This window comes from Streptomyces sp. So13.3 (genome assembly GCF_005860785.2).
Lineage (GTDB): Bacteria > Actinomycetota > Actinomycetes > Streptomycetales > Streptomycetaceae > Actinacidiphila > Actinacidiphila fildesensis.
In genome coordinates, this window is record NZ_CP048835.1 from 2,173,344 (window position 1) to 3,085,134 (window position 911,791).

At 71.1% G+C, this 911,791-nt stretch carries 798 protein-coding genes, 9 tRNA genes, 3 rRNA genes, 16 pseudogenes and 3 riboswitches (2 of these 829 only partly in view); of the genes and pseudogenes, 323 read left to right on the forward strand and 503 right to left on the reverse strand.

Annotated features, from left to right (window positions below):
• Positions 1–539: the 5' portion of a DUF4230 domain-containing protein gene (locus tag C8250_RS09890; protein ID WP_138353858.1), read on the reverse strand. Its footprint begins 118 nt before the window's first position; 539 of the gene's 657 nt are visible here — the first part of the coding sequence; it begins with the start codon at positions 537–539; its stop codon lies off the left edge, out of view.
• 58 nt (positions 540–597) lie between these two features.
• Positions 598–1,827 carry a geranylgeranyl reductase family protein gene (locus C8250_RS09895; RefSeq protein ID WP_138353859.1) on the reverse strand — a complete coding sequence of 410 codons (1,230 nt, stop codon included), beginning with the start codon at positions 1,825–1,827 and terminating at the stop codon, positions 598–600.
• Between the two features lie 149 nt (positions 1,828–1,976).
• Between C8250_RS09895 and C8250_RS09900 the strand changes: the two genes are divergently transcribed.
• Entirely contained in the window at positions 1,977–3,338 is a 1,362-nt protein-coding gene (locus tag C8250_RS09900; RefSeq protein ID WP_138353860.1) for a dipeptidase, read from the forward strand.
• A 46-nt stretch (positions 3,339–3,384) separates the two neighbouring features.
• On the opposite strand, the gene C8250_RS09905 is transcribed toward C8250_RS09900, so the two are convergent.
• A complete protein-coding gene (locus tag C8250_RS09905) occupies positions 3,385–4,479 on the reverse strand; it encodes an NUDIX hydrolase (protein ID WP_138353861.1) in 1,095 nt (364 codons plus the stop codon).
• A gap of 308 nt (positions 4,480–4,787) precedes the next feature.
• Here C8250_RS09905 and C8250_RS09910 point away from each other — a divergent pair, with 308 nt between their 5' ends.
• Complete coding sequence (locus tag C8250_RS09910) at positions 4,788–5,240, forward strand: DUF6069 family protein (protein ID WP_138353862.1); 453 nt, start codon at positions 4,788–4,790, stop codon at positions 5,238–5,240.
• Between the two features lie 20 nt (positions 5,241–5,260).
• Here C8250_RS09910 and C8250_RS09915 read toward each other — a convergent pair whose 3' ends face one another.
• From C8250_RS09915 to C8250_RS09930, 4 genes are all read right to left on the reverse strand, one after another.
• A complete protein-coding gene (locus C8250_RS09915; RefSeq protein WP_138353863.1) occupies positions 5,261–6,190 on the reverse strand; it encodes a carbohydrate ABC transporter permease in 930 nt (309 codons plus the stop codon).
• Positions 6,187–7,101 (reverse strand): sugar ABC transporter permease, encoded by a 915-nt coding sequence (locus C8250_RS09920; RefSeq protein ID WP_138353864.1) that lies wholly within the window; start codon positions 7,099–7,101, stop codon positions 6,187–6,189. The genes C8250_RS09915 and C8250_RS09920 overlap by 4 nt, the downstream gene beginning before the upstream one ends.
• An 11-nt stretch (positions 7,102–7,112) precedes the next feature.
• Positions 7,113–8,384, reverse strand: coding sequence for an ABC transporter substrate-binding protein (locus tag C8250_RS09925; protein ID WP_138353926.1), 1,272 nt, complete (start codon positions 8,382–8,384; stop codon positions 7,113–7,115).
• 318 nt (positions 8,385–8,702) lie between these two features.
• Complete coding sequence (locus C8250_RS09930; protein ID WP_138353865.1) at positions 8,703–9,686, reverse strand: ROK family protein; 984 nt, start codon at positions 9,684–9,686, stop codon at positions 8,703–8,705.
• Positions 9,687–9,837: 151 nt separating this feature from the next.
• Here C8250_RS09930 and C8250_RS09935 point away from each other — a divergent pair, with 151 nt between their 5' ends.
• A complete protein-coding gene (locus C8250_RS09935; protein ID WP_138353866.1) occupies positions 9,838–10,824 on the forward strand; it encodes a LacI family DNA-binding transcriptional regulator in 987 nt (328 codons plus the stop codon).
• A gap of 96 nt (positions 10,825–10,920) precedes the next feature.
• On the opposite strand, the gene C8250_RS09940 is transcribed toward C8250_RS09935, so the two are convergent.
• The 5 genes from C8250_RS09940 to C8250_RS09960 form a co-directional block, all read right to left on the reverse strand.
• Entirely contained in the window at positions 10,921–12,189 is a 1,269-nt protein-coding gene (locus C8250_RS09940; protein ID WP_138353867.1) for an aldolase/citrate lyase family protein, read from the reverse strand.
• Positions 12,190–12,386: 197 nt separating this feature from the next.
• Positions 12,387–13,349, reverse strand: coding sequence for an electron transfer flavoprotein subunit alpha/FixB family protein (locus tag C8250_RS09945; RefSeq protein WP_138353868.1), 963 nt, complete (start codon positions 13,347–13,349; stop codon positions 12,387–12,389).
• Positions 13,350–13,430: 81 nt separating this feature from the next.
• Entirely contained in the window at positions 13,431–14,216 is a 786-nt protein-coding gene (locus C8250_RS09950; protein ID WP_138353869.1) for an electron transfer flavoprotein subunit beta/FixA family protein, read from the reverse strand.
• A 186-nt stretch (positions 14,217–14,402) separates the two neighbouring features.
• Positions 14,403–14,921 carry a flavin reductase family protein gene (locus C8250_RS09955; RefSeq protein ID WP_138353870.1) on the reverse strand — a complete coding sequence of 173 codons (519 nt, stop codon included), beginning with the start codon at positions 14,919–14,921 and terminating at the stop codon, positions 14,403–14,405.
• A gap of 240 nt (positions 14,922–15,161) precedes the next feature.
• Positions 15,162–15,575, reverse strand: coding sequence for a thioredoxin family protein (locus C8250_RS09960; protein WP_138353871.1), 414 nt, complete (start codon positions 15,573–15,575; stop codon positions 15,162–15,164).
• A gap of 87 nt (positions 15,576–15,662) precedes the next feature.
• Between C8250_RS09960 and C8250_RS09965 the strand changes: the two genes are divergently transcribed.
• Together C8250_RS09965 and C8250_RS09970 are read left to right on the forward strand one after the other, a co-directional pair.
• Entirely contained in the window at positions 15,663–16,106 is a 444-nt protein-coding gene (locus tag C8250_RS09965) for a DUF4395 domain-containing protein (protein WP_232485043.1), read from the forward strand.
• 141 nt (positions 16,107–16,247) lie between these two features.
• Complete coding sequence (locus C8250_RS09970) at positions 16,248–17,003, forward strand: lysophospholipid acyltransferase family protein (RefSeq protein WP_138353872.1); 756 nt, start codon at positions 16,248–16,250, stop codon at positions 17,001–17,003.
• Positions 17,004–17,031: 28 nt separating this feature from the next.
• Here C8250_RS09970 and C8250_RS09975 read toward each other — a convergent pair whose 3' ends face one another.
• The 6 genes from C8250_RS09975 to C8250_RS10000 all read right to left on the reverse strand — a co-directional run bounded on the left by C8250_RS09975 (position 17,032) and on the right by C8250_RS10000 (position 22,254).
• Positions 17,032–17,745: a phenylalanine--tRNA ligase beta subunit-related protein gene (locus tag C8250_RS09975; protein ID WP_138353873.1), complete on the reverse strand. Its 714-nt coding sequence runs from the start codon at positions 17,743–17,745 to the stop codon at positions 17,032–17,034.
• Between the two features lie 32 nt (positions 17,746–17,777).
• A complete protein-coding gene (locus C8250_RS09980; protein ID WP_138353874.1) occupies positions 17,778–18,377 on the reverse strand; it encodes a transglutaminase family protein in 600 nt (199 codons plus the stop codon).
• Positions 18,378–18,451: 74 nt separating this feature from the next.
• Positions 18,452–18,847 (reverse strand): STAS domain-containing protein, encoded by a 396-nt coding sequence (locus C8250_RS09985; RefSeq protein ID WP_138353875.1) that lies wholly within the window; start codon positions 18,845–18,847, stop codon positions 18,452–18,454.
• Between the two features lie 151 nt (positions 18,848–18,998).
• Positions 18,999–20,093: a low specificity L-threonine aldolase gene (locus C8250_RS09990; RefSeq protein ID WP_138353876.1), complete on the reverse strand. Its 1,095-nt coding sequence runs from the start codon at positions 20,091–20,093 to the stop codon at positions 18,999–19,001.
• A complete protein-coding gene (locus C8250_RS09995) occupies positions 20,072–20,833 on the reverse strand; it encodes an SDR family NAD(P)-dependent oxidoreductase (protein WP_138353928.1) in 762 nt (253 codons plus the stop codon). Before C8250_RS09995 ends, C8250_RS09990 begins: the two co-directional genes overlap by 22 nt.
• Positions 20,834–20,856: 23 nt before the next feature.
• Positions 20,857–22,254: a DUF6421 family protein gene (locus C8250_RS10000; RefSeq protein WP_138353877.1), complete on the reverse strand. Its 1,398-nt coding sequence runs from the start codon at positions 22,252–22,254 to the stop codon at positions 20,857–20,859.
• Positions 22,255–22,618: 364 nt separating this feature from the next.
• Here C8250_RS10000 and C8250_RS44455 point away from each other — a divergent pair, with 364 nt between their 5' ends.
• From C8250_RS44455 to C8250_RS10020, 5 genes are all read left to right on the forward strand, one after another.
• Positions 22,619–22,744, forward strand: a complete 126-nt coding sequence (locus C8250_RS44455; protein ID WP_269287308.1) for a hypothetical protein — start codon at positions 22,619–22,621, stop codon at positions 22,742–22,744.
• Positions 22,745–22,754: 10 nt separating this feature from the next.
• The gene (locus tag C8250_RS10005; protein ID WP_138353878.1) at positions 22,755–23,450 is read left to right on the forward strand and encodes a glycerophosphodiester phosphodiesterase family protein; all 696 of its coding nucleotides are present in this window, start codon (positions 22,755–22,757) and stop codon (positions 23,448–23,450) included.
• A 114-nt stretch (positions 23,451–23,564) separates the two neighbouring features.
• On the forward strand, positions 23,565–24,458 hold the full coding sequence (locus C8250_RS10010) for an ABC transporter substrate-binding protein (protein WP_138353879.1): 894 nt from the start codon (positions 23,565–23,567) through the stop codon (positions 24,456–24,458).
• The gene (locus tag C8250_RS10015) at positions 24,455–25,327 is read left to right on the forward strand and encodes an amino acid ABC transporter permease (RefSeq protein WP_244809080.1); all 873 of its coding nucleotides are present in this window, start codon (positions 24,455–24,457) and stop codon (positions 25,325–25,327) included. Before C8250_RS10010 ends, C8250_RS10015 begins: the two co-directional genes overlap by 4 nt.
• Positions 25,324–26,088, forward strand: coding sequence for an amino acid ABC transporter ATP-binding protein (locus C8250_RS10020; RefSeq protein ID WP_138353881.1), 765 nt, complete (start codon positions 25,324–25,326; stop codon positions 26,086–26,088). The genes C8250_RS10015 and C8250_RS10020 overlap by 4 nt, the downstream gene beginning before the upstream one ends.
• A gap of 4 nt (positions 26,089–26,092) precedes the next feature.
• Here C8250_RS10020 and C8250_RS10025 read toward each other — a convergent pair whose 3' ends face one another.
• Positions 26,093–26,662 (reverse strand): GNAT family N-acetyltransferase, encoded by a 570-nt coding sequence (locus tag C8250_RS10025; RefSeq protein WP_138353882.1) that lies wholly within the window; start codon positions 26,660–26,662, stop codon positions 26,093–26,095.
• Between the two features lie 57 nt (positions 26,663–26,719).
• On the opposite strand from C8250_RS10025, the gene C8250_RS10030 reads away from it, so the two are divergent.
• A complete protein-coding gene (locus tag C8250_RS10030) occupies positions 26,720–27,106 on the forward strand; it encodes a VOC family protein (RefSeq protein WP_138353883.1) in 387 nt (128 codons plus the stop codon).
• Here the strand turns inward: C8250_RS10030 and C8250_RS10035 are convergent.
• Positions 27,090–28,523 carry a PLP-dependent aminotransferase family protein gene (locus C8250_RS10035; protein ID WP_138353884.1) on the reverse strand — a complete coding sequence of 478 codons (1,434 nt, stop codon included), beginning with the start codon at positions 28,521–28,523 and terminating at the stop codon, positions 27,090–27,092. The two genes, C8250_RS10030 and C8250_RS10035, sit on opposite strands and share 17 nt — an antisense overlap.
• Here C8250_RS10035 and C8250_RS10040 point away from each other — a divergent pair.
• Positions 28,522–29,415, forward strand: coding sequence for a DMT family transporter (locus C8250_RS10040; RefSeq protein ID WP_138353885.1), 894 nt, complete (start codon positions 28,522–28,524; stop codon positions 29,413–29,415). The genes C8250_RS10035 and C8250_RS10040 overlap by 2 nt on opposite strands.
• 153 nt (positions 29,416–29,568) lie before the next feature.
• Complete coding sequence (locus C8250_RS10045) at positions 29,569–30,096, forward strand: DUF5134 domain-containing protein (RefSeq protein WP_138353886.1); 528 nt, start codon at positions 29,569–29,571, stop codon at positions 30,094–30,096.
• A 28-nt stretch (positions 30,097–30,124) separates the two neighbouring features.
• Here the strand turns inward: C8250_RS10045 and C8250_RS10050 are convergent, their stop codons facing one another.
• A complete protein-coding gene (locus C8250_RS10050) occupies positions 30,125–31,246 on the reverse strand; it encodes a hypothetical protein (RefSeq protein WP_138353887.1) in 1,122 nt (373 codons plus the stop codon).
• Positions 31,247–31,539: 293 nt separating this feature from the next.
• On the opposite strand from C8250_RS10050, the gene C8250_RS10055 reads away from it, so the two are divergent.
• From C8250_RS10055 to C8250_RS10090, 8 genes are all read left to right on the forward strand, one after another.
• On the forward strand, positions 31,540–32,478 hold the full coding sequence (locus C8250_RS10055) for a M56 family metallopeptidase (RefSeq protein ID WP_138353888.1): 939 nt from the start codon (positions 31,540–31,542) through the stop codon (positions 32,476–32,478).
• Positions 32,479–32,545: 67 nt separating this feature from the next.
• Complete coding sequence (locus tag C8250_RS10060) at positions 32,546–33,235, forward strand: HAD-IA family hydrolase (RefSeq protein ID WP_138353889.1); 690 nt, start codon at positions 32,546–32,548, stop codon at positions 33,233–33,235.
• 69 nt (positions 33,236–33,304) lie between these two features.
• The gene (locus tag C8250_RS10065; RefSeq protein WP_138353890.1) at positions 33,305–34,579 is read left to right on the forward strand and encodes an FAD-dependent oxidoreductase; all 1,275 of its coding nucleotides are present in this window, start codon (positions 33,305–33,307) and stop codon (positions 34,577–34,579) included.
• Entirely contained in the window at positions 34,576–35,301 is a 726-nt protein-coding gene (locus C8250_RS10070) for a DUF1365 domain-containing protein (protein WP_138353891.1), read from the forward strand. The genes C8250_RS10065 and C8250_RS10070 overlap by 4 nt, the downstream gene beginning before the upstream one ends.
• Before the next feature lie 83 nt (positions 35,302–35,384).
• On the forward strand, positions 35,385–36,659 hold the full coding sequence (locus C8250_RS10075) for a cyclopropane-fatty-acyl-phospholipid synthase family protein (RefSeq protein ID WP_232485061.1): 1,275 nt from the start codon (positions 35,385–35,387) through the stop codon (positions 36,657–36,659).
• Complete coding sequence (locus tag C8250_RS10080) at positions 36,656–37,459, forward strand: DUF1295 domain-containing protein (RefSeq protein WP_138353892.1); 804 nt, start codon at positions 36,656–36,658, stop codon at positions 37,457–37,459. Before C8250_RS10075 ends, C8250_RS10080 begins: the two co-directional genes overlap by 4 nt.
• 167 nt (positions 37,460–37,626) lie before the next feature.
• Complete coding sequence (locus tag C8250_RS10085) at positions 37,627–38,280, forward strand: TetR/AcrR family transcriptional regulator (protein ID WP_138353893.1); 654 nt, start codon at positions 37,627–37,629, stop codon at positions 38,278–38,280.
• 277 nt (positions 38,281–38,557) lie between these two features.
• Positions 38,558–39,898: an FAD-dependent oxidoreductase gene (locus C8250_RS10090; RefSeq protein WP_138353894.1), complete on the forward strand. Its 1,341-nt coding sequence runs from the start codon at positions 38,558–38,560 to the stop codon at positions 39,896–39,898.
• Positions 39,899–39,917: 19 nt separating this feature from the next.
• Here the strand turns inward: C8250_RS10090 and C8250_RS10095 are convergent, their stop codons facing one another.
• Positions 39,918–40,289, reverse strand: coding sequence for a helix-turn-helix domain-containing protein (locus tag C8250_RS10095; RefSeq protein WP_138353895.1), 372 nt, complete (start codon positions 40,287–40,289; stop codon positions 39,918–39,920).
• 110 nt (positions 40,290–40,399) lie between these two features.
• Here C8250_RS10095 and C8250_RS10100 point away from each other — a divergent pair, with 110 nt between their 5' ends.
• Both C8250_RS10100 and C8250_RS44815 read left to right on the forward strand, forming a co-directional pair.
• Positions 40,400–41,491: an NADH:flavin oxidoreductase/NADH oxidase gene (locus C8250_RS10100; protein ID WP_138353896.1), complete on the forward strand. Its 1,092-nt coding sequence runs from the start codon at positions 40,400–40,402 to the stop codon at positions 41,489–41,491.
• A gap of 101 nt (positions 41,492–41,592) precedes the next feature.
• Positions 41,593–41,682, forward strand: a pseudogene (locus tag C8250_RS44815) (oxidoreductase); the annotation flags it as partial.
• A 4-nt stretch (positions 41,683–41,686) separates the two neighbouring features.
• On the opposite strand, the pseudogene C8250_RS43475 reads toward C8250_RS44815, so the two are convergent.
• Positions 41,687–41,779, reverse strand: a pseudogene (locus tag C8250_RS43475) (oxidoreductase); the annotation flags it as partial.
• A gap of 123 nt (positions 41,780–41,902) precedes the next feature.
• On the opposite strand from C8250_RS43475, the gene C8250_RS10105 reads away from it, so the two are divergent.
• The 5 genes from C8250_RS10105 to C8250_RS10125 all read left to right on the forward strand — a co-directional run bounded on the left by C8250_RS10105 (position 41,903) and on the right by C8250_RS10125 (position 46,541).
• Positions 41,903–42,991 (forward strand): sialidase family protein, encoded by a 1,089-nt coding sequence (locus C8250_RS10105; RefSeq protein WP_138353897.1) that lies wholly within the window; start codon positions 41,903–41,905, stop codon positions 42,989–42,991.
• A 19-nt stretch (positions 42,992–43,010) separates the two neighbouring features.
• Positions 43,011–43,688 carry a uracil-DNA glycosylase gene (locus C8250_RS10110; RefSeq protein ID WP_138353898.1) on the forward strand — a complete coding sequence of 226 codons (678 nt, stop codon included), beginning with the start codon at positions 43,011–43,013 and terminating at the stop codon, positions 43,686–43,688.
• 25 nt (positions 43,689–43,713) lie between these two features.
• Entirely contained in the window at positions 43,714–44,556 is an 843-nt protein-coding gene (locus C8250_RS10115; RefSeq protein ID WP_138353899.1) for a phospholipid scramblase-related protein, read from the forward strand.
• A 4-nt stretch (positions 44,557–44,560) separates the two neighbouring features.
• On the forward strand, positions 44,561–45,574 hold the full coding sequence (locus C8250_RS10120) for a BadF/BadG/BcrA/BcrD ATPase family protein (protein WP_138353900.1): 1,014 nt from the start codon (positions 44,561–44,563) through the stop codon (positions 45,572–45,574).
• A 97-nt stretch (positions 45,575–45,671) separates the two neighbouring features.
• Positions 45,672–46,541: a hypothetical protein gene (locus C8250_RS10125; protein ID WP_138353901.1), complete on the forward strand. Its 870-nt coding sequence runs from the start codon at positions 45,672–45,674 to the stop codon at positions 46,539–46,541.
• Positions 46,542–46,653: 112 nt separating this feature from the next.
• Here the strand turns inward: C8250_RS10125 and C8250_RS10130 are convergent, their stop codons facing one another.
• From C8250_RS10130 to C8250_RS10140, 3 genes are all read right to left on the reverse strand, one after another.
• The gene (locus C8250_RS10130) at positions 46,654–47,700 is read right to left on the reverse strand and encodes a lactonase family protein (protein WP_138353902.1); all 1,047 of its coding nucleotides are present in this window, start codon (positions 47,698–47,700) and stop codon (positions 46,654–46,656) included.
• A gap of 74 nt (positions 47,701–47,774) precedes the next feature.
• Complete coding sequence (locus C8250_RS10135) at positions 47,775–48,932, reverse strand: nitric oxide synthase oxygenase (RefSeq protein ID WP_244809803.1); 1,158 nt, start codon at positions 48,930–48,932, stop codon at positions 47,775–47,777.
• A 248-nt stretch (positions 48,933–49,180) separates the two neighbouring features.
• A complete protein-coding gene (locus tag C8250_RS10140) occupies positions 49,181–50,680 on the reverse strand; it encodes an FUSC family protein (RefSeq protein ID WP_138353930.1) in 1,500 nt (499 codons plus the stop codon).
• 210 nt (positions 50,681–50,890) lie between these two features.
• On the opposite strand from C8250_RS10140, the gene C8250_RS10145 reads away from it, so the two are divergent.
• Entirely contained in the window at positions 50,891–51,397 is a 507-nt protein-coding gene (locus C8250_RS10145; protein WP_138353904.1) for an Lrp/AsnC family transcriptional regulator, read from the forward strand.
• Between the two features lie 25 nt (positions 51,398–51,422).
• Positions 51,423–51,770, forward strand: a pseudogene (locus C8250_RS10150) (HAD hydrolase-like protein); the annotation flags it as partial.
• Between the two features lie 20 nt (positions 51,771–51,790).
• Here C8250_RS10150 and C8250_RS10155 read toward each other — a convergent pair.
• Together C8250_RS10155 and C8250_RS10160 are read right to left on the reverse strand one after the other, a co-directional pair.
• Positions 51,791–52,075, reverse strand: a complete 285-nt coding sequence (locus C8250_RS10155) for a DJ-1/PfpI family protein (protein WP_244809804.1) — start codon at positions 52,073–52,075, stop codon at positions 51,791–51,793.
• 295 nt (positions 52,076–52,370) lie between these two features.
• Positions 52,371–53,735 carry an FAD-dependent oxidoreductase gene (locus tag C8250_RS10160; protein ID WP_138353905.1) on the reverse strand — a complete coding sequence of 455 codons (1,365 nt, stop codon included), beginning with the start codon at positions 53,733–53,735 and terminating at the stop codon, positions 52,371–52,373.
• A 501-nt stretch (positions 53,736–54,236) separates the two neighbouring features.
• On the opposite strand from C8250_RS10160, the gene C8250_RS10165 reads away from it, so the two are divergent.
• The 4 genes from C8250_RS10165 to C8250_RS10180 are packed head-to-tail and all read left to right on the forward strand — an operon-like array spanning position 54,237 to position 62,678.
• A complete protein-coding gene (locus C8250_RS10165) occupies positions 54,237–55,865 on the forward strand; it encodes a TIGR02677 family protein (RefSeq protein ID WP_138353906.1) in 1,629 nt (542 codons plus the stop codon).
• Positions 55,862–57,190, forward strand: a complete 1,329-nt coding sequence (locus tag C8250_RS10170) for a TIGR02678 family protein (protein ID WP_138353907.1) — start codon at positions 55,862–55,864, stop codon at positions 57,188–57,190. The genes C8250_RS10165 and C8250_RS10170 overlap by 4 nt, the downstream gene beginning before the upstream one ends.
• Complete coding sequence (locus C8250_RS10175) at positions 57,187–61,419, forward strand: TIGR02680 family protein (RefSeq protein WP_138353908.1); 4,233 nt, start codon at positions 57,187–57,189, stop codon at positions 61,417–61,419. Before C8250_RS10170 ends, C8250_RS10175 begins: the two co-directional genes overlap by 4 nt.
• On the forward strand, positions 61,416–62,678 hold the full coding sequence (locus C8250_RS10180) for a TIGR02679 family protein (RefSeq protein WP_138353909.1): 1,263 nt from the start codon (positions 61,416–61,418) through the stop codon (positions 62,676–62,678). The genes C8250_RS10175 and C8250_RS10180 overlap by 4 nt, the downstream gene beginning before the upstream one ends.
• A 304-nt stretch (positions 62,679–62,982) precedes the next feature.
• Here the strand turns inward: C8250_RS10180 and C8250_RS10185 are convergent, their stop codons facing one another.
• Entirely contained in the window at positions 62,983–66,747 is a 3,765-nt protein-coding gene (locus tag C8250_RS10185) for a helix-turn-helix domain-containing protein (protein WP_138353910.1), read from the reverse strand.
• A 278-nt stretch (positions 66,748–67,025) separates the two neighbouring features.
• Between C8250_RS10185 and C8250_RS10190 the strand changes: the two genes are divergently transcribed.
• The 9 genes from C8250_RS10190 (at position 67,026) to C8250_RS10230 (ending at position 77,263) form a co-directional block, all read left to right on the forward strand.
• Positions 67,026–67,709 carry a C39 family peptidase gene (locus C8250_RS10190; RefSeq protein WP_164294265.1) on the forward strand — a complete coding sequence of 228 codons (684 nt, stop codon included), beginning with the start codon at positions 67,026–67,028 and terminating at the stop codon, positions 67,707–67,709.
• Positions 67,710–67,821: 112 nt separating this feature from the next.
• Positions 67,822–68,268, forward strand: a complete 447-nt coding sequence (locus C8250_RS10195) for a hypothetical protein (RefSeq protein WP_138353912.1) — start codon at positions 67,822–67,824, stop codon at positions 68,266–68,268.
• A 79-nt stretch (positions 68,269–68,347) separates the two neighbouring features.
• Positions 68,348–70,096 (forward strand): hypothetical protein, encoded by a 1,749-nt coding sequence (locus tag C8250_RS10200; protein ID WP_138353913.1) that lies wholly within the window; start codon positions 68,348–68,350, stop codon positions 70,094–70,096.
• 33 nt (positions 70,097–70,129) lie between these two features.
• Complete coding sequence (locus C8250_RS10205) at positions 70,130–70,564, forward strand: hypothetical protein (protein WP_138353914.1); 435 nt, start codon at positions 70,130–70,132, stop codon at positions 70,562–70,564.
• Positions 70,565–70,820: 256 nt separating this feature from the next.
• Positions 70,821–72,137, forward strand: a complete 1,317-nt coding sequence (locus tag C8250_RS10210; protein WP_138353915.1) for an MFS transporter — start codon at positions 70,821–70,823, stop codon at positions 72,135–72,137.
• A gap of 215 nt (positions 72,138–72,352) precedes the next feature.
• Complete coding sequence (locus C8250_RS10215) at positions 72,353–73,588, forward strand: ATP-grasp domain-containing protein (RefSeq protein WP_138353916.1); 1,236 nt, start codon at positions 72,353–72,355, stop codon at positions 73,586–73,588.
• Between the two features lie 48 nt (positions 73,589–73,636).
• Positions 73,637–74,578 (forward strand): aspartate/glutamate racemase family protein, encoded by a 942-nt coding sequence (locus tag C8250_RS10220; protein WP_138353917.1) that lies wholly within the window; start codon positions 73,637–73,639, stop codon positions 74,576–74,578.
• A gap of 192 nt (positions 74,579–74,770) precedes the next feature.
• Entirely contained in the window at positions 74,771–76,081 is a 1,311-nt protein-coding gene (locus C8250_RS10225; protein ID WP_187144805.1) for an ATP-grasp domain-containing protein, read from the forward strand.
• A gap of 204 nt (positions 76,082–76,285) precedes the next feature.
• Positions 76,286–77,263, forward strand: coding sequence for a TauD/TfdA family dioxygenase (locus C8250_RS10230; protein ID WP_138353919.1), 978 nt, complete (start codon positions 76,286–76,288; stop codon positions 77,261–77,263).
• A gap of 616 nt (positions 77,264–77,879) precedes the next feature.
• Here the strand turns inward: C8250_RS10230 and C8250_RS10235 are convergent.
• The 5 genes from C8250_RS10235 to C8250_RS10255 all read right to left on the reverse strand — a co-directional run bounded on the left by C8250_RS10235 (position 77,880) and on the right by C8250_RS10255 (position 84,101).
• Positions 77,880–80,057 (reverse strand): hypothetical protein, encoded by a 2,178-nt coding sequence (locus tag C8250_RS10235; RefSeq protein ID WP_244809081.1) that lies wholly within the window; start codon positions 80,055–80,057, stop codon positions 77,880–77,882.
• A gap of 2 nt (positions 80,058–80,059) precedes the next feature.
• Complete coding sequence (locus C8250_RS10240; RefSeq protein WP_244809082.1) at positions 80,060–80,893, reverse strand: hypothetical protein; 834 nt, start codon at positions 80,891–80,893, stop codon at positions 80,060–80,062.
• 17 nt (positions 80,894–80,910) lie between these two features.
• Positions 80,911–81,747, reverse strand: coding sequence for a vWA domain-containing protein (locus C8250_RS10245; RefSeq protein ID WP_138353922.1), 837 nt, complete (start codon positions 81,745–81,747; stop codon positions 80,911–80,913).
• An 831-nt stretch (positions 81,748–82,578) separates the two neighbouring features.
• Positions 82,579–83,742, reverse strand: coding sequence for a caspase family protein (locus C8250_RS10250; protein WP_187144806.1), 1,164 nt, complete (start codon positions 83,740–83,742; stop codon positions 82,579–82,581).
• Positions 83,739–84,101 (reverse strand): hypothetical protein, encoded by a 363-nt coding sequence (locus C8250_RS10255; protein ID WP_138353924.1) that lies wholly within the window; start codon positions 84,099–84,101, stop codon positions 83,739–83,741. The genes C8250_RS10250 and C8250_RS10255 overlap by 4 nt, the downstream gene beginning before the upstream one ends.
• Positions 84,102–84,514: 413 nt before the next feature.
• Here C8250_RS10255 and C8250_RS10260 point away from each other — a divergent pair.
• From C8250_RS10260 to C8250_RS10270, 3 genes and pseudogenes are all read left to right on the forward strand, one after another.
• Positions 84,515–84,675, forward strand: a pseudogene (locus C8250_RS10260) (IS3 family transposase); the annotation flags it as partial.
• Positions 84,676–84,808: 133 nt separating this feature from the next.
• Positions 84,809–85,968: pseudogene (locus C8250_RS10265) on the forward strand (IS3 family transposase).
• A 115-nt stretch (positions 85,969–86,083) separates the two neighbouring features.
• Positions 86,084–86,455 carry a DUF6221 family protein gene (locus C8250_RS10270; RefSeq protein ID WP_138353119.1) on the forward strand — a complete coding sequence of 124 codons (372 nt, stop codon included), beginning with the start codon at positions 86,084–86,086 and terminating at the stop codon, positions 86,453–86,455.
• A gap of 204 nt (positions 86,456–86,659) precedes the next feature.
• On the opposite strand, the gene C8250_RS10275 is transcribed toward C8250_RS10270, so the two are convergent.
• The 3 genes from C8250_RS10275 to C8250_RS10285 all read right to left on the reverse strand — a co-directional run bounded on the left by C8250_RS10275 (position 86,660) and on the right by C8250_RS10285 (position 93,493).
• Positions 86,660–87,742: an IS630 family transposase gene (locus C8250_RS10275; protein WP_187145264.1), complete on the reverse strand. Its 1,083-nt coding sequence runs from the start codon at positions 87,740–87,742 to the stop codon at positions 86,660–86,662.
• A gap of 773 nt (positions 87,743–88,515) precedes the next feature.
• A complete protein-coding gene (locus C8250_RS10280; protein ID WP_138353117.1) occupies positions 88,516–88,980 on the reverse strand; it encodes a hypothetical protein in 465 nt (154 codons plus the stop codon).
• A gap of 139 nt (positions 88,981–89,119) precedes the next feature.
• Positions 89,120–93,493, reverse strand: coding sequence for a ricin-type beta-trefoil lectin domain protein (locus C8250_RS10285; protein ID WP_138353116.1), 4,374 nt, complete (start codon positions 93,491–93,493; stop codon positions 89,120–89,122).
• A gap of 324 nt (positions 93,494–93,817) precedes the next feature.
• Between C8250_RS10285 and C8250_RS10290 the strand changes: the two genes are divergently transcribed.
• Together C8250_RS10290 and C8250_RS10295 are read left to right on the forward strand one after the other, a co-directional pair.
• The gene (locus C8250_RS10290; RefSeq protein ID WP_138353115.1) at positions 93,818–100,831 is read left to right on the forward strand and encodes a ricin-type beta-trefoil lectin domain protein; all 7,014 of its coding nucleotides are present in this window, start codon (positions 93,818–93,820) and stop codon (positions 100,829–100,831) included.
• 63 nt (positions 100,832–100,894) lie between these two features.
• Positions 100,895–101,791, forward strand: a complete 897-nt coding sequence (locus tag C8250_RS10295; RefSeq protein ID WP_138353114.1) for a DUF3396 domain-containing protein — start codon at positions 100,895–100,897, stop codon at positions 101,789–101,791.
• A 530-nt stretch (positions 101,792–102,321) separates the two neighbouring features.
• Here C8250_RS10295 and C8250_RS10300 read toward each other — a convergent pair.
• On the reverse strand, positions 102,322–102,744 hold the full coding sequence (locus C8250_RS10300) for a secondary thiamine-phosphate synthase enzyme YjbQ (protein ID WP_138353113.1): 423 nt from the start codon (positions 102,742–102,744) through the stop codon (positions 102,322–102,324).
• 103 nt (positions 102,745–102,847) lie between these two features.
• Here C8250_RS10300 and C8250_RS44820 point away from each other — a divergent pair, with 103 nt between their 5' ends.
• The 10 genes from C8250_RS44820 (at position 102,848) to C8250_RS10345 (ending at position 112,395) form a co-directional block, all read left to right on the forward strand.
• On the forward strand, positions 102,848–102,931 hold the full coding sequence (locus C8250_RS44820) for a putative leader peptide (protein ID WP_346268798.1): 84 nt from the start codon (positions 102,848–102,850) through the stop codon (positions 102,929–102,931).
• A gap of 155 nt (positions 102,932–103,086) precedes the next feature.
• Positions 103,087–103,947, forward strand: coding sequence for an ABC transporter permease (locus C8250_RS10305; RefSeq protein WP_138353112.1), 861 nt, complete (start codon positions 103,087–103,089; stop codon positions 103,945–103,947).
• Complete coding sequence (locus C8250_RS10310; RefSeq protein ID WP_138353111.1) at positions 103,920–104,747, forward strand: ABC transporter ATP-binding protein; 828 nt, start codon at positions 103,920–103,922, stop codon at positions 104,745–104,747. The genes C8250_RS10305 and C8250_RS10310 overlap by 28 nt, the downstream gene beginning before the upstream one ends.
• Before the next feature lie 73 nt (positions 104,748–104,820).
• Positions 104,821–105,858 carry an ABC transporter substrate-binding protein gene (locus C8250_RS10315; protein WP_138353110.1) on the forward strand — a complete coding sequence of 346 codons (1,038 nt, stop codon included), beginning with the start codon at positions 104,821–104,823 and terminating at the stop codon, positions 105,856–105,858.
• A complete protein-coding gene (locus C8250_RS10320; protein ID WP_138353109.1) occupies positions 105,858–107,066 on the forward strand; it encodes an LLM class flavin-dependent oxidoreductase in 1,209 nt (402 codons plus the stop codon). The genes C8250_RS10315 and C8250_RS10320 overlap by 1 nt, the downstream gene beginning before the upstream one ends.
• Before the next feature lie 142 nt (positions 107,067–107,208).
• Positions 107,209–108,096 (forward strand): glycoside hydrolase family 3 N-terminal domain-containing protein, encoded by an 888-nt coding sequence (locus C8250_RS10325; protein WP_138353108.1) that lies wholly within the window; start codon positions 107,209–107,211, stop codon positions 108,094–108,096.
• A gap of 53 nt (positions 108,097–108,149) precedes the next feature.
• Positions 108,150–109,274 (forward strand): NAD(P)-binding domain-containing protein, encoded by a 1,125-nt coding sequence (locus C8250_RS10330; protein ID WP_138353131.1) that lies wholly within the window; start codon positions 108,150–108,152, stop codon positions 109,272–109,274.
• Positions 109,275–109,463: 189 nt separating this feature from the next.
• Positions 109,464–110,234, forward strand: coding sequence for a (Fe-S)-binding protein (locus C8250_RS10335; protein WP_138353107.1), 771 nt, complete (start codon positions 109,464–109,466; stop codon positions 110,232–110,234).
• Positions 110,231–111,706 carry a lactate utilization protein B gene (locus tag C8250_RS10340; protein ID WP_138353106.1) on the forward strand — a complete coding sequence of 492 codons (1,476 nt, stop codon included), beginning with the start codon at positions 110,231–110,233 and terminating at the stop codon, positions 111,704–111,706. Before C8250_RS10335 ends, C8250_RS10340 begins: the two co-directional genes overlap by 4 nt.
• Positions 111,703–112,395: an LUD domain-containing protein gene (locus C8250_RS10345; protein ID WP_138353105.1), complete on the forward strand. Its 693-nt coding sequence runs from the start codon at positions 111,703–111,705 to the stop codon at positions 112,393–112,395. The genes C8250_RS10340 and C8250_RS10345 overlap by 4 nt, the downstream gene beginning before the upstream one ends.
• A gap of 17 nt (positions 112,396–112,412) precedes the next feature.
• On the opposite strand, the gene C8250_RS10350 is transcribed toward C8250_RS10345, so the two are convergent.
• Positions 112,413–114,230, reverse strand: coding sequence for an ABC transporter ATP-binding protein (locus C8250_RS10350; RefSeq protein ID WP_138353104.1), 1,818 nt, complete (start codon positions 114,228–114,230; stop codon positions 112,413–112,415).
• 153 nt (positions 114,231–114,383) lie between these two features.
• On the opposite strand from C8250_RS10350, the gene C8250_RS10355 reads away from it, so the two are divergent.
• Positions 114,384–114,884: a MarR family transcriptional regulator gene (locus C8250_RS10355; protein ID WP_138353103.1), complete on the forward strand. Its 501-nt coding sequence runs from the start codon at positions 114,384–114,386 to the stop codon at positions 114,882–114,884.
• Between the two features lie 82 nt (positions 114,885–114,966).
• On the opposite strand, the gene mscL is transcribed toward C8250_RS10355, so the two are convergent.
• From mscL to C8250_RS10370, 3 genes are all read right to left on the reverse strand, one after another.
• Positions 114,967–115,413, reverse strand: a complete 447-nt coding sequence (gene mscL / locus C8250_RS10360) for a large conductance mechanosensitive channel protein MscL (protein WP_138353102.1) — start codon at positions 115,411–115,413, stop codon at positions 114,967–114,969.
• A 74-nt stretch (positions 115,414–115,487) separates the two neighbouring features.
• Positions 115,488–117,272, reverse strand: a complete 1,785-nt coding sequence (locus C8250_RS10365; protein ID WP_138353101.1) for a carbohydrate-binding module family 20 domain-containing protein — start codon at positions 117,270–117,272, stop codon at positions 115,488–115,490.
• Positions 117,273–117,472: 200 nt separating this feature from the next.
• Complete coding sequence (locus C8250_RS10370) at positions 117,473–119,074, reverse strand: peptide-N4-asparagine amidase (RefSeq protein WP_244809805.1); 1,602 nt, start codon at positions 119,072–119,074, stop codon at positions 117,473–117,475.
• 263 nt (positions 119,075–119,337) lie between these two features.
• Here C8250_RS10370 and C8250_RS10375 point away from each other — a divergent pair, with 263 nt between their 5' ends.
• Together C8250_RS10375 and C8250_RS10380 are read left to right on the forward strand one after the other, a co-directional pair.
• On the forward strand, positions 119,338–121,218 hold the full coding sequence (locus tag C8250_RS10375) for an ABC transporter ATP-binding protein (RefSeq protein ID WP_138353099.1): 1,881 nt from the start codon (positions 119,338–119,340) through the stop codon (positions 121,216–121,218).
• The gene (locus C8250_RS10380; protein ID WP_138353098.1) at positions 121,215–122,996 is read left to right on the forward strand and encodes an ABC transporter ATP-binding protein; all 1,782 of its coding nucleotides are present in this window, start codon (positions 121,215–121,217) and stop codon (positions 122,994–122,996) included. The genes C8250_RS10375 and C8250_RS10380 overlap by 4 nt, the downstream gene beginning before the upstream one ends.
• 74 nt (positions 122,997–123,070) lie before the next feature.
• Here the strand turns inward: C8250_RS10380 and C8250_RS10385 are convergent, their stop codons facing one another.
• Positions 123,071–123,865 (reverse strand): metal-dependent hydrolase, encoded by a 795-nt coding sequence (locus C8250_RS10385; RefSeq protein ID WP_138353097.1) that lies wholly within the window; start codon positions 123,863–123,865, stop codon positions 123,071–123,073.
• Positions 123,866–123,998: 133 nt separating this feature from the next.
• On the opposite strand from C8250_RS10385, the gene C8250_RS10390 reads away from it, so the two are divergent.
• The gene (locus C8250_RS10390; RefSeq protein WP_138353096.1) at positions 123,999–126,512 is read left to right on the forward strand and encodes a DEAD/DEAH box helicase; all 2,514 of its coding nucleotides are present in this window, start codon (positions 123,999–124,001) and stop codon (positions 126,510–126,512) included.
• 25 nt (positions 126,513–126,537) lie between these two features.
• A complete protein-coding gene (locus C8250_RS10395; RefSeq protein WP_138353095.1) occupies positions 126,538–127,404 on the forward strand; it encodes an acyl-CoA thioesterase II in 867 nt (288 codons plus the stop codon).
• Between the two features lie 45 nt (positions 127,405–127,449).
• On the opposite strand, the gene C8250_RS10400 is transcribed toward C8250_RS10395, so the two are convergent.
• From C8250_RS10400 to C8250_RS10435, 8 genes are all read right to left on the reverse strand, one after another.
• Positions 127,450–128,538, reverse strand: coding sequence for a DUF6397 family protein (locus C8250_RS10400; RefSeq protein ID WP_138353094.1), 1,089 nt, complete (start codon positions 128,536–128,538; stop codon positions 127,450–127,452).
• A gap of 133 nt (positions 128,539–128,671) precedes the next feature.
• Positions 128,672–129,082, reverse strand: coding sequence for a roadblock/LC7 domain-containing protein (locus tag C8250_RS10405; protein ID WP_138353093.1), 411 nt, complete (start codon positions 129,080–129,082; stop codon positions 128,672–128,674).
• 193 nt (positions 129,083–129,275) lie between these two features.
• Positions 129,276–129,884, reverse strand: a complete 609-nt coding sequence (locus C8250_RS10410; protein ID WP_138353092.1) for an ATP/GTP-binding protein — start codon at positions 129,882–129,884, stop codon at positions 129,276–129,278.
• Entirely contained in the window at positions 129,865–130,248 is a 384-nt protein-coding gene (locus C8250_RS10415; RefSeq protein ID WP_138353091.1) for a DUF742 domain-containing protein, read from the reverse strand. Before C8250_RS10415 ends, C8250_RS10410 begins: the two co-directional genes overlap by 20 nt.
• A 6-nt stretch (positions 130,249–130,254) precedes the next feature.
• Positions 130,255–130,674 carry a roadblock/LC7 domain-containing protein gene (locus C8250_RS10420; RefSeq protein WP_138353090.1) on the reverse strand — a complete coding sequence of 140 codons (420 nt, stop codon included), beginning with the start codon at positions 130,672–130,674 and terminating at the stop codon, positions 130,255–130,257.
• On the reverse strand, positions 130,671–133,118 hold the full coding sequence (locus tag C8250_RS10425) for a nitrate- and nitrite sensing domain-containing protein (protein WP_138353130.1): 2,448 nt from the start codon (positions 133,116–133,118) through the stop codon (positions 130,671–130,673). The genes C8250_RS10420 and C8250_RS10425 overlap by 4 nt, the downstream gene beginning before the upstream one ends.
• 296 nt (positions 133,119–133,414) lie before the next feature.
• A complete protein-coding gene (locus tag C8250_RS10430; protein ID WP_138353089.1) occupies positions 133,415–134,185 on the reverse strand; it encodes an MHYT domain-containing protein in 771 nt (256 codons plus the stop codon).
• 135 nt (positions 134,186–134,320) lie between these two features.
• Positions 134,321–134,656, reverse strand: coding sequence for a YnfA family protein (locus C8250_RS10435; RefSeq protein WP_138353088.1), 336 nt, complete (start codon positions 134,654–134,656; stop codon positions 134,321–134,323).
• 13 nt (positions 134,657–134,669) lie between these two features.
• Here C8250_RS10435 and C8250_RS10440 point away from each other — a divergent pair, with 13 nt between their 5' ends.
• On the forward strand, positions 134,670–135,269 hold the full coding sequence (locus C8250_RS10440) for a class I SAM-dependent methyltransferase (RefSeq protein ID WP_138353087.1): 600 nt from the start codon (positions 134,670–134,672) through the stop codon (positions 135,267–135,269).
• Here the strand turns inward: C8250_RS10440 and C8250_RS10445 are convergent.
• Positions 135,253–136,068: an alpha/beta hydrolase gene (locus C8250_RS10445; protein WP_138353086.1), complete on the reverse strand. Its 816-nt coding sequence runs from the start codon at positions 136,066–136,068 to the stop codon at positions 135,253–135,255. The two genes, C8250_RS10440 and C8250_RS10445, sit on opposite strands and share 17 nt — an antisense overlap.
• A 124-nt stretch (positions 136,069–136,192) precedes the next feature.
• Between C8250_RS10445 and C8250_RS10450 the strand changes: the two genes are divergently transcribed.
• Positions 136,193–136,732, forward strand: coding sequence for a PadR family transcriptional regulator (locus C8250_RS10450; RefSeq protein ID WP_138353129.1), 540 nt, complete (start codon positions 136,193–136,195; stop codon positions 136,730–136,732).
• A gap of 22 nt (positions 136,733–136,754) precedes the next feature.
• On the opposite strand, the gene C8250_RS10455 is transcribed toward C8250_RS10450, so the two are convergent.
• Together C8250_RS10455 and C8250_RS10460 are read right to left on the reverse strand one after the other, a co-directional pair.
• Positions 136,755–137,060, reverse strand: coding sequence for a hypothetical protein (locus C8250_RS10455; protein ID WP_232485046.1), 306 nt, complete (start codon positions 137,058–137,060; stop codon positions 136,755–136,757).
• Between the two features lie 44 nt (positions 137,061–137,104).
• Positions 137,105–137,485: a deoxyxylulose-5-phosphate synthase gene (locus C8250_RS10460; protein WP_138353085.1), complete on the reverse strand. Its 381-nt coding sequence runs from the start codon at positions 137,483–137,485 to the stop codon at positions 137,105–137,107.
• A gap of 187 nt (positions 137,486–137,672) precedes the next feature.
• Here C8250_RS10460 and C8250_RS10465 point away from each other — a divergent pair, with 187 nt between their 5' ends.
• Positions 137,673–138,617, forward strand: coding sequence for a hypothetical protein (locus C8250_RS10465; RefSeq protein ID WP_244809807.1), 945 nt, complete (start codon positions 137,673–137,675; stop codon positions 138,615–138,617).
• A gap of 61 nt (positions 138,618–138,678) precedes the next feature.
• On the opposite strand, the gene C8250_RS10470 is transcribed toward C8250_RS10465, so the two are convergent.
• Complete coding sequence (locus C8250_RS10470; RefSeq protein ID WP_138353083.1) at positions 138,679–140,061, reverse strand: FAD-dependent oxidoreductase; 1,383 nt, start codon at positions 140,059–140,061, stop codon at positions 138,679–138,681.
• A gap of 137 nt (positions 140,062–140,198) precedes the next feature.
• On the opposite strand from C8250_RS10470, the gene C8250_RS10475 reads away from it, so the two are divergent.
• The gene (locus C8250_RS10475; protein ID WP_138353082.1) at positions 140,199–141,491 is read left to right on the forward strand and encodes a DUF4032 domain-containing protein; all 1,293 of its coding nucleotides are present in this window, start codon (positions 140,199–140,201) and stop codon (positions 141,489–141,491) included.
• 3 nt (positions 141,492–141,494) lie between these two features.
• Here C8250_RS10475 and C8250_RS10480 read toward each other — a convergent pair whose 3' ends face one another.
• The 6 genes from C8250_RS10480 to C8250_RS10505 form a co-directional block, all read right to left on the reverse strand.
• Positions 141,495–142,097: an NADAR family protein gene (locus C8250_RS10480; protein ID WP_138353081.1), complete on the reverse strand. Its 603-nt coding sequence runs from the start codon at positions 142,095–142,097 to the stop codon at positions 141,495–141,497.
• A 1-nt stretch (position 142,098) separates the two neighbouring features.
• A complete protein-coding gene (locus C8250_RS10485) occupies positions 142,099–142,641 on the reverse strand; it encodes an MOSC domain-containing protein (protein ID WP_138353080.1) in 543 nt (180 codons plus the stop codon).
• Positions 142,642–142,704: 63 nt separating this feature from the next.
• On the reverse strand, positions 142,705–142,890 hold the full coding sequence (locus tag C8250_RS10490) for a hypothetical protein (protein ID WP_138353079.1): 186 nt from the start codon (positions 142,888–142,890) through the stop codon (positions 142,705–142,707).
• 80 nt (positions 142,891–142,970) lie between these two features.
• On the reverse strand, positions 142,971–144,311 hold the full coding sequence (locus tag C8250_RS10495; protein WP_138353078.1) for an esterase-like activity of phytase family protein: 1,341 nt from the start codon (positions 144,309–144,311) through the stop codon (positions 142,971–142,973).
• 129 nt (positions 144,312–144,440) lie between these two features.
• Entirely contained in the window at positions 144,441–145,334 is an 894-nt protein-coding gene (locus C8250_RS10500) for an ABC transporter permease (RefSeq protein WP_138353077.1), read from the reverse strand.
• Positions 145,331–147,970, reverse strand: coding sequence for an alpha/beta fold hydrolase (locus C8250_RS10505; RefSeq protein ID WP_187144808.1), 2,640 nt, complete (start codon positions 147,968–147,970; stop codon positions 145,331–145,333). Before C8250_RS10505 ends, C8250_RS10500 begins: the two co-directional genes overlap by 4 nt.
• A gap of 187 nt (positions 147,971–148,157) precedes the next feature.
• Here C8250_RS10505 and C8250_RS10510 point away from each other — a divergent pair, with 187 nt between their 5' ends.
• On the forward strand, positions 148,158–148,634 hold the full coding sequence (locus C8250_RS10510; protein ID WP_138353076.1) for a nuclear transport factor 2 family protein: 477 nt from the start codon (positions 148,158–148,160) through the stop codon (positions 148,632–148,634).
• 101 nt (positions 148,635–148,735) lie between these two features.
• On the opposite strand, the gene C8250_RS10515 is transcribed toward C8250_RS10510, so the two are convergent.
• The gene (locus C8250_RS10515; RefSeq protein WP_138353075.1) at positions 148,736–149,350 is read right to left on the reverse strand and encodes an LAETG motif-containing sortase-dependent surface protein; all 615 of its coding nucleotides are present in this window, start codon (positions 149,348–149,350) and stop codon (positions 148,736–148,738) included.
• Between the two features lie 178 nt (positions 149,351–149,528).
• The gene (locus tag C8250_RS10520; RefSeq protein WP_138353074.1) at positions 149,529–150,926 is read right to left on the reverse strand and encodes an NADP-dependent succinic semialdehyde dehydrogenase; all 1,398 of its coding nucleotides are present in this window, start codon (positions 150,924–150,926) and stop codon (positions 149,529–149,531) included.
• A 146-nt stretch (positions 150,927–151,072) separates the two neighbouring features.
• On the opposite strand from C8250_RS10520, the gene C8250_RS10525 reads away from it, so the two are divergent.
• The 3 genes from C8250_RS10525 (at position 151,073) to C8250_RS10535 (ending at position 154,135) form a co-directional block, all read left to right on the forward strand.
• On the forward strand, positions 151,073–152,098 hold the full coding sequence (locus C8250_RS10525; protein ID WP_138353073.1) for an MsnO8 family LLM class oxidoreductase: 1,026 nt from the start codon (positions 151,073–151,075) through the stop codon (positions 152,096–152,098).
• Between the two features lie 9 nt (positions 152,099–152,107).
• Entirely contained in the window at positions 152,108–152,968 is an 861-nt protein-coding gene (locus tag C8250_RS10530) for an MBL fold metallo-hydrolase (RefSeq protein WP_138353072.1), read from the forward strand.
• 117 nt (positions 152,969–153,085) lie between these two features.
• Positions 153,086–154,135, forward strand: coding sequence for a phosphatidylinositol-specific phospholipase C domain-containing protein (locus C8250_RS10535; protein WP_232485047.1), 1,050 nt, complete (start codon positions 153,086–153,088; stop codon positions 154,133–154,135).
• Here C8250_RS10535 and C8250_RS10540 read toward each other — a convergent pair.
• Positions 154,063–154,326 (reverse strand): hypothetical protein, encoded by a 264-nt coding sequence (locus tag C8250_RS10540; RefSeq protein WP_138353071.1) that lies wholly within the window; start codon positions 154,324–154,326, stop codon positions 154,063–154,065. The two genes, C8250_RS10535 and C8250_RS10540, sit on opposite strands and share 73 nt — an antisense overlap.
• A 33-nt stretch (positions 154,327–154,359) precedes the next feature.
• Here C8250_RS10540 and C8250_RS10545 point away from each other — a divergent pair, with 33 nt between their 5' ends.
• Together C8250_RS10545 and C8250_RS10550 are read left to right on the forward strand one after the other, a co-directional pair.
• Positions 154,360–154,866 carry a TetR/AcrR family transcriptional regulator C-terminal domain-containing protein gene (locus tag C8250_RS10545; protein WP_138353070.1) on the forward strand — a complete coding sequence of 169 codons (507 nt, stop codon included), beginning with the start codon at positions 154,360–154,362 and terminating at the stop codon, positions 154,864–154,866.
• 270 nt (positions 154,867–155,136) lie between these two features.
• Positions 155,137–158,016 carry a discoidin domain-containing protein gene (locus tag C8250_RS10550; protein WP_138353069.1) on the forward strand — a complete coding sequence of 960 codons (2,880 nt, stop codon included), beginning with the start codon at positions 155,137–155,139 and terminating at the stop codon, positions 158,014–158,016.
• A 67-nt stretch (positions 158,017–158,083) separates the two neighbouring features.
• On the opposite strand, the gene C8250_RS10555 is transcribed toward C8250_RS10550, so the two are convergent.
• From C8250_RS10555 to C8250_RS10565, 3 genes are all read right to left on the reverse strand, one after another.
• Positions 158,084–158,515, reverse strand: a complete 432-nt coding sequence (locus C8250_RS10555) for an ATP-binding protein (RefSeq protein WP_138353068.1) — start codon at positions 158,513–158,515, stop codon at positions 158,084–158,086.
• A gap of 28 nt (positions 158,516–158,543) precedes the next feature.
• The gene (locus C8250_RS10560) at positions 158,544–158,909 is read right to left on the reverse strand and encodes a YkvA family protein (RefSeq protein ID WP_138353067.1); all 366 of its coding nucleotides are present in this window, start codon (positions 158,907–158,909) and stop codon (positions 158,544–158,546) included.
• 148 nt (positions 158,910–159,057) lie between these two features.
• Positions 159,058–159,243 (reverse strand): hypothetical protein, encoded by a 186-nt coding sequence (locus tag C8250_RS10565; protein ID WP_138353066.1) that lies wholly within the window; start codon positions 159,241–159,243, stop codon positions 159,058–159,060.
• 286 nt (positions 159,244–159,529) lie between these two features.
• Here C8250_RS10565 and C8250_RS10570 point away from each other — a divergent pair, with 286 nt between their 5' ends.
• From C8250_RS10570 to C8250_RS10605, 8 genes are all read left to right on the forward strand, one after another.
• Positions 159,530–160,492, forward strand: a complete 963-nt coding sequence (locus C8250_RS10570) for a YihY/virulence factor BrkB family protein (protein WP_138353065.1) — start codon at positions 159,530–159,532, stop codon at positions 160,490–160,492.
• 90 nt (positions 160,493–160,582) lie between these two features.
• Positions 160,583–161,797 (forward strand): serine hydrolase, encoded by a 1,215-nt coding sequence (locus tag C8250_RS10575; RefSeq protein ID WP_138353064.1) that lies wholly within the window; start codon positions 160,583–160,585, stop codon positions 161,795–161,797.
• Positions 161,798–162,107: 310 nt separating this feature from the next.
• A complete protein-coding gene (rho, locus tag C8250_RS10580; RefSeq protein WP_138353063.1) occupies positions 162,108–163,253 on the forward strand; it encodes a transcription termination factor Rho in 1,146 nt (381 codons plus the stop codon).
• Positions 163,254–163,424: 171 nt separating this feature from the next.
• Positions 163,425–164,843: an MFS transporter gene (locus tag C8250_RS10585; RefSeq protein ID WP_138353125.1), complete on the forward strand. Its 1,419-nt coding sequence runs from the start codon at positions 163,425–163,427 to the stop codon at positions 164,841–164,843.
• Positions 164,844–164,848: 5 nt separating this feature from the next.
• Entirely contained in the window at positions 164,849–165,454 is a 606-nt protein-coding gene (locus C8250_RS10590) for a TetR family transcriptional regulator (protein WP_138353062.1), read from the forward strand.
• A gap of 16 nt (positions 165,455–165,470) precedes the next feature.
• The gene (locus C8250_RS10595) at positions 165,471–166,268 is read left to right on the forward strand and encodes a phytanoyl-CoA dioxygenase family protein (protein ID WP_138353061.1); all 798 of its coding nucleotides are present in this window, start codon (positions 165,471–165,473) and stop codon (positions 166,266–166,268) included.
• Positions 166,269–166,278: 10 nt separating this feature from the next.
• On the forward strand, positions 166,279–168,990 hold the full coding sequence (locus C8250_RS10600) for a LuxR family transcriptional regulator (protein WP_138353060.1): 2,712 nt from the start codon (positions 166,279–166,281) through the stop codon (positions 168,988–168,990).
• 40 nt (positions 168,991–169,030) lie between these two features.
• Entirely contained in the window at positions 169,031–169,375 is a 345-nt protein-coding gene (locus C8250_RS10605; protein ID WP_138353059.1) for a cupin domain-containing protein, read from the forward strand.
• 126 nt (positions 169,376–169,501) lie between these two features.
• Here the strand turns inward: C8250_RS10605 and C8250_RS10610 are convergent, their stop codons facing one another.
• The 3 genes from C8250_RS10610 to C8250_RS10620 all read right to left on the reverse strand — a co-directional run bounded on the left by C8250_RS10610 (position 169,502) and on the right by C8250_RS10620 (position 172,692).
• A complete protein-coding gene (locus tag C8250_RS10610; RefSeq protein ID WP_138353058.1) occupies positions 169,502–170,461 on the reverse strand; it encodes a LysM peptidoglycan-binding domain-containing M23 family metallopeptidase in 960 nt (319 codons plus the stop codon).
• Between the two features lie 5 nt (positions 170,462–170,466).
• Positions 170,467–170,644: riboswitch (cyclic di-AMP (ydaO/yuaA leader) on the reverse strand.
• 321 nt (positions 170,645–170,965) lie between these two features.
• Positions 170,966–172,015 carry a GNAT family N-acetyltransferase gene (locus C8250_RS10615; RefSeq protein ID WP_138353057.1) on the reverse strand — a complete coding sequence of 350 codons (1,050 nt, stop codon included), beginning with the start codon at positions 172,013–172,015 and terminating at the stop codon, positions 170,966–170,968.
• A 14-nt stretch (positions 172,016–172,029) separates the two neighbouring features.
• The gene (locus C8250_RS10620; RefSeq protein ID WP_138353056.1) at positions 172,030–172,692 is read right to left on the reverse strand and encodes a uridine kinase; all 663 of its coding nucleotides are present in this window, start codon (positions 172,690–172,692) and stop codon (positions 172,030–172,032) included.
• 279 nt (positions 172,693–172,971) lie between these two features.
• On the opposite strand from C8250_RS10620, the gene C8250_RS10625 reads away from it, so the two are divergent.
• Together C8250_RS10625 and C8250_RS10630 are read left to right on the forward strand one after the other, a co-directional pair.
• On the forward strand, positions 172,972–173,166 hold the full coding sequence (locus C8250_RS10625; protein WP_138353055.1) for a hypothetical protein: 195 nt from the start codon (positions 172,972–172,974) through the stop codon (positions 173,164–173,166).
• Positions 173,167–173,307: 141 nt separating this feature from the next.
• On the forward strand, positions 173,308–174,921 hold the full coding sequence (locus tag C8250_RS10630; RefSeq protein ID WP_232485071.1) for a hypothetical protein: 1,614 nt from the start codon (positions 173,308–173,310) through the stop codon (positions 174,919–174,921).
• Positions 174,922–174,933: 12 nt separating this feature from the next.
• On the opposite strand, the gene C8250_RS10635 is transcribed toward C8250_RS10630, so the two are convergent.
• Positions 174,934–176,424, reverse strand: coding sequence for a PLP-dependent aminotransferase family protein (locus C8250_RS10635; protein WP_138353054.1), 1,491 nt, complete (start codon positions 176,422–176,424; stop codon positions 174,934–174,936).
• A 96-nt stretch (positions 176,425–176,520) separates the two neighbouring features.
• Between C8250_RS10635 and C8250_RS10640 the strand changes: the two genes are divergently transcribed.
• The 4 genes and pseudogenes from C8250_RS10640 to C8250_RS10655 all read left to right on the forward strand — a co-directional run bounded on the left by C8250_RS10640 (position 176,521) and on the right by C8250_RS10655 (position 180,129).
• Complete coding sequence (locus C8250_RS10640) at positions 176,521–177,258, forward strand: hypothetical protein (protein WP_244809083.1); 738 nt, start codon at positions 176,521–176,523, stop codon at positions 177,256–177,258.
• A pseudogene (locus tag C8250_RS10645) lies at positions 177,259–178,062 on the forward strand (glycerophosphodiester phosphodiesterase); the annotation flags it as partial.
• Entirely contained in the window at positions 177,948–179,441 is a 1,494-nt protein-coding gene (locus tag C8250_RS10650; protein WP_346268799.1) for an MFS transporter, read from the forward strand. The pseudogene C8250_RS10645 and the gene C8250_RS10650, both read left to right, overlap by 115 nt.
• A 313-nt stretch (positions 179,442–179,754) precedes the next feature.
• The gene (locus C8250_RS10655) at positions 179,755–180,129 is read left to right on the forward strand and encodes an RNA polymerase-binding protein RbpA (RefSeq protein WP_138353051.1); all 375 of its coding nucleotides are present in this window, start codon (positions 179,755–179,757) and stop codon (positions 180,127–180,129) included.
• A 69-nt stretch (positions 180,130–180,198) separates the two neighbouring features.
• On the opposite strand, the gene fxsA is transcribed toward C8250_RS10655, so the two are convergent.
• The 5 genes from fxsA to C8250_RS10680 form a co-directional block, all read right to left on the reverse strand.
• Positions 180,199–180,792, reverse strand: a complete 594-nt coding sequence (gene fxsA / locus C8250_RS10660; RefSeq protein WP_138353050.1) for an FxsA family membrane protein — start codon at positions 180,790–180,792, stop codon at positions 180,199–180,201.
• Positions 180,793–180,884: 92 nt separating this feature from the next.
• Entirely contained in the window at positions 180,885–181,676 is a 792-nt protein-coding gene (locus C8250_RS10665; protein WP_138353049.1) for a polyprenol monophosphomannose synthase, read from the reverse strand.
• A complete protein-coding gene (lnt, locus tag C8250_RS10670; protein ID WP_244809809.1) occupies positions 181,673–183,295 on the reverse strand; it encodes an apolipoprotein N-acyltransferase in 1,623 nt (540 codons plus the stop codon). The genes C8250_RS10665 and lnt overlap by 4 nt, the downstream gene beginning before the upstream one ends.
• 824 nt (positions 183,296–184,119) lie before the next feature.
• Positions 184,120–185,748, reverse strand: coding sequence for an amidohydrolase (locus tag C8250_RS10675; protein WP_138353047.1), 1,629 nt, complete (start codon positions 185,746–185,748; stop codon positions 184,120–184,122).
• A gap of 30 nt (positions 185,749–185,778) precedes the next feature.
• On the reverse strand, positions 185,779–186,219 hold the full coding sequence (locus C8250_RS10680) for an Lrp/AsnC family transcriptional regulator (RefSeq protein WP_138353046.1): 441 nt from the start codon (positions 186,217–186,219) through the stop codon (positions 185,779–185,781).
• A 249-nt stretch (positions 186,220–186,468) separates the two neighbouring features.
• Between C8250_RS10680 and C8250_RS10685 the strand changes: the two genes are divergently transcribed.
• Positions 186,469–186,903: a hypothetical protein gene (locus C8250_RS10685; RefSeq protein ID WP_138353045.1), complete on the forward strand. Its 435-nt coding sequence runs from the start codon at positions 186,469–186,471 to the stop codon at positions 186,901–186,903.
• 101 nt (positions 186,904–187,004) lie between these two features.
• Here C8250_RS10685 and C8250_RS10690 read toward each other — a convergent pair whose 3' ends face one another.
• The 8 genes from C8250_RS10690 to C8250_RS10725 all read right to left on the reverse strand — a co-directional run bounded on the left by C8250_RS10690 (position 187,005) and on the right by C8250_RS10725 (position 196,097).
• Positions 187,005–188,180, reverse strand: coding sequence for an acyl-CoA dehydrogenase family protein (locus tag C8250_RS10690; RefSeq protein WP_138353044.1), 1,176 nt, complete (start codon positions 188,178–188,180; stop codon positions 187,005–187,007).
• Positions 188,181–188,295: 115 nt separating this feature from the next.
• Positions 188,296–188,469: a hypothetical protein gene (locus tag C8250_RS10695; protein ID WP_164299360.1), complete on the reverse strand. Its 174-nt coding sequence runs from the start codon at positions 188,467–188,469 to the stop codon at positions 188,296–188,298.
• A gap of 98 nt (positions 188,470–188,567) precedes the next feature.
• A complete protein-coding gene (locus C8250_RS10700; protein WP_138353043.1) occupies positions 188,568–189,824 on the reverse strand; it encodes an SLC13 family permease in 1,257 nt (418 codons plus the stop codon).
• Between the two features lie 153 nt (positions 189,825–189,977).
• Positions 189,978–192,149, reverse strand: coding sequence for an EAL domain-containing protein (locus C8250_RS10705; protein WP_269287806.1), 2,172 nt, complete (start codon positions 192,147–192,149; stop codon positions 189,978–189,980).
• A 38-nt stretch (positions 192,150–192,187) separates the two neighbouring features.
• Positions 192,188–193,003, reverse strand: a complete 816-nt coding sequence (locus C8250_RS10710; protein WP_138353042.1) for an SAM-dependent methyltransferase — start codon at positions 193,001–193,003, stop codon at positions 192,188–192,190.
• 265 nt (positions 193,004–193,268) lie between these two features.
• Positions 193,269–194,510 (reverse strand): carbohydrate-binding protein, encoded by a 1,242-nt coding sequence (locus C8250_RS10715; protein ID WP_244809084.1) that lies wholly within the window; start codon positions 194,508–194,510, stop codon positions 193,269–193,271.
• 114 nt (positions 194,511–194,624) lie between these two features.
• Positions 194,625–195,509, reverse strand: coding sequence for an amidohydrolase family protein (locus tag C8250_RS10720; RefSeq protein WP_138353041.1), 885 nt, complete (start codon positions 195,507–195,509; stop codon positions 194,625–194,627).
• 144 nt (positions 195,510–195,653) lie between these two features.
• Positions 195,654–196,097 carry an SRPBCC family protein gene (locus C8250_RS10725; protein WP_138353040.1) on the reverse strand — a complete coding sequence of 148 codons (444 nt, stop codon included), beginning with the start codon at positions 196,095–196,097 and terminating at the stop codon, positions 195,654–195,656.
• Positions 196,098–196,243: 146 nt separating this feature from the next.
• Between C8250_RS10725 and C8250_RS10730 the strand changes: the two genes are divergently transcribed.
• Together C8250_RS10730 and C8250_RS10735 are read left to right on the forward strand one after the other, a co-directional pair.
• Positions 196,244–196,984 carry a TetR/AcrR family transcriptional regulator gene (locus tag C8250_RS10730; protein WP_138353039.1) on the forward strand — a complete coding sequence of 247 codons (741 nt, stop codon included), beginning with the start codon at positions 196,244–196,246 and terminating at the stop codon, positions 196,982–196,984.
• Positions 196,985–197,025: 41 nt separating this feature from the next.
• Positions 197,026–197,316 carry a hypothetical protein gene (locus C8250_RS10735; protein ID WP_138353038.1) on the forward strand — a complete coding sequence of 97 codons (291 nt, stop codon included), beginning with the start codon at positions 197,026–197,028 and terminating at the stop codon, positions 197,314–197,316.
• Between the two features lie 319 nt (positions 197,317–197,635).
• Here C8250_RS10735 and C8250_RS10740 read toward each other — a convergent pair whose 3' ends face one another.
• Positions 197,636–198,751, reverse strand: coding sequence for a hypothetical protein (locus tag C8250_RS10740; RefSeq protein ID WP_138353037.1), 1,116 nt, complete (start codon positions 198,749–198,751; stop codon positions 197,636–197,638).
• Positions 198,752–198,965: 214 nt separating this feature from the next.
• Here C8250_RS10740 and C8250_RS10745 point away from each other — a divergent pair, with 214 nt between their 5' ends.
• Both C8250_RS10745 and C8250_RS10750 read left to right on the forward strand, forming a co-directional pair.
• The gene (locus tag C8250_RS10745) at positions 198,966–199,535 is read left to right on the forward strand and encodes a helix-turn-helix transcriptional regulator (protein WP_138353036.1); all 570 of its coding nucleotides are present in this window, start codon (positions 198,966–198,968) and stop codon (positions 199,533–199,535) included.
• A gap of 110 nt (positions 199,536–199,645) precedes the next feature.
• A complete protein-coding gene (locus C8250_RS10750) occupies positions 199,646–200,101 on the forward strand; it encodes a hypothetical protein (protein WP_138353035.1) in 456 nt (151 codons plus the stop codon).
• On the opposite strand, the gene C8250_RS10755 is transcribed toward C8250_RS10750, so the two are convergent.
• Positions 200,102–201,511: a peptidase C39 family protein gene (locus tag C8250_RS10755; protein ID WP_138353034.1), complete on the reverse strand. Its 1,410-nt coding sequence runs from the start codon at positions 201,509–201,511 to the stop codon at positions 200,102–200,104.
• 150 nt (positions 201,512–201,661) lie between these two features.
• Positions 201,662–202,804 carry a Xaa-Pro peptidase family protein gene (locus C8250_RS10760; protein ID WP_138353033.1) on the reverse strand — a complete coding sequence of 381 codons (1,143 nt, stop codon included), beginning with the start codon at positions 202,802–202,804 and terminating at the stop codon, positions 201,662–201,664.
• Between the two features lie 101 nt (positions 202,805–202,905).
• Between C8250_RS10760 and C8250_RS10765 the strand changes: the two genes are divergently transcribed.
• Both C8250_RS10765 and C8250_RS10770 read left to right on the forward strand, forming a co-directional pair.
• Positions 202,906–203,523 carry a hypothetical protein gene (locus C8250_RS10765; RefSeq protein WP_138353032.1) on the forward strand — a complete coding sequence of 206 codons (618 nt, stop codon included), beginning with the start codon at positions 202,906–202,908 and terminating at the stop codon, positions 203,521–203,523.
• A gap of 443 nt (positions 203,524–203,966) precedes the next feature.
• Positions 203,967–205,862, forward strand: coding sequence for an AAA family ATPase (locus C8250_RS10770; protein ID WP_138353031.1), 1,896 nt, complete (start codon positions 203,967–203,969; stop codon positions 205,860–205,862).
• Positions 205,863–205,894: 32 nt separating this feature from the next.
• Here the strand turns inward: C8250_RS10770 and C8250_RS10775 are convergent, their stop codons facing one another.
• From C8250_RS10775 to C8250_RS10825, 11 genes are all read right to left on the reverse strand, one after another.
• A complete protein-coding gene (locus tag C8250_RS10775) occupies positions 205,895–206,947 on the reverse strand; it encodes a hemolysin family protein (RefSeq protein WP_138353030.1) in 1,053 nt (350 codons plus the stop codon).
• Entirely contained in the window at positions 206,944–208,287 is a 1,344-nt protein-coding gene (locus C8250_RS10780) for a hemolysin family protein (protein ID WP_138353029.1), read from the reverse strand. The genes C8250_RS10775 and C8250_RS10780 overlap by 4 nt, the downstream gene beginning before the upstream one ends.
• A gap of 177 nt (positions 208,288–208,464) precedes the next feature.
• Positions 208,465–208,956: a PH domain-containing protein gene (locus C8250_RS10785; protein WP_138353028.1), complete on the reverse strand. Its 492-nt coding sequence runs from the start codon at positions 208,954–208,956 to the stop codon at positions 208,465–208,467.
• The gene (gene hisG, locus C8250_RS10790; RefSeq protein WP_138353027.1) at positions 208,956–209,804 is read right to left on the reverse strand and encodes an ATP phosphoribosyltransferase; all 849 of its coding nucleotides are present in this window, start codon (positions 209,802–209,804) and stop codon (positions 208,956–208,958) included. The genes C8250_RS10785 and hisG overlap by 1 nt, the downstream gene beginning before the upstream one ends.
• A 66-nt stretch (positions 209,805–209,870) precedes the next feature.
• Complete coding sequence (locus C8250_RS10795) at positions 209,871–210,143, reverse strand: phosphoribosyl-ATP diphosphatase (RefSeq protein WP_138353026.1); 273 nt, start codon at positions 210,141–210,143, stop codon at positions 209,871–209,873.
• A 34-nt stretch (positions 210,144–210,177) separates the two neighbouring features.
• Positions 210,178–210,663 carry a 6,7-dimethyl-8-ribityllumazine synthase gene (gene ribH, locus C8250_RS10800; RefSeq protein ID WP_138353025.1) on the reverse strand — a complete coding sequence of 162 codons (486 nt, stop codon included), beginning with the start codon at positions 210,661–210,663 and terminating at the stop codon, positions 210,178–210,180.
• Between the two features lie 87 nt (positions 210,664–210,750).
• Positions 210,751–212,055 carry a bifunctional 3,4-dihydroxy-2-butanone-4-phosphate synthase/GTP cyclohydrolase II gene (locus C8250_RS10805; RefSeq protein WP_138353024.1) on the reverse strand — a complete coding sequence of 435 codons (1,305 nt, stop codon included), beginning with the start codon at positions 212,053–212,055 and terminating at the stop codon, positions 210,751–210,753.
• Positions 212,052–212,708: a nicotinamide mononucleotide transporter family protein gene (locus C8250_RS10810; RefSeq protein WP_138353023.1), complete on the reverse strand. Its 657-nt coding sequence runs from the start codon at positions 212,706–212,708 to the stop codon at positions 212,052–212,054. Before C8250_RS10810 ends, C8250_RS10805 begins: the two co-directional genes overlap by 4 nt.
• Positions 212,705–213,313, reverse strand: a complete 609-nt coding sequence (locus tag C8250_RS10815) for a riboflavin synthase (RefSeq protein ID WP_138353022.1) — start codon at positions 213,311–213,313, stop codon at positions 212,705–212,707. Before C8250_RS10815 ends, C8250_RS10810 begins: the two co-directional genes overlap by 4 nt.
• Complete coding sequence (gene ribD, locus C8250_RS10820) at positions 213,314–214,429, reverse strand: bifunctional diaminohydroxyphosphoribosylaminopyrimidine deaminase/5-amino-6-(5-phosphoribosylamino)uracil reductase RibD (RefSeq protein ID WP_138353021.1); 1,116 nt, start codon at positions 214,427–214,429, stop codon at positions 213,314–213,316. It lies immediately after the preceding gene.
• A gap of 124 nt (positions 214,430–214,553) precedes the next feature.
• Positions 214,554–214,684, reverse strand: a riboswitch (FMN riboswitch).
• Positions 214,685–214,816: 132 nt separating this feature from the next.
• A complete protein-coding gene (locus C8250_RS10825) occupies positions 214,817–216,040 on the reverse strand; it encodes an ROK family transcriptional regulator (protein WP_138353020.1) in 1,224 nt (407 codons plus the stop codon).
• Positions 216,041–216,125: 85 nt separating this feature from the next.
• Between C8250_RS10825 and C8250_RS10830 the strand changes: the two genes are divergently transcribed.
• Positions 216,126–217,319: an MFS transporter gene (locus tag C8250_RS10830; RefSeq protein ID WP_138353019.1), complete on the forward strand. Its 1,194-nt coding sequence runs from the start codon at positions 216,126–216,128 to the stop codon at positions 217,317–217,319.
• Positions 217,320–217,327: 8 nt separating this feature from the next.
• On the opposite strand, the gene C8250_RS10835 is transcribed toward C8250_RS10830, so the two are convergent.
• Entirely contained in the window at positions 217,328–218,629 is a 1,302-nt protein-coding gene (locus C8250_RS10835) for an alginate lyase family protein (protein WP_138353018.1), read from the reverse strand.
• A 305-nt stretch (positions 218,630–218,934) separates the two neighbouring features.
• Here C8250_RS10835 and C8250_RS10840 point away from each other — a divergent pair, with 305 nt between their 5' ends.
• A complete protein-coding gene (locus tag C8250_RS10840; RefSeq protein ID WP_244809087.1) occupies positions 218,935–220,392 on the forward strand; it encodes a glycosyltransferase family 2 protein in 1,458 nt (485 codons plus the stop codon).
• 18 nt (positions 220,393–220,410) lie between these two features.
• On the opposite strand, the gene C8250_RS10845 is transcribed toward C8250_RS10840, so the two are convergent.
• Positions 220,411–221,289: a helix-turn-helix transcriptional regulator gene (locus C8250_RS10845; RefSeq protein WP_138353016.1), complete on the reverse strand. Its 879-nt coding sequence runs from the start codon at positions 221,287–221,289 to the stop codon at positions 220,411–220,413.
• Positions 221,290–221,443: 154 nt separating this feature from the next.
• On the opposite strand from C8250_RS10845, the gene C8250_RS10850 reads away from it, so the two are divergent.
• Positions 221,444–222,307, forward strand: a complete 864-nt coding sequence (locus C8250_RS10850) for an NAD(P)-dependent oxidoreductase (protein ID WP_138353015.1) — start codon at positions 221,444–221,446, stop codon at positions 222,305–222,307.
• A gap of 81 nt (positions 222,308–222,388) precedes the next feature.
• The gene (locus C8250_RS10855; protein ID WP_138353014.1) at positions 222,389–223,081 is read left to right on the forward strand and encodes a DUF5995 family protein; all 693 of its coding nucleotides are present in this window, start codon (positions 222,389–222,391) and stop codon (positions 223,079–223,081) included.
• Positions 223,082–223,105: 24 nt separating this feature from the next.
• Here the strand turns inward: C8250_RS10855 and C8250_RS10860 are convergent, their stop codons facing one another.
• From C8250_RS10860 to C8250_RS10900, 9 genes are all read right to left on the reverse strand, one after another.
• Positions 223,106–223,564 (reverse strand): phospholipase, encoded by a 459-nt coding sequence (locus C8250_RS10860; RefSeq protein WP_138353013.1) that lies wholly within the window; start codon positions 223,562–223,564, stop codon positions 223,106–223,108.
• A 151-nt stretch (positions 223,565–223,715) separates the two neighbouring features.
• Positions 223,716–225,419 (reverse strand): NAD(P)/FAD-dependent oxidoreductase, encoded by a 1,704-nt coding sequence (locus tag C8250_RS10865; protein WP_138353012.1) that lies wholly within the window; start codon positions 225,417–225,419, stop codon positions 223,716–223,718.
• Positions 225,420–225,457: 38 nt separating this feature from the next.
• Positions 225,458–226,258 carry a carbon-nitrogen hydrolase family protein gene (locus tag C8250_RS10870; protein WP_138353011.1) on the reverse strand — a complete coding sequence of 267 codons (801 nt, stop codon included), beginning with the start codon at positions 226,256–226,258 and terminating at the stop codon, positions 225,458–225,460.
• 175 nt (positions 226,259–226,433) lie between these two features.
• A complete protein-coding gene (locus C8250_RS10875; RefSeq protein WP_138353010.1) occupies positions 226,434–226,889 on the reverse strand; it encodes an Lrp/AsnC family transcriptional regulator in 456 nt (151 codons plus the stop codon).
• Between the two features lie 10 nt (positions 226,890–226,899).
• Positions 226,900–228,390, reverse strand: a complete 1,491-nt coding sequence (locus C8250_RS10880) for an amino acid permease (RefSeq protein WP_244809088.1) — start codon at positions 228,388–228,390, stop codon at positions 226,900–226,902.
• A gap of 338 nt (positions 228,391–228,728) precedes the next feature.
• Positions 228,729–230,168: a GuaB1 family IMP dehydrogenase-related protein gene (locus C8250_RS10885; protein WP_138353009.1), complete on the reverse strand. Its 1,440-nt coding sequence runs from the start codon at positions 230,166–230,168 to the stop codon at positions 228,729–228,731.
• Positions 230,169–230,322: 154 nt separating this feature from the next.
• Positions 230,323–230,637: a barstar family protein gene (locus C8250_RS10890; protein ID WP_244809089.1), complete on the reverse strand. Its 315-nt coding sequence runs from the start codon at positions 230,635–230,637 to the stop codon at positions 230,323–230,325.
• Positions 230,634–231,101 (reverse strand): ribonuclease domain-containing protein, encoded by a 468-nt coding sequence (locus C8250_RS10895; RefSeq protein ID WP_138353008.1) that lies wholly within the window; start codon positions 231,099–231,101, stop codon positions 230,634–230,636. The genes C8250_RS10890 and C8250_RS10895 overlap by 4 nt, the downstream gene beginning before the upstream one ends.
• A 50-nt stretch (positions 231,102–231,151) precedes the next feature.
• Positions 231,152–231,910: a GntR family transcriptional regulator gene (locus C8250_RS10900; protein ID WP_138353007.1), complete on the reverse strand. Its 759-nt coding sequence runs from the start codon at positions 231,908–231,910 to the stop codon at positions 231,152–231,154.
• Between the two features lie 188 nt (positions 231,911–232,098).
• Here C8250_RS10900 and C8250_RS10905 point away from each other — a divergent pair, with 188 nt between their 5' ends.
• Positions 232,099–233,211 (forward strand): glycosyl hydrolase family 18 protein, encoded by a 1,113-nt coding sequence (locus tag C8250_RS10905; protein WP_244809090.1) that lies wholly within the window; start codon positions 232,099–232,101, stop codon positions 233,209–233,211.
• A 35-nt stretch (positions 233,212–233,246) separates the two neighbouring features.
• On the opposite strand, the gene C8250_RS10910 is transcribed toward C8250_RS10905, so the two are convergent.
• Both C8250_RS10910 and rpe read right to left on the reverse strand, forming a co-directional pair.
• Positions 233,247–234,233: a sugar-binding domain-containing protein gene (locus tag C8250_RS10910; RefSeq protein ID WP_187145265.1), complete on the reverse strand. Its 987-nt coding sequence runs from the start codon at positions 234,231–234,233 to the stop codon at positions 233,247–233,249.
• A gap of 110 nt (positions 234,234–234,343) precedes the next feature.
• Complete coding sequence (rpe, locus tag C8250_RS10915; RefSeq protein WP_138353005.1) at positions 234,344–235,009, reverse strand: ribulose-phosphate 3-epimerase; 666 nt, start codon at positions 235,007–235,009, stop codon at positions 234,344–234,346.
• A gap of 176 nt (positions 235,010–235,185) precedes the next feature.
• Here rpe and C8250_RS10920 point away from each other — a divergent pair, with 176 nt between their 5' ends.
• Positions 235,186–237,336 carry an MMPL family transporter gene (locus tag C8250_RS10920; RefSeq protein ID WP_138353004.1) on the forward strand — a complete coding sequence of 717 codons (2,151 nt, stop codon included), beginning with the start codon at positions 235,186–235,188 and terminating at the stop codon, positions 237,334–237,336.
• 22 nt (positions 237,337–237,358) lie between these two features.
• Here C8250_RS10920 and C8250_RS10925 read toward each other — a convergent pair whose 3' ends face one another.
• The 3 genes from C8250_RS10925 to def form a co-directional block, all read right to left on the reverse strand.
• Complete coding sequence (locus C8250_RS10925; RefSeq protein ID WP_244809811.1) at positions 237,359–238,768, reverse strand: transcription antitermination factor NusB; 1,410 nt, start codon at positions 238,766–238,768, stop codon at positions 237,359–237,361.
• A gap of 293 nt (positions 238,769–239,061) precedes the next feature.
• Entirely contained in the window at positions 239,062–240,003 is a 942-nt protein-coding gene (fmt, locus tag C8250_RS10930) for a methionyl-tRNA formyltransferase (protein WP_138353002.1), read from the reverse strand.
• 112 nt (positions 240,004–240,115) lie between these two features.
• Positions 240,116–240,661, reverse strand: a complete 546-nt coding sequence (gene def / locus C8250_RS10935) for a peptide deformylase (RefSeq protein ID WP_138353001.1) — start codon at positions 240,659–240,661, stop codon at positions 240,116–240,118.
• Positions 240,662–240,962: 301 nt separating this feature from the next.
• On the opposite strand from def, the gene C8250_RS10940 reads away from it, so the two are divergent.
• Positions 240,963–241,607 carry a hypothetical protein gene (locus tag C8250_RS10940; protein WP_138353000.1) on the forward strand — a complete coding sequence of 215 codons (645 nt, stop codon included), beginning with the start codon at positions 240,963–240,965 and terminating at the stop codon, positions 241,605–241,607.
• 171 nt (positions 241,608–241,778) lie between these two features.
• On the opposite strand, the pseudogene C8250_RS10945 reads toward C8250_RS10940, so the two are convergent.
• From C8250_RS10945 to pyrR, 14 genes and pseudogenes are all read right to left on the reverse strand, one after another.
• Positions 241,779–243,916, reverse strand: a pseudogene (locus tag C8250_RS10945) (primosomal protein N').
• Positions 243,917–244,012: 96 nt separating this feature from the next.
• Positions 244,013–245,221 (reverse strand): methionine adenosyltransferase, encoded by a 1,209-nt coding sequence (gene metK / locus C8250_RS10950; RefSeq protein ID WP_138352590.1) that lies wholly within the window; start codon positions 245,219–245,221, stop codon positions 244,013–244,015.
• Between the two features lie 232 nt (positions 245,222–245,453).
• Positions 245,454–246,662, reverse strand: a complete 1,209-nt coding sequence (gene coaBC, locus C8250_RS10955; protein WP_138352591.1) for a bifunctional phosphopantothenoylcysteine decarboxylase/phosphopantothenate--cysteine ligase CoaBC — start codon at positions 246,660–246,662, stop codon at positions 245,454–245,456.
• A 99-nt stretch (positions 246,663–246,761) separates the two neighbouring features.
• The gene (gene rpoZ, locus C8250_RS10960; protein ID WP_138352592.1) at positions 246,762–247,031 is read right to left on the reverse strand and encodes a DNA-directed RNA polymerase subunit omega; all 270 of its coding nucleotides are present in this window, start codon (positions 247,029–247,031) and stop codon (positions 246,762–246,764) included.
• Positions 247,032–247,075: 44 nt separating this feature from the next.
• Complete coding sequence (gene gmk, locus C8250_RS10965; protein WP_138352593.1) at positions 247,076–247,669, reverse strand: guanylate kinase; 594 nt, start codon at positions 247,667–247,669, stop codon at positions 247,076–247,078.
• 38 nt (positions 247,670–247,707) lie between these two features.
• Positions 247,708–248,031, reverse strand: coding sequence for an integration host factor (locus tag C8250_RS10970; RefSeq protein WP_138352594.1), 324 nt, complete (start codon positions 248,029–248,031; stop codon positions 247,708–247,710).
• Between the two features lie 255 nt (positions 248,032–248,286).
• Positions 248,287–249,132 (reverse strand): orotidine-5'-phosphate decarboxylase, encoded by an 846-nt coding sequence (gene pyrF, locus C8250_RS10975; RefSeq protein ID WP_138352595.1) that lies wholly within the window; start codon positions 249,130–249,132, stop codon positions 248,287–248,289.
• Complete coding sequence (locus C8250_RS10980) at positions 249,129–250,238, reverse strand: quinone-dependent dihydroorotate dehydrogenase (protein WP_138352596.1); 1,110 nt, start codon at positions 250,236–250,238, stop codon at positions 249,129–249,131. Before C8250_RS10980 ends, pyrF begins: the two co-directional genes overlap by 4 nt.
• A gap of 77 nt (positions 250,239–250,315) precedes the next feature.
• Positions 250,316–253,627 (reverse strand): carbamoyl-phosphate synthase large subunit, encoded by a 3,312-nt coding sequence (gene carB / locus C8250_RS10985; RefSeq protein ID WP_138352597.1) that lies wholly within the window; start codon positions 253,625–253,627, stop codon positions 250,316–250,318.
• Entirely contained in the window at positions 253,620–254,762 is a 1,143-nt protein-coding gene (gene carA / locus C8250_RS10990) for a glutamine-hydrolyzing carbamoyl-phosphate synthase small subunit (protein ID WP_138352598.1), read from the reverse strand. The genes carB and carA overlap by 8 nt, the downstream gene beginning before the upstream one ends.
• Entirely contained in the window at positions 254,759–255,403 is a 645-nt protein-coding gene (locus C8250_RS10995; RefSeq protein WP_244809091.1) for a hypothetical protein, read from the reverse strand. The genes carA and C8250_RS10995 overlap by 4 nt, the downstream gene beginning before the upstream one ends.
• Positions 255,400–256,686, reverse strand: coding sequence for a dihydroorotase (locus C8250_RS11000; RefSeq protein WP_138352599.1), 1,287 nt, complete (start codon positions 256,684–256,686; stop codon positions 255,400–255,402). The genes C8250_RS10995 and C8250_RS11000 overlap by 4 nt, the downstream gene beginning before the upstream one ends.
• Positions 256,683–257,714, reverse strand: coding sequence for an aspartate carbamoyltransferase catalytic subunit (locus tag C8250_RS11005; RefSeq protein WP_138352600.1), 1,032 nt, complete (start codon positions 257,712–257,714; stop codon positions 256,683–256,685). The genes C8250_RS11000 and C8250_RS11005 overlap by 4 nt, the downstream gene beginning before the upstream one ends.
• An 83-nt stretch (positions 257,715–257,797) precedes the next feature.
• Positions 257,798–258,370, reverse strand: coding sequence for a bifunctional pyr operon transcriptional regulator/uracil phosphoribosyltransferase PyrR (gene pyrR, locus C8250_RS11010; protein WP_138352601.1), 573 nt, complete (start codon positions 258,368–258,370; stop codon positions 257,798–257,800).
• Between the two features lie 237 nt (positions 258,371–258,607).
• Between pyrR and bldD the strand changes: the two genes are divergently transcribed.
• On the forward strand, positions 258,608–259,108 hold the full coding sequence (gene bldD / locus C8250_RS11015) for a transcriptional regulator BldD (RefSeq protein WP_138352602.1): 501 nt from the start codon (positions 258,608–258,610) through the stop codon (positions 259,106–259,108).
• Between the two features lie 116 nt (positions 259,109–259,224).
• Here the strand turns inward: bldD and C8250_RS11020 are convergent, their stop codons facing one another.
• The 15 genes from C8250_RS11020 to C8250_RS11090 all read right to left on the reverse strand — a co-directional run bounded on the left by C8250_RS11020 (position 259,225) and on the right by C8250_RS11090 (position 273,903).
• Complete coding sequence (locus tag C8250_RS11020) at positions 259,225–260,685, reverse strand: aminotransferase class V-fold PLP-dependent enzyme (protein WP_138352603.1); 1,461 nt, start codon at positions 260,683–260,685, stop codon at positions 259,225–259,227.
• Between the two features lie 94 nt (positions 260,686–260,779).
• Positions 260,780–261,205, reverse strand: coding sequence for a transcription antitermination factor NusB (gene nusB, locus C8250_RS11025; protein ID WP_138352604.1), 426 nt, complete (start codon positions 261,203–261,205; stop codon positions 260,780–260,782).
• 1 nt (position 261,206) lies between these two features.
• On the reverse strand, positions 261,207–261,773 hold the full coding sequence (gene efp / locus C8250_RS11030; protein ID WP_138352605.1) for an elongation factor P: 567 nt from the start codon (positions 261,771–261,773) through the stop codon (positions 261,207–261,209).
• A 53-nt stretch (positions 261,774–261,826) separates the two neighbouring features.
• Complete coding sequence (locus C8250_RS11035; protein ID WP_138352606.1) at positions 261,827–262,936, reverse strand: aminopeptidase P family protein; 1,110 nt, start codon at positions 262,934–262,936, stop codon at positions 261,827–261,829.
• A 69-nt stretch (positions 262,937–263,005) separates the two neighbouring features.
• Positions 263,006–263,704: an AAA family ATPase gene (locus tag C8250_RS11040; RefSeq protein ID WP_138352607.1), complete on the reverse strand. Its 699-nt coding sequence runs from the start codon at positions 263,702–263,704 to the stop codon at positions 263,006–263,008.
• 136 nt (positions 263,705–263,840) lie between these two features.
• Entirely contained in the window at positions 263,841–264,281 is a 441-nt protein-coding gene (gene aroQ, locus C8250_RS11045) for a type II 3-dehydroquinate dehydratase (protein ID WP_138352722.1), read from the reverse strand.
• Positions 264,282–264,286: 5 nt separating this feature from the next.
• Complete coding sequence (gene aroB, locus C8250_RS11050; RefSeq protein ID WP_138352608.1) at positions 264,287–265,378, reverse strand: 3-dehydroquinate synthase; 1,092 nt, start codon at positions 265,376–265,378, stop codon at positions 264,287–264,289.
• Positions 265,375–265,890 carry a shikimate kinase gene (locus C8250_RS11055; RefSeq protein WP_138352609.1) on the reverse strand — a complete coding sequence of 172 codons (516 nt, stop codon included), beginning with the start codon at positions 265,888–265,890 and terminating at the stop codon, positions 265,375–265,377. The genes aroB and C8250_RS11055 overlap by 4 nt, the downstream gene beginning before the upstream one ends.
• Entirely contained in the window at positions 265,887–267,071 is a 1,185-nt protein-coding gene (gene aroC / locus C8250_RS11060) for a chorismate synthase (RefSeq protein ID WP_138352610.1), read from the reverse strand. The genes C8250_RS11055 and aroC overlap by 4 nt, the downstream gene beginning before the upstream one ends.
• A gap of 172 nt (positions 267,072–267,243) precedes the next feature.
• Positions 267,244–268,086: a shikimate dehydrogenase gene (locus tag C8250_RS11065; RefSeq protein WP_138352611.1), complete on the reverse strand. Its 843-nt coding sequence runs from the start codon at positions 268,084–268,086 to the stop codon at positions 267,244–267,246.
• A complete protein-coding gene (gene mltG / locus C8250_RS11070) occupies positions 268,086–269,849 on the reverse strand; it encodes an endolytic transglycosylase MltG (protein ID WP_138352612.1) in 1,764 nt (587 codons plus the stop codon). The genes C8250_RS11065 and mltG overlap by 1 nt, the downstream gene beginning before the upstream one ends.
• Positions 269,850–269,969: 120 nt before the next feature.
• On the reverse strand, positions 269,970–270,434 hold the full coding sequence (gene ruvX / locus C8250_RS11075) for a Holliday junction resolvase RuvX (RefSeq protein WP_138352613.1): 465 nt from the start codon (positions 270,432–270,434) through the stop codon (positions 269,970–269,972).
• 2 nt (positions 270,435–270,436) lie between these two features.
• Positions 270,437–273,106: an alanine--tRNA ligase gene (alaS, locus tag C8250_RS11080; RefSeq protein ID WP_138352614.1), complete on the reverse strand. Its 2,670-nt coding sequence runs from the start codon at positions 273,104–273,106 to the stop codon at positions 270,437–270,439.
• Positions 273,106–273,462, reverse strand: coding sequence for a DUF6167 family protein (locus tag C8250_RS11085; protein WP_138352615.1), 357 nt, complete (start codon positions 273,460–273,462; stop codon positions 273,106–273,108). The genes alaS and C8250_RS11085 overlap by 1 nt, the downstream gene beginning before the upstream one ends.
• Positions 273,463–273,468: 6 nt before the next feature.
• Positions 273,469–273,903 carry a DUF948 domain-containing protein gene (locus C8250_RS11090; protein WP_138352616.1) on the reverse strand — a complete coding sequence of 145 codons (435 nt, stop codon included), beginning with the start codon at positions 273,901–273,903 and terminating at the stop codon, positions 273,469–273,471.
• 182 nt (positions 273,904–274,085) lie between these two features.
• On the opposite strand from C8250_RS11090, the gene C8250_RS11095 reads away from it, so the two are divergent.
• Positions 274,086–276,236 (forward strand): AAA family ATPase, encoded by a 2,151-nt coding sequence (locus C8250_RS11095; RefSeq protein WP_138352617.1) that lies wholly within the window; start codon positions 274,086–274,088, stop codon positions 276,234–276,236.
• A 22-nt stretch (positions 276,237–276,258) separates the two neighbouring features.
• Here C8250_RS11095 and rpsD read toward each other — a convergent pair whose 3' ends face one another.
• A complete protein-coding gene (gene rpsD, locus C8250_RS11100; protein ID WP_138352618.1) occupies positions 276,259–276,870 on the reverse strand; it encodes a 30S ribosomal protein S4 in 612 nt (203 codons plus the stop codon).
• A gap of 124 nt (positions 276,871–276,994) precedes the next feature.
• On the opposite strand from rpsD, the gene C8250_RS11105 reads away from it, so the two are divergent.
• Both C8250_RS11105 and C8250_RS11110 read left to right on the forward strand, forming a co-directional pair.
• Entirely contained in the window at positions 276,995–277,723 is a 729-nt protein-coding gene (locus C8250_RS11105) for a DUF2470 domain-containing protein (RefSeq protein ID WP_138352723.1), read from the forward strand.
• Positions 277,724–277,733: 10 nt separating this feature from the next.
• The gene (locus tag C8250_RS11110) at positions 277,734–278,033 is read left to right on the forward strand and encodes a YciI family protein (RefSeq protein WP_138352619.1); all 300 of its coding nucleotides are present in this window, start codon (positions 277,734–277,736) and stop codon (positions 278,031–278,033) included.
• Positions 278,034–278,067: 34 nt separating this feature from the next.
• On the opposite strand, the gene C8250_RS11115 is transcribed toward C8250_RS11110, so the two are convergent.
• The 4 genes from C8250_RS11115 to C8250_RS11130 all read right to left on the reverse strand — a co-directional run bounded on the left by C8250_RS11115 (position 278,068) and on the right by C8250_RS11130 (position 282,594).
• On the reverse strand, positions 278,068–279,417 hold the full coding sequence (locus tag C8250_RS11115) for a replication-associated recombination protein A (protein ID WP_138352620.1): 1,350 nt from the start codon (positions 279,415–279,417) through the stop codon (positions 278,068–278,070).
• Positions 279,418–279,427: 10 nt separating this feature from the next.
• On the reverse strand, positions 279,428–280,147 hold the full coding sequence (locus C8250_RS11120; protein ID WP_138352621.1) for a gamma-glutamyl-gamma-aminobutyrate hydrolase family protein: 720 nt from the start codon (positions 280,145–280,147) through the stop codon (positions 279,428–279,430).
• A gap of 86 nt (positions 280,148–280,233) precedes the next feature.
• Positions 280,234–281,721 carry an ethanolamine permease gene (eat, locus tag C8250_RS11125; protein ID WP_138352622.1) on the reverse strand — a complete coding sequence of 496 codons (1,488 nt, stop codon included), beginning with the start codon at positions 281,719–281,721 and terminating at the stop codon, positions 280,234–280,236.
• A 117-nt stretch (positions 281,722–281,838) separates the two neighbouring features.
• Positions 281,839–282,594 carry an FCD domain-containing protein gene (locus tag C8250_RS11130; RefSeq protein WP_138352623.1) on the reverse strand — a complete coding sequence of 252 codons (756 nt, stop codon included), beginning with the start codon at positions 282,592–282,594 and terminating at the stop codon, positions 281,839–281,841.
• 74 nt (positions 282,595–282,668) lie between these two features.
• On the opposite strand from C8250_RS11130, the gene C8250_RS11135 reads away from it, so the two are divergent.
• The 3 genes from C8250_RS11135 to C8250_RS11145 are packed head-to-tail and all read left to right on the forward strand — an operon-like array spanning position 282,669 to position 286,208.
• Positions 282,669–284,030 (forward strand): glutamine synthetase family protein, encoded by a 1,362-nt coding sequence (locus tag C8250_RS11135; protein ID WP_138352624.1) that lies wholly within the window; start codon positions 282,669–282,671, stop codon positions 284,028–284,030.
• A gap of 12 nt (positions 284,031–284,042) precedes the next feature.
• Entirely contained in the window at positions 284,043–285,410 is a 1,368-nt protein-coding gene (locus tag C8250_RS11140; protein WP_138352625.1) for an aldehyde dehydrogenase family protein, read from the forward strand.
• Positions 285,411–285,416: 6 nt separating this feature from the next.
• Positions 285,417–286,208: a 3-oxoacyl-ACP reductase gene (locus C8250_RS11145; RefSeq protein ID WP_138352626.1), complete on the forward strand. Its 792-nt coding sequence runs from the start codon at positions 285,417–285,419 to the stop codon at positions 286,206–286,208.
• 57 nt (positions 286,209–286,265) lie between these two features.
• Here C8250_RS11145 and C8250_RS11150 read toward each other — a convergent pair whose 3' ends face one another.
• Positions 286,266–286,904, reverse strand: a complete 639-nt coding sequence (locus tag C8250_RS11150) for a vitamin K epoxide reductase family protein (protein ID WP_138352627.1) — start codon at positions 286,902–286,904, stop codon at positions 286,266–286,268.
• Between the two features lie 154 nt (positions 286,905–287,058).
• Here C8250_RS11150 and C8250_RS11155 point away from each other — a divergent pair.
• Positions 287,059–287,433 (forward strand): annotated as a pseudogene (locus tag C8250_RS11155) (ATP-binding cassette domain-containing protein); the annotation flags it as partial.
• A 111-nt stretch (positions 287,434–287,544) separates the two neighbouring features.
• Here the strand turns inward: C8250_RS11155 and hisS are convergent.
• Both hisS and C8250_RS11165 read right to left on the reverse strand, forming a co-directional pair.
• Positions 287,545–288,807 carry a histidine--tRNA ligase gene (gene hisS / locus C8250_RS11160; protein ID WP_138352628.1) on the reverse strand — a complete coding sequence of 421 codons (1,263 nt, stop codon included), beginning with the start codon at positions 288,805–288,807 and terminating at the stop codon, positions 287,545–287,547.
• Positions 288,808–288,818: 11 nt separating this feature from the next.
• Positions 288,819–289,529 (reverse strand): MBL fold metallo-hydrolase, encoded by a 711-nt coding sequence (locus tag C8250_RS11165; RefSeq protein WP_138352629.1) that lies wholly within the window; start codon positions 289,527–289,529, stop codon positions 288,819–288,821.
• 218 nt (positions 289,530–289,747) lie between these two features.
• Between C8250_RS11165 and C8250_RS11170 the strand changes: the two genes are divergently transcribed.
• Together C8250_RS11170 and C8250_RS11175 are read left to right on the forward strand one after the other, a co-directional pair.
• Complete coding sequence (locus tag C8250_RS11170; RefSeq protein WP_138352630.1) at positions 289,748–290,572, forward strand: peptidylprolyl isomerase; 825 nt, start codon at positions 289,748–289,750, stop codon at positions 290,570–290,572.
• A 173-nt stretch (positions 290,573–290,745) separates the two neighbouring features.
• Positions 290,746–291,975, forward strand: coding sequence for a DUF349 domain-containing protein (locus C8250_RS11175; RefSeq protein WP_138352631.1), 1,230 nt, complete (start codon positions 290,746–290,748; stop codon positions 291,973–291,975).
• Between the two features lie 78 nt (positions 291,976–292,053).
• Here C8250_RS11175 and C8250_RS11180 read toward each other — a convergent pair whose 3' ends face one another.
• The 15 genes from C8250_RS11180 to pgsA all read right to left on the reverse strand — a co-directional run bounded on the left by C8250_RS11180 (position 292,054) and on the right by pgsA (position 307,039).
• A complete protein-coding gene (locus C8250_RS11180) occupies positions 292,054–294,483 on the reverse strand; it encodes a bifunctional (p)ppGpp synthetase/guanosine-3',5'-bis(diphosphate) 3'-pyrophosphohydrolase (RefSeq protein WP_138352632.1) in 2,430 nt (809 codons plus the stop codon).
• A 126-nt stretch (positions 294,484–294,609) separates the two neighbouring features.
• Positions 294,610–295,170 carry an adenine phosphoribosyltransferase gene (locus C8250_RS11185; protein WP_138352633.1) on the reverse strand — a complete coding sequence of 187 codons (561 nt, stop codon included), beginning with the start codon at positions 295,168–295,170 and terminating at the stop codon, positions 294,610–294,612.
• Positions 295,167–296,327, reverse strand: coding sequence for a protein translocase subunit SecF (gene secF / locus C8250_RS11190; protein WP_138352634.1), 1,161 nt, complete (start codon positions 296,325–296,327; stop codon positions 295,167–295,169). The genes C8250_RS11185 and secF overlap by 4 nt, the downstream gene beginning before the upstream one ends.
• Positions 296,327–298,105, reverse strand: a complete 1,779-nt coding sequence (gene secD, locus C8250_RS11195) for a protein translocase subunit SecD (protein WP_138352635.1) — start codon at positions 298,103–298,105, stop codon at positions 296,327–296,329. Before secD ends, secF begins: the two co-directional genes overlap by 1 nt.
• Before the next feature lie 90 nt (positions 298,106–298,195).
• Positions 298,196–298,630, reverse strand: coding sequence for a preprotein translocase subunit YajC (gene yajC / locus C8250_RS11200; RefSeq protein ID WP_138352636.1), 435 nt, complete (start codon positions 298,628–298,630; stop codon positions 298,196–298,198).
• A 160-nt stretch (positions 298,631–298,790) separates the two neighbouring features.
• Entirely contained in the window at positions 298,791–299,867 is a 1,077-nt protein-coding gene (gene ruvB / locus C8250_RS11205; protein WP_138352637.1) for a Holliday junction branch migration DNA helicase RuvB, read from the reverse strand.
• A gap of 107 nt (positions 299,868–299,974) precedes the next feature.
• Entirely contained in the window at positions 299,975–300,598 is a 624-nt protein-coding gene (gene ruvA / locus C8250_RS11210; protein WP_138352638.1) for a Holliday junction branch migration protein RuvA, read from the reverse strand.
• Positions 300,595–301,134 carry a crossover junction endodeoxyribonuclease RuvC gene (gene ruvC / locus C8250_RS11215; protein ID WP_138352639.1) on the reverse strand — a complete coding sequence of 180 codons (540 nt, stop codon included), beginning with the start codon at positions 301,132–301,134 and terminating at the stop codon, positions 300,595–300,597. Before ruvC ends, ruvA begins: the two co-directional genes overlap by 4 nt.
• A 126-nt stretch (positions 301,135–301,260) precedes the next feature.
• Positions 301,261–302,013, reverse strand: coding sequence for a YebC/PmpR family DNA-binding transcriptional regulator (locus C8250_RS11220; RefSeq protein ID WP_138352640.1), 753 nt, complete (start codon positions 302,011–302,013; stop codon positions 301,261–301,263).
• Between the two features lie 60 nt (positions 302,014–302,073).
• The gene (gene pdxT / locus C8250_RS11225; protein ID WP_274599397.1) at positions 302,074–302,670 is read right to left on the reverse strand and encodes a pyridoxal 5'-phosphate synthase glutaminase subunit PdxT; all 597 of its coding nucleotides are present in this window, start codon (positions 302,668–302,670) and stop codon (positions 302,074–302,076) included.
• Positions 302,671–302,677: 7 nt separating this feature from the next.
• Positions 302,678–303,589, reverse strand: a complete 912-nt coding sequence (pdxS, locus tag C8250_RS11230) for a pyridoxal 5'-phosphate synthase lyase subunit PdxS (protein ID WP_138352642.1) — start codon at positions 303,587–303,589, stop codon at positions 302,678–302,680.
• Between the two features lie 82 nt (positions 303,590–303,671).
• Complete coding sequence (locus tag C8250_RS11235; protein ID WP_138352643.1) at positions 303,672–304,229, reverse strand: LemA family protein; 558 nt, start codon at positions 304,227–304,229, stop codon at positions 303,672–303,674.
• Positions 304,230–304,251: 22 nt separating this feature from the next.
• The gene (locus C8250_RS11240) at positions 304,252–305,457 is read right to left on the reverse strand and encodes a glycosyltransferase family 4 protein (protein WP_138352644.1); all 1,206 of its coding nucleotides are present in this window, start codon (positions 305,455–305,457) and stop codon (positions 304,252–304,254) included.
• A complete protein-coding gene (locus C8250_RS11245; protein WP_138352645.1) occupies positions 305,454–306,371 on the reverse strand; it encodes a phosphatidylinositol mannoside acyltransferase in 918 nt (305 codons plus the stop codon). Before C8250_RS11245 ends, C8250_RS11240 begins: the two co-directional genes overlap by 4 nt.
• Positions 306,368–307,039, reverse strand: a complete 672-nt coding sequence (gene pgsA, locus C8250_RS11250; RefSeq protein WP_138352646.1) for a phosphatidylinositol phosphate synthase — start codon at positions 307,037–307,039, stop codon at positions 306,368–306,370. Before pgsA ends, C8250_RS11245 begins: the two co-directional genes overlap by 4 nt.
• A 282-nt stretch (positions 307,040–307,321) precedes the next feature.
• Here pgsA and C8250_RS11255 point away from each other — a divergent pair, with 282 nt between their 5' ends.
• Together C8250_RS11255 and C8250_RS11260 are read left to right on the forward strand one after the other, a co-directional pair.
• Positions 307,322–309,553, forward strand: a complete 2,232-nt coding sequence (locus C8250_RS11255) for an elongation factor G-like protein EF-G2 (protein WP_138352647.1) — start codon at positions 307,322–307,324, stop codon at positions 309,551–309,553.
• A 160-nt stretch (positions 309,554–309,713) separates the two neighbouring features.
• Positions 309,714–311,363, forward strand: a complete 1,650-nt coding sequence (locus C8250_RS11260) for a hypothetical protein (protein WP_138352648.1) — start codon at positions 309,714–309,716, stop codon at positions 311,361–311,363.
• A 169-nt stretch (positions 311,364–311,532) separates the two neighbouring features.
• Here C8250_RS11260 and C8250_RS11265 read toward each other — a convergent pair whose 3' ends face one another.
• The 4 genes from C8250_RS11265 to C8250_RS11280 form a co-directional block, all read right to left on the reverse strand.
• Positions 311,533–312,090, reverse strand: coding sequence for an HIT domain-containing protein (locus C8250_RS11265; RefSeq protein WP_138352649.1), 558 nt, complete (start codon positions 312,088–312,090; stop codon positions 311,533–311,535).
• A 110-nt stretch (positions 312,091–312,200) separates the two neighbouring features.
• Positions 312,201–314,180, reverse strand: coding sequence for a threonine--tRNA ligase (thrS, locus tag C8250_RS11270; protein WP_138352650.1), 1,980 nt, complete (start codon positions 314,178–314,180; stop codon positions 312,201–312,203).
• Between the two features lie 123 nt (positions 314,181–314,303).
• The gene (locus C8250_RS11275; protein ID WP_138352651.1) at positions 314,304–315,557 is read right to left on the reverse strand and encodes a hypothetical protein; all 1,254 of its coding nucleotides are present in this window, start codon (positions 315,555–315,557) and stop codon (positions 314,304–314,306) included.
• Positions 315,557–316,123 carry a DUF4365 domain-containing protein gene (locus C8250_RS11280; RefSeq protein WP_138352652.1) on the reverse strand — a complete coding sequence of 189 codons (567 nt, stop codon included), beginning with the start codon at positions 316,121–316,123 and terminating at the stop codon, positions 315,557–315,559. The genes C8250_RS11275 and C8250_RS11280 overlap by 1 nt, the downstream gene beginning before the upstream one ends.
• Before the next feature lie 179 nt (positions 316,124–316,302).
• Between C8250_RS11280 and C8250_RS11285 the strand changes: the two genes are divergently transcribed.
• Positions 316,303–316,995 (forward strand): exonuclease domain-containing protein, encoded by a 693-nt coding sequence (locus C8250_RS11285; protein ID WP_138352653.1) that lies wholly within the window; start codon positions 316,303–316,305, stop codon positions 316,993–316,995.
• Positions 316,996–317,125: 130 nt separating this feature from the next.
• Here C8250_RS11285 and C8250_RS11290 read toward each other — a convergent pair.
• Positions 317,126–317,197 (reverse strand) — tRNA-Val (locus tag C8250_RS11290).
• A 38-nt stretch (positions 317,198–317,235) separates the two neighbouring features.
• Positions 317,236–317,700: an SRPBCC family protein gene (locus C8250_RS11295; protein ID WP_138352654.1), complete on the reverse strand. Its 465-nt coding sequence runs from the start codon at positions 317,698–317,700 to the stop codon at positions 317,236–317,238.
• Positions 317,701–317,842: 142 nt separating this feature from the next.
• Between C8250_RS11295 and C8250_RS11300 the strand changes: the two genes are divergently transcribed.
• Positions 317,843–320,380: a hypothetical protein gene (locus C8250_RS11300; RefSeq protein ID WP_198357480.1), complete on the forward strand. Its 2,538-nt coding sequence runs from the start codon at positions 317,843–317,845 to the stop codon at positions 320,378–320,380.
• Positions 320,381–320,466: 86 nt separating this feature from the next.
• Here the strand turns inward: C8250_RS11300 and C8250_RS11305 are convergent.
• Together C8250_RS11305 and C8250_RS11310 are read right to left on the reverse strand one after the other, a co-directional pair.
• Positions 320,467–320,538, reverse strand: a tRNA-Val gene (locus C8250_RS11305).
• Between the two features lie 54 nt (positions 320,539–320,592).
• Complete coding sequence (locus C8250_RS11310; protein WP_138352655.1) at positions 320,593–321,006, reverse strand: TIGR02611 family protein; 414 nt, start codon at positions 321,004–321,006, stop codon at positions 320,593–320,595.
• Positions 321,007–321,196: 190 nt separating this feature from the next.
• Between C8250_RS11310 and C8250_RS11315 the strand changes: the two genes are divergently transcribed.
• Positions 321,197–321,610: an SsgA family sporulation/cell division regulator gene (locus C8250_RS11315; RefSeq protein ID WP_003959770.1), complete on the forward strand. Its 414-nt coding sequence runs from the start codon at positions 321,197–321,199 to the stop codon at positions 321,608–321,610.
• 187 nt (positions 321,611–321,797) lie between these two features.
• Positions 321,798–322,358 (forward strand): CGNR zinc finger domain-containing protein, encoded by a 561-nt coding sequence (locus C8250_RS11320; protein WP_138352656.1) that lies wholly within the window; start codon positions 321,798–321,800, stop codon positions 322,356–322,358.
• A gap of 169 nt (positions 322,359–322,527) precedes the next feature.
• Here C8250_RS11320 and C8250_RS11325 read toward each other — a convergent pair whose 3' ends face one another.
• Positions 322,528–322,740, reverse strand: coding sequence for a hypothetical protein (locus tag C8250_RS11325; protein ID WP_138352657.1), 213 nt, complete (start codon positions 322,738–322,740; stop codon positions 322,528–322,530).
• A gap of 88 nt (positions 322,741–322,828) precedes the next feature.
• The gene (locus C8250_RS11330; protein ID WP_138352658.1) at positions 322,829–323,302 is read right to left on the reverse strand and encodes a hypothetical protein; all 474 of its coding nucleotides are present in this window, start codon (positions 323,300–323,302) and stop codon (positions 322,829–322,831) included.
• A gap of 149 nt (positions 323,303–323,451) precedes the next feature.
• On the opposite strand from C8250_RS11330, the gene C8250_RS11335 reads away from it, so the two are divergent.
• Positions 323,452–323,967, forward strand: coding sequence for a DsbA family protein (locus tag C8250_RS11335; protein WP_138352659.1), 516 nt, complete (start codon positions 323,452–323,454; stop codon positions 323,965–323,967).
• Positions 323,968–324,004: 37 nt separating this feature from the next.
• On the opposite strand, the gene C8250_RS11340 is transcribed toward C8250_RS11335, so the two are convergent.
• Genes C8250_RS11340 through C8250_RS11350 form a run of 3 tightly spaced genes read right to left on the reverse strand, consistent with a single transcriptional unit; the run spans position 324,005 to position 326,749 of the window.
• The gene (locus tag C8250_RS11340; protein WP_138352660.1) at positions 324,005–324,844 is read right to left on the reverse strand and encodes a GNAT family N-acetyltransferase; all 840 of its coding nucleotides are present in this window, start codon (positions 324,842–324,844) and stop codon (positions 324,005–324,007) included.
• Positions 324,845–324,899: 55 nt separating this feature from the next.
• Positions 324,900–325,721 carry an aminodeoxychorismate lyase gene (locus tag C8250_RS11345; RefSeq protein ID WP_138352661.1) on the reverse strand — a complete coding sequence of 274 codons (822 nt, stop codon included), beginning with the start codon at positions 325,719–325,721 and terminating at the stop codon, positions 324,900–324,902.
• The gene (locus tag C8250_RS11350) at positions 325,718–326,749 is read right to left on the reverse strand and encodes a chorismate-binding protein (RefSeq protein WP_138352725.1); all 1,032 of its coding nucleotides are present in this window, start codon (positions 326,747–326,749) and stop codon (positions 325,718–325,720) included. The genes C8250_RS11345 and C8250_RS11350 overlap by 4 nt, the downstream gene beginning before the upstream one ends.
• A 205-nt stretch (positions 326,750–326,954) precedes the next feature.
• Here C8250_RS11350 and C8250_RS11355 point away from each other — a divergent pair.
• From C8250_RS11355 to C8250_RS11375, 5 genes are all read left to right on the forward strand, one after another.
• Positions 326,955–327,026 (forward strand) — tRNA-Gly (locus tag C8250_RS11355).
• Between the two features lie 33 nt (positions 327,027–327,059).
• A tRNA-Cys gene (locus C8250_RS11360) sits at positions 327,060–327,130 on the forward strand.
• A gap of 3 nt (positions 327,131–327,133) precedes the next feature.
• Positions 327,134–327,205 (forward strand) — tRNA-Val (locus tag C8250_RS11365).
• A 44-nt stretch (positions 327,206–327,249) separates the two neighbouring features.
• Positions 327,250–327,321, forward strand: a tRNA-Val gene (locus C8250_RS11370).
• A 44-nt stretch (positions 327,322–327,365) separates the two neighbouring features.
• Positions 327,366–327,437, forward strand: a tRNA-Val gene (locus C8250_RS11375).
• 92 nt (positions 327,438–327,529) lie between these two features.
• Here the strand turns inward: C8250_RS11375 and C8250_RS11380 are convergent.
• The 4 genes from C8250_RS11380 to C8250_RS11395 form a co-directional block, all read right to left on the reverse strand.
• Positions 327,530–327,844 (reverse strand): zf-TFIIB domain-containing protein, encoded by a 315-nt coding sequence (locus tag C8250_RS11380; protein ID WP_138352662.1) that lies wholly within the window; start codon positions 327,842–327,844, stop codon positions 327,530–327,532.
• Between the two features lie 63 nt (positions 327,845–327,907).
• On the reverse strand, positions 327,908–328,831 hold the full coding sequence (locus C8250_RS11385; RefSeq protein WP_138352663.1) for an aminoglycoside phosphotransferase family protein: 924 nt from the start codon (positions 328,829–328,831) through the stop codon (positions 327,908–327,910).
• Positions 328,832–329,002: 171 nt separating this feature from the next.
• Positions 329,003–329,206, reverse strand: coding sequence for a hypothetical protein (locus C8250_RS11390; protein WP_138352664.1), 204 nt, complete (start codon positions 329,204–329,206; stop codon positions 329,003–329,005).
• A gap of 305 nt (positions 329,207–329,511) precedes the next feature.
• Positions 329,512–329,742 (reverse strand): hypothetical protein, encoded by a 231-nt coding sequence (locus tag C8250_RS11395; protein ID WP_138352665.1) that lies wholly within the window; start codon positions 329,740–329,742, stop codon positions 329,512–329,514.
• Between the two features lie 201 nt (positions 329,743–329,943).
• Here C8250_RS11395 and C8250_RS11400 point away from each other — a divergent pair, with 201 nt between their 5' ends.
• The 3 genes from C8250_RS11400 to C8250_RS11410 all read left to right on the forward strand — a co-directional run bounded on the left by C8250_RS11400 (position 329,944) and on the right by C8250_RS11410 (position 333,563).
• Positions 329,944–331,107 carry a serine/threonine-protein kinase gene (locus C8250_RS11400; RefSeq protein ID WP_138352666.1) on the forward strand — a complete coding sequence of 388 codons (1,164 nt, stop codon included), beginning with the start codon at positions 329,944–329,946 and terminating at the stop codon, positions 331,105–331,107.
• A 120-nt stretch (positions 331,108–331,227) separates the two neighbouring features.
• Positions 331,228–332,430, forward strand: coding sequence for an acyl-CoA dehydrogenase family protein (locus C8250_RS11405; protein ID WP_138352667.1), 1,203 nt, complete (start codon positions 331,228–331,230; stop codon positions 332,428–332,430).
• A complete protein-coding gene (locus C8250_RS11410; protein WP_138352668.1) occupies positions 332,427–333,563 on the forward strand; it encodes an acyl-CoA dehydrogenase family protein in 1,137 nt (378 codons plus the stop codon). The genes C8250_RS11405 and C8250_RS11410 overlap by 4 nt, the downstream gene beginning before the upstream one ends.
• Before the next feature lie 253 nt (positions 333,564–333,816).
• Here the strand turns inward: C8250_RS11410 and C8250_RS11415 are convergent, their stop codons facing one another.
• From C8250_RS11415 to C8250_RS11435, 5 genes are all read right to left on the reverse strand, one after another.
• Positions 333,817–334,635, reverse strand: coding sequence for an RNA methyltransferase (locus C8250_RS11415; protein WP_138352669.1), 819 nt, complete (start codon positions 334,633–334,635; stop codon positions 333,817–333,819).
• A gap of 75 nt (positions 334,636–334,710) precedes the next feature.
• Complete coding sequence (gene cobA / locus C8250_RS11420) at positions 334,711–335,943, reverse strand: uroporphyrinogen-III C-methyltransferase (protein WP_138352670.1); 1,233 nt, start codon at positions 335,941–335,943, stop codon at positions 334,711–334,713.
• Between the two features lie 196 nt (positions 335,944–336,139).
• A complete protein-coding gene (gene cobT / locus C8250_RS11425) occupies positions 336,140–339,391 on the reverse strand; it encodes a nicotinate-nucleotide--dimethylbenzimidazole phosphoribosyltransferase (RefSeq protein WP_138352671.1) in 3,252 nt (1,083 codons plus the stop codon).
• 261 nt (positions 339,392–339,652) lie between these two features.
• Positions 339,653–340,855: a precorrin-6y C5,15-methyltransferase (decarboxylating) subunit CbiE gene (cbiE, locus tag C8250_RS11430; protein WP_138352672.1), complete on the reverse strand. Its 1,203-nt coding sequence runs from the start codon at positions 340,853–340,855 to the stop codon at positions 339,653–339,655.
• A 123-nt stretch (positions 340,856–340,978) separates the two neighbouring features.
• Complete coding sequence (locus C8250_RS11435; protein WP_138352673.1) at positions 340,979–341,626, reverse strand: GNAT family N-acetyltransferase; 648 nt, start codon at positions 341,624–341,626, stop codon at positions 340,979–340,981.
• Positions 341,627–341,812: 186 nt separating this feature from the next.
• On the opposite strand from C8250_RS11435, the gene C8250_RS11440 reads away from it, so the two are divergent.
• Complete coding sequence (locus C8250_RS11440) at positions 341,813–342,604, forward strand: class I SAM-dependent methyltransferase (protein ID WP_187144809.1); 792 nt, start codon at positions 341,813–341,815, stop codon at positions 342,602–342,604.
• 63 nt (positions 342,605–342,667) lie between these two features.
• On the opposite strand, the gene C8250_RS11445 is transcribed toward C8250_RS11440, so the two are convergent.
• From C8250_RS11445 to C8250_RS11460, 4 genes are all read right to left on the reverse strand, one after another.
• On the reverse strand, positions 342,668–343,507 hold the full coding sequence (locus tag C8250_RS11445) for a MetQ/NlpA family ABC transporter substrate-binding protein (protein WP_138352674.1): 840 nt from the start codon (positions 343,505–343,507) through the stop codon (positions 342,668–342,670).
• A gap of 52 nt (positions 343,508–343,559) precedes the next feature.
• Positions 343,560–344,291, reverse strand: a complete 732-nt coding sequence (locus tag C8250_RS11450; RefSeq protein ID WP_138352675.1) for a methionine ABC transporter permease — start codon at positions 344,289–344,291, stop codon at positions 343,560–343,562.
• The gene (locus C8250_RS11455) at positions 344,288–345,358 is read right to left on the reverse strand and encodes an ATP-binding cassette domain-containing protein (RefSeq protein ID WP_138352676.1); all 1,071 of its coding nucleotides are present in this window, start codon (positions 345,356–345,358) and stop codon (positions 344,288–344,290) included. The genes C8250_RS11450 and C8250_RS11455 overlap by 4 nt, the downstream gene beginning before the upstream one ends.
• A 284-nt stretch (positions 345,359–345,642) precedes the next feature.
• Complete coding sequence (locus C8250_RS11460; RefSeq protein ID WP_138352677.1) at positions 345,643–346,287, reverse strand: HAD-IA family hydrolase; 645 nt, start codon at positions 346,285–346,287, stop codon at positions 345,643–345,645.
• A gap of 81 nt (positions 346,288–346,368) precedes the next feature.
• Here C8250_RS11460 and C8250_RS11465 point away from each other — a divergent pair, with 81 nt between their 5' ends.
• Both C8250_RS11465 and C8250_RS11470 read left to right on the forward strand, forming a co-directional pair.
• Entirely contained in the window at positions 346,369–346,737 is a 369-nt protein-coding gene (locus C8250_RS11465) for a hypothetical protein (protein ID WP_138352678.1), read from the forward strand.
• Positions 346,730–347,182, forward strand: coding sequence for a hypothetical protein (locus C8250_RS11470; RefSeq protein ID WP_138352679.1), 453 nt, complete (start codon positions 346,730–346,732; stop codon positions 347,180–347,182). The genes C8250_RS11465 and C8250_RS11470 overlap by 8 nt, the downstream gene beginning before the upstream one ends.
• Positions 347,183–347,192: 10 nt before the next feature.
• On the opposite strand, the gene C8250_RS11475 is transcribed toward C8250_RS11470, so the two are convergent.
• From C8250_RS11475 to C8250_RS11485, 3 genes are all read right to left on the reverse strand, one after another.
• Positions 347,193–347,699: a GNAT family N-acetyltransferase gene (locus tag C8250_RS11475; RefSeq protein WP_138352680.1), complete on the reverse strand. Its 507-nt coding sequence runs from the start codon at positions 347,697–347,699 to the stop codon at positions 347,193–347,195.
• A 203-nt stretch (positions 347,700–347,902) separates the two neighbouring features.
• Positions 347,903–348,427, reverse strand: a complete 525-nt coding sequence (locus C8250_RS11480; protein WP_138352681.1) for a sigma-70 family RNA polymerase sigma factor — start codon at positions 348,425–348,427, stop codon at positions 347,903–347,905.
• 89 nt (positions 348,428–348,516) lie between these two features.
• Entirely contained in the window at positions 348,517–349,683 is a 1,167-nt protein-coding gene (locus C8250_RS11485; protein ID WP_138352682.1) for a glycerophosphodiester phosphodiesterase, read from the reverse strand.
• Between the two features lie 267 nt (positions 349,684–349,950).
• On the opposite strand from C8250_RS11485, the gene C8250_RS11490 reads away from it, so the two are divergent.
• Positions 349,951–350,619, forward strand: a complete 669-nt coding sequence (locus C8250_RS11490; RefSeq protein WP_138352683.1) for a lysophospholipid acyltransferase family protein — start codon at positions 349,951–349,953, stop codon at positions 350,617–350,619.
• Between the two features lie 31 nt (positions 350,620–350,650).
• Here the strand turns inward: C8250_RS11490 and C8250_RS11495 are convergent, their stop codons facing one another.
• The 8 genes from C8250_RS11495 to argC all read right to left on the reverse strand — a co-directional run bounded on the left by C8250_RS11495 (position 350,651) and on the right by argC (position 359,281).
• Positions 350,651–352,207 (reverse strand): MFS transporter, encoded by a 1,557-nt coding sequence (locus tag C8250_RS11495; RefSeq protein ID WP_138352684.1) that lies wholly within the window; start codon positions 352,205–352,207, stop codon positions 350,651–350,653.
• Positions 352,204–352,752, reverse strand: coding sequence for a TetR/AcrR family transcriptional regulator (locus C8250_RS11500; protein ID WP_138352685.1), 549 nt, complete (start codon positions 352,750–352,752; stop codon positions 352,204–352,206). The genes C8250_RS11495 and C8250_RS11500 overlap by 4 nt, the downstream gene beginning before the upstream one ends.
• Positions 352,753–352,847: 95 nt before the next feature.
• On the reverse strand, positions 352,848–354,272 hold the full coding sequence (gene argH / locus C8250_RS11505) for an argininosuccinate lyase (RefSeq protein ID WP_138352686.1): 1,425 nt from the start codon (positions 354,270–354,272) through the stop codon (positions 352,848–352,850).
• A gap of 198 nt (positions 354,273–354,470) precedes the next feature.
• On the reverse strand, positions 354,471–355,004 hold the full coding sequence (locus C8250_RS11510) for an arginine repressor (protein WP_138352687.1): 534 nt from the start codon (positions 355,002–355,004) through the stop codon (positions 354,471–354,473).
• Positions 355,001–356,203, reverse strand: coding sequence for an acetylornithine transaminase (locus C8250_RS11515; protein WP_138352688.1), 1,203 nt, complete (start codon positions 356,201–356,203; stop codon positions 355,001–355,003). Before C8250_RS11515 ends, C8250_RS11510 begins: the two co-directional genes overlap by 4 nt.
• Positions 356,200–357,108 carry an acetylglutamate kinase gene (gene argB, locus C8250_RS11520; protein ID WP_138352689.1) on the reverse strand — a complete coding sequence of 303 codons (909 nt, stop codon included), beginning with the start codon at positions 357,106–357,108 and terminating at the stop codon, positions 356,200–356,202. Before argB ends, C8250_RS11515 begins: the two co-directional genes overlap by 4 nt.
• Positions 357,105–358,256, reverse strand: a complete 1,152-nt coding sequence (argJ, locus tag C8250_RS11525) for a bifunctional glutamate N-acetyltransferase/amino-acid acetyltransferase ArgJ (protein ID WP_138352690.1) — start codon at positions 358,254–358,256, stop codon at positions 357,105–357,107. Before argJ ends, argB begins: the two co-directional genes overlap by 4 nt.
• Entirely contained in the window at positions 358,253–359,281 is a 1,029-nt protein-coding gene (gene argC / locus C8250_RS11530; RefSeq protein WP_138352691.1) for an N-acetyl-gamma-glutamyl-phosphate reductase, read from the reverse strand. Before argC ends, argJ begins: the two co-directional genes overlap by 4 nt.
• 353 nt (positions 359,282–359,634) lie before the next feature.
• On the opposite strand from argC, the gene C8250_RS11535 reads away from it, so the two are divergent.
• The 5 genes from C8250_RS11535 to C8250_RS11555 all read left to right on the forward strand — a co-directional run bounded on the left by C8250_RS11535 (position 359,635) and on the right by C8250_RS11555 (position 366,745).
• Positions 359,635–360,312 carry a TnsA-like heteromeric transposase endonuclease subunit gene (locus tag C8250_RS11535; RefSeq protein WP_244809092.1) on the forward strand — a complete coding sequence of 226 codons (678 nt, stop codon included), beginning with the start codon at positions 359,635–359,637 and terminating at the stop codon, positions 360,310–360,312.
• A gap of 419 nt (positions 360,313–360,731) precedes the next feature.
• A complete protein-coding gene (locus C8250_RS11540; protein WP_346268739.1) occupies positions 360,732–362,597 on the forward strand; it encodes a transposase in 1,866 nt (621 codons plus the stop codon).
• Complete coding sequence (locus tag C8250_RS11545; protein WP_138352694.1) at positions 362,594–363,877, forward strand: TniB family NTP-binding protein; 1,284 nt, start codon at positions 362,594–362,596, stop codon at positions 363,875–363,877. Before C8250_RS11540 ends, C8250_RS11545 begins: the two co-directional genes overlap by 4 nt.
• A 15-nt stretch (positions 363,878–363,892) precedes the next feature.
• Positions 363,893–365,728, forward strand: a complete 1,836-nt coding sequence (locus tag C8250_RS11550) for a TniQ family protein (RefSeq protein WP_138352695.1) — start codon at positions 363,893–363,895, stop codon at positions 365,726–365,728.
• Between the two features lie 582 nt (positions 365,729–366,310).
• The gene (locus C8250_RS11555) at positions 366,311–366,745 is read left to right on the forward strand and encodes a hypothetical protein (RefSeq protein ID WP_138352697.1); all 435 of its coding nucleotides are present in this window, start codon (positions 366,311–366,313) and stop codon (positions 366,743–366,745) included.
• 110 nt (positions 366,746–366,855) lie between these two features.
• Here C8250_RS11555 and C8250_RS11560 read toward each other — a convergent pair whose 3' ends face one another.
• From C8250_RS11560 to C8250_RS11600, 9 genes are all read right to left on the reverse strand, one after another.
• The gene (locus C8250_RS11560; protein ID WP_138352698.1) at positions 366,856–367,596 is read right to left on the reverse strand and encodes a hypothetical protein; all 741 of its coding nucleotides are present in this window, start codon (positions 367,594–367,596) and stop codon (positions 366,856–366,858) included.
• 361 nt (positions 367,597–367,957) lie between these two features.
• Positions 367,958–370,060, reverse strand: coding sequence for a BREX system Lon protease-like protein BrxL (gene brxL / locus C8250_RS11565; protein WP_274599425.1), 2,103 nt, complete (start codon positions 370,058–370,060; stop codon positions 367,958–367,960).
• Positions 370,061–370,123: 63 nt separating this feature from the next.
• Positions 370,124–372,637: a BREX-1 system phosphatase PglZ type A gene (gene pglZ, locus C8250_RS11570; protein WP_138352699.1), complete on the reverse strand. Its 2,514-nt coding sequence runs from the start codon at positions 372,635–372,637 to the stop codon at positions 370,124–370,126.
• The gene (gene pglX, locus C8250_RS11575) at positions 372,637–376,173 is read right to left on the reverse strand and encodes a BREX-1 system adenine-specific DNA-methyltransferase PglX (RefSeq protein ID WP_138352700.1); all 3,537 of its coding nucleotides are present in this window, start codon (positions 376,171–376,173) and stop codon (positions 372,637–372,639) included. Before pglX ends, pglZ begins: the two co-directional genes overlap by 1 nt.
• Positions 376,173–379,733, reverse strand: coding sequence for a BREX system P-loop protein BrxC (gene brxC / locus C8250_RS11580; RefSeq protein ID WP_138352701.1), 3,561 nt, complete (start codon positions 379,731–379,733; stop codon positions 376,173–376,175). Before brxC ends, pglX begins: the two co-directional genes overlap by 1 nt.
• Positions 379,734–379,736: 3 nt before the next feature.
• On the reverse strand, positions 379,737–380,336 hold the full coding sequence (locus tag C8250_RS11585; RefSeq protein ID WP_138352702.1) for a DUF1788 domain-containing protein: 600 nt from the start codon (positions 380,334–380,336) through the stop codon (positions 379,737–379,739).
• A complete protein-coding gene (locus C8250_RS11590; RefSeq protein ID WP_138352703.1) occupies positions 380,329–380,958 on the reverse strand; it encodes a DUF1819 family protein in 630 nt (209 codons plus the stop codon). Before C8250_RS11590 ends, C8250_RS11585 begins: the two co-directional genes overlap by 8 nt.
• Before the next feature lie 55 nt (positions 380,959–381,013).
• The gene (locus C8250_RS11595) at positions 381,014–381,208 is read right to left on the reverse strand and encodes a helix-turn-helix domain-containing protein (protein ID WP_346268800.1); all 195 of its coding nucleotides are present in this window, start codon (positions 381,206–381,208) and stop codon (positions 381,014–381,016) included.
• Positions 381,209–381,509: 301 nt separating this feature from the next.
• A complete protein-coding gene (locus tag C8250_RS11600; protein WP_138352705.1) occupies positions 381,510–381,953 on the reverse strand; it encodes a hypothetical protein in 444 nt (147 codons plus the stop codon).
• A gap of 169 nt (positions 381,954–382,122) precedes the next feature.
• Between C8250_RS11600 and C8250_RS11605 the strand changes: the two genes are divergently transcribed.
• Positions 382,123–382,386, forward strand: a complete 264-nt coding sequence (locus tag C8250_RS11605) for a helix-turn-helix transcriptional regulator (protein ID WP_138352706.1) — start codon at positions 382,123–382,125, stop codon at positions 382,384–382,386.
• A gap of 234 nt (positions 382,387–382,620) precedes the next feature.
• Positions 382,621–384,093, forward strand: coding sequence for a UvrD-helicase domain-containing protein (locus C8250_RS11610; RefSeq protein ID WP_138352707.1), 1,473 nt, complete (start codon positions 382,621–382,623; stop codon positions 384,091–384,093).
• A gap of 1,073 nt (positions 384,094–385,166) precedes the next feature.
• Here C8250_RS11610 and C8250_RS11615 read toward each other — a convergent pair.
• Positions 385,167–387,437: a hypothetical protein gene (locus C8250_RS11615; RefSeq protein ID WP_138352708.1), complete on the reverse strand. Its 2,271-nt coding sequence runs from the start codon at positions 387,435–387,437 to the stop codon at positions 385,167–385,169.
• Positions 387,438–388,008: 571 nt separating this feature from the next.
• Between C8250_RS11615 and C8250_RS44825 the strand changes: the two genes are divergently transcribed.
• From C8250_RS44825 to C8250_RS11635, 3 genes and pseudogenes are all read left to right on the forward strand, one after another.
• A complete protein-coding gene (locus C8250_RS44825) occupies positions 388,009–388,269 on the forward strand; it encodes a hypothetical protein (RefSeq protein WP_346268740.1) in 261 nt (86 codons plus the stop codon).
• Between the two features lie 589 nt (positions 388,270–388,858).
• A pseudogene (locus C8250_RS43485) lies at positions 388,859–389,908 on the forward strand (ABC transporter substrate-binding protein).
• Positions 389,909–390,149: 241 nt separating this feature from the next.
• Positions 390,150–390,602, forward strand: a complete 453-nt coding sequence (locus C8250_RS11635) for a hypothetical protein (protein ID WP_138352711.1) — start codon at positions 390,150–390,152, stop codon at positions 390,600–390,602.
• Between the two features lie 3 nt (positions 390,603–390,605).
• On the opposite strand, the gene C8250_RS11640 is transcribed toward C8250_RS11635, so the two are convergent.
• Complete coding sequence (locus C8250_RS11640; protein ID WP_138352712.1) at positions 390,606–391,103, reverse strand: toll/interleukin-1 receptor domain-containing protein; 498 nt, start codon at positions 391,101–391,103, stop codon at positions 390,606–390,608.
• Between the two features lie 503 nt (positions 391,104–391,606).
• Between C8250_RS11640 and C8250_RS11645 the strand changes: the two are divergent.
• The 5 genes and pseudogenes from C8250_RS11645 to C8250_RS43490 form a co-directional block, all read left to right on the forward strand.
• Positions 391,607–391,765: pseudogene (locus C8250_RS11645) on the forward strand (IS1380 family transposase); the annotation flags it as partial.
• Between the two features lie 436 nt (positions 391,766–392,201).
• Entirely contained in the window at positions 392,202–393,158 is a 957-nt protein-coding gene (locus C8250_RS11650; RefSeq protein ID WP_138352713.1) for a helix-turn-helix domain-containing protein, read from the forward strand.
• A 141-nt stretch (positions 393,159–393,299) separates the two neighbouring features.
• On the forward strand, positions 393,300–394,298 hold the full coding sequence (gap, locus tag C8250_RS11655) for a type I glyceraldehyde-3-phosphate dehydrogenase (protein WP_138352714.1): 999 nt from the start codon (positions 393,300–393,302) through the stop codon (positions 394,296–394,298).
• A gap of 115 nt (positions 394,299–394,413) precedes the next feature.
• Positions 394,414–394,992 (forward strand): YdeI/OmpD-associated family protein, encoded by a 579-nt coding sequence (locus C8250_RS11660; protein ID WP_138352715.1) that lies wholly within the window; start codon positions 394,414–394,416, stop codon positions 394,990–394,992.
• Between the two features lie 26 nt (positions 394,993–395,018).
• A pseudogene (locus C8250_RS43490) lies at positions 395,019–395,198 on the forward strand (acyltransferase); the annotation flags it as partial.
• A 79-nt stretch (positions 395,199–395,277) separates the two neighbouring features.
• Here C8250_RS43490 and C8250_RS11665 read toward each other — a convergent pair.
• Positions 395,278–396,177 (reverse strand): DMT family transporter, encoded by a 900-nt coding sequence (locus C8250_RS11665; protein ID WP_138352728.1) that lies wholly within the window; start codon positions 396,175–396,177, stop codon positions 395,278–395,280.
• 152 nt (positions 396,178–396,329) lie between these two features.
• On the opposite strand from C8250_RS11665, the gene C8250_RS11670 reads away from it, so the two are divergent.
• The gene (locus C8250_RS11670) at positions 396,330–397,226 is read left to right on the forward strand and encodes a LysR family transcriptional regulator (protein ID WP_138352716.1); all 897 of its coding nucleotides are present in this window, start codon (positions 396,330–396,332) and stop codon (positions 397,224–397,226) included.
• 20 nt (positions 397,227–397,246) lie between these two features.
• On the opposite strand, the gene C8250_RS11675 is transcribed toward C8250_RS11670, so the two are convergent.
• Both C8250_RS11675 and C8250_RS11680 read right to left on the reverse strand, forming a co-directional pair.
• Positions 397,247–398,416, reverse strand: a complete 1,170-nt coding sequence (locus C8250_RS11675; protein ID WP_138352717.1) for a methyltransferase — start codon at positions 398,414–398,416, stop codon at positions 397,247–397,249.
• A 117-nt stretch (positions 398,417–398,533) separates the two neighbouring features.
• A complete protein-coding gene (locus C8250_RS11680; RefSeq protein ID WP_138352729.1) occupies positions 398,534–398,965 on the reverse strand; it encodes a GNAT family N-acetyltransferase in 432 nt (143 codons plus the stop codon).
• Between the two features lie 114 nt (positions 398,966–399,079).
• Here C8250_RS11680 and C8250_RS44830 point away from each other — a divergent pair, with 114 nt between their 5' ends.
• On the forward strand, positions 399,080–399,628 hold the full coding sequence (locus C8250_RS44830) for a LysR substrate-binding domain-containing protein (RefSeq protein WP_138352718.1): 549 nt from the start codon (positions 399,080–399,082) through the stop codon (positions 399,626–399,628).
• A 434-nt stretch (positions 399,629–400,062) separates the two neighbouring features.
• Here C8250_RS44830 and C8250_RS11690 read toward each other — a convergent pair whose 3' ends face one another.
• Together C8250_RS11690 and C8250_RS11695 are read right to left on the reverse strand one after the other, a co-directional pair.
• A complete protein-coding gene (locus tag C8250_RS11690) occupies positions 400,063–400,797 on the reverse strand; it encodes a hypothetical protein (RefSeq protein ID WP_138352719.1) in 735 nt (244 codons plus the stop codon).
• Positions 400,798–400,920: 123 nt separating this feature from the next.
• Positions 400,921–402,180 (reverse strand): family 10 glycosylhydrolase, encoded by a 1,260-nt coding sequence (locus tag C8250_RS11695; RefSeq protein ID WP_138352720.1) that lies wholly within the window; start codon positions 402,178–402,180, stop codon positions 400,921–400,923.
• Between the two features lie 155 nt (positions 402,181–402,335).
• On the opposite strand from C8250_RS11695, the gene C8250_RS11700 reads away from it, so the two are divergent.
• The gene (locus C8250_RS11700; protein ID WP_138352721.1) at positions 402,336–403,193 is read left to right on the forward strand and encodes a 3-hydroxybutyryl-CoA dehydrogenase; all 858 of its coding nucleotides are present in this window, start codon (positions 402,336–402,338) and stop codon (positions 403,191–403,193) included.
• 57 nt (positions 403,194–403,250) lie between these two features.
• Here the strand turns inward: C8250_RS11700 and C8250_RS11705 are convergent, their stop codons facing one another.
• Positions 403,251–404,000: an ABC transporter ATP-binding protein gene (locus C8250_RS11705; protein WP_138352730.1), complete on the reverse strand. Its 750-nt coding sequence runs from the start codon at positions 403,998–404,000 to the stop codon at positions 403,251–403,253.
• Positions 404,001–404,091: 91 nt separating this feature from the next.
• Positions 404,092–405,012 (reverse strand): ABC transporter permease, encoded by a 921-nt coding sequence (locus C8250_RS11710; RefSeq protein ID WP_187145268.1) that lies wholly within the window; start codon positions 405,010–405,012, stop codon positions 404,092–404,094.
• Between the two features lie 143 nt (positions 405,013–405,155).
• On the opposite strand from C8250_RS11710, the gene C8250_RS11715 reads away from it, so the two are divergent.
• Positions 405,156–405,776 (forward strand): TetR/AcrR family transcriptional regulator, encoded by a 621-nt coding sequence (locus tag C8250_RS11715; RefSeq protein ID WP_138354863.1) that lies wholly within the window; start codon positions 405,156–405,158, stop codon positions 405,774–405,776.
• 34 nt (positions 405,777–405,810) lie between these two features.
• Here the strand turns inward: C8250_RS11715 and C8250_RS11720 are convergent, their stop codons facing one another.
• On the reverse strand, positions 405,811–406,029 hold the full coding sequence (locus C8250_RS11720; protein WP_164297049.1) for a hypothetical protein: 219 nt from the start codon (positions 406,027–406,029) through the stop codon (positions 405,811–405,813).
• A 176-nt stretch (positions 406,030–406,205) separates the two neighbouring features.
• Positions 406,206–406,604, reverse strand: coding sequence for a hypothetical protein (locus C8250_RS11725; protein ID WP_138354861.1), 399 nt, complete (start codon positions 406,602–406,604; stop codon positions 406,206–406,208).
• 55 nt (positions 406,605–406,659) lie between these two features.
• Between C8250_RS11725 and C8250_RS11730 the strand changes: the two genes are divergently transcribed.
• Positions 406,660–406,908, forward strand: coding sequence for a hypothetical protein (locus C8250_RS11730; protein ID WP_187144811.1), 249 nt, complete (start codon positions 406,660–406,662; stop codon positions 406,906–406,908).
• Here C8250_RS11730 and C8250_RS11735 read toward each other — a convergent pair.
• From C8250_RS11735 to C8250_RS11750, 4 genes are all read right to left on the reverse strand, one after another.
• Entirely contained in the window at positions 406,890–407,420 is a 531-nt protein-coding gene (locus C8250_RS11735; RefSeq protein WP_138354859.1) for an NUDIX hydrolase, read from the reverse strand. The genes C8250_RS11730 and C8250_RS11735 overlap by 19 nt on opposite strands.
• Positions 407,421–407,472: 52 nt before the next feature.
• Positions 407,473–408,810, reverse strand: coding sequence for a transcriptional regulator (locus C8250_RS11740; RefSeq protein WP_138354858.1), 1,338 nt, complete (start codon positions 408,808–408,810; stop codon positions 407,473–407,475).
• 386 nt (positions 408,811–409,196) lie between these two features.
• Complete coding sequence (locus C8250_RS11745; protein WP_138354857.1) at positions 409,197–409,391, reverse strand: YegP family protein; 195 nt, start codon at positions 409,389–409,391, stop codon at positions 409,197–409,199.
• Between the two features lie 112 nt (positions 409,392–409,503).
• On the reverse strand, positions 409,504–410,724 hold the full coding sequence (locus tag C8250_RS11750; RefSeq protein WP_232485982.1) for a PP2C family protein-serine/threonine phosphatase: 1,221 nt from the start codon (positions 410,722–410,724) through the stop codon (positions 409,504–409,506).
• 294 nt (positions 410,725–411,018) lie between these two features.
• Here C8250_RS11750 and C8250_RS11755 point away from each other — a divergent pair, with 294 nt between their 5' ends.
• Positions 411,019–411,381 carry a nuclear transport factor 2 family protein gene (locus C8250_RS11755; RefSeq protein ID WP_138354856.1) on the forward strand — a complete coding sequence of 121 codons (363 nt, stop codon included), beginning with the start codon at positions 411,019–411,021 and terminating at the stop codon, positions 411,379–411,381.
• 102 nt (positions 411,382–411,483) lie between these two features.
• Here C8250_RS11755 and pheT read toward each other — a convergent pair whose 3' ends face one another.
• The 7 genes from pheT to infC form a co-directional block, all read right to left on the reverse strand.
• The gene (gene pheT / locus C8250_RS11760; protein ID WP_138354855.1) at positions 411,484–414,009 is read right to left on the reverse strand and encodes a phenylalanine--tRNA ligase subunit beta; all 2,526 of its coding nucleotides are present in this window, start codon (positions 414,007–414,009) and stop codon (positions 411,484–411,486) included.
• Complete coding sequence (pheS, locus tag C8250_RS11765; protein ID WP_138354854.1) at positions 414,009–415,145, reverse strand: phenylalanine--tRNA ligase subunit alpha; 1,137 nt, start codon at positions 415,143–415,145, stop codon at positions 414,009–414,011. The genes pheT and pheS overlap by 1 nt, the downstream gene beginning before the upstream one ends.
• A 123-nt stretch (positions 415,146–415,268) precedes the next feature.
• Entirely contained in the window at positions 415,269–416,363 is a 1,095-nt protein-coding gene (locus C8250_RS11770) for an ATP-binding protein (RefSeq protein ID WP_138354875.1), read from the reverse strand.
• 77 nt (positions 416,364–416,440) lie between these two features.
• On the reverse strand, positions 416,441–417,304 hold the full coding sequence (locus C8250_RS11775) for an RNA methyltransferase (RefSeq protein ID WP_138354853.1): 864 nt from the start codon (positions 417,302–417,304) through the stop codon (positions 416,441–416,443).
• A gap of 149 nt (positions 417,305–417,453) precedes the next feature.
• Positions 417,454–417,837, reverse strand: coding sequence for a 50S ribosomal protein L20 (gene rplT / locus C8250_RS11780; RefSeq protein ID WP_138354852.1), 384 nt, complete (start codon positions 417,835–417,837; stop codon positions 417,454–417,456).
• Between the two features lie 111 nt (positions 417,838–417,948).
• Positions 417,949–418,143 (reverse strand): 50S ribosomal protein L35, encoded by a 195-nt coding sequence (gene rpmI / locus C8250_RS11785; protein WP_138354851.1) that lies wholly within the window; start codon positions 418,141–418,143, stop codon positions 417,949–417,951.
• A 108-nt stretch (positions 418,144–418,251) separates the two neighbouring features.
• On the reverse strand, positions 418,252–418,995 hold the full coding sequence (infC, locus tag C8250_RS11790) for a translation initiation factor IF-3 (protein WP_244809812.1): 744 nt from the start codon (positions 418,993–418,995) through the stop codon (positions 418,252–418,254).
• Between the two features lie 399 nt (positions 418,996–419,394).
• On the opposite strand from infC, the gene C8250_RS11795 reads away from it, so the two are divergent.
• Entirely contained in the window at positions 419,395–419,748 is a 354-nt protein-coding gene (locus C8250_RS11795) for a DUF1844 domain-containing protein (protein ID WP_138354849.1), read from the forward strand.
• Between the two features lie 31 nt (positions 419,749–419,779).
• Here the strand turns inward: C8250_RS11795 and C8250_RS11800 are convergent, their stop codons facing one another.
• Both C8250_RS11800 and C8250_RS11805 read right to left on the reverse strand, forming a co-directional pair.
• Positions 419,780–420,553: an MIP family channel protein gene (locus C8250_RS11800; RefSeq protein ID WP_138354848.1), complete on the reverse strand. Its 774-nt coding sequence runs from the start codon at positions 420,551–420,553 to the stop codon at positions 419,780–419,782.
• A gap of 143 nt (positions 420,554–420,696) precedes the next feature.
• Positions 420,697–421,431 carry an SseB family protein gene (locus C8250_RS11805; protein WP_138354847.1) on the reverse strand — a complete coding sequence of 245 codons (735 nt, stop codon included), beginning with the start codon at positions 421,429–421,431 and terminating at the stop codon, positions 420,697–420,699.
• Between the two features lie 286 nt (positions 421,432–421,717).
• Between C8250_RS11805 and C8250_RS11810 the strand changes: the two genes are divergently transcribed.
• Complete coding sequence (locus C8250_RS11810; RefSeq protein WP_187145269.1) at positions 421,718–422,395, forward strand: serine hydrolase; 678 nt, start codon at positions 421,718–421,720, stop codon at positions 422,393–422,395.
• 14 nt (positions 422,396–422,409) lie between these two features.
• Here the strand turns inward: C8250_RS11810 and mycP are convergent, their stop codons facing one another.
• Positions 422,410–423,630: a type VII secretion-associated serine protease mycosin gene (gene mycP / locus C8250_RS11815; protein ID WP_138354874.1), complete on the reverse strand. Its 1,221-nt coding sequence runs from the start codon at positions 423,628–423,630 to the stop codon at positions 422,410–422,412.
• The gene (locus C8250_RS11820) at positions 423,624–424,751 is read right to left on the reverse strand and encodes a hypothetical protein (protein WP_244809095.1); all 1,128 of its coding nucleotides are present in this window, start codon (positions 424,749–424,751) and stop codon (positions 423,624–423,626) included. The genes mycP and C8250_RS11820 overlap by 7 nt, the downstream gene beginning before the upstream one ends.
• Positions 424,752–425,164: 413 nt before the next feature.
• Here C8250_RS11820 and C8250_RS11825 point away from each other — a divergent pair, with 413 nt between their 5' ends.
• Entirely contained in the window at positions 425,165–426,367 is a 1,203-nt protein-coding gene (locus C8250_RS11825) for an amino acid deaminase/aldolase (RefSeq protein ID WP_138354845.1), read from the forward strand.
• 57 nt (positions 426,368–426,424) lie between these two features.
• Here C8250_RS11825 and C8250_RS11830 read toward each other — a convergent pair whose 3' ends face one another.
• The gene (locus tag C8250_RS11830; RefSeq protein ID WP_138354872.1) at positions 426,425–427,360 is read right to left on the reverse strand and encodes a DUF2510 domain-containing protein; all 936 of its coding nucleotides are present in this window, start codon (positions 427,358–427,360) and stop codon (positions 426,425–426,427) included.
• A gap of 168 nt (positions 427,361–427,528) precedes the next feature.
• Positions 427,529–428,473 carry a LysR family transcriptional regulator gene (locus C8250_RS11835; RefSeq protein WP_138354844.1) on the reverse strand — a complete coding sequence of 315 codons (945 nt, stop codon included), beginning with the start codon at positions 428,471–428,473 and terminating at the stop codon, positions 427,529–427,531.
• Positions 428,474–428,544: 71 nt separating this feature from the next.
• On the opposite strand from C8250_RS11835, the gene C8250_RS11840 reads away from it, so the two are divergent.
• Positions 428,545–429,666, forward strand: coding sequence for a TDT family transporter (locus C8250_RS11840; protein ID WP_138354843.1), 1,122 nt, complete (start codon positions 428,545–428,547; stop codon positions 429,664–429,666).
• On the opposite strand, the gene C8250_RS11845 is transcribed toward C8250_RS11840, so the two are convergent.
• The 3 genes and pseudogenes from C8250_RS11845 to C8250_RS11855 all read right to left on the reverse strand — a co-directional run.
• Positions 429,635–430,375 carry a helical backbone metal receptor gene (locus C8250_RS11845; RefSeq protein WP_138354842.1) on the reverse strand — a complete coding sequence of 247 codons (741 nt, stop codon included), beginning with the start codon at positions 430,373–430,375 and terminating at the stop codon, positions 429,635–429,637. The two genes, C8250_RS11840 and C8250_RS11845, sit on opposite strands and share 32 nt — an antisense overlap.
• A gap of 67 nt (positions 430,376–430,442) precedes the next feature.
• Entirely contained in the window at positions 430,443–432,266 is a 1,824-nt protein-coding gene (locus tag C8250_RS11850) for an ABC transporter permease/substrate binding protein (RefSeq protein WP_138354841.1), read from the reverse strand.
• A 61-nt stretch (positions 432,267–432,327) separates the two neighbouring features.
• Positions 432,328–433,143: pseudogene (locus C8250_RS11855) on the reverse strand (glycine betaine/L-proline ABC transporter ATP-binding protein); the annotation flags it as partial.
• 212 nt (positions 433,144–433,355) lie between these two features.
• On the opposite strand from C8250_RS11855, the gene C8250_RS11860 reads away from it, so the two are divergent.
• From C8250_RS11860 to C8250_RS11905, 10 genes are all read left to right on the forward strand, one after another.
• The gene (locus tag C8250_RS11860) at positions 433,356–434,303 is read left to right on the forward strand and encodes a 5'-3' exonuclease (protein WP_138354839.1); all 948 of its coding nucleotides are present in this window, start codon (positions 433,356–433,358) and stop codon (positions 434,301–434,303) included.
• A 207-nt stretch (positions 434,304–434,510) separates the two neighbouring features.
• Positions 434,511–435,926 carry an ATP-binding protein gene (locus C8250_RS11865; protein WP_138354838.1) on the forward strand — a complete coding sequence of 472 codons (1,416 nt, stop codon included), beginning with the start codon at positions 434,511–434,513 and terminating at the stop codon, positions 435,924–435,926.
• The gene (locus tag C8250_RS11870; RefSeq protein WP_138354837.1) at positions 435,923–436,345 is read left to right on the forward strand and encodes a roadblock/LC7 domain-containing protein; all 423 of its coding nucleotides are present in this window, start codon (positions 435,923–435,925) and stop codon (positions 436,343–436,345) included. The genes C8250_RS11865 and C8250_RS11870 overlap by 4 nt, the downstream gene beginning before the upstream one ends.
• On the forward strand, positions 436,342–436,698 hold the full coding sequence (locus C8250_RS11875; RefSeq protein WP_138354836.1) for a DUF742 domain-containing protein: 357 nt from the start codon (positions 436,342–436,344) through the stop codon (positions 436,696–436,698). The genes C8250_RS11870 and C8250_RS11875 overlap by 4 nt, the downstream gene beginning before the upstream one ends.
• Complete coding sequence (locus tag C8250_RS11880; RefSeq protein ID WP_138354835.1) at positions 436,673–437,287, forward strand: ATP/GTP-binding protein; 615 nt, start codon at positions 436,673–436,675, stop codon at positions 437,285–437,287. The genes C8250_RS11875 and C8250_RS11880 overlap by 26 nt, the downstream gene beginning before the upstream one ends.
• Positions 437,284–438,528, forward strand: coding sequence for a cytochrome P450 (locus C8250_RS11885; protein WP_187144813.1), 1,245 nt, complete (start codon positions 437,284–437,286; stop codon positions 438,526–438,528). The genes C8250_RS11880 and C8250_RS11885 overlap by 4 nt, the downstream gene beginning before the upstream one ends.
• A complete protein-coding gene (locus tag C8250_RS11890; protein WP_138354834.1) occupies positions 438,525–439,757 on the forward strand; it encodes a cytochrome P450 in 1,233 nt (410 codons plus the stop codon). The genes C8250_RS11885 and C8250_RS11890 overlap by 4 nt, the downstream gene beginning before the upstream one ends.
• A gap of 171 nt (positions 439,758–439,928) precedes the next feature.
• The gene (locus C8250_RS11895) at positions 439,929–441,014 is read left to right on the forward strand and encodes an alpha/beta hydrolase (protein ID WP_198358955.1); all 1,086 of its coding nucleotides are present in this window, start codon (positions 439,929–439,931) and stop codon (positions 441,012–441,014) included.
• Positions 441,015–441,114: 100 nt separating this feature from the next.
• Entirely contained in the window at positions 441,115–441,831 is a 717-nt protein-coding gene (gene pgeF, locus C8250_RS11900; RefSeq protein ID WP_138354833.1) for a peptidoglycan editing factor PgeF, read from the forward strand.
• A gap of 188 nt (positions 441,832–442,019) precedes the next feature.
• On the forward strand, positions 442,020–442,871 hold the full coding sequence (locus tag C8250_RS11905) for a siderophore-interacting protein (protein ID WP_138354832.1): 852 nt from the start codon (positions 442,020–442,022) through the stop codon (positions 442,869–442,871).
• Positions 442,872–442,974: 103 nt separating this feature from the next.
• Here the strand turns inward: C8250_RS11905 and C8250_RS11910 are convergent, their stop codons facing one another.
• From C8250_RS11910 to C8250_RS11980, 15 genes are all read right to left on the reverse strand, one after another.
• Positions 442,975–443,754: an ABC transporter permease gene (locus C8250_RS11910; RefSeq protein ID WP_138354831.1), complete on the reverse strand. Its 780-nt coding sequence runs from the start codon at positions 443,752–443,754 to the stop codon at positions 442,975–442,977.
• A complete protein-coding gene (locus C8250_RS11915) occupies positions 443,751–444,770 on the reverse strand; it encodes an ATP-binding cassette domain-containing protein (RefSeq protein ID WP_138354830.1) in 1,020 nt (339 codons plus the stop codon). Before C8250_RS11915 ends, C8250_RS11910 begins: the two co-directional genes overlap by 4 nt.
• A 197-nt stretch (positions 444,771–444,967) precedes the next feature.
• Positions 444,968–445,654 carry a PadR family transcriptional regulator gene (locus tag C8250_RS11920; protein ID WP_138354829.1) on the reverse strand — a complete coding sequence of 229 codons (687 nt, stop codon included), beginning with the start codon at positions 445,652–445,654 and terminating at the stop codon, positions 444,968–444,970.
• A gap of 177 nt (positions 445,655–445,831) precedes the next feature.
• A complete protein-coding gene (locus C8250_RS11925; RefSeq protein ID WP_138354828.1) occupies positions 445,832–448,648 on the reverse strand; it encodes a DEAD/DEAH box helicase in 2,817 nt (938 codons plus the stop codon).
• 105 nt (positions 448,649–448,753) lie between these two features.
• Complete coding sequence (locus C8250_RS11930) at positions 448,754–449,641, reverse strand: diacylglycerol kinase (RefSeq protein ID WP_138354827.1); 888 nt, start codon at positions 449,639–449,641, stop codon at positions 448,754–448,756.
• A 78-nt stretch (positions 449,642–449,719) separates the two neighbouring features.
• On the reverse strand, positions 449,720–450,646 hold the full coding sequence (tatC, locus tag C8250_RS11935) for a twin-arginine translocase subunit TatC (RefSeq protein WP_138354826.1): 927 nt from the start codon (positions 450,644–450,646) through the stop codon (positions 449,720–449,722).
• 61 nt (positions 450,647–450,707) lie between these two features.
• Positions 450,708–450,989, reverse strand: coding sequence for a Sec-independent protein translocase subunit TatA (gene tatA / locus C8250_RS11940; RefSeq protein WP_138354825.1), 282 nt, complete (start codon positions 450,987–450,989; stop codon positions 450,708–450,710).
• A gap of 279 nt (positions 450,990–451,268) precedes the next feature.
• Positions 451,269–451,472, reverse strand: a complete 204-nt coding sequence (locus tag C8250_RS11945) for a hypothetical protein (protein WP_138354824.1) — start codon at positions 451,470–451,472, stop codon at positions 451,269–451,271.
• A gap of 112 nt (positions 451,473–451,584) precedes the next feature.
• Positions 451,585–451,845 carry a hypothetical protein gene (locus tag C8250_RS11950; protein ID WP_138354823.1) on the reverse strand — a complete coding sequence of 87 codons (261 nt, stop codon included), beginning with the start codon at positions 451,843–451,845 and terminating at the stop codon, positions 451,585–451,587.
• A gap of 9 nt (positions 451,846–451,854) precedes the next feature.
• On the reverse strand, positions 451,855–452,802 hold the full coding sequence (locus tag C8250_RS11955; RefSeq protein ID WP_138354822.1) for a WYL domain-containing protein: 948 nt from the start codon (positions 452,800–452,802) through the stop codon (positions 451,855–451,857).
• Between the two features lie 14 nt (positions 452,803–452,816).
• The gene (locus C8250_RS11960; protein WP_138354821.1) at positions 452,817–453,758 is read right to left on the reverse strand and encodes a WYL domain-containing protein; all 942 of its coding nucleotides are present in this window, start codon (positions 453,756–453,758) and stop codon (positions 452,817–452,819) included.
• 109 nt (positions 453,759–453,867) lie between these two features.
• Entirely contained in the window at positions 453,868–454,239 is a 372-nt protein-coding gene (locus C8250_RS11965; protein WP_138354820.1) for an FKBP-type peptidyl-prolyl cis-trans isomerase, read from the reverse strand.
• Positions 454,240–454,280: 41 nt separating this feature from the next.
• Positions 454,281–455,294 (reverse strand): FKBP-type peptidyl-prolyl cis-trans isomerase, encoded by a 1,014-nt coding sequence (locus tag C8250_RS11970; RefSeq protein ID WP_138354819.1) that lies wholly within the window; start codon positions 455,292–455,294, stop codon positions 454,281–454,283.
• A 156-nt stretch (positions 455,295–455,450) separates the two neighbouring features.
• Entirely contained in the window at positions 455,451–456,812 is a 1,362-nt protein-coding gene (gene pafA, locus C8250_RS11975) for a Pup--protein ligase (RefSeq protein ID WP_138354818.1), read from the reverse strand.
• A 9-nt stretch (positions 456,813–456,821) separates the two neighbouring features.
• Positions 456,822–458,069: an MFS transporter gene (locus C8250_RS11980; protein WP_138354817.1), complete on the reverse strand. Its 1,248-nt coding sequence runs from the start codon at positions 458,067–458,069 to the stop codon at positions 456,822–456,824.
• Positions 458,070–458,191: 122 nt separating this feature from the next.
• On the opposite strand from C8250_RS11980, the gene C8250_RS11985 reads away from it, so the two are divergent.
• The gene (locus tag C8250_RS11985) at positions 458,192–459,202 is read left to right on the forward strand and encodes a LacI family DNA-binding transcriptional regulator (protein ID WP_244809097.1); all 1,011 of its coding nucleotides are present in this window, start codon (positions 458,192–458,194) and stop codon (positions 459,200–459,202) included.
• 184 nt (positions 459,203–459,386) lie between these two features.
• Here the strand turns inward: C8250_RS11985 and prcA are convergent, their stop codons facing one another.
• From prcA to arc, 6 genes are all read right to left on the reverse strand, one after another.
• Positions 459,387–460,136, reverse strand: coding sequence for a proteasome subunit alpha (gene prcA / locus C8250_RS11990; RefSeq protein WP_138354815.1), 750 nt, complete (start codon positions 460,134–460,136; stop codon positions 459,387–459,389).
• A 64-nt stretch (positions 460,137–460,200) separates the two neighbouring features.
• Positions 460,201–461,046: a proteasome subunit beta gene (prcB, locus tag C8250_RS11995; protein ID WP_138354814.1), complete on the reverse strand. Its 846-nt coding sequence runs from the start codon at positions 461,044–461,046 to the stop codon at positions 460,201–460,203.
• Positions 460,998–461,588, reverse strand: coding sequence for an endonuclease VII domain-containing protein (locus tag C8250_RS12000; protein WP_138354813.1), 591 nt, complete (start codon positions 461,586–461,588; stop codon positions 460,998–461,000). Before C8250_RS12000 ends, prcB begins: the two co-directional genes overlap by 49 nt.
• Positions 461,589–461,597: 9 nt before the next feature.
• Positions 461,598–461,816 (reverse strand): ubiquitin-like protein Pup, encoded by a 219-nt coding sequence (locus tag C8250_RS12005; RefSeq protein ID WP_138354812.1) that lies wholly within the window; start codon positions 461,814–461,816, stop codon positions 461,598–461,600.
• A 108-nt stretch (positions 461,817–461,924) separates the two neighbouring features.
• On the reverse strand, positions 461,925–463,436 hold the full coding sequence (gene dop, locus C8250_RS12010; RefSeq protein ID WP_138354811.1) for a depupylase/deamidase Dop: 1,512 nt from the start codon (positions 463,434–463,436) through the stop codon (positions 461,925–461,927).
• A gap of 241 nt (positions 463,437–463,677) precedes the next feature.
• Positions 463,678–465,444, reverse strand: coding sequence for a proteasome ATPase (gene arc / locus C8250_RS12015; RefSeq protein WP_138354810.1), 1,767 nt, complete (start codon positions 465,442–465,444; stop codon positions 463,678–463,680).
• Between the two features lie 252 nt (positions 465,445–465,696).
• On the opposite strand from arc, the gene C8250_RS12020 reads away from it, so the two are divergent.
• The gene (locus C8250_RS12020; RefSeq protein WP_138354809.1) at positions 465,697–465,996 is read left to right on the forward strand and encodes a ferredoxin; all 300 of its coding nucleotides are present in this window, start codon (positions 465,697–465,699) and stop codon (positions 465,994–465,996) included.
• Between the two features lie 45 nt (positions 465,997–466,041).
• Here the strand turns inward: C8250_RS12020 and C8250_RS12025 are convergent, their stop codons facing one another.
• From C8250_RS12025 to C8250_RS12035, 3 genes are all read right to left on the reverse strand, one after another.
• Positions 466,042–466,602: a hypothetical protein gene (locus C8250_RS12025; protein WP_138354808.1), complete on the reverse strand. Its 561-nt coding sequence runs from the start codon at positions 466,600–466,602 to the stop codon at positions 466,042–466,044.
• 203 nt (positions 466,603–466,805) lie between these two features.
• Positions 466,806–467,798, reverse strand: coding sequence for a tRNA (adenine-N1)-methyltransferase (locus C8250_RS12030; protein ID WP_232485981.1), 993 nt, complete (start codon positions 467,796–467,798; stop codon positions 466,806–466,808).
• A 191-nt stretch (positions 467,799–467,989) separates the two neighbouring features.
• On the reverse strand, positions 467,990–469,201 hold the full coding sequence (locus tag C8250_RS12035; protein WP_244809099.1) for a site-2 protease family protein: 1,212 nt from the start codon (positions 469,199–469,201) through the stop codon (positions 467,990–467,992).
• Positions 469,202–469,339: 138 nt separating this feature from the next.
• Between C8250_RS12035 and C8250_RS12040 the strand changes: the two genes are divergently transcribed.
• Genes C8250_RS12040 through C8250_RS12055 form a run of 4 tightly spaced genes read left to right on the forward strand, consistent with a single transcriptional unit; the run spans position 469,340 to position 472,575 of the window.
• Positions 469,340–470,200, forward strand: coding sequence for a PD-(D/E)XK nuclease family protein (locus tag C8250_RS12040; protein WP_138354807.1), 861 nt, complete (start codon positions 469,340–469,342; stop codon positions 470,198–470,200).
• A gap of 40 nt (positions 470,201–470,240) precedes the next feature.
• Positions 470,241–470,912: a response regulator transcription factor gene (locus C8250_RS12045; RefSeq protein WP_138354806.1), complete on the forward strand. Its 672-nt coding sequence runs from the start codon at positions 470,241–470,243 to the stop codon at positions 470,910–470,912.
• Between the two features lie 52 nt (positions 470,913–470,964).
• Positions 470,965–471,540 (forward strand): GNAT family protein, encoded by a 576-nt coding sequence (locus C8250_RS12050; RefSeq protein ID WP_138354805.1) that lies wholly within the window; start codon positions 470,965–470,967, stop codon positions 471,538–471,540.
• A gap of 51 nt (positions 471,541–471,591) precedes the next feature.
• Positions 471,592–472,575 carry a sigma-70 family RNA polymerase sigma factor gene (locus C8250_RS12055; RefSeq protein ID WP_138354804.1) on the forward strand — a complete coding sequence of 328 codons (984 nt, stop codon included), beginning with the start codon at positions 471,592–471,594 and terminating at the stop codon, positions 472,573–472,575.
• Here the strand turns inward: C8250_RS12055 and C8250_RS12060 are convergent.
• From C8250_RS12060 to metH, 11 genes are all read right to left on the reverse strand, one after another.
• Positions 472,486–472,914, reverse strand: coding sequence for an STAS domain-containing protein (locus tag C8250_RS12060; RefSeq protein ID WP_187144814.1), 429 nt, complete (start codon positions 472,912–472,914; stop codon positions 472,486–472,488). The genes C8250_RS12055 and C8250_RS12060 overlap by 90 nt on opposite strands.
• Before the next feature lie 103 nt (positions 472,915–473,017).
• Positions 473,018–474,136, reverse strand: a complete 1,119-nt coding sequence (locus C8250_RS12065; RefSeq protein ID WP_138354803.1) for a MerR family transcriptional regulator — start codon at positions 474,134–474,136, stop codon at positions 473,018–473,020.
• Between the two features lie 155 nt (positions 474,137–474,291).
• Entirely contained in the window at positions 474,292–475,890 is a 1,599-nt protein-coding gene (locus C8250_RS12070; protein ID WP_138354802.1) for an ABC transporter substrate-binding protein, read from the reverse strand.
• A gap of 28 nt (positions 475,891–475,918) precedes the next feature.
• Positions 475,919–477,520 carry an ABC transporter substrate-binding protein gene (locus tag C8250_RS12075; protein WP_138354801.1) on the reverse strand — a complete coding sequence of 534 codons (1,602 nt, stop codon included), beginning with the start codon at positions 477,518–477,520 and terminating at the stop codon, positions 475,919–475,921.
• Positions 477,521–477,627: 107 nt separating this feature from the next.
• Entirely contained in the window at positions 477,628–478,968 is a 1,341-nt protein-coding gene (locus C8250_RS12080) for an ABC transporter ATP-binding protein (protein WP_232485980.1), read from the reverse strand.
• A complete protein-coding gene (locus C8250_RS12085; RefSeq protein ID WP_138354800.1) occupies positions 478,952–480,013 on the reverse strand; it encodes an ABC transporter ATP-binding protein in 1,062 nt (353 codons plus the stop codon). Before C8250_RS12085 ends, C8250_RS12080 begins: the two co-directional genes overlap by 17 nt.
• Positions 480,010–481,113, reverse strand: coding sequence for an ABC transporter permease (locus C8250_RS12090; RefSeq protein WP_232485979.1), 1,104 nt, complete (start codon positions 481,111–481,113; stop codon positions 480,010–480,012). Before C8250_RS12090 ends, C8250_RS12085 begins: the two co-directional genes overlap by 4 nt.
• The gene (locus tag C8250_RS12095; protein WP_138354799.1) at positions 481,113–482,123 is read right to left on the reverse strand and encodes an ABC transporter permease; all 1,011 of its coding nucleotides are present in this window, start codon (positions 482,121–482,123) and stop codon (positions 481,113–481,115) included. Before C8250_RS12095 ends, C8250_RS12090 begins: the two co-directional genes overlap by 1 nt.
• Before the next feature lie 73 nt (positions 482,124–482,196).
• On the reverse strand, positions 482,197–483,756 hold the full coding sequence (locus tag C8250_RS12100; RefSeq protein ID WP_138354798.1) for an ABC transporter substrate-binding protein: 1,560 nt from the start codon (positions 483,754–483,756) through the stop codon (positions 482,197–482,199).
• Between the two features lie 373 nt (positions 483,757–484,129).
• Positions 484,130–484,831, reverse strand: a complete 702-nt coding sequence (locus C8250_RS12105; protein ID WP_138354797.1) for an HAD family phosphatase — start codon at positions 484,829–484,831, stop codon at positions 484,130–484,132.
• 121 nt (positions 484,832–484,952) lie between these two features.
• A complete protein-coding gene (gene metH / locus C8250_RS12110) occupies positions 484,953–488,462 on the reverse strand; it encodes a methionine synthase (RefSeq protein ID WP_138354796.1) in 3,510 nt (1,169 codons plus the stop codon).
• Positions 488,463–488,628: 166 nt separating this feature from the next.
• On the opposite strand from metH, the gene C8250_RS12115 reads away from it, so the two are divergent.
• From C8250_RS12115 to C8250_RS12130, 4 genes are all read left to right on the forward strand, one after another.
• The gene (locus C8250_RS12115) at positions 488,629–489,396 is read left to right on the forward strand and encodes an IclR family transcriptional regulator (RefSeq protein WP_138354795.1); all 768 of its coding nucleotides are present in this window, start codon (positions 488,629–488,631) and stop codon (positions 489,394–489,396) included.
• Positions 489,397–489,541: 145 nt separating this feature from the next.
• Positions 489,542–490,303: an MIP/aquaporin family protein gene (locus C8250_RS12120; protein ID WP_138354794.1), complete on the forward strand. Its 762-nt coding sequence runs from the start codon at positions 489,542–489,544 to the stop codon at positions 490,301–490,303.
• Positions 490,304–490,345: 42 nt separating this feature from the next.
• On the forward strand, positions 490,346–491,872 hold the full coding sequence (gene glpK / locus C8250_RS12125) for a glycerol kinase GlpK (protein ID WP_138354793.1): 1,527 nt from the start codon (positions 490,346–490,348) through the stop codon (positions 491,870–491,872).
• Positions 491,873–491,877: 5 nt separating this feature from the next.
• A complete protein-coding gene (locus C8250_RS12130; protein WP_138354792.1) occupies positions 491,878–493,488 on the forward strand; it encodes a glycerol-3-phosphate dehydrogenase/oxidase in 1,611 nt (536 codons plus the stop codon).
• 100 nt (positions 493,489–493,588) lie between these two features.
• On the opposite strand, the gene C8250_RS12135 is transcribed toward C8250_RS12130, so the two are convergent.
• Complete coding sequence (locus tag C8250_RS12135) at positions 493,589–494,164, reverse strand: TIGR03086 family metal-binding protein (RefSeq protein ID WP_138354791.1); 576 nt, start codon at positions 494,162–494,164, stop codon at positions 493,589–493,591.
• A 74-nt stretch (positions 494,165–494,238) separates the two neighbouring features.
• Here C8250_RS12135 and C8250_RS12140 point away from each other — a divergent pair, with 74 nt between their 5' ends.
• Both C8250_RS12140 and C8250_RS12145 read left to right on the forward strand, forming a co-directional pair.
• Positions 494,239–495,042 carry a helix-turn-helix domain-containing protein gene (locus C8250_RS12140; RefSeq protein WP_203218432.1) on the forward strand — a complete coding sequence of 268 codons (804 nt, stop codon included), beginning with the start codon at positions 494,239–494,241 and terminating at the stop codon, positions 495,040–495,042.
• 119 nt (positions 495,043–495,161) lie between these two features.
• The gene (locus C8250_RS12145; RefSeq protein WP_138354790.1) at positions 495,162–495,833 is read left to right on the forward strand and encodes a FadR/GntR family transcriptional regulator; all 672 of its coding nucleotides are present in this window, start codon (positions 495,162–495,164) and stop codon (positions 495,831–495,833) included.
• Between the two features lie 6 nt (positions 495,834–495,839).
• Here the strand turns inward: C8250_RS12145 and C8250_RS12150 are convergent, their stop codons facing one another.
• From C8250_RS12150 to C8250_RS12175, 6 genes are all read right to left on the reverse strand, one after another.
• Positions 495,840–496,805 (reverse strand): aldo/keto reductase, encoded by a 966-nt coding sequence (locus C8250_RS12150; protein WP_138354789.1) that lies wholly within the window; start codon positions 496,803–496,805, stop codon positions 495,840–495,842.
• A 61-nt stretch (positions 496,806–496,866) separates the two neighbouring features.
• Complete coding sequence (locus C8250_RS12155) at positions 496,867–497,907, reverse strand: ABC transporter permease (RefSeq protein ID WP_138354788.1); 1,041 nt, start codon at positions 497,905–497,907, stop codon at positions 496,867–496,869.
• Positions 497,900–499,498, reverse strand: coding sequence for a sugar ABC transporter ATP-binding protein (locus C8250_RS12160; protein ID WP_138354787.1), 1,599 nt, complete (start codon positions 499,496–499,498; stop codon positions 497,900–497,902). Before C8250_RS12160 ends, C8250_RS12155 begins: the two co-directional genes overlap by 8 nt.
• 2 nt (positions 499,499–499,500) lie before the next feature.
• A complete protein-coding gene (locus C8250_RS12165; protein WP_138354786.1) occupies positions 499,501–500,553 on the reverse strand; it encodes a sugar ABC transporter substrate-binding protein in 1,053 nt (350 codons plus the stop codon).
• A gap of 187 nt (positions 500,554–500,740) precedes the next feature.
• The gene (locus C8250_RS12170) at positions 500,741–501,541 is read right to left on the reverse strand and encodes an SDR family oxidoreductase (RefSeq protein ID WP_138354785.1); all 801 of its coding nucleotides are present in this window, start codon (positions 501,539–501,541) and stop codon (positions 500,741–500,743) included.
• Positions 501,538–502,884: an L-fuconate dehydratase gene (locus tag C8250_RS12175; protein WP_138354784.1), complete on the reverse strand. Its 1,347-nt coding sequence runs from the start codon at positions 502,882–502,884 to the stop codon at positions 501,538–501,540. The genes C8250_RS12170 and C8250_RS12175 overlap by 4 nt, the downstream gene beginning before the upstream one ends.
• A gap of 109 nt (positions 502,885–502,993) precedes the next feature.
• Here C8250_RS12175 and C8250_RS12180 point away from each other — a divergent pair, with 109 nt between their 5' ends.
• Positions 502,994–504,016: a hypothetical protein gene (locus C8250_RS12180; protein ID WP_138354783.1), complete on the forward strand. Its 1,023-nt coding sequence runs from the start codon at positions 502,994–502,996 to the stop codon at positions 504,014–504,016.
• A 171-nt stretch (positions 504,017–504,187) separates the two neighbouring features.
• Positions 504,188–505,135 carry a PAC2 family protein gene (locus C8250_RS12185; protein WP_138354782.1) on the forward strand — a complete coding sequence of 316 codons (948 nt, stop codon included), beginning with the start codon at positions 504,188–504,190 and terminating at the stop codon, positions 505,133–505,135.
• Positions 505,136–505,218: 83 nt separating this feature from the next.
• On the opposite strand, the gene C8250_RS12190 is transcribed toward C8250_RS12185, so the two are convergent.
• The 5 genes from C8250_RS12190 to C8250_RS12210 all read right to left on the reverse strand — a co-directional run bounded on the left by C8250_RS12190 (position 505,219) and on the right by C8250_RS12210 (position 512,290).
• Entirely contained in the window at positions 505,219–508,227 is a 3,009-nt protein-coding gene (locus C8250_RS12190; RefSeq protein WP_232486141.1) for an NPCBM/NEW2 domain-containing protein, read from the reverse strand.
• A gap of 281 nt (positions 508,228–508,508) precedes the next feature.
• On the reverse strand, positions 508,509–509,738 hold the full coding sequence (gene mshC, locus C8250_RS12195; protein WP_138354780.1) for a cysteine--1-D-myo-inosityl 2-amino-2-deoxy-alpha-D-glucopyranoside ligase: 1,230 nt from the start codon (positions 509,736–509,738) through the stop codon (positions 508,509–508,511).
• A gap of 171 nt (positions 509,739–509,909) precedes the next feature.
• Entirely contained in the window at positions 509,910–510,812 is a 903-nt protein-coding gene (locus C8250_RS12200) for an SCO1664 family protein (RefSeq protein WP_138354779.1), read from the reverse strand.
• Entirely contained in the window at positions 510,776–511,366 is a 591-nt protein-coding gene (locus tag C8250_RS12205; protein WP_138354778.1) for a DUF3090 domain-containing protein, read from the reverse strand. Before C8250_RS12205 ends, C8250_RS12200 begins: the two co-directional genes overlap by 37 nt.
• Positions 511,367–511,552: 186 nt before the next feature.
• Positions 511,553–512,290 carry a histidine phosphatase family protein gene (locus C8250_RS12210; RefSeq protein ID WP_138354777.1) on the reverse strand — a complete coding sequence of 246 codons (738 nt, stop codon included), beginning with the start codon at positions 512,288–512,290 and terminating at the stop codon, positions 511,553–511,555.
• A 47-nt stretch (positions 512,291–512,337) separates the two neighbouring features.
• Between C8250_RS12210 and corA the strand changes: the two genes are divergently transcribed.
• Positions 512,338–513,330 (forward strand): magnesium/cobalt transporter CorA, encoded by a 993-nt coding sequence (gene corA, locus C8250_RS12215; RefSeq protein WP_138354864.1) that lies wholly within the window; start codon positions 512,338–512,340, stop codon positions 513,328–513,330.
• A 306-nt stretch (positions 513,331–513,636) separates the two neighbouring features.
• Positions 513,637–514,242, forward strand: a complete 606-nt coding sequence (locus C8250_RS12220) for a hypothetical protein (RefSeq protein ID WP_138354776.1) — start codon at positions 513,637–513,639, stop codon at positions 514,240–514,242.
• Positions 514,243–514,386: 144 nt separating this feature from the next.
• Here C8250_RS12220 and C8250_RS12225 read toward each other — a convergent pair whose 3' ends face one another.
• Complete coding sequence (locus C8250_RS12225) at positions 514,387–515,436, reverse strand: LLM class F420-dependent oxidoreductase (RefSeq protein WP_138354775.1); 1,050 nt, start codon at positions 515,434–515,436, stop codon at positions 514,387–514,389.
• A gap of 126 nt (positions 515,437–515,562) precedes the next feature.
• On the opposite strand from C8250_RS12225, the gene C8250_RS12230 reads away from it, so the two are divergent.
• Together C8250_RS12230 and C8250_RS12235 are read left to right on the forward strand one after the other, a co-directional pair.
• Positions 515,563–516,543 carry an aldo/keto reductase gene (locus C8250_RS12230; protein ID WP_138354774.1) on the forward strand — a complete coding sequence of 327 codons (981 nt, stop codon included), beginning with the start codon at positions 515,563–515,565 and terminating at the stop codon, positions 516,541–516,543.
• Between the two features lie 341 nt (positions 516,544–516,884).
• A complete protein-coding gene (locus tag C8250_RS12235) occupies positions 516,885–519,050 on the forward strand; it encodes an ATP-dependent RecD-like DNA helicase (protein WP_232486140.1) in 2,166 nt (721 codons plus the stop codon).
• Positions 519,051–519,127: 77 nt separating this feature from the next.
• Here C8250_RS12235 and C8250_RS12240 read toward each other — a convergent pair whose 3' ends face one another.
• A complete protein-coding gene (locus tag C8250_RS12240; RefSeq protein WP_138353263.1) occupies positions 519,128–519,736 on the reverse strand; it encodes a hypothetical protein in 609 nt (202 codons plus the stop codon).
• 47 nt (positions 519,737–519,783) lie between these two features.
• Between C8250_RS12240 and C8250_RS12245 the strand changes: the two genes are divergently transcribed.
• Entirely contained in the window at positions 519,784–519,972 is a 189-nt protein-coding gene (locus C8250_RS12245) for a DUF5703 family protein (RefSeq protein WP_138353264.1), read from the forward strand.
• A 110-nt stretch (positions 519,973–520,082) separates the two neighbouring features.
• On the opposite strand, the gene C8250_RS42955 is transcribed toward C8250_RS12245, so the two are convergent.
• The 3 genes from C8250_RS42955 to C8250_RS12260 form a co-directional block, all read right to left on the reverse strand.
• Positions 520,083–521,024 (reverse strand): chaplin family protein, encoded by a 942-nt coding sequence (locus C8250_RS42955; RefSeq protein WP_138353265.1) that lies wholly within the window; start codon positions 521,022–521,024, stop codon positions 520,083–520,085.
• 173 nt (positions 521,025–521,197) lie between these two features.
• A complete protein-coding gene (locus C8250_RS12255; protein ID WP_138353266.1) occupies positions 521,198–521,431 on the reverse strand; it encodes a chaplin in 234 nt (77 codons plus the stop codon).
• A gap of 131 nt (positions 521,432–521,562) precedes the next feature.
• Positions 521,563–522,888, reverse strand: coding sequence for a M20/M25/M40 family metallo-hydrolase (locus tag C8250_RS12260; protein ID WP_138353372.1), 1,326 nt, complete (start codon positions 522,886–522,888; stop codon positions 521,563–521,565).
• 220 nt (positions 522,889–523,108) lie between these two features.
• On the opposite strand from C8250_RS12260, the gene C8250_RS12265 reads away from it, so the two are divergent.
• The 3 genes from C8250_RS12265 (at position 523,109) to C8250_RS12275 (ending at position 527,540) form a co-directional block, all read left to right on the forward strand.
• Positions 523,109–523,196: transfer RNA gene (locus C8250_RS12265), tRNA-Leu, on the forward strand.
• Positions 523,197–523,416: 220 nt separating this feature from the next.
• Positions 523,417–523,830 (forward strand): hypothetical protein, encoded by a 414-nt coding sequence (locus tag C8250_RS12270; protein WP_138353267.1) that lies wholly within the window; start codon positions 523,417–523,419, stop codon positions 523,828–523,830.
• Positions 523,827–527,540 carry an AAA domain-containing protein gene (locus C8250_RS12275; RefSeq protein ID WP_138353268.1) on the forward strand — a complete coding sequence of 1,238 codons (3,714 nt, stop codon included), beginning with the start codon at positions 523,827–523,829 and terminating at the stop codon, positions 527,538–527,540. The genes C8250_RS12270 and C8250_RS12275 overlap by 4 nt, the downstream gene beginning before the upstream one ends.
• A gap of 28 nt (positions 527,541–527,568) precedes the next feature.
• On the opposite strand, the gene C8250_RS12280 is transcribed toward C8250_RS12275, so the two are convergent.
• Positions 527,569–529,767 carry a DEAD/DEAH box helicase gene (locus C8250_RS12280; RefSeq protein ID WP_138353269.1) on the reverse strand — a complete coding sequence of 733 codons (2,199 nt, stop codon included), beginning with the start codon at positions 529,765–529,767 and terminating at the stop codon, positions 527,569–527,571.
• 111 nt (positions 529,768–529,878) lie between these two features.
• Between C8250_RS12280 and C8250_RS12285 the strand changes: the two genes are divergently transcribed.
• On the forward strand, positions 529,879–530,529 hold the full coding sequence (locus tag C8250_RS12285) for an AraC family transcriptional regulator (RefSeq protein WP_244809102.1): 651 nt from the start codon (positions 529,879–529,881) through the stop codon (positions 530,527–530,529).
• 23 nt (positions 530,530–530,552) lie between these two features.
• Here the strand turns inward: C8250_RS12285 and C8250_RS12290 are convergent, their stop codons facing one another.
• Entirely contained in the window at positions 530,553–532,025 is a 1,473-nt protein-coding gene (locus tag C8250_RS12290) for an SDR family oxidoreductase (protein WP_138353270.1), read from the reverse strand.
• Between the two features lie 290 nt (positions 532,026–532,315).
• Between C8250_RS12290 and fahA the strand changes: the two genes are divergently transcribed.
• A complete protein-coding gene (gene fahA, locus C8250_RS12295; protein WP_138353271.1) occupies positions 532,316–533,563 on the forward strand; it encodes a fumarylacetoacetase in 1,248 nt (415 codons plus the stop codon).
• Positions 533,564–533,787: 224 nt separating this feature from the next.
• On the opposite strand, the gene C8250_RS12300 is transcribed toward fahA, so the two are convergent.
• Complete coding sequence (locus tag C8250_RS12300) at positions 533,788–535,020, reverse strand: alpha/beta fold hydrolase (RefSeq protein WP_138353272.1); 1,233 nt, start codon at positions 535,018–535,020, stop codon at positions 533,788–533,790.
• A 91-nt stretch (positions 535,021–535,111) separates the two neighbouring features.
• On the opposite strand from C8250_RS12300, the gene C8250_RS12305 reads away from it, so the two are divergent.
• Positions 535,112–535,705, forward strand: a complete 594-nt coding sequence (locus C8250_RS12305) for a TetR/AcrR family transcriptional regulator (RefSeq protein ID WP_244809104.1) — start codon at positions 535,112–535,114, stop codon at positions 535,703–535,705.
• Between the two features lie 47 nt (positions 535,706–535,752).
• Here the strand turns inward: C8250_RS12305 and C8250_RS12310 are convergent, their stop codons facing one another.
• The 3 genes from C8250_RS12310 to C8250_RS12320 form a co-directional block, all read right to left on the reverse strand.
• A complete protein-coding gene (locus C8250_RS12310) occupies positions 535,753–536,721 on the reverse strand; it encodes a pirin family protein (RefSeq protein WP_138353274.1) in 969 nt (322 codons plus the stop codon).
• Positions 536,722–536,807: 86 nt separating this feature from the next.
• Positions 536,808–536,981, reverse strand: a complete 174-nt coding sequence (locus tag C8250_RS12315; protein WP_187144815.1) for a hypothetical protein — start codon at positions 536,979–536,981, stop codon at positions 536,808–536,810.
• A 112-nt stretch (positions 536,982–537,093) separates the two neighbouring features.
• Positions 537,094–538,851 (reverse strand): acyclic terpene utilization AtuA family protein, encoded by a 1,758-nt coding sequence (locus C8250_RS12320; RefSeq protein WP_138353275.1) that lies wholly within the window; start codon positions 538,849–538,851, stop codon positions 537,094–537,096.
• 132 nt (positions 538,852–538,983) lie between these two features.
• On the opposite strand from C8250_RS12320, the gene C8250_RS12325 reads away from it, so the two are divergent.
• Positions 538,984–540,159, forward strand: coding sequence for a DUF3533 domain-containing protein (locus C8250_RS12325; RefSeq protein WP_138353276.1), 1,176 nt, complete (start codon positions 538,984–538,986; stop codon positions 540,157–540,159).
• Positions 540,160–540,222: 63 nt separating this feature from the next.
• Here C8250_RS12325 and C8250_RS12330 read toward each other — a convergent pair.
• Positions 540,223–540,767: pseudogene (locus C8250_RS12330) on the reverse strand (NADP-dependent oxidoreductase); the annotation flags it as partial.
• Positions 540,768–540,913: 146 nt separating this feature from the next.
• Between C8250_RS12330 and C8250_RS43500 the strand changes: the two are divergent.
• From C8250_RS43500 to C8250_RS12345, 4 genes and pseudogenes are all read left to right on the forward strand, one after another.
• Positions 540,914–541,315: pseudogene (locus C8250_RS43500) on the forward strand (ASCH domain-containing protein); the annotation flags it as partial.
• Between the two features lie 24 nt (positions 541,316–541,339).
• Positions 541,340–541,882, forward strand: a complete 543-nt coding sequence (locus C8250_RS12335; protein WP_244809813.1) for an NUDIX domain-containing protein — start codon at positions 541,340–541,342, stop codon at positions 541,880–541,882.
• Positions 541,883–542,120: 238 nt separating this feature from the next.
• The gene (locus C8250_RS12340) at positions 542,121–542,546 is read left to right on the forward strand and encodes a DUF202 domain-containing protein (RefSeq protein ID WP_244809106.1); all 426 of its coding nucleotides are present in this window, start codon (positions 542,121–542,123) and stop codon (positions 542,544–542,546) included.
• 24 nt (positions 542,547–542,570) lie between these two features.
• Positions 542,571–542,876 carry a DUF202 domain-containing protein gene (locus C8250_RS12345; RefSeq protein WP_138353278.1) on the forward strand — a complete coding sequence of 102 codons (306 nt, stop codon included), beginning with the start codon at positions 542,571–542,573 and terminating at the stop codon, positions 542,874–542,876.
• 24 nt (positions 542,877–542,900) lie between these two features.
• Here C8250_RS12345 and C8250_RS12350 read toward each other — a convergent pair whose 3' ends face one another.
• Both C8250_RS12350 and C8250_RS12355 read right to left on the reverse strand, forming a co-directional pair.
• On the reverse strand, positions 542,901–543,824 hold the full coding sequence (locus tag C8250_RS12350; protein ID WP_138353279.1) for an NADP-dependent oxidoreductase: 924 nt from the start codon (positions 543,822–543,824) through the stop codon (positions 542,901–542,903).
• A 40-nt stretch (positions 543,825–543,864) separates the two neighbouring features.
• Complete coding sequence (locus C8250_RS12355; protein WP_138353280.1) at positions 543,865–545,397, reverse strand: MFS transporter; 1,533 nt, start codon at positions 545,395–545,397, stop codon at positions 543,865–543,867.
• Between the two features lie 150 nt (positions 545,398–545,547).
• Between C8250_RS12355 and C8250_RS12360 the strand changes: the two genes are divergently transcribed.
• A complete protein-coding gene (locus C8250_RS12360; RefSeq protein ID WP_138353281.1) occupies positions 545,548–545,988 on the forward strand; it encodes a MarR family transcriptional regulator in 441 nt (146 codons plus the stop codon).
• Positions 545,989–546,022: 34 nt separating this feature from the next.
• On the opposite strand, the gene C8250_RS12365 is transcribed toward C8250_RS12360, so the two are convergent.
• The gene (locus C8250_RS12365) at positions 546,023–546,916 is read right to left on the reverse strand and encodes a hypothetical protein (protein ID WP_138353282.1); all 894 of its coding nucleotides are present in this window, start codon (positions 546,914–546,916) and stop codon (positions 546,023–546,025) included.
• 65 nt (positions 546,917–546,981) lie between these two features.
• Complete coding sequence (locus C8250_RS12370) at positions 546,982–547,689, reverse strand: FCD domain-containing protein (protein ID WP_138353283.1); 708 nt, start codon at positions 547,687–547,689, stop codon at positions 546,982–546,984.
• A 115-nt stretch (positions 547,690–547,804) separates the two neighbouring features.
• On the opposite strand from C8250_RS12370, the gene C8250_RS12375 reads away from it, so the two are divergent.
• The 3 genes from C8250_RS12375 to C8250_RS12385 are packed head-to-tail and all read left to right on the forward strand — an operon-like array spanning position 547,805 to position 550,754.
• Positions 547,805–548,341, forward strand: a complete 537-nt coding sequence (locus C8250_RS12375) for a gluconokinase, GntK/IdnK-type (protein ID WP_138353284.1) — start codon at positions 547,805–547,807, stop codon at positions 548,339–548,341.
• A gap of 36 nt (positions 548,342–548,377) precedes the next feature.
• Positions 548,378–549,775: a gluconate:H+ symporter gene (locus tag C8250_RS12380; protein ID WP_138353285.1), complete on the forward strand. Its 1,398-nt coding sequence runs from the start codon at positions 548,378–548,380 to the stop codon at positions 549,773–549,775.
• Between the two features lie 40 nt (positions 549,776–549,815).
• Complete coding sequence (locus tag C8250_RS12385) at positions 549,816–550,754, forward strand: MBL fold metallo-hydrolase (RefSeq protein WP_138353286.1); 939 nt, start codon at positions 549,816–549,818, stop codon at positions 550,752–550,754.
• 218 nt (positions 550,755–550,972) lie between these two features.
• Here C8250_RS12385 and C8250_RS12390 read toward each other — a convergent pair whose 3' ends face one another.
• Together C8250_RS12390 and C8250_RS12395 are read right to left on the reverse strand one after the other, a co-directional pair.
• Positions 550,973–552,253 (reverse strand): glucarate dehydratase family protein, encoded by a 1,281-nt coding sequence (locus C8250_RS12390; RefSeq protein WP_232485619.1) that lies wholly within the window; start codon positions 552,251–552,253, stop codon positions 550,973–550,975.
• 80 nt (positions 552,254–552,333) lie between these two features.
• Positions 552,334–553,257, reverse strand: coding sequence for an ADP-ribosylglycohydrolase family protein (locus tag C8250_RS12395; protein WP_138353288.1), 924 nt, complete (start codon positions 553,255–553,257; stop codon positions 552,334–552,336).
• Between the two features lie 156 nt (positions 553,258–553,413).
• Here C8250_RS12395 and C8250_RS12400 point away from each other — a divergent pair, with 156 nt between their 5' ends.
• Together C8250_RS12400 and C8250_RS12405 are read left to right on the forward strand one after the other, a co-directional pair.
• Entirely contained in the window at positions 553,414–554,535 is a 1,122-nt protein-coding gene (locus C8250_RS12400) for a phosphotransferase family protein (protein ID WP_138353289.1), read from the forward strand.
• Between the two features lie 6 nt (positions 554,536–554,541).
• Positions 554,542–555,756: an acyl-CoA dehydrogenase family protein gene (locus C8250_RS12405; protein WP_138353290.1), complete on the forward strand. Its 1,215-nt coding sequence runs from the start codon at positions 554,542–554,544 to the stop codon at positions 555,754–555,756.
• Positions 555,757–555,983: 227 nt separating this feature from the next.
• On the opposite strand, the gene C8250_RS12410 is transcribed toward C8250_RS12405, so the two are convergent.
• Positions 555,984–556,409 carry a hypothetical protein gene (locus C8250_RS12410; RefSeq protein ID WP_138353291.1) on the reverse strand — a complete coding sequence of 142 codons (426 nt, stop codon included), beginning with the start codon at positions 556,407–556,409 and terminating at the stop codon, positions 555,984–555,986.
• Positions 556,410–556,536: 127 nt separating this feature from the next.
• Between C8250_RS12410 and C8250_RS12415 the strand changes: the two genes are divergently transcribed.
• Positions 556,537–557,706 (forward strand): helix-turn-helix domain-containing protein, encoded by a 1,170-nt coding sequence (locus tag C8250_RS12415; protein WP_232485611.1) that lies wholly within the window; start codon positions 556,537–556,539, stop codon positions 557,704–557,706.
• A gap of 1 nt (position 557,707) precedes the next feature.
• Positions 557,708–558,154: a GNAT family N-acetyltransferase gene (locus C8250_RS12420; RefSeq protein WP_138353293.1), complete on the forward strand. Its 447-nt coding sequence runs from the start codon at positions 557,708–557,710 to the stop codon at positions 558,152–558,154.
• Positions 558,155–558,239: 85 nt separating this feature from the next.
• On the opposite strand, the gene C8250_RS12425 is transcribed toward C8250_RS12420, so the two are convergent.
• From C8250_RS12425 to C8250_RS12440, 4 genes are read right to left on the reverse strand one after another with little or no spacing between them, the layout of a single operon-like run.
• Positions 558,240–559,226 (reverse strand): NADPH:quinone oxidoreductase family protein, encoded by a 987-nt coding sequence (locus C8250_RS12425; protein WP_138353294.1) that lies wholly within the window; start codon positions 559,224–559,226, stop codon positions 558,240–558,242.
• A gap of 13 nt (positions 559,227–559,239) precedes the next feature.
• Positions 559,240–559,839 carry a TetR/AcrR family transcriptional regulator gene (locus C8250_RS12430; protein ID WP_138353295.1) on the reverse strand — a complete coding sequence of 200 codons (600 nt, stop codon included), beginning with the start codon at positions 559,837–559,839 and terminating at the stop codon, positions 559,240–559,242.
• Positions 559,840–559,895: 56 nt separating this feature from the next.
• Positions 559,896–561,545 carry an AMP-binding protein gene (locus C8250_RS12435; RefSeq protein WP_138353296.1) on the reverse strand — a complete coding sequence of 550 codons (1,650 nt, stop codon included), beginning with the start codon at positions 561,543–561,545 and terminating at the stop codon, positions 559,896–559,898.
• On the reverse strand, positions 561,542–562,324 hold the full coding sequence (locus tag C8250_RS12440) for an SDR family oxidoreductase (protein ID WP_138353375.1): 783 nt from the start codon (positions 562,322–562,324) through the stop codon (positions 561,542–561,544). The genes C8250_RS12435 and C8250_RS12440 overlap by 4 nt, the downstream gene beginning before the upstream one ends.
• Before the next feature lie 257 nt (positions 562,325–562,581).
• Here C8250_RS12440 and C8250_RS12445 point away from each other — a divergent pair, with 257 nt between their 5' ends.
• The gene (locus C8250_RS12445) at positions 562,582–563,928 is read left to right on the forward strand and encodes an alpha/beta hydrolase (protein WP_138353376.1); all 1,347 of its coding nucleotides are present in this window, start codon (positions 562,582–562,584) and stop codon (positions 563,926–563,928) included.
• Between the two features lie 49 nt (positions 563,929–563,977).
• Here C8250_RS12445 and C8250_RS12450 read toward each other — a convergent pair whose 3' ends face one another.
• The 3 genes from C8250_RS12450 to C8250_RS12460 all read right to left on the reverse strand — a co-directional run bounded on the left by C8250_RS12450 (position 563,978) and on the right by C8250_RS12460 (position 568,560).
• Positions 563,978–566,803: a penicillin acylase family protein gene (locus C8250_RS12450; RefSeq protein WP_138353297.1), complete on the reverse strand. Its 2,826-nt coding sequence runs from the start codon at positions 566,801–566,803 to the stop codon at positions 563,978–563,980.
• 243 nt (positions 566,804–567,046) lie between these two features.
• Entirely contained in the window at positions 567,047–567,835 is a 789-nt protein-coding gene (locus C8250_RS12455; protein ID WP_138353298.1) for an aminotransferase class IV, read from the reverse strand.
• Between the two features lie 5 nt (positions 567,836–567,840).
• Positions 567,841–568,560: an N-acyl homoserine lactonase family protein gene (locus C8250_RS12460; RefSeq protein WP_138353299.1), complete on the reverse strand. Its 720-nt coding sequence runs from the start codon at positions 568,558–568,560 to the stop codon at positions 567,841–567,843.
• A gap of 178 nt (positions 568,561–568,738) precedes the next feature.
• Between C8250_RS12460 and C8250_RS12465 the strand changes: the two genes are divergently transcribed.
• Positions 568,739–570,172 (forward strand): amidase, encoded by a 1,434-nt coding sequence (locus C8250_RS12465; RefSeq protein WP_138353300.1) that lies wholly within the window; start codon positions 568,739–568,741, stop codon positions 570,170–570,172.
• Positions 570,173–570,299: 127 nt separating this feature from the next.
• The gene (locus C8250_RS12470; protein ID WP_138353301.1) at positions 570,300–570,761 is read left to right on the forward strand and encodes a MaoC family dehydratase; all 462 of its coding nucleotides are present in this window, start codon (positions 570,300–570,302) and stop codon (positions 570,759–570,761) included.
• A gap of 5 nt (positions 570,762–570,766) precedes the next feature.
• Here C8250_RS12470 and C8250_RS12475 read toward each other — a convergent pair whose 3' ends face one another.
• Complete coding sequence (locus C8250_RS12475) at positions 570,767–571,384, reverse strand: TetR/AcrR family transcriptional regulator (protein WP_138353302.1); 618 nt, start codon at positions 571,382–571,384, stop codon at positions 570,767–570,769.
• A 66-nt stretch (positions 571,385–571,450) separates the two neighbouring features.
• Positions 571,451–572,611 carry an acyl-CoA dehydrogenase family protein gene (locus C8250_RS12480; RefSeq protein ID WP_138353303.1) on the reverse strand — a complete coding sequence of 387 codons (1,161 nt, stop codon included), beginning with the start codon at positions 572,609–572,611 and terminating at the stop codon, positions 571,451–571,453.
• Between the two features lie 63 nt (positions 572,612–572,674).
• Here C8250_RS12480 and C8250_RS12485 point away from each other — a divergent pair, with 63 nt between their 5' ends.
• The gene (locus tag C8250_RS12485) at positions 572,675–573,325 is read left to right on the forward strand and encodes a TetR/AcrR family transcriptional regulator C-terminal domain-containing protein (RefSeq protein WP_138353304.1); all 651 of its coding nucleotides are present in this window, start codon (positions 572,675–572,677) and stop codon (positions 573,323–573,325) included.
• Positions 573,318–573,824, forward strand: coding sequence for a DUF402 domain-containing protein (locus tag C8250_RS12490; protein WP_198358251.1), 507 nt, complete (start codon positions 573,318–573,320; stop codon positions 573,822–573,824). The genes C8250_RS12485 and C8250_RS12490 overlap by 8 nt, the downstream gene beginning before the upstream one ends.
• Positions 573,825–573,892: 68 nt before the next feature.
• On the opposite strand, the gene C8250_RS12495 is transcribed toward C8250_RS12490, so the two are convergent.
• The 4 genes from C8250_RS12495 to C8250_RS12510 all read right to left on the reverse strand — a co-directional run bounded on the left by C8250_RS12495 (position 573,893) and on the right by C8250_RS12510 (position 579,721).
• Complete coding sequence (locus tag C8250_RS12495; protein WP_138353306.1) at positions 573,893–574,996, reverse strand: Zn-dependent alcohol dehydrogenase; 1,104 nt, start codon at positions 574,994–574,996, stop codon at positions 573,893–573,895.
• 166 nt (positions 574,997–575,162) lie between these two features.
• Positions 575,163–576,563 carry an aldehyde dehydrogenase family protein gene (locus C8250_RS12500; protein WP_138353307.1) on the reverse strand — a complete coding sequence of 467 codons (1,401 nt, stop codon included), beginning with the start codon at positions 576,561–576,563 and terminating at the stop codon, positions 575,163–575,165.
• A 168-nt stretch (positions 576,564–576,731) separates the two neighbouring features.
• Positions 576,732–578,969, reverse strand: coding sequence for a molybdopterin-dependent oxidoreductase (locus tag C8250_RS12505; protein WP_138353308.1), 2,238 nt, complete (start codon positions 578,967–578,969; stop codon positions 576,732–576,734).
• Between the two features lie 131 nt (positions 578,970–579,100).
• The gene (locus C8250_RS12510; protein ID WP_244809108.1) at positions 579,101–579,721 is read right to left on the reverse strand and encodes a TetR/AcrR family transcriptional regulator; all 621 of its coding nucleotides are present in this window, start codon (positions 579,719–579,721) and stop codon (positions 579,101–579,103) included.
• A 118-nt stretch (positions 579,722–579,839) separates the two neighbouring features.
• Between C8250_RS12510 and hmgA the strand changes: the two genes are divergently transcribed.
• The 3 genes from hmgA (at position 579,840) to C8250_RS12525 (ending at position 583,351) form a co-directional block, all read left to right on the forward strand.
• Positions 579,840–581,147 (forward strand): homogentisate 1,2-dioxygenase, encoded by a 1,308-nt coding sequence (gene hmgA / locus C8250_RS12515; RefSeq protein ID WP_138353310.1) that lies wholly within the window; start codon positions 579,840–579,842, stop codon positions 581,145–581,147.
• Positions 581,144–581,890, forward strand: coding sequence for a GntR family transcriptional regulator (locus tag C8250_RS12520; RefSeq protein ID WP_138353311.1), 747 nt, complete (start codon positions 581,144–581,146; stop codon positions 581,888–581,890). The genes hmgA and C8250_RS12520 overlap by 4 nt, the downstream gene beginning before the upstream one ends.
• A gap of 213 nt (positions 581,891–582,103) precedes the next feature.
• On the forward strand, positions 582,104–583,351 hold the full coding sequence (locus C8250_RS12525; protein ID WP_232485624.1) for a type ISP restriction/modification enzyme: 1,248 nt from the start codon (positions 582,104–582,106) through the stop codon (positions 583,349–583,351).
• 181 nt (positions 583,352–583,532) lie between these two features.
• Here the strand turns inward: C8250_RS12525 and C8250_RS12530 are convergent, their stop codons facing one another.
• Positions 583,533–583,796, reverse strand: a complete 264-nt coding sequence (locus tag C8250_RS12530) for a hypothetical protein (RefSeq protein ID WP_138353313.1) — start codon at positions 583,794–583,796, stop codon at positions 583,533–583,535.
• A gap of 277 nt (positions 583,797–584,073) precedes the next feature.
• On the opposite strand from C8250_RS12530, the gene C8250_RS12535 reads away from it, so the two are divergent.
• On the forward strand, positions 584,074–585,804 hold the full coding sequence (locus C8250_RS12535) for a serine/threonine-protein kinase (protein WP_138353314.1): 1,731 nt from the start codon (positions 584,074–584,076) through the stop codon (positions 585,802–585,804).
• Here C8250_RS12535 and C8250_RS12540 read toward each other — a convergent pair.
• Positions 585,774–586,568, reverse strand: a complete 795-nt coding sequence (locus tag C8250_RS12540) for an SGNH/GDSL hydrolase family protein (RefSeq protein ID WP_138353315.1) — start codon at positions 586,566–586,568, stop codon at positions 585,774–585,776. The genes C8250_RS12535 and C8250_RS12540 overlap by 31 nt on opposite strands.
• A 307-nt stretch (positions 586,569–586,875) precedes the next feature.
• Here C8250_RS12540 and C8250_RS12545 point away from each other — a divergent pair, with 307 nt between their 5' ends.
• On the forward strand, positions 586,876–588,003 hold the full coding sequence (locus C8250_RS12545) for a DUF5925 domain-containing protein (protein WP_244809110.1): 1,128 nt from the start codon (positions 586,876–586,878) through the stop codon (positions 588,001–588,003).
• Positions 588,004–588,134: 131 nt separating this feature from the next.
• Here the strand turns inward: C8250_RS12545 and C8250_RS12550 are convergent, their stop codons facing one another.
• The 3 genes from C8250_RS12550 to C8250_RS12560 all read right to left on the reverse strand — a co-directional run bounded on the left by C8250_RS12550 (position 588,135) and on the right by C8250_RS12560 (position 590,809).
• Entirely contained in the window at positions 588,135–588,509 is a 375-nt protein-coding gene (locus tag C8250_RS12550) for a GntR family transcriptional regulator (protein WP_138353317.1), read from the reverse strand.
• Between the two features lie 62 nt (positions 588,510–588,571).
• Complete coding sequence (locus C8250_RS12555) at positions 588,572–589,192, reverse strand: ABATE domain-containing protein (protein WP_138353318.1); 621 nt, start codon at positions 589,190–589,192, stop codon at positions 588,572–588,574.
• Positions 589,193–589,291: 99 nt separating this feature from the next.
• Positions 589,292–590,809: a carboxyl transferase domain-containing protein gene (locus C8250_RS12560; RefSeq protein WP_138353319.1), complete on the reverse strand. Its 1,518-nt coding sequence runs from the start codon at positions 590,807–590,809 to the stop codon at positions 589,292–589,294.
• 173 nt (positions 590,810–590,982) lie between these two features.
• On the opposite strand from C8250_RS12560, the gene C8250_RS12565 reads away from it, so the two are divergent.
• Complete coding sequence (locus C8250_RS12565; RefSeq protein WP_138353320.1) at positions 590,983–591,978, forward strand: lytic polysaccharide monooxygenase; 996 nt, start codon at positions 590,983–590,985, stop codon at positions 591,976–591,978.
• Between the two features lie 95 nt (positions 591,979–592,073).
• Here C8250_RS12565 and C8250_RS12570 read toward each other — a convergent pair whose 3' ends face one another.
• The gene (locus C8250_RS12570) at positions 592,074–592,520 is read right to left on the reverse strand and encodes a MarR family transcriptional regulator (protein ID WP_138353321.1); all 447 of its coding nucleotides are present in this window, start codon (positions 592,518–592,520) and stop codon (positions 592,074–592,076) included.
• An 85-nt stretch (positions 592,521–592,605) separates the two neighbouring features.
• Between C8250_RS12570 and C8250_RS12575 the strand changes: the two genes are divergently transcribed.
• Positions 592,606–592,980 (forward strand): cupin domain-containing protein, encoded by a 375-nt coding sequence (locus C8250_RS12575; protein ID WP_138353322.1) that lies wholly within the window; start codon positions 592,606–592,608, stop codon positions 592,978–592,980.
• Here the strand turns inward: C8250_RS12575 and C8250_RS12580 are convergent.
• The 8 genes from C8250_RS12580 to C8250_RS12615 form a co-directional block, all read right to left on the reverse strand.
• Positions 592,973–593,833 carry an alpha/beta fold hydrolase gene (locus C8250_RS12580; RefSeq protein ID WP_138353323.1) on the reverse strand — a complete coding sequence of 287 codons (861 nt, stop codon included), beginning with the start codon at positions 593,831–593,833 and terminating at the stop codon, positions 592,973–592,975. The two genes, C8250_RS12575 and C8250_RS12580, sit on opposite strands and share 8 nt — an antisense overlap.
• Before the next feature lie 111 nt (positions 593,834–593,944).
• Complete coding sequence (locus tag C8250_RS12585) at positions 593,945–595,183, reverse strand: MFS transporter (RefSeq protein ID WP_138353324.1); 1,239 nt, start codon at positions 595,181–595,183, stop codon at positions 593,945–593,947.
• A 223-nt stretch (positions 595,184–595,406) separates the two neighbouring features.
• Positions 595,407–596,393 (reverse strand): slipin family protein, encoded by a 987-nt coding sequence (locus C8250_RS12590; RefSeq protein ID WP_138353325.1) that lies wholly within the window; start codon positions 596,391–596,393, stop codon positions 595,407–595,409.
• 202 nt (positions 596,394–596,595) lie between these two features.
• Positions 596,596–597,564 (reverse strand): YafY family protein, encoded by a 969-nt coding sequence (locus C8250_RS12595; RefSeq protein WP_138353326.1) that lies wholly within the window; start codon positions 597,562–597,564, stop codon positions 596,596–596,598.
• Positions 597,565–597,763: 199 nt separating this feature from the next.
• The gene (locus tag C8250_RS12600; protein ID WP_138353327.1) at positions 597,764–598,792 is read right to left on the reverse strand and encodes a S1 family peptidase; all 1,029 of its coding nucleotides are present in this window, start codon (positions 598,790–598,792) and stop codon (positions 597,764–597,766) included.
• 322 nt (positions 598,793–599,114) lie between these two features.
• A complete protein-coding gene (locus C8250_RS12605) occupies positions 599,115–599,852 on the reverse strand; it encodes a DUF1684 domain-containing protein (RefSeq protein ID WP_138353328.1) in 738 nt (245 codons plus the stop codon).
• Between the two features lie 194 nt (positions 599,853–600,046).
• Positions 600,047–600,937: an LLM class flavin-dependent oxidoreductase gene (locus C8250_RS12610; RefSeq protein WP_138353329.1), complete on the reverse strand. Its 891-nt coding sequence runs from the start codon at positions 600,935–600,937 to the stop codon at positions 600,047–600,049.
• Positions 600,938–601,404: 467 nt separating this feature from the next.
• The gene (locus tag C8250_RS12615; RefSeq protein ID WP_138353330.1) at positions 601,405–602,658 is read right to left on the reverse strand and encodes a DUF5685 family protein; all 1,254 of its coding nucleotides are present in this window, start codon (positions 602,656–602,658) and stop codon (positions 601,405–601,407) included.
• A 290-nt stretch (positions 602,659–602,948) separates the two neighbouring features.
• Between C8250_RS12615 and C8250_RS12620 the strand changes: the two genes are divergently transcribed.
• Positions 602,949–603,392 (forward strand): cell division protein SepF, encoded by a 444-nt coding sequence (locus C8250_RS12620; protein ID WP_138353331.1) that lies wholly within the window; start codon positions 602,949–602,951, stop codon positions 603,390–603,392.
• Positions 603,393–603,635: 243 nt separating this feature from the next.
• A complete protein-coding gene (locus C8250_RS12625) occupies positions 603,636–604,424 on the forward strand; it encodes a polysaccharide deacetylase family protein (RefSeq protein WP_138353332.1) in 789 nt (262 codons plus the stop codon).
• Positions 604,425–604,460: 36 nt separating this feature from the next.
• Here C8250_RS12625 and C8250_RS12630 read toward each other — a convergent pair whose 3' ends face one another.
• From C8250_RS12630 to C8250_RS12640, 3 genes are all read right to left on the reverse strand, one after another.
• Positions 604,461–605,675, reverse strand: a complete 1,215-nt coding sequence (locus C8250_RS12630; protein ID WP_138353333.1) for an acyl-CoA dehydrogenase family protein — start codon at positions 605,673–605,675, stop codon at positions 604,461–604,463.
• A 50-nt stretch (positions 605,676–605,725) separates the two neighbouring features.
• Positions 605,726–607,501, reverse strand: a complete 1,776-nt coding sequence (locus C8250_RS12635) for an MFS transporter (protein WP_232485612.1) — start codon at positions 607,499–607,501, stop codon at positions 605,726–605,728.
• Between the two features lie 213 nt (positions 607,502–607,714).
• Positions 607,715–609,352, reverse strand: coding sequence for a glycosyltransferase family 39 protein (locus C8250_RS12640; protein ID WP_244809112.1), 1,638 nt, complete (start codon positions 609,350–609,352; stop codon positions 607,715–607,717).
• A gap of 437 nt (positions 609,353–609,789) precedes the next feature.
• Between C8250_RS12640 and C8250_RS12645 the strand changes: the two genes are divergently transcribed.
• Positions 609,790–610,737 (forward strand): phosphatase PAP2 family protein, encoded by a 948-nt coding sequence (locus C8250_RS12645; RefSeq protein ID WP_138353335.1) that lies wholly within the window; start codon positions 609,790–609,792, stop codon positions 610,735–610,737.
• 85 nt (positions 610,738–610,822) lie between these two features.
• Here C8250_RS12645 and C8250_RS12650 read toward each other — a convergent pair whose 3' ends face one another.
• The 3 genes from C8250_RS12650 to C8250_RS12660 all read right to left on the reverse strand — a co-directional run bounded on the left by C8250_RS12650 (position 610,823) and on the right by C8250_RS12660 (position 613,204).
• Positions 610,823–611,041, reverse strand: a complete 219-nt coding sequence (locus C8250_RS12650; protein WP_138353336.1) for a proteinase inhibitor I78 — start codon at positions 611,039–611,041, stop codon at positions 610,823–610,825.
• Between the two features lie 169 nt (positions 611,042–611,210).
• Positions 611,211–611,588: a DUF779 domain-containing protein gene (locus C8250_RS12655; RefSeq protein ID WP_138353337.1), complete on the reverse strand. Its 378-nt coding sequence runs from the start codon at positions 611,586–611,588 to the stop codon at positions 611,211–611,213.
• Positions 611,589–611,680: 92 nt separating this feature from the next.
• Positions 611,681–613,204: an aldehyde dehydrogenase family protein gene (locus C8250_RS12660; protein ID WP_138353338.1), complete on the reverse strand. Its 1,524-nt coding sequence runs from the start codon at positions 613,202–613,204 to the stop codon at positions 611,681–611,683.
• Between the two features lie 186 nt (positions 613,205–613,390).
• Between C8250_RS12660 and ctaD the strand changes: the two genes are divergently transcribed.
• The gene (gene ctaD / locus C8250_RS12665) at positions 613,391–615,085 is read left to right on the forward strand and encodes a cytochrome c oxidase subunit I (protein WP_138353339.1); all 1,695 of its coding nucleotides are present in this window, start codon (positions 613,391–613,393) and stop codon (positions 615,083–615,085) included.
• A 35-nt stretch (positions 615,086–615,120) separates the two neighbouring features.
• Here ctaD and C8250_RS12670 read toward each other — a convergent pair whose 3' ends face one another.
• From C8250_RS12670 to C8250_RS12680, 3 genes are all read right to left on the reverse strand, one after another.
• On the reverse strand, positions 615,121–616,389 hold the full coding sequence (locus C8250_RS12670; protein WP_138353340.1) for a glycosyltransferase: 1,269 nt from the start codon (positions 616,387–616,389) through the stop codon (positions 615,121–615,123).
• Between the two features lie 179 nt (positions 616,390–616,568).
• Complete coding sequence (locus C8250_RS12675) at positions 616,569–617,900, reverse strand: ABC transporter substrate-binding protein (protein WP_138353377.1); 1,332 nt, start codon at positions 617,898–617,900, stop codon at positions 616,569–616,571.
• Positions 617,901–617,949: 49 nt separating this feature from the next.
• Complete coding sequence (locus tag C8250_RS12680; RefSeq protein WP_232485613.1) at positions 617,950–618,519, reverse strand: hypothetical protein; 570 nt, start codon at positions 618,517–618,519, stop codon at positions 617,950–617,952.
• 93 nt (positions 618,520–618,612) lie between these two features.
• Between C8250_RS12680 and C8250_RS12685 the strand changes: the two genes are divergently transcribed.
• The 3 genes from C8250_RS12685 to C8250_RS12695 are packed head-to-tail and all read left to right on the forward strand — an operon-like array spanning position 618,613 to position 622,392.
• Positions 618,613–619,092, forward strand: a complete 480-nt coding sequence (locus tag C8250_RS12685; protein WP_138353342.1) for a hypothetical protein — start codon at positions 618,613–618,615, stop codon at positions 619,090–619,092.
• A gap of 1 nt (position 619,093) precedes the next feature.
• Positions 619,094–621,688, forward strand: coding sequence for a branched-chain amino acid ABC transporter permease/ATP-binding protein (locus C8250_RS12690; RefSeq protein ID WP_138353343.1), 2,595 nt, complete (start codon positions 619,094–619,096; stop codon positions 621,686–621,688).
• Positions 621,685–622,392: an ATP-binding cassette domain-containing protein gene (locus C8250_RS12695; RefSeq protein ID WP_138353344.1), complete on the forward strand. Its 708-nt coding sequence runs from the start codon at positions 621,685–621,687 to the stop codon at positions 622,390–622,392. The genes C8250_RS12690 and C8250_RS12695 overlap by 4 nt, the downstream gene beginning before the upstream one ends.
• Here the strand turns inward: C8250_RS12695 and C8250_RS12700 are convergent.
• Both C8250_RS12700 and C8250_RS12705 read right to left on the reverse strand, forming a co-directional pair.
• Positions 622,361–622,972: a transglycosylase family protein gene (locus C8250_RS12700; protein WP_244809114.1), complete on the reverse strand. Its 612-nt coding sequence runs from the start codon at positions 622,970–622,972 to the stop codon at positions 622,361–622,363. The genes C8250_RS12695 and C8250_RS12700 overlap by 32 nt on opposite strands.
• A gap of 154 nt (positions 622,973–623,126) precedes the next feature.
• Positions 623,127–623,663, reverse strand: a complete 537-nt coding sequence (locus tag C8250_RS12705) for a transglycosylase family protein (RefSeq protein WP_138353346.1) — start codon at positions 623,661–623,663, stop codon at positions 623,127–623,129.
• A gap of 466 nt (positions 623,664–624,129) precedes the next feature.
• Between C8250_RS12705 and C8250_RS12710 the strand changes: the two genes are divergently transcribed.
• The gene (locus C8250_RS12710) at positions 624,130–624,945 is read left to right on the forward strand and encodes a hypothetical protein (RefSeq protein ID WP_138353347.1); all 816 of its coding nucleotides are present in this window, start codon (positions 624,130–624,132) and stop codon (positions 624,943–624,945) included.
• A 223-nt stretch (positions 624,946–625,168) separates the two neighbouring features.
• On the forward strand, positions 625,169–625,417 hold the full coding sequence (locus C8250_RS12715; protein WP_138353378.1) for a hypothetical protein: 249 nt from the start codon (positions 625,169–625,171) through the stop codon (positions 625,415–625,417).
• A 74-nt stretch (positions 625,418–625,491) separates the two neighbouring features.
• Here C8250_RS12715 and der read toward each other — a convergent pair whose 3' ends face one another.
• The 5 genes from der to aroH all read right to left on the reverse strand — a co-directional run bounded on the left by der (position 625,492) and on the right by aroH (position 629,986).
• Positions 625,492–626,949 carry a ribosome biogenesis GTPase Der gene (gene der / locus C8250_RS12720; protein ID WP_138353348.1) on the reverse strand — a complete coding sequence of 486 codons (1,458 nt, stop codon included), beginning with the start codon at positions 626,947–626,949 and terminating at the stop codon, positions 625,492–625,494.
• 49 nt (positions 626,950–626,998) lie between these two features.
• Positions 626,999–627,583, reverse strand: coding sequence for a lysophospholipid acyltransferase family protein (locus C8250_RS12725; protein WP_138353379.1), 585 nt, complete (start codon positions 627,581–627,583; stop codon positions 626,999–627,001).
• 68 nt (positions 627,584–627,651) lie between these two features.
• Positions 627,652–628,329, reverse strand: a complete 678-nt coding sequence (gene cmk / locus C8250_RS12730; protein ID WP_187144819.1) for a (d)CMP kinase — start codon at positions 628,327–628,329, stop codon at positions 627,652–627,654.
• Between the two features lie 212 nt (positions 628,330–628,541).
• Positions 628,542–629,627, reverse strand: coding sequence for a prephenate dehydrogenase (locus C8250_RS12735; protein WP_138353350.1), 1,086 nt, complete (start codon positions 629,625–629,627; stop codon positions 628,542–628,544).
• Positions 629,624–629,986, reverse strand: a complete 363-nt coding sequence (gene aroH, locus C8250_RS12740; protein ID WP_138353351.1) for a chorismate mutase — start codon at positions 629,984–629,986, stop codon at positions 629,624–629,626. The genes C8250_RS12735 and aroH overlap by 4 nt, the downstream gene beginning before the upstream one ends.
• Before the next feature lie 254 nt (positions 629,987–630,240).
• Between aroH and C8250_RS12745 the strand changes: the two genes are divergently transcribed.
• A complete protein-coding gene (locus C8250_RS12745) occupies positions 630,241–630,603 on the forward strand; it encodes a DUF952 domain-containing protein (RefSeq protein ID WP_138353352.1) in 363 nt (120 codons plus the stop codon).
• A gap of 7 nt (positions 630,604–630,610) precedes the next feature.
• Positions 630,611–631,351, forward strand: a complete 741-nt coding sequence (locus tag C8250_RS12750; RefSeq protein ID WP_138353353.1) for a nucleotidyltransferase domain-containing protein — start codon at positions 630,611–630,613, stop codon at positions 631,349–631,351.
• Here the strand turns inward: C8250_RS12750 and C8250_RS12755 are convergent.
• The 11 genes from C8250_RS12755 to C8250_RS12805 form a co-directional block, all read right to left on the reverse strand.
• Positions 631,316–632,335 (reverse strand): ADP-ribosylglycohydrolase family protein, encoded by a 1,020-nt coding sequence (locus tag C8250_RS12755; RefSeq protein ID WP_138353354.1) that lies wholly within the window; start codon positions 632,333–632,335, stop codon positions 631,316–631,318. The genes C8250_RS12750 and C8250_RS12755 overlap by 36 nt on opposite strands.
• Positions 632,332–633,114, reverse strand: a complete 783-nt coding sequence (locus C8250_RS12760) for a nucleotidyltransferase domain-containing protein (RefSeq protein ID WP_138353355.1) — start codon at positions 633,112–633,114, stop codon at positions 632,332–632,334. Before C8250_RS12760 ends, C8250_RS12755 begins: the two co-directional genes overlap by 4 nt.
• A 129-nt stretch (positions 633,115–633,243) precedes the next feature.
• Positions 633,244–634,473 carry a pseudouridine synthase gene (locus tag C8250_RS12765; protein ID WP_138353356.1) on the reverse strand — a complete coding sequence of 410 codons (1,230 nt, stop codon included), beginning with the start codon at positions 634,471–634,473 and terminating at the stop codon, positions 633,244–633,246.
• Positions 634,473–635,135 carry an SMC-Scp complex subunit ScpB gene (gene scpB, locus C8250_RS12770; protein ID WP_138353357.1) on the reverse strand — a complete coding sequence of 221 codons (663 nt, stop codon included), beginning with the start codon at positions 635,133–635,135 and terminating at the stop codon, positions 634,473–634,475. The genes C8250_RS12765 and scpB overlap by 1 nt, the downstream gene beginning before the upstream one ends.
• A complete protein-coding gene (locus tag C8250_RS12775; RefSeq protein ID WP_138353358.1) occupies positions 635,132–636,166 on the reverse strand; it encodes a ScpA family protein in 1,035 nt (344 codons plus the stop codon). Before C8250_RS12775 ends, scpB begins: the two co-directional genes overlap by 4 nt.
• Before the next feature lie 104 nt (positions 636,167–636,270).
• Positions 636,271–636,810: a hypothetical protein gene (locus C8250_RS12780; protein ID WP_187144820.1), complete on the reverse strand. Its 540-nt coding sequence runs from the start codon at positions 636,808–636,810 to the stop codon at positions 636,271–636,273.
• Complete coding sequence (locus tag C8250_RS12785; RefSeq protein ID WP_138353360.1) at positions 636,807–637,880, reverse strand: ParA family protein; 1,074 nt, start codon at positions 637,878–637,880, stop codon at positions 636,807–636,809. The genes C8250_RS12780 and C8250_RS12785 overlap by 4 nt, the downstream gene beginning before the upstream one ends.
• 353 nt (positions 637,881–638,233) lie before the next feature.
• Positions 638,234–639,349 carry an alanine dehydrogenase gene (gene ald / locus C8250_RS12790; RefSeq protein ID WP_138353380.1) on the reverse strand — a complete coding sequence of 372 codons (1,116 nt, stop codon included), beginning with the start codon at positions 639,347–639,349 and terminating at the stop codon, positions 638,234–638,236.
• A 231-nt stretch (positions 639,350–639,580) separates the two neighbouring features.
• Positions 639,581–641,824 (reverse strand): tetratricopeptide repeat protein, encoded by a 2,244-nt coding sequence (locus tag C8250_RS12795; protein WP_187145277.1) that lies wholly within the window; start codon positions 641,822–641,824, stop codon positions 639,581–639,583.
• Positions 641,825–642,169: 345 nt separating this feature from the next.
• Positions 642,170–642,796, reverse strand: a complete 627-nt coding sequence (locus C8250_RS12800) for an NUDIX hydrolase (RefSeq protein WP_138353382.1) — start codon at positions 642,794–642,796, stop codon at positions 642,170–642,172.
• A gap of 119 nt (positions 642,797–642,915) precedes the next feature.
• Positions 642,916–644,568 carry a CTP synthase gene (locus tag C8250_RS12805; RefSeq protein WP_138353361.1) on the reverse strand — a complete coding sequence of 551 codons (1,653 nt, stop codon included), beginning with the start codon at positions 644,566–644,568 and terminating at the stop codon, positions 642,916–642,918.
• Positions 644,569–644,977: 409 nt separating this feature from the next.
• On the opposite strand from C8250_RS12805, the gene C8250_RS12810 reads away from it, so the two are divergent.
• Complete coding sequence (locus tag C8250_RS12810; protein ID WP_244809116.1) at positions 644,978–646,783, forward strand: glycoside hydrolase family 15 protein; 1,806 nt, start codon at positions 644,978–644,980, stop codon at positions 646,781–646,783.
• A 99-nt stretch (positions 646,784–646,882) separates the two neighbouring features.
• Here C8250_RS12810 and C8250_RS12815 read toward each other — a convergent pair whose 3' ends face one another.
• The 6 genes from C8250_RS12815 to C8250_RS12840 form a co-directional block, all read right to left on the reverse strand.
• On the reverse strand, positions 646,883–648,019 hold the full coding sequence (locus tag C8250_RS12815) for a glycosyltransferase family 4 protein (RefSeq protein ID WP_138353363.1): 1,137 nt from the start codon (positions 648,017–648,019) through the stop codon (positions 646,883–646,885).
• A 194-nt stretch (positions 648,020–648,213) separates the two neighbouring features.
• Entirely contained in the window at positions 648,214–649,956 is a 1,743-nt protein-coding gene (gene recN, locus C8250_RS12820; protein ID WP_138353364.1) for a DNA repair protein RecN, read from the reverse strand.
• Positions 649,957–650,008: 52 nt separating this feature from the next.
• Positions 650,009–650,905: an NAD kinase gene (locus C8250_RS12825; protein WP_138353383.1), complete on the reverse strand. Its 897-nt coding sequence runs from the start codon at positions 650,903–650,905 to the stop codon at positions 650,009–650,011.
• A gap of 44 nt (positions 650,906–650,949) precedes the next feature.
• Positions 650,950–651,756, reverse strand: a complete 807-nt coding sequence (locus C8250_RS12830) for a TlyA family RNA methyltransferase (protein WP_244809118.1) — start codon at positions 651,754–651,756, stop codon at positions 650,950–650,952.
• A gap of 7 nt (positions 651,757–651,763) precedes the next feature.
• Positions 651,764–651,976 (reverse strand): hypothetical protein, encoded by a 213-nt coding sequence (locus C8250_RS12835; RefSeq protein ID WP_138353366.1) that lies wholly within the window; start codon positions 651,974–651,976, stop codon positions 651,764–651,766.
• Entirely contained in the window at positions 651,969–652,877 is a 909-nt protein-coding gene (locus tag C8250_RS12840) for a histone (protein WP_187144821.1), read from the reverse strand. Before C8250_RS12840 ends, C8250_RS12835 begins: the two co-directional genes overlap by 8 nt.
• A gap of 181 nt (positions 652,878–653,058) precedes the next feature.
• Between C8250_RS12840 and C8250_RS12845 the strand changes: the two genes are divergently transcribed.
• Positions 653,059–653,406 (forward strand): SCP2 sterol-binding domain-containing protein, encoded by a 348-nt coding sequence (locus C8250_RS12845; RefSeq protein WP_138353367.1) that lies wholly within the window; start codon positions 653,059–653,061, stop codon positions 653,404–653,406.
• Between the two features lie 130 nt (positions 653,407–653,536).
• Here the strand turns inward: C8250_RS12845 and C8250_RS12850 are convergent, their stop codons facing one another.
• On the reverse strand, positions 653,537–654,556 hold the full coding sequence (locus C8250_RS12850) for an HAD-IIA family hydrolase (protein WP_138353368.1): 1,020 nt from the start codon (positions 654,554–654,556) through the stop codon (positions 653,537–653,539).
• Positions 654,557–654,630: 74 nt separating this feature from the next.
• On the opposite strand from C8250_RS12850, the gene C8250_RS12855 reads away from it, so the two are divergent.
• Positions 654,631–655,899: a DUF1015 domain-containing protein gene (locus tag C8250_RS12855; RefSeq protein ID WP_138353369.1), complete on the forward strand. Its 1,269-nt coding sequence runs from the start codon at positions 654,631–654,633 to the stop codon at positions 655,897–655,899.
• A gap of 90 nt (positions 655,900–655,989) precedes the next feature.
• Here C8250_RS12855 and C8250_RS42875 read toward each other — a convergent pair whose 3' ends face one another.
• The 6 genes from C8250_RS42875 to C8250_RS12885 all read right to left on the reverse strand — a co-directional run bounded on the left by C8250_RS42875 (position 655,990) and on the right by C8250_RS12885 (position 666,232).
• Positions 655,990–656,826 carry a hypothetical protein gene (locus C8250_RS42875; protein WP_194445647.1) on the reverse strand — a complete coding sequence of 279 codons (837 nt, stop codon included), beginning with the start codon at positions 656,824–656,826 and terminating at the stop codon, positions 655,990–655,992.
• A 1,609-nt stretch (positions 656,827–658,435) separates the two neighbouring features.
• Positions 658,436–658,552: ribosomal RNA gene (gene rrf / locus C8250_RS12865) — 5S ribosomal RNA — on the reverse strand.
• Positions 658,553–658,693: 141 nt separating this feature from the next.
• Positions 658,694–661,818, reverse strand: a 23S ribosomal RNA gene (locus C8250_RS12870).
• Positions 661,819–662,111: 293 nt separating this feature from the next.
• Positions 662,112–663,636 (reverse strand): 16S ribosomal RNA (locus C8250_RS12875).
• Together the 16S, 23S and 5S rRNA genes form the textbook arrangement of a ribosomal RNA operon.
• Before the next feature lie 560 nt (positions 663,637–664,196).
• A complete protein-coding gene (gene tyrS / locus C8250_RS12880) occupies positions 664,197–665,456 on the reverse strand; it encodes a tyrosine--tRNA ligase (protein WP_138354951.1) in 1,260 nt (419 codons plus the stop codon).
• Between the two features lie 113 nt (positions 665,457–665,569).
• Positions 665,570–666,232, reverse strand: coding sequence for a DNA-3-methyladenine glycosylase (locus tag C8250_RS12885; protein WP_138354952.1), 663 nt, complete (start codon positions 666,230–666,232; stop codon positions 665,570–665,572).
• Between the two features lie 102 nt (positions 666,233–666,334).
• Here C8250_RS12885 and C8250_RS12890 point away from each other — a divergent pair, with 102 nt between their 5' ends.
• The 3 genes from C8250_RS12890 to C8250_RS12900 all read left to right on the forward strand — a co-directional run bounded on the left by C8250_RS12890 (position 666,335) and on the right by C8250_RS12900 (position 668,684).
• Complete coding sequence (locus C8250_RS12890; RefSeq protein WP_138354953.1) at positions 666,335–667,117, forward strand: sporulation protein; 783 nt, start codon at positions 666,335–666,337, stop codon at positions 667,115–667,117.
• Positions 667,118–667,201: 84 nt separating this feature from the next.
• The gene (locus C8250_RS12895; RefSeq protein WP_138354954.1) at positions 667,202–667,741 is read left to right on the forward strand and encodes a YbhB/YbcL family Raf kinase inhibitor-like protein; all 540 of its coding nucleotides are present in this window, start codon (positions 667,202–667,204) and stop codon (positions 667,739–667,741) included.
• Positions 667,742–668,180: 439 nt separating this feature from the next.
• A complete protein-coding gene (locus C8250_RS12900; protein ID WP_138354955.1) occupies positions 668,181–668,684 on the forward strand; it encodes an HNH endonuclease in 504 nt (167 codons plus the stop codon).
• A 26-nt stretch (positions 668,685–668,710) separates the two neighbouring features.
• On the opposite strand, the gene C8250_RS12905 is transcribed toward C8250_RS12900, so the two are convergent.
• The 4 genes from C8250_RS12905 to C8250_RS12920 all read right to left on the reverse strand — a co-directional run bounded on the left by C8250_RS12905 (position 668,711) and on the right by C8250_RS12920 (position 672,009).
• Positions 668,711–669,478 carry a sulfite exporter TauE/SafE family protein gene (locus tag C8250_RS12905; protein WP_138354956.1) on the reverse strand — a complete coding sequence of 256 codons (768 nt, stop codon included), beginning with the start codon at positions 669,476–669,478 and terminating at the stop codon, positions 668,711–668,713.
• 49 nt (positions 669,479–669,527) lie between these two features.
• Positions 669,528–670,511, reverse strand: coding sequence for an SPFH domain-containing protein (locus tag C8250_RS12910; RefSeq protein WP_138354957.1), 984 nt, complete (start codon positions 670,509–670,511; stop codon positions 669,528–669,530).
• A 134-nt stretch (positions 670,512–670,645) separates the two neighbouring features.
• Positions 670,646–671,068, reverse strand: a complete 423-nt coding sequence (locus C8250_RS12915; RefSeq protein WP_138354958.1) for an NfeD family protein — start codon at positions 671,066–671,068, stop codon at positions 670,646–670,648.
• Between the two features lie 131 nt (positions 671,069–671,199).
• The gene (locus C8250_RS12920; RefSeq protein WP_138354959.1) at positions 671,200–672,009 is read right to left on the reverse strand and encodes an ABC transporter ATP-binding protein; all 810 of its coding nucleotides are present in this window, start codon (positions 672,007–672,009) and stop codon (positions 671,200–671,202) included.
• Between the two features lie 81 nt (positions 672,010–672,090).
• Here C8250_RS12920 and C8250_RS12925 point away from each other — a divergent pair, with 81 nt between their 5' ends.
• Entirely contained in the window at positions 672,091–672,876 is a 786-nt protein-coding gene (locus tag C8250_RS12925) for a hypothetical protein (protein WP_138354960.1), read from the forward strand.
• An 84-nt stretch (positions 672,877–672,960) separates the two neighbouring features.
• Here the strand turns inward: C8250_RS12925 and C8250_RS12930 are convergent, their stop codons facing one another.
• The 4 genes from C8250_RS12930 to C8250_RS12945 form a co-directional block, all read right to left on the reverse strand.
• Positions 672,961–673,203 (reverse strand): chaplin, encoded by a 243-nt coding sequence (locus C8250_RS12930; protein WP_138354961.1) that lies wholly within the window; start codon positions 673,201–673,203, stop codon positions 672,961–672,963.
• 199 nt (positions 673,204–673,402) lie between these two features.
• Complete coding sequence (locus C8250_RS12935) at positions 673,403–673,648, reverse strand: chaplin (protein WP_187144823.1); 246 nt, start codon at positions 673,646–673,648, stop codon at positions 673,403–673,405.
• 150 nt (positions 673,649–673,798) lie between these two features.
• Entirely contained in the window at positions 673,799–674,467 is a 669-nt protein-coding gene (locus tag C8250_RS12940; protein WP_138354962.1) for a response regulator transcription factor, read from the reverse strand.
• Positions 674,460–675,614, reverse strand: coding sequence for a GAF domain-containing sensor histidine kinase (locus C8250_RS12945; protein ID WP_138354963.1), 1,155 nt, complete (start codon positions 675,612–675,614; stop codon positions 674,460–674,462). The genes C8250_RS12940 and C8250_RS12945 overlap by 8 nt, the downstream gene beginning before the upstream one ends.
• A 220-nt stretch (positions 675,615–675,834) precedes the next feature.
• Here C8250_RS12945 and C8250_RS12950 point away from each other — a divergent pair, with 220 nt between their 5' ends.
• The 3 genes from C8250_RS12950 (at position 675,835) to C8250_RS12960 (ending at position 678,704) form a co-directional block, all read left to right on the forward strand.
• Positions 675,835–676,533, forward strand: coding sequence for an SDR family oxidoreductase (locus C8250_RS12950; protein ID WP_138355035.1), 699 nt, complete (start codon positions 675,835–675,837; stop codon positions 676,531–676,533).
• Positions 676,534–676,538: 5 nt separating this feature from the next.
• A complete protein-coding gene (locus tag C8250_RS12955; RefSeq protein ID WP_138355036.1) occupies positions 676,539–677,600 on the forward strand; it encodes an S-adenosylmethionine:tRNA ribosyltransferase-isomerase in 1,062 nt (353 codons plus the stop codon).
• 315 nt (positions 677,601–677,915) lie between these two features.
• Positions 677,916–678,704: a transglycosylase SLT domain-containing protein gene (locus tag C8250_RS12960; RefSeq protein WP_244809121.1), complete on the forward strand. Its 789-nt coding sequence runs from the start codon at positions 677,916–677,918 to the stop codon at positions 678,702–678,704.
• A gap of 76 nt (positions 678,705–678,780) precedes the next feature.
• On the opposite strand, the gene C8250_RS12965 is transcribed toward C8250_RS12960, so the two are convergent.
• Positions 678,781–681,294, reverse strand: coding sequence for an FHA domain-containing protein (locus C8250_RS12965; RefSeq protein ID WP_244809122.1), 2,514 nt, complete (start codon positions 681,292–681,294; stop codon positions 678,781–678,783).
• 199 nt (positions 681,295–681,493) lie between these two features.
• Between C8250_RS12965 and C8250_RS12970 the strand changes: the two genes are divergently transcribed.
• Positions 681,494–683,140, forward strand: a complete 1,647-nt coding sequence (locus tag C8250_RS12970) for a streptophobe family protein (RefSeq protein WP_138354966.1) — start codon at positions 681,494–681,496, stop codon at positions 683,138–683,140.
• Between the two features lie 112 nt (positions 683,141–683,252).
• On the forward strand, positions 683,253–684,506 hold the full coding sequence (serB, locus tag C8250_RS12975) for a phosphoserine phosphatase SerB (protein WP_138354967.1): 1,254 nt from the start codon (positions 683,253–683,255) through the stop codon (positions 684,504–684,506).
• Positions 684,507–684,556: 50 nt separating this feature from the next.
• Here serB and C8250_RS12980 read toward each other — a convergent pair whose 3' ends face one another.
• The 4 genes from C8250_RS12980 to C8250_RS12990 all read right to left on the reverse strand — a co-directional run bounded on the left by C8250_RS12980 (position 684,557) and on the right by C8250_RS12990 (position 687,082).
• Positions 684,557–685,078, reverse strand: a complete 522-nt coding sequence (locus C8250_RS12980; protein ID WP_138354968.1) for a histidine phosphatase family protein — start codon at positions 685,076–685,078, stop codon at positions 684,557–684,559.
• Positions 685,079–685,172: 94 nt separating this feature from the next.
• Positions 685,173–685,400, reverse strand: a complete 228-nt coding sequence (locus C8250_RS12985; protein WP_138355037.1) for a hypothetical protein — start codon at positions 685,398–685,400, stop codon at positions 685,173–685,175.
• Between the two features lie 170 nt (positions 685,401–685,570).
• Positions 685,571–685,693, reverse strand: coding sequence for an SGM_5486 family transporter-associated protein (locus C8250_RS44460; protein ID WP_274599398.1), 123 nt, complete (start codon positions 685,691–685,693; stop codon positions 685,571–685,573).
• A gap of 57 nt (positions 685,694–685,750) precedes the next feature.
• Positions 685,751–687,082: an MFS transporter gene (locus tag C8250_RS12990; protein ID WP_138354969.1), complete on the reverse strand. Its 1,332-nt coding sequence runs from the start codon at positions 687,080–687,082 to the stop codon at positions 685,751–685,753.
• 22 nt (positions 687,083–687,104) lie between these two features.
• Here C8250_RS12990 and C8250_RS12995 point away from each other — a divergent pair, with 22 nt between their 5' ends.
• Positions 687,105–687,785 carry an FCD domain-containing protein gene (locus C8250_RS12995; RefSeq protein WP_138354970.1) on the forward strand — a complete coding sequence of 227 codons (681 nt, stop codon included), beginning with the start codon at positions 687,105–687,107 and terminating at the stop codon, positions 687,783–687,785.
• A gap of 88 nt (positions 687,786–687,873) precedes the next feature.
• On the opposite strand, the gene fabI is transcribed toward C8250_RS12995, so the two are convergent.
• The 3 genes from fabI to C8250_RS13010 form a co-directional block, all read right to left on the reverse strand.
• The gene (fabI, locus tag C8250_RS13000) at positions 687,874–688,644 is read right to left on the reverse strand and encodes an enoyl-ACP reductase FabI (protein ID WP_138354971.1); all 771 of its coding nucleotides are present in this window, start codon (positions 688,642–688,644) and stop codon (positions 687,874–687,876) included.
• A 5-nt stretch (positions 688,645–688,649) separates the two neighbouring features.
• The gene (gene fabG / locus C8250_RS13005) at positions 688,650–689,354 is read right to left on the reverse strand and encodes a 3-oxoacyl-[acyl-carrier-protein] reductase (protein ID WP_138354972.1); all 705 of its coding nucleotides are present in this window, start codon (positions 689,352–689,354) and stop codon (positions 688,650–688,652) included.
• A 123-nt stretch (positions 689,355–689,477) separates the two neighbouring features.
• A complete protein-coding gene (locus C8250_RS13010) occupies positions 689,478–690,404 on the reverse strand; it encodes a lytic polysaccharide monooxygenase (RefSeq protein ID WP_138354973.1) in 927 nt (308 codons plus the stop codon).
• Positions 690,405–690,652: 248 nt separating this feature from the next.
• Between C8250_RS13010 and C8250_RS13015 the strand changes: the two genes are divergently transcribed.
• The 3 genes from C8250_RS13015 to C8250_RS13025 are packed head-to-tail and all read left to right on the forward strand — an operon-like array spanning position 690,653 to position 694,141.
• The gene (locus tag C8250_RS13015; protein WP_138354974.1) at positions 690,653–692,176 is read left to right on the forward strand and encodes a TldD/PmbA family protein; all 1,524 of its coding nucleotides are present in this window, start codon (positions 690,653–690,655) and stop codon (positions 692,174–692,176) included.
• Positions 692,173–693,567: a metallopeptidase TldD-related protein gene (locus C8250_RS13020; protein WP_138354975.1), complete on the forward strand. Its 1,395-nt coding sequence runs from the start codon at positions 692,173–692,175 to the stop codon at positions 693,565–693,567. The genes C8250_RS13015 and C8250_RS13020 overlap by 4 nt, the downstream gene beginning before the upstream one ends.
• Positions 693,568–693,589: 22 nt before the next feature.
• Positions 693,590–694,141 (forward strand): RNA 2'-phosphotransferase, encoded by a 552-nt coding sequence (locus tag C8250_RS13025; RefSeq protein WP_138355038.1) that lies wholly within the window; start codon positions 693,590–693,592, stop codon positions 694,139–694,141.
• Positions 694,142–694,147: 6 nt separating this feature from the next.
• Here C8250_RS13025 and C8250_RS13030 read toward each other — a convergent pair whose 3' ends face one another.
• Entirely contained in the window at positions 694,148–694,423 is a 276-nt protein-coding gene (locus tag C8250_RS13030; RefSeq protein ID WP_138354976.1) for a GlsB/YeaQ/YmgE family stress response membrane protein, read from the reverse strand.
• A gap of 235 nt (positions 694,424–694,658) precedes the next feature.
• Here C8250_RS13030 and C8250_RS13035 point away from each other — a divergent pair, with 235 nt between their 5' ends.
• On the forward strand, positions 694,659–695,024 hold the full coding sequence (locus C8250_RS13035) for a DUF3099 domain-containing protein (RefSeq protein WP_164298412.1): 366 nt from the start codon (positions 694,659–694,661) through the stop codon (positions 695,022–695,024).
• A 177-nt stretch (positions 695,025–695,201) separates the two neighbouring features.
• Positions 695,202–695,474: a hypothetical protein gene (locus C8250_RS13040; protein WP_138354978.1), complete on the forward strand. Its 273-nt coding sequence runs from the start codon at positions 695,202–695,204 to the stop codon at positions 695,472–695,474.
• Positions 695,475–695,654: 180 nt separating this feature from the next.
• On the opposite strand, the gene moaA is transcribed toward C8250_RS13040, so the two are convergent.
• From moaA to C8250_RS13055, 3 genes are all read right to left on the reverse strand, one after another.
• Entirely contained in the window at positions 695,655–696,644 is a 990-nt protein-coding gene (gene moaA, locus C8250_RS13045) for a GTP 3',8-cyclase MoaA (protein WP_244809124.1), read from the reverse strand.
• Between the two features lie 147 nt (positions 696,645–696,791).
• On the reverse strand, positions 696,792–698,420 hold the full coding sequence (locus tag C8250_RS13050; protein ID WP_138354980.1) for a cation acetate symporter: 1,629 nt from the start codon (positions 698,418–698,420) through the stop codon (positions 696,792–696,794).
• Positions 698,417–698,842 carry a DUF485 domain-containing protein gene (locus tag C8250_RS13055; RefSeq protein WP_244809815.1) on the reverse strand — a complete coding sequence of 142 codons (426 nt, stop codon included), beginning with the start codon at positions 698,840–698,842 and terminating at the stop codon, positions 698,417–698,419. Before C8250_RS13055 ends, C8250_RS13050 begins: the two co-directional genes overlap by 4 nt.
• A 210-nt stretch (positions 698,843–699,052) precedes the next feature.
• Between C8250_RS13055 and C8250_RS13060 the strand changes: the two genes are divergently transcribed.
• Together C8250_RS13060 and C8250_RS13065 are read left to right on the forward strand one after the other, a co-directional pair.
• Positions 699,053–699,244, forward strand: coding sequence for a hypothetical protein (locus C8250_RS13060; protein WP_138354982.1), 192 nt, complete (start codon positions 699,053–699,055; stop codon positions 699,242–699,244).
• A gap of 191 nt (positions 699,245–699,435) precedes the next feature.
• Positions 699,436–700,938, forward strand: coding sequence for a S8 family serine peptidase (locus C8250_RS13065; protein WP_239070983.1), 1,503 nt, complete (start codon positions 699,436–699,438; stop codon positions 700,936–700,938).
• Positions 700,939–700,998: 60 nt separating this feature from the next.
• On the opposite strand, the gene C8250_RS13070 is transcribed toward C8250_RS13065, so the two are convergent.
• Both C8250_RS13070 and C8250_RS13075 read right to left on the reverse strand, forming a co-directional pair.
• A complete protein-coding gene (locus C8250_RS13070) occupies positions 700,999–702,042 on the reverse strand; it encodes a zinc-dependent alcohol dehydrogenase family protein (RefSeq protein ID WP_138354984.1) in 1,044 nt (347 codons plus the stop codon).
• Positions 702,043–702,164: 122 nt separating this feature from the next.
• Complete coding sequence (locus C8250_RS13075) at positions 702,165–704,948, reverse strand: helix-turn-helix transcriptional regulator (RefSeq protein WP_138354985.1); 2,784 nt, start codon at positions 704,946–704,948, stop codon at positions 702,165–702,167.
• A 135-nt stretch (positions 704,949–705,083) separates the two neighbouring features.
• Between C8250_RS13075 and C8250_RS13080 the strand changes: the two genes are divergently transcribed.
• Entirely contained in the window at positions 705,084–705,278 is a 195-nt protein-coding gene (locus C8250_RS13080; RefSeq protein ID WP_138354986.1) for a hypothetical protein, read from the forward strand.
• A gap of 105 nt (positions 705,279–705,383) precedes the next feature.
• On the opposite strand, the gene C8250_RS13085 is transcribed toward C8250_RS13080, so the two are convergent.
• From C8250_RS13085 to C8250_RS13100, 4 genes are read right to left on the reverse strand one after another with little or no spacing between them, the layout of a single operon-like run.
• Entirely contained in the window at positions 705,384–706,625 is a 1,242-nt protein-coding gene (locus C8250_RS13085) for an amidohydrolase family protein (RefSeq protein WP_138354987.1), read from the reverse strand.
• Entirely contained in the window at positions 706,622–707,908 is a 1,287-nt protein-coding gene (locus C8250_RS13090; protein WP_138354988.1) for an amidohydrolase family protein, read from the reverse strand. The genes C8250_RS13085 and C8250_RS13090 overlap by 4 nt, the downstream gene beginning before the upstream one ends.
• A 20-nt stretch (positions 707,909–707,928) precedes the next feature.
• The gene (locus tag C8250_RS13095; RefSeq protein ID WP_138354989.1) at positions 707,929–708,813 is read right to left on the reverse strand and encodes an SDR family NAD(P)-dependent oxidoreductase; all 885 of its coding nucleotides are present in this window, start codon (positions 708,811–708,813) and stop codon (positions 707,929–707,931) included.
• Positions 708,813–709,607: an acetoacetate decarboxylase family protein gene (locus C8250_RS13100; RefSeq protein ID WP_138355039.1), complete on the reverse strand. Its 795-nt coding sequence runs from the start codon at positions 709,605–709,607 to the stop codon at positions 708,813–708,815. The genes C8250_RS13095 and C8250_RS13100 overlap by 1 nt, the downstream gene beginning before the upstream one ends.
• 129 nt (positions 709,608–709,736) lie before the next feature.
• Here C8250_RS13100 and C8250_RS13105 point away from each other — a divergent pair, with 129 nt between their 5' ends.
• From C8250_RS13105 to C8250_RS13130, 6 genes are all read left to right on the forward strand, one after another.
• Complete coding sequence (locus C8250_RS13105; protein ID WP_138354990.1) at positions 709,737–710,354, forward strand: TetR/AcrR family transcriptional regulator; 618 nt, start codon at positions 709,737–709,739, stop codon at positions 710,352–710,354.
• A gap of 31 nt (positions 710,355–710,385) precedes the next feature.
• A complete protein-coding gene (locus tag C8250_RS13110; protein WP_187144824.1) occupies positions 710,386–711,390 on the forward strand; it encodes a DEDDh family exonuclease in 1,005 nt (334 codons plus the stop codon).
• Positions 711,391–711,461: 71 nt separating this feature from the next.
• Positions 711,462–711,713, forward strand: coding sequence for a hypothetical protein (locus C8250_RS13115; protein WP_138354992.1), 252 nt, complete (start codon positions 711,462–711,464; stop codon positions 711,711–711,713).
• A 57-nt stretch (positions 711,714–711,770) separates the two neighbouring features.
• A complete protein-coding gene (locus tag C8250_RS13120) occupies positions 711,771–712,562 on the forward strand; it encodes an SURF1 family protein (RefSeq protein WP_138354993.1) in 792 nt (263 codons plus the stop codon).
• Positions 712,563–712,590: 28 nt separating this feature from the next.
• The gene (locus C8250_RS13125; RefSeq protein ID WP_274599399.1) at positions 712,591–714,399 is read left to right on the forward strand and encodes a glycoside hydrolase family 15 protein; all 1,809 of its coding nucleotides are present in this window, start codon (positions 712,591–712,593) and stop codon (positions 714,397–714,399) included.
• A 4-nt stretch (positions 714,400–714,403) separates the two neighbouring features.
• Positions 714,404–715,165 carry an SDR family oxidoreductase gene (locus C8250_RS13130; RefSeq protein ID WP_138354995.1) on the forward strand — a complete coding sequence of 254 codons (762 nt, stop codon included), beginning with the start codon at positions 714,404–714,406 and terminating at the stop codon, positions 715,163–715,165.
• Positions 715,166–715,201: 36 nt separating this feature from the next.
• Here C8250_RS13130 and amaP read toward each other — a convergent pair whose 3' ends face one another.
• The 5 genes from amaP to C8250_RS13155 form a co-directional block, all read right to left on the reverse strand.
• Positions 715,202–715,798, reverse strand: coding sequence for an alkaline shock response membrane anchor protein AmaP (gene amaP, locus C8250_RS13135; RefSeq protein WP_138354996.1), 597 nt, complete (start codon positions 715,796–715,798; stop codon positions 715,202–715,204).
• Positions 715,799–715,805: 7 nt separating this feature from the next.
• Positions 715,806–716,480 (reverse strand): DUF6286 domain-containing protein, encoded by a 675-nt coding sequence (locus C8250_RS13140; protein ID WP_138354997.1) that lies wholly within the window; start codon positions 716,478–716,480, stop codon positions 715,806–715,808.
• Positions 716,477–716,848 carry an Asp23/Gls24 family envelope stress response protein gene (locus C8250_RS13145; protein WP_138354998.1) on the reverse strand — a complete coding sequence of 124 codons (372 nt, stop codon included), beginning with the start codon at positions 716,846–716,848 and terminating at the stop codon, positions 716,477–716,479. The genes C8250_RS13140 and C8250_RS13145 overlap by 4 nt, the downstream gene beginning before the upstream one ends.
• A complete protein-coding gene (locus C8250_RS13150; RefSeq protein ID WP_138354999.1) occupies positions 716,848–717,030 on the reverse strand; it encodes a hypothetical protein in 183 nt (60 codons plus the stop codon). The genes C8250_RS13145 and C8250_RS13150 overlap by 1 nt, the downstream gene beginning before the upstream one ends.
• 73 nt (positions 717,031–717,103) lie before the next feature.
• On the reverse strand, positions 717,104–717,619 hold the full coding sequence (locus C8250_RS13155; RefSeq protein WP_138355000.1) for an Asp23/Gls24 family envelope stress response protein: 516 nt from the start codon (positions 717,617–717,619) through the stop codon (positions 717,104–717,106).
• A gap of 136 nt (positions 717,620–717,755) precedes the next feature.
• On the opposite strand from C8250_RS13155, the gene C8250_RS13160 reads away from it, so the two are divergent.
• Positions 717,756–718,538, forward strand: a complete 783-nt coding sequence (locus tag C8250_RS13160; RefSeq protein ID WP_138355001.1) for a hypothetical protein — start codon at positions 717,756–717,758, stop codon at positions 718,536–718,538.
• A 53-nt stretch (positions 718,539–718,591) separates the two neighbouring features.
• Here C8250_RS13160 and C8250_RS13165 read toward each other — a convergent pair whose 3' ends face one another.
• The 3 genes from C8250_RS13165 to C8250_RS13175 form a co-directional block, all read right to left on the reverse strand.
• Positions 718,592–719,383, reverse strand: coding sequence for an enoyl-CoA hydratase/isomerase family protein (locus C8250_RS13165; RefSeq protein WP_138355002.1), 792 nt, complete (start codon positions 719,381–719,383; stop codon positions 718,592–718,594).
• Positions 719,384–719,499: 116 nt separating this feature from the next.
• Entirely contained in the window at positions 719,500–719,724 is a 225-nt protein-coding gene (locus tag C8250_RS13170) for a helix-turn-helix domain-containing protein (RefSeq protein ID WP_187144825.1), read from the reverse strand.
• A 392-nt stretch (positions 719,725–720,116) separates the two neighbouring features.
• The gene (locus C8250_RS13175; protein WP_138355003.1) at positions 720,117–721,715 is read right to left on the reverse strand and encodes an ABC-F family ATP-binding cassette domain-containing protein; all 1,599 of its coding nucleotides are present in this window, start codon (positions 721,713–721,715) and stop codon (positions 720,117–720,119) included.
• 346 nt (positions 721,716–722,061) lie between these two features.
• Between C8250_RS13175 and C8250_RS13180 the strand changes: the two genes are divergently transcribed.
• The gene (locus C8250_RS13180) at positions 722,062–722,979 is read left to right on the forward strand and encodes a neutral zinc metallopeptidase (protein WP_138355004.1); all 918 of its coding nucleotides are present in this window, start codon (positions 722,062–722,064) and stop codon (positions 722,977–722,979) included.
• 85 nt (positions 722,980–723,064) lie between these two features.
• Here the strand turns inward: C8250_RS13180 and C8250_RS13185 are convergent, their stop codons facing one another.
• From C8250_RS13185 to C8250_RS13195, 3 genes are all read right to left on the reverse strand, one after another.
• On the reverse strand, positions 723,065–724,453 hold the full coding sequence (locus tag C8250_RS13185; protein ID WP_187144826.1) for a hypothetical protein: 1,389 nt from the start codon (positions 724,451–724,453) through the stop codon (positions 723,065–723,067).
• 89 nt (positions 724,454–724,542) lie between these two features.
• Positions 724,543–725,658 (reverse strand): alpha/beta fold hydrolase, encoded by a 1,116-nt coding sequence (locus C8250_RS13190; RefSeq protein WP_138355005.1) that lies wholly within the window; start codon positions 725,656–725,658, stop codon positions 724,543–724,545.
• A gap of 82 nt (positions 725,659–725,740) precedes the next feature.
• Positions 725,741–726,388, reverse strand: coding sequence for a class II aldolase/adducin family protein (locus tag C8250_RS13195; protein WP_232484797.1), 648 nt, complete (start codon positions 726,386–726,388; stop codon positions 725,741–725,743).
• Positions 726,389–726,504: 116 nt separating this feature from the next.
• Here C8250_RS13195 and C8250_RS13200 point away from each other — a divergent pair, with 116 nt between their 5' ends.
• From C8250_RS13200 to cobC, 16 genes are all read left to right on the forward strand, one after another.
• Entirely contained in the window at positions 726,505–727,896 is a 1,392-nt protein-coding gene (locus C8250_RS13200; protein ID WP_138355006.1) for an FAD-dependent oxidoreductase, read from the forward strand.
• A gap of 188 nt (positions 727,897–728,084) precedes the next feature.
• A complete protein-coding gene (locus tag C8250_RS13205; RefSeq protein ID WP_138355007.1) occupies positions 728,085–729,329 on the forward strand; it encodes an inorganic phosphate transporter in 1,245 nt (414 codons plus the stop codon).
• 25 nt (positions 729,330–729,354) lie between these two features.
• Positions 729,355–729,588 carry a hypothetical protein gene (locus C8250_RS13210; protein ID WP_138355008.1) on the forward strand — a complete coding sequence of 78 codons (234 nt, stop codon included), beginning with the start codon at positions 729,355–729,357 and terminating at the stop codon, positions 729,586–729,588.
• 149 nt (positions 729,589–729,737) lie between these two features.
• Positions 729,738–729,866, forward strand: a riboswitch (cobalamin riboswitch).
• A gap of 127 nt (positions 729,867–729,993) precedes the next feature.
• A complete protein-coding gene (locus C8250_RS13215) occupies positions 729,994–730,956 on the forward strand; it encodes a cobalamin biosynthesis protein (protein WP_138355009.1) in 963 nt (320 codons plus the stop codon).
• Positions 730,953–732,512, forward strand: coding sequence for a cobyric acid synthase (locus tag C8250_RS13220; RefSeq protein WP_138355010.1), 1,560 nt, complete (start codon positions 730,953–730,955; stop codon positions 732,510–732,512). The genes C8250_RS13215 and C8250_RS13220 overlap by 4 nt, the downstream gene beginning before the upstream one ends.
• Positions 732,509–736,156, forward strand: a complete 3,648-nt coding sequence (gene cobN, locus C8250_RS13225; RefSeq protein WP_138355011.1) for a cobaltochelatase subunit CobN — start codon at positions 732,509–732,511, stop codon at positions 736,154–736,156. Before C8250_RS13220 ends, cobN begins: the two co-directional genes overlap by 4 nt.
• Positions 736,153–738,165: a putative cobaltochelatase gene (locus C8250_RS13230; protein WP_138355012.1), complete on the forward strand. Its 2,013-nt coding sequence runs from the start codon at positions 736,153–736,155 to the stop codon at positions 738,163–738,165. The genes cobN and C8250_RS13230 overlap by 4 nt, the downstream gene beginning before the upstream one ends.
• Positions 738,165–738,761, forward strand: coding sequence for a cob(I)yrinic acid a,c-diamide adenosyltransferase (gene cobO / locus C8250_RS13235; protein ID WP_138355013.1), 597 nt, complete (start codon positions 738,165–738,167; stop codon positions 738,759–738,761). Before C8250_RS13230 ends, cobO begins: the two co-directional genes overlap by 1 nt.
• Positions 738,758–740,266 (forward strand): cobyrinate a,c-diamide synthase, encoded by a 1,509-nt coding sequence (locus tag C8250_RS13240; protein ID WP_187144827.1) that lies wholly within the window; start codon positions 738,758–738,760, stop codon positions 740,264–740,266. The genes cobO and C8250_RS13240 overlap by 4 nt, the downstream gene beginning before the upstream one ends.
• Positions 740,263–740,991, forward strand: a complete 729-nt coding sequence (cobI, locus tag C8250_RS13245) for a precorrin-2 C(20)-methyltransferase (protein ID WP_138355015.1) — start codon at positions 740,263–740,265, stop codon at positions 740,989–740,991. Before C8250_RS13240 ends, cobI begins: the two co-directional genes overlap by 4 nt.
• On the forward strand, positions 740,988–741,788 hold the full coding sequence (gene cobM, locus C8250_RS13250) for a precorrin-4 C(11)-methyltransferase (protein WP_138355016.1): 801 nt from the start codon (positions 740,988–740,990) through the stop codon (positions 741,786–741,788). The genes cobI and cobM overlap by 4 nt, the downstream gene beginning before the upstream one ends.
• Positions 741,789–741,930: 142 nt before the next feature.
• A complete protein-coding gene (cbiE, locus tag C8250_RS13255; RefSeq protein WP_244809816.1) occupies positions 741,931–743,184 on the forward strand; it encodes a precorrin-6y C5,15-methyltransferase (decarboxylating) subunit CbiE in 1,254 nt (417 codons plus the stop codon).
• Positions 743,181–744,887 (forward strand): precorrin-3B C(17)-methyltransferase, encoded by a 1,707-nt coding sequence (cobJ, locus tag C8250_RS13260; protein WP_138355017.1) that lies wholly within the window; start codon positions 743,181–743,183, stop codon positions 744,885–744,887. The genes cbiE (C8250_RS13255) and cobJ overlap by 4 nt, the downstream gene beginning before the upstream one ends.
• 37 nt (positions 744,888–744,924) lie before the next feature.
• Entirely contained in the window at positions 744,925–745,551 is a 627-nt protein-coding gene (locus C8250_RS13265) for a precorrin-8X methylmutase (protein ID WP_138355018.1), read from the forward strand.
• Entirely contained in the window at positions 745,548–746,447 is a 900-nt protein-coding gene (locus C8250_RS13270) for a sirohydrochlorin chelatase (RefSeq protein ID WP_138355019.1), read from the forward strand. Before C8250_RS13265 ends, C8250_RS13270 begins: the two co-directional genes overlap by 4 nt.
• Positions 746,431–747,540: an Rv2231c family pyridoxal phosphate-dependent protein CobC gene (gene cobC, locus C8250_RS13275; RefSeq protein WP_138355020.1), complete on the forward strand. Its 1,110-nt coding sequence runs from the start codon at positions 746,431–746,433 to the stop codon at positions 747,538–747,540. Before C8250_RS13270 ends, cobC begins: the two co-directional genes overlap by 17 nt.
• On the opposite strand, the gene C8250_RS13280 is transcribed toward cobC, so the two are convergent.
• The 3 genes from C8250_RS13280 to C8250_RS13290 all read right to left on the reverse strand — a co-directional run bounded on the left by C8250_RS13280 (position 747,530) and on the right by C8250_RS13290 (position 753,103).
• Entirely contained in the window at positions 747,530–750,343 is a 2,814-nt protein-coding gene (locus C8250_RS13280) for an ABC transporter substrate-binding protein (protein WP_187144828.1), read from the reverse strand. The two genes, cobC and C8250_RS13280, sit on opposite strands and share 11 nt — an antisense overlap.
• Positions 750,344–750,536: 193 nt before the next feature.
• The gene (locus tag C8250_RS13285; protein WP_138355022.1) at positions 750,537–751,727 is read right to left on the reverse strand and encodes an SCO1860 family LAETG-anchored protein; all 1,191 of its coding nucleotides are present in this window, start codon (positions 751,725–751,727) and stop codon (positions 750,537–750,539) included.
• Positions 751,728–752,011: 284 nt separating this feature from the next.
• Positions 752,012–753,103, reverse strand: a complete 1,092-nt coding sequence (locus C8250_RS13290; RefSeq protein WP_138355044.1) for an amidohydrolase family protein — start codon at positions 753,101–753,103, stop codon at positions 752,012–752,014.
• A gap of 113 nt (positions 753,104–753,216) precedes the next feature.
• On the opposite strand from C8250_RS13290, the gene C8250_RS13295 reads away from it, so the two are divergent.
• The 5 genes from C8250_RS13295 to thpD all read left to right on the forward strand — a co-directional run bounded on the left by C8250_RS13295 (position 753,217) and on the right by thpD (position 757,977).
• A complete protein-coding gene (locus tag C8250_RS13295; RefSeq protein ID WP_138355023.1) occupies positions 753,217–754,260 on the forward strand; it encodes an aminotransferase class V-fold PLP-dependent enzyme in 1,044 nt (347 codons plus the stop codon).
• Between the two features lie 359 nt (positions 754,261–754,619).
• The gene (ectA, locus tag C8250_RS13300) at positions 754,620–755,135 is read left to right on the forward strand and encodes a diaminobutyrate acetyltransferase (protein WP_138355024.1); all 516 of its coding nucleotides are present in this window, start codon (positions 754,620–754,622) and stop codon (positions 755,133–755,135) included.
• Between the two features lie 122 nt (positions 755,136–755,257).
• On the forward strand, positions 755,258–756,538 hold the full coding sequence (gene ectB / locus C8250_RS13305; RefSeq protein ID WP_138355025.1) for a diaminobutyrate--2-oxoglutarate transaminase: 1,281 nt from the start codon (positions 755,258–755,260) through the stop codon (positions 756,536–756,538).
• Between the two features lie 82 nt (positions 756,539–756,620).
• Positions 756,621–757,073: an ectoine synthase gene (locus tag C8250_RS13310; RefSeq protein ID WP_138355026.1), complete on the forward strand. Its 453-nt coding sequence runs from the start codon at positions 756,621–756,623 to the stop codon at positions 757,071–757,073.
• A gap of 4 nt (positions 757,074–757,077) precedes the next feature.
• Positions 757,078–757,977 carry an ectoine hydroxylase gene (gene thpD, locus C8250_RS13315; RefSeq protein ID WP_138355027.1) on the forward strand — a complete coding sequence of 300 codons (900 nt, stop codon included), beginning with the start codon at positions 757,078–757,080 and terminating at the stop codon, positions 757,975–757,977.
• A 57-nt stretch (positions 757,978–758,034) separates the two neighbouring features.
• On the opposite strand, the gene C8250_RS13320 is transcribed toward thpD, so the two are convergent.
• Both C8250_RS13320 and C8250_RS13325 read right to left on the reverse strand, forming a co-directional pair.
• Positions 758,035–758,646, reverse strand: coding sequence for a DUF1349 domain-containing protein (locus C8250_RS13320; protein WP_138355028.1), 612 nt, complete (start codon positions 758,644–758,646; stop codon positions 758,035–758,037).
• Between the two features lie 17 nt (positions 758,647–758,663).
• Positions 758,664–760,196 carry an aldehyde dehydrogenase (NADP(+)) gene (locus C8250_RS13325; protein ID WP_138355029.1) on the reverse strand — a complete coding sequence of 511 codons (1,533 nt, stop codon included), beginning with the start codon at positions 760,194–760,196 and terminating at the stop codon, positions 758,664–758,666.
• Between the two features lie 135 nt (positions 760,197–760,331).
• Here C8250_RS13325 and C8250_RS13330 point away from each other — a divergent pair, with 135 nt between their 5' ends.
• From C8250_RS13330 to C8250_RS13345, 4 genes are all read left to right on the forward strand, one after another.
• On the forward strand, positions 760,332–761,102 hold the full coding sequence (locus C8250_RS13330; RefSeq protein WP_138355030.1) for an IclR family transcriptional regulator: 771 nt from the start codon (positions 760,332–760,334) through the stop codon (positions 761,100–761,102).
• Between the two features lie 105 nt (positions 761,103–761,207).
• The gene (locus C8250_RS13335) at positions 761,208–765,677 is read left to right on the forward strand and encodes an RHS repeat-associated core domain-containing protein (RefSeq protein WP_138355031.1); all 4,470 of its coding nucleotides are present in this window, start codon (positions 761,208–761,210) and stop codon (positions 765,675–765,677) included.
• 11 nt (positions 765,678–765,688) lie between these two features.
• The gene (locus C8250_RS13340; RefSeq protein ID WP_138355032.1) at positions 765,689–766,024 is read left to right on the forward strand and encodes a hypothetical protein; all 336 of its coding nucleotides are present in this window, start codon (positions 765,689–765,691) and stop codon (positions 766,022–766,024) included.
• Positions 766,025–766,066: 42 nt separating this feature from the next.
• On the forward strand, positions 766,067–766,510 hold the full coding sequence (locus C8250_RS13345; RefSeq protein WP_138355033.1) for a hypothetical protein: 444 nt from the start codon (positions 766,067–766,069) through the stop codon (positions 766,508–766,510).
• 16 nt (positions 766,511–766,526) lie between these two features.
• Here the strand turns inward: C8250_RS13345 and C8250_RS44835 are convergent, their stop codons facing one another.
• The 3 genes from C8250_RS44835 to C8250_RS13360 form a co-directional block, all read right to left on the reverse strand.
• A complete protein-coding gene (locus C8250_RS44835; protein ID WP_346268744.1) occupies positions 766,527–767,156 on the reverse strand; it encodes a hypothetical protein in 630 nt (209 codons plus the stop codon).
• A 680-nt stretch (positions 767,157–767,836) separates the two neighbouring features.
• Complete coding sequence (locus C8250_RS13355; protein ID WP_138359547.1) at positions 767,837–769,051, reverse strand: hypothetical protein; 1,215 nt, start codon at positions 769,049–769,051, stop codon at positions 767,837–767,839.
• 65 nt (positions 769,052–769,116) lie between these two features.
• On the reverse strand, positions 769,117–770,049 hold the full coding sequence (locus C8250_RS13360; protein WP_138359545.1) for a 5-dehydro-4-deoxyglucarate dehydratase: 933 nt from the start codon (positions 770,047–770,049) through the stop codon (positions 769,117–769,119).
• Between the two features lie 186 nt (positions 770,050–770,235).
• Between C8250_RS13360 and C8250_RS13365 the strand changes: the two genes are divergently transcribed.
• Positions 770,236–771,045, forward strand: a complete 810-nt coding sequence (locus tag C8250_RS13365; protein ID WP_138359543.1) for an NAD(P)-dependent oxidoreductase — start codon at positions 770,236–770,238, stop codon at positions 771,043–771,045.
• A gap of 97 nt (positions 771,046–771,142) precedes the next feature.
• Positions 771,143–772,402 (forward strand): TerD family protein, encoded by a 1,260-nt coding sequence (locus tag C8250_RS13370; protein WP_187145278.1) that lies wholly within the window; start codon positions 771,143–771,145, stop codon positions 772,400–772,402.
• 61 nt (positions 772,403–772,463) lie between these two features.
• Here C8250_RS13370 and C8250_RS13375 read toward each other — a convergent pair whose 3' ends face one another.
• Positions 772,464–773,924, reverse strand: coding sequence for an alkaline phosphatase PhoX (locus C8250_RS13375; RefSeq protein WP_138356362.1), 1,461 nt, complete (start codon positions 773,922–773,924; stop codon positions 772,464–772,466).
• A gap of 354 nt (positions 773,925–774,278) precedes the next feature.
• A complete protein-coding gene (locus C8250_RS13380; RefSeq protein WP_138356361.1) occupies positions 774,279–775,775 on the reverse strand; it encodes a hypothetical protein in 1,497 nt (498 codons plus the stop codon).
• 253 nt (positions 775,776–776,028) lie between these two features.
• Between C8250_RS13380 and C8250_RS13385 the strand changes: the two genes are divergently transcribed.
• Entirely contained in the window at positions 776,029–777,861 is a 1,833-nt protein-coding gene (locus tag C8250_RS13385) for an endonuclease/exonuclease/phosphatase family protein (protein WP_306664945.1), read from the forward strand.
• A 164-nt stretch (positions 777,862–778,025) separates the two neighbouring features.
• Positions 778,026–778,640 (forward strand): pyridoxamine 5'-phosphate oxidase family protein, encoded by a 615-nt coding sequence (locus C8250_RS13390; RefSeq protein ID WP_138356360.1) that lies wholly within the window; start codon positions 778,026–778,028, stop codon positions 778,638–778,640.
• Positions 778,641–778,711: 71 nt separating this feature from the next.
• Here C8250_RS13390 and dapD read toward each other — a convergent pair whose 3' ends face one another.
• Positions 778,712–779,710, reverse strand: coding sequence for a 2,3,4,5-tetrahydropyridine-2,6-dicarboxylate N-succinyltransferase (dapD, locus tag C8250_RS13395; RefSeq protein ID WP_138356359.1), 999 nt, complete (start codon positions 779,708–779,710; stop codon positions 778,712–778,714).
• A 106-nt stretch (positions 779,711–779,816) separates the two neighbouring features.
• Positions 779,817–781,121: an MFS transporter gene (locus C8250_RS13400; RefSeq protein WP_138356358.1), complete on the reverse strand. Its 1,305-nt coding sequence runs from the start codon at positions 781,119–781,121 to the stop codon at positions 779,817–779,819.
• Between the two features lie 106 nt (positions 781,122–781,227).
• Between C8250_RS13400 and C8250_RS13405 the strand changes: the two genes are divergently transcribed.
• Entirely contained in the window at positions 781,228–782,118 is an 891-nt protein-coding gene (locus C8250_RS13405) for a winged helix-turn-helix transcriptional regulator (protein ID WP_138356357.1), read from the forward strand.
• Positions 782,119–782,137: 19 nt separating this feature from the next.
• Here the strand turns inward: C8250_RS13405 and C8250_RS13410 are convergent, their stop codons facing one another.
• The 11 genes from C8250_RS13410 to C8250_RS13460 all read right to left on the reverse strand — a co-directional run bounded on the left by C8250_RS13410 (position 782,138) and on the right by C8250_RS13460 (position 791,397).
• Positions 782,138–782,770: a TetR family transcriptional regulator gene (locus C8250_RS13410; RefSeq protein WP_138356356.1), complete on the reverse strand. Its 633-nt coding sequence runs from the start codon at positions 782,768–782,770 to the stop codon at positions 782,138–782,140.
• The gene (locus tag C8250_RS13415; RefSeq protein ID WP_138356355.1) at positions 782,770–783,090 is read right to left on the reverse strand and encodes a multidrug efflux SMR transporter; all 321 of its coding nucleotides are present in this window, start codon (positions 783,088–783,090) and stop codon (positions 782,770–782,772) included. The genes C8250_RS13410 and C8250_RS13415 overlap by 1 nt, the downstream gene beginning before the upstream one ends.
• A 61-nt stretch (positions 783,091–783,151) precedes the next feature.
• Positions 783,152–784,474 carry a hypothetical protein gene (locus tag C8250_RS13420; protein ID WP_138356368.1) on the reverse strand — a complete coding sequence of 441 codons (1,323 nt, stop codon included), beginning with the start codon at positions 784,472–784,474 and terminating at the stop codon, positions 783,152–783,154.
• Between the two features lie 230 nt (positions 784,475–784,704).
• Positions 784,705–785,079, reverse strand: a complete 375-nt coding sequence (locus C8250_RS13425; protein ID WP_138356354.1) for a metal-sulfur cluster assembly factor — start codon at positions 785,077–785,079, stop codon at positions 784,705–784,707.
• The gene (gene sufU, locus C8250_RS13430) at positions 785,076–785,531 is read right to left on the reverse strand and encodes a Fe-S cluster assembly sulfur transfer protein SufU (protein WP_138356353.1); all 456 of its coding nucleotides are present in this window, start codon (positions 785,529–785,531) and stop codon (positions 785,076–785,078) included. Before sufU ends, C8250_RS13425 begins: the two co-directional genes overlap by 4 nt.
• Positions 785,532–785,541: 10 nt before the next feature.
• Positions 785,542–786,798 carry a cysteine desulfurase gene (locus tag C8250_RS13435; RefSeq protein ID WP_138356352.1) on the reverse strand — a complete coding sequence of 419 codons (1,257 nt, stop codon included), beginning with the start codon at positions 786,796–786,798 and terminating at the stop codon, positions 785,542–785,544.
• Positions 786,795–787,562: a Fe-S cluster assembly ATPase SufC gene (gene sufC, locus C8250_RS13440; RefSeq protein ID WP_138356351.1), complete on the reverse strand. Its 768-nt coding sequence runs from the start codon at positions 787,560–787,562 to the stop codon at positions 786,795–786,797. Before sufC ends, C8250_RS13435 begins: the two co-directional genes overlap by 4 nt.
• Positions 787,563–787,569: 7 nt before the next feature.
• Positions 787,570–787,908, reverse strand: coding sequence for a non-heme iron oxygenase ferredoxin subunit (locus C8250_RS13445; RefSeq protein ID WP_138356350.1), 339 nt, complete (start codon positions 787,906–787,908; stop codon positions 787,570–787,572).
• Entirely contained in the window at positions 787,908–789,074 is a 1,167-nt protein-coding gene (sufD, locus tag C8250_RS13450) for a Fe-S cluster assembly protein SufD (RefSeq protein ID WP_138356349.1), read from the reverse strand. The genes C8250_RS13445 and sufD overlap by 1 nt, the downstream gene beginning before the upstream one ends.
• A 104-nt stretch (positions 789,075–789,178) precedes the next feature.
• Positions 789,179–790,600 (reverse strand): Fe-S cluster assembly protein SufB, encoded by a 1,422-nt coding sequence (gene sufB, locus C8250_RS13455; RefSeq protein WP_138356348.1) that lies wholly within the window; start codon positions 790,598–790,600, stop codon positions 789,179–789,181.
• Positions 790,597–791,397 carry a MarR family transcriptional regulator gene (locus C8250_RS13460; RefSeq protein WP_244809126.1) on the reverse strand — a complete coding sequence of 267 codons (801 nt, stop codon included), beginning with the start codon at positions 791,395–791,397 and terminating at the stop codon, positions 790,597–790,599. Before C8250_RS13460 ends, sufB begins: the two co-directional genes overlap by 4 nt.
• Positions 791,398–791,599: 202 nt before the next feature.
• Between C8250_RS13460 and C8250_RS13465 the strand changes: the two genes are divergently transcribed.
• Together C8250_RS13465 and C8250_RS13470 are read left to right on the forward strand one after the other, a co-directional pair.
• Positions 791,600–792,541 (forward strand): ABC transporter ATP-binding protein, encoded by a 942-nt coding sequence (locus tag C8250_RS13465; RefSeq protein ID WP_138356347.1) that lies wholly within the window; start codon positions 791,600–791,602, stop codon positions 792,539–792,541.
• Between the two features lie 86 nt (positions 792,542–792,627).
• Positions 792,628–793,344 (forward strand): ABC transporter permease, encoded by a 717-nt coding sequence (locus C8250_RS13470; protein ID WP_187145279.1) that lies wholly within the window; start codon positions 792,628–792,630, stop codon positions 793,342–793,344.
• Positions 793,345–793,365: 21 nt separating this feature from the next.
• On the opposite strand, the gene C8250_RS13475 is transcribed toward C8250_RS13470, so the two are convergent.
• Complete coding sequence (locus tag C8250_RS13475; RefSeq protein ID WP_232484795.1) at positions 793,366–794,646, reverse strand: glycoside hydrolase family 55 protein; 1,281 nt, start codon at positions 794,644–794,646, stop codon at positions 793,366–793,368.
• A 100-nt stretch (positions 794,647–794,746) separates the two neighbouring features.
• Between C8250_RS13475 and C8250_RS13480 the strand changes: the two genes are divergently transcribed.
• On the forward strand, positions 794,747–795,736 hold the full coding sequence (locus tag C8250_RS13480; protein ID WP_138356345.1) for a COX15/CtaA family protein: 990 nt from the start codon (positions 794,747–794,749) through the stop codon (positions 795,734–795,736).
• Here the strand turns inward: C8250_RS13480 and C8250_RS13485 are convergent.
• The 3 genes from C8250_RS13485 to C8250_RS13495 all read right to left on the reverse strand — a co-directional run bounded on the left by C8250_RS13485 (position 795,713) and on the right by C8250_RS13495 (position 798,244).
• Positions 795,713–796,852 (reverse strand): amidohydrolase, encoded by a 1,140-nt coding sequence (locus C8250_RS13485; RefSeq protein WP_138356344.1) that lies wholly within the window; start codon positions 796,850–796,852, stop codon positions 795,713–795,715. The genes C8250_RS13480 and C8250_RS13485 overlap by 24 nt on opposite strands.
• A gap of 63 nt (positions 796,853–796,915) precedes the next feature.
• Complete coding sequence (locus C8250_RS13490; RefSeq protein ID WP_138356343.1) at positions 796,916–797,275, reverse strand: hypothetical protein; 360 nt, start codon at positions 797,273–797,275, stop codon at positions 796,916–796,918.
• A gap of 24 nt (positions 797,276–797,299) precedes the next feature.
• Positions 797,300–798,244: a heme o synthase gene (locus tag C8250_RS13495; protein ID WP_138356342.1), complete on the reverse strand. Its 945-nt coding sequence runs from the start codon at positions 798,242–798,244 to the stop codon at positions 797,300–797,302.
• A gap of 397 nt (positions 798,245–798,641) precedes the next feature.
• On the opposite strand from C8250_RS13495, the gene tkt reads away from it, so the two are divergent.
• The 5 genes from tkt to pgl are packed head-to-tail and all read left to right on the forward strand — an operon-like array spanning position 798,642 to position 805,278.
• The gene (gene tkt / locus C8250_RS13500) at positions 798,642–800,729 is read left to right on the forward strand and encodes a transketolase (RefSeq protein ID WP_138356341.1); all 2,088 of its coding nucleotides are present in this window, start codon (positions 798,642–798,644) and stop codon (positions 800,727–800,729) included.
• 35 nt (positions 800,730–800,764) lie between these two features.
• Positions 800,765–801,883, forward strand: coding sequence for a transaldolase (gene tal / locus C8250_RS13505; RefSeq protein WP_138356340.1), 1,119 nt, complete (start codon positions 800,765–800,767; stop codon positions 801,881–801,883).
• Position 801,884: 1 nt separating this feature from the next.
• Complete coding sequence (zwf, locus tag C8250_RS13510; protein WP_138356339.1) at positions 801,885–803,408, forward strand: glucose-6-phosphate dehydrogenase; 1,524 nt, start codon at positions 801,885–801,887, stop codon at positions 803,406–803,408.
• A complete protein-coding gene (gene opcA, locus C8250_RS13515; protein ID WP_138356338.1) occupies positions 803,405–804,499 on the forward strand; it encodes a glucose-6-phosphate dehydrogenase assembly protein OpcA in 1,095 nt (364 codons plus the stop codon). The genes zwf and opcA overlap by 4 nt, the downstream gene beginning before the upstream one ends.
• The gene (pgl, locus tag C8250_RS13520; protein ID WP_138356337.1) at positions 804,496–805,278 is read left to right on the forward strand and encodes a 6-phosphogluconolactonase; all 783 of its coding nucleotides are present in this window, start codon (positions 804,496–804,498) and stop codon (positions 805,276–805,278) included. Before opcA ends, pgl begins: the two co-directional genes overlap by 4 nt.
• 81 nt (positions 805,279–805,359) lie before the next feature.
• On the opposite strand, the gene pgi is transcribed toward pgl, so the two are convergent.
• From pgi to C8250_RS13540, 4 genes are all read right to left on the reverse strand, one after another.
• Positions 805,360–807,018, reverse strand: coding sequence for a glucose-6-phosphate isomerase (gene pgi, locus C8250_RS13525; protein WP_138356336.1), 1,659 nt, complete (start codon positions 807,016–807,018; stop codon positions 805,360–805,362).
• A 9-nt stretch (positions 807,019–807,027) separates the two neighbouring features.
• On the reverse strand, positions 807,028–808,257 hold the full coding sequence (locus tag C8250_RS13530; protein WP_244809128.1) for an MFS transporter: 1,230 nt from the start codon (positions 808,255–808,257) through the stop codon (positions 807,028–807,030).
• A gap of 88 nt (positions 808,258–808,345) precedes the next feature.
• Positions 808,346–809,110 (reverse strand): SIS domain-containing protein, encoded by a 765-nt coding sequence (locus C8250_RS13535; protein ID WP_138356335.1) that lies wholly within the window; start codon positions 809,108–809,110, stop codon positions 808,346–808,348.
• A gap of 72 nt (positions 809,111–809,182) precedes the next feature.
• Complete coding sequence (locus tag C8250_RS13540) at positions 809,183–810,262, reverse strand: BadF/BadG/BcrA/BcrD ATPase family protein (RefSeq protein WP_138356334.1); 1,080 nt, start codon at positions 810,260–810,262, stop codon at positions 809,183–809,185.
• Between the two features lie 61 nt (positions 810,263–810,323).
• Here C8250_RS13540 and C8250_RS13545 point away from each other — a divergent pair, with 61 nt between their 5' ends.
• Positions 810,324–811,202 carry a MurR/RpiR family transcriptional regulator gene (locus C8250_RS13545; protein ID WP_138356333.1) on the forward strand — a complete coding sequence of 293 codons (879 nt, stop codon included), beginning with the start codon at positions 810,324–810,326 and terminating at the stop codon, positions 811,200–811,202.
• Positions 811,203–811,396: 194 nt separating this feature from the next.
• On the opposite strand, the gene C8250_RS13550 is transcribed toward C8250_RS13545, so the two are convergent.
• From C8250_RS13550 to C8250_RS13600, 11 genes are all read right to left on the reverse strand, one after another.
• On the reverse strand, positions 811,397–811,732 hold the full coding sequence (locus C8250_RS13550) for an RNA polymerase-binding protein RbpA (protein WP_138356332.1): 336 nt from the start codon (positions 811,730–811,732) through the stop codon (positions 811,397–811,399).
• Positions 811,733–811,903: 171 nt separating this feature from the next.
• Positions 811,904–812,140, reverse strand: a complete 237-nt coding sequence (secG, locus tag C8250_RS13555; protein ID WP_138356331.1) for a preprotein translocase subunit SecG — start codon at positions 812,138–812,140, stop codon at positions 811,904–811,906.
• A gap of 120 nt (positions 812,141–812,260) precedes the next feature.
• Entirely contained in the window at positions 812,261–813,037 is a 777-nt protein-coding gene (tpiA, locus tag C8250_RS13560; RefSeq protein WP_138356330.1) for a triose-phosphate isomerase, read from the reverse strand.
• A gap of 6 nt (positions 813,038–813,043) precedes the next feature.
• Positions 813,044–814,258: a phosphoglycerate kinase gene (locus C8250_RS13565; protein ID WP_138356329.1), complete on the reverse strand. Its 1,215-nt coding sequence runs from the start codon at positions 814,256–814,258 to the stop codon at positions 813,044–813,046.
• Between the two features lie 101 nt (positions 814,259–814,359).
• Positions 814,360–815,364 carry a type I glyceraldehyde-3-phosphate dehydrogenase gene (gene gap, locus C8250_RS13570; RefSeq protein WP_138356328.1) on the reverse strand — a complete coding sequence of 335 codons (1,005 nt, stop codon included), beginning with the start codon at positions 815,362–815,364 and terminating at the stop codon, positions 814,360–814,362.
• Positions 815,365–815,748: 384 nt separating this feature from the next.
• A complete protein-coding gene (whiA, locus tag C8250_RS13575) occupies positions 815,749–816,726 on the reverse strand; it encodes a DNA-binding protein WhiA (protein WP_138356327.1) in 978 nt (325 codons plus the stop codon).
• Entirely contained in the window at positions 816,717–817,703 is a 987-nt protein-coding gene (gene yvcK / locus C8250_RS13580; RefSeq protein WP_138356364.1) for a uridine diphosphate-N-acetylglucosamine-binding protein YvcK, read from the reverse strand. The genes whiA and yvcK overlap by 10 nt, the downstream gene beginning before the upstream one ends.
• A 17-nt stretch (positions 817,704–817,720) precedes the next feature.
• The gene (gene rapZ / locus C8250_RS13585) at positions 817,721–818,644 is read right to left on the reverse strand and encodes an RNase adapter RapZ (protein ID WP_138356326.1); all 924 of its coding nucleotides are present in this window, start codon (positions 818,642–818,644) and stop codon (positions 817,721–817,723) included.
• A gap of 45 nt (positions 818,645–818,689) precedes the next feature.
• Positions 818,690–820,699, reverse strand: a complete 2,010-nt coding sequence (gene uvrC, locus C8250_RS13590) for an excinuclease ABC subunit UvrC (RefSeq protein WP_138356325.1) — start codon at positions 820,697–820,699, stop codon at positions 818,690–818,692.
• 74 nt (positions 820,700–820,773) lie between these two features.
• The gene (locus C8250_RS13595) at positions 820,774–821,646 is read right to left on the reverse strand and encodes a hypothetical protein (RefSeq protein WP_138356324.1); all 873 of its coding nucleotides are present in this window, start codon (positions 821,644–821,646) and stop codon (positions 820,774–820,776) included.
• Between the two features lie 7 nt (positions 821,647–821,653).
• Positions 821,654–822,301 (reverse strand): papain-like cysteine protease family protein, encoded by a 648-nt coding sequence (locus C8250_RS13600; RefSeq protein WP_138356323.1) that lies wholly within the window; start codon positions 822,299–822,301, stop codon positions 821,654–821,656.
• Between the two features lie 236 nt (positions 822,302–822,537).
• Between C8250_RS13600 and C8250_RS13605 the strand changes: the two genes are divergently transcribed.
• Complete coding sequence (locus C8250_RS13605; protein ID WP_138356322.1) at positions 822,538–823,449, forward strand: hypothetical protein; 912 nt, start codon at positions 822,538–822,540, stop codon at positions 823,447–823,449.
• Between the two features lie 105 nt (positions 823,450–823,554).
• On the opposite strand, the gene C8250_RS13610 is transcribed toward C8250_RS13605, so the two are convergent.
• Both C8250_RS13610 and C8250_RS13615 read right to left on the reverse strand, forming a co-directional pair.
• The gene (locus tag C8250_RS13610) at positions 823,555–824,211 is read right to left on the reverse strand and encodes an MBL fold metallo-hydrolase (protein ID WP_138356321.1); all 657 of its coding nucleotides are present in this window, start codon (positions 824,209–824,211) and stop codon (positions 823,555–823,557) included.
• 34 nt (positions 824,212–824,245) lie between these two features.
• Positions 824,246–824,977, reverse strand: a complete 732-nt coding sequence (locus tag C8250_RS13615; RefSeq protein ID WP_138356320.1) for a maleylpyruvate isomerase family mycothiol-dependent enzyme — start codon at positions 824,975–824,977, stop codon at positions 824,246–824,248.
• A gap of 221 nt (positions 824,978–825,198) precedes the next feature.
• On the opposite strand from C8250_RS13615, the gene uvrA reads away from it, so the two are divergent.
• Both uvrA and C8250_RS13625 read left to right on the forward strand, forming a co-directional pair.
• Entirely contained in the window at positions 825,199–828,192 is a 2,994-nt protein-coding gene (gene uvrA / locus C8250_RS13620; RefSeq protein WP_138356319.1) for an excinuclease ABC subunit UvrA, read from the forward strand.
• Between the two features lie 88 nt (positions 828,193–828,280).
• On the forward strand, positions 828,281–828,700 hold the full coding sequence (locus C8250_RS13625) for a Rieske (2Fe-2S) protein (protein WP_138356318.1): 420 nt from the start codon (positions 828,281–828,283) through the stop codon (positions 828,698–828,700).
• 9 nt (positions 828,701–828,709) lie between these two features.
• Here the strand turns inward: C8250_RS13625 and C8250_RS13630 are convergent, their stop codons facing one another.
• A complete protein-coding gene (locus C8250_RS13630; protein WP_138356317.1) occupies positions 828,710–829,474 on the reverse strand; it encodes a GntR family transcriptional regulator in 765 nt (254 codons plus the stop codon).
• A 142-nt stretch (positions 829,475–829,616) separates the two neighbouring features.
• Here C8250_RS13630 and C8250_RS13635 point away from each other — a divergent pair, with 142 nt between their 5' ends.
• The 4 genes from C8250_RS13635 to C8250_RS13650 all read left to right on the forward strand — a co-directional run bounded on the left by C8250_RS13635 (position 829,617) and on the right by C8250_RS13650 (position 831,491).
• Complete coding sequence (locus C8250_RS13635) at positions 829,617–829,961, forward strand: hypothetical protein (RefSeq protein WP_138356316.1); 345 nt, start codon at positions 829,617–829,619, stop codon at positions 829,959–829,961.
• Positions 829,958–830,383, forward strand: coding sequence for a hypothetical protein (locus C8250_RS13640; protein ID WP_138356315.1), 426 nt, complete (start codon positions 829,958–829,960; stop codon positions 830,381–830,383). Before C8250_RS13635 ends, C8250_RS13640 begins: the two co-directional genes overlap by 4 nt.
• A gap of 311 nt (positions 830,384–830,694) precedes the next feature.
• Complete coding sequence (locus C8250_RS13645; RefSeq protein WP_138356314.1) at positions 830,695–830,907, forward strand: hypothetical protein; 213 nt, start codon at positions 830,695–830,697, stop codon at positions 830,905–830,907.
• Between the two features lie 260 nt (positions 830,908–831,167).
• Complete coding sequence (locus tag C8250_RS13650; RefSeq protein WP_138356313.1) at positions 831,168–831,491, forward strand: hypothetical protein; 324 nt, start codon at positions 831,168–831,170, stop codon at positions 831,489–831,491.
• Between the two features lie 83 nt (positions 831,492–831,574).
• Here the strand turns inward: C8250_RS13650 and C8250_RS13655 are convergent, their stop codons facing one another.
• The 7 genes from C8250_RS13655 to C8250_RS13685 form a co-directional block, all read right to left on the reverse strand.
• Positions 831,575–832,573: a cytochrome c oxidase assembly protein gene (locus C8250_RS13655; protein ID WP_138356312.1), complete on the reverse strand. Its 999-nt coding sequence runs from the start codon at positions 832,571–832,573 to the stop codon at positions 831,575–831,577.
• Between the two features lie 139 nt (positions 832,574–832,712).
• Entirely contained in the window at positions 832,713–833,702 is a 990-nt protein-coding gene (locus tag C8250_RS13660) for a TerC family protein (RefSeq protein ID WP_138356311.1), read from the reverse strand.
• Between the two features lie 81 nt (positions 833,703–833,783).
• Complete coding sequence (locus C8250_RS13665; protein WP_138356310.1) at positions 833,784–835,619, reverse strand: TerD family protein; 1,836 nt, start codon at positions 835,617–835,619, stop codon at positions 833,784–833,786.
• A gap of 109 nt (positions 835,620–835,728) precedes the next feature.
• Positions 835,729–836,307, reverse strand: coding sequence for a TerD family protein (locus C8250_RS13670; protein ID WP_138356309.1), 579 nt, complete (start codon positions 836,305–836,307; stop codon positions 835,729–835,731).
• A gap of 292 nt (positions 836,308–836,599) precedes the next feature.
• Positions 836,600–838,696, reverse strand: coding sequence for an excinuclease ABC subunit UvrB (gene uvrB / locus C8250_RS13675; RefSeq protein ID WP_138356308.1), 2,097 nt, complete (start codon positions 838,694–838,696; stop codon positions 836,600–836,602).
• Between the two features lie 39 nt (positions 838,697–838,735).
• Positions 838,736–839,521, reverse strand: a complete 786-nt coding sequence (locus tag C8250_RS13680) for an MHYT domain-containing protein (protein ID WP_138356363.1) — start codon at positions 839,519–839,521, stop codon at positions 838,736–838,738.
• A 75-nt stretch (positions 839,522–839,596) separates the two neighbouring features.
• Positions 839,597–840,553, reverse strand: a complete 957-nt coding sequence (locus C8250_RS13685) for a hypothetical protein (protein ID WP_138356307.1) — start codon at positions 840,551–840,553, stop codon at positions 839,597–839,599.
• 199 nt (positions 840,554–840,752) lie between these two features.
• On the opposite strand from C8250_RS13685, the gene C8250_RS13690 reads away from it, so the two are divergent.
• On the forward strand, positions 840,753–841,325 hold the full coding sequence (locus C8250_RS13690) for a methylated-DNA--[protein]-cysteine S-methyltransferase (RefSeq protein WP_138356306.1): 573 nt from the start codon (positions 840,753–840,755) through the stop codon (positions 841,323–841,325).
• 44 nt (positions 841,326–841,369) lie between these two features.
• On the opposite strand, the gene C8250_RS13695 is transcribed toward C8250_RS13690, so the two are convergent.
• The 5 genes from C8250_RS13695 to rpsA form a co-directional block, all read right to left on the reverse strand.
• Positions 841,370–841,843, reverse strand: coding sequence for a cupin domain-containing protein (locus C8250_RS13695; protein ID WP_138356305.1), 474 nt, complete (start codon positions 841,841–841,843; stop codon positions 841,370–841,372).
• Between the two features lie 23 nt (positions 841,844–841,866).
• Positions 841,867–842,232, reverse strand: a complete 366-nt coding sequence (locus C8250_RS13700; protein ID WP_138356304.1) for a tetratricopeptide repeat protein — start codon at positions 842,230–842,232, stop codon at positions 841,867–841,869.
• A 104-nt stretch (positions 842,233–842,336) separates the two neighbouring features.
• Complete coding sequence (gene coaE / locus C8250_RS13705; RefSeq protein ID WP_138356303.1) at positions 842,337–842,936, reverse strand: dephospho-CoA kinase; 600 nt, start codon at positions 842,934–842,936, stop codon at positions 842,337–842,339.
• Between the two features lie 48 nt (positions 842,937–842,984).
• Complete coding sequence (locus C8250_RS13710; protein ID WP_138356302.1) at positions 842,985–843,920, reverse strand: PAC2 family protein; 936 nt, start codon at positions 843,918–843,920, stop codon at positions 842,985–842,987.
• A gap of 157 nt (positions 843,921–844,077) precedes the next feature.
• On the reverse strand, positions 844,078–845,586 hold the full coding sequence (rpsA, locus tag C8250_RS13715) for a 30S ribosomal protein S1 (RefSeq protein ID WP_138356301.1): 1,509 nt from the start codon (positions 845,584–845,586) through the stop codon (positions 844,078–844,080).
• A gap of 317 nt (positions 845,587–845,903) precedes the next feature.
• On the opposite strand from rpsA, the gene C8250_RS13720 reads away from it, so the two are divergent.
• Complete coding sequence (locus tag C8250_RS13720; RefSeq protein ID WP_138356300.1) at positions 845,904–846,722, forward strand: class I SAM-dependent methyltransferase; 819 nt, start codon at positions 845,904–845,906, stop codon at positions 846,720–846,722.
• A gap of 40 nt (positions 846,723–846,762) precedes the next feature.
• A complete protein-coding gene (hrpB, locus tag C8250_RS13725) occupies positions 846,763–849,309 on the forward strand; it encodes an ATP-dependent helicase HrpB (RefSeq protein ID WP_138356299.1) in 2,547 nt (848 codons plus the stop codon).
• Between the two features lie 27 nt (positions 849,310–849,336).
• On the opposite strand, the gene C8250_RS13730 is transcribed toward hrpB, so the two are convergent.
• From C8250_RS13730 to C8250_RS13740, 3 genes are all read right to left on the reverse strand, one after another.
• Positions 849,337–850,335 (reverse strand): DUF3068 domain-containing protein, encoded by a 999-nt coding sequence (locus C8250_RS13730; protein ID WP_138356298.1) that lies wholly within the window; start codon positions 850,333–850,335, stop codon positions 849,337–849,339.
• Positions 850,336–850,409: 74 nt separating this feature from the next.
• A complete protein-coding gene (locus C8250_RS13735) occupies positions 850,410–850,544 on the reverse strand; it encodes an SPW_0924 family protein (protein ID WP_138356297.1) in 135 nt (44 codons plus the stop codon).
• 179 nt (positions 850,545–850,723) lie between these two features.
• Complete coding sequence (locus C8250_RS13740) at positions 850,724–852,001, reverse strand: lytic transglycosylase domain-containing protein (protein ID WP_187144830.1); 1,278 nt, start codon at positions 851,999–852,001, stop codon at positions 850,724–850,726.
• Between the two features lie 138 nt (positions 852,002–852,139).
• Here C8250_RS13740 and C8250_RS13745 point away from each other — a divergent pair, with 138 nt between their 5' ends.
• Positions 852,140–853,003, forward strand: a complete 864-nt coding sequence (locus tag C8250_RS13745; RefSeq protein ID WP_138359383.1) for a DUF4184 family protein — start codon at positions 852,140–852,142, stop codon at positions 853,001–853,003.
• Here the strand turns inward: C8250_RS13745 and polA are convergent.
• Entirely contained in the window at positions 852,934–855,672 is a 2,739-nt protein-coding gene (gene polA / locus C8250_RS13750; protein WP_138359382.1) for a DNA polymerase I, read from the reverse strand. The genes C8250_RS13745 and polA overlap by 70 nt on opposite strands.
• Before the next feature lie 113 nt (positions 855,673–855,785).
• Here polA and C8250_RS13755 point away from each other — a divergent pair, with 113 nt between their 5' ends.
• The 8 genes from C8250_RS13755 (at position 855,786) to C8250_RS13790 (ending at position 865,474) form a co-directional block, all read left to right on the forward strand.
• Positions 855,786–858,074 carry an FdhF/YdeP family oxidoreductase gene (locus C8250_RS13755; RefSeq protein WP_138359381.1) on the forward strand — a complete coding sequence of 763 codons (2,289 nt, stop codon included), beginning with the start codon at positions 855,786–855,788 and terminating at the stop codon, positions 858,072–858,074.
• An 83-nt stretch (positions 858,075–858,157) separates the two neighbouring features.
• On the forward strand, positions 858,158–858,631 hold the full coding sequence (locus C8250_RS13760) for a hotdog fold thioesterase (RefSeq protein ID WP_138359385.1): 474 nt from the start codon (positions 858,158–858,160) through the stop codon (positions 858,629–858,631).
• A 181-nt stretch (positions 858,632–858,812) separates the two neighbouring features.
• Positions 858,813–859,481: a hypothetical protein gene (locus C8250_RS13765; RefSeq protein ID WP_138359059.1), complete on the forward strand. Its 669-nt coding sequence runs from the start codon at positions 858,813–858,815 to the stop codon at positions 859,479–859,481.
• Between the two features lie 273 nt (positions 859,482–859,754).
• Positions 859,755–860,990: a branched-chain amino acid ABC transporter substrate-binding protein gene (locus C8250_RS13770; protein WP_138359061.1), complete on the forward strand. Its 1,236-nt coding sequence runs from the start codon at positions 859,755–859,757 to the stop codon at positions 860,988–860,990.
• Positions 860,991–861,107: 117 nt separating this feature from the next.
• Positions 861,108–862,037, forward strand: a complete 930-nt coding sequence (locus C8250_RS13775; protein ID WP_138359063.1) for a branched-chain amino acid ABC transporter permease — start codon at positions 861,108–861,110, stop codon at positions 862,035–862,037.
• 4 nt (positions 862,038–862,041) lie between these two features.
• Positions 862,042–863,883, forward strand: a complete 1,842-nt coding sequence (locus C8250_RS13780) for a branched-chain amino acid ABC transporter permease (protein ID WP_138359065.1) — start codon at positions 862,042–862,044, stop codon at positions 863,881–863,883.
• A gap of 8 nt (positions 863,884–863,891) precedes the next feature.
• Entirely contained in the window at positions 863,892–864,761 is an 870-nt protein-coding gene (locus C8250_RS13785; RefSeq protein ID WP_138359067.1) for an ABC transporter ATP-binding protein, read from the forward strand.
• Positions 864,758–865,474, forward strand: coding sequence for an ABC transporter ATP-binding protein (locus C8250_RS13790; protein ID WP_138359069.1), 717 nt, complete (start codon positions 864,758–864,760; stop codon positions 865,472–865,474). Before C8250_RS13785 ends, C8250_RS13790 begins: the two co-directional genes overlap by 4 nt.
• Positions 865,475–865,537: 63 nt before the next feature.
• On the opposite strand, the gene C8250_RS13795 is transcribed toward C8250_RS13790, so the two are convergent.
• Positions 865,538–866,113 (reverse strand): response regulator, encoded by a 576-nt coding sequence (locus C8250_RS13795; RefSeq protein WP_232484844.1) that lies wholly within the window; start codon positions 866,111–866,113, stop codon positions 865,538–865,540.
• Positions 866,114–866,260: 147 nt separating this feature from the next.
• On the opposite strand from C8250_RS13795, the gene C8250_RS13800 reads away from it, so the two are divergent.
• Positions 866,261–866,333: transfer RNA gene (locus C8250_RS13800), tRNA-Leu, on the forward strand.
• A gap of 108 nt (positions 866,334–866,441) precedes the next feature.
• Positions 866,442–867,206, forward strand: a complete 765-nt coding sequence (locus tag C8250_RS13805) for a helix-turn-helix domain-containing protein (RefSeq protein ID WP_138359073.1) — start codon at positions 866,442–866,444, stop codon at positions 867,204–867,206.
• A gap of 19 nt (positions 867,207–867,225) precedes the next feature.
• Here the strand turns inward: C8250_RS13805 and pyk are convergent, their stop codons facing one another.
• Positions 867,226–868,659 carry a pyruvate kinase gene (gene pyk, locus C8250_RS13810; protein ID WP_138359075.1) on the reverse strand — a complete coding sequence of 478 codons (1,434 nt, stop codon included), beginning with the start codon at positions 868,657–868,659 and terminating at the stop codon, positions 867,226–867,228.
• Between the two features lie 160 nt (positions 868,660–868,819).
• Positions 868,820–869,533 carry an SIMPL domain-containing protein gene (locus C8250_RS13815; RefSeq protein ID WP_138359077.1) on the reverse strand — a complete coding sequence of 238 codons (714 nt, stop codon included), beginning with the start codon at positions 869,531–869,533 and terminating at the stop codon, positions 868,820–868,822.
• 130 nt (positions 869,534–869,663) lie between these two features.
• Between C8250_RS13815 and C8250_RS13820 the strand changes: the two genes are divergently transcribed.
• On the forward strand, positions 869,664–871,493 hold the full coding sequence (locus C8250_RS13820) for a 5'-nucleotidase C-terminal domain-containing protein (RefSeq protein WP_138359079.1): 1,830 nt from the start codon (positions 869,664–869,666) through the stop codon (positions 871,491–871,493).
• On the opposite strand, the gene C8250_RS13825 is transcribed toward C8250_RS13820, so the two are convergent.
• From C8250_RS13825 to C8250_RS13855, 7 genes and pseudogenes are all read right to left on the reverse strand, one after another.
• Complete coding sequence (locus C8250_RS13825; RefSeq protein ID WP_138359081.1) at positions 871,465–872,883, reverse strand: SidA/IucD/PvdA family monooxygenase; 1,419 nt, start codon at positions 872,881–872,883, stop codon at positions 871,465–871,467. The genes C8250_RS13820 and C8250_RS13825 overlap by 29 nt on opposite strands.
• A pseudogene (locus tag C8250_RS13830) lies at positions 872,880–874,266 on the reverse strand (aminotransferase class V-fold PLP-dependent enzyme). Before C8250_RS13830 ends, C8250_RS13825 begins: the two are co-directional and overlap by 4 nt.
• Positions 874,267–874,510: 244 nt before the next feature.
• Positions 874,511–877,030, reverse strand: coding sequence for an aminopeptidase N (gene pepN / locus C8250_RS13835; protein ID WP_187144831.1), 2,520 nt, complete (start codon positions 877,028–877,030; stop codon positions 874,511–874,513).
• Between the two features lie 32 nt (positions 877,031–877,062).
• A complete protein-coding gene (locus C8250_RS13840) occupies positions 877,063–877,956 on the reverse strand; it encodes an AraC family transcriptional regulator (RefSeq protein ID WP_138358684.1) in 894 nt (297 codons plus the stop codon).
• Between the two features lie 82 nt (positions 877,957–878,038).
• Positions 878,039–881,137, reverse strand: a complete 3,099-nt coding sequence (locus C8250_RS13845; protein WP_138358663.1) for an endo-alpha-N-acetylgalactosaminidase family protein — start codon at positions 881,135–881,137, stop codon at positions 878,039–878,041.
• A gap of 267 nt (positions 881,138–881,404) precedes the next feature.
• A complete protein-coding gene (locus tag C8250_RS13850; RefSeq protein ID WP_307811231.1) occupies positions 881,405–882,550 on the reverse strand; it encodes a sensor histidine kinase in 1,146 nt (381 codons plus the stop codon).
• The gene (locus tag C8250_RS13855) at positions 882,547–883,230 is read right to left on the reverse strand and encodes a response regulator transcription factor (protein ID WP_138358665.1); all 684 of its coding nucleotides are present in this window, start codon (positions 883,228–883,230) and stop codon (positions 882,547–882,549) included. Before C8250_RS13855 ends, C8250_RS13850 begins: the two co-directional genes overlap by 4 nt.
• A gap of 208 nt (positions 883,231–883,438) precedes the next feature.
• On the opposite strand from C8250_RS13855, the gene C8250_RS13860 reads away from it, so the two are divergent.
• Positions 883,439–884,341 (forward strand): hypothetical protein, encoded by a 903-nt coding sequence (locus tag C8250_RS13860; protein WP_138358666.1) that lies wholly within the window; start codon positions 883,439–883,441, stop codon positions 884,339–884,341.
• Between the two features lie 114 nt (positions 884,342–884,455).
• On the opposite strand, the gene C8250_RS13865 is transcribed toward C8250_RS13860, so the two are convergent.
• From C8250_RS13865 to C8250_RS13915, 11 genes and pseudogenes are all read right to left on the reverse strand, one after another.
• Positions 884,456–885,916 (reverse strand): glutamate synthase subunit beta, encoded by a 1,461-nt coding sequence (locus C8250_RS13865; RefSeq protein WP_138358668.1) that lies wholly within the window; start codon positions 885,914–885,916, stop codon positions 884,456–884,458.
• Entirely contained in the window at positions 885,909–890,447 is a 4,539-nt protein-coding gene (gene gltB, locus C8250_RS13870) for a glutamate synthase large subunit (protein ID WP_138358669.1), read from the reverse strand. Before gltB ends, C8250_RS13865 begins: the two co-directional genes overlap by 8 nt.
• A gap of 305 nt (positions 890,448–890,752) precedes the next feature.
• Positions 890,753–891,487 (reverse strand): VIT1/CCC1 transporter family protein, encoded by a 735-nt coding sequence (locus tag C8250_RS13875; protein ID WP_138358671.1) that lies wholly within the window; start codon positions 891,485–891,487, stop codon positions 890,753–890,755.
• Positions 891,488–891,658: 171 nt separating this feature from the next.
• The gene (lgt, locus tag C8250_RS13880) at positions 891,659–892,639 is read right to left on the reverse strand and encodes a prolipoprotein diacylglyceryl transferase (protein ID WP_138358672.1); all 981 of its coding nucleotides are present in this window, start codon (positions 892,637–892,639) and stop codon (positions 891,659–891,661) included.
• 109 nt (positions 892,640–892,748) lie between these two features.
• A complete protein-coding gene (locus C8250_RS13885) occupies positions 892,749–893,555 on the reverse strand; it encodes a thioredoxin domain-containing protein (RefSeq protein WP_138358674.1) in 807 nt (268 codons plus the stop codon).
• Between the two features lie 82 nt (positions 893,556–893,637).
• Positions 893,638–894,474 carry a tryptophan synthase subunit alpha gene (gene trpA, locus C8250_RS13890; RefSeq protein WP_138358675.1) on the reverse strand — a complete coding sequence of 279 codons (837 nt, stop codon included), beginning with the start codon at positions 894,472–894,474 and terminating at the stop codon, positions 893,638–893,640.
• Positions 894,471–895,718, reverse strand: a complete 1,248-nt coding sequence (gene trpB / locus C8250_RS13895; RefSeq protein ID WP_138358677.1) for a tryptophan synthase subunit beta — start codon at positions 895,716–895,718, stop codon at positions 894,471–894,473. Before trpB ends, trpA begins: the two co-directional genes overlap by 4 nt.
• A 206-nt stretch (positions 895,719–895,924) precedes the next feature.
• A complete protein-coding gene (gene trpC / locus C8250_RS13900; RefSeq protein ID WP_138358678.1) occupies positions 895,925–896,734 on the reverse strand; it encodes an indole-3-glycerol phosphate synthase TrpC in 810 nt (269 codons plus the stop codon).
• A 296-nt stretch (positions 896,735–897,030) separates the two neighbouring features.
• Complete coding sequence (locus C8250_RS13905; protein ID WP_232484840.1) at positions 897,031–897,420, reverse strand: DUF2752 domain-containing protein; 390 nt, start codon at positions 897,418–897,420, stop codon at positions 897,031–897,033.
• A 191-nt stretch (positions 897,421–897,611) separates the two neighbouring features.
• Entirely contained in the window at positions 897,612–897,821 is a 210-nt protein-coding gene (locus C8250_RS13910; RefSeq protein ID WP_138358680.1) for an HGxxPAAW family protein, read from the reverse strand.
• Between the two features lie 145 nt (positions 897,822–897,966).
• Positions 897,967–898,502 (reverse strand): annotated as a pseudogene (locus C8250_RS13915) (TIGR02234 family membrane protein); the annotation flags it as partial.
• Positions 898,503–898,972: 470 nt separating this feature from the next.
• On the opposite strand from C8250_RS13915, the gene C8250_RS13920 reads away from it, so the two are divergent.
• Positions 898,973–900,280 (forward strand): peptidase S8, encoded by a 1,308-nt coding sequence (locus C8250_RS13920; RefSeq protein WP_138356916.1) that lies wholly within the window; start codon positions 898,973–898,975, stop codon positions 900,278–900,280.
• A 76-nt stretch (positions 900,281–900,356) separates the two neighbouring features.
• Here C8250_RS13920 and C8250_RS13925 read toward each other — a convergent pair whose 3' ends face one another.
• The 7 genes from C8250_RS13925 to hisI all read right to left on the reverse strand — a co-directional run bounded on the left by C8250_RS13925 (position 900,357) and on the right by hisI (position 906,240).
• Positions 900,357–901,880, reverse strand: a complete 1,524-nt coding sequence (locus C8250_RS13925; protein WP_138356917.1) for an anthranilate synthase component I — start codon at positions 901,878–901,880, stop codon at positions 900,357–900,359.
• A gap of 36 nt (positions 901,881–901,916) precedes the next feature.
• Entirely contained in the window at positions 901,917–902,600 is a 684-nt protein-coding gene (locus C8250_RS13930; RefSeq protein ID WP_138356918.1) for an enhanced serine sensitivity protein SseB C-terminal domain-containing protein, read from the reverse strand.
• Complete coding sequence (locus C8250_RS13935; RefSeq protein WP_138356919.1) at positions 902,597–902,950, reverse strand: hypothetical protein; 354 nt, start codon at positions 902,948–902,950, stop codon at positions 902,597–902,599. The genes C8250_RS13930 and C8250_RS13935 overlap by 4 nt, the downstream gene beginning before the upstream one ends.
• Positions 902,951–902,958: 8 nt before the next feature.
• On the reverse strand, positions 902,959–904,782 hold the full coding sequence (locus C8250_RS13940) for a putative T7SS-secreted protein (protein ID WP_138356920.1): 1,824 nt from the start codon (positions 904,780–904,782) through the stop codon (positions 902,959–902,961).
• Positions 904,779–905,429, reverse strand: a complete 651-nt coding sequence (locus tag C8250_RS13945; protein ID WP_138356921.1) for a hypothetical protein — start codon at positions 905,427–905,429, stop codon at positions 904,779–904,781. The genes C8250_RS13940 and C8250_RS13945 overlap by 4 nt, the downstream gene beginning before the upstream one ends.
• Positions 905,426–905,725, reverse strand: a complete 300-nt coding sequence (locus C8250_RS13950; protein ID WP_138356922.1) for a hypothetical protein — start codon at positions 905,723–905,725, stop codon at positions 905,426–905,428. Before C8250_RS13950 ends, C8250_RS13945 begins: the two co-directional genes overlap by 4 nt.
• Positions 905,726–905,856: 131 nt before the next feature.
• Positions 905,857–906,240 carry a phosphoribosyl-AMP cyclohydrolase gene (gene hisI, locus C8250_RS13955; protein WP_138356923.1) on the reverse strand — a complete coding sequence of 128 codons (384 nt, stop codon included), beginning with the start codon at positions 906,238–906,240 and terminating at the stop codon, positions 905,857–905,859.
• Positions 906,241–906,591: 351 nt separating this feature from the next.
• On the opposite strand from hisI, the gene C8250_RS13960 reads away from it, so the two are divergent.
• Positions 906,592–907,272 (forward strand): hypothetical protein, encoded by a 681-nt coding sequence (locus C8250_RS13960; protein ID WP_138356924.1) that lies wholly within the window; start codon positions 906,592–906,594, stop codon positions 907,270–907,272.
• 33 nt (positions 907,273–907,305) lie between these two features.
• A complete protein-coding gene (locus tag C8250_RS13965; protein ID WP_138356925.1) occupies positions 907,306–907,938 on the forward strand; it encodes a TIGR03085 family metal-binding protein in 633 nt (210 codons plus the stop codon).
• A gap of 40 nt (positions 907,939–907,978) precedes the next feature.
• On the opposite strand, the gene C8250_RS13970 is transcribed toward C8250_RS13965, so the two are convergent.
• Positions 907,979–908,866, reverse strand: a complete 888-nt coding sequence (locus C8250_RS13970; RefSeq protein WP_138356926.1) for a LysR substrate-binding domain-containing protein — start codon at positions 908,864–908,866, stop codon at positions 907,979–907,981.
• 94 nt (positions 908,867–908,960) lie between these two features.
• Between C8250_RS13970 and C8250_RS13975 the strand changes: the two genes are divergently transcribed.
• The 3 genes in view from C8250_RS13975 to C8250_RS13985 are tightly spaced (at most 1 nt apart) and all read left to right on the forward strand, a layout consistent with a single transcriptional unit that may run on beyond the window.
• Positions 908,961–909,665: a succinate dehydrogenase cytochrome b subunit gene (locus C8250_RS13975; RefSeq protein WP_138356927.1), complete on the forward strand. Its 705-nt coding sequence runs from the start codon at positions 908,961–908,963 to the stop codon at positions 909,663–909,665.
• A gap of 1 nt (position 909,666) precedes the next feature.
• A complete protein-coding gene (locus C8250_RS13980; RefSeq protein ID WP_138356928.1) occupies positions 909,667–911,613 on the forward strand; it encodes a fumarate reductase/succinate dehydrogenase flavoprotein subunit in 1,947 nt (648 codons plus the stop codon).
• Positions 911,610–911,791, forward strand: partial view of a succinate dehydrogenase/fumarate reductase iron-sulfur subunit gene (locus C8250_RS13985; RefSeq protein ID WP_138356929.1) — the 5' end (the start) only. It continues 562 nt past the right edge of the window; the window shows 182 of its 744 coding nt (coding positions 1–182); the start codon lies at positions 911,610–911,612; its stop codon lies beyond the right edge, outside the window. Before C8250_RS13980 ends, C8250_RS13985 begins: the two co-directional genes overlap by 4 nt.

Here is a 911,791-nt window from a genome sequence, read left to right on the forward strand (position 1 = left end):
TGGATCTTCTGCGCGGCCAGTTCGTTCAGCTGCTTCTCGTTCCCGGGGTTGTTGCCCAGGAAGTCGCCGAGCCGGTCGAAGAAGCCCCGCTGCTGGGAGACCACATAGGAGTTCTTCGGGTCGAGGGCGGTGCGCTCCAGCTCCGCGTGGGGCAGCCGGATGGTCGCGGCGGTGCGGTCGGCGGAGACCGTGACCGCGTCCTTGCCGACCTTGCCCAGGTCCACATAGGAGTCGACGCTGCCCGCGCCGACGTACAGCGTCCGCTTGCCCTTCACGGAGTCGGGAAGGAAGGTCGCGTCCTTCTGCAGATCGACGACGACCTGGAAGTTCCCGCTCGCGCCCTGGAAGCGGCTCATGTCCTGGATCGACTTCAGCACCACGGGACCGCTGCGGTCCTTGGTCTTCTCGCCGAACGGATTGGGGATTCCGGGAAGCAGGTCTGCCTTGGCGAAGAGAAAGAAAAGCCCGGCCAGGACCACCACCGTGGCGGTCAGCCTGGCCCACCACGGCATTCGGCCCGCACTGTCGCGCAACACCATGTTGACGGCACCTCCTGGGAAGTCGCCTTCCCCTCAAGTGCCGTTCCATGGGCCGCCGTTACGAACGGTCCAGCGCCCACAGCGCCCGGCGGGCGAGCGGATGGTTACGGACCAGGTCCGCGAGGGTGCCCTTGCCGCGGGTGATCCCCGCGAAAGCGTTCCAGGCCGGCGGGAAGGTGGTGAGAACGGCGTGCAGCAGACCGGGGCGCTTCTCGAACAGGGCCAGCATCCGCCGCCCCACCCCCATCTCCACACCGAGCCCGGCCTTCACGGCGAAGGCGTAGTTCAGCGCCTGCCGGCGGGCGTCGACCGCGTCGTGCGCCTCGGAGATCCGGACCGCCCACTCCCCCGCCAGCCGTCCGGAGCGCAGCGCGAACGAGATGCCCTCACGGGTCCACGGCTCCAGCAGCCCCGCCGCGTCACCGCACACCAGGACCCGGCCACGGGACAGCGGGGAGTCGTCGGAGCGGCAGCGGGTGAGGTGCCCGGAGGAGATGCTCGGTTCGAAGCCGGCCAGCCCGAGGCGGGCGATGAAGTCCTCCAGGTAGCGCTTGGTCGCGCTGCCGTCACCGCGCGCGGAGATCACGCCGACGGTGAGCGAGTCGCCCTTGGGGAACACCCAGCCGTAACTGCCGGGCAGCGGGCCCCAGTCGATGAGGACGCGGCCGGCCCAGTCCTCGGCCACCGACACCGGTACCGGGATCTCGGCCTCCAGGCCGAGGTCGACCTGGTCCAGCTTGACCCCGACGTGAGCTCCTATCCGGCTGGCGCTGCCGTCGGCGCCGACCACGGCGCGGGCCAGGACGGTCGCCCCGTCGTTGAGCACGACGGCGACCGTCCGCCGGTCGGGCACGGCCGGGCCGTGCTGCTCCACGCGGGAGACGGTCACCCCGGTCCGCAGCACGGCCCCGGCCTCCTGCGCCGTCCGGACCAGGGCCTCGTCGAACTCGGGGCGGTTGATCAGGCCGAACAGCATGTGCCGCGAGCGCTTGGTGCGGGTCAGCTTGCCGTTGAGACTGAAGGTGACCGCGTGCACACGGTCCCGCAGCGGAAGCTCGAAGCCGGGCGGCAGCGAGTCGCGGGAGGGGCCGATGATGCCGCCGCCGCATGTCTTGTAGCGCGGGAGTTCGGATTTCTCCAGCAGCAGCACCCTGCGGCCGGCGGCGGCCGCCGCATGGGCTGCCGAGGCACCACCGGGGCCGGCACCGACCACCACGACATCCCAGACCGTGTCGTCCGCTCCGTCGTCCGCCGAACCGCTGCCCTGCGCCGCTTGCTCGCTGCTCACGTGTGATTCCGCTCCCGCTCGACCCGCCGACTCTCGTCGCCCCTGCTCAGCCGCATCCTATGGCGAGAACCCGGCTCCGACCGCTGTGGCACCATCGGCAACGTCCACTTGTGCGCACGAACACACCATCACACCCGCAAGGAGCGCCCATGCAGGCCGTCCCGCTCTCCGAAACCGTCGCCTCCCTCATGCCGCGCGCCCGCGCGGAACTCGCCGAGCTCGTGTCGTTCGCGTCGGTCGCCGACGAACGCCAGTTCCCGAGGAGCGGCTGCGAGAAGGCCGCCGGCTGGGTCGCCGACGCACTGCGGGCCGACGGCTTCCAGGACGTGGCACTGCTGGACACCCCGAACGGCACCCAGTCGGTCTACGGATACCTCCCAGGACCGCAGGGCGCGCCGACCGTGCTGCTGTACGCGCACTACGACGTGCAGCCGCCGCTGGACGAAGCCGCCTGGATCTCCCCGCCGTTCGAGCTGACCGAGCGGGACGGCCGCTGGTACGGGCGCGGCGCCGCCGACTGCAAGGGCGGCATCCTGATGCACCTCACGGCGCTGCGCGCGCTGCGCGAGCACGGCGGGTCCCCGGTGAGCATCAAGGTCATCGTCGAGGGTTCCGAGGAGCAGGGCACCGGCGGCCTGGAACGTTATGTCGAGGCGCACCCCGAGCTGCTGACGGCCGACGCGATCGTGATCGGTGACACGGGCAACTTCCGGGTCGGGCTGCCGACGGTCACCGCGACGCTGCGCGGCATGGCGATGGTCGAGGTGAAGGTCGAGACCCTCGGCGGCAATCTGCACTCGGGCCAGTTCGGCGGTGCGGCCCCGGACGCGCTCGCCGCGCTCATCCACATGCTCGGCACCCTGCGCGACGAGAACGGCGCCACCACCGTCGACGGGCTGGCCGCGGACGGCCGGTGGAACGGGCTGCAGTACCCGGAGGACGACTTCCGCAAGGACGCCAAGGTGCTGGACGGTGTCGGCCTCGTCGGCACCGGCACGGTCTCGGACCGGGTCTGGGCCCGGCCGTCGGTGACCGTGCTGGGCATCGACTGCCCGCCGATGGTGGGCGCGACCCCGTCCGTCCAGGCGAGCGCGGGAGCGTTGGTCAGCCTCCGGGTGCCGCCGGGCATGGACGCGCAGGAGGCCGCCGACGCGCTCATCGCGCATCTGCGGGCGGCCGCCCCCTGGGGTGCCCGGGTCGAGGTCACCCAGCGCGGCAGCGGCCAGCCGTTCCGCGCCGACACCACCAGCCCGGCGTACACCGCGATGGCCGACGCCATGCGCACCGCGTACGGCCAGGAGCTGGAGATCGCCGGTCAGGGCGGGTCGATCCCGCTGTGCAACACCCTGGCCACGCTGTACCCCGAGGCGGAGATCCTGCTGATCGGCCTGAGCGAGCCGGACGCCCAGATCCACGCGGTGAACGAGAGCGTCTCCCCGCAGGAGCTGGAACGCCTGTCGCTGGCCGAGGCGCTGTTCCTGGGCCAGTTCGCCGCGTCCAAGTCCGTATGAGCTGACGGGGTCCCGCCGCTGAGCGGCGGGACCCCGTCAGGCCGGTTCACTCGACGGGCCGGCCGGCCTCCAGGTTCAGCGGGACGCCGCGCTCGCGGGCCCGCAGCGCCCAGTGCAGCCGGTCCAGCCGTACCGGGGGCAGCAGCCCCGCGGCCTCGTCCTCGGTGACGAACCGCCAGCCGCGCAGTTCGGCGCCGGGGAGCAGCAGCCGTTCGGCGTCGGCCGCGGGTATGCGTCCGCCGTCGAAGAGCAGCCGCATTCCGCCGAAGCCGGGTGGCGCCGGCGGTTCCCAGTCGACGACCAGCAGCCTCGGCACCACGGCGAGTTCGATGCCCAGTTCCTCGGAGACCTCGCGCAGTCCCGCCTGCGCCGGTGCCTCGCCCCGCTCGACGACCCCGCCGGGGAACTCCCAGCCCGGTTTGTAGGTCGGATCGACGAGCAGTACCCGGTCGTGCTCGTCGAAGAGCAGCACCCCGGAGGCGACGGTCTCCGCCGTGGGTTCCGGGGTCTGCACGATGTCGCAGCGCCCCACACCCTGGCGCAGCGCCTCGGCGATCCGCTCCGCGGTCTGGCGGGGTGTCAGCTTCGCCGTCCTGATGACATACGCGTCGGTGCTGAGCCAGGACAGCGCGTCCAGGTACTCCGGAAGGTGGTTCCCGGACCAGCGGCGCGCCGGCGCGCCGGCTCCGGGCGGCAGCGGCAGCCCGCCGACCGGTCCGCCGTCCAGTCCCTCGCCGGGGTCCGCCCGCAGCTCCTCCTCCGCCTCCTCCCGGCGGGCGAGACGCTCCCGCAGGATCGTTTCCCCTGGGTCGAGCAGCACATGTCGCACCACGATTCCGCGCGAGGCCAGACCGCCGAACAACTCGTCGCGGTACTCCTGCCGCAGCAGAGTGGCCGGGACGACCAGCACTCCCCCGACCTCCTGGAGCAGCGCGGCGGCGGTGTCGACCACCAGCCGCCGCCAGATCTGCAGGTCCTGGAGGTCGGTCACCTCCTGGAGCCGCTTCTCGGACAACAGCTGGCCGAGTCCCGTACCGATGACCTCCGGATCGTAGAGAGTGCTGCCCGGCAGTAGGTCCAGCAGTTCGCGTGCGGCGCTGGTCTTGCCAGCGCCGACCGCCCCGTTCACCCAGACGATCACGGTGCCCCCTTCTCCGTAGCCCCCTACGAATTGCCCGGATCATCGCTATCGGCAAACGCGCAGTACCGGCCATCGGCTCGTACCGGCCCCCACCGACGGCCTCCCGACGGCCTCCCCACGCCCCTCTCGGCGCCCAGCCTGCACCCGCCCGTCACCCGGCCCGGAAGAAAGTTCTCCCGCCGTGTCGATCCGGGGCGACCCCGTTCGACGCATGAGTAGAAGCCGTGAGCAGAAGCACGGTCCGGCCGGCGCGCAGCGCCGGAGCACCCGGCCCGGACGCCGTCCCTCCCCACCTCAGGAGCAGCATCATGACCACGACCCACTCCGCGTCCCCGTCCGTGAACCGCCCCTCCGCGGCCCGCCAGCTGTCCGCCGCCGCATCGGGCCGGCGGCGGCGCGTCCGGGCCGCCGCCGTGGCCGGCGCCGTCGTGGCCACCTGCGCGGTCCGGGCCGTGGGCCACGCCGCGGGTGCGGACTTCGCGCTCGCCGACTCCATGGGCAGGACCGTCATCAGCCTGCCGGTCGTGGCCGTCTTCAGCCTGCTGTTCGCACTCCTCGGCTGGGGCGGCCTGGCGCTGCTGGAGCACTTCACCCGGCACGCCCGCACCGCGTGGACCACGCTCGCCACGGCGGTGCTGCTGCTGTCGCTGCTGCCGGTCCTCGCCGAGGAGGCCACGACGGCGACCAAGGTCGCGCTGTGCCTGGTGCACGCCGCCGTGGCCGCGGTCCTCGTCCCGGCGCTGCGCCGGACCACCCGCTGACCGCCGGGCACTCTCCCGCTTCACCCCTTGTTCGCGCCGAGGGTGAGGCCCGCGATGAACTGCCGCTGCAGGATCATGAAGACCAGGATCGTGGGCAGCGCGACCATGACCGACCCGGCCGCCAGCAGGTTGTAGTCGGTGAAGAACTGTCCGCGCAGGTTGTTCAGCGCCGAGGTGATCGGCAGTTTGTCGCCGGAGGACATGAAGACCAGCGCCCACAGGAAGTCGTTGTACATCCAGGTGAACTGCAGCGTGGCGAGCGCGGCGACAGCCGGCCGGCACAGCGGCAGCGTGATGCGCCAGTACTGGGTCCACACGCCCGCGCCGTCGACGATCGCCGCCTCGATGATCTCCATCGGCAGGGTGCGCATGAAATTGGCGAGAACGAATACGCAGAAGCCGGTCTGGAAGGCCACCTGGACGGCGATCACGGCCCAGTAGGAGTCGTACATCGTCATCGAGTCGGACATCCAGTACGGCAGCGGAATCCGGTTGAAGAGGGCGTACAGCGGGGTCACGATCACCTGCTGCGGCAGCAGGTTGCCCGCGGTGAACATGACCAGCAGGAAGACCCGGCCCCTGAGCTGGATCCGGGACACCGAGAAGGCGACGAAGGAGGCGAAGAACAGCGTGAGCAGCAGCGCGGGCACCGCGATGATCAGGGAGTTGACGAAGTACTTGCTCATCTCCCCCTCGGTGAACGCCTGCCGGTAGTAGTCGAACGACAGATGCCGCGGCAGGGAGAAGTACCCGTACTTCGCGGTCTCCTGGTAGGGCCGCAACGAGGCGTAGACCGCGAGCAGCAGCGGGGCGAGGAACGCCAGCGACACGGCCATCAGGAACGTGTGGAGTCCCAGACGCGCGGGCCGGACCCGGCGCCGGTCCCGCGAACCGCCGGTGGCGGCCTTCGCGTGCTGGTGGGAGGGCCGGGCGGCAACGGCGGATGTCATGGCTTCCTCTCCTCGCGCATCTCCTGGACCAGGTACGTCACGATGAATCCCAGCGAGATGGTGAGCAGCACCACCGCGATCGCCGATCCGAAACCGATCCGGCTCGCTTCGCCGATGATGTTGTCCGTGACGAGCACGCTGAGAAGTTCCAGACCGTTGCGCCCGTGGTTGACGGCGTAGACGATGTCGAACGCCCGGAGTGCCTCGATGACGGTGATCACCACGACGATGACGTTCACCGGCCGCAGCGCCGGCAGCACGACCCGGAAGAACGCCTGCACCTCGCTGGCCCCGTCGATCGCCGCGGCCTCCTCGAGGGCCGGGTCCACCGACTTCAGCCCGGCCAGGAAGAGGATCATCACGTAGCCGGTGTGCCGCCAGGCCGCGGCGAGCAGGATCGCCCAGATGTTCAGCGAGGGATCGCCCAGCCAGTCGGTCGGGTTGTCGGTGTTCGCCAGGACGGCGTTGAGGGCGCCCTGGTCACGGGAGAAGACCAGCTGCGCGATGAAGCCGACGACCGCCAGTGAGAGCACGACCGGCATGTACAGGGTGCTCTGGTAGAAGCGGCTGAAGCGGATGTTCTTGTCCAGGAGCACCGCGAGCAGCAGCCCGAAGGGGGTGGCGATCAGGCCCAGGAACCCCAGCCAGAGCAGGTTGTTGCGGGCGGCCCGCCAGAACGGCGGATAGTTCGTGAACAGGTCGTGGTAGTTGCGGGTGCCGACCCAGTGGATGCTGCCGACGCCGTCCCAGCTGGTGAACGACAGCCCGATGGAGGCGAACGTGGGGCCCCAGATGAGGCCGATCTCCAGCAGGACGGGTATCCCGAGCAGCACACCGAGGACGGCGAGGTCGCGGGGGGAGAACCTCCGCGGACCCCGCCGTCCGGCGCGCCGCGTGATGATCTGCGGCACAGCCTGTACTCCTAGTCCGCGGCGGCGAAGATGGACTTCTTCTGCCTCTCGATGCTGTTGACCAGCCCGTCGATGTCGTCCGGCTTGTTGATGAACGTCTGCAGCGCGGGGATCATGACGGTCGAGGCGAAGTCCGGACGGGTGTCGCGGTCCAGGTACTGGGATATGTGTTGGGCGCCGGCGACCAGTACCGCGGACTTCTTCTGCAGTTCGGTGTACTTGGCGGTGGAGGCACCGGAGTTGACACCGACGTTGTTCGGGTCGCTCGCGAGATAGGAGTCCTCGGCCGCCGGGGTGGCCAGGTACGTGAGGAAGTTCCGTGCCGCGTCCTTGTTCTTGGCCTTCTTCGACATCAGGAAGCCGTCGATGGGTGCTTCGACCGAGTCCTGCCCGTGCGCCGGATCGATCTCCGGGAAGGGGAAGAAGTCCAGGTCCGCGTGCTCGGCCTCGGGGAACTGGGTGCCGGGGTGCGGCAGTCCGAAGACCGCCATGCCGGTCTTGCGCTGCTGCAGGCTCTGCCCCGCCTCCTCCCAGGTCCGGCCGTTGGCGCCCTTCTGGTGGTAGGGCATCAGGCTGCGCCAGAGGTCGAAGACGTGCTTGACCTTGGGGTCGGTCCAGGACTCCTTGCCGGCCATGAGCGAGGCGTGGAAGTCGTAGCCGTTGGCCCGCAGGTTGATGTAGTCGAACGTGCCCATCGCGGGCCAGCCGTCCTTGTCGCCGAAGGCGATCGGCGTGAGCCCGTCCTTCTGCATCTGCCGGGCGAGCGCGGTGTACTGGTCGAACGTCTTCGGCGGCTGGTAACCGTGCTGCTGGAAGAGGCTTTTGCGGTGGAAGACGGCCCACGGGTAGTAGTAGTACGGCACGAAGTACTGCTTGCCGTCATGCCCGGTGGACTGCGCCTTGAGCGCGTCGGAGAAGCCCTTGAATCCCGACCACACATCGCTGATGTCGGACAGCAGGCCCTTTTCCGCGAAGAACTGCATCCGGTTGCCGGCGAACCACATGAAGACGTCGTCCGGGCTGCCCTGCAGATAGCGGTTGATGTTCTCCTGGAACGTGTTGTGGTCGACGGTGTTGACCTTCACCGTCCTGCCCGACTGCTGCTGATAGGCGTCAAAGGCCGACTGGAACGCCGTCTTCGGCACGGCGTCCGACGCGTTGGAACCGAGAGTGACCGTCTTGCCGTCCCCGGAGGGACCGCTGCCGCAGGCGGCGAGCAGCGAGGGAAGGGTGACCGCTCCCGCGCTGATCGCCGCGCCCCGTAACAGACTTCGGCGGGAGATCCGATGTCCGGACGCTTCCCCGACTGTGGGCCGACCACTGAACGATGACTGCGCCATGTCCCCCTCCTCGTGGGTGGAACTGAACACAACCGAACGCGAGCGGTGCGATCCCATCGCCAAGAGGAGGCGGTGTCAAGGTTTCTGACCGGATGACCGGCAACAGCTAGAGGATCTCGCCTCACCAATTTCCACCATTGTTCAACACAAACAATCGCCATTTTCGTGGAATGACGCTGCGTCACTCCGGGCGGAGCCGAATCCGGGACGATATGTCCCTACTCCGCAGGCGCCGCGTACCGCCAGTCATCGGAGCGCTGGTCACCCTTCCAGGGCGAACTCCGGTGAGAACTCGGCCAGTCCGAGCACCTGGGCGGCGGCCGCCGCGGCGCCGACCAGACCCGCGTCGGTGCCCAGCAGCGCCGGAACCACCTCGATCCCGGCGGCGAACGACAGAGTCGCGTAGCGCGCCAGATGCGCGCGCAGCGGGCCGAAGAGCACGTCTCCCGCGCCGGCCACCCCGCCGCCGATCACCACGACCCGCACCTCGACGAGCGTCGCGGTGGCGGCGATCCCGGCCGCGAGCGCCTGCGCGGCCCGGTCGAAGGAGGCCAGCGCGACCGGGTCGCCGGCGCGCGCGGACTGCGCCACGGCGGCGGCCGTCGGCTCGGCGCCGCCGGCCGGCACCCAGCCGTTCTCCAGGGCCCGGCGGACGATGTTCGGTCCACTGGCCAGCCGCTCCACACAGCCGCGCGATCCGCACGGGCAGGAGTCGCCGTCGAGGTCGACGCTGATGTGGCCGATGTGGCCCGCGTTCCCCGTGGGGCCGGGCAGCAGGGCGCCGCCGAGCACCAGCCCGCCCCCGACGCCGGTGGAGACGACCATGCAGAGCGCGTTGTCGTAGCCGCGGGCGGCGCCCAGCCAGTGCTCGGCCGCAGTCATCGCGACGCCGTCGCCCGTCAGGACGACCGGAAGCGCGTCGGCCGCCCGCGCCACCCGCTCGACCAGCGGGAAGTCACGCCAGCCGGGGACGTTGACCGGGCTGACGGTGCCCCGCGAGGCGTCCACCGGGCCCGCGCTGCCGATGCCGACGGCCACCACCCGCCGCCATCCTCCGTCCAGGCGCAGCTCACCGAGGACCTCCCCGACGGCGCGCATCACCGTCTCCCCGTCCTGCTTGGCGGGGGTCGGCCGCAGCGCGCGCACGAGCAGCCGGCCGCTCGCGTCGACCAGAGCGCCGGCGATCTTCGTTCCGCCGATGTCCAGTGCGGCAATCAGCGAGCCTGCGGCGCGGTCGGAGTGCATCGGGTTCCGTTCTCCCTCTCATTGGCCGGATACCCGCACGTGACGCGGGGTTAGGAGTAGTGTTTCCTTTCGCTGACAACGTTGTCCATTCATTGCGGCAAGGAATATCGCGACAGTGACCCATACCCCGGGGCATACCCCCCGCCCCACCATGAAGGACGTCGCGGCGCGGGCCGGAGTCGGGCTCAAGACGGTCTCCCGGGTGGTCAACGAGGAACCGGGGGTCACCCCGGACACCATCCAGCGGGTACGGGAGGCGATCGACGCCCTCGGCTTCCGGCGCAACGACAGCGCACGGCTGCTCCGCACCGGACGCACGGCCAGCATAGGGCTGGTGCTGGAGGATCTCGCCGACCCCTTCTACTCGCCGCTGAGCCGGGCCGTCGAAGAGGTGGCCCGCGCGCACTCGACCCTGCTGTTCACCGGTTCCAGCGCCGAGAACGCCGAACGCGAGCAGGAACTGGTCCTCGCGTTCTGCGCCCGCCGGGTGGACGGGCTGGTCGTGGTGCCCGCCAGCGACGACCACCGCTATCTGGAACCGGAGATCGACGCCGGTGTCTCCACCGTCTTCGTGGACCGGCCGGCCGGCGGCATCGACGCCGATGTCGTCCTCAGCGACAGCGCGGGCGGCACCCGTGAGGGCGTCGCCCATCTGATCGCACACGGCCACCGCAGGATCGGCTTCATCGGCGACGAGCTGCGGATCCACACCGCGAACGAGCGGCTGCGCGGCTACCGCGAGGCGATGGCCGCCGCGGGGCTGCCGGTGAGCGAGGAGTGGATCTCGATGGGCCCCACCGCGCCCGAGCGGGTACGAGCCGCGCTGACGGCGATGCTGGCCGCTCCGGAACCGGTCACCGCGCTGTTCGCCGGCAACAACCGGGTCACCGTCACCGCGGTGCGGGTGCTCCTCGGCGAGGTGCGTCCGGTCGCCCTGGTGGGGTTCGACGACTTCGAGCTCGCCGACCTGCTGCGCCCCGCGGTCACCGTGATCGCGCAGGACGCCGTCGGACTGGGACGGGCGGCGGCCAAGCTGCTCTTCCGCCGGCTGGACGGCGGATCGGACAAGCCGCGCCGGATCGAGCTGCCCACCCGGCTGATCGTGCGCGGCTCGGGCGAGATCCCGCCGGCGCCGTAGCCGGCGGCCCCGGTGCCCGGCCCGGAACCGCAGTGCCCGGCCGGGCGCCGTCAGGGCGCGCCGGCCGGGCACGGTCGGTGGGGGCTCCCCCGGGGCTCAGCGGCCGGCCAGGGCGTCGAGTTCCGCACGGCCGAGCCCGGTGCGGGCGGTGACCTCTTCGAGGTCGACGGCGCCGCAGTCCAGGCCGCGCAGCAGGTAGCCGCTGAGCGCCTTGGCGGTGGCGGGCTCGTCCATCACATCGCCGCCGGCCTTGGCCACGTACGCCGCGAGCCGGGCCGCGGCGGTGTCGAGGCCCTCGCGGTAGAAGGCGTAGACGGCGGCGTAGCGGGTGGGCAGGTGGCCGGGGTGCATGTCCCAGCCCTGGTAGTAGGCGCGGGCGAGCGAGCGGCGGACGAGGCCGTGGTGGAGCCGCCAGGCGTCGTGCACCTGGGCGGTCGGACCGACCGGCAACACGTTCGTGGAGCCGTCGGAGAGCCGGACGCCGGTGCCCGCCGCGGCGACCTGCATGACCGCCTTGGCGTAGTCGGCGACCGGGTGGTCCATCGACTGGTAGGCGGCGCTGACCCCGCAGGAGGCGCTGTAGTCGAAGGTGCCGTAGTGCAGTCCGGTGGCGCGGCCCTCGGCGGCGTCGATGAGGCGCGGCACGGTGGCGGTGCCGTCGGGGCCCAGGATCGACTGGGTCGTCTCGATCTGGATCTCGAAGCCGATGCGGCCGGGCGTCAGGCCGTGCGCCTTCTCGAACTCCTCGCAGAGCCGGACCATCGCGCTGACCTGCTGCGGGAAGGTCACCTTCGGCAGCGTCAGCACCAGCCCGTCCGGCAGGCCGCCGGACCGCATCAGGGTGCTGAGGAAGATGTCCAGGGTGCGGATCCCGCGGTCGCGGACCGCCGCCTCCATGCACTTCATCCGGATGCCGATGTACGGGGGCGCGGTCCCGTCCTCAACCGCGGCCGAGACGATCCGGGCGGCGGCCACGGCCGCGGCGTCCTCCTCGGCGTCCGGGCGCTGGCCGTAGCCGTCCTCGAAGTCGATCCGCAGGTCCTCGACGGGCTCGCGCTCCAGCTTGGCGCGCACCCGGTCGTGGACCGGCCCGGCGAGCTCGTCGCTCAGGCCCAGCACCCGAGCGAGGGCCGCCGCGTCCGGGGCGTGCTCGTCGAGCGCGGCCAGCGCCTGCCGGCCCCAGCTGCGGACGGTGTCGGCGGTGAAGGCGTCGGCGGGGACGTAGACGGTGTGCACCGGCTGCCGGGTGCCCGGGTCCCCGGGGTAGCGGCGGGCCAGCTCCGCGTCGGTCGCGGCGAGAGAGGCACCGATGCCCTCTCGTACCGCGTCCGCCAACGTCGTGCCGACCGTCTCACCCTGCGTCATGTGCCAGCCTCCCGAACTTCAACAAACCGTTGAAGGGAAGCTATCCGCGCCGCAGGACCGGGTCAACACCCGGACCGGCCCGATGTCGGGGTAAAACGCGATTTCCTATTCTTTCCCGGCCCTGCGGACCTGGCGGAACGCACGACGGCCCCCGCACGCGCCAGGCGTGCGGGGGCCGTCGGAGGCGTTCCTCGGGATCAGCCCTTACGGGCGGTGATCTCCTCGGTCAGCTGCGGGACGACCTGGAACAGGTCGCCGACCACGCCGTAGTCGACCAGGTCGAAGATCGGCGCCTCGGCGTCCTTGTTGACCGCCACGATCGTCTTCGAGGTCTGCATGCCGGCCCGGTGCTGGATGGCGCCGGAGATGCCGTTGGCGATGTAGAGCTGCGGCGAGACCGACTTGCCGGTCTGGCCCACCTGGTTGGTGTGCGGGTACCAGCCGGCGTCCACCGCGGCACGGGACGCGCCGACGGCCGCACCGAGCGAGTCGGCGAGCGCCTCGATGACGTGGAAGTTCTCGGCGCCGTTGACACCGCGTCCACCCGAGACCACGATCGCGGCCTCGGTCAGCTCCGGGCGGCCGGTGGACTCACGCGGGGTGCGCGTGAGGACCTTGGTGCCCGTGGCCAGCTCGCCGAAGGAGACGGCGAGCTGCTCGACCGTGCCGGCGGCCGGGGCGGCCTCCGGGGCGGCGGAGTTCGGCTTGACGGTGATGACCGGCACGCCGGTGGTGATGCGCGACTTGGTGGTGAACGACGCGGCGAACACCGCCTGCGTGGCGACCGGGCCACCCTCGCCCGGCTCGACGTCGGTGGCGTCGGTGATGATGCCGGAGCCGAGGCGCAGCGCGAGGCGGGCCGCGATCTCCTTGCCCTCCGCGGAGGACGGCACCAGGACGGCCACCGGCTCCACGGCCTGGGCGGCGGCCTGCAGCGCGTCCACCTTCGGTACGACGAGGTAGTCGGCGAACTCGGCCGCGTCGGCGGCCAGCACCTTGACCGCGCCGTACTCGGCGAGCACGGGGGCGGCGGTGTCGACACCGGCGCCGAGGAAGACGGCGACGGGCTCGCCGATCCGGCGGGCCAGGGTCAGCAGTTCGAGAGTCGGCTTGCGGACGGCACCGTCCACGTGGTCGACGAGGACGAGGACTTCACCCATGGGTACGGTCTCCTGCGAAATCTGTAGGGGCGGGGGCGGATGGGTCGCGGCTCAGATGAACTTCAGCCTCGCGAGGCTGCTCTAGATGAACTTCTGCTCCGCAAGGAAGGCGGCAAGCTGCTTGCCGCCCTCGCCCTCGTCCTTGACGATCGTGCCGGCGGTGCGCGCCGGGCGCTGCGTGGCCTCGTCCACCGTGGACCAGGAGCCGGAGAGGCCGACCGTGGCCTCGTCGATGTCCAGGTCGGACAGGTCCAGGGACTCCACCGGCTTCTTCTTGGCGGCCATGATGCCCTTGAACGACGGGTAGCGGGCCTCGCCCGACTGGTCGGTCACGGAGATCACGGCGGGGAGGGACGCCTCGAGCTGCTCGCTCGCCGCGTCGCCGTCACGGCGGCCGGTCACCTTGCCGTCGGCGACGGACACCTCGGACAGCTGGGTCACCTGCGGGACGCCGAGGCGCTCCGCGAGGATCGCCGGCAGCACGCCCATGGTGCCGTCGGTGGAGGCCATACCGCACACGACCAGGTCGAACCCGGCGTGCTCCACGGCCTTGGCGAGCACCAGCGAGGTACCGAACACGTCGGTGCCGTGCAGTGCGTCGTCCTCGACGTGGATGGCCTTGTGGGCGCCCATCGACAGCGCCTTGCGCAGCGCGTCCTTGGCGTCCTCGGGACCGACGGTCAGTACCGTGATCTCGGCATCGTCGGCGGCGTCGGCGATCTGCAGCGCCTGCTCGACCGCGTACTCGTCGAGCTCGGACAGCAGACCGTCAACGGCGTCGCGGTCAGTGGTCAGGTCCTCGGCGAAGTGACGGTCGCCCGTGGCGTCGGGCACGTACTTCACACAGACAACGATCCTCAAGCTCACGCCTGCTCTCCTACTGCTTAGTCTCGTCAACTGCCCTTGCAGGCAGCATAGGCGCCTTAGCGGGGTGGCCCCCCACCGGCACGCACCAGCGTTCCAACAGAAGGTTACTCGCCAGTACACCCAGCTCCTCACCCGTAAGCAAGGGTGATGAACTGTGACGTTGCCGACGCCACGGCCCGGAACGGGTCAGTGGCGCAGCCCGTTGAAGCCGCCCTGGTGGTAGAGGAGCGGGCTGCCGGGGCCCGTCGGGTCGCCCGCGACGGCCTGTGCCACCACGATCCGGTGATCGCCCGCCGGGATACGGGCCAGCACGCGGCAGACCAGCCAGGCCGAGACCTCGCCGAGCACCGGCACACCGTGCGGCCCCTCGCGCCAGTCGGTGGCCGGGCCGAACCGGTCGGCGCCGCTGCGCGCGAAGGTCGCGGCCAGCGCTTCCTGGTGGTCGCCGAGCACATGGACGCCGACGAACGGGACCTCGGACAGCGTGGGCCAGCTGGAGGAACCGGTACTGATGCCGAACGAGAGCAGCGGGGGTTCGGCCGATACGGAGGTGAGCGAGGTGGCCGTGAAACCCACCGGCCGGTCGCCGGCCGCGGTGATGACGGCGACCCCGGCCGCGTGGCGGCGGAACACCGAGCGGAAGACGGCCGGGTCGAAGCCGGCGGCGGTGCCGGGAAGGGTGCCGAGGTCGGTCAGGGCAGTCATGGAGTTGTCCTTCTGGAGCGGTCGGGCCGGAGGCGAATGGTCGTCTGGGGCGCTCAACAACTCGGACAGCGCGCACTCGAATGGCGACCGAGATCGACATCCGCGCGCGTGTGAAGAAGGGGGTCTCGCGACATAACGTCAGAGTGACGATGGCAGGCGGGCTCCGTCAAGAGCGGCCCGGGATTTGGGATCCCCATCACAAGATCACCGGTCCGGATGCGCCGGTCCGCGGGCCGGCCGTCACACCGCGGCGCCGAGCGCCGCGATCACGTCCACCTTGCGCGGCTGGCCCGCCGCCCGGCGCACCACCGCTCCGCTCGCGTCGAGCACGAGGACGGTCGGGGTCTTCAGGATCGCCAGCCTGCGGACGAGTTCCAGATGGGCCTCCGCGTCGATCTCGACGTGGGTCACCCCTTCCACCATGGTGGCGATCTCGTCGAGCGTCCGCCGGGTGGCCCGGCACGGGGCGCAGAAGGAGCTGGAGAACTGCACCAGCGTGGCGCGCGCACCGAGCGGCCCGCCGATCTCGGCAGCCGTCAGCCGCTCCTGGCCGTCCTTCGTCCGCACCCGAATCCTCCCGTTCCGGCGCTGGTGCACCAGGCCGAACGCGCTCGCCGCCGCAAGGACAGCGAGGCACACCACCAATCCCGTCATCTTTTCCTCCCGCAGCGGTGCAGCGTTCACGGGACCGCAATGATTCCCGTGGGGCCGGGTGCGCCCCGGTCCGGGATCATCGGCTCCATGAACGCGATGAATGCCGCGAACGCCGCCCCCGCCTCGAGCCTCGATGTCCGCGGGCCCCGCTTCGGCGCCGTCCTCACCACCGTCGTCCTGGCCGCCGTCCTGGTCACCGGGAGTGGCTGGCTGCTGGCCGTACAGGCGGTGGTCTTCGCGACCGGCGCCGCGGCCGGCGTGCGGCGCTCCCCCTACGGCTGGCTGTTCGCCACCGTCGTACGGCCCCGGCTCGGGCCGACGCAGGAGACCGAGGACCCCGCGCCGCCGCGCTTCGCGCAGGCCGTGGGGCTCGTCTTCGCGCTCATCGGTCTGGTCGGCTACTTCGCCGGACCGCTGTGGCTGGGTATGGCCGCGACCGGCTGCGCGCTGGCCGCGGCGTTTCTCAACGCTGCCTTCGGGTACTGCTTGGGGTGCGAGATGTATCTCTTGTTCCGGCGTGCGACGGGGTGACGTGACGAGAATCTCGCGGGATCGTGGGCACGCAAGGTGACACGGGGCACGTTGTCGGTGCACGATCCATCAGCGACCGGAACCTACGGGCGCGTAACTTCCGCCGGGAGAGCCGCCCCCGGAGAGAGCAGGTACCCGGACATGGCTGAACTCGTCTATCCCCCGGTCATCGGCGTTGCCCGCACCATGTTCCGTGTGCAGGGGCTGCGCTTCGACATCGGCGGCACGGAGAACGTACCGCGCAAGGGCGGAGCGCTGCTGGTCTCCAACCACATCGGCTACCTGGACTTCGTCTTCGCCGGTCTGACGGCGCTGCCGAACAAGCGGCTGGTCCGCTTCATGGCGAAGGACTCGGTCTTCCGGCACAAGGTGTCGGGTCCGCTGATGCGGGCGATGAAGCACATTCCGGTGGACCGCTCGGAAGGTATGCACGCGTACGCGCACGCGCTGGACGCGCTGCGGGCCGGCGAGATCATCGGGGTCTTCCCCGAGGCCACCATCTCGCAGTCGTTCACCCTGAAGTCGTTCAAGTCCGGCGCGGCGCGGCTCGCCGAGGAAGCCGGCGTACCGCTGCTCCCGATGGCCCTGTGGGGCACCCAGCGGCTGTGGACCAAGGGGCACCCGCGCCATCTCGGCCGCAACAAGTTCCCCATCACCATGCGGGTGGGCGAGCCGATGCGGGCGAACGAGGGCGAGAAGCCGGGCGCGCTCACCCGGCGGCTGCGGATGCGCGTCCAGGAGCTGCTGGAGGACGCGCAGCGCGCCTACCCGGGCAAGCCGAGCGGCCCCGACGACCGGTGGTGGCTGCCCAGCCACCTCGGCGGCACCGCGCCCACCCCGGAAGAGGCCGCCGAGCTGGACCGTGCGGACCGCGACGAGCGGGCGGCCAGGCGCTGACCCACCGCGCCACGGCGCCCGGCCGGGCTCAGTCCGCCTCGCGGACCGTCACCTCGGCCGCGGGGCTCAGCAGACGCAGTCCCTCGGCGAGCTCGCCCGCGGCGGTGTGCAGCTCGTCGAGCGGCATCGGCGTGAGGCGTTCGAGCAGGAAGACGGCGTTGACGGAGTCCTCCGTCAGCCGGGTGCGGACGCCCTGACGCCAGTTCCAGCGGCGGCAGGTGACCCCGGTGTCGTCCTGCCAGACGACCTCGCCGGGCTCGGGGTGCTCCACGACCGGCTCGCCACCGGCCGCGGTCTCGAACTTCTCGTCGCCGCCGGCCCGTACCAGCCGCATCCCGCCGAGGATGTGGTCGGTGTCCTCGCCGCCGACCGGCACCAGATGGGCCACGCTGACGGCGTTGTAGAGGTCGACGAGGAGATTGATCCTCGGCAGCCCGCCGTCGGCGAGTGCGCGTCTGGCCAGCGCCTCGGCGGAGTTGCGGGTGCGGGACGGCTTGGCGCCGAAGGCGGTGTACGCGTCGCGCCAGGCCGCGATGTGCGGGTCCTCGTGCGGGGCGCGGCCGGCCAGCCGCGCGGTGAGCCGGCGCACGGCGTCGTCGAGCAGCGCGGAGCTCCGCTCGTCGCTCGGCCCGTTGGTCAGGCCCCGGGCCTCGACGATGAGCGGGACGAATCCGGGTGCGAGCTCGTGCACCTCGGGGGCCACGGTGATGTTCAGGGGCTGAGCGGGGTTCGTCGGGGGCATCGCAGACCTTGGTTCCTTGACGGGGACGGCGTTCACAGCGCGGTGGGCAGCAGCTGCCACAGGTGCGGCCGGTCGGTGGCGCGCTGAAGAGATTCCAGCACGGCCGGCGGCGGAGCCGCGTACAGCACCGGGTAGTCGGCCTCGCCGAACTCGGGGCGGACCCGCCAGGCGAGCTGTTCCCGCTCCGCCGAGAACTGCGCGTCCACACCCGGCTTGTTCCCCCGCGCGTCCTGCCGCGCCCACTGCGTCCGCCCGGGCAGCAGGACGGCGACGAGGCCGTGCACCAGCGGATTGCCACCGGCTTCGTCGGTGAGGCGCTGGTAACAGAGCCCGGTGGGAATCCCCTCGGCCCGCAGCAGCGCGGCGAGGGCGTGCGACTTGGCGTGGCAGATACCGGTGCGCAGCCGCAGGACGTCCGAGGCGCGCCAGGTCACCCGGGGGTCGTCGGCGTCGCCGGAGTGCGGAACGGTGTCGCGGACGAACTCGAAGGCCGCCCGGGCGTAGTCGTACGCGCCGTCACTACCCGCGCGCAGCCGTTCCGCGGTCTCGCGCACCAGCGGATGGTCATGGTCGATGACGTCGTCGGCGGCGAGATACGCCGCGGGACCGGGTACGTCCTGGAGGAGTTCCATATTCGGAACCCTAGGCAGGATCACACGTCCGATCAATCGAAATACGAATCAGTGCATACTTATTCAGGAGCGGGCTAGGCGATCGCACCGTTCGTGGCGCCCGGTCCGGCGTCGTCCGCGTGCCGGGCCAGCGCGGACGCCAGATCGGGATGGATCTCGAAGACCCGCCCCAGCCGGGTGAGCCGCAGCAGCCTCGTGAAGGACGGATCGGCGCTGACGATCCGGATGCGGCCCCCGTTCTCGAGGGCGTGCATCCGGAACCGGCAGAGCAGCGAAAGACCGCTGCAGTCGATGAACGTCACGGGCCGCAGATCGATGATGAAGTCCGAGTCGGCCACCCGGGCGAGTGCGTCGAGGAAAGGGGACAGCCCCGCCGCGGCGAGGACGTCCAGTTCTCCCCACAGCTCGACCACGGTGGTCCCGGCCACCGATCGCCGACTGGCGCCGAAGGCGGGCTGATCGTCGTACATGGCAGGCCCCCCACTCCTGGTGATGGGCGTGCGCCGATGCGCATGTGTACGTGTCATACCCGCCGGTCGGCGATGAAGTCAACGGTTGGGACAGCAGCGGAAGTTGGCTTGTTCCGGGCCGTGGCCGGGCCGTGGGACAGCGGTGGCGGGACTAGTGTCCGGCCAGTTCCGCGGCGATGGCAGCCGCGAACGAGTCGACGTCGTCCTCCGTGGTGTCGAAGGAGCACATCCAGCGGACCTCACCGGTGTTCTCGTTCCAGAAATAGAAGCGGTAGCGCTTCTGCAGCCGCTCACTGACCTCGCGCGGCAGGATCGCGAAGACGGCGTTGGACTGCACCGGACGGACGATCGTCACACCGTCGACCCCCCGGACGGCCGCTTCCAGCCGCTGCGCCATCGCGTTGGCGTGCCGCGCGCCGCGCAGCCAGAGGTCGCCGGCGAGCAGCGCCTCGAACTGCACCGACACGAAGCGCATCTTGGAGGCGAGCTGCATCGACAGCTTGCGCAGATGCTTCATGGCGCGCACCCGCTCGGGGGTGAGCACGACGATGCACTCCCCCATCAGCAGGCCGTTCTTGGTGCCGCCGAAGGAGAGGATGTCGACCCCGGCGTCGGTGGTGAACGCCGCGAGCGGCACACCGAGCGTGGCGGCGGCGTTGGAGATCCGCGCCCCGTCCAGATGGACGGCCATGCCGTGCTGGTGGGCGTGGTCGCAGATCGCCCGGATCTCGTCGGGGGTGTAGCAGGTGCCCAGTTCGGTGGTCTGGGTGATCGAGACGACCTGCGGCTGCGCCCGGTGCTCGTCCTCGAAGCCGAACGCCTGGAGGTCGATCAGCTCGGGGGTGAGCTTGCCGTCCGGCGTCGGGACGGTCAGCAGCTTGAGCCCGCCGACGCGCTCCGGAGCGCCGCACTCGTCCACGTTGATGTGCGCGGACTCCGCGCAGATCACCGCGCCCCAGCGCTCGGTGACGGACTGCAGCGCCGTGACGTTGGCGCCGGTGCCGTTGAAGACCGGGAAGACCTCCGCGCGCGGGCCGAAGTGGCCGCGGAAGATGTCCTGCAGATGGGCGGTGTAGTCGTCCTCGCCGTACGCGACCTGGTGGCCGCCGTTGGCGAGGGCGAGGGCGGTGAGCACCTCGGGGTGCACGCCGGCGTAGTTGTCGCTGGCGAAGCCCCGGACCTCGGGGTCGTGGCGCCGGACGGCGTCGGTGGCGAGCTGCTCGCTCACGGTTGGGGCGTCAGCCACAGTCGGGTTCCGTTCACTTCCTCGGCGGGCCGGTTCCAGATGTCCGTGACGGCCTCGGCGAGGTCCGTCACATCGGTGAAGCCGGCGAATTTGGCGTTCGGGCGCTGCGCCCGCATCTCATCGTGCACCAGCGCCTTGATGACGACGACGCTGGCCGCCGCGGTGAGCGGGTCGGTGCCCGCCAGCTTGCGGAACGAGTCCCCCATGGCGAGCGTCCAGGCCTCGGCGGCGGCCTTCGACGCGGCGTAGGCGGCGTTGCCGGCCGTCGGGCTGCTGGCACCGGCGGCGCTGATCAGCACATAGCGGCCGCGCGTGCTGCGCAGCAGCGGGTCGTGGAACGCCAGCGAGGTGTGCTGGACGGTGCGGATCAGCAGCTTGTGCAGGAAGTCCCAGTCGGCGAGGTCGGTCTCGGTGAACGACGCGGAGCCGCGCCAGCCGCCGACCAGATGGACCAGACCGTCGACCGGACCGTGGTCCTTCTCGATCCGCTCGGCCCATTCACGGGTCGCGTCGGGGTCGAGCAGGTCCACGATCTCACCGGTGATGTCCGCACCGCCGGCGTCGAAACGGGCCTGGTCGACGGCTTGCGCGAGCCGTTCGGGGTTCGCGTCTGCGGCGACCACATGAGCGCCCGCCTTGGCGAGCCGCTGGAGCATCGCGCGGCCGGCCGGACCGCCGGCTCCCGCCACCGCGATGACCGCTCCCTGGAGCGGTCCCTGGCTTTCGGTCCCGTTCGCCATCTTCGCCTCCTCGGCCGCGTCGCTCACGCCGCCGTCCGTACGACGCCGCTCGCGGTGATCCCCTTGGTCGAGGCGATCACGTCGCGCAGCTTCTTCGCGAGTGCCTCATAGAACATGCTCAGCGGGAACTCGTCGACGAGCACCTCGTCCACGAGCTTGCGCGGCGGCAGCGACAGGTCGAGGGCGTCCGGGCCCTTGGCCCACACCGATCCCGGGTGGGGCGAGAGGTACGTCGCGACCAGGTCGTACGCGGCGAACCAGTGCACGAGCTTCGGGCGGTCGATGCCGTCGCGGTACAGCTTCTCGATGTCGGCGCAGAGCTGGTTGGTGACCTTGGGAGCCAGCTCCCAGTCGATGTGCAGGGTGTTGTCCGTCCAGCGTACGGCGTCGTGCTTGTGCAGGTAGGAGAAGAGCAGCTGGCCGCCCAGGCCGTCGTAGTTGCGGACCCGCTCGCCGGTGACGGGGAAGCGGAAGAGGCGGTCGAAGAGGATCGCGTACTGCACGCCCAGGCCCATCGGGTGGCCCTCGGCCTGCAGCTTCACGGCCTCCTTGAAGGTCGTGAGGTCACAGCGCAGCTCTTCGAGGCCGTACATCCAGAACGGCGCCCGCTGCTTGATCATGAAGGGGTCGAACGGCAGGTCGCCGTGGCTGTGGGTGCGGTCGTGGATCATGTCCCACAGCACGAACGTCTGCTGGGAGAGCTCCTGGTCCTCGATGAGCCGCGCGGCCTCACCGGGCAGTTCCAGGCCGAGGGTGTCCACGGCGGCGGCGGTCACGGCCCGGAAGCGGGCGGCCTCGCGGTCGCAGAAGATGCCGCCCCAGGTCCAGCGCTCGGGCGCCTGGCGGACGGCCACGGTCTCCGGGAAGAGCACCGCGGAGTTGGTGTCGTAGCCGGGCGTGAAGTCCTGGAACGTGATCGGCACGAACAGCGGGTTGTCGTAGCGGGTCCGCTCCAGCTCGGCGAGCCAGTCGGGCCACACGACGCGCAGGGCGACGGCTTCCAGGTTGCGGTCCGGGTTGCCGTTCTGCGTGTACATCGGGAAGACGACCAGGTGCTGCAGGCCGTCGCGCCGGTCGGCGGCGGGCTGGAAGGCCAGCAGCGAGTCCAGGAAGTCCGGGACGCCGAAGCCGCCGTCGGCCCAGCGGCGCAGGTCGGTGACGAGCGCCTGGTGGTACGCCGTGTCGTGCGGCACCAGCGGGGAGAGCTGCTCGATCGCGTCGATGACGCGCTCCAAGGTGCGCTCCACATCGGCCAGCGACGGGACGACCTCGGCGGAGAAGTCGATCGAGCCGTCCTTCTGCTGCCAGGGCCTGATGGCTTCCACGGCTTGCTTCAGTACGGCCCACGCCGGATGCGAGGCGATGCCCTCGCCGGATATCCCGGCCCCGTCAGCCACTACAGCCGAAAGATTTTCACTCATGACCCCTCCTTCACAGAAGAAACGCGCTTGATCCGCCAAGGAAGCGTATCTATACGAGCTTCCTCCGTTCAAGGGGGGTCGGAGCAGATTATCCTGTGCGACCCCCCACAAGACCGGTCATTTTCCTGTCATGCGCCGTTCTCGCGATGAGTTCTGTTAGTTGCGTCATGATGGGGCGGCCGACCTTCGGAACATTGCTCCCTTATGACCGTAAAGCGACTTCGTTCCAGTCTCGCCCAGCTTCCCGGCGCGCGCGATCCCCGCGCCGGATCCCGGCGGCCCGGTGGCAGCCCGGCGGGCGGCACGCCCTCACACGAGTGACGGAACCGGCAGGCCGGGGTCCGGCGGCGGTAGGAGAGGGGTCATGAGTACCCGCGCTGTCCTCGTCGCCGCCCTGATCACCGGATTCGTCCTCGGCACGGCGGGTGTCCGCTCCTCGCACTCCGCGCCGTCACACCACGTTCCACCTGCCGTCACCGCCCGTCCCTAGGATGTCGGCCATGAACTTCCTCACCGTCGGTCACCGGGGTGTCATGGGCGTGGAGCCCGAGAACACCCTGCGTTCCTTCGCCCGCGCCGAGCGCGAGGGGCTGGACCAGATCGAGCTCGATCTGCACCTGAGCAAGGACGGCGCGCTCGTCGTCATGCATGACGCGGAGGTGGACCGCACCACGGACGGCACCGGCCGGATCGGCGACCTCACCCTCGACGAGCTGCGCGAGCTGGACGCGGGGCAGGGCGAACGGGTGCCCGTCCTCGAAGAGGTGCTGGACGCGGTCACCGGACCGATCCAGGCCGAGATCAAGGACGTGGCCGCCGCCCGGGTGCTCGCGAAGGTGCTGCGCGACCGCGACGAGGTGGGCCGGGTGAGCGTGCTGTCCTTCCACGACGAGGCGCTGCGCGAGATCCACGAACTGCTGCCGGAGTCGCACCGCGTGCTGGTCGCCAGCGAGCTCGGCCGGGACCTGGTGGCACGCGCGCGGGCCGTGGGTGCCCGGATGGTCAGTCTGGAACTGCCGCAGCTCAGCCTCGACGTGGTCCGCCGCTGCCGGGACGCCGGGCTCGCCGTGATCGCGTGGACGGTGAACACTCCGCAGGAGCTGGACCTGGCGCACGCACTCGGGCTGGACGGCATCGTGACCGACCTGCCGTCCATCGACGGTCGGGCGATGCCGCAGATCGCCGGACGGGCCTGACAGGTAGGCCTCCTGGCGAGGCGCGGGGCAACACCCCGGACACAAACGTCCGGCATTCGGACGTATGCTCCCGCGGCCTGGACAGATTCCCCCGGCCGATGTCAATGTCCGGCCATGCGTTCCGCGAACCTGCTGTCCCCGCGCCTCGCCGCCATCGCCGCGGCCGCCCTGCTCACCCTCGCCGCCACCGGCTGCGCGCCCCAGGAGGACGACTCCGCGGGCAGCACCGCCGCGCCCTCGGGAACGTCCGCCGCGAGCTGTGCCCCGGCCGGTCTGTCCACCCGCACCGCGGGCAAGCTGACCGTGGGCACGGACACGCCCGCGTACAACCCGTGGTTCACCGACGACAAGCCCGCCAACGGCAAGGGCTTCGAGTCGGCCGTCACCTACGCCGTCGCCAAGCAGCTCGGCTATGCCCAGGCCGATGTCGTCTGGCAGACCGTCGCCTTCAACAACGCCTTCGCGCCCGGCGCGAAGACCTTCGACTTCGACATCAACCAGGTCTCGATCAGCGACGACCGCAAGAAGGCCGTCGACTTCTCGTCCGGCTACTACGACGTGCGCCAGGCCGTCATCGCGCTCAAGACCTCGAAGATCGCGAACGCGAGGTCGATCGCCGACCTCAAGGGCGCCAAGCTCGGCGCCCAGGTCGGCACCACCAGCCTGGACGTGCTCAACGACGTCATCAAGCCGACCCAGGCACCCGCCGTCTACCAGAAGAACGACCTCGCCAAGAGCGCGCTGAAGAACGGTCAGGTGGACGGCATCGTCGTCGATCTGCCCACCGCGTTCTACATCACCGGCGCCGAGGTGCCGGAGGCCAAGGTCGTCGGGCAGTTCGAGACCGGCGGCGCCCAGAAGGAGCAGTTCGGCCTCGTCCTGGACAAGGGCAGCAAGCTCACGGCGTGCGTCAGCAAGGCTGTCGACGCGCTGCGCAAGGACGGCACGCTGGCCGGGCTGGAGAAGCAGTGGCTGTCCGAGGCCGTCGACGCGCCGGTGCTGAAGTGACGCTGGAGGACGTCCGGCCGGACACCTACCGGCCGTCCGAGCGGCGGATCGAACGGGAGCGCTTCCGGCGCGCCCGCACCCGCCGCGCGGTGATCATCGGTGCCGTCAGCACGCTCGCCACCGCCGGGTTGCTCATCGGGCTCGTCGTCAGCTCCCCCGGCTGGCAGCGCACCCGCGAGACCTTCTTCAACGCGCACGACGCGCGCGCGTCACTGCCGAAGATCCTCGACGGGCTCTGGCTCAACCTCCAGCTGATGGTGGTGTGCGGAGCTGTCGTCCTGGTCCTCGGGCTGCTGCTCGCCGTCACCCGCACCCTGCGCGGGCCGGTGTTCTTCCCGCTGCGGGCGCTCGCCACCGCCTATGTCGACTTCTTCCGCGGTCTGCCGCTGATCATCTGCCTGCTCGGCGTGGTCTTCGGCGTCCCCGCGCTGCGGCTGCAGGGCGTCACCACCGACCCGGTGGTGCTGGGCGGCACGGCCCTGGTCCTCACCTACTCGGCGTACGTCGCCGAGGTCTTCCGGGCCGGGATCGACACCGTCCACCCCAGCCAGCGCGCCGCCGCCCGCTCGCTGGGGCTGAGCAGCGCGCAGACCATGCGCCACGTGGTGCTGCCGCAGGCCGTCCGGCGGGTCGTGCCCCCGCTGCTGAACGACCTGGTCTCGCTGCAGAAGGACACCGGTCTGGTGTCGATCGCCGGCGCGGTCGACGCGGTGTACGCCGCGCAGATCTACGCGGGCAAGACCTTCAACTACACCTCGTACGTCGTCGCCGGCCTGATCTTCGTCGCGCTCACCATCCCGATGACGCGCTTCACCGACTGGATCACCGCCCGGATGAACCGCCGCCAGTCGCAGGGAGGAACCGTATGAGTGACGGCACGAGCACGACACCCGTGCTGCGGCTGGAGTCCGTACGCAAGACGTTCGGCTCCACGGTGGTGCTCCGCGACATCGATCTCAGCGTGCCCCCGCACACCGTCACCGCGCTGATCGGCGCCTCCGGCTCCGGCAAGTCGACGCTGCTGCGCTGCGCCAACCTGCTGGAGGACATCGACGACGGGGCGATCTTCCTGGACGGCGAGGACATCACCGACCCGCGGGTCGACCCGGACACGGTGCGCCGCCGGATCGGGGTCGTCTTCCAGGCGTACAACCTGTTCCCGCACATGACCGTGCTCGACAACATCACCCTCGCGCCGCGCCGGGTGCACAAGGTCGCGCGCGCCGAGGCGGCCGAGCGGGCCCGTGAACTGCTCGCCCGGCTCGGCCTCGGCGACAAGGCCGGCGAGTACCCGGACCGGCTCAGCGGCGGCCAGCAGCAGCGCGTCGCGATCGTCCGGGCGCTGGCCGGGCAGCCGCGGCTGCTGCTCCTCGACGAGATCACCGCGGCGCTCGACCCGGAGCTGGTCGGCGAGGTGCTGGGCGTCGTCCGCGATCTCAAGGACCAGGGCATGACGATGGTGATCGCCACGCACGAGATGGGCTTCGCCCGCGAGGTCGCCGACCAGGTCTGCTTCCTCGACGCCGGGGTGGTGCTGGAGCGCGGCACCCCGAAGCAGGTGTTCGGGGCACCGGAGCAGGAGCGCACTCAGCGCTTCCTGCGGCGCTTCGCGGAGGCCGGGCGGCTGTAACGGGTCAGCCGGTGGCCGCGGCCTTGAGGTCCTTGAGGTCCTTCACCAGCAGTTCGAACTCGAGGTCGTCACGCTGCGGCACCCCGAAGCGCTCGTCCCCGTAGGGGAAGGCGTGCGTCTCGCCGGTGCGGGTGTAGCCGCGGCGCTCGTACCAGGCGATGAGGTCGGCGCGCGCCGTGATCACCGTCATGTGCATCTGCGCCGCGTCCCACTCGGTCGCGGCGTAGCGCTCGGCCTCCGCGAGGACGGTCTTCCCGAGACCTCCGGCCTGGGCCGTGGGCCGGACCGCGAACATCCCGAAGTACGCGTTGTCCCCGCGGCGTTCGATGTGGCAGCACGCGATCAGCTCTCCCGCGCGCTCCACCAGGACGAGCCGGCTGCCCGCCTTCTCGATCACCTCGACGACACCCTCGGGGTCCGTCCGCTGTCCCTGCAGGATGTCCGCCTCGGTCGTCCACCCGACCCGGCTCGAGTCCCCCCGGTACGCCGACTCGACGAGAGTCACGACGGCGGGAACATCGGCCGGCGTGGCCGTGCGGAAGGTCGGCTGCGCGGTGCGCTCGCTGATGTCCATGGGGCCGAGGCTACCCGGGAGCACATCCGGGGCGCCGGGGCCGGGTAGCTTCACCGCATGGTGAATGTGGTGAGCAGCCGGATCCTGTTGCAGCCGACCGACCTGGAACGATCCCGGGCCTTCTACCGTGACGATCTCGGGCTGGCGATCTACCGGGAGTTCGGCAGCGGTCCTGAGCGCGGCACGGTGTTCTTTCTCGGCGGCGGCTATCTGGAGGTCTCCGGGCGCTCCGGGGCGCCGATGAGTGCGGCGCTGCGCATCTGGCTGCAGGTCCCGGACGTCACGGCGGCGCACGCCGAACTGGCCGGTCGCGGGGTGACCGTGCTGCGGCCGCCGGTGAAGGAGCCCTGGGGGCTGGTCGAGATGTGGATCGCGGATCCCGACGGGCTGGAGATCGTCGTGGTGGAGGTGCCGGCCGACCACCCGATCAGATACCGGCCCTGACCTCCGTGAAGGCGGCCGCGAGCCGCCGGATCCCCTCGTCGATCTCCTCCGTGCCGCTGGTGTCGGCGAAGCTGACGCGGATGTACGGCGCCGGGGCCTCGGCGGCGAAGTAGGCGCGCCCGGCCGCGACCGCGACCGAGGCGCGCAGGGCCGCAGTGCACAGCTCCGTCTCGTCGGTGCCGTCGGGCAGTCGCAGCCACAGCTGGTAGCCGCCGCTCGGGACCCGGTCGGGGACGAGGTCCGGCAGGTCGCGCCGCAGCGCCGCCAGCATCGCGTCGCGGCGCTCGCGCAGCCCCGTCGCGACGGCCCGCAGATGGCGCGGCCAGGCGGGTGCGCCGACCAGTTCCAGGGTCGCCTCCTGCAGGGGGCGGGGGACGAAGAAGCTGTCGACGACCTGGATGGCGCGCAGCCGTTCCACGACCGGGCCACGCGCGATGAGCGCGCCGACCCGCAGGCTGGGCGAGGTCGGCTTGGTCAGCGACGTGACATGGACGACGGTGCCGTGCGGGTCGTCGGCGACCAGCGGCGCGGGCAGCGGGCCGCCGTGGCCCAGCCGCCGGGCGAAGTCGTCCTCGATGACGAACGCCCCGGCCGCGCGGGCGATCCCGGTGATCTGCGCCCGCCGCGCCGGGGCGAGAACGGTGCCCGTCGGGTTCTGGAAGAGCGGCTGGCAGAAGAACACCCGTGCGCCCGTGGCGTCGAAGGCGTCGGCGAGCAGGTCCGGGCGTACGCCGTCGGCGTCGGTCGGCACCGGGACCGGCCGCAGTCCGGCCGCCCGGGCCACCGCGAGCACTCCGGGGTACGTCGGGGACTCGACGAGCAGCGCGGAGCCGGGCGGGGCGAGCGCGCGCAGCGCGGTGGTGAGCGCGGCCTGGCCGCCCGCCGTGATCAGCACCTGGGCGGGTCCGACGCCGGCCTCGCGCGCGAACCAGGTGCGCAGCGCCGTCAGCCCCTCCACCGGCGGCCGGTCCCACGCCCCGGGCCGGCGGGCCGCGCGGGCGAGCGCGGCGCCGAGGGCCTGCTGCGGCTGGAGATCCGGGTGCAGATAGCCGCCGTTGAGCGGGATCACACCGGGCGGCGGGGCGGCGAGCGTGGCGAGCACCCCGGAGGCGTCGACGACGCGGGGGGCGGGCTCGCCGTGCTGGTCCCCGGCGGTCAGGGCGACCTGCTGCCAGGAGGTGTCGACGGGGCCGGCGGGGTGCGCCGCCGGCTGCGACCGGTAGGTGCCCGAGCCGGGCCGGGTCTCCACCAGCCCCTCAGCGGCGAGCGCGGCCAGCGCCCGGGACACCGTCACGGGGCTGACGCCGAACCGGTCGACGAGGGAGCGGCTCGACGGCAGTTTCGCTCCGGGAGAGAAGCGCTTCAGCTCTCCTCGCAGCGAATCCGCCAGGGAATGCGAACTGCTACCGTCGTTCATGACAGCACATAATAGCGCTACCGCACTGCGGCCGATAGCGGTGAACGGCACCGCCCTCGCCGGGCTCGGCGTCGCGGTCTTCTCCTTCACCTTCCCCGCGACCCACTGGGCGCTCGGCGGCTTCGGGCCGTGGACCACCGTCGCCGTGCGCGGTGTGCTCGCCGCCGTCATCGCGGGTGTCTGCCTGGTCGCCGGGCGGGCGCCCCTTCCCGCCCGGGAGCACTGGCCGGGACTGCTGGTCGTCGGCCTCGGGGTGGTCGTGGGCTTCCCGCTGCTCACCACGCTGGCGCTGACGACCACCGACACGTCGCACGCCGCCGTCGTCATCGGCGCGCTGCCGCTGGCCACCGCCATCGTGGCCGCGGCCCGGGAGGGGAACCGTCCGTCGCGCACCTTCTGGGCCGCCGCGGTCGCGGGGGCCGGCGCCGTCACGGTGTTCACCCTCGCGCAGAGCGGCGGGGCGCCGACCACCGGCGACCTCTACCTCTTCGGCGCGCTCGCGGTGTGCGCGGCGGGCTACGCCGAGGGCGGCCGGCTGGCCAGGGTGATGCCGGGACTGCGGGTCATCTCGTGGGCGCTGATCGCGATGCTCCCGTTCACCCTGGCCGGCTCGCTCGTCGCGCTGGCCTTCGAGCCGGTGCACTTCGGCGGCCAGGCGCTGCTGGGGCTGGCGTATCTCGCGGCCGTCTCCCAGGTCCTCGGCCTCATGGTCTGGTACCGGGGCATGGCCGCCATCGGCGTCGCGCGCGCCAGCCAGCTCCAGCTCGCGCAGCCGCTGCTGACGCTGGTGTGGTCCGCGGCGCTGCTCGGCGAGCACCTTGACGCCGCCACCCCGCTCGCGGCGCTCGCCGTCCTGGTCTGCGTGGCGGTCACCCAGCGCGCCAGGGCCTGAGCTCCCGCTCCTCGAGTCCTTCATCGCGCCCCCCGAGTACGTCCGTGCGCGTGAGTGTGCGCCCTCGTGCCTGGGCAGCTCTCCAGCGGACCGCCGTCGCCCGGGGACGCGGGGCGGCCGGTGGGCGGGAACGCCGCGAACGGGAGGCCGGTCATGCACGGACCACCGCTGGTGGGGTGGCTGCTGGTCGTACTCAGCGCCGCGACGGGGCTCTCGTGCCTGCTGCGGCACGCCGCACGGCACGAGGCCCTGATGGGGGCCGGCATGGCGGTGATGGCCGTGCCCCTGTCCGTACTCGACCCCCGGCCCTGGGGGTCGCTGCTGCTCGCGCTGGTCTTCGCGGCGGCGGCGGTCCGGGCCCTGCTGCTCGCCCGGCGGCCTGGCCACCATCTGCACCACGCCCTGGGCGCCGCCGCGATGGTCTACATGGCGGCCGCCATGGGCACCGCCGCCCCGGCCGGCGGCCACGCCGGGCACGCCCCGGCGGGCGCTCCGCTGCTGACGGGGGCCCTGCTGGTGTACTTCGCCGGATACGTCCTGGCCGCCGGGGCCCGGCTGGTGACGGTGGCGGCCGTCGCCCCGGCCGGCGGTCCGCCGGCCGGGGTGGCGATCGCGCCGGAGCTGGCGGCCTGCCGGGTCTCCATGGCGCTGGGGATGTTCGCGATGCTGCTGACGCTGTGACCCGGGGTGCCGGCCGCCCCGGACGGCGTCAGCAGGCGAGGGCGAGCGGCGGCCGCCAGACCTGGCCGTCACCCGGGGTGCCGGAGGCCGGGCTGGAGTTGAGCGGCACGAACATCATCCGCGCGCCGGTCTGGTTCCGGTCGCCGGTCCACAGGTCGATGCCCTGCCAGGCCTGCCCGTCGACGACCGACACCGTGCGGGACTGTCCGCCACAGCTGTTGGCGGAGATGAGGCGGCGGCCGTTCGCGGGCTGGCCGAACCCGAGGTTGGGGGGCGCGACCCAGGTCCCGTACAGGTTCGTGGTGGTGGCGTAGCCGGTACCGGTGCCCGTGCAGTAACCGCAGCCCGGGTCCGAGTAGGTGAGGAAGTACTGCCCGCTGGCCCGGTCGTACCAGCCGCCCGGGCTCTCGATGTTCTTCAGTCCGGCGACGGTCACCCCGCCCGATCCGGAACCGCCGACGCCCGCGGCGTTGAGCTCCTCGATGGACAGGGACAGCGCACCGGGCATCGTGCACACCAGAGCGGGCGCGGCACCCGGCGTGACGGAGTCGATGAAGCCCATGTCCCCGTTACCGGTACAGAACTTCAGGCTGGGCTTGGTGTACGAGCCGTTCGGCGCACCGGCGGTGGGACCGCAGGGGCCGGCCGGGCCGTTGCAGCCCATCGCGTTGTAGGCGTTGGACCGGTCACGGTTGAAGTCCGCCGGGGAGTTGAACCACAGGATCCACGCCCCGTCGCCGGCGCCCCAGCCGCTGCGCTGGATCATCCGCGCGTTGAAACAGCCCGCGCCGGTGCCGCCGCACTCCACCTGCCAGGTCTGCCCGGTGTACGGATCGATGTCGTTCGGGCCGAACAGCAGCTGGGGAGTGGACCAGGGTCCCAGGAGCGACGGAGCGGTGGACACCTTGAAGCCGCACCAAGGGGTGTTGGCCACCTGCCAGTGGAACCCGCAGGCGTACGCGGTTCCGTACGCGTAGTAGGTGCCGTTGAACTTCTGGACGGTGCCGTCGTGCAGGTCGAGCGAGGCGGGCAGGCTGAACGCCACGGGCTGCCCCTCAGGAGCCGAATCGGCCTGAGCGGTGGACGCACCCCCGAGGAACGTGACGAAGGAAAGAGCGAGGACGGCGAGCAGGGCACCGATACGGCACACCACGCCTCCAGTTCGATGAGGTCGTCGCGGACAGGGTCGTGGGCAAATCGAGGGCGAGCCGTTCCGATGATCGGCCCGCATGACGCACCGTAGTCGTGCGTTTCCGGTGCGTCGGACGACGCGACCGGCTGCCGCCCCACGTCACCCATAGCGACGAAGGCTCGTACGCCCGGCCGAGTCCCGCGCCGGCCGGGCACCGGCCGGCGGGCGAGGGGGCGGGACGGGGTGAGGCGTGCATCACTTCGGACGGCGGACCGTACCCGGGGCTCCCGGGGCCTCCTAGGGTGAGCGGCATGACGGTCCCGTTCGTGCTGCTGGTGGTCGGCGCACTGGCGGCGGCGATGACGCCGCGCCTGCTGTCCCGTGCCGCCTGGCCGGAGCGCGAACCCGTGCTGGCCCTGTGGGTCTGGCAGTGCGTCGTCGCCGCCGTCCTGCTGTGCTGCGTCCTGGCGATGGCGCTCAGCGCCGCCGCCGCTTCGGCCGCGGTCCGCTGGCACCTGTTCGGTTTCGCCCCGCACGGTGTCGTGGACGCGTACGGTCTGCCCGGCTACGGGCGCTGGGCCGGATCGCTGGCGGTCCTGCTGGCCTGCGGTGGTGTGTGGACCGCCGCGATGCTCACCCGCGAGGTGCGCGGGGCGCGGGGCCGGCGCCGTCAGCGGCGTGCCGACCTGCTCGTCCGCTCCCCCCGGCTGCCCGGCGAGGAGCCGCCGGCCGGTGACCGGCTGGTGGTGCTGGAGGGTGACCGGCCCGACGCCTGGTGGCTGTCGGGCGCGCAGCCGCAGCTGGTCGTCACCACGGCCGCGCTGCGCCGGCTCAAGGGCCGCCAGCTCGACGCCGTGCTCGCCCATGAACAGGGCCACGTCCGTGCCCGGCACGATGTGCTGCTGCACTGCGCGGGCGCGCTGGCCTCCGGCTTCCCGCAGGTCCCGGTCTTCGCCGGGTTCCGCGACCAGGTGCACCGGCTGATCGAGCTGTCCGCCGACGACACCGCCTCCCGCCGCTTCGGCCGGCTCACCACGGCACTGGCCCTGGTCGAGCTCAACGAGGACCGCGGGGTGTTCGGCCCCTGCCCGACCCCGCTCGCCGAACTGCCGCGCCGGGTGCACCGGCTGCTGGACCCGGCGCCGCGGCTGGCTCCGGTACGCCGGGCCGGGCTGACCGCGACCGCGCTCCTCGTCCCGGCCGTTCCGCTCCTGATCGCGTTCGTTCCGGGGCTCAGCGCTCTCGCGTAGCCGACCGGAATCGCTCCTTCCGGGCCCCTGACGGCTCCTTCCCCGGCCCGTTCCGGAGAATGGCGCCATGGTGATCAAGGGATGCATGTTCGACTTCTCCGGGACCTTGATGAGAATCGAACCGGCCGGGCGCTGGCTGGACGCGGTCCTCACCGCGGCCGGGCACGACGTTCCCGCCGGACAGGCCGCGCGGTACGCGGAGCGGCTGGAGCGGGCCGGGGCGCTGCCCGGCGGCGCGCATCCGAGCGCGGTGCCCGAAGCGCTGCGGGAGGTCTGGCAGGAGCGGGACCGCAGCGCGGAACAGCACCGGGCCGCGTTCACCGGCATGGCCCGGCAGGCGGAGCTGCCGTGGGACGTCTACGACGCCCTGTACGACCGCCACATGACGCCGGCGGCCTGGACGCCCTACCCCGACGCCGCCGAGGTGCTGGGGGAACTGCGCGGGCGCGGGACCGCCGTGGCCGTGGTGAGCAACATCGGCTGGGACCTGCGGCCGGTCTTCCGCGCCCACGGACTCGACGCGTTCGTCGACGCGTATGTGCTGAGTTTCGAACACGGCATCCAGAAGCCGGACCCCCGGCTGTTCACGATCGCCTGTGAGGCGCTGGGACTGCCTCCCGCGCAGGTCGCGATGGTGGGCGACGACCGGCGGGCCGACACGGGCGCCGCCGCGCTGGGCTCCCCGGTGCACCTCGTCGACCATCTGCCGGCCGATGAGCGGCCGGACGGTCTGCGGAAGATTCTCGATCTGCTGTAGATCCACCAATCCGCACCGGCCGCCGCTCCGAATACCTCACAGGACATGCGGGCGTGAGGAGGGCGGACTGTGATGACGGAACGACGTCGGGTCGCGATCATCGGGAGCGGGATCGCAGGACTCACGGCCGCATACGTCCTGCGCGGGACGCACGATGTCCTGCTGTTCGAGGCGGACGCCCGGCTCGGCGGCCACGCCGACACCCACGACGTCGTGGCCGCTGACGGCGGCCGGGCGTTCGCCGTCGACACCGGTTTCATCGTGCACAACCGCCGTACGTACCCGCTGTTGACGCGGCTCTTCGCCGAACTCGGCGTGGCCACCCAGGAGACCGACATGAGCATGTCGGTGCGCTGCGACGGCTGCGGTCTGGAGTACGCCGGAGCCCGCGGCGCGGCGGGGCTGTTCGCGCGCCCCGGCAACGCGGCGAACGTCCGCTATCTGCGGCTGCTCGCACAGGTGCCGCGCTTCCACCGGGCGGCCCGCGAACTGCTGGCACGGCCTGCGGACGGACCGGAGCCGACCCTCGGCGAGTTCCTCGCCGAACGGCGCTTCCCGCCGTACTTCGTCTCGCACTTCATGACGCCGCTGGTCTCCGCGGTGTGGTCCTGCGGCGCGGAGCAGGCCGCCGGCTATCCCGCCCGCTATCTCTTCCGCTTCCTGGACAACCACGGGATGCTCTCGGTGACCGGGGCGCCGGCCTGGCGGACCGTCAGCGGCGGCTCGCACGAATACGTCCGGCGGATCGCCAAGCAGGTCACCACGGTGCACACGTCGGCCCCGGTGCACGCGCTCACCCGCCGTCCCGGCGGAGTGCGGCTGTGGACCGGCGACGGCGCCGAGCACACCGCGGACGCCGTGGTCGTCGCCGTCCACCCCGATCAGGCGCTGCGGCTGCTCGCCGACCCGACGCCCGCGGAGTCCGAGGTGCTGGGCGCGTTCTCCTACTCCCGCAATCCGGCGCTGCTGCACACCGACGCCTCCGTGCTGCCCCGGGCGAGCGGCGCCCGCGGCTGCTGGAACTATCTGCTGCCCTCGTGCGGCGCCACCCCCGACCGGGTCCTGGTGAGCTACGACATGACGCGGCTGCAGCGGCTCGACACCCCACAGGAGTACGTCGTGACCCTGGGGGGCGAGCGGCTCGTCGACCCGGCCCGGGTCCTGGACCGCATGGACTACGCGCACCCGGTCTTCACCACCCGCTCGGTCGCCGCCCAGCGGCGGCTTCCGGAGCTCAACGGCCCGGTCACCACCTTCGCCGGGGCCTACCACGGCTGGGGATTCCACGAGGACGGCTGCCGCTCGGGAGTCGCGGCGGCCGCGGCGCTGGGGGTCCGGTGGTGACCGCGGCGCTGTACGAGTGCGTGGTGTCGCACGTGCGCACCGCCCCGCTGCGGTACTCCTTCCGGCACCGTACGTATCTCTGGCTGGTGGACCTGAACGCGCTGCCCCGGCTGCCGCGCCCGCTGCGCCCGCTGGCCCGTTTCGAGGCCCGTGACCACTTCGGCGGCACGGCACCGGACATCCGCGCGGGACTCGACCGCTTCCTCGCGGCGGAAGGGGTGGAGCCGCCCGGCGGGCGGGTGCTGATGCTCACCGCGGCCCGGGTGTTCGGCCATGTCTTCAACCCGCTGACCGTCTACTGGTGCCACCGCTCCGACGGTTCGACGGCCTGTGTCGTCGCCGAGGTGCACAACACCTACGGCGAACGGCACTGCTACCTGCTGCGCCCGGACACCGCGGGCCGGGCCGGTACCGCGAAGGACTTCTACGTCTCGCCGTTCTTCCCGGTGGACGGCGAGTACCGCATGCAGCTGCCGGAACCCGGCGCGCGACTCGCTCTGACGGTCCATCTGGAGCGGGCCGGCACCCGGCCGTTCACCGCGACGCTGCGGGGCGAACGGCGCCCCGCGACCACCGCGGGCCTGCTGCGGACCACCGTGCGGCACCCGTGGTCGACGGCCACCGTGTCCGCGCTCATCCGGATGCACGGCGTCCTGTTGTACCTGCGCGGCCTGCCCGTGCGGCCCCGTCCCCCGCACCGACCCCAGGAGGGTGTGCAGTGACTGCCCCCGTTTCCCGTCCGATCCTCTCCCGTCCGGTCCTTTCCCGTCCGTCGGCGGCCGGTCCGCCGGAGTCCCGTCAGCCCCTGGCCCGCGGCCTGCCGGTGAACCCGGAACTCTGGCCGGACGTCGTCCGGGTACCCGGCGCTCCGGTCCGCGCGGCCGTCGCCGAGCACCTGGTGCGGCGGGCCGTGGCCCGTCTGCCGCTGCGTCTCGCTCTGCCGGGCCGCGCACCGGCCGGGTCGGCGGACCCGGACGCCCCGCTGCTGCGGGTGCACCGGCCCGACGCCTTCTTCGCCCGGATCGCCACGTCGGGACTCGTCGGCTTCGGCGAGTCGTACATGGCGGGCGAATGGGACTCCGACGACCTGGTGGGGGTGCTGACCGTGCTCGCCTCGCAGGTCGGGTCGCTCGTCCCGGCTCCGCTGCAGCGGCTGCGCGGCGCGTGGGCACTGCGGCAGCCGTCGGCCCAGCGCAACACGGTCGTGGGGGCGCGTGGCAACATCAGCCGCCACTACGACCTGTCGAACGACCTGTTCTCGCTCTTCCTGGACGAGTCGATGACGTATTCGGCGGCTCTGTTCCCGCCGGACGGCGAGCCCGCCGACGTCCGCTCCCCCACCGGGGCCGAGCCGCTGACCGTCGCCCAGCACCGCAAGATCGACCGGCTGCTGGACCTCGCCGCCGTGCGGCCCGGCACCCGGCTGCTGGAGATCGGCACCGGCTGGGGCGAGCTGGCGCTGCGGGCCGCGGAACGCGGCGCGGAGGTGGTGACGGTGACCCTGTCGCGGGAGCAGCGCGAGCTGGCCCGGCTGCGGATCCGCGAGGCTGGGTATGAGGACCGGGTGACGGTGCTGCTGCGGGACTACCGGCAGATCCGCGGTGCGTACGACGCCGTGGTCAGTGTGGAGATGGTCGAGGCGGTCGGCGAGGAGTTCTGGCCGGTGTACTTCCGTGCGCTGGAGCGGTTCCTGGCGCCCGGCGGACGGATCGCCCTGCAGGCCATCACCATGCCGCACGACCGGCTGCTGGCCTCCAGGCGCACCTTCACCTGGATCCAGAAGTACATCTTCCCCGGCGGCCTGCTGCCGTCGGTGACCGCCGTCGAGCAGGTCCTGGCCCGCCACACGGGGTTGCGGATCGCGGAGGACACCGGGTTCGGGCCGCACTACGCCCGGACGCTGGAGCTGTGGCGCGAGCGCTTCACCGAGCGGGCCGCGGAGGTGGCGGAGCTGGGGTTCGACGAGACCTTCCGCCGGATGTGGACCTTCTACCTGGCCTACTCCGAGGCCGGATTCCGATCCGGTTACCTGGATGTGCGCCAGCTGCTGCTGGTGCGCGGCGCGGCGGGCACCCTGTGAACGATTTTCCGTGGGGCGACTTCGCCACCTGTCTCGCGGCCTCGGCCGGCGCGGCCCTGGCGGTGCTCCTCGCAGCCTTCGCCGCCGGCGCGGCGAAGGGCCTGCACCGGGTCGTGGACGTGGCCTGGGGAACGGCCTTCGCCGGGGTGGCGGCGGTGTCGTACGCACTGTCCGCGGGCCACGGCGACGAGGGCCGGCGGCTGTTGGTCCTGATCGCGACGGCGGCATGGGGACTGCGGCTGTCCGTGCACATCGGCCTGCGCGGCTGGGGCCACGGCGAGGATCCGCGCTACGACCGGCTGCTGTCGCGCGCGCCCGGCAGCCGGAACCTCTACGCGCTGCGCATGGTCTACCTGCTGCAGGCGGTCCTGGTGTGGGTGGTGTCGCTTCCCGTCCAGTTCGCCATGTACGTGCCCGGCGCGCTCAACGGGTTCGCGTCGGCCGGGGTGGCGCTGTGGCTGGTGGGGTTCTTCTTCGAGTCCGTCGGCGACTTCCAGCTCGCCCGCTTCAAGCGGGATCCGGCGCACCGCGGCGCGATCATGGACCGGGGGCTGTGGAGCTGGACCCGGCACCCCAACTACTTCGGTGACTTCTGCGTCTGGTGGGGGCTGTTCCTGCTCGCCTGCTCGACCCCGCTGGTGGTCGTCACTCTGGTGTCGCCGCTGGTCATGAGCTTTCTGCTGCTTCGCGGGAGCGGTAAGCCGATGCTGGAACGGCATATGGAGCGCCGCCCGGGATTCGCCGAGTACACCGCTCGTACCAGCGGTTTCTTCCCCAGGCCGCCACGGCACCGGTCCTGACCGGCGACCGGTTCTCCGGCGCCGACACGCTGTGACCGGGTCGACGCCCGGCGGTCCCCCGCGCCGCCGGGCGCCGATCCAGGCCCCCGTTCCCCGCATGGCCGTGTAGGCCCGGCGGGGGTGCGTTGAGTATATTGGCTGAGAGCCAGTCAACGCAGGAGTAAAGCATGTCTCCCCGAAGCGCATCGGTCAATGAAGAGATGCGGCGGCGTTCCCGGGAACGGCTCCTCCAGGCGACGGTGGAACTGATCGAGGAACGCGGCTACGAGGCCACCACCCTCGCCGACATCGCCGACCGGGCGGGCACCGCGCGTGGCCTGGTGTCGTACTACTTTCCGGGAAAACGCCAGCTCGTGCAGTCCGCGGTGCACCGCCTGATGCATCTGGAGCTGGCGGCGGCACTGGAACGGGAGCCGCAGACCGAGGACGGCCAGGAGCGGATGGCGCGGGCCATCGACGCGATTCTGGGCCTGACCCAGACGCACACGAAATTGATGCGCACGCATATGGCGTCGATCTTGCAGGCCGAGGGTTTCATCCAGTGTTCCGAGCAGCAGCGGCTCGCCGCACTGCTGCAGGACACGGTCGTGCGGTGGGGCGCGGAGGATCCCGGGACGGAGTACCCGATGATGCGCGCGCTCCTGATGGGCGCGGTGGTCGCGCTCCTGGTGCCCGGCGTCCCGATGCCGCTGCCGCGGCTGCGGGCCGAGCTGTTCACCAGGTACGGCCTGGACTGGGAACTGGGCGTTCCGCCGCCCGCCGACGCCGGACCCTTGGCCGCGGCGGACACCCGCCGCCCGGCGCGCTCGCCACTGCCCTGAGGGTCCGCCCCTGAGCGGCGAGCTGCGCGCGCCACTCCCGCAACGCACGGGGATGGCGCATGCTGGGCTTACGACCTGGCGCGCGATGGAGGGCGGATCAGCGAGCGGCGTCATGCGGCTCCGGATCCAAGGCGGAGGAGGGAGGCGACGCGGAGCGTCGTCGACCGACGACAACGCCTGGGGGCCCCTCCCAGCGCTGCTGGGGGAGGGGCCGCAGGGCGTCGGGAGCCCGCTCTCCATCGCGCGCCAGGTCGTCCACGGCGGAAGGAGCCAGCTCGTGCTTCGTGTCGCAGTAGTCGGTTCAGGTCCCAGCGGCGTGTATGTGGCCGAGGCGCTGACCCGTCAGACCACCGTGCCGGACGTGGCGGTGGATGTCCTCGACCGGCTGCCGTGCCCGTACGGCCTGGTGCGCTACGGAGTGGCGCCGGACCACGAGAAGATCAAGTCCCTGCAGGGCAATCTGCGGCAGGTGCTGGAGGACCCGCGGGTGCGTTTCCTCGGCAATGTCGAGGTGGGGCCGGCGCTCGGCCCCGAGCAGCTCGGCGAGCTCTACCACGCGGTGGTCTACTGCTTCGGCGCCGCCGCCGACCGGCGGCTGGGCGTACCGGGCGAGGATCTGCCCGGCAGTTACTCCGCCACCCGGTTCGTCTCCTGGTACAGCGCCCACCCGGACGAACCGCCGGAGGAGTTCGCGCTGCTGGCCCGGTCGGCGGTGGTGATCGGGGTCGGCAATGTCGCGGTCGACGTGGCCCGGGTACTGGCGCGCGGTGCGGACGAGTTGCGGCACACCGACATCCCGCAGTCGGCGCTCACCGCGCTGGACGCCAGCCAGGTCACCGATGTGCACATGGTGGGGCGGCGTGGTCCTTCACAGGCGAAGTTCACCACCAAGGAGCTGCGCGAGCTGGGCGGGCTGTCCGGCGCCGATGTCATCGTGCACGCCGACGAGTTGGCGCTCGATCCCGGGTACGCCGACCCTTCCGCGCTGCCCGCCGTGGCCCGTCGCAATGTCGAGGTGCTGCGCGAATGGACCACGCGGGTCCCGGAGGGCCGGCCGCGCCGGATCCATCTGCGGTTCTTCCTGCGTCCGGCCGGACTCCTCGGTGACGGGCGGGTGTCGGGCGTCCGTTTCGAGCGGACGCTGCCCGACGGGCTGGGCGGAGTGCGCGGGACGGGGCAGTCGGAGGAGATCGAAGCGCAGCTCGTGCTGCGCTCGGTGGGATATCAGGGCGTGCCGCTGCCCGGTCTGCCGTTCGACGAACGGCACGCGGTGGTGCCGAACGACGGCGGCCGCGTGCTGCGGGACGGTGTGCCCTCGCCCGGGGAGTACGTCGCCGGCTGGATCAAGCGCGGGCCGACCGGGGTGATAGGCACCAACCGGCCCTGTGCCAAGCAGACGGTGGCGGCGCTGCTCGAGGACGTACCGCGGTTGCTGGCCAGGTCGCTCCCCCGCGATCCGCTGGAGGCGCTGCGGTCGGGCGGCGGCGATCCGGTGGCGTGGCCGGGCTGGCTGTCGATCGAGGCCGCGGAGATGGCGCTGGGCCGGTCGCTCGACCGGGGCACCGTCAAGATCCAGGACTGGGCGGGGCTGCTGGCCGCCGCGCGACTGGCCGCCTGACCCGAACCGGGAGGCGGCCTCAACGGGCGGCGGTCGCTCCTGGGTGGATCCGTTCGCACTGCCCCTCGGCCGCCGCCAGCACCGAGTCCAGGAGGTTGGGGAACAGCGCGTCCAGATCCTCGCGGCGCAGGCCGCTCATCTTGGACGTGCCCCGGTAGTTCTGCTCGATGACCCCGGCCTCGCGCAGCACCCGGAAGTGGTGCGTGGTGGTGGACTTGCTGACCGGCAGTTCGACATCGGAGCAGGCCAGCTCGGTCTCGGCGGCGGCCAGGGTGCGCACCACATGCAGCCGCATGGGGTCGGACAGCGCATGGAGCACGCCTTCGAGGCGGATGGCCGTGCGCTCCGGGTGCTCCAGCGCACGGGCGGCGGGGGCGGTCTGCGGTGTCATGCGTCCATAGTACGAGTTCTCTCGTAGTTTGACATCCGCCGTATTACGATGGCTATCGTAGAAGGCGTCCGGTGAGTCGATCCGGTGAGCCCTATGACGAGGAGAGCGCCATGAGCGCACTGTTCGAGCCCTACACCTTGCGGTCCCTGACGATCCCCAACCGCGTCTGGATGGCACCGATGTGCCAGTACAGCGCGGCGGTCGACGGTCCGGAGCAGGGCGTACCGCAGGACTGGCACTTCGCGCACCTCGCCGCCCGGGCGACCGGTGGCACGGGCCTGATCCTCACCGAGGCGACGGCGGTGAGCCCGGAGGGCCGCATCAGCCCGGCCGACCTCGGGCTGTGGAACGACCGGCAGCAGGCGGCGTTCGGCCGGATCACCAGCTTCCTCAAGGAGCGGGGCACCGTTCCGGGCATCCAGCTCGCCCACGCCGGACGCAAGGCGTCGACGGACCGGCCCTGGCGCGGCGGCGGCCCGGTGGGCGCGGAGAACCACGGCTGGCAGCCCGCGGGCCCGAGCCCGGCGCCGTTCGCCGACGGCCACCCCGTACCGCGGGAGCTGACCGTCGAACAGATCCGGGAGATCACCGAGCGGTTCGCGGACTCGGCCCGGCGGGCGCTCGCGGCCGGCTTCCAGGTCGTCGAGGTGCACGGCGCGCACGGCTACCTGATCCACGAGTTCCTCTCCCCGCACAGCAACCACCGCACCGACGAGTACGGCGGCAGCTTCGAGAACCGGATCCGCCTCGCGCTGGAGGTCGTCGACGCGGTGCGCGCGGTGTGGCCCGCGGAGCTGCCGGTGTTCTTCCGGGTGTCCGCGACCGACTGGCTGACGGAGAACGGCACCGGCGAGGGCTGGACCGCGGACGAGACCGTCCGGCTGGCGAAGGAACTGCGCGCCCACGGCGTCGACCTGCTCGACGTCTCGACCGGCGGCAACGTCCCCAAGGTCCGGATCCCGACCGGCCCCGGCTACCAGGTGTCCTTCGCCGAGCGGGTCAGGACGGAGACCGATCTGCCGGTGGCGGCGGTCGGCATGATCACCGATGTCCGGCAGGCCGAGGAGATCATCGCCTCCGGCCGCGCCGACGCCGTCCTGCTCGGCCGCGAACTGCTGCGCGACCCCCACTGGGCGCTGCGCGCGGCGCGCGAACTGGGCGCGGAATCCCGCGTTCCCGACCAGTACGGATGGGCCATCTGAGACCCGCCCTCCGTCCCCGGTCCGGCCGGTCCGGGGGCGGAGGACGGCGCTACGGGACGATCGAGTCCACGTATCCACCGTCGACCCGGACCGCGCCGCCGGCGCTGCTCGCGGTCTCCCGGGGCTTCGCGAAGGAGGCGGCCGGCACCGGTGTCACCGTCAACTCCGTGATCGCCGGCCCCACCCACACCAGGGCCCCCAGGAACGTTCCACCATGCCGGGCAGACAGCCGCGGGTCATCCGGACCGCGGTCAGCACGTTGACCTCGAAGTAGCGCCGCCACTCGGCGGCGGTCGAACGGGGCGGAGGACGCGGCACCGACCTGCGGGAACTCCGTGCGGCGAGCCATTGTCAGTGGCGGGGTGGAGACTCTGTGATGTCGGACACATTCCATCCTGGAGGCGACGTGCCATGAACGACGTATTGCTCGCAGTGGGCACCCAGAAGGGTCTCTTCCTCGGCCGCAGGAACAGCGCCGGGGAGTGGGGCTTCGGCGGCCCGCACTTCCCGATGCAGGCGGTGTACTCCATCGGGATCGACACGCGCCGCGATACGCCCAGACTGCTGGTGGGGGCGGACAGCTCGCACTGGGGGCCGTCGGTGTTCCGCTCCGACGACCTGGGGGCGAACTGGCACGAACCCGCCCGGCCCGCCGTGAAGTTCCCCGAGGACACCGGCACCTCGCTGGAGCGCGTGTGGCAGCTGCATCCGGCCGGACCCGCCGCACCGGACGTGGTGTACGCGGGTACCCAGCCGGGCGCGCTGTTCCGCTCGGAGGACGGCGGTGAGAGCTTCGCGTTCGTCCGCAGCCTGTGGGAGCACCCGCAACGGGCGGAGTGGAACGCCGGGTTCGGCGGCCAGGCCGTGCACACCGTGGTGACCGACCCCCGCAACGCCGACGCGGTGACCGTCGCGGTGTCCACCGGCGGGGTCTACCGCTCGCTGGACGGCGGGGCGAGCTGGACACCGTCCAACACCGGGGTGCAGTGCACCTTCCAGCCCGAGCGGTTCCCGGAGTTCGGCCAGTGCGTGCACAAGATCGCGCAGGACGCCGAGGACCCGGACCGGCTGTATCTGCAGAACCACGGCGGGGTCTACCGCAGTGACGACGCGGGGGCGAAGTGGTCGGAGATCGGCGCCGGCCTGCCCGCCGACTTCGGCTTCACCATCGCCACCCATCCGCGCCGCGGCGGTGTCGCCTATGTCTTCCCGATCACCGCGGACGCCCACCGGCTGCCGCCGGACCTGCGCTGCCGGGTCTTCAGGACCGAGGACGCCGGGGGGACCTGGGCGCCGCTCTCCCAGGGGCTGCCGCAGGAGCCGCACTACGGCGCCGTCCTGCGGGACGCGCTGTACCTGGACGACGCGGATCCGGCCGGGGTGTACTTCGGCAACCGCAACGGCGAGGTGTACGCGAGCGCGGACGAGGGCGACAGCTGGCAGCTCGCCGTCTCCCATCTCCCCGACGTGCTGTGCGTGCGTGCGGCCGTCATCGACTGAGCCACTAGAGTGACGGATCGTGACAGCGCGACCGTTGAACGAAATCGTCGAGGCCGGCTGGGCGAAGGCCCTCGAGCCGGTCGCCGGGCAGATCGGCGCGATGGGAGATTTCCTGCGCGCCGAGATCGCCCAGGGCCGCACCTACCTTCCGTCCGGGCCGAATGTGCTGCGCGCGTTCCAGCAGCCGTTCGACGAGGTGCGGGTGCTGATCGTGGGTCAGGACCCGTACCCCACGCCCGGCCACGCGGTGGGGCTGAGCTTCTCGGTGGCTCCGGAGGTGCGCCCGCTGCCCGGCAGCCTGGAGAACATCTACCGGGAGCTCGGCACCGACCTCGGCGTTCCCCGGCCGGCCACCGGGGACCTGACGCCGTGGACGCGGCAGGGCGTGCTGCTGCTCAACAGGGCGCTCACCACGGCGCCCCGCAAGCCCGCGGCCCACCGGGGCAAGGGCTGGGAAGAGGTCACCGAACAGGCGATCCGGGCGCTGGTGGCGCGCGGCACCCCGCTGGTGTCGATCCTCTGGGGGCGCGACGCCCGCAATCTGCGTCCGCTGCTCGGCGACCTGCCGGCGCTCGAAGCGGCGCACCCGTCACCCATGTCCGCGGACCGCGGCTTCTTCGGCTCCCGGCCGTTCAGCCGGGCCAACGCCCTGTTGACAGGACTCGGGGCCAATCCCGTGGACTGGCGCCTGCCCTGACGGAGCCGGACTGTACGCTGCCCGGGTGACGACGCATTCGAATACTCCTGCGGGCTGGTACGCGGACCCGCAAGGCACCCCTGACCTGCTCCGCTACTGGGACGGATCCCAGTGGACCGAGCACACGAACACCGGCCGGCCGGGCCAGGTGCCCCAGCAGCAGACGAGCAACGCCTGGGAGCTGAACGTCGACGGCGGCCACGACCCGTCGAAGGTGCAGCGCCAGGTGCAGCACCAGGCAGGTGTCGCGCCGGCCGGCGGTGGCGGCGGCACGCTGTTCAACGAGCCGATCCTGGTCGTGAACCAGAAGGCCAAGCTGATCGAGCTGAACAACGAGTACAGCGTGTTCGACCAGCAGGGCCGCTCGCTCGGTTCGGTGAGCCAGGTCGGCCAGAGCACGGCCCGCAAGGTGCTGCGCTTCGTCTCCAGCGTCGACCAGTTCCTCTCGGTCAAGCTGGAGGTGCGGGACGCCCACGGGCAGCCGCAGCTGCTGCTCACCCGCCCGGCGAAGTTCATCAAGTCCAAGGTGATCGTGCAGCGCCCGGACGGCCAGACGCTCGGCGAGATCGTCCAGCAGAACGCCATCGGCAAGATCAACTTCTCGTTCGAGGTCAACGGCCAGAAGATCGGCGCCATCAAGGCCGAGAACTGGCGCGCCTGGAACTTCGCGATCGTCGACCACACCGACACCGAGGTCGCCCGCATCACCAAGACGTGGGAGGGCCTGGCCAAGACCATGTTCACCACGGCGGACAACTACGTGCTGCAGATCCACCGGCAGCTCTCCGAGCCACTGCTGAGCATGGTGGTCGCCTCCGCACTCACGGTGGACACCGCGCTCAAGCAGGACTCCCGCGGGCTCGGCTGACCCGATGGCCGGTTCCGGCGGCTGGGTCCTCGGTGTGGACTCCGGCGGCTCCGGGGTGCGGGTGTCCCTTGCCCGTGCCGACGGCACCGCCAGGTCCGCGACCGTCTCCTCCAAGCGGCCCGCCGTGGTCGCCGACCGGGGGATCGACGCCGACAGCCTGCTCGACGAAGTGCTCCCCGCCGCGCGGGAACTGATGCGGGCGGCGGGCGCGGAGACGCTGATCGCGGCCGCGGTCGGCGCCGCCGGCATGGCCACCCTCGGCGACGATCTGCGCGCCGTACTGCCCGGGGCGCTGCGCGAGGCCTTCGGCGTGCGCGCGCTCGCCCTCGCCGCGGACGCGGTGACCGCGTACGCGGGCGCCCTCGGCATGCGCCCCGGCGTCGTGGTCGCGGCGGGCACCGGCATGATCGCCCTCGGCACCGGACTCGACGACTCCGGCTGGCGCCGTGCCGACGGCTGGGGCCATCTGCTCGGCGACTCCGGCGGCGGCGCCTGGATCGGCCGCGCGGGGCTGGACGCCGCGCTGCGCGCCCACGACGGGCGGGCGGGGGGCTCTACCGCGCTCCTGGAGCGTGCGGAAGCGCTCTTCGGCCCGGTCGACTGCCTGCCGGGGCAGCTGTACCCGCGGCCCGACCGGCCGGCCGTACTCGCCTCGTTCGCCCCGGCGGTGGCCCGCTGCGCGGCCGCCGATCCGGTGGCGGCGGACATCCTGCGGCAGGCAGCCCGGCACATCCTGGAGACGGCCGCCGCCGTACGTCCGATCACCGCCACCGCCAACGGCTCGTGCCGCACGGCGCTGACCGGCGGTCTGTTCAAGATGGGCGAGCCGCTGCTCGGCCCGCTGCGTGAGCTGGCGCCCGAGGTGTTCCCCGCGGCGGAGTTCGTGCCCGCCGACGGAGATCCGCTGCTCGGCGCCCTGCGCATCGCGGGCGCGCTCGCCTCGGGCACGCTGTCGCTGCCGGAGGACCCCGCCCTGCTGCACGTCCCGATGCACGTGCATCGGGACAGCCAAATGTGACCGAACGTGAAGGAAATTCGGACGGAACGGGACAGGTCCCCCCTAGGACGTACCCACCCGAACACCCGCGCACCACGAGGCATTAACATGCGACGCCATGAGCACTGCCACTGGCCCCGCACCCGGCCTCCCCGTTCGAATGCCGCGTCCCCGCCAGCCGGGACGCCACCGCCGACCGGAGCCCCTGGCCGCGCCCGAGGGCGCGCCGGTGCTGGTTCTCGCTGTTCCCGGCACCCCGACCCCCGCCGTTCGCAGTCTGGCGGAAGAGGTCATGAGCATCGCCCGTTCCGAGCTGTCGGGCCTGGACCCGCGGATCGGCTACCTCGAAGGGGACGACGCCGAGTTCCCCGCGCTGGAGGCCGTGCTCACGCAGGCCGCCTCCGAGCGCCCTGACGGCTCCCCCGCCGCCGTCGTGGTCCCGCTGCTGGCCGGGCCCGACGCGTCGGTGGTCCGCCGGATCCGCCAGGCGGTGACCGACAGCCGCTGCGGCGCCGAGGTGACCGACGTACTCGGCCCGCACCCGCTGCTCGCCGAGGCGCTGCACGTGCGCCTCTCCGAGGCCGGTCTGGCCCGCGCGGACCGCGCCCGGCTGTTCACCGTCGCGACGGCCGCCGACGGCATCATCCTGGCCACCGTGGGCGGCGAGGAGGCCGTACAGGCGGCCGGTGTCACCGGTCTGCTGCTCGCGGCCCGGCTCGCGGTTCCGGTGCTGGCCGCCGCGCTGGACGTGGACGGGTCGATCGCCCGCGCCGCCGAGCAGCTGCGGTCCTCCGGTTCCACCAACCTCGCCCTCGCACCGTGCCTGATCGGTCCCGAGGTCGCCGCCCAGCTGCTGCACTCCGCCGCCGAGGAGGCGGGCTGCTCCGGCGCCGACGCGCTCGGCCCCTACCCGGCGGTGGGCAAGCTCGTGGTCGCCCAGTACACGACCGCGCTCGGTATCGCCCCGCAGGGCGCCCCGGTGCACTGACGTTCCACCAAGAGTGCGGGCGACGCGTTCAGCGCCGCCCGCACTGCTGTGTCCGCTGTCCCTGTGCCGGGTTCAGCGCGGCAGGACGCCAATCAGCGCGGCACCACGCCGTTCAGCGCAGCAGCACGCAAGAGGCGGCCGGCACGTCGACCGAGCCGGCCTGCTTGGGGATGCCGGTCTCCTGGTCGATGTCGAACCAGGTCACGTCGCCGGACCGCTCGTTGGACGCGTACAGCCGGCGGCCGGACGGGTCGGCGGTGAGGTGGCGCGGCCAGTCCCCGCCGCAGGGCACGGTCTCCAGCAGCTCCATCCGGTCCCCCGACTCGTCGAGGGAGAGCACCGCGATGCTGTTGTGGCCGCGGTTGGCCGCCCAGGCGAACCGGCCGTCGGGCGAGACGACCAGTTCCGACGGGTAGTTGGGGTTCTCCGGGCCCGCCGCGCCCTCGGGCAGTACCGACACCTCGGTCACCGGCCGCAGCGATCCGGCCGCCGCGTCCCACCTGCAGACGGTGACGACGGACCGCAGCTCGTTCATGACGTACGCCCGGTCACCGCGCGGGTGGAAGGTCATATGGCGCGGTCCGGCCCCGGAGCGCAGCCCGAGCTCCCGCTCGATCTCCAGCTCGCCGGTGGCCGTGTCGAGCTCGCACACCCGCACCGAGTCGGTGCCGAGGTCGACGCTGAGCAACCAGCGACCCGAGGGGTCCGGCAGGACCATATGGGCGTGCGGGCCCCTCTGGCGCTTCTGGTGCGGCCCGTCGCCCTCGTGCTCCAGCACGCTGCGCACCGCGCCGAGCCCGCCGCCGGCCGCGTCGAGGGCCAGCACGCTGACGCTGCCCGACGAGTAGTTGGCGGTGACCAGGTGCCCCCCGTGCAGGCACAGGTGGGTGGGCGCGCTGCCGCGTACGGGCACGGTGCCGCCCAGCTGGCGCGGCGCGGCGGGATCCGCCAGCGAGAAGGCCGCGGCGCCGCCCTCGGACGTCTCGCTGACCGTGTACAGCACCTCACGGTCGGCGGAGAGCGCCAGGAAGGACGGGTCCGCCACCTCCGCCGCCGACCCCAGCACGGTGAGCGCACCGGTCCCGGGGTCGACGGCGGCCGTGGTGAGGCCGCGTCCGCCCGCCGACGTGAATGATCCGATGTATGCGTGCGCGGCCACCACTGCTCCTGTCGCTCCTGCTACGTGTGCTGCGGCGACATTAGTGCGCGGCGCGGCCGGCCGCACGGGCGGGGCTACACGGACACCGATCCCGGACACGTTCCCTGACCCGTTCGGGGCTCCGTGCGGGGTGCGGCGGAGCGGTGCACATAGGCCGGGGTGCGGTCGCCCGTTTCGTAGTAGCGGTGGAACACCTCGGTGGCCGAGCCGGAGATCGGCGGCACGATCCACGACCAGTCGGCCGGCACGCTGCGCCCCTTGCGCTCCTCACGGTCGACGTGGGTGAGGAAGCGGCGGGACTCGGTGTGGTGGTCGGTCACGGTGGCGCCGGCCCGGTCGAAGGAGTGCAGGACGGCCCGGTTGAGTTCGACCAGCGCGCGGTCCTTCCACAGCGACCGGTCGCTGCTGGTGTCCAGGCCCAACCGCCGGGCGAACCGCGGCAGCAGGTCGTAGCGGTCGGTGTCGGCGAGGTTGCGGGCCCCGATCTCGGTGCCCATGTACCAGCCGTTGAACGGCGCGGCCGGATAGCGGATCCCGCCGATCTCCAGGCTCATGTCGGAGATCGCCGGGACGGCGTGCCAGCGCAGGCCCCATTCGGCGAGCCACTCCAGTTCCGGGTGGACGATCGGCACCTCGAACAGCGCGTCGGCCGGAAGGGTGAACCAGCGCGGCTGTTCGCCGCGGCCCTGGACGATCAGCGGCAGGACGTCGAACGCGGTGCCCGGTCCGCGCGGCCAGCCCAGCCGCTCGGCCGCTTCGGTGATGCCGGTGTTGCGCGGATCCCCCGTCACCCCGCCGTCCGCGCCCCGGTAGCCGGCGTACCTGATCAGCTGTTCGTTGTGGATCCGCGGTCCCGGCAGGCCGGGTGCGTCGGGGGCGAAGACGGTGATGACCGGCCGGATCCGTCCGCCGTTGGCCGCCGCGCGCAGATGGGCGGCCGCCTCCTCGGCGATGCCGGCGGCGTCGGAGATCCGGCGGCGGTCGCGGATGTGCAGGGAGTTCCAGTACAGCCGCCCTATGCAGCGGTTGTTGTTGCGCCAGGCGACCCGGGCGCCGAAGACCAGTTCCTGTCTCGTGTGCCGGTAGGTGCCGGTCGCGTCGATCTCGGCCCGCACCCGCGTCAGACGGGCGGCGAGGGCGTCGGGGTCGGCCTCCTCACGGTGCAGCTGCCGCAGGAACTCCCTGGCCAGCGGCCAGACCTCGGCCTGCGCTTCCCGCTGCTCCGGTCCCACCGGGCGGGGCGCCGGACGCCCGACCGGCACTTCCGCCCCCACCGTCCGCTCCTGATGCGCCCTGACGTCGGTCCGTCGCAGAAAGTTCAGCACGCCGCGCACTCCCCAAGATGTTCGGCTCCCGGGCCGCATCCCGCTGCGGCCCGCGGAATTCCGATGCGCAAGGTCCTACCCGTGGAGCGGCTGATCCATCCTGTTCGTGGCCGATGCACATGCCTCAGACATGGTCCGCGTGTCCACGTCGCAGCTCAGGCGGCCAAAGGGGCGCGCGGAGTCGCGCGCAGGGGTGCGACCAGTTCGGTGAGCGCCCCCTCCAGTGCGTGCAGGTGCGCCAGCGCGTGCTCCGCGTGCGGGTGTTCGGCGGCCTCCGCGACCACGGTGAGCTGCGCCGGGACGTGCGGCGCACCGGGCGCCACGAGCCGGTGGACGGCCTCCTCGACGCGGCGGCAGGCCGCGAGCAGCCGCTCGTCGTGCCCCGCGTCCGGGTCGGCCACCACGGCGGCGAGGCCGCGTACCCGGTCCGCGCACTCGTCGAGCAGCGCGAGCACCTGGCGCGCCCGCGCCCGGCGGGCCCGCAGCGGGCTGAACGGGTGGACGAGCGGGGCGACGGTGGTCCTGACCCTGCCGAGTACGAGGTCGAGCTCCTTCGCGCGCTGCGCGAGGTCCTCGCCGGGGCCGCCGGCCAGGTGGTGCGCGGCTTGGGTGGTGAAGTCGCGCACGCCGTGCAGCGCGCGCTGGATCCAGGCGTCGGTGGCGGAGTGCGTGCTGATCGGCAGGACCACGACCACGGCCAGTGCCGCGCCGAGCGCCCCGACGGCGGTCTCCTCCAGCCGCAGCCACAGCAGACCCGGGTGAAGGATGCCCAGCAGCCCGTAGAGCGAGCCCGCCATGACGGTCACGAAGAACATCATCCAGCTGTACGACACGGGCGCGGTGTAGAAGATCCCGAAGACGCAGATCCCGACCAGCAGGGCGGTCGGCGCCCCCGCGCCGTGCAGCGGCAGGGCCAGCGCGAGACCGGCGGCGATGCCCGTCACGGTGCCGAGCACCCGGCGGAAGCCGCGGACCAGCGTCTCGCCGCGGTGGGCGGTGTTGACGAAGATCCACCACGCGGTGCCGACCGCCCAGTACCAGCGGTCCTCGGAGAGCGCCTGGCCGAGCGCGAGGGCGCAGCCGGACGCGGCGGCGGCCTGGAAGGCCTGGCGGGTGGTGATCCTGCGCAGTCCGCGCGCCTGCGGCAGCGCGACGACGGGCGGCGGGGTGGCCCGGCGCTCGTAGCACCAGAGGCCGAAGCGGACCAGCGCGGCGGAGCCGAGGCCCAGGCCGACGGCGCCGCACAGTTCGGGGAGCGCGGCCGGGACGGCGTGCAGGAACTGGGAGATGAAGAACATCATGAACGCGAACACGCCGAGCGCGTGGCCGCGCGGCCCCCAGCGGCGGGCGTAGACGCCGGCGAAGACCACGGCCAGGAAGACCGCGTCACGGGCGTACGGGACCGTGTGCAGGCACGCGGCGACCGCGAGGACCGGGAGCCCGACGACGGGCATCAGGGCGGTGGTGACCGCCTGCTGGCCGACCCGGGCGTCCCCGACGACGAACAGCGCCAGCAGCGCGGCGAGCCCGCCGCCCGCCACGGCGGGCATCGGCAGCCCCGCCAGCAGGGCGGAGGTGACCGCCAGCGCGATGCCCAGGACCGCGCGGGACGCGGTGCGCAGCCGCGCGAGTCCCGGGTCCGGAGCGATGAACATCCTCTTCACGTCGGTGGTCCCCGCCCCTTGTTCAGCTTGTTCGGCATCGTTCGATCTGCGGACATGGCAAAGGCGTTGCGGAGGACCGCAACGCCATCGTCACGCCAAGGAAAGCATCACCAGGGGCAATGGCTCAAACGAGCCAGCCGAAGGTGAGCCATTGGTACAGTGATGAGTCCCGATGATCGACCAGAAGGAGACCAGTGGCCCATGGCCGTCGACGCGCTGGACGCCCGCATCCTGCGGCTGATGCTGGAACAGCCGCGCACCAGCGTGCGTGAGTACGCCCGCGTCCTGGGCGTGGCCCGCGGCACGCTCCAGGCCCGGATCGACCGGCTGGAGCGCGACGGCGTGATCACCGGCTTCGGCCCGCGGCTGTCGCCCGCCGCGCTCGGCCACCCGGTGCTCGCCTTCGTGCACATCGAGGTGACCCAGGGGCACCTGGACGATGTCGGTGACGCGCTGGCCGCGGTGCCCGAGATCATCGAGGCGGTCTCGGTCACCGGCGGCGGCGATCTGCTGACCCGCGTCGTCGCGCGCGACAACGCGCATCTCGAGGACGTCGTCCAGCGGCTGATCAGCACCCCGGGCGTGGTCCGCACCCGGACCGAGGTGGCGCTGCGCGAGCGCGTGCCGCACCGGGTGCTGCCGCTGGTCGAGGCGGTGGGGCGGAGCGCCGAGGGGCCGGGGCGGAGCGGAGCGGACCGGGCACCGTGATCGCCCGGTCGGCATGCTGGGGACCATGACCCTCCCCGCGGTGATCTTCGACCTGGACGGCACGCTGGTGGACAGCGAGCCCAACTACTACGAGGCCGGCCGCCGGCTGCTGGCCGCGCACGGGGTCACGGACTTCGGCTGGGAGCAGCACGCGCGCTACATCGGCATCAGTACGAAGGAGACGCTGGAGGCGCTGAGCGCCGAGTACGGTCTGTCGGCGCCGGTGGAGGAGCTGCTGGACGGCAAGAACCGGCTCTATCTGCGCCTGGCGGCCACCGCGACCGCGGTCTTCCCGCGGATGCGCGAGTTCGTGGAGCTACTGCACGCGGCCGGGCATCCGATGGCGGTGGCCTCCGGATCCTCCCGCGCGGCCAGCGAGCCGAGGTCCAGACGTCACCATCCCTGACGAAGATCGGGTCGGGGTCGACGGTCACCTCCGGATAACCGCTCGGCCAGTTCGGCGCGGCTGTTCCAGTGCGTGACGGCGCGCCGGCCGTCCAGCAGCCCGGCCGCGGCGAGCAGGAAGGCACCGCTGCAGACGGAGGCGACCCGGTCGGAACGCCGGGCGGCCGCGGCGAACCACCCGGCGAACTCCGCGTCCCGGGCCGCCCGCCGGATACCGGGGCCGCCGACGGCGACCAGGGTGCCGATCGGCCCCTCGCACTCGTCGAATGTCAGCGACGGGGGGACGGCGAGCCCGCCGCTGGACCCGACCGGCCCGGGGCGGCCGCGACGGCGTCGATCCGTTAGCCGGGCCCGGCCTGGCTGTGCCGTCCGGCCTGCGAGAACACCTCGTGCGGCCCGGTCAGACCGAGGATCTGGAAGTCCGGGGCGACGAAGACGATGCGGTGGTCGTTCACCGGTTCATCGTCACCGCCCCGGATGGTGGCGGCAAGGACAGGGTTATGACGATTCCCGTCACCCCGAGCCGCGGGGCTGCGCCGGACGAGCCGGACGGCGGGAGACGGCCGGACTACGCGCCGCTCGCGTCCAGCATGTCCTCACGCTCGACGATCTTCACGCGTTCGCGGCCCTGCGGCTCGCCCAGCGCCCGCTCCGCGGCGTCCAGCCGGTGCCAGCCCTCCCACGTGGTGAAGCGAACGCTCCGCTCGCCGAGGAACGCCTCCACGTCCTCCGGGGCGGGCGAGGCGGGGGTGTGCAGCCGGCCGTTCGCGAAGTCGTCCAGCAGGCTGGCGACCGTCTCGTTGGCGTCGCCCTTGGTGTGGCCGATCAGCCCCACGGGGCCGCGCCGGATCCAGCCGGTGACGTAGGTCGACCGCAGGTGCTCGCCGGTCTCCTCGATCACCCGGCCGCCCTGGTCGGGGACCGTGCCCGACGCGACGTCCCAGGGCAGCTTGGGCAGCTCGTCGGACAGGTACCCCACCGCGCGGTAGACCGCGCTGACGTCCCAGTCCTTGAAGGTGCCGGTGCCCTTGACGTTGCCGGTGCCGTCCAGGGCGGTGCGCTCGGTGCGCAGCCCGACGACCTGGCCGTCCTCGCCGAGGATCTCGGCGGGCGACTCGAAGAAGTGCAGGAACAGCTTGTGCGGGCGGTCACCGACGTCGCGGATGGCCCAGTTCTCCAGGGTCTTGGCGACCATGTCGGCCTGCTTGTTGCCACGCCGGGTCGCGATCGAGCCGTCGTCGTAGTCGATGTCCTCGGGGTCGACGATGACCTCGATGTTCGGGGAGTGGTCCAGCTCCCGCAGCTCCATCGGACTGAACTTCGCCTGCGCCGGGCCACGGCGGCCGAAGACATGGACCTCCAGGGCCTTGTTGGCCCGGAGACCCTCATGGACGTTCGGCGGGATCTCGGTCGGCAGCAGTTCGTCCGCCGTCTTGGCCAGGATGCGCGCCACGTCGAGCGCGACGTTGCCGACCCCGAGGACCGCGACCTTCTCCGCCGTGAGCGGCCAGGTCCGCGGCACGTCCGGGTGCCCGTCGTACCAGGAGACGAAGTCCGCCGCGCCGTACGAACCGTCGAGGTCGCTGCCGGCTATGTCGAGCGCCCGGTCGGCCGTCGCCCCGGTGGAGAAGATCACCGCGTCGTAGAAGGTGCGCAGATCGTCCAGGCTGATGTCACCCGGGTAGTCCACGTTGCCGAAGAGCCGCACCTGCGGCTTGTCGAGCACCTGGTGCAGGGCCGTGACGATGCCCTTGATCCGCGGGTGGTCGGGGGCGACGCCGTAGCGGATCAGACCGAACGGGGCCGGCATCCGCTCGAAGAGGTCGATGGACACACCGGGCTCGACGGCCGCCGGGGATTTCAGCAGCGCGTCGGCGGCATAGATCCCGGCGGGGCCGGCTCCGACAATTGCTACCCGCACAGGGCGAAGCATGATCAGGTTCCCTTCGAGCGGTAACAGGCGGACTCGCCGGGAAGCCTAAACTAAGGCAAACCTAAGTTAGTAGCCGGGTCAGACCTATGACCTCATAAGGCAGCCTTATGGGATCCCATAGACAGGGCTTGTGTCAGCAGGTGGAGCTGCCGGGGCCGCCGCCGGCCCGCAGATGCGCGCAACGTGAGCGCTCCCGCTCGGCCCAGGAAGGACAGCCGCACCTGGCGCCGCGGATGGTCGCGGTTGGTGTCCGCGGAACTCCGTCAGGACAACTGCCGAGCTACCCAAGTACTGGACCTCCACCCGGTGCGTCCCAGGAAAGACAGTGCAACTCAAACCTTTGGGACGACGCCGCAGGTCACTGCCGCGCGGACTGTCAGGCGCGCTCCACCAATCTGCGTTGGGGCAATTCACCCGGCCACCTGCTCCAGGAGCCGGAGCACGAGCACGAAGACCCAGAACCGCCTCCCGCTGTCAGTAGTCCTGCGTAGCCTCGTGTTCATGGAGGAATCACCACAAGAGCCCACGTCGGAGGGCGAACGCGACGGAGCATGGCAGCGGCTGACCGCCTATGCCTATCTGAGCGCACCGGAACGGCTGGAGCATGTCGCGATCATGCGGGTCTTCTGCGGGACCCTGCTGGCGGATCTGGCCGTACCTGATGTGCTGGACAGACTCGTCGACGCCGACGGGCCGGCGGCGCACCTGAACGCGGAGACGCTGACAACCCGGCTGGACCAGCTGGCGAAGTGGGGGAATCTCCTTCCCAGTACGCACACGGTGAAGGCGTCGAGCATCTCCGAGTACCAGCGCGCCCGTTCCCGGTACCAGCTGTCGAAGCTGGGCGAACGCATTCAACGGGATGCTGACGACGTGCTCGCCGGAGCCGATGCCGCTCGCGAGGTGAGCAGTGAGCTGCTGGCCCTCGTCGAGCGCGGGCTGCGTGAACTTGACGAACTGATCCGGAAACCGGGCGGAGCAGAGCCGCAGGAAGCGCTGGAACGCGTCAGCACAATCTTCGTGCAGTTCACGGAGTTCGCCGACTCCATCCGGGACTTCTACGCCTACCTCGGGCAAGTACTCGCGCGCTACGACCTCGACAGCGCCGAGTACCAGGGCTTCAAGGAGCTACTGCTCGACTATGTCGAGGCGATCACAGAGGACGTGTCCTTCCGGGCGCCCCGTATCGCAGCAGTCCTCGACAGACTCTGGCCCCACCTACCCGCCCTCCTGCAACGTCTCGATTCCCACACCCGCGGGCTCTCGGGAGTTCCCCATGGCGCGGATGGCCAGTTGGCTACGCGGGTGCAGCGGAGCCGGGGCCGCGAGCCGGCCGACTGGGAGGGACTACGCGGCTGGTTCACCGACGTCGAGGGGCGGGGAAGCCAGGTTGATCAGCTGCGTGATGCCACCCTGCGTGCGTTGCAATCGCTGCTCGCCAACGCCAAACGGATGCTGCGCTCGGCATCCGGAGAGATGTCTCGGCGCAAGGACCTGCTGCGGCTTGCACGGTGGTTCGACGAAGCCGCTCCGGAAGACGCCCATGACATCGCCGTCGCGGCTTTCGGGTTGTACAGCGCCCGGCATCTGGGCATTCCGCCGGCCACGGACGAGGTGGTGCCCGCATACACCAGCTGGTGGACCGGTCCGGTGGTCGAGGTTCCGGTGGCACTGCGCGAGCGGGGCAATCGTGCCCAGCGGGGCCGGGCGTCCGCGGTGGAGGACCACTCCGAACAGAAGGAGCGCCTTCAGCGGGCGGCGCGGCAGCAGGCGGATGACAGACGTGCCGCTGCGGACGAGCTACGCAGTTCCTCCGGTCGCTTCGAGCACATACGGCTCACATCGGCCGCGCTATCGCTGCTGCTCGAGTTGCTGGCCACGGCCTTGGGCAATGCGCAGCTTCACCGCGCCGAGGCCTGGACGCCGGAGCAGGAGCGCGACTTCACCCTGGACGCCGCGTGCAGCGAGGATGCGGAACTCGGCGTCCGCCTCACGGTCCGGCGCATCCCGGGAGGTGGGACCGTACTGCACTCGGCCGACGGCGAGCTGACGCTGGATGAACTGGAACTCACGGTCGAGGGCATTGCCGGCCTGGCACCGAGCGGCGAGGCGCGGGTGAGCGCCTCGTGACGCTCCCTTCGGCCCACGATGTAGCGCTGGCCGCGGAGCGCCGCAGCGCGGGCCGGCTGCTGCTCGCCTACCCGCTGCTGACCTCGGACGGTCCGCACGCCGACCTGTTTCCGTTGATCCGTCGACACGCCGACTGGCTCACCAAACGGTTCCAGCATGTTCTCGGCTATCGGCTCCTGGTCGATACGTCGTACGCGCGGTTGTTCAAAGCGGGCCTGGGCGCCGGTGCGGGGCACCAACTGGAGCGCTCCAGCGGTACAGCATTCACACCGCGCACTTACGCATGCCTGGCCCTGGCCCTGTCCGTGCTGGTGACGGCGCCCGAGCAGGTTCTGCTGTCGCAACTGGTCGCCGACATCAAAGCCGCAGCGGCCGATGCGGGCGTGGAATGGGAGGACGCCGGCCGGACAGCGCAGAAACGGACGCTGGCGGCCGCGCTGCGGCAGCTGGTCGACTGGGGCGTCCTGACCGAAACCGAGGGAAGCGTGGCTGCCGTCGAGCAGGACGACAGCGGCGAGGCACTGATCTCGGTGGACCGGGAGATCGCTCGCGCTGTGGTGTCCGGGCCGCTCGCGCAGAGCAGGAGCGGCACCGATCTTGTGCGCCGGGCTGCGGATCCTGGGTTCGGCGGAGCCCGTACCTATGTGCGCCGGATGCTGGTGGAGACGCCGGTCGTCTACCTTGACGAGCTGACCGACGCCGAGCGCGACTGGCTCCGCACCCGGCAGCGCCGTGAAGCCCAGGCATTCTCCGAACTCCTGGGCCTGGAGACCGAGATCCGAGCGGAAGGCGCAGCGCTGGTGGATCCCGAGGACGAGCTGTCCGACCTGCACCTGCCCGGTAGCGGAACACTCGCGCAGGCCGCACTCCTTCTCCTGGAGCGCTTGGTCGAGCAGCTGCGTCCGGAAGATCCGGGTCATCCCGCGACTGGGGGCCGCCTCGTCGTCGGTGTGGCGATTCCGGACGGACTGATGGAAGAGGTCCTTGCAGAACTCGTGGCGGCGTATGGGCACCGCAGCAACTGGAAGCGCGACTTGGTCGATGATCCGCCGGCGCTTCGGGCATCCGTAGTGGATCTGCTGATCCGGATGCGGCTCGTGGCACGCGACGGTTCGCTCCGCTCCGCAGGACGGGGCTTGCCGGAGGGGTACGACGAGGCCGTTCCCGAAGGCCGTGCCGTCACCGATGTCGCAGGTACCCGTAGCGGCAGCGGCAGCGGCCTGATGTTGCTCGCCGGTGCGGCCAGATACGCCACCCATGTCACCGTACGAACCGCTCCAGGTTCGACCTCCGAGGCCGACGGACAACAGGAGCTTCCCCTATGACCACCGACTTCAGCGCTCCCGTTCCCATGCAGCGTGCCGCCACGCAAGCCGCCTCCCGGTTCCGGCTGCACCGCGCGGGTATCCGCAACGTGTGGCAGTACGACGAGCAGGAGTTCGCGTTCGGAGACGGCAGGCTGCTGTTGCGCGGTAAGAACGGCGCGGGCAAGTCCAAGGCCCTGGAGATGCTGCTGCCGTATCTGCTCGACGGTGATGCGCGAGCTCTCGACGCCACGGGCACCGGCCGGACCACGCTGGTGTGGTTGATGCTGGACGGCTTCGAGCAGACCAATCGCCTGGGGTACCTCTGGGTGGAATTCCGCATGGCAGCAGCCGACGGTAGGGACCGGTATCTCACCATCGGCGCGGCCGTTCGAGCGTCGAAATCGACGAAGAGGGCCGTCCCGGCATTCTTCGTGACTCCGCTCCGGGTGGGTGAGGACCTTCATCTGGTGGAGGCGGGCAAACCGCTGCCGGTCGACAAGCTGAAGGAGTCGATCGGCGCCGCGAACGTCACGGAGCGCGCTGTCGAACACCGGGCCCGTGTCGCCCGCGAGCTGTTCGGGATCACCGATTCGACACGCTTCCGCAACCTCACGCAACTCCTCCACCGTCTGCGCCGACCCACGGTCGGGGACCGCATCGAATCCGGCGGGCTGGTCTCGCTCCTGAGCGAAACGCTGCCAGGACTGGACGAGGAGGTCGTGGAGAAGGTCGCGCGCAACCTCCATGACCTGGACGCCGTCCGCGATGAACTGGGCAGGCTGGAAAGGACCGATGCGGCGCTTGGGGCCTTCCTCACCGGCTACCGCGGTTACCTGACAGGGGTCCTGCGCAGGGCTTCAGCAGCTGTGAGTCACGAGCTGGATGTCCTCACCGAGTGGCGGCGCAGGACCGGAGACGCGGCGAAGAGGACCAGCGACCTCAAAGGACGCGAAGCCGAAGCCGACGCACGGCTGTCCGCGGTCAAGGAGGATCAAGAAGCCGCACAGGCCGAACTCGCCGCACTGCATGCGAGTGACGGCTATCGCAGCGTGCAGGAACTGTCAGAGCGCCGTGACACTGTGGCGGCCCTGTACACCGCGGCCGCGGCCACGCACACCACCGTGCTGACCGCGCATGGTGCCGAACAGGGCGCGGCCGGACGGCTGTCCGACGACGTAGGCCGCATGGCGGAGCGTCTCGCGGAACTGGCTACCGAGCACCGGGAACTGATGCCTGAGGCCGAGAGAGCCGGCCTGCCCACGGGCCACCTCGGCGAGGCCGTCTCTCTGCGCTGTACCGACATCGCCGGTTCACAGAGCGTCGAGGTGGCGGACCCTGACGGCGAAACGCAGACCGTGCGACATCAACGCGTCATCGCTGCCGACACGGCAGCCACCGCGCGGGCCCTGGACGCATGGCGTGCGCAGTTGGAAGGTGGCCAGTCGGTGGCCAAGAACCGCTCTCGTATGGTCAAGGAGGTACAACGGCTCTCCGCGCACACCCGCGAAGCAGTAGCGGAAGCCTCGCTTGCGGATGCCGAACGGGAAAGGCTGGAGACGGAGATGGAGGACGTCGCCGGCCGACTGGAGCATGCCCGCACGCAGGTGGTTGCCACCAGCGTCTCCTACGCACGCGAGGTCACCGACTGGGCTGAGCACGTCATCTCAGCGCTCGCCCCCGGCTGCCCAGCTCTCGACCCCGTTCTGGAGGCGATCGTCTGCGAGACCGCACCGGACGCGCCCTTCGCGGACCGAACGCTTCCCGCGGAGATCGACACGGAAGCCGGACAAGCCGCTCACCTCGTCCTCGACCCGTACGGCCAGTGGCTTTCCGATCAGCGGGACCATGCCGCGTTGGCGGTCCATCAGCTAACTGTCTCGTACAAGGATCTGGAGCAGCAGCGGCGGGCCTGGGAGCGGCAGACCGACCCGGAGCCCCCGGTCCCTCCCCACCGCGCCGCTGACCGCACCGCGGGGAGTGGGGCGCCTTTCTACCAGCTGGTGGATTTCACCGAGGAACTGTCCACGACCGAGCGAGCACATCTGGAAGCAGCGCTGGAGGCCAGCGGGCTCCTGGACGCCTGGATCAGCGCCGACGGCTCGGTCCTCGATCCGGGCACCCTCGACACCCTCCTCGACTCGCGTGCGGCGGTGCCGGAGGGCCCCACCCTGGCAGCCGCCCTGCGCCCAGTCGTACCGGCCCAGACCGGTGTCACAGCTGAACTCGTCGACCGGGTCCTGTCCTCCATCGCTCTGGCCCCGGCCTACGAGACCGCGGCGGCCAGCGCGGTCCAGGTCGACGGCAGTTGGCGTCTCGGCGCACTCAGAGGGCGGCACCTCAAGCCCGCGGCCGAGTTCGTGGGAGCCGCCACCCGCGCCGAAACCCGTCGCCGCAAGCTGGCCGAACTTGACGTCCGGCTCGCGGAGGCCGCTCAACAGCTCACCGGCGAACGCCGAGAACTGGATCGCCTCAATGCCCAACGCCGGTCCCTGGCGGACGCGCTGCGGAGATTCCCCCCTTCCCGCCTGCTCTCCAGCGCCTGGAACGAAGCCAACGGCAGGGAGTCCGACCTCCAAGTCCTGACCAGTAAGGCGTCGACGGCCGCCCGCACGGCAGAGGGGGCCCGCACCCGCGCAGCGAGAGCTCGCGCCGCGGCCGAAGCCGCCGCGACCGCGAACGACCTGCCCACCGGCACCGAGGCCCTGGAACGCATCGACACCGCGCTGGCGACCGTGCACAGTGGCCTCGTGCGGCTGTCCAGAGCGGTCCACGGCACGATCAATAGATCCGGCACCGAGCTATCCGCACTGGAGGCGTACGAGAAGGCATACGCGGACCGTCTCCGGGCGCAGGGTGACTACCAGTCCCGGCTCGACGCACTCCGCCCGGCCCGCAGGGAGCTGGCTACCCTCGAAGAAGCCGTCGGATCGGCCGAAAGCGAGATCCTGACCCGGGAGGAAGCGGCGAAGGAACGGACCACGGCGGCACTGGGTGCCCTCCCCAAGGCCCAGCACACCATGGATGAACTTCGGGAGAGCCGGGCCCGAGCCGAGGAAGCGGAGAAGGGACTTCGCGAGGACTTGGCCCGCCAGGAGTCCGCGGTGATCGACGCCGGCAACGCCCTGCGCGGGGCCCTCGCCCGCCCGGAGGTCCTCCGCGGCGCCGGATGGGACCGGACAGGCCTGCCGGAGAGCTCCGCCGACCTGCTCACGGCGGACGCCCGTGCCGGAATCCGGGCCCTGCGTGAACTGGCGAACGCGGTCAACGCGCGGCTGGAGCGCTCGGGCGACGACGTGTCCGACAACACGCTGATGCGGCGGTACGACGTACTGCGTGACGCGCTCGCCGGGGGCTATGACGCACAGCTGGACGAGCGCGACGGGATCAAGGTCTGCCGCCTCCTGGACGACCACGGTTCCCATGACGTCGCCGTAGTGGGAGAGCGGATCGCCTCCCAGGCCGCCGAGGCCCGCGGCCGGCTCACCGAGCGAGAACGCGAGGTCTTCCAGCGCTTTCTCGCCGGCGAACTCGGCGACCACCTGTCGACACAGGTCATCACCGCTGCCAACCTGGTGGCAGCGCTCAACGCCACGCTCAGGACTGTCCGCACATCGCACGGGCTCGGAGTAGAGCTGCAATGGAAGCTCGACGAGGACGTCGACACGGACGTGCGTGCGGCCGTCGAGCTGCTCCGCAGCCCCTCGGGTCTCCGGACACGCGAGCAGACCGACCGGCTCCGGGAAGTGCTGCAGCGACGGATCGAGGACGCCCGCAGGGCCGACCCGTCGGCCGGCTATGCCGCTCATCTGCGTACCGCGTTGGACTACCGTGACTGGTACCGCTTCCACACCTTCGTGGTCGAGGACGCAGCCCCGGGCCGCAAGCGCCGGCTGACCAGCCGCACCGGCCTCAGCCAGGGCGAGCAGCGCGTGCTCTCCTACCTCATACTCTTCGCCGCGGCCGCCGCCCACTTCACCACCCTCGGCGAATCCGCACCGCACGCACCGCGGTTGATCCTGCTCGACGATGCCTTCGCCAAGGTCGACGAGCCCACCCACGGACGGCTCGGCCGGATCCTCGTCGACCTCGATCTCGACTTCGTGCTGACCAGCGAACGACTCATGGGCAATTGGCCCGAGGTGCCGTCCCTGCACATCTACGAGTGTCTGCGCGATCCTCATGTACGCGGCGTGGCCACCCTGCACTACACCTGGAACGGCCGCCACCGGCGCCTGGTGTCCGTATGAGCACGCTGCCCGCCGAGACACGGACCTGGCTGGCCGGTCCCGACCTCCACCGGCTGTGGAACGGCACGCGCAAACGCCTGGAGAGCAACGGCCTCCAGGCAATCGGATCGCTGAAGGTAACCAACCTCAACGCACAGGAACGGACCGCTCTGTCCCAACTCCTCGGCAGGACGCTCACGAGCACCACGGTCACCGTGCGGCTCGACGAGCTGGACGCACGTCTGCGGGCTTCGGCCGCCGGCACCGGACTGGTGGATACCCTCCAAGTACTCGGACCGGCCCTCACTGATCGCCGGGCCGTCCGGTCCGCGGCCGAAACCCGGCGAGAACACATGTGGTCCTCGGTCTCCACGTCCTTGGACGCGTCCGCTCTCGGCGGCGAGGACTGGGCACAGCAGTGGTACGACGGGCTCCGCCGATCAGGCGTGCCCGGAGGCGTGGCTCCTGAGGCCGCGGTAGCCACCCTCCACCAGGCCGTACAGATCCTCGCTCTGCTACTGGGACCGGCGAGAGCGGGGGTCCGTGGCCGAGGTGAGATCGCCGCGGAAGCAACCGGGTCCGCGCATGGACTGGACGACGGCACCTGGCTGGCGCGGCTCGTCCAGCGAGGCATCGCCCTCGCCCATGGCGCCGAGCTGCCCGACAATGCGGCCGGACGCCGCGCCCTGTGGCGGCTGGCCGGCGTCACCCCGGACGAGGTTTCCAGCACTGTCCTCGCCTACGGTCTGCGCCCCGAGGGCGACAGTTGGCGCGAACGGGCCTTGCGAGAACGGACCAAGAACTACGCCGAAACGCACCTCACCTTGCGTGACCTGCACGTCCTGCGGCTGACCATGGCGCCCGGCACGCTCATCCGTATCTGCGAGAACCCCCGCGTGGTGGAAGCCGCGGCGGACGCCGCCTGCACACAACCGCTCGTCTGCACGTCAGGCAGCGCCTCCACCGCGACCCTCACCCTCCTCGACGCCCTCGCCGCCACCGGCTGCCGTTTCGCCTATCACGGCGACTTCGACTGGCCGGGCATCGCCTTGGCCAACCGGATCACCCGCCGCTACGACGCGGATCCATGGCGTCTGCACGCCGAGGACTACGAACGCCTCGCCGCCCGCACCCAGGCCCAGGGTGTCCCCCGGCTTCCGCTGTCAGGCCATCCGGTCGATGCCGACTGGGACGCCGACCTCGCGCCCACCATGGAAGGACTGAGCATCGCCCTCCACGAGGAGGCCACCCTCGACCAACTGGTGGAGGACCTGAGCTGAGCCCGCACGCGCCCGCCCACACCAGCCATTTGGTGCGGCCGGACTTCGGCTCTACAGTCTCGTCCGGTCATCGCCCTACCCGAGGAAACTCAGCCGCACCCGCCGATTCACATTGTCCTTGTTCGTGTCCGCCCACCTCCATTCAGACAACCGCCAAGTCATCCGAGCGCGGGAGCTCCGAGCAGCCGCCGTACTCGGCCCTGAACCGGGCGTGCGCGCCGAACCCCGCGCATCACGGCCTTGTCGCTGCTCCCCGGCATCGGAGGGATCCTCGCCCTGCGCCAACTGCGGCCGATGGGCGGGGTCAGCGCGATGTGACGCCGCTGACGCGGTCGCAGGTTGGCCGGTACGGAAGGGACGGAAGGTATGCCGCCCATTCATCCCGGCTCAGGCCGCGTTCGACCACGGTGCAGACGCGGGTCATGGCCGCGGCGGGATCAAGGGTCCACCGGATGATCCTGCCGTCCTGGCCGCCGGAGACGAGGGCGCCGTCGGCGGTGAAGGCCAGGCCGCGGACTGTGCCGGTGTGGCCGGTGAGGGTGACGATGCGGCGGCCGGTGGCAACCTCCCATGTCACTACGGTGTGGTCATCGCCGGCCGAGGCGAGGGTGCGGCCGTCCGGGCTGAAGGCGAGGACCTGGATGGGTGCGCTGTGCCCGCTCAGCACCGCGATCTGACGGTGGGTCACCGTGTCCCACAGTTTGATCGTACGGCTGTCGCCGGCGGTGGCGAGGGTCGTGCCGTCCGGGCTGACCGCCAGGTCCTGCACCACGCCTTGGTGGGTGTCGAACCGGTCTGCCTGGACGCCGGTCGCGAGGTCGATAACGTTGACGAATCCCCCGACGCTGGTGGTCAGCAGGCGGCGCCCATCGGGGCTGAACGCCAATGCCGTGGCCAGGCGCGCGCTCTTGGGCGGCACCGGAACCGGCGACGCCGGGTGACTCATGTCCCACAGATAAGGACCGAGCGTGGCCGCGGCGAGGTAGCGGCCGCCAGGGCCGAAGGCCACATCGGTCGAGGCGCCGACCGCGGGGATCTGGACGGGCCGGCCGACGGGCTGCCGGGTGGTGGTGTCCCAGATCGTCAGGGTGCGATTGCGGGACACCGCGGCGAGCAGGTGACCGTCCGGGCTGAAGGCGACCGCCTGCACGCCGTTGGGCTGATCTCCCAGCACGCCGACCGGTTTCCCGGCGCCGTCCCACAGTCGCACGGATCCGTCGCTGCCCGCCGAGGCGATCGTGCGTCCGTCCGGGCTGACCTCGACATCGTTGACCTGTGCGTCGAACCCGCCGAACGGCTTGTTGCGGAGGTCGTGCAGCACGATGCCGCCGTCCCAGCCGGCGGAGGCGAGGATCGACCCGTCGCGGCTCAGGGCCACCGCCATCGTCTCGACGCGGCCCCGGTCCCGGAAGGCCTGCGGGGGCTCGACACCCCGCAGGTCCCGCAGGGTGACGGTGCCGCTCTCGTCCGCCACCGCGATCTTGTCGTTGACGGGAGCGGAGATCACCCATCCGAACGAACCGTGCAGGGGAAGGGAGGTCGCCGGAGCCGAAAGGTCGCCATCGAGCCAGAGATACACCCCTCGATCGTCCGCCCCGGCCGCCAAGCGGTGCCCTGACGGCTCGAACGCCACCGAGTCGACATGATCGGCGCCGCGCAGGGTGGTGCCCGCTGCGGTGGCCGTGTTCCAGACGATGGGACTTTCCTGCGCGGCCGCCGATACGAGGTACTGACGGTCGGAACTGAACGCCAGGGACAGCACGGTGTGCTGGTGGCTCCGCAGTGTTGCGGACGGCGCACCGGATGGGTGAGTGAGGTCGTACAGGGCGATGCCGCCGGTGTCGGTGCCGGCGGCGATCGTCGCGCCGTCGGAGCTGAAGGCCATGGCCGCGGCGGGGTGGTCGATGGCCAGCCGGCGCACCTGGCGGTGGGTGTGGGTGTCCCAGACCGTGACGGATCCGGACGTCCCGGCGATCGCCAGGGAGGCGAGCCGGTTCCCGTCCCCGCTGAAGGCCACGGCCATCACGCGTCCGGCGTGCCCGTCGAGCGTGGCGATCAGGGCGCCCCGCACCGGGTCCCACAGGCCGACCGTCCCGTCGACGGCCGCGGAGGCCAGCACCGAGTGATCCGGGCTGAACGCCAGCGCGTAGACGGCCGGACCACCGGCGTTGAGGACGACCGGTCTGGGTGCCGCGGCGGCGCTGAGCAGGCCGCCGCCGGTTTCGGTGTCCGGGTGCAAGCGGTATGCCTCCACCGCCAGCCGGCCGGCCAGAGCCGGATCGGTGGCGAGCAGATTCCTGGCCCGCAGCGAGAGCTGATCGGCGAACGTGACCTGCTGCTGACGGCGGGCGTCCGTGCGCTGGCTCATGGCGACGAAACCGCTGACCATGGCCAGTGTCATGAGCAGGGCCATGCCCATGACGAGACGCTTGAGCAGGCGGGTGCGGCGCCGGGCGCTGGCGTGTTCCGCGTGTTCCGCGGCGTTGCCCGCCGCGAGGAAGGCATCCTCCAACTCGTTCAGGTTCCCGGGATGCTCCTGGACCCAGGCGCGGGCGGCCGCCAGCCGGCCCCCGCGGTACAACGCCCCGGCATCACGGTCCGACGACTGCCAGCCGTGGGCGGCCTCGGTGAGCCCGCGGTGGACGAGCAGGCTCGCCCGGTCGTCGGTGAGCCAGCGGTGCAGCCGGGGCCAGGCCCGGATCAGCGCCTCGTGGGCCACCTCCACCGTGCCGTCCCCCAGCACGACCAGCCGGGCCCCGGCCAGCCGGTCCAGTACCTCGGCGACCACCGGCGCATCCGCAACGCCGTCGAGTTCGGTGCGGACGATGGGCCGCCGGGTGTCCTCGGTGCCGTCCCCCAGCGCGGTGAGCCGCAGGAAGATCTTGCGGGCAATCTGCTGCTGCTCCGGGCTGAGCCCGTCGTGAACCCGCTCGGCGGTCTGGGCGATCGCTCCGCGCACACCACCGCTGGCGTGGTACCCCGCCAGGGTGAGGGAGTTCACTGATCGCCGCCGCCACGTCTCCAGCAGGGCATGCGAGACGAGCGGCAACGCGCCCGGCTCCCCGGCGGCGTCGGCGAGCACCGTCGCCAGCAGTTCCGGTTCGACCCGTAGCCCGGCATGAGCGGCAGGCCCGACGATGATCTCCCGCAGGTCGGTGGCCGATACCGGGCCGACCAGCAGCTGCGCCTGGTCTCCCAGTGCCTCGGCCAGGCCGGGATGCTGGGTGAGGTGCGCCAGGAAGTCCGCGCGCACGCCGAGCACCACCGTGGTGCGGCGTCCGGGGCCGTGGGCCGCGTCCAGCAGCGCCTCGATGAACCGTGCGCGTTCGCCCTCGCCGGTGCACAGCGTGAACACCTCTTCGAACTGGTCGACCACTAGCAGCGCCCGGCACTCCTCCGGATCGGTGGCCATGGCGCCGCGGATCGCGAGGTCCAAAGCGGCCGGATCCTGCGACAGATCCTCGTACATCCGGTGCACATCGGCGCCGGACAACTTCGCGAGCTGGTCGGACAATTCCTCGATCGGATGGGCGGTCGGCGTCATCAGCAGGATCCGCCAGCGCCCTGCCGCCTCCGGATGCGCGGCGATCGAACCGAGCAGCCCGGCCCGCAACAGCGAGGACTTCCCGCTGCCGGACGCCCCGAACAGCGCGACGAACGACAACTGCTCGACCCGGCCCACCAAACGCCCGACCAGCTGCGAGCGGCCGAAGAACCGTGCCGCCTCCTCTGCCTGAAATACCGTCAGCCCCTGATAGGGGCAGGCCTCCCGCTCACCCGCGCCTGCCTCGTCGTCGTGTCCGGACTCCTTGGTACCGGCCGCCGCACGAGCCTTCGCAGCCGCCGACCATCGCGCCCGCCACTCGTCACGGTCACCGCCGCACGCTTCGGCGTAGGCCAACACCACCTCCAGCGAAGCGAGCCGCTCGCCCCTGGCGGCATCCGCCAGCGTGCTCGCCGAGAAGTGGACCCGCTTGGCCAACAGGCGATATCCCGGGTTCCCGGCCCCCTGCCGCAGCTGCCGCAGCTGCCAGGCCAGCGCTTGAACCTCGCCGGCCTCCGGATCCACCGGTTTCTCCAGACGACCCACCACAACCCCCCAACGGCCGTGAACGCGCACCGCGACACGACCACTTCAACGAGCCCCAACGAACCCCCTGGACATGCTAGAGCCCCCGGATCATGACGGCCTTCCCCCGCCAGAACGCGCCTGCTTTGTCCGGCGTTGTTTGTCCGACGCCCCCGCACCTGTCGCACAAACCCCAGGCGAGCGAGGTTGTGGCACATACGACAAGGGCGAAGCACGAAGGCCCAGCCCGGTCCGCCACACGTCACACGGGAGTGAACATGCTTCGACGCAACAAGCAAGGCCGCGCACGAGGTCGCGCCACCATGATGGGCCTGGTGCTGTTCAGCGCGCTGGCCGCCGTCCTCGCACCGGCCTCACCCGCCCTGGCCGACCCACCAGGCGGAGGCCTTCCCGGCACCGTCTTCATCGGTCGTTCCTGGTACCCGCAGGAGAACGGCAACTTCTGCGCCCCCGCCTCGGTCCAGATGGCGTTGCAGTCCCGGCTCGGCTACACGCCGCACAGCCAGACGACGTACGCCAATCACATGGGGACCGACGGCGACGGCACGGACAGCGCCCAGGAGGTGGCAACCGAACTCAACAATTCCGGAAACACCCGGTGGTACGAGTTCAAGACCATCGACTGGAACCCGACGCAGGCACAGCGGAACCTCTTCAAGTACGACGTGATGTTCGACATCGACCGGGGCTACCCCATGGTGGTGAACCTGTGGATCCCGGCCGGCTACACCGGGGCGCCGCCGAACTATCCCAACCAGAACCGGACGATCTTCCACTACGTGACGGTCGTCGGGTACGCCAACAACGGGGACACGGTCTACGTCTACGACCCGGCCGCGGAAGGCGCCGGTGGGTCCAGCTGGGGCAACGTACCCCGGCAGTGGACCATGTCGACCTACGACCTGGAGACCCTCATCGGCGGTAAGGGCTACGCCGCCTGACGGTGCACCACCGGAAGCAGCGCCGGTGCGCCCAGTACGCGACCTTCCGTTCGGCGTGTCGGGCGTCACTGAGCCGCTTCCCCTCACATCGATCTCCAGGAGAGGAACGCCCATGAAACTGACGCGTCTTGCCGCATGCGGCGCCACCATGCTGGCCCTCGTGGCGGCGTGTGTCGGGACAGTCACCCCGGCCGGTGCAACGTCGGGCAGTTGCACCGCCCGCTACGAGCCGAAGACGTATCCGTCGGGATACGTGGTCGACACCGTCTACTACTGCGACAGCTGGCAGAAAGCCCCGGTCTACGGCCGGACCCTCATCACGCAGCACAGCTGGATGTATGCCGGTAGCAATTGGTACACCTGCCAGCGCCAGGACATCGGGCATCAGAACCCGGTCACCTACAACGCCGACGGATCGGCGAACCGGAACGACTGGTGGCTGTTCACCCTCGCCGACGAAAGCGTCGACGACGGCCCCGGCTACTGGGGTTATCTGCCGGCGACCTACCTCGTCCAGGGCGGCAACTGGCAGCGGGTACCCGGCGTGCCGGACTGCTGAGCGGCGGCCGGCGACCTCTTGGACCGCCCACCCCATCGCACCCGTCACCCTGTGGTGCGCAATTTCACGAAGGGATGCCATGAAACGCTTCTTGCGGCTTCTGCTGGCCCTGGTGATGCTGACAGCGGGTCTGCTCGCCGGCGCGGCGCCGGCCTCGGCGGCATCGTGTTCGCAGCGCTCGGAGAGCCATACCGACCCCAACACCGGGCAGTCGTGGAGCAGTGTGTCGTACTGCGGGAACGACAGCGGCGCACCTCTGTACGCCGGCGCCAACAACAGCACACTCGTCGGCTGGATGGACAGCACCAACAGCTGGTTCTCGTGCTACCGGCACGGGCAGCAGCACGCCGGCGGCAACGACGTCTGGTACTACACCCAGGGCGACCGGAGCGCGTCCGGGTGGCAGGGCCGCCAGGCCTGGGGCTTCATGCCGGCGGTCAACCTGTGGACCAGTACGGACCCATCTCCCGGGGTGCCCGCGTGCGCTCCTGACATGTGGCAGTCCAACGAGTCGCAGACCGACTACGCGGGACAGTACTGGCCCGCGGACTGGTACTCGCACAGCCGCGCCGGCGCCGCCCTGTACGCCGGGCCCGATGCGAGCACGACGGTCGGCTACATGGACTCCACGACCAGTTGGTTCGTCTGCTACGCCCACGGCGCGCAGCACGCCGGCGGCAACGACGTCTGGTACTACACCCAGGGCGACCGGGTCGTCGGGGGGCAGGGATCGCGCCGGGCCTGGGGCTATATGCCCGCGGTCGACGTCTCGACCCGCCAGGACCCCTACGACAGCATCCCGGCGTGCTCCGGCGGATCCACACCCCCCGGCGGGACGATCCCCGTCGGAGACACCACGACGACCACTCCCCCGAAACCTGCCACCGACCGGAGCTTCTACGTCCAGAGCATGGACAACGCCATGGCGGACGGCTTCGGCTGCACCCAGGCCAACCTTGACGTCGCCAACAGCGTCAACTACGTCAAAAGCAGCTACGTCATCTTCGCGTTCGGCGGTCAGACCTCCAATGGCTCCGGCACGCAGCTTCCCGGTCTGAGCACCATCGTCAGCAACAGCGCCATCGAGAGCTACGTCGAGGCGTACGCGACCGGCTACCACCGGTGCGTGCGGCCGGTGTTCCCGGACCACGGGACCCACTACCCGTTCGTGAACATCGGGATCGGCACCAACAACGACATCACGGTGACCGCGGCCACCGGCCGGGCCTGGGCCGGAGTGGTCAACGACGTGGACAACTGGCTCCGGGCCCGGTCCGGAGATATCGGCAGCACGGCGCAGGTCGACGGCGCCAATGACATGGAACCAGGGTTCAGCGGTTCTATCGCCGCCACCCGGGCCTGGGTCCAGGCCTTCCACGACAGCACGTACCGCCTGCTGACGAACTTCGGTTCCGCCGACGGATGTCCGGTCTCGATGTCGACCGACACCAGGGTGAACCATGCCTGCAACAACGGCTGGAGCATGGAGGACATCTACTGGATCAGCCAGGGTGTCGGCCGGGCGAGCGCGGAGCCGGAGATCTACAACAGCGACCAGCCGAAGCAGTGGGCGCTGATATCCCGCTACGGCGCGACAGCACACGCCAGCGGCTGCCCCTACGTCAGCGGCTGCGGCATCCCGTACATCGGCGTCTGGGACCACCACGCGACCGGCGACGGAACCAACACCGCGACCACGGCCTGGAATCTGATGTGGCAATACCTGGGCCAGGATTCGCGCACGGCCATGGTTCCGGCGTTCTCGATGGAAATCTGCTACACGTCCCAGGTCACCGGAGCCAGAAGCCCATCCTGCCAATGGTCATAACGCACGGACAATCCAACTGAAAGGACACCAGACATGAACATACGTCAGACACTCACGAAGACATTCACTGTCGGCGCAGTCGCCGCCATCTCGATGATCGGTCTCACCGGCACGGCCACGGCAGCCGGCTCGGACCACCTCGATCGGGGCCAGACCCTCAACGCGGGGGAATCCATCGAGCGGTACACCAGCACCGGCCACGTCTGGCTGGTCATGCAGAGCGACGGCAACCTCGTCGAGTACGGCGGCCACTTCGGTGCCTGCTGGGCGACCCACACCGAGAACTCGGGTGGCGCCTACGCGTCCTACCAGAACGACGGAAACTTCGTCGTCTACACCAGCAGCGGCCGTGCCGTCTGGGCCAGCAACACCGTCGGCTCCGTCCGGGCAACGGGCTCGACCGTCGACATGAACGACGCCGGCCAGTTGTACATCGGTACCCGGAGGTTCAACGACGGCTGCAGGTGATCCCACCCGGCAGCCCCTAGCCGTGGTGGTCGGTTCTTGACGGCCTGGCCCACACCGCATTCCACGCTGCGTGCATCGGCTGTCCGCCCAATGACCTGGGACAGCTGTATGCCCGGGTCAGCTTCTCCGACGGAAGGGGAAGTCCAGGTCGGTGCGGACCAGGAACGTCGTCGCGCCGATCCGTCCCTGTGGTGAGCGGCCAGGCCGTCCCGCGTCAGTTGTCCAATCACTCAACACCGACCAGGAGGTATGGGGCATGGCTGCTCCGAGCGGCCGGACGGACGAAGAAACCGATTCCCCTTCGAAGTCCCGATTCGTTGTCTTCTTCGGCGGGCAGGTCTTCTCCCTCCTTGGCGATGGGCTGGCCTTCCTCGCCTTTCCTCTTGTCGTACTGGGACTCACCCGTAGTGCCTTCGCCGCGGCGCTCGCGGCCGCGCCCCGCACGATCGGCTACCTGATGGTCGGTCTCATCGCCGGAGCGATCGTCGATCGCTTCAACCCGCGCGTCATCATGATCATGATGGACGCGATCCGGTTCTCGGTCTTCCTGACCCTGGCACTGCTCGCCCGCGCGGGAGATCTGCAGGTGTGGGTGGTGCTGGTGCTGGCGTTCCTGGCTTCGGGGGCCGGCGTCTTCTTCGACACCGCGCTCGCCGTCGCGGTGCGCGACCTCGCTCAGGGCGAACGGTTGGTGCGGGCCAACTCCTGGCTTGAGGCAACCAACCAGGCTTCACTCGCGGTGGGACCGGGCCTCTTCGGTGTGCTGACCGCTGCCGTCGGTCTGCACACCGCACTGTTCGGCAACGCCGCCACGTATCTGCTGTCGCTGGTGACGATCTACGCGGTCAGCGGCCGGAGTGCGCTGCGGGGAGCCGCGCGGCCGCGAACGCTCGGCAGTGCTCTCAAGAGCCTGCGGCGGGATGTGGCCGAAGGCCTGCGGTACCTGCGGAACTCGCGGCTGATCCTTCTCTTAACGTGCAGTCAGGCATCCGCCAACCTGTTCATCGCGGTGGAGACGCTCATCCCCTTCTACGCGTGCAACATCCTCGGACTCGGCGCCCCGGAGGTAGGCGTCGTGGTCGGCTGCGGCGGTGTGGGCGGGATAGCGGGTGCCGTCCTGGCATCCCGGCTGGCCACACCCGCACGGCAACTCTGGCTCGTCTTCCTGAGTACCGTCAGCCTCGGGATGGCCCTCGACGCCATCGGTCTGACCGCCTCAGTCGTTCCTCTGGCCGCGCTCAACCTCGTCGTGTGCGCCTGTGCGGTCCTCGCGGTCGTCGTCATCCGGACCATCCGACAGCAGACGGTGCCGCGCGAGTTGCTCGGGCGGGTCACCGCCACCGCCCGCATGACGGCGCTGGCGGCGAGCCCCGTGGGCGCCATGCTCGCGGGACTTCTCACCGGCCTTCACCACGGCGACCCGCGACCGGTGTTCATCGGATCCGGCCTGCTCGCGGTCACCACGGCGGTGGTCGTGTGGTTCGCCGGCCTGCGCGGACACGCCCGCGCCGATCGGCAGGATTCGGGGGCTCCCGTCGACCGACATGTGAGAGAGAGGGCGGAGGCAAGATGACGAACGCCGCCGCACTACCGACGACTCCTGATCTGGATCCAGCGTGCGGCAGAGGCCTGATGGACAGTCAAAAGCCATGCGCACCGACTTGATCACCGGGTCAGCCTGGAGAAATCGGGCCCGCAACCGGCCTGCCCGTGCCGTTCGCGAGCCGGCGGTGGAGTGTCGAGTCCGTATTGCCCGCCATACCTGTATGTCATACCTGGAGAGAAGCCGTGAAGCATCTGTTGGTTCTCAGCGCGGGCAACGAGATGTACCGCAGGTACATCCTGGAGTCCATGTCCGACGCGGGAGTCCGGGTCGATCTCATCGAATCCCCCCCGCAGCGGAACTGGGCCGTACCTCTGGTGGACTCGGTGCACGAGGTGGACCTGGGGAACCGCGAGCAGGTACGAGCCCTGGCGAAGGAGTTGCACGCCGCCGATCCGTTCGACGGCGTACTCACGTACGACGAGACACGAGTCGAGGTGGCGTCGGAGGTGGCCGCGGATCTCGGCCTGCCTGGTCTGTCGCCGCAGACCGCGGCCATGTGCCGGGACAAGCGTCTGATGCGCGAAGCGTTCCGGGCCGTCGGCGTGCCGTCGGCCCGGAGCATCCTCGCCCTGACCGCCGAAGAGGCGGTGGAGGCCGCCGCGCTCATCGGCTATCCCGTCGTCGTCAAGCCGCGGAATCTGGGCGGCAGTCGCGGCGTGGTCCGGGTCGAGGACGAGCAGCAGTTGCGGTCCCGGTTCGAGTTGGCGGCGAGCGCGCGGGACGCCCGGGTCACTGCCCTTCCCGGTGTGCTCGTCGAGGAGTACCTCGACGGCCCGGAGATCAGTGTGGAGGCGGTGTCGCAGGACGGTCGCGTCCAGATCTGCGGTCTGACCGAGAAGGAGGTGGGGTTCGCCCCATACTTCGAGGAACTCGGCCACACGTGCCGCAGGCCCTCGGCGCATCCGGACTACAGCGCTGTTGAGCGAGTGGTCGTCGAGGCGCACCGGGCACTGGGGATCACCTTCGGAGCGACGCACTCCGAGCTCAGGCTCACCTCATCGGGGCCACGAATGATCGAGGTCGCCGCGCGCCTGGCCGGGGACAAGATCCCGTTCGTGACCAGTCTGGCGACCGGCGTCAACCTGGTGGCCCTCACCGTCGCCTCGCTGACCGGCGAGCCCGTCGAGGTCACCCCGACACACGACCGCGTGGCCGGCATCCGCATGGTCTACCCGCGGCATGACGGCACGGTCCGTGCTCTGGGTCACGCCGCGGACGCCGAGCGGCTCTGGTGCGAACTCGGCTGGCACGTGACGGTCGGACAGGAAGTGGCCCTGCCGCCCCGAGCATTCATGCTGCGTCTGGGGCACGTGGTGGCGCTCGACTCATCGCCGGAGGCGCTTCGCGGGCGCCTGGACGCATGCGTCGACGCCTTGGAGATCGAGATCGAATCACCCGTGGGGCTCCCCGGTCTGTAGCCCGACCCACCGTCCGTAGCAATCGAGAAGGGAGAGCAAGGACCTACGATGACCATCGGGTTGATCGATTCCGGGCTCGGCCTGCTGCCCACCGCGGGTTGGATCAGGCACATGGACCCCGAGCGCGAGGTCATTCTGCTCCTTGACCCCGACGGCGCGCCCTGGGGCCCGCGCTCAGCGGCGTTCATCGCGAACCGGGTCCTCCGGGCTGCCGAGCACGCCGTCAGGTTGGGCGCCCAGGCGCTCGTACTGTCGTGCAACACCGCCAGCGTCACCGCGCTGGAAGTACTGCGCGCCGAGTTCGAACCCGCTGTCCCGGTCATCGGCACTGTTCCTGCGGTGAAGCCGGCGGCGGTCACCGGCGCGCCGTTCGCGGTCTGGGCGACCGAGGCCACCACGGCGAGTCCGTACCAGGAGCGGTTGATCAGTGAGTTCGCTCCCGACCAGACCGTCGCGCGCGTGGCATGCCCAGCTCTGGCCGAGGCCATCGACCGGGGCGGGACGGCTGCGATCGACGCCGCGATCGCCTATGCCGTGGCCCGGACGCCCGGTTACTGCACCTCCGTCGTCCTGGGCTGCACCCACTACCCCCTAGTGGCCGACCGGATTCGCGCGCGTCTGCCCACCCACACGACGCTGTACGACACCGCGGAAGCCGTGGCGAGACAGACCCTGCGACGGCTGGCGGCCATGAACAGCTCCTCCAACTGCCGTAGTGAGGTGAAGGTGCTGCTCAGTGGCCGCGAGGGAGTTCTGCCGGCCGCCGCCCGGACCTATCCGTTGGGGGCCGCCTTGGCCGATGGGGCGCCAGTCTCCCGCGAGCTCCTGGTGACGTCCGGCGTGGCTACCGCGCGGCCGTTCCTCGACGGCACGGACCAGGCTTCTCGTCACCTCACGCCACCCGGTTCCCGGCTGTCGCCCGTAAGCCCCGGGGTGGAAGGCGGGCGGCCGCCACCGGACCAGCGCGTCATCGCCAGTCATCAGCATTGACTTGCCGACGGAGGGCCGGACAGTCGAAACGGTTCGATTCATTCGCCCTGCACAAAAAGCCTCGATTGGCTGGGCCGGCCCGGCAGCCTTCGACAGTTCATTACACCCCCTCTTATGTCTTCTTCGGACTGGCTCCCGCGAACTCATGCCCATGGGGCTCGCGATGGGGCTCTGACCTACCCGGGAGCGAGTATGGCCATGGCGTCCACATATTCACCACATCCGCGACTGCTTCTCTTCGATGTGACCACGGGGCCTCGACCCAAGTTCTACCTTCCGCGGCTCTGTGAAATCTACGACCTGCACATCATGTGGATCCCCAGCGGAGACGCAGTCAAAGATCTGGCCAGGGCAGCGCAGTTCGAGGAATGGTGCGGCCATACGACCATGCACGGCCAGGAAACCGCGACCGAGGAACTCACTGCCTTTGCCCGGAACTGGCGCCCCGAGGGCATCCTGGGCTTCGGTGAGATGACCATGATGCCCGTCCACGCGGCGGCCTCCCATCTTGGCCTACCAGCCAATGCTCCGTGGTCCATCGAAGCTCTGCGGAACAAGCACGAACAGCGTCGGCTCCTTGCCAAGGCGAACATCCCGACGCCCCGCTACGCCTCGGTCCGTAGCCTGGCCGAATTCCGCCACGCCACCGCCCACGTCGGCACCTCGGCCATTCTCAAGCCCGTGGCAGGCGCGGGCAGTATGGCGACGTACCGGCTGGACGAGGCGACCGACCTCGCCGAGTTGTGGGCGGAAGCCTGTGCCAACTACGCCACGGATCCTCGAGGCAGTGCGGCCCAGGATTTCATCCTGGAAGAGTTCATGATCAGTTCCAGCCCCTACCCCGACCCGCGGTACGGTGCCTACGCGAGCGTCGAGTCAGTCGTGCAGAGAGGCGAAATCCAGCACCTCGCGGTCACGGACAAACTGCCACTGTCGCCGAACTTCCGTGAGAACGGCGGAATACTTCCGTCCGTGCTGGCCGAGGAACACATCGTCGCGCTCCTGGACTGCGCGTCCACGGCGATCGAGGCGATAGGAATCGTCAACTCCGGCGTGCACACCGAAATCATGTTCACCGCGGGCGGCCCTCGGGTGATCGAGGTGAACAGCCGAATCGGCGGCGGTGTGACGGAAATGCTGCACTACAGCTGCGGGTACGACTCGGTGCTGGCACGTGCGGCGATCGCCACGGGGCGTCCGCTGCCGGAATTCACGCCCCCCGTGCTCAGTACCGGTTACTACACCATGCAGGCGCCGGCCTTCGACGCGGTGTTGTCCGATGGTCCGACCGTCGACGAACTACTTGCCATCCCCGAGATCGTGGACGCAGAAGTGCCCTATGCGATCGGCGAACGCCCCGCGTGGCACCAGGGAACTCCCGGTGGAACCGTCGCTCGAGTGGTCGCGACAGCCGACTCGCCGGGTCCGCTGCTCGATCTGTACGACGTACTCAAGCCAGGAGGTCTGTTCCGGTACACCCCTGCCGAGCGCCCAGCACCCTGAAATTCCATGAATCCAGCTGCGCTCCGCGATGTAATCAAAAAGAACCAGGTGCGGTCCGATTGTTCACCGGAGATTTGATCTCCGTCTGCGCCTTCCCTGCGGTCGAACGAATTTCCCGTTCTCTTTCCGAAATCGGCTGTGTACGCACTTATGTGCCCGCGGCCGGTCATATTGAGCTGAATCGTCTCTGATGAGAGGTATGAAATGGCAACGAGCGTCCTGCGACTTGAGCTGACCGCTGACGAAGCGGTCGAGACACGGAAACTCCTGGACGAGATCTCGGAAGATCCCCGGATGACCGACCAGTACTACTTCCTGGAGCGGTCCCACGTCCTGTCCCATGAACTGCCCCGGCGCGTCCGGGAAACCTTCTACCGCTTCAAGCGTCGCGAGGAGGGGGGCGTGCTTCACGTGGCGGGCAGCCCTGTACTCCGGGACGGGGCTGGAGCCACGCCCACCAGCTATGTGGAGACCGAGCCCGGCTTCGCCATCAACGACGCCCAGGTGCTGCACGGCCTCTACGGCGCGCTGCTGGGCGAGCCGATCGGATTCACCTCCCAGCGGGCCGGGAGCATTTACAACACCATCGCTCCGATGCCGCATCTCGCCGAGATCTCGAACTCCAGCTCAGGCTCGAAGTTCGACTTCGGGTTCCACGTCGAGGATGCCTTCCACCCGGCGCGTCCCGATTTCCTCGGACTTGCCTGCATGCGCAACGACGAGCAGGCCGGGACCACGGTCTCCTGCGTCGACGGGATCGACAACCTGAAGCCCGAGGAGCGGGACGCCCTCTTCGCGCCCCGGTTCAACATTGGGCACAACCCGATCCACGAAACATCGGGCACCGTCGAGGAGAACTGGCAGCCAATCTTCTTCGGCCGCCGCGAACGTCCCTACGTGCGCGTCAACTTCGCCGCCCTCGACCTCGCGGACTACTCCGGTGTCGAACGCGGCGCACTGCAGCGGCTCAAGGAGTACCTCGAAAAGAACAAGGCCACCCTCGTGCTGCAGGCCGGCGAGTTCGTCTACGTCGACAACTTCCGGTGCGTGCACGCACGAGACGCATACGAGCCGCTTCCCGCGGGCAAGTCGCGTTGGCTCTCCCGGGTTGTCTTCACCAGCGACCTGCGGAAATCGGCCGGCCTTCGCAGCGAAACGATGAGTCGCAGCATTTACGCCTGACCACCGGCTCGCCAATGCCCAGTCCGGTCGATCTTGTCCGACGTCGCGCTCCCGGCGAGATCGATAGGACAGGGCCTTGGCGGGCGAACCCGGTGACGAAGCGCGGTGGTGTGCCGGGGGAGATACCGGCCAAGAGTTCCGTGGTGGGCGGCCCTTCGTAGCCACCCACCACGGCAGCCCGAGGCCCGGGACATGGAGGCGCCGGATGGTTCGATCCGCAGGTACGAGACCATCAGCACGCTGATGTATGCGCGAGACCACCCAGCAGTCCACCGAACGGACGGAGGAGCGGCGGCGGTCAACGACCACCGCCGAGGAGCGCGGAGCCGTAGACGACCTGAGTGACTGGCGTGCCCGTGATTCGGGACGACGAGGTCGGAAGCTCAGCTCACCCGACGGATCCTTGTGTCATCCAAGGAAGGACAGCCGCACCTGGCGCCGCGGGTTGTCGTGGTTGGTGTCCACGAAACTCCGTTAAGGCAACCCCAGACTAACCGCCCAGTGGGCACGCACCAGGCGGTGCGGTGCCGCGAGCGCCTGCCGGGCAACCGGTCCGGACTACGAAGCGGTTACCACGCTGGTTGGCAGGTCTGACGCGACGACATCGCGCGATGCCTCAGCGCCCGGCGTAGAGGAACCATACATAGCGCGCGTAGGACAGCCCGCGCCGTCGGAGCCTGGCTGCGTCCGCCGAGGCGCTGAGCGCCCCGTGGAGCGCACTGTTCTGCTGGAGCGTGACGGTCCGTCGGCTGAACTCACGTCGCTGTCGCGCAGCGTCTTCACCTGCGAGCGTGTTCTCCCGGGCAAGCCGCTTCTGGCCCTCCTCCAATTGTTTCCGCGCCGATTCGCGCAGCGCTTCGGCAGCGGACTCCAGGGTTTGGCGCTGGCCGGTGAGCTGAGCCCGATAGCGGGCGTTGTCGTGCTCGATCGGCAGTCGCTCCGGCAGGGTGAGAGCGCTTGGCTGACGGGCGACAGCGGAGTTGTACAGATCCTTGCGCCAGATATCGAGTGCGATGGCCTTGGCCTCACCGATGCCCGGGATATTTACGAAACGGCCGCTGCGCAGCCTGAGTTCAGCGCCGACGCTGGCGTAGGAGCTGTTCTGCACTGCCCGGTAGCCCGTGAAATCCGCTGCCGTCCGGATGCCGGCGTCGGCGAGACGGGCAGCGAGCGTCTTCCCGATGCCGTGCGGCGGGGACTGGGCGATCAGTCGCCGGTCGAGCTGATCCCGGACATAGGCCGTCTGCTTGGCAGCGAGCGCCTTCGCCAGGGCATTGCGGAGCTCCTCCGAGAGCCCGTCGATCTTCTTGGCGATGTCGCGTTGCTTGCGGACCTTACGCTGTTCGGCTTCCTTGAGCTCGGCGTGGTACCGGGCTCTGAGCTTCTCCAGTTCCTTGGGGTGGGCGTCGGTCCGTTTCGCCTCCTGGGCGTCGAACTTCGCCTTCTGCTTGCGCAGTTTCTCGGCTGCCTTGACCGGGTCGTCGAGCTGGGTCAGTTGTGTCGTGAGTCCCGCCAGAACGGCCTGGGACTGTGCCCGCTCGACGCGGCGACTCCAGGCGATCATGGTGATGGCTGCAGCGACGACGACGGGTGCCCCGATCCCGGTCAGCGGCATCGGGCTACCGGCGACGAGTAGAAGGCCGGTCACGGCCAGCAGGAGTGGCACCAGCACGGCCGTGACCACGTCCAGGACCGTTCGGGTGCGGAAACAGTTCGGTGCTGCCCCTGGTGGCGCAGCCTGCGGTAGCCCCGCTTGCGGTGTGACGTACCCGTTCATCCAGCCGGGGAGTCCACCGGCGCCACCAGGAACAGTAGCCGCAGGGGAAGCCGGTGTACTCGTCGTAGCGGCGGTGCGCTGCTTCGGGATGGCATCGGAAAGCGGGGGAAGCAGATCGAGCGGTTGAAAGGCCAGGGACCTTACCTGCTCGGCGAGACTGCTCACCGCCCGGTCGGGGTGGGCGAGCAGCGTCTGCAGTCCTGTGGAGCCGCCCGGACTCTTGAAGTCATCCTCCGTGAGCAGCAGGAATTCACCACTCGGCTCGTGCAACCTGTTCCAGAGGGCGGGGTCGGTGGCGATCGACTTGAGCGACATGAAGATGACCCAGGCCGAGAACCTATCCAGCGTCACCCCGAAGTCATCGTTTCCGCGCAGGGGCGACTGATAGTTGCGGTGGCCCCGCTCCGTGCCGCCCAGCCCGGACAGCGCCGGCACGTACATGCCGTCGTAGTCGACCAGGCGCAGGGTGTCGTCGTGAGCGACGAGCAGGTTGCCGTGCTGCAGATCCCCGTGAGCAATCTCATTCCGAGACAAATCGCAAGTCAGGGCTGCGAACCGGTCGGCCAGGCGGTCGACGGCGTACCGGTCCGCATGGTTGGCATCGAGCCAGGAGGACAGGGTGACCGCCTCGATCCACTCCATCTTCAGGACGGGATAACGTTCCTGGCCCACAGTGATCGCGTCAGGGAGATATTCGAAGCCGAGTTTCCACGGCTGGGAGAGCTCCGCCCCGTCCAACCGCGCCAGACGGGCGCTGATGGCCTGGTAGCGACGCTCCTGATCGGGGACATAGCGGGTGAAGCACTTGACCGCATACCGGTGACCCGACGTGGGCGAGGTCAGCGAGAAGACACTCGCGAAGGCGCCGGAGATCGCGCGAGGCAGGCCGAGCTTGGTCAATTCCGGCCGCGCGCCTCTGAGTTCAGGGTGCTGAAAGCACAGCTGCGTATGCTGCAGCGCCTCCGCGTAGGCGGCACCACTGGGGAACTGCCGCTGCGGAGCGGTGGGAGATCCCATGGTCACCGCCCTTCGAAATCGATCCGCACGATGGCCACATCGTCGTTGCGTAGCTGTTGACGCTCCCTAAGACCATTCAGCCAGTCCACGAACGCCCCCAGGTCATCTGGCGCGGAGAACTCCAGCAGCTCCCTCAGCGCGTCGTCTTGGTCGGGCACCGACAGGAACCATGCCGCCAGTGCGTCGGTCATGAGGAACAGCCGGTCGCCCGGCAGGCACCGGCCTTCGGTGTACCGCGTACGGCCGGCCAGCAACGCCGCATCACGGTTACGGCTGCCGAAGAGGTCTGGGACGGTGCCGAACTCTTCGGCGGACTCCACGGGGAATGCCTCGACGAGCTGGTCGTTCCGCAGGTGGAACAGGCAGCTGTCCCCCAGGGCGGCAGCCCGCCACCGCCATACCGGGGCAGATACGCCGGCGTCGGGCTCAGAAACGGTTTCCGGGTCCACCCGCACGGTGAGCAGCGTCGCGAACGCACCCTCGGCGAGCTTGGTGTGCTCGTACCACTTCAACGGGCGCCCGTCAGCGACGCGCACCTGCGTGTACTGCTCGAGCCAGGGCTCCCACCGGCCCACGACTGACGCCGCGAACTCCTCGAAAGCGGCGCCGCCTTGCAAGAGGTCAGGCCGCTCCAAAGCACGCTCGGCCGCCGCACGGGACAGAAGCCGGGCCCAATCCTTCGCCAGAGCGCTCTCCGTTGCCCCGTCACAGACGCCGACGGTGATCGGTTCCCGCAGCATGTGGTCATGCGGATGGTCGGGCAGCACGACGACGGCGTCCTCGCATTCCGCCTGCGTACTGCCGTACTTAGGGGCTACCAGGTGCGTGACGTACACGCAGGAAGGCGATTGCGTCACCGCAGTTCGGTGGCGCGGGTGCCGATGTCGAGGAACTGCACGACCGTGGTGATGTCCGCGTTGTAGACGAAGCCACGGGTGGTCTCGCTGACCCGCTGCCCCTGCGAGGCCGCGTATGAACGCATATGGCTGGGCAGAGGGCTGGACATGGAGAACAGAGTGCGGGCATAGCTGTCGGGGAGTCCGTCGGTGGTGTCCGGGAACGCGGTGGGGGTGCCGCCCGCGGCGGACACGTGGAGGTTGAACAGCAGAGCGGCACCATCAGCCGTTGCATGCGAGGTGATGGCCTCGGCGGCAGCCGTGGGATCGCCATCGGTCGACTCCCCGTCCGTCAGGTTGATGACGATCGGCGGGAAGCTCGCCGGGAAGCGCTCAGTCCAGCCGGCGACGAGGCTCTCGGCGTACTGAAGAGCGCGGTTCATCGGCGTCCCGCCATGGGCTACCGGGTCCATCCACAGAGGGAAGCTGACCGAGGTCTCGACCAGGCCGCCCGCACCGTCCGGCACCTTTTTGATTCGCTCGTCGACGCGCGCCGGGTTGTCCGCCACTTCGCTGAGGGGAACGATGTCCCGTCCGCCGAGCGCACCGGCGAAGGCGGAGCCGACGGAGGCGCCGTAACCGACGACCGCGACGTGGAAGTAGTCGCGGACACCCTCTTCCTTCGCGCACTTGACCGAGAGCTCTGTGAGGAGCCGGTTGATGGCGTCGGCGACGACATCAGCCTTCTGCTGCGGGACTTCACCGCCGATGGGGTCGCTCATGGAGGTCGACTGATCGACGAGGAAGATAATACTCGTCGGATTGCTGCGGCTGATCTCGGCCGTGTACGGCACGTTGCGCTCCTGGCGGACTGCGAAGTGATCGGTCGTCGGAGGAGCTCATGCGGCGCACATACGTTCCGGCTCCCGGCGCAGGCCGGAACGCCGAGACTCCCCGGGTCGCATCGTAATCCGATGACTCGGTGTGCGGGCGGAAGCCATCAAAGTGCCTCCCTGTCATCCTTGTGCTCGCCACCCTCCTTCGATCGCGGCATGCACCGCAGCCCAGCTCGACGCACGAAGGCGATCGCGACGTGGTCGCCTCCAAGGGCTGCGGAGCGGGTTGCCAGTTGGGTGCGGAACGTGGCGTATTCACTCCGCAAGGCCGCTCTCCGCCCCGGCCTCACGCGTGTGACGGAGCACGGTCACCGAGTCGGAGTTCGACCGCGAGCGGCGTGGCCTCGAGGCCATCCGGGAGAAGCTGCCGGACGGCGACCCGTGGAGAGGCGGGCGGCTCGTTGCGCGCAGTGGTCAAGGCCGCCTGGTACGCGCAGGCGATCAACCCACACCATCGGATTCCGGCCGGTAGGCCCGAAGGCGCCGACAACCACAGCAGTGCCCTGCAACAATCCCCCCAGGACGAGCTACTCGTCCCCATCGGCTTGCGAGGAAGGATTAGCAGTGGCGCAGAGCCGCAAGGGGCATTACCGGGCAGCGACCTACGTCAGGCCCACGACGGTCTCCCGACGCATGAAAAAGCCCGCCACTTGGGTCGTGGTGACTCTGGCAGTGCTCGCCATCGCCGCCTGGAACACCCTCTTCGGCGGCGGTTCTGGTACTCCCGCTACGACACCCCAGCAGACGACTCCCCCTGCCCAGGTGTCGCCAGCCCGATAGGCCGAGCTCTCAACCCCGCTCGGGACGTGCGGTATTACCGTCCTTCCTCCGCCAGAGTCTCCTGGCCCATGTCTGGGGCTCCCGGTCTTCTGCAGCAGAGGGCGTCAAGTCCTGTGCTCTGCCAGCCTGTTCCCCGCGGATCCTCTCCCACACCTCCTTCCACTGCCGCACCTGGTCCTCAGGTACTCCGCACGCCGACAAGTACGTGGGGATGGCAGTCCATGTACGCGGAAGCGTCTCGCGATTCAGCAAGTTGCTGACCGTGCCGTCCGCAATCTTGCGGCCCGAGCGTTCGCTGATCGCCTTCTGCGACAGCCCGGCCACCACACGGATATCCCCGAGCCGCGCGATGAACCCCTCGGCTGTCCGGATACCACCGGGCGAGGGCCAGGCGCGGAGGGACGGATCTAGGCCACCGGACGTACCGACGGGAGAGTCCGGGTCGAACGCTCGGTTTCGACCGAGAGCCAGTCGGGCTCCCGTGTTCCTATTTCTGGCCTGCGGCTCGGGGCGCGACTGAGCGGCCAACGACACCCGCAGCTGCTGATATACCGCGTCGAGCTCCAGCAACTCTGGACCGCCGACTATTCCACTGCGCAGAACTTCCAGTAGTTGGCCGGTGAAGGCCGTGTAGGTTTCACCTGGCGGAGCGAGAGCGGCACTCGTTTCCGAGGATGCGGCCAGAAGGTAACTCCCCTCCACCGAAGCGTGATCGGCCAGCTTCGGGGGGCCGCCGGCCATGGTCCCCAAGGCGAGTCCGCTGAAGCAGCAGTCCAGCAGGAGTACCTGTCGTTCCGAGCGCCCCGCCAGGACTGCCTGGCGTAGCCATTCATAGTGGAGAGACGACTCCGGCCAGTCCTGCTGGGATTTGGGCAACGCCAGTTGCAAACGGCTTTGCAGATCGACCAGGCCGTGTCCGGCGTAGTAGACGAGCAGGGTGTCCCGGGCCTCCAGGGAAGCAGCCCGTAGCACGGCCATCACCTCGTCTGCGGACCCGGGGTTCGCCAAGATCACACAGTGCTCCGGCCGCAGCCCCCATGACGTGGGCGACGCGAGCGCTTCAGCGAGTGCGGCGAGATTGTTGGTAACGGCCGGCAACGGCTCGAGGTGATCGAATTGGCTCGATCCGATGAGGACGGCACGCGATGCGCCCGGATCAGGCAACACACTCACTCGCCTCGACTCTCCCCCCTCTGACCGTCGTCCAGGACGCGGATCACACGCCGTACTTCGTCGTCGCTGCAGTTGGTGAGCGCGATGGTCGTGTCGTCCCTGGTGATCGTGATCTGCGCGCTTTGCGGTCGAGTCCGCTTCCAGGCGACGACAGCCATCACGAATGAGGCCGCACTCCAGCCATTCTCGGTCACCATCTTGATTACTTCCAGGGTCGACCCCATCTGCCCCGGCTGCGGGGGCCCGTCCGACCTCACCTCCGATGTGGAGGACCGCCGTACGGCTGCGTCGTTCCGCAGCCAGGCATGCAGCGAACGCAGTTCGCCCTCACCTTGCTCCATACGCAGATCAACGTACATGACGCCTCCTGACTCTCGACCTGCTGTCCTACTCGGACCTGCAGATACATCGTCGTTCAAAGTCCAGGCGGGCGAGGACAGTTCCCCGGAACCTCCGCATGGTCAAGACCAGCCAGGAGGGGCGTGACCGCCGAAGACGCCACCACCGGCGATGGCCCCCGCGCCCCGGCCGCCGACACGGCCGGCTCCGAACGCGAGGGCCGTTGCGGGCTCCGCGCGTCGGTCAGCACCGGGTCCAGATCTGGTGGCCGCCACCGGTGGCGGCCCACTGCTGGAGACCCGTGCCGGGTCCGGTGGACGGGCGTGGACGAGCGCCGCCTCAGGCTGAACTACGCGCACGTCAATTCCTGACCTCGTGAGGGGCTGCCGCACGATCGGGTGACATCGAAAGTCGCGTGTCCTGTGCGGGCTGTGTTTTGCACAGCGATCGTGGGTCGCAATTTCGTCCCGGAAATTCGTCCGGGCACTTGGACGGCATCAGATCGCCGGCTCGATAGGGCGAGGCGGGGCGGCAGGCGTCAACGCGGGCACGGAATCCTTCTTCAGCCTGCTGCGGAAGAACGTCCTCGACCGAATCGCCCCCATCGCATACGCGATCGCCATGACCACACCGGCCCTCCAAGCCGCGTGTCCGAACCTGACCTGCCCCACCTCACAGGTTCCAGTTCTGCTGGCTAACTGACGGCCTTCACGAAAGGCTGCCGGACATGCCCCGCGCCTACCCCGTTGAGTTCCGCGCCCGCGCCATCGCATTGGTGCGGGCAGGAAAAGAACAGAAGCAGACCGCCGTTGACCTCGGCATCCATCCGGTCACGTTGGCGAAGTGGTTGCGCCAGGACGACATCGACAATGGCCGACGGCCTGGCAGGGTCTCGGCGGAGTCCGCAGAGCTGCGTGCAGCGCGGCGACGAATCCACGAGCTGGAAACCGAGCTCGAGATCGTGCGCAAGGCCGCGAAGTTCCTCGGCGAGGACAAGCCGGCCCCAAAAGGCTCTACCCGGTGATCGACCGTCTCGTCGATGCCGGGGCACCGGTCGACCGATGCTGCCGGATCCTTGGGGTCGCCCGGCAGAACTACTACAAACACAAGCGCACCCCGACCACAGCGCGGCAGTTGCGGCGGGAGTGGCTGACCGGGCTGATCCGGGAGGTCCACGTCGCCTCACGCGGCACCTACGGCTACCGCCGCGTCCACGCCGAGCTCACCCTGGGCATGGGCATCCAGGTGTGCTCGAGGACCGTGTCGGTGCTGATGACACAGGCCGGGATCTACGGACTGCCCGGCCCGGTGCGGATCAAGCGCCTGCGGGGTGTCGTCACCGCCGATGACCTGGTCAACCGGAAGTTCCATCGGCTGCGTCCCAACGAGCTGTGGGTCACCGACATCACGCAACACCGCACCAGAGAAGGGTGGGTGTACTGCGCGGCGGTCCTGGACGCGTTCAGCCGCAAGATCGTGGGCTGGTCGATCGACTCCAGACAGGACTCCACCCTCGTGGTCAACGCGTTGGACATGGCCTTCCGCAACCGGCGCCCCGAACCAGGCGGGATAGTGCACGCCGATCACGGCGCCCAGTTCACCTCCTGGGTCTTCGGGGAACGGATCCGCTCCGCCGGGCTCCTGCCATCGTTCGGCACCGTCGGAGACGGCCTGGACAACGCGATGATGGAGTCGTTCTGGTCCTCAATGCAGATCGAGCTGTTGAACCGCAAACGGTGGAAGACCCGGGTCGAGTTGGCGAACGCAATCTTCGAGTACATCGAGATCTTCTACAACCGACAGCGGCGCCACTCAGCTCTGGGCTACCGCACCCCGATCGAGTACGAACTACTCTCCGAACAAGACACCATCCCCGCCGCCAGTTAGCCACCACAGCTGGAACCCAAACCGTGGGGCAGGTCAACCTGTCACCCAACCCTGCAGCAGACCCGACCGTCCGGCATGATGCTTCCTTCAGCTATGCACCGAGGGGGCACCACCTATGAGAAATGACGAAGTCGCGGACCTAACGAACTTCCTCCAAGCTCGTATTGACGAGGACGAAGCTGTGGCACTGGCCGTGAAGCCCGACACGGCCCAGGGCACCGCAGGGCTGAAGGCCCGGGTTCTCGCCGACATCTCCGCCAAACGTGGTGTCCTGCGCTTTGTGGAGCAGATGCAGCAGGGCGCAGAACAGGACGACTTCATGGTTCACGGTCCCGCCATGATTGCGCTCTCTGCGACTACCTTCCCGCTCCGCCACCTCGTTGCGGCATACGCCACACACCCCGACTTCCGGCCTGAGTGGGAGCCGAACGAGGAGGAAGTCGAGCCGGACCCGAGGCTCAGTCGCGGTCGCGCCGGCCGGGCATAGGTCGCTGGACTTACAAAGAGATCAAGGCCCGTCACGGCTTCACGCGATGGCGGGCCTTCACTCCCCTGGCGCCTCGGCCGGCACTCGCCGGCATAACTGGGCTTGATCAGCCGACCGCGCAGGTCAACGATCAGCTTGCTGTCCGTCTTCGCCGCAGACTAACCAGCCCCGCCACGAAGCAAACGCCGGCCAACGAGACAGGCGCTAGTGTTCTGAGTCGGGAATTCTGTTCAGATATGAGGCGAGGCGTTCGAGGATCTCGTCAGCGGTCTTCGTCCAGACGTAGGGCTTCGGGTCGGTGTTCCACGTGGCGATCCAGTTGCGGATGTCCTTCTCCAGGGCCTGAACGGACTTGTGGACGCCTCGTCGTATCTGTTTGTTGGTGAGTTCGGCGAACCACCGCTCGACGAGGTTCAGCCAGGACGACCCGGTCGGGGTGAAGTGCAACTGGAAGCGAGGGTGGGCCAGCAGCCACTTCTTGATCGCAGGGGTCTTGTGGGTCGCGTAGTTCTCACAGATGAGGTGGACGTCCAGGTCGGCCGGCACTTCCTTGTCGAGCTTGATCAGGAACTTCTTGAACTCCTCGGCCCGGTGCCGGCGGTGCAGGGAGCCGATCACTTTGCCGGTGGCGACCTCGAGTGCGGCGAACAGGGTGGTGGTGCCGGCACGGACGTAGTCATGGGTGGCCCGCTCGGGAACCCCGGGCATCATCGGCAGCACGGGCTGGGACCGGTCCAACGCCTGGATCTGCGACTTCTCGTCCACGCAGAAGACCAGGGCCCGCTCAGGCGGGTCCAGGTAGAGACCGACGACGTCGTGCACCTTGTCCACGAAGTACGGATCCGTCGACAGCTTGAACGTCTGCGACCGGTGCGGCTGCAGGCCGAACGCCCGCCAGATCCGCGACACCGACGACTGCGACAAGCCCATTTCCTTCGCCATCGACCGCGTCGACCAATGCGTCGCGTTCTTCGGCTTGGATTCCAGCGTCCTGGTGACCACAGCGGCGACCTGCTCGTCCGTCACCGTCCTGGGGCCACCCGGACGCGGCATGTCACCCAGCCCGGCAATCCGGTACTGCACGAAGCGGGCCCGCCAGCGGCCCACCGCCTGCGGCGTGGAACCGAGTCGAGCCGCCACGTCCTTGTTCGGGACACCCTCGGCACACGCCAGAACGATCCGACACCGCAAGGCCCACGCCTGCGGCGTGGAACGACGCCGCACCCACTCCTCAAGCGCGGCCCGTTCCTCACCCGACAGCGTCAACTCGGCCTTCGGCCGCCCCATCCGTGCCATAGACCAAGCCTACACATCTGAACAGAATTCCCGACTCAGAACACTAGTCGTCACGGTCAATGGGCAGCCTCCCGTGGTCACCCATGTCATCGCCTTCGCCCGGCGGTCTCCCGCGCCGCGGATGGCGAGGTGAAGGGCAAGTTCCTCGGGCGTGCAAGTGGGCCACAGCCGCTGCCCGCGTTCGAGTTCACCGGCCAGGTCACCGGCGGCGCCACTGGAGGTCGGCCGCGAGTCCAGCTTCGGAAGACAGGCAAGCGCTCCCCAGCGGCCATCGTGCTCGTTCGGCACCACGGGCCTGTCACCGAGTTGCTCGCGGGTGACATCCCCCAGGCGTACATCGCCGCGCAGCACCGCTCGCCCTGCCCTGGCCAGAACTGAACCTCTCTCACTTGGTGCGGCCGGACATCACTCCTACAGTGACGGCAGATCCAGCCCCGTCTCTCACCCGCTGCCATGACTCGGCTGAAGACACGCTGTCAGAGACTCCGACCTGTTCTCCGCCGACTACGTGCACCTCTGGGTTGGCGCCGTCCACCTGCGCATTCGCCTGAAAGAAGTGATGGCCACGCTTGATGGACGTGCGGGCCGGCGGCACGAAGGACCTGATTGCGGTGACCGACGGATGCCGCGAGTTCTCCGTGGCATGGGCTTGGGCTGCTGCGGCTGACCCGGCGTTCCGCAGTTCGTCCGGTTTGTTGTTCTGGGTACGCGGCCCAGAACAACAAACCCGGGGCGGAGTGGCCACATGATCGGCAAGGTACCTGTTAGTCGCCGGAGAAGCCGAAGATCCCCAGGTGGGTAGGCACACCTTCGGTATGGAGAACGACGTAACGGCCGGTCCACCGCATCTGGCACTCGCCGAGCAGGCTCTGCTCGTATTCCTGATGGCTCATCGCGTCGTTGGCGGCGGCGATCAGCTCCCCGTACTGCTGGGGCGTCGGGTGATCCGTGCCGAAATGGTGGACGACGCGGTCTGTTGCCAAGGGGCGCAAGGTGCCGTACTCGGGCCGTTGCGGGGAGTCGGACGCGGAGACGACTGTGTCGATATCAAGGATCGTGTGCGTGCCCTCCTGCCCCATGAACTCGTGGTCCTCGCGCAGTTCCTCCAGACTCCCGTAGCTGTCGCCGTCGCCGTACTCCTCCTGGAACACCCTGGCCTGCAAGGCGTCCAGTGCCGCCGCGACGTCCCCGTCGTACGCGGTGACGTAATCCCATCCGCTGGCACCCATCGAGCCACCCCCCTCTGAGAATCGTGAACGGCGCCACCCTAGTGGCCGGGTCCGACAACGCCGCAGGCCCTCTGAGCATGCGAAAGGGCCTGAGGCGCGGGGTGCGCCTCAGGCCCATTCTGTCGCTGCGTGCAGGAGGCTACGGGTTGACGGGCAGGATTGGGGTGTTCAGGGTCGGGATGCTCCAGCGCTGTGCGGCGGTGGAGTTGCAGGGATAGAGCTGGAACGTGGTGCCGCGGTCGCTGGTCGCCCACGGAACATCCAGGCACATGTTGGACTGCGGATTGTAGATCGTGCCGTCGGCCCGGGCGCGCCACTGCTGGCCGCCTTCGCCGAGGCAGTTCCACAGGATGATCCCGGTGCCCGAGGCGGTGCCGTTGGCGCTGGCAGACAGGCACTGGGTGCCGATGGTGAGGGCTCCGTTGGCGTTGATGCTCCAGCGCTGGGCGGCGGTGCTGTTGCAGTCGTAGAGCTGGGGGTGCACGCCGTTGGCAGTGCTGGCGTTGGGTGCGTCCATGCAACGCCCGGAGTGGGGTGAGAAGCGGATCGGGCCGTTGCTGGTGGTCGCCGCGACAGCGGTGTTGTAGATGGCCAGGTTGCTGACCCGGCCGGTCAGGTAGTTGGTGAAGGTGTTGTTGTTCCGGTAGCGGCCGAGGACAAGAGTGCCACTCGCGGTGGGGCTGGTCGAGGCGGTGTGCTGACCGGTGCCGGCCAGGGCGCCGTTCACGTACATGTTCATCTGGCCGGTGTCTGCGTTGTAGCTGGCGGTCAGCTGAGTCCAGGTGTTGAGCTGGTAGGCCGCGGCGGGGCCGGTCGCGCCGGAGAAGTCGTACGGCCAGTCGTTGTTGGCGTCGCCCCGGGCGAGTCCGAACTTCCAGGCACCGTGGTCGGCATAGATCATGAACGAGCTGCCGTTCACGGTCTCCTGGCTGACCACCATGCCGGCGTCGTCCTTGGCCAGGTAGGCCCAGGTGCTGACGGTGAAGCTCTTGTGGGTGTCGACCACGCCCTTGCTGCTGGTGATGGTGGACTGGGCAGTGCCGTCGAACACCGCGACATTGGTCTTGCGGCCGTCGACGGTTTCCTCGCCCCAGGTGACATTCGCGGCGGTGCCGTTGTAGGAGGCCGGGTTGGCCTTGGCGTTGCCGGTTAGCGGCCACTGGACGTATGGGGCCTGGCTGCTACCGCGGAAGTGGTCTCCGGCGAAGCCGGTGACCTGGGTGCCTGCAACGGCGGCCGGCCAGACGTGGAGGTTGCCGGAGGTGTCGGTGGCCCAGAGGTCGGGCACGTCGTCGTCGGTGAGGTTGCCGTCGGAACCGACCGTCGGGAAGGACGTCGCGGTGACGCCGTAGCCGATTTTGGACACGGGGCTGGCGGTGATGCCCGTCACCTCGGTGGAGGTGTCGGGCCGGGTGGCCGTGGTCAGGGCGTACTGGAAGATGTCGCCATTGGTCCGGTTGCGTACCCAGAGCGCGGGAGCGGTGGCGCTGGTGGCGCCGATGGCCAGTGTGTTGCCGGGGACCATCAGGTCCTTGTCGTCCCAGCCACCAGTGGAGACCAGGGACGGCGGCGCCAGGGTGTGGTTGGTCTTGACCGGGTAGTACCAGAGGTTGCCCGAGTCGATGGCGAAAACGCCGGTCGCGTCGGTGACCGTGCGGCTCGGCGTGCGGGTGTCCTTGGCCGAGCCGATCGGGGTGATCTGGCGGGCCTGCGCCCAAGAGTTGCCGTCGTGGTGGCCGGCGCAGGAGGTGGCGAGATCGGGGTCACAGTCCGGCCGGTCGAGCGGGGTCATCGTGCCGCGGGTGAAGCGACCCGGGTCGGAGAGCGTGTCGGAGTAGTAGTAGAGCGCGTCGTCACCGTCGGAGGCGCCGGGGCTGCTCGGGTCCTTGTGGACGAACAGGTCGTCGAGGTTGGTGGTGGGGTCGAGGGCGCCGCGGTGCGCGACCCGGTAGTCCTTCCAAGTCCGGGGGTTCGTTGGAGCGTCGGCACCGGGGGCCTGGGCGGCGGCCGCGGCCGTACCGGTGGGCGGCACGCTGGAGTTGCCCGGGTCAGTGGCGCGGCCGTGGGTGATCAGGTTGCCTGCCTGATCCGTGACCAGGATGTCGGGCCGGGCATCACCCGTGGTGTCGCCGAATGCGACCGGGCCCTCCGTCCACGGGACGTAGAACGAGTACGACATGGTCTGGGAGGAGTTACCGGCCTCGTCGAAGACCTGGGCGTACAGGGTGTTGGTGCCCCAGTGGGTCGGCTTGGTCGCGACGTCGTTGACCACCAGTGGGGTGCCCGAGGTGGGGGTGCACTTCTGCTCGGCGCCCGACATCTGCGGGTCGTAGCTCCAGCGGAGGCACGCCAGGCCGGAGGAGATCAGGCCGGTGCCCGGGCTCGGGTCGGAGGCGATCAACGGGATGTGCCCGGTGTCGCCCAGATGCAGCTTGGTGGTCTGGCCGTTTCCGGCCGGCGGGAACTGGGTGGCCGGGTCGGTGAATGTGCCGAAGGCGAGCACCGGTGGGGTGGCATCGACGGCGAAGTGGCAGACAGGGCTCGGGGATCCGCGCAGCAGGCCGTCGTCACCGTAAGCCTGCCAGCCGTAGTGGTGGCCGTCCTGGAGGGTGCCCATCGGCAAGGTGTAGGAGGCCTCGCTGCCCCGGCTCACAAAGCCAGACCAGCCGGTGTGCACGGAGTTGCCGCCGGTGGTGTTGTCCCAGATGTTGATCCACTCGGTCAGCTGGCCCTGGTTGGGGCTGTTGACGGTGGACCTGAGACTGGTGTTCGCGCTGGTGATGTAGCCATACGAGGAGAGAGGCACGCTGGCGCAGGCATCGGTGTCCGCGGTGGTGACCCGGTGCGGGGCCGGGACGGTGTGAGGGTTGCCGGGCACACCGGGCGGGAAATCGAATGTGCTGCTAAGCGTGGCGTCGTAGTTGTACCGCTTGAAGCCCATCCGCTGGCCGCTGCCCTCCGGGCCGCGTACTGCGAAGGCGAGCGGCACGTTGGTGGTGCGGATGCCGTCGCGCAGCGCACCGGTGATGTTGAAGTCGATCGGCAGGTCGCTGTAGCACTCCGACAAGGTGCCGTTGCCGGGTACCGACTTGCTGTCGACCCACTCCCGGATCTCGTGGTTGCTCCAAGTCACCGACGCGTCGAACGCCCCTGCCCGGTAGAGGTTGACCGGGTAGGTCGTTGTGCAGGAGTGGTCAGAGGAGATGTACTGGCTGATGCGCAGGTTGGCGTAGTTGATGGTGGCGCCGGCGTAACCGTTGAGGTTGAACTCGAACAGAGCCCGCTCGATCCCGGTTGCGGTCTCCCAGCCCTGGAAGCCGGATCCGGGCCGATCACGGTCGGTGGAGCCGGTGCGGTCGAAGTTGCCAGTGGTGTTGTGCGCCTGCATCACCCAGGCATGGTGCTGCTTGCCACGGGCGTCCTGCGACCACGACGGGTCGACGTAGACGGGGTACGAGGTGTTGGCACCGTCGAGCAGGTCGAGGCTCGGGGCCAAAGAGATCGAACCCTGCGCGTGGTCACTGTTGCCTTGGACCTTGGCCTCGGTCACCGGGATGGTAGCGACGCTGGCCAGTGCGCCGGGGCCGGCTGTGGTGCTCGGCGCGTCCGGCGGAGCGTGGGTCGCGTCACCGGAGTCGTCCGAGCCGGCATCGGCCGCCTTGGCGTTGCGGGTGGCAGGCGAGGCCTGCGCGGTCTCGACGGCGTATTTCGCGGCGGCCCGGCCGGCCGGGGTCCGGGCTTCCTTGGCGGACCACATCTGGGGGGCCGGCGCGGTGAACACCGGCTCGCCGTCGGCGGTCGCGGTCAGCGCGCCGCCGTCGCTCTTGGCGAGGTCCAGACCCTTGGTGGCCGTAGGGAAGACGAGGTTGCGCACTGCCGGATTGGCTGCAGCCGTGGGCGTACGCAGCACGATGACGGTGGTATAGCCGCCCCATTTGGTGGCGGTCACCTGCAGGTCGGTGTCCGGGGCCACATCGGAGAACAGGGCCCCGTTGCCGATAAGTTTCGGGGCGGGGAGCGGGCCGGGGAAAGGCGAGGAGACGGCGAGCTGCTTGCCGTCCTTGGTCGTCATGGTGGCCAGCGGGCCGCTGCCGCCGCCGGAGATGACCAGGTCTCCGCTGGAGGCCGTCGCGACGACGGTGCCGTCCGCGTTCTTGACGAGAGTGTCGTCCAGGGTGGCCCAGGAGCCGTCGGTGCGCTTGGTGCGCTGGGCCATCTCATGCTGCTCGGAGCGCAGTTTGCCTTCGGCAGTCGCTACCACGGTGGTGTATTCGTCGGTGAGTACGGGGACGGGAACATCCTTACCCGCGCTCTTCGCCTGGGTGATGGCCTGCTGGACGGCGTCCTGGGCGGGCGGGGCGGGCTGCCCCGCGGGTTTGGCAGGTTCCGGAGTGCCATCGGCGGCGTGGGCGACGAGCGGAGTAGCCGTCAGTAGGCCTGCGGCGAGGACGAATGTGACGGCGGCCGATACGGACCGTCTGGCGAGCCGGGCGGGTCTGGGTCTGGTGGACATCGAGTTCCCCCGTGGTTTGGCGCGCTCCGCATTGCGGATGTGCAGAGATCCGCAGCACCTTGGCAGTCCTGACTGCCTGTCTACAAAGGGGTATTGATTCTGTTGTCGTGATATCAGAGCCAAAAGGACCTAACCGGCGGCCTGTGAGATATGTCATGCGATCGCTGATCGTCGGTATTGCTGACGGCACGTCATCCGACTGCTAGTTTCCCGTCCGATTGTGTTGGTGATCATCACAGATCTTTCACAGACAACGGGGGTCCAGTGGCAAGTCCGGAGAGACCAAGACGTACGAGATTCTCATGGAGATGTGTCGTCGGGCCGGTGGCCTTCGCCGTCGCGGGCACCCTGCTCGCTCCCGCAGCGCAGGCCACGGCCGGCCCCGACTTCTCCAAGATCTGGCAGCCACCGGATACGCCGCTGCCCGGCACCACCTCGGTAAATGTCACCGACGTCGCCAAGGCGGCCTCGATCGCGCCGCATTACCCGGTGCCCTCGCGGGCCGGCAAGATGGCCGCCCCGGCGCCCACCCAGCGCGCGTCCGCCACTGTCGATCTGTCCGGAGCACAGGCTAAAGGGCCGTTGAGGGCCGGGAAGCTGCCCGTCTGGGTGGCACCCAAGCCCGGCGCGCCCGCTACGTCGCAGGCCGTGACTGTCGTCCAGAGTGACGGGCAGACCGCCCACGCGGCCGGGGTGAACGGGCTGCTCTTCACCTTGACCGCTCAGCCGCAGAGCACCTCCGCCGCCACAGCCCCTGCCACGCGCCAGCAGTCGCCCACTACTCTGGTGCTGGTCGCTGTGGACGTGGCCGCGCTGAACGCCGCTACCGGCGGTGAATTCGCCTCCCGTGGGCGCCTGGTGAAGCTGCCTGCCTGTGCCGCGACCACCCCCGCATCTCCCTCCTGCCAGGTCCGCACGCCCGTGGCGGCCCATTTCGAACAGGCCACCGGGCGGATGGTGGCCGAGGTGCCGCTGCCCGCCGCCACACCGGCACGTACTGGCGCCGCCCAGTCCTCGTTCATCACCGGTGTGCACCCGGCCGCCGCACCCACCGGTGCGCCGCTGCTGCTGGCCGCGGAGACCGGCCCGGCCGGTGGTGGTGGCACTTACGCCGCGTCGACGCTGTCGCCCTCCTCCGCCTGGGCCGCCGGCAGTGCATCGGGCGCGCTGACGTACAGCTACCCGGTCCAGGTGCCGCCCTCGCTCGGCGGCGCGGCCCCGACGGTCGGACTCTCCTACAACTCCTCATCGGTGGACGGCAAGACCTCGGCCACCAACGCCCAGGCGTCCTGGGCCGGCGACGGCTGGGAGCTGAATCCCGGTTTCATCGAGCGCGACTTCAAGCCCTGCGACAAGAGCGGGATCGCCGACTCCGGCGACCAGTGCTGGGGCGGCTTCAACGCGACGCTTTCGCTCGGCTCGCACTCCGGCCAACTGGTCCGCGACCGCAACGCGGGATCGTCCAGCGCCACCACCGACGCGGCCACCGGCGTATGGCACCCGAAGGACGACGACGGAACCAAGATCGAATTCGGCTCGGGCGCGGGCAACGACGCCCGGGACGGCGCGTACGCCAAGGTCACCGACAGCTCGGGGACCGTCTACTACTTCGGGCTCAACCACCTGCCCGGCGGGGACAAGAGCGACCCGGCCGCCAACTCGGTGTCCACCCTCCCTGTGTACTCCCCGGGCAGCGGCGACCCCTGCTACGACTCGGCGCAGGGCAAGGCCTCCTGGTGCCAGATGTGGCAGCGGCTCTCACTGGACTACGTGGTGGACCCGAAGGGCAACCTGACCACCTACACCTGGGCCCCGGAGACCAACTGGTACGCCCGTGGCGCCGGCCAGAACAACGGCACTGGCACCCGCACCTCCTACACCCGGGCCAACCTGCCGGCCTCGATCGCGTACGGCCAGCGTTTGGACGAGCAGCTGGCAGCCAAGGGCGCCCTGCAACCGGCCGAAAGAATAGCCTTCGCCACCGCCGAGCGCTGCCTGGACAGCGCGACCTGCGACCCCGCCCAGCGCACCATTGCAAACAAGAACAACTGGCCTGACGTGCCGGTCGACCAGGAGTGCAAGCAGGACGGCACCTGCACCCACTCCAGCCCGAGCTTCTTCACCACCAAGCGCCTGAGCACCATCACCACTCAGGTCCGCATCAACAATGCCTGGAAGGACGTCGACTCCTACAGGCTGACCCACTCCTTCCCCGACCCGAAGGACAACACCAGCCAGAAGGCGCTCTGGCTGGACTCGGTCGAGCGGACCGGCAAGACGGCCACTCCCGAGCTCTCCACCCTCCCCGTCACCTTCACCCCGGTGATGCTTCCCAACCGGGTGGACGGGACCGACCTGGTGCCCGCGCCGCCGCTGATGAACCGCCCGCGTATCCAGCAGATCCACAACGAGACGGGCGGCGTCCTCAACGTCGACTACAACCTGCCGGGCTGCTCCCGGATCAACAAGGTGATGCCGGCTGCCGAGGACGACAACAGCATGGCCTGCTACCCGATCCGCTGGCTGCCCTCCGGGTCGGTGGCCGATGCCGACCCGGTGCTGGACTGGTTCAACCACTACACGGTCGCCTCGTTGACCGAGAACGACACTGCCACCGACGCCCCGCAGAAGATCACGAAGTACACCTACGAGTCGGCCGGCTGGCACCGCGATGACGCCGAGCTGACCGAGACCAAGGCCCGCACCTGGGGTGACTTCCGCGGCTTCAGGACCGTCACCACCACTGTGGGCAGCGGGACCGACGGTCCCCGGGCGCAGACCCGCACCACCTACCGGCAGGGCATGGATGGTGACGTCCGCCAGGACGCCGGAAGCCGCAGCGTCCACCTGACCGATGCACTCGGCCGGGATGTCGTTGACGTCGACTGGCTGGCCGGCCAGCCACTGCAGAGCGAGACCTTCGACCAGGCCGACGGAAAGGTCACCGCCCGGACTGTCAACGGCGCCTCCGGCGAGGTCGCCACAGCCACCCACTCGCGCGGCACCGGCCTGCCCGACCTGGTCGCCCGATACACCGCCACCACCCAGGCGGTGACCAGCCAGGCGCTCAAGGCCGACCAGAGCTGGCGCACCACCACCAAGACCACGGTCACCGATCCGTCCCGCGCCAACCGTCTGCTCACCTCGCTCGACCAGGCCGACGGTCTGCCCGACCTGTGCACACGCACTGCCTACGCCACCGGGCCCGACCCGCAGCGCACCGACCTCGCCGCCGAAACCCTGACACTCTCCGGCCCTAATGCCTGCACTGCGGCCGCCGGCCCCAGCAACACCACCGCCCGCAGTCGGGTCCTCTACGACAACCTGCCCTTCGGCCAGGCTGCGGCGAGCGCCAACCCGAGCGGCGCCCAGGAGCTGGAGCGCTACGAGAGTGACGGCAGCGCCACCTTCACCACCAAGACCAGCACCACCTTCGACAAGTACGGCCGGACGGAGTCGGTGACCGCGCTGACCGTCAAGGACGCGCTGCATCCGAACGGTGCGACCACCCGGACCAGCTACGCGGCTGCCGCGGCGGGCGAGCTCCCGTCCGCGCTGACCTCCTCGGCGCCGATCCCCGGTGCCGCCACCGGCAGCTGGGACACCGTCACCACGATCGACCCGCGGCGCGGGAACACGCTGACCGTCAAGGATCCCAACAGCAAGACCAGTACCCAGGTCTATGACGCCCTCGGCCGGCTCACCGGCGTCTGGCTGGCCGGACGCAACCCGGCGGCCAACGCCAACGCGAACCTCGCCTATGCCTACAACCTGTCGAACAAGGCCGGGGTGCCTTCCTCGGTGACCACCTCGGTTCTCAAGCGGGATCTGGCGATGCCGGTCTACACCCGTCGCATCGACATTCTGGACGGCTTCGGACGCACCCGGCAGGCCCAGGCCTCACCCGCCAACCCGGCCTACACCGGCCGGATGATCACCGATTCCCTGTACGACTCGCAAGGCAGGGTGAAGACGGCCAACGCCGCCTGGTACAACAACGTTTCCGGCCCCACTACGACCCTGGTGCAGGCCGCCGAGTCGACCATCCCGGCACAGACCCGCACCACGTACGACGGCCGGGGCCGGGCGACCGTGGTCGCCTCATGGTCGCTCGGTGTCGAGCAGAACCGCACCACCACGGTCTACGCCGGAGTCGACCGGATCGACCTGTTGCCGCCCGCCGGCACCTGGCCGACCAGCTCGGTCTCCAACGCCCGCGACAAGACCGTCGAGCGCTGGCAGTACAACACGCCCACCGCGACAGGCAACCCGGCCGATGCGGTGATCTCCCGCTACACCTACACCGCTGATGGCAAGCCCGAGACTCGTACCGACGCGGTCGGCAACCGCTGGTCCTACGGCTACGACCAGCAGGACAGGCAGATCTCGGCGAGCGACCCGGACACCGGCACGGTCGTCCAGACCTTCGACGAGGCCTCCCGGGTTGCCACCACCACCGACAACCGCGGCCGCAAGCTCGTCTTCACCTACGAACTGACCGGCCGCAAGACCGGCGTGTACGAGGGCAGTGTCGCCCCGGCCAACCAGCTCGCGGGCTGGTCCTACGACACGGTGATCAAGGGCAAGCCGGCTTCCGCCACCCGTTACGTCGGAGGAGCCGGCGGTCAGGCGTACACCACAGCCGTGAAGGGGTATGACGACGCCTATCGGCCCACCGGGTTGAGCATCACCATCCCGGGCAGCGAGGTCGGTCTGGCAAGCGGCAACTTCACCTATGCCGTGTCCAGCAGCTTCGACAAGATCACCGGCAATCTGAAGTCCACGCTACTGCCCGCCCTTGGCGGCCTGCCGATGGACGACATGGCGTACTCCTACAACGACTACGGCCAGCTGTTCAAGTACGCGGGTGCCACCACCTACGACACCCAGACCGAGTACGACGCCTTCGGCCGGGTAATCCGTTCCACCGTCAACCCATGGGCCAGCCAGGTGGTGGTCACCAACGACTACGACCAGGCCACCGGACGGCTGCGCAACCAGTTCCTGGACAAGCAGACCTCCGCCAGCGGCGCGGTCCAGCAGACCGGTTACACCTACGACGACTCCGGCCGCGTCACCTCCATCAGCAGCACCCCCGACAACACTCCGGTCGGCCGCGATCTGCAGTGCTTCGACTACGACAGCCTCGGCCGACTGAACACCGCGTGGACCGACACCGGCAGCGTCACAGTCCCCGACGCGCTGCAGCACCAGACCCAGGACCAGGGCCGGTGCACCAACACCAGCCCCACCAGCGGCGCGATCGCGCCCGCCCAGACCACTGTTGGTGGTGGCACCCCGTACTGGCAGGAGTACGGCTACGACGTGACGGGCAACCGGACCAGGTTCGTCCAGCACGACACCAGCGGTGACGCCACCAAGGACTCCGTCACCACGCAGACCTTTCCGAGCGCCGGCACCGTCAACACCGGCGGCGGCAGCGGCGGTCCGCACGCGCTCACCGGCACCAGCACCAAGGTCGGAACCAGCACCACGGTGTCAGGCAACGACGCCTATGACGCGGCCGGCAACACCACCGGCATCTACACCTCGAAGACCGGCACCGCCGACCTCACCTGGAACAGCGAGGGCAAACTCGGCGCTCTTGCCCAGGCCGGTCCGATCACCGGCATCGGTGGCAAGTGCCTGGACATGCAGGGCGGCAGCTCGGCCAACGGCAACCCGCTGCAGATCGACACCTGCACCTCCGGCGGCGGCCAGCGCTTCGCCACCAACGGCGGCCTGCTCAAGGTGTTCAGCAAGTGCATCACCGCGATGGGCACCGCGGCGGGGTCCGTCGTGCAGCTCCAGCCCTGTGACGGCCGTGCTTCTCAGAACTGGACCGTCCGCGCGGACGGCACCATCCTCAACGCGGCCGCCACCCGCTGCCTGGCGGTGCCTGGCAACGTCACCACCAACGGCACCGACCTGGCGATGGGCGACTGCGCGACGCCTCTTCCGGCCGGTCAGAAGTGGACCGTCCCGAACCAGACCACGAGCTACGTCTACGACGCCGACGGCAACCAGCTGATCCGGCGCAATCCAGGCAAGACCACCATCAACCTCGGCACCGACCAAGTCACCTATGACACGGTGGCCAAGACCCTCACGGGCACCCGGTACTACCCGGTTCCCGGCGGTCTCAGCATGGTCCGGGTCGGCGCCGGCGGTCTGACGATCCAGCTCGCCGACCACCACAACAGCGGCACCCTGACAGTCGATGCCACCAGCCTTGCCGTCACCCGCCGTCCGATGGACCCCTTCGGCAACCCGCGCGGCACCCAGCCCGCGCCGGGAGTCTGGGCCGGTGACAAGGGCTTCGTCGGCGGAAGCAAGGACGATGTCACCAGCCTGACCAACCTCGGTGCCCGGGAGTACCAACCGAGCACCGGACGCTTCCTCTGCGCGGACCCACTGCTCGTACCGGATGATCCGCAGCAATGGAACAGCTACGGCTACTCACACAGCGACCCGGTCAACCGCAGCGACCCGTCCGGGCTCTACGACCCGGACCAGCGGGCCTGGGAGCAGGAGCAACGACGGGCGAACCAACCCGCCTCCGAATCGGCCGGGGATAGCGAGCCGGTGGGCCTTGGCGAGGACGAGCCCACAAAGGAGGAGGAGAAGTGGTGGAAGGTCTGGCAGCCGCGCCATGACACTGCCGTCCTCATGGTCACCGCCTACCTCAAGGCCAAGCACCCGTACAACGACTTCGACAACGACGTCTTCATCCGCGGCGCCTCCGCGAAGGGCAATGGGGAGCCCGGCTACGCCGACATCGTCGAGTGGGGCAAGAACGACGTCACGATCTGGGAGGTCAAACACCAGGGTGGGGCGGCGGAGAAGGCCGGCCCGGCGCAGCTCGCCCGGTATGTCTCGAAGATGCAGGCGATGCTGGTCGCCAGCGGCGACACCCGGAGAGTGAAGATCGGCGAACCGCTCGGGGTGGAGCTAGGCCCGGTGCCCAACTTCGGCAACCCCGCCGAGTTCATCACCGCGAAGGACAGTGGGAAGGCCGGCATCATCAGCTACACGTGGTCACGGGAGGATACCCGCGGCGGTGAGCCGGACCCCGTGCCCCACCCTGTACCCGGCCCGCAACCCAACCCGATGCAGCTGAAGGAGCGGGGCAGGCGGCCGGACTGGACCTCGACCCGCCCGATCAAGGGCCTGCCGGCAGGAGGACTGATGCCCCACGCGGCGCCGTCCGAAAACGGAGGAGACGGGCTCACCTTCAACGTACCGAAGATGACCCCCCAGCAGCAGGAGGACACCGGGGTGGCGGCGGTGGTGGGCTTCCTCGGAGCCGTCCTCATCCTCTGTAACCCCGTCACCTAGGATGATGTCCGATTTCGACCGACAGCTCTCCCGAAGCTCTCCTGAAAGGAGTGGTGAGCCAGCATGCACACGATCCGATGTGAGATCGACGCCGAGTACAGCGGTACCGAGGCACTCGCCGACCTCGCCTGGCGTTGGCTCACCGAGGGCGCGGACCGCTTGGAGGACGAGTCCTTCCAGGGGACCCTCGACTCCACCGGGCAGGTGGAGGAGTCACTGAAGAAGTCGGTACCGTGCGGTCCGCCCGGGACGCTCTGGGGTTTCCTATCGGTGACCAGTGTCAAAGGCACCGGCCGGGGGGTCAGCAACCGCTCCCGGGTGCTGACCCGCAAGAATCTGCCGATGCTGCGCAAGTGGTTGGTCTCGGATGTGCAGCTGGCCGAGACCGCGGTCTACCAGCTGGACGACCGAGGTATGCCCGGCCAGGAGCTCCTGCGCATGGGTGTCGCGCGTGACGAGGATGGCGAGGGCTGGATCAGGTTGAGCGCGGAGGCACCCAAGGAGCGCTTCGCGTCGGCCCAGCTCCGCTGGACCGAGTTGCTGCGTGACTTCGCGGAGGAGGTCGACCCCAGCTACGCCCAGATCGGCTACAGCCTTTCGCTGGGCCGCACTGAGTACGAGGAGCGGGTCGGCCCGCTCCTGCCCTATTTGTCGCTGGCAGAGTCGCGGCAGCTGCTGCGCGGATACGAGTGGCTGATGGTGATCCCGCGCGAGATCGCCCAGCTGCTGGGCGGCGCCGACGGGATCACCGCGGCCGGTGACTTCCACCGGATCGAGACCCTGCGCGACGGCGCGGTGCTGCTCCAGGTCACGCCGGAGTTCGACGACTTCACCGGCGAAGCGATCGAACGGACGTGGCGGCTGCTGCGCCCGGCACTGCGGCCAGGGATGCCCAAGCGCTTCGAGGACTCCGACCTGACCGGCCCGCCGAGCCGGATCTGGTACGCCGACATCGCCTGATCACTGCAGGGCCGACGAGGCTGGGGTAGCCGGAACACACATCCGTCTACCCCAGCCTCTTCCGATTCCAGGCCCCCAGTCAGGCTGAGGTGGTGACTTCGGAGCGGTGTGCGGGGCGAGGGCAGCACCGGCAGCGTTGACCGATGGCTTGTAGGGGTTCCACAGTGCCCCCGCTCGTCTCTCTCCGTCCGTTCGCCGGCATCGCTGGCAGCCCAGCGCCAGTGTCGGTGGCGAGCTGGGGACAACCCCGCCGGTGGACAGCCGGTGGACAGCCGGTGGACAGACGCCTTTGGACAGTGCAACACGAGGCGGTGTGCAGCAATTTGCTGTACCTAGTCTGACCAGCAGAAACATCACGAGCTGGCACGACACGGCACCACGGAATTGATCGCTCATTGTCTCGTCATGCGTAGGCCTCGGGTTCGAATCCCGAAGACGAGCGCGTGAAGTGTTGGCGCCGCCCACCGCCTGGGGTCATGCCCCTCTTCGTAACGGTCGGGATATCAACTCACGCCGACGGCCCTGTTGCCTCACCCCAGGAAGGTCAACCGGACCTGACGGTGGGGGTTGGAGATGTTCGTGTCCACCAGGACGACGGACTGCCAGGTTCCCAGTTCCAGGCGGCCGGCGATCACCGGCAGGGTGGCGTGCGGCGGGACCAGGGCCGGGAGGACGTGGTCGCGGCCGTGGCCGGGGCTGCCGTGGCGGTGGCGCCAGCGGTCGTCGGCGGGGAGCAGGTCGTGGAGTGCGGACAGCAGGTCGTCGTCGCTGCCGGCTCCGGTCTCCATGACGGCGATGCCCGCGGTGGCGTGCGGGACGAAGACGTTGAGCAGCCCGTCGCGGCCGTGTGCGGCCTGGTCGAGGAACTCGGTGCAGGCTGCGGTGAGATCGTGGACGGTCTCGGCGGAGCCGGTCGGGATGTCGAGGGTGCGGGTGGTGAACGCGTCGGCCATGTCTCCATGGTCGCCCAACGCCGCCGGATCCGCGTTTGAGATTCCCGTCCGGGTGGCGAGACGACGTTGACCGGGTACGGGACGGCTCGCTAGGTTCTCCCGCATGTTGCGTCCTCTTCTGCTCACCACGCGCGGTCACATCGACCTGCTGCGGGTGGCCTCCGCCGCGTGTCGTCGCGGCTGCTGACGCCTTCTCACTCGTTCGTCCTTCTTCTCGCCTCGCTCTTTAGCGCGCTCCCGGGCTGATCCCGCACATATCCGTACGGATTCGTACGGATCCGACCCGTCGGGAGCCTGCGCGCCGAGGCGTGTCTCCGTCTGCCGCCCCGCCGTGGAGTCGCCATGACCATCAGCAAACCACCGCCGGACATATCCGTAATTCCCGACCAGGGCGACGTCCTTGAGCTGGAACCGATCATCTCGGCGGCCTCCCGGCGCCGCCACGTACCCCGCTGGCTGCGCCGCACCGCGGGACCCCTGCTCCTGCTGGCCCTGTGGCAGGTGCTGAGCAGCACCGGGGTCCTGGAGCCCGACATCCTCGCCTCCCCCGGCACCATCGCGCGGGCCGGGAAGGAGCTGATCGCGGACGGGACGCTGCCGTCGGCGATGCTGGTCTCGCTCCAACGCGTCGCCCTCGGCCTCGTGTTCGGCGTTCTGGCGGGCACCGCGCTCGCTCTGGTCTCCGGGCTCTCCCGGCTCGGCGAGGACCTGGTCGACGCGAGCGTGCAGATGCTGCGGACCGTGCCCTGGGTCGGTCTGATCCCGCTGTTCATCATCTGGCTCGGCATCGGCGAGGCGCCCAAGATCGCGCTGATCTCGCTGGGTGTCGCCTTCCACCTCTATCTGAACGTCTACGCCGGCATCCGCGGCGTGGACGAACAGCTCATCGAGGCCGGCACCTCGCTCGGCCTGTCCCGCTGGGGCCTGGTGCGCCATGTCGTCCTGCCGGGCGCGCTGCCCGGCGCGATGACCGGGCTGCGCTACTCGCTGGCGACCGCGTGGCTGGCGCTGGTGTTCAGCGAGCAGATCAACGCCGACGACGGCATCGGCTTCGTCATGAACCAGGCCCGCGAGTTCTTCAGGACCGACGTGATCGTCGTCTGCCTCGTCGTCTACGCCTTCCTCGGCCTGACCGCCGACATCGTCGTCCGCACTCTCGAAAGGCTGCTGCTGCAATGGCGACCGACCTTCACCGGCAAGTGATCCGGCCCGCAGGCCAGAAGACCGACCGGAAGCCGGACCGTCCGGGAACGGGGACAGGAACGGGGACAGGAACAGGAACGGGGGCCGGAACGGCGGTCCGGGTCGAGGGGCTGACCCGCGCCTTCGACGGGCGCGCCGTGATCGACCGGCTCGATCTCGACATCCGGCCGGGCGAGTTCACCGCCCTGCTCGGGCGCAGCGGCTGCGGCAAGAGCACGCTGCTGCGGGTGCTGGCCGGTCTTGACCGCGAGGTCGAGGGTTCGGTGCTGGTGCCGCGCCGGCGTGCGGTCGCCTTCCAGTCGCCGCGCCTGATGCCGTGGAAGCCGGTGTGGCGCAACGTGCTGCTCGGGCTGCCCGGCCACCCCGACCGCGCGGTCGCGGAGCAGGCGCTGGAGGAGGTCGGGCTCGGCCACCGGTCCGGCGCCTGGCCCAAGACGCTCTCCGGCGGCGAGGCCCAGCGCGCCTCGCTGGCCCGCGCCCTGGTGCGGGAGCCGGATCTGCTGCTGCTCGACGAGCCGTTCGGCGCTTTGGACGCGCTGACCCGGATCACCGCCCAGCGGCTGGTCGCCGAACTGTGGCAGCGGCGCGGGTGCGCGGTGCTGCTCGTCACCCATGACGTGGACGAGGCCCTGCTGCTCGCCGACCGCGCCCTGGTGATGGAGAACGGCGTGATCGCCCACGACAACCCCGTCGCACTGCCGCGCCCCCGCGATCCGGGTGACCCCCGGTTCGCCGAACTGCGGTCCCGTCTGCTCGATCAGCTCGGCGTGGACAACCACCCGGCCGCCCAGGCGGCCTGACGACCTCTCGACCCTGCGACCTCCCGACCTCTTGACCTCTCGCGCTCGTTCCGAACGGAAGAAACGACCTCCCATGAAACGCTTCGCCCCCGCCCTGCTGCTCCCGCTCGCCCTTCTGCTGACCGCCTGCGGCGGGTCGTCCGCGGCCGACGACTCCTCGGGCTCGTCGAACACCTCGGGTGGCCTGGGGAGCGTCACGCTCAACGTCGGTGACCAGAAAGGCGGTTCCGAGACGATCCTGCGGGCCGCCGGGGAACTGGAGAAGGTCCCGTACAAGATCAAATGGTCGACCTTCACCTCCGGGCCACCCCTGCTCGAAGCGGTCAACGCGCGGGCCGTGGACATCGGCGGGGTCGGCAACACCCCGCCGGTCTTCGCGGCGGGCGCCCACTCGAAGGTCACGGTGGTCGGCGCCTCGCACGGCTCGTCCGCCGGTGAGGTCATCGCGGTGCCCAAGGGCTCGGATCTGACGTCGGTGGCCGACCTCAAGGGCAAGTCGGTGGCGGTCGCGCAGGGCAGTTCCGCCCACTTCCAGCTGGTGGCCTCACTCGCGAAGGCGGGCCTGAAGCTCACCGACGTCAAAGTCAGCTATCTGCAGCCGGCCGACGCCCTGGCGGCGTTCAGCCGGGGCCGGGTGGACGCCTGGGCCATCTGGGACCCCTACACCTCGCAGATCCTGCGCAACACCGGCGCCCGGGTGCTGACCACCGGGGACGGCGTCGTCAACGGGCTGTCCTTCCAGGTCGCCGCGCCCGCGGCACTGGCGGACAAGAACAAGTCCCAGGCGATCGGTGACTACCTCGGCCGGCTGCGCCGGGCCCAGGACTGGGCGTTCAAGCACCCCGAGGAGTGGGCGAAGGTCTGGTCGAAGGAGACCGGGCTGCCCTACGCCGTCGCGCTGGACGCGGTGAAGCGCAGCAGTGGAACCCGGGTGGCGGTCGCCGTGGACGACGCCGCGATCGCCTCCGAGCAGAAGATCGCCGACACCTTCGCCGATCTCCGGCTGATCCCGAACCACTTCACGTTCAAGGACTTCGTCGACCAGCGCTTCAACACCGGTCTGCCGGCGTCGAACACACCGGCTCGCACCTTCGGAAAGGCCTCCTCCTGATGTCCGTGCACCTGCACTGGTTCCTTCCCACGGGCGGCGACGGCCGGACCCTGGTCGACCGCCACGCCTACACCGACGGCGGCATCAAGCGCTCGCGGATCACTCCGATCAGCGGGGTTCGCGCGCCCGACATCGACTACCTGGCGCAGATCGCCCGCGCCGCCGACCAGTTGGGCTTCGAGGCCGTCCTGACGCCGACCGGCACCTGGTGCGAGGACGCCTGGCTGACGACGGTGGCGCTCTCGCAGCACACCGACCGGCTGAAGTTCCTGGTGGCGTTCCGGCCCGGCGTCATCTCGCCGGTGCTGGCGGCGCAGATGGCCGCCACGTACCAGCGGATCACCCGCGGCCGGCTGATGCTGAACGTCGTGACCGGTGGTGACTCCACCGAGCAGAAGCGCTTCGGCGACCATCTGGACCACGACAACCGCTACGCCAGGACCGACGAGTTCCTGACGGTGGTGCGCGGCGCCTGGGAGGGCAAGCCGTTCGACTTCCACGGCGAGCACTACCAGGTGGAGGGCGGCCTGGTGGCGCTGCCGCCCGAGCCGCGCCCGCCGGTCTTCTTCGGCGGCTCGTCGCCGGCCGCGGGGCCGGTCGCGGCCCGGAACGCGGATATCTATCTGACCTGGGGGGAGCCGCCCGAGCAGGTCAAGCAGAAGATCGACTGGATCCGCGGGCTCGCGGAGGCGGAGGGCCGCACGGTCAGGTTCGGCATCCGGCTGCACGTCATCTCGCGCGACTCCTCGAAGGACGCCTGGGCGACCGCGAACCGGCTGCTGGACGACCTCGACGACGACACCGTCGCCGCCGCCCAGCAGGCCCTCGGCAAGAGCGAGTCGGTCGGCCAGCAGCGGATGCTGGCCCTGCACGGCGGCTCCCGCGACAAGCTGGAGATCTCCCCCAACCTGTGGGCCGGGGTGGGGCTGGTGCGCGGCGGCGCGGGAACGGCGCTGGTGGGCAACCACGCCGAGGTCGCGGACCGGATCGAGGAGTACCACGCCCTGGGCGTCGACCACTTCGTGCTCTCCGGCTACCCGCACCTGGAGGAGGCGTACTGGTTCGGCGAGGGCGTGACGCCCGAGCTGGCGGCACGCGGACTGCTCGACACCGTCCCCGGCTCCCCGCTGGCCGGGGTCCCGGCCACGAACGGCCGTCCGGCGTCCGCGCCGGGCGGTGCGCCGCTGCTGCTCGCCGGGGGGCGTTGAGCGGCGGCGGAGTTCACGGCTGCCCGTCCGCCGGGAGATCGTTCCCGGCGGACGGGCAGCCGCTTCCCGATTGGTCTGGACCATTTGCCCGCTGTCGGGATACCCTCCCACTGCCGCCGCGCGCCAAAGGGGGACAGCCGACGTGAACACCTTGCACCGTATCGCCGCACTGGTCGACGCCTGCCTGCTCCCCGCCTGCCGCAGCGAACGGCTGCCGGACTGGATACGGCTCGGGCTCGACCGGGGGATGCCGGGAGTGGTCGCCTACGCGAGCTCTCCCGACGCCTCCCGCCGGATCACCGACGCGCTGCACGAGCGGCTCCCGGACGGCCTCACCGGCCGCCCGGGCGGAGCACCGAGCCCTCGCGCCAACGATTCCGGAACCGGTGGCAGCGGCAGTTCCGCGGCCGCCGAACTGGTGGGCCTGGGAGCCAACTTCCATCTCGGCGTCCGGCCGGCGCTGCGCGCCGACGAGACTCGCGTCTTCGTGACCGATCTGCAGGCGCACGGGGTCGCCGCGGCCCTCGGCCCCTTCACCGGCGAGGGCCCGCTGCGGCCGTTCGCCGAAGGCGCCGCCGCCGGGGTGCGGGCGATCACCGCCGGACGGACGCCCGTTCCGGGCGGCGACGGCCTCCCGGCGACCCTCAGCGGCCAGGCCGTGACGGGCGTGCTGCGCGGCGACCTCGGGTACGGCGGGGTGGTGGTCAGCGACACCCTCGACGCCCCGTCGATCGTCAACGGCTGGGGCGTGCCGGGCGCGGCCGTGCTGGCCTGGATCGCCGGCGTCGACCTCGTACAGCTCGGCCCGGCGTGCGGTGCGGGGGTGCGCGAGGCGATCCACACCGCCGCCGCCCCCGCGGTGGCCGACGGGGACCTCGCACCCGCCCGGCTGGAGGAGGCCGCCGAGCGGGTGGCCCGGCTGCGGCGCTGGGCGTCGGAGCCGCGGATGCCGGCACCGACGGCCGCGGAACAGGCCGCAGCCTCCTCCTCGACCCCTGTTTCGGCGCACGCTTCGGCCACCCGCCGCTGACGCCTCGCGGGAAGCTTTCCGCGCCGCCTACGGTTGGTAGAACCGTGAACGACTTGAGCGGAGTGCACGAGGTCGACGTCGCCGTCATCGGAGCAGGACAGGCGGGCCTGTCGGGCGCGTACTTCCTCAGCCGCGCCGGATTCCGTCCCGACGAGGGCTTCGCCGTCCTGGACCACTCCCCCGGCCCCGGCGGCGCGTGGCAATTCCGCTGGCCCTCGCTCACCTACGCCAAGGCCCACGGCGTCCACGACCTGCCGGGCCTTCCGCTGGAGGGCGCCGACCCGGCCCGGCCCTCCGCCGAGGTGGTCTCCGAGTACTTCGACCGTTACGAGCGCACCTTCGACCTGCGCGTCCACCGCCCGGTGAACGTATCGGCGGTCCGCGAGGCGGGCGGCGGGCGGCTGCTCGTCGAGACGGACGCCGGAGCGTGGTCCGCCCGCGCGCTGATCAACGCCTCCGGCACCTGGGACCGCCCGTTCATCCCGCACTACCCCGGCCAGGAGACCTTCCTCGGCCGCCAGCTGCACACCGCCGGCTACCGGGGCGCGGCGGAGTTCGCCGGCCGCCGGGTCATCGTCGTCGGCGGCGGGACCTCCGCCGTGCAGCTGCTGATGGAACTCGCCGAGGTCGCCGACACGACCTGGGTCACCCGGCGTCCGCCGCTCTTCCGCGAGCAGCCGTTCGACGAGGACTGGGGCCGCGCCGCGATCGCCCTCGTCGAGGAGCGGGTCAGGGCCGGGCTGCCGCCGCAGAGCGTGGTCAGCGTCACCGGCCTGGCGGCCACCGAGGCGGTCCGCGCCGCGCGGGCGCGCGGGATCCTCGACCCGCTGCCGGCCTTCGACCGGGTCACCGAACACGGCGTCGCCTGGAACGACGGCCGCGAGCTGACGGCCGACGTCATCCTCTGGGCCACCGGCTTCCGCGCCGCCCTCGACCACCTCTCCCCACTGCGGCTGCGTGAGCCCGGCGGCGGCATCCGGCTGGACGGCACCACCCGCGTCGCGAAGGACCCCCGCATCCACCTCATCGGCTACGGGCCCTCCGCCAGCACCATCGGCGCCAACCGGGCCGGGCGCACCGCGGTCCGCGAGATCCGCGAACTCCTCGCCGGCGGAGCCCGCGGAGCCCGTGAACCGGAGGAGCCCACCCCCGTACGGTCCCCCGCCCTCGCGCACTGACCGCCCGGCCGCGGGGAGCGCTAACCTTCCGCCCATGGTCAACTCGCGCTCGCGGCGGGAGCTCCCCGCCTTCCCCGGCGCCCTCGATACGGCTGCCCCCTGGGCGCTACGAGGCCACTGGAGCACGGCACGCCAGAAAACATCCGATGTCTGCTTCCCACTGCTCCCGCGCTACGGCAGTATGAGCCCATGCGCGTAGCCCTCTTCGTGACCTGTGTGAACGACATGCTCTACCCGGACACCGGGCGGGCCACCGTGGCGCTGCTCGAACGGCTGGGCGTGGACGTCGACTTTCCCCCGGCGCAGACCTGCTGCGGGCAGCCCCAGTTCAACACCGGCTACCGGCACGAGACCGAGCCGCTGGTGCACCGGTACGCGGCCGCGTTCGAGGGCTACGACTACATCGTGACCCCGTCGGGTTCCTGTGTGGCCATGGTGCGCGAGAACTACCCGCGGATCGGGGCGAAGGCCGCCGCCGAGGGGCGCGGCGACAGCCTCGCGGAAGCGGCGGCGTCCGTGGTGCCCAGGACGTACGAACTCACGGAGTTCCTGGTGGACGTGTTGAAGGTGACCGACGTCGGGGCGTACTTCCCGCACGCGGTCACCTACCACCCCACCTGCCACGGGCTGCGGGTCCTGGGGCTCGGGCGGCGCCCGCTCGCCTTGCTGGAGAAGGTCGGAGGTCTGCAGCTGCGGGAGCTGGAGGGCGCGGAGGAGTGCTGCGGCTTCGGCGGCACCTTCGCCGTCAAGAACGCGGCGGTGTCCGGCGCGATGGGCGCGGACAAGACCCGGCACATCGCCGGCACCGGGGCGGCGGCCGTCTGCACCGTCGACAACTCCTGTCTGATGCACATCGGCGGCACGCTGGCCCGGGAGGGCTCGCCGGTCCGGCCGGTGCACATCGCCGAGATCCTCGCCGCGACGGAGGAGCACCCCTACCCGATGGAAGAGGTCCGATGAGCGGCACGTATCTGGGGATGCCGGCCTTCCCGGAGGCCGCCGCGAAGTCGACCCAGGACACCCAGCTGCGCGGCAATCTGCGGCATGCGACGCACACCATCCGCGCCAAACGCGCCGTGGCGGTGGCCGAGTTGGACGACTGGCCGCAGCTGCGGGCCGCCGGCGCCGCCGTCAAGGACCGCACGCTGCGCCATCTCGACCACTATCTGGAGCAGTTGGAGACGGCGGTCACGGCCGCGGGCGGCGTGGTCCACTGGGCGGCCGACGCCGCGGAGGCCAACCGGATCGTGACCGACCTCGTCCGCGCCACCGGCGAGACCGAGGTCGTCAAGGTCAAGTCGATGGCCACCCAGGAGATCGGGCTCAACGAGGCCCTCGCCGAGGCCGGCATCCACGCCTACGAGACGGACCTCGCCGAACTGATCGTGCAGCTCGGCGACGATCTCCCGTCGCACATCCTGGTCCCCGCGATCCACAAGAACCGGTCCGAGATCCGCGACATCTTCACCGAGCGGATGGGCGACTGGGGCCGGGCGGCACCCGCCGGGCTGTCGGACGAGCCCGCCGACCTCGCCGACGCGGCCCGGCTGCACCTGCGGGAGAAGTTCCTGCGGGCCAAGGTCGCCATCTCCGGCGCGAACTTCATGGTGGCCGAGACCGGCACCCTCGTCGTCCTGGAGTCCGAGGGGAACGGCCGGATGTGCCTGACCCTGCCCGAGACCCTCATCTCGGTCGTCGGCATCGAGAAGACCATCCCCACCTGGCGGGACCTGGAGATCTACCTCCAGACGCTGCCCCGCTCCTCGACCGCCGAGCGGATGAACCCGTACACCTCGACCTGGACCGGCACCACGGAGGGCGACGGACCGCAGACGTTCCACCTGGTGCTGCTCGACAACGGCCGCACCGACACCCTCGCCGACACCGTCGGCCGCCAGGCGCTGCGCTGCATCCGCTGCTCCGCCTGTCTGAACGTCTGCCCGGTCTACGAGCGGGCCGGCGGCCATGCGTACGGCTCCGCCTACCCAGGACCCATCGGCGCCATCCTCACCCCGCAACTGCGCGGTACGGCCTCGGCGCTGGACGCCTCACTGCCGTACGCGTCGACGCTGTGCGGCGCCTGCTACGAGGTCTGCCCGGTCGCGATCGACATCCCCGAAGTCCTGGTCCACCTGCGGGAACGGGTGGTCGAGGGCGGAGCGGTGACGCTGCGCGGCACCCGGGCCGTCATCAAGCCGGCCAAGGGGCACGCCGCCGAGCGGGCCGCGATGCGCGCCGCCCGCTGGACGCTCGACCATCCGGCCGCACTCCGCGCCGGCCAGCGGCTGGCCGCCCGCACCCGGCGGCTGCACCCGGCCCGGCTGCCGGGCCCGGGGCGGGCCTGGTCCGCCACCCGCGAACTGCCGGCCGTACCCGCCGAATCGTTCCGTGACTGGTGGCAGCGCACCCGGGGAGAAGGAAAGAACACATGAGCCACCCCAACCCTGTGAGCCGGCCGGGCGGTGCGAGCAGCCGGGAGCGGGTCCTCGGACGGATCCGCCGCGCGCTGGCCGATGTGCCGCGCGACGAGCTCCCCGGCAGCGTCCCGCTGGACCGCGACTATCTGCGGGTGCACGGGACCCGGACCCCGGAGCAGACCGCCGACCTGCTGGCCGTCCATCTCGCGGACTACCGCGCGCTGGTCCACCGGTGCCCGGCCGACGGGCTGGCGGAGCTGATCGCCACGCTGCTCGCCGAGCGCGGCGCCCGCTCCGCCGTCGTTCCCGACGGCCTGCCCGACAGCTGGCTCACCGCCCTCACCGGGGTGGAACTCGTCGCGGACACCCTCGCCCTGACGGCGCGGGAACTCGACGCGGTGGACAGCGTGGTGACCGGTTGCGCCGTGGCCGTCGCGGAGACCGGCACCATCGTGCTGGACGGCTCCGCGGGCCAGGGCAGGCGCCGCATCACGCTCGTGCCCGACCATCACATCTGTGTGGTCCTGGCCCCCGGCCAGATCGTCGACTCGATCCCCGAGGCGATGGAACGCCTCGACCCCGCCCGCCCGCTGACCTGGATCTCCGGCCCCTCGGCCACCAGCGACATCGAGCTCGACCGGGTGGAGGGCGTGCACGGTCCGCGCACGCTGGAAGTGGTCCTGGTGGGCGAACCGGCGCGGTGAGCGGCTGATCCGACGGTCTACGCGGACTTGGCGAACTCGGCGGTGGAGAGCCGCTCGTCACGGCGGACCAGCGCCGCGTAGCGGCCGTCGCGTGCCAGCAGCTCGTCGTGGGTGCCGCGTTCGGCGATCCGGCCCGCGTCGAGGACCACGATCTCGTCGGCGTCGCGGACGGTGGAGAGCCGGTGGGCGATGGTGATGGTGGTGCGGCCGGCCGACAGTGCGTCGATGGCTTCCTGGACGGCCTGTTCCGTGCGGGTGTCGAGCGCGCTGGTGGCTTCGTCGAGGATGAGGACCGGCGGGTCGCGCAGGATGGTGCGCGCGATGGCCAGCCGCTGCTTCTCGCCGCCGGAGAAGCGGTAGCCGCGTTCGCCGACGAGGGTGTCGTAGCCGTCGGGGAGACCGGCGATGTGGTCGTGGATCTGGGCGGCCTTCGCGGCGGCGACGATGTCCTCGTCGGTCGCGTCGGGCTTGGCGAAGCGCAGGTTCTCGGCGACCGAGGCGTGGAAGAGGTAGGTCTCCTGGGCGACGACGCCGACCGTTTCGGCGAGCGTGTCGAAGGCGAGGTCGCGGACGTCGACGCCGTCGATCGTGACCCGGCCGCCCGTCACGTCGTAGAGCCGGGGCACCAGATAGCTGAGCGTGCTCTTGCCGGAACCCGTGGAGCCGACGATGGCCAGGCTGCCGCCGGCCGGTACGGCGAGGTCGATGCCGTGCAGCGTGCGGGGGGCGCCGGAGGGGTCGTACGAGAAGTCGACGTTCTCGAAGCGCACGTCGCCGCGGGCGCGGTCCATGCGGACCGGGTCGGCGCGCTCGGTGATGTCGACGGGCAGGTCGAGGTATTCGAAGATGCGCTGGAAGAGCGCCAGGGAGGTCTGCACCTGGACACCGGTCGACAGCAGGCTCACGGTCGGGCGGAACAGTCCCTGCTGGAGCGAGACGAAGGCGACGAGGGTACCGATGGAGATGGCGGGCCCGCCGTTGCTCATGGTCAGGCCGGCGGCCCAGTACAGCAGCGCGGGCATGGCGGCCATGACGATGCCGATGGTGGACATCCGCCACCGCCCGGCCATGTTGGAGCGCACTTCGAGGTCGACCAGTTGCTCGGACTCGTCGGAGAAGGAGCGGGTCAGCGAGTCGGAGCGGCCCATGGTGCGGCCGAGCAGGATGCCGCTGACGGACAGCGACTCGGTGACGATGGCCGACATCGAGGCCATCTGCTTCTGCCGCTGGGTGGTGATCTTCTTGCGCTCACGGCCGACCCGGCGGCTGATCCACACGAAGACCGGGAGCAGCAGCAGCGAGACGATCGTCAGCCGCCAGTCCAGGGCGAGCATCGCGACCACGGAGGCGATGACGGCGGTGAGGTTGGAGACCAGCGAGGTCGCGGTGGACGTCACGGTCGCCTGCATGCCGCCGATGTCGTTGGCGATACGGGACTGCACCTCGCCGGTGCGGGTCCTGGTGAAGAAGGCGAGCGACATGCGCTGCAGCTGCTCGTAGACCGAGGTGCGCAGATCGTGCATGACGCGCTGGCCGACGGTGGTCGAGATCAGGGTCTGCAGCACGCCGAAGACGCTGGTGACGACGGCGGTGGCGATCATGCCGAGGGCGAGCAGGCTGAGCAGCCCGGTGCGGCCCTGCGGGATCGCGGTGTCCAGGATCGCCTTCAGCAGGAAGGGCGAGGCGACCGAGACGAGGGAGGAGAGGGCGACCAGCACGCCCACGAAGGCGAGCTTGCCGCGGTAGGGACGGAAGAGCCGCACGATGCGGCGTACGTCGGTGGGTGTGTCGGGGTCCTTGGGCGGTGGCGTCCACCGTGTTTTGTCGGGGTGCAAAGGGCTCCTCGGGAGGTTGCTGGAGGTCGGTGCCGGTTCGGGCCGGCGGTGTCGGAACAGTGCCCGCACAGACCGCCGGGCCGGGCCGACTTTAGGAGTGTAAGTCATTGTTACCTATGTTCACAATGACTTACATCCTGATATCCTTGGGCCATGGATCCCCGCACCACCCCCGCGCCCGAACCCGCCGCTGAGTCCGCGGCGGAGTCCGCCGCCGCCGAGACCACCGGCCGCCTCGCCGACCAGCTGCTCAATCTGACCAAGCGCCTCCACCGGGCCCAGCGCCGGCACCTGGAGCCGCTCGGCATCACCCCGGCCCAGTCCCGGCTGCTGCGGACCGTCGCGCACAGCGAGGCCCCGCCGCGGATGGCGGACCTGGCCCGGCGGCTGGATGTCGTTCCGCGTGCGGTGACCACGCTGGTGGACGCGCTGGAGACGCACGACCTGGTGCGCAGGATCCCCGACCCCGCCAGCCGCCGGGTGATCCGTATCGAGCTGACCGAGGCCGGCGGCGCGACGCTGCACCGGCTGCGGCTGGCCCGCCGGGCCGCCGCCGAGGATCTCCTCGCCCCGCTGGACACCCCCCAGCGCGAGGCGCTGACCGCGCTGCTCGCCACCCTGGACGCGGCGGCGCCCCCTCGGCCGCGCTGCTGAAGCGCGCCCGAGGGGGCGTCGTGGTGGAACTCACCCGGCGGCGTTCCCTCCGCCGGGAGGAACCGCGAACCGCCGGCGACCGCTAGCGCTGGGACGGCATGCGGTGGCCGGCGCCGTTCTCGGAAGGCACCTGCTGGACCACTGCGGTGCAGGCGCTGCACCGGCGGGCGGCCTGGGGTATCGGGGTCAGGCACTCCGGGCACTCACCCATCGGCGCCGCGGCGGCCTTCGGGAAGAACCGCTCCTGCATCCGGTTCATCGGCAGGATGACCAGGAAGTAGATCACCGAGGCGACGATCACGAAGCTGATCGTCGCGTCGATGAAGGCGCCGTACGGGAACGTCACTCCCGAGACGGTGAACGCCTTGCGGGAGTAGTCGCCGGAAGCTCCCGACATGAGCCCGACGACCGGGGTCAGGAACGCCTTGACGAAGCCGCTGACCAGTGCGGTGAAGGCCGCACCCACCACGATGCCGACCGCGAGTTCGACGACGTTGCCGCGCAGCAGGAACGTACGAAAGCCCTTCATAACTCAGGAATCCCCTCTGTGATCACGAAACTGGAATGTGCCAGTCTCCCCTGATCCTGACCGCCTGCCCACCATCACCCGCGCCAGTTGTCGCTGAGTGACACCTTTCCGCTCGCGGGCACCGTGGCGGTCCGGTTGGCACCGGTCTCCCAGGTCGCGTTCCCGGCGGCGTCCTTGCGTAGGTACTTGTACTCGAACGACGTGCCCGCGCCCAGCGCGACGTCGAGCTTCCACACCGGGTAGGCGGCCGACGAGAGCAGCAGGGCCTTGCCGGTGTCCCAGTTGCCGAGGGTGGCGTTGTTGCCCGTGACGTAGATGTTCTGGCCCGGCGTGGTCGTGGCGTTGACCGCGAAGGAGGCGCCGGAGGCCGGGTCGGTGGTCCCGCCGCCGCCCGTGCCGCCGCTGGCGCAGGTCGCCCCCGTGTAGAGCGCCACCGCGTCGTTGGCGCCGATGGTGGCCGTGAACCGGCCGTCGGAGCCGACGGTGTAGCTGGTCCCGGAGTGCTGGACGTCGCAGTAGCTGCCCGCCGGCAGCGACGTGGTGTACGTCCGGGTGAGCGCGCCGCTCTCGTGGTTGATCGCGACGAAGCCCTTGCTGCCGCGGCCGAACGCGATGGCGTTGTTGCCGTTGGACCACCAGTTGGTCACCGCGGTGCCGGAGACGGCGTTGCGGAAGCCGACCATGCCGGCGATCTGCGGCCAGGCGTGCTGGCACTTCCATCCGTCGGCGTAGCAGGCGTTGACCGTGCCGCCGTTGGGCGGCCCCGCGTCGTTGTCCGAGAACTCGTAGCCGGAGTAGACGTTCGGCGAGCCGTAGGGCCAGGCCAGCAGGTAGACGTTGGCGAGGGTGTAAGTGGCGCCCGCCTTGTAGTTGAGGGTCGAGCCGTTGCGCTCGGTGTCCCAGTTGTCGGTGAAGGTCCGCGCGTTGACGCTGGGCAGATAGCCCCAGGAGGCCCCCCAGTTGCTCAGGGACGACAGCTTCTCGCTCGTGAAGATCCGCTTGAGGTCGGTGGCGGCGCGGAACTCGTCCACGTCCCCGGTGCCGGTGTACTCGCCCGGCTGCACCGCTTCACCGGCCCCGTAGATGACCTCCTGCGCCCAGTAGACGCCCGGGTTGCTGAGCTTGGACTTGATGGCGGCGAGGTCGCCCGCCGCGATGTGCTTGGCCGCGTCGATCCGGAAGCCGTCGGCGCCCAGTGCGATCAGGTTGTTGAGATAGCCGGCGATCGTGGAGCGGACGTAGTCGCTGCCGGTGTCCAGGTCCGCGAGCCCGACGAGCTCGCAGTTCTGGACGTTGTTCCGGTCGGCGTAGTTGGTGATGTTGCTGCGGCAGGTGTGGAAGTCCTGGTCCTGGTAGTAGCCGGGGTAGTTGTACTTCGAGTAGTTCGTGCCGCCGGTCCCGGTGCCGGGGCCGGCCGCCATGTGGTTGATCACCGCGTCGGCGATGACCTTGACGCCCGCGGTGTGGCAGGTGGCCACCATGTGCTGGAACGCGGTGCTGTCACCGAGCCGTCCGGCGATCCTGTAGCTGACCGGCTGGTACGAGGTCCACCACTGGGCGCCCTGGATCTGCTCCTGGGCCGGGGAGACCTCCACGAAGCCGTAGCCGGCCGGGCCGAGGGTGTCGGTGCACGCCTTGGCGACGGAGTCGAAGCGCCACTCGAAGAGGGTGGCGGTGACGTCCTTGCTGCCCGGCGGGGTCGCCTGCGCCGGCTGCTGGGCGGCGACGGTGAGGCCGGTCGCGGCGAGCAGTGCGGCGAGCGCGCCGTGCAGGGCCCGGGATCGGCGGGAGGAGCGGAAGGTCCGGGATGGCGTGGATGGCGTGGGTGTTCGGGGTACCCGGGATGTGCGGGATCGCATGAGCGGCTCCTCCGGAGTGCGGGCACAGCTGTGCCCTCGAAGGCAGCCCGCGCCAAGCCGCCGGGTGGGGGTGCGGAACCCCGCGTCCCACGGGGTTCCGCCGAGGAGCTTCCCGCCGTGGCTGTGAGCACGTCAAGAGACCGGTGGAAACATTTTCAACTACTTGCGGAAACCTCTTCCAAACGCCTGCACGCGCCGGTTCAACGGATCGTGCGGTCCTCCGTCAGCGCGCCCTGCGCGGTCGCGATCCGGCGGTCGTAGCAACCGCCGGGAGCGTCCGAGCCGAGTATCCGGTAGTGCTCGGACGAGGTGCCGGTGGCGTGCCGCTGCTCGCGCGGCACATTGAGGGTGAAGGACGCGTCGCCCTGGTAGACGTCGCCCAACAGTGACCTGCCGACGGTCCGGCCCCCGCGTGTCACCACGGTGTCGGCGCGGTCGCCGAGCAGCATCACCGTACGCAGCCGGTCGGCCGCGCCGACCGACGTACGGCCGTCCATCGTGTACGCGCGGCGTACCGCGGTGCTGGTGGCCGGGCCGTGGCCGGCCGTGGTCACCGTCGCGTCGTCGGTCCACCGGGCGGTCAGCGCGTCGGTGCTCTCGTCGGCGTTCCACCGGTGGGTGGAGGTGGCGGACAGCGCGCGGCGGACGGTGGTGGCGACGCGGCCGTGCGACGTGTCGACATAGCCGGAGACCGTCAGGCTGTGGCTGCCGGTCGCGTCGAGGGCCCGTTCGTCACCGGGCCGGTAGGAGGTGGAGGTGTCCGGGGTGCTCTCCTGGTGCGCGGTCAGAGCGCCCGGCACATGAGCGCGGTGCTCGTCCTGCCAGACCAGCACGTTCGTCGGCACGCTCCAGCCGCTCTGGCCCGCGGGCACGCCCAGCACCGAGACCTCGACGCGGTGTGCCTTCCCGTCGTTGAGCAGGCCGGCGTACGGCGTCAGGTCGTACTCGACGGGTTTGACGTCGAAGGCGCGCGGGCCCGGGATCACGTACCAGAGGAAGGGATTGGACCAGCCGCCGGTCCACACGGTCGGGAACGGCGCGGCCATCCCCGCCAGTTGGCCGTCCACCCGCAGCTGCACCTCCCGGTAGGGACCACCGGCCTGGCAGGAGTACGGCACATCGGCGGGCACCGCCAGGTACCAGAACTCCTCGCAGCCGCCGCCGGATCCGGTGGCGTACACCTCGGCGACGATGCGCTCGCTGTTGCGCGGCGTGGTGAGGTCGCCGACGAGCGCCGTGCCCTCACTGTGCGAACCGGCCAGAGTCAGCACCTGGTCCGGCGCGGCTCCCGCCGGGTCCCCGCCGCCCGCTCCGCGTGCCGGGTAGAACGTCAGCGAGACCTTGACGTCGATCACGCCGGTGTACGTGTCGTTGACGACGTTGCCGATGAGCATCTCGACCGGCTGCGGGCCGCGCAGCGCGGCCGCGTACCGCGTGACGTCCTTCTCGACCTTCCAGGCGATGCCCTCGGGCGACGGTTCGGGGGTCGAGGTGTCCAGCACCTCCACGCCGCCGATCCGCAGATAGCCCAGCCGGTCGTACTGCCGCCCGGCGACCTGGCCGTCCAGCCGCAGCACGACCTTGCTCCAGCGGTCACCACAGCCGCGCGGCGGGGTGTACGTGCTCGTGTACGGCGTGAAGTCCCTGAACTGCGCCGCCACGATCTGGGTGGTGCAGGACGGGCCGCCGGGGGTCCTGATGGGCGGGGCGGCCGTCAGGGGGTCGTGCCAGTCGGTGCCGAACTCTGCCGGGGGCGCGGTGGTGGCCGCGGCCGCCGGGCCCGCGAAAAGCGCGAACCCCACTGCCGCGGCGAGCGCCGCGAGTATCCGTCTTCCCACGCGGTGGTGCCTCCTCGTCATGCGATGACCACGAAGTACAGCGCACAGCTTGGCCCGGTCGGGCGCCGCGCGACAGACCGCCTCGCCCGCGGGACGGCCCCGCCGGCGACCTTGGCCGATACCGGACTATTCCGGGCGTGGCGGCCGTAAATCGGTTGACCCGGTACGTGCGGTGACGCGAACCTTGCACGTCTTCGCACCCCCCATCCAGAGCATCTCGGGACGTCATGTCGCTTCGCCAACTCCCCTTCCAGGACCCCGGTGTCCCCGACGTCAGATCGGGATTCCGTTTCCTGCTCTGGCTGGAGAAACGCCAGCTGCGCGGGCAGCTCACAGCCGCCGCGTGGGGCACTCTGCTGATGGCGTCCATCGCACTGTTCCCGGCAGCCGTCGGCCTGGCCGTGCAGGCGGTCGTCGACCATTCCGGCCGGCGGCTGGCGCTGTCCGGTGGGCTGATGCTGGCGCTCGGCGGACTCAGCGCGCTCGGCGACACCATGCTGCACCGCACCGCGGTGACCAACTGGATCACCGCCGCCGCCCGCGTCCAGCAGCTGCTGAGCCGCAAGACCGTCGAACTGGGCTCGGTGCTCACCCGGCAGGTCGCGGCCGGCGAGATCGTCACCGTCGGCGCGGGCGACGTCGAGAAGATCGGCTGGTTCGTGGAGGCGTTCGCCCGCTTCACCTCCGCCTTCCTCGCCACCATCGGCATCGCGGTGGCCCTCGCCTTCTACCAGCCGGAACTCGGCCTCATGGTGGCCGCCGCCATCCCCGTCCTGGCCCTCGCCGTGCTGCCGCTGCTGCCGGCGGCGACCAAGCGCGCCGACGTCCAGCGGGAGAAGGCAGGCAAGGCCACCGAGCTGGCCTCCGACACCGTCGCGGGTCTTCGGGTGCTGCGCGGTATCGGTGGCGAGGAGCTGTTCCTCGACCGGTACCGCAAGGCCTCGCAGGAGGTCCGTACGGCCGCCGTGCACAGTGCCCGGATGTGGGCGCTGATCAGCGCCGTACAGGTGGTCCTGCCAGGACTGCTGCTGGTGGGGGTGGCCTGGTACGGGGCGGTCCTCGCGCTGGACGGCAGGATCTCGGTCGGAGAGCTGGTGACCGTGTACGGGACCGTCGCCTTCCTGATGTTCCCGCTGCGGCACTTCGAGGAGATCGCGATGGCGTGGTCCTTCTCCCGGCCGTCGGCGAAGCGCGCGGCGCGGGTGCTGGCGCTGGTGCGGGGCGTGGAGCCGGATACATCTCCGTCACTTCCTTCAGCTCCTTCGCCTGATGTGTCTCCTTCCGGTGATCTGTACGACCCGGAGACCGGTCTGCTCGCTCCTGCCGGGCAGCTGACGGCAGTCGTGTGCGGGGACCCGGACGCCGCCGGGCGGCTGGCCGACCGGCTCGGCGGGCACAGCCCGGACCGGGTGGCCGGCCAGTCCTCGGTCCTGCTGGGCGGCACGGCGCTCGACGAGCTGCCGCTGGCGGCGGCGCGCGCCGCCGTACTGGTGCAGGACAAGGACCCGGTGCTGCTCTCCGGCACCCTGCACGAGCTGCTCGACGTACCGTCCTCCGGCAACGTTTCCGCCACCGACGCCCTGACGGCCGCCCAGTGCGGAGACGTGCTGCAGGCGCTCGCCCAGGCCTCGGTGGACGACTCCGGTGATCCGATGCGGACCCGGATCACCGAGCGCGGACGCTCCCTGTCGGGCGGCCAGCGCCAGCGGCTGGCCCTGGCCAGATCGCTGGTCGCGGACCCGGAGGCGCTGGTTCTGGACGAGCCGACGTCGGCTGTCGACTCGCACACCGAGGCCCGTATCGCGCGCGGCCTCAAGGGGATCAGGGCGGACCGCACCACGGTGGTGTTGACGTCGAGCCCACTGCTGCTCGACCGCTGCGACCTGGTGGTCTTCATCGCCGACGGTGCGGTGGCGGCCACCGGAACCCACCACGAGCTGCTGCGCGCCGACCAGCAGTACCGCGCCGTGGTCACCCGCGAGACCGAGGAGCCGGCCGGTGTGACCGCCGCTGTGAACGGCGGCGTCACGGCCGCTGTCACCGCTGAAGGCCCGTCCGTGGTCCCGTCCGGGGCCGTGGAGAACACCAGGATCGAGGAATCCGCATGATCGGCGTGAAGCCACCGGAGCACGATCCGGACGCGCCGCAGCAGACGACGACGCTGCCGGTCGGTTCGCCGGCCACCGTACGCACCTACGTGACCGAGCTGGCCCGCCGCCACCGCGGCGCCTTCACCCTGCTGGTCGCCGTCAACACGGTCGCCGTGGTCGCCTCCATGGTCGGGCCCTATCTGCTGGGACAGCTGGTCGAGGACCTGTCGGCCGGGCGCCGGGAGCTGCATCTGGAGCTCACGGTCGGGCTCTTCCTCGCCGCACTCGCCGTCCAGGCAGGATTCGTCCGGCTGGTCCGGCTGCGCGGTGCGATCCTCGGTGAGCGGATGCTGGCCGACCTGCGCGAGGACTTCCTCGTCCGGTCCGTCGGGCTGCCGCCCGGCGTCCTGGAGCGGGCCGGTACCGGCGATCTGCTCTCCCGGATCACCACCGACATCGACCGGCTGTCGAACGCCATGCGCGAGGCCGTGCCGCAGCTGGCCATCGCCGTGGTGTGGGCCGCGCTGCTGCTCGGCGCGCTCGCCGTCACTTCTCCCCCACTGGCGCTGTCGGTGCTGGTCGCCCTGCCGCTGCTGCTGGTCGGCTGCCGCTGGTACTTCCGGCGCGCACCCGCCGGCTACCGCTCCGAGGCCGCCGGGTACGCGGCCGTCGCCGCCTCGCTCGCCGAGTCGGTCGACGCCGGCCGGACCATCGAGGCGCACGGGCTGGGCGCCCGCCGGATCACGGACTCCGACGAGCGGATCAGGACCTGGGTCGGCTGGGAGCGCTACACGATGTGGCTGCGCAGCGTGCTCTTCCCGGTGATCAACCTGACGCACACCCTGATCCTGGCGTCGGTGCTGATGATCGGCGGGACCTTCGCGCTGCACGGCTGGGTGTCGGTCGGCGAACTGACCACCGGGGCGCTCTACGCCCAGATGCTCGTCGACCCCGTCAACCTGATCCTGCGCTGGTACGACGAGCTGCAGGTCGCCCAGGTATCGCTGGCACGGCTGGTCGGGGTCCGCGAGGTCGAGGAGCACGAGTCGGACGAGCACGTCATCCCGGACGGCCGCGACATGCACGCCGACGAGGTGCGCTTCGGCTACCGGGAGGGCAGCGACGTGCTGCACGGGGTGTCGCTGCGGCTGCGGCCGGGCACCCGGCTGGCGCTGGTCGGGCCTTCGGGCGCGGGCAAGTCCACCCTCGGGCGGCTGCTCGCCGGAATCTACGCGCCGCGGACCGGCGAGGTGACGCTCGGCGGGGCCGAGCTGGCCCGGATGCCGGCCGAGCGGGTACGGCGGCATGTGGCGCTGGTCAACCAGGAGCACCACGTCTTCGTCGGCTCGCTGCGGGACAATCTGCGGCTGGCCCGGTCCGGGGCGGACGATCCCGAGCTGTGGGACGCGCTGGTCTCGGTGGACGCCGACGGCTGGGCGCGGGCGCTGGACGACGGTCTGGAGACCGAGGTCGGCTCCGGCGGCTCCACCCTCACCCCGGCACAGGCCCAGCAGGTGGCCCTGGCCCGGCTGGTGCTCGCCGATCCGCACACCCTCGTGCTGGACGAGGCGACCTCGCTGCTGGACCCGCGGGCCGCCCGGCATCTGGAGCGTTCGCTGGCGCGGGTGCTGGAGGGCCGCACCGTGATCGCCATCGCGCACCGGCTGCACACCGCGCACGACGCGGATGTCATCGCGGTCGTCGAGGAGGGCCGGATCAGCGAGCTGGGCAGCCATGACCAGCTGGTCGAGGCGGACGGGGCGTACGCGGCCCTGTGGCGCTCCTGGCACGGCTAGGAGCGGCCCGCCGCTTCCCGTTCCCGGGTTCCGTGCCCGCCGCCTGCTCGGCGGCGGGCACGGAACCGGGGGCGTCAGCCGAGGAAGCCCAGAGCGCCCAGTGCCCCGACTCCACCGAGCAGGAAGAACGCCGGGGTGAGCACCTTGATCTCGACCCAGCTGCCGGCCCGGAACCGCATGAACTTCGGCGGCCCCATCGGGTACCAGCGCTTGCGGCCTATCGGGATGGGCCACAGGATCGGGCAGCCGGACACGGTCAGGGCGTCGCCGATGCAGTGCACGAGCGAGCCCAGCACGATCGGGATGCCGATCCACAGATAGTGCTGGCCGGGCTCGGTGAAGAGCCAGTCCTTGCCGTTGCCCGGGTCGTCCAGGACATCGGCCAGGACCCAGGCGCCGGTCGCCCCGAGAAGCCAGACCAGCACATCGCTGGAGGCACGGGCCTGGCGCCACAGCAGACCCTCGACGGCCAGCACCATATGGACGAAGAGGATGCCGAGCACCGCCCAGCGCCCGCCGAAGAGCGCCGCCGCCGAGCAGGCGCCGCCGATCAGGGCGGCCCACAGCCAGGTGTGCGTCAGGGTGCGGTGGCCGCCGGTACGGCGCGGGTCGCCCTTCATACGGGTGGCCTTGTAGGTGGCGTACGACAGCTTGTCGATGATCTCGCACAGCGCTTTGGAGATGGGCCCGAAAGCACGCGATATGGTCGCCGCCTTGTGGTCCAGGTCCGGAGCGAGAGCGGCGCCGGCGCAGATCAGGGCGCCGACGACAAGCGTCGGCCACGGCATGGGGTGGTCGAGCGCGGCCGCGCCCGCCCCCACCCCCAGCCATGCCGCCGCTCCGGAAAGTGAATGTGCCGGTCCCATCATGTGTGGTGCCCCGCCCCTTTCGGCCCGCCCGCAGGCGGAGTTGACGCCCAGTCGACGGCACACCATACCGTTGGCGATCTTCCGTATTACCGCCGGTTCCGCCGCGGGGCCCGAAGCCAGGCAAGATGGTGGGGTGACCCTCATTGATCAGCTGCCTCCCGAGGCCGACCCCGATGCCCTGTACGAAGCCTTCTCGACCTGGGCGGAGAGCCAGGGCATCACCCTCTACCCCGCTCAGGAGGAGGCGCTGATCGAGGTCGTCTCCGGGGCGAACGTGATCCTTTCGACCCCGACCGGCTCCGGGAAGAGCCTGGTCGCGGCGGGGGCGCACTTCGCCGCGCTGGCGAAGGACCAGGTCACCTTCTACACCGCTCCGATCAAGGCGCTGGTGTCGGAGAAGTTCTTCGACCTCTGCAAGCTCTTCGGCACCGAGAACGTCGGCATGCTGACCGGCGACGCCTCGGTGAACGCGGACGCACCGGTCATCTGCTGCACGGCCGAGGTGCTCGCCTCGATAGCGCTGCGCGACGGCCGGAACGCCGATGTCGGCCAGGTCGTCATGGACGAGTTCCACTTCTACGCGGAACCGGACCGCGGCTGGGCCTGGCAGATCCCGCTGCTGGAGCTTCCGCAGGCCCAGTTCGTGCTGATGTCCGCGACCCTCGGCGACATGTCCCGCTTCGAGGAGGACCTCACCCGCCGCACGGGACGCCCGACGACCGTCGTGCGTTCCGCGACCCGGCCGGTGCCGCTCTCCTACGAGTACGTGACGACACCACTGACGGAGACGCTGACGGAGCTGCTGGAGACCCGGCAGTCGCCCGTCTACATCGTGCACTTCACCCAGGCGGCGGCCGTCGAGCGGGCGCAGGCACTGATGAGCATCAACATGTGCACACGCGCCGAGAAGGACGCCATCGCCGACCTGATCGGCAATTTCCGCTTCACCACCACCTTCGGCCGCAATCTCTCCCGGTTCGTCCGGCACGGCATCGGCGTGCACCACGCGGGCATGCTGCCGAAGTACCGGCGGCTGGTGGAGAAGCTCGCGCAGGCGGGCCTGCTGAAGGTCATCTGCGGTACTGACACCCTCGGTGTCGGCGTCAACGTGCCGATCAGGACCGTGCTCTTCACCGCCCTGACGAAGTACGACGGCACACGGGTCCGCACCCTGCGGGCCCGGGAGTTCCACCAGATCGCCGGGCGGGCCGGCCGTGCCGGGTTCGACACCGCGGGCTTCGTCGTCGCGCAGGCGCCCGAGCACGTCATCGAGAACAAGAAGGCCGTCGCCAAGGCCGGGGACGACCCGAAGAAGCTCCGCAAGGTGGTCCGCAAGAAGGCTCCCGAGGGCTTCGTCAACTGGTCCGACGCGACCTTCGAGAAGCTGATCGCCTCCGACCCCGAGCCGCTCACCTCCCGCTTCCGGGTCACCCACACCATGCTGCTGTCGGTGATCGCCCGGCCGGGCAACGCCTTCGAGGCGATGCGGCACCTGCTGGAGGACAACCACGAGTCGCGGCGCAACCAGCTGCGGCACATCCGGCGGGCCATCGCCATCTACCGTTCCCTCGAGGCGGGCGGCGTCGTGGAGCGGCTGGCCGAACCGGACGCGGAGGGCCGCATCGTCCGGCTCACCGTCGACCTCCAGTCGGACTTCGCGCTGAACCAGCCACTGTCGACGTTCGCGCTGGCCTCCTTCGAGCTGCTCGACAAGGAGTCGCCGTCGTACGCCCTGGACATGGTCTCCGTCGTCGAGTCCACGCTCGACGACCCCCGCCAGATCCTGGCCGCGCAGCAGAACAAGGCGCGCGGTGAGGCGATCGGGCTGATGAAGGCCGACGGGGTCGAGTACGAGGAGCGGATGGAGCGGCTGCAGGAGGTCACGTACCCCAAGCCGCTGGAGGAACTGCTCTCCCACGCCTACGGCATCTACCGGCAGAGCCACCCGTGGGTGGGCGACCACCCGCTGTCCCCCAAGTCGATCGTGCGCGACATGTACGAGCGCGCCATGACGTTCTCCGAGTTCACCTCGCACTACGAACTGGCCCGCACCGAGGGGATCGTGCTGCGCTACCTGGCGGGCGCGTACAAGGCCCTGGAACACACCGTCCCGGACGATCTGAAGTCCGAGGACCTCCAGGACCTGACCGCGTGGCTCGGCGAGCTGGTGCGCCAGGTCGACTCCAGCCTGCTGGACGAGTGGGAGCAGCTCGCCAACCCCGAGGTCGAGACGGCCGAGCAGGCCGCCGAACGCGCCGACCAGGTCAAGCCGGTCACCGCCAACGCCCGAGCCTTCCGGGTGCTGGTGCGCAACGCCATGTTCCGCCGGGTCGAGCTGGCGGCGCTGGAGAAGTACAACGTGCTGGCCGAGCTGGACGCCGAGTCGGGCTGGGACGCCGACGCGTGGGCGGAGGCGATGGACGCGTACTGGGACGAGTACGACGACCTGGGCACCGGCCCCGACGCCCGCGGCCCGAAGCTGCTGCAGATCGAGGAGCAGCCGGAGCACGCGCTCTGGCGGGTCCGCCAGACGTTCGCGGACCCCAACGGCGACCATGGCTGGGGTATCTCCGCCGAGGTCGATCTGGCAGCTTCCGACGAGGAGGGCCGGGCGATCATCCGTGTGACGACCGTCGGCGAGCTGTGACCGGGCACGACACGAGGGAGTTCCGATGACCAACCCCGCCGAGCGGCTGGTGGATCTGCTCGACCTGGAGCGGATCGAGGAGAACATCTTCCGCGGCCGCAGCCCCGAGGAGCGGCTGCAGCGGGTGTTCGGCGGGCAGGTCGCGGGGCAGGCACTGGTCGCGGCCGGCCGCACCACGGACGGCGAGCGGCCGGTGCACTCGCTGCACGCGTACTTCCTGCGGCCCGGCCGGCCGGGTGTGCCGATCGTGTACCAGGTCGAACGGGTGCGTGACGGCCGGTCGTTCACCACCCGGCGGGTGGTGGCGATCCAGCAGGGTCGCACGATCTTCAATCTGACCGCCTCCTTCCATCAGCCGGAACCGGGCTTCGAGCACCAGATCCCGATGCCCGATGTACCCGAGCCCGAGAGTCTCCCGAAGCTGGGCGACGAGCTGCGCGAGCATCTGGGGGTACTGCCCGAGTCGCTGGAGCGGATGGCCCGCCGCCAGCCGTTCGACATCCGCTACGTCGAGCGGTTGCGCTGGACGCCCGAGGAGATCGAGGGCGCCGAACCGCGCAGCGCGGTGTGGATGCGCGCGGTGGGACCGCTGGGCGACGATCCGCTGGTGCACACGTGCGCGCTCACGTACGCGAGCGACATGATGCTGCTCGACGCGGTGCGGGTACCGGTCGAACCGCTGTGGGGCCCCCGCGGCTTCGACATGGCCTCCCTCGACCACGCGATGTGGTTCCACCGCCCCTTCCGCACCGACGAGTGGTTCCTCTACGAGCAGGAGTCCCCGATCGCGACCGGCGCCCGCGGCCTGGCCCGCGGCCAGATCTACGACCGCTCGGGCCGGCTGCTGGTCTCCGTGATGCAGGAAGGGCTCTTCCGCAAGATCGGCGGCTGACCAGCACCCCACGCGGCGGCGGCAGGCGGCAGCAGGCGCCGCCGTTCAGGGACGCCGGAACAGCTTCTTCCGGCGGCGGGTCCCCGCGCTGTCCCCGGGCCGCTGCAACCGCCAGCCCCGGCGCGGGCGCGGCTCCGGCCCACGCTCGGAACACGGCTCCGGCGCAGGTTCCGGCCGCGGCCGCAACTGCGGTTCGCGCTCGGGTTCGTGGTCGGGTTCGTGCTCGGGACCCGGCCCCGGCTCCGGCTCCGGTCCCACTGCAGGGGCCGGGCGTGGCTCCCGCTCCGCGGCCGGTGCCGGGCGGGGGGCCGGACGGGCCTGCCGGGCGCGGTCGAGAGCCTCGGCCAGGGAGAGCCGGGCCAGGGCGATCTCGTCCGGATGGTCCGCGGTGACCGCCGCGTCGATCAGTTCACGGGAGGCGAACTCTCCGGGCCTGCCCGGTGGCAGACCGGACCGCAACCTGCGCAGATAGGCCCGTTCGTACAGATCCGGCACCACCTCGGCCGCGCCGTCGGTGCCGAGCAGCGCCGCCCAGACCGCCGCCTCCTCCCAGGCGTCGGCCGCGTCCCGCACCAACTGCCCGGCCCTGCGGGCCCGCCAGCCACGTGCCCGGTGGTCCGCGCCGTCATCCAGAGCGCCACGCAGCGTTACCGGCAGCCTGCCGTGCAGCGCTTCAGGATGGTCCCGGGCGTACTGCCCGATCTCGTCGGCCAGATACATCCAGACGACGGCCCGGTAGCGGTTGACGTACCAGCGGACCGGCCGGATGAAGCCGCCCTTCGCCAGCTTGACGAAGCGGTCGCGGCTGACCCCGATGAGCTCCGCTCCATCGCCGCTGCCGACCACGCGCAGCCGGTCGCGCAGCGCCTGCGGGAAGCCCTCGGCCGCTCGCAGCCGGTCGACCTCCTCGCGCATGACGCGCCTGCGGCCCGGCCCGGCCGGTACGGCCCGGACCTCGCCGAGCTGGACGGCCAGCTCGAACTCCCCCGTTTCCAGTTCCAGTTCTTCCCTGGCCCGGTTCATCCCGAGCGCTTCGCCCGCCGGCGCCCCGCCCGCAGGCGATTCCTTACCGACTGCCGCTGCCGCTGCCGCTGCGACGGCGACCCCGACCGCGAGTGACTCCCGTACCACCATGACTTCCCCCACCGCCTCGACTACTGACAGTGACGAATGTAGCGCAGCCCGATGACCCAACCACGTGGCCTGTGGATAACTCCGCCCCCACCGGCACACCGCCTGCGGCAGCAAACATCAACGGCCCGCAGGCTCACCCTCCGGTAGGCGTGATCCCTGGCTGCCGGGGCGCGACCCCGAGGTGCTCGCCCACCCGGTGCACGAGCAGCGTCATCTCATAGGCGACCTGCCCGACGTCGGCCTCCATACCGCTCAGCACCGACAGACAACTGCCGTCGCCGGCCGCGGTCACGAAGAGGTAGCCCTCGTCGAACTCCACCATCGTCTGGCGCACTCCACCGACCCGGAACTGCCGGCCGGCACCCTTCGCAAGGCTGTGGAACCCGGACGAAACGGCCGCCAGATGCTCGGCCGTCGGCCGGTCCAGACTGCCGCTGGCCCCGGTCACCAGGCCGTCGTTGGACAGTACGAGCGCGTGCTGCACATGCGGCACCCGCTCCGTCAGGTCGTCCAACAGCCATGCGAGTCCATTGCCCACCGTCATTCCCGGCCTCCCCGTATCGACTGCGGTACGAGACTGTCCTGAACAGCGCGCTACGGCAAGTCCCCATCGGGTCACGACCGGCATCGCTATCCGGCAGCGGGCCCCACCGGGATGGCCTGCCCGCCCTCACCAACAGCCCCCACCAACAGACCTCACCAATAACCCCCATCAGCGGCCCCACCGGTGGGTCCCGTCAGCCGACCCGTCGCAGCTGACGCTCGGCGTGCATCCGTTCGGCGTGCTCGACCAGGGCGATGAGCACGTCCTTGCCGGATTCACGGTCCCGCGCGTCGCACAGCACGACCGGCGTCCCCTCCGTCAGGTCCAGGGCCCGTGAGACGTCCTCGGGCCGGTAGGAGCGCGCGCCGGAGAAGCAGTTGACGCCGACCGCGAAGGGGATGCCGCGGTGCTCGAAGAAGTCGACTGCGGGGAAGCAGTCCTCCAGCCGGCGGGTGTCGGCCAGCACGACGGCGCCCAGCGCGCCGTGGGACAGCTCGTCCCACAGAAACCAGAAACGATCCTGCCCAGGGGTGCCGAAGAGATAGAGCGACAGCCCCGCCCGGATCGTGATCCGCCCGAAGTCCATGGCGACCGTGGTGGTGGTCTTGCGTTCCACCCCACCGGTGTCGTCCACTCCCCGGCCCGCCTCGCTGAGCGATTCCTCGGTGCGCAGCGGCCGGATCTCGCTGACGGCTCCCACCAGGGTGGTCTTGCCGACCCCGAAGCCGCCCGCGACCAGAATCTTCAACGCCAGCGCGGGCTCATCACGCCTGCCCGGTTGCTCAGAGCGCCCGAAGTCCATCGATCACCTCTCGCAGAATGTCTTCGCCGGGAAGTTCGGCGGGCGCCACCGGCCGGCGCACCCGGACCCATCCCAGCGTGAGCAGGTCGCCCAGCAGGACGCGTACGACGCCCACCGGCAGGTCGGAGTCGGCCGCGATCTCCGCGACCGACAGCGGGTCGGTCCGGCACAGGGCGAGGATCGTGCCGTGTTCCGGGGCCAGGGCCGGGTCGCCTGCGGCGCCGGGCTCCGCGCCCGGTTCGGCGACGACCTGCGCGATCAGGTCGAGATGCGCGCTGCCGCCGTCTCCCCGGGTCCGGCCGCCGGTCAGGGCGTAGGGACGGACCATCGGGCCCGCCTCGTCGTCGTACCAGCGGCCGTCCATCCGTGCTCAGCCGCCTGCCGTGGTGTCGGAGTCCGGCCGGGCGGGCGTCCGCAGATGCTCGCCGACCTGTTTGACGAGCCGGGCCATCTCGTAGGCGACCAGCCCGACGTCGGCCCCGGCGGTCGCGAAGACCGCGAGGCACGACCCCTCGCCCGCGGCGGCCACGAAGAGGAAGCCGCCGTCCAGTTCGACCATGGTCTGCCGTACGTCACCGGCGGCGAAATGCCGGCCGGCGCCCTTGGCGAGGCTGTGGAATCCGGACGCGACCGCCGCCAGATGCTCGGCGTCCTCGCGGCTCAGCGCCCGTGAGGCGCCCACCGCCAGACCGTCGTTGGACAGGACCACGGCGTGCCGCACCCCGGCCGCCCGGTCCGTCAGCTCGTCCAGCAGCCAGTCCAGCCGGCCGGAACGGTTCGCCTCGATCATGCCGGGTCTCCCTCGTTCGACGCCGGGCGGCCGGCCGGACGGCCACCGCCGCGCGCCCAACCGCTGCGGTACGCGGTCATGATGGCGCGGATCTGCTCAGGAGTACGCCCGCCCGCGTCCTCCGACTCACCGTCCGACCCGTTGCCCGGCGCATGGCCGTCCCGCTCCGGAGCGGGTCGCTCCAGCAGTTGCGGGGCGAGGTTCGCCTTCCGTACCCGGCGCGGCAGATCGTCGTCGCCGTGCGCGGTGCCGTTCGCCGCCGGACCCACGGGGGCGGCCGGTGCGGCAGGACCGGCAGGGCCGGCAGGGCCGTCCGGACCCGGCGGCGGATGCGCGGACGAGGCGGCGGACCCGCGGACCACGACCGGCTCCGCGGACCCGTCGTCCCGCTCGTCGCCGTTCCCCAGCCCCTTGCCGTTCCCGAAAGCTCTACCGTTTCCCGACGCCTTCCCGTTCTCCAACGCCCTGCCGTTCCGCGACTCCGCACCGTTCCGCGACGGAAGCGGCCGGACGACGACCGGGTCCTCGCGGTGGGCGCGCTGGGCGCGGTTGCGCTCGGCGGCGCGGCGGGCGGGGGCCGGGTCGGGAACGTAGCGCTCGATGAGCGCGGTGGGCAGCAGCACGACGGCCGTCGTCCCGCCGTACGGGGACGGGCGCAGCGAGACCTTGACGTCGTGCCGGGCGGCGAGCCTGCTCACCACGAACAGCCCGAGCCGGTCGCTGTCGAACAGGTCCAGTGCCTGGGCGCGGGCGATCCGCCGGTTGGCCTCTTCGAGCGCCCCGCCGCCCATGCCCAGCCCGCGGTCCTCGACCTCCAGCACATATCCGTTGCCGACCTGTTCACCGCTGATCCGCACCTTGGTGTGCGGCGGCGAGAACTGGGTGGCGTTCTCGACGAGTTCGGCGATCAGGTGGGTGAGGTCGGCGACCGCGCCGCCGATGACGGCGGCCTGCGGCAGCCGCCGCACCTCGACGCGCGCGTAGTCCTCCACCTCGGCGACCGCGGCCCGCACCACGTTCTGCAGGGGCACCGGCCGGCGCCAGGCCCGGCCAGGGGCCGCGCCGGACAGGATGATCAGGCCTTCGGCGTGCCGGCGCATGCGGGTGGTGAGGTGGTCGAGCCGGAACAGGTCCTCCAGCTCGCCGGGGTCCTCCGTACGCCGCTCCATGCTGTCCAGCAGCGCGAGTTGGCGGTGGACGAGGACCTGGCTGCGGCGCGCGAGGTTGACGAAGACCCCCGTGACGCCGCTGAGCAGCTCGGCGCGTTCGACGGCGGCGGTGAGCGCGGCACGGTGGACGGTCCGCAGCGCCTCGCCGACCTGGCCGATCTCGTCCGCGCCATGGGTGCCCTGCGGCGCCTCGGCGTCCAGGTCGATCTCCTCGCCCGCGCGCAGCCGGCGCATGGCGGACGGCAGCTTGCGGCGGGCGAGTTCCAGTGCGGTGTTGCGCAGTTCGACGAGTTCGGTGACCAGGGCGCGCCCGATCCGCACCGAGACGATCAGCGAGACGATGACGGCGAGCAGGCCGAGCAGCACCGCCGCACCGGAGGTGCTCGCCAGCCCCCGGATGATCGGGTCGGTGCCGGACGAGACGGTCGCCGCGCCGCCCGCCGGGTTGTCGATGGCGCGCAGTCCGCCGATGACCGGTCCGGAGGCCGCCGTCCAGGTGCCCGCGGGCGCGGCGGCCGCGGCGCGCGGCCCTGGGTCGGCGCGCAGCACCCCGTCCTCCACGCCGAGCAGTGCGCTGTACGGTGCGGAGCCGCTCAGCCTCTCCCAGGACGAGCGGCCGCCGCCCCCCAGGTCACCGGCCGAGGCGTCGAGCAGCAGCCGCCGGGCCTGTACGGCACCGGTGAAGTCGCGGTAGCGCGGGCCGTCCAGGGTGCCGGTGAGTTCCGCGACGGAGATCAGGGCGTCCTCACGGGCGAGCATCTCGCCCGCCCGCCCGAACTCCAGGGCGACACGGCTGCCGGAGGTCAGGACCGGGTCGGAGCCGGCGGTCAGTACGCCGATGGCGGAGAAGGCGTTCTCGATCGCGTCGCAGTAGCCGCGGTACGTCTCGTCCCAGCCGGCGCTGCGGGCCGTGACCCGTGCCCGCAGCGCGCGCAGCCCGGTCACGCCGTCGATGAACGTCCGCAGCCGGGGCGCGACGTCCGAGGGCAGCCCGATGCCGTCGGCGATCGTGTGGCTGCTCCCCTGCCGCAGCGCGCCGGCCGTCCGGTCGGTGGTGGCGGCGGCGCTGTCGAGCTGCGCCGCGCGGGCGGCGGTCGGGGCGGCCAGGTACAGGGCGGCGGCGCGGCGTTCGGCCTGCAGAGCGGTGACGGAGGCGGCGACGGGGCCGCTGACCTCCTTCTCGACCTGCTGCGTGCGCAGCCGGCCGGAGACGTCCTGGGCGGCGTTGACGGCGGCGAAGGCCCACAGGGCCATCAGCGACACGACGGGCACCATGAGGATGGAGACGATCTTCGCCCGCACCGTCCTCGGCCGCAGCACCAGCCCCGGGACGAACCGCGACCGAACCGGCGGCCCTGCCCCGGGCCGTCGCGGACCACCGGTCCCGGCAGAAACGTTCGCTCCGGCGGAAACGTTCACCCCGGCAGGCGCGTCCGCATCCCCATCCGTCCACGACGGGACATCCGGACCCCCGGAACCCCCCGCCCGGGGTGCGCCCGCGGCCAGGGCCAGCGGTGACATCCGCTCGTCGGCGGGCGGTCCGGCATGCGCGCGGCGGCCGCGCGGAGCGCTCACGCCGCACCCTCCTGCAGCGACTGGGCCGACGCGGAGGCGGCGCTTTCACGGGCGCTCGGGGAGAGCGCGACGAACGCCGACGTCAGGAAGAGGTACGAGCCGAGGCCGACCACCAGGGGGAAGAGGAACGCGGTGGCACTCGCGCCCGGCAGCACCTCGGACGACGGAAGGACCGTCACCCGCACGGCGAACATCCCCGTGTAGTGCATGCTGCTCACCGCCGCGCCCATCACCAGCGACGCCCCGGCCACGACGACCGGCCGGTGCACCGTCAGCGCCGCGTACAGCGCGGCGGTGGCGGCGGCCAGCGCGATCAGTACGGACAGCATGACGCGCACCGGGTCGTAGCCGATGGTGCCGTGCAGCCGCAGGGCCGCCATCCCGACGTAGTGCATGGCGGCGACGCCGAGTCCGGTGGCCAGGCCCCCCGCCAGCAGGGAACGGATGCGGCCCCGCCCGTAGCCGACGATGAACACACCGACGCCCACGACGGCGACGGCGATCAGCAGGCTCAGGACGGTCAGCGGCACGTTGTAGCGGATCTCGGTGCCGGAGACCCGGAAGCCGAGCATCGCGACGAAGTGCATCGTCCAGATGCCGGTGCCGAGCGCGCTGGCCGCGGTCAGCAGCCAGTTGCGCCGGGAGCGGCCGGTCGCGCCGAGCGCCCGTACGGTGCAGCGCAGGCCGAGCGTCGAGCCCACGCAGGCCATCACGTACGACAGCGTCGGGGTCAGCCAGCCGAAGCCGGCTTGGTCCATGTGTCCCATGGGTCCGGGACGCTAGCCCCGTGATGTTCGCAGTCCTTCGGGCAGTTCGGAACCCGACGGTTATTGACCGTCTCGTACGCTGATCCGGCCCCGAACGATCGCGCAACGCTCGAACGTGCGCGCAGGCGGGACGTTTCAGCCACTGCGTGGCGCATACATGATGACGCCCACTCCCACCAGGCAGACCACCGCCCCCACCACGTCGAACCGGTCGGGCCGGTAGCCGTCGGCCACCATCCCCCACACGAGCGAACCGGCGACGAACACACCGCCGTACGCGGCCAGGATCCGTCCGAACTCGGCGTCCGGCTGCAGGGTCGCGACGAACCCGTAGCACCCGAGGGCCACCACACCCGCGACCGTCCAGGCCCAGCCGCGGTGCTCGCGGACGCCCTGCCAGATCAGCCAGGCACCGCCGATCTCCAGCAGTGCGGCAAGGACGAACAGAGCGGCGGAACGCAGCGTGATCATGCGAACATGATGCATGGAGACCGAACGTGAACGAGTCCGCGAATTCTTCGCCGCCAAGGCCGTGGGCTGGGAGAAGCGCTTCCCCGACGACGGTCCCGCCTACGCGGCGGCCGTCGCGGAACTGGGCCTGCGAGCCGGCCGGTCGGCCCTCGACGTGGGCTGCGGCACCGGCCGCGCACTGCCCCCGCTGCGAGCCGCCGTCGGCCCGGCGGGCACCGTGATCGGCGCCGATCTGACCCCGGAGATGCTGCACGAGGCGACCGCGCTCGGCCGCCACCGTTCCGGCGCGCTGATCGAGGCGGACAGCGCCCGTCTTCCGCTGCGCGACGCCTGCCTGGACGCCGTCTTCGCCGCCGGGCTGCTGCACCATCTGCCGGACGCGGCGGCCGGGCTGCGCGAGTTCGCCCGGGTCACCCGGCCCGGCGGCCGGCTCGCGCTCTTCCACCCGATCGGCCGCGCCGCGCTCGCCGCCCGGCGCGGCCATGAGCTGCACGAGGACGACGTCCGCGCGAAGCCCAACCTCCCCCCGCTGCTGACCGACGCGGGCTGGGAGCTGACGGTGTACGACGACTCCGAGGACCGGTACCTGGCCGTGGCTACGCGGGTGAACTGACCGCTGCCGAACCGGCCCCGGCGATCACCGCGGCGAACGCCTCGGGGTTGTCGAACATCATGTTGTGACCGGCGGCCGCCACCGTCTCGACCCCGACACCCGCAGCCACCAGTTCCGCCCGGCCGTCGACGTCCGGGCTCAACTCCCCCACCAGGAAGGTGCGGGGGATGTCCATGGCCAGCAGCATCGTCCGCATCGTGGGTTCGCTGCCCCGCGCCAGCCGGGTGGCGGTGCGGTGCAGCGCCACCGGGTCGGCGAGCCGCATCGTGGCTCCCCAGATCGGGCCCACCCGCTCCAGCACGGCGGCGAATCCACCGCCGTCCACGAACTCCCGCTCCTCGTACCGCGCGATACCGCTGCTGCCGGCTCCGACCGGCGGGTTCGGGTCGAGGTTGGCCTCGGCGAGCACCAGCCGGGCCACCAGGTCCGGGCGGCGGTGCGCCAGGACGATCGCGACCGCGCCGCCCATGCTGTGCCCGACGACCTCGGCGCCGCTCACACCGGCCGCTTCCAGGACCGCGGCGACCGCGTCGGCATGCTCCTCCAGCGAGTAGCCGAAGTCCGCGGGCCGGTCGCTGATCCCGAATCCGGGCAGATCGACGAAGAGCGAGTGCCGGCCGGCGAGCGCCGGATGCGCCGCGACATGGGCGAAGTACGGCCCGGAGGCCGAGCCGAGTCCATGCAGGTACACCCGCGCGGGGCCGTTGCCGGCCGCCTCCGTCCAGCGGATGAACGGCCGCCGCTCCTCCGCCGTACCGGCCGCTCCCTGTGCCGCCGGCCCGAATTCCGTCTGCCGCATGATCTGACTCCCCTTCGTCTGCGCCGGACAACGCGTCCACCGGACGATGCGACTATACATCGGTGCCGATGTATAGCGCTATCGATGTACACCGCTGCGCGTGACGATGCGGGAGAATGCCCTCATGCTGGAGCTCGCGATCCTCGGTTTTCTGTACGACGCCTCACTGCACGGCTATGAGCTGCGCAAACGCATCGCCGCCCTCACCGGGCACGTCAAGCCCGTCGCCGAGAGCACCCTGTATCCGGCCATCAAACGACTGGAGAAGGCGGGCTGGCTCCGGCGGGAGACACAGCCCGGCGCGGTCGCCGCTCCCCGCCATGTCCTCACCCTCACCGCCGAGGGCCGCACCGAACTGCGGCGGCGGCTGGCCGAGCCCGCGGAGCTCGATCTGAGCGACGAGAACCGCTGGTTCACCCTCCTCGCGTTCCTGCGCCACCTCGACGACGCCCGCCAGGAAGCCGCGGTGCTCCGCCGCCGGCTCGCCTTCCTGGAGCAGCCCGCCAGCTTCTTCTACGACGGCGACCGGCCGGTGCGGGCCGAGGAGCTCGACGATCCCTACCGCAGGGGCGTCCTCACCATCGCCCGCGCCACCAGCCGCGCCGAACTGGACTGGCTGCGCGGCACGTTGACGGAACTGGGCGACGATCCGGGCGCGAAGTAGCGGGAACGGCCCCGGACCGGCCCTACGCCGCGGGCAGGCCGAGCAAGGTGCGGGCCATGATCTCCGGCTCGGTTCCGTGTTCCCGGGCCAGCGTCAGCACCGCGCGCTGCGCGAGCTCGTTGACGCCGAACATCAGGGCGTCCGGGGCGACTCGGCCCACGGCCTCGTCGATCCGGTCCTGGTCGTCGGCGATGCAGGCCACCACATAGGTCGCGGCCGCGTCGAACAGGTTGTGCTCCAGCGGGGCCCGGTCGCCGGGACCCGCCGGGTCGGGTGCTCGCACCGGCAGTCTGAACACGTCGCCGATCCTGTGCAGCAGGCCGGGCATGTCAATCACCTCTCCCCGTCGCCGAGTCCGCGCTCTCCCCTGGGTTATCTCCGCTGCAGCGGGCGGGAACCCGGCTTACCGGGACGGCGGTCGGTGAAGGAGAGGTCGTAGCGGGTCAGGGCGCGCACCACGGGTTCGCCGGTGGCGGCCGCGTGCGCCAGGCGTTCGCGCACCTCGCGCGGGGTCCGCGGACGGAAGCCGGGACCGCCGCAGCAGGACGTGTGGAATCCGACCCCCGCGGTGAGGAGCACGGTGAGTGCCCGCCATGCCGGGGCGTCGCTCCGGCGGGGCGCCGCGAACGCGGAGCCGGCGTGGATCAGCCCGGCCGCGCAGCGCGGGCAGCGCCGGGCCCGCTCCGGCCCGTACTCCTGCTTGTAGGAGGCGCGGCACGGGAGGCAGACGTAGTGCGTGCGGTGGACACCCATACCCCGCAGGGTAAGGGGCGCCGCGCCTCCGTTCCGAGCGGTTTTTCCTCCGGGCGGGCCCCGCTATCGACGCGGACGTTACCCGCTGGTTAAGGTGCGCGGACCGAAGAGAGGGAGGGGCCCCGTGACCGATACGGACGACTACACGCAGCAGGACGACGACGCGTTGTTCGTGCTCACGGCGGCGATGCTGACGCCGGCGCAATTCCCGAGCGTGCTCGCCGACGACTACCCGCAGGCCTGCGAGGTGCTCGGCCTGGAGCCGGCGCGGGACGGTTACGGTCTGCTCTTCGGACAGGACGGCGGCGGGGCCCGGTGGACCGTCGCGATCACCGACACGGCCCTGGTCGCGTGCGCGCTGGCGGCCTGGGACTGCGGGCTGGAGTACGACCTCTCACCGGACGAGCGCTACGTCGCCGCGGCCCTGCCGGGCTGGCCGCTGCCGGTGGCGGTCGCCGCGCCGGGTGTGCCCGATCCGCACGATCCGTCGGAGGAGGAGGGCGGCCGGCCGCCACTGGCACCGCCCGACCTGGAGACCTGGGGCGGGGCGCAACGGCGGCTGGGCGCGGACGAGATCGCACTGCGGTGGTGGGCCTGGCGCGAACAGCTCACCGATGACGCCGTCGACGAGGTGGCGGCCGGGGACGAAGCAACGACCGAGGACGCTCCGGCGCCCGAGGACGGAGCGCCCGGCGACGCGACGGCCGGTGACGAGGCGACCGGTGAGGCGACCGCACCGGACGCGGCGCCCGATGCCGAAGCCGCTACCGACGAGGCCCCTACGGACGAGGACGCCACGGGCAACGCCTCCGCCGACGAGGACGCCACGGACGACGCGGTCGGGAGCGACGACGCCGGGACCGTGGCCCTGGCCGTGCACCATGCTGGCGTGCGCCGGGCGCTGGAGAGCGCGGAGGCGTATCTCAGCTCACCGCCGCCGCCCGGACGCGTCCGGGCCGCCCATGGAGCGGTGCGCGCGGACGGGCCCGGTTGGAGCCTGGTGGCGCGGACCGACGACATGGCGTTCGTACTCCTCGACGAGGAACCGGGCGAGGTCCATCCGGTCCGGCGCGGCCCGGCGCTGCCGGCCCTGCTGGACGCGCTGGACCGACTGGCCGCCCGGCCCGTCTGAGCGCACCGAGCCGCCCCATCGGCATCGATATATCGATACTCCAGCGCCCTCAACCAGCACCTCAGTGCCCCCGCAGTTCCGCCTCCACCTTGTCGGCGGCCTTGCGCGCCGCGACCAGCACCGGGTCCCAGACGGGAGAGAACGGCGGCGCGTAGCCGAGGTCGAGCGCTGTCATCCCGTCGACGGTCATGCCCGCGGTGAGGGCGACGGCGCCGATGTCGACGCGCTTGGCCGCGCCCTCGCGTCCGACGATCTGCAGACCGAGCAGCCGCCCTGTGCGGAGTTCCGCGAGCATCTTGACCGTCATGGTCGCGGCTCCCGGGTAGTAACCGGCCCGGCTGCTGGACTCGATGACGGCGGTGACGAAGCGCAGCCCCGCGGCCCGCGCCTGCGACTCCTTCAGACCGGTGCGGGCGATCTCGACGTCGCAGACCTTGCTGACGGCGGTACCGACGACGCCGGGGAAGGTGGCGTACCCGCCGCCGATGTTGATGCCGATGACCCGTCCGTGCTTGTTCGCGTGCGTGCCCAGCGCGATGTGTTGGTGGGTGCCGGAGACCAGGTTGAGGACCTCGACGCAGTCGCCGCCGGCCCAGACGCCCTCAGCGCCGTGCACCCGCATCGCCAGGTCGGTGAGCAGCCCGTCGTGCTCGCCGAGGGCGAGGCCCGCGTCCCGGGCGAGCGCGGTGTTGGGCCGGACGCCGAGCCCGAGCACCACGACGTCGGCCGGGTACTCGGCGTCCTCGGTCGCGACCGCCCGCACCCGGCCGTCGTCCCCGGTGAGCACCTTGCGCACCTCCGCGCCGGACACCACCTCGATGCCCATGCCCTCCATCGCCGCGCGCACGAGCCGGCCCATGTCGGGGTCGAGCGTGGACATCGGCTGCTCGCCCCGGTCGACCATGGTGACCTCCAGCCCGCGGCGGATCATGGCCTCGGCCATCTCGACGCCGATGTAGCCGCCTCCGACGACCACGGCCCGCCGTGCGTCGCCGCGTTCCAGGGTGCGCAGCACGGCCTCACCGTCGTCCAGGGTCTGCACGCCGTGCACCCCGTCCGCGTCGATGCCGGGAATCCGCGGCCGGGTGGGGACGGCGCCGGTGGCGATGACGAGCTGGTCGAACCCGGTCCAGGACTCGGCGCCGCCCGCCACTTCCCGGGTGCGCACCCGCCGCCGGTCGAGGTCGATCCCGACGGCCTCGGTGCCGAGCCGCAGGTCAATCCCGCGCTCGCGGTGCTCGGCGGCGGTCCGCGCGACCAGCGCGTCCGCCCCGTCGACCTCGCCACCGATCCAGTACGGGATGCCGCAGGCCGAGTAGGACGTGTGATGACCGCGCTCGAAGGCGATGATCTCCAGGTCGTCGGGGCCCCGGCGCCGGCGTGCCTGCGAGGCGGCCGACATCCCTGTCGCGTCCCCGCCGATGACGACCAGTCGTTCCGCCATGTCTCCCACGCTCCTTGTCAGCCTCCGCGGCCACCGCGACCCGCGCCACCGCATGATCACTCAACGGAACCCGGCCCCCGAGAGTTTCCCCGACCCGCCTGTCCGGGCGCGCCGAGGCTGCCGCACACTGGTGCGTCATGGAGCTGCAGATCACCGCGACCGCGCCCGAACACCCGGCGGCCCTCCTCGACCTGCCCTGGGGCATCCCGCTGGAGGAGTGGCCCGACGAGTACCTGGTCGCCCTGCCGCGCGGCATCTCGCGCCACGTGGTGCGGTTCGCCCGCGCCGGCGACGAGGTCGTCGCGGTGAAGGAGGTCGGCGAGTGGGCCGCCGTGCGCGAGTACGGGCTGCTGCGCGATCTCGACCGGATGGCGATACCCGCGGTCGACCCGGTCGCGGTGGTGACCGGCCGCACCAACGCGGACGGGGAGCCGCTGGAGCCGGTACTGATCACCCGGCACCTCAACGGTTCGCTGCCCTACCGGTCGATGTTCGAGACGACGATGCGGCCCGGCACCGTCAGCAGGCTCCTCGACGCCCTGGCCGTGCTGCTGGTCCGGCTGCATCTGACCGGCTTCGCGTGGGGCGACTGCAGCCTCTCCAACACGCTCTTCCGGCGGGACGCCGGAGCGTACGCCGCCTATCTGGTGGACGCCGAGACCGGCCAGATCCAGCCGAAGCTGACGCGCGGGCAGCGCGAGTACGACATCGAGGTCGCCCGGGTGAACATCTCGGGCGAGCTGATGGACCTGGAGGCGGGCGGCTCGCTGCACCCGTCGGTCGACCCGGTCCTGTTCGGCCAGGCGATCGCCGACCGGTACGAGGAACTGTGGCACGAGCTGACCCGGGAGTCGGTCTATCCGGTCGGCAAGCGGCACTACATCGACCGGCGCATCCGCCGCCTGAACGAACTCGGCTTCGACGTGGCCGAGATGCAGATCCAGCGGTCGCCGGACGGCGACGCCGTCACGTTCCTCCCCAAGGTCGTCGACGCGGGCCACCACCAGCGGCAGTTGCTGCGGCTGACCGGCATGGACGCCGAGGAGAACCAGGCGCGCAGCCTCCTGAACGACCTGGAGACCTGGATGGCCTCGCAGGACGACTACACGCCGGGCGACCCGCTCGGCGCGCGTCCTGAGGTCCTCGCGCACCGCTGGGTCCGCGAGGTCTTCCGGCCGACGGTCCGGGCGGTCCCGCAGGAGCTGCGGGCCTCCCTGGACACCGCCCAGGTGTTCCACGAGCTCCTGGAGCACCGCTGGTTCCTGTCCGAGCAGGCCCAGCACGACGTGGGTCTCGACGCCGCCATCGAGGACTACGTACGCGTCGCGGCCGCCGGCCGGTCGGCGGCCGGCCATCTCGGGCCCGCCGCCACCGAGGCGGAGACCGACGACGGGAACGGTGACGGCAGCGCCCCCGTCACCGGCCCGTAGCCGTCAGGTCCGAGCGTCCGACGGGTGCGCCGGATCCGCCGCGAGCCGGGTGCGGGCCTCCATGAGCGCGAAGCCGAGCAGGTTGAGGCCGCGCCAGCGGGCCGGGTCCTGGGCGCGTTCGTCGTCGCCGGCCAGTCCGATGCCCCAGATCCGGTCGAGCGGACTGGCCTCGACGAGCACCCGCTCGTTCGTGCCGAGCAAGTAGTCGCGTAGTTCGGGGTGTTGCCCGAACTTGGCCACGCTGCCCTCGACGACGAGCTCGAAGCGCTCCCGCTGCCAGGTCGCGTCGTCGAAACCGCGCACCGAACGCCCCGCGGCCTTGGCGGCCTTGGGGTGAACGGCCGTCACGGCGGCGCGCTCCGCCTCCGCGTCGCCGAAGAGGCGGGCCTTGCCGGCCATCATCCAGTGCTCGGCGGTGGCGTACTCGACGCCGTTCACGGTGAAGGGCGACGGCCACCACTGGCTGAAGCAACCGGCGCCGACGCTGCCGTCGCGCTGCGGCTGATGGCCCCAGAAGTGGACGTACTTGACGCGCCGGCCGAGCCGGGCGTACTCGATCAGGTCCTCGACGGACCGGGCGCCGGCGGCCGTTTCCGCTTCCGCCATGTCACACACGCTCCAGCGGCCGGTGCGGGCCCTCGGGCAGTTCGACCTCGATCGGGTCGCCGGGGTGCACCTCGCCCTCGGAGAGCACGATGCCCATGATCCCTGCCCTGCGGATCAGCTCGCCCGCCTCGTCGCGGAAGACGACTTCCTTGAGCAGGCCGGTGCGGAAGTGCTCGATCTGCAGGCACGGGTTGCGCAGTCCGGTGATCTCGACGACCGCCTCCGCACCGAGCCGCAGCCGGGCGCCGACCGGCAGGCCGAGCAGGTCCAGCTGACGGGTGGTGATGTTCTCGCCCAGGTCGCCGGGGGCGACGTCGTAACCGGCGGTCCGCAGCTCGTCGAAGAGCTCGGCGTGGATCAGATGGACCTGGCGCAGGTTGGGCTGTGTCGGGTCCTGGGCAACGCGGGACCGGTGCTGGACCGTCACGCCCAAGTGGGCGTCGCCCTCCACACCGAGACCGGCGAGCAGCCGGATGCTCTCCTCGTTCGGCTTGGTGAAGTGGTGCTCCGCACTGCGGCTGACCGCCGTGACCGTCCCGCCCATGAGCCGTTGCCCCCTCGACCGGTGGATGATTCCACGATCACCCTACTCTCGGCGAGGGGCAGGTCAGCGGCCTATTTCCCGGCGGGAGATCCTCTTGAGCCGACGCCGCTGCGAGGGATCGAGCGTCAGATACGCGGCCACCGGAACACCGATGACCACCAGCAGTGCGAGCCAGAAGGGGACGCCCAGAATCAGCAGGACGATCCCTATGCCCACTCCGCCGATGGCGAGCTTCGCACGATTGGACATCTTCCCCGCCTCCGTCCGCGGCACATGCCGCGCTTGTCAGGAAGAACGCCCAGTGGTCCGTCCTGGTTCCCGGATCCGGCTCACCAGGGCAGCGGCCGGTCCAGCCGTACACGTACCAGGGTAGTCCGCACACCGCTGTCGGCCAGGCGTCCGGCGGCGTCGAACGCTCCCGGGCCGTCCGTCATGCCGAAGTCGTTGTCGTTGATCAGGACGAGCGTGGAGCGGTCGACGACGGCGACGCCCTCGATCTTCTGCGGCACGCCCGGGACCGTGTTCAGGTCCACGACGAGCTTTTTCGCCAGGACCGGCACCCCGGCCGCGGCCGGGTCGGCGAGCTGCTCCAGCGAGGGCGCGGTCGCGGGGTCGTCCCAGGACCGGCCGAGGACGTTGTCCCGGCCGCGCAGCGTGACCAGGTGCAGCCGGGCCGCCTTGTCGGTGCGCTCCTCGACGAGCAGCCGGTCCCGGCCGACGGCGACGACCGAGGAGATCCTCAGCTCGGCGGGGTCGGTCTCGCTCGGGTCGACGACGTTCACCGGGTCGAAGCGGTAGACGTACTCGGCGGTGACCGCTCGGTGGCGCGGCGAGAAGCGCAGCAGGCGGGTGGTCAGCGAGGTCTCGCCCGCGGTCTTGTCCGGGTTGGACAGCGGGCTCTGCACGGCCATCACCAGGTCACCGCCGGGCAGCAGGGTGAGCCCTTCGAAGCCGCGGTTGGCCTTGCGCTGGAGCAGGATCGCCGGAAGCGATTCGACGACCGGGTAGTCGGCACCGGTCAGCCCGAGCCCCTTGGGCACGTAGCGGACCAGCACCCGGCCCTTCGCCGAGACGTGGACCAGCGAGGGGCCGTACTCGTCGACGAGCCAGAAGGTGCCGTCGTCCGCCCGGACGATGCCCTCGGTGTCGAGCCCGTTCGGGTTGTACGCCAGCGGGGTCGACGCGTCGTAGGTGAAGGGCGCCTCGTCCCGCGACGCCTGGTCCGACAGCCCGGTGACGGGCGCGCCGTGCGAGGTCGTGACGGGGATCGACGTCAGTACCTTGAGGGTGTCGCCGACGACCTTCACCTTGACGATCGCCGGGTCGAACCCCGGCACGGGGAACGTACGCCGCTTGTCCTTGCCGACCTTGATCTGGCCGTTGGGTCCCCGGTCGGTGACGGTCCAGTACTCACCAGGACGTCCCGCCGGGAAGATGTCACTGCCGATGCCGCCGAGCTTCACCCCGCGGTCGTCCCCGACCGTGCCGGGCAGCAGGCGGTTGCTGAACGTCCCCAGCGGGATGGCGGGCAGGGTGGCGGTGCCGGTGACCCGCGCGGCCGGACGGTGCGCGGCGGGCGCGCCGTCGGCCTGGCCGGGCAGCCCGAGGGCGGCGAGCGCGGCGACCGGGATCACCACCGCCACCGGACGACGCAGAGAACGCAGAGCCATCGGACCTCCCCAGAACGCCAGTACGTCAAGCGCCCCAAGGCTCTGCGGTCTGGCCCAACGCGGCCCCACGTTCCGGTGAACTCCCGCCCAGCACTGGACGAACGGCACCGCCCGCCAGGGCCCTGCCGCTCAGGACACGACGTCCTTCGTCCGGAATCCGCGGAAGGCGAGGGCGGTCAGCACCAGGGCGTAGGAGACGGAGACCGCGGCGCCCTGGATCATGCCGGACCATTCGAGGTGCGGCTGGAGGGCGTCGGCCCAGGAGTACTGCCAGTGGGCGGGGAGCAGATCGCGCCAGGAGCCGAGCGCGGTGACGGCGTCCAGGACGTTGCCGACGATGGTGAGCCCGACGGCTCCGCCGACGGCTCCGAGCGGGGCGTCGGTGATTGTCGAGAGCCAGAAGGCGAGCGCCGCGGTGACCAGCTGGCTGACGAAGATGAACGTGATGACGATGCCCAGCCGCGGCAGCGCCGTGGCGGAGGGCAGGGATCCGCCGGTGGGAATCTGCAGATCGCCCCAGCCGTAGGCGACGGTGCCGGCCGCGAGGGCGACGACGGGCAGCAGGAGCATCGCCGCCGCGCTGAAGCCGAGCGCCACCAGGAACTTGCTGGTGAGCAGCCGCATCCGGGGCACCGGCGCGGCCAGCAGATAGCGCAGCGAGGACCAGCTGGCCTCCGAGGCGATGGTGTCGCCGCAGAACAGCGCCACCGGCACCACCAGCAGGAAGCCCGCAGAGACGAACAGGCAGGTGGCGGCGAAGTTGGCGCCGGAGGCGGTCGCGGTGTCGATGAGGGAGGGCCCGTTGCGGCTGTCGCTGCCGTCGGGCTGGCCGCCGATGGCGAAGGCCGCGATGAGGATGAAGGGCAGTGCGGCGAGCACCGCGCCGACCACGAGGGTGCGCCGCCGCCGCAACTGCCGCATCGCCTCCACCCAAAGCGGCAGGGTGCGCCGCGGGTGGTAGCCGGGGGCCGTGGAGGTGGCGGGAGCGGAGGCCGGGGAAGGTGCCGAGGCGGTGGCGCTCATGCGTTGCCTCCGATGAGGGTGAGGAAGGCGTCCTCCAGGCGGCGCTGCGGTCCGACCCGCGTGACCGGGACGTCCAGCCGGACGAGTTCGACGAGGAGTTGCGGGACGGTCATCCCGTCGAGGGCGATGAGCAGGCCGTCGTCGCCGCGCACCGCGCCGGACAGCCCCGGCAGCTCGGCGACCTTCTCCAGGACCCCTTCGGGCAGTTCGCCCTCGACCCCGACGAGCAGGGTGTCGGCGGAGCCGGTGATCTGCCCGACCGGGCCCGCGGTGATCAGCCGTCCGCGGTCCATCACGACGAGGTGGGTGCAGCTCTGCTCGACCTCGGCGAGCAGATGGCTGGAGACGATCACGGTGCGGCCCTCGGCCGCGTACCGGATGAGCACCTCGCGCATCTCGCGGATCTGCGGCGGGTCGAGGCCGTTGGTCGGCTCGTCCAGGATCAGCAGGTCCGGCATGCCGAGCATCGCCTGCGCGATGGCGAGCCGCTGCCGCATGCCCTGCGAGTAGGTGCGGACCGCCCGGCGCAGCGCGTCGCCGAGGCCGGCGATCTCCAGCGCCTCCTCGAAGTGCGCGTCCTGCGCGGGCCGGCCGGTGGCCTGCCAGTACAGGTCGAGGTTGGCGCGCCCCGACAGGTGCGGCAGGAAGCCCGCGCCCTCGACGAACGAGCCGACCCGGGACAGCACCGGCGCACCGGGCCTGATGGCCTCGCCGAAGACCCGGATCTCGCCGCCGTCGGGACGGATCAGCCCCATCAGCATCCGCAGTGTGGTGGTCTTTCCGGCGCCGTTGGGGCCGAGGAGTCCGAGCACCTGGCCGCGTTCGACACGGAACGTCAGATCGCGGACGGCGTAGCGGTCGGCGGACTTGGCGTACTTCTTGCTCAGGTCGGTGATCTGCAGCGGTACCCCGGACAGCGCCGGGTCGGGGGCCGGGGTCCGCACCCGGCGGCGGCCGGTGAGGAGCAGCAGCGCGGCGACGACGGCCGCGCCGAGCGGCATGCCCCAGGTCCACCACGGCAGCCCGGCGGCCGCGGTGGCGACCCCGGGGGCGGTCGGCAGCGTCAGCGCGGGAGCGGTGAGCGAGACCGTGTACGTGGCGGCCGGGGCCGGTGAGGCGTAGGCGAGGTCGGTACTGGCCAGGACGAGGCGCAGCCGGTGGCCGGCCGCGAACTGGTGGTCGACAGCGGGCAGCCGCAGCTCCACGCTGCTGCCGCCGGCCGAACCGCCGACGCGTACCGGGGTGACGAGTTGCGCGGGCAGCGACTGGCGGCCGTCCGCGGAGACGTCGTAGAGCTTCGCGAAGAGGACCGCGTCGTCCGCCGCGGTCCTGACGCGCACGGTGACGGTGGGCGAGCCGGTGACGCGGATCCCGGAGGCGAGCGGGGCCGAGTCGAAGTGCGCCGACTGGCCGGGGAAGTCCAGCGAGATGCCCGCGCCGAGGCTGGACAGCTGAGAGAGGCCGCCGATGCCCGGGAGCGAGGAGATCGCGGGCGGGCTGCCGCCCGCGGGGTTGGCGATGGTCTGCTCGCCGCCGGTGAGCGGGACCGTACGGGACGAGGTGCCGGCCAGGCCCGGGTAGCGGTCCGCGGTCGCGCCGCGCAACACGGCGCGGCCGTCGGTGGAGTTCACCCCGCCGGTGCGGGTCACCCGGAAGGCCGGTCCGGTGCCGGCCGAGGTGTCGCCCTTGAGGTAGCGGTCGAACCAGGCGGCGACCCGGCCGTCCACCCGGGCGGTCTCCAGGTCGCCGCCGTCGTGGCCGCCGGAGATCCAGTCGACGTCGACGGGCGCGCCGTTCGCGGTGATCGCCTTCGCCATGGCGTCGGCCTGGCCGAGCGGGAAGAGCGAGTCGCTCTGGCCCTGCACGATCAGGGTCGGCACCTTGATGCGGTCCGCGACGGCGGACGGGCTGAGCTTGTCCAGCATGGCGCGGGCGTCCGCGTCGGGCTTCCCGGCGACGGCGACCCGCTGGTACATCGCGCAGACGGCCGGCGCGAAGCGTCCGCACGCCGGATCGCCGGCCCGTGCGCCGCTGGAGAAGAAGATCCCGGCCCAGAGCTTCTTGTAGACGTCCCCGGGGAAGAGCGAGTCGGCGAGGTTCCAGTAGGTGATCTGCGGGGCGATGGCGTCGATCCGCCGGTCGTACCCCGCGGCGAGCAGCGAGATCGCCCCGCCGTAGGACGCCCCGGCGACCCCGACCCGGGGGTCGCCCGCCGCGTCGAGCCGTACCTCGGGCCGCTTGGCGAGCCAGTCGACGAGCCGGCTCACATCGGCGACCTCACCGTCCGGCGCGTTGAGGCCGATGGTGCCGGTGGACTTCCCGAAGCCGCGGGCGGACCAGGTGAGCACGGCGTAGCCCCGGCGGGCCAGGTCCTCGGCCTGGTCGCGCATGTCGTCCTTGCTGCCGCCGAAGCCGTGTCCGAGCAGCACGGCGGGGCGGCGCTGCGTCCCGCCGGAGGTGAAGAACGACGTGTCGAGCCGCTCCCCCTGCCCGGGGAGCATCGCGTCCTCCTGGTGCACGGCGGTGCCGGACGAGGCGGCCGACGACGCCACCGCCCACGTTCCGGCGCCACCGAGCAGGGCGAGCACCACCGCGCCGGTGAGCAACCGCTTGCGCCGCGGCAGTCGAAGATCCATGGTCCGATCCTACGGTCGCCACCACGGCCGGCCTCGAACCGGCCGTGGGATTCCCCGCGTATTCACAGACACCGCGGCAGTGGGCCCCGGACGGCCGCCTCCCTTGACTTCTCGAACGGCCCGTGCGATCCATGGCGGTTCCGACCGCCCAACGGCCCCTCGGGGGCCGCGAAGTACCGGGAGCCGCATGCTGACGCTCACCGAAATCTCCGACCGGCTGGAGATACAGGACCTGATGGTCGACTACTGCCACGCCGTCGACACCCGGCAATGGGACCTGCTCGACGAGGTGTTCGCCGCGGGCGCCGTCATCGACTACACCGCGACCGGCGGGCCACGCGGCACCCTCCCGGAGATCAAGGACTTCCTCGGCTCCGTGATGGGGCGGTTCCCCGCCTACCAGCACCTCCTGGGCAACGCCTCGATCCGGCTCGACGGCGACACCGCGACCGGCCGCACCATGTGCCACAACCCGCTGGTCCTGCCCGGCGACCAGGGCGCGGCGGACGGCGGGGTACTGCACTGCGGTATGTGGTACATCGATGCTTTCGTCCGCGTCGGCGGCGCCTGGCGTATCGCTGAGCGCTTCCAGGAGAAGTCGTACATGCACTTCGCGCCGGGCGGGCCCCGGCAGCCGAAGTCGTCCCGTCAGGCGGCCGGCTGACGAAGAGGTCCGACGAAAAGGGCCCGCACCCCTGGACAGTCCAGGAGTACGGGCCCTCCGACGCGCTACGGGGATTCCGCCTGCGGGTGGGAACTGGTGGATCAGCTGTGCGAGGAGCGGCGCTTGCGGTTCATGAAGAGCAGGCCCGCACCGGCGGCCACGACGGCCGCGGCGATGCCGCCGATGATCGGCGTGGAGCTGGAACCACCGGTCTCCGCCAGGTTGGTCGGCGGGGTGGACTGGCTCGGCTTGACGACGGGCGCGCTCGACGTCGGCGTGGCCGGCGGGGTGGACGGCTTCGTGGACGGCGCCGTGGTGGGCGGAGTCTTGGGCGGGGTGGACTCGTCACCCTTGCAGGGAGCGACCGTCTTGGTCTCGTCCTTGTCGAAGTTGTGCTTGTCCGACGTGTCGCCCGCCTTGACGACGAGGTGCACGGACACGTCCTGACCGTGCTTCGCCAGGTCCAGCGTCTTGTGGAAGGAGCTCTTGAAGCTGGTCTTCGCCAGCAGGTCCTTGCCGTCCACGGTGATCGTGACGGTGTTCTCGACCTTGCTGTTGTACTGCGTGAGGTCGACGGTGACCTTGTCGCAGGTGACCGACCAGACCGGCGTGTGCGCCGATGCCGGAGTGGCGAGAACGCCCGTTCCGACGAGTGCCGCGAAACTGACGGCGGCTATCGCACCGGTACGAACCCGGCCGTGGTGCTCTATCTGCATGAATCCTCCATGAACTTCCCTTGGCGGCAGCCCCGTTCAACCGCGCGTGTGCGAGACGCGGACCCTACACCCGCCCCTCCCGCGTCCCGACACCGCCCCAGGTGTCATGTCCGCACCCGCTCAGCAGTGACCCCCGGCGCCACAGGGGCACCGGGGGTCACGGACGAACCGGCAGGCGTCAGGAGGCCGCGCTGTGCCACACCGTGGTGATGTTGCAGAACTCGCGGATGCCGTGCCCGGACAGCTCGCGTCCGTAGCCGGAGCGCTTCACCCCGCCGAACGGCATGGCCGGGTGGGAGGCGGTCATCCCGTTGAAGAAGACGCCGCCCGCCTCCAGGTCCCGTACGAAGCGCTCCTGTTCGGCTTCGTCCCGGGTCCAGACGTTGGAGCTGAGCCCGAAGGGCGTGTCGTTGGCCAGCCGCACCGCCTCGTCGAGGTCCGCGGCCTTGTAGAGGGTGGCCACCGGGCCGAACGCCTCCTCGTGATGGATGCGCATCCGCTCGGTGATCCCCGCGAGCACCGTCGGCTCGTAGAACCAGCCCGCCGCCTGTGACGCGGGACGCTGCCCGCCGCAGAGCGCCGTCGCGCCGAGCTTCTCGGCGTCGGTGACGAGTTCCTCCAGGTCGGCCCGGCCCTGTTCGGTGGCGAGCGGCCCGACATCGGTGGACTCGTCCATCGGGTCGCCGATCCGCAGCGCGGCCATCGTCTCGGTGAAGAGCGCGGCGAACTCGTCGTACACGTCGGCGTGCACGATGAAGCGCTTGGCCGCGATGCAGGACTGCCCGTTGTTCTGCACCCGGGCGGTGACCGCGGTCTTCGCGGCCCGCGCGGTGTCGGCGGACGGCATGACCACGAACGGGTCGCTGCCGCCGAGTTCCAGGACCGTGTGCTTGACGACGTCACCGGCGGTCGCGGCCACCGCGCGGCCGGCCGGCTCGCTGCCGGTCAGGGTCGCCGCCACGATCCGCGGGTCGCGCAGGATCCCCTCGACGGCGCCGGATCCGATCAGCAGTGTCTGGAAGCACCCCTCGGGGAATCCCGCGCGGTGGAACAGGTCGCCCAGGTACAGCGCGGTCTGCGGAACGTTGGAGGCGTGCTTGAGCAGGCCGGTGTTGCCCGCCATCAGGGCCGGCGCGGCGAACCGGACCACCTGCCAGAGCGGGAAGTTCCACGGCATGACGGCCAGCACCACGCCCAGCGGGCGGTAGCGCACATAGGCGCGCGCGCCACCGGAGTCCTTGACGTCGGCCGGTTCCGGGTGCTCGTCGGCCAGCAGGCCCTCGGCGCGCTCCGCGTACCAGCGCATGGCCTTGGCGCACTTGGCGGCCTCCGCGCGGGCGGCGACCAGCGTCTTGCCCATCTCGGTGGTCATGGTGCGGGCGATGTCCTCGCCCTCCTCCTCCAGCAGCGCGGCCGCGCGGCGCATCAGCTCGGCGCGCTCGCCGAAGGAGGTGGTGCGGTACTGGCGGAAGGCGGCTTCGGCCAGGGCGAGCTTCTCCTCTACCCCGGCGGTCCCGAGGGCCTCGAACGTCCTGAGCGTCTCGCCCGTCGCCGGGTTCACGGTCGCGATCGGCACGGCAATGCCTCCTGGGGCTCGGCAGTCCTGATCGTTTGCCCCATTTTCGCGTATGAACCCGCATTCGGCACCGGCGCCGCGCCACCGGGGGCCGGACGGCGGATCCGGGCCGGGAATCCTCAGTGATCCACGGCGTTGAACCGAAGGTGACATCAGCACTCCGAGACACCCCGTTGTCCATCCTGGACCGGTCGCGCACCCGCCAGGGACAGAGCCACTCCCAGGCGCTGCGGGACACCGTCCGCTTCGCCCGGCAGGCCGAGACGCTCGGTTACCACCGGTTCTGGGTCTCGGAGCACCACAGTGTGCCCGGAGTGGCCGGTTCGGCACCGACCGTGCTGGCGGCGGCCGTCGCGGCCGCCACCTCGCGGATCCGGGTCGGTACGGGCGGCGTGATGCTGCCCAATCACCGGCCGCTGGTGGTGGCGGAGCAGTTCGGCGTCCTGGAGGCGCTCTTCCCCGGGCGCGTCGACATGGGCCTGGGCCGGTCGGTCGGGTTCACCGACGGCATCCGGCGGGCGCTGGGCCGCGACAAGGAGGCCGCCGAGGACTTCGGCGCGCAGCTGACGGAGCTGCTCGGCTGGTTCACCGGCGAGCAGCGGGTGCACCCCGAGGTGCACGCCTGGCCCGCCGAGGGCCTGCGGCCGCCCGCGTTCGTGCTGGCCACCGGCTCCGGGGCCGATCACGCGGCGGCGCTGGGGCTGCCGCTGGTGATCGGCGCCGTCCGCGGCGAGGACCCGATGCTGCGCGCCATCGAGCGGTACCGGGACGGTTTCCGTGCCTCCGCCTGGTCGGCGGAGCCGTACGTCGTGGTGTCCGCCGGCGCCGCGGCCGCCGCGACACCGGCGGCCGCGCGCCGGCTGCTGCTGTCCGAGGCCTGGTCGAGCGCGTACTCCCGCACTCATGGGGCCTTCCCGCCGCTCCTGCCGACGGCGGAGGTGGAGGCGCTGGACATGTCAGCGCGTGAGCGCTCGTACTTCGACGCGGCGCTGGAGGGCCAGCTCCACGGGACCGGGGACGAGGTGGCCGCGGCGCTCGGCGCTCTCGTGGGCCGCACCGGCGCCGACGAGATCCTGCTGACCACCAGTACCTTCGACCGCGCGGAACTGCTCGACTCCTTCGGCCGGCTGGCCGTGGCAGTGGGCATGGGCACCCCGGCGGGCGCCCTGTAGCGTCGCCCCATGAACGACTTCAGCGGGCCGGCCGGGCCGGGAGACCTCGACGTCCGGTGGCACGCCGGCTGGCCGTCGGCGAAGCACGACCCCGCGCCGGAGATCCAGGTGCACGCGTACGACGAGCACACGCTGATCCTGCGGCAGAACATGTCGGTGCACTTCGAGGCGCCGTTCGTCTTCCTGTTCCTCGGCGCGGACCGGGCCCTGCTGCTGGACACCGGGGCAACCGCGGACGAGCGGTACTTCCCGCTGCGCCGCACGGTCGACGCGGCGATCGACGACTGGCTGGTACGCCATCCGCGGCCGGGCTACGGGCTGCTGGTCGCCCACACGCACGGGCACGGCGACCACATCGCGGCCGACGGCCAGTTCACCGGCCGCCCGGACACCACCGTGGTGGGACCCGGCCTGGCGGACGTCATCGACTTCTTCGGCCTGACGGGCTGGCCGGACACCCGGGCCGAACTGGACCTCGGCGGCGGCCGCGTCCTGGACGTGATCCCGGGCCCCGGCCACCAGGAGGCGGCCGTCGTCCTCTACGACCGGGCCACCGGTCTGCTGCTGACCGGCGACTCCTTCTACCCGGGCATGCTCTACGTCCAGGACACCGCCGCGTTCACCGCCACCGTCGACCGGCTGCTCGACTTCTGCGCCACCCGCCCGGTGAGCCACATCCTGGGCTGCCACATCGAGATGACCACCACTCCCGGCGACGCGTATCCGCGCGGCACCACATACCAGCCGGACGAGCCACCGCTGCAGCTGACCACCGGTCAGCTGACGGCACTGCGGAAGGCTCTCACCGAGACCGGCGGCCGGCCGGGTGCGCACATCTTTGACAACTTCATCGTGGACATCACGGGTTAGCGGCGTCCTCGTTGGCCGCCGGCACCGAGTAGTTCACCTCCCGTCGTCCCGCGATCACCCTGTGGCAGTGCAACTCCCCTAACCTGCTTCCCACTTGCTCTTTATGGGAGGCGGCTCATGCGCATGTTCGGACGCACATCGGCAGCGGCGGCACTCGCCGCGGCGGCGGCACTGACCCTTCTCGTCCCGACCGGATCGCAGGCGGCGGGCACCGACACCCTCCCCTACTCCGGCAGCACCGGGGTGGGTGTGCACAACGCGTACGACAAGGCCAAGTACCCGTACTTCGCCGACGCGCTGGACTCCGGTGCCGCGCTGCTGGAACTGGACGTCTGGACCAATGCGCTGGGCGGCGCGAAGTTCCGGGTCTCGCACAGCAACCCCTTCGGCAACGACAACAACTGCGAGAACGCCGCCAACGCCTCCCAGCTGCGCGTCAAGCCGGTCAACCAGAGCTTCGAGGGCTGCCTCGCCGACATCAAGGCGTGGAGCGACGCGCACCCCGGACACGCCCCGGTGCTGCTCAAGGTGGAGATGAAGGACGGCTTCAACGACAAGGGCGGCCTGGGCCCCGACGAGTTCGACGCCCTGGTGGGCAGCAAGCTCGGCAACACCCTGTACCGCCCGGCGGACCTGGTGGGCGGGCACGGCACCCTCGACGCGGCGGCGCTCGCGGGCGCCTGGCCGACGCGGGCGGCGCTGGCGGGCAAGTTCCTCGTCGACCTGATACCCGGCACCGTCGAGGAGAGCAACCCCTTCGACAGCCTGTGGACCGACAAGGAGTACGCGACCCGGCTGCGGAACCTCGCCGCAGCCGGAACGCTGCCCCAGGCGGCCGCCTTCCCCGCCGTGCACGGCGCCGCGGCGGCCGACCCGCGGACCTCCCGCTACCCGGACGCGACGCTCCGTCCGTGGTTCGTGTTCTTCGACGGTGACGCCGCCGCCTATGTGGACGGCGGGATCGACACCGCCTGGTACGACAGCCGGCACTACATCGTGGTGATGACGGACGTGAACAAGGTGGCGCCCGCCATCGACGGCACCCATCCGACGGAGGCCGAGGCGAGGGCCAAGGCCGCTCAGGTCGCCGCGCGTCACGGCAGCCTGGTGACCGCCGACTGGTACGCGCTGCCGTCCGTACTCTCCTCGGTGTACCCGCGCGGCTGACCCGCTTCCGGATCCGCCACGGTGGTGGGCGACGCGGCCGGCACGTCCCGCAGCGCGTACAGCGCGAGGACGGCCGCCGCGGCGCACACCACCGCGGCGCCGACGGCGGCGGCGTGCAGTCCGCCGACGAACGCGTCGCGCGCCGCGCCCAGTACGGCGTCACCGGTCCGGCCGGGCAGCTGCGCGGCCACCGCCTGGGCGCTGCCCAGGGTCTCGCGGACGCTGTGCTCGTCGTGCTGATGGCCGACGAGGCGGCCGGCCGGGGCGAACTGCCCGAGCCGGGACCGTCCGGCTGGCGGGACCGGCTGGAGCAGGGCACCCGGCTGCAGTGGGAGATGTACCGCCGCCACCCGTGGCTGGCGCAGGTGATGTCGACGACCAGGCCACCGCTGGTGCCCAACGCGATGGCCGTCGTCGAGTGGTCCATGCGCGCACTGGACCACCTCGATCCGGCCGACATGATCCATGTGGCGGTCACGATGGTGAACTACGCCCGGGGCACCGCGGTGAACCTGGAGGCCGAGGCGGAGGCCGAGCACGCCACCGGGATCACCAGCCAGCAGTATCTGGACGCCAACGACGCGGCGATGCAGGCCATCGTGGCGTCGGGCCGGTTCCCCACGTACTCCTCCCTCGCCGGGCGCCACGACCTGGAGATCAGCCTCGACACGATCTTCGAGTTCGGGCTGCGCCGCCTGCTCGACGGCATCGAGGTCTTCGTCACCCGATAACGGGTCCCCACCGCCGCGGAAACGGCTGTCGCAGCGCGTGCTTCCGACCTCCGGGTCTCCCGCGCTGCCCTTCAACGCCCTTTTGTGCCATGGGTCTAGCTCTTCCTTGCAATCGATCGTCGCAATATTGCGCTGACTTATGGACTTGCTGCAGGGGTGCTCGTAGTCTCTCCCACGCCCGGCCGAAACCCCCACGACACGTGCCCGAAGCGCAGCCGCAACGCGCGCCTCCCGCCCCCCACCTTCGACCTGCAAGGACGTGCCTCTGTGATGCATGCACCCCCAAGTCCCCGCCTCAGGCGCAGTACCACCGCGATCGTCTCCCTCGTCGTCAGCGCGGCCGCCGCGCTGACCGGGGTGGGCCTCGCCACCGCGCCCGCCGCGCACGCGGCGGGCGTCGCCGCGCTGTCGCCCCTGGATGTTCCGAACCGTGGCGCGGTCGTGCCGTTCAAGGAGCAGGAGGCGGAGTACGCCGCCACCAACGGCACGGTGATCGGGCCGGACCGGCTGTACGGCAATCTGCCGTCCGAGGCGCAGGGCCGGCAGGCCGTCACGCTGAACGCGGTCGGGCAGTACGTCGAGTTCACACTGAGCGCCCCCGCGAACGCCATGTCGTTCCGCTACAGCCTGCCCGACACGTCGAACGGCGCCGGGCGGGACGCGGCCATCGACCTGAAGGTCAACGGCTCCACGCTGAAGAGCGTGCCGGTGACCTCCAAGTACAGCTGGTACTACGGCGGCTACCCGTTCAACAACAACCCGGGCGACACCAACCCGCACCACTTCTACGACGAGACCCGGACCCTGCTCGGCTCGACGCTGCCGGCCGGGACGAAGATCCGGCTGCAGGTGGCCTCGACCGCCGCCTCCCCCACCTTCACCATCGACCTGGCCGACTTCGAGCAGGTCGCGGCCCCGATAGCCAAGCCGGCCGGCGCGCTCGACGTGGTCGCCGACTTCGGCGCGGACCCGACCGGCGCCGCCGACTCCACCGCCAAGTTCCAGGCCGCGGTCAACGCCGGCCAGGCCCAGGGCAGGACCGTCTACATCCCGCAGGGCAACTTCACGCTCTACGACCACGTGGTCGTCGACGGGGTCACCCTGGCCGGCGCGGGGCCGTGGTACAGCGTGCTCGGCGGGCGCGACCCGGTGAACCGCAACCGCGCCGCGGGCATCTACGGCAAGTACGTCCCCGGCGGCGGCTACACCGGCGGGGTGCGGCCGCAGGAGGCCAACGGGCCGAGCCGGAACGTCACCCTCAAGGACTTCGCCATCATCGGCGACATCCGCGAGCGCTCGGACGACGACCAGGTCAACGCCCTCGGCGGCGCGATGTCCAACTCCGTGGTCGACAACCTGTGGATCCAGCACACCAAGGTCGGTGCCTGGATGGACGGCCCGATGGACAACTTCACCATCAAGAACAGCCGCATCCTGGACCAGACCGCGGACGGCGTGAACTTCCACACCGGGGTGACCAACTCCACCGTCACCAACACCTTCCTGCGCAACCTCGGTGACGACGGGCTGGCGTCCTGGCCGGAGCGGGTCGCGAACGTCGGCGACTCCTTCACCCACAACACGGTGATCCTGCCGATCCTGGCGAACAACATCGTCACCTACGGCGGCAAGAACTTCACGATCTCCGACAACGTGATGGCGGACACCATCTCCAACGGCGGCGGCCTGCACATCGCCAACCGCTACCCAGGGGTCACGTCCGGGAACGGCACCGCCGTCGCGGGCACCATCACCGCGGCCCGCAACACCCTGATCAGAACCGGCAACAGCGACTTCAACTGGAACTTCGGAGTCGGCGCGATCTGGTTCGACGGTCTCAACGAGGCCATCAGCGGCGCGGTCATCAACATCACCGACACCGACATCCTGGACAGCTCCTACGAGGCGATCCAGACCATCGAGGGCGGCGTCAGCGGCGTCAACTTCACCAACATCAACATCGACGGCGCCGGGACCTATGCCATCCAGGCCCAGGTGCAGGCCACCATGAAGTTCACCAATGTCACGGCCAAGCACATCGGCCAGGCGGCCACCCCGATCCACAACTGCGTCGGCCCGAGCTTCGTGATCGTCGACGGCGGCGGGAACTCGGGCTGGAACACCGGTTCCACCTGCACCGGCAACTGGCCCGCCCCGATCTGGACCAACGGCGGCATCCCGTCGGACCCCTCGAACCCGCCGACCACCCCGCCCACGACGCCGCCGACCACTCCCCCGACCACCCCGCCGGCCTGCGTCCCGGGCACCGGCAACCTCGCGCAGGGCAAGCCCGTCACCGCCACCAGCGCCAACGGCAGCTACAGTGCGGCGAACGCCGTCGACGGCAACGCCGGCAGCTACTGGGAGAGCAACAACAACGCGTTCCCGCAGTCGCTGACCGTCGACCTCTGCGCGGCCACCGGCGTCGACAGCGTGACGTTCAAGCTGCCGCCGGGCTGGGAGTCGCGCTCGCAGAACATCGCGGTCCTCGGCTCCGCCGACGGAACGAACTTCAGCCAGCTGGCCGCGCCGAAGGCGTACGCCTTCGACCCGGGCGCTGCGAACACCGTCACCGCCGGCTTCACCGCGGCGAATGTGCGCTATGTCCGGGTGACCGTCTCGGCCAACACCGGCTGGCCGGCCGCCCAGCTCTCCGAGCTGGAGGTCCGCCTCACCGGTACGCCGCCGACGACTCCGCCCACCACTCCCCCGACCACCCCGCCGGCCAACAGCAACCTGGCCGCGGGCAAGAACATCAGCGCCACCAGCAGCAATGACGTCTACGCGGCCCGCAACGCCAACGACGGGAACTCGGCCAGCTACTGGGAGAGCGCGAGCAACGCCTTCCCGCAGTCGGTGACCGTCGACCTGGGCGCGGCGACCGCGGCCGGCCGGATCGTCCTCAAGCTCCCGCCGCCGTCGGCCTGGGCCACCCGCACGCAGACCCTGAGCGTGCTCGGCAGCGCCGACAACTCCTCGTGGAGCACCCTCAAGGGCCCCGCGGGCTACACCTTCAACCCGGCGAGCGGCAACAGCGCGAGCATCACGCTGCCCGCCGGAACCACCACCCGCTATCTGCGGCTGACGTTCACGGCGAACACCGGCTGGCCCGCGGGCCAGCTCTCCGAGTTCGAGGTGTACGCGTCCTGATCCCCGCTCCACCGGCCCGGTCGGCAACCAGCACCACGCCGACCGGGCCTCCGCGCGTCACGTCACTTCAGGCCGGCCGGTCCACGTCCAGGCGGGCGGTGACGCGCTTGCCGCCGTGGACGCGCTCGGCGGTGACCTGCCGGCACAGCCGGCGGACGATCTCCATCCCGTGACCGCCGATCCGCAGCGGGTCGGGCTCGAACCGCCGGGGCAGCTGGGAGCTGGTGTCCCAGACCGTGATCTCGACGGCGCCGCCGCAGTAGCTCAGCTCCATCTCGTACGGCCCGGGGGCGTAGCGTCCGGCGTTGGTCACCAGCTCGCTCACGACCAGCAGGATCTCCTCGGCACGCTCACCGGGCACGGGGGCGGCGCGGTCCGGGGCGAGGTCGTCGAGGAACGCGGCGGCCGTGTCGCGGGCGGCCGCGATGCTGCCGTCTCTGCCCGAGTAGCGGACCGATCGCCGCAGAGGCTCCGTCACGGTGGTGAGTACATCCAGCATGTGGGGTGAGCCCCTTCTGCCTCGCCGGTCACGTGCTCGTTCTCTTCGCCCTCTGCCCCAGCGGCGGTGTTCCATGCGTGGCGGGAGCCGCCGGGCGGTCGCCGTCCGGCTCGCCCGGGCCGATGCCCGCCCGGCGGGCCGCGCTCTCCAGGGCGCGCACGGCCAGCCACAGCACGCCGATGTCGTCGATCAGGATCGGGTCGGGCAGCAGATCGACCGGGCAGACGAGATAGGCGATGGCTCCCCAGAACATCGCCTTCCCGGTCAGCGGAACATGGGCGGCCACCAGCAGCCGGCGTACCCGGACCAGGCGCACGGCCAGCCGTACGGCGATGACCAGCATGACCACGACGGCCAGTGCCGCCAGGGTCCATACCAGGGTGGTGTCGCTCATCCGGTCCTCCAGTCGGCGGGCCGGCCCGGCGGGCGCCCGTCCGGAGTCTTGTACCCGCTCCGGCCGCGCCACTCGCCGGTGGCCACCTCAGTGTTCCCCGGACATCCGTCCGCGGCTTTCTCCGCCCGTCCGCCCGCGGCGTCCGCGGTCAGCGGCGGCGCCGGCGGCGGCTGGGGACGGACCATCCGGAGCCGAGTCCCGCCAGGTGGAGGGCGACCAGCACGAGCCCCACGAGCTGGAGGCTACCGGGTGCGAATACGATGTCCGTCGAGGTTTCGGTCGCGTTGATGATGAAGGCGACCGCGAAGACGACGGCCGCGGCGATGGCGAGCATCCGGACTTCCTTTCCCAAGCTTTTTTGAGCCTCCCGAGCACACCGGAGGTTCACACGATGTCCACAACTGATCGGTCATCCCTGCGTCTTGCCCGCATTCGGCCCTTCAACCGCCGGATGCCCGGCAACCGTGTCCGGCTCCGGGTCGGGCTGGACCGGCCGTTCCCGGGTATCCGACCGGCAGACCGGCACACCGCCGACTCCGTACCGTTCAGCGAGCACCGTCTCGACGGGCACCGTTCCACCGGGCAGCATCCGCTGCACACCGTTCCACCGAGGAGCCGGAATGATCGACGAGCAGGCCGTACTGGCCCTGGGGCCCACCGGCCGCGAGCCCGCGGCGGTCGCCCGGGCGACCGGACGCCGGCGGCTGATCCTGACGGCGCTGCGCGGCGCGGCCGTCGCCGCCTGGGACGAGGACGCCTCCGAGCGGGCCGCGGCGCTCACGTACTACGCCATGCTCGCCCTGTTCCCCACCCTCCTGGTGACGGTCTCGGTGATCGGCCTGGCCGGGACCGCCTCGACCAGCGATCTCATCGCCCAGGTCACAGCGGTGGTGCCGGCCGAGTCGCGGCAGCTCGTCGCGGGCACCATGAAGGACATGGCACAGGAGCACTCGGCGGCGTGGTTCCTGGCGGCCAGCGGCACGGTGGCGGCGATGTGGTCCGCCTCCAGCTATCTCGCCGTCTTCCGGCGGGCGCTGCACTCGATGTACGGCGTGACCGACCACCGGCCGGCCTGGCGGACCGCGCCGCGCATCGTCATCACCGCGCTGGTGCTGCTCACCCTGCTGGTCTGCAGCGCGGTCACCCTGATGGCGACGGGTCAGCTGGCCCGTCGTGCCGGACAGGTGCTGGGGATGGACGAGGCGGCGGTGACCAGCTGGAACGTGGTGAAGTGGCCGCTGCTGCTGTGTCTGGCGACGGTTCTGGTCCTGATCCTGTTCCGCTCGGGACCCGCCAGGTTCCGGCCCCTGCGCGCGATGGCGCCGGGCGGTGCGCTGGCCGTCGTGCTGTGGCTGCTCTCCTCGGTGGGGTTCGCCCTCTACGTCTCCGTCTTCGGGACGTACAACCGGCTGTACGGGTCGCTGGCCGGGACCGTCGTGTTCCTGGTCTGGCTGTGGGTGTCCCACATCGCGCTGCTCGTCGGCGCGCATTTCAACGCCGAGCTGGCCAAGGGGCGCAGCGCCCGGGCGGTCTCCGACGACCGGTCAGATCCGCTGTCCGAACAGGTTTCTGAGGGCGCGTAACCCGCCGGGGTTCCTCCGTCCGGCCGCTTGCTCCACCGTATGGAGCAGGTCACCGCGCAGAACGGGCGAAAGCGTTCCTACCGTGAACCCATGACTGTTTCCGGTCCTGCCCGCACACCGTCCCTCCGGTTCCGCGCGGCGGTTCTCACCGCCGTCTGTCTGACCGTCAGCTGCCCGGCCGCCCCGGCGTTCGCCCACGGTGACGACGGCCACGGACCCGGCCGTACCGTCATCGGCGGCGCGACGCTGGCGCGGCCGGGGGTGCACGTCCTGCCGAAGTCCGGCTCGCCCGCGCTGCCCGCCGGCCTGTCGGCCCTGTCCTGGCTGGTGGCCGACGCGCGCACCGGTCAGGTGCTCGCGGCCAAGGACGCGCACCGCGCGCTGCCGCCGGCCAGCACCCTCAAAACCCTCTTCGCCGTCACCGTCCTGCCGCGCTTCGCGCAGGAGACCACCCACACCGTGACCGAGGACGAGCTGTCCGGTATCGGAGCGGGCAGCAGCCGGGTCGGGGTGCAGGCGGGGCAGACGTACACGGTGGCCGACCTGTGGCGCGGGGTGTTCCTCAGCTCGGGCAACGACGCGGTCCATGTACTCGCCCGGATGAACGGTTCGGTGCCCCTGACGGTCTCCCAGATGCAGGCCAAGGCGCGGATGCTCGGCGCCGACGATACCGAGGTGGTCTCGCCCGACGGGTACGACGCCCCCGGCCAGGTCTCGTCGGCCTACGACCTGACGCTCTTCGCCCGTGCCGGACTCGCCACCCCGTACTTCGCCGGCTACACCTCCACCGCCACCGCGATGTTCCCGGGCGGCACCGACTCCAGGGGCAGGGAGGTGCCGCCGTTCCAGATCCAGAACACCAACCGCCTGCTGACCGGGGCCGACGGTGTGGGGACGTACCCGGGGATCATCGGGGTGAAGAACGGCTACACCACGAACGCGGGCAACACCCTGATCGCCGCCGCCCAGCGCGGTGACCGCACGCTGATCGCCACGGTGATGAACCCGCAGTCCGGGGTCGCACAGGCCGTGTACAAAGAGGCCCGCGCCCTGCTGGACTGGGGCTTCGAGGCCGCCGGGGTGAACGGCTCGGTCGGCACGCTGAACACCGTCACCCGCGCCGTGCCCGCCTCGGCGCCGCGCCGGCCGGCGGCCGCCGCGCTGGCACCGGTGATGACCACCGCTCCCGCCTCGGAATCCGCCTCGCTCCGGAACGGCTGGACCTGGTCCGCCGCCGCGGGCGCCCTGGTGGCGGCCGCCGCCGGTACCGTTTTCGCCCGCCGCCGGTACCTCCGCTCGCGCTGACCGCGACAGGCCGGAAAGAGCGGTGGAAGGCTGTTCCCGACGGCCTTCCGACGGCTTTCCGGCGGAATTCCCCCGGCCACCCGAAGCGGCGTGCTACAGTGCGAACAGCACTTGAGTACGCCGCTTCTCGGCGCCGGTGCTTGTTCCACTCCCCGCCGTGGCGAATTCCGTCCTTCTGGACCGGCCGCCCGGCAGTGAATCTCCTTCCTTCTCCCTCGCGGGTCGGCAAGCCAGTGGTGCGTGACACGTCCGCACCCTCACTCCGCCCCCGCCGGGACCCTTCTTTGGCATGTCCGTGAAAGGACCCAGCATGACCACCACACTCGAACACCCCCCTGCCAGAACCACCCGCACCACCCTCCCGACGCCGGTCACCGGCGTCCTCGACATCGTCGGCAACCAGGGCTTCCTGCGCACCGGCGGTTACCACCCGACGCCCGACGACCCGCAGGTGACAACGGCTCAGATCCGCAAGTACGGCCTGCGCAAGGGTGACCTCGTCGAAGGCACCGCCGACCGGCCGCGTGCCCTCGGCACCGTCGAACGGATCAACGGCCGCGAAGCCGGTGCTCCCGGCGTCCGCCCGCACTTCGGTGATCTCACCCCCGTCCACCCGCGTGAGCGGCTGCGGCTGGAGACCTCGCCCAGCGCCCTCACCACCCGGCTCGTCGACCTCGTCGCACCGGTCGGCAAGGGCCAGCGCGGGCTCATCGTGGCCCCGCCCAAGACCGGCAAGACCCTGCTCCTGCAGAGCCTGGCCAACTCCGTCGCCGTCAACCACCCCGATGCCCACCTCATGGTCGTCCTCCTGGACGAACGCCCCGAGGAGGTCACCGACATGCGCCGGTCAGTGCGCGGCGAGGTGCTCGCCTCGACGTTCGACCGCCCGGCCAAGGAGCACATCGCCCTCGCCGAACTGGCCGTCGAACGCGCCAAGCGCCTCGTCGAGCTCGGCCAGGACGTGGTGATACTCCTCGACTCGATCACCCGGCTGTGCCGCGCCCACAACAACGCGGCGCCCGGCAACGGCCGCACCCTCAGCGGCGGTGTCGACTCCGCCGCGGTGCAGGCGCCCAAGCGGCTCTTCGGCGCCGCGCGCTGCGCCGAAGAGGGCGGCTCCCTGACCATCCTCGCGACCGCGCTCGTCGACACCGGCTCCCGGGCCGACGACTACTTCTTCGAGGAGCTGAAGGGCACCGGCAACATGGAACTGCGGCTGGACCGCTCGCTCGCCGAGAAGCGGATCTTCCCGGCCATCGACGTGACCCCGTCCGGCACCCGGCGCGAGGAGCTGCTGCTGCCCGCCGCCGAGCTGGCGGCCGTGCGCGGCCTGCGCCGGGCCCTGCAGTCCAGGGACACCCAGCAGACCCTCGAAATACTGCTCGACCGGATGCGGCAGTCCCCGGACAACGCCACGTTCCTCCAGCAGATCCAGCGCACGGTCCCCGGCGCCTGAACACCTGAACACCTGAGCCGACCGTCCGGGCGTAACCCCGACCGGCTCCCTCCGGCCGTACTCGACCGGAAGACGTTTGGCAGTGAATAATAATTCACCTCATCTGGTGAACGTCCATTCACCTCCCTCACGTCTCATGGAGCGCGCCCCGTGGACTTCCGGAAACGGCTCATGGTCCCCGTCCTGGCATTCGGCGGAATCCTCATGGCGATCATGCAGACCGTCGTGGTGCCGCTCCTCCCCGATCTGCCGCGCCTCACCGGCGCCTCGCCCGCCGGCGTCTCCTGGATGGTCACCGCGACCCTGCTGGCCGGAGCCGTTCTCACCCCCGTACTGGGCCGGGCCGGCGACATGTACGGCAAGCGCCGCGTGCTGCTGATCGCGCTCGGGCTGATGACCTTCGGTTCCCTGCTGTGCTCCGTGACCTCCGACATCCGGCTGCTGATCGCCGCCCGCGCCCTGCAGGGCGCCGCCGCCGCCGTCGTACCGCTGTCCATCAGCATCCTGCGCGACGAGCTGCCCCCGCACCGGACCGGCTCCGCCGTGGCGATGATGAGTTCGACCGTCGGCATCGGTGCCGCCTTCGGACTGCCGCTGGCCGCCCTGATCGTGCAGTACGCCGACTGGCACGTCATGTTCTGGGCCACCACCGCCCTGGGCGCGCTCGGCCTCGGGCTGGCCTGGTGGGTCGTGCGCGAGTCGCCGATCCGCTCCCCCGGCCGTTTCGACTTCACCGGCGCCGCCGGACTGGCGGCCGGACTCGTCTGCCTGCTGCTGGCGGTCTCCCAGGGCGGCCAGTGGGGCTGGACCAGCCCGGCCGTGCTGAGCCTGGCCGTGGCCTCCGTCGTCATCCTCGCCGGGTGGCGGTGGCAGCAACTGCGCGCCACCAGCCCGCTGGTGGACCTGCGGCTGGCCGCCAGCCCGCGCGTCGCGCTGCCGCACATCGCCGCGCTCCTCGCGGGCTTCGCCTTCTACGCCAACTCGCTGGTGACCGCCCAACTGGTGCAGGCGCCCAAGGAGACCGGCTACGGGCTGGGGCTGTCCATCGTGGCGAGCGGGCTGTGCCTGCTGCCCAGCGGCATCATCATGCTGCTGCTGTCCCCGGTCTCGGCCCGGATATCGGCGGCCCGCGGCCCGAAGTTCACCCTCGCCGCCGGAGCCGTGCTGCTGACCCTCGGCTATGTGCTGCGCATCGCGGACAGCCGGCAGCTGTGGGCGATCATCGTCGGCGCCTCCGTCGTCGCGTCGGGGACCACGCTGGCCTACTCCGCCCTTCCGACGCTGATCCTGCGCGCCGTCCCGGCCGGCCAGACCGCGTCCGCCAACGGCGTCAACGTCCTCATGCGCACCGTCGGCCAGGCCACCTGCAGCGCCGCGGTCGCGGCGATCCTGATCCACCACACGGCGCCGATCGGCGGCCTGGAGATCCCGACGCTGCGCGGCTACCTGATCGCCTTCACCGTGGCCGGCGGCGTCGCGATCCTCGCCTTCCTCGCGGCCGTGTCGATCCCCGGCGGCCGGCGCGGCACTCCGACACGGCCCGCGCAGCGCTCCGAGGCCACCGCGGACCCCGCGCTGGAGGGAGCATGAGTCCCATGACGACAGCCGCCCCCGACACCCCGCGCCGTGACGCCGACGCCACCAAGGCCGCGATCCTGCGCGCCGCCCGCACCATGCTGGGCCGGCGCGCCTACGGCGACATCACCCTCAAGGCCATCGCGGAGCGGGCCGGGGTGAGCGCGCCGCTGATCGTGAAGTACTTCGGCAACAAGGAGAAGCTCTTCGCCCGCATCATCTCCTTCGAGTCGGACGCGGAAGCACTCCTGGACGCCCCGCTGGACGAGCTGGGCCGGCACATGGTCACCCAGGTCCTCACCAGCCAGAACGAGCGCGGCATCGACCCCATCCTGAGGATCGTCTTCGCACCGCTCCACTCCGCGGAGGGCCAGGGCGACATCCTGCGCGCCAATTTCCGCGAGCAGGTCATCGCCGGCCTCGCCCGGCGGCTGAGCGGTCCCGAAGCCCAGCTGCGGGCCGAACTCACCGTGGGCATGCTGCTGGGCCTCGGCGCCGTCTACGGGATCGCGCGCGGCGAGGCGGTCCGCGCGATGACCGTCCCGGCCCTCGTCGAGCGGTGTGCCCCCGCGCTCCAGAAGCTCATCACTCCGGCCGGAAACCCGTTGGCTCCCGCCGCCCGGTAACGGTGAGGATGGTCGGGTGGACCCTACGACGATCGAACAGTTCCTCGACAACGGCTTCATCAGGATCGAACGGGCCTTCTCCGAGGAGACCGCGCGGGCCTGCGCGGAGCTGCTCTGGGCGAAGACCGGCACCGATCCGGACGACCCGGCCTCGTGGACGGAACCGGTGCACTGGGTCTCCGACATGTCGGACGCCCCCTTCGTCGAGGCCGCCAACACCCCGGTTCTGCACGACGCGTTCGACCATCTGGTCGGCCCCGGCCGCTGGGTGCCGCGGCCCTCGCTGGGCTCCTTCCCGCTCCGCTTCCCGCACCCGCAGGAGCCCGACGACGCCGGCTGGCACATCGAGGGCAGCTACTACCGCGAGGGCGAGAAGTGGCCGTTCGCCAACCTCCGTTCCGAGGGCCGGGCGCTGCTGATGCTGTTCCTCTTCACCGAGACCGGCCCCGAGGACGCGCCGACCCGGATCCGGGTCGGCTCGCACCTGGACGTTCCGCCGGTCCTGCGGCCGTTCGGCGAGGAGGGGGCGTCGATCCTGGAGATTGCTCCCCGCATCGACGAGGTGAGCGCGCACCGGCCGGTCGCGCTGGCCACCGGCAGCCCCGGGGACGTCTATCTGTGCCATCCCTTCCTGGTGCACGCGGCCCAGCCGCACCACGGCAGCCGCCCCCGGTTCATGGCCCAGCCCCCGCTGTTCCCTGCGGTCCACTACGAGCTGGAACGGTCCAACGGCGCCTACTGCCCGGTGGAGACCGCGATCCGGCGAGGCCTGGAAGGCTCTCCCGGCATCGGCGGCGGTCGGACCGTTGGATAGCGTTCAGGGCATGTTGCACGGGCGTACCGAGGAGCAGGCGGCGATCGGGGAGCTGCTGGCCGCTGCCCGGGCGGGCCGCAGCGGGGTGCTGGTGCTGCGCGGCGAGGCGGGCATCGGGAAGACGGCGCTGCTCGACGACACGGTCGACGCGGCCGGCGGGATGACGGTCGTCCGTGGTTCCGGCACCGAGTTCGAGGCGGAACTGCCCTTCGCCGGGCTCCAGTTGCTGCTGCGTCCCGCGATGGGTTCGCTCGGCGTGCTTCCCGAACCCCAGCGGCTCGCGCTGGAGGCGGCGTTCGGGATGACCGTCGGGGCGGCCCCTGACCCGATGTTCGTCGGGCTCGCCGTGCTGTCCCTGCTGTCCGCGCACTCGGGCGACGGACCGCTGCTGTGCGTCGTGGACGACGCGCAGTGGCTGGACCGGGTGTCCGCCGACGCGCTGATGTTCGCCGCCCGGCGGCTGCACGCCGAGGGGATCGTCCTGGTCCTCGCGGCGCGTGACGGCGAGGGCAGTTTCCCCGCCCCCGGCCTTCCCGAACTGCGGCTGCGCGGACTGCCGCCGGCGTCGGCGGGCGCCCTGCTCACGCTGCACGGCGACGGGCTGTCCCCCACCGTCCGGCACCGCGTCCTCAGCGAGGCCCAGGGCAACCCGCTGGCGCTGCTGGAACTGCCGGTCGCGTTCCAGGCGGAGCGCCCCGACGGCCGGTTCCGGCCGGGCGCGCTACCGCTCACCAGCCGGCTGCACATGGCGTTCCACGGCCGGGTCAGCCATCTGCCGCCCGCCACCCAGCTGCTGCTGCTCGTCGCGGCCGCCGACCACACCGGTGATCTGCGGGCCGTCCTGCGGGCGGCCGGGGCGCTGGGCGCCGGCGCGGCGGACCTGCCGCCCGCGCAGGAGGGCGGTCTGATCCGGCTGGACGACGACCGGCTGCGCTTCCGCCATCCGCTGGTCCGGGCAGCGGTCTACCAACGTGCGCCGCTGGCCGACCGGCTGACCGCGCATCAGGCACTGGCGGCGATCCTGGACGCCCCGCAGGACGCGGACCGCAGGGCCTGGCATCTGGCGTCCGCCGCGACCGGCCCCGACGAGACGGCGGCCACCGCGCTGGAGGACACCGCGGGACGGGCCAGGGACCGCAGCGGCTACGGGGCGGCCGCCCTCGCCTTCGAACGGGCCGCCCGCCTCAGCACCGACCCCGCGGCGACGACCCGGCGGCTCGCCCTGGCGGCCGAGGCGGCCTCCGAGGCAGGTGAGCTCGACCGGGCCCGCGACTTCGCCGGACAGGCCGCGCGCCGGACCGACGATCCCGGGCTGACGGCCCGGCTGCACCATGTCCGGGCCCTGTCGGACTTCCTGAGCGGCTCCTTCCCCACCGCGCACCGGCTGCTGATCGACGGCGCCGATCACGCGGCCGCCGCCGATCCCCAGCGCGCCGCGCGGATGCTCATGCAGGCCGCCCACACCGCCTGGTACCTCGGTGAACAGGACGTCGCGGACACGGTGGCGCGGCTGGACGCGCTGGTGCTGCCCGCGACGGATCCCGTGACACCGGTGGCCCGTTTCATCACCGCCGCCCTCGGCCCGCCGGCCGCCGGCGGGCCGCCGGACCTGACCGCCGCCGTCACCGCGGCCCGCGCCGCCGGATCCCGTGATCCGCGCGACCTGATGCTGCTGTGCGGCGCCGGGCTGGCCGTCGGGCAGGACGACGAGGCCCATGAACTGGCCTCCGCGCTCGCCGCCGAGAGCCGCGACCGGGGCGGTATCGGCCGGCTGCCGACGGTGCTCTTCTTCATGGCAGAGGCGGAGGTGTTCGCGGGCCGGCACCGTGACGCGCTGGCCACCGCCGAAGAGGCGCTGCGGATCGCCGGGGACACCGGACAGCAGCAGTGGACCAGCCAGTTCAGCAGCGTGCTGGGCTATCTGGCGGCCGTCGAGGGTGACGAGGAGCGCTGCCGGACGTACACGGACGACGCGCTCGCCGTCGTCGCCGGCGCCGCGATGCCGCCCGGCGCGCCCTGGTCGTACTGGGCGCAGGGCATGCTCGATCTGGGCCTGGGCCGGGCGCAGTCGGCACTCGACGGCCTGGAGCGGCTCACCCATGAACCGCTGCGGCACCACTTCTGCGCCACCCGCAGCACCCCCGACCTCGTCGAGGCGGCCGTCCGGCTGGGTCTCGGCCCGCGCGCCGCCGGGCCGTTCGCCCGTTTCGAACACTGGGCGGCCCGCTCCCGGCAGCCCTGGTCCGACGCACTGGTGCTGCGCTGCCGGGCGCTGCTCGCCGCGGACTCCGAGGCCGAGGCGCACTTCACGGCGGCGCTGAAGCTGCACGACGAGCACCGCCGCCCGCTGGAGCACGCCCGTACCGCGCTGCTGTACGGCGAATGGCTGCGCCGGGCCCGTCGCAAGAGCGAGGCGAGCGGCCAACTGCGGGCCGCGCTCGACGTGTTCGAGCGGCTGGGTACCCGGCCGTGGGCGGACCGGGCGCGCAGCGAACTCGGGGCGACCGGCACGGTCGCCCCGCAGAGCCGGGAGCCGGGCGTACTCGCCGGGCTCACGCCGCAGGAGCTGCAGATCGCCCGGCTCGCCGGGCAGGGGATGTCCAACCGGGACATCGCGGCCCGGCTGTTCCTCAGCCCGCGCACCGTCGGCTACCACCTGTACAAGGCGTACCCGAAGCTCGGTATCGCCTCCCGCGGCGAACTCTCCGCCCTTTTCGAGTGATCGCCCCCGGAGAACGGGCCGGCCGGGAGATGCTGACCGGATGAACGCACCTGATCAGGCTCCGAGAACCCCGGGAAGTGTCCTGACCCTCCACGTCGACGATGTGCCCACCACCGAGATCGGCCCCGGCATCCTGCTGCGCGAGCTGCCCGGCCCGGCCCCGCTCAGCTTCTGGGTGGTGGACTTCGAACCCGGCGCCCGGTGGCCCGGCGTCGATGTGCACGAGACGGTCGGCGAGGGCTACTACGTGGCCGAGGGCGAGGTGATCGAGGGCGACCTGCGGCACGGCCCCGGTACCTACGTCGTGCTCGAACAGGGCTCCAGCCACCAGCCGCGTTCCGAGACCGGGGCGCGGGTGTTCGGCTACAACCACCCTGCCGGCTGACCGCGCACCGGTACCGGAGCGCGGCGGAACGCGGAAGTGCCCGCCTGTCCTGGGTCAGTTCCAGGACAGGCGGGCACTGCGCGTCTCACGAGGCGCGCGAGTTCACGCGCGGCGTCGCGGGACGGGTCAGACGGTCACGCCGTGCTCGTTCAGGTACGCGACCGGGTCGATGTCCGAGCCGTAGTCGGGACCGGTGCGGATCTCGAAGTGCAGGTGCGGGCCGGTCACGTTGCCGGTCGCGCCGGACAGACCGATCTGCTGGCCCTCGGTGACGGTCTCGCCGGCCGAGACGGACAGCGAGGACAGGTGCGCGTACTGCGAGTACTTGCCGTCGCTGTGCTGGATGACGACCTGGTTGCCGTACGCGCCGCCGTCGCCCGCGGAGATGACGGTGCCCGCGGCGATCGACTTCACGGTGGTGCCGGTCGACACGACGAAGTCGACACCGGTGTGGTAACCGCTGGACCAGCTGGAACCGGACTGGTGGTACGGGGTGCCGATGTTGGCGCCCGAGACCGGGAGGGTGTAGCCGGAGGAAGAGCTCGCGGCGGCGGGGGCCTTGTCGGAGGAGGACGAGGACTTCGCGGTCGAGTCGCTCTTGGCCGGGGCCTTCTTCGCCGGGGCCTTCTTCGTCTCCGAGGAGGACTTCGCGGACGACTTCGGCGCCGGGTCGGCGGACGGAGCGGAGTTCGACGGCACGGCCTTGGAACCCAGGGCCAGGGTCTGGCCCGGGAAGATCAGGTCCGGGTTGCCGCCGACGGTCTGCTTGTTGTCGGCGTACAGCTTCTGCCAGCCGCCGCTGACGTGGTGCACGTCGGCGATCTTGGACAGGCTGTCCCCGCCGACGACCTTGTACTTGTGGGCGGTCTTCGCCGGCGCGGCCTTGGCGGCCTTGGCGGCCGGCTGCGCGGCGTGTGTCGGGGCGGTGGCGGCGACGTTCGCGGCGGTCACGTGCGTGTCAGCGGCGAAGGCGTTCGACGACATCGCCAGCGGCAGGGCGAGAGCGGCGCCACCGGTGCCGGCCGCGACGCAGATCTTGGTGAGCCGGCTCATGCGGCCAATACGGTGCTTTCCCTTTGCGGGCATGGGGGAGTTCCTCTCCTACGCCGGCGAGGTGAGCTGTCGGGTTCGGGCTGGAGCTGCCCGGTCGCGGCATGCGCCATGGACGCGCGGCGCATTGCGACTTAACCCCAAGCCGTTCCTGACCTTCGGGAACGGCACTTACCTGGGTCCCCCGCTCCTGCCGTAGAAGTTTGGTGTTCAAAGCACCGGGCAGCGGCAGGACTAGGCGTTCCACCCGGTGGGATCCTGCGAGCATTTGACCCGCAGGAGAGCGAAGCTAAGCGAACTCCCGAGGGCGGGGCAACATCCGGGCATGAGCCGCATATCACGTGCGGAGCCGCCCGTGCATTTCGGTGACCCTGAGTCGTTCGGCCCGGTCTGTACGTGTGCGATTTCTTCACTTTCAGTGAAGCGACACATGGAAGGCGTAATAAAAGGCGTATGCCGGGAACGCACCGTGGAGAAGGCGGCAGCTCTGCGTATCACACGCGTGAGCCCGCTCACTCGGCGGGCCCGGTGTGAGCGCGGTCACGTGCCGAGCGGTGCCCGGTCCTGCCCCTGGGCCCGTCCGGCGAACTGCCCGGCGGCGTGCCCCGGGCGGATCCGCGGGTCGAGGACACGGCTGAGGCGGTAGGCCGCGACCCGGAAGCCCACCGCGGGCCAGTGCCCCGCCGCCAGCGGCGAGGCGGAGTGCCAGCGGGCGCCGATGTGCCGGTACTCGTGGTCGTACGCCCAGGCCGCCGCGGTGGCCAGCAGGATCCGGCTGACGCCCTCGCCCCGCGCGGACGGCTCGACGTACGCCTCGGCCAGCTCCACACAGCCGTCCGGGGTGACCGGACCGGCTGGGGACGGGGCGAGCAGCACCATGCCGATCTCCTCACCGCCGCGGCCGGCGATCCAGGCCGCGCAGCGGGGATCGGAGAGCGTGTCGGTGTACCGGGTGCGCATCGCGGCCAGGGCGGCGTCGGACTGCGGCAGGAACATCGCCGACTGCCGCTGGTAGCGGGCCGACTCCGCGGCCATCCGGCCGATCTGCGGCAGATCACCCGGGCCGGCCCGGCGGATGCTCAGCCCGTCCACCCCGCGCGGCTGCCGGCCGCGGGGCTTGACGGCCATCAGCCCGTACATCTCCTCGAACCCGAAGCCCAGTCGGCACCAGTCCATCGCGGCGGTCCCGGACGCCGGCAGTTCGACGTAGTGGACCAGCCGGCGCTGGGCGACGAGCCGGGCGGCGGCCTCGGTGTACAGGGCGAGCAGCGCGGCGTTGTCGCGCTGCCCCGGCGCGGGTGCGTGCCCGCCGTGCCGGACCACCGCGGAGCGCGGGTGGCTGCGGAGCGCGGCGGGGGTGTCCTCGGCGAGGTCGAGCGGGGAGGCGGCGAGATAGCCGGCGGGCCTGCCGCCGCTGTCCCGGGCGAAGTAGGCCTCGGTGTCCGGTTCCGCGAGCAGTTTCCCGAGCAGTTCCTCGCCGGTCGGGGCACCCGGCGGCCGGCCCTTGCGGGAGTGTCCGGACCAGCGGTCGTACAGCGCGGCGGCCTCGGGTATGTGCTCGGCGCTCATCGGCGCGATCGCGAAGGTCATGGTGGGTGGCGACGCTAGTCGTCCGCGCGGTCCGGCGGCAAGGGATGTCCGCTCCACGCCGGGTGCCGGGGATCGTCGGCGTGCACCAGGACGTCCGCGGCCTCCGCCGGACGGACCTCGTCGGCGTACCGGCCGAAGGCGGGCAGCGTCCAGCGGTCCTCGTCCGGGGTGCGCCGGGCCAGGGCCGCCGGGGAGAGCCGCAGATGGACCGTCAGGTCCAGGCCGAGCCCCTGGCCGAGCAGGAGTTGACCGTCCAGCAGCAGGACGCCGCCGGGCGGCAGTTCGACGTAGCCGGCCCGGGTCGCGCGGTCGGTGGCCGCGTCCCACAGCGAGGGCAGCACCCGGCCGCTGCCGCCGGGCGCCAGCGGGTCGAGGACCTCGCGGCGCAGCGCGCCGGTGTCCAGCCACAGGTCGTAGTACGCGTCGGCGTCCTCGCGGCCGTACTCGAAGCGCAGCGAGGCCGGCCGCCAGAAGTCCGCGGCGCGCACCCGCAGGACGCGGTGACCGCGGGCGGGCAGTTCACCGGCGAGCGCGTCCGCCAGGGCGGCGGGCCCGGCGGCCGGGGCGCCGTCGACGGCCACCCGCAGCCACGGCCTGGCGGCCGTCGGAGTGAGGCCGGCCACCCGGTCGGCGAGGGTCCCGGCCAGCCGGGGCCAGGTGATCGGAGTCAGCCGCATGGGCGGCATCGTCGCATACGCGGTGCCACGTCCTGGCCCTGGATCGGCGGGGCCACTCGGCCGTCCGGGCGACATGGCTGCGCCATCGGCGTGACGGCGGACATGACCCGCGGCGGGCCCGGCAATGATCGCGCCGAGATCGCTCCGGCGGGCTTCCGGAACGACCATCCGGGGGAAATTTCCTACAAATCACCCATTTACCACTTTCCAGTACCCATTACTTTTTGTGAGCCTGGAAGAACTCATGGTGACCGTCCCCATCACCCAGGAGAAAGCCCAATGATCCTGTCTATCTCAGGCGTCGTTCTGCTCGGCGTCATCGCGTTCCTGTTCTTCCGCAAGGACGGACTGAAGGTCTCCCACCTTCTCGTCTGCGCCCTCTTCGGCTTCTACCTCGCGGGCACCGGCATCGCCCCGAGCATCAAGGCCGGCGGAGCCAGCCTTGCGAGCCTGCTGGGCGGGATCAGGATCTAGCGGGGCCGTCTACGACGGCAGCCCCAGGGCCCGGGGCCGCATGCCGGCGCTCCGGGCCCCACCTCGTCACCCACGACCCGCCACCCTCCCGCGAACCCACCCACTGGAGCATCCGTGGCCAGGCGCCCCCTCCCCAGCATCCTGAGCAGCAGGCCGTCGTTCGCGACCATCGTGAGCAGCAGGCCGTCGCTCGCGCGCAGCCGCGAACTCGCGCGGACCGCCGCCGACAGTGCCACCGACGTGCTCCATCCGCTGATCACCATCACCCGGGGCATGCGCATGCAGGCCGGCTGGGCGCGCAGCTGGTGGGCCCGCACCCCCAAGGACCGGCGCGGCCCCGCGCTGCTGCTCGGCGCCGCCGCGATCGTCGTCGTCGCACTGATGCCGTACGGCCCGCTGCTGGCACTGGGCGCGCTGCTGGCCTGCGCCGGCTGGATGGGCCGCGACCGCACCGCCCCGGCGCCGACCGGACCCAGCGAGGCCGAGTCCGGGAAGCTCCAGGCGCTGTACGAGGCGCTGGTGCCGTATCTGTCCGACCCCGACGACCCGGCACCGCTGTACGCGCGCGACGGCAGCTGGGACAGCGCCTTCACCGAGTACACCTTCGAGGAGGGCCGGCTGGCCCGGCTGCATCTGCGCTACCCGGCGTACTTCACCGACGGCGAGGCCACGGCGCGGTCCCGCGTCGAGCAGCTGCTGCACGCCAAGGCGGGGCGCGGCCGGGAGTACCGCTTCGACTGGAACGAGGAGGAGAACCACCTCACCCTCACCGCGCTGGGGCCGCTGTCCACCGGCATCACCGCCCAGCGCTTCGTCACCGCGCCCGGCGAGACCGTCCTCGGCTTCACCGACTCCGAAGCCGTCCAGCGCACCGTCCCGGTCGCCGACGGGGACGAGGTCCGCGACGCCCCGGCCGTCGTCTGGCGGACCGGGCCGCGCGCCACCGAGCCGCATCTGCTGGCGCTGGGCCGGCCGGGCACCGGCACGACCAGCCTGCTGCGGTCGATCGCCCTGCAGGCGCTGTGCCACGGCGATGTCGTGGTCATCGACGGCAGCGGCAGCGGTGAATACGCCTGCCTCGTCGGACGTCCCGGCGTGCTGGCCGTCGAGAGCGGCCTGGCCGGGACCTGCGCCACTCTCGAATGGGCGGCGCACGAGACCGAACGACGGCTGATCGCCGTCAACCGGGCCCGCCAGGCAGGGCATCCGGCGCCGGAGGACACCCGCCGCCCGCTGTGGATCCTCGTCGACCGGCCCACCGCGCTCACCCAGCTCGCCCACGCCGAGGGCCGCCCCGACCCGCAGCTGCTGCTGGACGTCCCGCTGCGGCACGGGCGCACCGCCAACGTGGCGGTGGCCGTCGCCGACCAGATCGACGCCGCCGAGGTACTGACCCCGGCCGTCGTCACCCACACCCGCGCCCGCGTCCTGCTCGGCGCGCTCGACCCCGAGCACGCGCGGGCCGTCCTCGGCGCCCCGCAGTGCACCACCTCGGCGGCCGAGGTCCCGGCCGGCCGCGGCTACACCCGGCTCGGCACCGGCCCGGTGCTGCGGCTGCAGGTCCCGGCCACCCCCGACCCGTACGACGAGGAGACCGGCGAGGCCGACCGGGAGGCCGTCCTCGCCCTGCTCCCCCAGGCCGACGTCCCCGCCGACGCCCTGGAACACGAACCGGAGCACGAACCGGAGCGGGAGCCCGACCGGGAATCGCTGCCGCAGCCGCTGATCCGCCGGACGGCCGACCTGGAGCGCTGACGCTCCGCGCGGTCAGGCCACGAAGAGGCCGGCGCCCTCGGCGTCGGAGCCGCCGCCGGAGCGGACGATGTGGGCGGCGGCGGCCAGCCGGGAGACGGCCTCCTTGGCGGTGGCGCCGCCGACCGTGAACGGCAGCCGCACATAGGACTCGAAGGCCCCGTCGACCCCGAACCGGGGCCCGGACGGGACGCGGACGCCGAGGCGTTCGCCGGCCACCGCGAGCCGGGAACCCGACACGTCACCGGTCCGCACCCACATCGTCATACCGCCGGCCGGCACGGTGAACTCCCAGTCCGGGGTCTGCTCGCGCAGCGCCGCCACCAGGTCGTCACGGTGTCCGGCGGCCCGGGCGCGGCGGGTGGCGACGGCCTGGTCCCAGCCGCCGCCGCGCAGCAGCCAGGCCACGGCGAGCTGGTCGACGACGGGGGATCCGAGGTCCAGATAGGCGCGGGCGGAGACCAGCCGGCGGACGACGTCGGGCGCCGCCCGGACCCAGCCGATCCGCAGCCCAGCCCAGATCGCCTTGCTCGCGGAGCCGACGGTGATCACCGTGCCACCGCGGTCGAAGGCGGCCATCGGCCGCGGCACGGTCGTGTCCGCGTCCAGCACCAGCTCCGCCATCGTCTCGTCCGCGACCACCACGGTCCCGGAGGCACGGGCCGTCTCGACCAGGGCGCGGCGCTGCTCGTCACCGACCAGGGTGCCGGTCGGGTTGTGGAAGTCGGGCATGACGTAGGCCATCCGCGGCGCCGCGTCGCGCAGCACCCGCTGCCAGGCGTCGATGTCCCAGCCGCCGAGGTTGTCGCGCATGGCCACCGGCACCAGCCGGGCGCCGGTCTCGCGGAACAGCTCCAGCACGTTGGCGTAGCTCGGGGACTCCACCGCGACCCGTTCACCGAGCCCGACGAGCCGCCGGGCCGCCGCCGCGATGGCGCCCATGGCGCCGGTGGTGACCATGATCTGTTCGGGCATGGTGGGCACCCCGCGGGCGGTGTAGCGGTCGGCGATCGCCTCGCGCAGCACCGGAAGTCCGGCCGGGAAGTCGCCGTGGGTGGCCGCGTAGGCCGGGAGTTCGGCCAGGGCGCCCTCCATCGCACGGGTCAGCCACGGCTCGGGGGCGGGCAGCGCCGCGCAGCCGAGGTCGATGACGGTGCCCGCGGAGTCCGGCGGGAGCGGGTCGAGGATCCGGCTCGGCAGCGCGTGCCCCTCCGGTATGGCGGTCCAGCTGCCGGCGCCCCGCCGGGAGCGGGCGAACCCCTCGGCGCGCAGCGCCTCGTACGCGGCGGCGACGGTGGTGCGGCTGACGCCCAGCGCGAGGGCGAGCTCCCGCTCGGCGGGCAGCCGGGCGGCGACCGGTACCCGGCCTTCGAGCACCAGCAGCCGTACGCCGTCGGCGAGTCCGCGGTAGGCCGGTACGCGACGGCCGCCGCCACCGGGAGCCGGCCGGGGTTCGAGCAGCCGGGCGAGCGGAGCCGCTCCTACCGATGCAGTCCACTGCGACATGGAATTCAGTCCACCTTTCGCGGATTGGCTGTGGCGGTCACCCACATCCATGCCACAGAGTGCCACGTATCTTGCCACCTTCACCAGGGGGTCACCGTGCACACCGGTCGCCGCATCGTCCATCTCTATGCCGGTCTGGTGCTGTACGGCGCCAGTGACGGCCTCCTGGTCGGCGCCGGTCTCGGTCTGGACCCGTGGGACGTCTTCCACCAGGGGATCTCCGGTCATTCCGGGCTGAGCATCGGCATGGTGTCGATCGTCGTGGGCGCGGCGGTGCTGCTGCTGTGGTGGCCGCTGCGGCAGCGGCCCGGCCTCGGCACCGTGTCCAACGTCTTCATCGTAGGTCTGGCCATGGACGGCACGCTGCGGCTGCTGCCGGAGGTCCACGCGCTGGGCGTCCGGATCCCGCTGCTGGTGGCGGCGATCGTGCTCAACGGAGTGGCGACCGGCCTCTACATAACGGCACGCTTCGGACCCGGCCCGCGCGACGGGCTGATGACGGGACTGCACCGCAGGACGGGCCGGTCGATCCGGCTGGTCCGCACCGGGATCGAACTGACGGTGCTCGCCGTCGGCTTCCTGCTGGGCGGCAGCGTCGGGGTGGGCACCGTGCTGTACGCGGTGGCGATCGGACCGCTCGCCCAGTACTTCCTGCGGTTCTTCGAGATCCCGCAGCCGGCCGCTCAGCCGACCGCTCAGCCGGTCACCCCGCCGGATCCGGACCTGGAACCGGACCGGGAACCGGACCTGCGGCCGGAACGCTCGCCGGCCGTCGCGGCCTGCGGGGACCGCCCGGTGGCCGGGGCCGCCGCGGACCCGGCCATACTGCCGTAGGTGAGCGCACCTCCCCCTCCCCCGGCCCACCCGTATCTGGACCATCCGGCACCCCTCGCCTTCGCCCATCGCGGAGGTGCGGCGGACGGCCTGGAGAACACCCTGACCGCCTTCCGCCGTGCCGTCGACCTCGGCTACCGCTATCTGGAGACCGACGTCCACCTGACGTCGGACGGCGTTCTCGTCGCCTTCCACGACGCGACCCTGGACCGTGTCACCGACGCGCGCGGCGCCATCGCCGCCCTACCGTGGAGCGAGGTCTCCCGGGCCCGGGTCGCGGGCCGTGAGCCGGTCTCCACGTTCGCGGAGCTGCTGGCGGCCTTTCCCGAGGCCCGGTGGAACGTGGACGTGAAGGCGGAGGCCGCCGCCGGACCGCTGCTCGACGCGATCCGTACGGCGGACGCGTGGGACCGGGTGTGCGCCGGATCGTTCTCCGAGGCCCGGGTGGCCCGGCTGCGGGCGCTCGCCGGACCCCGGCTGGCCACTTCGCTGGGCACCCGGGGGGTGGCGGGCCTGCGGCTGCGCTCGTACGGCGGCCGGCCGCTGGAGCGGCTGCCCGCGCGGCTGCTGGACGCGGCGGTACGGCAGGGCGCGGTCTGCGTCCAGGTGCCGGAGCGCGTCGCGGGCGTTCCGGTGGCGGACCGCAGGTTCATCGACGCCGCCCACCGGCGGGGTCTGCAGGTCCATGTCTGGACGGTCAACGACCCCCGCCGGATGACCGCGCTCCTCGACCTCGGAGTGGATGGCATCATGACCGATCACATCGAGGCACTGCGCACGGTGTTGTCCGAGCGGGGGACCTGGTGGACACGGCGGTAACGGAGACGGCGGTCGCGGAGCGCGCACTGGAGCGGCGCCGCGAGCAGCACGGCTGGTATTTCTACGACTGGGCCAACTCGGTCTTCTCCACGAGTGTGATCACGGTCTTCCTCGGCCCCTATCTCACGGAGGTCGCGAAGGCCGCCGCCGACGCCGACGGGTATGTGCACCCGCTGGGCATCCCGGTGCGGGCGGGCGCGTACTTCGCGTACACGATCTCCGCCTCGGTGCTGCTGTCGGTGCTGGTGATGCCGCTGGCGGGCGCGGTCGCGGACCGTACCGGCCGCAAGAAGCCGCTGATGGGCGCGTTCGCCTATCTGGGGGCGGCGGCGACCGCCGGGATGTTCTTCCTGTCCGGCGACCGCTATCTGCTCGGCGGCGCGCTGCTGATCGTGGCGAACGTCTCGTACGCGGCGTCCGTGGTGCTCTACAACGCCTTCCTGTCGCAGATCGCGGAGCCGCACGAGCGGGACGCCGTGTCGTCGAGGGGTTGGGCCTTCGGGTACGCGGCGGGCGCGCTGATGCTGGTGGCGAACCTGGGGCTGTTCCTGGGCCATGACGCCTTCGGCGTCTCCAAGGGCACGGCGGTGCGCATCTGCCTCGCCTCAGCGGGGCTGTGGTGGGCGGTGTTCACGGTGGTGCCGCTGCGCCGGCTGCGGGACCGCCCGTCGCCACGCTCCGCCGCCGGCCCGTCCGCCGGCGACGCCGGGCCGGGCGCGCTCGGCCAGGGCTGGCGGCAGCTGGCGGCCACCGCCCGGGACATGCGCCGCTATCCGCTGACGCTCGCCTTCCTGCTGGCGTACCTCGTCTACAACGACGGCATCCAGACGGTGATCTCGCAGGCGTCGGTGTACGGCTCGGAGGAGCTGGGCCTGGAACAGGGGACGCTGATCACCGCCATCCTGCTGGTCCAGGTGCTGGCCGTGGTCGGCGCGCTGGTACTGAGCCGGCTGGCCGCCCGCTACGGGGCCCAGCGCACCGTGCTCGGCTCACTGGCCGCCTGGACCGTCACCATCGGCGCCGGATATTTCCTCCCGGCGGGTGAACCTGTGTGGTTCTTCGCGCTCGCTGCGGCCATCGGGATGGTCCTCGGCGGCAGCCAGGCGCTGTCCCGATCGCTCTTTTCCCACCTGGTGCCGCGGGGCAAGGAGGCCGAGTACTTCTCCGTGTACGAGGTCAGCGACCGGGGAACGAGCTGGCTCGGACCTCTGCTTTTCGGGCTGACGTACCAGCTGACCGGCAGCTATCGCGACGCGATCATCTCGCTGGTGGTCTTCTTCGCGGTGGGGTTCGTGCTGCTGGCCCGGGTGCCGGTGCGCGCGGCGGTGGAGGCCGCGGGAAATCGCGTCCCGGACACAATTTAGGTATTGGGGGTCGCGGGCCGGTAGTGTACGCGGTTGTCCCGCCGGGTTGACCGTTACTGCGCGCCAAAGATAGCTAAGCGCCGGGTGACATCTGGTAACAGATGTGACAAAACGGTCAATGGTGGGTACAAACAGGGGCGGCACGACGGTAGGAAAAAGCGCGGCGCGCAGCGCCCTCCTAGAAAGGGTGGCGGTGGGCGACGGGCGGGCGCATGTCCCTCAACGGGAATCTTCACCGCCGACCGGACGTTGACCGGATGACGACGACAGCGACACCTGTCCTGTGGGCGACAAAGCCCGGGAGGCACGATTCATGAGTGAGCGAGCTCTCCGCGGTACGCGACTCGGGGCCACTAGCTACGAGACCGACCGTGGTATCGATCTGGCACCTCGCCAGACCGTTGAGTACGCATGCCGGAACGGACATCGCTTTGAGATGCCGTTCTCGGTTGAGGCCGAGATTCCGTCGGAGTGGGAGTGCCGTGCATGCGGCACCATCGCACTTCTGGTGGACGGAGAGGGCCCGGAGAAGAAGGAAACCAAGCCCGCGCGCACGCACTGGGACATGCTCATGGAGCGGCGCACGCTCGAGGAACTCGAGGAGGTGCTGGCCGAGAGGCTGGCCGTCCTGAGGTCCGGAGCGATGAACATCGCGGTGCATCCGCGCGACAACCGCAAGAGCGCCTGACCAACAGGCATCGGGCCCGTGGTGACACACGGGCCCGCCCAACACTTCTGCCCCGTGGCGGAGCGCCGATCAGCGCTCTGTCCCGGGGTTTTTGCGGTCCGGGTCCACGACCTCGCCCTGGATGACCTCGCCGGGGATGACCTTGCCGTCGGGACGGTGGATCCGGATCTGCTCGTTGGCCACCCGCGCCTGCTGGAACAGATCACCGATCGAACCGGAGTCGTAGCTCTTGCGGCGCCCGAGGGCGCGGTCCGCCGCCTTGCGCAGCAGTGCCCGGGTCGGCGGGAAGAGGCACAGCAGCCCGGCCGCGTCGGACACGAAGCCCGGGATCATCAGCAGCAGACCACCGAGCATGCCGAGCGCCGCACCGGTCGCCTCGCTCCCGGACGGGGCGATGCCCGGAGCGCCGGGGGCTCCCGGGGCACCGGGCTGCATGGAGACGGTCAGGCTGCGCCAGGCGCTGCGCCCGGCCCGCTTCACCACGAGCGCGCCGAGCACGAACCCCGCCACGAGCAGCAGCAGAACGGTGAGGCCGCTGGTGGCCGAGGCCACCACCGTCAGCAGCCAGATCTCCAGGACCGCCCAGGCCGCCACCACGAGCGGCGCGAAGGTGCGGACGCGCGAGCGCCGGGGACGGACGGGGGGCGGGGTGCTGGTAGTCATACGGTCAATTGTGCCTGGGCCCGGATAAAGCCACGATCATCGGCGGACATCGCCGATCACGCCCGCCCGGATCGCACCCCGCCGGACCGCCCTCAGCGGGACGTACGGCCGAAGACCCGGCTCGCCCGTGAGCCCACGCCCCAGGCGGTGACCCGCCACAGCGCCTCGACCACGATGTTGCGGCTCATCTTGCTGTCGCCGCGCTCGCGCTCCACGAAGGTGATGGGGACCTCGACGACGTGGAAGCCGGCCTTGACCGTGCGCCAGGCCAGGTCGACCTGGAAGCAGTAGCCGGCCGAGGCCACCTCGTCCATGCCCAGGCCGGTCAGGGTCTCCTTGCGGAAGGCCCGGTAGCCGCCGGTGACGTCACGGATCGGCACGTCCAGCAGGATCCGCGAGTACGTGCTGCCGCCGCGGGAGAGGAACTCACGGGACTTGGGCCAGTTGACGACCCGGCCGCCGGGGATCCACCGGGAGCCGAGGACCAGGTCCGCGCCCTTGAGGGCGGTGAGCAGCCGGGGCAGCTCCTCGGGCTGGTGCGAGCCGTCGGCGTCCATCTCGACCAGGACGCCGTATCCCTGGTCGATGCCCCAGCGGAAGCCGGCCAGGTAGGCGGCACCGAGGCCTTCCTTGCCCTGCCGGTGCAGCACGTGGACGTGATCGTCACCGGAAGCCAGTTCGTCGGCGAGCTTGCCGGTGCCGTCGGGGCTGTTGTCGTCGGCGACCAGGATGTGCGCCTCGGGTACCGAGGACCGGACCCGGGCCACGATCGGCTTGATGTTCTCGGCTTCGTTGTAGGTCGGGATGATGACCAGAACCGTGCCGAGCGGACCGAAGTCCCTCCCCTGGGCTCCGCCATGGGGAACCCCACCGCCCTCGTTCACTGCTGCCCCTTCGCTTTTGTGGCTTCGCGCCTGCCGAGCGCGATGGCGACAGCGCAGGACAGAATCCCCACCATAGCGAGAGTCCACTCGGGAACCGTACTGACGCGGTCGGCCACCGTGAGCTCGTCGCGCAGCGGGATCCGGGCACTCAGGACATCCTGGGTGAATTCCTTCGTGCGCTGCTCAATGGTGCCGTCGGGGGCCACCACGGCGCTGATGCCGCTGGTCGCGGCGGTGACGATGGCGCGGCCGTGTTCGACGGCCCGCAGCCGCGACATGGCGAGCTGCTGCTCGGGCTGTCCGGTGCGGCCGTACGTCGCGTTGTTGGTCTGGACGATGATCGCGCGCGCCCCGGCCTTCACGGTGTCGTGCACGATCTCGTCGTAGGCGACCTCGAAGCAGATGACGTCGCCGAGCGTGGCGGGGCCGATCTTGAGGACGCCGGTGTTCCTGCCCGGGTAGAAGTCCCGCGGGATCTGGTCGAGCCGGTGGATGACCTTGGTGAGCTCGGTGCGGAAGGGCACGTACTCGCCGAACGGCACCGGGTGCTGCTTGGTGTACGAGGCGCCGGGCCCGGAGACCGGGTCCCAGACGATGCCCTCGTTCTGCACATGCCGGGCGTCCGGGCCGTCGACCAGCGCGCCGACCAGGACCGGGACGCCCACGGCCCGCACCGCGCCGGTGATCCTGTCGTACGCCTGCGGGTTGCTGAACGGGTCGAGGTCGGAGGAGTTCTCCGGCCAGATCACCAGATCCGGCTTGGGCGTGCGCTTCTCCTTGATGTCCCTGGCCAGCTTGAGGGTGGCCGCGACATGGTTGTCCAGGATCTGCATCGGCCGGCCGAGGAAGTGCATCCCGGGCTGCTGGACGTTGCCCTGCACGATGGCCACCTTGACGAAGTCGGTGGCGTCCGTGGGCACCGGTACCGCGTAGCCGGCGGCGAGGAGGGCGGCCGCGAGCACGGCGGTCCCGGCGGCGGGCAGCAGCGTCCGGGCGGTGCGCGCGGTCCCGGCGGTGCGCAGCCGCAGGGCGGCGAGCACGGCCGCGGCCAGCAGCGTGCCGGTCAGCGCGACGGCGAAGGTGACCAGCGGGGCCCCGCCGAGGGCGGCCAGCGGGGTGTAGGGCGAGCCGGTGTTGGCGAAGGCCAGGCGTCCCCAGGGGAAGCCGCCGAAGGGCAGCCGGTCCCGGGCCAGTTCCTCGGCCACCCACAGGCAGCCGCCCCACAGCGGCCAGCCCGGCAGCCGGGAGGTGATCGCCAGGCCGGCTCCGAGCGCGGCGATGAAGAGCGCCTCCAGCACGGACAGCCCGAAGACCGCGTCGTAGCCGACGACCCGCAGCCACAGCAGCAGCCACAGGAAGAAGGGCAGCGCGAAGGCGAAGCCGAGCCAGGCGCCCTGCCGGGCGGTCCTGCCACGGGTGAGGACGGACAGCCCGGCGACCGCGGCGATCGACAGCGGCCACAGGTCGTAGGGCGGGAACGCGGCGGCGAGCGCCAGTCCGCAGAGCGCGGCGGCGGCGCTGCGGGGGGCCGCGCGGCGGGCGGCCAGCGCGGCACGGCGGCGCCGGCCGGGACGTACGGGCACGGGCTGGGCCGCGTCCGGATCGGCGGCCGGGTCCACGACCGCGTCCTTGGCTGGATCCGCGGCCGGTTCTGCGGCTGGATCCACGGCCGGGGCGGTGTCGGGTCGCGGGCGCACGTCGCGGCCTTCCTGCAGCAGGTGGTGAGCTGGTGCATTGAATCCTCCCCCAGCTCAAGCAGGGGGATTCCTGGCTCACGATGCCTGCGGGTCAGCGATCCGACAGGTCTTCCACGATCAACACCAGCCGGGTTGAGACCAGCCCGGTTTGGTACGGCAAAGCTTGGAGGTGCTTGTGCTGTCTTGGTTCTCGATCAGCACGGTGTGCGCGCTTGATTCTCGCGACGCACGACCGGAAGCTTACCCGGTCATCTGGGCGGCGATCCGCCGGCGGGCGCGCAGGCCGCCGCGGGGGCCGGGCTCGAGGCGGGGCCGTGCGGGAGCGCCCGCTACGGAACGGGCCCGGAACGCCCTTCGGGCCGACCTGGGACCCGCTGGCTGCGAGTCGGCGCCAAGGCCGTTGTCTACTGGGCGTCCGGGCCCTTCCCGGGTCACACCTGCCGTCCGGCGGCACTCGCCGTGAAGCGAGCCGCTTTCCGTGCCGCTGACGCTGGACCTGGCTGCCAGTGGCGGCGTGCACGTGCGGCGCGACACCCCATGGCCCAGCGGCGGTCGACGGATTCGCGGAGGGTCCCCGGTCCGACGTCCTGTGGTGGACTCGGCCGAACCTACTCGCCCTCGACCGTTGGCTGTCAACAGCCACTTGACCTGCGATGATCCTTCAAATCAGCAGGTCAGTGCGGGGCCCGGTGAGTCGGCGCGACAGGCCGAGGGCACACCGTTCGGCCGCATGTGGCCGCCGTGGGTCACTCGTTCGGCCGTGTGTGGACCGTGCGGCCGGACACGACGGTACGCAGCGCGACCGGAAGGGCACGGTCCGGCGCCACGTCCGGCAGGCCCGGAGTGCCGGAACGCGGGTCGGTGGACCAGTTGGCGACCCGTTCGTCCGGGGCCTGCACCACCAGTTCGCCGCCGCGCCAGAGCACGTAGTCGGCGGGCGCGCCCGGCATCAGGACACCGGTGTCGTCCCGGCCGACCGCGCGCCAGCCGCCCCGGGTGTGGGCGTTGAAGGCGGCGCGGGCCGAGATACGGTGCCCGGGGGTGCGGTGGAACGCGGCGGCGCGTACGGCGCCCCACGGGTCGAGCGGGGTGACGGGGCTGTCGGAGCCGAGGACCAGCGGCACACCGGCCCGCACCATCGCGGCGTAGGAGTTGAGCGTCCCGGCCCGTTCGGCGCCGAGCCGCTCCGCGTACATGCCCTCCTCGCCGCCCCAGGCCGCGTCGAAGGCCGGCTGCACCGAGGCGATCAGACCGAGTTCGGCGAAGCCGGCGATGGTGTCCGGCGTCATCATCTCGGCGTGCTCGACCCGGTGCCGCAGCGCCCGGATCCGGTCGGTGCCGACGCGTTCGGCGGCGGCCCGTACCCCGGCCACGACGGAGGAGACGGCGGCGTCCCCGATGGCGTGGAAACCCGCCTGGACACCGGCCTCGGTGCAGGCGGCGACATGGGCGGCGATGGTGTCGGTGTCGATGAAGGGGGTACCGCTGTGCGGGGCGTCGGCGTAGGGCGCGTGCAGACAGGCCGTGCGGGAGCCGAGGGAGCCGTCGACGAACAGGTCGCCGCCCGCGCCGACGGCGCCCAGGTCCCGGATCCGGTCGAGCCCCGAGGCGTCCTTCACGGCCTCCGCCCAGTACCCGAAGACCCGGGGCCCGGATTCCGCCGCGGCGAGCGCCAGCAGGCCGGTGAGGTCGTCCTCGGAGGAGATGTCGGGGCCGGCGCACTCGTGCACCGCGCTGATGCCCAGCGAGGCGGCGTGGCGCAGTGCCGCGCGCTGCGCCGCGAGCCGCTGGGCGGGGGTGACGGCGGCGTGCGCGGCACGGCGCACCGCGTGGTGCGCGTCGCTGGTGAGCGGGCCCTCCGGGTGGTACCCCGGCAGGTCGCGCACGCCGGGGACCAGGTCGAGCAGCGCGGTGGTGACAACGGCGGAGTGCACATCGACCCGGGTCAGGTAGAGCGGCCGGCCGCCGACCGCCTCGTCCAGCTCCTGGCGGGACGGCGTCCGCCGCTCGGGCCAGCGCGACTCGTCCCAGCCGTGGCCGAGCAGCACCCGGTCGCCGGGGCGGTCGCGGGAGAACGCGGCGGTGCGGGCGAGCGCGTCGGCGAGGGAGCCGGCGGCGGTGAGGTCGAGGCCGGTGAGCGCCAGCCCGGTCGCGGTGGTGTGGACGTGCGCGTCGGTGAACGCGGGGGTGACGAGCGCGCCGTCGAGGTGGACCACTTCGTCGACGCCGTCCACGAAGGAGTCGGCGGCGCCCTCGGATCCCACCCAGGCGACGGTGCCGCCCTCCACGACCATGGCCGTGGCGAAGGGGTCGGCGGGGCTGTAGACGGTTCCGCCGCGCAGCAGCACGGTGGTGGAAGGGGTGCGCTCGTTCATGAGGGACAGTCTCTCCCCTGCCCGGAGCGCTCAGATGCGCGGGGGCCTGGCCTCGTACGGAGTGGACAGCACGACGGTGGTGCGGGTGGAGACCCCGGCCAGGGTGCGGATCCGGGCGAGCAGGTGCTCCAGCTCGCCGGGGGTCGCGACGCGGACCTTGAGGATGTAGTTCTCCTCCCCCGCGACGCTGTGGCAGGCCTCGATCTCCGGTACCTCGGCGAGGCGCTCCGCGATGTCGTCCGGCGCGCTCGGGTCGAACGGTTTGATCGAGATGAACGCCGTCAGGGAGAGTCCGACCGCTTCGGCGTCGACGATCGCGGCGTAGCCGCGGATCACCCCGCGCTGCTCCAGACGGCGCACCCGCTGGTGCACCGCCGAGGTGGACAGGCCGGTGGCCTTGCCCAGGTCGGTGTAGCTCATCCGCCCATCGGCGACGAGAAGTTCCACGATCTGTTGATCCAGCTCCTCCACGGCGGTCAACTTACTGCCCCGGAGGGCCTCCGGCACAGCGGGCAGGGGGCACGCCGGGGCGGGAGGGCGTTCTCCCGGCGCGCGCACGCCCGGAACGGCGCCGGATGTGACGAAGGCCACACCGGATGCACCCCATGGTGGCGGCCGCCACGGTTATCGGGCGCGCCGGGCGGGAAGTGCTCGCTATGGCCGTGGCCGTCGTGCCCGGCGGGCCCGTCGAACGGGCGTTCATCCAAGGGGGATCCCACTATGCGCACCCATGTGCGGCCCAGCCGCAGCGAACGTACGCAGCCCGTACTCGAGGAGGACGACGAACGCGCCGCCCAGGCGCTCGAAGCCGCCGCCCTGGACGCCGAGGAGGCGTTCGACGACGAGGTCTACGACATCCTGCGGGTGCACTGCCCGGACTGCGCGCGGCCGATCGCGCTGTTCGAGGGCGAGGAGGTGCTGCCGGAGCACGCGCTGTGCCCCACGCCGTGGAATCCGTTCGGCCTCACCGTCTGTGCCGGTTCCGGGCGCGCGTTGCGGGACGCGCAGCAGGTGGACGGCATGGAGTACACCGGTGAGGAGCTCGCCACCCTGCTGACGCTGCCGGCCGGACTCGACTGGCGCACCCAGCCGTTCTCTCACGCGTACGGCCCCGAGTCCCGTCCGGTACGGGTGCCGCGCCAGCGCGCGGCCTGAACCCGGCGGCGACCGCCTGCGATACGGTGCCGCGTCCCCGGGGGGCGCGGCACCGGCGCGGCGTTACGGCTCGCCCTCCGGACCAGGGCTCGCTCTGCGGACTACGGCTTGCTCTCCGGTCCTGCGAGGTGCCGGGCGATGACCATGCGCTGGATCTGGTTGGTGCCCTCGACGATCTGCAGCACCTTGGCCTCGCGCATGTAGCGCTCGACGGGGAAGTCCACCGTGTAGCCGTAGCCGCCGAGGAGTTGGACGGCGTCGGTGGTCACCTGCATCGCGGCGTCCGTGCAGAAGAGCTTGGCCATCGCCGCCTGCCGCGAGAAGTCCCGGCCGGCGTCGCGCAGCCGCGCCGCGGCGAGGTAGAGCGCCCGGCCGGCCTCGATCTTGGTGGCCATGTCGGCGAGCATGAAGCGCAGCCCCTGGAAGTCCACGAGCGGACGGCCGAACTGCTTGCGGGCCAGCGTGTAGGCCAGCGCCTCGTCGAGGGCGCCCTGGGCGACCCCGACGGCACAGGCCGCGATGCCGAGCCGGCCCGAGTCGAGCGCGGACAGCGCGATGGAGAAGCCCTGGCCCTCCTCGCCGACCCGCCGGCTGTCCGGGACGGTCACGCCGTCGAAGTGGACCTGGGCGGTGGGCGAGCCCTTCATGCCCATCTTCCGCTCGGGCTGGGCGGCGGTCAGGCCCGGTGAGTCCGCGGGCACCAGGAACGCGGTGATGCCGCGCGGGCCCTCGGCGCCGCTGCGGGCGAGCACGGTGTAGAAGTCGGCGACGCCGCCGTGGGTGATCCACGCCTTGGTGCCGTCGATGGTCCAGTCGCCGTCCTTGAGGACCGCGCGGGTGTTCAGGGACGCGGCGTCGGAGCCCGCTGCGGGCTCGGAGAGGCAGTACGCGCCGAGGAGCGCGCCGCCGAGCATGGCGGGCAGGTGCTCGGCCCGCTGCTCCTTGGTGCCGAAGTGCGCCACCGCGTGGCAGGCGAGGGTGTGGACACTCACTCCGAGGCCGACGGTGAGCCGGGCGGCCGCCAGCTCCTCCAGGACCTGCAGGTACACCTCGTAGGGCTGTCCCCCGCCGCCGTACTCCTCCGGATACGGGAGGCCGAGCAGCCCCGCCTCGCCGATGAGGGCGAACGTGTCCCGCGGGAAGTGCCCGGTGTCCTCCTCCTCGGCGGCCCGGGGCAGGATCTCCCGCTGGGCCAGCTCGCGGGTGAGGGCGAGCAGGTCTCGGGCCTCCTCGGTGGGCAAGTGGCGGTCTACCGGCTGCGGGCCGTTGTGAGGCATGGCGGCACGCTCCTCCCTGTCAGGCGCGGCGGCGACCGCCCAGGGTGTGGCGGTGCCGTACGTCTTGCGATGCCCAAATGCCGATCGTCTCCCGCCGGGTCTCGGCGCGGCTTGATCAGCGGCTGTGGCGCGATGGAGTATGCCCGATCGGGCGCTCCGCGTCACGGGGCGAGGCCCGGTACCGGTACAGATCAGGGGTCTTCCGGGGGCGGCGGCCCGACGGCGGGCGCACCCGGGCGTACGCCGCGCCGCGGTGGACGACGGGCGCGGCGGCGTATGCGTCCGTCATCCGTACGGGCTGTCTCCGGCGGCGGCCGGGACTGAGCGGTCCCAGGGGCCGCCCCGGGAGCCGTCCGAGGAGCCCCGCCGGGCGGCTGTGAGGCCCCGTCAGGTGCCCGTCAGCCGCAGCATGGCCCACAGGGCCGTCGTGGCGCCCACCAGCGTCAGGGGCACCGTCAGCAGGCCGAGGCGGGTGAAGACGCCCAGCTCGGGGTCCTTGCCGTGGTCGCTGAGGATCCGGCGCCACAGCAGGGTGGCCAGCGAGCCGGCGTAGGTGAGGTTCGGGCCGAGGTTCACACCGATCAGGACGGCGAGCACCGGGCCGGGTCCGGCCGTCGCGACGAGCGGCAGCAGGGCCAGCACCGCCGGCAAATTGTTGATCAGGTTGGCCAGCACGGCGGCGAGCGCCGCCACCGCCAGCAGTTCTGGCAGTCCCGCGCCGTCCGGCAGCACCCGGTCCGCCGCATCGGCCAGGCCGTTGTCGACCACGGCCTTGACGACGACGCCCAGTGCCAGCACGAACAGGCAGAACAGCGGGTTCGCCGCGCTCGCCAGGCCGCGTACGGTCGTCCGCCCGCGGCGCAGCGCCCGCACCCCCAGCACCAGCGCGCCGGCCAGCGCCGCCCAGGCGGGGTTCACCCCGGCCAGGGAGGTGACGACGAAGCCCGCGAGGGTCAGGGCGACGACAACAAGGGTGAACACCGGGAGCGCGGGCCGTGGCACCGGTTCACCGGCGCTTGCCGGGGCGGCCAGGTCGGCGGCGAAGAACCGGCGGAAGACCAGGTACTCCAGGCCGATCGCCACCAGCCACGGCAGCGCCATCACCGCCGCGAAGCGGGTGAAGGAGAGCCCGGCCGCGGCGAAGGCCAGCAGATTGGTCAGGTTGGAGACCGGCAGCAGCAGCGACGCCGAGTTCGCCAGATGGGCGCACGCGTAGACATGGGGCCGGGACCGGGTGCCCGCGCGGGCGGCGGTCACGATGACCACCGGGGTCAGCAGCACCACCGTCGCGTCCAGGCTGAGCACGGCAGTGATCAGCGAGGCCACCACGAACACCCCGGCCAGCAGCCGGCCCGGCTCGCCCCGGCAGACGCGGGCCATCGCGTCCCCGGCCGCGGTGAACAGCCCCGCGTCGGCGCAGAGTTCCGCGAGCACCAGCACGGCGGCGAGGAAACCGACGACCGGCAGCAGTTCCCTGGTCTGGTCCCAGGCGTCCTGCCACGGCACCGCGCCGGTCGCGGTCACCAGCACCGCGGCCGGCACCGCCGCGGCCGCCTCCGGCCAGCCGCGCGGGCGGGCCACCGCGAACCCGAGGACCAGCAGGAGCAGGACGACGGACAGGATCTCGGCGGCGGTGCTGCTCAGGGTCGGTCTCCACGGGGCTTACGGCGGTCATATGGCGAAGCCGCAGGTAGCGGGCGCACACATGGCGGGGTCAGGAGCCAGCATGCACCACGCCGCCGACAGGTCCTGATGCCAGGACCGGTGAGTCCTCCGTGACGTTCTCGCGGGCCGCCGTCAGGCGCTCATCGCGTCGCACAGCGTCAGGGTGTGGAGATGGTCCGGCGGCCCCGGCCGGGCGTAGTACCAGCCCTGGGCGGTGTCGCAGCCGAGCAGTCCCAGATGCTCCGCCTGGGTGCGGGTCTCCACCCCTTCGACGGTCACGGTGAGGCCGAGGGTGTGCGCGAGGGAGACGATCCCCTCGACGATCTTGAGGTCGACGGGGTCGGCGGGGTGCTGCCGGATGCCCCGGGTGAAGGCCCGGTCGAGCTTGAGGTTGCTGATCGGCAGCCAGCGCAGGGACGACAGGTTGGAGTAGCCGGTGCCGAAGTCGTCGAGCGCTATGTCGACACCCAGGTCGACCAGCCGGCGCAGCGGCTTGAGGGCGTCCTCGTCGGCGCCGATCAGGGCGCTCTCGGTGACCTCCAGGCAGAGGGCGGTGGGGTCCAGCCCGGTCTCCTCCAGGACGGCGGCGACCTCGTCGACGAGCCCCGGATGGTACAGCTGGCACGGGGACAGGTTCACGTTGACGCGGACCGGGAGGCCGTCGGCGCTCCGGCGCTGCCATTCGCGCGCCTGCCGGGCGGACTCCTGCAGCACCCAGCGGCCGAGCGGGACGATCTGCCCGGTGCTCTCCGCCAGCGGTATGAACTGGTCGGGCCCGAGCACGCCGTGCAGCGGGTGGCACCATCTGACCAGCGCCTCCGCACCCTGGACGCTGCCGTCGGCCAGCCGGATGAGGGGCTGGTACTCGATGAAGAACTCGCCGCGCTCCAGGGCGGTCGGCAGCCGGTTCGTCAGACCGTGCCGGGTGATCGCGCGGGCGTCGGAGTCCGGGTCGGCGACCTCGTAGCGGTTGCCGCCGGCGGCCTTGGCCCGGTACATCGTGATGTCGGCGCTGCGCAGCACGTCCGCCGCGCCGCGGGTGCCGGTGGGGCCCTCGACGATGCCGATGCTGCCGTGGACGGGCAGTTCACGGCCGTCGAGACGGACCGTGGTGGACAGCGCGGCCAGGATCCGGTCGGCCAGATCGGTGACCTCACCCTGGGTGGCGGGATCGACGATCAGGGCGGCGAACTCGTCGCCGCCGATGCGGGCGACCAGCTGGTCCGGGGCGGTCACGCACGCCTGCAGCCGCTCGGCGACCGCGACCAGCAGCCGGTCCCCCACCGCGTGGCCGAGGCTGTCGTTGACCGCCTTGAAGCCGTCGAGGTCGAGGTAGCACAGGCCGAGGCGTTCGGTGCCGGTCCCGGGCGACAGGGCCTGTTCCAGCCGTTCGAAGAACAGCGCCCGGTTCGGCAGCCCGGTGAGGGTGTCGTGGGTCGCCTCGTGGCGCAGCCGCTCGGTCAGCAGCCGGGCCTCGGTGATGTCCTCCATGAGCGCCAACTGGTACTGCGGGACGCCCGAGGAGTCCCTGAGCAGCGACACGGACAGGTTGGTCCACAGCGCGGTGCCGTCGGGGCGGTAGTACGGCTTGGTGATGCGGTAGTCGTCGCGCTCGCCGCGGACCAGCTCCCCATACAGCCCCCAGACGTCGGCGCCGTCGTCCGGGTGCACGAAGTCGCTGACGTTCCGGTTGCGGACGTGGTGCTCGCCGCCGAACATCTGGGTCAGCGCGCCGTTGAGCTCCAGGATCCGGCCGTCGAGGTCGGCGATCCCGATGCCGACCGCGGCGCCCTCGAAGACCGCGCGGAAGCGGGCCTCGCTGGCCTGGAGCGCGGTCTCCGCCTCCGCCCGGGCGGAGATCGCCGCCCGGGAGATGGCCTCCTGCTCGTAGCGGGTGCGTTCGACCAGCGCGCGGGCGAACCCGGCCGCGATGGCGTGCTGCAGCCGGGCGCAGCGGGACCGGCTCTCGTCGGCCGGCAGGTCCTCCGGCGGGCAGTAGAGCACCAGGTACGCGTCGACCACCCGCAGGATGCTGGGCAGCACCTCGGGGTCGGTGCAGTGCGCGGCGACCAGCGCGGATCCGACCTCGAAGGCCGGGCGCGGGTCGAACGGAGTGGCCCGCAGCGCCTCGTCGAGACCGCGGGCCAGCGGGAGCAGGTACTCCTCGAACTCGGCGCGCGTCATCGAGGTCGCGGTGGCCGGGTAGATCGCACGGCTCCAGATGGTGGCGAACCGCCGCAGGCCGTCGGCCCGTGCGTCCAGCGCGGTGTCCCCGGTGGCGTCCTGCCCGGTGCCTCCGGCCAGGTGCAGGCCGGAGTCCCCGGTCCCCGCCGGCTGTGAGGTCACGCCTTGAGCCCCACGCCGGCGAAGCCGACGAAGGCCGCGGGGTCCTCTTCGTGACCGGCCGGGGTGTCCGGATGCCAGTCGGGCATCGGGACCAGACCGGGTTCGATGAGCTCGAAGCCCTCGAAGAACGCGGCCACTTCGGCCCGCGTGCGCATGATCAGCGGGGAGCTGGCCTTGCGGTAGACGCCCTGGACGCCGCCGCCCTGCTCGGGCGAGATGGGGCCGCCCTCGGTCGAGGCGTGGGTCAGGACCAGCAGGCTGCCGGGGGCGAGCGCGTCGCGCAGCTCGGCCACCGCGGCGGCCGGGTCGTCCTCGTCGGCCAGGAAGTGGAGGACGGCGACGAGCAGCAGCGCCACCGGCCGGTCGAAGTCGAGGAGCTCGGTGGCCTCGGGGCTGGTCAGGATGTCCTTGGGCGTGCGCAGGTCGGCGGCGGCGATCCGGGCGGTCGGATTGCCCTCGAGCACCGCCCGGCTGTGCGCCACGGCCACCGGGTCGCTGTCGACGTAGAGCACCCGGGCGCCGGGGCTGGCGGCCTGGGCGACCTCGTGCACATTGCCGAAGGTCGGTATGCCGGAGCCGATGTCCAGGAACTGGGTGATGCCCTGGTCGACGGCGTAGCGGACCGCGCGGCGCATGAACGCGCGGTTCGCCTGCATGATCTTGGGGAGCCCGGGGAAGATCTCCATGGCCTGGCGGGCGGCCTCGCGGTCCACCTCGAAGTTGTGCGAACCGCCGAGGTAGTAGTCGTAGATACGCGACACACTCGGCACCGAGAGGTCAATACCCTGGGGTGCCCAGGCGGGACGCTCCATCACGGTCTCCAGCTCATCAGATGATCTTGGACTGACCAAGATACCGGCCTGCACTCGACCCGAGGCTATCGATCACCCGGGCGAAGCGGAATATCATCCGGAAATGGTCCGTCCGTTTTCGGCGAGAACTCCCGGCATATGCACCTGCCAAAACGCGCCGCTGCGGATTCGCGCACATGTGCGGGGCCCACCGGCCGTCGGCCGGTGGGCCCCGCACATCACGCCGTCCCGGCAGCGTATGCCGTGACCGGGCTTCAGTGGAATGTCAGCAGGCGCCTTCGTCCACCCAGACACCCCATTCGCCGGTGGTGCCGGGCTCCTCGTTCTGGGTCCACCACTTGGCCTTCCACTTGTGGCCGTTGTGGGAGACCTCATTGGTGTTCACGTATATCGCGGTACTGCTCCACGCCGCTACCGTGCACTGGCCCGGCGGGTTCGTCGGAGGCGTGGTGGGGGGCGTCGTCGGAGGGTTCGTGGGCGGGGTCGCGCCGGCGAACTTCACCGAGAACTTGGCGAATTCCCAGGGCGTCTGCGCAACGCTGCTGCAGACTCCGGAAGTGGTGCCGTTTTCCGGCGGGGTGCACTGACGGTCACGGTTGAGTGACCAGAAGGTGAACCGCCCCATTCCGTGGCTGGTGGCGTAGTCCAGCACCGTCTGGAAATCGGCCTGGCGGAAGTACTCGCCGGTGTCGCTGCGGCCGTTCATTCCGGAGAAGCCCTCGTGGGCGTAGGCGGTGGCGGCGTTCCAGCCGAACGTCGTCTGCAGGATCGAGTTGAAGTTGGTGAGTGCGCTGGTCTGCGCCGCCGCCCCGTTGAAGCCGCCGTCGAACGGCATGATCGAGAAATTGTTGGGCGTGAAGCCCTGGGCCTTGGCCTCGTTCAGCATCTGCTTGCCGAACCAGCCGGTGCCGTCGGCGGTTCCGGCCGTGGTCACCGAGACGTAGAGGCCGGGGTTGTTCTGCTGGAGGATCTTCGCGGCGCCGATCTCGTGGGAGATCGCGGTGGCATTCTCGTACTCCGGTTCCTCGAGGTCGAAGTCGATCGCCTTCAGCTGGTACTTGGTGATGACCTGCTGGTACGCGGCGGCGGTCGCCGCCGAGGTGGAGCAGGCCTGGCCGAGCTTGGTGCCGCCGTAGCCGCCGATGGAGACGGAGACGTCACCGCCCTTGGCACGGATCCCGCTGATCACCGAGGCCACCGCGGTGTCGGAGGAGACAGCCGCGGTTCCGTCCCAGGTCGGGCTGCAGCCGCCGCCGTTGGGGGCGAGGATGAACGCGAGCTGGAACGCCTTGAGTCCGGTGGCGTCCATGATCGCGCCCGCGTCGGGGGGATTGTTGTCCCGGGGCATCAGATACGGCGCCGCCGCGTACCAGTTGTTGCCCAGGGCGGCCGCCGCGGTCTCGGCGCCGGACGCCTGGCCCGTGCCGAGCGTGGCGGCGGCGGCTAGGCCGGCCGCCGCGAGGGTGGCTGCCGCCACCCCGGAACAGAGTGCTTTGAGGCGCTTCACGTCGTACCTCCTGTGGGGGGAAACGCAGCCAGAATCCAGCTGTGACGCGAACTCGTCAAGGCTTTGGACTAGACCTAGGACTAAACCACTAAAGGCCTGCGACCTGGCGTGCCATCAGATTCCGAAGAGGATCGAGGCGTTGTCGTGGCACACGGCGCGCAGCCAGGCGTCTCCGAGGCCGAGTCGTTCGAGCGACTCCAGGCCATGGGCGTAGGAGTACGGGATGTTCGGGAAGTCGCTCCCCCACAGGATCCGGTCGCCGAGGTCCGCGAGCCGCCGGTACTCCGCCCTGGGCAGCGGGGCGGACTCCTCGGAGAAGTCGGTGAACGCCATCGTCGTGTCCAGCAGGACCCCGGGGTGGCGTTCCGCCAGGTCCAGGAAGGCGGTGTAGTCGGGCATCCCCATGTGCGCGACGACCAGCCGCAGCCGGGGATGCCGCTCCAGCACCCGGGCCATCGGCCCGGGTCCGGTGAACTTGCCGGGCACAGGGCCGGACCCGCAGTGCGTCACCACCGGGATCCCCGCCTCGGCCAGCAGCCCCCAGACCGGCTCCAGCCAGGCGTCGTTGGGGTCGTAGGCCCCCACCTGGACATGCGACTTGAAGACCCGGGCGCCGCCCTCGACGGCCGCGCGCACATAGTCCGCGGCGCCCTCCTCCGGGAAGAAGGTGGCGGTGCTCAGGCAGTCCGGCGTCCGGGCGGCGAAGTCCGCCGCCCAGCTGTTCAGCCAGCCGGCCATCCCCGGCTTGTGCGGGTAGACCATGGACGTGAACGCCCGGACGCCGAACCCGCGCAGTACCGCGAGCCGTTCGTCCTCCTGGTGGCGGTAGGTGATGGGCCAGCGGCGGCCGACGAGCGGCCCGGCGGCGTCGAAGTACGCCCACACCTTGTCCAGCACGCGTTCCGGCATGAAGTGCGTGTGCACATCGATCAGCCCCGGCAGCCCCAGTCCGCGCCAGAACGCGGTCACCCGTGCGTCGTCCGCGCCTGTCTCCATCATGCGGGGGCCCTCCGCCCGTTCCGTACGGTCCTGGTCCGTCCGGTCCCAGGGTCCGTCGGGGACATGATCGCAGAGGGCCCCGAGGGGGTGGCGGCCCGCCCGGGGACGCCACCGGCCCGCCGCGCCACCTCGTTCAGGCGGGTGTCAGGCGGGCGTTCCGCCTTCGGCCGCCGACTTCAGGGCGTCGAGCCAGTCGACGAGCGAGGCCGTGAGCCCGGCCCGCATCCCGTCGGGATCGGCCCGGACGGGTTCGCCGTCCCAGGACTCCCGGGTCCGCACCACGACGCCGCCGGCGCCCGGCTCGAACGTCCAGACGTGGATGCCGATGATGCCGTGGGCCGGGCCGCCCCAGGCGATGCGGCCCATCGGGGTGATCTCACCGATGGTGGAGGTGATCGTGAGACCGGCGGTCTGCCACTCGAAGATCCCTCCCACCTCCAGTTCGGTGGTCAGGCGGGCGCTGGTGATACCGGGGTTCCAGCGCGGCCAGGAGCCGATGTCGGTGTGCAGCCGCCAGATCGTCTCCAGCGGGGCGTCGATGGTGACGCTGAGGTCGGCGATGGCCGGAGCCGCGTGATCGATGTCCATGATGTCCTTCACTTCTTCTCGTGGGCAGGTGACAGCGGCCGGAAGTCCTTACCAGGACCTCCAGGCGTTATGGTCAATCGCTTTCGTTACACACTATAACAGTTGCTAAGATGGGTCACGCAACCCAGGGGAGGACACATTTCGTGATGGCGGCAGCCGAGGGCCCACGGGCCCGGTTCCGGGAGCAGACGCGCAACGAGATCAAGGTGATCGCCCTGCGGCAGTTGGCCGAGGGCGGTACGGACGGTGTCGCGCTCACCCGCATCGCCAAGGAACTGGGCATGTCGGGGCCGGCCCTCTACCGCTACTTCGCGAGCCGGGACGATCTGCTCAGCGCCCTGATCCGTGATGCCTACGACGATCTGGCGACGGCGATCGAGCAGGCCGTCGCGGCCGGCTCCGAGGCCGCGTCACCGCGCGCCCGGCTGCACGCGCTGGCCGGCTCGTTCCGGGCCTGGGCCGTGGCCGACCCGCACCGCTATCCGCTGATCGCGGGCGCCCCGGTGCCCGGCTACACGGCCCCGCCCGACACCCTGCTGCGCGCCCGCGCGGCGCTCGGACCCTTCATGAAGGTCTTCGTCCAGGGGCGGCCGAAGCCGGCCATGGAAACGCTGGTGGGCCAGATGGAGGCCTGGGCCGAGCGGGATCCCGCGGTGGCCGGATGGTTCGCGGAGCACACCGGGCCCTGGGACCCGCCCGAGTCGGCGGCCTCGGCGGCCGGCCGGGGCACGGCTCTCGCCGGCGCCGTCCTCACCTGGTCCCAGCTGCACGGATCGGTCAGTCTCGAAGTATCGTCCCAGTTCAGCGGCATGGGCCACAGCCCGTCGACGCTGCTCACGGCCTCGCTGGACGCCCTGGCCGACGCCTTCGGCCTGCCCGCCGTCTAGGCCAGGTCGCAATTGTGGGTCCGGCGGCGGATCCTGGCCCCATGGGAAACACCTATCGGGGCTGGGCAACAGTGATCGCCGACGGGACCGGAACCGCGGTCGAGGCCGATCTGTACGCGATTCAGGAAAAGGGCCGCCTCTCGGCCTGGCACGGCAGCCTCCACACCGGCGCGGGGGCGAGCCGGTGGGCGGTGCGCGGCAAGACGCTGGACCTGCGGCTGCCCAACGGGCGGCAGGGCGAGTGCGTCATCACCAAGGTATTCCCGGAGACGGGACGTGCCGAGGTCACCGGGAACGGGCCCGTGCCGTTCGGATCGGAGCACGAGAGGTAGTCGGAACCGCACGACACCCAGCCGCACGGAACCGCACCGAACGGGCGTCGAGCCGCGCGCGGAATGGCAGCCGCCCCGGTCCCTGGACGCAGGATCGGGGCGGCCGGACCCACTTGGCGAACAGTGCCTCCCGACAACCGGTGCGCTTCCGTGGGTCGCCCGGAGCGGCGGCCGAAGCCCTGCCGATCAGGCGTCCGGAGCAGCGCGGCACCCAGGCGCATGCGATGCGGTCCCACTCTGACCAACGGTCACTCGAGCCCCATGGGCACGTCACTCGATCGAGTGAATACTCGATCCGCATATGACGTGGGGCGCTCCGTCAGCAGTCGAGGGTGAGCGGCGGCCGCCATACACCGCCGTCCCCGGGAGTCCCCGTCGCGGTGCCGAAGGTCAGCGGCACGAAGATGGCTCCGGCGGCGGTCTCGTTCCTGCTGCCGGTCCACAGGTCGATGCCCTGGAAGGCCTGCCCGTCCATGAGGCTGACGGTGCGGGGCTGTCCGCCGCAGGAGTTGGCGGAGAAGACCCGGCGGCCGTTGGCGGGCTGGCCGAAGCCCAGGTTCACCGGCGCGGTCCAGGTGCCGTACAGACTCGGAGCGGTGGCGTACCCGGTCCCGGTCCCGGTGCAGTAACCGCAGTTGGCGTCGGAGTAGGTCAGGACGTACCGGCCCGCGGCCGCGTCGTACCAGCCGCCAGGACTCTCGATGTGGGCCAGGCCGGCGACACCCTGGACACCCGTGCCGTCACCGCCCACGCCCCAGGTGTTGAGTTCCTCGATGTTGAGGGCGGCGCTGCCCGGCATCGTGCACACCAGGGCCGGGCGGGCGCCGGGGGTCGCACTGGCGATGAAGCCGAAGTCGCCGTTGGCCGCGCAGATGGTCAGCGACGGTTTGACGTAGGAACCGTGCGGCGGGCCGGCGGAGGGGCCGCACGGGCCGAGGGGCCCGTTGCACCCCATGGCGTTGTACGCGTTGGCGTGGTTCCGGGCGTAGTCGGCCGGCGAGTTGAACCACAGGATGAAGGTGCCGTCGTCGCTGCCCCAGCCGGTGCGCTGGAGCATCCGCGGGTTGAAGCACCCGTAGGCCGATCCCCCGCCGCACTCGGTCTGCCATGTCGTGCTCGTCCAGGGGTCGGTGTCCGCGGGCGAGAATAAGCGGACCGGCGTGGACCAGGGCCCGGTCAGGGACGGCGCGCTGGACGCCCCGAATCCGCACCAGGTGCTGGGGACCTGCCACTGGAACCCGCAGCGGTACTGGGTTCCGTAGGCGTAGTAGGTGCCGCCGAACTTCTGGATGACCCCGTCGTGCAGGTCCAGCGAGAGCGGCAGGGTGAAGGAGGGCGGCGGCGGGTCGTCGGCCTGGGAGGCGGGCGCGCCGGCACCCAGGAGGACGGAAGCGGCTAGGACAAGAGCGGCGAGCAGGGCCCGGGTACGGGACACGACGCCTCCTGTTCCGATCGGAGAGTCGATCAGCGCGGCTTGCGCACCAGTAAGATTACGTAAGTATCAGACGGAGGGTCAAGATGATGACCCGTTATATTCCGTAAGATTAGGTAACTAAAGGCCGTGGATCGGGAATCGCTAGGGTCGCGCTGCCGGATCTTGCTAGCTTGTTGTCTGTTGTTGCCCGGCGTTTCCCAGGAGAGCTGACGGCGTGAATCGGGACCCCGAAGCATGGAAGAGGCTCGGCAGGCTGCTCCGTGACGCGCGGGACCGGCGCGGGCTCACCCAGGCGAAGTTCGCCGAGGAGGCCGGGGTCTCCACCAAGGCCGTGTACAGCGCCGAGGCCGGCGCGACGCCCATGAAGCAACTGCCGCGCACCGTCGTCAAGATCGCCGCCGCCCATGGCTGGACCCCCGAGAGCATCCATGTCGTGCTCGACGGGGGCGATCCGGCGCTGGTCCACCGGGCCGGGCAGCCGGAAGAGCCACCGCTGCGGCCGGCGCCCGGCGAGGCGGCGCACCCCAGGGGCCCCGGGCTGATCGAACTGATGCCCAGGGTCTACGAGTTCGGGCGGCTGTGCTCGGCGCTCGGCGGGGACCCCGCGCTGCGCGACGCCTTCGAGACCGCGCTCCAGCGGCTCGTCGAGTCGATCCCCCGCGAGGTCGTGGCGACGCAGGACAGCCACCGCCTGGCGGCCTACCGCCCCCACGCGGAGGGCGAAGGGCCCGCGAGCGACGACGAGGAGCGGATTCTGCGGGCGATGGAGCGCACTCCGGAGTAGCGCGCCTTCGAACGATTTCGGAACGTTTCCTTCCATTAATCGCGCACTTGAGGTACATCTGTTGATCTGCCAGGGTGCCTCCCACACGTCTGATAGACGTAGGGGGACCTATGCCCTATTCGCCGGCCGCGCTGCTGGATGAGATGCACATCCCCGTAATTCGTGAGTGGCTCCGCGACACCTGGGGCGCCTGGTCACCGGTCCACCGGAAGATCGTCATCGCTGCGGGTCTCAGCCCTGTCCAGGAACGGTGCGTCCTCGCACACGAGCTCGAACACGTCCTCAGCGATGACGCGGCCTGTGGGTTCGGCGTCCTGAGCATCCATCAGGAGCGGCGGGCCGACATCGAGGCCGCCCGCAAACTCGTCGCCATATCCGACCTCGCCGAAGCGGCGGGATGGGCCCCGGACGTCCGCACCGCGGCCGCCGGGCTCGGTGTCACCGAGCGCATCCTGCGGATCCGCCTCCATGACCTGCGCGGCGAGGGCTGGCCGTGGCCGGCCGCAGCGGAGGGGACCCACCGGTACGGGTCCCCTCCGGCGCTGCCGGAAGGAACCCGTCCCTGATCAGCGGATGCCGACGGCGGCCAGCGCGCGGCGCTGCCCCGGGCTCGGGTGGGCCGGCCAGTAGAGGTAACAGACGCCGCCGGTCCCACTGCTGACGTTCCCGGAGGCGTTGTAGCGCTTGGTCCGCAGCCAGATGGTCTCGAACTGGGCCCGCTTGTAGACGTTGCGCACCGCGTCGTCGCTGGAGCTGGCCGGGTCGTTGGCCACCACATCGCCCTCCGCGGTGAAGCCGGCGATGCACATCAGGTGGCCGGAGGTGCCGTAGCCGGCGCCGTCCAGCTCGGTGGCGAGGAAGGACTGGGACGTTATCACCGGGATGCCGGCGCGGATCAGCCGTTCGACGTCGTTCAGCGAGTGCAGCCGTGTGATGACACCCTGCAGGTCACGGTAGGTGGCGGCGTAGGCGGCGTTGAACGGCCAGTTGCCGCAGCCCTGGTACTGGTTGTCGTACGTGAAGCGGGCCGCGTGGTCGACCTGCGGATCGGCGAAGGCCGGGTTCACCCACGCGAGGTCGGCCGCCGAGGGCTTGCGGCCCCAGTACTCGATGACCATCTCCGACGAGGTCGGGCTGCACCAGGCCTCGCCGCCGTTGTCGTACTCCGGGTACTGGCCCTTGTGGATGTTCTGCGAGTAGCGCGGCACCGGGAGTTCGATCCCGGCGCCCGCGCCGGGGACCGAGGCCGGGACGGTGAAGCGGTCGGGGATGGTGGAGGCCATCGCGCCCAGCCGCCAGAGCGTCGGGGTGAGCCGGCTGCCGGGCTTGCGGTAGAGGGTCACCCGCAGCCGGTACGAAGCGAGCAGCGGTCCGGCCGCCGCGTCGTCGATGGAGAAGGTGTCGGTCCAGATGCTGCTCTTGCCGTCGGTCTGGTCGTCGACCGAGGTGCGCTTGATGTCGCCGTCCCCGGAGGCCCAGCGGCCCATCACGTAGGCGGGAGTGGCGGTGCCGTCGGTGTAGGTCCCGAGCAGCTCGACCTGGAGCCAGGTGCCCGCCGGGGTACGGGCGTTCCACGAGGAGATCAGTTCGCTCGCGGGGTGCCGCAGGGTGTGCACCGGGGAGGTCCAGGTGGCGGAGTCCCAGGTGGAGGTGGTGCCGGTGTGCGGGTCGGTGTAGTCCAGCGAACCGCTGGGGCGGTCGATGACCAGACCGGGCCGTACCCCGGGCACCGGACGGGTGCCGCCGCGCTCGCCGCACCGCCAGTCGGTGTACGAGGTCCAGCCGGTGTAGTCCACCGGCGCGCTGTCGGCCGGCGCGCCGTGGGCGGGGGCGCCCCGGTCCGCGGCCCCCGCGTCTCCCGGCCGCCCGGCGGCTCGCGGGGCGGCGGCTGCCCGGGTCGCGGGAGCGGCCGCGGTGGCGGCCACCGCGGCGAGCGCGGCGGCCAGGACGGTGCGCCGCGGAGCGGGTCTGGTCATGGCGGTGTTCCCCTCGCTGTGAACGACGGAGTCGGTCCGGCCGCGTCGGCGGGCCCGCGGCGGATGCGCCTTACTATCGCGGCTCCTCCGGCCTTTCTGCCAGGGTTTCCGGCGCGTGCCACCGACCAACATTGGAACAGACCACTGACGCTATCCCGGCAGGACCACGAGGTCACGGCCCGTCAGGTTCAGCCGCTCGCCGGAGTTCTCGGTGCAGACCGCGATGTCCTCGATCCGGGCACCGAACCGGCCGGGGAGGTAGATGCCGGGTTCGATGGAGAACGCCATCCCCGGCTCCAGCGGGCGCTTGCTGCCCGCCACGATGTACGGCTCCTCGTGCGTCTCCAGGCCGATGCCGTGCCCCGTGCGGTGGATGAAGTGCTCGCCGTAACCGGCGCCGGCGATGATGTCGCGGCCGACGGCGTCCAGCGCCTCGGCGGTGATCCCCGGGCGCACCGCCTCGACCTGCGCGTGCTGGGCGCGCTGCAGCACGTCGTACAGCTCCCGGAAGTCGGGGTGAGGCTCGCCGACGGCGTAGGTGCGCGTCGAGTCGGAGCAGTAGCCGTCCTCGGTGGTGCCGCCGATGTCGACCACGACGGGATCGGCGGCCCGGACGACCCGGTCGGAGACCTCGTGGTGCGGGCTCGCGCCGTTGGGTCCCGAGGCGACGATGACGAAATCGACGGTGACATGGTCGGTCGCGAGGATCGCGTCCGCGATGTCGCGGGCGATCTCGCGCTCGGTGCGGCCGGGCCGCAGCCACTCGCCCATCCTGCGGTGCACCCGGTCGATCGCGGCCCCGGCCCGCCGCAGCGCCGCCACCTCGGCCGGGCTCTTGCGCATCCGCAGCTCCTGCAGCACCTCGCCGGCCAGCACCGCCTCGGCCCGCGGCAGCGCGGCGGTGAAGGCGAGCAGCTTCTCGGCCCACATGTGGTTGTCGACGGCGACCCGGCGGGCGCCGGCCGGCAGCCGGCCGGCGATCAGCTCGTAGGCGTTGTCGGTCTCGGCGAAGCCGGTGATGTCGATACCGAGGCCGCCGACGGGCGAGGCCAGCGCGGCCGGCCGCTCCAGGGCGGGGACGACGAGGAACGCGTCGCCCTCGGTGGGCACCACCAGGCAGGTGAGGCGCTCCAGCGGCAGCGCCTGATAGCCGGTGAGGTAGCGCAGATCGGCGCCCGGCGAGATGAGCAGGGCGTCCAGACCCGCGCCGGCGGCGGCCTTGCGGGCGAGTTCGAGGCGCTCGGCCGGATACAGCCCGGCGGAGTCGGCGGCGGAAGCTGCGGAGTCGGTCACGCGTCACACGGTAGACGCCCCTGGCGTCCGGCGGAGGCCGGCCGGCAGGACGCGTCGCGGCCCCGGCCGCGCCGTACTCAGGGCTCGCTACGCTGGGCCCGATGAACGATCAAGCCGCCCCCGCCCCGAGCGACCCGCTCGCGGAGTTCGCCGCGCATCTGCGGGAGCTGCCGCCGTCGTGCGGCCCGGTCCGGATCGTCGCCGTGGACGGGCACGCCGGTTCCGGCAAGACCACGTACGCCGCCCGGCTCGCCGGCGCGCTCGGCGGGGCGCCCGTCGTCCATCTGGACGATCTGGCCACCCATGACGAGCTGTTCGCGTGGACCGGCCGGCTGCGGGAGCAGGTCCTGGAGCCGCTGGCCGCCGGCCGGACGGCACGGCACGGCGTCTACGACTGGACGCGGCGGCGCTTCGACGGCGTCCGCGAGGTGCCCCCCGCACCCGTCGTCCTCCTGGAGGGCGTCGGAAGCGGACGGGCCGCCCTCCGACCGCTGCTGTCGCACCTGCTGTGGCTCGAGGTCCCCCGTGACACGGCCAGGGACCGCGGACAGCTGCGGGACGGCCCGGAGATGGACGCGTTCTGGTCCTCCTGGATGCGCGCGCAGGACGCGCACTTCGTGTCCGATCCCTCACAGCCGTTCGCGGACCATCTGGTACTGCTGAGACCAGAGGGATACGAGATGCTTCCGGGGCCCGGGAGGCACTCCCGAACACCATGATCCCTCACGGACGGTGACCGATTACCGCCGGTGCGCTGCCACTTCCAGAAGGCCCTCACGGAGCCCTCCGGAGCGGCTTGACCGGGGGGGTGTACAGGAATTACGTTCTCAATAAGCGGTCAGTGCGGGCCGCTCCCATGATCCGAAGCCCCCGGTTGTTCCCCCGTGACCGGGGGCTTCGCTGCGTCCCGGCCCGGTCCACCGGGCCCCTGGGGCCGCCTTTTCCTCACCCACTGTCACCACCCGGAGTCCGTGCGTCGAACGGTGCGGGGCCGAGGGGACCGCTGCGCCGCTCTACGGCACCGACGTCATCGCAGGTACGATGCGAACGGGGTGCGGTGGCAGGTGGGGGCACGACTCCCCTGCGCCAACTCCCGTCCCGGTCCTCAGGGTTGGGACGGGGTACAGCAGCAAGCCGCGGGGGAACGGTTGGTGGGGACCTGATGGACTTCGGGACAGAGCGCTCGGGCGCCCCCGCCGGCCTCGCCTGGCTGCGCGCCGTGGACGCCTACACCGTCGGGGCGTACGCGCAGGCCGAGGAGGAGTTCCGGGCCGCCGTCCGGCTCGATCCGGGCATGGCGGACGCCTGGCTTGGCCTGCACGCGCTGCGCGCGGACACCTCGACGGCGCTGCTGCAGATGTACCGCCACCGGGACCGCTTCGGCGAGGAGCGCCGGGCCCACCGGCGGTCGATCAACTCCTGGTACTGGCTCGGCTGGTGGGTGCAGCCGGTGCTGGAGTCGGACCGCGATCTGCTGCTCGCGCACGCCTCGCACTGGCTGGACGGCCGGCATGTCGCCGAGCTGGACCGCGCGCTGGCCGAGTGCCCGCCCGTCGACACCGACCGGCAGGTGCGCTTTCTGCACGCCTGCCGGGCCTATCTGGTCAAGGACTGGGAGCAGCTGGTCCGCAACACCGAGCCGCTGCTGGGCGATCCGGTGCTCGGCATCGAGGCGGGCCTGTTCGGCGGGATGGCCCGCGTCCGGCTGGAGCTGTGCGGGCAGGCCGAACCGCTGCTGGCCGCCGCGCTGATGCGCTGCCGCAGCGAGCAGCCGCAGCGCAAGGAGCTGCGCTACTGGCTGGCCCGGGCCTACGAGGGCACCGGCCGCACCGCCGCGGCGCTGCCGCTGTACCGGGCGGTGCACCGGGTGGACCCGGCGTTCATGGACACCGCCGCCCGGCTGGCCGCGATCAACGAGTCCGACGGGCTCGACGAGGGCGCGGGCGCCGGTCTGGCGGCCGTCTCGCTGTCCGGCCTCGGCCAGGCCTCCCCCGATGTGCTGGACGGCCCGGACTCCGCCCTGCTGACCGGCGAACCGATGGACGGCCGCGGCCCCGGCACCGAACTGGAGGAGCCCGCGCTGACGCTCGGCCCGCCGGACGACGACGTACGGGAGAAGGCCGGGGTGGCGTCCATGGCGCTGCCGCCCCCGCTGTCGATGACGGCGCCGGACCCGATGCTGCTCGGCCAGGCACTCGCCGAACTGGACCGCATGGTCGGGCTGGAGCCGGTGAAGCGGCAGGTGCGGGCGCTGTCGGCGCAACTGCGGATGGCCCGGCTGCGGGCCGGCCAGGGCCTGCCGGTGCAGCCCCCCAAGCGTCACTTCGTCTTCTCCGGCCCCTCCGGCACCGGCAAGACCACCGTGGCGCGGATACTCGGCCGGGTCTTCTACGCGCTGGGGCTGCTCGGCGGCGATCATCTCGTCGAGGCCCAGCGGTCCGACCTGGTGGGCGAGTTCCTGGGGCAGACCGCGGTCAAGGCCAACGAGCTGATCGATTCCGCGCTCGGCGGGGTGCTCTTCGTGGACGAGGCGTACGCCCTGTCCAACTCCGGCTACTCCAAGGGCGACGCCTACGGCGACGAGGCGCTCCAGGTGCTCCTCAAGCGCGCCGAGGACAACCGCGACCGCCTCGTGGTGATCCTCGCCGGCTATCCGGAGGGCATGGACCGGCTGCTGGCGGTGAACCCCGGGCTCAGCTCCCGCTTCACCACCCGGGTCGACTTCCCCAGCTACCGGCCGCTGGAGCTGACCCGGATCGGCGAGGTCCTCGCCGCGGACAACGGCGACCACTGGGACGAGGAGGCGCTGGAGGAACTGCGGGCGATCAGCGCCCATGTCGTCGACCAGGGCTGGATAGACGAGCTGGGCAACGGCCGGCTGCTGCGCACCCTGTACGAGAAGAGCTGCGCCTACCGCGATCTGCGGCTGTCGGACTACCCCGGCTCCCCCAACCGCGACGATCTGTCGACGCTGCGGCTCCCGGATCTGATGCAGGCCTACGGCGAGGTGCTGTCGGGGCGCGGCCCGGGGGTGCCGCCGGGCGAACCGGCCGAGTAGGCCGGTCCGCCACGGGTGGCAAACGCCAGGCGTCAGGTCCGTCCGGCGATCGTCGGCAGCTCGCGGTGCGCCGGGTCGCGGACCTCGCCGACCAGCATCTCCAGGACGTCCTCCAGCGCGACCAGTCCGATCGGGCGCCCGTCGGCGTCCGCGACCGCCGCGAGGTGCGACGCCGCCCGCCGCATCTGGGTGAGCGCGTCGTCCAGCGGCAGGTCGGCGCGGAGCGTCGCCATCGGGCGCCAGAGCCGCTGCGGCACCGGGTGGCTGCCGTCCTCGACGTCCAGGACGTCCTTGACGTGCAGATAGCCCAGATAGGCGCCGTCGGGGCCGGCCACCGGGAACCGTGAGTACCCGGTGTGCACGGTGAGTTCCTCGACCTGGCGCGGGGTCACCGACGGATCCACCGTGATCAGCTCGGCGGGGCGCAGCAGCACCTCGATGACCGGGCGGGTGCCCAGCTCCAGGGCGTCCTCCAGGCGTTCCTGCTCGTCGTGGTCGAGCAGCCCGGCCCGCCGGGCGTCCTCGACGAGCACCGTCAGCTCCTCGCTGGTGAAAACGGAGTCGACCTCGTCCTTCGGCTCGACCCGGAACAGCTTCAGGATCACCCGCGCGCAGCTGCCCAGTACGGTGATCACCGGCCGGAACACCCGGGCGAAGGCGACGAGTCCGGGGCTGAGCCACAGCGCGGTCTTCTCCGGGGCGGCCATCGCCAGGTTCTTCGGCACCATTTCGCCGATCACCAGGTGCAGCGAGACCACCACCGCGAGCGCCAGGACGTACCCGACTGCGTGCGCCAGCCCCTCGGGCATCTGCGCGGCCTCGAAGAGCGGTTCCAGCAGATGGGAGATGGTCGGCTCGGCGACCGCTCCCAGGGTGAGCGAGCAGACGGTGATGCCGAACTGGGCCGCCGCCATCATGCGCGGCAGGTTCTCCAGCCCGTACAGGACGGTACGGGCCCGCCGGTGTTCCGCGGCGAGCGGTTCGATCTGGCTGCGGCGTACCGAGACCAGGGCGAACTCCGCGCCGACGAAGAAGCCGTTGGCGAGCACCAGCAGGACGGCGAAGAGCAGTTGGAGGACGCTCATCGGGCGGCCCCCTGTTCGTCCTGGGTGCCGGCACCGGTGCCGGTGCGCACGATGCGCACCCGTTCCGCCCGGTGGTGGGAGACCTCCCGCACCCGCAGCTCCCAGTCGGGCAGCACCGCGGTGTCACCGGGTTCGGGGATCCGCGCCAGCAGGTCGGCGACGAGCCCGGCGACCGTCTCGTACGGGCCCTCCGGGGCCTGCAGCCCGATCCGGGCGAGCGTGTCCACCCGGCAGCCGCCGTCGGCGTCCCAGGCCGGCAGGCCGTCCTCGGCCGCGGCCTGTGCCAGTTCCGGCAGGTCCACGGCGTCGTGCTCGTCGCGCACCTCGCCGACGAGTTCCTCGATGATGTCCTCCAGGGTCACGACACCGGCCGTGCCGCCGTACTCGTCGACGACGACGGCGATCGGCTGCTGGCTGCGCAGCAGTTGCAGCAGCTGCCGGCCCGCCAGCGTCTCGGGGACCAGCAGCGGCGAGACCGAGATCCGGCCCACCGGGGTGCGGTCGCGCAGCGGGGCGGCGACGGCGAGGGCGTTCTTGAGGTGGACCATCCCGATGATGTCGTCCAGCCGTTCCCGGTAGACCGGGAAGCGGGACAGGCCGGTGGCCCGGGTGAGGTTGAGGACGTCGGCGGCGGTGGCGGTGTCCTCCAGCGCGCTGACCCGGACCCGGGGCGTCATCACGTTGGCGGCCGTCAGGTCGCCGAGCGACAGGGTACGGACGAACAGGTCGGCGGTGTCCTGCTCCAGGGTGCCGGCCTGCGCCGAGTGCCGGGCGAGGGAGACCAGTTCGCTGGGGGTGCGGGCCGAGGCCAGCTCGTCGGCGGGCTCGACGCCGAGCATCCGCACCAGCCGGTTGGCGATCCGGTTGAGCACTTCGATGACCGGCCGGAAGGCGGTGGAGAACACCCGCTGCGGGCCGGCCACGAACCGGGCCACCTGCAGCGGGCGGGAGACCGCCCAGTTCTTGGGGACGAGCTCGCCGACGACCATCTGGACGGCCGAGGCGAGCATCATGCCGATGACGACACCGACCCCGGGGGCGGCGCGCTCGGGCAGTCCGGCCGAGGTGAGCGGGCCGGTGAGCAGCTGGGCCAGCGCCGGTTCGGCGAGCATGCCGACCACCAGCGAGGTGATGGTGATGCCCAGCTGGGTGCCGGAGAGCTGGAACGACAGCTTCCGCAGCGCGGCCACCACGCTCCGGGCCCGGCGGTCGCCCTCGGCGGCGGCGCGTTCCGCGGCCGGCCGGTCGACGGTCACCAGACCGAATTCGGCGGCGACGAAGAAGCCGTTGGCGAGGATCAGGACGAATGCCGCACACAGCAGCAACAACGAGGTGCTCATGCCGCCGCTCCGGGAATTACGGGAACTCCGCTGGAGGGAGGGGCGGCGCAGGTACTACCAGACGATTTGGACATCGTCGTTTGGGTGTCACTCCTTGGGTCGGTGGGGCCCCGCGGGCAGTCTGCGGAAGCACTGCCCGACTCCAGAGTAATCAAGAGCGGGGCTCGGTCGGCAGCCCTACCTGGTGCCGGGCTGCCCTGTGCCGCGCGCTTCGGCCAGCGCCCGCAACTGGCGGGCGGCGCGGACCGCCTGGTCCCGGCCGCCACCGGGCTGGATGCCCATCGCGGCCAGGCTGGTGCCGTCGGTGAGGTCGAGATAGACCCACGGGTCGCCGGTCCGCAGATTGACCTTGACGACCTCGGCCCATTCCAGCCGGCGGCTGGCGACCAGGTTCACCACGGTGATCCCGTCGTCGTCCGCGACCACCTTGGGCCGGCTGAGCACCGCGAGCAGCGCGAAGATCAGCAGTCCGGTGATGATCATGGTGGCCCGGTCCCCCGGGCCCCAGGGCTGCGCTCCGTCGCTGGGCATCATCAGGGCGACGGCGGTGAGCACGACGAGCAGGCCCGCTCCGACCGTCAGCAGCACCACGCGGGTGCGGACCGGACGGAAGGTGACGGGCAGCTCGGGCAGGACCGCGGCGGCGGACGGGCCGGGTTTGCCGGACATCACAGGCGCGCGGCGTGGATGCCGGTGGTGAGGATCGCGCGGGCGCCGAGCTCGTACAGCTCGTCCATGATCCGCTGGGCGTCGCGGCTGGGGACCATGGCGCGGACGGCGACCCAGCCCTCGTGGTGCAGCGGCGAGACGGTCGGCGACTCCAGGCCCGGGGTGAGGGCCACGGCCCGCTCGACCTGCTCCACGCGGATGTCGTAGTCCATCATCACGTAGCGGCGGGCGACCAGGACGCCCTGCAGCCGGCGCAGGAACTGCGCGACCTTGGGGTCCTCGCCGTCCACACCCGTACGGCGGATGACGACCGCCTCGGACTCCATGATCGGCTCGCCGAAGACCGCCAGCCCCGCGTTGCGCAGCGAGGTGCCGGTCTCGACGACGTCCGCGATGACCTGGGCGACGCCCAGCTGGATCGCGGTCTCGACGGCGCCGTCCAGGTGCACGACGGAGGCGTCGATGCCGTTGTCCGCGAGGTGCTTCTCGACGACGCCCTCGTAGGAGGTGGCGACCGTCATGCCCCCGAGGTCCTTGACCGACTCCGCCGTTCCCGGCTCCGCGGCGTAGCGGAACGTGGAGCGGGCGAAGCCGAGCTGGAGGATCTCCTCGGCGTCCGCGCCCGAGTCCAGCAGCAGGTCACGGCCGGTGATGCCGATGTCGAGCCGGCCGGAGCTGACGTAGATCGCGATGTCGCGCGGCCGCAGGTAGAAGAACTCCACGTCGTTGTCGCTGTCGACGAGGACGAGCTCCTTGGACTCCTTGCGCTGCCGGTAGCCGGCCTCATGGAGCATCGCCGACGCAGGCCCGGAGAGTGAACCCTTGTTGGGAACGGCGATGCGCAGCATGAGGACAGCTTCCTTTGCGGTTCGGGGTGTTCGGGACGCGAGCGGCGGTGCGGTGCGGGTGCCGGCTCAGAGATGAGCGTAGACGTCGTCCAGGGAGATGCCCCGGGCGACCATCATCACCTGCAGGTGGTAGAGCAGCTGGGAGATCTCCTCGGCGGTGCGGTCGGCGCCTTCGTACTCGGCGGCCATCCACACCTCGGCGGCCTCTTCGACCACCTTCTTGCCGATCGCATGCACACCGCTGCCCACCAGCTCGGCGGTGCGGGAGGTACTGGGGTCGCCGGTGGCGGCCTTGTGCTGGAGCTCGGTGAAGAGCTCCTCGAATGTCTTCTTGGCCATGGTGGCTCACACCCTACGCGGAAGTGCCGGACGCTCAGCGCCAGGGTTCGGATACTGAACGCAGGATGGTCGCGGTGGCCACCGCGGCGGTGACCGCTTCGTGGCCCTTGTCCTCGTTCGACCCGGGCAGTCCGGCCCGGTCCAGCGCCTGCTCCTCGGTGTCGCAGGTCAGCACGCCGAAGCCGACGGGCACCCCGGTGTCCACGCTGACCTGGGTGAGGCCGGCGGTGACACCGTGGCTGACGTACTCGAAGTGCGGGGTGCCACCGCGGATGATCACGCCGAGGGCGACGATCGCGTCGTAGCCGCGGCCCGCCAGCACCTTGGCGACGACCGGCAGCTCGAAGCTGCCGGGCACCCGCAGGACGGTCGGCTCGTCGATGCCCAGCTCGGCCAGGGCGCGCAGCGCGCCCTCGACCAGGCCGTCCATGACCTGGACGTGCCACTGGGCCGCGATCACTGCCACGCGCAGGTCACCGCAGTTCTTCACGGTCAGCTCGGGGGCGCCCTTACCGCTCACGTCTCTCCTCAGTTCCGGTGCTCGTCGTACTGGTCGTACGGGGTCGTGCGGGGTGGTGCGGGTGGTCGTGCGGGTGGTTCGCCGCCGCTACTGGTTGCCGCAGGGGCTGGTCACGACCGGGTCGAGCCACGGCAGGTCGTGGCCCATCCGGTCCCGCTTGGTGCGCAGGTACCGCAGATTGTGCTCCCCCGCCACGACAGCCATCGGCTCGCGGGCGAGGACCTTCAGGCCGTGGCGGGTGAGCGCGTCGACCTTCTCCGGGTTGTTCGTCAGCAGCCGCACCGACCGCACACCGAGGTCGGTGAGCATCTGCGCGGCGGCGCCGTAGTCGCGGGCGTCGGCGGGCAGGCCCAGTTCCAGGTTGGCGTCCAGGGTGTCGCGGCCGCGCTCCTGGAGCTCGTACGCGCGCAGCTTCGACAGCAGGCCGATGCCGCGGCCCTCGTGGCCCCGCAGATAGACGACGACACCGCGGCCCTCGGAAGCCACCCTTTCGAGCGACGCCTGGAGCTGCGGTCCGCAGTCGCAGCGCTGCGAGCCGAAGACGTCGCCGGTGAGGCATTCGGAGTGCACCCGCACCAGGACGTCGTCGCCGTCGGCGAGGGCGCCGGTCGCGTCGAGGTCACCGGCGATGAGCGCGATGTGCTCGATGCCGTCGGTGGTGCTGCGGTAGCCGTACGCCCGGAAGTCGCCGAAGGCGGTGGGCAGCCGGGTCGCGGCCTCGCGGCGCACGGTGGGCTCGGACGCCCGGCGGTAGGCGATCAGATCCTCTATGGAGATGATCGACAGGCCGTGCTTGCGGGCGAACGGCACCAGCTCGGGGAGCCGGGCCATGGTGCCGTCCTCACGGGCGATCTCCACGATGGCCGCGGCCGGCCGCAGTCCCGCCAGCCGCGCCAGGTCGACCCCGGCCTCGGTGTGGCCGTTGCGGACCAGGACGCCGCCCGGGCGGGCGCGCAGCGGGAAGACATGGCCGGGGCGCACGAAGTCGCCCGCTACGGAGGCGGGGTCGGCGAGCATCCGGATGGTGGTGGCCCGGTCGGCGGCGGAGATGCCGGTGGTCACGCCGTGCGCGGCGCTCGCGTCGACCGAGACGGTGAACGCGGTCTTCATCGACTCGGTGTTGGCCTCGACCATCTGCGGCAGTTCCAGCCGGTCGAGCTCCGGGACCTCCATCGGCACGCAGATCAGCCCGCGGCACTCGCTCATCATGAAGGCGACCAGCTCAGGGGTGGCCTTCTCGGCGGCGATGATGAGATCGCCCTCGTTCTCACGGTCCTCGTCGTCGACGACGACGACGGGACGGCCGGCGGCGATGTCGGCGATGGCCCGTTCGACCGGGTCGAGCGCGAGATCACCGTCGTGGTCGGCGTACCAAGTCTGCAGCGCGGTCATGCTGTGGCTCCATCCGGGACGGTCCCGCTCGGCGTCCTGTCCGTCCGGGTCTGCAGCCACCAGGCGCGCAGACCGAGGACGACCAGGACGAAGTAGATGACATAGACCAGGCCCGAGAAGGCCAGCCCGTTGTTGAAGGCGAGGGGGACACCGACCACGTCGACGGCGAGCCACGCGAACCAGAACTCCACCCAGCCACGGGCCTGGGCGACCATGGCGGTCAGCGTGCCGACGAAGATGTACGCGTCGGGCCACGGGTCCCAGGACAGCTTCGGGTAGGCGGTGAAGAGCAGCGCCAGGGCGACGGTGCCCGCGGCGGTGCCGGCCACCAGCCAGGCCCGCTCCGTCCAGGTGGCGAAGCGGATGGCCAGCCGGCCCTTCGTGGCACCGCCGCGCCGCCACTGGGCCCAGCCCCACACCGCGACGGTGACGACCACGATCTGCTTGCCGATACCGCCGCTGAGGTGCGCGGAGGCGTAGGCGGCGACCAGCACGAGGCCGGAGAGCAGCTGTACCGGCCAGGTCAGCAGGGAACGCCGCCAGCCGAGCGCCAGGGCGCCCAGACCGAGCAGGTTCCCCGCCATGTCCGACCGGAGGATGTGCTGGTCGAACGCGGTGAACGCCTCGCCGTTGAGCCAGTCCAGCGCACTCATGGCGTGGTCTCCGTCCGGTTCGCGCCGAGCAGCCGCTCGACGTACTTGGCGAGTACGTCCACCTCGAGGTTGACCGGGTCGCCGGGCTGCTTGAAGCCGAGCGTGGTGAGCGCGAGGGTGGTCGGGATGAGGCTGATGGTGAAGTAGTCGGGGCCCGCGTCGACCACGGTGAGGCTGATGCCGTCGACGGTGATCGAGCCCTTCTCGACGACGTAGCGGGTCAGCTCGGCGGGCAGCGAGACCTTGACGATCTCCCAGTGCTCGGCCGGCTTGCGCTCGACGATGGTGCCGGTGCCGTCCACATGGCCCTGGACGAGGTGGCCGCCGAGCCGGCCGCCGAGCGCCATCGGGCGCTCCAGGTTGACGCGGGAGCCGGCGGCCAGCGCGCCGAGGCTGGAGCGGCTGAGCGTCTCGGCCATCACGTCGGCGGTGAACTCGCCGTCCCCGAAGTCCACGACGGTGAGACAGACGCCGTTGACGGCGATCGAGTCGCCGTGCTTGGCGCCTTCGGTGACGACAGGGCCGCGCACCCGGAAGCGGCTGGCGTCGGCCAGCTCCTCGACTGCGGTGATCTCGCCCAGTTCTTCGACGATTCCGGTGAACACTCAGTTCTCCTCGGCGTGGGGATAAGCGGTGATGCGGAGGTCGGGACCGATGCGTACCGTCTCGGTCACATCGAGCCGCAACGCCTGCGTGATGGTGGTGATTCCGGCGTCGGCCAGCGCGGTGGGTCCGGCGCCGAGCAGAACGGGTGCGAGATAGCCGACGACCTTGTCGACGGCGCCCGCGGCCACGAAGGCGCCGGCCAGGGTCGGGCCGCCCTCCAGGAGCACGGAGCGGACCCCGCGCTCGTACAGGGCGGTGAGCAGGGCGGGGATGTCCAGTCCTGGGCCGGCTGCCGCGCGGGGCAGCCGGACGGTCTCGGCGAGGCCGTCCAGGTGGGCGGTCCTGGTGTCCTGGGCGACCGCGATCAGGGTGGGCGCGGCGTCGTCCAGCACCCTGGCGCCGGGTTTGACGGTGGCGGCGGTGTCGACGACGACCCGCAGCGGCTGGGTGGCGCCGTCCAGGCCGCGCACCGCGAGGTGCGGGTCGTCGGCGCGCAGGGTGCCGGAGCCGGCGACGACGGCGTCCGCCTCGGCGCGCAGCCGGTGGACGTCGGCGCGGGACTCCGGGGAGGTGATCCAGCGGCTGGTGCCGTCGGCGGCGGCGATCCGGCCGTCGAGGGTGCTCGCGTACTTCCACACCACGAACGGGCGGCGGCGGGCGAGGGTCGTCAGCCACACCTCGTTGCCGCGGGCGGCCTCGGCGGCGAGCAGTCCGCCCTCGACGTCGACCCCCGCGGCGCGCAGGGTCGCGGCACCGCCGGTGGCGTCGGGGTTCGGGTCGGCGACCGCGTAGACGACACGGGCGATGCCGGCCTCGATGAGGGCCTGGGAGCAGGGGCCGGTCCGGCCGGTGTGGTTGCAGGGTTCGAGGGTGACCAGCGCGGTGCCGCCGCGGGCCGACTCCCCCGCCGCGCGCAGCGCGTGGACCTCGGCGTGCGGGCCGCCGGCCCGCTGGTGCCAGCCCTCACCGACGGTGCGGCCCGCGGCGTCCAGGACGACGCAGCCGACGACGGGGTTGGGGCTGGTGGAGCCGAGCCCGCGGGCGGCGAGCTCGATGGCTCGGCGCATTGCCGCGATGTGGGCCGGAACGGGGGCCACCGGGTCCTCCTGCCTCATAGGGCACGGACTCCGGGGCTGTCACGAAGGACAGGAAGCGGACGATGCACCAAGAGACGCCGAGGCCGGAAAACGGTTCGCCCGAAGGACGAGCCGACAGCAGCGGCGCACCGGTGATTGCCCGCCGCGCACTGCCTCCCATCCGGACTTTCACCGTCGGTCCAGGAATTTCACCTGGTCAACCGCCCGCTGGCTGCGGACGGGTCGCGGACTGTAACCGCCGGTTCGGAATTACACCGACCCCGGAGTGCGCAAACGTCACTGATACATCCCTCAGTCTGCCACGTCCGATCACAGCACCGGTAGAGAGGCGACTGTGCTCTGGCTCACGAGAGGGGCCGGAATACGGTCCGGGAGGGCTTCCACGGGGACGACCAGGGGTGCGGGTCACGGCGCGGGGACGAACAGGTCCTCCTGGGCGGCGTCCATGGCGGACAGCACGGCGCCGCGCAGGACCGCGCTGCCGGTGACCGTGCCGGCCCGTACGTCGGTGCTCAGCGGCGACATGAGCGGGAGCCGCTCCGCGACCCTGCCGGCCAGCGCCTCGCCGCCGGCCCGGCCGATCTCTCCGGCCAGCACCACGCAGCCGGGGTCGAGCACCGCGCAGACCGCCGCGGTGCCGATGGAGATCCGGTCGGCGAGCTCGTCCAGGAACGCTGCGTTCCGCTCCCCCGGCCCGGATCCGCGGGCCCAGCGGACGGCGGCCTCGGCCGTGTCGACGCCGTCGCCCGGGTCAGGGAAGCCGTGCCGGCGCGCGAGCGCGCAGACCGCGGCGGAGCCGGCCAGGGAGTGGAAGCCGCCCTCGCAGTCGGTGACGGACGGCAGCCGCGAGGTGCCGGGCACCGGCAGGAAGCCGATCTCGCCCGTACCGCCCGAGGCGCCGCGCCGCAGCCGGCCGTCGAGGACGACGGCCGCCCCGACACCCGCGCCGAGCCACAGCAGGACGAAGGTGTGCTGGCCGAGGGCCGCGCCGACGCGCTGTTCCGCTATCGCGGCCAGGTTGCACTCGTTCTCCAGCAGGACCGGGATGCCGAGCCGGCCGCGTACCTCGGTGACCAGGTCGCCGTGCCAGGCGGGCAGCGCGCCGGTGGCGCGGAGCTGGCCGGTGGCGGGGTCGACGAGGCCCGGCGCCCCGAAGGCGACGGTGTGCAGCGCTCCCGCGCCCGCCTCGCGGGCGGTGCGCTCCAGCAGTGCCGTCCCGCGCCGCGTCACCTCTTCCGGGTCGTCGGACGGGCCGACGGGCATGGCCGCGGTGGCGACGGTGCGGCCGAGCAGATCGGCGACGGTGATGCCGATGCTGTAGGTGCGGATGTCCACTCCGGCGATGTACGCGAGGTCGGCGACGATCGCGTAGAGCCGGGCGTTGGGACCGCGGCGGTCGTCCCCCGACGTGCCGACGACCTCGATCAGCCCGGCGTCCTGCAGCCGCTCGACCAGGTCCGCGACGCTGGGCCGGGACAGCCCGGTGAGGTTCTTCAGCTGGGCGGCGGTCAGCGGCCCCTCGCTCTGCAGCAACCCCAGCGCCAGCCGGTCGTTGATGACACGCGCCGTGCGCGGCGAGGCGGTGGGGCCGGGGAGCGCGGTGTCGTTGTGCGCGCGGGTGGCGGTCATGCCGGGATCCTTCCAGACACGGGCCGTGGAACAGGCATCCGAAAAGCCATTTCTATCAGGTAGGCTCCCTGATAGTTTACGCGCCATGACAAGTGCAGTGACGCGGAAGGCCGAACCGGGGCTCCGCCGGGCCCACATAGCCATCGCGACGGTGTTCGCCGTGCACGGCTCGGTCACCGGCAACTTCGCCACCCGGATCCCCTGGATCAAGGACCAACTGGACCTCAGCGCCGGCCAGCTCGGCCTGGCGCTGGTCTTCCCGGCGATCGGCGCGTCACTGGCGATGCCGCTGGCCGGCCGGATCATGCACCGGTTCGGCTCCCGGGCCGCGCTGCGCGGACTGCTGGCCCTGTGGTGCGCGGCACTGGCGCTGCCCGCCGCCGCGCCCGGCCTGGTCTGGCTGTGCGGTCTGCTCTTCGTGTACGGCGCCACGTCCGGCATGGCCGACGTGGCGATGAACGCGCTGGGCGTCGACGTCGAACAGCGCAAGGGAAAGTCGATCATGTCGGGGCTGCACGGCATGTGGAGCGCCGGCACTCTGGCGGGCTCGGCGATCGGCGTGGCCGCCGCGCACGGCGGCGTCGACGCCCGGCTGCATCTGGCGGTCGCGGCCGCGGTACTGGTGCCGCTCGGCTACCTCGCCTGCGCGGGCGCTCCCGACATCCACCCGGAACTGGAGGCGGAGGCGCCGCCGCGGTTCGCCCTGCCGCCGCGCTCCGCTCTGGTCATCGGGGCGATCGGCTTCTGCGCGGTCTTCGCGGAGGGCGCGAGCATGGACTGGTGCGCGGTCTACCTCCGCGATGTCACCGGCGCCTCGGCCGGTGTCGCCGCGGCCAGTTACACGGCCTTCGCCTGCACCATGGCCGCGACCCGGCTCGCCGGGGACGCGGTGGTCCGGCGGCTCGGCCCGGTGCGGACGGTGCGGGCCGGCGGCCTGCTCGCCGTCGTGGGCGGGCTGTTGGTGGTCGCGGCCGACGCACAGCCGCTGGCCATCACCGGCTTCGCGCTGCTCGGGGTGGGCATCGCGGTCGTCGTGCCGCTCTGCTTCGCCGCGGCCGGGCACGCCGGCCCGGTGCCCAGCCAGGCCATCGCCGGAGTCGCGACCGTGACGTACACCTCGGGACTGGTGGCCCCGGCCGCCATCGGGGTCATCGCCAACGCCAGTTCCCTGACGGCGTCGTTCGGCCTCGTGACGCTGCTCGCGGCGGGACTCGTGGTGGGCGCGGGAGTGCTGCGCCCGGCCGCCGGACGGGCTGTTTCCGCCCCGTCCGGCGGGTGAGCGAGGGCTCAGCCGGTGATCGAGTCCAGCTGCTCGGCCGCGGGCCGCAGCGCCCACAGGTCGCCGCCCGGCGGGGCCTGGAGCGCGGGCACCGCCGCGCGGGCCTTCGGGTCCCCGGCGTCGGCGGCGGCATGCACGATGTCGCTCGCCGCGTAGGCCCGGAAGTCCAGTTCCGGGTGCGGCCAGGGCACCTTGCCGGTCGCGGCGGGCAGCAGGTAGTCGACCGCGGCGGAGAGCCGCTGCCCGGCCGGACCCCGGTAGGACCACAGGTTCACACCGACGTGCCGGCCGATCGCCGCGAGCCGGGTGAACGCCACCAGGTTGAAGGTGGAGTAGTGCCAGCTGCGGGTGCGGGAGAACTCGCCCGGCTGGCTGCCGTCGGCGGCGATCTGCGGATCGATCCGCCCGGCCCTGGCCTTCAGCACCGTCTGCCGGGCGAGGCCGTCGTGACCGGTGGCGAGCTGGAGCGCGGCCAGCTGCATGTCGAAGAAGGTGCCGTGGTTGTTGGCCGCCGCCGCCTCCTCCTTGCCGAAGGCGCCGCCGAGCCAGTTGCGGAAGCCCTCGTACCAGGTACGCATCCCACCACGGTCGCCCTTGGTCCAGCCGGGGGCTCCGGTGTCGAGGATCGCGGTCGCGTCGAGGACGCTGGTGAAGCCCTGGGAGAAGTCGATGATGCCGATCGCCCGGCCGTCGTACTTGCAGGGGATGATCTGCGCGTGGTCCAGGTTCGGGTTCATCCGGGTGGCCGGATCGGTGAACCAGGTACGCAGGATCTCGGCGGCGTGCCGCGAGTAGGCCGGATTGCCGGTGTAGTACCAGGCGAGGCTGAGGGTGTAGGCGGACGCGAACACCTCGCCGCGCTCGTCGTGGTCGGTGAGTTCGTCAACTTCGGGATTCCGCTGCCCGTCCTTCTGGAGGTACGGGCATCCCATCGGGTTGTCCGCGGTCTTCGGCTGGCTCGCCCACCAGTACGGGGCCTGGCTGAGGTAGTCGTGCTTGTCGCCGCCGGGCGGCGTGCGGTCCTTGTCGGTGACGGTCCACGGGCCCTGGCCCAGCCAGCCGTCGGCCTGTGTCCGCAGGTCGGCGACGGCCCGCCGCAGCGCTGGGTCGCCCTTCGCCAGCCGCCCCTTCGTCTGCCGCAGCTGCTCGCCGTCCAGCACGACGGTCCGCGGCACCTTCGCCGCGGCGCTGGTGTGTGCCGGTACGTGCGCGGGCGCCGCGGACGCGGGCGATGCCATGGGCGCGAGCAGGGCGGCGAGCCCGGCCACGGTGGCGAGCAGCGCTCCACGGCCCCTACGTCTTCCGCTCATCAAAGACTCCCATCACATACATGAATGGTGTTCACACTGACGATCGTGTGAGCGTAGGGCGGCCGCTTCGGCCTGACAACGCCTGGCGCAGGATTCATGGATGTGACCGACAGGGGGCGAAATGCCCCGCGCGGCGCCGGTTCCCGCGACCGCCCGCCGGGCAGGTACCAATCAATGAACGGAAACCCCGCAACCCCCGCTTTACGCTAGATTGCCCATTCTCGGCAGCGGGATCCCCGCCTCGCCGACCGGATCATGACTTCCCCTCTCTTTGCTGCGGCTATACCAAGGAGGCGACCGCGACCGTGCCCGAGAAATGGGTCAGCGTCATCATTCCGGTCTACAACGCCGTTGATTATCTGGATGAATGCCTGGAATCCGTGGTTCATCAGACGATCGGAATCGACCGTATCGAGGTCGTGGTCGTCAACGACGGATCGACGGACGGCAGCGCCGAGTTGCTCGACAGCTGGGCGGTACGGCATCCGGAGATCCGGGTGCTCCACCAGGCGAATTCCGGCGCTCCCGGGGGCCCGCGCAACCGTGCCATCGACGTGGCCACCGGAGAGTTCCTCTTCTTCGCCGACCCCGACGACTACCTGGGCACCGAGGCTTTCGAGCGCATGGTCGGGGCGGCCCGCCGCGACGATTCCGATGTGGTCCTCGGACGGATCCGCGGGGTCGGCAGGTCCGCGGCCGCAGGACCGTTCCGGCAGAACGTCGCGCGGGGCGACATCTACAGCACCAAGGCGGTATGGAGCCTGACCGCGCACAAGCTGTTCCGCCGCTCGCTGGTGGCCGAGCACGGACTGCGCTTCGCGGAGGGTGTCCGGCTGGCCGAGGAGCAGATCTTCATCGTGCCCGCCTATTTCGCCGCCCGGGCGATCTCGGTGGTCGCGGACTACGACTGCTACTACCTCATGAAGCGGGAGGGATTCGCCCACCTCACCCAACAGGGTCCCGATCCCGAGCACTTCTACGCGGGCATCCGCAAGGTCCTGCAGACGGTGGTCGAGAACACCGAACCCGGCCCCCGGCGCAACAGCCTGCTCCTGCGCTGGGGTCAGGTGGAGATTCTCGGCAAGTTCGGCCGCAGTTTCCCGCGCTGGCCGGCGGACCAGCAGAAGGCCTATGTGCGGCTGGCCGCGGAACTCCTCGAGGACTTCATCCCCGAGGAGGTCCTCGCCCCGCTCTCCCCCCTCGACCAGACCCGCGGGCAATTGCTCCGCCGCGGTCAGCTGGATGAACTGATCGCTCTCGCCCGGTTCGAACAGTCCGACTGGGCGGACATCACCGAAATGGCCTGGCTGCCCGACAACCTGCGGTTCACCGCCACCCTGCGCACCCGGCTGCGGGCCACCAGCCGCCCCGGGAAACTGGAACACCATTTCGTGCTCCAGCGGGTGGGCGACGGGCACGAGGTCGTGGTGCCCACCACGGATCCGGGCGGCGTCGAGCCGGCGCTGACCTTCAGGACCGTCTTCGACGTACGCCATCTCGGCACCGAGGTCCGCAGGCCCGGAGCGTGGAGAATGCTGCTGCGGCTGTCGTACGGCGAGCAGTTCGAGGACTTCCCGGTGCGCTTTCCCGGAACGAAGCTCCCGGCGGGCGCGGCCGGCCGCCGCAGGCTCCGCTCCGGCCTCCGCCCGATGCTCGTCTGGCTCTCCCGTGACCCGGAGAGCCGGGCGGAACTGATCGTCACCAACTGGCGCGGCCTCGCCGGAATGGTCAGGCGCAAGGTCCGCAATCGGCTGTCCCGGTGAGGCGGAGCGCCGCCGCGGTCAGCCGAGGCCGCTCGGCGTGAGGTCCTGCAGCCCCACCACGCGCAGCAGCCGCAGCCGCTCGTAGGAGTCGGTGCCCGGCCGCGCCGAGTAGACGATCAGCCGCTGGTCGTGCTCGGTGCTCAGCAGGACCTCGCAGTCCAGCTCCAGCAACCCCACCACCGGATGCTGGAACCGCTTGGACGAGGAGCGCCGGACGGCCACCTCGTGGGCCTCCCACAGCCGCGCGAACTCAGCGCTGGAGGCGCGCAGTTCCGCCACCAGGGCGGCCGGCCGGGGATCGTCGGGCCGGGCCGCGAGCACCGCCCGCAGATTCGCCACCTGACCGCGCGCGAGCCCGTCCCGGTCCTCGACCGGGAACAGCTCGCGCGCCGCCGGGTCGGTGAACATCCGGCGGACGATGTTGCGCTGCCCCGGCGGGCCGGAGAACACGTCGCCGACCAGCGCGGCGGCCAGCGCGTTCTGTGCCAGTACGTCGCCGAAGTCGCTCATCACCTGCGCCGGGGTGTCGTGCAACCGGTCCAGGACCAGCAGCAGCGCGGGCCTGACATGGGCGGCGCCTTCGCGGTCGTACGCCGGGTCGCCCCGCCGGTGGGCGGGCGACGGCTCCTCCCCCGCCAGATGGAACAGATGGTCGCGCTCGTCCTCCGTCAGCCGCAGCGCCCGGGCCAGCGCGGCCAGCATCTGCCGGGACGGCCGCGGGCCGCGGGCCTGCTCCAGGCGTGCGTAGTAGTCGGCGGACATCCCCGCCAGCTGCGCGACCTCCTCGCGGCGCAGCCCCGGGGTGCGGCGGCGGGCTCCCCCGGTGAGGCCCACGTCCGCGGGGCTGAGGCGCGCGCGGCTGCGGCGCAGGAAGTCGGCGAGTTCGGTTCTGTCCACTCCTCCAGCATGCGGCCGCGGCCGGACGGTATCCAGGGACTGCTGATCCCCGGATCGACGGGTCTCTCCCGCCGCCCGTCCTTCCGCCGCACGCTGGGGCACGGCGGGCACGATCCGCCGGCAGGGCTCACACGGCGGATACGAGGAGCGGGACATGCTGACTTTGGTGACGGGTGCGACGGGCGAGGTCGGACGGCGGTTCGTCCCCCGGCTGCTGGCGCGGACGGCGCCCGGCGACGCCGTCCGGGTGCTGGTGCGGGACGAGGAGCGGGGCGCCCCCGCCGCCACGCTCGGGGCGCAGGTCACGGTCGGCGAGCTGCGTGACCCGGAGGCGGTGCGCAAGGCGCTGGCCGGGGTGGACACGGTGCTGAACATCGCGGCGGCCTTCCGCGGCGTGCCGGACGAGGAGGCCTGGGCGGTCAACCGCGACGCCGCCCTGGAGCTGGGCCGGGGCGCCGTCGAGGCGGGCGCCGGCCGCTTCGTCCAGGTCAGCACGAACCTGGTGTACGGCGCGGGGCGCGGGCGCCCGGCGGTGGAGGACGACGAGCCGCTGCCCGGCTCCCCGATGTGGGGCGCCTACCCGGCCTCGAAGTCCGCGGCGGAGCAGGGTCTGCTGGCGCTGCACCGCGAGCACGGTCTCGATGTGCGGATCGGCCGGCTCGCCTTCGTCTACGGGGAGGGTGACCCGCATCTGGCGCAGTCCCTGCGGTGGGCGGGCGGCTGGGCCGGGCACCAGCGGCTGACGATGGTGCACCACGCCGATGTCGCCCAGGGTCTGCTGCGGCTGCTGCGCGCACCGGGAGCGGCGGGGCGGGTCTACAACATCGCCGATGACGCCCCGGTGTCCGCGGTCGAGCTGCACCAGCTCAACGGGGTGGAGCTGCCCGCAGGCATGGCGGGCCGGCCGCTGGACGACCCGTGGGAGGGCGTGGTGTCGACCGCCCGCATCCGCGACGAGCTGGGGTTCAGCCCCCGTTACCCCTCGGTGTGGACCGCGTGGGACGCGGGCGCGCTGTGACCGGCGGTCCGGCATCACCCGTTTCAGGGACGCACCGGCGCGCGGCCGTGCCCCGTGCCCGCCGGCTGGGACGCTGGGCACATGACGACGGTGTGGCGGACGGTCCCCGGTGACGTGGACGAAGTGGTGGCGCGGATGCGCGCGCTGGACGCCGCGCTCCCGCCGCACGACGGCGTCGCGGTGTTCAACCGGGTCTATCTCTCCGTCACCGAGGAGATGCGGCGGCTGATGTCCGCGGGGGTCTTCGACGATCCGCACGCGGCGGCCGAGTTGGACGTACGGTTCGCCGGCCGCTACCTGGCGGCGGTCGGCACGGAGTCCTCCCGGCGCCGGGCCCCCGCCTGCTGGCGTCCGCTGCTGCAGCTGCGCGGGCACCGCGGGGTTCGGCCGCTGCAGTTCGCACTCGCCGGGATCAACGCGCACATCGGCCATGACCTGGCGCTCGCGCTGGTCGACACCTGCCGGGCGCTGGACCGTGAACCCGCCGCGATGGAGGGGGACTTCGGGCGGATCGGCGATGTGCTGGTGGCCATCGAGGAGCGGGTGCGCGAGGACCTCATGCCGGGGCCCGACCTGCTGGACGTCGCCGACCCGCTGACCCATCTGGTCGGTTCCTGGAGCCTGGAACGGGCGCGGGACGCGGCCTGGGCCGCGTCCCGCCTGCTCTGGTCCTTGCGGCACACCGGTGCGATGTACCGGGAGTGCGTTGACCGGCTCGACGCGGGCGTGGGGCTCGTCGGCCGGTTCCTGCTCACTCCGCTGGCCGGCCGGTGACGCGGGGCCGGGGCGGACCGGAGGTCAGCCGAACTGCTTGACCGCCTGGTAGTACGTCCAGGCGAGGCTGTTGCAGGCGGCCTTCGTCACGACGTTGTAGCCGTGCGAACCGCACACCCGCTTGAGGTCCTCGTACAGCATGCTGTCCAGCCGGGGCTTGTTGGCGCTGAACTGTCCGGCCGCCTTGTAGTTGCGGTAGCCGAAGTCGTGGTGGGCACACCCCAGGTTGAACGGGAAGCCCAGCGGGTTGTCGGGCGACGACGAGCAGTAGTCCGTGGACCAGTCGAAGCCGTAGGCGGACCAGGCACCCTGGTTGTTGCGTGCCGAGATGAAGGCGTTGTAACTGGAGGCGCTGGTCTGGGTCCAGCTGGACAGGACCTGGGGTTTGTCGGCGGGTGCCGCCGACGCCGGAACTGCGGCGCCGGCGACGGCGATCAGGGCGGCGGCCGGAAGGGCCAGGACTACGGGCAGGCGACGGCTCATGCGCTACCTCCGGGATCCGGCGGCCCGCGTGGGGCGGGCCGCTTACTCGGAGGATTGCACCGCGAGCGGCTGGCGTCCCGCTATACGCCTCCTTAAGCCCCGGTCACGTTACGACGTCAACCCGGCCGGCCGCACGGATGCCCGGCGGCGCTCAGTCCTCGTCGAGGAAGACCGGCGCGATGTCCTCGTAGACGTCGCCAGGACCGGGGTTGGTCGCGTCGGTCCCGCCGCCGAAGTGGTGCATGACGCCCCACACCGCGTTGAGTGCCGTCTGGACCGCGCCCTCGGCCCAGCCCGCCGTCCAGGAGATGTCGTCGCCCGCGAGGAAGATGCCGCGCTTGTCCTCGGGCAGCGTGTCCTGCATGAAGTGGGTGAACAGCCGCCGCTGGTAGCGGTAGTGGCCGGGCAGGTTGGCCTTGAAGGCGCCCATGAAGTAGGGCTCGTTCTCCCACGACACGGTCACCGGGTTGCCGATGATGTGCGAGCGGATGTCGACCTTGGGGTAGATCTCACCGAGCGAGGTCAGCATGACCTCCATGCGCTCGTTGGCGCTCAGCGGCAGCCACTTGAGGCTGTCGTCGCACCAGGTGTACGACAGGCAGATGGTCGCCGGCTTGTCCGGGCCGTCGTCGAGCAGGTACGTGCCGCGGGTCATCCGGTCGGTGAGCGTCATGCTCATCACGTCGCGGCCGGTCTGCTCGTCCTTGTCCAGCCAGAACGGCCGGTCGACCGGCACGAAGAGCTTGGACGACTCCATGTAGTGGGTGCGCTCGATCGCCGTCCAGTGGTCGATCGGGAAGAGCGAGTCGTCGCAGGCGATCTTGGAGAGCAGCATCCAGGACTGCGCGGTGAAGACCGCCGCCGGATACGTCCTGATGTCGCCCGCCGCGTCGGTGACCGTGATGCGGTTGCCCGCGGTGCGGTGCAGCCGGGTGACCGCCGGGCGCGGCGTGCCGCCGTGCAGCGACGACAGCGACGTGCCCCGCTCCCAGTGCGTGAGCTTGTCCGGCTCGCGGTCCCACAGCCGCAGCGGCAGTTGCTGGCTGCCGCCGACGATGCCGTGGTGGTCGTCGTCGGCGCCGGTGTAGACGACCCGCAGGATCTCCAGGATGGAGTTGGGGAAGTCGGTGTCCCAGCCGCCGGTGCCGAAGCCGACCTGGCCGAATATCTCCCGGTGCCGGAAGGACTTGAAGGCCGGGGAGTCGCAGAGGAACCCGTAGAACGTCTGGTTGTCGAGCTTCTCGACCAGCGCGGACCAGATCTCGCGGATGACGGGGACGTCACGCTCGCGCAGGGCGCGCTGCATCGCGGAGAAGTCCGCGCCGTCCTCCAGGCACGCGTTCCAGGCGTGCATGACCTGGTGGTAGACCTCGGGCAGGTCGTCGACGGACGTGGCGTAGTGCGACTCGCCCTTGAGGTCGACGACGGTCGAGGGGGTGCCGGGCGACAGCGGGTTGGGGAACGGCCGGGTCTGCAGGCCCACCAGGTCCACGTAGTACTGGAAGGCGGTGGACGACGGCGGGAAGCGCATCGCGCCCATCTCCGCGGTCAGGTCGGCGTCGCAGCCCTCGAAGCCGACGGTGCGCAGCCGGCCGCCGATCCGGTCCGCCTCGTAGACGACGGGCTTGAGGCCCATCTTCATCAGCTCGTAGGCCGCGATGATGCCGGAGAGCCCGCCGCCGATGACCGCGACCTCGGTGCCGTGCTCGGTCGCCGGTACGGCACCGAGCCCGGCCGGGCTCGCCAGGTAGTCGTCGTAGGCGTACGGGAAGTCCGGCCCGAACATCGTGATCGGGGGCTCGGCCTGCGCCTGGACATGCTGCTCGTCATGGACCGCGGTGGGCACGGACGTCATCGGGGGTGTCTCCTCGCGAAAAAGGGGTCAGACGAACGTCAGACGAGCGTGCCGTACAACTCGGGCCGCCGGTCGGGCAGGTACGGGGTCTCGTCCCGCGCGGCCCGCAGCAGCTCCGGGTCGGCGTCGGCGATCACCAGCTCCTCACCGGTGCCGGCCCGGGCGCGGACCGTTCCGTCGGGCCCTGCCAGACAGCTGAGCCCGGTGAAGTGGAACTCGCCCTCGGCGCCGCAGCGGTTGGCGTAGGCCAGATGCAGCTGGCTTTCGTACGCGCGGGCCGGGACGAGGGTCTGTGCGACGAACTCGTACGGGCGCATCAGCGCCGTGGGAACGACGAGCAGGTCGGTGCCCGCGAGGGCATGGGCCCGGACGTTCTCCGGGAATTCGACGTCGTAGCAGATCAGCAGCCCGATCCGGGTGCCGTCGAGGTCCGCCTGGACCACGGTGGTGTCGCCGGGGGTGAAGTGCTCGCGCTCGAAGCCGCCGAACAGATGGGTCTTGCGGTAGTTCGCCAGCGCGGTGCCGTCCGGGCCGATGAGCTGCGCGGAGTTGAAGACCGCGGCGCCCGCCCGCTCGGGATAGCCGTACACGATCGCGATGCCGTGCTCGGCGGCGATCTCCGCGACGCGCAGCGCGCCCGGACCGTCGGCGGGCTCGGCCAGCCCGGGTATCCGGTCGCCGAGCGCGTACCCGGTCAGGTACATCTCGGAGCTGGCGAGCAGCCGGGCGCCGGAGGCCGCCGCCCGCCGGGCGGCGCCGTCCAGCGCGGCCAGGGCGGCGCCGGTGGAATCCGGAACGCCGCCGGGGCCTTGGTACAGCGCGATGCGCAGCGGCGGCATGGATCCTCTTCGTCGCTCGATGGTCTGTTCGGGGTCTCTTAGAAGGTACGTTTCCGGCCACCTACGCAACAAGATGTGAATCTTGCGCACCTACCAGCGATCCGTTGCGTCTCGGAGCCGGCCGGCGGCGATCTGTTGCGTATGTGGTTCAGGCCACAGCCTGGGACGGCACGGCCTAGGCCGGCGAGCCCGAGGTGTAGCGGCGCAGCAGCGGCGACAGCACCAGGACGGACTTGGTCCGCTCGACGAACGGCTCCCCGGCGATCCGTTCCAGCACCCGCTCGAAGTGCCGCACGTCGGAGGCGAAGACCTGGACGAGGGCGTCCGCCTCGCCGGTGACGGTCGAGACGGTCGCGACCTCGGAGTAGCGGGCGAGGCCGCGCAGGATGTCGCCGGGGCCGGTGTTGCGCCGGCAGTAGATCTCGACGAACGCCTCGGTCTCCCAGCCGAGCGCCGCCGGGTCCACCCGTACGGTGAAGCCGGTGATGGCGCCGGAGGCCAGCAGCCGGTCCACCCGGCGTTTGACGGCGGGGGCGGAGAGCCCGACCTGGGTGCCGATGTCGGCGTAGGAGCGGCGGGCGTCCTCGGCAAGGGCATGGACGATGCGTTCGTCGAGATCATTCAGGCGCACAGCGGGTGGTTCACACTTCTTCTCGGGCGAGCTGGGACCGGCGCATGCCGTACGTGAAGTACAGCACGAGTCCGCCGGCCATCCAGATTCCGAACCACTTCCAGGTCTGGGCGCCGAGGCTGGTCATCATCCACAGGCACAGCAGGAACCCGATGGCGGGGGTGACCGGGGAGAACGCGACGCGGAAGGTGCGCGGCAGGTCCGGCCGGGTGCGGCGCAGGATGATCACCGCGACGTTGACCAGGGCGAAGGCGAAGAGCGTACCGATGCTGGTGGCGTTGGCGAGCTCGCCGAGCGGCACCAGGGCCGCCAGGATGCCGCAGAAGAGCGAGACGATCACGGTGTTGGCGCGCGGGGTGCCGCTCTTCGGGTCGACCTTCGAGAAGATCTTGGGCACCAGGCCGTCGCGGGACATCGAGAACAGGATGCGGGTCTGTCCGTACAGCACGGTCAGCACCACGCTGGCGATCGCGATGACGGCGCCCGCGGCGAGCAGCACCGCCCAGAAGCTCTGGCCGGTGACCTGGCGGAGGATCTGCGCGAGGGCGGCGTGGGCGTCGCTGAACTGCTGCCACGGCATGGCGCCGACGGCGACCAGCGCCACCAGGCAGTACAGCACCGTGACGATGAGCAGCGACAGGATGATCGCGCGCGGCATGTCGCGCTTGGGGTTCTTGGCCTCCTCGCCTGCGGTGGAGGCGGCGTCGAAGCCGATGTAGGAGAAGAACAGCGTGGCGCCCGCGGCGCTGACGCCCGCCATGCCGAGCGGCATCAGCGGGTGGAAGTTGCCGGCCCGGATGCCGGTGAAGGCGACCGCGCAGAACAGCACCAGCGAGGCGATCTTCACGACGACCATGACGGTGTTGACGCGGGCGCTCTCCCGGGCACCCCGCAGCAGGAACGCCATGGAGAGCAGCACGACCAGGAGTGCGGGGATGTTCACGACGCCGCCCGCGCCCGGCGGGTTGGCGAACGCGTCGGGGATGGTGACCCCGATCGTGCCGTGCAGCAGCTCGTTGAGGTACTGGCCCCAGCCGACCGCGACCGCGGCGACCGACACCCCGTACTCCAGGATCAGGCACCAGCCGCAGAGCCAGGCGATGAACTCGCCCATCGTGGCGTAGGTGTAGGAGTACGAGGACCCCGAGACCGGGATGCTGCCCGCCAGTTCGGCGTAGGAGAGCGCCGAGAAGAGCGCGGTGAACCCGGCGATGACGAAGGAGATCACGACCGCGGGGCCGGCCTTGGGGACGGCCTCGCCCAGCACCACGAAGATGCCGGTGCCGAGGGTCGCCCCGATGCTGATCATCGTCAGCTGCCACATGCCGAGGGAGCGCTTCAGCTCCCCGCCGTCACCGTGGCCGCCCTCGGCGACGAGCCGGTCGACGGGCTTGCGCCGCATCAGCCTGCCTCCGAAGCCGCCGCCGGGGGTGGGGCCGCCCGGGGCGGGATCCGCCCCGGTCCGGTCGCGGGTGGACGGCGCTGCGCCAGTTCGTGCCACTGCGGGAGCTCCTTGGTCGTGCCGGTTCGGACGGCGGCGGCGAGGTCGCGGCGGCACCGTACGGGAGTGCGCGTCCCGGCGCACTACCGGTGGGAACCGCCGAGCTTGGGGTCGCCACCGCTCCACGTACAGGGCATGACCTTACGAGGTATGACGAGTGCCTGTAATGCGGGTCTATTGCGCATCTGCGGATGATCGTTGCGCGAAACCGCCGGAGTGCGCCGAATCATTGCCATCGCTGCGGCAGGTCGTTGCGTTGTCCGCTTTGTGGGGGCGAACGCGAGAGCGCCGGACCGGGCTGGAGTCCCAGCCCGTCCGGCGCTCGGCGTGCTGCGTCATCAGCTCCAGCTGGCGTGCAGGGCCTTGCCCTCGGCGTAGCCGGCGGCGCTCTGGATGCCGACGATGGCCTTCTCCTCGAACTCGGCGAGCGAGCCCGCGCCCGCGTAGGTGCACGAGCTGCGCACCCCCGCGATGATCGAGTCGATCAGGTCCTCGACGCCCGGACGCGTCGGGTCGAGGAACATCCGCGAGGTGGAGATGCCCTCCTCGAAGAGCGCCTTGCGGGCCCGGTCGTACGCGGACTCCTCGCTCGTTCGGTTGCGCACCGCGCGAGCCGAGGCCATGCCGAAGCTCTCCTTGTACAGCCGCCCTTCGGCGCTCTGCTGGAGGTCGCCCGGGGACTCGTAGGTGCCGGCGAACCAGGAGCCGACCATCACGTTGGACGCGCCCGCGGCCAGCGCCATCGCGACATCGCGCGGGTGCCGGACGCCGCCGTCGGCCCAGACGTGCTTGCCGTACTTCTTCGCCTCGGCGGCGCACTCCAGGACCGCGGAGAACTGCGGGCGGCCCACGCCGGTCATCATGCGGGTGGTGCACATGGCGCCGGGGCCCACACCGACCTTGATGATGTCCGCGCCGGCCTCGATGAGGTCGCGCACCCCCTCGGCGGCGACGATGTTGCCCGCCACGATCGGCACCTGCGGGTCGAGGGCGCGGACCGCCCTGACCGCGGTGAGCATCGACTCCTGGTGGCCGTGCGCGGTGTCGACGACGAGTGTGTCGACGCCCGCGTCGAGCAGCTGCTTGGCCTTGACCGCGACATCGCCGTTGATGCCGACGGCGGCGGCGATGCGCAGCTTGCCGTTGGCGTCGGTGGCGGGCGTGTACAGGGTGGCGCGCAGCGCGGCCTTGCGGGTCAGGATGCCGACCAGCCGGCCGTCCGCGTCCACGGCCGGGGCGAGCTTGCGGTTGGCGGCGTCGAGGCGGTTGAAGGCCTCGCGCGGGTCGATGCCGGCGTCCACGAGCAGCAGGTCGCGCGTCATCACCTCGGACAGCTGGGTGAAGCGGTCCACGCCGGTGAGGTCGTGGTCGGTGACGACGCCGACCGGGCGGCCGTCCTCTACGACGACGCCCGCGCCGTGCGCCCGCTTGGGCAGCAGCGACAGCGCGTCGGCGACGGTCTGGTGCGGAGCCAGCGTGATCGGGGTGTCGAGCACCAGGTGGCAGCTCTTGACGTACGCCACGACGTCCGCGACCACGTCGATCGGGATGTCCTGGGGGATCACGACGAGGCCACCACGGCGGGCGACCGTCTCGGCCATCCGGCGGCCGGCGATGGCGGTCATGTTCGCGACGACCAGCGGGATGGTGGTGCCGGTGCCGTCGGGGGACGCGAGGTCCACCGCCTGCCGGGACCCGACCGCGGAGCGGCTGGGCACCATGAAGACATCGTCGTAGGTCAGGTCGTAAGGGGGCTTCACGTCATTGAGGAATTTCATACTGGCTGCCTCACCTGCGGTTATACGTCTGGGGCGGGTGGGGAGTCAGCACCGAACCAGCGCCGTCCAGGCTGCGGCTCCTACGCCATCATCGCCGATGCGACCAAGTTCTGGCGAACCGGCGCCCCCCGTTCTGTGCCTTCCACCAGGGGGCTCAGACCTCGTTTGTGGCTTCCTCCACGATCACGTGAAGGGGGGTGTCGGTGTGCTGCCAGAAGTCGGAGGCGTCCCGGAGGATCTGTGTGACGATGCGCCATTCGCGGGGCGAGACGGCGGCGTACTCCTGCCAGCCCGTGACCCGCAGCCGGCGCCGGGTGGCGGCCGGGCACCAGGACAGGTCGGTGAGGCAGTCCGCCAGGGCGTCCCAGTTGCGGCCGAAGTACTCCGGCAGGGACAGCGACCGGGCGCAGCGGTCCATGAACTCGTGCCGGGTGGTGACACCGGCGAGGTCGAGCACGGTGGCCGTCACCGCAGCACCGCCTTGAAGGTCTGGTAGTGGTCGTCGGTGTAGTAGAACTCCCCGCCCTCGCCGGTGATGACCCGGCGGGCCCCGCGGTCGCGTGAGCCCGGGGTCGTGACGGTGTACTCGTGGTAGTAGCCGGACTTCTCGCGGGGCAGTTCCCTCTCGAAGTTGCTGAACACCGCCCCGTCCTTCGCGTACGGGTACGGGCCGCCCCGGTCGATCAGCGCCAGTGTGTTCCGCGCCTCGGCGGGCAGCCGGCCGGCCGCGACCGTCGCCCGTCCCGAGGCCCAGCCGGGAACGGAGGCGGTGGGGCCGTAGCCGCTGCCCGGGGACGCCGGGGAGCGCGTCGCGGTCCCGGTACCCGTCGTCCCGGTGCGCGTCCCGGTGTCCGAGGAGCAGCCGGTGAGGAGCACGACGAGGCACATCAGGAGCGCGGCGGCGGCCGCGCGCGTGGCGGACCGCAGCAGCATGCGGCCGATGCTGCCACACGGCCCCGGCCGGAGCACGGTGGCGCGCGCGGTCAGACGGTGGGCGTGACCTGGGGACTCGCGGCGTCCGGCGGACCGCTGAGGGCCAGCTGGGAGACCAGCCGGTAGCGGTCGCCGCGGTAGATGGCGTGCGTGTACTCGAAGAGCCGGCCGTGCTGGTCGCGGGTGACGCGCTCGGAGGACAGCACCGCCGCTCCGGCGCTGATGCCGAGCAGCGACGCCTGCACGGTGTCGGCGGACAGCGCCTCGTGGATCTGCTCGGCCGCGGAGGGCTCGATGCCGTAGCGCTCGCGCAGCAGGGAGTAGAAGGAGCCGCTCTCGACGTCGTCCGCGGTGGCGCCGGGCACCAGCTCGCTGAGGACGTGGATGGTCTCCAGCGCCATCGGCTCGTCGTTGACCAGCCGCTGCCGGGCCACCCGCAGCACGGGGGTGCCGGCCTCGACGCGGAGCCGGCTCCCGATGCTCATGCCGGCCGGGATCACCGAGTGGTCGAGGACGCGGCTGGTCCACGTCCCCGGGGCCGCCGGGTAGCCGGACTGATCGGCGGCCGGCGCGGTCACGATCCGCTGGGAGATCTTCGGCGTGCCGACGAACACCCCGCGCCCGTGCTCGCGCACCAGCCAGCCGTCCTTGACCAGTTCGTCCACCACGGCGCGCAACGTCGGCCGGGACGTCTCCAGTTCGACGCACAGCTGCCGTTCGGCCGGGATGGCCTGCCCCACCGCACGGGCCTCGATCAGCGAGATCAGGTGCTCGCGGATCAGATCGCGTTTTCTCAGTCCGGCAGTCATCGGGTACGCCGCTCCCGCGCAGTGAGCACACAGTGGCCAATCTTGTGCTCTCAGCTTAGGTCAGCAGACAGGTTGGCGTAAATAAACTGACCACTTATTGACCAATTGCCGCCTCCTGGTCCACCATCACCCCAGCGCCATCCCCCCACTGGTCAGGATTCCGACCACCGTCACCGGAGGCCAGCACCATGCGCAATCGCCGACTTCTCACCGCCGCCGCCGCGGCCGCCGCCTGTACGGTCGCGGCATTCACCGCCGGATCGGCCATGGGTTCTCCCGCGGGCCGTACGCCCGCCCCGGCCCACGCCGCTCCCGCCGCCGTCCCCGCCGTCCCGTCCGGTGTGCAGCTGCAGGGCTGGCTCTACCCCGGCTCCGCCGGTGAGCCGCAGTGCTCCGGCCAGGCCGAGTACGCCGACAACCGGCTCAGGAGCGGAGCGCTCAAGCCCGAGTACTGGGCGGTCCAGCCCAACGGCACCCTGCTCCTGGAGACCACGGCGCAGGGCCTGTGCAACGCCTACAGCGCGGCCAACGTCACCGATCTCAAGGCACATTCGACGTACCAGTACCCGACCGTCTCGGGCATGGACACCCCCACCGTCCGCGCCCTGGTGGGCAGTTCGGCCCGGCGCGGCCAGGCCGTCCAGCAGCTCACGGCGATGACGGTCAACGCCGGGCTGACCGGCATCGACGTCGACATGGAGGACTACTGGTCCTGGTCCACCGGCGACTTCGCCACCTACCGCACCTTCCTCACCCAGCTCGCCACATCGCTGCACGCCTCCGGCAAGCGCCTGCAGGTGGACGCCCCGGCCATGACCGAGGACGCGCCCTACTACGACTACGCGGCGGTGGTCGCGACGGGCGTCGACGAGCTCGCGATCATGGCCTACGACGACGAGTACGACTCCGACCCGGGCGGAAAGTGCAAGGCCATCACCCCGTACGCCTGGCTGAAGCAGGTCGTCCAGTACGCCCGGAGCAAGGTGCCCAACCACGACAAGCTGGTCATCGGACTGCCCTCGTACGGCTACAGCGCCCCCGCGTCGTGCGACACCTCGGCCATCGAGGGCAACATCCCGTTCAGCGTGATGCGCGGCAAGCCCGGCTGGTCGGGCAACGCGTCCACCATCGAGCAGCGCCGGGACAGCGGATCCGGCGAGATCCGCTGGACCTCGGGCGGAAAGCTCTACGACTACGTCGACCAGACGTCGATGGACCGCAAGCTGCAGGTCCTCACCGGCCTCGGCGTCACCAAGGTCTCGGTGTGGTCCCTCGGCGGGAACCCCTGGTTCACCCGCTGATCCGGCCGGACCAGGGCACGTGCGACCCCGGCGGACTACGGTCCGTCGGGGTCCGCGCGGTCCAGGGCGGGGCGCGGGGCGGCGCCGGTCGAGTACAGCAGGTGGTCGGCGGCGGCCGTGTCCGTCACCAGGCTGGTGACCAGCCCGGAGCGCAGCACGGCGTCGATCGCGGCGGCCTTGCGCAGCCCGCCCGCGATGGCCAGCACCTCGGGGATCCGGCGGAGCCGGTCCGCCTCGATGGTGATGCAGCGCTCGCCCAGGTCGCGGCCGACCCGGCGCCCCGCGGCGTCGAACAGGTGCGAGGACATCTCGGCGGCGACGCCGAGCCCCGCGTAGTGCGCGCGCTCGGCGTCGGTCAGCGCGTCATGGACGGTGGAGATGCCGGCCGCCCAGGAGCCGATCGAGACCACCGCGACGGTGACCTTGTCGAAGTACCCCATGGCGGCGGCGATTCCGCTCTGGGCGCGCAGGGTGGCGGCCGTCGCCGGGTCCGGCAGCACCATCGGCGCGTACAGCGGGTGCGCCTCACCGCCGGAGACCGCGGCGGCGGTCCGCACCGCCTCGACGGAGCCGCGCTCGGCGGTGCCCACGTCGTACACACCGGTCAGCTGGACGACGGTGCACTGCGGCAGCCGGTCCAGGGCGTTGGCCATCGTGATGATGGAGCGGCCCCAGGCCAGGCCGAGCACATCGCCCTCGGTGACCAGCTCGCCGAGCAGGTCGGCGGCGACCTTGCCCAGGTTCTCCGGGTCGGGCGCGTCGGACTGCTCCGGCGGGGTCTCGACGACGACCGCGTGCCGCAGGCCGTAGCGGGCGCGCAGCGCGTCCGAGCGCTCGGCGTCCAGCTCGGCCGGGACCCGGATCTCGATCCGTACCAGGTCACGTTCGAGGGCGGTCTCCAGCACCCGGGCCACCTTGAAGCGGCTCACGCCGAACTCCTCGGCGATCTGGATCTTGGACTTGCCCTCGAGGTAGAAACGGCGCGCCATCGCTGCGGCCTGGACCATCTCGCCGGGGCCCATGCGCACCTGTGTGCGGCCTGTGGTCACGTTGCTCTCCCCAGTTGCCCATCTGATCGGCTCCGCGCTCATCCTCGCAGATGGCGCGGTGTTACGGACGCGTAGCCGGACCGTCAGTGGGTACAGGCCGCCGTGGCCAGCTCACGCAGCCCCCGCACCGCCGCCGCCGGGTCGTCCGCACCGTAGACCGCGGAACCTGCGACGAAGACGTCCGCGCCCGCCTCGGCACACCGTTCGATGGTCCGCTCCGACACCCCGCCGTCGATCTGCAGCCACAGCTCCAGGCCGTGCTTGTCGATCAGCTGACGGGTCCGGCGGATCTTGGGCAGCATGATGTCGAGGAACGCCTGCCCGCCGAAGCCGGGCTCCACCGTCATGATCAGCAACATGTCGAGCTCGGGCAGCAGGTCCTCGTACGGCTCGATCGGGGTGGCGGGCTTGAGTGCCATCGACGCCCGCGCGCCCTTCGCCCGGATCTCCCGGGCCAGCCGCACCGGCGCGGCCGCCGCCTCGACGTGGAAGGTGACGGAACCGGCGCCCGCCTCGACATAGGCCGGGGCCCAGCGGTCCGGGTCCTGGATCATCAGATGGCAGTCGAGCGGGATGTCCGACGCCCTGCTCAGCGACTCCACGATCGGCACACCGAGCGTCAGGTTGGGCACGAAGTGGTTGTCCATGACGTCGACATGGAGCCAGTCGGCGCCTTCCACGGCCTTCGCCTCGTCGGCGAGCCGGGCGAAATCGGCGGAAAGGATGCTGGGGTTGATCTGCACGCTCATATGCCCAGCAAACCAGATCCCGGAGGGTGCCAGATCCCTGCCCCCGCAAGGAACGGGTCCGTTCCGTAAAATCGCGGAACGATCTCGAACACCGGTGCCATGCTGGCTCTCCAAGCACTCTCCCCACAAGGATTTCGGGAGGGCCGACAGACGTACGCAAAGCGGGGAGACTCGTCGTGGGCGGAACCGGACGGTGGGCACACCTGGTGTGCGGCCGGCGCAGCAAGTGGGTCGTACTCGTCCTGTGGCTGATTCTGCTGGTGGCGGTCTCACCGCTGGCGCAGAAGCTGACGGACGAACAGAAGAACGACTCGTCGACGTGGCTTCCCGGGAGCGCGGAATCCACTCAAGTCCTCACCCTCCAGAAGGATTTCCTCCCCGACACCGCTCCAGCCGTCGTCGTATACGCCCGGCCGGGCGGCCTGACCGAGACCGACCGCGCCAAGATCGTCAAGGACACGGCGTCCCTCAAGGCCATGACGCAGCACGGCATCCTCGGCGCCCGCACCGTGGGACCGGTGCTGGAGAAGACCGGCACTCCGCGCGCGGCCCAGATCATCGTCCCGATCAGCGTGGACGCGGGCGGCTGGAACGGCCTGGCCGACGCGGTGAAGGACATCCGCGCCACCGCCGACGCGAACAGCGCCGGCCTCGATGTGCACCTCACCGGTCCTGGCGGCTACGCCTCGGACTCCGCCGAGGCGTTCCAGGGCCTCGACGGCACGCTGCTGTTCTCCGCGCTCGCGGTGGTCGTGGTGATCCTGCTGCTCACCTACCGCAGCGTGACCCTGGTCTTCCTGCCGATCATCTCCGTCATCGGCGCGCTGTTCACCGCCCAGGCGGTGATCTATCTGCTCGCCAGGCACGCCGGTCTGGTGGTCAACGCGCAGAGCGCCGGCATCCTCACCGTCCTCGTCTTCGGCGCCGGCACGGACTACGCGCTGCTGCTCGTCGCCCGGTACCGCGAGGAACTGCGCCGCCACGAGGACCGGCACGAAGCGATGGCCCTGGCCCTGCACCGGGCCGGGCCCGCGGTGCTCGCCAGTGCCTCGACTGTCGCCGTCAGCATGCTGTGCCTGATGGCCGCCGACATGAACTCGACCTCGGGGCTCGGGCCGGTCGCGGCCATCGGCGTGGCCGTCGCCCTGCTCGCGATGACCACGCTCTTCCCCGCGCTGCTCGTCATCGTCGGACGCTGGGCGTTCTGGCCCGCCGTGCCGCACATGGGATCCGACGAGCCGACCCGCAGCGGACTGTGGGCGCGGGTGGGCGGGCGTATCTCCCAGCGGCCGCGCGCGGTCTGGGCGGGCACCGCGGTGGCCCTCGCGGTGCTCTCACTGGGGCTGATCGGCCTGAAGGCGAACGGACTGACGGCCGCCCAGGGCTTCACCGGCACCCCCGACTCCGTGGTGGGCCAAGAGGTCGCGGCGCGGTACTTCCCCGCCGGCGCCGGGCAGCCGCTCGTCGTCATCGCCGACGCCGGGGCCGCGGACCAGGCGCGTACCGCCCTCGGCTCGGTCCAGGGCGTCGCGCCCGGCTCCGTCACCACCCCACCGGGCGTCCCAGCCGAGAAGAACGGCCGGGTCTATCTGGAAGCCACGATGGCTTCGGCGGCCGACAGTACGGCGGCCAAGCAGACCGTCGACCGGGCCCGTGACGCGCTGCACGCGGTGCCGGGCGCCGACGCCAAGGTCGGCGGCGGCACGGCGGTCATCCAGGACGCCAACCGTGCGACCTCGCACGACAACAAGCTCCTCATCCCGATGATCCTCGCCGTCGTGCTGTTCATCCTCGCGCTGCTGCTGCGGTCGCTGGTCGCCCCGCTGATCCTCATCGCGACCGTCGTGCTGTCCTTCGCGGCGGCGCTCGGGGCGAGCACGTTCGCCTTCCACCACCTGTTCGGGTTCGAGGGCGAGGACACCTCGTTCCCGCTGTTCGTCTTCGTGTTCCTGGTGGCGCTGGGCATCGACTACAACATCTTCCTGATGACCAGGATCCGCGAGGAGACGGCCCACTCCGGCACCCGTGCCGGAACGCTCACCGGCCTCGCGGCGACCGGTGGTGTCATCACCTCCGCGGGACTGGTCCTGGCCGGCACGTTCGCCGCGCTGGGCACTCTCCCGCTGGTCGGCTTCGCCGAGCTCGGGGTCGCGGTCGCCTTCGGCGTCCTGCTCGACACGTTCATCGTGCGGTCGATCCTGGTCTCGGCGATCACCCTCGACCTGGGTCACCACGTCTGGTGGCCCAGCAAGCTGGACGCCCCCGGCACCACACCGCCGCAGGCCACCGCCCACCAGCAGGACGACGATCTGGCACAGCGGTCCTGAGACCCGTTCGGCCGCGGGCAGCTCAGGCAGTGCGGCGCAGCAGGGCCAGGTACATGGCGTCGGTGCCGTGCAGATGCGGCCAGAGCTGGACGTCCGGGCCGTCGCCGATCGCGGGGACGCCGGACATCAGGGGGCGGGCGTCGATCCACTCGGCGGCCGGCTGCCCGTCCGTCCCCCAGCTGCCGCTGGTAGGTGCCCCCAGGCCGCGCAGCACGTCGTCGACGACGGCACGGGTCTCCGCCGGGTGCGGCGAGCAGGTGGCGTAGCCGACGACGCCGCCGACGCGGACGGCTCGCAGCGCCTCGGTGAGCAGTCCGCGCTGGAGCGTCGCGAAGCCCGCGACGTCCTCGGCCTTGCGGCGCCAGCGCGCCTCGGGGCGGCGGCGGAGCGCGCCCAGGCCGGTGCAGGGCACATCGACGAGCACCCGGTCGAAGGAGCCCTGGGCCCAGGCGGGACGGGTGCCGTCGGCGACGATCACCTGGTAGGGGCCGGGGTTGCCGGCCAGCGTGCGTTCCACCAGCCGGGCCCGGTGCGGCTGCTTCTCGGACGCGACGAGCAGGGCGCCGCGCTGCGCGGCGAGCGCGGCGAGCAGGGCGGCCTTGCCGCCGGGGCCCGCGCAGCCGTCCAGCCAGAGTGCGTCCCGGCCGTCCAGCGGAGCTGCCGCCAGCGCGGCCGCGACCAGCTGGCTGCCCTCGTCCTGTACCCCGGCCCGGCCCTCACGGACGGCTTCCACCGCGCCCGGGTCGCCGCCCTCGGCCAGCCGTACGGCGTACTGGGACCAGCGGCCGGGCTCGGTCGCCTCCGGCGGGAGCGACGCGGCCACCTCCTCGGCCGTGGAACGGCCGGGACGGGCCACCAACGTCACCTCGGGCCGCTCGTTGTCGGCCTCCAGCAGGTCCTCGATACCGGCCCGGCCGCCGCCGAGCGCGTCCCACAGCGCGGAGACGATCCAGCGCGGATGCGAGTGAACCACGGCGAGGTGCGCCTCGGGGTCGTCGTCGTACGGCGGGGCGACCTGGGCGACCCAGGCGTCGATGTCCTGCGCGGCGATCTTGCGGAGCACCGCGTTGACGAACCGGGCCCGGCCGTCGCCGAGCACGCACCGGGCCAGTTCGACGGTGGCCGAGACGGCGGCGTGCGGCGGGATGCGGGTACCGAGCAGCTGGTGCGCGCCGAGCGCGAGCACGTCCAGCACCGGCGGGTCGACCTCGCGCAGCGGCCGGTCCACACAGGCGGCGATCACGGCGTCGTAGGTGCCCTGACGGCGCAGCGTGCCGTAGACCAGTTCGGTGGCGAGGGCGGCGTCCCGGCGGTCGAACTCGCCGCCCTTCTTGACCGCTTCCGCCTCGGCGTTGCGCAGCAGCGAGGGCAGGACGAGGTTGGCGTACGCGTCGCGCTCGTCGACCGCCCGCAGCGCCTCGAAGGCGAGGATCCGGACCGGATCCCGCTGGGGCCTGCGGTAGGGCTTGCCCTTCGGCTTGCCCTGGGACTTCCCCTGCGAGGTGCCCTGCGGTCGGCTGCGCGGCTGGTCGTTCACGATCAATGTGCTCCGGACTCGGTCGGAAAAAACTGCTGCGCCCGGGCGGCGGGATGCCCCCTCCCGCGCACAGGGCGTGAACAAAGCGTACGGCCGCCGGCCCGCCGACCGCTCACCCGGGCGACCGGGGCCGGCCGCGGGCCGTCACCGTCCGGCGGGACGGCGCTCCTCGTCGGAAGGGGTGCGGGCTACGCGCCCAGGCGGGTGCCGGAGGCGAGGCGGACGCCGCGCGCCCAGTCGGCGGCGCGCATCAGCTTCTTGCCCTGCTGCTGCACCTCGCCGAGTTCCACGGCGTGGCTGCCGGTGCCCACGTACACCGCGTTCTTGGCGACGGAGAGCTCGCCGGGGGCCAGTCCCGCGAGGTCCTCGCGGCCGGGCAGCGGGGTCACGGGGCCGAGCTTGAACCGTTCGCCGTCGAGCAGCGTCCAGGCGCCGGGCGCCGGGGTGCAGCCGCGGATCAGCCGGTCGACGCGCAGCGCGGGCGCGTTCCAGTCCACCGCCGCGTCCTCGACGGTGATCTTGGGGGCGATGGTGATGCCCTCGGTGGGCTGTGTACGGGGCACCAGGCGGCCGTCCTCGATGCCGTCCATGGTCGCGGTGAGCAGCCCGGCGCCGCTGTGCGCGAGCCGGGTGAGCAGATCTCCGCTGGTGTCGGTGGGCCGGACCTCCTCGGTCACGACGCCGAAGACCGGGCCGGAGTCGAGCCCCTGCTCGATGAGGAACGTCGAGGCGCCGGTGACCTCGTCACCGGCCATCACCGCGTGCTGTACAGGAGCCGCGCCGCGCCAGGCGGGAAGCAGCGAGAAGTGCAGGTTGACCCAGCCGTGCACCGGGATCTCGAGCGCGGCCTTGGGCAGCAGCGCGCCGTACGCGACGACCGGGCAGGCGTCCGGGGCGATCTCCCGGAGCCGGGCGAGGAAGTCCTCGTCCCGCGGCTTCACGGGCTTGAGCACCTCGATGCCGGCCTCCTCGGCCCGCTGGGCGACCGGGCTGGAGACCAGCTTGCGGCCGCGGCCCGCGGTCGCGTCGGGGCGGGTGACGACGGCGACGACCTCGTGCCGGTCCGACGCCAGCAGCGCCTCCAGGGCGGGGACGGCGACCTCGGGAGTGCCTGCGAAGACGAGCCTCATCGTGGGTTCTGTGCCTCTCGTTGGCAGGGGGGACGGCCGTGGGCGGTGGTCCGCGCGGCGGGTCGGACGGCGGTCAGGGCAGCGGTCAGGGCAGCGGTTCGGGCGGCCGGACTCACAGCGCGCTGCCGAAGGTGCTGTGCGGGGAGACCTTCACCTGCGGCACGCCCAGGTCCGCCCACTCCGCCTCCCGGATCGCCTTCATCGCGGCCTTGCGCTGCTCGGCGTCGAGCCGGTCGATGAAGATGATGCCGTCGAGGTGGTCGGTCTCGTGCTGGATGCAGCGGGCCAGCAGCTGGGTGCCCTCGATGGTGACCGGGTCGCCGTACATGTTGAAGCCCTTGGCGACGACACCGTAGGAGCGGACGCAGTCGTAGGTCAGGCCGGGGAGCGACAGACAGCCCTCGGGGCCGTCCTGCTCCTCCTCGCTGAGCGTGAGGTCCGGGTTGACCAGATGCCCCATTTCGCCGTCGACGAAGTAGGTGAAGACCCGCAGCGAGACGCCCAGTTGCGGGGCCGCGAGGCCGGCGCCCGGCGCCGCCTGCATGGTCTCGGTCAAATCCTGGACGAGGGTGCGGAGTTCCTTGTCGAAGGTGGTGACAGGCTGCGCCGTCATGCGCAGCACCGGGTCGCCGAAGAGGCGGATGGGCGTGACGGACACGGCTGGCGGGCTCCCGGGTCGGACGGAGCGGGCGGCACCCCTGGGGGCACCCCCGGACGAAGTTCGGGGGATGTGGCTGTGGGGGCACCTCCCAGCGGTAGCTGGGGGCCGTCCAATTCTAGGGGCCGACCCGTTCGGGGGTGCACGCGGTCGTTCGCGCCCCCCGGAAACATCAGCACGCCCCCTGATGCGTGACTCGATGGCCCGCTGGAGCGTTGGTCAAGAGAGATTGACCGAAAAAGGGCCATCACACCACGGACACGGCCCGATCCTTATCAACGCCGGTTGGAGAGGCTTGTTGATGCCCGACCACGCAACCCATGACGCCCAGGCCCGGGCAAGCCTGCACCTACTGGTGCGGGACATCGAAAGGGTCCGCCGACAGGTGGACGCGCTACGGACCCTGACCGCCCAGCTGGGCAATGTGTACCGACCGCGGCGCAGCGGTCCCGCCGCCGGATTCGTCGTCTACGGACGCGCCCCCGCACCCACCGTGCGGCTCGCCCAGGAACTCCGCGACAGTGTGGAGACCCTGGTCACGGCGGCGGTGGAGTTCGACCGCTCGCTGGGGTTCTCCTGGGACGCGGTGGGCTCCGCCCTCGGGGTGACGAAACAGGCGGTGCACCGCCGGTACGGGGCGCGCCGCCATGCCGTCCACGGTACGGAGGACGAGTCCTCGCAGCCGGACACCACGGGGGTGCACGCCGCGGCGTCCGCTCCCCCGATGGCCGGCGTGCCGGCGGCGCGCTCGATGCCGGACCAGATGTCCGCGCCGATGTCGGGGCAGCCGGCCGGGCCGATGTCCGGGCACCTGCCCTCGCAGGGGTCCGGGCCGTTGCCCGCGCAGCTGCCGCAGCAGATGCCGGGACATGTGCCGGGACATCTGCCGGCCAACGCCCGGGAGGACGCCTTCCCCGGCGCGCTTCCCGGTCCGCGCAGCGGCTGAGCGGCACCACCCGCACCACCGCACCGCACCCGCACCACCCGCACCGCTGCACCACCCGCGGTGCGTTTCCGCAGGACCAGCCGCCCCGCCGCCCGCCACGCCGACAGGTCGGACGCCGGGGCGGCGCCATGTCCAGAACCGGACCGGACGTCCTGGGTCTCTGGGGACCGGTCAGCCGATGTCCAGCGGGTCGATGCGGACCAGGACCTGATCGGTCTGCTTGAGCGCCGTACGGGCCACCTGTGCGGCCTTGAGAGCGGCGGCCAGCGCCGCCCCGCTGCCCGGCGGGACCCTGATCAGCATCCGCTCCCTGTGCTCCCCCGCCGGGGCGTCCCCGGCCCCGCGCGGTCCGCCCGGCCGGTCGCCGGACACCGGGACCGGTCCCAGGACGGCGGCCCCCTCGGGCAGCCGGGCCAGCTCGACCAGTGCGGCCACCGCCGCCGGGCTCCCGGTCACGGAGGCCATCCGCGAGACGGGTGGGAAGCCCAGTTCGGCCCGCTCGGCCAGTTCGCGGGCCGCGTGCCCGGCGGGATCCCAGCGCACCAGCGCCTGGACCGGCCGCAGCGTGGGCTCGGCCAGCACCAGCACCGTGCCGCCCTCGGTCGCGGGCCTGACCAGGGCGGCCGCGCCCGTCCAGCGGCGCAGCGTCTCCTCCCCCGCCCGCAGGTCCGGCCGGTTGAGCAGCGCCCAGCCGTCCAGCAGCAGCGCGGCCGCGTAGCCGCCCTCCGCGACCGGTTCGGCGCCCGGCGTGGAGATGACCAGCGCCGGGGTACCGGTGACGGCTCCGAGGATGCCGTCCCGTCCCGAGGTGCGGACCGGGACCTTCGGGAACGCCCGGCCGAGTTCGTCCGCGGTCCGCCGGGCGCCGACCACCTGGGCGCGCAGCCGGAACCCGCCGCACTCCTGGCAGTGCCACGCCGCCTCGGGGCGGCCGCACCATCCGCACTGCGGCGCGCTGCTGCCGTCGGTCAGCTCCAGCGGTCCCGCGCACTTTCCGCACCGGGCGGGTTCCCTGCAGCGTTCACAGGCCAGCCGCGGCACATAGCCGCGGCGCGGGACCTGGACGAGGACGGGGCCGCGCAGCAGCGCTTCCCTGGCCACCTGCCAGGCGAGGCTCGGCAGCCGGGCGGCGCGGGCCGCCCCGTCCCGCGCCTGGTCGCCGTCGCCGATGGTGCGGACGAGCGGCGCCGCCGCCCGGACCGCCTCACGGGTGGCGTCCACCGGCAGCGCCCACTGGGTCTCGACGAGCTGGGCGCCTTCGACGGTGCGGATGAGGCCGCCGAGCAGGAAGGCCGCCCGCTCCTCCGTGGCCCGCAGCAGCAGCACGTCCCGGGCGTGCGGCATGGGGGCGTGCGGCTCGGCGTGGCTGGAGTCGCCGTCGTCCCACAGCGCGACCAGGCCGAGGTCCTGCACCGGGGCGAACATCGCGGCCCGGGTGCCGACGACCGCCCGGACGGCGCCCCGGCTGACCGCCAGCCAGCGCCGGTAGCGCGCCTCGGGGCCGGCATCCGCGGTGAGCAGGACGTGGTGGCCCTCGCCGAGCAGCGCGGTGAGCGCCGCGTCGACCCGGGCGGCGGCCCGGCCGTCGGGCAGCACCGCGAGCGCGCCGCGGCCCGGAGGCGAGGGGTGGCGGCGATGGCGGCGGCCAGCTCGGCGGGCCAGTGCGGGCCCGGCAGCGCGGTCCACACGGCGCGCGGGAGTCACCGCGGCCCAGCGCGCGCAGCAGCGCGGGGCCGGTCGGATAGCGCGACCAGGTGCCGGGCCCGGTGGGGCGGGGTGGCGGGCGGTTCCGGGGAGGGCTTCTTCTCCACCCGGCCGTGCCGGGCGGGCACGGCGAGCTGGATCACGTCGGCGAGCGATCCGGCGTACCGGTCGGCGACCGCGCGGCAGAGCCGCAGCAGCGCCGGGCTGAGCACCGGCTCCGGGGACACCACCTGGGCGATCGCCGCGAGCGGGCCTGCGTAGTCGGACTCGGTGAGCCGGGCGACGACGAAACCGTCGATCAGCCCGCCGCCCTCGCGGCGTCCGCTGACGACGTTGTGCGCCCCGGCGCCGAAGCGGACCCTGACCCGGACCCCGGGCTGCGCGTCCGCGTCCATCGCGGCGGGCACCGCGTAGTCGAAGTACTTGTCGAGGTGCAGCACGCCTTTGTCGACCAGGACGCGGGCGACGGGCAGCCCCTCTGCGAGATCGGCACCGCGCCAGGTGCCACGCCTGGCCTTGGGTTCCTTCGCCTTGCGCACGGACTCGCGGATGAGCGCCAGCTGCTCCCCCGCCGGTGGATTCGTCCGCTCGTCCTCGCTGCTCACAGCCCCAGTCCTACCAGACGTCCCGGACAGCGCGACGGCCCCGGACCGCAGGGTCCGGGGCCGTACGCGTGGTGCGGGTGTGTCTGCTGCCGGGTCCTACAGACCGGCGGCGGCGCGCAGCGCCTCGACACGGTCGGTGCGCTCCCAGGTGAAGTCCGGCAGCGCGCGGCCGAAGTGGCCGTACGCGGCGGTCTGGGAGTAGATCGGACGCAGCAGGTCCAGGTCGCGGATGATCGCGGCCGGGCGCAGGTCGAAGACCGACGCGATGGCCTGCTCGATCTTCTCGACGTCCACGGACGCGGTGCCGAAGGTCTCGACGAACAGACCCACGGGCTCGGCCTTGCCGATCGCGTAGGCGACCTGGACCTCGCAGCGCGAGGCGAGGCCCGCGGCGACGACGTTCTTGGCGACCCAGCGCATGGCGTACGCGGCGGAACGGTCGACCTTGGACGGGTCCTTGCCCGAGAAGGCACCGCCGCCGTGACGGGCCATGCCGCCGTAGGTGTCGATGATGATCTTGCGGCCGGTGAGGCCGGCGTCGCCCATCGGGCCGCCGATCTCGAAGCGACCGGTCGGGTTCACCAGCAGGCGGTAACCCTCGGTCTCCAGCTTGATGCCGTCACCGAGCAGCGCCTTGAGCTCGTGCTCGACGACGAACTCGCGGATGTCGGGCGCGAGCAGCGACTCGAGGTCGATGTCCGAGGCGTGCTGCGAGGAGACGACCACGGTGTCGAGGCGGACGGCCTTGTCGCCGTCGTACTCGATGGTGACCTGGGTCTTGCCGTCCGGGCGCAGGTACGGGATGGTCCCGTTCTTGCGGACCTCGGAGAGCCGGCGGGCGAGCCGGTGTGCCAGGTGGATCGGCAGCGGCATCAGCTCGGGGGTCTCGTCGCAGGCGTAGCCGAACATCAGGCCCTGGTCGCCGGCGCCCTGCTTGTCGAGCTCGTCCTCGTCACCCTCGACACGCTGCTCGTAAGCGGTGTCCACACCCTGGGCGATGTCGGGCGACTGCGCGCCGATGGACACCGAGACGCCGCACGAGGCGCCGTCGAAGCCCTTCTTCGACGAGTCGTAGCCGATCTCGAGGATCTTGTTGCGCACCAGGGTCGCGATGTCCGCGTATCCCTTGGTGGTGACCTCACCGGCGACGTGCACCTGGCCGGTGGTGATCAGCGTCTCGACCGCGACCCTGGAGGTCGGGTCCTCCTTGAGGAGGGCGTCGAGGATCGTGTCGCTGATCTGGTCAGCGATCTTGTCGGGATGTCCCTCGGTGACGGACTCCGAGGTAAACAGGCGGCGGGACACATTGCTCCCTGGGGTTGCAGCGGCTGCTGGCTGATCATGGGGTGGGACGCGCGGGGCTGCGCCCGGCGTTCCGTGGCTAGTTTATCGTTCGCTCCGGCCGGACCGACAAGCCATCTCGGTACTTGGATATGCCGTGACCTGCGACACCACTGGCGCCGGTACGACGATCGGCCTTGTCGCACGGGCAGAATGCCGCAGAATTCCGGTTTTGGTACACCCGGAGGAAACTATTTCACGTCAACCGGGCCAGCGTGAGATCCCACACCTGGTCGGCGAGGGCTTCCTTCGGACCGTACGGTACCGGGGTCTCGCTGCCGTCCGCACCCAGCACCACGGCTTCGTTCTCCTCGGAGCCGAACGCCTTGTGGTCCCCGACCTCGTTGACAACGAGCAGGTCACAGCCCTTGCGGAGCAGTTTGGCCCGACCGTTCGCCAGTACATCGTCGGTTTCGGCGGCGAACCCGACGATGAGCTGTCCGGGGTATGAACGTTGTGTGGCGAGTTCGGCGAGGACGTCGGGGTTGCGGACGAGTTCCAGGGGCGGCTGCTCCTGGTCGTCCTTCTTCTTGATCTTGCCTTCGGCGTAGTACGCGGGCCGGAAGTCCGCCACGGCCGCCGCCATGACGACCACATCGGCGTCCGCCGCCGCCTTCAGCACCGCCTCGCGCAGCTGCAGCGCGGTGCCGACCCGCACCACATCGGCGCCCGCCGGGTCGGCGAGGTCGGTGTTGGCGGCCACCAGGGTGACCCGGGCGCCGCGGGCGACCGCCGTACGGGCCAGTGCGTAGCCCTGCTTGCCCGAGGAGCGGTTGCCCAGGTAGCGCACCGGGTCCAGCGGCTCACGGGTGCCGCCTGCGCTGATCACCACATGGCGCCCGGCGAGATCGGTCGCGAGCCCCCGCGGGCCGCGGGCGAGCACCCGGCGGCAGACCTCGAAGATCTCGGCGGGGTCGGGGAGCCGGCCCTTGCCGGTGTCCACACCGGTCAGCCGGCCGACGGCGGGCTCGATCACGATCGCGCCCCGGCGGCGCAGGGTGGCGACGTTCTCCTGGGTGGCGGGGTGTTCCCACATCTCGGTGTGCATGGCCGGCGCGAACACCACCGGACATCGCGCGGTGAGCAGGGTGTTGGTGAGCAGGTCGTCGGCGAGGCCGTGCGCGGCCTTGGCGAGCAGGTCGGCGGTGGCCGGGGCGACCACCACGAGGTCGGCGTGCTGGCCGATCCTGACGTGCGGGACTTCCTGGACGTCGTCCCACACCCGGGTCGAGACGGGGTTGCCGGACAGTGCCGACCAGGTGGCCTCTCCCACGAAGTGCAGCGCCGAATCGGTGGGGACCACGCGTACGCCGTGCCCGGACTCGGTGAGCCGCCGCAGCAGCTCGCACGCCTTGTAGGCGGCGATCCCGCCGCTCACCCCCAGGACGACCTGTGGCTGGCCCATCGTCTCTCCCGCCGAGCTGTGGATTCTCTGGTGTCCATCACACACCACGGGCCCGGCAGCGGTGCTGCCGGGCCCGTGGTGACAAGGATTCGGGTACTGCTAGCCGGCCGACTCGATGGCCTCGGAGGTCAGCAGTCCCGCGTTGATCTCGCGCAGCGCGATCGACAGCGGCTTCTCGTGGACGTGGGTGTCCACCAGGGGGCCGACGTACTCCAGCAGGCCTTCACCGAGCTGGGAGTAGTACGCGTTGATCTGGCGCGCGCGCTTGGCCGCGTAGATCACCAGGCTGTACTTCGAGTCCGTGGCCTCGAGCAGCTCGTCGATCGGCGGGTTGATGATGCCCTCGGGCGTGGTGATGGAAGAGGACATTCTCTACCTACCCCTACTTGCTTGTGGAAAAGAATGGAAGTGGATCATACAACTCTCATCAAGGCTAGCAGCTCACGTGCTACATCCTCGACGGAGGTATTGACAAGGGTGATGTCGAACTCGGATTCGGCAGCCAGTTCGACCTTGGCCGCGGCCAGCCGCCGCTCGATCACCTCGGGCGATTCGGTGCCCCGCCCGGTGAGCCGGCGGACCAGCTCGTCCCAGCTCGGAGGGGCCAGGAAGACGAGCTGCGCCTCGGGCATCGACTGGCGGACCAGCCGGGCACCCTGCAGATCGATCTCCAGCAGCACGGGTTCGCCCGCGTCGAGCCGGTCCAGGACCGCCTTGCGCGGGGTGCCGTAGCGGTTGCCCGCGAACTCGGCCCACTCCAGCAGTTCACCGTTGGCGACGAGCTTGTCGAACTCGTCGTTGTCCACGAAGAAGTAGTGCACTCCGTGCTGCTCGCCCGGCCGTGGCCGACGAGTGGTGGCCGACACCGAGAGCCATACCTCGGGGTGGACCTTGCGCATATGAGCGACGACCGTGCTCTTGCCGACCCCGGAGGGGCCGGAGAGCACGGTCAGCCGCGGACGTACGTCCGGGGGCACGGGGGACGTCCCCCGGGATGTTGCAGCCATGAAGCGATTATCCCGGTTCCCGGAGGTGCTGGGGACCGTCAGGCGGCGCCGCCGCCGAACTCACGCTCCAAAGATGCGATCTGGTTGGAGCCGAGACCCCGCACCCGGCGGCTTTCGGAGATGCCGAGCCGCTCCATGATCTGCTTGGCGCGGACCTTGCCCACACCGGGCAGGGACTCAAGGAGGGCCGAGACCTTCATCTTGCCGATGACATCGTTCTCTCGGCCCGACTTGATGACCTCGTGCAGCGAAGCGCCGGAGTGCTTGAGCCGATTCTTGACCTCGGCGCGCTCCCGGCGAGCCGCAGCGGCCTTCTCGAGCGCGGCAGCGCGCTGTTCAGGGGTAAGGGGCGGAAGAGCCACGCCTACGTCACCTCGGATATCGAACTGTCGGATACGGACCGGTTGTGGAACCTAGTCGCCCTCACCTGCAGGGCAACGAACGAAGCACTTGCGTGCTCGCTCTCGTCGGAGACTAGCGGTCACGGCGGCTCAAGTCAGCGAGAACAGACGAAAAGTCCTGGTCAGACTCGATCCGCTGGGATTTTTAGGACATATCGGCACCGGTTGACGCTGTCGCGGCTCCCGACAGGGGTCCTGAAGGGCGCCGGTTGCCGCTCAGCCCGCCAGGGCGGCACGGACCTCGTCGGAGAACCGGGCCGCGGCGTCCCGCAGTCCGGCCGCGTCGGGGCCGTGCCGCAGCACATCGCGGCTCACGCTCGGGAGGACGTTGCCGACCGCGGACCCGAAGAGCCCGGGAAGACCGGCGGGCGTCGCGCCCTGGGCGCCGATACCGGGGGCCAGCAGCGGCCCGTTGACGTCCAGGTCCGCGCCGGCCTCGCCGAGGGTGGCACCGACCACGGCGCCGACGGATCCGAGCGGCCGCTCGCCGGCGTTCTCCGCCGCGATGTGGTCGAGCATCACCTGGGCGAGCGACTTACCGTTCGCCGCCGTGGCCCGCTGGACCTCGGCGCCCTCCGGGTTGGAGGTCAGAGCGAGGACGAAGACCCCGGCGCCGGAGATCCGCGCCGCGTCCAGCGCGGGGCGCAGCGAGCCGAAGCCGAGGTACGGGCTGACGGTGACCGCGTCGGAGAAGAGCGGGGAGTCCTTGTCGAGGAACGTGGCGGCGTAGGCGGCCATGGTGGAGCCGATGTCACCGCGCTTGGCGTCCATCAGCACCAGCGCGCCGGCGGCGCGGGCGTCGGCGACGGCCCGCTCCAGCACGGCGATGCCCTTCGAGCCGAAGCGCTCGAAGAACGCGCTCTGCGGCTTGAGGACGGCGACCCGGTCGGCGAGGGCCTCGACCACGGTGCGGGTGAAGCGCTCCAGACCGGCCACGTCGTCGTTGAGGCCCCAGGAGGTCAGCAGCGCCGCGTGCGGGTCGATGCCGACGCAGAGCTGACCGCGGGTGTCCATCGCGTGCCGCAGCCGCGCGCCGAAGGGTTCCAGGTTCTCCACGCTCATGAGCTCACCTTCCGGTGTTCGGCGCCGACCGCGTCGGCGAGGGTGGCGTACGGGCTCGCGGCCAGCCGGGCCGCGAGGCCCTTGTGGAGGGCGCGGCACCAGAACGGGCCCTCGTAGATGAAGGCGCTGTACCCCTGGACCAGGGTGGCGCCGGCCAGGATGCGCTCCCAGACGTCGTCGGCGGTCGTGACGCCGCCGACCCCGACCAGGGTGATCCGGTCGCCGACCCGGGCGTACAGCCGGCTCAGCACCTCCAGTGAGCGGGATCGCAGCGGAGCGCCGGACAGCCCGCCGGTCTCCTGGACCAGCGCCGGGTCCGAGGTCAGCCCCAGGCCGTCGCGGGCGATCGTGGTGTTGGTGGCGATGATGCCGTCCAGACCGAGTTCGACGGCGAGGTCGGCGACCGCGTCGATGTCGTCGTCGGCCAGGTCGGGGGCGATCTTCACCAGCAGCGGTACCCGGCGGGTGGTGACCGTGCGGTCGGCGGCCTCGCGCACCGCGGTCAGCAGCGGGCGCAGCTGGTCGACGGCCTGCAGATTGCGCAGGCCCGGGGTGTTCGGCGACGAGACGTTGACGACGAGGTAGTCCGCGTGGGCCGCGAGCCGCTCGGTGGACGTCACGTAGTCCCCGGTGGCCTCGTTCTCGGGGACCACCTTGGTCTTGCCGATGTTGACGCCGACCGTCGTCCGGAAGACCGGGTTACGGGCCGCCAGCCGGGCGGCGACCGCGGCGGAGCCCTCGTTGTTGAAGCCCATGCGGTTGATCAGCGCCCGGTCCTGGACGAGGCGGAAGAGCCGTTTCTTCGGGTTGCCGGACTGCGGCTGCCCGGTGACGGTGCCGATCTCGATGTGGTCGAAGCCGAGCATCGCCATGCCGTCGATCGCGACGGCGTTCTTGTCGAAGCCGGCCGCGAGGCCGAACGGGCCGTGCATGCGCAGGCCCAGCGCCTCGGTGCGCAGCGCCTTGTGGCGGGGCGCGAGCACGGCCGCCACGAGGGTACGCAGGACCGGGACGCGGGCGGCGAACCGGATCCAGGCGAACGCCAGGTGGTGCGCCCGCTCGGGGTCCATGCGCCGGAAGAGCAGTCGGAAGAGGAGGGGATACATGCGGAGCCTTCTACGGGATTCTGCGGGGCGGCGGTCACATGGCGAGGGGGACACCGGTCGGTGTCCCCCTCCTGGCGCTATCCCTCGCGGGCGGCGTTCAGCCGTTCCGCGTGTTCCTGCAGCGATCTGACCCCGATGTCACCGCGGTTGAGCGCGTCGATGCCCTGCACGGCGGCGGCGAGCGCCTGCACCGTGGTCAGGCACGGGACACCGCGGGAGACCGCGGCGGTCCTGATGTCGTAGCCGTCGAGGCGGCCGCCGGTGCCGAACGGGGTGTTGACGATCAGGTCGATCTTGCCGTCGTGGATCAGCTGCACCACGGTCGGCTCACCGTCCGGGCCGGTGCCCTCGCTCTGCTTGCGCACGATGGTGGCGTGGATGCCGTTACGGCGCAGCACCTCGGCGGTGCCGGAGGTGGCGAGCAGTTCGAAGCCGTGGTCGGCGAGCGCGCGGGCCGGGAAGACCAGGTTGCGCTTGTCGCGGTTGGCCACCGAGATGAACGCGGTGCCCTTGGTGGGCAGCGCGCCGTACGCGCCGGCCTGGGACTTGGCGTAGGCGGTGCCGAAGACGGAGTCGATGCCCATGACCTCGCCCGTGGAGCGCATCTCCGGGCCCAGCACGGTGTCGACGCCGCGGCCGTGGATGTCGCGGAAGCGGCTCCACGGCATGACGGCCTCCTTGACGGAGATCGGCGCGTCCAGCGGCAGGGTGCCGCCGTCGCCGGTCTTCGGGAGCATGCCCTCGGCCCGCAGTTCGGCGACGGTCGCACCGAGCGAGATCCGGGCGGCGGCCTTGGCCAGCGGCACCGCGGTCGCCTTCGAGGTGAAGGGGACAGTGCGCGAGGCGCGCGGGTTGGCCTCGAGGACATAGAGGATGTCCCCGGCCAGCGCGAACTGGATGTTGATCAGACCCTGGACGCCGACACCCTTGGCGATGGCCTCGGTGGAGGCGCGCAGCCGCTTGATGTCGTAGCCGCCGAGGGTCATCGGGGGCAGTGCGCAGGCGGAGTCGCCGGAGTGGATACCGGCCTCCTCGATGTGCTCCATGACGCCGCCGAGGTAGAGCTCGGTGCCGTCGTAGAGCGCGTCGACGTCGATCTCGATGGCGTCGTCGAGGAACCGGTCGACCAGGACCGGGCGGGTCGGGCTGATCTCGGTGGACTCGGCGATGTACGAGGAGAGCCGGGCCTCCTCGTAGACGATCTCCATACCGCGGCCGCCGAGCACGTACGACGGGCGGACCAGGACCGGGTAACCGATCTCGTCGGCGATGGCCTTGGCCTCGTCGAAGGTGGTCGCGGTGCCGTGCTTGGGGGCGGGCAGTCCGGCCTCGGCCAGGACGCGGCCGAAGGCGCCGCGGTCCTCGGCGAGGTGGATGGCCTCGGGCGAGGTGCCGACGATCGGCACCCCGTTGTCCTTGAGGGCCTGCGCCAGGCCGAGTGGGGTCTGGCCGCCGAGCTGGACGATGACGCCCGCGATCGGGCCGGCCAGCGACTCGGCGTGCACGATCTCCAGCACGTCCTCGAGCGTCAGCGGCTCGAAGTACAGGCGGTCGGAGGTGTCGTAGTCCGTCGAGACGGTCTCGGGGTTGCAGTTGACCATCACGGTCTCGTAGCCCGCGTCGTGCAGCGCGAACGAGGCGTGGACGCAGGAGTAGTCGAACTCGATGCCCTGGCCGATGCGGTTGGGGCCCGAGCCGAGGATGATCACGGCGGGCTTCTCGCGCGGCGCGACCTCGGACTCCTCGTCGTAGGACGAGTAGAAGTACGGGGTCTTGGCGGCGAACTCGGCGGCGCAGGTGTCGACCGTCTTGTAGACCGGGCGCACCCCCAGCGCGTGCCGGACCTCGCGCACGACGTCCTCGCGCAGTCCCCGGATCTCACCGATCTGAATGTCGGAGAACCCGTGCCGCTTGGCGTCGGCGAGCAGCTCGGGGCCGAGCTTGTCGGCGGCCGCCAGATCGTCGGCGACCTCCTTGATCAGGAAGAGCTGGTCGGTGAACCACGGGTCGATCCGCGTCGCGTCGAAGATCTCCTCCGGCGTGGCGCCGGCGCGGATCGCCTGCATGACGGTGTTGATCCGGCCGTCGGTCGGCACCGCCGCCGTGGCCAGCAGCGCGTCCTTGTGGCCGGGCTCGCCGACGAAGGTGAACTGGCTGCCCTTCTTCTCCAGCGAGCGCAGCGCCTTCTGCAGCGCCTCGGTGAAGTTGCGGCCCATCGCCATGGCCTCGCCGACCGACTTCATGGTGGTGGTGAGGGTCGCGTCGGCCGCCGGGAACTTCTCGAAGGCGAAGCGCGGCACCTTGACGACGACGTAGTCGAGCGTCGGCTCGAAGGACGCCGGGGTCTTCTCGGTGATGTCGTTCGGGATCTCGTCGAGCGTGTAGCCGACGGCGAGCCGGGCGGCGATCTTGGCGATCGGGAAGCCGGTGGCCTTGGAGGCGAGCGCCGAGGAGCGCGAGACCCGCGGGTTCATCTCGATGACGATGACGCGGCCGTCTTCGGGGTTGATCGCGAACTGGATGTTGCAGCCGCCGGTGTCGACGCCGACCTCGCGGATGATCGCGATACCGACGTCCCGCAGGTTCTGGTACTCGCGGTCGGTCAGCGTCAGCGCCGGGGCGACGGTGATGGAGTCGCCGGTGTGGACGCCCATCGGGTCGAAGTTCTCGATGGAGCAGACGACCACGACGTTGTCGTTGCGGTCGCGCATCAGCTCCAGCTCGTACTCCTTCCAGCCGAGGATGGACTCCTCCAGGAGCACCTCGGTGGTCGGCGAGAGCGTGAGGCCCTGGCCGGCGATACGGCGCAGTTCTTCCTCGTCGTGGGCGAAGCCGGAGCCGGCGCCGCCCATGGTGAAGGACGGGCGGACGACGACGGGGTAGCCGCCGAGGGTGTCCACCCCCGAGATGACGTCGTCCATCGAGTGGCAGATGACGGAGCGGGCGGACTCGCCGTAGCCGATCTTGGCGTTGACGGCCTCGACGACGCCCTTGAAGAGCTGGCGGTCCTCGCCCTTGTTGATCGCCTCGACGTTGGCGCCGATCAGCTCGACGTTGTACTTGTCCAGGACGCCGTTGTCGTGCAGCGAGATCGCCGTGTTGAGCGCGGTCTGGCCGCCGAGGGTGGGCAGGAGCGCGTCGGGGCGCTCCTTGGCGATGATCTTCTCGACGTACTCCGGCGTGATCGGCTCGACGTAGGTGGCGTCGGCGATCTCGGGGTCGGTCATGATCGTGGCCGGGTTGGAGTTCACGAGGATGACCCGCAGGCCCTCGGACTTCAGCACCCGGCAGGCCTGGGTACCGGAGTAGTCGAACTCCGCTGCCTGGCCGATGACGATCGGGCCGGAGCCGATGACCAGGACGGACTGGATATCGGTGCGCTTAGGCACGCTGGCCCTCCATCAGAGATACGAAGCGGTCGAACAGGTACGCGGCGTCGTGCGGGCCGGCGGCTGCTTCGGGGTGGTACTGGACGCTGAACGCCGGCTGGTCGAGGAGGTGGAGTCCCTCGACCACGTTGTCGTTCAGGCAGACGTGGCTGACCTCGGCCCGGCCGTAGGGCGTGTCGGAGACCGTGTCGAGCGGCGCGTCGACGGCGAAGCCGTGGTTGTGCGCGGTGACCTCGACCTTGCCGGTGGTGCGGTCCTGGACCGGCTGGTTGATGCCGCGGTGGCCGTACTTGAGCTTGTAGGTGCCGAACCCGAGCGCGCGGCCCAGGATCTGGTTGCCGAAGCAGATGCCGAAGAGCGGGGTCTTCCGCTCCAGCACACCGCGCATCACCGCGACCGGGTGGTCGGCGGTGGCCGGGTCGCCGGGGCCGTTGGAGAAGAACACCCCGTCGGGCGCGACGGCGTACACGTCCTCGACGGTCGCGGTGGCGGGCAGCACATGGACCTCGATGCCGCGCTCGGCCATCCGCTGCGGCGTCATCGCCTTGATGCCGAGGTCGATCGCGGCCACGGTGAAGCGCTTGGTGCCGATCGCCGGGACGATGTACGACTCCTTGGTCGCCACCTCGGCCGACAGGTCGGCGCCCTTCATCTCGGGCGCCTGGAGGACCTTGGCGAGCAGGTCCGCGTCGGTGCCGATGCCGGCACCGGAGAAGATGCCGACCCGCATGGCGCCGCGCTCGCGCAGATGGCGGGTGAGGGCGCGGGTGTCGATGCCGCTGATGCCGACGACGCCCTGGTTGACGAGTTCCTCGTCGAGGGTGCGGCGGGCGCGCCAGTTGGAGGAGACCCGGGCGGGGTCGCGGACCACATAGCCGGCGACCCAGATGCGGGAGGACTCCGGGTCCTCGTCGTTGACGCCGGTGTTGCCGATGTGCGGGGCCGTCATGACGACCACCTGGCGGTGGTACGACGGGTCGGTCAGCGTCTCCTGGTAACCGGACATGCCGGTGGAGAAGACGGCCTCGCCGAAGGTCTCCCCCACCGCGCCGTAAGCACGGCCGCGGAAGATCCGGCCGTCTTCCAGGACGAGTACGGCGGGGGTCCTGTCTGCCCGCTGAGTGGAGGTCGTCATCGTGGGCCTTCCTGGTGGAGCGGGGCGGCGACGGCACTGTCGCCGGGGTGCTGGTCGGGTTCGGGGGCGTCCGCTGCGGATGCCGCGGCCCCGGATGTTGATGCCATGGAGTCGACCGCGTCGACCCAGCCGGCGTGCTCGGCCGCGTGCTCGGAGCGGAAGCCCGAGTCGATGAGCCGGCCGCCGTGCTCCCAGGTGATCACCAGCAGGCCGCCCTCGGTGAGGACCTTGCCGGCGATGCCCTTGTCGAGCCGGGCGCCGCGCAGTGCGGCGGTGGGGACGAAGAAGTCCGGCGCGCCGGTCCGTTCCGCGCGCAGGCCCTGCTCCGTCAGAGTGAGCACGACCATGCTGCGCACCCCGAGACCGTGGGCGACGATGCGGTCAAGCCACTGACCCGCGGTGGTGCTGCCGTGGTAGCGGCCCTCGAGGGTCAGCAGCGGTTCGGCGCCGTCCTCGGGGGCGGTGGGCAGCTCGGGCAGGCCGCCCTGCAGGGTGCCGCGCCACTTCCAGCCCTCGCGCATCAGCCAGTAGACGAGCGCGACGAACAGGCCCAGGCCGACGATCCAGCCGATCCGTGCGGACCAGTCGGTGACCTGCTGGGACTTCTGGTCCGCCGCCAGCAGAAGAGTCAGAGTTGTCACGCGAGTTTCCCGTCCACGACCGTCGCCCTGCCCCGCAGGAAGGTGGCGATCACCCGGCCCGGCAGCTCGCGGCCCTCGTACGGGGTGTTGCGGCTGCGGGAGGCGAAGCCCGCGGGGTTCACCACTCCACGGTATGCCGGATCGACGAGAGTGAGGTTCGCGGGCTCGCCCGCGGCGACCGGCCGTCCGTGTCCTGCCAGCCGGCCGATGGCGGCGGGCCGCGCCGACATGCGGTCGGCGACGCCGGCCCAGTCGAGCAGACCGGTGTCGACCATCGTCTGCTGGACGACGGACAGCGCGGTCTCCAGGCCCACCATGCCCATGGCGGCCGCGGCCCACTCGCAGTCCTTGTCCTCGTGCGGGTGCGGCGCGTGGTCGGTGGCGACGCAGTCGATGGTGCCGTCGGCCAGCGCCTCGCGCAGCGCCATGACGTCGGCCTCGGTGCGCAGCGGCGGGTTGACCTTGTAGACCGGGTTGTACGAGCGGACCAGCTCGTCGGTGAGCAGCAGGTGGTGCGGGGTGACCTCGGCGGTCACGTTCCAGCCCTTGGACTTGGCCCAGCGGACGATCTCGACGGAGCCGGCCGTGGACAGGTGGCAGATGTGCACCCGGGAGTCGACGTGCGCGGCGAGCAGCACATCGCGGGCGATGATCGACTCCTCGGCGACGGCCGGCCAGCCGATCAGGCCCAGTTCGCCGGAGACGATGCCCTCGTTCATCTGGGCGCCCTCTGTGAGGCGGGGCTCCTGGGCGTGCTGGGCGACGACACCGTCGAAGGCCTTCACGTACTCCAGCGCGCGGCGCATGATCACCGCGTCGTCGACGCACTTGCCGTCGTCGGAGAAGACCCGCACACCGGCGGCGGAGTCGGCCATCGCGCCGAGCTCGGCGAGCTGCTTGCCCGCCAGGCCGACGGTGACGGCGCCGACCGGCTGCACGTCGCAGTAGCCGGACTCGCGGCCGAGCCGCCAGACCTGCTCGACGACGCCCGCGGTGTCCGCGACGGGGAAGGTGTTGGCCATCGCGTGCACGGCGGTGTAGCCGCCGATGGCGGCGGCGCGGGTGCCGGTCAGGACCGTCTCGGAGTCCTCGCGGCCCGGCTCGCGCAGATGGGTGTGCAGGTCGACGAGGCCCGGCAGGAGGATCATGCCGTCGGCCTCGACGACGGTGGCGTCGCCGGCCTCCAGAGCGGTTCCGACGGCGGCGATCGTCTCGCCGTCGATCAGGACGTCCTGCGGGTCGCCGCCAAGGATCTTCGCGCCTCGGATCAGGGTCTTGCTCATGACTGGTGGTTCTCCTCGGTGCGGGCGGCGGGGGCGGCCGTGGCGATGGCGGGTTCGTTCCCGCCGAGCAGCAGGTACAGGACGGCCATCCGGATGCTGACGCCGTTGGCGACCTGCTCGACGACGGTGCAGCGCTCGGAGTCGGCGACCTCGGCGGTGATCTCCATGCCGCGGTTCATCGGGCCGGGGTGCATGACGATGGCGTGTTCCGGCAGGGCGGCCATCCGGCCGCCGTCGAGGCCGTAGCGGCGGGAGTACTCGCGCTCGGTGGGGAAGAACGCGGCGTTCATCCGTTCGCTCTGCACCCGCAGCATCATCACGGCGTCGGACTTGGCGAGCACCGCGTCCAGGTCGTAGGAGACGTCGCAGGGCCAGGTGTCCACGCCGATCGGCAGCAGGGTCGGCGGGGCGACCAGGGTGACCTGGGCGCCGAGCGTGTTGAGCAGATGGACGTTGGAGCGGGCGACCCGGCTGTGCAGGATGTCGCCGACGATCGTGATCCGGCGGCCCGCCAGATCGCGCCCGCTTCCGTCACCGGGACCGCGGTGGAACGTGGGGCCGCCGTCCTTCGCGCCCGCCAGGTGGCGGCGCATGGTGAAGGCGTCGAGCAGCGCCTGGGTGGGGTGTTCGTGGGTGCCGTCACCGGCGTTGACGACCGAGCCGCCGATCCAGCCGGAGGTGGCGAGCCGGTGCGGGGCTCCGGAGGAGCCGTGCCGGATGACGACGGCGTCGGCGCCCATCGCCTCCAGGGTCAGCGCGGTGTCCTTGAGGGACTCGCCCTTGGAGACCGAGGAGCCCTTGGCGGAGAAGTTGATGACATCGGCGGAGAGCCGCTTGGCGGCGGCCTCGAAGGAGATGCGGGTGCGGGTCGAGTCCTCGAAGAAGAGGTTGACGACGGTGCGGCCGCGCAGGGTCGGCAGCTTCTTGATCGGCCGGTCGGCCACGCGGGCCATTTCCTCGGCGGTGTCGAGTACGAGGATGGCGTCGTCGCGGGTCAGGTCGGCGGCCGAGATCAGGTGGCGCTTCATCGGGTCACTCCGAAGGGGGTACTGGGACGGCGGAGGGCATGCTCGTGGGCCCGGACCACACAGGGGTCCGGGTCGTGCTTGCGCTATTCGTCCGCCGGGGAGCCCTCGCGCACGCCGAGGAGGACCGTGTCACGGCCGTCCTCTTCGGTGAGGTGGACCTTGACGGTCTCGCGCAGCGAGGTGGGGAGGTTCTTGCCGACGTAGTCGGCCCGGATCGGGAGTTCGCGGTGGCCGCGGTCGACCAGGACGGCGAGCTGTACGGCTCGCGGCCGGCCGATGTCATTGAGCGCGTCGAGGGCGGCGCGGATCGTGCGGCCCGAGAAGAGCACGTCGTCGACGAGGATCACCAGCCGGCCGTCGACGCCGTCACCGGGGATGTCGGTGCGGGCCAGCGCGCGGGCCGGGTGCAGCCGCAGGTCGTCGCGGTACATGGTGATGTCGAGCGACCCGACCGGGACCTTGCGGCCGGTGATGTCGGCGAGCTTGTCGGCCAGTCTGCGGGCGAGGAAGACACCGCGGGTGGGAATGCCGAGGAGCACCACGTCGTCGGCGCCCTTGGCGCGTTCGACGATCTCGTGGGCGATGCGGGTCAGGACCCGGGCCATGTCCGGTGCTTCGAGCACCGGGCGTGCGGATGTACTGCGGTCTTCAGCCATGAAGGGCTCTCCTTCCCCGCCTCACAGGACGGGTCTTAAAGGACGCCAGGGATACAGCCTCACGTTACCAGGCGCGCAGGTCGCGTTCTCGGGCGGTCACCCGCACGATAGGCACACCGGTACGAATCGGACGCTCGTGCAGTACAGGGAGACCGGTCCGGACCATTCGGCTTGACGAAGTCAAATTACGCTGCGTAACCTCACAGTGAGTCACCGAGATTCCGTCCGGGGAGCCTTATGTCCAGCGATTACGCCAAACAGCTCGGAGCCAAGCTCCGCGCCATCCGCACGCAGCAGGGTCTCTCCCTTCACGGCGTCGAGGAGAAGTCCCAGGGCCGCTGGAAGGCCGTCGTCGTCGGCTCGTACGAGCGTGGCGACCGCGCCGTGACCGTACAGCGACTCGCCGAGCTGGCGGACTTCTACGGAGTGCCGGTCCAGGAACTGCTGCCCGGCACCACGCCGGGCGGGGCCGCCGAGCCGCCGCCGAAGCTTGTCCTGGACCTGGAGCGACTGTCCCAGGTCCCGCCGGACAAGGCCGGTCCGCTGCAGCGCTACGCCGCCACCATCCAGAGCCAGCGCGGGGACTACAACGGCAAGGTGCTGTCGATCCGCCAGGACGACCTGCGCACGCTGGCCGTGATCTACGACCAGTCGCCGTCGGTCCTCACCGAGCAGCTCATCGGCTGGGGCGTCCTCGACGCCGACGCGCGCCGCGCGGTTCAGCACGAAGACGGCTGAAAACGGCTGTCAAACACAAGTGCAGAAACGTACCGCCCGGGGCGGTGTCCGCAGGGACACCGCCCCGGGCGGTTCTGTTTGCCCCGGAGCCCGGAAGGGGCCCGCGGCGGTCTCCGTCACTCGTACGGCCCAGTCCGCGCCCGGTAGAGCCGGCCGATGACTTCCGGCAGCAGCCGTTCGGTCAGCCGGGGCGGCAGTTCCTGCAGGACCGCCAGCACCGGGGCCATCCGCTCCGGGAGCGCCCCGTCGTCGGAAATGCCGGCGAGCTGGAGGGCCAGAGCGACCTCCTCGGGGCCGAGCGTGTCGGGATCGAGCTGGGCGGCGAGCCCGGCGAGCCCTTCGTCGACGGTGGCCGGGCCGAGGTCACGGGCCCGCCGTACGGCGCCGCCGAGCTCCTCCAGCAGCAGGGCGATCCGCCCGGGGGACGCCACCGCGGCCGTGACGGTCAGATGCAGATTGGGCGGGGAGCCGCCGAAGGCGGGCTGCGGCTGCAGGAACCACCCGCGCAGCCGCATCTCGTCGGCGACGACGAAGGGGTCGAGCCCCGGGTCGTCGGAGGCCACGGCGACCAGCGACGCCTGCGGGCTGCCCAGCACCCGCAGCCCGTCGATTCGGCCGATGCCCCCGACGAGGGCCTGTACCGCCTCGTGCACGCGCCCGGAGAGCTCGGCGTAGGCCGAGGGGCCGATCCGCCGCAGGACCGCCCAGGCGGCGGCCAGCGGCCCGGCGGACTTGGTGCCCTGGAGCGTCGCGTTGACCACCGGGTAGCCGGGCCATGAGGCGTCCGCGAACCAGCCGTGCCGGCGCAGCTCGGCGTCCCGGAGGAGCAGCACCGAGGCGCCCTTGGGGGTGTACGCGTACTTGTGCAGGTCCACCGAGAGCGACGTGACGCCCGGCACCGCCAGGTCGAACGCGGGCGGCCGGGGCAGCGTCCTGGGCAGGTGCGCCAGGTACCAGCCGCCGATGCAGGCGTCGACATGGCACAGCACCCCGCGCCCGGCCGCCGCGGCGGCGATCTCGGTGACCGGATCGATCACCCCGTGGGCGTAGGACGGTGCCGAGGCCACCACCAGGGCCGTCCGGTCGGTGGTGGCGGCCGCCATGGCCTCCGGGCGGGCCCGGAACGTCACCGGGTCCACCGGGACCGTGACGACGGTCAGGCCGAAGAGCGCGGCGGCCTTGCGGAAGGCCGCGTGGGCGGTGGCGGGCAGCACGAGTTCCGGGGCGGTGACGCCCCGGGTGCGGCGGGCGTGGTTCCGGGCGGTCAGCACGGCGAGCAGACAGCTCTCGGTACCGCCGCTGGTGAAGGTGCCGGCTGTCCGGTCGTCCCCGCCGAGCAGTCCGGCGGCCCGGCCGACGATGTCGTTCTCCAGGGCCACCACGCTGGGAAAGGCCGTCATGTCCAGGCCGTTGACCCCGGCGAAGGCCGCCTGGGCGCGCTCCGCGAGGTCGTCGAGACCGTCCAGCCCGGAGTCGTAGACGTACGCCATGGTGCGGCCGCCGCGCACCGGCAGGTCCTGGGACCGCAGCGCCGTCAGCCGGTCGATGATCTCCTGATCGGTCTCCTGATCGGACATGCCAGCGAAACTAGGCCACCGTCCGGGAAACGCACCAGGCCCAAAGCAGAAGATTGTTCAGCTTCTGCTCCGGGCCTGGTCGGTGCGGGTGACGCTATCGCCGGAGAGTCGGCTTGAGGTCCTTCAGACGGGCCAGCAGCCCGTTGACGAAGGCGGGCGACTCATCGGTGGAGAACTCCTTGGCGAGCTGGACCGCCTCGTCCAGCACGACCGCGTCCGGGGTCTCGTCCTCCCAGATCAACTCATAGGTGCCGAGCCGCAGGACGTTCCGGTCGACGACCGGCATCCGGTCCAGCGTCCAGCCCACCGAGTAGGTCGCGAGCAGCTCGTCGATGCGGGGCGCGTTGGCGGCGTACCCCTCGACCAGCTGCATGGTGTACTCGGTGACCGGCGGCTGCCGGTCGTCGGTCCGGGCGAGCCGGATCCAGTCCGCCATGGCGGTCTTCGGGTCGACACCCCGCTGATCCGCTTCGAAGAGGATCTGGAAGGCACGCTTGCGGGCCTTGTTCCGAGCAGCCACGTTAGCTGTTCACCCGGCCGAGATAGTCACCCGAACGGGTGTCGACCTTGATCTTCTCACCGGTGGTGATGAAGAGCGGAACGCCGATCTCGTAGCCGGTCTCGAGCCGGGCCGGCTTGGAGCCACCGGTGGACCGGTCGCCCTGGACACCCGGCTCGGTGTACTCGATGACCAGCTCGACGGAGGCCGGGAGCTCGATGTAGAGCGGAGCGCCCTCGTACATCGCCACGACGGCCTCGAAGCCTTCGAGGAGGTAGTTGGCGGCGTCGCCGACGACCTCGGGGGTGATGTACACCTGGTCGAAGGTGTCGGTGTCCATGAAGACGAAGTCGGTGCCGTCCTTGTAGGAGAACTGCATACCGCGCTTGTCGACGTTGGCCGTCTCGACCTTGATGCCGGCGTTGAAGGTCTTGTCGACGACCTTGCCGGACAGCACGTGCTTGAGCTTCGTGCGGACGAAGGCGGGGCCCTTGCCGGGCTTGACGTGCTGGAACTCGACAACGGTCCAGAGCTGGCCGCCGTCGAGCTTGAGCACGAGGCCGTTCTTGAGGTCGTTCGTGGATGCCACGGTTGCGGAATCTCCTGAAAGTGCAGCTTCGGAGACCGAGGGGGCGCGCCCTTTTACAGGGCGAGCAGTTCCTTGGTCGTAATGGTGAGTAGCTCGGGCCCGCCGTCCGTCGGTGGACGTACGACGAGTGTGTCGTCGATGCGGACACCGCCGCGGCCCGGAAGGTGGACCCCCGGTTCGACGGTGACCGGCACGCAAGCGTCCAGTTTACCCATGGCCGCAGGTGACAGCCGAGGGTCCTCGTCGATTTCGAGTCCCACGCCGTGTCCCGTCACCTCTCCGAGGGCCTCCCCGTAGCCCGCGGCGGCCAGTACGGAGCGTGCCGCGTGGTCCACATCACGGCAGGCCACACCGGGTGCGAGCGCCTCCCGGCCGGCCCGCTGGGCGGCGAAGACCAGCTCGTACAGCTCGATCTGCCAGTCGGCGGGAGAAGTCCCCACGACGAAGGTGCGGCCGACCTCGCAGCGGTATCCGCGGTAGCAGGCGCCGAGCCGGACGGTGAGGAAGTCGCCCTCCTCGACGCGCCGGTCGGTGGGGACGTGCCGCGCGGCCCCCGAGTGCGGCCCGGTGCCCACACAGGTGGGGAAGGCCGGACCGTCCGCGCCGTGGTCGACCAGCCGGCGCTCCAGTTCCAGCGCGAGGTGCCGCTCGGTCCTGCCGACCAGGATCGACTCCAGCAGCTCGCCGAGCGCCTGGTCGGCGAGTTCGGCGGCGATCCGGATCGAGGCGATCTCCTGCTCGTCCTTGACCACCCGCAGCTGTTCCACGGCCCCGCGGAGGTCGGTCAGCCGCAGGCCTGGCGCGACCGAGCCGATCGCCCGGTGCCGGCTGACCGTGAGGTGGTGTTCCTCGACGGCCAGCGTGTCGCCCCGCCGGTCGAGGACCAGTCCGGCGGCGGCCACCACCGGATCGCCGTCCGACCGGGCCAGGACCACGGTCCGTACGTCCTCCGGCGGCTGCGCCTCGGACAGGTCCCCGACCGCGGGGCGGCTGCGGACCAGCGCGTCCTGGTCGCCGGGGCCGATCAGCAGGACCGCGCCGGCCGGCGCGCAGCCGGTCAGATAGCGGACGTTCGCGGGGCGGGAGACCAGCGCCGCCGCCGCTCCGGACGCCGCGCATCGGTCGCGCAGGCGCTCTCTGCGGGCTGCGTGCACGTCGGACATGTCGCGAGCGTACGTGCGGGCCGTCCGGGGGGCCGCCCGAGCGCGTCCGACCGGGGACGGCCCGCCGGGCTACCAGACGGGCGGGCCCTGGACGCTGCGGGCCACGACCCGGTCCAGGGCCGCGGCCGCCGCGACCACGTCGAGCTGCGAATTGTCGATGATCGGCAGTCCTGATCCGTACCAGCCGGCCATCCGGCCGTGGATCCGGGCGACCTCCTCGTCGGACAGCCGCCGGTTCCCGTTGCGCGCGGCGTTGCGGGCCAACACCACGTCCAGGCCCGGGAGCAGGACGACCGGCAGCAGGCCGGGGCCGACGTGCCGCTTCCAGCCACCGAGGCCGACGACCGGCCGGTCCGGGAAGACCGCGTCGTCGATGATGCACGATATGCCGTTGGCCAGGAAGTTCCGGGCCGAGAAGCCGCAGGTGCGGCGGGCCAGCCGGTACTGGGCCTCGGAGTGCTCGTTCCAGCCGGCCTGCGGGTCCGCGAAACCGGAGCGGACCCACTCGCGGACGTCGTCGAGGCTGATGTGGGCGGTCGGTACGCCGCGGTTGTCCGCCCAGTGCCGGGCGATGGTGGTCTTGCCGGCCCCGGCCGCGCCGATCAGCAGGACCGCCACGGGCCCCGGGCCGCCGCCCGGCGGCGAGCCGCCGGAAGCGGCGGGCAGCTGGACCGGGCCGGCGGCAGGCAGGGGGAAGTGGCCGGTGGTGCTGGGGGCCGGCTGAGGTCCCGGCCGGCCGGGCTGCGGTGCCCCCACAGCGTGCTGCATCCCGTCCCACTCCATCTCGTGCCGGAGGTTCTGCTTCCGTGACGGCCGGGAACAGGCCGTTCGAACCGAACCGTACCGTCCCCGGAGGCTCTTGTGTGAACGGCCGGGGAGCGGCACAGGTGCCCGGACGGCGATGTCAGCCGGTGATCTCCTCCGCCAGGGCGCGCAGCGCCAGCCGGTAGGAGCCGATGCCGAAGCCGGCGACGGTACCGGTGGAGACGGCCGCGATGACCGAGGTGTGGCGGAATTCCTCACGGGTGTACGGGTTCGAGATGTGCACCTCGATGAGCGGAGCGGTGCGCTGGGCCGCCGCGTCCCGGATCCCGTACGAGTAGTGGGTGAACGCGCCGGGGTTGATGACGACCGGGATCCGGCCGTCGGCCGCCTCGTGCAGCCAGCGGATCAGCTCGCCCTCGTCGTTGGTCTCGCGGACCTCGACGTCGAAGCCGAGCTCCTTGCCGAGGGTGGTGCAGGCCTCGACGAGCCCGGCGTACGAGGTGGCGCCGTACACGTCGGGCTCGCGGGAGCCGAGCCGGCCGAGGTTCGGCCCGTTCAGCACCAGGACGCGGCCGCTCACCCCGGTCACTTGGAGACCTCCGCGTAGGCGGCCACCAGGACCGCCGGGTCCGGGCCCTCCAGGACGGTGGGCTTGGCCAGCCCGTCCAGCACGATGAAGCGCAGCAGGTCACCGCGGGACTTCTTGTCGACGCGCATGGTGTCCAGCAGCTTCGGCCACTGGTCCCCGCGGTAGGTCAGCGGCAGCCCCACCGACTCCAGGACGGTGCGGTGCCGGTCGGCGGTCGCGTCGTCCAGCCGGCCGGCCAGCCGGCCCAGCTCGGCGGCGAAGACCATGCCGATGGAGACCGCGGCGCCGTGCCGCCAGTTGTAGCGCTCGTTCTTCTCGATGGCGTGCGCCAGGGTGTGGCCGTAGTTCAGGATCTCGCGCGGGCCGCTCTCCTTGAGGTCGGCGGAGACCACGTCGGCCTTGACCTGGATGGAGCGCACGATCAGCTCGGCGGTGTGCTCGCCCTGCGGCGTACGGGCCCCGGCCGGGTCGGCCTCGATCAGGTCCAGGATCACCGGGTCGGCGATGAAGCCGGCCTTGATGATCTCGGCGAGGCCGCTGATGTAGTCGTTGGGCGGCAGCGAGTCCAGCGCCGCGAGGTCGCACAGCACCCCGGTCGGCGGGTGGAACGCCCCGACCAGGTTCTTGCCCTCGGCGGTGTTGATGCCGGTCTTCCCGCCGACCGCCGCGTCCACCATGCCCAGCACGGTGGTGGGGACGGCGATCCAGCGCACTCCGCGCAGCCAGGTCGCCGCCACGAAGCCGGCGATGTCCGTGGTGGCTCCGCCGCCGACGCCGACGATCACGTCGGTGCGGGTGAAGCCGGTCTGGCCCAGCGCCTTCCAGCAGTAGGCGGCGACCTCGACGGTCTTGGCCTCCTCGGCGTTCGGCAGCTGGATCGCGATGGCCTCGAAGCCCTGCTCGGCGAGGTCAGCGCGCAGCGCCTCGCCGGTGGCGGCGAGCGCCTCCGGGTGCAGGACCGCGACCCGCTTGGCGGCCGGCCCGATGAGGGCGGGCAGCTCGGCCAGCAGCTGGCGTCCGACCAGCACCTCGTAGGGTTCCGTACCCGCGGTGCCGGCGATCGCGATACGGGTGGGGTTCTCGCTCATGCGTCCTTCAACTCCAGTGCGTCGAGGACCGCTTCGGCAGCGTCCTCGGGGGTGCGGTCGTCGGTGGAGACGACCGCGCGGGCGACCTCGGTGTACAGCGGACGGCGCTTCTCCATCAGCTCGCGCCACTGCTGGCGCGGGGCGACGGCGAGCAGCGGGCGTGGGGCGTCCAGCCCGACCCGCTTGACGGCGTCGTTGACTCCGACGTCCAGGAAGACCACCGGGCGGCCGCGCAGCAGGCTGCGGGCGACCGGCGACATGATCGCTCCGCCGCCGAGCGCCAGTACGCCGGTGTGCTCGGCGAGGGCGTCGGTGACCGCGGCCAGTTCGAGCTGCCGGAAGTGGTCCTCACCGTCGTTGATGAAGATCTCCGGGATGGACTTGCCCGCCGTCTGCGCGACATCCGCGTCGGTGTCCCGGTAGGTGGTGCCGAGCCGGGCCGCGAGCAGCATGCCGACGGTGGTCTTGCCCGCACCGGGCGGGCCGACGAGGACGACCAGCGGCCCGGTCAACGGATCGCCAGGTTCTCGAGGTACCCCTGGACGTTGCGCCGGGTCTCGCCCACCGAGTCGCCGCCGAACTTCTCCGCGACCGCGTCGGCGAGCACCAGCGCGACCATGGCCTCCGCGACGATCCCGGCGGCCGGCACCGCGCAGACGTCCGAGCGCTGGTGATGGGCCGCGGCGACCTCACCGGTGGTGACGTCGACGGTGGCCAGGGCGCGCGGCACCGTCGCGATCGGCTTCATCGCCGCCCGGACCCGCAGCAGCTCACCGGTGCTCATCCCGCCCTCGGTGCCGCCGGAGCGGCCGGTGGAGCGGCGGATGCCCTCGGGGCTGGGCACGATCTCGTCGTGCGCCTGCGAACCCGGCACCCGGGCCAGCCCGAAGCCGTCGCCGACCTCGACGCCCTTGATCGCCTGGATGCCCATCAGGGCGGCGGCCAGCCGCGCGTCGAGCCGGCGGTCCCAGTGGACGTGGCTGCCGAGTCCGACGGGAACGCCGTACGCCAGCACCTCGACGACTCCGCCCAGGGTGTCGCCGTCCTTGTGGGCCTGGTCGATCTCGGCGACCATCGCGTCGCTCGCGTCGGAGTCCAGGCAGCGCACCGGGTCGGCGTCGAGGCGGGCCTCGTCGGCGGGCACCGGCACGACCCCGTACGGGGCCTTGGCCGCGGCCAGTTCGACGACATGGCTGACGATCTCGATGCCCGTCGTCTCCTTGAGGTAGGAGCGGGCGACGGCGCCCAGCGCGACGCGGGCGGCGGTCTCCCGGGCGCTGGCGCGCTCCAGGATCGGCCGGGCCTCGTCCAGCGCGTACTTCTGCATACCGGCGAGGTCCGCGTGGCCGGGGCGCGGGCGGGTCAGCGGCGCGTTGCGCCCCAGACCGGCCAGGATCTCCGGGTCGACGGGGTCGGCCGCCATGACCTGTTCCCACTTGGGCCACTCGGTGTTGCCGACCATGATCGCGACCGGGCTGCCCATGGTCAGGCCGTGCCGTACGCCGCCGAGGAAGGTGACCTCGTCCTGCTCGAACTTCATCCGGGCACCGCGGCCATAACCCAGCCGCCGGCGCGCCAGCGCGTCCGCCACCATCGCCGTGGTGACGGGTACGCCGGAGGGCAGCCCCTCCAGCGTCGCGACGAGTGCGGGGCCGTGCGACTCCCCCGCGGTCAGCCAGCGCAACCTGCTCAACGGTGCTCCTCTTGCTCGCGCCTCGAACGTCCGAAATTCAACGGCACGGCCGGGTGCGCGGCCCTGGCCCGCCACCACCGATCCTCCCACGGCCGGGGCGGACGTCCCGCCTCCGGTCCAGGTTGTGGACGTGGCGGCGCGGCGGGCTCAGAACGGGTGGACGCCGCCGGTGTCAGACACCCAGTGCCGCCTCGCCGGCGGCGCGCATCGCCGCGAGCGGTGCGGGAGTCCGGCCGGTCATCCGCTCGACCTGGAGCACGGCCTGGTGCACCAGGAGGTCGAGGCCGCCGACGACCTCGCCGCCGCGGGCCGTCCAGGCGGCCGCGAGGGCGGTCGGCCACGGGTGGTACAGCACGTCGAAGAGCGCGCCCGGCCGCTCCGGCACGAACTCGGCGAGGCCGTCGGTGGCGCCCGCCGGGGTGGTGGCGATCACCAGCGGTGCCTCGAACGCCTTCGCCGCGTCGCCCCAGTCCTCGGTGCGCACCCGCACGCCCAGCCGTTCGCCCCACTCGCGCATCTCGGCGGCGCGCGCGGCGCTGCGCACGTACACGGTGACCTCGCCGGCGCAGATCCGGGCGAGCGCGGCCAGCGCGGACGAGGCGGTCGCCCCGGCGCCGAGCACCACCGCGGACTCCACGCTCGTCACACCGTGTTCGCGCAGCGCGGCGGCGATTCCCGGGATGTCGGTGTTGTCGCCGGTCAGCCGGCCGTCCGCGGTGAAGACCACGGTGTTGACGGCCTCGACGGAGGCCGCGGTGGCGCTGACCTCGTCCAGCAGCGGGATGACCGCGCGCTTGAGCGGCATCGTCAGCGACAGCCCGGCCCAGCTGCCCGGCTCCCCCGTGCCGTCCCGGACCCCGGCCAGGAAGCCGGGCAGCGCCGCCTCACCCACCTCGAAGGGGTCGTAGCGCCAGCCGGTGAGACCGAGCTCGGCGTACGCGGCCCGGTGCAGCACCGGTGAGAGCGAGTGGGAGATCGGCGAGCCGAGGACTCCGGCCCGGCGTGGTGCACTCATCAGCCGGTGCCCTTGTTCTTGTTGAACTCCTGGACGTTCTTCTGGTGCTCCGTGTAGCTGTCGGTGAAGCGCGTGTCGCCCTTCTTGACCGTGACGAAGTACAGCCAGTTGCCCGTCGTCGGGTGCAGCGCCGCGTCGATCGCCTGGTGTCCCGGGTTGCCGATCGGACCGGGCGGCAGGCCCTTGTGGAGGTAGGTGTTGTACGGCGACGGGAACTTGGTGTCCTTGGTGGACGTGTTCAGCGTGGAGCGGCCCATGGCGTAGTTGATCGTCGAGTCGAAGCCCAGCGCCATGTCCTTGTCGAGGCGGTTGTAGATGACCCGCGAGACCTTGCCGAACTCCTCGTCCTCCTGCGCCTCGGCCTGGATGAGGCTGGCGATGGTGACGATCTGCAGCGGCGTCTTGTGGACCTTCTTCGCCTCTTCCTCGATGTTGTCCTTTTTGTACTCGCTCTGGGCCTGCGCGACCATCTGCTTGAGCAGGTCGAGCGGCTTGGTGGCCTTGCCGACGCTGTACCTCGACGGGAAGAGGAAGCCCTCGACATTGCCCTGCGCCCAGGCGGGCAGGCCCAGGTCGGCGCCCTTGGCGGCGGCCTGTGTGGTGCCCGCCTTGATGCTCAGCCGCTTGTCGATGGCGGCGTAGATCTCGGTGGCCCGCAGCCCCTCGGGAATGATGATGGCGCTCTGCTTGGTCGGGTCGGTCATCATCGTGACCGCCGCCGCGGCCGACATCTCCTTGTGGAGGAGGAAAATGCCGGCCTGGATGCTCTTGCCCTTGGGATTCTTGCCGGCCGCCGCGGTGAAGGCGTCGACGCTCTTGACCACGCCGGCGGTCTTGAGAATGTTGCCCATGTCCGTGAGCGTCGAGCCCTTGGGGATCGTGACCTGCACGTCTCCGGTGCCCTCGCCCGAGAAGTCGGGTGCCGCGCCGAAGTGGCTCTCGTAGAACTGGTAGCCGAAGTAGCCGGCACCGCCGACGCCGCCGCCGAGGACCAGCAGGACGACCAGGCAGGCGCAGCCGCTGCGGCGCTTCTTGCCCTCTTTCTTGCCGCCCTTGCCGCCGCGCTTGCGGCCGCCGCGGCCGGCCGGGGTGTCGTCGTCCGGCTCTTCCTCGTCCGTGCCGTCGGCGAAGAAGGCGTGCGTCTCGGGCTCGGACTCGGCCTCCCAGTCGCCGGTGTTGTCAGGGGCGGACCGCATCGGCTGCTGGGGCTGCTGCTCCGGCGGCTGCCGGTGCTGCGGCTGCTGCGGGGGCGGGTAGCCGCCCTGGCCGTAGAAGTCGGGCTGCTGGGAGCCGTAGGGATCGGCCGGCGGCTGGCCGCCGTAGGGATCGCCGGGGTTGGCACCGTACGGGGCGGACGAACCCCCGGAGGTGTCCCAGTCGTTGTACTGCTGCTGGCCCTGTTGCTGGCCCTGCTGGAGGTGCTGTTGCTGCTGCTGCTGCGGGTACTGCTGTTGCTGCTGGGGGTACCCCTGCTGCGGGTACTGCTCCTGCTGGGGGTACTGCTGCTGTTGCGGATTCTGCGGGTATTGCTGCTGTTGGGGGTTCTGCTGCTGGTTCTGGGGGTATTGCTGCTGCGGGGGGTACTGCTGCTGGGGAGCCTGCTGACCGTTGTACGGGTACTGCGGCTGCTGCCCGGTGGCGTAGGGGTCCCAGTCGTCCTGCGGCTGCGGCTGGCGCGGCTGCTGCTGGTACCCCTGGTCACCGAAGAGCGGGTCCTCGGGATGCCACGGTTCGGAGCCGGAGCCCCGGCCATAGTCAGTCATCGATCCCCTTGGTACGCGTCGGTACGCGGGGCGATCGCATCCTCGGAACTGGCCGCCCCTTGCGAAACGGGCGGCGCCAAGTGGCGCCGCCGTGTCGCGCGGAACGTTACCGTACCGCGATCAGATGACCACTTCGACGCTCTCCCCCGCTGGTTTCCCCGACACCCGTTCGGTCTCGAGGGCGCTCTGCAGGATGACGATCGCGGCTGCCTGATCGACCACCGCACGGCCCTTCTTGGCCTTGACGCCCGATGCCCGCAGGCCCTGGGTGGCGGTGACCGTGGTCATCCGCTCGTCCACCAGCCGCACCGGGACGGGCGCGATGATTTTTGCCACATCCTGCGCGAACGCCCGGACCTTGACCGCCGCGGGACCCTCGTTCCCGCTCAGCGAGCGCGGCAGCCCCAGGACGACCTCGATCGGCTCGTACTCCTCGATGATCGCAGCGAGGCGGCGCAGCGCCGCCGGGACGTCCCGCCCCGGAACCGTCTCGACCGGTGTCGCGAGGACCCCGTCGGGGTCGCACGAGGCGACCCCGATCCGGGCATCCCCGACATCGACGGCGATACGCCTGCCTCTGCGCACCGTCAGGCCTTCTCTTCGACCAGGCGCTGGACCGCGGCGACGGCCTCGTCCACGGCGGCCGGGTTCTGGCCGCCGCCCTGCGCGACGTCGTCCTTGCCGCCGCCACCACCACCGAGGGTCTTGGCGGCGGACCTGACGAGTTCACCGGCCTTGATACCGCGCTCGCGAGCGGCCTCGTTGGTGGCGATGACGGTGAGCGGGCGGCCGTTGGCCACGGTGAACAGCGCGACGACGGCGGCCCGGCCGCCCCCGATGCGCTGCCGCACGTCCAGGACGAGCTTGCGCAGGTCGTCGGCGCCGGTGCCCTCCGGCACGGTGCCGGTGACCAGGGCCACGCCCTTGATGTCCTGGGCGCCCTGCGCCAGTCCGGCCGCGGCCTGCAGGACCTTGTCGGCGCGGAACCGCTCGATCTCCTTCTCCGCGTCCTTGAGCTTGGCGAGCATGCCCGAGATCTTGTCGGGCAGCTCCTCGGGACGGCCCTTCACCAGCTCGGTGAGCTGCGCGACGACCGTGTGCTCACGGGCCAGGAACTTGTACGCGTCCACCCCGACCAGCGCCTCGACCCGGCGCACTCCGGAGCCGATGGACGACTCACCGAGCAGCTTGACCAGCCCGAGCTGGGCGGTGTTGCCGACGTGCGTACCGCCGCACAGCTCCTTGGAGAAGTCGCCGATGGTGACCACGCGGACCCGGTCGCCGTACTTCTCGCCGAACTCGGCGATGGCGCCCTGCTTCTTGGCCTCTTCCATGCTCATGACCTCGGCGGTCACGTCGAGCTCCCGGGCGAGCACCTCGTTGATCTTCTGTTCGACGTCGGTGAGCACCGTGCCGGGTACGGCGGCGGGCGAGCCGAAGTCGAAGCGGAAGCGCCCCGGGGAGTTCTCGGAACCGGCCTGGGCGGCGGTGGGGCCGAGCGCGTCCCGCAGCGCCTGGTGCGTGAGGTGCGTCGCGCTGTGCGCGCGGGCGATGGCCCGGCGGCGCACCAGGTCGATCTGGGCGAGCGCGCCGGCGCCGAGGGTGACCTCGCCGACCTGGACGACGCCCTTGTGCACGCTGACGCCGGCCACCGGCTGCTGCACGTCGCGGATCTCGATGATCGCGCCGGTGTCGATCCTGATCCGGCCGGTGTCGGCGAGCTGGCCGCCGCCCTCGGCGTAGAACGGGGTGCGGTCCAGGACGATCTCGACCTCGTCGCCCTCGTGGGCGGCCGGCGACGGGACACCGTCGACGAGCAGTCCGACGACGGTGGCCTCGTTCTGGTTGGAGCTGTAGCCGGTGAACTCGGTGGTGCCGGAGCGGTCGGCGACCTCACGGTAGGCCGAGAGGTCGGCGTGGCCCTGCTTCTTGCCGCGGGCGTCGGCCTTGGCGCGGTCCCGCTGCTCCTTCATGAGCCGGCGGAAGCCCTCCTCGTCCACCGACAGGCCCTGCTCGGAGGCCATTTCGAGGGTGAGGTCGATCGGGAAGCCCCACGTGTCGTGCAGCAGGAACGCCTTGTCGCCGGAGAGGACGGTGCCGCCGGCGGCCTTGGTCTCGCTGACGGCGGAGTCCAGGATGTTGGTGCCGCCGCTGATCGCCTTGAGGAAGGCGACCTCCTCGGAGAGGGCGACGGTCTCGATGCGCTTGCGGTCGGTGACCAGCTCCGGGTACTGCTCGCCCATCGTCTTGATGACGGTGTCCACGAGCTCGCCGACGACCGGCCCGGTGGCGCCCATCAGCCGCATGTTGCGGATGGCGCGGCGCATGATGCGGCGCAGCACGTAGCCGCGGCCCTCGTTGCCGGGGGTGACCCCGTCGCCGATGAGCATCACGGAGGTGCGCATGTGGTCGGCGACGACGCGCAGCGAGACGTCGGTGCCGTGGTCGGCGCCGTACCGGACACCGGTGAGTTCGGTGGCCGTGTCCATCACCACGCGCAGGGTGTCGGTCTCGTACATGTTCTGCACGCCCTGCAGGATCATCGCGAGGCGTTCGAGGCCGAGGCCGGTGTCGATGTTCTTCGACGGCAGCTCGCCGAGGATCTCGAAGTCGTCCTTGCCCTGGCCGGGGCCGCGCTCGTACTGCATGAAGACCAGGTTCCAGATCTCCACGTAGCGCTCGTCGTTGACGGCCGGGCCGCCCTCCTCGCCGAACGCCGGGCCCCGGTCGTAGTTGATCTCGGAGCAGGGTCCGCACGGTCCGGGGACGCCCATGGACCAGTAGTTGTCGGCCTTGCCCAGGCGCTGGATCCGCTCGGCGGGGACGCCCACGACCTCGCGCCAGATGCGCTCGGCCTCGTCGTCGTCCAGGTACACGGTGACCCAGAGCTTCTCGGGCTCCAGGCCGTAGCCGCCGTCCGCCACGGAGCTGGTGAGCAGCTCCCAGGCGTACGTGATGGCGCCTTCCTTGAAGTAGTCGCCGAAGGAGAAGTTGCCGCACATCTGGAAGAACGTGCCGTGCCGGGTGGTCTTGCCGACCTCTTCGATGTCGGGCGTCCGCACGCACTTCTGCACGCTGGTGGCGCGCTCGAAGGGCGGCTTGACCTCGCCGAGGAAGTACGGCTTGAACGGGACCATGCCCGCCGGGACCAGCAGCAGCGTCGGGTCGTCGGCGATGAGGGACGCCGAGGGCACGACCGTGTGCCCGCGCTCCTCGAAGAAGCGCAGCCAGCGGCGGCGGATTTCTGCCGACTCCATCAGTGATTGTCCTTCCGGTTGTACGACTGCTTGTGCGACTGCTTGTAGGACTTCTGGGGGTGTGACTGCTGCGGGAGCGGCTGCGGTGCGTCGAGTTCGGCCCGGCGCTGCCCGGGGAGGTCTCCCTCGGCGGCCTCCAGGCCCAGCGCGTCCTTGAGTTCGATCTCGCGCTCGGTCATCCCGGCGCGCACGTCCTGGGCGAAGAGCCGCAGGCGGGCGCCGGTTTCGAGCGCCTTGTCGGCCGCCGTCGCGGCGAGGCTGTCCGGGGAGAGCCTGCGCACCGCGCGGTTGACCTTGGTGGTGGCCCAGACGCCCGCGGCGGCGCCGGTGAAGAACCAGAACAGGCGGCGGAACATGGTGTGTCAGCCCTTCGAACGGTTGCGTCGGCTGCCGCGCCGGGCGGCCGGCAGCGCCTTGCCGACCACGACGGTGCGGGTCTTCCCCGCGCCCTTGGCCTGCAGGCCGACCGCGCGCCGCACCCCGTAGCCGAAGGCGGCGACCTTCACCAGCGGCCCGCCGAAGGTGGAGGCCACCGTCGAGGAGAGCGCGGAGGCGTTGGCGGTCACCTCGGCGACGTCCGCGGTGATCGTGTCGACCCGGTCGAGCTGGGTGTGCGCGGAGCGGAGCGCCGAGGTCGCCTCGCCGAGCAGCGGAACGGCCTGTTCGGTGACGTTCGCGACCAGTTCGGTGGTCTTCCTGAGCGTCTGGGACAGCCGGACGAGCGCCACCGCCAGGAACGACACCAGGATCGCCCAGAAGACGGCCACGATCAGGCCGGCCACCTCTCCACCGGACACGTTGCTGCGCTCCCTCACCGTCACCACTTCACAACAACAATCAGCTACCGACCCTATCGCGCCCGGCCTCGGCGTTCGTACCGCATTCCCGGCGCGGCGGCAGCGTCGCAGGGTAGTGCCCCGGGCCCCCGGAGGTGGCGTGATTGTACGTTCCGCTTACCACCCCGTACTCTCCGTAGACCATGGACACTGCGGGAAACCTCCCCGCCGAGCTGAACAGCTTCGTCGGGCGGGCCGCCGAACTCTCGGCCCTCGCCGGTTTGCTGGAGCAGGCGCGGCTGGTCACCATCACCGGGGTCGGCGGCGTCGGCAAGACCCGGCTGGCGGTGCGGACGGCACGGCAGGTGGCCGGCAGGTTCCCCGACGGGGTGTGGCTCGTGGAGCTGTCCGCCCTGTACAACGCGGAGCCGCTGGAACACAGCCTGGCCGAGGCGCTGAAGCTGGCCGACCACACCGGACGGCCGCCGCGGACCGCGCTCGCCGAGGAACTGGCCGAACGTGAACTGCTGCTGGTGCTGGACGGTTTCGAGCATGTGGTGCGGGAGTGCGCGGAACTCGTCGCGGAACTGCTGCGCCGGGCACCCGGGCTGCGGGTGCTGGCCGCCGCGCGCCGGCCGCTGGGCATCACCGGCGAGCACACCGTCCCGCTGGCGCCGCTGCCCGCGGCGGCCGCGGACGGTGACGCCGTCCGGCTGTTCGCCGACCGGGCGGCCGCCGTGCTGCCGGGCTTCACGGTCACCGCGGCCGACCAGGAGGCCACGGTGGAGCTGTGCCGGCGGCTGGACGGCATTCCGCTGGCGCTGGAACTGGCGGCGGGCCGGCTGCGGGCGCTCTCGGTGGGCCAGGTGCTGCAGCGCCTCGACGACCGTTTCCGGCTGCTGACCGGCGGCGACCCCAGCGCGCCGACCCGGCATCACACACTGCGGACCGCGATCGGCTGGAGCCACGAACTGTGCACGCCCGCCCAGCGGCTGCTGTGGGCCCGGCTCTCGGTCTTCGCCGGACTGTTCGACCTGGAGGCCGCGGAGTACGTGTGCTCCAGTCCCGATCTGCCCGCCGAGGACGTCATGGAGACGGTCGCCCAGCTGGTGGCGCAGTCGGTGGTGGCCTGCGAGGCGGGCGTCGGATACCGGATGCTGGAGACCGTCCGCGAGTACGGCGCCGGCTGGCTGGAGGCGCTGGACGACACGGAGCGCATGCAGCGCCGGCACCGCGACTGGTACCTCGGGCTGGCCACCTGGTGCGAGCTGGACTGGTTCAGCCCCCGGCAGGCCGAGGTCGCCGCCCGGGTCGAGACGGATCTGCCCAATCTGCGGCTGGCGCTGGAGTTCAGCCTCAGCGGCGCCGAGGATCCGCACGTGGGCCAGTACCTCGCGGCCACCCTCTGGTTCTACTGGGTGGGCTGCGGCCGGCTGTCCGAGGGCCGGCTCTGGCTGGCCAGAGCGCTGGAGCTGGAGACCTCGCACGCCGAGGCGCGGGCCAAGGCGATGTGGGTGTACGGGTATGTGGCCGTGCTGCAGGGCGATCCGGTGTGCGCGCTCGGCGTGCTGCAGGAGTGCCGCGACGAGGCCGCGCTGACGGGCAACGCGCCGGCCTCGGCGTACGCGGTGCACCGGCTGGGATGCCTCGCGCTGCTGTCGGACGACATGGTCAGGGCCGAGGAGCTGATCGGGGCGGCGCTGGACGCCTACCGCGAGATCGGCGAGCTCAACAGCAATGTGCTGATGGCGCAGGTCGAGCTGGCGATGGCGGTCGCCTTCCGGGGCGATCTGGAGCGGGCGGTGGCGCTGAGCGAGGAGGTCCGCGACATCTGCCGCGACCACGGTGAGCGCTGGGCGCTGGCCTACGCGCTCTATGTACTGGGGTACGCGGCCTGGCTCGGCGGGGACCCGGCCACCGCCCGGGAACTGGTCGAGGAGTGCCTGGTCATCGACCACGCCTTCCACGACCTGGTCGGCGCGGTGCTCGCCATCGAGCTGCTGGCGCTGATCACCGAGGGCGAGGGCGCGCCGTACGAGGCGGCGGTGCTGCAGGGCGCGGCCGGCCGGCTCTGGCGCTCGGTGGGCCTGCGGCTGTTCGGCTCGCAGTTCTTCAACGCGCCGCACGAGCTGTGCGAGAAGCGGGCCAGGACCGCCCTGGGCGATGCCGCCTATGAGGCGGGGCTGGCTGAGGGCGCGCGGTTCGGCCTGGACGCGGCGGTGGCACGGGCGCTGCGCGAGCTGCCGGCGGAGCAGCCGCCGGAGCGGCTCGGCACGGTGGCGCGGGTGGCCGGCCCCCGTACGCACGAACCCGCCGCCTCCCCTGCCGTGGGCGGCGGGGAGACGGCGGGCTGAGAGTACGGGGGCTCTCGCTGGATCAGCGGGCGTAGTACTCGACGACGAGCTGCTCGTCGCAGATCACCGGGATCTCGCGACGGTTCGGGTCGCGGTCCAGGCGGAAGGCCAGGGCCTGCAGGTTGACCTGCAGGTACTTCGGCGTCTCGCCCTCGCCGGCCCAGCCACCCTCACGGGCGACCTGGAACGGGGTCTTCTCGCGGCTGCGCTCGCGGACCATGACGACGTCGTCGGGGCGCACGCGGAAGGAGGGCTTGTCGACCTTGCGGCCGTTGACCTCGATGTGACCGTGCACGACCATCTGCCGGGACTGGTAGATGGTGCGGGCCAGACCGGCCCGCAGGACGAGCGCGTCCAGACGGCGCTCCAGCTCGATGATCAGCGCTTCGCCTGTCTTGAGGTCGACCTTCCGAGCGCGGTCGTAGGCACGGCGCATCTGCGTTTCGCTGATGTCGTACTGGGCACGCAGACGCTGCTTCTCGAGCAGACGGGTCTTGTAGTCGCTGTTCTGCTTGCGACCGCGACCGTGCTCGCCGGGCGGGTAGGGGCGGGCCTCGAAGTACTTGACTGCCTTCGGGGTCAGCGCGATGCCGAGCGCACGCGACTTCTTGACCTTGGGACGCGACTGGTTCACGTGGAACGATCCTCCATGTAAATTAGGTAAGGCTTACCTTAGCTGAGGAGATCGCATGATTCGACCCGGGAACCCCATGCCTGCGCACGGTCAGCCGCGCCCCGACGTGGACGATGCGCTCCGGATGCCATCGGCAGCCGAACGCGCGCGAACTCTAGTCGAGGGTAACCCGTCGGCTGTCCTGGTCATTCCCGGGCTGGACCCCGTACTGCCCGGTCAGATGGTCCCCGAGATGCGCAGCGTCGGCCCCGAGGGCGACGTGTTCCTGCTGTTCCCGGTGGATTCCCCGGCCGTGCGGGCCGCCACCCACGCCGAGGCCGACGAGCTGACCGCTGTGCTGGAGATCACGGACGTCGCACCGGTCTCGGTGCCGTACCGGATCCGCGGGCGGGCCTGGATCGCGGGCTGGCTGACGCCGGTGCGCGACGAACCGGTCGTGCCCGGCACCGCGCTGCTCCGGCTGGAGGTCGGCGAGGCGTCCGTGGACGACCTGTGGGGCGCGGAGCAGGTGGAACCCGACGAGTTCGCCGACGCCACCGCCGACCCGCTGGCGGCCCACGAGTCCGAGCTGCTCCAGCACCTGGCCGCCGCGCACGAGGACCAGGTGGGGTGGCTGTGCGGGCTCGTCGGCGGCTACGGCGGACGGGGCCCCGAGTGCGCCGGCACCCGGACGGCGGTGCCGGTGGCGCTGGACCGCTTCGGGCTGCGGGTCCGCTTCACCGACCCCGACGGCAGCTTCGACGCGCGCTTCGACTTCCCCGAACCAGTGCGCGGCCACGAGGAGTTGCACCACGCGATGCACACCCTCTTCGACGCGGCCCGCGCCTCCGCGGACGATCTTCACGGGGCGTAGCCTGACCTTCATGTTCGTACTCGACATCACGTACACCGCCCCCGTGGAGCAGGTCGACGCCGTCCTCGCCGATCACGTCGGCTGGCTGGACCTGCAGTACGCGGCCGGGGCTTTCCTGGCCTCGGGCCGCAAGGAGCCGCGCGAGGGCGGGGTGATCCTCGCGGTGGCCCGGGACCGGGCGGCGATCGAGGAGATCGTCTCCGGCGACCCGTTCGTCACCGCGGGGGTCTGCGCCTACCGGATCACCGAGTTCCTGGCCACGAAGACGGTGCCGGCGATGGCGGAGTACCGCCAGGAACTGCCGGTCTGATCACGGGCCCGGCCACTTCGCCCTGCCGGCGGGGTCACTCCCCCGACAGGCGTTCCCGGACGCGGTCGAGGACGTCGGCGTACCGGGCCTCCGCACCGTAGCGGGTGGGCTCGTAGTAGCGGCGGCCGTGGATCTCGTCGGGGGCGTACTGCTGGGCGGCGATGGCGCCGGGCAGATCGTGCGGGTACTGGTAGCCCTGCGCGTGGCCGAGCTTGGCCGCGCCCTTGTAGTGCCCGTCGCGCAGATGCGGCGGCACCGGCCCCGCCAGGCCCTTGCGCACATCGGCGAGCGCCGCGTCGATCGCCATGTACGCCGCGTTGGACTTCGGCGCCAGGGCGAGCGCGATCGCGGCCTGCGACAGGATGATGCGCGCCTCGGGGAAGCCGATCATCGCGACGGCCTGCGCGGCGGCGACCGCGGTCTGCAGCGCGGTGGGGTCGGCCATGCCGACGTCCTCGCTCGCCGAGATCATCAGCCGGCGGGCGATGAAGCGGGGGTCCTCCCCCGCCTCGATCATGCGCGCCAGATAGTGCAGCGTGGCGTCCACGTCCGAGCCCCGGATGGACTTGATCAGGGCGCTCGCCACGTCGTAGTGCTGGTCGCCGTCCCGGTCGTACTTCACCGCGGCCCGGTCGACGGACTCCTCCAGCGTGCTGAGGGTGATCTCCGCTTCGCCCTTGGCGATGGCCGCGCCGGCGCCCGCCTCCAGGGCGGTCAGGGCCCGCCGTGCGTCCCCGCCCGCGATGCGCAGCAGATGGGCCTCGGAGTCGGCGGGGAGCGTGACGGCGCCGCCGAGACCGCGCTCGTGGGTCAGCGCCCGGCGCAGCACTCCGCTCAGGTCCTCGTCGGTGAGCGGCTCCAGGGTGAGCAGCAGCGAGCGGGACAGCAGCGGGGAGATGATCGAGAAGTACGGGTTCTCGGTGGTGGCCGCGATCAGGGTGACCCAGCGGTTCTCGACGGCCGGCAGCAGCGAGTCCTGCTGCGCCTTGCTGAAGCGGTGGATCTCGTCCAGGAAGAGCACCGTCTCCCGGTCGTAGCCGCCGGACTGCCGCTTGGCGCTCTCGATGACCGCGCGGACCTCCTTGACGCCCGCGGTGATCGCCGAGAGCTCGACGAAGCGCTTATTGGTGGCCTTGCTGACCACGTACGCGAGCGTCGTCTTGCCGGTGCCGGGCGGGCCCCACAGGATCACCGAGGACGGCCCCGCCGGGCCGCCGCTGCCCTCGCCGACGAGCCGGCGCAGCGGTGCTCCCTGCTTGAGCAGATGCTGCTGGCCGACCACCTCGTCCAGGACGCGCGGACGCATCCGCACGGCGAGCGGGCTGTTGCCCGGCTCCCTCTCCTGGCGTTCCTCGGCAGCTGCGGTGAACAGGTCGGGCTCCATTCGTCCGAGCCTATGGCACGGGTGTGACAGCGCCTCCTGCCGCGGCCAGCAGCGCCCGCACCAGCCGCGGGTCGGAGCCCATCTCGGGGTGCCACTGCACGCCCAGCGCGAAGCCGGGCCCGGGCAGCTCGACCGCCTCCACGGTGCCGTCCTCGGCGTACGCGCTCACCGTCAGACCGGCGCCGAGCGAGCCGACGGCCTGGTGGTGGTAGGTCGGCACCTTCTCCGGGGCCGGGGTGATCCGGGCCAGCAGGGTGCCCGGCACCGGTGTCACGACGTGGTCGCCGAAGACCCCCGGCGTGACGGCGTGCCCGTCGTGGCCGACCTGCTCCGGGAGGTGCTGGACGAGCGTCCCGCCGCACAGCACGTTCAGCAGCTGCATCCCGCGGCACACGGCCAGGACGGGTGTGCCGGAGTCGATCGCGGCCCGCAGCACCGCCAGTTCCCACCGGTCGCGCTCGCGCGCCTGCGGCCCGGTGCGCGGATGGCGCGGTTCCCCGTAGAGCGAGGGTTCGACGTCGGGGCCGCCGGCGACGATGACGGCGTCCATCCTGGCGACCGCCGCGGCCGCGACGTCGGGATCGTCCGGCGGCAGCAGCGCGGCGATGCCGCCCGCGGCGCGGACCATGCGGGGGTAGACCTCCGGCAGGAGTACGGCGCTGGTCTCCCAGACGCCCCACCTGGCGGTGTCGAGATAGGTCGTGACGCCGACCAGCGGCTGCTCGGGCATGAACTGATCCTCCTGGATGACGGGGTCGATTGTGGCGCGGACGGCTGCCGGGCGTCCGGAGCCGCGCGGGTGTCGCGCGGCGGCCGTCAGTCCCGTGCCAGCTCGGCCTCGGCGGCGGCCAGTGCCGCGAACTCCTCCTCGGGGGCGGAGGCGACCAGCCGCTTGCGGCTGTAGAGGGCGAAGTAGGCGATGGCCACGGCGTAGACGGCGAGCGCGGTGAGGGCCGCGTCGATGTCGACCAGGAACGTGGCGACCACGGCCGCGACGGCGAGCACGAAGGCGACGGCGGAGGTGACGATGCCGCCGGGGGTGCGGTAGGGCCGGTGCAGGGCGGGCTCGCGCAGCCGCAGCACGATGTGCGACAGCGCCATGAGGACGTAGCTGACCGCCGCGCCGAAGACCGCCATGTTCAGGACCTTGGACCCGTCGTCGGCGTTGGCCGCCGCCAGGACGAAGCCGATGGTGCCGGGGACCACCAGCCCCAGGTACGGGGCCTTGCGCTTGCTGGTCAGGGAGAGGAAGCGGGGCAGATAGCCGGCCCGGGACAGGGCGAACAGCTGCCGCGATCCGGCGTAGATGAGCGAGAAGAACGAGGCGACCAGACCGGCGAGACCCGCGTAGTTGACGATCTGGCTCAGTGCGGAGGACTTCCCGCCGTTGGCCGTCTGCAGCGCTTCGACCAGCGGGTTCCCGGACTCCTTGAGCGCGTCGGCGCCGCCCGCTCCGACCGTCGGAAGCAGGGTGATGACGGCGAGCACCACGAGGATGCCGATGGAGAGCGCCATGGCCCTGGGCAGGCTCTTCACCGGGTCCTTGGTCTCCTCGGCGGCGAGCGGAACGCCTTCGACGCCCAGGAAGAACCACATTCCGAAGGGGAACGCGGCCCAGATCCCCATCAGGCCGAAGGGCAGCCAGGATCCGGCGCCGACCGCGTCGGTCACCTTGATGTCGTTGAGCCGGCTCGCGTCGAAGGAGCCGAGGGCTCCGACGGCGAAGACCACCAGCGCGAGGACGGCGACGGCGGTGACGACGAAGCTGAACCGCAGCGCCTCGCCGACGCCCCACAGATGCACGCCGATGAAGATCACGAAGCAGGCGAGGAAGACCGGCCAGCCGGAGGTGAGCCCGAAGAGGTTGAGGGACTCGACGTAGGCACCGATGAACGTGGCGATGGCGGCGGGCGCGAGCACGTACTCGATGAGGATGGCGGTACCGGTGAGGAAGCCGCCCCAGGGTCCGAGGGCGCGGCGGGCGAAGCCGTAGCCGCCGCCGGCCGTGGGCAGCACCGAGGACATCTCGGCGAGCGAGAAGACCAGGCAGGTGTACATCAGGCCCATCAGGGCGGTGGCGATGGCCAGTCCGCCGAAACCGCCCTCGCGCAGGCCGAAGTTCCAGCCGGAGTAGTCGCCCGAGACGACGTAGGCGACGCCGAGTCCGGTGAGCAGCAGCCAGCCCGCGGTGCCGCGGCGCAGGGTGCGGCGCTCCAGGTAGTCGTCGCCGCCGGGCGGGGTCGCCGTCGCCGTGCTGCCTGCCGTGCTGCCTGTTGGGAACGGTGAATCGCCGGGCTGGGGCATGCGTCACTCCCGTACGGGACGAGGGGTAAAGGTTTGAACGCATACCTTTACGGCTGTCGCGGAGATGCGCAAGCCCCCGGCAGGGACCGGCCGGCCGGTTCGCCGGCCACGGCGGGGTCAGGCGAGGAAGCCGCGCAGCAGGGCCGCGGTGCCCTCGGCGTGCTCGCGCATCACCGCCGCCGCGGCCTCCTCCTCGCCGTCGAGAATGGCCTCGACCAGCGCGGTGTGCTGGCCCTGCGAGTGTTCGAGGTTGCGTACCAGGATGGGGATGCAGTCCAGGAGTTCGTTGACCTGGGCGCGCACCGCGGCGTACTGCGTGACCAGCGAAGGGGAGCCGCAGAGCTCGGCGATGGCCAGGTGCAGCAGGGTGTCGGCGCGCCGGTAGTCTGCGGTGGGCGCGTCGCCCGTCTCGCGCAGCCGGCGGCGCAGCAGGTCCGTCTGCTCCCCGGTCAGTTCGGTGCGGGCGCAGAGACCGGCCGCCCCGACCTCCAGGACCTCGCGGAAGCGCAGCACGTCGTCCAGGCCGCCGGTGCCCAGTCCGGCCGCCCTGCGCCGCAGTTCGTTCTCCGCGTCCGCCCGGCCCGCGCCGTGGGACGGCGGGCGGTTGCGGACGAAGGTGCCGCCGTGCCGGCCGCGGCGGGTCTCGACCAGCCCCTGCTCGTGCAGGACCTTCAGTACCTCGCGCAGGGTGACGCGGCTGATCCGCAGCCGTTCGGCCAGTTCGCGCTCGGCGGGCAGCCGCTCGCCGTCGGGCACCAGACCGAGCCGGACGACCTGGAGCACCTGCTCCAGCGCCTCCTCGAAACCATTGCCGCCGCGGACCGGCCGTAGCACCGAGGCGAGCGGATCCGCGGAGATTTGCTGCTCACTCATGCGCGGGCCCCTTCCCAATCAATGGTTCCAACCCATACCTTAGTGCTTCCGCCCGATCCGAGAGGACCTCCCTCGTGGCAGATCGCACACCCCCCCTGTCCGTCGACGCCCTGCGCGCCCTGGTGGCAGCGGGGAAGATCCACACCGTCATCCTCGGCTTCGCCGATATGCAGGGGCGGCTGCAGGGCAAACGATTCGCCGCACCGTTCTTCCTCGACGAGGTGCTGGCCCACGGTACCGAGGGCTGCAACTACCTGCTCGCGGTGGACGTCGACCTCAACACCGTCGACGGCTACGCGATGTCCTCCTGGGAACGCGGCTACGGCGACTTCGCCATGCACCCCGACATCAGCACCCTGCGCCACGTCCCCTGGCAGGACGGCACGGCGCTGCTCATCGCCGACCTCGCCTGGAACGACGGCAAGCCGGTGGTCGCCGCGCCCCGGCAGATCCTGCGCCACCAGCTGGGCCGGCTCGCGGACCAGGGCTGGACCGCCCATGCCGGCACCGAGCTGGAGTTCATGGTCTTCCGCGACACCTACGAGCAGGCGTGGGACGGCGGCTACCGCGGCCTGACCCCCGCCAACCAGTACAACGCCGACTACTCGGTGCTCGCCACCTCCCGCGTCGAGCCGCTGCTGCGCCGGATCCGCAACGAGATGGCCGGGGCGGGCCTGACCCCGGAGTCCGCCAAGGGCGAGTGCAATCTCGGCCAGCACGAGATCGTCTTCCGCTACGACGAGGCGCTCGTCACCTGCGACCAGCACACCGTCTACAAGACCGGGGCCAAGGAGATCGCCGCCCAGGAGGGCGCCTCGCTCACCTTCATGGCGAAGTTCAACGAGCGCGAGGGCAACTCCTGTCATATCCACCTCTCCTTGCGGGACGAGGCGGGACGCCCTGTCATGGCGGGCGAGGACGGCGAGATGTCGCCCCTCATGCGGCACTTCCTGGCCGGGCAGCTCGCCGCCCTGCGCGACTTCTCCCTGTTGTACGCGCCCAACATCAACTCCTACAAGCGTTTCCGGCCGGGCTCCTTCGCCCCCACCGCGGTCGCCTGGGGCGTCGACAACCGCACCTGCGCGCTGCGCGTCGTCGGGCACGGCGCCTCGCTGCGCCTGGAGAACCGCGTCCCGGGCGGCGACGTCAACCCGTACCTGGCCGTGGCGGGCATGGTCGCGGCGGGTCTGTACGGCATCGAGCACAAGCTCGAACTGCCGGAGGCCTGCACGGGCAACGCCTACACCGCCGACTACGCGCAGGTGCCCGGCACCCTGCGGGAGGCCGCCGGACTGTGGGCGGCCAGCCCGATCGCGCGGGAGGCCTTCGGCCAGGACGTCGTCGACCACTACAGCAACATGGCGCGGATCGAGCAGGAAGCGTTCGACACCGCCATCACGGACTGGGAGCGGTTCCGCTCCTTCGAGCGGATGTAAGGAAGCAGCCCCGTGACCGAGCACCACCAGGTACTCAACCCCGCCACCGAGGAGGTCGTCGCCACGGTCGCGGCGACCACCCCGGAGGGCGTGGACACCGCCGTCGCCGCGGCGGCCAAGGCCCAGCAGGGCTGGGCGGCGCTGGCCCCGGCCGACCGGGCGCGCGGCCTGCGCCGGTTCGCCTCCGAGGTCGACGCGCACGCCGAGGAGCTCGCCGCGCTGGAGGTCCGCGAGGCCGGCCACACCCTCGGCAACGCCCGCTGGGAGGCCGGGAACGTCCGTGATCTGCTCGACTACGCCGCCGGCGGCGTGGAACGGCTCAGCGGCCGGCAGATCCCGGTCGCCGGCGGCATCGACCTCACCTTCCACGAGCCGATCGGCGTCGTCGGCGTCATCGCCCCGTGGAACTTCCCGATGCCGATCGCGGCGTGGGGCACCGCCCCGGCGCTCGCGGCGGGCAACGCCGTCCTGCTCAAACCGGCCGAGACCACCCCGCTGACCGCACTGCGGCTGGCCGAACTCGCCCTGTCCGCGGGCCTGCCCGAAGGGCTCTTCCAGGTACTGCCCGGCGCGGGCCCGGTCACCGGGACCCGGCTCGTCGAGCACCCGGACGTGCGGAAGATCGTGTTCACCGGCTCCACCGCCGTCGGCAAGCGGATCATGGAGCAGTGCGCACGTCAGGTGAAGCGGGTCACCCTCGAACTCGGCGGCAAGAGCCCGAACATCGTCTTCGCCGACGCGGACCTGGAGAAGGCCGCGGCGGCGGCCCCGATGGCGTTCCTGGACAACGCGGGCCAGGACTGCTGCGCCCGCACCCGGATCCTGGTCCAGCGGGAGGTCTACGAACGGTTCCTGGAGCTGCTGGTCCCGGCGGTCGAGGCCGTCCGGGTAGGCGACCCGTCGGACCCCGCCACCGAGATGGGTCCGCTGATCTCGGCGGTCCAGCGGGATCGGGTCCGCTCGCTCGTCACGGACGACCTGCCGGTCGCCGCCCGCGGCAGCGCCCCCGAAGGACCCGGCTTCTGGTACCCGCCGACGGTGCTGGCCCCGGTCGGCGCCGCCGCCCCCGCCGCCACCGAGGAGATCTTCGGGCCGGTCGCCGTCGTCCTGCCCTTCGAGGACGAGGCGGACGCGCTGCGGCTCGCCAACGCCACCCGCTACGGGCTGTCCGGCTCGATCTGGACCCGCGACCTCGGCCGGGCCCTCCGGATGTCGCGCGGGGTCGCGGCGGGCAACCTGTCGGTCAACAGCCACAGTTCGGTCCGCTACGCGACGCCGTTCGGCGGCTTCGGGGAATCCGGCCTCGGCCGGGAACTGGGCCCCGACGCCCTCGCCGCCTTCACCGAGACCAAGAACGTCTTCATCAGCACTGAGGAGTAGCAGCGCATGTCAGAGCCATCCACCACCGAAGTCTGCCGCCGCCTCGTCGGCCGTACCGCGGTCATCACCGGCGCCGGCAGCGGCATCGGGCTGGCCACCGCACGCCGCTTCGCCTCCGAGGGCGCGAACGTGGTCGTCGCCGATATCGACGAGGGGTCGGGCAAGGCCGCGGCCGAGGAGGTCGGCGGGATCTTCGTCAAGGTCGACGTCACCGACCCCGAGCAGGTCGAGGCGCTGTTCAGGACGGCGTACGACACCTACGGATCGGTCGACATCGCCTTCAACAACGCCGGGATCTCGCCGCCCGACGACGACTCGATCCTCACCACCGGCCTGGACGCCTGGCGCCGGGTCCAGGAGGTCAACCTGACCTCCGTCTACCTGTGCTGCAAGGCCGTGCTGCCGTACATGCAGCGGCAGGGCAAGGGCTCGATCATCAACACCGCGTCGTTCGTGGCCAAGATGGGCGCGGCCACCTCGCAGATCTCCTACACGGCGTCCAAGGGTGGCGTCCTGGCCATGACCCGCGAGCTGGGCGTGCAGTTCGCCCGCGAGGGCATCCGGGTCAACGCGCTGTGCCCCGGCCCGGTCAACACCCCGCTGCTCCAGGAGCTGTTCGCCAAGGACCCGGAGCGCGCCGCCCGCCGGATCGTGCACATTCCGGTGGGCCGCTTCGCCGAGCCGACGGAGATCGCCGCCGCGGTGGCGTTCCTCGCCAGCGACGACTCCAGCTTCATGACGGCGAGCGAGTTCCTCGTGGACGGCGGCATCGGCGGGGCGTACGTCACCCCGCAGTAGCCGCGGGTTCCGCCGCGCCCGGAGGACGGGTGCGGCGGGCCTACCGGGCCCCCGGGCTCAGATGAGCGTCTTCCAGTACGACCACCAGCGGGTCAGGATCAGCATCGCGATGATGCCGTACCAGAGCACCGGCACGACCCAGTGGAACTCCAGGACCGCGCTACGCACCCCGGCCGGGACCTTGATGATGCCGTGCTTGATGTTGTGCACGGCCGTGTACCAGAAGAGCGCGATGGTGACGACCCAGGCCAGGGAGCACCACAGGCACAGGGAGTTGATGTTGTACAGCGACTGGTACTGCAGCCAGGTCACGAACCCGACGCCGAACAGGGTGCCGGCCTGCAGGCCGAGCCAGAACCAGCCCCGGTAGCGGGCGCCCGCGAGCACACCGACGCCGATGCACACCACGATCGGGTAGGCGATCAGGCCGATCATCGGGTTCGGGAAGCCGAACGCGTGGGCCTGTTCGCTCTTCATGATGTTGCCGCAGGAGATGATCGGGTTCAGGCTGCAGCCCGGGACGAAGTTCGGGTCTTCGAGGAGCTTGAACTTGTCCCAGGTGATCACGAAGGACGCGAGCGTGCCGAGCGCGCCGCAGATCACCAGCAGCCACGCGAAGGGACGTCCCGTCCCGATGGTGTTCCCGGTCTCGCGGTCACCGTCGGTGAGAGTCTGGTCGAGCGCCGAAGTCGTCATATCGCCGTTCCGTAGATCCGTCGTTATCCCGCGCGACCTTCATTGTGCACCAGTGGCAGGGCCCGCAGGTGCCCGGTGGTCCATCGAACGGTGGACACGGGAGTGTCCTCCTGGTCGTCCCCCGCGGCGCGTGCCCAGGAGGATTCCTACCGGCATGGGAAACGAGGCGGTGCGGGTGCGGGGCCTCCGCAAGCGGTACGGCGAGGTCACCGCGGTCGACGGAGTCGATCTCGACATCGAACGCGGCGAGGCGTTCGGGATCCTGGGCCCCAACGGGGCGGGCAAGAGCACGACGGTCGAGATCCTGCAGGGGCACCGGTCGGGGGACGGCGGCGAGGTGACCGTGCTGGGCGAGGACCCGGACCTGGCCGGCCGCGCCTGGCGCTCACGGGTCGGCATCGTCTGGCAGGACGAGTCGGCGCCGGCGGAGCTGACCCTCCGCGAGAGCGTGCGGCACTTCGCGCGGTACTACCCGCGACCGCGCGATCCGGCGGAGGTCATCGCCCTGGTCGGTCCGGAGGACAAGGCCGGTCACCAGCGCGATGCGGCACGGGCTGATCTGACCCCGCGTCCCGCACAGGGCGAAGGGCCCGGACAGCGACAGCTGTCCGGGCCCTTCGCCGCAGGTCGGAGCAGCGGGTCAGGCCAGCTTCTCCTGGAGGGTGGCGACCAGCGCGTCCAGGGCGACCGCCGTCTGCTCACCGCTCCGCATGTCCTTGAGCTGCACCACGCCCTCGGCCAGATCACGCTCACCGGCCACGATCGCGAAGCGGGCGTCGGCGCGGTTCGCCGACTTCATCGCGTTCTTCAGGCCCTTGCCGCCGAACGCGAAGTCGGTGGCGATACCCGCCCGGCGCAGCTCGGTGACCGTGCCGAAGAGCGTGCGGCGCGCCTCCTCGCCGAGCGGTACGGCGAACACGTCGGTCGTCGCGGGCAGTTCGAGCTCGACGCCCTCGGCCTTGAGCGCCAGCACCGTACGGTCCACGCCCAGCGCCCAGCCGACGGACGGCAGCGCGGGGCCGCCGATCATCTCGGACAGGCCGTCGTACCGCCCGCCGCCGCCGACGGCGGACTGCGAGCCGAGACCGCCGTGCACGAACTCGAAGGTGGTGCGGGTGTAGTAGTCCAGGCCGCGCACCAGCTTCGGGTCGTCCTCGTACGCCACGCCCGCGGCCGTCAGCAGCTCGCGCACCTGCTCGTGGTACTCCTTGCACGCCTCGCACAGGTAGTCACGGAGCATGGGGGCACCGGTCAGCTGCTTCTGCACCGCGTCGCGCTTGTCGTCCAGAACGCGCAGCGGGTTGATCTCCGCCCGGCGCACGGTGTCCTCGTCCAGGTCGAGACCGGCCAGGAACTGCTGGAGCGCGGCCCGGTAGACCGGACGGCACTCCTTGTCGCCGAGCGAGTTGAGCAGCACCCGGAAGTTCTTCAGGCCGAGTGCCTTGTACGCGTCGACGGCCAGGATGATCAGCTCGGCGTCCAGCACCGGGTCCTCGGTGCCGATCGCCTCGGCGCCGACCTGCGAGAAGTGCCGGTACCGGCCGGCCTGCGGGCGCTCGTAGCGGTAGTACGAGCCCGAGTACCAGAGCTTGACCGGCAGGTTGCCGAGCTTGTGCAGGTTGTTCTGCAGGGCGGCGCGCAGCACGGAGGCGGTGCCCTCGGGGCGCAGCGCGAGCGTGGTGCCGCCCTTGGTGGTGAGGGTGTACATCTCCTTGCTGACGATGTCGGTGGACTCGCCGACGCCGCGGGAGAAGAGTTCGACCGCCTCGAACCCGGGGGTCTCGATATAGCCGTAGCCGGCCCGCTTGAGCGGTGCGGAGATCGCCTCGCGCACCGCGAGATACGCCGCGGAGTCCGGCGGGATCAGGTCGTACGTGCCCTTGGGGGCCTGGAAGGTACTCACAGGAAGCCTTGTCACAATCCTCGTCGCGGAGCCGGTGAACCGGCTCCGAAGCCGCGGGCCGCTTCCCCCAGGTAGGGGTTGGCGGCGCGCTCGCGGCCGATGGTCGTCTGGGGGCCGTGGCCGGACAGCACCACGGTCGAGTCGTCGAGCGGCAGGCACACCCGCGCCAGCGACTCCATCAGCTCGTCCGCGGAGCCACCGGGCAGGTCGGAGCGTCCGACGGAGCCGGCGAACAGCAGGTCGCCCGAGAAGAACACCGACGGCACGTCGGAGGTCTCGGGAAGCCTGAAGGTCACCGACCCCTTCGTATGGCCCGGCGCGTGCGAGACGGTGAACTCCAGGCCGGCCAGCCCGAGGGCGGCGCCGTCGGTCAGCTCCCGGACGTCGTCGGGTTCCCCGATCGTCAGCTCGCCCAGCAGCTGCTGCCCGATGGAGCGCCCCAGGGCCTTCTCCGGGTCGCTCATCATGTAGCGGTCCCGGGGGTGGATCCAGGCCGGGACGTCATGGGCCCCGCAGACCGGCACGACGGACGCCACATGGTCGAGGTGGCCATGGGTGAGGATGACGGCGACGGGCTTGAGGCGATGCTTGGCGAGCGTGTCCTCGACGCCCTGGGTCGCTTGGTGACCCGGGTCGATGATCACGCACTCCTCACCGGCGGCGGGGGCGACCACATAACAATTGGTCCCCCAGGCCCCGGCGGGGAACCCGGCAATAAGCACGTTCGTCCTTCTGTCGTCCGCGGAGCTGTCGGCAGCTCACGAGCCTACCGGCGCGGGAGTGGCCGCCGCGAACCCGTATCGTCCCGCAGGTGCGCCTGTGCGTGGCGCGCGGGTACTGGACTGCGGGCCGGGTGGGGCGCGAAGATCTGCCGCACGCGGATTCACGTTCGAGATGACGTTTTCGAGAAGACTGAAGCAGAAGACCGGGAGACGGCGAAGTGGTCACCAAGGAACAGCGGCGGCGACAGCTCGCCCGAGAGAAGTTCGAGCGGCAGCAGCAGCGCAGGACCGCGGAGCAGTCCAAGGCCCGCCGGCGCAACAGCGTGATCGCCGCCGTGGTGGCCGTCGTGGTGGCCGCCGGCGCCACCGCGTACGCGACGGGCAGCCTGGACGGCAAGGAGAAGTCGAAGACCGACGCGGCCGCCAGTCCGTCGGCCACGACGCCTTCCAAGGCGCCGGACCCGTGCGCCAAGCCGGGCGCGGGCACCCCGGGGAAGCAGCAGTGGAAGACCGAGCCGGCGATGGACATCGACAAGAGCGCGAAGTACACCTTCACGCTCCAGACCACCTGCGGTGACATCGCGATGGCGCTGGACGCGGCGAAGGCGCCGGCCACCGTGAACTCGTTCAAGTTCCTCGCCGACAAGGGCTTCTTCGACCACACCAAGTGCCACCGGCTCACCGCCGACAACATCTTCGTCCTGCAGTGCGGCGACCCGACCGGTACCGGCCAGGGCGGCCCCGGCTACACGATTCCGGACGAGAACCTCAAGGACCCGGCCGTCGCGAAGGGCACCTACCCGGCGGGCACGATCGCGATGGCGAACACCGGGCAGCCGCACACCGGCGGCAGCCAGTTCTTCCTGGTCTACAAGGACAGCCCGCTGCCGGCGTCCTACACGCCCTTCGGCACCATCGGCGCCGACGGCATGAAGGTGCTGCAGAAGATCGCGGCGGCGGGCGCGGCGGCCCCCGACGCCCAGCAGAACACCGCCCCGAACGCGACCGTGGTGATCAACAAGGCGGTCGTGAAGCAGTCGTGAACCCCTGATGAGCCGGGCCCCGGCGGTAAATTTCGCGTGTGCTGGATGCGGACAGCCGGGGCGCCGGTCGCCTATGTTGGCGTTGGACCGGTCAGGGCGCAGCCCGGCCGGAGGAAACTGTGAACGATGCCCGCGAGCCGGAAAGCGGCCGGGCATCACGTGGAGGAGGCGCTGTGAGCAGCGACCCATGGGGCCGCGTCGATGAGACGGGGACCGTGTACGTGCGTACGGCCGACGGGGAGCGGGAGGTCGGTTCGTGGCAGGCGGGGTCTCCGGATGAGGCACTGGCCTACTTCGAGCGCAAGTACGAGGGGCTTGTCGTCGAGATCGGCCTCCTCGAGCGGCGGGTGAAGACCACCGACCTCGCGCCCAAGGACGCGCTGACCGCGATCGAGCACCTTCGGGCGTCGGTCACCGAGGCGCACGCGGTGGGCGACCTGGCGGCGCTCGCCACACGGCTGGACGCACTCGTCGGGCTGGTGGAATCGCGCCGCGAGGAGCGCAAGGTCGCGAAGGCGAAGGCGACCGACGAGGCCAAGGTGGCCAAGGAGGAGCTGGTCGCGGAGGCCGAGGGGCTGGCCGAGAGCGAGCAGTGGCGGACCGCGGGCGAGCGGCTGCGCGCCCTGGTGGACACCTGGAAGGCGCTGCCGCGCCTGGACCGCAAGGCCGACGACGAGCTGTGGCACCGTTTCAGCCACGCCCGTTCGGTCTTCTCCAAGCGGCGCAAGGCGCACTTCGCGTCGCTGGACTCCCAGCGCGAGGAGGCCCGCCGCGCCAAGGAGAAGCTGGTCACGGAGGCGCTGGCGCTGTCGAACTCCACCGACTGGGGTCCGACCGCCGCCCGCTACCGCGAGCTGATGACGGAGTGGAAGGCCGCAGGCCGCGCGCAGCGCGAGTCCGAGGACGACCTGTGGAACCGCTTCCGCGGCGCCCAGGACCAGTTCTTCCAGGCCCGCACCGAGGTCTTCAACGAGCGCGACTCCCAGGAGCGGGAGAACCTCGCGCTCAAGGAGGAGCTCGCCATCGAGGCCGAGAAGATCCTTCCGGTGACGGATCTCAAGGCGGCCCGTGCGGCGTTCCGCGCGATCAACGAGCGCTGGGAGGCCGTCGGCCATGTGCCGCGCGACGCCCGGCCCCGTATCGAGGCCCGGATGCACGCGGTCGAGCGCGCGATCCAGGACTCGGAGGAGAACGAGTGGCGCCGGACGAACCCGGAGGCGCGGGCCCGCGCCGCGGGTCTGACGGGCCAGCTCCAGGCGGCCGTCGACAAGCTGCGCACCCAGGCCGAGGCCGCCCGGGCCGCGGGCAACGCGTCGAAGGCCGACAAGCTCACCCGTGAGCTCGAGGGCCGGCAGGCCCTGCTGGACCAGGCCCTGAAGGGCCTGGAGGAGTTCGGCGGCTGAGCAGGCCCTGAGGCCCGCACCGCACGACGAAGCGGCCCCGGTACGGATCTTCCGTACCGGGGCCGCTCGCGTACGGGCTCAGCGCTGACGGCCCGAGGTGACGCGGTACACGTCGTAGACGCCCTCGACGCCGCGTACGGCCTTCAGGACGTGCCCCAGGTGCTTGGGGTCGCCCATCTCGAAGGTGAAACGCGAGGTCGCGACCCGGTCACGGGAGGTCTGCACGGCGGCGGACAGGATGTTGACGTGCTGGTCGGACAGCACCCGCGTCACGTCCGACAGCAACCGCGACCGGTCCAGCGCCTCGACCTGGATGGCGACCAGGAAGACGGACGACTGGGTGGGCGCCCACTCGACCTCCAGGATCCGCTCGGGCTCCTGGGACAGCGACTCGATGTTGACGCAGTCCGTGCGGTGCACCGAGACTCCGCTGCCCCGGGTGACGAAGCCGATGATCGGGTCGCCGGGCACCGGGGTGCAACAGCGGGACAGCTTGACCCACACGTCGTCGACGCCCTTGACGACCACGCCGGGGTCGGCGTTGGCCCGCCGCTTGGAGCGGTTGCGCGAGGGGGTGGTGACCTCCTCGATCTCCTCGGTCGCACCTTCCTCGCCGCCGAGCGCGTCGACCAGCTTCTGGACGACGGACTGGGCGGTGATGTGCCCCTCGCCGATCGCCGCGTAGAGCGCGGAGATGTCCGGGTAGCGCATCTCGTGGGCGAGGGTGACGAGCGAGTCGCCGGTCAGGACCCGCTGGATCGGCAGGTTCTGCTTGCGCATCGCCCGCGCGATGGCGTCCTTGCCCTGCTCGACGGCCTCCTCGCGGCGCTCCTTGGAGAACCAGGCGCGGATCTTGTTCCGGGCGCGCGGGGACTTCACGAAGCCCAGCCAGTCGCGCGACGGGGCGGCGCTCGCGGCCTTGGAGGTGAAGACCTCCACCAGGTCGCCGTTGTCGAGCGTCGACTCCAGCGGCACCAGGCGGCCGTTGACCCGGGCCCCTATGGTCCGGTGCCCGACGTCGGTGTGCACCGCGTAGGCGAAGTCCACCGGGGTGGCGCCGGCCGGCAGCGCTATGACGTCGCCCTTGGGGGTGAAGACGAAGACCTCGTTCTGCGAGAGGTCGAAGCGCAGCGACTCCAGGAACTCGCTCGGGTCCTCGGTCTCCTTCTGCCAGTCCAGCAGCTGCCGCAGCCACGCCATGTCGTTGACGGTGTCGCCGTCGCTCTTGCGCGGGGTGTCGGTGCGCACCTTCGAGGCGCCGGAGACCGGGTCCTGCTTGTACTTCCAGTGCGCGGCGATGCCGTACTCGGCCCTGCGGTGCATGTCGAAGGTGCGGATCTGCAGCTCGACGGGTTTTCCGCTGGGCCCGATGACCGTCGTGTGCAGCGACTGGTACATGTTGAACTTGGGCATCGCGATGTAGTCCTTGAACCGCCCGGGCACCGGGTTCCAGCGCGCGTGGATGGTCCCGAGCGCCGCATAGCTGTCGCGGACGGTGTCGACGAGGACGCGGATCCCCACCAGGTCGTAGATCTCGGCGAAGTCGCGGCCTCGCACGATCATCTTCTGGTAGACGCTGTAGTAGTGCTTCGGGCGGCCGGTGACGGTCGCCTTGATCCGGGCCGCGCGCAGGTCCTGCTGGACCTGGTCGGTGACGACGGCGAGGTACTCGTCGCGCTTGGGGGCGCGCTCGGCGACCAGCCGCACGATCTCGTCGTACATCTTGGGGTAGAGGATCGCGAAGGCGAGGTCCTCCAGCTCCCACTTGATGGTGTTCATGCCCAGCCGGTGCGCCAGCGGGGCGTAGATCTCCAGCGTCTCGCGGGCCTTCTTCTCCTGCTTCTCCCGCTTGAGATACCGCATGGTGCGCATGTTGTGCAGGCGGTCGGCGAGCTTGATGACCAGGACGCGCGGGTCCTTGGCCATGGCCACGACCATCTTGCGTACCGTCTCGGCCTGCGCGGCCTCGCCGAACTTCACCTTGTCGAGCTTGGTGACGCCGTCGACGAGCAGCGCGACCTGGTCGCCGAAGTCCCGGCGCAGCGCGTCCAGGCTGTAGTCGGTGTCCTCGACGGTGTCGTGCAGCAGTCCCGCCATCAGTGTGGCCGGGTCCATGCCGAGCTCGGCGAGGATCGTGGTGACCGCGAGCGGGTGGGTGATGTACGGGTCGCCGCTCTTGCGCTTCACTCCGCGGTGCCAGCGCTCCGCGACCTGGTAGGCGCGCTCGATCTGGCGCAGCTGCGCGGTGTCGCCCTTCGGGTCGTTGCCCCGGACGATCCGCAGCATCGGCTCCAGCACCGGGTTGTACGGGCTGGACCGCTGCACACCGAGCCGGGCGAGGCGGGCGCGGACGCGGTTGGAGGAGCCTGCGGCGCGCGACGGCGTCGCGCTGGCGGGGGTCCGTACGGGCCGGACGGCAGGCGTCGGCGGCTCGGGGGCGGCTCCGTTGCTCCCGGCGGGGGTTTCGTCCCCGCCTTCGGCGTCGAGCGGCTGGGCCTCGTCTGGCAAGAGCACTCCTCACGCGGGTGGGAGCACCCATGGTATCGATCTGTGGCAGGAGGCGGGCGCCCGGTGGTTTCCGGGCGCCCGCCTCCGGGCGGTGCTGTGGTGCCGCAGGGCGCTGTGCCTGTGGTGTCAGACGATGATCAGTGCGTCCAGCGGGGCGCCCGCGAGGGCGGTGGAGAGCCGTTCGCGGCCCTTGAGGAAGCCGAGCTCCAGCAGGACCGCGACCCCGGCCACCTCCGCGCCGGTCCGCCGGATGAGCTCCAGCGAGGCCTCGGCGGTGCCGCCGGTGGCCAGCACGTCATCGATGACCAGGACCCGGTCGCCGGGGGCGAGGGCGTCCTGCTGCACCTCTATCTCGGCGCTGCCGTACTCCAGCTCGTAGCGCTGCGACAGCGTCGCGCCGGGCAGCTTGCCCGCCTTGCGCACGGGCACGAAGCCGAGGTGGGCCCGGGCCGCCGCGGGGGCGGCGAGGATGAACCCGCGCGCCTCCAGTCCGGCGACCTTGGTGGCGCCATGGCGCGCGCAGAGCACGGCCAGGGCGTCCACCAGGGCGTTGAACGCGTCGGGGTCGGCCAGCAGCGGGGTGATGTCCTTGAACATCACACCCGGCTGCGGGTAGTCCGGCACGTCCCGGATCCGGCCGAGCAGCTGCTCGCGCAGCGCTTCGGCGCCGGCCGCGGTCGCCGTCACCGCCGCTTCCCGGAAGGACGGTTCTTGCCACGGTTGCGGGCGGCCTGGGGACGCTGGCCGACCACACCGCCGGCGGCGGCACGGTCGCCGTCCTCCGGCTCGTCGTCCTCGGCGTCCTCGGCGGCGGCGACGTCCTCACGGGCGCGCCGGTCCTCGTCGGCCGGGTCCACGCCCTTGGCGGCGTCGGCCTTGCGCTTGGCCAGCACGCGCTTCTTGAGGGCCTTGATCTCCGGGTCGCGCTCCTTGAAGTCCGCGACCAGCGGGGTCGCGATGAAGATCGAGGAGTACGCACCGGCGGTGAGGCCGACGAAGAGCGCGAGCGCGATGTCGTTGAGGACACCGGCTCCGAGGATGCCGCCACCGATGAACAGCAGGGCACCGACGGGGAGCAGCGCGACGACCGTGGTGTTGATGGAACGCACCAGGGTCTGGTTCAGGCTGCGGTTGGCCAGCTCGCTGTACGTGTAGCGGGTCTGCTTGGTGATGCTGCGGGTCGTCTCCTTGAGACCGTCGAAGACGACGACGGTGTCGTAGAGGGAGTAACCGAGGATCGTCAGCAGACCGATCACGGTGCCCGGGGTGACCTCGAAACCGACGAGGGCGTAGACGCCGACGGTGATCGTGAGGTCGTGGATCAGGGCGACGAGGGCGGCGATGGCCATCCGCCACTCGAAGGCGATGGCGAGATAGATCACCACCAGGATCATGAAGATGATCAGGCCGGTGAAGGCCTTCTTCGAGATCTCCTCACCCCAGCTGGGGCCGACGATCTGTGCGTCGATCTTGGTCGAGCCGCCGAGGTCGGTGGCGACCTGCTCCTGAATGGTCTTCGACTCCTCGGTGGAGATGTCGCTGACCTGGATCCGGACGCCGCCGTTGCCGAGCTTCTGCACGGTGGCGACATGACCGCCGGTGTGGCCGGCGATCTTGTTCTGCACGTCGGTGACCGAGTACGGCGTCTTGCCGGTGGTGAAGACCGCGCCACCGGAGAACTCGATGCCGAGCTTGAGGCCGTTGATCGCCAGGCCGGCGATGGCCACGATCGTGATCAGGATCGAGACGCCGTACCAGAGGTTGCGCTTGCCGACGAAGTCGTAGGCGATCTCGCCACGGTGCAGCCGGTGTCCGAGCTGTCCGAGATTACCGAGCTTGGACATCAGGCCTCCTTCGTCTCGGTGCTCGTCCTGCGGCGGACGCGGCGGATGGGGGCCTGGACACCCAGGCCCTTCGGGTCGAGGCCGGACCACTTGTGGCCCTCCGCGAAGAACTTGTTGCGGGCCAGGATCGTCATCAACGGCTTGGTGAAGAGGAACACCACCACGACGTCGAGCAGGGTGGTCAGACCCAGCGTGAACGCGAAGCCCTGGACCTTGCCGACCGTGACGGCGAACAGCACCGCGGCGGCCAGGAAGGACACGAAGTCCGACACCAGGATGGTGCGCCGGGCGCGCGGCCAGCCGCGGGCCACGGCGGGCTGCAGCGAGCGGCCCTCGCGCAGCTCGTCACGGATCCGTTCGAAGAAGACGATGAACGAGTCCGCGGTGATACCGATGGCGACGATGGCTCCACAGACGGCCGGCAGGTTCAGCGCGAAGCCGATGGCCGGGCCGAGCAGGGACATCAGCGTGTAGGTGAGTGCCGCCGACACCAGGAGGCTGACGATCGCGACGAGGCCGAGGCCCCGGTAGTACGCCAGCATGTAGAGCACGACCAGCGCGAGGCCGACGGCGCCCGCGATGAGGCCGCCGCGCAGCTGCTCGCCGCCGAGTGCGGCGGAGACCGTGGTCACGTCGCTGATGTCGAAGGACAGCGGCAGCGAACCGTAGGACAGGACGTTCGACAGGTTCGTCGCGGACGTCTGGGTGAAGCTGCCGAAGATCGTCGCGCTGCCGCCGGGCAGGGCCTGCGAAACCGAGGGCGCCGAGACGACGTTGCCGTCGAGGTCGATCGCGAACTGGTTCAGCGGGGGCTGCTGGGCGGCGAGCTGCGTGGTGACCCTCGTGAACTTCTTGGCGCCACCGCCGGTGAAGCTGAGGTCGACGACCCAGCCGTTGCCGGACGTGGTGTCGAACTTCGCACTGGCCTTGGAGACGTCCTTGCCGTCGAGGACGGCCGGGCCGAGCGCGTACTTGTACCAGATCTTGTCCTTGCCGTCGCCACGCTCGCCGCAGCCGACGACCTTGTTCTCCGGCTTGACACCCTGGTTCGCGGCCAGCCGCTGCTTCGGGTCGTTGCAGTCAAGGGCGGTGAACTTGGCCTGCAGATCGGCCGGAATCGTGCTGTCCAGCGTGCCGGCCGGGGGCGCGGACGGGGTGGGCGTCGGGGTCGGCGCCTTGGCCGGGTCGGCCTTCAGACCGTCGGTGACCGCGCGGCCCTGAGTGGTGGCGCTCGACGAGGGAGTGGCCTTCGTCGAGGGCGTGCTCTTCGGCGTGGCCGTACCGGTCGGCTTGGTACCGGGCTTGCCCGACGGAGTCGCCGAAGGGGTCACGGACGGGGTGGGCGTCGCCGGCGGCGTCTTGGCCGCCGGGGGGTTCGCCTGCTCGGCGAGCACCTGCCGGAAGTACAGCTGGGCGGTCGTGCCGACCTGCTCCTGCGCCTGCTTGGGGTCGGTGCCCTTGGGGATGTTGACAATGATGTGATTGTCGCCCTGGGTCTGCACCTCCGCCTCGGAGACACCAAGACCGTTCACACGCTGGTTGATGATGCTCACAGCGGTGTTCATGTTGGTCTTGTTGACCGCGCCGGCCTGATCGCTCTTGGCGGTCAACGTGATGCTGACACCGCCTGCGAGGTCGATGCCCAGTCGCGGCTTGGTGTTGTGCGAGAGGAACATCGTCCCCGTCAACGCCACGAGCGCGATCAGGATCGCGGCCAGGGCGCGCCCGGGGTACCCCTGACTCCCCGAGGACCTGCGGCCCTTCTTGGGTGCTGCCACCTTCTTGTATCTCCCTGTCCAACCAGCCCCCGGGCCTGCGCGCCCGTGGGGTGGCCACGAAGTGATGTGAGAGTCCGGACCGACGCGCCCTTACTTGGGGTCGGTGCCGTCCTTCTTCGGCTCGTCCTCCGTCTTGCTCAGGTCGATGCGCTCGTCATCGGCGGCCTCGGCCGTCACGGCGTCCTCATCGGTGGCCGCGTCCCCGTCGGTGTCCTCGGAGCCGTCCTCCAGCTCGTCCGGCTCGATGCCGTGCACGATCCGGTCGTACTCGGACTGGTCCAGGACGGCGCCGATGGAGTTCTTCGCGAAGTGCGCGTGCACCCCGTCGGCCAGCTCCAGGAGGACGGTGTCCTCGTTGACTTCCTTCACCACGGCGTACATGCCGCCGATGGTGCGGACACCGGAGCCCGGTTCCATCTGGTTCCGCATCGTCGCCGCCTGCCGCTGCTTGTTCTTGGCAGACCGGGTCATGAGGAACATGGCACCGATAAGGATGATGAACGGGAGGAGCAAGCCGATACTCACGATTTACAACGTTCCTTCGCACGGCCGCGGTGGCTGGCCTGATCTACGGGGGTGTATGCCGTTCCGGAGGAAGGGCGTCGGCGGAGTCTAAGCGAGTCCTCGCCGGTGAAACAACGCCCAGCATGGCACTGGGGTTCCTGGGGGGCGAGTCCCCATGCCGTCACGGTCCGAACAGGCCACCCTGGCCGGGGCCCCCGGGCTGCTGGGGCGGGACCAGGCCGAGGTGCGTCCAGGCCGCCCGGGTAGCCACCCGGCCACGGGGAGTACGCGCCAGCAGACCCTCCCGGACCAGGAACGGTTCGGCGACCTCCTCGACCGTCTCGCGCTCCTCACCGACGGCGACCGCCAGTGTCGACAGACCGACCGGGCCGCCGCCGAACAGCTGGAGCAGGGCGCGCAGCACCGCCCGGTCCAGCCGGTCGAGGCCTCGGGCGTCCACCTCGTAGACCTCCAGGGCCTGCGTGGCGATCTCGCGGGTGATCCGGCCGTCGGCTCTGACCTGCGCGTAGTCCCGGACCCGGCGCAGCAGCCGGTTGGCGATACGGGGCGTGCCGCGGGAGCGGCCGGCGATCTCCGCACCGCCGTCCGTCTCGATCTCGACGTCCAGCAGCCGGGCCGAGCGGTGGATGACGCGTTCCAGCTCGGCGGGGGCGTAGAACTCCATGTGGCCGGTGAAGCCGAAGCGGTCCCGCAGCGGGGGCGGCAGCAGGCCGGCCCGGGTGGTGGCGCCGACCAGGGTGAAGGGCGGCAGCTCCAGCGGGATGGCGGTGGCGCCGGGACCCTTGCCGACGATCACGTCGACCCGGAAGTCCTCCATCGCCATGTAGAGCATCTCCTCGGCGGGCCGGGACATGCGGTGGATCTCGTCCAGGAACAGCACCTCGCCCTCCTGGAGGGAGGAGAGGATCGCGGCGAGGTCGCCCGCGTGCTGGATGGCCGGGCCCGAGGTGATGCGGATCGGGGCGCCCATCTCGGCGGCGATGATCATCGACAGGGTGGTCTTGCCGAGGCCGGGCGCTCCGGAGAGCAGCACGTGGTCGGCGGTGCCGCCGCGCTTCTTGGCGGCCTTGAGCACCAGGTCCAGCTGCTGCCGCACCCGTTCCTGCCCGACGAACTCACCGAGGTCCTTCGGCCGCAGCGCGGCCTCGACGGCCTGGTCCTCACCGTCGGCATCGGAGCCGACCAGCCGGTCCGGCAGCTCGCCGGCGGTCGGGGGTGCGGGCTCGTCCCAGTTCATGTCGGACTTTCGGGTCGTCGGTGCGGGGCTCGTGGGTGCGGGGCTCGTCGGGTCGTAGCGGCGTCAGGCAGTCGGTGCGGGGATCGTGTCCGTGCGGCGGCATGCCCTCAGCGGGTGCGGTTCAGGGTCTGGAGGGCCGCTCGCAGCAGTGCGGACACATTGGGCGCTCCGCCCCCGGCCAGCTCCGCCTCTGCCTGCGGCGCGACCGCTGAGACCGCTTCGTCGGCCTCGCGGGTGGCGTAGCCGAGCCCGATGAGCGCCGCGTGCAGCTGGTCGCGCCAGGAAGCGCTGACGGGGCTGCCGATCCCGCGGTTCGCCCCGGGGCCGACGGGCTCGCCGAGCCGGTCCTTCAGTTCCAGCAGGAGCCGCTGGGCGCCCTTCTTGCCCACGCCGGGGACGGCGGTGAGCGCTTTCTCGTCCCCGGTGGCCACCGCGATCCGCAGGGCGTCCGGGGAGTGCACGGCGAGCATCGTCTGCGCGAGGCGCGGGCCGACGCCGCTGACGGTCTGCAGCAGCTCGAAGACCAGCCGCTCGTCGTCGTCCGCGAAGCCGTACAGGGTGAGCGAGTCCTCGCGGACGATCAACGACGTCGAGAGTCTGGCCGGCTGCCCGGTCCTGAGGGTGGCGAGGGTGCCCGGGGTGCACAGGACGGACATGCCGATGCCGCCCACCTCGATGACCGCGGCGTCCGGGGCGAGTGCGGCGACCGGGCCGCTGACGAAGGCGATCATGCTCGGGGCTCCTGGATTCGTGCCGGCCGGTGGGCGGCGATGGCCTGTTGGAGACGGTTGGTGGCGGTACCGCGCCAGAGGTGGCAGATGGCCAGCGCCAGCGCGTCCGCGGCGTCGGCCGGCTTGGGCGGGGCGTCCAGGCGCAGCAGCCGCGTCACCATGGCGCCGACCTGGGCCTTGTCCGCCCGTCCGCTGCCGGTGACGGCGGCCTTGACCTCGCTGGGGGTGTGCAGATGGACGGGGAGTCCGCGCCGGCTGGCGCAGAGCATCGCGACGGCGCTGGCCTGGGCGGTGCCCATGACCGTGCTGACGTTGTGCTGGCTGAACACCCGCTCCACGGCGACGACTTCCGGCCGGTACTCGTCCAACCACGCCTCGATGCCGCGCTCGATGAGGACGAGTCGGTGCCCGATATCCGCGTCGGCCGGGGTGCGCACCACGCCTACGCCCAGCATCGTCAACGGGCGCCCGGGGACGCCGTCCACGACTCCGATGCCGAGCCGGGTCAGTCCCGGGTCCACGCCGAGTACCCGCACCCCGTCACCCCTCAAGCCCTGTCGGTCAACTGTTCCTGCAGGTTAGCCGTTCCCACCGACAACGCCGCCAACGCCGACGGGCCGGCGGGATGTGTCCCGCCGGCCCGTGGTGCTGACAACGCGGAATCAGGCGTCGACCTGCTCCATGACCTCGTCGCTCACGTCGAAGTTGGCGAAGACGTTCTGCACGTCGTCGCTGTCCTCCAGCGCGTCGATCAGCTTGAAGATCTTGCGGGCGCCGTCCTCGTCGAGCTCCACCTGCATGGTGGGGACGAAGTTGGCGTCGGCCGAGTCGTAGTCGATGCCCGCGTCCTGGAGCGCGGTACGGACCGCGACCATGTCGGTGGCCTCGCTGATGACCTCGAAGGACTCGCCGAGGTCGTTGACCTCTTCGGCCCCGGCGTCCAGCACGGCGCCCAGCACGTCGTCCTCGGAGAGTTCACCCTTGGGGACGATGACGACGCCCTTGCGGTTGAACAGGTACGAGACCGAGCCCGGGTCCGCCATGGCGCCGCCGTTGCGGGTCATCGCGACCCGGACGTCGGAGGCCGCGCGGTTGCGGTTGTCGGTGAGGCACTCGATGAGCACCGCGACACCGTTCGGCCCGTAGCCCTCGTACATGATCGTCTGGTAGTCGGCGCCGCCGGCTTCCAGACCGGCACCGCGCTTGACCGCGCTGTCGATGTTCTTGTTCGGGACCGAGCTCTTCTTCGCCTTCTGGATGGCGTCGTAAAGGGTCGGGTTACCGGAGACGTCACCGCCACCCATGCGCGCCGCCACCTCGATGTTCTTGATCATCTTGGCGAACAGCTTGCCGCGCTTGGCGTCAACCACGGCCTTCTTGTGCTTGGTGGTAGCCCATTTAGAGTGGCCGGACATCGCCAGCTCCTTACAACGTCGCCAGTAGAAATGAACAGAAGAGATCCTACCGGGGTCGGGCTAGCCCGCGGTGCGCACCATGTCGACGAAGAGCTCGTGAACCCGGTGGTCGCCGGTCAGCTCGGGGTGGAACGAGGTGGCCAGCAGGTTTCCGGAGCGTACGGCGACCACGGTGCCGTCCTCGAGCCGGGCCAGTACCTCGGTCCGCTCGCCGGTCGACTCGACCCACGGGGCGCGGATGAAGACGCCCTCGACCGGGCCGCCGCCGATGCCGGTGATCTCCACGGCCGCTTCGAAGGACTCGTTCTGCCGCCCGAAGGCGTTGCGGCGCACGATCATGTCGATGCCGCCGATGGTCTCCTGGTCGTCCCGGCCGTCCAGGATCTTGTCGGCGAGCATGATCATTCCCGCGCAGGATCCGTAGGCCGGCATTCCGGCCGCGACCCGCTCGCGCAGCGGCTCCAGCATGCCGAAGATGACCGCCAGCTTGGACATCGTGGTGGACTCGCCGCCGGGGATGACCAGGCCGTCGATCCCGGCGAGCTCGGCCGGCCGGCGCACAGGCACGGCCTGTGCGCCGGCGGCGGTGAGCGCCGCGAGGTGTTCGCGTACATCGCCCTGCAGGGCCAGTACGCCGATGGTGGGTATGGCGCTCACGGTCCGGTTACCAGCCGCGGTTGGCGTAGCGCTCGGACTCGGGGAGGGTGTCGCAGTTGATGCCGACCATGGCCTCGCCCAGACCGCGCGAGACATCCGCGATGACCTTGGGGTCGTCGTAGAAGGTGGTGGCCTTCACGATGGCGGCGGCGCGCTGCGCCGGGTCGCCGGACTTGAAGATGCCGGAGCCGACGAAGACACCCTCGGCGCCGAGCTGCATCATCAGGGCGGCGTCCGCCGGGGTGGCCACACCGCCGGCGCTGAAGAGCACGACGGGCAGCTTGCCGAGGCCCGCGACCTCCTTGACCAGCTCGTACGGGGCCTGGAGGTTCTTGGCGGCGACGAACAGCTCGGTCTCGTCCAGGGTGCCGAGGCGGCGGATGTCGGTGCGGATCTGGCGCATGTGGCGCACGGCCTCGACGACATTGCCGGTGCCGGCCTCACCCTTGGAGCGGATCATGGCCGCGCCCTCGGCGATCCGGCGCAGGGCCTCGCCCAGGTTGGTCGCGCCGCAGACGAAGGGGGTGGTGAAGGCCCACTTGTCGCTGTGGTTGACCTCGTCGGCCGGGGTCAGGACTTCGGACTCGTCGATGTAGTCGACACCGAGCGCCTGCAGGACCTGGGCCTCGACGAAGTGGCCGATACGGGACTTCGCCATGACGGGGATGGACACCGCGTTGATGATGCCGTCGATCATGTCCGGGTCGGACATACGGGCCACGCCGCCGTCCTTGCGGATGTCGGCGGGCACCCGCTCCAGGGCCATGACCGCGACGGCGCCGGCGTCCTCGGCGATCTTCGCCTGCTCGGCGTTGACGACGTCCATGATCACGCCGCCCTTGAGCTGCTCGGCCATACCGCGCTTGACGCGCGCGGTGCCGGTCTCGGGGTTCTGGGCGGTGGCGGGGGTGGTGGACACGGTATGACCTCACTCGATGACGAATGGTGCGTTGTACCCATCCTGAACCGGTCCACCTGGCCGGAAAAGGGCCAATCCGGGGTCAGTGGCCTGCCGCGCCGTCCGCTGTGAACGCCATCGGTGGCTCGTCGTCCATCTCGAAGGCCAGCGGGAAGGGCGCGTGGCCGGCCAGCCGGAACCAGCGCACGACCCGGTGCCTGCGCACCGCCCGCGCCGCCCGGACCGCGTCGTTGTGGAAGCGGCGGGCCATCGGCACCCGGCGTACGGCCTGGGTCAGTTCGCCGACGGTCTCCTCGCCGCCGGGCGCGGCCAGCACCGCCTCGACGGCGTCCGGTTCGGCGAAGACCGCGCGCAGCGCCTGGCTCAGCTCGCTCTCGGCCACCTCTCGGTGCTCGTCCTCGGCCTGCCGGGCGGCGTGCGCGGACTGGTAGAGGACGATGGACGCCGCCGGGTCCAGCACCCCGGACGTCGCGAGCTCCTGGGCCACCGAGGCGCGGCGCAGCAGCTGCGCGTCCAGGGCGGCACGGGCGGCGTCGATACGGGCGTGCAGCCGGTCAAGGCGGCCCGCGGTCCAGCTCAGGTACAGGCCGATGGCAACGACAGCCACCGCGACCCAGATGAAGGTGGTCACGGGCGGCAAGGCTACCGTCGCGCCGGGTACTTCAGTCCCGGGCGAGCCCCAGGCGGGCGCGCAGGCCGACGCGTTCGTCGGTGGCGACGGCGGTGGCGCCCTCCGTCACCGTCTCGTAGACGGACAGGATGTCGGCGCCGACCGTGCTCCAGTCGAAGCGGCGGACGTGCCTGCTGCCCAGTTCCCGCAGCTCCGCGAGGCGCTCGGGGTCACCGAGCAGCCGCACCGCGGCGGCCGCGAGCGCGTCGGCGTCCTCGACGGGGAACAGTTCGCCCGCCGCACCGCCGTCCAGGACCTGGCGGAAGGCGTCCAGATCGCTGGCGAGCACCGGGGCGCCGGCCGACATCGCCTCGACGAGGATGATGCCGAAGCTCTCGCCGCCGGTGTTGGGGGCCACGTACAGGTCGACGCTGCGCAGCAGCCGGGCCTTGTCCCGGTCGCTGACCATGCCGAGGAACTCCACCTGGCCGCGTAGGTGTTCCGGCAGGGCCTCGACGGCTTCCTTCTCGTCACCCTTTCCGGCGACCAGCAGCCGGGTGTCCGGGCGTTCGGCGATGATCTTCGGCAGGGCCCGCATCAGGGCGGGCAGGCCCTTGCGCGGCTCGTCGATCCTGCCGATGAACCCGATCGTCCCGCCCGGCCGCGGCACGCCGTCCAGGGCCGTGCTGCGCGCCCCTTCCGACTGCCACTTCGGCTCGGCCTCGGCGGTGGCGAAGAAGTCGACGTCCACGCCGTTGGGGATGACCACCGCGTCGCCGCCGAGGTGCTCCACCAGGGTGCGCCGGGCGTACTCGCTCACCGCGATGCGCGCGCGGATCTTCTCCAGCGCGGGCTGCAGGATCGGATAGGCGGCGATCATGGCCCGCGAGCGCGGGTTGGAGGTGTGGAAGGTCGCGACGATCGGCCCCTGGGCCGCCCAGCAGGCCAGCAGGCCGAGGGACGGCGAGGTCGGTTCGTGGATGTGGATGACGTCGAAGCCGCCGTCGTGCAGCCAGCGGCGCACCCGCGCGGCGGACAGGAAGCCGAAGTTGAGCCGGGCCACCGAGCCGTTGTACGGCACGGGGACGGCGCGGCCCGCGGAGACCACGTACGGCGGGAGCGGCGTCTCGTCGTCGGCGGGCGCGAGCACGGAGACCTCGTGGCCGAGCTTGATCAGGTGCTCCGCGAGGTCGCGGATGTGGAACTGGACGCCGCCGGGGACGTCCCAGGAGTACGGGCAGACGATCCCGATCCTCAAAGTTTCTCCGTTCCGGAACTGTTCGGACGCGCTTCGAGATCGGCGAGCCACAGCCGTTGGAGCATGTGCCAGTCCTGGGGGTGCTCGGCGATCCCGGAGGCGTAGGCGTCGGCGAGGTCCTGGGTCATGACCGCGGCCTTCTCGGCCCGTTCCCCGAGCTCGGGGACCTCGACCGGCGGGTGGATCCGGCCCCGCATGATCGTCGAGTCGTCGTACCAGAGGGTGACCGGCAGCAGCAGCGCGCCGGTCTGCTGCGCGAGCATCGCGGGGCCGGCGGGCATCCGGGTGGCCTCGCCGAAGAACTTCACCTCGATGCCCGAGGCGGACAGGTCGCGGTCGGCGACGAGGCAGACCAGGCCGCCCGCGCGCAGCCGGCGGGCGAGGGTGCCGAAGGCGGAGCCGCCGGTGTGCGGCAGTACCTCCATGCCGAGTCCCTCGCGGTAGGCCACGAACCGGTCGTACAGCGTCTCGGGCTTGAGACGTTCCGCGACGGTGGTGAACGGGACGCCGATCTTGGTGGTCACCCAGGCGCCGGCCAGGTCGTAGTTGCCCATGTGCGGCAGCGCCAGGATGACGCCCTTCCCGGCGGCCAGGCCGTCCTTCAGGATGTGCGCGTCCTGGATGTCGACGCCGGTGCGGAAGCGGTCCCGGTCCCAGGAGGGCATCCGGAAGGACTCCATCCAGTACCGCAGGTAGGAGCGCATTCCGGCCCGGGACAGCTCGCGCAGCCGGGCCTCGTCCGCGTCCGGCACGACACGGGCGAGGTTGGACTCCAGCCGGAGCACTCCCTTGCCGCGCCGCCGCCAGACCAGGTCGGCGATCTGCCGGCCGAGGGCGTTCGCCACCGGTTCCGGCAGCTTCTTCACCGCACTCCAGCCCAGGCCGTAGAGGCCGTCGATCAACCGGTCCTTCACGCGGCGCCGCCCCCGTTCGCACCGGCGACGGCGTCGGCCGCGTCGGCCTCCGCCGCCTCTCGGCGCACGGTGACGACCCGCTGGATCAGGGTCACCAGGCTGCCCGCGGCGACGACCCACAGCGCGATCGGCAGAAGCCACTCGATATAGGGAACGCCGAACTTGTGCAGCCCGGCGAGACCGCACAGGACGAGGGTGATGACGAGCCGCTCGGCACGCTCCACCAGCCCGTTGACGTTCACCGGCAGGCCGATGGCCTCACCGCGGGCCTTGGTGTAGGACACCACCTGGCCGCTGGCGAGGCAGAAGATCGTCACCGCGCAGAGCACGAGGTCGTCACCGCCCCCGGCGTACCAGAGCGCGAGCCCGCCGAAGACCGCCGAGTCGGCGACCCGGTCGAGGGTGGAGTCGAGGAAGGCGCCCCATCGGCTGGACACCCCGGACTGCCGCGCCATGTTCCCGTCGACCAGGTCCGAGAAGACGAACAGGGTGATGACGACGGTGCCCCAGAAGAACTCGCCCATGGGGTAGAAGACCAGCGCACCCGCCATCACTCCCCCGGTGCCGATGAGGGTCACCGCGTCGGGGGTGACCCCGATGCGCAGCAGGAACGAGGCGAACGGCGTGAGAACACGCGTGAAGAATGCACGCGCGTACTTGTTCAGCATGGCCTTCCCGGATGGATCGGTGGATGTCGGCTGGCCCGGTCGGCCACTGGACGGCCCATCGTAGCCAGCCCTCGTCGTCCGTATGCGGGAGGCACCCGCCGGTACCCTGGGGACGTACGACGTATGGACGCACCGTGACCGCCGTGGGAAGGTCGGATAACCGCGGGCGTCGCCGGAAACCCTCCCTTTGTACCCCGTCCCGGGGCACCTCCGGTGCGGTCTCCCGTGACGTTGCGCGTTTGTGCCCCTGCAGAGGGCGCGGTCCCCCATGCAGTGACGGACATGGAGGCGAGACCCGTGGGTGGAGCAGCCGACAGGAGAGACGTACATCCAGGAGCCGCCGGAAGGGCACCGGCGGCCGGCCGGCCCGAGAAGGTGCGCAATGTGGTGCTGGTCGGCCACAGCGGAGCGGGCAAGACCACACTCGTCGAGGCCCTGGCGCTGGCAACCGGCGCGGTGAACCGGGCAGGGCGGGTGGAGGACGGCGGATCGATCTCCGATCATGACGAGATCGAGCAGCGGCAGCAGCGGTCGGTGCAGCTGTCACTTGTGCCGGTCCTCTGGGGCGATATCAAGATAAATCTGCTGGACACTCCCGGATACGCCGACTTCGTCGGGGAGTTGAGGGCCGGTCTGCGAGCAGCGGACGCGGCCCTCTTCGTCGTTTCGGCGGCGCAGGACGCCTCGGGCGTGGGCGGCGCGACCCGGTTGGTGTGGGACGAGTGCGCGGCGGTCGGGATGCCGCGGGCCGTGGTGGTGACGCATCTGGAGGCGGCCCGGTCCGACTTCGACGAGATGACGGCGCTGTGCGCCCGGGTCCTCGGCGACGACTCCCCCGAGTCGGTGCTGCCGCTGTACCTGCCGCTGCACGGCGAGCAGGGCCCGGACGGGCACGCCCCGGTCACCGGGCTGATCGGGCTGCTGTCGCAGCGGGTCTTCGACTACTCGACGGGCGAGCGGACCGAGCGGGCCCCCGAGCCCGGGGAGGTGCCGCTGATCGAGGAGGCCCGCAACCGGCTCATCGAGGGGATCATCGCCGAGAGCGAGGACGAGACCCTGATGGACCGCTACCTCAGCGGCGAGGAACTGGACCTCAAGACCCTCACCGAGGACCTGGAACGGGCGGTCGCCCGCGGCACGTTCCACCCGGTGCTCGCCGCCGCCCCCGCGGCCGACGGCGCCCGGCAGGGGCTCGGCACCCTGGAGCTGCTGGAACTGATCACCGGCGGCTTCCCGACCCCGCTGGAGCGCGAGGCGCCACCGGTGAGCGCCCTGCAGGGTGGCCCGTGCCCGCCGCTGACCTGCGATCCCGACGGGCCGCTCGCCGCCGAGGTGGTGAAGACCTCCTCCGACCCGTACGTCGGGCGGATCAGCCTGGTGCGGGTCTTCTCCGGGACGCTGCGGCCGGACGAGACGGTCCATGTCTCGGGGCACGGCATGGAGGACCGCGGGCACGCGGACCATGACGTGGACGAGCGGGTGGGCGCGCTGTCCTCGCCCTTCGGCAAGCAGCAGCGCGGGGTGGCGAGCTGTGTCGCGGGCGATCTGGCCTGCGTCGCCAAACTGACCCGCGCCGAGACCGGCGACACCCTCTCGGCCAAGGACCGGCCGCTGCTCATGGAGCCGTGGGTGATGCCCGACCCGCTGCTCCCGGTGGCCATCCAGGCGCACAGCAAGGCCGACGAGGACAAGCTCTCGCAGGGTCTGGCGCGGCTCGTCGCCGAGGATCCCACGATGCGTCTCGAGCAGAACCCGGACACCCGGCAGGTGGTCCTGTGGTGCCTGGGCGAGGCGCATGCCGATGTCGCGCTGGAACGGCTGCGCAGCCGCTACGGGGTCCAGGTGGACGCCGTGCAGCACCGGGTGTCGCTGCGCGAGACGTTCGGTGAGCAGGCCACCGCGCGCGGCCGGCACGTCAAACAGTCCGGCGGGCACGGCCAGTTCGCGATCTGCGAGATCCAGGTCGATCCGCTGCCGGCCGGCTCCGGCATCGAGTTCGTCGACAAGGTGATCGGCGGCGCGGTACCGCGGCAGTTCATCCCGTCGGTGGAGAAGGGCGTCCGCGCGCAGGCCGCCCGGGGTGTGGCCCTCGGCCACCCGGTGGTGGACATCCGGGTCACCCTCACCGACGGCAAGGCGCACTCGGTGGACTCCTCCGACGCCGCGTTCCAGACCGCCGGGGCGCTCGCCATGCGGGAGGCGGCCGCCGGGGCCAGGATCGACCTGCTGGAACCGGTCGTCGAGGTCGGGGTGCTGGTCTCCGACGACTACGTCGGTTCGGTGATGAGCGATCTTTCCGGACGGCGCGGCCGGGTCCTGGGCAACGAACCGGCCGGTCCTGGCCGCACCCTGGTGCGGGCCGAGGTGCCGGAGATCGAGATCGGCCGGTACGCCGTCGACCTGCGGTCCCTGTCGCACGGCACCGGCCGCTTCAGCCGCGCGTACGCCCGCCACGAGCCGATGCCCCCGCCGCTCGCGGCCAAGCTCAGGGAACAGGCGGATTCCGCCAAGTAACGCCGCAGGAAGGCCGGTCGGCGGTCCGTGTGCACCCCGCGCGGACCGCCGCGCCGATACTGTGGGCATTGCTCCAGAAGTGTGACGGCCCCGCTCGCGGGGAATGGGCCGGTGGAGCCGTTGTGCCCGCGGGGTCGTGTGGGGGAATGAGGGGGCGGTAGTGGCAGACGGCAAGGGGTTCGACTTCAGCCCCGGGGCGCAGGTCCCGCTGATCGGTACGGAGGGCGGCACCGCCGCAACCCAGGCCCTGTCGTCCGCGGCCTATCGGGACTCCCCGGTCGAGGACCTCAGGAAGGCCAACGAGGACGCGGTCTTCACCCCTCCCCGGCTCTCGCTCTTCGAGCCCAACCTCGGTGAGGCGTTCGCCCGTTCCGTCCAGGTGCGGATGCTCGGCGCGGCGCGCGGCGAACTCGTGCAGTCCTTCGGTGCCGAACCGCAGTCCGTCGTCGAGCACTGTCTCGCCGCGAACCGGATCCGGCAGGAGCGCGACAACCGGCTGACGATCGTGATGGCCGTCTTCGGGCTGCTGTTCCTGCCCGGGGTGCTGATCTGGCTCGGCGCGTTCCAGCTGCGCAGGTCGCTGGCGAAGGCGCAGGACTCGAAGGCGGGCCCGCTGGGCGCGGTGATCCTGCTGATCGTCGTCGCGTTCGCCGCCCTGCTCATCATCAAGCCGCCGCTTACCGGGTTCTGGCGCCAGTACCTGCGCGTCATGATGCTCGTACCGGTGCTGGGCTGGTTCTGGGCCAAGCGCATCTGCGAGCAGACCGCGAAGGACCTGCGCGAGCGCTGGGCCGGCCTGGTCTCCGGCACCGGCGTCGGCGCCAAGATCCCCGAGGCCGTACCGCGCAACCCGAACCAGACCAGGGCGGAGACGCTGCGGCAGAGCCTGGCGAAGCTCTCCGCCGAGCAGAACAGCAACGTGGTCTTCTATGCGGGCCCCAAGGGAATACTGGGCATGGGCACCCGCTGGGGCAGCTGGCAGATGGCCGAGGAGCTGGTGCCACGCGACGGCCTCGCCGAGATCCACCCCTTCCGCAGCTGGGACGTCATCCGCGCCATCCACGACAAACTGCGGATGCTGGAGCGCGGCCCGCTGCACACCGGAGGCTTCCCCAAGGCGTCGATACGGCACTGGGTCGTCGCCCCGACCGGGGAGAACGCCAAGGCCATCTCCCGGCCCACCGGCGCCGAGGTCGAGGCGTTCACCGTCAAGGACTTCGAGATCCAGCGGATCTGCAACAACCAGCAGTTCGGCAAGGGCAACCGGCACTACCTCGGCATCCAGTTCGTCCTGTGGGACGGCCAGTTGGTGATAACGCTGATGGTCACGGTGACCGTGCTGGCGCAGACCCTGCGGGTCGAGGTGACGGGCCACGCGCTGGGCCCCGTGCACCCGATCTTCACCGCACCGCCGGCGCCCAACTCCAAGACCGTCTCGCACCCGGTCAAGTTCTGGGAGACCCACACGGTGCAGCTACCGCTGATCCACCCCGGCGAGGTGGTCCGGCTGGCGGCCCGCGCGCCGCTCACCCGGTTCCCCAGCGTGCTGGACCACCTCGGCGGCACGCTCGCACTGCCCGAGCCGTTCGGCCTCCGGCACACCTGGGCGGACAAGCCGTGGAAGCACCGCTTCATGGCCGACGACGCGCTGCGCGCCGCGACCCCGGTGCTGCGCGCGGTGCACGCCGCGGCGATCCACGTCATGAAGGAGAACGGCGTCGACACCTCGCACTTCACCAACCGCTCGCTGATGCTGAGCGGCCTGGTCCAGGGCGCGGAACCCCGCAAGGCGGACGCGTACGACGCGTAAAGCCTGTCCGGCGGATCATGGGCACACCGGACGGAAGGGGGCCGGGGCCGCAGGGGTGGGTTTCGAAATGCTGCCGAGCTATTTGTGGGCCGCCAGGCCCGTAAATAGTCGATTTCGGACCCCTGCCCCGGAGGTCCCGGCCCCCGACCCACGACGCACCCGGCAGGGACTAGTGCGGCCAGACGTCCGCGAGCATCTTGCGGGTGTCTGCCAGCAGTTGCGGCAGGACCCGGGTGTGCCCGATGACCGGCATGAAGTTGGTGTCGCCGCCCCAGCGCGGCACCACGTGCTGGTGCAGATGCGCGGCGATCCCCGCGCCCGCCGCCCCGCCCTGGTTCATGCCGATGTTGAAGCCGTGCGCCCCGGACGCGGTGCGCAGCGCCGTCATCGCGCGCTTGGTCAGCCCGGCCAGCTCGGCGGTCTCCGCCAGATCCAGCTCGGTGTAGTCCGCGACGTGCCGGTAGGGGACCACCATCAGGTGGCCGCCGTTGTACGGGTAGAGGTTGAGCACCGCGTAGACGTGCTCGCCCCGCGCGACGATCAGGCCGTCCTCATCGGATTTGGACGGGATCGAGCAGAACGGACATCCGTCGCCGGCCTCCGGGCCGGTCGGCTTGTTCTCACCCTGGATGTACGCCATACGGTGCGGGGTCCACAGGCGCTGGAACGCGTCCTGCGTACCCACTCCGATCTGCTGCTCCGGCTCACTCGTCATGCCGATCAGCATAGGACTTCCGGGTCCCGCCACGTGGCGCAGGGGCGGTTCCCACGGCAACGCGCAGGCCCCTGGGGTGCGAGTCGCTCGCGCCCCAGGGGCCTGCGGTCGTACGCCGTGTGTCAGACCTGGACGCGGTCCTCGACGGCCTTGGCGATCTCGGCGACGGCCTCGTCGACCGGCACGCCGTTCTTCTGGGTGCCGTCGCGGTAGCGGAAGGAGACCGCGCCGGCCTCCATGTCCTCGTCACCCGCGATGATCATGAAGGGCACCTTGGCCTTCTGGGCGTTGCGGATCTTCTTCTGCATGCGGTCCGAGGAGGCGTCCACGTCGACCCGCAGCCCGAGGGCCTTCGCCTTGGCGGCGAACTCCTGCAGGTACGGGACGTGCGCGTCACCGATCGGGATGCAGGTCGCCTGCACCGGCGCCAGCCAGGCCGGGAAGGCACCCGCGTAGTGCTCAAGGAGCACCGCGAAGAACCGCTCGATCGAGCCGAAGAGCGCACGGTGGATCATCACCGGACGCTGCTTGGAACCGTCGCCGGAGGTGTACTCCAGGTTGAAGCGCTCCGGCAGGTTGAAGTCGACCTGGATGGTCGACATCTGCCAGGTCCGGCCGATGGCGTCGCGCGCCTGGACGGAGATCTTCGGGCCGTAGAAGGCGGCGCCGCCCGGGTCCATGACCAGTTCGAGGCCCTGCTTCTCCGCGGCCTTGCGCAGCGTCTCGGTGGCCTCGTCCCAGTTCTCGTCCGACCCGATGAACTTCTCCGGGTCCTTGGTCGAGAGCTCGAGGTAGAAGTCCTCCAGGCCGTAGTCGCGCAGCAGGTTCAGCACGAAGGTGAGGGTCGAGTCGAGCTCATCCGCCATCTGCTCCTTGGTGCAGTAGATGTGCGCGTCGTCCTGGGTGAAGCCGCGGGCGCGGGTGAGGCCGTGCACGACACCGGACTTCTCGTACCGGTACACGGTGCCGAACTCGAAGAGCCGCAGGGGCAGTTCACGGTAGGACCGGCCCCGGGCGTCGAAGATCAGGTTGTGCATCGGGCAGTTCATGGGCTTGAGGTAGTAGTCGGTGCCCTCGTCGAGCTGCATGGGCGGGTACATGCCGTCGGCGTACCAGTCCAGGTGCCCGCTCTTCTCGAAGAGCGCGCCCTTGGTGGCGTGCGGGGTGTAGACGAACTCGTACCCCTCCTGCTCGTGCCGCTTGCGCGAGTAGTCCTCCATGACCCGGCGGATGACGCCGCCGCGCGGGTGGAAGACGGCCAGGCCGGACCCGATCTCCTCGGGGATCGAGAAGAGGTCCAGCTCGGAGCCGAGCTTGCGGTGGTCGCGCTTCTCGGCCTCGGCGAGGAACTCCAGATACGCCTTCAGCTCGTCCTTCGACGGCCACGCGGTGCCGTAGATGCGCTGCAGCTGCTTGTTCTTCTCGCTGCCGCGCCAGTACGCGGCGGCGCTGCGCATCAGCTTGAAGGCGGGGATGAGCCGGGTGCTGGGCAGGTGCGGGCCCCGGCAGAGGTCCTTCCAGCACAGCTCGCCGGTGCGGCTGTCGATGTTGTCGTAGATGGTCAGCTCGCCCGCGCCGACCTCGACGTTCGCGCCGTCGTCGGAGGAGGCGGAGCCCTTGAGGCCGATCAGCTCCAGCTTGTACGGCTCGGCCGCCAGTTCCTCGCGGGCGTCGTCGTCGCTCACCACGCGGCGAGAGAAGCGCTGGCCACGCTTCTGGATCTCCTGCATCTTCTTCTCGATGCTCTTGAGGTCCTCCGGGGTGAAGGGGGTCTCGACGTCGAAGTCGTAGTAGAAGCCGTCCTTGATGGGCGGGCCGATTCCGAGCTTCGCCGACGGGAACAGCTCCTGCACGGCCTGGGCCATGACATGCGCGGCGGAGTGCCGCAGGATGTTCAGCCCGTCCTCGCTGGTCAGGGGGACGGCTTCGACCTCGTCGCCGTCGGCGACCGGGTACGCCAGGTCCTTCAGCGCGCCGGCGACGCGCGCGGCGACGATGCTGCGGTCGCCGTCGAAGAGCTCTCCGGCGGTCGTCCCGGTCGTGACCACCCGCTCTTCCCGCTCAACGGAATCGCGAATGATGATCACACGGACGTCTGACACCGGTTCTCTCCCATGACTCAATACCGCACGGCGGCGGATGCCGCACGGGTGAATCGTACCGAGCCCGGCGGGTCCGCCGCGAAGTGATGGGGGGCGGTGAGCGACCGAGAGGCCGTTCCCGCGTCAGGAGTCTCCGCCGCAGGCGTCCTCGAAGGTGTCGACGCCGCCGTGCAGCGACTTCAGCAGCCGGTCCCGTTCGGCCTCGTCCACCTGGACCGGGGTGACGCCGACGGCCTCGGTGAGCCGGCGGAAGCCGCCGCGGCTCTCCAGCCGTCCGCTGACCCGGATCGGCAGTCCGACCAGGTGGGCGTGGGCGGCGATACGGTACTCCGCCTCGTCCAGCCGGACCCGGACCTGGCGGACGTCGGCGCCGGCGAGGACCCGGAGCCGGACCGAACCGCCGCCGGACGGGGTGGGCCGGCGCAGCCGGACGACGGTGCCCGTCACCCGGACCGGGACCGACGGTTCGCGGCGCAGATAGCGGGCGCTCGCCGCCTCCAGGGCCGGCAGGTCACCGGGCGAGAACTCCACCGGCTCGGGACGGCTCGCGAAGCCGCCGGGCGGACCGGCCGCCGGTGACCAGGCGAGCGCCACCTCCATGCCCTCGGTGCCGCGCACCAGCCGGACCAGCGCCTCGGCCAGCTCATGGCAGACGCCGAGGTCGACCGCGGCGTCGAACGCCTCCATCCCGCCGGTGGCGCGCTGGAGGTCCACCGCGTCCCGGGCCGCCTGCAGCGCCCGCAGCAGCGTCGAGGTCGCCGGCCGGCCCTCGGGGACGGGGGCGTACGCGGTGAGCAGATGGCCGCCGGTCACCGGCCCGACCAGGACCTGTTCCAGGAAGCCCGCGGCATGCGGCCCGTGCCGCTCGCCGAAGTACCCGGCGGTCTGCCGGGCGGCGCGCGCGGCGGCCAGCAGCATCGCCCGGGCGCCGGCCCGCAGCTGCTCGGCGGTGGTCCACGGCACCGCCTCGCCGATCCGCGGCACCTCGCGCCGCCAGCGGATCTCGTCGCCGGGGACGGTGAGGGCGAGCAGCACCTCGCGGGCGGACGGGGCGGCGGAGCGCGCGAGTGCGGTGAGCGCCTCACCGAGCAGGTCGGTGTTGTCCGCGTAGCCCGGGTCCGTGGTCCGGCCGCGGCGCGGACGGCCCTCGGGGACGAGCAGGCTGGTGCCGGTGCCGTTCCCCGTCGGCCGGCCGGCGTCCGCCCCCGCGTCCTGGAGCCGGACGGCGCTGCCGGGCGGGGTCCAGCGGCTGTAGCGGCCGGGGGCGCCGCCGCGCCGCTCCCAGCCGTGCCGGACGAGCAGCGCGGTCAGTACCGCGGGGTCGACCCGCTCGGGGTCGGGCAGAACGGGCTCATCGGTGTCGGTGGGCCGGTGCATCACGGTCTTCCTCCCGCCCCGACCCGCGCCATGATCTGGCACAGCGCACGGTCGTCGAAGATCCGCGCGGTCGGTATCCGCACTGTGGTCTTGCGCTTGCCCGTCACGGCGACGCCGGCCAGGTTCGTCCAGTAGCAGCAGTGCCGCAGTTCCAGCCGGTCGTGCCCGGCCGCCAGCCACTCGTCCTGCGTGCGCGGCACGAGCATCACCACCAGGATCTTGTGCACCGACGCCGGGGTCCTGGCCAGTTTCACCAGGTGCTCGTTCTCCAGCGTGAAGCCGAAGGTCGGCCCCGCCGGATGCGGGGCGACCTGGTAGGTGCACTTGAGCTGCACCTTTATCGTCACCTCGTCGTCGACGGCGTGCGCGCGCGAACTGTGGCTGAGATGCCAGTCGATGCCGTTGTCCGGGAAGGGCTGGGCGAGCGAGCAGCCGGCCGCCGCCGCGACCGCGTGCAAATACCCCACCTGCAGGGTCTCCATGCAACTGGTGGTGGCGAGCCCTCCCCTGAGCGGTGTGGCCCGCTCGGCCGTCGGCTCGCCCGGGGCGGGCTGCGTGAGCGCCATCGCTCTTCCGTGCCTTCCGAGCCGTGCGTTGTCAGTGCGTATCCGTCACCTGTGTCTTCTCCACCAGCGGAGGGTCGCAAACAGTTGCGGTTCAGTGACCACGAGTTACGGGTACATACCGCTCAGGGGCGGCAGATCTGACCGCCCGTCAACCTCCCCGACATCCTTGGGAGTACCCCATGCCTCGCTGGTACGACGGACCACTGGCCTCCTTCGACACCGAGACCACCGGCGTGGACGTGGAGCACGACCGCATAGTCTCCGGGGCCCTCGTGGAGCAGGACGCTCCCGGCGCCGAACCCCGTGTCCTGCGCTGGCTGGTGGACCCGGGTGTGCCCGTGCCGGAGGGCGCGCGAGCCATACACGGACTCAGTGACGCCTTCCTGCGGCGGCACGGCCGCCGGCCGGGTCCGGTCGTCGAGGAGATGGCGCAGGCGCTCGCCGGCCGGGCGGCCCGGTCGGTGCCGCTGGTGGTGATGAACGCGCCGTTCGACCTCACGCTGCTGGACCGGGAGTTGAAACGGCACCGCGGCGGAACGCTGCACGGCCGGCTGGACGGGGCGGCGCTGTGCGTCCTGGACCCCCGGGTGCTCGACAAGGCGCTGGACCGCTACCGCAAGGGCCGGCGCACCCTCACCGACCTGTGCGCGCATTACGGCGTCGAGCTGGCGGACGCGCATGACGCCGCGGCGGACGCGACGGCGTCCCTGGAGCTGGCCCGGGCGATAGGCCGCCGCTTCGCGGAGCGGCTCGCCGAGCTCGGCCCCGCCGAGCTGCACGAACGCCAGACGGCGTGGCACGCGGGCCAAGCCCGCGGCCTGCAGGCCTACTTCGCCAGGAACGGTACGCCGGAACGCTGCGACCCGTCCTAGCCGCTGCGGCCCGCGCCGATGATCCCCGCGCAGCGCGCACGGCCCCCTGCCGCCTGAGCGCCAGGACCCGCGCGGCGCCCGTCACGCACGAAACCGGCCGGTCCATGAGGACCGGCCGGTTTCCCTGCTGTGGGCGATACTGGGATCGAACCAGTGACCCCTTCGGTGTGAACGAAGTGCTCTCCCGCTGAGCTAATCGCCCGGGACGTCCCGAACAATACAGGGCGCGGGCCCGTCCGTTCAAACGCCATTCCCGGCCGGGCCGGCCACGAGCCGGTCCCGCAGCCCCCGCCGCCCCTGGCGCATCATCAGCGCGTGGTTGGCCCGGAAGAACGGCCGGCACGGCACCGCGAGGCGCCGCATCAGGGGCTTGCGGACGACCACGTCCTCCTCGAAGAGCAGCCGCGTGCCGCCGCCGTCGGCCGTCACCGTCCAGCGGACCCAGCCCTCCAGGTCCCCGGTCATCGTCACCTCCAGCACTCCGGCGGCGTCGTCGTGGCGCGACTCGCGCGCGTCGACGACCAGGTCGTACGGGAGCACGGAACGGAACCGGAGGGTGCCGGTGGTCTCGCTGGTGCGCCGCACCTCGCGCACCTGCCGCCACCACGACGGGTACTCGTCGGGACGTTCCAGAACGGCGTAGACGGCATCGGGGCGGGCGCCGAGACGCCAGGTGGTGCGGAAGCGGTAACGGCTCCAGTCCATGGAAGCCAGTGTGGGTACTCAGGCACGTTCTGAGTACCGGCCCGGATGACGGATCTCGTGGTCCACGCCACACTCCATCGGTATGGAGCCCCTACCGCCACCCGCCCAATGCCCGGCCTGCGGAACGTTTCCGCACCCGGCGATGCCCGTACCGGTGTGCCCGCGCTGCGCGCTGCCGCTCACCGGCGAGATCGCCGCGGAGCTACGGGCGGTCGGGACCGCGCTCGCCGCGGTCGACGCGGAACGCGGCCGTCTCCTGGGCCGCCGGGCCCAGTTGCTCGCCGCGGCGCGCCCGGTGGCCTACCCACCGCCGCCGCCCGGCTGGGGCCCGCGCCCCGGTCCGGCCGCGGGTCCCTTCGCGGTTCCGTTCGCGCGTCCCGTCGCGGGTCCCGTCCGTGAGACGTCACCGCCGAGCGCGCAGAATCTGCTGCTCTCCCTCGGCGGCGCCCTGCTCGCCGTCGCGGTGACCGCCTTCACCGTCGTCAACTGGGGACAGCTCGGCATCGGCGGCCGGTCCGCGGTCCTGGGCGCGCTGACCCTCACCGCGCTCGCCGTTCCCGCGCTCCTGCTGCGCCGTGCGCTGTCGGCTACCGCCGAGGTGATCGCCTGCCTCGGGCTGGTCCTGCTGCTGCTCGACGCGTACGCCGTGCGGCGGGTGAGCGCGGAGCTCGGCGAGATCCACGCGCTGGTGTACACCGCCGGGTGCCTCGCCGTCGTGAGCGCCCTCTGGGCGGGCTACGGGCTGCTGCTGCGCGGCCGGCTCGTGCTGCCCGCGCCCGTCGCGCTGGTCCTCGCCCAACTGCCGCTGCCGCTGTGGGCGTGGGCGCACAGCTCCGTGCGCGGTTTCGCCGCCGCCGTGCTCCTCGCCGCCGCGTCGGACGCAGCTCTCGCCGTAACGGCACCGGGCCGCCGGCTGCCGCGCGGTCTGCGGACGACCGGCGCCGTGGCCGGCACGGTGTCGGGTCTGCTGGGCCTGGCCGCCGCGCTGTGGCTGTCGCTGGACGCCGCGTCGACCGGCGCCGCGCTGCAGGCCTGCGGCCTGCTGCTGGCAGGTGCCGCGGTGGCCCTCACGGCCGCCCACCGCCTCCCGGCGGCGGCTCCGGTGCACCCGGTTCCCGTCGCCGGTACGCCGCCCCTCAGCGCCCCCGTCACCCGGCACCCCGCCGCCGCACTGCTCGCCGCTCTGGCCGCTCTCGTGACCATCGCCGGGACCGGTGGCGTGGTGCGGACGTGGGTCGCGGACGACTGGGTCGTTCCGGGGTACCTGGGCTGCGCGGTGGCGGTGCTGGCCCTGGCCGCCGCCCTGCGCGGCGGATCGCGTGGCGCCACGGCCGACGGGGTCGCGACGGGAGCCTCGGCGGCGCATCTGCTGGCGGCGCTGTGGGCGGTGCCCGCGCTGGCCGTGACCTGTTTCGGGCCGCTGAGCTGGGTGGGTTCGATCTGGTCGGGCGCCCCGCACAGCGCCCACGACGCTCTGACGCCTCATGGGCTGCGGGTCGCTCCGCCGTCCATGGTGGTGGTCGCCGGGCTGCTCGCCCTGGTCCTCACGGCGACCGCGCTGCGGCGCCCCGCGTGGCGGGTGCCGGGCCCCGCGGCCGTGGTGTGCGGCGCCGTGACCGTCGCGGCGCTGCCCGCGGCCGCCGGCGCGACGTACCCGGTGGCGCTCTCCCTGCGGCTCGCACTCGCCGTCGCGCTGCTCGCGGCGGCCGTGGCCGTACGCGTGCCGCTGCTGTCGCGCACCGCGCTCATAGCCGGCACGGCCACCGCGGTGACCGCGGTGGCCTGGGGTCTCGCCGGGCGGACCGCCACGTTCGCCGTGCTGGGTGTGCTCCTGGCGGCGTTCGCGGGGACCGCGGCGGTGCGCGGTGACATCGTGCGGCGGACGGTGGGCGCCGTCGGCACCGTGGCGTGCGCGACCGGGCCGGCCTGGGCCGGTCCGGCGGCCGCGGGCCATCCGTCGCAGGTGGCGGCCTTCCTGGTCCTCGCGGTCGGCGCCACCGCCGTGCTGTCCGCGGCGCCGTCCGGGTGGCCCCGGCAGGCCCTGGAGTCGGCGGGGTGGGTCGCGGCGGCGCTGGCGGTCGTGTTGGCCGTCCCGGACGCTCCGGCCCTCGCCCTGGTCCTCGCGGCGGCCGGTGTGCTGGCCGCCGCTCTCGCCCTGCGCCAGGACCGCCGGCAGGCCGTCTACGCCGCCGGCGCCCTGACGGCCGCGGCGAGCTGGGTGCGGCTGGCCGCCTCCGGCGTCACGACACCGGAGGCCTACACGCTGTCGCTGACCGCCGCGGGGCTGCTCGTCGGCTGGCTGCGCCGCCGCCGCGACCCGGCGGCCTCGTCCTGGTCCAGTTACGGCCCGGGGCTGGCGGCGACCCTGCTGCCCAGTCTGGTGGCCGCGTGGGGCGACGCGCACTGGCAGCGCCCGCTGCTGCTGGGCGCGGGCGCGCTCGCCGTGACGCTGCTGGGCGCCCGGCACCGGCTGCGGGCCCCGCTGCTGCTGGGCGGCGCCGTCCTGGTGCTCCTCGCGCTGCACGAGCTGGCCCCGTACGTCGTCCAGGTCGTGGGCGCGGCGCCGCGCTGGCTGCCGCTCGCGGTGGCGGGTCTGCTGCTGCTGGCGCTGGGCACGACGTACGAGCGCCGGCTGCGCGACGTCCGCCGGGTGCGCGAGGTCATCGGCCGGATGCGCTGAGCGCGGCGCGCTGGGTTTCCGGGGCGCGGGAGTCCCGGAAACGCCGAGGGCCCGGAAGCGTTTCGCTTCCGGGCCCTCGGTCGGGGTGGGCGATACTGGGTTCGAACCAGTGACCCCTTCGGTGTGAACGAAGTGCTCTCCCACTGAGCTAATCGCCCCCGTGCGGGGACAACATTACCGCACCTCAGACGGTGCCCCGGACCATCCGCGGGTCAGCCGATCCGCCATGGCATCTCGAATCCGAACCGCCAGACGTAGTAGCCGAGCAGGGCGCCGATGATCACCAGTCCGACGGCCGTCAGGATGATGTTGCGGCGCCGCACCCTGGGGTCGAGCGCACGCTGCGCCGCCTCGGTCACCTTGCGCTTCGTCCAGCGCAGCACGAGCTGCGCCCAGACGAATTCGGTGGCCCAGATCGCCATTCCCCCGAAGATCACCAACCAGCCGGGGCCCGGCAGCGGCAGCATCACCACACCGGCCGCCACCACGGCCAGCCCGACGATGAACACCCCCACCTGCCAGCTGAGGTGCAGTCCCCGGGATTTCCTGATGAATTCAGGAGCCTTGGAACCGAGTCTCCGGTCCATGGCCACATTCCCCTGAATTTCGTCACTCTCCGCAGTCATGGCGCCAAACCTACCCGAAGGGCGGAGATCACCGGAATGGCCTTCGACACCGTAAAAGTACTGGGCCGGACGAGGTACCAGAAGCCTCACAAACCAGTCAGAGGGGTTTACAACGTCCCCGCAGGTGGCATGTCGATTTCGCCGACGTGCGAATCCCCGAGCGCACACTGAGCGAAAGGCCCTGGCGCTTATGAACACCACGGTCAGCTGCGAGCTGCACCTGCGCCTCGTTGTGTCGAGCGAATCCTCACTGCCTGTACCCGCAGGCCTGCGGTACGACACGGCCGATCCCTATGCCGTGCACGCCACCTTCCACACTGGTGCCGAAGAGACGGTCGAATGGGTGTTTGCCCGCGATCTGCTCGCCGAGGGCCTGCACCGGCCTACCGGCACCGGAGACGTCCGGGTCTGGCCGTCGCGCAGTCATGGCCAGGGCGTCGTGTGCATCGCCCTCAGCTCCCCAGAGGGGGAGGCGCTGCTCGAAGCCCCGGCGCGGGCACTGGAGTCGTTCCTCAAGCGGACCGACGCCGCCGTGCCCCCGGGCACCGAGCACCGTCACTTCGATCTGGACACCGAGCTCTCCCACATCCTCGCGGAGAGCTGACCCCAGCCCACCAGCCGTCCGGTGCCGTCCTACTCGGGGGCATGGCCCGGACCCGACCGCCGTACGAAGCCTCGCATGCGCTTCACAGAGCCACCGCCGTGGACCACGACCCCCACGGCGGTGGCTCTCGCGCGCTAGAGTCGCCGGAACGCAGCCGCCCGACCCCCACCGGCCAGGGAGCGATTCCGTGTTGATCAACCATGACACCAGGTACGCACTCGACTGTGTGGTGGACCTGATCAACACCTCCCCGGAGAGCGAGGGCCGGGAGGGTCTGCACGATGTGGCCGCGCTGCGCGCGTTCGTCGAGGAACACCACGTGAGCGAGGTGGGCCGGCTCGGCGAGCACGACCTCGCCACCGTGCGCCGGGTGCGTGAGCGGTTCGCGCAGGTGTTCTGCGCCCCCAGCGCCCAGGCCGCCGCCACTCTGCTGAACGCGATGGTCGCCGAGGCCGGGACCACCCCGCGGCTCACGAACCATGACGGCCACGACTGGCATGTGCACTACTTCGCCCCGGGCGCGTCGCTCTCCGACCACCTGGCCGCAGACGGCGGCATGGCGCTGACGTTCCTGGTCGTCGCCGGTGAGTGCGAGCGGCTGCGGCGCTGCGACGCCCCCGACTGCCGCCGGGCCTTCGTCGACCTGTCGCGCAACCGTTCCCGGCGCTACTGCGACAGCCGCACCTGCGGGAACCGGCTGCATGTCGCCGCGTACCGGGCCCGGCAGCGCGAGGCCAGCCGACCCTAAAGCGTATTGCGAAAGTCCCGCCTGGCACACGCCCTCGCCGCGTTGTCGGGCTCGTCCACGTACGACCAGTACGAGGACGACCCTCCGCCTTGCGAGCGCACGCACCAGACACCGTGGGCCACACCCTCCGGGCGAACAGCGCTACTTTCGACACCGCCCTAGCCGCGGCTCACAGCATGACGATGTCGTAGAGCGCGCCGAATCCGATGAGCCCCGCGATCACGCAGAGGAAGAGCATCAGCGGCGGCTGGGAGAGCGCGAACAGACAGCCCTTGGGCTCGTCGGCGCCCGCCCTCGGCCGCGGAATGTCTCCGGGGGCCGGCCTCTCGGCCTCAGGTGTCGGCCGTGGGCACGGGGGTGACCCCCCGGAAGATCGCAGCACACCGCGATGATGACGCAGCACCCCATGCCGCCGCGCCCAACACGCGAACTCTCAGGGGTGGTTCTGCGTTCCGGGGCCCTGCGGCAGGTCAGATGCCGCGGCGCTTGAGGATCTCCTCGATGTCGGAGAAATCGGACAGTCCGCCGTCGGTCGCGGCCTTGGACTTCGCCGCCGGCTTGCGCCCCGCGGGCAGTGAGGGCTGGGAGGCGCCGGGGGCCACCGCCGGAGCACCCGCGGCGGCAGCGGCGGCCTTGCGTTCACGGCGGCTGCCGCCGGCGCGGCCGGCGGCGAAGCGCGTCACCGTGTAGAGCACCACGGACACCGCGAGCACACCGAAGCCCAGCCACACCGTCGGCTTGAAGACCAGGTCCGCGGCCCAGCTCCCGGTGGCCGTGCCGACCTTCCGGCCCAGGGTCACCAGGCCCGTCATGTACAGGCCCACCGGCAGCAGGGCGAAGGCGGCGGTGCGGACGGCCGCGAGGTAACGCCGGCGGTACGCGGTCAGCATCGCGATCGCCAGGCCCGCCGCGGACAGTGCGACGCATACGGTAGCGGTCAGCATCCAGTGCTCCTGATCCTGTACTCCTGCGGCGGTATCGGGATGTTCCTGTATCCATCGTGCACCCGTCGCGAAGCCGGAGGCCACGTCCCGGGACCTGTCTCAGGGTGATCTCGGGGGAGGGCTCCTCCCCAGGTGCCAGACTGGGCCGCATGAACGACGTCACTCCCCCTGCCACCGCCCGCGCCGTCCTGGAAGTCTGGTGCGAGCTGCAGTGCCCCGACTGCCGCACCGCCCTCGACGACGTACGCGCGCTGCGCGCCCGCTACGGCGACGCGCTGGACATCCAGCTGCGGCACTTCCCGCTGGAGAAGCACCAGCACGCCCTCGCCGCCGCCCAGGCGGCCGAGGAGGCCTGGGCGCAGGGGCAGGGCTGGCCGTACACCGAGGCGGTGCTGGCCCGGACGGAAGAGCTCGGCAAGCGCGGCGAGGAGCTTCTCGTGGAGGTGGCCCGCGAAATGGGGCTGGACGCGGAGGAGGTGGACACCGCGCTGATCGACGGCCGGCACCTGCTGATCATCGATGCCGACGAGGCCGAGGGCCGGGCGATCGGTGTCACGGGCACGCCGACGTATGTGATCGACGGGCAGCGGCTCGACGGCGGCAAGAGCCAGGAGGGGCTGCGCGCCCGGATCGAGGAGATCGCGGACCGGCTGCTGGCCGGATAGGTCCGGTCCGAAGTCCTCTCCTCTGGAGCAGCAGCCGCTAGAGCAGCCGCTTGAACAGATGGCGGCGCGTGGTCGCGTACCCCAGGGACTCGTACAGCCGCAGCGCCGGCGTGTTGCCGCCGAAGACGTTCAGGCCCAGGGTGCCGACCCCGGCGCCCAGGCACTCCCGCTCCGCGACGAGCATCAGGGTGCGGCCGTGCCCCTGGCCGCGGTGCTCCTCGGCCACCTCGACGGAGAAGACCCACGCCGGGACCCCCGGGTCGGCCGCGTCCCGCAGCCTCAGCCACAGGGTGCCGACGTCCCGGCGCCGGTGGACCAGGGTCAGCAGCAGGGTGCCGTCGGTGCGGGGGCCGTCCGGCAGGGCCGCGCTGTGGTCGGCCTCGGCCCGGGCGGAGGCCTGGGCGAACGGGACGCCGCGGGTCACCATGCCCTCCACGTACGCGATCATCTTCTGTTCGTTCCAGGCGGGGAACTCCGCCTCGGTCACCGGGCGGACGGTGCTGCCTGCGGGCAGTTCGGGTGCGGGACCGGACAGCCGCTTGACCATGCCGCGGTTGCGCTCGGTGTAGCCGAGGGTGTCCGCGAGCCGCTGCGCGAGGACGGCGTCCGCCGGGATGTCGACCGTCACCTCGTCGCACCCCCAGCCGCGGAGCACCTCCTCGGCGGCGAGCGCGGCGACCGTGGCGCGGCCGCGCCGCCGGTCCGCCTCGTGGATCTCCAGTCCGGTGATCCGGCCGGCCGTGACGCCGAACCGCGGCCCGGCGGAGAGCTCGATCCCGCCGACCGGCCTGCTGTTGACGCATACGGTGTAGCGGCGCGAACGCGCGCCCGCCGCTCCGTGCCGCTCCGGCTGATCGGGTCGCAGGGTGGTTGTCATGGCGTCACTCCCCCGTTTGGACTGGGGCCAGTTCTACCCGCTCCTCAGCGCCACGTCACGGATTCGGGTCGGCTCCGGCCCGTTCCGCGAAGACCCGCATCGCCTTGGCGGTGACCGGGCCCGGTGCTCCCGGCAGTTCCCGCCCGTCGACCAGCCGTACCGCCTGGACATCGCGGAGGGTGGACGTCAGGAAGATCTCCTCGGCCTCGTCGAGCGCCTCCAGCGGCAGATCCGCCTCCTGGGCCCCGCTCCACTCGGCGACCAGCTCGCGGGTGATGCCGGCGAGACAGCCGGAGGAGAGCGGCGGGGTGAGCAGTTGCCCGTCGAGCACGACGAAGATGTTGGAGCCGGTGCCCTCGCAGAGCCGCCCGACGGTGTTGCCGAATATCGCCTCGGAGGCGCCGTGGGCGTGGGCGCGGGCGAGCGCCACGACGTTCTCGCCGTAGGAGGTGGTCTTCAGACCGCTGAGCGCGCCCCGCTCGTTACGGGTCCACGGCACCGTGACCACGGCGGTGGTGTCGGGCCGGGCGGCGGCCTCGCCGAGGGCGATGATCAGGGTGGGTCCCGCGTCGCCGCGGTCGGAGCCGAGCGGGGAGAGCCCGCCGGTGTACGTGATCCTGAGCCGGCCGAGCGGCACCGGGTTGGCCGCCAGGACCGCCGCGCAGCCCCTGCGCACCTCGTCGTGGTCCGGGTCCGGGAGTCCGAGACCGCGTGCGGACCGGGTCAGCCGGTCCAGGTGGCGGGTGATCGCGAACGCCGCGCCGTCGACCGCCTTGAGCGTCTCGAAGACCCCGTCACCCACGGTGATCCCGTGGTCCAGCACCGACACCGTGGCGTCAGCGGCGTCCCGCAGCGTGCCATCGACCCAGATCTTCACGGTGTGGTCCCTTCGTGTCCCGGATGGTCCCCCGACGCTACCGCCAGCAGCCGGGACGCCTTCAGCTCGGTCTCGTCCCACTCCCGCACGGGGTCGGAGCCCCAGGTGATGCCGGCTCCCGTGCCGAAGCGCAGCAGCGGTTCCGGGCCGGTGCGGTCGACCCAGAACGTCCTGATCCCCACGGCCAGTTCACCGGTGCCGCGATCGGCGTCCACCCAGCCGATACCCCCGCAGTAGGGGCCGCGCGGCACCGTCTCCAGTTCCTCGATGATCCGCAGCGCACTGGACTTGGGGGCTCCGGTGACCGAGCCGGGCGGGAAGGTGGCGGCGAACAGCCCGGCCCAGCCGGTGTCCTGGCGCAGTTCACCCCGCACGGTCGAGACGAGGTGGACCAGCCCGGGGTGCTTCTCGACGGCGCACAGCTCCGGGACGGTGACCGAACCGGTCGCGCAGACCCGCCCCAGGTCGTTGCGGACCAGGTCCACGATCATCACGTTCTCGGCGTGGTCCTTGGGCAGCAGATCCGCCTCCGTACGTCCGGTGCCCTTTATCGGGCCGGATTCGACGAGGGAGCGGTCACGGCGCAGATAGAGCTCGGGGGACGCGGTGGCGATCTCCACACCGTGCCCGGGGAGCCGGATGGTGCCCGCGTACGGGGCCGGGTTGCCGTGGGCGAGCACCGAGCCGAGCGCGTCGACGTCGGACCGGGCGGGGTCGGGCAGCGGAGCGGACAGCACCCGGCAGAGGTTGGCCTGGTAGACGTCGCCGGCCGCGATGTACGCGCGTATACGGCGCACACCCGCGATATAGGCGTCCCGGTCCAGTGAGGAGGTCCACGCTCCGGTGGCCGGTCCGCACCAGCCGTCCGGCGCCGCCGGCGGCGCGCTGCGGACGTCCCCGAAGCGCGCGCACACCACCTGTCCCTCGAAGTCCACGGACACCGCCCAGAAGCCCGAGGAGTCGAGCGCGGCGAGATCGCTGGTGACATCTCGCAGGTCGGAGGCGACGCGGCCGCCGAAGCGGGCCATCGGGACGAGGTCTCGCACAGTGCTTCCAGGGTCGGTCCGAAGGGGTGTGGCCGAGTCTAGAGCGGTGCCCGTCGCGGCGCCCCGCTGGTCATCCGCTGGTCAGCAGCCCGGCACGCTACGGAAACCGGTTTTTGAGCTGGCCGTGGAATCCGCTAGAGTTCAACACGTCGCCGGGACGCGGAAGCGCCCCGGAGCTACGACACCTGCGGACGTGGCTCAGTGGTAGAGCATCACCTTGCCAAGGTGAGGGTCGCGAGTTCGAATCTCGTCGTCCGCTCGGCGTGGGGGATTTCCCGTCCCCCGCGATGTTGGTGGAGTGGCCGAGAGGCGAGGCAACGGCCTGCAAAGCCGTCTACACGGGTTCAAATCCCGTCTCCACCTCACGCGCGATTAGCTCAGCGGGAGAGCGCTTCCCTGACACGGAAGAGGTCACTGGTTCAATCCCAGTATCGCGCACGCAGCACAGCACCACTTGTATCGCAGCAGTTGTAGTGGGTCCCGCGCGATTAGCTCAGCGGGAGAGCGCTTCCCTGACACGGAAGAGGTCACTGGTTCAATCCCAGTATCGCGCACGCAGCACAGCACCACTTGCATGGCAGCAGTTGTAGTGGGTCCCGCGCGATTAGCTCAGCGGGAGAGCGCTTCCCTGACACGGAAGAGGTCACTGGTTCAATCCCAGTATCGCGCACACGTCATGACCGAGGGCCGGAGCGATCATCGCTCCGGCCCTCGGTCGTTCCCGCTGCCGCTCGCCGGGCGTCCCCGGCATCCGTCCTGGGATCAGGACGAGAAGAGCATGTGCCCGAAGCTGCGGTGCTTCTGGTGGTGGCCGCCGTGGTGACCGCCGTGGCCGCCGTGCTGCGGGGCGCCCCAGGCGGGACCCGCGGGGTATGCCTGCGGTGCCGGGTAGGCCTGCTGGGCCGGGTAGGCCTGCTGCGGCGGCGCGGCCGGCTGGTTCCACTGGCCTTCGACACGGGTGAGTGCCTCCAGCTCGCCGTAGTCCAGGAAGATCCCCCGGCAGTTGCCGCATTGCTCGATCTGGACGCCGTTGCGATTGAACGTGTGCATCGGGCCCTGGCACTTGGGACAGTGCATCTCCGGCTCAACTCCTCAATTGCGGTGATTCGCCACCGGAACGCCCGTCCGGCGGAGCTGGGTTCACGATACGTGGGTGATCCGGGCGCAGGCAGCGGTGAGGTCCTGCTCGACTTCGTCGAGCGGTCGGTTCTCGCGGGCGGCCCGCACCACGGCCAGCGCGGCCGACTGGACGGTCAACGCGCGGGCCGGCACGTCCAGATACGGCCAGGGGTCGCCGTCGGGGGGCACCGCCCGGCCGCCCGCGTCCCGGTAGGCGCCCAGGAAGCGCGTCCAGGCGTCCGGGTCGAGCAGTCCGGTCGCGAACCACATGGCGGGGCGGGCCAGGTCCCAGGCGGGATCGCCGATCCCCAGGTCGTCGACGTCGATGAGCTGCCACGGACCGCCGGGGGCGGGATGCCGGACGAGCTGGCCGAGGTGCAGATCACCGTGGCAGAGGGTGTCCGCACGCGGCTGCGGTGCCTCGTCGCGGGCCCAGCCCGGCAGACACTCCCAGGCCCGCAGCACGGTGTCCGCGGCGGGCGACCGGGCGCCGGCGGTCATCCGGGCGACGGCGCGGGCCGCCTTGGCGGGGCCGCGCATGGGCGGCAGCGGGTACGGCAGCGTCTGCGGGGGGACGGCGTGCAGCCGGGCGAGCAGGACGGCGGCGTCCTCCCAGGGGGCGCTGCCGGGCTCCTCGCGGTCCACCGGTACACCCAGCGGCCAAGCGGTGACGGGGCGGCCGTGCAGCAGCGAGCCTGTCCTGGGCGCCGGCAGTGGCAGCGGGGCGAGCAGGATGCCGCGCAGCAACGGGTGCGCGGCGACCCCGAGGCGGACCGTGAGGGCCTCCCGGTCGGTGTCACCGGCGTGGGCCTTGGCGACGAGCGCGCCGCTGCGGACCACCGTGCCGTCGGGCCGGTGGGCGAGCACCGAGGTCTCCGGTATGCCGGAGATGCCCGCGGCGAGCGCGGCGAGCTCCGCCGTCAGCTCCTCCCCCACCACTGTCATACGTTCAGTCAAGCACCCTCGCGGGCCCTGACGTGCGTGATGCCCAGGTACCACCGCTGGTACCCGGGCATCACGGCCGTCCGTCGCACCCCCGTCCCCACGGGGTTTCGTACCGGTTCCCCAGCCCGGACCGCTCTTCCGGGCATGGGGCCGATGCAACGGGGCGCTGTGTCAGCGCCCCATCAGCCCGGCTACGGACGACGCTTGTGCGGCCACCGCGTCGAAGCCTCCGAAGAGCAGGGCGAGGAGCACCGCGAGTGGCAGCACCATGGCCGCTGCGACCAGCGGATGGCGCGTGCCGGACGGGCGGGTACCGAAGGCGGCGATCCTGCTGCCGCGCACGGGGCGCACCGTACGACTCACTGTGTTCGCCATGGCCCTCTCCTGAGGTGTCGGTCGTTCACGCTGGTGGTACGTCTGGTTGTCGGTCAGGCAAGCGGCGGGCGTCTGACCTCGGGGGACGAGTGCTACGCCCGCCGCTTGATTTCAAGATTAGGTGCGCGCCATGGCCTGGTCGTCATGCCGTCGTACCGCTTTCCGGGCCTCCGGGAGGATGACGCGGACCCGCCCGGGGTACTCCCCTGGGTGGACACCGGGCCCCCGGTCCCAGGGTGATCCCTGAGGGGGCTACCCCCAGGGGATGACCGCCCGCCGGGCCCTTCGGTCGCGCTGGACCCGGCCTAGGCTTCGGTGTCGTCCCTCGGAATGGGCTGCTCCACCAGGGCGAGCACCCGGGTGGACATGAATCGGGCGGTGCGGACGACGGTGCCGTTGCGGGTGACTTCACTCACTTCCACCACACCGCGGCGCACCGCGGTCTCGACCCGGCGGCCGGCCCTGGTGGCCACCACCTCATAGGTACGGGTGGTGTCCCCGGCATCCACGACTATCTCCACGCGATCACCTTTCACGGCGTCATTCCCCCTTGGCAGACGGGCCGTTGATGGTGCGGGCCCGGCCGTTCCACCCCTTCGGAGCGGTCCGTTCCCACCTCTTAAGGATCCCACCCGGCACTGACAATCCCCCGTCCGGCGCATGCGCGGCCTATCGGCGCAGCGGGAGTTCAGTCCGTAAGCTGTGGACGTCCAACTGGCCAGGCAGCGGGGAAGAACATGGCGATGATGCGGCTCCGGCGCGAGGATCCGCGTGTCGTCGGCTCGTTCAGGCTGCACCGGCGGCTGGGCGCCGGCGGCATGGGTGTGGTGTACCTGGGTGCCGACAAGCGCGGCCAGCGGGTGGCATTGAAGGTGATCCGGCCGGAACTGGCGGAGGATCAGGAGTTCCGTTCGCGGTTCGCGCGGGAGGTCTCGGCCGCGCGCAGGATCCGCGGCGGCTGCACGGCGCGGCTGGTGGCGGCCGATCTGGACGCGGACCGGCCGTGGTTCGCCACCCAGTACGTGCCCGGCCCCTCGCTGCACGACAAGGTCGCCGAGGAGGGGACGCTGCAGGCGTCCGAGGTCGCCGCGATCGGCGCGGCGCTCGCCGACGGCCTGGTGGCGGTGCACGAGGCGGGCGTGGTCCACCGCGATCTGAAGCCGTCGAACATCCTGCTGTCGCCGAAGGGCCCGCGGATCATCGACTTCGGGATCGCGTGGTCGACCGGCGCGAGCACCCTGACGCATGTGGGGACGGCCGTCGGCTCCCCCGGGTTCCTCGCCCCCGAGCAGGTGCGCGGCGCGGCCGTCACCCCGGCGACCGACGTCTTCGCGTTCGGCGCGACCCTCGCGTACGCGGCGACCGCCGACTCGCCGTTCGGGCAGGGCAGTTCCGAGGTGATGCTGTACCGGGTCGTGCACGAGGAGCCGGATCTGAGCGGGGTGCCGGACGCGCTCGCTCCGCTGGTCTACGCGTGTCTCGCGAAGGACCCCGGGGACCGGCCCAGCACCGTTCAGCTGTCCGAGCGGCTGGCCGAGATCGCGGCGCGTGAGGCGCGCGGGCTCGGCGCGCCCCGGCGCGAGGCGGTGCCGAAGACGGCGGGCCCGCGCCCGGAGCGGCCCACCGGGCGGCGGGCCGAGGAGTACGCCCAGCAGCACACCGAGCGGCGGACGGCGGGCGGTACGGCGTCCTCGGCGCGGCACACCGGCCGTACGCCGGTCCCGCGGCCGCCGGGGCAGCGCACTCCCGCACCGCGCACTCCAGCGCCCCGCACGCCCGCGGGACGCCGGCCCGGCGGGCCCGACCGGCGGCTGCTGCGGCAGCGCCTCATCGTCTTCGTCATCGTGACGCTGCTGGCCGCGGCCTGTATCGCGGTCGCGCAGGGCGCCTGGCCGCGCTGACCCCTCTCCCGAAGCCCACCCGCGCTGCTGCGGGGTCTGGCGTCGGCACCCTCACATCGACTACGTTACCAAGCGCTTGCTTAGTCGCGATGAGATGGATGAGCGGGAAGGACGTGGCGTATGACGACCGAACCGGCGGGCACCCCCGACGAGGAGGGCCTGCGTCACCGTGTGCGGGCGCTGCTCTCCGCGCATGACCCCGCCTCCACCGACCGCCTCGCGTTCCTGCGGGCCCGGTTCGACGCGGGCCTGGCCTGGGTGCACTACCCCCAGGGCCTGGGCGGCCTCGGCGCCCGCCGCTCCCTGCAAGGGGTCGTGGACGCCGAGCTGGCGGCGGCCGGAGCGCCCGAGAACGATCCGCGCCGGATCGGCATCGGCCTGGGCATGGCCGCCCCGACCGTCCTGACCTTCGGCACCGACGAGCAGAAGGCCCGCTTCCTGCGGCCGCTGTGGACCGGTGAGGAGGTCTGGTGCCAGCTCTTCAGCGAGCCGGGCGCCGGCTCCGACCTGGCCTCGCTCGGCACCCGCGCGGTACGGGACGGCGACGACTGGGTGGTGACGGGCCAGAAGGTCTGGACGTCCAACGCGCACAACGCGCGCTGGGCCATCCTCATCGCCCGCACCGACCCCGACCTGCCCAAGCACCGCGGGATCACGTACTTCGTCTGCGACATGACCGACCCCGGTGTCGAGGTCCGCCCGCTGCGGCAGATCACCGGTGAGGCCGAGTTCAACGAGGTCTTCCTGACCGGCGTCCGGATCCCGGACGCGCACCGGCTCGGGGCCGTCGGCGACGGCTGGCGGGTCGCGCAGACCACCCTCATGAACGAGCGGGTCGCGATCGGCGGCGCCTCCATCCCGCGCGAGGGCGGGATGATCGGCACGGTCGCCGCCACCTGGCGCGAACGGCCCGAGCTGCGCACCCCGGACCTGCACGACCGGCTGCTGCGCCTGTGGGTGGACTCCGAGGTCTCCCGGCTCACCGCGGAACGGGTCCGCCAGCAGCTCGCCGCCGGTGCTCCCGGCCCCGAGGGCTCCGGGCTGAAGCTCGCCTTCGCCCGGCTCAACCAGCAGATCAGCGGCCTGGAGGTGGAACTCCTCGGCGAGGACGGACTGCGCTACGGCGACTGGACGATGACCCGCCCGGAGACCGTCGACTTCTTCGGCCGGGACGCGGGCTACCGCTATCTGCGCGCCAAGGGCAACTCGATCGAGGGCGGCACCTCCGAGATCCTGCGCAACATCGTCTCCGAGCGGGTGCTCGGCCTGCCGTCCGAGCCCCGCACCGACAAGGACGCCGCCTGGAAGGACCTTCCCCGATGAACCAGCCGTCGTCGCAGCCCGCGACCCCCGATCTGCTGTACTCCGACGTCGAGGACGATCTGCGGTCCGCCGTTCGCGGTCTGCTGGCGGACCGCTGCCCGCCGACCGCGGTGCTGGCCCGGATCGAGAGCGGCACCCCGTACGACCTGGACCTGTGGCGCACGCTGGCCGCGGAGATCGGCATCGCGGGGCTGCTCGTACCGGAAGAGCTCGGCGGCCAGGGGGCGTCCGCCCGTGAGGCCGCGGTGGTGCTGGAGGAACTCGGCGGCGCGGTCGCGCCGGTGCCGTTCCTCGGCAGCGCGGTGCTCGCCACCTCGGCGCTGCTGGCCGCACCCGCGGCGGCGGGTCCGCTGCTGAAGCGGCTCGCCTCCGGCGAGGCCACCGCGGCGCTGGCCGTACCGCTGCCCACGGCGCCCGGCGCCGCGTTCCCGGGGAGTGTTCGTGTTGCGGCCGACGGCACGCTGAGCGGCCGGATCACCGGCGTCGCCGACGCGTCGGCCGCGGACGTGCTCGTCGTGCCGGCGGTCGGCCCCGACGGGCCGGGCCTCTACGAGATCGCCGCCGACGCCCCCGGGGTCTCCATCGACGTGCCGGTCTCGCTCGACCTGACGCGGCCGATCGCCGACCTCACCCTGGACGCGGTCGCCGCCCGGCTGCTCGTCGGTCCCGACTCGGCCGCCGATGCGCTGCGCGCCGCGTTGCTCGCCGGGGCCGGTCTGCTCGCCTCCGAGCAGTTGGGCATCGCCCAGTGGTGCCTCGACGAGACCGTGCGCTACCTGGGCGAGCGGCATCAGTTCGGCCGTCCCGTCGGATCCTTCCAGTCCCTCAAGCACCGGCTGGCGGACCTCTGGCTGGAGGTCGTCTCGGCCCGCGCCGCCGCGCGCAACGCCGCCGACGCGCTGGCGTCCGGCAGTCCTGACGCGGCCGTCGCGGTGGCCGTCGCCCAGGCGCACTGCGCCACGACCGCCGTGCACGCGGCGGAGGAGTGCGTCCAGCTGCACGGCGGTATCGGCATGACGTGGGAGCACCCCGCCCACCTCTACCTCAAGCGCGCCAAGGCCGACGAGATCGCCCTGGGCACGCCGGGCCGCCACCGGGCGGCTCTCGCCGAGTTGGTGGGTCTCCCGGCCTGAGTCCCGGGTGGTGACCGGCCGTCAGTCGGTGGGACGGCCGGGCGCCTCCGGCTGATGGGCGCCCCGGCTCGCGGGTGGAGGTGTCATCGCGCCTGCTGCCCGGCGACGGCGGCACCGTCGCGGGTGGGTCGGGGACGTGGCGGGGCACCTCCTCGGCGCTCGAACCCGCGGGCCGTCCGCACAGTGACGGTGGTGGATTCTCGTCGCCTGCGGCGGCACCCCGCCACGTCCCCTTGGGTCGGACGGGCGCTTCTCAGTCCTGGGGGCGGCCGGACGCCACCGCGTAGAAGGCGACGGCCGCCGCGGCGCCGACGTTCAGGGAGTCGACGCCGTGGGCCATCGGGATGCGGACCCATTCGTCGGCGGCGACGAGGGCCTGGGTGGACAGACCGTCGCCCTCCGCGCCGAGGAGCAGGGCGACCCGTTCCAGCCGGTGCGGGGCGGCCTCGTCGATGTCGGTGGCCTTGTCGGCCGGGGTGAGGGCGAGCAGCTTGAAGCCGGCCGCGCGCACCGTCTCCAGGTCGCGGGGCCAGCTGTCGAGGCGGGCGTAGGGCACCGAGAAGACCGCGCCCATCGAGACCTTGACGGAGCGTCGGTAGAGCGGGTCGGCGCAGTCCGGGGAGAGCAGCACGGCGTCCATGCCGAGCGCCGCGGCGCTGCGGAAGATGGCGCCGATGTTGGTGTGGTCGTTGACGGATTCCATGACGACGATGCGGCGCGCGGTCCCCAGCAGGTCGTCCGCCTCCGGCAGCGGCTTGCGGCCCATGGAGGCGAGCGCGCCGCGGTGCACGTGGTAGCCGGTGACCTGCTCGGCGAGCTCCGGGCTCACCGCGTACACCGGCGCCGGCACCTCGTCGATGACGTCGCGCATGACGTCGACCCACTTGGCCGACAGGAGCATGGACCGCATGCGGTACCCGGCGTGCCGGGCGCGCCGGATCACCTTCTCGCCCTCCGCGATGAACAGCCCTTCGGCGGGCTCGCGGCGACGCCGCAGCTCGACGTCGGTCAGGGCCACGTAGTCGTGAAGGCGCGGGTCGTCCGGGTCGTCGATCGTGATGAGCTCAGCCACAGGCTGATACTGCCCTGTCCCGCGGCACATGCCAACGCCGGGGTGGCTACCTGGCCGGTACCCGCCGGGTGCTGCCTACCCCTGGACGGCGCGGCCGACGGTGACGACGTCGCCGATGACGATGACGGCCGGCGGCCGGATCTCCGCGTCGGCGACGACCTGGGCGACGGTCGCCAGGGTGCCGTCCACACGCCGCTGCGCGGCCATGGTGCCCTCCTGGATGACGGCGACCGGGGTGTCGGCGGAACGGCCGTGCTGGACGAGCGCGGCGGCGATGGCACCGATCCGTTCGACGGCCATGAGCAGCACGAGCGTGCCGCGCAGCTTCGCGAGCGCCGGCCAGTCCACGAGGGAACGCGGGTCCTCGGGGGCGACATGGCCGCTGACGACCGTGAACTCGTGCGCGACGCCCCGGTGGGTGACCGGGATGCCGGCGGCGCCGGGCACGCTGATGGAGCTGGAGATGCCGGGCACGACGGTGCAGGCGATGCCCGCCTCGGCGAGCGCCTCGGCCTCCTCCATGCCGCGCCCGAAGACGAACGGGTCGCCGCCCTTGAGCCGGACCACGGCCTTGCCGGCCCTGGCGTGCTCGATGAGCGCGTTGTTGATCGCCTCCTGGGCCATGAACCGGCCGTAGGGGATCTTCGCGGCGTCGATCACCTCGACGTGCGGCGGGAGTTCGTCCAGCAGGTCGCGGGGGCCGAGCCGGTCGGCGATGACCACGTCGGCCTCGGCGAGCAGCCGCCGGCCGCGCACCGTGATCAGGTCCGGGTCGCCGGGGCCGCCGCCGACGAGCGCCACGCCGGGGGTCCGCTCGCGGTGCCGGGGAGCGACCAGCGTGCCGTCCCGCAGCCCTTCGACGACCGCGTCGCGGACGGCCGCGGAGCGGCGCGGGTCGCGCCCGGTGAGGACGGCGACGGTCACCCCTTCGCTGCGTCCGGTGGCGGGGGTCCACGCGGTGGCGGCCTCGGCGTCGTCGCTGCGCACGCACCAGACGCGGCGGGCCTCGGCCTCCGCGGACGCGGCGGCGTTCGCAGTCGTGTCGGTGGTGGCGATCAGCGCGTACCAGGCGTCCGCGAGGTCGCCCTCCTGGTACGGACGGCGTTCCCAGCGCAGCTCGCCCGCGTCGGCCATCGCCTCGACGGACGGGGTCGCCGTCGGCGAGACGAGCACGATGTCGGCGCCCGCCGACACGAGCGCCGGCAGCCTGCGCTGCGCGACGGTACCGCCGCCGAGCACGACCACCCGCCGTCCGGACAGCCGCAACCCGACGGGATAGGCGGGAGCGTCGTTGCGGTCGTCGGCCATGGCTGTACGGCTCCTTGTGGCGAAGTTGCTGCCGCTGCTCCCTTGGAGCGGCTGTGGTGCGCGCGGGGCCGGGCCCCTGCTGCCAACCCTACGGTCGGATGCGCCCGGGCCGCAGCGCGCAAGATCACACCTGCGCGCGGCGACGCCGGGCGGCGGCACCCGGCGCGCCCGGCGTTCGCTGCTGACGTCGTGGGCGTCAGCCCTTCTCGGTGACTCCCGCGGAGTCGAACGTCGCGACCTCGTGCATGACGCGCGCAGCGCTCTGCACCAGCGGCAGCGCCAGCAGTGCGCCGGTGCCCTCGCCGAGTCGCAGGTCGAGGTCGATCAGCGGTCGCAGGCCCAGCTTGGTGAGGGCCGCGACATGGCCCGGCTCGGCGCTGCGGTGGCCGGCGATGCAGGCGGCCAGCACCTCGGGGGCGATGGCGCGGGCGACCAGCGCGGCGGCGCCGGCGCTGACGCCGTCCAGGATCACCGGTGTGCGCAGCGCCGCGGCGCCGAGCAGCAGGCCGACCATGGCGGCGTGCTCCAGGCCGCCGATCGCCTCGAGTACGCCGATCGGGTCGGCCGGGTCCGGGCGGTGCAGGTCCAGCGCACGGCGGACGACGTCGATCTTGCGGGCGTGCATCTCGTCGTTGATGCCGGTGCCGCGACCGGTCACCTCGGCCGGGTCCTGGCCGGTGTAGACCGAGATGAGCGCGGCGGAGGTGGTGGTGTTGGCGATGCCCATCTCGCCGGTGAGCAGCGCCTTGTTGCCGGCCGCGACCAGGTCGCGGGCGGTCTCGATGCCGACCTCGATGGCGCGCAGCACCTCGTCGCGGGTCATGGCGGGACCGGCGGTGAAGTCCGCGGTGCCGTACCGGACCTTGCGGGGCAGCAGCCCGGGGGTGCTGGGGAGTTCCGACGCGACGCCGACGTCGATGACGCAGACTTCGGCGCCGACCTGGTTGGCGAACGCGTTGCAGACCGCGCCGCCGCCGAGGAAGTTGGCGACCATCTGGGCGGTCACCTCCTGCGGCCAGGACGTGACGCCCTGGGCGTGCACCCCGTGGTCACCGGCGAAGATCGCGACGGCCGCGGGCTCCGGGATCGGCGGCGGGCACTGCCGGGACAGGCCGCTGAGCTGCGCGGAGATGATCTCCAGCATGCCGAGCGCGCCGGCCGGCTTGGTCATCCGCTTCTGCCGCTCCCAGGCCTCGCCGAGCGCCTTGGCGTCCAGCGGGCGGATGCCGCGGAGCGTCTCCTCCAGCAGGTCGTGCGGCTCCTCGCCGGGCAGGGCGCGGTTGCCGTACTCCTCGTCGTGGACCACCCAGGACAGCGGGCGGCGCTGGGACCAGCCGGCCTGCATCAGCTCGGGCTCTTCCGGGAACTCGTCGACGTAGCCGATACAGAGGTAGGCGACGACTTCGAGGTGCTCGGGCAGCCCCAGCTCACGGACCATCTGGCGCTCGTCGAAGAAGCTGACCCAGCCGACCCCGAGCCCTTCGGCGCGGGCGGCGAGCCACAGGTTCTCGACCGCGAGGGCGGAGGAGTACGGGGCCATCTGCGGCTGGGTGTGCCGGCCGAGCGTGTGCCGGCCGCCACGGGTGGGGTCGGCGGTGACGACGATGTTGACCGGGGTGTCGAGGATCGCCTCGATCTTCAGCTCCCGGAACTGCTTGGCGCGGGCCTTCGGCAGCGACTTGGCGTACGCGTCGCGTTGCTCGTTTGCCAGCTCGTGCATACGCTCGCGGGTCTTGGCGGAGCGGATGACCACGAAGTCCCAGGGCTGCGAGTGGCCGACGCTGGGGGCGGTGTGGGCCGCCTCCAGGACGCGCAGCAGCACCTCGTGCGGGATGGGGTCGTCGCGGAAGCCGTTGCGGATGTCCCGGCGTTCGCGGATCACGCGGTGGACCGCGTCACGGACGGCGGGTTCGTACCCGTCGGCGGCGGGCTGCCGCACGACCGGTACGGGTGCCTCGGCGGGCGGGGCGGCGGACTCGTCCGGCTCACCGGGGAGTTCGGCCGGGACCGGCGTACCGGGCACGGGCGGCTGCTCGGCCGGAACCGGCGCCAGGACGGCGGCGGTCAGGTCCGGGGCGGGAGCGTCCGGCACCGGAGCGTCCTGCGGTGCGGACGGCGCCGGGGCCGCCGCTGCCGGTACGCCGATGGGCTCGGGCAGCGCGTCGGGCAGGACGTAGGGCTCCGCCGGGTGCTGGGCGGGAGCCGCCGGAGGAGTGATCGTTTCGGCAGGGACCTCGGTGACCTGCACCGGCGGCTGCGCGGCGACGACGACCGGCGGCACCTGCACGTTCACGGACGGCTGCACCGGCTCCGGTGCGACGGGAGCCACGGGTGCCACTGCTTCCACGGGTGCGACGGGCGCGACCGGTTCGGCCTGCGCTGCCGGCGCGACGGCGATCGGTGCGGCCACGGCGTCCGGGACGGGCGTGCCCGCGTGCGGCGTTGCCGGCACTCCCTGGGCGGGGACGACCGGTGCCACGGCCTGCGGCTGGACCGCGGCGGGGTGCTCGGCCTGGACGGACGGCTGGGCCGCGACCGACTGCTCCACCGCGGCCTGCGGCTGCGGCTGGACCGGCTCGGGCGCGGGTACCGCCGCGAGGACCACGGGCGGGAGGTCCTGCTGCTGCGCCACGGGGACGGCGGGCGCCGCCGACGGCCATGCGCTGCCCTGGACGGGCGAGCCCGGCTGCCCGACGGCGGCGGGCTCGGGAGCCTCGCCGGTCTGCTGCGCGGGGATGGCTGCGGAGTCGCTGTGCGGGACGTCGAGGTACTCGGGTCCCGCGGTGGCCGGGCCGCCGGTCGCGCGCAGCGGGGCGGGCGTCTGGCCCTGGGCCGTAGCCGGTCCGCGGTCGGCCAGCGAGCGGACGGAGACACCGCTGGAAGCCGGGTCCGGCATCGGCGGACCCATGTGCAACGGCCGCCGGGGCGGCGTCGGCTGGGCGGCCGGCTGCTCGGCGGCGAACGGCTCGGCCGCCGGCTCCGGAACCTGCTCCGTGGCCTGCTGGGCCACGGGCTCCGGTTCCTGGACGGCGGCGGGGACCGCACCCTCGGGCAGCGGCTGCTCGGCCTGCGGCAGCCGGACCGTCCCGTAGTCGAGGGATCCGGAGTCGCGTCCCGCGGACTCGTGGGACGCGTGCCCCTCTCCGTTGAGGGGAGGCACGACGACCTCGGGCTGCGGCGGAACGGGCTGGGGATCGCTCCAGGAGCCCTGCAGACTGGGCATCAGGAGCAGGTCCTCGTCGTCGTCGACCGCCGGGCCGGAAGGCTCCGACTGGTCGAGGAAGGTGTACGCGGGAGCGCCGTCGCCGCTCAGCGCGTCCGTTCCCCAGTGGGGAGCGGTCGGTTGGTGAGCGGCACTGCCGGGCAGATCGGCGGGCGGCTGCGGAACCGCTTCCCCGACTGCGTTCTCCGGCAGTCCCTCGCCCGGGACCTGGCCGGTGTCAGTCATGCGTGCCCCTCGCCCATCGGTATCGCTCCTTCCAACGCCGCGCCGCGCACACTGTCCACCCGCCGGCCACAACGGCCGGAAGGCGGGGAATGCGGCGCGTCGGCACCGCGTGTGCTGCCCGGCGGCGACGGATGACCAGCAGATCGACAACGGGTCGATCCGTCAACGCACGACGACGGCACAACGATCCGCCAGCCTACCGCGCGTGCGCCGGAGGACGGTCCAAGGGTCCACAGTGCGGGCGGGCCGGCGGGCCCGCTGTCACCTGCGGTGGCCGCAGAGGGCGAAGGTGACGAGGCGTTCGCGTTCCGCCCAGCCGGAATCCAGTTCGACGGTCTGCAGCAGGGCGCGTTCGACGTCGTAGCCGCCCTCCTCCAGGGCCCGGCTGACCGCCTCCGCCTCGTCCCGGTTGCCCGCACTCGCGACGATGCGCTCGGGGCGCCGGGCGGCGCACGCCGTGACGACTTCGGCGTCTCCCCCGCCGATCCGGATGACGTCCGGCTCGGGGAGGTCCTCCAGCGCCTGCGGCGCGGTGCCGTGCACGACCTGGAGCTGGACGCCGAAGCGCCGGCCGGCCGCCGTGATCCAGTCGCAGGCGTCCTCGTCACGGTCCACCGCGATCACCGCCGCGCCGAACCGGGCGGCCTCCACGGCGAACGCCCCGTCCGCGGAGCCGATGTCCCAGACCAGGTCACCGGTGCGCGGTCCCAGCCGGGCGAGTTGGAGCGCCCGCAGCTGGTGCGAGCCGTCGCCGCCGTACTCCGAGGACGGCAGGGCCCAGCCGCGCACCGCGCCGGGGAACCCCGGGTCGCGGCCGGCGATCCAGCCGCTGCGGCCCGCGACCGCCGGGTCCGCGGAGGTGATGCCGCCGACGACCAGGACGACGTTGGGATCGCGCCAGATGTGGTCGGCGACCTTGTCCGAGGTGAGGACGCTGACCTGCTCGTGTTCGGTGCCCAGCGCCTCGCAGATGACGAAGGTGCGGTGTACGCCCTCGAGCAGCAGGGCGAGTTCCGCGGGGCCCGCGCCGGGTGCGGTCAGCACGGCGACCTTGGGGTAGGCCCGGCACACATTGACCGCGCGGCGCAGCGACCGGCTGTGCGCGACGACGACGCGGGCGTCCTCCCACGGCATGCCGGCCAGCGCGAAGGCCCGTGCGACGGAGGAGACGCCGGGGACGACCTCGATCTCCAGGCCGTGCTCCGGATCGCGCAGGGCGCGCACGACGCCGAAGAAGCCCGGGTCGCCGTCGGCCAGTACCACCGCGGTGCCCCGGTGCTTGGCGATCCGGCGGGCGGCCAGTTCGATGCTGCCGAGCACGATCCGCTCGGCGGCCGCCGGTACGTACGGCAGGTCCAGATGACGGCGGGTACCGGCCACCAGGGTGGCTGCGGCGAGCGCCGACAGCGCGGCATCGGACGGCGGCGAGCCGTCCCACCCGATCACGGTGACCCGGTCGGCCATGTCGTCAGTCTCCTGGGCGTGGTCGCGGTCGGTGTCCGGGCGTGGCGCGCTCCCCCGGGAAAGCACAGTACCCCGGGGCCCGATCTTGACCGGACGACGGCGCCGACGGCGCCTGCAGGGTCGTTACTCCCAGTCGGCGAAGGCCACGTACCCCTCGTCCCCCGAGCCCCGGCCGCGCGGTACGTCCAGGTCCTCCGGGAGCAGGCTCCACACGATCAGGTCGGTCCTCATCTCCGCCCACCGGCCGCCCGGGTCCTCCTCCGGCCGGCTGCGCACTATGCCGGCGTTGCGCAGCACGCCCTCGCTGATGCAGCCGATCTTCTGGGCGACCTGCTGGGAGGCGGTGTTGTCGGCGGCGATCCGCAGTTCGAGGCGCTCGAACTTCTGGTCGTCGAAGAGCCACTGGGTGACGGCGAGCACCGACTCGGAGGCGTATCCCTCGCCGCGCGCCCAGGGGGCGGTCATGTAGCCGATCTCACTGCTGCGGATGCGCCAGTCGGTGTTCTGCAGATGGACGGTGCCGACCAGCCGCTGGGTGAGGAACTCGGTGACGGCGAAGACGATGCCGCGGCCCTCGGTGCGTTCCGCGGGGGCGATCCGGGTGGCGAAGGCGCGGGCGTCGTCCTCGGTGTACGGCTGGGCGACGGACGTCCAGGCGGTGACCAGCTCATCGTTCATCATCTCCGCGAGGGCGGGGATGTCGGCTTCCTCGTAGGGGCGCAGCACCAGCCGCTCCGTACTGATGGAGATGTCCGGAAAGGTGGAGGTCATTCGCTGCTCCGTAACCAGGGCATGTGTGGAGAGCACAGCATGCAGCATCGGCCGCGACATTCGCAGAGCGGGCTCGCAGAACGGTTCACGGGAGGGGTGATCCGTGAACGCCCTTCCAGGGTAGGCCGTATGACGGCCGGGGCGGGTATCGGCTGCCGCCGTCCGACCCTGCTAGCGTCTGGCCGCGTGACGTTGCACCACGCAGCAGGAGTCGGATCCCAGCGGGCCGCGGGTTTGTACGAGCGCTCCCGCCCCTCGTACCCCATGGCCGCGCTCGCCGCGCTGGCGGACGCCCTGCCGCTGCAGGCGGGGCGGACGGCGGTCGATCTCGGGGCGGGCACGGGCAAGTTCACCCGGCTGCTGGCGCTGACCGGGGCCGAGGTGCTGGCCGTGGAGCCGGTGCCGGAGATGCGCGAACGGCTGGCCGCGCTGCTGCCCGGCGTGGTGGTGACGGCGGGCACGGCGGAGGCGACGGGGCTGCCGGACGGCTGCGCGGACGCGGTGGTGGCGGCGCAGTCCTGGCACTGGTTCCAGGAGACGGACGCGCTCGACGAGGTGGAGCGGCTGCTGCGGCCGGGCGGCGCGCTCGCCCTGGTGTGGAACACGTACGACACCTCGGTGCCGTGGGTGCGCGACTTCCAGGACATCTTCTTCCGGCTGGCGCCGCGCGATCTGCCGAGCCCGCCGCTGGCCTCCGGCATCGGGGATCCCGACAACCGGTGGCGCAGGTCCTTCGAGGGACGGCCGGGCTGGGGCCGGGTGCACGAGCGGCACTGGCCCAACCCGCATTCGACGACCGTCGAGGACGTCGTCGAGCGGATGATGTCGTCCAGCCACATCGCGGTGCTGGACGCGGCCGAGCAGGAGCGGGTGCGGGCCGATCTGGAGTCGCTGCTCGGCGCGCACGAGCCGACCCGGCGCGGCGGCGACATCGAGATGCCGTACATGACGGACGTGTACTGGGTGCGGCGCCGGTAACGGGCCACGACGCACCGCACCCCGGCCGCCTGGTCGGGCGGCCGGGGTGCGGAGGCGCGGATGTCAGGCGGCGGGCTTGCCGAACGCCGGGACGACCGAGCCGTGGTACTTGGTCTCGATGAACTTCTTGACCTCAGGGGAGTTGAGCAGCTTGACGAGCTTCACGACCCGCGGGTCGTTCTGCTTGCCGTCCTTGACCGCCAGGAAGTTGGCGTAGGGGTTGCCCTCGGCCTTCTCCAGGGCGAGCGTGCCCTTGGCCGGGTCGAGCTTGGCACCGAGCGCCACATTGCCGTTGATGACGGCGGCGGCCACGTCGGGCAGCTGGCTGGGCAGCAGCTCCGCCTTCGCGTCCTTGAACTTCAGGCCCTTGCTGTCGGCGATGTCCTGCAGGCTGGCGTTGGCGCCGACGCCGGGCTTGAGCGTGATCAGGCCCTTGGAGGCGATCAGCTGCAGCGCGCGGCCCTGGTTGGTCGTGTCGCTGGGCACGGCGATGGTGTCGCCGGCCTTGATCTCGGCGAGCGTCTTCGCCTTGCCCGGGTAGAGGCCGAGCGGTTCGAGCTCGACGTTCACGACCGGGACGATGTGCGTCTTGTTCTTGGCGTTGAAGTCGTCGAGGTACGGCTTGTGCTGGAAGAAGTTGGCGCCGACCTCGCCGTTCTCGGTGGCGGTGTTCGGTATGACGTAGTCGTCGAACTCCTTCACCTCCAGCTTCAGTCCGGCCTTCTCCGCCAGGTTGTCCTTGACGAACTTCAGGATGTCGGCGTGCGGCACGGGGCTCGCGGCGACGACCAGCGCGTCGTTCTCGCCGTCCTTCTGGGTCGGGTTGGAGGCGCAGGCGCTCAGGCCCAGAGCGAGGGCTCCGGCGGCCAGCACAGCAGTGGTGATCCTGGTGGTGTTACGCACGAAAAGTGCCTCTTTCTCAGTGGATGGTACGAGCCGGAGGAAGCCCGGCGGGTCAGGAGGTCTCAGTGGTCTCCGCGACGCGGGCGGCGCGCAGCAGGCGGAGTCCGGGGGCGCCGGAGGTCCGGGCGCCGCGGCGGGCCAGCGCCCGGGCGGTCAGGTCGCCGGCCAGTTGGACGACGGTGACCAGCGCGATCAGCAGCACGATCGTGGCGATCATGACCTTGTTCTCGAACCGCTGGTAGCCGTAGGTCCACGCGAGGTTGCCCAGGCCGCCGGCGGAGATCGTGCCGGCCATGGCCGAGTAGCCGACGAGGGCGATCACGGTGGTGGTGAGGCCGGAGACCAGCGACGGCAGCGACTCGGGCAGCAGCGCCTTGACGACCACGGTGCGGGTGTTGCCGCCCATCGCGTGGACCGCCTCGACGAGCCCGGGGTCGACCTCGCGGATCGAGGTCTCCACGAGCCGCGCGAAGAACGGGATCGCACCGACGGACAGCATGACGACGGCGGCGTTGAGCCCGAACGCGGCGCCGACGAGCCAGCGCGTGAACGGGATCAGCGCGACCATCAGGATGATGAACGGCAGCGACCGCGTGATGTTCACGACGACGCCGATGACCTTGTTCAGCACCACGTTCTGCAGCAGGCCGCCCCGGCTGGTGAGAACCAGGAGCACGCCGAGCGGCAGGCCGATCGCGGCCGTGATCACGGTGGACCAGCCCACCATGTAGAGGGTTTCCCAACAGGCCGTCGTGAGCAGCGGCTGTATTTCGGCCCAGGTCATTTCACGGTCTCCTTCACGCGTGCGGCGGCGGTCCGTGCCACCTCGACCTGGATGCCCTGCTCGCGCAGGAAGCCGATCGGTACGACGTTGTCCTCGAAAGGACCGGGCAGTTCGATCCGCATCCGGCCGATCTGCCGGCCGGAGATGGTCTCCATGGCCGCGCCCAGGATCGACACGTCCACGTTGTAGGTGCGCGCCAGCTGGGAGATGACCGGCTCGGTCGCGCTCTCGCCGTGGAAGGTGAGGTCGATGACCGTGCGGTCCGGTCCTGACGGCTCACCGCCGACCGGGAACAGCTCGTGCGCGAGCTCGGAGCCCGGGGTGGCGAGCAGCTCGGCGACGGTGCCGGACTCCACGACCCTGCCGTTCTTCATCAGCGCGGCCGAATCGCAGATCGCCTTGACGACGTCCATCTCGTGCGTGATGAGCAGAACGGTCAGCCCCAGCTGCTGGTTGAGGTCGCGCAGCAGCTGGAGGATGGAGCGGGTGGTCTCCGGGTCGAGCGCCGAGGTGGCCTCGTCGGAGAGCAGCACCTTGGGGTCGCCGGCCAGCGCGCGGGCGATGCCGACGCGCTGCTTCTGACCGCCGGACAGCTGCGCGGGGTAGGCGCGGGCCTTGTCGGCGAGACCGACCAGGTCCAGGAGTTCGAGGGCCTTGCGGGAGCGCTCCTTGCCGGAGATGCCGAGGATCTCCAGCGGCAGCTCGACGTTGCCCTGCACGGTGCGCGAGGCCAGCAGGTTGAAGTGCTGGAAGACCATGCCGATGCCGCTGCGGGCGGCGCGCAGCGCGGCTCCCGCCCGGTCGGTCCGGCCGCCGAGCGCGGTCAGGTCCTGCCCGGCGACCTCGACGGTGCCGGAGGTGGGGCGCTCGAGGAGGTTGACGCAGCGGATGAGGGTCGACTTGCCGGCGCCGCTCTGTCCGACGACGCCGTAGACCTCGCCCTCGCGGACGTGCAGATCGACGCCGTCCAGGGCGGTGATCTCGCGGTCACGCGAGGGGTAGACCTTTCTCAGGTCCGTGGTGGTGATCACAGGGGTATCCGTCACTGTCGAGTGCGCGGCAGACATAGCACCGCACAGGGGGCATTCTTCTCGGATCGCGGCACGGATCGGCCCGTCAGGGGCCAAGCGGGGATCAGCGGCAGGAAGAGGAAGTCGCTGGAACCACGGAATGTCGTGACGCGGGGCTGAGCCCTCGGCTAGTCACACATTCGACACATACAACGAACACCGGGCGTGGTCGCCTCGGTCGCGCGGCAGCGGCTGTTCGTCGTGGTCATGAGATCCAGTAAAGCAGACCTGCCGGTCGCGTCCCGCATTCCGGGCAGGCCGTTCACTATGCGGACAGCCGCTCATCCAGCGGTGGTGATCTCCAGGCCCGCGTCCGTGACCTGCACCGATACCGCGGACAGGTCCCGGACCACCACGTCGGCGGCCAACTCCTCGACGGCATGGGTTGTGGCCAAGGCCACGGTCCGCATCCCGGCGGCGCGGCCCGCGGTGAGACCGGCGGGAGCGTCCTCGAAGACGGTGCAGTCCTCCGGGCGCACCCCCAGCTTCCGGGCCGCCAGCAGGAAGGGCTCCGGGTCCGGCTTGCCGTTCGTCACGTCGTCGGCGCTGATCAGCAGGGGCGGATCGATCGCGGCGGCGGCGAGCCGGGCGGCGCCCAGCCGGCCGGTGGCGGAGGTGACGACCGCCCAGCGGCCGGCCGGCAGCGAGCCGAGCAGCGCGAGGGTGCCGGGCAGGACGACCACGCCGTCCGCGTCGGCCAGCTCCAGCTCCTCGATCCGGCGCACCGCCGCCGCGACCCGCTCCTCGGGCAGCAGGTCCCGGATGATGGCCACCGCGGTCCTGCCGTGCAGCTGCACCGCCGCGAACGCCTCGGCCGTCACCCGCTCCTCCCGCGCCCACCGGCTCCAGCAGCGGACCACCGAGTCCATGGAGGAGACGAGCGTCCCGTCGTTGTCGAACAGCAGCGCCTGCGTGGTGATCTTCATATCCGGCCACCCTACGCCGGGCGCGGAGGGCTCCTGGATCCCGCTGGGCCCGGCCCTTTTGACCCGTAATAGAGTCGCGGCATGCTCGACGCAGTCACCATCACGGTCTCGGTCGCGGCGCTGCTGCTCGCGGCGTGGTGCGGCTTCGCCGCCTTCCACGACCAGCCGACCAAGGACTGGCACTTCATCGGCATGGCCGTGGTCACGGTGCTCGCGCTGGTTCAGCTGGTGATCGCCCTGGTGAAGCTCTCGCGCGGCGAGAAGCCGGACCAGGGCACGTTGATCTTCGTCTCCTACCTGGTCGGCGCCGCCTGCACGATCCCGGCGGCCGCCTTCATGTCGCTGACCGAACGCACCCGCTGGGGATCGGCGATCGTCGCCGCGGGCGGAGTGATCCTCGCCGTGCTCGAAGTACGGCTTTTCGACATCTGGGGAGGCGGCAGTGTCTGAGCCCGCACACGAGGCATCCGGGGCGCCGGCCGCGAACGAAGCCGGGGCCGGGCGGATCGGCCGGGGTCCCGGGCGGCTGCTGCTCTCGCTCTACGGGGTGTTCACCGTCGCGGCGGTGTCGCGCTCGCTGGTGCAGATGATCACGAAGTTCCATGACGCGCCGCTGGCGTACGTGCTGTCGGCGGTCGCCGGGCTCGTCTACGCGGTGATCACCGTCGCGCTCCGGCGCGGTGGCGAGGCGGCCCGCAGGGTGGCGCTGGTGTGCTGCTCGGCCGAACTGGCCGGCGTGCTCGCGGTCGGCACCTTCACCCTCGTCGACCCGTCCGCGTTCCCCGACGCGACCGTGTGGTCGGACTTCGGGATCGGCTATCTCTTCCTGCCGCTGCTGCTGCCCGTCGCCGGGCTGTTGTGGCTGCGCAGGTCGGCGCGGCCACAACAGCCGTAACGGAAACCGTTCAGGCGCTGGCGGCGAACGTCGCCGTCGGGGCGTCCTTCTCCATGGTGACCAGGCTCAGCCGCCGGGTGACCGGCTCGGCGTCGCCCACCTGCTCGTACCCCAGCTTGCGGTACAGCCGCAGGTTCAGGTCGCTGCGGTGCCCGGTGTACAGCCGGTACCGCTTCGCCTCGCTCTCGGCGGACAGCCGCTCCTCGACGGCGTGCAGCAGCCGGCCGCCGAGACCGTGCCGCTGCATACGGGGATGGACGATCAACTTGGCGATCCGGGCGGTGCCGTCGACGTCGACGACCCCGCGTACCGAGCCGACGACCTCGTCGCCGAGCCGGGCGACCAGGACGCACCCCTGAGCCAGCTCGGCGCGCAGCGCCTCGAAGGTCTGGGTGAGCGGTTCTATGGTGTAGTCGCCGTAGAGCTCCGCCTCGCTCTGATAGCAGAGGTACTGGAGTTTGAGGATCTTCTCGGCGTCGTCTGGATCCGCCGTAGAGATGGTCACGCTCATGCCCATGTGCGCAGGCCTCCCCTTCGAGTCCGCCCGGGCTGATGAGGGTGTGATGCGCGCCCGGGACGTGTGCCTGACCGGAGTTGGTACGGGTGTGCGCCGTCTCCGTGGCGCCGATGATCGCACAAACGCCCCGGCGCGGTAGATGCCTCGCAATACCCGCATCCGGCCACGTTCGAACGCGCAAGGAACGCCTTGTCGCCGACTGTTTACCGTGCCTTACCCCGTCTTACCGGGGATGCAACCCCGGATTTCAGGATCGAGCGCAGGCAGCCGAGACAGCGTGAGCGCAAAGGGCCGATACTGCCCTGTGAGATTCCCAACTCCCGGGAGATTTCCTGGTATGTGGGGTCGGAACGGGACATCAGTGCACCAACCACCTGCGGGCAGCGTCCCGGCAGCCGCCGCACGGCGGCGTGCACGGCCGCTCGCTGCTCGGCGCCGAGCACCTGTTCCTCGACGGACGGCCCGCGGTCGGCCGCCGGGTCGCGGCCCGGGGTGTACGGCAGCTCACGGCGGACCCGGCGGGCGGCCTCGCGCACCTCGCGCCGTACCGCGGCCCGGAGCCAGCGGGCGGGATCGGCCGGCGGAACGGCCAGTTCGAGCATCCTCAGCCACACCGCCTGTTCGAGGTCGGCGGCCTCGATGCCGCCGGCCACCTCTTCGGCGGCCGCCTCCGCGGCGACCAGCGGGCGCAGCCGGGTCAGTTCGTCCTCACGCAGCGACATCGTCATGATCGCCGGGACGACGCGGCCGCGCCCGGCGGTTGCCGGACGCGGCCGTCTTCACCCGTCAGAGTGGATCATCCGCCCGAAGGGCCGCATCAGGACTTCAGGAAGTCCTGGCGGGCGAGGAGCGCGGTGTCGGCGTTGTCGGAGAAGATCCCGTCGATGCCCTGCTCGAAGTACTTCCTGAACGCGCCGAAGGCGTCGCCGTAGGCGTTCGGGTCGGTGCCCCTGCGGAAGTCGGCGGGCAGGAAGGCGTTCTCGTTGCGCATCGTGTACGGGTGCAGGATCAGCCCGGCGGCGTGCGCGTCGCGCACCAGCGTGGTCGGCGTGCCGAGCTTCCCGGCCGCGTCGACAGGGATGATCAGGGTGAGCGTCGGCCCGATGCCCTGCGCGAAGTGCGCGGTCCACTGCAGGCCGGCGGGGGTGATGAGGTCGTCGACGGTGCGCGGGTCGCCCGCTTCGACGAAGTCCCACGGGCGGCTGCCGAGGCCGGAGAGCAGGAAGATCTTGGGGGCCGCGACACCGAGCGCGCCCAGCCGCTGCAGGCTGCCCGACTCGAAGGACTCCAGGAACTGCGGGGAGTTCTTCCGGTCACGGCCGTAGCGGCGCAGCAGCCTGGCCAGCCGCTCCTCCAGGCCGAGGCCGAGCTTGCGGAAGTACGTGGGGTGCTTGGTCTCGGTGTGCAGCCACACCGGACGGCCCCGCTTGCGGCCCTGCTCCTCGGCCCACTGGAGCACCTCCTCGAAGGTGGGGATCTCCCAGCGGCCGTCGTAGAGGGTGTTGCGCTGCCGGTTGGCGGGCAGCCGTTCCACGGCGCGCAGCGTCTTCAGCTCGGCGAGCGTGAAGTCCTCGGTGAACCAGCCGGTCATGGCGGTGCCGTCGATGGTCTTGGTGGTCCTACGGCTCGCGAACTCGGGGTGCTTCGAGACGTCCGTGGTGCCGCCGATCTCGGGCTCGTGCCGGCAGACCAGATGGCCGTCCTTGGTGGGCACGAGGTCCTGCTCGATGACGTCCGCGCCGATGTCCAGGGCGTACTGGTAGGAGCCGAAGGTGTGCTCGGGGCGGTAGCCGCTGGAGCCGCGGTGCCCGATGACGGTCGGCACCGGCAGCTTGGGCGAGCCGTGTCCGCCGCGGTTGGCCGCGGTGTCCGCGGCGGCCGCCGTCCCCGGCAGGGCGAACACCGCGCCGCCGGCGCCCAGGGCCGCCGCCGCGCCGAGGACGGCCCGGCGGGCCGGTCCTGATCCCTGCTGGTCGTGCGTCATGAGCTCTCCCCTGTCTCCGGTGACTGCGGCCGAACGCCTGTGCGGCACCTGCCGGTCGACCCGCGCATCGTAGGCGCGTACATCTTTCGTACGAGCCACGACAGGCGAAACATGCGCGGAACGTACGTCAACACTGCGTAGCAAGTGTGTGAACCCGGCGTGCGCTGACCAGGCGAACGGAAGTATCGTCCTCATCTATAGGGGGTGTGCGCCAGTGGGCGTGCGCCCCTGGTCTGCGATCCACCGATCCCCTGCCCGGAGGGCCCGTTGTTCCGTTTCCTGATCAATGCGCTGCTCGTACCGCTCCTCCGCGTGCTGTACCGCCCGCGTGTCGAGGGAATGGAGAACATCCCCGCGACCGGACCCGTCATCCTGGCGGGCAACCACCTCGCCTTCTCGGACTCACCGTTCATGACCCTGGTGGCCCCGCGCCCGGTCTTCTTCCTCGGCAAGGACGAGTACGTGACCGGCCGCGGCATCAAGGGCCGCGCGAAGGCCGCGTTCTTCACCACCGTCGGCATGATCCCGGTGGACCGGGACGGCGCCCGCGGCGGCGCGGCGGCGCTGATGACGGGCCGCCGGGTGCTGGAGGACGGCCAGATCTTCGGCATCCACCCGGAGGGCACCCGCTCCCCCGACGGCCGGCTGTACCGGGGCCGTACGGGTGTCGCCCGGCTCGCCCTGATGACCGGCGCGGTCGTCGTGCCCTGCGCGCTGATCGGCACCGAGCGCGTCCAGCCGGCCGGCAAGAAGCTGCCGCGCATCCACCGGGTGACCATCCGCTTCGGCGCGCCCCTCGACTTCTCCCGCTACGAGGGCATGGACCGTGACCGCTATGTGCTGCGGGCCATCACCGACGAGGTGATGAGCGACGTCATGCGGCTGTCGGGCCAGGAGTACGTCGACATGTACGCGACCAAGGCCAAGGCCGCCTGACCCACGGCGCCGAGGCGCCCCGCTCCGCCCCTCAGTGATGGGCGGAGCGGGCCGTTGCCAGCTTGGTGTGGCGCAGCATCCGCCAGGCCCACACCGACGCCCCGATCAGCACCACCGCGCCGACCAGGGCGGCGATGCGCAGCCCGTCGGTGAACGAGGCCTGCGCCGCCGTGAGCAGGGTGTTCCCGCTCTCGCCGGGCAGCGTGCCCGCCACCTCGACGGCCCCCGCCAGGGAGTCCTTGGCCTGCGCGGCGCTGCCCGCCGGCAGTCCGGCGGGCAGCGTCAGGTTGGAGTAGACGCCGGTGACGATGGAGCCGAGCAGCGCGATGCCGAGGGCGGCGCCGAGTTCGTAGGCCGTCTCGGACACCGCGGCCGAGGCGCCGGCCTCCTCCTCGGGGACGCTGGAGAGGATCACGTCGGCGGTGACGGTGAACGAGAAGCCGGCGCCCACACCGACGATCAGCAGCACGGCGAAGAGCAGCGGGTAGCCCGTCTCCGGGGTGAGCCCGAACAGTCCGGCCAGCGCCAGACCGCTGGCGCCCAGACCGCCCGCGACGACCAGCCGCACGGAGAACCGGCGGGCGGCCATGCCCGCGCAGAGCCCGGCCCCCACGGCGCCGACCATGGCCGGAAGTTCGGCAAGACCCGCCTCCAGCGGCGAGCGCCCCTGCACCATCTGCAGGAACTGTGACAGGAAGAAGATCAGCCCGGACAGGCCCAGCACGGTCAGCAGATCGGCCAGCACCGAGGCGGAGAAGCCCCGGTTGCGGAACAGATGCATGTCCAGCAGCGGTGCGGGCAGCGTGTACTGCCGCCGGACGAAGGCATAGAGGCAGGCCAGTCCCACCGCGCCCGCGGCGAAGGCGGCGGGCTTCGCGCCGTGCGCCGCGATCTCCTTGATGCCGTACACGACACCGAACATGCCGACGAGCGACAGCGCGACGCTGACCAGGTCCCAGGGACCCGGGTCGGGATTCTTCGACTCCGGCAGCAGTTTGTAGCCGACGACCACCAGGACCACCATGACCGGCAGGTTGATCAGGAAGACCGAGCCCCACCAGAAGTGCTCCAGCAGGATGCCGCCGACGACCGGTCCCACGGCGGCGCCGGCCGTCGAGGCCGCGCCCCACACACCGATCGCGAAGCTGCGCTCCCGCGGGTCGGTGAAGAGGTTGCGGATCAACGCGAGGGTGGACGGCATGAGGGTGGCGCCGGCCACGCCCATCAGGGCGCGGGCGAGGATGAGCATCTCCGGGGTGTGCGCGTAAGCGGCCAGCACCGACAGCCCGCCGAACGCGGCGGAGCCGATGAGCAGCAGCTTCTTGCGGCCGACGCGGTCACCGAGGCTGCCCATTGAGACCAGCAGCCCGGCGATGACGAAGGAGTAGATGTCGCCGATCCACAGCACCTGCGTCGAGGACGGCTCCAGGTCCTCGGTCAGGAACGGCATCGCCAGCCCGAGCACCGTCGCGTCGACGGCGACGAGCAGCAGCGCCAGTGTGAGGATGCCGAGCGCGAGCCAGCGGGAGGGGTGCGGGGGCGTCGGGGGCACGGGGGCGGTGGGCTTGTGCAGGGCGTCGCGGGTCATGACGCGCTCCGCAGCATCCCGCCGAGCATCAGCTCGGAGACCATACGGGCGGAATCGTTCCGTGCCATACGTCCATCCTGGACGCACCAGGCCGAGGCCGCGATCAGGGCGTACAGCGCCTCGCCCAGCCAGGTCGGTGTCAGGTCGTACCGGAACAGCCCCTGTTCCTGGCCGCGCCGGAACAGCGCGCTGACCCGCTCGTCCACCCTCGCCCAGCCCTCGTTGACCTCCGGCAGGTCGTACAGCTGGTTCTCGCCGTAGAGGAAGGCCAGGAAACCGGAGACGGGCATGGCCTCGTCGATCAGCCGGCGGACCGCTTCGACCGGGTCGCCCTCCTCTATGCGGGCGGCGTCCAGCCGCTCGTCCATCTGCGCGATCCCGAGCAGGCCGAGGGCCCGGACGAGGGCGTCGCGGCCGGGGAAGTGCCGGTGGAGGGTGGCGCGGCTGATTCCGGCCGCCTTGGCGATCTCGTCCATGGACGCGGTGGCCCGGCGGCTCAGCAGGGCCGCGGCGTCGCGCAGCACCTGTTCACGATCGAAACTCATGAGACAAATATAGCGCGCATGAGACACGGATGTCTCACATTAAATCCGCAGAACGGCAGAGGCCGGGCCGTCACGGCCCGGCGCTCCGCCCGGTGTCAGCGTTCGGCCAGCGCCCAGGCCAGCTGTACGGCCACGTCCTGCTTGACCTCGGCCAGCTGCTCGGCCACCCGGACCGGCGCCGTGCCGCCCCGCCCGTCGCGGGAGGCGAGCGCGCCCTTGACGTTGAGGACGGTGCGGACCTCGGGCGTCAGATGGGGTGAGATCTTGGCGAACTGTTCGTCCGTCAGCTCGTCCAGCTCGATGCCGCCGGCCTCGCAGACCTTGACGCACTCCCCCGCGACCTCGTGCGCGACCCGGAACGGAACGCCCTGCTTGACCAGCCATTCGGCGATGTCGGTGGCGAGGGAGAAGCCGGCCGGTGCCAGTTCCTCCATCCGCGCGGCATTGACCGTGAGGGTGGCCATCATCCCGGTGAAGGCGGGCAGCAGGACCTCGAGGGTGTCGCAGGAGTCGAAGACCGGCTCCTTGTCCTCCTGCAGATCGCGGTTGTACGCGAGCGGCAGGGCCTTCAGCGTCGCCAGCAGACCGGTCAGATTGCCGATGAGCCGGCCCGACTTGCCGCGCGCCAGCTCGGCGATGTCCGGGTTCTTCTTCTGCGGCATGATCGACGAGCCGGTGGAGAAGGCGTCGTGGAGGGCGACGAAGGAGAACTCCTTCGTGTTCCAGATGATGATCTCCTCGGCGATCCTCGACAGGTCGATCCCGATCATCGCGGTGATGAACGCGAACTCCGCGACGAAGTCGCGCGAGGCCGTGCCGTCGATGGAGTTGGCGACCGAACCGCGCTCGAAGCCGAGTTCGGCGGCGACCGCCACCGGGTCGAGGCCGAGCGAGGAGCCCGCGAGCGCGCCGGAGCCGTACGGCGAGACGGCTGTCCGGTCGTCCCACTGCCGCAGCCGCTCGGCGTCCCGGCTCAGCGCCTGCACATGCGCCAGGACGTGGTGGGCGAAGAGCACCGGCTGGGCGTGCTGCAGATGCGTACGTCCCGGCATGGCGACGTCCGCGTGCGTCTCGGCGAGACCGACCAGCGCCTCCTGCAGCTCGGCGATCAGCCCGCCGATGATCCGCGCGTGGTCGCGCAGGTACATCCGGAAGAGGGTGGCGATCTGGTCGTTGCGGGACCGGCCGGCCCGCAGCTTGCCGCCCAGGTCCGGGCCGATCCGCTCCAGCAGACCGCGCTCCAGCGCGGTGTGCACGTCCTCGTCGGCGATGGTGCCGGTGATGGTGCCCGCCTCGACATCCACCGCCAGCTGGTCGAGCCCGGCCAGCATCCGCCCCAGCTCGTCATCGGTGAGCAGCCCGGCCTTGTGCAGGGCGCGGGCGTGGGCGCGGGAGCCGGCGATGTCGTAAGGGGCCAGCCGCCAGTCGAAGTGGACCGACGCCGAAAGCTTGGCCAGGGCCTCCGCCGGGCCGTCCGCGAACCGGCCGCCCCAGAGCCTGACATCGCCGTTGCTGCTCACCGCTGCTCCTCGAAAGTGTCGCGTGGACCGTCGCCTGGTGACGACCGCACTGACTGGCATAAGTATGCATTGCACTGCATGATTCGTCAAAAAGGCCTTCCGGCGCGTTCCGGCGCCCCGGGAACGCCGAAGGGCCCCCGGGAACGGGGGCCCTTCCAGACGGCTTCGGCGACACGATCCGGGTCGTACGGCGCCGGCTCAGTTCTGCCGGTGGTCGCCCGCCGCCAGCCGGAGGAGGTGGTCGGCCAGCGCCTGGCCGCCCGCCGCGTCGCGGCTGATCAGCATGAGGGTGTCGTCGCCCGCGATGGTGCCCAGGATGTCGTGCACCTCGGCCTGGTCGATCGCGGAGGCCAGGAACTGGGCCGCGCCCGGCGGGGTGCGCAGCACGACCAGGTTGGCGGACGCCTCCGCCGAGATGAGCAGCTCGCCGGCGAGCCGGGCCATCCGCTCCTCCTTGACCGACTCCCCCAACGGCGCCTGCGGGGTGCGGAAGCCGCCCTCGGACGGCACCGCGTAGATCAGCTCGCCGCCGGAGTTGCGGATCTTGACCGCGCCCAGCTCGTCCAGGTCCCGCGAGAGCGTCGCCTGCGTAACGCTCAGCCCGTCGTCGGAGAGCATCTTCGCCAGCTGGCTCTGCGACCGCACCGGCTGCCGGTTGAGGATGTCCACGATCCGCCGGTGGCGTGCGGTGCGGGTCTGCGGTACGGCCTGGCCGTGCTGCGCCTCGGTCATCGTCGCCCTTCTCCGGATCGTTGGTCCCTGTGTACCGCGTCGAGGACGGCGGGCAGCGCCTGGAGGAACACCTCCACCTCGTCGTCACCGAGGATCAGCGGAGGAGCGAGCCGTACCGTGTCGGGCACAGCGGCGTTCACCAGGAGTCCGGCGTCCTGAGCCGCCTGCTGCACCTGCGGTGCGAGCGGCTCCGTGAGAACGATACCCAGCAGGAGCCCCGCACCGCGCACATGATCGACCAGCGGGTGCCCGAGCGCCTCGATCCCGTGCCGCAGCCGGTCGCCCTGCCGCTTGACGTTGTCGAGGATCCCGTCGGCCGCGATGGTGTCCAGTACGGCGAGCGCGGCGGCGCAGGAGACCGGGTTCCCGCCGAAGGTGGTGCCGTGCTGACCCGGCGTCAGCAGGTCGGCAGCGGTGCCGAAGGCGATCGTGGCCCCGATCGGCAGACCGCCGCCGAGCCCCTTGGCGAGGGTGACGACATCGGGCTCGACGCCGTGCGCCTGGTGCTCGAACCAGTGGCCAGTCCGGCCGATGCCGGTCTGTACCTCGTCCAGGACCAGCAGGGTGCCGGTGGCGGAGGTGATCTCCCGCGCCGCCTTCAGATAGCCGGCGGGCGGCACGACGACGCCGTTCTCCCCCTGGATGGGCTCGATGACCACCAGCGCGGTGTCGGTGGTGACGGCGGCGCGCAGTGCGTCCGCGTCCCCGAACGGCACATGGGTGACATCACCGGGCAGCGGGTGGAACGCCTCCTGCTTCTTCGGCTGGCCGGTGAGCGCGAGGGCGCCCATCGTCCGGCCGTGGAAGGCGCCGGAGGTGGCGACCATGTGAGTGCGGCCGGTCAGCCGGCCGATCTTGAAAGCGGCTTCCACCGCCTCCGCACCGGAGTTGGAGAAGAAGACCCGGCCTGCCCGGCCGAAGAGTTCCAGCAGCCGTTCCGCGACCGCCACCGGGGGCTCGGCGATGAAGAGGTTCGACACATGGCCGAGCGTGCCGATCTGCTCGGAGACCGCCCGGACCACGGCCGGGTGGCCGGTGCCGAGGGAGTTGACCGCGATACCGCCGACGAAGTCGAGATAGACCTTCCCGTCGGCGTCCCAGAACTTCGCGCCCTCGCCGCGGACCAGCGGGACGCGCGGCGTCCCGTAGTTGTCCATCAGCGAGCCCTGCCACCGCCGCGTCAGTTCCTCGTTGCTCATGACCCGTCCCCCTGCGCGTCCGGCACGATCATCGTGCCGATGCCGTCGTCCGTGAATACTTCGAGGAGCATCGAGTGGGGCACCCGGCCGTCGATGATCCGTGCGCTGCCGACGCCGTGCCGCACCGCGTGCAGACAGCCTTCCATCTTGGGCACCATGCCGCTGGCCAGCGAGGGCAGCAGCTTCTCCAGCTCGCTCGCGGTGAGCTGGCTGATCACGTCCTCGCTGGACGGCCAGTCGGCGTACAGCCCCTCGACGTCGGTGAGGACCACGAGCACCTCGGCGTCCAGCGCCGAGGCGAGCGCGGCGGCGGCGGTGTCCGCGTTGATGTTGTAGACATGGCCGTCCTCGCCGCGGGCGATGGACGAGACGACCGGGATCCGGCCGTCGTCCAGCAGCGCCTGGATGGCGCCCGGGTCGACATGGGTGATCTCGCCGACGAAGCCGATGTCCACCTGCTCCCCGTCGACGACCGCGTGCCGCTTGACGGCGGTCATGGTGTGCGCGTCCTCGCCGGTCATCCCGACGGCGAACGGGCCGTGCTCGTTGAGCAGTCCGACCAGCTGCCGCTGGACCTGTCCGGCGAGCACCATCCGGACGACGTCCATCGTCTCGGGGGTGGTCACCCGCAGTCCCGCGGTGAAGGACGACGTGATGCCGAGCCGGTCGAGCTGCGCGCTGATCTGCGGGCCGCCGCCGTGCACGACGACGGGCCTGAGGCCGGCATGCCGCAGGAAGACGACGTCCTGGGCGAAGGCCGCCTTCAGCTCCTCGTCGACCATGGCGTTGCCGCCGAACTTGATGACGACGGTCTTGCCGTTGAAGCGGGTGAGCCACGGCAGCGCCTCGATGAGGATGCGGGCCTTGGGGAGCGCGGTGTGGTTGCGCGCGGTGGGGTTGGTCATGAGCTGTACGCGCTGTTCTCGTGCACGTAGTCCGCCGTCAGGTCGTTGGTCCAGATGGTGGCGGCGGCGCTGCCCGCGCTGAGGTCGGCGGTGATGACGACCTCGCGGTACCGCATGTCGACCAGGTCGCGGTCCTCGCCGACCGAGCCGTCCTTGCAGACCCAGACGCCGTTGATGGCCACGTTCAACCGGTTCGGCTCGAAGGCGGCGGCGGTCGTGCCGATCGCGGACAGCACCCGGCCCCAGTTGGGGTCCTCGCCGTGGATTGCGCACTTGAGGAGGTTGTTGCGGGCGATGGAGCGGCCCACCTCGACGGCGTCGTCCTCGGTCGCGGCGTTGATCACCTCGACCTTGATGTCCTTGGACGCGCCCTCGGCGTCACCGATCAGCTGACGGGCCAGGTCGGCGCACACCTGCTCGACGGCGGCGGCGAAGTCGTCGTAGGCGGGGACGGTGCCGGAGGCGCCGGAGGCGAGCAGCAGCACGGTGTCGTTGGTCGACATGCAGCCGTCGGAGTCGGCCCGGTCGAAGGTGGTGCGGGTGGCGGCGCGCAGCGCGGTGTCGAGGGTGCCGGCGTCCAGGTCGGCATCCGTCGTGAGCACGACCAGCATGGTGGCCAGTCCCGGTGCGAGCATGCCCGCGCCCTTGGCCATCCCGCCGACGGTCCAGCCGTCCTTCTCGACGACGGCCGTCTTGTGCACCGAGTCGGTGGTCTTGATCGCGATGGCGGCCTTCTCGCCGCCGTGCGCGGAGAGTTCGGCCGCCGCCTTGGTGATGCCGGGCAGCAGCTTGTCCATCGGCAGCCGCAGCCCGATCAGACCGGTCGAGGCGACCGCGATCTCGCCCGCGTTCTGTCCGAGGACCTCCGCGGCCCGCTCGGCGGTCGCGTGCGTGTCCTGGAAGCCGAGCGGTCCCGTGCAGGCGTTCGCGCCACCGGAGTTGAGGACGACGGCGGACACCAGCCCGCCCTTGACGACCTGCTCGGACCAGACGACGGGCGCGGCCTTCACACGGTTGGAGGTGAAGACACCCGCGGCGGCCAGGCGCGGCCCGTTGTTGACCACGAGGGCCAGGTCGGGGTTGCCGCTGTCCTTGATCCCGGCGGCGATCCCCGCGGCCGTGAATCCCTGTGCTGCCGTGACGCTCACGGTGCCACTCCTGTCGTGGAAAGTCCCATGTCCTCGGGAAGTCCGAGGGCCACGTTCATGCTCTGTACCGCGCCGCCCGCGGTGCCCTTCGTCAGGTTGTCGATCGCGCTGATGGCGATGATGCGGCCGGCCGCCTCGTCGTACGCGACCTGCAGCTGTACGGCGTTGGAGCCGAGCACCGCGCCGGTCGACGGCCACTGCCCCTCGGGCAGCAGGTACACGAACGGCTCGTCCGCGAAGGCCTTCTCGTACACGGCGCGGACCGCTTCGGCGGTGACTCCCGCCTTCGCCCGCGCACTGCAGGTGGCGAGGATGCCGCGCGGCATGGGTACGAGGGTCGGGGTGAACGAGACGCCGACCGGCTCCCCGGCCACGGCCGACAGGTTCTGGATCATCTCGGGGGTGTGCCGGTGCACGCCCCCGACGCCGTACGGGGTGACGGATCCCATGATCTCGCTGCCGAGCAGGTGCGGCTTGAGGGCCTTGCCCGCGCCGGACGTGCCGGAAGCGGCGACGATCACGGCCTCGGGCTCGGCGAGCCCGGCCGCGTACGCCGGGAAGAGCGCCAGCGAGACGCTGGTCGGGAAGCAGCCGGGCACCGCGATGCGCTTCGAGCCCTGCAGCGCGACCCGCGCCCCGGGCAGCTCGGGCAGCCCGTACGGCCAGGTCCCGGCGTGCGGGGAGCCGTAGAACTTCTCCCAGTCCGCGGCATCGCTCAGCCGGAAGTCGGCACCGCAGTCGACGATCAGCACACCGTCGCCGAGCTGTTCGGCGACCGCCGCGGACTGCCCGTGCGGCAGCGCGAGAAAGACCACGTCGTGCCCGGCCAGCACCTCGGCCGACGTCGGCTCCAGTACGCGTCCGGCCAGCGGCAGCAGATGCGGCTGCAGTGCGCCCAGTCGCTGTCCCGCATTGGAGTTGCCGGTGAGCGCACCGATCTCGATCTCCGGGTGCCCGAGGAGCAGCCGCAGGATCTCACCTCCCGCGTAACCACTCGCCCCTGCCACCGCTGCCCGCAAAGCCATCGAACCCTCCTCGTCGATGGCATGACTATACGGTCCACCGAAGCTTTATGCAAAGATCTCGGCCGAGGGCCGGCTCACCGGTTGCGACGGAGAATTTTAGTTGGCACATGGAGCAAGCTAGTTGGCAAATCTTGGTCCCGTCACGCTGCGTTGCGGGCAGTACCGGCGAAACGCCTCCGTTGCCGGTCGAGTAGTGCTTCTCTGGATGAGTGGGCGAGGCAGCGCTAGCGAAGATCCCGTCGAATTCATGTCAGCTGGACCACCTTGCCATGGCGTACGACGGGGACGCCGGACTGCGGGATCGGCTGCGGCTCGGGGACGACTGGCCGCGTCGGTGGAGTTCGACGTGGCAGGTGGGCGCCGACGAGGTCTGCTGGCCTGTCCGAGATATGGCTCACGTACCGGTGATGTCGTCCCGACCTATGCGGGGGTTCACGTGGCGGGCGAAGCAGCGGCACCGCCCCGGCCTGGAGGCGATGGCGTCAGCGGGCGGGAAGCATGGCTTCGAGTTGCTGAAGGAAGTGAGCCTGCTGGTCGCGCTGGACTTCTTGAGGGCATCGGAGGTTCTGTCGCAGCCGTTCCGGCTGGACTTCGAGCATGCGGGCGGGCATTCCTGGCACATCCCGGACTTCCTGGCCGTGATCGGCGGTGGAATGTGGTTGCTGGACGTCCGCCCGATGGAGCTGATCAAGGAAGAGGACGCGCTGAAGTTCGCGGCGGCCAGGGAAGTGGCGGCTGCCTGCGGCTGGCGGTACTCGGTGGTCGCGGGCTGGCAACCGCATGTCTGGAGCGTCCTTGACCACCTGTCCTCGCGCCGACGGCCGGCGAGGGACCTTCTCGGCATGCGCGAGCAACTGCTCACCGCTATCAGCGGGCAGCCGGGGCAGGCGATGACGTTCTCCGACCTCGCGAAGGCGACTAGCGTGCCTTCCGTGGGCCGGGCGAACATCGTCCGGTTGCTCTGGCACCGCGAGCTCGGCGTTGACCTGGGCAGTCCCTTGCGCCACAGCTCACTGATCTGGGCGGTGTGATGGCAGCGAGGGGGTTCTTGCAGATCGCCCCGGGTAGGCGGGTTGCGCTCAATGGCGTCGAGTGGACGGTTGACGACGTCCACGGCCAACTCGGCCGGCTCGTCCTCGTGGATGACAACGGCCGCGCGGAGACCCGCTCGTTCCGTTGGCTCATCAACCATGCTGACCTGCGGCTTCTTCCGGCAGTCGAGTCAGGGCGCCCGCCGCCGGTCGCCCGGCAGCCGAGGACCCTGGCCGACCTGACCAAGGACCAGTTAGAGCGGGCCCGACTGCGGGCGGCGCACGTGCTGGAAGCCGAGACGGGGTTCCGGGAGGGCCACCCGGCTCGGGCCCTGCCGGGTGAGCCTAGGCCGGCCTACGACCCGGACCGCACGACGTTGACTCAGCGTCGGTACACGAAGGCTGCGGAGATAGAGGCGATGCCCCGTCCCGAGGCGGTCCGGTGCGGTCTGCAGCACCTCAGCTACCGGACGCTGGTACGTCTGTCGGGACTGGCGGGCGACAGTCTCCTGCTGGCCTGCGCGGACGGGCGCTGGACACGGCGACGCAGCGGGCACCGCACCATCACGAAGGAGGTCCGGGAGGCGATCTTCGCAGTAAAGGCCGAGTGCGCCCCACGCGCCCGCCTGAGCCAGGGTGCCAAGCACCGGTTGATGCACCAGTACATGCGTGAGCGGTTCCCGACGTTTCCCACTGAGAAGATCCCTTCCCGCTGGACGCTCGCGGCCGTCTGGAAGGAGTGGTTCGGGCCCGGCGGAGCCCGGCCGCGTTACGGGCGGACGGCGGAGGCGGCCGCGGAGGCCGGGGTCTCCGGCCGGATGGTGGTCCACCGGCCAGGCCAGGTTCTGGTGCTGGACTCGACCCCGATGCCGGTGAAGCTGCGCGAGACCGTGTTTGGCGACGCGATCACCGCGACGCTGACCCTCGCACTCGATCTCTACACGCACGGGCTGCCGGCCTTCCGGCTTACGCTCCAGTCCGACACCTCGGTCGACATCGCGATGCTGCTGCGGGACGTGATGCTGCCGCTTCCGATGCGGGACGGCTGGGACGAGGACATGGAATGGCCCTACGCAGGGGTGCCGGCCGAGGTGATCGCCGAGTTCACCGGGCACCGGGTGGCCGCTCTGCCGTTCTTCGCCCCGGAGACGGTCACCACCGACCACGGCGGCCCCTACAAGAATCACGACCTGGTGGAAGCCGAGACGGAGATCGGCTGCCGGATCCTGCCTGCTCGCGTCCTGCGGCAGACCGACAAGTTCGCGGTCGAGCGCCAGTTCCTCACCATCCAGACCATGCTTTTCGAGCACCTGTTGGGATTCACCGGCGGTGACGTCGCGGACCGCGGGGCCGACCCGGAACGCGATGCGAGCCTCACTCTCGCGCAAGCCGAGCACATCATCGCGACCTGGATCGTCCAGATCTGGCAGAACCGTAAACTAGGCGAATACGCCCCGAGTTGGGCGCCGGGTGAAGACCACAGCCCCAACACCCTGTTCGCTGCCGCGATGGAACAGGGCGGCTTCGACCTGGACTTCCCCGAACCGAGCTTCTACTACAAGGTCCTGCGCAAGCACCACGTGAAGATCCATCCCCGTCGCGGGGTGAAGATCCTCGGGCTCTGGTATCACCACCCGGTCTTCGACGAGACGCGCTTCCAGCAGCCTTCCGCCCGGGGCGGCAAACGAACGGGCAAGTGGGTGGTCCGCAGTGACCGGAGGGACCGCCGGCAGGTGTTCTTCCAGGACCCTGCCGACCACGAGACCTGGCACATCCTGCGCTGGAGAGGACTGCCGCCCGAAGGTGAGATCCCTGCATTCTCGGACAAGACCGCCGACGCACTGCTGACACACGTGAGGGCGAACAAGATCAGGATCCATTCCGAGAGCGAACTCCTGGAACATCTGCTCGGGATCCTCGGCTCGGTCACCCCAGTTGACCAATGGCCCAGCCAGGCCAAGAAGAAGGCCGGAAAGAAGCAGCGCGTCGCCCAGGCCCGCGAGATCACCCGCGCACAGGCTGCGGCCGCTGACCGCCCCGCCGCACCCGTCGTCGCGGATGAGCCAGCTCCGGCTGGGATGCCCGCGACCTGGGCCGATCACGCCCGCACGATTGACCACGCGGTCGATGCCGACCGCCGTCGACGACGCGAAGAAGCCCTCGCCGACGTCAAGCCCGTGGCCCCGGCAACGCTGCACGAGGCCCTGAACCGGCGTCCCATGTTCCGGCTTCCGCCCCCCGACGACTCGGAAGCCGATACACCTGTCCAGGAGGACGACACGTGACCCGAGCCCTCTCTCACGATGGTCCCCTGGACGGCCTGCCTTCACGAGCCAGGATCGCCGAGCTGATCCTGGGCAGCCGCCCGCCCCTGGACACCTACGCCGGCTGGCAGCACTACCGCACCCACTACGACCTACTCGTCCCCGCTGCGGCGATCTCGCCGCAGCAGTGGTCGATGCTCCCTGCGAGCCGTCAGTACGACTACGACCTCTACAGGGAGCTGACGAATGCGAACCTCCCGCTGCAGGACACCCCCATGCACGACAAGGTCTGCAAGCTGATCCGGCGCCGGTTGAGCGGCAACACGAGGAAGAAGAACGACCCGACCCGCGCCGGCGTCATGATCAGCGGTTGGGGCAACTACGGCAAGACCGCGTCCGTCTGCTCAGCCGGGGCCGTCTTCGAAAAGCAGTGGCTGGAACTGCACGGCCACCTCAACCCCCAGGCTCTGCCGGGCACCCGTGATCTCCACGCACCGGTCGTCTATGTCTCGACCCCGGTGACAGCAACCCCGAAAAGCCTTTGCACATCGCTCTTAGGCTTCTTCCGGGCCCCGGCCCGCAAGTCGGCCACGCTGCCGGAACTGGTACGGCAGGTCGCCGACTCCCTTTATGACCATGGCGTCAAGGCGCTGATTCTGGACGACATCAGCCGGCTGCGGATGCACAGAGCCGACGACCAGGACGTCCTCGACCTGATGCGGGCCTTTATGAGCCTGGACGTCACTCTGATCCTGACCGGCGTCAACATCTCCGGCATCGGGCTGCTGCGTGAGGCCAAGTGGAACAAGAAGACCCTGCAATGGGAGATGCCACCGCTGGAGTCGACCCGCATCCACGGTTTGGAGGTCACCCAGACGGAACACCGCTTCGAGCTCATCGAGATCGACCGGTTCCGCTACATCACCCCGGCACAGATCGGGGCATTCGTCGATCACCTGGAGGGCATCGAGCAGCACCTGCGGCTGATGAACTCGAAGGCGGGCATGCTGACCGGTGGCTCCATGCCCGAGTACTTGATGCGTCGCACCGGCGGTGTCATCGGCCTGCTGGGACGCCTGCTCGAAGACGGCGCCCAGGAAGCCATGTGGTCCGGGAAGGAAATGATCGACGAGAGCCTGCTGGACGAGATCGTGCTCCGGCGGGACGAGCCCGAGCAGCCGCCGGACGAGCCCGTGATCCCGGCCAGCCCGCAGACCGCCGTCAAGAAGACCACGCGGGTAAAACGCCCCCGGAATACCGTTTTCGATGACCCTGGCCCAACTGCCCGCGCGGGTGCCTGACGGATGGAGCCCGTTATGCATCCTCTGCCTCGGAGCCTAGAAACCTTATCCGGAGAGTCCCTGGCCAGCTACCTCCTTCGACTTGGGTACCGTCTCGGCCTTTCGCCTCTGCACTTGATCCGCGCGGCAGGCTGGACCAAGCGAGGCAACCCCAATCACTTCCCAGGCAGTCTGCTGCTGGACCTTCCCAAGCGCCAGGCCGAAGCATTCGCCCAGCTCACAGGGCAAACGACCAGAGAAGTCTCCGCTCTGACGCTGGCGCAGTGGCGGGTCCGCTATCCACCGATCGCCCGCTCCATGCCCGCCCCGGGGCGCTTGGTGAGACCAGACGCATGGCTCTACGTCGGCTCGCCCCGCTTCTGCCCCTCCTGCCTGGCGGGCGACGGCACGGCGGCCCAGCAACTGCACGGCGGGCCATGGCTCAAGCTCTGGCACTTGCCCGTCGTCTTCGCCTGCACCGAGCATCGGATCTATCTGGAAGCCAAATGCCTCCACTGCGGTCAGCCGCACGACACGCAAGGACTCCTGGTCCAACGCGCCAACGACCATACGCTGCATCCAGCGCAGTGCCGGTGGACAGTCGACGCTCAGACACCCAGGAGGAAGTCTCTCGCCTGCGCCGGCAGACTCGACCACCGCACCGCCCCTGCGTGTGACCAGCCACAACCGACTGCGGACATCCTCCGCTTCCAGAAATCCATCCGTGGCCGCCTAAAATCGCCCACTCCCACAACAGACGCGTCCGAGTACTTCACAGATCTCCGACTGGCTACCGCGCTGATCCGCACGACATGGCCTCATGGCCGGGACCTCCTGGATGCCGACACCGCTGAGCGAATCGACTCCGACTCACAGAGACTAGAGCTCGGTCCGCGCGGAAGGCACAACCAACAACTCCGTGACACGCCGCCGCGCGACCCCGCTGTCTGCGGAGCTCTGCTGATGGCCGCAGACCGCCTACTTTCCAGAGGCGACCTGCCTGACCTCATGTCGGAGATCACGTGCGCCGCCTTCGGCAGCCCTTCCAGCCAAACACCATGGGCGGTTCTCTACGACAAGCACAAGAACGACTGCTCCGAGCGACTCCGACAGGTAGCTGAGCCCGTGACCCAGGCGTTCCCCCGAGTCAACGGCCGCGGGGGCACACGAGCACCCCTCCGAACCGGCTACCAAGCCGAGCACATTCCGGCATTCCTGGAGCCGGACTGGTATCAGCGCTACCTTGCCAGCTGCGCGGGCTCAGAATCGACGACCGTGCGCAGAGCCGCCGCCGTCCGACTCGTCCAGTGGGCCATGGGTGGAGCCTACGACGACGCTGCGGAGTTTCTCGGGATCACGCCCGTCCAGACACACCTTCTCACCGGACGCCAGTCTCGGCGATCGGTGCGTACAGGCTGCAACCCTCTCGAGCTCGACAGAGCCCTCCGCGCACTTGCCTCAGAATTGCAATCACCACGTCAACTACCAGTTGACTACCGGCGCAGACGGCAAGCACTCCACGAATGGGTACTCAGCATCGACACCTGGAATGACCTGGTCAGCAAACTTCCACCCACGCTGCTCCGATTCCGCACCCTGACCGACGACCGTAAGCGTCAGGACGCCTCAGTGTTCATCTGGACGTTGGTCACGCGAGGCGAGCACCTGTTTGCCCCGCGCCCACTCGAAGCCGCTCAACCTGACGGGATCCGGCAGCAGTGGGCCGGGCGGCGGAACACCGCGTGGTTCCAGTTCTCTCGTCCCGATCCGCTGGGTCACTACGCGGACCTGCGCCACATTCTCGCCAAGTACGCGCAGCGACTTGAGCGGGACATCGACTCAGGCCTATCCCCCGAGAAAGAGTCTGGATAGATCACGCACAGTGCGAGCCCATGCGCATAGGGCGCTCACGAGAACCTGGACGGCCGCAGGCCCCTCACTCACCGCCACGCACCTGTCACCGAAGGCAGCCAAATTCCGTCGAAAGTCATGAAGTCCGGCGTGTGGGGCAATGGCCTGGACCGGCTGCTCACCGGTCTGCGTACACCCCTGGTGAAGGGCGGGCGTTGCTGGCCCTTCCTCCCGCCGACTGACGCTGAACTCGTGCGCACGGAGCTGGACCCGCTGATGCGTCCGTACGGCGAACGCGCGAGGGTACTGCTGGGAACCGGGGGCGCTGGTGTGCGTGAAACCTAAGTCCGGTGGGGGGACGCATGTCATTCCAGACGCAGCGACGCCATGCCACGTTCCGGCGGACGATTGGAACCCGTAGCCGAGTGGACCGGCGCCTTCGAGCGGCCGAAGAACGACACGTAGCAGCACAACGGAACCTGTTCAACCGTAGCTCCAGGCCAAAATCGCTCTACCGCGCGAGTACGTCGCCGTCGACATCAAACAGATGCAGCCTCTTGAATCCTCTTCTGCGCAACGCTCGGAACATCTACCATCCCTCATATGCGAGCCTTTATCGCCTGCATCAAGGCGACACGACGATCAAATTGGGATATTTGCAAGAATAACGACATTTGGGGCGTTCCGGGGGCTAGTAATAACGCCAAGAAGGCGGCCGGGATGGTTCAGGCCGGTGACGTGGTATTTATCTGGTTCGCAAATGGATCGTCGAGAGACGGCGGTCTAAGGGCAAAGATCCAGGCAAGTGCGGCGGCGAGCGTTGCCAGCGAGGCACCATGGCCTGACGCAGATAGATACTCCCATACCTTCCCGATGAAAGTCGTGCGCGATCTGGGAATTTGTGTACCTGATCGCTTCCCCGGAAATAAGGCGAGTGAAGTCTTTAGAGTTAAAAATATCTGGCTAAATTGGGGGTTTTGGCACATCCAGGACGAAGGCGTGGTGGAAAACCTGGAGCAGTGCTTCCCAGAAGGCTGAGTAGACCTCAGACCGGCGATTACGGTCTCCTCCACCGTTCGCTAAAAGGTCGGCTGGGCCTCATTTACCCTCATTCCCCCGGGCGGACGATGTGCGGGGCCGCCTGCTGGTCACAGCCCCTCTAAGGCCTCCTCCTTTCCCGGAAGCAAATACTCGCCTTCAGCGAATCGAGCTCCCGACAAGAACTCCAACATTTCTTCGTCGAGCAAGGAAGCATTCTTCTCAAGAACCAACTTAATTGCGCTCTTCAATTCCGGAGAGAGATCGCCATCTTCGATGCGGGCATTAGATATCATTACCTTCTGAGCTGCCGCGAATTCTTCGGCTACTAGAGCCGCAATAAGGCGCTCCCAAAATTCTGCGCTACTCATGCTGAGTGTAGGCTCCTCGACCGCAGCGTCCAATTCTTTGGAAGAATCCGCAGGTGGAGTTGCAGTCGGAACAGCCAGTTCGGTAGTGCCGGCTTGGCCGCGAGCCTCTATAATTGCAGACAGAAGGCTCCTGGTAATCCCGCTCAATTTACGCATTACAGCTGGAGCGACGACCTCCCTGAAAACGGGGACAACAAATTCCCTTACGACTACCTCGAGCGCTTCCGCTATCGCGTCTGCTAGCGCTTGTTGGGTCGGCGAGAGCTCCCGCACGTCCGCGTTTCTTAGACAATCCGTTTTATACGCGTGATCTCTAAGAAGTGCGCCCACGTCAGCCGGAAATGATTCGGTGGGCCCTAAGAGCTTATTGGTGCCGTCTTCACGCAGGAGGTCGCGCTCAATGCCGAGGGAATCTTTGGAGCCCGAAAGATGCGTTCCTTCTGGAATTCGAACAAAGCGAAGGTGCCACTCGTGATTCATGCGACTCCTGTACTCCTAGGTCTCAGGCAGAAAATACACAACTCGCGCGTAATTGGCCTCACAGCACATCCAAGGGCGTGCACGCGCTACTGCTCGGCGAGCGCGGTCAGTTCATCGGGAGCCATGACGGAAGGGTACTTGCGACCACTGACAACGCCCTTGTTCCCGTGGCTGGGATCCCCGGCAGACGTGCCAGAACTGTGCCAGGTTGTGCAGAGAGCCACGTCCTATCTCTCGCTTCTTTACAACAGGGATCTCCCTGTCCGAAAATCTCGAGGCGCCTCACACCGCGTTGCCGCAGTAAGTGAGCTCCAGCTTGCGGAGCAATTCCTGCTTCCTGGCTGGACACACCCGCACTTGGTCACTGGCCGATGTGCTCATTCTGGCGCAGGTAGGTAATGCCGAAGCCGCGTACCTCCCGGTACTGCTGGTACTTGATCGACAGGTCGAAAGCGTTGGACTCGGCAGGCCTCTGGAAGACATCCAGGCCACGGCCCAGGAGGATCTTCCAACCCGTGTCGGTGGCGATGGACCGGTCGTGGATAGTGCCGTCGTTGACGAGCTCGACGTCCAGGAGCAAGCCGAGGATGGCCGCGTTCTTCTTGATCTGCAGCAGGAACTTCAGCTGCTTCTGGGCACGTTCGACATCGTCAGGGACCTCCACGGTGAGCAGCTTGAGGGTGACCTCGTCAGCGGACTCCTTGACGCGGGCGATGCCCTCGATGAGCTCCATCAGGTTGCGGGCCTGATGGTAGGAGCGGATGTAGGGGTCAATCAGCGTGATCTGGGAGGACCCACGCAGGTACGGGACAATCTGCCTAGAGAAAGTGAACCCGCGCTGCCCTTCCTCCCACTCCACCAGACCGTTCTTGAGGACCTCCTCGACGACTGACTTCTTCTCTGTCGCGGGGGCGGCAGATTGGTCTGCCAAAGCAGGACCGGCCGCAGGTTCCTCGATCGGGATCTGGCCGTCCGCGCTGCGACGGCGGCTGTTGTAGTACTCCGGGTAGTCCTTCTCCTCTCCAGTGGCCACCGAGTGCCAGGTGCCCTGGGCGTCTGTGTAGCCGAAGCGGACCTCGGCCATCGTGGTGTCGATGCGCAGGATCTGGTCCTTGACACGCTTGCGGCCTTCGATGGCGAACCGCAGAACCTCCTCGATCTCCTCGGGCGTAGCCTGCTCGTGGGGGTAGAGCAGCTTCATCAGGCCGGAGAAGGTCTTGTGGATGCCGTCGCGGTCACGAGTGGAGATGTCACTCGAGAGCGTGAAGTGCTCCTGGTACCGGTCGGATGCATCCACGGAGCGCATGGACTTGAGGACCTCGGCGATGTAGTCCACGACAAACCCGTACCCCTCGGAGAACATCTCCTCACGGATGGTATCGACCTCCCATCCGGGAATGTAGTGGTGCAAGCGGTCGAGGTAGGCGGAGTCGTGGTAGGCCTCAGGCAGCTCGTCGAACAGGTCGGAATGCTTGAGCATGAACGGCACGGTGTGCGAGGTATTGCCGACGAAGACCATGGATGCCTCCGCGCCAAGGGTCTCGACACCACGGGAGAACGACCTGTTCGCCATGTAGTTCTTCATGATGTCGACCAGCGCCTTGTCGGTGCGCTTCTTGCGGCCGGCGAACTCGTCGAAGGCAACCACGTCCCAGTACCCGACCAAGCCGATGCGCCCGTTGGAATTATTCACGAAGAGCTTGGGCACGGTGATCTCGCCGCCGGAGATCAGCATGCCGTGCGGGGAGAACTCTGAGTAGATGTGGGACTTGCCCGTGCCCTTGGGGCCAAGCTCAACAAGGTTGTAGTTGCGTTCGACGAACGGCACCAAACGCACCAGCTGGATGAGCTTGGCCCTACGAGAGAACATCGTGGGGTTGAACCCGATGGACTGGACCAGCAGGTTCATCCACTCCTCGGTGGTGAACTCGCCACGGGCCTGGACGTATCCGGCGAAGTCGAAGTGGGACAGCTGGATGGGCTTGATCGAGCCCAGGGTCCAGGGCACCAAGCGGTAGTCGTCGGTGTGGAAGTACTCGATGTCACAGATGCACCAGACACCCCCGACTAGGAGCTTGAGGTGCTTCTTGACGGTGTCGGGGCTGACGACGACGCTCTTGATTCCGAGGTTGGCGAACTCGGCCTGGTAGACGTCGTCCTTCTCGTTGAGGGTGACGGTGACCCGGTCGATGACCTTGTGACGGCCCCGTTCACGGATGGTCGACTTGACCAGCTCGGCCTCGTTGCGATGCACGTAGTGATCCGCAAGGATCTTGCGTACAGCCTGAATGCCGGCCTGGATGGTGGCCTCGTCGTCGGAGGCCGCGTACTGGCCCAGCAGGTACTCCAGGACGTAAGAGGGAACAATCGCGTTGCCCTTGACGGCCTTGACCAGGTCCTTGCGCACGACAACGCCTGAGAAGTGACGGGTTATCTTCTCGTCCAGAGGCGTCTTGACCGGCACCCCGACCCCGCCAGCGGATGTAGTGGGGCTAGGGGTGGTGTCGTCGTAGATCACGTGGTTCCCCTAGAAGTCGAAGTCGGAGGTGAAGGAGCGCTTGAGGGTGTAGGTCGCCTTCTGCGACATCGACTTCCACCCGGTGGTGCCGATTATGGGCTCATCAAGACGCAACTCAACAGTGCGGTCGTTGAGCTCGTCAGCCTCTCGCGACAGCAGCAACCGCACGTCCTGGAAACGGTCGCGCTTGTCCTCGCTTGTGCGGTCGAAGTGCAGCTCGGGCTGGTTGGAGATCAGCACGTTGTCGACGTACAGGCCAACCCGCACGGTGCGAGCCTGGACCTTCTCGGTCACAGCGTCTTCCTGGTAGAAGCGCACCACGACCTGCCCGGTGGTGATCTTGTCGCCCTCGGCCATGATGCGGACCCCGACCTGAGACAGGTCGCTGGTGCGCTTCTTGGTCACCTTGACCACTGGCACCACGACCTCCTGCAGGGAAGCGCCGCCGTGCACGAACCGGGTGCCCGAGCCCGAGCGGCGCAGCCGCAGGTTGGCCCGGGGAACCTGCACCTGCATGCCCTCGCCTTCCAGGCCGATCTGTGCGGCGGTGAAGGTGTGCAGCGCGGGAGCGGCCTTGAGACCCTTGCCCAGGACGTATCGGCGGGCCTGCTTGAAGATCTCGTCGCCCTGCGGCAGTTCCTCGGATACGAATTCGGGGTCGATGGGCTTGATCTCCTGGTACAGAAACCCGTGGTCAGCAGTGATCATCACGGTGCCGGCGTAGGCGTTCATCAAGAGCCGCACGAGCTTCTTGAGGTCCTCGAGGGTGGCGGCCACGGCCTCGGGGGTGTTGCGCTCGGTCTCCATCTTGTCGCCGACTGCATCAATGCGGTTGTGGTAGACGTACACGACTTTGTGCTCCTGCAGCAGCGCGCGCAGGCCATCACGCTTCATGCTCAGCACGTCATCTGCCTTGACCGCGGTCCCACCGACCTCCGCGAGGATCTTGGACCGGTTGGCCACGCCCCCGGCCGCCTGTCCGTCAACCTGGACCTGGTCGTCCTTGCCGGTGGGGCCGATCGTGGTGTGCGGCAGCAGGGCCGCCATGCCCATCTGGGTGTAGCTGGGCAGCACCCCGAGCATCGTGCTCTCGGCATCCAGGACGGCGGAGTACTTGTCCAGGCCGTTGATCTCGCTCTTGAGCTCATCGGCAACCTCGAAGCGCAGGGCGTCGGAGATGATCACGACGACGCGGCGGTCCTTGCGGTGCAGCGGGGCCACGTGGTCGTTGAAGAACTTCGTCTGCGGGCGCAGAACGTCCGACTTCCACGCCGTCAGGGCATGTAGGTGCTGCGACCAGGCCTCACCCAGCGGCTGCAGGAACCGATTCAGGTACTGCCGGTTGATCTGTTCTCGCAGGTGCTCCAGGACGTCGGAGCGGTCGGCCAGGGTTCGGGCCTGGTGCAGGAACTGTCGGTAGCGCTGGTCGATGACGTACCAGCCAGTGCAGTACTTGGTCAGCCCGTCATCGAAGGACACGATGCTCAGGTCGATCGTCCACAACCGATTGATCAGGTCCGCCGCGATCTCCAGGCCCCGGTAGGCGGCCTCATACTGGTCGTACCAGAGGCTGTTGGGCTTGCGCTTGCGCACGATCTCGGCAACCTCGCTGGCCGGGATGGTACGGTCGGTGACTTTCCCGGCCAGGGCCGAAATAATCTTCTGCTCAGTCTGCGGGAAGACGTCGTCCTCCAACAGATCGCGAAAGTCACGGTTCTCAATCTGGTCGGCGTAAGAGATGTCCTGGGCGACCTGCTCGGCGAGCTTCTGCATGGCTTGTTGGCTGCGCCGGCCGTTGCGCCAGGACTCGAAGTCCAGGCGGATATCCCTGGCTGCCGTGTCCTTCCCGGGGAAGCGCCGGAAGGCCTGGGTAAAGAGCCACAGCACGAAGTCGGCCATACTCGGCTGCGCCGACTTGTAACCGTAGATGCCGGCGGCGCCCTGCCAGAAGTAGGAGTCCAGGTGGTGTTCGGCCAGACGGTCAAACAACGCGGTCTGCTTGCCCTTGCCCGAGGCATGCTCGACCAACAGCCTGCGGGTGATCTCCCGCAGGCTGTGGTCCTTCTCCTCCAACAGGACCCCACTCATCTTGGCCTGTAGTTTCAACGGTCCGTCCCCTGCCGCCAGGCGGGGTTTGAGCAGCGCCACCAAGGTCTCGTCGGAGAAGAATGCCTCATGGGCAGCCACGATCTCGTCGATGCCCTCGCCCTCCAGGCCAAGGTCATGGCGCAGAAGGCTTGCCTTGTCCGCCGAAAACACGCCCCAGGCCAGCTCTTGGTCCAGCAGCCAGTTCCCGGTCTTCTCGGGGACCTGACCAGACCTGTAGACGAGAAACTTCGTCTCGGGCTCTTCCCTCAGGAAGCGGTGCTTGAGCGCGAACTCATTGTTCTGCACTCGCACGACCTCGACGCCGGGCAGGTCCAGCGCCTCAAGGGAGGCGGTGTGTTCGCTGGCCGGGTCGTGCCAGAACACAACCCGCTGGGTCTCGAACAGGCGCCGCAGGCGGGCGGCGATCGAAGTCATTACTTGGCCTCCAGGCCATTGATCTTCTTCAGCGCACAGCCGAGCTTCGGGTAGTTGGCCTTGACTCCGTCGTTCAGGTCCAGCTCAATGCGCTGGGTGGCCAGGGGGTAGAGCACCTCATGCTCGTAGGCCTCCAGCTCGACCAAGTCTTTGCGCAACTGCACGGTCTCCTTGCGCGCGGCAGCGGCCTCGCGCCCTGCAGCGCTCTGCGCAGTGCGCTCGGCGTTCTCCAGGGCAGAGGCCAGCTTGTTGCGGTACTCGCGCAGGTAGCCCAGCACCGTGCTGGGCGTCGAGGGCGTGTAGCGGTGCAGGTAGACCAGTGCGCTAAAGGTTCCCTTCGGGCTGGAGAACATCCAATAGATAGGGCGCTTCTTGTATCGCTGGACGTGGCCTTCGTAGAACTTCTTGACGAAGTACTCCCGCATGCCCTTGGCAGCCAGTGCCTCGGTCACGAACCGCAGGTTCTCTTCAAAGCGCTCCTCACCGAACGCTGCTCGCAGGAACTTACGGAAACGGGCGACAATGTCGTCCTCGAACCGGTCGTCGCCCAGCACCGGGATGACGTTGTCCTCATCCAGCAGGAACAATGGTTCGGGGACCTCAGTCTCATAGACTGCCGTGCCGCTTCCCTGATCGGCCAATATCAGGCCAGGCGTGTCCAAGCTGTAGCGGCCAAAGATGCAACCCACCGCGTAGGACACCAGGTCCGTGGCCATCGAGGCGCGCATGGCATTCTCGCGCTCATCGACGCTTTTCAGGTGAGAGAAGGTGAAGTCGGGGTTGGCGCACAGGGCGACATCTTCAGTAGCCACGTCGACCTCAACATCACCGGAGATCCCGTAGTGGTCGGCGAAGTAGGCGTTGTTCGTCGCCTCCAGTCCACGGACTTCGTCTACCTCATCGCGCTGCTGCTGGCGGATCAGCTCGTACCGTTCGGCCAGCGCCTGTGTGGTGGTGAAGTGCTTCTGCAGGAACGGGGAACGCTGAAAGTCCCAGGACTCCTCACGGGAGTCCCAGTCCGCTCGGGCGATCTCGATACACCGACCCACACGATCAAGTACTTCAGACGAGACCGCGGGATCGAAGGGCAGCCTGCTGACCGGCCCCTCATGAAAGTCCAAGGTGGGGGAAGTGAGTCCCAGGAAGTAGTCGGCGCTAGTGCTGTTGGCGTAGGCCATAATCGCCTTCAAGGTCGCTTCGTCGTCCGCAAAGCACATGGCCCCCTTGGTTTCCGAGATGAACCCGGCGGGGCTGTAGCGCATGGCGAAGGAGTTAGCTGAGATGGTCGACCAAGTGCCGCCCTGGCGGAAGTAGAAATCCATACTAGGGATGCGCTTGGAAGGCGAGCCGTACCTCTCCGTGGCCAGGGCGACCATCTCCTCACCGTCGTTGTGCCAGTTGACCACCAGCGAGTGATTTCCGTACCACTTGCGGAAGGGTCCGCCCTTCTGGCAGGGAAACCAACGCCGCCCTGAATCCTGCGCGGCATGACGGTCGGGCATTCCGAAACCGATCTCGCCGAGAGCCGGCTCCCACCACTGTTTGAGGAAGCGGTCGTTGTCAGAGGTTGCCAGGCCTTGGCGGGGCTTGGCGGCTTCACCAAGAGTCGGGAACTTAGCGATGGCCTGCACGGCACCTTCGGTGACCCAGTATGTCAGCGGGGTGCCGGGAATAGTGCTCAGAGCGTCGGGGTGGACCTCGTAACGCTGCGGGTGATTCTTCGCCTTGGCAGCGGCACGGAGGGCGGCGCTCTTCTCGGCTTCGTTACGCCCGTCGGTCAGGCGAATGTAGGTCCCTGCACTCCGCTTCGCAGGCGCTTCTTCGAGTACGAAGGCTGCGGTAGTGACCACCTCGCCTCCGATGCTGTCGAAGGCTCGGGGCCCCAGGTGAGCGAAGAGGTGGACATTCGCCTCAGCTAGGACCGCCTCGCGCAGCTTGGTAAAGGAGGACAAGAATGCCCAGCCCTGCATAGTGATCATTGCGGCCAGACCCTGCTGGGTCAGAAAGCTCAGTGCCCGCTCGATGAACATCGAGAATAGGTCTGCCTTGGAGTTGGCGTACTCCTCCATGGCGAAGTCCGCAAGGACCCCATTCATGCTGCGCCCGCCCATGTACGGAGGGTTGGCGACAACCGTGGCGTAGCGGGTTTGCAGGTACTGGGCCTGCTGCAGCACACGCGTCGCCTTGGGGTATAGGGCCCCCGTAAGGAGGTCGTCACTGACCTTGAGCGTGGTCTCGATGTGCTGGTGCAGCTGGTCAATGAGTGAGGCGTCAGGCTTGATCAGCGAGCCGAGGGTGTCTGCATGCTGGAACTGGTTCCAGAACATCTCCTCCTGGTACCGGTCAGCGTCCTTGGTGATCAAGAGGTCCAGCTCAGTCGAGGTAAAGAAGATCGGGTTGAGCACGCAGATGTTTGGCTCAGTCTGCTTGGCAAAGAAGCGGCGGTGGCGAGCGCGAGCCTTCATCGTCAGCGCGAAGGCGGCCAGGGCCGCAGCGCGAGGGTCGATCTCGGTGCCGTAGAGGTTGTGGGTCAGGATCGCGGCCGGGGTCTCGGAGGGTGCATAGCCCTCTTCCTCGTAGATCGCGTACAACAGGTCAAAGGCATAGGTAAGCATATGCCCGGACCCGCAAGCCGGGTCAATGACCGTGAGCTCTTCGGGAGAGGTGATCTTCAGGAAGTCGGCCTGCTGGCTGGTCGGGGGAATGTAGTAGTCCATCCGGTCGACCAAGGAAGAACCGGGGTGGTTGAGCATCCACAGGCGTCCCACCGAGTTCTCCACGAGGTAACGCACGATCCAGTGCGGAGTGAACAGTTGGGTGGCCGCCGGAATCTCCTCGGCGCCAGCCTTCTTGTTCTTCTTGAGGCCCGCAAAAACCTCGCCCTTACGCTCTGCGATGTAAAACTGGTAGAGCCATCCGATGACCTCGACGTCCTCGCACACCTCTGTGGTGAGGGCTGTGGCGGCACGGGAGACGATGGAATCCTCGGCCAGCAGCGTAGCGGGCAGCAGTAGTTCGGTGTAGTCCTGCAGGTCGTCGGACTCAAACATGAACGGCATCGCCTGATGCCAGTGATGGCAGTACTCGGCCAGCAGGCGCGCATACGCCTCGCCCTGAGGGTCGTTGCTGGTGCGCTGCTCGTCCAGCAGGGCGTTGACCTCGTCAATCACAGTCTGACGCACGACGTTGGCATCGAAAACGCCATTCTTCGCATCAATCAGGATCTCGGGCTGCCCGCCCAGCTGGCCCTCGGCCGGGGAGACGACTCCGACACCGGTGTACCCGTTGGCATCCATGAAACGCAGCGCGATAACGCGGTTAAACCACGTGTAGGCGACCTTGTCAACCACGGCCTGACGGCCGGCCTGTTCGCCTCCGGCCGCCTGAATGTCAGCTTCCAGGCGTCGGACACGCCCGTGGTGTTCGACGCGCTCGATCGAACCTGCGGCCAAGACGCTAGTGGCACGGGCCTCAACCTCGCGCAGCAGGACGGTGCGTGCCCAGGTCGCGAAGTTCCTCAGCGCATTGATGTCCATCACAGGACCACTCGCTTCCCGGAATCGATGGTGGTGATCAGTGCCTGACGCAGGGCATCGAGGTAGGCGTCCACATCCTGGGGGCTTTCCAGCAGGGTGGGCCCACCATTGACCTTGACATGCTTGATGGAGACGGTCGTGTGCTTGACCGGCACAGGCACGGGAGTGCTGGCCCGCCCGCCTGCGGCCCCGCTCCCAGAGTTGTCAGAGGCGCCGTTCTGCTCGGGTTCGTTCTGGGGCGTGCTGCTGGTCAGGGAGTCCAGGAGCGCGGGGTAGGCAGTGTCGGCGAAGTCACCAGCCAACATGTTGATCGTGGCGATCTGGTTAGCCGCGGCAATCCTGTCCAATAGGACCTTGACGGTCTGGTCGGCCTTTTGGCGGGCGGCGTCAGTAGCCTGCTGGTAGTCGCTGGTCTCCTGCAGCAACCGCACCCGATCGGTTATGCGTGCCGCGACCTCCTGGACGGCCTGCTCTACGCGGGCAGCAACCTGGGCCTGCACGCCCTCAACGGCCTGCTTGAGCTTGGTGATCTTGCCTCCTCGCAGCAGGTTCTCGTCGTCCAGCAGGGCCTGGATCTGCCCAGTGGCGTCTGCTTCGAGGTAGCCGAGATTGGTGCTATTGGTCTGCAGGAAGTCGCGGGCGGAGTCGTAGATGCCCCTCTGGGCTCCTTTGAAGAAGCTCACGACCGGGGTGATCTGCTCGTCCTTGGCATCCAGCAGGTCCTCGGCCATGATGAAGTCGGTCAAATACCACTCCTCACCCTTGCCCACGGCCTGCTGCAACAGGGCAACCGGGCCGTCCAGCCCAGCCAGGAACGGGTAGCGGCCCTGCTGCTCCTGATAGCCAGCCAGCTCAGCGCGCTTCTTCTGCAGGTTGTCGGCCACGTACCGGCCCAGCTCCAACGGGTCGCCGGGAACGGTCGGCTCGTCGAAGAAGTCCTTGGCGAAGGTCTGCAGATCCTTGACCTTGCGGGCTTCAAAGGTTTTCTGCTGGGAGACGAGGATGTGGGAGTGCTTCTGGGTGTTGCTCAGCGCCCGCGGGATCTCGGTGCGCTTGAGGGTGGCACCGTCCATGCTCAGGGTGAGCTTGCTTGTTCCCACCAGATGGGCGATCACGACCTCGATGGAGGGCAGGTCCCATCCGAACGGCTTAGTGCTGTAACGGTCAACCAGCGCCTTGACTGTGACCTGCTCACCCTTGTTACCCCGCCGAGTCACGTGAGAGAGCACCTCGCCGGCAGGCACGTCCAGCTTGGACAGGCCCTCGGCATCGAAGAGGGCCTGCCCCTCAGGGTTGGCTGCCGCCTGGATCTGGTTGTCCTGATAGCGCACCCCGCCCAGCATCTGCAGGCTGGTGTAGGTGCGTGTGATGAGCTCCTGCATGCCCTCACGCACGCGAGCCTCGGCATCACCAGAGGTCACAGGCACCTCGGCCGTGTTGATCACCAGGCGAGCCTTGCCCACCATGGTATGCAGCCGCTCGATCACGTCCTTGGTGCGCTCAATGTTCTGCGCGGCCTTGGCCTGCAGGACCTGCTGCTGGGAAGCCGACAGTGATGTCGTCTGACGGCGCTTGATGTACTTCTCGGTGCGGATGACTTGCTGCAGGTCACCCATGGCCTGGGCGTCGTCGCCCAGGACCACGCGCAGTTCGTCCCGGCCCGCGCTGTGAGCCTTGACGACATCGAAGTCGTACTCGTAGTCCGGGCTGATGCAGTGCAGTGTCAGGTCAGCCTGCTGGTTGCGGCTGTAGGGCTGGTCGTCGAGCTTGTAGGAGAAGGAAAAGTCCTGGTTGTTCTTGGCGTAGCGCACCTTGTTCAGGCGCACCACGTTTTCCGACAAAATCTTGAACAGTCGACCCTTGACCTCACCAGGTTCGATGTCGACGTTCTTGATCTCCGCCTCCATCTCCTGCTCGTCATTAGTGAGGAAGGCGTACACGGTCCCGGTGCGCTGGATGTAGTTCTCGGTCTCCAGCAGGTCCAGGGACGTCTTGACCTGCCGGGTCAGCTCGGCGATATCCCGATCAAACCCATCGGTAATCAACACCGTCAGATTGTGCGGGTTGGCGACGAACCCTTCGACGTGCTTGACCAGGAATAGGGCTTTGAGCAGGCGCATGGCGAGCTGGTTTTCGGGCAGGTTCTGCTCGGCGCGGACGATGACTCGCTGCGTGGCAGACTTCAGCGCCGCACGGATGCCGGAGTACATCTGGTCAAAGGTCGCCAGCGACCCGATTGGAAGGCCTCCGAGCTCCTTGGCAACCTCCTGCACGACCCCCAGCATGGAACGCTCGCCGACTGAGCTGCTACGGCCCTCAAAATAGTTGTGATCGGAGATCCCCTGGATCGCGGACTGGAACAGCGGGAACTGGTAGGTCACGAACGGGTAGGTGCCCACGAAGGAGTCTTCGCCGGGGTAGTTGCGGTAGGTCGTGCCCTCGACAAAGTCGAACAGAGTGCGGAAGTTGGGGTGCTGCTCGGCGTACACGCCCTCCAGTGCGGCAGCTCCCTGCCCGTTCTTGCGCAGCAGACGCTTGCGGATGACCTCTTCGACATCAGCACTGGTCAGCTTCAGGCGGGTCTTGAATCGGGCCTGGATCTTGGAGAAGTCGTGGCTCTGGGAGCGGGTGCGGTCCCCTATGACCATCTCCATGTCCTCCTGGGAGGTCACAAACACCCAGGCACGCCCGTTGCACTTGGAGTTGAGGGCTTCGGCGATGGTCTGCAGGTTCAACATCAGCCGGCTATTGGTGCCGATGAACTGTCCGACCTCGTCAACGAAGAAGTTCAGGCGCGTCTGCGGATCGTCCCGGGCGTCCAGCCAGTCCTTGATCTCCTCGGCAAAGTCCTCGATGGAGACCGAGTGCTCCTGCCGGTACTTGGCTAGGATCCCCGTGGGGCGGCCTTCGGTCTGCCCGGAAACCTCAGCGTAGGCCTGCGAGATATTGAACTCCTGCAGCACGCTTTCCTCACGCCCCACGTTCCAGGGCTTGCCCGCGATGCGCTGGTAGGCGGCCTTGAAGTCTTCGAGTTGACCATTGCGGTCCAGGTCGCGCTCGAAGCGGGCCACGTGGCCCTGCTTGCCGTAGTAGCCGCGGTGCTCGTTGAAGACTTTGACGAAGACCTGCAGCAGGGCGTCTTCCTGGTCCTTGCTGATCACGTCGGCCTTCTGGTCGATGTTGAACAGCAGGCTGTACGCGCCGATGCGGTCAGCCTTGTCCAGCAGCGCCGCAAGGAACGCATTGTCCGCCGAGGCCTTACTCCGAAAGGCCTCGGTGACCTGGACGCGGGTGAAGTCCTGCCTATCGACGTCGCCCAGCAGGTGGGCGAGCATTTTGAGCAGGTGGGACTTACCCGAGCCGAAGAAGCCCGAGATCCACACTCCGTTGGCGTGCTGGTAGTCGGTGTACTCCTCCAGCAAAGTCTCCAGGCCCTTGGCGGCTTCGTTGGTCAGGACATACTCCTCGACCTCGGTAGCGAGGTGCGAGGTATCGTCGGCCTTGATGACGCCTTCGATGGGGCGCTGCACGTCCTTGGCGAAGATGGTGCCCAGAAGCATTGCTCAGGCCTCCTGTTCCTGGATGTCCTTGGCTCGGTAGTACTGGTCGTCCTGCAGCAGCCCGAACAGCACCAGCGAAGACCCGAGAGTCTCGGACTGCGCGTACTTGCCGGGAAAGAACATGAGCATCGGTTTGGCCACCACGACGCTCTGCAAGTTGTTGAGCACGTTGTGAGAGCGGATGTAGGGGAAGAGCTCCCCGATCCCGGTCAGGAACAGGATGTCGAATCCGCCGTCGCCAATCCGTTCGGCGACAGCCGGGGCCAGGTGCTGCTGCGGGTCAAGCATGTTCTGCAACAGCTCACGGAACTCGTCCTTGCCCAACTCCGGCTCCGCGGCCAGCACCTGCTCCCACACCCCCCGGTCCTTTAGCAGGTCGATCGACAGATCGTACAGGTTGATCTCCCGCACGGTGATGCCCTGCGCGGACAGGCGGTTACTTACCCGCTTGCGGGCATCGTCCATCCCTCGCGCCCAGTCCGATGGGTACCACTGGATGAAGAAGGGCACCTCGTTACCCAGCCCTTCCATCCGCAGAAAACGGTCAGAGGAGAGCACGTCGAACAGGTGCTTCTCCTGCTCTGGCAAGGTCCGGTCAGTCATCGTCGTCTCCGGTCAGGGGTATCAGGGTCGGAAAGAACCGGACCTGGGAAGGCTGACGGCGGCGCAATATGCGGGTCAAAGGCTCTGAGAGCAGCGCGGGCATGATCTGCCCTGCCTCGCTCAGCAGGCCGGCCTCGCGCAGCATCAGGTACACAGTGGTGCGCAGCTTGCGCAACGTGCTCTCGCTCAGGTCGTCGAGCTCGTCGTGCCACAACGCCTTGGACCGTACGAAGTCCTCAAACCGCTCCGGCTCCAAGGATGGGGTCATCAGCAAGAAGCGTTCTCGCACTACTTCCTCGGCGAACTCCCCAATTAGGGCGTAGCGGCGGCAGGCCGCGACCCACATCAGGTAGGCCCACTCAGTCGAGCGGCCCTCCATCAGCCACTCGAGCTCGTTGTTGTCAAGCTCTGCCATGCGCTGCACCAGCTCCCGGCCCATCCGGCGGGCAGAGGAGGCGGTACGGGCCTGCAGCAGATTGTCCGCGTCCAGTGCCTCGCGTACCTGGGTCCAGTTGCGGGTGCGGTGCAGGTATAGGTCCGTCGCGATCGGAGCCTCCTGAACGAAGAGCCCGCCAACGCTGAAGGACAGCCGGTAGCGCCCGGCGCCGTCAGGCTCGCTCACTCCGCCTCCTTCATGAAGGTCATCGTCTTGTGCACGAAGATCAAGCCCCAGAGACTCAAGAGGGCTGGGCCGGGGAGGCGGCGTTGCCGGCGCGCACCCAGTCGTCGACCTCGCCGGCCTGGAACTTCCACAGCCGGCCGATCTTGTGCGCGGGCAGCCCGCGCTCGGCGATCCATGTGTAGACGGTGTCCTTGGTAACGCCAAGGTGCGCCGCGATGTCGTCAGCAGACACCCAGCGGTCAGCCACGATGGCTCTCCTTGCGAAGGGGGACATGAATCAGGCCACCACATCCTATCGGGATCGCATTACCTGTCTGGTCTGGTATCTCCGGGTCTTGGCGGGTGAATGCTTGTCTTCTCTCTTGCGGAGCTGCCCCTGCTATGCCCGGGCAGGTGATGGTGAGGGCGTCGCGGGTCCGGGTGGCGGCGGCGAAGAGCACCGAGCGGGCCTTGCTGGTCAGTGTGCGGGGGTGCCGCGCGCCGGGCCCAACGTCGGCGACGAGAGCACTAAGAACGTGCCGCCGACCGGACTGGAACACAGGGACACACGCTCAGAGCGCTTCCACCCACTCGCCGGGCTCAGGGGTGAGATCTGCCGGCGCCTCACCCGCGGGCATGCGCCCGCGCGGCACGATGGTGCTTTCCGGGGGTTCCGGGACAATCGCGGCGTGAGGGATGGCACCGGCGCAGGCGGCGCAGGTGTCGGCGAGGTGCCAGGTCCGGCCGCAGTCCGCCCGGATGAGCAGGAGCCGCAGCGGCCCCGAGCAGGGCCCCTGGCGCCGGTGCCATGCGCAGGACTTCTCGCAGCACCGGCAGGTGCGCAGATGCGGCGGCAGCCGGGCCTCGATGAGGTGGCCTGCGAGATGCCGGCGGATCTGCGAGACCGTGGCGGCCCCCACAGTCGGGACGGGCAGCGCGCACCCGCTGCAGACGAGCACGGGGTACCCCGCCGGGCTGCCGATCGTGACGGTCCAGACGCGTGTGGACAGGGCCATGGACATCAATCCCCCAAGCTGTGATCGGTCAGTCGCCAGCCCTGATGCCGGGCGACTCCGGAGCGGACACCGTAGTGCAGACCTCTGCCCTATCGAGCGCGCCCGTTACCGACAAATAGGGCAGAGGTCTGCACTGTCAGGGCAGGGGTCTGCACCGTGTGATGGACGGGTGACGATCTTGCCGCCGCCGGAGCCCAATCCGATGGCACTGAGGCTTTCCCTCTCGCACTTGCGTGCGCAGCACGGGTGGAGCTACGACGAGCTCGCCGCGCGTAGCGGCCTGTCCCGCCGCACCCTGATCGAGATCGAACAGGGCCGCACCATCGGCACATTGGCCACCTGGCATGCGCTCGCCCACTCATTCGGCGTCCCGCTGGGCGAGCTCCTCGGCCCGCTATGCCAAGGGCACGAACCCCCACGGTTCGAGAACTGAGCCCAGCCGCCCAGCGGCCATCCGAACGGGACAGCGCTCTAGCGCATCCGTGCCAGATTCGAACCCTTGTTGCCTCGACGTCACCAAATCGAGCGGACCGGGCGGCACGTGCCTAGGTAAAGGGCGGGTTCAATGGCACGTTTCACTCCGGCACCTGCCCCAGGTGTGGCCCATTTCCTGCGCCCATGTAGCACGGACGTGGGCCGCCTTCGAGCTTCCGGAGAGAGCTGTCCTATGCCTTTTTCGCCGACCGACGAACAGACCGCCGCGCTGGAGGCTTTCCGAAGCGGCGGCCATCTCGCCATCCAGGCCGGCGCCGGCACCGGCAAGACGTCTACGCTCGAATTCCTCGCCGCGCAGATGCCCGGGCGGCGTGGGCGCTACGTCGCCTTCAACCGCTCCATCGCCCTGGATGCCGCCGCCCGTTTTCCGCCGACGGTGCAGTGCAAGACTGCCCACTCGCTGGCCTACGCCGCTCTCGGCCACCTCTACCGCGGCCGTCTCAACAGTCCCCGCAGGCCCGGCTGGCAGATCGGCCAGGACCTGGGCCTGCACACCCCAGCCAAGATCGGCCGGGTAGGCCTGATGCCAGCAACCCTCTCCAACGCGGCGCTGCGCACGGTGACCCGCTTCTGCCAATCGGCCGATGCGGAACTGGCCCACCATCATGTTCCGCATCTGCGGGGCATCGACGACCCGGACGACCATGCGGAGCTGGCCGACCTGATCCTGCCGTACGCGGACAAGGCGTGGGCCGACCTGCATGACCCGCACGGCGGCACGGTGCGTTTCGAGCACGACCACTACCTGAAGATGTGGGCCCTGAGCGAACCCGTCCTGCCCGGCGACTTTCTGCTGCTGGACGAGGCGCAGGACACCAACCCCGTCCTCGAGCAGATCGTCCTGGCCCACAAGGAGCGTACCCAGATCGTCATGGTCGGCGACTCGGCGCAGGCCATCTACGGCTGGCGCGGCGCCCGCGATGTGATGGCCCGGTTCGCTGGCCACCACCTCACCCTCACCCGCTCCTTCCGCTTCGGCCCGGCGCTCGCCATCGAGGCCAACCGCTGGCTCACCCTCAGCAACGCACACATCCGGCTCTCCGGAACACCAGACATCCCCACCACCGTCGGATCCCGCACGGGACGCCCGGACGCAGTCCTGTGCCGGACCAATGTCGGAGCTATGACCGAGGTCCTCGCCCTCATCGCATCGGGCGCCGCGACAGCACTAGTCGGCGGCGGGGATTCGCTGCGCACCCTTGCGTCGGCCGCCCGCGACCTCATCCAGGGACGCCCTACCCACCACCCCGAACTCGTGCTCTTCACCACCTGGAGTGCACTGCGCGACTACGCCGAGCACGACCCGGCCGGCAGCGACCTGCAGCCCTTCGCCAACCTCATCGACGAGCACGGCCCGGAGGCCATCCTCCAGGCCGTCGACCACCTGGTTCCCGAAGCCACCGCCGAGGTCACCGTGTCCACCGCCCACAAGGCCAAAGGCCGGGAATGGGCCCGGGTGCGCATCGCACCCGACTTCACACCACCCGCCGACAGCGACCAAGTCGATGCCCAAGGCCATCGCGTTCCCCAGCCCGTCGACGAGGCAGAAGCCCGCCTGGCGTACGTCGCCGTTACCCGAGCCCGCAACCACCTGGACCCCATCGGTCTGGCCTGGATCAGCCAGCACCCCGACAACCCCGTCTGAGCTGGGAACCTGAACGCCCCAGTGCACCGTCCTGCGCCCCAGCAGGTTGATCACGCCGGGTGGATGACCATGGCGGCAGTGGCTTGCCGGTTCCCCTCAACACGGCCTTGAGTGCGGCCACATGGGGAAAGCCGCACCCCCGGGGCAGGAACGTCCCCCTCACGCCGGTGCGCTGGGTTATTCGTGGGCGTCGCAAACTCGGCGAGCGACTGCTCGACGCTGGCGATGGTCAGGCACCAGAAATCTCAGCCGTCGACGTCGTCAGTGGCGACGGCTACCCGGGCGGAGGTCGTCGGAGTGCCCCAGCTGCACCCCAAGACGCGATCCTGCCGTCGCGTAGCAAGGTGGCTCGGACCACGCCGATTGTCGCGCTGGCCGGTCAGCGTGATTCCGGCCGCCAGTTCTGCCGGGTCCAAGTACCCGAGCAGGTCGTGAAGGTCGACCCTCGAACGGCCGGAGTCGAGGGTCGGTGTGCCGGTACGCGCCGCTGCAGGTGGGACGGCCCGCTGACCGGCAGAGGGCAGGCTCGCTGCAGGTCCAGGGCAGCAGGAGCCGCCGCGCTCCATGCTGACAGGGACGGGGTTCCGGCAGAACGAGGCCTCCACGTCAACTCGCCTCCACTGAAGCTCCGTTGCTGGTCGAGCAAGCCATCTCGCAGGCCTATGCTGCACTTCGCCTCACTAATGTCGTCGCTGGTTGAGCCGCCGCTCGTCACGCACAGTGAACGACCACAGTCATCATCCGCCACACCTCAGCTACCGGACGCTGGTACGTCTGTCGGGACTGGCGGGCGACAGTCTCCTGCTGGCCTGCGCGGCAGCCGCAGCAGGAAGCCGGGCAGGCTCTCCCCGGGCAACGGGTCCAAGCTACGGGGAAGCGGCTGCATGCTCTCGGGCTCCCTTCTGCGCGGGTAGTTGTTCGTGGCCGCCGCGGCCGGCGCATTCACGAACTCTACGAATCAGCTTGGGTCATAGAAGGAGACCAGCCGCTTCGGCGGGCGGCATCGGTGCAACAGCAGCGTATGGGGTAGCACTGTCGGGGGTGACGGTTCTGCGGAGCGTGGCGACAACGCTTCAGCGAAGGTTCGTGAGCCAGGTGACCTTGGCTGTCGGCGCGATCTTCTCGTTCACCAGGGTCTCGGTGCGCCCGTCCCAGCCGGGTCCGGTCGTGGCCATGACGAACTCGTCCGCGCTGAGATCTTCGATCAAGCCCCTGAGGGCTGCGCAGCGCTGTGTCTCCTTGCGTTTCGTCGATTCGAGGCGGTCGCTGATCTTGGCTTCGCCGATGACTATCCGGCCGTCGACGATGGCCCAAAGGTCGACTTCGATGTCCGGGTAGCCCTCCCGGCGGACGACCGCCTCGGGCATGTGCTGGAAGGAGTGCGCGGACTTAGCGAGCGTGGCGAGAGCGAGGACCGGCACATGGATGTTCGAGCGCAGCCCCTGATAGGCGACCTCGTCGAGGCCGTAGTACCACTGCGGCTCCAGTTCCTGCCCCTTCCAGGCCGACCGGACGATCGGGTTGTGCTGGCGGCAGCGCTGGCAGCGGAAATGCGCTCCGATGTCCTCCAGCCGGTGGAAGGCCGTGCCGAGACACTGCTCGCAGGTCAGAAGCAGGCCCCGGGCCGCGATGGACCGCTGCAGGTAGCGATCCAGCAGCAGCCGTGCCGTTTCCTCGCTCCCGCCGGTCATCGCGCTGGCGTCGGCGAGCGTCAGGTATTTACGCTCCTGATAGACACGTCCTGGCTTCTTGCCGACGTCGATCCATCCGGACAGCAGGCTGGCCGCAGGGCCCACCGCGAGATCGGCGGCAAGGGTGGTGAAGTCTCCCCACAGCTCGATCATGCGCCGGGTGTAGCGGCCCTTGTCGGACTCCTCCAGGGTGACGCCCGCTCCTGCCAAGAGGGTGGTGAAGACCTCGCGGGCGGTCGGGAACCGCACCCGTACCTGGACCAGCCGCTGGGCCAGGGAAGTGCCGGCGAGAGTGAAGATCCGGCCGTGAGAGTCGACGCTGATACCGGATGTACTGGAACGGACGCCCCAGGAGGTGCCGTCGGCGATGATCACGTCACGCAGGGCCCACCGGGCGGGAAGAACAGTGCCGGGGTCCAGGACGTCCACCTGCCACCGGCAGGAGTCCGGCTCGACCCCTATCGCCTGGCCAGGCAGCGGGATCTCGACGTTCCTGGCCTGGGCGCTCCCCAGGAACGGCTCGTGCAGGGTGTCTCCGGCATGCGCCTTGTCGAGCAGGTGGAGGCTGCGCCGAACCGGCAGGTCCGCAGGGGCACAGACACGCACCTCCACACGGCCCGGGGAACCGGAAGCCGCCATCCGGCCCCAGGGCGTGGCCAGCAGCCGGTCACGAACCTCGTCCAGCTGATCCGTATCGAGGGTGAGCGACGACAGCAGGACCGGGCGGCCCGACGCCGAGGGCACCGCCGACTCGTACAGGACCCGCGCCAGCTCCGTGTACAGGACCGCATTCAGCTCATCGCTGTCCGGGCCGAGCGGCAGCCAGTACGTCTCACCCACCACACGCCGGCGGGTGTAGGCGTAGCAGAAGTCCTCGGCGCTGTCCCCGCACATGACCACCAGCGGTTCGCTGTGCGCGTCCGGGCTCAACGCGGTGAACCAGGAGCACCCCAGCCGGGTTTGCGTCAGCGGCATGTCCTCCAGGAACGTCGGTTCGGCATAGCCGACGTCCGAGTCGGTGCGGCCCGTCCACGCGAAGCGCAGTACCTGGGCCAGCCCCTCCCGGTCCACCCCCGCAGTGACACGGTCCACCTCCCCGCGCTCCCGCAGCCCCGCCAGATGCCCGGGCGCAACAAGCCCGGTCCTCGCGGCGACCAGCAACTGCACCGCCATCGGCAGCCCGTCCGCATCGAGGCCCGTGATGCGTGCTGGCTGATAGGTCAGCCCGCACATGTCCACCAGCCTGTGCGGCGGCGCCTCGTCCGCCCGGAACTCACCCGTTACCGCCACCTGCGCCGACGCCAGCGGAGCCATACGCCGACGGATACGATCCCCCAGTTCCTGCGGTACCGCCGGCCCCGCGCCACCGGTCGCAAGGAACTGAGGCTCGATCATCCGCCGGGTCTGCGCTTCGTCGACGTCGTTCTCCCGGGCCCACCGCTCCACCATCGAGGCGAGCTGCGTCTCGTACGCCTGAGGGTCCGACATCTGCAGACCCCGCCCGGTCCGGGCGAACACCGCCCAGTGATCCGCGTCGAAAGCCTCCGCCAGCCGCCAGAACGGCTCCGCAATCTCCCACGCAGGCGTACAGGCGATCAGACCGTGGCCGTCACCACCCCAGGTACGCGCATAGCACTCCACCATCCGCAGCATGTCCGCACGCCAGCCCCTTCCCGAACACACCAGCGACACAGCACGCGGCGGCCTGACACTGCGCTGCACCAGCCGAAAGCCCAACCCGGCATTCGCCTCACTCATCCCCGCCCCCTGCATCGCCTCGTCTGACTGCGTCGCACCACCGCGGATACCACTGTGCGACAGTGGCACACCCAGACTCACGGTCACCAGAAATGCGCAAATTTAACGCATCGTCAGCACTCCGTGTCCCCGCGGCCGAGCTACCAAGACGTCAGTTCGTCCGATTCGGCGAGCAGACCCGCCGATACCAGTGGGCCGTCCCAGCGCGCGGGTGCGGGAGGCGCGTTTCCCAGTGGCCGACCCGTCGGTGTCGATAGGAACTGACGGATACTGCGGGCATGGACACCGGCACGGGCGCTGCCCCAAAGCCGACGGCCCCGGGCGACATCCTTTGGGCGCGCTATCGCCGTCGCCTGCTCGAAAGACTCCAAGATCTGGCGGGCCCCGTCCGTGGTGTCGTCGTCCTTCCTCTGCATGTGGCCTGGTCGGAGTGACGCGTTTTGCTGTCGACAAGCCTAGGGCCTGCATGAGTCTGTACTGGACCGTGCTCGCAAAAGGCCAGCACGACGACCTGATCGCAATTCTTGACCGCGATCTGCTGATCGAGCAATGGCCCGACCTGCGCACAATGATCAACCGTCATATCCGCGAGGTATGGGAAGAGGCCTTCCTCGAACTGGCCCAGGCCAGCACCACGGTCGTCTCCCGGGACGGTGACGACGACAGGCAGTGTGACGCGAGCGTGGGGGTTGAAGGCCGCTCCGGACCCGCCGGCTCGTCAGCCTGATCCGGTTTCCCTCTACCGCTGAACTCCATTCCGCCCGCTGTAATTTGACCTCGCTGGATGGGGTGAGCGTCGTCGGACTCAGCAGTGCACCACGCTGCAGGCGAGTTCGCACGAGTGTTCGCCGGGGATTTTCCCTGTTCGGCACTGCTGACGGTCCTTCATCCCTGGCTTGGCGGGGAGAACTCGCGGCCAGCCTGGGGCCCGGCCCCCAGGTTGACCGGCCTCGCGGCTCCACAAGATATTCGGACCGAGGCATTCACCCGCGCCGCGCAGGGCTCTCGCTGCCGAGACCAATTCCTTTGCCCCTATCGCCCTTCGGCTGTTTCATCGCTTAACCAAACCGAATGGTGCACCAGCACAGGCGCAACCAGTTGGCATCCAAGAACATTTCGGGAACTCCCGGCACTACGGGCTGGCGGAGTACTCCTCAGGAGTACTCCGAAACACCATGTTCACTTGGCGAAAATGCTGGATTTTCCGTCTGTCGACCAGTTCCCAGGATGCGTAGCGTCAACGCGGCAGCGGGACATCGGACAGGCTACGTGGGACGCGGGGTCTGGCCGACACCACCAGCAAGGAGGCTGTATTCATGTTTGGAAATGCAAGACGCGCGCTGGCTGTCACGGCCGGTTGTGGGCTGATCGCCCCCGTGAGCACCGGGTGCGGTAACGGCCCGGCAGGCGGTTCCCAGTCGGGCGACGCGGTCACCGTCGGGGCGATTCTTTCACTGTCTGGGGCGTTTTCCACTCTCGGCCCCCCGGAGAAGATTGCGATTCAGATGGGCATCGACGCGGTCAATTCCGCGGGCGTTGTTTCCGTCGACGGCAAGAAGTACAAGCTCGCGGTCAAGGTCATCGACGACAAGTCCGATGCCGGCACCACCGGTGTGGCCGCCTACCGCCAGCTCGCGGTCGTGGACAAGGTCCCGGCGCTCGCCATCGGCCTCGGCACGTCGAACTATCAGTCGGTCATCAAGCGCAATCCCCTACAGGTCCTGAACATCCTGGATAGCACGTATCCCGGCATCCTGCGCTACAGCGACCACCTGTTCCTGGTGCGGACCGCGACGCCGGGGTATGCGCTGGGTTGTACCTGGTATGCCAAGAACGTCCTGAAGAAGAACAGCATCGCCATCATGGGTGCGAGCGCGGACACGTACTCCGCGGGCCTGGAGACCTGGGTCGAGAAGAGCGCGGCTTCCTAGGGGGTAAAGGTCACCGCGCACGTCAACTACCCAGCCGGAACGGCGGACTTCGCACCGTTCATCCAGAAGGCGATGGCGTCCAATCCGCAGGCCATCTACCTCGGCGGCGTCACCAGCGAGGTCCTGCCGGTGCTCAAGCAGCTGCGGAAGAACGGCATCGAGCTGCCGGTCTTCCACAGCTCCGGTGTCACGCCGGACCAGGCGCAGGAAATCCTCGGCGGCTCGGTCTACTTCGACATGATGAAGGACAACTACGACTGCGCGGGCACGCGGCCCAGCACCTCCACGCAGGCGGCCACCCTCAAGTTCGCCTCCGCGTACCAGAGCAAGACGAAGTCGGTAACTGGTGGAGTCGATTATTCGAACCGCCGACAGTTCCCGCCCGCGGCTTCGCCAGCAACACAGCACTACGGTCGGCCTGACCATCGCGGATGACTGAGCCACCCGGCTACCGGGGTCGGGTGGGGGCTGCCGCTCCTGCCCGGCCCGGACGTCCGGTTGTTGTGCAGACGACGACCCAGGGGGGTGACCCCACGGGGACGAGATCTCTGATTCTCGGCATAGCAACGAGACACACAGGAGAAATTCACGGCACCAGCCGTCGCCCGGCCCCCTCGCACCCATCGCGGTGCTCCTCAGCTCCCTGCTCCGGCGCGAACAACGAATGGTGGCTACCATGGCCGACGACTATGTCCTCCGCGACACCGACCTGCTCGCCGACGTGCGGTCGCACCCGTCCGTCGCGCTGATGGTCGCCGGGGCCAGCGGGCAGGCTCGCCGCATCGCCCCCGGCCTGTTTGGTGCGGACACGACCGACGCCCAGAGGTCCGAAGCTCGCCTGACGCTGCTGAAGGCCATCACCCGATGGACGGAGCACGGTGCCGATGCCGTCCAGCAGCAGACCGCCGGCCCGTTCTCGCTCGGTGTGGATGCCCGGCTGTCGTCGGGCTACCGGCTGTGGCCGAGCGAGGTGCAGCAGCTCCGCGAGATCGTCAGCGGACCACAACCACGACGCGCGTTCGTAGTCGACCGGGTGCCAGTGCAGCGCACCAACCGTGAGCACCACCCCGGCTGCGACTTTTTCTTCTGTCGCGGCAACGGCATCGACTGCTCGTGCGGGTTGAGCTAAGCGTCAGGCAGCGGGAAGCGCGGCGGCAGCAGCAGCGATCTTGGCGGCGACGGCGTCGAGCGACGATTCCTTTGTGCTCAGCCCGGAGTGGGACGCGAGCATGGGGCTGACGTCGTAAAGCTCGTCGAAGGTCACCCCGTGCGTCACGGGCACGACGCGATTGGTGTTGAGCAGGACGGCGAGTTCCTTCTCGGCGATGCCCTCGTTCTTGATGCTCTCGAGTAGATATGGCGTGACCAGCACGATGCCGATGCGGGAGTTACGAAGCCCCTTGTCGATCTCGCGCATCTGCAGCGAACCGAGCGGGATGTCTTCCTCGCTGAACCACACCGTCGCGCCACTGGTCTTCAGGTGGCCGTAGAGCTCCTTCGCGCTGCCCTCACGGTCGTTCCAGGCGTGGCACAGGAAGAGGTCTCGCTTGTCCGGGTACGTCTGGGCCTGTACCGCAGCCTTCTCGGCGTAGGGCTCGACCGCCTGCCACTCGGTCGGGGTGTACGACACCGTCCTGCCGGACCTGGTGCGACGCGAGGTCCCACCTCCGGACGAGCCGTACGACGAAGACCGGCCTCCCCCGCCGCTGCTGTACGAGGAGCCCGACGGGTATGACGACCGGGAGTGCGAACTTCCCCAGTTGCTGCACGCTGGGCAGTTCGCGGCTCCACTCGCGGTGCGGTGGCCTCGGGATGGTGCTGTGCATTGCGCCATGGCCCCATGGTAGAGGGAACCACCGACACAGTGTCGTAGTTACTGCACAGCCTTCCCGCCTGACGCCTATCCGTGACGGAACTCCACCACGTCGTCGGACAGGTATCGAGTCCTCCAACTGCGTCAAGTAAGCGTGCCCTGGCTGCCGCGATTGAGAACAGGGCAGGCGTCTCCTAACCTCGCGCTTTCATGAAGCCCGGTGTCCGACGGGTGGTCGGGTAAACGAAAAATGCCTCTGACCAGCAAGAATGAGTATTGTCGAGGTCCTTATTCCTGCCACCGTCGGAGGCACTTCCCAGGTGAAGAAGCGTATCGGTTCCTACCCTCGTGTCCACGTTGGGGGCGGTGGCCGGGCAGTGGTCTCGCAGGCGGGAGGCATCCTGCTGGTGGAGACGGTCCGCAAGACCGGGCTGGATCAGGCGATATCGGCGGCCCTGACACCGTGGCGCAGGCCGCGTGTCGCCGTACGTGTGAACGCGGCCCTGGCAAGATTTTCGTAGACGGAGATCATCTGGGTGCTGAGGTCGGCCGGTCCGCATACCGGCGGCGGAGGCGGGCGATCAGTGGTGGCCTAGCTACTCAAGTCCATCATCTCGCAAGCCTTGCGCGGCACACTCAACCTCTCGCCGGCATCGTCGCTGGTAGAGCTGCCTCCAGTGACAGAGAGTTAACGAGTGCATTCATGATTTGCCAACTATCCCTCTCATGATTTGCCAACAAGGATTCTCCACTCGCCCACGACCTGCGCGTCTCAGTCCATGACTTGCCAACTAGAGTTCTCGGTCACACCGGTGCGACCGGCGCTTCGGTCGGCCGTTCAGCGCCTCAGGCGGCCTTTCAGCGCTTCGGTCGGCGCGGAGCCTGTCGACGTCACGCCCCCCGTACCCTCTTTCCGTGCCAGCCTCTCGCCTGTACCGCGTCGCCGTCCTTGTGCTGCAGGGTGCGAAGCCACTCGATGTCGGCATTCCCGCGCAGGTTTTCACGACCCGCGCGAGCATGCCGTACGAGGTGCGGGTGTGCGGGGCGGCGCCCGGTCTCGTGAACGGTGGCGACGGCCTATCCTACCACGTGGCCCACGGCCTCGACGCGCTGGAGTGGGCCGACATCGTCTTCGTCCCCGGTTACCGGTTGCCGGACCGCGACGACCCGCCGCAGGCCGTCGTCGACGCGCTGATCGCCGCACACGACCGGGGTGCGCGGCTCGCCGCCATCTCGACCGGCGCCTTCGCGCTCGCCGCCACGGGCCTGCTCGACGGCAAGCGCGCCACGACGCACTGGCACTACACGCGGGCGCTGGCGGCGAGGCATCCCCTCGTGCGGCTCGACGAGAACGTTCTGTTCGTCGACGAGGGCAGCGTCCTGACGTCGGCCGGCGCGGCCTCCGGCATCGACCTCTGCCTGCACATCCTGCGCGGCGACCTCGGGGTGGCCGCGTCGAACCATGCGGCCCGGCGCCTGGTCGCGGCTCCCTACCGCAGCGGCGGGCAGGCGCAGTACGTGCCGCGCAGCGTGCCCGAGCTGCTCGGCGAGCGGTTCGCGGCCACCCGCGAGTGGGCCCTTCTCCGGCTCGGCGAGCCCCTCAACCTTGAGGTGCTCGCCCGGCATGCGGCGGTGTCGCCGCGCACGTTCTCGCGGCGCTTCGTCGAGGACACGGGATACACACCGATGCAGTGGGTCATGCGGGCCCGCATCGACGTGGCCCGTGAGCTGCTCGAGCGTTCGGAGCGGAGCGTCGAGCAGATCGCCGCCGACGTCGGTCTCGGCACCGGCGCCAATCTGCGGCGGCACTTCCAGAGCATCCTGGACACGACGCCGAGCGAGTACCGGCGCACCTTCACCCGGGGCGAGTAGGTTCACCCGGGGCGAGTAGGTTCACCCGGGGCGAGTAGGCCGCCACCGCGTGGCGCGATCCTTTCGAACCATGGCGATCACGCCGCTGCCACCGGCCGACGGTGCGCGAGAACCTGGTGGTGAACCGAAGGGACACCACTCATGACTCGCATCGCCATCAACGGATTCGGCCGCATCGGGCGCAATGCGCTGCGCGTGCTGCTCGAGCGCGACAGCACCCTCGAGGTCGTCGCCGTCAACGACCTCACGGAGCCGGCCACCCTCGCGCGGCTGCTCGCCTACGACACGACGGCCGGCCGGCTCGGCCGCCCGGTCACCGTCGACGGGGACGCCCTCGTCGTGGACGGCCGTCGCATCACGGTCCTCGCCGAGCGCGAACCGGCGCAGCTGCCGTGGGCCGAGCTGGGCGTCGACATCGTGCTCGAGGCGACCGGCCGCTTCACCTCGGCCAAGGCCGCCCGTGCCCACCTCGACGCGGGCGCGCGGAAGGTGCTCGTCAGTGCGCCGTCGGACGGCGCCGATGTCACGCTCGCGTTCGGGGTCAACACCGACGCGTACGACCCGGCCCTGCACACGATCATCTCGAACGCCTCGTGCACGACCAACGCGCTCGCACCGCTCGCCGCGGTGCTCGACGAGCTCGCCGGCATCGAGCACGGCTTCATGACGACGGTGCACGCCTATACGCAGGAGCAGAACCTGCAGGACGGCCCGCACCGGGACGCCCGCCGGGCCCGCGCCGCCGCGGTGAACATCGTGCCGACCACGACGGGCGCCGCCAAGGCGATCGGCCTCGTGCTGCCGAACCTCGAGGGCAAGCTGTCGGGCGACTCGATCCGGGTGCCCGTTCCGGTGGGATCGATCGTCGAACTCAACACGACCGTCGCCCGCGACGTGACGCGCGACGACGTGCTGGCGGCGTACCGCACCGCCGCGGAGGGGCCGCTCGCCGGCATCCTCGAGTACTCGGAGGACCCGCTCGTGTCGTCGGACATCACGGGCAACCCCGCCTCGTCGATCTTCGACTCGGCCCTCATCCGCGTCGACGGCCGGCACATCAAGGTGGCCGCCTGGTACGACAACGAGTGGGGCTTCTCGAACCGCGTGATCGACACGCTGGAGCTGCTCGCCGGCCGCTGACCGGACGCCGGGGCACCCCGCCTCCGGCCGCCGCGCCGCCCAACGCTTCCTGTGGGCGCTCCAGTCGGCCGGTCGGGCCAACTGGAGCGCCCGGTCCGGCGATAGCCTGGGCCGCATGGACGAGCTCGACGGAGTGGAGATCATCGCCTTCGCGGACGCCGGGGCGTTCGAGGGCTGGCTGGCCGGGCACTTCACCCGCCAAGAGGGCGTGTGGATCAGGATGGCCAAGAAGAACTCCGGCATCCCGAGCGTCACCTCCGACGAGCTGGTCGACATCGGGCTCTGCTACGGCTGGATCTCCGGGCAGCGGCGCTCCCAGGACGAGCGGCACTACCTGCAGAAGTACGTGCCGCGCCGGCCCAGGAGCCTGTGGTCGCGGGTGAACGTGGAGAAGGTCGAGATGCTGACCGCCGCGGGGCGGATGCGCGAACCCGGGCTGGCCGAGGTGTTCAAGGCGCAGGAGGACGGGCGGTGGGCCGCGGCCTACGCGTCGCAGCGGACGGCGGCCGTGCCGCCCGACCTCGCGGCCGCGCTCGACGCGAACCCCCCGGCGGGAAAGGCGTTCGAGGCGCTCGACAGGACCGGGCGCTATCTGACGATCCTGCCGTTGCTCCAGGCGCTCACGCCGGAGAGCAGGCAAGCCCGGCTCGAGAAGGCCCTGCAACTGCTGATGAACGGCGAGACCCCCGGATAGCGGCGTCGGCACGGTCTCCCGCCCGGCGGGCGTCCCCCGTGGCGGTCACCGCGACCGGCCTGCTCGTGGGCTCGCCCCTGCCCGGTCTGCACACCGTGCCCGACGGCCCGGGCTGGGTGCTCGCCCGGCTGGCCTGGCTGCCGGTGTTCGCCGTGGCGCTGCTGGTCTGCCGGGCCGCGTTCCGCCCCTATGAACAGGGGCGGCCGAGAACGGGCGGCCGGGTCGTACGCAAGGGGCGCCCGGCCCGGCCGGCGGCACCGCGGACCTGGCTCCAGCTCCGGCCGGCTACGGACGGCCGGGCAGGGCGGCTCCCTCGCACAGTGATCCGTCCCCACGCGCGCTTCGCGCCGGCCGGCGGGTCATGCCGACGCCGACGAGGACCACGGCCATGCCCGCGACGGTCCTGAGGCTGACGTCCTCGTGGAGCACGATCGCGCCCAGCGCCACCGAGACCACCGGCAGCAGGTATCCGACCGTGGCGGCGTTGGTGGCGCCCTCGTCCGCGATGAGCCGGTAGGTGAGGTGGAAGGTGATCCCGGTGGCGAAGATCCCCAGGACGACGACGGCCAACAGGGCTGCGGGGCCGGGGTGTACGGGCGCCAGGCCGCCGATCGGCAGGGTCAGCGCGCTGAGTCCCGTCGCGGCGAGGAGCTGGGACGCGGAGAGCGCGATGGTGGCGGTGCCCTTCCCGACGAGATGGCGCCCCATGTAGGCGAACGCGACGGAGTAGCTCGCCGCCGCCCCGAGGATGGCGGCGGAACCCCAGCTGACGAGTCCGTTCCGTCCCCACGGGGCGAAGATCAGCAGCGTGCCCGCGAATCCGAGGAGGAGTCCGCCCAGGCGGGCGGGGTGGAGCCGGCGTTCCGTGCCGATGGTGAGGCCGATCAGCAGGGACCAGAGCGGGGTGGTCGCGTTCAGGACGCCGGCCACGCCGGAGTCGACCGTCTGCTCCCCGACGCTGAACAACGCGAACGGCAGGGCGTTGCAGAAGAAGGCGGCCACGACGACATGGCCCCAGGTCGCGCGGTCGCGGGGCAGGTGGCGGCGCGACGAGAAGCACAGGACGAGCAGCACCAGGGCGCCCAACGCGCAGCGGGTGAACGTCACTTGAGCGGGCGACAGGCCGTCCAGGGCCAACTTGATCCACAGGAACGTCGATCCCCACAGCAGGGCGAGGACGCCCATCCGCACCAACGCCATCGGGCCGGACCCACCACTGCCGTTGTTGCTCACGTGCTGTCTCCCTGTTCGGTCTTCCGTCTCAGGTGATCACCGTGCCCCGAGTCGATACGACAGGACAAGAGAAAAGAGTTGCATGCACCATTAAGCTCTCCTACATGCTCGATGTGAGACGGATGCAGGTGTTGCGGGCGGTCGTCACCAGTGGTTCGGTGACCGCGGCGGCGGCGAATCTGGGGTACACCCCCTCCGCCGTCAGCCAGCAGGTGGCGGCGCTGGAGAAGCAGGCCGGGACGGCGCTGCTCGAACGCTTCGGCCGGGGCGTACGGCCGACGGCGGCCGGACTGCTGCTCACCGAGCACGCGGCCGTGATCAGCAGGAACGTCGCGGAGGCGGAGACGGCACTGGCCGACCTCCGGGCCGGCCGGACCGGGCAGCTGTCGGTCCGCTACTTCGCCACGGCGGGCGCGACGCTGGTCGCGCCCGCGCTGGCGCGGCTGCGTGACGAACATCCGGGGGTACGGATCGACCTCAAGCTCGTCGACCCCGAGGATCCCCTGCCCGAGGTGCAACAGGGCCGGGCCGATCTGGCGATCGTGGTGCACCCACGCGACCGGCCCAGCGCGGGCATCCGTCTCGTGCACCTGCTCGACGACCCCTACCGCGCCGTACTGCCCAAGGGGCACCGGCTCGCGGCGAAGAAGGTGCTGGATCTGACCGACCTCGCCGACGAGCCCTGGGTCGGCAACGAATGGCCCGCGGGCCCCTGCCTCGAGACCGTCGTCGACGCCTGTGCCGCGGCCGGCTTCAGCCCGGACTTCGTGGTCGAGAGCGAGGACTACGCCACGGCCCAGGGATTCATCGCGGCCGGCCTCGGAGTCGGTCTGATGCCGACGCTCGGACTGGGGAACCGCCATCATCCCGGCATCGTCGTGCGCAGGGTCCGCGGACCGGAGCCGGTCCGGGCGATCTACGCCGCGGTACGCGAGACCTCGCCGGCCCAGCCCGCCCTGCTGGGCCTGATCGACGCCCTCCGCGACGCGGCGGCCCGCTGAGCCGCCGCCTCAGGCCGTGATCAGCGTTTCACCGCTCGCAGGATGACGAACTTCGGGTCGCTCGCGACGACTTCGCAGTTGCCGAAGAGCCGGCGCAGCTTCACGTGGTAGCCGAGATGCCGGTTGCCGATCACCCACAACTCGCCCCCGGCGCGCAGCGCTTCGCGGGATCCGGTGAACATGTTCCAGGCCGTCGTGTCGGTCGTCGCCTGGTGGCTGTGGAACGGCGGGTTGTTCAGCACCAGGTCCACCGAGCCGGCGGGGACGGACGACAGGCCGTCGTCGACCAGGAACTCGGCCTTGGCGTCCGGTCCGGTGTTGGCCCGGAAGGTCGCCTCGGCCGAGGCCACCGCGGAGAAGGACTCGTCGATGAAGGTCACGTCGGCGCCGGGGTTGGCCAGCGCCGCGGCCGTTCCGACCACGCCGTTGCCGCAGCCCAGGTCGACGACGCGCTCGGGGCCGTCGCGCTGCGGGAGGTTCCGGAGGAAGAACCGGGTGCCGATGTCGAGGCGTTCGGCGCAGAAGATGCCCGCGTGGTTGGTGACGGCCAGGCCGGAGGCCGCGCCGACGTCGCCGGGCAGCTCGTACGTACGCGGCCACGGGCTGTCGGTGCGGACGAGCGCGGGGTCCGGCGTACTGAAGATGAGGCGGGCCTTCTTGGCGGCCAGCGACGTCCTGGTGGGACCGATGAGCTCTTCGAAGAGGGTGAGCGTCGAGGTGTGGATCTCGGTGACCATGCCCGTGCCGACGACGACGGTGCCCGCGTGCAGCCGCGGTGCGAGCCGGTGCAGTTGGTCCTCCAGGAGCGCGAGGCTCTTGGGCACCCGGACCAGCAGGACGTCGATGCGGTCCGGGACCGGGTCCATGGCCGAAAGCAGCCGTACCGTGCCGGGCTCGGCCCCGCTGCGCGCCAGGTTCGCCCGGGTCGCCTGCTGGGCGAGGAAGGAGTCGGTGATCTGTACGGGGCGGTGCGCGGCGAGCGAGGTGACCAGCGCGCCCCACCGGTCGCCCACCACGACGACGGTGCCGGAGAGGTCCACGGGCGCCGGCTCGCCGCCGTCCGGCGCGCTGCCGTCCAGGTGCCGCAGCAGGTACTCGTCGGCGGCGTCCCAGGCACGGAGCCTGTCGCGGGGGTCCTCGGGGAAGCGGGTGAGGTCGTACGCACCCGATGACGTCGTCAAACGGTTCATTGTGCCCTCAGGCTAGCCGAGTCCCCCGGACGTCCGGGCCACGCCGCCGGGCGGGCACCGGACGGGCACCGGACGGCGGGACGGGCGGCGGGACGGGCGGTGGACCGGGGCGGACCACTACGGCTCCGGGACGCTGTCCGTGGTGAAGGTCCACGACAGCAAGGCGGTGGCCTCGTCGGTGTCCGCCCCGGTGGAGCGGTAGGTGGCCAGGGCGGCCGGGTTGTCGCGGTCGGTGAGCACCCACATCCCGTAGCAGCCGCGCTCGCGGGCGAGCGCGGCCAGCCCGGTGACCAGTGCGCGTCCGATGCCGCGCCGCCGGTGCCCCTCGGCCACCCCGAGCTCGTAGAGGAACATCTCGGTCCCCTTGTCCGGGTGGGTCATCTCCACCCCGGTGACGAACCCGGCCGGCTCCGCTCCCCGGTAGGCCACCAGCAGGTGATGGCCCGGCTCGGCGAGGAACCGGGCCGCCCACTCCGGACGGGCCGGCCCGTCGAAGAGGGTCTCCGCGTCGATCACGTCCGCCGCCCGCGTCACCCGCCGGATGTCCAGCACCTTCGCCTCCCGGTGTACGGAACCACGTTGTCCCAGCACGGTTGTGCCCGACGCGTACCCGCGCCCGTTCACCGTACCCAGCGGTTCCGGCCTTAGGTCGTGTGCTGCGAGATGCGGAAGCTGCTTCCAGCGGTCGGTGGGAAGCGCGGCCTCGGCGCTGAGGCGGCCACCTGCCCGGGTGCGGAAGCGCTGGGCGGCCTGCGCCAGGTCCTCGTCCGCGAGTTCGGGGAACTCCGTGAGGAGCCGAGCACCGCGCTCGCCACCGGCAGTTCGGCGGCGTCGGTCGCGAGACGGACGTCCTTGGCCGCGAGCGCCACGGAGAAGTGCGCCTCCCGCGCGAACGCCGCCCTGGAAGGGCAGACAGGCGCCCCGCTCTTCGACCGGCTGCCGCGGATCGGTTTCGTCGCGGCCGAGTGGATCGCGAAGCAGGGCTTCGTCGCGGCGGGACTCGGCGTCACGCTCGTCCCGGCGCTGGCCGCCGCCTCGGTGCGGGCCGACATCGCCCTTGTGGCCCTGCATCCCGACGACGTCCCGGGCCGCGCCGTCCACGCCGCCACCGCGCGCGGCCTGTCACCGTCCCCGGCGGTCGGCGTGTTCCTCGGGCTGCTCGACGGGGCCGTCGCCGGACTGCTCGCCGGCCTCGAAGCCGGCACCGGGTGAGGGGTTCACAACGGGCAACGGGCCCCCGGACATGGAGCAGGGCCCGAGAGCGTGTCCAGCTCCCGGGCCCCTGTTGATGCCGCCCATATGCACACGCCGGCGCGAGTGGGTACGGGTCAGTTTTACGTCGTCTTGTTCTGCCATTGAACTACCGCCGCAGGAAGGAAGCGGCGGACCGGATTCGAACCGGCACCTGACGACCAAGCCCGAACCCGGTGGATCCGGCGATCGGCGGCGAATGCTGAGTCTGGAGCAAGAGTCTGAGATTGATCGCGGTCTGCCTCTGCCAGTTGGGCTACCCCGGCCGGTAGTGCCGGGAGAGGGACTCGAACCCCCACTGGAACCACGTCGTCACGACAAGCTTCAGGCTGAGCTTTGCGCTCCTGGCGCACCCTCCGCACATAGGCGGAGGGGGTCTGTTGGGGTGTGGCCGGCTACGGGCCGAGAAGGTAGCCGAGTACGGCGTCCCCGACCCGCTGGTCGGTGACTTCCGCGCTGTTGGCCTCCTCGCGGGCGAACTTGACCGCGTTCTGCAGCTTCTCCACCCGCTCGAGCAGCTCGTTGACGCGCCGGGCCGGAAGGGCGCCGGAGAACTTGACGGTCGTCCAGTAACCGACCGGCACGTCCTCGTAGTACACGTCGACCTGGGCGGGGTGCTTCTCCGTCGCCTCGGCCTTGACGTGGTTGCGCGGCACCTTCTTCGTACGGATGGTGCGTACCGGCTCGGTCTTCCACGCGTCGCTCGACGGGTCGAGGTTCCACGACTCCGAGGCGTCGAGCACCGGCAGCTTGCGGATGAAGGTGTGCAGGTCCACCAGCTGCTTCTCCAGGAACAGCAGGTACGACACCGGCACTTCCCGCACCAGCGGGCGGCCGTCGACCGTCACGTCGGCGCGGGCCTCGCAGTTCGCCCAGTCCTTGGTGGCGGTGACGTCGAAGAGCCGGGTGAGGGTGACCGCGGTCGTCCGCAGTACGTCCTCGGCCTTGATCTGGACCCGGGTCGACTCGGGGGGCAGCTGTTCGCCCTCCTCGTCCTTCGGCTGATAGGTCCGGGAGAGCCCGGAGAGCAGAACGGGCTTCTGCAGGTCGTGATGGGAAGCGGTCAGTTCCTGTTGGGACTTGGACTTGACGCCCTTCTCGACCGCGATGATCTGATTGAGTTTCGCCACAGGAGGACGCTAACAGGCCCGAACCCCTTGATCGAACGAATATCCGCCGGAAGGCCCGCGGCAACCGCCGTGCACAGGAGCGGTCTTGGCGGACCACGGGCCCCGGTGGCTCAGTGCGGCGGCTCAGTGCGGCGGGTGCGCGCAGCCGCCGTAGTGGTCGGCCACGACGCGGGTCATCGCTCCGAGCGGGTCGGACGCCACCTGGGTCGACGAGAAGAAGACGTTGCCGCGCACCTGCGGGAAGTCGCGGTCGAAGGTGAGATGGCGGGAGAGCTCGGCGGGGTCCTGCCAGGCCGCGGGCTGGCCGGCGACACCCACCTTGTACAGCGCCTCGCCCACGTACAGGTCGACGTCCGTTCCGGAGACCACATCCGCCCACCAGGGGACGAGCTTGGCGTAGTCGGCGGCCGGGAACCCGATGTTCCAGTACACCTGGGGAACGATGTAGTCGATCCACCCCTTCTTCACCCACCCGCGGGTGTCGGCGTGCAGGTTGTCGTAGGTCTGGACGCCCGCTGTGGTGTCGGAGCCGAGCGGGTCGGTCGCCCGGTTGCGCCACACCCCGAAGGGGCTGATCCCGAAGCGGGTGTGCGGCCGGATCCGCTTGATCCGGACGGCCGTCTCACGCACCAGCCGGTCGGTGTTGTCGCGCCGCCAGGCCGCCCGGTCGGGGAACCCGGAACCGAAGGCGGCGTACGCGGCATCGTCGTCGAAGACCTGCCCCGCCACCGGGTACGGATAGAAGTAGTCGTCCCAGTGCACCGCGTCGACCGGATAGCGCCGCACGGCGTCGAGCATCGCGTCCTGGACGAACCGCCGCACCTCCGGCAGCCCCGGGTTGTAGTACAGCTTCCCGCCGTACGGGACGACCCACTCGGGGTGCAGCCGGGCCGGGTGGGTCGGGGTGAGCAGGTTCGGGTCGGTGTTGTTGGCGATGCGGTACGGGTTGAACCAGGCGTGCAGTTCCAGACCGCGCCGGTGCGCCTCGCGCACGGCCGTGCCGAGCGGGTCCCAGCCGGGGTCCTGGCCCTGGGTCCCGCTGAGGTACTGCGACCACGGCTCGTACGGCGACGCCCACAGCGCGTCCGCGGTGGGCCGGACCTGGAGGATCACCGCGTTGAGCCGGCGCTCGACGGCGGTGTCCAGCAGATCGAGCAGTTCCCGCCGCTGCTCCGCCGCCGGCAGGCCGGGTGCGGAGGGCCAGTCCGTGTTGGCGACGGTCGCGATCCACATACCGCGGAACTGGCGCGCGGGCCGCTCCCGTTCCGTGGTCCCGGCCCTGGCGGCCGCCGCCGCGGGTGTCCCGGTGGCGGCCGCCAGGGCCACCGCGCCCACGGTGCCGATGGCTCCCACGGCGAAGGTCCTGCGAGTGATGTGCCCCATCCGTGCCCCCTGATCGTCGGGTGCTGTCCCGCTGATGATGGTGCGGCCGGGGGGCTGGAGCAATCCTCCGCACCGGCGGAGTAACGTCGGAGCGGGCGGGCCCGCTACCGCGTGGTGCGCCCGCTTATTCCTGTACCACAGCGAAAGGCTTACGAGTGAGCGACATCCAGCGCGTCGGAGTGGTGGGGGCCGGGCAGATGGGCTCCGGTATCGCGGAGGTCTGCGCCCGCGCCGGACTGGACGTCCGGGTCGCGGAGACCACCGGCGAGGCCCTGGAGCTCGGCCGTACCCGTCTGACGAACTCCCTCGGGAAGGCCGCGGAACGCGGCAAGATCACCGAGGAGGAGCGGGACGCGACACTCGCCCGTCTGAGCTTCACCACCGACCTCGGCGAATTCGCCGACCGTGACCTCGTGATCGAGGCCGTGGTCGAGAACGAGCAGGTCAAGACCGAGATCTTCCAGGTCCTCGACCAGGTGGTGACCCGGCCGGACGCGATCCTGGCCTCCAACACCTCGTCCATCCCCCTGGTGAAGCTCGCGGTGGCCACCTCGCGTCCCGAGTACGTGCTCGGGATCCACTTCTTCAACCCGGCCCCGGTGCAGAAGCTCGTCGAGCTGATTCCGGCCCTCACCACCGCGGACGACACCCTCAAGCGCACCGAGAGCCTCGTCACCGACGTCCTCGGCAAGCACGCGATCCGCGCCCAGGACCGCTCCGGATTCGTGGTGAACGCGCTGCTGGTCCCGTATCTCCTGTCGGCGATCCGGATGTTCGAGTCCGGAATCGCCAATCGCGAGGACATCGACAACGGTATGGAAATGGGCTGCGCGCACCCGATGGGCCCGCTCAAGCTTTCCGACCTCATCGGTCTGGACACCATTGCCGCCATCGCGGATTCGATGTACCACGAATTCAAGGAGCCGCTGTACGCCGCTCCCCCGCTGCTCCAGCGCATGGTCGACGCGGGCCGGCTGGGCCGTAAGACCGGGGCCGGTTTCTACCAGTACTGACCGCATTGATGAACCAGTGAAAAAGCCGGCCCGCCGTTCCGACGGCGGGCCGGTCCGTCATCCGTGGGCGTTCTCGTAGGCGCTGACGACTTCCTCGGTGGGGCCGTCCATGAGGAGCTCGCCCTTCTCCAGCCACAGCACCCGGTCACAGGTGTCGCGGATCGATTTGTTGTTGTGGCTGACCAGGAAGACCGTGCCCGCTTCCTTGCGCAGTTCGCGGATGCGGGCCTCGGAGCGGCGCTGGAAAGAACGGTCGCCGGTGGCCAGCGCCTCATCGATCATCAGCACGTCATGGTTCTTGGCCGCCGCGATCGAGAACCGCAGCCGGGCCGCCATGCCCGAGGAATACGTCCGCATCGGCAACGAGATGAAATCGTCCTTCTCGTTGATTCCCGAGAACTCCACGATTCCCTGGTACCGCTCGCGGATCTCCTCCTGCGACATCCCCATCGCCAGACCGCCGAGCACGACGTTCCGCTCGCCGGACAGGTCGTTCATCAGCGCGGCGTTGACCCCCAGCAGCGAGGGCTGGCCGTCGGTGTAGACCCGGCCGCTCTCCGGCGGCAGCAGACCCGCGATCGCCCGCAGCATCGTCGACTTGCCCGACCCGTTCGACCCGATGAGACCGATGGCCTCACCCCGGTACGCGGTGAAACTCACCCCGCGCACGGCATGGACCCGCCGGACGTTGGGCGACGACTTACGGGACACCAGGCGCCCGAGGGCGGCCGTCGCGCTGCCCTTGCTGTTCCCGGCGCCGTGCACCCGGTAGACGATGTGCACATCGTCCACGATGACGGTCGGGATACGGGACCGGGCCGGAGCCTGAACGGCGGTGCTGCCGGCGGCGCTCCGGTCGGTGTCGGTGCCGGTGGCGCTCTTCTCGATCTCCACTGTCTCAGCCACGGCCGTACTTCTCCTCAGCCTTCCAGAAATACACGTACCCGCCGACACCCACCACGACCGCCCAGCCCACCGCCACCGCCCACACGTGCGGCGGCATCTCCTCGGCGGTCACGCTGTCGATCAGCGCGAAGCGCATCAGGTCGATGTACACCGCGATGGGATTCACATCGAGCAGGATCTTCACGAAATACGGTGCCGTCTTCGTGAAATTGCTGATGCTGTACATCACGCCGGAGGTGTACATCCACGTCCGCAGGATGAACGGCATCAGCTGCGCGAGGTCCGTCATCTTGCTGCCCAGCCGGGCCACCGCCAGCGCCAGGCCGGCATTGAAGATCGACTGGATGAACAGCGCCGGAATCGCCAGCAACCACGACCAGGTCGGCACCTCGCCGGTCATCAGCACGATCGAGAACAGCACCAGCATCGACATCAGCAGCTGCTGCAACTGCATCAGCGTGAACGCGATCGGCATCGACGCCCGCGGGAAATGCAGGGCCCGGATCAGGCCCAGGTTCCCCGAGACCGCCTTCACACCACTCATGATCGACGACTGGGTGAACGTGAAGATGAAGATGCCGGTCACCAGGAACGCGATGAAGTTGTCCACACCGCGGTCGGTACCCAGCAACAGCCCGAAGATCAGGTAGTACACCGCCGCGTTCAGCAACGGCGTCATCACCTGCCACAGCTGACCCAGCCGGGCATCGGTGTACTGCGCCTGCGTCCGCGCCTTCGCGAACTCGTTGATGAAGTGCCGCCGGCCCCACAACTGCCGGGTGTACTCGCCGAGGCCCGGCCGGGCACCGCTGACCGACAGCCCGTACTTCGCCGCCAGCTCAGCGGCCGACAGCCCGCCGTCCGGGCTGTCCAGGTCCTGCGCCGCCGCGGGGGCGTCCGTGTGCAAGGTCATGTGACGCGCTTTCGTTCGAGGCGAAAACGGGGAGTGAACACGACACGACGGAACGGATCCGTCTCGTCGTGTGGTCCGACGGTAGAGCATCCGTTGAATGGAACGCAACCGTTCCGTCGCCACGTCACGCTAGGCTCGGTGGCATGCCAACGGAGCCCCGAACCCCTCGTCGCGCCCCCGCGGGAGCCGCCGTGCTCCGGGAGGACGTGACGGACGCCATCCGCAGCGCCGTCTTCGACGAGCTGGCGGCGGTCGGCTACGGCCGGATGTCCATCGAGGGGATCGCCCGCCGGGCCGGCGTCGGCAAGGCCGCGGTCTACCGGCGCTGGCGTTCGAAACTGCCGCTGGTCCTCGACACGGTGTCCGCCGTGGCGGTCCAGGGCATGCCCGCACCGGACACCGGCTCGCTCCTCGGTGACGTCCGGTTACTGCTGGAGGTCACCGCGCGCGCCCTGCGGCATCCGGTCGCGTCGCAGATCATCCCGGATCTGCTCGCCGAGGCGGCGCGCAATCCGGAGATCGCCGCGGCCCTGCAGACGGCGCTGCGCGACACCCAGCGCGGTATCTCGGCGGCCGTCGTGCGCAAGGCGGTCGAGCGCGGCGAACTGGCGGCGGGAACCGACGCGGACCTGTCCCTTGACCTGATCGCGGGCCCGCTCTACTGGCGGCTCGCCGTGATCCGCTCCCCGCTGCCCAAGGGGTACCTCGACAGCCTCGCGGCGGCCACCGTGACCGCCCTGAAGGCGGCCGGGGCGGCGCGCTGACCGCGCCGCCCCGGCCCGCGGCCCGGCCGCCCGGTCAGTGCTCGGGCGACCGGATGGACACGATCTCGCCCTTCCAGAGCTGGAACCAGTGCCCTGCCGCGAGGAGCTCCTCGGAGGCGCTGTTGAGGGCCGCGACTCCGTCACGGGTGTGATGGCGGTCGGAGAGATAGACCTCGACCCGGCCGCGGCGTTCGCGGACGACCGCGCCGACATCGGGTTCGAGAGGGGCCAGGAGATAGACGATCCGGATCACGGTATTCCCCATCGATGGCACGCGCGGCCGGCCGAATCCAGGCACCGGATGCGCGTCACAGGGCAACGTACCGCCGGGTCCGCACCCCGACAACAGCTGTACCGGCCAACAACCGCAAGGGAATCCGACCCCGCGAGCGAGCCTCCGCGACCGCCCCGCAGCGCACCTTCCGGCGGCTACCGCTCCTCGGCCCGCGCCCGCTCCCACGCCTCGACCGTGGCGCGCAGCCGTCGGCGCTCCGCGGGCGGCATGGCCTCCGCGTAGGTGACGATGACGCGCATGTCGTCGTCGTAGCCCTGCACCTCGTCCGAGACCCAGCCGAGGAACTGCTCGGCGGCGGCCCGCTGCACGAGGGCGGCCGGCCGGCGCAGCGCGGCGGCGATGGCGCGCAGCTGGACGGGGCCGGGAGCGGTGGCGACCTGGCCGCGGGCGAGCTTGTGCAGATACGGCTTGGAGACGGTGGCCCCGGTCACCGGGTCGATGGCCCGGTCGGCGAGGTCCTGGTACGAGTCCCCGGCCGTCTGCGCCTCCTGGACCAACCGGGACAGCTGATCGTGGCGTTCACTGCCCACCATGCCCACCGTCCCAATTCGTAGACGAAACGTCTCTCAAGTGCTTCACTATTTTTACATGAGACCGGACCATCCCCATAGAGCACTCTCCCCCGTGATCCTCAGCCTCCCTCTCAGCACGCTCACCATCGTCGTCGGTGGACGCCGCGCGCTGGTGCCCGCGGTCGCCGTCGCCGCCCTCTCCCTCCTGCTGCTGATCGGCGCCGCCGCACCCGCCGTGTGGTCCCGCAGACCCGCACGGCGGGCGGCCGCACTCCACGTCCTGAACAGCCTGCTCGGCCGCGAACATCACCCCAGGCGCAGATGATGCAGCATCAGCAGCGCGGCGGCCATGTTCGACGCGGGGACCTCACCCCGCGCGACCATGTCCGGCACGGTCTTGAGCGGCACCCACTCCCGCCGGTCCGACTCGAAGTCGTCCTCCGGATGACCGACGTACTCCGCCTCCTCCGACCAGTAGACGAAGTGGCGTGCGTCGGTCAGGCCGTTGGAGGGTTCGACGGTCAGCAGGTGCTGCAGCCGCCCCGGTCGCCAGCCGGTCTCCTCCAGCATCTCCCTGGCCGCCGCCGTCTCGATGTCCTCGCCGTCCTCGACGACCCCGGCCGCGAGCTCCCAGCCCCAGCTGTCGGTGATGAACCGGTGCCGCCACAGCAGCAGCACCTCGTTCGCCTCGTTGACGGCGGTGGCCAGCGCGACCGGCCGCAGCCTGATCAGGTAGTGGTTGAGATGACGCCCGTCGGGGAGTTCGACATCTGCGAGATTGACGCGCATCCAGCGGTTTCTGTACACAGTTCGCTCACTAAGGTTCTTCCATTGCACGATTCCGCCACCTTCCTTTCGGATGGTGACAACATCGCAGCTCGCGTGAGCGTCACAACGGAACGCGGAGCAGCTCGTCGATGAGCCCTGCGGCCTGGACCGCCAGCACGCTGTCGTAGGCGGCCAGATGGCCGCGGACCGCCGCGAACCGGTCGCGCAGACGCTGCGATTCCATACCCCGCCCCTGCTCCACCATCCGGACCGCCAGCGTCGCGGCGTGATCGGCCTCGCCCCGGCGCAGCTCCACATGGGTCAGCACGGCCAGCCGGTGCACCCGTCCCCGGGCGTGCGACGGGGAACTCACCGCCTGGACGGCGTGTTCGAGGGCGGGCCGCAGCTCACCGAGGCTCAGGAACGCCTCCGCCAACTGCACGTCCACCAGCCCCGGTTGGACGTAGGCGGTCTCCGCGGGCTCGTCCTCGGTCCTGATCCGCTGCTCCGCGGTCTCGGCGAGCCGGCCGCAGCGGTGGGCGCTGGGCCGGTCGCCGAGCCGCCCGTACGCCTTGGCCTGCATCGCGTACAGATCCGCCGCCAGCGCGGGAGTGGCGTTGTGGCCCGCCGTGCGCAGCGCCGCCTCCGCGAACGCCACCGCCTGCCGGTAGTCCCGCAGATGGAGCGACTGGTAGACCAGCATGCCCACCACGCAGGCGCCCAGCCCCCGGTCCCCGGACGCCTTGGCCAGCCGCAGCGACTGGTGGAAGTAGCGCTGCGCGAGCCCGTGCGCGTCGGTGTCGTAGGCGCAGATCCCGGCGATCCCGACGAGCGCCCCGACCGCGCGGTGCAGCTGCCGGCCGAGGGGATCGGAGTAGCGGCCGCGCAGCAGCGGCGCGGCCTGGGCGTTGAGGAACCCGACGACGCGGTCCCGGGTCGCCACGCCGCCCGCTCCCCGGTACAGCTCCTCGTAGTGCGCGCGGGCGGCGTGCAGCATGGCCACGTCCGCGCCGGTCACCCGCTGCACCCCGGTCCGGGAGACGTCCATGTCCTCGGGCGGGTTCTCCCACTCCCACAGCGGCATGACCGCCTTGGGCCCGGTCAGTACGGGCGCGGTGCGCACATGGGGTCGCTGCTGTTCGTCGGCACGCCATAACGCCGTGGCGCGTTCCACGAAACCCGTCAGCGGGGTACCCGCCGTCTGGGCCACGGCTCCCCGGTCCATCCCGATGTCGGCGAGGGTCAGCGGGCGTTGCACCAGGCCGCCGAGCACCTCGCGGATCAGATCGGGCACCTCGCCGCGGGGCCGCTGGCCCTTGATCCAGCGGGTCACCGCGGTGCGGTCGTAGCGGAGCGGCATTCCCCGGGCCCGGCCGAGTGCGTTGATCCGGGCGGCCAGCCCCGCATGGGAGGCACCCGCCTCGTCGAGGACGGCGTCGAACAGCGTGTTGGGTTCCATCCGGTCCCCCTGGTTTCGCCCACTGCGCGCAGCGTAGTACCAGCCCGTTCACACGGGGTGTGAGCGGAGCACCCGCATATGCCGGTCGCACACGCTCCCCCGGGAGTTGGCGGCGGGATTGACTGTGCCCCGGGTCGCCGACTCCCCCTCGTGCATTGGCGGCGGCCCACCCCGCACCGCCCGCCCTGCGTTGCCAGGCACACCGCGGCAGGACGGGTGGTGCGGTCCGCGACGATCTCTGGGAGGCCGACCGTGACCGGTACATGCTTCCGCTGCGCGGCGAGCGGCGCCGGGACGACACGGGTCGGCACGCTGCGCCCGCGTGAGGGCGGCGACTATCCCGTCTGGGCCTGTGCCGAGTGCCTGCCCGCCGCGCCGGACCCCGACTACTGCTTCTTCGTGCCGGCGACTTCCTGCACCGCGGCGTCACCGGCGTTCCGCTTGACGGAGTCCACCCCGTTCATCGCGCCGGACGTGGACTCGTACGCCTCACCCACCGCGATGATCTCGCCGTTGCCCGCCTTGAGACGGAACCTCCACTTGTCGGCCTTGTCCTGGTAGACCTCGAACTCACCGGCCACTGCGAACACCTCGTTCCGTTGCGTCCCTGGCGTCCTTGCGAAGACGAGAGATATCCGCAAAGTACGACTTACCGGGACCACCCGCCACCGTAGCCCGCGGCCCTGGAGCGGCTCAGCGGCGCGGCGTTCCCGACAGTGCGGCGGAACGGTTCCGCAGCGGGACGCGGGCCACATCGCGGAGCAGGACGAGCAGGGCCATGTCGTCGGCCGGCCGGCCGCCGGTGTGCCGCAGGGCCGCGGCGCTCAGCGCGCGGGCGAAGGGCGCGGCGGCCAGTGCGCCGCCGATCCGCGCGGTGGCGGCCGCGGCCGCCACGGCTTCGGGGAGCGGGAAGAACGTCCCGGACGCGTTGCGGGCGTCCTGCAGCCCGTCGGTGTAGAGCACCAGGGCCTGGCCGGGCAGCAGCACGCCGCGATGGGCCGGCGCCGCCCGGTCGCCGTCGTCCAACAGGCCCAGCGGGGGCAGCGGTTCCCCCACCGCGAGCGGCCGCGGGCGCTCGCCGGTCGCGTACGGCCCGGTCACAAAGGGCTGCGGATGACCGCAGTTGACCGTCTCCAGCTTCCCGTCGTCGCCCAACTGCACCAACAGCAGGGTGACGAACTCCTCGGCGACCGGGTTCTGCGACTCGGTGTCCGCCACCGCCGGGTGCTCCGCGCACGAACGCTGCCGCAGATGGCGGTGGAGCGAGCGGTCCAGCCGGGACAGCACCCCGGTCAGCTCGGGCTCGTCGTGCGCGGCCTCCCGGAAGCTGCCGAGCAGCGCGGCGACCGAGTCGATCGCGGCCAGCCCATGGCCCCGGACATCACCGAGCACCGCGCGCAGCCCGTACGGCGTGGCCAGCACCTCGTACAGGTCGCCGCCGACCCGCGCGCCCAGGCTCGCGGAGAGGTACTCGCCCGCCACCGCATAGCCGTTCACCCGCGGCGGCAGCGGCCGCAGCAGCACCCGCTGGGCGGCGACGGCGATCTCCCGGGTGCGCTCCAGCTCCGCCGCCAGCACCGCCCGGCGGCCGGCCATCCAGAAACACAGCGCCACCACGGCGAGCACCGCCACCCCGGTGCCGAGCCGCTCCTGCACCTCACGGACGCCCTGGCCCACCAGCCCCGCCACCAGCGCCACGAGCGCGATGACACCGCTGACCAGTACACACTGCCGCTGACCGCTGCCCACGCACGCGATGGCGGGCGCCACGGCGAGCGCCGGCAGCGGGCTCACCCCGTCGGGCGCCACCACCGCGACCACCAGCACCAGCGCGATCCAGACACCGGGCAGCACGTACATCAGCACGGCCGGGGTGCCGTACGGCACCCCGAGAACTGCTCTGATACGGATCATCCCGCCGGCTCCCCCTCGCAGCCGTTTGGCGCGGTCGGCGACGGAACCGCCCCCACAGGGATCGGGCCCCCGCGTCGCGACCGATTCTGTCGATCCGTGCACCTCCCACGACACCCAGCCCTGCAGAATCACCCGATCGAGCGAAGAAACCTCCGCACGAGGACAAGCGCTTACCCATAACCGATACTTCTGCCGCTCATACGATCCATCTCTTCGACTTCTGCTCGATGGCGTCGCACCATGGGAGAGGAGAAACCAATCGACCAGTGACCCACGCGAAGAGAGCGAGCGACCATGACCACCACACGCGAAGCCGCCGCACAACCGGAGGACCTGGCCCGGCTGTTCGTGGAGCGGGCGAACGCGGGCGACGCCGAGGGAGTCGCCGCGCTCTACGAGCCGGACGCCGTGCTGGGGTTCCCGCTCGGCAGCGAGACCGTCGGCCGGGAGGCGATCCGCGGCGTCATCGAGCAACTGCTGCGGCAGGCACCGCGCTTCACGCTGGAGGAGTCGCTGCCCACCCTGGTCAACGGCGATCTGGCGCTGACCGCCACCCGGTCCGCCGACGGGACCGGCGGCCGCGCCCAGGTGGCGCGCCGCCAGCCGGACGGCAGCTGGCTGCGCATCCTGGACCGGCCCGAATCCCGTGAGCGATAACCGTACGACCGTGCCCCCCGCCGGGCCCGGACCGACGAATGGGGCGCACCCGGAGATCCGGGTGCGCCCCATCGGCGTTCGGTCAGGCCCGAAGGGCCACTGTCACGCGCCGCGCAGCACCGCGCCGGTGGCCGCGGTGGCCGCGGCGACGGCGGCGTCGCGGGCGGTGGTCGTCTCCTCGGCCGTCAGCGTGCGGTCGGCGGCCCGGAAGCGCAGGGCGTAGGCCAGGGACTTCTTGCCCTCGCCGACCTGCTCGCCGGTGTAGATGTCGAACAGCCGCAGCGATTCCAGCAGTTCACCGGCACCGGTGCGCAGTGCGGCCTCCACCTCGGCGGCCGGTACGGACGCGTCGGTGATCAGGGCGACATCCTGGGTGGCCACCGGGAAGGTGGACACCCGGGGTGCCGGCACCGGGCCGGAGGACGCCCGCTCCACGCGGTCCAGGTCGAGCTCCATCGCGGAGGTCTGGTCCGGCAGGTGCAGCGCCTTGACGACCCGCGGGTGCAGTTCACCGGCATGGCCGACGAGGAGCTCCTCACCGTCCACGACGGCGAGCAGCGCCGCGCAGCGGCCCGGGTGGAACGGGGCGTGCTGGTCCTGGCGGACGATCAGCTCGACCCCGGCCTCGCGGGCGACGGTGCGGCCGGCCTCGATGGCGTCCGCCCAGCTCGCGGCGGTGCCCTTGCCCCACCAGCCGGCCTGCTCGCGCGCGCCGGACAGGGCGACGGCGACCCGGCGCGGCTGCTCGGGCAGCGCGGCGTTCAGGGCCGCGATCTCCTCGTCGGTGGGCCGGCGGTCGACCGGCAGCCGCGGCGGCGCCGGCTCGGCGCCGGTGGGCCGGAAGACCAGACCGGTCTCGAACAGGGCCAGGTCGTGCGAGCCCCGTCCGATGTTGCGGCGCAGCGTGGCCAGCAGCCCCGGCAGCAGCGTCGTGCGCATCGCCGGTTCCTCGTCGGAGAGCGGGTTGACGAGCTTGACGGTGCGGCGGCGCGGGTCGTCCGCCTCCAGGCCGAGCTGGTCGAAGGCGGCCTCGCCGAGGAACGGCGTGTTCTGCACCTCGACGTAGCCGGCTCCGGCCAGCGCCCGGCCGGTCCGGCGGCGCAGCTGCTGCGATCCGGTCAGACCGCGGCCGGACGGCAGCTTGGGCAGCGTCGACGGCAGGTTCTCGTACCCCTCGAGCCGGATGACCTCTTCCGCGAGGTCGTTCGGGTCGGTGAGGTCCGGGCGCCAGCTGGGCACGGTGACGACGAGCTCGTCGGAGCCGTAGACGTCACAGCCGACCTGCTGCAGCCGGCGCACCACGGTCTCGCGGCCGTACTCGGTGCCCGCGACGCGGTCCGGGTGGTCGGCCGGGATGGAGATGGTGCGCGGCGCGGACGGGGAGATGATCTCCGTGACGCCGGCCTCCGCGGTGCCGCCCGCGAGCAGCACCAGCAGGTCGGCGGTGCGCTGTGCGGCGGCCGAGGTGGTCTGCGGGTCGGTGCCGCGCTCGAAGCGCTTGGACGCCTCGGAGGACAGCTTGTGCCGGCGGGCGGTGCGGGAGATGGCGACCGGCTCGAAGTGCGCGGCCTCGATGACGACGTCGGTGGTGCCGCGCACCTCGCCCGTCGTCTCGTCGCGGACCGCGTCCGCGATCTCGGTGTTGGCCCCGCCCATGACACCGGCCAGGCCGATCACACCGCTGTTGTCGGTGATCACCAGGTCCTCGGCGTCCAGCACCCGCTGGGCGCCGTCGAGCGTGGTGAGCTTCTCGCCGGGCTGTGCGCGGCGGACGCCGATCGGTCCGTCGACCCGGGTCCTGTCGTAGGCGTGCAGCGGCTGGCCGAGCTCGAGCATCACGTAGTTGGTGACGTCCACGGCCAGGCTGATCGGCCGCATGCCGGCTTTCTGCAGCCTGCGCTGCAGCCAGATCGGGGAGCGGGCCTCGGGGTCCAGGCCGACCACGGTGCGGGCGGTGAAGCGGTCGCAGCCGAACGGGTCGCCGACCTGGACCGGGTAGCCGAACGCGTTCGGCGGCGGCACGTCGAGGAGCGCGGGGTCGCTGAGCGAGATCCCGTAGGCGATGGCGGTCTCGCGGGCGACACCGCGCATCGACAGGCAGTAGCCCCGGTCCGGGGTGACGGCGATGTCGAGCACCTCGTCGACGAGCTCCAGCAGCGCGATCGCGTCGGTGCCGGCCTCGTGCTCCGGCGGGAGCACGATGATGCCGTCGTGGTCGTCGCCCATGCCCAGCTCGGCGGCCGAGCAGATCATGCCGTGCGAGGTCCTGCCGTACGTCTTGCGTGCGGCGATCTTGAAGTCGCCGGGCAGCGTCGCGCCGGGCAGTACGACGACGACCTTGTCGCCGACGGCGAAGTTCCGGGCGCCGCAGACGATCTCCTGCGGCTCACCGGTGCCGTTGGCGGTGCCGACGTCGACCGTGCAGAAGCGGATCAGCTTCTTGAAGCCCTCCAGCTCCTCGATGGTGAGGACCTTGCCGACCACCAGCGGGCCGGTGAGGCCGGCGCCGAGCTGCTCGACGGTCTCGACCTCGAGGCCGGAGGAAATGAGCTTGGCCTGGACGTCACGGCCGGTTTCGCCGGCGGGCAGGTCGACGTACTCCCGCAGCCAAGAAAGCGGGATCCGCATCAGATCTCCATCCCGAACGGAAGGGTGAAACGCACGTCACCCTCGATGATGTCTCGCATGTCCGCGATGTTGTGACGGAACATCAGCAACCGCTCGATGCCGAAACCGAACGCGAAACCGCTGTACTTCCGGGGGTCGACGCCGCACGCGGTGAGCACCCGCGGGTTGACCATGCCGCAGCCGCCCAGCTCGATCCAGCCCTCGGAGGAGCAGGTCCGGCAGGGGCGGTCCGGGTTGACGGCCGACTCGCCGCGGCACGCGAAGCACTGCATGTCCATCTCGGCGGACGGCTCGGTGAACGGGAAGTACGCGGGCCGCAGCCGGGTGGTGAGGTCACTGCCGAACAGCGCACGGACCATGTGGTCCAGCGTGCCCTTGAGGTCGGCCATGGTCAGGCCCTCGTCGATGGCGAGCAGCTCGACCTGGGCGAAGACCGGGGTGTGCGTGGCGTCCAGCTCGTCGGTCCGGTAGACCCGGCCGGGGCAGATCACGTAGACCGGCGGCTCGCGGTCGATCATCGAACGGATCTGCACCGGGGAGGTGTGCGTGCGCAGCACCACACCCGACTCCGCGGAGTCCCCGTCGGAGCCGCCGGCCAGCGGCTGGACGAAGAAGGTGTCCTGCATCTCGCGGGCCGGGTGGTCCGGCGGGAAGTTCAGGGCGTCGAAGTTGAACCACTCGGCCTCGATCTCGGGGCCTTCGGCGACCTCGTAGCCCATGGCCACGAAGATGTCCTCGATGCGGTCCGAGAGCGTGGTGAGCGGGTGCCGGGCACCGGCCGGGACCCGGTCGTAGGGCAGCGTGACGTCCACTGCCTCCTCGACCAGCACCCGGGCGTCGCGCTCGGCCTCCAGCTCGGCCTGGCGGGCGGCCAGCGCCTTGTTCACCCCGCCGCGGGCCTGGCCGACGCGCTTGCCGGCCTCCGCCTTCGCGTGCGGCGGCAGCGCGCCGATCTCACGGTTCGCGAGGGCGAGCGGCGACCGGTCACCGGTGTGTGCCACCTTGACCTCGCGCAGCTCGTCGAGGCCGGCGGCCGCGGCGATGGCGGCGAGCGCCTCGTCCCGCATGCGCTCGATCTCTTCGGGTTTCAGTGCCTCGACCTCGACAGGGTCGTACGACTTGTTCGGTGCCGACATCTCTTCCCGTTCCGAATTGGGTGCTGTGAGCGGCCTGCCCGACCGGACACATGCCAAGGGTCGAGTCTACTGGGGCCGCGCTGATTGGCCGGTCACGCCCATCGGACCGAGCAGGGCCATGGCTCAGGCCATGAACGCCGGCGCCCCGACGGGCAGAATAAACCGGAACTGGGCGCCGCCGCCGGGAGCCCGGCCGACCGCGATCGTCCCGCCGTGCGCCTCGACGATGCCCTTGACGATGTACAGGCCCAGGCCGGTGCCGCCGCGCTTGCTCCCCCGCCAGAAGCGGGTGAAGACGCGGCTCATCGACTCCTCGGGGATGCCGGGGCCCTCGTCGCTCACCGTCAGTGCCGTACCTTCCGCGCGGTCCTTGTCGGGGGCGCCCAGAACGGCGGGTGCCACCTCGATGGTGACCTGTCCCTCGCCGTGCCGCACCGCATTTTCCAGCAGGTTGCCGAGGATCTGGTCGATCTTGTCGGGATCGGCCCACAGGGCGGGCAGCGGCTGGGTGACGTCGACCCGGAAGCGCTCCCTGGACTGCCCGGCGGCCACATGCGAGTCCACATGCCGCTGGACCATCGCGGCGATGTCGACCGGCTGGCGGCGCACCTCCAGGCGGCCGGAGTCGATCCGGGAGATGTCGAGCAGCTCGGCGATCAGCCGGGTGACGCGGTTGGCGTCCTGGTCGACGGTCTCCAGCATCAGTTTCTTCTGGTCGTCGGTGAACCGCTCCCACTTGGCCAGCAGCGTCGCGGTGAAGCCCTTGACCGAGGTGAGGGGCGAGCGCAGCTCGTGCGCGACGGTGGCGATCAGCTCCGCGTGACTGCGCTCGGTACGGCGCCGCGCCTCGGTGCCGCGCAGGGCGACGACGAGCCGGCGGACCGGACCGGTCGGGTGGGTGCGCACATAGCGCGCGGAGACCAGCACCTCACGGCCGCCGGGCAGCAGCAGATTCCGTTCCGGCTGGCCCACCCTGATCGCGAGCCCCTGGTACGGGTCGGTCAGCGACCACCAGCGGCGGCCTTCGAGGTCCTCCAGCGGCAGCGCCCGCTCGATCGGCGCGCCCAGCACATCGGCCGGGTGCAGCGCGGTGATCCGGGCGGCGGCGGAGTTGAAGCAGATGACCCGGCCGTCCTCGTCCGCGACGACGAGTCCGTCGGGAAGGTCGTCCGGTGTGAGTCCGTACTCGCCCAGGCCCGCCGCCCAGCCGGCGAGCATGGCAGGCGTGGTGCTCTCGGTAGCCGCGACGTCCATCTCCGCACCCCCCTTCTCAGGGCCCCCGGGCCGCAACCCTACTAGCTGGATGTGACGGAGCGGCACCCTCCGGGCGCACGCTGCGCCCGGGCGGAGGCATAGAGGCACACCGCGGCGGCCGTCGCGAGGTTGAGACTTTCGGCCTTGCCGTGGATCGGGACGCGCACCACCTCGTCCGCGAGTGCGCGGGTCTCCTCCGGCAGTCCCCAGGCCTCGTTGCCGAAGATCCAGCCGGTGGGGCCGCCCATGGTGCCCTCGTCGAGTTCGGCGTCCAGGTCCCGTACACCGGCGCCGTCGGCGGCGACCAGCCGCACTCCGGCCGCGCGCAGACCGGCGACGGCCTTCTCGACGGGCACTCCGACGGCGACGGGCAGATGGAAGAGACTGCCGACCGAGGCACGCACGCACTTGGGGTTGTACAGGTCGACGGAGGCGTCGGTGAGGATCACCGCGTCGGCCCCGGCCGCGTCCGCGCAGCGCAGCACGGTACCGGCGTTGCCGGGGTCCCGGACGTGCGCGAGGACCGCGACGAGCTTCGGGGCGGACGCCAGGATCTCCTCGAACGGGGAATCCAGGAAGCGGCAGATGCCGACGATGCCCTGCGGGGTGACGGTGTCGGAGATCTCGGCGACGACGTCGTCGGCCGCGGTGAGCACCGGGGCGCCGATCGCGCGGGCGGCCGCGACGATGTCGGCATGCCGCTCGGCGGCCTCGAGGGTCGCGTACAGCTCGATGAGCGTCCGCCCGGCGGCGCCGCCGGGGTGGCTGATGGCCTCCCTGACCGCCTGCGGGCCCTCGGCGATGAACCGTCGCTCCTTGCCGCGGAAGCTGCGCTTGGCCAGGCGGTGGGCCGCGGTGACACGCGGGGATCGCAAGGAGGTCAGCTCGGGCTCGGGGCTCGCCATGGGGAGTGCTCGCTTCTGGGGTGGATCCGGGAGGTGACGTAGTCCCTGGGCGCCGGGACAGCACACGGACCCGCAGGCTCAGCCTGCGGGTCCGGGGACTGCGTGGGGGTCACTCGGGGCGACCCCGGCAGCACCCCGTCGCGTCGTTCTCAGGCGGCCTTGGGCGCGTTGACGTCCGTGGGCAGCGCCTTCTTGGCGACCTCGACCAGCGCGGCGAAGGCGTTGGGGTCGTTGACGGCCAGCTCGGCGAGGATCTTGCGGTCCACCTCGATGTTGGCGGCGTTCAGACCCTGGATGAGGCGGTTGTACGTCATGTCGTTCTGGCGGGCAGCGGCGTTGATGCGCTGGATCCACAGACGACGGAAGTCGCCCTTGCGCTTCTTGCGGTCGTTGAAGTTGTAGACCAGGGAGTGGGTGACCTGCTCCTTGGCCTTGCGGTACAGGCGCGAACGCTGACCGCGGTAACCCTTCGCCGCTTCGAGGATTGCCCTGCGCTTCTTGTGGGCGTTTACAGCCCTCTTGACGCGTGCCACTTGATAACTCCTTGTAGGGGACCGCGGGGGGACTCACGCGGCCCGAAAGCGATGGGATCCCGGTTGGACGTCGCGCCCCTCGTTGTCCTCACGGACGATGGGGCGCGGCCGTCACAGGCCGAGAAGCTTCTTGATCTTCTTGGTGTCGGCCTTGGCGAGCTGGACCGTGCCGGCGAGGCGGCGCGTCTTGCTCGACGGCTTGTGCTCGAGCAGGTGACGACGGCCGGCGCGCTCACGCATGATCTTGCCGCTGCCGGTGACCTTGAAGCGCTTGCTGGCACCGCTGTGCGTCTTGTTCTTCGGCATGTCGCCGTAGTCTCCTCGTCGCTGGCCCTCCCGTCCGCAACAGGTGCGGACGGAGAGCGTCAGTACTGTCTTCCATCCCGGAACGGTGCCCCGGGGCCTTACGCGGTCTCAGTTGTCCTCGACCGGCTTGTCGGCAGGCTTCTCGGCCGATTCCTCGGCCGCCTCGACGACCGGCGCCTCGGCGGACTCCTCGGAACCCTCGGAGTTCTCGACGGTGCCGTCGAAGGACTCGTCGTGCTCTTCCGACTCGTCGTCGGAGCCGTAACCCTGACGCTCGGCCTTGCGAACAGCCGCTGCCTCGCGGGCTTCGGCCATCGCTTCGGTCTTCTTCTTGTGAGGACCGAGAACCATGATCATGTTTCGGCCGTCCTGCTTCGGATTCGACTCGATGAAGCCGAGTTCCTCCACGTCGGACGCCAGTCGCTGCAGCAGCCGGAAGCCCAGCTCGGGGCGGGACTGCTCGCGACCACGGAACATGATCGTGATCTTGACCTTGTCGCCCTGCTTCAGGAAGCGGACGACGTGGCCCTTCTTGGTGTCGTAGTCGTGCGGGTCGATCTTCGGCCGGAGTTTCATCTCCTTGATGACCGTGTGCGCCTGGTTCTTGCGCGCCTCACGGGCCTTCATGGCCGATTCGTACTTGAACTTCCCGTAGTCCATGAGCTTGCACACGGGCGGACGTGCGGTCGCTGCGACCTCGACCAGGTCGAGGTCGTATTCCTGCGCAAGCTCCAGGGCCTTGGCAAGCGGCACGATGCCGACCTGCTCACCACTGGGACCGACGAGTCGCACCTCGGGGACGCGAATGCGGTCGTTGATGCGAGGCTCGACGATGCGGGGCTCGGCGCTGATGGGGCCTCCTCGGTTGCACCACGCGGCCGCCTGGCGGACAGCCACGTAACGTCTGTGTCGTCCGACCCCTGCACGAGGAACGCAAAAAACGCCCCATACAGGTCACAGGCAGGGCTCCTCAAAACCGGGAGCACCGCCACGGAACACCGCGGGGCGCATCGGGCAGCACGTGCCTCACTTCGGTGTCCGGAAGAACCATCCACCGAAGAACGCTGCCTGACCGGACCCGCCAACCTCTCGGTCGGTCGGGTGGGAGATCGGAGCCTCCACTTGTGGGCCGGGCACAGGTGTGTCCGGCCGGTCGATTTGCAAGCATACCAGTGACCTGGGGAAGCCCGTAATCGGCGGGATCGTACCCGTCGACATCCGGCTGTGTCGCGGTCGCCTATCGTGAGGCCCATGAGTGACGAGAACCAGAACCCCGACTTCGACGCGATGACCCGCGACATCGCGGACGTCCCCGCCGTCGAGGTCATCACGACGGTGGCGGTCCACCTGATGAGCGCGGCGGCCGTCAACCTGGGCCTCGCCGAGGAGGGCCCGGAGCACAAGGACCTGGACGAGGCCCGGAAGCTGATCACCGCGCTGGCCGGCCTGGTCACCGCCGGCGCGCCGGAGATCAGCACCTACCACGCCGCCCCGCTCAAGGACGGTCTGAAGTCGCTGCAGCTGGCCTTCCGCGAGGCTTCCCTGGTGCCGGACGAGCCCGGCCACGGGCCCGGCGAGAAGCTCACGGGTCCCGTCTACAGCTGAACCGAAGCCGGGCGCGCCGCCCCGGGTCGCGTCAGGCAGGCTCCGGCCGTTCCGTCCCGGCGTCCCCGGCGGCATCGTCGACCTGGTCGGCGAGGTCGTCCACCCGGAGGCCGCCGTGCCGCGCGGCCGTCGGCGGGTGGGTCACATGGTGCACCAGAGCCGCCAGCGCGCCGCCGATCAGCGGCGCCACGATGAACAGCCACAGCTGCGACAGCGCGGCCCCGCCCGCGAACAGGGCGGGGCCGAGGCTGCGCGCCGGGTTCACCGAGGTCCCGGTCAGCGGGATGCCGACCAGGTGGATCGCGGCCAGCACCAGGCCGATCGGCAGGCCGTCGAAGCCGAACACCGCCACCTTGTGCGTGACCGAGAGCACTACGAACACCAGCAGGAACGTCAGCACCACCTCGACGACGAACGCGCCGCCGATGTTGATGCCGACCGCGGACCGGCTGCCGTAGCCGTTGGTGCCGAACGCCCCGCTGGTCTTCAGCCCCGGCACCTGCTTGGCCACCAGGAAGAGCAGCGCGGCGCCCGCGATGCCGCCCAGCAGCTGGGCGATCCAGTACTCGACGGCCGTCCTGACGCTGACGCGCCCGGCGACCAGCATGCCGAGGGTGACGGCCGGGTTCACATGGCAGCCGGAGATCGGGCCGAGCGCGTAGGCCAGCGCCAGCAGCGTGAAGCCGAAGGCGAGGGCGATGCCGAGGGTGCCGATGTACTCGCCCGCCAGCACCGCGGATCCGACGGCGAAGAAGACCAGCAGCAGCGTTCCCAGGAATTCACAGGTCACTGTCCGCTTGTCCATGGGGCCTCCTGGCGTCGATTACTGCCCGTATGCGTGCGCTGTCGGTCTGCTCTCGCATTCTCGGCCCCAGGACCACATCGCACACTTCGGCAGACAGTGGGGGCCTACCGGATGTCACCCGGCCGTCGGCCTGACCGGTCCGCTCAACGCGTGAAGAGCGGCTCGCCCGACACCTCGGCATCCGGCCCCAGCAGCGCGAGGTCGAGCCCGCGGACCAGCCGGGACCGCAACACCTCGTCGGCCGACAGGGCGGTAGCGATCCGCCGGGCCACCTCGGCCACGGCCGCGTCCGGGGCGAGGACCAGGCCGAGGGTGCCGTCCGAGGTGCCCGCCGGGGAGAGATACGCGCGCAGCACACCCGGTTCGGCGGCGACGGCCGCGCGCAGCGCGCCGAGCACCTCCGGATCACCGAGCGGATCCACGTGCTCGCGCCCCAGGGCGACGGCGCGCAGCGCCGGGCCGGTGAGGGCGTACGGGGCCGGGCCCGCCATGTCGATCAGCAGGGTGTCGGCCTTCTCGTGCGCGAGGGCCTGGAGCGCCTGGTGCAGCGGGACCGCGACCGGCCGGGCGTCGGGGCGCCAGCGGGCGAGGGATTCCACCGAGGTGAAGGCGGGCAGCGCCCGCCGTCCGTCGGCGGCCTGGATCGTGGGCACCGCCATGTCGCTGGTCTTCTCACGGCGCAGGCCGTCAGGGCCGGTCTCCACCTCGCCCAGTACGGCCACCACGGGGACCAGCAGACGGGCGCCGGGCAGCGCGGCGAGTACACCGGGCTCGGCCCGGCTGTCGTCGGCGTAGGCGGCGAGTGCGGTGGCCAGCGCCGCGTCGGCCGAACCGTCGTCGTCGGCGAAGCCCGGGTCGGGGATATTCTTGAGTGACACGCTGGGCAGCGTATCGGGACCCGGTCGGCAGCCGTCGACGGGCTCGTACGGCCCGCTTTCTCACGGTTTGTTCATCCGTGTCTCAGCGTGCCCGCAGGTTCGATTCCAATGCTGGTGGGAATGCGACCTCACAACCGGCACCGGACCCGTCATACCGGCCGCACGTGTGCCTGGGCCGGCCGCCTCCTCCGACGCGGCGCAGCCGGCCGGGGAGGGTGGGGAGAGCGTGCAGACCGGGGCATCCGCGGCGGACCGCGACCAGGAGCTGAGCGACGCGCTCGGCACCATGGCCGACGCGACCGACGCCGACTTCTCCGTCGCCGTGCTGGACACCGCGTCCGGCGCGCAGGCGGTGTACGGGGACGGGACGTACGACACGGCGAGCATCGTCAAGGTCGACATCCTCGCGGCGCTGCTGCTGACGGCGCAGGACGCCGGGCGCGGTCTCACCGCCGGGGAGAAGGCGAACGCCACCGTCATGATCGAGCAGAGCGACAACGACGCGGCGACCGCGCTCTGGCACTCCGTCGGCCGCGCGGACGGTCTCGCCGAGGCCAACGAACGCCTCGGGCTGACCGGGACCGAGGGCGGCGACGGCGACCTGTGGGGGCTCACCAGGACCACGGCGGCCGACCAACTGCGGCTGCTGCAGGCCGTGTTCGGTGACGACTCACCGCTGGAGGCCGCCTCGCGAACGTATCTGCAGGGGCTGATGGGGCGGATATCCGACGGCCAGGACTGGGGCGTCACGGCCGCGGCGGTGCCGGCCTCCGACACCGCGCTCAAGAACGGCTGGCTGCAGCGCAGCACGACCGGGCTGTGGGACATCAACAGCATCGGCCAGGTCGCCACGGACCGGAGCACCTATCTCGTCGCGGTCCTGAGCAGTGGGAACACCACTCAGGCCGCGGGGATCGCGCTGGCCGAGGACGTCGCGCAGGCGGCGGTCGGGGCGTTCGAGTAGGGATCGTCAGGTGTTCAGGTAGGGATTCCGTGCGTCGCCCGGCGTCGTGACCGGCCGAGGCGGGGGCGGAACCAGAGCAGCGCCGCCGCGCCGACCAGGACCCCGCCCAGCAGTGCGCAGGTGACCGCCACCCCGTCGCCGAGTCCGCCGCCGTCCGCGGCCGGCGAGAGCGTGATCGTCGGGCCGGCGCCGAAGTACCGCCGCGCCGAGGGTGCCGGGGTCGGCGCCTCGCCCCGGGGTTCGAGCTTCGCCGCCGCCTTGAGCGCCGCGGCCGGGTCCATCAGACCGGTGCCGACCGCGTCGCTGCGGCCGCCGGCCGGCCGCTCACGGGTGGTGCTCTCCAGGAGCTGCTTGATCTGCGCGGGGCCCAGCTTCGGGTAGGCGGAGCGGATCAGGGCCACCGCGCCGGAGACGTACGCCGAGGCGGGGCTGGTCCCCCACCCCTCGTAGTACTTGCGGTTGGGGTCGGCCAGGATGACGTCGACACCGGGCGCCGAGACGGAGGCGTACCAGCGCCGGGTGGAGAACGAGGCGTGCGCGCCGACCCGGTCCACGGCCGCGACCGCGATCACCCCCGGGTAGGCGGCCGGGTACGAGGCGCGGTCCGCCTGCTCACCGCCGTTGCCCGCCGACGCGACGACGACCACGCCCTTGCCGAGGGCGTACTGGATCGCGTTGTCGTAGTCCGCGGTGGGCGCGGCGGTCGCGCTGTCGTCGCCGAGCGACAGGTTGATGACGCCGGCTCCGTGGTCGGTGGCCCAGCGGATCCCGTCCGGAACGGCCTTTCCCCTGCTCGCGCGGGCTTCGTCGCGCCGGGGGTCCTTCTCCTCCAGGATCACCCGGACCGGCAGGATCTTGGCCCGTGGCGCGATGCCGAGGACGCCCTGCGAGTACCCCGGGCCGTGGCCGTGGCCGGCGATGATGGCGGCCATGCCGGTGCCGTGCTTGGCCCACGTGCTGTCGCCCGGACCGGATCCGAAGCCGATGAGGTCGTTGCCGGGCAGTACCTGTCCCGCCAGGTCGGGGTGGGTGCCGTCGACACCGGTGTCCAGTACGGCGACGGTGACGCCGGCGCCCTGGGTCGTGCGCCAGGCGTCGTGCGCGTGCAGGGCGTCCAGCGTCCATTCTGCGTCGCGGACCGAGTCGGCGCGGGCGGACGCGGCCGGCAGCACGGCGAGCAGGGCTCCCAGCAGAGCGGCGGCGGTACGCCCGAGGGCGGCTGATCTTCTCACGATGCTCCCTGGGAGGACGCGGGGTCGGTCGTGACGGCCTTGCGCAGCCGGGCGTCGAGGTCGGCGGCGAGGACGAGGACGTCGGTGCCGAGGCCGGCCTGCGCCGGGGCGGAGGTGGCGCCCGGCGCGGTGGCCGCGGCGGCCGGTTGTGGTTCGGGCACCGGACGGCCGTCCGCGAAGCCGCTCACCGCGTAGACCACGACGGGGAGGGTGGCGGAGACGCTCACCGTCCAGCTGGCCCGCTGCGCGTCGCTGAAGGAGGCCGCCGCGGTGCCGGGGAACGCGACCGGATGAGGCATCAGATCCAGCCGGGAGCCGAGGTGTTCGCTGTTCCAGCGGTGGTTCAGCGCGCTCATGCCGGCAGCGTCGCCGCCGGTGACGAGCAGGCCCACGGTGGTGACGCGGCTGGACGTGGCGTCGACGTAGGTGGCGCGCAGCACCTGCACGCAGCCCACCGGGGCCAGCACCTTCGCCAGCAGCGGGTCGAAGGCGCCCGCGCAGCCGGCGGCCGGGGCGACCCCGATCCGCGTGTAGGTGCGGTCGGCGCCACCGGGTCCCGCGCCCGGCCGGCTGACGACGGGCGGCAGGAGCGTGTCGACCGGCACGCTGTGCCACAGGTCGCCGGCGCGGGCGTAGGCGCCTTGGGTGGTCCCGACCGCCGCCGGGTCGTGGTTGATCAGGGCGCCGGTGGCGGCGCCCGTGAACAGGCCGAGGCCCAGGACGAGGCAGAGCGCCGACGCGGTCCGGCCGGCGGCCGTACGGGGACGGCGGGCGGGCGGCGCGGGCACCGCGAACGGCTCGGGTACGGCGGGTGGTTCGGGTTCCGAGCGCGTCCATGCCTGTTGCTGCGGTGCCTGCTGCGGCGGAGTGCCGGGGCGCGGTGGTTCCGGGTGCCGCGCCAGGAACGGTGACGCGGCGGCCGGTGGTGCGGCGGGCGGCCGCGGCACGGTCGGCGGTGCGGGCGTCCACTCCGCCGGCCGCTCCTGGGGGCTGCGCGCGGCGATCGGCTCACGGGCCGCCGGGCGGTGCACGGGCCGCGGCGGGGTTGTCGGGTAGAGCGCGGGGAAGGCGGGCGGCTGCGGAGGGGACGGCTGCCCCGCTCCGTTCTCGACCCCGGTGCTCACCCGTGCCCCCTCGCAATGTGCCTACGTGGTCCGGACCGTGTCTGCCGAATCTCCCCCAGCTACCGCTGGGAGGTGCCCCCACAACTACCGCTGGGAGGTGCCCCAACGGCTGCCGCTGGGAGGTGCCCCAGCCCGGGGCAGGTCCTGCCCTCCGGGCGGACGCCGCTATTCGTCAGAAACGGTCTGGCGCCACTCTACGGGCTCCGGCGATGCCGTGGATCGGGAGCGGCGCAGGTCGCGGGGGGTACTGCGGGACGGGTGCCGCGGCGGGTACCGCCAGACCCGGCGGTACCGGGATGATCCGCCCCGGAAGTGCCGTGGAAGTGCCTCCCGCCCGGCCGTGCGCAGCCCGGGACCTGCCCGTGACCCGCGACCCCTACCGTTCGGTAGTCACCGTCTGGCAAGCTGCGCGCATGTCTGATCCCGCAGCCGACCGCGTCCGGTACGACCGGGCCACCGCCCATCTCGATGCCCCGGTCGCCATCGTCGACCTGGAGGCGTTCGACGCCAACGCCGCCGATCTGACCCGCCGGGCCGGCGGGAAGCCGATCCGGGTGGCGTCCAAGTCGGTGCGGTGCCGGGCGCTGCTGGAACGGGTGCTGGCCCGTGACGGGTTCGCGGGCATCATGTCGTTCACCCTGGACGAGTCGCTGTGGCTGGCGCGGGCCGGCTTCGAGGACGTGCTGCTGGCGTACCCGTCCGCCGACCGCGACGGCTTCGCGGAGCTGGCCGGGGATCCGAAACTGGCCGCCGCCGTGACGGTGATGGTCGACGACATCTCCCAGCTGGACCTGATCGACGCGGCCCGCCACGGCGGCTCGGAGCGGATCAGGGTCTGTCTGGAACTCGACACGTCCCTGCGGATGCTGGGCGGCCGGGTACGGATCGGCGCGCTGCGCTCCCCGCTGCGGGAGCCCGAGCAACTGGCCGAGCTGGCACGGGCGATCGCCCGCCGGCCCGGCTTCCGGCTCGCCGGGATCATGGCGTACGAGGGCCATGTGGCCGGGGTCGGCGACGCGGTGGCGGGCCGGCCGCTGCGCTCGCGCGCGATCCGGCTGATGCAGGCCGCCGCGCGCAAGGAACTGGCGGTCCGGCGGGCCGAGGTGGTGCGGGCGGTGCGCGCCGTCGCTCCCGAGCTGGAGTTCGTCAACGGTGGCGGGACCGGCAGTGTGCAGCACACGGCGGCGGAGGACGCGGTCACCGAGATCGCGGCCGGCTCCGGGCTGTTCGTGCCGCGGCTCTTCGACAACTACACGTCGTTCCGGGGGCGTCCGGCGGCGCTGTTCGCACAGCCGGTGGTGCGCCGTCCCGGGGTGGGCATCGTGACCGTGCTGGGCGGCGGCTATCCGGCGTCGGGCGCCGCGGGCGCCGACCGGCTGCCCGTGCCGTACCTTCCGCAGGGGCTGCGCTACGACCCGCAGGAGGGTCCCGGCGAGGTGCAGACGCCGCTGCTCGGATCCCCCGCGGACGATCTGCTGATCGGCGACAAGGTGTGGTTCCGGCATGCCAAGGCCGGGGAGCTGTGCGAGCGTTTCGCCGAGCTGCAGCTCGTGGAGGGCGACCGGGTCACCGCGACGGTGCCGACCTACCGGGGCGAGGGCAAGACGTTCCTGTGAGCGCCCCGGCTCCGCCCGCCCCGCCGGCACCGTTTCCGGCGGCCGGCGGGCGCGCGGTCAGACGCCGGTGCCGCCCGTGCCGCCGGAGCCGCCGGAGCCGCCGGAGCCGCCGGCGGCCTTGATGCCCTTGGTGATCTGGTCCATGACGTCGAGCCCGGGGGCCTGCGCGTTGATGTCGAAGCCGTAGCGGACCACGACGAGCTGCTGCGGGCCGGCCGGTGACGGGAAGACCAGCGACTGGACGTAGCCGTCGTCGCCGACCTTCGTCACGACCTGCCAGCGCACCAGGTACCCCTGCTGCCCGGCGACGGTGACCGGCTGCGACAGCAGCTCCTTGTGGGAGGTGAGCCCGCCCTCGTAGGACTGGTCCGCGTTGAGCGGGATGTCCTCCTTGGCGGCGGCCTCGGGCGTCGTGCTCTTGAGCTTGTACGCCACGGCCGGCACGGAGAACACACCGCCGCGGACGCAGTTCTTGGCCGGGTCGGAGACGCACGGGTAGCCGCCGATGGTCAGGCCCGCGCCGCCGGCGCCGGTCTTGCCCTGCCAGCCGGGCAGGATCGGTAGACTGATCTTGTCCAGGGCGTCCACGACCACACCACTGGTCCGGGGCGCCTGGTCGGGACCCTGCGACGGTCCGTCCGAACCGCTCGGCCCGTCGCCCGGGGTGGTCGGCGCGCTGGTGGCCGCCTGGTCGGAGCCCTTGTCACCATCGCTGTTCTTCAGCATGACGACGCCGCCGACCACACCGCCGACGAGGACGAGGACCGCGATGATGCCGATCGCGATCACGCCTCCCCTGCGGGCCGGCCGGTCCGGCACGCCGCCACCGGGATAGGCCGCGTAGGACGGGATGCCGGGGGCCGCGGCCTGGTCGGCCGGGGCCTGGGCGGTCCGCGTGTACTCGCTCCACGCGGCGCCGTCCCACCACCGTTCCAGGGCCGGGCCGTTGCCTGTGTGCCCGGGCTCTGGATACCAGCCGGGCGGGGTCGTCATGGTCACGGCCGTCACCCTAAGGCCACAGCATGAGAATCCCGTAAGTACGGCGGTTACAGGCAGGTCACATGACCGGCAGGGCGGTGTGCCGGGCGGTGCCGCCCGCCCGGCACCCGTCCGCCGCAGGTCCCGCCGCTCGTCCTGTCGTGTATCCCGCCGTAGGTCCCGTCACGCCGGCCGGCGGGTGAGCGACAGCAGGTCGCGGGCGGGTCCCGTCGGGCGGTGGCCGGTGGGCCAGACGGCGCGCAGGACGCGTTCCAGCGCGATGCCCTCCACCGGGACCTCGACGAGCCGGCGGGCGGCCAGCTCGTCGGCCACCGCCAGTTCGCTGAGCACCGCCGGACCCGCGCCGCTCAGCGTGGCCCCCTTGAGCGCGGTGGTCGAGGCGAGTTCGAGCAGCGGTACGGCGAGGCCGCCGTGTCCGGCGAGGGCGGCGTCCAGCACCTGGCGGGTGCCGGAGCCCTGCTCGCGCAGGATGAAGGCGGTGGCGGAGAGCTCGGCCGCGGACAGCGGCTTGCGCCGCCGCGCCCAGCGGTGCGACGGCGCCACCACGACGACCAGCCGGTCGTGCGCGATGACCGCCGCGTCCAGACCGCCCGGCACATCCGTCCCCTCGACGAATCCGAGGTCGGCGCCGCCGCTGATGACACGTTCCGCGACGTCCGCCGAGTTCCCGGCGAACAGCGACACGGCGGTGTCGGGGTGCCGGCCGTGCAGCACGATCAGCCACCCCGGCAGCAGATATTCGGCGATGGTCATGCTCGCCGCGACCCGCAGCCGGGAGTCACGGCGGGTGCGCAGCGCCCGCGCTCCGGCGTCGAACGCCTCCGCCGCCTCCACGACCCGCCGCGCCCACTCGGTGACCAGCGCGCCCGCGTCGGTGAGGGTGGAGCCGGTGGGCGAGCGGTTCACCAGCGCGACGCCCAGCTGCCGTTCCACGGCCCGCACCCGGCTGCTCGCGGCCGGCTGGCTGATGCCCAGCTCGCGGGCGGCCCGGCCGAGGCTGCCGAGCCGGGCGACGGCGAGCAGCAGCTCCATCGCGCCGAGGTCGGGCACCCGGTGGCCCAGGCCCGCCCGGGGGACGCGGTCACCGGTGTCACTGTCTGAACTCATAAGCCCAGGTTATGCCCCCATAGACCTGCGCCGCCTTCCGGCCGGGCCGCCGGGCGGGGAACGTGGACAGCATGGCAACCACCCTCGCCCCTGTACGGGCCCGCGCTCTCCACGATCTGGAGATCCGCTCCGGCGCCCTGCGTCACCTCGGTCCCAACTGGTACGCCACCGTGATGGGCACCGCCATCGTCGCCACCGCGGGCGCCGCCCTGCCGGTGCGCGTCCCCGGTCTGCACACCGCCTGCACCGTCGTCTGGGCGCTCTCCGCCGGACTGCTGGCCACGCTGCTCACCGCCCGTGCCGCGCACTGGCTCCGCCACGGCGACCAGGCCCGCCGGCATCTGCTGGACCCGGCCGTCGCCCCGTTCTACGGCTGTCTGCCGATGGCGCTGCTCGCGGTCGGGGGCGGCACTTTGAGCCTGGGCTCCCCCGTGATCGGGCGGACCGCCGCGGTCGCCGCGGACTCCGTGCTCTGGACGGCGGGCACCGTCAGCGGGCTGCTGATCGCGGCGACGGTCCCGTATCTGATGATCACCCGGCACCGCGTCGAGCCGGGCAGTGCCTCTCCCGTCTGGCTGTTGCCGGTGGTGGCGCCGATGGTGTCGGCCGCGCTCGGCCCGGCGCTGATCGCGCATCTGCCCGCCGGCCAGTGGCAGGAGGCGATGCTGCTGGGCTGCTACGCGATGTTCGGGCTGAGCCTGCTGGGCACCCTGGTGATGCTGCCGCTGATCTGGGGCCGGCTCGTGCAGCACGGGCCGCTGCCGCTCGCGCTGACCCCGACGCTCTTCCTGGTCCTCGGCCCGCTCGGCCAGTCCACGACGGCCGTCAACCAGCTCGCCGACGCCGCACCGGGCGTCGTCCAGGCACCGTACGCGGCGGCCATGAGCGGGTTCGCCGTGCTGTACGGGGTGCCGGTGATGGGCTTCGCCCTGCTCTGGCTGGCGCTGGCCGCGGCGCTGGTGGTGCGGGCGGCACGCCGCGGGATGCCGTTCGCGATGACGTGGTGGGCCTTCACCTTCCCCGTCGGCACCTGTGTCACGGGCGCCGCGGGCCTGGCCCGGCACACCGGCCTCGACGCCTTCGCGTGGCTCGCGGCCGCGCTGTACGTCGTCCTCGTGGCGGCCTGGGCGGTCGCCGGTACGCGGACGGTGCGCGGGCTGCTCAGCGGATCGCTGCTCGCAGTGCCGCGCTGAGCGCGGCGGGCGCGGCCGTGAGCGAGGGGCCGTACCAGGTGAGGTGACGGCCGCCGACGAGCGCGGCGGGCAGGCCGGGGAAGGCTTCCGGGCCGTCGTCGGCGGTGAAGGCGTACGGCTCGTCGGGCAGCACCACCAGATCGGCGCCGGCGGCGCGCAGCTCCTCGACGGGGATCGCCGGATAGCGGTCGGCGTGCTCCGTGTACACGTTGTCCACGCCCAGCCGGGCGAGCAGATCGCCCGCGAAGGTGTCCCGGCCGAGCACCATCCAGGGCCGCCGCCAGATCGGGACGACCGCGCGCAGCCGCCGCCCGGGGACGGGCAGCGCGCGCCAGGCGGCCGCCGCCTCGTCGAGCCAGCCGGGACGTTCCAGGCCGCAGCCGTCGACCAGCACCCGGTGGAGTTCGGCGAAGGCCTGGTCGAGGTCGCGGATCTCGGTGACCAGGACCGGCACCCCGGCGGCTCGCAGTTCGGCGACGTCCGGTGCGCGGTTCTCCTCCTCGTTGGCGATCACGAGGTCGGGCGCGAGGGCGGTGATCCGGGCGATGTCCGGGTTCTTGGTCCCGCCGATCCGGGTCACCTCCAGACCGGCCGGGTGGCTGCACCAGTCGGTCGCGCCGACCAGCAGCCCGGGGGCGGTCCCCGCCACCGCCTCGGTCAGTGAGGGGACAAGCGAAACCACGCGCCGTACGGCAGGACGATGAGTCACCGGCCTACCGTACGGCGCGTGGTCGGGGCCCGGCGCGCACCGTCAGGTCGCGCGGCCGGGCAGCCGGTCAGCCCTTGGCGGCCGCCGCCGGCTTCTTCACCGGCGCGATCTTGTCGATCAGGCCGGGGTTCTTCTTGAGCCAGGCGCGCACGCCGTCCTGCTCATGGTTCTGTCCGGCGTCCTGGATGGCCGCCTCCAGACTGCTGAGTTGCGGCTCGGTGAGCTTGAAGTCCTTGAGCCACTGGGCGACCTGCGGCTCCTTGGCCGCGAACCCCTTGTGGGTCAGGGTGTGCAGGCCGTCACCGGCGCCCCAGGCGCCCATCGGGTCCTTGAGCTTCTTCAGGTCGTACTTGCTGTAGGCCCAGTGCGGGGACCACAGGGTGACGACGACGGGCTCCTTGGCCTTCAGCGACCGGTCGAGCTGGGCCAGCATGCTCGCGGTGCTGCCGGTGGTGACCTGGTACTCGCCCTCCAGGCCGTACTGCTTGAGGACCTTGTCGTTGAGCGCCTTCATCATGCCGGCGCCCGGCTCGATGCCGATGATCCGGCCCTTGAACTTGCCGCCCTGCCCCTTGAGGTCGGCCAGCGAGTCGACGCCCTTGACGTAGGAGGGGACGGAGAGTTCGAGGGAGGTCGGGCCGTACCAGGAGCCCAGGTCGTCCAGGCTGTCCTTGTACTTGTCCCAGTACGACTGGTGGGTGGTCGGCAGCCAGGCGTCGGTCTGGAAGTCCAGCTTCCCGGCGGACAGCCCGGTGTAGAGCGCACCGACGTCGTACTGCGAGAGCTTGGGCTGGTAGCCGCGCTCCTCCAGCGCTTCCTTCCACAGGAAGCTGGACGCGATGCCCTCGTCCCAGGGGATGTAGCCGATGTTCACCGAGCGGCCGTCGCCGACGTTCTTGCCCGCGGCGGCGGTGTTCGTGTCGGCCGAGCCGCCGAAGATGTTCATGCCGCCCGCCACGAGGGCGAGGACGACCACACCGACGACCGCGATGCCGGTCTGCGGCCGGTAGTTCCAGATGCTGGCACCGCGGACGGACGTCAGGGCCGCGGTGGCGCGGCGGCCGAGCGGTGAGACCCGGGTGCCGAGCGAGGAGGTCATCCGGTCCAGGTACATGGCCAGGATGACGACGGAGATGCCGCCCTCGAAGCCCAGCCCGATGTTGACCTGGCTGATCGCGGTGAAGACCGATGCGCCCAGACCTCCGCCGCCGACCATGCCCGCGGTCACGACCATGGACAGGCCCAGCATGATGACCTGGTTGATGCCGGCCATGATGGTCGGCAGCGCGAGCGGCAGCTGCACCCGCAGCAGGGTGTTGCGCGAGGTGGTGCCGAACGCCTCGGCGGCCTCGATGAGATCGCCGTCGACCTGCCGGATGCCCAGTTCGGTCATCCGGACGCCCGGCGGGATCGCGAAGACGATGCAGGAGATGACGCCGGGCACCTGGCCGACGCCGAAGAAGAAGATGCCCGGGATCAGGTAGACGAAGGCGGGCATCGTCTGCATGAAGTCCAGTACCGGCCGCAGCACCGCGCTGACGGTGCGGTTACGGGCCGCCCAGATGCCGAGCGGTATCGCGAGCACGATGGTGATCACCGTGGCGACCAGCACCAGCGACAGGGTCGCCATCGCCTGGTCCCACTGCTGGATCGAGTCGATGAGCGCGAAGCCGGCGAAGGTGAGCACGGCCGCGGTGGGCCCGCGCAGCCACAGGGCGACGACCGCGAGGATCCCCGCGAGCAGCAGCGGTGCCGGCGCGCCGAGCACGGCGTCCAGGCCGTCGTACATACCGGACACGACGTTGGTGATGATGTCGAAGAGCCAGGCGAAGTGGTCACGCAGATAGGTGACGGCGCTGTCGATCCAGTCGCCGAGTTGCAGCCTAGGCATCGGCCGACTCCTTTCCGAGGGTGCTGCCCGGGGTGCCGGCGGAGCCCGCGCTGACGCCTGCCAGCGCCCGGCCGCGGTCCACGTCCTCCATGAAGGAGGCGACGTAGTCGTCGGCGGGCTGCAGCAGGAGTTCCTCGACGGTGCCGTTCTGGACGATCCGGCCGTCGCGCATCACCGCGATCCGGTTCCCGAGGCGCACCGCCTCGTGGGGGTCGTGCGTGATGAAGACGATGGTCTTGTGCAGGGTCTTCTGCAGGTCCACCAGCTGCTGCTGCATCTCGCGGCGGATCAGCGGGTCCAGCGCGCTGAACGCCTCGTCCATCAGCAGGACGGGGGCTTCGGTGGCGAGCGCGCGGGCCAGGCCCACCCGCTGCTGCATACCGCCGGACAGCTGGTCGGGCCAGGACTTCTCCCAGCCGCCGAGCCCGGTCATCTCCAGTGCCTCGCCGGCCCGGCGCTCACGCTCGGCACGGGCGACGCCCTGCACCTCGAGGCCGTAGGCCGCGTTCTCCAGCACGCTGCGGTGCGGGAAGAGCGCGAAGTGCTGGAAGACCATGCTGATGCTGTGCGAGCGCACGCGGCGCAGCTCGGTGTCGTTCAGCGCGGTGAGGTCCTGGCCGTCGAACAGTACGCGTCCGGCAGTGGGTGGAAGCAGTCCGTTGAGCGTGCGCAGGAGGGTGGACTTGCCCGATCCGGACAGGCCCATGACGACGAAGACCTCGCCCTCGCTCACCTCGAAGGAGGCATCGATGACGGCTGGTGTGACACCGTCCTCGCGCAGCTCGTCGCGGTCCGCGCCCGCTTCGAGCCGGCGGACCGCTTCTTCGGGCTGTCGCCCGAAGACCTTGTACAGATGCTCAACTTGCAGCCTTGACACATATACCTCGCGGCTCGCAGGAAGAGCGACGCACAGCCCCCGCTTGTGGGTCGCTCACTTCAAGTCCGGCGGCTGCCCCCCCTTATGCAAACCAAACGCAACGGTGACTCAGGTCATATCTCGTCACATTCGGCGCAAGAGCACCGCGGGCGCCGTGCGGCCCGGCGCGGCGGCGCCGGAATCACCCCGCGCGGGCGTGCCATGCTGGCCGCGTGACTGACGCGCGCCCGAACAAGCTGCTCCTGCTCGACACCGCGAGCCTGTACTTCCGCGCCTATTTCGGCGTCCCGGAGTCGGTGAAGGCACCCGACGGCACCCCCGTCAACGCGGTGCGCGGGCTGCTGGACTTCATCACCCGGCTGGTCACCGACCACAGCCCGGACGAGATCGTCGCCTGCATGGACGCCGACTGGCGGCCGCAGTGGCGGGTCGACCTCATCCCCTCCTACAAGGCGCACCGCGTCGCCGAGGAGGCGCCCGAGGGTGCGTCGGGACCGGACACCGAGGAGATCCCCGACACGCTCTCCCCGCAGGTCCCCGTCATCGAGGCCGTCCTCGACGCCATCGGCATCGCCCGCGTCGGCGTCGCCGGTTACGAGGCGGACGACGTCATCGGGACGCTCGCCGGCCAGGCCCTGTGGGCGGTCGACATCGTCACCGGTGACCGCGACCTGTTCCAGCTGGTCGACGACGCCCGCGGCGTGCGCGTGCTCTACCCCCGCAAGGGTGTCGGCGACTGCGACTTCATCACCGAGGACGTCATCCTCGAACGCTACGGCGTCCGTGCCGACCAGTACGCCGACTTCGCGGCGCTGCGCGGCGACGCCAGCGACGGCCTGCCGGGGGTGAAGGGCATCGGCGAGAAGACCGCCGCGCAGCTCATCAACGAGCACGGCGACCTGGCCGGGGTCCGGCGTGCCGCCGCGGACCCGGTCTCCAAGCTCACCCCCGCCAAGCGCCGGGGCATCCTGGAGGCCTCGGACTACCTGGACGTCGCCCCCAAGGTCGTCACGGTCGCCCCCGACGTCCCGCTCCCCGCGTTCAACCCGGCCCTGCCCACCGAGCCCGCCGACCCCGAGGTCCTCGAAGCCCTCGCCGCCCAGTGGGGTCTGGGCAGTTCCCTGATGCGCCTGCTGGACGCGTTGGACGAGGCGCACTAGGGCGCGTTCCGAAAGGAGCGCCGTTCACAATGCCGAGGCGCAGTCCGACACTTCGGACAGAACTGACCCGCGAATGGCCAAATTCGAAAGGATCTTCCCTCAAAACAGTGCGGGATCAGTCGGTCGCGGTGTGTACTGTGCGGATCCGCTTTCGGGGCGGATGGTGCCCCGTTCCCCCCGCTCCCTGATCTCCCTGAGGTCCATTCGATGATCGAAATACCGGACCTGGCCGCCGGCGGCCTGGCCGCCGGGACCGTGTTGGCGTTCGTCCTGGGGGGCGGGCTGTTGCGCTCGCGCCGTCACCGGGCCCGGCAGGGCGAGGAGATCGCCGCCCTGCGCACCCATCTGGACGGCGCGCGGCAGGAAATCGGCCGTTCCGCAGACGCGTTCACCGCCGAGATCGTCCACTTGGCGAACCAGCGCATGCCGGCCGAGGCCACCCGCGCCGCCCACCCGCACATCCAGGTGCCGGGGCCGCTCCACCCGGAGCTCGCCGGCACCGGTCTTGGCGCGGGCCTGGACAGTGTCCTGGACGGGCTGCTGACCGCCATGGCGCAGGAGCGCAAACGGGTCGACGCGGCCGCCCGCGCGGGCATGCGCGGCGCCACCCGGGACATCCAGGCCGGGCTGTACCGGCTGCAGGACGTCCTGCGCGGCATGCAACAGCGCTACGACGACCCGGAGTTGTCGCAGACGCTGTTCGCCCTCGACCACGAGAACGAGCAGTCGCTGCGGCGCGCGCAGGTCACCGCCGTGGTGTGCGGTGCCTGGGTGGGGCTGGCCCGTGAGGAGTCCCATCTGGTGGAGGCGGTGACCGGTGGCCAGTCCCGGCTCGTCGGCTACCACCGGGTGCGGATCCACAACCACCTGGAGCCGGGCATGGCGCTCGTCTCGCACGCCGTGGAACCCGTCGCGATCATCGTCGCCGAACTCCTCGACAACGCGCTGCGGCACTCCGCTCCGGACACCGAGGTCACGGTGAACCTCGAACGCGCCCACCACGGCGTCTCGGTCACGATCGACGACGCCGGGGTCGGCATGGCCACGGACGAACGGGCCTACGCGCAGCGGATGGTGGCGGGACGTGACCCGATCCTGCTGTCCGAGCTGGGCGACCCGCCCCGGATGGGGCTGGCCGCGATCGGCCAGCTGACCCGGAAGTTCGACCTGTCCGTCGACCTGTCGTCGCCGTCGCCCTACGGCGGCGTCCGCGCGGTGCTGCTCGTCAAGAACCACCTGCTCAGCCGGATCGACCCGGTCGAACGGCCGCCCGCCGCCAGCACTCCGCGCTCCACCCGCCCGGAGGCGCCGGCGGAGGCGCGGCCCGTGCCGCACACGCGGACGCACACGGCCGCGCACACCACGGCGCAGCCGGCGGCCCCCGTCGCCGCGCGCGACTCCGCCGTCATCACCCATGAACCCGCGCCGGACGGCGACGCCCTGCCGCAGCGCCGCCGCAGGGCCCGCGCCGACGCCGTGCCCGCCCAGGCGGCGGCCGAGCCGGCCGCACCGCGGGTGCGGGAGCGGACCCCCGAGGAGGCGGCCGCCGCGCTCGGCGCCCTGCAGTCCGGGACCGCCGCGGCCCGATCCGCACTCGAAACCGAAGGGAACGACCCGCGATGACCAGCCGAGAAGCCGGTGACACGGCGTGGGTGCTCGACCCGATTCTGGAGATCCCGCACGTCCGGGCGGCCGTCCTGCTCACCAGGGACGGGCTGGTCTCCGGGTTCTCCGCGGCACTGTCGCAGGCCACCGCGGAGCGCACCGCCGCGATCACCAGCACGGTGCAGGGCGCGTGCCGGGCGGCCGCCGCGGCCTTCGCGGACCAGGACGACGCACAGATCCGCCAGATCGTCATCGAGTCCGACCACGGCTACATCCTGGTCGCGCCCACCAGGCACGGCTCGGTCGTGGCCGCCTTCGGCGACCCGGAGGTCCGGCTGGACCTGCTCGCCCACCGGGTGCACTCGCAGGTGGCACGGCTCGGTGAGAAGGCGATGGCCGCCGCGCCCCGGGGAGCCGATGGCGGCTCTCCGGTATGACGGGCCGCCGGAGCGGCCGCCCCCTGGTCCCCGCGTATCTGTCCACCGGCGGGGTGGCGCGGCCGAGCCGCAACAGCCTGGAGCGCCTCTCGGTGCTGACCGGCGGGGAGCACGTCCCCGACGGGCTCCCCGCCGCCCGGCACGCGCTGCTCAAGGCGCTGGACGGCGGCTCGCTGACCGTGGTGGAGACCGCGGCCCTGCTGGAGCTGCCGGTCTCCGCCGTACGCGTCCTCGCCGCCGATCTGATCGACCTGGGGCTGGTGAGCGCCCGCCCGCCGGTACCCCTGGCCGCCCTGCACGACCCCGACCTGTTGAAGAGAGTGGCCGATGGCCTCCGCGCCCTCAAGCAGTAGCACCGGCACCGGTGGCCTGCACCTGCCGGACAGCGCCCGCGATCTGGTGAAGATCCTGGTGGCGGGCCCGTTCGGGGTGGGCAAGACCACGCTGATCGACTCGGTTTCGGAGATCCGTCCGCTGCACACCGAGGAGCACATGTCCGAGGCGTCGGTCCAGGTCGACGACCTGGCCGGGGTGCGGGACAAGACCACCACCACGGTCGCCATCGACTTCGGGCGGATCAGCCTGGCGGGCGGCGTCGTGCTCTACCTGTTCGGCACTCCCGGCCAGGAGCGCTTCCGTTCCCTGTGGGCGGACATCGCCTACGGGGCGCTCGGCGCGCTGGTGCTGGTCGACACCCGCCGTATCGACGACTCCTTCGACGTGCTCGGCCTGGTGGAGGAGACGGGGCTGCCGTACGCCGTGGCGCTCAACACGTTCCCCGACTCGCGGCCGTACACCGAGGACCAGCTCCGCCGTTCCCTGGACCTGGATCCCGGCACGCCGATGGTGAGCTGCGACGCCCGGGACGCCAACTCCTCCATCGACTCGCTGCTCGCCCTCGTCCAGCACCTGATAGCCCGCGACCGTCCGGAGACCTGGTGAACCCCTCTCCCTATCCCGCCCCCGCCGAGACCTTCTCGCTGTCCGCGCCGGTGCGCCTGTGGGAGGACGGCTTCGCCGCCGACCCGCACGCCTACTACGCGACGTTGAAGGCCCAGGGCCCGATCGGCTGGGCCGAGCTCGCGCCCGGCATCCCCGCGTACGTCGTCACCGACCGGCGAGCCGCCCTCGAGGTGCTGCACGACCCCGAGACCTGGTCGCACGACCCCCGGCCGTGGGAGGCCACGGTCGCCGAGGACTCGCCGATCCTCGGCATGATGCGCTGGCGCCCCAACACCCTGTTCTCCGACGGCGACGCCCACATCCGCTACCGCCGCACCCTGGTCGACGCCTTCGACCTCGTGGAGCCGCACGACCTGCGTGAGCGGGTGCACCACGCGGTGGACGTCCTGGTGAACCGGTTCGGCCCGGCGGGCAGCGCCGACCTCGTCGCCGACTTCGCCCGCCCGCTGATGTCGCTGATCTTCAACAACCTGTTCGGCCTGCCGGACAGCGAGAGCGGCCGGCTCGAAGCGGCGCTGGGCAAGATGATGGAGGGCGGCGCCGACTCCGCCGAGGGCGAGGCCGAGTACGGCAGTTACGTCATGGGGCTCGTCGGCGCCAAGAGCGCGCAGCGCGGCGAGGACCTGACGAGCTGGCTGCTGGACCACCCGCTGGAGCTGACCCCGGAAGAGGTCGTCTGGCAGGTCTTCCTGACCCTGGGCGCGGGCCATGAACCCAGCGCGAACCTCGTCTCCAACGCGCTGTCCCGCATCCTCGGCAACCCCGCCTACTACTCGACGCTGACCAGCGGTTCGCGCCCGGTCATGGAAGCGGTCGTCGAGGTGCTGCGGTACGAGACACCGCTGGCGAACTACGGCATCCTCTACGCCCGCGAGTCGCTGAGCTTCCACGGTGTCTGGGTGCAGGCGGCCGTCCCCGTCGTCGTCTCCTACGGCGCCCTCGCGCTCTTCTCCGAGCAGGAGTTCGCCGGGGCCCACCACCCCCGCGACGCCTCGCATCTGTCGTGGTCGGCGGGCGAGCACGCCTGCCCCGTGAAGCAGCAGGCCCTGCTGATCGCCACCGAGTCCATCGAGCGGCTCACCCAGTGGCTGCCCGACCTGACGGCGACCACCCCGCGCGAGGACCTCAGCTGGCGCCCGGGACCGTTCCACCGCTCCCTGAAGGCGCTTCCCGTCCGCTTCACCCCGCGTATCCCCGACCAGCCTGGAGACCGAGCATGACCGTGTCCCCCCGTGTGGCCATCGACCCGTTCGGCGCCGACATCCCCGCCGAGAGCGCCCGGCTGCGTGCTCTCGGCCCAGTGGTGGCCGTCGAGCTGCCGGGCGGCATCCCCGCCTGGGCGCCCACCGGCTACGACACCCTCAAGGCGCTGATCCTGGACCCACGGGTCAGCAAGGACCCGCGCAAGCACTGGTCGCTGTTCCCGGAGATCGGCGAACACCCGGCCTGGGGCTGGATCATGGGCTGGGTCGGGGTGGTCAACATGCTGTCGACGTACGGCCCGGACCACACCCGGCTGCGCAAGCTCGTCGCCCCCAGCTTCACCGCCCGGCGCACCGAGGCGATGCGCGCCCGGGTGGAGCAGATCACCACCGAGCTCCTCGACCGGCTCGACGCCTCGGGCGCGTCGGGCGAGCCGGTCGACGTACGGGCCGGCTACGCGCACCCGCTGCCGATGCAGCTGATCTGCGAGCTGTTCGGTGTCCCGGACGAGCTGCGCGAGGACACCGGCCGGCTGATCGCCGCCATCATGGACACCTCCGATCCCAGCCCGGAGCACGCCGCGTCCGTCCAGCACCAGATCGGCACCGTGCTGCCCGCGCTCATCGGCCACAAGAGCGAGCACCCCGGCGACGACATGACCACGGAGCTCATCAAGGTCCGTGACGAGGAGGGCGACCGGCTCAGCGACGAGGAGCTGCTCTACACCCTGCTCCTCGTCATCGGCGCCGGCTTCGAGACCACCGTCAACCTCATCGGCAACGCCGTGGTCGCGCTGCTGCAGCACCCCGAGCAGCTCGCGGCGGTCCGCGCCGGCGAGATCGGCTGGGACGGCGTCATCGACGAGGTGCTGCGCGTCGCGCCGTCCATCGCGTCGCTCCCGCTGCGGTTCGCCGTCTCCGACATCACCATCGAGGGCGTGACGATCCCGGCGGGCGACGCCATCGTCACCACGTTCGCCGCCGCGGGCCAGGACCCGGAGCACTACGGGCCGGGCGCCGCCGAGTTCGACGCCGCCCGGAAGTCGGACGACCACCTCGCCTTCGGCATCGGCGTCCACCGCTGCATCGGCGCCCCGCTGGCCCGGATGGAGGCCCTCACCGCGCTCCCCGCGCTCTTCGAGCGCTTCCCGGACCTCCAACTCGCGGTCAAGGCGGATGAGTTGCGGCAGGTCCCGTCGTTCATCGCCTACGGCTGGCAGGAGATCCCGGTCCGGCTGCACGGATAGGGCCTGGGCCGCGGCGCTGCTCCCCCGGGAGTACGCGCCGCGGACCGGCTGCCGCGGACGAAGTAGCGCCGGCCCCTCCTCGCGCCGGACGCGGCGGAGAGCGGCCGGGGGCGAGAGTGTCCGTGGGGGCGGTCCGCCCCCGACGGGCCATCGACGACCGGGACAGCCGCCTTGGAACACGCACGAACGAACGAAGAGTCCGCCGCGGACACCGTCCCGCAGGCGCCCGCCGCCGATGCGCCGGCGGAGGTGCCCGCGGAGGCGCCGTCCGGTCCCGCCCCGGCCCCGCGGCGCTCCCGGCTGCGGTGGTGGGCCCGGCGTACCGCGCTGGTCTGTGCGGCGCTGCTGGTCACGGTGACCGCCGCGTCGTTCGTGTACAACGTGTTCACCTCCGACCGGGCCGCGCCGCCACCGGGGCTGACGTACGTCGAGGCGGCCGGTGTCCACACCCGCTACCAGGCGTGGGGCGGGACGGGCTCGCCCGTCGTCCTCGTGCACGGGGCCTTCGAGTCGGCCGACACCTGGTCGCGGCTGGCCCCGCTGCTCGCCCGGAACCACCGGGTGTACGCCCTGGACCTGACCGGCTCGGGGTACAGCGAGCGGAGCGGCCCGTACACCGTCGACCACTTCACCCGGCAGTTGCTGGGTTTCCTCGACGCCATGCGGCTGGGCGGTCCCGGTGAGCGCCCGATCCTGGTCGGCCACTCCAGCGGCGCGGCGATGGTCGCCGAGGCCGCGCTGCGCGCGCCCGGGCGGATCGGCGGGGTGATGCTCCTCGACGGCGACGCCCTCGACACGGGCGCCGGCCCGCCGCCCGCGCTGCGTTACGTGCTGATCGATCCGTACCGCACCACCCTGCTGCGGCTCGGGCTCGGCTCCGACCGGCTGATCCGCAAGGTGTACGACTCCCAGTGCGGGCCCGGCTGCCCGCGGCTGGACGGCGCGGGTCTCGACCAGTGGCGGCGGCCGCTGCGGGTGGCGGGCGCCGAGGGCGCCCTGTGGAGCATGCTGGGCGAGGGCGTACCCGGCATGTCCGCCGACCGGCTGGCGGGGCTGCGCCAGGTGGATGTGCCCAAGGCTGCCGTGTTCGGCGCGCAGGACGACGTGTTCAGCCGGCGGACGCCGGCCGAGACCGCCGCACGCATCGGAGCCCCCGCCCCGACACTGATCCCCGGCGCCCGCCATCTGACGATGATCTCCAGCCCGGACGCGGTCGCCGCCGCGGTGGAAGCGCTCGCCGGCCGTACCGCCGGGTGATCCGGCAACCGGCGCGGGCCCTCCGGGGCGGGCCGCCGCTCCGGCCGGTACCGGCCGGGGCCGTACGCTGCTGGCACAGGCCGACCGAGGGAGACCGCGCATGGAACTGGCACCGCGAGTGCGGTACGCCGTCACCGACCGGCACGGCGGGGTGAGCAGGGCCCCGTACGACAGCAGGAACCTCGGCGGGGCCACCGGCGACGACCCGGCCGCCGTCCGCCGCAACCGGCAGCTGACCGCGTTCGAGCTGGGTCTCGACACCTCACGGGTCGTCCACATGCGCCAGGTGCACAGTGCGACGGTGGCCGATGTGACCGCGCCCTTCGGCCCGGACGCGCCGCCGCTCGACGCCGTCGTGACCTCCGAGGTCGGCCTCGCGCTGGCCGCGCTGGCGGCCGACTGCGCCTCGGTGCTGCTGGCCGACCCGGTGGCCCGGGTCGTCGGCGCCGCGCACTCAGGACGGGTGGGAACGGTGGCCGGCGTCGTGCCCGCCACCGTCGACGCCATGGTCGCCAAGGGCGCCGACCCGGCCCGGATGGTCGCCTTCATCGGGCCGACCGCCTGCGGCGCGTGCTACGAGGTGCCCGACGCCATGCGCGAGGAGATCTGCGCCACGCTCCCCGAGGCGTGGGCGACCACCACCCAGGGCACCGCCGGACTGGACGTACGGGCGGGCATCGCCGGGCAGTTGACCCGCGCCGGCGTGGCCGAGGTCCGGCACGACCCGCGCTGCACCATCGAGTCGAAGGAACTGTTCTCGTACCGGCGGGAGCAGACCACCGGGCGGTTCGCCGCCTACGTCTGGCTGACGCGGTAGTCGTCGGCGATGGCGGTGACCGTGTCGGTACTCATGTGGATCATCAAAGGGAACCGGCGCTCCGGTGGCGGGAGTTCACCGGCCTAGTGATCATTCCGATATGCGCCGCCCAGGATATGGACCAATCAGTTAGGCTTACCTAAGTTGTGTCCGAGTTACCCAGGTGAACGAGAGGGTGGGAAGAGTCCATGGCGGACCGTCCGGCGCGCAGGACCCCGAAGCTCAACCGGGCGCGCGTACTGCGCACCGAACGCATCACCCCGCACATGATCCGTGTGGTGCTCGGTGGCGAGCAGCTCGCGGACTTCGGTGCGGGCGAGCACACCGATCACTACATCAAGCTGCAGTTCCCGGTGGACGGGGTCGCGTACCCCGAGCCCATGGACCTGGAAACGGTCCGCCGGGACTTCCCCCGCGACCAGTGGCCGCGCACCCGCACCTACACCGTGCGCGCCTGGGACCCGCAGGCGGTGGAACTGACCGTCGACTTCGTGCACCACGGCGACGAGGGCATCGCCGGCCCGTGGGCGGCCCGGGTGCAGCCCGGCGAGGAAGTGCTGTTCGGCGGCCCCGGCGGCGCGTACTCACCCGGCGAGGACGCCGACTGGCATCTGCTCGCGGGTGACGAGAGCGCCCTGCCGGCCATCGCGGCGTCCCTGGAGCGGCTGCCCGAGGGAGCGCTCGCGAAGGCGTTCATCGAGGTGGCGGGCCCCGAGGAGGAGCAGGAGATCATCCCGTCGGGGAAGGCGGACATCGTCTGGCTGCACCGCGGCGACCGGCCGATCGGCGCCGCGCTCGTGGAGGCGGTGCAGGCCCTGGAGTTCCCGCAGGGCACCGCACAGGCCTTTGTGCACGGCGAGGCGACGTTCGTGAAGGAACTGCGGCGCCACCTGCGGATCGACCGCGGCCTGGAGCGCGGGCAGCTCTCCATCTCCGGCTACTGGCGGCGCGGCGCCGACGAGGACGGCTGGCAGGCCTCGAAGCGCGAGTGGAACCAGCAGGTCGAGCAGGAGCAGGAAGCCGTTCCGGCCACTTCCTGACAGCGGCGTTGCTGACGGCGGGCGCACCACACGGCGGCGCGCTGAGCGCACACGGCGGCCGGGCCCGGATGTTCCGGGCCCGGCCGCCGTTTCCGTACCGTCCTCAGACCGACTTCTGGTACTCGCGGAAGGTGCGGGTGGACAGCCACACCGCGGCCACCGCCAGCGCCAGCAGCGCGCCGCCGCGGCTGAGCACCGAGCCCCAGTCGGGGTCGGCGGCCATCGCCGAACGGCCCGCCACCAGCGCCCAGTTGACCGGGTTGAAGTCGGCGATGTGCCGCATCCACGACGGCATCAGCGTCACGGCCATGAAGGCCGAGGACAGGAACGTCAGCGGCAGCAGCAGGAAGGTGTTGATGCCGATGATGCTCTCGCGCTGCCGCACCAGCATGCCGAGCGCGTTGGAGAACGCGCCGAACACCGTGCCGAGCAGGATCGACGCGATGACCAGGATCACCAGTCCGGTGACGCCGCCCGGGTAGTCGGCGCCGCCCAGCTTGCCCAGCAGCACGATCACCACGGACTGCAGCGCGGTGCTGATGCCCTGCTGCACCACGTTGGCGTTCATCAGCGCCGCCCGGCTGACCGGGGTGACGAGGAAGCGGTCCAGCGTGCCGCGTTCGATCTCCTCAAGGGTGCCCATGCCCGCCCACATGCTGGAGGACAGGGCGCTCATCACCACCACGCCCGGCACCAGGTAGTCCAGGTAGGACGTGGTGCCGAAGCCGCCCAGCTCGACGACCTTGCGGAACAGCGAGCCGAAGAGGAACAGCCAGATCACCGGCTGCACCAGGGTGATCACCAGGAACGCCGGCTGCCGCAGGATCGCGGTCAGTTGACGCTGCGTCATGTACCAGGTGTGGTTCAGGGTCGCCGTACTCATCGGGCACCTCCAGCGGTGGCCGGGACGGGAGCGCCGTCACCGGTGTCGGCGTCCGCGAAGCGGCGGCCGGCGTACCGCAGATAGACATCGTCGAGAGAGGGCCGGGCCACGGTCACCGAGGCGACGGCCGCGCCCTCGCGTTCGAGGACGGCGAGCACATGCGGCACCGCGGAGGGACCGTCGTCGGCGCGGGCCCGCAGATGACGGCCGTCGACGACCGCCTCCCGGACGCCCGCGAACTCCGACAGCGCCGTCTCCAGCAGCCGGGCGTCGAGCGGACCGGTGTCCTCCCGCAGCACGACCTGGACGGCGTCGCCGTGCAGTTCGCCCTTCAACTCGTCGGGGGTGCCCTCGGCGACGACCCGGCCGCGGTCGACGATCGCGACGCGCTCGGCGAGCCGGTCGGCCTCTTCGAGGTAGTGGGTGGTCAGCAGGATCGTCAGGCCCTCGTCACCGGCCAGCCGGGAGATCTCCTCCCACATGGCGGTGCGCGCCTCGGGGTCGAGACCGGTGGTGGGCTCGTCGAGGAACAGCACCTCGGGCCGGTGGACCAGCCCGATGGCCACGTCCAGCCGGCGCTGCATACCGCCGGAGTACGTCTTGACCAGCCGCTTGCCGGCATCGGTGAGATCGAAACGGTCCAGCAGCTCATCGGCCCGCCGGGTCAGCGCGGCGCCCCTGAGCCCGTAGAGCCGCCCCTGCAGAAGCAGGTTCTCCCGGCCGGTGGCGACCGGGTCGGCGCCGGACTTCTGCGCGACCACGCCGATGGCCCGGCGGACCCGGTCCGGATGGCGCAGCGCGTCATGGCCCGCGACGATCGCGGTCCCGGAATCCGGACGGGCGAGCGTGGTGAGGATCTTGACGGTGGTCGACTTGCCGGCGCCGTTGGGGCCCAGCAGTCCGAAGACCGTGCCCGCTCCGACGGTGATGTCCATGCCGTCCAAGGCCTTGATGCCGCCGGGATACGTCTTGATCAGATTGAGCGCCGCCACAGCGGGCGCGCGGGTGGTCGTCATGAGGTGCCTCCGCATATCGGTGTTCGGTGTCTGCCGAACCGATCGCGGGAAGGAGCCGGGCTATCCTGGGTGTGCCGCACCTGGATCGCCTGGCACCTGCTTCGCGCGGTTGTCCGGCCGATGGGTTACGCCTCCGGTGTCCGCTGTTCCCGCAGCGGGCGCCGGAGTTGTTGTTTCCGGGGGTGGTACTCCCGAGGTCAGAGCTCCTTCATGTGCTCCCTGAACTGTTCGCCGATCCCGGAGTCCGCGACCCGCTTCTCGATCTCCGCCCATTCGCCGGGGATCTCGCCGCTCTGCTGCCAGGACCGCCACTCGGCGACGCCGGAGACCGTTCCCGCGGCCAGCTCGGCGAGGAAGCCACGGGTCCAGGCGATCTCCGCCTCGACCATGTGGACCTGGTACTCGGTCTCGATGAGGAACATCCGGGGCAGGTCCCCGTCCAGCTTGCCGAGCACCCCGCGGATCGCCGCCACCTGGATCTCCAGCTTGGCGACCCGCTCCCCGAGCAGCCCGACCGCCTCGTCCGGCGGCAGCATCAGAATCAGCGAGAGCGCCGCCTCATAGGCCGGATACTCCCGCACCGGCACGGCCACCAGATCGGCGAGCCAGTCGTGCATCTCCACCCGCCCGGACGTGGTCAGGCCGTACAGGGTCCGCTCGGGACGGTTACCCTGCCGCTGCGTACCGGCGATCTCGACGAATCCGTGCTTCTCGAGGTTCTGGACGACGGTGTAGAGCGAGCCGTAATTGATCTTGATGCTCTGCTCCTTCCCCCGCTGCCGAAGCACCTGCGCAATCTCGTACGGATGCATCGGCCGCTCCCCCAGCGTGGCCATCACCGCCAGCGCCAACGGATTGGACAGCTTCCGCCGCTTCGCCATCATCCTCACCTCGCTTCCGGATATCCGTGGCCGAGCATATCGCGTGTACGCGAGTGCGACAAGCGCGATACATCGCGAGTTTGGCGCAGGGCTCGCAGAGCCTCGGGGCTCTGTCACGACACACCAAAAACCCCGCCCACCGGTGGATCCGGCGGACGGGGTGTCGGGTACGGCGTGGGCTCAGCCCACTGAGGAGTACGCCACTACTCCGCGGCGCAGGGCGTCGACGGCCTTGCGGGCGTTCTTGCGGACCGGGCTGTCGGTGGGGGCCGCGTCGGAGATCTGGCCGAGTACGTCGATGACCTGCTTGCACCAGCGGACGAAGTCACCGGCCGGCATCTCGGCGTCACCGAGGACCGCGTCCAGGCCGTGGCCCGACGCCCAGCGGTAGACCGGCCAGGCGAAGCCGAGGTCCGGCTCGCGCTGGCCGACGCCCTCGGTCTGGTGGATCCGGTGGTCCTCCTCCAGCGCGTCGAGCCGGCCCCAGATCCTGACCATCTCGGCGAGCGCCTCCTTGGCGTTGCCGGTCGGGAGCTTGGGCGCCAGCGCGTCGTCGGACTGGCGGGCCTCGAAGACCAGCGCCGAGACGCACGCCGCCAGTTCGGCCGGGCCGAGGCCGTCCCAGACGCCCTCGCGCAGGCACTCACTGGCCAGCAGGTCCAGCTCGCCGTAGAGCCGGGCGAGCCGCTTGCCGTCGGCGGTGACCTGCTCGCCCTGCAGATAGCCGAGCTCGGTGAGCAGCCCGCAGATCCGGTCGAAGGTGCGCGCGATGGTGTTGGTGCGGCCCTCGATGCGCCGCTCCAACTGCTTGGTGTCGCGCGCCAGCCGGTGATAGCGCTCCGCCCAGCGGGCGTGGTCCTCGCGCTCGTCGCACCCGTGGCAGGGGTGCGCGCGGATCTCGGTGCACATCCGGGCGATCTCGGTGTCGTCGGCCGCCGCGGCCCGCGACTTGCGGTGCCGCTCCGGCTCGTAGTGCCCTGCCTTGGTCCGCATCGCGGAGGCCAGGTCGCGGCGGGACTGCGGGCTGCGCGGGTTGAACGACTTCGGGATCCGCATCCGGTCGACGGCTTCGACCGGCACCGGGAAGTCGATCTGCGCCAGCCGCTTGACCTGCCGTTCGGCGGTGAGCACCAGCGGACGCGGGCCGTCCTGATGGTCCTCGTGCCGCCGGTGGCCGGGGCTGCGGCCGGCCGGGACACCGGGTTCGAGCACCAGCGCGAGCCCGGCGTACTTGCCCGCCGGGACATGGATGATGTCGCCCGGCTTGAGCTTCTCCAGCGCGTCCGACGCGGCGGCCCGCCGCTGCGTGGCGCCCTGCCGCGACAGTTCGGCCTCGCGCTCCTTCAACTGGCGGCGCAGCCGCATGTAGTCGTCGAAGTTGCCGAGGTGGCAGGTCATCGACTCCTTGTAGCCGTCGAGCCCCTCCTCGTTGCGCTGCACCTGCTTGGAGATCCCGACGACCGACCGGTCGGCCTGGAACTGCGCGAAGGAGGTCTCCAGCAGCTCCCGTGAGCGGTGCCGCCCGAACTGGCCGACCAGGTTGACCGCCATGTTGTACGACGGCTTGAAGGACGAGCGCAGCGGATACGTCCGGGTGCCGGCCAGCCCCGCGACCGCGCCCGGGTCGAAGCCGCGCTGCCACAGCACGACGGCATGGCCCTCGACGTCGATACCGCGGCGGCCGGCCCTGCCGGTCAGCTGGGTGTACTCGCCGGGGGTGATGTCGGCGTGCGTCTCGCCGTTCCACTTCACGAGCTTCTCGAGCACCACGGAGCGGGCCGGCATGTTGATGCCCAGGGCCAGGGTCTCGGTGGCGAAGACCGCCTTGACCAGGCCCTTGAGGAACAGCTCCTCGACGACCTCCTTGAAGGTCGGCAACATGCCGGCGTGGTGCGCGGCGACGCCGCGCTCCAGGCCCTCCAGCCACTCGAAGTACTTCAGGACGTGCAGGTCCTCGTCCGGGATCGCCTTGGTGCGCTCCTGGACGATGGCCCGGACCCGCTCCCGGTTCTCGTCGCTGTTCAGCCGCAGCCCGGCGTACAGGCACTGCTGGACGGCCGCCTCGCAGCCGGCCCGGCTGAAGATGAAGGTGATGGCCGGCAGCAGCCCCTCGGAGTCGAGCCGGTCGATCACATCGGCGCGGCTGGGCGTCCAGACCTTGCCGCTCGACCGGCGCTCCCGCTCCCGGTCCGCCTCGTAACCGCGCTTGTGCCGGTCACGGGGGTGGACGGTCCGCTGGTTCTCCATCCGGGCGAGGCGTACGAGGTCCGGGTTGACCTCACGGCGGGCGGCCTCGGCGGCGCCCTCCTTCTCCTCGAAGAGGTCGTACATCCGGCGGCCGGCCAGCACGTGCTGCCACAGCGGCACCGGGCGGTGCTCCGAGACGATCACCTCGGTGCTGCCGCGCACCGTGTCGAGCCAGTCGCCGAACTCCTCGGCGTTGGAGACGGTCGCCGACAGCGACACCAGCGTCACGGACTGCGGGAGGTGGATGATCACCTCTTCCCAGACGGCACCGCGGAACCGGTCGGAGAGGTAGTGGACCTCGTCCATCACGACATAGCCGAGGCCGTCGAGCGCCGAGGATCCGGCGTAGAGCATGTTGCGCAGCACCTCGGTGGTCATCACGACCACCGGTGCGTCGCCGTTGACACTGTTGTCACCGGTCAGCAGACCGACCTTGTCCGCGCCGTACCGCTGGACGAGGTCGCTGAACTTCTGGTTCGACAGGGCCTTGATCGGGGTGGTGTAGAAGCACTTGCGGCCCTCGGTGAGGGCGAGGTGGACGGCGAACTCGCCGACAATGGTCTTTCCGGAGCCGGTCGGCGCGGCGACCAGCACTCCGCTTCCGGCCTCCAGAGCCTGACATGCCGCGATCTGGAACGGATCCAGGTCGAAGTCGTACAGCGCGCGGAACGGCGCGAGGGCAGTGGCCTGATCGGCCGCGCGACGCCGGTCTGCGGCGTAGCGCTCGGCGGGGGACATCTCATCGGTCATCTTGCCACCGAGCGTACCGGCCCCCACCGACACACCGCGTGATCTTTTATTCGTATCGACGCCCGGACCCGCGGCGGACGGGCGGCGGACCAGCGCGGTCGAACATCAGACCAGTAGCCGCAGGGCCCCCGGCACCGTCACGGCGGTCATCGGCAGCGGCCCCATCCGCTCACCGTCCGCGTATCCCGTCACCCCGTCCGCGGCGAGCCGCACCCGCGCCGCCCGGTGCACGGTGACCTTCGGATGGCTGGGATGCGTCCCCCGGTACACCCGGGGGAAGACCGTCAGGAGCGTGGTGCGGCTGCACGGCCCGACGACGGTGATGTCGAACAGCCCGTCGTCGAGGGCCGCGTCGGTACAGATCCGCATACCGCCGCCGTACGACGACCCGTTGCCGACCGCGATCAGGGTCGCCTCGATCTCCCGTTCCGGGCCGTCGTCGAGCTGGATCCGGTACGGGATCGGGCGCAGGGCGGCGAGTTCGGCGAGCATCGCGACGTCGTAGCGGAAGCGCCCGGTGGGCCAGCGCATCCGGTTGCCGCGGTCGTTGACCCGCGAGTCGAAGCCGGAGGCCAGTACGGTCCCGAACCAGCGGTCCCCCACCCTGCCCAGGTCGACGGCCCGGGTGCGCCCGTCCTTGAGCGCGTCGGCCACCGCGCGGCCGGCGGCCGCGGGGTCGCGGACCGGCAGCCCGGTGGCGCGGGCGAAGTCGTTGCCGGTACCCACCGCGATCACGCCCAGTGGGGTGTCGGTGCCCGCCACCGCCTGCAGCGCCAGTGAGACCATCCCGTCGCCGCCGACGGCCACCAGTGCGCCGGTCCCCGCGGCGACCGCCTCGCGAGCCCGTACGAGGGCGTCGGCGGCGTCCTGGCCGACGACGGTGCGGACAGTGAACCCGGCCTCCCGCAGCGCGTGGGCGGCCGGCTGCGCGGCCTGCGCGCCCCGGCCGCGCCCCGCGGTGGGATTGACGAAGAGCGTGATGTCGCTGGTCACGCGCGGACCCTACCGCGCGTGATCACCCGCGTCGAGGTCGAGCGGCGAGCGACGACGGTCGAGGTGCGACGGTCGGGATCAGGTGGCGTCGTCGAAGTCGTCGGTGGGACGCTCCGACGCGGCCGGGGCCGGTGCGGCGCCGACCTGCTCGGGAATGTGGTCGAGGCTGGACGCCTCGTCGTCGTCGAGCGAGAAGTCCGGATCGGCCTCGCGGCGGCGGCGCTTGCGGAGGTCGTTGAAGAACGCGATCCCCACGGCCCCGAAGTACAGGAACACGATGGGAGCGGCGAGCAGCGACATCGAGAACGGGTCGCCGGTGGGCGTGGCCACCGCGGCGAAGATCGTGATGCCGAGGACCATCACCCGCCACCAGCCGAGCATGCGCTTGGCGGTGAGCACTCCGGTGAAGTTCAGCAGCACCAGCAGCAGCGGCAGTTCGAAGGCGCAGCCGAAGACGATGATCATGCGCACGACGAGGTCGAGGTAGTCGTCGAGCGGGAACAGGTTGCGCGCGTCGTCGACCGTCAGGTCGATCATGATCTGCGCGGTCTGCGGCAGGATCACGTAGGCGAGATAGCCGCCGCCGAGGAAGAGCGGCACGCCCGCGGCGACGAAGGAGATCGCGTAGCGCTTCTCCTTGGTGTGCAGTCCCGGCGCGAGGAACGCCCAGAGCTGGTACAGCCAGATCGGCGTCGTGGCCACCAGGCCGGCCATCAGGGAGACCTTCATGGCGATCGCGAACGGGCCGGTCAGCCCGTTCACCGTCATCTCCGCGCACGGCTGGCCGTCGGCGCCCTTGATCTGGCCGTTGACGCAGCCCACGGACTTCAGCACCGGGTGCATGAAGAATTGGATGATGTCGCGGTAGAAGAACGACGCGACGATCGTGACGACGATAATCGCCAGTACCGACTTCAGCAGCCGGTTGCGCAACTCACGCAGGTGATCCGCGAGCGGCATGCGCCCTTCGGGATCCTTCTCCTGCTTGCGGGCAGACTTGAGCACCCACGTCCTCGTCTCGTGCGGCAGCCGTCAGCGGCTTGTTGCGAACCGGTACGGGCTGAGGTCAGCCCTGGGTGGTGTGGTTCGGCTCCGTCACCGGGCGGGCGCTGGTCACATCGCCGGGCGCGGCCTGGATCGTCTTCGGCGCGGCGGGCGTGGACTCTGCGGTGTGGGTGTCGGCCACCGGAGCCTCGTCGTCCTTCTTCATCGCCTTGGCCTCGCTCTTGAGGATGCGGGCCGACTTGCCGAGCGACCGGGCCATGTCGGGAAGCTTCTTGGCGCCGAACAGCAAGATGATGACGAGAAGGATGAGGACGATCTCGAGGGGCTTGAGATTGCCGAGCATAAGTGTCTACCTTCTCACCGAGGCGGCGTGGGTCCATGTCTTCGGCGACCCGGACGTGTGTCCGTACCGCCGTACTGGCTGTGATCGTAGCCTGCGGTGGTAAACGACCGGCAACCCGTCGGCAACCACCAGGTGCGACCCCTGCCGCTCATTCATGGGGCCACGTTACGCAGCGTACCCTCCGGGACGGCCGGGAACGAGAGCCGTTGTGTAACACCGGAGCGGTCCCGGTCCGCGAACCCGGGATCACGCCAGGTCCAGGGGCCGGCGGGTGGCGCGTCACTGCCGGGAGATGTCCCCCGCGCGCTCCGCGAGCGGCTCCGCGGCCCGGCTCAGCCGGTCGGCGGCGCGGGAGAGGTCGTCGGTGCTCCTGGCCACCTGCCGGGCCAGCCGCTGGACCTCGGCGAAGAGCCGGACGGCGAGTGCGCCGAGCACGAGGATGCCGGCGGTCGAGAGGCCGACGTACAGGTAGAGCCACCACATGGCACCGACCCTATCGGCTCGGCCGGCGCCCGGATGTCCTCGGGGCACCGGGGCACCGGGGCACCGCGGCCGGCCGGGCCTCCGGACGGCGGCCGTGGCGCCGGCGTCGGCGTCAGCAGATGTGCAGGCGCATGGTGCGCACCCCGCCACCGGTGAGCAGCTCGATGATCCGCTCCCCCGCCGGCTTGCGGACCGCCAGCCCGCACTCCGGACAGGTGAAGGAGTAGAACGTGGTCCGGTGGGTGCGGCCGATCGCCAGCCGCAGCTCCTGCGACGCCAGCTCGAAACAGCCGCGGCAGTCCGGGCACGCGGCCTTGAAGAGCACCGCGGACGGCGCCGGGGCCGTCATCGTCGAGGTCGCTGCCCCCGTCATCGTCACTCCCTATTCTCCGTACGCCGCCAGCGCCAGCACGGCGGCCTCCCGCGCCCGGTCCGCGAGGTCGGCCGGCGAGACGATCCGGCCGTCCCGGCCCAGCCGCAGCGCGAGCCGGCGCAGCGAACCCGGGTCGGGGGTGCGCAGGCTGATCCGCAGGCCCCCGTCGGGCAGCTCGTCGGCGCTGTCGTACGGGTAGTACTCGGCGACCCAGCGGCCGCCGGGACCCACCTCGATGACGACCTCCGGGTCGTCGCCCGCCGGCTGCACCAGCCCGAGGGACAGGTCGCGCGGCTCGATCCGCGGCGGGTCGGACGGCTCGTCGAGCAGTTTGATCTCCGCGACCCGGTCGAGCCGGAAGGTCCTGCGGTCCTCCGACAGCCGGCACCAGCCCTCGAAGTAGGTGTGGCCGACCGCGAAGAGCCGGATCGGGTCCACCTCCCGCTCGGTCAGCGCGTCCCGGGCCGGCGAGTAGTAGCGGATCCACAGCCGGCGCCGTTCGGCGATGGCCCGGTCCACATCGGCGAAGACGCTGCCCTCGGACTCGAAGGTCACCGAGAGCTGGGAGCTGGCGGCCGCCACCTCGCCGGCCGCGGTCTCCAGCTTCGCGGTGGCCCGCAGCAGCGCCTGCCGGTCGCTGTCGCGCAGCCCCGGCAGGTTCGCCACCGCCCGCGCCGCCACGAGCAGCGCCGTGGCCTCGTCGGCGGCCAGCCGCAGCGGCTGCGCCACATCGTCGACGTTGTGCCACCAGATCCGCTCGCCGTCGGTGTCGATGTCGAGCAGGTCACCGCCGCGGAAGCTCGTACCGCACAGCGGCAGCACGTTCAGGTCGCCGATCAGCTCGGCCTCGGTGACGCCGAAGGCGCGGGCCACATCGGTGACGCGGGCGCCGGGGCGCTCCCGCAGATAGGTGACCAGGGAGAGCATCCGCCGGGTCTGGTCGATCGCGTTCGCCATGTCGTGAAGTCCCGTCAGTCCTTGGCCACGGCACGCAGCCGGTCCACCACATCGGCCCGCAGTTCGGCGGGTTCCAGGACCACCACGTCGGGGCCGAACTCCACCAGCCAGGCGTCGAGTCCATGCCCGTACGGGATCTCCAGTTCGTCCCATTCGGCGTCCACCGGCTCGGACGTCACGGCCTTGGCGCGCAGCGGATAGCCCGAGTCGCGGCGCAGCCGGATCCGGGCGGTCGCGGTGGCGCCCTCGCCGGCCCAGCTGGCGACGGCGGCACGGACGTCCACGTGGTCGGGGACCGGGGCGCTGAAGGCACCGCCGCGGGAGCGGACCTTGCCGGAGATGCGGGAGAGCCGGAAGACCCGGACCGCGCCGCGGTCACGGTCCCAGCCGGCCAGGTACCAGTGGCCGCGCCAGCACTCCAGGGCCCACGGCTCGACCTGCCGCGGCTCGGGGCGCACCGCGTTCGCCTTGCGGTAGTCGAAGGAGACGGCCCGGCGCTCGCGCGTCGCGACCATCAGCGGCTCGAACGCCGGTTCCGGGGTGGGGATTCGCGGTTCCAGCGCGCTGTGGGTGTCCTCGAACGGCACGCCCGCCGCCCGGAGTTTCTGCAGCGCGCCACTGGCGGCCTCGGCCAGCCGGGCCTGCTGCCACACCTTGGCGGCCAGGCTCAGCGCGGCGGCCTCCTCGGCGTCCAGCGCGATCTCGGGCAGCCGGTTGCGGTCACGGCGGGCCAGATAGCCCACATCGCCGTCGACGCTCTCCACCGTCTCGATGATGAGCCCGAGTTCCCGCAGATCGTCCTTGTCGCGCTCGAACATCCGGTTGAACGCGTCGTCGGAACCTATCTCGTGATAGGCCTCGATCGACTCGCGCAGTTCCCGTTTGCTGACGGGACGCCGGGTGTTCATCAGGCACAGCGCCAGGTTCATCAGTCGCTCGGCCTTGGCAATCGCCATCGCGCACCCTTCGTCTTCAGCTCTCGATCGACGACCGTACCGCTCCGGGGAGCTGCGGCAAAAGCGAGGGCCCACGCCTGCCGGCGTGGGCCCCCGGACACGCGCCTGCTCAGACCGAGATCAGGTCCACGACGAAGATCAGAGTCTCGCCCGGCTTGATCGCCGGGGTGGGGCTCTGGTTGCCGTAGGCGAGGTGCGCGGGGATGGTCAGCTGGCGGCGGCCGCCGACCTTCATGCCCTGCACGCCCTGGTCCCAGCCCTTGATGACGCGGCCGCCACCGAGCGGGAAGGTGAACGCGGAACCGCGGTTCCAGCTGGCGTCGAACTCCTCACCCGTGCTGAACGACACGCCCACGTAGTGGACGCTGACGTTCTGACCCGCCTTGGCCTCCTCGCCGGTGCCCTCCCAGATCTCCTTGATCTCGAGGTCGGCCGGCGGCTCGCCAACGGGGAAATCGATCTCGGGCTTCTCGATGCTCACTGCGGTAACTCCTTGATACGTTGCGGACAACCCGGACAGTCTTACACTGCTCCGAGAATCTCCACGACGAAAACGAGGGTGGAGTTGGCCGGAAGGTCGGCTCCCTTGGCCTCGGCCTTGTACGCCTGCTCCGGCGGGATGACGAGCAGCACCCGGCTGCCGACCTTCTTGCCGACGAGGCCCTTGTCCCAGCCCTCGATGACCTGACCCTGGCCGATGACGGTGCTGAACGGCGCCCCGGTCTTCCAGCTGTCGTCGAACAGCTTGGCCGTGTCCTTGCCCTCGTTGGGCTTCCAGGCCGCGCCGCTGTACTGCATGTAGACCGTCTGACCGCTCTTGATCACATCGCCCGTGCCCTCGATCAGGACCTTGTCGACGAGCGTCTTCGGCGGGTCGTTCTTCGGCACCGTGATCTTCGCCGCCTCCGCCTTCTCCGCGTCCACCTTCGGCAGGTCGGACGGGATGGCGGACTGCGTGCCCGTGACATGGCTCGGCATGATCCGGTCGATGTCGAGCACGAAGACGAGGGTGTCGGTGCCGGTGATACCCAGCTCCTGCTTGCCCTGCGAGCCGAACGCGGCGGCCGGCGGGGCGACGACCAGGACGCGGCTGCCGACCTTCTGGCCCAGTACGGCGTCACTGAAGGCCGGGATGATCGTCGGCGAGCCGGCCGGGATGACCTGCGCGGCGCCGCCCTTGTCGTAGGAGCCGCCGATCTCCTTGCCGCTCTTCCAGATCTTGCCGGCGAACTTGGTGACCACCAGGTCGTTCTTCTTGACCTCCGGGCCGGTGCCCGCGGTCACGGTGCTCACGACGAACTTCCCGCTCGGGTCGCCCTTGGGGATGGTGATGGTCGGCTTCTTGCCCAGCTCACCGGCGACGGTGGGCATCGGCGCGGCCGACGACACCGGCTTGGGAGCCGCGTGCTGCGTAGGCGTCGCGGAGGGCTTGGGGGTCGGCGAGTCGGCCTTCTTGTCCGAGCCGTCCCCTCCTCCGCAGGCCGCGGTGAGCATCAGAGCCGGCACGATGAGCGCGGCAGCGAGTCGGCGTCGCACAGTGGTCCTCGGGGTAGCTGGGATGGTCCGTCAGTAGCGGTCACTCTACGGCCTGCCCCGCATCACAGGACCCCGGCATGCCAGGGGCCCCGCACGCCACAGCGCGCGGGGCCCCTGAACACGAGCCACTGCCGATCACGTTCCGGCTTTCGTCGATCACATTCCGGCGATGAGCTTCTCCACCCGGTCGTCGACCGATCGGAACGGGTCTTTGCACAGCACTGTTCGCTGCGCCTGGTCATTGAGCTTCAGATGCACCCAGTCGACCGTGAAATCACGCCGCTGTTCCTGCGCGCGCCGGATGAAATCGCCGCGCAGCCTGGCCCGAGTGGTCTGCGGAGGAACGGATTTCGCCTCGAAGATCTTCAGATCACTGCAGATCCGCTTGGCCTGGCCCTTCTTCTCCAGCAGGTAGTACAGCCCCCGGCGGCGGTGGATGTCGTGATAGGCGAGGTCCAGTTGGGCGACGCGCGGGTGGGACATCGTGATGTTGTCCCGGTTCCGGTAGCGCTCGATCAGCTGGTACTTCATCACCCAGTCGATCTCGGTGCCGATGGCCGCCAGGTCACCGCTGCCGATCGACTCCAGCGCGCGGCCCCACAGCTCCAGCACCTGCTCGATCACGCCGTTGCGGATCCCGCGGCGTTCGCAGAAGTCAACAGCCTTGGAGTAGTACTCCTCCTGGATCTCCAGGGCGGACGCCTCGCGGCCGGTGGCCAGCCGCACCTTGCGGCGGCCGGTGATGTCATGGCTGACCTCGCGGATCGCCCGGATCGGGTTCTCCAGGGTCAGATCCCGCATCACGATGCCCGCCTCGATCATGCGCAGCACGAGGTCGGTGGCACCGACCTTCAGCAGCATGGTCGTCTCGGACATGTTCGAGTCGCCGACGATGACGTGCAGGCGCCGGTAGCGCTCCGCGTCCGCGTGCGGCTCGTCACGGGTGTTGATGATGGGTCGGGAACGGGTGGTCGCCGAGCTGACGCCCTCCCAGATGTGCTCCGCCCGCTGGCTGACGCAGAAGACCGCACCGCGCGGCGTCTGCAGCACCTTGCCCGCGCCGCAGATCATCTGCCGGGTGACCAGGAACGGAATGAGGATGTCGGCGAGGCGGGAGAACTCGCCGTGTCGCGCGACGAGGTAATTCTCGTGACATCCGTAGGAGTTTCCCGCGGAGTCGGTGTTGTTCTTGAACAGATAGACATCGCCGGCGATGCCCTCTTCGTGCAGACGCCGTTCGGCGTCCACCAGAAGGCCTTCGAGGATGCGTTCGCCGGCCTTGTCATGGGTGACCAGCTCGGTCAGATTGTCACACTCCGGAGTGGCGTACTCCGGGTGCGAGCCGACATCGAGGTAGAGGCGGGCGCCGTTGCGCAGAAAGACATTGCTGCTCCGGCCCCATGACACGACACGGCGGAAGAGGTACCGCGCCACCTCGTCAGGAGACAGACGCCGCTGCCCCCTGAACGTGCATGTGACGCCGTACTCGTTCTCCAGCCCGAAAATGCGGCGGTCCATGACTGAACATTACGCCTGATGCGTGGTCGTGAAACCGGGTTCGACCCCACCGATTCGATCTTTTTCCAACTCGGTTTTCAGGTTTGGGGACGCGAGGAATCGGGCGGTCGCGACCAGCACCGCCAGTGCGATGAATCCACCGGCCGCCGCGACGGCGAATCCGGCGGCGACCCCGCCGAACTGCGCGGCGGGTCCCGCGGCGGCCGTTCCCAGCGAGGCGCCGACGCCGATCGCGGTCACCAGCCAGGAGAACGCCTCGGTCACCGTGCCGCTCGGCGCGTGCCGGTCCACCACCACGAACGCGCAGGCCAGTACCGGCGCCAGGAACACCCCCGCGAGCCCGGACAGGACCGTCATCGCGACCACCCCGGGGACGAGCACCAAGGGCGCGTAACAGACGGCCAGTCCGACGGTGAGCACCCGCAGCCGGCGCTCCGGCGTACCCGGCCAGGTCCTGGCGCCGTACGTCACACCGCCGATGAGCGCGCCGAGCCCGAGCGCCGACAGCAGATAGCCGTTCACCATGCCGCCGCCGTGCACATCCCCGTACGCGACCGCGGCGACCGCGATCGAGCCGAGCGCGACACCGACGAAGAACAGGCAGCCGATCAGCGCGCGCAGCCCCGGGGCGCGCAGCGGTCCGAGCCAGTCGGCGGCCCGCGGTTCCGCCCGCCACTCGCGGGACGGCGGGGCCGTCACGACGCCCAGCGCGCCCACGACGCCGACCGCCGCGATCCACAGCACGGCGGCGGCCTCGGAGAACAGCGCGACCAGGCCGGTGACGAGGACCGGGCCGATGGTGAACAGCAGCTCCTGGGCGGCGGCGTCCAGGGCGTAGGCGGCGTGCAGCCGGTCCTCGCTCTTGAGGACGCCGGGCCACAGCGCGCGCAGCCCGCCTTCCAGCGGCGGGGTGAACAGCCCGGCGACCGCCATCGCCACACAGGCCACCGGCAGCGGGTCGGGGCCCACCAGGGCGAACAGCACCATGCCGGCGGCCGACAGGACGGCCGCGGGGAGCATCACCCGCGGCTGGCCGTACCGGTCGACGATCCGGCCCAGCAGCGGCTGGCCGATGGCCGTGCCCAGCCCGTAGAGCGCGCCCAGCGAACCGGCGAGCGAGTAGCTGCCCCCTTCGGAGCGGGTCAGCAGCACGATGCACAGCGCGGCCGTCGCGTTGGGCAGCCGGCCGATCAGCGTGCCGCCGAGCAGCCGGCCGGCATACCGCGTCCTCAGAAGATCCCCGTACCCCGCCGCCATGCCGGCTCCCCTCCCCCGGTCGCCGCCCGTCGCCGCCGAAGTGTTACGTATAACTTGATGCGTCATACGTACCATGACGGCAGGCCGCGGGTCCATCCGCGGGGACCGGAAGGATGCCCGGAGTGACCGATACCGCACGCCCCACCTCACGGGACGTGGCGCGGGCCGCGGGTGTCTCGCAGGCGACCGTTTCGCTGGTCCTGGGCGGAAAGTCCCGCGGGCGGGTCTCCGAGCGCACGGCGGAAGCGGTCCGGGCGGCGGCCCTGGCACTGGGCTACCGGCCGAACCTCGCCGCCCGCAACCTCCGGCTCGGCCGCACCCGGACGGCCCTGCTGGTCGTCCCGGCCCTGACCAACGAGTACTTCGCCCGGGTCTACACCGGCGCCGCCCGCGTCGCGGCGGAGCACGAGTTCGGCGTGGTGCTCTACCCGTCACCCGACGGCATCGGGCCGGCCCGCGACCCCTTCGGCTCGGCCCGCGCCTCGCTCGACGGCGTCATCGCGTCCTCGATGGCCGCCGACGCGCTCGACGCCATCGGCGGCGGCGACCTGCCGCTCGTGATGCTCGACAGCGACCCCGGCGCGGCCGGCGCCGGCGCCACCGTCAACTTCGACATCGCCGACGGGATGCGGCAGGTGGCCCGCTGTCTGCTCGGCCTCGGGCACCGCCGGTTCACTCATATGGCCTCAGCGGTCGACACCTGGACGTTCCACGTCCGCGCCGCCGCACTGGCCGGCACGCTGGCGGGCACGGGCGACGTGACCCTGCACACCGAGCGCTCCGCGCACAGCGTCGAGGACGCACGGCTCGCCGCCGAACGCGCCCTCACCCGGCCCGGGCCCCGGCCCACTGCCCTGGTCTGCGACGACGACATCCTCGCCGCCGGTGCGTGCAAGGCCGCCCGCCGACTGGGCCTGCGGGTGCCGGCCGATGTGTCCGTGACCGGATTCGACGACCTCGCGCTCGCCACCGCGGTCGAACCGGAACTCACCACGGTCCGGCTCCCCGCCGACGAGATCGGCGGCCGGGGCATGGCGGCGCTGCTGGCCGTCCTGGACGGCCGCCCGGCGAACAGCGCCGACCTCCCGGTGGAACTCGTGGTCCGCGGTTCGACGGGGCCGCCGGCGGCGTGAGACACCCCCTCCGGCAGGCGGGAGCGAACGTGAGGGGGCCGGGTCCGCAGGGGTGGGGTTTCGAAATGCTGCCGAGCTATTTGTGGGCCGCCAGGCCCGTAAATAGTCGATTTCGAAGCCCCGCCCCGGAGGACCCGGCCCCCGTCACCGGAGCACCGGCACAAGCCACGCGGCGGGCCGCCGGCTACTCCTCTTCCTCGTCCGAAGGATCATCCGTCTTGGTGGTCGCAGCGCTGTCCGCCTCCAGGAGACGGGCCAGCTGACGACCCAGGATCCGCTTGAACTTGCGCTGCTGCGGTCGCGTCCGGTCCAGCACCGCGACCTCCAACTGCTCGGCGGTGAGCGTGCGTTCCCCGCCGTTGCTGTCCCGGCCGAGGGACTCGGCCGCCAGTTTCAGCGCCTCCGCGAGCGTCATGCCGTCGCGGTGCCGCTGGTCCAGATACGCGCCGATCGAGTCCGAGTTGCCGCCGACCGCCACCGCGCCGTGCTCATCGACGATCGAGCCGTCGTGCGGCAGCCGGTAGATCTGGTCGTCCTCGGCGGCCGCGCCGACCTCCGCGACGATCAGCTCCACCTCGTACGGCTTCTCGCCGACGCTGGAGAAGATGGTGCCCAGGGTCTGGGCGTAGACGTTGGCCAGACCGCGGGCCGTGACGTCCTCACGGTCGTAGGTGTAGCCGCGCAGGTCGGCGTAGCGCACGCCGCCGATCCGCAGGTTCTCGAACTCGTTGTACTTGCCCACCGCCGCGAACGCGATCCGGTCATAGATCTCGCTGACCTTGTGGAGCGCGCGGGACGGGTTCTCGGCGACGAACACGATGCCGTCGGTGTACTGCAGCACGACGACGCTGCGGCCGCGCGCGATGCCCTTGCGGGCGTACTCCGCACGGTCGGCCATGGCCTGCTGGGGTGAGACATAGAACGGCGTCGACACCGGCTATCCGTCCCTTTCTGTCAGGTGACGAGGGTCTTCTTCTCGATCCGGTCCTGCCGGACCGTCAGAGCAGCTCGGCACGCGGGCCGTCGGGCTGTTCCAGCCGGCGCTCGTGGATGGCACGGACGACGTCGGAGGACTCGTCCTCGGTGAGCCTGCGGAAGCCCTCGTCGGTGATGACGGTGACGATCGGATAGATGCGCCGCGCCAGGTCCGGTCCGCCGGTGGCCGAATCGTCATCGGCCGCGTCGTACAGGGCCTGTACGACCAGCGTGATCGCCTGGTCCTCCGTCAGATCCTTGCGGTACAGCTTCTTCATCGAACCGCGGGCGAAGACCGAACCCGATCCGGTCGACGCGAAGCCGTGCTCCTCGGAGCGCCCGCCCGTCACGTCGTAGGAGAAGATCCGGCCCTTTTCGCGGTCCACGTCGTATCCGGCGAACAGCGGAACGACGGCCAGTCCCTGGAGCGCCATCCCGAGGTTCCCGCGGATCATCGTGGAGAGCCGGTTCGCCTTGCCCTCCAGGGAGAGCACCGCGCCCTCGATCTTCTCGTAGTGCTCCAGCTCCAGCTGGAACAGCCGCACCATCTCCACGGCCAGCCCGGCGGTGCCGGCGATGCCCACGGCCGAGTACTCGTCGGCCGGGAAGACCTTCTCGATGTCCCGCTGCGCGATGATGTTGCCCATCGTCGCGCGCCGGTCACCGGCGAGGATCACCCCGCCGGGGAACGTCGCGGCGACGATGGTCGTGCCGTGCGGGATCTCGATGGCCCCCTGGAGCGGCGGCAGGCTCCGGTTGCGCGGCAGCAGGTCCGGTGAGTGCTCGCCGAGGAAGTCGATGAACGAGGACGAGCCAGGCGTCAGGAAGGCAGCCGGTAGACGCCCTGTGCTACGAGTGTTGGCTTCCACACGTTTCCTTCCAGGTAAGCGGCAGCCCGGCGGATGGCATCAGGCCGGTCTTTCAACTGCCCCAGCGCGGCATTGCAGCTGAAGCACAGTACGCCTCGGACCCTACCCGTCTCGTGGCAGTGATCCACATGTTCTGCCGAAGCGGCCAAACAGATCGGGCACACGCCCGCTTGAGAGGCGATCAGCTCGTCACGCTCGGATATCGTGATGCCGTACTTCCGCTTGAAGTAGCTCTCACGGTTGCGGCCGGCGCGACAGGGCCTGCAGTAGCTGGACCAGCCGTCAGGCGAAGTGGAATTGCGTTCCCAGTCCGCAAACGGCTTGATCGTTTCGCACTGCGGGCACCTCTTGGAGCCTTCCGGTACCTCGAACTTCGGCCGGACCGCACGGCCTTTGGCTTCTTGACGCTGCCGGTAATACTCGGCTGAGCAGTTCCGGCAGTACGCCTGAAGACCATCCTCCGTCGACCGATTGCCGGCGAAGGCGCCGTGCGGCAGCGTCCTTTTACACCGAGAGCAGCGCTTCGATTTCGCGTCGTTCATATACGTGGACTACTGTCCACCCTTCTGAACGAAGGACCTCACGAAATCCTCAGCATTGGCCTCGAGTACATCGTCGATTTCGTCCAGGATGTCGTCGACATCCTCGGAGAGCTTCTCGTGCCGCTCCTTGAGTTCGTCCGAGGCTTGCGCGTCCTGCGCTACCTCTTCGACTTCTTCTGTGGCGCGTGTCGCCTTCTGCTGTCCGCCGTCGGTGTCCTTCGTAGCCATGACGCTCACCCCGCTCGGTTGCGTTTCCCACTTGATCAGACCCTACAAGCCGGGTCCGACATCGGCCCTGTTTCCGCTCACTTGCTTGATTCCCGGTTCTGGGCCATTTCAGCCGCCGGAAAGGATGCGGACCAAGTCTTCCGCCGTACGACAGCGGTCCAGGAGCTCCTTGACGTGGTTGCGGGTACCGCGTAGCGGCTCCAGGGTCGGAACCCGCTGCAGGGAGTCCCGGCCCGGCAGATCGAAGATGACCGAATCCCAGGAGGCGGCGGCGACGTCGTCGGCGTACTGCTCCAGGCAGCGGCCGCGGAAGTAGGCGCGGGTGTCCTCGGGGGGCTTGGTCTCGGCCCGTACGACCGCCGGCTCGTCCAGCAGCCGTTTCATGCGGCCGCGGGCCACCAGACGGTTGTAGAGGCCCTTGTCGGGCCGTACGTCGGCGTACTGGAGGTCCACGAGGTGCAGGCGCGCGGCGTCCCATTCCAGGCCGTCACGGCGCCGGTAGCCCTCCAGGACCTCTTTCTTGGCGACCCAGTCCAGCTCGCCCGACAGGCTCATCGGGTTGTTCTCCAGCCGGTTCAGGACGTCCTCCCAGCGGCTGAGGACATCCTTCGTCTGGTCGTCCGCGTCGGCGCCGAACCGCTCCTCGACGTACTTGCGGGACAGGTCGAAGTACTCCATCTGGAGTTGTACGGCGGTCAGCGTCCGGCCGCTGCGGAGCGTGATGAGATGTTGCAGTGTGGAGTCGTGGCTGACCTGGTGCAGGGTGCGCACCGGCTGGTCCACGGCCAGGTCCACCTTGATGAAGCCGTCCTCGATCATCGACAGCACCAGGGCGGTGGTGCCGAGCTTGAGGTAGGTCGAGATCTCGGAGAGGTTGGCGTCCCCGATGATGACGTGCAGCCGCCGGTACTTCTCCGCGTCCGCGTGCGGTTCGTCCCGGGTGTTGATGATGGGGCGTTTGAGGGTGGTCTCCAGGCCGACCTCGACCTCGAAGTAGTCGGCGCGCTGGCTCAGCTGGAAGCCGTGGTCGTGGCCGTCCTGGCCGATGCCGACGCGGCCGGCCCCGGTGACGACCTGGCGCGAGACGAAGAACGGCGTCAGATGGCGCACGATGTCCGAGAAGGGGGTCTCCCGCTTCATCAGATAGTTCTCGTGGGTGCCGTAGGACGCGCCCTTGTTGTCGGTGTTGTTCTTGTACAGGTGGATCGGCTGGGCGCCGGGGAGCTGCGCGGCCCGTTCTGCGGCCTCGGCCATGATGCGCTCGCCCGCCTTGTCCCACAGGACGGCGTCGAGCGGGTTGGTGACCTCGGGTGAGGAGTACTCCGGGTGGGCGTGGTCGACGTAGAGCCGCGCGCCGTTGGTGAGGATGACATTGGCCAGGCCGATGTCCTCGTCGGTGAGCTGGCTCGAGTCCGCCGTGTCACGGGCGAGGTCGAAGCCCCGGGCGTCACGGAGCGGATTCTCTTCCTCGAAGTCCCAGCGGGCGCGGCGCGCCCGGTGCATCGCCGCCGCGTACGCGTTGACGATCTGGGACGAGGTGAGCATGGCATTGGCGTTCGGGTGGCCGGGAACGGAGATGCCGTACTCCGTCTCGATACCCATTACTCGCCGTACGGTCATGCGGCCCTCCTTGCCCGGCGCCGCCCCGTGCTGGGGCTGACGCTCAAGTACCGCTGCGCATATGGCCCGAGCGCGACTGCTGTTCCCTGAGCCGCACTGCATGGCGCGGTACGGAAGAGCCTAGAACGCGATGGCGGCGGTGGGGAGATCATTTCACTCATTGCTCCGGTCCTGGCCTACCTGTGGACAAACACTCCGGCTGCGGGAACCCGGTCGGGGCGCCCGCAGCCGGAGGTCTGCTTTACAGGTACTGCCCGGTGTTGGCCACGGTGTCGATGGAGCGGCCGGTGTCCGCGCCCTGCTTTCCGGTGACGAGCGTGCGGATGAACACGATCCGCTCGCCCTTCTTGCCGGAGATGCGGGCCCAGTCGTCGGGGTTGGTGGTGTTGGGCAGGTCCTCGTTCTCCTTGAACTCGTCGACACAGGCGGCGAGCAGGTGGGCGACGCGAAGACCGCGCTGGTTGTGGTCGAGGAAGGCCTTGATCGCCATCTTCTTGGCCCGGTCCACGATGTTCTGGATCATCGCTCCGGAGTTGAAGTCCTTGAAGTACAGGACCTCCTTGTCGCCGTTGGCGTACGTGACCTCCAGGAAGCGGTTCTCCTCCGTTTCGGTGTACATCCGCTCGACGACGGCCTGGATCATGGCCTCGACGGTGCCGGCCTTCGATCCGCCGTGCTCCGACAGGTCCTCGCTGTTGAGCGGGAGTGTCGGAACCAGGTACTTCGAGAAGATGTCCTTGGCCGCCTCGGCGTCCGGCCGCTCGATCTTGATCTTGACGTCCAGACGGCCGGGCCGCAGGATCGCCGGGTCGATCATGTCCTCGCGGTTGGAGGCGCCGATGACGATGACGTTCTCCAGGCCCTCCACCCCGTCGATCTCGGCGAGCAGCTGGGGGACGATGGTGTTCTCCACGTCCGAGCTGACACCGGATCCGCGGGTGCGGAAGAGGGATTCCATCTCGTCGAAGAAGACGATGACGGGGGTGCCCTCGCTCGCCTTCTCCCTGGCTCGCTGGAAGACCAGGCGGATCTGACGCTCGGTCTCACCGACGTACTTGTTGAGGAGTTCGGGACCCTTGATGTTCAGGAAGTAGCTCTTCCCCTGCGGCTGTCCCGTGACTTCGGCGACCTTCTTGGCAAGGGAGTTGGCCACTGCCTTGGCGATGAGGGTCTTTCCGCAGCCGGGGGGGCCGTAGAGCAGCACGCCCTTGGGCGGGCGCAGCTCGTACTCCTTGAACAGATCCGCGTGCAGATACGGGAGTTCGACCGCGTCCCGGATCTGCTCGATCTGACCGGCGAGGCCGCCGATCTGCTGGTAGTCGATGTCAGGGACCTCTTCGAGTACGAGGTCCTCGACCTCGCTCTTGGGGACCCTCTCGTACACGTAGCCGGAGCGGGGCTCCAGCAGAAGTGCGTCGCCTACGCGGAGAGCGCCGTCCAGGAGTGGCTCGGCGAGCCACACCACCCTCTCCTCATCGGTGTGTCCGACGACCAGGGCTCGTTCGCCGTCCTCAAGGATCTCCTTGAGGGTGACGATGTCGCCGACGCGCTCGTACTTCATGGCCTCGACCACATTGAGCGCTTCATTGAGCATGAGTTCCTGACCTCGCCGGAGGTCTTCAAGTTCGACGGAGGGGCTGACGTTCACCCGCAGCTTTCGGCCGCCGGTGAAGATGTCCGCCGTTCCGTCCTCGTTCGCCTGCAGAAAGACGCCGAAACCGGCAGGAGGCTGTGCGAGCCTGTCCACTTCTTCCTTGAGGGCCACGATCTGGTCGCGGGCCTCCCGGAGAGTGTTCGCGAACCGCTCATTCTGAGCGGACACGCCTGCCAGGTTGGTCTGCAGCTCGACGATCCGCTCTTCGAGAATCCTCGTGTGACGCGGAGAGTCGGCGAGCTTACGTCGCAGGACGGCGATTTCCTGCTCAAGAAAGGCGACCTGGCTCGCGGTGTCTTCTGAACCACGAGCGGGTCGGCCGCCACGGGTGATGTCGTCGTCGTGGGCCGCCACGGTCCTCACCTCCTCCAAGGGGAGCTGGACGTTTCCAGACCCTACCTGGGCCGGTGGGGGTTGAAACCCCTAGATCACAAAGACGGTCGGGGTGTGTCCGATCTTCACCCTTGCGTACGTCCTCACGCCAGGGGGATACCCACGGATCAACATCGGAAAGCGGCCGGTTGTATCGTCGGTTCGGTCAACACCCGTCAGGGACTGTTGCGGTCCGTGTCCGGGCCGATCCATGAACGGCAGGCGAGGTACCCCGTGAGTGACGTGTCCGAGGCCGGCGCGGAAGAGCTGGAAGTCTGGATCGACCAGGACTTGTGCACCGGCGACGGGATCTGTGTGCAGTACGCGCCGGAGGTGTTCGAGCTCGACATCGACGGGCTGGCGTACGTCAAGGGCCACGACGACGAGCTGCGGCAGGCGCCGGGCGCCACGGCGCCGGTTCCGCTGACGATGCTCACCGATGTGGTGGATTCGGCCAAGGAGTGCCCCGGCGACTGCATCCATGTCCGCCGCGTCACCGACCGGGTCGAGGTGTTCGGTCCCGACGCCGGGTGACAACCGGCGGGCGGCCGGTGACGGCCGGCAGCGCCGGGTGACGGCTCAGACGCTGTTCGCGAGCGCACCCGGCGTGGCGTAGTACCGCCCGGCCCGCCACTGCCAGGTGTACGCGCGCTTCTGGTCCGGGCAGCAGCGCGGCGTGGTGTCGCTGGAGTACCCGAGGACCGTCGCCCTGATGGTGCGGCCCTGGAGCCCGAAGCCGGTGATGCTGCGCTCCTCCGCCGGATCGACCAGCGTGGCGACGATGCGCGGCGCGCTGCCCGGCGCCGCGCCGGCCGTCAGGACGAAGACGCCGGTCGGCGGGGTGCCCGCCTCGGCCGGGCAGTGCACGACGACGACGGTCTCGGGCCTGCCGTCCTGGTCCAGATCCCCCGAGACGCGGCTGACGACGTCCACCGGGGCCCCCGCGCAGTCGAGCGGGTACACGGCCGCCTTCGGGTCCGGTGCGGGCCGTGGGGTGGCCTGGGAGGCGTGCGTGGAGGCATCGGCGGGCTGGACGAGGGCGCCGGCGCCGATGATCGCGCCGAGCAGCGCGGCGGTGGAGATCCAGTGCACCGAGCGGGCTCGGGTATGCGGAAGGGCCGGTCCTGCGGAGGGCTGCACTCGCCTGGCTCCTGGGGAGTTCGTTCGAGGGGGGTGGCCAGCATGGTGCCACACGTCACACTCGGGTGGAACAGCAGGTGCGGCCGGGAGTACCGGGACAGCGGAAATGCGGGAGGCGCCGGTGCCGGAACCCTTGCGGGGGTTCCGGCACCGGCGCCTTCCGTTGCTCTCGGCGGGCTCTCGGCGGGGCGGTGGGCCCGGTACTACTCGGCGGGCGCCTCGGGGGCGGCCGGCGCCTCGACGGCGGGCGTCTCGGCGGCAGTCACCTCAGCGGGCTCTGCCGAGGCGGCGGGCGCGTGCTTGCCCCCGCTTTCGCTGCCGGGGCCGGTGTAGTCCTCGCCGTACGAACCCTTGGAGGGCCGGCGGCGGCGCATCGGCGGCTCCACGCCGTCGGCGAGCCGGCGGGCGGTGAGCAGGAAGCCGGTGTGCCCGATCATGCGGTGGTCGGGACGGACCGCGAGACCCTCGACGTGCCAGTTGCGGACCATGGTCTCCCAGGCCGCGGGCTCGTTGAAGGTGCCGTGCTCACGGATGGACTCGACGGTGCGGGCCATCTGCGTGGTGGTGGCGACGTAGCAGCACAGGATGCCGCCGGGGACGAGCGCCTTCGAGACGGCGTCGAGGCATTCCCAAGGGGCGAGCATGTCCAGAATGACGCGGTCGACATCGGTGTCGGACAGATGGTCCTGGAGGTCGCCGACGGTCAGCTGCCAGGCGGGGTGTTCCCCGCCGAAGTAGCGCTGGACGTTCTGGGTGGCGATCTCGGCGAAGTCGGCGCGGCGCTCGTAGGAGTGCAGCATGCCCTGGTCGCCGACGGCGCGCAGCAGGAAGCTGCTGAGCGAGCCTGATCCGACTCCCGCTTCGACGACCCGGGCGCCGGGGAAGATGTCGGCCATCGCCAGGATCTGCCCCGCGTCCTTGGGGTAGACCACGGCGGCACCGCGTGGCATGGACAGGACATAGTCGGGGAGCAGGGGACGCAGCGCCAGGTAGGCGACGTTCCCCGTGGTACGGACAACACTTCCTTCGGGAGCACCGATCAACTCGTCGTGCTGGAAAGCGCCCTTGTGGGTGTGGAACTGCTTTCCGGCTTCGAGCGTGAAGGTGTAGTGGCGTCCCTTGGGGTCGGTGAGCTGGACCTGGTCCCCGACTTGGAATGGGCCGCGACGGCGGGCGGCACCGGTCGGTTCGGACATGTGAACAGCGTAGCTGGCTTTTTTGGGGCTCGGTTCGCCAGGGCGGGTGAGCCGAAGGGGCGCGTCGCTGTCGAACGGGAGAGCGCGCGGAGATCGTGAGGTACGAGCGATCGAGCACGGTCGGCCTCCCCCGAACCCCGTCCGGGGGGACCCATGGAGCGGCTGTAGCGCCCCGGAGGCGATCCGAGCCCCTAAGAAGCGGGCCTGGCCATCGCGGCCAGGAAGGCCTTCTCCACGTCCGCCGTGGACAGCACTCCGTAGATCTCGCCCGTCGGCTCGACGACCAGGTACTCCGTCGACGGCGTCGCCCGCAGGGTGTCGAGCAGGTCCTCGCCCGCCAGTTCCGTCGAGACCCGCATGCCCGGCTTGAGGTCCTGGGCCAGGCCGCTGACCGCGACCCAGGGGCGGCGGTGCTCGGGGATGCCGACGATGGCGGCCTCGCGGACGACCGCGGTCGGGTCCCCCTGGCCGTCCACGACGACCAGGGCACGGGCGCCCGCCTCGTTGGCGCGGCGCAGTGCCTCGGACAGCGGGGTGTCGGAGCTGACGGGCACGGCGCGCCGGGTGAGGGTGCGGGCCCGCAGGTCGGGGAGGCGTTCGCGCAGCCGGGCCATGCGCAGGCTGTTCCCGGCGCCGGTCCAGATGATGGCGGCCAGGATCGCGGCGAGCAGGGCGTCGGTGAGCGAGTCGAACCCGCTGCTGTCGGCGGTGTTGTCGTACGTGAGCAGGGGCAGTCCGAGGACGGCGATGGCCAGCGCACGGCCGGTCCAGGCGGCGGCGACCGTGCCGCTCATCGGCTTGCCGGTGATCTTCCAGACGACGGCCCGGAGCATCCGGCCGCCGTCCAGCGGGAGGCCCGGCAGCAGGTTGAACACCGCGACGATCAGGTTGCTGATCATGAGGCCGGCGAGCAGCACCCCGGGGACGGTGCCGGGCTCGACGACCTGCATGCCGCCGTAGAAGACACCGGCCAGCACCAGGGAGAGCAGCGGGCCGACGAAGGCGAGGACGAACTCCCGGCCGGGGGTCTCGGACTCCTTCTCGATCTCCGAGACACCGCCGAAGAACTGCAGCTGGATACGGCGCACGGGAAGGTCGAAGCGCAGGGCGGCGACGGTGTGCGCGAGCTCGTGGATGAGCACCGAGGCGTAGAAGGCGACGGCGAAGAAGAGCGAGACGAGGTAGCGGATGTTGCCGAGTTCGGGCAGCACCTTGTCGAGCTGGCCGCCGAAGACCCAGGTGATGAGGGCCGCGACCAGGAACCAGCTGGGAGCGACGTAGACGGGCACGCCGAAGATGCGGCCCATGAGGATGCCGCCGCCGGCTTCGCGCGGGCTCTTCTTCTGACCGTTCCCCGGCTGGGCCTGCGTGCCTTGGGACGGCGGCTGCCCGCTCTCGCTCACTGGTTCCCCTCGTTCATGTGTGAACCCTCGCACCGGCTGAATTGATCTTGCAATGCGAGGGGCTCTGCCATCGATGGTATTGCCCGGTGGTCCGCGGCCGACACCGGCTGTCGGCGGGAGGCCGTAGGGTCGTCTGCCATGGGCACCAGCACCTCAGACATCCCTCCCCGGCCACCGTCGTCGCTCTCCCCGTCACGGGCGTCGGACTTCATGCGGTGTCCTCTGCTGTACCGGTTGCGGGTGATCGACAAGTTGCCGGAGAAGCCGAGCGAGGCGGCCACCCGGGGCACCGTGGTGCACGCGGTGCTCGAACGGCTCTTCGACTCCCCCGCTGTCGAGCGTACGGCGGACCGCGCCCGTTCGATGGTTCCGGGCGAGTGGGAGAAGCTGCTGGCCGCCCGGCCCGAGCTGGCCCAGCTCTTCGAGGTGGCGGACGGACCCGGCCTCACCCGGTGGCTGGAGAGCGCCGAGCAGCTCGTCGACCGCTGGTTCACGCTGGAGGACCCGACGCGGCTGGAGCCCGCCGAGCGGGAGCTGTACGTGGAGACGGTGCTGGACTCGGGGCTGACGCTGCGCGGGTACGTCGACCGGCTCGATGTGGCGCCGTCCGGCGATCTGCGGGTGGTCGACTACAAGACCGGCAAGGCGCCCCGCCCGGAGTACGCCGGCGAGGCGCTGTTCCAGATGAAGTTCTACGCGCTGGTGCTGTGGCGGCTGCGCGGGGTGGTGCCGCGCCGGCTGCAGCTGGTCTATCTGGGCAGCGGCGACGTGATCATGTACGACCCGTCGGAAGCGGACCTGCTGAGCGTGGAGCGCAAGCTGCTGGCGCTGTGGGACGCGATCCGCGAGGCCACGGCGACCGGCGAGTGGCTGCCGCGGCGGACCAAGCTCTGCGGCTGGTGCGACCACCAGGCGGTCTGTCCGGAGTTCGGGGGCACTCCCCCGCCCTATCCGCTGCCGCTCCCGGGCCCCGCGCCGTCCGGTGACGACGTGATCTAGGCAAGAATGGGGCGGGTCCGGCAACGACGAGGGAGATCTTGTGGCGATTCGCGTCCTACTGGTGGACGACCAGCCGCTGCTGCGTACCGGCTTCCGCATGATTCTGGAGGCCGAGCCGGACCTTGCCGTGATCGGTGAGGCCGGGGACGGCCAGCAGGCTCTGGACCAGGTGCGGGCGCTGCAGCCCGACGTGGTGCTGATGGACATCCGAATGCCGCGGATGGACGGGGTCGAGGCGACCCGCCAGATCACCGGACCCGGGCGGGACGGACCGGCGAAAGTCCTTGTGCTGACCACCTTCGACCTGGACGAGTACGTGGTCGAGGCGCTGCGCGCCGGTGCCAGCGGTTTCCTGCTCAAGGACGCGCCGGCCGCCGAGCTGGTGCAGGCGATCCGGGTGGTCGCGGCGGGCGAGGCCATGCTCGCGCCCAGCATCACCCGCCGGCTGCTGGACAAGTACGCGGGACGGCTCCCCTCCGGCGAGGAGTCCGTGCCGCAGCCGCTGCACACCCTCACCGAGCGCGAGGTCGAGGTGCTGAAGCTGGTCGCGCGGGGGCTGTCGAACGCGGAGATCGCGGCGGAGCTGTTCGTCAGCGAGACGACCGTGAAGACCCACGTCGGGCATGTGCTGACCAAGCTGGGCCTGCGCGACCGCGTCCAGGCGGCGGTGTACGCGTACGAAAGCGGGCTGGTGCGCCCCGGAGCCGGCTGAGCGGCCGCGGTGGGCGTCGTGGCCGCGCCGCCGGGTCGGTAACGTCCCCGGCATGCAGACCACTCTCCACGGCGCGTCGGTCACGCTGCGTCCGGCCACCGCCGCCGACATTCCCGCGCTCGCCGCGATCCGCTCGACCCCGGAGGTCTACGAACGGTGGCACGGTGACCGGGAGCGGATGGCCGCCTCCGTCGCCGAGGACTTCGCCGAGCCGGACACCGAGGTCTTCGTCATCGAGCACGAGGGCCGGGTGGTGGGCGCGATCCAGTGGGGCGCCGAGGAGGAGCCCGACTACCGGCACGCGAACATCGACATCTACCTCGACCCCGCCTGCCACGGCCGCGGGCTGGGCACCGACGCCGTGCGGACCCTCGCCGGGCATCTGATCGCCGATCACGGGCACCACCGGCTGATCATCGATCCGGCGGCCGACAACACCGCTGCCATCCGCTGCTACACCAAGGTGGGATTCCGGCCGGTCGGCATCATGCGCGACTACGAGCGCGGCCCCGACGGAACGTGGCACGACGGTCTCATGATGGACCTGCTGGCCCGGGATCTTCCGGTTGAGGACAGAACCCGGCGTGGTCCGAGCGATCCCGGGCGCGCTGTCAGACCCCCCGCCTAGGATGACCGGGACGGCTGGAGCTGACGGCCGACGGTCGACAAGGGGCCCTCGATGAGTGATCTCGCGGCAATGGACGGTGTGGCTTCGGAGCTGCAGCTAGAGCGGCACCGGGTGGAGCTGACGGGCTACTGCTACCGGATGCTGGGATCGGCGTTCGAGTCGGAGGACGCCGTCCAAGAGACCCTGGTGCGGGCGTGGCGCGGCTTCGACCGGTTCGAGGGCCGGGCGTCGCTGCGGTCGTGGCTGTACCGCATCGCCACCAACGTCTGTCTGGACATGCTCAAGGCGCGCGAGCGCCGGGCCCGCCCGATGGATCTCGCGTCCCCCGTCTCGTCCTCGTCCCCGTTGACCCCGGCGCTGCCGGAGGCGACGTGGATCGAGCCGATGCCCGACGGCCGGATGCTGCCCTCGGGCGGCGATCCGGCCGAGGTGGCCGCCCAGCGCGATTCGGTCCGGCTGGCGTTCGTCGCCGCGCTGCAGCACCTGGCGCCCCGGCAGCGCGCGGTGCTGATCCTGCGGGAGGTGCTCGCGTGGAAGGCGAGCGAGGTCGCCGAACTGCTCGACACGACGGTGGCGTCGGTCAACAGCGCGCTGCAGCGGGCCCGTTCGGCACTGGCCGCCAGTGATGTCACCGCCAGCGACCCGGCCCGGCCGATGGACGAGACGCAGCGCGCCCTGCTGGCCCGCTACGTCGACGCCTTCGAGCGCTACGACCTGGACTCGCTCACCTCTCTGCTGCGGGAGGACGCGACGCTGTCGATGCCGCCGTACGAGCTGTGGTTCCGCGGCCCCGCGGACATCCGCGGCTGGATGCTCGGCACCGGCATAGGCTGCGCGGGCTCGCGGCTGCTGCCGGTCACGGCGAACGGCTCACCGGCGTTCGGCCAGTACCGGCCCGCTTCCGACGGCGGCCACGAGCCGTGGGCGCTGCAGGTCATCGAGATCTCAGGGGACCGGATCACCGGGATCAACTCGTTCCTCGACACCGCGCACCTGTTTCCGCTGTTCGGCCTGCCTCCCCGGCTGGAGCCGTAACCCCGGCTCCAGGGGAAGCACGTCCCGCAGCCCCGCCAGGGCCAGCAGCCCGCGCAGCCGCCCGCCGGCGTTCCGCAGCCTTATCCGGCTGCCGAGCCGCCGGGCGGTGAGCTGCAGCCGGGCCAGGGCTTCGACGGTGACCGCGTCCGGGTCGGTGAGCGCGGCCACGTCGCAGGTGACCCAGCCCGGTTCCCCGCCGCGCAGCCGGTCCCGCAGGCATGCGCACAGCTCGGGTATGCCGGCGCGGGTGAGCGGGCCGGCCAGGACCCAGACGACCCCGTCCGGGCCCTGCTCCGGCTGCCGTCCGGCCCGCTCCGGCGCCTCGTCGGCTGCGCTCAACGTCGGCCTCCTGTCGTGGGTTCTCCTACGACAGACCTGCCGGCCGGGCAGAACTCATCGCCGGCGGGGTGTACCGGCCCTGCGGTACCCGGCCCCGCAGCGCCTAACGGGCCGGCCCGGCGGCCGCTTCGACGACGTCCGCGACGGCGCAGCTGACGTTGTCGGGCCCGCCGCCCGCGTTGGCCAGCGCGATCAGCTCGCGGACGGCCTGCTCGGGGTCGGTGACCGAGGCGAGCACCCGCTGGATCTCCGGGCCCGGCACCACGGTGGTCAGGCCGTCGGAGCACAGCAGATAGCGGTCGCCGGGGAGGGCGTCGTGCAGGCGCAGATCGGCGGTGGACGCGTCGCCGCCGTCGAGGGCCCGCAGCAGCAGCATCCGCTGGGGGTGCGACGCCGCCTCTCCCGCGCTGATGCGGCCGTCGTCGACCATCGACTGCACGAGGGTGTGGTCGTGGGTGATCTGGAAGAGCTCGCCGCCGCGCAGCAGATAGGCGCGGGAGTCGCCGATGTGGACGAGGGCGAGCTGCGATCCGGTCCACAGCATGGCCGTCAGGGTCGTGCCCGGCCCCTGGAGCGCGCCGTCGGGCCCGGCGAGGCCCCGCACCGCCTCGTTGGCCTCCTGCACGGCGTTCTCGAGGGCGTTGAGGAGACCGCCGGCGGGGACGCCGGGGCTCGTGGTGCCGGTGCGGGTGCTGTCGGCGAGGTCGAGGCGCTTGAGCGCGTCGATGGCGGCGGCGCTCGCGGGCGCCCCGCCGGCGCCGAATCCGTCGGCGACGGCGAGCAGCCGGGCGTCGGCGTAGGCCGCGTCCTGGTTGCTCTCGCGGATCAGACCGGTGTCGGTGAGCGCGGCATAGCGGATCGCCAGAGCTGCTCCGGTGCGTTCCATGACGGTGTCCTTCCGTGACAGGTGGTCGACGAGGAAGGTCGCGAGGTCCCGCCGGGCGTCGGTGTCGGACTCGACCTGTGCCCAGAACGCGGCGACGGCCTCCGCCGCCGCGGCCGGCGCCAGGTCGCACACCACCCGGATCCGGGCCAGCGGCATGCCGAGCCGGCGGAGCCAGGCCACCAGCCCGGCCCGTTCCAACTGCGCCGGATCGTAGAACCGGTAGCCGGTTAGCGGGTCGACGCGGGCGGGCGGCAGCAGTCCGAGTTCGTCGTACAGCCGCAGCGCCTTCGGCGACAGGCCGGACGCGTGTCCGAACTCCCCGATCGTCAGCAGCACCGTGCTCGCCTCCTCGTGCCGGGCGGTGTGCCCGGCTGCCCCGATGCTGTGGTCTGCCCCAGGGACAAGGTCAACCCCGGTCGCCCCGGCACAGCGGAACGGGCCCGGACGACAGTGTCGTCCGGGCCCGTTCCAGTGTCCTGATCAGCCCGTTGTCAGCCCGTCACACCTCGTCCCAGCTCCCAGAACTGGGTCGTGGAGGACGCGTTGAGGGTCCATTCGGTGCCCGTGATGTCGCTGCGGGCGGCGAGGTACTGCTTGCCCTGCCACAGCGGCAGCATCGGCACATCGGTGGCGATGATGTTCTGCATCTGGGTGAAGTCCGGGAAGGTCGCGCTGCGCTGCGTCTTCTGCCGGGTGGAGTTGATCAGCTGGCCCTGGATCAGCGGGTTCGCGTACGCCAGCTCCAGGAAGTTGTCCTTGCCGAGGAACGGCGCGACGTAGTTGTCCGGGTCCGGGAAGTCGGGGAACCAGCCCATCCCGTACACCTGGTACTGGTGCTTGCGCCCGCCGTCGGTGTACGTGTGCCAGTCGGCCACCGGCTGCAGCTTGATCTTGAACAGCCCGCTGGCGTCCAGCTGCTTCTTGAGCAGCTCGAACTCCGCCTTGGTCGCCTCGCCGTAGTGCTCGGTCGTGTACGAGAGCGTCAGCTCGACCGGCGTGGTGATGTTGGCGTCCTTGAGCGTCTTACGGGCCTTCGGCACGCTCGGCTCGCCGTAGGAGTTGTAGAACGAGGTGGCGTGGGCGGTGATGCCGGCCGGGACCATCGAGTACAACGGCTCGGTGGTGCGCTTGTAGACGTCGCGCGTGATGGCCTGCCGGTCCACGATCTGGGCGAAGGCCTCGCGGACCGCCTTCTGCTTCACGACCGGGTCGGCCGTGTTGAAGACCAGGTAGCGGATCTCGGTGCCGGCCGTCTCGGTCAGCTTGACGTTGCTGTCGGTGCTGATGTTGAGGCTGTTCAGCTGGTCGGGCGTCATCGTCCGGTTCATGACGTCGATGTCACCGGCCTTGAGCGCCTTCTCCATGTCCGTGGAGTTCTTGAAGAACTTGAGCTCGATCTTGCTGTTGTTCAGCTTGATCGTGCCCTTGTAGTGCGGGTTCTTCGTGAAGACGGCCGAGTCGCCCTCCTTGAAGGAGTCCAGCTGGTACGGGCCGGAACCCATGATGTCGAAGCCGGGGTGCTGCTTCTTCGCGTCGTACACCTCGCTGTCCACGATCGCCGCGGCGGGCGTGGCCAGCTTGTACGGGAAGGTGGCGTCGGGGTCCTTGAGATGGAAGACGACCGTGGCGTCGTCCGGCGTCTCGACCTTGTCCACGTTGGTCAGAAGGCTGTACGGGCCGTTCTCGTCCTTGATCGCGAGCATGCGGTCGATGGAGAACTTCACGTCCTTGGACGTGAGCGCGTGCCCGTTGGAGAACTCGAGGCCGTCCCGCAGGGTGCAGCGGTACTGCTCGCCGAGTCCGTCGGTGAAGTGGCACTCCTTGGCGGCCTCGGGCTCCGGGTCGGTACCGCTGCGGGGGTAGCGCAGCAGCGTCTGGAACGTGTTGTAGAAGACGTTCCAGGACTGGATGTCGTAGCCCGTGACGGGGTCGAGCGGGGCCGGCGCCTGCGGCGTGATGTGGAACTCGTCGGTGGTGCCGAAGACGATCGCCTTGCCGTCGTCCCCGCTGCCACTGCCGGATCCACAACCGGCGAGTACGGGCGTCATCAGACCCACGACTATCGGCAGCGCGAGCAGCTTGCGATTCATCCTCGACGTTCTCCCTTGTATGTGCTGATCAACTCGTCACGCCCCGCCCGAGCTCCCAGAACTGGGTGGTGGTGGAGGAGTTGAGCGCCCATTCCACACCGGTGATGTCACTGCGGGCAGCGATGTACTGCTTGCCCTGCCACAGCGGCAGCATCGGCACGTCCTGGGCGATGATCTTCTGAGCGGTCTCGAAATCACTGATGGTGGCGCTGCGCTGGGACTGCTGTCGGGTCTGCGGGATCACCTGGCGCTGGATGATGTCGCTCTGGTAGGGCAGCTTCAGGAAGTTGCCCTTGTCGAAGAACGGCGCGATGTAGTTGTCCGGGTCCGGGAAGTCGGGCAGCCAGCTCAGAGCGTAGGCGGCGTACTTGTGCTTCTTCACCTCGGTGAGGAAGACGTTCCACTCCTCGCTCTTGAGCGTGACGTCGAACAGGCCGCTCGCGTCGAGCTGAGCCTTGATCGCCTCGGCCTCCTCCTTGTTGCTGGAGCCGGCGAGGTCCTTGCGGTACCAGTAGTCGAACGCGACCTTGTCGTCGATCCCGGCCTGGTGCAGCAGCGCCTTGGCCTTGGTCACGCTCGGGTCGCCGTAGGTCTTGAAGAAGGAGTTGGCGTGCCCGGTGATGCCCACCGGGACGGGCGAGTACAGCGGATCGGCGGTCCGCTGGAAGACATCACGGGTCAGCGCCTGGCGGTCCAGGATCTGGGCGACGGCCTGGCGGACGGCCTTGGGCCGCACCGCCGGGTCCGTGGTGTCGAAGAACAGGTAGCGGGCCTCGGTGCCGGCCGCTTCGGTGAGCTTGACGTTCTCGCCGTCGCCGGCCTTGAGCAGCCGGTTGATCTGGTCGGGCCGCATGGTGCGGGTGGCGACGTCGACCGTGCCCTTCTTGAGCTCGGCCTCCATCGTGTCCGCGGACGTGAACATCCGCAGCTCCACCTTGCTGTTGTTCAGCTTCAGCGTGCCCTGGTAGTTCGCGTTCCTGGAGAAGACGGCCTTGTCGTCCTGCTTGAAGTCGTCCAGCGTGTAAGGGCCGGAGCCGACGATCTTGAAGCCGTCGTACGGCTTGTCCGCGGGGTAGACCTGGCTGTCCAGGATCGCGGCGGCGGGCGTGGCCAGCTTGAGCGGGAAGGTGGAGTCCGGCGCCTTGAGGCGGAAGACCACCGTCTTCTCGTCGGGCGCCTGCACGGTGGCGACGCCGGAGATCAGCGACGCGGGACCGTTGTCACTGTTGATCTTCAACATGCGGTCGACCGAGAACTTGACGTCCTCGGCCGTCAGCGCGTGACCGTTGGAGAAACTGAGCCCCTTGCGGAGCGTGCACTGGTACACCTGCCCGACCAGGTCGGTGAAGCCGCACTTCTCCGCGGCGTCGGGTTCCGGGTTGGTACCGCTGCGCGGGTAGCGCAGCAGCATCTGGAAGGTGTTGTAGAAGACGTTCCACGTGGCGCTGTCGTACGACGTCGCCGGATCCAAGGGTGACGGGTTCTCCTTGGTCAGCTTGATGCTGTCCGTGGTCCCGACGACGATGGGTTTACCGCTGCTGTCACCGCCACTGCCCGATCCGCCGCAACCGGCGAGGGCGGGTGCGACGACGCCGAGAAGCATCGCCGGCACCAGTAGCTTACGGTTCATCCTCGTCGTTCTCCCTTTGGTCTTTCCGTGCTCAGTCGATCCTTGGCCGTTCCCGGGCGGGCGACGCGACGCCTGCGCCGCCCGCCACCGTGTAGGTGATGATGCGGTTATCCGCCGGAGCCGGGGTACAGGTGGCAGGCCACTTGGACGTCCGTTTCCGGCAGCAGGTTGAGCCGCGGGTCCTGTGATGGCGAGAACTCCACCACGGCCCGGCCGCCTTCTGCGTGCATGGTGATCACGCCCCGCCAGAAGGGCTCGCGCGGCTCGGCCGCCGAGGCCTCCTCACGGAGTCGGCGGAGGTATTCCAGCACATCTTCCGCGCTGTGCCCCCTGCCGGGGGTGACTGCGGCGGAAGTGACCCCGGATTCGGAGAGCGCGTCAAGATCGCCGAAGAGCGCCCTTTCCTTGCCCGCCTCCGCCGGCGGCAGTTCCAGCCACCGGCGTTCCAGCAGGCCACGCAGGTCGCGGGCCTCCCAGCCGCAGCCGGCCAGGGCGACGGGGCAGCGGGGGTGGAAGGAACAACCGAGCGGCGGCTTGGCCGCGTCCGGAATCTCACCGCGCAGCAGCTCGCGCTCGACGGCGAGCGTCGGGTCGGGCTCGGGGATCGCCGCCAGCAGCGCCTTGGTGTACGGGTGCTTGGGGTCGGCGAAGACCTCAGCGGTGGGCCCGTACTCGACGATCCGGCCGAGGTACATGATCGCGATGGTGTCGCAGAAGAACTTCGCGCTGGCCAGATCGTGCGTCACATAGACGTACGTCAGGTCCAGGTCCCGCTTGAGGTCCAGCATCAGCTGCAGGATCTTGGCGCGGACGCTCATGTCGAGCATGGAGATCGGCTCGTCGGCGACGAGGAGCTCCGGCTCGGCGATGATCGCGCGGGCCAGCACGGCCCGCTGCTTCTGGCCGCCGGACAGGTCGCCGGGGAACTTCGTCAGGTACCGCTCGGGAGGGGTCAGGCCGACCCGCTCCAGGGCGTCGGTGACCTTGGCGTCGTACTCCGCGTCGCTGCTCACCAGGTTGTGGATGCGCAGCGGGTGGCCGACGGCGGTGCGGATGTCCATCGCCGGGTTGAGCGAGGCGTGCGGGTCCTGGAAGACCATCTGCAGCTTGCGGCGCAGCGGCCGCATCTTGCGCTCGCCGAACTCGGTGATGTCCTCGCCCCGGTAGCGGATGGTGCCGCCGGTGGCCCGGTTCATGCCCAGCAGGGTCCGGCCGAGGGTGGTCTTGCCCGAGCCGGACTCGCCGACCAGGCCGAGCACCTCGCCCTTGCGCAGCTTCAGGTTCACCCCGTCGACGGCCTTGACCGCGCCCGCCGCCTTGCCGGCGAGCCGGCCGAAGACGTTGCCCCGCATGCCGAAGTGGACCTCGAGGTCCTGCATCTCGACGAGGGTCTCGCGGTCGTCGAGAGCTACGACACCGCTCGCTTCTGTATCAGGCTTCGTCAGCAACGCTGATCTCCTTCACGGCGGCGAGCGGCTCGCGCCCACCCGTTCCCAACTCGTCGGCCATCGAGGGGTCGACCTCGATCGCCTGCTGCCAGCAGACGCTGTGCACGCCGGACGGCAGTACCACCTCGGGCGGCTCCACCTTCGCGCATCCCTGCATCGCCACCGGGCAGCGCGGGCTGAACCGGCAGCCCTCCGGGGGGTGCACCAGGTCCGGGGGGCTACCCGGGATGAAGTGCAGTCCGGTGGTGGAGAGCGAGATCGTGGAGCGGAGCAGCTCCTTGGTGTACGGGTGCTGCGGGTTCGCGAACACTTCGCGGGCATCGCCCTGTTCGACGATATGGCCCGCGTACATCACCGCGACCCGGTCACACGCTTCGGCGACGATACCGAGATTGTGGGTGATCAGCACAAGGGATGTGTCGAAGTTCTTGCGCAGATCGGCAAGGATCTTGATGATCTGTGCCTCGACGAGGACATCGAGCGCCGTCGTGGGCTCGTCCGCGACGATGAACGCCGGGCGCAGCACGAGGGCGAGCGCGATCATGATGCGCTGGCGCATACCGCCCGAGAACTCGTGGGGGTAGCTCTCGTACCGGCTGGCCGGGATGCCCATACCGCGCAGCGCCTCGATGGCGCGCTCGCGCAGCTCGTTCTTCGAGAGGTCCTTGTGGTGCGTGTGCAGGGCCTCCTCGAAGTGCTGGGAGATCCGCATCAGCGGGTTCAGCCGGGTCATCGGCTCCTGGAAGATCAGCCCGAGGTCCGGGCCGCGGAGCTTCTGCAGCTCCTTGGCGGGCAGGCCCACCAGGTTGCGGCCCTTGCCCCCCTTGCTGTTCAGGATCACTTCACCGTCGACGGAGGCGACGGTGGGCGCCAGGCCCAGCACACCGCGGCCGAGGGTGGACTTGCCACAGCCGGACTCGCCGACCAGGCCGAGCGTCTCGCCGGGGCGTACGTCGAAGCTGACGCCGTCGACGGCGCGGACCGGTCCGCGTTCGGTGCCGTACCAGACGCGCAGGTCGCGTACGGAAAGGACAGGTTCGGTCATTTCGCGGCCTCCCCTTCTTCTGCGGTTGCTGCGGTAGCTGCGATTGCTGCGGATTCCGCGGTCGCCGCGGTCTTCGCGGTCTCCGCGGTGACGACTCGGCGGCGGCTGAGCGCGGGCAGCGCCACCTTGGTGATGCGGCGGCGGCGCATGGTCGGGTTGAGGACGTCGTTGAGGCCCTCGCCGAGCAGCGTGAAGCCGAGGATGGCGATCACCATGGCGATGCTCGGGTAGAGGCAGGTCCACCACATTCCGGCGTTGACGTCGCTGATCGCGCGGTCGAGGTCGTAGCCCCACTCGGCGGCGTCGGTGGGCTGGATGCCGAGGCCCAGGAAGCCCAGGCCGGCCAGCGTGCCGATGGCGTCGGCGGCGTTCATCGTGCCGATGACGGGCACCGACTGGATGACGTTGCCGAACAGGTACTTGCGGATCACCACGGAGGGCTTGGCGCCCATCGCGCGGGCCGCCTCCACGAAGGTGGCCTCACGGGCGGAGAGCGCCGAGGCGCGGACCACCCGGAAGTACTGCGGGATGTAGACCACGGTGATCGACAGCGCGGCGGTCACCACGCCCCCGCCGGTGATGCTGGCGAAGACGAAGCCGGCCACGATGGCGAGCAGCAGGTAGGGGAACGCGAAGAGCGCGTCCATCACCAGCACCAGGATGCGGTCGAGCCAGCCGCCGAAGTAACCCGCCAGGAGGCCCAGGAGGACCCCCAGGATGAGCGAGAAGACGACGGCGAGGACCATCACCTCCAGCGCGGTGCGGGCGCCGTAGACGGTCCTGGAGACCACGTCCAGGCTCTGCACGGTGGTGCCGAACCAGTGGTCGCCGTCCGGCGCGCCCTGCTTCGGGAAGGTCTTGCCACCGGACTGGTACGTGTCGAAGTCGTACGGGGCGATCAGCGGAGCGAAGATCGCGGTCAGCACGAAGAGCAGCGAGAGGATCGCGCCGGTCCACAGCATGAACTTGGGCACGCCGTGGGCCTGCCGGACCGCGATCACGATGCGCCGCAGACCGCCGAAGCGGACGGACTTTCCGGGACCCGGAGCCCTGGGGGTAATCTCCGGGTCGAGCGGAGCGGGGAGTGTCGTCTGGGCCATCAGTACCGCACCCTCGGGTCGATCAGCGCGTTGATGAAGTCGATCAGCATGCTGATCACGACGACGACGAGGGCGAAGACGGTGACGATGCCCTGGACGGCGACGTAGTCGCGCTGGTTGATGTAGTCGATGAGCTGGCGACCGATACCGGGCCAGGTGAAGATTCGCTCGGTGAGCACCGCACCGCTGAGCAGCATCGCGACCTGGAGGCCGAGGACGGTGATCACCGGGACCATCGCGTTGCGGAAGGCGTGCCGTCCGACGACGGCGGTCTCCTTCACGCCGCGGGCGCGGGCCGCCTCGATGTAGTCGCCCTGGAGCGACTGGATGAGGTTGATGCGGATCATGCGGATGAAGACACCGACGATCAGCAGGCCCAGCGCGATCGAGGGCAGGACCAGGTGGTTGGCGATGTCGCCGACCGCGTCCCAGTCACCCACGATCATGGCGTCCACGATGAGGATGTGGGTCTGCGTCGGCACGTTCAGCTGCACCAGTGGGGAGGCCTGGCCGGACGTGGCGCCGAAGGCGAGCATCAGCATGGGCGCTGCGACGATGACCGGCACGGCGTAGCTGAGGATGCCGAAGAGCCGGCCCGCCACGTCGATCGTGCTGTCCCGCAGCCGGCCCGCGAGCAGGCCCACCGGGATACCGATGACGCTCGCGAAGACCAGGGCGCCGAAGGTCAGGGTGAGGGTGGCGCCGCCGTTCTCGATGATGATGTCCCGCACCTGGCGGTGGTCGGAGAACGTGGTGCCGAAGTTCAGGGTGACGACGGACTTCAGGTAGTCCCAGAACTGCTGGTACATCGGGGCGTCGAAGCCCGCGGCATGCCGTCTCGCCGCGAGTTCCGCCGCGTTGAGCTTGCCGCCCTGGGAGGCCGAGATGGGGTCACCGGGGGCCACCCGCATCAGGACGAAGACCAGGACCAGCAGGATGAGAACCATGGGGATTGCGAGCGCGATCCTGGTGAGGATGTAGCGGCGCAGCGACCCGGACTGCTTACTCATGGAGGGGTGTCTTTCTTAGCCGGAGTGGCGGCCGGCCCGCGGGGGAGAGACTCCCCCACGGGCCGGCCGGCCGTCACTTGCCCGTCGAGAGTTCGTAGAAGCGGAACATCGTCGGGTCCAGCGCCTTGTCCACGCCGGTCACACCGTCACGCACGACAGCGGTCTGCTTGCCCTGCCAGACCGGGATGATCGGGGCGTCCTCGGCGACGATCTTCTGGATCTCGGCGAAGGCCTCGTTGCGCACCTTGGGGTCGTTGGAGCCCTGCTCCTTGACCAGCAGCGCCTGGATCGCCGGGTTGTCGTAACCCGTGCCCAGGAACGGCGACTTGCTGAGGAACGGCGACACGTCGTTGTCGGCGTCCGGCAGGTCAGGGAACCAGCCGATCATGTACGAGGCGTAGCTGCCCGCCTTCTCGTCCTTCTGGTACTGCTGCCACTCGGTCGAGCTCAACTTGACGTTGAACAGGCCGGAGGCGTCCAGCTGACGCTTGATCGCGGTGGCCTCGTCGGCAGCCGCGGCACCGTAGTGGCTCGGCGTCCAGGTGTAGGACAGCGCGACCGGGGCGGTGATGCCGGCGGCCTGCAGGATCGCGGCGGCCTTGGCCTTGTCCGGAGCGCCGTACTTGTCCTTGAACGCGTCGGTGTGACCGTCGATGCCGTTGCCGACCATCGAGTAGAGCGGGGCGACGGTGCCGTTGTAGGCGTCCTTCGCGATGCCCTCGCGGTCGATGACCTGCGCGACGGCCTGGCGGACCGCCTTCTGGTCCGACGGCTTCACCTTCGCGTGGAAGACGAAGTAGCGCTTCTCGGTGCCCGTGCCCTCGACGACCTTGACGCCCTGGGTCTTCTTCAGGTCGGCGGTGTCGGTGGGCGACAGGGTGCGGAAGGCCGCGTTGACGGTGCCGTCCTTGACGGCCGCCTTCAGCGCGGACGCCTCGGCGAAGTACTGCAGAACGAACTGGCTGTTCTGCGCCTTGACCGGGCCGCTGTACTTCGCGTTGACCTTGAAGGACGCCTGCTGCTTCGCGGTGTACTTGTCCAGGGTGTACGGGCCGGAGCCGATCACCTTGGTGCCCGCGAGGAGCTTGTCGGCCGGGAAGGTCTTCTCGTCGACGATCGCACCGGCGTCGGTGGCGAGGACCGACGGGAAGGTGGAGTCGGCGCTCTTCAGGTGGAAGATCACCTGGTCCGCGCCCTTGGCCTCGGTCGACTCCAGCGTGCCGAAGAGGCTGGACGGCCCGTTCGGGTCCGCGATCTTCAGCATGCGGTCGAACGAGAACTTGACGCTGGCCGAGGTCAGCTTGTCACCGTTGGAGAACTGAAGACCGGACTGCAGGGTGCAGGCGTAGGTCTTCGGGTCGGTGAAAGCACACGACTTGGCGGCGTCCGGCTCAGGCTTGGTGCCGCCCGTCGGGAAGCGCATCACCTTCTGGTAAACGCTGTCGATGACCTCCCAGGAGCCGTAGTCGTACGCTCCTGCGGGGTCGAGTGACGACACCGAGTCGATGGTCCCGACGATGACGGCGCCCTTGCTGCCGGACGCCGAATTGTCCTTGTTGCCACCGCACGCGGTCACACCGACGGCCAGGAAGGCCACGGCAGCTGCGGCGACGACACGCTTAGTACGTGACATCTAGTGATTCCCCTTGCTCAAATGCCGATCACTCGATTCGGCATTGACCAGTCAGGACACTAGTGGGAACGCTCTCCTTGCCCAGAACACGGAGAAGTTGAGGCAAAATCACATCCCGATAACGGCACTGCAGGTACCGATATGCGGACGATGGAACGATCCGCCCCTCTGTGTCGCAACCCGGACACAACGTCGCGTTTGTTGCCCCGTTTCACGCAAACGGATCATGCGCGTCCGTACCTGTCGACCAACTGAGGGGTGACGAAAATCACGTGACCAAAAATTGGAGCGGGGCGGAATTCAGCCAGCGCATTCGTGACGCGGAATGAGCAGCCGGGCGCCCAGAGTTTCCAAGCTATTCAGCGGCATACGCTCAGTGAACAGTCGCATTCAGAGAGCGCAGAAAAGGCACGCTCAGCTGCTCCAGCGAGCCCACCACCGTGCGGCCCGGCGCCGCCTCGATCGGGACGATCGAGGGCACCGCGACCACCTGGCAGCCCGCCGCCTCGGCGGAGGCGACCCCGGTCGGGGTGTCCTCCACGACCACGCACCGGGCGGGCTCCGCGCCGAGCCGAGCGGCCGCGAGCAGATACGGATCCGGGAACGGCTTGGTGCGGGCGACCTCGTCGCCGGCGAGGGTGAACGCGAAGTGCTCCGCGCCGAGCGTGCGCAGCACCGAGTCGATGATGTGCCGGTGCGAGGCGGACACCAGCGCGGTGGGCACCTGGTGCGCCGCCAGCTCCGTCAGCAGCCGCCGGGCGCCGGGCATCAGCGGCACGCCCCGGGCGATCAGCTCGACGAAGCGCGCGTTGATCGCGGCGGACAGCTCGGGCAGCGTGACCTCGGTGCCCGTGACGGCCATCAGGTGGCCCAGACTGCGGGCCATCGGGCCGCCGACCACGATCGCGCGGTGTGCGCCGTCCAGGGCGTGGCCCAGGGCCGCGAAGACCTCCACCTCGGCGGCCCACCAGATGTCCTCGGTGTCGACCAGGGTGCCGTCCATGTCGAGGAGCACGGCGTGCAGCCCGCGGCCTTGGGCCGGACGGGTGTCGACGGCGGGAATGCTACTGGTCATGCGCACCACTCCTCAGCTGGGCCAGGGGGGCACAAAGGCCGGTCGCGACACACTCCTGATCGGAGTGCGGCGACCGGCCTGTGCCGGACCGTCCAGTGTACGTCGGGTCGCTGGCGAACGCTTAGCGGGCGTTGAAGTACTTCGCCTCGGGGTGGTGAATGACGATCGCGTCGGTGGACTGCTCCGGGTGCAGCTGGAACTCCTCGGACAGCTTCACGCCGATCCGCTCGGGCTCCAGCAGCTCGGCGATCTTCGCCCGGTCCTCCAGCTCGGGGCAGGCCCCGTAGCCGAGCGAGAAGCGCGCGCCCCGGTACTTCAGGGCGAACATGTCCTCGACCTCGTTCGGGTCCTCACCGGCGAAGCCCAGCTCGCTGCGGACCCGGGCGTGCCAGTACTCGGCCATGGCCTCGGCGAGCTGGACGGACAGTCCGTGCAGCTCCATGTACTCACGGTAGGCGTTGGCGGCGAACAGCTCGGCCGTCGCCTCCCCGATCCGGTTGCCGACCGTCACGACCTGCAGACCCACGACGTCGATCTCGCCGGAGTCCTCCGGGCGGAAGAAGTCCGCCAGGCACAGCCGGCGGCCCCGGCGCTGGCGCGGGAAGGTGAAGCGGGTGCGCTCGCTGCCGTCGTCGTTGAGCAGGATCAGGTCGTCCCCCTTGGAGACGCACGGGTAGTAGCCGTAGACCACGGCCGCTTCCAGCAGGCCGTCGGTCTGCAGCCGGTCCAGCAGGCCGCGCAGCCGGGGCCGGCCCTCGGTCTCCACCAGCTCCTCGTACGTCGCTCCGCCCGCGCGGGCCTCCTTCAGGCCCCACTGGCCCTTGAAGAGCGCGCCCTCGTCGACCCAGGACGCGTAGTCCTTGAGCGGGATGCCCTTGATGACGCGGCTGCCCCAGAACGGCGGCGTCGGGATCGGGTTGTCCACGGCCACGTCCGAGCGGATCTGCCCGAGGTTGATCTCGGGCTCCTCCTCCACGACGCTGGCGCGCTTGGCCACCCGGCGCTGCTTGAGCTCCGGCAGGACGGCGCCGGGGACGCCGCGCTTGACGGCGATCAGCGCGTCCATCAGCCGCAGGCCTTCGAACGCGTCCCGCGCGTAGCGGACCTCGCCCTCGTAGATCTCGTGCAGGTCCTGCTCCACATACGCGCGGGTCAATGCTGCGCCACCCAGAATGACGGGGTAGTCGGCGGCCATCTTGCGCTGGTTGAGCTCCTGCAGGTTCTCCTTCATGATCACGGTGGACTTCACCAGGAGTCCCGACATGCCGATCACGTCGGCCTTGTGCTCGGTCGCCGCGTCCAGGATCGCCGCCACCGGCTGCTTGATCCCCAGATTCACCACGTTGTAACCGTTGTTCGACAGGATGATGTCGACCAGGTTCTTACCGATGTCATGAACGTCGCCACGGACCGTGGCCAGCACGATGGTGCCCTTGCCGTCGGCGTCGGACTTCTCCATGTGCGGTTCGAGGTAGGCGACCGCGGTCTTCATGACCTCGGCGGACTGCAGCACGAACGGCAGCTGCATCTGGCCGGAGCCGAACAGCTCGCCCACGACCTTCATGCCTTCCAGCAGGGTGTCGTTGACGATCGCCAGCGCGGGACGGGTCGTGAGCGCCTCGTCCAGGTCGCGGTCCAGGCCGTTCTTCTCGCCGTCGATGATCCGCCGCTGCAGGCGCTCGTCGAGCGGCAGCGCGGCCAGTTCCTCCGCGCGGCCGGCCTTGACGGACTTCATGTCGACGCCCTCGAAGAGCTCGAGGAACTTCTGCAGGGGGTCGTAGCCCTCGCTGCGCCGGTCGTAGATCAGGTCCAGGGCCACATCGCGCTGCTCCTCGGTGAGGCGCGCGATCGGGAGGATCTTGCTGGCGTGCACGATCGCGGAGTCCAGGCCGGCGTCCACGCACTCGTTGAGGAAGACCGAGTTCAGCACGACACGGGCGGCGGGGTTGAGGCCGAAGGAGATGTTCGACAAGCCGAGGGTCGTCTGCACCAGCGGGTGGCGGCGCTTGAGCTCGCGGATCGCCTCGATGGTGGCGACGCCGTCCTTGCGGGACTCCTCCTGGCCGGTGGCGATCGTGAAGGTCAGACAGTCGACGAGGATGTCCGATTCGAGGATGCCCCAGTTGGTGGTCAGGTCCTCGATGAGCCGCTCGGCGATGGCGACCTTGTGCTCGGGCGTGCGGGCCTGGCCCTCCTCGTCGATCGTCAGCGCGATCAGCGCGGCACCGTGCTCGGCCGCCAGCGTCGTGATCTGCGCGAAGCGGGACTCGGGACCGTCGCCGTCCTCGTAGTTGACGGAGTTGATGACGGCCCGGCCGCCGAGCTTCTCCAGTCCGGCGCGCAGCACCGGGACCTCGGTGGAGTCCAGCACGATGGGGAGCGTGGAGGCGGTCGCGAAGCGGCCGGCGACTTCGGCCATGTCCGCGGCGCCGTCGCGGCCGACGTAGTCGACACACAGGTCGAGCAGGTGCGCGCCCTCGCGGATCTGGTCGCGGGCCATCTCGACGCAGTCGTCCCAGCGCCCTTCGAGCATGGCCTCACGGAACTTCTTCGACCCGTTGGCGTTCGTCCGCTCACCGATGGCGAGGTACGAGGTGTCCTGCCGGAACGGGACGGTCTGGTAGAGCGAGGCGGCGCCCGGCTCGGGGCGCGGGCTGCGGGGTGACAGGTCCAGGCCCCGGACGCGGTCCACGACCTGGCGCAGGTGCTCGGGGGTGGTGCCGCAGCAGCCGCCGACCAGGGACAGCCCGTACTCCCGCACGAACGTCTCGTGCGCGTCGGCGAGCTCCACCGGCGACAGCGGGTAGTGCGCACCGTCCTTGCCCAGCACCGGCAGACCGGCGTTCGGCATGCAGGAGACCTGGGTCCGCGCGTGCCGGGCCAGGTAGCGCAGGTGCTCGCTCATCTCGGCGGGGCCGGTGGCACAGTTCAGCCCGATCATGTCGATACCGAGCGGCTCCAGCGCCGTCAGCGCCGCACCGATCTCGGAACCCAGCAACATCGTGCCCGTCGTCTCGACGGTCACGGAGCAGATGATCGGGAGGCTGAAGCCGGCCGCCTTGAGGGCGCGGCGGGCACCGACGACCGAGGCCTTGGTCTGCAGCAGGTCCTGGGTGGTCTCCACCAGGATCGCGTCCGCGCCGCCCGCGATCAGGCCCGCCACGTTCTCCTCGTACGCGTCGCGCAGGGCGGCGTACGGGGCGTGGCCGAGGGTCGGGAGCTTCGTGCCGGGGCCGACGGAGCCGAGCACCCAGCGCGGCCGGTCGGGCGTGGCGAAACCGTCCGCCACCTCGCGGGCCAGCCGGGCGCCGGCTTCGGCGAGTTCGAAGATGCGCTCGGGAATGTCGTACTCACCGAGCGCGGCGAGGTTGGTGCCGAAGGTGTTGGTCTCGACGCAGTCGACACCTGCGGCGAAATACTCCTCGTGCACCGACCGCACGATGTCCGGCCGCGTGACATTCAGGATCTCGTTGCAGCCTTCCAGGTCCTGGAAGTCCTCGAGCGAGGGGTCCTGGGCCTGGAGCATGGTGCCCATCGCACCGTCGGCCACCACCACTCGGGTGGCGAACGCCTGACGCAGTGCGTCGGCTCGGGCTTGGCTGGCGAGGGTGGAGGACGACTGCGGGGCCATGGATGTACTCCCAGGAGTGCGACGGCTGTCGGCTTTACGTGCCTGGCCAGGGTAGCGGGCGCGGTGCGCGGGCCTCGAAAGAGTTCCGAGGGGTGGACGAAGGTGTCAGAATCTTCTCTGAGACTATGGGGTTCGACAATGTCGAACGGCTTGCGGAGGTTGGCGGATGCCCGGACCGATTCAGTCGCTGGCGAGGGCAGCCGCGATCCTACGGTTGCTGGCCGGCGGTGAGCGCCGGCTGGGCCTCTCCGACATCTCCTCCTCCCTGGGCCTCGCCAAGGGGACCGCGCACGGCATCCTGCGCACCCTCCAGCAGGAGGGCTTCGTCGAGCAGGACGCCGCGTCGGGCAAGTACCAGCTGGGCGCCGAACTGCTGCGGCTGGGGAACAGCTATCTGGACGTGCACGAGCTGCGGGCCCGCGCCCTGGTGTGGACCGACGATCTGGCCAGGTCCAGCGGCGAGGCCGTCTACCTGGGGGTTCTCCACCAGTCGGGGGTGCTGATCGTGCACCACGTCTTCCGCCCGGACGACAGCCGGCAGGTGCTGGAGGTGGGTGCCATGCAGCCGCTGCACAGCTCGGCGCTGGGCAAGGTGCTGGCCGCGTACGACCCGGTCGCGCACAGCGAGGCGGCCGAGAACGAGCGGCTCGCCCTCACCCCGCGCACGATCACCGACACGGCCGGCTTCGAGGACGTGCTGGAGCTCGCCAGGACCCGGGGCTGGGCGTCCGACCTGGAGGAGACGTGGGAGGGCGTGGCCTCGGTCGCTGCGCCCATCCTGGACCGGCGGCGGATGCCGGTCGGCGCGGTGGGCATCACCGGGGCCGTGGAACGGGTCTGCCAGGAGGACGGCGACATCCAGGCGCGACTGGTGGCCGCGGTACGCGACTGCGCCCGCGCCGTCTCGCGCGACCTCGGCGCCGGACGGTTCTAGGGACTCGGGTCACGATCCGGAGTCCTCAGCCCCAAGCTCTTGACGAGGAAGATATTGCAGAGAAAACTGCCGTTCGGCGGTCGACATTGTCGAACACCGGACGGGACCCGGTCCGCCTGAATGGACGTAAGACAAGGGAGTCGCGGTGTCCAACAGCCATATCTTCTTCGGCGAGACCATCGGTACCGCCGTCCTCATCCTGCTGGGCGGTGGCGTCTGCGCCGCCGTCACGCTCAAGAGCTCCAAGGCCCGCAACGCGGGATGGCTCGCCATCACCTTCGGGTGGGGTTTCGCGGTGCTCACCGCGGTGTACATCTCCTCGAGCCTCTCGGGGGCGCACCTCAACCCTGCCGTCACCGTCGGCATCGCCGTCAAGACGGGCGACTGGAACGATGTGCCGCTGTACATAGCCGGACAGATGCTCGGCGCGATGATCGGCGCGGCGTTGGTCTGGGTGGCCTACTACGGACAGTTCCAGGCGCACATGGACGACAACGAGCTGGCACCGCCGCTCGGACCGGACAGCGGTCCGGCCGGACCGGTCCTCGGCGTCTTCTCCACCGGGCCTGAGGTCCGTAACCCGGTGCAGAACCTCGCCACCGAGATCATCGGCACCGCCGTTCTCGTCCTGGCCGTTCTCACCCAGGGCCTGACGCCGGGCCTCGCACTCTCCGGAACCGGCGCCCTGATCACCGCTCTGGTGGTCGTCAGCATCGGTCTGTCACTCGGAGGGCCCACCGGCTACGCGATCAACCCGGCCCGCGACCTCGGCCCGCGTATCGTGCACAGCCTTCTGCCGCTGCGCAACAAGGGCGGCTCCGACTGGGGCTACGCCTGGATCCCCGTCGTCGGCCCGCTCGTCGGTGCCGTTCTGGCGGGCGGCCTCTACCGGCTGGCCTTCGCGTAACCCCTCCTGTCCGACCGACGCAGACCCCTTGAGGAGCACACCGTGACCGACGCACACACCGCAGGGCCGTTCATCGCCGCGATCGACCAGGGCACCACGTCCAGCCGTTGCATCGTCTTCGACCGGGACGGCCGCATCGTCTCCGTCGACCAGAAGGAGCACGAGCAGATCTTCCCGAAGCCCAGCTGGGTCGAGCACGACGCCGCGGAGATCTGGACCAACGTCCAGGAAGTCGTCGCCAGTGCCGTCGAGAAGGCCGGGATCACCGCCGAGGACGTCAAGGCCATCGGCATCACCAACCAGCGCGAGACCACGCTGCTGTGGGACAAGAACACCGGCGAGCCGGTCCACAACGCGCTGGTCTGGCAGGACACCCGCACCGACGCGCTCTGCCGCGAGCTGGGCCGCAACGTCGGCCAGGACCGCTTCCGCCGCGAGACCGGCCTGCCGCTGGCGAGCTACTTCGCCGGCCCGAAGGCCCGCTGGCTGCTGGACAACGTCGAGGGCCTGCGCGAGCGCGCCGACCGCGGCGAGATCCTCTTCGGCACCATGGACAGCTGGGTCATCTGGAACCTGACCGGTGGCCCGGACGGCGGTGTGCACGTCACGGACGTCACCAACGCCTCCCGCACCATGCTGATGAACCTGCACACCCTGGAGTGGGACGAGAAGATCTGCGAGTCCATCGGCGTCCCGATGTCGATGCTCCCGGAGATCCGGTCCTCCTCCGAGGTCTACGGCACCGCCGCCGTCGGCGTGCTGGCCGGTGTGCCGGTCGCCTCCGCGCTCGGTGACCAGCAGGCCGCGCTGTTCGGCCAGACCTGTTTCGCCGAGGGCGAGGCCAAGTCGACGTACGGCACCGGCACCTTCCTGCTGATGAACACCGGCGAGAAGGCCGTCAACTCCTACAACGGCCTGCTCACCACCGTCGGCTATCGCATCGGTGACCAGAAGGCCGTCTACGCCCTCGAGGGCTCCATCGCCGTCACCGGCTCGCTGGTGCAGTGGATGCGCGACCAGATGGGCATCATCAAGAGCGCCGCCGAGATCGAGACCCTGGCGAGCTCCGTCGACGACAACGGCGGCGCGTACTTCGTGCCCGCCTTCTCCGGTCTGTTCGCCCCGTACTGGCGCGACGACGCCCGCGGTGTGATCGCCGGCCTCACCCGTTACGTCACCAAGGCGCACCTGGCCCGCGCGGTGCTCGAGGCCACCGCCTGGCAGACCCGCGAGATCGTCGACGCGATGAGCAAGGACTCCGGCGTCGAACTGGCCGCGGTCAAGGTCGACGGCGGTATGACCTCCAACAACCTGCTGATGCAGACCATCGCGGACTTCGTGGACGCCCCCGTCGTCCGTCCGATGGTCGCCGAGACCACCTGCCTGGGCGCCGCCTACGCGGCCGGTCTCGCCGTCGGCTTCTGGCCCGACACCGACGCACTGCGCGCCAACTGGCGCCGGGCCGCCGAATGGACCCCCCGGATGGACGCGGACAAGCGCGACCGCGAGTACAAGAACTGGCTCAAGGCCGTCGAGCGGACCATGGGCTGGATCGAAGAGGAGAACTGATCAGAATGTCTTCCACCCTGCAGAGCGTCCCCACCCTCGGGACGCACCCGACCGCCGGCACCGACCCCAGCCGATCCGAGACCAGGGAGCTGCTCAGCCACGCCACGTACGACCTACTGGTGATCGGCGGCGGCATCCTCGGCACCTCGGTCGCCTGGCACGCCGCGCAGTCCGGGCTGCGGGTCGCGATGGTGGACGCCGGCGACTTCGCCGGCGCCACCTCGTCGGCATCCTCCAAGCTCGTCCACGGCGGGCTGCGCTACCTGCAGACCGGCTCGGTCAAGCTGGTCGCCGAGAACCACCACGAGCGGCGGGTGCTGGCCAAGGACGTGGCTCCGCACCTGGTCAACCCGCTCACGTTCTACCTGCCGGTGTACAAGGGCGGCCCGCACGGCGCCGCCAAGCTCGGTGCGGGGGTCTTCGCGTACTCGGCGCTGTCCGCCTTCGGTGACGGTGTCGGCCGGGTCATCTCCCCGGCGAAGGCCGTGGCCGACAACCCGGGCCTGCGCACGGCGAACCTCAAAGCCGTCGCGGTCTACCACGACCACCAGATGAACGACTCGCGGATGGCCGTCATGACGGTCCGCGCGGCCGTGGAGTCCGGTGCCGTGGTGCTGAACCACGCCGAGGTGACGGGGCTGCGCTTCACGCACGGCAAGGTCACCGGCGCGGAGCTGCGCGACAAGCTGGACGGGACGGAGTTCGGGGTGAGCGCCCGGCTGGTGCTCAACGCCACCGGGCCGTGGGTCGACCACCTGCGGACGATGGAGGACAAGGGCTCCTCGCCCAGCATCCGGCTGTCCAAGGGCGCGCATGTGGTGATGAAGCGGAAGGTGCCGTGGAAGGCCGCCATGGCCACCCCGATCGACAAGTACCGCATCACCTTCGCCCTGCCGTGGGAGGACCAGCTGCTGCTGGGCACCACGGACGAGGAGTACACCGGCGACCCGGCGGACGTCCGGGCGACCGAGGCCGACATCCAGCAGATCCTGGACGAGGCCGCGTTCTCCGTGAAGGACGAGCACCTGGACCGGGACCTCATCACCTACGCCTTCGCCGGGCTGCGGGTGCTGCCGGGCGGGCCCGGCGGCGTCGAGTCCGCCAAGCGGGAGACGGTCGTCTCCGAGGGCCGCGGCGGGATGCTGTCGGTGGCGGGCGGCAAGTGGACCACCTACCGGCACATCGGCCGCACGGTGATGAACAAGCTCGCGAAGCTGCCCGGCGGGCCGCTCGGCGAGGACATGGAGCCGCAGAAGCTGCTCCCCCGGCGGATGCCGCTGCCGGGCCTCGCCAACCCGAACGCGGTCGCCCACCGGCTGCTGGTGGACCGCGACCCGGGCATGCGGATGGACCCGCTGACGGCGCGTCACCTCGCGAGCCACTACGGGTCGCTGTCGTTCGACATCGCCCGGCTCGTCAACGAGGACCCGACGCTCGGTGAGCGGATCCACGAGGACGGCCCGGAGATCTGGGCGCAGGTCGTGTACGCCCGCGACCACGAGTGGGCCCAGACGGCCGACGACGTGCTGCGCCGCCGCACCACGCTGACGGTGCGCGGTCTGGACACCGAGGCCGTCAGGACCCGGGTCGAGGACATGCTGGCCCGAAGGGCCTGATCCGTCCGGCGGTACACGGCACACGGCAGCGGAACGGCCGGGTGAGCGGGGATTCCCCGTTCGCCCGGCCGTTCGCGCGTCGCGCCGCCCGGTCCGCGGATCATGCGCTCCAATGCGGGTCGCGGCCGGAGAGCGCGAGGGCGCGTTCGAGATCGGTGGCCGGGCCGGTGAGTTCGACGGGTTCGGCGAAGCCCTTGTACTGGCGGTACATCTCGGCCTGCTGCTCGACGGCGGCGAGCACCACGGCGGCGGTCTCCTCGTCGGTGCGGAACTCCTGGCCGACGGTCTTCGCGACGTCCCAGCCGTGCAGCACCAGCTCGAGCAGGAGCATCGCGGCGATGTCGGCGGCGGGCATCTCGGCCCCGCCCATGTCGATACCGCCCTCCCACGCCTCGGGCCGGGCCCAGGCGGCGAGCGCGCGGTCGAGCTGCGCCGCGTACGCCTCGGCCCACTCCGGGTCCGCGGTGAAGTCGTGCTCGGTGAGCTCCTCGGGGAGGGTGGTGCGCAAGGCGCGGTGCTCCAGGCCGTGGGAGGTGTAGAGCACCCAGTGGTTGATCAGCGTGCGGGCGTCGAACTCCGGGCACGGGGTCGGCGCGGTGAGGTGTTCCGGCGTGATGGTGCGGGCGATACGGGCGGCTTCTGCGGCGCTGCGGACCAGCTGCGGATGAATGTTCATGAATCCCACGGTAGATCCGCGGCCGGGGCCCGTATTGAACAAACGCGACAGCTCAGAGGTCCTAGGCTGGCCGGATGACGACCCCGGAGATGGGGCGGGGAGTGCTGCGTCCCGCCGTGGCGGCCACCCAGTTCGAACTGCTGCGGGAGGAGCCGGCCGAGGCCGTCGCCCCGTACGTGGAGTTCTACTGGATCGTGCGCTGGGATCTGCGCGGCCGGCCGCCGCACGAGCAGAAGGTCCTCTCGCACCCCAATGTGCATCTGGTCTTCGAGAAGCCCGAGACCGCGGTCTACGGGGTGCAGCGCGGGGTCTTCACCCGGGTGTTGCGCGACCGCGGCCAGGTGCTGGGCATCAAGTTCCGGCCCGGCGGTTTCCGCCCGCTGCTGGGGTCGCCGGTCGCGGACCTCACCGACCGGTCGGTGCCCGCCGCGGAGCTGTTCGGGCCCGCCGTCACCACCGCGGAGCGGACGATCCTCGGGGCGTCCGACGTATCCACCATGACCGCCACCGCGGAATCGCTCCTCCTGAGCCTGCTCCCCGGCCCGGACGCGGCCCCTGACCCGGTCACGGCGGAGGTCGCCGCCATGGTGGAGCGGATCACCGCCTCCCCCTCCCTGTTCCGCGTCGACGAGGTCGCGGACGACCTCGGAGTCTCCGTCCGCAGACTCCAGCGGCTCTTCGCCGAACATGTCGGCGCCAGCCCCAAGTGGGTGCTGCGCCGGGCCCGGCTGCACGAGGCCGCCGCCCGTGCCGACCAGGGCGTGGGCATCGACTGGGCGGCCCTCGCCGCCGACCTCGGCTACAGCGACCAGTCCCACCTGACCCGGGACTTCACCGCCACGGTGGGCGCCTCCCCGGCCCGTTACGCGGGCGAGTAGGCCGGAGCCGGAGACCGTCTGCGCAGGGAGTCCGCGCGCCGGCCCGTCCGGGGGCATAATGGCCGGATACATCGGAGGTCTGGCGGCGGGTAGCGGGACAAGGACAGGGGGAGGTCGCGATGGCGGTCACCGACGAGGCGATCGAGAAGATCAAGGAAATGATCGTCTCAGGGGCGCTGCGGCCCGGCGACCGGCTGCCGAAGGAGAGCGAGCTCGCGGCTGAGCTGGGGCTTTCGCGCAATTCGCTGCGCGAGGCGGTGCGGGCGCTGTCGCTGATCCGGATCCTGGATGTGCGGCAGGGCGACGGCACCTATGTGACGAGCCTGGATCCACAGCTGCTGCTGGAGGCGATGAGCTTCGTGGTGGACTTCCACCGCGACGACACCGTGCTGGAGTTCCTGGCCGTCCGGCGGATCCTGGAGCCGGCCGCGACCGCGATGGCGGCGCTGCGCATCCCGGGGCCGGAACTCGACGTGCTCCAGGGGAAGCTGGACGCGCTCGGCCCCGAGCCCTCCGTCGAGGAACTGGTCGCCTCCGACCTGGAGTTCCACCGCGGCATCGTGCAGGCGTCGGGGAACTCGGTGCTCTGCTCGCTGCTCGACGGGCTGTCCGGGCCGACCACCCGGGCCCGCGTCTGGCGCGGCCTCACCCAGCAGGACGCGGTGAGCCGCACCCTGCACGAGCACCAGGCGATCCTGTCCGCGCTGCGCGACCGTGACGCGGAGGCCGCCCGCTCCTGGGCGACCGTGCACATCGCGAGCGTCGAGCAGTGGCTGCGCTCCACGCTGTAGGACGCGTCAGACGGGCGCGGGCAGCGGGATGTCCTCGTCGAGCAGTCCGCGCTCCACGAGGGCGCTCCACAGCCCGTCGGGGATCTCGTACGTGAAGAGCGCGGCGTTGTCCCGGACCTCCTCCGGGCTCGCCGCGCCGACGACCGCGGAGACCACCGACGGGTGCCCGAACGGGAAGCGCAGCGCGGCCGCCCGCAGCGGGACACCGAACTCCGCGCAGACGGCCGCGATGTCGAGGGCCCGGCGCACCAGCTCGGGCGGCGCCGCCGCGTAGTTGTACGGGGCGCCGGGCCGGGGGTCGGCGAGCAGCCCGGAGTTGTAGACGCCGCCGACGACCACGGCGGTGGAGCGCTCGGCGCACACCGGCAGCAGGTCGTCGTACGCGGTGCGCTCCAGCAGGGTCCAGCGGCCGGCGCAGAGCACCACGTCGACGTCGAGGTCGGCGACGAGCCGCGCGAGCACCCCGCTGTCGTTCATGCCGAAGCCGATGGCTCCCACCAGGCCCTCGTCGCGCAGCGCGGCGAGCGCGGGGAAGCCGGTCGCGTAGACCTCCGGCAGGTGGTCCTCGACATCGTGCAGATAGACGATGTCGACATCGTCGGTGCCGAGCCGCTCCAGGGAACCCTCCAGCGTGGCCCGGATCCCGTCGGCGGTGAAGTCCCACTCACGGGCGCGGGCCGGGGTGTCGACGAAGCCCTGGCCGTCGGTCCGCTCCCCCGGGGCCAGCGGCCGCAGCCGGCGGCCGACCTTGGTGGACAGCACGTACGAGGAGCGCGGCCGGCCGGCGAGCGCCCGGCCGAGGCGCTCCTCCGACAGGCCGAGGCCGTAGTGCGGGGCGGTGTCGAGGTAGCCGCAGCCGAGGTCGAGGGCGGCCGCCGTGACGGCGGCCGCGGTCGCGTCCGGCATGGCCCGGTACAGATTGCCCAGCGGCGCGCAGCCGAGGCCCAGGCGGGGCAGTGGCGGTACGGGCATGTGTCGGTCCTTGTCGTCGCGTCGGCCGGCCGGTCGGTCAGTCGGTCGGTCAGTCGGTCGGTCAGTCCTGTTTCTCGCCGCTCGCGAAGCGGGAGATGATCAGCGCCACGATGATGATCGCGCCGTTGAGGAACTGGTTCCACAGCGGGGGCACACCGCCCAGCGTCATCACATTGACGACCAGCTGCAGGGTGAGCACCCCGGTCAGCGCCCCGAAGAGGGTGCCCCGCCCGCCGTTGAGGCTGACGCCCCCGATGACGGTGGCGGCGAACACCTGGAAGATCCAGCCGTTGCCCTGGCTGGCCGAGACCGATCCGTAGTGGCCGGTGTACAGGATTCCGGCGAACGCGGCGAGCAGCCCGCCGAGCCCGAGCACGATCCAGGTGATGCGGTCCACGCGGATACCGGCGGCGCGCGCCGCCTCGGTGTTCCCGCCGATCGCGTAGAGCGCCCGGCCGTGCCGCAGATAGCCGAGGGCCAGGCCGCCGACCGCGAAGAGCACCAGGCAGATCCAGATGGCGGCGGGCGCGCCGAACCAGGAGGCCTTGCCGAGGTAGGCGAAGGACTCCGGCACGTTGACGATCGACTTGCCCTCGGCCACCCCGATCTGGAGGCCGCGCAGCATGGTGAGCATCCCGAGCGTGGCGATGAAGCCGTTGACACGCAGCTTGAGGATGAGGAAGCCGTTGATGCCGCCGATCACCACGCCGACCGCCAGGCAGACCGGGATCGCGGTCCAGGACGGCAGTACGCCCAGACCGTGGAAGGTCGCGGGGCCCGACGAGGGCAGCACCAGCCACATGGCGATGACCGGGGCCACGCCGATGGTGGATTCCAGCGACAGGTCCATCCGGCCGCTGATGAGGATGAGCGCCTCGGCCAGCACCAGCAGGCTCAGTTCGGTGGACTGCTGGGCGACACCGATCAGGTTGTCGGAGGTCAGGAAGGCCGGCGAGACGATGAAGCCGATCACGCACAGCACCAGCAGCACCGGGATCAGCGACAGGTCCCGGTAGCGGGCCAGCTGGAAGCTCAGACCTCCCGGCCGGCGCGTCTTGGAGGTGCCGACCGGCTCCACGGTCAGCTGGGTGGTGTCACTCATCTTCGTCGTCTCCCTTACGGCCGCCCGGGGTCACGGGCAGTCCTTCCATCGCGGAGACCACGTCCCTGTCGGTCCATCCGCTGTCGAACTCGGCGATCACCCGCCCGTGGAACAGGGCCAGTACGCGGTCGCAGACCCGCAGGTCGTCCAGCTCGTCGGAGACGATGACCGCGGCGTTCCCGCTGTCCGCCACCTCCCGCACCACACCGAGCAGGGAGTCCTTGGACTTGACGTCGACGCCCGCGGTCGGCCTGATCGCCACCAGCACCCGCGGTTTGCGGGCCAGTGCCCGCGCGATGACGACCTTCTGCTGGTTGCCGCCGGACAGGTCGGAGACCGACTGGCCGGGTCCCGAGGTCTTGATGTCCAGCGAGTCGATCATCGACTGCGCGAACTCCCGGGTGCGGGAGGGCAGCACGGTGCCGTACGGGCCGAGCTGGTCCGTGACGGTGAGCGTCGCGTTCTCCGCGACGCTGCGGCCCGGCACCAGCCCCTGCCGGTGCCGGTCCTCCGGCACGTAGCCGATCCCGGCGCCGAGCGCGTGCGGCACGCTCCCCGGCCGTACGGTCCGGCCCGCGACGACGGTCCGGCCGGCGGTGGGCTTGCGGAGCCCCACCAGGGTCTCCCCCAGCGCCGTGTTGCCGCTGGCGGTCGCCCCGGCCAGGCCGAGCACCTCGCCGGGGCGCACGGTGAAGTCGATGGCCCGGTAGGCGCCGTCGAGCGCCAGCCCCTCGGCGCGCAGCACGGGTTCGTCCTCCCGCCGCACCGTGGCGCCCGCCTGCCAGGCGGTGGCGGACTGCGCCGAGTCCCCGGTCATCGCCTGCACCAGGTCGGCCTTGCCCAGCTCCGCGACGGGCGCGGTGAGCACATGCCGGGCGTCACGGTAGACGGTGACGGTGGTGCACAGGTCGTACACCTCCTGGAGGTGGTGGGAGATGAACAGGAAGGCGACGCCCTGCCGCTGCAGTTCGCGCAGCCGGGCGAAGAGCCGCTCGATACCCGCCGCGTCGAGCTGGGCGGTCGGCTCGTCGAGGATGATGAAGCGGGCGCCGAAGGACAGCGCTCGCGCGATCTCCACGAACTGCCGCTGCTCGACGGTCAGATCCTTGGCGCGCGCCGCCGGATCGACCTCGACGCCATACTCGGCGAGCAGGTCACGGGCCCGCTGGCGCAGCTTCGGCCAGCGGATCCGGCCCTCCCCGAAGCGGCCGGCCGCGAGGCCGTACCGGTTCAGGAAGAGGTTCTCCGCGACGGTCAGATCCGGGACGACCATGGACTTCTGGTAGACGCAGGCGACCTTCGACTGCCAGGCGGTGGTGTCCCCGAACGCGGGCGCCGCCTCGCCCTGGAAGGCGACGGAGCCCGCGTCCGGGGCGTGCAGCCCGGTCAGTACGGAGACGAGGGTGGACTTGCCGGCGCCGTTGCGGCCGACGAGCGCGTGGGACTCGCCGGCCTGCACCGTCAGCCGCACCCGGTCGAGCGCGACGGTCGGCCCGAAGCGCTTGACGACGCCCTCGGCGTGCACGGCCGGCGGCGGTGCCCCGGCCGCCGGCTCCTGGCGGGGGAGTTCCTTGGCTGGTGCCTGGGACATGGTCAGCTCTTTCCGAGCTGGTTGGCCCACAGCGCGGCGTCGTCCACGTTGCTCTTGGTGACGAGCGGGGCGGGCAGCTGGTCCTCCAGACCGTTCGGGATCTTGATGATGTTGGAGCCGTGGTCGGTCGGACCGGGCTGGAACGTCTTGCCGTCCAGCGCGGCCTTCGCGTAGAAGAGCGCGTACTTGGCGTAGAGGTCGGCGGGCTGCGAGACCGTCGCGTCGATCTTGCCCTCGCGGATCGCCTTCAGCTCCTCGGGGATCCCGTCGTTGGAGATGATGGTGATGTGGCCTGCCGTGCCCGGCGGCTTGAGCAGGTGCTTCTGCTCCAGCAGGGCGAGGGTGGGCTGCAGGAAGACGCCGCCGGCCTGCATGTAGATGCCGTTGATGTCCGGGTCCGAGGCGAGGGTGGCCTGCAGCTTGGAGGAGGCGACATCGCCCTTCCAGTCGGTGGCCAGCTCGATGACCTTGATGTTCGGGAACTTCTCCTTCATGCAGGACGCGAACGCCTCCGAGCGGTCCCGCCCGTTGATGGAGTCGAGCGCGCCCTGGAACTCGACGACCTTGCCCTTGCCGGCGAGCTGCTGGCCGAGGTATTCGCACGCCTTCTGCCCGTACGCCTTGTTGTCGGCGCGCACCACCATGTAGACGTCGCCCTTGTCGGGGCGGGTGTCGACGCTGATGACCGGGATCTTCTTGTCCGCCAGGCGTTCCAGGGTGGAGGCGATGGCGCCGGTGTCCTGCGGGGCCATCACCACCGCCTTGGCGCCCTGGTCGGTGAAGGTCTGGGTGTTCGCGACGAGCTTGGTGATGTCGTTCTGCGAGTTGCTGCGCGGCAGTGCGGAGACGACCCCGTCCTTCACGCCCTTCTCGATGTACTGCTGGTACGAGTTCCAGAAATCGCTGTCGGCACGCGGCAGGTCGATACCGACCTTGCCCGAGGTGCCCGCCTTGTCGTCGCTGCCGCGATTGCAGCCGGCGACGGCGGTGACCGCGAGGAGTGCCGCGCACGCCGTGACCATGGTGCTCGTGAGGGAACGCTGCCGCAGTCTCATCGTCGAGTCCTGCCCTTCTTGGTGTGTAGCGGCTCGGAATGCTTACGCCCTGGGAGGCGATGGGGAGTGGATCAGCGAGCGGTGTCCTGCGGCTTCGGATCCAAGGCGGAGGAGGGAGGCGACGCGGAGCGTCGTCGACCGACGACAACGCCGGAGCCGGAGTCGCAGGACACCGGGAGCCCGCTCCCTATTGCCCCCCAGGGCGTTGGGGGGTGGGGCGGAGTCTCAGTCCTTGCATGCCACCGTCGACGGCCAGTGCCGTCCCGGTGACGCTCCCGGCGGCGGGGCTCGCCAGGTAGGCGATGGCCGCGGCGACCTCGTCGGCGGCGACGAGGCGGCCCAGCGGTTGCCGGGCGTTCAGTGCGGCGCGCTCGGCGGCCGGATCATCGGCACGGTCGAGCAGTCTGCCGATCCAGGGGGTGTCGGCGGTACCGGGATTCACGCAGTTCACGCGTACGCCCTCGCGGACGTGGTCGGCGGCCATCGCGAGCGTCAGCGAGAGCACCGCGCCCTTGCTGGCGCTGTACAGGGCGCGCTGCGGAAGTCCCGCGGTCGCCGCGATGGAGCAGGTGTTGGTGATGGACACACAGCCGGGGCGGTCCGCGGCGGCGGCCCGCAGGTGCGGCAGCGCGGCCCGCGCGGTGCGCACCATGCCGAGGACGTTGATGTCCAGGACGCGGAGCCATTCGTCGTCGTCGTTCTCCTCGACGGTGCCGATCGCGCCGATCCCCGCGTTGTTGACGAGGATGTGCAGGCCGCCGAGGAGTCCGACGGCCTCGGCGACCGCGGCCCGTACCGCGGGGCCGTCGGCGACGTCCGCCGTGACGGCCAGGGTGCCGGGCGGCGCTCCCGCGGGATCGCGGTCCAGGACGGCGACGCGCGCGCCGCGCGCGGTGAGCAGGGCGGCGGTGGCGGCGCCGATGCCGGAGGCGCCGCCGGTCACGAGGGCGGTGAGCCCCCGCAACTCACGGTCTTGGATGTTGTTCATGCGGATCCTTCCTGGCGGGCCTGCGAAACAGTGCGGTCCTCCTGCCGGGCCTGCCAGACCGGGCCTTCCGGGTAGCGGTGGTCGGCGATGGATCGGGGTTTCATCCGGGCGGAGAAGCCGGGACGGGCGGGGGCGCGGTAGCGGCCGTGGTCGATGACGACGGGGTCCTCGAAGTGCTCGTGGAGGTGGTCCACGTATTCGATGACCCGGTCGTCCCAGCTCCCGGAGACGGCGACGTAGTCGAACATCGCCAGGTGCTGCACGAGCTCGCACAGGCCGACACCGCCCGCGTGCGGGCAGACCGGCACCCCGAACTTGGCGGCCAGCAGCAGGATCGCGATGTTCTCGTTGACCCCGGCGACGCGGGCCGCGTCGATCTGGACGAAGTCCACGGCGCCGGCCTGCAGCAGCTGCTTGAACATGACGCGGTTGGCGGCGTGTTCACCGGTGGCGACCTTGACGGGCTGCCCGGCGCGTACCGCGGCGTGCGCGAGGATGTCGTCCGGGCTGGTGGGTTCCTCGATCCAGTACGGGTCGTAGGCGGCCAGGGCCTTCATCCACTCCAGCGCGGCGGAGACGTCCCAGCGCTGGTTGGCGTCGACGGCGATCCGGATGTCCGGGCCGACGGCCTCGCGGGCGATCCGCATCCGGCGCAGGTCGTCGCCGAGATCGGCGCCGACCTTGAGCTTGATCTGGTGGAAGCCGTCGGCGACGGCTTCCTTGGACAGCCGGGCGAGCTTCTCGTCGGAGTAGCCGAGCCATCCCGGTGAGGTGGTGTACGCGGGGTAGCCGCGGTCGCGCAGCAGCGCGGCCCGTGCGGCCCGGCCGGGTTCCGCGGCGCGCAGGATGTCCAGCGCCTCCTCGCGGGTGAGCGCGTCGGTCAGATAGCGGAAGTCGACCATGTCCACGATCTGTTCCGGGCTCATCGAGGCGAGGAACTCCCAGACCGGCTGGCCGGCCCGCTTGGCCGCCAGGTCCCAGGCCGCGTTGATGACGGCGCCGGCCGCCATGTGCATGACGCCCTTCTCCGGGCCCAGCCAGCGCAGCTGCGAGTCATGGGTCAGTTCCCGGTGGAGTCCGCCAAGATCACCGGTAATACTGTCCACGCCGCGTCCCAGTACATAGGGTCGCAGGGAGCGGATCGCGGCGGCGGTGACATCGTTGCCGCGGCCGATCGTGAAGCAGAAGCCGTGCCCCTCCAGGCCGTCGGGGTCATCGGTGCGCAGAACTACGTAGGCGGCGGAGTAGTCGGGGTCGGGGTTCATGGCGTCCGAGCCGTCGAGCTGCTCCGAGGTCGGGAAGCGTATGTCGTAGACGTCGACCTCGGTAATGGTCGGACTCATGTACACCCCCGTCGTGAGACATCGGATCTTTTTTCGAACAACCGATGTATAGCGCCGAAAACCTCGCGAAGTCCAGGGGGTAGAGCCAACTTTGTGGAAGACAGATCGGATGTCTCGCGAGAGACTCCTGAAATGGCTGCGTCGTGGGGCGCTGGTGACCGCTGTGGTGCTCCTGGTCCCCGTGGTGGCCGTGGCCATCGCGCTGCGGCTCGAATACGCCGGGGATCCCGGCGCGGCGGGCCGCACCCGGGGGCATGACGCGGTCTGGCTCGGGCACGCCTGGGTCGACGGCCGGCACACCGCGGCCGACCTCGAAGCCCTGCGCGTCCAGGCCCAGGGCACCGGGATCCGGGACCTCTATGTGCACACCGGACCGCTGGAGCAGAACGGCAGTCTCGATCCGACGCTCTACCCGGGCGCGGCCTGGCTGATCGGCGAGGTCCACCGGATCCTGCCGGGCGTCCGGGTGCAGGCCTGGCTCGGCAACGTCATCGCGCACCACAACGGGGACGACGGGCTGCACCTGCCCGACGAGGCCACCCGCGCCCGCATCCAGGCCAGCGGTCAGCAGGTGCTGGCCGCCGGATTCGACGGCGTCCACCTCGATCTGGAGCCCAACTACTCCGGTGACAAGGACTTCCTGGACATCCTGGACCGGTTGCGCGCCACGACTTCGGCGCACGGCGCCGCGCTGTCGGTGGCCACCCACCAGATCGATCCGCTGCCGGGACTGCACACCATCGCGCTGTCGATGTTCGACCATCCCAAGTGGTGGTCGCAGAAGTACTTCGCCGAGGTCGCCCGCCGCGTCGACCAGGTCGCGGTGATGGCGTACGACTCGGCGATGCCACTGGAAAGCCTGTTCGGGGGTTACCTCGCCCAGCAGACCGCCCTCGCCCTGGAGGTCACCCCGGCCGGCACCGACCTGATCATGGGGCTGCCCGGCTACCACACCAGCACGAGCGGACACCATCCCTCCGCCGAGACCGTCACGGCCGCCGTGCGCGGCGCGCGACTGGGTCTGGCCAGGCACGGAAAGGACCGCGAGGCCTTCGGCATGGCGCTCTACGTGGACTACGCCGCGACCCCCGGCGACTGGGCCGCGTACCGGTCCGGATGGGGCGGGCGCTGACCGCCGCGGGAGCGGATCGTGACCGGACGCGTACGTGCGATGACCGTGGGGATCATCCTGGTACGAGGGCTGCGGAGAGGGCCTCCGTAAGCCGTAGGCTGGTCCCGCACTGACACGAACAGCAGCCGGCAGGGGACGGCCTCGCCCCCTCCGGCCGGAAGGAGGCGCTGGGTGATCGAGCTCGAGGGAGTACCCGAGCTGATCGACCCGGTCATGGTGGCCGCGTTCGAGGGCTGGAACGACGCCGGCGACGCAGCCTCCACCGCGGTCGGCCACATGGACCGGGAATTCAAGGGGGAAGTCTTCGCGGCACTGGACGCCGAGGACTACTACGACTTCCAGGTCAACCGGCCGACCGTCTGGCTGGACGCCGGGGTACGCAAGATCACCTGGCCGACCACGCGGCTGTCGGTGGTCCGCGTCCAGAACCCCCGGCCCCGTGACCTCGTCCTGGTCCGCGGCATCGAGCCGAGCATGCGCTGGCGCTCGTTCTGCAACGAGATCCTGGGCTTCGCCCATGAACTCGGCGTGGAGATGGTCGTCGTGCTGGGCGCGCTGCTGGGCGACACCCCGCACACCCGCCCGGTCCCCGTCACCGGAGTGACCTCCGACGCGGACCTGGCCGTCGCCCTGAACCTGGAGGAGTCCCGCTACGAGGGCCCGACCGGCATCGTCGGCATCCTGCAGGAGGCGTGCACGCACGCCGGCATCCCGGCGGTCAGCCTGTGGGCCGCCGTCCCGCACTACGTGTCGCAGCCGCCGAACCCCAAGGCGACGCTCGCCCTCCTCAACCGCCTGGAGGATCTGCTCGATGTGCGGATCCCGCTCGGCGAACTGCCGGAGGACGCGCGCGCCTGGCAGGTCGGGGTGGACCAGCTCGCGGCCGAGGACAGCGAAGTCGCCGAGTACGTACAGACGTTGGAGGAGGCCCGCGACACCGTCGAACTGCCGGAGGCGTCGGGCGAGGCCATCGCCAAGGAGTTCGAGCGCTATCTGCGGCGCCGCGACCCCGACACCGGCGAGGCCCATCCCTACCTCAGGGACACCTCATCGGGACCGCACCCCGCCCGGGGCGCCGCCAAGGAGGAGCCCGAACCGGACGACTCCGACGACGAGTAGCCCGGTACGCGGGACGACCGGCCGCCGGCCGGGTGCGCGCTGCGCATCCGGCCGGCGGTCGTCCGTCACGGGGTCCCGACGGGTCAGGCGCAGCTGAACTTCGCCGCGGCCCAGTCCCCGTGGTCACCGCTCTTGGAACCGTTGGTGTCGGTGATCTTCAGACGGACGTGGCGCGCCCCGCCGAGCGGGACGTCCACCGGCACGGTCGCGGAGGCGCCCGTCACCTTGGGCGAGGTCCACAGCACCTTGCCGTCGGCCTCGACCGAGAAGGCCACCTCCCCATAGCCGTTGATCTCGTCGTCGATCCCGGCGTCCGCGGTGAAGCGGGTGCAGCGGCCGCCGGTGTAGAGCTCGATGTCGGAGTCGGCGTGGGCGCCGATCCCCTTGGGGTAGACCGTGCCCGCCAGGGTGATCGGATGACCGTCCTCGGCGCCCGACTCCCCGTTGCTGCGATCGCGTTCGGGCGGCCCGTAGCCGTTCCCCTCGCTCAGCCACACCATGTCGCTCGCCCAGGTGTCGGCCACCGGTGGCGGCGGCATCGCGGAGACCGCGAACGGCTGCGCCGTCACCCGGGCCTGCCCGCCCGTCCGGTAGGCGGCGGAGGCCGTCAGCACCGCCTCCCCCGGTGCCGCGTTCTGCGGCGGGGTGACGGTGACCTGGACCCTCCGGGTCGTCCCGGCGGGAATGCGGCCCACCGGCGCAGGGGCGGTCACCGACCAGCCGGCCGGCGCCTTCAGCGTCACCTGGACTCCGGTGGCGTCCCTGCTGCCCGCCGTCACGTCCACCGGCACGGTGGCCGGCACACCCGCGCCGACCTCCTGCGCCGGCGGCGACGACACCACGGCGGCGCTGCCCGGCGCCTTGCCGCCGAGCGCGCTCGCGCCCAGCAGCCGGAGGGAGAACGCCTTCGCGGTGCTCAGCGACGGGGTCTTGACCTGCACCACGCCGCCCCGGTCGGCCGTGTCGAACCACCAGCCGCGCGAGGCCGCGTCGAAGGCGGCCTTGGAGGTGTACTTCGGCAGCGCGGACCCGTCCAGCAGCAGACCGGCAGGCGCGTCACCGGTGTGCACGGTGAACTGGTACGGGCGGGCGGTCTGCTTGCCCTGGAAGGTTCCGTTGCTGGCTCCGACGTCGACGGTCACGTCGCCCGCGCCGGACGACGGGGCCTTGACGGTGACCTTCTGCCGCGCGTACTTCCCGGCCCGGCTCTGCCGGGTGACGCCGTCGTCCTCGTACAGCGTGAAGGACGACGTGCCCTGCGGGTAGACGTCCCAGGCGACCGGCGAGGCCGGGGTGCGGTCCTGGTAGGACCTGATGCCGGGCCACATCGGCACGGCGGCACCGGCCTTGACGAACAGCGGCAGCGTGCCCAGCGGCGCGCTGTAGCCGTTGACCGTGGTCGGGCCCTGGTAGACGCGGCCGGTCCAGTAGTCGCTCCAGGTGCCCTTCGGCAGATAGATGCCGTCGCGCACCGCGGTGTCCTGGTAGACCGGCGTCACGAGGAAGTCCTCGCCGGACAGGAACTCGTACTTCGCCGCGTCGGACGCCGCCTTCGGGTCGTCCGGGTACTCCAGCGCGAGCGGCCGCACCTGGCCGACCCCGGTGCGGTTCGCCTCGGCCGCGTAGGAGTACGTGTACGGCAGCAGCGACTCCTTGAGCTTGAGGTACTGGCGGTTGATGGAGGTGTACGGCTCCCCGTACCGGTAGGGCTGCTTGTCGTTCGCGGCCCAGCCGTCCATCGTCATCACGGCCGGCAGGAAGGACTTCCACTCCAGGTCGCGGGTGTAGGTCTTGGGGCTGCCGCCGAAGATGCCGTCGATGTCACCCGAGGTGTAGGCGAGCCCGGACATCGTGGCGCCCGCGTACGTCGGGATCTGCCAGCGGATGTACTCCCAGCTGCCGGACTGGTCGCCCGACCACTGCACGCCGCAGCGCTGCGCGCCCGACCAGCTCTCGGGAGCCCAGGTGAAGCCGCGGGCGTCGCTGTTGTCCTCGATGCCCTGGTAGGCGTCCTTGCAGCCGTCGAGGGCGAACTTGTAGCCGCCGCCGACCCAGGCCACGTCGAGCTTGGCGATCCGCTGGCCGGCCTTGACCTGGTCGGCGAGTTTGCCGATGCCGTCCTCGGTCCACAGGCCGGTCTTCATCTTGCGGTCCTGGAGACCGGCGGAGGTCTGCGGGAGGTTCTCGTAGCCGCAGCCGTAGCCGTCGTTGACGAGCATCCAGCCGTTCGGCATGTCGTTCTTGACGTAGTCGTCGGCGACCTTGAGGGAGTCCAGGGTGTGCCGCTCGCCCCGGTTGGCGTTGTGCAGATAGCAGTCGGAGTCGCCGACCTCGAGCCCGTACACGGGCGGCAGGAAGGGGCGGCCGGTCAGCTGGGTGTACTGGCCGATGACGTCCTTGGCCGACGGGCCGGCGAAGTAGTACGCGTCGAAGCGGTTCTCCTGCTCGGTCGTCGCCACCGGATCGGTGAAGGCGTACGTGCCGGGCGCATAGGTGTTGCGGAAGGCGCCGTAGCCGGCCGTGGACAGGTAGAACGGGACGGAGTTGGGGTGCCCGCCGTCGTTCCAGTTGTCGTCGACGCCGACCTCGACGGTCTGGCCGCGGTGCGAGGTGTTACCGCGGCCGTTCTGCATCCCGGCGCCGTAGAACTGCTCGGTGGCGCCGCGCTCCAGGGTCTGGGTGGTCCTGGTGCCGTTCCACGTCAGGCCCTTGGACTCGGCCCAGACCTTGGTGCCGTCGGCGCGGTAGAGGGCGAAGCGCAGCGGGGACTTGTACGCGCGCAGGGTGACCTGGGAGGTACTCAGCTCGTACCGGTCACCCGCGTCCCGCCACCGGGTGGCCGGCGCGGCGCCCTGCGGCAGCACGATGTCGGTGCCGGTGGGGTCGCTGAACTTCCCGTCGGGCGCGAGCTCCACACGGAACGTCTGCCCGGACACGAAGGTGACCCGGACCTCGGCCTGGCCGGCCGTCAGGTGGTAGACGGGCCCGGCGGCGGAGAATCCGGTCAGATTCCCGACGGTGGTATCGGCGGGCGCGGCGGCGTGCGCCGTACCCGGTACCGGGACGAGGAGGGCCACGAGCAGGCCCAGCATCACCATCAGCGGCATCGCAGACATTCTGCGATGTTCTTGAGCATTCCTGTGCATGAACACCTCTCCGGCTGCATCTGCGCGCAGTTGGAAGCAAGAAATGAGCAACTGCGAGCGTGTATAGCGCAGATGCCGTGCTCCTGACCAGAGGGCCGTCGGGTGCCGGGTCACCGCTTCCGGCGCGGCGGGCCCCGTTCCGCTGTCCGCCGGGCGCAACGAAACGGCCCCGGCGGCGATCCGCCGGGGCCGTTCGGTTGCGCTACGAGCTGTCGTACGGGCTGTCGTTAGAGGGCGACGCCCAGGAGTGCGTCGACCGCGCGGGAGACCACACCGGGCGCTCCCTCGTCCGTGCCGCCGGACAGGGCCTGCGAGGCGGCCCAGCGGTCCACCGCGGCGAGCGCGGCCGGTGCGTCCAGGTCGTTCGCGAGCGCCTCGCGGATCTCCTCGACGAGCGCCTCGGCCGGCGGCCCGTCGGGACGGGACACCGCCGCGCGCCAGCGGGCGAGGCGTTCGACGGCGTCGGCGAGCACGCCGTCCGTCCACTCCCAGTCGGCGCGGTAGTGGTGGGCGAGGAGCGAGAGCCGGATCGCGGCGGGGTCGACCCCGTCACGGCGCAGCTGGGAGACGAAGACCAGGTTGCCCTTGGACTTCGACATCTTCTCGCCGTTGAGGGCGACCATGCCGGCGTGCACGTACGCCTTGGCCATCGGGAACTCGCCGGTGAGCACCTGGGCGTGCGAGGCGCCCATCTCGTGGTGCGGGAAGGCGAGGTCGGAGCCGCCGCCCTGGACGTCGAAGCCCATCCCGAGGTGGTCCAGCGCGATGGCCACACACTCGATGTGCCAGCCGGGCCGGCCGCGGCCGAGGGAGGCGCCGTCCCAGCTCGGCTCGCCCTCACGGGCGGCCATCCAGAGCATCGGGTCCAGCGGGTTCTTCTTGCCGGGACGGTCCGGGTCGCCGCCGCGCTCCGCGGACAGGATCCGCATCGCGGTCGCGTCCAGCCGGGAGACCTGGCCGAAGTGCGGGTCGGAGTCGACGGAGAAGTAGGTGTCGCCACCCAGTTCGTAGGCGGCACCCAGTTCCAGCAGCCGTTCGACCAGCGGGACGATCCCGGGTATGGCCTCGACGGCGCCGATGTAGTGGGCCGGGGGGAGCATCCGCAGCGCGGTCATGTCCTCCCGGAACAGGGCGGTCTCACGCTCGGCGAGCGCGGTCCAGTCGTCTCCGTTGGCGATGGCCCGCTCCAGGAGCGGATCGTCGACGTCCGTGACGTTTTGGACGTACTGCACCTGACGCTTCGTATCGAGCCACACGCGCTGCACGAGGTCGAACGCGTTGTAGGTGGCCGCGTGCCCCATGTGGGTGGCGTCATAGGGAGTGATCCCGCAGACATAGATGCGGGCGACCGGACCGGGGTCCAGGGTTACCGGGCCACCGGTCGCGGTGTCGTGGAGGCGGAGGTCGCGGCCACTGCCGGGAAGGGCAGGGACGTCGGAAGCGGGCCAGGCATACATGAGATGAGCGTAACCGGACGTGGGTTCCGGAAACGAACCGGCGGCAGGCACGAGTGCGGATGGGCCGGATTGGCCGTCTTGACTTTTCCGCGCGCCGCCGCCCGGGAGGGTCGGCTCCGGGTCCTCGGCCCGACGGCTGTGCCGGCAGGGCAGACCTGCGGCTGGAGACTCCTAGACGGGCGGCCAGGGAATGGCCGGCCACTGGCCGCTCGGCCGCGGGTAGCGACCGGTGCGCAGCAGATCCGCCACTCGGGTGCCGACCGCTGCCACCTCGGCGTCGGTGAGCAGCTCCGCGAGCCGGGCGCCCAGCCCGCCCTTCAGGGCGTCGGTGAGGCGCCGGAGCACCTCGACGGCGTCCTCGGGCAGCGGTTCGTCCGCCCAGCCCCACAGGAGGGTGCGCAGCTTGTCCTCGGCGTGGAAGGCGATGCCGTGGTCGATGCCGTAGAGCCGGCCGTCCGGTGCGGGCAGCAGATGGCCGCCCTTGCGGTCGGCGTTGTTGATCACGGCGTCCAGCAGGGCGATCCGGCGCAGCCGCGGGTCGTCGGCGTGCACCAGCAGCGCGGTGCGGCCGCCGCCCACCTCGGCCCGGACGACCGCCTTCCAGCCCTCGCCCGGCTCGTCCTCCTCGACCAGGGCCAGCAGCTCCGGCGCCTGGCCGGACTCCTCGTCGGCCTCGTCGATCCACAGCTGGCACATGCCCTCGCCGTACGGGCCGTCGCGCAGCACCGTCGGTGGTACGAGGCTCCAGCCGGTGGCCTCCGAGACCAGGTACGCGGCCACCTCGCGCTCGGCGAGGGTGCCGTCGGGGAAGTCCCACAGCGGGCGCTCCCCGGCGACCGGCTTGTACACGCACTCGGCGGTCCGGCCGTCGAGGGCGACCTCGCAGTACAGGACGGCGTTGGAGGCGTCGCGCAGCCGCCCGCGCACGGTCAGCTCGCCGCGGGTGAGCAGCTCCATGGCGTCCCCGGCAGCGCCGGACGGGCCGCCGGGCGGGCCGGTGGTGTCACCCGGATCGCCGGACGTACCGGCGTCGCCGGTCAGGCCCCCCGCCGGTACCCGTTCTGGCGCGGGCATACGTGTCCTTCCGGGTCCAGGGGCAGGCTGCACAGCGGGCACGGCGGACGGCCCGCCGAGACCACGTCCAGGGCCCGCTTGGCGAAGGACCGGGCCTGCGCGCCGGTCAGGTGGACCCGCAGCAGCGGCGGGCCGTTCTCGTCGTCCTCGCGCAGCTCCTCGGCCGCTTCGAGGGTGGCGTCGTCGGCGTCGGGCTCGACCTCGACGAGCGCCTGGGCCTCCAGGACCATGCGCTCCTGGGTGCTGTCCCAGGCCAGCGCCATGGTGCCGACCCGGAACTCCTCCTCAACGGGACTGTCGAGCGGCGCGGTGTCGGCCAGTTCGCCCGGCGCGACCGCGGGCACGACGGTGCTGCCGCCGGTCCGCCGAACGACCTCGTCCAGCAGCTCGTCGATCCGTTCGGCCAGCGCCGCGACCTGCGTCTTCTCCAGGGCGACGCTGGTGGTGCGGCCTGCGCCGGTCGCCTGCAGGAAGAAGATGCGCTGGCCCGGCTCACCGACCGTGCCGGCGACGAACCGGTCCGGTTGTTCGTAGAAGAAGACCTGACGGGGCACGTCCTGCTCCGTTTGCTCGACTGTGCGGCTGCTCGACTGTGGGACTGCTCAGCTGTGGCGGTGCTCAGTTGCGGCTGTGCTCAATTGTTTGGGCTCAGTTATGGGTGTGACCGGCCGTTCCGTACCGCCGGACACGGTCCGGGGCGGCGGAACACTGCCGGTCCACCACCCTACTGCGGAAGCCGATCACGGTGTGCCGGTGCCACCACCGACCACCGCGTCCCCCGTCGTGCCCCCGGCGGCGTTTCCGCCTGTTTCCGACGCTTCGGTGGCCGCCGCGGACGGCGCGGGCGCGAGCCCGGTGAGGTCGCCGGTGTCGCCGAGCCGCAGCAGGAACGGCCGGTAGGCGGTGTAGCGGATCGCGGTCACCGAGCAGGGGTCGACGGCGATCCGCTGGAAGAGGTCGAGGTGCATGCCCAGGGCGTCGGCGGCGATGGCCTTGATGATGTCGCCGTGCGAGCAGATGGCGTAGACCGCGTCGGGGCCGTGGCTCTCCTCGATCCGCGCGTTCCAGTCCCGTACCGCGTCGACCGCGCGCGCCTGCATGGCCCGCAGCGACTCGCCGTCCGGTCCGGGGAAGACCGCGGCGGACGGGTGGCGCTGCACGGTGGCCCACAGCGGTTCGTCGGCGAGCTCGGCGAGCTTGCGGCCCGTCCAGTCGCCGTAGCGGCATTCGCCGATCCGGTCCTCGGTGTGAACGGGCAGCTCGGGGCGGGTGTCCAGCATCGGCTGGACGGTCTCCCGGCAGCGCTGCAGCGGGCTGGTGACGACGGCGGCCAGCGGCACCACGGACAGCCGGGCGGCGAGCTCGGTGGCCTGGGCGCGGCCGCTGTCGTCCAGGGCGACGCCCTGGCTCCAGCCGGCCAGCACTCCGTCGGCGTTGGCGGTCGACCGCCCGTGGCGGACAAGGATCACGGTGGGCATGCGGGCCAGCCTACGTCGGTGGTGTGACTTCGCCGGATCGCGGAAGAATAGCCCTCGTGATCGTGGACTGCGCCATCTACAAGGACGGGCACCGGACCGAGGGGCCCGACGACCTCTCCGATGCCCTGGACCAGGCGCGGGCGTCCGGCGACGCCTTCCTCTGGATCGGACTGCACGAGCCGACGGAGGACGAGTTCGACCTGGTGACCTCCGAGTTCGGCCTGCATCCGCTGGCCGTCGAGGACGCCCTGACCGCACACCAGCGCCCCAAGCTGGAGGTCTACGACGATTCGCTGTTCGTGGTCCTCAAACCGCTGGAGTACGACGACGCGGCGGCGACGGTCACCGCCGGTGAGCTGATGGTGTTCATCGGTGACGCCTTCGTGGTGACGGTGAGGCACGGCGAGGGCAGCGCGCTGGCCGAGGTGCGGCGGCGGCTGGAGAAGGATCCCGAGCTGCTGAAGCACGGACCGCCCTCGGTGCTCTATGTGATCAGCGACACAGTGGTGGACCACTACGTGGAGATCGCCTACGAACTGCAGGTGGACCTCGAGGAGTTGGAGTCGAGCGTGTTCACCCCGAATGCCGGGGACACGGCCAACACCGCGAGCACGATCTACACCTTCAAGCGCCAGGCACTGGAGTTCCGCCGTGCCACCGGTCCGCTGATGGACCCGATGGCCCGGCTCGCGGGCGGCGGGGTGCCGTTCGTCTCGGCGGCCAGCCGGCCGTTCTTCCGCGATGTCGCCGACCACCTGACCCGGGCGAACGAGCAGGGCGAGAGCCTGGACCGGCTGCTGTCCGACATCCTCGCCGCGCATCTGACGCAGGTGGGAGTGCGGCAGAACGACGACATGCGCAAGATCTCGGCGTGGGCGGCGATGGCCGCGGCGCCGACGATGATCGCCGGCATCTACGGCATGAACTTCGACCACATGCCGGAACTCCACCAGACGTGGGGTTATCCGGCCGTCATGACGCTGATGGCGGGCATCGTCGCCCTCCTGTACGGGTTCTTCAAACGGCGCGGGTGGCTGTAGCGGGGTGGGGCGGGTGGTTGCGGCCGGGCGGTGCGGGTGGCGGTGACCGTGTGGGGTGGCGGGCAGACTGTGCGCGGCGGGTCGCCGTGACCGTATGGGGCGGGTGCCCCGCGAGGCGTAACTCCTGGCCCGCTGAGGCGTTGTGTTTGCTGACGGCCGTGGCGGGGAAGACCCCCGAGCCCCCACCACGGCCGCAGATCCCAGCGATCCGGTCGAGCCTCCTCATCCCGCACTGTCCTACCTCCTGGGTAAGGTGCAACGGGGGCTGAGGGGCCAACGAGGCCGTGAATCGCGAAGCAGGTGGACATGTTCAGCAAGGCGACGAGGAGCCGCCCGACCACGCGCCGGTCGGGTCCGGCGGGGTCGGACTGGTCGCCGTACGAGCGGCTCGAGGACGCTTCCGACGCCTACTTCCTGCACGCGGACGTCGCGTTGGACGCGATCAGGGGGGTGCTCGGACGCCGCAAGGTCCTCGGTTTCACCCTGGAGCGGGTGGTGGATCTGACGGAGGCCGGCACGTCTGTCTGGCAGGAGGCGGCGGTCTGCGACGGCCGGCGGCTGATCCTGTGGCACAGCGAGGAGTTGGCCGACGACAGCGCACCCGGCGGGACCGTACTGGACTCGTCGGTGCAGGTGCTCCCGTTGAACTCCATCGGCCATGTCGGGATGCGGACGCTGGTCGGGAGGAACGAGCAGGGAGTGCGCGTCGACCGCGGGGTGTACCTGGTACTCGCGACATCGATGCCGCACGAGTTGAGCGCCGTGCAGGGCGATCCGGACTCGCCGGTCGCCGCCGCCCGCTTCCGTCCGGAGGCGTTCCGGTTCAGCAAGTCGCTCGACGACGGCGGACCGGGCCAGATAGCCCGGCTCGTCGCGTTCGGACGGCTGCTGGGGCGGCTGGTGCCCAGCTAGGGCGTGTTGCGAAAGTCCCGCCTGGCCCACGACGCCTGGCACGCGCCCTAGAACCCGACGGCCCTCAGGCCGGACGCCGGTCCGCCGCCGGGACCTGCATACCGGCCCCGGCCCTCCGCGGGACCGGGGCCGGTCCTCTGCCGGCTACGCGAGGCCCGCGCGCTCCATGGCCTCGACTCCCGCGCGCAGTGCGGCGACCCGCTCGTCGAGCGTCCAGCCGGCCGGGGTGACGGTCAGGGTGGTGACGCCGGCGGCCGCGTACTCCTGCATGCGGTCCGCGATCCGCTCGACCGGGCCGAGCAGGCTGGTGCGGTCGATCAGCTCGCGCGGGACGGCGGCCGCGGCGCCGTCCTTGTCGCCCGCCAGGTACTTGTCCTGGATCTCGGCGGCTTCCTTCTCGTACCCCATGCGCTGCGCGAGCCGGTTGTAGAAGTTCTGCTTCCTGCTGCCCATGCCGCCGACGTACAGGGCGGTGTAGGGGCGGAAGATGTCGGCGAGCGCGTCCACGTCGTCACCCAGCGCGAGCGGCAGCGTCGGACAGACGTCGAAGCCCTCGAGGGTCTTGCCGACCTTGGCGCGGCCCGCGCGCAGCGGGGCCAGCGAGGTGTCCTCCATGTTCTCGGCGGCGCAGAAGAGCGTCAGCGCGCCGTCGGCGATCTCGCCGGTCTGTTCCAGGTTCTTGGGGCCGATCGCGGCGATGTACAGCGGGATGTGCTCGCGCACCGGGTGCACGGTGAGCTTGAGCGCCTTGCCGGGGCCGTCGGGCAGCGGCAGCGTCCAGTGCTCGCCCTCGTGCGAGAGCCGCTCGCGGGCCATCGCCTTGCGGACGATCTCGACGTACTCCCGGGTGCGGGACAGCGGCTTGTCGAAGCGCGTGCCGTACCAGCCCTCGGAGACCTGCGGTCCCGAGACGCCGAGGCCCAGCCGGAAGCGGCCGCCGGACAGCGAGTCGAGGGTGGCGGCGGTCATCGCGGTCATCGCGGGGGTACGGGCCGGGATCTGGAAGATCGCCGAGCCGATGTCGATGCGCTCGGTCTGCGCGGCCACCCAGGAGAGCACGGTCGCGGCGTCGGAACCGTACGCCTCCGCGGCCCAGCAGACCGCGTAGCCGAGCCGGTCCGCCTCCTGGGCGACGGCCAGGTTGTCCGCATCCATCCCGGCGCCCCAGTAGCCGAGGTTGATTCCGAGCCGCATGCCGCTCCCCTTACTGATGAGTAACGTCTCTGTCACTCCGGACTTTAGCGCCATGGCGTGCTTCGCGCGCCTGTCGGGTTCGTCACTGCTGCCCAATCAGCCACTTCACCAGTAATCTCAGCGGTCATGGAACAGAGGCACCTCGGCCGCACCGGGTTGCGCGTGTCGCGGCTTGGCCTGGGCACGCTCACTTGGGGGCGCTACACCGGGGAACGCGACGCGGCCGACCAGCTGAAGACGTTCTGGGAGGCGGGCGGCACGCTGGTGGACACCGCCGACGTCTACGCGGACGGCGGCGCGGAGTACCTGCTCGGGCGGCTCATCGAGGAGTTCGTCCCGCGCGCGGATCTGGTGATCGCCACCAAGGCGGGCAGCGTGCCCGATCCCGACCGGCGCTTCGACTGTTCCCGCGGCCATCTGCTCTCGGCCCTCGACGCCTCCCTGCAGCGGCTCGGCACCGACTACGTCGACCTGTGGCAGGTGCACGCCTTCGATCCGGCCACCCCGCTCGACGAGACGCTGCAGGCCCTCGACATCGCCGTCACCTCCGGCCGGGCCCGGTACGTAGGGGTGTCCAACTACTGCGGCTGGCAGCTCGCCAAGGCCGCGACCTGGCAGCGCGCGGTGCCCGGCCGCACCCCGCTGGCGAGCACGCAGATGGAGTACTCGCTGCTGCAGCGCGGCATCGAGCGCGAGGTGCTGCCGGCCGCACTCGACCTGGGCATCGGGCTGCTGCCGTCCTCGCCGCTGGGCCGGGGCGTGCTCACGGGCAAGTACCGCAGCGGCACCCCCGTCGAGTCGCGCGGCGGCTCGGAGGAGATGGCGGCCTTCGTCGACCCGTACCTCGACGACACCGCCCGGCTCATCGTCGACGCCGTCACCACCGCGGCCGACGGGCTCGCCGTCCGGCCGATAGACGTCGCGCTGGCCTGGGTCAGGGACCGGCCGGGAGTGACCGCGCCCATCGTCGGCGCGCGCAACGCGCAGCAGCTGGCGCAGGCATTGTCAGTGGAGGCCCTTAGTCTTCCGGGTGAGATCTGCCAGGCGCTGGACGATGTGTCGGCGCCGCTGCACCGTTACCCGGATCACGACTGGAGCACGCTCTGAGCGAGCCCGGCCGGGGATCCGCCGCACCACGCCGCACCACGGAGGCCCACGTGACCGAGGACCGCACCGACCAGGACGTCGCGACGCCCGGCGCCGACGGGCAACCGCCCACGGCCCCCGCCCGCCTCGCCGAGACGGAGCGGGCCCAGGAGCGGGTCATAGACGATGCCGCCGCGCCGCTCGTCCCCGCCCCGGCCGCGCGGGCCGGCGCCCGTGCCAAGCCCGCGGTCGACCTCGCGGACCTCGCCGCCGCCATGCGCTCCATCGAACGCGGCGACAACCCCTCGGCCCCCGCCCCCAAGGGCGATGCCGCGGCCGCCCGCCGCAAGCGCCGCGACGCGATGGCCGCGGAGGCGGCGAAGCTCCAGGCCGCCGAGGCGGCGGCCGTGGCGGGCGTTCCCGTGCCTGGGGCGGAAGCTGCCGAGGGGGCCGAAGCCGCGGAGGGGGCGGAGGGTTCCGAGGGGGCGGACGAGGCGGCTGTCGTCGATGGTCCGGAGGCCGCTGCTCCGGAAGGTCAGGACGCCGCGGAATCCGCGCCTGCCGAGTCCGCCGAGTCCTCTGAGCCGCCCACTCCTTCGGAGCCTTCGGAGGCGGAGGCCGAGAGCACCGACGACGCCGAGGAGAACGAGGAGGACGAGGAGGACGAGCCCGAGGAGGTCGTCGACGCCGAACCCGTCGCGGCTGAACCCGTCGCGGCCCCGGCTCCGGCCGTCCCCGCTGAACGGCCTGTCCGGGAGCGGGCGGAACAGGAACCGATCCGTCTCGCGCGGATGCCGGTGGTGTACGACCCGGCCGCCGTCGAGGCGGTGCGGGCCGTGCTGGCCGAGGGCGGGGCGCCGGCGGAGCTGGCCGAGCCCGCGGTGGCCGCGCTCGGCGAACGGGCGGCGCAGGCGCTGCGCGAGGATCCGTGGCAGGTGTTGTCGCTGGCCGGCGTGCGGGTCGAGCACGCGGACGGCTTCGCGCGGGCGCTGCTCGGCGCCGACTGCGGGCCCGACGACGAGCGCCGCGTACGGGCCCTGGTCGTATGGCTGTTGGAGCGGGCCGCCGAGCAGGGGCACACGGCCCTCGAATCGTCCGTGCTGCGCACCGCGCTGGAGAAGCAGTCGGTCTCCGGCGCCGAGGAAGGACTGAGCGCCGCCATCGCCGAGGGCCGCGTGCTGGTGTTCCAGGACACCGAGGACGTCCCCGGGGCGAAGCCGGCCGCGGCGGACGAGGGGGACGAGGGGCCGCCGGTCCGGCTGCTGCTCGGCCTCGACCGCTACGCGCTCGCCGAGGAGAGCCTCGCGGACGGCCTGGACCGGCTGCTCAAGACCTTCGAAGGCGACGATCTCGACTGGGAGTCCGCCGCGGCCGCCACGTCGTCGCCGTCCGCCGCCGCGCTGGTCCGCGCCGCCGCCGTCAGCGGTCTCGTCACGCACACCGGCGGAGAGGCGGCCCGCGCCGAGCCGGCCGCGCTGGTCGCCGCGGCGCGGGAGCTGGGGCTGCGCGCGTACGCCGCCGCGTACACCGCGGAGGGCCGGCGACGGCTCGCCGCGCACCTCGGCGAGGACACCGCCGTCACCGTCGCCGGGCTGCTGTCCGGGCAGGAGGGTCCGGGCCGGGAGGCCGACGGGAGCCTGGCTCTGGACGTGCTGGCCGTACTGGACGCCCCGCAGCTCGACGTGGAGCTCTCGGCGACGCTCGTGGAGGCCGTTCCTGACGGTGCACGGCTGGTCCTCAGCGGCGACCCCGGGGTGCTGTGGTCGGCCGGGCCCGGCCGGGCCTTCGCGGATCTGCTGGCGGCGAAGACCTGTCCGCAGGTGGCGTCCAGGACCCCGGACCCGGGGCCGATCGGCGAGCTGGTGTCGGGGATCGGCATCGGGGAGCTGACGGCGGTGGAGGCTCCCGGTAAGGAGGTCGTCATCGTCCCGGTGCGCGACCCCCGCGAGGCGGTGCACCGCACGGTGCAGCTGGTCGCCGACTCGGTGCCGCGCGTCATCGGAGTGCCCGCCACGGAGACCCAGGTCATCACGCCGGGCCACGGCGGCGCGGTCGGCACCCAGGTGCTGAACGCGGCGCTCAAGGAACGGCTCAACCCCGGCCCGGGCCGGTTCGGCGGCTTCGACCCGGGCGACCGGGTGGTGTACGCGCCGGAGCCTGGCCTGACGCTGCCCGGCACGGTGCTGTCCGCCGATCCCGAGGGTCTGAACCTGGACTGCGCGGGCACCCGGGTCCTCGTACCGCGCGACCAGGTGGCGGCGCTGCGGCACGGGTGGGCGATGACGGCGCAGCAGTCCGCCGGGCTCCGCTGGCCCGCCGTGGTCGTGGTGCTGCCGGGCGACGCCGTGCAGGCGCTGACCCGTGCGTGGGTCTACACGGCCTTCGGCCGGGGCGAGCGCCACCTTTCGGTGGTGCAGGGCGCCGATCAGGGCCTGGCCCAGGCGGTGGCCGGCATTCCGGCGAAGGACCGCACGACCCGGTTGCGTTCGGTGCTGCGCGAGCAGGCGCGCGAGCAGGCGGCGGAGTGAGCCGCGCCGGGGCGGACGGAAACCCGTCCGCCCCGGCGCATGCTCCTGCTGCGGAGTCCGGCTCTTGTTGTCCGGGTCTAGTTGTCCGGGTCGAGGGCGCTCAGCTCGTCGTCGAAGACCGAGCTGACGTCGAACCGGCAGATGATCAGCTGGGGGTCGGCCTGATCGAACGGGGTGGCCAGCCAGTCCCCCGGATCGGTGGGCTCCGCGGCGGAGACCCAGAGGGTCGAGTCGCCCTCCTCGAGCCCGAACTCCTTGTGCCGCTGGGCGATCTCGTCGGGCTCGTACTCACCGAAGAGAATGCCGACGGCCGCGTTCACCCCGGTGTCCGGTCCGGAGTCGGCGTCGGCGACCCGCCGGGCCTGCAGCAGCAGCCGCTGCGGCTCCACGATGCTGTAATCGCGGCGGATCAGCACGCTGATCGCGGCAGGTTCATCGGAGCCCGCGTACTCGGGCAGCGTGTCACCGGACGGCACCTCGAACGGCGTGACCTCGTCATAGGCGTCGTAAAGCAGCTCGTCATAGGCCTCGGCGGCCGTGGCGAGGTCGTCAAAAGCGGTGTAGACGGCGGGGTCGTCCTCCCCCGTCCGGTTCTCGATCGCCTCAAGGTGGCGGTCCAGCGCGGCTTTGACCGCCTCAGCGGCGGCACGTACCTCGGCAACGGTGGGCTGCACGTCATCAGACATGGTGCAGACGCTATCCGCACCAGGGCGTTGCCCGCACAATAGATGCGATGCCGGAATACGAATTCACAGAGATGTACGTCCCCCGGGGTGTGTCCCGGAAGGACGCGACGCGACTGCTGACCGATCACGCGGAGTACGGCCACTGGGAGTTGGACCGGCTGCGCCTCTACCCCGACGGGAGCCGCCGGGTGCGGCTGCGCCGCCGGATCATCCGTCAGGTCAGAGCAACCTGGTGAGCTGATATCCACCCATAACGTATAAATGGGACCCCGCCGCCGCGGGGTCCCATCGAGCCGTGCGCCGAGCCGCGCGGCGGCCTTCCGGCCACCCTGCGGCTCTCCTGCCGTCAGCGACGGGCGGCGCGGTTACGGCGGTAGAGCATCCCGCCGCCGAGCAGCAGCGCGGCACTGGTCGGCAGCGCCATCCCGATCGAGCCGCCACCGGTGGCGGCCAGCTGAGCGGTCGGGTGGTGCGCGGCCGGAGCGTAGGGCGACGAGGGCCCACCCGGGTTGGAGTGACCGGTGCCGGGGTTGCCCGGGGTGCCGGGGTTACCGGGGGTCCCAGGGTTACCAGGCTGGCCGGGGTTGCCGGGCTTTCCGGGGTTACCCGGAGTGCCAGGGTTACCAGGCGTGCCGGGGTTACCGGGCTGACCCGGGGTGCCGGGGTTGCCGGGCTGGTCCGGGTTGCCCGGAGTCCCCGGGTGCCCCGGATTCCCCGGGTGACCGGGCTGGCCCGGATGTCCAGGCTGACCGGGGTGGCCCGGGTGGCCCGGAGTACCCGGGTTTCCGGGGTGCCCCGGAGTGCCCGGGTGGCCCGGCTGGCCCGAGCAGTCGTCGCCGTGCGGCGCGTGCCACTCCGTGTTCCCGCAGCCGTTGCCCATCGCGGGGTTGAGCCCGCCGATCACGGTGATGCTGTTGCCGCACGCGTTGACCGGGACGTCGACCGGAACCTGCGCCGAGTTGCCGGAGAGAACGCCGGGCGAGTGCGAGGCACCGCCGTGCGCCACCGCCCCGGAACCGCCTGCTCCGCCCCGTCCTCCATGGCCCGAGACGTTCGCGCAGCTGTTGCCCATCGCCGGGTTCAGCAGCCCGATGACGTTCGCCGTGTTCCCGCACAGGTTCACCGGTACATGCACCGGCACCTGCACGTTGTTGCCCGACCCGACGCCCGGCGAGTCGGACGTGGTGCCGACCGCACCCGAGTCCGCAAACGCGAAGCCGCTGCCGGCAGCGAGAACGCCGCCCGTCGCGACCACGGTGATCAGGCCCTTTTTCGCGACCTGTCGCATAGCCTTCCCTACCTTCGCTCTCAGTGAGGCCCCGGGGTCGCGGCCCCGGGAAGGGAACGGACGGCTGTGAAATCCTTGTCCGATTCCCCCATAAAGACCGAGGGGCCCCGGAGCGCGGAAATAAGCACTCCGGGGCCGGCCCGGTTCAGACCCTCAAGGGGTCGAACATGACGTCACTTGTTGACGCAGCTGTTGCCGAAGGCGGGGTTCAGCAGACCGATCACGGAGACCGTGTTGCCACAGGCGTTGACCGGGACATGGACGGGGATCTGGATCAGGTTGCCCGAGAGCACGCCCGGGGACTGCACGGCAGCACCCTGCGCGCCGGCATCGGCAACGGCCAGGCCCGCACCGGCGAGTACGAGACCACCAGAGACAGCAGCAGCAGCGACGATCTTCTTGATCATGGTTTCCTCCTAGTTCGAAATGCGGTCCCAGCCGCGGACCGCACAAGTCGTAACGACCCCGAAGGAAACGAGCTACGAAACTGCGGGAGCTTTCACCCGTCTCAGTTCGACTGACACAGGTGGTCGAATCATCAGCAATTTTCGATGAAACGGTCCAGCACTCGAACGCCGAACTTCAGCCCGTCCACCGGAACCCTCTCGTCCACACCGTGGAACATGCCCGCGAAGTCCAGCTCCGGCGGAAGCTTCAGCGGCGCGAATCCGAAGCAGCGGATTCCGAGGTCGTCGAAGGACTTCGCGTCCGTCCCGCCCGACAGGCAGTACGGCACCGCCCGCGCGATCGGGTCCTCGGCCTTCAGCGCGGTCTGCATGGCGTCCACCAGCGCACCGTCGAAGTCCGTCTCCAGCGCCTTGTCCGAGTGCACCGACTCGCGCTTCACCCGCGGGCCGAGGATCCGGTCCAGGTCGGTGAGGAACTCCTCCTCGTAACCGGGCAGGAAGCGGCCGTCGACGTGCGCTGTGGCCTGGCCGGGGATCACGTTCACCTTGTAGCCCGCGCCGAGCATCGTCGGGGCGGCGGTGTTGCGCAGCGTGGTGCCGATCATCTTGGCGATGCCGCCGAGCTTCGCCAGCGTCGCGTCCATGTCCTCCGGGTCCAGCTCGGTGCCCAGGGCGTCCGACAGCTCGTCGAGGAAACCGCGCACCGACTTGGTCATCCGCACCGGGAACTTGTGCCGCCCCAGCCGCCCGACGGCCTCGCACAGCTCGGTGATCGCGTTGTCGTTGTTGGTCATGGAGCCGTGCCCGGCCGTGCCGTCGACGGTGAGCCGCATCCAGTGCATGCCCTTCTGCGCCGTCTCCACCAGGTAGAGCCGCAGGTTCTCGTTGACGGTGAAGGAGAAGCCGCCGACCTCGCCGATCGCCTCCGTGACCCCTTCGAAGAGGTCCGGGTGCTTGTTGACGAGGTGCCGAGCGCCGTAGACGCCGCCCGCCTCCTCGTCCGCCAGGAACGCCAGCACGATGTCACGCGGAGGCCTGCGGCCGCTGCGCAGCCGGTCGCGCACCACCGCCAGCGTCATCGCGTCCATGTCCTTCATGTCGACGGCGCCGCGCCCCCACACGCACCCGTCGGCGATCTCGCCGGAGAACGGGTGGTGCGTCCAGTCGTCGGCGTTGGCCGGCACCACGTCGGTGTGCCCGTGGATCAGCAGCGCGGGCCGGGAGGGGTCCTCCCCCGCGATCCGGGCGACGGTGGACGCCCGTCCCTTGTGCGACTCGAAGATCTGCGGTTCGAGACCGACCTCGGCCAGCTTCTCGGCGACGTACTCGGCCGCGGCGCGCTCGCCGGGCCCCGAGTGATCCCCGTAGTTGCTGGTGTCGATCCGGATCAGATCCCGGCACAGGTCGACGACCTCGTCCTCACCGGTGATCTTCCTGTCGCTCCTCGCGCCCGAAATCGACTCGCTCACGCTGTCTCCTCGTCCCTCACGCACTCCCGCGCCCGCATCCGGCGACCGCGGCGGATTCCGCTCCCCATACTCCCCCGCCCGCCCCCCGCACCCAAGAGCCACCCGCCCCACGTCATGATCCCTTCACACCGGCACCCGTGATCGGGCCCCTGGGATCTTTGCTATGGTTTACCTCGTCGCCGCGGCCGAGAGGCCTGCGGTACACCCGGTCCGGGTGGCGGAATGGCAGACGCGCTAGCTTGAGGTGCTAGTGCCCTTTATCGGGCGTGGGGGTTCAAGTCCCCCCTCGGACACCACGTTTTTGATCATGTTGCGGGTCAGGACTCTTCCTGGCCCGTTTTTTTCGTCCGCGCGGCCGGACGCACCCTGCGCAGTACAGCGACGGGGCTGCGGGTATTCGGCCGAGCCTCGGGCCCTGGCCGAATACTCTCTGTCGTCAGCCGGTGATCCAGCAGTACGCTCTGTCATTTGCCGAGGTGGCTCACCTGTAGGTGAGCCGGTAATGGGGGGTTCTGGATGGTTGACGGGGAGCGGGCCTGGCGGCTCGAAGTACTGGCAGGCGGCGACACCTTGCGGCAGGAACGCCTCACGCGGGCGCTGCATGACGAGCTCGCGAAGGCCGACGGGGCAGCCGTCGGATTCCTGGAGGCCGGGCCGGCCACCGGTGACGGCCATAAGGGTGGGGTCGCCGGCGACGTGGCGTTGTGGGGCTCTATCGCCGCTGCCGCCCGACCCGCGTCCCAGGTCCTCATCGCCTTGGTCACGGAATGGTGTGCCAAGGAGCGCAACCGGAAGGTCGAGATGACCTACCGGGGCAACTCCGTCACGATCAGCGGGCGTCCGGACGAGATGCAGGAGCAGATGATCCGCGACTTCCTGGGGACAGTCCGCGAGGACGAAGGGAACAACGGGGAGAACGAGGCGGAGTGACCCGCCTCGTCCGCCGCAAGGCGCTACTGATCGGCAACGAGAACTACCACGACAGCCGGTTCGGACGGCTCCCGTCCACCCGGGCCGACACCTGGCAACTGCGCCAGGTTCTGGAGCACCGCACCATCGGTGCGTTCGCGTCCGTGAAGACGGAGACCGACCTCACCGCGGACGCCATGCGCTCCGCGATCAGTGAGTTCCTCGAAAGCTGCGAGTCCGACGAATTGGCCCTGCTCTACGTCTCGGGGCACGGCACCCGGCTCGTGCAGGCCCGCGGCGAGTTCTACTTCGTCGCCTCGGACACCGACTTCGACGCGGTTGCCGCGACCGGGGTGAGCGCCGGGTTCGTCAACGAGCAACTCGAAGGGTGCTGGGCCCCGCAGAAGATCGCCCTGATCGACTGCTGCCGGAGCGGTGGCTTCGCCATGGGTCTGCGCACAGTCGACGGACCCGCTCCTCCCTCCGCCAAATCCGGTGAGGCCGCGCCCCTGACCAGTCGGGGCGTGTACGTGCTCTCCTCGTCACGGGCGGGCGAGGACTCGTTCAGCGGTGCCGAGAGCGACGCCGGCGTCGAGCCCTCCGTGTTCACGGCGGAAGTCGTCGAAGCACTGCGTACCGGCAAGGTCGGCAAGGACGGGACCGGCGAGGTGTCGGTGGACGACCTGTTCCACTATGTGAACGGGCGGATGCGGGCCAAGGGCTCGCAGCAGATACCCGTCAAGTCCGCGCACGGTGTCGACGACCGCATGATCCTGGCCTCCTGCCCGCTGGGAAGCGCACCGTTGCTGGTGCCGCTGACGCGGCGGCCGCCCGCCGAGCCCGGCACGCCAGCGGCGCCAACCCGCACCGCCGGTACCTGGCCGACATGGGACAGCCTCCTGAGCTACTACCGGGAGTGTGTCCTGGCGGACACGACGGAGACCCCGCTCATGCCGGTCCGGGACGAGGGAACCTCGTACGTCTGCCTGACCGGAACCGAGCGGTTCCTCTCCGGCGATCTGGACGACGACGACTGCACCGCCGTGCCCCCCGAGGCGGCCGCGCTGGTCGACGCGGCGGCCGAGCAGGACGCGGAACTCTGGGCGGGCTACCCGGCAGTGGTCCTCAACGGCCTGCGTGACGGGCGGACCTGGCGGACGCCGAAATTCGCTCCGCTCCTGGTACGCCGCGTCGAGGCGGTCCAGGAGGCCGGCGAGGTCCGCCTCAAGCCGTACGGACCCGTGCTGCCGCACCCCAGGCTGGCTCGCGACTGGCTGGGGGTGGAGCAGGCGGCCGACCTTGTCGACACCTACCAGCAGACCTGGCACGCCGGGCAGCACGATCGGATGGCGGTCGAAGTACGCCAGTTGCTGAGCCAGGAGTACGAACTGCCCTGTGTCCAGGAGCCCCGGCCGGACCAGCTCGCCGACTGGATCGACATCCGTACCCCGGGCAATGGTGCCCGCAATGCCGCGGTCCTCTTGCTGGTGCCCCGCGACAGCAAGATCACTAAGAAGCTCCTCGCGGATTTCGAGAACATCTCCCGGAAGAGCGCGCAGATCAGGGCGACGGCGCTCGCCGCACTCTCCCCCCACCCCGCAGAACGCGCGGGACCGGCCGGGTCTCCCGCCGAACGGGACCCCGGTTCCGTACGGCTCGTAACACCGCTGCCGTCCAACGAGGCCCAGTCCGCAGTGCTGCGTTCGGCCATGACGCGCCGCCTCACGGTGGCCACCGGGCCGCCCGGCACCGGCAAGAGCCAGCTGGTGGCCAATCTCGTCGCCACCGCTGTGGCGGCCGGCCAGAGCGTGCTGGTGGCCTCCACCAACAACCAGGCCGTTGACGAGGTGTGGCGCCGCTGCGAGCAGCTGTCGCCGGGGAGCGTCGTGCGCACCGGTCCCGCGGGCGGCGACCCCGACTACGCGGAGGCCGAGGCGACGACGCTACGCCGGCTGATGGTCTCCCCCGCCCCCGCGGTAAACGTCACCACCGCGGGGATGGACGTCGACGTGGCGAACGACCGGCTCGACGCCGTCCGGCAACAGCTCGCCCGCTCGGCGCACACCGAGCGGGTGTTGCGCGGGGCGGGCGAGGACCGCGAGCAGCACGCCGCCAGGCTCCACCTGCCTGTCTCCGCGCTGCTCGGGCTCCTGGCAGCGGTGCGGGACCCGGGAGCCCTGGAGCAGAAGGCGACGCGGAGGGCCACCGCGCGCCTCTTCGGCGAATGGCGTCGCAGAAAGCTGCTGGCCCGTTTCGGCATCGCGGCCTTCGACGGCACCACCATGGACGCCTGCACCGCGCTCGCCGACTTCACCCGTGCCGAGCGGACCTGGCGGGCCGAACGCGAGCGGGCGGCGACCGGGATGGACGACGCCGGCCTCACCGCTGCTCTCGACCTGGCGGAGTCCGCCGTCCGCACCTCATCCGCGGCGTTGCTCGACAGCGCCGTGCAGGGCGCCGGCCGAGCGGGACATCAGCGCATCGCCGGGCTCCTGACCGCCCGTGACGCCGGTGGCAGCGACTGGGCCGCGGTACGAAACGCCCTGCCTGCGGCGCGGGGCTGGGCCGTTACCAGCCTCTCGGCACGGCGGTTCCCGCCGGATCCGGCTCTGTTCGACCTGGTCGTCGTCGACGAGGCCAGCCAGTGCGCGATCCCGCACGTCCTGCCCCTGCTGTTCCGGGCCCGCCGGGCGCTGGTCATCGGCGACCCTATGCAGCTCACCCACATCACCACGATCGACCCCGACGGGGAAGCGGTGATCCGGCGCGCGGCCGGGCTGCACTCCGACTGGCTGGAGAAGCAGCGCCTCGCCCACCGGCGCCACTCCGCCTTCCATGCTGCGGAGCGCGCGGCGGGCGGCAGCCTCCTCCTGGACGAGCACTTCCGCTGCCACCCGGACATCGCCGATGTCTCCAACCGCCTCTTCTACGAAGGCCGGTTGACCGTGCTCACCGACATCCGTGCCCGTCCCGCCCTCGGCCGCCGTGCGGTCATCTGGGCGCCGGTCACTGGCCGTGCCGTACGCCCGCCCTCCGGCAGTTCCTGGGTCAACCACGATGAGATCGACAAGGTGGAGGCCAGCGTCCGGCATCTGCTGGAGCAACTCCCGGACGGGACCGGGGCCACGATCGGGGTGATCACACCTTTCAAGGCCCAGGAGGAGGCCCTGAAGCGGCGACTGCTCCCGTACGGCGACCGGGTGCGCACGGGCACGGTGCACACGTTCCAGGGCGGTGAGCGTGACGTCATGGTCTTCTCCCTGGTCGCGGGAGACGGCATGCACCCGGGGGCGATCAGCTGGGTCGACCGGCAACTGAACCTCTGGAACGTCGCTATCACGAGGGCTCGATCGCACCTCATCGTCGTCGGCGATGTCGAGCTCTGGCAGCGCCGGGGCGGCGTGGGAGCCGCACTGGTGCACGCTGCCAACGCCACAGACAGCGACCTGGGTGCCGCTGAACCGGACGAGCTGCTCAAGCGCCTGTACAAGGCGCAGTCGGGTCGCCCAGGGGCAACGGTGCAACTCGGCATCTCCGTCAACGGCCACCCCGCTGACGCGATCGTACGGACGGACAGTGGCTCCACCGCCGTCCTCCTGGACCGGGGCCCGGACGAAGGCGCTGACGAAGCGCGGCATCTACGGCTGATGCTGCGGCGCCGCGAACTGCTGGACGCCGAACGGGTACCCGCCTGGCAGTTGTACGACGAACAGCCCTCGGGCGGACGTTGACACCGGCGGTCGTGCCACGGGCGTCGGCTCACGAGGCTTCGTCCCCCGTGGCGGAGGTGGCGAGGCGGAGTTGTTCCTCCGCCACGATCTGGCGGGCCAGGGACTGTTCGGAGATGTCGACGGCCTCGGGGGTGGACTCCGCGGTGTCGCTGCGGCGGGCGTAGGCGTCGAAGAGGCGCTTCTTGCCGTCGAGGATTTCGAGCATGCGCTGGTCGATGCTGTCGGCCGTCAGGAGGCGGTGGACCTGTACCCGGCGGATCTGGCCCATCCGGTGGGCCCGGCCGATGGCCTGGGACTCCATGGTGGGTTTGACCTGGGGTTCGCAGAGGATGACGACGGACGCCGCCTGCATGTTCAGACCGACACCGCCCGCCTGGATCTGGCTGAGCAGCACCGCGTGGCCGGGGGTGGCCGTGAAGTCGTCGACGAGTTGCTGGCGTGCGGTGACGGCGACGCTGCCGGTGATGGGACCGAGGGCCGCGTCGCCGAGGGCTTCCCGCACCGTGATCAGGACGTCGCGGAAGAAGGAGAAGACGACGACCTTCGCGTTGTTCTCCGCGGCCTCCCTGACGAGTTCCAGCAGGCGCTGGAACTTCGCGGACTTCTCGGGGTCGGCGTAGGCGGCCCGTCGCATGGCCATGAAGTTTCCGGCGGTCACGGCCGAGCGGTAGGCGGCGAGGTCGGCGGCGGTGAACTCCTCCCACTCGTCGACCTGGATGAGCTCGGGGAGTTCGGTCAGCACGTCCAGCTGATTGCGCCGGAGATAGGCGGGGGCGACGGCGCGGCGGAACACCTCGGATCCGGCGACGGCGTCGCTGTTGCGGACATGGGGCACGAGATCGGGCTGGAGGTAGTGGACGAGGTTGCGGAACTCCTCGACCCGGTTCTCCATCGGTGTGCCGGTGAGGAACAGGACGTGGTCGGTACGGGCCGTCCAGCGGGCTACGGATCGGGAACGGCGGGCCGCCGGGTTCTTGACGTAGTGCGCTTCGTCGACCACGAGCATGCCGACCGTGGTCTCCTTCGGGACCTCCAGGGTGTTCAGGCCGTCGAACGTGGTGACGGCGACGTCACCGCACCGGAGCCACTCGTCCAGCGCGGCTTCGCGGTAGGGGCCGTGCACCCGGTACGCGTCCAGGGTGCTGCGGGATTCGATCTCCCGCGTCCAGTTGATCAGGACGCTGGCCGGGCAGACCACGAGAAAGTGCGTCTGCCCCTCCGCCTTGAGATGGGCGAGTGCGGCGATGGCCTGAATGGTCTTCCCGAGCCCCATCTCGTCGCCGAGAACCACCCGGCGCTGGGTGAGCGCGAATCGGGCCCCGAAGTCCTGGTAGCCGCGCAGCGAGACCCGGCGGTGGGTGTCGTCCAGCCGCTGGGCCCGCACCCGGCCGGAGATGTCGGTCGGCAGGAAGCCCTCGGCCGCGTCCACGTCCGGCGCCAGCCCGGCGATCTCGGCGAGCAGGCTGTAGTAGTCGGGGGAGCGGACCTGGAAGTCGATCCACGCCTCGTCGGCCGGAACCGGTGGCCGCAGCAGGTCCGTGGAGGCCTGGGCGAGCAGCAGCGGCGTGGCGTCGTAAGTGCACTGGACGAGAAGGGCGTCGATCGCCTGGACCGCGGCCTGTGCCTCCTTGCGGCCCGTCCGTCCGGCGAACAGCATGCGCAACCGCCCCCGGGCCGGCCGGGCGCCGGCCATCAGCGGGTCGAGTTCCCCGTCGATCCGACCGGCCGCCGCGACGGCCCGCGGAATGTCCGGCCCGGCGTTCACCAGCTGGTTCAATGCCGTTACCAGCGCCGTCGTACGAGGATCGGCGCTCGCGTCGGGATCGATGCGGACGGTGACATGCTCCTCGACCGCCTCGGCGATCTGCCGCGCGGCGGCTATCGCCTGAACCGCGCTCTGCACACCGATCCCGGGGAGCTGCTGGAGCGCGTACCGCCGGGCGTCCAACACCTGCCGGACCGTGGAGTACCCGGCCTGCTCCAGAGCGGTCAGCCGCAGCCGTCCCTCGGTCACGTCCTTGAGCCGGGAGACCGGAATGCCGTCCAGCTCACGACGGACCAGCTCGTCCTTCAACGGAGTCAGGGCGCTCCGGACCGCGCCGCGGACCCGCTCGTGATCGGCGATCACTCCCCTGGCAGCCGCCATGAGGGCGTCAGCCCGCAGAAGCACCTCCCTGGCCCCCTTGCCGGCAGGCACCGCCTTCCGCTCCAACCCCACCCCACCCATGGCGCCCCTCGTGATCCGCCCGCTCCGGTCCCGTCACATGATTCACCGGCCCAGGGCCGTCCGGACGGCTTATCCCGCATCACGTTCTCCGGCGTGCGGGGCGGTGGGGTGTTGTCCCCGCCCCCGGCGCGCGGGCTGCCCGCGACGCACGCGGTGAATGCGCCGCGGTCCGCCTGGGTCGGCAAGCTGTCGATTCCGGGCGGCCTGGCGCACGAGGTGGTGGCGTCGGGCAGCACCACGATGAGGTCGCTGTACTTCGAGCGGGGCCAGGGCCCGACCGGATGGACCGGTATCCAGCCCGTCGCGGTGGGCCCGCTGCTCACCCAACTCATCCACCAACTGGCCACCGGTGTGCTGCCCGCCCGCGTGCGCGCCGAGGCCGTCCTCATGGATCTGCTCGAACCGGTGCCCGTCGCCACCCTCGACGTGCCCCTGCCGCGCGACGGACGCGCCCGGGACGTCGCTCAGGCCCTGCTGAACGACCCGGCCGACCACCGGACGCTCGCCGAGTGGGGCCGCACCGTCGGCGCCGGCGCGCGCACCCTGCTCCGGACGTTCGCCGCCGACACCGGCGTCCCCTTCGGGCGCTGGCGGACCTCGCTGCGGCTGAGCGCCGCGCTGCCGTACCTGGCCGCAGGCGAACCCGTCGGCCGCGTCGCGTCCCTGGTCGGCTACGACACGCCCAGCGCGTTCGTCGCCTTCCGCCGCGAGACGGGCCTCACCCCGGGTGCCTACTTCCGCACACCGCCGCGCGGCGAGTGAATGAGTCGGACGGGCAGGCCGGGTTACCAGGCGGCCGGGGCGTAGTCCTTGAGGAAGCAGCCGTAGAGGTCTTCGCCGAGTTCGCCGCGGACGATGGGGTCGTAGACGCGGGCGGCGCCGTCGACCAGGTCGAGGGGGGCGTGGAAGCCCTCTTCGGCCAGGCGCATCTTGTCAGGGTGGGGGCGCTCGTCGGTGATCCAGCCGGTGTCGACGGCCGTCATGAGGATGCCGTCCGTCTCGAGCATCTCCTGGGCGCTGGTGCGGGTGAGCATGTTCAGGGCGGCCTTGGCCATGTTGGTGTGCGGGTGGCCCGGGCCCTTGTAGCCGCGGCTGAACTGGCCTTCCATCGCCGAGACGTTGACGACGTACTTGCGGCGCGCGGTGGCCGCGGCCATCGCCGGGCGCAGCCGGCTGACGAGGACGAACGGCGCGGTGACGTTGCAGAGCTGGACCTCGAGGAGCTCGAGCGGGTCGACCTCCTCGACGCGCTGGATCCAGGTGTTGGTGGCGTCCAGGTCCGGTACGAGGCCGCCGGCGTCGATGGCGGTGCCGGCTTCGATTCGGGCCGGGGACGCGGAGCCGGTGGTCAGGGCCAGGGCGGTGATCGACTCGGGTGTCAGGGCGTCGTGGCCGGACGACGACGGGCCGGGCAGCGCGATCTGCGCGCCGCTGCCGAAGTGGCCCAGGACGGTGCGCGAGGGCAGCTCGCCGGCCGGCAGCGGGGCGAGTTCCGCGGCGACGAGCTCCGCGTAGGCGCGGGGGCTGCGGCGGACGGTCTGCGCGGCGTTGTTGATCAGGATGTCGAGCGGGCCCTCGGCGGCGACCTCGTCGGCGAGCGCGATCACCTGCGCGGGGTCGCGCAGGTCGATGCCGACGATCTTCAGCCGGTGCAGCCACTCCGGGCTGTCGGGCATCGCCTTGAAGCGGCGGATCGCGTCGTTCGGGAAGCGGGTGGTGATGGTGGTGTGCGCGCCGTCGCGCAGCAGGCGCAGCGCGATGTACATGCCGATCTTCGCGCGGCCGCCGGTGAGCAGGGCGCGGCGTCCCGTGAGGTCCGTGCGCGCGTCGCGGCGGCTGCGGTTCTCCTTCGCGCAGGGCGGGCAGAGCTGGTGGTAGAACGCGTCGACCTCGACGTAGCGGGTCTTGCAGACGTAGCAGGAGCGGGGGCGCTCCAGGATGCCGGCGATCTCCTGCGTCACGGACGTCGTGAGCATGTTGCCCAGCGTCTCGTCGTCGATGCGGTCGGCCGCGCCGGTGGCCGTGGCCTCGGTGACGGCCTTGTCGTTCGCCGTCTTCGAGGCGCGGCGCTCCTGGCGGCGGCGCTGCTTCACCGTGCGGTAGATGCCGGCGGTGGCGCGCCGGACGGCGATGGCGTCGGGGTGGTCGACGTCCAGCTCGTCGAGCTCCGCGAGGACGCTCAGGCAGAGCTCCAGGCGCGCCGGGTCGATGCCCGTCGAATCATCGCGCCGGGTTTCCGTCTGCTCACTCGCTGTCATGCCGTTACTGCCTTCTGGATTGTCTGTTCCGCCCCGAGTCCACCCGAGTCAGGCGGAACTCTACGTACGCACGTGTAGCACCACCAAACTCGAGGCCGTCGGCGCCCCCTGGATCTACCGTCGGTGTCCGGACCGGCACTTACCGTTGCCACGGTGCAGGTGCGGCGCAGGTGCATGGCCCCCGCGTCCGGCCCCGCGTGCGGCCCTCCTCCGGCCACGTCCGGCCCTTGAGACGGAGCCCCGGAGGCGGGAGATAGTCTCGGGACGTTCGTTCTCTCCCTGGAGGCCAGTTGAGCGCCAGCAGCCCGCTCACCGTCCCTGACGACTCTCCGTTCGGCGTACACAACCTGCCGTACGGCGTCTTCACCACCGCCGACCGGCCGGAACAGCGCCGGATCGGTGTCGCCATCGGTGACCACGTTCTCGATGCGGGCGCGGCGGCCCGCGCGGTCGGTGCGCTCGCCGAACCCGGATTCGCCGCGCTCGACGCCCCCTCGCTGAACCCGCTGCTGGCCGCCGGCCGGCCGGTCTGGACCGCGGTGCGCGCCGCGGTCACCCGGTGGCTGACGGACGAGGCCCTTCGTGCGGCCGTCGAGCCGTGCCTGGTGCCGCGCGCCGATGTCACCCTCCACCTGCCGTTCGAGGTGGCCGACTACGTCGACTTCTACGCGTCCGAGCACCACGCCACGAACCTCGGCCGGATCTTCCGGCCGGGCTCCGAGCCGCTGACGCCCAACTGGAAGCACCTGCCGATCGGCTACCACGGCCGCTCCGGCACGATCGTCGTCTCCGGCACGCCGATCACCCGCCCGTCCGGGCAGCGCAAGGCCCCGGCCGACCCGGTTCCGGACTTCGGCCCGTCCCGCCGCCTGGACATCGAGGCGGAGCTGGGCTTCGTCGTCGGCACGCCGACCGAGCTGGGCAGCCCGGTCGCGCTCGCCGACGCCGCCGAGCACGTCTTCGGCGTCTGCCTCGTCAACGACTGGTCCGCCCGTGACCTCCAGGCGTGGGAGTACGTGCCGCTGGGCCCGTTCCTCGGCAAGTCCTTCGCCACGTCGGTGTCGCCGTGGATCGTCCCGCTGGACGCCCTCGCGCAGGCCCGCACCACCCCGCCGGAGCGCGACGTCGAGCCGCTCCCGTACCTCGACGACCGGGACGCCGCGGCCGAGCCGTCCGGCTTCGACATCGCCTTCGAGGTCCGGCTCAACGGCCATGTCGTCTCGCGCCCGCCGTTCGCCGCCATGTACTGGACGTACGCGCAGATGCTCGCGCACATGACGGCCAACGGCGCGTCCCTGCGGACCGGCGACCTCTTCGCCTCCGGCACCATCAGCGGTCCCGAGCGCGAGACACGCGGCGCGCTCATCGAGCTGACGTGGAACGGCCAGGAGCCGCTCAAACTGGCGGACGGCAGCGAGCGCACGTTCCTCGACGACGGCGACGAGGTCGTCATCACCGCGACCGCGCCGGGCCCGAACGGAACCCGCATCGGCTTCGGCGAGGTGGCGGGACACATCGTGCCCCGCCCCACCGCCTGACGGTCACGGCCTGACGGTCTCCGCCTGACGGACTCCGCCTGACAGTCACGGCCGCAGGGCCGTCCGACCGCACACAAGCGCCCGCTGGACGTCGTTCCTACGATGTCCAGCGGGCGCTTTCCGCTGCTGGGCGTGTGCCGTCTGCGCCGCGTGGTCCTTGAGCGGGCCCTGCCTAGGTCTGCCGGTGCTGTCCGGCTCGTTCACCGCGGTGCTGTCCGGCTCGTTCAGACGGTGGTGGCGGTGCTGGTGGCGAGGGTGTCGTCGAGCCAGTCGTAGATGCGGGCGAGGGACAGGCGCATGGCGCCGGGGTGGCAGTGCGCGCCGGCGCCTTCTTCGGCGGTGAAGACCATGAGGGTTTTGGGGCAGGTCAGGTGGTGGTCGAGCTGCTCGGGCTGGCCCTTGAAGAATTCGTCGTCGGCGGCGTCGCAGACCAGGGTGGGGCACCGGATCTGTTCGGCGATGCCGTGGTGAAGGGTGTAGTCGAGGTAGGAGGCGCTGAAGGCGCGGGGGGTGTCGACGCCCATGACGTACATGCCGTGGTTGATCGCCCAGCGGGCGGTGGCATCCTGGGCCATGAGCTGCTCGAAGCCCGCGTCGAGTTCAGGGGCCGAGTCCGCGCGCAGGAGACGTTCGGCCGCGGCGCGGTCGCCGGGGATGTTGCGGACGGAGATCTGGCCGAGGTCATAGACACCGTCCACGGCTATCAGCGCGGCCAGGCGGTGCTCGAAGGCCGCTGCCCGGGGGGCGAGCACACCGCCCATGCTGGAGCCCAGCAGCGCGATACGGCTGGTGTCGACCTCGGGAAGGGTCTCGGCGAAGTCGATCACGGGGGTGATGACGTTCTCCCAGTCGGGGCGGAAGACCAGCCCTTCGCGGTGGCGCGGTCCGGGCTGTCCTGGGCCGTCGAAGGTCAGCACCGTGTAGCCGCGCTCCACGGCCGCCAGCGCGCCGCTGAAGTGGAGCTCCTCGGCGGTGCCGTCGAAACCGGAGTGCATGATCAGCGTCGGCCGGGGTGCGCCAGTGGTGTCGGCCCGGTAGAGGTAGCCGGGCAGCGTGGTGCCCTCGTACGGGATACGGACCGGCTCGATCCGCGGGGTGGACAGCGCGGCGGCTGCTTGGAAGCAGGCCACGCTGCGGTCGTAGGCGTGGTCGTGGCGCGGGTCGCACGGGTGCCCGTGCAGGAAGAACTCAGCCGACCGGTAGTAGTTCGATGCCCGCAAGAACCCGTCCCGCGCACTGACCGGGTGACCGGCCTCCAGCGCCTTCCGCGCCTCGCCGGCCACCCGGTCCGCCGTCGCGAGCCACTCCGTGTGCCAACTGTCGTAGTCACCCTCAACGATGCGCTCACACGTCGAGACCACCTCACCGAAATCAGCGCCGCCATAAGCGATGTGACTCATCGAACGCAAGGTCTCGTACCAGAACTGGGTGTTGTCCGGGAACAGCAGCTGCTTCATCACGCTCTCCTTAAGCACAGATCTGTGCGTACGCCAGAACTGTAGACCCTCCGAGCGCAGCGAAGCAAATATTTGTGCTTACGATGTGGGGGTGACCCCGAAACCGTCGACTCCCCGCATCCGCAAGAGCCCCGAGCAGGTCCGCTCGGCCGTCCATCAGGCGGTCATCGACCTGCTGTCCGACCCCGGGGGCGCGGACCTGACCATTCCCGCGATCGCGCAGCGCGCCGGGGTGAACCACACCAGCGTCTACCGGCGCTGGGGCAGCCGTGAGGCGCTCCTGGCCGACGTGGTCGTCGCCCGGCTCGAGCGCGACTGGCCGCTGGCGGACACCGGCACCCTGCGCGGCGACCTCATCGCCTGGGCGGAAGCGGGGGTCGCGAGCATCCGCAAACCCGAAGGCCGGCTCCTCGTGCGGGCCGTCGCCCTGTCGATGCCGGGCAGCGCCCCGGCGCAGGGGGAACGCGCCCAGCACTTCGAACGCCGGATCCAGTCCATCGAACGCATCCGTGAGCGGGCCGCGGCCCGCGGCGAGATCCCCCCGCCCCTCGAAGAGATCCTCGACCAGCTCATCGCACCGCTCTACGTACGAGCGATCTTCGGCATCGACCCCCCGGCCACGGGCTACCCGGAACTCCTAGTGGACCGGCTGCTCAGCAACACGGGTGAGCCGGGAACGGCCTGAGCGACCGTCACCCGAAGAAAGATCCGTCCCCGGATCGAAAGCCCGGCTCAGCGCACCCGTCCCCGCGGCTTCAGGGGCACGGGAGGCAGTTCCGGGGCGGGCAGCGGAGCTCCGTCGTAGCCCCTCACATCCCCGAAGCGAGAGCCGCTCATCCAGTCCGAACGGGCCTGTGCGATGTCCTCGTTCGACCGACCGACGAAGTTCCACCACATGACGATCTTCTCGTCGAAGGGCTCGCCGCCGAGCAGCATCAGGCCGCTGTCCACGTCGGCGCGGATCGCGAGGTCGCGGCGGCCGCAGCCGAGGTAGAGCATCGAGCCAGGGGCGAGGCTTACGCCGTCGACCTCGGCCTCGCCGGACATCGTCAGGGCCGCGTACTCGAAGTCGGGGCGGAGCGGCAGGCGGGTGTCGGTGCCCGCTGCCAGGGCGAGGTCGGCGCCGACGAGGGGGGTGTGGGTGGTGCCGGGTGAGACGGCGCCGTCCAGTTCGCCCATGATGACGGTGGCGTGCAGACCGCCGCCTCCGGTGACGACCGGCAGGTCGGCGTGGTGCTCGAAGGCCGGCGCGGTGTTCCGGTGGGCCTCCGGGAGGGCGACCCAGAGTTGGGCGCCGTGCAGGAGCCGGGGGTGGTCGCGCGGCGATTCCTCGGAGTGCGAGATGGCCCGGCCGGAGGTCATCAGTCCCAGCTCGCGGGGGCGTACGGTCTGCAGACTGCCGAGGCTGTCGCGGTGCAGCACCTCGCCGTCGTGCAGCCAGCTCACCGTCTGCAGGCCCATGTGCGGATGCGGCGGGACCTGCATCCCGGACTCGCGCGCGATGTCGTCGGGGCCGTAGTGGTCGACGAAGCACCAGGCGCCGACCATCCGGCGGCCCAGGTTCGGCAGGAGGCGCCGTACCTGGGTGCTCTCGCCGAGCGTGACGGTGCGCGCGGTGAGGAGCTCGTGGACGGGCTCGGCCGAGACGTCTTCGCGGCCGCCGCACACGGTCGGTGCGGGCTTCACATCGAGGTTGCTCATATCCCGATCATTGCGCACCGGCCCGCCTGGACGTCGGGTCCGTGCCGACGGGTCCCTGCCGACGGGTCCCTGATGCCGTACGCCTGTCAGATGCCCGGGTGCACTCCGTGGACCAGGTCCATCGCCTCGCTGGTGTAGCGCTCGCGGGCGCTGAGGTCCAGGTCGGGGAAGTAGTCCTTGAGCCGGGTGACCACCTGCTGCTCGGACTCGTGGCAGTCGCGCAGCAGGAAGATCGCCTTGTGCAGAATCGACTGGTCCATCGAAATGCCCCCCTCGGAATGCCCACCCGCCTCTTGCGGTGGGCCGCTTCCTACGGTACGCAGACGACCGTCAGCACTTGGGCAAAGAGATCTACACGCCGGGCAAAGAGATTCACGCTCCAGGCAAAAGATCCATGGGAATGTCGACCGGGCGGGCCCGCAGATACTCGCCCAGGCTCTTGGCCTGCGGGTCGGGGCGGGTGGAGGCGGCGACGCCCTCGCCGAGCAGGCCGTGCAGGACGAAGTTGAGGGCGCGCAGGTTGGGCAGTTCGTAGCGGACGACCTCCAGCTCGGCGGACTCCGGGAGCAGCAGCCGCAGCTCGTCGACGCCGAGGTGGGCGCGGAGCCACGCGTAGGCCTCGTCGGTGCGGGCCCACAGGCCGATGTTGGCGTCGCCGCCCTTGTCGCCGGAGCGGGCACCGACCAGCCGCCCGAGCGGTGCCCGGACGGTGGGGCCGGACGGCACGGCCGGGCGTGGCTCGGAGCCGGCGGCCGGCCGCTCCTGACGCACCCGCGCCACCGTCGGCGGCCTCGGCACGTCCAGTCTGGTGCCGTCGGCCAGCACGACCTGGGCCGGCACCTCGTCGGCGGCGACCAGCGCGGGCCAGTACACCCCGTACTCGGTGGGCCGGGGGGACGCCTGTTCCAGATAGAAGCCGGGGTAGCTCGCCAGCGCCGTGCCGGCGACCGCGGTGAACAGCGCGCGGCCGACCTTGTCGCGGTCGGGGTCCTTGACGGTCAGCGTCAGCCGGGCGGTGTCGGCCGCGGGCCGTTCCATCCGCAGGTCGAACTCGTCGAACCGGTCGCTGCCGCCCGTCGCGTCGAGCAGGGACGCCTCCGCGAACCGCGCCTTGGCCTCGATGTCGAGGCCGGTCAGCACGAAGGTGGCGCTGTTGCGGAAGCCGCCGAGGTAGTTGAGGCAGACCTTGAGGGTGTCGGGCGCGGGCTCGCCGCGGGTGCCGGTGACCCGGACCCGGTCGGGGCCCTCCTGCTCCAGGCGCAGGGTGTCGAAGCGGGCGACGACATCGGCGTTCAGGTACTCGGGCCGCTCGATCTCGTAGAGCAGTTGCGCCGTGACGGTGTCGACGGTGACCGCGCCGCCGGTCCCCTCGTGCTTGGTGATGACGCAGGAGCCGTCGGGGTGCATCTCGGCGATGGGGAAGCCGGGGTGCACCGGGTACTCGATCTCGGTGAAGAAGGAGAAGTTGCCGCCGGTGGCCTGGGCGCCGCATTCGATGATGTGGCCCGCGGCGACCGCCCCGGCGAGCCGGTCCCAGTCGTCGAGCGCCCAGTCGAAGGCCCAGGCGGCCGGTCCGGTGACGAGCGCGGCGTCGGTGACCCGGCCGCAGATGACCACGTCGGCGCCGGCGCGCAGCGCGCGGGCGATGCCCCAGCCGCCGAGGTACGCGTTGGCGGTGACGGGCTCGATGCCGGAGTCGGCGAGGAGCCGGCCGGTGGACAGGTTGGCGAACCCGTGACCCTTCTCGCGCAGCTCGGGGAGACGGTCGAGGAGGTCGTCGCCCTCCAGGTGGGCGATGGTGGGGTGGAGGCCGCCGAGCGCGGCCAGTTCGCCGAGTTTGGCGGCGAGTCCGGCCGGGTTGAGGCCGCCCGCGTTGACGACGACCTTGATGCCGCGTTCCAGACAGCTGCCGAGCACCTCGTGCATCTGGGCGAGGAAGGAGACGGCGTAGCCGGCGTCGGGGTCGCGCTGCCGTGCCTTCCACAGGATCAGCATGGTCAGTTCGGCGAGGTAGTCACCGGTCAATACGTCGATCGGCCCGCCTTCGACCATCTCGCGGGCGGCGGACAGCCGGTCGCCGTAGAAGCCCGAGCAGTTGGCGATACGCAGGACGTCGAACGGTGCCGGCATGACGGTCACTCCTGGTCGGTGCTGGGCAGTGGTGGCCGCGCGCAGCATTTCGCGTGCAGTGGCCACCCGGCAAGGGGCCCGTACGGAGCACCCCCTCTCGCGTCGAAAGCGTAGGCCGCCTAACGTTCGTGCATGAGCTCTGCAGGGACGACCCCTCCGCCGCCGGACGAAACACCTTCCACCGCCCAGGATTCCGGTTCCACCACCCCGGATTCCGGCGCCTCACGGGGTGTTCCGGCGCTGCCGGACGGATCGGGCGGGTTCGCGGCCGAGCTGCGGGACGCGATCAGCTTCCGGGCTTTCCTGCTGGTCGTCGGAGGTCTGCTGATCCAGCTGGCCTTCATCGTGTCGTACCTGGGCGCGTTCCACTCCCCCACCCCGCACCGGATCCCGGCCGCCGTCGTGGCGCCCGCGCAGGTGGCGGGCAAGGTGGCCGCACAGCTCAACGGGCTGCCGGGCGAGCCGGTGAAGGCGGTCGTGGTGGCCGACGAGGCCGAGGCGCGGCGGCAGATCATGAACCGTACGGTGGACGCCGCGATCCTCATCAACCCGGCGGGGAAGACCGATTCGCTGCTGGTGGCGTCCGCGGGCGGCCCCTCGGTGTCGCAGACCGCCGCGCAGATCGCGCAGAGCGTCGAGAAGACCCAGCACCGGCAGGTGACGGTCACCGACATCAAGGCCCCCAACAAGGAGGACGGCCGCGGGCTGAGCTCGTTCTACCTGGTCATCGGCTGGGTGGTGGGCGGCTATCTGACCGCCTCGATCCTGGGTGTGGCGGGCGGCGCCCGGCCGGTCAACCGGCACCGTACGGCGATCCGGCTCGGCACCCTCGCGCTCTTCTCGGTGGTCTCCGGGCTCGGCGGGGCGATCATCGTGGATCCGGTGTTCTCGGCGCTGACAGGCCACTTCGTGGCGCTGTGGGCGATCGGCGCGCTGGTGGTCTTCGCGGCCGCCGCCGTCACCACGGCTCTGCAGACGCTCTTCGGCATCATCGGCATCGGGCTGTCGATCCTGCTCTTCGTCGTGATGGGCAATCCGAGCGCGGGAGGCGTCTATCCGGCGTCGCTGCTGCCGCGCTTCTGGAGCGCGATCGGGCAGTCCCTGCCGCCGGGCGCGGGCACCACGGCGGTCCGCAACACCGTGTACTTCGGCGGGAGCGCGACGGCCGGCCCGCTGTGGGTGCTGGCGGCGTACGCGGTCGCCGGTGTCGTCGTCGCGATGGCGACCGTCGTGGTACGCGACCGCCGGGCGGGGTCCGGTACCGACGGTGTCGCGGATCCTGTCACCGGGGCGGTCACACCAGGCTGACGTGACCGGTGCGGTCACACCGGGCTGACCTGGACGATCGCCTTGCCGGTGTTCGTCCTCGGTGAGGTGTTTGACCTTGGCGGCGGATCCGGCGCTGCCGATGACGCGCCCGGCGCCGAGCAGCCGGGCGATCTGACCGGCCGCGGTGCCGACGCCGCCGGCGGCGGCCGAGATGAACACCGTCTCCCCCGGCTGGACGCGGGCGACCTTCGCCAGGCCGACGTACGCGCTGAGGCCGGTGCCGCCGAGCACGCTGAGGTGGCGCGCCGCGGGACTCCCGGCAGATCCGGCAGCACCCGGGCGCCGGCGGCCGTCACCAGCGCGTGGGCGTGCCAGGCGACCCGGTGCCGGACGAGGCCGCCGACGGCCGGCGCCGGGTCGTGGGACTCGACGACGCGGCCGATCGCGCGGCCGTCCAGCGGCGCGTGGAGATCCCAGCCGCCCTCGTCCATCACCTCGCGCATGCAGGGATCGACGGACAGGTAGATGTTCTCGACCGGGGCGGGACCGGGGCCCGGTACCGGGACGGCCTCCTCGACGAAGGCGAAGTTCCCGGCGGTGGGGAGTCCCTGGGGCCGCCCGACCCGGCACGTCGGCCATGTCACCACTCCGGAGATGGCACGGTCGCTCGCCGTGCGCGTCCTGATCCGCGAACTGCGCGCCACGCGCGCCGCCGTCACGGGCCAGGAGCCGTCCCAGGAAACGCCTTTGACGCCATTGCCCAGCCTTTGACGCCGCGACCTAGGCTGGCTCCATGGGCTCCTACGATGATCTCCCGCCGTTCGAACTCGCCTTCCCCGGTCCGCTGCGCGACCGGCTGGTCGCCGCGGTCCTGTCCGGGGAGAAGATCTCCACGACCGGGCTCGTCGAGGACTACGAGTACTGCGGCGACGCGCTGCCCGTCGTCGGCGAACGGTCCGCCCTGATCGATTCGGCGGACCGGCCGGTGGCCGTGCTGGAGACCACGGAGGTCCGCGTCCTGCCGCTCGCCGAGGTGGATCTGGCGCACGCGGTGGACGAGGGCGAGGGCGACCGGACCGTCGCGCAGTGGCGGGCGAACCATGAAGGGTTCTGGCACAGCCAGGAGATGCGCGACGCGATCGGCGACCCGGAGTTCACCGTCACCGACGAGACCCTGGTCGTCGCCCAGCGGTTCCGCGTCGTGGAACGCCTCGACCCGGTGACCGGCGCCCCCGCCCGACCGCGTTCCGCGGACGAGCTGCTGGACATCGTCGACGAGAACGACGAGGTCGTCGGCCAGGAGCGGCGGGCCGAGGCGTACGCCCGCGGGCTGCGGCACCGCTGCGCGTTCGTGCTGGTGAAGGACGGCGAGGGACGGACGTTCGTGCACCGCCGCACCGCGGTGAAGCTGGTCTTCCCGTCGCTGTACGACATGTTCGTGGGCGGGGTCGTCGGAGCGGGCGAGACGTACGACGAGGCCGCGCTGCGGGAGGCCGAGGAGGAGCTGGGGGTGTCGGGACTGGCGCGGCCCGTACCGCTGTTCAAGTTCCTCTACGAGCGGGACGGGCACTCCTGGTGGTCCCAGGTGTACGAGGTGCGGTGCGAACTCCCGGTCTCCCCGCAGGTCGAGGAGGTCGCCTGGCACACCTTCCTGACCGACGGCGAGCTGGAGCGGCGGCTGGCCGAATGGCAGTGGGTCCCGGACGGCCTCGACGCGTTCCACAGGCTGCGTGAGTGGCGGGGGCGGCCTCCTGTGGCGTAGCCGTCCTGGCTCAAGAACGTGCTGGTGAAAGCCCACAACCGGAGCCCGGTGCGCACGGACCGGCCCGGAGGGCGGCTTCGTGACCCGCCGCTGGGTGATCGCGCCGCTCGCCCGCTGACCCATCGACCGACAGGGCCGGGGCCGCTCCGGCCCCGTAACGGTGGGCGCTCACCCGCCGGACACCGGCCGGACACCCGGCGTCCGGGTCCGGTACCGGGTCCGGACGTACAGTGACCGGGTGATCGTCTTCGTACGGGCGCTGCCCGGCAGGCTGCGGGCCGGGGTGTCGGCGGTCGGGCTGTGGTTCTCGCCGGCCCGGGTACAGGCGGAGGGCGAGACGCCCGACTACCGGTTCTCGCTGGCCAACGAGCGCACGTTCCTGGCCTGGATCCGGACCGCGCTGGCGCTGATCGGCGGCGGCTTCGCGGTGGACCAGTTCCTGCCGGACCTGCCGCGGACCGTCCGGGTCGTCCTGGCGCTGGCGCTGCTGGTGGGCGGCGCGATGTGCGCGGTGCGGGCCGTCAACTACTGGGTGCGCTGCGAGCGGGCCATGCGCCGGAACGAGGACCTGCCGCTCTCCCGCTTCCCGACGCTGCTGGCCGTGCTCGTGGCGGGCATCGCGGTGGTGATGGTGGCGATCGTGCTGCTCGGCCGGGCGGGCTAGGCCGTGCCGGAAAGGCCCGCAGGAGTGCGGGACCGCGATCCCGGTCTGCAGCCGGAACGGACCCGGCTGGCCTGGCGGCGGACGACCCTGTCGTGCGCGGTCGCCGCGGTGCTCGCGGGCCGGCAGGCGGTCCACCGGGGGCTGTCCGGCGTGGGGATCGTGGGAGTGGCGCTCGGCGCCTTGGTCTGGCTCGCCTTCCTGCTCGTCGCCCAGCACAGGATCCGCCTCATGGACGCGCCGCGGCCGCCCGTGATGACATCACGGGCGGCCGCGGCGGTGGTGGGGTGCACGGTGGCGCTGGCCGTCTTCGGGGCGGCCGTGCTGTGGTGACGCCCGGGCCGGGGACCGGACGGGTCACATGGTGACGACGATCTTGCCGCGGGTGTGGCCCTCGGCGCTGAGCCGCTGCGCGTCCGCCGCCCGCTCCAGCGGGAAGGCGGCGGCGACCTCCACGGTGATCACACCGGCTTCGGCGAGGTCGCTGAGGGCCGAGAGGTCCGTGGCGTCCGGGCGCACCCATTGGAACCGGCCGCCCATGCCCAGCACCGCCGGGTCGGCGATGGAGACCAGCCGGCCGCTGTCGACGAGCAGGCCCGGGGAGACGGTCAGGGCGTCGCCGCCGACCAGGTCCAGTACGGCGTGCACGCCGTCGGGGGCCAGCGCCCGTACGCGGTCGGCGAGGCCGTCCCCGTAGGTCACCGGTTCCGCGCCCAGCCCGCGCAGGTACTCGTGGTTGCGCTCGCCCGCGGTGCCGATCACCCGGGCGCCGAGGTGCTTGGCGATCTGGACGGCCATGGAGCCCACGCCGCCTGCCGCGGCGTGGATGAGGACCGTGTCGCCCTTGCCGACGTTCAGCTCGCCGAGGAGCGCCTGGTAGGCGGTCAGGCCCGCCAGCGGAAGGCCGGCGGCCTGCTCGAAGCTGAGGTTGGACGGCTTGCGGGCCAGCGTGCGGACCGGGGCGCCGACGTACTCGGCGAACGTGCCGCGGGACAGGAAGTCCTCGCGCACATAGCCGATGACCTCGTCGCCCTCCTCGAACTCCGGGACGTCGGGACCGGTCCTGACGACGACGCCGGAGACGTCCCAGCCGGGAATGACGGGGTAGACCGCGTCGAGCATCGAGTCCAGGTAGCCGGCCTGCGCCTTCCAGTCGACGGGGTTGACCGCCGCGGCCCTGACCTTCACCAGGACGGTGTCCGGTCCGACCTTGGGGTCGGGGCGCTCGCCGTACTCCAGGGCCTCGGGCCCTCCGTAGCTGCGGTAACTGACGGCCTTCATGGTGATGGCTCCTGTACGCCGTGGGGGGATCGGGCGGGGATCAGACGACGCCGGCCTTGTCGGTCGCGTCGGACTGCTCGGCCGCCTTGAGGGGGGACGGGACGGTACCGGCGGCGGAAGCCGTCACCTCGACGGTCCGGGGTCCGTGGTTGGTCCGCAAGCCGAGCCAGCTGACCAGCCCGACCAGTGCGAAGGAGACGGCCGCGATACCGAAGGTGAGGCTGAAGCCGGATTCGGCGGGCAGCGGCGGTGCTCCGGCGGGCAGGTGCTCGATCGTCTTCGACGCCAGGATGGTGGTGACCACGGCGCTGCCGATCGCGCTGCCGGTGGAGCGGGAGATCGAGTTGATGCCGTTGGCGATACCGCTCTGGTGGTGCGGGACGCTCGCCATGATGACGGCGGGCATGGCCGCGTAGCCGAAGCTGACGGCCGCACCGACGATGAGGCCGGCGCCGATCACCGAGGCGGTGTGGCTGTGGTCGAGGGCCAGCCAGCCGAAGCCGGCGGCGCCGAGCACTGCGGCCAGGCCGAGCACGACCCGCGGGCCGCGGTGCCGGACGAGACGGCCGCCGATGGGCGAGGCGAGCAGCGAGACGATCGCGCCGGGGAGCAGGAACTCGACGGAGGCCCGGAGGATGGATGCGTCGAAACCGTAGCCCGTGAGCGCCTTGGGCATCTGGACGAGGTAGGAGACGCCCAGGAAGTTCGCGAACATGCCGAAGCCGACGAGGATCCCGGCGAGGTTGGCCATCAGCACCGGGCGGTGGACGAACATCCGCATGTCGACCAGCGGCTCGCGGACCTTGAGCTCGGTCAGCACCCAGACGGCGCCCATGACGACGGCGCCGGCGAAGCTGCCCAGCGTGCGGCCGGAGGCCCAGCCCCATTCGTGGCCCTGCGAGATCGGCAGCAGGAGCAGCAGGAGGGCGATGCCGAGGGTGAGCGCGCCGAGGATGTCGGTGCGGCCGCCGGTCTTGTGCCGGGTCGCGGGGACCATGGTGACGACCGCGACCAGGGCGAGGACGGCGAAGCCGGTCGCCATCCAGAACGCGTTGCGGTAGTCGGCGTCGGGGCCGGAGGTGAGCAGGCCCGTGGCGACCAGCGCGAGACCGCTGCCGAAGGCGAGGGTGCCGCTGACCAGTGCCATCGCACCGGGAAGCTTCTGCGGGCGGACCTCTTCGCGCAGCACCGACAGCGCCAGCGGGAAGATCGCGGTGGCGGCGCCCTGGAGCACCCGGCCGAGGATCAGCAGCGGCAGGGAGGTCGCGAGGGCGGCGATGACGGAACCCGCGACCATGACGCCGAGTACGGCCACCAGGGTCGGCTTCTTGCCGTGCTGGTCGCCGAAGCGGCCCAGCAGCGGGGTGAAGACCGCGGCGGACAGCAGGGTCGCGGTGGTCACCCAGCTGACGTTGGCGGTCGAGGTGCCGAGGTCGTTGCGGATCAGGCCCAGGATCGGGACGGGCAGGGTCTGCATCATCGACACGACCATGGCGGCGAGGCTCAGGGCGAAGACGATGACCGTCTCGTTCCGGTGCCCGGCTTCGGCGGGTGCGGTGGTGGCTTGGCTCATGGCTGGCGGGTCCTTCTCATTGCTTCACACCATTGCTTCACAACTTGGATGCTTGATGTCGTCAAGCAACTCGACAGACGGTAGACCTCAATAGTTAAGGACGTCAAGTTAATGATTGATGTCGTCAAGCATTTTGAGTACACTCGACCCATGAGCGCCACCACCCCGAACGTCCCGACCAAGCTCGAGCTCCTGGAGCTGCTGGCCGCCATCGGCACCGCCCAGTGGCGGGATTTCGCGGCCGCCGCCGCCCACCACGGCCTCACCTCCACCCAGGCCAAGGTCCTCGCCCAGCTCGACGGCCCGCTGCCGATGCGCGGTCTCGCGGCGCTGCTGGTGTGCGACGCGTCGAACGTCACCGGGATCGTGGACCGGCTGGAGGCGCGGTCGCTCGTCCGCCGCGAGGCGGACCCCGCCGACCGCCGGGTCAAGAACGTCGTGGCGACCGACGAGGGCCGCGACACCATCCGGCGCGTGCGCGAGGAGATGCAGGCGACGCACGGCGCGCTCGACGCCCTGGACGAGGACGAGAGCGCGACGCTCTACGCCCTGCTGGGACGGCTCCGCCCGGCGATGGAGAACAACGCCTGACCCGTCCGGGTAAAGCGCCTGAGACCCGTCCGGATCAGCGGCGGCGCAGCGCCGCCGCGAGCGCGCGCACCTCACGGCCCGCGAAACCGGGCTCCCGCCCCAGCGCGCGGACCAGGTCGTCTCGCACCGCGCGGGTGCGTCCCGCCGCGACCAGCGCCAGCGATTCGGCGAGCGCGGCCGGGAGCGACGGGTGGTACCAGGGCTCCGCGGCGTCCTCGTCGAACCAGCGAACGGCCGGGAACGAGCTGTGCACCTTGGGCTGGTGGTCGCCGAACCACGACCAGGTCCCGGGGTCGAGCGACACATTGACCACATGGCCGGCGGGCAGCGTACGCACCCACGGGCGTGACGCGTCCTGCTGCCAGCGCCAGTGGCCCGGGCTGGTCCTGCCCCGCTGGGTGACACCCACGTAGCGCAGCTTGCGGCGGATCACCGGCCACGGCTCGCGGCTCTCCTCGATCCAGCCGGCGAGCGCGCGGTGCAGGGTGTCGAAGGTGTTGCCCCGGAACACGACGTCCACGAGGGCGACCGGCCGCTTCCGGCGGGCCAGCGCGTACGGGTCGAGCCCCGCCGCGGCGAGGTGCTCGCGGAATCGTGCCCGCATCGCGGGCGTCCAGCCCTGGTCGCTGGTGCACGACACCGGCAGCCGCAGCAGCCGGCCCTCCCACGACGAGCCCTCGAACGCGCCGGTCAGCAGGTCGTACATGCTGTCCAGCGACCGTCCGACGAAGCACAGCTCGGCGCCGTCGGAGCGGGCCAGCACCTTCGCGGCGCATTCGGTGAGCGACGGCAGATAGCGGAGCCGGACCGGCGGCGCGCCCTCGGTGAGCGTGCCGAGCCGGTCCGGGCCGGCACCCGCGGACGTGGCGAGGTTCCAGCGGAACGGCTGCGGCGGGGCGGCGGGGGACGCGGTCGGTCGAGCGGGCATACGCCCCAGTGGATCACCACCGGCCGACCGGGTCATCCGGTTTTCCAGCCGCCTGCCCATGGTCGCTACGGCGCGAGGATATCCAGTTCGCGCAGCGCGCCCAGGCAGATCTCCCGCATCAGGCTCTCCGCGCCGGCCGCGTCCCGCGCCCGGACCGCCTCGGCGACCCGTACGTGCAGCGTGACCGCCTCGGGGTCGGGAGCGGTGAACATCACGTGGTGTTCGGTACGGCCGGTCAGCACCTCGGCCACGACATCGCCGAGCCGGGCGAACATCTCGTTGCCCGAGGCCTGGAGCATGACGCGGTGGAACGCGACATCGTGCACCAGGTACTCGCCCAGATCCGCGGCCCGGCCGGCCGCGGCCATGTCGGACGCGAGCACCGTCAGTTCCCGGCACTGGCCCGGGGTGGCGGCCAGCGCGGCGAGCCCGGCGGCCACCGGCTCGACGGCGGTGCGCAGCATCGTCAGCGAACGCAGCTGGCGGGGGCGGTCGGCGCCGGCCAGCCGCCAGCGGATGACCGCCGGGTCGAAGACGTTCCACTCCTCGGTGCGCCGCACCGTGACGCCGACCCGGCGGCGGGTCTCGACCAAGTGCATGGCCTCCAGGACGCGGACGGCCTCACGGACGACGGTGCGTGACACCCCGTACCGCACTTCGAGCTCGTCGATGCGCAGCACCGTGCCGGGCGGGTAGCCGCCCGAGGCGATGGCGGGCCCGAGTTCGGCCAGTACGCGGGCGTGCAGGCCGCCGCTCTCTCCCTGCTGAGGCATGGGTGACAGCCTATGTGCCACCACCTTGGTATGACGTTTTCATATCGAGCTCTTGAATAAGTAGTACCTATGGCGTTTATTGGTGCCAGCCGCTTGCACAAGGAGGTACGAGCGCATGACTGCCGAACCCGCGCAGCACCAGCCGCAGCACCAGCCGAGCCCCCCGGTCGTCGTCGTCATGGGCGTGTCCGGATCGGGCAAGTCCACGGTCGGCGGCCTGCTCGCCGAACGGCTGGGCGTCCCCTACGCCGAGGCGGACGACTTCCACCCGCCGGCGAACATCGCCAAGATGTCGGCCGGCCATCCGCTGGACGACTCCGACCGCGAGCCGTGGCTGGACGCCATCGCGAACTGGGTCACCGAACGCGACGGGCTGGGCGGTGTGGTCAGCTGCTCCGCCCTGCGGCGCCGCTACCGCGACCGGCTCCGCGCCGCCGCCCCCCGGTTGTTCTTCCTGCACCTGGACGGCCCGCCCGAGCTGATCGCCGCGCGGCTCGCGGCCCGCATGCAGCACTTCATGCCGCCCGGTCTGCTGCGCTCCCAGCTCGAAGCCCTCGAACCGCTGGACGCCGACGAGGCGGGTGCCGTCGTCACGATCGACGGCGGCCCGCAGCAGATCGCCGAGCGCGCGTACGCCGCGCTTCCCCGCTGACCCCCACATCCGCCGCCGTCCCCCTGGAGTACGAACGTGTCTGCACTCAGCGTCGAGCTGCTGGCCGCGACGACCGCGCCGCCCATCACCTCCGCCGGTGACACCCGGCTCGGCATCGCCGCACTCGTCGGCATCGCCGTCATCATCGTGCTGATCACCCGCTGGAAGGTGCACGCCTTCCTCGCCCTCACCATCGGCTCGCTCGTGCTCGGCGCGGTGGCGGGCGCACCGCTGGCGAAGGCCGTCACGAGCTTCACGACGGGTCTCGGCTCGACGGTCGCGGGGGTCGGCGTGCTCATCGCGCTCGGTGCCGTCCTCGGCAAACTGCTGGCGGACTCGGGCGGCGCCGACCAGATCGTCGACACCATCCTGGCCCGCACCAGCGAACGCCGGATGCCATGGGCCATGGCGGGGATCGCGGGCCTGATCGGGCTGCCGCTCTTCTTCGAGGTCGGCATCGTGCTGCTGATACCCGTAGTCCTGCTGGTCGCCCGGCGCGGCAACTACTCGCTGATGCGGGTCGGCATCCCGGCGCTGGCCGGGCTCTCCGTCATGCACGGCCTGGTGCCGCCGCACCCCGGCCCGCTCGCCGCCATCGACGCCATCCACGCCGACCTCGGCACCACCCTGGCGCTCGGTGTCCTCGTCGCGCTGCCCACTCTCGCCATCGCGGGGCCGCTCTTCGGCCGGGTGGCCGACCGCTGGGTGAAGGTCGACCCGCCGGAGAACCTCACCCCGGCCCGCGCCTCGGACAACCTCGAGCGGCGTCCCAGCTTCACCGCGACGGTGTGCACGATGCTGCTGCCGGTGGCGCTGATGCTCGCCAAGGCGCTGGTGGACATCATGGTCGACGACCAGCAGAGCCTGGTCTACCGGACCTTCGACGTGCTCGGCACGCCGCTGATCGCGCTGCTCGCCGCCGTCGTCCTGGCCATGTTCACCATGGGCCGCGCGGCCGGGTTCACCAAGGAACGGATCTCCTCGACCGTCGAGAAGTCGCTCGCCCCGATCGCCGGCATCCTGCTCATCGTCGGCGCGGGTGGCGGGTTCAAGCAGACGCTGATCGACGCCGGGGTCGGCAACATGATCCTCAACTGGTCCGACAGCTGGAACATCTCACCGCTGCTGCTCGCCTGGCTGATCGCCGTCCTCATCCGGGTCGCCACCGGCTCCGCGACCGTCGCCACGATCTCCGCGGCCGGCCTCGTGGCACCGCTCGCGACCGACATGTCGACAACTCATGCGGCGCTGCTGGTACTCGCCGTCGGAGCCGGCTCGCTGTTCTTCTCGCATGTCAACGACGCCGGGTTCTGGCTCGTGAAGGAGTACTTCGGGATGGATGTCCCGCAGACCCTCAAGTCGTGGTCGACGATGGAGACAGTGATCTCGGTGGTGGCCCTAGGCTTCGTCCTGCTGCTCTCGCTCGTTCTGTAGTGCGAGGCGGCGTCAGAGGACAGTCCTGGGGAGGGCACGCATGGGCACGACGGCGATTGTCGATACAACGGGCACGGAGCCGTATCTCATGGAACTGGCTCCGGACGTCCATGCGTTCTGCCAGCCCGACGGCGGCTGGTGCCTGAGCAACGCGGGCTTCGTCAGCGACGGCACGAGCACGCTGCTCGTGGACACCGCCGCCACCGAGCGCCGTGCCCGGCTGCTGCGGGACGCCATCACGACGGCGGGCGTGCCGCATCCGGAGTACGTGGTCAACACCCACCACCACGGCGACCACACCTACGGCAACGGCCTGTTCGCGGCGGGCGGCTCGACCGTCGTCGGGCACACCGCGTGCCGCCGGGAGCTGCTGGCGGCCGGCCGCCAGCTGCACGGGGTCTGGCCCGACGTCGACTACGGCGACATCGAGATCACCGCGCCCACCGTCACGTACTCCGAATCGATGCGGCTGCACACGGCCGGCTCGGAAATACGGCTGTTCCACCCCGGGGTGGCCCACACGCCGGGCGACACCATCGTGTGGCTGCCGCGCCAGCGCATCGTCTTCACCGGTGACCTGGTCTTCAACGGCGGCACGCCGTTCATCCTGATGGGGTCCCTGACCGGGTCGCTGCGCGCGCTGGACCTGCTGCGGTCGCTGGACGCCGAGATCGTCGTCCCCGGGCACGGCCCGGTCACCGACCCCGGCGTCTACGACACCATGGAGCGGTATCTGCGCAACCTCGGCTGTCTCGCGGACACCGGCCGCGCCGCCGGCCACACCCCGCTGCAGACCGCCCGCGCCGCCGACCTCGGGGCCTTCGCCCAACTCCGTGAGTCCGAGCGGCTGGTCGCCAACCTGCACCGGGTCTACGCCGAACTCGACGGCATCGCGCCGGGCGCCCCGCTGGACGTGGCGGCGGCGTTCGCCGACATGACGGAGATGAACGGCGGCGTGCCGGTGGCCTGCCACGCGTAATGCCCTTCCGGCGGATCATGGCTGTCCGGTCCAGCCGGTCTCCGGCCGGCAGGTGGCCCGTCGCGGCAGAACGGGCGGCTCCCCCGGCACCCGTTCACGCGGCGGTGACCGGTCCTCGGCGACACCGGGAGCCGCCGTTCCGGGTGGGGCCGCGCGTGATCGGCCGGACGGGCCTCAGCGGTGTCTATCGGGCCGCAAGGTGCCGCCCGGCGGCAATGTCACCAGCGCGGAACGGACGGCGTGCACCACCGCGGGTCGGCCTCGCGCATGGCCGCCGCGTCGTCGCGGTCCCGCATCGTGCCGTCGTCGTCCAGCCAGCGCTGGTGGAGCACCTTGAGGGCGTCCCGGTCGAGTTCGACGCCGAGGCCGGGCGCGTCGGAGACGGTGAGCCGGCCGTCGGTGAAGACATGCCGGGACGTGATGACGTCGTCGGTCTGCCAGGGGTAGTGCGAGTCGCAGGCGTAGTCGAGGTTGGGGACGGTCGCGGCCACGTGGGTCATGGCGGCGAGGCTGATTCCCAGGTGGGTGTTGGAGTGCATGGACAGGCCGACGCCGAAGGTGCGGCAGATCGCGGCCAGTTCACGGGTGTTGCGCAGCCCGCCCCAGTAGTGGTGATCGGACAGCACGACCTGGACGGCGCCCGTCGCGAACGCCTCCCGGATCTCCGGGAAGGTCGTCACGCACATGTTGGTGGCCAGCGGCACATCGGTGCCGGCCGCGACCTCCGCCATGCGGGCGGTGGTGCTGGCCGGGTCCTCCAGGTATTCGAGGACGTCGCCCAGTTCGGCGGCGACCCGCAGCGACGTCTCCACGGACCAGGCGCCGTTGGGGTCCAGCCGCAGCGGCTGACCGGGGAACTCCTCGGCCAGCGCCCTGACGGCGGCGATCTCCTCGTCGGGCGGGAAGACGCCGCCCTTGAGCTTGAAGGAGGCGAACCCGTACGTGTCGGCGAAGCGGCGGGCCTGGGCCACGACTCCGGCCGGGTCGAGCGCGGCGCCCCAGTCGTCACGGGGTGTGTCCGCGCCGGGGTGGTGCGCCCAGCGGTAGAAGAGGTACGCGCTGTACTCGACGGTGTCGCGGACCTTGCCGCCGAGCAGGGTGTGCACGGGCAGCCCGAGGATCTTGCCGAGCGCGTCGAGGCAGGCGACCTCGAACCCGGAGATGACGGAGAGCCGCAGCTTGTCGGCGGTCTGCACCCCGCGCAGCCCGCCGACGTCGACGGAGTCGGAGACGTCGTCGGGGTCGCCGCAGACCTGCTCGGCGAGCGTGAACAGCCCGTTCAGATCGCTGACCGCATGGCCGGGCAGAGCCTTGCCCAGGGGCGCGGCCAGCTCCAGGTACCGGCTGTCGCCGTACGTCTCGCCGACGCCGACCGTGCCGTCGGCGGTGACCACCTCGATGATCAGGCGCGGGGTGAAGGGCTGGTGCACGCCCTGGGTGTTGAGCAGCGGCGGGTCGGCGATCAGGATCGGGGTGAGCCTGACCTCCGTCACCGTCAGTGCCCCGGAGTCCCTCAGTGCCCTGGCGTTCGCCGCCGCTGTCTGCGTATGTGAATCCCGTTCACCCATAAGTCCAGAGGCTAGGCGGGGGCCGAGTCCGCGTCAACCCACGCCGGGAGCGCCTCCCTGGCCGCGTGCCAGGCCGCCGGCAGGGCCGCGACCCCGGTGCGGGCGGCGACCACACCGCCCGCGATCGCGCAGGTGGTGTCCATGTCGCCGCGGCCGGAGACGGTGGCCCACAGGCACTCCTGGAGGTCGTCGGGGTGGTTTCCCGCGCACCACAGCGCGAACGGGACCGTGTCGGGGGACGACACCCGGTATCCGGAGCCGAGCACTTCGGCGGCATGGCGGACCGAGGCGTACTCGGACATCCGGGAGGCGGTGCGCAGGCCGGAGCGGACGTCGGAGACGTCGAGCCGGTCCGCGACGGAGCTCAGGAACTCGGCACGGGCGGGGGCGGGACCACCCCGGCCGCGGGCCGTGAGCGCGGCGGCGACCGCGACCGCCACGGCTCCGGCGACGGCCTCGGGGTGGTGGTGCGAGACGGCGGCCTGGCGGGCGGCCAGTTCGGCGACCGTGTCCAGGTCGCCGCTGTGCCAGGCGCCGAGCGGGGCCACCCGCATGGCGGCCCCATTCCCCCAGGAGCCCTGGCCCTCGAACTGCTCGCCCACCACGGCCTGCCACGGCTCCCCCGCACCGATCCGGCGGAGCACGTCGTGCATCGAGGGACCGTAGCCGCGGTGGTCGTCGGCGGCGTACTCGTCGGCGAGGCGGCGCGCCAGCCGGTCCTGGTCGACCGCGCCACCGCTCTCCGACAGCTCCCGGAAGAGCGCGAGCGCCTGCGCGGTGTCGTCGCTCCACAACCAGGTGTCCTGCGGCGGCAGGACACGTTTCTCCAGCGCCTCGGGGCCCGCGAGCCGGAACATCGAGAACCAGCGGTCGCCGAAGGCGTCCCCGTGGGCGAGTCCGTGGAGCGAGTCCAGGGCGGCGGCGGGGATGTACATCTAGGCTCCTCGAAGGGCATGGACGGGCCGCCAGTCTCCCAGCCGGAACCGGCCCACAACACCGGATTCCGGATCCCTACTGGACGACATACCGACTGGTCGGCATGATGGCAGGAACGCCAGGACCAAGGTGTGCCGGGTGGTGAGGAGCAGACGATGAGCGGTACGGACAATCCACCGGGCAATCCCCCGGCCGGTTCGCCGGACAATCCGCCGGGCAATCCGCCGGCCGGTTCGCCGGACAATCCCCCGGCCGATCCACCGGGGCTCGACCTCGGTCGGCTGCGCGAACATCTGGACCGGGAGCGGCCGGGACTGGTGCGCGGCGCACTGCGCGCCCGGCTGATCGAGGGCGGCCGGTCCAACCTGACGTACGCCGTCACCGACGGCGTCTCGCGGTGGGTGGTGCGGCGGCCGCCGCTCGGGCACGTCCTGGCCACCGCGCACGACATGACGCGCGAGCACCGGGTGATCAGCGCGCTGAGCGACACCCCGGTTCCGGTGCCCGGCACCGTGCTGCTGTGCGAGGACCCCGAGGTGATCGGCGCGCCGTTCTACGTCATGGACTTCGTGGACGGCACCCCGTACCGCACCTCCGCGCAGCTCGCCGGGATCGGCCCGGAGCGCACCCGCGCCGTCGTGCTGGGGCTCGTCGACACCCTGGTGGACCTGCACGCGGTGGACCCGGCAGCAGCCGGTCTCGACGGCTTCGGACGTCCTGAGGGCTTCCTGGAACGGCAGTTGCGCCGCTGGGGCAAGCAGCTGGAGGCGTCCGGCAGCCGGGAGCTGCCCGGTATCGCGGAACTGCACGCCGCCCTCGGCAAGGCGCTGCCCGTCTCGCCCGCGCCCACCGTCGTGCACGGCGACTACCGGCTCGACAACGTTCTCGTCGGCGACGACGACCAGGTCCGGGCCGTCCTGGACTGGGAGATGTCGACGCTGGGCGACCCGCTCACCGACCTCGGCCTGCTGGTGATGTACAGCGAGCAGGAGACCGTCCCGGACGCGCCCGTGTCCACCACCGGCGACGCGCCCGGCCACCCCAGTGCCCAGGAACTGGTCGAGCGGTACGCCGAGCGGTCCGGCCGCGACACCTCCGCCATCGACTGGTACACGGCCTTCGCGTACTTCAAGCTCGCCGTGATCCTCGAGGGCATCCACTACCGCTACACGCTGGGCCAGACCGTCGGTGCCGGTTTCGACCGGATCGGCTCCCTGGTCCCCGCGTTCATCGACCGCGGGCTGCTCAAGCTCCGGCTCCAGCCCCAGGAGGACTGAGGACTGATGGATTTCGCCTATGACGCCCGTACCGAGGAACTGCGGACGCGACTGACCGCGTTCATGGAGGAGCACGTCCACCCGGCGGAGCCGGTCTTCGCCCTCCAGCGCGAGCAGGCCGAGGGCGACGCCCGCTGGTCCGCGCCGCCCATGGTGGAGGAGCTGAAGGCGGAGGCCAAGCGGCAGGGATTGTGGAACCTCTTCCTGCCCGGCGAGCGCGGGGCGGGGCTGACGAACCTGCAGTACGCGCCGCTGGCCGAGATCACCGGCCGCAGCCCGCACCTGGCGCCGCCCGCGCTGAACTGCGCCGCGCCCGACACCGGGAACATGGAGGTGCTGAGCGAGTTCGGCACCGAGCAGCAGCGCAAGCAGTGGCTGGAGCCGCTGCTCGCCGGTGAGATCCGATCCGCGTTCGCGATGACGGAACCGGACGTCGCCTCGTCGGACGCCACGAACATCGAGACGCGGATCGAGCGCGACGGTGACTCGTACGTCATCAACGGCCGCAAGTGGTACATCTCCGGGGCGATGAACCCCAAGTGCGCCATCATGATCGTGATGGGCAAGAGCGACCCGTCGGCGGAACGCCACCGCCAGCAGAGCCAGATCCTCGTGCCGCGTGACACCCCCGGCGTCGAAGTACGCCGCGGCATGCGGGTGTTCGGCTACGACGACGGTGACCACGGCGGCCACGCCGAGGTGGTCTTCACCGACGTCCGGGTGCCGGCCGAGAACCTGATCGGCGAGGAGGGCGGCGGCTTCGCCATCGCCCAGGCACGGCTCGGACCGGGCCGGATCCACCACTGCATGCGCCTGATCGGCATGGCGGAGCGCGCCCTCGAGCTCATGTGCCGGCGGGCGACGGACCGGGTGGCGTTCGGCAAGCCGATCGCCGAGCAGGGTGTGGTCCAGGAGTGGATCGCGGAGGCGCGGGTCGAGATCGAACTGCTGCGGCTGCTGGTGCTGAAGACGGCCTGGCTGATGGACACGGTCGGCAACCGGGGCGCGCACACCGAGATCCAGTCGATCAAGATCGCTACTCCGGCCGCGGTGCAGGCGATCATCGACCGGGCGATCCAGGTGCACGGCGCGGGGGGCGTGGGTCAGGACTTCCCGCTGGCGGAGCTGTGGGCGGCGGCGCGAACGTTGCGGTTGGCGGACGGGCCGGACGAGGTGCACAAGCGGTCGCTGGCGCGTCGTGAGCTGAGGAAGTACGCGTAGTTGGCGGTCCGTCGTGGGGCGGGGCCGGGCTCTCCGGCGCGAGGGTTCGAAATCGACTATTTACGGGCCTGGCGGCCCACAAATAGCTCGGCAGCATTTCGAACCCTCCCCCAACCTCCGGCCGGGGGTGCCCCCAGCTGCGATCCCGGCCCCTCGCGTTCGGGCCCGCCCGGCTCGACCCGGTTGCCGGACCGCAGCGGGGAGTCGGGGCCCCGCACGGCTCGACATCAGCCGGAACGCGGCGCGAAGGGCTCCCGGTCGCGGTAGCGGGGCCTGCCGTCGGTGCCCGCAGGGTGCTGGTCGAGCCGGTACACCCGGTACGCGACACGGCACTTGGCGTCCGCGTAGAGGAGGCGGCCGGGACCGGAAGCCCCGGGTCGGTACCCGATGGGAACCGCGGCCTGGGCGAGGATCGGGTCGTGGCAGTAGTAACACCAGTCGTGCGGCTCGGCGACGACGGTCGCGCCGCAGGACGGCTCGCACGCGTAGAGCTCGACGTAGTCGGCATGTACACCCGTGCCCATGGGCACGGGACCGAGCGACCGGGCGCGGTACAGGCGTGCCTTGCAGAGCGCGCAGTTCAACCCCTGTAGCTGGTTGATCGCCAGCCGTTCCGGGTCGATCGCCAGCGGCTGCTCGTGTTCCGTGCCCACGACTTCTCCCTGTCACCATGAGTGATCGGCTTGTAGGAGTAGCGTTACGTGCACGGGCAGCAGGGCCCAGGACATGAGTGTCCGCTGCCGTCCGCACCCCTGCGGACACTGCGGACACGGGGCGATGATGAGCGAAGAGACGTTCGGACAGGCACTCCGTAGGCTGCGCGGCAGCCGCTCCTTACGGGATCTTGCACAGCGTGCCACCTGTGGGAAGTCCTACGTGGCCGATCTGGAGACCGGCCGGCGCCGTCCGACGGAGGCGATTGCCGCTGCCCTGGACACGGCCCTCGACGCACACGGCGCGTTGATCGCACTCGCCGGTGTCCGCGCGGACATGCCTGTCCTCGCCCAAGCAGCGGCCCTTCAGCTTGGGTTGTCCGACGCTCTCGCCGCAGGGCCCATGACGGACGCGAGCCTGAACGAGTGGGACTACACCGTCGCGCGGCACGGGCGGGCGACACGGTTCCGTCCCGAGGGCGAACTGCTACCCGAGTTGCTCAGCGATTTCGCCGACCTGAAAAGGCTCCTCGGGCACCGTCATTCCGTTCACGTCCGGCGGCGGCTCACGCTGGCCGTGGCGCACATGTCGGGGCTGATGGCCCTCACGCTGCTCAAGCTCGGTGACGCTTCGAGCCGCGATTGGTGGCGCACCGGCCGGGCAGCCGCGGCGGCAGCGGAGGACCGAGAGGTCCTGTCATGGATGTACGCGCAAGAGGCGTACCAGCAGTACTACAGCGGCGACATAGAGGGCGCCGTCGAGTTGGCCTGCCGGGCGCAGCATCTCGCGGGCGGTCTGCCGTGCGTAGGGCCCGCCCTCGCAGCCCCGCTGGAGGCCCGCGCTCACGCTCTGTTGGGCCGCCGAGAGGAAGCCGTCGCGGCACTTGCAGCGGCGGACACCGCGCTCGGTCGGCTCGATCCGGCGGACCGGATCGGTAGCGCCTTCGGGTACAGCGAGTCGCAGTTCAGGTTCCACAGCGGCAACGCCTGGACGCACCTGCGGGAGACGGCCCGTGCCGGTGAGCAGCAGGCCCGCGCGCTGGAGCTGTACCCGCTCGGTGACCACACGGACCGCGCGCTCATCCACCTTGATCAGGCAGTGTGTCTGGCGGCCGATGGGGATCCCGCGGGGGCCGCCGTCCTGGCGACCGACACCATCGTGACGCTGCCGGCCGACCACCGCTCCGCGCTGATCATCTACCGCGCCCGGGAGCTGGCAACTAGTGTTCCCGAGGCACAGGAAGTGCGGGCTCTGCGCGAGGTGTTGGCGCTGCCCCCCGGTGAGAGGGACAGCTGACATGGTGAACATCGAGCGGGCGACCGCGGCGGACGCCGAGACGATCTCCGAACTCCTCGGCGAGATCGAGGCGTACTACGGCGGCGAGTCAGTGCCCGGCGACATCGACCAGATTCACGCGGCACTGTTCAGCGCGCTGCCCATGGCTACGGTCCTGCTCGCGCGCGAGGGCGGCGATGTCGTCGGCCTGGCCAGCTACTCGTTCCTGTGGCCTGCGGCCGGCGCCGAAGCGTCGCTCTACCTGAAGGAGCTGTACGTCCGGGAGACGGCCCGCCGTCGCGGTGTGGCCGGTGTATTCATGGCCAAGCTGCGTGAGGCTGCCGATGAGGCCGGCTGCACCCGGATCGAGTGGACGGCGGACCGGGACAACCCGCCAGCGCTCGCGTTCTACGAGGCGTTCGGGGCGGAGCCTCGCGACGGAAAGGTGTTCTACCGGTGGGGCAAGTGACAGCGACGGGGCACGGCGCCCGGTAGCCGGGGGCGCGGAAGGTCCCGCCCTCAGTGGGCGGGACCGCTGCGCGACCGTGGTCGGGTCAGTCGTTGACGACGACCACGCGGCCGGTGGTCTTGCCGTCTGCTACTCGCTGTACGGCGGACGCCGCCCCGGCCAGGGGGACCCGTTCGCTGATGTAGGGCTTGACGCTGCCCTCGGTGGCGAGGCGGGTGAGGGTTTCGTGGGCCTGGAGGACTGCTTGGGGGTCCTTGGTGTTGTAGAGGCCCCAGTGCAGGCCGAGGATCGAGTAGTTCTTGACGAGGGCGTGGTTGAGGCCCGGGGTCGGGACCGTGCCGCTGGTGAAGCCGACGATGACGATGCGGCCCTCGAAGGCGATGCACTTGGTCGACCTGGTGTAGGCATCGCCGCCGACCGGGTCGTAGACGACGTTCGCACCGCGGCCGTTGGTGGCTTCCTTGACGACGGCCACGAAGTCCTCGCTGGAGCGGTCGACGACGAGGTCGGCGCCCAGGTCGCGGGCGACCTTCGCCTTGTCGGGGCCGCCGGTGACGCCGATGACGGTGGCGCCGGCGGCCTTGCCGAGCTGGATGGCGGCACTGCCGACGCCGCCGGCGGCGGCGTGCACCAGGAGGGTCTCGCCGGGCTGGAGGGCGGCGCGGCGGTGGAGTCCGAACAGGCCGGTCTGGTAGCCGATGTGCAGGGCGGCGGCCTCGGCGTCGTCGAGGGCGTCGGGGGCGGGCAGTACGGTCGCGGCGCTGATGACGGCGAGTTCCGCGAAGGCACCGTGCGGCAGGGATGCCGGGGAGATGATGCGGGCGCCGATGTCGAGGCCCGTCACGCCCTCGCCGAGGGCGAGGATCTCGCCGCAGAGCTCGACGCCGGGGGTGAACGGCAGCGGCGGGCGGATCTGGTACTGGCCGCGGCAGAGCAGGGCGTCGGGGAAGTTGATGTTCGCGGCGCGTACCCGCACCAGCACTTCACCGGGGCCGGGCTGCGGGTCCGGTACCTCGTCGAGGCGCATCGCCTCGCGCGGCTCCCCGTTCTCGTGCACGCGCCATGCCTTCACCAGGTACCTCCAGTTATCGGGGCTGCCGCACCGAGTGCAGCAGCATGTCTGCGAAGTCCTCGGCGACCGTGGTGGCGGACAGCGGGCCGTCCGCGCGGTACCAGGTGCCGAGGTGGTGCACCGAGCCGAAGAAGTAGTCGACGACGAGGTCGGGCCGCAGTTCGACGCGGAAGATCCCCTCGCGCTGGCCCTCCTCGATCAGGGCCCGGAACTTCTCGTGGTAGCGGCGGCGCTCGGCGCGTACCGCCTTCTGCTTCTCCGGGCTCAGCTGGTGCATCGACCGGAAGAAGATCTTGGTGTCGTCCAGGTTCTCGATGCTGGTGACGACGACGTCGGCGGCGGCCTCGGCCAGCCGGGTGGGTACGGGGGCGGCCTGGGCGGCGATGGAGTCGAGACGCTCGGTCTGCAGCCGCAGCACGCGGGCGTAGATCTCGTGCAGAAGATCGTCCTTGGAGCCGAAGTAGTGGTAGAGCGCGCCCTTCGTCACCCCGGCCGCCTCGACGATCTCCTGCACCGAGGTGCGGTCGTAGCCGCGCTCGGCGAAGAGGCGGGTGGCCTCGGCGAGCAGCCGCTCAGGGACCGCGGTTGCCTTGGTGGTCGTGCTGCGTGCCATGGCCTGCCCTTTCTCCGTACCGATGCGCCGGTCGAACATTCCGACCGGTATGGACCCTATCCGGCGCGGGCCTTCAGTTCGCGCCGGAGGATCTTGCCGCTCGTGGTCTTGGGCAGCTCCTCGAGGATCTCCACCTCGCGCGGGTACTTGTACGCGGCGAGCCGCTCCTTGCAGTACGCGATGAGATCCGCGGGTTCGGCCGGCCGGTCCGGCCGCAGGCTGACGTACGCCTTGACGCTCTCGCCCCGGTAGGCGTCGGGGATGCCGACGACGGCGGCCTCGCGGACGGCGGGGTGGGTGTAGAGCACGTCCTCGACCTCGCGCGGCCAGACCTTGAAGCCGGACGCGTTGATCATGTCCTTCTTACGGTCGACGACGTACAGCCAGCCGGCCTCGTCCATGAAGCCGATGTCGCCGGTGCGCAGTTCGCCGCCGGGCAGGGCCGCCGCCGACTCCTCGGGGCGGTTCCAGTAGCCGGGGACCACCATCGGGCCGCGGACGCCGATCTCGCCGTGCGTGCCGAACGGTACGTCCGCGCCGAGCTCGTCGAAGATCCGCACCACCGTGTCGGGACCCGGGACGCCGACGGACAGCGTGCCGGACTCCGGGTCGACGGGTGCCTCCTGGCCGGCCGGGACGCTCGCGCAGGGCGCGGTGCACTCGGTCAGCCCGTAGCCGTTGCGTATGTAGGGCCCGAACTTCTCGCGGAAGCCCTCGACGACGGCGGGCGGCAGCGGGGCGCCGCCGGAGTAGATGTAGTGGAACGACGCGAAGTGGTCCCGGGTGGCCTCCGGGCGGGCCATCAGCGCCATGAAGGCGGTGGCGGGGCCGACGGTGTAGGCGGGGCGGTACTCCTGGAACGCCTCCAGGACGACGCCCGCCTCGAAGCGGTTGGTGAGCGCCAGGGTGGCGCCGTTGGCGATGGCCGAGGAGAGCTGGGCGACCATCCCGGTGATGTGGAACAGCGGCGCCATCGCGAAGATCACCGAGCCGTCGGGCAGGGCGAGCATGCAGCGCTGCCGGTCGGCGTTGTAGGAGATGTTCCCGTGGGTGTTCATCGCGCCCTTGGGGGCGCCGGTGGTTCCGGAGGTGTAGCTGATCAGCGCGGTGCCGTGGCGCTCGGGGGCCGCGGTGGGCGGCGGTCCCGCGGCGGCGCGGGCCGCGGTGAGCAGGTCCTCGGCATCCGTGGCGGGGAACCGGTCGCCGGGCAGGACGCGGTGGTCGTCGCGCGTCTGCAGGTCCAGCTCGCTGGTGACGAGCGCGATCGAGACCTGCGAGCCGGCCACGGTCTCCCGGACGTAGCCGTCCCAGGCGCGGTCGGAGCAGACGATCGCCCGGACCCCGGCGTCGGCGAGGATGTGGGCGAGCTCATGCGTCTTGTACATCGGATTGACCGGCACGACCGTGCCGCCGGCCTTCCACGCGCCGAGCAGCGTGATCACGAACTGCGGGATGTTCTGCAGCATGACCGCGAGCCGGTCGCCGGGTGCGAAGCCGCGTTCCGCCAGATGGTTCGCCAGGCCGTCGGAGAGCTCGTCGACCTCGCGGTAGGACAGCCGTCCGTCGAAGTAGGCGAGGGCGGCGCGGTCCGGTACGCGGGCGACCGAGGCGCGGAAGGCGTGCAGCACGCTCGGCGGGGCGTCGGGCAGTGCACGCTGCTCCTCGGTGAAGTGCTGGAGCCACGGCTTGGCCGCGTACGAGATCACGTGCGGTCCCCGCCCTCGGAGCCCGTGATGTGCTCCAGTTTCTGCTGCAGGCGGTTCATTCCGTCGATCCAGTGCTCCGGGTCCGCGGCGCGGGCCGCGTAGTACCCGGCGACCTCGGGGTGCGGCAGGATCAGGAACTGCTCGGCGGCGATGCCCGCCATGACGGCGTCGGCGAGCTCCTCCGGCTCGATCGCGGTGGGCGCGAGCACCAACTCGCCCGCGGTGCCGGCGGCGCGCATCATGTCGGTCCGCACGCCCTGCGGGCAGACCGCGTGCACGCGGATGCCGCGGTGCCGGTAGGTGAGCGACAGCCACTCGGCGTAGGCGTAGGCGCCGTGCTTGGTGACCGAGTACGGCGCGGCGCCCACCATGGTGAGCAGCCCGGCGGCGGAGACGGTGGCGACGAAGCGGCCGCTGCCGCGTTCGAGCCATTCGGGCAGCAGCTCGCGGGCGGCCCGGACGTGGCTCATGACGTTGACGTCCCAGGAGCGTTCCCACTCCTCGTCGGTGGCGTCGGGGCCGCCGGTGCCGATACCGGCGTTGGCGCAGAAGACGTCGATCGTGCCGCCGAGCGCGTCGCGCGCCTTGCCGACGATGCCCGAGGCGTCGCCCGGTACGGCGATGCCGCCGATCTCGTCGGCGACGGCCTGCGCGGCTCCGGCGTTCAGGTCGTTGACCACGACCCGCGCGCCCTCGGCGGCGAATCTGCGGGCCAGCGCGGCACCGATGCCGCCACCTGCCCCGGTGACGACCACTCGGGCATCGCGCAGTGTTTCCACGACCACGATCGTGTCTCCTTCGACTCGACTGGCTACGGCTCCTCTCGCATACTAAGCGGTCGGTCAGGTCGACGGAAGAGCAAAATCGTCTGCGCGGGGTATGGCCGGTCTCCTCCCTGTTCGGGATGATGCGCGCACATGGCGCGGATCGAGGCCACGAGCGTGCGTGGCAGGCCGCGCCGGCTGGGGGGCACCTCCCAGCGGTGGCTGGGAGAGGGACTTCGGCGATACGACCGAGGGGGACCGCCGTGACAGCGATGAGTGTGCAGCCCTACTGGGAACTGACCTTCGACGCGGACGGGGACGTGGACACCCGGCAGCGTGATCAACTACTGGCGGGAGTGGCCGCTGAGGGAGTCACCGATCTGGTGATGTTCTCGCACGGCTGGAACAACGACCAGTCCATGGCGACCTGGCTCTACGACCGGTTCTTCGCGCCCTTCCCCGGGCTGCTCGGCACCGGCACGCGGATACGGCTCGGTTACGTCGGCGTGCTGTGGCCCGCCATGCGGTTCAGCGACGAGCCCATCCCGGACTTCACGCCCTCGCTGATCGCCCCCCTCCCAGCCACCGCGACCGTCCCGGCCGCCCCCGGCGGCCGGACGGAGCTCAGCGAGGAGACCTGCCGGGCCCTGACCGGCACGTTCCCCGGCCAGGACGCGACGGTGCGGCGACTGGCGGAGCTACTGCGGGAGTGTCCCGACTCCCCCGAGGCGTTAGGGGAGTTCGCGCGGCTGGTCCGCGACCTCGTGGCACTGCCGGCGGGCAGCCCCGCCGCCGCGTTCGCCGCGGACTCCGGCGACGGCGGGCCGCAGCCCGACCCGGCGATTCTCGCGGACGACCCGGTCGGGCTCTGCGCGGAGCTCACCGCGGCGCTCCAGGAGACCGGGGTCGATCTGGGGCCCGACGAACCCGGTGGACAGCAACTGTTCGGCGGGCTCGGGAAGAAGCTGTGGAACGGCGCTCACGAACTGCTCCGGCAGGCCACGTACTTCGCGATGAAGCGGCGGGCCGGTACGGTCGGGCAGCACGGTCTCGGCCCGGCGCTGGGCCGGCTGTCGCAGGCGGCGGGACCGGTACGGGTGCACCTGGTGGGGCACAGTTTCGGCGCCCGCCTGGTGTCGTTCGCGCTGCTCGGACTGCCCGCCGGGGCGCACAACGTCAAGTCCGTGACGCTGCTCCAGGGCGCGTTCTCGCACTACGCGTACGCGCGCCGGCTGCCCGGCGACGCGTCGCACTCGGGGGCGCTGCGCGACGCGGAGAACCGGGTGGACGGGCCCGTGGTGTCCTGCTTCTCCAGCCACGACACCGCGCTCGGGGTGATCTACCCGCTCGCGTCACGGCTGTCGCGCGACGACTCCTCGCTCATCGGGCTCGGCGACCGCTGGGGCGCGATGGGCCACGACGGCATCCAGGCCGTCGACGGCACCCGGCGGGCGACGATCGAGGACGCCCGGGCCGGCCGGTTCCCGGTGTCCGGGTGTGTGAGCGTGGACGTGTCGGCCGTGGTGTGCAGCGGCTCTCCGCCGGCGGGCGCGCACAGTGACATATGCCATGAGGAACTGGCGCGGGTGGTGCTCGCCGCGGGACGGATCTCGCACTGAGTCCCCGTCCCGCGGCGTGCACGTGCTTCCTGAACCGCGACCGGAACCGCTACCGGTGCGCGGGGAACTCCACGACCTGCTGGAACGTCGGCCGGTTCTGCCAGCTGATCTTGTCCTGGGTGATCCCGCCCAGCGGCCGCTGGATGATCGTGTCGGAGCACCACTGGTCGCCCGCCGAGCAGTTGGCGTCGGCCGGGTAGACGGTGGTCGCGGGCTTCGCGACCGCCTGCTTCAACGTGGCCAGCAGCACGTCACGGCAGGCGCCGAGGGTGCCGCCGCCGCAGAAGGCCTGCGGCGTCCAGCCCTGCACCGGGTCGCCGAGGACCGTCCGCAGGTCCTTGCCCGCGTAGCTCCACCAGCCGTACTGGAACGCGCTGCCCGCGTGCGCTCCGGTCGGCCCGTGGCCGGCGGACGGTGACTCGTCGATCGACAGGTTCGCGGTCAGCGCCGTGTACAGGCCGTCGCCGAGACCGGGCCGGAACGCGCCGTCGATCAGCAGCGGCCACCACGCGTCCATGGTGCGGACCGCGTCCGCGTTCGCGTACACGTGGGAGCCCGCGGAGGTCTCCTTGCGCTTGCTGCCCGCCGTGCCCCAGTCGGACAACTGCTGGACGGCGGTGGCCAGTTGCGGGTCGGTGACCGGTGCGCTGCGCAGCACGCGCAGCAGCTCCGGCAGGACGTCCTCACCGCGCAGGTCGGTCAGCGCGGCGTCGGCCATCGCCTTGGTGAGCGCGGACCGGGTCACCCCGCCCGCGGCGACGAGCTTCTTCACCCGGTCGTTCAGCAGGTCCCCGCGGTGCACGGGGCCGTTGCCGAAGCCGGCCGAGGTGAAGTCCTTGGCCTGCTTGTTGTTCCACGAGACGTAGTAGTCCTGGTCGACGGACTGCGGGTGCTGCGCGGGCGGGGTGTAGGTGGCGGTGTTCGACGCCGGGTCCCAGCCCTGCCACTCGTAGGCGGCCTCCGCCTTCACCGGGAACGAGGGGTCCACGCCGGCGGCGCGCACCGGATTCGTCCCGCTGTTGTAGTAGGCGGTCTGCCGCGAGTCCGCGTAGAACCAGTTGAAGGTGTAGTTGATGTGCTGGGTGGCCTGCTGGAACGTGGCCGCGTCATGGACGGAGCCGGGATCGTTCAGCATCTGGAAGCCGATGATCGAGTCGGCCTCGTGCCGGTACGAGCTGCGCAGCGTCGTGTACGCGACCGCCTTGCCGCCGACCGTCGCGCGGTACTCCACCGGCCCGTACGCCGTGCGGTAGACCTGCATCCGGTAGGAGCCCGCGGCGGTCGAGTCGGCGACGGTGGGCTTCCAGGAGTTGACGCGCTCCAGCTTCTCCATGGCCGTGCAGACACCGTGGTAGACGTAGTGCACGGCGTCCTGGCACAGCTCGACGGCGTAGGTGTCGGTGATGTCCTGGCCGGCCGAGGTGGCGCTCCAGGCGTAGTCCTGGCCGCGGCCGAGTTCCACGTACATCCCGAGCCCGGCGAACGAGGCGCCGCGCGCGCTGATCCCCGGGCCCTGGAGCTCCTGGAGCATCAGCAGCTGAGGTGCGAAGTAGCCGGTCTGCGGGCCGAACACGGCGAGCGGATGACCGCTGGCGGTGTGCGCGCCGCTGACCACCAGCGCGTTGGACATGCCCTTCTTGGTGGAGAACAGGTTCGCCGGCAGCGCCCCGTTGTCGAAGATGCCCTGCGCGTCCTTGAGCGGGCCTGCCTTGACCGGGGTCTTGGCGGCGGTCGCCGCGCCGCCCGTCCGGTCGTAGACCAGCGGCTCCGCGACGACCGTTCCGGGCACGGGCATCGCCGCGCCCTGCGGGTTCGCCGGCTTGCCCGCGTACGGGAAGCTGGATCCGTCGTGCACGGTGAGCATGGCCTCGGGGTCGTTGCGCTCCCGGAACGTCTCCCAGACCGTGGTGCCCTGGGTGACTCCGTACTTCTGCTGCGCGGCGAGCAGCGAGATCGCGCTCTCCACCTCACCGCCGCCGCCGGAGCCGAACAGCGCGCCGATGACCGAGCCGAGAGCGATCAGATCGGTGAGTTTGAATGGCTGGATTTCGCCGGCATTGGTGATCGCGTCGATCTGGCCGGTCAGCACGTACTCGCCGGGGAAGTAACGGCCGTTCTTGGACTGGGTGATGTAGGCGTTGATGCCGTTGACGTACGCCTGCGCGTCGGCCAGCGCCTGCTGCCCGCGTGCGCCGTTGCCCGCCGTGATCTGGTCGACCTGCGCCTGGAGGTCCGCCTCGGTGTACGGGGCGGCCCGCCAGAACTCCTGCTCCAGCTGCTGGTTGGCGGCCGCGCCGCCCGCGAAGGACGACAGCTGACCGCGTCCGACGTGCCGGAACAGGTCCATCAGCCACAGCCGGTCCTGCGCTGCCGCGTACCCCGCGCCGTACTCCGTTCCGTCGCGGGTGGTGCCCTTGATGTGCGGGACGCCGGTCTTCTTGTCGCGGGTGATGGTGACGTCGGCGCGCGGTGTCGTCACCGACGCGACCTGGCCGGACGGGACGCCGAAGGAGGCGTCGTTGAAGAAGTTGGTGATGGTGGCATCGGTGAGCGACGGATAGCCCGTGGCCAGGTTGGCGTACGGTCCGAGCTGGTCGGCGGCGTGCGCCGGCCGGGTGCCGAAGACCTTGTGGGCGAGGATGTCGGCGAGCGTCGCGTTGCCGTTCTCACCGGGCGGCAGGATGTCGCCGCACTGGCCCTGGCAGTAGTCGGTGGTGGGGTCCGCCGCCTGGGCCGCCTGCGGCAGCGGTACGACGAGGGTGACGCCGAGCGCGAGCAGCGCCGCGGCGGTCACCCGTCTGAACGTGCGGGTGACTGCCTTGCCCTTGCGGGTGCCTACCTTGCCGGTGCGTAGTCTGCCGTTGCGTTGTGGCATTCCTGCTCCTCCCGGAGGCCGATGCGCCGGAGGTTACCGCCGGTACGCTCACGCCGGAAGGTGAACATGCGTCACCTTTTTGTTCGGCTTTTCCGGCCGCCAACGGGTTTACCGACAAGCAACAGCCGTACCGGGAGGTAGGAGAGGACGTCCGCCGCTGGGAGGGCGGTTGGGACCGCCGTTGAGTACGCAGTCGGGACCGACGTTTCGACCGCGGTCGTGACCGACGTTTCGGACCACCGCTCAGAGGGCGTCCCACGGGGCGGAGTCGAAGAGCCCGATCACCCGCTTCACCAGATCCACATCCGTCGGCAGGATCAGCTCGTCCAGCCGGCCGACCGGAGCGATCCCCCGGGAGTTGCAGGCGAAGGCGCCGTCGAACGATGCCACGTCCGCCACCGTGACCCGCCGGTGCCGCCACGGCAGGCCCGCCGCGTCCATCTCCCGCTGGATGATCCGCATCGTGATGCCGTGCAGGGCGGGCGCGTCGGGCCAGACGACCGTGTCGCCGTCCGCGAAGCCGACGTTGGTGATCGAACCCTCGGCGATCACGCCGCCGGGTCCGACGAGCAGCGCCTCGTCGAACCCCGCGTCGTGCGCGGCGTTGCCGAAGTAGCCCTGGGCGAAGCCTCCGACGTGCTTCACCTGGGCCACGGGCCGCTGGTAGTCGACGGACATCAGGCTCTGCGGACCGCTCGGCGCGGGTCCCGGACCCCGGACCGTCACCATGAGGGAGACGTCGCCGGCCTCGTCGGGGCGGAAGACATTGACGCGCACCGACGCGTCGACGTCGTCACCCAGCGCGTGCCGGACCGCGTCCAGCACCCGCCCTCCGTCCAGGCCGGTACCGAACAGCTCCTGGGTGGCGCGGTCCAGCCGGTCGAGATGGAAGTCGAGACCGCGCACCGCGCGCCCTCTGACCTGCATGGCGGTGAAGTGGCCGTAGCTGCTGACCATGACGAAGCGCGCCAGGGTCTCGGCGGTGGCGGGGTGGCCGTCGAACTCGATACGGAAGGCAGGGGTACCAGTCATGCCGTTCACCCAATCACGTCGCCTCCGCCGGCCGGCTCCCACACCGACCCGTCGTGCGCGAAGAGCACCCGCCGCGGGTCCAACGCGCAGATCCGGTCCAGCCACGACGGGTAGGGCGGCAGCGGGTGCGCCACGCCGTCGAGCGCGGCACGCCGCGCCAGTTGGTCCGCCGCGAAGTGCGACGCGGCATCGCGCGCCTGCCCCGCGAGCACGACCGTGCCGTCGCCCTGCCGCACCACCAACGACTGGTGCCCGTCGGTGTGCCCGGGCGTCGGCACGACCAGGACCCCGGGCCAGATCTCGGCCTCCCCCGTCAACTCCTCGTAGACCGCGCCCGGGAAGTCCACGAGCTGACCGGCCGTGTACCCGCCCCGCCGGGCGGCCGCCAGCTCCTGCGCCTGCACCAGGACCGGCCTGCCCGCCAGCAGCGGGTTCCCCCCGATGTGGTCGAAGTGCAGATGGCAGTTGACCACCAGCGCGATGTCCCGCACCGCGACCCCGGCCGCCGCGAGCGCCTCCTCCAGCGGACGCCGCCTGGGCCGGTAATGCGCCTCCGTCTCCGGACCGGCGTCCCCGATCCCGGTGTCGAACAGGATCAGCCCCTCATCCCTGCGCACCAGATACCCGAGCACCGCCTCGACCCGCGGATACGCCTGACCGGCCTCCTCCGCAGGCCGGACGAAATAGCCGAGATCAAGCCGCCGCACCGCCGTGTCACCCTTCATCCGGCCATCCTCACGCCCGGCTCGTCCCGCGCCCCGCCGTTCCGCCGAGAGCTGACCGGCCGGTGCGCGGCCGGTTCCGGGCGGCGGCTTCGGGCGGGGCCTGGTCGCTACCGGCGGGTAGTGCGAGGATCGCGACGCACGGTGACGTGACGTCGAACAAGCAGAGGACGGGACAGCCATGGCGCAGCTGCACGATCTGACCGCGGTGGAGCAGGCGGAACAGGTACGAGGCGGATCCATTTCGCCGGTCGAGCTGACCGAGCACTATCTCGACCGCATCGAGCGGCTGAACGAGACCGTCGGTGCGTACATCACCGTGACCCCCGAGATCGCCCGCAAGCAGGCGGCCGACGCGGAGAGCGAGGCGGTGGCCGCGCGTCGCGAGGGGCGGGAGCTGCCGCCGCTGCACGGGGTTCCGGTGCCGGTGAAGGATCTCAACTTCGTGGCGGGGGTGCGCTGCACGCTCGGCTCGCGGGCGTACGCCGACCACGTTCCCGACATCGACGACCACGTGGTGACGAAGCTCCGCGAGGCGGGGACGATCCTGCTCGGCAAGACCAACACCCCCGAGTTCGGGCTGCCCTGTTACACCGAGAACCAGCTCGCGCCGCCCGCCCGCACCCCCTGGGACCTGGAGCTCTCCGCCGGCGGTTCCAGCGGGGGCGCCGCCGCGGCGGTCGCGTCCGGGCTGGCGCCGATCGCGCAGGGCAGTGACGGCGGCGGCTCGATCCGCATCCCGTCGTCGGTCTGCGGGCTGTTCGGCATCAAGCCGAGCCGGGGACGGATCAGCGGCGGTCCCGTGCAGCACGACGTGAGCGGTCTGAGCACGTCGGGGCCGATCGCCCGGAGCGTCGCGGACGCCGCCACGCTGCTCGACATCCTGGCCGGCCCGATGCCGGGCGCCCCGTACGCCGCGCCCTCGCTGCCGCCGGGCGCCAGCTTCGCCTCGTACGCCGGGGCCGAGCCCGGGCGGCTGCGGGTGGTGGCGCTGCCGACCCCGCCGGTGCCGGGCGTCGAGCTGCACCCGGACTGCCGGGCGGCGTACGACGCGGCGGCGGAGCTGCTGCGGGGCCTCGGCCACCAGGTGGACGAGATGGAACTGCCGGTGGACGACAGCATCCGCGACGCGTTCAGCAAGGCGTGGGGGGTGATGTCGACCGTCTACCCGGTCGCCCCGGAGCACGAGGAGCTGCTGATGCCGCTCACCCGGCATCTGCGTGAGCAGGGCGGCCGGGTGTCGGGGGCGGAGTTCGCGGCGGCGCTGTACGCGTTCCGCGCGCTGGGACAGCTGATCGCGGACGCGCTGCTGTCCTCGTACGACGTCATCCTGACCCCGACGCTGGCCCAGCCGCCCGCCCCGGTGGGCGGGCTGCGCAATGACGCCGACCCGGAGGCGGAGTTCGCCGGCCTGGCGGCCTTCACGCCGTTCACCCCGCTCTACAACGCCACCGGCCAGCCGGCGGTGAGCGTGCCGCTGCACTGGACGCCGGCCGGTCTGCCGATCGGCGTGATGTTCGGCGGCCGGTACGGGGACGAGGCCACCCTCATCGCGCTGTCGGCGCAGCTGGAGGCGGCCCGGCCGTGGGCGCACCGGCGGCCCTCGATGTGGTGAGCGGACCCGTCAGGCAACGCTGAACCCTCCTGTGTCCGCCGTCCGGGCGTTGACACGGCCGACGCACGGAACCATGCTGAGCAAGCGCTTAGTAACCCGTCGGACAGTTGGGCACAGGAGGCATCAGATGTCGCAGGCCAGGATCTTCGCTTCGCTGGACGATCTCCGGGCGGCGGTCGGCGAGCAGCTCGGTACGACCGGCTGGCTGGAGATCGACCAGAAGCGGATCGACCTGTTCGCGGAGGCCACCGGCGACCACCAGTGGATCCATGTCGACCCGGAGAAGGCCGCGCAGGGACCGTTCGGCACCACCATCGCGCACGGCTATCTGACGCTGTCGCTGATCCCGTCGCTCACGCCCGACCTCTTCCGGGTCGAGGGCGTGAAGATGGGCGTCAACTACGGCGTCAACAAGGTCCGCTTCCCGGCGCCCGTCCCGGTCGGTTCCCGGCTGCGGGCGACCGCGCAGATCGCGGAGGTCACCGAGGTCGGCGGCGGCGTCCAGCTCGTCACCAAGGTGACGATCGAGCGCGAGGGCGGGGACAAGCCGGTGTGCGTCGCGGAGACGGTTGCCCGCTTCTACCTCTGAGAGCCCTACGGCTGCCGCGGGCCGACCATGCGCCCGACGAGATCGGCGTAGAGCACGCCGACGTCGTCCGGCGTACGGCGTCCGTCGGGGTTGAACCAGCGGGCGACGTCGATGCACAGCGACAGGATGGCGAGCGCCGTACCGGCGACGTCCGGCACGTCGAACTCGCCGGTCCGTACGCCGTCCTCGATGATCGAGCGGACCGCGCGCTCGGACTTGCGGCGCAGAGCGACGATCTCGGTGTAGTGGTCCTCGGCGAGGGCGCCCAGCTCGTACTGCACGACGCGCGCGGTGGTGTGCCGCTCCGCGTGCCAGCTGACGAAGGCCCGGACGGCGACGGCGAGCCGCTCGCCCGGCGCGCCGGCGCCGTTGGCGGCCTCTTCGAGCAGCCCGACCGAGCGCAGATGGCCGACCCGGCTGATCTGGTAGAGCAGCTCTTCTTTGGTCTTGTAGTGGATGTAGAGCGCGGCGGGGCTCATCCCGGCGCGCCCGGCGATGTCGCGGGTCGTCGTCGCGTGATACCCGCGCTCGGCGAACGCCTCGACCGCGGCGATCACCAGCCGACGGGCCGCATCGGGGGTGACGTCGCTCCACGCGTCGGGCGTTCCTGCCTCCACATCCATGGCCGACACCCTACAGCCAAGGTGAGCAAGCGCTTAGATACCGGCCGGTCGGTCAATCGGACCGGGCTAGAAGGCGGAGACCCCGGTCAGGGCGCGCCCGATGAGCAGCTTGTGGATCTGACTGGTGCCCTCGTACAACGTCATGACGCGCGCGTCCCGCAGCAGCTTCCCCGCCGGGTACTCGTCGATGTACCCGTACCCGCCGAACACCTGCAGCGCGTTGTTGGCGGCGCGCACCGCGGCCTCGCTCGCGTAGAGCTTCGCCACCGAGGACTCGGTGGCGAAGGGCAGCCCGCGGTCGATGTGGTCGGCGACCCGCCAGGTGAGGAGCCGGGCGGCGTCCACGTCCACGGCGATGTCGGATATCAGCTCCTGCACCAGCTGGTGGTGAGCGATCGGCTTGCCGAACTGCTCGCGCTCCCCCGCGTACGCCACGGCCGCGTCCAGGCACGCCTGGGCGATCCCGACACAGCCCGCCGCGACCGACATCCGGCCCTTGGCCAGGGCGGACATCGCGACCGAGAAGCCCTTGCCCTCGGGCGCGATCATCGCGGAGGCCGGTACGCGGACACCGTCGAGCACCAGCTCGGCGGTGGCCTGGCCGCGCAGCCCGAGCTTCCCGTGGATCTCCGTGCGGGTCAGCCCAGGGGTGTCGGTGGGCACCAGGAAGGCACTGACGCCCTTGTGACCCGGCGCCGTCGCGGGGTCGCCGGTGCGCGCGAAGAGCAGCACGACATCGGCCCAGGTGCCGTTGGTGATGAACATCTTCGAGCCGGTGATGACGTACGAGTCCCCGTCGCGCACCGCCCGCGTCGTCAGGTTCGCGGCGTCCGAGCCGGTACCGGGCTCGGTCAGCCCGAAGCAGCCGACCGCCTCACCGGACGTGAGCCGCGGCAGCCACGCGCGCTTCTGCTCCTCGCTCCCCCAGTACGCGATCGACTTGGCGACCAGCCCCAACGACACCGAGACGATGCCGCGCACGGCGGAGTCGCCACGCCCCAGCTCCTCGGTGACGAGGCAGTACGCGAGATGATCACCGCCCGAGCCGCCGTACTCCTCGTCGATGGTGAGCCCGAGGAACCCGAGCGCGCCGAGCTTCTTGACGATCCCCCGGTCCACACTCTCGGCGCGGTCCCACTCCACCACGTGCGGCGTGATCTCGCGCTCCGTGAAGTCCCTGGCGAGCTGCCGGACGGCGGTCTGCTCCTGCGAGAGCGCAAGGTCCACGGGGGGCACCTCCCATAAATTAGCACCGCTAGTTTTCAGTACGCAGGCCCTACTATGCGTGGCATGGCCCGCCCTCGCAAGCCCCTCCTGAACCGCGAACTCATCGTCGCCGCGGCGCTCACGCTCGTGGACACGGAAGGCCTGCAGGCGCTCTCGACCCGGCGGCTCGCGGCCGTACTCGGGGTCAGCGGGCCGTCGCTCTACAACCACTTCAAGGTCAAGGACGACATCCTGGACGCGGTCGCCGACACGGTCGTCTCCCAGGTCGATCTGTCGATGTTCCAGGGCGGCCCCGACTGGCGGACAGCGCTCCTGGAATGGGGCCGCTCCTACCGCGCGGCCCTCACCGCCCACCCCAACATCGTGCCGTTCCTCGCCCAGGGCCCCGGCCGCCGGCCGGCCGGCCTCCGCATGGCCGACGCCGTCTTCGGCGGCATGGTCGACGCCGGCTGGCCCCCCGCCCACGCGACCCGCATCGGCGCGCTGATGCGGTACTTCGTGGCCGGCTCGGCGCTCGGCTCCTTCGCCCGCGGCTTCGTCGACGACGCGGGAGCGTACGACCCGGCCGACTACCCGCACCTGGGCAGCGCGCATCTGCTGGCGGAACATCAGCAGCAGGTCGACGAGGGGGCTTTCGACCAGGGCTTGCAGGCCCTGGTCGACGGACTCTCCATCCAGTTCAAGGACGGCGGTTACGATGCCCCGCATGTCTGATGACGTGCGGGTGGAGTACCGGAAGTACGACGGATCGTTGCACTGGAACATGGCCATGCGCCGACTGGGCGAGGACGAGCACGGCGTCTGGCTCGGGGCGCCCAAGGGAAGCGTCTCGCGGAAGGGCCACGGCCCGGAGATCGTGTTCGCCGACGCGTACGTGCTGCTGTTCCCCCGCGAAGCGTGGTGGACCGGCACCTTCAACGCGGCGCCCCGCCGCACCGAGATCTACTGCGACATCACCACGCCGCCGCAGTGGCTCTCCCCCACCGAGGTCACCATGATCGACCTGGATCTCGACGTCATCCGCAAGCGCGGCGAGCCGACACCGCTCCTGGTGGACGAGGACGAGTTCGCCGAGCATCAGGTGCGCTACGGATATCCGGCCGACGTCATCGAGCAGGCCGCCGGAGCGGCGCAATGGCTCATGCAGCAAGTAGGCGACGGAGCCGAGCCGTTCACCACGGCCTACCGCGGGTGGCTCGCCCAGGTCGAGTAGAGACGGCGCGGCAGTCGATTTCGAACCGCCGCCCCGCAGGACCCGGGCACCGCACCCACCACGCACCATCAGTCGAAAACCACCAAAGCCCGGCCACCCCGCCCAGCCGTCATAGCCTCGAACGCCGCCGGGATGCCGTCCAGGCCAATGCGTTCCGTCACCATCGCGCCCAGGTCGAGACGCCCCGCCCGAATGTGTTCCGCGAGCACCGGCAGGTCCCTGGCCGGGTCGCTGTTCCCGTACACGCAGCCGGACAAGGTACGGCCGAAGTAGAACAGTTCCAGCGCGGAGAACGTGACCTGCTGGTCCTGGCCGCCGATGCCGACGACCGTCGTCCGCCCGCCGCGGCGGGTCGCCGACCAGGCGGTCCGGATGGTGTCGGCGCGGCCGACACACTCGATCGCGACGTCCGTCCCGTACCCGCCCGTCAGCTTGCGGATCCGCTTCGCGGTGTCCGACGTGCCGGAGGAGTCGTCGGAGGCGAGCACGAACTCGGTGGCCCCCGCCGCCCTCGCCAGTTCCTCCTTCGCCGGCGAGACGTCGACGGCGATCACCGGCCCGGCGCCCGCGATGCGGGCGGACTGCAGCACGGACAGCCCGACGCCCCCGACCCCGAAGACCGCGACCGACTCCCCGGCGCGGACCCGCGCGGCGTGTCGGACGGCCCCGTAACCGGTGAGGACCGCGCAGCCGAGCAGGGCGGCGTCCGTGAGCGGGATCCCGTCCGGCAGCGGCAGGATCGCGTTCTCAGGGACGACCGTCTCCTCGGCGAAGACGGCGGTGCCCAGGCCCGGGTACAGCTCGCTGCCGTCGGCGGAGAGCTTCGCGTACGGGGCGGCGGCGGCGGCGCCGGCGTTGGCGCAGAGCCAGGGCTCGTCCAGGGCGCAGAAGTGGCAGGCCCCGCAGGAGGGCGCCCAGTTGAGGACGACGCGGTCGCCAGGAGCGACCGCCGTGACCCCCTCGCCCACCTCGATGACGGTCCCGGCACCCTCGTGCCCGAGGACGGCCGGGACGGGCTGGCGCAGGGTCCCGTTGGACAGCGACAGGTCGGAATGGCAGACCCCCGCGGCGGCGAGACGCACCCGGACCTGACCCGGGCCCGGTGCCGGGATCTCGATCTCGGTGACGATCAGGGGCTGGCTGACGGCGGGAAGGACGGCGGCGCGGACCACGGGGTTCCTCTCGGACTCTCTGCTGGGACTGCTCGGGTCACCCGGCTCTGACGGTGTTCGGGCAGCCGGAAGCACGGTACTCAATCACTGCGGATCACCGGACGGGGGCCGGACCCGGAACCGGCCCTCGGAACCGGACCTGAGCACCGGACCTGAGCACCGGACCTCAGAACTGCAGCGACTTCGTCTGCAGGTACTCCGCCAGCCCATGGGCACCGAGCTCCCGGCCGACACCCGACTGCTTGTACCCGCCGAACGGCGCCAGCGGGTTGAACCGGCCGCCGTTGATGTCGACCTGCCCGGTGTCCATCCGGCGGGCGAAGGCCACCGCTTCGGACTCCTCGGCCGCCCAGACCGCGCCCGCGAGACCGTAGACGGTGCCGTTGGCGATGCGCAGGGCGTCGTCCTCGTCCTGGTACTTCAGGATCGCGACGACCGGGCCGAAGATCTCCTCCTGGGCGATGGTCATGTCCGGGGTGACGTCGGCGAAGACGGTCGGCCGGATGTAGTAGCCGTCGCCGAAGCCCTCGGGGGCGTCGGGCCCGCCCGCGACGACCCTGGCGCCCTCCTCGATGCCGCGCCGGATGTAGCCGCGGACCCGGTCGCGCTGTTTGGCGTTGACGACCGGCCCGAGCCGGTCCCCCGGCACGTACTTGGCGGCGGCGGCCGTGGCGATCTCCACGGCCTCGTCGTACCGGTCGGCGTCGACGAGCATGCGCGTCCAGGCGCTGCAGGTCTGGCCGGAGTTGGCGAAGACATTGCCGAGCCCCACGTTGACCGCCTTGGCGAGGTCGGCGCTCGGCAGGATGACGTTGGCGGACTTGCCGCCGAGTTCGAGGGCGACGCGCTTGACGGCGGCGCCCGCGGTGGCGCCGATCTGCTTGCCGACGGCGGTGGAGCCGGTGAACGAGACGAGGTCCACGCCGTCGTGGGCGGCCAGCGCCTGTCCGGCGACCGGGCCGAGGCCGGTGACGAGGTTGAACACCCCGGCCGGGATGCCCGCCTCGTCGACGGCCTCGGCGAAGAGCTGCGCGGTGAGCGGGGTGTCCTCGGCGGGCTTGAGGACGATCGTGCAGCCGGCGGCGAGCGCGGGGGCGACCTTGGCGACGATCTGGTGCAGCGGGTAGTTCCAGGGCGTGATGGCGCCGACGACGCCCACCGGCTCCTGCAGGACGGTGGAGTTGCCGACCTTCTCCTCGAAGGCGTACGACGCGGCGAGCTGCGCGTACGAGCCGGCGACGGCGATCGGCAGGTCCGTGTGGACGGCGGCGGCGAAGCCGAGCGGGGCGCCGAGTTCGGCGCTGATCGTCCCGGCGATCTCCTCGCGGCGGGCGGCCAGCCGGTCGCGCAGCGCGCCGATGAGGGCGGCGCGGTCGGCGGGGGCGGTCGCGGCCCACGCGGGGAGCGCGGCGCGCGCGGCCCGTACGGCGGCGTCGACGTCCTGCGAGGTGCCGGCCGGCACGGATCCGATGACCTGCTCGTCCGCCGGATTGACCACCTCGATCGACTCGTGCCCGGCGGCGGGGCGCCAGGCCCCGTCGATGTACATGCCGTCGTGAGCCTTCACGTCGTCGTCCTCCCGGTAGGGGGCGGGTCTGCCTGACCCACCCAAACTAGCGCCGTTAGTTTTCGCACGCCAGAGGCCCTTCCGTGCTCTGGCTCACGTGCGGACCCACGCCCGCGCGCCGCCCTGACAGGACGGATCGGGCGACCGCCCACGCCCGCCGGACGGAGATCAGTCACCGCCCGGGAGACCCGGGAGACCCGGGAGACCCGGCAGCGCCGAGACCTGCACCGGGAAGCCGTTGAGGACGGCCGTGCCGGAGAGCGGGTCGAGGCGGCTGCCGTCCAGGAGTTGGTTGACGTTGACCCCGGGGTGCAGCCCTGCCGTGGCGAGCCGGGTGCCGCCGCGGTCGTGGCCCCAGCCGTGCGGCAGGCTGACCACGCCCGGGCGTACGGCGTCGGTGACCTCGACCGGTGCCTCGATCTCGCCGCCGTCGCCCTTCACCAGGGCGGTCCCCCCGTCCGCGAGCCCGAACCGGGCCGCGTCCTCGGGGTGGACCTGCAGGGTGCACAGGTTGGTGCCGCCGGAGAGCGCCGGCAGGTTGTGCATCCAGCTGTTGTTGGAGCGCAGGTGGCGGCGGCCGATGAGGACGGGCCCCGAGGCCCGTTCGGTCAGGGAGCGCAGCAGCCGCGGCACGTCGGCGGCGATCGGCGCCGGGGCGAGTTCGATCCGGCCCGACGGGGTGCGGAGCACCTCGGGGATGCGGGGGGCGAGCGGACCGAGGTCGATGCCGTGCGGCTGGGCGAGGACCTTGTCGAGGGTGAGGCCGTACGGGCCGAGGCGGAGCATGAGGTCGAGCCGCCGCTCATATCCGGTCCGGCCGCCGAGCCGGGCCGCCAGCTCGGCCGGGTCGCCGCCGTGCAGCGGCGAGAGCGGGTCGGCGGTCGCGCGGGCGAGCAGCCGGACGATGGCCTGTTCGTCCACGGCGGCGGGGTCCGCGTCCGGCCCGGCGCCGGACAGGATCTGGACCAGCCGGGCGTAGATCTCGGGCTCGCCGGGGCGGCCGTCCTCCAGTTCCACGACCGGGCGGCTGTACCGCACGGTGTTGCGGACGGCGAGCGTGGAGAAGGCGAAGTCGTAGTGCGCGCTCTGCGTCGGCCGCGGCGGCGGCAGGACGACGTGGGCGTGCCGGGAGGTCTCGTTGAGGTACGGGTCGACGCTGACCATGAAGTCCAGCCCGGCCAGCGCCCGGTCGAGGCGGTGGCCGTCGGGCGCCGAGAGCACCGGGTTGGCGGCGAGGGCGATGACGGCCCGGACGCGGCCTTCGCCGGGGGTGTCGATCTCCTCGGCGAGGGCGGTGCTGGGGAGTTCGCTCTTCACCTCGGGGTGGCCGGAGACCCGGCTGTGCCAGCGGCCGACGGTGAAGCCCTTGCCGGGCGCGGCGGGCCGGGGTGCCCGTGCGGTCGGGGAGAGCGGGAACATGGCGCCGCCGGGCCGGTCGAGGTTGCCGGTCAGCACGTTGAGCACGTCCACGAGCCAACTGCACAGGGTGCCGAACTCGACGGCGGTGCTGCCGAGCCGCCCGTAGACGGCGGCGCTGGGCGCGGCGGCCAGTTCGCGGGCGAGGGCGCGGATCTCGGCGGCCGGCACCTCGCACACGCCCTCGACGGCCTCCGGGGTGAAGGCGGCGGCGAGCGCGCGTACCTCCTCCACGCCGGTCACCTGGTCCGTGAGCGCGCCGAGATCGGTGAGGCCCTCGGCGAACAGCACCTGCACGACGGCGAAGAGCAGCGCGGCGTCGGTGCCCGGCCGCAGCGAGACGTGCCGGTCGGCGACCTCCGCGGTGCGGGTGCGCTTGGGGTCGATCACGGTGATCCGTCCGCCGCGCCGACGCAGCGCTTTCAGCTTGCCGGGGAAGTCGGCGGCGGTGGACAGACTGCCGTTGGAGACCAGCGGGTTCGCACCGATGATCAGCAGATGATCGGTACGGTCCAGGTCGGGAACCGGGATCGCGTTCGGGTCGCCGAAGAGATAGCCGCACGCGACGTGCTTGGGCATCTGGTCCAGGGTGCTGGCGGAGAAGATGTTGCGGCTGCGCAGCGCGCCGACGATCTGCGCGGGGTAGAGGCCGCCCGCGACGGTGTGGACGTTGGGGTTGCCGAGGACGACGCCGACGGCGTCGGGCCCGTGCGCGGCGGTGACCGCGCCGAGCCCGGCGGCGACGGCGGCGAACGCCTCGGCCCAGCCGGTCTCGACGAGCCGGCCGTCCTGGCGTACGAGGGGGCGGCTCAGCCGGTCGGGGTCGGCGTCGAGGGCGCCGAAGGTCGCACCCTTGGGGCAGATGAAGCCGGCGCTGAACACGTCGTCGCGGTCGCCGCGGGCGCTCGTGACCGTGTCACCGTCAAGGGTGAGTGTCAGACCGCAGGTGGCCTCGCACAGCGGGCAGATACGCAGGGCGGTACGGGTCATCGGGCTCTCCTGGGACGACGGCAGCGCACGTACAGGCGAGCATACCGACCGGTATGCATGTGGGAACCCCCAGGACGGCCCCAATCGGGGCGAGGGCTCGACGAACCGGCCTGCCGTCCAAGAGAGGCGGCCTACCGTGCGAGATAAGCGCGCAGCATGCGTTTAGTCTCGGCGATCACGGCCGGATCCCCCGCCGGATCGGTACGGAAGGCCAGCTGGAGCAGGGCGTCGGCGGCCTCCACGCTGATCACGAAGGTGAGCCGGGCGTACGCGTCCGCCGGGTCGAGGCCCAGCCGCCCGGCGAGCAGTTCCAGCAGCCGGTCGGCGACGTGGCGATTGGGCTCGGATTCGCCGGGGATGCCGAAGTCGACGAGCTCGAAGCCGGGGGTGACGCCCTTCATCGCGATGTACTCGTCGACGACCACCCCGACGGCGACATCGAGCGACAGCGGCCCGGCACCGGCGCCCGCCCCGGGCGCCGCCCCGCCTCCCGGTTCCGCGAGGCGGGCCGTGACGCGGTCCAGGTACCGGTCGAGATTGCGCTGCGCCAGGGCGTCGGCCATCGCGCGCTTGTTGGAGAAGAACCGGTAGACGGAGCCGATGGGGACGCCGGCGCGTACGGCGACCGCGCGGGTGCTGAGGCTCTCGTACCCGGCCTCGTCCAGCAGCTGGGCGCAGGCGTCGAGGATGCGGCTGAGGCGTTCGGTGCTGCGCTGCTGCACCGGGGTTCGGCGGAGCCCTTGGCCGGTCACGGCACACCCTCCTTTTCCGGCCACCCTAGCGGCGGCGGGGTCCAAGGTCATTGACGGTTCGCCGGTCCCATTCCTATGGTCGACCATAGGAATGGGACAACGGCACCGGGAGCGCACGATGGGCAACACGCACGACACGGACCTCACGTACTCCCCCGGTTTTGGGAACGAGCACGTCAGCGAGGCGGTGCCCGGAGCACTGCCGATCGGCCGGAACTCTCCGCAGCGCGCCCCGCTCGGCCTGTACGCGGAGCAGCTCAGCGGCACCGCGTTCACCGAGCCCCGGCACCAGAACCGCCGCAGCTGGCTGTACCGGATCCGCCCCTCGGCCGCGCATCCGCCGTTCCGCCGGGTCGACAACGGCGCGCTGCGCAGCGCGCCCTTCCTCGACGTGGAACCGGACCCCAACCGGCTGCGCTGGAGCGCGCCCGCGCTGCCGGACGTCCCCACGGACTTCGTCCAGGGCCTGGTCTCCGTCGGCGGCAACGGTGACGTGCTGCGCCGCGAGGGCATCGGCATCCACTGGTACGCGGCCAACACGTCGATGGCGGACCGGGTCTTCTCGTCCTCCGACGGCGAGTTCCTGATCGTGCCCGAGCACGGCACCCTGCTGCTCCGCACCGAGCTGGGCCTGCTCCAGGCCGGCCCCGGCGAGGTGGCCTTGATCCCGCGTGGGATGCGCTTCCGGGTGGAACTGCTGGACCCGACGGCCCGCGGCTATGTCTGTGAGAACTACGGGCAGGCGTTCCGGCTCCCCGACCTCGGCCCGATCGGGGCGAACGGGCTGGCCAACGCACGGGACTTCCTGGCGCCCGTGGCCGCCTTCGAGGACCGTGAGGAACCGGTCGAGGTGATCAACAAGTTCGGCGGCAACCTCTGGGCCGCGACCTACGACCACTCGCCGCTCGATGTCGTCGGCTGGCACGGCAACCTGGTCCCGTACGTCTACGACCTGCGGCGCTTCAACGTCCTGGGGTCGCTGAGCTACGACCACCCGGACCCGTCGATCTTCACCGTGCTGACCGCCCCCTCCGACACCCCCGGGCTGGCCAACGCCGACTTCGTGGTCTTCGCACCGCGCTGGCTGGTCGGCGAGGACACCTTCCGCCCGCCGTACTTCCACCGCAATGTCATGAGCGAGTTCATGGGCCTGATCGAGGGCGCGTACGACGCGAAGGCCGAGGGATTCGTCCCGGGCGGCGCCTCGCTGCACAACATGATGTCGGCGCACGGCCCGGACCGCGCCACCTTCGACAAGGCCAGCGCCGCCGAGCTGAAGCCGCAGAAGGTCGACGACGGGCTGGCGTTCATGTTCGAGACCCGCTGGCCCGTCGTACCGACCAGCGGCGCGCTCGCCGCCGATCACCGGCAGGAGGGTTACGACGAGGTGTGGCAGGGCCTTGAGCGGCACTTCCCCACCTCATGACCGCCTTCGCCCCGGACTCGATCGTCCTCAACCGCAAACTGCCGCTGTGGTACCAGGTCTCGCAGTCGCTGCGCGCCTCGATACTGGGCCGCCGGCCGGACGCCCCGCTGCGGCTGCCGACCGAGGACGACCTGGCCGGCCACTACGGCGTGAGCGTGCTGACGATGCGGCAGGCCCTCAAGGAGCTGGAGACGGAGGGGCTGATCAGCCGGCACCGGCGGCGCGGCACCTTCATCGAGCCGACCGCGCTGCGCGGCGCGCCGGTCCGGCTGCTGGGCTCGGTCGACGCGATCGTGGCCCAGCAGTCGGGTGAGCACACCGCGGTGCTCGGGCACGGGACCGCGCCGGTGCCGTCCTGGGCCGCCGAGCACTTCCCCGATCTGGCGGAGGCGGCCTTCTTCCGGCGGCTGCGCTGCGAGGAGAGCGGCGAGCCGACCAACTGGGCGGAGAACTCCGTCCGTCCGGAACTCGCCGAGCGCATCGATCTGGCCGATCTCGAACGGTGGCCGATGACGAAGGTCCTGCGGGACGCGCTCGGCGTGCGGATCAGCCGCATCACCGACACGGTGGAGGCCCGGCTGGCGGACCCGGAGACGGCGCGGCTGCTCCAGGTCCCGCTGCTCAGCCCGATCCTGCACTACACCGGGGTGACGTACGACGATTCGGGCCGCGCGGTGGACGTGGTGCGGATCCACTACCGGGGGGACCGGTTCTCGTTCACCGTGACGATGGAGGCGCGCTGACACCGGGCGCCCGTCGCTTTGCTGTCGGTGGCAATCCGCACAGGTCGCGCTTCCCGGGTGGCGGTGCGGCCGCGAGCGCGGCTCAGTACGATGCCGACGGTGGGAAGCGCATCCGCGAATCCAGGCGCTGGGGAGGCCCGTGACGTGACGCCGCCACGAGCTGCCGGCTCCAACTCCGGGGCGGGCCATGGCGCTCCCGTGCTCGCCGATCTGATGCCGTGGTCCGTGCCGCCGCTGCTGTACGGGCGGTCCTGGGCGGTGGCGCCCGACGCGAAGGCGCTGCGGGCCCGCTGGGACGCGCTGCTGGCGGCGCCGGACGACGCGGAACGCGAGCGGCTGCTGCGTCCGAGCCGGGCCCGCGGACTGCACACCCCGGCGCCCCAGCTCGCGGTCCCGGGACGGGACGGGCCGCCTGCGGCCACCACCCGGCTCGCCCGCGAGAGCGGGCCGTGCCCTGATCCGGTCCGCGTCCTGCACGGCGCCTTCGACCTGCAGTGGCTGATCCCCGACCACCGGCTCATCGACGCCGCCCGCCCGGAGCTGTGGCGGGTCGCCGACGAGCGGCAGATCTTCGCCGTGGAGCAGGCCCGGCTCCCGAACGTCCCCGGTCCCGCACTGGCGTTCGGCGCCGTGCTGCCCGACGGCCGGTCCCCCGCTGGGAAACCGGGCCGGATCCGGCCGCTGTACCGGCGGCCCGGCGGGCAGGACCCGAACTTCGCGCCCGGCCTGACCGAACTGCTCGGTGAGCTCCTCGGTCTGCCGGTGGGCGCCGAGGACCTCCTCGCCTGGATCACCGTCGCGAGTCTGCCCGCCCGGGACCAGCGGGACGGTGTCGTGGTGCCGCTCACCCGCGACCCGGAACTCTGGCTCGCGGCCGTCGAGCTGGGCCGTACGTCGATCTGGCTGCACACCCGGGGCGAGCGCTGCGCGGATCCCGCCGTGGGCCGGCCCGCCGGCCATCCCCGGCTGCCCGGCGGCCGGCGCCCGTACGTGCGCGCGCCGCTTCCCCCCGCGCCACGGGCCGGGGAGCTGGAGTACGACCCGGAGGAGGAGGCGCTGCGGATCGGGGACGGGCTGGTCTCACCGGTGCCGGCCGCCGCCTGGGAGTTCCACGCGGGCGGGGTGCGGGTGCTGGAGGCCTGGTACGAGCGGCGGACGGCCGTCGCGGCCCCGGGGACGCTGGAGGCGCTCCGCCCCGCGCGCTGGACCCGGGAGACGACCACGGAGCTGCTCGAACTCGTCACCGTGCTCACGCTGCTGGCCGCGCTCCGTCCGGAGCGGCGGAAGCTGGCGGAGCGGCTGGCGGCGGAACCGGGGTCGCGGCGGGCGCGCGCGGCGGGGATCTCCGCCGACGCGCTGCGCCTCGCGGGGGTGCTGCCCGCTCCCGCGGGAGCACGGCGCCCCGCCTCGGTGCTGGACCATCACGAGGAAGGGCCGGACGGTCAGTTCGCGTTGCTGTGAACCGTGGGCCGAGGCGCACAGGTCGGCTCGCACAGTGGCACGTTCGGACGGCGCGGGTGGTCGCCACAGGTGTCCGAACGCACGCGGACGCGCGTAGAGCTCCTGCCGTTCACGGCGAGCACACCGCAACGCCGCTGGCCGCAGCGCTGTGCCGGGACGGTGTGACCGCCGGAAGGTGGGATCAGCCGCGGCTGCCGAACAGCGAGCGCCGCAGGCGCCGCAGAGGCGCGAACAGCGACACCCGTGCACTGCGGCTCGCCTTGGTGCGCGCCGAATCCCGCGATGTCAGCTCCCGCATCAGCAACGTCGCCTCCGCACTCTCGCGGTGCGGTACGGCAGGGCCGCCCAGTATCGCGAGATGACGGTCCAGACGTGTGCTGGTCGTGCTGCTTCCGCAGTTGATGGCAGGCACTCTCGGCCTGCTTCGCATAGCTATTTGTTCCATGACACTCCCCACCCGTACGAGGGCACCCGGCCCGGGCAGGGTAACCCTATCGCCCCGACGCGTCACCTGCGCATCCCAGGTCCCGGATTCACCTTCCGGCCCTGGGTGTTGACGACTGAACAGCGAATTGCCGCCGCACGCAAGGCAGTTGGCGGCCACCCGACAGCCGGAGCCTACCCCCGGCCGCTCCCACCATCATCGCCGGGACCGGCTTCAACCACGCGTGCTTGAGGTAGATTTCCTCCGAATCACTCCGGTTACGGGCGGGGGTTCGCACATGAGCGAAGGCACGGGCGGTGAGCGGGTGCTCGCGGACCGCTACCGGCTGATCGGCGAACTCGGCCGCGGCGGCATGGGCGTCGTGTGGCGGGCCCGCGACGAACTGCTCGGCCGGGAGGTCGCGGTCAAGGAGGTGCGGGCGCCCGCCGGCCTCGACGAGCGCGAGGTGCGGCAGCTGTACGCCCGCCTGGAGCAGGAGGGCCGGGCCGCGGCCCGGATCATCCACCCGAACGTGATCACGGTGTACGACGTGGCGGTGGCCGGCGGCGCGCCGTGGATCGTCATGGAGCTCGTCCGGGGGCTGACCCTCGCCGACGCCCTCGACGCGGACGGCCCGATGACCCCGCGGCGGGCGGCGGACATCGGCGCGCACGTCCTGGCCGGTCTGCGCGCGGCGCACGCCGCGGGGGTGCTGCACCGGGACGTGAAGCCCGGCAACGTCCTGATCGCCAATGACGGCCGGGTCGTCCTCACGGACTTCGGCATCGCGATGATCGAGGGCACCGCGGCGCTGACCCGCACCGGCGAGCTGATCGGGTCGCCGGAATACCTGGCTCCCGAGCGGGCCATGGGGAACGCCCCGGGGCCGGAGTCGGACCTGTGGTCCCTGGGGGTGCTGATCTACCGGTCGGTGGAGGGGGCGTCGCCGTTCCGCCGCGATTCGGCGTTGAGCACGCTGCGCGCGGCCGTCGACGACGAACTGCCCGAGCCGCGCCGGGCGGGGCCGCTGGGTCCGGTGCTGGAGGGGCTGCTGCGCAAGCGCCCGGCGGACCGCATCAGCGGGAGCGAGGCCCAGGAGATGCTGGACGCTGTTGCGGCCGGCCGCACCGGGCCGCCGTCCACCGGGTATCCCCCGGCCGCTTCCGGCTCCTCGCCCCGGACGAAGCCGCTACCGCAACCGCTGCCGCGACCGGTGCCGCAGCCGATGCCATCCGGCGGGACCGGCGGCCCGACACCGCCGACCGTCCCGGGGTACGGATCCCCGTACGGGCCGGGGCCCTCGTCCTACGGCGCCGAGCCGGATCCGACGCGGCGCCGGCGGGTCGCGACGGTGCTGGCGGCGGGGGCGCTGGTGCTCGCCCTGACGGCGGGCGTGGTGGCCTGGACGCTGCTGGACCACGGGACGGAGGACGACAAGGCGTCCACCGGCGGGACCGGAGCGAGTTCGAGCAGCAGTACCCCGTCCACCGGCACGGGAACGTCCACGACCCGGACCACTCCGCCGACGACCACGGCGGGTCCGACGGTCACGACGACCACGGCGTCCCCTTCGTCGTCCGGCATTCCGGTCGTCAAGGTCACCATCAAGGTGACCGCCGAGCGGGAGAGTTATACGGGGCCATGCCCGGCGCCGTCCGGCCAGGCACCGGAGTTCACCGCGGTGATCACGGTGGACCGCACTCCGGCGACGGTGGTGTTCCGCTGGACGACGGACAGCGGCCGCAACTCCGACCCCGGGTGGAAGACCGCCGAGTTCGCCGCGGACGGCCCGAAGTCCCGGACGTACCAGCACACCGAGCTGTCGTTCGAGGCGGGCAAGCAGAGCACCGACCGGATCGTGGTGGAGGTCGGGGCCCCGAAGCAGTTCCGGTCCGACCCGGTGTCGTTCACCGTGGACTGCCGACCGGATCCGCCGACGTCGACGACGCCGGCGGCCGGGGTGAACGGTACGGATCGGTCAGCGCATCGGTCAGCGCATCAGGCGGCGGAGCTGAACGCGGGCAGGTAGCCGCCGGACTGGCCGGCCGCCTTGGGGTGGTAGGACTCGTCGATCGGGAACGTCAGGCTGTTCAGCCAGGGTGATCCCGAGCAGAGTTCGTGCCCGGTGAAGGTGCCGCGCACATCGGCGAAGCTGAAGCCGTGGTTGGCGGCGCGCTTGGCCGTCACGGTGTCGAGCTCGTCGGCCGCGCCGTTGATCGCGGCACGGGAGGTGTCACTGAGCCCGCCCCAGCAATTTCCGTTGATCTTGTAGAAGTGCGGGTAGCCCACCACGACCACATGGGCGTTGGGGGCCTTGGCGTGGATCGCGTCGTATACGTTGTCGAGGAGACCGGGGAGGGTGTTGTCCGCGTAGGTGCGAGCCTGCGCGATCCGGGCCAGACAGGTGCTCTCGGAGTTGAGCACACAGGTGGTCATGACGTCGGAGAAGCCCGCGTCATTGCCGCCGATGCTGATGCTCACCAGTCCGGTGGACGCGTTGAGCGGACCGAGCTGGTTGTTGAGGACGTCACCGGTACGGGCACCGGAGCAGGCGGTGAAGGCGAACGAGGACGGGGCGTGGGCCGCCGACCACAGTGCGGGATAGGCCTTGGTACTGCGCTTGCAGTCACCGCTGGAGCTGTCGTAGCTGCCGGCGCCGACGCCTGCGGAGTACGAGTCTCCGAGGGCTGCGTACGAGGGCGCCGCGGCGTGCGCGGGGGCCGCGCCGATGAGCGCGAGGCCAGTGGTGAGGATCAGCGCGGATACGGCTGATGCCAACCGGGACAGTCTCATGGAACCTCCCTGGGCAGGATCTCTGCGAGACCTGTTGTACCCGCCGGTAACCCACGGGGGGAAGTGTCCTGACCATGAATCTTTGTCGTGTGCATTGCATTCATATGAAACGTCCGTAACGCCTCAACTCCACGCCGACCAGGCCGCGTCCAAACCTCTTCCAGGCCTCGTTCCGGCCTCGTTCCGTGCCGCGTTTCCGGCCTGGTTCAGGGGTTGATTTCCGGCCCGGAAAAGCACTGGGCGGATGCGGCCCCCGTGCCGGATCATGGGCCGCATGTCCGCAAAGCCCCATGACCCGAGGAGGCCTGTGCCGCAGAGCCTGCCCGACCCCGCACACGCCCGGCACGCCCCGCGCCCGCCGCACCGCGCGGTACCCGTCCATCTGCGCCTGGACGACAGCGATTCGCCGTCCGACGTCGTCGACGCGCTCTTCCTCGGGCGCTTCACCTCCGGCGAGCAGCCGTACTCCCGCGGCGCGTCCCTGGAGAACGTCAAGTCCGGCCTGACGCTGATCCCGTCGGACGCCGCCGTGCTGCGCCAGGCTCGCGACAAGGACCGCAGCGCCACGCTCGCCGAGGGCGACGGCTGGACGATCCTGATCTCCCGCTGGAACCGCGGCGCGGACGTCACGGTCGCCGCTGTCACCGACGAACTGGCCGAGCAGGTGCTCGCGCGGGCCGTCGAGGACGCCGAGGACGAGCCCGAACCCCAGCCCGAGACCGTGAACATGGGCTTCTGGTACGTCTCACCGCGCCGCGGCCCGCACCGCACCACCCGGCAGATCTCGGCCGCCACCTGGGAAGAGCTCCGCGGCAACTACACGGCCCCGGTGGCCGAGGCCATGGACGGCCTCATGAAGCTCACCAAGGACGACATCACCGGCCGGCTGCTGCTCCTGCACGGCCCGCCCGGCACCGGCAAGACCTCGGCGCTGCGCACCCTGGCCCGCTCCTGGCGCGACTGGTGCCAGGTGGACTGCGTCCTGGACCCCGAGCGGCTCTTCAACGACGTCGGCTATCTGATGGACATCGCCATCGGCGAGGACGACGGCACTGCCGGCGGCCGCTGGCGGCTGCTGCTCCTGGAGGACTGCGACGAACTGATCCGCGGTCAGGCCAAGCACCAGACCGGCCAGGCGCTCTCCCGGCTGCTCAACCTGACCGACGGCCTGCTCGGCCAGGGCCGCAACGTGCTCGTCGGCATCACCACCAACGAGGACCTGGAACGGCTGCACCCCGCCGTCGTCCGGCCGGGCCGCTGTCTGTCGCGGATCGAGGTCGGCCCGCTGACCCGCGACGAGTCCGCCGCCTGGCTCGGCACCACCGAGGGCATCGGGCGCGAGGGCGCCACCCTCGCCGAGCTGTACGCGCTGCGGCGCGGCGCCGGCTCCACCATCCCGGCTCCGGCCCCGACCTCGGACGGTCTGTACCTCTGATCGGTACCGGGTTCGGGTGGGGCTTCGGCCGGGTGTCGCGGACGTCGCAGGTGCGGCGCGCGCCCCGGAGCGAGGACCTGCCCAACGGCGGGGGCCTGTCCGTCGGAGGGGGCGTGCCCGCCGGAGGGGGCCTAACTGTCGTAGGCGGCGCGCAGCGCTTCCTGGACGGCGGCGAGGGCGGCCGCGCGGTCCAGCCCGAGGCGGTGAGCGCGCTGCGCGAACTCCGCGGCGGCGGCAGCGGCCTGGCGCTCGGCGGCGTCGCCGGCGGCGGCGACGAAGGTGCCGTTCCGGCCGCGGGTCTCGACGACGCCGTCGGCCTCGAGGGCGCGGTAGGCCTTGGCGACCGTGTTGGCCGCGAGGCCCAGCTCCTCGGCGAGGCCCCGGACGGTCGGGAGCTTGTGGCCGACGGGGAGTCGGCCGGTGCGCGCCTGATCGGCGATCTGCTCACGCACTTGCTCGAAGGGGGCGGTGGCCGCGTCGGCGGCGACGGTGATCCTCAGGCTCATGGCGGCGATCCTGGCACAACGGGCCCGGCCGACGAGTTCACCCACGACCAGGTCGGCGCGCGTCAGCTCCGGTCCGGCTCCGTGTCCGCCCCGGTGCGCGTGCGCTGATAGTGGCGGGCGACCCGGGCCCGGTTGCCGCACGCCGGCTTGCACCATTCCTGCCGACCGTGTCCCTTGACGAAGTAGCGCACGCAGCGCGGTGCCGTGCAGGCCCGCAGCAGTTCCCGTTGCGGACCCGCCAGGAACTCGATGGCGGCACGGGCCAGAGCGGCGACGATCCGCACCCCCGGGTCGTCTGCGGTGGACAGCAGCCGGACGGCCGGAGTCTCACCCTGAAGCCAGACCAGCTGAGGGGCGACCGGTTCACCCGCGGCCGCGGAGTTGAGCCGGTCGAGTGCCTGCTCGGCGGGCAGGAGGCGGTCGGCGTCCGCGCGGCTCGGCGGGGCGGGGCTCACGGCCAGGGCAAAGAGCGCCCGGACCGCCTGCCGGAGGGCGACGACACGGTCTCTGAGCTCCTCGTCCGCGGCGAATTCCGCGCCGGCGGCGCTGTGCACGGAGAGCAGGCCGGCCCACTCCTGGATCCAGCGGGTCGTCTCCTCGACGGTGGTGAGGTCGTCGGCGACGCCGCCGTCCCCGTCGTGCCGGACGGTGCTCACCAGCTCCAACGCCAGCTGACGTGCCATGGATCTCCCCTCTCCACCGCGGATCCGGCCGTTCGACGACCTCACCCCAGCCTACGACCCCTAATGAGGGAGAAGGGCTCTCTCATTAGGGCGCGAGCCTCACGAAGGCAGCCCGAGGTTGCGGTACCTGGCCCGCCGGGCGGCCAGCCGTTCGCCGCGGTCACGGGCCCGCAGAGCGGCCAGCTCGGTACCGAGCAGAGCGCCGAGGCGGGTGAGGAACTCGCCGGGGTCGTCCGCCGCGTCGGGAGTCTCCTCGACGATGGTGTCGACGATCCGGTTGGCGAGCAGATCGGCGGAACTCACGCCCTGCCGCTCCGCGACCTCGAACGCCCGGTCCGTCGTGCGGTAGAGGATCGCCGACGCGCCTTCCGGCGGGAGCGGCGAGAGCCAGGCGTGCCGGGCGGCGATGACGCGGTCGGCGGGCAGCAGCGCCAGGGCGCCGCCGCCGGCGCCCTGGCCGAGCAGCAGACAGAGGGTCGGTGCCCGGAGGGTGACGAGGTCGGCGAGGCAGCGGGCGATCTCCCCCGCGAGGCCGCCCTCCTCCGCCTCCCGGCTGAGCGCCGCACCCGCGGTGTCGATGACGGTGAGCAGCGGCAGGTCGAGTTCGGCCGCGATCCGCATACCGCGCCGCGCCTCCCGCAGCCCGGCCGGACCCAGCGGGGCGGGCCCCGCCTCGTCCGGGCGCCGGTCGTGGCCGAGCACGACGCACGGCGTCGGCCCGAACCTGGCCAGCGCGAGCAGCAGTCCGGGGTCACGTTCCCCCGCGCCGGTACCGCTCAGCGGGGTGACCTCCCGCCCGGCGCCATCCAGCAGCGCCCGCAGTCCCGGCCGGTCCGGGCGGCGCGAGCGCCGGATCGAGTCGGCGGTGGAGACCTCGGCAACCGTGCCCGCCCGCCGGTCGGCACCGGAAACAGCCTCCACGTCATCACCCGCCTCACCGCACAGCACGTCCAGCGCCCGCGCCGCGACCCCGGCCAGCTGTCCCGCCGGGAGCACGGCGTCGACCAGGCCGTTGGCCAGCAGGTTCTCGGCGACCTGGACACCGGCCGGGAACGGCTCGCCGTACAGCGCCTCATGGACCCGCGGACCGAGAAACCCGATCAGCGCCCCCGGTTCCGCGGCCGTGACATGGCCCAGCGATCCCCACGACGCGAGCACCCCGCCGGTGGTCGGATGCCGCAGGTACACGAGGTAGGGCAGGCCGGCCGCCTTGTGGTCGGTGATGGCGGCCGCGACCTTGACCATCTGCAGGAAGGCGATGGTGCCCTCCTGCATCCGCGTACCGCCGGAGGCCGGGGACGCGAGCAGCGGCAGCCGCTCCCGCGTCGCCCGCTCCACCGCGGTCACCAGCCGCGTCCCGGCCGCCACCCCGATCGACCCGCCGAGAAACCCGAACTCCCCCGCGATCAGCGCCACCCGCCGACCCCGGATCCGTCCCTCACCCGTGACGACGGATTCATCGAGTCCGGTCCGCAGCCGCGCCTTCTCCACATCGGCCCGGTACTCCGCCGCCTCGGGCAGCACGGTGACGGGCTCGTCCCACCGACGCCAGCTGCCTGCGTCGACGACGGCCTCGATCAGTTCCAGCGCGGCAGGCCGTCGGCTCGGTTCAGTCATGCCGCCACCCTGCCACGGCCGATCACCGGGGCGCGTTCTTAATCAGCTCTCAGGGGCCCCTTAACGCGCCCATAAAGATCGGGTTTTCGCAGTTGGCGGCGGGGTTCTGACGGTTCTTCGGGGCTAGCGTGCTGCTCGTTGGGCCCGTGCCACCGTCGAAGGAGACCCCCGGAATGACCGTACGTCGCAAGGCTGCCGCAGTCGCTGTCATGGGCTTCGGGCCGCTGGTGCTGACCGGCCTGGCCTCCGCTCCCGCGAGCGCGCACGGCTCGATGTCGAACCCGGTCAGCCGGGTGTCCGCCTGCTACGCGGAGGGTCCGGAGAGTCCGCGGTCCGCCGCGTGCAAGGCCGCTGTCGCGGCGGGCGGGACGCAGGCGCTCTACGACTGGAACGGGATCCGGGACGGCGAGGCGGGCGGGCGGAGCCGGTCCAAGGTGCCGGACGGAAAGCTGTGCAGCGCCGGCAACACGGAGTTCAAGGGGCTCGATCTGGCGCGGGCGGACTGGCCCGCCACGGCCATGAAGAGTGGTTCCTTCACCTTCAAGTACCGGGCCACCGCCCCGCACAAGGGCTCCTTCGACCTGTACATCACCAAGGACGGCTACGACCCGTCGAAGCCGCTGAAGTGGTCCGACCTGGAGGCGAAGCCGTTCGCGTCCGTCACCGATCCGACGCTCAAGGACGGCAGTTACACGTTCTCCGGCAAGGTGCCGCAGCGCACCGGCCGCCATCTGATCTACAGCGTCTGGCAGCGCTCGGACAGCCCCGAGGCCTTCTACACCTGCTCGGACGTGGTCTTCGGCAAGGACTCCGGCGGCTCGGCGCCGGCGCCGGCCACTCCCTCGCACAGCGCGCCGGCCACCATCGCGCCGTCGGCGGCCGCGTCCGCGCCGTCCGAGGCGCAGATAGCCGCGGGCGCCTCGCAGTCCACCGTCCACCACGACCACACGGCGGCGACCATGCCCGCCGCGGGCGGCAACGCGCCGCAGACCGACGGCTCCGCCGCGCCCACCACGCCTGCCGCCGGCACGAATCTCGCCGAGACCGGCGGCTCCAGCAGTACGGGGCCGCTCGCCATCGGCGGAGCCGCGGTGATCGCGGCCGGGGCCACGGTGCTGCTCGCGACCGTCCGTCGCAGGGCTACCGCGGCGGGACGTCGCCGCTCCTGACGACCGCTCCCCCTGATCCGGTGCCGCTGCCTCCCCACGGGCAGCGGCACTGCTGTGTCATGGGCACCCGCAGCGGTCGGCTACCGGTTGGTCGGCTACCAGTTGGGACGGATCGGGCCGCCCGGCGCCAGCCGGGCCAGGTCGTCCCGCAGGGCCTGCAGCCGGCGCTCGCCGAGGAGGGCGGCCCAGGGGCGTACGGCGTCGGCGGCGGCCGCCTCCGCGGCGCGGGTGCAGGCCCAGCCGCGGTCGGTGAGAACGACGAGACGGGCGCGGGCGTCGTCCGGGTGCGGGCGGCGCTCCACGTAGCCCTTGCCGACGAGTTCCTCGACCATCTGGCTCGCCGCCTGGCGGCTGACGCCGAGGTGTTCCGCCAGGTCGGCGGCGGTCGCGCCGCCCGGTGCCAGCCGGGCGAAGGCGAACCCGTGGGCGGGCCTGAGGTCGTCGAAGCCGCGGGCGACGACACCTTCGTGGATCACGGCGGTGAGACCGCCGGCCGCGGCGAGCAGGGTCGCGGTCAGGCTCATGGCGTCAGCGTTGTTCACGGGAACAGCTTGACACACTACGCAAGCTGCTTGACTATATTGTCAAGCAACTTGCTCAAGCAGGTTGACCATATGGAGGTACGCCATGCCTGTTGTCACCGCAACCGAAGCCGTCGTCCACGAGATGCACGGCGTCCGTTTCGTCTCGTACATCCTGCCCGCGCACGGCAGCGAGGAGCTGTGCGCCTGGCGCGGCGAGATACCCGGCGGCACCGCGGGGCTCGCCCACACCATCACCCGCGAGGAGGTCTTCCTCGTCCTGAGCGGCACGGTGCGGTTCAGCATCGACGGCGAGGTGTCCACCCTGGCGCCGGGCGACGCCGCCGTCGCACCCTCCGGCTCCTCCCTGGGCGTCAGCAATCCCACGGAGGAACCGGCCACGATGTGGGTCACCACCAGCGTGGGCCTGGAGGCCGTCCTCGCCGATGGCTCCCGCATCTCACCGCCATGGGTCAGCTGAGCACGGAAAGGCAGGTCGTCCGGGTGGCGTGCGCCGGGTCGAGGGCGTTCGCCGCCTCATGGAAGGCGATCCGGTCGGTCAGGCCGATCGCGACGTGCTCGGAGATGTCCACCGAGCACAGATCCTGCAGCAGCACATTGCGTACGTTCGACCCGGACAGGAACTGCGACGTATACGGCGTGACGACCTCGTCGTAACGGGTCGCGATGACGGTGTAGCGCACCCCGGGGACGGTGTCGCCGCCCGCGTTGAGGGTCTGCATGAAGACCGATCCGGCCACCTGGTCGGCGAGTCCGGGGACGATCGAGTGGATGGCGTCGGCCGCTCCGGGGAAGTACGGGAGCAGGTTGGCCAGCCCGTTGAGGGTGGTTCCGTGGTTGTCGGGAGCCAGGCCGACGAGGGCGTTCACCTTCGCCGCGCCACCGAGGAACTTCAGGTAGTAGCGCGGCATCATGCCGCCCTGGGAGTGCCCGACCAGGTCCGCCTTCGGCGCCCCGGTGGCCGCCAGCACCTGGTCGGTGAAGTCCGCCAGCTGCTGCGCGGAGTCCGCGATCGGACCGAGCCCGTCGAAGAACGGGATGCCGGGCAGCTGACCGTAGTCGAAGGAGAAGACGCAGTAGCCCCGGGCCACCAGATAGGGGGCGAACCCGAGCCAGTTGTCGGTCCCGTTGCCGAACGTTCCGTGCACGAGCACGACCGGCCGGGGGTGCTCGGCGGACGGCCGGCACGAGAAGTTGTTCCATCCGCTGGACGGGGCCGAATGTGCGGTTGCGGCGGTGGCGGCGGTCGGTGCGGCCGTCACCGCACATGCCAGAGCCAGCGCGGTGAGCATGCGCTTCCAGGGCAGCCTCATGTGATCTCCTCGCAGGTCAGGGAAGTCTTGGGACTCCACCCACGCTGTGATCCGGATCACAAGGTTGTTACGTTCACGTCAACTTACGCGCCAGTAGCAAAGGGCGGCTAGTTACGCGTCGGTAAAGAATTGGCCACCCCGGTCCGCAGCGGAGGTCACCTCGTCCGCTTCCGCCGCCGGGACCTGGAACAGGCAGTACGCCGCGGCGAGCACTCCCGCCGTACCGACGGCGGCGAGCAGCAGGCGGTGGTCGACGACCGCGACGAGGCCGGCGCCCACCAGTCCGCCCACCGCGGTGGGCGCGAAGACGAGCGTGCTCGCGGTGGCCGCGACCCGGCCGATCAGTGCGGCGGGCGTCTCCCGCTGGACGGCGGTCAGCGCCGCGATCAACACCCACGGCAGCCCGACTCCGATCGCCGCGCCGCCGATCAGGGCGGCGGAGACCCACGGAGTGGCGCGTACGGCGGCCCCGAGGGCGAACAGCAGCATGCCGGTGGCCGCGAAGACCCGTTCCGGCATCCGCCGCAGCAACGCCCCCGCGACCACTCCCCCGACGACCGAGCCCGCGCCCTGCCCCGCGTACAGCACGCCCACGAAGGCGGGCGAACGGTGCAGGCCCGCGTCGACCACCGCGTAGATCGCCGAGCTGCCGAGCGCGGAGAGCAGCATGGCGATCGAACCGACGGCCACCAGACGGCGCAGCAGCGGATGCCGGCGCAGGTACCTGATGCCCTCGGCGGTCTGTTCGCGCCAGCCCGTCGTGGCGGGGGCGGGCGGTTCCTCCCGCACCCGGACCATCGCGAAGACGGCCGCGGCGAGCGCGAAGGTGACGGCGTCGAGCACGGCGACGGAACCGCCGCCGTAGCGGACGTACAGGCCGGCGCCGGCGAGCGGGGCGAGCAGCTTCATCGCCTCGTTGGCGGTCATCCGCAGTCCGTTGAAGTCGCCGCGCAGTTCGCCGGGGACGGTGGCGGTGACGACGGCGGCCTCGGCCGCGTCGCAGAGCACCGACGCGGTCCCGTACAGAACGAGCACGGCGAAGAGGATCCAGACCAGGTCCGCCGTACGGACCACGAGCAGCAGCGGCAGCAGGGCGGCCATCGCGGCGTTGACCAGCACCAGGAGCGGGCGGCGGCGCACCCGGTCGACCACGGTGCCGAGCAGCGGACCGGCCAGCGTCGGGGTCCACAGACAGACGCCGACCAGCGCGGCGAGGCTGCTGGAGCCGGTCAGCGACTTCACCCAGATACCGGCGGCCAGCATCATCGCCGAGCTGCCGAAGCCGGAGACCAGCACCCCGGCCAGATACCTTCCCGCGTCGCGGTCGCGCAGGACCCCCCAGGCCGTCATGACTCCCAATCTAATGCTTGGGAGTCATGACGGCAACGGGCCCGACAGGGCGGAACAAGCGGCATCCGGGCGGCACTCACCAAGGTCTACGGCTGGGGCCGGGAGGCCGGTGCGGTGAGCGGCGCCGTCGGCGGACAGCGAGCGACGAACAGCGGCGGCCGGCGGACTGTTCGGTCCATCGGTCGCTGTTCCGTCGCGTCGGTCGCTCGCTCGACCGCGGTGGTTACTCCTCGTTCTTGGCCTGGGAGTTGCTCTCGACCGGCGCTGGCGGCGCCGACGTCAGCGCGGGCGTCGGATCAGCGGGGGTCGGCACGGCGGCGAGCGGAGGGATCGGGGGGACCGGGGGGATGGGTACGACGTCGGGTACGGGCTCGTTCGCAGGTGGTACGGGTGCGGCGGCGGGCTCGGGATCCGCGGCGGGCCGTACGGCGGCGGGCTCGGCGGCCGGTGCCGGCGGCGTGGGCGCGGCGCGCTCCAGGAAGCGCAGCAGCTCGACCGGGAACGGCAGCACCAGCGTCGAGTTCTTCTCGGCCGCGACGGCCACCACCGTCTGGAGCAGGCGCAGTTGGAGGGCGGAGGGGTTGTCCTCCATCTGCTTGGCGGCCTGGGCGAGCACCTTCGACGCCTGCAGTTCGGCGTCCGCGTTGATGATCCGGGCGCGCCGTTCACGCTCCGCCTCGGCCTGCCGGGACATCGACCGCTTCATCGCCTCCGGCAGCGACACGTCCTTGATCTCGACCCGGTCGATCTGCACACCCCAGCCCAGCGCCGGGCTGTCGATCATCACTTCCAGGCCTTCGTTCAGCTTCTCCCGGTTCGACAGCAGCTCGTCCAGATCGCTCTTGCCGATGATCGAACGCAGCGAGGTCTGGGCGACCTGGGACACCGCGAAGCGGTAGTCCTCGACCTGGATGACGGCGTCGACGGCGTTGATGACCTTGAAGTACACGACCGCGTCCACCTTGACCGAGACGTTGTCGCGGGTGATGCCGTCCTGCCCGGGAATGGGCATCGTCACGATCTGCAGATTGACCTTCCGCAGCCGGTCCACCCCTGGAATGACCATGGTGAATCCGGGACCCTTGGGCTCCGACCTGAGCCGGCCCAGCCGCAGCACGACACCCCGCTCGTACTGCCGCACCACCCGGGCGGCGGCCACCCCGTAAACGGCCCCGGCCGCTAGGACGGCGGACACCAGCTCCACGATCATTTCGGCCCCCTGCCGTATACACGTGCAGTGTCTCCAGCGTACTGCGGGAACCCCCGCCGAGCGCCGGTCGTACGGGCGGGGCGGCGCACGGCAGGGGCGCCGGGGTCCCACGGGGCAGCCGCACCGCACGGACCTCTCCACGCCGCCGTACCGCACCGCCACACCACGCCGTCCGCCGCACCGCCCGCCCGAACCGTGCCCGTCAGTCCGGCGGCGTACGGTCCGCCGCGCGCAGCAGCCGGGCGGCCACCACTCTCAGCTGCTCGGCGAGCTCGGGCGGTTCGTGCACCTCGAACTCCGCTCCGAGGAGGGCGATGAAGACGGTGAGGCCGTCGAGCGACTCGGCGCCCGTCCGCAGTTCGCAGGTCTTGTCGTCGATCGCCTCGATCGTGCCGAAGCCCGTCCAGCCGAAGTCGGCGACCGCCTGCGCCGACATGTGCAGGGTGACCCGCGCCTGGTAGCGGTAGGCCCTGGTGGTGACCCCCTTGGCGACGTACGCCGCCGCGTCCTCCGGGGGTTCGCGCGGTGCGAAGCGCGGTCCGGTGGGTGACTTGGGGTCGATCCGGTCGACGCGGAAGGTCCGCCAGTCCTCCCGGCCGGTGTCCCAGGCGAGCAGGTACCAGCGGCGCCCGTGGTTGACCAGGCGGTACGGCTCGACCGTGCGGCGGCTGGAGGTGCCGCGGTGGTCGCTGTAGTCGAAGCGCAGCCGTTCGCGGTCGCGGCAGGCCGCGCCGATGGCGGTCAGCACGTCCTGGCCGACGGTCGCCCGGCCGGGCGGGGGCGCGTGGACGGTGATCGCCTGCATGGCCTGGACCCGGTGCCGCAGCCGTGACGGGAGCACCTGCTCCAGCTTGGACAGCGCCCGGACGGAGACCTCCTCGATCCCGGCGACGGTGCCGCCCACGCCGGTGCGCAGGCACAGCGCGACGGCGACCGCCTCCTCGTCGTCCAGCAGCAGCGGTGGGAGCGCGGCGCCCGCGCCGAGCCGGTAGCCGCCGGCCGTGCCGGGGGCGGCGTGCACCGGGTAGCCGAGGGTCCGCAGCCGGTCGACGTCGCGGCGCACCGTGCGCGCGGTGACGTCCAGGCGCGCCGCGAGGTCGGGGCCGGACCAGTCCCGCCGGGACTGGAGGAGCGAGAGCAGACGCAGCAGCCGCGCCGAGGTCTCCAACATGCGGTCAGTCTGCCAGCCGTCGCGGACAGCCACTGACCGCATGGGGCGGAGGTTCACGGGTGCACGGCACCCGAAATCCACGGGGGTCCACGGGGGTACGGCACCTCTGTACGGGCACATGGCAGAGCCCCCGCCGGCAGGGTCGGCGGGGGCTCCGTCCTGTTCGCTGCAGGCCGTCGCCGGTGTCGGTGGTGGTGCGTCAGTAGACGCTGACTCCGTAGGCACTGAGCGCTTCGGTGACCGGCTGGAAGAACGTCGTCCCGCCGGAGGAGCAGTTGCCGCTGCCGCCCGAGGTGAGGCCGACCGCGATGGAGCCGTTGTAGAGCGAACCGCCGCTGTCGCCGGGCTCGGCACAGACGTTGGTCTTGATCATGCCGTAGACGATGTCGCCGCCGCCGTAGTTCACGGTGGCGTTGAGTCCGGTCACCGAGCCGCTGTGGATGCCGGTGGTGGAGCCGCGGCGCTTGACGGGTTCACCGACGTAGGCGTTGCCCGCGCTGGCGATGTCCTGGCTGCCGACGGCGCCGGGGTGCGCGATCGAGGAGTTGTCGTAGCGGACGATCCCGTAGTCGTTGTTCGGGAAGCTGTTGCCGGTGGTCGGGCCGATGGAGGTGCCGGAGGACGTGGTCCAGGCCGGGTAGCCCTCGGTGCAGTGGCCCGCGGTGAGGAAGTAGTACGTGTTGCCGCTGCGGACGTTGAAGCCGACCGAGCAGCGCCACTGGCTGGTGTAGATGGCGTCCCCGCCGGAGAGCAGCTTGCTGAACTTCCCGGCCACGCGGTTGATGCTCACGGCGTCGCCGTAGCTCGCGGTGGCCTTGGTGAGCTTGGCCAGCTGGGCGGCGGTGACCCGGCTGTCGACGCTCACGGCGAGCTTGTTGGTCAGCGGGTCGACGGACCACGCCGAGCCCGCGATGTCGGCGGACCTGGCGGCCTCGCCTGCCTTGTCGAGTACTGCCGAGCTGAACCGGACGGTCCTGGGTGTCGCTCCGGCCGCCCGTACGGCGTCGGCCGCCCTGGCCGAGGTGACGTTGACGACGGTGGTCTTCGACGCCGCGTCGTAGTAGCTGCCCGCGGTGGCCGCGGTGCCGAGCGAGGTGGCGACCGCTGCGGCGGCCTCCGGGGTTGCCGTCGCCGTGGGGGCGGCGTTGGCGGCGGGCAGCGTGAGCGCGGTGACGGCCACCAGGCCGGACGTCACAGCGAGCAGGCCGGCGCGTCGGGTGATTTTCATTCATTCCTCCTGTGGGGGGTGGAGGTCAGCTCGGCCTGTCAGCGCCGCACCGATTAACGAACTCGACGTGACCCTGACAAGCACTGGACGGGAGTATTCAGAGCCCGCGCGGAACACACAAGGGCGCCTTTCGGCCGCGCTGTTCGGACGCGACGGCGCCCCGGCGACCGTACGGACCACCGAGGCACACCCGTGCTGACGACATCTCAACCGGCCGCGGCCGTCTCTCGAACGGACCTCGGCCGGAGCATCTCGAACCGGAACCGGAACCAGCCACCGAAGCCGGTCCCACCGGGTTTCGAACCGGGTTTCGAGCCGGGTCTCAGCTGGTGAGCACCTTGCTCTCGCCCGCTTCGAGTGCGAAGGGCAGCGTGTTGCCGGGCGGCGGGAACGGGCAGACGAAGGCGTCGGCGAACGCGCACGGCGGGAGCAGCGTCCGGTTGAAGTCCAGCACCACGCGGCCGTCCGCGGCGGGCGCCGGGGTCCGCAGGAAACGGAAGCGGTAGCTGCTCCTTCCGCTGGTCGCGTCGGCGATGACGCCCCAGAGCGTGCCGTCCTCCTCCACCGCGACCGCGAGCGAGTGCTCAGCGCCGTCCACGGTGAAGGCCAGTTCGCCGCTGACGCCGAGTCCGCGCTCCCGGCCGTCGGCGTGCGGCACGCGCACGGCGCGTCCCTCGGGGTACGGGCGGAAAACCGCCGGCAGCACCCACCGCTCGTCGTAGTCGAACGCGCCGATCCCCGCGAAATCACGCCGGGCGTCCGAGGCCGGGTCCCAGATCCGGAGGGCGAGCAGCCCCTCGCGGTCGATCGCCACGATCCGCTTCTCGCCGAACAGCACCGGCTCGCCCTCGGGTTCCAGCCGCCCGAAGACGCCATCGCCCTGGTGGACCACCGAGCCGTCCTGCTCCCGCCACTCCCCCGGCAGCCCGGGGATCTTCCCGTCCGCCGCGTCGGCGAGCCAGTACGTGCCGGTCAGGGCCAGTGGCCCGTACGGCGCGGCGACCGACTCGGCGCGCCGCTCGCGCCAGTTCTTCCAGTCCTGCTCAGTCTCGGAACTCATGGTCATCAACCTTCCATAGCGGCTGCCGCAGGCCGAGATGATCGCGCGGCGTCGTGCTCCCCGTACTCCGGTCGGCGGCTGCCCTCCGGCCGGACGGTGGGGCGGTGGCCGGAATTGGCCCGTCCGGATCGCCGGCGGCGGTCAGCCGACCGGACGGCCCACCGTGCCGCACACCGGGCGGCTCACCGTTCCGCTCACCGTGCGGTCGCCGGGCGGCTCACCGGACGGTCCAGGCCGAGGTGTTCGCGCAGCGTCGTGCCGGGCTGGAAGCGGCGGAACAGTCCGCGTTGCTGGAGCACGGGCACGGTCGCGTTCACCAGCCGGGCCAGATCCCGCCGCGGATCGGCGGGCCGTACGTGGAAGCCGTCGGTGATCCCGTCGCGGTGCCAGTCGCCGAACAGGTCGGCGAGGACCACGGCGTCGGCCGGATCGAACAGTTCGACGGCGAGCGAGGCCAGGACCGTGAGCCGGTCCGGGTCCCGGCCGTACGCCGCCGCCCGGCGGCGCAGGTCAGTGCGGGCTTCGTACGCCAGCCGCTCCGAGTGCGGACCGCCGACCCGTACGTACGCCACGTCCGCGTGCCGCGCGGCCGTCTCGCGCGGCGCCTCCAGCGTCGCGTCGACCGCGAGCACCGGCCGGCCCTCCAACGGTCCGGGTTCGACTGACGTCACGTCAGGGAACCCGGCGGCGTCCGCCCAGCCGTCCCGCAGCAGGGCGTCCGCGTCGGGGAGCAGCGGCGTCCAGCCGGCCCGGCCGCGGCTGACCCGGTCGAGGGTGGCGAGCGCCGCCGGGACGGGGACCGGCCCGTGGTGCGTGGCGGTGACGGCGGCCACCAGGCCGATCCGGTCGGTGGCGGGTGCGACCCGCGTGAGGACGGCGAGCGCGTCGAGCCGTCCGGCACCGCCGTCGGCCGGCGCCGGGACGTCGTCGAGCGTGACGAAGTCCAGCGCGCCGCGCTCGGCGAGCCGGGCGAGCTCGATGCAGGAGGAGGCCTCGTACGGTTCCGGATGCCGTTCCCGGCCGTCGATCGCGAAGGCCAGGTGCAGCGGGCGGATGGGTCGATGGCCTGGAGGGGTTTCGGGCATGCGGAGACTCCGTGGACACACTGGAGGAGCACGGGAGTTGCCTTCACGCACGCCGCGTCCCTCAACGCGACCGGGTCGTCATGACCGTGGCCCGAGGCTAATCCCACAGCGTCGCCCACTGTCAAGCATGTCCAACTGGTGGGCGCCGCGTCTCAGCGTGGTTGACGGATGGGGACGGCGGCTGTTCCACTGACCCCATGCGCAGCTGTCAGTTGGTCACCCGCGACCACATCGACTTCGGTCGGGTGTGGTCGTCCTCGTGTTGTCGCTGACCCTTTAGGGCCTGCTCGGCCGGCCCTGGCTCCGCCCGCCCGCGCGCACTGTCCCACTCCCGCCGCGGCCGCTTCACCTCAGGCTCTCCCGTAGCTCTCCCCGTCAGCCCGGTCTTCCTTCCCGCACCCACGCCACCTTCTCTCCCTCCCTCGTTACGCACCTTTCGAGTTCGAGAAGGACTCTTCATCTCCCGTTCAACACCCGCAGTCACAACCGCAATCGCAGCAGTCGCACCCATCACAGCAATCGCAGCCATCGCAGCAGTCGCAGTCGCAGTTCGAGCACCATCCCTCGCGGCGCCTGCCGTTCCACGGGTCCTCGTAGTGGTCCCGGCAGCAGAGCTGGCAGGTGCAGCACAGCCCGCTCCACAGCGCGCACCCGGCGATCAGCCCTCGCCGGCGCGGCGGCTCGGGCGGCGGGAAACCGTTGGGCGGGAAGCCCGGCCCACCGGGCGCGTACGGGCTCTGACCAGGACCGTACGGATTCCCGCTCAGCTGCGGCAGCTCCAGCTGCCCCAGGTCCAGACCCTGGGCCCGGCCGAGACCCTGCCCTTCGAGCGCGTTGGGGTGGGTGTGCGCGCAGGAGCCGCCGAAGGCGCGGTCCACCGAGCGCCGCAGCTCATGGGCGAGCAGGACGTGGACGAGCCGGCCGTCGGTGAACTCGGTGTCCTTCAGTGCCAGCCGCACCCCGCGCACCGCGTCGTCGCACAGCCGCCGGGCCTCGTCGCGGCCGGTGCCCGTCGCCGTCAGCGGGTTCCACGCACCCGACGCGGCGTCAGCCGTCTGGTCCTCGACCGCGTCCAGCAGATGCGCCAGCCGGCCGAAGAGCCGGCCGGCCTCCTCCAACGGCGCACGGTTCCCGGGCCGTCCGGCGAGGACCGCCGTGTAGCCGAAGGCGGCCGCGGTCGCGGTCTCGGTCGGCTCGGTGACCGTCAGCAGCGGGGTGCCCGTCCTGGCCAGCGCCTCGATCCCGGACTGCCGGTCCACCGCGTCCACCAGCACCGCCGTGTCGAACCCGAGCCCGCCGCCGGTCCGCGCGCCGGCCCGGTCCCAGCGCCGGGCGACGGTCCGCGCCGCCGCCGCGACCGGCCGCCGCCGCCCCATGGCGCCGTCCCGGTCGTCGATATGGTCACGCATCTTCGCCGACGCCAGCACGAGCGAGACGGCGGCGGCCAGCCGCGCGCCCTCGCCCGTCGCCACCGGCGCGGTGCGCATCCCGCGCAACGGACAGGGCCCGGCGGTCCGCCGCCACTTCGCCGACGCCGCCGCGCCCGGGACCTGGGCCTCGACCAGCGCCGAGATGATCAGCCCGTCGTAGTTGGTGGCGATGCGGGCCAGCTGCCCGTGGTCGTCGCGCAACGCGAGGCACAGCCCGCACAGGTGCGCCATCCAGGAAGTGGCGAGTCCCTCCGACATCCGGTGGCGACACGGCCTGATAATTCCGAACAACGCTCCCCCAGCGGCTTCATCGTACGATCGGCCCGACATGCTACCGATGGAACGATCTCATGACTGGCGTACCGCCGTCCGGCCGTGCGGCGTCACCCGGAAGAGGGGAGCGCTCCCATCACTTCGTCACCATCCGTATGCCTATGGCTACCTGACTCCCCGACACCTATCTTGTGCACCAGTACCGTCACAAGTCCCCTGGGTGGCGGCTATCCGCTTGGCGCATCATCGGCATCATGGACGACCATAGGGGTGCGGACGATATTGACCGCGTGTGAGAGGAGGCGTCCATGGGTTCGGTTCGACGGGCGAGTGCCTGGCTGGGCCTCGTCGACGACAACGGCGACGAGAGCTACTACGACGAGGAGTACGCCGACTACGGCGAGGGATCCGAGCGCGGCGACACCTGGGTGACCGACCCCAGGGTCCAGGTGGCGAGCGAGACGGCCGAGGAACAGGGCCGCCAGATCGCCACCGTGACCCCGGACGGCTTCCGGGATGCCCGCGGCATCGGCGAGCTCTTCCGCAAGGGCGTGCCGGTGATCGTGAACCTTACGGGTATGGAGTCGAGCGACGCGAAGCGCGTCGTCGACTTCGCGGCGGGTCTCACCTTCGGGCTTCGCGGCTCGATCGAGCGCATCGCCACCCGTGTCTTCCTGCTGACCCCCGCCGACTACATGGTCCTCAACGCCGAGTCGAAGCGCGGCGCCGACGGATTCTTCAACCAGAACTGATCAACCACGCTCAGCACCACGGAAGCACGGTATGGACAACGCTGTGAGCAGCTTGGGAGTCGTCGTCAACGGTCGTTGGTAGTCGTCCTTGGTCACCCTCGGACGGCCACCGGGCGGCCCGGCGGTGAAGCAGCATCCGGCGGTCGGAGCCTTGGCGTGTGTCTTTTTCGGCTTCGCCCTTGATCCGCCCGGACTCGGCGCGTCCCTCATCGAGCCGGGCCGTCGGCCGCTCAAGATGGTCCCATGCCAAAGCCCCGCAGTCCGCTGCCCCGCCGCCGCTTCCTCGCCGTAAGCGCCACAGCTCTGCTCGGCCTCGGTGCCGCGGCGGCGCCGGCGGCCGCGCGTGCCCGGCGGGTCCCCGCACCGGAAACCGAGGTCAACGCCGGTTCCATGGTGATGGCCCTCACCTTCGACGACGGCCCCAGTCCGCAGTACACGCCGCAGGTGCTGGACGTCCTGCGCGCCCACAGCGTCCATGCGACGTTCTTCGTGTGCGGCGACAACGTCGGGCTGTACCCGGACGTGGTGCGCCGCATCGCCGCGGAGGGGCACTCGCTGGGAAACCACACCTGGTCCCACCCTCATCTCAGTGACCTGTCCGCCGCGGACGTACGCGACCAGATGCAGCGCACCCAGGACGCCGTCACAAAGACCGGTGTGCGGGCGCCGGTGCTGTTCCGTGCCCCCTACGGCGACTTCGCGGACGCCTCGCTTGCCGTCTGCGCCGACCTCGGGCTGCGCCCGATCTCCTGGTCGGTGGACCCGACGGACTGGGCCAACCCCGGCACCGGCACCATCGCCGACCGGGTCGTCGCCGGTGCGGCCACCGGTGCCATCGTGCTGAACCACGACGGCACCGAGGGCGGCGACGACGATCCCGCGCCCGGCAGCGGCGGCGACCGCTCACAGACGGTGGCCGCGCTGAAGAACTACCTGCCCCGGCTGATCGACGCCGGCTACACGTTCACCACCCCTGATGCCCATCCACCGGGCAGGAGCGGGGTGACTCCGCAGGCTCCGGCAGGACGCTGACCTGCGGCGGCGCTCACCGGAAGGCGTCGAGTCCGGTCACCTGAAGGCGTCGAGTCCGGTGAGGGCCTTGCCCAGGACCAGTTGGTGCATCTCCACGGTGCCCTCGTAGGTGAGCACCGACTCCAGGTTGGTCGCGTGCCGCATCACCGGATACTCCAGCGAGATGCCGTTGGCGCCGAGGATGGTGCGCGAGGTGCGGCAGATCTCGATCGCCTCGCGCACGTTGTTGAGCTTGCCGAAGCTGACCTGCTCCGGGCGCAGCCGCCCGGCGTCCATCCGCTGCCCGAGGTGGTGGGCGAGCAGGATGCCCTTGTGCAGTTCGACCGCCATGTCGGCGAGTTTGGCCTGGGTGAGCTGGAAGCCGCCGATGGGCCGGCCGAACTGTTCGCGGGTCTTCGAGTACTCCAGCGCCGATTCGAAGCTGCTGCGGGCCGCGCCCATCGCGCCCCAGACGATGCCGTAGCGCGCGTGGCTCAGACAGCTGAGCGGGCCCTTGAGGCCGGCGCCCTCGGGGAGCACGGCACCGGCGGGCAGCCGGACGTCGTCCAGGACGAGTTCGCTGGTGACCGAGGCGCGCAGGCTCCACTTGTGCTTGATCTCCGGCGCCGAGAAGCCGGGGGCGTCGGTCGGGACGACGAAGCCGCGGATGCCGTCGTCGGTGCGGGCCCAGACCACGGCGACCCCGGCCACCGAGCCGTTGGTGATCCACATCTTGCGGCCGTTGAGCACCCAGTCTCCCCCGGACTCCGTCCGGGAGGTGCCCCCACCGTCGCGCTTGGCGTACGTCCGCATCCCGGCCGGGTCGGAGCCGACGTCGGGCTCGGTGAGGCCGAAGCAGCCGATGACCTCGCCGGAGGCCATCCGCGGCAGCCACTCCTGGCGCTGCTCCTCGGAGCCGAAGCGGTGGATGGCGTACATCGCCAGCGATCCCTGTACGGAGACCAGCGAGCGGATCCCGGAGTCGGCCGCCTCCAGTTCCAGACAGGCCAGGCCGTACTGGACGTTGCTGGCGCCCGCGCAGCCGTAGCCGGTGAGGGACATGCCGAGCGCGCCGATGGCGCCGAGTTCCCGGGCGAGCTCCCGGATGACGGGCAGCTCGCCCGACTCGTACCAGCCCGCCACGTACGGCAGTACGCGGTCCGCGGCCCAGTTCCTGACGGTCTCGCGCACCGCGCGGTCCTCGTCACTGAGCAGATCGTCGATCCCGAGCGGATCGTACGGATCGAACGGCGGCAGCGCGCTCCCGGACATGACGGTCTCCTGGGTGAGCTACGAGGTGATCTACAAGGTCGTGGACGACGCTACGTGCGTGCTCCCGCCACGTAAAGTCCCGCCTGCTGTTCGCCCGCCGACACCAGGCGTTCGGCGTCGGGCGCGTGGTACTGAGCGGGCAGCGGGTGGCCCGAGTGGTCCGGGTGGTGGCCGGAGTGGTCCGGGTGCTTCGCGAGGGACGGCCGGTGTTCCGCGGCGGACACCTCGTGGGCGGGGGTCTCGACTTCTGCGAATCCCTCCGCTTTCAGGAGGAGGGCGCCGCAGTCCATCACCCGCGGGAGGCGGAGCGCGGCGAGCGCGCCCAGCAGCAGCAGGCCGGCGCTGACGACGAGCGTGACGTGCAGCCCGGTCACGAAGGAGTGCCGGGCGGCCTGCCGCAGCGCGGCTCCCGCCGGGCCGCCGAGCCGGCCGGAGACGTCGTACGCCTCCCCCAGCGAGTTCCCCGCGGCGGCGCCGTCGGCGGACGGGACGCCGGGGACGTGCGCCACGCCGGGGCCGTACGCGGCGTTCATCACGCTGCCGAGCAGCGCGATGCCCATGCCCGCGCCGAGTTGGTAGGAGGTCTCGCCGATGGCCGCGGCGCCGCCCGCCTGAGCGGCGGGGGCTTCGCTGAGCATGGATTCGTACGCGCCGAAGATCGTGGTCTCCAGGCCGAATCCGAGGAGCACGAAGGCGCCGGTGAGCAGCATCGGCCGGTCGGTCTGTCCCATCAGGGTCAGGGACAGGACGGCGACGGCGGTGAGCACGAACCCGGTGCCGACCATGGCGCGTGGCCCGAAGCGGTGCAGCAGGCGCGAGCCGCACAGTCCGGCCGCCATCGCGGCGAAGGTGAGCGGCAGCAGGCGGAGCCCGGTCGCGAAGGGGCTGAGGCCGAGCACCAGTTGCAGGTACTGCACGGCGATCAGTTCGAGGCCGACGAGCGCGAGCATGGCCAGGACGATGCAGCCGACGGAGGTACTGAAGGTGGGGCGGGAGAACATGCCGATGTCTATGAGCGGGTGTTCGCGGCGCTTCTGCCGGCGCACGAAGAGCACCAGCAGCACCGCGCCGACCACGACGGGACCGATCGCCCCGGGGTCGAGCAGGCTCGCACCGCCGCCGAGGCGCTTGACCCCGAGGACCACGCCGAGGACGCCGAACGCCGCCATGAGGGCGCCGAGGACGTCCCACGGGCCGCAGCCCTCGCCCTTGGACTCGGGGAGCAGCCAGCGCGAGAGCGGCAGGATCACGGCCATCAGCGGGATGTTGATGAGGAAGACCGATCCCCACCAGAAGTGCTCGACGAGGAAGCCGCCCAGTACCGGTCCGACCGCGGCGCCCACGGCGGCGACGGCACTCCACACGCCGATGGCGACCGCGCGCTCCCGGCGGTCGGGGAAGACCTGGCGGAGTATCGACAGCGTCGCCGGCATGATCATGGCGCCGCCGACCCCGAGCAGCGCCCGGGCCGCGATGAGGACGTGCGCGCCGGTGGCGAACGCGGCGAGGGCCGAGGCGAGGCCGAAGAGCCCGTAGCCGATCAGCAGGATCTTTCGCCGTCCGACGCGGTCGCCGAGGGTGCCGAAGAGGATCAGCAGCGAGGCGGCGACGAGCGGATAGGCGTCGACGATCCACAGCAGCTGTATCGCGCCCGGGTGCAGGTCCTCGGTGAGCGCGGGGACCGCGACGTGCAGCACGGTCGCGTCGAGCGCGACGAGCAGCAGGCTCACGCACAGGACCACCAGGACGGTCCAGCGTCCGGCCGGACGCTGATGCGGTGGGACGGCTGCCGGCCTCACCGAGCCGACCGTTGTCGTCCCAGTCATCTACGTACCTCCCAGCGGGGTGCTCTCACTACCTCGGAACTGGACGTCGCTACACCATTCCGGTTGACCGGCGGTAAAGGCGAGTGAGACGACAGAGTACGCCAGGTGGAGGTCTGGTCATGTGGCCCACCTCACCTTGACGGAATGACCCGCTCCGGGGGCGGCGGCGGGACGGTGCGCCGGTTCCCTTGCGGGGCCTGGCCAGGACCGGGATCAGCGCAGCGTGATGACGGTGGCGGTGCCCAGCGACCCGGTGGTGCGGATGGTGCGGGTGGTGACGGAGTGGCCGTCGATGAGGTCGCGCAGCGCGGCGGCGCCGGGCTGCAGCCGGCCGTGCCGGAAGAGCACGAAACTGACCCTGGTGCCCGCCGGGAAGTCCGTTTCCGCCGCCTGGGCGTAGGTGATCGCGTCGCAGCCCGAGTACCAGCCCATTTCCGGTTCGTACCCGGTGACCAGCAGGCACGGACCGTCCGAGGCGAGTTGTTCCGCCACCGGAACCGTCGAGTCACGCTCCGCGTTCGGTGCGGGCATCGCCCCGCGGGCCACGGACATGGCGGTCGCCGGCACGGTGATGGCGGCGAGCAGCGCCACGGCCGTCAGGACGTGCGCGGACCAGCGGCCGGTCAGGTCGGCGATCGCCTGCACTCCGAGGATGGTGAGCAGCACCACCGACAGGTAGATGAAGCGCGGCTCCCCGTCGGTGGCCATCCCGAGCAGGACGACGACGAGCACGGCCGTCGACCCGAGGAACACCTTCCGGCGGGCCGTCCGGCCCTCGGTCCCGGTGCTCAGGCGCCGCCGGAACGCGGCGCCCGCCGCGTAGAGGCCGGCCGCCATCACCACCGCGCCGAGGTCGCCGGCCAGCCGGTACGGGAAGATCCCGAGGTAGTAGACGAATCCGTCGCCCACGTAGGCGCGGTTCGCGTGCGAGGTGGCGGAGAAGATCAGCCCCAGCGGCCAGCCGGCCACCTTCGTCGCGTAGACGAAGTGCGGCACCAGGCCGGCGAGGAAGACCGCCGCCGCCACGGCCAGCCGGCCGCGCTGCTCCAGCCAGGCGCGCGGCCCGTAGGCGGCGACGGCGGCGATCGCGATCGCGACGAGGTTCCCGGCGACGCCGTAGCGCAGGTAGAACGCGGCCAGCGCGACGGGCGGCACCCAGAGCAGGGCGCGCGAGGAAGGTTTCTCCTGCGCCCTCGTCAGCAGGTACACCACGATCAGCAACAGGCCGGTGGAGCCGATGTCGTTGAGGAACTCGGGGATCCGGCGCAGGAAGCCCAGCCCGCCCAGCATCAGCAGCGCCGCGACGGCCGCCCGCCGCGGGGTCGTCCAGCGGGCGGCGACGACGTACGTGACGGTGAGGGTGAAGAGCGCCAGGACGAGCGCCACCGCCCTGACCGCCCCGACGGTGTCACTCAGGCCCAGCGCGAGCCGGCCCAGCACCGGCAGTCCGATCGGCCGGTAGGTGCCCCAGCCCGCGTCCGGGGTGCCGTCCAGCCAGGACCGCGCCTTGTTCGCGTAGACCGCCTCCTCGTGCCCGAGGTACGGCTCCTGGTCCTGCAGCGCGGCCCAGACCACGGCGGCCGCCGCGAGCACCGCGGCGGGCAGCGCCCAGGACGGGACATGGCGCAGCCGGACCACGAGCCAGGACAGCACGTACGGCGGTTTGCGCCCGGCGGTCGCCCAGGGGCGGGCCAGCAGCCACGCGGGAGCGGCCACGAGCAGGAACGGAAGGGGCTGCCAGCCCGGCAGCGGGCCGCCGACGCCGACGGCCGGCAGGATCTGCTGGACGACCGCCGCTGCGGTGAACACGACAGCGACGACGAGTGCCGGCTGCCTCCCGGGGCGGACCACGGCGTGCTCCTCTGGTTCGTCCTGCGCTTCGATCCTGACGCTGCGTTACCTGCCGCGCCCGGCGGGCCCGAAGGCCCAGGTCACGCGGGTACCGCCGAGGCGGCCCCAAACGCTATCGCACGTTCCGGGACCCATGATCACCGCGGCGTCCCGCCATTCGGACGGGAAACGCAGTGCATCCCTGAGGGTAATAGCCGATAAAAAGGCGGTTGTGATGTGAGTATCGACACCCGAACATAAAATCCAGAGTTCCCGAATTTTCACTCAATCCGTGAGTGCCAAAGGAACGGGTGAGACGCACTCCACATCACATCGTCATTACAAAGACGCTCGTTCGGCCGATCACTGCTGTCACACGCTGTAACGTCGATTCGGTGCGTACCGATGAGAAGCTCCACCGACCGGCGGAGTACCCGACCACACGCGACCTACCGCGTATGAGCCGAACACGCCTCTGGCTGTTCGGCTCGACGCTTGCGGTCTACGTGGCCATCGTCGTGGGCGTCGTCACCTCCTCCAAGCTCGTGACGCTGGACTGGCAGGTGATGCTGTGGCGCCCCTACAAGCAGTGGCCCCAGATCCACGCGGCCCTGGACTACTTCGTGGTCCTGGGACAGCGCGGCCCGACGGCCGTGATGGTCGCGGCCTGGCTGGGCTGGCGGGCCTGGCGGCAGCGGAGCCTGCACCCGATGCTGGCCCTCGGCGCCTCCCTCCTGTTGCTGAACATCACCGTTGGCGCCGTGAAGTACGGGCTCGGAAGGCTCGGCCCGCACTACGCCACCGCCGTGGGATCCCCCGAACTCTTCGCCGGCGGCGATATATTCCCCTCGGGCCACACCGCGAACGCGGTCGTGACCTGGGGCGTTCTGGCATATCTGGCGACCACGCCACGGGTACGCCGGTGGGCTTCGGTCATCGCCGCGCTGCTGGCCCTCGGGGTCGGTATGACCACCATCTACCTCGGCACCCACTGGGTCAGTGACGTGCTGCTCGGCTGGGCCGCCGGCCTGCTGGTGCTGCTCGCGCTCCCCTGGTTCGAACCCGCGATGGCCTGGGCCGAGGACTTCCTGGTGGCCGCCTGGCACCGGCTCCGGCACGGTTCCGGACTCGCTCCCGTCCCGGCCCGCACGCTCGGGCAGCGCCCCGGCCTGGTGACCCAGCGGGCCTCCCAGACGGGCGGCCAGCCCGCGCTGGAGCCCGTCGGCGCCGCCACGGGTGGCCATGCGGCCACCATGCCGCACGCTCCGGGACGGCCGCCGGCCGCCCGCCACGAGCGCACCCCCGTCACCCCGACCGGCAGCCGCCGGCCGCCCGCGGAACGGCCCGTCCGCCCCATCCCGCTCGCCCACCAGCAGGTGCGCGGGCGCGGCGCCGCAGGCAGCTAGCGCCGCTTCCGACGACTCCAACGACCACGGGAGGCCGTGCGAACCGCTCCGGCGGTTCCCACGGCCTCCCGCCGTTTCCCGTCGGTCAGCCCTGCCAGCAGCGCGTCACTCTGCCGTCCGCGACACTGAAGTTCAGCCGTCCCGCGACGTACTCCATGGTGATGATCGCCCCCTCCGGAAGGGAACGGACCGTGGTCCAGCCATGCTCTCTCGCGCGCCGTTCCGCCTCGTCCTTCGGCAGCCCTGTGTAGGCCTTCGCGGGGTCGTCCGGGGTCCGGGGTCCAGGTGTCGGTATCGGTGCCATACCCCACCGTAAGCACGCGGCGTACATCCGGGAAGGCGCGTACGGGCAGTACCCGGCATTGATCGTCACGCTTCTGTCACAGAATCCGCTGAGGAGTTTGATCTCTCGCGGAAATGTTCGGAAAGCGGTTAATTCACCGTGGACACAGCATGCGCATGGCTCGCGCACATCATGTCCGCAATGCCTTCAACTCTTCGTCCGTCAACAGCCGGGAGCGGATAAGAAAGCGATTTCCCGTCGGTGCCTCCAGGGAAAAACCACTCCCCCGCCCGGGCACCACGTCAATCGTCAGATGCGTATGGCTCCAGTACGCGAACTGGTCCCGGGCCATCCACACCGGCACCGGTTCCATGCCCGCCACGCCCAGGTCCCCCAGGTGCACGTCCGAGTCCCCGGTCAGGAACTCGCCCGCCGGGTAGCACATCGGCGAACTGCCGTCACAGCACCCGCCGGACTGGTGGAACATCAGCGGACCGTGCTCGTCGGCCAGCCGCCGCAACAGTTCCGCCGCCATCCCGGTCACCTCGACCCGGTTTGCCACATCCATGCTTCACCGTCCCTGTCTCGAACCCGACCTGCGACCCCCGTGCGCCCCGCAGACCCCCGGACCGCATTCTGCGGACCGGGGGTCGTGAGCGGCTAGAAGAAGCCCAGTGCGTTGGGGCTGTAGCTGACCAGCAGGTTCTTGGTCTGCTGGTAGTGGTCGAGCATCATCTTGTGGTTCTCTCGGCCGATGCCGGAGTTCTTGTAGCCGCCGAAGGCCGCGTGGGCCGGGTAGGCGTGGTAGCAGTTGGTCCAGACGCGGCCGGCCTGGATGGCGCGGCCGGCGCGGAACGCGGTGTTCATGTCGCGGGTCCAGACGCCGGCGCCGAGTCCGTAGAGGGAGTCGTTGGCGATGGAGACGGCGTCGTCGAACTGGTCGAAGCGGGCGACGGAGACGACGGGGCCGAAGATCTCCTCCTGGAAGATCCGCATGCTGTTGTCGCCCTCGAAGATCGTCGGGGCCACGTAGTAGCCGCCGGAGAGGGCACCGCCGAGGTCGACGCGTTCGCCGCCGGTGAGGAGCTTGGCTCCCTCGGCGGTGCCGATGTCGATGTAGGAGAGGATCTTCTCGAGCTGGTCGTTGCTGGCCTGGGCGCCGATCATCGTGCCGGTGTCGAGGGGGTTGCCCTGCTGGATCGAGCGGGTGCGCTCCAGGGCGTCGCCGAGGAAGCTGTCGTAGATCGACGCCTGGATGAGGGCGCGGGACGGACAGGTGCAGACCTCGCCCTGGTTGAGGGCGAACATCGCGAAGCCTTCGAGGGCCTTGTCGTAGAACTCGTCGGGCGCTGCCGCGACGTCGGCGAAGAAGATGTTGGGGCTCTTGCCGCCGAGTTCGAGGGTGACCGGGACGATGTTCTGGCTCGCGTACTGCATGATCAGCCGGCCGGTGGTGGTCTCGCCGGTGAAGGCGACCTTCGCGACGCGGGGGCTGGAGGCGAGCGGCTTGCCGGCTTCGGTGCCGAAGCCGTTGACGACGTTGACGACGCCCGGCGGGATGAGGTCCTGGATCAGGTCCATCAGGTACATGATCGAGGCCGGGGTCTGCTCGGCCGGCTTGAGGACCACGCAGTTGCCGGCGGCGAGCGCCGGGGCGAGCTTCCAGACGGCCATCAGGATCGGGAAGTTCCAGGGGATGATCTGCGCGACCACTCCTAACGGCTCCTGGAAGTGGTAGGCGACGGTGTCCTCGTCGATCTGGGAGATCGACCCCTCCTGGCCGCGCAGCACGCCCGCGAAGTACCGGAAGTGGTCGATGGCCAGCGGCAGGTCGGCGGCCAGCGCCTCACGGACCGGCTTGCCGTTGTCCCAGACCTCGGCGACGGCCAGTTCGGTGAGGTGCTGCTCCATCCGGTCGGCGATCCGGTTGAGGACGGACGCCCGCTCGGCGGGGGCGGTGCGCCCCCAGGCGGGGGCCGCCGAGTGCGCCGCGTCGAGGGCGAGTTCGACGTCCGCCGCGGTGGAGCGGGCTATGTCGACGAACGCCTGGCCGGTGACGGGCGTCGGGTTCTCGAAATATCCCCCGGCGGCGGGGGCCGTCCATTCTCCGCCGATCCAGTTCTCGTAGCGGGAGGGGAAGGAGGCGGGGCTGCCAGAGTTTCCGGGGGGCTGATAGACCGTCATGAGCCTGCTCCTTTTGATGATGCCGAGAGCTGATGCGGCGCACGCTACTGCTAGTGAACCGGCTCGGCCAGATGGCTTGCGCACTCTCGCGTGATGGTCAGGTCGGCGAGCATGATGGGCTCATGGCGGTTTAACTGACGTGCGTCGTGGAACGGTTGGCGGCGATCGGACAGCGAAAGGAAGCCAATGACGGCACCTGCGAAGGAGGAGGCCGCTGCCGAACCGGCGCGTGCGCCGCAGCCGGGCAGCGTGGTGGTGGACTGGCTCACCACGACCGATCACAAGAAGATCGGCCATCTCTATCTGATCACGTCGTTCGGGTTCTTCCTGGCGGCCGGGCTGATGGCGCTGATGATGCGCGCCGAGCTGGCCCGTCCCGGACTGCAGTTCCTGTCGAACGAGCAGTTCAACCAGCTGTTCACGATGCACGGCACGATCATGCTGCTGCTCTTCGCGACTCCGGCCTTCGCCGGTTTCGCGAACGAGATCATGCCGTTGCAGATCGGCGCGCCCGATGTCGCGTTTCCGCGGCTGAACATGTTCTCGTACTGGCTGTATCTCTTCGGCGGGCTGATCGTCCTGGGCAGTTTCCTCGTCCCGGACGGGCCCGCGAGCTTCGGCTGGTTCGCTTACGCGCCGCTGAACAGCATGACCCGCTCCCCCGGAATCGGCGCCGATACGTGGATCATGGGACTGGCACTGTCCGGTTTCGGCACGATCCTCGGCGCGGTGAACTTCCTGACCACGATCATCGGAATGCGCGCGCCCGGCATGACGATGTTCCGGATGCCGATCTTCACCTGGAACGTGCTGTTCACGTCGATCCTGGTCCTGATGGCGTTCCCGGTGCTGGCCGCGGCGCTGCTGGTGCTGGAGTCGGACCGGCGGTTCGGCTCGATGGTGTTCGCGCCGCAGAACGGCGGGGCGCTGCTGTGGCAGCACCTGTTCTGGTTCTTCGGCCATCCGGAGGTCTACATCATCGCGCTGCCGTTCTTCGGGATCATCTCCGAGATCCTCCCGGTGTTCTCGCGCAAGCCGATCTTCGGATATCTGACGCTGGTCGGCGCGACCATGGCCATTACCGGTCTTTCGATGGTGGTGTGGGCCCACCATATGTTCGTGACCGGCGCCGTTCTGCTGCCGTTCTTCTCCTTCATGTCGTTCCTGATCGCTGTGCCGACCGGTGTGAAGTTCTTCAACTGGGTCGGCACGATGATCAACGGTTCACTGTCGTTCGAGACGCCGATGCTGTGGTCGATCGGATTCCTGGTGAGCTTCCTCTTCGGCGGGCTGACCGGAGTCATTCTCGCCTCCCCGCCGCTGGACTTCCATGTCAGCGATACCTACTTCGTCGTGGCGCACTTCCACTACGTGGTGTTCGGGACCGTGGTGTTCGCGATGTTCGCCGGTTTCTACTTCTGGTGGCCGAAGTTCACCGGGAAGATGCTGGACGAGCGGCTGGGGAAGATCCATTTCTGGACGCTGTTCTTCGGCTTCCACATCACGTTCCTGGTGCAGCACTGGCTGGGCGTCGAGGGAATGCCGCGCCGGTACGCCGACTATCTGGCGGCCGACGGATTCACCACGCTCAACACGATCTCGTCGATCGGTGCGTTCCTGCTCGGAATGTCGACGCTGCCGTTCCTCTACAACGTCTGGAAAACGGCGAAATACGGCGAGAAGGTGACGGTCGACGATCCCTGGGGATACGGCCGCTCCCTGGAGTGGGCCACCTCCTGCCCACCGCCCAGGCACAATTTCACGACGCTGCCGAGGATTCGCTCCGAATCCCCCGCCTTCGATCTGCACCACCCGGAGGTGCCGGCCGGGGCGCTGTCGGCGCTGGACGCCGACGAAGTGTCGCTGGACAAACGTCGCTGACCAAACGTCACTGAGCAGGCATCAATTACCAGGCGTCACTTGCCCAGCGTCCGCCGGGCCTTGCGCCCCGCCGCCATTGCCACGTCGCCGAGGGCGTACGCAGCGCCCAGCACCTGTCCGCCGGCCGACATCACGGCGGCGCGCCCGCGGCCACCGCGCCGGGCGCGGGCGTCGAGCAGCCGCTGGAAGAGGGTCTCGTGCAGCCGGGCGATCCGGTCCGGGTCGTACTGCTCGCCCTTGACCGACGCCGCGCGGCCCATCGTGACGCGCAGCTCGTCGTCGTTGATCAGCCGCAGCAGCGCGGCGGCCATCGCGTCGATGTCGCGCGGCGGTACGAGCAGGCCGTCCACGCCGTCGGAGATGATCTCCCGCGGGCCGAGCGGACAGTCGGTGCTGACGACGGGAAGGCCGGCGCGCATGCCCTCGACGATCGTCATGCCGAACGACTCCATGCTGGAGGAGACGGCCAGGATCGACGCCTTCGCCAGCTCCGGCTCCAACGGCGAGGCGGGGCCCATCAGGCGGACGGCGTCCTGCGCGTGCAGCTCGACGACGAGGGCGGCCAGCTTCTTCCGCTCGGCGCCCGCGCCGTACAACCGCAGGGTCCAGTCCGGCCGTTCGGCGGCGACCTTGGCGAAGGCCCGGATCAGGTCGTCGTAGCACTTCGCGGGTGCCAGCCGGCCGGCGGCGACCACGACCGGTTCGGTGCACGGCGAAGGGTCGTCGTCGGAGGCCGGGACGCTGTTCGGCACCGGGGTGACCCGGACTCCCGGAATCCGGCGGCGGTAGGCGGCGGCGTCGGCCGCCGTGGTGGTGACCACCGCGTCCAGCCGTGGGTACAGCCGGCGCAGCAGGAGCACGAGCTTGGTGGAGTGGGTGTCGAGGGTGAGGTGCTCCTGGGCGACGCGCACCATGGTGCGCGGGGCCTGCCGCGCGATGTGGACGTTGAGCCCGGGGCGGGTGCCGACGACGACGTCCGCGTCGAGCTGCGCCAGGTGGCGGGCGATGCGCTCGTCGGTGAGGGCGCTGTAGTGGTCATGGCGGCGGTCGGACGCCGGGAAGACCGTGGCGGGGACGGCGCGCCGCGGGTCGTCGAGGTCGGAGTCCTGGCTGTCCTGGCGCAGATCGACCAGGTGCCGCAGCCGGACGCGGGGGTCGTAGACGAACTGCGGCTCGTCCAGGTGCCGGAAGACGGAGACGATTTCCACATCGTGCCGCTCGGACAGCTTGCCGGCGAGGTTGCACGTCGTACGGATGGTGCCACCGATTCCGTACGCGTTGTGGATCAGGAATGAGATGCGCATGCGTTTCCGTGTCTCCCGGTTGCCCGGCGGATTCCCCGCCCGTTGCCGTCCGCGGACGACAGACGGACGTCAGACGGACGATAGCAAGATCTGGCCTTTGTCCCCTGCTGTGTCCAGGGGTCCCTGGCGCGTCCAGGCGTCACTTGCCGCGTCCAGGGCGACGGTGGCCCGACACAGCCTCAGGGGCTGTACGGCAGCTGGGGCACGGTGAGGCAGTTGCCGGCCGGGTCCCCGCCCTGGGTGACCCATCCGCCGTGGCCGTCCTGGGCCGCGTCCGACCAGCGGGCGACGGACAGACAGGTGCGGCGGGTGGCGGGCGGATCCGGCAGCGCGGCGAAGGTGACCGGTGCCAGCAGCCCCCGGGCGTCGTAGGGCTGCGCGCGGCCCATGAACCGCTCGACGCAGCCGCGGTCGGGGGCCGCCCCGCCGGCGGTGCAGCCGGTGAGGGCGTCGGTGAACCACATCGCGGCGGCCCAGCCCTCCAGCTGCCACTGCGAGAACTGCCCGGCGTCCTTGCCGTGCGCGCGCTGCCAGGCCGCCATGCCGTTACGGAACGCGTCGACGGCCGGTTGCCCGGTCTCGTCGTAGTTGCGGCTGCCCGAGGTCGCCCACAGCGCGTTCCGGCAGCCGGCCGCGCCCTGGTAGTCGGCGGGCACGGTCGTCGCCCAGTTCTGGACGTTGGTGACCTTGGCGGAGACCGTCACACCGGCCGCCTGCATCGCCCGGCACAGCTGGCCGTTGCCGTGGGTGTCCATGGCGTCGAAGAGGATGTCGACACCACGGGCCCGCAGATCGGCGGCGACGGCGCGGAAGTTGGGCAGGGCGAAGTCGACTTGTTCACTGATCGTCTTGTATCCCTCCGCCCGCAGCCCCTGGAGGAGCTGTTGCGCGTACCGCGCCGAGGCGGACTGGTTGTAGTGGACGACCGCGGCCGTCCTGGCCTGCTGCCGGTCCTTGAACCAGCGGTAGACCTCGGTGCCCGCGTACAGCGTGCCGCCCCAGCCGGGGGTGCCCCCGCGGGGGGCGTCGCTCCCGTAGATCCCGTACAGGTGCGGATAGGTGTCGTACGCCGTGCCGATGGGGATGCCGCCGATGTCGGGGACGCCCTTGCCGCTCACGTACGAGGCTCCGGCGTAGTCGAGGGCACTGGTCGCCACCAGGGCGAACACCTTGTCCTGGTCGACAAGTCGGCGTACGCATTCGTTGTTGCCCACCCCACTGCCGCCGTCGTCGCAGGTGACCGCCTCCACCCGGTGCCCGTTGACGCCGCCCTGGGCGTTCAGCGCGTCGATGTACGCGAGCGCGCCGTCCCGCGGTCCGCTGAACGCTCCCCCGCCGACCGGGCTCGTGGCGCTGGTGACGATCCCGACGCGGACCGGCGCCGGCGCGGACGTCGTCGCGGACGGCGGGTCGGCGAAGTCGCGCTCCGGCAGCCGGCTGCCACAGCCCGCCGCGACCAGGACCGTGGTGAAGGCCAGCACCGCCACGGCGGTTCGGGACGAGGCCGGCAGCCGCCGGCCCGGGTCCTTCGCCCCGCGGAACGAGACGGACACCGGACGGTCAGCAGCCCGGCACGGCGGTGCCACCGGCGTCCAGGGCGATCAGGGCGCAGAGGCTCTTGACCGACACCTTCCACACCTGGTTCTGCAGCACGGACGTGCCCAGGGTGTTCGGCAGTACGTCGGCGCCCTGCAGCGAGAGCGTGTACGTCACTTCGGCGGCCGTGGCCGAGGTGAGACGGACCTGGTTGACCTTCGCGCGGACCTGGCCGACCCGGGGGTCGCCCGAGAACGCGGCGAGCAGCGGCCCGAGGTGGTCGCCGTTCTCCAGCAGCTTCGCCTTGTCGCCGGCGCTCGTGCCCGGGGCGAAGAACTTCTCCCAGTTCTGCCGGATCTGCTGCTCGGCCGCTCCGCTGTCGGCCGGGGGCGAGGTGGCGGTGGCCGAGGAACCGCCGGAGGGCGTGTCGGAAGGAGTGCCGGAGGGCGTGCCGGTCGCGGAACCGGTCGCGGTCGCCGGTGATTTCGACGGCGTGTCCCCGCCGTCCCCTCCGCCCCCGCAACCGGTCAGCGCGACCAGCATCGCCGTGGTCAACGCCATCGCGACCAGCGTCGCGCGTGCGGAACGGACCATGTGTCCCACCATCCCCCGGCTCGGGCCGTGCGGTTCGGGGTATTGCCCCCACCGGCATATTGGCGCTAATCGGTGAACATGCCCATACGCCGTGTGAAGCGAGATGACGCCACACCCGCATTCGTCCCGTGGGGCGCATACGTCCACCGGGCCGGCTGGCTGCTTCTCGCGGCGGGCGCCGTACTGTGCGGACTCGGCTGGTACGGGATCGCAGGCGAGCGCTACGCGGAGCGTCAGATTCCGTATCTCGCCTCCTCGTCGATCCCCGGAGGGGCTCTCATCGTCGCGGGCGCCGTCCTGATCGCCCGGCCGCCGGACCCGGGATCCGCCGGCCAACAGGCGCCCACCGCCGATGTCCTGGTGGCGGAACCCTACGAGAAAGCGGAAGCCGCCGAGGGAACCGGACCCGTCGCCGTCTCCACCGCCCCGCCCGTCGCGGTCCCGGGCGGCACGCTGCTGCACCGCCCCGACTGCCCGCTGGTGCAGGGCAAACCGGAGGCGGCGCCGGCCGGGCCCGATGACATCCGGTCGCGGGCCCTGACGCCGTGCCCGGTGTGCGAGCCGGGCCGCTGACGTGGCGTCGCTGACGTACGACCTGACCCTCGCCGGGCTCTCGGTCGGCAGCGCCGCCGCGCTCACCGGCATCGGGCTGGTGGTCACCTATCGCGCGACGGGGGTGTTCAACCTCGCGCACGGCGCGATCGCGATGGTGACGGCGTACGTCCTGCGGGAGCTGGTGGTGGTCCACGGCTGGCCGCCGGCACCCGCGGCGGCCGTCAGCCTGCTGGTGGTCGCGCCGGGCATCGGACTCGCGCTGGACCGCGTCGTGTTCCGGCCGCTGGCGGCCCGCGAGGCGGGCCCGGCGGAGACGCTCGTCGCCACGCTGGGGGTGTTCGTCCTGCTGGTCGGCGCCGCGTATCTGGCGTGGGGAGGCGACGCGCGCGGCGACGCGCCCGTCATCGTGCCGGACGATCCCTGGGCGCAGCTCGCCGCGGTGGTCGCACTGGCGGGCGCGGTCGGCGCCGTCACCCGCTGGACGCGGTTCGGGACGCGGCTGCGGGCGGTCGTCGACGACCGGCGGCTCGCCGTGCTGGGCGGGATCGACGCGGACCGGGTCGCGGCGGCCGGCTGGGCGTTCGGTGCCTTCGCCGCGGGTCTGGGCGGGGTGCTGCTCGCGCCGTATCTGCGGCTCGATCCGTACGGGCTGTCGCTGCTGGTCATGGAGACGATGGCGGTCGCGGTCGCCGCCGGGATGCGCAGTCTGCCGGTGGCGGTCGGGGTCGCGGTGGCGGTCGGCGTGGGGCAGAGCCAGCTCACCCGGCTGCATCCGGGCGGCAGTTGGCAGGAGCCACTGCTGCAGGCCGTGGGCGCCAACCTGTTCGTCGTCGCCCTGCTGATAGCGGCGCTGCTGATGCCCGCGATCGGTGACGCGTCGCCGGATGCCGCGCCCGCGCCGCCGGTCACCGCCCGGTTCCGGGCTCCGCCCTGGGCCTGGGCGGTCTGCGGCCTCCTCTTCCTGCTGCCGCTCGGCCTGGCGGGCACCGATCTGACCACGTCCGTGCAGGTACCCGCGATGGGGCTGATCCTGCTCTCGCTGGTCGTCGTCACCGGCCTCGGCGGCCAGATCTCCCTCGGGCAGGCCGCCTACGCCGGGCTCGGCGCCCTGTTCACCGCGCTGCTCGCGGCCGGCCGCTTTCCCGCGGTGCCCGCGCTCCCCGAACTGCCCGCGCTCGCCCTCGCGGTGCTCCTCGTCGCTCCCCTCGGGCTGCTCACCGGTGCGCCGGCCGTCCGGCGGCGCGGTCTGGCGCTCGCGCTCGCGACGTTCGCGGTGGGGGTCGCGGTGAGCCGGTTCGTCTTCGCGCAGCCGTACGCCACCTCGGGACTGGATCTGCGGCGCCCCGCCGGGTTCACCGCCGACCGGGCGTACTACGTCCTCGAACTCGTGCTGCTGGCCGCCTCGCTGGTCTCTGTGCACCTGCTGCGCCGGGGCAGGACGGGACGCGCCCTGGCCGCGATCCGCGACCACGAGGCGGGCGCCGCGGCGGCCGGGGTGCCCGTGCCCGCTCTGAAGCTGTTCACGTTCGTGGCGGGTGCGGGGTTCGCGGCGCTGGGCGGCGGACTGCTCGGGATGGGCGTCCGGAGCTTCGACGTCGCGTCCTTCGACCCGCTGCGCGGGCTGTTGTGGTTCGCCGCCGTGGTCGTCCTCGGCGCGGACAGCCCGCTCGGCGCGATGGCCGCGGCGGCCCTCCTCGTCGGTCTCGACGCCGGGACGAAGGAGGGCGTCGCCGCCGCGGTCGTCGGCGTCCTCGCCGTGCTGCTCGGCCGCACCCCCGGCGGCCTTCCCGCCGCCCTGCGGCTCCGGTACCCGGCCTTCGCGGCGGCTGTCCTGCCGGCTCGCGACCGCCGCCCGGTCCTGGTGCGCCGCCCGAAGGCGCGTGGGGCCGTGGCAGCCGGCGAAGCACGGCTGACCGCGCGACGGATATCGCTCGGCTACGACGGCATCACGGCTGTCGACGGCGTGGACCTCACCGTGTCACCGGGCAGGGTGACGGCGCTGACCGGGCCCAACGGGGCCGGCAAGAGCACGCTGTTCGACTGTCTGTGCGGAACGGCCCGGCCGCGACGCGGCCGGGTGCTGCTGGACGGCCGGGACATCACCCGGCTGCCGCCGCACCGCCGGGCCCGGCTCGGGCTGGCACGCACGTTCCAGCAACTGGCGGTCTTCCCCGGGCTGACGGTCGGCGAGAACATCAGGATCGGCGCGGAACAGGGCGCGGTACGCGACCCGGAGGCGGTCGAACGGATCCTGCGGCTGCTCGCGCTGGGCCCCGTACGCGACGTTCCCGCCGCGGGCCTGCCGACCGGCACGCTGCGCCGGGTGGAGCTGGGACGGGCGCTGGCGGGCGCGCCCCGGGTGCTGCTGCTCGACGAGCCCGCCGCCGGGCTCGACAGCGCCGAGATCGGAGCGCTGCGCGACGTGCTGCGCGCACTGGCCGCCGACGGCATGGCGCTGCTGCTCGTGGAGCACGACCTCGAACTCGTCGGGGCGCTCGCCGACATCGTGTACGTCATGACCGACGGCCGGATCACCGCGACGGGCCCGCCCGGCACCGTGCTCACCACCCCACCACCGTCGGAGACGGTGCCGGAGCCAAGGGGCTCCCGATGAGCGTGGAGATCGCGCTGTACGGGGCGAGGGTGCGCTACGGCCCGCTGGAGGCGCTGCACGGGGTCGATCTGGTGGTGCCGCGCGGCAGCGTCACCGTGCTGCTCGGGCGCAACGGAGCGGGCCGTACCACCGCGCTGCACGCCCTCGCCGGCTCGGTGCCGCTGAGCGCGGGCCGGGTGCTGTGGCGGGGCGCCGACGTGACCCGGCTGCCCGCGCACCGGCGGGCCCGGCTCGGGCTGGCGTTCGTACCGGACCGGCGGCCGGTCTTCGGCTCGCTGACCGTGGCCGAGAACCTGGCGCTGTTCACGGACCAAGGGCAGGACCACGGCCAGGAGCCCGCACTCGACGCGCTCGAGGCGCTGGCCACGTCCGAGGTGTTCGCGGTGTTTCCCGCGCTGCGCCCGCTGCTCGGCCGCCGGGCGGGGACGCTCTCCGGCGGCGAGCAGCGGATGCTGGCGGTGTCGCGGGCACTGCTGACGCGGGCCCGGCTCGTCCTGCTGGACGAGCCGGGCCTCGGACTGTCACCCCGGGCCGCGGCGCACGCCTACGGGGCGCTGGCGGGCCTCACGGCGGGCGGTGGGCGCACCGTCGTCGTGGCGGAGCAGCGGCTGCCCGCCGCGCTGCGCCCGGCGACCACCGTGGTCCATGAACTGCGGCGCGGGGAGGTGGTGTTCACAGGCGAGCCCGCGGAGCGTCCGGAATGAGCAGCGTCGTGCCGACGTCGAGCCGGTCCGGGTCGGCGCCGATCACCTTCTGGTTGACCCGGTACAGCTCCTGCCAGCCGCCGCGCACCGCGAACTTCGTGGCGATCGACTGCAGGGTGTCTCCCGCCACGACGGTGTGCACGCGGCCCGTGAGGTTCTGTTCCTTGGCGCAGACGGGCCAGGCGTCCCAGCCCTGGACGCGCTGTACCTCCTGCGCGACGGCGATCTGCTGCGCCGGGGTGGCCAGATCGGCCCGCGGCGCGTACTTCAGACCGCCGAACTCCTCCCAGGTCGGCTGCCAGAACTGCAGGCCGCCGTAGTAGCCGTTGCCGGAGTTGATGTGCCAGTCGCCGCTGCTCTCGCACATCGCGAGGCCCTCCCACACCGTGGGGCGGGGGACCACCGGGGTGCCCGCCGGGGTGCCCGCGTGGGCGGCGGTCCCGGTGGTGGTGGGCGTGTCCCCGTGCGCGGGTGGGGTGTCGGCGCGGGCGGGTGCGGCCGAGAGCGGGAGCAGGGCGGCCAGGACGGTGGCGGCGGTTGCCGCGAGGACCATGGCCCGGCGCCCGACCAGTACGTTCATGCGATGAAATGAGGACAGGTCGTTCATAGCGGGTCACGCTAAGCACGCCCTGTCCGCTCCCGGCGCCCGGCGCGCGCGGCGCGCCGGGCGTCCCACCCGGTCGGAGCAGCCGTCCTGAACCGATGTCAGGCCGAATGCCACGCCGAGGAAGCCGTCACCAGGCGGGCCACCAGGCCGGCGCGCGGACCGCCAGCGGGGCTCCGGCCGCCCGGGACGTGACCGCGATCGCCGCGCGCTCCTGGCTGCGGCTCGGGTGTTCGGCGGCCTGCGGCGGCTGCGCCTTCGGCCGTACCGTCTTCGTCTTCGGGGGTGTCGCCTTGGGAGTGCCGGCGGACGGCGCGTCGCCGTACGCTCCGGCGCGGCGGGCGCAGACCGGCCACGCTCCCCAGCCGCTCGACCGCTGCACCTTGGTCGCTATCGCGATCTGCTGCTCGCGGGAGGCCTTGTCGGCGGTCGGGGCGTACTGCGTGCCGCCGTTCGACCGCCAGGTGCCGGCGGCGAACTGCAGTCCGCCGTAGTAGCCGTTGCCGTTGTTGATGTGCCAGTTGCCGCCGCTCTCGCACTTGGCGATGCGGTCCCACACTCCGCTGTCGGCCGCCGCGGCCTGTCCTCCGGCGGCCAGGACGGCCAGCGGGCTCAGTGCCGCCATGCCGGTGAGCACAGCGATGACTCGGTACTTGGCCAAGACCATGGATTCCCTCTCCACGGACCCGGGGTTCCCCCTACGTGCCTCGAGAACGCGCACCGGCGCGTCTGACGCCGGTGCCCGTCCGAACCCGGGCGGTGCTCTTTGCACACGAGCCGAGAACCTAGACACCCCAGGTGCACCGAATCAACCAAATCCGGTTCGTTGCAGGCCACTTGACGGTTACCCGAAGTAAGGACGTATTTTCGCCGTCCAATTGACGCGTCCTTGTCACCCTAAATCGTGATGGGTGCCGCACCGGCTGTGACCCACTTCACCGCGGCAGGAACTTCCCTCCGGACGGAATCTCGACAGGGAGTGAGATCCTCCGGGTCGCCGGTCACCCTGCGCACCCGGCGGCGGGAACGGATGTGCCGCAAAGCGTGACCCTCACCACAGGTCGTCCGTTGTCACTGTGCGCGGGGGAACGCCCTGCGCAGCAAACCGCAGCCGCACAGTCAAGGAGGCCTCCGTGCCGCCCATGCTCGACGTCAGCGCCGAGGTACGCGCCGAGATCGGCGAGGAGGAGGCCACGCGTCTGCTCGCCGGGGAGAACGCCCCGGGGACGTACGACTGCACCTCCTGCCGCACCCCCGGCGACACCGGCCAGGAGCGCACCAGCACCGTCCTGTTCGTCAGCGACGAGACCGCGGTGCTCGCCTTCGCCCACGCGACCTGCATCCCCTCGCAGGTGGTGCCGGTCTCGGAGGAGCAGCTCCAGGGCGCGGTGCGCAGCATCACCGCGGACGACGCGGCCGGCGGCACGGCGTCCGCCCTGGTGGACGGCGCCCGGGAGGCCGGGGCCGCGGCCGCGCCGCGCCAGGCGGTGCTGGGCATCACCTGCGGGCTCGTCCTGGTCGAGGGAACGCTCCGGCCGGCCCTGGTGGTCGAACCGACCGGCGCCATCAGCCGCCCGGGCTCCACCGCCGACGGGGACGACTTCCTCCCCCTCATGATCGAGCAGGGCTTCATGCCCCAGCTCGACCTGGCGGTACCGCCGCCCGCCCTGAGCGGCTGGTCGGTGCTGCTGGCCATGGGCCAGTTGCACGCGGTCCTGCAGCCGAGTGCCGGCGGCCCCGCCGTCTCCTGGTGGCAGGCCCACCAGCCGCTGCAGGTGAGCGATGGCTGGCGCAGCGCGGTGAACCGCACCAACGAGGTGTACGTCTACGCCGCCCCGGCCGACTCGATCGGCCGTCAGCCGCGCGAGGACCTGATGCGTGACGCGCTGGAGCGCGCGGCCGCCCGCGGGCTGCTGGTCGGTGCGACGATGCCGCTCTCGGGCACCTGAGCGGCCCGTGCGGCCCGGGGCCCCGCCTCGCACCACCGAACGGCGCAGCGCACCGCTGAACGAAGGGGCGCGTACGGAAACCCGTACGCGCCCCCTCTCGTGCGACCGAAGATCCGCATTTACCCCGTGCTGCCCGCATCTTGGACGGTAAGCAGTCGTTGGCACATTCGTGCACACCTTTGACGCCTTCTCCCGAGTCCCCTACCAGAGCCAGATTCCGTCGATGCGCAGCGCGCAGGATCCCTCCGGGGTCGGCTCGGGCACGCCGATCTACGACGCTCTCTACTCGGAGTACCGCAGGCTGTTCCGAGCCCTGCCGGGTGACCGCTCCGGCGAGGAGGCCATGCAGTTCAACGCGTTCTCGGCGTGGCACGAGCAGCCGTACGACGCCGCGCCGGGCCGGCACCGCGGCAACCGCCCGGCCGCGGCGCTGCCGCCGGGCCGCACCGACAACCGGATGTACGGGCTCTAGACGAGCTCCGGACGGGTCACACACGGCCGGTCGTGGGGAGCGGGCCGCACGGGCCCGCGCCCCACCGGCCACGACTACTTGTTGCGGCCGCGCTTCTCGCGGACCCGCACCGAGACCTGGATCGGCGTGCCGACGAAGCCGAACTCCTCACGCAGCCGGCGCTCGACGAAACGACGGTAGCCCGCCTCGAGGAAGCCCGAGGCGAAGAGCACGAACCGCGGCGGCCGGGTGCCGGCCTGCGTGCCGAACAGGATGCGGGGCTGCTTGCCACCGCGGATCGGGTGCGGGTGGCCGGCGACCAGCTCGCCGAGGAAGGCATTGAGGCGGCCGGTCGGGATACGCGTCTCCCAGCCCGCGATGGCGGCCTCGATCGCCGGGACGAGCTTCTCCATGTGACGGCCGGTGAGCGCCGAGACGTTCACCCGCGGCGCCCACTGGACCTGGACGAGATCCTGCTCGATCTCGCGCTCCAGGTAATAGCGGCGCTCCTCGTCGATCTGGTCCCACTTGTTGTAGGCGATGACGACGGCGCGCCCGGCCTCGACGGCCATGGTGATGATGCGGGTGTCCTGGACGCTGATCGACTCGGTCGTGTCGATCAGGACCACCGCGACCTCCGCCTTGGTCAGCGCGGCAGCGGTCCGCAGCGACGCGTAGTAGTCCGCGCCTTCCTGCAGGTGCACGCGGCGGCGGATACCGGCGGTGTCGATGAACTTCCAGGTGATGCCGCCGAGCTCGATCAGCTCGTCGACCGGGTCGCGGGTGGTGCCGGCGACCTTGTCGACGACCACGCGGTGCTCACCGGCGACGCGGTTGAGCAGGCTCGACTTGCCGACGTTCGGGCGGCCGATCAGGGCGATGCGGCGCGGGCCGCCGATCCCAGCACCGAAGGTCATCGCGGGCGCCTCGGGCAGCGCCTCCATGATCGCGTCGAGCAGGTCGCCGGTGCCACGGCCGTGCAGCGACGAGACGGCGTGCGGCTCGCCCAGGCCCAGGTTCCACAGTGCGGCGGCGTCCGCCTCGCCGGACTGGCCGTCCACCTTGTTGGCGGCGAGCACGACGGGCTTGCCGGACTTGCGCAGCAGCCGGACGACGGCCTCGTCGGTGTCGGTGGCGCCGACCGTGGAGTCCACGACGAAGACGACCGCGTCGGCCGCCTGGATCGCGAATTCGGCCTGGGCGGCGACGGAGGCGTCGATGCCGAGGACGTCCTGCTCCCAGCCGCCGGTGTCGACGATGGTGAAGCGGCGGCCGTTCCAGTTCGCCTCGTAGTTGACCCGGTCGCGGGTGACGCCCGGCTTGTCCTCGACGACCGCCTCACGGCGGCCGATGATGCGGTTGACCAGCGTCGACTTGCCGACGTTCGGGCGGCCGACGACGGCGAGGACCGGGAGCGGGCCGTGGCCCGCCGCCGCCAGGTCGCCTGCGACCTCTTCGAGGTCGAAGCCCTCCTCGGCCGCGAGTTCCATGAACTCCGCGTACTCGTCGTCGCCGAGCGCGCCGACGTCGCCGTGTTCGTTCTGGTTGTCCATGAAAGCTTCTCCGTCGATCAACAGTGGTGGCTGCGGTACCTGATGTGGTTCAGCGGCCGGTGGCTTGCTTGGCGTGGGCCAGGTGCGCGGTGAGGCGCTCCTGGATGCGCAACGTGGCGTTGTCCATCGCCGAACGGGTACGTCGGCCGCTGGGGTCGCCCGCCTCGAACGGGTCGCCGAAAACGATGTCGATACGGCTGCGCAGTGGTGGCAGCCCCGATATCACCCGTCCCTGGCGGGCGCTGCCCAGGACGGCGACGGGTACGACGGGCGCGCCGGAGCGCACCGCGAAGTACGCCAGGCCGGAGCGGAGTTCCGAGAAGTCACCGACCCCGCGGGTGCCCTCCGGGAAGATCCCGAGCACTCCGCCGCGCGCCAGCACGCCGAGCGCGGCCGTGATGGCGGTGCGGTCGGCGCTGTAGCGGTCGACGGCGAGCTGCCCGATACCGCGCAGGAACGGGTCCAGCGGGCCGACGAACGCTTCCTTCTTGACCAGGAAGTGCACGGGTCGCGGGGAGGTGCCGATGATCATCGGCCCGTCCACGTTGTGCGCGTGGTTGCCCGCCAGAATGACCGGCCCGTGGGCCGGCACCCGCCAGGCGCCGAGGACGCGGGGCCGCCACAGGCCGTTCATCAGGCCAATGCCGATGCGGCGGCCGACCGCCGCTCCGCGCGGGCCGGGCGCCGTCAGGGTCTGGGACGTCACCGAGCCGCTCGCTTCTCCTCGATCAGGGTGACGATGCACTCGATGACCTGGTCGAGGGAGAGGTCCGTGGTGTCGACCTCTATGGCGTCGTCCGCCTTGGCCAGCGGCGAGGTCTTCCGGCCGGAATCGGCCGCGTCCCGCTTGACCAGGGCGTCCTGGGTGGCCTGCACGCTCTGCGCGCCCTTGAGCTCACCGCTGCGCCGGGACGCGCGGGCCTCGGCGGAGGCGGTCAGGAAGATCTTGAGAGTGGCGTCGGGCAGCACCGTGGTGCCGATGTCCCGGCCCTCCACGACGATGCCGTCCGGCGCGGCGGCGGCGGCCGCGCGCTGCAGGCCGACCAGCCGGGTGCGCACCTCGGGCACCGCGCTGACGGCGCTGACCGCGGCGGTGACCTCCTGGGTGCGGATCGGCCCGGAGGCGTCCTCGCCGTCCACGGTGATGGTCGGGCCGACGGGCTCGGTGCCGGAGACGATGACGGGCTTGGCGGAGGCGTTGGCCACGGCCTCGGTGTCACTCACGTCCACGCCGTTGCTCAGCATCCACCAGGTGATCGCCCGGTACTGGGCGCCGGTGTCGAGGTAGCTGAGGCCGAGCTTGGCCGCGACGGCCTTGGACGTGCTGGACTTACCCGTGCCCGAGGGGCCGTCGATGGCGACGATCACCGGAGATTCCACAGCGCGAGGGCCTTCCTTGGGCACGGTTACGGGGTGAGGTGGGCCCGGCTGACGCCGGAGGCCATCCCATAAGGTTACCGGCCGGGTGCCAGCACACGTACCACAGCCGTTGTCCCCGGCCGCCGGAACCCGTCACATCGGGCCGCCGGGGCGGCCGCGGGGCCATCGGGAGCCGTCGCGGGACCCCGCGCCCCAGGTCCGCCGCGGGACGCTCAGGACCGGATGGACCAGCCCCGGTCGCGCAGCGCGCTCGTCAGGCCCGGCGCCGCCGCCGGCTCCACCATGAGCTGCACCCGGCCGGCCTGCTGGCCCGTCGAGTGCTCGATGCGGACGTCCTCGATGTTCACACCGGCCGCGCCCGCGTCGGCGAAGATCCGCGCCAGCTCGCCCGGCTGGTCGCCGATGAGCACCGCGACGACCTCGTAGGCCTTGGGGGCCGTGCCGTGCTTGCCGGGGACCCGGTCCCGGCCGGCGTTGCCGCGCAGCAGGATGTCCTCGATCCCGGCGGCGCCGGTGCGGCGCTTGTCCTCGTCGGCGGACTGCAGCCCGCGCAGCGCCTCGACGGCGCCGGTCAGGTCGGTGGCGACCTCGGCGAGCACATCGGCCACCGGGCCGGGGTTGGCGGCCAGGATGTCCATCCACATGCCGGGTTCCGATCCGGCGATACGGGTGACGTCGCGGATGCCCTGCCCGCACAGCCGCACCGCGGTGTCCTCGGCGTGCTGCAGCCGGGCCGCGACCATGCTGGAGACCAGCTGCGGGGTGTGCGAGACGAGCGCGACGGCCCGGTCGTGCTCGTCGGCGTCCATCACCACCGGTACGGCGCGGCACAGGGCGACCAGTTCCAGGGCGAGGTTGAGCACCTCGGTCCCGGTCTCCCGGGTGGGGGTCAGCACCCACGGGCGGCCCTCGAAGAGGTCGGCGGTGCCGGCCAGCGGGCCGGAGCGCTCGCGGCCCGCCATCGGGTGCGTACCGATGTAGCGGGACAGGTCGCAGCCCAGCGCCTGCAGATCGCGGCGCGGACCCGCCTTGACGCTGGCCACGTCGAGGTAGCCGCGGGCCAGGCCGCGGCGCTGCGCGTCGGCGAGGGTGGCCGCCACGTGGGCCGGCGGTACGGCGACGACGACGAGGTCGACCTGACCCTCGGGGGGCAGCGCGCTGCCCGCGCCGAGGGCGGCGGCGGTGCGCGCGACGGACGGGTCGTGGTCCTCCAGGTACACCTCGACGCCGCGCGAGACGAGGGCGAGCGCGGCGGAGGTGCCCATCAGGCCGGTTCCGATGACCAGGGCGGTCCTCACTGAGCGATGTCCTTGCGGAGCGCGGCGGCGGCGCCGAGGTAGACATGCCCGATCTCGCTCCTGGGCAGCTCGCTCTCGACGTGCGCGAGGATGCGGACCACGCGCGGCATGGCGCCCTCGATGTCCAGTTCCTGGGCGCAGACCAGCGGTACGTCCACGATGCCGAGCCGGCGCGCGGCCACCGCCGGGAAGTCGCTGTGCAGATCAGGGGTGGCGGTGAAGATCACGCTGATCAGGTCGTCCACCGCGAGCCGGTTGCGCTCCAGGAGGGCGGTGAGCAGCTCGGACACCTGTCCGTGCATGTGTTCCGCCTCGTCCCGCTCCAGCTGGACGGCTCCGCGGACCGCTCGTACCGCCACGTCACTGCTCCCTCATGCCCTCGGATCCGAACCCGGCAAGCGTAACCAAGTGATCAGGCACACGGTCGCGGCGACCGCCCAGCGAGACGGGCGGCCGCCGCACGGCAAAGGGTGCGTCCCGCCATGGCACGCCTTTCCGAAAGACCGGCCGGGGTCGCTTCCCGCGAATCTCCCGGCGACGAACATGGTCAATCTCTCCCGGAGCGGACACATCCGCCACTTGGAGGTCACCGGCGTCCGGTACAACGATGGACATGATCCTTCACCTCGTCCCGCTGGACACCTGGCTCCACGAGCCCGACCGCCCGTACGCGCCCGCCTCCCTCGCCGAGGACGGCTTCGTGCACTGCTCCCCCGACGAGGCCGTCACCCTGGCCGTCGCCGACGCCTTCTACCGGGACACGGCCGGGCCGCTGATGGTGCTGCTCATCGACGAGGAGGCGCTCGACCACCCGGTGCGCTGGGAGGCCGCGGACCCGGCCCCGCCGCCCGGCGTCGCCGAGGGCACCCTCTTCCCCCACGTGTACGGCCGGATCAACCGCACGGCGGTGACCGGGATGCTGGAGGTCGAACGGGACCCGGTGGGCCACCCGCTGCGGCTCGCCCCCTGGTCATAATCGCCGTATGCCCGGACACGAACTCGTACGCCGTCACACCGTCTACTCCTGTGTCATGGGCTCGCGCGCCTTCGGGCTGGCCACCGAGGACAGCGACACCGACCGCCGGGGCGTCTACGTGGCCCCCACCCCGCTCTTCTGGGGTTTCACCAAGCCCCCGACGCACGTGGACGGCCCGGCGGAGGAGCAGTTCTCGTGGGAGGTGGAGCGCTTCTGCGAGCTGGCGCTGCGCGCCAACCCCAACCTCCTCGAATGTCTGCACTCACCCCTCGTGGAGCGGCTGGACGACACCGGCCGCGAGCTGCTCGCGCTGCGCGACGCCTTCCTGTCCCGGCAGGTCGACGCCACCTTCCGCGGCTACGCGGCCCAGCAGCTGCACAAGATCGAGCGCGACATCCGCAACCACGGGGCACCGCGCTGGAAGCACGCCATGCATCTGCTGCGGCTGCTGATCAGCTGCCGTGACGTGCTGCGCAGCGGTGAGCTGCGGATCGACGTCGGCGAGCACCGGGACCGGCTGCTGGCCGTCAAGCGCGGCGAGGTCTCCTGGGACGAGGTGCGGGTCTGGATGGCGGAGCTGCACGAGGCGTCGGACGCGGCGGCGAGCCGCTCGCCGCTGCCGGCCGAACCCGACCGGGCCCGCGTCGAGGACTTCCTGGTCCGGGTGCGCCGCGCCTCGGCCGGCGCCCCGGACCCGTTCCCGGCTGCCGCCTCAGACGCCGTCCCACAGGGCACCGAACTCCAGTAGCTCCTCGCGGTACTCGATCCGCCCGGCCCAGTCGGCGGGCCAGGCGGCCGCGCCGAGGTGGGCGCCCGCGAAGGCGCCGGCGAGGCAGGCGATCGAGTCCGAGTCCCCCGAGGTGCAGGCCGCCCGCCGCAGCGCGGTGACCGGCTCGTCGGGGAAGAGCAGGAAGCACAGCAGCCCGGTGGCGAGCGCCTCCTCGGCGATCCAGCCGGCCCCGGTGGCCAGACAGGGGTCCGCCTCCGGGTCCGGGTCGCGCAGCGCCGCCTCCAGCCGGTCCAGCGCCGCCAGGCAGTCGTCCCAGCCGCGTTCGATGAAGCTCGTCGGCAGCGGGTCCTGCGCGTACGTCCACAGGTCGTCCAGCCAACGGTGGTGGTAGACGGAGCGGTTGGCGGTCGCGTAGCCGCGCAGCAGGCCGACCAGTTCGTCCGGCCGGGCGCCCTGCGCGAGCAGCAGCACCGCGTGCGCGGTGAGGTCGCTCGCCGCGAGCGCGGTGGGATGCCCGTGGGTCAGCGCCGACTGGAGCTGCGCGGCGCCCGCGCGGGTCTCCTCGTCGAGCCCCGGCACCAGCCCGATCGGCGCCACCCGCATATTGGCGCCGCACCCCTTGGAGCCGGTCTGGCTCGCGTCCTGCCAGACCCGTCCCTCGTGGCTGAGCCGCTCGCAGGCCACCATGCAGGTCCTGCCGGGCGCCCGGTTGTTCTCCGGGGACCGCCACCACTCGACGTACTCCTCGCGCACCGGCCGTGCCAGCCGCAGCGGTGCCAGCGGCCCGCGCTCCATCGCGGTGCGCAGACCGCGCCCGAGCGCGAGCGTCATCTGGGTGTCGTCGGTGACGATCGCGGGCCAGAGCAGCCCCATCTCCCGCCACGGGCCCATCTTCTTCAGGATCGAGGGCACATCGTTGAACTCGGTCGGGAACCCGAGCGCGTCACCGAGCGCCAGCCCGATCAGCGCGCCGGTCGCCGGGCGCCGCTCGTCGCCGCTCATGCCGCCACCCGCGTCCGGACCACGAGGTCGTGCAGGGCGTCGTGCGCGGTGCTCTCGTCCGGCAGCCGGGAGGCGGCCTGCGCCTCGTCCAGCGCGGCGTGCAGCGTCTCGACGTCCCGGGCGACGTGGGCGATGCCCATGCCCGTCGCCGGCCCGTGTTCGGCCACCGCCTTGGCCTCGATGAGCTCGCCGAGGTAGGCGGGGGCGGTGACCTGGCCCAGCAGCGTCGGCAGATGGGCCTCGACACCGCCGCCGCGCATCAGGTGGATACCGGTGAGCAGCGCGCGGAAGGTGTAGAGCAGCGGCTTGAGCTCGCCGTTCTTCTCGTACAGCCGCCACTGCGTCGCCGCGAACCCGCGGTAGTGATGGGCGTGGCCGCGGGTGATCACACCGGGCGCCAGGGCGGCCAGCTCGCCGTGCACGTCACTGGTGTGCACGACCAGTGGGGAGAGCAGCTGCTCCAGCACATAGCCGTTGCGGCGCAGCATCAGCCGGCAGAACTTCAGCAGGTCGTGCGTGACCAGATCCAGCTCCAGGCCCTCCCGGTCCCACATCCGGGTCTGGGTCTCCTCGCCCTCCCGCAGGCCGATGAGATCGGCCAGCGGCAGGAGGTGGACTCCGCGCAGATCGACGTCCGAGTCACGGGACGGGAATCCGTACAGGTGCGCGCCGGAGACGGTGGTGAGGAGCAGGGGCAGTCCCCGGCCGGTCAGCTCGGCGAGGACCGGGCGCAGATCGGGCAGTCCCGCGGCGCTGAGCGGGTCGGCGTGGATGGTCATGGTCACCATCCTCCCCGGACCGCGGGCCGACGGGCCAGTGGTTTCGGGGTCGGAGCCCAACGGAAACGGCCGGTCGGAACGGCCCTGAGGACCGTTCCGGCCGGCCGGAACGCGTTCGCGTGGAACGACCTAGAGGTCGACCTCGCCCATCAGCATGCCGACCTCGGTGTTGGTGAGGCGGCGCAGCCAGCCGGACTTCTGGTCGCCGAGCGGGATCGGTCCGAAGCTGGTGCGCACCAGCCGGTCGACCGGGAAGCCGGCCTCGGAGAGCATCCGGCGCACGATGTGCTTGCGGCCCTCGTGCAGGGTCACCTCGACCAGGTAGTTCTTGCCGAGGTTCTCCACGACGCGGAAGTGGTCGGCGCGCGCCAGACCGTCCTCCAGCTCGATGCCGTCCTTGAGCTGCTTGCCGAGGTCACGCGGCAGCGGGCCCTGGATCGCGGCCAGGTAGGTCTTCTTGACGCCGTACCGCGGGTGGGTCAGGCGGTGGGCCAGCTCCCCGTGGTTGGTCAGGAGGATCAGGCCCTCCGTCTCGGTGTCCAGCCGGCCGACGTGGAAGAGCCGGGTCTCACGGTTGGTGACGTAGTCGCCCAGGCACTGGCGGCCGTCGGGGTCCTCCATGGTGGAGACGACGCCGGCCGGCTTGTTCAGCGCGAAGAACAGGTACGACTGGGTGGCGACCGTCAGGCCGTCCACCTTGATCTCGTCCTTCTCCGGGTCGACGCGCATGCCCTGCTCGACGACGATCTTGCCGTTGACCTCGACGCGGTGCTGGTGGATGAGGTCCTCGCACGCACGGCGCGATCCCATCCCGGCACGGGCGAGGATCTTCTGCAGCCGCTCGCCCTCCTGGTCGTTGCCGAAGGTCTTCGGAGTCTTGATCTCCGGGCGGTTCTCGTACCGGGAGCGGTTGCGCTCCTCGATCTTGGCCTCGAGCTCGCGCGACTTCGCGGGGATCGGCTTGCGGCCGAGGTTGCCGGTCGCGCGGTAGCGCGGCTTCTCGGGGGGCACGCCGCCGGGCCGGTTCGCGCCCGACTGTCCGGTGTTCCCGACGTCGTAGCGACGCTCCTCGGGACGGGGGTTCTGTGCGCGCCGCTCCTCGTCACGCTGCTGGCCGCTGCCCGAGGTGCGGGGCGTGCTGCCACCGCCACGGGGGTAGCCGCCGCCGCGGGAGCCCGGGCCGCCGGCGCCGCTGCCGCCGCGGGAGCCCGCGCCACCGGCGCTGCTGCCACCGCGGGAGCCGCCACCGCTGCCGCCGCCGCCGCGGGAGCCGCCGCTACCGGAGCCCCCGCCCGCGCCGCGGGGGTTGCCGCCCCGGGGGTTCCGGTTGCCGCCGCTGTTCCTGTCGCTGCTTCGCATCAAAGTTCCGTCGTCGATTGAGTCGTCGTATCTGCATCGTCCGGTGCATCCGGGTCGAACGACGGAACCCCTTCCAAGGAGTCCGCCTCGACGGCGTCCGCCTCCGGCAGGAAGGGGGCGAGCTCGGGTAGCTCGTCCAGGCCTCTGAGGCCCATCCGTTCCAGAAAGTAGTTCGTCGTCCTGTACAGGATCGCACCTGTTTCGGGTTCCGTCCCACCCTCCTCGACCAGACCGCGCTGCAGGAGGGTGCGCATCACACCGTCACAGTTGACTCCGCGGACCGCCGAAACCCGTGATCGGCTGACCGGCTGGCGGTACGCGACGACCGCCAGCGTCTCCAGCGCGGCCTGGGTGAGACGGGCCTGCTGGCCGTCCAGAACGAACTTCTCCACGGCCGGTGCGAAGGCCGGCCGGGTGTAGAACCGCCAGCCGCCGGCGACCAGCCGCAGGTCGAAGCCCCTGCCCTGGGCGGTGTAGTCCTCGGACAGCGAGCGCAGGGCGGCGGCGACCGCGCGCTTCGGACGCTGGAGCACCGTCGCCAGCTGCTCCACGGTGGCCGGCTCGTCCACGACCATCAGGACGGCCTCCAGCGCGGGCCGGAGGTCGAGGGCGGCCACCTCGGCGGAGAGCGGCCCGGCGGGCGCCGCTGCGTCTTCCGTCATTTTTCTTTGCCCTCCGGGTCGAATTCATCGGTGACGAGCCGCCGCGCGGTCTCCTGATCGCCGCCCGTCCAGCGCACGAGCAGCGCGCCGAGCGCCTCCTCCTGGTCCAGCGCGACCACTTTCTCCCGGTACAGCTCCAGGAGGGCCAGGAAACGCGCGACGACGGTGAGGGTGTCCGGGGCGTCCGCCGCGAGGTCGGCGAAGCTGGTCTCCCCCAGCTCGATCAGCCGGGCCACCACCAGCTCGCCCTGTTCCCTGACGCTGACCAGCGGCGCGTGGATGTGGTCGGTGTAGATCCGCGGCACCGGTTTGGGCTGCATCGCCTTGACGGCCAGCTTCGCGAACCGCTCGGGGCCGACGCTGAAGACGACCTCCGGCAGCAGGTCCGCGTGCTGCGGTTCGAGACCGACCGTGCGGGGGTGGTGCAGCGCCTCCGCCTCCAGCCGCTCGGCGAAGATCGCCGCGATCCGCTTGTAGGCGCGGTACTGCAGCAGACGGGCGAAGAGCAGGTCGCGCGCCTCCAGCAGCGCCAGGTCCGCCTCGTCCTCGACCTCGGCGGTCGGCAGCAGCCGGGCCGCCTTCAGATCGAGCAGGGTCGCGGCGACGACGAGGAACTCGGTGGCCTGGTCGAGGTCCCAGTCGACCCCCATCGCACGGATGTGCGCCATGAACTCGTTGGTGACCGTCGACAGCGCGACTTCTGTCACGTCCATCCGGTGCTTCGAGATCAGCTGCAACAGCAGGTCGAACGGCCCCTCGAAGTTCACCAGCCGCACGGTGAAGCGGCCGTCGGGTGCCGGTCCGGGGACGGCGTCGGCCGGGGTATCGGCGGAGGCGTCGGGCGGGTCCTGGACGGCAGGCGCCACGGGTACCGCCGGTTCGACGGGCTCCGGGACCGCGACAGGTGCCGGGTCCACGACAGGCGCCGGCTCCGCCGCGGGCCCCGTGACGGGCACCGCGGCCGGGCGGCCCGGCCCCCGGCCGAGGGCACGGCGGGGCGGCTGGGGGGCGTCGTCGTCGGTGATCGGCATCGCTGTCCATCGTGCGGGGTCGGCGGGGGCGGCCCCCCGGCAGGGAGCCTACTGAGCCGCCCCGTCCGACGTCGCCGTGGCCACGCCGACCACCGCCCGGTGGCTCAGCGGCCCCGCAGGCGGCGCACCAGGATGCTCGCGTCCCCGCGGGACTCCAGATCCGCCAGCACCACGGCGACCGCCTCGCGGACGATCCGGCCGCGGTCGATCGCCAGGCCGTGTTCACCGCGCAGCACGAGCCGCGCGTGTTCGAGATCCATCAGCTCCTCGGCGGAGACATAGACGGTGATCTTCTCGTCGTGCCGTTCACGGCCGCTGGGGCGCGGCCGCTGCTGTTTGCGGCGCGTCTGCTGCACCGGCACCGGGGCCGTGGGCGGCTGGCCCGCGGCCTGTGGACGGCGGCCCTGCGGGATCCCCTCGCGGCCGCTGTGCTCGGCCGGGGTCCCGTCCTGGCCGCCGCCGTCGGGCGCTGTGCCCGTCTGCGGCTCGTTCCCGTCCGCCGGGGCGTCGGGTACCGGCCGCAGCCGCCCGTCGGCCTGAGGGGCCTTCTGGGCGTCCCCGTTGGCGTGCTTACGGGGCTGCGAGGCCTGCAGCCCCATGCCCCCTGTGGTGCGGAACAGTTCGTCCGCACCCGGGAGACTCACTCGGCGTGACACCGGGCGAGCACCTCCCTGGCGAGCTGACGGTAGGCGGCGGCACCAACGGAGTTGGACGCGTACGTCGTGATCGGCTCGCCGGCGACGGTGGTCTCCGGGAAGCGCACCGTACGGCCGATGACCGTGTGGAACACGTGCTCGTCGAAGGCTTCGACCACGCGGGCGAGCACCTCACGGCTGTGCACCGTGCGGGAGTCGTACATCGTGGCGAGGATGCCGTCGAGTTCGAGTTCGGGGTTGAGCCGTTCCCGGACCTTCTCGATGGTCTCGGTCAGCAGAGCGACACCGCGCAGCGCGAAGAACTCGCACTCCAGCGGCACGATCACCGAGTGCGCCGCGGTGAGCGCGTTGACGGTCAGCAGGCCGAGCGAGGGCTGGCAGTCGATGACGATGTAGTCGTAGTCGGCCATCAGCGGCTTGAGGGCGCGCTGCAGTGTCGACTCGCGCGCCACCTCGCTGACCAGTTGGACCTCGGCCGCCGACAAGTCGATATTGCTCGGCAGCAGGTCCATACCGGGCACCGCGGTCTTCAGCAGCACCTCGTCCGCCGCCAACCCGCGTTCCATCAGCAGGTTGTAGACGGTGATGTCGAGTTCCATCGGGTTGACGCCGAGTCCGACCGAGAGCGCGCCCTGCGGATCGAAGTCGACGAGAAGTACCCGGCGGCCGTACTCGGCGAGCGCGGCGCCCAGGTTGATGGTCGAGGTCGTCTTGCCGACCCCGCCCTTCTGGTTGCACATCGCGACGATTTTCGCCGGGCCGTGGTCGGTGAGCGGATTGGGGATCGGGAAGTACGGAAGCGGGCGTCCCGTCGGACCGACCCGCTCGCGGCGCTGACGGGCAGCGTCCGGGGCGAGTGTGGCCGCGTATTCGGGATCCGGCTCGTACTCCGCGTCTGGGTCGTAGAACTGACCGTCCTGCAGATCGTCCTCGTATGGCGCCATGGCGTGTGTGGGGTGCGTCTCCGTGTTCTTGTCGGCCCGGCGTGCCTCGAAGGTGCGGACCGCGACGGAACCGACGGTCTCGAGCCTGTTGGGGCTCTCGACCTGAACGGTCATTCCTGGTTGACCACCCCCGGGAGCAAATGTCGACTCATTCACAAGTCGTCTTACCTCCTTGGTGACCAGGAAACTTCTCGATAGGTCAGCGCGACAGCATGCCGACGGTTGGCGACTCTATGGCGTGTCAGTGGTTCACAGCAACACAATCCGCCGGACACGGCACGATGTGTCGGTAACCGAACACCCCGCTGTCAAGGGCGTAACCGCGTCGTCGCCGATGTTTCAGCGCGGTACGAAACGGTGAAACTGGTACGTTCGACGCACTCGGCCGGGCCTTGGGTCTCCAAGGCCCGGCCGTTGTCGCCGTGTTGACGTGTAGACGTTTCGCGCGCCCGTCACACGCCCGCTGATCAGCCCAGCAGCGTGTGCAGGTCCGTGCTGTGCAGGTCGTGCGCCTCGGCGACCGGACCGTAAACGACCTGTCCCTCATGGGTGTTGAGGCCCAGCGCCAGCGCGGCGTCGCGGCGCAGCGCCTCACGCCAGCCGCGGTTGGCCAGTTCCACGATGTAGGGCAGCGTGGCGTTGGTCAGCGCGTAGGTCGAGGTGTTGGGCACCGCGCCCGGCATGTTGGCGACGCAGTAGAAGACCGAGTTGTGGACCTCGAAGGTCGGGTCGGCGTGCGTGGTCGGACGCGAGTCCTCGAAGCAGCCGCCCTGGTCGATCGCGATGTCGACAAGAACCGATCCCGGCTTCATGCGGGACACCAGCTCGTTGGTGACGAGCTTGGGCGCCTTCGCACCCGGGATCAGCACCGCGCCGATGACCAGGTCGGCCTCGAGGACGGCCTTCTCCAGCTCGAAGGCGTTGGAGGTGATGGTCTGGACGCGGGTGCCGAAGATCTTGTCGGCCTCGCGCAGCTTGTTGATGTCCTTGTCGAGCAGGGTCACGTGGAAGCCCATGCCGAGCGCGATCGTGGTCGCGTGCCAGCCGGAGACACCGGCGCCGATGACGACGGCCTTGCCGGCCTGGACGCCGGGGACGCCGCCGGGCAGCACGCCGCGGCCGCCGACCGAGCGCATCAGGTGGTACGCGCCGACCTGCGGGGCGAGCCGGCCGGCCACCTCGGACATCGGGGCGAGCAGCGGGAGGGCGCGGTTCGCGGTCTCCACCGTCTCGTACGCGATGGCGGTGGTGCCGGACTCGAGCAGTGCGTCCGTGCAGGCGCGGGACGCGGCCAGGTGCAGGTACGTGAAGAGCGTCTGGTCCTTGCGGAGGCGGTGGTACTCCTCGGCGATCGGCTCCTTGACCTTCAGCAGCAGATCGGCGGTGGCCCACACCTCGTCGGCGGTGCCGAGGATGTTCGCGCCGGCGCCGGTGTACTCGGCGTCGGGGATGGAGGAGCCGAGACCGGCGCCCTGCTCCACGTAGACCTCATGTCCGTGGCGCACGAGCTCATGCACGCCGGCGGGGGTGATGGCCACGCGGAACTCGTTGTTCTTGACCTCGCGGGGGATGCCGACCTTCACGTCGATCACGGTCCTTGCACTCATTGGAAGACAGGAATGGCTGCAGCTGTCCGTACATGGCGCGAGAAAGCGTCACACGTCGGACCTGACCGCGATGTGCGCGGCGGAGCCCAGTCTAGTGAAGGAAGACTCTCTGTCTAGCCTTACAAAGTGATTAGTTTGGCCGAGAACGATGACAGATTCGTAGGCCTGGGGCGCTGACGCCTTCAGGCCACCGTTTTTCGGGCCCGCTCAGCCAGGGACTTCACCCGGGCTGAGCAGGCGCTTCGCGGCCGCGCGCTGCAGACGTGCGCCGCCCGGGTCGCCGAGCCGGTCGAGGGTGTCGGCCATCCGCAGCAGGACGGCGCCTTCCAGCCGTTCGTCGCCGGCCTGCCGGGCCCAGTACAGGGCGTCACGACAGGTCCGCAGAGCGTCCTCGGGATGTCCCGCGTACTCCTGGACCCGGGCCGCCTCGCTCAGCGCGCGGGCCTGGGCCGGCAGGTCGCCGAGCCGCCGGTGGGCGCCCGCGGCGGCCCGCCACTCGCGCAGCGCGGGGCCGTAGCGGCCGGCGTAGGTGTGCAGTGCGCCGAGGCGGCCGTGCAGCCGGGCCGCGTGGCCGGTCTCGCCGCGGGCCAGCCGCAGCGCGAGCGCCCTGCCGTACCAGTCCGCGGCCCGCTGCGGGTCGTCGAGCTCCAGGTACGTACCGCCGATGGCCTCCATCGCCCGGCCTTCGGCCTCCCCGTCGTCACCGGTCCGCGCCTCGCCGAGGGCCAGCCGGTAGCGGTCCAGCGCCTCCCGGGTCCTGCCTGCCTCCACATCGAGGTCGGCGAGGTTGATCAGCGCCGCCGCCTTCTCCCGGGGCAGCCCGCGGCGGGTCGCCACATCGAGCACCAAAGCGTGCAGCTGATAGCGCTCCCCCGCCGTCTCCCGGTCCGCCGGATCCACGCCCAGTGCCCGCACCAAGTTGGCGACCAACCGCCGTGCCAGAGTGTCGAGTTCCCCGTCGGCGACCGCCGCGTGGGCCGCGGCGAGCAGCGCGGGGAGCCGGGCCCGCAGCCATACGGCGGCGGCGGACCGCGACGCGAAGCGCATCGAGCGCGGCAGGCCCTCCAGCGACGCCCGGCCCGGGGAACCGTCGGGCTCCAGCGTGATGCGGCACGACTGCAGCAGCCGCACCGTCCGCTCCAGCATCCGGGCCCTGGCCAGCTGGACCTCGCCCGTCCGGTCCCGGGTCTCCAGCAGAGCGCGCAGCAGCGGTTCGAGACAGCCGGGCACCCGGTACTGCGGTGGCAGCGGCGGATCCACCGGATCCCCGTGCAGCAGCCCGTGCGCGGCGAGGTCGTCCAGCGTGCTCTGCGCCGCGGTCACCGAGCAGCCGGCCAGCGCCGAGGCGATGTGCGAGTCCACCAGTCCGGCCGGCGCGAGCGCCAGCAGCCGCAGCATCCGGGCGGCGGTGGGCGGCAGCGAGTCGTAGACCAGCCGGAAGGCGCGCACCAGCTGGGGCGGCGCGGTGGCGCGCGGTGACGCCTCCGGCGCGGTGGCGTGGGCGACGGATGCCGCCGCGGGAGCTGGCCCGGCCTCCGGTTTCGCGGTCACCTCCGCGCGCGCCTTCGGCCCGGACCCGGCCACCCGCTCGGAGCCCGCCTCGGTCCCGGTCCCGGGCGCACCGTCGGAGCCGGTCGCGGCAGCCGCTTCAGGCTCCGCCGGCGGCACGGCGCCGCGCCCGGCCTGGGGCCCGGTCTTCGCCGCGGTCTTCGCCGGAGGCGCCGGTTCATCCGGTACCGCGCGCAGCCGGCTGGTGGCGTCGGTCACCGACAGCCGCGGCTGGGCGGCGAGCCAGGCGGCGACCAGACGCAGCGCGGTGGGGTGCCCGGCGCACTCCTGGACGAGGGTCTCGGCCGCCCGCGGGTCACAGGTGACCCGGGTCGGGCCGATCGCCTGCGACAGCAGATCGACGGAGGCGGCGGTGTCCAGCCCGCCGAGGGTGCACGGCCGGACGTCGGGGACACCGGGCAGCGGTCCCTCGGACGTCGCCACCACCAGACTGCCGGGCCCTTCCGGGAGCAGCGGCAGCAGCTGGTCCGCGTGCGAGACGTCGTCGAGCACCAGGACCGTGCGGCGGCCGGCCAGTGCCGCGCGCAGTGCCGCGTACACCTCACCGGGCTCCGCCTCCGGCAGCGGCGACCCGGCGCCGAGGGCCCGCAGCAGCGCCCGCGCGGCCTGTTCCGGAGGGGTGCGCTCGCCGCCGCTGCCGGTGAGCCGTACGAAGTGCTGCCCGTCGGCGTAGCGCGCGGCGACGTCCCGGGCGAGATGGACGGCGAGCGCGGTCCGCCCGGAGCCGGGCCGTCCCGCGATGAGCAGGACGCGGCTGCCGTCCGCCACCTTGCCGCCCAGCGTGGCCAGGCCCGGCCGGTCGATGTCGGCCCGCAGCCCGTCCAGTTCCCGGCGGCGCCCGACGAAGTGCGGCACGTCCCCGGGCAGGGCGCAGCCCGGCACCGACGGTGGGGGCGGGACCGGGTCCTTCGCCTCCGGCCCATGGCCGGGTGACGGCACGAAGTCCGCGTCGGCCACCGATTCACCGGCGTCCAGCACCTGATCCGCCACGGGCACTCTCCCGTTCTGCCTGCGCGCACGAGCCCGCCGCCGCTGCGAACGGGAACACCATCGAGCCTAGGCCCTGTCCGGGCGATCACGAACGGCCACCGCGCGGCCTCGCGCGGAGTCCGGGACGGTCGCCCGGACGGCCGGACCCGGTGCACGGGGACATGCCCGGCCCGGGGGCCCCGCGCAGCCGATCCGCACAATGATCACTCCATCGGATCAGCGGCGCGCCGACACCGCTTATGCCGTGAAGGGCCGGGCCGGCCAGGGCGCGTCGGCGGGCCGCAGCGCGTCCACCCCGTCGCCGGACAGCGTCGCGTGCAGCGCGAGGATCCCGGCCACCAGGCAGCTGTTGTGCAGATGCCCGGCCAGCACGTCGCGCACCAGCTCGGCCAGCGGCACCCGGGCGTACTCCATGTCGGCCTCCTCCCCGGTGACCTCGTACCGCTCGCCCTCCGCCTCGGCGATGTCGCGGGCCAGGAAGATCCGGACGGCTTCGTCGCTGCCGCCGGGAGAGGTGTAGAGATCGGTGAGCACCCGCCACTCCCCGGCCTTGACGTGCGCCTCTTCGTAGAGCTCGCGCTGCGCCGCGTGCAGCGGGTTCTCACCGGGCACGTCGAGGAGCCCGGCGGGCACCTCCCACAGCTTCTGCCGTACCGGGTGCCGGTACTGGCGCAGCACCAGGACCCGGCCGTCCTCGTCGAGGGCGACCACGGCCACCGAGCCCGGGTGGACCTGGTAGTCGCGCTTGGCGGTGCCGCCGTCCGGCATGACGACCGCGTCCGTGCGGACGCTCGTCTTCGCCCCGGCGAACGGCGTCGAGGTCGCGGTGACCTGCCACTCCTCGGCGATGTCCTGCAGCATGATGCCCTCCGTGAACCGGTGAGAACGTAACGGCCCGGTGCGAGCGCCGGGCCGGCAGACAGAACGGTGCTGGGGACGGATCACGAAGATCCGTCCCCAGCACCGTACCGATCAATCGATGATCAGCCCTGCTGGCGCTTGACCGCCGCCGCGACCAGACCCGCGAAGAGCGGGTGCGGGCGCGTCGGGCGGGACTTCAGCTCGGGGTGCGCCTGAGTGGCGACGAGGTACGGGTGCACCTCGCGCGGGTACTCGACGTACTCCACCAGCTTGTTGTCGGGCGAGGTCCCGGAGAAGACCAGTCCGGCCTTCTTCTCCAGCTCGGCCCGGTAGGAGTTGTTGACCTCGTAGCGGTGGCGGTGGCGCTCCTCGGCGTACGGCTCGCCGCCGTACACCTCGCGCACGATGGAGCCCTCGGTGAGCTTCGCCGGGTACAGGCCCAGCCGCATGGTGCCGCCCAGGTCGCCCTTGCCGTCGACGATGTCGAGCTGCTCGGCCATCGTCGAGATGACGGGGTGGCCGGTCGCCGGGTCGAACTCGGTGGAGTTCGCGTCCGGGATGCCGGCCAGCGAGCGGGCCGCCTCGATGACGACGCACTGCAGGCCCAGGCAGAGTCCCAGCAGCGGGATCTTGTTCTCGCGGGCGTAGGTGATCGCCGAGACCTTGCCCTCGACACCGCGGTCGCCGAAGCCACCGGGTACGCAGACCGCGTCGACGCCGGAGAGGTGCTTCTTGGCGCCGGCCGGGGTCCTGCACTCGTCCGAGGTGACCCACTTGATGGTGACCTTGGCGTTGTTGGCGAAACCGCCGGCGCGCAGCGCCTCGGTCACCGACAGATACGCGTCGGGCAGGTCGATGTACTTGCCGACGAGCGCGACCGTGACCTGGTGCGCGGGCTGGTGGACCCGCTTCAGCAGGTCGTCCCACTGGGTCCAGTCCACATCACGGAACGGCAGGTCCAGCTTGCGGACGACGTAAGCGTCCAGGCCCTCGGTGTGCAGCACCTTGGGGATGTCGTAGATCGACGGGGCGTCGATGGCGGCGACGACCGCGTCCTCGTCGACGTCGCACATCAGCGAGATCTTGCGCTTGATGGCGTCCGGCACCGGTCGGTCGGCGCGCAGCACGATCGCGTCGGGCTGGATGCCGATGCTGCGCAGCGCCGAGACGGAGTGCTGGGTCGGCTTGGTCTTGAGCTCACCGGAGGGGCCGATGTACGGCAGCAGCGAGATGTGGACCACGAAGACGTTGTCGCGGCCGACCTCGTGCCGGACCTGGCGCACCGACTCCAGGAAGGGCAGCGACTCGATGTCGCCGACGGTGCCGCCGACCTCGGTGATCACCACGTCCACGTCGTCGGTCGCCATCCGGCGGATCCGGGACTTGATCTCGTTGGTGATGTGCGGGATGACCTGGACGGTGTCGCCGAGGTACTCGCCGCGACGCTCCTTGGCGATGACCGTGGAGTAGATCTGGCCCGTGGTCACGTTCGCCGAGCCGTCGAGATTGACGTCCAGGAAACGCTCGTAGTGGCCGATGTCGAGGTCGGTCTCGGAACCGTCGTCAGTGACGAAGACCTCACCGTGCTGGAACGGGTTCATCGTGCCCGGGTCCACGTTGAGGTACGGGTCGAGCTTCTGCATGGTGACCCGGAGGCCGCGCGCCTTCAGCAGCGCACCGAGGCTGGAGGCCGTGAGCCCCTTCCCGAGGGAGGAGGCGACACCCCCGGTGACGAAGATGTGCTTGGTCGTCGTGGATTTGGGCGCAATTGCCAAGAGGGGGCTCCCGTGGTCGCGAGGTGAGGGTCGGGACGGCACGGAATCAGGGGGAGTGCCGTCGCGGCGGTTCAGTGGTTCGGCCCACCGGCCCACGGGCTACCAGGGTAACAGCGACCGTGGGCGGCTGTGTCCGGCGGCGACGTCACTAGCCCGCTTTTAGCAGCTCGCAAGGGGACTCATGGCATGCTCGGGCATGAGCGGAACAAGTGCACCCGACCGGCCCAGTGAAGACAACCGCCACGCGCGCACCTCCCTCCCCGACGACGTATCCTGCTCGGACACATCGCTGCGAGCCGGCCGGCACGGCATCAACCCCGCCCGCTCCCGGAACACGAGCTCGTCGAAAATCCCCAGACCGCAAGACCGGCCCTCCGAGGCCGGCGCCGTCATTCGACTGGAGATGCAGGTGGCCGGGCGCATCGAGGATTACGCACTCATCGGCGATATGCAGACCGCTGCACTGGTCTGCCGGGACGGCACGGTCGACTGGCTGTGCCTGCCCCGGTTCGACTCCCCCGCGGTCTTCGCCGGCCTGCTCGGAACCGAGCAGCACGGATTCTGGAGGCTGGGCCCGGCCCACGCCGCCGGAACCGGTCCGCCCGCGGCGACGCGACGGCGTTACCGGGGCGATTCCCTCGTGCTGGAATCCGAATGGGACACCCCGCGCGGCACGGTCCGGGTGATCGACTTCATGCCGCCCCGTGACGGCGCCCCGCAGGTGATCCGGATCGTGGAGGGCGTCAGCGGGCGGGTGCCGATGCGCTCCGCCCTGCGGATGCGCTTCTCCTACGGCCAGATCGTGCCGTGGGTGCACAAGGTCGGCGACCGCACGGTCGCGGTGGCCGGGCCGGACTCCGTCTGGCTGGACACCGAGGTCGACACGTACGGCAAGGACCTGACGACGTACGCGGACTTCACCGTCTCGCCGGGTGAGCGGGTGGCCTTCACCATCAGCTGGGAGCCCTCGCACCGCCCGCCGCCGTCGCTGCCGGAGCCGGAGGCCTCGCTGGAGTCCACCGAGCAGTTCTGGCAGGACTGGGTCGACCAGTGCACGTACCACGGCCCCTACCGGGACGCCGTGGTCCGCTCGCTGATCACCCTCAAGGGCCTCACGTACGGGCCCACCGGCGGCATCGTCGCCGCTCCGACGACCTCGCTGCCCGAGGACATCGGCGGGGTCCGCAACTGGGACTACCGGTTCACCTGGCTGCGCGACGCGGCGATCACGCTGTCCTCGCTGCTGCGCACCGGCTACCGGGACGAGGCGCGGGCCTGGCGCGAGTGGCTGCTGCGCGCGGTGGCCGGCGACCCGGAGAACCTGCAGATCATGTACGGCATCGCCGGCGAGCGTGAGCTCGGCGAGAACGAGCTGCACTGGCTGCCCGGTTACGAGGGCTCCACCCCGGTCCGGATCGGCAACGGCGCCGCCCACCAGCTGCAGCTGGACGTCTACGGCGAGGTCACCGAGGCCCTGCACCTGGCCCATATGACCGGGCTGGCCCGCAACGACTACGCGAGCCTGCTGCAGCTCAAGCTGATCCGCTATCTCGAATCGCACTGGAACGAGCCGGACGAGGGCATCTGGGAAGTGCGCGGCCCGCGCCGCCACTTCGTGCACTCCAAGGTGATGACCTGGGTCGCGGTGGACCGCACCGTCAAGCTCATCGAGTCGGGCGAGGCGGACGGCCCGCTGGAGCGCTGGCGCGAACTGCGCGACGACATCCACCGGGACGTCTGCGAGAAGGGTTACGACAAGGAGCGCAACACCTTCACGCAGTCCTACGGCTCCCAGGAGCTGGACGCCTCGCTGCTGCTCATCCCGCAGATGGGCTTCCTGCCGCCGGACGACAAGCGCGTCATCGGCACCATCGAGGCGATCCAGCGCGAGCTGAGCACCGAGGACGGCTTCATCCTGCGCTACCCGACCAACAGCGGCGAGGACAACCTCGACGGGCTGCCGGGTGACGAAGGGGCCTTCCTGGCCTGCTCGTTCTGGATGGCCGACGACCTGGCGATGATCGGCCGGGTGGACGAGGCCCGCCAGCTGTTCGAGAAGCTGCTGGCGCTCCGCAACGACCTTGGGCTGCTCGCCGAGGAGTGGGACCCCCGGCTCAAGCGCCAGGTCGGCAACTTCCCGCAGGCGTTCAGCCATGTGCCGCTCATCGACACGGCGCTGCGGCTGAGTGCCTGCGGAGCGTACGGCGGCGGCTGAGCCCGTACGTGTGGGGGCGGGGCCACACGGCCCCGCCCCCACCGCTCAGGCGTTCGCGGCTCTGGGGTTCAGCGCTGCGGGGGTCCGCGGCTCAGGGGTTCAGCGCTGCGCCAACTCGTCGTAGATGCTCAGCACCTGGGCGACCGTGTCGTCCTCGGTCGGCCAGGTGGCGGCCTGGGCCCGCCCGGCCGCGGCGAGCGCGAGCCGGCGCTCCGGTTCGTCGAGCAGCCGGGCCACCATCCGGGCCAGCGCGCCCGGATCGCCGTACGGCACCAGCTCCGCCGCGTCACCGACGAGTTCGGGGATCCCGCCGACCGCGGTGGCCACCAGCGGCACCCCCGCGTGCAGGGCCTCCTGGGCGATCAGGGCGCGCGCCTCCCACCGGCTCGGCAGCACCACCACATCGGCGGCGGCCAGCAGTTCCGTGACATCGGCCCGGCGGCCGATCAGCCGGACGGGCAGCCGTTCGGTGTCGATCCGCTGCTCCAGCGCGGCCCGCCGGGAGCCCTCTCCCGCCACGATGACCAGGGGCCGGGGGTCGTGGTCCGCCAGCATGCGGCAGGCGTCCAGCAGGAGGTCGTAGCCCTTGTGCGGCTCCAGCCGGCCGACGGCCAGCACCAGGGGCCGGTCCACTGCCCCGAACTCGGCCCGTGTCTTCTGCCGCATCCGCTCGGCGTCGCCATGCGGCTCCGGGGCCGCGACCCTGGGCACCGGCACCGCGACCGGCGCCAGCCGCGCGTCCCGGGCGCCCAGTGTCCTGGCCCGGTCCACCAGGTCGGAAGAGGCCCCGAGCACCACGGCCGCGGCCCGCACCACCCGGCGCTCCAGCCAGCGCAGCAGCCGGGCTCTGGCGCCCTCGACGAGGACCGCGCTGTGCCATGTCACCACCAGCGGGGTGGAACGGCCGCTGAGCGCCAGCGACGACAGCAACCCGGCGCGCAGGCCGTGCGCGTGCACCACGTCGGCGTCCGTGCAGGCCACCCGGAGTTCCGTGATGACCGTCGCGTCGGACCTGGCCGCCCGGTGGGCGATCTCCACCGGCTCGAACCGGGCGCCGGTGGCGGTGAGGGCGTAATCGTTTTCGGCGGCGGCCGGGCCGCACACCGTGACCCGCACTCCGCGGGCGACGAGGCCGCCCGCGAGCGAGCTGACGTGCGCACCTGCGGGACCGCCCGCCCCGCCCAGCACGAGGACGGCGTGCAGCTGTCCTCGCGGGGGGATCGGAGTGCTGCTCACCCGGGTACAGCTCCTGACTCGGCGTCGGACGACGGCTGTTGCGCCGTACCCCAAGGATGCCAGGCCCCCACGGCATGCCGTGGGCACCGACCGCCTCCCGGCCCGGGTACGGGCGCCGTGGATCACTCGAACGAGTGCGCTTACGCGCCGTGCCGGGCGTGGCCCCGGCCGGGCTCGACCGGGACCGGCCGGGCTCAGCTGGTGGCGCGGGCCGCGGCCAGCAACTCCTCGGCGTGGGCCCGGCCGAGTTCGGAGTCCTCGAGCCCGGCGAGCATACGGGAGAGCTCCCGCACCCGGTCCTCTCCTTCGAGAACGGTGACACCGCTGCGGGTCACCGAACCGTCGTTCGTCTTCTCCACGAGCAGCTGCCGGTCGGCGAACGCCGCCACCTGCGGGAGGTGGGTGACCACGACGACCTGCGCGGTCCGCGCGAGGCGCGCCAGCCGGCGGCCCACCTCGACCGCGGCCTTGCCGCCGACACCGGCGTCGACCTCGTCGAAGAGATACGTCGGCACGGGATCCGATCCGGCGAAGACGACCTCGACGGCGAGCATCACGCGCGACAGCTCACCACCGGACGCGCCCTTGGCGATCGGCCGGGCCGGGGCGCCGGGGTGCGGGGCGAGCTGGAGCTCGACCTCGTCGGCGCCGGTCGCGCCGAAGGCGACGAGCTGGCCGCCGACCTGGATCCCCTCGGGATCGGCGGTCTGCCGGATGGCCACCCCGACGCGGGCGTGCGGCATCGCCAGTTCGGCGAGTTCCGCGGTGACCGCGGCGGCGAAACGGTCCGCCGCCTCGGTACGGGCGTCGCTCAGCGCCTGCGCGAGGTCCCCGAGCTCGGCCCGCAGCGCGTCCCGTTCCCCGGTCAGCTCCGCGATCCGCTCGTCGTCGCCCTCCAGCTCACCGAGCCGGGCGGCGCTCTGCTCGGCCCAGGCCAGCACCCCATCGATGTCCGAGCCGTACTTGCGGGTCAGATGGGAGAGCACCGCCCGCCGCTCCTCCACCGCGGCGAGCCGCAGCGGATCGGCGTCCAGGTCGTCCGAGTAGCCGGCGAGCTCCTGGGCGACGTCGCCGACGAGGATGCCGATCTCACCGATGCGTTCGGCGAGCGCCGCGAGCGCCGGGTCATGGGCGCGGACGGCCTCCAGCGCGCGCTGGGCCCCGGAGACGAGGGTGTTGGCGTCATTGCCCTCCGGGTCCTCGGGATTGCCCGCGAGCGCGGCGTGCGCGACCGCCGCGGCGGAGGCCAGCGCCTCGGCGTGGCCGAGCCGTTCGGCCTCCGCGGCCAGTTCGGTGTCCTCGCCGGGCAGCGGCTCGGCGTCGGCGACCTCGCCGATCCCGAACCGGATCAGATCCGCCTCCTGGGACCGCTCACGGGCCCGGGTGGTCAGCTCGTCGAGCTCGCCCGCCACCTCCCGCAGCCGCCGGTACGCCGCCCCGTACTTCGCCAGCGGTACGGCCACGGCGTCGCCCGCGTACCGGTCCAGCGCCTGGCGCTGCCGAGCGGGACGCAGCAGGCCCTGCTGGTCGGTCTGGCCGTGCACGGCCACCAGGTCGTCGGCGAGCTCGCCGAGCAGCCCGACCGGCACGGAACGCCCGCCGACATGGGCCCGCGACCGCCCCTCGGCCGAGACGGTACGGCTGATCAGCAGCGCGCCGTCGTCGAGTTCCGCCCCCGCCTCCTCTGCGCGGACGGCGGCCGGCGAGTCCCGGCCGAGCGTGATCCGCCCCTCGACCACCGCCGCCTTCGCACCGATCCGCACCAAAGCGGGATCGGCCCGGCCGCCCAACAGCAGGCCGAGGCTCGTGACGACCATGGTCTTGCCCGCACCGGTCTCGCCGGTCACCGCGGTGAAACCGGGTGAAAACTCCACCACGGCATCCTCGATGACACCCAGCGACCGGATCCGCATCTCCTCCAACACGGATACGACCATACGAGGTTTGCGGCCCGGCGCGCGACGGGCATCGGCCACCGGCACTCCCGGGTTACTGCGGCGCGCCCCGCCAGCCCGCGACGGGCAGGGCGAACTTCGCCACCAGACGGTCCGTGAAGGAGGCGTGGTGCAGCCGGGCGAGGCGTACCGGCACCGCGCCCCGCCGTACCTCCACACGGGCCCCGGCGGGCAGCTCGACGGTGCGCCGGCCGTCGCACCACAGCACGCCGTGCGGTGTCTTGGGCTGCACCTCGACGGCGAGCACCGAGCGCGGCGAGGTCACCAGCGGCCGCGCGAACAGCGCGTGCGCGCTGATGGGCACCATCAGCAGGGCCTCGACCTCGGGCCAGACCACCGGGCCGCCGGCCGAGAAGGCGTAGGCCGTCGAACCGGTCGGGGTCGCGCAGACCACGCCGTCGCCGCCGAATCGTGACACCGGACGGCCGTCGACCTCGGTCACGACCTCCAGCATCCGCTCGCGCGCCTGCTTCTCCACCGACGCCTCGTTGAGCGCCCAGTCGGTGTGCACCACATGTCCGTCGTTGCGGACGAGGACGTCGAGCGTCATCCGCTCCTCGACCTCGTACTGCTTGGTGACCACCCGGTCCACGACCTTGTCCAGGTCGTCCCGCTCCGCCTCGGCGAGGAACCCGACCCGCCCCAGGTTGACCCCCAGCATCGGTACGCCGGAAGCGCGCGCGAACTCCGCGCCGCGCAGCAGCGTCCCGTCACCGCCGAGGACGATGATCAGTTCGCAGCCCTCGACGGCCCCGGGGCCGCCCTCCGTCACCAGCTCCACCTCGGCGGGCAGCGGCAGTTCCGCGGCCAGGTCCGCGGCCTCGTCCGTCAGGACCCGCACCCCGATCCCGCAGCGCAGCAGGCCGAGCACGACCCGTTCCGCGCTGCGGATCGCGGCCGGGCGGCCGGTGTGCGTGAGCAGGAAGATCATGCGGCCCTTCGGCCCGGCACAGTCCTGCGTTTCGGTGTTCGTCGTCAACGGGGCCCCTCCGCCACAGCACGGTCGACATCCGCCGGGTCCAGATCGGGCGCACCGGCGCGCAGCCACAGAAAGTACTCCACATTGCCGGAAGGTCCCGGCAGCGGACTGGCGGTGACGCCCATGACACCCAGTCCGAGCGCCGCGCCCTGCCCGGCGACCGTCCGCACGGTCTCGGCGCGCAGCTGCGTACTGCGCACGACACCACCGGTGCCCAGCCGTTCCTTGCCGACCTCGAACTGCGGCTTCACCATCAGCACGAGATCCGCGTCGGGCGCGGCGCACCGCACGAGCGCGGGCAGCACCAGGCCGAGCGGGATGAACGACAGGTCGCCGACGATGATGTCCGCGGGCTCGCCGTCGATGTGCTCCAGCGTCAGCTCGCGCACGTTGGTGCGGTCCTTGATGACGACCCGGTCGTCGCTCTGCAGCGACCAGGCCAGCTGGCCGTAGCCGACGTCGACGGCGACGACGGTCGCGGCGCCGTTGCGCAGCAGCACATCGGTGAAGCCCCCGGTGGAGGCCCCCGCGTCCAGCGCGCGCCGCCCCTCGACCTTCAGACCGAGCGGGGTGAACGCGGCCAGCGCGCCGGCGAGCTTGTGGCCGCCGCGCGACACGTAGTCGGGTTCGTTGTCGTCCTTGGCCACCACCACGGCCGCGCTGGTCTCCACCTGCGTGGCGGCCTTGGTCGCGGTGGCGCCGCCGATGGTGACCCGCCCCGCGGCGATCAGCTGGCTGGCGTGCTCGCGCGAGCGCGCCAGATTTCGGCGCACCAGCTCGGCGTCGAGTCGGCGTCGTGCCACGTACGGTTCAGCTCCTGTTGTCGTCGAGTGCGGTGAGCGCTTCGCGCAGCCCACGGTGCACATCCTCGTACACCTCGATGTGATCCGCGGTCGGCAGGTCGTCGGCGTCGCTCAGCCGCACGATCAGCGTGTCCACCGCGGCCTGGCCGGTGGGCGCCGGTGCCAGGCCCAGCGGAGCGATCCCGTTCGGCGGCCCCTCCCCGGGCAGCGGTTCACTCATCGGAGGCCGTCTTCTTGCGGGCGGCGGTCTTCTTGGCGGGTGCGGCCTTCTTCGCGGCGGGGGCCTTCTTCGCCGGAGCGGTCTTCTTCGCCGGCGTCGTCTTCTTCGCTGCGGAGGTCTTCTTGACCGGAGTCGGCTCCTTGGGCGGAGCCGTCTCCTTGGCCGCGGGAGACTTCTTGGCGGGAGCCGTCTTCTTGGCGGGAGCCGTCTTCTTCACGGGAGCGGCCTTCTTGGCAGGCGGGGCGGTCTTCGTGGCGGCCGGCGACGTCTTCTTCGCCTTGGCCGGAGCCTTGGCCGGAGCCTTCGGCTCGGTCGCCGCGGGCCGCTCGGGCTGCACCGTCTCTACGGGCTTGGCCGGCTTCGCTGACTTCGCGGACGTCACGGACCGGACCGGCGCTACGGGCCGCTCGGTGGCGGCCGGCCCGGCGGGAGCCTCCGGATCGACGGGGTAGACCGGCTCGGCCGGCTCGGCCGGCTCCATCGGGTCGACCGTGATCCGCTCGAACAGCGGTGACGCGGTCCCGGTGGAAGCGGCCCCGAAGCCGGCGTCCACGTCCTCCTCCTCGTCCTCGAGGTTCCGGACGCGGCGCTCCAGCGCCTCCAGGACCACCCCGACCTTCGTGACCTCGTCGGCGACCCGTCCGACCCGGCTCATCGCCTTGTCGACCTCCTCGCGGATCAGCCCGATCAGCAGATCGCGGTTGGCCCGTCCGGCCGCCATCAGCTCGTCCGCCAGCGTCTGCACCTCCGGCGGAATGCTCTCGCCGATCCTGCGCTGGACGGCGTCGACATCTATCCCCGTCTGGTCGAGCAGCTCCCTGGCCGCCCCCACCGCCCGCCGCCGGGTCGCCTCGGTCAGGCCGCCCGCGATCTGCAGACAGGTACGCAGCGCGTCCCGCATCGCCCTCACTCCTCGCCTCGCCATTGCCTCGCCATTGACGTATCCGCACCTGACGCTACCCGTACTGCCCGGCTCACGGCGTACGGTGCCCTGAGGTACCGTCGATCGAACGGATCACATGATCGTGGCGCGGGCGACCCCGGCGCCTGTACGCACCACCCGAACGGGAGACGCCCGACCGATGGCGACCATCGAGGAGTGCCGCAGCGCACTCGACCAGCTGTCGGAGAACCTCACGCGGGCCAACGGCGACATCCGCAGCGCCACGTCCCTGGACCGGTCGCTGAGCTGCCACATCACGGACCTCGGCACGACCTTCGTCGGACGGCTGACGGACGGCCGGATCCATGACGTGACGACGGTGCCCGGCGCACCCGCCGAGAAGGCGCAGATCCGGCTGGCGATGGCCGGCGACGACCTCATCGCCCTGGTCGGCGGCGAACTGAGCTTCGCCAAGGCGTGGGGGAGCGGCCGGGTCAAGCTGGAGGCCGGCCTGCGGGACCTGCTGCGGCTGCGCTCACTGCTCTAGGGCGTGTTGCGAAAGTCCCGCCTGGCACGCGACGCCTGGACGCGCCCTACGGGCGAACGGCGCCACTTTCGACACACGCCCTGGCGGCACCCGGCCGGCCACCGACCTCCGACCACCGACGGCCCGGGGCTCAGAACCCGAGCCGCGCCAGCGCCTTCCCGGCGTCCGACTCGCACGCGCCGTCGCCCGCCGCCGCCCAGGCGGCCGCGCACAGGGCCCGCAGTCCGTCGAGGGCGTCACCATCGCCCTCCACCGTGAGCGCGTCGCCGTCCGCCGAAGCCGTCCAGCCGCCGCAGCGCGCCCCGTCACCGTCCACCGTGACCTCCGGCTGCGGTTCCAGCAGCCCGCGCAGATCGGCCGCCACATACGTCGGCCGGTGCTTCGGCACGGCGGCGAGCAGCTGCGCCGCCGTCGTCACACCCGTCAGCACCAGCAGCGAGTCCACCTCGGCGCCGGTCGCACCCTCGATGTCGGTGTCCAGCCGGTCGCCGACCACCAGCGGTCGCTTCGCACCGGTCCGCAGGATCGTCTCGCGGTGCATCGGCGGCTGCGGCTTGCCCGCCACCTGCGGCTCGGCGCCGGTAGCGATCCGTACGACCTCCACGGCCGCGCCGTTGCCCGGCGCGATCCCGCGCGGGTTCGGGATCGTCAGATCGGTGTTGGACGCGAACCACGGCACACCGCGCGCCACCGCGAACGAGGCCTCCGCCAGCAGCGACCAGCGCAGCTCGGGATCGTAGCCCTGCACCACGGCCGCCGGACCGTCCTCCGCCGACGCCACCGGCTCGAGACCGCGCTCGCGCAGCGCCGTCTGCAGCCCCTCGCCGCCGATCGCCAGCACCCGCGAGCCCGCCGGCACCTGCTCGGCGATCAGCCGGGCGACCGCCTGAGCCGAGGTGATCACGTCCTCCGCTTCCGCGGGCACGCCCAGCTCCGTCAGATGTGCGGCCACCGTCTGCGGGGTGCGGGCCGCGTTGTTGGTGACGTACGCGAGGTGCATCCCGTGCTCGCGCGCGGTGGCGAGGGACTCGACGGCGTGCGCGATGGCCTCGCCTCCCGCGTACACGACCCCGTCGAGATCGAGCAGAGCCGTGTCGTACGCGGCGTCCAGTGCTCGGTCGGAACCGCTCGGACTGGTCCGGTGGGTCATCGCGTGTCCGCTCCTCGTATGTCGTCCATCACCTTGATCATCCCCCATCGCCGCGGGCCACGTAGCATGCCCTGATGACCACTTCAGGACCCGCTCCCCACGGCTTGCGCCTCGCGCCCTTCCGCGGGCTCCGCTACGTGCCGGAGAGGGTGGGCAGCCTGGCCGCCGTCACCTCGCCCCCGTACGACGTCGTGGTCCGGCCGGACGGGCAGCGTCATCTGGAGACCGCCGACCCGCACAACGTCGTCCGTCTCATCCTGCCCCACAACGCCGATCCCACCAGCCGCCACCGGCAGGCCGCCACGGCCCTCGACCGGTGGCAGCGCGAGGGCGTCCTCGCCCCCGACCCGGAACCCGGGCTGTACGTGTACGAGCAGCGGGACGGCGACCATCTGCAACGCGGCCTGATCGGCGTCCTGCGGCTCACGCCGCCCGAGGAGCGGATCGTGCTCCCGCACGAGGACGTCATGCCGGGGCCGGTGGCCGACCGCGCCGCCCTGATGCGCGCGACCGGCGCCAACCTCGAACCGCTGCTGCTCGCCTACCAGGGCGGCGGCACCGTCGCGGAGATCGTCGACCGTACGGCGGACACCGAACCGCTGCTCGCCACCACCACCGAGGACGGCATCCACCACAAGTTGTGGTCGATCACCGATCCGGGGACCCTCGCCGCGATCGACGCCGACCTGTCGCCCCGCCAGGCGCTCATCGCCGACGGCCACCACCGCTGGGCAACCTATCTGCGGCTGCAGGCCGAGCAGTCCGGGCCGAGCCCCTGGGATCACGGCCTGGTGCTCCTCGTCGACACCGCCCACTACCCGCTGCGGGTCCGTGCCATCCACCGGGTGCTCCCGCAGCTTCCGGTCGCCGACGCCGTCGAGGCCGCCCGGCACGCCTTCCGCGTGACGGACGTCGACGGACCGCTGCCGGTGGCGCTGGACGCGCTGGCGGCGGCCGCGGCGGAGGGCAACGCCTTCCTGCTCGCGGGCGACGGCCGGTTCCGGCTGCTCGACCGGCCGGATCCACTGCAGATCGACCGATCCGTACCGCACGACCGGCCGCGCGAATGGCGGCAGCTCGACGCGACGGTCCTGCACAGCCTGCTCCTCGACGACATCTGGCAAGTGCCCGACGTCCCGGAGCACATCAGCTATCTGCACACGACGGAGTCGGCCGTCGAGCAGGCGGAGCGGCACGGCGGCACGGCAGTCCTGATGCACCCCGTGGACGAGGCCGTCGTCCGTGAGCTGGCCCGCCAGGGCGTCACGATGCCCCGCAAGTCCACCTCCTTCGGACCGAAGCCGGCCAGCGGCCTGGTCATGCGCAGCCTCGAACTGGGCTGAGCCGACGCCCGAGCTCGCTCCGCAAGGACGCAACGCGAAGAGGCGGCACCCGCGATGTCCGCGGGTGCCGCCTCTCAGTTGTGCGAGCGCTCAGGCCTTGCTGGTGCCCGTACCGGGCTCCTTGAAGGGCGAGTCCAGGAACGACGCCGGATCGGCCTCGTCCGTGATGTCGACCTCGGCCTCGGTGATCTCGACGTCGTCCTCGTCGTCCTCGTCATCGTCCGCGTCGTCCTCGGACTCCGCGTCCGCCGGCACGACGGACTCCGCCAGGTCGTGCGACTCCGCGGGGTCCTCGACGAGCGCGTCCACGAACTCGACGCCGTCCAGCTCGGCGAGCCGGTCGGAGGCGTCCGTGCTGCCGCTCTGGTCGGCCTCCGCCGCCTTGGCGAACCACTCGCGCGCCTCGGGCTTGCGGTCCACGGCGAGCAGCGCGTCGGCGTAGGCGTACCGCAGTCGCGCGGTCCACGGGTTCATGGCGTTCGCCGCCAGCTCGGGACCCTGCAGCGTCACCACCGCGGCCTCGGGCTGGCCCATGTCCTGCCGGGCGCCCGCGGCGACGAGCCGCATCTCGACCTGACCGGCCTTGTCCAGCTTCTGCACCTCCGGCGCACCCGCCATCGCCAGCGCGCGCTCCGGACGGCCCATGCCGCGCTCGCAGTCCGCCATGACCGGCCACAGGTCCACGGAACCCGTCATCCGCTTGGTGGCGCGGAACTCCGCGAGCGCCTCGCCGTAGCGAGCGGTCGCGTACGAGGCGAAGCCGGCGGCCTCCCGCACGGCGGCGACGCGCGACGCGAGCCGCAGGGCGATCCTGGAGTACTCGTAGGCCGCCTCCGGGTCCTCGTCCAGCAGCTGCGCCACCATGACCAGGTTGCGCGCCACATCGTCGGCGAGCGTCTTCGGCAGGCTCATCAGCTCCTGGCGCACGCTCGGGTCGATCTCCTGACCCGTGACCTCGTCCGGGATCGGCAGCCGCTTGACCGGCTCCCGCTCCTCACGGCGGTCCTCACGCCCGGCGCTCTCGAACCGTCCGTGGCTCTCCTCCGCCGGCCGGCGGCTCTGGCCCCGGTCGTCGTCACGGCGCGGCCCACGCGGGGGCGCGTCACGGCGGTCGTCCTGACGCGGACCGCGCGGCGGCCCGTCACGACGGTCCTCACGCGGGCGGTCGCTGCCGGGACGGCTGCTGCTCGGACGGTCACTGCTGGGACGGTCGCTGCCCGACCGCTCGTAGCGCGGACGGTCCTCACGGGGACGGTCCTCACGCGGACGCTCGAAGCGCGGCCGGTCCTCGCGGGGACGGTCACTGCTCGGCCGGTCGCTGCTGGGACGGTCGTACCGGGGGTGGTCGCCCTGGGGACGGTCGTCGCGGCGGAAGCTGCCGCCGCGGTCGTCCTGGCGGGGGCCGCGCGGCGGGCCGTCACGGCGGTCGTCACGGGGACGGTCACTGCTGGGGCGGTCGTAGCGCGGGCGGTCGCCCTGCGGGCGGTCGTCACGGCGGAAGCCGCCGCGGTCACCGCTCGGGGGGCCGGAACGCGGACGGTCACCCTGCGGACGGTCGTCGCGGCGGAAGCTGCCGCCACGGTCGTCACGGCGGTCACCGCTGGGCGGGCCGGAGCGCGGACGGTCGGAGCGCGGGGGGCCGTCACGACGGTCGTCACGGGGACGGTCACTGCTGGGGCGGTCGTAGCGCGGACGGTCACCCTGCGGACGGTCGTCACGGCGGAAGCCGCCGCGGTCACCGCTCGGCGGGCCGGAACGCGGACGGTCACCCTGCGGACGGTCGTCACGACGGAAGCTGCCGCCACGGTCGTCGGGACGCGAGCCACCACGCGGCGGACCGTCACGACGGTCGCCACTCGGCGGGCCGAACCGCGGACGGTCACCCTGCGGGCGGTCGTCACGACGGAAGCCACCACGGTCGCCGCTGCTGGGCGGGCCGGAGCGCGGGCGGTCATCACGGCGGAAGCTGCCGCCACGGTCGTCGGGACGCGAGCCACCACGCGGCGGGCCGTCACGACGGTCGCCACTCGGCGGGCCGAAGCGCGGACGGTCACCCTGCGGGCGGTCATCGCGACGGAAGCCACCACGCGGCGGGCCGGAACGCGGACGGTCACCCTGCGGACGGTCGTCACGGCGGAAGCCGCCGCGGTCACCGCTGGGACGATCCGTACGCGGGCGGTCTTCACGCGGACGGTCAGAACGGGGGCGATCAGAGCTCGGGCGGTCAGAACTCGGGCGGTCGGTACGGGGTCGGTCGTCACGACGGTCATCCCGGCGGAAACCGCCGGCCCGGTCACCATCGCGGCGCGGGCCGCCGGTGCGGAAACCGCCCCGGTCGCCACCGCTCTGTCGCGGCTCCCGGCGCTCAGGCCGATCCGACCGATCCTCGGGCGAGTTGGACATCGTCGTAACTCCTTGGTTCGTGCTGCTGTAGTGCCAGTCTCTCGTACCTGCCGAGTGACCGCGCACCGGTGGGGCAAAACAAAAAGACCCTCGGTCCCAGCGCAGAGGCCGGGACCGAGGGTCCATAAAGATTGTTCGGCGGCGTCCTACTCTCCCACAGGGTCCCCCCTGCAGTACCATCGGCGCTGAAAGGCTTAGCTTCCGGGTTCGGAATGTAACCGGGCGTTTCCCTAACGCTATGACCACCGAAACACTATCGGGCCATCCCGCTGAACGGGATTATTGACAGTGCCAAGCGAACAAGCACACTTTTCAATTTAAGTAGTACTGGTTCAACCGGAGCGACTGTTCGCAACCCGGGAACCAAACAGTGGACGCGAAGCAAAAATAGTTAGACAAGCCCTCGGCCTATTAGTACCAGTCAGCTCCACCCGTTACCGGGCTTCCACATCTGGCCTATCAACCCAGTCGTCTACTGGGAGCCTTAACCCCTCAAAGGGGGTGGGAATACTCATCTCGAAGCAGGCTTCCCGCTTAGATGCTTTCAGCGGTTATCCTTTCCGAACGTAGCCAACCAGCCATGCCCTTGGCAGGACAACTGGCACACCAGAGGTTCGTCCGTCCCGGTCCTCTCGTACTAGGGACAGCCCTTCTCAATATTCCTACGCGCGCAGCGGATAGGGACCGAACTGTCTCACGACGTTCTAAACCCAGCTCGCGTACCGCTTTAATGGGCGAACAGCCCAACCCTTGGGACCGACTCCAGCCCCAGGATGCGACGAGCCGACATCGAGGTGCCAAACCATCCCGTCGATATGGACTCTTGGGGAAGATCAGCCTGTTATCCCCGGGGTACCTTTTATCCGTTGAGCGACGGCGCTTCCACAAGCCACCGCCGGATCACTAGTCCCGACTTTCGTCCCTGCTCGACCCGTCAGTCTCACAGTCAAGCTCCCTTGTGCACTTACACTCAACACCTGATTGCCAACCAGGCTGAGGGAACCTTTGGGCGCCTCCGTTACTCTTTAGGAGGCAACCGCCCCAGTTAAACTACCCACCAGACACTGTCCCTGATCCGGATCACGGACCGAGGTTAGACATCCAGCACGACCAGAGTGGTATTTCAACGACGACTCCACAACAGCTGGCGCTGCCGCTTCAAAGTCTCCCACCTATCCTACACAAGCCGAACCGAACACCAATATCAAGCTATAGTAAAGGTCCCGGGGTCTTTCCGTCCTGCTGCGCGAAACGAGCATCTTTACTCGTAGTGCAATTTCACCGGGCCTATGGTTGAGACAGTCGAGAAGTCGTTACGCCATTCGTGCAGGTCGGAACTTACCCGACAAGGAATTTCGCTACCTTAGGATGGTTATAGTTACCACCGCCGTTTACTGGCGCTTAAGTTCTCAGCTTCGCCACACCGAAATGTGACTAACCGGTCCCCTTAACGTTCCAGCACCGGGCAGGCGTCAGTCCGTATACATCGCCTTACGGCTTCGCACGGACCTGTGTTTTTAGTAAACAGTCGCTTCTCGCTGGTCTCTGCGGCCACCCCCAGCTCAGGGAGCAAGTCCCCTCACCAGTTGTGGCCCCCCTTCTCCCGAAGTTACGGGGGCATTTTGCCGAGTTCCTTAACCATAGTTCACCCGAACGCCTCGGTATTCTCTACCTGACCACCTGAGTCGGTTTAGGGTACGGGCCGCCATGAAACTCGCTAGAGGCTTTTCTCGACAGCATAGGATCATCCACTTCACCACAATCGGCTCGGCATCAGGTCTCAGACTATATGTCGCGCGGATTTGCCTACGCAACGCCCTACACCCTTACCCCGGGACAACCACCGCCCGGGCTGGACTACCTTCCTGCGTCACCCCATCGCTTACCTACTACCACCTTGGACCGGCGGCTCCACCACTCCCCTTTGCCCGAAGGCTCCAGGACGGCTTCACGGCCTTAGCATCAGAGGGTTCGATACTGGGCGTTTCAAAGCGGGTACCGGAATATCAACCGGTTGTCCATCGACTACGCCTGTCGGCCTCGCCTTAGGTCCCGACTTACCCTGGGCAGATCAGCTTGACCCAGGAACCCTTAGTCAATCGGCGCACACGTTTCCCACGTGTGTATCGCTACTCATGCCTGCATTCTCACTCGTGTACCGTCCACGACTGGCTTCCGCCGCCGCTTCACCCGGCACACGACGCTCCCCTACCCATCCCCGCACCCGTTAGGGCTTCACACGGGAATGACACGACTTCGGCGGTACGCTTGAGCCCCGCTACATTGTCGGCGCGGAATCACTTGACCAGTGAGCTATTACGCACTCTTTCAAGGATGGCTGCTTCTAAGCCAACCTCCTGGTTGTCTCTGCGACTCCACATCCTTTCCCACTTAGCGTACGCTTAGGGGCCTTAGTCGATGCTCTGGGCTGTTTCCCTCTCGACCATGGAGCTTATCCCCCACAGTCTCACTGCCGCGCTCTCACTTACCGGCATTCGGAGTTTGGCTAAGGTCAGTAACCCGGTAGGGCCCATCGCCTATCCAGTGCTCTACCTCCGGCAAGAAACACGCGACGCTGCACCTAAATGCATTTCGGGGAGAACCAGCTATCACGGAGTTTGATTGGCCTTTCACCCCTAACCACAGGTCATCCCCCAGGTTTTCAACCCTGGTGGGTTCGGTCCTCCACGAAGTCTTACCTCCGCTTCAACCTGCCCATGGCTAGATCACTCCGCTTCGGGTCTTGGGCGCGCGACTCATTCGCCCTATTCGGACTCGCTTTCGCTACGGCTACCCCACACGGGTTAACCTCGCCACACACCGCAAACTCGCAGGCTCATTCTTCAAAAGGCACGCAGTCACGACTGTGCATGCAAGCATGCACAGCGACGCTCCCACGGCTTGTAGGCACACGGTTTCAGGTACTATTTCACTCCGCTCCCGCGGTACTTTTCACCATTCCCTCACGGTACTATCCGCTATCGGTCACCAGGGAATATTTAGGCTTAGCGGGTGGTCCCGCCAGATTCACACGGGATTTCTCGGGCCCCGTGCTACTTGGGTGTCGCACAAGCAAGCCGTACAGATTTCAGCTACGGGGGTCTTACCCTCTACGCCGGACCTTTCGCATGTCCTTCGCCTATCCATACGGTTTCTGACTCGCCCAACAGTCGGCAGACTGCTGAAGTGCGATCCCACAACCCCGCATACGCAACCCCTGCCGGGTATCACACGCATACGGTTTGGCCTCATCCGGTTTCGCTCGCCACTACTCCCGGAATCACGGTTGTTTTCTCTTCCTGCGGGTACTGAGATGTTTCACTTCCCCGCGTTCCCTCCACATACCCTATGTGTTCAGGTATGGGTGACAGCCCATGACGACTGCCGGGTTTCCCCATTCGGACACCCCCGGATCACAGCTCAGTTGACAGCTCCCCGGGGCCTATCGCGGCCTCTCGCGTCCTTCATCGGTTCCTGGTGCCAAGGCATCCACCGTGCGCCCTTAGAAACTTGCGCTAACTAGATGCTCGCGTCCACTGTTTAGTTCTCAAGCAACGACCAGTCACCCGTCTCCAACGCTTCCGCGTCGTTAACGGGGCCGGGGTGTAGAAGAAACAAAGGTCGTTCCCTCAGGACCCAACAGCGTGCCCGACCCACCAGCAATCCAGACGCTTTCCACGCCGAAGCAGTACTTGCTTCCGGATTCCCAGTGTGCCGAATAGTCAACGTTCCACCCATGAGCAACCACCGCCGAACAGATGCCGGCGTAATGGCCCTGGACCGTCAATGACGGTCTAGATGCTCCTTAGAAAGGAGGTGATCCAGCCGCACCTTCCGGTACGGCTACCTTGTTACGACTTCGTCCCAATCGCCAGTCCCACCTTCGACGACTCCCTCCCTTGCGGGTTGGGCCATCGGCTTCGGGTGTTACCGACTTTCGTGACGTGACGGGCGGTGTGTACAAGGCCCGGGAACGTATTCACCGCAGCAATGCTGATCTGCGATTACTAGCAACTCCGACTTCATGGGGTCGAGTTGCAGACCCCAATCCGAACTGAGGCCGGCTTTTTGAGATTCGCTCCACCTTGCGGTATCGCAGCTCATTGTACCGACCATTGTAGCACGTGTGCAGCCCAAGACATAAGGGGCATGATGACTTGACGTCGTCCCCACCTTCCTCCGAGTTGACCCCGGCGGTCTCCTGTGAGTCCCCATCACCCCGAAGGGCATGCTGGCAACACAGAACAGGGGTTGCGCTCGTTGCGGGACTTAACCCAACATCTCACGACACGAGCTGACGACAGCCATGCACCACCTGTACACCGACCACAAGGGGGGCCGTATCTCTACGGCTTTCCGGTGTATGTCAAGCCTTGGTAAGGTTCTTCGCGTTGCGTCGAATTAAGCCACATGCTCCGCTGCTTGTGCGGGCCCCCGTCAATTCCTTTGAGTTTTAGCCTTGCGGCCGTACTCCCCAGGCGGGGAACTTAATGCGTTAGCTGCGGCACCGACGACGTGGAATGTCGCCAACACCTAGTTCCCAACGTTTACGGCGTGGACTACCAGGGTATCTAATCCTGTTCGCTCCCCACGCTTTCGCTCCTCAGCGTCAGTAATGGCCCAGAGATCCGCCTTCGCCACCGGTGTTCCTCCTGATATCTGCGCATTTCACCGCTACACCAGGAATTCCGATCTCCCCTACCACACTCTAGTCTGCCCGTATCGAATGCAGACCCGGGGTTAAGCCCCGGGCTTTCACATCCGACGTGACAGACCGCCTACGAGCTCTTTACGCCCAATAATTCCGGACAACGCTCGCACCCTACGTATTACCGCGGCTGCTGGCACGTAGTTAGCCGGTGCTTCTTCTGCAGGTACCGTCACTTGCGCTTCTTCCCTGCTGAAAGAGGTTTACAACCCGAAGGCCGTCATCCCTCACGCGGCGTCGCTGCATCAGGCTTTCGCCCATTGTGCAATATTCCCCACTGCTGCCTCCCGTAGGAGTCTGGGCCGTGTCTCAGTCCCAGTGTGGCCGGTCGCCCTCTCAGGCCGGCTACCCGTCGTCGCCTTGGTAGGCCATTACCCCACCAACAAGCTGATAGGCCGCGGGCTCATCCTTCACCGCCGGAGCTTTTAACCCACCCCCAGGAGGAGGAGAGTGTTATCCGGTATTAGACCCCGTTTCCAGGGCTTGTCCCAGAGTGAAGGGCAGATTGCCCACGTGTTACTCACCCGTTCGCCACTAATCCACCCCGAAGGGCTTCATCGTTCGACTTGCATGTGTTAAGCACGCCGCCAGCGTTCGTCCTGAGCCAGGATCAAACTCTCCGTGAATGTCTCCACGCAAGAGCGGCACCACCGGCCGGAATAAGGCCCGTGGTGCACAGCGTCCTCGCTGTGTAATTGCCTCCCACCAGTTCCCGTCCCGAAGGACCGGAGGGTAGAAGGACTTTTTCAAAGGAACCACCAAACGAAACCCGAATGGGTTCCGCCCGGGGTGTTTTAAGTCTGGCGTTGACTTTTGGCACGCTGTTGAGTTCTCAAGGAACGGACGCTTCCTTCGGTGCCGTTTTACCGGCGCCCTCCGGGCTTCCCTTCGTGTTTCTCAGCTTAGCAGATCCGATTTCCCGTTTCTGCCACCCGCTGAGGCGGGCTTTTGTTTCTCGCCTTGCGGCGTGTCCACTACGTTAGCCGATTTCCCGCCACGCTCATAATCGAGCTATTCGGACCGAATTTCGGCGCACCCAAAAGCAACCCTGTCGGGAAGTCGTAGTAGTGGGTGGCCACCCCCGCGGGGATCCGGACGAACCGGACGCACCGTTTCAAGCGGCTCGGACTACATTACGGAGGAGCGGCGGCAGAGTCAAGCTCAACCGCCGCTCAAACGCACGATTTCAGCCGACCTCGACGGCAGCCAGGCTCTTCTTGCCGCGGCGGAGGACGAGCCACCGGCCGTGCAGCAGGTCGGACTCGGCCGGCACCGCGTCCTCGCTGGTCACCTTGGCGTTGTTCAGGTAGGCGCCACCCTCCTTGATGGCCCGGCGGGCGGCCGACTTGCTGGCCACCAGCTCGACCGCGGTCAGCAGGTCGACGACCGGCTCCAGCGCCGTGACCTTGGCGTACGGCAGCTCGGAGAGAGCGGCCGCCAGCGTGGCCTCGTCCAGGTCCGTCAGTTCCCCCTGGCCGAAAAGCGCCTTGGACGCATCGGTGACCGCGGTGCACTGGGCGGCCCCGTGGACCAGGGTCGTCAGTTCCTCAGCCAGGGCGCGCTGGGCGGCGCGGGCCTGGGGGCGCTCCTCGGTGAGGCGCTCCAGCTCCTCGATCTCCTCGCGGGACTTGAAGCTGAAGATGCGCAGGAACTTGGAGATGTCACGGTCGTCCGCGTTCAGCCAGAACTGGAAGAAGGCGTACGGCGTGGTCATCTCGGGGTCGAGCCAGATGGCGCCGCCCTCGGTCTTGCCGAACTTGGTGCCGTCCGCCTTGGTGATCAGCGGAGTGGCGAGGGCGTGGACGGAGGCGCCCTCGACGCGGTGGATCAGGTCGATGCCGGCCGTGAGGTTGCCCCACTGGTCGCTTCCGCCGGTCTGCAGGGTGCAGCCGTAGCGCCGGTAGAGCTCCAGGAAGTCCATCCCCTGGAGGATCTGGTAGCTGAACTCGGTGTAGCTGATGCCCTGGTCGGAGTTGAGGCGCCGGGCGACGGCTTCCTTGGCGATCATCTTGTTGACTCGGAAGTGCTTGCCCACGTCACGCAGGAACTCGATCGCCGACATCCCGGACGTCCAGTCCAGGTTGTTCACCATCGTCGCGGCGTTCGGCCCCTCGAAGGAGAGGAAGGGCTCGATCTGCCCGCGGACCCGCTCGACCCAGTCGGCGACGACCTCGGGAGCGTTGAGTGTCCGCTCCGCCGACGGCTTGGGGTCGCCGATCAGGCCGGTGGCCCCGCCCACCAGGCCCAGCGGCCGGTTGCCCGCCTGCTGCAGCCGCCGGATGGTGAGGATCTGCACCAGGTTGCCGAGGTGCAGGCTGGGCGCCGTGGGGTCGAAGCCGCAATAGACCGTGACCGGGCCGTCCGCGAACGCCTTGCGCAGTGCGTCCTCGTCAGTGGATACGGCGATCAGCCCGCGCCACTGCAGCTCGTCGACGATGTCCGTCACGGTTCTCTTGTCTCCTTGGGTCAGTGCGATGAGTCGGTGCTCCGCGGTCCGCACACCGGCGGTCGCAGAGCGTCTGTACAGCGTGTCCGAGAGTACGCGGTCATGGCGAGTCGTTATGGGCGGCGTCTCGGGGTGTGGGCACGGTAGGGACTGACGGTGGGGTCGCCGTCGATCCAGAAGCGCCAGGGGTGCACGGCTCCCTCGCCGCCGACGCCGGTACGCGGGCCGGAGCGCACCCGGTCAGCGGCCGGCGGGGTACCGGTGAGGACGCGGAACGGGCTGCCGGCCGGTTCGCCCGCCGGACCGGTATAGGGGTCGCAGACGTCGGATCCGTTGAGCGACCGGTCGACGGCGAGCGCGGTGGCCAGCCGGGCCGGGCCCTGGGCGAGGTCGGTGTCCTTGCGGGAGGTGGGGCGGTTCGCTCGGGCGAGGTCCTCCCCACGGGTGATCTCGCCGCCCCGGAGCAGGACCCCGCTCGGCGTGCCCTCCGGGCCGCAGACCAGGTTGAGGCAGTGCCACATCCCGTACGTGAAGTACACGTAGGTGTGGCCGGGCGGGCCGAACATCACCGCGTTGCGTTCGGTGCGGCCCCGGTAGGCGTGCGATCCCGGGTCGACGGGTCCCGCGTAGGCCTCCACCTCGGTGAGGCGCAGCTCGATCGGGCCGCCCGGGGTGTCACGGACGAGGATCCGGCCGAGGAGGTCCGGTGCGATGTCGAGGACCGGGCGGTCGAAGAAGGGCCGGGCGAGCGGGGCCCTTTCCGCGTCGGCGATCATGCGGTACGAGGGTACTGGAACCGCCCGCGGCGGTTCCGCGTTCGTAGTGACCGTAGATAACGTAAAGAAACAGTCAACCGCCGGTATGAGGAGTGGGACAACGTGGGCTTCAAGAAGCTGCTTGCGAGCATGGGTGCCGGTGGGGCGTCCGTCGAGACCGTACTGACGGACCCGAACGTGGTGCCGGGCGGCACTGTCCAGGGTGAGGTGCGTATCCAGGGCGGGTCGGTCGCGCAGCAGATCGAGGGGCTCTCCGTCGGGCTGCAGGCCCGGGTCGAGGTCGAGAGCGGCGACAACGAGTACAAGCAGGACATCGAGTTCCACCGGCAGCAGCTGGGCGGGGCGTTCGAGGTGGCGCCGGGGGCCGTGCACACCGTGCCGTTCGGGCTGCAGATCCCGTGGGAGACGCCGGTCACCACGTTCCTCGGCCGGCATCTGTCGGGGATGAACATCGGGGTGACGACGGAGCTGGCGATCGCCCGCGCGGTGGACTCGGGTGACCTCGACCCGGTCAGCGTGCACCCGCTGCCGGCGCAGCAGGCGCTGCTGGACGCGTTCGGGCACCTGGGCTTCGCGTTCAAGGCCGCGGACCTGGAGAAGGGGCACATCCGGGGGACGCGGCAGCGGCTGCCGTTCTACCAGGAGATCGAGTTCCGGGCGCCGCACCAGTACCGGGGGCTGAACCAGGTGGAGCTGACCTTCATCGCGGACGGCAACGAGATGGACGTGATCCTGGAGATGGACAAGAAGCCGGGGCTGTTCGGCGAGGGCAGCGACTCGTACCGGTCGTTCACGGTCGGTCTGCAGTCCTTCCAGGGCACCGACTGGGCGGCGTACCTGAATCAGTGGCTGGCGGAGGTCGGCGGCAAGCGCAACTGGTTCTAGGGATCTAGGCTCGGTGCGCAGAAGGCCGCGCCGGCGCAGCCCGGCCGCGGTCCCTAGCTGTTCTTGCGATCAGGAGGTGTCGAGGTGACCGAGCAGAAGCGGCGGCCGCTCCCCCACGAGTTCCATCCGCCGGTGCCGTCGTTCACGGTGGTGAGCGATGACGTGGCGCCGGGCGGGGTGTTGAAGGACGCGCAGGTGTACGCGGCCGGGAACACGTCACCGCACCTGCGGTGGGAGGGCTTCCCCGACGGGACGAAGAGTTTCGCCGTGACGTGCTACGACCCGGACGCGCCGACCGGCAGCGGTTTCTGGCACTGGTCGCTCATCGACATTCCCGCGTCCGTCACCGAGTTGCCCGCGGGCGCGGGCGGCGGGGACTTCAAGGGGCTGCCCGAGGGTGCGCTGCACGTCAGGAACGACTACGGGACGCGGGACTTCGGCGGGGCCGCGCCGCCGCCGGGGGACGGTTCGCACCGCTATGTCTTCACCGTGTACGCGGTGGACACCGAGAAGCTCGGGCCGGACGCGGACGCCTCGCCTGCCGTGATCGGTTTCAACCTCCGCTTCCACACGCTGGGCCGCGCCCAGCTGATCGGCGAGTACGAGGCACCGGCCGGTAGCTGACGGCCGGGCGTCCGCCGTGGCCGGCGGGCGCCCGTTAATTGCGTTGCGCCCCGGCGCCCTGAATCGCACAGTGGTACGTGTCTGGTGGTGGCCCACCATCACCAGGCAGCCGGTACCGCTGTAGCGGGGGCGGCGGGGCGTTGCGTCGTGGTGGTTCTCGCCCGCGCGATGCCGGCCGTCCGCCGGAACCAGGTGTTTCCCGCCCGGTGTCCACGCCGGCTGCCGTACGCTCCGGACGCTTCCGTTACGCACGGGGGGAAGCGTCCGGGGCGTTCGGCATTTTTCGCTGTCCACCCGCCCGGCCACCCTTCCGGGAGCCGCTCCCGTACCCCGTCGATCCCCTTTCCCCGCACGGTAATTGCGTTGTCCGCCGGTGGTCCGCGAGGCACAGTGGATCCACTTCGCCATGGGGCGGGGACGGATCCTTGGGGTGGGCGGAATGCGTGAGACTCTGGTGCTGAACGCGAGTTTCGAGCCGCTGTCGACGGTGTCGCTGCGGCGTGCCGTGGTGCTGGTCATGCAGGAGAAGGCCGTCGTCGAGCAGGCGCATCCCGGGCTGCGCATCCGCGCGGCGGCCGTCGAGGTTCCGGTTCCGCTGGTGATCAGGCTGCGCAGATACGTCCGGGTGCCCTTCCGACAACGGGCCCCGTGGTCGCGGCGGGGTGTGCTGGTGCGTGACCGACACCGGTGCGCGTACTGCGGTCGCCGGGCGAGCACGGTGGACCACATCGTGCCGCGGTCGCGCGGTGGTGGGGACACCTGGCTGAACACGGTCGCGGCCTGTGCGGAGGACAACGGCCGCAAGGCGGACCGGACTCCTGAGCAGGCGGGGATGCGGCTGCTGGCGCAGCCGTTCGAGCCGACGCCGGCGGACACGCTGCTGCTGGCGCTGGGGATCAGGGACAACGACGCGCTGCCGGGGTGGCTGGCGCTGCCGGCCTGATCCCGGTGGGGCGCGGACGGCGGCGGTCATCTGAGGACGAGCTGGACGATGGCCACGATGCCGACGGCGACGATGACGCCGCGCAGCGCCGCCGGCGGCAGCCGGCGGCCGATGCGGGCGCCGAAGATGCCGCCGAGGGTGGCTCCGGCGGCGATGAGGCCCACGGCGGCCCAGTTGAAGTCGGCGACGAAGAGGAAGAACACGGCGGCGATGCCGTTGACGAGCATGCCGAGGACGTTCTTGACGCCGTTGATCCGCTGCAGGTCGTCATGGAGCAGCAGCCCCATCAGCGACAGGTAGAGAACGCCCTGGGCGGCCCCGAAGTAACCGCCGTACATGCTGGCGAGGAACAGTCCGACGAGCAGCAGCGGGCCGCCGTCGGTGGGGACCTCGGTGCCCTCGCGTTCGCGGCGGGCCTTGATGGCGCGGGCGAGGCGGGGCTGCAGCACGACCAGGACCAGGGCCAGCCCGATCAGTACCGGGACGATCGCGTCGAACGCGTCGGACGGCAGGGTCAGCAGCAGGATCGCGCCGGCCAGGCCGCCGGCCAGCGCGGTGCTGCCGAGCCGGATGACGCGCCGGCGCTGGCCGCGCAGTTCACGGCGGTAGCCGATGGCACCGGTGAGCGAACCGGGTACCAGGCCGAGGGCGTTGGAGACGTTCGCGGTGATCGGCGGGAGGCCGACGGCGAGCAGTACCGGGAACGTGATGAGGGTGCCGGAGCCGACGATGGTGTTGATGGTGCCGGCGCCGATGCCCGCCGCGAAGACGGCGAGTGCCTCCCAGAACGTCACGCTGTACCCCTCGATGACCGGTGTCGGATGCACCGATCATGCCCGAGGGTCAGTCCTTGTCGAAGCGTGGGGTCTCGCGGCGCGGGATGGGGACGTCGCCGCCGCCCCCGTTGTTGCCGTTGGTGCCGCCGTTGTTCCCGCCGCCGGCACCGTTGGTCGGGGCGCCGGGCAGGTTCACGATGCCGCCGAGGCCCTTGAGCGCGTCATTGAGCTCGCTGGGGATGATCCAGAGCTTGTTGGCGTCGCCCTGCGCGATCTTCGGGAGCATCTGGAGGTACTGGTAGGCCAGCAGCTTCTGGTCCGGGTCGCCCGCGTGGATGGACTCGAAGACCGTACGGATGGCCTGGGCCTCACCTTCGGCGCGCAGCGCGGCGGCCTTGGCGTCACCTTCGGCGCGCAGGATGGAGGACTGCTTCTCACCTTCGGCGGTGAGGATCTGGGACTGCCGGATGCCCTCCGCGGTGAGGATCGCGGCGCGCTTGTCGCGGTCCGCGCGCATCTGCTTCTCCATCGAGTCCTGGATGGAGGTGGGCGGCTCGATCGCCTTGAGCTCGACGCGGTTGACGCGGATGCCCCATTTGCCGGTGGCCTCGTCCAGGACGCCGCGCAGCGCCGCGTTGATCTCCTCGCGGGAGGTCAGCGTCCGTTCCAGGTCCATGCCGCCGATGATGTTGCGGAGCGTGGTGACGGTGAGCTGCTCGATCGCCTGGATGTAGCTGGCGACTTCGTACGTCGCCGCGCGGGCGTCGGTGACCTGGTAGTAGATGACCGTGTCGATGTTGACGACCAGGTTGTCCTGGGTGATCACCGGCTGCGGCGGGAACGGCACGACCTGTTCACGGAGGTCGATGCGGTTGCGGATCGTGTCGATGAACGGAACGACGATGTTCAGGCCCGCGCTCAACGTCCGCGTGTAGCGGCCGAATCGTTCGACGATGGCGGCACTCGCCTGGGGGATGACCTGGACCGTCTTGATGAGCGCGACGAAGACGAGCACCACCAGGATGATCAGGACGATGATGATCGGCTGCATGTCCACTCCCGCGCCGTTTGCGGACGTACTACGACATGATCAATTCTCGCAGACCACTGCGGCGGTGCGCTCGGGTTCGGCGAATTCCCGGAGCACGACCGCGGCGGCCGTATCGGTCGGTCAGGCGTCCTCGGTCACATGACGACGGCGGTCGCGCCGTCGATCTCCACGACATCCACCTTCTCGCCCGGGTCGAAGCTCCGTTCCTCGTCGAGGGCGCGCGCCGACCAGATCTCTCCGGCGAGCTTGATCCGTCCGCCGCCGCCGTCGACCCGTTCGAGGACGACGGCCTGCCGCCCCCTCAGCGCGTCGATGCCGGTACGCAGTTCGGGCCGCTGCGTCCGGTGCTTGTAGGCGATCGGGCGGACGACCGCGAGCAGTGCGACCGAGACGATCACGAAGACGATGACCTGGACGACGATGCCGCCGCCGAGCGCGGCGACGATCGCCCCCGCGACGGCGCCGACCGCGAACATCCCGAATTCGGGCATCGTCGTGATCACCAGCGGTATGCCGAGTCCTACGGCGGCGATCAGCCACCACACCCATGGGTCCACCTCCCCATCGTAGGGGGGCGGGGGTGATCTGTGACAGGCCTTCCGGGCGCGGGGGCGGGCGCGGGGAAGCACGAACGGGCGTTCCGCCGGGGGGTGTTACGTCCCGCTCCCCCCGGCCGGGCGGCGGATGGCTACGAGAGCGGCAGTCCTGCGGCGGTCCAGCGGTCGCCCCTGTGCTCGACGACGAGCGGGAGGCCGAAGCAGCGGGAGAGGTTGCGCGAGGTGAGTTCCAGCTCGACCGGGCCTGCGGCGACGACCTTGCCCTGGCGGATCATGAGGACATGGGTGAAGCCGGGGGCGATCTCTTCGACATGGTGGGTCACCATGATCATGGAGGGCGCGATCGGGTCGCGGGCGAGCCGGCCGAGGCGGCGTACCAGGTCCTCACGGCCGCCGAGGTCCAGGCCGGCCGCGGGCTCGTCGAGGAGCAGCAGCTCCGGGTCGGTCATCATGGCGCGGGCGATCAGGGTGCGCTTGCGCTCGCCCTCGGACAGGGTGCCGAACTTGCGGTCCAGGTAGTCGGACATGCCCAGCCGGTCGAGGAAGGCGCGGGCGCGGTCCTCGTCGACCTTCTCGTAACTCTCCCGCCAGTGCGCGGTCATGCCGTACGCGGCGGTGAGCACGGTCTGCAGGACGGTCTGGCCGCGCGGCATCTTGTCCGCCATGGCCGCGCCGGCCATGCCGATACGGGGGCGCAGTTCGAAGACGTCGACGCTGCCGAGCTTCTCGCCGAGCACCTGGACGGTGCCGGTGGTCGGGAAGAGATAGCTGGAGGCGACATTGAGCAGGGTGGTCTTTCCCGCGCCGTTCGGTCCGAGGATCACCCAGCGTTCGCCCTCGGCGACCGACCACGAGACCTGGTCCACCAGAGCCCGTCCGTCGCGGACCACCGATACGTCCACCAGCTCCAGCACATCGCTCATGAGCGCGTTGTCTCCCATTGCAGTTTCGGTTGTCACGGGCAGAGCCCCGAGGGAAAACCTACGCCACGCGTCGGGCGGTCCACTCCTTAGGCTGGGGGGATGCTTGATGAACCTCGATCAGGACGGCTGGCGGCGTGGGGAAATGCCCTACTTGCCGGACTTGCCGCACCGGATGATGTCGCCCAGGAGGTCCTGGGCGAGGACGCGGTCCACCGGATGACCGGACTGCCGGGCGAGACCGGCCCGGTCGGGCTGACGCTCGGCCTCGGCCGGCTGCGGGCGCTCGGTACGACCGGGCTGCGGGTCGCCCTGCCCGCGCCGGGACATCCGCTGGGCCTCAGCGGCCCGGCGGACTTCAACGCGCGGGCGCTGGCCGCGGGCGAGGCCGTGATCGCGGTCGGCGGCCCGGCGCTCGGCCTCGTACCCGAGGTGAGCGAGGCCGGGCCGCGCGGCGATGTGCATGTGGAGGTGGAGTGGAAGTGCCTGGAGGTGCGGCAGGGCCCACCGGCCGATGTGCCCTCGCTCGGCGAGGCCGAGCGGGAGCTGGCCGAGGCGCTGCGGGACACCACCGAGGCGCTGACCCGGCTGGACGTGGCGGGGGCGGGGCCGGCCGCGCAGGCCGCCCTGGACGCGTACCGGGCGCGTGCGGAGCGCGGCCGTGATCTGCTGGCGCCCGGCTATCCGCCGCGGGCGGTGCGGGTGCTGGCGCTGGCGCAGCGGGTCGGCGCCCTGGTCGCCATCGCCTCCGACGGGCACGGGGGCGCGGTGAGCGCGTCGGAGATCGCCGCGCGGGCGGAGCTGCTGCGGCCGGTGGAGCGCACCGCGCGGCGGGCGCAGGTGGCGGCGTACAACGCGTACGTGGAGGAGTCGGAGCGCCGGGCCTGAGCCGCACCGGGATGACGCGGAAGGCCCCGCGTCCTGCCGGTGTCACCGGTGGGACGCGGGGCCTTCACGGTCGTACGGGGCAGGTCAGCCGATGTTCGACGACGCGTTGCCGAACGCCGGGTTGAGCAGACCGATCACGTTGACGGTGTTGCCCGTCACGTTGACCGGGACGTGCACCGGCACCTGGAGCAGGTTGCCGGACAGCACGCCCGGGGAGTCGGTGGCGGAGCCACAGGCATCGGCGCTCGCGAACGCGGAACCGGCGGAGACACCCGCGGCGATTCCGGTGACGGCGATGACCAGGGCGGCCTTTTTGGCAGTGTTCATGGGAAACGATCCTCCTGTTGCGGTACGGCCCAGCCGCGGGCCGCACGGTGAAGAACGCCCGGCCCGGCCGGATGACACGGGCGCGGACCGGAAACGTCCGAAGGGATCACCGGATCGAACGCGCGGGGATTCGATCGAACGCAGCGGCCCCGGAGGCGGTGCCTCCGGGGCCGGTCGTCGCGGCGGAGCCGCGGGGGGACTACTGGTTGACGCACTCGTTCCCGAACACCGGGTTCAGGAGACCGATCACGTTCACGGTGTTGCCGCAGACGTTGACCGGGACGTGCACGGGAACCTGGAGCAGGTTGCCGGAGAGAACGCCGGGCGAGCCCTCGGCCACGCCGTGGGCCTCGGCGCCGCTGTGGGCGGAGGCGACACCGGCTCCGGCCATGGCGAGCCCGCCCGCGACGAAGGTGACAGCCGCGGCGGTCTTCAGGATCTTCACTTCGAACTTCCTCCTTGCAGGGTGCACCGCGACCAGCCGCCGCGGTACTCCCTACAGAACGGGTCACAGGCGGTCAGGATGCGCCACCGGCCCCACATCCACCCGTCGGAATGAATCCGATACCGGAACACACCGGTCCGGTATGGCCCGTCAGGCCTCCGGAGGTGCCCCGATGCCGTGCCTGACCGCCCACAGCGCGGCCTGGGTGCGGTCCGAGACATCGAGCTTCATCAGGATGTTCGAGACATGGGTCTTCACGGTCTTCTCCGAGAGCACCAGCGCGCGGGCGATCTCCCGGTTGGAGCGCCCGTCGGCGATCAGCGTCAGCACCTCGCGCTCCCGTTCGGTGAGGGCGTTGCCCCGTCCCTGGCCGCCGCCGGGGAACTCCTGGGAGAGCAGGGCGTCGGCCACCTCGGGCTGGAGCAGCACATGGCCGGCGTGCACGGAGCGGATGGCGCCGGCCAGCGCCTCGGGGTCCACGTCCTTGTACACATAGCCGGCCGCGCCGGCCCGCAGGGCGGGCACGATGGTGCGCTGCTCGGTGAAGCTGGTGACGATGAGCACCCGGGCCGGGTTGCCGAGCTCGCGCAGCTTGCGCAGCGCGGAGATGCCGTCGGCGCCGGGCATCTTGATGTCCATCAGGATCACGTCGGGGCGCAGTTCCCCGGCGCGGGCCACGCCCTCGTCGCCGTCCCCCGCCTCCCCGACGACGTCGATGTCGCCCTGGACCTCCAGGAAGGTCCGCAGCCCGCGGCGCACCACCTGGTGGTCGTCGACGAGCAATACGCGGATGCGGGCCTGCCCCTCTGACTCAGCCACCGGGCACCTCCATCTCGATCACGGTGCCCTTGCCGGGCGCCGATTCCACTGTCAGGTGTCCGCCCACGCCGCTCGCCCGGTCCCGCATCGAGACCAGGCCCAGATGGCGTCCGGCGCGGCGCACCGCGGACGGTTCGAAGCCGCTGCCGTCGTCGCGGACCCGCAGCACCGCTCCCTTGCCCCGGCCGGTGAGGCAGACGGTCACGGTCCCGGCGTCCGCGTGCCGCAGTGCGTTGTGCAGCGCCTCCTGCGCGACCCGCAGCAGCGCTTCCTCCTGGGCGGCGGGCAGCGCCTTGACCTGGCAGGACGTAAAGGTGACATGGGCCGCGTGGGCCCGGTCGAGCACCTCGGCCTGGGTCCGCAGGGTCGCGACGAGGCCGTCCTCGTCCAGTCCCGCGGGCCGCAGCTCGACGACGACGGCGCGCAGCTCGTCGGCGGCCTCGGCGGCGAGCGCCGCCACATGCTTCAGCTCCTCCTTGGCGCGCGCCGGGTCGCGGTCGACCAGGGCGGCCGCGGCCTGTGCGGTGAGGCGCAGCGAGAAGAGCTTCTGGGAGACCGCGTCGTGCAGCTCGTGGGCGATGCGCGCCCGCTCCCCCGCCAGGGTGAGTTCGCGGCTGCGCTCGTAGAGGCGGGCGTTGGTGAGGGCGATGGCGGCGTGGGCGGCCAGGGTCCGCAGCAGCGTCTCGTCCTCCTGGGTGAAGGCGCAGTCGGTGGCGGGCCCGGTTCTGGGGCCCACCTTGTTGGCCAGGAAGATCGCGCCGAGGATCTCCTCGCCGTCGACGACCGGCATCCCGATGAAGTCGGTCATGTCCGGGTGGGCGCGCGGCCAGCCCCCGAAGGAGTCGGACTGCGTGACGTCCGCGAGCCGCTGCGGGGTCGCCTCGTGGAGCATCGCGGCGAGGATGCCGTGCTGGCGGGGCAGCGGGCCGATCGCCTTCCACTGCTCGTCGCTCACCCCGTCGACGACGAACTGGGCGAACCCGCCGTGATCGTCGGGCACCCCGAGCGCGGCGTACTCGGCGTCGAGCAGCTCGCGGGCGGACGCGACGATCGTCTGCAGCACCTCGCGCACCTCCAAGTGCCGGCTCATCGCGAGGACCGCGTCGCTGACCGCTTCGATTCCGCCTCTGGGCGACCGGTTGGACATGTCGTCAACCTACCGGCGCCGCGGCCCCGGCGGATCGGGCCGGGGACCTAGGGCAAAGTGCCCCCCGACGTGCGGCGGACGGCCGAGGCGCCGGACGCGGCGGCGTTCCTACGGTGAAGGGAGCCGCTGGACGACGGGTCCTGCGGCGGCTCGGAAGGCCACAAGGAGGAGCAGCGTGAAACGCTTCACTGCAAGGGTGGTGGCGGGTGACGGGCCGGCGATGCCGGTAGCGATCATCACGGGGGCTTCGCGGGGACTGGGCCGTGCCCTGGCCGGGGCGCTCGCCCGGCGTGGCTGGGACCTGGTGCTCGACGGCCGGTCCGAGGGGGTGCTGAAGACGGCGGCGGCGGAGCTGGAGCGGGAGGGCCCCGGACGGGTGGCGGCCGTGCCGGGCGATGTCACCGACGCCGCCCACCGGACCGCGCTCGTCGCGGCGGCCCGCGCGTTCGGCGGCGTCGATCTGCTGGTGAACAACGCGAGCGCGCTGGGTGCCGAGCCGCTGGTGGCCCTGGCGGAGCTTCCGGTGGACGGGCTACGCGCCGCACTGGAGACGAATGTGGTGGCGCCGCTGGCGCTGGTGCGGGAGGCACTGCCCCTGCTGCGGGCGGCGGGCGGCGCGGTGCTGAACATCAGCTCCGACGCGGCCGTGGAGGCGTACGCGACGTGGGGCGGCTACGGGGCGAGCAAGGCCGCGCTGGAGCAGCTCTCCGCGGTGCTGGCCGTGGAGGAGCCGGGGCTGCGGGTGTGGTGGGTGGATCCGGGCGATCTGCGGACCGAGCTGTACACGGCGGCCGTCCCGGACGACGACCCGTCGGACCGGCTGCTGCCGGCGGACGTCGCCCCGGCCTTCCTGCGGCTGCTCGACGAGGAGGCGCCCAGCGGGCGCTACACCGCTCCGGCGCTGCTGGAAGCACGGTGACCACGATGGAGGGCCTGCGGGGGTTGCGGGTACCGCCCGAGCTGTCGGCGCGGGCGCCGGCCGGGCAGCGGGACGGCGTACGGCTGCTGGTCGGGCGGGCGGCGGCGGGCGAGGTGTCGCACCACGCCTTCCGGGAGCTTCCGGGGTTGCTGCGGGCGGGTGACGTCCTGGTGGTGAACACCTCGCGGACGCTGCCCGCGGCGGTCGGCGGGCGGCTCGGCCTGGAACCGGTGACCGTGCACTTCTCGACCCGCCAGGACTGGGGGCACCCCCGGCCGGAGGTTGGGGGACACTGGGCCGTGGAGGTCAGGACGCCCGACGGGCGCGGCACGACCGTGCCGCGGGCCGGCGGACCGGCCGGGGCGGTCGTGGAGCTGCCGGACGGCGAACGGCTGGTGCTGGAGGAGCCGCTGTCGCCGCGCGGGGACCGGCTGTGGCTGGCCCGGCCGTCGATGGCGGACACCGCCGGCTATCTGCACGGTCACGGGCGGCCGATCCGGTACGGCTACACCGAGCGGGACCAGCCGCTCGCCGAGTATCAGACGGTGTTCTCGGTGCCGTCCCCCGACGGTCTCGGCTCGGCGGAGATGCCGAGCGCCGGCCGGCCGTTCACCACCGGGATCGTGACATCCCTGGTCAGCAGGGGTGTGCAGATCGCACCGATCGTCCTGCACACCGGGGTCTCCTCGGCCGAGACGCATGAACCGCCGTACCCGGAGTGGTTCGAGGTGTCGCCGAGCACCGCGGGGCAGGTGAACGCCGCCCGCAGCGGTGGGGGCCGGGTCGTGGCGGTCGGTACGACGGCCGTACGGGCGCTGGAGTCGGCGGCGGACGGCCGGGGCACGGTCCGTGCCGCGCGCGGCTGGACGGATCTGGTGTTGACCCCGGAACACGGGGTACACGCCGTGGACGGGCTGCTGACCGGGCTGCACGAGCCGGCGGCCTCCCATCTGCTGATGCTGGAGGCGGTGGCGGGCGCTCCCCTGCTGGAGCGGGTCTACGCGGAAGCCGTGCGCGGCGGCTATCTGTGGCACGAGTTCGGCGACGTGAACCTGCTGCTCCCGTAGGCGTTTCGGGGGTGCTTCCGGCGCCGTTCCCGGGCACGCTTCGAGGACCCCTGAAAAGCCGTCACCGTGCGCACCCCCGTCATGACGATCCGTCGATGGCGGGGGTGGTGCCGTGTGACCTGCCCGATAGGACGTACGTCACTTACGAAGCCGGGTAGTGGACCCGGATGGTGCCCACGGCGCGTAAGGGGCCCGTAAACACGCCCTGCCGTTCCACCCGCAACTACGACTTTCGTTAGTAATCGACCTCTTTGCCCTGCGGTTTTTACCCAGCTATCAATGCCGGAGTCCGCAATTGGAAGAGGTAACTCCCCCATGCAGCTCCCGACGCTCCCGAAGCTCGGCCGCCTGAACAAGGTGCATTCGTTCGCCGTAGCAGGCACCGCAACCGCCGCTCTGACGGTTCTGGCCATCACCGCTGGTGTCCAGGGATCCGACGGAACGGCCCTCGCCGCCGGCGAGCCCTCCAACATCGCTGTGGTCAGCACCGCCGGACCGCAGAGCATTACCGACCAGGCCGGCGCCGCTTCGCAGCACGCCGCAGCCGAGGCCGCGGCCAAGAAGAAGGCGGCCGACACGGCCGCCGCGGCCGCGAAGAAGAAGGCGGCCGACGAGGCCGCGAAGAAGAAGGCCGCTGACGAGGCCGCGAAGAAGAAGGCCGCTGACGAGGCCGCCAAGCGCAAGAAGGCGGAGCAGGCCGCGAACCGCTCCAAGGAGCGCAAGGCCCTCGCCGCCAAGCCGAAGCCCGCGACCAAGGCTCCGGCCCCGGCCGCCGTCTCGTACTCGAACGACCTCGACGGCTGGATCAAGGAGTCGCTGTCGGTCATGGCCGCCCACAACATCCCGGGCAGCTACGACGGCATCTACCGCAACATCATGCGCGAGTCGTCCGGGAACCCGCAGGCCATCAACCTGACGGACTCCAACGCCGCCGCCGGCATACCGTCCAAGGGCCTGCTGCAGGTCATCGACCCGACGTTCCAGGCGTACCACGTGTCCGGTACCTCCATGGACATCTACGACCCGGTCGCCAACATCACCGCCGCGTGCAACTACGCGGCCGCGAACTACGGCTCGATCGACAACGTCGACTCGGCCTACTGAGCACCGGTCCACCACGCCGAAGGGCGGCCGCACCCCCAGGGGTACGGCCGCCCTTCGGCGTTGTCGGTCCCGCGCGCTACTTGCGCATGACCTCCGGCTCGTGGCGGCGCAGCAGCCGCGCGACCACGACACCGCAGATGACACCGAGCACGACCAGCACGCCCATGTCGACGATCCACTGGGCCGCGGTGTGCTCCCAGAGCTGGTCCGGGTTGGCCGCGTCCCACGGCATGAGGACGTTCAGCTGGGCGGTGGTGCCCAGGGCCGAGACGGCCCAGCGGGCCGGCATCAGCCAGGCGAACTGCTCCACGCCGATCGAGTCGTAGAGCTGGAACAGCACCCCGGTGAAGACGACCTGGACGATCGCGAACATCACCAGCAGCGGCATGGTCTTCTCGGCGGTCTTCACCAGGGCCGAGATGATCAGGCCGAACATCATCGAGGTGAAGCCGAGCGCGATGACGGCCAGCGTCATCTCGATCGCCGGTGAGCTCTTGAAGATCACGCCCTCGGTGGGCATGGCCCGCGGCGCGAAGCCGATGCCGCAGATGATGACGCCCTGCAGGGCCGTGATCAGACCCAGCACGATGACCTTGGACATCAGGTACGCGGAGCGGGAGAGGCCGGTGGCCCGTTCCCGTTCGTAGATCACCCGTTCCTTGATCAGTTCTCGTACCGAGTTGGCGGCGCCCGAGAAGCAGGCGCCCACCGCGAGGATCAGCAGGATCGTGCCCGCGTCCTTGTTGACCAGGTGGGCCTTGAGCGGACCCGGGCCCAGACCGCTGTCGGCCGGGATGACGACGCTGACCACACCCAGCACCGCGGGCAGGATGAACATCAGCCCGATGAAGCCGCGGTCGGAAGCGATCACCGACAGATAGCGGCGTACCAGCGTGAACAGCTGGGAACCCCAGCTCTGCGGCTTCGGCGGCCGGGTGGCCAGCTGCGGGACGACCGCCGCGGCCTGCGGGGCGGCGTCCAGGTCGGCCGCGTACATCTGGTAGTGCTGCGAGCCGTGCCAACGGCCCGACCAGTCGTAGTCGCGGTAGTTCTCAAACGCCGAGAAGACATCGGCCCAGGTCTCGTAACCGAAGAAGTTGAGCGCTTCCTCCGGCGGGCCGAAGTAGGCGACCGAGCCGCCCGGCGCCATCACCAGCAGCTTGTCGCACAGCGCCAGCTCGGCCACCGAGTGGGTGACCACCAGGACGGTGCGGCCGTCGTCGGCCAGACCGCGCAGCAGCTTCATGACGTCGCGGTCCATACCCGGGTCGAGGCCGGAGGTCGGCTCGTCCAGGAAGATCAGCGACGGCTTGGTGAGCAGCTCCAGCGCGACGGAGACCCGCTTGCGCTGACCGCCCGAGAGGGAGGTGATGCGCTTGTCCGCGTGGATGTCGAGCTTGAGCTCCTGCAGGACCTCCTGGATCCGGTGGTTGCGCTCGTCGGTCGCGGTGTCACCGGGGAACCGGAGCTTGGCCGCGTACCGCAGTGCTTTGCGGACCGTCAGCTCCTTGTGCAGGATGTCGTCCTGCGGGACCAGACCGATGCGCTGGCGCAGCTCGGCGAACTGCTTGTACAGGTTTCGGTTGTCGTACAGCACCTCGCCCTGGTCGGCCGGGCGGTAGCCGGTCAGCGCACGCAGCAGCGTGGACTTGCCGGAACCGGACGGGCCGATCACCCCGATCAGCGACTTCTCCGGGACACCGAAGGAGACGTCCTTGAGGATCGTCTTCGTGGTGTTGCCCTGCGGGACCGTGACGGTCAGCCGCCGGGCCGAGAAGGAGACCTCACCGGTGTCGACGAACTCCTCGAGCCGGTCGCCGGCCAGTCGGAAGGTCGAGTGGCCGACGCCGACGATGTCGTTCGGGCCCAGCAGATGGCGCTGGATCGCCTGGCCGTTGACGTAGGTGCCGTTGTGGCTGCCCAGGTCGACGATCTCGAAGCGGCCGTCCGGGTGCGCCTTGAACTCGGCGTGGAACCGGGAGACCTGGAGGTCGGAGACGACCAGGTCGTTCTCCAGCGCACGGCCGATCTTCGTGACCTGGTTGATCGAGAAGTGGTGCATCGTGGTCGGGCTGCGGTGCTGCTGCCCGCCCTGCGGTTGCTGCGGCTGCTGCGGCCAGCCCTGCTGCTGCGGAACCTGCGCCGGCGGCTGCTGGTTCCAGCCACCCTGCTGCGGCTGCTGCGGCTGGACGGGCGGCCGGTGCGGCTGCTGCACCGGCGGGGCCTGCCGTGCGGCAGGTGCCTGGTGCGGCTGCGCCAGCGACGTCTCCGCACTGTAGAGATCGGCGCTGACCTGCTGGCCGCCGCTGAAGTTGAGACGGGGGCCGTCGGTCGCGTTGCCGAGGTTCACGGCGGAGCCCGGTCCGACCTCCATCTGGTGGATGCGCTGGCCCTGGACATAGGTGCCGTTGGTGCTGCCGAGATCCTCGACGATCCAACTGCGTTCGCCCCAGCGGATGGTGGCATGCCGCCAGGAGACTCTGGCGTCGTCGAACACCATGTCTCCCTGCGGATCCCGCCCGAGGCTGTACGACCTGGATGGGTCGAGCGTCCAGGTTTGACCGTTCAATTCGAGTACGAGTTCAGGCACCCCAAGCCCCAAAAGTTGTCCCCCGGTATTTCCCCATGCGGGGAGTCTAGGGATTGCGAACATCGGGAGGAACTATTTCAGGCCCGGCAGCCGAACCGGAACCCGCCCTCCGATAAGTACGCCCGCCGGCAGCGTTGACTGCGCCCAAATGCCACCGGAGAGTAGTAACCGCCCAAGGAAACGACCTCGGGGGGCCGGGATGACCGCTAGGACCACGCCCTGGGTGAGCGTACTGCTCTCCGCCATCGCGTCCGTGAGTTGGGCGTTTCTGGCCATGACGGGCACCGCCGCGCTCGGTCTGCATCTGCTCGGGGCGGACACCGCGGGTTCACTCGGACCGATGACGGCCGCGGTGGTCGCGATGGCCGCGGGCGGCCGGGTCCGACCGTCGGGCGACGTCGCCGTGTTCGGGATGGACAGCGCCGGGACCCAGGGCGCCGTCGGCGTCATGCCGTTGGGCGTCGCCCTGGTGGGCGCGTTGCTGCTGGTGTGGGTCTTCCTGCGGTCGTTACGCAAGGCCGGGACGGTCGTCTCCGCCGGTGAGCTGGCCGCCCGGGTGATCGCGGTCGCGGTGTTCTTCACCGCGGTACTCGGCGGACTCGCCTGGGCCGGCCAGGACACCATCGCCATCGACGGCGCCTCGCTCGGCGCCCCCCAGGCCGGCGGCATCCTGGACAAGCTGCCCGGTATCGGGGACATCGGGGGCGGCGGACTCTCCGACGGCCTGCAGGGTCTGATCAAGTCCAAGACGTCGGTCGGCTTCCATGTCGACACCGTGCCCACCCTGCTGCGCGGCCTGGTGTGGGTGCTGTTGGTACTGCTGATCGCGCTGCTCGCCTCGCGCCGTACGCCGTTGCCGCCGGGCTGGCAGGGTGTGCACCGGGTGGTGCGGCCCGCCGTCTCCGCGCTGTGCGGCGTTCTGGTGCTCGCCGTGGTGGCGGGGTTCGCCGCCGCCGGGTACGCGGCGGTCACCGGCGACGAGCCGGGCCGGATCATGGGCGCCGCGCTCCTCGGCGCGCCCAACGGGGTCTGGCTGGCGCTGCCGCTGGGCCTGTTCGTCCAGTGGAAGGGCGTCGCGACCGGGGAGCTCGCGAAGGTGCTGCCCGATCCCCTCGACCGCTTGCTGAGCAACGGGGTCAAGGAGCCCATCACGCTCGGCCGGCTCGCCGAGCTGGACGACCGGGTCTGGCTGCTGCCGGTCGCGGTGGCGCTGATGATGCTGACCGCCGGGGCCCTCACCGCGACCCGCACCCCGCTCGGGACCGGGTCGCGCGCCGGATACGCGGGGCGCTGCGCGCTGCGGCTGGGGGTCGCGTCGGCCGTCGCGCTCCCGCTGCTGGTGTGGCTGACCGGGGTCTCGGTGAACGCGAACCTGTCGGTCTTCGGCTTCGACGCCGTCGGGGCCGGGATCGAGCTGCACGGCAGCGTTCCGCCGGCGCTGCTGCTGGGCGCCGCCTGGGGCGCGGGTGCGGGCGGCGTGGGCGCGCTGCTGGCGCTGGCGACCGGCGCCGCCGGGCGGCAGGCCGCGCCGCTGGCGCTCGGCCCGGCGCCGGGGAGCACTTCCGGCGATTCCGCGCGGACGTACCCGGTCATCGCCTACGAGCCGGGTCCCTACGTTCCCAGTCCGGCGTACCACCCCGAGGAGGCCGGGCCGAACCCGTACAAGCAGCCGGCGGATCCCGCCGGAAGCGCCGGCAACGACTCGCCGCACGCGACCCAGACGATGGCCGGCGCCCCGCTGCCCCCGCCGCTGCCGCGCCGCTCGCGTGGCGGCGGCCGCACCGACAAATGGCCCGACCCGCCGGGCGAACCACCGCCCCCGCCGGGAGCGCCCCGCAGGCAGTAAGGGGTGCCGGCGGGCATTCGGGGCGGATTCCGCCTTCGCGGGTCCGGATGGGTGTCCGCCACGCGGGACGGCTCGTCGCGTCCTTGAGGCCGCCGGATACGGTGGTCCCACCATGAACGACGCCACGCAGCCCATCCCTGTCGCCGCCGTTCCCTCCGCGGACGCGCCCACCCTCCTCGTCAAGATCTTCGGCAAGGACCGCCCAGGCATCACCGCCGGACTTTTCGACACCCTCGCCGCGTTCGGCGTGGACGTCGTCGACATCGAACAGGTCGTCACGCGGGGCCGGATGGTGCTGTGCGCGCTGGTGACCGCGCCGACCGCGCCCGGCGCCGAGGGCGAGCTGCGGTCCACCGTGCACAGCTGGTCCGAGTCGATCAAGATGCAGGCCGAGATCATCTCCGGTATCGGTGACAACCGGCCGCGCGGTGAGGGACGTTCCCATGTGACGGTCCTGGGCCACCCGCTGACCGCCGAGTCGACAGCCGCCATAGCGGCTTGCATCACCGCCACCGGCGGCAACATCGACCGGATCTTCCGGCTCGCGAAGTACCCGGTGACGGCGGTCGAGTTCGCCGTCTCGGGTGCCGATCCGCTGGCGCTGCGCTCCGCGCTGGCGACGGAGGCCGCCGCGCGCGGGGTGGATGTGGCGGTGGTCCCGGCCGGGCTGCAGCGCCGGGCCCAGCGGCTGGTGGTGATGGATGTGGACTCCACCGTCATCCAGGACGAGGTGATCGAGCTCTTCGCCGCGCACGCCGGGTGCGAGGCGGAGGTCGCCGAGGTCACCGCCGCCGCGATGCGCGGCGAACTGGACTTCGAGCAGTCGCTGCACGCCCGGGTCGCGCTGCTGGCCGGGCTGGACGCGTCGGTGGTGGACAAGGTCCGCGCCGAGGTCCGGCTCACCAAGGGCGCCCGGACCCTGATCCGCACGCTCAAGCGGCTCGGCTACCAGGTGGGGATCGTCTCGGGCGGCTTCACCCAGGTCACCGACGACCTCAAGGAGCGGCTGGGGCTGGACTTCGCGGCCGCGAACACCCTGGAGGTGGTGGACGGGAAGTTCACCGGCCGGGTGACAGGACCGATCGTGGACCGGGCCGGCAAGGCGCGGCTGCTGCGGAGCTTCGCGGAACAGGCCGGGGTGCCGCTGAGCCAGACCGTAGCGATCGGTGACGGGGCGAACGACCTCGACATGCTGAACGCGGCGGGGCTCGGCGTGGCGTTCAACGCGAAGCCGGTCGTCCGGCAGGCCGCCGACACCGCGGTCAACGTGCCGTTCCTGGACACCGTCCTGTACCTGCTGGGCATCACGCGGGAAGAGGTCGAGGCGGCCGACGCGCTGGACGGCGCCCCGACCGAATCCCGCTAGGCCGGGAGGGGATCGCGTCAGGCCTCGCCGCGCGATCCGTCCGGCCGGGCTCAGGCCTCGTGCGGCACCCAGTAGTCGGCCAGCCGGCCGACGCCGTGCTCCACGGACTTCCAGGAACCGGAGAACGTGACGACGCCGAAGGCCGCGGTCGGGAAGCCGCCGCGGTTCATCCGGGCCAGGGCGTCCGCCTCGGCGGTGCCCGCGAGGGCGTCGGCGAGGGCGTGCATGCCGGGGTTGTGGCCGATGACCAGCAGGGTGCCGATGTCGTCGGGGGTCTCGTTGAGCAGGGCCAGCAGCTCGCCCAGGCTCGCTTCGTACAGCCGCTCCTCGTAGACCGTCCTGGGTCGCTGCGGCATCTCGTGCGCGGCGAGCTTCCAGGTCTCACGGGTGCGGGCGGCGGTGGAGCACAGGACCAGGTCAGGGGCGATCCCCGCGTCGGCGAGCCGGCGGCCCGCCACGGAGGCGTCCGTACGGCCGCGCTCGGCCAGCGGCCGCTCGTGGTCGGCGACCGAGGGCCAGTCGGCCTTGGCGTGACGGAGTAGGACGATCGTGCGGGGCGAGTCGACGCTCATGCCCCTCAGCTTTCCAGAAAATCCGCGATCAGGCGCGGGCTGGCCGTTACGGCCCGCACCGGCCCGTGGGCGCCGCTCATCAGAGGCCGCGGCATCACAGGAGGTGCTGGGCGATACCGGGGAGCGCGTCCGCGATGCGGGCGATGAGGTGGCCGGCGGGCTCGGCCGCCGAGGTGTCGCTCCGGCCGGGTCCGGCGATCAGCATGAGCAGCGCGGCGAAGGCGAGCGCGGGCAGCGCGACGGCCCACCACGGGAGGCGCGTCTGGACCCCGCCGGCCCCCTGGCCGACCGTGTGCCGCGAGGGGCGGGTGGGTGCCTGGATGGACTGGGTGGACACGGTGACCGCCTCCGTGAAGTGCTGGAATGTTCTGACCCTTCGAAACTACGGAAGGGCACTCGAAGATCCCATCGGGCGGGCCACCCACTCGACCCTGACCTGGCCCCCCTAGGGATGGTGGGGTTGTCCCCACCATCGGCCTCAGGGGCGGCGGTTCAGCCGAACTTGGCCGCGACGGTCGCGATGATCGCGACGAAGGCCGGAACAGCCAGCATCAGACCGATGATGATCATCAGCCGCCTCTGGCTGTGCGGGGGGTTGGGCTCAAGTACGGGCATGGGCCCAGTCTCGCACCGGCGCCGAAGAGGACCGCGGCGGGGTCGCCTGCGGCGCGGTCACAGTTCGTCCTCGATGTACCGGTTGCGTCCGGCCAGCACGCCGACGACGATCTGCGGCACCATGAGCGCCGCCATCAGCGCGATGGGCAGGTCCCAGCCGCCGCTGTGCTGGTAGAGGGCGCCGACCAGGATCGGCCCCGGGATCGAGATCAGATAGCCGGTGCTCTGCGCGAAGGCGGACAGCCGGACCACTCCCGCGCCGGTGCGCGAGCGCATCCCGACCATCGTCAGGGCCAGCGGGAAGGCGCAGTTGGCGATGCCGAGCAGCAGCGCCCACACCCAGGGGGCGCCGGCGGGGGCCAGCCACAGGCCGGTGTACCCGGCGAGGCCGAAGAGCGCGAGGACGACGACGAGCGGACCCTGGTGCCGCATCCGGCCGGCGAGCGAGGGCAGCGCGAAGGAGAGCGGGACGCCCATCACCATCGTCACGGCGAGCAGCGCCCCCGCGGTGCCGGCGGAGAGCCCGGCGTCGCGGAAGATCTGCGGCATCCAGCCCATCGTGACGTAGGCGGCGGTGGCCTGCAGCCCGAAGAAGCAGGCGAGCGCCCAAGCCGTACGGCTGCGGATGATCCGGCCGGTGTTCCCGTCGGTGGCGGGGCCAGAACCTGCGGGGGCGGGCCGCGCGGCGGAGCTGCGGTCCCGGACCAGGCCGAGCCACGGCACGATCGCGACGACGGCGAGCGCCGCCCAGACGCCCAGGCCGAGCCGCCAGCCGTGGCCCATGGCGGAGGTCAGGGGCACGGTCGCCGCGGCGGCGGCCGCGGTGCCGAGGGAGAGCGCCATCGAGTAGAGCCCGGTCATCGCGCCGACCCGGTCGGGGAAGTACCGCTTGACGATCACCGGCATCAGGATGTTGCTCACCGCGATACCGGCCAGGGCCACGGCGCTGGCGGCGAGGAAGAGCACGGTGCCGCTCGCGAACGGGCGCAGCAGCAGCCCGGTGGCGATGCCCGCCATGCCCGCGCAGACCACGGCGCCCGCGCCGAAGCGGCGGGCCAGTCGCGGGGCGGCGATGCCGAAGAGCGCGAAGCACAGGGCGGGCACGGAGGTGAGGAACCCGGCCACGGCGCCGCTCATGCCGAGGCCGGCCCTGACCTCCTTCATGAGCGGCCCGAGGCTGGTGACCGCGGGGCGGAGGTTGAGCGCGGCGAGCACCAGCCCGGCGAGCACGAGGCGGCGCGTCCAGACGGGGAGCGCCGCCGTCTCCGGCAAGGGAGCCGGTAGGGAATCCGGTCCGGGAGCCGGTGCTGACCCGGGTGCGGATCCCGGTATGCCCGGTATGGACACGGCCTTGTCGCGGTCGAGGGTGCGGGGTTCGTCATCGCGCATGCACCCATCATAGAATGATGGGATGAATCTCGGCCCACTCCCCCGGCAGTCCACGCTCGCCGACCAGGTGATCGCCCGGCTGCGTACCCAGATCACGTCCGGTGAGTGGCCGGTCGGCTCCCGTATCCCGACCGAACCCGAGCTGGTCGACCAGCTCGGCGTCGCCCGCAACACCGTCCGTGAGGCGGTCAGAGCGCTGGCCCATAACGGGCTGCTCGACATCCGGCAGGGCTCCGGCACCTATGTCCTGGCCACCAGCGAGCTGGCGGGCGTGATGCAGCGCCGGTTCGCGGACGCCGATCCGCGGCATGTCGCCGAGCTGCGCAGCGCCCTGGAGGCGTCCGCCGCGGGACTGGCCGCCGCCCGCCGCACCGACCGCGATCTGCGGCATCTCGACACCCTGCTGGAGCGCCGCGAGCGGGCCTGGGAGTCGGGGGACGCCGCCGCGTTCGTCGACGCGGACGCGACGCTGCACCTGGCGGTCGTCGGCGCCTCGCACAACGACGTGCTGGCCGAGCTCTACGCGGACCTCGGCGAGGTGCTGCGCGACTTCCTGCGCGCGGACGTCGGCGAGGTGCTGCGCCCCGAGCAGCACCTGGACCACGCCCGGCTGGTGGAGGCGATCCGCGCGGGCGACGCGGGGACGGCGTCGGCCGAGGCCGCCGGGCACGCCTTCCACTGCCGGGGGCTCGGCACGCCCTGACCCCCGCAGAGCACGGAGAACGCCCGGCCCCGGACGCTGTGGAAGCGTCGGGGACCGGGCGTTCGCCGTGCGTCAGGAGCGGTACGGGTCAGGCACCGACCGCGTGCAGGCCGCCGTCGACGTGGATGATCTCGCCGGTGGTCTTCGGGAACCAGTCCGAGAGCAGGGCGACGACACCGCGGCCGGTGGGCTCCGGGTCGGACATGTCCCACTCCAGCGGGGAGCGGTGGTTCCAGACGTCCGCCAGCTCCGAGAAGCCCGGGATGGACTTGGCGGCCATCGAGCCGATCGGTCCGGCGGAGATCAGGTTGCAGCGGACGTTCTGCTTGCCCAGGTCACGGGCGAGGTAGCGGGACGTCGCCTCCAGCGCGGCCTTGGCCGGGCCCATCCAGTCGTACTGCGGCCAGGCGTACTGCGCGTCGAAGGTGAGGCCGACGACCGAGCCGCCGCCGTTGCTCATCAGCGGCAGGCACGCCATGGTGAGCGACTTCAGCGAGAACGCGGAGACGTGCATCGCGGTGGCGACGGACTCCCACGGGGCGTTGAGGAAGTTGCCGCCCAGCGCGTCCTGGGGCGCGAAGCCGATGGAGTGCACGACCCCGTCCAGGCTGCCGAGCTCGGTGCGTACGGTGTCCGCGAGCGACCCGAGGTGCTCGGGGTTGGTCACGTCCAGCTCGATGACCTTGGTGGGCTTCGGCAGCTTCCTGGCGATGCGCTCGGTCAGGGTGGGCCGCGGGAAGGCGGTGAGGATGATCTCAGCGCCCTGCTCCTGCGCCAGCTTGGCGGTGTGGAACGCGATGGAGGACTCCATCAGCACTCCGGTGATCAGGATGCGCTTGCCTTCGAGAATTCCACTCATGGTGATCAGTGACCCATGCCCAATCCGCCGTCTACGGGAATGACGGCACCAGTGATGTATGCGGCCTCTTCGGAGGCGAGAAAGCGGACCGAGGAGGCGATCTCCGCGGTCTGCGCGTAACGGCCCAGCGGGATCTGGCCGACGATCTTCTCGCGCTGCTCGTCGCTGAGCGTGCGGGTCATGTCGGTGTCCACGAAGCCGGGGGCTACGACGTTCACGGTGATGTTGCGCGAGCCGAGCTCACGGGCCAGCGAGCGCGCGAAGCCGACCAGGCCGGCCTTGGAGGCGGCGTAGTTCGACTGGCCGGCGGAGCCGAGCAGGCCCACGACCGACGAGATGAGCACGATGCGTCCCTTGCGGGCCCGCAGCATCTTCCGAGCGGCGGCCTTGACCACACGGAAGGTGCCCGTGAGGTTCGTCTCCAGGACCGAGGTGAAGTCCTCGTCGGTCATCCGGAGCAGCAGCTGGTCGCGGGTGACGCCGGCGTTGGCGATCAGCACCTCGACCGCGCCGTGCTTCTCCTCGATCTCCTTGTAGGCCTGCTCGACCTGTTCGGCGTCCGTGATGTCGCACCGCACCGCGAGGAAGCCCGCTGGTGGCTCGCCCGAGCGGTAGGTGATGGCGACCTTGTCACCCGCGTCGGCGAAGGCCTGGGCGATGGCGAGGCCGATGCCCCGGTTTCCTCCGGTGACGAGAACCGAGCGGCTCAACGGATCACCCTTTCCCATAGTTGTGGCTATCACCACGAAACTATCGGTCCGGGCAGCGATACAGGGAACCGGCCCCGACAGGGGCATCCAGCTGTCCCTGTCGGGTCCCTACAGTCGGCGGAGTTACGCCTGTGTGCGGGCTGCGGTCCGGCGGCGGCCGCGGAGGATCATTCCGACGGCTCCCGCGGCGAGAACGGCGCTGCCGCCGAGTGCCGTCTTCAGGGTGCCGGCGGCCTGGCCGCTCGCTGCCGTGTTCTGGGTGACGAGAGTGGTGTCCCCGCCGTGGCCCTGGTGGCTGACCGTCGACCGGCTCGCCCCGGCGGCGATCTGCTGGTCGCTGGGCGCGGCCGGGGCCTTGGCGGCGGCGCCCTGTCCGAAGACGACATCGGAGCAGCCGTAGAACGCCTCGGGGCTGTCGGTGCGCTGCCAGACCTGGTAGATCAGGTGGCGGCCGGAGCGGCTGGGCAGCTTCGCGGTGAAGTTGTAGTAGCCGCTCGTCGCGGTGGAGCTGGTCGTGTAGGTGGCGATCGGAGTGGCGTCCAGGTCGGACCACTTGAGCGGTTTCGTCGGGTCGTAGCCGGCCTTGGTGATGTACAGGGTCATGACGCCGCGGTGGGGCGCGGTGACACGGAAGCCGACGTTGAACGAGCCGGTGGCGACGCTGGTGGCGGGCCAGTCGGTGCGGGCCATGTCGAGGGCCTTGTACTTGTCGCGGTTGGCCGAGCACAGCTTGCCGTCGGGAATGATGTCCCGGCTGTGTCCGTCGGCGTTGGCGATGTTCACCTCGTTCCAGTCGTAGAGCGGCTGGGTGCCGCTCATGGCGACCAGGTCCTTGCAGACCTGCGACTGCGGGTGTTCCGGGCCTTCGGCGTAGCAGGCGGATATCCGGCTGACGGGGCTGCTGAGGGCGCCGTGCGCGCTCGCGGACACCGGGGTGAGGGCGACGAGCGCCAGTGCCGCGGCGCCCGCGGCGCCGACGGCCGCGGCATGGCGGAACGCGGGAAGCCGCGGCGGGGGTACACGGAGTGCCGGCAGGTGGGGGGCTGACATGTGGGGGCTCCTTGTCGTGCTGTGGCTGGTGACTGCGCGGACAGGGGCGTGGGGGGACAGCAGAACTGAGCATAGGATTGGTCTGGACCAACGACAAGAGGCCTGCGGCTACCGGCTTCTGACGGAGCATCATCAATTCCCGGAACGCGCCGGATATACCGTGGCCGTCCGTGCTGTCCGAGCGGCATGATTCACTGCGCAGACCTGTCGCATCAGACCTGTCGAATCGGGCGAAGGAGGAGGCCGCTGTGCCTCACGAGGTCGATCAGTCATTCCTGGCACTGCCGCTGCGGGCGCTGGCCGACGCGGCACTCGCCCGGGCCAGGGCGCTCGGAGCCGAGCACGCGGACTTCCGCTTCGAACGGATCCGCAGCGCCACGTACCGGCTACGGGACGCCAGGCCGTCCGGCACGTCGGACACCACGGACACCGGCTACGCGGTCCGGGTCGTGCACGGCGGCGCCTGGGGCTTCGCGTCCGGCGTCGATCTGACGATGGACGCGGCGGCGCGGGTCGCCGGCCAGGCGGTCGCCATGGCGAAGCTGTCGGCGAAGGTGATCGCCGCCGCGGGATCCGACGAACGGGTCGAGCTGGCGGACGAGCCGGTGCACGCGGAGAAGGTGTGGGTCTCCGAGTACGGGACCAACCCCTTCGACGTCCCGGACGCGGAGAAGACGGCGCTGCTCGCCGAGTGGAGCGGCCGGCTGCTTTCCGCGAAGGGCGTCGCGCACGCGGACGCGTCCCTGATGACCGTCCAGGAGAACAAGTTCTACGCGGACACCGCGGGCACCAGCACCACGCAGCAGCGGGTGCGGCTGCACCCGCAGCTCACCGCGGTCGCGGTGGACCCCGGCAGCGGCGACTTCGACTCCATGCGCACCCTGGCCCCGCCGGCCGGCCGCGGCTGGGAGTACCTGACGGGCACCGGCTGGGACTGGGACGCCGAACTCGCGGAGATCCCGGAGCTGCTGGCGGAGAAGATGCTCGCGCCGACCGTGGAGGCCGGTTCGTACGACGTCGTCGTCGACCCGTCCAACCTGTGGCTGACGATCCACGAGTCGATCGGCCACGCCACCGAGCTGGACCGGGCGCTGGGCTACGAAGCGGCCTACGCGGGCACCTCCTTCGCGACCTTCGACCAGCTGGGCACGTTGAAGTACGGCTCCGCGCTGATGAACGTCACCGGGGACCGCACCGCGGAGCACGGCCTCGCGACGGTCGGCTACGACGACGAGGGCGTCGCCGGGCAGACCTGGGACCTGGTGAAGGACGGCACCCTGGTCGGGTACCAGCTGGACCGCCGGATCGCGAAGCTCACCGGCTTCGAGCGGTCCAACGGCTGCGCGTACGCCGACTCCCCCGGCCATGTGCCGGTGCAGCGGATGGCGAACGTGTCGCTCCAGCCGGCGCCGGACGGACCGTCGACGCAGGAGCTGATCGGCGGCGTCGAGCGCGGGATCTACATCGTCGGCGACCGTTCCTGGTCCATCGACATGCAGCGCTACAACTTCCAGTTCACCGGCCAGCGGTTCTTCCGGATCGAGAACGGCCGGCTCGCGGGCCAGCTCAAGGACGTCGCCTACCAGGCCACGACCACCGACTTCTGGGGCTCGATGGAAGCCGTCGGCGGCCCGCAGACGTATGTGCTCGGCGGCGCCTTCAACTGCGGCAAGGCCCAGCCCGGCCAGGTCGCGGCGGTCAGCCACGGCTGCCCGTCCGCGCTGTTCCGCGGTGTCAACATCCTGAACACGACCCAGGAGGCCGGCCGATGAGCCCCCGCAGCACCGCTCCGCACGAGATCGTCGAGCGCGCCCTGGCACTGTCCCGCGCCGACGGCTGCGTCGTCATCGCGGACGAGGAGTCCAGCGCCAACCTGCGCTGGGCGGGCAACGCGCTGACCACCAACGGCGTGACCCGGGGCCGCACCCTCACCGTCATCGCGACGGTGAACGGCTCGCAGGGCGCCGCCTCCGGTGTGGTGTCCCGCTCCGCGGTGACCACCGACGATCTGGAGCCGCTGGTCCGGGCCGCTGAGGAGGCGGCCCGCGCCGCGGGACCGGCCGAGGACGCGCAGCCGCTCGTCGAGGGGACCGCGCACTCCGCCGCCTTCACCGAGCCGCCCGCCGAGACCTCCTCCGAGGTCTTCGGGTCGTTCGCACCGGCGCTGGGCGAGTCCTTCGCGACCGCGCGGGCCGGCGGACGGCAGCTGTACGGCTTCGCCTTCCACTCGGTGACCTCCAGCTACCTGGGCAGTTCCACCGGGCTGCGGCTGCGGCACGACCAGCCGACCGGCACCATGGAACTCAACGCCAAGTCGCCGGACCGCTCCCGGTCCGCCTGGGCCGGTGCCTCGACCCGGGACTTCAAGGACGTCGACCCGGCGGCGCTCGACGCGGAGCTCGCGCAGCGGCTCGCCTGGGCGGAGCGCCGGATCGAGCTGCCCGCCGGCCGCTACGAGACGCTGCTGCCGCCGACCGCCGTCGCGGACCTGGCGATCTACCAGCTGTGGTCGTCCGGAGCCCGGGACGCGGCCGAGGGCCGCACCGTCTTCAGCAAGCCCGGCGGCGGCACCCGGGTCGGGGAGAAACTCTCCGACCTGCCGCTGACGCTGCGCAGCGACCCGCAGGCGCCCGGTCTGGAGTCGGCGCCGTTCGTCATCGCGCACGCCTCGGGCGACGACTCCTCGGTGTTCGACAACGGCCTGCCGGTCGGTCCGGTCGACTGGATCCGGGACGGGGTCCTCAACCGGCTGCCCACCACCCGGCACAGCGCGGGCCTCACCGGCCTGCCGGTGACCCCGGCCGGCGACAACCTGATCCTGGACGGCGGCGGCACGAAGTCGCTGGAGGAGATGGTCGCGGCCACCGACCGCGGGCTGCTGCTGACCTGCCTGTGGTACATCCGCGAGGTCGATCCGGCGACGCTGCTGCTCACCGGCCTCACCCGGGACGGGGTCTACCTGGTCGAGAACGGCGAGGTGACGGGCGCGGTGAACAACTTCCGGTTCAACGAGTCGCCGGTGGACCTGCTCGGCCGGGTCGCCGAGACCGGCCGCACCGAGCGGACGCTGCCGCGCGAGTGGAGCGACTACTTCACCCGGGCCGCGGCACCGGCCATGCGGATCCCGGACTTCAACATGAGTTCGGTCAGCCAGGGCGTCTGACCCTGCCAGGAGGATGACGACGGTGGACGAGAAGCGGACGGTCAAGGTCTCGAAGTTCCTGGCCCTGGTGCTGCGGCACGATCCGGGAGCGGTCGGGGTGACCCTCGACGAGGGCGGCTGGGTGGCGGTGGACGAGCTGATCGCCGCCTGCGACCGGGCGGGCCGCCGCTTCTCGCGCGCCGAGCTGGACCATGTCGTCGCGACGAACAACAAGAAGCGGTACGAGTACTCGCCGGACGGCCGGCTCATCCGGGCCAGCCAGGGGCACTCGGTCCCGGTGGACCTCGGACTGGCGGCCGCGCCGCCGCCCGACGTGCTGTTCCACGGCACCGCGACCACGACGCTGCCGCTGATCCTCCGGGACGGGCTGCTGCCGATGTCCCGTCAGGACGTCCATCTGTCGGCGGACGTGGAGACGGCCGTGCGCGTGGGTGCGCGGCACGGCCGTCCGGTGGTGCTGGAGGTGGACGCTGCCGGGCTGGCCGCCGAGGGCCATGTGTTCCGGGTCAGCGCCAACGGCGTGTGGCTGACCGACCGGGTTCCGCCGGCGCGGTTGCGACAGCGCCCGGTCTGAGGGTCGTCAGGCGGCTTCCTTCTTGCCTCGGATCGCCGCCCACAGTCCGTCACCGACCGCCACCACCGCGATGGCGCCGAGCAACTGCAGCAGGTGCCGGGTCCAGTCGATGCCACTGGTGTCGTTGACGCCGATCCAGGTCGCCACCGCGTTGCCCAGGATGCTGCCGAGCATGCCGAAGATCGCGGTCAGCCACAGCGGGATGGACTGCTTGCCGGGCAGGATCGCTTTCGCGATCAGACCCAGAACCAGACCGACGATGATCGCCCACAACCAACTCATGTCACACGCCTCCTCGCGTTCGAGTGACGATGCACTCGTGACGTCAGTCTGATCCGGGGTGGGCTACGCCGCATGTCGGGGGCGTCCATACGCCGTACGACGGGGTCGGCACGCCACTCGCGGGGCGGCCCCGGTCTCGAATGCGGCGGACCCGCGGCGTACCGTGAGAAGGGCCTGGGGCGGGTCCCCGCAACAGAATTCGGTACGGCCCGGTGGGCCGAGCAGGCGGTGGAATGTGATGCGGAAGCACAGTGACGGCGAGGTCTTCCGGATCACCGGAGCCCGGACCGGTCTCACTCAGGATGTACAGGGCAGGCAGCGCCGCTACGTCATCTCGATGCTGGTCCGTACCGCCTCGGTCATCGCGACCGTGACCTTGTGGAACGTACAGCGGCCGCTGGCCTGGGTCGCGCTGGTGCTGGGCGCGCTGCTGCCCTATGTCGCGGTGGTCATCGCCAACGCGGGACGGGCGAACGCGCCGTCGCTGCCGTCGTCCTTCGTCCCGCCGCCGACCCGGCCGATGCTGGAACCGGTCGTCCTGGAGGGTCACGTGGAGCCCGGAACGGAATATCCGGAGGGTCCGTACAGCAGTCGAAACTGAGCCGCGGCTGGCCGGAAACCTCAAGAAAAGCTCAGATCAATCATGAGGATCCACTCCTCGACCGGGGTGCACGCGTGACATACTTCGTACGCGCTCCGCATCCCCCGTCGGAGCGACGGACCGACGCCGGGCGGCTCCCCCCGTGGCTGCCCGGCGTCGCCATGTTTACTGGCAGCTATGAACGACGTGACGCCGATCTGCTCGGCCAAGGGCTGCCGCACCACCGCCGCGTGGGTGCTGGCGTGGAACAACCCCAAACTGCACACCCCGGACCGCCGGAAGACCTGGCTCGCCTGTGACGAGCACCGGGAGCACCTGTCGCAGTTCCTGGACCTGCGGGGGTTCCTGAAGGACGTCGTGCCGTTCGCGGACTGGCGGGACCCTGCTGACCCCGCGGACCCCGTCGCGCCGGAGAATCCCGCGGCACCGGGGAGCCCGGCGGCGTCCTGATAGCGGACGGACCCGCGGTCCGGCCCGTCGGGCCCAGACGCAGACTCCGGCTCCGGATTCCGGCTCCGGATTCCGGCTCCGGATTCCGGCTCCGGATTCCGGGGTCGGACTCCGGGGTCGGACTCCGGGGTCGGACTCCGGGGTCGGACTCCGGGGTCGGACTCCGGGGTCGGGCGGGTACTAGCCGCCGATCGCCGACATCGGGCGGTCGGGCTGCAGGAACGACGGGTCGTCGAGCCCGGAGCCGGCCTTCTTGCCCCACATCGCGGTCTTCCACAGCGCGGCGATCTCCGCGTCGGTGGCACCGGAGCGCAGCGGGGCGCGCAGGTCGGACTCGGTGCGGGCGAAGAGGCAGTCGCGGACCTGGCCGTCGGCGGTGAGCCGGGTACGGTCGCAGGCGCGGCAGAAGGGGCGGGTCACGGAGGCGATGACGCCGACCCGGGCCGGGCCGCCGTCCACCAGCCAGCGTTCGGCGGGCGCGGAGCCGCGGGCTCCGTTGGGCTCGGGGGTGAGCGTGAAGCGGGTCCTGAGGCTCTCCAGGATCTCCTCGGCCGTCACCATGTCGCTGCGCTGCCAGCCGTGCTGCGCGTCCAGCGGCATCTGCTCGATGAAGCGCAGCTCGTAGTCGTTCTCGACGGCCCACTGGAGCAGGTCCGGGGCCTCGTCGTCGTTGACGCCGCGCATGAGGACCGCGTTGACCTTCACCGGGGCCAGGCCGGCGGCGCGGGCCGCTTCCAGCCCGCCGATGACGTCGTGGTGGCGCTTGCGCCGGGTCATGGCCTGGAAGACCTCGGGGCGCAAGGTGTCGAGGGAGACGTTGACCCGGTTCAGGCCGGCGTCGCGCAGCGCGGCTGCGGTGCGTCCGAGGCCGATGCCGTTGGTGGTCAGCGATATCCGGGGGCGGGGTTCGAGGGCCGCGACGCGTTCGATGATGCCGACCAGGCCGGGGCGCAGCAGCGGCTCGCCGCCGGTGAAGCGGACGTCCTTGACGCCGAGGTCGGTGACGCCGATCCGTACCATCCGGACGATCTCGTCGTCGGTGAGCAGCTCGGGCTTGGCCAGCCACTGCAGGCCCTCCTCGGGCATGCAGTACGTGCAGCGCAGATTGCACCGGTCGGTCAGCGAGACCCGCAGATCGGTGGCCACGCGTCCGTAGGTGTCGATCAGCACGCGTTCCGCCTCCCTCGCGGGCACCAGGTGCGCCCGCCACTCCAGCTTAGGACCACGGTGACCCACCGCGTATCGCCGCAGCGTACGCGATGGGCCCCATATTGCAACAGTTTGTTGAACCGTGGTCTCTCGTGGGGGGCAGGCCGGTCAGTGTGCCCCGGCGCCGGTCATGGAGCGGACCTCCAGCTCCTTGTACTTCTCGAGGTCCGGCTCCTCCTTGGACAGAACCGTGCCCAGCCAGCCGAGCAGGAAGCCCAGCGGGATGGAGACGATGCCCGGGTTGCCCAGCGGGAACCAGTGGAAGTCGCTGCCGGTGAAGAGGGAGTCGGGGGCGCCGGAGACGACCGGCGAGAAGATCACCAGGGCGACCGAGGAGACCAGTCCTCCGTAGATCGACCAGGTCGCTCCCGAGGTGGTGAACTTCTTCCAGTACAGGCTGTAGAGGATGGTCGGCAGGTTGGCGGAGGCGGCCACCGCGAAGGCGAGCGCCACCAGGGCCGCCGCGTTGAGTTTGGTGGCGTACATGCCGAGCCCGATGGAGACCGCGCCGATCGCGACCGCGGCGATCTTGGCGGTGATGACCTCGTTCTTCTCGCTCACCTTGCCCTTGCGGATCACGTTGGCCCACAGGTCGTGCGCGAACGAGGCCGACGAGGCGAGGGTGAGGCCGGCGACGACGGCGAGGATGGTGGCGAAGGCCACCGCGGAGATCACCGCGAGCAGGATCGCGCCGCCGGTGGTGCCGGGGCCGCCGCCGACGTACTCGGCGAGCAGCGGCGCCGCGGTGTTGCCGGACTTGTCGCTCGCCTTGATCTTGGCGGCGCCGACCAGCGCCGCCGCACCGAACCCGAGGGCGATGGTCATCAGATAGAAGCCGCCGATGATGCCGATCGCCCAGTTCACGGACTTACGGGCGACCTTCGCGGACGGCACGGTGTAGAAGCGCACCAGGATGTGCGGCAGCCCGGCGGTGCCCAGCACAAGAGCCAGGCCCAGCGAGATGAAGTTGATCTTGCTGGTGCTGTCGATGCCGTACTTGAGGCCGGGCTCCAGGAACTTGTGCCCCTGGCCGCTCTTCTCGGCCGCGGCGCCCAGCAGCGTGGACGGGTTCCAGTGGAACTTGTTGAGCACCAGGATGGTGATCAGCAGGGTGCCGAGGATCAGCATCACGGCCTTGATGATCTGCACCCAGGTCGTGCCCTTCATGCCGCCGATCGTCACGTACAGCACCATGACGATGCCGACCAGCGCCACGATCAGCCGCTTCGGGCCCTCGCCGGTGACACCGAGCAGCAGCGAGACCAGGGCGCCCGCGCCGACCATCTGGGCCAGCAGATAGAAGATCGACACGACGATGGTCGAGGTGCCGGCGGCGGTGCGCACCGGTCGCTGGCGCAGCCGGTACGCGAGCACGTCGGCCATGGTGAAGCGGCCGGAGTTGCGCAGCGGTTCCGCGACCAGCAGCAGGGCGACCAGCCAGGCGACCAGGAAGCCGATCGAGTAGAGGAAGCCGTCGTAGCCGACGAGCGCGATGGCGCCGGCGATACCGAGGAACGACGCGGCGGACATGTAGTCGCCGGAGATCGCCAGACCGTTCTGGAACCCGGTGAAGCCGCGGCCGCCCGCGTAGAAGTCGGTGGCGTCCTTCGTCTGGCGGCCCGCCCAGACGGTGATGCCGAGGGTGATAACGACGAACACGGAGAAGAGCGTGATGATCAGGGTGCGGTGCTCGGACGCCGCCGCCTCGGCCGCCAGGTTGATCGTGCCGGTGGTCATGAGCGGTCCTCCAACGTAGCGTCGTTCTCCAGCCGCGCCCCGGGAACCTCGGCCGCCGGGTCGAGGCCGACCGACGCGGTGCGGTTCTCCAGCCGCGCCTTGAGGGCCTCGGCCCCCGGGTCGAGCCGGGCATTCGCGTACCTGGCGTATATCCACGCGATGAGGAACGTGGTGAGGAACTGCGCGAGGCCGAAGACGAAGGCCACGTTGATGTGCCCGACGACCTTGGTCGCCATGAACCCGCCCGCGTAACTCGACAGGAGTACGTACAGCAGGTACCAGGCGAGGAAGGCGACGGTGACCGGGAACGCGAACACCCGGTAGGAGTGCCGTAGTTCGCCGAATTCCGGGCTCGCCTCGACCTCGGAGTACGAGGCGGGGGTCGGCGGGCCCGGGGTGGCGGACGGTGGTGCGGGATCCACGGTGCCTCCATGAGTGATCTGCGTCACGTCGATGATCGGAGACCGCATGTTAGAGGTGTGACGGCGGGTGTTCAACAGGCCATGGGTGAAATCTGCCGCCATCCGGATCAGGGCCGACACCGGGACCGGGGCGCTTCGTTGTACAGAGTGCCCAGCACCGCCACGAAGCGGCCCGGACGCGGCCGTGACGCAGCACCGAGGACATCGCCCGTGAACACCCCGCCGAGTTCCCCGCCCCCGGGTCCGCACCGACTGCCCTACGGGGCCGTCCGGTTGACCGTCCCGGTGGCCGCGGCACCGCAGCCGGCCGGCCGCGCGGCGCCCGGGCGGTGGTACGGACCGCGGGTGGTCATACCCCTGTTGAGCATCGAGGCGCTGCGGTCCGGCCACAGCGGTGGCTGACGCGCCACCGGTTCGAACGGGAATCCGGTAGGAATCCGGGATTTCCACCGCAATCCATTGATGGCGCCACCGGTACGACGATAGCTTCCATCGTCATGTACCCGTCCAACGGCAACCGTGCCGTCAGGGCGGGTCGTTGGACGATTGGAGATCCCATGGTTCCTCTTCACAGACGGTCCGGACGGCGCCGCATGCTCGCGGCGACCGTCGGGATGGCGCTGGCGGCAGCCGTCGCCGTACTGCCGGGCGCCGCTTCGGCGTCGGCGGCGGACAGCACGGTGGCGGCCGACGGCCCGCTGCTGTCCTACGTGGTCAACACCAAGGTGGACCACGGCACCGTCAAGAGCGTCGAACGCGCGATATCCCGGGCCGGCGGCCAGGTGGTCATCTCGTACGAGAAGATCGGCGTGATCGTCGTGCACTCGGCGAACCCGGGCTTCGCCGCCGCGATACGCAAGGCCCATGGAGTACAGACCGCGGGCGCCACCCGCACCGCCGCCATCGCCCCGGCCTCGACCACCGAACTGGGTGCGCCGGAGCGGCTCACGGCCGCACAGGTCGCCGCGGCCACCGCGGCCAACGCGAAGGCCGGCACCGAGCAGGAACCGCTGGAGGCGAACCAGTGGGACCTGGTGGCCATCAAGGCCGACAAGGCCGCGAAGATCAACCCGGGCAGCCGGAAGGTCACGGTCGGTGTCATCGACACCGGTATCGATGACACCCACCCGGATCTCGCCGCGAACTTCTCCGCCTCGCAGTCCGCGAACTGCGTGGGCGGAGTGGCCGACACCACCCCGGGCGCCTGGCGCCCGTACGACCCGGCCAGTGACTACCACGGCACGCATGTGGCGGGCGAGATCGCCGCGGCGCGCAACGGCATCGGCGTGGCCGGTGTCGCACCCAACGTCAAGGTCGCGGCCATCAAGGTCAGCGACCCCGTCACCAGCCTGTTCTACCCGGAGAGCGTGGTCTGCGCGTTCGTCTTCGCCGCCGACCACGGCATCTCCGTGACGAACAACAGCTATTACATCGACCCGTGGCTCTACAACTGCCTGGACGACCCCGACCAGCGCGCGATCGTCGACGCGGTCAACCGCGCGTCGAAGTACTCCGAGCGCAAGGGCGTACTGAACGTCGCGTCGGCCGGCAACTCCAACGACGACCTGGACTCGAACGCGCTCTCCGACGCGTCCAGCCCGGACGACGGCACCCCGGTCGACCGCACCGTCGACCCGCACAAGTGCTTCGACATCCCGACCCAGCTGCCCGGCGTCGTCACGGTCTCCGCGACCGGCGTGCAGAACCTCAAGTCGTACTACTCCAGCTACGGCCGGGGCGTCATCGACGTCGCCGCCCCCGGCGGGGACAAGTACCAGATCCCGGGAACCCCGGACAAGAACGGCCGGATCCTGGCCACGCTGCCCGGCAACACCTACGGATACCTGCAGGGCACCTCGATGGCCAGCCCGCACGTGGCGGCCGTCGCGGCGCTCATCAAGAGCAGGCACCCGCACGCCACGCCCGAGCAGATCCAGTGGCTGCTCAAGGCCGAGGCCGACAACCCCGGCTGCCCGACGGGCCTGTACGACCCGGACGGCAACGGAGTGCAGGACGCCACCTGCACCGGCCCGAAGCGGCTGAACAGCTTCTACGGGTACGGCATCGTCGACGCCCTGGACGCCGTCACCAAGTAACGAACGGCTGCCGATGACGCCGGGCGGGCCCGATGGACGGGCCCGCCCGGCGTTGCATCGTCAGAGCTTGACGATGACCTTCAGGGCGGTGCGCTCGTCCATCGCCTTGTAGCCGCCGGGGACGCCCTCCAGGCCGACCGCGTGGTCGAAGACCGGGGACGGGTCGATGGCGCCGGACAGGATGTCGGGGAGCAGCTCCGGGATGTAGCTGCGGACCGGGGCGACGCCGCCGCGCAGGGCGATGTTGCGGTTGAACATCTCGCCGAGGTCCAGGCCGGTGCCGCTGCCGTGCGGGACGCCGACGTAGCCGATCGCGCCGCCGTCGCGGGTGATGCCGACGGCCGTCCGCATGGACTGCTCGGTGCCGACCGCCTCGATGACGGCGTGCGCGCCCTGCCCGCGGGTCAGCTCGCGGACCGCCGCGACGGCGGCCTCGCCGCGCTCGGCGACGACGTCGGTGGCGCCGAACGTGCGGGCGATGTCGGTGCGCGCCGTGTGCCGGCCGAGCGCGATGATCCGCTCGGCGCCCAGCCGCTTGGCGGCGAGCACACCGCACAGGCCGACCGCGCCGTCACCGACGACCGCCACCGTCGTGCCGGGGCCGACCCCGGCGCCGATGGCGGCGTGGTGGCCGGTGCCCATGACGTCGGACAGCGCGAGCAGCGCGGACAGCAGACGGTCGTCGGAGAGCGCCTCGGCGGGCAGCTTGACCAGGGTGGCGTCGGCGAAGGGCACCCGGACGGCCTCGCCCTGGCCGCCGTCGGAGCCGACCGAGCCCCAGAAGCCGCCGTGCACACAGGAGGTCGTCAGGCCGTCGGCGCAGTACTCGCAGACGCCGTCGGACCACATGAAGGGGGCGACGACCAGGTCGCCGGCCGTCAGTCCCGACACCTCGGAGCCGGTCTCCTCGACGACGCCGAGGAACTCGTGGCCGATGCGCTGCCCCGGCTCGCGGGCGGCCTCGCCGCGGTACGCCCACAGGTCGCTGCCGCAGATGCAGGCGCGGACCACCCGGACGACGGCGTCGCCGGGCTGCCGGATCGCGGCGTCGGGCACGTCCTCCACCCTGATGTCGAACGGGGCGTGGATGGCGGTGGCGCGCATGGGGGTGTCCTTGCTGCTCAGCTCAATGGGGTGACTTCACGGTACGCCAGCGGTCCGGGGGCCGCACTCCGCGGGTCACGGCTGGTCAGGGCACCGGCCGGCAGGTGCTGCGCCGCGGCCGGTCACCGTCCGGCCGGGTCCCCCGGAGCCGCCGCCAGCGCCGTCGGCAGATCGGCCCGCTGCCGGATGCCGAGCTTCCGATAGGTGCTGGTCAGATGGGTCTCGACGGTCCGGCGGGCCAGATGCAGCAGCTCCGCTATCTCGACGTTGCCGTGGCCCGCGGCGGCAAGCTCCGCTATCCGCCGCTCGCTGCCCGTCAGGGCGCCGGTTCCGGTGTGCGGGATCCGGCGCGGGCGGGCGCCGCCGTCCCGCAGCGCCTGCCGCGCGAGCCGGCCCAGGCGTACGGCGCCGAGCCGCTCGGCGCGCGCGGCGGCCTCCCGCAGCACGTCGCGGGCCTGTCCTGAGCGCCCGGCGGCGGTGAGGGAGCGGCCCAGGCCGAGCTGCGCGGCGATCAGTTCCGGCTCGGCGGCCGGCTCCTCGCGCAGGCGGGTGACGGCCTCCTCGAGCAGTTCGATGCCGCGCCGGCCGCCGGTGGCCGAGCCGAGCGCGCGCAGGGCGCGACCCTCGGTACGGGCCGTGCCCCAGATCCTGGCCAGCCGCAGCTCCTCGGCGGCGAGCGGCACCGCCTCGCCGGCCCGGCCGGTCCGCACCAGACTGTCGGCGGCCGCCGAGCGCCAGGCGGTGACGACCGGGCTCACCACACCGCGGGCGACCTGCCGCCGGCCGCAGTCGGTGAGGTCCTCCAGCGCGCCCCCGTCATCACCCCGCGCAGCGCGCAGCAGACCGCGCGCGTACAGGAACTCGCACCACTGCCAGGAGTTGTCGGGACCGGGGCCCGCGAGCTTCCCGGCGAGCCCGGCCGCCTCGTCCAGCCGGTCGAGTTCGGTGAGCGCGATCATGGTCTGGGCGCCGACGTGCACATTGGCGGCGGGGTCCTGGTCGTCGACGAGCCGCGCGAAGTCCCCCCGCATGACGGCGGCCTCGGCCCGCACGCTCACCAGGCACTCATGGCCCGGATGCAGCACCGGCTCGCCGAGCGGGATCCGGGCGGCGTACCGTTCCGCCTCGTCCAGCAGGTCGGCCCACTGCGCGACGGTGGCGACCGACCCCAGCACGTACGGCTCCAGCAGCGGGTCCACCGAGCCGTGCGCGAGCAGCGGACGCACCTGCTCCCAGGCCTGTTCCGCCGAGAGCAGCCCGGCGGCCGACTCGTACTCGGTGAGCATCATCTCGGCCATCGGGTCCGGGTCGCCGAGATGGCGCAGCCGCAGCAGTTCGGAGATCATCTGCCGCCAGCTCTCCCCGTCGTGCGAGGCGATGAGCGCGGTCGCCGCCTGCACCGCGCTCAGCAGGTCGGGGCGGCCGGCGAAGCCGTCGGCGAGTTCGCGCAGTACGGCGATGGCCGCGGGCACCTCGCCGTGCGCGGCGAGCGCCGTGCCCAGCGCGCTGGCCACCCGCACCCGGCCGTGCCCGTCCTGCTGCACGCGCAGCGCCTCGGCGAGCCGCCGGACCCCCGCCGCCCGGTCGATCCGGACCTCCAGGCAGCCCAGTTCGGTGAGCACGCTGCCGCGCCGCTCGGTGGTGAGAGGCTCGTCCAGCGCCCGGCGCAAGTGGGCGACGGCCCGCGGAACGCCCGCCGGTTCCGAGCGGGTCTCCTGCGCGGCGGCGAGCAGCACATCGGCCGCCCACGCCTCGCCGACCGGCGGGACCGGCAGCAGATGCCCGGCGACGGCGCCGGCCCGGTCGCCGCGCTCGTGCAGCAGCCGGGCCGCGGTGCGGTGCGCCGCGTCCCGGCGTTCGCGGGGCAGGGTGTGCAGCACCGCGTCGCGCAGCAGCGGGTGGGCGAACATGGCCGGCCCGCCGGCTTCGCCGCCTCCTGCGGCCAGGAAGCCGTGGTGCCGCAGCGCGGCGGCCCAGCCGGCCAGCCGTGCGGGATCGGCGGTCTCCGGCTCGCCGCGCGCCGGCCCCGCGCCGACGTGTCCCGGCACCGTGAAGCCCTTCCGCCCGGTGCGGCGGCGCTCGCCGCGCTGCCATTCGGCCAGCAGGCCGAGCGGGTCGTGCTCGTCCTGCACCAGGGCGAGCGCGCAGCCGGCGTCGGCGGTCTGCGGGCCCGCCGCGGCCAGCAGCCAGGCGACGGCATCGGCGTAGGCACCGGGGTGGAGTTCGGCGACGCTCGACGGGGTCCGCTCCGGCGGGCCGCCGGGGTGCAGCTCGGCCAGGTCCTGCAACAGGGCGTGCAGCAGCAGCGGGTTGCCCGCGGTCGCCGCGGCGAGGCCGGGCGGCGGGTCGCCGCCGAGCCGTTCGCGGGCGATCGCGTCGACGGACGACCCGCTCAGCGGCGGCAGCCGCACCGTGTGGACGAGCGAGGGGGCCAGGCCCCAGGCGATGCCGCGCGGGGCCGGCGTCATGTCGTACTGGTGACGCTCGGTCAGGATCAGCAGGACCGGCAGCCGGTCGAGCCGGGGCACCAGCCGGCCGAACCAGCCGCGGGAGGCCGGATCCGCCAGGTGGACGTCGTCGACGGCCAGTGCGAGCGGTATGCCGCCGGGCGACAACTCGTCGATGGACGCGGCCTCGGGGGCGCCGTCCAGCAGCCGCCGCACGACGGACGGCACGCTGCCGGCGTCCTGGTCCTGCTGCGCGCAGCGGGTACGGCGGACGTCCAGGCCCTGCCGCCGGGCGAGTTCGGCCGCCGCGTCCAGGAGGGCGGTCCGGCCGCTGCCCGTGCCGCCGCGCACCACCAGCAGGGCGCCCGCGCCCGCCTCGGCCCGTTCCGCGAGGCGTGCCGCGACGGCCAGCTGGCCGTCCCGTTCGCGCAGACCGAGCTGCTCCCCCACCGTGGCCACCGCACCCCTTCCGCCGCCGCGGTCCCAGGATATGCCGTGGTGTTGTCGTGGTTGATCTCGTGGTGGTCCACGATGGCCGGGTACCCCCGCCCCGGGCACTGTGGAGCCTGTAGCCGATCCACCGGGGGAACCCTCATGCACAGGCCGAGCCTGCCCACCGCGGTAAGCCTGGCCGTGCTTGCCCTTTCCGTGTTCGTGCTGGTGACGGCGGGCGGCGGCTCCAAGGACGCCGCACGTCCGTCACCGACCCAGGATCCGTCCGGGCACGCCTCCACGGCGCGGCCCGGAGCGGCACTGTCCGCCCTGTTCAGGACGGTGTCATCGCGTTAGACCGCGGCACACCGCGGTCCACCCGGTCTTCCGGCGGCGGGGTTCTCCCCCGTATTCCCCGCCGCCGGAGGTAACACGCCGGCCGTCATCACCGCCCCGCCACCGTCACCAGACGCGGACCGAACCTCCCGGTGCGAACGCCGGACTGGTCGCGTCGGCGGGCGGCTCCTCCAGCGGCTCGGCGATCTCCGCCACCGTGGGGCCGGACTTCGCGGCGACCGCGTCCAGCAGCCCGAGGTCGAAGCCGTAGACACGGGCCGCGTTGCCGCCCACCATCGCGGCGACCTCCTCGGCCGGGAGCCCGGCGAACGCGATCCGCAGCCCCTCCCTGGTGTAGGGATACGTGCCCTCGTCATGCGGGTAGTCGCTGCCCCACATGATCTTCTCCAGGCCGATCCGGTCGCGCAGCGGCACCTCGTGGGGGCGCATGAAGCTCGCCCCGACGAAGCAGTTGTCCCGCCAGACGGCCTTCGGTCCCTTGCCCATCGCGTCCGCCAGCCCGGTGCCGAACTTGGCCTCGGCGGTGGCCGCCCGGGTCGCGGCGCTGACCAGCCGCCCGTGGTAGTACTCCAGCATGTCGAGCACGGCGGGGATCCACCCCGAACCCTGCTCGGTGAGCACCAGCCGCAACCCGGGGTGCCGTTGGAACGCCCCGCCGAAGATCAGGTGCCACAGCGCCCGGTGCGAGAACCACGTCGTCTCGACCATGAACACCGCGCGGGCCGCGGGTTCGTCGCCGAGCGGCGGGGAGGCCGAGCCGCCGTGGTGGTTCACCGGTACGTCCAGCTCGTCGCAGACCGCCCAGAGCGGGTCGTACACCGCTGAGTACAGCTCGGGGACGCCGGAGCCCGGTGGCGCGCCCGGCAGCAGGATGCCGCCGGTCAGCCCGTGCTCCTTGGCCCACCGCACCTCGCGGACCGCCGCGTCCACATCGTTGAGGAGGATCTGTGCGACGCCCGCGCGCCGGCCGGGGGCCTGCGCGCAGAAGTCGGCGAGCCACCGGTTGTGGGCCCGCAGTCCGGCCCAGCGCAGCTCGAACTCCTCCTTCGAGGGCGCGGGGGCCAGCAGCGAACCGCTGGGGAAGAACGGCGGCACGGTGTTGGGGAAGACGACCTCGGCGACGATGCCGTCCGCCTCCAGCTCCGCGAGCCGGCGGCCGGAGTCCCAGTTGCGCGGCGCCTCGGGGGCGATCAGGTCCTCGTACGGATTGACGTACGTGGCCGCCCACGCGTCGAACTCCTCGTGGTGGCCGGCCGCCAGGTACGGCCGGTAGTCGAGCAGGTCGGCGCCGGCGTGGCAGTCCGCCGAGATCACCGTGTAGCGGTCGTCGGGACCGGAGGGTGTCATGTGCCCGCCTCCATCCCCACGTACGGGAAGTCGTGCCCGGTCAGCCAGTGCCGTCCGGTGTCGCGGGCGCGCGCCCAGGACGCCTCGACGGCCGACTGGTCGTCCGGCTGGCCCAGTTCGGCCGGGGTCGGGCCGATCCGGCGGGCGATCGGCGCCAACGCCTCGGTGTCGAAGCCGAAGGCCTCGGCGGCGGCCAGCCCCAGCATCTGCCGGGTCTCGGTCACCGGGATGTCGTGGAACGTGTTCTTCAGCCACTCCCGGGTCGCGGGCCAGGTGCCCTCCGGATGCGGGAAGTCGCTGCCCCACAGGATGTTGCCGACCCCGATCTCGTAGCGCTGGGCCAGCTCGCGGCGCTTGGTGTTGGTCGCGCAGATGAACACCTGGCGGTCCAGGTACTCGCTCGGCGGCCGCTTCAGCTCGGCGAACGGCGAGAGCTTCTTGCCGCCGTGGGCGCCGAGGTAGAGCCGGTCCATGAACCACAGCTGGTTCGGCAACCACCAGCAGCCGGACTCGGCGATGCCGAACTTCAGCCCGGGGAAGCGCTCGAAGACCCCGGCCCACAGCAGGAACCAGAGCGGCCGGGACGGCCAGAACGTCACTTCGCTGACGTAGATGCCCAGATGGTCCCCGTACTCGTGGTGCGGGGCCGATCCGGAGTGGGTCACGATGGGCATCTCCAGCTCCTGCGCCACCGCCCACACCGGGTCGTAACGGGCGTCGTGGTACGCCGCCTTGTCGACCCACCGGGCGGGGATCATCAGGGCGCCGAGGCCGGACGCCTTCGCCCTGCGGACCTCGGCCACCACCGCGTCCACGTCGCCGGTGATGGGCAGCAGCGCCACCCCGCAGCGGCGTTCCGGGCTGCGCTCGGCACAGAACTCCGCGAGCCAGCGGTTGTGCGCCTGCGCGCCCGCCATCCCCAGCGCCGGGTCCTGGTCGCCGGAGAGCCCGAGGCCCACCCCGAAGGGCGCGGCGGTCTGGCTGTCGACGGCGTCGGCGTCCGGGAAGACGACCTCGGCCGCCACCCCGTCACCGTCGAGTTCCTTGTCGCGCTGCGCGCTGTCCCAGCCGCCGCGCAGCCCCTCCTCGTTGTCGCTGAACCACTTCTCCGCGAACGCCTCGTTGCGCACCCCGAGCCGCGTCATCGCCTCGCGGCGCGCCTGGCGCTGCCCGAGGAACTCGTCGAAGTCCGCGTGGAACCTGCTGTCGAGATACGGCCGGTACTGCTCCGTCGGCAGGCCCGCGTGGCAGTCCGAGGAGATGATCAGGTACGGATCCGTCATGGTGTCTCCTGTCCCCTCGTTCAGTCGAGAATGAAGTTCTCCAGATAGCCCGGGTCGGCCCGGTCGAGCATCGACTGCGAACGCGCCCTGATCTGGGCGTCGGTGCGGTCGCTGGCGGGCAGCAGCCAGAAGCGGCCGGCCCGTATGCCGTCGGCCACGAAGCCGGCGACCTCCTCCACGGGGGTGAACGCCACCTCGTGCCCGGCCTCCTTCATCGCGGCCTCCCACTGGTCGAGGCTGCGGTACGGGGTGCGGCGGGGCGCGGACTTGGCGTACCGCTCGGGCCGGTTGCGGTGCGACTCCCACAGTCCGGTGCGGAGCATGTGGGGGCCCGGGAAGAGCACGGAGGCGCCGATGGCCGCGCGCTCGGCTTTGAGATGGGCGTAGAGCGACTCCGTCATCGTCACCACCGCGGCCTTGGTGACGGCGTACACCGAGGCGGTCGGCAGCGGCGCGATCCCGCCGTCTCCCGAGGAGGTGTTGACGACGTGTCCCGGCTCACCGGCCGCGAGCATCCGGGGCAGGAACGCCTGGATGCCGTGGAAGACGCCCCATACGTTGACCGAGAAGGCCCACTGCCAGTCCTTGGGGTCGTGCTCCCACATCCGGCCCTCGGCGCCGGAGCCGACCCCGGCGTTGTTGCACAGCACATGGACGGCGCCGAAGGCCTGGTACGCGGCCTCGGCGAGGGCTTCGACGGAGGCGCGGTCGCTCACATCGGTGAGCTGCCCGACGGCCTCGGCGCCATTCTCCCGCAGCCGCCCGACGGCCTTGTCGAGCGCGCCCTCCTCCACATCGGCGAGGACCACCTTCAGCCCGTCCGCGGCGAACCGTTCCGCCATGGCGTAGCCGATGCCGCTCGCGGCGCCGGTCACCACGGCCGTCTGTCCGGCCAGCAGGTCCATCAGGCCTCCCGGTGGGGCGCGTCGAGGATCTGCTGGACGTCGTCGTAGCGCTGGTGGATGTAGGGCAGCAGCGCCTGCGCGCTGACCCGTTCGACGACCTGGCCCGACTGGTCGCTGGTCTTCTCGCCGATGGTGATCTCGACGAGCCGGCGCACCGAGAGGTCGGCGACCGGGTCGTACGCGGACTCGCGCAGCACCACGCTGCCGGTCATCGCTTCGAGCTTGCGCACCCGTTCGTGCCGGCTGCAGCGCACCAGCACCGGGTCGCCGTCGAAGCCGTTGCCGTCCACCGCGGGGAGGAACTTGAAGTAGAAGTCGGCCTTCTCGGTGACTCCCGGCAGCGGCAGCGCGCCGCTGACCGCGCCGGCGACCTCGACGAACGCGATGCCGTGCCGGGCGAGCTTCGCCATCACGACGTCGCCGACCCGCTCCACGGTGACCTCGCCGAGCTTCTTCGGTTCGCCGAAGACCTCCCGGCCGCCGATCAGCGCCCGTTCGGTCGTCATCGGCATCACCAGCGGATACCAGCCCTCGACACCGTCGTGCCGGGCGGAGACCGCGACCGAGCCGGCACCCAGCGGGTGTCCGAACAGGTCGACGCGGCTGATGTTCACCCGCACCAGGGGCCGTTCTCCCGGCTTGAGCGGCGGCGGCAGGACCTGTGCCACCACGTCGGGGTCGGTCTCCCAGACCGCCACCACCCCGGTCGACCAGATGTCGGGGAGCTTGCCGCCGCCCGCCTTCGCCGCCTGCATTTCCGCTTCGCTCCGCGGGCCGTACCGTACTCGCGCCATGTCGTGCCGCCCTTCGTTCATGTCAGTCACACGGGTGCGTCATGAGAGATTCGGGACGAGCTCTGTAACACAGTTACACCGACGCGCTCGAAGGGTAAATAGGCGTGCACGGTCCACAATGGGAGCACCATGCCGCGCACCGCCCTGACCCGCGACGATGTACTCGACGCCGCTGCCGCACTTGTCCGGCAGCTCGGCCCCGAGGCGCTGACCATGCGCAAGCTCGCGGCCGAACTGGGCACCGCCGTCACGTCGATCTACTGGCATGTGGGCAACCGCGAATCGCTGCTCGACGAACTGGTGGCCCGTACCGTGCGGGAGATGGGCGCCATCGCGCCCACCGGCCGCGGGCCGCTCGACCGGGTGCTGTCCATCGCCCGCGCCCAGCGCCGGATGCTGCGCGACCGGCCGCATCTGATCGCGATGGTGCACGAACGCGGCCTCACCGAGCTGATGTTCCTCCCCGCCCAGCAGGCCCTGGTCCATGAGCTGCACGACGCGGGGCTGCGCGGGGCGCGGGCCGCCGAGGCGCTGCGCGCCATCGAGTTCCACGTCATCGGCTTCGTTCTGGTCGAACGCAACCGCGAACGTTCCCCCGCCCAGAGCCCCGCGGAACAGGACTTGTGGGACACCGCCACGGCCGGCCACGACCCGGCGCTGGCCCGCGCACTGGCCGCCCCGCCCGACCCCGAACGCCTCTTCACCACCACCACGCGCGCCCTGGTCGGCTCCCTGCTGTGTGTCTGAGTGTCAGCGGCGCCCCTTATTCTCAATGACCATGCTGGACAACCGCACCGAGCCGACCGCCTCCCCGTCCCCGTGGCCCGCCGCCTACCCGGACGAATATGCCGTGGTCGACGTCGAGACCACCGGTCTCGGCCGCGACGACCGGATAGTGTCCGCCGCCGTCTACCGGCTGGACTCCCGGGGCGAGGTCCAGGACCACTGGTACTCACCGGTCAACCCGCTGCGCGATCCGGGCCCGGTGTGGATCCACGGACTGACCAGCGCGATGCTCGCCGACGCCCCGCTCTTCCCGGACATCGCCGCCGAGCTCGCCGAGCGGCTGGCCGGCCGGGTGCTCGTCGCGCACAACGCGGTCTTCGACTGGTCGATGCTGGCCCGTGAGTACGCGCGGGCGAAGTCCACCGCCCCGGTCGAGCAGCGGCTGTGCACGATCGTGCTGGCCAAGGAGCTCCGGCTGCCGCTGGCCAACCACAAGCTGGAGTCGCTCGCCGCGCACTACGGCGTCGTCCAGCAGCGCGCCCACCACGCCCTGGACGACGCGCGGGTGCTCGCCGAGGCGTTCCGCCCCAGCCTGCACCTGGCGGCCGCGGCCGGCCTGCCGCTGCCGCTGCACACCTGCCGGCCGCTCACCGAGTGGACCGAGGGCAGCGTGCCGGCGGCCCGCCCCGCGCCGGCCGGCGGGTCGTACGGCTCCTACCGCCCCAGCAGCTGGCGCCCGGCGCGCAAGCGGCCGTCCTGCCCGTACCCCAACCCGGGCCGGATGGCGCCCGAGGGCCCGCTCATGCAGGGGATGCGGGTGGCGTTCTCCGGTGACACCGGGATCGACCGCGAACTGCTGGAGGACCGCGCGACCGACGCCGGGCTGCATGTCGCGTCCAGCGTCAGCCGTCTCACCAGCCTGCTCGTCACCAACGACCCGGACTCCCCGACGAGCAAGGCCGCCAAGGCCCGCGCGTTCGGCACCCCCGTCATCGACGAGCGGCGCTTCGCGGAACTCCTCAAGGCGGTGACCCCGGCGCCCGGGGTACACGGCTGATCGAGTGGCGCGGCGGCGACGCGCCCGGCGACCTGTTGCCCGCCGCCCCCGCGCCGCGCAATCTGTGCCCCATGGCCCGATGTGAAGTGTGCGGAAACGACTACGTCATGAGCTTCGAGGTGCACGCCCAAGGTGCGGTGCACGTCTTCGACAGCTTCGAATGCGCCATCCACCGTATGGCGCCCATCTGTGAGCACTGCCGGGTGCAGGTCGTCGGCCACGGCGTCGAGGCCGACGGCCGCTGGTACTGCAGTGCGCACTGTGCCAAGGCCGAGGGCGTGCACGGCCTCGTCGACCGTGTCGGCTCCGTCCCGATCTCCTGATCCGTCCCCCACCGACCCCCTACCGGAGGGCGCCCCACGACCGAGTACGGTCGTGGGGTGTACCGCTTTCTGCTCTCCCGCCAGTGGGTGATCCTCACGCTGCTCGGCCTGGTCATGATTCCCACGATGATCAAGCTGGGCTACTGGCAGCTGCACCGTCACGAGCACCGGGTGGCCAACAACCACCTGATCAGTCAGAACGTCAAGGCCGCCGCCGTCCCGGTCGAGCGGCTGGCCGCGCCCGGCAAGGCCGTACCCCGCAAGGACCTGTACCGGTCGGTGAGCGCGACCGGTCACTACGACACCGCGCACGAGGTCGTCGCCCGCCAGCGCACCGCGGCCGACGGGCAGAAGAACGGGTACCACGTCATCACCCCGCTGGTGCTGGACGACGGCCGGGCGATCCTGGTGAACCGCGGCTGGATCGACGCCGACGGCGGGCTCACCGCACTGCCGAAGATCCCGGCCGCCGAGTCCGGCGAGATCACCGTCACCGGGCGGCTGCGCCCCGACGAGACGAGTTCCAGCACCGGGATCAGGAACAAGAGCGGGCTGCCGGACCGCATGATCATGCTCATCAACTCCACCGACCTGTCGAAGACCGGCCCGCGGCAGTTGCTCGGCGGCTATCTGGAGCTGGCCACCACCTCCCCCAAGCCCTCCGGCGCCCAGCCCCAACTGATCCCCGAGCCGGACGACTCCAGCATCGGCCCGCACATGGCGTACGCGATCCAGTGGTGGCTGTTCTCGGCGATGGTCCCGGTCGGCTGGGTCATCCTGGTGCGCCGCGAGCGCAAGGAGCGGGTCTCCGGGCAGGAGTCACAGAAGAGCGTTCCGGTCGCGGTGTAACGGCGTCCCCGGCACGCTACGAGCAGGAGTGTGGACGAAAGGCGGCCCCGTGCCAGGACTGATCGAGGACTACGCGCTCATCGGTGATCTGCAGACCGCGGCGCTGGTCGGCAAGGACGGCTCCATCGACTGGCTGTGCCTGCCGCGCTTCGACTCCGCCGCGTGCTTCGCGGCGCTGCTCGGGGACGAGGAGAACGGCCAGTGGCGGATCGCCCCGGCCGGCGCGGACCAGTGCACCCGGCGGGCGTACCGCGGCGACACCCTGGTGCTGGAGACGTTCTGGGAGACCGCCACCGGCATCGTCAAGGTCATCGACTTCATGCCGCAGCGCGACCGCGCCCCCGATGTCATGCGGATCGTTGAGGGCGTCTCCGGCACCGTGCAGATGCGCAGCGAGCTGCGGCTGCGCTTCGACTACGGCAGCATCGTGCCCTGGATGCGGCGCGCCGAGGGCCACCGCATCGCCGTCGCTGGGCCCGACTCGGTCTGGCTGCGCAGCTATCCGCCGCAGCTGCCGATGTACGGCAAGGACTTCTGCACCTACGCCGACTTCTCCGTCTCGGCGGGCGAGAGCGTCGCCTTCGTCCTCACCTGGCACCCGTCGCACGAGACCCGGCCGCGCCGGGTCGACCCGCACGATGCGCTGCCCCACGCCATCGAGGACTGGGAGAAGTGGTCGGCGCAGTGCACCTACGACGGCCCCTGGCGGGAGGCCGTGCTGCGCTCCCTCATCACCCTCAAGGCACTGACGTACGCGCCGACCGGCGGTATCGCCGCGGCCGTCACCACCTCGCTGCCGGAGGAGATCGGCGGGGTGCGCAACTGGGACTACCGCTTCTGCTGGCTCCGCGACGCCACCCTGACACTCAACGCGATGGTCTCCAGCGGCTATCTCCAGGAGGCCGCGAAGTGGCGGGACTGGCTGCTGCGCGCGGTCGCCGGAGACCCCGCCGACCTGCAGATCATGTACGGGATCTCCGGTGAGCGGCGGCTGCCCGAGTACGAGGTGCCGTGGCTGAAGGGGTACGAGACGTCCGCCCCGGTCCGGATCGGCAACGCGGCGGCCGGGCAGCTGCAGCTCGACGTCTACGGCGAGGTGCTCGACTCTCTCCACCTGGCCCGGAACAGCGGACTCTCCGACGACAAGCACGCCTGGAGCCTGCAGCGCGCCCTGATGGACTTCCTGGAGTCCAACTGGCGCGAGCCGGACGAGGGCCTGTGGGAGGTCCGCGGGCCGCGCCGGCACTTCGTGCACTCCAAGGTGATGGCGTGGGTCGCCGCGGACCGCGCGGTCCACACCCTGGAGGCGCAGCCGAAGCGCGGCGGCGACCTGGCCGGCTGGCGGGCCATGCGCGACCAGGTGCACCTGGAGGTGTGCAAGCGCGGCTACGACAACGAGCGCAGCACGTTCACCCAGTTCTACGGCTCCACCCAGCTCGACGCGGCGACGCTGCTCATCCCCCAGGTCGGCTTCCTGCCGCCCTCCGATCCGCGGGTGATCGGCACGGTCGACGCGGTGCGCAGGGAGCTGAACCACGGCGGCCTCGTCCGCCGCTACACCCTCGACGAGAAGGCCGTGGACGGCCTGCCGGGCGACGAGGGCGCCTTCCTGGCCTGCTCGTTCTGGCTGGCCGACGCCCTGCACACGACCGGCCGCGAGCGGGAGGCCCGCGAGCTGTTCGGGCACCTGCTGAGTCTGCGCAACGACGTCGGGCTGCTCGCCGAGGAGTGGGACCCGGTCTCCCGCCGCCAGCTCGGCAACTTCCCGCAGGCCTTCAGCCACATCGGGCTCGTCAACACCGCACTGAGCCTGTCCGGAGTCCGTAAGGGAGCATGAGCGCATGGATCTGGGACTGAAGGACCGGGTGTACGTCGTCACCGGCGCCACCCGCGGGCTGGGCATGGCGGCCGCCCGTGAGCTGGCGGCCGACGGTGCGAAGCTGGTCGTCTCCGGGCGCTCGCAGGAGTCGGCGGACGCGGCGGCCGCCGCGCTGGGCGGCCCGGGGAACACGATCGGGATGGCCGCCGACAACTCCGGCGCGGACACCCCCGACCGGCTCATCGGCGCCGCCCGCGAGGAGTTCGGACGGCTGGACGGCGTACTGATCAGCGTCGGCGGCCCGGCCGTCGGCCTCTCCGAGACCATCACGGACGACCAGTGGCGGGACGCGTTCGAGACGGTCTTCCTCGGTGCGGTACGGCTCGCCCGGGCCGCCGCGGCGGCGCTCGGCGAGGGCGGCGTGATCGGCTTCGTGCTCTCCGGGTCGGTGTACGAGCCGATCCCCGGCCTGGCGGTCTCCAACGGGCTGCGGCCCGGGCTGGCCGGCTTCGCCAAGAACCTCGCCGATGAACTGGGCCCGCGCGGCATCCGCGTCGTGGGCCTGCTGCCCTCCCGGATCGACACCGAGCGGGTGGCGGAACTCGACGCCCTCAGCGGCGACGCGGCGGCCTCCCGCGCCCGGCACAGCGCCACCATCCCGCTGGGCCGCTACGGGACCCCGGAGGAGTTCGGCCGCGCCGCGGCCTTCCTGCTCTCCCCCGCCGCCTCGTATCTGACGGGCATCATGCTCCCGGTCGACGGCGGCGCCCGGCACGGCTTCTGACGTACGGCGTGCTGCGTACGGCGCCTGGGACGCCGGTCAGTTGACGCGGCTGGCGCGGTGCTTGACGGCGCGCAGCCGCGCCTCGGCCGGGAGGTGGTCGAGTCCCGCCGAGCCGCCCGCCCGTTGCAGGATCTCGGTGTCCAGCCGGGAGACGACGGTGTCCGGGGCCGCGTGCGGCGCCAGGGCGAGGGTGAGGCGCGCGCGGGGCGCGGAGCGCTTGCCGGTCAGGACGGCGCCGGCCCGGTCCACACCGTCCAGTGCCTCGGTCTCGGTGACCAGGATGTCCTCCAGGGCCCGGCCGCGCAGCACGGCGTCCTGGCCGTCGCGGCTGTCGATGCGCAGCTGGCGCAGCCGGTGGCTGCGGAACTGGGCCAGGAACCACCACAGGGCCGTCAGCACCAGCACGCCCAGGACGGCCAGGACGGTGGGCCACCACCAGCCGTCGCCGCGGTAGCGGGTGCGGTCGCGGGCCGTGAGGAGCACGTCCCCGGGGCCGTCGAACGGCCACCAGCCCGGCAGGGTGAATCCCCAGCGGCGCTGCAGGTCCAGGCTGCCGACCAGCACCGCGAGGCCGGCGATCAGCAGGAGCAGGCCGGTCAGTGCCAGCAGGGTCCGGTTGAGGGAACTGCGCATCGGCGGATCAGCCCTTCTGGGCGCGCTGGACGTGGACGCCCAGGCTGGGCGGGCGGGCCAGCCCGAGTTGGACGACGCCCTCGGCCAGGGCGGCGTCCAGGTCGGCCCGTACTTCGTCCAGGTCACGGAAGTGGGACGCGGCGCGGGCGGTGACATGGCGGCGGCCGACGCGGACCCGGACGGTGTGCACGCCGGAGACCTCCATCGCCCGGTCGCGCAGCGTGAGTTCGGCGGCGTGCCGGTCCAGCCCCGCGCGCACCCCGGTGACACTGCGCCGCATCGGCAGGATGTCGCGCAGGCCGGGGGTGACGGCCAGGACGATCAGCCACAGACCGATCACCACGGCGGCCGCGGCGGCGGTGATGACGAGCACGTTGTCCAGCGGCCGGGTGGCCAGTTCACGGGCCAGCCGTGGCCGCCAGCTCATCGCGGCGCGGTCGGTGCGGACCGCGGCGATGTCGTAGAGCAGGATCCCGGCGGCCCCCAGCACCACCAGCGCGGTCAGCGCCGACGGTACCCGGCGCTCCGACCAGAACCGGCCCGCGCGGCCGGCCGGCGGTTCGGCGGGGCGCTCGGCGGCGGACCCGCCGGATCCGTCGGGCTCGTCCGGTTCGTAGGGCCCGACGACCGGCAGCTGCCGTGTCGTGCCCTCGGGTTCGGGTTCCGCACCGGTCCCGGTCACCGCACCCTCCCCTCGCTCTGTTGCCGCGCCGTCGCGGAGTGCAGCCGCTCGATCTCGACGGCGACCTCAGGTACCTCCATACCCGTCAGTGACGTCACCCGGTCCGCGACATGGCGGCGCACCGAGCCGCAGACCGCACCGAGGTCACCCGGATAGCCCAGTTCCACCGACAACCGCACCCGGGCGGTCTCCTTGCGCACCGAGACCGACGCGTGCGGCGTACGGTCCGGCGGCACGAGCCCGGACTCCGGGATGTCCGCGAGCACCTCGGACGCGGCCCGCGCGGCGATCTTCGCCACCACCCGGTCCGCGATCCTGAGCGCGCCCCGCTCCGCGGCCGGCAGGGTGACCGGGGCCGCAGCGGCCATCACCGCCGCCGGTCGCGGCTGCGGAAGAACTCTCCGGGCTCCAGATCGCCGTCCACGAACTTCCCGGCCACGAACCCGACCGCGCCGAGCGCGGCCACCAGCAGGAACGCGCCGAACCCGCCGAAGTACCCGGCGAATCCGAGCGCCATGCCCACGATCAGTCCGACCAGCGACATTCTCATCGTCCGCTCACCGTCCTCGCCTCACCGCTGTCGCCGGCACCGCCGGCCGCCGTCCCACCCGTCCACCCGGTCGTCACTGGACCCTCTGCTCCCGGTCGTCCTCGTCGTCCTCGTCCGGCAGCTTCACGTCGCCGACCGCGACATTGACCTCGACGACCTCGAGACCGGTCATCCGCTCGACCGCGGCGATCACGTTCTCCCGCACCGCGCGGGCCACCTCGACGATGGACACCCCGTACTCGACGACGATGTCCAGGTCGAGCGCGGTCTGCACCTCGCCGACCTCCGCCTTCACCCCACGGGTGACGGACTTGCTGCCGGGCACCCGGTCACGCACGGCGCCGAAGGTGCGGGCGAAGCCGCTGCCCATCGCGTGCACACCCAGCACATCACGGGCCGCCAGCCCGGCGATCTTCTCGACCACTCCGTCCGCGATGGTGGTCCGGCCGCGGGTCGCGGGGTCGCCCAGCGGCGCCCGCCGGCCGGGCGTCCCGGCACCCCCGCTCGTGCCCTTCTCCAATGTCCTGCCTTCGCCCACGGAATCGGGGCCCTCCGGCTCGGACAGGTTGCGCTGTGCCGCCTCGGTCATGGCGAGTCGTCCCTTCGTCTGGGCTGCTCCATGCACCACACTATGTGCGCATGCCCTGCCGTGCCGTGGAGATGCGGTCAGGAAGCGTGGAGCGGGCCGCCGTTCGGGTGGCGCGCGGCGAAGGAGGCGGAGACCGGTGGCTGTGGACCGTTTGGCCCGTGCGGTACGGGAGCAGATCGCGTTCGGGCGCGTGCTGCCGCTCGGCAGGGCGGGAGACGGTGTCTGGATCACCGAGAACGCGGCGGCCGACGCGCTGCGCGGGGCGGTGAACGGGCTCACCGGCGTGCGGGTCGGCGCGCTGCGGATCGGCCCGGAGCCGGTCCGGGTGCCGCGTCAGGAAGCAGAACCGACGACGGAGCCGGCGACGGATGCGAATATTCTGCCGCTCGTACCGCCGAGTGCGGTGCCGTACGGCCCGCTGTGCGTGGCCGCGGCCTTCGAGGCCGCCATCGACCGGCCGCTGCCCGCCACCGCGGATCAGTTGCGGACCGCGCTGTGGAGTGCGGCCCACGATCTGCTGGGGCTGGCCGTCACCTCGGTGGACCTCGACGTCACGGGCCTGATCGATCCCCAGGCCGGACCTGCTCCGGTGGCCGCCGTCGAGGGCCCGGCCGGTGCGACGGGCCAGGATCTGACGGAGACCGGGCCGCCGCCCGCCGGCAACGGGGTGGTCGCCGCGGCGCTCCTGGTGCCGGGTGTCGCCCGGGTGACGTCACGGCTCGGCGGCTTCGCGTCCGGGATCCGCACGGCCGACGGCGGCGATCCGCCGGCCCGGGAGGTCCGGGTGCAGATCGCGGTCATGCCTGGCCACCGCGCGCTGGACGTGGCCCGCGTGGTGGCCGTGGCGGTCACCGAGGCCGCCGAGCCCGGTTCCCCGGGCCCTGTGACGACGGCGGTCGTGGTCACCGCCATCGGGTGACCACGACCGGACATCGACCGGACGGAGTTGCCGGACGGAGTTGCCGGACGGAGTTACTCGCCGACGCCGGCGAGGTCGCGCAGCCGGCGGCCCTGGGCGGCGCGCTCGGCGGGGCGCTGCTCCTCGTACGAACGAGCGGCGGCACCCTGCAGCAGGGCCTTGGTCTCGATGACGGCGTCCCGGGGCGCGGCGAGCAGCGCCCCGGCGAGGTCCTGGACCGTGGCGTCGAGTTCGGCGACCGGGACGACCAGGTTGGCGAGGCCGAGGCGCTCGGCCTCCGACCCGTGCACGAACCGCCCGGTGGCGCAGATCTCCAGGGCCCGCGCATAGCCGACGAGGTCGACCAGCGGCTTGGTGCCACCGAGGTCGGGCACCAGTCCGAGGCTGGTCTCGCGCATGGCGAACTGCGCGTCGTCCGCGCACACCCGCAGATCGCAGGCCAGAGCGAGCTGGAAGCCCGCACCGATCGCATGGCCCTGTACGGCGGCGATGGTCACGATGTCGCTGCGCCGCCACCAGGTGAACGCGTCCTGGTACTCGGCGATCGTCGCGTCGAGCTTCTTGTCGGAACCGCGCGCGAGGTCGATGAACGACGGCTCGCCGTCGAAGCCCTCGGGCGTGAAGGCCTGCCGGTCGAGCCCCGCGGAGAAGGACTGGCCTTCGCCGCGGAGCACGACAACGCGCACGCTGCCCGGCAGGAGCCGGCCTGCTTCGACCAGGGCCCGCCACAGGGCGGGCGACTGGGCATTGCGTTTGGCCGGATTGCACAGTGTGACGGTCGCGACGGAGTCGTCGGCGGTGAGCCGCACTCCGTCACGCTCGAGCAGCACGGTGGGGTCGGGCATCGGGCACCTCCGAGCGAACCGCGGAATTGATTACCGAAGAGTAACCACTGGGTCGACACAGTCGTCGACCGGGTGGGCACGCTGGGGAATCCGGGTCGCGGGAGATGCCCTGCCCGTCAGGCCGTAGCGGCCTTCGACTTACCTCGTGTTGCACCGCCGCGACCGCGCAAGGTCACGCCGGACTCGCTGAGCATCCGGTGCACGAATCCATAGGAGCGGCCGGTTTCTTCGGCCAACGCCCGGATGCTCGCACCGGAGTCGTACTTCTTCTTCAGGTCTGCCGCGAGCTTCTCGCGCGCGGCGCCGGTTACCCGGCTGCCCTTCTTCAGAGTCTCGGCCACCCGTGCCTCCTCTAGGGAAGTGCGCTCTGGACTCTCATGATCACCCCTAGGCGCCTTCCTGGCCACCCATTCGGCAAGGTCCGTACGACAACATTTGAACCGGAGACCTTTTTCCGGCGGCCGGGTGGCGCACGAAGATCCCCGATTTCGTCCGGCGCTTTCCGGACAGTTGTCCGGGCGCCGCGAAAAGCGGCAGGTCATCCATGGTCGGTAAGGAGTTTCCCGACGTCACGCCACTGATCGACTCAGGGCGGCGGTCATACCGCGCCACCGGGTGGCGCGGTATGAGCTCGTCTCACACAGATGATGGATCACCCGTAGGCCGAATGATCCACTGCCAAGTGATCAGGCGGGTCGGCCGGACGGGCCGGCGGGTCGGGGCGGCGCGGCGGTCAGGCCAGCGAGACCAGATCCGCGTAGTCCTCGCCCCACAGGTCCTCAACACCATCGGGCAGCAGGATGATCTTCTCGGGGGCCAGTGCGTGCACCGCGCCCTCGTCGTGCGTCACCAGGACGACGGCGCCACTGAAGGTGTGCAGCGCGCCGAGGATCTCCTCGCGGCTGGCCGGGTCGAGGTTGTTGGTGGGCTCGTCGAGCAGCAGCACGTTGGCGCTGGAGACCACCAGCGAGGCGAGCGCCAGCCGGGTCTTCTCACCGCCCGACAGGACGCCGGCCGGCTTGTTGACGTCGTCGCCGGAGAACAGGAACGAGCCGAGGATCTTGCGGATCTCGACCAGGTCGGTGTCCGGGGCGGCCGAGCGCATGTTCTCCAGGACCGTGCGCTCCGGGTCCAGGGTCTCGTGCTCCTGGGCGTAGTAGCCGAGCTTGAGGCCGTGGCCCGGCTCGACCTTCCCGGTGTCGGGCGTCTCGACGCCCGCCAGCAGGCGCAGCAGCGTGGTCTTGCCGGCGCCGTTGAGGCCGAGGATGACGACCCGGGAGCCGCGGTCGATGGCCAGGTCGACGTCGGTGAAGATCTCCAGCGAGCCGTACGACTTGGACAGCCCGGTCGCCATCAGCGGGGTCTTGCCGCAGGGCGCGGGGTCCGGGAAGCGGAGTTTGGCGACCTTGTCCGAGACGCGGACGGCGTCGAGGCCCGCCAGCAGCCGGTCCGCGCGCTTGGCCATGTTCTGCGCGGCGACCGTCTTGGTGGCCTTGGCGCGCATCTTGTCGGCCTGCGAGTTGAGCGACGCGGCCTTCTTCTCGGCGTTGCTGCGCTCGCGCTTGCGGCGCTTCTCGTCGGCCTCGCGCTGGGCCTGGTAGAGCTTCCAGCCCATGTTGTAGACGTCGATCTGGGTGCGGTTGGCGTCCAGGTAGAAGACCTTGTTGACGACCGTCTCCACGAGCTGGATGTCGTGGGAGATCACGATGAACCCGCCGCGGTACGTCTTGAGGTAGTCGCGCAGCCAGACGATGGAGTCCGCGTCCAGGTGGTTCGTCGGCTCGTCGAGCAGCAGGGTGTCGGCGTCGGAGAACAGGATCCGGGCCAGCTCCACCCGGCGGCGCTGGCCGCCGGACAGGGTGGACAGCGGCTGGCCGAGCACCCGGTCGGGCAGTCCGAGGGCGGCGGCGATGGTGGACGCCTCGGCCTCGGCCGCGTAGCCGCCCTTGGTGAGGAACTCGGTCTCCAGGTTGGAGTACTTCCGCATCGCCTTCTCGCGGGTGGCGCCCTTGCCGTTCGCCATCCGCTCCTCGTTCTCCCGCATCTTGCGCAGGACGGAGTCCAGGTCGCGGGCGGAGAGGATGCGGTCGCGGGCGAGGGTCTCCAGGTCGCCGGTGCGCGGGTCCTGCGGGAGGTAGCCGACCTCGCCGGACCGGGTCACGGTGCCGCCGGCGGGCTGGCCCTCACCGGCGAGGACCTTGGTGAGGGTGGTCTTGCCGGCGCCGTTGCGGCCGACGAGGCCGATGCGGTCGCCCTTGGCGATACGGAAGGAAGCGGACTCGATGAGAATGCGGGCTCCAGCACGCAGCTCGAGGCCAGTGGCAGTAATCACGGGAAAAGCTCCAGGGCATGGCGAACGACAGAAAGGGGCGCGGGGGAGGTCGTACGCCGCCGGCTAATGAACGAGAGGGACTGCCATACAGGCCAGTCTACCGGGGTGTGGCAAGCCGGTTGTTGCCCAGGGGAGTGCGATGAGGTGCTATGCGCCCGAGGCCGTCGACCGCGATCAGCTGACCCGTCCAGGCCGTGTGCGGATCCGCGCACGGCTGGGCGACGACGACCGCGGAGCCCCTGGGGACCACGCGGGAGGGCGGCCGGGCGACACGGGCGGGCCGGGGCGGGCTTCGCCCGTTCGGTCCTGGGGCGCCGGGGTGGGGCAAATCACCCATACTCGTCGTATGCAGTTCGACGACAACGCGAAACTGGACACGTCACAGGTGCAGGACCAGCGCGGTGGCGGCTCGTCCGGCGGCGGACCGTTCGGTGGTGGCGCTCCCAGCGGCAAGGTGGTCGGCGGCGGCATCGTCGGCCTGATCGTGGTCGTGATCGGGATCGTCCTGGGCATCAGCCCCAACCAGATGGGCCTGTCCGGCAGCGCCACGGACACCGCGCCGCGCACCGGCGCGGCCGCCGATCTGGCGCAGACCTGCGCGACCGGCCGGGACGCCAACACCCAGGGGCAGTGCCGGATCGTCGCGGTGGTCAACAGCGTCCAGGCGTACTGGACGAACGAGTTCCGGCAGCGTGGCGGCACCTATCAGCCGGCGCCGACCGTCTTCTTCGACCGGCCGATGCGCACCGGCTGCGGCGTCGCCGATCCGCGGACCGGGCCGTTCTACTGCCCCGTCGACCGCAAGGTCTACATCGACCTGAACTTCTTCGCCACGCTGCAGAGCCAGTTCGGCGCCGAGGGCGGGCCGTTCGCGGAGAGCTACGTCGTCGCCCACGAGTACGGGCACCATGTGCAGAACCTGCTGGGGACGCTGCGCGCCGCCCAGGACGGGCGCACCGGGGCCACCAGCAAGTCGGTACGGGTCGAGCTGCAGGCGGACTGCTACGCGGGCCTGTGGTCGAAGAACGCCACCATGACCATCAACCCGGCCACCGGCAGACCGCTGATCACCGCCGTGACGGCGGACGACATCGCCCGCGGCCTGGACGCGGCGGCCGCGGTCGGCGACGACGCGATCCAGTCCCGCGCGCAGGGTCGGGTGACCCCGGACAACTGGACGCACGGCTCGTCGGCGCAGCGCCAGCAGTGGTTCACCACCGGTCTGCAGACCGGTGACCCGGCGCGCTGCGACACGTTCGGATAGCCCCTCAGCAGGGAGGGACGGCGACGGCCCGGCGGGTGTTCCCGCCGGGCCGTCGCCGATCGTCGTCGTCCCGGTGCCCGAGCGGTCAGGCGCCGCCGGTGTGCACCTGGAAGGCGGCCCGGCGGACGGCCTTGGCGACCGCGGGGTCCGGGTGCGCGGCGGCCAGCGCCACGAGCACCTGGACAGTACGGGGGTGCCCCGCGCCGCGGATCTCCACCAGGAGCGACCGCACCGAGCCCTCCACCGCCGCGTCGAGATGGCTGACCAGCAGCTGCCCCTCGCCGTGGTCGGCGACGGCCGCGGCGGTGTCCACCCACAGCCAGGCGGTCTCCTCGCGGGTCAGCAGCCCCGCGACGGCCTCCGGGTCACCGCCGTCCTGCTCGGCCAGCCACAGCAGCGCGTACGGGCGCAGCGTCGGCTCCTCGGAGGAGGCGCGGACGGCGGGCTCGGCGGGCGCGCCGACCACCCGGAGCGCCTCGAAGGCCAGACCGCGCAGCAGCGCGTCCTCACCTCGGGCGGTCTCCAGCAGTTCGGCGACGGCCAGGCCGACGGGCCGGGCGGCGAGCCAGGCGCGGTACTCGGCGCGGGCCGGGCCCGGGGAGAGCCGAGCGCAGGCGCGCAGCATCTTCTCCGCGGACTGCTCGATATGGCCGGCCGGGCCCTGGGCGGCCACACAGATCTGTTCCAGCTTGACCCAGACCGCCCAGTTGCCGAGCGGGGTGAGCGCGGCCTCCTGGGTGTCGGAGCAGGCGTCGCGCGGATACAGCGCCCCGACCCCGGCGACCGCGTCGAGCACCCAGTTCAGGAGCGCGGGCAGCGGGTCGTGGGCGCCGTCGGCGGGCGGCTCGTGCCGTTCGGTCCGCAGCTCCGCGACCCGCTGGCGCAGCAGGTCCAGCAGGGTGTCGACCGGTACCGGGCCCGAGGAGAGGTGCAGGAAGGACAGCAGCTGAGGGGTTGCCTCGATGACCTCGGCCACCAGCGAGGGATCCGCCTCGGCGGGGTCGCCGGGCGGATGCGCGAGGGACCAGGCGTCGAAGAGCGCGACCCAGCCGCGCAGCACCGCGGTGTTGTCGCGGTCCCAGGCGCGCAGCCGCCAGCCGGGGCGGGCGGCGCCCTGATGGAGTTCGATCAGGCCCGCGAGCCGGGCCCGGTCCCAACCGGACCGGATCTGCCGTTCCGTCAACTCCAGCGCGGCGGCTGCCTGCTGGACGTCGGCGTCCGGAAGTATCCCGGTCGGACCTGCGGTACCGGGTCCCGCTTCGGCCCACCGCGCGAGGCGGACCGTGTCGGCGAGTTCGGCGCGCGCCTGGCGGGCGAGCTCGGACAGCGCGGGGGTGCCCTCGGGCGGCCGCGGCGGGCGGGAGCGCCGCGCTGTCGCCGTGGGGCGGGCGGCGGAGCCCCCCACCGCGAAGGCCAGGGAGGGTCGTCGGGGGACAAGGCGGAGCGGCGTGTCTCGCGAAGTACGGGACGTCACTGGAGCAGTGTCCCGGGTGAGGCCCCAGAATCCCAAACGCGCTCCGGGGCGGCGCCCCTCACGCTGCGCTCCCGGCTCCGTGCCGAGCGCTACATCAGAGGCGTCAGGAAGCGTCGCAGGGCCTCTTCGTACGACGCCGGGTCGACGTTCCACATAGCGCTGTGGGAGGCGCCGGGGACGGTGTGGAGCGTGACCAGATCCGGTCGCCTCGCGGCGAGTTGGCGCGATCCTGACCAGGACGAGAGGGTGTCGTCCGGGCCGTGCACGACCAGTGCGGGAACGCTCAGCCGGGCGGGGTCCGCGGCGTCCGCGATGCGTTCCGCATGCAGCCCGGTGCGGCCCTCCGCGGCGCGCACCCCGAGCGGTACGAGCGCTCCCGGCACGCCGTGGGAAAACGCCGCGGCGCGCACGGTCGATTTCCAGTCCAGGACGGGTGAATCGAGGATCAGCCCGCTGATCCGGCCCCGGAGCGCCGAGTGGTCGGCGGCCCGCAGCGCCATCGTGGCGCCCGTCGACCACCCGTAGAGGACGAACCGCTCGGCGCCGTACTCCGCGGCGTACTTCATCGCCGCGTCGAGGTCGCGCCATTCGGTGTCGCCGAGGTGTCCGAGGCCGTCCGGTGAGGGCGGGGCGCCGGAATCGTTGCGGTAGGCGAGGTCGAGCACCGGGAAACGGTGGCCGTGCAGGGCCGGCAGGACATTGAGCGGGAGTTCGCGGGTCGCGCCGAGGCCGTGCACGGTGATCACCCACGTCGAGCGGGCCCCGGGCACGAACCAGGCGGGCAGGGGACCGAGTTCGCCGGGCACCAGCACCTCGGCGTAGTCCAGACCGAGGGCGCTGCGCGGGTCGCCCGCGTGGACCTGGGCCGTCATCCGGACCATCGTGCCGGGGTCGAGGGCGCCGCTGTAGACGCGGTCCAGGCGCCGGGCCACCGTGTCCGGTGTCGTCCACAGCACCTCGCCGACCGCGGCGTGCACGCCGTCGCCGGACAGCCCGTAGACGCCCGGCCGCAGGGAGGCCAGGGCGCGGGTCATGCTGACCTGGCCGGGCGCGGTGGCGTGGACGGTGACCCGCTCGTCCGGCTCCGGGCCGTCGGTGGACGGTTTGAGGGCGAGGTCGGACACGTACCGTCCGGCCGCCACAGCGGCCGCGCCGGCACCGAGCACGGTGGTGGCGGCCACGGCCGCCACGGTTCGTATACGCATCGGTTCCAGTGTCGGCGGGGCGGCGCGATGCGGCCAGTGGACAGCGGCCGGCCGGGTCACCGGCGGTTCCGGCCGGGCGGTGTCAGCCGGGCTGGCCGTAGCCGCGCAGCCGCCCGCCCGCGTCGTCCAGCTCGGCGTCCGACAGCAGGGCGGGGGTCAGTCCGGGGACCGAGCGGGCGGTGAGCCAGACCTGGCACATCCACTCCAGCTGCGCCGTACGGTCGTACGCTTGATCGAGTGTGGCGCCGTACACGAGCGTGCCGTGGTTGCGCATCAGGCACGCGCTGCGGTCGCGCAGTGCCCGCAGCACCTGCGCGGCCAGTTCGTCCGTGCCGTAGGGGGCGTAGCCCGCGACCCGGATCCGGCCGCCCATCGCGGCCGCCATGTAGTGGATCGCCGGAAGTTCGTCCACCAGGGTCGAGACGGCCGTGGCGTGCACCGCGTGGGTGTGCACGATGGCCCGCGCACCCGTGCCGCGGTAGACGGCCAGGTGCATCGGCAGCTCGCTGGTGGGGCGCAGCCGTCCGGCGACCTGCCGGCCGTCCAGATCGACGGCGACCGCGTCGACGGGGCCGAGCCGGTCGTACGGGACGCCGGTCGGCGTCACCAGCACCAGATCGCCCACCCGGACCGAGACATTGCCGGACGTACCGACCACCAGGCCGTCCGTGACACTGCGCCGGGCCGTGGCGACCAGCTCCGACCAGGCTTTCTCCATGGCATCGCGCATCCGTCGATCCTTACAGGTTGGGCGTTGCCGCGTCCTCGCGGGGCGCAGTACCGTCCCGCACACCACCGGCCGCACACCACGGCCCACCGGATCGCATCACGGATTGCAGGGGCATCATGACCACCGTCAACGGCGGCATCTCCTTCTGGTACTCGCAGACCGGCGTACCCGCGCCGCGCGAGCCACTGCCGGGTGACACGACCGCGGACGTCTGCATCGTCGGTGGCGGCTACACGGGCCTGTGGACCGCCTACTACCTCAAGAAGGCCGTGCCGTTCCTGCGGATCACGGTGCTGGAGCAGAAGTTCTGCGGCTACGGGGCGTCGGGGCGCAACGGCGGCTGGCTGTACAACGGCATCGCGGGCCGCGACCGGTACGCGAAGCTGCACGGCCATGAGGCCGCGGTCGCGCTGCAGCACGCGATGAACGAGACGGTCGACGAGGTGGTGCGGATCGCCGCCGAGGAGGGCATCGACGCCGACATCGTCAAGGGCGGGGTGCTGGAGGTCGCGCACTCCCCCGCGCAGCTCGCCCGGCTGAAGGCGTTCCACGCGGCGGAGGTGGCCTTCGGCGAGAAGGACCGGCTGCTGCTGGGCGCGGGCGAGTCCGCGGAGCGGATCCGGGTCGCCGGGACCTCCGGCGGCACCTGGACGCCGCACGGCGCCCGTATACATCCGGTGAAGCTTCTGCAGGGGCTGGCGAAGGCCGTCGAGGCGCTGGGCGTGGTGATCCACGAGTCCACCACGGTGACCGAGATCAAGCCGAAACACGCGATCACCCCGTACGGAACGGTGCGCGCCCCGTACGTGCTGCGCTGCACGGAGGGCTTCACGGCCTCACTCAAGGGGCAGAAGCGGTCCTGGCTGCCGATGAACTCCTCGATGATCGCCACCGAGCCGCTGCCGCGGCAGGTGTGGGACACCATCGGCTGGGAGGGCCGCGAGACGCTCGGCGACATGGCGCACGCGTACATGTACGCGCAGCGCACGGCCGACGACCGGATCGCGCTGGGCGGCCGCGGGGTGCCGTACCGCTTCGGTTCGCGGACGGACAACGACGGGCGGACGCAGCCGGCCACGGTCGAGGCGCTGCGCGAGATCCTGGTCCGCTTCTTCCCCGCGACCGCCGGGGTGGCGATCGAACATGCCTGGTCAGGGGTGCTGGGCGTGCCGCGCGACTGGTGTGCGAGCGTGGAGCTGGACCGGGCCACCGGGCTCGGCTGGGCGGGCGGCTACGTCGGCAGCGGCGTCGCGACGGCGAACCTGGCGGCGCGCACGCTGCGCGATCTGGTGCAGCTGGACTCGGGTCAGGGGCACGGCACCGAACTGACCGCGCTGCCCTGGGTGGGCCACCGGGTGCGGCGTTGGGAGCCTGAGCCGTTCCGCTGGATCGGGGTGCACGGAATGTACGCGGCCTACCGTGGCGCGGACCGCCGTGAGCTGTCCGGGCGCAGCAGCGAAACGGACCCGGTGGCACGCGTCGCGGACCGGATCTCCGGGCGGCACTGAAACGAATTCCGGGGGCGGTGCCGGGCCGGGTCCCCGGCGGCAGCGCAGTCGCCCCAACACCCGGCATGGCCTGAAGAATCCGGTCCGCGGGCACCGGCACCATGCGGCCGCCGCCAGTTAACCTTCCGTTCACTCAGGCTCCGTACGGTCGCCACCGCCACTGTCCGATCAAACGATTGCCTGGGTAAATGGAACACATCACGCTCCTGATCGGAATCGTGATCGTGACCGCTCTCGTGTTTGATTTCACGAACGGTTTCCACGACACCGCCAACGCGATGGCCACCACCATCTCCACCGGCGCGCTCAAGCCCAAGACGGCGGTGGCCATGTCCGCCGTGCTGAACCTCCTCGGCGCCTTCCTGTCCGTGGAAGTCGCCAAGACCATCTCCGGCGGCATCATCGACGAGAGCGCGGGGATCCGACCGGAAGTCATCTTCGCGGGTCTGGTCGGCGCCATCGTCTGGAACATGCTGACCTGGCTGGCCGGGCTCCCGTCCAGCTCCTCCCACGCACTGTTCGGCGGCCTCATCGGCGCGACCCTGGTCTCCGTCGGCGCCCATGGCGTCAACGGCGACAAGGTCGTCATGAAGGTCCTGATCCCGGCGCTCGCCGCCCCGGTCGTCGCGGGCCTGGCGGCGATGCTCGCCACCAAGCTCACCTACCGGATCGGCCGCAACAGCGACCCGAAGGCGACCGCCAAGGGCTACCGGGCCGGGCAGATCGCCTCGGCCGGCCTGGTCTCGCTCGCGCACGGCACCAACGACGCGCAGAAGACGATGGGCGTCATCACCCTCGCGCTGATCACCGGCGGAGTCGTCGCCCCGCACGCCGACCCGCCGATGTGGGTCATCGTCTCGGCCGGCACCGCCATCGCGCTCGGCACCTACCTCGGCGGCTGGCGCATCATCCGCACGATGGGCAAGGGCCTCACCGACATCGAGGCGCCGCAGGGCTTCGCCGCCCAGACCGGCGCCGCGGCCACCATCCTGGCCTCCTCGCACCTCGGTTTCGCGCTCTCCACCACCCAGGTCTGCTCGGGCTCCGTGATGGGCTCCGGTGTCGGCCGCAAGGGCGCGGTGGTCCGCTGGAGCACCGCGGGCCGCATGGTCGCCGCGTGGGGCCTGACGCTGCCCGCCGCCGGCCTGGTGGCCGCAGGGGCCGCACTGCTGGCCGACCAGGGCACGTGGGGCATCGCCGGGGTCGCCGTCCTGGCGCTCGCCGCCTGCACCGCGATCTGGCTCGCCTCGCGCCGCAAGCCGATCGACCACAGCAACGTCAACGAGCTCCCGGTCGAGTCGCAGGGTGCGGTCACCGCCGCCATCGCGGCCGTCAGCCCGCCGCCCGCCGGACCGGTCGCCCCGCTCGCCGCGACCATCCCGGCTCCCGCGGCCGTCGCCTCCCCCGCCGACGCCGCACCGGCCACGGCCTGATCCCGGCACGGAAGGAATCAGCACCATGCAGATCGACTGGCAGGCCCTCGGTACCGTCCTCGGCGTCACCCTCGCGGTGACCATCGGGCTGGTGGGCGTCTTCACCCTCGGCATCGTCGGACTCGCCAAGCGCGAGTCCGGCACGGACGGAGCCGCCGTCTCCGGCGGTTCCGCCGTCCTGACCCGGACCGGCGCCTACGCGTGCTTCGCGCTCTGCGCGGCGGCGGTGGCGTACGGCATCTTCCTGATCGTCGCCTGATCCTCTGCGACGCACGGCGCGCCGACGGCGCAGGCCCGCATCCGCGAACCCGCGGGTGTGGGCCTTCGCACATCTTCCGTCGCAGGTCAACAGCGAGTTGACGGGGTTCGCGGCACGTGGTGGACTGCCCGGTGCCATACGGCGGTAGGAGAGGAAGTCCGGTGTGAATCCGGCGCGGTCCCGCCACTGTCACCGGGGAGTGCACCCCAACCCGAACGTCAGGCCCGAGCGATCGGCCGGACGGTCCGGGGTGCGCGGACCCGGGAGCCAGGAGACTCTCAACCGCCGGTCACGTCGAACCAGGGCGCGGACCCTGAGTGAGGACTCCTGCCATGCCCGGCCGCCGTCGTACTCCACCGGATCCCCAGGCCCTGTCCCGTCGAGGCGTGACGGCGGGCTGACGCCGTGCGAGCCGGACACGCCTTCGCGTGCGGCGCCGCCCTCGGCCATCTCGGCGACCTGATCGCGGGCGATCCACGCCGCGGCCACCCGGTCGCCGTGTTCGGCCGCGCCGCGGCCGCCGCCGAACGCCGGCTGTGGCGCGACCACCGCGGCCACGGCGCGCTGTACACCGCGCTGTGCGCGGGCGGCGCGACCGCCGCCGCCGCGCTGGCCGCACGGACCGTCCGTTCCTCCCCCACCGCCACCGTCGCCCTGACCGCGGCCGCCACCTGGTCGGTGCTGGGCGGCACCTCGCTGGGCCGTGAAGCGCTGGCGGTCGCCGCGGCGCTGGAGGCGGGCGACCTCGCAGCGGCCCGTGAGCGGCTGCCGAACCTGTGCGGCCGCGACCCGCAGGCCCTGGACGCCGCGCAGATCGCACGGGCCGTCGTGGAATCCGTGGCCGAGAACACCTCGGACGCGGTCGTCGGCGCCCTGGTGTGGGGCGCGGCCGCCGGTGTCCCGGGGCTCGTCGGCTTCCGCGCCGTCAACACCCTGGACGCGATGGCCGGCCACAAGTCGCCGCGCTACCGCCGGTTCGGCTGGGCCTCCGCCCGCCTCGACGACGTCGCCGGCTGGCCCGGCGCCCGGCTGACCGCCGTCCTCGCCACGCTCGCGGGACCCGATCCGCGCGGCGCGCTGCGCGCCTGGCGCCGCGACGCCGCCGGCCACCCCAGCCCCAACGCCGGCCCGGTGGAAGCCTCCTTCGCGGGCGCGCTGGGCGTCCGGCTCGGCGGCACCCTCGCCTACGCCGGCCGCGTGGAGCACCGCGCCGTGCTGGGCGCCGGCAACCGGCCGCCCGAGGTCGCCGACATCGCCCGCGCCGTACGGCTCTCGCGCCGCGTCGGCGTGCTGGCGCTGGCGGTCTGCGCCGGCGGGCGGCTGGCCGTCACCGCGCTGTCGGCATCCACCGAGAAGGGAACCCGATGAGCAGTACGCGCGGCGCGAGCCGCACCGGCGGAGGGCTGCTGGTCGCCGGGACCACGTCCGACGCGGGCAAGAGCGTCGTCACGGCGGGCATCTGCCGCTGGCTGGTCCGGCAGGGTGTGAAGGTCGCGCCCTTCAAGGCGCAGAACATGTCACTGAACTCGTTCGTGACGCGCGAGGGCGCGGAGATCGGGCGGGCGCAGGCCATGCAGGCGCAGGCGGCGCGGGTCGAGCCGACGGCGCTGATGAACCCGGTGCTGCTCAAGCCCGGCAGCGACAGCAGCAGCCAGGTGGTGCTGCTCGGCAAGCCGGTGGGAGAGATGAGCGCCCGCGGTTACCACGGTGGGAAACAGTCCACGCTGCTCCCCGTCGTGGTGGAGTGCCTGGCCGAACTGCGGGGCACGTATGACGCGGTGATCTGTGAAGGGGCGGGCAGTCCGGCCGAGATCAACCTGCGGCACAACGACATCGTGAACATGGGCCTGGCCCGCGCGGCACGGCTGCCGGTCGTGGTGGTCGGCGACATCGACAGGGGCGGCGTCTTCGCCTCGTTCTTCGGCACGACGGCGCTGCTCAGCCCCGAGGACCAGGAACTGGTCTGCGGCTACCTCGTCAACAAGTTCCGCGGCGACGTCTCGCTGCTGGAGCCGGGCCTGGACATGCTGCGCGGGCTGACCGGCCGGTCGGTGTACGGCGTGCTGCCGTTCGCGCACGGGCTGGGCATCGACGAGGAGGACGGGCTGCGGGTCTCGATGCGCGGCGCCGTACGGGAGTCCGTCGTCACCCCGCCGCACGGCGAGGACATCCTGCGGGTCGCGGTCGTCGCCGTGCCGCTGATGTCGAACTTCACCGACGTCGACGCGCTGGCCGCCGAGCCGGGCGTCGTCGTGCGCTTCGTCGACCGGCCGCAGGAACTCGCCGACGCCGACCTGGTGGTGCTTCCCGGCACCCGGGGCACTGTCAGAGCGCTGGCCTGGCTGCGCGAGCGCGGGCTCGCCGACGCGATCGTCCGGCGGGCCGCGGAGGGCCGTCCGGTGCTGGGCATCTGCGGCGGCTACCAGATCCTCGGCGGGACGATCGAGGACGAGATCGAGTCGCGCGCCGGCCGGGTGGACGGGCTCGGACTGCTGCCCGTCCGCGTCCGGTTCGCGGCGGAGAAGACCCTGGCCCGGCCGGTCGGCGAGGCGCTCGGCGAACCGGTCGAGGGGTACGAGATCCACCACGGGGTCGCGGAAGTGCTCGGCGGCGACGGGCCGTTCATGACCGCCGACAACGGTCGGGCACTGGACGGCTGCCGGTCGGGCGCCGTCTGGGGCACCCACTGGCACGGCTCGCTGGAGAGCGACGGCTTCCGCCGCGCCTTCCTGCGCCGGATCGCCGAACAGGCCGGCCGCCGCTTCGTCCCCGCACCCGGCACCTCCTTCGGGGCGCTGCGCGAGGAACAGCTCGACCGCCTCGGCGACCTGATCGAAGAACACGCGGACACCGCCGCGCTCATGCGGCTCATCGAGGACGGCGCACCCGCCGGCCTACCCTTCCTTGCTCCGGGGGCACCGTGACCACCGTTCTGCTGCTGTCCACCGCCGACACCGACCTGCTGGCGGCCCGCGCCTCCGGTGCGGACTACCGGATCGGCAACCCGACCCGGGTCGGCCCCGGCGACCTGGCCGCGCTGACCGAGGGCGCGGACATCGCCGTCGTGCGGCTGCTCGGCGGCAAGCGCGCCTGGGAGGACGGACTCGCCGCGCTGCGCACGTCCGGCATCCCGACGGTGCTGCTCGGCGGGGAGTCGGTGCCGGACGCCGAACTGATGGCGGAGTCCTCGGTTCCGGCGGGCGTCGTCGCGGAGGCGCTGCGCTATCTGGTCGAGGGCGGCTCGGCGAACCTGGTGGAGCTGGCCCGCTTCCTGTCGGACACGGTGCTGCTGACCGGTGAGGGCTTCGAACCCCCGGCCACCATGCCGCAGTACGGGACGCACGGCGCGTACCCGTTCACCGAGGGCCGCCCGACCGTCGGGGTGCTCTTCTACCGCGCCCACGAACTGTCCGGGAACACCGGCTTCGTGGACACGCTGTGCGCCGCGATCGAGGCGAAGGGCGCCAACGCGCTGCCCGTGTACTGCGGGACGCTGCGCGGCGCGGACGCCGGCCTGTACGCACTGCTGGGCCGGGCGGACGCACTGGTCGCGACCGTCCTGGCGTCCGGCGGCACCCGCGCCTCCGACGCCTCGGCGGGCGGGGACGACGAGGCCTGGGACATCGGCGCGCTCGCCGATCTGGACATCCCGGTCCTCCAGGGCCTGTGCCTGACCTCGTCCCGCGCGGCCTGGGCGGCCTCCGACGCGGCGCTGTCGCCGATGGACGCGGCGATGCAGGTGGCGATCCCGGAGTTCGACGGCCGGCTGATCACCGTCCCGTTCTCCTTCAAGGAGACCGGCGAGGGCGATGTCCCGGTGTACGTCGCCGACCCCGAACGCGCCGCGCGCGTCGCCGGGATCGCGGTCCGGCACGCCGCGCTCAAGCACAAGCCGAACCCGGAGAAGAAGCTCGCGGTCGTCTTCACCGCGTACCCCACCAAGCACTCGCGGGTCGGCAACGCGGTCGGCCTCGACACCCCCGCCTCGGCCGTCGGCCTGCTGGACGCGCTGCGCGGCGCCGGATACGCCGTCGACGGGTACCCGGACAACGGCGACGAGCTGATCCACCGGCTGATCGCCGCCGGCGGCCACGACGTCGAGTGGCTCACCGAGGAGCAGTTGTCCGCCGCCCCGGCCCGGGTTCCGCTCGCCGACTACCAGCGGTGGTTCGCGACGCTCGACCCCGAGCTGCGCGCGGGGATGCTGGAGCACTGGGGAGAGCCGCCGGGCACCCTCTACCTCGACGGCGAGGACATCGTCCTGGCGTCCCTGCAGTTCGGGAACGTCGTGGTCATGATCCAGCCGCCGCGCGGTTTCGGGGAGAACCCGATCGCGATCTACCACGACCCGGACATGCCGCCGTCGCACCACTACATGGCGGCCTACCGCTGGCTCGACAACACGTTCGGCGCCGACGCCATCGTCCACATGGGCAAGCACGGCACCATGGAGTGGCTGCCCGGCAAGGGCCTCGGCCTGTCGGCGGGCTGCGCGCCGGACGCGGTGCTGGGCGAACTGCCGCTCGTCTACCCGTTCATCGTCAACGACCCGGGTGAGGGCACGCAGGCCAAGCGGCGCGGCCACGCCACCGTCGTCGACCACCTGGTGCCGCCGATGGCGCGCGCCGACACCTACGGCGACCTCGCCAAGCTGGAACAGCTCCTCGACGAGTACGCGCTCGTCTCGGACCTGGACCCGACGAAGACCCCGGCCGTCCGCAGCCAGATCTGGACGCTGGTGCGGGCCGCCGAGCTCCATCACGACCTGCACGTCGACGACCAGCCCGACGAGGACGCCTTCGACGAGTTCGTCATGCACATCGACGGCTGGCTCTGCGAGATCAAGGACGTGCAGATCCGCGACGGTCTGCACATCCTCGGCGGCGGCCCCGTCGGCGGGGCCCGCGTCAACCTGGTCCTGGCCATCCTGCGCTCCTCCCAGGTGTGGGGCGGCGTCGGCGCCGCGCTGCCGGGTCTGCGGGCCGCGATGGCCGAGGCGTTCGGCCTCGACGAGAAGGCGCTGCTGGCCGAACCCGGCGCCCGGCTCGCGGTGCCGGCCTCACTGACCGCGCTGGCCGACGGGCCGGCGCGAACGGCTGCCGACGCCGTCGACCTGCTGGAGACACTCGCGCGCCGGCTGGCCGGGGCGATGGAGGAGTCCGGCTGGAGCCGGGCCGCGGCCCCCGGGATCGTGACGGAGGTGCTCGGCTCGCCCGTCCGGGACGCCGTGCGGATCCTGGAGTTCGCCGCCGAGGAGGTCGTGCCCCGGCTGGAGCGCACCACCGACGAGATCGACAACATCCTGCGGGCGCTGCGCGGCGGCTACGTACCGGCCGGCCCGTCCGGGTCCCCGACCCGCGGCCTGGTCAACGTCCTGCCGACCGGCCGCAACTTCTACTCCGTCGACCCGAAGGCCATCCCGTCCCGGCTCGCCTGGGACGTCGGCACGGCGCTGGCCGACTCGCTGCTGGAGCGGCACCTCACCGACACCGGCGCGTACCCGAAGTCCGTCGGCCTGACGGTGTGGGGCACGTCGTGCATGCGCACCCAGGGCGACGACATCGCCGAGATCCTCGCCCTGCTGGGCTGCCGCCCGGTCTGGGACGACGCCTCACGCCGCGTCACCGGGTTCGAGGTGGTGGGCCTGGAGGAGCTGGGCCGCCCGCGCATCGATGTGACGGTCCGCATCTCCGGCTTCTTCCGCGACGCCTTCCCGCACGTCATCCAGCTCCTCGACGACGCCGTCCAGGCCGTCGCGGAACTCGACGAGCCCGCCGAGTCCAACTACGTCCGCGCCCACGCCGACGAGGACACGGCGGAACACGGCGACCGCCGCCGTGCCACGGCCCGCATCTTCGGCTCCAAGCCGGGCGCCTACGGGGCCGGCCTGCTGCCGCTGATCGACGCCCGCAACTGGCGCTCGGACGCCGACCTCGCCGAGGTCTACGCGGTCTGGGGCGGCTACGCGTACGGGCGCGGCCTGGGCGGCCGCGCGGCGCGCGGGGACATGGAGCAGGCGTTCCGCCGGATCCAGGTCGCCGCGAAGAACGTCGACACCCGCGAGCACGACATCGTCGACGCCGACGACTACTTCCAGTACCACGGCGGCATGGTGGCGATGACCCGCCACCTGACGGGTGTCTCCCCCGCCGCCTACGTCGGCGACAGCGCCACCACCGACCAGGTCAAGACCCGCACCCTGGGCGAGGAGACGCACCGCGTCTTCCGCGCCCGCGTGGTCAACCCCCGCTGGATGGCGGCCATGCGCCGGCACGGCTACAAGGGCGCCTTCGAGATGGCCGCGACCGTCGACTACCTCTTCGGGTACGACGCGACGGCCGGCGTCGTGGACGACTGGATGTACCAGCGGCTCGCGGCGGAGTACGTGTTCGACAAGGAGAACCAGGACTTCATGAAGAAGTCCAACCCCTGGGCGCTGCGCGGCATCAGCGAACGGCTGCTGGAGGCCGCCGACCGAGGTCTGTGGGCCGAGCCCGACCCGGAGACCCTGAACCAGCTCCGCGAGATCTATCTGCAGCTCGAAGGCGACCTGGAAGGCGACTCATGAGCACCCCCTATCCGTTCACCGCGATCGTCGGGATGACCGACCTGCGGCTCGCGCTGCTGCTGAACGCCGTATCGCCGGCGGTCGGCGGTGTGCTCGTGCGCGGCGAGAAGGGCACCGCCAAGTCGACGGCCGTGCGGGCGCTCTCCTCGCTGCTGCCGGACGTCGCCGTCGTCGGCGGGTGCCGGTTCTCGTGCGATCCGGCGGCGCCGGACCCGGCGTGCCCGGACGGCCCGCACGCGGTCGGCGCGGGCACCGCCCGCGCCGCGCGGATGGTGGAGCTGCCGGTCGGTGCCTCTGAGGACCGGCTGGTCGGTTCGCTGGACATCGAGCGCGCGCTGTCCGAGGGCAAGAAGTCGTTCGAACCGGGGCTGCTGGCCGACGCGCACCGGGGCGTGCTCTACGTCGACGAAGTGAACCTGCTGCACGACCACTTGGTCGACCTGCTGCTGGACGCCGCCGCCATGGGCGCCTCCTACGTCGAGCGCGAGGGCGTCTCCGTACGGCACGCGGCCCGCTTCCTGCTCGTCGGCACCATGAACCCGGAGGAGGGCGAGCTGCGCCCGCAGCTCCTCGACCGGTTCGGGCTGACGGTGGAGGTCGCGGCGTCCCGCGAGACGGACGAGCGCGTCGAGGTCGTACGGCGCCGGCTCGCGTACGACGAGGACCCGGCGGCGTTCGCCGGGAAGTGGTCGGGCGACGAGGACGCGCTGCGGGCGCGGATAGTGGCGGCGCGGGCGCTGCTGCCGTCCGTGGTGCTCGGTGACCGGGCGCTGCGCCAGATCGCCGCGACCTGCGCGGCGTTCGAGGTCGACGGGATGCGCGCGGACATCGTGATGGCGCGTACCGCGACCGCGCTGGCCGCGTGGGACGGGCGGACCGAGGTCATCGCGGAGGACGTCCGGCAGGCGGCGCTGCTGGCGCTGCCGCACCGGCGCCGCCGCAACCCCTTCGACGCGCCGGGCCTCGACGAGTCGAAGCTCGACGACACGCTGGAGCAGAACAGCGGCGGCCCGGACCCGGAGGACGACCCGGATCCGGACGGCCCCGACGACGGCGGCGGGCAGCCGCCGGAGGGTGGTCCTGACGACGGACCGCAGGACGGGCCCGAGGAGAGTCCGGAGGAGACTCCCGCACCCGACGAGTCCGCCGGTCAGCAGCAGGGCGGGGCGTCGGGCGGTGGCGAGCAGAGTGCCGCGCCGGCGGGCGAGCCGTTCAAGACCAAGGCGTTCACCATCCCCGGTATGGGCGAGGGCGCGGCAGGCCGCCGGTCGCGGGCGCGGACCGCGCACGGCAGGACGACGAGCGCGCGGCGGCCGCAGGGCCAGTTGACGAAGCTGCATCTGGCGGCGACGGTGCACGCGGCGGCCCCGCACCAGCGGGCCCGCGGGCGCAGCGGTCCCGGTCTGGTGATCCGGAAGGACGATCTGCGGCAGGCGGTGCGGGAGGGGAAGGAGTCGAATCTGGTGCTGTTCGTCGTCGACGCCTCCGGCTCCATGGCCGCCCGGCAGCGCATGACCGCCGTCAAGGGCGCCGTCCTGTCGCTGCTGATGGACGCGTACCAGCGGCGCGACAAGATCGGGATGATCACCTTCCGCGGCGCGGACGCCGAACTGGCGCTGCCCCCGACGTCGTCGGTCGAGGCGGGCGCGGCGCGGCTGCAGGTGCTGCCGACGGGCGGCCGGACGCCGTTGGCGGCCGGGCTGCTGAAGGCGCGCGAGGTGCTGCGGATCGAGCGGCTGCGGGACGCGTCCCGCCGGCCGCTGCTGGTCGTGGTGACGGACGGCCGGGCGACCGGCGGACCCGAGCCCGTACAGCTGGCCTCGCGGGCGGCGCGGCTGCTGAACGCCGAGGGCGTGGCGTCGGTCGTCGTCGACTGCGAGTCGGGTCCCGTGCGGCTCGGCCTGGCGGGCGCGCTGGCGCTCGACCTCGCCGGGACCGCCGTGACGCTGGAGGAACTGCGCGCGGACACCGTGTCCGCGCTCGTACGTGATGTGCGGAGGGCCGCGTAATGCCGCAGGGACAGCCGAGCAGCGTGCCGGACGACGGGCTCACGACGCGCCAGCGCCGCAACCGGCCGCTGACCATCGTGCACACCGGCATCGGCAAGGGGAAGTCGACGGCCGCCTTCGGGCTCGCGCTGCGCGCATGGAACCAGGGGTGGCCGATCGGGGTGTTCCAGTTCGTCAAGTCGGCGAAGTGGAAGGTCGGCGAGGAGCGGGCGCTGCGGGTCCTCGGCGACTCCGGCGAGGGCGGCACCGTCGCCTGGCACAAGATGGGCGAGGGCTGGTCCTGGGTGCAGCGCGACATCGCCGACAGCGAGGAAGCGGCCAAGGAGGGCTGGGAGCAGGTCAAGCGGGACCTGGCCGCCGAGACGTACCAGCTGTACGTGCTGGACGAGTTCGCGTACCCGATCCACTGGGGCTGGGTGGACATCGACGAGGTGATCCAGGTCCTCAACGACCGCCCCGGCACCCAGCATGTGATCATCACCGGCCGCAACGCGCCGGAGAAGCTGGTCGAGGCCGCCGACCTCGTCACCGACATGACGAAGGTCAAGCACCCGATGGACGCGGGCCAGAAGGGCCAGAGGGGCATCGAGTGGTGACGTCCCTCCCCCGTCTGGTCATCGCCGCGCCCTCCTCGGGCAGCGGCAAGACCACCGTGGCCACCGGGCTGATGGCGGCCTTCACCGGGGCCGGCCTCGCCGTGTCCCCGCACAAGGTCGGCCCGGACTACATCGACCCGGGCTACCACGCGCTCGCCACCGGCCGCCCGGGCCGGAATCTCGACGCCTTCATGTGCGGCCCCGAACTGATCGCCCCGCTCTTCCTGCACGGGGCGGCCGGGGCGGATCTGGCGGTCGTCGAGGGCGTCATGGGCCTGTACGACGGGGCCGCGGGGCAGGGCGAACTGGCGTCGACCGCCCAGGTGGCGAAGCTGCTGCGCGCCCCGGTGGTGCTGGTCGTCGACGCCTCGTCGCAGTCCCGGTCCGTAGCCGCGCTGGTGCACGGCTTCGCGTCCTGGGACCCGGAGGTACGGGTCGCGGGCGTCATCCTCAACAAGGTCGCTTCCGACCGCCACGAAGCTCTGCTCCGCGAGGCGCTGGACGAGTCCGGCGTGCCGGTTCTCGGCGCCCTGCGCCGCACCGAACAGGTCAGCGTCCCCTCCCGGCACCTGGGACTGGTCCCGGTCGCCGAACGCAGCGCCGACGCGGTCGGCGCGGTGCGCGCGATGGCCGCCCAGGTCCGTGCCGGTTGCGACCTGGAAGCCCTGCTGAGCCTGGCGCGCGGCGCCCCGCCCCTGGACGCCGCCCCGTGGAACCCTGCGGGGCTCTTCCCCCGCCCCGCCCCTTCCCGAAACCAGGGGGCTCCGCCCCCCGGACCCCCCGAGTTGTGGGCAGGCGTTCCGCAGGGCGAGCGAAGCGAGATGGGGGCACCTCCCGGCCGAAGGTTGGGGGAGGGTGGGCACAACCGGGCCACCGGCCCGCACCTGGACCAGGTCCGGGGCGAAGCCCCGGTGGTTGCGGTCGCGGGCGGGCCCGCGTTCACGTTCTCGTACGCGGAGCACGCGGAACTGCTGACGGCGGCCGGAGCCGAGGTCGTGACCTTCGACCCGCTCCGCGACGAGCAACTCCCCGCCGAAACCGCCGCGCTGGTGATAGGCGGTGGCTTCCCGGAGGTCTACGCGCCGGAACTGTCGGCGAACGAGCCGCTGCGCAAGGCCGTGGCGGAACTGGCGGCCTCCGGGGCGCCGGTCGCCGCCGAGTGCGCTGGCCTGCTCTACCTGGCGCGGGAGCTGGACGGGAGGCCGATGTGCGGCGTGCTCGACGCGACCGCGCGGATGTCGGAGCGGCTGACCCTCGGGTACCGCGAGGCGGTGGCGGTCTCGGACAGCGTGCTGGCGGAGGCCGGCACCCGCGTGCGCGGGCATGAGTTCCACCGCACGGTCATCGAACCGGGCGCGGGCGCCACGCCCGCGTGGGGGGTGACGCGGCCGGAGCGCCGTGTCGAAGGATTCGTCCACGGGGGCGTGCACGCCTCGTATCTGCATGTGCACTGGGCCGCCGTTCCGAGCGTGGCCCGAAGACTGGTGGAGAGGTGTTCCGAATGAGCGGGCGGCTGATCGGGGTCGGGGTGGGCCCCGGCGATCCGGAGCTGGTGACCGTCAAGGGTGTGAACGCCCTGCGGGCGGCGGCGGTCGTGGTCGTCCCCGTGATGGACACCCTCGAACGCGGCAGGGCCGAGGCGACGGTGCTGCACTATGTGGAGCAGGAGAAGATCGTACGGATCGTGTTCGCGCTGAACGAGCGGACCGACCGGGCACGGCGTGAGGCCGCGTGGGACGCGGCGGGCGAGCAGGTGGCCGAACTGCTGCGGACGCACGGCACGGTGGCGTTCGCGACGATCGGCGACCCCAACGTCTACTCGACGTTCACGTATCTCGCGCTGACCGTCGGGGAGCTGGTCGACGGCGTCGCCGTCGAGACCGTCCCCGGCATCACCGCGATGCAGGACCTCGCCGCGCGCAGCGGTGCCGTGCTGGCCGAGGGGACCGAGCCGCTGACGCTCGTGCCCGTCACGGCCGGGTCGGCGGTGCTGAAGGAGGCCCTGGAGGGGCCGGGCACCGTCGTGGCGTACAAGTTCGGCCGGCTGGCGGCGGAGGTCGCGACCGCGCTGCGGGAGACCGGCAGGACCGAGGGCGCCGTGTGGGGTTCCGCGCTCGGGTTGCCCGAGGAGTCCATCCGCCCCGCCTCCGAGCTGCTCGAAGGCCCGCTCCCCTATCTCTCGACACTGATCGCTCCCGCCCGCCGGGACACCCGTGGAGGCAAGCTGTGACCGGCAAGGTGACCATCGTGGGGGCAGGGCCCGGCGCCGCCGACCTGCTGACGTTCCGGGCGGCCCGCGCCATCGCGGCCGCGGACATCGTCATCTGGGCGGCGAGCCTGGTGCAGGCGGAGGTGCTGGAGCACGCCCGTGAGGGCGCGGAGATCCTGGACTCGGCGACGATGTCGCTGGAGGACGTCGTCGCGGTCTACGAGCGGGCGCAGGCCGAGGACCTGAAGGTGGCGCGGATCCACTCCGGCGACCCGGCCCTGTGGGGCGGTACGCAGGAGCAGGTCGACCGGTGCGACACGCTCGGCATCGAGGTCGAGATCATCCCGGGTGTCTCGTCCTTCTCCGCGGTCGCGGCCATCGCGCAGCGCGAGCTGACGATCCCCGAGGTCGCGCAGTCCGTGATCCTGACCCGGCTGGGCGGCGGCAAGACGCCGATGCCGCCGGGCGAGGAGGTACGGGAGTTCGCCCGGCACGGCACGACGATGGCGCTGTTCCTGTCGGCCGCCCGGTCGGGCCAGCTGGTCACGGAGCTGCTGGAGGGCGGCTATCCGACGGAGACGCCGGTCGTGATCGCCTATCAGGCGACCTGGCCGGAGGAGCTCGTGCTGCGCTGCACGATCGCGACGCTGGAGGAGACGGTCAAGGAGCACAAGCTCTGGAAGCACACGCTCTTCCTCGTCGGCCCGGCGCTCGCGGCGTCCGGCACCCGCTCGCACCTGTACCACCCGGGCCACTTCCACGGTTTCCGCAGGGCGGACCCGGTGGCCCGGCGCGCGTTGCGCGAGTCCAAGGCGTAAGCCGCCCCCACCAGCGACACGACCCCGGAAGGAAGGGACGGCCTTGAGCCGGACGCCGTACGAGCAGTACGCCCAGCCCGGCCCGCGCGAGCCTGAGCTGCCGCGTACCGCCGGCACGCCCGCGCCCGGCGCGATCACCGTCATCGGCACCGGCACCACCGGCACGGGCACCGGTACCGACGTCGCCGCGACGGCTCCGGCAGGCGCCACGCTCGTCGTCGGCGCGCGGCGCCATCTGGAGGCGGCGCGGCTGCCGGCCGGCGTGGAGCAGATCGTCCTCGGCCCGCTCGCCCCGGCCCTCGACGGCATCGAGCGGCACCTCGGCTCGCCGGAGCACCAGGACCGGCGGGTGACCGTGCTCGCCTCCGGTGATCCCGGGTTCTTCGGCATCGTCCGGGCCCTCGGGGCGCGCTTCGGCCCCGAGACCCTGGACGTCCGCCCGTCCTCCCCCTCCATCGCGGTGGCCTTCGCCCGGCTGGGGCTGTCCTGGGACGACGCGGTCGTCGTCAGCGCGCACGGCCGTGATCCGCGAACGGCCGTCAACGTGTGCCGCGCGCACCCCAAGACCGCGGTGCTGACCGGTCCCGGGGCCGGTCCCGCCGAGTTGGGCGCCGCACTGGCCCGGACCGGCCTCGAGCGCACGCTGGTGGTCGCGGCGGCTCTCGGCACGGCGGACGAGACCGTCGAGCGGGTCTCCCCCGCCGACGCCGCCGTCCGCGACTGGACCGGCACCGGGGTGAGTGTCGTGCTCTGTCTGGACGAGGCGCGGGTGCTGTCACCGGTCCAGCGGATCGTCGCCGGTCCGCCGCCCGCGCCGGCCGGCTGGGCGCTGCCCGAGGAGGCGTTCGGGTACCGCGACTCGATGATCACCAAGTTCGAGGTGCGTGCCCTGGCCCTGTCGCGGCTCGCCCCGCGCACCGGTGACCTCGTGTGGGACATAGGGGCCGGATCGGGTTCCGTGGCCGTGGAGTGCGCCCGCTTCGGCGCCGCCGCGGTCGCCGTCGAACAGACCCCCGACGGCATCGAGCGGATCCGGGCGAACGCGGCGGCCCACGGTGTGGACGTGCAGATCGTGCACGGCGCCGCCCCGACCGTGCTGTCCCAGCTCCCGGACCCGGACGCCGTCTTCATCGGCGGCGGCGGGCGCGACCTGCCCGCCATCGTCGGTGCCTGCGCCAGGCGCGCCCGGCGGACCGTGGTCGTGACCCTCGCGGCCGTCGACCGCGTCGGCGACGTACGCGCCGCCCTCTCCGCGGCCGGTCTCGAACCGGACGGTCTGCTGCTGCAGTCCTCCCGGCTGGCACCGCTGCCGGGCGGCGTCACCCGGCTCGCCGCCAACAATCCCGTATTCGTCCTGTGGGCCACCCGGCCCGGCACCGAAGGAGCAATTCTGTGATCGGCCTGATTTCCGCCACCTCGGCGGGGCAGCGCGGCTGCGAACACCTGGCCGCCGCCTGGCCCGACGAGGTCCGGGTCTACGACGGGCCGGTCCGCGAGGCGGTCGGTCGCGCGTTCGCCGAATGCGAGCAACTGGTGTGCTTCCTCGCCACCGGCGCCGTCGTCCGCCTGATCGCCCCCCTGCTGCGGGGCAAGGACACCGATCCCGGTGTCGTCACGGTGGACGAGACGCATCAGCACGCGATAGCGCTGCTGGGCGGCCACGGCGGCGGTGCGAACGAGCTGGCGCAGCGCGTCGCCGACGCACTGGGCTGCCGTCCGGTGATCAGCACCGCCACCGACGCCGCCGGGGTGCCAGGACTCGACATGCTGGGCTGGCCCGTCGACGGCGCGGTCGCGGCCGTCAGCCGCGCGATCCTCGACGGCGACCCCGTACATCTGGACACCCCCCATGGCGTCCACCCCCTTCCTGCTCTGCCACCCAACGTAACCGCCGCCACTGACAGTGACGTCTCACTGATCGTCACCGACCGTGTGGCCGCAGCGGATACAGCCGCCAGGACCGTGCTGCTGCGCCCGCCGTCGCTGGTCGTCGGCGTGGGCGGCAGCCGGGGAGTGCCGGCCGACGAGGTGCTGACGCTGATCGGGAGCGCGCTCGCCGACGCGGGTCTTTCGCCCCGCTCGGTCGCGGCGCTGGCGACCGTGGACGCGAAGGCGGACGAGGCGGGGATCGTCGAGGCCGCCGAGCGGCTCGGGGTGCCGCTGCTGACGTACACCGCGGACCGGCTCGCCGGGATCGACGTACCGAACCCGTCGGACGCTCCGCTGGCGGCCGTCGGCACCCCGTCGGTCGCCGAGGCGGCGGCGCTCGCGGCGGCACCGGGCGGCGAACTGCTGGTGCCCAAGCGGAAGTCCGCGCCGCAGGAGGGTCCCGCGATGGCGACCGCCGCCGTGGCGCGGCGCCGTCCGCGCGGCCGGCTCTCGGTGGTCGGGCTCGGTCCCGGCGCACGTGACCTGCTGACGCCGCGGGCCCGCGAGGAGCTGCGCCGGGCATCGGTGATCGTCGGCCTGGACCAGTACGTCGACCAGATCAGGGACCTGCTGCGGCCCGGCACCCGGATCCTGGAATCCGGCCTGGGTGCCGAGGAGGAGCGGGCGCGTACCGCTGTGGAGCAGGCCCGCGCGGGCCATGCGGTGGCCCTGATCGGCAGCGGTGACGCGGGCGTCTACGCGATGGCCTCCCCCGCGCTCGCCGAGGCCGCGGACGACATCGACGTCGTCGGGGTGCCCGGGGTGACGGCCGCGCTCGCCGCCGCCGCGATCCTGGGTGCGCCGCTGGGCCACGACCATGTGTCGATCAGCCTGTCGGACCTGCACACACCGTGGGACGTCATCGAGCGCCGGGTCCGCGCCGCGGCCGAGTCCGATCTGATCGTCACCTTCTACAACCCGCGCAGCCGGGGCCGCGACTGGCAGCTGCCGAAGGCGCTGTCGCTGCTCGCGGAGCACCGGGAGCCCGGCACCCCGGTCGGCGTCGTGCACGCCGCGTCCCGGCCTGACGAGCGCAGCGAGGTGACGACCATCGCGGCGCTGGATGTGACGACGGTCGACATGGTGACCGTCGTGACCGTCGGCAACACCGCCACCCGCAACGTGGCCGGCCGCATGGTGACCCCGCGCGGCTACCGGTGGCAGGCATGACCGGCCCGCAGCCCATCCGACGACCGGGAGGTTCCCTGTGACCCGCACCGTTCACCCCATCGAGCAGGAGTCGTTCCGCAGACTGCGCTCCCGGCTCGACACCTCGCACTTCCCGCCGCTGACGCGGGCCGTGGTCGAGCGGGTCGTCCACTCCAGCGCCGATCTGGAGTACGCCGGGGAACTCGTCTGTGACGAGGCCGAGTTGCTGGCCGCCCACACCGCGCTGCACGCGGGCGCCCCGATCGTCGCGGATGTCGAGATGGTCGCCGCCGGGATCACCACCCGGCCGGTCGTCTGCCGGCTCAAGGACGGCCGGTCGGGTCCCGGGCTGACCCGCAGCGCGCACGCGATCCGGCTGGCCTACGAACAGGTCGGTCCCGGTGCCGTCTGGGTGATCGGGTGCGCGCCGACCGCGCTCGAGGAACTGCTGACGCTGGACGCCGCGCCCGCGCTGGTGATCGGTCTGCCGGTCGGCTTCGTGGGAGCGGCGGAGAGCAAGGCCGCGCTGCGCGCCTCCGGTCTGCCCGCCGTCAGCAACATCTCCGAGAAGGGCGGTTCCGCCGTGGCGTCCGCCGCGCTCAACGCCCTGCTCTACACCGAACGTCCCGGCGGCCCCGCCGCCCCGGAAGCCCTCACCCCCCTCACCAAGGAGAACTCGCTGTGATCCCGCCCGCACTCCTGCTCGTCGGCCACGGAACCCGTGACGAGGCCGGAGCCGAAGCCTTCCGTGCGTTCGTCCGGCAGCTCGGCGAGCACAATCCCGGGCTGCCGGTCGGCGGCGGGTTCATCGAACTGTCGCCGCCGCCGCTCGCCGACTCGGTCGCGGAACTGGTGGCGCAGGGCGTCCGCAGCTTCGCGGCGGTCCCCATGGTGCTGGTCTCCGCGGGGCACGCGAAGGGCGACATCCCGGCCGCCCTGGCCCGCGAGGAGCAGCGGCACCCGGGCACGACGTACACCTACGGCCGGCCGCTGGGCCCGCACCCGGGCCTGCTGACGATCCTGGAGCGGCGGCTGGACGAGGTGCTCGGCGACGACGACCGCTCGGACACCACGGTGCTGCTCGTCGGCCGCGGTTCGACCGACCCGGACGCCAACGCCGAGATATACAAGGTCGCGCGGCTGCTGTGGGAGGGCCGCGGCTACGCGGGCGTGGAGACGGCGTTCGTGTCGCTGGCCGCGCCGGACGTGCCCTCGGGTCTTGAGCGCTGCCGCAAGCTGGGCGCCGGCCGCATCGTCGTGCTGCCGTACTTCCTGTTCACCGGCATCCTGCCGGACCGGGTCCGGGACCAGGCCGCCGAATGGGCCGCCGCGCATCCGGCGACCGACGTGCGGCAGGCGGCCGTCATCGGCCCGGAGCCGGAGCTGGCCGACCTGGTGATGGAGCGCTACCGCGAGACCCTCAAGGGCGATCTGCGGATGAACTGCGACTCCTGCGTCTACCGCGTCAAGCTGCCCGGTTTCGAGGACCGGGTCGGTATGCCGCAGCAGCCGCACCACCACCCCGACGACCCCTCGGGCGACCACGGCCACCACCACGGTCACCATGCCCACTCCCACTGACGGCACTTCCGGTGCCGGCGGCACGGACGGCTACGACCTCCGGCACCACGGCGACGCCGAGGTGCGCGACGACGGCGGGGTACTGACCGACCTCGCCGTCAACGTCCGTGCCGGTACGCCGCCGGCCTGGCTGAAGGCGACGATCGCCGCGTCGCTCGACGGCCTGGCGGCCTATCCCGACGGGCGGGCGGCGCGGGCCGCCGTCGCCCGGCGGCACGGCCGGCCGGTGGACGAGGTGCTGCTGACGGCGGGCGCGGCGGAGGCGTTCGTGCTGCTGGCGCGGGCCTTCGCACCGCGTCACGCGGTCGTGGTGCACCCGCAGTTCACCGAGCCCGAGGCGGCGCTGCGCGACGCCGGACACGCCGTGCACCGGGTGGTCCTGGACGCCGCCGACGGTTTCCGGCTCGATCCGGCGGCCGTTCCCGAGGACGCCGACTTCGTCGTGCTCGGCAATCCGACGAACCCGACGTCGGCACTCCACCCGTCCGACGTGGTCGCACGGCTGGCCCGGCCCGGCCGGACCCTGGTGGTCGACGAGGCGTTCATGGACGCCGTACCCGGCGAGTCCGCCTCGCTGGCCGCCCGCCGTGACGTACCCGGTCTCGTCGTGCTGCGCAGCCTCACCAAGACCTGGGGGCTGGCGGGACTGCGGATCGGCTATGTGCTCGCCGGCGCCGAGCACATCGCCCTGCTGGAGCGCGCGCAGCCGCTGTGGGCGGTCTCGTCGCCGGGGCTGGCCGCCATCGAGGCGTGTGTGGCACCGGACGCGCTGGCGGAGGCGGACCGGGCCGCGGCCGAGATCGCGGTCTGCCGCGCGTATCTGCTCGCCCGGCTGGGCGAGTTCGACGGACTGGAGGTCGCAGGCACGCCCGCCGGGCCGTTCGTCCTGGTCGAACTGCAGGACGCGGCCGCCGTCCGTGAGCGGCTGCGCGACCTCGGCTTCGCGGTCCGCCGCGCGGACACCTTCCCCGGTCTCGACGGGCGGTGGCTGCGGATCGCCGTCCGCGACGCGGCCACGACGGACGCCTTCGTCGAAGCGCTGGCCAAGGCGCGCAGCGGACGGAGCCCGGAGGACCCGGCGGTCAGTTCTTGAGGCCGAGCGCCTGGATGTCCACACCGCCCAGCGCCGGGTGGAGATAGACGTTGGTCAGCCGCGCCGAGCGGTAGTTGAGCTGCCGCACGTACATGAACGGGATCAGGGTGCCCCGGTCCTGCGAGGTGGAGTCGACGGTGCGCCAGACGCTGTCGGCGGAGTTCCGGTCGGTCTTGGCGTCGGCCTCGTCCATCAGGTCCTTCAGCTGCTGGTCGGCGAGGGCCGCGTAGTTGGACGGGCTGCCGGTCAGCAGCAGCGGGCGCAGGAAGCCGGCCGGGGTGGGCCAGTCGGACTGCCAGGTGGTGAGGATGATGCCCCACCCACGCTCCTTGATCTTCTTCTGGTCGGGCAGCGTCGCGTACAGGTCCGCGGCCTCGGGGTACTCGGTCTTGGCGGTGATCCCGACGGCGGCGAGCTGGGTGCGCAGATTCTCCACGATGGCCTTGGTCCGGGGGTTGCCGGTGGCCGTGACGATGGTGGTCGAGAAGCCGGACGCGTGCCCGCAGTCGGACAGCTGGCGCTTGGCGAGGTCGGGATAGGTGCGGCCGGCGGTCGTGCCGTACGTGTTCAGATGCGGGTCGTAGCCGCCGACCGTCGGCGGCAGCATCCCGCCCGCGACGTCCCCCGCGTCCTTTCCGCCGCCCGCGTCGCGCAGCGCGGTCCGGTTCGCCGCGTACTGCACCGCCCAGCGGCAGCGGTAGTCGTTCAGGGGTGCGACGGCGGTCTGCAGGGAGAAGTACCGGACGGCCCCGATCAGCGCGGAGTCCGCGTTCGCCTTGAGGCTGTCGCTGCCGAGGATCTTGGTGCGGGTGGCGTCCTGCACACCGGCCTGGGCCGGGTCCAGGTCGGCCTCTCCGCTGAGCAGCGCGGCGTCGACCACGTCGGAGCCGGCCGCGACCGTGAAGTCGACGGCGTCCGGCAGGGCCGTGCGGATGCCGTCGGTGGCCGGGTCCCACTCGTCGTTGCGCACCAGCCGCAGCTTCTTGTCGCGATCGTAGGAGGCGATCTTGTACGGTCCGCTGGCGACCGGCTGCTTCTCGTAGTTGTCCTTGGTGTCCTTGGCCTTCGGCACGGGCGAGGACATCGGCAGCGCGAGCACGTACGGGAAGTCGGCGAACGGCGCGTCGAGATGGAAGACGATGGTGCTGTCATCCGGTGTGAGCACGCTCTTCAGGCCCAGCTGGTCCGGGTCGGTGTCCTTGTACGGGCCCGGGTAGGACTGGCCCTGGTCGAGCAGGTCCCGCAGATGCGTGGGTCCGCCGCTGAACAGATCGGTCGCGAACGTCCGCTCGATGCCGTACTTGATGTCCTTGGACGTGATGGCCGTGCCGTCCTCGAAGGTCACGCCCTTCTTGAGGGTGTACGTGTAGGTGAGGCCGCCGTCGCTGACCGTGCCGGTGGTGGTGGCCAGGTCCGGCGCGAGTTCGGCGCCCGCCCCGCTGGGCTGGGGGGCGAAGTCCACGAGCTTGCGCAGCAGGAGCCGGTCCAGGTTCCAGGCGAGCGGTGAGTAGGAGCGCGCCGGGTCCAGGGAGTCGGGGGCGTAGTACGACATCAGCTTGAGCGTGCCGCCCTTGGCCGTGGACGGGTTGACGGTGCCGTTGACCGCCCCGTCGAAGCCGCGGCCGACGGTCCGCTTGCCGATCAGGTCCAGGGCCGTGACGGTGTGCTCGGACGGGGCGTGCGAGGAGCCGAGGCGGACCGCGAGCACCGTGCCGAGCGTCAGCACCACGGCCGCCGAAACAGCGATGAGGGCGCGCCGCCGTCCCTTGCCGCGGCGCGGATCGACCGGCGCCGTGCCCCACTGCTGGGACGTGTACACCTCGCCGGGCCGCCCCGACGCCGGTGGCATCGGCAGCGGCGGCGGAACCGGGGTGTGCGGCGGTGTGTGCGGCGGGTTGTAGGCCGGGTGCAGGGGCACGACCGGCCGCGGGACGGGGGCGGGCGGCAGGGCCGGGGTGGCGCCGCCCCGGGGTGCCGCGAGCCAGCCGTTCAGGTCGTCGCGCATGGCGGCCGCGCTGCGCGGGCGCAGCGCGGGGTTCTTGGAGAGGGCGGAGATGACGATCACGTCCAGCTCGGGCGGTACCGCCGCGTTCCGCGCCGAGGGCGGCTCCGGGGTGGAGTGGATGTGCGCGTACATCACCGTGAGCGGCGTCGGGCCGGGGAACGGGACGGTGCCGGTGAGCAGTTCGGTCAGCATGCAGCCGACCGCGTACAGATCGCTGCGCGCGTCCACCTCGCGGTCCTCGATCTGCTCCGGTGACATGTAGCCGGGGGTGCCGAGGGCCGATCCGGTGCCGGTGATCCGGGTCAGCGAGTGCACGACCCGGGCGATCCCGAAGTCGGCGACCTTGACCGAACCCGTCGAGGTGATCAGGACGTTGGACGGTTTGACGTCCCGGTGGACCAGCCCGCGGGCGTGGGCGTGGGCGAGCGCGTCCAGGATGTCGCAGGTGATCCTGACCGCCCGATCGATGTCCAGCCTGACCTGGCTGCGGGCCAGTTCGGCGAGGGTGCTGCCGTCCACGTACTCCATGACGAGGTACGGCACGATGCCCTCGTCCGTCCGCACCTCGTCCTGGTCGTGGACGGTGACGATGCCGGGGTGGTTGAGCCCGGCGGCGGCGCGGGCCTCGCGCGCGAAGCGGCGCCGGGCCTCGGCGTCCCGGGCCAGTTCCGGCAGGAGGGTCTTGACGGCGACGGTCCTGCCGAGCCGGGTGTCGTACGCGAGATGAACCCGTGCCATGCCTCCGGAGCCGAGCAGCTCCCGGATCTCGTACCTGCCCCCGAACAGCGCGCTGTCCATCGCGTCCCCCGACCCCCGGCCCGTCCAGCGGACCCCGTGACCCCTGTGACCCCTGAAACGAACCCTGCGAACTCTGTCTGCTTTCCCCTGAACACAACAGTAGAGGGCGACGCCGACAACGGCGCCGCCCTCTCCCATTCCCCCTCGGACCCTCAGTCCCCCCTCGGGTCCCCATCCGGTCGGAACCGGACGTCTAGGCGTCGGTTTCCGCAGCCTGCGCCGCCTTGCGGCGGCGGGACGTCAGATACAGCGCGCTACCGCCGACCACGACGAGCGCACCGGCGCCCGCGGCGAGCAGCGGGGTGTTGGAACTGCTGCCGGTCTCCGCGAGGTTCTGGGTGGTGGGGCCGGTCTGCGGCTCCGACCCACCACTGCCGCCGGTGCCCCCCGAACCACTCGCGCCGCTCGAACCACCGCTGCCGCCGGAGCTACCGCCCGAACCGCCCGACGCGCCACCGGAGTCGGCACCGGTCGTGGACCCGCCGGACGACGCTCCCCCGGTGGAGGCACCGCCGCCGGTGGTGCCGCCGTTCGTGGCACCGCCATTCGTAGCACCGCCGTTGTCGGCTCCACCGTTGGTGGTACCGCCGTGGGTGGCGCCGCCGTTGGAGGTGCCGCCGGTCGTCGGGTCGACCACCTTCGGCGCCTCGCAGGTCGCCTTGACCAGGGTCACGGTGCCGCTGACGACCGCGACGTTCAGCTTGAGCGGATTGACCTTCACCTTCAGTTCCAGCCCGGTGGCGGCGGCCGTCCGCGACGTGGTCCGGGTCTTCGTCAGGTCGAGGCTGACCTCGCCGACTCCGGGCACCGCGACCTTGGTCGTCCCGGTGGCGGTCAGGGTGACCTTCTTGTTGAGCACCCACACGCCGGCCAGCGTGGCCGACGCGGTCGGCTTCCGGCCCGCCTCGCAGGTCGCCTTGGAGGTGACCGCCTCGAGCTTGATCAGGGACAGGTACGGCAGGCCGGGCAGATGCACCTCGGCGCGGGCCAGGTTCGCGTAGCCCTCCGCCTTGTGCGCGTCGGCCGTCGCCTTCGCGGTGGCGACATCCGCCCGCAGCATGCTGAACGGCTTGCCCTGGTCGACACCGTCCAGCTTGGCGGTGAGCGCGGTCTCGGCGGCGTCGGCCGGTGCCTTCACATCGTTGAGCGAGACGTTCAGCGGCAGATGGACCGTCTTGTTCACCAGCGATACGTCGAGACCCGCGCGCAGGACGGTCGCGGTCGAGCTGCCGCCCCCGGAGCCGCCGGAGGTGCCCCCGGAGTTTCCGGAGGGATGCGCCTGGGCCGCCGGGGCGACGGCCAGCGCACCTGCCGCAAGCGCGACGGCCGCGCCGACGGCGGCGGCCGAACGGCGTGCGGGCAGGCTGAAGTTGGAGCTGTACACGGTGGAACCCCCACGAGTGGCTTGGAGTCAGCGGCGCCGCTTGAGGGGACAACGCGACCGCCGGTGACCTCGGTCCCGCCATATTTACGCACTGAGAGTGAACTGGCGACTACCTGAAGCGAGTTCACCCATACGGGTGGTTTCCGGCATTATCTTCGAATCTTGCTGCACGCCCGTTCCCACCCGTCACCCGTGCCACGTGATGACGGCCCCCACCTCCGTTGACGCGCCGAGGAGTACGCGGTGGTGCTCAACGACCCGCACCTGCTTCGCGTAACGCTGCGTCAACCCACCACCCGCCCGCGCAGCACGATGCGCCGCGGATCGGCCAGCACCCGTACGTCCGCCCGCGGATCGGCGGCGTACACGATGAGGTCGGCGGAGGCGCCCTCGGTGAGCCCGTCGCGGCCGAGCCATGCGCGGGCGCCCCAGGTCGTGGCGGACAGCGCCTCGACCGGCGACAGGCCCGCCGTGACGAGTTCGGCGATCTCGTCGGCGATCAGGCCGTGGGCCAGCGAGCCGCCCGCGTCGGTGCCGGCGAAGATCCGGATGCCGGCGTCGTGCGCGGCGCCCACCGTGGCGTGCCGGCGCTCGTGCAGCCGGCGCATATGGGCCGCCCAGCGCGGGAACTTGGCCTCGCCGCCGGCCGCCATCGACGGGAACGTCGCGATGTTGACCAGGGTCGGGACGATGGCGACGCCGCGTTCCACGAAGAGCGGGATGGTGTCCTCGGTCAGCCCGGTGGCGTGCTCGACGCAGTCGATACCCGCCTCCACGAGGTCACGCAGCGAGTCCTCGGCGAAGCAGTGCGCGGTGACCCGCGCGCCCTCCTCGTGGGCGGCGGCGATGGCCTCCTCCAGGGCGCCGCGCGGCCAACAGGCCGTGAGGTCACCGGCCTCGCGGTCGATCCAGTCGCCGACGAGCTTCACCCAGCCGTCCCCGCGCCGCGCCTCCTGGCGGACGTACGCCGTCAGATCCCCCGGCTCGATCTCGTGCGCGTAGTTGCGGATGTAGCGGCGGGTGCGCGCGATGTGCCGGCCGGCGCGGATGATCCGCGGCAGGTCCTCGCGGTCGTCGACCCAGCGGGTGTCGGACGGCGACCCGGCGTCGCGCAGCAGCAGGGTGCCGGCCTCGCGGTCGGTCAGCGCCTGCTTCTCCGCCGTCTCCGCGTCCACCGGGCCGTGCGTGTCGAGGCCGACGTGGCAGTGCGCGTCGACGAGGCCGGGCAGCGCCCAGCCCTCGACGGTGGTCACCTCGAGCGGTCCGGCCGGCCGGTCGTACGAGATCCGGCCGTCCAGCACCCACACCTCGTCCCTGACGTCCTCGGGGCCGACCAGCACCCGGCCCTTGACGTGCAGCGCACCGCGATCACCCATGACACTCATGCCCAGCACCCTAAAAGGTCGGAGGTACGCTCGCGAAGGCACCCTCGGGCCCGACACGGCCCCGGGCATGCCCCAGACCTTCATCCGTACGGAAGAGACACATCGTGACGCACCCCCTCCTGGACCTGCCCCCGCTGACCGCCGCCCGTTTCGCCGGGATCGAACGGCGTGTCGCGGCGCTGCTGGGCACCGAGCAGGACGTCGTCATCACCCAGGGCGAGGCGCTGCTGCCCCTCGAAGGCTGCATCCGCGGCGGGGCCCGGCCCGGCTCCGCGGCACTCAATGTGGTGACCGGCCCCTACGGGAAGACGTTCGGCGACTGGCTGCGCGACGCGGGCGCCGAGGTCACCGACCTGGCCGTGCCGTTCCACGGGGCGGTCTCCGCCGAGCAGGTGGAGCGCGCTCTGGCGGAGCACCCGGAGATCGACTTCGTCTCGCTGGTGCACGCCGAGGCGGCCACCGGCAACACGAACCCGGTGGCGGAGATCGGCGAGGTGGTGCGCGCGCACGGCGCGCTGTTCATGCTGGACGCGGTCGCGTCGGTGGCCGCGGAACCGCTGCTGCCGGACGCGTGGGGCGTGGACCTGTGCGTCATCGGCGCGCAGAAGGCGATGGGCGGCCCCGCCGGCGTGTCGGCGGTCTCGGTCAGCGCCCGCGCCTGGGAGCGGATGGCGGCCAACCCGGCGGCGCCGCGCCGCTCGTACCTCTCCCTGCTGGACTGGAAGGAGCGCTGGATCGACACCGGCCGCGCCGCACTCCCGCACGCGCCCGCGCAGTTGGAGATGCTGGCGCTGGAGGCGTGTCTGGAGCGGATCGACGCCGACGGCCTCGACACGGTGATCGCCCGGCACCGGGCGGCCGCCACCGCGACCCGCGAGGGCGCGCTCGCCCTCGGCGGCGGCCTGGAGCCGTATGTGTACGAGGCGCGCGACGCCGCGCCGGTCGCGACCACGCTGCGGGTGCCCGCGGGGACCGACGCCACCGCGCTGGTGGCGCGGGCGCTCGCCCTGGACCCCTCGGTCCCGCTCGTCGCCGGCGGTGGCGCGCTCGCCAAGGAGATGGTCCGCGTCAACCACTACGGCCCCGACGCGGATCCCGCCGTGGTCGCCCGGAGCCTCGCGGCGCTGGGTACGGCGCTTTCCGAATAGCGCAGCGTCACCCATTACAGCAGAGCGTGATCACATCAAAGGACAAGAAAGCACTTCCGGGGAATTCGGCCTTTCTGCGGCCGGTCCAGACCGAATTCTCCGGAAGCATTCTTCCGCATGTCTCATGCCCAGCCTTCCGAAGGCTAAACGCAAGGATTCCGTTAAAGCATCCTGGCCGGCTCCGGCAATGTGACGGACTCCACACCAAGATCGAATCACCCGGTCATATCCGGATATAACCGCAGGTCTCGCCACGGTTTTGGCCACCCGCACCCACCCGCGCGATAACACGACGAGCCGGCTGCGTAAAGACCTCCGCCCCATGCAATTCCACTTTCTGCTCGGTAGGTTCATTCCGCATGAACGCCGCTACGGAATGGAAGGCACCACTTGCTCCCGCATTCCTCGACACCCCCACAGTCGATGACGGCGGAGCGATGTGGCGCATCGCCCGCGATTCTCGGACGCTCGATCTCAACTCCTCGTACAGCTATCTCCTGTGGTGCCGCGACTTCGCCGGCACCTCGGTGGTGGCCCGCGACGCCGACGGCGCCCCGGTGGGCTACGTGACCGGATACCTCCGCCCCGAGGAGCCGCGGACGCTGGTCGTCTGGCAGGTGGCCGTCGACGCGGCGCAGCGCGGCCGCGGCGTGGCGGCGGCCATGCTCGACCACCTCGCCGCACGCGTCGCCGTCGACGACGTCCGCTGGATCGAGACCACGATCACGCCGGACAACGCCGCTTCGCAGCGGCTGTTCACCTCCTTCGCCGAGCGCCACGACGTCCCGGTCGAACGCGAAGTCCTCTTCCCCGGTGCCCTGTTCCCCGACGGGCACGACTCCGAGGTGCTGTTCCGCATCGGCCCGACGGTCTGACGCCATCGCGTTCCGCTTCCCCCCACCCCTGACTTCGCACCATCCCCACCGCACCGCACCCCCACCGCACCGCACCCCCACCGCACCGCCTCCACCGCACCGCCTCCCGGAAAGCAGGCACAGTGACCATCACCGCACCCGACATGACCGTCTTCGAGTCCCTGGAGTCGGAGGTCCGCAGCTACTGCCGCAGCTGGCCGGTCATCTTCGACCGCGCCCAGGGCAGCGTGATGTACGACGAGGACGGCCACGCGTATCTCGACTTCTTCTCCGGCGCCGGCGCGCTCAACTACGGGCACAACAACCCGGTGCTCAAACGCGCGCTGCTGGACTACCTCGAACGCGACGGCGTCACCCACGGCCTGGATATGAGCACCACCGCGAAGCGCACCTTCCTGGAGCGCTTCCAGCAGGTGGTCCTCGAGCCGCGCGGCCTGGACTACAAGGTGATGTTCCCCGGCCCGACCGGCACCAACGCCGTCGAGGCCGCGCTCAAGCTGGCCCGTAAGGTCAAGGGCCGCGAGTCGATCGTCTCCTTCACCAACGCCTTCCACGGGATGTCGCTCGGCTCGCTCGCCGTCACCGGCAACTCGATGAAGCGGGCCGGCGCGGGCATCCCGCTGGTGCACGGCACCCCGATGCCGTTCGACAACTACTTCGACGGCCGGGTGCCGGACTTCCTGTGGTTCGAGCGGCTGCTGGAGGACCAGGGTTCCGGCCTCAACCAGCCGGCCGCCGTGATCGTCGAGACGATCCAGGGCGAGGGCGGCATCAACGTCGCCCGTCCGGAGTGGCTGCGGGCGCTGGCCGACCTGTGCAAGCGCCGCGACATGCTGCTGATCGTCGATGACATCCAGATGGGCTGCGGCCGCACCGGCGCGTTCTTCTCCTTCGAGGAGGCCGGGATCACGCCGGACATCGTCACGCTCTCCAAGTCCATCAGCGGCTACGGCATGCCGATGTCCCTCGCGCTCTTCAAACCGGAGCTCGACGTCTGGGAGCCGGGCGAGCACAACGGCACCTTCCGCGGCAACAACCCGGCGTTCGTCACCGCCACCGCCGCGCTCGACACCTACTGGGCGGACGGCCAGCTGGAGAAGCAGACCGTGATGCGCGGCGAGCAGGTCGAGACCGCGCTGCGGGAGATCTGCACGGCTCAGGCACGCGCCGGCGCCGAGTACCGGGGCCGCGGCCTCGCCTGGGGCCTGCAGTTCATCGACCCGTCGATCGCCGGCCGGGTCTGCGCCCGCGCCTTCGAGCTGGGGATGCTGCTGGAGACCTCCGGCCCGCGCAGCGAGGTCGTCAAGCTGCTGCCGGCCCTGACCATCACCCCCGACGAGCTGGACGAGGGGCTGCGCACCCTCACGCGGGCCGTGAGCGACGTCGTCGGCGAATCCGCCTGACCCAGGAGCCGAGTCGAGCCAGGCCAGGCCCGGGTCCGCAGCCGGGCCCGGCCACGAACGGAAAGAAAGCAGAGGCAACCACGTGATCGTCCGATCCTTCAAGGACATCGAGGGCACCGACCGCGATGTGACCGCCGAGACCGGCACCTGGCGCAGCAAGCGCATCGTCCTCGCCGCCGAGGGCGTGGGCTTCTCGATGCACGAGACCACGATGTACGCCGGGACCGTGACGTCCATGTGGTACGCCAACCACATCGAGGCGGTGCTGTGCGTCGACGGTGAGGGCGAGCTGACCAACGACGAGACCGGCGAGACCCACTGGATCTCCCCGGGCACGCTCTACCTGCTCGACGGCCACGAGCGGCACACCATGCGCCCCAAGACCGATCTGCGCTTCGTCTGCGTCTTCAACCCGCCCGTCACCGGGCGGGAGGTGCACGACGAGAACGGGGTCTACCCGCTGCTGACCGAGACCGGGGGCACGACCGCGACCCGTACCAGGACCCGGAACGGGACCGAGACCGAGGGAGCCTGACGCCATGACGACCACCACCGACACCATCACCAGCCGGTACCCGACCCGCGGCGCGTCCGAGGTCACCACTCCCCGCCAGGACCCGGTCGTGTGGTCCGAGTACGGCACGCCGGGCCCGATCCAGCCCGCCGAGCTGCGCGGCTACGACCGGGACGGCTTCCTCACCGTCGACCAGCTGCTCCTGCCGGGCGAAGTGGGCCGCTACCGCGATGAGTTGGACCGGCTCTGCGCCGATCCGGCGATCCGGGCCGACCCCCGCGCGATCGTCGAGCCGAAGTCCGGGTCGATCCGCTCGGTCTTCGAGGTGCACCGGATCAGCGAGGTCTTCGCCGAGCTGGTCCGCGACCCCCGGCTCGCCGACCGCGCGCGCCAGATCCTCGGCTCCGACGTCTACGTCCACCAGAGCCGGATCAACGTCAAGCCGGGCTTCGGGGCGTCGGGGTTCTACTGGCACTCGGACTTCGAGACCTGGCACGCCGAGGACGGTCTGCCCAACATGCGGACGGTCTCCGTCTCGGTGGCGCTGACCGAGAACCACGACACCAACGGCGGGCTGATGATCATGCCCGGCTCGCACCGTACGTTCCTCGGCTGCTCGGGCGAGACGCCGAAGGACAACTACAAGCGGTCGCTGCAGATGCAGGACGCCGGCACCCCGTCCGACGAGGCGCTCACCGAACTCGCCGGGGAGCACGGCATCAAGCTCTTCACGGGTGCGGCGGGTTCCGCGACCTGGTTCGACTGCAACTGCATGCACGGTTCGGGCGACAACATCACGCCGTTCCCGCGCAGCAACGTCTTCATCGTCTTCAACAGCGTGGAGAACGCGGCGGTCGAGCCGTTCGCGGCGCCGGTACGGCGGCCGGAGTTCATCGGCGCACGGGACTTCACCCCGGTGCGGTAGCGGGCAAGCCCTGCGGGGGCCGGACTGCTGGGGGCAGCCCGGCCCCCGCAGGGCGTTTCAGCCGCCGTCGCGCAGGTCGGCGGGCGCGCCGGACCGGAAGGTGATCCGGTCGAAGACCGCCGTGCACCCGTCGGCGTCCGGCGACGGGCACTGCGTCATGAAACCGACGCTCGCGGCCGCCGCCTCCCGCTCCGTGCCGAGGGCGAAGAGCCGGACGAACGTCCACCGCTCACCGTCGGCCGAGGCGTGGAAGGCGAAGGCCCGGCCGGTGCGGGTGATCCGCAGCCAGACGTGGTCCCCGTCCACCTCCCAGCTGTTGGCGTCGTCGGAGCTGCCCTGGGTGACGACCGAGACGACGGTGTACCGGGCGGGCGAGAGCTCCAGGCAGAGCTTGGCCCACTGCTCGTCGGCCACCTGCAGGTAGAGCGCTCCGGCGTCGCCAGCGGCCCGCAGCCGGGCCGTCACCCGGGCGATCAGCTGGAAGTCGCCCTCGGGCGGGGTGCCGAGCAGCCGGGGCGCGTCGGCCGCCGGTACCTTCGGCGCCCGGCCGGGGTGCACGAAGCGGTCCTGGCCGGGACCCGCGGTGAGGACGAGCGCGCCGTCCTGGTAGCTCGGATCGGCGGCCGGACCGTACGCCCGCAGCCCGAAGGGCAGCTCCTTCAGCTCCACTACGCGTTCAGCTCCGCTCAGATCTCCAGCCGGCCGTCGAAGCGGCGCGGCAGGTGGAGCGGGTTCTCGTCGCGCAGCTCCGCGGGGAGCAGGGCGACCGGGGTGTCCTGGTACGCGACCGGCCGCAGCCAGCGCTCGATGGCGGTCCCGCCGACGGAGGTCGAGGTCGACGTGGTCGCCGGGTACGGGCCGCCGTGGTGCTGGGCGGGGGCGACGGCCACGCCGGTCGGCCAGCCGTTGACGAGCAGCCGGCCCGCCAGCGGGGTGAGTTCGGCGAGCAGCGCGGTGGCCGGGCCGTCCTCCTGTCCCGCCTCCTCCTCACCGATGTGGACGGTGGCGGTGAGGTTGCCGGGCAGCCGCTCCAGCACGGCGGTGATCTGGGCGCGGTCCTCGTAGCGCGCCACGACCGTCACCGGGCCGAAGCACTCCTCGAGCAGCAGATCGTGCGGTCCTTCGGCGGCCAGCCGGTCGGCGGGAACGGTGAGGTATCCGGCGCTGACGGTGTGCTCGCCGCCGGAGCCCGGGGTCACCGGGGCCTCGACGCCGGGCAGCGCGGCCCTGGCCTCGACACCGGCGACGAAGGCGTCCCGCATCCGGACGTCGAGCAGGACGCCCGCGTCCGAGTCGCTGACGGCGGCGGTGACGGCCTTGAGCAGCCGGTCGCCCGCCGCGCCGGCCGGGGCCAGCACCAGTCCTGGCTTGACGCAGAACTGGCCGACGCCCAGCGTCATGGACCCGGCGAGTCCCGCGCCGATCTGCTCGGCCCGCTCGTCCGCCGCGGCCTCGGTGATCACGACCGGGTTGAGGCTGCCCAGTTCGCCATGGAAGGGGATCGGCCGGGGACGGGCCGCGGCCGCGTCGAAGAGCGCCCGCCCGCCGCGTACCGAGCCGGTGAATCCGGCGGCGCTGACCAGCGGGTGCTTGATGAGGTCGATACCGGCCTGGAAGCCGTGCACGACGGCGACGACGTCGGCGGGCAGCCCGACCCGGACGGCGGCGCGGCGCAGCACGCTCGCGCACAGCTCCGAGGTGGCGGGGTGGTCCGGGTGCGCCTTGACGACGACCGGGCAGCCGGCGGCCAGCGCGCTCGCGGTGTCGCCGCCGGGGACGGAGAACGCCAGCGGGAAGTTGCTGGCCGAGTAGACCGCGACCACGCCGAGCGGGATCTTGTAGCGCCGCAGTTCGGGGCGGGGAGCGGGCTTCGCGGCCGGGTCCGCGTGGTCGATGACGACGTCCAGGAAGGCGCCCTCGTCGACGATGTCGGCGAACGCGCGCAGCTGGAACGTGGTGCGGGCGAGCTCGCCGGTCAGCCGGCCGGGGCCGAGCGCCGTCTCGGCGTCGGCCGCCTCCAGCACCTGCGGGCCGGCCTCCTCCAGAAGGTCCGCGGCGGTCCGCAGCAGGAGGGCGCGTACGCTGCGGTCGGCGAGCGCGGGTGCCGCGGCGGCCGCGGCGCGGACGGCGGCGTCGATCTCCGCCGTGGTGGCCTCGTCCGCCACCTGCTCCCGCTGCTTCCCGGTACGGGGGTCGACGGACCAGACTGGAACAGCCACCGGGGGAACCTCCAGATTTGCCTCATGCGGATCAGCCACTGTTCGATATGCTGAACAGCGTCTTCACTTATGAATCTTTGAACCATTCCGGAGCCTACTTGCAGGATCCGGGGCCGAACAAGAGGGGTCAGGACGATGTCTGCTGGCGACGGTGGCGGTTCTCAGGTCAAGTCCGCGGTCCGCACGGTCGAACTGCTGGAATTCTTCGCGGGACGACCCGGAATGCACAGCCTCGCGGCCGTACAGGAATCCGTCGGCTACCCCAAGTCCAGCCTCTACATGCTGCTCCGCACCCTAGTCGAGCTCGGCTGGATCGAAACCGATGCCACCGGAACGCGTTACGGGATCGGTGTCCGGGCGCTGCTCGTCGGCACCTCGTACATCGACGGTGACGAGGTCGTCGCCGCGGCCCGCCCCACCCTCGACCGGCTCTCCGACGACACCAGCGAAACCATCCACCTCGCCCGGCTGGACGGCACCAGCGTCGTCTATCTCGCGACCCGCCAGTCCCAGCACTACCTGCGGCCCTTCACCCGGGTCGGCCGCCGCCTCCCGGCGCACTCCACCTCGCTCGGCAAGGCGCTGCTCGCCACGTACACCGACGAGCAGGTCCGCAAACTGCTCCCCGAGACCCTCGAACCCCTCACCGAGCACACCCACACCGACCGCGAGAAGCTCATCGAGGAACTCGCGGTCATCCGGGAGCAGGGCTTCGCCGTCGACCGCGAGGAGAACACCCTCGGCCTGCGCTGCTTCGGCATCGCCATCCCGTACCGCACCCCGGCCCGCGACGCGGTCAGCTGCTCCGTCCCCGTGGCCCGGCTCACCCCCGCCCACGAACAGATGATCAAGGACACCCTCTTCGACGCCCGGGACCGCCTGACCCTGGCCACCCGCCGGCTGTGACCTTTCGCATCGTCACAGAACGTCGACGACCTGCCCCTCACCTCGTTGCCCCCGCTCCCGGAATGCAAGAATCGACGCGGAGTTGATCACACACGGGGGAACAACGTGGCGAATCGTCCGACGGATTGGCATGTGCTGGACCTGGACCGGGATCCGGTCCCCGGGGACCCGTACGAGGTGAAGGAACTCGCCCGCAAACTGGGCGACTTCGCCGACGACGTGTCCTCGGCGCTGCGCTCGGTGCGCGGGCTGAGCGGCAACAACGCCGTGCAGGACTGGGCCGGGCTGGCGGCGGACGCGTACCGGGAGCAGTTCGGGGATCTGCCGGGCGAGCTGGGCAAGTTGGAGAAGTCCTACCGGCTGGCGTCGGGGGCGCTGGAGACGTACTGGCCGAAGCTGGAGACGGCGCAGGCCGACGCCGACCGGGCGCTGGCGCAGGGTCGTACGGCCCGCCAGGACCTGGACGCGGCCAAGACCACCCAGACGAACGCCAACGACTGGGTGAAGCGGGCGGGCGACAAGTCCAAGGAGTACCAGGCCGATCCGAAGCCGGGCGTGGAACCGCCGTCCGCGGACGAGGTCCGTACCGCCACCCGCAACGCGCTGGACGCCTCGAACGCGCAGAAGTCCGCGAACACCGCCGTCCACGACGCGCAGCAGCGCCTCGACGCGGCAAAGGAGTTGGCCGCGCAGGCCGCCCACTTGCGGGACACCGCCGCCTCGACCGCCGAACACGCCCTGCATGAGGCGTCGGACGCGGGGATCAAGAACAAGCACTGGTGGGAAAAGGCGGTCGACTGGGTCGCCGACCACTGGGACGACATCGTCGCCGTCTGCAAGGTCATCGTCGCGGTCCTCGGCATCATCGTGATGATCATCGGCGGACCGCTGGCCTGGATCGTGCTCGCCGCGGCGCTGGTCGTCCTTGCCGACACGCTCATCAAATACGCGCAAGGCAAAGCATCGCTGTGGGACGTGGCCTTCGCCGCGCTCGACTGCATCCCCATGTTCAAGGGCCTCACCACCGCCGGCGGCCTGCTCAAGATGGCCAAGAACCTGCCCAAGCTGATGAAGGGCATGGGCAGCCACCTCGGGGACGTCGCCGGTGCCCTGCGCAAGGGACTGCCCGCTCTGCGCAAGGACGCGAAGGAACTGAGCGAGCGCGTCTGCGAGAAGGACCCGATAGACGTGGCCTCGGGCGAAATGATCATGCCCCAGACCGATGTCCATCTGCCGGGCGCCCTACCGCTGGTCCTGGAACGGACACATGTGTCGTCCTACCGCGCCGGACGCTGGTTCGGCCCGTCCTGGGCGTCGACCCTGGACCAGCACCTGGAGGTCGACGACCAGGGTGTGGTGTTCCGGACCGCCGACGGCATGAGCCTGTGCTACCCGCGACCCCAGCCCGGCCTGCCGGTACTGCCGGTCGTGGGGACGACCCGGCCGCTGGCCTGGGACGGCACGGCGGGCGGCAGCATGTCCGTCACCGACCCCGCCACCGGGCGCACATCACACTTCGTCCTCGAACAGCCACCCGCCGCGGGCGAGTCGGCCCGCCTTCCACTGGCCGCGATCACCGACCGCAACGGCGTCCGCATCGAGATCACGTACACCGACGACGGTGTCCCCGCCGAAGTACGGCACAGCGGCGGTTACCGGATAGGTATCGAGACCGAGGACCAGCGGATCACCGCGCTGCGCCTCCTCAGCCACGAGGACCGCCCGGTCCTGCAGCGGTTCGGCTATGACACCGCCGGCAACCTCACGCGGATCTACAACTCCTCCCCGACGCCGTTCACGCTCGAATACGACGCGGAACGGCGCATCACCGGCTGGGAGGACCGCAACGGCTTCTGGTACCGCTACACCTACGACACCGAAGGACGCTGCACAGCCACCGCCGGATCGGGCGGCATCCTCGACGCCGTGTTCTCCTACGACGACGAGAACCGGACCACGGTGGTGACCGACTCCCACGGACACAGCAAGACCTACCGCATGGACGAGGCCTACCAGGTCGTGGCCGTGACCGACGAACTCGGTCATACGACGCTCTCCCAGTGGGACCGGCGGGACCGGTTGCTGTCGCGCACCGATCCGCTGGGCCGTACCGTCCGCTACACCTACGACGCGGACGGCAACCTGACCACGGTCCTGCGTCCGGATGGTTCCGCCGCCCGGGCCCGTTACAACGGGATGGGACTGCCCATCGAGGTCGTGGAACCGGGCGGCGCCCGGTGGACGCGCGCCTACGACGAGCGGGGCAACCCCGTCGCCATCGTGGACCCCACCGGCGCCGAGACCCGCTTCACCTACGACGAGCGGGGTCACCGCACCTCGATCACGGGTCCGCTCGGCCACACCCAGCTGGTGGAGAACGACCCCGCCGGGCTGCCCGTCGCGGTGACCGATGCCCTCGGCAGCACCCGGAGGAGCGTGCGCGATCCGTTCGGACGCGTCCTCCGGGTGACCGATCCGCTGGGTCATGGCGCGAGTTACCACTGGACCGCCGAGGGGAGGCTCGCCCGCTACACGGGTGCGGACGGCGCGAGCGAGGTCTGGACCTGGGACGCCGAAGGCAATCTGGTCGAACACACGGACCAGACCGGTCGCACCACCCGCCGGTCGTGGACCGCGTTCGATCTGCCGCGGTCGCGTACCGCTCCGGACGGGACGACCTACGACTTCACCCATGACACCGAGCGGCGGCTGACGGCCGTCACCGATCCGTTGGGCCGCACCTGGACCTATGCCTATGACGCGGCGGGCCGCGTCGTCGCGGAGACCGACTTCAACGGCCGCACCCTGAGCTATGAGCACGACGCCGCCGGCCGTCTCGCGACCAGGATCAACGGTTCGGGCGAGAGCCTCACCTACACCCGCGACACCTTGGGCCGTGCGGTCCGGCAGCAGGCAGGCGACGGAACCGTCACCGCTTTCGCCTACACGCCGGACGGGCAGCTCGCCGGCATGTCCAACGCGGACGCCGACGTCGTCATCGAACGCGACGCCGCCGGAAGGATTCTGGCCGAGACCGTGAACGGCCGCACCATGACGCTCGCGTACGACGGTGCGGGCCGGACCGTCGAGCGGCGCGCACCGTCCGGCGCGGTCTCCCGTTGGGAGTACGACGGGGTGGGCCGTCCGGCCGCCCTCACCGCCCAGGACACCACGATCACCTTCGCCTACGACGGCGCGGGCCGGGAGACCGAACGACACCTGGGCGGCAGCGCGACACTCTCCCAGCAGTGGGACCCGCTGTCCCGGCTGACCGGACAACTGCTCTCGACAGGACCCGAATCGCGTATCGTCCGGCAACGGTCGTACGCCTACCGGGAGGACGGACTGCTCGCCGGAATCACCGACAGCGTGAGCGGCATACGGCGTTTCGACCTGGACGCGGCGGGCCGGATCACCGGCGTGCACGGGCGGGACTGGACCGAGTCGTACGCCTATGACGCGGTGGGCAACCTCACGCTGGCGGACTCACCCGGCGCCGGCGCCGAGGGAGGCGAGCGGACGTTCACCGGCACCCTGCTCCGGCACGCGGGCCGTACGCTCCACGAGCACGACGGCGAGGGCCGGCTGGTACGCAGCACCCGCCGGCTGCTCAACGGCCAGACCCGCACCTGGACGTACACGTGGAACTCCGAGGACCGGCTGGTGGAAGTGGTCACCCCGGACGACACCACGTGGCGTTACCGCTATGACCCGCTCGGCCGGCGTACCGCGAAGGAGCGGCTGGCCGGGGACGGCAGCGTGGCCGGGACAACCCTCTTCACATGGGACGGCACCCGGCTCGCCGAGCAGGTCACCGCGGACGGGACCGCCACCACCTGGGACTACGCTCCGGGCACCCACCGTCCGGTCTCCCAGAGCACCGGCCAGGCCGAGGTCGACCGCCGCTTCTACGCCATCGTCACCGACCTCACCGGCACGCCCACCGAACTCGTCGGTCCTGACGGCGACATCGCCTGGCACCTGCAGACCACCCTCTGGGGCGGCACGGTCCCCGGAGGCGGGAGCACGCAACCGGCGGACTGCCCGCTGCGCTTCCCCGGGCAGTACCTGGACGACGAGACGGGCCTGCACTACAACTTCCAGCGCTACTACGATCCCGCGGCCGCCCGGTTCGCGTCCCCGGACCCGCTGGGCCTGGAAGCCGCGCCGAACCACCACGCCTACGTGCCCAACCCGTTCACCTGGACGGACCCGCTGGGCCTGAAGTGCCTGGACGCCGCCGACCAGGCCCGGCACGACGCGGCACGCTCGACCGCTGTGGACGAGCACGGGAACATGCTGGGCGTCGAGGACGCCACCGGGGTCAGGATCATCGACGCGCAGAAACTCCAGGACGTCCGGGCCGATCTGCACGCGAAGCTCGGGCCCCCCGAGGTCAAAACGACCCCCAAGGGAGACATCGAGTTGTGGCGGCTCTCCGACGATCCGAAGGCCACGGTGACGTACCGGCCCTTCAGCGCCTCCCAGAAGAAGGGCCTGATGGGCGGGCCCACGATCGACTACAACGACGTGGATAAACTCGACATGAAGCGCTTCCACGCCCCCCATCCCTGAGACCGAGGACGATGTTCTCCGCAGAGCAGTACGCGAACGAGCTGGACTATCTCGTCCGATACGCCCACGACGACTGGGTGGGCTTCTCCGTCATCAGTGGGACGGTCGGCGGCCTGCTCGGCCGGGGGGCGACGATGGACCGGCAGCAGGAGCTGGCCCTCCGCATCGTCGGTGACCTGCTGAGCGCGGGTGCGCGAGCGGGGGATCTCACAGCGTCCGACGAGACCCCGTTCGCCGCGTGGGAGGGGAACCCGGCCGAGGTACTGGCCAGGATCGCCGCGGAGGTCCGGGCCATGCCCGGACTTCCCGACTCGGGCGACATCTGCTGGTTCACCGTCATCGACTGAGGTCGGACCCGCGTGGACTCGCCCCAGCCTTCCGTCGCGTCGGTGCGATTCGCGTTCTCCGTCGACGATCTGCCGCCGCCCTCCGGGTTCGACCTCGGGCACATGGCGGTGACGGGGAACCTGGGTTCGTACTCATCGCGCGGCCGTACGCCGGACCAGGCGATGATGATCCACGTTTCCGTCTCCCTGCTTCTCGACGGTCTGCGCTCGCTCGTCGAAGCCGGCCGCGGCGGCCATGCGTTCGGCGCGGCCGACTCGTCCTTCTCGTTGAAGTTCTCCCTGACGAAGGACGGGACGATCACCACCCGGGCCCCCGGGACGCCGGTCGACCGGTCCGACGTACGGGCCGTCGTCACCGCGGTGTGGGCGGCGGCGAAGGAGTTCGCCGACGTTCAGCTGCCCCTCCTGCCGGCGGACGACGCCGGCCGGCAGGATCTCGAGATGTCACTGGCCGGCTTCGCGCCGCTGGTCGCGCGTCCCGGATGACCGGGGCGGGAGCGGGTCAGACGCGGGTGACCTCGCCGCAGTCCTTCTTCGCGTCGTCGAGGGGCCTGCTGCGGTCGTACGGGTCGATCTGGGACGCGGAGGGGCCCGGGGTGGCGGAGGCGTTCTTGTCCGGGCCGATGCTCGGGTGCAGGAAGCCGTCGTAGATGTCGCAGGCCGTGTTGCCGATGTCCTGCCGGTACCCGGACACCCAGAGCCTGCCCGCGGTCACCTGCTCGATCCGGGGGTCGGCGACGTCGAAGTCCAGCACCCGCCGCACGATGGTGCGGGAGACGGCCGTCGAGCCGCCGGCGGCGGTCACCGGATAGACGAAGGTGACGTCGGCGTGCACGGTGACCGAGCCGGAGCTGCCCTCCTTGAAGGTGATCAGGCCGCGCGTCTTGATCACGCTGCCGACCGTCTTCACCTCCGCCGGGTTGAACCGGCTGGCCACCAGCAGCGGGTCGTGCTCCTTGTCGGGCTTGCGGAAGGAGGCGTCCCAGCGCGAGGTGATCTCCGTCTGCAGGGGGTCGACCAGGCCCATCGCGAGCTGCGGGCGCTCCCCGCGCAGCGTCGCCGGGTTGAGGTTCGTGTCGACCAGGAACTCCTTGGTCCTGCTCAGCGCGGACTCCACCTGCTTGCGTGTCATCCGGCCGACCGGCCGGGCCGTGGGCAGCACGATTCCGGCGGCACCGTCCGCGTACTGGGCGGCCGGCGAGCCGCGGAAGGGCTCGGCGAGCGTCGGGGTGTCCGCCAGGGGGGTCGACGGACGGGGCGGCGGTGGGCGGCGCCGTCTCCGGGGGGAGGGTGGTCTGGTTAGGCGGTGGTAGGCCGGAGCCGTCCGAGCGGTGGCCCGTGGAATCGGTGGAGTCCGCGGCGTTGCCGAAGTCACCGTGCAGCCAGGCCACCGCGGTGGCCGGGTTGAGCACCGCCAGGAGGACCCCGACGGTCAGCAGCACACCCAGCGCTCCGCGCAGCCGCCGCCGGGTCGCCCGGCCTTCTCTGTCCTGCCAGGCGGGGCCGGTGCGCCAGCCGGCGGGCTCGCCCGGCTTCGCCTTCGGTGCGCGCCCCCACCGCTTGTTCTTCTTCTGCTGCTGCTCGGCCAGCTCGGCCTCGCGCCGGAGCCGTTCGGTGACCATCCGGGCGCGTGCCGACGGCTCCTTCGGAGCCTGCGCCCGGATGTCCTGTTCGCTGTCCTGGACGAATTTCTCCCAGACGTCGTCCGGTATGGCGGACTCGTCCCCGGAAGCGGGTGGTTCAGTGGTCACGCTAGGCCCCCCACAGGCTGTTTCAGCACGTGAGGGCAGTTCTACAGGCCGGCCGCGAACCCTACAAGTCGGTTCTGGAGCGCAGGGCGCCGAGGGCCGAGCGGACCGCTTCGAGGTCCGCGTCGGATGCCAGGCCCGCGTGGTAGAGCCGTACCTCGGTGGCGCCGAGGCCCGCCGCGTGGGCCACGTCGGCGGCCAGCGTGCGCGGGCTGCCGCCCATGCCGGCCACGACGGGGAAATTGGCGGCGAGGACGGTGTCCGGGCGCCGGTGGCGCGCGAACGGGCTCAGCACGGCGGCCCGTTCGGCCGCGCCGCCGGCGCAGGGCAGGACCAGGCCGTCGGCGTGCGAGAGCACGTCCTCCGCGTCGACGCCGACGTTCGCGCCCGTCCGGTGCGGGCCGGGGTCGGCGTGCAGCAGGATCTGGAAGCCGGAGCCGGCCCCGGCGCGTACCGCGGACACCATCTCCCGCTGGAAGTGGCGGGCCACCATGGCGCGCCAGCACAGCGTCGCACCGGCCAGGTCCACGCCGAGCAGCTTCTCGACCTCGGCCCACTCGGCCGCGCGGTCGGCGGGCCCCGGCTCCCGCTCGCCGGACCACACCGGCACCAGCGCGGTCCGCACGGCGCTCTGCAGGGTGTCGGGGTCCTGCCCGAGCCCCGCGTAGCCGTCCCGGCAGGTACGGCAGAAGCACAGCGACATCAGGTACTGGGCGGCCCCGCCCAGCGGCACTCCGCCGATCTTGTCGTGCGCGTGCAGATGGCCGACGCCGTACCAGCCGCAGGACTCCAGTTCGGTCCCGTCGGTCCCCGGCCGGACCGCCGCCTCCACCGCGAGATCGACGGCGTAGGCCCGTACTTCCGGCTGGGCGATGCACGGCGCCCACGGGTAGCGGTCGCCGTAGGCGTTGCGCACCGAGGTGCGCGGGAACTCCTCGCCCAGCCGGGAGTTGTGCGCGAGCACGACCCACGAGTGGACGGACAGCCCGGCGGCCGACAGCGCGGCCGCCGCCTCCCCGTAGGCGTCCGTCGCCGGCACCCACGCCTGCGGGTACGGGCGCAGCGAGCGCCCGCTCCAGCGCTTGGGGTCCGGCGGGTAGAGCACCGCCGCGTGCCGGGCCGTGACGATGCGCTGCCGCGGATGGCGGGGGGTCAGGGCACGGGTGGAGTGGTAGGCGGAGGCGAGCGTGACCTGCTGGACGCCGAGGTCGGCGATCCGGCGCGGGGCGTCCGGGTCACCGACGACGTCCCACGGGTAGACGAAGGCGGAGGCTCTCAACTTGGCTCCTCAAGCAGCGGGTCGGCACACGCGTGCCCGATGCTGCCGCACCGGGCGCCCGTTCGTCAGCTGTCGCTCAGCAGCGCCATTCCGCGCTCGATCAGTTCGGCAAGCTCCTTGACATGCGCGGGCGACGGTTCGACCAGTGGCGACCGCACCTCGCCGACGTCCAGACCGCGCAACCGGACGCCCGCCTTGACCAGCGATACCGCATAGCCGCGGCCCTGGTTGCGCAGTGAGACCAGCGGCCGGTAGAAGCCGTCGATGAGCCGGTTGACGGTCTTGTCGTCGCCGGAGTTCAGCGCCTTGTGGAAGGCGAGGGCGATCTCGGGCGCGAAGCAGAAGACGGCCGACGAGTACAGCAGCACGCCGATGCCGCGGTAGGCGAGGCCGGTGAGTTCGGCGGTGGGCAGGCCGTTGAAGTAGAGGAAGTCGCGCTCGGGCAGCTCGGTGCGCACGGCGCTGACGATCCGCTGCATCAGGTCGAGGTCGCCGAGCCCGTCCTTGAGGCCGATGATGTTGGGGATCCTGGCCAGTTCGACGACGGTCTCGGATTCGAAGACGGCGTTGTCGCGCTGGTAGACGATGATGTCGAGCCCGGTGCCGGCGGCGAGGCCCGAGTAGTGCCGCAGCAGACCGGCCTGGTCGGGGACGACGAGGTAGGGCGGCATGGCGAGCAGTCCGTCCGCGCCCGCGTCCTCCGCCAGCCGCGCGAACTGCACGGCGAGGGCGGTCCCGTATCCGGCGCCCGCGACCACCGGCACCCGGCCGGCCGACACCTCGACGGCCGCGGCGACACAGGCCCGGAACTCCTCGGGGGTCAGCGCGTGGAACTCGCCGGTGCCGCAGCACGCGAAGACCGCGGCCGCGCCCGCCTCGATGCCTTCGCGCACGTGCGCGCGGAACATGTCGAGATCCAGCTCGCCGTCCGGGCCGTAGGCGGTGACGGGGAAGAACAGCAGGCCGTCGAGGCGCTCGGCAAGTGAGGCTGAGGTCATCGGATCCCCTTGAAGTTCTGTGCGCTCTTCTGGCTGTGCGCTCTTCTGATTCACGTCCATATTCGTGAACGCTGCCACGCTAAGCGAGTTCAGCCGCGCCGGTCAAGCGAACGGGCATGCCTTGACGGTGCCAGAGGCGCTCTTTAGCCTGTCCATAGATATGAATGATGTCCACGGAGGAGAACGATGCCTGCTCCCCGCACCATCCTGCTCACCGGCGCCGCGGGCGGCGTGGGCACCCTGATGCGCGAACTGCTGCCCGCGTACGGCTACGAGCTCCGCCTGCTGGACGTCCGGCCCGTCGAAGGGGCACCGGACGCCGTCACGGCCGATCTCACGGACGCCGGCGCGCTGCGCGAGGCGGTCCGGGGCGTCGACGCGATCATCCACCTCGCGGGCATCTCGCTGGAAGCACCCTTCGAAAAGATCCTGCGGTCCAACATCGAAGGGACTTACCACCTCTACGAGGCGGCGCGCGAGGAAGGCGTACGGCGCGTCGTGTTCGCCTCCAGCAACCACGCGGTCGGCTTCACCCCGCGCCCCACCGGAGACGACCCGCTGATCCCCATCGGCACCCCGCACCGCCCGGACACCTTCTACGGGCTGTCCAAGTGCTTCGGCGAGGACCTCGCCTCCCTCTACTGGGACCTGCACGGCCTGGAGACCGTCTCGCTGCGGATCGGCTCGTGCTTCCCGGCGCCGACCTCCGTGCGGATGCTCTCGGTCTGGATGAGCCCGGCCGACTGCGCCCGGCTGCTGCACGCCGCGCTCACCGCCGAGGACGTCCGGCACACCGTCGCCTACGGCAGCTCGGCGAACACCCGCCTCTGGTGGGATCTGACGACGGCCCGCGCACTCGGTTACGAGCCGCAGGACGATTCCGAGCCCTACGCCGCCGCCCTCGTCGCCGAGCAGGGCGAGCTCGACCCGGCCAACCCCGACCACGCCCACCTGGGCGGGCCCTTCTGCACCGATCCGCCCATCTGGCCGTACTGACGGCGGAAGCGGACCGTGCGCCCGGCGCGTTCTCCACGGATGACGCAAGGTAATGGAACCGCAAAGCCGGGTCGATCGTTACCCCGGCATGACCGCAATGACACCCGGCTCGAATGTCCCGCTCTCCGTACCGCGCGTAGCGGTGGACGTCACCGCACCCGTGCGGCTCGACGTATCGGGCCTGCTGCTCACCGCCGACGGCAAGGTGCGCTCGGACGACGACTTCGTCTTCTACAACCAGCCGAACGGCCCGGGCGTGACCCACCGGTCGGGCCGCGGCACCGGACCCGACTCGATCACCGTGGACACCGGCGCCGTGCCCGACGGCATCGAGAAGATCGTCGTGACGGCGAGCCTGGACGCGGCGGGTGCCACCTTCGCCGGCACCGAACCGACGGCCACCGTCCGGGACGCCGACAGCGGCAGCGTCATCGCGACGTTCACCCCGCCCCGGCTGGGCTCGGAGACCGCGCTCGTGGTCGCCGAGGTCTACCGGCGCGGTGGCGCGTGGAAGGTGCGCGCGGTCGGCCAGGGGTACTCCAACGGGCTGTCCGGGATCGCCACCGACTTCGGGGTGAGCGTGGAGGAGCCCGCGACCGCCGCCCCGGCCGCCCCGCAGGCAGCCGCCCCGCAGGCACCCCCCGGCTCCCCAGGCACCCGCGGCCCCGCAGGCCCCCCAGGCCCCCAGGCCCCGCCCGCCGCCCCGCAGGGCTTCGGCCCGCCGCCCGTCATGCCGAGCTCGCCCCCGCCGCAGCCGCCGGCCGCGCCCGCCGCTCCGGCGAAGATCAACCTGGACAAGGGCCGGGTCAGCCTCACGAAGAACCAGTCCGTCTCGCTGGTCAAGGGCGGCAAGCCGCTGATGTCCTCGGTGCGGCTGGGCCTCGGCTGGGAGCCGGCCTTCGGCGGCCGGGCCATCGACCTGGACGCCTCGGTCATCGCGTACGGCCCGACCCGCAACCACATCGAGACCTGCTACTTCGGCCGGCTCAGCATCATCAACGGCGCCATCCAGCACTCCGGCGACAACCTCACCGGCGCGGGCGCGGGGGACGACGAGACGATCACCGTCCACCTCGGCGGCCTGCCGCCCGAGGTCACCGGCCTCGTCTTCACCGTCAACTCCTACTCCGGGCAGAAGTTCAACAAGGTCGCCAAGGCGTACTGCCGGCTCCTGGACGGCGCCACCGGCGAGGAGCTGGTGCGCTTCGACCTGACGAACGGCGAGGCCCGCACCGGGGTCCTGATGTGCAAGATGGTCAAGCAGTTCTCCGGCGAGTGGGAGATGACCGCCCTGGGCGACTTCATCGACTCCCGCAGCGCCAAGGGCATGGTGAAGCCGGCCGCTGCGGCGCTGTAGCGCCACGGCGGCCGGCTGGTCACCTGATCAGCAGCGTCGGCCGGTCAGCAGGTGCGGCCGGTCAGCAGTGCTTCTGCCGACGCCAGGGGCCGGTGATCGCGAGCATGATCCCCGGCTCCTGGATGTTGGCGAACAGCGTGTGTCCGTCGGGCGAGAAGGTCACCCCGGTGAACTCGCTGTACGCCGGCTCCAGGTCGGTGCCGATGTTCAGCTCGTTGCGGGCGATCGGGTAGGTCCGGCCGTCGTCCAGGGCGCCGAAGAGGTGCTGGATGCCTTCGCCGTCCTCGGCGATGACGAGGCCGCCGTAGGGCGAGACGGTGATGTTGTCCGGGCCGTCGAACGGGCCGTCGGCGCCCGGGTCGGGGTTGACGCCGAGCAGCACCTTGAGGGTCAGTGTGCGGCGCTTCGGGTCGTAGAACCAGACCGCGCCGTCGTGCGGCACGGGGCTCTCGTCACGGGCGAAGGACGAGACGATGTAGGTGCCGCCGTCGCCCCACCACATGCCCTCCAGCTTGCGGGCCCGGGTGACCTCACCGGCCGCGAACTGCTTGCGCACCGAGACGGTCTTCGCGTCGCGGTCCGGGACGTCGACCCAGTCCACGCCGTAGACCGTGCCGGTCTTCGTCGCCCGCGACAGGTCGTCGACGAACTTGCCACCGGAGTCGAAGCACTTGAACGCCTGCAGCACGCCGGCGGTGTCGCCGAGCGTGTCCAGGTGGCCGCGGCCGTGGTGGAAGCCGGCCGGCGGCGTCCAGCGGTAGAGCAGCCCGTTCGGGCCGGAGGCGTCCTCGGTGAGGTACAGGTGGCCGCGCTTGGGGTCGACGACGACCGCCTCGTGCGCGTACCGGCCCAGCGCCTTGATCGGCTTCGGGTCGAGGTTGGCCTTGCGGTGGTACGGGTCGACCTCGAAGACGTAGCCGTGGTCCTTGGTCATGCCGTTGGAGCCGGCCTTGTCCTCGGTCTCCTCGCAGGTCAGCCAGGTGCCCCAGGGAGTCGCGCCACCCGCGCAGTTGGTGGAGGTACCGGCGATGCCGACCCACTCGGCCACGTGGTCGCCGTGCTTGGCGACCTCGACGACGGTGCAGCCGCCGGCCGCCGCCGGGTCGTAGACCAGGCCCTCGATGAGCGGCACCGGGTGCGGCCAGTCGGCCCGCTTGCCGCGCAGCTCATGGTTGTTGACGAGCAGCGTCGCACCGCGCACGCCCTCGAAGGTGGCCGTGCCGTCGTGGTTCGACGGGGTGGACTCACCGGTCTCCAGCGTGGTGACGCCGGTGCGGGTGATGACCCGGTACGAAAAGCCCGCCGGCAGCCCGAGCAGGCCCTGCGGGTCCTCGACGATCGGGCCGTAGCCGAGCTCGGGCGCGTGGTGCCCGGCGGCCGCCGCCTTGGCGGCGGTCGTGGCCGGGGTGTCCGCGGCGAGCGCGCCCGGGGCGGTGGCGAGTACGTCGACGGCACCGGCCAGGGCTACACCGGCACCGGTGATCGCCGTGCGCTGAACGAAGTCTCTTCGGGTGAGCGGCACTCTGGGCTCCTTCTGTCGCGGGCTGCGGCGGTTACGCTCCTGCCCCGACAAGAACGCCGTGTGAACTGCGTCCGGCCACAGGCGGGCGACGTACGGATGAGCTCGACAACGTGACCGGACCGGCTTCCTCCGGCCCGGCGGACACCAGGCGCGACGGCGCCCCACCCCCGGTATAGCGGCGCCCGCCCCTCAGGACAACGGCGCCTCGCCGCGCGGTGGCCCAGCGGTCCGCCCCTCGGCGCAACGGCGCCTCGCCGCGCGGAACCGCGGCGCTCCGCCCCTCGGTACAACGGCGCTGCTCGGTCCAACGGGCGCCGCACCACCTGGTGCGGCGCCCGTGCGGCATCTGCCGTCTCAGCCACTCGCCTTGGAGCGGGCCTTGAACGCGGCCTTGCGGGCGGTCTTGGCGACCGCCTTGTCGGGGTGCAGCCGTCCCATCGCCTCCAGGACGTCCGACGTGGCCGGGTGGTCGACGCGCCACACCGCGTCGAAGAAGCCGTCGTGCTGGGCGACGAGGCCGGTCACGAGTTCGGCGAGCAGCTCGGGGCCGTGGTCCGAGTCGAGCTGCGCGGCCAGGGTGTCGACGGTCAGCCAGAACACCATCGCCTCGTCCGGCGCCGGCACGTCCTGCGCTCCGCGCTCGGTGAGCCACACCCGGGCCAGCCCGCCGAGCCGGCGGTCGTCGAGCACCTCGCGCAGCGCGGGTTCGGCGTCCGGGCCGAGCAGGCCGAGGGTCTGCTGGCACATCAGCCGGCGGCCGGGCGCGCCCAGGTCGTCGCCGGTGGACGCGATGAGCAGCTCGCGCGCCGCTTCGTCGGGCTTGCGGCCGTCGAGCCACAGTTCGGCCTCGGCGCGGGCCGCCTGGTCCGGGTAGTCGGTCATCGCGTCCAGGAGCACGGCCGCGGTCCGGTCGGCGAGGTCGCCGGTGGCGGGGGCGTGGGCGCCCGCGTCGAGCAGCCGGGCGCGGACGCCGAACACCCCGAGCGGGGTGAGCCGGACCAGGCCGTAGCGGGAGATCTCCTCCGGGTCGAGTTCGGCCGGCAGGGCCTCGTCGCCCGCGCTCCCGTCCTCGTCGGTCTCCTCGATGAGCGCGTCGTCGACCGGCCGGTACTCGATCAGGCCGGTGGGGGCGAGCAGCCGGAAGTGGTCGTCCAGCCGCATCATGACCTCGGTGACCTCCTCGAGGACGGCGTCCGTCGGCTCGTCCATGTCCTCGGGGACGACGAGCGAGGCCGCCAGGACGGGCAGCGGCACGGACTCGTACCCGGCCTCCTCCATCGCGCTGTACGCGTACAGGTTGGCGAGCGCCGTGTCGAGGAACTCGGCCTCCTCCTCCGGGTCCCAGTCCAGCGCGTCGAGGTCCAGGACCCCGTCGTCGTCCTGGTCGCCGCCGATGGCGGCGCGCAGCCCCTCGAAGTCCGGAGAGGCGGCCTCGGCGAGGGCGGCCTCCGCGGTGGCGAGCCAGACCTCCAGGACGTCCTGCGGCTCACCGGCGGTCAGTTGCGAGAGCGCCTCGCCGGGCAGTGCGGTGCCCGCGGGGTCGCCGGGCTCCGTGGCCTCGCCTGCGGCCTCGTCGATCTCCAGCTCGACCATGCCGGTGTCGAGGGCGATGCCCCAGGCCTGCGAGGTCTCGGCCAGGCCGTCCTGGTCGGCGGTGAGGCCGAGTTCGGCCGCCGCGCGCAGCCGGTCGTCCTCCGTCAGCTCGCCCATGACGTCGACCCGGGTGTCGGGACCGGCCCAGCGGGCCAGCCGGACCGCACGCTCGAGCAGCGGTACGGCGAGCGCGAGCCGAGCCAGCTCGTCCTCGGGAAGCAGCCGCACCGGCGGCAGGGCGAGGCGGTCAGCGGCCATGGCGGGGTTCTCCTCAACAGCGGTGGGGGGTGACAGCGCCGCGCCGGTGGGGCAGCGCGAACCCAGCCTAGACGCGTCGGCACGCGGCACGTCCGGTTCACCTTCCGGTCAAGGTTCGTTCCCTTTTCGTCCGTTGTCCGGCTCTTGACAACACACATGCCGTACAAGGAAATTGACGCGCGTAGAACTTGTACCGGAGACCGTTGATCGCACATCAGTGACGCGCTCGCCCGTATCCCTCACGGAGGCCACGTTGACCACCCCTCGCTCCATCGGCGCCATAGCCACCGCCGCGCTCGCGGCCGGACTGCTGGCCATGCCGCAGTCCGCGACCGCGAACACGACCGCCGCCGACGGCGTGCGCATTCACGACCTCCAGGGCGCCACCCGGCTGTCCCCGCTGTCCGGCCAGGCCGTGACCGCGGTGCCCGGCATCGTCACCGGTGTCCGCGCCTACGGCTCCTCCAAGGGCTTCTGGATGCAGGACCCGACACCGGACGCGGACCCGGCGACCAGCGAAGGCGTCTTCGTCTTCACCAGCTCCAACCCCACGGTGGCGGTCGGTGACTCGGTGACGGTCTCCGGCACGGTCAGCGAGTACTACCCGGGCGGCAAGACCATCGGCGACCAGTCCGTCACCGAGATCACCAAGCCGGTGGTGACCGTCGTCTCCTCCGGCAACGCGCTGCCCGCCCCGGTGGTGCTGAACAGCGCCGCCGTCCCCGCCGCGTACGCCCCGACCGGCGACGCGGCGGCCGCCAACAGCATCGAGGCGCTGCCGCTGCGGCCCGCGACGTACGCACTGGACCTGTACGAATCCCTGGAAGGGATGAACGTCCAGGTCGCCGACACCCGCGTGGTCGGCGCCACCGACCCGTACTCCGAGCTGTGGGTGACGGTCAGACCCAAGGAGAACCCGACCCCGCGCGGCGGCACCGTCTACGGCGCCTACGCGAACCAGAACTCCGGCCGGCTGCAGATCCAGTCCCTGATCCCGACCGCCCAGCAGCCCTTCCCGACCGCGAACGTCGGCGATGTGCTCACCGGCACCACCGAGGGCCCGCTGGACTTCAACCAGTTCGGCGGCTACACCCTCACCGCGCGCACCATCGGCACGGTCACCTCCGGCGGTCTGCAGCCGGAGACGACGCGCAAGCAGAAGAAGGACGAGCTGGCGGTCGCGACGTACAACGTCGAGAACCTGGACCCGTCCGACCCGCAGACCAAGTTCGACCGGCTCGCCGTCGGCGTCGTCACGCACCTCGCCTCACCCGACATCGTCGCCCTGGAGGAGATCCAGGACAACAACGGCGCCGTCAACGACGGTACGGTCGCCGCCGACCAAACGGTGAACAAGTTCATCGACGCGATCGTCGCCGCCGGCGGCCCGCGCTACCAGTGGCGCTCCATCGACCCGACGAACGGGACCGACGGCGGCGAGCCCGGCGGCAACATCCGCCAGGCGTTCCTCTACAACCCGGCGCGGGTCTCCTTCACCGACCGCCCCGGTGGCAACGCCACCACCCCCGTCTGGGTCTCCAGCATCCACGGCAAGGCCGCGCTCAGCGTCTCCCCCGGCCGGATCGCCCCCGGCGACAGCGCCTGGGCCGACAGCCGCAAGCCGCTCGCCGGTGAGTTCACCTTCCGCGGCAAGCCCGTCATCGTCATCGCCAACCACTTCGCCTCCAAGGGCGGCGACAGCCCGCTGACCAGCCGCACCCAGCCGGTGGTGCGCAGCTCCGAGACGAAGCGCCTGCAGCAGTCCGTCCAGGTCAACACCTTCGTACGGCAGATCCAGGCGGTCCAGAAGGACGCCCGGGTCGTCGTCCTCGGCGACATCAACGACTACGAGTTCTCCGCCGCCGGCCTGCGCCTCACCGAGGGCCGCGCGCTCAAGGACCTCGTCCTGACGCTGCGTCCCAGCGAGCGCTACTCGTACGTCTTCCAGGGCAACTCGCAGGTGCTGGACCACATCCTCGTCAGCCCCTCCCTCGGCTCGCCCGACTACGACGTCGTCCACATCAACTCCGAGTTCGCCGACCAGGCGAGCGACCACGACCCGCAGGTCGTCCGCGTCCGCCCGTAACGGCATGCGCCGGTAGCGGTATGAGCTCCGTTGCGGCATGAGGTCCGTAGCAGCGTGAGGTCCGGGGCGCCCGCCGGTTTCGGCGGGCGCCCCGCGCCCTCCTCGTCGAGGAGGGCTCCGGTAGCGTGTGGGTTCCTCGGTGGAACTCACAGGGGGCGTTGGAGATGCGGGAGATCACGTCGGCGGCGGAACTGCGGGAGCTGCTCGGGGAGCCGTCGCGGCGGGACGCGACGAAGGAGCGGCCGAGTCTGCACGAGCACGACAAGGCGTGGCTGGCCGCCTCGCCCTTCTGCCTGGTCGCCACCTCGGACGCGGACGGCAACTGCGATGTCTCCCCCAAGGGCGACCCCGCCGGGTTCACGCTGGTCCTCGACGACACCACGATCGCCCTCCCGGAGCGGTCGGGGAACCGCAGGGCCGACGGCTTCCACAACATCCTGGCCAACCCGCACGTCGGCCTGGTCTATCTGATCCCGGGACGCGGCGACACGCTCCGCATCAACGGCCGCGCCCGGCTGGTCCGTGACGCCGCGTTCTTCGACGACATGATCGTGAAGGGCCACCGCCCGCAGTTCGCGCTCGTCGTCGACATCGAGGAGGTCTTCCACCACTGCTCGAAGTCGCTGCTGCGCTCCGCGCTCTGGAAGCACGAGGCCTGGAACCCGGACGCGGCGCCGTCCCGGGCCCGGATCGCGAAGAGCCTGGAACGCAAGGACGAGGAGCTGGCGGACCTGGAGGCCTACTACGGCCCCCGCTACGCCGACAACATCTACCGCTGATACCGCATGCGGAACGGCCGGCCCCCGGTGGTGAAGGGGCCGGCCGTCGCGCTGTCCGCTGTTCCGGTGCGTCAGTTGTGGCTGTGCAGCAGCTCGTTGAGGCCGCCCCACGAGCCGGTGCGCTGCAGGACCTCGACCGTGCCGGTGGTGGAGTTGCGGCGGAAGAGGATGTTGTCGGCTCCGGAGAGCTCCAGGGCCTTGACGATCCGGCCGTCCGGGAGCGTCACGCGGGTGCCGGCGGTGACGTACAGGCCGGCCTCGACGATGCAGTCGTCACCGAGCGCGATGCCGATGCCGGACTCGGCGCCGAGCAGGCAGCGCTCGCCGATGGAGACGACCTCCTTGCCGCCGCCGGAGAGGGTGCCCATGATCGACGCGCCGCCGCCGATGTCGGAACCGTTGCCGATGACGACGCCCTGCGAGATCCGGCCCTCGACCATGGAGGTGCCGAGCGTTCCGGCGTTGAAGTTGCAGAAGCCCTCGTGCATGACGGTGGTGCCCGCGGCGAGGTGGGCGCCGAGGCGGACACGGTCGGCGTCGGCGATACGGACGCCGGCGGGGGTGACGTAGTCCGTCATACGCGGGAACTTGTCGACGCCGTAGACGGAGAGGTGCAGGCCCTCACCGCGGGCGGCGAGGCGCGCGGCCTCGATCCCGGCGATCGGTACCGGGCCGATGGAGGTCCAGGCGACATTGGCGAGCAGCCCGAACAGGCCTTCCAGGTTCTGCCCGTTGGGGCGCACCAGACGGTGGCTGAGCAGGTGCAGGCGCAGGTAGGCGTCGTGCGCGTCGAGCGGCTTGTCGTCGGTCGAGGCGATGACGGTACGTACGGCGACGACCTCCACCCCGCGGCGCGGGTCCGGCCCGAGCGCCTTCGGCGCGGCGGCGCCCAGCAGCTCGGCGGCGCGCTCGGCGGTCAGCCGCTCGGTGCCGGCCGGACCGGGGTCGGCGACGAGCTCGGGGGCGGGGTACCAGGTGTCCAGGACCGTGCCGTCATCGGCGATGGTGGCAAGGCCGGCGGCAACGGCGCCGGTGGAGCGGTTAACGGTCGAAGCGGTCGTGTCAGTCATGCCTCGCACGCTAGCCGCTGGTCACGCCCGATGCCCAACCGGCCCGGCATGCGGAACCGGGTTTCCGCCGGAGGCGTCGTGGCCGAGGGTGCCGGGAGGAAGGCGGTCAGGTCTGGATCTCGCTCGGGACCGGCGACGGGGACGGTGACGAGGACGGTGACGAGGACGGCGAAGGGGACGGCGACGACACGAGTGCCTTGTCCATGGACCGCCGCTCCCGCGCCCCCGCCGTCAGCACCGCCGCCCCGGCCAGCGCGGCGAGCGCGCCGCACACCGGCCAGAGCAGCCCCGGCGCCGCCGAGTACAGCGCGCCGCCGAGCGGCGGGCCCAGGACGGCGCCGCTGATCGAGGCGCCGGCGTACAGGCTCTGGAAGCGGCCCTGGAGGTGCGCGGGCGAGCTGTCGGCGACATAGGCCGAGGCGGGGGTCTTGTAGAGGATCTCGCCGCCGGTGACCAGCAGCATCATGAGCACGGCGGTCGCGATGTACGCGCCGGCGGCGAGGCCGCCGAAGCCGGCTCCGACGAGGACCAGCCCGGCGCCGATGATCTTCAGGGGCGCGCGCTTGCGCAGCCCGACGGCGGCCGGCAGTTCCAGGCAGAGGATCAGACCGCCGTTGAGGGCGAGCAGCCAGCCGTAGACGCCGGTGCCGATGCCGTGGTCGGCGAGGAAGACCGGCAGGGTCGAGTACTGCTGCCGGTAGACGGTGTCGACGACGACGATCGCGGCGAGCAGGACGAGGACGGCGGGACGGGCGCGCAGCGCCGTCCACAGCCCGGGGGCGTCCGCCGGCACGGAGGCCCGGTGGCGGCGTGCGACGTGCGCCGGCAGGACGCGGGCCGCGTAGCCGGCGAAGGCCAGGGTGCCGAGGCCGTCGGCCACGAAGAGCCAGCCGTACGAGAAGTGCGCGGCGAGCAGCGCGCCGAGCGGCGGACCCACGGTGAAGCCGGCGTTGGCCGCGAAACGGTGGACGGCGAAGCCCTGCCGCCGCGCCCCCTCGGGTACGGAGACCGCGACGAGCGCGGCGTTCGCGGCGCGGACGGTGCCGCTCGCGTACTGGCACAGCGGCAGCACCAGGATCAGGGCGGGCGTCGGCAGGACGGGCAGCGCGACGAGTCCGAGGCCGGAGACGAACGCTCCGGCGAGCATGGTGCGGCGGTGGCCGTAGTGGTCCCCGAACCAGCCGCCGGTGAAGTTGCCTGCGACCAGACCGATACCGCCCGCGCCCGCGATGAGCCCGGCCTGCGGCACGCCGAGCCCGCGCTGACCGGTCAGGTACACGAAGAGGTACACGAAGGTGAAGCTGACGAGCATGTTGACGAACGTCCCCGCGGCCAGCAGCCACACGACCTTCGGTACGTCCCGTATCGCGCCGCCCCGTATCCCGCCGCCGCCCCGCGCCCCGCTCGCCATGCCGTCTCCCCACCCGAATGAGTTCCTTATGGGAACTGACCATGGCAGGATGGGACGCCACGGTCAACGGCGTATCCGGAACGGACCGGAGGACAGGGGGTGTCGCATGGCCCGGCGAACCGACCTCGGGGACGCGAACTGTGCCATCGCCCAGGCTCTGGACGTGGTCGGCGACTGGTGGACGCTGCTGATCGTCCGGGACTGCGCCCGCGGCGTGCACCGCTTCGACGAGCTGCAGCGCGAACTCGGCATGTCCCGCAAGGTGCTCGCCGAACGGCTGAAACTGCTGGTCGACGCCGGGGTGCTGGCCCGCGAGCCCTATCAGGAACGGCCGGTCCGCCACGAGTACCGGCTGACGCCGCGCGGCCGGGCGCTGCTGCCCGTGCTGGTCGCCCTCCAGGACTGGGGCGACGCCTGGATCCTCGGGGACGGAGAGCCCCCCGTCACCACCGCCACCGCGGCCGAGGGCTCCCGCGAGGCCGGACGCGTCCACGACCTGATCGGCACCCGGGTGCCGCGACTGACCCTTCCCGGGGCGGACGGCATGGCCCACGACCCGGTCGCGGACGCCGCGTTCACCGTCCTGTACTGCTTTCCCGGCGCGTACGCCCGCCCCGAGTCCTACCCTCCGGGGTGGGCCGGCATCCCGGGCGCGACGGGCTGCACCCTCGAATCGTGCACCTACCGCGACCGCCTCGCCGATTTCACCGCGGCGGGGGCCGCGGTGCACGGCGTCAGCGGCCAGCGCCCGGACGAGCAGCGCGCCTTCGCCGCCAAGGAGCGCCTGCGCTTCCCGCTCCTCTCGGACGCGGACCTCACCCTCACCGCCGCCCTCCGCCTCCCCACCTTCCGCGCCGGCGGCACCACCCGCCTCAAACGCCTCACCCTGGTCATCGACGCCGACCGCGTCATCCGCGAGGTGATCTACCCGATCACCGACATCACCCAGAGCATCGACACCGCCCTGACCACCGTCCGCACCCACAGCCGGCCCTGACACCGCACCGACCGGAGCGTCAGCCGAGCAGGCGGCCGAACATTTCGCGGGCGTAGGCGCGGTCGTAGGTGCCTCCGGTCAGGAGGACCTGGAGGCAGATGCCGTCGATGAGGGCGATCAGGGCGCGGGCGGTGGCCGGGTCGGTGTGGGTGGCGAGGAGGGTGGTGGCCTGGTCGACCCATTCCGCCGCGATGGGGCGGACCGCCTCGCGGCGCAGGGCCGCGAGGTAGAGGTCGTAGTCCAGCTCGATCAGGGTCCGGTCGCCCGAGAGCCACACCTCCAGCAGCCGGGACAGCTCGTCCGCGACAGCGGCCGGCGTGGCCGGTTCGACCCGGGATTCCAGCCCGTCCCCCGGCCCGGCTACCGGCCCTGGGCCCGGCTCTGAGCCCGGCCCGGCCCCCGGCCCGGAACTCGGATCCGCGAAGAGCGGGCTGTCCTTGATGGACTGGGCGAAGCCCTCGTTGGCCTGGCGGAGGGCGGCGACGAGCAGGTCGTCGAGGGTCGCGAAGTGGTACGTGGTCGAGCCGAGGGGGACGTCCGCCTCGGCGGCGACCGAGCGGTGGCTGAGCCCGGCGATGCCGCGTTCGCCGACCACCCGGATCGCGGCGTCGATGATGCGGCGGCGCCGGTCGGGGTCGTAGCGGCGGGCCATCAGTGCGACCCGCCGAGGTTGAGCACGATGACGCCCGCGATCACCAGCAGCACCCCGAGGACCTTCGCGGCGTTCGCCGCCTCCCCCAGGAAGACCATCCCGATCGCCGCGATCATCGCGGTGCCGACGCCCGCCCAGATCGCGTACGCGGTCCCGACCTCGACCGTCTTCAACGTCTGCGCGAGCAGCGCGAAGGCGATGACGTAGCCGGTGACCGTGATCGCCGACGGCCACAGCCTGCTGAAGCCGTCGCTGTACTTCATCGCGGTGGTTCCGAGTATCTCGGCGATGATGGCGCCGCCCAGCATGATGTACCCCATGTGTACCAGCGTACGCAACGATGCGTACGCCCGTACACATGAGTCGGAACCGGCGGCCGGGTCAGCTCACCGTGAACCAGGTCGCGCGGGACTTCTTCCACTCCGCGTGCGTGAGGTCCTTCGCGTCGGTGCCGTCGCCGTACAGGTCGGCCGAACCGTCGTCGGTGACGAGCTGCGCGCGGGCGCCCGGCACGGTCAGGTCCGGGACGTCCACGACGGCCTCCCAGCCGCCCGCGTCGGTGGTCGGCAACTGGACCCGCTGGACCGGGGCGTGGCCCGGGACGCCGTCCCACGAGTACAGCGCGTACGGGTCGCTGTTGTCGTCGGCGGCCCAGGAGCCGGCCACGATCAGATACTGGTCGGCGGCGTTCTTGCGGATGTCGCGGATGCTGAGGCCGCCCAGGTCGAGCTCGATCGGGGCGCCGAAGACGGCCTTGGTGCCGGTGATCACCTTGTCGATGTTGGTGACCGGCACGATCAGCGCCTTGCCGCCCGGCACGTGCGGGGCCAGCGGGGCGCGGAAGCCGATGTACGCGGTGGTGGTGCTGCCGGGCGCGAACTCCAGGCCCTCGACGTTGAACCCGTCGATCTGCTTGGGCACTTCGCCCGAGGCGGCGCCGGCCGCGAAGCCGTAGTGGTCGCCGTTGGCCTTGTCCCAGGCGATCAGGTCGGCGCGCAGGTCCTTGTACTTGCCGCCCAGCGCGAGCTGGGTGCTCGCGCCCGAGCCGGTCACCGTCGTGGTGAACAGCGTGGCGCGGTCGGGCTTGATCTCGCCGTCCTTGTTGTTGCCCAGCGAGCCGGTCCAGTAGATCGTGTTGCCGACCCGGGCCGCCGCCTCGATGTCGATCTCCTTGGAGACGCCGAGCGAGGAGCTGAAGTCCCAGGTGTGCACCGGCGCCCCGGATGCGGCGCGGTCGTACAGCCGCAGCGTGTTGGACTCGTCGTCGGCCACGACGGCGTAGCCGCCGCCGACGTCCACCGCGGCCGAGGCGTCACTCGAACCGGTGAAGTAGCGGGTGTCCGCCGCGAACTGGACCGCCGGCGAGGCCGCGTAGTGCAGCGTCTTGGTCGCGGTCTTGCCGCCGAGACCGGTGACCTTCAGCGTCAGATCGGTGTAGCCGGAGCCGTGCGCGGCCACCGCGACCCGGCGGGCCCCGCCGGTCCCCGTCACCGTGACGTCGCCCGTGCCCGCGACGGCGGACTTCGAGCTGGCCGAGGCGGCCACCGTGAGCGCCGAGGCGTCGGCGCCGCTCTGCGAGACCGTCGCGGTGACCACCGGGTCGCCGGTCGCACCGACGGCACCCGACAGGTACGCGGCGGACAGCGTGATGACCGGCGTGCCGTAGCTCGCGGCGTGCGCGGGGGCGGGAGCGGCGAGGCCCATGGCGCCCAGGGCGAGAGCCGCACCCGCGGCCAGACCGGCCCTGCGGACGGACGGGGAAACGTAAGGCTGCACGAGGAGTGCCCTTCGACGTCGCTGATGTCGTGGCAAACCCTCGGGCACGGCCGACAACGAGGGACCCCCGCAGGGCATACATCCGGCGAACAACGGCGGACGGCCCGCACGCGCGAGGCGTGCGGGCCGTCCGGTGGTACCGGTGGTGCGGTGCGTGCTCAGCCGATGTTGAAGCCGAGCGCGCGCAGCTGCTCGCGACCGTCGTCGCTGATCTTGTCCGGGCCCCACGGCGGCATCCAGACCCAGTTGATCTTGAGGTCGGCGACCAGTCCGTCGGTCGCCGAACGCGCCTGGTCCTCGATGACGTCGGTCAGCGGGCAGGCCGCCGAGGTGAGCGTCATGTCCAGCGTCGCGACGTTCGAGTCGTCGACGTGGATGCCGTAGATCAGGCCCAGGTTGACGACGTCGATGCCCAGCTCGGGGTCGACGACGTCGTACAGCGCCTCGCGGACCTCCTCCTCGGAAGCCGGCTTGGTGGTGACTGCGGACACGGCCTCGGCCTCGACCTCGGCCACTTCTGCGTTGTCGGTCATGCGGACTCCCTTTCGGACAGCGCCTGTGCGGTCGCGTCCTTCCACGCCATCCAGCTCAGCAGGGCGCACTTCACGCGCGCTGGGTACTTGGAGACACCGGCGAACGCGACAGCGTCCTCCAGCACCTCTTCCATCGCGTCGTCCGGCTCCAGCTTGCCCTTGGACTGCATCAGCTCCAGGAAGACCTCCTGGACCTTCATCGCCTCGTCCAGCTCGCGCCCGACCACCAGCTCGTTCATCACCGAGGCGCTGGCCTGGCTGATCGAGCAGCCCTGGCCCTCGTAGGAGACGTCCACGATCTTCGAGCCGTCGAGCTTGACCCGCAGCGTGATCTCGTCGCCGCACGTCGGATTGACGTGGTGCACCTCGGCGTCACCGTCGCGCAGGCCACGCCCGTGCGGGTGCTTGTAGTGGTCCAGGATCACTTCCTGGTACATCGAATCCAGCTTCACCAGTCAGCCCTCACCCGAAGAAGTTCCGTACGTGCTCCAGTCCCTCGACGAGGGCGTCTACCTCCGCGGGGGTGGAGTACAGATAGAACGACGCCCGCGTGGTCGCGGGAATTCCGTAGCGCAGGCAGACCGGGCGCGCGCAGTGGTGTCCGACGCGGACCGCGATGCCCTGTTCGTCCAGTACCTGGCCCACATCGTGCGGGTGGATGTCACCCAGCACGAACGAGATCGCGGCGCCCCGGTCCTCGGCCGTCGTCGGGCCGATGATCCGCAGGTCCGGGACCTCCAGCAGGCGCTTCACCGCGTATTCGGTGATGGCGTGCTCATGGGCCTCGATCTTGTCCATACCGATCGCGGTCAGATAGTCCACGGCCGCGCCCAGCCCGACCGCCTGCGCGATCGGCGGGGTGCCGGCCTCGAACTTGTGCGGCGCCGGGGCGTACGTCGAGGAGTGCATCGAGACGGTTTCGATCATCTCGCCGCCGCCGAGGAACGGCGGCAGGTCCTCGAGCAGCTCCTGGCGGCCCCACAGCACGCCGATGCCGGTCGGGCCGCACATCTTGTGGCCGGTGAAGGCCACGAAGTCGGCGCCGAGCGCCTGCACGTCGAGCGGCATGTGCGGCGCGGCCTGCGAGGCGTCGATGAGGACCAGTGCGCCGACGTCCTGGGCACGCCGGACGATCGCGTCGACCGGGTTGATGGTGCCCATGATGTTGGAGACCAGGGTGAACGAGACGATCTTCGTCTTCTCGGTGATCACCTGGTCGATGTCGGAGAGGTCGAGCCGGCCGTCGTCGGTCAGCCCGAACCACTTCAGCTTCGCACCGGTGCGCTGCGAGAGCAGCTGCCACGGAACGATGTTGGAGTGGTGCTCCATCTCCGTGATCACTATCTCGGTCTCGCGGTCCACCCGGTAGGGCTCGTCGGCCCACCCCAGCATGTTCGCGACGAGGTTGAGTGACTCCGAGGCGTTCTTGGTGAAGATCACCTCGTCACGGCTCGGCGCGTTGATGAACGCGGCGACCTTGTCGCGCGCGCCCTCGTAGAGCGCCGTGGCCTCCTCGGCGAGCACATGCACGCCACGGTGGACGTTGGCGTTGTGCTGCTCGTAGTACGCGTTCAGCGCGTCGAGCACCTGGCGCGGCTTCTGCGAGGTCGCAGCGTTGTCCAGGTACACGATCTTCTTGCCGTCGTGGACCATGCGGTCCAGGATCGGGAAGTCCTTGCGGATCGCCTCGGTGTCGAGGAGGCCATGCAGTGGTGTCACGCGGAAGCGCCGCCCTTCGTGCTGTATGCCTCGTAGCCCTCGTTCTCCAGCTTGTCGGCCAGCTCGGCGCCGCCGGACTCGGCGATGCGGCCGTTCGAGAAGACGTGAACGAAGTCGGGCTTGATGTAGCGCAGGATGCGGGTGTAGTGGGTGATCAGCAGCGTGCCGACCTCACCGGTCTCGCGGACGCGGTTGACGCCCTCGGAGACCTGGCGCAGCGCGTCGACGTCCAGACCGGAGTCCGTCTCGTCCAGGATCGCGATCTTCGGCTTGAGAAGCTCCAGCTGGAGGATCTCGTGGCGCTTCTTCTCACCGCCGGAGAAGCCCTCGTTGACGTTGCGCTCGGCGAAGGCCGGGTCCATCTGGAGCTGCTCCATCGCGGACTTGACCTCCTTGACCCAGGTGCGGAGCTTGGGAGCTTCGCCGCGGATCGCGGTGGCCGAGGTGCGCAGGAAGTTGGAGACCGAGACTCCGGGGACCTCGACCGGGTACTGCATGGCGAGGAACAGGCCGGCGCGGGCGCGCTCGTCGACGGTCATCGCGAGGATGTCCTCGCCGTCGAGCGTGACGGTGCCACTGGTGATCGTGTACTTCGGGTGGCCGGCCACCGAGTAGGCCAGGGTGGACTTGCCGGAGCCGTTGGGGCCCATGATGGCGTGCGTCTCGCCCTGCTTCACGGTCAGGTCGACGCCGCGGAGGATCTCGCGGGGGCCGTTCTCGGCCTCGACGGAGACGTGCAGGTCGTGGATCTCAAGCGTTGCCATGGGTGCCTCAGGACTCCTGGGTGACGGAGACGAGCACGTCGTCGCCGATGATCTTTACGGGGTATACGGGTACGGGTCGCGTCGCGGGCAGCCCGGACGGCTTGCCGGTACGCAGGTCGAAGCTGGAGCCGTGCAGCCAGCACTCGATCTGGCAGTCCTCGACCTCGCCCTCCGAGAGGGAGACGTTCGCGTGCGAGCAGATGTCGTTGATCGCGAACACCTCGCCCTCGGTGCGCACCACGGACACCGGCGTACTGCCGATCTCGACGCGCTTGGGCGTGTCGTCCTCCAGCTCGCTCAGCGAGCAGGCGATGACGAAACCTTGGGCATCCTGGGCCGTGGCCATCAGACGGACGCCTCCAGCTCCGCGTCGATCTTCGCCATCAGGCGCTCTTCGAGGTCGGGCAGACCGATCTGCTGGACGAGCTCGCCGAAGAAGCCGCGCACGACCAGCCGGCGGGCCTCGATGGTCGGGATGCCGCGGGACATGAGGTAGAAGAGCTGCTCGTCGTCGAAGCGGCCGGTCGCCGAGGCGTGGCCGGCACCGGCGATCTCGCCGGTCTCGATCTCCAGGTTCGGGACCGAGTCGACCCGCGCGCCGTCCGTGAGGATCAGGTTGCGGTTGAGCTCGTAGGTGTCGGTGCCCTCGGCGGCGGCGCGGATGAGGACGTCGCCGATCCAGATCGCGTGCGCGTCCTTGCCCTGCAGCGCGCCCTTGTACGTGACGTTGCTGCGGCAGTGCGGCGTGTCGTGGTCGATGAAGAGCCGGTGCTCCTGGTGCTGGCCCTCGTCGGTGAAGTACAGGCCGAACAGTTCGGCGTCGCCGCCCGGGGCACCGTAGATGACCCGCGGGTGCAGCCGGACCAGGTCGCCGCCGAAGGTGACGATCACGGACTTGAAGCGGGCGTCGCGGCCGACCAGCGCGGTGTGCTGGGCGACATGCACCGCACTGTCGTCCCAGTCCTGGACCGAGACGACGGTGAGCTTGGCGCCGTCGCCGATCAGGTACTCGACGTTGGCGGCGAGCGTGGCGTCACCGGTGTGGTCGATGACCACGACCGCCTCGGCGAAGGCACCGATCTCGATGACCTGGTGGCCGTAGGCGGTGCCGCCCTCGCCGTGCACAGCGATCCGGACCGGCTCGGTGAGCACGAGGTCCTTGGGGATCGAGACGACCGAGGCCTTCTCGAAGGAGCTGAACGCCTGGGCCACGACCCGGTCCGCGGGCTTGCCGGCCTTGCCGACGCGGGCGTCGGTGCGGTCCACCGTCTCGACGGTGACGCCCTCGGGGGCGGTCACGTCGACCCGGAGGCCGCCGTTCGCCTTCGCGGTGCCGTCGTGCAGGCCGCGCAGCCGCTCCAGGGGAGTGAAACGCCACTCCTCCTCGCGACCGTGCGGCACCGGGAAGTCGGCCACGTCGTAGGACGGCGCGGCGCTGACCCGGGCATCGGCGGGGTGACCCACCGTGATGGCACCTTCGGTGGTGCTGCCGGCAGGGATGTTGTCAGCCATGGCTTGTCGTACTGCTCTCTTTCTGGATGAACGTCGTCGCGTCGCTGGTGGACAGGCCGTCGGACCGTACGGGTGCGCTCGCGCACCCGTACGGTGACGTCGTACTAGCCGACGGAGCCTTCCATCTGCAGCTCGATCAGGCGGTTCAGCTCCAGCGCGTACTCCATCGGCAGCTCACGCGCGATCGGCTCAACGAAGCCGCGCACGATCATCGCCATCGCCTCGAACTCCGTCATACCGCGGCTCATCAGGTAGAAGAGCTGGTCGTCGGAGACCTTGGAGACGGTCGCCTCGTGGCCCATGGAGACATCGTCCTCACGGACGTCCACGTACGGGTACGTGTCCGAGCGGGAGATCGTGTCGACGAGCAGGGCGTCACAGAGCACGTTGGACTTGGCTCCGGCCGCGCCCTCGCCGATCTCGATGAGACCGCGGTAGGAGGTACGGCCGCCGCCACGCGCCACGGACTTGGAGACGATGTTGGACGACGTGTTCGGCGCCATGTGCACCATCTTCGCGCCGGCGTCCTGGTGCTGGCCCTCGCCCGCGAAGGCGATGGACAGGGTCTCGCCCTTGGCGTGCTCGCCCATCAGGTAGACGGCCGGGTACTTCATGGTCACCTTGGAGCCGATGTTGCCGTCGACCCACTCCATCGTGGCGCCCTCGTAGGCGACCGCGCGCTTGGTGACCAGGTTGTAGACGTTGTTCGACCAATTCTGGATGGTCGTGTAGCGGCAGCGGCCGCCCTTCTTCACGATGATCTCGACCACGGCGCTGTGCAGCGAGTCCGAGGAGTAGATCGGCGCGGTGCAGCCCTCGACGTAGTGGACGTAGGCGTCCTCGTCGACGATGATCAGCGTCCGCTCGAACTGGCCCATGTTCTCCGTGTTGATACGGAAGTAGGCCTGCAGCGGGATGTCGACATGCACGCCCTTGGGGACGTAGATGAACGATCCGCCGGACCACACGGCCGAGTTCAGCGAGGCGAACTTGTTGTCGCCCACCGGGATGACGGTGCCGAAGTACTCCTGGAACATCTCCGGGTACTGCTTCAGCGCCGTGTCGGTGTCGAGGAAGATGACGCCCTGCTCCTCCAGGTCCTCACGGATCTGGTGGTAGACGACCTCGGACTCGTACTGGGCGGCGACACCGGCGACGAGACGCTGCTTCTCGGCCTCCGGGATGCCCAGCCGGTCATAGGTGTTCTTGATGTCCTCGGGCAGGTCCTCCCAGGAAGCGGCCTGCTTCTCGGTGGAGCGCACGAAATACTTGATGTTGTCGAAATCGATGCCGCTGAGGTCCGAGCCCCAGGTCGGCATGGGCTTCTTGCCGAACAGTTTCAGACCCTTGAGCCGCAGCTTCAGCATCCACTCCGGCTCGGATTTCTTCGCGGAGATGTCGCGCACGACATCCTCGTTGATTCCACGCCGGGCGTTGGTACCGGCGGCGTCCGAGTCGGACCAGCCGAACTCGTACGTGCCCAGCCCATCGAGTTCCGGGTGCGTGGTCTCCGTGGGAGCAGTCATGCGGGGTTCCTCCCGGCCGTACTGGCGGATGCGTTATTCACTGCGGTATTGGTATTCACTGCGGTACCGGCCTGCTGTTTTTGCTGGTGTTGCGGGTGCTGCGGGATGTACGTCGTGCAGACGCCGTCGCCGTGGGCGATGGTGGCCAGCCGCTGGACGTGGGTTCCCAGCACGTGGGAGAAGACCTCGGCCTCCGCCTCGCACAGCTGCGGGAACTCCTCGGCGATGTGCGCCACCGGGCAGTGGTGCTGGCACAGCTGCTCGCCGGCGGGCTCCCGCGCGCCGGAGACGGCCGACGCACTGCGGGTGGTAGCAGCGTACCCGTCCTCACTCAAGGCCTTGGCGAGCGCCTGGGTGCGCTGGGCGGGGTCCGCCGCCTCGACGGCGGCACGGTAGCGGTCCGCCTGCTTGGCGACCCGGGCCCGGGCGAACGCGGTGACCGCGGCATCGCCCGTCTCCCCGCCGCCGGCGGACTGCGCGATCCAGCGCAGCGCGTCGGCCGCGATCTGGTCGTAGGCCTGGTCGAAGGCGTCGCGCCCGCAGTCGGTGAGCGAGAAGACCTTGGCGGGGCGTCCTCGGGTGCGTGCCCCGTAGACCCGCTGCTCACGCGGCTCGACGATGTTCTCCGCGACGAGATGGTCCAGGTGGCGGCGGACGGCGGCCTGGGTGAGGCCCAGCCGCTCCGCCAGGTCGGCGGTGGTCGAAGGACCGTGGTCCAGGATCGACCGGGCGACCCGGTTGCGGGTACTCCGCTCCCCGGTCGTCTGCTCCTCCTGGGCCGCGCCGACGTTTTTCACAACTTCATTGTTGCGTAATTCATCGGGCCCCGGCAACCCATGCCGGATTCCACTCCCGGTGGAGTTCGTCACTTAGGCAAACCTAAGTTGACCTGCGGAATTACTGAATCAAGATCTTTTCCCCGCGCATTCCGTCCGGCCGCCGGGCGTCCCGCCCCGGGCGGGTTCAGGGCACCGACCGGCGCTCCTTAGACTCACAGGCATGCGAAGCGGCAGCACCAGTCAGTCACCGGCGGTCGAGATCGCCGGCCTGGTCAAGCGGTACGGCGACAAGTCCGCGGTGGACGGTCTGGACCTGACGGTGGCGGCCGGTTCGGTGACCGCCGTGCTCGGGCCGAACGGCGCGGGCAAGACCACCACCGTCGAAACCTGTGAGGGCTACCGGCGCGCCGACGCCGGGAGCGTCCGGGTGCTGGGCCTCGACCCGGCCACCGAGGGCGCCGCCCTGCGGCCGCGCATCGGAGTGATGCTGCAGTCCGGGGGCGTGTACCCGGGGGCGCGCGCCGAGGAGATGCTGCGGCACACCGCCGCGCTGCACGCCCGCCCGGTGGATCCCGCGCTGCTCATCGAGCGGCTCGGCCTGGAGTCCTGCGGCCGCACCCCGTACCGCCGGCTGTCCGGCGGCCAGCAGCAGCGGCTCGCGCTCGCCATGGCCGTCGTCGGCCGGCCGGAACTGGTCTTCCTCGACGAGCCCACCGCCGGGCTCGACCCGCAGGCCCGCCGCGCCACCTGGGATCTCGTACGGGAGCTGCGCGCCGACGGGGTCACCGTCGTCCTCACCACCCACTTCATGGACGAGGCGGAACAGCTCGCCGACCAGGTCGTGATCATCGACCACGGCCGGTCCATCGCCCACGGCACCCCCGAGGAGCTGTGCCGGGGCGGCGCCGAGAACACCCTGCGCTTCACCGGCCGCCCCGGCCTCGACCTCGTCTCGCTGCTCAAGGCGCTGCCGGACGGCACCGCGGCGGCCGAGCTGACGCAGGGCAGCTACCGGATCGAGGGCGCCGTCGATCCCCAGCTGCTCGCCACCGTCACCTCCTGGTGCGCGCAGCACGGCGTCATGCCGGACCGGCTGGCGGTCGAGCGCCGCACCCTTGAGGACGTTTTCCTGGACCTGACCGGCAAGGAGCTGCGCGCGTGACGACGGCAGAGAACACGGCGGCGGACACCGCATCCGGGGCCGGCGGAACATTCGTTCCCGACCCGGGCGCGGCGCCGCTGTCCCGCATGATCGGCGCGCAGACGGCGTTCGAGACGAAGATGCTGCTGCGCAACGGTGAGCAGCTGCTGCTGACCGTCGTGATCCCGGCACTGCTGCTCGTCCTGTTCAGCGCCGTCCCGATCGTCGACACAGGTTCCGGCAAGGCCGTCGACTTCCTGGCTCCCGGCGTCCTGGCGCTCGCCGTGATGTCCACCGCGTTCACCGGCCAGGCCATCGCGACCGGCTTCGAGCGGCGTTACGGCGTGCTGAAGCGGCTCGGCGCCTCGCCGCTGCCGCGCTGGGCGCTGATGGCCGCGAAGACCGGCTCGGTGCTGGTCACCGAGGTGCTGCAGATCGTGCTGCTGACGGCGATCGCGTTCGCGCTGGGCTGGTCGCCGCACGGAAACCCGCTCTTCGTGGTGCTGTTGCTCGTGCTGGGCACCGCCGCCTTCTCCGGGCTCGGCCTGCTGATGGCCGGCACCCTCAAGGCGGAGGCGACGCTCGCCGCCGCGAACCTCGTCTTCCTGCTGCTGCTGGTCGGCGGCGGGATCATCGTGCCGCTGGACAGGTTCCCGGGCGCGGCGCAGGACGTGCTGCGGCTGCTGCCGGTCTCCGCCCTGTCCGACGGCCTGCGCGACGTGCTGCGGGACGGCGCGGGCATGCCCTGGGGCAATCTCGCGATCCTGCTGGTGTGGGCGGTCGTGGGGCTCGGCGCGGCGGCGCGCTTCTTCAAGTGGGAGTGACGGGCCCGCCGGAAGGGCTCCTCAGCCCGGCATGATGCAGTCGACGAAGCGGGCGAACTTCTTGTCGTGCGAGCCCGCGGCGACGAACGCGTCCGCGGCGTGGTCCACGATCCGGCACATGTCGTAGCGGACGCTGGTCGGCAGCTGCGCACCGGCCGTGGGCCGGTACTGGTGGGCCCCGGAGAGCTGGCACATGTCGTACCGCACCAGCGGGCCGCTCGCGCCGATGTTGTAGCGGTGCGCGGTGAGGCCGTCCGAGTACTGCTTGTACGACTGGGACGTGTCGTCGCAGTCGTTGAAGTGGACCGTGCCGCTGTTCCACTCGCAGTCGATGACCACGACCGCGGGGTCGCGTATCTCGAAGCGGATGTCCTCGGCGTGGAAGCGCTGCACGGAGTCGAAGTGCGAGGCGCGCGGGAAACGGAAGAAGGCGCTCTCGAACCCGTACTCCGGATGGGGCGTGGGGCGGCGGCCGGTGATGATGTAGCTGCCGCTGCGGCAGGTGATCGAGCCCCCGTAGGGGAACTCCAGGAAGTTGCCCCAGTCGTAGGTGACCGTCATGTCGGTGAACCAGTAGTTGAGGAACTGGTCCTGCTGCTCGCGCTTCTCCGACCGCTTGGAGAGCCCGGAGTACAGGAACGCCTTGCGGTAGGCGCCGCCCACCCGGCAGGCCTCCCAGCGCATCTCCGAGTTGTTGTTGCTGCCGTCCAGGGCGAGGCCGTACTCCCACTCCCCCATCCACTCGCACTCGGAGAAGCGGTAGTTCTGGGCCCAGCCGGTGGAGTACGAGGAGAAGAACGAGGCGCCGGGCGTGCCCGAGGTGAAGCGCAGCCCCTCGAACGAGATGTTGCTCCACATGTTGTTGTTGCGGCACAGGTAGGCGTCCTTGGCCGACTTCGGCGCGAAGACGATCTCGCTGATCCGCATCCCGGCGCCCCGGAACCGCAGGCCGCTCGCGCGCTTGTCCGCCTTGTCGCCGGCGAGCAGCGCGCCCGGCTTCGTGACCAGGTACACCCCCGGCGGCACGTCGATCACGGTGTGCCCCACACCGCCCGAGATCCGCGACTCGGCGTACGCGTACGCGGCGGCGAAGGCCGCGCTGTCGTCCGTCTTTCCGTCGCCCTTGGCCCCGAAGTCCGCCATGACGTCCGCCACACCGGGACGGTCGGCGTTCCCCGACGCCGCCGCGGGCGCGTTCCACTCCCCGCTCGCGTATCCCGCGATGCCCGCCCCCGCGACCACCGCGGCGCCCCCGTAGAGCATTCTCCGCCGGTTGACCGAACCGCTCTTGTCGGTTGTCATATTTCCCCCAGTCGCGGTTTCTCCGCTCGATGTTAAGTGTGCCGGGCGCCTCCTGACCCCCTCGTGAAAAGTTGCACAAGCTGCCGCTTACGATGGGCGCGTGCCGAAGTTGCCCGAAGTCGCCCGTAATCCGCTCGCCCGCATCGCCCGCCGCTGGACCCCGTCCCCGGTGACGGTCCAGCGGGCCTGCGCGGCCGCCCTCGCGATGGCCGTGGTCATCGTGGTGACCGGCGGCGCGGTGCGGCTGACCAGCTCGGGGCTCGGCTGCCCGACCTGGCCCAAGTGCACCGACCAGAGCCTGACGGCCACCAGCGAGATGGGCTTCCACGGCGCCATCGAGTTCACCAACCGGATGCTGACGTACGTGCTGTGCGCGGCGGTCGGCTGGGCGATCATCGCGGTGCGCTCGCAGAAGCCGTGGCGGCGCAGCCTGACCCGGCTCGGCTGGGCCCAGTTCTGGGTGGTCATGGGCAACGCGGTACTCGGCGGCATCACGGTGCTGACCGGCCTCAACCCTTATGTCGTCTCGGGGCACTTCCTGCTCTCCAGCGCGCTGATCACGGTCGCCGTGGTGACCTGGCAGCGGGCCCGCGAGGGCGACGGGGCGGCGCGCCCGCTGGTGGGCCGGCCGGTGCAGCAGCTGGCCTGGGTGCTGACCGTCGGCTGCGCGCTGCTGATCGCGGTGGGCACCGTCGTGACCGGCGCCGGGCCGCACGCGGGCGACTCCACCGAGGTGCACCGCATCCCCATCGACTGGAAGACCGTCGCGCAGCTGCACGCCGACCTCGCCTGGGTCGTGGTGGCCCTCACGCTCGCGCTGTGGTTCGTGCTGCGCGCCGTGGACGCGCCGGCCGGGCCGAAGGCCCGTACCCGGGACCTGTTCCTCGTCCTGCTGGCGCAGGGCGTCATCGGCTATGTGCAGTACTTCACGCACCTGCCGGAGGTGCTGGTCGGGCTGCACATGCTCGGCTCGGCACTGATCTGGATCGGGGTGCTGCGGGTCGCGCTGTCGATGCGCGAGCGCCCGTCGGCGCAGCCCGGCATCCCGGGCCCGGCGCAGTCCGGCTCAGCGCTCGCGTCCACGGCCTGACCCGGCGCGGTCCGCGTGCCGCTCCAGTCCGTAGACCCGCCGCGCGTTCCCCGCGACGATCATGCCCGCGACGCGCCGCGCGTCGGACGGCGTCCAGGCACCGTCGGCCACCCGGTCGGTGAGCAGCCGCTCCAGCGCCTCGCGGAAGAACCGGACCCCGGTCACGTACAGCTCGGGCAGCGCGTACGCCCCGGTCGAGAAGAGCACCTTGCCGAAGGGCGCCAGTTCCAGCGTCCCGGCCAGCGCCGGGGCCGCCGGCGCGGAGCCGATGTCCGTGTAGACGTGCGCGAACGCGGCCGCCAGCCGGGCGACCGGCCGGTGGTTCGGGAATCCCCGTAAGAGCACCACGTCGGTGCCGAGACCCGCGGTGGCGCGCAGAAAGCCGGTGAGCCGCAGCGGGTCGGCGCCCGCGGGGCCGCGGATCTGCAACGGCAGACCGGTCGCGACGGCGTTCCACACCAGATGGCGCAGCAGCACCGGATCGTCGAGCGGTTCGCCGGCCGTACGACCCGCCAGCCAGGCGCCGGCCGCGCGCCGTACCAGGCGGGCGTCGGGCGGCCCGGCCGGGAAGCCGGGCGGACAGGTGTCGGCCACCGAGAACGCGACGGCCGTCCGGGCCGCTCCGTGCACCGCCTCGGCGACATTGGTGAGGAACGCACCCGTGGTCCCCGAGGTGTCGGCGACCTGCTGCGCCAGCGGTTCCAGCCGGACGATCTCGTACGCCGCGGCGGCCGCGGCCGCGCCCAGTTCCTTGGGCGAGGTGAGGTCGGGGGCCTGTGCGGCGGGCATCGGACCGGCGGCGCCGTCCCAGGCCCCGGCTCCCACGGCGGCGTCCACCAGATGGGCGCCGATCCCGGTGCCCCGCAACAGCAGCCGGGTGGCCTCGTACGCGCCCAGCTCCCGGCGTCCTGCCAGGTAGTGCGCGGGGGTGCAGTGCGGTTCCAGTCCGAGGAGGGGCGGGCACCAGCGGCGCACGGCGAAGCCGGCGGGACTGTCGAAGAGCGTGGTGCCGGGCGCGGCGGCCCCCGTGAGGAGCGCCTCGAACGAGCCGAGGCCCAGCTCCCCGGGGACGACCCCGTGGCAGTGCGCGTCCACCCAAGGTGGCAGCTCCAGCATCACTGACTCCTCGCACCGCCGGCCGGGACCGTTTCCCATGGTCCCTAACGGGCGGGCGGGGCGTCAGGTGTTGCTGGGACCGCCGATCTGGATTCCGGCCATTCGCGACCATTCGTACGGGCCGGTGCGCACCTTGGCGGCGAATTCGCCGTCGAAGTCCTCGTGGACGGTGACTCCGGCGCGCTCGACGGCCGCGACGGCCATGGCGTACGTCGGGGCCACCAGGTCGCCCCATTCGCCGTTCTCGCCGACGAGGACGATCCGGGCGCCGATCTCACCGATGTAGGCGATGTTCGCCTCGGCGCCGCCGCCGTGGCTCTTGGCGAAGGCACCGATCTGCTTCGCCAGCCTGGCGGTGCGGCGCTCGGCGCGCGGGTCCGCCTTCGGAGTCTCTTCCACGGTGTTCTGCGCGGTCTCAGCCATGAGGCAGATGCTACCCGTCGGTAATCAGTGAAGGAAAGGATCCACGGCCACGACGACGAAGAGCAGCGACAGATAGGTGATGGACCAGTGGAACAGCCGCATCTCCTTGAGCTTCGCGCCGCTGACCCCGGCCTTCGCCCGGCTGTGGAGGCCGTGCGCCTCCTTGAGCCACATCGCGCCGAGCAGCACCGCGGCCACCGGGTACAGCCAGGAGGTCTCGCCCAGCGGCCACCACAGGGCCAGCGAGACGATCACCATGGCCCAGCTGTAGATGACGATCTGCCGCGCGACCACCAGGTTGCCGGCCACGACCGGCAGCATCGGCACGCCCACCCGCTCGTAGTCGTCCTTGACCTTCATCGACAGCGGCCAGTAGTGCGGCGGCGTCCACAGGAAGATCACCAGGAAGAGGACCAGAGCGGCCCACGAGACGGAGTTCGTGACCGCGGACCAGCCGATGAACACCGGCATGCAGCCCGCGATGCCGCCCCACACGATGTTCTGCGCGGTGCGGCGCTTGAGGCCGAGCGTGTACACGAAGACATAGAAGAGGATGGCCGTCAGCGACAGCGCCGCCGAGAGCGTGTTGACCAGGACCGCGAACCAGACGGTGGAGACCACCGAGAGCGTGATGCCGAAGATCAGCCCCTCGCGCGGCGACACCATGCCGGTGACCAGCGGACGCTGCTCGGTGCGGTGCATCAGCGCGTCGATGTCGCGGTCGATGTACATGTTGAGCGCGTTGGCACCGCCCGCCGACAGATAGCCGCCCACGACGGTCGTCAGCACCAGCCACAGATCGGGGACGCCACCCGCCGCCAGGAACATCACCGGAACGGTCGTGATGAGCAGCAGTTCGATAATGCGTGGCTTGGTCAGCGCCACGAACGCCATGACACGAGCCGCGAACGGCCGCTGTCCGGTGCTCGTCCCGATGACCCCTGCGGGTCGGGATTCGACGGCCGTCACAAACACCCCTGGAGAGGATTAAGTCCAGCAAGTCCCGGTCCCAGACGTGAAGGTCCGGTAAGTCCTTGCGCGTACCACGCCACTGTAGACGTACGGAATACTCCGCCTGCCCCGGGGGGTGACCCGTGTTGCCGCCCGTCCTTCGCCAGGTGTTCAGGAGGCGAACGCGGCCGGGCCGGGGCAGGCTGTCAGTATCCCGGCATGCCGGGAATGGCCCAGCCACGGTCCTGGTTGCCCGGAGTGCCGCCGGGAACGCTGCCCGGAGCCGCGCTCCGGGTGTCGTCCCGAGGGTCGAACGCTCGAAAAGGTGCACGCGCCTGCGGCGGTAGGCTCGACAACGCCGGGTAGGCGCCACGTCACCGGCATTTCGACATGTGGAGAGGAGCCCTGAACCAGGGTGAGCAGCAAGCCGACCACCACAGACCTTGAGTGGACCGATCTGGACAAGCGGGCCGTTGATACCGCTCGTGTCCTGGCCATGGATTCCGTGCAGAAGGTCGGCAACGGCCATCCCGGCACGGCCATGAGCCTCGCGCCCGCCGCGTACCTGTTGTTCCAGAAGCTGATGCGGCACGATCCGTCGGATCCCGACTGGACCGGCCGTGACCGCTTCGTCCTCTCGGCCGGGCACTCCAGCCTGACGCTCTACACCCAGCTCTACCTTTCCGGGTATGGCCTGGAACTGGACGATCTGAAGGCGTTCCGCACCTGGGGCAGCAAGACCCCCGGCCACCCGGAGCACGGCCACACGGTCGGCGTGGAGACCACGACCGGTCCGCTCGGCCAGGGCATCGCCAACGGCGTCGGCATGGCCATGGCGGCCCGCTACGAGCGCGGCCTGTTCGACCCGGACGCGGCGGCGGGCACCTCCCCGTTCGACCACACCATCTGGGTCATCGCCGGCGACGGCTGCCTGCAGGAGGGTGTCTCCGCCGAGGCGTCCTCGCTCGCCGGGCACCAGAAGCTCGGCAACCTCGTGCTGCTGTGGGACGACAACCACATCTCCATCGAGGGCGACACCGAGACGGCCGTCAGCGAGGACACCCTCAAGCGCTACGAGGCGTACGGCTGGCACGTCCAGCGCGTCGAGCAGCTGCCCGACGGCGACCTGGACCCGAAGGCCCTGTACAAGGCGCTGAAGGCGGCCCAGGCCGAGACCTCGCGGCCCTCGTTCATCGCGGCCCGCTCGATCATCGCCTGGCCGGCCCCGCACGCGCAGAACACCGAGGCCGCGCACGGCTCGGCGCTGGGTGACGCGGAGGTCGCCGCGACCAAGAAGGTGCTGGGCTTCGACCCGGCGAAGACCTTCGAGGTCGACGACGCGGTGCTGTCGCACGCCCGTGAGGTGGCCGACCGCGGCCGCGAGGCGCACGCCGTCTGGAACAAGCAGTTCCAGGAGTGGCGCGACGCCAACCCGGAGCGCTCGGCCGACTTCGACCGGATCGCCGCGGGCGAGCTGCCCGACGGCTGGGAGAAGGCACTGCCGTCCTTCGAGACCGGCAATAGCCTCGCGACCCGTGCCGCCTCCGGCAAGGTCCTGCAGGCGCTCGGCGCGGTCGTACCGGAGCTGTGGGGCGGCTCGGCCGACCTCGCGGGCTCCAACAACACCACGATCGACAGCGGCTCGTCCTTCCTACCGGTGGGCAACCCGCTGCCGGGCGCCGACCCGTACGGCCGCACGGTGCACTACGGCATCCGCGAGCACGCCATGGGCTCGACGATGAACGGCATCGCGCTGCACGGCAACACCCGCATCTACGGCGGCACCTTCCTGGTGTTCTCCGACTACATGCGCCCCGCCGTGCGACTGGCCGCGCTCATGCAGCTGCCCGTCACGTACGTGTGGACGCACGACTCCGTCGGCCTCGGCGAGGACGGCCCGACGCACCAGCCGGTCGAGCACCTGGCCGTGCTGCGCGCGATCCCGGGCCTGAACATCGTCCGTCCGGCCGACGCCAACGAGACGGCGATCGTCTGGCGCGAGATCCTCAAGCGCCACGACTCCAAGCCCGCTCCGCACGGCCTGGCGCTCACCCGCCAGGGTGTGCCCACGTACGCGCCGAACGAGCACGCGGCCAAGGGCGGCTACGTGCTGTTCGACTCCGAGGGCGGCCGTCCGCAGGTCATCCTCATCGCCACCGGCTCCGAGGTGCAGCTGGCCGTCGAGGCCCGCGACGCGCTGCAGGCCGACGGGATCCCGACGCGGGTCGTCTCGATGCCGTCCGTCGAGTGGTTCGAGGAGCAGGACATGGCGTACCGCGACAGCGTGCTGCTCCCGGACGTCCACGCCCGGGTCGCCGTCGAGGCCGGTATCGGCCTGACGTGGCACCGCTACATCGGCGCCCAGGGCCGGATCATCAGCCTGGAGCACTTCGGTGCCTCGGCCGATGCCAAGGTCCTCTTCCGTGAGTTCGGCTTCACCGCCGAAGCCGTCGCCAATGCCGCCCGGGAATCCCTCGACGCCGTCGACAAGGCAACCCGCTGACGACCCGCACCCGACCAGTAGGAGATGTAATTTCCATGACAGACGCACTCAAGCGCCTCTCCGACGAAGGCGTCGCGATCTGGCTGGACGACCTGTCCCGCAAGCGGATCACGTCCGGGAACCTGGCCGAGCTGATCGACCAGCAGCACGTCGTGGGCGTCACCACCAACCCGTCGATCTTCCAGAAGGCGATCGTCGGCGGCGAGGGCTACGAGAGCCAGCTCACCGACCTCGCGGTCCGCAAGGTCACGGTCGAAGAGGCCATCCGGATGGTCACCACGGCGGACGTCCGCGACGCCGCCGACATCCTGCGGCCGGTCTTCGACCGCACCGAGGGCCAGGACGGCCGGGTCTCCATCGAGGTGGACCCGCGGCTGGCGCACAGCACCGCGGCCACCATCGCCGAGGCCAAGCAGCTCGCCTGGCTCGTCGACCGGCCGAACACCCTCATCAAGATCCCGGCGACCAAGGCCGGCCTGCCGGCGATCACCGAGGTCATCGGCCGGGGCATCAGCGTGAACGTGACGCTGATCTTCTCGCTGGCCCGCTACCGCGAGGTCATGGACGCCTACCTGGCGGGGCTGGAGAAGGCCAAGGCCGCCGGCCTGGAGCTCGCGAAGATCCACTCGGTCGCGTCCTTCTTCGTCTCCCGGGTCGACTCCGAGATCGACAAGCGCCTCGACAAGCTCGGCAGCGACCAGGCGAAGGCGCTCAAGGGCAAGGCCGCGCTGGCCAACGCCCGGCTCGCCTACCAGGCGTACGAGGAGGTCTTCACCTCGGACCGCTGGAACGCGCTGGAGAAGTCGGGCGCGAACAAGCAGCGTCCGCTGTGGGCCTCGACCGGTGTCAAGGACCCGGCCTACCCGGACACGCTCTACGTGACCGAGCTGGTCGCCCCGAACACCGTCAACACCATGCCGGAAGCCACCATGGAGGCCACCGCCGACCACGGCGAGGTCACCGGCGACACCATCCGCGGCACGTACGAGCAGGCCCAGGCCGAGCTCGACGCGCTGGCGGCTCTCGGTATCTCGTACGACGACGTGGTGCAGTTGCTCGAGGACGAGGGCGTCGAGAAGTTCGAGGCCTCCTGGAACGAGCTGCTGGACTCCACCTCGGCGGTACTCAAGCGTCTGACGCCCGTGGAGGCATGAGTTGACCAGCAGCAATCCGCTGCGTGACGCACAGGACCGGCGGCTCCCGCGTATCGCGGGGCCGTCCGGCCTGGTCATTTTCGGCGTCACGGGCGATTTGTCCCGTAAAAAGTTGATGCCTGCCGTGTACGACCTCGCCAACCGCGGTCTGCTGCCACCGGGCTTCGCGCTCATCGGCTTCGCCCGCCGGAGCTGGGAGGACGAGGACTTCGCCCAGGAGGTCCACGACGCGGTCAAGGAGCACGCCCGCACCCCCTTCCGCGAGGAGGTCTGGCAGCAGCTCGCCGAAGGCTGCCGCTTCGTTCAGGGCGAGTTCGACGACGACACCGCCTTCGAGAAGCTGAAGTCGACGATCGACGAGCTCGACAAGGCGCGCGGCACCGGCGGCAACTTCGCCTTCTACCTCTCCGTACCGCCGAAGTTCTTCCCCAACGTCGTGCAGCAGCTCAAGAAGCACGGCCTGTCCGAGGGACAGGGCGAGTCCTGGCGGCGCGCGGTCATCGAGAAGCCGTTCGGCCACAACCTGGAGAGCGCGCAGGAGCTCAACCAGCTGGTGCACGACGTCTTCCCGCCCAACGAGGTCTTCAGGATCGACCACTACCTGGGCAAGGAGACCGTCCAGAACATCCTGGCGCTGCGCTTCGCCAACACGATGTTCGAGCCGATCTGGAACCGGTCGTACGTCGACCATGTCCAGATCACGATGGCCGAGGACATCGGCATCGGCGGCCGGGCCGGGTACTACGACGGCATCGGCGCGGCCCGTGACGTCATCCAGAACCACCTGCTGCAGCTGCTCGCGCTGACGGCGATGGAGGAGCCCGGCTCCTTCCACCCGAAGGCCCTGGTCGCCGAGAAGCTCAAGGTGCTCGGCGCCGTGGAGCTGCCCAAGGACCTGGGCGCGCACACGGTACGCGGCCAGTACGCGCACGCCTGGCAGGGCGGCGAGGAGGTCGTGGGGTACCTGGAGGAAGACGGCATCGACCCCAGGTCGAAGACCGACACCTTCGCGGCGGTCAAGCTGGAGATCAACAACCGCCGCTGGGCCGGGGTCCCCTTCTACCTGCGCACCGGCAAGCGGCTCGGCCGCCGGGTCACCGAGATCGCGGTGGTCTTCAAGCGGGCCCCGTATCTGCCCTTCGAAGCCGGATCCACCGAGGAGCTGGGGCAGAACGCCCTGGTCATCCGGGTGCAGCCGGACGAGGGCGTGACGGTGCGCTTCGGCTCGAAGGTGCCCGGCACCTCGATGGAGGTCCGGGACGTGACGATGGACTTCGCCTACGGCGAGTCCTTCACCGAGTCCAGCCCCGAGGCGTACGAGCGGCTCATCCTCGATGTGCTGCTCGGCGATGCCAACCTCTTCCCCCGCCACCAGGAGGTCGAGCTGTCCTGGAACATCCTCGACCCGATCGAGAAGTACTGGGACACGCACGGCAAGCCCGCCCAGTACGCCTCGGGCACCTGGGGACCGGCGGAGGCCGACGAGATGCTCGCACGAGACGGTAGGAGCTGGCGCCGGCCATGAGGATCGATCTGACGGACACCACGTCGTCCCGAATCAACGCCGGGCTCATCGAGGCCCGCCGCGCCATCGGCACTCCGGCCGTCGGCATGGTGCTCACCCTGGTCATCGTCACCGACGAGGGCAGCGCCTACGACGCCCTCAAGGCGGCCAGTGACGCGTCGCGGGAGCACCCGTCCCGGATCCTGGCCGTCATCAAGCGGCCCGGCCGTTCACCGCGCGACCGCGCGATGGCGCGGCTGGACGCCGAGGTGCTGGTCGGCTCCGACTCGGGCACCGGTGAGACCGTCGTGCTGCGCATGCACGGCGAGCTCGCCAACCACGCCGAGTCCGTGGTGCTGCCGCTGCTGCTGCCGGACGCCCCGGTGGTGGTGTGGTGGCCGGAGGAGTCGCCGGACAAGCCCGCCGAGGACCCGCTGGGACGGCTCGCGCAGCGCCGGATCACGGACGCCGCGGCGGCCGAGGACCCGGTGATCGCGCTCGGCGAGCGCGCCGCGGCGTACGCGCCCGGCGACACCGACCTGGCGTGGACCCGGATCACGCCGTGGCGCAGCATGCTGGCCGCGGCTCTGGACCAGAAGCACTCCAGGATCGCCTCCGCGACCGTGGAGGGCGAGGCCTACAACCCGAGCACCGAACTGCTCGCGCTGTGGCTCGCCGACCGGCTGAAGATCTCGGTGGAGCGCAAGGTCTCCGACGGACCCGGTATCACCGGGGTCCAGCTGGTCACCGCCGACGGCGAGATCCGGCTGGACCGGGCCGACGGCCTGCTGGCCGAGCTGGCCATGCCGGGGCAGCCGGACCGTCATGTGGCGCTCAAGCGGCGCGAGACCTCGGAGCTGATCGCCGAGGAGCTGCGGCGGCTGGACCCGGACGACATCTACCGGTCGACGGTGAAGTTCGGGGTCGGCCGGCTGACCGACTCCGGTCCGCAGGACTCGGAGGAGCCCGTCGGGACGATCGAGGTGATCACCCCGGCCAAGGACGCCAAGCCGGCCGGGACCGCCGCGGCCAAGTCGGCGGCCAAGGCTCCCGCCAAGAAGGCCGCGCCGGCGAAGAAGGCGGCGACGGGCAAGCGGACGAGCTCCACATGAGCACCCCGCAGGTCGTCGTCCACCGCGACAAGGAGCTGATGGCGAAGGCCGCGGCGGCCCGGCTGATCACGAAGATCGTGGACGCCCAGGCCGCCCGCGGCTCCGCCTCGGTGGTGCTGACGGGCGGGCGCAACGGCAACGCGCTGCTCGCCGCCCTGGCCGGGTCCCCGGCGCGGGACGCGGTGGACTGGGCGCGGCTGGACCTGTGGTGGGGCGACGAGCGGTTCGAACGGGAGGGTGATCCCGAGCGCAATGTCACCCAGGCCCGGGAGATCCTGCTCGACTCGGTGCCGGTCGATCCGGCGCGGGTGCACGCCATGCCCGCGTCCGACGGTACCCACGGCCGTGACGTCGACGCCGCGGCGGCCGGCTACGCGGCCGAGCTCGCCAGGGCGTCCGGGCCGGAGGACCACGGCCCGGTGCCGACGTTCGACGTGCTGATGCTGGGGGTGGGACCCGACACGCATGTCGCGTCGCTCTTCCCCGAGCACCCGGCGGTGCGGGAGACGGAGCGGACGGTGGTGGGGGTGCACGGAGCGCCCAAGCCGCCGCCGACCCGGATCTCGCTGACCCTTCCGGCGATCCGCTCGGCGCGCGAGGTGTGGCTGCTCGCGGCGGGCGAGGACAAGGCCAACGCGGTCGCGATGGCGTTGTCCGGCGCGGGCGAGATCCAGGCGCCGGCGGCCGGAGCACGCGGCCGCCGCCGCACGCTGTGGCTGCTGGACCGGACCGCGGCGGCGAAGCTGCCACCGCAGCTGTACCCGCCGTCTTCGGCCTAGCGGTCTCTCGGGCGTGGCGGACGGCCGCCGGCCGGGCTGGACATCAGCCCGGCCGGCGGCCGTTCGGCTTTCAGCAGCCGTTCAGCGGCCGCGCAGTTCCCGGTAGCGCCGGACCAGCGCCTCCGTGGACCCGTCCAGGCCGGGAATGGTCGCGCCCTCGCTGAGCGCGGGCTCGATCCGCTTGGCGAGCACCTTGCCCAGCTCGACTCCCCACTGGTCGAAGGAGTCGATGTTCCACACCGCGCCCTGGACGAACACCTTGTGCTCGTAGAGCGCGATCAGCTGGCCGAGCACCGACGGGCTGAGCTCGGTGGCCAGGATGGTGGTCGTCGGGTGGTTGCCGCGGAACGTCTTGTGCGGCACCAGTTCGGCGGGCACGCCCTCCGCGGCGACCTCTTCCGGTGTCTTGCCGAAGGCCAGCGCCTGGGTCTGCGCGAAGAAGTTGGCCATCAGCAGGTCGTGCTGGTCCGCGAGCGGGCCGAGTTCGCCGATGGGATTGGCGAAGCCGATGAAGTCCGCCGGGATGACCTTGGTGCCCTGGTGCAGCAGCTGGTAGTAGGCGTGCTGGCCGTTGGTGCCCGGGGTGCCCCAGACCACCGGACCGGTCTGCCACGCCACCGGATTGCCCTGCCGGTCCACGGACTTGCCGTTGGACTCCATGTCCAGCTGCTGCAGATACGCGGTGAACCGCGACAGGTAGTGGCTGTACGGGAGGACCGCGTGCGACTGCGCGTCGTGGAAACCGCCGTACCAGACGCCCAACAGGCCGAGCAGCAGCGGGACGTTCTCCTCCGGCGGGGCGTAGCGGAAGTGCTCGTCCACGAGGTGGAAGCCGGCCAGCATCTCGCGGAAGTGGTCCGGGCCGATGGCGAGCATCAGCGAGAGGCCGATCGCCGAGTCGAAGGAGTACCGGCCGCCGACCCAGTCCCAGAACTCGAACATGTTGGCCGGGTCGATGCCGAACTCGGTGACCTTCTCCGCGTTCGTGGACAGCGCGACGAAGTGCTTGGCGACGGCCGAGGTGTCGGCGTTCAGGCCGGTCAGCAGCCAGTTGCGGGCGGAGGTGGCGTTGGTGATGGTCTCGATGGTGGTGAACGTCTTCGAGGCGATGACGAAGAGCGTCTCGGCCGGGTCCAGGTCCCGCAGCGCCTCGTGCAGGTCCGCGCCGTCGACGTTGGACACGAAACGGAGCGTCAGCCCGCGGTCGGCGTACGGGCGCAGCACCTCGTACGCCATCGCCGGGCCCAGGTCGGAGCCGCCGATGCCGATGTTGACGATGTTGGTGATGCGCTTGCCGGTGTGGCCGGTCCACTCGCCGGAGCGGATCCGGTCGGTGAAGACGGACATCTTGCTGAGGACGGCGTGAACGGCGGGCACGACGTCATGGCCGTCGACCTGGATGACGGAGGAGCGCGGTGCGCGCAGCGCGGTGTGCAGCACCGCGCGGTCCTCGGTGACGTTGATCCGCTCGCCGCGGAACATCGCGTCGCGCAGTTCGGCCACGCCGCTCGACGCCGCCAACTCACGCAGCAGCCGCAGGGTCTCGTCGGTCACCAGGTGCTTGGAGTAGTCCAGGTGCAGATCACCGACCTGCAGGGAGTACCGGTCGGCGCGCTGCGGATCCTGGTCGAACAGTTCGCGCAGCCGCACCTCCCCCAGCTCTTCGCGGTGTTTGCCCAGGGCGTGCCATTCGGGCAGCTGGTCGAGCCGGGCACGGCCGTGCGTATTGGTGTCGGACATGGGTCCAAACTAATTGATGACGGCCGGTAGGAGCGCGATCACCCCGCAGGCGAAGAGCGCGGCGGCGGCCAGCGCCGGGGTGTTCAGTCCCCACGCCGTCGCCACCGCGCCGCCGAGCAGGGCGCCGAGCGGGGCCCCGGCGGTCGACAGGGTGCGGTTGGCGGCGCTGACCCGGCCCAGCAGGGCGGCGGGCGTCCGCTCCTGCATGAGGGTGACCTCGTTGACGTTCCACAGCATCCCCATGGCGCCGAAGAGCGCCAGGACGACGACCGCGACGGGCAGCGACCGTACGGTGCCGAGCACGATCAGGGCGCAGCTCTGCAGCACCAATCCGGCCACCAGCGCTCTGGTCCTGCCCAGGAGTTCGGAGATCCGGCCGGCCGCCAGACCGCCGGCCACGCTGCCGGCGCCGTAGGCGGTGAGCACGGCCGCGTACCCGGAGTGCCCGGCGTGCAGCCACCCGGTGACGTGCAGGACCAGGGTGGCGATGAGCGCGCCCATCCCGATGTTGACGACGGTGTTGGCCGTGCAGAGCGACCGCAGGACCCGGTCCCGCCACAGCACCCGGATGCCCTCGGCGATGTCCTGCCGCAACGTCCGGCCCGGCGGGCGCGGGGCGCGCTCGCGCGGGGCCGTGCGTATCGAGGCGACCAGCGCCGCGGCGAGCAGATACGTCGCCGCGTCGACCGCGAACGGCAGTCCGGCGGAGAGCCCGATCAGCAGGGGCACCAGGGGTGCGCCGAGAAAGGTGCCCGCGATGGTCTGCCCGGTCATCAGGCGCGCGTTGGCGCGGCCGAGGGAGGCGGTGGGGACGACCGTCGGCAGCAGCGCGGTCGCGGCGTTGTCGAAGAGGGTCTGCAGCGTCGTCAGGACGAAGGCCGGCACCAGCAGCAGGGCGATGCTCACCTCGTCCAGCCACACGGCGAGCGCGAAGCAGGCCATCAGCGCGCAGCGCACCGCGTCGACCGCCCACATGGCGCGCCGCTGGTCGACGCGGTCGGCGATCGCGCCGCCGAGCAGGCCGAACAGGATCCAGGGCAGGAATCCGGCCGCCGTGACCAGCGAGACGAGCAGCGGGGAGTCGGTGAGCCCGACCGCGAGCAACGGCAGTGCGGCGGTGCGCAGTCCGTCCCCCAGCCGCGAGACCACCGCGGCGCTCCACAGCCGGCCGAAGCCGCCGCGCCAGGACGGCACGGCGCTCTCCACGGCCGGCCGCAGATCGCTGTCGTTCGCGGTCAAAGCTCCCCCTCGGGCCAGGATGTGATCAGTCCTGGCACCGTAGCGGCGGCCACTGACAACGCCCGTGGCACCGGTGGGAAAGCCGGGTTCAGAAACCGCCGCGGTGCAGCCGGCCCTCGTAGCGGGCCTCCAGGGCGGCGTTGCGCTCGAATCCGCCGGGCAGGTTGGCCGAGATGTAGACCGGCGGTTCGTGCCCCTCGGCGGTCAGGATGCCGACCGCCTCGGCGACGACCATCTGGACGAGCAGCGCGGAAGTGATGGTGGAGACGCCGCAGAGCGCGCCGCCGTCGGGCATCGGCAGCAGGGCGTCGCCGGCCGGCGCGCAGTTGTCGAGTACGGCGTCGGCGAGGTCGGCGAGCCGCTTTCCGCTGCTGTGGAGCGCGGGCACCGCATGGGTGTGCTCCAGGGAGGTGAGGGCGATGAGCCGGTGCCCGGACTCCTTGACCTGGAGGGCCATGTCGACGATGGAGTTGTTGACGCCGGAGTTGGAGATGATCACGAAGAGGTCCTGCGGCTGCGGGGTGGCCAGCTCGTAGAGCCGTTTGGCCAGGCCCGGGGAGCGCTCCAGCAGCGGGTCGGCGAGTACGGAGCGGTCCTCGCCGCCGCGCAGCACCAGGTCGGAGAGGCCGATGCGGCTGGTCGGGATGAGGCCGCCGGCCCGGCCGGCGATCTCCAGCGCGGTGGCCTGCGAGTGACCGGTGCCGAAGGCGTGGACGACACCGTTGGCGGCGACGCTGTCGGCGATGAGGCGGGCCGCGGCGGCGACGGAGTCGGTGTTGGCTCCGATCGCCCGCTCGACGGCGGCGCGGCCGTGCTCGGCGAACCGGGCGGCGCTGAGCTGTGGTTCGGCCATGGCCGACACCCTCCTTGGTTGAATGAACCATCATTCCGACGAGTCATTGAAACAATGAACCGACTATCGTGGTCACGTCAAGAGCCTCGCCAGCGCCACCGCGCCCGCACCGCCGTCCGGCACCGGGACGACCCGCAGCCCCATCGCCAGCGCACGCCGCGACAGCCTGCCCAGCAGCGGCCCGGCCGGAGCCAGCAGACCGCCGGTGACCACCAGCGGCTCGCCCGCCACGGGACGCAACGCGGCGACGGTCCTGCCGAGTTCGGCGGCCGCCGCGTCGAGCAGTTCCCCGGCGACCTGGTCGCCGGCCCGGTCGGCGGCGACGACCAGCGGGCTCAGCGCCGCCAGCCGCACCGGCGGCCGCGCGTACACCAGGGGCACGATCAGATCCCGCAGCTCCCCCAGCCGCTGCCGGTCCGTCTGCTCCACCGACCCGGGGAGGCCCGCCGGATCGCCGCCGGACGCCAGGTAGTGCGCCGCCACCGCGCCGACCAGCGAGGTCCAGGGCCCGCGCCCGGTCAACGCCCGCAGCGCCGCCCTGACGGCCTCCCGGCCCAGCCAGAAGCCGCCGCCCTCGTCACCGAGCAGCCATCCGTCACCGTCCACCGTCAGCACCTGCCGGCGCCCGGTGATGCGTGCCGACGCGGCGCCGGTCCCCGCGATGAGCAGCAGCCCGTCGGCGGGCATGCCCGGCGCGGAGGCGAAGGCGATCTCGATGTCGCCGCGGACCGCCACCTTCGCGGCGTCGATACCGGTCTCGGCGAGCGCCGCCCGGAGGCAGGACAGCGCGAGGCCGTGGCCGGTGTCGGGACCGGTGTCCGGGGCGGCGCCCGCGAAGCCGCCCAGCACGGCGGCGACCGAGCCGCGCAGTTCCGCCGGGACCGCGGCGCCGAGCGCGGCGGCCAGGTGCCGGGTCAGCTCCGGCCGCGGCACGCTCATCGCGTTGCCGGGGCCGCCGGCGCCCTCGCCGATCACCCCGCCGACGACGCCGGCCTCGTCCGCCGCCGTCGCCCCGGCCCCGGCCGTCACCCCGGCCAGATAAGCGCGGATCCGGGTCCCGCCCGCGTCGATGCCGACCACCAGCGACCGGCCGGCCGGCGCGGACCGGCGGTCGTCGTCACCGCGATGGGTTCGGTTGTGAATTTCATTCATCACACCGCATGGTGATTGATAGATTCACTGACCGACAAGACCCCAGCCGAGACGAGTCGTCATGGTCATCGCCCTGATCCGCTCCGAACTCCCCCGCATGTCCGATTCCTTGCGCAAGGTGGGCGAGCTGGTGCTGGCGGATCCGGTGGCGGCCACCCGTGGCTCCGCGGCCGAACTGGGCCGCCGTACGGGCACGTCGCAGGCCACCGTCACGCGTTTCTGCCATGCGCTGGGCCTGGACTCCTACCAGCATCTGCTGATCGAGCTGGCGCAGGAGCAGGGCCGCAGCCAGGGCGGCGACGGCGAGGGGCCGCTCAGTCCGGTGCTGGGCCCGGACATCGGGCCCGACGACGATCTCGACCATGTCGTCGCGGTGGTCGCCCAGGCCGATCTGCGGGCCCTGCGGCACACCGTCGACAAGCTGGACCGGGAGAGCCTGGAACGGGCCGCCCAGGCGCTCGCCAAGGCCCGCCGGATCGATGTGTACGGGGTCGGCGGCTCCGGGATCGCCGCGCGGGAGGCCGAGGCCCGGCTGTTCGGCATCGGCTGCGCCGCCCGCGGCTGGACCGAGGTGCACGCGGCGGAGACCTCCGCGGCACTGCTGACGCCCTCCGACGTGGCCGTGGCGATCTCGCACTCCGGCACGACGCGCGAGGCCCTGGACCCGCTGCGGCTGGCCGCGGAGCGCGGCGCGACGACGGTGGCCGTCACCAGCGATCCGCGCTCGCCGATCGCCCAGGCCGCCGACATCCGGCTCACCTCGGCCTCGGCGGAGACCAGCTTCCGGCGCGGCGGCTACGGCACCCGGCACTCCGTCCTGCTGATCATCGACTGCCTGTCGGCCCGGGTCGCCCAGCTCACCTACGAGCGGGCCACCGCGGCGGTCGCGCTGACCGCCCACATCGCCGACAGCCACACCGCCCGCGCCCGCCGCCGCTGACCCGGCACGACCACCGGCACGGACGGCCGCCCGGGACCGGCAGAGGGGAGAAAAATACCCCCGTTCGCCGGGTGACCCCCGGCCTCAGTCGTCGGCCGAGCTGGAAAGGTCCAGCTCGGCCGACGACTGAGGCCATGGTCGGGCCCGCCCGGCGAACAGGGGCGATATCCGCGTGCCGTACGCGAGAAGACCTCTCAGATCTCGCCGCGGAGCTTCGCGAGGGCCTCGGCGAGGATCGCCTCGCCGTCGGCCGCGCTGCGCCGCTCCCGCACATAGGCCAGGTGCGTCTTGTACGGCTCGGTCCGCGGCGGCGCCGGCGGGTTCTCCTCGTCCTGCCCGGCCGGGAAACCACAGCGCGGGCAGTCCCAGGACTCCGGGATCTGCGCGTCGCTGGCGAAACTCGGCTGGGTCTCGTGCCCGTTCGAGCACCAGAAGGAGATGCGGAGGCGTGGCGCGGACTCGCCGCGCTCGGCCTCTCCCATCGGCCCCGCTCCGACCCGACTGCCACGGATCGCGTTGCCACTTGCCACGGTCGTAACTCCCTGCGTGATGGTGCTGCGAGGTCGCCCAGTTTACGGAGACCTTACGTGCCGTCCAGTGGCAGGTGGTGTACCCGGCCCCGTAGGACGCCCTCCCATGATAAGCCGCGTTTGCGACGAGGCGTCAGTTCTCCCTGGACTCACGGGAGTACGCCGCGGGCGCTACTTCTGGAACTTGAGCACCAGACCAAGTACGACAATGCACGTAAACCACAACAGACCGATCACCACGGTGATCCGGTCGAGGTTGCGCTCGGCCACCGAGGAGCCGCCGACGGAGGACTGCATGCCACCACCGAACATGTCCGAGAGGCCGCCGCCCTTCCCCTTGTGCATCAGCACCAGCAGCAGAAGCAGCAGGCTGAAGATGATGAGGGCGATGGAGAACCCGACTACCACGGCTGGACCAACTCTCTCGACTACAAATGGACGGCGCAGGGCCGAACCGGGCGCCAGTGCGCCGGTCCGGCCCCGACAGGGTACTTCGTGCGGGCCCGCTAGGCCCACCGCCTGCTGGTCCTACTGGTCGCGGAAGCGGACGATCTTGACGAACTCCTCCGCGTCGAGCGCCGCGCCACCGATCAGGGCGCCGTCCACGTCCGGCTGCGCCATGATCGCCGCAACGTTTCCGGACTTGACCGAGCCGCCGTACTGGATACGGACCTTTTCGGCCAGCTCCTGGCTGTACAGCTCGGCGAGGCGGCCGCGGATGGCACCGCAGACCTCCTGCGCGTCCTCGGGGGTGGCGACCTCGCCGGTGCCGATCGCCCACACGGGCTCGTACGCGACGACGATCGTCTCGGCCTGCTCGGCCGGGATGTCCTGCAGCGCGCCGTCGAGCTGAGCGAGGGTGTGCGGGACCTGCTGACCGGCCTTGCGGACGTCCAGTCCCTCACCGACGCACAGGATCGGCGTCAGGCCGTGCTTGTAGGCGGCCTTGATCTTGGCGTTGACGAGTTCCTCGTCCTCACCGTGGTACTGGCGTCGCTCGCTGTGACCGATGGCCACGAACGTGCACTTCAGCTTGGCCAGCATCGATCCGGAGATCTCACCGGTGTACGCGCCGGAATCGTGCGCGGAGAGGTCCTGGGCGCCGTACTTGATCTTCAGCTTGTCGCCGTCGACCAGGGTCTGTACCGAACGCAGGTCGATGTAGGGCGGCAGGACGGCGACCTCGACGGCGTCGTAGTCCTTGTCGGTGAGCGCGAAGGCGAGCTTCTGGACGTGCGCGATGGCCTCGAGGTGGTTGAGGTTCATCTTCCAGTTGCCGGCCATCAGCGGGGTACGGGTGCTCATGCTGGGTCAGTCCTCCAGTGCGGCGAGGCCGGGGAGCGTCTTGCCCTCGAGGTATTCGAGGCTCGCGCCGCCACCGGTCGAGATGTGGCCGAAAGCGTTCTCGTCGAAGCCGAGGATGCGCACGGCCGCGGCCGAGTCACCGCCGCCGACCACGGTGAACGCTGGGCTGTCGATCAGGGCCTGGGCGACCGCGCGGGTGCCCTCGGCGTAGTCCGGGTGCTCGAAGACACCCATCGGGCCGTTCCAGAACACGGTGGCCGCGTCAGCGAGCTTCGAGGCGAAGAGCGCACCGGACTTCGGACCGATGTCCAGGCCCATCACGTCGGCCGGGATGGCGTCGACGTCGACGGTCACCGGGTTGGTCGGCGCCTGCGCCTTGAGGTCGGGGAAGGCGCCCGCGGCGACGACGTCGACCGGCAGCACGAACTCCACGCCCTTGGCCTCGGCGCGCTTGAGGTACTCCTGGACGACCGGGATCTGGTCCTCCTGGAGCATGCTCCTGCCCACCTCGTGGCCCTGGGCCTTGAGGAAGGTGAAGACCATGCCGCCGCCGATCAGGATCCGGTCGGCCTTCTCCAGCAGGTGGTCGATGACACCGAGCTTGTCGGAGACCTTCGCCCCGCCGAGCACGACCGCGTACGGCCGCTTCACCTCGGAGGTGAGCTTCTTCAGTACGTCGACCTCGGTGGCGATCAGGCCGCCCGCGAAGTGCGGGAGGCGCGCCGGGAGGTCGAACACGGAGGCGTGCTTGCGGTGCACGGCGCCGAAGCCGTCACCGACGTAGACGTCCGCGAGCGATGCCAGGCGGTCGGCGAAGGCGCCGCGCTCGGCATCGTCCTTCGCGGTCTCGCCCGCGTTGAACCGCAGGTTCTCCAGCAGCACCACGCCGCCGTCGGCCAGTCCGGCGACGGCCGCCTGCGCGCTGTCCCCGACGGTGTCGGCCGCGAACGCGACCTCCGTGCCGAGCAGTTCGCCGAGGCGTACGGCGACCGGTGCGAGCGAGAACTGCGGGTCGGGCTCGCCCTTGGGGCGGCCCAGGTGTGAGGCGACGATCACCTTCGCGCCCGCGGCGACGAGCTTGGTGATGGTCGGGACGGCGGCACGGATCCGGCCGTCGTCGGTGATGGTGGCGCCGGAGAGCGGCACGTTCAGGTCGGCGCGGACGAACACCCGCTTGCCCGCGACCTGTCCCTCGTTCAGGAGGTCGTCGATCGTCTTCATATCCGGTGGGCTCCTCGTGGTCGACAAGGGACAGGGCCCGGCCGACGCGTCATCGCGTCGGCCGAGCCCTGTCACTCACATCTGCGTGGCTAGGCCGTGACTCAGAGCTGGCCGCCGACGAAGGTGGTCAGGTCCACCAGGCGGTTGGAGTAGCCCCACTCGTTGTCGTACCAGCCGAAGATCTTGACCTGGTCGCCCTGGACCATGGTCATCTGCGAGTCGAACGTGCACGAGGCCGGCTCGTTGACGATGTCCGTGGAGACGATGAGGTCCTCGGTGTACTCGAGGATGCCCTTGAGCTGGCCCTCGGCCGCCTTCTGGAAGGCCGCGTTGACCTCTTCCTTGGTGACGTCGCGCTCGACGGTCACCACGAGGTCGGTGATCGAGCCGGTCGGGACCGGGACGCGCAGCGAGGTGCCGTCCAGCTTGCCCTTGAGCTCGGGGATGACCAGCGCGGTGGCCTTGGCGGCACCCGTGGAGGTCGGGATGATGTTGATCGCGGCGGCCCGCGCACGGCGCAGGTCGCTGTGCGGGAAGTCCAGGATCTTCTGGTCGTTCGTGTAGGCGTGGACCGTGGTCATCATGCCCTTGACGATGCCGAAGTTCTCCAGGAGCACCTTCGCCATCGGCGCCACACAGTTCGTGGTGCACGAGGCGTTGGAGATGATGTTGTGCTTCGCCGCGTCGTACTTCTCGTGGTTGACGCCCATGACCACGGTGATGTCCTCGTCCTTGGCCGGAGCCGAGATGAGGACCTTCTTCGCGCCGGCCGCGAGGTGCTTGGCGGCGTCGTCGCGCTTGGTGAAGAAGCCCGTGGACTCGATGACGATGTCCGCGCCGAGCTCGGCCCACGGCAGGTTCGCCGGGTCCCGCTCCGCCATCGTCTTGAAGGTCTTGCCGCCGACGGTGATGGTGTTGTCGGTGTGCGTGACCTCGGCCTTGAGACGGCCCAGGATGCTGTCGTACTTAAGAAGGTGCACCAGGGTCGCGTTGTCGGTCAGGTCGTTGACACCGACGATCTCGATGTCCGCGCCCTGCTCAAGCACGGCACGGAAGAAGTTGCGACCAATACGACCGAAGCCGTTGATGCCTACCCGGATCGTCACGAACCGATCTCCTCGCTGATGTGCCGGAATACACTCCGGCTGCGAAATATGGGATGTCCCCGACCACCCACGACCCTACCTCGCCCACGTGTTCCCAGTGACATCGACAGCGCCCGGACGGGCTCTGAGCGCCCGCTCAGCGGCCGTTTTCCCAGTTCACCCCACCTGTCACGGAGTGTCACCGTGGAAGCCGTCCGTAGCGGCTCCGGATGCTGAGACGGCCCGGCCCGCAATTCAACAAACCGTTCGGCGCCGCCACCGGGCCACGTCCGCACGGCGGTTGAGCTCCGCGTGGGGTCCGCGGCGCCGGCCGCACCCGGACGCACCGCGCCCCGGTGTCCTGTGCGGAACACCGGGGCGTGCGGTGGGTGAACAGCGGCGGAGTCAGCCGACCATTTCCTCGGTGAGGTTCGCCTCGGTGCCGGGCATCCCCATGTCGGAGGCGCGCTTGTCGGCCATGGCCAGCAGCCGGCGGATACGGCCGGCGACCGCGTCCTTGGTCAGCGGCGGCTCGGCGAGCGAGCCCAGCTCCTCCAGCGACGCCTGCTTGTGCTCGATCCGCAGCCGGCCGGCCGCCGCGAGGTGCTCGGGGACCTCCTCGCCGAGGATCTCCAGGGCGCGCTGCACCCGGGCGCCGGCCGCGACCGCGGCCCGCGCGGAACGGCGCAGGTTCGCGTCGTCGAAGTTCGCCAGCCGGTTCGCGGTGGCCCGGACCTCGCGGCGCATCCGGCGCTCCTCCCAGGCCAGGACGGAGTCATGGGCGCCGAGCCGGGTCAGCAGCGCGCCGATCGCGTCGCCGTCCCGTACGACGACCCGGTCGACGTTGCGCACCTCGCGGGCCTTGGCCGGGATCTGCAGCCTGCGGGCCGCGCCGACCAGGGCCAGCGCCGCCTCGGGGCCGGGGCAGGTGACCTCCAGCGACGAGGAGCGGCCCGGCTCGGTGAGCGAGCCGTGGGCCAGGAAGGCGCCGCGCCAGGCCGCCTCGGCGTCGCAGGTGGCACCGGAGACGACCTGCGGGGGCAGGCCCCGGATGGGACGGCCGCGGCCGTCCACCAGACCGGTCTGCCGTGCCAGCTGGTCACCGCCGGCGACCACCCTGACCACGTACCGGCTGCCGCGGCGCAGCCCGCCGGGGGCCATCACCACCAGGTCGGAGGAGTGGCCGAAGATCTCCAGGATGTCCTTCCGCAGCCGCCGGGCCGCGATCCCGGTGTCCAGCTCCGCCTCGATCACGATGCGGCCGCTCACCAGGTGCAGACCGCCCGCGAACCGCAGGATCGACGAGACCTCCGCCTTCCGGCAGCAGGTCCGGGTGACGGGGAGCCGGGAGATCTCATCCTTCACCGCTGGCGTCATCGCCATGGGCCGATCCTTCCACGCATACGAAAAATCCGGTCATACGCGGTGGCCAGCAGCTCCGGATCGTGCCGCGGCCCGTCGGGGGCCGCTATCCGCGCCAGCTCGACCGTGCCGCCCAACCCTTCGGCAGCCTTGACCAGGCTGTCGCGGTCGGGCACGGCGGCCTCGTCGGCCAACACCACGTCGATGGTGAGTTTAGGGGCGTGTCGGGCCAAAACCTCCAAGTGACGCTGCGGAGAAAAGCCGTCGGTTTCCCCCGGCTGGGGTGCGAGGTTCAGTGTGAGGACCTTGCGGGCCCGGGTGTTCACCAGTGCGTCGGCCAGCTCCGGGACCAGCAGATGCGGGATCACCGAGGAGAACCAGGACCCCGGTCCGAGGACCACCCAGTCGGCGTCCAGGACCGCCTGGACGGCCTCCGGAACGGCCGGCGGATCGGCCGGCTGCAGCCACACTTCCTGCACGTCACCGGGGGTGAGGGCGACCGTTGCCTGGCCCCGCACCGTGGTGGTCTCGTCGGGCGCCGCGGGGTCGTGCCCGCGGACGCTCGCATGGAGGTCCAGCGGCACCGCGGACATGGGCAGCACCCGGCCGTGCGCACCCAGCAGCCGGCCGACCCATTCGAGTGCCGCGACCTCGTCGTTGAGCTGCTCCCAGAGGGCGACAATCAGCAGATTGCCTACGGCGTGTCCGTGCAGATCGCCCTTGCTGACGAAGCGGTGCTGGATCACCTGCGCCCAGGTCCGCCCCCACTCGTCGTCCCCGCACAGCGCGGCCAGCGCCTTGCGCAGGTCACCGGGGGGCAGGACGCCCATCTCCTCGCGCAGCCGGCCGCTGGAACCGCCGTCGTCGGCGACGGTGACGACGGCGGTCAGGTCGCCGGTGATCCGGCGCAGGGCGCTCAGCGACGCGGACAGGCCGTGGCCGCCGCCCAGGGCGACCACTTTCGGCGGTACTCCGGAGCGACGGCTCGTGCGACGCAGGCGCCGTGCCGTCCGGATCACTCGCGCCCCATGTCCCGGTGGACGATGACGGTCTCCACCCCGTCCGAGGAGAGCCGCGCGGCGAGCCGCTCGGACATCGCGACGCTGCGGTGCTTGCCGCCGGTGCAGCCGACGGCGATCGTCACGTACCGCTTGCCCTCCCGGCGGTAGCCGGCGGCGATGATGTGCAGCAGCTCGGCGTACCGGTCCAGGAACTCCTTGGCGCCGGGCTGGTTGAAGACGTACTGGGCGACCTCGTCGTTCAGCCCGGTGTACGGGCGCAGCTCCGGGACCCAGTGCGGGTTCGGGATGAAGCGGCAGTCGACCACCAGGTCCGCGTCGACCGGGAGCCCGTACTTGAAGCCGAAGGACATGACGGTCGCCCGCAGCTCGGGCTCCCCGTCGCCCGCGAACTGGGCGTCCATCTTCGATCGCAGCTCGTGCACGTTCAGGCTGGAGGTGTCGATCACCAGGTCGGCCTCGCCGCGCAGCTCGCGCAGCAGATCGCGCTCCTTGGCGATGCCGTCCACGATCCGGCCGTCGCCCTGCAGCGGGTGCGGGCGGCGGACGGACTCGAAGCGGCGCACCAGAAGGTCGTCTGAGGCCTCCAGGAACACCACGCGGCGCTTGACGCCCTTGGTGTCGAGGTCGGCCAGCGACTCCCGCAGATTGTCGAAGAAGCGGCGGCCGCGGACGTCCACGACGACCGCGATCCGCGCCACATTGCCCTGCGAGCGCGCGCCGAGGTCCACCATGGTGGGGATCAGGGCGGGCGGCAGGTTGTCCACGACGAACCAGCCGAGGTCCTCGAGGCACTTGGCCGCGGTGCTGCGGCCGGCTCCGGACATGCCGGAGATGATCACCAGTTCGGGGATGGCCTCGGCGGCCTCACCCGCTCCACCGGTCGTCACGGTTGCTCCGTCTCCGTCGTTCTCTGTCATCGCTGTCTCCCCCGTTCCACTGAGGCGGCCCCCGGGTGCGGCCGTCTACTCATCCTCAATGATCTCTCCCGTGGCGGTGTTCACCGCGGGAACGGCGGGCGCGGCTGCGGCCAGGGCCGCGGCGACCGTCTCGGCCGTGCGGCGGCCGATGCCGGGCACCTCGCAGATCTGCTCCACCGTGGCGGCCCGCAGCCGCTTGAGCGAGCCGAAATGCTTGAGCAGCGCCTGGCGGCGCGTCTCGCCGAGGCCCGGCACCGCGTCCAGGGCGCCCGCCTTCATCGATTTCGATCGTTTGGTGCGCTGGTACGAGATCGCGAAGCGGTGTGCCTCGTCCCGGATCCGCTGCAACAGGTACAGGCCCTCGCTCGTGCGGGGCAGGATCACCGGGTCGTCGTCGTCCGGCAGCCAGACCTCTTCCAGGCGCTTGGCGAGGCCGCAGACGGCCACGTCCTCGATGCCCAGCTCCGCGAGCGCCCGCTGGGCGGCCGCGACCTGCGGCTGCCCGCCGTCGACGACGACGAGCTGCGGCGGGTACGCGAACTTGCGCGGCCGGCCGGTCTCGGGGTCGATGGGCCCGCCCACCGCCTCGCCGGCCTCGCCACCCTCGGCGCCGACCTCGCCGCCGGCCGCGCCGACGTCCCACTCGCCCGTCTTCTGCTTCTCCTGCAGATAGCGTCGGAAGCGCCGGGAGATCACCTCGTGCATCGACCGGACGTCGTCCTGGCCCTCGAAGGACTTGATCTGGAAACGGCGGTACTCGCTCTTGCGGGCCAGGCCGTCCTCGAAGACCACCATCGAGGCGACCACGTCGTCACCCTGGAGGTGCGAGATGTCGAAGCACTCGATCCGCAGCGGGGCCGTCTCCAGCTCCAGCGCCACGGAGATCTCCTCCAGGGCCCGGGAGCGGGTGGTCAGGTCCGAGGCGCGCTTGGTCTTGTGCAGCGCCAGCGCCTGCTGCGCGTTGCGCTGCACGGTGACCATCAGGTCCTTCTTGTCGCCGCGCTGCGGGACCCGCAGGCTGACCTGCGAACCGCGCCGCTCGCCGAGCCACTGGGTGAGCGCCTCGGCGGTCTGCGGCATGGCCGGGACCAGCACCTCCTTGGGGACGCCCTCGCCCTTCTCGTCACCGTAGAGCTGCTGCAGGGCGTGCTCGACGAGGCCGGCGGTGTCGACCGCCTCGACCTTGTCGGTGACCCAGCCGCGCTGGCCCCGTACCCGGCCGGCGCGGACGTGGAAGATCTGGACGGCCGCCTCCAGCTCGTCCTCGGCGACCGCGATCAGGTCGGCGTCGGTGGCGTCGTTGAACACCACCGCGTTCTTCTCCAGGGCCCGCTTGAGCGCTTCTATGTCGTCACGCAGCCTGGCGGCCCTCTCGTACTCCATCTCGCCGGCCGCCTCCCGCATCTGCTGCTCCAGGCGGCGCAGATACGTGCCGGTGCGGCCGGCCATGAAGTCGCAGAACTCCTCGGCGAGTTCGCGGTGCTCGTCCGGAGTGACGCGGCCGACGCAGGGCGCGGCGCACTTGCCGATGTAGCCGAGCAGGCAGGGCCGGCCGATCTGCGCGGACCGCTTGAACACCCCTGCGGAGCAGGTCCGCACGGGGAAGACCCGCAGCATCAGGTCCACGGTCTCGCGGATCGCCCAGGCGTGGGCGTACGGCCCGAAGTACCGCACGCCCTTCTTCTTGGGCCCGCGCATCACCTGCACCCGGGGGAACTCCTCACCCATGGTGACGGCCAGCGAGGGATAGCTCTTGTCGTCCCGGTACTTGACGTTGAACCGGGGGTCGAACTCCTTGATCCAGGAGTACTCCAGCTGCAGCGCCTCGACCTCGGTGCCGACCACGGTCCACTCGACGGACGCGGCGGTCGTCACCATGGTGGCGGTGCGCTGGTGCAGGTTGGCGATGTCCTGGAAGTACGAGGAGAGCCGCTGGCGCAGGCTCTTCGCCTTGCCGACGTAGATCACCCGGCCGTGCTCGTCCCGGAACTTGTAGACCCCCGGCGAGTCGGGGATCTGACCCGGCTTCGGTCTGTAACTGGAGGGGTCTGCCATGCCACCACCCTACTGGCGGGCGGTGACATTCCCGGTCCCGGCACGGGTCACGCGCGGGGACCGGGAATGACGGTTCAGCTACGCCGCGTGGTGCGGCGGCGTACGCCGAAGGCGAAGGCGGTGATCAGCGCCAGACCGGCGCCGACCGCGCCGAGCGGGGCGCCCTTCCCGAGGTGCCCGTCCGCCGCGCCGGCCCGGGCGGCCTGCGCCTCGGGGGCCGCTGCGACAGCCGGAGCGACGGCCGGAGCTGCGGCGGGACCGATGGCCCCGGGAGCGGCTCCGGGAGCGGCCCCCGTGTCGTAGCCGCCGCCCAGGCCCGCCCGGTCGTACGCCGAGCCGGGCAGCTTGTCCCCGTACCTTCGGTGGACGAGCTGCTGGTAGCCGGCCAGCGTGGTGCCGGCGGCGCCGACGGCCTTGACCGCGTCCGGATCGAGCGGCAGGACCCTGCCCGCGCGCACCACGTACCAGGCGTCGATCTGCGGTTCCCGGAAGACCGTGGAACCGGGCTGAGCACCGCCCTTGGCGACGTAGTCGGTCTCGTCGCTGCCGGTGGCGATGTTCACCACCTTCCAGCCGGTCCCGCTGCGCACCGTCCACACGGAGGCGGTGTGCCCGTCGGCGGAGACCGCCTTGGTGGCGGCGAACTCCGGCAGCGCGACGGCCGCGCCCCGGTCGCCCGCGACGAAGCCGGGGTTGAGGGTGTTGACAGTGACGGTCGCGCCTTCGAGGTGCGGCGCCGCGGCCTTCAGTGCGGTGACGCCGTCACGGGCGAAGAAGCGGGAGAGCGTGTCGAGGGTGGCCGGCGCCGCGGCGGCTTCGCGGGCGGCGGCGGAGGCGGCGGGTGTGTCGTCGGCGTGCGCCACGGGGACGGCGGCCAGGGTGAGTCCGCCGGACGCCAGGGCGGCAACCGCGACTGCCGCGATCTTGTGTGTCGTGCTCGTCTTCATCGGCGCCTCACGCTCCGATCCGGTAGAGCGAATGGGTCCAGGAGAACGAGCTGTTGTTGACGTAGTACGAGTAGTCCGCCCAGTTGTAGCGGTAGTTGGACGGCCACGGGTCTCCCCAGTAGACGAAGTTGGTGGCGGTGTCGTAGCCGTAGAGCACATGCATGTGCCCGCCGCCGGAGCTCCACGCGATACGGGTCTCCACCGGCCGGTTGGCGCTGATCTCGCTCTGCACGGTGGTGTAGCGCAGATAGCCTGTGACGTAGCTGCCGGGGTTGATGCCGGCCCAGTCCAGCGCGTTCTGCACGTTGTCCAGCGACGCCTGCCAGTTGCCGCAGGTCGAGCCCTGGGCCCGGTTGAAGGCCGCGTTGCAGAACTGGTTCTGCGAGTAGGAGCGGCCGAACCAGGTGGCGATGGTGTTGCCGCTCGCGGCCCAGCACCAGTTGGTGTTCTGCTGCGCCTGCATGGTGATGTTCAGCTGCTTCGCGCCGGCCAGGGTGCTGGTCGCGGCGGCGGGTGCGGCGAGGGATGCGGCGGCAGGTGCGGCGCCGGCTGTGGGGGTGCCGGTGATGCCGAGGCCGAGTGTCGCGGCGAGTGCGAGCACGACCGCCGCGAGGCGCCCGCGGCCGCGCAACCGCATGCGGAGGGGATGGAGCATGGCGTTCCTCCCTGTCGGGAAGTGGGGGGTGGAGGAGCGCGTCCGGACGCTGGATCAGAGCATCGGGTGTTGTCGGGGACCGGTCAACGGGCTTCAATGTGGGGGCGAGCCAGGTGTGAACGCCCGCGGTACGGGTGTGAACACAGGGATCGGATCAGCAGGTCAGCAGCGTGCCGCGAGACGTACCGGCCACCACGTGGGTGAACGTTCACAGACCGCGCGGCCGGAGGAGCGCAATGTCGCAGAGAACCGCATTGTCCGAGGCGCTGCGCACCGGACCCTTCCACCACGCGCTGCGGACCGCCGTGGCCGCCCGCGGTCTGGCCCTGGAACGGGTCCGGCACCGTCTCGCGCAGCGCGGCGTGCGGGTGTCCGTCACCAGCCTCAGCTACTGGCAGAGCGGCATCCGCAGACCGGAGCGGGCCGAATCGCTGCGCGCCGTCCGGGCGTTGGAGGACGTCCTGGAACTGCCCGCGAACTCCCTGAGCCGGCTGCTCGTCCCCCGCACGAACCCCGACCGGCCGCCGGCCCGCTCCTACCAGTACCTGATGGAACCCGCCGCGGCCCTGGAGACCCTGCTCGCGGAGCTCGGCTCCCCGGCGGACGGCGGGCTCCACACCGTCGTGCACTACGAGCGGGTGCGGATCGGGGAGGCACGCGAGCTGCTCGCCCACGACTCACAGCATGTGGTCCGCGCACACCGTGACGGTGTGGACCGCTATGTGGCCATCCACCACGGGGACCCCGGCTGCGATGTCGAGCGGGTCCGGGTGCGGGCGGCCGACAACTGCCGCGTCGGACGGGTCAGACGGCACCAGGAGTCCGGCGTGGTCGTCGCCGAGCTGCTCTTCGACGGCCGCCTGCGCGGCGGCGACACCGCCCTGCTCGGCTACGGCTTCGACGACGGCAGCGGCCCGCCGAGCGGCGAGTACGTCCGCGGCTTCCCCTTCGGAGGCGGCCAGTACGTCCTCCAGGCCGCCTTCGCCCCGACCACCCTCCCGGTCCGCTGCCGCCGCTTCGAACAACCCACCCAGGGCGCCCCCCAGCAGGCGGTCGCCGAACTGCTCCTCAACGGCCGCGGCACCGTCCACTTCGTGGAGGAGACGGTACGGCCGGGCCTGCTGGGCATCGCGTGGGACTGGTCCTGAGGGGCCGGGCGGTTCCGGCCGGTCGGTCCTGAGGGGTGGCGCCAACGCACTCAGGACGGATCCGTCGGCGTGGGGCCGGCCCGTTGCCGGGCCGCCCCCACCCGGTCACCAGCCGCGCTCGCGCCACTCCGCGAGGTGGGGGCGCTCGGCGCCGAGTGAGGTGTCGCTGCCGTGGCCCGGGTAGACCCAGGTCTCGTCGGGAAGGGCGTCGAAGAGCTTGGCGGTCACGTCGCCCAGGAGGCGGGTGAAGGCCTCCGGGTCGTCGTGGGTGTTGCCGACGCCGCCGGGGAAGAGGCAGTCGCCGGTCCACAGGTGCGGGTGGCCGTGCGGGTCGTCGTAGACGAGGGCGATGCTGCCGGGGGTGTGGCCGACCAGGTGGCGGGCGGTCAGCTCGATGCGCCCGACCCGGACGATGTCGCCGTCCTCGACCAGGACGTCGGTGGGTACCGGGATGCCCTCCGCGTCGTAGCGCCCGGCATGGGTGCGCGCGCCGGTGGCGGCCTTGACCTCGGCGAGGGCGCTCCAGTGGTCGCCGTGCCGATGGGTGGTGACGACGGAGGCGATTCCGTCGTCACCGATCAGGCCGAGCAGCGTCCGGGGCTCGGCGGCCGCGTCGATCAGCAGTTGGTCACCGGAGTCCCGGCAGCGCAGCAGGTACGCGTTGTTGTTCATCGGGCCGACCGCGACCTTGGTGATGATGAGGTCGGTGAGCTCGTGCACGTCCGGCGCGCCGCCGACCTTCACTTCTCCGTTATAGGGCATGCCGCCCAGGTTAGTGGCGCCCAGGTCAATGGCGTCAGATGAGCGGTGGGAGGACGGGCAGCGGGTGGTCCGGGACGGTGGTCAGGCCGTCGCCCTTGGCGCGGCCGCTGACCCAGGCCAGCAGGGCGTTGCCGGTACCGCTGACGGTGAGCTCCGGCTCGGTGGCGGCGCCGAGATCCCAGGAGGATCCGCTGCCGGTGTCGTGCAGCCGGACGGCGGCGACGCCCTCGTGGCCGGAGAGGCCGTCGAGGAGCGCATCGAGCTGCCGCCCGGTGAAGTCCGCCGGCAGATCGTCGAAGCCGCAGCCGATGCCGAGATCCACATGGTGGAAGTTGATCTCGACGAGCCGCCGCCACGGGATCTCGGCTGCGGCGATCACCTTGCCGGACCGCATCCGGACCTGGGCGGCCCAGGCCTGCGGCGGGATCTCCCCGGTGGCCAGCGCGAAGCGGTCGGCGGAGGTGCGCAGGTCGTCGAGGTGCTCGGCGAGCGGGCGGCCGGCGCCGTCGGCGATGTCCTTGTCGCGCACCTCGGTGCTGATGTACTGCGGGGTCTCCTCGCCGGTGCGCGCCCAGGTGAGGAGGTTGACGAGCGAGTCGGCGTTGCGGGCGAGGTGGGCCAGGACGTGGCCGCGGGTCCAGCCGGGCAGCAGCGAGGGCTCGGCGACCGCGGTGGCGGGGAGCGCCGCGACCGCCTCGATCAGCCGTTCGGTGGCTGCTTGTACGGCAGCCGCATCGCGGGCGGGGTCGGGTCGTTGGACGGACACAGGGCCTCCTGATCGACAACGTGCTCGACAGCTTGATCGACGGTGCACGGACGACGCTAGCGCGGTCACTCGGTCGGGTGAACATGGCAGCCGCCCTCCGTAAATCGAATGCGCGTGCTATAGGCTCGGTGTGTCACAACAGGAAGAAATGTTGACGGCGCCCCGTTTAGGCTGACTGGGGGTGCCGACCCTCTCCTTTTCTATGAAAGGTGCGCACTGGCGTGGCCGATCGACTCACAGTCCGTGGCGCTCGCGAGCACAACCTCAAGAACGTCTCGCTCGACCTCCCGCGGGACGCGCTCATCGTGTTCACCGGACTCTCCGGTTCGGGCAAGTCCTCCCTCGCGTTCGACACGATCTTCGCCGAGGGGCAGCGCCGCTACGTCGAGTCGCTCTCCTCCTACGCCCGGCAGTTCCTGGGCCAGATGGACAAGCCCGACGTCGACTTCATCGAGGGCCTCTCACCGGCCGTCTCGATCGACCAGAAGTCCACGTCGCGCAACCCGCGCTCCACCGTCGGCACCATCACCGAGGTCTACGACTACCTCCGGCTGCTCTTCGCCCGGATCGGCAAGCCGCACTGTCCCGAGTGCCGCCGGCCGATCTCGCGCCAGTCGCCGCAGGCCATCGTCGACCGGGTGCTGGAGCTGGAGGAGGGCAGCCGCTTCCAGGTGCTCTCCCCGCTGGTGCGCGAGCGCAAGGGCGAGTTCGTCGATCTCTTCGCCGACCTGCAGACCAAGGGGTACAGCCGGGCCCGGGTGGACGGCGTGACCATCCAGCTGACCGAGCCGCCGGTGCTCAAGAAGCAGGAGAAGCACACCATCGAGGTGGTCATCGACCGCCTCACCGTCAAGGAGAGCGCCAAGCGCCGGCTGACCGACTCCGTCGAGACCGCCCTCGGGCTGGCCGGCGGCATGGTGATCCTGGACTTCATCGATCTGCCCGAGGACGACCCGCAGCGTGAGCGGATGTTCTCCGAGCACCTGTACTGCCCCTATGACGACCTCTCCTTCGAGGAGCTGGAGCCGCGCTCCTTCTCCTTCAACTCGCCCTTCGGCGCCTGCCCGCAGTGCAGCGGCATCGGCACCCGCATGGAGGTCGACCCGGAGCTGATCGTCCCGGACGAGGAGAAGTCGCTGGAGGACGGCGCGGTCGCGCCGTGGTCCGGCGGTATGTCCAAGGGGTACTTCCAGCGGCTCGTCGAGGCACTCGGCGAGGAGCTCGGCTTCCGTACGGACATTCCCTGGGCGGGTCTGCCGGTCCGCGCCAAGAAGGCGCTGCTCCACGGGCACAAGACGCAGATCAAGGTGGCTTACAAGAACCGGTACGGCCGCGAGCGCGCGTACACGACCAACTTCGAAGGCGCGATCCCGTTCGTCAAGCGGCGGCACCAGGAGTCCGAGACGGACTCCAGCCGCGAGCGCTTCGAGGGCTTCATGCGCGAGGTGCCGTGCCCGACCTGTGAGGGCACCCGGCTCAAGCCGATCGTCCTCGCGGTCACCGTCCAGGGCCGGTCCATCGCCGATGTCTCCGCGATGTCGATCAGCGACTGCGCCGACTTCCTCTCCGCGATGAAGCTGGACGCCCGCGACAAGAAGATCGCCGAACGGGTCCTGAAGGAGGTCAACGAGCGGCTGAAGTTCCTGGTCGACGTCGGCCTGGACTATCTCTCGCTCAACCGCGCCTCGGGCAGCCTGTCCGGCGGCGAGGCCCAGCGCATCCGGCTCGCCACCCAGATCGGCTCCGGCCTGGTCGGCGTGCTGTACGTGCTGGACGAGCCGTCGATCGGTCTGCACCAGCGGGACAACCACCGGCTCATCGAGACCCTGGTGCGGCTGCGGGACCTCGGCAACACCCTGATCGTGGTGGAGCACGACGAGGACACCATCAAGATCGCCGACTGGATCGTCGACATCGGCCCGGGCGCCGGTGAGCACGGCGGCAAGGTCGTGCACTCGGGTTCGCTCAAGGACCTGCTGACCAACGAGGAGTCGCTGACCGGCCAGTATCTGTCCGGCAAGCGCTCGATCCCGATGCCGGACGTGCGCCGGCCGGTGGACCGCGACCGGCAGCTGACCGTGCACGGCGCCCGCGAGCACAACCTGCAGGACATCGACGTGTCCTTCCCGCTCGGGGTGCTCACCGCCATCACCGGTGTCTCGGGATCCGGCAAGTCGACGCTGGTGAACGACATCCTCTACACCCACCTGGCGCGCGAGCTGAACGGGGCGCGCAGCGTCCCGGGCCGGCACACCCGGGTGGAGGGCGACGACCTGGTGGACAAGGTCGTGCACGTGGACCAGTCGCCGATCGGCCGCACCCCGCGCTCCAACCCGGCCACGTACACCGGTGTCTTCGACCACGTCCGCAGGCTCTTCGCCGAGACGATGGAGGCGAAGGTGCGCGGCTATCTGCCGGGCCGCTTCTCCTTCAACGTCAAGGGCGGACGCTGCGAGAACTGCTCGGGCGACGGCACGATCAAGATCGAGATGAACTTCCTGCCGGACGTCTACGTCCCGTGCGAGGTCTGCCACGGCGCCCGCTACAACCGCGAGACGCTGGAGGTGCACTTCAAGGGCAAGTCCATCTCCGAGGTGCTCGACATGCCGATCGAGGAGGCGCTGGACTTCTTCGAGGCCGTCCCGACGATCTCCCGTCATCTGCGCACCCTGAACGAGGTGGGGCTGGGCTACGTCCGGCTCGGGCAGTCGGCGCCGACCCTCTCCGGCGGCGAGGCGCAGCGCGTCAAGCTCGCCAGCGAGCTGCAGAAGCGCTCCACCGGCCGGACGGTCTACGTCCTGGACGAGCCGACCACCGGTCTGCACTTCGAGGACATCAGCAAGCTCATCAAGGTGCTGTCGGGCCTGGTCGACAAGGGCAACACGGTCATCGTCATCGAGCACAACCTCGATGTCATCAAGACCGCCGACTGGGTCATCGACATGGGCCCGGAGGGCGGCAACGGCGGCGGTCTGGTGGTGGCCGAGGGCACCCCGGAGGAGATCGCGGGGTCGACGGCCAGCCACACCGGCAAGTTCCTGCGGGACATCCTCGGCGACCGGGTGAGTGACGCCACGGTGTCGCCGAGGAAGAAGCCGGCGGTGAAGAAGGCCCCGGCCAGGAAGGTCACCGCGAAGAAGGCCACGGTCGCGGAAACCGTCGCGGCACCCGCCAAGAAGGCGGCGCCGCGCAAGAAGGCAGCGGGCAAGGCCTGACCCGCTGGGCACAGGTTCGGGACGTAGGGTACTGGTCTCAAGATCAGTCCCTGCGTCCCTTTCCGCGTCCTGAGCCTGGAGCACCACGATGACCGAACCGCACGCCGCCTGCCGCCGTACCGTCCTGCGGGGCGCGGCTCTCGCCGGAGTCGCCGGCCTGGGCCTCACGGCCTGCGGCGGATCCGGCAAGGACAAGGCCGCGGCCACCGGTCCCGTCGACCTCGGCCCGGCCACCGAGGTCGCCGTCGGCGGCGCCAAGCTGTTCCGCGATGACAAGGTCGTGGTCTCGCAGCCCACCCAGGGCGCCTACAAGGCGGTCAGCGCGGTGTGCACGCACGCCGGCTGCGTGGTGGACAAGGTCGAGGACGGCATCATCTCCTGCCCCTGCCACGGCAGCCGCTTCAACGCCACGACCGGCGCCGTCGTCCAGGGCCCGGCGACCGAGCCGCTGCCCGCCGTCGAGGTGCGCGTCGAGGGCGGCAAACTGATCACCGGCCGCAAGGCCTGACACCCGGCATCAGTCGTCGAGGTCGATCGCGAACTCGACGACCGTGGTGTCACCCCGCCGGACGATCGGGTGCGCAACCTCGACCACCCGGCCGTCGTCGGCGACGTGCCTGCGGGTGAAGCGGATCACCGGCACGGAGCCGCCGATGCGCAGCGTCGCCTGCTCGTCCTCGGTGGGCATGGCCGTGGTGAACGACTCGGTGATGCGGTTGACATGGATGCCCAGCGTCTTGAACTGCGCACGAGTGCCACCCGGCCACGGCTCGTTGATCGGGTCGGCGACAGGTGTAGCGGCGACATCGGACCAGCGGACATAGCTGATGGACATCTGCGTCGGGGCATCGTTGTCGTAGAACACGAAGTGGCGGGCGAGAAGCGGTTCGCCGATTTCGCACTCGAAGAGTGCGGCCAGTTCGGCGTCGGCCCGCTTCTTCACGTACCGCTTGTCGAGCCGGTATTCGGACCAGCCGATGCCTTGGTCCTTGGTGAACGCCGTTTGCGGCGCCGTGGTGTTGGTGCGGTACCGGTCAGCTGCCATGCGGTGAACGGGCGGCCGTTTGCGGACGATGGTGCCCGCGCGGGTCCGGGTCTCGATCAGTCCCTCGTTGCGCAGGACCGCGAGAGCGTTGCGGATCGTCGTCTCGGAGACGCCGTGCGCCTCGCACAGCTCCGGCAGGGTGGGTAGGCGGTCGTCCGGCGCGTAGGTGCCGTCATGGATCTGGGCACGTACTTCGGCGGCGATGCGGAGGTACTCCGGCCGTTCCTCGCGGGGCACGCGAATCACCCTCCCGAGTGATCGTCCGATTCTGTACTCACATATTGGCCGCTTCGCTTGACCCTCGCCAAGTCGCGCGCGATTCTGAGTACGGAAAAGAACTTTCCGTACTCATAACATTGTGGAGTTTGGGAGCACACCCATGCCTGAATCCGGACAGAGCTGGCAGCGCCGCTTCCCCGGGGATGCCGAGCAGGTTCGCGTCGTCCGGGTATGGGTGGGCAGTCACGTGCGCCACGAGGACGCTCCGCTGCTGGCCGACGAACTCTTCGTCGCCGTCCTGGCGACACGACCGGCGAAGATCCAGATGACCCTCTCCACGGCCGGTTACCGAGCCCGCATCTCCGCGTCCGGCAACGTGGCGTTACCTCTGCACAGCGTCAGGGGTGCCGGTCTCTCGATCATCCGCGGCTTCTCATCCTGCCACGGCACCACCCCGGACGATCACGGACTCTGGGCAGAAGTCACCCAGGAGAAGACGCCATGAGCACCGACAACACCCAGCCTCCGGTCATCGACCCGGACCGGCTCACCATCAACCAATTGCGCGGACTGAACTGCGCGCACTGCGCAGCGCGCCTCTACCGCGCCCGGTCGATAGGCACACACCACATCGGGACCGGCGTACACGCCGACGACGTCGAACTGTATGCATGCGAACCGTCCTGCGCCGTCGCGGTTGAACGGCAACCGCACGCATGGTGCCACTTGTGCCACGACCCGATCGACGCCGCAATGGCCGTCCCGATCGGCAACCGGCCCGCGCCGACCGGTCCCGGCAGATTGCTGTACGCGGACGCCAAGTGCCCTGTGGCGTACCGGATCATCCCGCTGGCCGAACACCCGGCGGACACGGACGGCACCATCCGCTTCCGTACCGCCGACCCGTTCGTCCCGAAGTCCCGCTGAGACAGCAACTCCCGGACCGCCTCGCGGTAGCAACCCCAGGTTTTGGGGACAACTCGAAGCCCCCGCCCGGCAGGTCCTCCCAGACCGCAGCTTCGTGCCGCACTCGCGGGATGCCACGGCGGGCAACGCTTAGTAACAGATCCGTCACACCGCCGCCAAGCGCCTTCGGGCACTGTCACGCTGCACCCTCAAGCCGCCTGGGGGCCAACATCACCAACCCGTTCCTCATCCCGACCGTTCAGCGCCGAATGTTCACCGAGCCATGGCAGCGGTACGCGTGGGCTGCCCTACCCCTGGTCAGCATGTCGCTCTTGGCCTTCTTGCCATTCGTCATCGCCTGGCACCGCAAGATCATCGGATGGCGAGCTCCAGCCGCCTACGCAGCTCTTAGCGCGACCGTTCTCGGCTTCGCCATCGTCCAGCCCAAGGTCAACGCATGGTTCGCGGTAGCCGTCTGGACATTCATGATCACGACGGTCGTGCACGTCCTTCTCCTCGACCGCAGCAAGCAGCAGATCAAGTGACGCGGGGCCGTGACGGATCGCCGAGCGGCGATGCCGTCACCGCTTGCCGGAAACCAAGGGGACTCATGCACGCTCATTCAGCCCGCGCCACCGCCATCATCGCCTGTGGCCTTCTCTTCGCTACGGGCTGCTCGATGGGCACTACGCCCTCCCCGAACAAACCCGCAGGCAATTCCGCACCATCAGCGGCCGGCGTCACCGCGACCACAGCGTTCGGAGCGATTGCCAAGGATGTTCCGACCGCGAAGCTCACGGTCACGGTGACCGCTGAGAACGACAGCAATCACCTGATGGGTCGCCCTGGCCGGTACACGTCAGCGATCAAGTTCGCCGACAGTCGGATCAAAGGCGCCGACGCCAGCATGTACAAGACGGGAGACGTCGAACTCGGCGGCTGCATCGAGGTCTTCCCGACCACAGAGGCCGCGAAGACCCGCGCCGAGTACATCCAGAAGGTCACGGCGAGCATTCCCATGCTCGCCGAGTACGACTACCCGCACGGGACGGTCCTCGTCCGCGTCTCCCGATATCTCACGCCCACCCAAGCCGCCGCCTACGACAAGGCCGGCTCCAAGCTCGGGTAGCCGCTGGCCACGAGCTGGTGCCGTGGCATGGATCTTGGTGACGCGATCCGCGCGGCAGTGAGCCGCGTCGGATCGGACAGGCCCTACGAGCGGCGCCTCATTCGTTGGCCCACCTCGCCCGAGTCCGTCTCCCACCACGGGCGGGTCATTTCCGGGACGGCGGCGGCGGGCTCGTGGGCCGACGCCGACGCGCCTGAGGCCGTGGCCGCCGGGAGGAGTTCGTGGTCCAGGCGGGCGTCCAGTTCGGCGGTTTTCGCGCGGTCCGTGCGCCACCACTGGGCGAAGACCGCGATCAGGAAGGGCAGTCCGACCAGTTCGGCGAGGGTGAGCATCAGGCCGCCGCCGATCAGCTGGTCCTGCTTGGGGGTCGGGCCCCAGGTGCGGGGCTGGGCCGCGTACCAGTGGCCGGCGACCAGGGTGCCGCTGGTCATGACGACGATGCCGGGGAGCGAGTCGAAGAGGCCGTCGAGGAAGACCAGGGCGGCCCGTACCGGGTGGGTGCACCAGCGGGGCAGCAGTTCCTGGTGGGTGAGCATCGGCAGGACGAACAGGCAGCCGGTCAGCAGCAGTTGGAGATGCATCAGTTGGAGGACGGCGTCATGGCGCAGCGCCGTCTCGAAGTAGGGCGTGAAGTAGATCGTCAGCTCGGAGCCGAGCACCGCCGCCGAGCTGACCAGCGGGTACGTCAGCAGGCGCACCACGCGGCCGGTCAGTACGCCGTGCAGCGGGCCGTCCGGGGTCACCAGGGCCAGCGGGTCGCCGAGGGCCAGGCCCAGGGGGGCGATCAGGTCCAGCACGATGTTCTGCACGGCGGCGGGCCAGAACAGCACCCGGCCGTAGGCGGCCAGGCCGGACATCGTGGCGACCACGATCGCGCCCAGGCCGAGCACGAGGAACGCCGTGGTCCGCGCGATCGGCCAGCGGCCGCCGGCGCGACGGTGCCGCCGTACGCCCGCCACGTAGAGCCCGCCCAGCAGGACCACGGCGGCGAGCGCCACACCGTCCAGCTGCCAGGCGCCCAGGAATGTGGGCACCGTCAGTTCCGGCAGAGCCGCCGCCGTGGTGCTGAGCGCAGCAGCCATGTCGTCCTCGTCCTCGCATCCGTCCGGTCCCGGCGGCCAACGCTAGACCTGCCGGGGTGGACGGACGTGGGCAGGGCCCGGCATGTCGCTGCCGGGCCCTGCCCATCACGGCCGATCGCGGACCGTCGCGCGTTACGCGTTACGCGTCGATGCTGTTCTTCTCGGCCGCTTCGGCCGCCTCGGCCGCCGCCTGCTTCTTGGAGGCGAACAGGCTGGTGACGGTGGTGACCGCGAGCACGGCCACGATGACGCCGAGCGAGACGGGGATGGAGATCTCCGGGACGTTCACCCCGGACTCGTGCATCGCGTGCAGGACGAGCTTCACGCCGATGAAGCCGAGGATGACCGACAGGCCGTACGAGAGGTGGACCAGCTTCTTGAGCAGACCGCCGATCAGGAAGTACAGCTGGCGCAGACCCATCAGCGCGAAGGCGTTGGCGGTGAAGACGATGTACGGGTCCTGCGTGAGGCCGAAGATCGCCGGGATGGAGTCGAGCGCGAACAGGACGTCCGTGGTGCCGATCGCCAGCATGACGACGAGCATCGGCGTCATCAGGCGCTTGCCGTTCTCGACGATGAACAGCTTCGTGCCGTGGTACTTGTCGGTCGACGGGACGCGCTTCTCGACGAGCTTGAGGAGCTTGTTCTCCTCGAACTCCTCCTCCTCGGGATCGGCCAGCGCCTCCTTGATGAGCTTCCAGGCGGTCCAGATCAGGAACGCGCCGAAGATGTAGAAGACCCAGGAGAAGTTGGCGATGATCGCGGCGCCGCCGGCGATGAAGACCGCGCGCAGCACCAGCGCTATCAGGACGCCGACGAGCAGCACCCGCTGCTGGTACTTCGTCGGCACCGCGAACTTCGACATGATCAGGACGAAGACGAAGAGGTTGTCGACGCTCAGCGACTTCTCGGTGATGAACCCCGCGAAGAACTCACCCGCGGGCTGACCGCCCGCGAAGAGTGCCAGGCCGAGCCCGAACAGGGCGGCGAGGACGATCCAGACGGCCGTCCAGATGCCCGCTTCCTTGATGGTGACGTCGTGCGGCTTGCGTCCGATGAGGAAGTCGACGGCGATCAAGGCACACAGACCCGCGATGGTCAGTGCCCACATGGTCAAGGAAACATCCACTGCGCCTCCGGTAGTTCACTACGAACAGTGAACGGTACCGGAATGCCCAAGAGAAGGCAAAGGTACGGTCAAAATCCCAGGTCAGCGGCCATACGCCTGCCGAGCAGCCGCGACCTGACGGAGGACCTGGGGCACCACATGACTACCCGGAGGTACGAGCAGCGGCTCATAGGTCCAGGCGTGGCCGACCCAGGGGTCCGCGAGGTGGTCCTCGGGGGTCGGGGTGAGCCGCATCAGGGAGCGCCACAGCGGGTCGAGGACCGGGCCGTACGCCCGTGCGTCGTCCCGGTCGGCCACCATCAGCAGGTGCACGCCGACCGAGGGCCCCTCGTCGGCGAGGTAGCGCAGCTGGTTGACGGTGCGGTCGTCGAAGCCGTACGGGAAGTCGTTGACGATCAGCAGCTGCTCGGCGGTGTCCAGGTCCACCGGCAGCGAGTCCGGGGCGCCGGCCCGCATCGCCATCTGCACCAGGTCCACCCGCTCGGTCATCCTGCCGATCAGCGCCGCCACTCCGGCCGCACCGGCGGCGGGCGGCACCCGCAGGGTGCCCGACTCGGTCAGCGGGGTGAGTGCGGCGCTGCCGGTGCCGGCCGGGTCGATGACGTGCACCGAGAAGTCCCCGACCGGGTACGAGGCGAGCAGCCGGGCCGCGATGGTGACCGCGATCTCCATGGCCAGCCGCCGGTCCTGGGAGCTGTCGATCCACAGACCGCGCTCCAGCGGCAGTCTGACCAGCAGCGGGATCCGCAGTTCGGGGGTCTCGGGCAGATGCAGGTTGCCGAGCCTGGCGGCCATCGGCACCTCCATCGGCACCGTGTAGCCGTGCCAGACCGGGCTCTCCCAGCCGGCGTACGGCGGCGGCAGCGCCGGTTCGACGACCTCGGACTCGGCGCGCAGCTGCGCCAGGTCGCGGTCGAGGACGGCACGGGCCTGGTCCATGAGGTCGGCCTGTTTGGCGCGGGCCTGGTCCCGGGCGGCGTCGGCGGCCGGGCCGACGCGGGTGCGCGGGTCGGCCAGCAGCCGGTCCAGTTCCTGGTCCAGCCGGGACTCGGCGAAGTCGACGGCGCTGCGGTAGGCGGCGGCGGTGCGGGCCAGGTCCTCGAACATGCCCCAGACCTGGTTGTAGAGCCGCTCCTCCATCGTCCAGCCGCTGGCGTCACCGGCGACGGGCTGCGGGGCGCCCTGCGGGGGCGCGGCGTCCGCCGGCCGGCCGGGCGGCAGGTCCGGGGCCTGCGGGGCGGTGTGCCGCCGGGGGTGCTGATAGCTGATCGGGCCGCCGGCGGTCGCCGCCGCGGACGACGACGCCGGGGATCCGGACTGCGGCCGGGGCGGCGGGGCGACCGAGCGGGCCAGCCCCTTCGCCACCGCGTCATGGATGCCCGCGGCGAGCCCGGCCGCCTCCGGAACTCCCTGGTCGAGGAGCATGGCCGCCAGGCCGCCCGCGTACCCCTGGCCGACCGCGCGGACCTTCCACGCGCCCTGCCTGCGGTAGAGCTCGACGGCGACGACCGCGGTCTCCGGGCCGAGCCCGGTGATGGTGAATCCCGCGACCTCGGCCCCGTCCAGCGTGGTGACCGCGACATGCGGAGCGGCCACCACGCCGAAGGAGGCCGGAACACCGGCCGCGGTGGGGAGTGCGAGCAGCACATGGACCCGGTGGACGTCCTCGGAGAGGGCGCCCAGGTCCACCGCGAGCCGGTGGGAGGCGGCGGCCTGCTGGGACACTTCGAGGCCGGGGAGGTGCGGCGACCCGGGGTGGGCGATCCACTCCGTGCCGCTCACCCGCCCGTGCTCGTCACCAAGGGTGGCCACGGCCACCACCGGCGTGCCCGCCGTCACCCGGATCTCCAGACGGCCGGCGCCCTCGGGCCCGGCCGGGAGCGGATGATTCTGTCCCCGGACCAGCTCGGCGGCCATGCCGCCACCCCCCATTGGTGTTGTACGCGTCGTGCGTGTGCAGCTTTCGTGCGTGTGGTGCTGGTGTTCTCGTGGTGCTGTTGATCCGTGGTGCTGTGCGCCTGTGGAGTCAGAGCGCCGGCAGGATCGACGGCATCAGGTCCTGGAACGTACGGCCGGCGGCCGGCGTACCGATGGCGGTCATCGACCAGCCGCTGCCCGCGCGCTGCACCTTCGCCATGATCTGCGCGGTGTACTGCCCGCCGCCGGTCAGGGTGTAGCGGGCCAGCTCCTGGCCGTTGGTCTCGTCGACGAGACGGCAGAACGCGTTCTGTACCTCGGCGAAGGTCTGCCCGGTGAACGAGTTCACCGTGAAGACGATCTGGTCGATGTGGACCGGCACCCGCTGCAGGTCCACCAGGATCGACTCGTCGTCGCCACCCTGGCCGGCGCCGCCGACCACGTTGTCGCCGGTGTGCCGGACGGAACCGTCGTCGCTGACCAGGTGCCGGAAGAACACCACGTCCACCGGCTGCTTGTCGGCGAAGAGCACCGCCGAGGCGTCGAGGTCGATCTCCCGGGTGCGGCTGCCGAACAGTCCGCGGCGGGGCGCGGCCTGCCAGCCGAGCCCCATCCGAACGGCCGTCAGCGTCCCCCCGTCGGACTTGGTAAGGCTGATCTGCTGGCCCTTGGTCATGTTGACCGTCACGCGCTGTCCCCTCTCACCCGTCACCGGACTGTGTGCGGTTGCCCCGCACCCTAACAAGACGCCGGGACAGCGCACCTCGGTTCACCCCAGGGCAGGGTCTGTCCGGCGGATCGGGCCTAGGGCGTGTTGCGAAAGTCCCGCCTGGCCCACGACGCCTGGCACGCGCCCTCGCTGCGTTGTCGGGCTCGTCCAAGTACCCCAGTACGAGGACGACCCTCCGCCTTGCGAGCGCACGCACCAGACGCCGTGGGCCACGCCCTCCGGGCGAACGGCGCTACTTTCGCAACACGCCCTAGGCGATACCGGCCTCGCGCATCTGCCGCAGCTCCTTCTTCAAGTCGCCCAGCTCGTCGCGGAGTCGGCCCGCGATCTCGAACTTCAGCTCGGCCGCCGCGGCGTGCATCTGCGCGGTGAGCTCGGCGATCAGGTCCGCCAACTCCTCGGCGGGCAGGCTCTGGGCCACCCGCTTGCCGCCCGCCTTGGACGACAGTCCCGGCACCGGGGCCTTGCCGCGCGAGCGCTGCCTGCCGGAGCCCAGCAGCTCCTCGGTGTCCGCGTCCTCGCGGGCGAACGAGTCGAGAATGCCCGCGATCTTCTTGCGGAGCGGCTGCGGGTCGATGCCGTGTTCGGTGTTGTAGGCGACCTGCTTCTCACGGCGCCGGTTGGTCTCGTCGATGGCCTGCGCCATCGCGGGGGTGATCGTGTCGGCGTACATGTGGACCTCGCCGGACACGTTACGGGCCGCACGGCCGATGGTCTGGATCAGGGAGGTGCCCGAGCGCAGGAAGCCCTGCTTGTCCGCGTCCAGGATCGCCACCAGCGACACCTCGGGGAGGTCGAGGCCCTCACGGAGCAGGTTGATGCCGATCAGTACGTCGTACTCGCCGGCCCGCAGCTCGCTCAGCAGCTCCATCCGGCGCAGCGTGTCGATGTCGCTGTGCAAGTACCGCACCTGGATGCCGAGTTCCAGCATGTAGTCGGTGAGGTCCTCGGACATCTTCTTGGTGAGGGTGGTGACCAGCACCCGCTCGTTCCGCTCGGTGCGCAGCCGGATCTCGTGCACCAGGTCGTCGATCTGCCCCTCGGTGGGCTTGACGATGACCTGCGGGTCGACCAGCCCGGTCGGGCGGATGATCTGCTCGACCGCGCCGTCGCCGCGCGACAGCTCGTACTTGCCGGGCGTCGCCGACAGGTAGACGGTCTGGCCGATGCGCTCCAGGAACTCCTCCCACTTCAGCGGGCGGTTGTCCATCGCGGACGGCAGCCGGAAGCCGTGGTCGACCAGGGTGCGCTTACGGGAGGCGTCACCCTCGTACATGGCGCCGATCTGCGGCACGGTGACATGCGACTCGTCGATGACCAGGAGGAAGTCCTCCGGGAAGTAGTCGATGAGCGTGTTCGGGGCGGTGCCCGCCTCACGGCCGTCCATGTGCCGTGAATAGTTCTCGATGCCGGAGCAGCTGCCGATCTGCCGCATCATCTCGATGTCGTACGTGGTCCGCATGCGCAGCCGCTGGGCCTCCAGCAGCTTGCCCTGCTTCTCCATCGTCGCGAGGGTCGTCTCCAGCTCCTTCTCGATCCCCGCGACGGCGCGCTCCATACGTTCCGGTCCCGCGACGTAGTGGGTCGCCGGGAACACGTACATCTCCCGGTCGTCGCTGATCACCTCGCCGGTGAGCGGGTGGAGGGTGGACATCGCCTCGATCTCGTCACCGAACATCTCGATGCGGACGGCGAGCTCCTCGTAGACCGGGAAGATCTCGATGGTGTCGCCCCGGACCCGGAAGGTGCCCCGCTGGAACGCCAGGTCGTTGCGGGTGTACTGGATGTCCACGAACTTGCGCAGCAGCTTGTCGCGGTCAATCGTGTCACCGACCCGGAGCCGCACCATGCGGTCGACGTACTCCTGCGGGGTGCCCAGGCCGTAGATGCAGGAGACCGACGCGACGACGACGACGTCGCGGCGGGTCAGCAGGGAATTGGTGGTGGAGTGGCGGAGCCGCTCGACCTCCTCGTTGATCGAGGAGTCCTTCTCGATGTAGGTGTCCGTCTGGGGGACGTACGCCTCGGGCTGGTAGTAGTCGTAGTACGACACGAAGTACTCGACGGCGTTGTTCGGCAGCAGCTCGCGGAACTCGTTCGCGAGCTGCGCCGCGAGGGTCTTGTTGGGCGCCATGACGAGCGTCGGGCGCTGGAGCCGTTCGATCATCCACGCCGTGGTCGCCGACTTTCCGGTGCCGGTCGCGCCGAGGAGGACGACATCCTTCTCACCTGCGCGGATACGCCGCTCCAGCTCCTCGATGGCGGCCGGCTGGTCACCACTGGGCTGGAAGGGGCTGACGACCTCGAAGGGCGCCACAGTACGTTCGATGTCTGATACGGGCCGCATGGAACCACCGTACGGCCCAGCACTGACAAACCGCGGGGATCACCGTGGGCGACGGCCGTGAGCGGGCTCACGGACCGGCTCGTAGCGGGGCGGCTGGACGCCGGGCGGGTCCAGCGCCACCACCACCCCGGCCAGGAACAGGAACACCACCGGGCCGATCAGGACGGGCGCCAGGATCGCGGCGGGCGAGGCACCGCCCAGGCCGCCGGCGATCCCCGAGTCGTGCAGATGCACCCGGAGCGCGGCCATGCCCGTGTAATGCATGCCGGTGACCGCGACGCCCATGATGAGGCTGGCCCCGATGCTCGCGGCGAAGCCCTTGACCGACACCGCGGCCCACAGTGCCGCGGTGGCCGCCGCCACCGCGATGCCGATCGACAGGTACACCGTTCCGGTGTTGTAGGCGAGGTCCGCGTCCAGCTTCATCCCGGCCATGCCGAGGTAGTGCATGGCGGCCACCCCGACGCCGGTGACCGCGCCGGCGGCGAGCAGGACCGGTGCGCCGCGGCCGAAGAACCCGACCAGGAAGACACCGGCGCCGACCACCGCGATGGCCACTCCGAGGCTCAGGAAGGTGATCGACTTGTTGTAGTTGATCTCCACCTGGTCGACGGTGAACCCCATCATGGCGATGAAGTGCATCGTCCAGATGCCCGAGCCGATGGAGACCGCGCCCAGGGCGAGCCAGCCGGCCCGCCGGGACCGCTCCATCACGAGCGCCCGGACCGTGCAGCGCAGTCCGAGAGCGGCTCCCAGGCAAGCCATGACGTAGGCCACCACGGGGGTGATCCAGCCGTACGTGAATCCGTTGACCGTTCCGTACATGCCGTCCACGGCGGGCCCTTCCGGCGCATCGAGTTGGCACACGATAGGACGGCCAGGGGAACATCTGACCGAGTTTCAGATTCCCTTTACCGACCCGTGATCCGGGTGCACGGTGACGCGGTCCAGCGGTCCGTGCGGCCCGGAGCCGAGCGCCGCCCGCAGTGCCGCCACGACCTGCGCCGGACTCGCCGTCAGGGCCTCCGGAGGCACCCGGACGATCCGCAGGCCGCAGGTGTCCAACGGGTTGGGGCCGGCCGCCGGTCCGATCACCAGAGCCACCCCCTCGCGCGCCCAGTAGGCGTCCGGAGACGCCAAGAACACACCGTCCAGGCGGAGTTCGGGCCGCCACAGCGGTGGCCGCGACCCCGAGAGCGCGACGAGCGAACGCAGCTGGCCGCCCAGCGGGCGGCGGACCCGCCCCGGAAGCGCCAGCTCCCGCAGCGTCTCGTCGATCCCGGGCTTGCGGGACAGCGACGCGGTACGCAGCTCGCCCGCCAGCTCCGCCGGATCGACCCCGCGGTCCCACACCAGCTCGCGGAGCACGGCCCGCACCCAGTCCGGGTCGCACGACGCCCGGACGCCGTCCCCCGCGGCGCGCACCAGGGGCGCGACGGGCAGCTCGTCCACCAGCTCGGGGCCGGGGAGGGTGCGCGCGTGGTGGACCCGCACCCAGGTGTGCGTCCTGAGCGCGCGCCCGGCCGGCACCAGGACGTCGACCACCCGCACCTCGGCGGGCACCAGGACCTCGCGCATCCCGTGCAGGGCCAGCGCCGCGATCCCCGTCAGCTGCGCCTGCGCCGCCGGGTACCCGGCGTAGGCCAGGGCCGCCCGGCAGCGCTGCCAGGCGGACAGCGCACCCCGCCGCAGCACCACCACCCTCGGCAGCACCCGCTGCCAGGGGCCGCCCGGCCCGCAGCGCTTGCGCAGCGCCACCTCCGACACCCCGATGCCGGACAGCTGGCCGACCGTCACCACCTGCCGCTGGTCACGGGCGAGAATGCGCAGGGCCTGGGCGAAGTCGTTTCGTGTCATGACGGCCCCCTCCCCCACCGGAACCGCTCAACTACCCGCTGTGACAAGGCTGTCGAAGAGCGGCACCCGGGCGAGTGATCGCTGCGGCCCCGGCTGACGGGCCCGGCCGGCCGGTCCGGCCGAAGGACCGGCCCGGCGGATCCGGCTCGAGGAATCTGCTCCCGGGCCCGTTGTCAGTGGCCCGGCATACGCTGGCGGTATGACGAACACCGAGCGGCACGAGGTGGCGGACCGGACCGCCACGGTGGCCTGGACGCGGCTGGACACCCCGATCGGCCCGCTGCTGCTCGCCGCGACCGACCAGGGGCTGGTCAGCGTCGTCTTCCGGGCCGACGACGAGGTGACGGAGACCTTCCTGGAGCGGCTGGGGCGCCGGCTGGGCGCGGATCCGGTCGAGGAGTCCGGGGAGTCGGGGCGGCTCGCCCCCGCCGTCCGCCAGCTGCGGGCGTACTTCGACGGGGAGCTGCGCGACTTCACCCTCGATCTGGACTGGTCGCTGACCGCCGGCTTCAACCGCCGCGTCCAGCGGGAGCTCGCCACCGGCGTGCCGTACGGCTCGGTCGTCGGCTACCAGGACCTCGCCGACCGCGTCGGCGAGCCGGGCGCCGCCCGCGCCGTCGGCACCGCCATGGGAGCCAATCCGCTGCCGCTCGTCGTCCCGTGCCACCGCGTCGTGGAGAGCAACGGGGGCATAGGCGGCTTCGGCGGCGGCCTGGAGATCAAGCGGACGCTGCTGGCCCTGGAGGGCGTGCTCCCGCCGCCCCTGTTCTGACGGGGCGGCCGGGGCCACCGGGCGACGGCGGCGCCGTCACCCGGTCAGTAGTGGTGGCAGCCCGGGTCGGGGGCGTCGACCGACAGCGCGTCGCCCTCGGGCAGGAGGTACGTGACGTACAGGACGACCGGCACCGTGCCGAGGTTCTGCCCGTTGTGCACCTTGCGGGCGCCGTCCGGCTCGATGAACGACTGGCCTGCGCTGCTGCGCACCACCGAGCAGTCGGCCAGCGTCCTGGTCAGCGTGCCCGACTGGACGACGGCGATCAGCGGCCCCTGGTGGTAGTGCCAGCCGGTCTCACCGCCCGGCGCGATGGTGACCGTGCGCACCACGACGTCCGTACGCCCCTGGGTCCTGACCTTCAGCCCCTCGGCGGAGGTGCCCTTGGCCAGGACCGTCGCCGTCACCCCGCTGCCCGGTGTCGCCAGGGCGCCCGACGGCACCAGTCCCAGCGCCACCACACATCCGGCCACCGCCGCCGCTCTGCGGATCCGGCTCCAGCGCCTGCTGCTGTCCATGTGCGGGGTCCCTCCGGAACGGTTCAGGGAGCGTCGAAACGAGCCGCCTCAACATAGTCCGGCCGCGGGTCCAGAGCGGCGGCCAGCCGGAAGTGTCGCAGCGCTTCATCCGGACGGTTGGCACGCTGCAGCGTCCGGGCGAGCGCGAAGTGCGCGAACGCGTTGTCGGGTTCCCGTTCCAGCACTATCTGGAACTCGAGCTCGGCCGGGCGCAGTTGGGCGGCGGCGAAGAAGGACCGGGCCCGCAGCAGGCGCGCGGCGGTGTTCTCCGGGTGGGCGGCGATGACCGAGTCCAGCAGCTTCACCGCTCCGCGCGGGTCGCGGGCTTCCAGCAACTGCTCCGCGGCACGGAAATCGATGACGTGGGTCTCGGGGGTCTGCTCGGGCACGGCCGCCTCCCTTCCATGGCTCGGGTGACGACTGATCGTCGGCACAGACATACCCAACGCGGCCCCCGGCAATCACATTCCGGGCGGTCCCGCCCGGGGCCGCACTAGGGCGCGAGGCGGTCGCGCAGCTGCTGCCAGACCCGTTTGACCTGGGGTTCGAGCGCCTCCAGGGGGCCGTCGTTGTCCAGCACGACATCGGCGACGGCGAGCCGCTGCTCGCGGGTGGCCTGGGCCGCCATCCGCGACCGGGCCTCGCCCTCGTCCATGCCGCGCAGCCGCACCAGGCGGTCGAGTTGGGTGGCGGGGGACGCGTCCACCACCACGACGAGGTCGTAGAGCTCGGCGAGGGCGTTCTCGGTGAGCAGCGGGACGTCATGGATCACGATGTCGTCCGGGCCGACGGCGCCCTCCAGCTCGGCCGACCGGCGTCCGACGAGCGGATGCACGATCGCGTTCAACGCCTGCAGCCTGGCGGGGTCGGCGAAGACGATCGAGCCCAGCCTGGGGCGGTCGAGCGCACCGTCAGGAGTGAGGACCTCCGTGCCGAACTCGGCGACCACGGCGGCCAGCCCCGGCGATCCGGGCTCCACGACCTCCCGGGCGATCTTGTCCGCGTCCACCACGACCGCCCCGTACGACGCGAGCAGCCGTGACACTTCGCTCTTGCCGGCGCCGATTCCGCCGGTCAGGCCCACCTTCAGCATGGCGACAGCCTAGGGCCTGCCCGGACGGACAGGCCCTGGGTCGTGTCGTCAGTTTCCGTCGTCCTCCCGGTCCGCGAGGAACCGTTCGAACTCGGCCCCGAGGTCGTCGGCCGACGGCAGGTCGACCGGCTCGGCGATGAGGTTCTCCCGGGTCATCGAACCGGCGACCGCGTCGTACTGGCTCTCCAGCCCGCGGACGACCGAGACCAGCTCGCCGTCGCCCTCGGCGACCTGGCGGTCGATCTCGCCGCGGACCGTGTGCGCCTCGGCACGCAGTGCGTGCGCCACCTCGGGCAGCACCAGGCCGGTGGCGGCGGTGATCGCCTCGAGTACGGCGAGCGCCGCGTCCGGGTACGGGGAACGCGACAGATAGTGCGGCACGTGGGCGGCGACGCCCAGGACGTCACGGCCGGCCTCCGCGAGCCGCAGCTCGATGAGGGACTCGGCGCTGCCGGGCACCGTCGCCTCGTCGAACCAGCTGCGGTGGCCTGGCATCAGGTCCACCCGGTTGCCGTGCGGGGTCAGCCCGACCGGGCGGGTGTGCGGAACGCCCATCGGAATGCCGTGGAAGTTGATGGCCAGCCGCACCCCGAGCCGTTCGACGACCTGCAGCACGGCCGCGGCGAAGCGCTCCCACTCCACGTCCGGCTCGGAGCCGGTCAGCAGCAGGAAGGGCGTCTCCGTGGTGTCACGGACCAGATAGAGGGCGATCTCCGGTGCCTCGTACCCCGACCAGTGGTCGCGTTCGAAGAGCATCAGGGGCCGGCGCGCGCGGTAGTCGACCAGCCGGTCGGCGTCGAACCTGGCCACCAACTGGTTGTCGAGGCGGTCCAGCAGCTGCTCCGAGATCTGCTCGCCGGTGTCACCCGCGTCGATGTACCCCTCCAGGTGGTACAGCAGAACGGGGCCGGTCTCCCCGACCGCCTCGTCCACGGCCTCGGCACCGCCCGGCACGAATTCGTACAGCCCCTGCGGATCCAGCACTGTGATCGTTCCTCCTCGTTCTTCCTCCTCGGAAACGTGCGAGGAGCTGGGAGCATTCCCGCATCCGGGCCCGCTTCACCCCCTGACAACGCGGAAGGCCCGCTCCCCTCTCGGGGAACGGGCCTTCCGTCCGTACGGCTACCTGCAGGTCAGAGCGTCAGCTCTGGCCGCCGGCCAGCTTCTCGCGGAGCGCGGCCAGTGCCTCGTCCGACGCCAGGGCGCCGGAGTTGTCGTCCGACTCCGAGGAGTACGAACCGCCGCCACCGAGACCGGCGGAGCTGGCGGCACCGGCGGGAGCCGCAGCACCCTCGGCCTCCGCCTTCTCGTCGGCCTCGCGGGACTTGATGACCTGGGCCTGGTGCTGCTCGAAGCGGGTCTGGGCCGTGGCGTACTGGCCTTCCCACGCCTCGCGCTGGGTCTCGAAGCCCTCGAGCCAGTCGTTGGTCTCGGGGTCGAAGCCCTCGGGGTAGATGTAGTTGCCCGCGTCGTCGTACGAGGCAGCCATACCGTAGAGGGTCGGGTCGAACTCGACCGTGGCCGGGTCGGCACCGAAGGCCTCGTTGGCCTGCTTCAGCGAGAGGCTGATGCGGCGGCGCTCGAGGTCGATGTCGATGACCTTGACGAAGATCTCGTCGTTGACCTGGACGACCTGCTCCGGGATCTCCACGTGGCGCTCGGCCAGCTCGGAGATGTGGACCAGGCCCTCGATGCCCTCGTCGACGCGCACGAACGCACCGAACGGAACGAGCTTGGTGACCTTACCGGGAACGACCTGGCCGATCTGGTGCGTCCGGGCGAACTGCTGCCACGGGTCTTCCTGCGTCGCCTTCAGCGACAGGGAGACACGCTCGCGGTCCATGTCCACGTCGAGAACCTCGACGGTGACTTCCTGGCCGACCTCGACAACCTCGGAGGGGTGGTCGATGTGCTTCCAGGACAGCTCGGAGACGTGCACGAGACCGTCGACGCCGCCGAGGTCCACGAACGCACCGAAGTTGACGATCGAGGAAACGACGCCGGAGCGGACCTGGCCCTTCTGCAGGGTCGTGAGGAAGGTCTGGCGGACCTCGCTCTGGGTCTGCTCGAGCCAGGCACGGCGGGACAGGACCACGTTGTTGCGGTTCTTGTCCAGCTCGATGATCTTGGCTTCGAGCTCCTTGCCCACGTACGGCTGGAGGTCGCGGACGCGACGCATCTCGACGAGCGAGGCGGGCAGGAAGCCGCGGAGGCCGATGTCGAGGATGAGACCACCCTTGACGACCTCGATGACGGTACCGGTGACGATCCCGTCTTCTTCCTTGATCTTCTCGATGGTGCCCCAGGCACGCTCGTACTGAGCGCGCTTCTTCGAGAGGATCAGGCGGCCTTCCTTGTCCTCCTTCTGGAGAACAAGGGCTTCGATCTCGTCGCCGACCTTGACGACCTCATTGGGGTCGACGTCGTGCTTGATCGAAAGCTCGCGGGACGGGATGACGCCCTCGGTCTTGTAACCGATGTCGAGCAGGACCTCGTCCCGGTCGACCTTTACGATCACGCCTTCGACGATGTCGCCGTCGTTGAAGTACTTGATCGTCGCATCGATCGCTGCGAGGAAGTCTTCCTCGGAGCCGATGTCGTTGACCGCCACCTGCGGGGTGGTGCGCGTTGCCTCGGTGCTGCTCGTCATATGGGGAAGGACTCCGGTACGGACAGAAGTTGTAGGTACTGCTACGCCAGGACCCGTTATCGCACAGCCGAAGCCGGACAGCCTTGAGTCGGACCTTCCAAATGAATCGGAGAGTCGCCTCAAGGACCGAGGGGATACAAGCCAGTGCGAGCGCAACCTGCTACGTCTGAGGTGCGCAGGCCCGCAGCGCAACTTGTAGCATACGGGGGCAGCCGGACACGGTCAATGCGCGAAGGGCCCACCTGGGGCAGAACGGCCCATACCCGGCGCAAGTCCCCCCGTCACAGGTCCAACCAGAGAGTACGACGACAACCGCGATGAGCCAAGGACCCGAACCAGTAGCCACCCGGCGTACCGCAGGCGTCACGGAAAGCAGCCGGGCCAACCGGGGCTGGTGGGACCGGAACGCGGACGAGTACCAGGTCGAGCACGGAGCCTTCCTCGGCGACGGGAACTTCGTCTGGGGGCCGGAGGGACTGGACGAGTCCGACGCCGGACTGCTCGGCCCCGCCGCGGAACTCGCGGGCCTGTCGGTGCTCGAGATCGGCGCCGGCGCCGCGCAGTGTTCGCGCTGGCTGGCCGCGCGCGGCGCGCGCCCGGTCGCCCTCGACCTCTCCCACCGGCAGCTGCAGCACGCGCGCCGGATCGACGAGGAGTCGGCGGACGGCGGCTTCCCGCTCGTCCAGGCCGACGCGGGGACGCTGCCGTTCGCGGCCGCGTCGTTCGACCTGGCGTGCTCGGCGTACGGCGCGCTCCCCTTCGTCGCCGACCCCGAACGCGTGCAGCGCGAGGTGCACCGCGTGCTGCGGCCGGGCGGGCGCTGGGTCTTCTCCGTCACCCACCCGATCCGCTGGGCCTTCCCCGACGAGCCGGGCCCCGAGGGGCTGACCGCCGTCTCCTCCTACTTCGACCGCACCCCGTACGTCGAGCAGGACGGGCGCGGGCTCGCCGAGTACGTCGAGCACCACCGGACCCTCGGCGACCGCGTGCGGGAGATCGCCGCGGCCGGCTTCCGGCTGGTCGACCTCGTCGAGCCGCAGTGGCCGGAGTGGAACACCCAGGAATGGGGCGGCTGGTCGCCGCTGCGCGGCGGGATCCTGCCCGGGACGGCGATCTTCGTGTGCGTGCGGGACTGACGGCGGCGCCCGCCGCCGGACCGACGGGCACACTGGGCGGGTGATCCGCGCCAGTTCCCTCGACCTGCCCGTACAGACCGTCGTGCCCGCACTGCTGCGGGCGCTCGACGAACGGGGCTGCGCCGTACTCGCCGCGCCGCCGGGAACGGGGAAGACCACCCTCGTACCGCTCGCGCTGGCCGGGCTGCTCCCCCAGTACGGGGAGGTCCCCCGCCGGGTGCTGGTGGCCGAGCCGCGCCGGATGGCGGCGCGGGCCGCCGCCCGCCGGATGGCGTGGCTGCTCGGCGAGGGCGTCGGCGCCCGGATCGGCTTCACGGTGCGCGGCGAGCGGAAGGTCTCGGCGGAGACGGTCGTCGAAGTGGTGACGACCGGTGTGCTGCTGCAGCGGCTGCAGCGTGATCCGGAGCTGGCCGGTGTGGACACCGTCGTACTGGACGAATGCCATGAGCGGCATCTGGACGCCGACACCTCGATGGCCTTCCTGCTGGACGTACGGGCCGCCCTGCGCCCGGAGCTGCGGGTGGTCGCGGCCTCCGCCACCACGGACACCGCCGCCTGGGCCGCGCTGGTCGGGGGCGAGGACGGTGCCGCCCCGGTGGTCGAGGCGCAGGGCATCCTGCATCCGGTCGCCGTGGAGTGGGCCCCGCCGGTCCGCCCGGTGCGCCCGCCGCACGGGATGCGGGTCGATCCGGCGCTGCTGGAGCACGTGGCGGCGGTGGTACGGCGGGCCCTGCGCGAGAAGGAGGGGGACGTGCTGTGCTTCCTGCCGGGCGTCGGGGAGATCGCGCGGGTCGCCGGGATGCTGAGCGGGCTCGACGTGGAAGTGCTGCAGCTGCACGGGCGGGCGCCGGCCGCCGTGCAGGACGCGGCGCTCGCGCCGGGAACCGGCCGCCGGGTGCTGCTGGCCACGTCGGTGGCCGAGTCGAGCCTCACCGTCCCCGGGGTGCGCATCGTGGTGGACGGCGGGCTGGCGCGTGAGCCGCGGGTGGACCACGCACGCGGCCTCGACGCGCTGACGACGGTGCGGGTCTCGCACGCGGCGGCCCGCCAGCGGGCCGGGCGCGCCGGGCGCGAGGGTCCCGGCACGGTGTACCGCTGCTGGTCGGAGGCGGACAACGCCGGGCATCCGCGCTGGCCGGCACCGGAGATCTCCGTCGCCGACCTCGCCGCGTTCGCTCTGCAGACGGCCTGCTGGGGCGACCCGGACGCCGCCGGCCTCGCCCTGCTCGACGCCCCGCCGGCCGGCGCGATGGGCGCGGCCCGCGAGGTGCTCCTCGCGGTCGGCGCGGTGGCCGCCGACGGCCGCGCCACCGACCGGGGCAAGCGGCTCAGCCGGCTGGGCGTGCACCCGCGGCTCGCCCGCGCGCTCCTCGACGGGGCACGTGCGGTCGGTGCGCGGCGCGCGGCCGAGGTCGTGGCGCTGCTCAGCGAGGAGCCGCCGCGCGACTACGGCGACGACCTGGCCGCCGCCTGGCGGCAGGCCCGGCGCGGCGGCGACGGTTACGCGGCCCGCTGGCGCGCCGAGGCCGGCCGGCTGGAGTCGTCGCTGCGGCAGGCCGGGACCTCCGGCGGACCGGACGGGCCGCGCGGGTCCGGGGCCGCCGTCTCCGCTGGTGACGACGCGGCGGCCGGGCTGGTGGCCGCGCTCGCGTTCCCCGAGCGGGTGGCCAGGGCCCGCGGCGCCGGTACGTATCTGATGGCGTCGGGAACGGCGGCGGAGCTGGGCACCGGCTCCCGGCTCGGGACGCCGGGCTGGCTGGCCGTCGCGGTCGCGGACCGGCCGGTGACGGCGGTCTCGGCGCGGGTGCGGCTGGCCGCGGTGATCGACGAGGCCACCGCCCGTACGGCGGCGGCCCCGCTGCTGGCATCGGGCGAGGAGGTGCGCTGGTCGGACGGCGACGTGGTGGCGCGCAGCGTGGAACGGCTGGGCGCCGTGGAGCTCACGGCGCGGCCGCTGCGGTCGCCGGACCGGGCGCTGCTGCGGGCCGCCGTCGCCGAGGGGCTGCGGCGGGAGGGCACGGGGCTGCTGCGCTGGTCGCGCGACGCGCAGGACACCCGCCGCCGGCTGGCTTTTCTGCACCGGGAGTTGGGCGAGCCGTGGCCGGACGTCTCGGAGCAGGCGCTGCTGGACGGGATGGACGACTGGCTCGGCCCTGAGCTGTCCGCGGCCCGCCGGCGCGCCGATCTGGAACGGACCGACGCCGGCGGCCCGCTCAACCGGCTGCTGCCCTGGGCGTCCGGTGCCGCCGCCCGGTTCGGCGAGCTCGCTCCGGAGCGGATCGAGGTGCCCAGCGGTTCACGGATCCGGGTGGACTACGAGGGGGACCAGCCGGTGCTCGCGGCCAAGCTCCAGGAGCTGTTCGGCTGGCAGGAGACACCGCGGATCGCGGGTGGCCGGGTGCCGCTCCTCGTCCATCTGCTGTCCCCCGCCGGCCGGCCCGCCGCCGTCACCGCCGACCTCGCCTCGTTCTGGCGGGGCGGCTACCGCTCGGTCCGTGCCGAGTTGCGCGGCCGCTACCCCAAGCACCCGTGGCCGGAGGATCCGGCCGCCGCCGCGCCCACCCGCCGGACGAACCAGCGGCGTTGACCCCTCCAGGACGGCGCGGCGGCGGGCTCAGACGGCGATCGGACGCGGGTCGGGATCCGGGTCGCGCACCGTGTCGTCGGGGGCGGGGTCGGCCGGGCGGCGGCCGCGCGCCTCCAGGAACAGGGAGAGTGCGAGCAGGACGACGCCCAGGATCAGGAATCCCCAGGGAAGGTAGCTGGTCAGCAGCAGGATGAGCTGGCGCTGGGACTTCACCAGTTCGACGGTGGAGTCGATGTAGTCCTCGCGCATCTTCACATCACCGGCGAAGACGGTCACCGGCTTGGTGTCGGGTGTCTGCGGGAACCGCAGCTCCTCCTGGTGGACCTCCTCGCCGTTGACCGGGGCGCCGGTGGTGGGGTCGACCCAGAACATCCGCTTGGTGGTGTACCAGCGCTCCACCGAGCCGCCGAGTGCCGCCGGGGTGATGCCGCCCGGCATCGTCTTGGGCAGCGGGACCTTGACCCAGGGCACGATCTGCTCGAAGTAGTAGACCTTGAGGCCGCGGAAGTTCTGCGTCGCCTTGTAGTGGATGGGCGCGGTCGTCCGTGCCTGCGCGTCGTAGTAGAAGTAGTCGCGCTTCTCGGTGAGGAACGGGAACTTGAACTCGATGCCCTCCCGGTGCACGGGGTCGCCGTCGACGCTCTCGCTCGCGGTGTGCACCGGGTCCTGGGAGTGCGCGTCGAAGATGTAGCGCTCGGGGACCTGGCTGACCATCTTGCCGTCCGGGCCGACGATGTAGGACAGCGAGTCCCAGACCACGACGTCCCGGCCGGTGTCGGCCTTGACCTTCTTGGACTCCTCGACGTTGCCCTTCAGCGTCTGGATGACGCTGAGCTTGGGGACGACCTTGGGGACCAGCGACGTGTCGGTGAGCAGGGTGGCGTTCTTGGCCTCCAGAACCACCACCTGGTACTGGTTGGCCGGAACCTTGGCCAGCCGCGGGAAGGCGTACCAGCGCATCAGGGGCGACAGGGCCGCGAAGAAGACGGCGAAGGCGAGCAGCACCAGGCTGGACTTGCGGCGCATCGGGACGCTTCCCCTCCTTTGTAGCTACGGACGTCCTGTGTGGCGGTGGACGACGACCGGCCGGGAACGACCGGCTACGGGTGGCTGGGGACCGTGGTCACCAGCGGCTTGGGCGAGGTCTTTCCGGCGGGTGCGCCGACCGCGGTCATGGTGAGGACGAGCGCGAGAGCGGCGGCGAGTCCGATGGCTGCGGCGATCAGGGCACGCATGGCCGGACCTCCCTTGTGGACGACGACGTCGGCTGGGCCGGGGCACCGTAGCAATCGGGGGATCAGATGAGAACAGGTTCTACCGATCGAATGCGGCCACCGCGCGAACGAGCCCGGCCCCGCCGTGGAGGGCGGGGCCGGGCTCGATGGGTGCGGGGTACGTCAGTCGGCGGGGTGCGTCAGTAGGCGACGGCCGCCGGGCTGGTCGACGGGGACGCGCTCGGACTCGCGGCCGCGGTCGTGGCGTCCGTCGCGGTCGGTGACGGCGTCGGGGACGTGGTGGGCGTGGGGGGTGGGGCAGGAGCCGTCGGTCGGCGTGGGAGTCGGCGTCGGCGTCGGCGTGCCGGTCGGGGGTGGGCGTCGGCGAGGCGGATCCCGTCGGGGTGGGCGTCGGCGTCGGGCAGCCAGGGTGGGCTCCTGCTGTCCGTGGGCGTCGGCGTGGGCGACGGCGAGGCGGTGCCGGTCGGCGTTCCGGTGGGCGTCCCCGGGCCGGTGGTCGGCGGCGTCGGCCGGCCGGTGGTGGTCGGCGCCGGCGAGACGGTGCCGGTGGCCGTCGCGGACGGGCTGGCGCCCGGCTTCGGCACGCCGGTGGCCGGCGGCGAGGTCCTCGGGCCGACGCCGGCGCCGGGTGTGCGGCCGCTGTCCGGGACCGCGACGGCTCCCTGGTCCTTGAAGTGCTGGAACCAGGCCCGGACGGTGTGCAGGTACTCCTGCGAGTGGTTGTAGCCGAGGATCGCGCGGTCGATGTCCGCGGAGACCGAAAGGTCGCGGTTGTCGGCGCACAGGTAGTGGCCGGCGGCGAGGGCGGCGTCGTAGATGTTGTTCGGGTCCTTCACGCCGTCCGCGTTGCCGTCGGCTCCCCAACTGGCCCAGGTCGACGGGATGAACTGCATCGGTCCCACCGCGCGGTCGTGGACGGTGTCCCCGTCGTAGGTGCCGCCGTCGGTGTCCGAGATGTTCGCGAAACCGGCGCCGTTCAGCACCGGTCCCAGGATCGGCTTGTACGTGGTGCCCTTCGCGTCGACGGCACCGCCGCCGGCCTGACCGGATTCGACCTGCCCGATCGCGGCGAGCAGTTCCCAGGGCAGTTTGCAGCCCTGGTCGGAGGTGGCGATGGCCAGCTGCGCCCTGCGGTAGGCGTCCAGCACCGTGCCGGGCAGGCCCGTGCCGCCGGTGTCGATGCCCGTGCCGGTGCCGCCGGTGGGCGTGGGGGCCGAAGTGCCGCCGACGGCCAGGCCGCTGGAGCCGTCCTCGGGCGGCAGCGCGCTGTAGAACGGCGACCCGCCGTCGATCTGCGGGCCGGGCGGCGGCTTGGGGACGGCATTGCGGGCCCGCTCCGCCTGGGCGAAACCGGGTGCCTGCGAGGCGCTGAGCGCCGCGACCGCCAGGGCCGCGACCGCCGTGCCCGCCGCCCCCCTGCGCATCGCGCGTATCCGCCGTCCGTATCGCGCTGCCATGTCCGCGGTCCCTCCCACGTGCGAGCTGAGCGCGTTACCGCGCCGCAACCCCACGGACCCTACGGGAACTTCCGGCGCGCATCCACCGTGCGGTACTCCGCATACTGGTCGGAAAGGATCACTTCACGAGGGGGTTTGATGCCGTTCACCCTGAGCCACGCGGCAGCGGTCCTGCCGGGGCTGCGCCGGGACGGATCCGCCCGCGGGCCGCTGGTCGCGGCGGCGCTCGTCGCGGGTTCCTTCGCCCCCGACATCCCGTACTTCGCCGCGTCGGTGGTGTCCGGTGTCTTCCGGTTCGGTCACGTCACGCACTCGCCGGCGGCGGTCCCGACCCTCGATCCGCTGATCGCCGCGGGCCTGGTGGGCGGCTGGCTGTTCCTGCGCGATCCGCTGCTGGCGCTGCTGCCCGAGGGGTGGCAGGGGCGCACCGCGACGCTGTTCAGCGGGGACCGGCGGCCGTGGTCGGCGCGCACGGCGGGCTGGTTCTGGCTCTCCGCGACGATCGGCGCGACCACCCACGTCGGATGGGACACTTTCACCCATTACGGGCGCTGGGGGGTGCGGATGCTGCCGGTGCTGAACACCGTGGTGCACGGGCAGCAGCTGTACCAGTGGCTGCAGTACGGCAGTTCGGCGACGGCGCTGCTGGTGCTGGCCGCGTTCACCGCCCGCGCGCTGCGCGCCGCCCCGAAGGAGCCGCCGCCCGCCCGGCTGCCGCGGCTGACGCCCCGCGGGCGCGGCGGCGTGGTCACACTGCTGGCCGGCTGCGCGGTGGCCGGCTCCGTCGTCCGCTGTCTGCGGGAGTACGCCGTCAGGGCCCCGTCATCGCTCGGCGACGTCGTGCCCACGGCGGCCTTCGGCGCGGGGGCCGGGCTGGCGGGCGGCGCGCTGCTGTACGCGGCCGCCGCCCGTCTGCGCCGCAGGCGGCGCCGTCAGTGGGCCGCGGACTCCCAGTCCTTGCCGACGCCCACCGAGACATCGAGCGGGGCCCGCAGCGGGTAGGCGCCGGCCATCTCGCGCCGCACCAGCTCCTCGACGCGCTTGCGCTCGCCGGGCGCGATCTCCACCACGATTTCGTCGTGCACCTGCAGGAGCATCCGCGAGGCCAGCTTCTCCTCGGTGAGCGCCTCGCCGACCCGGAGCATCGCGAGCTTGACGATGTCGGCGGCCGAGCCCTGGATCGGCGCGTTCAGCGCCATCCGCTCCGCCATCTCGCGGCGCTGCCGGTTGTCGCTGTTGAGGTCGGGCAGATAGCGGCGGCGGCCGAGCAGCGTCTCGGTGTAGCCGGTGCCGCGGGCCTCCTCCACAACGCGCTGCAGATAGTCCCGCACCCCGCCGAACCGCTCGAAATAGGTGTCCATCAGCGCGCCCGCCTCACCCGGGGAGATCCCCAGCTGCTGCGACAGGCCGAACGCGGACAGCCCGTAGGCCAGGCCGTACGACATGGCCTTGATCTTGCGGCGCATCTCGGCGTCCACCGCGTCCTTGGGGACGCTGAACACGTGCGAGCCGACGGTGGTGTGCAGGTCCTCGCCGGTGTTGAACGCGTCGATCAGGCCCGCGTCCTCCGACAGGTGGGCCATCACCCGCAGTTCGATCTGGCTGTAGTCCGCCGTCAACAGCGACTCGAAGCCCTCGCCGACGACGAAGCCCCGCCGGATCTCCCGGCCCTCGTCGGTGCGGACCGGCACGTTCTGCAGATTGGGGTCGGTGGACGACAGCCGGCCGGTGGCGGCCACGGTCTGGCTGAACGTGGTGTGGATGCGTCCGTCGGGCGCGATCGTCTTGATCAGGCCCTCGACCGTCACCCGCAGCTTGGCCTGCTCCCGGTGGCGCAGCATGATCACCGGCAGCTCGTGGTCGGTCTGCGCGGCCAGCCACGCCAGGGCGTCGGCGTCCGTGGTGAACCCGGTCTTGGTCTTCTTGGTCTTCGGCAGGCCCAGCTCCCCGAACAGCACCTCCTGGAGCTGCTTGGGCGAGCCGAGGTTGAACTCGTGGCCCACCGCGGCGTGCGCCTCGGCCACCGCCTGCTGCACGGCGTCGGCGAAGCGCTGCTCCAGGCCCTCGAGGTGCTCGCGGTCGGCCGCGATCCCGGACCGCTCCATCCGGGCGAGCAGCGCCGACGTCGGCAGCTCCACGTCCCGCAGCAGCCCCGTCGCGCCGTCCTGCTCCAGCCGGCCGGTGAACGCCGTGCCGAGGTCCAGGACGGTGCGCGCCTGCGCCATCAGGGCGTCCAGCGCGGCGGAGTCCTCCTGCTCCTCGCCGAACGCCAGCTGCCCACTCTCGGCGCCGGCCGGTGCCAGCTCACGGCCCAGGTACTCCACCGACAGCGCGTCCAGGGCGAAGGAACGGCGGCCGGGCTTGATCAGATAGGCCGCGAGGGCGGTGTCCATGCTGACGCCGGCCACCGTCCAGCCGTGCTCGGCGAAGACCCGCATCACGTTCTTCGCGTTGTGCAGCACCTTGGGGCGGGCGGCGTCCGCGATCCAGGCCGCGAACACCTTCTCGTCCGCCTCGCCCAGCTGCGCGGGGTCGAACCACACCGCGGGGCCCTCGGCCCCGGCCAGCGCGACCTGGGTGACGGTGCCGCCGCCCAGCGCCCACGTGTCGACGGTGGCCATGCCGAGCGGCGCGCTGCCGTGCCCCTCCAGCCACTCCTGCAGGCCGCCCTCGGCGAGCTGCGCGCCCTCCACGGCGACGCCCTCGGCGACCTGGGCCTCTTCCTCCCGCGCGCCCGGATCCACCGCGAACAGCCGGTCCCGGAAGTTCTGGTTACGGAACTCCAGGGTGTCCAGCACGATGTGCAGCGCGTCCCGGTCGTACGCCGCGCGCTCCAGCTCCACCGGGCCGCACGGCAGCTCCACGTCGCGCACCATCTCGGTCAGCCGGCGGTTGAGCTTGACCGCGTCCAGGTGCGCGCGCAGGTTCTCCCCCGCCTTGCCCTTGACCTCGTCGGCCCGCTCCATCAGCGCCGCGAACGACCCGAACTGGGTGATCCACTTGGTGGCGGTCTTCTCCCCCACCCCGGGGATCCCCGGCAGGTTGTCCGACGGGTCGCCGCGCAGCGCCGCGAAGTCCGGGTACTGCGACGGCGACAGGCCGTACTTCTCCTCGACCTTCGCCGGGGTGAACCGCGTCAGCTCCGAGACGCCCTTGGTCGGGTACAGCACCGTCGTGTGCTCGCTGACGAGCTGGAACGCGTCCCGGTCACCGGTCACGATGAGGACGTCGAACCCCGCGGCCTCCGCCTGGGTGGCCAGCGTGGCGATGATGTCGTCCGCCTCGTACTTCTCCACCGCGAACCGCTTGACGCCCATCGCGTCCAGCAGCTCGCCGATCAGCTCCACCTGGCTGCGGAACTCGTCGGGGGTCTTCGAACGGGTCGCCTTGTACTCGGGGAACTCGTCGAACCGCCACGTCTTGCGCGAGACGTCGAAGGCGACGCCCAGATGCGTCGGCTTCTCGTCACGCAACGTGTTCGCCAGCATCGACGTGAAGCCGTACACGGCGTTCGTCGGCTGGCCGGTGGCGGTGTTGAAGTTCTCCACCGGCAGGGCGTAGAACGCCCGGTACGCCAGGGAGTGTCCGTCGAGCAGGAGCAGCCGCGGCCGGTCTCCCGCCGTGGATGCCGTGCCGGTCGCTGCGCTCGTCTTCGATGCCTTTGCTGCCACGTTCTCGATACTCCCATGCCCCACTGACAACCCCGGCCAACCCCCGCCAACGCCCGGCGGCCGACCGGGACGCGCCGGAGCGGCCGCCCCTCCCGCGTGGCAGGATCGGAGACATGGCAGCGAAACCCCCCGCGGGCGACCCCGTACAGGACGCACCCGACGTCACAGCCCCGCAGCACGCCGCCGCAGGGCTTCCCGCGGTCGCGCACAGCCTGCGCATGGCCCAGCAGCAGATGGGAGTGCGCCGCACCGCGCTCACCCTGCTCAAGGTCAACCAGAAGGACGGCTTCGACTGCCCCGGCTGCGCCTGGCCCGAGCCCGAGCACCGTCACAAGGCGGAGTTCTGCGAGAACGGCGCCAAGGCCGTCGCCGAGGAGGCGACGCTGCGCCGGGTCACACCCGACTTCTTCGCCGAGCACCCGGTCTCCGACCTGGCACGGCGCAGCGGCTACTGGCTGGGCCAGCAGGGCCGGCTCACCCAGCCGATGTATCTGGCGGAAGGCGCCGACCACTACGTGCCGGTGCCCTGGGAGCGGGCCTTCGACATCGTCGCGCAGGAGCTGCACGCGCTCGCGTCGCCCGACGAGGCGGTGTTCTACACCTCGGGGCGCACCAGCAACGAAGCCGCCTTCCTGTACCAGCTCTTCGCCCGCCGGCTGGGCACCAACAACCTGCCGGACTGCTCCAACATGTGCCACGAGTCCTCGGGCTCCGCGCTCACCGAGACCATCGGCGTCGGCAAGGGCAGCGTGCTGCTGGAGGACCTGTACCGCGCCGACCTGATCATCGTCGCCGGGCAGAACCCGGGCACCAACCACCCCCGGATGCTCTCCGCCCTGGAGAAGGCCAAGCAGCAGGGCGCGCGGATCGTCACCGTCAACCCGCTGCCCGAAGCGGGCCTGGAGCGCTTCAAGAACCCGCAGAACGCCCGCGGCCTGGCCGGCTCCGGCACCGCGCTGACCGATCTGTTCCTGCAGATCCGGCTCGGCGGGGACCAGGCGCTCTTCCGCGCCCTGAACCGGCTGCTGGTCGAGGCCGACGCCGTCGACCGGCCCTTCATCGACGAGCACACGCACGGCTACGAGGAGTTCGCCGCCGCCGCGCGCACCACCGACTGGGACGAGGTGCTGCGCGCCACCGGCCTGGAGCGCGCGGAGATCGACCGGCTGCTCGCCATGGTCCTGGACGCGAAGAGCGTCGTGGTGTGCTGGGCGATGGGCCTGACCCAGCACAAGCACGCCGTCCCCACCATCAAGGAAGTCGTCAACTTCCTGCTGCTGCGCGGCAACATCGGCCGCCCCGGCGCCGGGGTGTGCCCGGTGCGCGGCCACAGCAACGTGCAGGGCGACCGCACCATGGGCATCTTCGAACGCCCCGCCCCCGCCTTCATCGACGCCCTGGAGAAGGAGTTCGGGTTCGCCCCGCCGCGCGAGCACGGCCTCGACGTCGTACGCGCCATCCGCGCGCTGCGCGACGGCACCGCGAAGGTCTTCTTCGCCATGGGCGGCAACTTCGTGGCCGCCTCCCCCGACACCGCCGTCACCGAGGCCGCGATGCGCAACGCGGCACTGACCGTGCACGTGTCGACGAAGCTCAACCGTTCGCACGTCATCACCGGATCGCGCGCCCTGATCCTGCCCACCCTGGGACGCACCGAGAAGGACACCCAGGCGGGCGGCGACCAGTTCGTCACCGTCGAGGACTCCATGGGCATGGTGCACGCCTCGCACGGCGCCCTGCGGCCCGCCTCCCCGCACCTGCTGTCGGAGACCGCGATCGTCTGCCGGCTGGCCCGCGCCGTCTTCGGCGACGACACCGCCGTCCCGTGGGCCGCGCTCGAAGCCGACTACGACCTGGTGCGCGACCGGATCTCCCGCGTCGTGCCCGGCTTCGACGACTTCAACACCAAGGTCCGGCACCCCGGCGGCTTCACCCTGCCGCACGCCCCGCGCGACAGCCGCACCTTCCCCACCGCCACCGGCAAGGCCAACTTCACCGCGTCGCCGGTCGAGTACCCGGCCGTCCCCGAGGGCCGGCTGCTGCTGCAGACACTGCGCTCGCACGACCAGTACAACACCACGATCTACGGCCTCGACGACCGCTACCGGGGCATCAAGGGCGGCCGCCGCGTCGTCATGGTCAACCCCGCGGACGCGGAAGCCCTCGGCCTGCCCGACGGCTCCTACGCCGACCTCGTCGGCGAGTGGACCGACGGCACGGAACGCCGCGCCGACGGCTTCCGGGTGGTGCACTACCCGACCCCGCGCGGCTGCGCCGCCGCCTACTACCCGGAGACGAACGTCCTCGTTCCGCTCGACCACACGGCGGACACCAGCAACACCCCGGCGTCGAAGTCGGTGGTCGTCCGCCTGGAGCGGACGGCCCCGGTGCACGGATCGTGACTACCGTCAGGTAGAAAGCTGACCAGTACACCGATTCACTGATCCACCGACACCACCGAACGATGACGATCGGAGCCGGCCGCATGGGCGAGCAGACGAGCACGCAGTTCCCGCAGGAGATCCTGGCGCAGTGGTCCGGCCTCGGCCTCGACCTGCCCGCCCTGTTCTCGGCCGGCCACCTCGGTGACCGTATGAGCATCCAGATCACCGAGGCGTCCCCCGAGCGGGTGGTCGGCACCATGCCCGTCGAGGGCAACACCCAGCCCTACGGCCTGCTGCACGGCGGCGCCTCCGCCGTCCTCGCCGAGACGCTGGGCTCCGTCGGCGCCATGCTGCACGGCGGTCCCGGCAAGCTCGCCGTCGGCGTGGACCTGAACGCCACGCACCACCGCGGCATCCGCTCCGGCAACGTCACCGGCGTCGCCACCCCGGTCCACCGCGGCCGCTCCTCGGCCACCTACGAGGTCGTCATCACCGACGAGAACGGCAAGCGGGTCTGTACCGCCCGCCTCACCTGCATGCTGCGCCCCGCCAGCCCCGGCGCCACCACGGTCTGACCCACCGGCCGGGCCCGCACCGTTGTCGCGCGGGCCCGGAGGCCCTAGCGTTTTCGGCAGGGGGGGCCATGGCAGCAGCACGGATCCGGCACGTGCGGCGCCTCTGCGCGCCCGCCCACGCCCCCACTCCCGTCCACCGGCCCGACCCCGCTCCGCCCGGCCGCACCGGGGTCCTGGCGCGGTGAGCGGCATCGGCCCGGTGGAGGGTCCCGCCGGCGGAACACCCAGCGTCAACTCCCTCCACCCGCCGGTCCATTGGACCGACCGCTGGACCGACGGCCGGGTCGGACGCTGGGCCGGCCGCTGGCAGGTGCGCCGGGCCGCACTGTCCGACCGGGGGCGCCGTACGGTCCTGGCCGCCACCGCGGCCCTCGCCACCGTCGCGGTCCTCTGCCTGGGCCACGCGATGCGCACCCCGGAGCCGGTGCCGGACCCCGGCCCGTGGCCTGCACAGGTCACCTACATCGCCTACGAGTCGGGACATCTGCAGCCCATGTCCGCACCCGCGTCGGGGGTGTTCGGATTCGTGGTCAGCGTGCGGGACGGAACTCCGGTGACGATTCTCCGCGTTACTCCCTCATTCGAGGGACTCGGTGCCGAAATCGACCCCTCGACACCATTAACGGTGAAGCAGGGAACTACCCGGCACATCACGATAAAGATGATCGTGCGCAAATGCGCGGGACTGCCACTCGACGTCGATCTGCCCGTGATCGACGTAACGCTGCGTAACACGCGCGCAATACAGAATCAGAGCTTCATCTTCGGCGGCGGCTACCCCCGCGACCTCTCGGCTTTCCTGCACCGAATCTGCCGCCCAACCCCCACCAGCAGCTCTTCCACCCCGTAGCGGAAGTGCGGGTTCTCGCTATCCGGACATCGCCATAAAACATGCGGACAGGGTGACAAATCTACGCAAATACCTCACTGAACCTCAACAAAACCTCAAGAGTTTCCATCCGGCATAACAAGACAGTCACACTCTTCCCGCACCGCTGCCCGAGTTCCCCACACAGGCCTAGAGTCACGGCCAGTCACCGCGCCACCGGATTTGTCAGTTCGGGTTCCAGCGCACGACTCGGCCTCTCACCAGAGCAGGCCGCGCCAGGGGAAAGGACTGATCGTGCGACACCGTTCCTTGCTGATACTGACCTCCGTGCTCACCACTGGGGCCCTCACACTTACCGCCTGCGGGTCCCGCAGCGACGACGGCAAGAAGGACGACGGCGCGACCACCACCGTCGTCATCGGAGTCGACGCCCCGCTCACCGGCGCGAACTCGGCGACCGGCCTCGGCATCCAGTACGGCGTGCAGATCGCGGTCGACGACGCCAACGCCAAGAAGCTCGTGCCCGGCGTGACGTTCAAGGTCAAGGCCCTCGACGACAAGGCCCTGCCCGCCTCCGGCCAGCAGAACGCCACCGCGCTCGTCGCCGACAAGAGCGTCATCGGCGTGGTCGGCCCCCTGAACTCCGGCGTCGCCCAGTCGATGCAGCAGGTGTTCAGCACGGCGAACATGGTCGAGATCTCGCCGTCCAACACCAACCCCACGCTGACGCAGGGCAAGACCTGGGCGACCGGCGACAAGGTCCGCCCGTTCAAGACGTACTTCCGTACCGCCACCACGGACGCCCTGCAGGGCGGCTTCGCCGCCGACTACGCCTTCAACACGCTGCACAAGCAGAAGGCGTACATCGTCGACGACAAGCAGACCTACGGAGCCGGCCTCGCCGGCATCTTCAAGGGCAAGTTCACCGCGCTCGGCGGCAAGTCCGCGGGCGAGGACCACGTCAACACCGGTGACACGGACTTCTCCACCCTCGTCACCAAGATCAAGAACTCCGGCGCCGACATCCTCTACTACGGCGGCCAGTACGACGAGTCCGAGCTGATCACCAAGCAGCTCAAGGCCGCCGACGTCAAGATCCCGCTGATGGGCGGTGACGGAATGTTCTCCGACACCTACATCAAGACCGCCGGCGCAGCCGCCGAGGGCGACCTGTCCACCTCCGTCGGTGTCCCGGTCACCACCCTCCAGGGCGCCAAGGACTTCATCGCCACGTACAAGTCCAAGGGCTACCCGGGCGACTACGGCACCTACGGCGGCTACTCCTACGACGCCGCGACCGCCATCATCAAGGGCGTCAAGGCCGTCATGGACGCCAACGGCGGCAAGCTCCCCGCCATGGACGACGCCCGCGGCAAGCTCGTCGAAGCCGTCCAGAAGACCGACTTCGACGGCATCGCCGGACACGTGTCCTTCGACCAGTTCGGCGACACCACCAACAAGCAGCTCACCGTGTACCAGGTCAAGAGCGGCAAGTGGGAGCCCGTGAAGAGCGGCACCTACACCGGCTGACCGTCTCTCGCACCACCCGGGCCGCGCGGCTGGTCACCACCGACCGCGCGGCCCGCGCATACCCGGACCCACCTTCTGTTATCCCCCTGCTCCCCTCAGCGACATGGAGGCCATGCGGTGAACACCCTGCCGCAACAGCTGGCCAACGGGCTGTTCCTCGGCTCGATGTACGGGCTCATCGCCATCGGTTACACGATGGTGTACGGCATCGTCCAGCTCATCAACTTCGCCCACGGCGAGATCTTCATGACCGGCGGGTTCGGCGCCCTCACGGTCTACACGAGCCTCCCCGACGGCACATCCATCTGGGTCGCGCTGCCACTGATGGTGATCGGCGGCTCCCTCGTCGCCGTCCTCATCGCCATCGGCGCGGAACGCTTCGCCTACCGACCGCTGCGCGGAGCCCCACGACTCGCACCACTGATCACCGCCATCGGACTCTCCCTCGCACTCCAGCAGGCAGTCTTCAACTGGTACCCGAAGGCCGACAACGCCCTGTCCTTCCCCCAGCTGCCCGGCGGCCCGTTCCACGTCGGCTCCATCAGCATCCAGAGCGGTGACATCTTCCTCGTCGTCGTCGCCGTGATCTGCATGTCCGGCCTCGCCGCCTTCGTCCGCACCAGCCGCACCGGCCGCGCCATGCAGGCCACCGCGCAGGACCCGGACACCGCGCAGCTCATGGGCATCGACACCAACCGCATCATCGTCATCGCCTTCGCGATCGGCGGACTCTTCGCCGCCGTCGCAGCCGTCGCCTCCGGCCTCAAGTACGGCCAGGTCAAGTACGACATGGGCTTCCAGGCCGGCCTCAAGGCGTTCACCGCGGCCGTCCTCGGCGGCATCGGCAACATCTACGGCGCCATGCTCGGCGGACTCGTCCTCGGCATCGCCGAATCCTGCGCCTCCGCCTACATCTCCAACATCCCCGGAATGGAACAGCTCGGCGGCGGCAGCTGGGCCAACGTCTGGGCCTTCGTCCTCCTCATCGTCGTGCTGCTCGTCCGTCCCCAGGGCCTGCTCGGCGAACGCGTCGCGGACAGGGCGTGATCGTATGACCGACATCTCCCTCACCGCCGTGGACACCCTCCCGGCCGCGAAATCCAGGACCGCCCGGCTCATCCCGCTCCCCCTCGGCGCGGCACGAGCCGTCACCCTGGCCGGCGCCGTCATCAGCGCCGTCTCCACCTTCCTGTCCTGGACCTACACCACCGCCTTCCCCGGCGACCTCACCGTCACCGGCTACCCCGGCGGACTCCAGGTGCTCACCCTCGCCGGAGCCCTGCTCACCACGCTCTTCGCACTCTCCGCGTTCGGCGTCAAGGGCCTCGGCTGGCTGAACCCCAGCCACTCGCAGAACTCCGTACTGCTCCTCGCGCTCGGCACCTTCGTCACCACCTGGTACACGGTGATCGCCATCGCCTACGAGCTGAAGGGCCTCGCCAACCTCGACCCCGGCGGCGTCATCGCCGCCGTCGGCACCCTGGTGCTCGTGATCGGCGCCCTCGGCCTGCCCCTCGACCGGCAGCCCGCGCTGCCCGCCGACGGCGAGTTCTACGAACTGGGCCGGTTCGCCGAGAACGCGTCTGTCCGCCGCGGCTACCGGGCCCTGCGCGACCTGCGCCTCGCCCACAGCGACCGCCCCGTCAACGACCCGCGCACCCTCCCCGGCTGGGTCCAGCGCCTCATCATCACCCTCGCCGCGGCCATCGGCCTCAGCCTGCTCACCTTCGCCATCGGCACCGAGTACTCCGAGATCTTCATCGGCCTCCTCATCCTCATCGCCTTCGGCGCCTGGGGCCTGGGCGCCTCCGGACTCGTCCGGCAGTTCTCGCAGCTCACCGCCGAACACCGCAGCTTCGCCTCCGCGATGGGCTTCACCGCCGCCCTGGCCTACCCGTTCGTCCAGAACGACGAGCACTACGCCAACCTCGGCGTCAACATCCTCATCTTCGGCACCGTCGCCCTCGGCCTGAACATCGTCGTCGGCCTCACCGGCCTCCTCGACCTCGGCTACGTCGCCTTCCTCGGCGTCGGCGCCTACGCCGCGGCACTCGTCTCCGGCTCCCAGTTCTCCATCTGGTCCGGCGTCCAGTTCCCGTTCTGGGCCGCCGCCCTCACCGGCATGGCAGCCTCACTCGTCTTCGGCGTCCTCATCGGCGCACCAACCCTGCGACTGCGCGGCGACTACCTGGCCATCGTCACCCTCGGCTTCGGTGAAATCTTCCGCCTCGCCGTCAACAGCCTCGACGGTGTCTCAGGACCGAAGATCACCAACGGCCCCAACGGCATCGCCCAGATCCCCGATCTGGAGCTGTTCGGCTACAACCTCGGCGACGCCCACGACATCGGCGGCTTCACCCTCGGCCGGTACGCCAACTACTACCTGCTGATGCTCCTGATCACCGTCATCGTGGTCCTCGTCTTCACCCGCTCCGCCAACTCCCGGATCGGCCGCGCCTGGGTCGCCATCCGCGAGGACGAGACCGCCGCCACCGCCATGGGCATCAACGGCTTCCGCGTCAAGCTCATCGCCTTCGCCCTCGGCGCCTCACTCGCCGGCCTCGCCGGAACGGTCAGCGCACACGTCACCTACAACGTCGTGCCCAGCCCGTACCAGTTCGCCGGCGCCGCACCCCCCAACTCCGCCTTCCTCCTCGCCGCCGTCGTCCTCGGCGGCATGGGTACCGTCAGCGGCCCGATCCTCGGCGCCTCACTGCTCTACCTCATCCCCGAGAAGCTCGGCTTCCTGCAGAACTACGAGCTGTTCGCGTTCGGCATCGCCCTGATCCTCCTCATGCGATTCCGCCCCGAGGGCCTCATCGCCAACCGGCGCCGCCAGCTCGAATTCCACGCGGACGACGCACTGGTCCTCCCCGGCAAGGCAGGGGCGTGAAAGACACCATGACCACGACCACCCAAGCCCCCGCCGGGACCCCGCTCCTCGAAGCCAGCGGCGTCATCATGCGCTTCGGCGGCCTCACCGCCGTACGCGACGTCGACCTCACCGTCAACACCGGTGAGATCGTCGGCCTCATCGGCCCCAACGGCGCCGGCAAGACCACCTTCTTCAACTGCCTCACCGGTCTCTACGTGCCCACCGAAGGCACGGTGAAGTACCAGGGCAACGTCCTGCCGCCCAAGCCCCACCTCGTCACCAAGGCCGGCATCGCCCGCACCTTCCAGAACATCCGGCTCTTCGCCAACATGACCGTCCTGGAGAACGTGCTCGTCGGCCGCCACACCCGCACCAAGGAAGGCCTGCTCTCCGCCCTCATCCGCGGACCCGGCTACCACCGCGCCGAAGCGAAATCCCGCGCACGCGCCATGGAACTCCTCGAGTTCACCGGACTCGCCGACAAGGCCGAGCACCTCGCCCGCAACCTGCCCTACGGCGAACAGCGCAAGCTCGAAATCGCCCGCGCCCTCGCCAGCGAACCCGGACTGCTGCTCCTCGACGAACCCACCGCGGGCATGAACCCCCAGGAGACCCGGGCGACCGAAGAACTCGTCTTCGCCGTCCGCGACCAGGGCATCTCCGTACTCGTCATCGAGCACGACATGCGCTTCATCTTCAACCTCTGCGACCGCGTCTCCGTCCTCGTCCAGGGCGAGAAACTCGTCGAAGGCACCAGCGAGGTCGTCCAGCGCGACGACCGCGTCATCGCCGCGTACCTCGGCGAACCCTTCGAAGGCGCACCCGAGGACGAAGCCGGCGCCGAGATCGAAGCCGCGGAAGCGCGCAACATCAGCAAGACGGAGGACGACCAATGACCGCACTTCTCGAAGTCGAGGACCTGCGCGTCGCCTACGGCAAGATCGAGGCCGTCAAGGGCATCTCGTTCAGCGTCGAGGCCGGCCAGATCGTCACCCTGATCGGCACCAACGGCGCGGGCAAGACCACCACGCTCCGGACCCTGTCGGGGCTGATCAAGCCCGTCGCCGGCCGTATCGTCTTCGACGGCCAGCCGCTCGCCCGGGTACCGGCGCACAAGATCGTCTCCCTCGGGCTCGCACACTCCCCCGAAGGCCGGCACATCTTCCCGCGCCTCACCATCGAGCAGAACCTGCAACTCGGCGCGTTCCTCCGCAAGGACTCCGCCGGCATCACCAAGGACATCCAGCGCGCCTACGAGCTCTTCCCCATCCTCGGGGAACGGCAGAAGCAGGCCGCCGGCACCCTCTCCGGCGGTGAACAGCAGATGCTCGCCATGGGCCGGGCCCTGATGTGCCAGCCCAAGCTGCTCATGCTCGACGAGCCCTCCATGGGCCTCTCCCCGATCATGATGCAGAAGATCATGCACACCATCGTGGAACTCAAGGCCCAGGGCACCACGATCCTGCTCGTCGAACAGAACGCGCAGGCCGCGCTCTCGCTCGCCGACCAGGGCCACGTCATGGAGATCGGCAAGATCGTCCTGTCGGGCACCGGCTCCAACCTCCTGCACGACGAATCCGTGCGGAAGGCGTACCTCGGCGAGGACTGACCCGCCACGACGAAGGGCCCGCACCGGGAAACGGTGCGGGCCCTTCGCCATGTCCAGCGCGCGCTACTTCTCCGGAACCTCGTCGATCACGGCCTGCGCGACCTGCTGCATCGACATCCGGCGGTCCATCGACGTCTTCTGGATCCAGCGGAACGCCGCCGGCTCGGACAGCCCGTACTTCGTCTGCAGCACACTCTTCGCCCGGTCCACCAGCTTCCGGGTCTCCAGCCGCAACGACAGATCCGCGACCTCGAGCTCCAGCGCCCGCAGCTCCTGGAAGCGGCTCACCGCCATCTCTATGGCCGGCACCAGATCGCTCTTGCTGAACGGCTTCACGAGATACGCCATCGCCCCGGCATCCCGGGCCCGCTCCACGAGCTCCCGCTGGGAGAACGCGGTCAGCATCAGCACCGGCGCGATCTTCGCCTTCGCGATCAGCTCGGCGGCGGAGATCCCGTCCAGGACGGGCATCTTCACATCCAGGATCACCAGATCCGGCCGGTGCTCCTCGGCCAGCTTGACGGCGGTCTCACCGTCGCCGCAGTCGCCGACGACGGAGTAGCCCTCTTCCTCCAGCATCTCCTTGAGATCGAGCCGGATCAGTGCCTCGTCCTCGGCGATGACGACGCGCGTCGTCATCGGCGGTACGTGCGACTGCTCGTCTATGGGCTCGGCGGCGCTCAACGGGACTCCTCGATCATGGCGGGGGGTACTGCCCCCTGAGCCTACCTAGCTCCTGTATCTTTGGAGCACGGAGGGATTGCGCTACCCTTTGTTTCGAAGGGGGCCCCGGTAGCCCAGCGGTAGAGGCCATGGATTCAAAACCCATCCAGCGTCGGTTCGAATCCGACTCGGGGCACTTTCCCTTCAATTCCAAGGCCTTCGCGGCTTGGCGATCTTCACCAGTCGGAGTGAACAAGGCTTCGATTCGGCTTGCTGGCACAAATGCCAGGCCAAGATCGCCCGTGTGTACGACATCGAAACCAGGCATCGAGTGCTCGCCCTGGTCGCCGAAGGGCGCAGCCTCAACTCCATCAGCGGCCTGACCGGGATATCCCGCGCCACGATCCGCGATTGGCACGTCTGCGTTGAGCCGATCCAGCGGAAGGCCGAATGCTTTCGCTGCACCACATCTACCGCTCTCCGACGCCCTGCCTACACCTATCTTCTGGGCCTTTACCTCGGCGACGGATGCCTCAGCGCCCAGCCGCGCGGCGTCTTCGCCCTCCGGATCGCCTGCGCGGTTTTGTGGCCGGGTCTCATCGAGTCCTGCGAAGCGGCGATCCGCGCGATTCACCCGGACAACGCCGTCTGCCGCGTACGCAGGGCGGGTTGCACCATGGTGACGTCCACCAGCAAGCACTGGCCGTGCCTCTTCCCGCAGCACGCCCCGGGCAAGAAGCACGAGCGGCGCATCGTCCTCGAACCCTGGCAGCAGGAGATCGTCGACGCCCACCCGTGGGAGTTCATCCGGGGGCTCATCCACTCCGACGGGTGCCGGATCGCCAACTGGACCACCCGGATCGTCGGCGGCGAGCCGAAGCGCTACGAGTACCCGCGGTACTTCTTCACCAACAAGTCGGACGACATCCGCGCCCTGTTCAGCGACACCCTCGACAAGGTCGGCGTCGAATGGAAAGTCACCCGTCGCGGCAAGGACCCGTACAACGTTTCCGTCGCGCGCCGCGCGTCCGTCGCGTTGATGGACCTGCATGTGGGGCCCAAGTACTGAGCCCCACGGAGTGGTCCGGCTACTTCGGGGAGTCGTCCTCGCCGATGTGGTGCACGCGCACCATGTTCGTCGTGCCGGGCACGCCCGGCGGGGAGCCGGCGGTGATGACCACGACGTCGCCCTTGCGGCACTTGCCGATGCGGAGCAGCGCTTCGTCGACCTGGTCCACCATCTCGTCGGTGGTCTGGACCATGGGGCCGAGGAGGGTTTCGACGCCCCAGGTGAGGTTGAGCTGGGAGCGGGTGGCGGGTTCGGGGGTGAAGGCGAGGAGGGGGATCGGGGAGCGGTAGCGGCTGAGGCGGCGGACGGTGTCGCCTGATTGGGTGAAGGCGACGAGGTACTTGGCGCCGAGGAAGTCACCCATTTCGGCGGCGGCGCGGGCGACGGCGCCGCCCTGGGTGCGGGGCTTGTTGCGTTCGGTGAGCGGGGGGAGGCCGGAGGAGAGGATCTCTTCCTCGGAGGCGCAGATGATGCGGCCCATGACCTTGACGGTTTCGATGGGGTGTTTGCCGACGCTGGTTTCGCCGGAGAGCATGACGGCGTCGGTGCCGTCCATGATGGCGTTGGCGACGTCGGAGGCTTCGGCGCGGGTGGGGCGGGATGCGTCGATCATGGAGTCGAGCATCTGGGTGGCGACGATGACCGGTTTGGCGTTGCGCTTGGCGAGTTTGATGGCGCGCTTCTGGACCATGGGGACGGCTTCGAGGGGCATTTCGACGCCGAGGTCGCCGCGGGCGACCATGATGCCGTCGAAGGCGTCGACGATCTCTTCGAGGTTGTCGACGGCCTGCGGCTTCTCGATCTTGGCGATGACGGGGACGCGGCGTCCCTCTTCCTTCATGATGCGGTGGACGTCGATGACGTCCTGGGCACTGCGGACGAAGGAGAGGGCGATGATGTCGGCGCCGATGCGCAGGGCCCAGCGGAGGTCTTCGATGTCTTTTTCGGAGAGGGCGGGGACGGAGACCGCGACGCCGGGGAGGTTGAGTCCCTTGTTGTCGGAGACCATGCCGCCTTCGATGACGATGGTGTGGACGCGGGAGCCCTGGACTTCGGTGACTTCGAGGGTGACGCGGCCGTCGTCGACGAGGATGCGTTCGCCTTTGGTGACGTCGGCGGCGAGTCCTTTGTAGGTGGTGCCGCAGCGCTGGCGGTCGCCTTCGACGTCTTCGACGGTGATGGTGAATTCGTCGCCGCGTTCAAGGAGTACGGGGCCTTCGGTGAAGCGGCCGAGGCGGATCTTCGGGCCCTGAAGGTCGGCGAGGACGCCGACGCTGCGTCCGGTCTCTTCCGAGGCTTTGCGTACGCGGTGGTAGCGGTCCTCGTGGTCGGGGTAGGAGCCGTGGCTCAGGTTGAGGCGGGCGACGTCCATTCCGGCTTCGACGAGTGCCTTGATCTGGTCGTAGCTGTCGGTGGCGGGGCCCAGGGTGCAGACAATTTTTGCTCGGCGCATGTTTCGAGCCTATGACTTACTGACGGGTAGGCAGATGGGTGGAGGCGACTGTCCAACGTCGGCTGGATTAACGGTTGTTGACAAGTGTCGAACGTGCATGGCAGTGCTCATGTGAGCAGCGTGGCGGGTCCCGGTGGGGGCCGGGTGGAGGGCCGCCGGGTCAGCCGAGCGGGGGCGGGGTCATGGTGAAGTGTGCGGTGACGTGTGCGGAGACGTTCTGCCGTTCGGGTTCGAGGTCGAGGGACTGCGGGGCGAAGTCGGCCATGCCGGGGCCGCCGGCGGCGCGGGAGCTCATGGCGCCGAAGGCCTGTCGGGGGTAGGGGGTGGCCTGCTGGACGCCTTCGTCGGCGAGTTCGATGAGGGCGGTGAGGGTGGAGCCGAGGGCTTCGGCGTATTCGCGGGCGCGTTGGACGGCGTCGTGGACGGCTTGCCTGCGGGCTTCGCGGTAGATGGTCGACTGGGGGCGCAGCGACCACCAGGGGCCGTCGACGGAGGTGAGTTCGAGGTCGGCGAGGCGGGTGGTGAGTTCGCCGAGGGCGGTGAAGTCGGTGAGGGTGGCGCCGATGCGTACGACGCCGTGGTAGGCGCGGATCTTCTCGCCGCGGTCGCGGCCTTTTTCGCGGAGTTCCGGAGTGAGGCCGAAGGTGCCGGTTTCGATCTTCTCGACGGCTTCGCCGTAGCTCTTGATGAGGTCGAGGGCCTGGGTGTTGCGGCGGGTGAGGTCGTCGAGGGTGTGGCGGCGGTCGGCGCCGCGGGATCTGACGGTGACGGCGATGCGGGCGAGTTCGGGTTCGACCTCGAGGGTGGCTTCGCCGCGGACGCCGACGTGCGGAGCTTCGGCGGTCGGGTGGGTCCTGTCCGTTTCTGTGGCCATGTGCCCCACTGTCGCAGGCGGGGCATTCTCCGGCGGGACATCTGATGGAAATGCCTGGGGGGTGTTGCGGGGTGGTGTTCCTGCGCCAGAATCTACGCGCGTTACATCACCGGACAGACCAGGAGCCGACATGCCGCTCAACCGAAGGACCTTCCTCAACCGTTCCGCCGCCACGGGTGCGGGGGTGGCGCTCGCGGGCGCCACGGGGGCCGTTGCCGGCGCCGCGCCGGCGCAGGCGCACGACGAGGGGCGTGGGCACGGACACGGCCCGAAGACGTACTCGCTGCGGGTGCTGGGCACGACGGATCTGCACGGCCATGTCTTCAACTGGGACTACTTCACGGACAAGGAGTACGACGACAGCACCCACAACGACGTGGGTCTGGCGAAGATCTCCACGCTGGTGGAGCAGGCGCGTGCAGAGAAGGGCTGCGACCGCACCCTGTTGATCGACGCGGGCGACATCATCCAGGGCACGCAGTTGTCGTACTACTACGCGCGGGTGGACCCGATCACCGGCACCGCCGGCAAGCGCGCACCGGTGCACCCGATGGCGCTGGCGATGAACCACATGCGGTACGACGCGGCGGCGCTGGGCAACCATGAGTTCAACTACGGCATTCCGGTGCTGCGCAAATTCCAGGAGCAGTGCGACTTCCCGCTGCTGGCGGCGAACGCGGTGGACGCGAAGACGCTGAAGCCGGCGTTCCCCCCGTACACGATCAAGCGGATCAGGGTGCACGGCGGGCAGGACATCAAGGTCGGGATCCTGGGGCTGACGAATCCGGGGATCGCGATCTGGGACAAGGCCAATGTGCAGGGGAAGATGGCGTTCCCGGGTCTGGTGGAGCAGGCGAAGATCTATGTGCCGAAGCTGCGGGCGCTGGGCTGTGACGTGGTGATCTGTACGGATCACTCGGGTCTTGACGGCAGTACGTCGTACGGGGACGCGCTGCCGTATCCGGAGAACGCGTCGTCGCTGGTGGCGGAGCAGGTGCCGGGGATCGACGCGATCCTGGTGGGGCACACGCACAAGGAGGTCGCGTCGCGCACGGTCGTCAACACGGTGTCCGGCAAGAACGTGGTGCTGTCGGAGCCGCTGATGTGGGGGATGCGGCTGAGTGTCTTCGACATCGGGCTGGAGTTCTCGCGGGGCCGCTGGTCGGTGACGTCGGTGGTGGCGGAGGTCCGCAACGCGAACGCGGTGGCGGAGGACCCGCATGTGGTGAAGCTGGTGAAGGCGGAGCACGACAAGGTCGTGGCGTATGTGAACCAGGTGGTCGGTACGTGCACGGTCGCGATGGCGGCGACCGAGGCACCGTACAAGGACACGCCGATCATCGACTTCATCAACGCGGTGCAGAGCCAGACGGTGAAGGCTGCGTTGGCGGGGACGGCGTACGCGGCGCTGCCGGTGCTGTCGCAGGCGGCGTGTTTCTCGCGGACGGCGGCGATTCCGGCGGGTCAGGTGTCGTTGCGGGATGTGGCGGGTCTGTATGTGTACGAGAACACGCTGGACGCGCGGGTGCTCACGGGTGCGCAGGTGAAGGACTATCTGGAGTTCTCGGCGAAGTACTTCGTGCAGACCGCGGCGGGTGCGGTGGTGGATGTGTCGAAGCTGACGAACGCGGACAGCACTCCGGACTACAACTACGACGTGGTGGGCGGGGTGTCGTACGAGATCGACATCGCGAAGCCGGTGGGTTCGCGGATCACCAATCTGACGTTCCAGGGCGCGCCGCTGGATCCGTCGGCGAAGTTCGTGCTGGCGGTGAACAACTACCGGGCGAACGGTGGCGGCAATTTCCCGCATGTGGCGGCGACGCCGTCGGTGTGGGCGAATTCGGACGAGATCCGGAACACGATCATCGCGTGGGTGAAGGCGAACGGTTCGATCGATCCGTCCGCCTTCGGCGGTGACAGCTGGAAGCTCACCCGCGACGGAGTGCCGCTGTTCTAGTCGGCACGTTGGAGGCGGCCGTCCCGTCGAGGCCGAAGGTGGTGAACGACGTTCTGGCCGGCAGGGGGTAGGGCTCCTTGCCGGTCAGTGCGTTGAGGATGACGGCGGAGCGCCAGGCGACGAGGCCGAGGTCGGGGGCGCCGACGCCGTGGGTGTGGCGGTTGGCGTTCTGGATGTGGACGGCGCCGCTGATGGACGGGTCGAGGGCGAGCCGGTGGTCGGCGTCGATGCGGGGCCGGCCGGCGGCGTCGCGGCGCAGGTAGGGGTGGAGCGGGGCGAGCAGTTGGTCGACGGAGCGTTCGCGGTAGCCGGTGGCGAGGATGACGGCGCTGGTCTGCAGGCGGCTGCGGGTGCCTTGTTGTTCGTGTTCGAGGTGGAGTTCGATGCCGGTGCTGCCGAGGCGTCCCGCGGTGCGGACGGTGACGCCGGGGGTGAGGGTGGCGTCGGGCCAGCCGCCGTCGAGGGTGCGGCGGTAGAGCTCGTCGTGGATGGCGTTGATGGTGTCGTGGTCGATGCCTTTGTGGAGTTGCCACTGCTGGGGGACGAGCTGGTCGCGGACGGGTTCGGCGAGGCCGTGGAAGTAGCGGGTGTAGTCGGGGGTGAACTGTTCGAGGCCGAGTTTGCTGTATTCCATGGGTGCGAAGGCGGGGGTGCGGGCGATCCAGGTGAGGCGTTCGCGGCCGGCGGGGCGGGCGCGCAGCAGGTCGAGGAAGACTTCGGCGCCGGACTGTCCTGATCCGACGACGGTGATGTGGTCGGTGGCGAGGAGCCGGGCGCGCTGGTTGACGTAGTCGCTGGAGTGGATGACGGGGACGGTGGGGGCTTCGGCGAGGGGGCGCAGGGGTTCGGGGACGTAGGGGCTGGTGCCGATGCCGATGACGAGGTTGCGGGCGTGGGTGCGGCCGAGGGCTTCGGCTTCGCCGTTGCGGTCGAGGTGGGTGTGGTCGACCTCGAACAGGGCGCGGCCGGGGTTCCAGCGGACGGTGTCGACCTGTTGGCCGAAGTGGGTGGTGGTGAGGGTGTCGGCGACCCAGCGGCAGTAGGCGTCGTATTCGGCGCGGTGGATGTGGAAGCGCTCGGCGAAGTAGAAGGGGAAGAGGCGTTCGCGGGTTTTGAGGTAGGAGAGGAACGACCAGCGGCTGGTGGGGTCGGCGAGGGTGACGAGGTCGGCGAGGAACGGGACCTGGAGGGTGGCGCCGTCGATGAGCAGGCCGGGGTGCCATTGGAAGGAGGGCCGTTGGTCGTAGAAGGCGGCGGTGAGGTGGGGGATGCCGTCGGCGAGGGCGGCGAGGGAGAGGTTGAAGGGGCCGATGCCGATGCCGAGGAGGTCGAGGGGTTCTTCGGGGGTGGCGGGTTCGGTGGGTTCCGGGGTGGGGGGCGCTGTCGTCATCGGGCCGTGGTGCCTTCCGTGGTGAGGTGCAGGAGCGCTGTGAGGTCGGCGGGCCGGGTGTGCGGGTTGAGCAGGGTGGCTTTGAGCCAGAGGCGTCCGTCGGCGTGGGCGCGGCCGAGTACGGCGTGGCCTTCGTGCAGGAGGCGGCGGCGGAGGGCGGCGACGTGGGTGTCGTCGGCGTGGGTGGGGCGGAACAGGACGGTGCTGATCTCGGGGCGGCCGCGCAGGGTGAGGGCGGGGTGGGCGTCGATGAGGTCGGCGAGGTGCTGGGCCTGGTCGCAGACGGTGTCGACGAGGGCGCCGAGTCCTTCGCGGCCCAGTGCGCGGAGGGTGACGGCGATCTTGAACACGTCGGGGCGGCGGGTGGTGCGCAGGGAGCGGCCGAGGAGGTCGGGGAGGCCCGCTTCGGTGTCGTCGTCGGCGTTGAGGTAGTCGGCCTGGTGGGCGAGCGGCCGCAGGGCGGTGGTGTCGCGTACGGCGAGCAGGCCGGCGGCGATGGGCTGCCAGCCGAGTTTGTGCAGGTCGAGGGTGACGGAGTCGGCGAACGGCAGGCCGTCGAGGCGGTGTGCCGCGCGGTCGCTGAACAGCAGGGGTCCGCCGTAGGCGGCGTCGATGTGGAGTTCGGCGCCGTGGGCGGCGGTGTGGTGGGCGATCTCGGGGAGCGGGTCGATGGCGCCGGTGTCGGTGGTTCCGGCGGTCGCGACGACGAGGACGGGGCCGGGGTCGCGGAGCTCGCCGAGGGCGGTGTGGAGGGTGGCCGGATCGAGGGTGCCGGCGGGGGTGGGCAGGACGTGGGCCGGTGGCAGGCCCAGGAGCCAGATGGCGCGCTGGATGCTGTGGTGGGCGTTGGCTCCGCACACGACCCGCAGGGCCGGTCCGCCGGGGTGGCGTTCGCGGGCGAGCAGCAGGGCGAGGTGGTTGGACTCGGTGCCGCCGCTGGTGACGAGGGCGTCGGGGGCGCGGTGGCCGGGGTAGACGAGGGCGGCGAGGGCGGCGGTGGTCTCGGCTTCGAGGGCGCTGGCGGCGGGTGCCTGGTCCCAGGAGTCGAGGGACTGGTTGAGGGCGCTCGCGGCGAGGTCCGCGGCGACGGCGAGGGCCAGCGGCGGGCAGTGCAGATGGGCGACGCAGCGCGGGTGCGCGGGGTCGGCGGCTCCGGCGGCGAGGGCGTGGACGAGGGTGCGCAGCGCGTGTTCCGCGCCGGTTCCGGTGTGGGATGACGGGGGGCGCACGCGTCGCGTACGTGCCGGGCGACGGTGTCGGCCGCTTATGGGGGAGGGGTCCGCCGCGGGCGGTGGCGCCGGCGGTCAGTGCGTCGAGGACGGTGTCCAGCAGGGGGCGCAGGTGGCCGGGTCCTGTGATCCCTCCGGCGAGCTGGGGTGGCATGGGGTGGCCCCTTCGCGGTCGCTGCCTGTCGGGCGGGCGGTTCCGCCCGGTGTGCTCAACGAGAGCCACCGGTCAGGGGTATTGCGGGGCCGGTGCGGAGGATCGGATTCCGGCCGTGCGGGGGGGTGGTCAGGGCGGTGTGATCGGGCAGGTCGGACGCTTCGTGGCAGGGTTTGGCGCAGGGTGCCCGCCCGGCCGGCGGGCACCCTGGTGGAACGGTCCTGGGCCGTGGCGTCGCCGTGGCCTAGCCGCGGACGGTGTCGTCGGCCGGCTCGGGGTATGTCGCCCGGATCTTCAACGCCCTTTGCAGGTCGTGGAGTTGGTCGGCGAGCTGGCGGCGCAGGGCCGGCAGCGGGTTCGCGTCGCGCAGGCATTCGCCGCCGAGCCGCAGGGTGGACATGTCGGTGGCCGTGGTGGGGAAGGCGTGCCGGCCGGCGGCGGTGGCGAGCGCGGGTCCGCGGCGGGCGGCGACGGCGGTGGCCGCCGCGAAGTAGTGCGGTACGTACCCGTGCAGCAGATGGTGCTGTTCCGGCTGCCAGAAGCCCTGGGCAGTGGCGGTGAACAGATAGACCGACAGGGAGTCGTCGCCGAACATCGAGGTCCAGGCGGCGTGTTTGGCCTGCGGGTCGGGGAGGGCGGCGCGGCAGCGGGCCGCGCCCTCCTCGCCGGAGGCGCTGGGGTCGCGGGCGAGTTCCGCGGCGATGTCCCCAGGGGTGGCGGCGCCGAGGACGGTGAGGCGGAGCAGCAGCTGCCAGCGCAGTTCGGGGTCGAGGGCGGGTCCGTCGGTGATCCGGCCGGCGGTGAGCCAGTCGCGCAGCCGTGCGGTGTCGGATCCGGTGACGGCGCAGTCGATGAGGGTGCGGGCAGCGCTGAGGTGCAGGGCGGTGTCGGCTCCGTACAGAAAGGTGCGGCAGACACCGGCGAGCAGGGTGAGGTCGGCGGTGCGGCGGGCGGGGCCGCGGTAGCGGTCGATGAGCTGGCCGCGGGTGAAGGCGAGGACGCCCTGGACGATGGCGGGGTCGGTCTCGGCGGGCAGGTGCCGCAGCACGAGCTCGAAGTAGTCGCCGGGCGGCAGTTCGCCGTCGCGTACCAGGTCGCGGGCGGCGTTCCAGACCACGGCGCGGGAGAGCGGGTCGGGCAGGCCGCTGAGGCATTCGGTGACGGTGGTCCACGACTGGTCGTCGAAGCGGATCTTGGTGTAGCTGAGGTCGCCGTCGTTGAGCAGCACCAGGTCGGGGCGGACGGGGCGGCCTTCGGGCAGCAGCGGGACGCGGGGGGCGGCGAGGTCCGCTGCGAGGCGTTCGCGCAGGACGAGCCGGCACGGGTCGGTCACGGCGCGGTCGTACAGGCCGACGCCGATGCGGTGCGGGCGGCTGCCGGTACGGGCGATGAACGGTGCGGCGGGGCCGTCGAAGTGCGGCTGGAGGGTGTCGACGCCGGTGGTGCGCAGCCACTGCGCGGCCCATTTGCGGACGTCGCGGTCGGTGGCGCCGGCGAGGGACTCGATGAAGTCGTCGAGGGTGGCGTTGCCGAAGCGGTGCCGGGCCATGTGGTCGTTGACGCCCGCGAGGAAGTCCCTGGTGCCGAGCCAGGCGACGAGCTGCCGCAGTGCGGAGGCGCCCTTCGCGTAGGAGATGCCGTCGAAGTTCAGCATCGCGGAGGCGGTGTCGGGGACGGCTTCCGGGGCGACGGGATGGGTGGAGGGGCGCTGGTCGGCGTCGTAGCCGTAGATCTTGCGGGCGATGGCGAAGTCGGTCCAGGTGCTGGTGAAGCCGGTGGCTTCGGCGAGCACCTGGTAGCCGAGGTACTCCGCGAAGGACTCGTTGAGCCAGATGTCGTCCCACCAGCGCAGGGTGACGAGGTCGCCGAACCACATGTGGGCCATTTCGTGGGCGATGACGACGGCCCGGCTCTGGCGTTCGGTGTGGGTGACGGCGGAGCGGTAGACGTATTCGTCGCGGAGGGTGACGAGGCCGGGGTTCTCCATGGCGCCCCAGTTGAGCTCCGGGACGAACGCCTGGTCGTAGGAGTCGAAGGCGTAGGGCTCGTCGAAGATCTCGTGGTAACGGTCGAAGCAGCGGCGGGTGGTGTCGAGGAGCTCGGCCGCGTTGCTCTCCAGGTGCGGTCCCAGGCTCTTGCGGGCGTGCAGGCCGAAGGGCAGTCCGGCGTGTTCGGTGCGGATGCTGTACCAGGGGCCCGCGGCGACCGCGAGGAGGTAGGTGCTGATGGGCGGTGTCTTGGCGAGCTGCCAGTGCCCTTCGCCGGCGCGGGTGCGCTGCGCTATGCCGTTGCCGAGGACGGTCCAGGCGGGCGGGGCGGTGACGGTGACGTCGAAGACGGCCTTGAGGTCGGGCTGGTCGAACGTGGCGGCGAACGCGGGGCTGTGGTCGAGGCCGAGCTGGGAGTACGTGTAGACCTCGCCGTCGGCGGGGTCGGTGAAGCGGTGCATGCCTTCGCCGGTGCGGGAGTAGTGCATGTCCGCGTCGATCCGCAGTTCGTTGTCGGCCCGCAGCCCGGTGAGCGGGAGCCGGCCGTCGTCCAGGGTGCCGGGGTCGAGCGCGTGGCCGTTGAGTGCGGCGCTGTGCAGTGCGGCGGGCCTGAGGTCGATGAAGGTGGCGGCGCCGGCTTCACGCGCGCTGAAGCGGATCACCGTGGTGGAGCGGAAGGTCGCGTCGCCGCGGGTGAGGTCCAGGTGGATCGCGTAATGGTGAACGTCGATCAGGCGGGCGCGGGTCTCGGCCTCGGCGCGAGTCAGGGCTGGCATGCCGGACATGCTGCCGTACGAGGTGGTCCAGGTCACGGCCCGGGGTGATCTGCGGCCTGCCGGGTGATCTTCCGGGGGTCGAGGTGGTCGGTGGACCAGCCGCCGGGGACGGTGCGGTACTGCTGTTCGCGGAAGCGTACGGGGGCGGCGCCGACCCGGCGGGTGAACAGCCGGCTGAAGTAGGCGGGGTCCTCGTAGCCGACGCGGCGGGCGACGGCGGCGACCGGCAGGTCGGTGGCGGCGAGGAGTTCCTTGGCGCGGCCGAGCCGGATGCCGAGCAGGTAGTCCTTGGGGCTGCAGCCGGCGCTGCGGCGGACCGCGGCGCGCAGTTCGGCCAGCGTCATGCCGTGCCGGGCGGCGTGTTCCGCGATGGTCAGCGGCAGGAACGCGTCGCGGGCGAGGGCGTCGAGCACCCGGTCGCCGTCGCCGGTGGTGTCGGCGCGGGCGCGGCGCAGGGCGACGAGGAGTTCATGGACGGCGGCGGAGCTCTCGACTTCCAGGAGCGGGTTTCCGGGGCGGGCCGCGCGGGCGATGCGGGCGATGACGGCGCGCGGTCCCGTGGTGTCGCTGAGCGGGACGATGGGCCGGTCGGGCTCGATGTAGCCGAGTTCGGTGTAGGTGGCGGCGGCCGGTCCGGTGAAGTCGACGAAGCTCTCGTCCCAGCCGCTGCCGGGGTGCGGCGCGTAGTGGTGTTCGGCGTCGGGGGTGAGCCACAGCAGGGTGGGCGCGGTGATCTCCACGGCGTCGCCGCCGCGGTGCCGGAACCAGCCGGAGCCGGCGCTGATGACGACGGCGACGTGGTGGTCGATGGTGCGCGGCCCGACGGTGGGCAGCGCTCCGTGCTGCATGCCGACGCCGAGGCATACCAGGCCGAGCCGGTGGTGGACCGGGTTCGGGGAGAAGTAGCGCATCCATGTGTGGAACATCGAGGACTGATCTTGGCTCATGGAGTGCGGTGCTGGCCAGGGGGTCGGGGCCACGCCCCCGGCCCCCTGGCGGTTTGGGGTGTTATGCAGGACCGAGGTCCGTGACGGTGAAGGTGTCGAGGGAGAACTCGGCGGTGCCGCTGTCGCCGGCCTTGCGCAGCCCCACCCAGGCGTCGCCGTCGGCGGGGGCGGTGAACTCATAGCTGTGGGTGGCGGGCGTCCGGGCGGCGGGCAGCAGCGTCCGGGACAGTTCGGTGGTTTCCGGGCGGTCGGTGGCGGTGATCCAGGCGTACTGGCCGGCTTCCTCGTTCTCGTAGCGGAACGTGACGCGGTAGCGGCGGCCGGGGGCGAAGCGGGCGGTGTGCGGGACGGTCCGGTAGATCAGCCCGTCGTTCTCGCCGCGGGACTTGAGGGACTGGGTGCCGTCGATGATGTCGTCGATCACCTTGCCGTTCCAGCCGGCCTGGGTGAACGGGGAGTGCCGCTGCGCGATGTGGGTGCGGGGGTCGGTGACGTCGCCTGCGTCGCCCTTGACGAAGGCGCCCCAGCCCTGGGGGACGTTCTCGAAGTCCTCGTGGACGAGGGCGCCGGGGCTGCGGGTGGGGAGGGCGGCGACGACACGGACGTTGTCGAAGGTGACGCGGGCCGCTCCCTCGTCGGCGCGCAGGGCGAGGGTGACCGGGCCGCCGCCTTCGGGGACGGTGAACCAGGTGAACATCCGCTGCATGCGGGAGCCGTGCTTGCGGTCGGCGGCGACGTAGTTGCCCGCGGTGGAGGTGTCGGTCCAGTTGACGGCGGTGACGCCGTCGGCGGTACGGACCTCCAGGGCCGCCCTGCGCCGCTCCCCCGCGGTGGCGCCGACCTCGACCTGGACGGAGGCCGCGTAGCTGCCGGGCCGCAGCCGCGTCAGGCGCTGGCCGACGAAGGCGGCGGGGCCGGCGCCGATGACGAGTTCGTAGTCGCCGATGGGGTTGCGGACGACGGTCGCCGGCCCGTTGACGTGCCAGTCGTCGAGCCGGCCGGAGTGGAAGCCGGGGTCGTGGATCACGGTGCCCTCGCCCCAGCCGGGGGCGGCCTGGCGGGGCGCCCGGTCGCGGTACACGACGTAGGGCTGTCCGGCCTCGGCGGGCACGGTGACGGAGCCGGACCGGACCGGCAGGTCGCCTTCGAAGCGGCGGCCCTGGTCGGTGAGGCGGTAGAGGCTGACGGTGCGGGCCGCCGCCCAGCCGGCCGGCAGCCGCCAGGTGGAGGCGCCGCCCGCCGGGTTGTAGTGGTAGAGCTTCGGCGGGTTTTTGGCCTGCCGCGGCTCCCAGGGCAGCAGGTAGCTGCCGCCGCGGTAGACGGTGCGGCCGTCGGTGGTGATGGTCTTCGTGCCGTCGGCGTCGGTCACCGAGGTGGCGGTGGGTCCGGAGAAGGTGATCTCGTGGTCGGTCCAGGTGCTGATCGGGTACGCCTGGAGGTACTTGGCGGGCAGGTTCTCCGTCCAGACGGTGCGGTAGAAGGCGTTCCAGTCGGTCTTGCCGACCCAGCCCTCGAAGGTGCCGAGCTTGGCGGTGCCCAGCAGCGGCCACTTGTCGGCGAAGACGTCCTTCTGATGGTGCCGCACCATGCGGATGAGCTGCGAGTTGATGCCGCGCGAGGTGTCGCCGCCGTAGTCGGTCTCGTTCGCCCAGTGCGACCACAGGGAGGAGCGCTCCAGGCCGTGGCCCCATTCGCTGGTGACGTTCCAGCCCTGGGCGCGCAGATGGCGCTGGAGCCGGTCGGAGGTCCAGCCCGACTCGCGGAACACGTCGAGGTAGATCGTGTTGAGCGCCGGGTGGGTCTCGTCGCGCAGCTGCTGGAAGCGGGCGGCGATGTCGCCGCTGATCAGGTCGCGGCGGGCGTTGATCCGATAGGACTGGTCGAGCCAGTCCCACTGCTGGTCGGTCTTGTCGACGAGCTGGTCGGAGAAGGCGTTGGCCACCGGGTAGGACTCGGTGGCGTTGACGTGGACGGCGAAGTCGCTGTTCCAGCGGGCGCCGCGGGCGACGAGGGTGTTGAGGTCGGCGAGGCCGCCCGCACGCCGGTTGTAGTTGCCGCCGTAGTCGGGGTGCGCGGAGTCGTGGCCCTCGGACTGGTAGCCCTTGAGGAGGGTGAACTGCCGCAGCCCGTCGGTGGCCAGGGAGATCCGCTTGACGTTGTCGAGGGTGGCCAGGAACGGGTTGGTGGCCTGGCTGGCGAAGTTGAACGGGATGTGCGGGACGACCCGCAGGTGCTGGGTGTCGGCGCCGAGCGGGGTGACGGCGATGTCCCGCAGTGCGATCGCCGCGTCCTGCCAGTCGGCCTTCCCGTCGCCGTTGCGGTCCCGGGTGACGATGACCTTGGCGTACGGCAGCGGCTCGGTGTCGGTGGTGGCGGCGCCGGCGGCCCGGTACGTCCACTGGCCGGGCGCCAGCCCGGATTCGATCCAGCCGTCGCCGGCCAGGGTCTGCCGCCAGAAGCGGCCGTTCTCCCAGGTGGTGCCCTGCGCGCCGACCGGCTTGTCGTAGACGGTGTTGCTCTCGATCGCGGCGCCGAGCGCGTCGGTGGCGACGACCGCGTACGCGCAGCCGGTGGCCGCCGCCTCGGCGGGTGTGGTGGCGGTGACGCGGACCAGGGTGTCGCCGCTGGTGGCCTTGTCGAGCTGCAGCTTCGCGGCGAGCAGGGTGGCCCCCGGCTGGTCGCTGCGCACGCTCAGCAGCCGCAGTCCGGGGATCTGCAGGGTGCCCACGCGCAGGCTGTCGGTGTCGGCGATGGCGGTGACACGGAATTCGGCGGTCCAGCCGTCGACGGCGATCTGCGCTTCGATGCGCGTCCCGCCGTCGAAAGTGAGGGTGTACGCGATGCGGTGGGCGCGGACCGCGCTGGTGACCTGCGGGGTGTGGACGGCGCCGTCGATGAGGACGGTGCTCGCGGGGGCGGGCGCGCCGTGGATGACGGCGCCGGTGCCGCGGTCGGTGTAGGAGGCGATGCCGGGGAAGGCGGTGTGGACGCGGACGTCCAGCTGCGCCGAGCGGATCACCGCTCGGCCCGCGGCGGCCGTCGCGGCGGCGGCGCTGCCCTGTCCGGGGACGAGCGCCGCGGCCAGTCCGGCGGCTGCGGTGGAGAGCACCACCGCGCGGCGGCTGGGACCGGCTTCCATGCTGGTGTCGGGGGCGGACATCGCACTCCTCACTACGGCATAACTACGGCATCGCCACGGCATGGCGGTGCTGCTGGACGCACCGCCGGTTGCCGTGGGCGGCACAGCCGGTGACCACCGGCTGTACAGCTGCTTCACAGGTCGATCGCCCTACACCTTGCGTCGCGGGGACCCGGCGCGCCCATGGACAAAGGTGGGCCGCTGTTGGACTCATGGGTCGGGCCGGAATCGACTGCCCGCGCATCCGCCGGGTGCACGCTTCCGGCCGGGTCCGCGCGGCCGGCGGGTTCACGCGTCGAGTGACAGCGTCGCCAGGATCTGCCAGCCGCCCTCGGGGGCCGGGCCCGCGGTGAGTTCGCCGCCCAGCGCCTCGGCACGCTCCTGGAGCCCGACCAGGCCGTAGCCGCCGCCGAACGCCTGCGCGGAGAGGCGGGCGGCGCCGGTGCCGTCGTCGGTGATGCGCAGTTCGAGCCCCGCGGGCACGGAGCGCAGGCCGATGCGGACGGCGGTGGCGTCGGCGGCGTGCTTGCGGATGTTGGTGAGCGCCTCGCGGACGATGCGGTGCACTCCGGCGGCGACGTCCGAGGGGATCCGTTCGTCCAGACCCCGCTCCACGTACAGCACGACGGGCGGCCCGACCTCGGAGAAGGCCTCGGCCAGCTCCCTGACCTGGACGATGCCGGCGACCGGCGTGGTCTCGGCGGCGCCTTCGCGCAGCACCCGCACCAGCCGCCGCATCGCCGCGAGCGCCTCGCCCGAGGAGTTCTCGATACGGGCGAAGGTGGCGTCCGCCTGCTCGCCCGACACCCCCGTGTAGCGGGCGGCGCGCGCCTGGACGGCGATGCCGGTGACGTGGTGCGCGACGAGGTCGTGCAGTTCGCGGGCGAGTTCCAGGCGCTCGGCTGAGCGGACGGCGGCGAGGTCGTTGACGCGCTGGCCGGCCTGCTGGCGCTGGATGAGGGAGTACGCGGTGACGAGGACGGTCAGCACCCCGTACAGGACGGTGAAGGCGCCGGGGCTGACGTCCCGCATGGGGGCGGTGACGCAGGCGACGCCCAGCATCGGTCCGAGGATCGCCGCCGTGCGGGCGGGGCAGCGCTGCACCACGGCGGCGAGCAGCACGAGCAGGGCGATGCCCTCGCCCAGGCCCCAGGTGACCTCCGGGTGCTCCCCCGCCATGAGGATGATCGAGGCGGTCCAGGAGACGGCGACGGCCACGCAGGCCCGGGGGACGAGCGGGACGCGGGTGTAGGGCACGACGCACAGGCAGACGATGATGCCCGCGGCCCAGACGATCGCGTGCGGGCGGCTCGGCTGCTGGGCGAGGACCACGCCCTCGAAGCTGACCAGGAACAGCAGCACCGCGCAGAGCGTGATCTTGGCCGCGACGGCCAGCCCCGGGTGCCGGACCGCCCACCCGGGCAGATTGTTCACGCGGGCCCGCCTCCCGGCCCGGCGGCCAGCCCGCTCTCCCACGCCCAGGCCGCGATCTCGACCCGGTTGCGGGCCTCGAGCTTGATCTGCACATGGCCCAGGTGGGTCTTGACGGTGGAGAGGGACACGAACAGCTCGGAGGCGATCTCCGCGTTCGTCATACCGCGGGCCAGGCACCGCACGACGTCCTGCTCGCGTTCGGTGAGCGGCTCGGCGGGCTGCCGTACGGGACCGGCCCCCGGCGAGCCGGCGGCCGGTGCCATGTCGCGCAGCAGCCGCACGGTGATGGCGGGCGAGATCAGCGAGTCGCCGACCGCGGCGGCCCGCACCGCCTCGACGAGCATGGCGGGGCTGGAGTCCTTGAGCAGGAAGCCGCAGGCGCCGTTGCGCAGCGCGGTGTGCACGTATTCGTCCAGGTCGAAGGTGGTGACGATGACGACGCGGGGCGGCCGGACCACCTCGGGGGCGCACAGCAGCCGGGTCACTTCCAGGCCGTCGAGTCCCGGCATCCGGATGTCGAGGAGGCAGACGTCGGGGTGCAGCCGGCGGGCGGCGTCGAGGGCGGCCTCACCGTCGACGACATCGGCGACGACGTCGATGTCCGGCTCGCTGTCCAGGATCATCCGGAAACCGGTCCTGACCATCTCCTGGTCATCGGCGATGACCACGCTGATCGTCATGCGTTCCCTTCGGGCCGGTCCCGGGTTCCCGTGTTCCTCCATGGGACCGGGGGTCCTCGGCCCCCGCAACCGCAGAGCGGGCACACCGTACGGTCCCGCGATCTTTGTGCCCCCGCACGGAGGCACCACCAGTGGTTTCCGCGTCTCCCCCGGTGCGGACGCGTAATCTCGAAAGGCCACCGGTCCGCACGGTGGCCGGCGGGGGGAGATGGCTGTGACCGAGATCGAGCACGGGTTCCCGCACCTGGCCACGATCCAGAGCTCGCTCACCGCGCTGTACCGGCGGCTGTCCGCCGACACGGTCGAGCAGTACCCGGCGAGCGTGCGCCCGGAGTCGGTGGAGTTCCCGCCGGACGAGGACCCGTATCTGGGGGCGCAGCGCGTGGCGCGTGTGATGCTGCAGCACTTCCGGCTGCCGGACGCCCGGATGGTGGTGGGGTTCCGCGACATGGTGCACGCGGGCAGTGTCGAACTGGCGGCGGGCCCCGAGTACTTCGTCGAGCTGCACTCCCGCTTCAAGACGGACCGCCGCGATGTGGGCGCGGCGCTGGCGCACGAGGTCATGCACGTCTACCTGCACCGGCTCGGTCTGGAACTGCCCGGCACCCGCGACAACGAGATCCTGACCGACACCGCGACGGCGTTCCTCGGGGCGGGCTGGCTGCTGCTGGACTCGTACCGGGAGGAGCCGGCGATCCGGGAGGACCGGCTGATGATGTCCGCGTACAAGCTGGGCTATCTGACGCCGGAGGAGTACGGCTATGTGCTCGCGAAGCGGGCGCTGGTCTTCGGCGACGACATCGAGCCGTGGTTCAGCAGCCCGCTGGCGCGTGACGCCTACCGGGCCGGGCTGGTCCTCGCCGAGCAGGAGCGGCGGCAGCCGCCGCTGCTCGCCGCCGGCTGGACGGCCCGGCGGCGCTACGCCAGGGACCGGCGCGCGGGCACCGCGCAGCCCGCGGCACCGCTGGGCGGCTACTCCTTCGAGGCGACGAACCCGCCGCGGGTCTCCTTCCCCTGCCCCACCTGCCATCAGCGGATCCGGGTCCCGGTGCGCGGCCGCGTCACCGCCCGCTGCACGCTCTGCCGGACGGTGCTGGAGTGCGACACCTGAGATCGGCCGGCGGGTCCGGAAAAGGTGCGCGGCGCCTGCCCCCGTGGTCGGGGTGGGCAGGCGCCGCGTCATGTTCCGCACTTCGTTGTGCGGGACAGCTCGGGGTGGTGCGGATCAGACGGAGACCGGGCGGTCCGTAGGGCGGACCGGGGACGGCAGGGTGCTGGCGCCGGTCAGGAAGCGGTCCACCGCGCTGGCGGCCGAGCGGCCCTCGGCGATGGCCCACACGATGAGCGACTGGCCGCGGCCCGCGTCACCGGCGACGAACACGCCGCCGACGTTGGTCGCGTAGTCCTGGTCGCGGGCGATGTTGCCGCGCGCGTCCAGTTCCAGGCCGAGCTGGTCGATCAGGCCGTTCTTCTGGTCGGTGCCGGTGAAGCCCATGGCCAGCGTGACGAGCTGGGCCGGGATGGAGCGCTCGGTGCCCGGCTGCGGCACGAACTTCCCGTCCTGGAACACCACCTCGACCAGGTGCAGCGACTGGACGTTGCCGTCCTCGTCGCCCTCGAACTTCACGGTGTTGACGGCGTAGACGCGCTCGCCGCCCTCCTCGTGCGCCGAGGTGACCTTGTACGTCATCGGCATCGTCGGCCAGGGCTGGTTCTCCGGGCGGTCGTCGGACGGCCGCGGCATGATCTCCAGCTGGGTGACCGAGGCCGCGCCCTGGCGGTGGGCGGTGCCGACGCAGTCGGCACCGGTGTCGCCGCCGCCGATGACGACCACGTGCTTGCCCTCGGCGGTGATCGGCGGAGCGACGAAGTCGCCCTCCTGCACCTTGTTGGCGAGCGGCAGGTACTCCATCGCCTGGTGGATGCCGCCGAGCTCACGGCCGGGCACCGGCAGATCGCGGGCCTGGGTGGCGCCGGCGGCGATGACGACGGCGTCATAACGCTTCTTGAGCTTGTCGCCCAGCAGGTCGGTGCCGATCTGGACACCGGTGCGGAACTTGGTGCCCTCGGCGCGCATCTGCTCGATACGGCGGTTGATGTGCCGCTTTTCCATCTTGAACTCGGGGATGCCGTAGCGCAGCAGGCCGCCGATGCGGTCGGCGCGCTCGTACACCGCGACCGTGTGGCCGGCGCGGGTCAGCTGCTGGGCGGCGGCCAGACCGGCCGGGCCCGAGCCGATGACGGCGACGGTCTTGCCGGACAGCCGCTCCGGCGGCTGCGGCGTCACGTCACCGCTGTCCCAGGCCTTGTCGATGATGGTGACTTCGACATTCTTGATGGTGACGGCGTCCTGGTTGATGCCCAGCACACAGGCGGACTCGCAGGGCGCGGGGCACAGCCGCCCGGTGAACTCCGGGAAGTTGTTGGTCGCGTGCAGCCGCTCGCTGGCCGCGGTCCAGTCCTCGCGGTAGGCGTAGTCGTTCCACTCGGGGATGAGGTTTCCGAGCGGACAGCCGTTATGGCAGAACGGGATACCGCAGTCCATGCAGCGGCCGGCCTGCTTGCTGATGATCGGCAACAGCCCGCCGGGGATGTAGACCTCGTTCCAGTCCTGCTTGCGCTCCTCGACGGGACGCCGGTCGCACAGCTGGCGGGGCGTGGTGAGGAAGCCCTTGGGGTCAGCCATTAGCCGCCTCCATCATCTTCGCGGTGGTCTCGGACTCGGAGAGTCCGGCCTGCTCGGCGGCGTTCTTGGCGGCGAGCACTGCCTTGTAGTCCCTCGGCATGACCTTGCCGAAGCGGGTGAGGGTGGTTCCCCAGTCGCCGAGCAGCTTCTCGGCGACGGTGGAGCCGGTCTCCTCCTGGTGGCGGCGCACGACATCGTGCAGCCACGTGATGTCCTCGGCGTCGAGCGCCTCGACATTGACCATGCCGGTGTTGACGTTGTCCGGGTCGAGGTCCAGGACGTACGCGATACCGCCGGACATGCCGGCCGCGAAGTTGCGGCCCGTCTCGCCCAGGACGACGGCCCGGCCGCCGGTCATGTACTCGCAGCCGTGGTCGCCCACGCCCTCCGAGACGACGGTGGCACCGGAGTTGCGGACGCAGAACCGTTCGCCGGTCCGGCCGCGCAGGAACAGCTCGCCGCCGGTCGCACCGTACGCGATGGTGTTGCCCGCGATGGTGGAGAACTCGGCGAGGTGGTCGGCACCGCGGTCCGGGCGGACGATGACGCGGCCACCGGACAGGCCCTTGCCGACGTAGTCGTTGGCGTCGCCCTCCAGGCGGAGCGTGATGCCCCGGGGGAGGAAGGCGCCGAACGACTGGCCGGCGGAGCCGGTCAGGGTGACGTCGATGGTGTCCTCGGGCAGGCCCGCGCCACCGTACTTCTTCGTCACCTCGTGGCCGAGCATGGTGCCGACCGTGCGGTTGACGTTGCGGATCGGGAGCTGGATACGGACCGGGGCGCCGGTGGCCAGCGCCTCCTCGGCGAGCTGGATCAGCGTGTTGTCGAGCGCCTTCTCCAGACCGTGGTCCTGCACCGTTACCTGGTGCCGGACCGCGCCGTCGGGCAGCTCCGGCACGTACAGCAGCGGGGCCAGGTCCAGGCCCTGCGCCTTCCAGTGGTCGACGGCGCGGCCGGCGTCGATGAGCTCGGCGTGGCCGACGGCCTCCTCGATGGTGCGGAAGCCCAGCTCGGCGAGGATCTCGCGGACCTCTTCGGCGATGAACTCGAAGAAGTTGACGATGTACTCGGCCTTGCCGCTGAAGCGCTCGCGCAGCACCGGGTTCTGGGTGGCGACGCCGACCGGGCAGGTGTCCAGGTGGCAGACGCGCATCATGATGCAGCCCGAGACGACCAGCGGTGCGGTCGCGAAGCCGAACTCCTCGGCGCCCAGCAGGGCGGCGATGACGACGTCACGGCCGGTCTTGAGCTGGCCGTCGGTCTGCACGACGATACGGTCGCGCAACCCGTTGAGCAGCAGCGTCTGCTGGGTCTCGGCCAGGCCGAGCTCCCAGGGGCCGCCCGCGTGCTTGAGCGAGGTGAGCGGCGAGGCGCCCGTTCCGCCGTCGTGGCCGGAGATCAGGACGACGTCCGCGTGTGCCTTGGAGACACCGGCGGCGACGGTGCCGACGCCGACCTCGGAGACCAGCTTGACGTGAATGCGCGCCTTGGGGTTGGCGTTCTTCAGGTCGTGGATCAGCTGGGCGAGGTCCTCGATCGAGTAGATGTCGTGGTGCGGCGGCGGCGAGATCAGGCCGACGCCGGGCGTGCTGTGCCGGGTCTTGGCGACCCAGGGGTAGACCTTGTGGCCGGGCAGCTGGCCGCCCTCGCCGGGCTTGGCGCCCTGCGCCATCTTGATCTGGATGTCGTCGGAGTTCACCAGGTATTCGCTGGTCACGCCGAAGCGGCCGGAGGCGACCTGCTTGATGGCGCTGCGCCGGGCCGGGTCGTAGAGCCGCTCGGCGTCCTCGCCGCCCTCACCGGTGTTGGACTTGCCGCCCAGCTGGTTCATGGCGATGGCGAGGGTCTCGTGCGCCTCCATGGAGATGGAGCCGTACGACATGGCGCCGGTGGAGAAGCGCCGGACGATCGAGGAGACCGGCTCGACCTCGTCGATGGAGATCGGGGTACGGCCCTCCTTGAAGTTGAACAGCCCGCGCAGCGTCATCAAACGCTCCGACTGCTCGTCGACGCGGCTGGTGTACTGCTTGAAGATGTCGTAGCGGCGGGTGCGCGTGGAATGCTGCAGCCGGAAGACCGTGTCCGGGTCGAACAGGTGCGGCTCGCCCTCGCGGCGCCACTGGTACTCGCCGCCGATGTCGAGGCGGCGGTGCGCGGCGGCGATGCCGGAGACCGGGTAGGCCTTGGCGTGCCGGGCGGCGACCTCCTGGGCGACCACGTCGAGGCCGGAGCCGCCGAGCTTGGTGTCGGTGCCGTGGAAGTAGGTGTCCACGAACTCGGTGTCCAGGCCGATGGCCTCGAAGACCTGAGCGCCGCGGTAGGAGGCGACGGTGGAGATGCCCATCTTGGACATGACCTTCAGGACGCCCTTGCCGAGCGCCTTGATGAGGTTGCGGATCGCGTCCTCGGCCTCGATGCCCTGCAGGAAGGTGTCCGCGCGCGCCAGGTCCTCGACGGACTCCATGGCCAGGTACGGGTTGACGGCCGCGGCACCGTAGCCGATGAGCAGCGCGACGTGGTGCACCTCGCGCACATCGCCGGCCTCGACGATCAGGCCGACCTGGGTGCGCTGCTTGGTACGGATCAGGTGGTGGTGGACGGCCGAGGTGAGCAGCAGCGACGGGATCGGCGCGTGCTCGGCGTCGGAGTGCCGGTCGGACAGCACGATGAGGCGCGCGCCGTCCTCCATCGCGGTGTCGACCTCGGCGCAGATCTCGCTGAGGCGCGCCGCGAGGGACGCGCCGCCGCCCGCGACCCGGTACAGGCCGGACAGGGTCGCGGCGCCGAGGCCGGGCAGGTCGCCGTCGGCGTTGATGTGGATGAGCTTGGCCAGCTCGTCGTTGTCTATCACCGGGAAGGGCAGCACGACGTTGCGACAGGAGGCCGGTGACGGCTCCAGCAGGTTGCCGCCGGGGCCGACCGTGGAGATCAGCGAGGTGACGAGCTCCTCGCGGATGGCGTCCAGCGGCGGGTTGGTGACCTGCGCGAAGAGCTGGGTGAAGTAGTCGAAGAGCAGCCGGGGGCGGTCGGACAGCGCCGCGATCGGCGAGTCGGTGCCCATGGAGCCGAGCGGCTCGCCGCCGGTCTTGGCCATCGGGGCGAGGATGACGCGCAGCTCTTCCTCGGTGTAGCCGAAGGTCTGCTGGCGGCGGGTGACCGAGGCGTGGGTGTGCACGATGTGCTCACGCTCGGGCAGGTCCTCCAGGGCGATCAGCCCGGCGTCGAGCCACTCCGCGTACGGGTGCTCGGCGGCCAGCGCCGTCTTGATCTCGTCGTCCTCGATGATGCGGTGCTCGGCGGTGTCGACGAGGAACATCTTGCCGGGCTGCAGCCGTCCCTTGCGGACGATCTTGCCGGGCTCGATGTCCAGGACGCCGGACTCCGAGGCGAGCACGACGAGGCCGTCGTCGGTCACCCAGTAGCGGCCGGGGCGCAGACCGTTGCGGTCCAGGACCGCGCCGACCTGGGTGCCGTCGGTGAAGGTGACACAGGCCGGCCCGTCCCAGGGCTCCATGATCGTGGAGTGGTACTGGTAGAACGCGCGGCGGGCGGGCTCCATCGAGGCGTGGTTCTCCCATGCCTCGGGGATCATCATCAGCACGCTGTGCGGCAGCGAGCGGCCGCCGAGGTGCAGCAGTTCCAGCACCTCGTCGAAGGACGCGGTGTCCGAGGCGCCCGGGGTGCAGACCGGGAAGACCCGCTCCAGGCTGCCGTCGAACAGGTCGCTGTCGAGCTGCGACTCGCGGGCCCGCATCCAGTTGCGGTTGCCCTTGACGGTGTTGATCTCACCGTTGTGCGCCACGAACCGGTACGGGTGGGCCAGCGGCCAGCTCGGGAAGGTGTTGGTGGAGAAGCGGGAGTGCACCAGGGCGATCGCGGTGGCGGTCCGCCGGTCCGACAGGTCCGGGAAGAACGGCTCCAGCTGCCCGGTGGTGAGCATGCCCTTGTAGATGATCGTGCGCGCGGACAGCGACGGGAAGTAGACGTCGGCCTCGCGCTCGGCGCGCTTGCGCAGCACGAAGGCGGGCCGGTCCAGCGCCAGGCCGGACCTGGTGCCCGAGGCGTCGGCGACGAAGAGCTGGGCGAAGTGCGGCATCGTCGAGCGGGCCGTGGCACCCAGCAGCTGCGGCGCGACGGGGACCTCGCGCCAGCCGAGGACGCTGAGGCCCTCTTCGACGGCGATCCTCTCGATCGCGTCGACGGCCTTGGTGCGGTCCTCGGTGTCGACGGGCAGGAATCCGATGCCTACGGCGTAGTGGCCGGCCCCGGGGAGGGCGAACCCGGCGGCTTCGCGCAGAAACGCGTCCGGGACCTGGAGGAGGATGCCCGCGCCGTCACCCGAGTCGGGTTCGGAACCGGTGGCACCGCGGTGCTCCAGATTGCGCAGAACGGTCAGTGCCTGCTCGACCAGCGCGTGGCTGGCCTCGCCCGTCAGGGTGGCCACGAAGCCGACGCCACAGGCGTCGTGCTCGTTGCGGGGGTCGTACATTCCCTGCGGGGCGGGTCGCCCGTCCATGAACGCGGAACGCATCGGCTCTCCCGTCGTCGTCATTGGCATATATGCAGTGCCTGTCATAGGCATGCGCAATAGGGACGACGTTGGCCCTCTGCGATTTCGTGCAGGTTACATGATGACCGAGTGTTCGAGAAGCGGATACTCAGTTCCATCATGTGGACAAGGTGCGGTGTATGCAGGGAGTACGCAGTACCTACGGACCATGTCGTTACAGAGTTGCCCGGGGCGGATCCCGCCCGGCGCCACGGTCTGATGCCCGGTGGCGCGGTACCTGAAACGAGAGGGAAACAACAGGAGGCTTGTGGCCTCGATCACGCGGCTCAGCCGACGGCGGTACCGATGAATGAACCCAGTACGAAGGTAACCCCGGCAGCCGCTCCGCCCAACAGGAGCTGCCGGATTCCGCTGAACCACCACGAGCGGGCCGTCACCCGGGCCACCGCGGCACCGCAGCCGAACAGCCCGATCAGCGCCAGCACCAGCGCGGGCCACAGCGCCGTGGCGCCCAGCAGATAGGGCAGCACCGGCAGCAGCGCGCCGAGCGCGAAGGACACGAACGAGGAGCCGGCCGCCACCAGCGGCGACGGCAGGTCCGCCGGGTCGATGCCCAGTTCCTCGCGGGCGTGTATCTCCAGCGCCTGCTCGGGGTCGGCCGACATCTGCCGGGCCACCTCCATCGCCAGCTCGGGCTCCACACCGCGGGACACGTACAGCGCGGCCAGCTCCCGCAGCTCGTCCTTGGGGTGCCGGCTCAGCTCCAGCCGTTCGATGGCCAGCTCCGCCTCGACCAGTTCGCGCTGCGAGGCCACCGAGGTGTACTCCCCCGCCGCCATCGAGAACGCGCCGGCCGCCAGCCCCGCCAGCCCGGTGACCACGATCACCTTCGTGTCGACGTCACCGCCGGCGACACCGGTCATCAGCGCGAGGTTCGACACCAGTCCGTCCATCGCCCCGAACACCGCGGGCCGCAGCCAGCCACCGCTGACGTCCCGGTGGGTGTGGTGCGCGACGTGGTACGGCGCGGGCTTCTCGTCGGTCTCGACGGCCGTCGACATGTGGCGGTACTCCCTCCGACCGGAGCACGCGCCCCGGTCCCCTCCCTGCGAACACCCCGAAGGTACGCGCGAATTCCGCCGCATTCCAGCTAGGAAAGGCTGTCCTACCTGCGAAAACACCGCGGCCGCCGGACTCGGAAGAGCCGGCGGCCGCGGGAGGAGCGAGGGGGTTCAGGAGGATTTGGACGCCTCTGCGCCGTCGTTCTCCGACACCTTCGCGCCAGAGTTCGAGGCTTCGGAATCCTCGGCGTCGGAGCCCTGGGAATCGGCGTCCTTGCCGTTCTTCCCGGCGTCCGCGTCCGCGGTGCCCTTGTCCAGGCTCACGTCGCCGCCCGCCGCCGCCGGCTCCACGACCGTCTCGACGCCCGGGTGCCACCGCGCCGACAGCACCATGTAGACCACGGCGCCGATGAAGACGACGATCGAGGTCCAGTCGTTCAGCCGCAGACCCAGGATGTGGTGGGCGTCGTCGACGCGCATGTACTCGATCCAGAAGCGGCCCACACAGTACGACGCGACGTACAGCGCGAAGGCCCGGCCGTGGCCGAGGCCGTACTTGCGGTCCGCCCAGATCACCAGCAGCGCGACACCGACGCACCACAGCGACTCGTACAGGAACGTCGGGTGGTAGGTGCCGCCCGGGTGGCTGTCGGTGGCGCTGATCTTCAGCGCCCACGGCAGGTCGGTGGCGCGCCCGTAGAGCTCCTGGTTGAACCAGTTGCCCCAGCGGCCGCAGGCCTGCGCCAGCGCGATGCCCGGGGCGAGGGCGTCCGCCCAGGCCGGCAGCGGGATGCCCCGGCGGCGGCAGCCGATCCAGGCGCCGACCGCACCGAGCGCGATCGCGCCCCAGATGCCGAGGCCGCCCTCCCAGATCTTGAACGCGTTGACCCAGTCCTTGCCGTCACCGAAGTACAGCTCGTAGTCGGTGATGACGTGGTAGAGCCGGCCGCCGACGAGTCCGAAGGGCACCGCCCACACGGCGATGTCCGCGACGGTCCCCTTCTGGCCACCGCGGGCCACCCACCGCTTGTTTCCGAGCCAGACGGCTACGAAGACGCCGATGATGATGCAGAACGCGTAGCCGCGGAGCGGGATGGGTCCGAGGTACACCACACCGCTGGACGGACTGGGAATGAAAGCGAGGATCTCCATAGCAGGGCCGACGCTACCGTGCCGGGCGGGTGGAGTGGCAACCAGCCCGGCTACGGACGCGTAACGGCCCTGCCGTCGTGATGCGGTCGTGATGCGGTCGGGACGGGTGTCAGGACGTGGGGGTCGGCGTGACGGTGCCCGCCTTCTTGCCCTTGTTGGCCGCCTCGACCTGCTGCTTGAGCTTGTCCGGGGTCAGCGGGTCGGTCTGGTTTCCGTAGACGCTCTTGCCGTTGAGCAGCACGGTCGGGGTGGAACTGAAGCCGGAGCCGCCGAAGGCGGCGGCCGACTTCTTGATCCAGCTGTCGTACGTGCCGTTGTTCACACACGCGGTGAAGGTGTCGGTCTTCAGCCCCGGCACCTTGTCGGCGAGCTCCAGCAGATACGCCTTGTCCCCGAACTTGTCCTCCCGCTCGTCCGGCTGGTTCTCGTAGAGAACGTCGTGGAACGCCCGGAACTTGCCCGCGTCCTGCGCGCAGACGGCGGCGTTGCCCGCGTTCAGCGAGCCGGTACCGCCCATGTTGCCGTCGATGATCGTCACCAGGTGGTAGTCGGCCTTCAGCGCGCCGCTGTCCTCCAGGGAGTGCACGGTGTCGCGGAAGGTCTTCTCGAACATGCCGCAGCCGGGGCAGCGGAAGTCCTCGTAGACGGTCAGGGTGGACGGCGCGTCGGCCGCGCCGGTGGGAATGACGAGGTTGTCGTTGCCGGTCGCGCCCTTGGGGGACGCCACCGGTTTGGCCGGTTCGCTCTTGTGGTTGGCCAGCACCCCGGCCACCACCCCGGCAATCGCCAGGACCACGACGACGGCACCGCCGACGATCAGTGTCCTCTTGCGTTTGTCGCGCGCCTTGTCCTTCTCGCGCTGTCCATGCATCGCCTCACGGGCGGTGCGCTTTCCCTCACGGTTCTTCTGGCTCACACCCCTGGACAACGAACCGGGGAGGCGCCGCTGCGCCTCCCCGGTCCTGATTCGCCCTAATGAGGGACTAAAACGATCTGTCCTACCGGCTCTGCCGGACCGCCCCGGTGCGCTTGCGGACGCCCGCCGCCAGCTCGCCGGCCAGCTCCCGCACCCCGGCCAGACCCGCTTCCAGGTCGGGCGCGTCCAGAAGCCGCTTGACGAACGCGGAGCCGACGATGACGCCGTCCGCGAAGGCGGCGACCTCGGCGGCCTGCTCGGGGTTGGAGACGCCCAGGCCGACACAGACCGGCAGGTCCGTGGTGGCGCGGGTGCGCAGGACGAGGTCGGCCGCCTGCTCGCCGACGCTCACCCGGGTGCCGGTGACGCCCATCAGCGACGCCGCGTAGACGAAACCGGTGCCCACCGCGGTGATCTTGGCGAGCCGCGCGTCGCGGCTGCTCGGCGCGACCACGAAGACGGTGGCCAGACCGTGCAGCTCCGCGGCCTTGCGCCACACCTCGGACTCCTCGACCGGCAGGTCGGGCAGGATGCAGCCGGCGCCGCCCGCCTCGGCGAGGTCGGCGGCGAACCGATCGGCGCCGTACCGGTCGACGGGATTCCAGTACGTCATGACCAGCACCGGCGCTCCGGTGGCGGCGTGCGCCTCGCGGACGGTGCGCAGCACGTCCTTGATCCGGACGCCGCCGCGCAGCGCGATGTCGTCGGCGGTCTGGATGACCGGTCCGTCGAGCACCGGGTCGCTGTGCGGCAGGCCGATCTCGACGACGTCGCAGCCGCCTTCGAGCATCGCCTTGACGGCTTCGATTCCGCCGTCGACGGTGGGGAATCCGGCCGGGAGGTAGCCGACCAGCGCGGCCCGGTTCTCGGCCTTCGCCGCGGCCAGGGCCGCGTTCAACAGCGCGATGTTGCCGCTCACTTGGCTTCCCCCTGCTCGTTCTCGTTCTCGTACAGACCGAAGTAGCGGGCCGCGGTGTCCATGTCCTTGTCGCCGCGTCCGGAGAGGTTCACCAGGAGCAGGGCGTCCGGGCCCAGTTCGCGGCCGATCTCCAGCGCTCCGGCGAGCGCGTGCGCGCTCTCGATCGCGGGGATGATGCCCTCGGTGCGCGACAGCAGGCGCAGTGCCTGCATCGCGTCGTCGTCGGTGACCGCGCGGTACTCGGCGCGGCCGGTGTCCTTGAGGTAGGAGTGCTCCGGGCCGACGCCCGGGTAGTCCAGTCCCGCCGAGATCGAGTACGGCTCGGTGATCTGCCCCTCGTCGTCCTGCAGGACGTAGGAGCGGGAGCCGTGCAGGATGCCGGGCTCGCCCTGGCTGAGGGTCGCGGCGTGCTCGCCGGTCTCCACGCCGTGGCCTGCGGGCTCGCAGCCGACGAGGCGTACGCCCGCGTCGGGGAGGAAGGCGTGGAAGAGCCCGATGGCGTTCGAGCCACCGCCGACGCAGGCGACGGCGACGTCCGGGAGCCGTCCGGTGCGCTCCAGGATCTGCCGGCGGGCCTCGACGCCGATGACCCGGTGGAAGTCACGGACCAGCGCCGGGAAGGGGTGCGGTCCGGCCACCGTGCCGAAGAGGTAGTGGGTGCGGTCGACGTTGGCGACCCAGTCGCGGAACGCCTCGTTGATGGCGTCCTTGAGGGTGCGGCTGCCGGACGTCACGGAGACGACCTCGGCGCCGAGCATCCGCATCCGTGCGACGTTCAGCGCCTGGCGCTTGGTGTCGACCTCGCCCATGTAGATGGTGCACTCGAGGCCGAAGAGCGCGCACGCGGTGGCGGTGGCGACGCCGTGCTGGCCGGCGCCGGTCTCGGCGATGACGCGGGTCTTGCCCATCCGCTTGGTGAGCAGCGCCTGGCCCAGCACGTTGTTGATCTTGTGCGAGCCGGTGTGGTTGAGGTCCTCGCGCTTGAGGAACACCCGGGCGCCGCCCGCGTGCTCGGCGAACCGCGCGACCTCGGTGAGCGCGCTCGGCCGGCCGGTGTAGTTGACCATCAGGTCGTTCAGCTCAGCGGCGAAGGCCGGATCGGCCTTGGCCTTCTCGTACTCCGCGGCGACCTCGTCCACGGCGGCGACCAGCGCCTCCGGGATGAACTTGCCGCCGAACGCGCCGAAGTAGCCTTCGGCGCTCGGGATCCGACCCTCAGGATCGGGAATGAAGAATTCTGACATGGCAGACACAGGAGTCCCCTGACAGTGAAATGCGATGGCTGATGGAAGTGTCGCGGCTCAGCCGCGACGCCATCGCATTCCGTTGACCTGTCCGGGCTCGCCGCCGATCACATAACGCACCCGACGGCCCAATACGCGACGCGCCGGCGCCCGGCAGCCGCGGGGGCGGCAACCGGGGGCGAGGCGCGTCGAGATCGACATGGGGGTTACTTCCGCCCGAACCGCAGGGCGGGGTGGGCGCCGGCGGCCACGAGGTCGGCGACGGCCGCCCGCGGGTCCTTGCCGGTCACCAGGGACTCGCCGACGAGCACGGCGTCGGCGCCGTCGTTGGCGTACGCGATGAGGTCGTGCGGGCCGCGGACACCGGACTCGGCGATCTTCACGATCTCGTCCGGGATCTCGGGCGCGATGCGCGCGAAGTTGCCGCGGTCGACCTCGAGGGTCTTGAGGTTCCTGGCGTTGACGCCGATGATCCGGGCGCCGGCGTCGACCGCGCGGGCGACCTCCTCCTCGTCGTGCACCTCGACGATCGGGGTGAGCCCGATCGAGGTCGCACGCTCGATGAGCGAGACCAGCGCGTCCTGCTCCAGGGCGGCGACGATCAGCAGGGCGAGGTCGGCACCGTAGGCGCGGGCCTCCCACAGCTGGTACGCGGTGACGATGAAGTCCTTGCGGAGCACCGGGATGTCGACCTTGGCGCGGACCGCTTCGAGGTCGGCGAGGGAGCCGCCGAACTTGCGCTGTTCGGTGAGGACGCTGATGACCGCGGCGCCGCCCGCCTCGTAGTCGGCGGCGAGCCCGGCCGGGTCGGCGATGGCGGCCAGCGCGCCCTTGGAGGGGCTGGAGCGCTTGACCTCGCAGATGACCTTGACGCTGTCACCGCGCAGCGCGGCGACTCCGTCCATCGCTTCGCGTGCCTTGGCGGCCCGCTCCTTGAGCTCGTCGATGGAGACCTGAGCCTGCCGGTCGGCGAGGTCGGCGCGGACTCCGTCGATGATCTCGTCGAGCACACTCACGCGAGCGGTCCCCTTCCGGGCTGGGTGGTGGAGCACGGTCCGTACACCGAAACGATCAAGCCAGTCAACGATCAAGCCGGCAAATGCCTGCTTCGGCTCACTGATGGTATCCGGCCGAGGGCGGAGGGCGCGCATCCGGTCGATCCCGGTCCCACTACCTGGACAAATGCGGCCACCGGGGGTATCCGTCCGCCCTGCGTGGCACGGTTCCTCCGGCCGCCAGGGGGGCGGACCGGACAGCAGATGGCCGGTTCCTGCCATCACCCGGCGTACCGGGGCGCTGGAGCGCTGGAGCGCTACGGGGCGAGCGCCGATCCGAACGGAAGGTTCCGGGCGACGCTGAAGAACAGCGCCACCGCGCCGATCGCCCACCAGTACGCGGGCCGCATCCGGATCTCGAACGGACGGCCGCGCAGCGTCCGCGACAGCCACACCACCCAGACCACGGCGAAGAGCACATAGGCCGCCACCGCCAGCGCGTTCAGACCGAGAGCCGCGCCGAAGTCACCGTGCGCGACCGCGTGGGCGCTGCGCAGCCCGCCGCACCCGGGGCAGTAGATCCCGGTGTACTTCAGCAGCGGGCAGACCGGGTAGTGGCCGGGGGTGTTCGGGTCGACCGCTCCGACGTACGCGAAGGCGGCGACGACTCCCGCCAGCACCCCCAGCGGGACGGCGGCCCGCCGCAGCCGGCCGGCGGGCGGCGCGGGCTCCGGGGCGGACCACGGCTCGTGATGCGGCGCGGCGGTGCCGGCGGGCGGCGGCACGGCGGTCAGCTTGTCGGTCACGTGCCTGATTGTGCCCCGGGACGTACGAAGGCGCAGCCCCGGATCAGCCGGGGCCGCGCCTGTCGTGCGTGTCGTGCCGTTGGAGCCGGACGTCAGCTGTGGGCGGGCTTCCGGGGCTGGCCCAGGCCCATCGCGCGCATCACGAGGCCGACGACGCCGCCGAGCAGGACCACGACCAGGCCCGCCCAGAATCCGAGCGGCTCGGCCATCACCATGAAGGCACCCGAGACGCAGAATCCGATGAAGGCGATTATGACGCCGGTCCAGGCGGCAGGGGTGTGGCCGTGGTTGGTGCCCGCCATGAGTGCTCCCATTATGTTCTCGGTCGGGGAAGTTGTCCTCGTCCATTCTTGCGCGCTCCCGGAGCGCCTTGTGCACGGGGGTGCGGCGTGGGCCGGCCCCAGGTCGGCCCCACGCCGGCCCCCGGTCAGCCCCGGTCAGCCCCCCGGTCGGGTCCTCGCCGCGGTCGAGGGCCTTCCACAGCCCTCGGGGCGCTCGGGGTCCAGGGGGGCGGGCGCTGCGCCTGCGGGACGGCAGGCCGGTGGCCCCGTCCCGGTCGTAGCGGTTGGACATCCCCGGCCAGTGGCGGCCGCGCAGCACGGCCAGCATTCCGGCCGCGAGCAGCAGCGCCCCCGGCGGCGGCGGCCCATGGCCATGTGGTGGAACTCTCACCGACGACGGTCGTACTGGCCAGCGTCGTGGCGGCCGTGGCGGCCGCGTCCAGGGCGGAGCCGGGGCCGTCGGTGAGGGCTGCGGTCACGATGCCCGCGCCGCACAGCACGAGCAGTCCCGAGACGACGGCGCGGCCGATCCCGCGGACGGCGAACACGGCGACCAGCGCGGCGAGGCCGACGAGCGCGAGCGCGCCGGGCACGCCGGTGATCTCGCTGCCGGAGACGGTGAGCGCCACCGAGCCTCGGCGTACTTCGCGGTCCCGTGGGCCCAGGTCTTGCCCGCCGCGAGCAGCGTGAGGGCGGGCGCATGACGCCGAGCAGCAGCGCGAGGGCCAGGCTGCGGCGGCCAGTGCGGTGCGCTTACGGCCCCGTCACCACGGGGTCGGCGGCGTTCCGGGGCGGGCGCGGTGGGTTCAGGGGCGGTCCCGGGCGGAACCGGGACGGTCGCGGTGGTCGCGGATTCTTCGGCGGGGCGGGGCTGGGGCACGGCAGTCACGTAGACCACTATCGCGCGTCGGCCCGCGGGCGGCACAGGCGGGGGACCGATCAGGGACAGACCACCACGAGTCGATTTCATGCACCGACCAGCCCATGAGTGAGCAAGTTTTCACCCATGCGATCACTGCCGAAAGCAAAGCGGAGGTAGAGACTCCGTCTGCCGTCTTGTTGACGTGCGCCCGTCACCATACGTTCGCGCCGATCCCCCGTGCGACCACCTCGCTCCAGCGGATCAATTCCCCCCGCACAGCCCCCGGTTTACCGCCACAGGAGGCAGTACGTTGCGCACAACCCTTACTCCGGCGTCGCTTCGGCGCGCCGGACTCTCCCTCACCGCCGTCGCGGCACTGGCCCTGGCGGGCTTCGCCATCGCCCCGTCCGCCGACGCGCAGCCGGTCGCGCGGACCGCCGCGACCGCCCGGAACGTCGCAGTGAACGCGGACCAGGCCGTGCACACCGCGCGCGCCTGTGCCCTGCCCAAGGCGGGCGAGATGGCGTGCAAGGCGCTCCGCGTCACCAGCGGCACGGTGCACACCACCAACGTCCGAGGCACGACGATCACCCCCAATGCGGCCGCCGCCCCCACAGGTTACGGCCCGAGCGATCTTCAGAAGGCCTACGGGCTGACCTCCGCGGCGGCCGCCAACGGCGCCGGGCGGACGATCGCGATCGTCGACGCCTACGACGACCCGAACGCCGAGGCGGACCTCGGCGTCTACCGCGCGCACTACGGACTGCCGGCCTGCACCACGGCCAACGGCTGCTTCAAGAAGGTCAGTCAGACCGGCAGCACCACCGCGCTGCCCACCGCCGACGCCGGCTGGTCGGAGGAGATATCCCTCGACCTCGACATGGCCAGCGCGATCTGCCCCAAGTGCAAGATCCTGCTCGTCGAGGCCAAGACCCCCTCGATGGCGAACCTCGGCACCGCGGTGAACCGTGCCGTCACCCTGGGCGCGAAGTACGTCTCGAACAGCTACGGCGGCGGGGAGTCCTCCTCCGACGCCTCCTACGACAGCAGCTACTTCAACCACCCGGGTGTGGCGATCACGGTCAGCGCCGGTGACTCCGCCTACGGCGCCGAGTACCCCGCCGCCTCCAAGTACGTGACCTCGGTCGGCGGCACCGCCCTCAAGACCGCCTCCAACGCCCGCGGCTGGACCGAGACCGTCTGGTCCACGAACAGCACCGAGGGCACCGGCTCCGGCTGCTCCGCCTACGACGCCAAGCAGTCCTGGCAGCAGGACACCGGCTGCGCCAAGCGGACCATCTCCGACGTCTCGGCGGTCGCCGACCCGGCCACCGGTGTCGCGATCTACGACTCGTACGGGATCGCCGCCGGCTACTACACCTTCGGTGGCACCAGCGCCTCGGCGCCGATCATCGCGGGTGTGTACGCCATCGCCGGCGCCCCGTCGTCCGGTTCGTACCCGACCTCGTTCCCGTACGCCCACACCTCGGCGCTCAACGACGTGACGAGCGGCTCCAACGGCAGCTGCTCGGGCTCGTACCTGTGCACCGCCAAGGCCGGATACGACGGCCCGACGGGACTCGGCACCCCGAACGGCACCTCGGCCTTCACGGGCTGACGGCCCCGTGAAGCACGGCGGGGCGGCCCGATCCGGGGCGCCCCGCCTTCGCGTTTTCCCACCGGCGTTCCCGCGGTCACGCCTGCGCGTCGGTGTGCAGCCGGCTCGCGGTCGCCACCGCGCGCAGCACCGCCGCCGCCTTGTTTCGGCACTCGGTGTCCTCAGCGACCGGGTCCGAGTCGGCGACGACACCGGCGCCCGCCTGGACGTACGCGGTGCCGTCGCGCAGCAGCGCGGTGCGGATGGCGATCGCGGTGTCGGAGTCGCCGGCGAAGTCCAGATAGCCGACGCAGCCGCCGTACAGACCGCGGCGGACCGGCTCCAGCTCGTCGATGATCTGCATCGCGCGCGGCTTGGGGGCGCCCGAGAGGGTGCCGGCCGGGAAGCAGGCCGTCAGCACGTCGAAGGCGGTGCGGCCCTCGGCCACCCGGCCGGTGACGGTCGAGACGATGTGCATGACGTGGCTGTAGCGCTCGACGGACATGAAGTCCACGACCTCGACGCTGCCCGGTTCGCACACCCGCCCCAGGTCGTTGCGGCCCAGGTCCACCAGCATCAGATGCTCGGCACGCTCCTTGGGATCCGCCATCAGTTCCTCCCCGAGCGCCGCGTCCTCCTGCGGGGTCGCACCGCGCGGCCGGGTGCCGGCGATCGGGTGCACCAGCGCCCGGCCGTCCTCGACCTTGACCAGCGCCTCGGGGCTGGAGCCCACGACGTCGAAGCCGTCGAAGCGGAACAGGTACATGTACGGACTCGGGTTGGTCGCCCGCAGCACCCGGTACACGTCCAGCGCGCTCGCCGGACACGGGGTCTCGAACCGCTGCGAGGGCACCACCTGGAACGCCTCGCCCGCCCGGATCCGCTCCTTGATGTCCTCGACGGCCGCCTGGTAGGCCGCCGATCCCCAGCGCCCGGTGAACTCCGGCAGCTCCGAGGCGGGCAGCTCGACGGCGGCCGACCCGGCCGGCCGGGCCAGGTCCGCGGCCATCGCGTCCAGCCGGGCGACGGCGTCGGCGTACGCCTCGTCGATGCCGGTGGCCAGGTCGTTGTGGTTGATCGCGTTCGCGATCAGCAGCACGCTGCCGTCCCAGTGGTCCAGCACCGCCAGGTCCGAGGTGAGCAGCATCGTCAGCTCGGGCAGCCGCAGTTCGTCCTCGCCGTGCTCGCCGATCTTCTCCAGGCGGCGCACGATGTCGTAGCCGAGGTAGCCGACCATCCCGCCGGTGAACGGCGGCAGCCCGCCGCCCGCGTGCAGGTCGCGCGGGGTGTGCAGGGTCTCGACCGTGACCCGCAGCGCCTCCAGCGGATCGCCGCCGGTGGGCACGCCCACCGGCGGGGTCCCCTGCCAGTGCGCCTGCCCGTCGCGCTCGGTCAGCGTCGCGGCGCTGCGCACCCCGACGAACGAGTACCGCGACCACGAGCGGCCGTTCTCCGCCGACTCCAGCAGGAACGTCCCAGGACGCTCGCCCGCGAGCTTGCGGTACAGCCCGACCGGGGTGTCGCCGTCCGCCAAAAGCCTCCGGCTGACGGGGATCACCCGGCGGTCCTCCGCCAGCTTGCGGAACGTTTCGAGGTCGGGCGCGACAGTAGCGGTGGTCATAGCGGCAGCGTAATGGGCCTGCGGGCGGGCGCCCGCTCAGCCCCGCAGATCCGGCCGGACGTACGCGGGCTCGACGTCGGCGAGAACGACGGCGCGCAGGTCCTCCGGAACGTCGCCGAGGGCCACGATCTGCATCGGGTCGGCCAGGGCGATGTCGGCCGCGGCGGCCATCACCGCGTCCGCGGCCGCGGTGTCGGCTCCGGGCACCGCGTCGACCTCGTACACCACCAGGATCTTCTCCCGGGCGTCCGCGACCCGGTAGCGCGTGAGGTACAGCCGCCGCACCGCGGCCAGCGCCTCGATCCGCGGCAGTGCGGCGGCCAGCAGCCGGGGCTGCGGGTCCGCGGACGCCTTGACCTTGATGTACGCGCCGGCCGGGAACGGCAGGCCCGCCGCGATCACCACATCGCGCTCCTCGGCGGCCACGTGGATCGGCGAGGCGGCGCGCGGATCGATGATCAGCCCGGCCGCGGGCGGCAGTTGGGCGAGCAGTTCGGGAACGGTGATCTGGAACAGCCGGTAGCCCTCGGGCAGATCGCGCCGGATCTCCTCCGGGTCGGTGTACGCGACGGCGCACAGCGCTCCGGAGACATCCGTGTAGAGCGGTTCCGGGCCGCGGTCGCCCGTCCGCACACCGATCAGCACGACGCTGTCGGCCAGCCGGTAGATCAGCGGGGAGACCTCGATCGGCCGGGGACCCTGTTCGGCGTGCTCGCTCATAGCTCGATCTCCGCGTTGACGGCGGGCAGGTCCTTGGACAGCGGCGCCGAGATCCCGAGCCTGTTCAGGTTGTCGCTCAGGAACATCCTGGCACCGAGGCCGTTCGGCTGCGCCTCGACGGTCATCAGTTGAATGCTGGGGGGAAAGATGAACGTCTCCCTGAGCCGGGCCACGTGGAAGGGCTTGTCAAAGGTGAGTTCCCAGTCCCCGAAGTGCGGGTCGACGACATACCAGTACTTCTTGACCCGGTTTCCCCAGGACACCTCGGCGGCCACCAGCGCGTCCAGGTGCGCCCACTCGGTCCCGCCCGCACTCGAAGCCGCGATACGCAGCCGGGGGTCTTCCGTCATCTCTTCGCTCACCTGCTCGGCTCGGTGATTCTGGCGCCGTGGACCGCTCCTTGGGTGATCCCGCCGACGATGGTGATACCGCCCCGGGCCGTAGCGGCCGTGACGTTGTTGGTCAGGATGGGCGAGCCGGGCACCCGGTCGAAGTTGTTCAGCGGGATGTTCTGCCCGGGACCGACCGTGGCGACACCGTTCGGCGCGACCGGCAGGACGTTGCCGCTGTGGTCGATGACCGAGATGGCGCCGGAGTCGATGTGCGACATCACGTCGGGAACGAAGTACTGCGGCAGGCCGCCTCCTCCGAACTGCGGGTTGGCGTTCGCGTAGGCGCCGGCCGCCGGCACGTCGGAGTTGAACCGCAGGGTGACGCCCTCGGTCCGGTACTCATGCAGGATGAAGCCGCCCTTGTCGGACGGTCCTACTTGAACTCCCTTGCTGATCTCGGTGGAATCCGCGCCCAGTGACGCCATCGTCCCCTCCGGCATCACGAATCCGGTGATGCGCGGGTGCAGCGCCTCCGTGTTGGTGCCTGCCGGGATGACGGTGTCGTGCCACAGGTCGATCCCCGGGTAGCCGCCCGAGCCCTGCCAGGCGCGCGCTCCCTGGGACGGCAGTTCCGACGCCGCCTGGGTGCCGCCGCGCCAGCCCTGGAGGCCCTCGGAGAGGCTGGACCGGAACGAGCCGAAGAGCCCCGCCCCGTCACCGAAGCCGGCCCCGAACCCGGTCAGCGCGCCGGAGGCCCCGTACCGCAGCTCGGTGGCCATCGACGTCAGCTTGCCCAGTGCGGTGAACGGCAGGGCGCGCAGCAGTCCCGGGATGGCCGAGCGGCCCTTCCACAGGGCCATCGCGCCGGTGCCGATGCCCTTGATCGCACCCCATCCGGCGCCCAGCAGATGGCTGCCCACGCCGAGCAGCCCCTCGGCCGCGAAGGCGCCCTTCAGCGCGCCCAGCGAGGTGAGGCCCTTCGTCATGGGAATGCAGCTCAGCGCCGCGAGGGCCACATCCCACAGGGTCGCTTTCCCCTGGGTGTACTTGGCGATGGTGTCCGCGAGCACCAGCAGTGCCGCCGCGAAGACGATCCACGCGATCGGGCCGCCGATGATGAGCGCGATGATGCCGCCGACCGCGACCACGATCTTCGCGACGACGATGAGGCCGTTCCACGCCTTGGCGGCGAGGTCCCCGAGCTTGTGCCAGAACGAGTCCGGCGGGATGCCCGCGTCGGCGGCCTCGTGCAGTGACCTGCTCGCGGTGTCGGCGGCGGTGTTCCGCAGCTCCGCCGCCTGCCCGGCGAGCCGCTTGGCGGCGTCCAGCTGTGCCTGGGGACCGCTGAGCTGCGACTGCAGGGACGTGACCTGGCCCTGGGCGGCGGTGTGCTTGCGGGCCTGCTCCTTGACCTGGTCGGGGTCGGGCGGGGCGACCGCCTTGTCCAGCGTCGTGAGCGAGCCGTTGGCCGTGACGAGCTGCGCGTGCAGGCTCTTCACCTGGTCGTAGACCTGGCGGCCCTGGGAGAGCGCCCGGTCCGCCTGGCTCTGCGCCGAGTCGAGGGACGTCGCGTAGCCGTCGAGTGCGTCGGCGGCCAGGTGGTGGGAGTGCGCGACCTTGTCGAGCTGCCCGGGGAACTTGCCGATCGCCTCTTTGAAGACGTCACCGGCGGCGCCCACCCACGTCATCGTCGCGTGGTCACCGGCGAGGGCCCGGACGTTGCGGGACGCGGCCTCCGCGTCGTCGGCGATCCGGCGGGTGGTGGTGGCGAGTTGGCGGACCCGGAAGACGTCCCCCGGGGTCGGGTCCTCGTGCAGGTCGAGGATGTACCAGTCGGCCGGTCGGCTCACGATGTGGTCTCCACGAGGTCGGCTGCGCGGAACAGGCGGAAGGTGGAGCTGATCGCGTCGAAGACGTCGAGCAGCGCCGGCGCCACCTCCACGGCGGGACTGCTGCACGAGACGATGGCGACGCGGTTCACGTCCCGCAGCGGTACGAAGGTCTGCATGGTGACGACGCGCATCGGGCGGCCCGACTCGTCCTCGATGTCCTCGACCCCGTGGCTGCGGGCGGCGGGCCCGGCGTCCGGGAGTTCGACGGTGGACAGCTCGGTCCAGGTGTCGCCCTCGGCCTTGGCCGTCTTCGCGGTGAGCGGTGCGAGCAGCGGGGACAGCCGGTCCTCGGCGTCGCTGCTCGCGTCGACCGGCCCGGCGACGAAGGAGACGGTGACGCAGGCGGGCAGCAGGCCGTCCGCGACCGATTCCGCCATCACCGCGCAGTAGACCGCGCCGGCGTTCCAGGCGGCCGCCGCCTGGTTGCGCAGCAGCCGGACGATGTCGGAGCGGCGCTCGCGCAGTTCGGGCAGATCGGTGAGGCGCCGGCTGACGAGGTCGGCCGCCGAGGCGGCGCGGGTCGCGGGGCGGACGTCGACCTCGAACCAGCTGCCGGGGACGCGCAGGGTGTAGCCGACGCCCGTGTCGAACCTGGGGCCGCTCACTGCGGTGCCTTGGTGCCGTCGCGCAGCTGCTTGGCGAGGTCCTCGTCGACCTTGGTGTAGGCCTTCACGGCCTCGGTGACCATGGAGGACAGGACGCCGGCCGTGTTCTCGACATGGCCGCGCCCGTCGCGCCAGCGCTTCTCGAAGTGGTGCATCGCGTCGCGGACCCGGCCGTCGCCGTAGTCGGAGTCGAAGGAGTCGATCACCGAGTGGCTGGATTCGAGCCCCTGTTTGATCCGGGTGAGCTGGCCGGTGAACGCGTCCAGTGCCCCCAGGTCGTACCCCAGGTCCGTCATCGAACCCTCCCATCGATCCGCGGACCGACAGCTTGCCACAGTGGCCGATAACGTTTACGGCCAGGCCGGAAGGTCACCGGGATGGTGGGACGGACCGGGACGGACGAGGGCGGACCCCCCGCATCAGGGGGTCAGGGGCCCAGCGGCAGCGGGTCGGCGTCGAAGCAGGTGCGGTCGCCGGTGTGGCAGGCGGCACCGGTCTGGTCGACCTTGACGAGCAGGGTGTCGCCGTCGCAGTCGAGGGCGACGGACCTGACGTGCTGGACGTGCCCCGAGGTGTCGCCCTTGACCCAGTACTCGCCACGGCTGCGGCTCCAGTACGTGCAGCGGCCGGTGGTGAGCGTGCGGTGCAGCGCCTCGTCGTCCATCCAGCCGAGCATGAGCACCTCGCCGGTGTCGTACTGCTGCGCGATGGCGGGGACGAGCCCGTCGGCGGTGCGCTTGAGGCGGGCGGCCACGGCCGGGTCGAGCGGGGAGGACGGGGACGCGGGAGACGGTGCGGCGGTGTCGGGCATGCCTCTATTGTGCCGCCGGTCCTTCCGGCCTTTTGCGCCGCCCAAAAGGTGCGTTCGGTGATGAACGCGGCAGGTTCACCGACCTTGATTCCCTAGTCGCTCGCTGTTGTCACCCGTATGGGGCATCCTTCGTGCATGGGTTTTCCTCCGCCTCCGCCGAACGGTCAGCCGCCACCAGGGCAAGGTGGCGGCTTCGGTCCGCCGCAGAACTTTGGTCCGCCGACACCACCTCCTCCGCCGGGTGACGGCTACGGCTATCCGCAAGGCGGCCAGGGCGGTTACGGATATCCGCAGGGTGGTGGCCAAGGAGGCCAGGGCGGCTACGGCCCGCCCGGTCCTCCCGGACCGCCGGTGCCCCCCGGCGGCTACGGCTATCCGCCGGGTGGCGGCGGCTATCCTCCGCCGCCCGGTGGCGGCAACAACAACGGCCGGAACGCGGCGATCGCGATCGGTGCGGTGGTCGTCGTCGGGGCGATCATCGGCGGCATAGTCCTGGCCAGCAGCGGTGGCGACGACAAGAAGCCGGACGCGCTGACGAGCTCCAGCTCGTCGTCGTCCACCTCCGCGTTCCCGACGCCGACGGTGACGCTGCCGACCGACCTGCCGACGCTCGACATTCCCACCGACCTGCCGACCACCGGCTCCACCAGCAGCAGCCCGACCCCGGACCTGGTGCCGTACGTCGTGCTGAACCCGGGCAAGTGCTTCGACCACCCCGGCCTGGACAGCAGCGTGTCCGTCGTCACGACCCGCTCGTGCAGTTCGCCGCACGACGGCGAGGTCGTCGCGAACGAGACCCTGACCGGCAGCTTCACCACCGAGACCGAGCTCCAGAGCAAGGTGCTGAAGCTGTGCGAGCCGGACGCCAAGAAGCGTCTCGCCCGTATCCCGGCCGACGGCAAGACCTATTACTACTACGCGCTGTACCCGTCGCTCATGACGTACCAGATCCAGAAGAAGGACACGATCTCCTGCTCGCTGACCCTCAGCAACAAGGTCGACGGGAAGAAGCTCACCAAGGCCCTGCCGTAGCCGCGCGGCGAGGAGTGGACCTAACCTGACGTCATGTCGACTCATGCGCAGCGTGAACGTCTGCTCCTCGCCGATCTGCTGGAGAGCGCCGGGGCGGGTGCTCCGACGCTCTGCGACGGCTGGACCGCCCGCGATCTGGCCGCGCACGTCGTCATCCGCGAACGCCGCAGCGACGCCGCCGCCGGGATCGTGATCCCGCAGCTCGCGGCCCGGATGGAGCGCGTCCGGCAGGAGTTCGCGCGGAAGCCGTTCGAGGAGCTGGTGCAGCTCATCCGCACCGGGCCGCCGCGGATGTCGCCGTTCTCCCTCAAGCAGGTCGACGAGGCGGCCAACACCGTCGAGTTCTTCGTCCACGCCGAGGACGTCCGCCGCGCCCAGCCGGAGTGGACTCCCCGCGAGCTGGACAGCGTCTTCTCCGACGCCCTCTGGAAGCGCCTGGAGCGCATGGCCCGGGTCGCGGGCCGCAGGTCCCCGGTCGGGCTGGTCCTGCGCCGCCCCGACGGCCAGACCGCCGTCGCCCACAAGGGCACCCCGGTCGTGACGGTCACCGGTGAACCGGGCGAGCTGACGATCTTCGCCTTCGGCCGCCAGGAGGCCGCGCGGGTCGGGACCGAGGGGGACAAGGCCGCCGTGGCCAAGGTGTACGACACCAAGCTCGGCCTCTAGACCGGGCCCGTCGCGCAGCCGCCGGCGGGCCCGGAAGCAGTCACCGGTCCCGTGTGGCGTCCAGCAGGATGCGGCGCAGTTCGCGGGCGGCGCGGGGCGGGGAGACGTCGCCGCGGTGCGCGACGGAGATGGTGCGGTGCAGGCCCGGGGCGGCGAACGGAGTGATGCGCAGGCCGGAGCGCTCCGCGACCATGCTGGGGACCACGGCGAGGCCCAGGCCGGCCCGGACGAAGCCGAGAACCGCGTCCATCTCACCGCCCTCGACGGAGAAGGACGGCTCGAAGCCGGCCGCCCGGCAGGCCGCGAGGGTGTACTCCCGCAGGTCGTAGCCGCGGCGGAACATCACCATCGGACGGCCGCGCAGGTCCTCGATCCGCAGCTGCTTGCGGCGCACCGGAGCGGGATCGGCCGGCGAAGAGACCGCCACCAGTTCCTCGCGCAGGAGCTCCTCGGTGGCCAGGGCGGGAGCCTGGACGGGGAGCGGGGTGATGATCAGGGCGAGGTCGAGCTCCCCGGCGGCCAGTACCCGCACGAGGTCCTGCGAGCCGTCCTCGTGGACCACCAGGTCGACACCGGGGTACCGCCGGTGGAAGTCCTTCAGGACATCGGGGACCAGGCTGGCGCACAGGCTCGGCGGCGCCCCGAGCCGCACCCGGCCGCGCTGGAGCTGGGCCACCTCCTGGACCTCGCGGCGCGCGGTCTCGGCGTCGGCGAGGATCCGGCGGGCCAGCGGCAGCAGGACCTCCCCCGCGTCGGTGAGGGTGATGTGGCCCCGGGCGCGGTGGAACAGCTCGGCGCCCAGTTCCCGTTCCAGCGCCCGGATCTGCTGCGACAGCGACGGCTGGGCCACATGGACGCTCTCGGCGGCGCGGGTGAAGTGCCGCAGGTCCGCGACGGCGGCGAAGTACTGGAGCTGGTGCAGCTGCATGGTGCCAGCCTAGATCGCCGCATAGGCATTGCCTATCGAAAGCAGCCGCATCATGTCTTGGACGGATGGCGGCGCCCGGCCTAGCGTCCTGTCCATGGCACTGGCGACACGTACGGAACGGCGACCATCCCCCGCGGCGGCCCTGTGGCGTTCGACCGTCGGCAAGAAGGCGGTCATGGCCGTCACCGGGGTGGCGATGCTGCTGTTCCTCGTCGGGCACATGCTCGGCAATCTGAAGATCTTCTTCGGCGCCCCGGAGTTCAACGCCTACGCGGCCTGGCTGCGCACCATCGGCGAGCCCGTGCTGCACTACGGCTGGTTCCTGTGGCTGATGCGGCTGGGCCTGGTGGCGGCCGTCGTGCTGCACGGCGTCGCGGCGTACCAGCTGAGCCGGCGGGACCGGGCCGCCCGGCCCGCGAAGTACGCCCACCGGCGGCAGCGCGCCAGTTACGCCACCCGCACCATGCGCTGGGGCGGCGTGATCCTCGCGCTGTTCATCGTCTGGCACATCCTGGACCTGACGACGCTGACGGTGAATCCGCGCGGCCAGGCGCACCACCCCTACGAGAACATCGTCGCCGACTTCCGCAACTGGTACGCCGATGTCTTCTACATCGTGGCGATGCTCGCCCTCGGCCTGCACATCCGGCACGGCTTCTGGAGCGCCGCGCAGACCCTCGGCGCCAACAACGCCCGGCGGGACCGCGCGCTGAAAGCCCTGGCCAACGCCCTGGCGCTCGTCCTGACCTGCGGATTCATCGCCGTGCCCGTTGCCGTCATGACTGGAGTCGTGAGCTGACATGACCGACTACTCGCGCTGGACCACCGGCGAACCCGTCGTCGACACCAAGGCCCCCGAAGGCCCGATCGCCGAGCGCTGGGACCGCCGCCGCTTCGAGGCGAAGCTGGTGAACCCGGCCAACCGCCGCCGGCACACCGTCATCGTGGTCGGCACCGGGCTGGCCGGCGGCGCGGCCGGCGCCACGCTGGCCGAACAGGGCTACCACGTCGTGCAGTTCTGCTATCAGGACTCGCCGCGCAGGGCGCACTCCATCGCCGCGCAGGGCGGCATCAACGCCGCCAAGAACTACCGCAACGACGGCGACGCGGTGCAGCGGCTGTTCTACGACACCGTCAAGGGCGGTGACTTCCGCGCCCGGGAGTCCAATGTGCACCGCCTCGCGCAGGTGTCGGTGGAGATCATCGACCAGTGCGTCGCCCAGGGCGTCCCGTTCGCCCGCGAGTACGGCGGTCTCCTCGACACCCGCTCGTTCGGCGGCGTCCAGGTGTCGCGGACCTTCTACGCCCGCGGGCAGACCGGCCAGCAGCTGCTGCTCGGCGCGTACCAGGCGCTCACCCGGCAGATCGCGGCCGGCACGGTCGAGATGCACGCGCGGACCGAGATGCTCGATCTGATCGTGGTCGACGGCCGGGCGCGCGGCATCGTCGCCCGCGATCTGGTCACCGGCCGCATCGACACCTACTTCGCGGACGCGGTGGTGCTCGCCTCCGGCGGCTACGGCAACGTCTTCCATCTGTCGACCAACGCCAAGAACTCCAACGCCACCGCCATCTGGCGGGCCCACCGGCGCGGCGCGTACTTCGCCAATCCCTGCTTCACCCAGATCCACCCCACCTGCATCCCGCGCTCCGGCGACCACCAGTCGAAGCTGACGCTGATGAGCGAGTCGCTGCGCAACGACGGCCGGATCTGGGTCCCGAAGGTGCGGGGCGACGAACGTCCGCCGAACGCGATCCCGGAGGAGGAGCGGGACTACTACCTGGAGCGGCTCTACCCGGCGTTCGGCAACCTGGTGCCCCGCGACATCGCCTCGCGCGCCGCCAAGAACGTGTGCGACGAGGGGCGCGGCGTCGGACCCGGCGGGCAGGGCGTCTATCTGGACTTCGCCGACGCCATCGCCAGGACCGGCCGCGCCGCGGTGGAGGAGAAGTACGGCAACCTCTTCGAGATGTACGCGCGGATCACCGCCGAGGACCCGTATGCGGCGCCGATGCGGATCTATCCCGCGATCCACTACACGATGGGCGGCCTGTGGGTCGACTACGACCTGCAGACCACGGTGCCCGGTCTCTTCGCCATCGGCGAGGCCAACTTCTCCGACCACGGCGCCAACCGGCTCGGCGCCAGCGCCCTCATGCAGGGCCTGGCCGACGGCTACTTCGTCCTGCCGGCCACCCTCAACGACTATCTGGCCCGGCACCCGCACGACACCGTGGACCCCGCGCATCCGGCGGTCGCCGAGGCCGTCGCCGACACCGAGGACCGGCTCAACCTGCTGCTCGCCGTCAACGGCGACCGCACCCCCGAGTCCTTCCACCGCGAACTGGGCGAGCTGCTCTGGGACGAGTGCGGCATGGCCCGCACCGAGACCGGGCTGCGCAAGGCCCTGAACCGCATCCCGCAGTTGCGCGACGAGTTCTGGCGCCGGGTCAGGGTGCCCGGCTCCGGCGCCGACCTCAACCAGTCGCTGGAGCAGGCCAACCGCATCGCCGACCATCTGGAACTCGCCGAGCTGATGTGCCTGGACGCCCTGCACCGCGCCGAGTCGTGCGGCGGCCACTTCCGCGAGGAGAGCCAGACCCCGGACGGCGAGGCCGCCCGCGACGACGAGTCCTTCGCGTACGCCGCGGCCTGGGAGTTCACCGGTATCGGCCGCGCCCCCGTCCTGCACCGAGAAGACCTGGTCTTCGAGCACGTCCACCCCACCCAGCGGAGCTACGCGTGAAACTGACCCTGCGCATCTGGCGGCAGACCGGCCCCGACGAGCCGGGCCGGATGACCACCTACGACGTCACCGGCATCTCCCCCGACATGTCGTTCCTGGAGATGCTGGACCATCTGAACGAGGAGCTGATCCTCGCCGGTGACGAGCCCGTCGCGTTCGACCACGACTGCCGCGAGGG

What these genes read in the sequence shown, in the direction of transcription:
- C8250_RS09900 (WP_138353860.1), top strand. Translation starts at nt 1,977, where the DNA reads ATGCAGGCCGTCCCGCTCTCCGAAACCGTCGCCTCCCTCATGCCGCGC.
- C8250_RS09910 (WP_138353862.1), top strand. Translation starts at nt 4,788, where the DNA reads ATGACCACGACCCACTCCGCGTCCCCGTCCGTGAACCGCCCCTCCGCG.
- C8250_RS09915 (WP_138353863.1), bottom strand. Translation starts at nt 6,190, where the DNA reads ATGACATCCGCCGTTGCCGCCCGGCCCTCCCACCAGCACGCGAAGGCC.
- C8250_RS09930 (WP_138353865.1), bottom strand. Translation starts at nt 9,686, where the DNA reads ATGCACTCCGACCGCGCCGCAGGCTCGCTGATTGCCGCACTGGACATC.
- C8250_RS09935 (WP_138353866.1), top strand. Translation starts at nt 9,838, where the DNA reads ATGAAGGACGTCGCGGCGCGGGCCGGAGTCGGGCTCAAGACGGTCTCC.
- C8250_RS09940 (WP_138353867.1), bottom strand. Translation starts at nt 12,189, where the DNA reads ATGACGCAGGGTGAGACGGTCGGCACGACGTTGGCGGACGCGGTACGA.
- C8250_RS09945 (WP_138353868.1), bottom strand. Translation starts at nt 13,349, where the DNA reads ATGGGTGAAGTCCTCGTCCTCGTCGACCACGTGGACGGTGCCGTCCGC.
- C8250_RS09955 (WP_138353870.1), bottom strand. Translation starts at nt 14,921, where the DNA reads ATGACTGCCCTGACCGACCTCGGCACCCTTCCCGGCACCGCCGCCGGC.
- C8250_RS09960 (WP_138353871.1), bottom strand. Translation starts at nt 15,575, where the DNA reads ATGACGGGATTGGTGGTGTGCCTCGCTGTCCTTGCGGCGGCGAGCGCG.
- C8250_RS09965 (WP_232485043.1), top strand. Translation starts at nt 15,663, where the DNA reads ATGAACGCGATGAATGCCGCGAACGCCGCCCCCGCCTCGAGCCTCGAT.
- C8250_RS09970 (WP_138353872.1), top strand. Translation starts at nt 16,248, where the DNA reads ATGGCTGAACTCGTCTATCCCCCGGTCATCGGCGTTGCCCGCACCATG.
- C8250_RS09975 (WP_138353873.1), bottom strand. Translation starts at nt 17,745, where the DNA reads ATGCCCCCGACGAACCCCGCTCAGCCCCTGAACATCACCGTGGCCCCC.
- C8250_RS09980 (WP_138353874.1), bottom strand. Translation starts at nt 18,377, where the DNA reads ATGGAACTCCTCCAGGACGTACCCGGTCCCGCGGCGTATCTCGCCGCC.
- C8250_RS09985 (WP_138353875.1), bottom strand. Translation starts at nt 18,847, where the DNA reads ATGTACGACGATCAGCCCGCCTTCGGCGCCAGTCGGCGATCGGTGGCC.
- C8250_RS09995 (WP_138353928.1), bottom strand. Translation starts at nt 20,833, where the DNA reads ATGGCGAACGGGACCGAAAGCCAGGGACCGCTCCAGGGAGCGGTCATC.
- C8250_RS10000 (WP_138353877.1), bottom strand. Translation starts at nt 22,254, where the DNA reads ATGAGTGAAAATCTTTCGGCTGTAGTGGCTGACGGGGCCGGGATATCC.
- C8250_RS44455 (WP_269287308.1), top strand. Translation starts at nt 22,619, where the DNA reads ATGAGTACCCGCGCTGTCCTCGTCGCCGCCCTGATCACCGGATTCGTC.
- C8250_RS10005 (WP_138353878.1), top strand. Translation starts at nt 22,755, where the DNA reads ATGAACTTCCTCACCGTCGGTCACCGGGGTGTCATGGGCGTGGAGCCC.
- C8250_RS10010 (WP_138353879.1), top strand. Translation starts at nt 23,565, where the DNA reads ATGCGTTCCGCGAACCTGCTGTCCCCGCGCCTCGCCGCCATCGCCGCG.
- C8250_RS10020 (WP_138353881.1), top strand. Translation starts at nt 25,324, where the DNA reads ATGAGTGACGGCACGAGCACGACACCCGTGCTGCGGCTGGAGTCCGTA.
- C8250_RS10025 (WP_138353882.1), bottom strand. Translation starts at nt 26,662, where the DNA reads ATGGACATCAGCGAGCGCACCGCGCAGCCGACCTTCCGCACGGCCACG.
- C8250_RS10030 (WP_138353883.1), top strand. Translation starts at nt 26,720, where the DNA reads ATGGTGAATGTGGTGAGCAGCCGGATCCTGTTGCAGCCGACCGACCTG.
- C8250_RS10040 (WP_138353885.1), top strand. Translation starts at nt 28,522, where the DNA reads ATGACAGCACATAATAGCGCTACCGCACTGCGGCCGATAGCGGTGAAC.
- C8250_RS10035 (WP_138353884.1), bottom strand. Translation starts at nt 28,523, where the DNA reads ATGAACGACGGTAGCAGTTCGCATTCCCTGGCGGATTCGCTGCGAGGA.
- C8250_RS10045 (WP_138353886.1), top strand. Translation starts at nt 29,569, where the DNA reads ATGCACGGACCACCGCTGGTGGGGTGGCTGCTGGTCGTACTCAGCGCC.
- C8250_RS10055 (WP_138353888.1), top strand. Translation starts at nt 31,540, where the DNA reads ATGACGGTCCCGTTCGTGCTGCTGGTGGTCGGCGCACTGGCGGCGGCG.
- C8250_RS10060 (WP_138353889.1), top strand. Translation starts at nt 32,546, where the DNA reads ATGGTGATCAAGGGATGCATGTTCGACTTCTCCGGGACCTTGATGAGA.
- C8250_RS10085 (WP_138353893.1), top strand. Translation starts at nt 37,627, where the DNA reads ATGTCTCCCCGAAGCGCATCGGTCAATGAAGAGATGCGGCGGCGTTCC.
- C8250_RS10095 (WP_138353895.1), bottom strand. Translation starts at nt 40,289, where the DNA reads ATGACACCGCAGACCGCCCCCGCCGCCCGTGCGCTGGAGCACCCGGAG.
- C8250_RS10100 (WP_138353896.1), top strand. Translation starts at nt 40,400, where the DNA reads ATGAGCGCACTGTTCGAGCCCTACACCTTGCGGTCCCTGACGATCCCC.
- C8250_RS10105 (WP_138353897.1), top strand. Translation starts at nt 41,903, where the DNA reads ATGAACGACGTATTGCTCGCAGTGGGCACCCAGAAGGGTCTCTTCCTC.
- C8250_RS10120 (WP_138353900.1), top strand. Translation starts at nt 44,561, where the DNA reads ATGGCCGGTTCCGGCGGCTGGGTCCTCGGTGTGGACTCCGGCGGCTCC.
- C8250_RS10125 (WP_138353901.1), top strand. Translation starts at nt 45,672, where the DNA reads ATGAGCACTGCCACTGGCCCCGCACCCGGCCTCCCCGTTCGAATGCCG.
- C8250_RS10140 (WP_138353930.1), bottom strand. Translation starts at nt 50,680, where the DNA reads ATGTTCATCGCTCCGGACCCGGGACTCGCGCGGCTGCGCACCGCGTCC.
- C8250_RS10145 (WP_138353904.1), top strand. Translation starts at nt 50,891, where the DNA reads ATGGCCGTCGACGCGCTGGACGCCCGCATCCTGCGGCTGATGCTGGAA.
- C8250_RS10160 (WP_138353905.1), bottom strand. Translation starts at nt 53,735, where the DNA reads ATGCTTCGCCCTGTGCGGGTAGCAATTGTCGGAGCCGGCCCCGCCGGG.
- C8250_RS10165 (WP_138353906.1), top strand. Translation starts at nt 54,237, where the DNA reads ATGGAGGAATCACCACAAGAGCCCACGTCGGAGGGCGAACGCGACGGA.
- C8250_RS10175 (WP_138353908.1), top strand. Translation starts at nt 57,187, where the DNA reads ATGACCACCGACTTCAGCGCTCCCGTTCCCATGCAGCGTGCCGCCACG.
- C8250_RS10180 (WP_138353909.1), top strand. Translation starts at nt 61,416, where the DNA reads ATGAGCACGCTGCCCGCCGAGACACGGACCTGGCTGGCCGGTCCCGAC.
- C8250_RS10190 (WP_164294265.1), top strand. Translation starts at nt 67,026, where the DNA reads ATGCTTCGACGCAACAAGCAAGGCCGCGCACGAGGTCGCGCCACCATG.
- C8250_RS10195 (WP_138353912.1), top strand. Translation starts at nt 67,822, where the DNA reads ATGAAACTGACGCGTCTTGCCGCATGCGGCGCCACCATGCTGGCCCTC.
- C8250_RS10200 (WP_138353913.1), top strand. Translation starts at nt 68,348, where the DNA reads ATGAAACGCTTCTTGCGGCTTCTGCTGGCCCTGGTGATGCTGACAGCG.
- C8250_RS10205 (WP_138353914.1), top strand. Translation starts at nt 70,130, where the DNA reads ATGAACATACGTCAGACACTCACGAAGACATTCACTGTCGGCGCAGTC.
- C8250_RS10210 (WP_138353915.1), top strand. Translation starts at nt 70,821, where the DNA reads ATGGCTGCTCCGAGCGGCCGGACGGACGAAGAAACCGATTCCCCTTCG.
- C8250_RS10220 (WP_138353917.1), top strand. Translation starts at nt 73,637, where the DNA reads ATGACCATCGGGTTGATCGATTCCGGGCTCGGCCTGCTGCCCACCGCG.
- C8250_RS10225 (WP_187144805.1), top strand. Translation starts at nt 74,771, where the DNA reads ATGGCCATGGCGTCCACATATTCACCACATCCGCGACTGCTTCTCTTC.
- C8250_RS10230 (WP_138353919.1), top strand. Translation starts at nt 76,286, where the DNA reads ATGGCAACGAGCGTCCTGCGACTTGAGCTGACCGCTGACGAAGCGGTC.
- C8250_RS10235 (WP_244809081.1), bottom strand. Translation starts at nt 80,057, where the DNA reads ATGGGATCTCCCACCGCTCCGCAGCGGCAGTTCCCCAGTGGTGCCGCC.
- C8250_RS10255 (WP_138353924.1), bottom strand. Translation starts at nt 84,101, where the DNA reads ATGTACGTTGATCTGCGTATGGAGCAAGGTGAGGGCGAACTGCGTTCG.
- C8250_RS10270 (WP_138353119.1), top strand. Translation starts at nt 86,084, where the DNA reads ATGAGAAATGACGAAGTCGCGGACCTAACGAACTTCCTCCAAGCTCGT.
- C8250_RS10275 (WP_187145264.1), bottom strand. Translation starts at nt 87,742, where the DNA reads ATGGGGCGGCCGAAGGCCGAGTTGACGCTGTCGGGTGAGGAACGGGCC.
- C8250_RS10280 (WP_138353117.1), bottom strand. Translation starts at nt 88,980, where the DNA reads ATGGGTGCCAGCGGATGGGATTACGTCACCGCGTACGACGGGGACGTC.
- C8250_RS10285 (WP_138353116.1), bottom strand. Translation starts at nt 93,493, where the DNA reads ATGTCCACCAGACCCAGACCCGCCCGGCTCGCCAGACGGTCCGTATCG.
- C8250_RS10295 (WP_138353114.1), top strand. Translation starts at nt 100,895, where the DNA reads ATGCACACGATCCGATGTGAGATCGACGCCGAGTACAGCGGTACCGAG.
- C8250_RS10300 (WP_138353113.1), bottom strand. Translation starts at nt 102,744, where the DNA reads ATGGCCGACGCGTTCACCACCCGCACCCTCGACATCCCGACCGGCTCC.
- C8250_RS44820 (WP_346268798.1), top strand. Translation starts at nt 102,848, where the DNA reads ATGTTGCGTCCTCTTCTGCTCACCACGCGCGGTCACATCGACCTGCTG.
- C8250_RS10305 (WP_138353112.1), top strand. Translation starts at nt 103,087, where the DNA reads ATGACCATCAGCAAACCACCGCCGGACATATCCGTAATTCCCGACCAG.
- C8250_RS10310 (WP_138353111.1), top strand. Translation starts at nt 103,920, where the DNA reads ATGGCGACCGACCTTCACCGGCAAGTGATCCGGCCCGCAGGCCAGAAG.
- C8250_RS10315 (WP_138353110.1), top strand. Translation starts at nt 104,821, where the DNA reads ATGAAACGCTTCGCCCCCGCCCTGCTGCTCCCGCTCGCCCTTCTGCTG.
- C8250_RS10320 (WP_138353109.1), top strand. Translation starts at nt 105,858, where the DNA reads ATGTCCGTGCACCTGCACTGGTTCCTTCCCACGGGCGGCGACGGCCGG.
- C8250_RS10335 (WP_138353107.1), top strand. Translation starts at nt 109,464, where the DNA reads ATGCGCGTAGCCCTCTTCGTGACCTGTGTGAACGACATGCTCTACCCG.
- C8250_RS10340 (WP_138353106.1), top strand. Translation starts at nt 110,231, where the DNA reads ATGAGCGGCACGTATCTGGGGATGCCGGCCTTCCCGGAGGCCGCCGCG.
- C8250_RS10345 (WP_138353105.1), top strand. Translation starts at nt 111,703, where the DNA reads ATGAGCCACCCCAACCCTGTGAGCCGGCCGGGCGGTGCGAGCAGCCGG.
- C8250_RS10355 (WP_138353103.1), top strand. Translation starts at nt 114,384, where the DNA reads ATGGATCCCCGCACCACCCCCGCGCCCGAACCCGCCGCTGAGTCCGCG.
- mscL (WP_138353102.1), bottom strand. Translation starts at nt 115,413, where the DNA reads ATGAAGGGCTTTCGTACGTTCCTGCTGCGCGGCAACGTCGTCGAACTC.
- C8250_RS10365 (WP_138353101.1), bottom strand. Translation starts at nt 117,272, where the DNA reads ATGCGATCCCGCACATCCCGGGTACCCCGAACACCCACGCCATCCACG.
- C8250_RS10375 (WP_138353099.1), top strand. Translation starts at nt 119,338, where the DNA reads ATGTCGCTTCGCCAACTCCCCTTCCAGGACCCCGGTGTCCCCGACGTC.
- C8250_RS10380 (WP_138353098.1), top strand. Translation starts at nt 121,215, where the DNA reads ATGATCGGCGTGAAGCCACCGGAGCACGATCCGGACGCGCCGCAGCAG.
- C8250_RS10385 (WP_138353097.1), bottom strand. Translation starts at nt 123,865, where the DNA reads ATGATGGGACCGGCACATTCACTTTCCGGAGCGGCGGCATGGCTGGGG.
- C8250_RS10395 (WP_138353095.1), top strand. Translation starts at nt 126,538, where the DNA reads ATGACCAACCCCGCCGAGCGGCTGGTGGATCTGCTCGACCTGGAGCGG.
- C8250_RS10400 (WP_138353094.1), bottom strand. Translation starts at nt 128,538, where the DNA reads ATGGTGGTACGGGAGTCACTCGCGGTCGGGGTCGCCGTCGCAGCGGCA.
- C8250_RS10405 (WP_138353093.1), bottom strand. Translation starts at nt 129,082, where the DNA reads ATGACGGTGGGCAATGGACTCGCATGGCTGTTGGACGACCTGACGGAG.
- C8250_RS10410 (WP_138353092.1), bottom strand. Translation starts at nt 129,884, where the DNA reads ATGGACTTCGGGCGCTCTGAGCAACCGGGCAGGCGTGATGAGCCCGCG.
- C8250_RS10415 (WP_138353091.1), bottom strand. Translation starts at nt 130,248, where the DNA reads ATGGACGGCCGCTGGTACGACGACGAGGCGGGCCCGATGGTCCGTCCC.
- C8250_RS10420 (WP_138353090.1), bottom strand. Translation starts at nt 130,674, where the DNA reads ATGATCGAGGCGAACCGTTCCGGCCGGCTGGACTGGCTGCTGGACGAG.
- C8250_RS10425 (WP_138353130.1), bottom strand. Translation starts at nt 133,118, where the DNA reads ATGGTGCCCGTCGTGTCGCTGATGGCCCTGTGGGCCTTCGCCGCCGTC.
- C8250_RS10430 (WP_138353089.1), bottom strand. Translation starts at nt 134,185, where the DNA reads ATGGGACACATGGACCAAGCCGGCTTCGGCTGGCTGACCCCGACGCTG.
- C8250_RS10435 (WP_138353088.1), bottom strand. Translation starts at nt 134,656, where the DNA reads ATGATCACGCTGCGTTCCGCCGCTCTGTTCGTCCTTGCCGCACTGCTG.
- C8250_RS10440 (WP_138353087.1), top strand. Translation starts at nt 134,670, where the DNA reads ATGGAGACCGAACGTGAACGAGTCCGCGAATTCTTCGCCGCCAAGGCC.
- C8250_RS10445 (WP_138353086.1), bottom strand. Translation starts at nt 136,068, where the DNA reads ATGCGGCAGACGGAATTCGGGCCGGCGGCACAGGGAGCGGCCGGTACG.
- C8250_RS10450 (WP_138353129.1), top strand. Translation starts at nt 136,193, where the DNA reads ATGCTGGAGCTCGCGATCCTCGGTTTTCTGTACGACGCCTCACTGCAC.
- C8250_RS10455 (WP_232485046.1), bottom strand. Translation starts at nt 137,060, where the DNA reads ATGCCCGGCCTGCTGCACAGGATCGGCGACGTGTTCAGACTGCCGGTG.
- C8250_RS10460 (WP_138353085.1), bottom strand. Translation starts at nt 137,485, where the DNA reads ATGGGTGTCCACCGCACGCACTACGTCTGCCTCCCGTGCCGCGCCTCC.
- C8250_RS10465 (WP_244809807.1), top strand. Translation starts at nt 137,673, where the DNA reads ATGCTGACGCCGGCGCAATTCCCGAGCGTGCTCGCCGACGACTACCCG.
- C8250_RS10470 (WP_138353083.1), bottom strand. Translation starts at nt 140,061, where the DNA reads ATGGCGGAACGACTGGTCGTCATCGGCGGGGACGCGACAGGGATGTCG.
- C8250_RS10475 (WP_138353082.1), top strand. Translation starts at nt 140,199, where the DNA reads ATGGAGCTGCAGATCACCGCGACCGCGCCCGAACACCCGGCGGCCCTC.
- C8250_RS10480 (WP_138353081.1), bottom strand. Translation starts at nt 142,097, where the DNA reads ATGGCGGAAGCGGAAACGGCCGCCGGCGCCCGGTCCGTCGAGGACCTG.
- C8250_RS10485 (WP_138353080.1), bottom strand. Translation starts at nt 142,641, where the DNA reads ATGGGCGGGACGGTCACGGCGGTCAGCCGCAGTGCGGAGCACCACTTC.
- C8250_RS10490 (WP_138353079.1), bottom strand. Translation starts at nt 142,890, where the DNA reads ATGTCCAATCGTGCGAAGCTCGCCATCGGCGGAGTGGGCATAGGGATC.
- C8250_RS10495 (WP_138353078.1), bottom strand. Translation starts at nt 144,311, where the DNA reads ATGGCTCTGCGTTCTCTGCGTCGTCCGGTGGCGGTGGTGATCCCGGTC.
- C8250_RS10500 (WP_138353077.1), bottom strand. Translation starts at nt 145,334, where the DNA reads ATGAGCGCCACCGCCTCGGCACCTTCCCCGGCCTCCGCTCCCGCCACC.
- C8250_RS10505 (WP_187144808.1), bottom strand. Translation starts at nt 147,970, where the DNA reads ATGGATCTTCGACTGCCGCGGCGCAAGCGGTTGCTCACCGGCGCGGTG.
- C8250_RS10510 (WP_138353076.1), top strand. Translation starts at nt 148,158, where the DNA reads ATGCTGACGCTCACCGAAATCTCCGACCGGCTGGAGATACAGGACCTG.
- C8250_RS10515 (WP_138353075.1), bottom strand. Translation starts at nt 149,350, where the DNA reads ATGCAGATAGAGCACCACGGCCGGGTTCGTACCGGTGCGATAGCCGCC.
- C8250_RS10530 (WP_138353072.1), top strand. Translation starts at nt 152,108, where the DNA reads ATGAACGACTTCAGCGGGCCGGCCGGGCCGGGAGACCTCGACGTCCGG.
- C8250_RS10535 (WP_232485047.1), top strand. Translation starts at nt 153,086, where the DNA reads ATGCGCATGTTCGGACGCACATCGGCAGCGGCGGCACTCGCCGCGGCG.
- C8250_RS10550 (WP_138353069.1), top strand. Translation starts at nt 155,137, where the DNA reads ATGCATGCACCCCCAAGTCCCCGCCTCAGGCGCAGTACCACCGCGATC.
- C8250_RS10555 (WP_138353068.1), bottom strand. Translation starts at nt 158,515, where the DNA reads ATGCTGGATGTACTCACCACCGTGACGGAGCCTCTGCGGCGATCGGTC.
- C8250_RS10560 (WP_138353067.1), bottom strand. Translation starts at nt 158,909, where the DNA reads ATGAGCGACACCACCCTGGTATGGACCCTGGCGGCACTGGCCGTCGTG.
- C8250_RS10565 (WP_138353066.1), bottom strand. Translation starts at nt 159,243, where the DNA reads ATGCTCGCCATCGCCGCGGCCGTCGTCTTCGCGGTCGCCTTCATCATC.
- C8250_RS10570 (WP_138353065.1), top strand. Translation starts at nt 159,530, where the DNA reads ATGATCGACGAGCAGGCCGTACTGGCCCTGGGGCCCACCGGCCGCGAG.
- C8250_RS10575 (WP_138353064.1), top strand. Translation starts at nt 160,583, where the DNA reads ATGACTGTTTCCGGTCCTGCCCGCACACCGTCCCTCCGGTTCCGCGCG.
- rho (WP_138353063.1), top strand. Translation starts at nt 162,108, where the DNA reads ATGACCACCACACTCGAACACCCCCCTGCCAGAACCACCCGCACCACC.
- C8250_RS10585 (WP_138353125.1), top strand. Translation starts at nt 163,425, where the DNA reads ATGGTCCCCGTCCTGGCATTCGGCGGAATCCTCATGGCGATCATGCAG.
- C8250_RS10590 (WP_138353062.1), top strand. Translation starts at nt 164,849, where the DNA reads ATGACGACAGCCGCCCCCGACACCCCGCGCCGTGACGCCGACGCCACC.
- C8250_RS10600 (WP_138353060.1), top strand. Translation starts at nt 166,279, where the DNA reads ATGTTGCACGGGCGTACCGAGGAGCAGGCGGCGATCGGGGAGCTGCTG.
- C8250_RS10605 (WP_138353059.1), top strand. Translation starts at nt 169,031, where the DNA reads ATGAACGCACCTGATCAGGCTCCGAGAACCCCGGGAAGTGTCCTGACC.
- C8250_RS10610 (WP_138353058.1), bottom strand. Translation starts at nt 170,461, where the DNA reads ATGCCCGCAAAGGGAAAGCACCGTATTGGCCGCATGAGCCGGCTCACC.
- C8250_RS10615 (WP_138353057.1), bottom strand. Translation starts at nt 172,015, where the DNA reads ATGACCTTCGCGATCGCGCCGATGAGCGCCGAGCACATACCCGAGGCC.
- C8250_RS10620 (WP_138353056.1), bottom strand. Translation starts at nt 172,692, where the DNA reads ATGCGGCTGACTCCGATCACCTGGCCCCGGCTGGCCGGGACCCTCGCC.
- C8250_RS10625 (WP_138353055.1), top strand. Translation starts at nt 172,972, where the DNA reads ATGATCCTGTCTATCTCAGGCGTCGTTCTGCTCGGCGTCATCGCGTTC.
- C8250_RS10635 (WP_138353054.1), bottom strand. Translation starts at nt 176,424, where the DNA reads ATGTCGCAGTGGACTGCATCGGTAGGAGCGGCTCCGCTCGCCCGGCTG.
- C8250_RS10655 (WP_138353051.1), top strand. Translation starts at nt 179,755, where the DNA reads ATGAGTGAGCGAGCTCTCCGCGGTACGCGACTCGGGGCCACTAGCTAC.
- fxsA (WP_138353050.1), bottom strand. Translation starts at nt 180,792, where the DNA reads ATGACTACCAGCACCCCGCCCCCCGTCCGTCCCCGGCGCTCGCGCGTC.
- C8250_RS10675 (WP_138353047.1), bottom strand. Translation starts at nt 185,748, where the DNA reads ATGAACGAGCGCACCCCTTCCACCACCGTGCTGCTGCGCGGCGGAACC.
- C8250_RS10685 (WP_138353045.1), top strand. Translation starts at nt 186,469, where the DNA reads ATGCGCACCCATGTGCGGCCCAGCCGCAGCGAACGTACGCAGCCCGTA.
- C8250_RS10690 (WP_138353044.1), bottom strand. Translation starts at nt 188,180, where the DNA reads ATGCCTCACAACGGCCCGCAGCCGGTAGACCGCCACTTGCCCACCGAG.
- C8250_RS10695 (WP_164299360.1), bottom strand. Translation starts at nt 188,469, where the DNA reads ATGACGGACGCATACGCCGCCGCGCCCGTCGTCCACCGCGGCGCGGCG.
- C8250_RS10710 (WP_138353042.1), bottom strand. Translation starts at nt 193,003, where the DNA reads ATGGAGCGTCCCGCCTGGGCACCCCAGGGTATTGACCTCTCGGTGCCG.
- C8250_RS10720 (WP_138353041.1), bottom strand. Translation starts at nt 195,509, where the DNA reads ATGATGGAGACAGGCGCGGACGACGCACGGGTGACCGCGTTCTGGCGC.
- C8250_RS10725 (WP_138353040.1), bottom strand. Translation starts at nt 196,097, where the DNA reads ATGGACATCGATCACGCGGCTCCGGCCATCGCCGACCTCAGCGTCACC.
- C8250_RS10730 (WP_138353039.1), top strand. Translation starts at nt 196,244, where the DNA reads ATGGCGGCAGCCGAGGGCCCACGGGCCCGGTTCCGGGAGCAGACGCGC.
- C8250_RS10735 (WP_138353038.1), top strand. Translation starts at nt 197,026, where the DNA reads ATGGGAAACACCTATCGGGGCTGGGCAACAGTGATCGCCGACGGGACC.
- C8250_RS10750 (WP_138353035.1), top strand. Translation starts at nt 199,646, where the DNA reads ATGCCCTATTCGCCGGCCGCGCTGCTGGATGAGATGCACATCCCCGTA.
- C8250_RS10755 (WP_138353034.1), bottom strand. Translation starts at nt 201,511, where the DNA reads ATGACCAGACCCGCTCCGCGGCGCACCGTCCTGGCCGCCGCGCTCGCC.
- C8250_RS10765 (WP_138353032.1), top strand. Translation starts at nt 202,906, where the DNA reads ATGAACGATCAAGCCGCCCCCGCCCCGAGCGACCCGCTCGCGGAGTTC.
- C8250_RS10770 (WP_138353031.1), top strand. Translation starts at nt 203,967, where the DNA reads ATGGACTTCGGGACAGAGCGCTCGGGCGCCCCCGCCGGCCTCGCCTGG.
- C8250_RS10775 (WP_138353030.1), bottom strand. Translation starts at nt 206,947, where the DNA reads ATGAGCGTCCTCCAACTGCTCTTCGCCGTCCTGCTGGTGCTCGCCAAC.
- C8250_RS10780 (WP_138353029.1), bottom strand. Translation starts at nt 208,287, where the DNA reads ATGAGCACCTCGTTGTTGCTGCTGTGTGCGGCATTCGTCCTGATCCTC.
- C8250_RS10785 (WP_138353028.1), bottom strand. Translation starts at nt 208,956, where the DNA reads ATGTCCGGCAAACCCGGCCCGTCCGCCGCCGCGGTCCTGCCCGAGCTG.
- hisG (WP_138353027.1), bottom strand. Translation starts at nt 209,804, where the DNA reads ATGCTGCGCATCGCCGTTCCCAACAAGGGTTCACTCTCCGGGCCTGCG.
- C8250_RS10795 (WP_138353026.1), bottom strand. Translation starts at nt 210,143, where the DNA reads ATGGCCAAGAAGACATTCGAGGAGCTCTTCACCGAGCTCCAGCACAAG.
- C8250_RS10805 (WP_138353024.1), bottom strand. Translation starts at nt 212,055, where the DNA reads ATGACCGCGCTGCAGACTTGGTACGCCGACCACGACGGTGATCTCGCG.
- C8250_RS10810 (WP_138353023.1), bottom strand. Translation starts at nt 212,708, where the DNA reads ATGAGTGCGCTGGACTGGCTCAACGGCGAGGCGTTCACCGCGTTCGAC.
- ribD (WP_138353021.1), bottom strand. Translation starts at nt 214,429, where the DNA reads ATGAGGCAGGAGGACCCGGTGGCCCCCGTTCCGGCCCACATCGCGGCA.
- C8250_RS10825 (WP_138353020.1), bottom strand. Translation starts at nt 216,040, where the DNA reads ATGACCGCCACCCGCGCGCACAACGACACCGCGCTCCCCGGCCCCACC.
- C8250_RS10830 (WP_138353019.1), top strand. Translation starts at nt 216,126, where the DNA reads ATGACAAGTGCAGTGACGCGGAAGGCCGAACCGGGGCTCCGCCGGGCC.
- C8250_RS10835 (WP_138353018.1), bottom strand. Translation starts at nt 218,629, where the DNA reads ATGAGCGGAAGACGTAGGGGCCGTGGAGCGCTGCTCGCCACCGTGGCC.
- C8250_RS10850 (WP_138353015.1), top strand. Translation starts at nt 221,444, where the DNA reads ATGCTGACTTTGGTGACGGGTGCGACGGGCGAGGTCGGACGGCGGTTC.
- C8250_RS10855 (WP_138353014.1), top strand. Translation starts at nt 222,389, where the DNA reads ATGACGACGGTGTGGCGGACGGTCCCCGGTGACGTGGACGAAGTGGTG.
- C8250_RS10860 (WP_138353013.1), bottom strand. Translation starts at nt 223,564, where the DNA reads ATGAGCCGTCGCCTGCCCGTAGTCCTGGCCCTTCCGGCCGCCGCCCTG.
- C8250_RS10865 (WP_138353012.1), bottom strand. Translation starts at nt 225,419, where the DNA reads ATGACGTCCGTGCCCACCGCGGTCCATGACGAGCAGCATGTCCAGGCG.
- C8250_RS10870 (WP_138353011.1), bottom strand. Translation starts at nt 226,258, where the DNA reads ATGCCGCCGCTGCGCATCGCGCTGTACCAAGGCCCCGGCGGCGTTCCG.
- C8250_RS10885 (WP_138353009.1), bottom strand. Translation starts at nt 230,168, where the DNA reads ATGAAATTCCTCAATGACGTGAAGCCCCCTTACGACCTGACCTACGAC.
- C8250_RS10895 (WP_138353008.1), bottom strand. Translation starts at nt 231,101, where the DNA reads ATGCTGCTGCGGTCCGCCACGCGCGCGGCCGCCGCCGCGCTCCTGATG.
- C8250_RS10900 (WP_138353007.1), bottom strand. Translation starts at nt 231,910, where the DNA reads ATGACTGCCGGACTGAGAAAACGCGATCTGATCCGCGAGCACCTGATC.
- C8250_RS10905 (WP_244809090.1), top strand. Translation starts at nt 232,099, where the DNA reads ATGCGCAATCGCCGACTTCTCACCGCCGCCGCCGCGGCCGCCGCCTGT.
- C8250_RS10910 (WP_187145265.1), bottom strand. Translation starts at nt 234,233, where the DNA reads ATGGGCCCCGGCGAGATGGTCCAGGCCGCAGCGATGGCGCGCCGTTTC.
- rpe (WP_138353005.1), bottom strand. Translation starts at nt 235,009, where the DNA reads ATGAGCGTGCAGATCAACCCCAGCATCCTTTCCGCCGATTTCGCCCGG.
- fmt (WP_138353002.1), bottom strand. Translation starts at nt 240,003, where the DNA reads ATGAGGCTCGTCTTCGCAGGCACTCCCGAGGTCGCCGTCCCCGCCCTG.
- C8250_RS10940 (WP_138353000.1), top strand. Translation starts at nt 240,963, where the DNA reads ATGCCCGACCACGCAACCCATGACGCCCAGGCCCGGGCAAGCCTGCAC.
- coaBC (WP_138352591.1), bottom strand. Translation starts at nt 246,662, where the DNA reads ATGGGCCAGCCACAGGTCGTCCTGGGGGTGAGCGGCGGGATCGCCGCC.
- rpoZ (WP_138352592.1), bottom strand. Translation starts at nt 247,031, where the DNA reads ATGTCCTCTTCCATCACCACGCCCGAGGGCATCATCAACCCGCCGATC.
- gmk (WP_138352593.1), bottom strand. Translation starts at nt 247,669, where the DNA reads ATGGCTGCAACATCCCGGGGGACGTCCCCCGTGCCCCCGGACGTACGT.
- pyrF (WP_138352595.1), bottom strand. Translation starts at nt 249,132, where the DNA reads ATGAGCGTGGAGAACCTGGAACCCTTCGGCGCGCGGCTGCGGCACGCG.
- C8250_RS10980 (WP_138352596.1), bottom strand. Translation starts at nt 250,238, where the DNA reads ATGTATCCCCTCCTCTTCCGACTGCTCTTCCGGCGCATGGACCCCGAG.
- carA (WP_138352598.1), bottom strand. Translation starts at nt 254,762, where the DNA reads ATGACGACCTCCACTCAGCGGGCAGACAGGACCCCCGCCGTACTCGTC.
- C8250_RS11000 (WP_138352599.1), bottom strand. Translation starts at nt 256,686, where the DNA reads ATGAGCAAGACCCTGATCCGAGGCGCGAAGATCCTTGGCGGCGACCCG.
- C8250_RS11005 (WP_138352600.1), bottom strand. Translation starts at nt 257,714, where the DNA reads ATGAAGCGCCACCTGATCTCGGCCGCCGACCTGACCCGCGACGACGCC.
- pyrR (WP_138352601.1), bottom strand. Translation starts at nt 258,370, where the DNA reads ATGGCTGAAGACCGCAGTACATCCGCACGCCCGGTGCTCGAAGCACCG.
- bldD (WP_138352602.1), top strand. Translation starts at nt 258,608, where the DNA reads ATGTCCAGCGATTACGCCAAACAGCTCGGAGCCAAGCTCCGCGCCATC.
- C8250_RS11020 (WP_138352603.1), bottom strand. Translation starts at nt 260,685, where the DNA reads ATGTCCGATCAGGAGACCGATCAGGAGATCATCGACCGGCTGACGGCG.
- C8250_RS11035 (WP_138352606.1), bottom strand. Translation starts at nt 262,936, where the DNA reads ATGTCCGACGTGCACGCAGCCCGCAGAGAGCGCCTGCGCGACCGATGC.
- C8250_RS11040 (WP_138352607.1), bottom strand. Translation starts at nt 263,704, where the DNA reads ATGCAGCACGCTGTGGGGGCACCGCAGCCCGGCCGGCCGGGACCTCAG.
- aroB (WP_138352608.1), bottom strand. Translation starts at nt 265,378, where the DNA reads ATGAGCGAGAACCCCACCCGTATCGCGATCGCCGGCACCGCGGGTACG.
- C8250_RS11065 (WP_138352611.1), bottom strand. Translation starts at nt 268,086, where the DNA reads ATGAGTGCACCACGCCGGGCCGGAGTCCTCGGCTCGCCGATCTCCCAC.
- mltG (WP_138352612.1), bottom strand. Translation starts at nt 269,849, where the DNA reads ATGACTGACTATGGCCGGGGCTCCGGCTCCGAACCGTGGCATCCCGAG.
- alaS (WP_138352614.1), bottom strand. Translation starts at nt 273,106, where the DNA reads ATGGAGTCGGCAGAAATCCGCCGCCGCTGGCTGCGCTTCTTCGAGGAG.
- C8250_RS11085 (WP_138352615.1), bottom strand. Translation starts at nt 273,462, where the DNA reads ATGTTCCGCCGCCTGTTCTGGTTCTTCACCGGCGCCGCCGCGGGCGTC.
- C8250_RS11095 (WP_138352617.1), top strand. Translation starts at nt 274,086, where the DNA reads ATGGACACTGCGGGAAACCTCCCCGCCGAGCTGAACAGCTTCGTCGGG.
- C8250_RS11105 (WP_138352723.1), top strand. Translation starts at nt 276,995, where the DNA reads ATGCCATCGGCAGCCGAACGCGCGCGAACTCTAGTCGAGGGTAACCCG.
- C8250_RS11110 (WP_138352619.1), top strand. Translation starts at nt 277,734, where the DNA reads ATGTTCGTACTCGACATCACGTACACCGCCCCCGTGGAGCAGGTCGAC.
- C8250_RS11115 (WP_138352620.1), bottom strand. Translation starts at nt 279,417, where the DNA reads ATGGAGCCCGACCTGTTCACCGCAGCTGCCGAGGAACGCCAGGAGAGG.
- C8250_RS11120 (WP_138352621.1), bottom strand. Translation starts at nt 280,147, where the DNA reads ATGCCCGAGCAGCCGCTGGTCGGCGTCACGACCTATCTCGACACCGCC.
- eat (WP_138352622.1), bottom strand. Translation starts at nt 281,721, where the DNA reads ATGCCCCAGCCCGGCGATTCACCGTTCCCAACAGGCAGCACGGCAGGC.
- C8250_RS11130 (WP_138352623.1), bottom strand. Translation starts at nt 282,594, where the DNA reads ATGAGTGAGCAGCAAATCTCCGCGGATCCGCTCGCCTCGGTGCTACGG.
- C8250_RS11145 (WP_138352626.1), top strand. Translation starts at nt 285,417, where the DNA reads ATGTCAGAGCCATCCACCACCGAAGTCTGCCGCCGCCTCGTCGGCCGT.
- C8250_RS11150 (WP_138352627.1), bottom strand. Translation starts at nt 286,904, where the DNA reads ATGACGACTTCGGCGCTCGACCAGACTCTCACCGACGGTGACCGCGAG.
- secF (WP_138352634.1), bottom strand. Translation starts at nt 296,327, where the DNA reads ATGTCCAAGCTCGGTAATCTCGGACAGCTCGGACACCGGCTGCACCGT.
- ruvB (WP_138352637.1), bottom strand. Translation starts at nt 299,867, where the DNA reads ATGAACTGGGACGAGCCCGCACCCCCGACCGCCGGCGAGCTGCCGGAC.
- ruvA (WP_138352638.1), bottom strand. Translation starts at nt 300,598, where the DNA reads ATGATCGCCTTCGTCAGCGGCCCGGTCGCCGCACTCGCCCCGGACGCC.
- C8250_RS11220 (WP_138352640.1), bottom strand. Translation starts at nt 302,013, where the DNA reads ATGTCCGGCCACTCTAAATGGGCTACCACCAAGCACAAGAAGGCCGTG.
- pgsA (WP_138352646.1), bottom strand. Translation starts at nt 307,039, where the DNA reads ATGCTGAACAAGTACGCGCGTGCATTCTTCACGCGTGTTCTCACGCCG.
- C8250_RS11255 (WP_138352647.1), top strand. Translation starts at nt 307,322, where the DNA reads ATGGAGGCGAGACCCGTGGGTGGAGCAGCCGACAGGAGAGACGTACAT.
- C8250_RS11265 (WP_138352649.1), bottom strand. Translation starts at nt 312,090, where the DNA reads ATGCTGATCGGCATGACGAGTGAGCCGGAGCAGCAGATCGGAGTGGGT.
- C8250_RS11275 (WP_138352651.1), bottom strand. Translation starts at nt 315,557, where the DNA reads ATGCACCGGCCCACCGACACCGATGAGCCCGTTCTGCCCGACCCCGAG.
- C8250_RS11280 (WP_138352652.1), bottom strand. Translation starts at nt 316,123, where the DNA reads ATGGCGCTCACGCAGCCCGCCCCGGGCGAGCCGACGGCCGAGCGGGCC.
- C8250_RS11285 (WP_138352653.1), top strand. Translation starts at nt 316,303, where the DNA reads ATGCCTCGCTGGTACGACGGACCACTGGCCTCCTTCGACACCGAGACC.
- C8250_RS11295 (WP_138352654.1), bottom strand. Translation starts at nt 317,700, where the DNA reads ATGGACTGGAGCCGTTACCGCTTCCGCACCACCTGGCGTCTCGGCGCC.
- C8250_RS11300 (WP_198357480.1), top strand. Translation starts at nt 317,843, where the DNA reads ATGCCCGTACCGGTGTGCCCGCGCTGCGCGCTGCCGCTCACCGGCGAG.
- C8250_RS11310 (WP_138352655.1), bottom strand. Translation starts at nt 321,006, where the DNA reads ATGACTGCGGAGAGTGACGAAATTCAGGGGAATGTGGCCATGGACCGG.
- C8250_RS11315 (WP_003959770.1), top strand. Translation starts at nt 321,197, where the DNA reads ATGAACACCACGGTCAGCTGCGAGCTGCACCTGCGCCTCGTTGTGTCG.
- C8250_RS11330 (WP_138352658.1), bottom strand. Translation starts at nt 323,302, where the DNA reads ATGCTGACCGCTACCGTATGCGTCGCACTGTCCGCGGCGGGCCTGGCG.
- C8250_RS11335 (WP_138352659.1), top strand. Translation starts at nt 323,452, where the DNA reads ATGAACGACGTCACTCCCCCTGCCACCGCCCGCGCCGTCCTGGAAGTC.
- C8250_RS11340 (WP_138352660.1), bottom strand. Translation starts at nt 324,844, where the DNA reads ATGACAACCACCCTGCGACCCGATCAGCCGGAGCGGCACGGAGCGGCG.
- C8250_RS11350 (WP_138352725.1), bottom strand. Translation starts at nt 326,749, where the DNA reads ATGGCCCGCTTCGGCGGCCGCGTCGCCTCCGACCTGCGAGATGTCACC.
- C8250_RS11380 (WP_138352662.1), bottom strand. Translation starts at nt 327,844, where the DNA reads ATGCACTGTCCCAAGTGCCAGGGCCCGATGCACACGTTCAATCGCAAC.
- C8250_RS11385 (WP_138352663.1), bottom strand. Translation starts at nt 328,831, where the DNA reads ATGACAGTGGTGGGGGAGGAGCTGACGGCGGAGCTCGCCGCGCTCGCC.
- C8250_RS11390 (WP_138352664.1), bottom strand. Translation starts at nt 329,206, where the DNA reads ATGGCGAACACAGTGAGTCGTACGGTGCGCCCCGTGCGCGGCAGCAGG.
- C8250_RS11400 (WP_138352666.1), top strand. Translation starts at nt 329,944, where the DNA reads ATGGCGATGATGCGGCTCCGGCGCGAGGATCCGCGTGTCGTCGGCTCG.
- C8250_RS11405 (WP_138352667.1), top strand. Translation starts at nt 331,228, where the DNA reads ATGACGACCGAACCGGCGGGCACCCCCGACGAGGAGGGCCTGCGTCAC.
- C8250_RS11410 (WP_138352668.1), top strand. Translation starts at nt 332,427, where the DNA reads ATGAACCAGCCGTCGTCGCAGCCCGCGACCCCCGATCTGCTGTACTCC.
- cobA (WP_138352670.1), bottom strand. Translation starts at nt 335,943, where the DNA reads ATGGCCGACGACCGCAACGACGCTCCCGCCTATCCCGTCGGGTTGCGG.
- cobT (WP_138352671.1), bottom strand. Translation starts at nt 339,391, where the DNA reads ATGACTGACACCGGCCAGGTCCCGGGCGAGGGACTGCCGGAGAACGCA.
- cbiE (WP_138352672.1), bottom strand. Translation starts at nt 340,855, where the DNA reads ATGGCCGACCGGGTCACCGTGATCGGGTGGGACGGCTCGCCGCCGTCC.
- C8250_RS11435 (WP_138352673.1), bottom strand. Translation starts at nt 341,626, where the DNA reads ATGACCTCCACCTTTCCGGACATCTCCATCAGTACGGAGCGGCTGGTG.
- C8250_RS11450 (WP_138352675.1), bottom strand. Translation starts at nt 344,291, where the DNA reads ATGACCTGGGCCGAAATACAGCCGCTGCTCACGACGGCCTGTTGGGAA.
- C8250_RS11455 (WP_138352676.1), bottom strand. Translation starts at nt 345,358, where the DNA reads ATGTCTGCCGCGCACTCGACAGTGACGGATACCCCTGTGATCACCACC.
- C8250_RS11460 (WP_138352677.1), bottom strand. Translation starts at nt 346,287, where the DNA reads ATGAAGATCACCACGCAGGCGCTGCTGTTCGACAACGACGGGACGCTC.
- C8250_RS11465 (WP_138352678.1), top strand. Translation starts at nt 346,369, where the DNA reads ATGCTCGACGCAGTCACCATCACGGTCTCGGTCGCGGCGCTGCTGCTC.
- C8250_RS11475 (WP_138352680.1), bottom strand. Translation starts at nt 347,699, where the DNA reads ATGGGCATGAGCGTGACCATCTCTACGGCGGATCCAGACGACGCCGAG.
- C8250_RS11480 (WP_138352681.1), bottom strand. Translation starts at nt 348,427, where the DNA reads ATGACGATGTCGCTGCGTGAGGACGAACTGACCCGGCTGCGCCCGCTG.
- C8250_RS11485 (WP_138352682.1), bottom strand. Translation starts at nt 349,683, where the DNA reads ATGACGCACGACCAGCAGGGATCAGGACCGGCCCGCCGGGCCGTCCTC.
- C8250_RS11495 (WP_138352684.1), bottom strand. Translation starts at nt 352,207, where the DNA reads ATGACCCGCGACGCCCTGCACAAGCCCACCGCCCCCGTGCCCCCGACG.
- C8250_RS11500 (WP_138352685.1), bottom strand. Translation starts at nt 352,752, where the DNA reads ATGAGTTTCGATCGTGAACAGGTGCTGCGCGACGCCGCGGCCCTGCTG.
- C8250_RS11510 (WP_138352687.1), bottom strand. Translation starts at nt 355,004, where the DNA reads ATGACCGAGGCGCAGCACGGCCAGGCCGTACCGCAGACCCGCACCGCA.
- C8250_RS11515 (WP_138352688.1), bottom strand. Translation starts at nt 356,203, where the DNA reads ATGAGCAACGAGGAACTGACGCGGCGGTGGCAGGGCTCGCTGATGGAC.
- argB (WP_138352689.1), bottom strand. Translation starts at nt 357,108, where the DNA reads ATGACCAACCCCACCGCGCGCAACCACACCGCGCTCCCCAAGGCCCGC.
- argC (WP_138352691.1), bottom strand. Translation starts at nt 359,281, where the DNA reads ATGGCTTTGCGGGCAGCGGTGGCAGGGGCGAGTGGTTACGCGGGAGGT.
- C8250_RS11540 (WP_346268739.1), top strand. Translation starts at nt 360,732, where the DNA reads ATGCCCCGTCCCGAGGCGGTCCGGTGCGGTCTGCAGCACCTCAGCTAC.
- C8250_RS11550 (WP_138352695.1), top strand. Translation starts at nt 363,893, where the DNA reads ATGCATCCTCTGCCTCGGAGCCTAGAAACCTTATCCGGAGAGTCCCTG.
- C8250_RS11555 (WP_138352697.1), top strand. Translation starts at nt 366,311, where the DNA reads ATGCGAGCCTTTATCGCCTGCATCAAGGCGACACGACGATCAAATTGG.
- C8250_RS11560 (WP_138352698.1), bottom strand. Translation starts at nt 367,596, where the DNA reads ATGAATCACGAGTGGCACCTTCGCTTTGTTCGAATTCCAGAAGGAACG.
- pglZ (WP_138352699.1), bottom strand. Translation starts at nt 372,637, where the DNA reads ATGACTTCGATCGCCGCCCGCCTGCGGCGCCTGTTCGAGACCCAGCGG.
- pglX (WP_138352700.1), bottom strand. Translation starts at nt 376,173, where the DNA reads ATGGACATCAATGCGCTGAGGAACTTCGCGACCTGGGCACGCACCGTC.
- brxC (WP_138352701.1), bottom strand. Translation starts at nt 379,733, where the DNA reads ATGCTTCTGGGCACCATCTTCGCCAAGGACGTGCAGCGCCCCATCGAA.
- C8250_RS11585 (WP_138352702.1), bottom strand. Translation starts at nt 380,336, where the DNA reads ATGACTGACCGGACCTTGCCAGAGCAGGAGAAGCACCTGTTCGACGTG.
- C8250_RS11600 (WP_138352705.1), bottom strand. Translation starts at nt 381,953, where the DNA reads ATGGCCCTGTCCACACGCGTCTGGACCGTCACGATCGGCAGCCCGGCG.
- C8250_RS11610 (WP_138352707.1), top strand. Translation starts at nt 382,621, where the DNA reads ATGCCTTTTTCGCCGACCGACGAACAGACCGCCGCGCTGGAGGCTTTC.
- C8250_RS11615 (WP_138352708.1), bottom strand. Translation starts at nt 387,437, where the DNA reads ATGCTGCGGATGGTGGAGTGCTATGCGCGTACCTGGGGTGGTGACGGC.
- C8250_RS44825 (WP_346268740.1), top strand. Translation starts at nt 388,009, where the DNA reads ATGAGTCTGTACTGGACCGTGCTCGCAAAAGGCCAGCACGACGACCTG.
- C8250_RS11635 (WP_138352711.1), top strand. Translation starts at nt 390,150, where the DNA reads ATGGCCGACGACTATGTCCTCCGCGACACCGACCTGCTCGCCGACGTG.
- gap (WP_138352714.1), top strand. Translation starts at nt 393,300, where the DNA reads ATGACTCGCATCGCCATCAACGGATTCGGCCGCATCGGGCGCAATGCG.
- C8250_RS11660 (WP_138352715.1), top strand. Translation starts at nt 394,414, where the DNA reads ATGGACGAGCTCGACGGAGTGGAGATCATCGCCTTCGCGGACGCCGGG.
- C8250_RS11665 (WP_138352728.1), bottom strand. Translation starts at nt 396,177, where the DNA reads ATGGGCGTCCTCGCCCTGCTGTGGGGATCGACGTTCCTGTGGATCAAG.
- C8250_RS11670 (WP_138352716.1), top strand. Translation starts at nt 396,330, where the DNA reads ATGCTCGATGTGAGACGGATGCAGGTGTTGCGGGCGGTCGTCACCAGT.
- C8250_RS11675 (WP_138352717.1), bottom strand. Translation starts at nt 398,416, where the DNA reads ATGAACCGTTTGACGACGTCATCGGGTGCGTACGACCTCACCCGCTTC.
- C8250_RS44830 (WP_138352718.1), top strand. Translation starts at nt 399,080, where the DNA reads ATGCGGAAGCTGCTTCCAGCGGTCGGTGGGAAGCGCGGCCTCGGCGCT.
- C8250_RS11695 (WP_138352720.1), bottom strand. Translation starts at nt 402,180, where the DNA reads ATGGGGCACATCACTCGCAGGACCTTCGCCGTGGGAGCCATCGGCACC.
- C8250_RS11710 (WP_187145268.1), bottom strand. Translation starts at nt 405,012, where the DNA reads ATGACCTTGCACACGGACGCCCCCGCGGCGGCGCAGGACCTGGACAGC.
- C8250_RS11715 (WP_138354863.1), top strand. Translation starts at nt 405,156, where the DNA reads ATGCCAACGGAGCCCCGAACCCCTCGTCGCGCCCCCGCGGGAGCCGCC.
- C8250_RS11725 (WP_138354861.1), bottom strand. Translation starts at nt 406,604, where the DNA reads ATGGTGGGCAGTGAACGCCACGATCAGCTGTCCCGGTTGGTCCAGGAG.
- C8250_RS11730 (WP_187144811.1), top strand. Translation starts at nt 406,660, where the DNA reads ATGAGACCGGACCATCCCCATAGAGCACTCTCCCCCGTGATCCTCAGC.
- C8250_RS11740 (WP_138354858.1), bottom strand. Translation starts at nt 408,810, where the DNA reads ATGGAACCCAACACGCTGTTCGACGCCGTCCTCGACGAGGCGGGTGCC.
- C8250_RS11750 (WP_232485982.1), bottom strand. Translation starts at nt 410,724, where the DNA reads ATGATCCGTATCAGAGCAGTTCTCGGGGTGCCGTACGGCACCCCGGCC.
- C8250_RS11755 (WP_138354856.1), top strand. Translation starts at nt 411,019, where the DNA reads ATGACCACCACACGCGAAGCCGCCGCACAACCGGAGGACCTGGCCCGG.
- pheT (WP_138354855.1), bottom strand. Translation starts at nt 414,009, where the DNA reads ATGCGGATCCCGCTTTCTTGGCTGCGGGAGTACGTCGACCTGCCCGCC.
- pheS (WP_138354854.1), bottom strand. Translation starts at nt 415,145, where the DNA reads ATGTCGGCACCGAACAAGTCGTACGACCCTGTCGAGGTCGAGGCACTG.
- C8250_RS11770 (WP_138354875.1), bottom strand. Translation starts at nt 416,363, where the DNA reads ATGCTCGCCGGCTGGGCGGCGGGCCTGGGCGAGTACGGACTCACACCG.
- C8250_RS11775 (WP_138354853.1), bottom strand. Translation starts at nt 417,304, where the DNA reads ATGGCGAGCCCCGAGCCCGAGCTGACCTCCTTGCGATCCCCGCGTGTC.
- rpmI (WP_138354851.1), bottom strand. Translation starts at nt 418,143, where the DNA reads ATGCCGAAGAACAAGACGCACAGCGGTGCCAGCAAGCGCTTCAAGGTC.
- C8250_RS11795 (WP_138354849.1), top strand. Translation starts at nt 419,395, where the DNA reads ATGAGTGACGAGAACCAGAACCCCGACTTCGACGCGATGACCCGCGAC.
- C8250_RS11800 (WP_138354848.1), bottom strand. Translation starts at nt 420,553, where the DNA reads ATGGACAAGCGGACAGTGACCTGTGAATTCCTGGGAACGCTGCTGCTG.
- C8250_RS11810 (WP_187145269.1), top strand. Translation starts at nt 421,718, where the DNA reads ATGGCCGACGCGACCGACGCCGACTTCTCCGTCGCCGTGCTGGACACC.
- C8250_RS11825 (WP_138354845.1), top strand. Translation starts at nt 425,165, where the DNA reads ATGTCTGATCCCGCAGCCGACCGCGTCCGGTACGACCGGGCCACCGCC.
- C8250_RS11830 (WP_138354872.1), bottom strand. Translation starts at nt 427,360, where the DNA reads ATGACGACCCCGCCCGGCTGGTATCCAGAGCCCGGGCACACAGGCAAC.
- C8250_RS11835 (WP_138354844.1), bottom strand. Translation starts at nt 428,473, where the DNA reads ATGAGTTCAGACAGTGACACCGGTGACCGCGTCCCCCGGGCGGGCCTG.
- C8250_RS11840 (WP_138354843.1), top strand. Translation starts at nt 428,545, where the DNA reads ATGGCAACCACCCTCGCCCCTGTACGGGCCCGCGCTCTCCACGATCTG.
- C8250_RS11850 (WP_138354841.1), bottom strand. Translation starts at nt 432,266, where the DNA reads ATGCCTAGGCTGCAACTCGGCGACTGGATCGACAGCGCCGTCACCTAT.
- C8250_RS11865 (WP_138354838.1), top strand. Translation starts at nt 434,511, where the DNA reads ATGATCGAAATACCGGACCTGGCCGCCGGCGGCCTGGCCGCCGGGACC.
- C8250_RS11870 (WP_138354837.1), top strand. Translation starts at nt 435,923, where the DNA reads ATGACCAGCCGAGAAGCCGGTGACACGGCGTGGGTGCTCGACCCGATT.
- C8250_RS11875 (WP_138354836.1), top strand. Translation starts at nt 436,342, where the DNA reads ATGACGGGCCGCCGGAGCGGCCGCCCCCTGGTCCCCGCGTATCTGTCC.
- C8250_RS11880 (WP_138354835.1), top strand. Translation starts at nt 436,673, where the DNA reads ATGGCCTCCGCGCCCTCAAGCAGTAGCACCGGCACCGGTGGCCTGCAC.
- C8250_RS11890 (WP_138354834.1), top strand. Translation starts at nt 438,525, where the DNA reads ATGACCGTGTCCCCCCGTGTGGCCATCGACCCGTTCGGCGCCGACATC.
- pgeF (WP_138354833.1), top strand. Translation starts at nt 441,115, where the DNA reads ATGGAACTGGCACCGCGAGTGCGGTACGCCGTCACCGACCGGCACGGC.
- C8250_RS11905 (WP_138354832.1), top strand. Translation starts at nt 442,020, where the DNA reads ATGGCGGACCGTCCGGCGCGCAGGACCCCGAAGCTCAACCGGGCGCGC.
- C8250_RS11910 (WP_138354831.1), bottom strand. Translation starts at nt 443,754, where the DNA reads ATGAGTACGGCGACCCTGAACCACACCTGGTACATGACGCAGCGTCAA.
- C8250_RS11915 (WP_138354830.1), bottom strand. Translation starts at nt 444,770, where the DNA reads ATGACGACCACCCGCGCGCCCGCTGTGGCGGCGCTCAATCTGATCAAG.
- C8250_RS11920 (WP_138354829.1), bottom strand. Translation starts at nt 445,654, where the DNA reads ATGATGGCGAAGCGGCGGAAGCTGTCCAATCCGTTGGCGCTGGCGGTG.
- C8250_RS11925 (WP_138354828.1), bottom strand. Translation starts at nt 448,648, where the DNA reads ATGACCGATGAGATGTCCCCCGCCGAGCGCTACGCCGCAGACCGGCGT.
- tatA (WP_138354825.1), bottom strand. Translation starts at nt 450,989, where the DNA reads ATGCTCGGCAATCTCAAGCCCCTCGAGATCGTCCTCATCCTTCTCGTC.
- C8250_RS11945 (WP_138354824.1), bottom strand. Translation starts at nt 451,472, where the DNA reads ATGTGGTGGCTCTACCTGTACGTCGGCCTCTCGACCGCCGGCATCCTC.
- C8250_RS11950 (WP_138354823.1), bottom strand. Translation starts at nt 451,845, where the DNA reads ATGACGGGGGCAGCGACCTCGACGATGACGGCCCCGGCGCCGTCCGCG.
- C8250_RS11955 (WP_138354822.1), bottom strand. Translation starts at nt 452,802, where the DNA reads ATGGCGAACGCGATCGACCAGACCCGGCGGATGCTCTCCCTGGTCACC.
- C8250_RS11960 (WP_138354821.1), bottom strand. Translation starts at nt 453,758, where the DNA reads ATGGCGATTGCCAAGGCCGAGCGACTGATGAACCTGGCGCTGTGCCTG.
- pafA (WP_138354818.1), bottom strand. Translation starts at nt 456,812, where the DNA reads ATGGACCGCCGCATTTTCGGGCTGGAGAACGAGTACGGCGTCACATGC.
- C8250_RS11980 (WP_138354817.1), bottom strand. Translation starts at nt 458,069, where the DNA reads ATGGCGGCGGGGTACGGGGATCTTCTGAGGACGCGGTATGCCGGCCGG.
- C8250_RS12000 (WP_138354813.1), bottom strand. Translation starts at nt 461,588, where the DNA reads ATGAACGACGCGAAATCGAAGCGCTGCTCTCGGTGTAAAAGGACGCTG.
- C8250_RS12005 (WP_138354812.1), bottom strand. Translation starts at nt 461,816, where the DNA reads ATGGCTACGAAGGACACCGACGGCGGACAGCAGAAGGCGACACGCGCC.
- dop (WP_138354811.1), bottom strand. Translation starts at nt 463,436, where the DNA reads ATGACCGTACGGCGAGTAATGGGTATCGAGACGGAGTACGGCATCTCC.
- C8250_RS12030 (WP_232485981.1), bottom strand. Translation starts at nt 467,798, where the DNA reads ATGTCCGAACCGACCGGTGCCGCCCGCCGTCGCGGCCCATTCCAAGTC.
- C8250_RS12040 (WP_138354807.1), top strand. Translation starts at nt 469,340, where the DNA reads ATGGGCACCAGCACCTCAGACATCCCTCCCCGGCCACCGTCGTCGCTC.
- C8250_RS12050 (WP_138354805.1), top strand. Translation starts at nt 470,965, where the DNA reads ATGCAGACCACTCTCCACGGCGCGTCGGTCACGCTGCGTCCGGCCACC.
- C8250_RS12055 (WP_138354804.1), top strand. Translation starts at nt 471,592, where the DNA reads ATGAGTGATCTCGCGGCAATGGACGGTGTGGCTTCGGAGCTGCAGCTA.
- C8250_RS12070 (WP_138354802.1), bottom strand. Translation starts at nt 475,890, where the DNA reads ATGAATCGCAAGCTGCTCGCGCTGCCGATAGTCGTGGGTCTGATGACG.
- C8250_RS12075 (WP_138354801.1), bottom strand. Translation starts at nt 477,520, where the DNA reads ATGAACCGTAAGCTACTGGTGCCGGCGATGCTTCTCGGCGTCGTCGCA.
- C8250_RS12085 (WP_138354800.1), bottom strand. Translation starts at nt 480,013, where the DNA reads ATGACCGAACCTGTCCTTTCCGTACGCGACCTGCGCGTCTGGTACGGC.
- C8250_RS12090 (WP_232485979.1), bottom strand. Translation starts at nt 481,113, where the DNA reads ATGGCCCAGACGACACTCCCCGCTCCGCTCGACCCGGAGATTACCCCC.
- C8250_RS12095 (WP_138354799.1), bottom strand. Translation starts at nt 482,123, where the DNA reads ATGAGTAAGCAGTCCGGGTCGCTGCGCCGCTACATCCTCACCAGGATC.
- C8250_RS12100 (WP_138354798.1), bottom strand. Translation starts at nt 483,756, where the DNA reads ATGTCACGTACTAAGCGTGTCGTCGCCGCAGCTGCCGTGGCCTTCCTG.
- C8250_RS12105 (WP_138354797.1), bottom strand. Translation starts at nt 484,831, where the DNA reads ATGACCAGTAGCATTCCCGCCGTCGACACCCGTCCGGCCCAAGGCCGC.
- metH (WP_138354796.1), bottom strand. Translation starts at nt 488,462, where the DNA reads ATGGCCCCGCAGTCGTCCTCCACCCTCGCCAGCCAAGCCCGAGCCGAC.
- C8250_RS12115 (WP_138354795.1), top strand. Translation starts at nt 488,629, where the DNA reads ATGCCCGGACCGATTCAGTCGCTGGCGAGGGCAGCCGCGATCCTACGG.
- C8250_RS12130 (WP_138354792.1), top strand. Translation starts at nt 491,878, where the DNA reads ATGTCTTCCACCCTGCAGAGCGTCCCCACCCTCGGGACGCACCCGACC.
- C8250_RS12135 (WP_138354791.1), bottom strand. Translation starts at nt 494,164, where the DNA reads ATGAACATTCATCCGCAGCTGGTCCGCAGCGCCGCAGAAGCCGCCCGT.
- C8250_RS12140 (WP_203218432.1), top strand. Translation starts at nt 494,239, where the DNA reads ATGACGACCCCGGAGATGGGGCGGGGAGTGCTGCGTCCCGCCGTGGCG.
- C8250_RS12145 (WP_138354790.1), top strand. Translation starts at nt 495,162, where the DNA reads ATGGCGGTCACCGACGAGGCGATCGAGAAGATCAAGGAAATGATCGTC.
- C8250_RS12150 (WP_138354789.1), bottom strand. Translation starts at nt 496,805, where the DNA reads ATGCCCGTACCGCCACTGCCCCGCCTGGGCCTCGGCTGCGCGCCGCTG.
- C8250_RS12155 (WP_138354788.1), bottom strand. Translation starts at nt 497,907, where the DNA reads ATGAGTGACACCACCCAGCTGACCGTGGAGCCGGTCGGCACCTCCAAG.
- C8250_RS12160 (WP_138354787.1), bottom strand. Translation starts at nt 499,498, where the DNA reads ATGTCCCAGGCACCAGCCAAGGAACTCCCCCGCCAGGAGCCGGCGGCC.
- C8250_RS12165 (WP_138354786.1), bottom strand. Translation starts at nt 500,553, where the DNA reads ATGAGACTGCGGCAGCGTTCCCTCACGAGCACCATGGTCACGGCGTGC.
- C8250_RS12170 (WP_138354785.1), bottom strand. Translation starts at nt 501,541, where the DNA reads ATGAACAACATCCAAGACCGTGAGTTGCGGGGGCTCACCGCCCTCGTG.
- C8250_RS12175 (WP_138354784.1), bottom strand. Translation starts at nt 502,884, where the DNA reads ATGAGTCCGACCATTACCGAGGTCGACGTCTACGACATACGCTTCCCG.
- C8250_RS12180 (WP_138354783.1), top strand. Translation starts at nt 502,994, where the DNA reads ATGTCTCGCGAGAGACTCCTGAAATGGCTGCGTCGTGGGGCGCTGGTG.
- C8250_RS12190 (WP_232486141.1), bottom strand. Translation starts at nt 508,227, where the DNA reads ATGCTGGGCCTGCTCGTGGCCCTCCTCGTCCCGGTACCGGGTACGGCG.
- mshC (WP_138354780.1), bottom strand. Translation starts at nt 509,738, where the DNA reads ATGTATGCCTGGCCCGCTTCCGACGTCCCTGCCCTTCCCGGCAGTGGC.
- C8250_RS12200 (WP_138354779.1), bottom strand. Translation starts at nt 510,812, where the DNA reads ATGCCCGCGCCAGAACGGGTACCGGCGGGGGGCCTGACCGGCGACGCC.
- C8250_RS12210 (WP_138354777.1), bottom strand. Translation starts at nt 512,290, where the DNA reads ATGCCCACCGTGATCCTTGTCCGCCACGGGCGGTCGACCGCCAACGCC.
- C8250_RS12220 (WP_138354776.1), top strand. Translation starts at nt 513,637, where the DNA reads ATGTTCAGCAAGGCGACGAGGAGCCGCCCGACCACGCGCCGGTCGGGT.
- C8250_RS12225 (WP_138354775.1), bottom strand. Translation starts at nt 515,436, where the DNA reads ATGCGGCTCGGAATCAACCTCGGCTACTGGGGCGCCGGGATGGATGCG.
- C8250_RS12230 (WP_138354774.1), top strand. Translation starts at nt 515,563, where the DNA reads ATGGAACAGAGGCACCTCGGCCGCACCGGGTTGCGCGTGTCGCGGCTT.
- C8250_RS12235 (WP_232486140.1), top strand. Translation starts at nt 516,885, where the DNA reads ATGGCCGCGGAGGCGGCGAAGCTCCAGGCCGCCGAGGCGGCGGCCGTG.
- C8250_RS12240 (WP_138353263.1), bottom strand. Translation starts at nt 519,736, where the DNA reads ATGTCTGATGACGTGCAGCCCACCGTTGCCGAGGTACGTGCCGCCGCT.
- C8250_RS12245 (WP_138353264.1), top strand. Translation starts at nt 519,784, where the DNA reads ATGCCGGAATACGAATTCACAGAGATGTACGTCCCCCGGGGTGTGTCC.
- C8250_RS42955 (WP_138353265.1), bottom strand. Translation starts at nt 521,024, where the DNA reads ATGCGACAGGTCGCGAAAAAGGGCCTGATCACCGTGGTCGCGACGGGC.
- C8250_RS12255 (WP_138353266.1), bottom strand. Translation starts at nt 521,431, where the DNA reads ATGATCAAGAAGATCGTCGCTGCTGCTGCTGTCTCTGGTGGTCTCGTA.
- C8250_RS12270 (WP_138353267.1), top strand. Translation starts at nt 523,417, where the DNA reads ATGGTTGACGGGGAGCGGGCCTGGCGGCTCGAAGTACTGGCAGGCGGC.
- C8250_RS12280 (WP_138353269.1), bottom strand. Translation starts at nt 529,767, where the DNA reads ATGGGTGGGGTGGGGTTGGAGCGGAAGGCGGTGCCTGCCGGCAAGGGG.
- C8250_RS12290 (WP_138353270.1), bottom strand. Translation starts at nt 532,025, where the DNA reads ATGACAGCGAGTGAGCAGACGGAAACCCGGCGCGATGATTCGACGGGC.
- C8250_RS12300 (WP_138353272.1), bottom strand. Translation starts at nt 535,020, where the DNA reads ATGAAGCAGCTGCTGTTCCCGGACAACACCCAGTTCTGGTACGAGACC.
- C8250_RS12310 (WP_138353274.1), bottom strand. Translation starts at nt 536,721, where the DNA reads ATGAGCAACCTCGATGTGAAGCCCGCACCGACCGTGTGCGGCGGCCGC.
- C8250_RS12315 (WP_187144815.1), bottom strand. Translation starts at nt 536,981, where the DNA reads ATGGACCAGTCGATTCTGCACAAGGCGATCTTCCTGCTGCGCGACTGC.
- C8250_RS12320 (WP_138353275.1), bottom strand. Translation starts at nt 538,851, where the DNA reads ATGCCGGCACCGTTCGACGTCCTGCGTATCGCCAACTGCTCGGGCTTC.
- C8250_RS12325 (WP_138353276.1), top strand. Translation starts at nt 538,984, where the DNA reads ATGAGCTCTGCAGGGACGACCCCTCCGCCGCCGGACGAAACACCTTCC.
- C8250_RS12350 (WP_138353279.1), bottom strand. Translation starts at nt 543,824, where the DNA reads ATGAAGGCCGTCAGTTACCGCAGCTACGGAGGGCCCGAGGCCCTGGAG.
- C8250_RS12355 (WP_138353280.1), bottom strand. Translation starts at nt 545,397, where the DNA reads ATGAGCCAAGCCACCACCGCACCCGCCGAAGCCGGGCACCGGAACGAG.
- C8250_RS12360 (WP_138353281.1), top strand. Translation starts at nt 545,548, where the DNA reads ATGAGCGCCACCACCCCGAACGTCCCGACCAAGCTCGAGCTCCTGGAG.
- C8250_RS12365 (WP_138353282.1), bottom strand. Translation starts at nt 546,916, where the DNA reads ATGCCCGCTCGACCGACCGCGTCCCCCGCCGCCCCGCCGCAGCCGTTC.
- C8250_RS12370 (WP_138353283.1), bottom strand. Translation starts at nt 547,689, where the DNA reads ATGCCTCAGCAGGGAGAGAGCGGCGGCCTGCACGCCCGCGTACTGGCC.
- C8250_RS12375 (WP_138353284.1), top strand. Translation starts at nt 547,805, where the DNA reads ATGACTGCCGAACCCGCGCAGCACCAGCCGCAGCACCAGCCGAGCCCC.
- C8250_RS12385 (WP_138353286.1), top strand. Translation starts at nt 549,816, where the DNA reads ATGGGCACGACGGCGATTGTCGATACAACGGGCACGGAGCCGTATCTC.
- C8250_RS12395 (WP_138353288.1), bottom strand. Translation starts at nt 553,257, where the DNA reads ATGTACATCCCCGCCGCCGCCCTGGACTCGCTCCACGGACTCGCCCAC.
- C8250_RS12400 (WP_138353289.1), top strand. Translation starts at nt 553,414, where the DNA reads ATGAGCGGTACGGACAATCCACCGGGCAATCCCCCGGCCGGTTCGCCG.
- C8250_RS12405 (WP_138353290.1), top strand. Translation starts at nt 554,542, where the DNA reads ATGGATTTCGCCTATGACGCCCGTACCGAGGAACTGCGGACGCGACTG.
- C8250_RS12415 (WP_232485611.1), top strand. Translation starts at nt 556,537, where the DNA reads ATGAGCGAAGAGACGTTCGGACAGGCACTCCGTAGGCTGCGCGGCAGC.
- C8250_RS12420 (WP_138353293.1), top strand. Translation starts at nt 557,708, where the DNA reads ATGGTGAACATCGAGCGGGCGACCGCGGCGGACGCCGAGACGATCTCC.
- C8250_RS12430 (WP_138353295.1), bottom strand. Translation starts at nt 559,839, where the DNA reads ATGGCACGCAGCACGACCACCAAGGCAACCGCGGTCCCTGAGCGGCTG.
- C8250_RS12445 (WP_138353376.1), top strand. Translation starts at nt 562,582, where the DNA reads ATGAGTGTGCAGCCCTACTGGGAACTGACCTTCGACGCGGACGGGGAC.
- C8250_RS12450 (WP_138353297.1), bottom strand. Translation starts at nt 566,803, where the DNA reads ATGCCACAACGCAACGGCAGACTACGCACCGGCAAGGTAGGCACCCGC.
- C8250_RS12455 (WP_138353298.1), bottom strand. Translation starts at nt 567,835, where the DNA reads ATGACTGGTACCCCTGCCTTCCGTATCGAGTTCGACGGCCACCCCGCC.
- C8250_RS12460 (WP_138353299.1), bottom strand. Translation starts at nt 568,560, where the DNA reads ATGAAGGGTGACACGGCGGTGCGGCGGCTTGATCTCGGCTATTTCGTC.
- C8250_RS12465 (WP_138353300.1), top strand. Translation starts at nt 568,739, where the DNA reads ATGGCGCAGCTGCACGATCTGACCGCGGTGGAGCAGGCGGAACAGGTA.
- C8250_RS12470 (WP_138353301.1), top strand. Translation starts at nt 570,300, where the DNA reads ATGTCGCAGGCCAGGATCTTCGCTTCGCTGGACGATCTCCGGGCGGCG.
- C8250_RS12475 (WP_138353302.1), bottom strand. Translation starts at nt 571,384, where the DNA reads ATGGATGTGGAGGCAGGAACGCCCGACGCGTGGAGCGACGTCACCCCC.
- C8250_RS12485 (WP_138353304.1), top strand. Translation starts at nt 572,675, where the DNA reads ATGGCCCGCCCTCGCAAGCCCCTCCTGAACCGCGAACTCATCGTCGCC.
- C8250_RS12490 (WP_198358251.1), top strand. Translation starts at nt 573,318, where the DNA reads ATGTCTGATGACGTGCGGGTGGAGTACCGGAAGTACGACGGATCGTTG.
- C8250_RS12505 (WP_138353308.1), bottom strand. Translation starts at nt 578,969, where the DNA reads ATGACCCGTACCGCCCTGCGTATCTGCCCGCTGTGCGAGGCCACCTGC.
- hmgA (WP_138353310.1), top strand. Translation starts at nt 579,840, where the DNA reads ATGGGCAACACGCACGACACGGACCTCACGTACTCCCCCGGTTTTGGG.
- C8250_RS12520 (WP_138353311.1), top strand. Translation starts at nt 581,144, where the DNA reads ATGACCGCCTTCGCCCCGGACTCGATCGTCCTCAACCGCAAACTGCCG.
- C8250_RS12525 (WP_232485624.1), top strand. Translation starts at nt 582,104, where the DNA reads ATGCCGTGGTCCGTGCCGCCGCTGCTGTACGGGCGGTCCTGGGCGGTG.
- C8250_RS12530 (WP_138353313.1), bottom strand. Translation starts at nt 583,796, where the DNA reads ATGGAACAAATAGCTATGCGAAGCAGGCCGAGAGTGCCTGCCATCAAC.
- C8250_RS12535 (WP_138353314.1), top strand. Translation starts at nt 584,074, where the DNA reads ATGAGCGAAGGCACGGGCGGTGAGCGGGTGCTCGCGGACCGCTACCGG.
- C8250_RS12540 (WP_138353315.1), bottom strand. Translation starts at nt 586,568, where the DNA reads ATGAGACTGTCCCGGTTGGCATCAGCCGTATCCGCGCTGATCCTCACC.
- C8250_RS12550 (WP_138353317.1), bottom strand. Translation starts at nt 588,509, where the DNA reads ATGAGCCTGAGGATCACCGTCGCCGCCGACGCGGCCACCGCCCCCTTC.
- C8250_RS12555 (WP_138353318.1), bottom strand. Translation starts at nt 589,192, where the DNA reads ATGGCACGTCAGCTGGCGTTGGAGCTGGTGAGCACCGTCCGGCACGAC.
- C8250_RS12560 (WP_138353319.1), bottom strand. Translation starts at nt 590,809, where the DNA reads ATGACTGAACCGAGCCGACGGCCTGCCGCGCTGGAACTGATCGAGGCC.
- C8250_RS12565 (WP_138353320.1), top strand. Translation starts at nt 590,983, where the DNA reads ATGACCGTACGTCGCAAGGCTGCCGCAGTCGCTGTCATGGGCTTCGGG.
- C8250_RS12575 (WP_138353322.1), top strand. Translation starts at nt 592,606, where the DNA reads ATGCCTGTTGTCACCGCAACCGAAGCCGTCGTCCACGAGATGCACGGC.
- C8250_RS12580 (WP_138353323.1), bottom strand. Translation starts at nt 593,833, where the DNA reads ATGAGGCTGCCCTGGAAGCGCATGCTCACCGCGCTGGCTCTGGCATGT.
- C8250_RS12585 (WP_138353324.1), bottom strand. Translation starts at nt 595,183, where the DNA reads ATGACGGCCTGGGGGGTCCTGCGCGACCGCGACGCGGGAAGGTATCTG.
- C8250_RS12590 (WP_138353325.1), bottom strand. Translation starts at nt 596,393, where the DNA reads ATGATCGTGGAGCTGGTGTCCGCCGTCCTAGCGGCCGGGGCCGTTTAC.
- C8250_RS12595 (WP_138353326.1), bottom strand. Translation starts at nt 597,564, where the DNA reads ATGTTGGAGACCTCGGCGCGGCTGCTGCGTCTGCTCTCGCTCCTCCAG.
- C8250_RS12600 (WP_138353327.1), bottom strand. Translation starts at nt 598,792, where the DNA reads ATGAAAATCACCCGACGCGCCGGCCTGCTCGCTGTGACGTCCGGCCTG.
- C8250_RS12605 (WP_138353328.1), bottom strand. Translation starts at nt 599,852, where the DNA reads ATGAGTTCCGAGACTGAGCAGGACTGGAAGAACTGGCGCGAGCGGCGC.
- C8250_RS12610 (WP_138353329.1), bottom strand. Translation starts at nt 600,937, where the DNA reads ATGCCCGAAACCCCTCCAGGCCATCGACCCATCCGCCCGCTGCACCTG.
- C8250_RS12620 (WP_138353331.1), top strand. Translation starts at nt 602,949, where the DNA reads ATGGGTTCGGTTCGACGGGCGAGTGCCTGGCTGGGCCTCGTCGACGAC.
- C8250_RS12625 (WP_138353332.1), top strand. Translation starts at nt 603,636, where the DNA reads ATGCCAAAGCCCCGCAGTCCGCTGCCCCGCCGCCGCTTCCTCGCCGTA.
- C8250_RS12630 (WP_138353333.1), bottom strand. Translation starts at nt 605,675, where the DNA reads ATGTCCGGGAGCGCGCTGCCGCCGTTCGATCCGTACGATCCGCTCGGG.
- C8250_RS12635 (WP_232485612.1), bottom strand. Translation starts at nt 607,501, where the DNA reads ATGACTGGGACGACAACGGTCGGCTCGGTGAGGCCGGCAGCCGTCCCA.
- C8250_RS12645 (WP_138353335.1), top strand. Translation starts at nt 609,790, where the DNA reads ATGAGCCGAACACGCCTCTGGCTGTTCGGCTCGACGCTTGCGGTCTAC.
- C8250_RS12650 (WP_138353336.1), bottom strand. Translation starts at nt 611,041, where the DNA reads ATGGCACCGATACCGACACCTGGACCCCGGACCCCGGACGACCCCGCG.
- C8250_RS12655 (WP_138353337.1), bottom strand. Translation starts at nt 611,588, where the DNA reads ATGGATGTGGCAAACCGGGTCGAGGTGACCGGGATGGCGGCGGAACTG.
- C8250_RS12660 (WP_138353338.1), bottom strand. Translation starts at nt 613,204, where the DNA reads ATGACGGTCTATCAGCCCCCCGGAAACTCTGGCAGCCCCGCCTCCTTC.
- ctaD (WP_138353339.1), top strand. Translation starts at nt 613,391, where the DNA reads ATGACGGCACCTGCGAAGGAGGAGGCCGCTGCCGAACCGGCGCGTGCG.
- C8250_RS12670 (WP_138353340.1), bottom strand. Translation starts at nt 616,389, where the DNA reads ATGCGCATCTCATTCCTGATCCACAACGCGTACGGAATCGGTGGCACC.
- C8250_RS12680 (WP_232485613.1), bottom strand. Translation starts at nt 618,519, where the DNA reads ATGGTCCGTTCCGCACGCGCGACGCTGGTCGCGATGGCGTTGACCACG.
- C8250_RS12695 (WP_138353344.1), top strand. Translation starts at nt 621,685, where the DNA reads ATGAGCGTGGAGATCGCGCTGTACGGGGCGAGGGTGCGCTACGGCCCG.
- C8250_RS12700 (WP_244809114.1), bottom strand. Translation starts at nt 622,972, where the DNA reads ATGAACGTACTGGTCGGGCGCCGGGCCATGGTCCTCGCGGCAACCGCC.
- C8250_RS12705 (WP_138353346.1), bottom strand. Translation starts at nt 623,663, where the DNA reads ATGGTCTTGGCCAAGTACCGAGTCATCGCTGTGCTCACCGGCATGGCG.
- C8250_RS12715 (WP_138353378.1), top strand. Translation starts at nt 625,169, where the DNA reads ATGCGCAGCGCGCAGGATCCCTCCGGGGTCGGCTCGGGCACGCCGATC.
- der (WP_138353348.1), bottom strand. Translation starts at nt 626,949, where the DNA reads ATGGACAACCAGAACGAACACGGCGACGTCGGCGCGCTCGGCGACGAC.
- C8250_RS12725 (WP_138353379.1), bottom strand. Translation starts at nt 627,583, where the DNA reads ATGAACGGCCTGTGGCGGCCCCGCGTCCTCGGCGCCTGGCGGGTGCCG.
- C8250_RS12745 (WP_138353352.1), top strand. Translation starts at nt 630,241, where the DNA reads ATGATCCTTCACCTCGTCCCGCTGGACACCTGGCTCCACGAGCCCGAC.
- C8250_RS12750 (WP_138353353.1), top strand. Translation starts at nt 630,611, where the DNA reads ATGCCCGGACACGAACTCGTACGCCGTCACACCGTCTACTCCTGTGTC.
- C8250_RS12755 (WP_138353354.1), bottom strand. Translation starts at nt 632,335, where the DNA reads ATGAGCGGCGACGAGCGGCGCCCGGCGACCGGCGCGCTGATCGGGCTG.
- C8250_RS12760 (WP_138353355.1), bottom strand. Translation starts at nt 633,114, where the DNA reads ATGACCATCCACGCCGACCCGCTCAGCGCCGCGGGACTGCCCGATCTG.
- C8250_RS12765 (WP_138353356.1), bottom strand. Translation starts at nt 634,473, where the DNA reads ATGCGAAGCAGCGACAGGAACAGCGGCGGCAACCGGAACCCCCGGGGC.
- scpB (WP_138353357.1), bottom strand. Translation starts at nt 635,135, where the DNA reads ATGACGGAAGACGCAGCGGCGCCCGCCGGGCCGCTCTCCGCCGAGGTG.
- C8250_RS12775 (WP_138353358.1), bottom strand. Translation starts at nt 636,166, where the DNA reads ATGCCGATCACCGACGACGACGCCCCCCAGCCGCCCCGCCGTGCCCTC.
- C8250_RS12785 (WP_138353360.1), bottom strand. Translation starts at nt 637,880, where the DNA reads ATGACCGTTCAGGTCGAGAGCCCCAACAGGCTCGAGACCGTCGGTTCC.
- recN (WP_138353364.1), bottom strand. Translation starts at nt 649,956, where the DNA reads ATGGTCGTATCCGTGTTGGAGGAGATGCGGATCCGGTCGCTGGGTGTC.
- C8250_RS12825 (WP_138353383.1), bottom strand. Translation starts at nt 650,905, where the DNA reads ATGATCTTCCTGCTCACGCACACCGGCCGCCCGGCCGCGATCCGCAGC.
- C8250_RS12835 (WP_138353366.1), bottom strand. Translation starts at nt 651,976, where the DNA reads ATGAGTGAACCGCTGCCCGGGGAGGGGCCGCCGAACGGGATCGCTCCG.
- C8250_RS12840 (WP_187144821.1), bottom strand. Translation starts at nt 652,877, where the DNA reads ATGCGGGACGCGCTGCGTACCTGTCTGCAGATCGCGGGCGGCCTGACC.
- C8250_RS12845 (WP_138353367.1), top strand. Translation starts at nt 653,059, where the DNA reads ATGGCGACCATCGAGGAGTGCCGCAGCGCACTCGACCAGCTGTCGGAG.
- C8250_RS12850 (WP_138353368.1), bottom strand. Translation starts at nt 654,556, where the DNA reads ATGACCCACCGGACCAGTCCGAGCGGTTCCGACCGAGCACTGGACGCC.
- C8250_RS12855 (WP_138353369.1), top strand. Translation starts at nt 654,631, where the DNA reads ATGACCACTTCAGGACCCGCTCCCCACGGCTTGCGCCTCGCGCCCTTC.
- C8250_RS12885 (WP_138354952.1), bottom strand. Translation starts at nt 666,232, where the DNA reads ATGATCGCCGACGCGGAAAGGGCCCCGCTCGCCCGGCCCTTCTTCGAC.
- C8250_RS12900 (WP_138354955.1), top strand. Translation starts at nt 668,181, where the DNA reads ATGCGTGAGACTCTGGTGCTGAACGCGAGTTTCGAGCCGCTGTCGACG.
- C8250_RS12910 (WP_138354957.1), bottom strand. Translation starts at nt 670,511, where the DNA reads ATGCAGCCGATCATCATCGTCCTGATCATCCTGGTGGTGCTCGTCTTC.
- C8250_RS12920 (WP_138354959.1), bottom strand. Translation starts at nt 672,009, where the DNA reads ATGGGAGACAACGCGCTCATGAGCGATGTGCTGGAGCTGGTGGACGTA.
- C8250_RS12925 (WP_138354960.1), top strand. Translation starts at nt 672,091, where the DNA reads ATGCTTGATGAACCTCGATCAGGACGGCTGGCGGCGTGGGGAAATGCC.
- C8250_RS12930 (WP_138354961.1), bottom strand. Translation starts at nt 673,203, where the DNA reads ATGAACACTGCCAAAAAGGCCGCCCTGGTCATCGCCGTCACCGGAATC.
- C8250_RS12945 (WP_138354963.1), bottom strand. Translation starts at nt 675,614, where the DNA reads ATGTCCAACCGGTCGCCCAGAGGCGGAATCGAAGCGGTCAGCGACGCG.
- C8250_RS12950 (WP_138355035.1), top strand. Translation starts at nt 675,835, where the DNA reads ATGCCGGTAGCGATCATCACGGGGGCTTCGCGGGGACTGGGCCGTGCC.
- C8250_RS12955 (WP_138355036.1), top strand. Translation starts at nt 676,539, where the DNA reads ATGGAGGGCCTGCGGGGGTTGCGGGTACCGCCCGAGCTGTCGGCGCGG.
- C8250_RS12960 (WP_244809121.1), top strand. Translation starts at nt 677,916, where the DNA reads ATGCAGCTCCCGACGCTCCCGAAGCTCGGCCGCCTGAACAAGGTGCAT.
- C8250_RS12970 (WP_138354966.1), top strand. Translation starts at nt 681,494, where the DNA reads ATGACCGCTAGGACCACGCCCTGGGTGAGCGTACTGCTCTCCGCCATC.
- serB (WP_138354967.1), top strand. Translation starts at nt 683,253, where the DNA reads ATGAACGACGCCACGCAGCCCATCCCTGTCGCCGCCGTTCCCTCCGCG.
- C8250_RS12980 (WP_138354968.1), bottom strand. Translation starts at nt 685,078, where the DNA reads ATGAGCGTCGACTCGCCCCGCACGATCGTCCTACTCCGTCACGCCAAG.
- C8250_RS44460 (WP_274599398.1), bottom strand. Translation starts at nt 685,693, where the DNA reads ATGCCCGTACTTGAGCCCAACCCCCCGCACAGCCAGAGGCGGCTGATG.
- C8250_RS12990 (WP_138354969.1), bottom strand. Translation starts at nt 687,082, where the DNA reads ATGCGCGATGACGAACCCCGCACCCTCGACCGCGACAAGGCCGTGTCC.
- C8250_RS12995 (WP_138354970.1), top strand. Translation starts at nt 687,105, where the DNA reads ATGAATCTCGGCCCACTCCCCCGGCAGTCCACGCTCGCCGACCAGGTG.
- fabI (WP_138354971.1), bottom strand. Translation starts at nt 688,644, where the DNA reads ATGAGTGGAATTCTCGAAGGCAAGCGCATCCTGATCACCGGAGTGCTG.
- C8250_RS13010 (WP_138354973.1), bottom strand. Translation starts at nt 690,404, where the DNA reads ATGTCAGCCCCCCACCTGCCGGCACTCCGTGTACCCCCGCCGCGGCTT.
- C8250_RS13020 (WP_138354975.1), top strand. Translation starts at nt 692,173, where the DNA reads ATGAGCCCCCGCAGCACCGCTCCGCACGAGATCGTCGAGCGCGCCCTG.
- C8250_RS13030 (WP_138354976.1), bottom strand. Translation starts at nt 694,423, where the DNA reads ATGAGTTGGTTGTGGGCGATCATCGTCGGTCTGGTTCTGGGTCTGATC.
- C8250_RS13040 (WP_138354978.1), top strand. Translation starts at nt 695,202, where the DNA reads ATGAACGACGTGACGCCGATCTGCTCGGCCAAGGGCTGCCGCACCACC.
- C8250_RS13050 (WP_138354980.1), bottom strand. Translation starts at nt 698,420, where the DNA reads ATGACCACCGGCACGATCAACCTGGCGGCCGAGGCGGCGGCGTCCGAG.
- C8250_RS13065 (WP_239070983.1), top strand. Translation starts at nt 699,436, where the DNA reads ATGCTCGCGGCGACCGTCGGGATGGCGCTGGCGGCAGCCGTCGCCGTA.
- C8250_RS13070 (WP_138354984.1), bottom strand. Translation starts at nt 702,042, where the DNA reads ATGCGCGCCACCGCCATCCACGCCCCGTTCGACATCAGGGTGGAGGAC.
- C8250_RS13080 (WP_138354986.1), top strand. Translation starts at nt 705,084, where the DNA reads ATGCACAGGCCGAGCCTGCCCACCGCGGTAAGCCTGGCCGTGCTTGCC.
- C8250_RS13085 (WP_138354987.1), bottom strand. Translation starts at nt 706,625, where the DNA reads ATGACACCCTCCGGTCCCGACGACCGCTACACGGTGATCTCGGCGGAC.
- C8250_RS13090 (WP_138354988.1), bottom strand. Translation starts at nt 707,908, where the DNA reads ATGACGGATCCGTACCTGATCATCTCCTCGGACTGCCACGCGGGCCTG.
- C8250_RS13095 (WP_138354989.1), bottom strand. Translation starts at nt 708,813, where the DNA reads ATGGACCTGCTGGCCGGACAGACGGCCGTGGTGACCGGCGCCGCGAGC.
- C8250_RS13100 (WP_138355039.1), bottom strand. Translation starts at nt 709,607, where the DNA reads ATGGCGCGAGTACGGTACGGCCCGCGGAGCGAAGCGGAAATGCAGGCG.
- C8250_RS13105 (WP_138354990.1), top strand. Translation starts at nt 709,737, where the DNA reads ATGCCGCGCACCGCCCTGACCCGCGACGATGTACTCGACGCCGCTGCC.
- C8250_RS13110 (WP_187144824.1), top strand. Translation starts at nt 710,386, where the DNA reads ATGCTGGACAACCGCACCGAGCCGACCGCCTCCCCGTCCCCGTGGCCC.
- C8250_RS13115 (WP_138354992.1), top strand. Translation starts at nt 711,462, where the DNA reads ATGGCCCGATGTGAAGTGTGCGGAAACGACTACGTCATGAGCTTCGAG.
- C8250_RS13130 (WP_138354995.1), top strand. Translation starts at nt 714,404, where the DNA reads ATGGATCTGGGACTGAAGGACCGGGTGTACGTCGTCACCGGCGCCACC.
- amaP (WP_138354996.1), bottom strand. Translation starts at nt 715,798, where the DNA reads ATGCGCAGTTCCCTCAACCGGACCCTGCTGGCACTGACCGGCCTGCTC.
- C8250_RS13145 (WP_138354998.1), bottom strand. Translation starts at nt 716,848, where the DNA reads ATGGCCGCTGCGGCCCCGGTCACCCTGCCGGCCGCGGAGCGGGGCGCG.
- C8250_RS13150 (WP_138354999.1), bottom strand. Translation starts at nt 717,030, where the DNA reads ATGAGAATGTCGCTGGTCGGACTGATCGTGGGCATGGCGCTCGGATTC.
- C8250_RS13155 (WP_138355000.1), bottom strand. Translation starts at nt 717,619, where the DNA reads ATGACCGAGGCGGCACAGCGCAACCTGTCCGAGCCGGAGGGCCCCGAT.
- C8250_RS13165 (WP_138355002.1), bottom strand. Translation starts at nt 719,383, where the DNA reads ATGCCCGACCCCACCGTGCTGCTCGAGCGTGACGGAGTGCGGCTCACC.
- C8250_RS13180 (WP_138355004.1), top strand. Translation starts at nt 722,062, where the DNA reads ATGCAGTTCGACGACAACGCGAAACTGGACACGTCACAGGTGCAGGAC.
- C8250_RS13190 (WP_138355005.1), bottom strand. Translation starts at nt 725,658, where the DNA reads ATGCGTATACGAACCGTGGCGGCCGTGGCCGCCACCACCGTGCTCGGT.
- C8250_RS13195 (WP_232484797.1), bottom strand. Translation starts at nt 726,388, where the DNA reads ATGCGCGATGCCATGGAGAAAGCCTGGTCGGAGCTGGTCGCCACGGCC.
- C8250_RS13200 (WP_138355006.1), top strand. Translation starts at nt 726,505, where the DNA reads ATGACCACCGTCAACGGCGGCATCTCCTTCTGGTACTCGCAGACCGGC.
- C8250_RS13205 (WP_138355007.1), top strand. Translation starts at nt 728,085, where the DNA reads ATGGAACACATCACGCTCCTGATCGGAATCGTGATCGTGACCGCTCTC.
- C8250_RS13210 (WP_138355008.1), top strand. Translation starts at nt 729,355, where the DNA reads ATGCAGATCGACTGGCAGGCCCTCGGTACCGTCCTCGGCGTCACCCTC.
- C8250_RS13220 (WP_138355010.1), top strand. Translation starts at nt 730,953, where the DNA reads ATGAGCAGTACGCGCGGCGCGAGCCGCACCGGCGGAGGGCTGCTGGTC.
- C8250_RS13230 (WP_138355012.1), top strand. Translation starts at nt 736,153, where the DNA reads ATGAGCACCCCCTATCCGTTCACCGCGATCGTCGGGATGACCGACCTG.
- cobO (WP_138355013.1), top strand. Translation starts at nt 738,165, where the DNA reads ATGCCGCAGGGACAGCCGAGCAGCGTGCCGGACGACGGGCTCACGACG.
- cobI (WP_138355015.1), top strand. Translation starts at nt 740,263, where the DNA reads ATGAGCGGGCGGCTGATCGGGGTCGGGGTGGGCCCCGGCGATCCGGAG.
- cobC (WP_138355020.1), top strand. Translation starts at nt 746,431, where the DNA reads ATGCCCACTCCCACTGACGGCACTTCCGGTGCCGGCGGCACGGACGGC.
- C8250_RS13280 (WP_187144828.1), bottom strand. Translation starts at nt 750,343, where the DNA reads ATGGACAGCGCGCTGTTCGGGGGCAGGTACGAGATCCGGGAGCTGCTC.
- C8250_RS13290 (WP_138355044.1), bottom strand. Translation starts at nt 753,103, where the DNA reads ATGGGTGATCGCGGTGCGCTGCACGTCAAGGGCCGGGTGCTGGTCGGC.
- ectA (WP_138355024.1), top strand. Translation starts at nt 754,620, where the DNA reads ATGAACGCCGCTACGGAATGGAAGGCACCACTTGCTCCCGCATTCCTC.
- thpD (WP_138355027.1), top strand. Translation starts at nt 757,078, where the DNA reads ATGACGACCACCACCGACACCATCACCAGCCGGTACCCGACCCGCGGC.
- C8250_RS13330 (WP_138355030.1), top strand. Translation starts at nt 760,332, where the DNA reads ATGTCTGCTGGCGACGGTGGCGGTTCTCAGGTCAAGTCCGCGGTCCGC.
- C8250_RS13340 (WP_138355032.1), top strand. Translation starts at nt 765,689, where the DNA reads ATGTTCTCCGCAGAGCAGTACGCGAACGAGCTGGACTATCTCGTCCGA.
- C8250_RS44835 (WP_346268744.1), bottom strand. Translation starts at nt 767,156, where the DNA reads ATGACACGCAAGCAGGTGGAGTCCGCGCTGAGCAGGACCAAGGAGTTC.
- C8250_RS13360 (WP_138359545.1), bottom strand. Translation starts at nt 770,049, where the DNA reads ATGACCTCAGCCTCACTTGCCGAGCGCCTCGACGGCCTGCTGTTCTTC.
- C8250_RS13365 (WP_138359543.1), top strand. Translation starts at nt 770,236, where the DNA reads ATGCCTGCTCCCCGCACCATCCTGCTCACCGGCGCCGCGGGCGGCGTG.
- C8250_RS13370 (WP_187145278.1), top strand. Translation starts at nt 771,143, where the DNA reads ATGACACCCGGCTCGAATGTCCCGCTCTCCGTACCGCGCGTAGCGGTG.
- C8250_RS13380 (WP_138356361.1), bottom strand. Translation starts at nt 775,775, where the DNA reads ATGGCCGCTGACCGCCTCGCCCTGCCGCCGGTGCGGCTGCTTCCCGAG.
- C8250_RS13390 (WP_138356360.1), top strand. Translation starts at nt 778,026, where the DNA reads ATGCGGGAGATCACGTCGGCGGCGGAACTGCGGGAGCTGCTCGGGGAG.
- dapD (WP_138356359.1), bottom strand. Translation starts at nt 779,710, where the DNA reads ATGACTGACACGACCGCTTCGACCGTTAACCGCTCCACCGGCGCCGTT.
- C8250_RS13400 (WP_138356358.1), bottom strand. Translation starts at nt 781,121, where the DNA reads ATGGCGAGCGGGGCGCGGGGCGGCGGCGGGATACGGGGCGGCGCGATA.
- C8250_RS13405 (WP_138356357.1), top strand. Translation starts at nt 781,228, where the DNA reads ATGGCCCGGCGAACCGACCTCGGGGACGCGAACTGTGCCATCGCCCAG.
- C8250_RS13410 (WP_138356356.1), bottom strand. Translation starts at nt 782,770, where the DNA reads ATGGCCCGCCGCTACGACCCCGACCGGCGCCGCCGCATCATCGACGCC.
- C8250_RS13415 (WP_138356355.1), bottom strand. Translation starts at nt 783,090, where the DNA reads ATGGGGTACATCATGCTGGGCGGCGCCATCATCGCCGAGATACTCGGA.
- C8250_RS13420 (WP_138356368.1), bottom strand. Translation starts at nt 784,474, where the DNA reads ATGGGCCTCGCCGCTCCCGCCCCCGCGCACGCCGCGAGCTACGGCACG.
- C8250_RS13425 (WP_138356354.1), bottom strand. Translation starts at nt 785,079, where the DNA reads ATGACCGACAACGCAGAAGTGGCCGAGGTCGAGGCCGAGGCCGTGTCC.
- sufC (WP_138356351.1), bottom strand. Translation starts at nt 787,562, where the DNA reads ATGGCAACGCTTGAGATCCACGACCTGCACGTCTCCGTCGAGGCCGAG.
- C8250_RS13445 (WP_138356350.1), bottom strand. Translation starts at nt 787,908, where the DNA reads ATGGCCACGGCCCAGGATGCCCAAGGTTTCGTCATCGCCTGCTCGCTG.
- sufD (WP_138356349.1), bottom strand. Translation starts at nt 789,074, where the DNA reads ATGGCTGACAACATCCCTGCCGGCAGCACCACCGAAGGTGCCATCACG.
- sufB (WP_138356348.1), bottom strand. Translation starts at nt 790,600, where the DNA reads ATGACTGCTCCCACGGAGACCACGCACCCGGAACTCGATGGGCTGGGC.
- C8250_RS13465 (WP_138356347.1), top strand. Translation starts at nt 791,600, where the DNA reads ATGCGAAGCGGCAGCACCAGTCAGTCACCGGCGGTCGAGATCGCCGGC.
- C8250_RS13470 (WP_187145279.1), top strand. Translation starts at nt 792,628, where the DNA reads ATGATCGGCGCGCAGACGGCGTTCGAGACGAAGATGCTGCTGCGCAAC.
- C8250_RS13475 (WP_232484795.1), bottom strand. Translation starts at nt 794,646, where the DNA reads ATGACAACCGACAAGAGCGGTTCGGTCAACCGGCGGAGAATGCTCTAC.
- C8250_RS13485 (WP_138356344.1), bottom strand. Translation starts at nt 796,852, where the DNA reads ATGCTGGAGCTGCCACCTTGGGTGGACGCGCACTGCCACGGGGTCGTC.
- C8250_RS13490 (WP_138356343.1), bottom strand. Translation starts at nt 797,275, where the DNA reads ATGGCTGAGACCGCGCAGAACACCGTGGAAGAGACTCCGAAGGCGGAC.
- tal (WP_138356340.1), top strand. Translation starts at nt 800,765, where the DNA reads ATGACAGACGCACTCAAGCGCCTCTCCGACGAAGGCGTCGCGATCTGG.
- opcA (WP_138356338.1), top strand. Translation starts at nt 803,405, where the DNA reads ATGAGGATCGATCTGACGGACACCACGTCGTCCCGAATCAACGCCGGG.
- pgl (WP_138356337.1), top strand. Translation starts at nt 804,496, where the DNA reads ATGAGCACCCCGCAGGTCGTCGTCCACCGCGACAAGGAGCTGATGGCG.
- pgi (WP_138356336.1), bottom strand. Translation starts at nt 807,018, where the DNA reads ATGTCCGACACCAATACGCACGGCCGTGCCCGGCTCGACCAGCTGCCC.
- C8250_RS13535 (WP_138356335.1), bottom strand. Translation starts at nt 809,110, where the DNA reads ATGGCCGAACCACAGCTCAGCGCCGCCCGGTTCGCCGAGCACGGCCGC.
- C8250_RS13540 (WP_138356334.1), bottom strand. Translation starts at nt 810,262, where the DNA reads ATGAATGAAATTCACAACCGAACCCATCGCGGTGACGACGACCGCCGG.
- C8250_RS13545 (WP_138356333.1), top strand. Translation starts at nt 810,324, where the DNA reads ATGGTCATCGCCCTGATCCGCTCCGAACTCCCCCGCATGTCCGATTCC.
- tpiA (WP_138356330.1), bottom strand. Translation starts at nt 813,037, where the DNA reads ATGAGCACCCGTACCCCGCTGATGGCCGGCAACTGGAAGATGAACCTC.
- C8250_RS13565 (WP_138356329.1), bottom strand. Translation starts at nt 814,258, where the DNA reads ATGAAGACGATCGACGACCTCCTGAACGAGGGACAGGTCGCGGGCAAG.
- whiA (WP_138356327.1), bottom strand. Translation starts at nt 816,726, where the DNA reads ATGGCGATGACGCCAGCGGTGAAGGATGAGATCTCCCGGCTCCCCGTC.
- rapZ (WP_138356326.1), bottom strand. Translation starts at nt 818,644, where the DNA reads ATGACAGAGAACGACGGAGACGGAGCAACCGTGACGACCGGTGGAGCG.
- uvrC (WP_138356325.1), bottom strand. Translation starts at nt 820,699, where the DNA reads ATGGCAGACCCCTCCAGTTACAGACCGAAGCCGGGTCAGATCCCCGAC.
- C8250_RS13595 (WP_138356324.1), bottom strand. Translation starts at nt 821,646, where the DNA reads ATGAAGACGAGCACGACACACAAGATCGCGGCAGTCGCGGTTGCCGCC.
- C8250_RS13600 (WP_138356323.1), bottom strand. Translation starts at nt 822,301, where the DNA reads ATGCTCCATCCCCTCCGCATGCGGTTGCGCGGCCGCGGGCGCCTCGCG.
- C8250_RS13605 (WP_138356322.1), top strand. Translation starts at nt 822,538, where the DNA reads ATGTCGCAGAGAACCGCATTGTCCGAGGCGCTGCGCACCGGACCCTTC.
- C8250_RS13610 (WP_138356321.1), bottom strand. Translation starts at nt 824,211, where the DNA reads ATGCCCTATAACGGAGAAGTGAAGGTCGGCGGCGCGCCGGACGTGCAC.
- C8250_RS13625 (WP_138356318.1), top strand. Translation starts at nt 828,281, where the DNA reads ATGACCGAACCGCACGCCGCCTGCCGCCGTACCGTCCTGCGGGGCGCG.
- C8250_RS13635 (WP_138356316.1), top strand. Translation starts at nt 829,617, where the DNA reads ATGCCTGAATCCGGACAGAGCTGGCAGCGCCGCTTCCCCGGGGATGCC.
- C8250_RS13640 (WP_138356315.1), top strand. Translation starts at nt 829,958, where the DNA reads ATGAGCACCGACAACACCCAGCCTCCGGTCATCGACCCGGACCGGCTC.
- C8250_RS13655 (WP_138356312.1), bottom strand. Translation starts at nt 832,573, where the DNA reads ATGGCTGCTGCGCTCAGCACCACGGCGGCGGCTCTGCCGGAACTGACG.
- C8250_RS13665 (WP_138356310.1), bottom strand. Translation starts at nt 835,619, where the DNA reads ATGGCCGCCGAGCTGGTCCGGGGACAGAATCATCCGCTCCCGGCCGGG.
- uvrB (WP_138356308.1), bottom strand. Translation starts at nt 838,696, where the DNA reads ATGCGGCCCGTATCAGACATCGAACGTACTGTGGCGCCCTTCGAGGTC.
- C8250_RS13680 (WP_138356363.1), bottom strand. Translation starts at nt 839,521, where the DNA reads ATGTACGGAACGGTCAACGGATTCACGTACGGCTGGATCACCCCCGTG.
- C8250_RS13685 (WP_138356307.1), bottom strand. Translation starts at nt 840,553, where the DNA reads ATGACACGAAACGACTTCGCCCAGGCCCTGCGCATTCTCGCCCGTGAC.
- C8250_RS13690 (WP_138356306.1), top strand. Translation starts at nt 840,753, where the DNA reads ATGACGAACACCGAGCGGCACGAGGTGGCGGACCGGACCGCCACGGTG.
- C8250_RS13695 (WP_138356305.1), bottom strand. Translation starts at nt 841,843, where the DNA reads ATGGACAGCAGCAGGCGCTGGAGCCGGATCCGCAGAGCGGCGGCGGTG.
- coaE (WP_138356303.1), bottom strand. Translation starts at nt 842,936, where the DNA reads ATGCTGAAGGTGGGCCTGACCGGCGGAATCGGCGCCGGCAAGAGCGAA.
- rpsA (WP_138356301.1), bottom strand. Translation starts at nt 845,586, where the DNA reads ATGACGAGCAGCACCGAGGCAACGCGCACCACCCCGCAGGTGGCGGTC.
- C8250_RS13720 (WP_138356300.1), top strand. Translation starts at nt 845,904, where the DNA reads ATGAGCCAAGGACCCGAACCAGTAGCCACCCGGCGTACCGCAGGCGTC.
- C8250_RS13730 (WP_138356298.1), bottom strand. Translation starts at nt 850,335, where the DNA reads ATGCGCCGCAAGTCCAGCCTGGTGCTGCTCGCCTTCGCCGTCTTCTTC.
- C8250_RS13735 (WP_138356297.1), bottom strand. Translation starts at nt 850,544, where the DNA reads ATGCGTGCCCTGATCGCCGCAGCCATCGGACTCGCCGCCGCTCTCGCG.
- C8250_RS13740 (WP_187144830.1), bottom strand. Translation starts at nt 852,001, where the DNA reads ATGGCAGCGCGATACGGACGGCGGATACGCGCGATGCGCAGGGGGGCG.
- C8250_RS13745 (WP_138359383.1), top strand. Translation starts at nt 852,140, where the DNA reads ATGCCGTTCACCCTGAGCCACGCGGCAGCGGTCCTGCCGGGGCTGCGC.
- C8250_RS13755 (WP_138359381.1), top strand. Translation starts at nt 855,786, where the DNA reads ATGGCAGCGAAACCCCCCGCGGGCGACCCCGTACAGGACGCACCCGAC.
- C8250_RS13760 (WP_138359385.1), top strand. Translation starts at nt 858,158, where the DNA reads ATGGGCGAGCAGACGAGCACGCAGTTCCCGCAGGAGATCCTGGCGCAG.
- C8250_RS13780 (WP_138359065.1), top strand. Translation starts at nt 862,042, where the DNA reads ATGACCGACATCTCCCTCACCGCCGTGGACACCCTCCCGGCCGCGAAA.
- C8250_RS13785 (WP_138359067.1), top strand. Translation starts at nt 863,892, where the DNA reads ATGACCACGACCACCCAAGCCCCCGCCGGGACCCCGCTCCTCGAAGCC.
- C8250_RS13790 (WP_138359069.1), top strand. Translation starts at nt 864,758, where the DNA reads ATGACCGCACTTCTCGAAGTCGAGGACCTGCGCGTCGCCTACGGCAAG.
- C8250_RS13795 (WP_232484844.1), bottom strand. Translation starts at nt 866,113, where the DNA reads ATGACGACGCGCGTCGTCATCGCCGAGGACGAGGCACTGATCCGGCTC.
- pyk (WP_138359075.1), bottom strand. Translation starts at nt 868,659, where the DNA reads ATGCGCCGAGCAAAAATTGTCTGCACCCTGGGCCCCGCCACCGACAGC.
- C8250_RS13815 (WP_138359077.1), bottom strand. Translation starts at nt 869,533, where the DNA reads ATGGCCACAGAAACGGACAGGACCCACCCGACCGCCGAAGCTCCGCAC.
- C8250_RS13820 (WP_138359079.1), top strand. Translation starts at nt 869,664, where the DNA reads ATGCCGCTCAACCGAAGGACCTTCCTCAACCGTTCCGCCGCCACGGGT.
- C8250_RS13825 (WP_138359081.1), bottom strand. Translation starts at nt 872,883, where the DNA reads ATGACGACAGCGCCCCCCACCCCGGAACCCACCGAACCCGCCACCCCC.
- pepN (WP_187144831.1), bottom strand. Translation starts at nt 877,030, where the DNA reads ATGCCAGCCCTGACTCGCGCCGAGGCCGAGACCCGCGCCCGCCTGATC.
- C8250_RS13840 (WP_138358684.1), bottom strand. Translation starts at nt 877,956, where the DNA reads ATGTTCCACACATGGATGCGCTACTTCTCCCCGAACCCGGTCCACCAC.
- C8250_RS13845 (WP_138358663.1), bottom strand. Translation starts at nt 881,137, where the DNA reads ATGTCCGCCCCCGACACCAGCATGGAAGCCGGTCCCAGCCGCCGCGCG.
- C8250_RS13855 (WP_138358665.1), bottom strand. Translation starts at nt 883,230, where the DNA reads ATGACGATCAGCGTGGTCATCGCCGATGACCAGGAGATGGTCAGGACC.
- C8250_RS13860 (WP_138358666.1), top strand. Translation starts at nt 883,439, where the DNA reads ATGGCTGTGACCGAGATCGAGCACGGGTTCCCGCACCTGGCCACGATC.
- C8250_RS13865 (WP_138358668.1), bottom strand. Translation starts at nt 885,916, where the DNA reads ATGGCTGACCCCAAGGGCTTCCTCACCACGCCCCGCCAGCTGTGCGAC.
- gltB (WP_138358669.1), bottom strand. Translation starts at nt 890,447, where the DNA reads ATGCGTTCCGCGTTCATGGACGGGCGACCCGCCCCGCAGGGAATGTAC.
- C8250_RS13875 (WP_138358671.1), bottom strand. Translation starts at nt 891,487, where the DNA reads ATGTCGACGGCCGTCGAGACCGACGAGAAGCCCGCGCCGTACCACGTC.
- lgt (WP_138358672.1), bottom strand. Translation starts at nt 892,639, where the DNA reads ATGGAGATCCTCGCTTTCATTCCCAGTCCGTCCAGCGGTGTGGTGTAC.
- trpB (WP_138358677.1), bottom strand. Translation starts at nt 895,718, where the DNA reads ATGTCAGAATTCTTCATTCCCGATCCTGAGGGTCGGATCCCGAGCGCC.
- C8250_RS13910 (WP_138358680.1), bottom strand. Translation starts at nt 897,821, where the DNA reads ATGGCGGGCACCAACCACGGCCACACCCCTGCCGCCTGGACCGGCGTC.
- C8250_RS13925 (WP_138356917.1), bottom strand. Translation starts at nt 901,880, where the DNA reads ATGACCACCGCTACTGTCGCGCCCGACCTCGAAACGTTCCGCAAGCTG.
- C8250_RS13930 (WP_138356918.1), bottom strand. Translation starts at nt 902,600, where the DNA reads ATGAGCGAGCACGCCGAACAGGGTCCCCGGCCGATCGAGGTCTCCCCG.
- C8250_RS13935 (WP_138356919.1), bottom strand. Translation starts at nt 902,950, where the DNA reads ATGACGGAAGACCCCCGGCTGCGTATCGCGGCTTCGAGTGCGGGCGGG.
- C8250_RS13950 (WP_138356922.1), bottom strand. Translation starts at nt 905,725, where the DNA reads ATGACGGACCTGGGGTACGACCTGGGGGCACTGGACGCGTTCACCGGC.
- hisI (WP_138356923.1), bottom strand. Translation starts at nt 906,240, where the DNA reads ATGCCCGACACCGCCGCACCGTCTCCCGCGTCCCCGTCCTCCCCGCTC.
- C8250_RS13965 (WP_138356925.1), top strand. Translation starts at nt 907,306, where the DNA reads ATGTCGACTCATGCGCAGCGTGAACGTCTGCTCCTCGCCGATCTGCTG.
- C8250_RS13970 (WP_138356926.1), bottom strand. Translation starts at nt 908,866, where the DNA reads ATGCAGCTGCACCAGCTCCAGTACTTCGCCGCCGTCGCGGACCTGCGG.
- C8250_RS13975 (WP_138356927.1), top strand. Translation starts at nt 908,961, where the DNA reads ATGGCACTGGCGACACGTACGGAACGGCGACCATCCCCCGCGGCGGCC.
- C8250_RS13980 (WP_138356928.1), top strand. Translation starts at nt 909,667, where the DNA reads ATGACCGACTACTCGCGCTGGACCACCGGCGAACCCGTCGTCGACACC.